General features: G+C 63.3%; 688 protein-coding genes, 10 tRNA genes and 5 pseudogenes. 334 read left to right on the top strand and 369 right to left on the bottom strand.

Going from position 1 to position 786636, the window contains the following annotated elements; translation table 11 throughout:
• Positions 1-479 (top strand): transcription elongation factor GreB (gene greB, locus B0E50_RS17785; RefSeq protein ID WP_077442616.1); only part of this gene is annotated, 479 nt, incomplete at its 5' end.
• 34 nt (positions 480-513) lie between these two features.
• Here the strand turns inward: greB and phnD (B0E50_RS17780) are convergent.
• From phnD (B0E50_RS17780) to rimO, 3 genes are all read right to left on the bottom strand, one after another.
• Positions 514-1572 carry a phosphate/phosphite/phosphonate ABC transporter substrate-binding protein gene (gene phnD / locus B0E50_RS17780; protein ID WP_254427338.1) on the bottom strand — a complete coding sequence of 353 codons (1059 nt, stop codon included), beginning with the start codon at positions 1570-1572 and terminating at the stop codon, positions 514-516.
• A gap of 61 nt (positions 1573-1633) precedes the next feature.
• On the bottom strand, positions 1634-2449 hold the full coding sequence (locus B0E50_RS17775) for a DUF3025 domain-containing protein (RefSeq protein WP_077442615.1): 816 nt from the start codon (positions 2447-2449) through the stop codon (positions 1634-1636).
• Positions 2450-2458: 9 nt separating this feature from the next.
• Positions 2459-3796 carry a 30S ribosomal protein S12 methylthiotransferase RimO gene (rimO, locus tag B0E50_RS17770; protein WP_077442614.1) on the bottom strand — a complete coding sequence of 446 codons (1338 nt, stop codon included), beginning with the start codon at positions 3794-3796 and terminating at the stop codon, positions 2459-2461.
• A 109-nt stretch (positions 3797-3905) separates the two neighbouring features.
• Between rimO and B0E50_RS17765 the strand changes: the two genes are divergently transcribed.
• Genes B0E50_RS17765 through pcp form a run of 8 tightly spaced genes read left to right on the top strand, consistent with a single transcriptional unit; the run spans position 3906 to position 9832 of the window.
• The gene (locus B0E50_RS17765; protein WP_077442613.1) at positions 3906-4577 is read left to right on the top strand and encodes a dienelactone hydrolase family protein; all 672 of its coding nucleotides are present in this window, start codon (positions 3906-3908) and stop codon (positions 4575-4577) included.
• Positions 4574-4999, top strand: coding sequence for an HIT family protein (locus B0E50_RS17760; protein ID WP_077442612.1), 426 nt, complete (start codon positions 4574-4576; stop codon positions 4997-4999). Before B0E50_RS17765 ends, B0E50_RS17760 begins: the two co-directional genes overlap by 4 nt.
• Before the next feature lie 7 nt (positions 5000-5006).
• Positions 5007-5705, top strand: coding sequence for a 5-oxoprolinase subunit PxpB (gene pxpB, locus B0E50_RS17755; RefSeq protein ID WP_254427337.1), 699 nt, complete (start codon positions 5007-5009; stop codon positions 5703-5705).
• On the top strand, positions 5702-6685 hold the full coding sequence (locus tag B0E50_RS17750; protein ID WP_077442610.1) for a biotin-dependent carboxyltransferase family protein: 984 nt from the start codon (positions 5702-5704) through the stop codon (positions 6683-6685). The genes pxpB and B0E50_RS17750 overlap by 4 nt, the downstream gene beginning before the upstream one ends.
• Before the next feature lie 14 nt (positions 6686-6699).
• Positions 6700-7464 carry a 5-oxoprolinase subunit PxpA gene (locus tag B0E50_RS17745; RefSeq protein ID WP_077442609.1) on the top strand — a complete coding sequence of 255 codons (765 nt, stop codon included), beginning with the start codon at positions 6700-6702 and terminating at the stop codon, positions 7462-7464.
• 31 nt (positions 7465-7495) lie between these two features.
• On the top strand, positions 7496-8191 hold the full coding sequence (locus B0E50_RS17740) for a DUF969 domain-containing protein (protein ID WP_217343308.1): 696 nt from the start codon (positions 7496-7498) through the stop codon (positions 8189-8191).
• Between the two features lie 2 nt (positions 8192-8193).
• Positions 8194-9162 (top strand): DUF979 family protein, encoded by a 969-nt coding sequence (locus B0E50_RS17735; RefSeq protein WP_077442690.1) that lies wholly within the window; start codon positions 8194-8196, stop codon positions 9160-9162.
• Between the two features lie 16 nt (positions 9163-9178).
• Positions 9179-9832, top strand: a complete 654-nt coding sequence (gene pcp / locus B0E50_RS17730; protein WP_077442608.1) for a pyroglutamyl-peptidase I — start codon at positions 9179-9181, stop codon at positions 9830-9832.
• Between the two features lie 103 nt (positions 9833-9935).
• Here the strand turns inward: pcp and B0E50_RS17725 are convergent, their stop codons facing one another.
• The 4 genes from B0E50_RS17725 to apbC all read right to left on the bottom strand — a co-directional run bounded on the left by B0E50_RS17725 (position 9936) and on the right by apbC (position 12841).
• Positions 9936-10421 (bottom strand): hypothetical protein, encoded by a 486-nt coding sequence (locus tag B0E50_RS17725; RefSeq protein ID WP_077442607.1) that lies wholly within the window; start codon positions 10419-10421, stop codon positions 9936-9938.
• 126 nt (positions 10422-10547) lie between these two features.
• Complete coding sequence (dcd, locus tag B0E50_RS17720; RefSeq protein WP_077442606.1) at positions 10548-11114, bottom strand: dCTP deaminase; 567 nt, start codon at positions 11112-11114, stop codon at positions 10548-10550.
• Positions 11115-11210: 96 nt separating this feature from the next.
• Positions 11211-11750 (bottom strand): NADPH-dependent FMN reductase, encoded by a 540-nt coding sequence (locus B0E50_RS17715; RefSeq protein WP_077442605.1) that lies wholly within the window; start codon positions 11748-11750, stop codon positions 11211-11213.
• The gene (apbC, locus tag B0E50_RS17710; protein WP_077442604.1) at positions 11747-12841 is read right to left on the bottom strand and encodes an iron-sulfur cluster carrier protein ApbC; all 1095 of its coding nucleotides are present in this window, start codon (positions 12839-12841) and stop codon (positions 11747-11749) included. The genes B0E50_RS17715 and apbC overlap by 4 nt, the downstream gene beginning before the upstream one ends.
• A gap of 163 nt (positions 12842-13004) precedes the next feature.
• On the opposite strand from apbC, the gene B0E50_RS17705 reads away from it, so the two are divergent.
• Entirely contained in the window at positions 13005-13469 is a 465-nt protein-coding gene (locus tag B0E50_RS17705) for a DUF2147 domain-containing protein (protein ID WP_077442689.1), read from the top strand.
• A gap of 107 nt (positions 13470-13576) precedes the next feature.
• Here B0E50_RS17705 and B0E50_RS17700 read toward each other — a convergent pair whose 3' ends face one another.
• The 3 genes from B0E50_RS17700 to B0E50_RS17690 are packed head-to-tail and all read right to left on the bottom strand — an operon-like array spanning position 13577 to position 16216.
• Positions 13577-14371 (bottom strand): DeoR/GlpR family DNA-binding transcription regulator, encoded by a 795-nt coding sequence (locus B0E50_RS17700; protein WP_077442603.1) that lies wholly within the window; start codon positions 14369-14371, stop codon positions 13577-13579.
• Positions 14364-15026 (bottom strand): HAD family phosphatase, encoded by a 663-nt coding sequence (locus tag B0E50_RS17695; protein WP_077442602.1) that lies wholly within the window; start codon positions 15024-15026, stop codon positions 14364-14366. The genes B0E50_RS17700 and B0E50_RS17695 overlap by 8 nt, the downstream gene beginning before the upstream one ends.
• A gap of 26 nt (positions 15027-15052) precedes the next feature.
• Positions 15053-16216, bottom strand: coding sequence for an MFS transporter (locus B0E50_RS17690; RefSeq protein WP_077442601.1), 1164 nt, complete (start codon positions 16214-16216; stop codon positions 15053-15055).
• A 214-nt stretch (positions 16217-16430) separates the two neighbouring features.
• Between B0E50_RS17690 and metG the strand changes: the two genes are divergently transcribed.
• Genes metG through nth form a run of 3 tightly spaced genes read left to right on the top strand, consistent with a single transcriptional unit; the run spans position 16431 to position 19804 of the window.
• Positions 16431-18554 carry a methionine--tRNA ligase gene (gene metG, locus B0E50_RS17685; protein WP_077442600.1) on the top strand — a complete coding sequence of 708 codons (2124 nt, stop codon included), beginning with the start codon at positions 16431-16433 and terminating at the stop codon, positions 18552-18554.
• A 9-nt stretch (positions 18555-18563) separates the two neighbouring features.
• On the top strand, positions 18564-19169 hold the full coding sequence (locus B0E50_RS17680; RefSeq protein ID WP_077442599.1) for an RnfABCDGE type electron transport complex subunit B: 606 nt from the start codon (positions 18564-18566) through the stop codon (positions 19167-19169).
• The gene (nth, locus tag B0E50_RS17675) at positions 19166-19804 is read left to right on the top strand and encodes an endonuclease III (protein ID WP_077442598.1); all 639 of its coding nucleotides are present in this window, start codon (positions 19166-19168) and stop codon (positions 19802-19804) included. Before B0E50_RS17680 ends, nth begins: the two co-directional genes overlap by 4 nt.
• Positions 19805-19808: 4 nt before the next feature.
• Here nth and B0E50_RS17670 read toward each other — a convergent pair whose 3' ends face one another.
• The gene (locus B0E50_RS17670; protein ID WP_077442597.1) at positions 19809-20417 is read right to left on the bottom strand and encodes a class I SAM-dependent methyltransferase; all 609 of its coding nucleotides are present in this window, start codon (positions 20415-20417) and stop codon (positions 19809-19811) included.
• A gap of 266 nt (positions 20418-20683) precedes the next feature.
• On the opposite strand from B0E50_RS17670, the gene B0E50_RS17665 reads away from it, so the two are divergent.
• From B0E50_RS17665 to B0E50_RS17655, 3 genes are all read left to right on the top strand, one after another.
• Positions 20684-22186, top strand: coding sequence for a DUF1800 domain-containing protein (locus B0E50_RS17665; protein WP_254427336.1), 1503 nt, complete (start codon positions 20684-20686; stop codon positions 22184-22186).
• Between the two features lie 51 nt (positions 22187-22237).
• Positions 22238-23440, top strand: coding sequence for a DUF1501 domain-containing protein (locus B0E50_RS17660; RefSeq protein WP_077442595.1), 1203 nt, complete (start codon positions 22238-22240; stop codon positions 23438-23440).
• Positions 23441-23507: 67 nt separating this feature from the next.
• On the top strand, positions 23508-25055 hold the full coding sequence (locus B0E50_RS17655) for a DUF1800 domain-containing protein (RefSeq protein ID WP_254427335.1): 1548 nt from the start codon (positions 23508-23510) through the stop codon (positions 25053-25055).
• Positions 25056-25075: 20 nt separating this feature from the next.
• Here the strand turns inward: B0E50_RS17655 and B0E50_RS17650 are convergent, their stop codons facing one another.
• The 3 genes from B0E50_RS17650 to B0E50_RS17640 form a co-directional block, all read right to left on the bottom strand.
• Positions 25076-25978, bottom strand: a complete 903-nt coding sequence (locus tag B0E50_RS17650) for a sensor domain-containing protein (RefSeq protein ID WP_077442593.1) — start codon at positions 25976-25978, stop codon at positions 25076-25078.
• Entirely contained in the window at positions 25978-26340 is a 363-nt protein-coding gene (locus B0E50_RS17645; protein ID WP_077442592.1) for a PadR family transcriptional regulator, read from the bottom strand. The genes B0E50_RS17650 and B0E50_RS17645 overlap by 1 nt, the downstream gene beginning before the upstream one ends.
• 314 nt (positions 26341-26654) lie before the next feature.
• Positions 26655-27662, bottom strand: a complete 1008-nt coding sequence (locus tag B0E50_RS17640; RefSeq protein WP_139350924.1) for a class I SAM-dependent methyltransferase — start codon at positions 27660-27662, stop codon at positions 26655-26657.
• 288 nt (positions 27663-27950) lie between these two features.
• Here B0E50_RS17640 and B0E50_RS17635 point away from each other — a divergent pair, with 288 nt between their 5' ends.
• The 5 genes from B0E50_RS17635 to B0E50_RS17615 all read left to right on the top strand — a co-directional run bounded on the left by B0E50_RS17635 (position 27951) and on the right by B0E50_RS17615 (position 33292).
• Positions 27951-28907, top strand: coding sequence for a peptidylprolyl isomerase (locus B0E50_RS17635; protein ID WP_077442590.1), 957 nt, complete (start codon positions 27951-27953; stop codon positions 28905-28907).
• A 114-nt stretch (positions 28908-29021) separates the two neighbouring features.
• Positions 29022-29615, top strand: coding sequence for a phospholipid methyltransferase (locus B0E50_RS17630; protein WP_077442688.1), 594 nt, complete (start codon positions 29022-29024; stop codon positions 29613-29615).
• Positions 29616-29735: 120 nt separating this feature from the next.
• A complete protein-coding gene (locus B0E50_RS17625) occupies positions 29736-31886 on the top strand; it encodes an AsmA family protein (RefSeq protein ID WP_077442589.1) in 2151 nt (716 codons plus the stop codon).
• Positions 31887-31990: 104 nt separating this feature from the next.
• Positions 31991-32209, top strand: a complete 219-nt coding sequence (locus B0E50_RS17620) for a hypothetical protein (RefSeq protein ID WP_077442687.1) — start codon at positions 31991-31993, stop codon at positions 32207-32209.
• Positions 32210-32362: 153 nt separating this feature from the next.
• Positions 32363-33292, top strand: coding sequence for a DMT family transporter (locus B0E50_RS17615; RefSeq protein ID WP_077442588.1), 930 nt, complete (start codon positions 32363-32365; stop codon positions 33290-33292).
• Between the two features lie 15 nt (positions 33293-33307).
• Here B0E50_RS17615 and B0E50_RS17610 read toward each other — a convergent pair whose 3' ends face one another.
• A complete protein-coding gene (locus B0E50_RS17610; protein WP_077442587.1) occupies positions 33308-34204 on the bottom strand; it encodes a LysR family transcriptional regulator in 897 nt (298 codons plus the stop codon).
• Between the two features lie 131 nt (positions 34205-34335).
• Here B0E50_RS17610 and B0E50_RS17605 point away from each other — a divergent pair, with 131 nt between their 5' ends.
• Positions 34336-34977 carry an NAD(P)-dependent oxidoreductase gene (locus tag B0E50_RS17605; protein ID WP_077442586.1) on the top strand — a complete coding sequence of 214 codons (642 nt, stop codon included), beginning with the start codon at positions 34336-34338 and terminating at the stop codon, positions 34975-34977.
• A gap of 102 nt (positions 34978-35079) precedes the next feature.
• Here the strand turns inward: B0E50_RS17605 and B0E50_RS18300 are convergent, their stop codons facing one another.
• The 5 genes and pseudogenes from B0E50_RS18300 to B0E50_RS17580 form a co-directional block, all read right to left on the bottom strand.
• On the bottom strand, positions 35080-35298 hold the full coding sequence (locus tag B0E50_RS18300) for a GDCCVxC domain-containing (seleno)protein (RefSeq protein ID WP_077442585.1): 219 nt from the start codon (positions 35296-35298) through the stop codon (positions 35080-35082).
• Between the two features lie 61 nt (positions 35299-35359).
• Positions 35360-35953, bottom strand: a pseudogene (locus tag B0E50_RS17595) (cytochrome c); the annotation flags it as partial.
• A 9-nt stretch (positions 35954-35962) separates the two neighbouring features.
• Entirely contained in the window at positions 35963-36919 is a 957-nt protein-coding gene (locus tag B0E50_RS17590) for a copper resistance protein B (protein WP_254427334.1), read from the bottom strand.
• The gene (locus B0E50_RS17585; RefSeq protein ID WP_077442583.1) at positions 36916-38673 is read right to left on the bottom strand and encodes a copper resistance system multicopper oxidase; all 1758 of its coding nucleotides are present in this window, start codon (positions 38671-38673) and stop codon (positions 36916-36918) included. The genes B0E50_RS17590 and B0E50_RS17585 overlap by 4 nt, the downstream gene beginning before the upstream one ends.
• Before the next feature lie 95 nt (positions 38674-38768).
• Positions 38769-39182 carry a hypothetical protein gene (locus tag B0E50_RS17580; RefSeq protein ID WP_077442582.1) on the bottom strand — a complete coding sequence of 138 codons (414 nt, stop codon included), beginning with the start codon at positions 39180-39182 and terminating at the stop codon, positions 38769-38771.
• Between the two features lie 140 nt (positions 39183-39322).
• On the opposite strand from B0E50_RS17580, the gene rlmJ reads away from it, so the two are divergent.
• The 5 genes from rlmJ to B0E50_RS17555 all read left to right on the top strand — a co-directional run bounded on the left by rlmJ (position 39323) and on the right by B0E50_RS17555 (position 44896).
• Positions 39323-40276 (top strand): 23S rRNA (adenine(2030)-N(6))-methyltransferase RlmJ, encoded by a 954-nt coding sequence (rlmJ, locus tag B0E50_RS17575; RefSeq protein WP_077442685.1) that lies wholly within the window; start codon positions 39323-39325, stop codon positions 40274-40276.
• Between the two features lie 109 nt (positions 40277-40385).
• On the top strand, positions 40386-40898 hold the full coding sequence (locus tag B0E50_RS17570) for a Slp family lipoprotein (protein ID WP_077442581.1): 513 nt from the start codon (positions 40386-40388) through the stop codon (positions 40896-40898).
• 64 nt (positions 40899-40962) lie between these two features.
• Positions 40963-41871, top strand: a complete 909-nt coding sequence (locus tag B0E50_RS17565) for a cation transporter (protein WP_077442580.1) — start codon at positions 40963-40965, stop codon at positions 41869-41871.
• 400 nt (positions 41872-42271) lie between these two features.
• Positions 42272-44059 carry an alpha/beta hydrolase domain-containing protein gene (locus B0E50_RS17560; RefSeq protein ID WP_139350923.1) on the top strand — a complete coding sequence of 596 codons (1788 nt, stop codon included), beginning with the start codon at positions 42272-42274 and terminating at the stop codon, positions 44057-44059.
• Between the two features lie 90 nt (positions 44060-44149).
• Complete coding sequence (locus tag B0E50_RS17555) at positions 44150-44896, top strand: SGNH/GDSL hydrolase family protein (RefSeq protein WP_077442578.1); 747 nt, start codon at positions 44150-44152, stop codon at positions 44894-44896.
• 35 nt (positions 44897-44931) lie between these two features.
• Here the strand turns inward: B0E50_RS17555 and B0E50_RS17550 are convergent, their stop codons facing one another.
• Complete coding sequence (locus B0E50_RS17550) at positions 44932-45336, bottom strand: VOC family protein (protein WP_077442577.1); 405 nt, start codon at positions 45334-45336, stop codon at positions 44932-44934.
• Positions 45333-45734: an MmcQ/YjbR family DNA-binding protein gene (locus tag B0E50_RS17545; protein WP_077442576.1), complete on the bottom strand. Its 402-nt coding sequence runs from the start codon at positions 45732-45734 to the stop codon at positions 45333-45335. The genes B0E50_RS17550 and B0E50_RS17545 overlap by 4 nt, the downstream gene beginning before the upstream one ends.
• 202 nt (positions 45735-45936) lie before the next feature.
• Between B0E50_RS17545 and B0E50_RS17540 the strand changes: the two genes are divergently transcribed.
• Positions 45937-46542, top strand: a complete 606-nt coding sequence (locus tag B0E50_RS17540; protein WP_077442575.1) for a GNAT family N-acetyltransferase — start codon at positions 45937-45939, stop codon at positions 46540-46542.
• A gap of 112 nt (positions 46543-46654) precedes the next feature.
• Positions 46655-50200, top strand: coding sequence for a transcription-repair coupling factor (mfd, locus tag B0E50_RS17535; RefSeq protein WP_077442574.1), 3546 nt, complete (start codon positions 46655-46657; stop codon positions 50198-50200).
• Between the two features lie 105 nt (positions 50201-50305).
• Here mfd and B0E50_RS17530 read toward each other — a convergent pair whose 3' ends face one another.
• Positions 50306-51313 carry an integron integrase gene (locus tag B0E50_RS17530; protein ID WP_077442573.1) on the bottom strand — a complete coding sequence of 336 codons (1008 nt, stop codon included), beginning with the start codon at positions 51311-51313 and terminating at the stop codon, positions 50306-50308.
• 191 nt (positions 51314-51504) lie between these two features.
• Here B0E50_RS17530 and B0E50_RS17525 point away from each other — a divergent pair, with 191 nt between their 5' ends.
• The 14 genes from B0E50_RS17525 to B0E50_RS17480 all read left to right on the top strand — a co-directional run bounded on the left by B0E50_RS17525 (position 51505) and on the right by B0E50_RS17480 (position 59580).
• Positions 51505-51822 (top strand): hypothetical protein, encoded by a 318-nt coding sequence (locus tag B0E50_RS17525; RefSeq protein ID WP_077442572.1) that lies wholly within the window; start codon positions 51505-51507, stop codon positions 51820-51822.
• A 76-nt stretch (positions 51823-51898) separates the two neighbouring features.
• Positions 51899-52216 carry a hypothetical protein gene (locus tag B0E50_RS17520; protein ID WP_077442572.1) on the top strand — a complete coding sequence of 106 codons (318 nt, stop codon included), beginning with the start codon at positions 51899-51901 and terminating at the stop codon, positions 52214-52216.
• 57 nt (positions 52217-52273) lie between these two features.
• Positions 52274-52600, top strand: coding sequence for a hypothetical protein (locus B0E50_RS18090; RefSeq protein ID WP_139350747.1), 327 nt, complete (start codon positions 52274-52276; stop codon positions 52598-52600).
• Between the two features lie 83 nt (positions 52601-52683).
• Positions 52684-53154, top strand: a complete 471-nt coding sequence (locus tag B0E50_RS17515; RefSeq protein ID WP_139350746.1) for a YcxB family protein — start codon at positions 52684-52686, stop codon at positions 53152-53154.
• 75 nt (positions 53155-53229) lie between these two features.
• Complete coding sequence (locus tag B0E50_RS18295; protein WP_217343307.1) at positions 53230-53475, top strand: hypothetical protein; 246 nt, start codon at positions 53230-53232, stop codon at positions 53473-53475.
• Positions 53476-54274: 799 nt separating this feature from the next.
• Positions 54275-54679, top strand: a complete 405-nt coding sequence (locus B0E50_RS17510; RefSeq protein ID WP_077442571.1) for a hypothetical protein — start codon at positions 54275-54277, stop codon at positions 54677-54679.
• Between the two features lie 20 nt (positions 54680-54699).
• Positions 54700-55143, top strand: a complete 444-nt coding sequence (locus B0E50_RS18085; protein WP_139350922.1) for a hypothetical protein — start codon at positions 54700-54702, stop codon at positions 55141-55143.
• A gap of 423 nt (positions 55144-55566) precedes the next feature.
• Positions 55567-56163 (top strand): hypothetical protein, encoded by a 597-nt coding sequence (locus tag B0E50_RS18080; protein WP_139350921.1) that lies wholly within the window; start codon positions 55567-55569, stop codon positions 56161-56163.
• A gap of 54 nt (positions 56164-56217) precedes the next feature.
• Complete coding sequence (locus tag B0E50_RS17505; RefSeq protein WP_077442570.1) at positions 56218-56565, top strand: hypothetical protein; 348 nt, start codon at positions 56218-56220, stop codon at positions 56563-56565.
• A 76-nt stretch (positions 56566-56641) separates the two neighbouring features.
• Positions 56642-57211, top strand: coding sequence for a YdeI/OmpD-associated family protein (locus B0E50_RS17500; RefSeq protein WP_077442569.1), 570 nt, complete (start codon positions 56642-56644; stop codon positions 57209-57211).
• A 93-nt stretch (positions 57212-57304) separates the two neighbouring features.
• Entirely contained in the window at positions 57305-57631 is a 327-nt protein-coding gene (locus tag B0E50_RS17495) for a MazG nucleotide pyrophosphohydrolase domain-containing protein (RefSeq protein ID WP_077442568.1), read from the top strand.
• A gap of 270 nt (positions 57632-57901) precedes the next feature.
• Positions 57902-58270 (top strand): nuclear transport factor 2 family protein, encoded by a 369-nt coding sequence (locus B0E50_RS17490; RefSeq protein WP_077442567.1) that lies wholly within the window; start codon positions 57902-57904, stop codon positions 58268-58270.
• A gap of 249 nt (positions 58271-58519) precedes the next feature.
• Positions 58520-59188 carry a dihydrofolate reductase family protein gene (locus B0E50_RS17485; RefSeq protein WP_254427333.1) on the top strand — a complete coding sequence of 223 codons (669 nt, stop codon included), beginning with the start codon at positions 58520-58522 and terminating at the stop codon, positions 59186-59188.
• Between the two features lie 56 nt (positions 59189-59244).
• Positions 59245-59580, top strand: coding sequence for an antibiotic biosynthesis monooxygenase family protein (locus B0E50_RS17480; RefSeq protein WP_077442566.1), 336 nt, complete (start codon positions 59245-59247; stop codon positions 59578-59580).
• Between the two features lie 28 nt (positions 59581-59608).
• Here the strand turns inward: B0E50_RS17480 and ppk1 (B0E50_RS17475) are convergent, their stop codons facing one another.
• Entirely contained in the window at positions 59609-61774 is a 2166-nt protein-coding gene (ppk1, locus tag B0E50_RS17475) for a polyphosphate kinase 1 (protein ID WP_077442565.1), read from the bottom strand.
• A 191-nt stretch (positions 61775-61965) separates the two neighbouring features.
• The gene (locus B0E50_RS17470; protein ID WP_077442683.1) at positions 61966-62766 is read right to left on the bottom strand and encodes a helix-turn-helix transcriptional regulator; all 801 of its coding nucleotides are present in this window, start codon (positions 62764-62766) and stop codon (positions 61966-61968) included.
• A gap of 131 nt (positions 62767-62897) precedes the next feature.
• On the opposite strand from B0E50_RS17470, the gene B0E50_RS17465 reads away from it, so the two are divergent.
• Entirely contained in the window at positions 62898-64148 is a 1251-nt protein-coding gene (locus B0E50_RS17465) for an MFS transporter (protein ID WP_139350920.1), read from the top strand.
• Positions 64149-64793: 645 nt separating this feature from the next.
• Here the strand turns inward: B0E50_RS17465 and poxB are convergent.
• The 7 genes from poxB to B0E50_RS17430 all read right to left on the bottom strand — a co-directional run bounded on the left by poxB (position 64794) and on the right by B0E50_RS17430 (position 72252).
• Positions 64794-66524 carry a ubiquinone-dependent pyruvate dehydrogenase gene (poxB, locus tag B0E50_RS17460; protein WP_077442564.1) on the bottom strand — a complete coding sequence of 577 codons (1731 nt, stop codon included), beginning with the start codon at positions 66522-66524 and terminating at the stop codon, positions 64794-64796.
• Between the two features lie 92 nt (positions 66525-66616).
• Complete coding sequence (murB, locus tag B0E50_RS17455) at positions 66617-67675, bottom strand: UDP-N-acetylmuramate dehydrogenase (RefSeq protein WP_077442563.1); 1059 nt, start codon at positions 67673-67675, stop codon at positions 66617-66619.
• A gap of 31 nt (positions 67676-67706) precedes the next feature.
• The gene (locus tag B0E50_RS17450) at positions 67707-68744 is read right to left on the bottom strand and encodes a quinone-dependent dihydroorotate dehydrogenase (protein WP_077442562.1); all 1038 of its coding nucleotides are present in this window, start codon (positions 68742-68744) and stop codon (positions 67707-67709) included.
• A gap of 2 nt (positions 68745-68746) precedes the next feature.
• Positions 68747-69514 carry a class I SAM-dependent methyltransferase gene (locus B0E50_RS17445; protein ID WP_077442561.1) on the bottom strand — a complete coding sequence of 256 codons (768 nt, stop codon included), beginning with the start codon at positions 69512-69514 and terminating at the stop codon, positions 68747-68749.
• 19 nt (positions 69515-69533) lie between these two features.
• A complete protein-coding gene (locus B0E50_RS17440) occupies positions 69534-70310 on the bottom strand; it encodes an SDR family NAD(P)-dependent oxidoreductase (protein ID WP_077442560.1) in 777 nt (258 codons plus the stop codon).
• Complete coding sequence (locus tag B0E50_RS17435) at positions 70307-70624, bottom strand: DUF4190 domain-containing protein (RefSeq protein WP_077442559.1); 318 nt, start codon at positions 70622-70624, stop codon at positions 70307-70309. The genes B0E50_RS17440 and B0E50_RS17435 overlap by 4 nt, the downstream gene beginning before the upstream one ends.
• A gap of 92 nt (positions 70625-70716) precedes the next feature.
• Positions 70717-72252: an aldehyde dehydrogenase family protein gene (locus B0E50_RS17430; RefSeq protein WP_077442558.1), complete on the bottom strand. Its 1536-nt coding sequence runs from the start codon at positions 72250-72252 to the stop codon at positions 70717-70719.
• A 137-nt stretch (positions 72253-72389) separates the two neighbouring features.
• Between B0E50_RS17430 and B0E50_RS17425 the strand changes: the two genes are divergently transcribed.
• Positions 72390-72466, top strand: a tRNA-Arg gene (locus B0E50_RS17425).
• Between the two features lie 47 nt (positions 72467-72513).
• Here B0E50_RS17425 and B0E50_RS17420 read toward each other — a convergent pair.
• Complete coding sequence (locus B0E50_RS17420; RefSeq protein WP_077442557.1) at positions 72514-74073, bottom strand: YdiU family protein; 1560 nt, start codon at positions 74071-74073, stop codon at positions 72514-72516.
• A 100-nt stretch (positions 74074-74173) separates the two neighbouring features.
• The gene (locus B0E50_RS17415; protein ID WP_254427331.1) at positions 74174-74974 is read right to left on the bottom strand and encodes a transglycosylase SLT domain-containing protein; all 801 of its coding nucleotides are present in this window, start codon (positions 74972-74974) and stop codon (positions 74174-74176) included.
• 807 nt (positions 74975-75781) lie between these two features.
• On the opposite strand from B0E50_RS17415, the gene B0E50_RS17410 reads away from it, so the two are divergent.
• Together B0E50_RS17410 and B0E50_RS17405 are read left to right on the top strand one after the other, a co-directional pair.
• The gene (locus tag B0E50_RS17410; protein WP_077442556.1) at positions 75782-76372 is read left to right on the top strand and encodes a DUF1415 domain-containing protein; all 591 of its coding nucleotides are present in this window, start codon (positions 75782-75784) and stop codon (positions 76370-76372) included.
• Positions 76373-76432: 60 nt separating this feature from the next.
• The gene (locus B0E50_RS17405; RefSeq protein ID WP_077442555.1) at positions 76433-76765 is read left to right on the top strand and encodes a YkgJ family cysteine cluster protein; all 333 of its coding nucleotides are present in this window, start codon (positions 76433-76435) and stop codon (positions 76763-76765) included.
• 2 nt (positions 76766-76767) lie between these two features.
• On the opposite strand, the gene B0E50_RS17400 is transcribed toward B0E50_RS17405, so the two are convergent.
• Positions 76768-77469: a pseudouridine synthase gene (locus tag B0E50_RS17400; protein ID WP_077442554.1), complete on the bottom strand. Its 702-nt coding sequence runs from the start codon at positions 77467-77469 to the stop codon at positions 76768-76770.
• A complete protein-coding gene (locus B0E50_RS17395) occupies positions 77466-78536 on the bottom strand; it encodes a class I SAM-dependent methyltransferase (protein ID WP_077442553.1) in 1071 nt (356 codons plus the stop codon). The genes B0E50_RS17400 and B0E50_RS17395 overlap by 4 nt, the downstream gene beginning before the upstream one ends.
• Positions 78537-78665: 129 nt before the next feature.
• On the opposite strand from B0E50_RS17395, the gene B0E50_RS17390 reads away from it, so the two are divergent.
• Entirely contained in the window at positions 78666-79040 is a 375-nt protein-coding gene (locus B0E50_RS17390) for a DUF4087 domain-containing protein (protein ID WP_077442552.1), read from the top strand.
• Positions 79041-79107: 67 nt separating this feature from the next.
• On the opposite strand, the gene B0E50_RS17385 is transcribed toward B0E50_RS17390, so the two are convergent.
• From B0E50_RS17385 to B0E50_RS17365, 5 genes are all read right to left on the bottom strand, one after another.
• Positions 79108-79449 carry a carboxymuconolactone decarboxylase family protein gene (locus tag B0E50_RS17385; protein ID WP_077442551.1) on the bottom strand — a complete coding sequence of 114 codons (342 nt, stop codon included), beginning with the start codon at positions 79447-79449 and terminating at the stop codon, positions 79108-79110.
• 92 nt (positions 79450-79541) lie between these two features.
• On the bottom strand, positions 79542-80348 hold the full coding sequence (locus B0E50_RS17380; protein WP_077442550.1) for an AcvB/VirJ family lysyl-phosphatidylglycerol hydrolase: 807 nt from the start codon (positions 80346-80348) through the stop codon (positions 79542-79544).
• Positions 80345-82954, bottom strand: coding sequence for a bifunctional lysylphosphatidylglycerol flippase/synthetase MprF (gene mprF / locus B0E50_RS17375; protein WP_254427330.1), 2610 nt, complete (start codon positions 82952-82954; stop codon positions 80345-80347). The genes B0E50_RS17380 and mprF overlap by 4 nt, the downstream gene beginning before the upstream one ends.
• A 183-nt stretch (positions 82955-83137) precedes the next feature.
• Complete coding sequence (locus tag B0E50_RS17370; RefSeq protein ID WP_254427329.1) at positions 83138-85162, bottom strand: oligopeptide transporter, OPT family; 2025 nt, start codon at positions 85160-85162, stop codon at positions 83138-83140.
• Between the two features lie 109 nt (positions 85163-85271).
• Positions 85272-86156 (bottom strand): pseudouridine synthase, encoded by an 885-nt coding sequence (locus B0E50_RS17365; RefSeq protein WP_077442548.1) that lies wholly within the window; start codon positions 86154-86156, stop codon positions 85272-85274.
• Positions 86157-86367: 211 nt separating this feature from the next.
• On the opposite strand from B0E50_RS17365, the gene B0E50_RS17360 reads away from it, so the two are divergent.
• The 3 genes from B0E50_RS17360 (at position 86368) to B0E50_RS17350 (ending at position 89566) form a co-directional block, all read left to right on the top strand.
• Positions 86368-88392, top strand: coding sequence for a trypsin-like peptidase domain-containing protein (locus B0E50_RS17360; protein ID WP_077442547.1), 2025 nt, complete (start codon positions 86368-86370; stop codon positions 88390-88392).
• 82 nt (positions 88393-88474) lie between these two features.
• On the top strand, positions 88475-89032 hold the full coding sequence (locus B0E50_RS17355; RefSeq protein ID WP_077442546.1) for a YaeQ family protein: 558 nt from the start codon (positions 88475-88477) through the stop codon (positions 89030-89032).
• A 99-nt stretch (positions 89033-89131) separates the two neighbouring features.
• On the top strand, positions 89132-89566 hold the full coding sequence (locus tag B0E50_RS17350) for an FKBP-type peptidyl-prolyl cis-trans isomerase (RefSeq protein WP_077442545.1): 435 nt from the start codon (positions 89132-89134) through the stop codon (positions 89564-89566).
• 92 nt (positions 89567-89658) lie between these two features.
• Here B0E50_RS17350 and B0E50_RS17345 read toward each other — a convergent pair whose 3' ends face one another.
• The 3 genes from B0E50_RS17345 to B0E50_RS17335 all read right to left on the bottom strand — a co-directional run bounded on the left by B0E50_RS17345 (position 89659) and on the right by B0E50_RS17335 (position 92539).
• Positions 89659-90516, bottom strand: coding sequence for a PA4780 family RIO1-like protein kinase (locus B0E50_RS17345; RefSeq protein WP_077442544.1), 858 nt, complete (start codon positions 90514-90516; stop codon positions 89659-89661).
• Positions 90517-90626: 110 nt separating this feature from the next.
• Positions 90627-91364, bottom strand: a complete 738-nt coding sequence (locus B0E50_RS17340) for a class I SAM-dependent methyltransferase (protein WP_077442543.1) — start codon at positions 91362-91364, stop codon at positions 90627-90629.
• Positions 91365-91528: 164 nt separating this feature from the next.
• The gene (locus B0E50_RS17335; protein ID WP_077442542.1) at positions 91529-92539 is read right to left on the bottom strand and encodes an LLM class flavin-dependent oxidoreductase; all 1011 of its coding nucleotides are present in this window, start codon (positions 92537-92539) and stop codon (positions 91529-91531) included.
• Positions 92540-92746: 207 nt separating this feature from the next.
• Between B0E50_RS17335 and B0E50_RS17330 the strand changes: the two genes are divergently transcribed.
• Complete coding sequence (locus tag B0E50_RS17330) at positions 92747-93469, top strand: rRNA pseudouridine synthase (protein ID WP_077442679.1); 723 nt, start codon at positions 92747-92749, stop codon at positions 93467-93469.
• 312 nt (positions 93470-93781) lie between these two features.
• Here B0E50_RS17330 and B0E50_RS17325 read toward each other — a convergent pair whose 3' ends face one another.
• From B0E50_RS17325 to B0E50_RS17315, 3 genes are all read right to left on the bottom strand, one after another.
• Positions 93782-94291 (bottom strand): DUF1993 domain-containing protein, encoded by a 510-nt coding sequence (locus tag B0E50_RS17325; RefSeq protein WP_077442541.1) that lies wholly within the window; start codon positions 94289-94291, stop codon positions 93782-93784.
• 84 nt (positions 94292-94375) lie between these two features.
• Entirely contained in the window at positions 94376-95146 is a 771-nt protein-coding gene (locus B0E50_RS17320; protein ID WP_077442540.1) for an arginine deiminase family protein, read from the bottom strand.
• Between the two features lie 38 nt (positions 95147-95184).
• The gene (locus B0E50_RS17315) at positions 95185-95355 is read right to left on the bottom strand and encodes an oxidoreductase-like domain-containing protein (protein ID WP_077442539.1); all 171 of its coding nucleotides are present in this window, start codon (positions 95353-95355) and stop codon (positions 95185-95187) included.
• Between the two features lie 141 nt (positions 95356-95496).
• Between B0E50_RS17315 and B0E50_RS17310 the strand changes: the two genes are divergently transcribed.
• Positions 95497-96678: a glycoside hydrolase family 18 protein gene (locus tag B0E50_RS17310; RefSeq protein ID WP_139350919.1), complete on the top strand. Its 1182-nt coding sequence runs from the start codon at positions 95497-95499 to the stop codon at positions 96676-96678.
• A 24-nt stretch (positions 96679-96702) separates the two neighbouring features.
• Here B0E50_RS17310 and B0E50_RS17305 read toward each other — a convergent pair whose 3' ends face one another.
• A complete protein-coding gene (locus B0E50_RS17305) occupies positions 96703-97476 on the bottom strand; it encodes a class I SAM-dependent methyltransferase (protein ID WP_077442678.1) in 774 nt (257 codons plus the stop codon).
• Between the two features lie 208 nt (positions 97477-97684).
• Here B0E50_RS17305 and B0E50_RS17300 point away from each other — a divergent pair, with 208 nt between their 5' ends.
• The 4 genes from B0E50_RS17300 (at position 97685) to B0E50_RS17285 (ending at position 104036) form a co-directional block, all read left to right on the top strand.
• Entirely contained in the window at positions 97685-99112 is a 1428-nt protein-coding gene (locus tag B0E50_RS17300) for a hypothetical protein (protein ID WP_077442537.1), read from the top strand.
• Between the two features lie 189 nt (positions 99113-99301).
• Complete coding sequence (locus B0E50_RS17295; RefSeq protein WP_077442536.1) at positions 99302-101608, top strand: transferrin receptor-like dimerization domain-containing protein; 2307 nt, start codon at positions 99302-99304, stop codon at positions 101606-101608.
• Between the two features lie 316 nt (positions 101609-101924).
• Positions 101925-102791, top strand: a complete 867-nt coding sequence (locus B0E50_RS17290) for a helix-turn-helix transcriptional regulator (protein ID WP_077442535.1) — start codon at positions 101925-101927, stop codon at positions 102789-102791.
• Between the two features lie 153 nt (positions 102792-102944).
• A complete protein-coding gene (locus tag B0E50_RS17285) occupies positions 102945-104036 on the top strand; it encodes a hypothetical protein (protein WP_254427328.1) in 1092 nt (363 codons plus the stop codon).
• A 5-nt stretch (positions 104037-104041) separates the two neighbouring features.
• On the opposite strand, the gene B0E50_RS17280 is transcribed toward B0E50_RS17285, so the two are convergent.
• Complete coding sequence (locus B0E50_RS17280; protein ID WP_077442534.1) at positions 104042-104449, bottom strand: hypothetical protein; 408 nt, start codon at positions 104447-104449, stop codon at positions 104042-104044.
• A gap of 461 nt (positions 104450-104910) precedes the next feature.
• Here B0E50_RS17280 and B0E50_RS17275 point away from each other — a divergent pair, with 461 nt between their 5' ends.
• The 5 genes from B0E50_RS17275 (at position 104911) to B0E50_RS17255 (ending at position 108638) form a co-directional block, all read left to right on the top strand.
• Positions 104911-106011: a hypothetical protein gene (locus B0E50_RS17275; RefSeq protein ID WP_077442533.1), complete on the top strand. Its 1101-nt coding sequence runs from the start codon at positions 104911-104913 to the stop codon at positions 106009-106011.
• A 302-nt stretch (positions 106012-106313) separates the two neighbouring features.
• Positions 106314-107156: an SAM-dependent methyltransferase gene (locus B0E50_RS17270; RefSeq protein WP_077442532.1), complete on the top strand. Its 843-nt coding sequence runs from the start codon at positions 106314-106316 to the stop codon at positions 107154-107156.
• 114 nt (positions 107157-107270) lie between these two features.
• Positions 107271-107696, top strand: a complete 426-nt coding sequence (locus B0E50_RS17265; protein ID WP_139350918.1) for a hypothetical protein — start codon at positions 107271-107273, stop codon at positions 107694-107696.
• Between the two features lie 4 nt (positions 107697-107700).
• Positions 107701-107940 carry a helix-turn-helix transcriptional regulator gene (locus tag B0E50_RS17260; RefSeq protein WP_077442530.1) on the top strand — a complete coding sequence of 80 codons (240 nt, stop codon included), beginning with the start codon at positions 107701-107703 and terminating at the stop codon, positions 107938-107940.
• Positions 107941-108074: 134 nt separating this feature from the next.
• Positions 108075-108638, top strand: coding sequence for a peroxiredoxin (locus tag B0E50_RS17255; protein WP_077442529.1), 564 nt, complete (start codon positions 108075-108077; stop codon positions 108636-108638).
• Between the two features lie 95 nt (positions 108639-108733).
• Here the strand turns inward: B0E50_RS17255 and B0E50_RS17250 are convergent, their stop codons facing one another.
• The 3 genes from B0E50_RS17250 to B0E50_RS17240 form a co-directional block, all read right to left on the bottom strand.
• Positions 108734-110617: a peptidase M61 gene (locus B0E50_RS17250; protein ID WP_254427327.1), complete on the bottom strand. Its 1884-nt coding sequence runs from the start codon at positions 110615-110617 to the stop codon at positions 108734-108736.
• A gap of 224 nt (positions 110618-110841) precedes the next feature.
• Entirely contained in the window at positions 110842-111630 is a 789-nt protein-coding gene (locus tag B0E50_RS17245) for a response regulator (RefSeq protein WP_077442527.1), read from the bottom strand.
• Complete coding sequence (locus B0E50_RS17240) at positions 111627-112739, bottom strand: histidine kinase (protein WP_077442526.1); 1113 nt, start codon at positions 112737-112739, stop codon at positions 111627-111629. The genes B0E50_RS17245 and B0E50_RS17240 overlap by 4 nt, the downstream gene beginning before the upstream one ends.
• 240 nt (positions 112740-112979) lie before the next feature.
• On the opposite strand from B0E50_RS17240, the gene B0E50_RS17235 reads away from it, so the two are divergent.
• Positions 112980-113333, top strand: coding sequence for a hypothetical protein (locus B0E50_RS17235; RefSeq protein WP_139350917.1), 354 nt, complete (start codon positions 112980-112982; stop codon positions 113331-113333).
• A 283-nt stretch (positions 113334-113616) separates the two neighbouring features.
• Here the strand turns inward: B0E50_RS17235 and B0E50_RS17230 are convergent, their stop codons facing one another.
• The gene (locus tag B0E50_RS17230; RefSeq protein WP_077442524.1) at positions 113617-114732 is read right to left on the bottom strand and encodes a twin-arginine translocation signal domain-containing protein; all 1116 of its coding nucleotides are present in this window, start codon (positions 114730-114732) and stop codon (positions 113617-113619) included.
• A 101-nt stretch (positions 114733-114833) separates the two neighbouring features.
• Here B0E50_RS17230 and B0E50_RS17225 point away from each other — a divergent pair, with 101 nt between their 5' ends.
• Positions 114834-115772 (top strand): LysR substrate-binding domain-containing protein, encoded by a 939-nt coding sequence (locus B0E50_RS17225; protein WP_077442523.1) that lies wholly within the window; start codon positions 114834-114836, stop codon positions 115770-115772.
• A gap of 126 nt (positions 115773-115898) precedes the next feature.
• Entirely contained in the window at positions 115899-117224 is a 1326-nt protein-coding gene (locus tag B0E50_RS17220) for an MFS transporter (RefSeq protein ID WP_077442522.1), read from the top strand.
• A gap of 25 nt (positions 117225-117249) precedes the next feature.
• Here the strand turns inward: B0E50_RS17220 and B0E50_RS17215 are convergent, their stop codons facing one another.
• From B0E50_RS17215 to B0E50_RS17200, 4 genes are all read right to left on the bottom strand, one after another.
• Positions 117250-117660 carry a DUF1801 domain-containing protein gene (locus B0E50_RS17215; protein ID WP_077442521.1) on the bottom strand — a complete coding sequence of 137 codons (411 nt, stop codon included), beginning with the start codon at positions 117658-117660 and terminating at the stop codon, positions 117250-117252.
• Entirely contained in the window at positions 117657-118070 is a 414-nt protein-coding gene (locus B0E50_RS17210) for a VOC family protein (RefSeq protein WP_077442676.1), read from the bottom strand. Before B0E50_RS17210 ends, B0E50_RS17215 begins: the two co-directional genes overlap by 4 nt.
• A 29-nt stretch (positions 118071-118099) precedes the next feature.
• Positions 118100-118564, bottom strand: coding sequence for a helix-turn-helix transcriptional regulator (locus tag B0E50_RS17205; RefSeq protein ID WP_077442520.1), 465 nt, complete (start codon positions 118562-118564; stop codon positions 118100-118102).
• 91 nt (positions 118565-118655) lie between these two features.
• Entirely contained in the window at positions 118656-119495 is an 840-nt protein-coding gene (locus B0E50_RS17200) for an endonuclease/exonuclease/phosphatase family protein (RefSeq protein WP_077442519.1), read from the bottom strand.
• Positions 119496-119788: 293 nt separating this feature from the next.
• Here B0E50_RS17200 and B0E50_RS17195 point away from each other — a divergent pair, with 293 nt between their 5' ends.
• The 3 genes and pseudogenes from B0E50_RS17195 to B0E50_RS17185 all read left to right on the top strand — a co-directional run bounded on the left by B0E50_RS17195 (position 119789) and on the right by B0E50_RS17185 (position 121953).
• Positions 119789-120739 (top strand): alpha/beta hydrolase, encoded by a 951-nt coding sequence (locus tag B0E50_RS17195; RefSeq protein ID WP_077442518.1) that lies wholly within the window; start codon positions 119789-119791, stop codon positions 120737-120739.
• 468 nt (positions 120740-121207) lie between these two features.
• Positions 121208-121588 (top strand): annotated as a pseudogene (locus tag B0E50_RS17190) (polymer-forming cytoskeletal protein); the annotation flags it as partial.
• Positions 121585-121953, top strand: coding sequence for a hypothetical protein (locus tag B0E50_RS17185; RefSeq protein WP_077442516.1), 369 nt, complete (start codon positions 121585-121587; stop codon positions 121951-121953). The pseudogene B0E50_RS17190 and the gene B0E50_RS17185, both read left to right, overlap by 4 nt.
• Before the next feature lie 43 nt (positions 121954-121996).
• Here the strand turns inward: B0E50_RS17185 and B0E50_RS17180 are convergent, their stop codons facing one another.
• A complete protein-coding gene (locus B0E50_RS17180) occupies positions 121997-123346 on the bottom strand; it encodes an SGNH/GDSL hydrolase family protein (protein ID WP_139350916.1) in 1350 nt (449 codons plus the stop codon).
• Between the two features lie 97 nt (positions 123347-123443).
• Positions 123444-124379, bottom strand: coding sequence for a hypothetical protein (locus B0E50_RS18235; protein ID WP_174575056.1), 936 nt, complete (start codon positions 124377-124379; stop codon positions 123444-123446).
• Between the two features lie 16 nt (positions 124380-124395).
• On the opposite strand from B0E50_RS18235, the gene B0E50_RS17170 reads away from it, so the two are divergent.
• The gene (locus B0E50_RS17170) at positions 124396-125337 is read left to right on the top strand and encodes a winged helix-turn-helix domain-containing protein (protein ID WP_077442515.1); all 942 of its coding nucleotides are present in this window, start codon (positions 124396-124398) and stop codon (positions 125335-125337) included.
• A gap of 166 nt (positions 125338-125503) precedes the next feature.
• Here B0E50_RS17170 and B0E50_RS17165 read toward each other — a convergent pair whose 3' ends face one another.
• The gene (locus B0E50_RS17165) at positions 125504-126214 is read right to left on the bottom strand and encodes a hypothetical protein (protein WP_077442514.1); all 711 of its coding nucleotides are present in this window, start codon (positions 126212-126214) and stop codon (positions 125504-125506) included.
• Positions 126215-126404: 190 nt separating this feature from the next.
• Complete coding sequence (locus B0E50_RS17160) at positions 126405-127067, bottom strand: MarC family protein (protein ID WP_077442513.1); 663 nt, start codon at positions 127065-127067, stop codon at positions 126405-126407.
• Between the two features lie 198 nt (positions 127068-127265).
• Between B0E50_RS17160 and B0E50_RS17155 the strand changes: the two genes are divergently transcribed.
• Positions 127266-129212 carry a CocE/NonD family hydrolase gene (locus B0E50_RS17155; protein ID WP_077442512.1) on the top strand — a complete coding sequence of 649 codons (1947 nt, stop codon included), beginning with the start codon at positions 127266-127268 and terminating at the stop codon, positions 129210-129212.
• A gap of 154 nt (positions 129213-129366) precedes the next feature.
• Here the strand turns inward: B0E50_RS17155 and B0E50_RS17150 are convergent, their stop codons facing one another.
• Together B0E50_RS17150 and B0E50_RS17145 are read right to left on the bottom strand one after the other, a co-directional pair.
• The gene (locus tag B0E50_RS17150; RefSeq protein WP_077442511.1) at positions 129367-130470 is read right to left on the bottom strand and encodes a diguanylate cyclase; all 1104 of its coding nucleotides are present in this window, start codon (positions 130468-130470) and stop codon (positions 129367-129369) included.
• A 168-nt stretch (positions 130471-130638) separates the two neighbouring features.
• Positions 130639-131133, bottom strand: coding sequence for a hypothetical protein (locus B0E50_RS17145; protein ID WP_077442510.1), 495 nt, complete (start codon positions 131131-131133; stop codon positions 130639-130641).
• Between the two features lie 272 nt (positions 131134-131405).
• Here B0E50_RS17145 and B0E50_RS18070 point away from each other — a divergent pair, with 272 nt between their 5' ends.
• Positions 131406-131639: a hypothetical protein gene (locus B0E50_RS18070; protein WP_217343305.1), complete on the top strand. Its 234-nt coding sequence runs from the start codon at positions 131406-131408 to the stop codon at positions 131637-131639.
• Between the two features lie 209 nt (positions 131640-131848).
• Here the strand turns inward: B0E50_RS18070 and B0E50_RS17140 are convergent, their stop codons facing one another.
• Positions 131849-132550 carry a histidine phosphatase family protein gene (locus B0E50_RS17140; protein ID WP_077442509.1) on the bottom strand — a complete coding sequence of 234 codons (702 nt, stop codon included), beginning with the start codon at positions 132548-132550 and terminating at the stop codon, positions 131849-131851.
• Between the two features lie 136 nt (positions 132551-132686).
• Between B0E50_RS17140 and B0E50_RS17135 the strand changes: the two genes are divergently transcribed.
• Positions 132687-133712, top strand: coding sequence for a 2-dehydropantoate 2-reductase (locus B0E50_RS17135; RefSeq protein WP_077442674.1), 1026 nt, complete (start codon positions 132687-132689; stop codon positions 133710-133712).
• Between the two features lie 119 nt (positions 133713-133831).
• On the opposite strand, the gene B0E50_RS17130 is transcribed toward B0E50_RS17135, so the two are convergent.
• Complete coding sequence (locus B0E50_RS17130; protein ID WP_077442508.1) at positions 133832-134968, bottom strand: SRPBCC domain-containing protein; 1137 nt, start codon at positions 134966-134968, stop codon at positions 133832-133834.
• Positions 134965-135435 carry a metalloregulator ArsR/SmtB family transcription factor gene (locus B0E50_RS17125; protein WP_254427326.1) on the bottom strand — a complete coding sequence of 157 codons (471 nt, stop codon included), beginning with the start codon at positions 135433-135435 and terminating at the stop codon, positions 134965-134967. The genes B0E50_RS17130 and B0E50_RS17125 overlap by 4 nt, the downstream gene beginning before the upstream one ends.
• A gap of 97 nt (positions 135436-135532) precedes the next feature.
• Here B0E50_RS17125 and B0E50_RS17120 point away from each other — a divergent pair, with 97 nt between their 5' ends.
• On the top strand, positions 135533-136288 hold the full coding sequence (locus tag B0E50_RS17120) for a M90 family metallopeptidase (RefSeq protein ID WP_077442506.1): 756 nt from the start codon (positions 135533-135535) through the stop codon (positions 136286-136288).
• Between the two features lie 238 nt (positions 136289-136526).
• A complete protein-coding gene (locus B0E50_RS17115) occupies positions 136527-137186 on the top strand; it encodes a thiol:disulfide interchange protein DsbA/DsbL (protein ID WP_077442505.1) in 660 nt (219 codons plus the stop codon).
• A 41-nt stretch (positions 137187-137227) separates the two neighbouring features.
• Here the strand turns inward: B0E50_RS17115 and B0E50_RS17110 are convergent, their stop codons facing one another.
• The gene (locus B0E50_RS17110) at positions 137228-138532 is read right to left on the bottom strand and encodes a hypothetical protein (RefSeq protein WP_168170907.1); all 1305 of its coding nucleotides are present in this window, start codon (positions 138530-138532) and stop codon (positions 137228-137230) included.
• Here B0E50_RS17110 and B0E50_RS18065 point away from each other — a divergent pair.
• The 3 genes from B0E50_RS18065 (at position 138531) to B0E50_RS18060 (ending at position 140942) form a co-directional block, all read left to right on the top strand.
• Complete coding sequence (locus tag B0E50_RS18065) at positions 138531-138944, top strand: IS3 family transposase (protein ID WP_168170906.1); 414 nt, start codon at positions 138531-138533, stop codon at positions 138942-138944. The genes B0E50_RS17110 and B0E50_RS18065 overlap by 2 nt on opposite strands.
• A 239-nt stretch (positions 138945-139183) precedes the next feature.
• Positions 139184-140143 carry a hypothetical protein gene (locus B0E50_RS17100; RefSeq protein ID WP_254427325.1) on the top strand — a complete coding sequence of 320 codons (960 nt, stop codon included), beginning with the start codon at positions 139184-139186 and terminating at the stop codon, positions 140141-140143.
• Between the two features lie 190 nt (positions 140144-140333).
• Complete coding sequence (locus B0E50_RS18060) at positions 140334-140942, top strand: hypothetical protein (protein WP_139350912.1); 609 nt, start codon at positions 140334-140336, stop codon at positions 140940-140942.
• A 77-nt stretch (positions 140943-141019) separates the two neighbouring features.
• Here B0E50_RS18060 and B0E50_RS17090 read toward each other — a convergent pair whose 3' ends face one another.
• The 3 genes from B0E50_RS17090 to B0E50_RS17080 all read right to left on the bottom strand — a co-directional run bounded on the left by B0E50_RS17090 (position 141020) and on the right by B0E50_RS17080 (position 142807).
• Entirely contained in the window at positions 141020-141835 is an 816-nt protein-coding gene (locus tag B0E50_RS17090; protein ID WP_077442501.1) for an arginase family protein, read from the bottom strand.
• A gap of 54 nt (positions 141836-141889) precedes the next feature.
• Positions 141890-142144 (bottom strand): hypothetical protein, encoded by a 255-nt coding sequence (locus tag B0E50_RS17085; RefSeq protein WP_077442500.1) that lies wholly within the window; start codon positions 142142-142144, stop codon positions 141890-141892.
• A 174-nt stretch (positions 142145-142318) separates the two neighbouring features.
• Positions 142319-142807 carry a hypothetical protein gene (locus tag B0E50_RS17080; RefSeq protein ID WP_077442499.1) on the bottom strand — a complete coding sequence of 163 codons (489 nt, stop codon included), beginning with the start codon at positions 142805-142807 and terminating at the stop codon, positions 142319-142321.
• Positions 142808-142955: 148 nt separating this feature from the next.
• Here B0E50_RS17080 and B0E50_RS17075 point away from each other — a divergent pair, with 148 nt between their 5' ends.
• Positions 142956-144122 carry a histidine kinase gene (locus B0E50_RS17075; RefSeq protein WP_077442498.1) on the top strand — a complete coding sequence of 389 codons (1167 nt, stop codon included), beginning with the start codon at positions 142956-142958 and terminating at the stop codon, positions 144120-144122.
• Positions 144119-144757, top strand: coding sequence for a response regulator transcription factor (locus tag B0E50_RS17070; RefSeq protein WP_077442497.1), 639 nt, complete (start codon positions 144119-144121; stop codon positions 144755-144757). The genes B0E50_RS17075 and B0E50_RS17070 overlap by 4 nt, the downstream gene beginning before the upstream one ends.
• 73 nt (positions 144758-144830) lie before the next feature.
• Here B0E50_RS17070 and B0E50_RS17065 read toward each other — a convergent pair whose 3' ends face one another.
• A complete protein-coding gene (locus tag B0E50_RS17065; protein WP_168170905.1) occupies positions 144831-147560 on the bottom strand; it encodes a serine/threonine-protein kinase in 2730 nt (909 codons plus the stop codon).
• Between the two features lie 73 nt (positions 147561-147633).
• Positions 147634-148179, bottom strand: coding sequence for an ECF-type sigma factor (locus B0E50_RS17060; protein ID WP_168170904.1), 546 nt, complete (start codon positions 148177-148179; stop codon positions 147634-147636).
• A 96-nt stretch (positions 148180-148275) separates the two neighbouring features.
• Between B0E50_RS17060 and B0E50_RS17055 the strand changes: the two genes are divergently transcribed.
• Together B0E50_RS17055 and B0E50_RS17050 are read left to right on the top strand one after the other, a co-directional pair.
• Positions 148276-149316: a hypothetical protein gene (locus tag B0E50_RS17055; RefSeq protein ID WP_139350910.1), complete on the top strand. Its 1041-nt coding sequence runs from the start codon at positions 148276-148278 to the stop codon at positions 149314-149316.
• Between the two features lie 285 nt (positions 149317-149601).
• The gene (locus B0E50_RS17050) at positions 149602-150297 is read left to right on the top strand and encodes an AIM24 family protein (protein WP_077442493.1); all 696 of its coding nucleotides are present in this window, start codon (positions 149602-149604) and stop codon (positions 150295-150297) included.
• 227 nt (positions 150298-150524) lie between these two features.
• On the opposite strand, the gene B0E50_RS17045 is transcribed toward B0E50_RS17050, so the two are convergent.
• Complete coding sequence (locus B0E50_RS17045; protein ID WP_077442492.1) at positions 150525-153266, bottom strand: S-layer homology domain-containing protein; 2742 nt, start codon at positions 153264-153266, stop codon at positions 150525-150527.
• A gap of 324 nt (positions 153267-153590) precedes the next feature.
• Between B0E50_RS17045 and B0E50_RS17040 the strand changes: the two genes are divergently transcribed.
• A complete protein-coding gene (locus B0E50_RS17040; RefSeq protein WP_077442491.1) occupies positions 153591-154232 on the top strand; it encodes a hypothetical protein in 642 nt (213 codons plus the stop codon).
• A 113-nt stretch (positions 154233-154345) separates the two neighbouring features.
• Positions 154346-155008, top strand: a complete 663-nt coding sequence (locus tag B0E50_RS17035; RefSeq protein ID WP_168170903.1) for a DUF4145 domain-containing protein — start codon at positions 154346-154348, stop codon at positions 155006-155008.
• Positions 155009-155023: 15 nt separating this feature from the next.
• On the opposite strand, the gene B0E50_RS17030 is transcribed toward B0E50_RS17035, so the two are convergent.
• The 3 genes from B0E50_RS17030 to B0E50_RS17020 form a co-directional block, all read right to left on the bottom strand.
• Positions 155024-155791: a hypothetical protein gene (locus B0E50_RS17030; protein WP_139350909.1), complete on the bottom strand. Its 768-nt coding sequence runs from the start codon at positions 155789-155791 to the stop codon at positions 155024-155026.
• The gene (locus B0E50_RS17025; RefSeq protein ID WP_077442488.1) at positions 155788-156201 is read right to left on the bottom strand and encodes a hypothetical protein; all 414 of its coding nucleotides are present in this window, start codon (positions 156199-156201) and stop codon (positions 155788-155790) included. Before B0E50_RS17025 ends, B0E50_RS17030 begins: the two co-directional genes overlap by 4 nt.
• A gap of 92 nt (positions 156202-156293) precedes the next feature.
• Complete coding sequence (locus B0E50_RS17020) at positions 156294-157241, bottom strand: RDD family protein (RefSeq protein WP_168170902.1); 948 nt, start codon at positions 157239-157241, stop codon at positions 156294-156296.
• 454 nt (positions 157242-157695) lie between these two features.
• On the opposite strand from B0E50_RS17020, the gene B0E50_RS17015 reads away from it, so the two are divergent.
• Positions 157696-160026, top strand: a complete 2331-nt coding sequence (locus tag B0E50_RS17015) for an isoamylase (protein WP_077442486.1) — start codon at positions 157696-157698, stop codon at positions 160024-160026.
• A 91-nt stretch (positions 160027-160117) separates the two neighbouring features.
• Here B0E50_RS17015 and B0E50_RS17010 read toward each other — a convergent pair whose 3' ends face one another.
• The 3 genes from B0E50_RS17010 to B0E50_RS17000 form a co-directional block, all read right to left on the bottom strand.
• The gene (locus B0E50_RS17010; RefSeq protein WP_139350908.1) at positions 160118-161383 is read right to left on the bottom strand and encodes an ATP-binding protein; all 1266 of its coding nucleotides are present in this window, start codon (positions 161381-161383) and stop codon (positions 160118-160120) included.
• Positions 161380-162078 (bottom strand): response regulator transcription factor, encoded by a 699-nt coding sequence (locus B0E50_RS17005; protein ID WP_077442485.1) that lies wholly within the window; start codon positions 162076-162078, stop codon positions 161380-161382. The genes B0E50_RS17010 and B0E50_RS17005 overlap by 4 nt, the downstream gene beginning before the upstream one ends.
• A 73-nt stretch (positions 162079-162151) precedes the next feature.
• A complete protein-coding gene (locus B0E50_RS17000) occupies positions 162152-162727 on the bottom strand; it encodes a Spy/CpxP family protein refolding chaperone (protein ID WP_077442484.1) in 576 nt (191 codons plus the stop codon).
• A gap of 264 nt (positions 162728-162991) precedes the next feature.
• Here B0E50_RS17000 and B0E50_RS16995 point away from each other — a divergent pair, with 264 nt between their 5' ends.
• Positions 162992-163732 (top strand): hypothetical protein, encoded by a 741-nt coding sequence (locus B0E50_RS16995; RefSeq protein WP_077442483.1) that lies wholly within the window; start codon positions 162992-162994, stop codon positions 163730-163732.
• Between the two features lie 246 nt (positions 163733-163978).
• On the opposite strand, the gene B0E50_RS16990 is transcribed toward B0E50_RS16995, so the two are convergent.
• Both B0E50_RS16990 and B0E50_RS16985 read right to left on the bottom strand, forming a co-directional pair.
• Positions 163979-166957, bottom strand: coding sequence for a protease pro-enzyme activation domain-containing protein (locus B0E50_RS16990; protein ID WP_077442482.1), 2979 nt, complete (start codon positions 166955-166957; stop codon positions 163979-163981).
• 207 nt (positions 166958-167164) lie between these two features.
• A pseudogene (locus tag B0E50_RS16985) lies at positions 167165-167656 on the bottom strand (methylmalonyl-CoA mutase); the annotation flags it as partial.
• A 109-nt stretch (positions 167657-167765) separates the two neighbouring features.
• Between B0E50_RS16985 and B0E50_RS16980 the strand changes: the two are divergent.
• Positions 167766-168275 (top strand): hypothetical protein, encoded by a 510-nt coding sequence (locus tag B0E50_RS16980; RefSeq protein WP_139350907.1) that lies wholly within the window; start codon positions 167766-167768, stop codon positions 168273-168275.
• Positions 168276-168305: 30 nt separating this feature from the next.
• Entirely contained in the window at positions 168306-170129 is a 1824-nt protein-coding gene (locus tag B0E50_RS16975; RefSeq protein WP_077442480.1) for a peptidoglycan-binding domain-containing protein, read from the top strand.
• Between the two features lie 16 nt (positions 170130-170145).
• Here the strand turns inward: B0E50_RS16975 and B0E50_RS16970 are convergent, their stop codons facing one another.
• Complete coding sequence (locus B0E50_RS16970) at positions 170146-170436, bottom strand: HigA family addiction module antitoxin (RefSeq protein ID WP_077442479.1); 291 nt, start codon at positions 170434-170436, stop codon at positions 170146-170148.
• A gap of 16 nt (positions 170437-170452) precedes the next feature.
• On the bottom strand, positions 170453-170734 hold the full coding sequence (locus B0E50_RS16965; RefSeq protein WP_077442478.1) for a type II toxin-antitoxin system RelE/ParE family toxin: 282 nt from the start codon (positions 170732-170734) through the stop codon (positions 170453-170455).
• 197 nt (positions 170735-170931) lie between these two features.
• On the opposite strand from B0E50_RS16965, the gene B0E50_RS16960 reads away from it, so the two are divergent.
• From B0E50_RS16960 to B0E50_RS16945, 4 genes are all read left to right on the top strand, one after another.
• Positions 170932-171360, top strand: coding sequence for a hypothetical protein (locus tag B0E50_RS16960; RefSeq protein WP_077442477.1), 429 nt, complete (start codon positions 170932-170934; stop codon positions 171358-171360).
• A gap of 189 nt (positions 171361-171549) precedes the next feature.
• Positions 171550-172167 (top strand): hypothetical protein, encoded by a 618-nt coding sequence (locus tag B0E50_RS16955; RefSeq protein ID WP_139350906.1) that lies wholly within the window; start codon positions 171550-171552, stop codon positions 172165-172167.
• Between the two features lie 12 nt (positions 172168-172179).
• Complete coding sequence (locus tag B0E50_RS16950; protein ID WP_077442475.1) at positions 172180-173520, top strand: XVIPCD domain-containing protein; 1341 nt, start codon at positions 172180-172182, stop codon at positions 173518-173520.
• Between the two features lie 174 nt (positions 173521-173694).
• A complete protein-coding gene (locus B0E50_RS16945; RefSeq protein WP_077442474.1) occupies positions 173695-174249 on the top strand; it encodes a hypothetical protein in 555 nt (184 codons plus the stop codon).
• Positions 174250-174372: 123 nt separating this feature from the next.
• Here B0E50_RS16945 and B0E50_RS16940 read toward each other — a convergent pair whose 3' ends face one another.
• From B0E50_RS16940 to B0E50_RS16930, 3 genes are all read right to left on the bottom strand, one after another.
• Positions 174373-177870 (bottom strand): methylmalonyl-CoA mutase family protein, encoded by a 3498-nt coding sequence (locus B0E50_RS16940; RefSeq protein ID WP_077442473.1) that lies wholly within the window; start codon positions 177868-177870, stop codon positions 174373-174375.
• 91 nt (positions 177871-177961) lie between these two features.
• Positions 177962-178894 carry an alpha/beta hydrolase gene (locus tag B0E50_RS16935; protein ID WP_077442472.1) on the bottom strand — a complete coding sequence of 311 codons (933 nt, stop codon included), beginning with the start codon at positions 178892-178894 and terminating at the stop codon, positions 177962-177964.
• Positions 178895-178905: 11 nt separating this feature from the next.
• On the bottom strand, positions 178906-179508 hold the full coding sequence (locus B0E50_RS16930) for a TetR/AcrR family transcriptional regulator (RefSeq protein ID WP_077442471.1): 603 nt from the start codon (positions 179506-179508) through the stop codon (positions 178906-178908).
• Between the two features lie 261 nt (positions 179509-179769).
• Between B0E50_RS16930 and B0E50_RS16925 the strand changes: the two genes are divergently transcribed.
• From B0E50_RS16925 to B0E50_RS16900, 6 genes are all read left to right on the top strand, one after another.
• Positions 179770-180093, top strand: a complete 324-nt coding sequence (locus B0E50_RS16925; protein ID WP_077442470.1) for a YXWGXW repeat-containing protein — start codon at positions 179770-179772, stop codon at positions 180091-180093.
• Between the two features lie 128 nt (positions 180094-180221).
• Complete coding sequence (locus B0E50_RS16920) at positions 180222-180581, top strand: YXWGXW repeat-containing protein (RefSeq protein WP_077442469.1); 360 nt, start codon at positions 180222-180224, stop codon at positions 180579-180581.
• Between the two features lie 148 nt (positions 180582-180729).
• Positions 180730-181080 (top strand): YXWGXW repeat-containing protein, encoded by a 351-nt coding sequence (locus B0E50_RS16915; protein ID WP_077442468.1) that lies wholly within the window; start codon positions 180730-180732, stop codon positions 181078-181080.
• A 235-nt stretch (positions 181081-181315) separates the two neighbouring features.
• The gene (locus tag B0E50_RS16910) at positions 181316-182416 is read left to right on the top strand and encodes a Glu/Leu/Phe/Val dehydrogenase dimerization domain-containing protein (protein WP_077442467.1); all 1101 of its coding nucleotides are present in this window, start codon (positions 181316-181318) and stop codon (positions 182414-182416) included.
• Positions 182417-182522: 106 nt separating this feature from the next.
• Positions 182523-184700, top strand: coding sequence for a YccS family putative transporter (gene yccS / locus B0E50_RS16905; RefSeq protein ID WP_254427324.1), 2178 nt, complete (start codon positions 182523-182525; stop codon positions 184698-184700).
• Positions 184701-184815: 115 nt separating this feature from the next.
• A complete protein-coding gene (locus tag B0E50_RS16900) occupies positions 184816-185973 on the top strand; it encodes an isovaleryl-CoA dehydrogenase (protein ID WP_077442466.1) in 1158 nt (385 codons plus the stop codon).
• Between the two features lie 5 nt (positions 185974-185978).
• On the opposite strand, the gene B0E50_RS16895 is transcribed toward B0E50_RS16900, so the two are convergent.
• From B0E50_RS16895 to B0E50_RS16865, 7 genes are all read right to left on the bottom strand, one after another.
• Positions 185979-187850 (bottom strand): beta-galactosidase, encoded by a 1872-nt coding sequence (locus tag B0E50_RS16895; RefSeq protein ID WP_077442465.1) that lies wholly within the window; start codon positions 187848-187850, stop codon positions 185979-185981.
• A gap of 60 nt (positions 187851-187910) precedes the next feature.
• Positions 187911-189980, bottom strand: a complete 2070-nt coding sequence (locus B0E50_RS16890; protein ID WP_174575055.1) for an enterotoxin — start codon at positions 189978-189980, stop codon at positions 187911-187913.
• 248 nt (positions 189981-190228) lie between these two features.
• Complete coding sequence (locus tag B0E50_RS16885; protein WP_077442464.1) at positions 190229-191632, bottom strand: ricin-type beta-trefoil lectin domain protein; 1404 nt, start codon at positions 191630-191632, stop codon at positions 190229-190231.
• 3 nt (positions 191633-191635) lie between these two features.
• A complete protein-coding gene (locus B0E50_RS16880; protein WP_254427323.1) occupies positions 191636-194734 on the bottom strand; it encodes a TonB-dependent receptor in 3099 nt (1032 codons plus the stop codon).
• Positions 194735-194921: 187 nt separating this feature from the next.
• The gene (locus B0E50_RS16875; protein ID WP_077442463.1) at positions 194922-195851 is read right to left on the bottom strand and encodes a 1-phosphofructokinase family hexose kinase; all 930 of its coding nucleotides are present in this window, start codon (positions 195849-195851) and stop codon (positions 194922-194924) included.
• A complete protein-coding gene (locus B0E50_RS16870) occupies positions 195848-196771 on the bottom strand; it encodes a sugar kinase (protein WP_077442462.1) in 924 nt (307 codons plus the stop codon). The genes B0E50_RS16875 and B0E50_RS16870 overlap by 4 nt, the downstream gene beginning before the upstream one ends.
• Positions 196768-197994, bottom strand: coding sequence for a tagatose-6-phosphate ketose isomerase (locus tag B0E50_RS16865; protein WP_254427322.1), 1227 nt, complete (start codon positions 197992-197994; stop codon positions 196768-196770). Before B0E50_RS16865 ends, B0E50_RS16870 begins: the two co-directional genes overlap by 4 nt.
• A gap of 69 nt (positions 197995-198063) precedes the next feature.
• Between B0E50_RS16865 and B0E50_RS16860 the strand changes: the two genes are divergently transcribed.
• The 3 genes from B0E50_RS16860 (at position 198064) to agaR (ending at position 201095) form a co-directional block, all read left to right on the top strand.
• Positions 198064-198969 (top strand): fructose-bisphosphate aldolase, encoded by a 906-nt coding sequence (locus tag B0E50_RS16860; RefSeq protein WP_254427321.1) that lies wholly within the window; start codon positions 198064-198066, stop codon positions 198967-198969.
• A 117-nt stretch (positions 198970-199086) separates the two neighbouring features.
• Positions 199087-200301, top strand: coding sequence for an amidohydrolase family protein (locus tag B0E50_RS16855; protein WP_077442460.1), 1215 nt, complete (start codon positions 199087-199089; stop codon positions 200299-200301).
• Positions 200298-201095, top strand: coding sequence for a transcriptional repressor AgaR (agaR, locus tag B0E50_RS16850; protein WP_077442459.1), 798 nt, complete (start codon positions 200298-200300; stop codon positions 201093-201095). Before B0E50_RS16855 ends, agaR begins: the two co-directional genes overlap by 4 nt.
• 58 nt (positions 201096-201153) lie before the next feature.
• Here agaR and B0E50_RS16845 read toward each other — a convergent pair whose 3' ends face one another.
• Positions 201154-203970: a S8 family serine peptidase gene (locus B0E50_RS16845; RefSeq protein WP_077442458.1), complete on the bottom strand. Its 2817-nt coding sequence runs from the start codon at positions 203968-203970 to the stop codon at positions 201154-201156.
• A gap of 225 nt (positions 203971-204195) precedes the next feature.
• Here B0E50_RS16845 and B0E50_RS16840 point away from each other — a divergent pair, with 225 nt between their 5' ends.
• The 3 genes from B0E50_RS16840 (at position 204196) to B0E50_RS16830 (ending at position 207681) form a co-directional block, all read left to right on the top strand.
• Positions 204196-205380 carry an acetyl-CoA C-acyltransferase gene (locus tag B0E50_RS16840; RefSeq protein WP_077442457.1) on the top strand — a complete coding sequence of 395 codons (1185 nt, stop codon included), beginning with the start codon at positions 204196-204198 and terminating at the stop codon, positions 205378-205380.
• Positions 205381-205536: 156 nt separating this feature from the next.
• Complete coding sequence (locus B0E50_RS16835) at positions 205537-205935, top strand: hypothetical protein (RefSeq protein ID WP_077442456.1); 399 nt, start codon at positions 205537-205539, stop codon at positions 205933-205935.
• A gap of 138 nt (positions 205936-206073) precedes the next feature.
• Entirely contained in the window at positions 206074-207681 is a 1608-nt protein-coding gene (locus B0E50_RS16830; protein ID WP_077442455.1) for a carboxyl transferase domain-containing protein, read from the top strand.
• 49 nt (positions 207682-207730) lie between these two features.
• Here the strand turns inward: B0E50_RS16830 and cgtA are convergent, their stop codons facing one another.
• The 4 genes from cgtA to B0E50_RS16810 form a co-directional block, all read right to left on the bottom strand.
• The gene (gene cgtA / locus B0E50_RS16825) at positions 207731-208810 is read right to left on the bottom strand and encodes an Obg family GTPase CgtA (RefSeq protein ID WP_077442454.1); all 1080 of its coding nucleotides are present in this window, start codon (positions 208808-208810) and stop codon (positions 207731-207733) included.
• A gap of 179 nt (positions 208811-208989) precedes the next feature.
• On the bottom strand, positions 208990-209247 hold the full coding sequence (rpmA, locus tag B0E50_RS16820; RefSeq protein WP_077442453.1) for a 50S ribosomal protein L27: 258 nt from the start codon (positions 209245-209247) through the stop codon (positions 208990-208992).
• Between the two features lie 18 nt (positions 209248-209265).
• Positions 209266-209580, bottom strand: a complete 315-nt coding sequence (rplU, locus tag B0E50_RS16815; protein WP_077442452.1) for a 50S ribosomal protein L21 — start codon at positions 209578-209580, stop codon at positions 209266-209268.
• 152 nt (positions 209581-209732) lie between these two features.
• Positions 209733-210257: a DUF2059 domain-containing protein gene (locus tag B0E50_RS16810; RefSeq protein ID WP_254427320.1), complete on the bottom strand. Its 525-nt coding sequence runs from the start codon at positions 210255-210257 to the stop codon at positions 209733-209735.
• A 162-nt stretch (positions 210258-210419) separates the two neighbouring features.
• On the opposite strand from B0E50_RS16810, the gene uvrA reads away from it, so the two are divergent.
• The 4 genes from uvrA (at position 210420) to B0E50_RS16790 (ending at position 216179) form a co-directional block, all read left to right on the top strand.
• Entirely contained in the window at positions 210420-213347 is a 2928-nt protein-coding gene (uvrA, locus tag B0E50_RS16805; protein ID WP_077442451.1) for an excinuclease ABC subunit UvrA, read from the top strand.
• Positions 213344-213850 carry a thioesterase family protein gene (locus tag B0E50_RS16800; RefSeq protein ID WP_077442450.1) on the top strand — a complete coding sequence of 169 codons (507 nt, stop codon included), beginning with the start codon at positions 213344-213346 and terminating at the stop codon, positions 213848-213850. Before uvrA ends, B0E50_RS16800 begins: the two co-directional genes overlap by 4 nt.
• 102 nt (positions 213851-213952) lie before the next feature.
• Positions 213953-215404, top strand: a complete 1452-nt coding sequence (locus tag B0E50_RS16795; RefSeq protein WP_077442449.1) for a DUF4139 domain-containing protein — start codon at positions 213953-213955, stop codon at positions 215402-215404.
• A 19-nt stretch (positions 215405-215423) separates the two neighbouring features.
• Entirely contained in the window at positions 215424-216179 is a 756-nt protein-coding gene (locus tag B0E50_RS16790; protein WP_077442448.1) for an enoyl-CoA hydratase/isomerase family protein, read from the top strand.
• 13 nt (positions 216180-216192) lie between these two features.
• Here B0E50_RS16790 and B0E50_RS16785 read toward each other — a convergent pair whose 3' ends face one another.
• The 3 genes and pseudogenes from B0E50_RS16785 to B0E50_RS16775 form a co-directional block, all read right to left on the bottom strand.
• Positions 216193-217044, bottom strand: coding sequence for a sulfurtransferase (locus B0E50_RS16785; protein ID WP_077442447.1), 852 nt, complete (start codon positions 217042-217044; stop codon positions 216193-216195).
• Positions 217041-217825, bottom strand: a pseudogene (locus B0E50_RS16780) (DUF1289 domain-containing protein). Before B0E50_RS16780 ends, B0E50_RS16785 begins: the two are co-directional and overlap by 4 nt.
• 27 nt (positions 217826-217852) lie before the next feature.
• Entirely contained in the window at positions 217853-218575 is a 723-nt protein-coding gene (locus B0E50_RS16775; protein ID WP_077442446.1) for an FKBP-type peptidyl-prolyl cis-trans isomerase, read from the bottom strand.
• Between the two features lie 167 nt (positions 218576-218742).
• Between B0E50_RS16775 and B0E50_RS16770 the strand changes: the two genes are divergently transcribed.
• Positions 218743-219525: an enoyl-CoA hydratase-related protein gene (locus B0E50_RS16770; RefSeq protein ID WP_077442445.1), complete on the top strand. Its 783-nt coding sequence runs from the start codon at positions 218743-218745 to the stop codon at positions 219523-219525.
• A 70-nt stretch (positions 219526-219595) separates the two neighbouring features.
• Here B0E50_RS16770 and B0E50_RS16765 read toward each other — a convergent pair whose 3' ends face one another.
• From B0E50_RS16765 to B0E50_RS16745, 5 genes are all read right to left on the bottom strand, one after another.
• On the bottom strand, positions 219596-220513 hold the full coding sequence (locus tag B0E50_RS16765; RefSeq protein ID WP_077442444.1) for a DUF1684 domain-containing protein: 918 nt from the start codon (positions 220511-220513) through the stop codon (positions 219596-219598).
• A 69-nt stretch (positions 220514-220582) separates the two neighbouring features.
• A complete protein-coding gene (mutL, locus tag B0E50_RS16760) occupies positions 220583-222397 on the bottom strand; it encodes a DNA mismatch repair endonuclease MutL (RefSeq protein WP_077442443.1) in 1815 nt (604 codons plus the stop codon).
• A 49-nt stretch (positions 222398-222446) separates the two neighbouring features.
• Entirely contained in the window at positions 222447-224030 is a 1584-nt protein-coding gene (locus tag B0E50_RS16755; RefSeq protein ID WP_077442442.1) for an N-acetylmuramoyl-L-alanine amidase, read from the bottom strand.
• Positions 224031-224211: 181 nt separating this feature from the next.
• Positions 224212-224685 carry a tRNA (adenosine(37)-N6)-threonylcarbamoyltransferase complex ATPase subunit type 1 TsaE gene (tsaE, locus tag B0E50_RS16750; protein WP_077442441.1) on the bottom strand — a complete coding sequence of 158 codons (474 nt, stop codon included), beginning with the start codon at positions 224683-224685 and terminating at the stop codon, positions 224212-224214.
• Positions 224678-226177 carry a bifunctional ADP-dependent NAD(P)H-hydrate dehydratase/NAD(P)H-hydrate epimerase gene (locus tag B0E50_RS16745; RefSeq protein WP_077442666.1) on the bottom strand — a complete coding sequence of 500 codons (1500 nt, stop codon included), beginning with the start codon at positions 226175-226177 and terminating at the stop codon, positions 224678-224680. The genes tsaE and B0E50_RS16745 overlap by 8 nt, the downstream gene beginning before the upstream one ends.
• Before the next feature lie 15 nt (positions 226178-226192).
• On the opposite strand from B0E50_RS16745, the gene queG reads away from it, so the two are divergent.
• Positions 226193-227302 carry a tRNA epoxyqueuosine(34) reductase QueG gene (queG, locus tag B0E50_RS16740; protein ID WP_077442440.1) on the top strand — a complete coding sequence of 370 codons (1110 nt, stop codon included), beginning with the start codon at positions 226193-226195 and terminating at the stop codon, positions 227300-227302.
• 1 nt (position 227303) lies between these two features.
• Here queG and panD read toward each other — a convergent pair whose 3' ends face one another.
• From panD to pcnB, 5 genes are all read right to left on the bottom strand, one after another.
• On the bottom strand, positions 227304-227690 hold the full coding sequence (gene panD / locus B0E50_RS16735) for an aspartate 1-decarboxylase (protein WP_077442439.1): 387 nt from the start codon (positions 227688-227690) through the stop codon (positions 227304-227306).
• Positions 227691-227790: 100 nt separating this feature from the next.
• On the bottom strand, positions 227791-228636 hold the full coding sequence (panC, locus tag B0E50_RS16730) for a pantoate--beta-alanine ligase (RefSeq protein ID WP_077442438.1): 846 nt from the start codon (positions 228634-228636) through the stop codon (positions 227791-227793).
• A gap of 20 nt (positions 228637-228656) precedes the next feature.
• The gene (gene panB, locus B0E50_RS16725) at positions 228657-229448 is read right to left on the bottom strand and encodes a 3-methyl-2-oxobutanoate hydroxymethyltransferase (protein WP_256364094.1); all 792 of its coding nucleotides are present in this window, start codon (positions 229446-229448) and stop codon (positions 228657-228659) included.
• Between the two features lie 93 nt (positions 229449-229541).
• Entirely contained in the window at positions 229542-230021 is a 480-nt protein-coding gene (gene folK / locus B0E50_RS16720) for a 2-amino-4-hydroxy-6-hydroxymethyldihydropteridine diphosphokinase (RefSeq protein WP_077442436.1), read from the bottom strand.
• Positions 230018-231370, bottom strand: a complete 1353-nt coding sequence (gene pcnB / locus B0E50_RS16715) for a polynucleotide adenylyltransferase PcnB (protein WP_077442665.1) — start codon at positions 231368-231370, stop codon at positions 230018-230020. Before pcnB ends, folK begins: the two co-directional genes overlap by 4 nt.
• 169 nt (positions 231371-231539) lie before the next feature.
• On the opposite strand from pcnB, the gene B0E50_RS16710 reads away from it, so the two are divergent.
• Together B0E50_RS16710 and fdxA are read left to right on the top strand one after the other, a co-directional pair.
• Positions 231540-231615 (top strand) — tRNA-Glu (locus B0E50_RS16710).
• Between the two features lie 149 nt (positions 231616-231764).
• Positions 231765-232088 carry a ferredoxin FdxA gene (gene fdxA, locus B0E50_RS16705; RefSeq protein ID WP_077442435.1) on the top strand — a complete coding sequence of 108 codons (324 nt, stop codon included), beginning with the start codon at positions 231765-231767 and terminating at the stop codon, positions 232086-232088.
• A gap of 87 nt (positions 232089-232175) precedes the next feature.
• Here fdxA and B0E50_RS16700 read toward each other — a convergent pair whose 3' ends face one another.
• Positions 232176-232778 (bottom strand): hypothetical protein, encoded by a 603-nt coding sequence (locus tag B0E50_RS16700; RefSeq protein WP_077442434.1) that lies wholly within the window; start codon positions 232776-232778, stop codon positions 232176-232178.
• Positions 232779-232813: 35 nt separating this feature from the next.
• Positions 232814-233710, bottom strand: a complete 897-nt coding sequence (gene dapA / locus B0E50_RS16695; RefSeq protein ID WP_077442433.1) for a 4-hydroxy-tetrahydrodipicolinate synthase — start codon at positions 233708-233710, stop codon at positions 232814-232816.
• A gap of 125 nt (positions 233711-233835) precedes the next feature.
• Here dapA and B0E50_RS16690 point away from each other — a divergent pair, with 125 nt between their 5' ends.
• The 7 genes from B0E50_RS16690 (at position 233836) to B0E50_RS16660 (ending at position 239919) form a co-directional block, all read left to right on the top strand.
• A complete protein-coding gene (locus B0E50_RS16690) occupies positions 233836-234411 on the top strand; it encodes a glycine cleavage system protein R (protein WP_254427319.1) in 576 nt (191 codons plus the stop codon).
• A 218-nt stretch (positions 234412-234629) separates the two neighbouring features.
• Positions 234630-235091, top strand: coding sequence for a peroxiredoxin (locus tag B0E50_RS16685; protein WP_077442431.1), 462 nt, complete (start codon positions 234630-234632; stop codon positions 235089-235091).
• Between the two features lie 136 nt (positions 235092-235227).
• Positions 235228-236610, top strand: coding sequence for a PhoH family protein (locus tag B0E50_RS16680; protein WP_077442430.1), 1383 nt, complete (start codon positions 235228-235230; stop codon positions 236608-236610).
• Positions 236611-236621: 11 nt separating this feature from the next.
• Positions 236622-237407 carry a bifunctional hydroxymethylpyrimidine kinase/phosphomethylpyrimidine kinase gene (gene thiD / locus B0E50_RS16675; protein WP_077442429.1) on the top strand — a complete coding sequence of 262 codons (786 nt, stop codon included), beginning with the start codon at positions 236622-236624 and terminating at the stop codon, positions 237405-237407.
• Positions 237408-237494: 87 nt separating this feature from the next.
• Positions 237495-238451, top strand: a complete 957-nt coding sequence (locus B0E50_RS16670) for an aspartyl/asparaginyl beta-hydroxylase domain-containing protein (protein ID WP_077442428.1) — start codon at positions 237495-237497, stop codon at positions 238449-238451.
• Between the two features lie 72 nt (positions 238452-238523).
• Positions 238524-239426: an RNA polymerase sigma factor SigJ gene (gene sigJ / locus B0E50_RS16665; protein ID WP_077442664.1), complete on the top strand. Its 903-nt coding sequence runs from the start codon at positions 238524-238526 to the stop codon at positions 239424-239426.
• 37 nt (positions 239427-239463) lie between these two features.
• The gene (locus B0E50_RS16660; protein WP_077442427.1) at positions 239464-239919 is read left to right on the top strand and encodes a carboxymuconolactone decarboxylase family protein; all 456 of its coding nucleotides are present in this window, start codon (positions 239464-239466) and stop codon (positions 239917-239919) included.
• A gap of 72 nt (positions 239920-239991) precedes the next feature.
• Here B0E50_RS16660 and B0E50_RS16655 read toward each other — a convergent pair whose 3' ends face one another.
• The 3 genes from B0E50_RS16655 to grxC all read right to left on the bottom strand — a co-directional run bounded on the left by B0E50_RS16655 (position 239992) and on the right by grxC (position 241877).
• The gene (locus tag B0E50_RS16655; RefSeq protein WP_077442426.1) at positions 239992-241005 is read right to left on the bottom strand and encodes an isocitrate dehydrogenase; all 1014 of its coding nucleotides are present in this window, start codon (positions 241003-241005) and stop codon (positions 239992-239994) included.
• A 231-nt stretch (positions 241006-241236) separates the two neighbouring features.
• Positions 241237-241617 (bottom strand): carboxymuconolactone decarboxylase family protein, encoded by a 381-nt coding sequence (locus B0E50_RS16650; RefSeq protein WP_077442425.1) that lies wholly within the window; start codon positions 241615-241617, stop codon positions 241237-241239.
• Positions 241614-241877, bottom strand: coding sequence for a glutaredoxin 3 (gene grxC / locus B0E50_RS16645; protein ID WP_077442424.1), 264 nt, complete (start codon positions 241875-241877; stop codon positions 241614-241616). The genes B0E50_RS16650 and grxC overlap by 4 nt, the downstream gene beginning before the upstream one ends.
• Before the next feature lie 146 nt (positions 241878-242023).
• Here grxC and B0E50_RS16640 point away from each other — a divergent pair, with 146 nt between their 5' ends.
• The 7 genes from B0E50_RS16640 to B0E50_RS16610 all read left to right on the top strand — a co-directional run bounded on the left by B0E50_RS16640 (position 242024) and on the right by B0E50_RS16610 (position 251366).
• Positions 242024-243721, top strand: a complete 1698-nt coding sequence (locus B0E50_RS16640; RefSeq protein WP_077442423.1) for a M48 family metalloprotease — start codon at positions 242024-242026, stop codon at positions 243719-243721.
• A gap of 82 nt (positions 243722-243803) precedes the next feature.
• Positions 243804-244493, top strand: a complete 690-nt coding sequence (gene phoB / locus B0E50_RS16635) for a phosphate regulon transcriptional regulator PhoB (RefSeq protein WP_077442663.1) — start codon at positions 243804-243806, stop codon at positions 244491-244493.
• Between the two features lie 259 nt (positions 244494-244752).
• Complete coding sequence (phoR, locus tag B0E50_RS16630) at positions 244753-245844, top strand: phosphate regulon sensor histidine kinase PhoR (protein ID WP_254427349.1); 1092 nt, start codon at positions 244753-244755, stop codon at positions 245842-245844.
• Between the two features lie 314 nt (positions 245845-246158).
• Positions 246159-248249: a polyphosphate kinase 1 gene (gene ppk1 / locus B0E50_RS16625; RefSeq protein ID WP_077442421.1), complete on the top strand. Its 2091-nt coding sequence runs from the start codon at positions 246159-246161 to the stop codon at positions 248247-248249.
• A gap of 82 nt (positions 248250-248331) precedes the next feature.
• The gene (locus B0E50_RS16620) at positions 248332-249849 is read left to right on the top strand and encodes a Ppx/GppA phosphatase family protein (RefSeq protein ID WP_077442662.1); all 1518 of its coding nucleotides are present in this window, start codon (positions 248332-248334) and stop codon (positions 249847-249849) included.
• A 75-nt stretch (positions 249850-249924) separates the two neighbouring features.
• Complete coding sequence (locus B0E50_RS16615; protein WP_077442420.1) at positions 249925-250629, top strand: peptidylprolyl isomerase; 705 nt, start codon at positions 249925-249927, stop codon at positions 250627-250629.
• Between the two features lie 8 nt (positions 250630-250637).
• Positions 250638-251366: a UDP-2,3-diacylglucosamine diphosphatase gene (locus B0E50_RS16610; protein WP_077442661.1), complete on the top strand. Its 729-nt coding sequence runs from the start codon at positions 250638-250640 to the stop codon at positions 251364-251366.
• A gap of 53 nt (positions 251367-251419) precedes the next feature.
• Here B0E50_RS16610 and B0E50_RS16605 read toward each other — a convergent pair whose 3' ends face one another.
• Genes B0E50_RS16605 through B0E50_RS16580 form a run of 6 tightly spaced genes read right to left on the bottom strand, consistent with a single transcriptional unit; the run spans position 251420 to position 257356 of the window.
• The gene (locus tag B0E50_RS16605; RefSeq protein ID WP_077442419.1) at positions 251420-252664 is read right to left on the bottom strand and encodes a cysteine desulfurase; all 1245 of its coding nucleotides are present in this window, start codon (positions 252662-252664) and stop codon (positions 251420-251422) included.
• Positions 252665-252709: 45 nt separating this feature from the next.
• On the bottom strand, positions 252710-254014 hold the full coding sequence (gene sufD, locus B0E50_RS16600) for a Fe-S cluster assembly protein SufD (RefSeq protein ID WP_077442418.1): 1305 nt from the start codon (positions 254012-254014) through the stop codon (positions 252710-252712).
• On the bottom strand, positions 254011-254763 hold the full coding sequence (gene sufC / locus B0E50_RS16595; RefSeq protein ID WP_077442417.1) for a Fe-S cluster assembly ATPase SufC: 753 nt from the start codon (positions 254761-254763) through the stop codon (positions 254011-254013). The genes sufD and sufC overlap by 4 nt, the downstream gene beginning before the upstream one ends.
• Positions 254764-254765: 2 nt before the next feature.
• Positions 254766-255419: a carboxypeptidase-like regulatory domain-containing protein gene (locus B0E50_RS16590; RefSeq protein WP_139350902.1), complete on the bottom strand. Its 654-nt coding sequence runs from the start codon at positions 255417-255419 to the stop codon at positions 254766-254768.
• A gap of 3 nt (positions 255420-255422) precedes the next feature.
• Positions 255423-256892 carry a Fe-S cluster assembly protein SufB gene (sufB, locus tag B0E50_RS16585; RefSeq protein ID WP_168170901.1) on the bottom strand — a complete coding sequence of 490 codons (1470 nt, stop codon included), beginning with the start codon at positions 256890-256892 and terminating at the stop codon, positions 255423-255425.
• Positions 256893-256900: 8 nt separating this feature from the next.
• Positions 256901-257356 (bottom strand): SUF system Fe-S cluster assembly regulator, encoded by a 456-nt coding sequence (locus B0E50_RS16580; RefSeq protein WP_077442414.1) that lies wholly within the window; start codon positions 257354-257356, stop codon positions 256901-256903.
• Positions 257357-257594: 238 nt separating this feature from the next.
• Here B0E50_RS16580 and B0E50_RS16575 point away from each other — a divergent pair, with 238 nt between their 5' ends.
• From B0E50_RS16575 to murU, 4 genes are all read left to right on the top strand, one after another.
• The gene (locus tag B0E50_RS16575) at positions 257595-257933 is read left to right on the top strand and encodes a P-II family nitrogen regulator (RefSeq protein ID WP_077442660.1); all 339 of its coding nucleotides are present in this window, start codon (positions 257595-257597) and stop codon (positions 257931-257933) included.
• Positions 257923-259263, top strand: a complete 1341-nt coding sequence (locus tag B0E50_RS16570; RefSeq protein ID WP_077442659.1) for an ammonium transporter — start codon at positions 257923-257925, stop codon at positions 259261-259263. The genes B0E50_RS16575 and B0E50_RS16570 overlap by 11 nt, the downstream gene beginning before the upstream one ends.
• A gap of 80 nt (positions 259264-259343) precedes the next feature.
• On the top strand, positions 259344-260360 hold the full coding sequence (locus B0E50_RS16565) for a phosphotransferase (protein WP_077442413.1): 1017 nt from the start codon (positions 259344-259346) through the stop codon (positions 260358-260360).
• Complete coding sequence (murU, locus tag B0E50_RS16560) at positions 260357-261061, top strand: N-acetylmuramate alpha-1-phosphate uridylyltransferase MurU (protein ID WP_077442412.1); 705 nt, start codon at positions 260357-260359, stop codon at positions 261059-261061. Before B0E50_RS16565 ends, murU begins: the two co-directional genes overlap by 4 nt.
• 153 nt (positions 261062-261214) lie before the next feature.
• Here murU and secF read toward each other — a convergent pair whose 3' ends face one another.
• From secF to B0E50_RS16515, 9 genes and pseudogenes are all read right to left on the bottom strand, one after another.
• Positions 261215-262177 carry a protein translocase subunit SecF gene (gene secF, locus B0E50_RS16555; RefSeq protein ID WP_077442411.1) on the bottom strand — a complete coding sequence of 321 codons (963 nt, stop codon included), beginning with the start codon at positions 262175-262177 and terminating at the stop codon, positions 261215-261217.
• 9 nt (positions 262178-262186) lie between these two features.
• Positions 262187-264076: a protein translocase subunit SecD gene (secD, locus tag B0E50_RS16550; protein WP_077442410.1), complete on the bottom strand. Its 1890-nt coding sequence runs from the start codon at positions 264074-264076 to the stop codon at positions 262187-262189.
• Positions 264077-264176: 100 nt separating this feature from the next.
• Positions 264177-264506, bottom strand: a complete 330-nt coding sequence (gene yajC, locus B0E50_RS16545; protein ID WP_077442409.1) for a preprotein translocase subunit YajC — start codon at positions 264504-264506, stop codon at positions 264177-264179.
• 248 nt (positions 264507-264754) lie between these two features.
• The gene (gene tgt, locus B0E50_RS16540) at positions 264755-265897 is read right to left on the bottom strand and encodes a tRNA guanosine(34) transglycosylase Tgt (protein WP_077442408.1); all 1143 of its coding nucleotides are present in this window, start codon (positions 265895-265897) and stop codon (positions 264755-264757) included.
• A gap of 26 nt (positions 265898-265923) precedes the next feature.
• Positions 265924-266955, bottom strand: a complete 1032-nt coding sequence (gene queA, locus B0E50_RS16535; protein WP_077442407.1) for a tRNA preQ1(34) S-adenosylmethionine ribosyltransferase-isomerase QueA — start codon at positions 266953-266955, stop codon at positions 265924-265926.
• A 65-nt stretch (positions 266956-267020) separates the two neighbouring features.
• Entirely contained in the window at positions 267021-267623 is a 603-nt protein-coding gene (locus B0E50_RS16530; RefSeq protein WP_077442406.1) for a response regulator transcription factor, read from the bottom strand.
• A gap of 73 nt (positions 267624-267696) precedes the next feature.
• The gene (locus B0E50_RS16525) at positions 267697-268926 is read right to left on the bottom strand and encodes a sensor histidine kinase (RefSeq protein ID WP_077442405.1); all 1230 of its coding nucleotides are present in this window, start codon (positions 268924-268926) and stop codon (positions 267697-267699) included.
• A 44-nt stretch (positions 268927-268970) separates the two neighbouring features.
• On the bottom strand, positions 268971-269762 hold the full coding sequence (locus tag B0E50_RS16520) for an ABC transporter permease (protein ID WP_077442404.1): 792 nt from the start codon (positions 269760-269762) through the stop codon (positions 268971-268973).
• A 1-nt stretch (position 269763) separates the two neighbouring features.
• Positions 269764-270682, bottom strand: a pseudogene (locus B0E50_RS16515) (ABC transporter ATP-binding protein).
• A gap of 291 nt (positions 270683-270973) precedes the next feature.
• On the opposite strand from B0E50_RS16515, the gene B0E50_RS16510 reads away from it, so the two are divergent.
• The 3 genes from B0E50_RS16510 to upp all read left to right on the top strand — a co-directional run bounded on the left by B0E50_RS16510 (position 270974) and on the right by upp (position 273822).
• Complete coding sequence (locus B0E50_RS16510; RefSeq protein ID WP_077442658.1) at positions 270974-272470, top strand: aminotransferase class III-fold pyridoxal phosphate-dependent enzyme; 1497 nt, start codon at positions 270974-270976, stop codon at positions 272468-272470.
• A gap of 190 nt (positions 272471-272660) precedes the next feature.
• Positions 272661-273062 (top strand): PsiF family protein, encoded by a 402-nt coding sequence (locus B0E50_RS16505; RefSeq protein WP_077442403.1) that lies wholly within the window; start codon positions 272661-272663, stop codon positions 273060-273062.
• 115 nt (positions 273063-273177) lie between these two features.
• Positions 273178-273822, top strand: a complete 645-nt coding sequence (gene upp / locus B0E50_RS16500; protein ID WP_077442402.1) for a uracil phosphoribosyltransferase — start codon at positions 273178-273180, stop codon at positions 273820-273822.
• Positions 273823-273858: 36 nt separating this feature from the next.
• On the opposite strand, the gene pip is transcribed toward upp, so the two are convergent.
• Together pip and B0E50_RS16490 are read right to left on the bottom strand one after the other, a co-directional pair.
• Positions 273859-274815, bottom strand: a complete 957-nt coding sequence (gene pip / locus B0E50_RS16495) for a prolyl aminopeptidase (RefSeq protein WP_077442401.1) — start codon at positions 274813-274815, stop codon at positions 273859-273861.
• Between the two features lie 69 nt (positions 274816-274884).
• Positions 274885-276270 carry an FAD-binding oxidoreductase gene (locus B0E50_RS16490; RefSeq protein ID WP_077442400.1) on the bottom strand — a complete coding sequence of 462 codons (1386 nt, stop codon included), beginning with the start codon at positions 276268-276270 and terminating at the stop codon, positions 274885-274887.
• 120 nt (positions 276271-276390) lie between these two features.
• Between B0E50_RS16490 and serA the strand changes: the two genes are divergently transcribed.
• Complete coding sequence (gene serA, locus B0E50_RS16485; RefSeq protein WP_077442399.1) at positions 276391-277623, top strand: phosphoglycerate dehydrogenase; 1233 nt, start codon at positions 276391-276393, stop codon at positions 277621-277623.
• Positions 277624-277673: 50 nt separating this feature from the next.
• On the opposite strand, the gene B0E50_RS16480 is transcribed toward serA, so the two are convergent.
• The 10 genes from B0E50_RS16480 to thrS all read right to left on the bottom strand — a co-directional run bounded on the left by B0E50_RS16480 (position 277674) and on the right by thrS (position 286074).
• A complete protein-coding gene (locus tag B0E50_RS16480) occupies positions 277674-278420 on the bottom strand; it encodes a hypothetical protein (protein ID WP_077442398.1) in 747 nt (248 codons plus the stop codon).
• Positions 278421-278534: 114 nt separating this feature from the next.
• Positions 278535-278611: transfer RNA gene (locus tag B0E50_RS16475), tRNA-Pro, on the bottom strand.
• Between the two features lie 69 nt (positions 278612-278680).
• Entirely contained in the window at positions 278681-279037 is a 357-nt protein-coding gene (locus tag B0E50_RS16470) for a MerR family transcriptional regulator (protein WP_077442397.1), read from the bottom strand.
• Positions 279018-279317, bottom strand: coding sequence for an integration host factor subunit alpha (ihfA, locus tag B0E50_RS16465; protein WP_077442396.1), 300 nt, complete (start codon positions 279315-279317; stop codon positions 279018-279020). Before ihfA ends, B0E50_RS16470 begins: the two co-directional genes overlap by 20 nt.
• A gap of 1 nt (position 279318) precedes the next feature.
• Complete coding sequence (gene pheT / locus B0E50_RS16460) at positions 279319-281694, bottom strand: phenylalanine--tRNA ligase subunit beta (protein WP_077442395.1); 2376 nt, start codon at positions 281692-281694, stop codon at positions 279319-279321.
• Positions 281695-281715: 21 nt separating this feature from the next.
• Positions 281716-282726, bottom strand: coding sequence for a phenylalanine--tRNA ligase subunit alpha (gene pheS, locus B0E50_RS16455; RefSeq protein ID WP_077442394.1), 1011 nt, complete (start codon positions 282724-282726; stop codon positions 281716-281718).
• A gap of 109 nt (positions 282727-282835) precedes the next feature.
• Positions 282836-283195, bottom strand: a complete 360-nt coding sequence (gene rplT / locus B0E50_RS16450) for a 50S ribosomal protein L20 (RefSeq protein ID WP_007804486.1) — start codon at positions 283193-283195, stop codon at positions 282836-282838.
• Positions 283196-283211: 16 nt separating this feature from the next.
• Positions 283212-283409, bottom strand: coding sequence for a 50S ribosomal protein L35 (rpmI, locus tag B0E50_RS16445; protein ID WP_038615747.1), 198 nt, complete (start codon positions 283407-283409; stop codon positions 283212-283214).
• Between the two features lie 191 nt (positions 283410-283600).
• Entirely contained in the window at positions 283601-284128 is a 528-nt protein-coding gene (gene infC / locus B0E50_RS16440) for a translation initiation factor IF-3 (RefSeq protein ID WP_077442393.1), read from the bottom strand.
• Between the two features lie 44 nt (positions 284129-284172).
• Complete coding sequence (gene thrS, locus B0E50_RS16435; protein ID WP_077442392.1) at positions 284173-286074, bottom strand: threonine--tRNA ligase; 1902 nt, start codon at positions 286072-286074, stop codon at positions 284173-284175.
• A 255-nt stretch (positions 286075-286329) separates the two neighbouring features.
• Between thrS and B0E50_RS16430 the strand changes: the two genes are divergently transcribed.
• On the top strand, positions 286330-287340 hold the full coding sequence (locus tag B0E50_RS16430; protein WP_077442391.1) for an NAD-dependent epimerase: 1011 nt from the start codon (positions 286330-286332) through the stop codon (positions 287338-287340).
• Positions 287341-287360: 20 nt separating this feature from the next.
• Here B0E50_RS16430 and B0E50_RS16425 read toward each other — a convergent pair whose 3' ends face one another.
• From B0E50_RS16425 to map, 3 genes are all read right to left on the bottom strand, one after another.
• The gene (locus B0E50_RS16425; protein ID WP_077442390.1) at positions 287361-287810 is read right to left on the bottom strand and encodes a CopD family protein; all 450 of its coding nucleotides are present in this window, start codon (positions 287808-287810) and stop codon (positions 287361-287363) included.
• Positions 287811-287894: 84 nt separating this feature from the next.
• A complete protein-coding gene (glnD, locus tag B0E50_RS16420; RefSeq protein WP_077442389.1) occupies positions 287895-290543 on the bottom strand; it encodes a [protein-PII] uridylyltransferase in 2649 nt (882 codons plus the stop codon).
• Positions 290544-290618: 75 nt separating this feature from the next.
• A complete protein-coding gene (map, locus tag B0E50_RS16415; RefSeq protein ID WP_077442388.1) occupies positions 290619-291383 on the bottom strand; it encodes a type I methionyl aminopeptidase in 765 nt (254 codons plus the stop codon).
• A 313-nt stretch (positions 291384-291696) separates the two neighbouring features.
• Here map and rpsB point away from each other — a divergent pair, with 313 nt between their 5' ends.
• From rpsB to dnaE, 17 genes are all read left to right on the top strand, one after another.
• Entirely contained in the window at positions 291697-292572 is an 876-nt protein-coding gene (rpsB, locus tag B0E50_RS16410) for a 30S ribosomal protein S2 (protein WP_077442387.1), read from the top strand.
• A 93-nt stretch (positions 292573-292665) separates the two neighbouring features.
• Positions 292666-293544 (top strand): translation elongation factor Ts, encoded by an 879-nt coding sequence (tsf, locus tag B0E50_RS16405; RefSeq protein WP_077442386.1) that lies wholly within the window; start codon positions 292666-292668, stop codon positions 293542-293544.
• Between the two features lie 215 nt (positions 293545-293759).
• Positions 293760-294482 (top strand): UMP kinase, encoded by a 723-nt coding sequence (gene pyrH, locus B0E50_RS16400; protein WP_077442385.1) that lies wholly within the window; start codon positions 293760-293762, stop codon positions 294480-294482.
• Between the two features lie 53 nt (positions 294483-294535).
• Positions 294536-295093, top strand: a complete 558-nt coding sequence (frr, locus tag B0E50_RS16395; RefSeq protein WP_077442384.1) for a ribosome recycling factor — start codon at positions 294536-294538, stop codon at positions 295091-295093.
• A gap of 25 nt (positions 295094-295118) precedes the next feature.
• A complete protein-coding gene (gene uppS / locus B0E50_RS16390) occupies positions 295119-295874 on the top strand; it encodes a polyprenyl diphosphate synthase (protein WP_077442383.1) in 756 nt (251 codons plus the stop codon).
• 9 nt (positions 295875-295883) lie between these two features.
• Positions 295884-296702, top strand: a complete 819-nt coding sequence (locus tag B0E50_RS16385) for a phosphatidate cytidylyltransferase (protein ID WP_077442382.1) — start codon at positions 295884-295886, stop codon at positions 296700-296702.
• A 1-nt stretch (position 296703) separates the two neighbouring features.
• The gene (locus B0E50_RS16380) at positions 296704-297879 is read left to right on the top strand and encodes a 1-deoxy-D-xylulose-5-phosphate reductoisomerase (protein ID WP_077442381.1); all 1176 of its coding nucleotides are present in this window, start codon (positions 296704-296706) and stop codon (positions 297877-297879) included.
• A gap of 36 nt (positions 297880-297915) precedes the next feature.
• Positions 297916-299262: an RIP metalloprotease RseP gene (gene rseP / locus B0E50_RS16375; RefSeq protein WP_077442380.1), complete on the top strand. Its 1347-nt coding sequence runs from the start codon at positions 297916-297918 to the stop codon at positions 299260-299262.
• 193 nt (positions 299263-299455) lie between these two features.
• Complete coding sequence (gene bamA / locus B0E50_RS16370; protein WP_077442379.1) at positions 299456-301873, top strand: outer membrane protein assembly factor BamA; 2418 nt, start codon at positions 299456-299458, stop codon at positions 301871-301873.
• A 137-nt stretch (positions 301874-302010) separates the two neighbouring features.
• Positions 302011-303057 carry a UDP-3-O-(3-hydroxymyristoyl)glucosamine N-acyltransferase gene (gene lpxD / locus B0E50_RS16365; RefSeq protein ID WP_077442657.1) on the top strand — a complete coding sequence of 349 codons (1047 nt, stop codon included), beginning with the start codon at positions 302011-302013 and terminating at the stop codon, positions 303055-303057.
• Positions 303050-303523, top strand: coding sequence for a 3-hydroxyacyl-ACP dehydratase FabZ (gene fabZ, locus B0E50_RS16360; RefSeq protein ID WP_077442378.1), 474 nt, complete (start codon positions 303050-303052; stop codon positions 303521-303523). The genes lpxD and fabZ overlap by 8 nt, the downstream gene beginning before the upstream one ends.
• Positions 303520-304293, top strand: a complete 774-nt coding sequence (gene lpxA / locus B0E50_RS16355; protein WP_077442377.1) for an acyl-ACP--UDP-N-acetylglucosamine O-acyltransferase — start codon at positions 303520-303522, stop codon at positions 304291-304293. The genes fabZ and lpxA overlap by 4 nt, the downstream gene beginning before the upstream one ends.
• A 78-nt stretch (positions 304294-304371) precedes the next feature.
• Positions 304372-305589 carry a lipid-A-disaccharide synthase gene (lpxB, locus tag B0E50_RS16350; RefSeq protein WP_077442376.1) on the top strand — a complete coding sequence of 406 codons (1218 nt, stop codon included), beginning with the start codon at positions 304372-304374 and terminating at the stop codon, positions 305587-305589.
• A 76-nt stretch (positions 305590-305665) separates the two neighbouring features.
• Positions 305666-306238 (top strand): ribonuclease HII, encoded by a 573-nt coding sequence (gene rnhB, locus B0E50_RS16345; protein WP_254427318.1) that lies wholly within the window; start codon positions 305666-305668, stop codon positions 306236-306238.
• A 295-nt stretch (positions 306239-306533) separates the two neighbouring features.
• Positions 306534-306734 carry a hypothetical protein gene (locus tag B0E50_RS18290; protein WP_077442374.1) on the top strand — a complete coding sequence of 67 codons (201 nt, stop codon included), beginning with the start codon at positions 306534-306536 and terminating at the stop codon, positions 306732-306734.
• A gap of 80 nt (positions 306735-306814) precedes the next feature.
• Positions 306815-307357, top strand: coding sequence for a TlpA disulfide reductase family protein (locus tag B0E50_RS16335; RefSeq protein ID WP_077442373.1), 543 nt, complete (start codon positions 306815-306817; stop codon positions 307355-307357).
• A 124-nt stretch (positions 307358-307481) separates the two neighbouring features.
• The gene (gene dnaE, locus B0E50_RS16330) at positions 307482-311021 is read left to right on the top strand and encodes a DNA polymerase III subunit alpha (protein WP_077442656.1); all 3540 of its coding nucleotides are present in this window, start codon (positions 307482-307484) and stop codon (positions 311019-311021) included.
• Between the two features lie 108 nt (positions 311022-311129).
• Here the strand turns inward: dnaE and B0E50_RS16325 are convergent, their stop codons facing one another.
• Positions 311130-311507: a YajD family HNH nuclease gene (locus B0E50_RS16325; RefSeq protein ID WP_077442372.1), complete on the bottom strand. Its 378-nt coding sequence runs from the start codon at positions 311505-311507 to the stop codon at positions 311130-311132.
• Between the two features lie 157 nt (positions 311508-311664).
• Here B0E50_RS16325 and B0E50_RS16320 point away from each other — a divergent pair, with 157 nt between their 5' ends.
• The 5 genes from B0E50_RS16320 (at position 311665) to B0E50_RS16300 (ending at position 316043) form a co-directional block, all read left to right on the top strand.
• The gene (locus tag B0E50_RS16320) at positions 311665-312621 is read left to right on the top strand and encodes an acetyl-CoA carboxylase carboxyltransferase subunit alpha (RefSeq protein ID WP_077442371.1); all 957 of its coding nucleotides are present in this window, start codon (positions 311665-311667) and stop codon (positions 312619-312621) included.
• 142 nt (positions 312622-312763) lie between these two features.
• Complete coding sequence (locus tag B0E50_RS16315) at positions 312764-313504, top strand: NYN domain-containing protein (protein ID WP_077442370.1); 741 nt, start codon at positions 312764-312766, stop codon at positions 313502-313504.
• Positions 313505-313514: 10 nt separating this feature from the next.
• Positions 313515-314816 (top strand): tRNA lysidine(34) synthetase TilS, encoded by a 1302-nt coding sequence (gene tilS, locus B0E50_RS16310; protein ID WP_077442369.1) that lies wholly within the window; start codon positions 313515-313517, stop codon positions 314814-314816.
• A 77-nt stretch (positions 314817-314893) separates the two neighbouring features.
• Positions 314894-315151, top strand: a complete 258-nt coding sequence (locus B0E50_RS16305; RefSeq protein WP_077442368.1) for an exodeoxyribonuclease VII small subunit — start codon at positions 314894-314896, stop codon at positions 315149-315151.
• Positions 315135-316043, top strand: coding sequence for a farnesyl diphosphate synthase (locus B0E50_RS16300; RefSeq protein ID WP_077442367.1), 909 nt, complete (start codon positions 315135-315137; stop codon positions 316041-316043). The genes B0E50_RS16305 and B0E50_RS16300 overlap by 17 nt, the downstream gene beginning before the upstream one ends.
• Positions 316044-316097: 54 nt before the next feature.
• Here B0E50_RS16300 and B0E50_RS16295 read toward each other — a convergent pair whose 3' ends face one another.
• The 3 genes from B0E50_RS16295 to pmbA form a co-directional block, all read right to left on the bottom strand.
• Positions 316098-316460: a DUF805 domain-containing protein gene (locus tag B0E50_RS16295; protein WP_077442366.1), complete on the bottom strand. Its 363-nt coding sequence runs from the start codon at positions 316458-316460 to the stop codon at positions 316098-316100.
• 282 nt (positions 316461-316742) lie between these two features.
• Positions 316743-317180: a DUF4870 domain-containing protein gene (locus B0E50_RS16290; protein ID WP_077442655.1), complete on the bottom strand. Its 438-nt coding sequence runs from the start codon at positions 317178-317180 to the stop codon at positions 316743-316745.
• Between the two features lie 129 nt (positions 317181-317309).
• Positions 317310-318677 carry a metalloprotease PmbA gene (gene pmbA / locus B0E50_RS16285; RefSeq protein WP_077442365.1) on the bottom strand — a complete coding sequence of 456 codons (1368 nt, stop codon included), beginning with the start codon at positions 318675-318677 and terminating at the stop codon, positions 317310-317312.
• A 105-nt stretch (positions 318678-318782) separates the two neighbouring features.
• On the opposite strand from pmbA, the gene B0E50_RS16280 reads away from it, so the two are divergent.
• The 4 genes from B0E50_RS16280 (at position 318783) to B0E50_RS16265 (ending at position 323915) form a co-directional block, all read left to right on the top strand.
• Positions 318783-319037, top strand: a complete 255-nt coding sequence (locus B0E50_RS16280; protein ID WP_077442364.1) for a DUF1653 domain-containing protein — start codon at positions 318783-318785, stop codon at positions 319035-319037.
• A gap of 29 nt (positions 319038-319066) precedes the next feature.
• Complete coding sequence (yjgA, locus tag B0E50_RS16275) at positions 319067-319621, top strand: ribosome biogenesis factor YjgA (RefSeq protein WP_077442363.1); 555 nt, start codon at positions 319067-319069, stop codon at positions 319619-319621.
• A gap of 419 nt (positions 319622-320040) precedes the next feature.
• Positions 320041-321093, top strand: a complete 1053-nt coding sequence (locus tag B0E50_RS16270; RefSeq protein ID WP_254427317.1) for an alpha/beta hydrolase — start codon at positions 320041-320043, stop codon at positions 321091-321093.
• A 770-nt stretch (positions 321094-321863) separates the two neighbouring features.
• A complete protein-coding gene (locus tag B0E50_RS16265) occupies positions 321864-323915 on the top strand; it encodes an alpha/beta hydrolase domain-containing protein (RefSeq protein ID WP_077442361.1) in 2052 nt (683 codons plus the stop codon).
• Between the two features lie 438 nt (positions 323916-324353).
• Here B0E50_RS16265 and tldD read toward each other — a convergent pair whose 3' ends face one another.
• Positions 324354-325793 (bottom strand): metalloprotease TldD, encoded by a 1440-nt coding sequence (gene tldD, locus B0E50_RS16260; RefSeq protein WP_077442360.1) that lies wholly within the window; start codon positions 325791-325793, stop codon positions 324354-324356.
• Positions 325794-325941: 148 nt separating this feature from the next.
• Here tldD and B0E50_RS16255 point away from each other — a divergent pair, with 148 nt between their 5' ends.
• Positions 325942-327141, top strand: coding sequence for a sterol desaturase family protein (locus tag B0E50_RS16255; RefSeq protein ID WP_077442359.1), 1200 nt, complete (start codon positions 325942-325944; stop codon positions 327139-327141).
• Positions 327142-327149: 8 nt separating this feature from the next.
• On the opposite strand, the gene B0E50_RS16250 is transcribed toward B0E50_RS16255, so the two are convergent.
• Both B0E50_RS16250 and rng read right to left on the bottom strand, forming a co-directional pair.
• Complete coding sequence (locus tag B0E50_RS16250) at positions 327150-331058, bottom strand: YhdP family protein (RefSeq protein WP_077442358.1); 3909 nt, start codon at positions 331056-331058, stop codon at positions 327150-327152.
• Between the two features lie 36 nt (positions 331059-331094).
• The gene (gene rng / locus B0E50_RS16245) at positions 331095-332576 is read right to left on the bottom strand and encodes a ribonuclease G (protein ID WP_077442357.1); all 1482 of its coding nucleotides are present in this window, start codon (positions 332574-332576) and stop codon (positions 331095-331097) included.
• 187 nt (positions 332577-332763) lie between these two features.
• On the opposite strand from rng, the gene B0E50_RS16240 reads away from it, so the two are divergent.
• From B0E50_RS16240 to B0E50_RS18050, 3 genes are read left to right on the top strand one after another with little or no spacing between them, the layout of a single operon-like run.
• Positions 332764-333498, top strand: coding sequence for an ATP-binding protein (locus B0E50_RS16240; protein ID WP_077442356.1), 735 nt, complete (start codon positions 332764-332766; stop codon positions 333496-333498).
• Positions 333476-334042 carry a mismatch-specific DNA-glycosylase gene (locus tag B0E50_RS16235; protein ID WP_077442355.1) on the top strand — a complete coding sequence of 189 codons (567 nt, stop codon included), beginning with the start codon at positions 333476-333478 and terminating at the stop codon, positions 334040-334042. The genes B0E50_RS16240 and B0E50_RS16235 overlap by 23 nt, the downstream gene beginning before the upstream one ends.
• Complete coding sequence (locus B0E50_RS18050; RefSeq protein ID WP_139350901.1) at positions 333978-334316, top strand: hypothetical protein; 339 nt, start codon at positions 333978-333980, stop codon at positions 334314-334316. The genes B0E50_RS16235 and B0E50_RS18050 overlap by 65 nt, the downstream gene beginning before the upstream one ends.
• Positions 334317-334501: 185 nt before the next feature.
• On the opposite strand, the gene B0E50_RS16230 is transcribed toward B0E50_RS18050, so the two are convergent.
• Both B0E50_RS16230 and B0E50_RS16225 read right to left on the bottom strand, forming a co-directional pair.
• Complete coding sequence (locus B0E50_RS16230) at positions 334502-335791, bottom strand: cytochrome c (RefSeq protein ID WP_077442354.1); 1290 nt, start codon at positions 335789-335791, stop codon at positions 334502-334504.
• Complete coding sequence (locus tag B0E50_RS16225) at positions 335788-336537, bottom strand: c-type cytochrome (protein WP_077442654.1); 750 nt, start codon at positions 336535-336537, stop codon at positions 335788-335790. The genes B0E50_RS16230 and B0E50_RS16225 overlap by 4 nt, the downstream gene beginning before the upstream one ends.
• Positions 336538-336637: 100 nt before the next feature.
• On the opposite strand from B0E50_RS16225, the gene B0E50_RS16220 reads away from it, so the two are divergent.
• Positions 336638-338251, top strand: coding sequence for an amidase (locus B0E50_RS16220; RefSeq protein ID WP_139350900.1), 1614 nt, complete (start codon positions 336638-336640; stop codon positions 338249-338251).
• A 154-nt stretch (positions 338252-338405) separates the two neighbouring features.
• Positions 338406-339290, top strand: a complete 885-nt coding sequence (bla, locus tag B0E50_RS16215) for a subclass B3 metallo-beta-lactamase (RefSeq protein ID WP_077442353.1) — start codon at positions 338406-338408, stop codon at positions 339288-339290.
• 33 nt (positions 339291-339323) lie between these two features.
• Here the strand turns inward: bla and B0E50_RS16210 are convergent, their stop codons facing one another.
• From B0E50_RS16210 to B0E50_RS15940, 55 genes are all read right to left on the bottom strand, one after another.
• Positions 339324-340691 carry a 3-deoxy-7-phosphoheptulonate synthase class II gene (locus tag B0E50_RS16210; protein WP_077442652.1) on the bottom strand — a complete coding sequence of 456 codons (1368 nt, stop codon included), beginning with the start codon at positions 340689-340691 and terminating at the stop codon, positions 339324-339326.
• Between the two features lie 29 nt (positions 340692-340720).
• Positions 340721-341224 (bottom strand): disulfide bond formation protein B, encoded by a 504-nt coding sequence (locus B0E50_RS16205; RefSeq protein ID WP_077442352.1) that lies wholly within the window; start codon positions 341222-341224, stop codon positions 340721-340723.
• A 186-nt stretch (positions 341225-341410) separates the two neighbouring features.
• Positions 341411-341794, bottom strand: coding sequence for a 50S ribosomal protein L17 (gene rplQ / locus B0E50_RS16200; protein WP_077442351.1), 384 nt, complete (start codon positions 341792-341794; stop codon positions 341411-341413).
• Between the two features lie 208 nt (positions 341795-342002).
• The gene (gene rpoA, locus B0E50_RS16195; protein ID WP_056714883.1) at positions 342003-343001 is read right to left on the bottom strand and encodes a DNA-directed RNA polymerase subunit alpha; all 999 of its coding nucleotides are present in this window, start codon (positions 342999-343001) and stop codon (positions 342003-342005) included.
• A 15-nt stretch (positions 343002-343016) separates the two neighbouring features.
• Complete coding sequence (gene rpsD / locus B0E50_RS16190; RefSeq protein WP_077442350.1) at positions 343017-343643, bottom strand: 30S ribosomal protein S4; 627 nt, start codon at positions 343641-343643, stop codon at positions 343017-343019.
• An 11-nt stretch (positions 343644-343654) separates the two neighbouring features.
• On the bottom strand, positions 343655-344041 hold the full coding sequence (gene rpsK / locus B0E50_RS16185) for a 30S ribosomal protein S11 (protein ID WP_007513384.1): 387 nt from the start codon (positions 344039-344041) through the stop codon (positions 343655-343657).
• Between the two features lie 12 nt (positions 344042-344053).
• Positions 344054-344410, bottom strand: coding sequence for a 30S ribosomal protein S13 (gene rpsM, locus B0E50_RS16180; protein WP_056386816.1), 357 nt, complete (start codon positions 344408-344410; stop codon positions 344054-344056).
• Positions 344411-344536: 126 nt separating this feature from the next.
• Positions 344537-345859, bottom strand: coding sequence for a preprotein translocase subunit SecY (secY, locus tag B0E50_RS16175; RefSeq protein WP_077442349.1), 1323 nt, complete (start codon positions 345857-345859; stop codon positions 344537-344539).
• Between the two features lie 6 nt (positions 345860-345865).
• Entirely contained in the window at positions 345866-346297 is a 432-nt protein-coding gene (gene rplO / locus B0E50_RS16170; RefSeq protein WP_077442348.1) for a 50S ribosomal protein L15, read from the bottom strand.
• A gap of 5 nt (positions 346298-346302) precedes the next feature.
• Positions 346303-346503, bottom strand: coding sequence for a 50S ribosomal protein L30 (gene rpmD, locus B0E50_RS16165; RefSeq protein ID WP_077442347.1), 201 nt, complete (start codon positions 346501-346503; stop codon positions 346303-346305).
• Positions 346496-347005, bottom strand: coding sequence for a 30S ribosomal protein S5 (gene rpsE, locus B0E50_RS16160; protein WP_077442651.1), 510 nt, complete (start codon positions 347003-347005; stop codon positions 346496-346498). The genes rpmD and rpsE overlap by 8 nt, the downstream gene beginning before the upstream one ends.
• Before the next feature lie 111 nt (positions 347006-347116).
• Positions 347117-347476: a 50S ribosomal protein L18 gene (rplR, locus tag B0E50_RS16155; protein WP_174575059.1), complete on the bottom strand. Its 360-nt coding sequence runs from the start codon at positions 347474-347476 to the stop codon at positions 347117-347119.
• A gap of 88 nt (positions 347477-347564) precedes the next feature.
• On the bottom strand, positions 347565-348092 hold the full coding sequence (gene rplF / locus B0E50_RS16150) for a 50S ribosomal protein L6 (RefSeq protein WP_077442345.1): 528 nt from the start codon (positions 348090-348092) through the stop codon (positions 347565-347567).
• A gap of 11 nt (positions 348093-348103) precedes the next feature.
• Positions 348104-348499 carry a 30S ribosomal protein S8 gene (gene rpsH, locus B0E50_RS16145; protein WP_077442344.1) on the bottom strand — a complete coding sequence of 132 codons (396 nt, stop codon included), beginning with the start codon at positions 348497-348499 and terminating at the stop codon, positions 348104-348106.
• A 222-nt stretch (positions 348500-348721) separates the two neighbouring features.
• Positions 348722-349027, bottom strand: coding sequence for a 30S ribosomal protein S14 (gene rpsN, locus B0E50_RS16140; protein WP_077442343.1), 306 nt, complete (start codon positions 349025-349027; stop codon positions 348722-348724).
• 18 nt (positions 349028-349045) lie between these two features.
• Positions 349046-349588 (bottom strand): 50S ribosomal protein L5, encoded by a 543-nt coding sequence (gene rplE / locus B0E50_RS16135; protein WP_174575058.1) that lies wholly within the window; start codon positions 349586-349588, stop codon positions 349046-349048.
• A gap of 8 nt (positions 349589-349596) precedes the next feature.
• Positions 349597-349911, bottom strand: coding sequence for a 50S ribosomal protein L24 (gene rplX / locus B0E50_RS16130; protein ID WP_077442341.1), 315 nt, complete (start codon positions 349909-349911; stop codon positions 349597-349599).
• Positions 349912-349924: 13 nt separating this feature from the next.
• A complete protein-coding gene (gene rplN / locus B0E50_RS16125; protein WP_007513359.1) occupies positions 349925-350293 on the bottom strand; it encodes a 50S ribosomal protein L14 in 369 nt (122 codons plus the stop codon).
• 15 nt (positions 350294-350308) lie between these two features.
• Positions 350309-350596, bottom strand: coding sequence for a 30S ribosomal protein S17 (gene rpsQ, locus B0E50_RS16120; protein WP_077442340.1), 288 nt, complete (start codon positions 350594-350596; stop codon positions 350309-350311).
• A 12-nt stretch (positions 350597-350608) separates the two neighbouring features.
• Positions 350609-350794: a 50S ribosomal protein L29 gene (gene rpmC / locus B0E50_RS16115; protein ID WP_077442339.1), complete on the bottom strand. Its 186-nt coding sequence runs from the start codon at positions 350792-350794 to the stop codon at positions 350609-350611.
• Positions 350794-351207 (bottom strand): 50S ribosomal protein L16, encoded by a 414-nt coding sequence (rplP, locus tag B0E50_RS16110; RefSeq protein WP_056386829.1) that lies wholly within the window; start codon positions 351205-351207, stop codon positions 350794-350796. Before rplP ends, rpmC begins: the two co-directional genes overlap by 1 nt.
• An 11-nt stretch (positions 351208-351218) precedes the next feature.
• Positions 351219-351974 carry a 30S ribosomal protein S3 gene (rpsC, locus tag B0E50_RS16105; RefSeq protein WP_077442338.1) on the bottom strand — a complete coding sequence of 252 codons (756 nt, stop codon included), beginning with the start codon at positions 351972-351974 and terminating at the stop codon, positions 351219-351221.
• A 15-nt stretch (positions 351975-351989) separates the two neighbouring features.
• Positions 351990-352325 (bottom strand): 50S ribosomal protein L22, encoded by a 336-nt coding sequence (gene rplV, locus B0E50_RS16100; protein WP_077442337.1) that lies wholly within the window; start codon positions 352323-352325, stop codon positions 351990-351992.
• Positions 352325-352597, bottom strand: a complete 273-nt coding sequence (gene rpsS / locus B0E50_RS16095) for a 30S ribosomal protein S19 (RefSeq protein ID WP_007082178.1) — start codon at positions 352595-352597, stop codon at positions 352325-352327. Before rpsS ends, rplV begins: the two co-directional genes overlap by 1 nt.
• 12 nt (positions 352598-352609) lie before the next feature.
• Complete coding sequence (gene rplB, locus B0E50_RS16090; protein WP_077442336.1) at positions 352610-353434, bottom strand: 50S ribosomal protein L2; 825 nt, start codon at positions 353432-353434, stop codon at positions 352610-352612.
• A 17-nt stretch (positions 353435-353451) separates the two neighbouring features.
• Positions 353452-353745 carry a 50S ribosomal protein L23 gene (rplW, locus tag B0E50_RS16085; protein ID WP_077442335.1) on the bottom strand — a complete coding sequence of 98 codons (294 nt, stop codon included), beginning with the start codon at positions 353743-353745 and terminating at the stop codon, positions 353452-353454.
• On the bottom strand, positions 353742-354359 hold the full coding sequence (rplD, locus tag B0E50_RS16080) for a 50S ribosomal protein L4 (RefSeq protein ID WP_077442334.1): 618 nt from the start codon (positions 354357-354359) through the stop codon (positions 353742-353744). The genes rplW and rplD overlap by 4 nt, the downstream gene beginning before the upstream one ends.
• 11 nt (positions 354360-354370) lie before the next feature.
• The gene (gene rplC / locus B0E50_RS16075; protein ID WP_077442333.1) at positions 354371-355012 is read right to left on the bottom strand and encodes a 50S ribosomal protein L3; all 642 of its coding nucleotides are present in this window, start codon (positions 355010-355012) and stop codon (positions 354371-354373) included.
• A gap of 20 nt (positions 355013-355032) precedes the next feature.
• Positions 355033-355344 carry a 30S ribosomal protein S10 gene (gene rpsJ / locus B0E50_RS16070; RefSeq protein WP_007082173.1) on the bottom strand — a complete coding sequence of 104 codons (312 nt, stop codon included), beginning with the start codon at positions 355342-355344 and terminating at the stop codon, positions 355033-355035.
• A gap of 455 nt (positions 355345-355799) precedes the next feature.
• Positions 355800-356990, bottom strand: coding sequence for an elongation factor Tu (gene tuf, locus B0E50_RS16065; protein ID WP_077442324.1), 1191 nt, complete (start codon positions 356988-356990; stop codon positions 355800-355802).
• Positions 356991-357037: 47 nt separating this feature from the next.
• A complete protein-coding gene (gene fusA / locus B0E50_RS16060; protein WP_077442332.1) occupies positions 357038-359167 on the bottom strand; it encodes an elongation factor G in 2130 nt (709 codons plus the stop codon).
• A gap of 186 nt (positions 359168-359353) precedes the next feature.
• Complete coding sequence (rpsG, locus tag B0E50_RS16055; RefSeq protein ID WP_007514548.1) at positions 359354-359821, bottom strand: 30S ribosomal protein S7; 468 nt, start codon at positions 359819-359821, stop codon at positions 359354-359356.
• A 12-nt stretch (positions 359822-359833) separates the two neighbouring features.
• Positions 359834-360208 (bottom strand): 30S ribosomal protein S12, encoded by a 375-nt coding sequence (rpsL, locus tag B0E50_RS16050; RefSeq protein ID WP_077442331.1) that lies wholly within the window; start codon positions 360206-360208, stop codon positions 359834-359836.
• A 177-nt stretch (positions 360209-360385) separates the two neighbouring features.
• Complete coding sequence (gene rpoC / locus B0E50_RS16045; RefSeq protein ID WP_077442330.1) at positions 360386-364600, bottom strand: DNA-directed RNA polymerase subunit beta'; 4215 nt, start codon at positions 364598-364600, stop codon at positions 360386-360388.
• 25 nt (positions 364601-364625) lie between these two features.
• A complete protein-coding gene (gene rpoB / locus B0E50_RS16040; RefSeq protein WP_077442650.1) occupies positions 364626-368786 on the bottom strand; it encodes a DNA-directed RNA polymerase subunit beta in 4161 nt (1386 codons plus the stop codon).
• A gap of 238 nt (positions 368787-369024) precedes the next feature.
• The gene (rplL, locus tag B0E50_RS16035; RefSeq protein WP_077442329.1) at positions 369025-369393 is read right to left on the bottom strand and encodes a 50S ribosomal protein L7/L12; all 369 of its coding nucleotides are present in this window, start codon (positions 369391-369393) and stop codon (positions 369025-369027) included.
• 47 nt (positions 369394-369440) lie between these two features.
• A complete protein-coding gene (rplJ, locus tag B0E50_RS16030) occupies positions 369441-369974 on the bottom strand; it encodes a 50S ribosomal protein L10 (protein WP_077442328.1) in 534 nt (177 codons plus the stop codon).
• Between the two features lie 353 nt (positions 369975-370327).
• Positions 370328-371035, bottom strand: a complete 708-nt coding sequence (gene rplA / locus B0E50_RS16025) for a 50S ribosomal protein L1 (RefSeq protein WP_077442327.1) — start codon at positions 371033-371035, stop codon at positions 370328-370330.
• Between the two features lie 3 nt (positions 371036-371038).
• A complete protein-coding gene (gene rplK, locus B0E50_RS16020) occupies positions 371039-371467 on the bottom strand; it encodes a 50S ribosomal protein L11 (RefSeq protein ID WP_077442326.1) in 429 nt (142 codons plus the stop codon).
• A gap of 197 nt (positions 371468-371664) precedes the next feature.
• Positions 371665-372225 (bottom strand): transcription termination/antitermination protein NusG, encoded by a 561-nt coding sequence (gene nusG, locus B0E50_RS16015; protein WP_077442649.1) that lies wholly within the window; start codon positions 372223-372225, stop codon positions 371665-371667.
• A 7-nt stretch (positions 372226-372232) separates the two neighbouring features.
• A complete protein-coding gene (gene secE / locus B0E50_RS16010; protein ID WP_077442325.1) occupies positions 372233-372628 on the bottom strand; it encodes a preprotein translocase subunit SecE in 396 nt (131 codons plus the stop codon).
• A gap of 81 nt (positions 372629-372709) precedes the next feature.
• Positions 372710-372785, bottom strand: a tRNA-Trp gene (locus B0E50_RS16005).
• A 131-nt stretch (positions 372786-372916) separates the two neighbouring features.
• Complete coding sequence (gene tuf, locus B0E50_RS16000) at positions 372917-374107, bottom strand: elongation factor Tu (protein ID WP_077442324.1); 1191 nt, start codon at positions 374105-374107, stop codon at positions 372917-372919.
• 84 nt (positions 374108-374191) lie between these two features.
• A tRNA-Thr gene (locus B0E50_RS15995) sits at positions 374192-374267 on the bottom strand.
• A 121-nt stretch (positions 374268-374388) separates the two neighbouring features.
• A tRNA-Gly gene (locus tag B0E50_RS15990) sits at positions 374389-374462 on the bottom strand.
• An 18-nt stretch (positions 374463-374480) separates the two neighbouring features.
• Positions 374481-374566 (bottom strand) — tRNA-Tyr (locus tag B0E50_RS15985).
• 93 nt (positions 374567-374659) lie between these two features.
• Positions 374660-375148: an acyl-CoA thioesterase gene (locus tag B0E50_RS15980; RefSeq protein WP_077442323.1), complete on the bottom strand. Its 489-nt coding sequence runs from the start codon at positions 375146-375148 to the stop codon at positions 374660-374662.
• A 275-nt stretch (positions 375149-375423) separates the two neighbouring features.
• Complete coding sequence (gene ychF / locus B0E50_RS15975; protein ID WP_077442322.1) at positions 375424-376512, bottom strand: redox-regulated ATPase YchF; 1089 nt, start codon at positions 376510-376512, stop codon at positions 375424-375426.
• A gap of 73 nt (positions 376513-376585) precedes the next feature.
• Positions 376586-377173, bottom strand: coding sequence for an aminoacyl-tRNA hydrolase (pth, locus tag B0E50_RS15970; protein ID WP_077442321.1), 588 nt, complete (start codon positions 377171-377173; stop codon positions 376586-376588).
• Between the two features lie 54 nt (positions 377174-377227).
• The gene (locus B0E50_RS15965) at positions 377228-377899 is read right to left on the bottom strand and encodes a 50S ribosomal protein L25/general stress protein Ctc (RefSeq protein ID WP_077442320.1); all 672 of its coding nucleotides are present in this window, start codon (positions 377897-377899) and stop codon (positions 377228-377230) included.
• Positions 377900-378044: 145 nt separating this feature from the next.
• Entirely contained in the window at positions 378045-378986 is a 942-nt protein-coding gene (locus B0E50_RS15960; RefSeq protein ID WP_174575057.1) for a ribose-phosphate diphosphokinase, read from the bottom strand.
• A gap of 51 nt (positions 378987-379037) precedes the next feature.
• Positions 379038-379114 (bottom strand) — tRNA-Gln (locus tag B0E50_RS15955).
• 89 nt (positions 379115-379203) lie between these two features.
• Positions 379204-380580, bottom strand: a complete 1377-nt coding sequence (gene ispE / locus B0E50_RS15950) for a 4-(cytidine 5'-diphospho)-2-C-methyl-D-erythritol kinase (RefSeq protein ID WP_077442319.1) — start codon at positions 380578-380580, stop codon at positions 379204-379206.
• A 10-nt stretch (positions 380581-380590) separates the two neighbouring features.
• Positions 380591-381202, bottom strand: a complete 612-nt coding sequence (lolB, locus tag B0E50_RS15945) for a lipoprotein insertase outer membrane protein LolB (protein ID WP_077442318.1) — start codon at positions 381200-381202, stop codon at positions 380591-380593.
• Positions 381199-382998 (bottom strand): tetratricopeptide repeat protein, encoded by a 1800-nt coding sequence (locus B0E50_RS15940; RefSeq protein WP_077442317.1) that lies wholly within the window; start codon positions 382996-382998, stop codon positions 381199-381201. The genes lolB and B0E50_RS15940 overlap by 4 nt, the downstream gene beginning before the upstream one ends.
• A 53-nt stretch (positions 382999-383051) precedes the next feature.
• Between B0E50_RS15940 and hemA the strand changes: the two genes are divergently transcribed.
• The 4 genes from hemA to ppk2 all read left to right on the top strand — a co-directional run bounded on the left by hemA (position 383052) and on the right by ppk2 (position 388466).
• Positions 383052-384362: a glutamyl-tRNA reductase gene (gene hemA / locus B0E50_RS15935; RefSeq protein ID WP_077442316.1), complete on the top strand. Its 1311-nt coding sequence runs from the start codon at positions 383052-383054 to the stop codon at positions 384360-384362.
• A gap of 94 nt (positions 384363-384456) precedes the next feature.
• The gene (gene prfA / locus B0E50_RS15930; protein ID WP_077442315.1) at positions 384457-385536 is read left to right on the top strand and encodes a peptide chain release factor 1; all 1080 of its coding nucleotides are present in this window, start codon (positions 384457-384459) and stop codon (positions 385534-385536) included.
• Positions 385537-385573: 37 nt separating this feature from the next.
• Entirely contained in the window at positions 385574-387676 is a 2103-nt protein-coding gene (locus B0E50_RS15925; protein ID WP_077442314.1) for a tetratricopeptide repeat protein, read from the top strand.
• 16 nt (positions 387677-387692) lie between these two features.
• Positions 387693-388466 carry a polyphosphate kinase 2 gene (gene ppk2, locus B0E50_RS15920; RefSeq protein ID WP_077442313.1) on the top strand — a complete coding sequence of 258 codons (774 nt, stop codon included), beginning with the start codon at positions 387693-387695 and terminating at the stop codon, positions 388464-388466.
• Between the two features lie 48 nt (positions 388467-388514).
• On the opposite strand, the gene B0E50_RS15915 is transcribed toward ppk2, so the two are convergent.
• From B0E50_RS15915 to B0E50_RS15905, 3 genes are read right to left on the bottom strand one after another with little or no spacing between them, the layout of a single operon-like run.
• On the bottom strand, positions 388515-388781 hold the full coding sequence (locus B0E50_RS15915; protein ID WP_077442312.1) for an acylphosphatase: 267 nt from the start codon (positions 388779-388781) through the stop codon (positions 388515-388517).
• A 13-nt stretch (positions 388782-388794) separates the two neighbouring features.
• Entirely contained in the window at positions 388795-389268 is a 474-nt protein-coding gene (locus tag B0E50_RS15910) for a TlpA disulfide reductase family protein (RefSeq protein WP_077442311.1), read from the bottom strand.
• The gene (locus tag B0E50_RS15905) at positions 389265-390530 is read right to left on the bottom strand and encodes a YihY family inner membrane protein (protein ID WP_077442310.1); all 1266 of its coding nucleotides are present in this window, start codon (positions 390528-390530) and stop codon (positions 389265-389267) included. Before B0E50_RS15905 ends, B0E50_RS15910 begins: the two co-directional genes overlap by 4 nt.
• A 95-nt stretch (positions 390531-390625) precedes the next feature.
• Between B0E50_RS15905 and wrbA the strand changes: the two genes are divergently transcribed.
• Both wrbA and B0E50_RS15895 read left to right on the top strand, forming a co-directional pair.
• Entirely contained in the window at positions 390626-391222 is a 597-nt protein-coding gene (wrbA, locus tag B0E50_RS15900; protein ID WP_077442309.1) for an NAD(P)H:quinone oxidoreductase, read from the top strand.
• Positions 391219-391572: a DUF2069 domain-containing protein gene (locus B0E50_RS15895; protein ID WP_077442308.1), complete on the top strand. Its 354-nt coding sequence runs from the start codon at positions 391219-391221 to the stop codon at positions 391570-391572. The genes wrbA and B0E50_RS15895 overlap by 4 nt, the downstream gene beginning before the upstream one ends.
• Positions 391573-391627: 55 nt before the next feature.
• On the opposite strand, the gene B0E50_RS15890 is transcribed toward B0E50_RS15895, so the two are convergent.
• Complete coding sequence (locus B0E50_RS15890; protein WP_077442307.1) at positions 391628-392413, bottom strand: thioesterase family protein; 786 nt, start codon at positions 392411-392413, stop codon at positions 391628-391630.
• 102 nt (positions 392414-392515) lie between these two features.
• Between B0E50_RS15890 and B0E50_RS15885 the strand changes: the two genes are divergently transcribed.
• Positions 392516-394156 (top strand): acyl-CoA dehydrogenase family protein, encoded by a 1641-nt coding sequence (locus B0E50_RS15885; protein ID WP_077442647.1) that lies wholly within the window; start codon positions 392516-392518, stop codon positions 394154-394156.
• A 104-nt stretch (positions 394157-394260) separates the two neighbouring features.
• Positions 394261-394752 carry an asparaginase domain-containing protein gene (locus B0E50_RS15880; RefSeq protein WP_077442306.1) on the top strand — a complete coding sequence of 164 codons (492 nt, stop codon included), beginning with the start codon at positions 394261-394263 and terminating at the stop codon, positions 394750-394752.
• 60 nt (positions 394753-394812) lie between these two features.
• On the opposite strand, the gene sufT is transcribed toward B0E50_RS15880, so the two are convergent.
• Entirely contained in the window at positions 394813-395370 is a 558-nt protein-coding gene (gene sufT / locus B0E50_RS15875) for a putative Fe-S cluster assembly protein SufT (RefSeq protein WP_077442305.1), read from the bottom strand.
• Between the two features lie 225 nt (positions 395371-395595).
• On the opposite strand from sufT, the gene B0E50_RS15870 reads away from it, so the two are divergent.
• Complete coding sequence (locus B0E50_RS15870) at positions 395596-396048, top strand: hypothetical protein (RefSeq protein ID WP_077442304.1); 453 nt, start codon at positions 395596-395598, stop codon at positions 396046-396048.
• A gap of 1 nt (position 396049) precedes the next feature.
• On the opposite strand, the gene B0E50_RS15865 is transcribed toward B0E50_RS15870, so the two are convergent.
• Positions 396050-397531: an NAD(P)(+) transhydrogenase (Re/Si-specific) subunit beta gene (locus tag B0E50_RS15865; protein WP_077442303.1), complete on the bottom strand. Its 1482-nt coding sequence runs from the start codon at positions 397529-397531 to the stop codon at positions 396050-396052.
• Positions 397531-397836, bottom strand: coding sequence for an NAD(P) transhydrogenase subunit alpha (locus tag B0E50_RS15860; protein WP_077442302.1), 306 nt, complete (start codon positions 397834-397836; stop codon positions 397531-397533). Before B0E50_RS15860 ends, B0E50_RS15865 begins: the two co-directional genes overlap by 1 nt.
• Before the next feature lie 149 nt (positions 397837-397985).
• Between B0E50_RS15860 and B0E50_RS15855 the strand changes: the two genes are divergently transcribed.
• The 3 genes from B0E50_RS15855 to B0E50_RS15845 are packed head-to-tail and all read left to right on the top strand — an operon-like array spanning position 397986 to position 399571.
• A complete protein-coding gene (locus tag B0E50_RS15855; RefSeq protein WP_077442646.1) occupies positions 397986-398570 on the top strand; it encodes an RNA polymerase sigma factor in 585 nt (194 codons plus the stop codon).
• A complete protein-coding gene (locus tag B0E50_RS15850) occupies positions 398567-398983 on the top strand; it encodes a hypothetical protein (RefSeq protein WP_077442301.1) in 417 nt (138 codons plus the stop codon). The genes B0E50_RS15855 and B0E50_RS15850 overlap by 4 nt, the downstream gene beginning before the upstream one ends.
• Before the next feature lie 3 nt (positions 398984-398986).
• Positions 398987-399571: a DUF3106 domain-containing protein gene (locus B0E50_RS15845; RefSeq protein WP_077442300.1), complete on the top strand. Its 585-nt coding sequence runs from the start codon at positions 398987-398989 to the stop codon at positions 399569-399571.
• Between the two features lie 51 nt (positions 399572-399622).
• Here B0E50_RS15845 and B0E50_RS15840 read toward each other — a convergent pair whose 3' ends face one another.
• On the bottom strand, positions 399623-400723 hold the full coding sequence (locus B0E50_RS15840) for an NAD(P) transhydrogenase subunit alpha (protein WP_077442299.1): 1101 nt from the start codon (positions 400721-400723) through the stop codon (positions 399623-399625).
• A gap of 181 nt (positions 400724-400904) precedes the next feature.
• Between B0E50_RS15840 and cdd the strand changes: the two genes are divergently transcribed.
• A complete protein-coding gene (cdd, locus tag B0E50_RS15835) occupies positions 400905-401306 on the top strand; it encodes a cytidine deaminase (RefSeq protein ID WP_077442645.1) in 402 nt (133 codons plus the stop codon).
• A 17-nt stretch (positions 401307-401323) separates the two neighbouring features.
• On the opposite strand, the gene B0E50_RS15830 is transcribed toward cdd, so the two are convergent.
• Complete coding sequence (locus tag B0E50_RS15830; RefSeq protein ID WP_168170900.1) at positions 401324-403033, bottom strand: GGDEF domain-containing protein; 1710 nt, start codon at positions 403031-403033, stop codon at positions 401324-401326.
• Positions 403034-403186: 153 nt separating this feature from the next.
• On the opposite strand from B0E50_RS15830, the gene B0E50_RS15825 reads away from it, so the two are divergent.
• The 3 genes from B0E50_RS15825 (at position 403187) to B0E50_RS15815 (ending at position 405297) form a co-directional block, all read left to right on the top strand.
• Positions 403187-403756, top strand: coding sequence for a nitroreductase (locus B0E50_RS15825; protein WP_077442297.1), 570 nt, complete (start codon positions 403187-403189; stop codon positions 403754-403756).
• Positions 403753-404658 (top strand): 5'-3' exonuclease H3TH domain-containing protein, encoded by a 906-nt coding sequence (locus B0E50_RS15820; RefSeq protein ID WP_077442644.1) that lies wholly within the window; start codon positions 403753-403755, stop codon positions 404656-404658. The genes B0E50_RS15825 and B0E50_RS15820 overlap by 4 nt, the downstream gene beginning before the upstream one ends.
• 72 nt (positions 404659-404730) lie before the next feature.
• The gene (locus B0E50_RS15815) at positions 404731-405297 is read left to right on the top strand and encodes an NUDIX hydrolase (protein WP_077442296.1); all 567 of its coding nucleotides are present in this window, start codon (positions 404731-404733) and stop codon (positions 405295-405297) included.
• A gap of 39 nt (positions 405298-405336) precedes the next feature.
• On the opposite strand, the gene B0E50_RS15810 is transcribed toward B0E50_RS15815, so the two are convergent.
• From B0E50_RS15810 to rsmD, 7 genes are all read right to left on the bottom strand, one after another.
• The gene (locus tag B0E50_RS15810) at positions 405337-406389 is read right to left on the bottom strand and encodes a TMEM43 family protein (RefSeq protein ID WP_077442295.1); all 1053 of its coding nucleotides are present in this window, start codon (positions 406387-406389) and stop codon (positions 405337-405339) included.
• Complete coding sequence (locus tag B0E50_RS15805) at positions 406386-407258, bottom strand: MBL fold metallo-hydrolase (protein WP_077442294.1); 873 nt, start codon at positions 407256-407258, stop codon at positions 406386-406388. The genes B0E50_RS15810 and B0E50_RS15805 overlap by 4 nt, the downstream gene beginning before the upstream one ends.
• A gap of 9 nt (positions 407259-407267) precedes the next feature.
• Positions 407268-409004, bottom strand: a complete 1737-nt coding sequence (gene ggt, locus B0E50_RS15800) for a gamma-glutamyltransferase (protein ID WP_077442293.1) — start codon at positions 409002-409004, stop codon at positions 407268-407270.
• Complete coding sequence (locus B0E50_RS15795) at positions 409001-409261, bottom strand: YfhL family 4Fe-4S dicluster ferredoxin (protein WP_077442292.1); 261 nt, start codon at positions 409259-409261, stop codon at positions 409001-409003. The genes ggt and B0E50_RS15795 overlap by 4 nt, the downstream gene beginning before the upstream one ends.
• Positions 409262-409422: 161 nt before the next feature.
• Positions 409423-409923 carry a hypothetical protein gene (locus B0E50_RS15790; RefSeq protein ID WP_077442291.1) on the bottom strand — a complete coding sequence of 167 codons (501 nt, stop codon included), beginning with the start codon at positions 409921-409923 and terminating at the stop codon, positions 409423-409425.
• The gene (gene coaD / locus B0E50_RS15785; RefSeq protein ID WP_077442290.1) at positions 409916-410455 is read right to left on the bottom strand and encodes a pantetheine-phosphate adenylyltransferase; all 540 of its coding nucleotides are present in this window, start codon (positions 410453-410455) and stop codon (positions 409916-409918) included. Before coaD ends, B0E50_RS15790 begins: the two co-directional genes overlap by 8 nt.
• Before the next feature lie 39 nt (positions 410456-410494).
• Positions 410495-411076 (bottom strand): 16S rRNA (guanine(966)-N(2))-methyltransferase RsmD, encoded by a 582-nt coding sequence (gene rsmD / locus B0E50_RS15780; RefSeq protein WP_077442289.1) that lies wholly within the window; start codon positions 411074-411076, stop codon positions 410495-410497.
• A gap of 74 nt (positions 411077-411150) precedes the next feature.
• Here rsmD and ftsY point away from each other — a divergent pair, with 74 nt between their 5' ends.
• From ftsY to B0E50_RS15755, 5 genes are all read left to right on the top strand, one after another.
• Entirely contained in the window at positions 411151-412287 is a 1137-nt protein-coding gene (gene ftsY / locus B0E50_RS15775; protein WP_077442288.1) for a signal recognition particle-docking protein FtsY, read from the top strand.
• A gap of 17 nt (positions 412288-412304) precedes the next feature.
• Entirely contained in the window at positions 412305-413381 is a 1077-nt protein-coding gene (locus tag B0E50_RS15770) for an AsmA family protein (protein ID WP_077442287.1), read from the top strand.
• On the top strand, positions 413378-414427 hold the full coding sequence (mutY, locus tag B0E50_RS15765) for an A/G-specific adenine glycosylase (protein ID WP_077442286.1): 1050 nt from the start codon (positions 413378-413380) through the stop codon (positions 414425-414427). The genes B0E50_RS15770 and mutY overlap by 4 nt, the downstream gene beginning before the upstream one ends.
• Before the next feature lie 85 nt (positions 414428-414512).
• Positions 414513-414791, top strand: coding sequence for an oxidative damage protection protein (locus tag B0E50_RS15760; protein ID WP_077442285.1), 279 nt, complete (start codon positions 414513-414515; stop codon positions 414789-414791).
• Positions 414792-414873: 82 nt separating this feature from the next.
• Positions 414874-414949: transfer RNA gene (locus tag B0E50_RS15755), tRNA-Phe, on the top strand.
• A 67-nt stretch (positions 414950-415016) separates the two neighbouring features.
• Here the strand turns inward: B0E50_RS15755 and B0E50_RS15750 are convergent.
• The 4 genes from B0E50_RS15750 to B0E50_RS15735 all read right to left on the bottom strand — a co-directional run bounded on the left by B0E50_RS15750 (position 415017) and on the right by B0E50_RS15735 (position 422725).
• Positions 415017-418136, bottom strand: coding sequence for a CusA/CzcA family heavy metal efflux RND transporter (locus B0E50_RS15750; RefSeq protein WP_077442284.1), 3120 nt, complete (start codon positions 418134-418136; stop codon positions 415017-415019).
• On the bottom strand, positions 418133-419326 hold the full coding sequence (locus B0E50_RS15745) for an efflux RND transporter periplasmic adaptor subunit (protein ID WP_254427315.1): 1194 nt from the start codon (positions 419324-419326) through the stop codon (positions 418133-418135). The genes B0E50_RS15750 and B0E50_RS15745 overlap by 4 nt, the downstream gene beginning before the upstream one ends.
• Positions 419316-420917 carry an efflux transporter outer membrane subunit gene (locus B0E50_RS15740; protein ID WP_077442282.1) on the bottom strand — a complete coding sequence of 534 codons (1602 nt, stop codon included), beginning with the start codon at positions 420915-420917 and terminating at the stop codon, positions 419316-419318. Before B0E50_RS15740 ends, B0E50_RS15745 begins: the two co-directional genes overlap by 11 nt.
• A 206-nt stretch (positions 420918-421123) precedes the next feature.
• Positions 421124-422725, bottom strand: coding sequence for a glucosyltransferase domain-containing protein (locus B0E50_RS15735; protein ID WP_168170899.1), 1602 nt, complete (start codon positions 422723-422725; stop codon positions 421124-421126).
• Between the two features lie 325 nt (positions 422726-423050).
• Between B0E50_RS15735 and B0E50_RS15730 the strand changes: the two genes are divergently transcribed.
• On the top strand, positions 423051-423485 hold the full coding sequence (locus tag B0E50_RS15730) for a PepSY domain-containing protein (protein WP_077442280.1): 435 nt from the start codon (positions 423051-423053) through the stop codon (positions 423483-423485).
• A 136-nt stretch (positions 423486-423621) separates the two neighbouring features.
• On the top strand, positions 423622-425280 hold the full coding sequence (locus B0E50_RS15725) for a M28 family metallopeptidase (protein ID WP_077442279.1): 1659 nt from the start codon (positions 423622-423624) through the stop codon (positions 425278-425280).
• 84 nt (positions 425281-425364) lie between these two features.
• Here the strand turns inward: B0E50_RS15725 and B0E50_RS15720 are convergent, their stop codons facing one another.
• Positions 425365-426306 carry an alpha/beta hydrolase-fold protein gene (locus B0E50_RS15720; protein WP_254427314.1) on the bottom strand — a complete coding sequence of 314 codons (942 nt, stop codon included), beginning with the start codon at positions 426304-426306 and terminating at the stop codon, positions 425365-425367.
• Positions 426307-426383: 77 nt separating this feature from the next.
• Positions 426384-428003, bottom strand: a complete 1620-nt coding sequence (locus tag B0E50_RS15715) for an alpha-glucosidase family protein (RefSeq protein ID WP_077442278.1) — start codon at positions 428001-428003, stop codon at positions 426384-426386.
• Positions 428004-428489: 486 nt separating this feature from the next.
• On the opposite strand from B0E50_RS15715, the gene B0E50_RS15710 reads away from it, so the two are divergent.
• The 4 genes from B0E50_RS15710 to B0E50_RS15695 all read left to right on the top strand — a co-directional run bounded on the left by B0E50_RS15710 (position 428490) and on the right by B0E50_RS15695 (position 437579).
• On the top strand, positions 428490-431417 hold the full coding sequence (locus B0E50_RS15710; RefSeq protein WP_168170898.1) for a TonB-dependent receptor: 2928 nt from the start codon (positions 428490-428492) through the stop codon (positions 431415-431417).
• Positions 431418-431650: 233 nt separating this feature from the next.
• On the top strand, positions 431651-433234 hold the full coding sequence (locus B0E50_RS15705) for an alpha-amylase family glycosyl hydrolase (RefSeq protein ID WP_077442642.1): 1584 nt from the start codon (positions 431651-431653) through the stop codon (positions 433232-433234).
• A gap of 98 nt (positions 433235-433332) precedes the next feature.
• The gene (locus tag B0E50_RS15700; RefSeq protein ID WP_139350898.1) at positions 433333-435666 is read left to right on the top strand and encodes a TIM-barrel domain-containing protein; all 2334 of its coding nucleotides are present in this window, start codon (positions 433333-433335) and stop codon (positions 435664-435666) included.
• 356 nt (positions 435667-436022) lie between these two features.
• Positions 436023-437579, top strand: a complete 1557-nt coding sequence (locus tag B0E50_RS15695) for a glycosyl hydrolase family 39 (RefSeq protein WP_077442275.1) — start codon at positions 436023-436025, stop codon at positions 437577-437579.
• A gap of 72 nt (positions 437580-437651) precedes the next feature.
• On the opposite strand, the gene B0E50_RS15690 is transcribed toward B0E50_RS15695, so the two are convergent.
• The gene (locus B0E50_RS15690) at positions 437652-439613 is read right to left on the bottom strand and encodes a serine hydrolase domain-containing protein (protein ID WP_077442274.1); all 1962 of its coding nucleotides are present in this window, start codon (positions 439611-439613) and stop codon (positions 437652-437654) included.
• Positions 439614-439923: 310 nt separating this feature from the next.
• Between B0E50_RS15690 and B0E50_RS15685 the strand changes: the two genes are divergently transcribed.
• On the top strand, positions 439924-442113 hold the full coding sequence (locus B0E50_RS15685; RefSeq protein WP_077442273.1) for a Six-hairpin glycosidase-like protein: 2190 nt from the start codon (positions 439924-439926) through the stop codon (positions 442111-442113).
• Positions 442114-442173: 60 nt separating this feature from the next.
• On the opposite strand, the gene B0E50_RS15680 is transcribed toward B0E50_RS15685, so the two are convergent.
• From B0E50_RS15680 to B0E50_RS15665, 5 genes are all read right to left on the bottom strand, one after another.
• The gene (locus B0E50_RS15680) at positions 442174-443769 is read right to left on the bottom strand and encodes a tryptophan halogenase family protein (protein ID WP_077442641.1); all 1596 of its coding nucleotides are present in this window, start codon (positions 443767-443769) and stop codon (positions 442174-442176) included.
• A gap of 228 nt (positions 443770-443997) precedes the next feature.
• The gene (locus B0E50_RS15675) at positions 443998-446430 is read right to left on the bottom strand and encodes a TonB-dependent receptor (RefSeq protein ID WP_077442272.1); all 2433 of its coding nucleotides are present in this window, start codon (positions 446428-446430) and stop codon (positions 443998-444000) included.
• Positions 446431-446617: 187 nt separating this feature from the next.
• The gene (locus B0E50_RS18045) at positions 446618-446857 is read right to left on the bottom strand and encodes a hypothetical protein (protein ID WP_139350897.1); all 240 of its coding nucleotides are present in this window, start codon (positions 446855-446857) and stop codon (positions 446618-446620) included.
• Positions 446854-449346, bottom strand: coding sequence for an exo 1,3/1,4-beta-D-glucan glucohydrolase (locus B0E50_RS15670; protein ID WP_254427313.1), 2493 nt, complete (start codon positions 449344-449346; stop codon positions 446854-446856). The genes B0E50_RS18045 and B0E50_RS15670 overlap by 4 nt, the downstream gene beginning before the upstream one ends.
• A 194-nt stretch (positions 449347-449540) precedes the next feature.
• Positions 449541-450554, bottom strand: coding sequence for a LacI family DNA-binding transcriptional regulator (locus B0E50_RS15665; RefSeq protein WP_077442270.1), 1014 nt, complete (start codon positions 450552-450554; stop codon positions 449541-449543).
• A gap of 386 nt (positions 450555-450940) precedes the next feature.
• Between B0E50_RS15665 and B0E50_RS15660 the strand changes: the two genes are divergently transcribed.
• From B0E50_RS15660 to B0E50_RS15605, 13 genes are all read left to right on the top strand, one after another.
• Entirely contained in the window at positions 450941-452404 is a 1464-nt protein-coding gene (locus tag B0E50_RS15660) for an MFS transporter (RefSeq protein WP_077442269.1), read from the top strand.
• A 1737-nt stretch (positions 452405-454141) separates the two neighbouring features.
• Complete coding sequence (locus tag B0E50_RS15650) at positions 454142-454381, top strand: hypothetical protein (protein WP_077442267.1); 240 nt, start codon at positions 454142-454144, stop codon at positions 454379-454381.
• Between the two features lie 428 nt (positions 454382-454809).
• The gene (locus B0E50_RS15645; RefSeq protein ID WP_077442266.1) at positions 454810-455292 is read left to right on the top strand and encodes a hypothetical protein; all 483 of its coding nucleotides are present in this window, start codon (positions 454810-454812) and stop codon (positions 455290-455292) included.
• Between the two features lie 412 nt (positions 455293-455704).
• Positions 455705-455995, top strand: coding sequence for a hypothetical protein (locus tag B0E50_RS18040; protein WP_139350896.1), 291 nt, complete (start codon positions 455705-455707; stop codon positions 455993-455995).
• 77 nt (positions 455996-456072) lie between these two features.
• Positions 456073-456438 (top strand): Imm50 family immunity protein, encoded by a 366-nt coding sequence (locus B0E50_RS15640; protein ID WP_077442265.1) that lies wholly within the window; start codon positions 456073-456075, stop codon positions 456436-456438.
• 17 nt (positions 456439-456455) lie between these two features.
• Positions 456456-456812: a hypothetical protein gene (locus tag B0E50_RS15635; RefSeq protein ID WP_139350603.1), complete on the top strand. Its 357-nt coding sequence runs from the start codon at positions 456456-456458 to the stop codon at positions 456810-456812.
• Between the two features lie 60 nt (positions 456813-456872).
• Complete coding sequence (locus B0E50_RS15630; RefSeq protein WP_077442263.1) at positions 456873-457334, top strand: hypothetical protein; 462 nt, start codon at positions 456873-456875, stop codon at positions 457332-457334.
• Positions 457335-457372: 38 nt separating this feature from the next.
• On the top strand, positions 457373-457648 hold the full coding sequence (locus tag B0E50_RS18035) for a hypothetical protein (RefSeq protein WP_139350895.1): 276 nt from the start codon (positions 457373-457375) through the stop codon (positions 457646-457648).
• A gap of 76 nt (positions 457649-457724) precedes the next feature.
• The gene (locus tag B0E50_RS15625; protein WP_077442262.1) at positions 457725-458246 is read left to right on the top strand and encodes a hypothetical protein; all 522 of its coding nucleotides are present in this window, start codon (positions 457725-457727) and stop codon (positions 458244-458246) included.
• A gap of 523 nt (positions 458247-458769) precedes the next feature.
• Positions 458770-459579, top strand: a complete 810-nt coding sequence (locus tag B0E50_RS15620; RefSeq protein ID WP_077442261.1) for a GIY-YIG nuclease family protein — start codon at positions 458770-458772, stop codon at positions 459577-459579.
• Positions 459580-459650: 71 nt separating this feature from the next.
• Positions 459651-460055: a GFA family protein gene (locus B0E50_RS15615; RefSeq protein WP_077442260.1), complete on the top strand. Its 405-nt coding sequence runs from the start codon at positions 459651-459653 to the stop codon at positions 460053-460055.
• Between the two features lie 64 nt (positions 460056-460119).
• Positions 460120-460569: an aldehyde-activating protein gene (locus B0E50_RS15610; protein WP_077442259.1), complete on the top strand. Its 450-nt coding sequence runs from the start codon at positions 460120-460122 to the stop codon at positions 460567-460569.
• A 100-nt stretch (positions 460570-460669) separates the two neighbouring features.
• Positions 460670-461728, top strand: coding sequence for an NADP-dependent oxidoreductase (locus B0E50_RS15605; RefSeq protein WP_217343300.1), 1059 nt, complete (start codon positions 460670-460672; stop codon positions 461726-461728).
• Positions 461729-461747: 19 nt separating this feature from the next.
• Here B0E50_RS15605 and B0E50_RS15600 read toward each other — a convergent pair whose 3' ends face one another.
• The 7 genes from B0E50_RS15600 to B0E50_RS15570 form a co-directional block, all read right to left on the bottom strand.
• A complete protein-coding gene (locus B0E50_RS15600; protein ID WP_077442257.1) occupies positions 461748-462542 on the bottom strand; it encodes an SDR family oxidoreductase in 795 nt (264 codons plus the stop codon).
• A 152-nt stretch (positions 462543-462694) separates the two neighbouring features.
• Entirely contained in the window at positions 462695-465589 is a 2895-nt protein-coding gene (locus B0E50_RS15595; protein WP_077442256.1) for a GGDEF domain-containing phosphodiesterase, read from the bottom strand.
• 119 nt (positions 465590-465708) lie between these two features.
• Positions 465709-466731, bottom strand: a complete 1023-nt coding sequence (locus B0E50_RS15590; RefSeq protein WP_077442255.1) for a LacI family DNA-binding transcriptional regulator — start codon at positions 466729-466731, stop codon at positions 465709-465711.
• Between the two features lie 124 nt (positions 466732-466855).
• A complete protein-coding gene (locus B0E50_RS15585) occupies positions 466856-468277 on the bottom strand; it encodes a sugar porter family MFS transporter (protein ID WP_077442254.1) in 1422 nt (473 codons plus the stop codon).
• 115 nt (positions 468278-468392) lie between these two features.
• Positions 468393-470099: a YbaL family putative K(+) efflux transporter gene (ybaL, locus tag B0E50_RS15580; protein WP_077442253.1), complete on the bottom strand. Its 1707-nt coding sequence runs from the start codon at positions 470097-470099 to the stop codon at positions 468393-468395.
• Positions 470100-470272: 173 nt separating this feature from the next.
• Positions 470273-472087, bottom strand: coding sequence for a DNA helicase RecQ (gene recQ, locus B0E50_RS15575; protein ID WP_077442252.1), 1815 nt, complete (start codon positions 472085-472087; stop codon positions 470273-470275).
• Between the two features lie 74 nt (positions 472088-472161).
• On the bottom strand, positions 472162-472503 hold the full coding sequence (locus tag B0E50_RS15570; protein ID WP_077442251.1) for an MGMT family protein: 342 nt from the start codon (positions 472501-472503) through the stop codon (positions 472162-472164).
• 81 nt (positions 472504-472584) lie between these two features.
• Here B0E50_RS15570 and B0E50_RS15565 point away from each other — a divergent pair, with 81 nt between their 5' ends.
• Complete coding sequence (locus B0E50_RS15565) at positions 472585-472989, top strand: hypothetical protein (RefSeq protein ID WP_077442250.1); 405 nt, start codon at positions 472585-472587, stop codon at positions 472987-472989.
• An 8-nt stretch (positions 472990-472997) separates the two neighbouring features.
• Here the strand turns inward: B0E50_RS15565 and B0E50_RS15560 are convergent, their stop codons facing one another.
• Positions 472998-474116: an inorganic phosphate transporter gene (locus B0E50_RS15560; RefSeq protein WP_077442249.1), complete on the bottom strand. Its 1119-nt coding sequence runs from the start codon at positions 474114-474116 to the stop codon at positions 472998-473000.
• 90 nt (positions 474117-474206) lie between these two features.
• Positions 474207-474836, bottom strand: a complete 630-nt coding sequence (locus B0E50_RS15555; protein ID WP_077442640.1) for a pit accessory protein — start codon at positions 474834-474836, stop codon at positions 474207-474209.
• Between the two features lie 120 nt (positions 474837-474956).
• Between B0E50_RS15555 and B0E50_RS15550 the strand changes: the two genes are divergently transcribed.
• A complete protein-coding gene (locus B0E50_RS15550) occupies positions 474957-476279 on the top strand; it encodes a hemolysin family protein (protein WP_077442248.1) in 1323 nt (440 codons plus the stop codon).
• A 105-nt stretch (positions 476280-476384) separates the two neighbouring features.
• Here B0E50_RS15550 and B0E50_RS15545 read toward each other — a convergent pair whose 3' ends face one another.
• Both B0E50_RS15545 and purE read right to left on the bottom strand, forming a co-directional pair.
• Positions 476385-477560, bottom strand: coding sequence for a 5-(carboxyamino)imidazole ribonucleotide synthase (locus tag B0E50_RS15545; RefSeq protein ID WP_077442247.1), 1176 nt, complete (start codon positions 477558-477560; stop codon positions 476385-476387).
• The gene (purE, locus tag B0E50_RS15540) at positions 477557-478060 is read right to left on the bottom strand and encodes a 5-(carboxyamino)imidazole ribonucleotide mutase (protein WP_077442246.1); all 504 of its coding nucleotides are present in this window, start codon (positions 478058-478060) and stop codon (positions 477557-477559) included. The genes B0E50_RS15545 and purE overlap by 4 nt, the downstream gene beginning before the upstream one ends.
• Positions 478061-478128: 68 nt before the next feature.
• Between purE and B0E50_RS15535 the strand changes: the two genes are divergently transcribed.
• The 4 genes from B0E50_RS15535 (at position 478129) to B0E50_RS15520 (ending at position 482180) form a co-directional block, all read left to right on the top strand.
• Positions 478129-478401, top strand: coding sequence for a Trm112 family protein (locus B0E50_RS15535; RefSeq protein ID WP_077442245.1), 273 nt, complete (start codon positions 478129-478131; stop codon positions 478399-478401).
• 129 nt (positions 478402-478530) lie between these two features.
• Positions 478531-480834, top strand: a complete 2304-nt coding sequence (locus B0E50_RS15530; RefSeq protein ID WP_077442244.1) for a DUF1631 domain-containing protein — start codon at positions 478531-478533, stop codon at positions 480832-480834.
• A complete protein-coding gene (nadC, locus tag B0E50_RS15525; RefSeq protein ID WP_077442243.1) occupies positions 480831-481688 on the top strand; it encodes a carboxylating nicotinate-nucleotide diphosphorylase in 858 nt (285 codons plus the stop codon). The genes B0E50_RS15530 and nadC overlap by 4 nt, the downstream gene beginning before the upstream one ends.
• 66 nt (positions 481689-481754) lie before the next feature.
• Positions 481755-482180 (top strand): DUF3301 domain-containing protein, encoded by a 426-nt coding sequence (locus B0E50_RS15520; RefSeq protein WP_077442242.1) that lies wholly within the window; start codon positions 481755-481757, stop codon positions 482178-482180.
• Between the two features lie 36 nt (positions 482181-482216).
• On the opposite strand, the gene B0E50_RS15515 is transcribed toward B0E50_RS15520, so the two are convergent.
• The 5 genes from B0E50_RS15515 to petA all read right to left on the bottom strand — a co-directional run bounded on the left by B0E50_RS15515 (position 482217) and on the right by petA (position 486016).
• Entirely contained in the window at positions 482217-482672 is a 456-nt protein-coding gene (locus B0E50_RS15515) for a ClpXP protease specificity-enhancing factor (RefSeq protein WP_254427312.1), read from the bottom strand.
• Positions 482665-483297 (bottom strand): glutathione S-transferase N-terminal domain-containing protein, encoded by a 633-nt coding sequence (locus B0E50_RS15510; RefSeq protein WP_077442240.1) that lies wholly within the window; start codon positions 483295-483297, stop codon positions 482665-482667. The genes B0E50_RS15515 and B0E50_RS15510 overlap by 8 nt, the downstream gene beginning before the upstream one ends.
• A 70-nt stretch (positions 483298-483367) precedes the next feature.
• Positions 483368-484096, bottom strand: a complete 729-nt coding sequence (locus B0E50_RS15505) for a cytochrome c1 (protein ID WP_077442239.1) — start codon at positions 484094-484096, stop codon at positions 483368-483370.
• A 13-nt stretch (positions 484097-484109) separates the two neighbouring features.
• Entirely contained in the window at positions 484110-485411 is a 1302-nt protein-coding gene (locus tag B0E50_RS15500) for a cytochrome bc complex cytochrome b subunit (RefSeq protein ID WP_077442238.1), read from the bottom strand.
• On the bottom strand, positions 485411-486016 hold the full coding sequence (gene petA / locus B0E50_RS15495; protein ID WP_077442237.1) for a ubiquinol-cytochrome c reductase iron-sulfur subunit: 606 nt from the start codon (positions 486014-486016) through the stop codon (positions 485411-485413). Before petA ends, B0E50_RS15500 begins: the two co-directional genes overlap by 1 nt.
• Before the next feature lie 155 nt (positions 486017-486171).
• Here petA and B0E50_RS15490 point away from each other — a divergent pair, with 155 nt between their 5' ends.
• A complete protein-coding gene (locus B0E50_RS15490) occupies positions 486172-487350 on the top strand; it encodes a trypsin-like peptidase domain-containing protein (protein WP_077442236.1) in 1179 nt (392 codons plus the stop codon).
• A gap of 1 nt (position 487351) precedes the next feature.
• Here B0E50_RS15490 and B0E50_RS15485 read toward each other — a convergent pair whose 3' ends face one another.
• Entirely contained in the window at positions 487352-488428 is a 1077-nt protein-coding gene (locus B0E50_RS15485) for a lytic transglycosylase domain-containing protein (RefSeq protein ID WP_254427311.1), read from the bottom strand.
• A 327-nt stretch (positions 488429-488755) separates the two neighbouring features.
• Here B0E50_RS15485 and miaB point away from each other — a divergent pair, with 327 nt between their 5' ends.
• Both miaB and B0E50_RS15475 read left to right on the top strand, forming a co-directional pair.
• Positions 488756-490099 (top strand): tRNA (N6-isopentenyl adenosine(37)-C2)-methylthiotransferase MiaB, encoded by a 1344-nt coding sequence (gene miaB / locus B0E50_RS15480; protein ID WP_077442234.1) that lies wholly within the window; start codon positions 488756-488758, stop codon positions 490097-490099.
• 100 nt (positions 490100-490199) lie between these two features.
• Positions 490200-491345, top strand: a complete 1146-nt coding sequence (locus B0E50_RS15475) for a DUF4105 domain-containing protein (RefSeq protein WP_254427346.1) — start codon at positions 490200-490202, stop codon at positions 491343-491345.
• Between the two features lie 53 nt (positions 491346-491398).
• Here B0E50_RS15475 and murA read toward each other — a convergent pair whose 3' ends face one another.
• Complete coding sequence (gene murA, locus B0E50_RS15470; RefSeq protein ID WP_077442232.1) at positions 491399-492658, bottom strand: UDP-N-acetylglucosamine 1-carboxyvinyltransferase; 1260 nt, start codon at positions 492656-492658, stop codon at positions 491399-491401.
• Positions 492659-492739: 81 nt separating this feature from the next.
• Complete coding sequence (locus tag B0E50_RS15465; RefSeq protein ID WP_077442231.1) at positions 492740-492982, bottom strand: BolA family protein; 243 nt, start codon at positions 492980-492982, stop codon at positions 492740-492742.
• A 207-nt stretch (positions 492983-493189) separates the two neighbouring features.
• Between B0E50_RS15465 and B0E50_RS15460 the strand changes: the two genes are divergently transcribed.
• The 13 genes from B0E50_RS15460 (at position 493190) to B0E50_RS15400 (ending at position 504387) form a co-directional block, all read left to right on the top strand.
• Positions 493190-494200, top strand: a complete 1011-nt coding sequence (locus tag B0E50_RS15460; RefSeq protein ID WP_077442230.1) for a KpsF/GutQ family sugar-phosphate isomerase — start codon at positions 493190-493192, stop codon at positions 494198-494200.
• A 45-nt stretch (positions 494201-494245) separates the two neighbouring features.
• Positions 494246-494785 carry an HAD hydrolase family protein gene (locus B0E50_RS15455; protein WP_077442229.1) on the top strand — a complete coding sequence of 180 codons (540 nt, stop codon included), beginning with the start codon at positions 494246-494248 and terminating at the stop codon, positions 494783-494785.
• Positions 494782-495462 carry an LPS export ABC transporter periplasmic protein LptC gene (lptC, locus tag B0E50_RS15450; RefSeq protein ID WP_077442228.1) on the top strand — a complete coding sequence of 227 codons (681 nt, stop codon included), beginning with the start codon at positions 494782-494784 and terminating at the stop codon, positions 495460-495462. Before B0E50_RS15455 ends, lptC begins: the two co-directional genes overlap by 4 nt.
• 13 nt (positions 495463-495475) lie before the next feature.
• Positions 495476-496054, top strand: a complete 579-nt coding sequence (gene lptA, locus B0E50_RS15445) for a lipopolysaccharide transport periplasmic protein LptA (RefSeq protein ID WP_343124523.1) — start codon at positions 495476-495478, stop codon at positions 496052-496054.
• A 3-nt stretch (positions 496055-496057) separates the two neighbouring features.
• Complete coding sequence (gene lptB / locus B0E50_RS15440) at positions 496058-496777, top strand: LPS export ABC transporter ATP-binding protein (RefSeq protein WP_077442226.1); 720 nt, start codon at positions 496058-496060, stop codon at positions 496775-496777.
• Positions 496778-496865: 88 nt separating this feature from the next.
• Positions 496866-498329: an RNA polymerase factor sigma-54 gene (locus tag B0E50_RS15435; protein ID WP_077442639.1), complete on the top strand. Its 1464-nt coding sequence runs from the start codon at positions 496866-496868 to the stop codon at positions 498327-498329.
• A 151-nt stretch (positions 498330-498480) separates the two neighbouring features.
• A complete protein-coding gene (gene raiA / locus B0E50_RS15430) occupies positions 498481-498804 on the top strand; it encodes a ribosome-associated translation inhibitor RaiA (protein WP_077442225.1) in 324 nt (107 codons plus the stop codon).
• A gap of 133 nt (positions 498805-498937) precedes the next feature.
• The gene (gene hprK / locus B0E50_RS15425; RefSeq protein ID WP_077442224.1) at positions 498938-499888 is read left to right on the top strand and encodes an HPr(Ser) kinase/phosphatase; all 951 of its coding nucleotides are present in this window, start codon (positions 498938-498940) and stop codon (positions 499886-499888) included.
• Positions 499889-499892: 4 nt separating this feature from the next.
• Positions 499893-500801 carry an RNase adapter RapZ gene (rapZ, locus tag B0E50_RS15420; protein WP_077442223.1) on the top strand — a complete coding sequence of 303 codons (909 nt, stop codon included), beginning with the start codon at positions 499893-499895 and terminating at the stop codon, positions 500799-500801.
• A gap of 37 nt (positions 500802-500838) precedes the next feature.
• Positions 500839-501231 (top strand): PTS fructose IIA subunit family protein, encoded by a 393-nt coding sequence (locus B0E50_RS15415; protein ID WP_077442222.1) that lies wholly within the window; start codon positions 500839-500841, stop codon positions 501229-501231.
• Complete coding sequence (locus tag B0E50_RS15410) at positions 501224-501493, top strand: HPr family phosphocarrier protein (protein ID WP_077442221.1); 270 nt, start codon at positions 501224-501226, stop codon at positions 501491-501493. Before B0E50_RS15415 ends, B0E50_RS15410 begins: the two co-directional genes overlap by 8 nt.
• A 68-nt stretch (positions 501494-501561) precedes the next feature.
• Positions 501562-503307, top strand: a complete 1746-nt coding sequence (ptsP, locus tag B0E50_RS15405; RefSeq protein ID WP_077442220.1) for a phosphoenolpyruvate--protein phosphotransferase — start codon at positions 501562-501564, stop codon at positions 503305-503307.
• A 165-nt stretch (positions 503308-503472) separates the two neighbouring features.
• Entirely contained in the window at positions 503473-504387 is a 915-nt protein-coding gene (locus B0E50_RS15400) for a hypothetical protein (protein ID WP_254427310.1), read from the top strand.
• Positions 504388-504482: 95 nt separating this feature from the next.
• Here B0E50_RS15400 and B0E50_RS15395 read toward each other — a convergent pair whose 3' ends face one another.
• Positions 504483-505370, bottom strand: a complete 888-nt coding sequence (locus B0E50_RS15395; protein ID WP_077442219.1) for a LysR substrate-binding domain-containing protein — start codon at positions 505368-505370, stop codon at positions 504483-504485.
• A gap of 87 nt (positions 505371-505457) precedes the next feature.
• On the opposite strand from B0E50_RS15395, the gene B0E50_RS15390 reads away from it, so the two are divergent.
• Both B0E50_RS15390 and B0E50_RS15385 read left to right on the top strand, forming a co-directional pair.
• Complete coding sequence (locus B0E50_RS15390; RefSeq protein WP_077442218.1) at positions 505458-506498, top strand: YeiH family protein; 1041 nt, start codon at positions 505458-505460, stop codon at positions 506496-506498.
• A gap of 447 nt (positions 506499-506945) precedes the next feature.
• Positions 506946-510128, top strand: a complete 3183-nt coding sequence (locus tag B0E50_RS15385) for a protease pro-enzyme activation domain-containing protein (RefSeq protein ID WP_168170897.1) — start codon at positions 506946-506948, stop codon at positions 510126-510128.
• A gap of 283 nt (positions 510129-510411) precedes the next feature.
• Here the strand turns inward: B0E50_RS15385 and tsaB are convergent, their stop codons facing one another.
• On the bottom strand, positions 510412-511104 hold the full coding sequence (gene tsaB / locus B0E50_RS15380) for a tRNA (adenosine(37)-N6)-threonylcarbamoyltransferase complex dimerization subunit type 1 TsaB (RefSeq protein ID WP_077442216.1): 693 nt from the start codon (positions 511102-511104) through the stop codon (positions 510412-510414).
• The gene (creD, locus tag B0E50_RS15375) at positions 511101-512471 is read right to left on the bottom strand and encodes a cell envelope integrity protein CreD (protein ID WP_077442215.1); all 1371 of its coding nucleotides are present in this window, start codon (positions 512469-512471) and stop codon (positions 511101-511103) included. The genes tsaB and creD overlap by 4 nt, the downstream gene beginning before the upstream one ends.
• 197 nt (positions 512472-512668) lie before the next feature.
• Between creD and lepB the strand changes: the two genes are divergently transcribed.
• A complete protein-coding gene (lepB, locus tag B0E50_RS15370) occupies positions 512669-513343 on the top strand; it encodes a signal peptidase I (protein ID WP_077442214.1) in 675 nt (224 codons plus the stop codon).
• A gap of 4 nt (positions 513344-513347) precedes the next feature.
• Here lepB and B0E50_RS15365 read toward each other — a convergent pair whose 3' ends face one another.
• From B0E50_RS15365 to B0E50_RS18030, 4 genes are all read right to left on the bottom strand, one after another.
• Positions 513348-513752, bottom strand: coding sequence for a DUF4440 domain-containing protein (locus B0E50_RS15365; RefSeq protein ID WP_254427309.1), 405 nt, complete (start codon positions 513750-513752; stop codon positions 513348-513350).
• Between the two features lie 43 nt (positions 513753-513795).
• Complete coding sequence (locus B0E50_RS15360; RefSeq protein ID WP_077442212.1) at positions 513796-514164, bottom strand: VOC family protein; 369 nt, start codon at positions 514162-514164, stop codon at positions 513796-513798.
• 11 nt (positions 514165-514175) lie between these two features.
• Positions 514176-516149, bottom strand: a complete 1974-nt coding sequence (locus B0E50_RS15355; protein WP_077442211.1) for an ATP-dependent DNA helicase — start codon at positions 516147-516149, stop codon at positions 514176-514178.
• 280 nt (positions 516150-516429) lie between these two features.
• Positions 516430-516642, bottom strand: coding sequence for a hypothetical protein (locus tag B0E50_RS18030; protein WP_139350894.1), 213 nt, complete (start codon positions 516640-516642; stop codon positions 516430-516432).
• Positions 516643-517060: 418 nt separating this feature from the next.
• Between B0E50_RS18030 and B0E50_RS15350 the strand changes: the two genes are divergently transcribed.
• Positions 517061-517450: an MAPEG family protein gene (locus B0E50_RS15350; RefSeq protein WP_077442210.1), complete on the top strand. Its 390-nt coding sequence runs from the start codon at positions 517061-517063 to the stop codon at positions 517448-517450.
• A gap of 58 nt (positions 517451-517508) precedes the next feature.
• Here B0E50_RS15350 and B0E50_RS15345 read toward each other — a convergent pair whose 3' ends face one another.
• From B0E50_RS15345 to B0E50_RS15325, 5 genes are all read right to left on the bottom strand, one after another.
• A complete protein-coding gene (locus B0E50_RS15345; RefSeq protein WP_077442209.1) occupies positions 517509-518042 on the bottom strand; it encodes a tetratricopeptide repeat protein in 534 nt (177 codons plus the stop codon).
• 2 nt (positions 518043-518044) lie between these two features.
• Positions 518045-520390 carry a penicillin-binding protein 1B gene (gene mrcB, locus B0E50_RS15340; protein WP_077442208.1) on the bottom strand — a complete coding sequence of 782 codons (2346 nt, stop codon included), beginning with the start codon at positions 520388-520390 and terminating at the stop codon, positions 518045-518047.
• A gap of 111 nt (positions 520391-520501) precedes the next feature.
• Positions 520502-521356, bottom strand: a complete 855-nt coding sequence (locus tag B0E50_RS15335) for an NAD-dependent epimerase/dehydratase family protein (protein WP_077442207.1) — start codon at positions 521354-521356, stop codon at positions 520502-520504.
• Between the two features lie 7 nt (positions 521357-521363).
• A complete protein-coding gene (locus tag B0E50_RS15330; RefSeq protein ID WP_077442206.1) occupies positions 521364-523061 on the bottom strand; it encodes a hypothetical protein in 1698 nt (565 codons plus the stop codon).
• 155 nt (positions 523062-523216) lie between these two features.
• Positions 523217-525337, bottom strand: coding sequence for a bifunctional (p)ppGpp synthetase/guanosine-3',5'-bis(diphosphate) 3'-pyrophosphohydrolase (locus tag B0E50_RS15325; RefSeq protein WP_077442205.1), 2121 nt, complete (start codon positions 525335-525337; stop codon positions 523217-523219).
• A gap of 173 nt (positions 525338-525510) precedes the next feature.
• On the opposite strand from B0E50_RS15325, the gene B0E50_RS15320 reads away from it, so the two are divergent.
• On the top strand, positions 525511-525990 hold the full coding sequence (locus B0E50_RS15320) for a hypothetical protein (protein WP_077442204.1): 480 nt from the start codon (positions 525511-525513) through the stop codon (positions 525988-525990).
• 9 nt (positions 525991-525999) lie between these two features.
• On the opposite strand, the gene hrpA is transcribed toward B0E50_RS15320, so the two are convergent.
• The gene (gene hrpA, locus B0E50_RS15315; protein WP_077442203.1) at positions 526000-530112 is read right to left on the bottom strand and encodes an ATP-dependent RNA helicase HrpA; all 4113 of its coding nucleotides are present in this window, start codon (positions 530110-530112) and stop codon (positions 526000-526002) included.
• 119 nt (positions 530113-530231) lie between these two features.
• Between hrpA and B0E50_RS15310 the strand changes: the two genes are divergently transcribed.
• On the top strand, positions 530232-530699 hold the full coding sequence (locus B0E50_RS15310; RefSeq protein ID WP_077442202.1) for a Dps family protein: 468 nt from the start codon (positions 530232-530234) through the stop codon (positions 530697-530699).
• Positions 530700-530807: 108 nt separating this feature from the next.
• Here B0E50_RS15310 and B0E50_RS15305 read toward each other — a convergent pair whose 3' ends face one another.
• On the bottom strand, positions 530808-533471 hold the full coding sequence (locus B0E50_RS15305; protein ID WP_077442201.1) for a pitrilysin family protein: 2664 nt from the start codon (positions 533469-533471) through the stop codon (positions 530808-530810).
• Positions 533472-533837: 366 nt separating this feature from the next.
• On the opposite strand from B0E50_RS15305, the gene B0E50_RS15300 reads away from it, so the two are divergent.
• The 5 genes from B0E50_RS15300 to B0E50_RS15280 all read left to right on the top strand — a co-directional run bounded on the left by B0E50_RS15300 (position 533838) and on the right by B0E50_RS15280 (position 546339).
• Complete coding sequence (locus tag B0E50_RS15300) at positions 533838-536462, top strand: glycosyltransferase family 2 protein (RefSeq protein WP_077442200.1); 2625 nt, start codon at positions 533838-533840, stop codon at positions 536460-536462.
• A 146-nt stretch (positions 536463-536608) separates the two neighbouring features.
• A complete protein-coding gene (locus B0E50_RS15295) occupies positions 536609-538384 on the top strand; it encodes an autotransporter assembly complex family protein (RefSeq protein WP_077442199.1) in 1776 nt (591 codons plus the stop codon).
• Between the two features lie 2 nt (positions 538385-538386).
• The gene (locus B0E50_RS15290) at positions 538387-542172 is read left to right on the top strand and encodes a translocation/assembly module TamB domain-containing protein (RefSeq protein WP_254427308.1); all 3786 of its coding nucleotides are present in this window, start codon (positions 538387-538389) and stop codon (positions 542170-542172) included.
• Between the two features lie 184 nt (positions 542173-542356).
• Positions 542357-544027, top strand: coding sequence for a DUF3300 domain-containing protein (locus tag B0E50_RS15285; RefSeq protein ID WP_217343295.1), 1671 nt, complete (start codon positions 542357-542359; stop codon positions 544025-544027).
• 251 nt (positions 544028-544278) lie between these two features.
• Positions 544279-546339: a M13 family metallopeptidase gene (locus B0E50_RS15280; protein WP_077442197.1), complete on the top strand. Its 2061-nt coding sequence runs from the start codon at positions 544279-544281 to the stop codon at positions 546337-546339.
• Positions 546340-546471: 132 nt separating this feature from the next.
• Here B0E50_RS15280 and B0E50_RS15275 read toward each other — a convergent pair whose 3' ends face one another.
• From B0E50_RS15275 to B0E50_RS15255, 5 genes are all read right to left on the bottom strand, one after another.
• On the bottom strand, positions 546472-546951 hold the full coding sequence (locus B0E50_RS15275) for a GNAT family N-acetyltransferase (protein WP_254427307.1): 480 nt from the start codon (positions 546949-546951) through the stop codon (positions 546472-546474).
• A 112-nt stretch (positions 546952-547063) separates the two neighbouring features.
• Positions 547064-548437, bottom strand: a complete 1374-nt coding sequence (gene murD, locus B0E50_RS15270; RefSeq protein ID WP_077442196.1) for a UDP-N-acetylmuramoyl-L-alanine--D-glutamate ligase — start codon at positions 548435-548437, stop codon at positions 547064-547066.
• Complete coding sequence (gene murL, locus B0E50_RS15265) at positions 548437-549780, bottom strand: UDP-N-acetyl-alpha-D-muramoyl-L-alanyl-L-glutamate epimerase (RefSeq protein WP_077442635.1); 1344 nt, start codon at positions 549778-549780, stop codon at positions 548437-548439. The genes murD and murL overlap by 1 nt, the downstream gene beginning before the upstream one ends.
• Before the next feature lie 26 nt (positions 549781-549806).
• Positions 549807-552425: a bifunctional aspartate kinase/diaminopimelate decarboxylase gene (locus B0E50_RS15260; protein ID WP_256364092.1), complete on the bottom strand. Its 2619-nt coding sequence runs from the start codon at positions 552423-552425 to the stop codon at positions 549807-549809.
• Positions 552426-552557: 132 nt separating this feature from the next.
• A complete protein-coding gene (locus B0E50_RS15255; RefSeq protein ID WP_077442195.1) occupies positions 552558-554072 on the bottom strand; it encodes a fumarate hydratase in 1515 nt (504 codons plus the stop codon).
• 425 nt (positions 554073-554497) lie between these two features.
• Between B0E50_RS15255 and B0E50_RS15250 the strand changes: the two genes are divergently transcribed.
• From B0E50_RS15250 to B0E50_RS15235, 4 genes are all read left to right on the top strand, one after another.
• Positions 554498-556423: a S53 family peptidase gene (locus B0E50_RS15250; protein ID WP_077442194.1), complete on the top strand. Its 1926-nt coding sequence runs from the start codon at positions 554498-554500 to the stop codon at positions 556421-556423.
• 137 nt (positions 556424-556560) lie between these two features.
• On the top strand, positions 556561-557886 hold the full coding sequence (locus B0E50_RS15245; protein ID WP_077442193.1) for an amino acid permease: 1326 nt from the start codon (positions 556561-556563) through the stop codon (positions 557884-557886).
• A gap of 51 nt (positions 557887-557937) precedes the next feature.
• Positions 557938-558465 carry a (2Fe-2S)-binding protein gene (locus tag B0E50_RS15240; protein ID WP_077442192.1) on the top strand — a complete coding sequence of 176 codons (528 nt, stop codon included), beginning with the start codon at positions 557938-557940 and terminating at the stop codon, positions 558463-558465.
• Positions 558462-560747, top strand: coding sequence for a molybdopterin cofactor-binding domain-containing protein (locus B0E50_RS15235; protein WP_077442191.1), 2286 nt, complete (start codon positions 558462-558464; stop codon positions 560745-560747). Before B0E50_RS15240 ends, B0E50_RS15235 begins: the two co-directional genes overlap by 4 nt.
• 90 nt (positions 560748-560837) lie before the next feature.
• Here B0E50_RS15235 and B0E50_RS15230 read toward each other — a convergent pair whose 3' ends face one another.
• The gene (locus B0E50_RS15230) at positions 560838-562844 is read right to left on the bottom strand and encodes a hypothetical protein (RefSeq protein ID WP_168170895.1); all 2007 of its coding nucleotides are present in this window, start codon (positions 562842-562844) and stop codon (positions 560838-560840) included.
• A 41-nt stretch (positions 562845-562885) separates the two neighbouring features.
• The gene (locus tag B0E50_RS15225; protein ID WP_254427306.1) at positions 562886-563917 is read right to left on the bottom strand and encodes a hypothetical protein; all 1032 of its coding nucleotides are present in this window, start codon (positions 563915-563917) and stop codon (positions 562886-562888) included.
• A 250-nt stretch (positions 563918-564167) separates the two neighbouring features.
• Between B0E50_RS15225 and fusA (B0E50_RS15220) the strand changes: the two genes are divergently transcribed.
• The 3 genes from fusA (B0E50_RS15220) (at position 564168) to B0E50_RS15210 (ending at position 567380) form a co-directional block, all read left to right on the top strand.
• Positions 564168-566207 carry an elongation factor G gene (gene fusA, locus B0E50_RS15220; RefSeq protein WP_077442631.1) on the top strand — a complete coding sequence of 680 codons (2040 nt, stop codon included), beginning with the start codon at positions 564168-564170 and terminating at the stop codon, positions 566205-566207.
• A gap of 76 nt (positions 566208-566283) precedes the next feature.
• The gene (locus B0E50_RS15215) at positions 566284-566832 is read left to right on the top strand and encodes a DUF6438 domain-containing protein (protein WP_077442190.1); all 549 of its coding nucleotides are present in this window, start codon (positions 566284-566286) and stop codon (positions 566830-566832) included.
• A gap of 38 nt (positions 566833-566870) precedes the next feature.
• Positions 566871-567380 (top strand): GreA/GreB family elongation factor, encoded by a 510-nt coding sequence (locus tag B0E50_RS15210; RefSeq protein ID WP_077442189.1) that lies wholly within the window; start codon positions 566871-566873, stop codon positions 567378-567380.
• 57 nt (positions 567381-567437) lie between these two features.
• Here the strand turns inward: B0E50_RS15210 and B0E50_RS15205 are convergent, their stop codons facing one another.
• Positions 567438-567905 (bottom strand): SET domain-containing protein-lysine N-methyltransferase, encoded by a 468-nt coding sequence (locus B0E50_RS15205; protein ID WP_077442188.1) that lies wholly within the window; start codon positions 567903-567905, stop codon positions 567438-567440.
• A 121-nt stretch (positions 567906-568026) separates the two neighbouring features.
• Between B0E50_RS15205 and B0E50_RS15200 the strand changes: the two genes are divergently transcribed.
• Both B0E50_RS15200 and B0E50_RS15195 read left to right on the top strand, forming a co-directional pair.
• Positions 568027-568509, top strand: a complete 483-nt coding sequence (locus tag B0E50_RS15200; protein ID WP_077442187.1) for a hypothetical protein — start codon at positions 568027-568029, stop codon at positions 568507-568509.
• A gap of 40 nt (positions 568510-568549) precedes the next feature.
• Entirely contained in the window at positions 568550-570340 is a 1791-nt protein-coding gene (locus B0E50_RS15195) for an acyl-CoA dehydrogenase C-terminal domain-containing protein (protein ID WP_077442186.1), read from the top strand.
• Positions 570341-570480: 140 nt separating this feature from the next.
• On the opposite strand, the gene B0E50_RS15190 is transcribed toward B0E50_RS15195, so the two are convergent.
• Positions 570481-570717 (bottom strand): hypothetical protein, encoded by a 237-nt coding sequence (locus B0E50_RS15190; RefSeq protein ID WP_077442185.1) that lies wholly within the window; start codon positions 570715-570717, stop codon positions 570481-570483.
• Between the two features lie 167 nt (positions 570718-570884).
• Positions 570885-572321 (bottom strand): RNB domain-containing ribonuclease, encoded by a 1437-nt coding sequence (locus tag B0E50_RS15185; protein ID WP_077442184.1) that lies wholly within the window; start codon positions 572319-572321, stop codon positions 570885-570887.
• Positions 572322-572483: 162 nt separating this feature from the next.
• On the opposite strand from B0E50_RS15185, the gene B0E50_RS15180 reads away from it, so the two are divergent.
• Positions 572484-572957 (top strand): GNAT family N-acetyltransferase, encoded by a 474-nt coding sequence (locus B0E50_RS15180; protein ID WP_077442183.1) that lies wholly within the window; start codon positions 572484-572486, stop codon positions 572955-572957.
• Between the two features lie 131 nt (positions 572958-573088).
• Here B0E50_RS15180 and B0E50_RS15175 read toward each other — a convergent pair whose 3' ends face one another.
• Positions 573089-573871 (bottom strand): SapC family protein, encoded by a 783-nt coding sequence (locus B0E50_RS15175; protein ID WP_077442182.1) that lies wholly within the window; start codon positions 573869-573871, stop codon positions 573089-573091.
• Between the two features lie 237 nt (positions 573872-574108).
• Between B0E50_RS15175 and B0E50_RS15170 the strand changes: the two genes are divergently transcribed.
• From B0E50_RS15170 to B0E50_RS15160, 3 genes are all read left to right on the top strand, one after another.
• A complete protein-coding gene (locus B0E50_RS15170; protein WP_077442181.1) occupies positions 574109-574708 on the top strand; it encodes an HNH endonuclease in 600 nt (199 codons plus the stop codon).
• A gap of 82 nt (positions 574709-574790) precedes the next feature.
• Positions 574791-576680, top strand: coding sequence for a 1-deoxy-D-xylulose-5-phosphate synthase (gene dxs / locus B0E50_RS15165; RefSeq protein ID WP_077442180.1), 1890 nt, complete (start codon positions 574791-574793; stop codon positions 576678-576680).
• Between the two features lie 101 nt (positions 576681-576781).
• Positions 576782-579379: an MMPL family transporter gene (locus tag B0E50_RS15160; RefSeq protein WP_077442179.1), complete on the top strand. Its 2598-nt coding sequence runs from the start codon at positions 576782-576784 to the stop codon at positions 579377-579379.
• Here B0E50_RS15160 and B0E50_RS15155 read toward each other — a convergent pair.
• The 3 genes from B0E50_RS15155 to B0E50_RS15145 all read right to left on the bottom strand — a co-directional run bounded on the left by B0E50_RS15155 (position 579372) and on the right by B0E50_RS15145 (position 586815).
• Positions 579372-581720: a TonB-dependent receptor gene (locus B0E50_RS15155; RefSeq protein ID WP_077442178.1), complete on the bottom strand. Its 2349-nt coding sequence runs from the start codon at positions 581718-581720 to the stop codon at positions 579372-579374. The two genes, B0E50_RS15160 and B0E50_RS15155, sit on opposite strands and share 8 nt — an antisense overlap.
• Positions 581721-581861: 141 nt before the next feature.
• Positions 581862-582683: a peptide chain release factor N(5)-glutamine methyltransferase gene (gene prmC / locus B0E50_RS15150; RefSeq protein WP_077442177.1), complete on the bottom strand. Its 822-nt coding sequence runs from the start codon at positions 582681-582683 to the stop codon at positions 581862-581864.
• Positions 582676-586815 carry a hypothetical protein gene (locus B0E50_RS15145; protein WP_077442176.1) on the bottom strand — a complete coding sequence of 1380 codons (4140 nt, stop codon included), beginning with the start codon at positions 586813-586815 and terminating at the stop codon, positions 582676-582678. Before B0E50_RS15145 ends, prmC begins: the two co-directional genes overlap by 8 nt.
• Before the next feature lie 203 nt (positions 586816-587018).
• Here B0E50_RS15145 and B0E50_RS15140 point away from each other — a divergent pair, with 203 nt between their 5' ends.
• Both B0E50_RS15140 and B0E50_RS15135 read left to right on the top strand, forming a co-directional pair.
• Positions 587019-587957, top strand: coding sequence for an alpha/beta hydrolase (locus B0E50_RS15140; RefSeq protein WP_077442175.1), 939 nt, complete (start codon positions 587019-587021; stop codon positions 587955-587957).
• 125 nt (positions 587958-588082) lie between these two features.
• A complete protein-coding gene (locus B0E50_RS15135) occupies positions 588083-588388 on the top strand; it encodes a hypothetical protein (protein WP_077442174.1) in 306 nt (101 codons plus the stop codon).
• A 119-nt stretch (positions 588389-588507) separates the two neighbouring features.
• On the opposite strand, the gene B0E50_RS15130 is transcribed toward B0E50_RS15135, so the two are convergent.
• Positions 588508-589431 (bottom strand): LysR family transcriptional regulator, encoded by a 924-nt coding sequence (locus B0E50_RS15130; RefSeq protein WP_077442173.1) that lies wholly within the window; start codon positions 589429-589431, stop codon positions 588508-588510.
• 139 nt (positions 589432-589570) lie between these two features.
• On the opposite strand from B0E50_RS15130, the gene B0E50_RS15125 reads away from it, so the two are divergent.
• The 8 genes from B0E50_RS15125 (at position 589571) to B0E50_RS15090 (ending at position 597836) form a co-directional block, all read left to right on the top strand.
• Entirely contained in the window at positions 589571-590800 is a 1230-nt protein-coding gene (locus B0E50_RS15125; RefSeq protein WP_077442172.1) for an acyl-CoA dehydrogenase family protein, read from the top strand.
• Positions 590797-591867, top strand: a complete 1071-nt coding sequence (locus B0E50_RS15120) for a phosphotransferase family protein (protein WP_077442171.1) — start codon at positions 590797-590799, stop codon at positions 591865-591867. Before B0E50_RS15125 ends, B0E50_RS15120 begins: the two co-directional genes overlap by 4 nt.
• Positions 591864-592559: a histidine phosphatase family protein gene (locus tag B0E50_RS15115; RefSeq protein WP_077442170.1), complete on the top strand. Its 696-nt coding sequence runs from the start codon at positions 591864-591866 to the stop codon at positions 592557-592559. Before B0E50_RS15120 ends, B0E50_RS15115 begins: the two co-directional genes overlap by 4 nt.
• A 31-nt stretch (positions 592560-592590) precedes the next feature.
• Positions 592591-593361 (top strand): SDR family oxidoreductase, encoded by a 771-nt coding sequence (locus B0E50_RS15110; protein WP_077442169.1) that lies wholly within the window; start codon positions 592591-592593, stop codon positions 593359-593361.
• A 27-nt stretch (positions 593362-593388) separates the two neighbouring features.
• The gene (locus tag B0E50_RS15105) at positions 593389-594177 is read left to right on the top strand and encodes an SDR family oxidoreductase (protein WP_077442168.1); all 789 of its coding nucleotides are present in this window, start codon (positions 593389-593391) and stop codon (positions 594175-594177) included.
• Between the two features lie 41 nt (positions 594178-594218).
• A complete protein-coding gene (locus B0E50_RS15100; RefSeq protein WP_077442167.1) occupies positions 594219-595232 on the top strand; it encodes an NADP-dependent oxidoreductase in 1014 nt (337 codons plus the stop codon).
• A 112-nt stretch (positions 595233-595344) separates the two neighbouring features.
• On the top strand, positions 595345-595833 hold the full coding sequence (locus B0E50_RS15095; RefSeq protein WP_077442166.1) for a hypothetical protein: 489 nt from the start codon (positions 595345-595347) through the stop codon (positions 595831-595833).
• Positions 595834-596852: 1019 nt separating this feature from the next.
• Positions 596853-597836, top strand: coding sequence for a PAS domain S-box protein (locus B0E50_RS15090; RefSeq protein ID WP_168170894.1), 984 nt, complete (start codon positions 596853-596855; stop codon positions 597834-597836).
• Positions 597837-597881: 45 nt separating this feature from the next.
• On the opposite strand, the gene B0E50_RS15085 is transcribed toward B0E50_RS15090, so the two are convergent.
• Both B0E50_RS15085 and B0E50_RS15080 read right to left on the bottom strand, forming a co-directional pair.
• Positions 597882-598610: a DUF6445 family protein gene (locus B0E50_RS15085; protein ID WP_077442164.1), complete on the bottom strand. Its 729-nt coding sequence runs from the start codon at positions 598608-598610 to the stop codon at positions 597882-597884.
• Positions 598611-598859: 249 nt separating this feature from the next.
• On the bottom strand, positions 598860-601541 hold the full coding sequence (locus B0E50_RS15080; protein ID WP_077442163.1) for a M1 family metallopeptidase: 2682 nt from the start codon (positions 601539-601541) through the stop codon (positions 598860-598862).
• Positions 601542-601871: 330 nt separating this feature from the next.
• Here B0E50_RS15080 and B0E50_RS15070 point away from each other — a divergent pair, with 330 nt between their 5' ends.
• The 7 genes from B0E50_RS15070 (at position 601872) to B0E50_RS15040 (ending at position 607579) form a co-directional block, all read left to right on the top strand.
• Positions 601872-602843, top strand: coding sequence for a LysR substrate-binding domain-containing protein (locus B0E50_RS15070; RefSeq protein ID WP_077442161.1), 972 nt, complete (start codon positions 601872-601874; stop codon positions 602841-602843).
• Between the two features lie 127 nt (positions 602844-602970).
• Positions 602971-603390 carry a rubrerythrin family protein gene (locus tag B0E50_RS15065; protein ID WP_077442160.1) on the top strand — a complete coding sequence of 140 codons (420 nt, stop codon included), beginning with the start codon at positions 602971-602973 and terminating at the stop codon, positions 603388-603390.
• 85 nt (positions 603391-603475) lie between these two features.
• Positions 603476-604816, top strand: a complete 1341-nt coding sequence (locus B0E50_RS15060) for a heterodisulfide reductase-related iron-sulfur binding cluster (protein WP_077442159.1) — start codon at positions 603476-603478, stop codon at positions 604814-604816.
• Positions 604817-604818: 2 nt separating this feature from the next.
• Positions 604819-605400 (top strand): DUF3501 family protein, encoded by a 582-nt coding sequence (locus B0E50_RS15055; RefSeq protein ID WP_077442630.1) that lies wholly within the window; start codon positions 604819-604821, stop codon positions 605398-605400.
• A 2-nt stretch (positions 605401-605402) separates the two neighbouring features.
• Positions 605403-606005: a hypothetical protein gene (locus tag B0E50_RS15050; protein WP_077442158.1), complete on the top strand. Its 603-nt coding sequence runs from the start codon at positions 605403-605405 to the stop codon at positions 606003-606005.
• Between the two features lie 327 nt (positions 606006-606332).
• Entirely contained in the window at positions 606333-607097 is a 765-nt protein-coding gene (locus tag B0E50_RS15045) for a hypothetical protein (RefSeq protein WP_077442157.1), read from the top strand.
• Between the two features lie 92 nt (positions 607098-607189).
• Positions 607190-607579 (top strand): hydrogenase, encoded by a 390-nt coding sequence (locus B0E50_RS15040; protein WP_077442156.1) that lies wholly within the window; start codon positions 607190-607192, stop codon positions 607577-607579.
• A gap of 95 nt (positions 607580-607674) precedes the next feature.
• Here B0E50_RS15040 and B0E50_RS15035 read toward each other — a convergent pair whose 3' ends face one another.
• The 3 genes from B0E50_RS15035 to B0E50_RS15025 all read right to left on the bottom strand — a co-directional run bounded on the left by B0E50_RS15035 (position 607675) and on the right by B0E50_RS15025 (position 610493).
• Complete coding sequence (locus B0E50_RS15035; RefSeq protein ID WP_254427305.1) at positions 607675-609303, bottom strand: GMC oxidoreductase; 1629 nt, start codon at positions 609301-609303, stop codon at positions 607675-607677.
• Between the two features lie 341 nt (positions 609304-609644).
• Entirely contained in the window at positions 609645-610163 is a 519-nt protein-coding gene (locus B0E50_RS15030) for an adenine phosphoribosyltransferase (protein ID WP_077442154.1), read from the bottom strand.
• Positions 610164-610214: 51 nt separating this feature from the next.
• Positions 610215-610493, bottom strand: coding sequence for a DUF2007 domain-containing protein (locus B0E50_RS15025; RefSeq protein WP_077442153.1), 279 nt, complete (start codon positions 610491-610493; stop codon positions 610215-610217).
• Between the two features lie 136 nt (positions 610494-610629).
• Between B0E50_RS15025 and B0E50_RS15020 the strand changes: the two genes are divergently transcribed.
• From B0E50_RS15020 to phnD (B0E50_RS14995), 6 genes are all read left to right on the top strand, one after another.
• A complete protein-coding gene (locus B0E50_RS15020) occupies positions 610630-612390 on the top strand; it encodes a glutamine--tRNA ligase/YqeY domain fusion protein (protein ID WP_077442152.1) in 1761 nt (586 codons plus the stop codon).
• Between the two features lie 12 nt (positions 612391-612402).
• Complete coding sequence (locus B0E50_RS15015; protein WP_077442151.1) at positions 612403-612960, top strand: nucleoside deaminase; 558 nt, start codon at positions 612403-612405, stop codon at positions 612958-612960.
• On the top strand, positions 612957-613691 hold the full coding sequence (locus B0E50_RS15010; protein ID WP_077442150.1) for a VTT domain-containing protein: 735 nt from the start codon (positions 612957-612959) through the stop codon (positions 613689-613691). The genes B0E50_RS15015 and B0E50_RS15010 overlap by 4 nt, the downstream gene beginning before the upstream one ends.
• Positions 613692-613807: 116 nt before the next feature.
• On the top strand, positions 613808-615688 hold the full coding sequence (locus B0E50_RS15005; protein ID WP_254427304.1) for a hybrid sensor histidine kinase/response regulator: 1881 nt from the start codon (positions 613808-613810) through the stop codon (positions 615686-615688).
• Positions 615689-615793: 105 nt separating this feature from the next.
• Complete coding sequence (locus B0E50_RS15000) at positions 615794-616447, top strand: response regulator transcription factor (RefSeq protein ID WP_077442149.1); 654 nt, start codon at positions 615794-615796, stop codon at positions 616445-616447.
• Positions 616448-616460: 13 nt separating this feature from the next.
• Entirely contained in the window at positions 616461-617663 is a 1203-nt protein-coding gene (gene phnD / locus B0E50_RS14995) for a phosphate/phosphite/phosphonate ABC transporter substrate-binding protein (protein WP_343124522.1), read from the top strand.
• Positions 617664-617790: 127 nt separating this feature from the next.
• Here the strand turns inward: phnD (B0E50_RS14995) and B0E50_RS14990 are convergent.
• From B0E50_RS14990 to B0E50_RS14900, 19 genes are all read right to left on the bottom strand, one after another.
• Positions 617791-617866: transfer RNA gene (locus tag B0E50_RS14990), tRNA-Lys, on the bottom strand.
• A 63-nt stretch (positions 617867-617929) separates the two neighbouring features.
• A complete protein-coding gene (queC, locus tag B0E50_RS14985; RefSeq protein WP_077442628.1) occupies positions 617930-618625 on the bottom strand; it encodes a 7-cyano-7-deazaguanine synthase QueC in 696 nt (231 codons plus the stop codon).
• A gap of 176 nt (positions 618626-618801) precedes the next feature.
• Complete coding sequence (gene queE / locus B0E50_RS14980) at positions 618802-619494, bottom strand: 7-carboxy-7-deazaguanine synthase QueE (protein WP_077442147.1); 693 nt, start codon at positions 619492-619494, stop codon at positions 618802-618804.
• A gap of 10 nt (positions 619495-619504) precedes the next feature.
• Positions 619505-620332, bottom strand: a complete 828-nt coding sequence (gene ybgF / locus B0E50_RS14975; protein WP_077442146.1) for a tol-pal system protein YbgF — start codon at positions 620330-620332, stop codon at positions 619505-619507.
• A 41-nt stretch (positions 620333-620373) separates the two neighbouring features.
• The gene (pal, locus tag B0E50_RS14970; RefSeq protein WP_077442145.1) at positions 620374-620883 is read right to left on the bottom strand and encodes a peptidoglycan-associated lipoprotein Pal; all 510 of its coding nucleotides are present in this window, start codon (positions 620881-620883) and stop codon (positions 620374-620376) included.
• 246 nt (positions 620884-621129) lie between these two features.
• Complete coding sequence (gene tolB / locus B0E50_RS14965) at positions 621130-622443, bottom strand: Tol-Pal system beta propeller repeat protein TolB (protein ID WP_077442627.1); 1314 nt, start codon at positions 622441-622443, stop codon at positions 621130-621132.
• A gap of 8 nt (positions 622444-622451) precedes the next feature.
• Positions 622452-623393, bottom strand: a complete 942-nt coding sequence (locus B0E50_RS14960; RefSeq protein ID WP_077442144.1) for a cell envelope integrity protein TolA — start codon at positions 623391-623393, stop codon at positions 622452-622454.
• Positions 623380-623832, bottom strand: a complete 453-nt coding sequence (gene tolR, locus B0E50_RS14955; protein WP_077442143.1) for a protein TolR — start codon at positions 623830-623832, stop codon at positions 623380-623382. Before tolR ends, B0E50_RS14960 begins: the two co-directional genes overlap by 14 nt.
• Positions 623833-623846: 14 nt before the next feature.
• Positions 623847-624530 carry a protein TolQ gene (gene tolQ, locus B0E50_RS14950; protein WP_077442142.1) on the bottom strand — a complete coding sequence of 228 codons (684 nt, stop codon included), beginning with the start codon at positions 624528-624530 and terminating at the stop codon, positions 623847-623849.
• A gap of 33 nt (positions 624531-624563) precedes the next feature.
• The gene (gene ybgC / locus B0E50_RS14945) at positions 624564-624983 is read right to left on the bottom strand and encodes a tol-pal system-associated acyl-CoA thioesterase (RefSeq protein WP_077442141.1); all 420 of its coding nucleotides are present in this window, start codon (positions 624981-624983) and stop codon (positions 624564-624566) included.
• The gene (gene ruvB / locus B0E50_RS14940; RefSeq protein WP_077442140.1) at positions 624976-626025 is read right to left on the bottom strand and encodes a Holliday junction branch migration DNA helicase RuvB; all 1050 of its coding nucleotides are present in this window, start codon (positions 626023-626025) and stop codon (positions 624976-624978) included. The genes ybgC and ruvB overlap by 8 nt, the downstream gene beginning before the upstream one ends.
• A 71-nt stretch (positions 626026-626096) precedes the next feature.
• Positions 626097-627983, bottom strand: coding sequence for a potassium transporter Kup (locus B0E50_RS14935; protein ID WP_077442139.1), 1887 nt, complete (start codon positions 627981-627983; stop codon positions 626097-626099).
• Positions 627984-628002: 19 nt separating this feature from the next.
• Positions 628003-628599: a Holliday junction branch migration protein RuvA gene (ruvA, locus tag B0E50_RS14930; RefSeq protein WP_077442138.1), complete on the bottom strand. Its 597-nt coding sequence runs from the start codon at positions 628597-628599 to the stop codon at positions 628003-628005.
• The gene (ruvC, locus tag B0E50_RS14925; protein WP_077442137.1) at positions 628596-629117 is read right to left on the bottom strand and encodes a crossover junction endodeoxyribonuclease RuvC; all 522 of its coding nucleotides are present in this window, start codon (positions 629115-629117) and stop codon (positions 628596-628598) included. Before ruvC ends, ruvA begins: the two co-directional genes overlap by 4 nt.
• Positions 629118-629162: 45 nt before the next feature.
• Complete coding sequence (locus B0E50_RS14920; protein ID WP_077442136.1) at positions 629163-629897, bottom strand: YebC/PmpR family DNA-binding transcriptional regulator; 735 nt, start codon at positions 629895-629897, stop codon at positions 629163-629165.
• A gap of 102 nt (positions 629898-629999) precedes the next feature.
• On the bottom strand, positions 630000-630629 hold the full coding sequence (locus B0E50_RS14915) for an alpha/beta hydrolase (RefSeq protein ID WP_077442135.1): 630 nt from the start codon (positions 630627-630629) through the stop codon (positions 630000-630002).
• A gap of 106 nt (positions 630630-630735) precedes the next feature.
• Entirely contained in the window at positions 630736-632508 is a 1773-nt protein-coding gene (gene aspS, locus B0E50_RS14910) for an aspartate--tRNA ligase (protein ID WP_077442134.1), read from the bottom strand.
• A gap of 114 nt (positions 632509-632622) precedes the next feature.
• Positions 632623-633180: a DUF3011 domain-containing protein gene (locus tag B0E50_RS14905; protein ID WP_077442133.1), complete on the bottom strand. Its 558-nt coding sequence runs from the start codon at positions 633178-633180 to the stop codon at positions 632623-632625.
• A gap of 102 nt (positions 633181-633282) precedes the next feature.
• The gene (locus B0E50_RS14900) at positions 633283-633591 is read right to left on the bottom strand and encodes a zinc ribbon domain-containing protein (RefSeq protein WP_077442132.1); all 309 of its coding nucleotides are present in this window, start codon (positions 633589-633591) and stop codon (positions 633283-633285) included.
• 277 nt (positions 633592-633868) lie between these two features.
• On the opposite strand from B0E50_RS14900, the gene B0E50_RS14895 reads away from it, so the two are divergent.
• Positions 633869-636358 (top strand): TonB-dependent receptor, encoded by a 2490-nt coding sequence (locus tag B0E50_RS14895; protein ID WP_077442131.1) that lies wholly within the window; start codon positions 633869-633871, stop codon positions 636356-636358.
• A gap of 61 nt (positions 636359-636419) precedes the next feature.
• On the opposite strand, the gene clpB is transcribed toward B0E50_RS14895, so the two are convergent.
• The 3 genes from clpB to rluD form a co-directional block, all read right to left on the bottom strand.
• Entirely contained in the window at positions 636420-639017 is a 2598-nt protein-coding gene (gene clpB / locus B0E50_RS14890; RefSeq protein ID WP_077442130.1) for an ATP-dependent chaperone ClpB, read from the bottom strand.
• Between the two features lie 141 nt (positions 639018-639158).
• Entirely contained in the window at positions 639159-639908 is a 750-nt protein-coding gene (gene pgeF, locus B0E50_RS14885) for a peptidoglycan editing factor PgeF (protein WP_077442129.1), read from the bottom strand.
• Between the two features lie 77 nt (positions 639909-639985).
• A complete protein-coding gene (gene rluD / locus B0E50_RS14880) occupies positions 639986-640960 on the bottom strand; it encodes a 23S rRNA pseudouridine(1911/1915/1917) synthase RluD (protein WP_077442128.1) in 975 nt (324 codons plus the stop codon).
• Between the two features lie 71 nt (positions 640961-641031).
• Between rluD and B0E50_RS14875 the strand changes: the two genes are divergently transcribed.
• Entirely contained in the window at positions 641032-641889 is an 858-nt protein-coding gene (locus B0E50_RS14875; protein WP_077442127.1) for an outer membrane protein assembly factor BamD, read from the top strand.
• 344 nt (positions 641890-642233) lie between these two features.
• Here the strand turns inward: B0E50_RS14875 and B0E50_RS14870 are convergent, their stop codons facing one another.
• The 3 genes from B0E50_RS14870 to B0E50_RS14860 all read right to left on the bottom strand — a co-directional run bounded on the left by B0E50_RS14870 (position 642234) and on the right by B0E50_RS14860 (position 645017).
• On the bottom strand, positions 642234-643229 hold the full coding sequence (locus B0E50_RS14870; RefSeq protein ID WP_077442126.1) for an isoaspartyl peptidase/L-asparaginase: 996 nt from the start codon (positions 643227-643229) through the stop codon (positions 642234-642236).
• A gap of 119 nt (positions 643230-643348) precedes the next feature.
• Positions 643349-644659: a M56 family metallopeptidase gene (locus tag B0E50_RS14865; RefSeq protein WP_077442125.1), complete on the bottom strand. Its 1311-nt coding sequence runs from the start codon at positions 644657-644659 to the stop codon at positions 643349-643351.
• Positions 644646-645017: a BlaI/MecI/CopY family transcriptional regulator gene (locus B0E50_RS14860; protein WP_077442124.1), complete on the bottom strand. Its 372-nt coding sequence runs from the start codon at positions 645015-645017 to the stop codon at positions 644646-644648. The genes B0E50_RS14865 and B0E50_RS14860 overlap by 14 nt, the downstream gene beginning before the upstream one ends.
• A gap of 167 nt (positions 645018-645184) precedes the next feature.
• Here B0E50_RS14860 and B0E50_RS18460 point away from each other — a divergent pair, with 167 nt between their 5' ends.
• Positions 645185-646543, top strand: coding sequence for a 3-oxoacid CoA-transferase (locus B0E50_RS18460; protein ID WP_077442123.1), 1359 nt, complete (start codon positions 645185-645187; stop codon positions 646541-646543).
• Positions 646544-646641: 98 nt separating this feature from the next.
• On the opposite strand, the gene B0E50_RS14850 is transcribed toward B0E50_RS18460, so the two are convergent.
• Positions 646642-646869, bottom strand: coding sequence for a glutaredoxin family protein (locus B0E50_RS14850; RefSeq protein WP_077442122.1), 228 nt, complete (start codon positions 646867-646869; stop codon positions 646642-646644).
• A 77-nt stretch (positions 646870-646946) separates the two neighbouring features.
• Between B0E50_RS14850 and B0E50_RS14845 the strand changes: the two genes are divergently transcribed.
• A complete protein-coding gene (locus B0E50_RS14845) occupies positions 646947-648329 on the top strand; it encodes an L-serine ammonia-lyase (RefSeq protein ID WP_077442121.1) in 1383 nt (460 codons plus the stop codon).
• 120 nt (positions 648330-648449) lie between these two features.
• On the opposite strand, the gene cysN is transcribed toward B0E50_RS14845, so the two are convergent.
• From cysN to B0E50_RS14830, 3 genes are all read right to left on the bottom strand, one after another.
• Positions 648450-650339: a sulfate adenylyltransferase subunit CysN gene (gene cysN / locus B0E50_RS14840; protein ID WP_077442120.1), complete on the bottom strand. Its 1890-nt coding sequence runs from the start codon at positions 650337-650339 to the stop codon at positions 648450-648452.
• A complete protein-coding gene (cysD, locus tag B0E50_RS14835) occupies positions 650339-651259 on the bottom strand; it encodes a sulfate adenylyltransferase subunit CysD (RefSeq protein ID WP_077442119.1) in 921 nt (306 codons plus the stop codon). Before cysD ends, cysN begins: the two co-directional genes overlap by 1 nt.
• Before the next feature lie 142 nt (positions 651260-651401).
• The gene (locus tag B0E50_RS14830; RefSeq protein WP_077442118.1) at positions 651402-651752 is read right to left on the bottom strand and encodes a Rieske 2Fe-2S domain-containing protein; all 351 of its coding nucleotides are present in this window, start codon (positions 651750-651752) and stop codon (positions 651402-651404) included.
• A gap of 78 nt (positions 651753-651830) precedes the next feature.
• Between B0E50_RS14830 and B0E50_RS14825 the strand changes: the two genes are divergently transcribed.
• A complete protein-coding gene (locus B0E50_RS14825; RefSeq protein WP_077442117.1) occupies positions 651831-652109 on the top strand; it encodes a hypothetical protein in 279 nt (92 codons plus the stop codon).
• 121 nt (positions 652110-652230) lie between these two features.
• The gene (gene yedA / locus B0E50_RS14820; protein WP_077442116.1) at positions 652231-653139 is read left to right on the top strand and encodes a drug/metabolite exporter YedA; all 909 of its coding nucleotides are present in this window, start codon (positions 652231-652233) and stop codon (positions 653137-653139) included.
• 31 nt (positions 653140-653170) lie between these two features.
• Here the strand turns inward: yedA and B0E50_RS14815 are convergent, their stop codons facing one another.
• From B0E50_RS14815 to sucC, 3 genes are all read right to left on the bottom strand, one after another.
• A complete protein-coding gene (locus B0E50_RS14815) occupies positions 653171-654802 on the bottom strand; it encodes an NAD+ synthase (protein WP_077442115.1) in 1632 nt (543 codons plus the stop codon).
• Between the two features lie 73 nt (positions 654803-654875).
• Positions 654876-655748: a succinate--CoA ligase subunit alpha gene (gene sucD, locus B0E50_RS14810; RefSeq protein ID WP_077442114.1), complete on the bottom strand. Its 873-nt coding sequence runs from the start codon at positions 655746-655748 to the stop codon at positions 654876-654878.
• A gap of 11 nt (positions 655749-655759) precedes the next feature.
• Positions 655760-656923: an ADP-forming succinate--CoA ligase subunit beta gene (gene sucC / locus B0E50_RS14805; protein WP_077442113.1), complete on the bottom strand. Its 1164-nt coding sequence runs from the start codon at positions 656921-656923 to the stop codon at positions 655760-655762.
• A gap of 285 nt (positions 656924-657208) precedes the next feature.
• On the opposite strand from sucC, the gene B0E50_RS14800 reads away from it, so the two are divergent.
• The 4 genes from B0E50_RS14800 to B0E50_RS14785 all read left to right on the top strand — a co-directional run bounded on the left by B0E50_RS14800 (position 657209) and on the right by B0E50_RS14785 (position 663242).
• A complete protein-coding gene (locus B0E50_RS14800; protein WP_077442112.1) occupies positions 657209-658861 on the top strand; it encodes an ATP-binding protein in 1653 nt (550 codons plus the stop codon).
• A gap of 57 nt (positions 658862-658918) precedes the next feature.
• Complete coding sequence (locus B0E50_RS14795; RefSeq protein ID WP_077442111.1) at positions 658919-661093, top strand: alpha-galactosidase; 2175 nt, start codon at positions 658919-658921, stop codon at positions 661091-661093.
• Positions 661090-662463, top strand: coding sequence for a glycoside hydrolase family 125 protein (locus B0E50_RS14790; protein ID WP_077442110.1), 1374 nt, complete (start codon positions 661090-661092; stop codon positions 662461-662463). The genes B0E50_RS14795 and B0E50_RS14790 overlap by 4 nt, the downstream gene beginning before the upstream one ends.
• 77 nt (positions 662464-662540) lie before the next feature.
• On the top strand, positions 662541-663242 hold the full coding sequence (locus B0E50_RS14785) for a TIGR02466 family protein (protein ID WP_077442109.1): 702 nt from the start codon (positions 662541-662543) through the stop codon (positions 663240-663242).
• 18 nt (positions 663243-663260) lie between these two features.
• Here the strand turns inward: B0E50_RS14785 and B0E50_RS14780 are convergent, their stop codons facing one another.
• From B0E50_RS14780 to B0E50_RS14765, 4 genes are all read right to left on the bottom strand, one after another.
• Positions 663261-665078, bottom strand: a complete 1818-nt coding sequence (locus B0E50_RS14780) for a tetratricopeptide repeat protein (RefSeq protein WP_168170893.1) — start codon at positions 665076-665078, stop codon at positions 663261-663263.
• A gap of 178 nt (positions 665079-665256) precedes the next feature.
• Positions 665257-667845: a TonB-dependent receptor gene (locus B0E50_RS14775; protein ID WP_077442107.1), complete on the bottom strand. Its 2589-nt coding sequence runs from the start codon at positions 667843-667845 to the stop codon at positions 665257-665259.
• A 98-nt stretch (positions 667846-667943) separates the two neighbouring features.
• Complete coding sequence (gene pgmB, locus B0E50_RS14770; RefSeq protein ID WP_254427303.1) at positions 667944-671018, bottom strand: beta-phosphoglucomutase; 3075 nt, start codon at positions 671016-671018, stop codon at positions 667944-667946.
• Between the two features lie 346 nt (positions 671019-671364).
• Entirely contained in the window at positions 671365-672324 is a 960-nt protein-coding gene (locus B0E50_RS14765; RefSeq protein ID WP_139350893.1) for a LacI family DNA-binding transcriptional regulator, read from the bottom strand.
• A 595-nt stretch (positions 672325-672919) separates the two neighbouring features.
• Here B0E50_RS14765 and B0E50_RS14760 point away from each other — a divergent pair.
• From B0E50_RS14760 to B0E50_RS14735, 6 genes are all read left to right on the top strand, one after another.
• On the top strand, positions 672920-674185 hold the full coding sequence (locus B0E50_RS14760) for an MFS transporter (RefSeq protein ID WP_254427302.1): 1266 nt from the start codon (positions 672920-672922) through the stop codon (positions 674183-674185).
• A gap of 47 nt (positions 674186-674232) precedes the next feature.
• Positions 674233-676479 carry a glycoside hydrolase family 65 protein gene (locus B0E50_RS14755; RefSeq protein ID WP_077442104.1) on the top strand — a complete coding sequence of 749 codons (2247 nt, stop codon included), beginning with the start codon at positions 674233-674235 and terminating at the stop codon, positions 676477-676479.
• Between the two features lie 51 nt (positions 676480-676530).
• On the top strand, positions 676531-678795 hold the full coding sequence (locus B0E50_RS14750) for a glycoside hydrolase family 65 protein (RefSeq protein ID WP_077442103.1): 2265 nt from the start codon (positions 676531-676533) through the stop codon (positions 678793-678795).
• A 163-nt stretch (positions 678796-678958) separates the two neighbouring features.
• Positions 678959-680602 carry a trehalase family glycosidase gene (locus tag B0E50_RS14745; protein WP_139350927.1) on the top strand — a complete coding sequence of 548 codons (1644 nt, stop codon included), beginning with the start codon at positions 678959-678961 and terminating at the stop codon, positions 680600-680602.
• A gap of 41 nt (positions 680603-680643) precedes the next feature.
• Positions 680644-681720: an alpha/beta hydrolase fold domain-containing protein gene (locus B0E50_RS14740; RefSeq protein ID WP_077442101.1), complete on the top strand. Its 1077-nt coding sequence runs from the start codon at positions 680644-680646 to the stop codon at positions 681718-681720.
• Positions 681721-681800: 80 nt separating this feature from the next.
• The gene (locus B0E50_RS14735) at positions 681801-683204 is read left to right on the top strand and encodes a sigma-54 dependent transcriptional regulator (RefSeq protein WP_077442100.1); all 1404 of its coding nucleotides are present in this window, start codon (positions 681801-681803) and stop codon (positions 683202-683204) included.
• A gap of 95 nt (positions 683205-683299) precedes the next feature.
• On the opposite strand, the gene B0E50_RS14730 is transcribed toward B0E50_RS14735, so the two are convergent.
• The 4 genes from B0E50_RS14730 to B0E50_RS14715 form a co-directional block, all read right to left on the bottom strand.
• Positions 683300-684841 (bottom strand): response regulator, encoded by a 1542-nt coding sequence (locus tag B0E50_RS14730; RefSeq protein WP_077442099.1) that lies wholly within the window; start codon positions 684839-684841, stop codon positions 683300-683302.
• A gap of 114 nt (positions 684842-684955) precedes the next feature.
• Positions 684956-685402, bottom strand: a complete 447-nt coding sequence (locus B0E50_RS14725) for a response regulator (protein WP_077442098.1) — start codon at positions 685400-685402, stop codon at positions 684956-684958.
• A gap of 9 nt (positions 685403-685411) precedes the next feature.
• Positions 685412-687193 (bottom strand): ATP-binding protein, encoded by a 1782-nt coding sequence (locus tag B0E50_RS14720; RefSeq protein WP_077442097.1) that lies wholly within the window; start codon positions 687191-687193, stop codon positions 685412-685414.
• A 129-nt stretch (positions 687194-687322) separates the two neighbouring features.
• Positions 687323-689629, bottom strand: a complete 2307-nt coding sequence (locus B0E50_RS14715) for a GH92 family glycosyl hydrolase (RefSeq protein ID WP_254427342.1) — start codon at positions 689627-689629, stop codon at positions 687323-687325.
• 158 nt (positions 689630-689787) lie between these two features.
• Here B0E50_RS14715 and B0E50_RS14710 point away from each other — a divergent pair, with 158 nt between their 5' ends.
• The 5 genes from B0E50_RS14710 (at position 689788) to B0E50_RS14690 (ending at position 696497) form a co-directional block, all read left to right on the top strand.
• Positions 689788-690846, top strand: coding sequence for a LacI family DNA-binding transcriptional regulator (locus B0E50_RS14710; RefSeq protein ID WP_139350926.1), 1059 nt, complete (start codon positions 689788-689790; stop codon positions 690844-690846).
• A gap of 93 nt (positions 690847-690939) precedes the next feature.
• Positions 690940-692181 (top strand): L-fucose:H+ symporter permease, encoded by a 1242-nt coding sequence (gene fucP / locus B0E50_RS14705; protein WP_254427341.1) that lies wholly within the window; start codon positions 690940-690942, stop codon positions 692179-692181.
• A 48-nt stretch (positions 692182-692229) separates the two neighbouring features.
• Complete coding sequence (locus tag B0E50_RS14700) at positions 692230-693210, top strand: carbohydrate kinase (protein WP_077442094.1); 981 nt, start codon at positions 692230-692232, stop codon at positions 693208-693210.
• Positions 693207-694433: an AGE family epimerase/isomerase gene (locus tag B0E50_RS14695; protein ID WP_077442093.1), complete on the top strand. Its 1227-nt coding sequence runs from the start codon at positions 693207-693209 to the stop codon at positions 694431-694433. Before B0E50_RS14700 ends, B0E50_RS14695 begins: the two co-directional genes overlap by 4 nt.
• 78 nt (positions 694434-694511) lie before the next feature.
• Positions 694512-696497, top strand: a complete 1986-nt coding sequence (locus B0E50_RS14690; protein ID WP_139350892.1) for a M1 family metallopeptidase — start codon at positions 694512-694514, stop codon at positions 696495-696497.
• Positions 696498-696552: 55 nt separating this feature from the next.
• On the opposite strand, the gene B0E50_RS14685 is transcribed toward B0E50_RS14690, so the two are convergent.
• From B0E50_RS14685 to B0E50_RS14670, 4 genes are all read right to left on the bottom strand, one after another.
• Entirely contained in the window at positions 696553-697488 is a 936-nt protein-coding gene (locus B0E50_RS14685; protein ID WP_077442092.1) for an AraC family transcriptional regulator, read from the bottom strand.
• Between the two features lie 105 nt (positions 697489-697593).
• A complete protein-coding gene (locus tag B0E50_RS14680; RefSeq protein WP_077442091.1) occupies positions 697594-698373 on the bottom strand; it encodes a DNA-binding domain-containing protein in 780 nt (259 codons plus the stop codon).
• Positions 698370-699227, bottom strand: a complete 858-nt coding sequence (locus tag B0E50_RS14675; RefSeq protein ID WP_077442090.1) for a DUF692 domain-containing protein — start codon at positions 699225-699227, stop codon at positions 698370-698372. The genes B0E50_RS14680 and B0E50_RS14675 overlap by 4 nt, the downstream gene beginning before the upstream one ends.
• Positions 699228-699300: 73 nt before the next feature.
• Complete coding sequence (locus B0E50_RS14670) at positions 699301-699576, bottom strand: hypothetical protein (RefSeq protein WP_077442089.1); 276 nt, start codon at positions 699574-699576, stop codon at positions 699301-699303.
• Positions 699577-699861: 285 nt separating this feature from the next.
• Between B0E50_RS14670 and B0E50_RS14665 the strand changes: the two genes are divergently transcribed.
• The 3 genes from B0E50_RS14665 to B0E50_RS14655 all read left to right on the top strand — a co-directional run bounded on the left by B0E50_RS14665 (position 699862) and on the right by B0E50_RS14655 (position 701548).
• Entirely contained in the window at positions 699862-700323 is a 462-nt protein-coding gene (locus B0E50_RS14665; RefSeq protein WP_077442623.1) for a DoxX family protein, read from the top strand.
• A 107-nt stretch (positions 700324-700430) separates the two neighbouring features.
• A complete protein-coding gene (locus B0E50_RS14660) occupies positions 700431-700820 on the top strand; it encodes a thioredoxin family protein (protein ID WP_077442088.1) in 390 nt (129 codons plus the stop codon).
• The gene (locus B0E50_RS14655; RefSeq protein WP_077442087.1) at positions 700820-701548 is read left to right on the top strand and encodes a cytochrome c biogenesis CcdA family protein; all 729 of its coding nucleotides are present in this window, start codon (positions 700820-700822) and stop codon (positions 701546-701548) included. Before B0E50_RS14660 ends, B0E50_RS14655 begins: the two co-directional genes overlap by 1 nt.
• Positions 701549-701654: 106 nt before the next feature.
• Here the strand turns inward: B0E50_RS14655 and B0E50_RS14650 are convergent, their stop codons facing one another.
• Positions 701655-702563: a LysR family transcriptional regulator gene (locus B0E50_RS14650; RefSeq protein ID WP_077442086.1), complete on the bottom strand. Its 909-nt coding sequence runs from the start codon at positions 702561-702563 to the stop codon at positions 701655-701657.
• A 181-nt stretch (positions 702564-702744) separates the two neighbouring features.
• Here B0E50_RS14650 and B0E50_RS14645 point away from each other — a divergent pair, with 181 nt between their 5' ends.
• The 6 genes from B0E50_RS14645 to B0E50_RS14620 all read left to right on the top strand — a co-directional run bounded on the left by B0E50_RS14645 (position 702745) and on the right by B0E50_RS14620 (position 707999).
• A complete protein-coding gene (locus tag B0E50_RS14645) occupies positions 702745-703740 on the top strand; it encodes an aldo/keto reductase (RefSeq protein ID WP_077442085.1) in 996 nt (331 codons plus the stop codon).
• Positions 703741-703765: 25 nt separating this feature from the next.
• Entirely contained in the window at positions 703766-704749 is a 984-nt protein-coding gene (locus B0E50_RS14640) for an aldo/keto reductase (protein WP_077442084.1), read from the top strand.
• A gap of 26 nt (positions 704750-704775) precedes the next feature.
• Positions 704776-705528: a carboxymuconolactone decarboxylase family protein gene (locus B0E50_RS14635; RefSeq protein WP_077442083.1), complete on the top strand. Its 753-nt coding sequence runs from the start codon at positions 704776-704778 to the stop codon at positions 705526-705528.
• Positions 705529-705594: 66 nt separating this feature from the next.
• Positions 705595-705954 (top strand): cupin domain-containing protein, encoded by a 360-nt coding sequence (locus B0E50_RS14630; RefSeq protein ID WP_077442082.1) that lies wholly within the window; start codon positions 705595-705597, stop codon positions 705952-705954.
• Between the two features lie 158 nt (positions 705955-706112).
• On the top strand, positions 706113-706871 hold the full coding sequence (locus B0E50_RS14625) for a glucose 1-dehydrogenase (protein ID WP_077442081.1): 759 nt from the start codon (positions 706113-706115) through the stop codon (positions 706869-706871).
• A 75-nt stretch (positions 706872-706946) separates the two neighbouring features.
• Positions 706947-707999, top strand: coding sequence for an NAD(P)-dependent alcohol dehydrogenase (locus B0E50_RS14620; protein WP_077442080.1), 1053 nt, complete (start codon positions 706947-706949; stop codon positions 707997-707999).
• Between the two features lie 343 nt (positions 708000-708342).
• On the opposite strand, the gene B0E50_RS14615 is transcribed toward B0E50_RS14620, so the two are convergent.
• The 4 genes from B0E50_RS14615 to B0E50_RS14600 form a co-directional block, all read right to left on the bottom strand.
• The gene (locus B0E50_RS14615) at positions 708343-710175 is read right to left on the bottom strand and encodes a sulfotransferase family protein (RefSeq protein WP_077442079.1); all 1833 of its coding nucleotides are present in this window, start codon (positions 710173-710175) and stop codon (positions 708343-708345) included.
• Positions 710176-710242: 67 nt separating this feature from the next.
• Positions 710243-713362, bottom strand: a complete 3120-nt coding sequence (locus B0E50_RS14610; RefSeq protein ID WP_077442078.1) for a TonB-dependent receptor — start codon at positions 713360-713362, stop codon at positions 710243-710245.
• Between the two features lie 194 nt (positions 713363-713556).
• Positions 713557-713820, bottom strand: a complete 264-nt coding sequence (locus B0E50_RS14605; RefSeq protein WP_077442077.1) for a transposase — start codon at positions 713818-713820, stop codon at positions 713557-713559.
• Between the two features lie 577 nt (positions 713821-714397).
• Complete coding sequence (locus B0E50_RS14600) at positions 714398-716656, bottom strand: winged helix-turn-helix domain-containing protein (protein WP_077442622.1); 2259 nt, start codon at positions 716654-716656, stop codon at positions 714398-714400.
• Positions 716657-717386: 730 nt separating this feature from the next.
• Here B0E50_RS14600 and B0E50_RS14595 point away from each other — a divergent pair.
• Both B0E50_RS14595 and B0E50_RS14590 read left to right on the top strand, forming a co-directional pair.
• Positions 717387-717689: a hypothetical protein gene (locus B0E50_RS14595; RefSeq protein WP_139350889.1), complete on the top strand. Its 303-nt coding sequence runs from the start codon at positions 717387-717389 to the stop codon at positions 717687-717689.
• A 122-nt stretch (positions 717690-717811) separates the two neighbouring features.
• The gene (locus B0E50_RS14590) at positions 717812-719296 is read left to right on the top strand and encodes a PLP-dependent aminotransferase family protein (RefSeq protein ID WP_077442075.1); all 1485 of its coding nucleotides are present in this window, start codon (positions 717812-717814) and stop codon (positions 719294-719296) included.
• Between the two features lie 109 nt (positions 719297-719405).
• Here B0E50_RS14590 and B0E50_RS18285 read toward each other — a convergent pair whose 3' ends face one another.
• The 3 genes from B0E50_RS18285 to B0E50_RS14580 all read right to left on the bottom strand — a co-directional run bounded on the left by B0E50_RS18285 (position 719406) and on the right by B0E50_RS14580 (position 724365).
• Entirely contained in the window at positions 719406-719675 is a 270-nt protein-coding gene (locus B0E50_RS18285) for a hypothetical protein (protein ID WP_139350888.1), read from the bottom strand.
• A gap of 160 nt (positions 719676-719835) precedes the next feature.
• Positions 719836-721869 carry a trehalase family glycosidase gene (locus B0E50_RS14585; RefSeq protein ID WP_077442074.1) on the bottom strand — a complete coding sequence of 678 codons (2034 nt, stop codon included), beginning with the start codon at positions 721867-721869 and terminating at the stop codon, positions 719836-719838.
• A gap of 108 nt (positions 721870-721977) precedes the next feature.
• Entirely contained in the window at positions 721978-724365 is a 2388-nt protein-coding gene (locus B0E50_RS14580; RefSeq protein WP_168170892.1) for a TonB-dependent receptor, read from the bottom strand.
• A gap of 769 nt (positions 724366-725134) precedes the next feature.
• Here B0E50_RS14580 and B0E50_RS14575 point away from each other — a divergent pair.
• Entirely contained in the window at positions 725135-725854 is a 720-nt protein-coding gene (locus B0E50_RS14575) for a FadR/GntR family transcriptional regulator (RefSeq protein WP_077442072.1), read from the top strand.
• A 53-nt stretch (positions 725855-725907) separates the two neighbouring features.
• Here the strand turns inward: B0E50_RS14575 and B0E50_RS14570 are convergent, their stop codons facing one another.
• Together B0E50_RS14570 and B0E50_RS14565 are read right to left on the bottom strand one after the other, a co-directional pair.
• Positions 725908-727230, bottom strand: coding sequence for an aminotransferase class III-fold pyridoxal phosphate-dependent enzyme (locus B0E50_RS14570; RefSeq protein ID WP_077442071.1), 1323 nt, complete (start codon positions 727228-727230; stop codon positions 725908-725910).
• Positions 727223-728359, bottom strand: a complete 1137-nt coding sequence (locus B0E50_RS14565) for a phosphotransferase (protein ID WP_077442621.1) — start codon at positions 728357-728359, stop codon at positions 727223-727225. The genes B0E50_RS14570 and B0E50_RS14565 overlap by 8 nt, the downstream gene beginning before the upstream one ends.
• Between B0E50_RS14565 and B0E50_RS14560 the strand changes: the two genes are divergently transcribed.
• The 8 genes from B0E50_RS14560 (at position 728319) to B0E50_RS14525 (ending at position 737945) form a co-directional block, all read left to right on the top strand.
• A complete protein-coding gene (locus tag B0E50_RS14560; RefSeq protein WP_077442070.1) occupies positions 728319-730451 on the top strand; it encodes a beta-galactosidase in 2133 nt (710 codons plus the stop codon). The genes B0E50_RS14565 and B0E50_RS14560 overlap by 41 nt on opposite strands.
• A gap of 46 nt (positions 730452-730497) precedes the next feature.
• Entirely contained in the window at positions 730498-731442 is a 945-nt protein-coding gene (locus tag B0E50_RS14555; RefSeq protein ID WP_077442069.1) for a 2-dehydro-3-deoxygalactonokinase, read from the top strand.
• Complete coding sequence (locus tag B0E50_RS14550; protein WP_077442068.1) at positions 731436-732080, top strand: 2-dehydro-3-deoxy-6-phosphogalactonate aldolase; 645 nt, start codon at positions 731436-731438, stop codon at positions 732078-732080. The genes B0E50_RS14555 and B0E50_RS14550 overlap by 7 nt, the downstream gene beginning before the upstream one ends.
• Entirely contained in the window at positions 732077-733225 is a 1149-nt protein-coding gene (dgoD, locus tag B0E50_RS14545) for a galactonate dehydratase (protein ID WP_077442067.1), read from the top strand. The genes B0E50_RS14550 and dgoD overlap by 4 nt, the downstream gene beginning before the upstream one ends.
• 40 nt (positions 733226-733265) lie before the next feature.
• On the top strand, positions 733266-734030 hold the full coding sequence (locus tag B0E50_RS14540) for an SDR family oxidoreductase (protein WP_077442066.1): 765 nt from the start codon (positions 733266-733268) through the stop codon (positions 734028-734030).
• Positions 734027-734929, top strand: coding sequence for an SMP-30/gluconolactonase/LRE family protein (locus B0E50_RS14535; protein WP_077442065.1), 903 nt, complete (start codon positions 734027-734029; stop codon positions 734927-734929). Before B0E50_RS14540 ends, B0E50_RS14535 begins: the two co-directional genes overlap by 4 nt.
• A gap of 69 nt (positions 734930-734998) precedes the next feature.
• Positions 734999-736444 carry a sugar porter family MFS transporter gene (locus B0E50_RS14530; RefSeq protein WP_077442064.1) on the top strand — a complete coding sequence of 482 codons (1446 nt, stop codon included), beginning with the start codon at positions 734999-735001 and terminating at the stop codon, positions 736442-736444.
• Between the two features lie 55 nt (positions 736445-736499).
• The gene (locus B0E50_RS14525) at positions 736500-737945 is read left to right on the top strand and encodes an APC family permease (RefSeq protein ID WP_139350887.1); all 1446 of its coding nucleotides are present in this window, start codon (positions 736500-736502) and stop codon (positions 737943-737945) included.
• Between the two features lie 56 nt (positions 737946-738001).
• On the opposite strand, the gene ssb is transcribed toward B0E50_RS14525, so the two are convergent.
• The 4 genes from ssb to B0E50_RS14505 form a co-directional block, all read right to left on the bottom strand.
• Positions 738002-738511: a single-stranded DNA-binding protein gene (gene ssb / locus B0E50_RS14520; protein WP_077442062.1), complete on the bottom strand. Its 510-nt coding sequence runs from the start codon at positions 738509-738511 to the stop codon at positions 738002-738004.
• Positions 738512-738974: 463 nt separating this feature from the next.
• A complete protein-coding gene (locus B0E50_RS14515) occupies positions 738975-740303 on the bottom strand; it encodes a DUF2252 domain-containing protein (protein ID WP_256364090.1) in 1329 nt (442 codons plus the stop codon).
• 210 nt (positions 740304-740513) lie between these two features.
• Positions 740514-742433: an AI-2E family transporter gene (locus B0E50_RS14510; RefSeq protein ID WP_077442060.1), complete on the bottom strand. Its 1920-nt coding sequence runs from the start codon at positions 742431-742433 to the stop codon at positions 740514-740516.
• 254 nt (positions 742434-742687) lie between these two features.
• Positions 742688-743947, bottom strand: coding sequence for an MFS transporter (locus tag B0E50_RS14505; RefSeq protein WP_139350886.1), 1260 nt, complete (start codon positions 743945-743947; stop codon positions 742688-742690).
• 119 nt (positions 743948-744066) lie between these two features.
• Between B0E50_RS14505 and B0E50_RS14500 the strand changes: the two genes are divergently transcribed.
• Positions 744067-744990: a LysR family transcriptional regulator gene (locus tag B0E50_RS14500; RefSeq protein WP_077442059.1), complete on the top strand. Its 924-nt coding sequence runs from the start codon at positions 744067-744069 to the stop codon at positions 744988-744990.
• A 39-nt stretch (positions 744991-745029) separates the two neighbouring features.
• Here the strand turns inward: B0E50_RS14500 and B0E50_RS14495 are convergent, their stop codons facing one another.
• The 9 genes from B0E50_RS14495 to B0E50_RS14455 all read right to left on the bottom strand — a co-directional run bounded on the left by B0E50_RS14495 (position 745030) and on the right by B0E50_RS14455 (position 756158).
• Positions 745030-745725 (bottom strand): response regulator, encoded by a 696-nt coding sequence (locus B0E50_RS14495; protein WP_077442058.1) that lies wholly within the window; start codon positions 745723-745725, stop codon positions 745030-745032.
• Entirely contained in the window at positions 745722-748409 is a 2688-nt protein-coding gene (locus B0E50_RS14490) for a sensor histidine kinase KdpD (protein ID WP_077442057.1), read from the bottom strand. The genes B0E50_RS14495 and B0E50_RS14490 overlap by 4 nt, the downstream gene beginning before the upstream one ends.
• A gap of 39 nt (positions 748410-748448) precedes the next feature.
• Complete coding sequence (gene kdpC, locus B0E50_RS14485) at positions 748449-749033, bottom strand: potassium-transporting ATPase subunit KdpC (protein ID WP_077442620.1); 585 nt, start codon at positions 749031-749033, stop codon at positions 748449-748451.
• 10 nt (positions 749034-749043) lie between these two features.
• Complete coding sequence (locus tag B0E50_RS14480) at positions 749044-750531, bottom strand: outer membrane beta-barrel protein (protein WP_077442056.1); 1488 nt, start codon at positions 750529-750531, stop codon at positions 749044-749046.
• Positions 750532-750621: 90 nt separating this feature from the next.
• A complete protein-coding gene (locus B0E50_RS14475; protein ID WP_077442055.1) occupies positions 750622-750825 on the bottom strand; it encodes a hypothetical protein in 204 nt (67 codons plus the stop codon).
• Positions 750826-750939: 114 nt separating this feature from the next.
• Entirely contained in the window at positions 750940-753027 is a 2088-nt protein-coding gene (gene kdpB / locus B0E50_RS14470; RefSeq protein ID WP_077442054.1) for a potassium-transporting ATPase subunit KdpB, read from the bottom strand.
• Between the two features lie 3 nt (positions 753028-753030).
• Positions 753031-754833 carry a potassium-transporting ATPase subunit KdpA gene (gene kdpA, locus B0E50_RS14465; RefSeq protein ID WP_077442053.1) on the bottom strand — a complete coding sequence of 601 codons (1803 nt, stop codon included), beginning with the start codon at positions 754831-754833 and terminating at the stop codon, positions 753031-753033.
• Entirely contained in the window at positions 754830-754922 is a 93-nt protein-coding gene (kdpF, locus tag B0E50_RS14460) for a K(+)-transporting ATPase subunit F (RefSeq protein WP_077442052.1), read from the bottom strand. The genes kdpA and kdpF overlap by 4 nt, the downstream gene beginning before the upstream one ends.
• A gap of 261 nt (positions 754923-755183) precedes the next feature.
• A complete protein-coding gene (locus B0E50_RS14455; RefSeq protein ID WP_077442051.1) occupies positions 755184-756158 on the bottom strand; it encodes a VTT domain-containing protein in 975 nt (324 codons plus the stop codon).
• 237 nt (positions 756159-756395) lie between these two features.
• On the opposite strand from B0E50_RS14455, the gene B0E50_RS14450 reads away from it, so the two are divergent.
• From B0E50_RS14450 to B0E50_RS14420, 7 genes are all read left to right on the top strand, one after another.
• Positions 756396-757397, top strand: coding sequence for a polyprenyl synthetase family protein (locus B0E50_RS14450; RefSeq protein ID WP_077442050.1), 1002 nt, complete (start codon positions 756396-756398; stop codon positions 757395-757397).
• A gap of 225 nt (positions 757398-757622) precedes the next feature.
• Positions 757623-758240, top strand: coding sequence for a YceI family protein (locus B0E50_RS14445; RefSeq protein WP_077442049.1), 618 nt, complete (start codon positions 757623-757625; stop codon positions 758238-758240).
• Complete coding sequence (locus tag B0E50_RS14440) at positions 758237-758818, top strand: cytochrome b (RefSeq protein ID WP_077442048.1); 582 nt, start codon at positions 758237-758239, stop codon at positions 758816-758818. The genes B0E50_RS14445 and B0E50_RS14440 overlap by 4 nt, the downstream gene beginning before the upstream one ends.
• The gene (locus B0E50_RS14435) at positions 758815-759363 is read left to right on the top strand and encodes a YceI family protein (RefSeq protein ID WP_077442047.1); all 549 of its coding nucleotides are present in this window, start codon (positions 758815-758817) and stop codon (positions 759361-759363) included. Before B0E50_RS14440 ends, B0E50_RS14435 begins: the two co-directional genes overlap by 4 nt.
• Before the next feature lie 12 nt (positions 759364-759375).
• Positions 759376-760737, top strand: coding sequence for a GTP-binding protein (locus tag B0E50_RS14430; protein ID WP_077442046.1), 1362 nt, complete (start codon positions 759376-759378; stop codon positions 760735-760737).
• A gap of 206 nt (positions 760738-760943) precedes the next feature.
• A complete protein-coding gene (locus B0E50_RS14425; RefSeq protein ID WP_254427340.1) occupies positions 760944-761912 on the top strand; it encodes a magnesium and cobalt transport protein CorA in 969 nt (322 codons plus the stop codon).
• Positions 761913-761996: 84 nt separating this feature from the next.
• Positions 761997-762512 carry a transposase gene (locus tag B0E50_RS14420; RefSeq protein WP_343124521.1) on the top strand — a complete coding sequence of 172 codons (516 nt, stop codon included), beginning with the start codon at positions 761997-761999 and terminating at the stop codon, positions 762510-762512.
• A 118-nt stretch (positions 762513-762630) separates the two neighbouring features.
• Here the strand turns inward: B0E50_RS14420 and B0E50_RS14415 are convergent, their stop codons facing one another.
• The gene (locus tag B0E50_RS14415; RefSeq protein ID WP_077442043.1) at positions 762631-764763 is read right to left on the bottom strand and encodes a S9 family peptidase; all 2133 of its coding nucleotides are present in this window, start codon (positions 764761-764763) and stop codon (positions 762631-762633) included.
• A 274-nt stretch (positions 764764-765037) separates the two neighbouring features.
• Between B0E50_RS14415 and B0E50_RS14410 the strand changes: the two genes are divergently transcribed.
• The 5 genes from B0E50_RS14410 to B0E50_RS14390 all read left to right on the top strand — a co-directional run bounded on the left by B0E50_RS14410 (position 765038) and on the right by B0E50_RS14390 (position 772811).
• Positions 765038-767044: an acyltransferase family protein gene (locus tag B0E50_RS14410; RefSeq protein ID WP_077442042.1), complete on the top strand. Its 2007-nt coding sequence runs from the start codon at positions 765038-765040 to the stop codon at positions 767042-767044.
• A gap of 112 nt (positions 767045-767156) precedes the next feature.
• Positions 767157-767924, top strand: a complete 768-nt coding sequence (gene tfpZ / locus B0E50_RS14405) for a TfpX/TfpZ family type IV pilin accessory protein (RefSeq protein ID WP_077442041.1) — start codon at positions 767157-767159, stop codon at positions 767922-767924.
• A 310-nt stretch (positions 767925-768234) separates the two neighbouring features.
• Entirely contained in the window at positions 768235-768675 is a 441-nt protein-coding gene (locus B0E50_RS14400; protein WP_077442040.1) for a pilin, read from the top strand.
• A gap of 36 nt (positions 768676-768711) precedes the next feature.
• The gene (locus B0E50_RS14395) at positions 768712-770697 is read left to right on the top strand and encodes a hypothetical protein (protein ID WP_139350885.1); all 1986 of its coding nucleotides are present in this window, start codon (positions 768712-768714) and stop codon (positions 770695-770697) included.
• 77 nt (positions 770698-770774) lie between these two features.
• Positions 770775-772811 (top strand): hypothetical protein, encoded by a 2037-nt coding sequence (locus tag B0E50_RS14390; protein WP_139350884.1) that lies wholly within the window; start codon positions 770775-770777, stop codon positions 772809-772811.
• Positions 772812-772903: 92 nt separating this feature from the next.
• On the opposite strand, the gene B0E50_RS14385 is transcribed toward B0E50_RS14390, so the two are convergent.
• The 5 genes from B0E50_RS14385 to B0E50_RS14365 all read right to left on the bottom strand — a co-directional run bounded on the left by B0E50_RS14385 (position 772904) and on the right by B0E50_RS14365 (position 777451).
• A complete protein-coding gene (locus B0E50_RS14385; protein WP_077442037.1) occupies positions 772904-773545 on the bottom strand; it encodes a class I SAM-dependent methyltransferase in 642 nt (213 codons plus the stop codon).
• Positions 773538-774434, bottom strand: a complete 897-nt coding sequence (locus B0E50_RS14380) for a lysylphosphatidylglycerol synthase domain-containing protein (protein ID WP_168170891.1) — start codon at positions 774432-774434, stop codon at positions 773538-773540. The genes B0E50_RS14385 and B0E50_RS14380 overlap by 8 nt, the downstream gene beginning before the upstream one ends.
• A 34-nt stretch (positions 774435-774468) precedes the next feature.
• A complete protein-coding gene (locus tag B0E50_RS14375) occupies positions 774469-775287 on the bottom strand; it encodes a class I SAM-dependent methyltransferase (protein WP_254427299.1) in 819 nt (272 codons plus the stop codon).
• Between the two features lie 84 nt (positions 775288-775371).
• Positions 775372-776565, bottom strand: coding sequence for a glycosyltransferase (locus B0E50_RS14370; protein WP_254427298.1), 1194 nt, complete (start codon positions 776563-776565; stop codon positions 775372-775374).
• Positions 776566-776596: 31 nt separating this feature from the next.
• Positions 776597-777451, bottom strand: coding sequence for a glycosyltransferase family 2 protein (locus B0E50_RS14365; protein WP_077442034.1), 855 nt, complete (start codon positions 777449-777451; stop codon positions 776597-776599).
• Positions 777452-777783: 332 nt separating this feature from the next.
• On the opposite strand from B0E50_RS14365, the gene pilB reads away from it, so the two are divergent.
• The 4 genes from pilB (at position 777784) to coaE (ending at position 782500) form a co-directional block, all read left to right on the top strand.
• Entirely contained in the window at positions 777784-779508 is a 1725-nt protein-coding gene (pilB, locus tag B0E50_RS14360) for a type IV-A pilus assembly ATPase PilB (protein WP_077442033.1), read from the top strand.
• Between the two features lie 141 nt (positions 779509-779649).
• Positions 779650-780930 (top strand): type II secretion system F family protein, encoded by a 1281-nt coding sequence (locus B0E50_RS14355; protein ID WP_077442618.1) that lies wholly within the window; start codon positions 779650-779652, stop codon positions 780928-780930.
• Between the two features lie 78 nt (positions 780931-781008).
• The gene (locus B0E50_RS14350) at positions 781009-781866 is read left to right on the top strand and encodes an A24 family peptidase (RefSeq protein ID WP_077442032.1); all 858 of its coding nucleotides are present in this window, start codon (positions 781009-781011) and stop codon (positions 781864-781866) included.
• Positions 781867-781876: 10 nt separating this feature from the next.
• Positions 781877-782500 (top strand): dephospho-CoA kinase, encoded by a 624-nt coding sequence (coaE, locus tag B0E50_RS14345; protein ID WP_077442031.1) that lies wholly within the window; start codon positions 781877-781879, stop codon positions 782498-782500.
• Between the two features lie 10 nt (positions 782501-782510).
• Here the strand turns inward: coaE and B0E50_RS14340 are convergent, their stop codons facing one another.
• From B0E50_RS14340 to B0E50_RS14320, 5 genes are all read right to left on the bottom strand, one after another.
• Entirely contained in the window at positions 782511-783479 is a 969-nt protein-coding gene (locus B0E50_RS14340) for a Nudix family hydrolase (protein ID WP_305775358.1), read from the bottom strand.
• A complete protein-coding gene (locus B0E50_RS14335) occupies positions 783479-783967 on the bottom strand; it encodes a dihydrofolate reductase (RefSeq protein ID WP_077442030.1) in 489 nt (162 codons plus the stop codon). The genes B0E50_RS14340 and B0E50_RS14335 overlap by 1 nt, the downstream gene beginning before the upstream one ends.
• A 226-nt stretch (positions 783968-784193) precedes the next feature.
• Positions 784194-784988, bottom strand: coding sequence for a thymidylate synthase (locus B0E50_RS14330; RefSeq protein WP_077442029.1), 795 nt, complete (start codon positions 784986-784988; stop codon positions 784194-784196).
• A gap of 2 nt (positions 784989-784990) precedes the next feature.
• Positions 784991-785884 carry a prolipoprotein diacylglyceryl transferase gene (lgt, locus tag B0E50_RS14325; protein ID WP_077442028.1) on the bottom strand — a complete coding sequence of 298 codons (894 nt, stop codon included), beginning with the start codon at positions 785882-785884 and terminating at the stop codon, positions 784991-784993.
• A 118-nt stretch (positions 785885-786002) separates the two neighbouring features.
• Entirely contained in the window at positions 786003-786506 is a 504-nt protein-coding gene (locus B0E50_RS14320) for a TPM domain-containing protein (RefSeq protein WP_077442027.1), read from the bottom strand.
• Between the last annotated feature and the right edge of the window lie 130 nt (positions 786507-786636).

Here is a 786636-nt window from a genome sequence, read left to right as displayed (position 1 = left end):
CCCCCGGCTCCACCGCCATCATCACCCGGGATGGTTTCGAGCGACTCAAGGCCGAACTCGACCACCTGTGGCATGTCCTGCGACCCGAAGTGGTGAGGGCGCTCGCGGCAGCCGCTGCCGAAGGCGACCGCTCGGAAAACGCCGAATACATCTATCGCAAGAAGCAGCTGGGCGAGATCGACCGTCGCGCACGCTATCTGAGCAAGCGGATTCCCTCGCTGAAAGTGGCAGAAGGTGTTCCCGGCGATCGCGGGCAAGTGTTCTTCGGCGCGCGCATTGAACTGGAGAACGTCGACACCGGCGAGATCGTGCACTACCGCATCGTCGGTCCCGACGAGACCGACGCGAAACGCGGCTGGATCAGCATCGACTCGCCGATGGCGCTGGCGGTACTGAAGAAGCGCGTGGACGACGAATTTATGGCGGAATTGCCGAGCGGCACGGCACAGTTTGCGGTGATGGCCGTCAGCTACGACTAGATTCAACCGCAATCGAGCATCTGCGCATCCACACTCAGTGCCCCAGCAACGCCCGTGAATCCTGCTTGTAATCACTTTCGATCTGCACCAACCGGGCCTGCAAGGCCTGCGGGCTTACCCATTGGCCATGCTCGGCCTCCTGCCGCAACAAGGCGTATTGCATGTCGACGAACGGCTGCAGTACGTGGTTGGTCTGCGGTGCGAAGCCACCGAGATCGGGGATGCGGGCGAGCTGGGCGCGTTCACGCACGCCAGCCTCGCCGACCGCCCTGCCATAGGCGAGGATGAACGCCGTCAGCTGTTCGCGCAGCGGTAGCGGCAATCCGTCGCGCAGCACCAGCACGCCCGACGGGATCAGTGGCGAACGCCAGATCACCTTGAGCTGGGCGGCCTCGCTGGGAAAGTGCCGCCGGAACAGATCCATGTCCGGATTGTTGCTGCTCGCCACGTCCACTTCGCCGTTGACCACGGACAACAGGTTGCCCTGGTGGTCGGCTACCCGCACGCTGGCGAAGAAGGTGTCGGAGTTGAGCCCGCGCGGTGCAAATACATCGGCTTCCGGCGCGGTGTAGCCGGTGACCGAGAGGTGTTCGCTGCGCGCGTAGCGCCAGCGGCCGGGTGTGGCCAGCATATCGGCGAGAGTGTGGATGGGGCTGTCGCTGCGCACCACCAGCATGGCGACATTGCCCACGGCACCATCGCTGCGCACGAACTGGGCGAACACGTGCATGTGCTGATGCGTTACCGCCTCCACCGCGAGCTTGCCGGACAGAAACGCGATATCCACCTGCTGTGCACCGATTGCGTCGGACAGGCCTGCATAGCTGCCCACGGATACCGTGGTCACCGGATGGCCCAGCCGCTTCTGCAGTTCTTCCAGCACCCCCCGCCACTGCTCCAGCGATTCGGCAGCGCTGCCGATCGGCAGGATGCCGAAACGGATGGGCGTCGGCGGCAACGCCTCGTCGCCCGAGGCCAGTGCATCGCCAGCGACAATCAACAGGCCAAGGACCAGCCACTTCATGACGAGATGGATCAGGCGTGCGCTACCGTGTCGACGGCGCAGCCGATACGCGGCGATGTTCAATGACATGACTCCCCTGCACCACCCCTGCTCTCAGGTATATAGCCGCGATCGCGGACCGGAGCAAGGCTCAGGGCAGAGCCGGGTACGCAGGCGGATACTCGCGCCCGGCGCGCCGTGGCTGATAGCAGGCAGTCGCAAGATGAAACGCCTCGTCAACGTTGCCGACGTGCCAACCTGGAATGCCCGCCAACGGCAAGGGCCGCAACTCCAGCGGATCGCGCAGCAGCTGGCCGGCGGCAATCGCCCCCGCACAACGTGCATTCACCTGTCCGGCATCCGTGTTCCCCGTTGCGTGGAACACCAACGCCTTGGCCACCAGCAACTTGTCCGGATTCAACGCATGCTCCAGCAATGCGTGGCCAAACAGTTCCAGCTGGATTGAACCATCAAGCCACGCCTGTCGCCGACGCCAGAACAGGCCATACCAGTCGTGCTCATTCCACATGGCCAGCAACGCAGGATCTTGCAGCGTGACGATGACGCCGGCCTCGTCGAAGTGGGTCATCGCGTATTGCGGGCGTGAACGGTCTTTTGGCCCCATCCGGGCGATCTCGGCCATCTGGCGTTGATTCAACGACTGCTTCAAGGCGGGATAGCGCAACCACATCAGCGCATTGAGCAGATCGTGCCAGTTGCCTTCGCGGGTGGCGATCTCGCCGCGCTCGGCGATGCGCTGCTCGTAGTGCAGGCCATCGGCGAGCAGCTGATGATCCTGCGCCACGAAACGGGTACGCGCATCCGCCGGCCACAAGGCATTGAATGCATCGAGCGTGGGCCAATGCGGCCCCTCAAGCAGGTCGGCATACTCGCGCCACGCCAGCAGCGGCATGCGGCCGAACACCTGCGGATCGACCGTGCCGCGTGCCGGCGCGATGTAGCGCATGACGCTGACTTACATCAGCTTGAGTTTGGGATGGGCCAGCCGCGCGTGCAGGTCATGCTCGCTGGCACCCTCGACCACCACGTCGACGAACTGGCCCGGCTTCAGCGCGTGGCCGTCGGCGATCAACACCGTGCCGTCGATCTCCGGCGCATCCGCCGCCGAACGCGCGACCGCGCCCTCGGCACCGGCCTCGTCGACCAGTACGGTGATGGTGCGACCGATCTTGCGCTGCAGCTTGGCCGCGGAAATTTCCGCCTGCACCGCCATGAACTGTTCGAGGCGGTCTTCCTTCAATTCCTCGGAGACCGGATCCGGCAACTCGTTCGCCTTGGCGCCATCCACCGGCGAATAGGTAAACGCACCGACTCTATCGAGCTCGGCCTCGCGCAGGAAGTCGAGCAGTTCCTCGAACTCGGCATCGGTCTCGCTGGGGAAGCCGACGATGAAGGTGCTGCGGATGGTCAGGTCCGGCACGACCTTTCGCCAGTTCTGGATGCGCTCCAGCGTCTTGTCGATATTGCCCGGGCGCTTCATCAACTTGAGGATGCGTGGGCTGGCGTGCTGGAACGGGATGTCGAGGTACGGCAACAGCTTGCCGGCCGCCATCAGCGGCATCACCTCATCCACATGCGGGTACGGGTAGACGTAGTGCAGGCGCGACCACACGCCCAGCTCGGACAGGCCTCCGCACAGCTCGGTCATGCGCGTGCGGTAGGTCTTGTCGCGCCACTGGCGCTCGGCGTACTTCAGGTCCACGCCGTAGGCGCTGGTGTCCTGCGAAATCACCAGCAGCTCCTTGACGCCACCCTTGACCAGGCGCTCAGCCTCCAGCAGCACTTCGTCGACCGGACGCGAGACCAGGTTGCCACGCATCGACGGGATGATGCAGAAGCTGCAGCGGTGATTGCAGCCTTCGGAAATCTTCAGATAGGCGTAATGCTTCGGGGTCAGTTTGACGCCCGTGTCCGGCACGATGTCGAGAAAACGGTTGCGCTGCGGCGGCAACGCGGTGTGCACCGCGTTCATCACGCTGACGTAGTCCTGCGGGCCGCTGATCGACAGCACGTCCGGGTACGCCTCGCGGATCAGCGCCTCGCGCTTGCCGAGGCAGCCGGTGACGATGACCTTGCCGTTCTCGTGCAGGGCCGTGCCGATCGAATCCAGCGACTCCTGCACCGCCGAGTCGATGAAGCCGCAGGTGTTCACCACCACCGCATCGGCTTCGCCATAGCTGGGCACGATCTGGTACCCCTCGACCTTCAGTTGGGTGAGGATGCGTTCGGAATCGACCAGCGCCTTGGGGCAGCCGAGGCTGACGAAACCGATCTTGTGTGCTGCCTGGGACATGAGCCTGGGTTACCGTGAAAACGTGCGGGGAAACAGGCGATTATACGCGAGCGTGCGAGCGATGCTGCGACAGCTAAGATCACCGCTTCGAAACCGCGAGCATCCAGCCATGGGCCAGCAGATCAACCTACCCACCACACGCACCCAGTGCATCGGTGCCTATCTGGCCCAGCCGCAGGGCAAACCAAAGGGCGGCATCGTGGTGATCCAGGAGATCTTCGGCGTCAACGCGCACATGCGCAGCGTGGTCGATCGCTTCGCAGAACACGGCTATACCGCGATCGCGCCGGCGTTCTTCGACCATCTGGAAACCGGCGTTGAACTGGGCTATGACGAAGCCGGTTATGCCCGCGGCAAGGAGCTGGTAATGGAGTTGGGGCTCGACCGCGCCATCGAGGACGTGGCCAGCGCCGCCGGGGCCATTGCCTCTGCCGGCAAGATTGGCACCGTCGGCTACTGCTGGGGTGGCACGGTCGCCCTGCTCTCCGCACTGCGCCTCGGGCTACCGTCGGTGAGCTACTACGGCGGACGCAACCTGCCGTTCCTCGGCGAAACGCCGAAGGCCCCGGTAATGTTCCACTTCGGCGAGAAAGATACCGGTATCCCGATGGAAACCGTCGCGAAGCATCGCGAGCTGCTACCGCAGATGGAAACCTTCACCTATCCCGCTGGTCACGCGTTCAACCGCGACATCGATCCGCACGCTTATCACGAAGCCAGCGCGAAGCTCGCTCTGCAGCGTACGCTGGCATTCTTCGACAACTATCTGGCTGGCGCATGAGAAAACCCAGCTTCATCCTCGATCCCCGACTGGACGCGGACACGCGTCTGATCACCTCGCTCGCCCTGTGCGACGTGCGACTGATGAACGACGTGCGTTTCCCCTGGCTGGTGTTGGTGCCACGCCATGCTGGATTGGTGGAGATCGCCGACCTGCCTGCCGATGAACAGACGCTGCTGTGGCAGGAAGTGAATTGCGCCTCGGCGGCACTGCGCACCGTCGCTCCATGCGACAAGCTCAACCTCGGCGCGCTCGGCAATATCGTGCGGCAGCTGCATGTACACGTCATCGCACGCTGCGAAGGTGATCCGGCATGGCCCGGCCCGGTGTGGGGTTACGGTTCCGCGCAGCCGTATCTCGAAGCCAGCCTGACTGCACGACTGGATGCGCTGCGGCAGGCACTCGCCAACGCTGTCGGATAACGCCGCGATGCCGCCGATCATCCAGTTCGAAGCACTGGCTGAGGATGCCCTGCTGCTGCGTTTCGGTGAGCGCATCGACATCGAGCTCAATGCGTGCGTGCAAGCTGCGACCGAGTGCTTACGACAGCATCTGCCGCAAGTGGAATGCGTACCCGCCTATGCCAGCGTACTGCTGCGCTTCGACCCACAGCACTGGCCCGGCAACAACCCGCATCAACAAGTACAGGCTGCCGCTGCTGCAGCTCTGAACGAAAACGCTTCAACGATTGCCGCAGCGCAAGAGCTGGTGATTCCGGTTTGCTACGGAAGCGAGTACGGGCCGGATCTGGCCGGGGTTGCCGCACTTTGCCGGCTCGATACGGACACCGTGATCGCCCGTCACACGGCCGCCGACTATCGCGTGGCGATGCTCGGCTTCGCACCCGGATTTCCTTACCTGCTCGGGCTGGATCCGCAACTGGCGGTACCGCGCCGCACCGATCCGCGACTACGCGTGCCGGCCGGCAGCGTGGCGATCGGCGGCAGTCAGACCGGCATCTATCCCGAGGTGCTCCCCGGTGGCTGGCAACTGATCGGACGCACGCCGTTGCGATTGTTCGACATCACGGCGAACACGCCATCGCTGTTCAGCCCAGGCGATCGCGTGCGCTTTCAGGCGATCGACGAAGACCAGTTTCGCGACCTGGCAGCGACCAGCCCGGCATGAACGTCACGGTCATCAAGCCAGGCCTGTTGAGCAGCCTGCAGGACGCCGGGCGCCCTGGCCACGCCGCGCTCGGCGTGGGCCGTGCCGGCGCAATGGATCCGCCCGCGTGGCAACTGGCCAATGCGCTGGTCGGCAACACGCGCGGCGAGGCGGCGATCGAATGCACCCTGGTCGGTCCCAGCCTGCGCTTCGAACAGGCTGCGGTGATCGCGCTGACCGGCGCGACGATCACTGCCCGCGTCAGTGAGCACAGCGTGCCGATGTGGACCACCTGTCGCCTACCCGCCGGCAGTGTGCTGCACCTCGGTGGCATGGCCAGCGGCTGCCGCAGCTATCTCGCCGTGCGTGGCGGCTTCGACGTACCAGCCCTGCTTGGCAGCCGCAGCAGCGACCTGCATGCACGCATCGGCTACGCACACGGCCGACCATTACAGACCGACGACGTGTTGCCGGTTGGTGCCGCTCTCGCCTTACTCGGCTCACCCGCAGACGGTGAAGTGCAGCCACTGGGCTGGAGCCTCGATCCACAACCCTGGTTCGACTTCGCCCAGCGTCCGCTGGCGCTGCTGCGCGGCAGTCACTGGTCGCAGCTGGATGCAGCGTCGCAACAGCTGTTGCTTGATGGAAAATTTTCTCTGAGCAAGGACAGCAACCGCACCGCCAGCCGTCTGGACGGCCCTGCGCTGCAATTGCGGGCACCGCTGGAACTGATTTCCGAGGCAGCGCTGCCCGGCACCGTGCAACTGCCACCGTCCGGCCAGCCGATCGCCCTGCTGGCTGAAGCACCGGTGACCGGCGGCTACCCGCGGATCGGCCAGATCGCCCTGGTGGACCTGCCGCGACTGGCGCAACGGCGCCCGGGCGATACCGTATGCTTCCACGAGACCACGCTGGACGAGGCGTTGACGCGGCTGGCCGCCCACCGGCAGCGGCTGGCACGCCTGCTCGGCACGATCGCACAACGACTGGAACGCACGTGATTGAGTCAACCCGCATGAATCGCATCGACCTCAACGGTGATCTCGGCGAATCGTTTGGCGCCTGGCGCATGGGCGACGACGACGCACTACTGGCCCTGCTCAGTTCGGCCAACATCGCCTGTGGCTTCCATGCCGGCGACCCGGAGATCATGCGCCACACCGTGGCGCAGGCGGTGGCGCACGGTGTCGCGATCGGCGCGCACGTCTCGCTGCCCGACCTGCAGGGTTTCGGCCGCCGCGAAATGAACGTCACACCCGCCGAGGCGCATGCGCTGACGCTGTACCAGATCGGCGCGCTGCACGCGTTCACCTGCGCGGCCGGCACCCGATTGACCCATGTCAAGCCGCATGGTGCGTTGTACAACATGGCGGCGCGTGATGCGGTACTGGCCAATGCGATCGCCCGTGCCGTGCGCGACTTCGATCCACAGCTGCGACTGTTCGGGCTGGCCGGCTCGGCTTTGATTGAGGCCGGCGAGACGCTTGGCCTGGCGGTGGCTTCTGAAGCCTTCGTCGACCGCCGCTATCGCGCCGACGGCTCGTTGCAGCCACGCCGCGAAGCCGGTGCCGTGATCGATGATATGGATCAGGCATTGGCGCAGGCGCTCGGCATCGCCCGAGACGGCGTGGCGCACACGCTGGATGGCCAACGCGTGCCACTGCATGCCGACACGCTGTGCCTGCACGGCGATGGCGCGCATGCCGTGCAGCTCGCCCGCAAGCTGCGCCGCGAGCTTGAAGCAGCCGGCCTGCGGATCGCCGCGCCGGGAGCAGCATGATGTCCCCCCTACACTGCAGCGGAGACCACTCGTGAATTACTGGCCTCTGCTCGGCGTCGCGGTGATCGTGATCGGCTTCCTGCTGCGCTTCAATCCGGTACTGGTGGTGGTCACCGCGGCGATCAGCAGCGCCCTGCTGGCCGGTTTCACGGTCCCTGCCCTGCTTGCCCTGCTCGGCAAGAGCTTCGTGTCCAGCCGCATGCTGCTGATCTTCGTGCTGACCCTGCCGGTGATCGGCCTGCTGGAACGGGCGGGATTGCGCGAGCACGCGCAACGCTGGATAGGGCGCCTGCACGGACTGACCCTGGCCCGACTGCTGATCGGCTACCTGCTGTTGCGCCAGTTGCTGGCCATGCTTGGCCTCACTGGCGTGGCGGGCCCGGCACAGACGGTGCGCCCGCTGCTCGCCCCGATGGGTGAAGCAGCGGCAGAAAAGATCCTGCCCACGCTCGACGATGCCGATCGCGACGAATTGCGTGCGGTGGCCGCCGCCACCGACAACATCGGGCGCTTCTTCGGCGAGGACGTGTTCATCGCGCTCGGCGCGGTGCTGCTGGTCCAGGGCTTCTATGCGCAGCACGGCATCGAGCTGACCCCGTTGTCGATTGCGCTGTGGGCGCTACCCACGGCGATCGCGGCCTTCATCATCCAGTCCGTGCGGGTATGGCTGTACCAGCGCCGGCTGCAGCGCCGCGCGGCATCCGCACGCACCGAAGCGGCGGGCTGAGCATGCTGCGCATCGAATACGCCTATTGGCTGATCGCCGCCTTCCTGCTCTACACCGGCCTGCGCAATCTGCGCGAGCGGCACGGCTGGCATGCCGCGTTCTGGCTGGTGCTCGGCACGCTGTTCGGTAGCGGCGATTACGTACTGGCGCAACAGGCTGCTGGTCAGATACTGCCGGCGCAGATCGCCGGCGCCGGGGTGATCATGCTGGCACTGCTGGCGCCACGTCTGCGCCGCCACGCCCATGTCGAAAGCAATAGCGCCGAGCAACGTCTGCAATCGGCGATCCGGCTCGGTCACAAGCTGTTTGTACCCGCCCTGCTGATCCCCTTGGTGACTCTGCTGGTGGCGTTGTTCGGCGCGCATCTTTTCATTGCTGGACATGCCGTATTCGCCACGCCACAGATGACCCTGACCGGGCTGGCGCTGGCCTGCCTGGTGGCGCTGTTCGCGGCGGCGCACGTAGCGCAGGCACCCATGCACGACGGCGTGGCCGAAGGTCGACGCCTGCTCGACGCGATCGGCTGGGCGGCGCTGCTGCCGCTGCTGCTGGCGGCGCTGGGCGAGGTGTTCACGCAAAGCGGCGTGGGCGCGGCGATCGCCGCATTGGCCGGTACCTTCCTGCCGACCGGCAGCGCCTTTGCCTGCCTGCTCGCCTTCGCACTCGGCATGGTGCTGTTCACCGTGATCATGGGCAATGCGTTCGCGGCGTTTCCGGTGATGATGGCCGGCATCGGGCTGCCGCTGCTGATCCATCAACATGGCGCACACCCGGCGATCCTCGGCTCGATGGGCATGCTGTGCGGCTACTGCGGCACCTTGCTGACACCGATGGCGGCCGACTTCAACCTGGTGCCGGCGGCGCTGCTGGAACTGCGCAATCCCTATGGCGTGATCCGTACGCAGGTATGGAGCGCCTTGTGGATTCTTGCCATCACCTTCATGTTGATGTGGCTGCTGTTATTCCGCTGAATTCGATGAGGCCTGCATGAGCACCGTCCCACGCATTTTGTTGACTGGCTTCGATCCGTTCGGCGGCGAAAGCATCAACCCCTCATGGGAGGCCGTGCGTGCATTGCACGGCAAGCGCATCGGCGGCCACCGGATTGTCTCGCTGCAGTTGCCGACGGAGTTTGCAGGTTCGCTGCGCATGCTCAGGACGGCGGTGCGTGAGCTGACTCCAGCGATCCTGCTTGGCGTCGGCCAGGCCGGCGGCCGCTCACAACTATCGATCGAGCGGGTAGCGATCAACCTGCAGGATGCGCGCATTCCCGACAACGCCAATGCGCTGCCGATCGACGAGCCCGTGATCGCCGGCGCGCCGGCAGCCTACTTCAGCACTCTACCGATCAAGGCAATGCTGGCTGCACTGCACGCACAGGGCTTGCCAGCCGAGATATCGAACAGCGCAGGCACCTATGTCTGCAACCATATCGCCTATGCCATGCTGCATCTGGTCGCCAGGAAACGCGGCGTGCGTGCCGGCTTCATCCATATTCCGTACCTGCCGGCACAGGCAGCGCAGCGACATGGCTCGCCCAGCATGGCACTGGCTGATGTGGCGCGTGGCCTGGAGATAGCGTTGCGTACGGCGATTGCCACGCCGCTGGACCACAAGCTCGGTGCCGGCAAGCTCGACTGACGCCATTGCTCCTCGCCTGCAGCTGCCCCGATTGTCCACGAAAAAGCCCGCGGATCGCTCCGCGGGCCCTCGATGGAAACCGGAGCGTTCAGTTCTGTCCGGATCAGTACTGAGTGCCGGGAGAGGTAGGCATGTGATCCTGTTCCGGCGGGGTTGCCGTCGGTGCCCTTTCATGATGATCCTCAAGTGCCCGCGCCTTGGTGTCCTGCGGATTGATCTCCTTCAGCGTGCCCTTGTCGTCATAGAACGTGCGGAACCCATAGTCGAGTTGCAGGCGTGCCATGTACTGCAGGTGCTGCTTGCGGATCTTCGAATCATCGCTGCCTTCGAGCAATACGGTCTTGGGCAACTTGCCCTGATCCTTCAGGTAGGCGAAATGACTGCCGAGATCGACCGCCGACAACACCGCACCATCGACCAGGAACTGACCTTCCTTGTAGGACTGGATGGTGGCGTCAAACTGACCCTTCATCGAGGCCGTGGTGACGTCGCTCTTGGTGCCGCCAAAATGGCAACCAGCGAGCAGCAACATGCTGCCCAGCATGATCGCGGCGGTAGCACGCGTCAGCCATGTGGAAAAACGGATCATGCAGGTCTCCTGAAGGTCAAACGGTTTGATTCAGCAATCATGTGAAGTGTAACGCCGGATCGTGAAGCAGGCGGCAAACCCGGATGCCGGCCGTTCAGCCGCCCGGATTGGACCCGCATGTCCGGCTCAGGTTCGCGGCAAGGTCACGCCCTGCTGGCCCTGGTATTTGCCGCCGCGATCCTTGTAGCTGGTCTCGCATTCCTCGTCGGATTCGAGGAAAAGCATCTGCGCCACACCTTCGTTGGCGTAGATTTTTGCGGGCAGCGGCGTGGTATTGGAAAACTCCAGCGTCACGTGGCCCTCCCACTCCGGCTCCAGCGGTGTCACGTTGACGATGATGCCGCAGCGCGCGTACGTGCTCTTGCCGAGGCAGATCGTGAGCACCTTGCGCGGGATGCGGAAATACTCGACCGTGCGCGCCAGCGCGAACGAGTTCGGCGGGATGATGCACACGTCCGCCTCGATGTCGACGAAGCTGGTCGGGTCGAATGATTTCGGATCGACGATCGTCGAATTGATGTTCGTGAAGATCTTGAATTCGCGCGCGCAGCGCACGTCGTAGCCGTAGCTGGAGGTGCCGTAGGACACCAGTTTCTGGCCGTCGCGAACCTTGACCTGTCCTGCCTCGAACGGCTCGATCATGCCGTGGCTCTCGGCCATGCGGCGGATCCACTTGTCGGATTTGATGCTCACGCGATCTCCAGTCTCGAATCGGCTGCGACCGCGGCATGCGCCTGGTCAAAGATGTGCAAAATACCACGGCAGCGGCCGCGGAACCCGATCAGCGCATCACGCAGCGAACAACGCCGCGGCCAAGGTTGCCAGCATCGTGCGCAACTCGGCGCAGCGCCCCTCGTTGCCCAGAATCGTCCCGACCTCACAGCCGGCACCCGGCAACGGCACCGTGACGCTGGCCGGATCCAGCAATCGCGCCGACATGGTGAGCAGAATCTCGCGCAGGGCGGCCTGGGCGTGCTGCGAGCCACGCGCGGAGGCATTCAGCAGTGCCACCGGCTTGCCCGGAAACTCCAGGCTGCCGACCAGCCAGTCGAGCAGGTTCTTGAACGCACCGGGCACACCGTGCGCGTACTCGGGACAGGCGATCAGCAACGCATCGCTGCGGCCGACCGCCGCGCGCAACGCCTGCACCATAGCCGGCAACGGCTCGACGTCATCGTCCGGATTGAACAGCGGCAAGCTGCCGAGACCGGCATACAGCTCAAGTTCGAGGGTGCCTGGCGCCAGCTGCCGCGCTGCCTGCAGCACCGCGGTATTCGCCGAGATCCGGCGCAGGCTGCCCGACAGGCACAGCACGCGTCGTTGAATCATGCAGCCGGCGCGCCCTGCACCACGATCTTGCCCAGCCCCAGCGACTTGTTGCGCGGCTGGCGCGACAGGCGGCCCGCCGCATTGCGGGCAATCTCGCGGTAACGGGCCGCCAGATCGGAATCCGGCATCGCCACCACGGTGGGCGTGCCGCCATCGGCCTGCTCGCGGATGCGGATATCCAGCGGCAGCGAACCCAGATACGGCACGCCATATTGCGTCGACATCCGCTCGCCGCCGCCCTCGCCGAAGATGTGCTCCTCATGGCCGCAGTTGGAACAGATATGCGTGGCCATGTTCTCCACCACACCGAGCACCGGCACCTCGACCTTCTCGAACATCTTCAGCGCCTTGCGCGCATCCAGCAGCGCGATGTCCTGCGGCGTGGTGACGATCACTGCGCCCGCCACCGGCACCTTCTGCGACAGTGTGAGCTGGATGTCGCCAGTGCCTGGTGGCAGGTCGATGATCAGATAGTCCAGTTGCTCCCAGCGCGTGTCGGTGAGCAGCTGCATCATCGCCTGCGTCACCATCGGGCCGCGCCAGATCATCGGCGTATCCGTTTCCACCAGAAAGCCGATCGACATCACCGGCATGCCGTGCGCCTGCATCGGGATGATGCTCTTGCCATCGGGCGATTCCGGCTTGCCGCTGACGCCCAGCATGGTCGGCTGGCTGGGGCCGTAAATGTCGGCATCCAGCACGCCAACCTTCGCGCCCTCGGTCTGCAACGCCAGGGCCAGGTTCGCCGACACCGTGGACTTGCCCACGCCGCCCTTGCCGGATGCCACCACGATGATGTTCTTCACGTTCGGCAGCGGCCCCAGCGTGCCCTGCACCTTGTGCACGTGGACGCGGCTGGTGACCGACACGACTGCAGACTCGATCGCCGGATCGCTCTCCAAGGCCTGCCGAATAAGCCCGGTCAGGCTGCCAATCGCACCCGCTGCCGGGTAGCCAAGCTGAATATCCACCGACACGCGAGAACCATCGACGCCAACCGCGCGCAAGGACTCGGCCAGCGGCGCCCCGGTATGGGTGTCGATCAACTCGCCGAGGATACGGCGGACCAGGGCTTCGTTCGCCTGTGTCATGGGAACTCGAATGATAGGGGGACTGCTCATTATGCCAGCCCCCATCGCGCGCTACCGACCGACCCAGGTCAGCCAGCGTGTGCAGCACATGGCGCAATGCAGCTTGACGCTCCCGGCAGGCCCCGGCAGGCTCCAGCCATACGCTTTCGTACGGGAGGTCATCATGAAGCCACTGTTCCGACTCGCCATCGCCGCCAGCCTGTTGCTGGGCGCCAGCGCCGCCTTTGCCGCCACTGACACACCAGTTGGCACGTGGAAACAGGTCGACGATGCGACCGGCAAGCCCACCTCGATCATCCAGATCACAGAAGACAACGGCAAACTGCAGGGCAAGGTGCTGCAGGTGATGAACGCAAGCCCGGCAGACATCGCCCGTGACGGCAACCCGCCGAAGTGCACGCAGTGCAGTGGCGCCAACAAGGATCAGCCGATCATCGGCATGACCATCATGTGGGGTGTCGCCAAGGACGACGACGTGTGGGACGGCGGCAAGATCCTCGACCCCAAGAGTGGCAAGATCTACAAGGTGAAGCTCACGCTCACCGATGGCGGCCAGAAACTCGACGTGCACGGCTACATCGGCTTCGCCCTGCTCGGTCGCAGCCAGACATGGGAGCGGCAGGAATAAGCGCGAGCTCAATCCGTCTTTGCGTGTCGCACCAGACCCCATGCCAGCGCTCCTGGCATGGGGTTTTTCATGGGTGGTGGGCAAGCCTCAGGCGGTGCATGCCCATTTCATGCTGCGGCCGGGTCGGCCCGATGCACGACCAAGCCCTGTGCGCTGAAGCTTGCACGCAGCGCACGGCTGACATCGTGTTCGACCACCAGATGCTGCACTTCGTCGATACCGGCCACCCGATGCGTCGCCACCGTGCCGAGCTTGTCGCTGGTGGCAACAACGACCGTCTCGCCGCCGGCCTCGACCATCGCCCGCTTCAGCAAGGCTTCCTCACTGTCGAACCCCCATAGTCCACCGTCCGCATCAACGGCGCAGGCCCCGGGAAAGCACAGATCGGCACGTACCCGCTGGATCTCCTGCACCGCCTGCGCACCGACGGCAGCGCCAATCCGCACGTCGATCCGACCGCCGATCAGCAGAATCTCGAAGCCTTCGCGTTCCAGCAGGGTCTGCGCGATATCCGGTGCATTGGTCACCACGGTCAGGCCGAAATCCGCTGGCAACGCAGCAGCGATCGCCGCATTGGTCGAGCCGGCATCGATCAGCAACACCTGCCCCTGCCGCACCAGGGTCACCGCCTTGCGGGCGAGCGCCAGCTTGCGGCCGGCGTGTTCCTGGCGTCGCTGCTTGAGCGGTGCAACGGCAGCGGACAAGGGCAACGCCCCGCCGTAGACACGCTTGCACAAGCCCTGAGCAGCCAGCTCGCGCAGATCGCGCCGGACCGAATCCTCGGACACCACGAATTCCGCCGCCAGCTCCACCGCCACCACGCGACCGCGCTGGCGCAGTCGATCGAGTATCCATTGCTGACGCTCCTGCGGCAGCATCTCGCCGGGATTCACCTTAGCCATGCTCACGCACCTGCGGCGACGCGGCGTCGAGCAAACCCAGCGCCACCAGTTCAGCACGCAAAGTCGCGGCATCGCGGAAGTGCAGCGCGTGCATGCCTAGCTTCGCCGCCGCAGCCACATTGCGCGGAGCATCGTCGATAAAGACGGCGCGTTGCGCTTGAACGCCGTAACGATTCAACAGCACGTGGAAGATTGCTGGATCGGGCTTGATCAGCCGTTCCGCCCCGGACACCACGATGCCCTCGAATACCTGCAGGAACGGATAGCGATCGAAGGCCAGTGGAAACGTCTCCTGCGACCAGTTGGTCAAGGCGTACAGGCGCATGCCGCGCGCGCGCAGCTCATGAAGTATCGCCAGACTGTCATGCAGCGGGCCGCGCAGCATCTCGTCCCAGCGCGTGCGGTAGGCGGCGATCAGCGCGGTGTGTTCGGGGAACTCCGCGCTACGCAGCCGGATGGCCTCGTCCCATGGACGCCCGGCGTCCTGTTGCTCGTTCCATGGCGAATTGCACACCTCGGCCAGGAACCGCTCCATCGCCTGCTCGTCATCGAACAGCTGGCGATACAGATGGCGTGGGTTCCATTCGATCAGAACACCGCCGAGATCGAAGATCACCGTGTCCACTGCTGCATGTCCGATTCCACGCTCGCTCATTTCATCATCCTCGTTATGCATGTCATTCAACGCCGCACGATCCGCGCCGAGGCTGCCACCAGCAGCAGCATGCCGGCGACCACGGCCAGCGCCACCGGCAGGTTACTGGCATGGGCCAGGAAACCGATCAGTGCCGGGCCACTGAGCAGACCGGCATAGCCCAGCGTGGTCACCGTGGCGATGGAAATGGCCGGTGGTATACCCGGCAGGCGCCCCGCCGCACTGAACATCACCGGCACGATGTTCGATGCGCCCAGGCCAATCAGCACGAAACCGAACAGCGAAAGCGGTGACCACGACGCCATCGCCGCCAGCAGGAACCCGAGCGCCGCTGTACCGGCACCGATGCGCACCGCCCATACCGGACCCAGCCGCCCGACCACCCGGTCGCCGGCAAGCCGACCGGCTGCCATCGCCACCGAGAAACAGGCGTAGCCGATGCCGGCGGATGCCGCGGAGAACCCGCGGAAATCGCGCAGCAACACGGCGCTCCAGTCGAGCATCGAACCCTCGGCCAGGAAACTCACGAAGCACAGCACGCCGAGCAGCAATACCAGCCCGCGCGGCAGACGAAACACCGCCGTCTGTTCGGCTGCATCGTCCACACGGGAAAGCAGGCTGTTGCGCTGACTGAGCACGATCAACGCCAGCGCCAGCGCGATCACCACGGCGCCAGCCCACAGTGGCAGACCCAACGCAAGCAGTGCACTCATGACGGCGGCACCAGCGAGGCCGCCGATACTGAAAAGCCCATGGAAACCTGACATCAGTGCGCGACCGTCGCGCCGCTCCACCTCGACTGCATGCGCGTTCATTGCCACATCCACCGCACCCAGCATCGCGCCGAAGTACAGCAGTGTCACTGTCAGTGTCAGCGCGCTCGGCACGATCGCGAGCAGCGGAATCGCCACGCACAGCAGCAATCCGGCCACGCTGATCACCGTGCGGTTGCCGTAGCTATGGGTCAGCCAACCGACCAGCGGCATCGACAGCATCGAGCCACCACCGAAGGCCAGCAGCACCAGGCCAAGATCCGCATCGTCCAGCCCCAGCCGCGCCTTGGCGTACGGCACCATCGGTGCCCAGCTGGCCATGCCGATGCCGGATACCAGGAAGATCAGACGGGTGGCGCGGGTGGCCGCCCCGAGCTGCTCGTGCCCCGTTGAAATGGATCCACCAAGCACATTCATTGTCCCGCTCTATCTTTTAAAACACGCATAAATGTATATAAACACGCCAAATCATGCAACAAAGAAACCGTGCGCCTCAGAGACTCGCACACCACGTCGAGCCCATGCCGCCGCATCACACCCGTTGGCACCGATACCTCACGCAAGCCCCGAGATACGGCCAGCGCAGGCTCGCATGCAATAATGCGCAGTCATTCCGGAGTGCCTGTCTGCCATGAGTCGTCGCCTGCTCGTCACCCACGCTTTGCCCTATGCCAATGGCCCGCTGCATCTGGGCCATATGCTTGGCTATATCCAGACGGATATCTGGGTGCGCGCGCAGCGGATGATGGGCAACGAGGTGCATTTCGTCGCCGCCGACGATGCCCATGGCACACCGATCATGCTGGCTGCCGAAAAGGCCGGCATGACACCAGAAGCGTTCATTGCGGAGATTCGCGCAGGCCATGAAGCCGACTTCGCGGATTTCCAATTCAGCTTCGACCACTACCACACCACGCACTCGGACGAGAACCGCGAGCTGGCCTCGCTGATCTACACGCGTCTGCGCGACAGCGGGTACATCGCCAAACGCAGCATCCAGCAGTTGTTCGACCCCGAAAAGCAGATGTTCCTGCCGGATCGCTACATCAAGGGTGTGTGCCCGAACTGCGGTACGCCGGACCAGTATGGCGACAACTGCGAGCACTGTGGCGCCACGTATGCGCCGACCGACCTGATCAACCCCTATTCGGTGATGTCCGGCGCCACGCCCGTGTTGCGAGATTCGGAGCATTACTTCTTCGAGCTGAGCAAGTTCGAGGGCCTGCTGCACGACTGGTTCGCCGGCAAGTTCACCCACGACAAGCCGGTGGCGAACAGCGGTGTCGTGGCGAAGCTGCGGGAGTGGCTGGATGGTGGCCTGAAGGACTGGGACATTTCGCGCGACGCCCCCTACTTCGGCTTCCCGATCCCCGACGCACCGGGCAAGTTCTTCTACGTGTGGCTGGACGCGCCGGTGGGTTACCTGGCCAGCTTCAAGGCGCTGTGCGATCAGACCGGGCTGAAGTTCGACGACTTCCTTGGTCCCGACAGCATCGCCGAGATGCACCACTTCATCGGCAAGGACATCATCAACTTCCACGGACTGTTCTGGCCGGCGATGCTGCGTGGCGCGCAGTTCCGCACGCCGACCGCGCTGCATGTCAACGGTTACCTCACGGTGAACGGCGCCAAGATGTCCAAATCGCGCGGCACCTTCATCCAGGCGCGCACGTATCTCGACGCGGGGCTGCATCCGGAATTCCTGCGCTACTACTTCACCACCATGCTCAGCGATGCGCCGGTCGATGTGGATCTCGACCTCAAGGCATTCGAGGAGCGCGTCAACTCGCACCTGGTCGGCAAGTGGGTGAACATCGCCAGCCGCACGGCCGGCTTCGTGCAGAAATTCTTCGACGGCAAGCTCGCCGATCGCTTCGACGCCGAAGAAGCCGCGCTGTGGCAAATCCTGCTGTCGCATTACGACGGTATCGACCAGCTTTACGAAGACGGTGAATTCGCCGAAGTCACCCGGCGCTTCGTGCTGATGGCGGATCTGGTGAATGGCCACATCGCCGCCAAGGCGCCGTGGCTGATGGCCAAGGACGCAGCAAAGCGCGACGCGCTGCATCAGGTGTGCTCGTTCGCGCTGGCTGCCTTCCGCCTGCTCGCCGGCCTGCTCAAACCGGTCATGCCCGCCACCGTGGCCGCCGCCGAACAATTCCTCGCCGCGCCGATCACCAGTTTCGACAACGCCCGCCTCGAACTGCACGGTCACACCGTCAACGCGTTTGAACCGTTGCTCGCACGCATCGACCCCAAGCGCATCGAGGCAATGGTGGAAGCATCGAAGGAGTCGCTTGGCGGCTCCGCTGCCGAAGCCAAACCCGCGCCTGCCAAGAAATCCAGGGAACCCAGCAAGACCATGAGCGAAGCAAGCCGCATTCCGAATGCCCCCACCAACGGCAATGCCGTCGATGGCGCCGCCATCATTGGCATCGACGATTTCGCCAAACTCGACCTGCGCATCGGCAAGGTCATCGCCTGCGAATTCGTCGAGGGTTCCGACAAGCTGCTGCGCTTCGAACTGGACGCCGGCCCGCTGGGCAAGCGACAGATTTTCTCCGGCATCCGCGCCGCCTACGGCGAACCGGAGAAGCTGGTCGGCCGCAACGTGGTATTCATCGCCAACCTCGCCCCGCGCAAGATGCGCTTTGGCCTGTCCGAGGGCATGATCCTGTCGGCGGGCGACGGCGGTAACGACCTGTTCCTGCTCGACGCCGACCAGGGCGCGACGCCAGGTGCCACCGTCCGCTGAAGTCCTGCCATGACCCTGGTCGACCGCATCGATGCGATCCTGCCCCAGACGCAGTGCGAGCAATGCGGCTACCACGGCTGCCGGCCGTATGCGGAAGCGATCGCGCGTGGCGAGGCGCAGATCAACCAGTGTCCGCCCGGTGGCGTGGCAGGCATCGAGAAGCTGGCCGCGCTGTTGCAGCGACCAGTGCTGCTGCTGAGCCCCGAGCATGGTGTCGAGAAGCCGCGCACGCTGGCACGCATCGTCGAAGCGGACTGCATCGGTTGCACCAAATGCATCCAGGCCTGCCCGGTCGACGCGATCGTCGGTGCATCCAAGCTGATGCACACAGTGATCGCCGACGATTGCACCGGCTGCGAACTATGCGTACCGGCCTGCCCGGTCGACTGCATCGTGCTGCTACCGATGCCGGAAACACAGATCGACACAGTTCATGCCGAGGCAGCGCGCGTGCATTTCCAACGTCGTGAAACACGGCTGGAACATCTGCGTGTGCTACGCGAAGCCGAACTCGCTGCACGCAAGGTGGCAGTGGACGCCACAGCCAACCCGGTCAATCCCGTGCTGGCGGCGCTAGCCCGCGCCAAGGCGAAACAACAGGAGCCGAAGCCGTGAAGCGCGCCGATGTGATCGAACTGTTCACGCGCCTGCGCGAACTCAACCCACACCCGACCACCGAGCTTGTCTACACCACGCCGTTCGAACTACTCGTCGCGGTAGTGTTGTCGGCGCAAGCCACCGATGTGGGCGTGAACAAGGCAACGAAGAAACTCTATCCAGTGGCAAACACGCCGCAAGCGATGCTCGATCTCGGCGAGGAAAATCTGAAGCACTACATCAGCACGATTGGCCTGTTCAACGCGAAGGCGAAGAACGTGATCGCGCTGTGCCGGCTCCTGATCGAGCAACATGATGGCGAAGTGCCACATAACCGCGAAGCGCTGGAAGCGTTGCCGGGCGTAGGTCGCAAGACGGCCAACGTGGTGCTCAATACGGCGTTCGGCGAGCCGACCATCGCGGTGGACACGCATATCTTCCGCGTAGCCAACCGTACTGGCCTCGCGACGGGCAAGGATGTGCGCGCGGTCGAGGACAAGCTGGAGAAGGTAATCCCCACCGAGTTCAAGCAGGACGCCCACCACTGGCTGATCCTGCACGGCCGCTACGTGTGCAAGGCGCGCAAGCCGGACTGCCCGCACTGCGCGATCCGCGACCTGTGCCACTACAAGGACAAGACGGCCGCCGACTGAGCCGTCAGGCCGGCAACTGCGCCCGCTCCAGTGCCGCGATGTGGCGTTCCAGCCGCGGCCCCAGATAGCAGTGCGAACCGCATGGCAGCAGTCCAACCTCACCGAATTCGCGCAGGTACCAAGCCGGCGCGCGCGGCACGAAACCGTGGTGGTCGCCGGCGACATCATCGCGACTGGTGAATACCTCCAGAAACGCGACGCCTTCGAGCATCTCGCCGATGCCCTGCAGGCCGGCGCGGATCTCGGCCGGCTTCAGGTAATGCATCACATCGGTGCATACGATCAGGTCGAAGCGCATATCGAAGCGCAGCTGTTCCAGCTGGCCGAAGCGCGCCAGGCCGATATTGCGACTGCGGCCATAGCGCGCCGCCACGTATTCGCTGGCATCCAGTCCGCGATAAGCGATACCCGGCCGCAGCGCGCGCAGCGGCGCCCGCCAAGTGGCCTCGCCACAACCGACATCGAGCACGTTGCGGATCGGCCGACCCAGGTAGTACTCGGCCTGCGCCACCACCATCGCCACCTTGCGCTTCAGTTCGGTCGGCGAACCGACTGCGTGCCGGGGATCGCGGTACCACTTGTCGAAATAGTCGCGGTCGTAGGTCTTGGGCATGACAGGCTCCGGCGGGAGTCGCATGGTAACCGCCGCGGCACGCGATGGGCACTTCAGCTGAATCGCCCCGGAATATGCGCTATCCGTCACATGGCGACGGTCAGCCGAAGCACGGCCTTTGCGTTAACACTACGCAACACCCCTCATCCGAGTACGGACGCATGCCTGCCACCGCCCCGCTACGCTGCCGTGTTTTGGTTCTCGGCTTGCTGCTGACCCTGGCTCCTGCACTGGCTTGCGCTGGCAATGGGAGGCCATCGGACAGCATGCCAACCACGACAGTTACCGCGAAGGTGGATGGCTTGCGACTGGGCGACATCGCCTGGTTGCGCCGCGACGGCTTCGGCCTCGACAGCATCACGCTGGCGCGCTATCGCGAACTGGGCCGCACGCGCTTCCTCGACGAACAACTTGCCAGCGGTGACGACAGCCTGCCGCCGCAGGTTGCCGCACAGATCCAGAACCTCACCGTCATCAGCACGCCGCTAGGGCAGCAGCTTGCCGAGTACCAGGAGCGCGCGCAGCAGTTCAAGCAGATGTCGGACAGCCCGGCCAAGGAAGCCGCGAAGAAGGCATTCCAGCTGTACCGCCGGGACATCTACCAGCAGGCAGCGCAGGCCGAGATGCTGCATGCGATCTATGGCGGCGACCAGCTGAAGGAACAATTGGTGTGGTTCTGGCTCAATCACTTCAGCGTATATGCGGAGAAGGGGCCTGTACGCCTGTTCACCGCCGACTACGAGGAGCACGTGATCCGTCCGCATGCACTGGGCAAGTTCAAGGATCTGGTCATGGCCACGCTGCAGAGCCCTGCCATGTTGGTATTTCTCGACAACGTGCACAACGTCAAGGACAAGACCAACGAGAACTACGCGCGCGAGCTGATGGAACTGCACACGCTGGGCGTGAACTCCGGCTACAGCCAGCAGGACGTGCAGCAGCTGATGCGCATCCTCACCGGCGCCGGCCTGCTGCCAGCGAAGCCGGCTGCGCGCCGCAACCTGTTCGCCCGTGCGCGCCCTGGCCTGGTGCGCGATGGCCTGTTCGTATTCAACCCAAACCAGCACGATTTCGGCGACAAAAGCTTCCTCGGCCACGCCCTCCAGGGCACTGGCTACGACGAGATCGCCCAGGCCGTGGATCTGATCGTGCGCCAGCCGGCCTGCGCGCACTTCATCTCGCAGCAGCTCGCCACCTACTTCATCGCCGACCAGCCATCGGCGTCGCTGGTCGATGCGATGGCGAGCACGTTCCAGCGCACCGACGGCGACATCGCCGCGGTCATGCGCACGATGCTGCTGTCGCCGGAAGCTGCCGCCGTCGACGGACACAAGTTCAAGGACCCGATGCGTTTCCTGGTCTCGGCGATGCGGCTGACCTACGACGGCCAGCCGATTCCGAACGCGGTGCCGCTGGTGAACTGGCTGCGGCAGATGGGTGAGCCGCTGTATGGCCGCATCACGCCCGACGGCTGGCCGCTGGATTCGGCCAGTTGGACCGGCTCGGGCCAGATGAGCAAACGCTTCGACTTCGCCGGCGTGATCGGCAGCGGACGCAACCGGCTGTTCGTGGATAACAGCGATCCTGTACTGCCGGGCGCTTCGGCGAATCCACCGCGGGATGCTCCCGCATTGCGCGACTCGGCGCTGTATCGCGACGCGATCGCGCAAGGGCTGTCCACTGCCACCAACAACGCCCTTAGCCAAGCCAAATCGCCGATGGAATGGAACACGTTCCTGCTGTCGTCACCCGATTTCAATTACCGCTGACGCAACCCCTGCCTGCATGGACGAGCTTGCTGACCATCACCGAGGTGCACCATGAACCGCCGCGAATTCCTGTTTGCCGCCGCCAGCGCTACCGCTGCGTTGCCAGCCCTGTCGTTCTCCGGAAAGTTGTTCGCCACGCCAACCAGCGCACCGCGCTTCCTGCTGGTGTTCCTGCGCGGCGGCTATGACTGCAACAACCTGCTGGTACCCCACAGCAGCGACTTCTATTACGAGTCGCGGCCCACACTGGCAATCGCCAAGCCTGATGCGGGCAACCCGAACAGCGCCATCGCGCTGGACGCAAACTGGGGCCTCAACCCGGTGCTGCGCGATTCGATCTATCCGCTGTGGCAGCGCAAGCAGATCGCGTTCGTGCCGTTCGCCGGCACCGACGATCTGTCGCGCAGCCATTTCGAGACTCAGGACAATATCGAATCCGGCGAACCAACGGCCCAGCGCGGCAACTTCCGTTCCGGTTTTCTCGCCCGCCTGTCCAGCACGCTGCCCAGCGTTCCACCGATCGCTTTCACAAATACCCTGCCCCTCAGTTTCCAGGGAGCCGGCCATGACATTCCCAATATCTCGCTCAAGGGTGATACCAAGCCACATTTCGACGCGCGCCAGTCGGCGATCCTCACCCAGATGTACCAGGGCACGTCACTCGCCGCCGCCACCGCGGATGGTCTTGCGTTACCGAACACGGTCTCGCAGGATCTGCGCAACGAAATGATCCAGGCCAGCCGTGGCGCACCCAGCGCGAAAGGCTTTGCCGCCGAAACGCAACGCATCGCCACGCTGATGCGCGACCGCTACCGACTCGGCTTCATCGATGTGGGCGGCTGGGACACCCACGTGAACCAGGGCAGCATCACCGGCGGCCTCGCCAACAACCTGCGCAATCTCGGCGAAGGATTGAGTGCCTACGCCGACGCGCTGGGTAACGAATGGAACAACACCGTGGTGGTGGTGGTCTCCGAGTTCGGCCGCACCTTCCGCGAGAACGGCGACAAGGGCACCGACCACGGTCACGGAACCGTGCACTGGGTGCTCGGCGGCAAAGTCAACGGTGGCCGCATCGCTGGCGAGCAGGTCGCCGTGAACCAGCAAAGTTTGCTGCAGAACCGTGACTACCCCGTACTCAACAATTACCGCGACACGCTGGGTGGCCTGATGGGCCGTGTGTGGGGCCTGCATGATAGTCAGCTGCAAACGGTATTCCCGCAGGCAAGACCCAAGGATCTGCGCCTGGTGTGAACGGCGAATTGCCGCGACACTGCATGAATCGCCCCCTCTTTCCGATGGAACATCCCGCATGCGCCCCATGTCTGTTGCCGCCCGCTTCATGACGACGACACGTCGACAGTGCATGGTCGCAGGGCTGCTCCTGCTCATACCGTTGCTGACCAGCGCACGTGGCATCACCAGCCTGGGCAGCGACGATATTGCGTGGCTGCGCCGTGACGGCTTCGGTCTGGACACGATCAGCGTGGATCAATATCGCAGCCTCGGGCGCGAACGTCTCCTGGACGCACAACTCACCGGCCGCGTGGATGGCCAACTGCCACCTGAAATCACCACCCTGATCGGCAGCTTCGAAGCCATCCGCATACCGACCACGCAACAGCTTGTGACGCTTCAAGCCGAGCAGCAGCGCATCAAGGCGCTGCCCGATGGGTCGGATAAAGTCGCCGCGAACAAGGCCCTGCAGGCACAGGGCAACCAATGGTTGCAACAAGCACAACAGGCCGAACTACTGCAGGCGGTGTACGGCCCGAACCAGCTGAAAGAACAACTCGTGTGGTTCTGGCTCAACCATTTCAGCGTGTATGCCGCGAAGGGACGCATCCGCTGGGAGCTGGCCGACTACGTACAGAACACGATTCGCCCGCATGCCCTGGGCAAATTCAAAGACCTGCTGATAGCCACGCTGGAAAGTCCGGCGATGCTCGAGTTTCTCGACAACGCGCAGAACGCGAAAGGCCACGTCAACGAAAACTACGCGCGCGAACTGATGGAGCTGCATACGCTTGGCGTGGACTCCGGCTACACCCAACAGGACGTGCAGCAACTTGCGCTGATCCTCACCGGTGTGGGCATCGCGCCGGTCGACGGCAAGCCGCAGCGTTTCAATCCGAAGTTCGCACCACTGGTCGTCAATCGCGGCTTGTTCCAGTTCAACCCGCAGCGGCACGATTTCAGTGACAAGACTTTCCTCGGCCATGTCATCCATGGCAGTGGCTTCGATGAGGTGAACCAGGCGATCGACATCATCGTGCATCAGCCCGCCTGCGCGCAGTTCATCTCGCAGCAGCTTGCCGAATATTTCGTGGCCGACCAGCCGCCGAAGAAACTGGTGGACAAGATGGCCCGAACTTTCCTGCACAGCGACGGCGATATCGCCAAAGTGATGCGCACGATGTTCGATTCACAAGAGATCGTGACCAGCGCCGGCAAGAAATTCAAGGATCCGACCCAGTTCGTGGTGTCGTCGGTACGACTGGCCTACGACGGCAAACCGCTCGCCAATGCCCTGCCACTGGTCAACTGGCTGAATCAGCTGGATGAACCGCTGTTCGGACGCATTACTCCTGACGGCTGGCCTTTGGATGGCGCCAGCTGGTCCAGCTCGGGGCAGATGGAAAAACGCTTCGACATCGCCAACGCGATAGGCACCGGCAACAACCAGCTGTTCACTCCGGTCGGCAGCAATTCACGCGAGGCCGGATTTCCAATGCTGACCACGCGGCTGTATTACGACGCGATCGAGCCGCGGCTTACGGCACCAACCCGCAACGCACTGGCCAAGGCCAACTCGCAACAGGAATGGAATACCTTCCTGTTGTCATCGCCAGACCTCAACTATCGCTGAGCTGTATTTCCTGGGTGCACTCACGCCTCCGAACTGGGGACCAGCAGATGCTTGGCGATCTGCCCATGCAGGCGGCCGATGCCGCGTACCAGGTGCAGGCTGGCGAACAGCAGCACAATGCCGACGAAGCAGAGCGCAAGGGTGCCAGCCCAGCCAGGGCCGTAATAGCTGTAGCCATCGACGTTCATGTTGATCACGTTGAAACCGAAGGCCTTGAAGAAGGGCGAACCGATGAAGGCCAGCGATACGCTCAACAGCGTCACGGCAACGGTGAAGTAGATGATCCCCAGCGGCAGCATCAGCAGCATGTAGAACAGCGTGCCCCAGGTACGGCCGTCAGTGAACATCGCCCCGATGCGCTTCAACAGCGGCAACCCTTGCTGCGACGGATACGGTGGCCGGCGCGGCATGCGCACACCGAGCATGGTTTCGACGATGCGCCCTTCCAGCAGCGACAACCCGCGCACACTGCCAAGGAACAGCAGGAAGAACGGAATACCGATGATCAGGATCGACAGGCCTGCCGACAACGACAGACCGGTCACCGCCCAGGTGAAATAGAAGATCCCGGTGACCAGCGCCAGCAACAGATAGAACAGCGCGCCGTAGGTATGCGGATCGGCCGCCACGCCAAAGAATTTCCCCAACGTCGAACGGCGTTGCGGCGGCGGCGGCGGCCGGATCGCACGCTGGATTTTTATTTCCTGATCACGATAGATGTCCGCCACCTCGTCCGGCGCACCATAACTGCCGACGACATGCTCGAGCATGGCTGCCTCATCGCGACCAGGTTGTTCCGCCAGCTCCGCGCGCAGGTGTTCCTCGGCGTCGTACAGCGCATCCTGGACCAGGGCTGGATCGGCACCACGCAAAGCGGTACGCAGTTGTTCCAGATATTCGTTGATGGTGCGTGGCGCGTTCATTACACCCCTCCTTGCAAGACGTTATCGACGGAATCGCGGGTCGCAGTCCACGCCGCGACCCACTCGCGCAATACATCGCGCCCCGGTTTGGTGATGCGGTAATAGCGGCGCGGTGGCCCACTGATCGAAGGCTCGACTTCGCTGGCCAGCAATCCGGCCCCTTCCAGATTGCGCAAGACGGGATACAACGCGCTCTGTTTGCCGGCCAGCACACCTTCGCCGACCTCCTCCAGCCGCTTGGCAATCTGGTACCCGTACATCGGCTGGCGCGACTGGCCAAGTACCGCCAGCAGAACCAGCGACACGGTGCCGCTGGAAAGCTCCTTCTGGAACTTCTTCAACTGGCTGGCACTGTCTTCCATTCACTCACCTGCACTGCGGCTTAGGCCTGAGTGAACCATAGTGTTTAGTTATGACTAGCACATGGGCCTGAAGTCATGCATGAGCGATTCCCGCAGCTTGGCATGGCAACTCGCACAATGATGGTTTCGACTCGATTCGAATCGGTGCTGGACACATCATCGTTTCATCAAGTGCCGTATCGGCGGTGGCGAAATCAGGTTCTGTGAAACCTTGCCGCCATGGCCACTACACGCTGATGCTCATACGGACATGCAGCGCACTGGCAGTACCGCCACTCACGCTTTGCAGGGCGCCAAGTCACTCGCTCCAAGCACTATCGCGCAAACAATTTTCGCCAGACCGCGATAAACGCCCGCAGCGGAGCGGTTATTTTCCATGAAGTGGAAGTTCTGTAGTCATTCACGAGATTCTGGCAAGATCGTAGCTGCGCATCCAGCTTATGCAGGCTCGCGTTGCACTCCAGCAACTCCTGTTTCAACCGGAAAGTATCATTGGTGACGGGATTGGGGCGTTGAGCGGTATCGCACATGGCCCGCCAACTTTCGATGCACTTCGACTTATCAAGCGAAGTCTTGAGCGTGCAGAAAAATTCGAGCTGGCCATACGCCGTGTCGATGAAATCCGCGCACATGAAGTGAACCAGGCCTGCTTCCACAAGTTCACCCATGAGCTTGGCAAACGAGTATGGGGTGAACACCCAGCAGTGCACGTCGTGATAGGTGCCATGCGTGATGGCATCCTGCGCAAGCCGCACGGCATCTTCGAACGTGTAATCCCGCGGCAACCGTGTTACGTCGACCTCTCCTCGCCACGCGGCGTCGGTATCCATTTGCGTCTTGTTGACGGCAAAGTCGATGATTTCACGCGACTGCGGGATACGGGCACGTACCAGATTTGCCGTCACCACATCGGCAAGCCGCGTTTCGGAACGCAAATAGTCAAAGGTATACCGCTTGTCGGGTATCGCCAGCCTGACCTCGCCATTGCTTGTCAGGACATGTTCGATTTCGTTCAGCCATGTTATGAGATCGGGAACATGTTCGATGACATGACAGGCAATCACATAGTCAACTTTTCTATTCGTGCCGATGGCCTCTTGCAACGTGTCTTCGCCCCATATCGCATCGATGTCGACGATTTTCGCGACGTCCACATTGGGGTCGTGTTCGTATCGATGACGCAGAAATGCAGCGTCGGCATAGTCGACATAGATCACATCACCCATCTCTCTTGTGACAATTGGACTCGCCAACGGACCAATTTCGAGTGCAGTCTTCTTGGCCAGCGAAACACCATGAAGCAGGAAGTCTTGTCGATTCATATCTTTTCGATGAGAGTGGCCTGGGGTTTCAAGCAAACATCGCCTGGTACGGCAGTTTCCGATGGTTCGACAAGGTAGCAGACATCCAGTTGCGCCATCTGCCCTATCGTTGGCACAGCCGACGCCATGAACGTGAAAACTGATTGACACAGGCATCGTGGATCGCCGGCCGCAGGCTCAGTGTTCAACAGACATGGATCGACTCAGTCGCGGACACATTGACAATGTGTCCGCCCCGGCTCTGCTAAGTTGCGCCTTCCATTGGTCCACAGTCCGAAGGGGAAATGCATGTTTCGTCGCCGCCACCTCGTCGCCGCCACCGCACTGGCCGCCTGTCTGATTGCGGCGCCCGCACTCGCCGATCAGGGCAAATCCACAGCAACACCGACGTCCCAGGAGCTCCTTGCCAAGTCCAGCCCGGCTGAATGGCGCCGGCCCGACCCGAGCAATCTACTGGTCATGCAACTGCCAGCTGGCCGTGTATTGATCGAGCTGGCACCGGACTTCACACCACTGCACGCGGCGAATATCCGTACTCTGGTGCGACAGCACTACTTCGACGACTTGGCCATCGTGCGGGTGCAGGACAACTTCGTGACCCAGTGGGACGATCCAGCTGGCGACGATGGCGGCGACCCGAAAAAAATCCGCTCGCTGGGCAAAGCGAAAACCAAGCTTCCACCGGAATTCACGCGCCCAATCGACCCGAAACTGCCATGGACCGCGCTACCGGATGGCGATGTCTATGCACCCCAGGTCGGCTTCTCCGAAGGTTTCCCGGTGGCACGTGACCCGGCCAGCGGACAGGAATGGCTGACCCACTGCTACGGCATGGTCGGCGTGGGGCGCGACAACGGCCCGGAAACCGGCAACGGCAGCGCGTTGTATGCGGTCATCGGCCAGGCGCCACGTCGGCTGGACCGCAACCTCGCCGTGATCGGCCGCGTACTGGAAGGCATGCCGTTGCTGTCCGGCTTGCCACGCGGCACAGGTCCGATGGGTTTCTATACCGCGCCGGCGCAGCGAACCGCCATCGAATCCGTGCAACTGGCCGTCGATCTGCCGCCAGCTCAGCGGCCCTCACTGGAAGTACTGCGTACCGACAGCCCTACGTTCACCGCCCTGATCGAAGCAAAGCGCAACCGTCGCGATGCGTTCTATGCCGTGCCTGCCGGCAAGGTCGACCTGTGCGATATCGACGTACCGGTACGCACCGCCCAAGCCACCACGTCCGCCAGACCTTGATGGTCGGGACAACGGTTATAACCGCGCCATGAAAACATTCTGTTCAGCCTTGTCGGTTAACTTGTGGGACTGAGCGTGTCCGCACGCTCATTGCCCGTCCCGCTGGAAGCCACGATGCCGCTGAACGATACCTTGACCTTCCTGCGGGCCTGGATGCGAGCCCCGCGCAGCATCGGCGCACTGACACCGTCGGGCCCGTCACTGGCGCGGCTGATGACCACGCACATCAACCATCTTGATGGCCCGGTGATCGAACTGGGCCCTGGCACGGGTGTGTTCACACGTGCCCTGGTTGCCCGCGGCATACCGACCCATCGTCTTGCGTTGATTGAGGCCGACCCGGTTTTTGCCGACGCCCTGGCACATCGCTATCCGGGTGCGCATGTACTGAGCATGGACGCCGCGCGGCTGGGCGATGCGCTTCCCCTGTTCGGCGATGAGCGGGCCAGCGCAGTGATCAGCGGCTTGCCATTGCTGTCGATGCCGGCAAGCCAGGTCGCGGCGATCATCCAGGGCGTATTCGAGCGACAGCTGCACTCCAACGGCGCGTTCTACCAGTTCACCTACGGCCCGCGCTGCCCGTTGCCGCGGCACCTTCTGGAACGGCTCGACCTTGAAGCGGTACGCATCGGCAGCGTGTTGTTCAATCTGCCGCCAGCTGCGGTGTATCGCATAGGTCGACGCCAGCGCAACAGGGTTGCGGCGTGATGCCTGACGCATGAATCCCTGCTGAGTTTCTTGCCGCCTTGCATACATAACCTTGCCATTGGCTACGTTATCAGTACGGGCAAGGCTCGCTGTTGCAGGGCGTAGCGCAGGAAGCAACCGATGAAACGCAGCCGCAAGGTAATGAGCTGGATGGTGGGCACGCTGCTGGTACTGATCGTCGTCGTGGTCATCGTCATCGCCACCTTCGACTGGAACCGGCTCAAGCCCTATCTCAATGAAAAAGTCAGCCAGGCCATCGGCCGACCTTTCGCGATCAATGGCGACCTGAGCGTGGCATGGCAGCGCGAGCCGGCCGATGGCGGACTGGCTGCACTGGTGCCATGGCCCGAGTTCACCGCGCGCGATATCCAAATATCAAATCCGTCCTGGGCAGATCAGCCGCAGTTCGCGCATCTGGATGGGTTGCGCTTTCGTTTGTCGCCGCTGGGGCTGCTCGCCCATCGCATCAGTATTCCATCACTGCAACTGATGCAGCCGAGCATCGACCTCGAACGCAACAAGCAGGGACAGGCCACATGGGACTTCAGTCTGCCGCAGAGCAGTGCGCCGTCGGTGTGGGTGCTTGATCTCGGGGCGATCGGTTTCGATCGCGGCCAGATCGCGCTGGATGACGCCACCAGCAAGGTGAAACTCCAGCTCAGTGTCGAACCGTTGCAACAGGCGATCCCGTACGACCAGATTGTGGTGCAGGAGTCCGCCGATGCCCGTGCGCAGGCCGACAAGACGGCGGGTCCGGCCGCAGGAAAAGCCGTGGCCCGTGCTGAAAACAACGATACGAGCAACGCAAACAGCGCCATTGCCAGCAAGACCAGTTACCAGTTCGCCTGGAAGGCTGATGGCACTTATCAGGGCGTACCGACCAGCGGCAGCGGTCGAATCGGTGCAGTGCTGGCCTTGCAGCAGAACGGCGAGCCATTTCCGGTGCAGGCCCGGTTGCGCATCGGCGACAGCCATATCGCCCTGGTCGGCACACTGACCGATCCGACGCATCTGGCGGCACTCGACCTCAAGCTGTGGTTCGCCGGCTCCAGCATGGCCAAGCTGTATCCGATCATCGGCGTTACCCTGCCGGACACCCCGCCGTATGCCACGGAGGGACGACTCAAGGCCGAGCTCCACCGCAACGGCATTCACTTCAGCTACCAGCACTTCCGTGGCCGTGTCGGCGGCAGCGACCTGGCTGGGGATCTCGATTACACCACCGGTGGCACGCGGCCGAAGTTGAGCGGCACGGTGAAATCGCAACTGCTGCAATTTGCCGATCTGGCCCCACTGATCGGAGCCGACTCCAGCGCCGAAAAGCAGCAACGCGGTGACGCCACCGCGCAACCTGCCGACAAGGTGCTGCCAGTCGAGCCCTTCCGCACCGATCGCTGGGAGGCGATGGATGCGGACGTGCAGTTCAGCGCTGTACGCATCGTGCATGGACCGAGTCTGCCGATCGAGTCGTTGAATACCCATCTGGTCATGACTGGCGGCCTGCTGCAGCTGGACCCACTGAACTTCGGGCTGGCCGGCGGCAGCATCAGCAGCCACATCCGCCTGGATGGCGGCAAGTCGCCGATGCAGGGCACGCTGAAACTGAGCGCACGTCATCTCAAGCTCAAGCAGCTGTTTCCGGAATTCGCGCCGATGCAGACCAGCTTCGGCGAAATCAATGGCGACACCGATCTCCGCGTACGCGGCAACTCGGTGGCCGCGCTGTTGGCCCATGCCAATGGCGAACTGAAGCTGCTGATGAATGACGGTGCGATCAGCAAGACCCTGCTGGAAACCGCCGGCCTCAACGTCGGCAACATCGTCATCGGCAAACTGTTCGGCGACAAGACAGTGAAGATCAACTGTGCCGCTTCGGACCTGATTGCCACCGACGGCCTGTTCGATGCGCGACTGTTCGTGTTCGATACGGAAGATGCCACCATCAATGTCAGTGGCACCGCGAACATGGCCAGCGAACAGCTCAACCTCGATGTCACGCCGCACACCAAGGGTTTCCGCATCTTCTCGCTGCGCTCACCGCTATACGTCAAGGGTACGCTGAAAAACCCCGACGTCGGCGTGCAGAAGGGGCCGTTGTTGATTCGCGGTGCCGGTGCGGTCGCGCTTGGTGTGGTTGCTGCGCCCGCAGCTGCCCTGCTCGCACTGGTCGCGCCCAGTCACGACAACACGAATGCAAACACCTGCAGCACCGTGCTGGAGCAGATGCGCACGCCGGCCAGGGCCGTGCCTACCGGCAGGAAATCACGTTAAAGCACCGTTGAGCAAAGGGTCATGACAGTGTCACTGCATGCGCCTAGCTTCAGTGATCCCGATCCTCCTGTGGATCGGGATCACCTTTGATGAAGGAGCTTTCCATGAGCGACCAGCACGAAATTCATCATCACCATCATGAAGCCGCCAAGCACCTCGACGAGGCCGCCAAACACCATCGCGCAGCAGCCGAACATGCCGAGGCAGGCAATCACGACAAGGCCAGCCACCATGCGCATCTGGCACACGGCCACAAGCTGCACGCGATCGAGCATGCCGAACACGCTGCAAAGAAGCATGCGCACAAGCACGACGTACACTGATTGAGCGACTCCCGCTGGACCCGGTGCGCCCAGCCCGGGCGCATCGTTGGCTTGCCTGCATCGAAGAAATCACACCAAGCGGCCACAGCCCGAGCGGGACAATGCTGCGCTGACAGTTAGAATGTCCGCTGTCACGTCGAAAGAATCCCGCCAATGCCACCGATCACGAAGGCCCGCCTGCAGATTCACTTCTGCGTATTGCTGTGGGGCTTCACCGCGATCCTCGGCAAACTGATCACGTTGCCGGCGTTGCCGCTGGTGTGGTGGCGCATGTTGCTGGTGGTGGCCGCGCTGTTGCTGATGCCGAAGGTCTGGCGCGGCTTGCGCGCAATGCCGGCCCGACTGATCTGGGCGTACGCGGGCATTGGCGTGCTGGTGTCGCTGCACTGGCTGACTTTCTATGCGGCGATCAAGTTGTCGAACGCCTCGGTCGGCGCGACCTGCATTGCACTGGGGCCGGTGTTCCTGGCCTTCATCGAACCGTGGATCGCCAAACGCAAGTTCGACCCGCGCGAGCTGATGATCGGCGTGGCCGTAGTGCCGGGCGTAATGATGGTGGTCGGCGGCGTGCCGCACGGTATGCGGCTGGGTATCGCGGTAGGTGTGCTGTCGGCGCTGTTCGTGGCATTGTTCGGCTCGCTCAACAAGCGGCTGGTCGAGCACGGCGATCCGTTGACGGTGACCTGCATCGAGCTGGGCACCGGCACGCTCTTCCTCACCGCGCTGGCACCACTGCTGCCGCACACCGGGCCGGCCTTCGTGCTGCCGGACCTGCACGATGCACTGCTGCTGCTCGCGCTGTCGTTCGGCTGCACGTTGCTACCTTTCACGCTGGCGCTGGTGGCGCTGCGCCACATGAGCGCGTTCGGCACGCAAATGGTGACGAATCTGGAGCCGGTCTACGCGATCGTGCTGGCGATCGTGCTGCTTGGCGAGCAGCACGAACTGGATCACTGGTTTTACGCCGGCGTGGCGGTGATTCTCGCGGCGGTGTTCGCACATCCACTGCTGAATCGTACGCAGCGCGGCACGAAGCAGCCCGAACTGCTCGGCACCACCGAAAGCCACAGCATCGTCGACTGACCACGGCCGAATGGCTTACTCGCCGGCGAGTCGCCCGCGCAGATGGTCGATAAAGCTGCGCACTTTCGCCGGCGGCTGCCGTCCCGGATAAACCGCATGGATGCCGCCCTCGGGCAACCGGTATTGCGCCAGCAACACCACCAGCCGGCCGGCAAGAATGTCTTCCTCGGCCAGGTAATCCGGCAGCACCGCCACGCCGGCACCAGCCAGCACCATCGCACGTACCGCAGCGGCATTGTTGGCCTGGGCCACCGGCCTCATGCGCACGGTACGCCGGGTGCCACCGCTACTCACGAAGGTCCAGCGCAGCGGCGTGGCCAGCACGGACATCGCAATCCAGCCATGCGCCGCCAGTTGCTCCGGGCGGCGTGGCGTACCGTGAATAGCCAGATACGTCGGCGTAGCCACCACCATCTGGCGGAAACTGCCCAAACGAGTGGCATGCAGGCTGGAGTCGCGCAGCCAGCCCACGCGTATCGCCAGGTCGAAGCGCTCGGCTATCAGGTCGTTGATCCGGTCGCCGATCACCAGATCGACCTGCACCTGCGGATGCAGCTGGCAGAAACTCGCCAGTGCCGGCGCCACCACCGCCATGCCGTAGTCGGTCGAGGTGGTGAGGCGCAAGGTGCCACTGGGCGTATCGCGATTGCCGCCGACCCGCGCGATCGCCGCCTCGGCTTCGGCGAGCAGGCGCACGCAATCGGCATGGAAGACCGTGCCAGCCTCGGTCAACGACATGCGCCGGGTACTGCGCAGCAGCAGCGTGGTGCCCAGTTCCTGTTCCAGCCGGGCCAGATGCTGGCTGACCATCGCCTTGGTCAGCCCCAGCTGCTCGGCCGCCGCGGTGAACGAGCCGGCGCGCACCAGCGCCACGAACACCGTCAGCCGATTGAGATTGACTTCATTCGCCACAGGCTCACCACTGTCAACTATGGATTTACAGTGAATTATGCATTGGGCGGTTTATCAAACCAATCGTGACGCGCATGCTTTGCTCCATCAGCCGCCGACTATCCATTGCGCGGCACCTACCGGAGCCACCCATGAAAATCGCATTGTTCGGCGCCACCGGCCATCTCGGCCAGGGCATCCTCCATGAAGCATTGTCACGCGGTTATGACGTCGTCGCCGTGGTGCGCGACCCGAGCCGCCTCACCCAGCGCAACGACAAGCTGAAGGTCGTCACCGGCGATGTCGCCCAGCCAGCTACCTGGCTCGACGCCGTGCGCGGCGTGGATGCCGTGGTGACCAGCCTGTCCGCGCGTCGCGACGGCAACCCCGACAGCGTGCCTGCGAATGCCGGCGTGTTGCTGAACAACCTGCCGAAGGCCGGTGTGAAGCGCCTGTTGTGGGTCGGCGGTGCCGGCTCGCTGGAAGTGGCGCCGGGCGTCAAGGTGCTCGACGACCCGCACTTCCCCGACGCCTGGAAGCCGGAAGCGAAGGCTCAGGGCCAGGCGCTCGACGTGTTCCGCGACAGCCAGGCCGACGTGGACTGGACCTATGTCAGCCCGGCCGCCCTGATCGAGGACGGCGAGCGCAGCGGCAAGTACCGCGTCGGCGGCGACCAGTTGCTGGTCGATGGCAACGGCGTCAGCCGCATCACCGTTCCCGACTACGCGGCTGCCCTGCTCGATCGCATCGAGAAGCACGACGCGTTGCGCCAGCGCATCACCGTCGCCTACTGAGCGAACCTGCAGGTCATTCAGGTAACTGCGCAGGATCGACAGCATGGGTTCCAGCCCGGCGCCGCTGCGCCTGTCCGCCAGCGGCGCCGGGTTCTTGCCGGATCAATGACCGCAGCAGGACGTCTGCAACTGCACCGGCGGGCACGGCACGGTGCCGTAGGAGCAGAACACGCAGCAGTCACCGGGTTTGGGCCGCAGCAGTTGGCCACACCCTGCGCAGTCGTAAAAGAACTGGCAGGCATTGGTTGGCATCGTCTCGTTGACCTGATGGCCGCAATGCGGACAGGTCAACGTACTCTGCAGGATCATTTCAGTGGCCATGCTGCGTGCCCCCGTTATCGGTGCTGGTATTGCGAGTGGAATCCTTGACGGTCGGCCTGGCGGACATCTGCATGCCCTGCATGTCCGCCGCACCATGCGCATCAACCTCGCCATGGTCACTGGCTTCATCCATATCTTCGTCCGGCGGTGCCCTGGCCACGATGTCCTTGTACTGCGCTGGTGAGAGATCGGGCAACTTCTGCAGGAACGCGACCATGCTCCAGATGGTGGCATCGTCGTGACTGCCGCCCCATGCCGGCATCGCGCTCATCTTGATGCCGTGCTTGATCACCCAGAACGCTTCGCGCGGATCGGATCGGAGCTTCGACAGTTCAGGCGGTTGCGGATACAACCCCGGCCGGATTTCGGAATCGGCCATGCCCGGTGCCAGATGGCAGCCGGTGCACATCGCTGCGTACTGGCCCGCGCCCTTGAGGATCAAGTGCGGATCGTCGAGGTTCGGCACCGTGAGGCCTTTCGAGCGCCACTCGATCGAGCGTTCCCGCAGTGTCTGCATCAGCGCATAGACCGGCCGCGTGTGGTGATCGTCGGCACCGATGTTGTAGATGCCGGAGTAAACGAACGCGCCGACGCCGACGATGCCGATGACAGCCAGGGCCGCCGTGGTCGTGATGATGGTGGTGAAGTGTTTCATGGGCTGTCCTCAGAACCAGATATGCACGCCAGCAACGAATTGCCGATCCATCGACGGCTGGCCATCCAGCCGTGCGTCATCGGCTGCCGCGCCATAGCGATGTAGCCACACGATGCCGATGTAGGGCGCAAACTGCCGATTGACTTCGTAGCGCAGGCGCAGACCAAGCTGGGTATCGGAGAGGCCGCTGCCGACATGGCTGGCCGGATCGTCGCTGCCATAGAGGTTGAGTTCGACCTCCGGCTGCAGGATCAGCCGCTGCGTGAACAGCAGTTCGTACTCCGCGCGGAAGCGTGCGGCGGTACGGCCTGATGGTCCAAGGTAGCCGGTCGCCTCCAGCTCGAACCAGTACGGCGCCAGCCCCTGGATGCCGAAGGCGGCCCACGAGCGATGCGGGCCTTCGCCCACGTCCTGCCGCACGCCGAGCTGGATGTTCCAGAACGCGGCGACAGCATGGCTCCACAACGCCTCGACCTGGCCTTCTTCGATGTGGCCATGCTCAGCATCACCCTCACTACGCAGCCACAGCTTGTCGCTGTCATCGCCGTACCAGCCTTCCACCTCCCACGCCTGGCCGCTGGTGTAACGGCCGTCGGTGAGCTCGAGCTGGTCGATCTTCAACATGCCCAGCGGCTGGTGGTCGAGCATGTCCATGCCCGGCATGTTGCCGCGGACGATGCCATCGGAATAATCCGGGCTGCGCGTATCTTTTGTTGCGGTGGTGCTGGCGTGATCCATGCCCGGCATCGCGGCATGCTCCGTCGCCGGCTTCGTGTCCTGCTCCGTCTCCGGCTTCACCCCATGGCTCATGCCTGGCATGGCCATCTGGTCCATCGGCATCGGCGGATTCGCCGGCGTATCGGCACTTTGCGCCGTCGCAACCAGCGGCCATGCCAGTGACAGGCTGGCTGCCAGCAGCAGGCGACGCCAGCGAAGAGAAGTGGGTGACTGACTGCGCATGCTCATGACACCACCACCTCGCGCATCATGCCCGCCTCCATGTGATAGAGCATGTGACAGTGATACGCCCAGCGCCCCGGCGCGTTGGCGGTCACCGCATAACTGATGCGCTGGGCTGGCTGCACGTTAATGGTGTGCTTGCGTACCTGGAATTCACCGTCGGCATTCTCCAGCTCGCTCCACATGCCGTGCAGGTGGATCGGGTGATTCATCATGGTGTCGTTGACCAGCACGATGCGTAGCCGCTCGCCGGTGTTGAAATGCACAGGTTTGGCATCGGAGAACTTCACTCCGTCGAACGACCACATGTAGCGTTCCATGTTGCCGGTCAGATGCAGCTCGATTTCACGCCCGGGTTCACGCGTATCGATCGAGCCACCGATCGTGTGAAGGTCGGCATAGGTCAGCACACGCCGGCCGTTGTCGCGCAGGCCGACGCCGGGATCGTCGAGATTCGTGCGCGGCGTGTTCACGCGCATGTCGACAGCAGGGCCCACTTCCGTGCGCGCATGGCGCACCACCGGTGCTGCACCCATGTCCATGCCGGCCATGCCCGCCATGTCATCGTGATCCATGCCGGCCATGTCATGCGACACATGCGCGCTACCCATATCGCCCATCATGTCCTGCATCCCGAGCCGGACACGTGCATCCATCGCTGGCACCGCAGCCTGCATGCCCGGCCGCGGCGCCAGCGTGCCGCGTGCATAGCCGCTGCGGTCGATCGACTGGGCGAACAGCGTGTAGGCACGTTCGTCCTGTGGCTCCACGATGACGTCATAGGTCTCGGCGACCGCCATGCGGAATTCGTCGATCGTCACTGGCTCCACGTCCTGGCCATCCGCGCTGATCACGGTCATCTTCAGGCCCGGAATGCGCACGTCGAAGATCGTCGCCGCCGAGCCATTGATGAAGCGCAGGCGGATCTTCTCGCCGGCGCGGAATATCCCGGTCCAGTTGCCGGCCGGCGCGATGCCGTTCATCAGATAGGTATAGGTACCGCCCGACACGTCGCTCAGGTCGGTCGGATTCATGCGCATCGTGTTCCACATGCGCCGCTGCGCCAGCGCCGGCGAGAGTCCCTCGCGATGCACGTCGCGCATGAAATCGGCGACGGTGGGTCGGGCCCGGTTGTAGTAGTCGCTCTGCTTTTTCAGCTTCGCGTAGACATGCTCGGGGTTTTCATCGGTCCAGTCATTGAGCATCACCACGTAGTCGCGATCGGCGGGATGACGCTCGGGACCGTCCGGCTCGACCACCAGCGCACCGTAGAGTCCGGTCTGCTCCTGGAAACCCGAGTGCGAGTGATACCAGTAGGTGCCGGACTGGCGCAGGGTGAACCGGTAGACGAAGGTCTCGCCCGGCGCGATGCCGGGAAAACTGATCCCCGGCACACCGTCCATCTGGAACGGCAGCACGATGCCGTGCCAGTGAATCGAGGTGGGCACGCGCAACCGGTTGGTGACGCGCAGCGTGACGGTCGAGCCCTGGCGCATGCGCAGCACCGGGCCCGGCACGCTGCCGTTCACCGTGGTGGCGAGCCGCGGCGCGCCGGTGTAGTTCACCGGCGCCTCGATCACGTCGAGGGAAAAATCGGTGCCGCCCGACACGGTCGGTTGGCCGGCGCTGGTCAGCGCCCAGACCGGCGACGAGCGCCACAGCCCGATGCCGGCAAACGCGCCGCCCAGCGCCAGACCTTGTACAAAGCGACGGCGGGAGTAGTTCGGCAGCGTGTCTGCCGAGGGCTGAACAGGTTTCATGGTGCAGCTCCACACAGCGTGCCCCGGCAAGGCCGGAGTCGGTCATGGCCGCCGTCGCGCGGCAGCAAACGGCCATGGCCGGAGCGCGCGACGGATCAGGTCAGTTCGGAGATCCGGACCAGCGGAGGTCGCAATGGTGGTGCATGCGCGAGCTTGGGCGCGATCACCCGAAGTGAGGCGACGTGCAAGACAGCAGGCGCCACGGCAGAAAGGAGCGTCATCGCCATGACCGGCAACACCGTGCTGCATGTCGCTGCACAGTGACAGGTATTCATGGTGCCGTGATCTGCATGGTCTTGACCGTCGCAACACTCGGACTTGACCGGCATGGCGTGATGCATGCCATCGGACATATGGGCCTGATGTGCGGCGTGGCCAGCAGCAGGCGCCATATCCGGCATTCCACCCGGTGCCGCATGCACCGGCGCCATCGCCAGCATCAGCCACGCCAGCCATGCCATCACTCGCAGGTGCGGCAAGCGTACGAGATGGCGCAGTGTGCGGGGCATTGGCACAGCTTAGGTGCTGCGCTGTCCTGCCTCAACTCTGGACCTGTATCCATCAGGCTTTCCGCCAGTCACGAAAGCCATGCAACGGGAAGCAGACACCTGCCCGTCTATACTTGGCCACCCTGCCCGCCGTGACCGCCATGAATTATCGCCACGCCTACCACGCCGGCAACTTCGCCGATGTCCTGAAGCACACCGTGCTGCTCGCGCTGATCGAGGCGATGCAGGCCAAGCCGACGCCGTTCTGCTACATCGACACGCATGCCGGCAGTGGCAGCTACGCACTGGACGGTTTCGAGGCAAAGAAGACCGGCGAGCACAAGGACGGCATCACGCGCCTGCATCCGGCCGAAAAGGTGCCGCCGCTGCTGCAACGCTGGCGCAGCCTGATCCTCTCCGGCGAAGGCAACGAGCAGGGCCTGAAATACTACCCCGGCTCGCCGTTGCAGGTCGCTCGCCTGCTGCGCCCGGACGACAGAGCACAGCTGTGCGAACTGCATACGGACGAAGCCGCCAAGCTGCGCGAACTGCTGCATCGCGACCCGCGCATGCATGTGCACCAGCGCGATGGCTACGAGGCTTTGAAGGCCCTCGTACCGCCGAAGGAAAAGCGCGGCCTGGTGCTGATCGATCCGCCGTACGAAGCGCAGGAAGCGGAATACAAGCAGATCGAGAAGGCACTGAAGGAAGCGTTGCTGCGCTGGCCCACCGGTGTCTACGCCGTGTGGTATCCGATCAAGCTGCGCAGCCAGGTGCAGCCCTTCCTGCGCGGCCTGCAACGCAGCAGTGCAAAGCGCGTGCTGCGTGCCGAACTGCTGGTGCACCCGGACGATTCACCGCTGCGCCTCAACGGCTCCGGCATGGTGATCCTCAACGCGCCCTGGAACCTCGACGACGTGCTGCGCGAACCGCTGCGTGCACTGGCCAGCCTGCTGTCGCAGGAGCGCCCAGCCGAATGGAAACTGGACTGGCTGCTGCAGGAAGGTGCCGAGCCTGCTGCGCCCAGCCCGCTGCCGCCGTCGCGTCTGGCGGCGGCACGGCCACCGTTGCGCGGCGGTCCGGTGCGCAACGGTGGCCCGACTCGCAAGCGCTGAAACACCTCGACGCGTAAGCTGCCCATGCAGCTTGTTGTAACGTAATCAACCGTTCATTGCCGTTTCCGTTCAAGCCGTTATCGTTGCAGTTGCCCATTGGAGTCCAACCATGTCCGTCGCTGCCCGCTCCCTTCGCCACCTGTCCACTCCGCTGCTTGCGCTGGCCCTGGCTGCCTGCGCACCGGCGCCGATCTACCAGAACGTACCGAACGCCGTCGTCGTCGTGCCGTCCCAGGTGGCACAGTCACCCGAGCGCTATACCGGCAATGCGGTGATCTGGGGTGGCCGCATCGTGCAGGTGCAGAATTACGCCGATCACAGCGAGGTCGAATTGCTGGCCTATCCGCTGGATTCCTCGCAGCGACCACAAGCGGGCGACAACGGTGGCGGCCGCTTCATCGTGGTAATGCCTGGTTACGTGGAACCGCTCAGCTATCCGCCAGGCGCGCTGATGACGGTCAGCGGCAAGCTCAACGGCAGCCGCGCCGGCAAGGTCGGCGAAGCCGACTATGTATTCCCATTGGTCGTTGCCGCGCAGTCGCACGTATGGACGCCCGCGGAAATGGAAAAGGGCCGCAGCAACATCCACTTCGGTGTCGGCGTCGGAGTCGGCATCCGCTGAAGCCTGGTCGCAAAATTATGCGGCAACGCTAAACTGCGGGATCAACTCCAGGGATCGACGCCGCATGTCTGGTCACGCCAACTCGCTGAAGCCGATCCTGCTCGCCCTCGGCGCGAACTTCGCCATCTTCGTAGCCAAGCTGTTCGCAGCCATCATCACCGGTTCCGGCGCGATGATGGCCGAAGCGGTGCATTCGCTGGCGGACTGCGGCAACCAGGGCCTGCTGCTGCTCGGCATGCGCCAGGCGAAGCGGCCACCGTCGGAGGAATTCCCGCTCGGCTGGGGGCGCGCGCTGTACTTCTGGTCGTTCTTGGTCGCGATCCTGCTGTTCAGCGTCGGCGGCATGTTCTCGGTCTACGAGGGCATCCACAAGCTCACGCATCCCGAGCCGCTGAAGTGGCCGTGGCTGGCACTCGGCGTGCTGGTGTTCGGCATCGTCGCCGAAAGCTTCTCGATGCACGGCTGCCTGCAGGAAGTGAACCAGGCGCGCGGCACGCAAAGCCTGTGGACGTGGTTCCGCGAGACGCGCTCCAGCGAACTGCTGGTGATCTTCGGCGAGGACCTGGCCGCCCTCATCGGCCTGTGCCTGGCCGCGCTGGCGATCGGCGCCACCATGCTCACCGGCAACCTGATGTTCGACGCGCTCGGCACCATCGCGATCGGCGTGCTGCTGGTGGTGGTCGCCGTGCTGGTGGCGATCGAGGTGAAGGCCCTGCTGATCGGCCAGGGCGTCGAACCACGCCGCCGCACCGAACTACTCGACTTCCTCAACAGCCGCCCGGAAGTCGCCGAGGTCCTGAACCTGATCACCCTGCAGATGGGTCCCGACGTAATGGTGGCGGTGAAGGCGCGCATGCAGCCGGCCACCAGCGACCGCACCCTGATCGACGCGATCAACACCGTCGAAGCGGCGATGAAGGCCAAGTTCGATGACGTGCGCTGGAGCTTTTTCGAGCCAGACATCACGAACTGATTGGCCATGCGTATTTTCGACCGACCGCGTCGAAAGGACGCGATGGCATGTCTGTATTGGATATCTTCGCTTGTACCTCGCTGCCCCACCCACTTGAGACTACCTGATGATCCGAACAGCTCGTATGCATCGCCTGTCGTGCTGGGCCCTGGTGGCATGCACAGGATTCGCCCTTGCCACCGTATCGCGAGTGACGCTTGCGGCTGTCGACCACATCGAAGTCCTCGATCGCAAGCCCTACCAGGGGGGCAAGGTATTTCCCGGAGTGGGCGCTTACGAAACGATCCACGGACGCGCGTGGTTCAAGCTCGATCCGGACAACAAGGCGAACGCCCGCATCGTCGATCTCAAGTACGCGCCACGCGACAGCGAAGGGCAGGTCGAGTTCTCCACGGAATTCGTGCTGCTGCGACCGACCAAGGCCGTCGATTCCACTCTGCTCTACGACGTCAACAACCGCGGTGGCCAGATTTCCGGGATGTTGAATTTCGCGATCGACCCGACCAGGACGCCTCCCTTCGTCGATACCGGGTTCCTCCAGCGCAACGGCTTCACGGTGCTTGCCTCCGCCTGGCAATGGGACGTCAAGCCCGAAGGACCGGACGACCATCCGCTGGTGTTCACCCCACCCATCGCCACCGATCATGGCCGCGCGATCACCGGAAAGGTGGCGAACGAATTTACCGTGGACAAGCCGTCAGACACGGCATCCTTCACCGGCATCGACGGGCGCGCCTATCCCCTCGCGATCAAGGATGATCCTCTGGCGGCATTGACCGTCAGAGCGCGGCCCGACGATCCGCGTGTTCCGGTGCAGCGCAGCCTGTGGAGTTTTGTACCGGCGACGGACGGCCAGGCATCTACCCAACTGCGCATGCATGATGGATTCAAGCCGGGCCTGATCTACGAACTCACCTACACCGCGCGCGATCCGTATGTCGTCGCTGCAGGCGTAGCCGGCATCCGTGATCTGCTGTCCTGGTTCCGGGCCCATCCGTTCGAGGGTGCCCCCGCTCGCAAACGCGTGCTGCTGTTCGGAGCCAGCCAGACGGGGCGATTGATCGAGCAGATGCTCTACGACGGCTTCGATCTCGACGAGCAGCAGAAGCTCGTCTTCGATGGCGCGCTCAGTCTCGTGGGCGGCAGTGGCCGAGGCAGCTTCAATCACCGCTTCGCCTTTCCGACGCGCGCTGCCAGCCTGGTGCTGGATCGGGACTATCCGACGGACCTGTTCCCGTTCACCACGGCAGAAGAGCACGACCGCGTGACGGGACAAACCGGCTCCCTGCTGGCACGCGCGCGCGACGCGAAAGGAAGGAGTCCAAAGCTCTTCTTCGTCAACAAGTCCACCGAGTTCTGGGGACGATCGGCATCGCTGCTGCAGACGCTGCCCGATGGCAGCACCGATGTGGCAACAGACCCGAATACACGCCTCTACCTGTTCACCGGCATGCAGCACCTGCTGACACCCGATCCCATGCGGGGCAATACGGTCAACTGTTCCGATCCGATTGACGACCTGCCCAGCCTGCGGGCTCTGCTCATTGATCTGGATCGCTGGGTGCGCGGCGAGGGCATGCCACCTGCGAGCGCGTATCCCACGCTGGCCAGCGGCACCCTGGTATCGGTGGCGCAATACAGGCAGATGTTCCCCAAAGGCATCGGCCTGGCTGCCCCGGACAATCCCTTCGCGCCTGATCGCATGGACTTCGGCCTCCGGTTCGCCGCCCAAGGTCTCATCGACCGACTGCCCCCAACCCACGGTCAGCCATATACGGTTCTGGTACCGGCTCCGGACAAGGACGGCACCGATTTGGCCGGCCTGCGACCCGTCGCCGTGCAAGTCCCCCTCGGCACATATACGGGCTGGAATCAGCAGAGCGACGCTTCCGGCTTCGGCTGGGCGCTCGACCGGTTCGAGGGTTCGTTCCAGCCCTTTGCACGCACGGAAGCCGAACGCAAGTCAGCGGGGGATCCGCGCCCGTCCCTGGAGGCCCGGTATGCATCGCGCGCCGCATTCATCGAGCAGACGCGATCGGCAGCCAACAAGGCCGTCGCAGCGCATGAGCTGTTGCCGGAAGACGTCGATGATGTCGTCGCGATGCAGGCTGCATTCCACGATCGCATCATGGCCCACTCGCCAGCCGACCTGAGTTGCAAATACCTGTGGCCTGATTTCCACCCTTGAAGCTTGATGCGCAAATCAAATTAAGCTGCTTTCCGTGTCCCTGTCGCAGCATCTGTGCCGCAGACTGTCCAAGGCAAGCGAGGTACGCGCATGAAAACATCCGCCACGATCCTTGCCAGCCTGCTGTACGCAGGACTCGCTCTTGCGCAAACCTCCGTGCCTGCACCGGATGCGCTCGCGCAGCGCCTGGCCGCCACCGAGAAACGCGTGGCCGACTGGGCGGAACTGTCGCGTTACCGCGACGACAACGCCCGGCTTCCCGCACCGAAGCGCGGCGAGACGCGCGTGGTCTTCATAGGCGATTCGATCACCGATTTCTGGGGACGCGGCACCGGGGTGTTCTTTCCCGGCAAGCTCTATGTCAACCGCGGCATCAGCGGGCAGACCACGCCGCAGATGCTGGTTCGTTTCCGCGCCGACGTCATCGGTCTGAAACCCCGCGTGGTGGTGATCCTCGCTGGCACCAACGACCTCGCCGGCAATACCGGCCCGTCCACACTCGGCATGATCGAGGACAATCTTGCTTCGATGGCCGAGCTGGCCCGCGCCAACGGCATCAAGGTCGTGCTCGCCTCGGTCACGCCAGTGAACAACTATGTCGACGCCGGCATGACGACGGGGCGGCCGCCGCAGAAGATTGTCGAGCTCAACGCGTGGATCAAGTCCTATGCGCAGCGCGAGCGCTTCGTCTACCTGGATTATTACGATGCGTTGCTCGACAACCGCCACGCACTGAAGAAGGATCTGTCAGCCGACGGGTTGCATCCGAATGCCGCCGGCTATGCGGTAATGGCACCGCTGGCACAGCAGGCCATCGAACAAGCCCTGAAACCCTAGTCGCAACCCGTATGAGGGCGACACGCCGGCCTCATTCACTCTGAGGGCTGACGCTTCAGCTGCAACAGATCCCACGCATTGCCGTACAGATCCTCGAACACCGCCACCGTGCCGTAGGCTTCCTCGCGCGGCTCCTCGCGGAAATTCACGCCAGCGGCGCGCATGCGATGCCAGTCGCGCTGGAAATCATCGGTGTGCAGGAACAGAAAGACGCGGCCACCCGCTTGATGGCCGATCTGTGCAACCTGCTCCGCCCCTTTCGCCTGGGCCAGCAGCAGGCGGGTTTCGCGCGAACCGGGTGGTGCCAGCAGCACCCAGCGCTTGCCGCCGCCCATGTCGGTGTCCTCGATCACGTCGAAGTGCAAGGTCCGCGTATACCAGGCGATCGCCTCGTCGTAATCGGCAACCAGCAGCGCCAGCGCGCCGATATGCTGTTTCATTTCCTGGCCACCTTCAGTGTCGGTATCGGGTTCAATGTCGCCTGCAACTTCCTGGTCAGTTTCGCGCGCACCAGTACGTACGCATCGAGGATGAGCGCCGCCAGCTCATCCGTACCGAACCGCTGCGGCTCGGTGACCGAGATCCAGCGCGAACGTGCCAGATAGGGGGCCGCGATGATGCCGGGCTGATCGGTCAATTCCAGAAAGCGCTCGTCCGCGACCTTGAACGAGAGCCGCCCACCCTCGCTGCCATCCGACGGTGTCACCACGAACATCTTGCCGCCGACGCTGAACACCAGGTCCGCGCCCCATTTGATGTCCCGCGTCACGCCAGGCCACTTGCCGCACAGCGCTTCCAGCTGGATGGCAGTGAGGCCGCCGGCCCGCTTGCTGGTCATTGCCTGATGCTCCATCGGAAACCTATGCCCATTGTGCAGTCCACGGCAAAACCTGTCTGCGCCCTGTCGGTCTTGCCGTTATGCAGCACGAAGGCATTAGACAGCAGGTATCAAGCCTGCTGAGCCTTGGCACCACGCGAAAGCGCCCGTCATTGCAAATTCATGTTGCGTTGCACACAATACGCAAAAGTATGGAGCTGCCATGATACCTGCCATCGACTTCTCGGCCCCCGACCGGTTTGCACCGCTGCCGCCACGCAGCAGCGAGCGCTTTGCCCGCCCCCGTGTGGCGCTGTCCAGCGAGGGCGAACGAGTGCGTACCCATGACGGCCGCGAGCTTGTATTGCGTGCGATCGAGCCGGGCGATGTAGCGGCAATGCAGCGCTGCTTCACCCGGCTGTCGCCGGAGGACATCCGCCGCCGCTTCCTGCATGCCATGTCCGAACTGCCGGCACCGATGGCGCAGCGGTTGTGCCGTATCGACCCGACACTTGAAACCGCCTTTGTGCTGATGGATGAATCGGTCAAGCCGGCGGAGATGCGCGGCGTGGGCCGGATCTTTGTCGACGAAGCCACCGACAGTGCCGAGTTCTCGGTGCTGGTGGAGCAGGACTGGAGCCGCCTCGGCCTTGGCGCATTGCTGATGCAGCGACTGGTCGACGACAGCCGTCGCCGCGGCCTGTATGAGCTGTGGGGCTACGTGCTGCTGGAAAACCGCCCGATGCTGGAGCTGTGCAAGGAGCTGGGCTTCAAGCAGCGCCTGATCCCGGATGAGCCGGGTACGGCGCAGATCACGTTGAAGCTCTGATCGCACCCTCAGCACACGATGAAGACAGCCCCGGCATGCCGGGGCTGTCGCGTTACACTTGCCCGCTTTCCCCGGCGCGGCTCGATGACGGCGCCATGAACCTGCGCCCCCTATGTCCAGCCTGATCAAGCATCCGCCCCTTCCCAGCACCCCCAAGCAACGCCGTTACTGGACGCCGCCCCACGGCTCCGCACGGGCGCTGCTGATTGCCGAGGCGGCACGCACGCACGACGGCCTGCTGGTGGCGGTGACCCGCGACACCCAGCGCGCGCAGGCACTGGAAGCCGAGCTGAAGATCTACGCCGGCGGCCTGCCGGTGCTGCATTTCCCGGACTGGGAAACCCTGCCCTACGACGTGTTCAGCCCGCATCCGGAGATCGTCTCGCAGCGCATCGCCACGCTGTACCAGCTGCCGAGCGTGAAGCGCGGCGTGCTGGTGGTGCCGGTGGCCACGCTGATGCAACGCATCGCGCCGCGCACGCACATCACCGGCTCCGGCCTGGTGCTGGCCAAGCGCCAGAAGCTGGATCTGCTTGCCGAACAGCGCCGGCTGGAAGCCTCCGGCTACCGCAACGTGCCGCAGGTGGCCGAGCCGGGCGACTTCGCGGTACGTGGCGCGCTGCTCGACATCTTCCCGATGGGTACGGCCGAGCCGTATCGCATCGAGCTGTTCGACGACGAAGTGGACTCGATCCGCAGCTTCGATCCGGAAACCCAGCGTTCGCAGCAACAGGTGGAGAAGATCGAGCTGCTGCCCGCACGCGAGTTCCCGCTCACCGACGAGGCGGCGAAGGAATTCCGCGGCAACCTGCGCGAACGCTTCCCGATCGACGTGCGCCGCTGCCCGCTGTACCAGGACATGAAGGAAGGCGTCACGCCCGGCGGCATCGAGTACTACCTGCCGCTGTTCTTCCACGAGACCGCCACGCTGTTCAACTACCTCGCCGACGACGCGCTGTTCGTGCTTGGCGAAGGCGCGGGCGACGCCGCCGACCAGTTCTGGACGCAGACCGCCGAGCGCTACGACCAGCGCGCGCACGACATCGAACGCCCGGTGCTGCCGCCGGCCGAACTCTATCTGCCGCCGGAACAATTGCGCGAACGCCTCAACAAGCGACTGCGCGTGGAAGTGGTCGACAGCGGCCATGAGCATGCCGTCGCCAGCGGCACCCAGCCCGCGCCGGAGCTGCCGCTCAACCGCAAGGGTGAGGAGCCGGGCACGTCGCTCAGGCACTTCCTCGCCAGCTATCCGGGCCGCGTGCTGATCGCCGCGGATTCGGCCGGACGGCGCGAGGCGCTGATCGAAACGCTGGCGGCGGCGGGATTGAAGCCGCAGAACGTGGAGGGTTGGCAGGCCTTCCTGCAGCCGCAACCTCCTGTAGGAGCGGCTTCAGCCGCGACCGGCATCGGCAACAGAAGCATCGCGGCTGAAGCCGCTCCTACAACCGCTCCTACAGGTGCACCGCGCTTCGCCATCACCATCGCCAGCCTGGAACAGGGCTTCGCACTCACCGCGCCGGCGATCACCGTACTCACCGAGCGCGAGCTGTACGGCGAACGCGTGCGCAGCGAGCGCGACCGCAAGCGCCGCCGTGGCACTGCGCGCGATCCGGAAGCGATCATCCGCGATCTCACCGAGCTCACCCTCGGTGCACCAATCGTGCACGTCGATCACGGCGTGGGCCGCTACCAGGGCCTGCTCTCGATGGACGTCGGCGGCATGGATGGCGAGTTCCTCACCATCGAGTACGCCAAGGGCGACAAGCTGTACGTGCCGGTGGCGCAACTCGGCCTGGTCAGCCGCTACTCCGGCACCGCGCCGGAGCTGGCGCCGCTGCATTCGCTGGGCGGCGACGCGTGGGAGCGCGCGCGCAAGAAGGCCGCGGAAAAAGTGCGCGACGTCGCCGCCGAACTGCTGGCGATCTATGCGCAGCGGCAGGCGCGTGGCGGCGAGTCAATGCCGATCGACCGCCAGCTGGTGGAAGAATTCGGCAGCACCTTCCCGTTCGAGGAAACCCCCGACCAGGAAACCGCGATCGAGGCCGTGCTTGCCGACCTGGCCGCACCGCGCGCAATGGATCGTGTGATCTGCGGCGACGTCGGCTTCGGCAAGACCGAGGTCGCACTGCGCGCCGCATTCGCCACCGCCACCGCGGGCAAGCAGGTCGCCGTGCTGGTGCCGACCACCCTGCTCGCCCAGCAGCATTACCGCAACTTCGCCGACCGTTTCGCCGACTGGCCGGTGCGCGTGGACGTGCTGTCGCGCTTCAAGTCGACCAAGGAAGTGAACGAGGCGCTGAAGCGCCTCGCCGACGGCCAGATCGACGTGATCGTGGGCACGCACAAACTGCTGCAGCCGGACATCAAGTTCAAGAATCTCGGCCTGGTGATCGTCGACGAGGAACAGCGCTTCGGCGTGCGCCAGAAGGAGCAGCTGAAAAAGCTGCGCGCCGAAGTCGACCTGCTGACCATGACCGCCACGCCGATCCCGCGCACCTTGAACATGGCGATGGCCGGCCTGCGCGATCTCTCGCTGATCGCCACGCCACCGGCACATCGTTCGGCCGTGCGCACCTTCATCTCGGCGTGGGACCCGGCGACGATCCGCGAGGCGCTGCAACGCGAGCTGTCACGCGGCGGCCAGGTGTATTTTCTGCACAACGAAGTGCAGAGCATCGAGCGCACCGTGCGTGAACTCGAGGAACTGGTCCCCGAGGCGCGCATCCGCATTGCCCACGGCCAGATGCCCGAACGCGAACTGGAAGGCGTGATGGCCGACTTCCACCGCCAGCGCTTCAATGTGCTGGTATGCACCACGATCATCGAAACCGGTATCGACATCCCCAGCGCCAACACCATCATCATCAACCGCGCCGACCGTTTCGGCCTGGCCCAGCTGCATCAGCTGCGCGGCCGCGTCGGCCGCTCGCATCACCGCGCCTATGCCTATCTCGTCGTGCCCGACCGCAAGTCGATCACCGCCGACGCGCAGAAGCGGCTGGAAGCACTCGCGTCGCTGGAAGAGCTCGGCGCCGGCTTCACTCTCGCCACGCACGACCTGGAAATCCGCGGCGCAGGCGAGCTGCTCGGCGACGAACAATCCGGCCAGATCCAGGAGATCGGTTTCGGCCTGTACACCGAGCTGCTCGACCGCGCCGTGCGTGCGCTGAAGTCCGGCAAGATCCCCGACTTCGACCTCAGCAGCGAACACGAAACCGAAGTCGAACTGCACCTGCCCGCGCTGATCCCCGACGACTACCTCGGCGATGTTCATGCGCGCCTGACACTGTACAAGCGCATCGCGAGCGCGCGCAGCGAAGACGACTTGCGCGACCTGCAGGTGGAAATGATCGATAGATTTGGCCTGCTTCCGGAGAGTGCCAAGCAACTGTTCGCCGTGGCCAGTCTGAAACTGATGGCCACCCCGCTCGGCATCCGCAAACTCGACTTCGGCGCCAACGGCGGCCGCATCGTGTTCCGCGAGAAACCCGACGTCGACCCCATGCTGATCATCAAGCTGATCCAGCAGCTGCCACGCGTCTACAAGCTCGATGGCCAGGACAAGCTGAAAATCACACTTGACCTGCCCGGCGCCACCGAACGCATCCGCAGCGCGCAGGAAGTGTTGATCCTACTGGGCGCACGCCGACTGGGCTGATGACATATGTAGGAGCGCACCCTGTGCGCGAATGCTCTGAGGTGATTTTGCGAAAAGCATTCGCGCACAGGGTGCGCTCCTACAGCCGGCGGCGCGAGCCGAACCTCAACGATCCAGCGGACTCAGCACGCCCTGTCCGCCGCGGTTGAGCACATGCGTGTAGATTTGCGTGGTGGCGACATCCTTGTGACCGAGCAACTCCTGCACGGTACGCACGTCATAACCCGCCTCCAGCAAATGCGTGGCGAAGCAGTGGCGCAAGGTGTGTGCACTGACCGGCTTGGCGATATCCGCCAGCACCCTTGCACGCTTCATTGCCCTGGCCAGGATCCGCTCATCGAAGTGATGCCGGCGAAAGGTGCCATCCAGCGGATCACGTGAGCGCTGCAGCGACGGAAACACAAACTGCCAGCCGAGTTCCCGTGCGGCCCTGGGATATTTTCGAGCGAGCGCATGAGGCAATCGCGTCTCACCGAAACCGCCTGCAAGATCCTCCTGATGAAGGCAGCGCGCACGTTCAATCTCGCGCTGCAGCGGTTCGACGAGTGCGCGCGGCAACATGGTGTGACGATCCTTGCCACCCTTGCCGTCTCGTATGGTAATTTCGCCGCGGCGGAAATCGACATCCTTGATGCGCAAGCGCAAACACTCCATCAGGCGCATGCCCGTGCCGTAAAGCAGGCTGGCCAAGAGCCACGGCCGCCCATCCATCGCAGCCAGCAACCGTCGCGTATCTTCCACCGACAGCACCGTCGGCAACCGGCGCGGGCGCTTGGCCCGCACCATGCTGTCCATCCACGGCAAGTCCATGCCAAGCACTTGCCGATATAGAAACAGCAACGCCGACAACGCCTGATTCTGTGTGCTGGCCGCCACATCTCCCTCGACCGCGAGACTGCTCAGAAAACGCTCAACCTCGACCGCGCCCATCTCGCGCGGGTGCCGTTTGTTGTTAGCCAATATGAACCGGCGCATCCAGGCGAGATACACCTTCTCGGTGCGCAAACTGTAATGTTTCAACCGCATGTGGCGCCGAACTTCATCGAAAAGCCGCGGCACGCGCGGCACTTCGCCATCAGCAGATATACCGCTACTTCCAGGGTCATAAGACATATCCAGCCACTCCCTGCTGTTTTCCAGGCAGTCTCCTCGACTAGACCTACCTGACAGAACAGGGCAAGTTGCTGATCGCCTGTAGGAATATGGCTTGACGGCAACGGGTGTGATGCTGAACGATCCGACGCTATACCCCGGATATGGGGTCTACTTAGCGTTAGGCCTCATAGGAGCTAGTTGACGGTCCCATGGCAGCAAACAACGAAGAAATTCTTTCTCATGTCGAAGCCCTCGGCGGTGGTTATGTCTGGGAGCCGGAGATCTTCGCCGTTACCCTTATGAAGGTTCCCGTCACTGATACTCAGGTTGCTGGCCTTCAAGATCTTCGAGGCGTGCAGCAAATTGCGCTCAACGCATCCAATCTCTCTTTTGCTGCTGTTGAGGCAATTGCCCGCATTCCGGCACTAGCATCACTCGTACTTTCCGGCAGTACGTTCTCAACCGAGCAAGTGGCAAAGTTGCAGCTCATTTGTCCAGAGGTTCTGCTGGTCGCAGCCGCGGCCTAACATTTCGTTCAAGGCGGACGGCTTCGCCGCCGCTTAACTCCAGCGTTAGGCCTCATAGGAGCTAGTTGACGGTCCCATGGCAGCAAACAACGAAGAAATTCTTTCTCATGTCGAAGCCCTCGGCGGTGGTTATGTCTGGGAGCCGGAGATCTTCGCCGTTACCCTTATGAAGGTTCCCGTCACTGATACTCAGGTTGCTGGCCTTCAAGATCTTCGAGGCGTGCAGCAAATTGCGCTCAACGCATCCAATCTCTCTTTTGCTGCTGTTGAGGCAATTGCCCGCATTCCGGCACTAGCATCACTCGTACTTTCCGGCAGTACGTTCTCAACCGAGCAAGTGGCAAAGTTGCAGCTCATTTGTCCAGAGGTTCTGCTGGTCGCAGCCGCGGCCTAACATTTCGTTCAAGGCGGACGGCTTCGCCGCCGCTTAACTCCAGCGTTAGAGCTCATCATGGCAAAGGCCGAGATTATTCGAGCACTTCTGAATCAAGGCCACGCGCCAGAACTACGTGACCTCTTGTTCGGCTCGTCTCCGTACACCGACAAAGCCGCAAGAGCGCCAAAAGCAGATCCGCCTCCTCTTACGCACATCAAATTGGTAGCCGCAGCCCGCAATCACCTAGTCTTCGTATGCAAGTTCGGTACGCAAAAAGATCATGTCATCGAAGGCCACATGCACCATTTTTCTCACAAAGAAAAGTTTGAGCACTGGCTGGCTGAGGATGCGCCCGGAGTCACAGAATCAGAGCTAAAGCGGTTGCTCAAAGCAACTTCATGATTACCAATCGATTTGGCAATATGCTCTAACAACTCGTTCAAGGCGGACGGCTTCGCCGCCGCTTAACTCCAGCGTTAGACCGCATGAACTACTCCCTTAGCTATCGCTCATCTCGATCCGAAGTCTGGCGCTTTTACTGGGACGCTTGGAGAGCGCGTCTTTGGCGCGTGCATCTGCTTGTCGCCGCTGTACTCGCGTTTGTGCTGCCCGACATACTTGGTGTTCCTCCTGCAATCCGCTCCTACGTGCTGTACTTCTTTGGTGCTTTGCCAGCTGTAACGCTCTTCTTTGCTCTGTGGCCGCAAGTCATGTTCAAGAGCAAAGAACGCACTCTTCTTGTCGGGCCGGATGGCTGGTCAACCAAAATTGGCAACAAATCTGGCTCACGACGCTGGGCGGAGATTGCATCGGTTCAAGAAGCAAGAGACTCTGTGGTAATCACCAGCACTACGGGCAATGCTCTAATCGTTCCTGCACGCGCGTTCGTGGACGACGCGTTCAAGGGTCAGTTCGTCAAAGACTCGCAAGCATGGCACCGCGCGCATGCGGTCTAACATTTCGTTCAAGGCGGACGGCTACGCCGCCGCTTAACTCCAGCGTTAGGCCCCAAGAACAGGGAGCGAGGGGAAATGAACGACTCGGTAAAGCGATGGTTCCTGATCGTCACTGGCTTGCTGGGCGCAATTTCCAGCGGCGCGTTAATCCTTTCATCACTCAGGTCAGGTGTGACTCCAGGCCCAAGTCTCGCTTGGTGGGTCACCGACACCAACTATTCAAGCGCGGCACATCCTTCGCAGTATGGGTTTATGCTTTTCGCGTACATCGCCGGGCTCATCGGCTTTGCTTGGCTTGCGTGGCACTCATATCGCAACTAGCAATCGCCTAACAGTTCGTTCAAGGCGGACGGCTTCGCCGCCGCTTAACTCCAGCGTTAGGTATCTATGACATCCCTTCAGCGGCTTTCAGCATCATTGCTTCCCTACCGTAAGAAGCTTTTTGCTACAGCCATGATCGGGCTAGCCGTTTCGGTCGCTCTAATTTTTCTTGCTCGTTCCGTCATTGGCTTCGCACTAGCTGGGCCATTGGTGTGCTTGCCATGGGGGCTTATGTGCGTTGCGGGCGCTAAAAATTCACTTCTTACGGCATTCTTTCTCATGCTGGCGCTTGTTGGTATTGCGTGGCCCTTCATTGTTCTTCTAGGTTAGGCACCTAACTAATCATTCAAGCGGACGCCTCCGGCGCCGCTTAACTCAGGCGTTAGAGCCAATGCCGATTCGAGCCGTAAATGATCCACAAGTAATTGCCGCTTGGGCACAAGCGACATCGACGTATCGCAAGCGATACAAACTTGTGCAGCCCTCCATCGGCTTGGCAGCGTTGGCCTGTATAGCTGCCGGCGTCTATCTGCAAAACATCTATATTGTTGCCCTGTTCCTTGTTTTCTTTCTTGCCCTCATGATCGCTCGCGCCGCAGAGAGAGTCAGCTTGGTCTGCCCCCACTGCTCCCAAACTCCAGTCAGTCCATTCGAGCGGGCATCACCCCTAGACATCGACTATTGTCCGCACTGCTTCTATTGGCTTAAATCTCCGTGGTAGGCCCTCGCAAGGGGTCTAACTACTCGTTCAAGGCGGACGGCTACGCCGCCGCTTAACTCAAGCGTTAGGTTTTAAAGCATGGCTGCATGGCTAGCCCAAAACATAGCTGCTCTCAGCGCCTTGGGCGCCGCGATTGCGTTTGTGTGGTCGGCCATTCAGTTCATTCTCGTACGCGGCCGCGAGCAAAGGGCGCAAGAGTTCGAGGCTTACCATCGGCTCATCAAAGAGCTTGTTCAGCCGGATCCTGCCTCCCAAGTCGCATGGATCGACAGGCAGGTGGCCGTTGTTTTCGAGCTGCGGCACTTCAAAAGGTACTACGAGGTCACAGGCCGCATACTCAACAACCTCCGCAACAAATTCTCGGTAGACCCTGAGTTTCAGTGGCCATATTTAATCAACGAAATTGAGTTGACTCTCCAACATATCGGCGAGCAACCTAACCCGTCGTCCAAGCGGACGCGCGAAAAGCCGCGCGCCGCTTAACTCCAGCGTTAGGTGCCTCTGTGAATTCATGGGATCGGGAAAAAATCACAGAGGCTGTCAAATCGGCAGCTGACCGCTATGGATTTCATAACCATCAACAGTGTCAGCAACTTGCAATTGACTGCAGCGATGCACCATCAAGAGAAGTTTTCTTCGGGCTATTCTCATTTTTCTTCGATCCTTCTTTGCAAGAGAACAAATTCGAGCGGCAGCGACTCGCCGGGAAACTTTTGCTCTCGGTTGCTCCACCGTCGCCTCTTGCTCTGGACGGATCTGTTTTCGCTGCGGCAACCATTTGGGATCGCGGCGTCGAAGAGCTCCCATGGTATTGGTGCCGAAACTTTGGCAAACAAGTCGTTGTAGAATTTCTTTCAGACTTAGTTGGCGATTGCGAAGAACCGAACTTGAAGAGCAACGTAGAGACAATGCTTCTCCTGGCTCATGGATATGGAAACGGCACCTAACCAATCATTCGAGGCGGACGGCTTCGCCGCCGCTCAATTCCAGCGTTAGAGCTCATGACCATTACGACTTTTCGCGGGTTAAAGTGCGATGACCTCGATCCAAGTCGATGGGATCATCATCTATGCGTCCACATGCGTCCGCTCATCGACGGCGATGCTGGCTTTGACAAGCTACATATCATCAAGATGTTGGTAGGCTGCAACCGTAGCGCCGAAGTTTTTGCGTTCGTGTCCGGAGAGCTTCCACAAATATCAAAGAGTGCTCTAGCCGCCATTTCGCCACAGTTGCAGCTTGATCAATCAAGCATCTGTTGCAATAGCTGCTGGTGCTACCTGCATCCAGGTAATGCGCTCTAACTACTCGTTCAAGGCGGACGGCTTCGCCGCCGCTTAACTCCAGCGTTAGGCTACATACCAACGGCAATGGCAAATCTCGACTTTTACGCTGCTGCAGACGACCTTCGAGAACTCTTCCGGTTTCTTTTTGGTGAGACAGACATCGTCGTATACGAATCATCGTCCGAGCACAATTTGCCCGTGCGTCAATTCCGCTCTCTGCCTGCTCTGGAGGAGGTCATTGCACTTGGCAACTATCGAGCAGCATATCTCCAACTTTGGTCGCCGTCGGTGATGGTTGAGCCCGTGATTCGTCGCATAGATATGGCTGGGTTGCCCCAAAGCCCGCATCGCTATTCAGTTGAAGGTGCTGGCCTGATGCAGTTGTACCTCAGTGGCATACAAGAAGGCGTCATTCATCACACGCACTTCGGCCACTGGAGCGAAGCTGGTGCGCGGCAAAGCTCCATCCACCCAGCTGGCGATTGCAACTGGCGCGAACTATCAAAACTGTCGGGGCAAGTCCAACGCCATATACGCAACAAAATGGCTTGCGCAAAGCTGCATGCTCGCCCAGTCTTGCGTCATGCGTATACATCTGTCCAAGAAGGGGCAGCGTTATGGTTCGGCCCGGAAGTTCACGGAGCCACGTCCGCAGGCATTGTTCCTAGCTCTGCGGCCTAACCACTCGTTCAAGGCGGACGGCTTCGCCGCCGCTTAACTCCAGCGTTAGGCTTTATGAAATCGAGCACCAAGGACATCGTGCTGCTTCTGACTGGCCTTCTTCCAGCCATCATCATCGTATTTTTGGCGTTCGTTTTGGTTCCAGGTTGTATCGCCTTCTATGCGCCTGTTTCTGGCCAACTTCCACCTCAAGCCAAGGTCGTATTCTCGTTCTACTACCTGTGCTTGGGCTTGCCGGTTTTGGTCGTGTGCGTCTGGTTGTTTTGGCGCAAGCGATTGCAACGTGGCATTGCTGCAGCTGGCTTCGGTATCGTTGGCAGCATCACGCTAGGCTTGTTCGGTTGGTGGGCAACATACCAACCACAACTCATCTTAGAGCTCATTCGGCGGTCGAGCTCCTAGGCCGGCCTAACTACTCGTTCAAGGCGGACGCCTCCGGTACCGCTTAACTCCAGCGTCAGGCATCAGCCAGCCCTCTATGGACGACCCAAAACTCAGCTTCGCAACACAGGCAAAGTGGGAGGCTTGGCTTGAGCGAAGCGGGAGTACCTCGTCAGGTGTGTGGCTCCGCCTGGCGAAGAAAAGTGCAGCCGATGCAACCGTCTCCTACGCCGAAGCGCTGGAAAGTGCCCTGTGCTACGGGTGGGTCGACGGTCAGAAGCAGGCAGAGAGCGCGCACCATTGGCTTCAGCGATTTACGCCTAGAGCCGCCAGGAGCATTTGGTCGAAGATCAACAGGGCGAAGGCGGAAGCTCTGATTGCATCGGGGCGAATGCGCCGGGCCGGCCTGGACGAGATCAATCGAGCCAAGCAGGACGGTCGTTGGGATGCCGCTTATTCATCCGCGAGCAATGCAACCGTCCCAGGTGACTTGCTGGAGGCGCTTGAAGCGAATCCGAAAGCAAAGGCCTTCTTTGCGACGCTCGACAGTCGGAATCGGTACGCTGTCCTGTTCAGGATCCAGAACGTGAAAAAACCGGAGACCCGCGCAAAGAAGATCGCTCAGTTCGTCGAAATGCTCAACAACGGCGAAAAGCTCCACCCATGACTCCGCAGCTGATGCCTGAACCTTCCATTGAGGGAACGTCTCCCCGCAGGCTACATGTCAAGCATCATGTTTCCACCAGCACTGAGATCAAACATGAAATATAGAGAATTGGAAGAATCCGCGCTAAAACTCAACGAGCTTTATGAGGAGCTCGAAATCAAGTTGTATGGTCGAGTTTGGAGCACGGAAGAACTGGCGCTCGGATTCGTAGGAGACATCGGTGATTTGGCAAAACTGATTCAGGCGAATGCAGGTATTCGCAACATCGACGATTTCAAATCAAAACTAGGCCATGAATTATCAGATTGTCTGTGGTCGGTTATCGTTCTTGCCAATAAATGCGGCATTGATCTGGAGGCGGAGTTCTCCAAGAATATTAAAGGACTAATGGAATATGTATCCAAGGAACTCGAAACATAAAAACTGTTGCTGAGCGACCAAGGGGCATTGCCACGACGCTTGCTTGCACGACCACCGCGCCAACTCGCTTTGGCGCCAGAACAAGGCGTTAGCCGTCTTTCATCTCGTCTTGATCTCTCCTGACACCATGTTGTCAGCAGGTCTGCTGGAAACTCTTTGACGGCGCCGCGTCGATGGTGATGCAGCGTGACTCGTCAACAATCGCTTGGGACAAGGCCAACACTCCAATTTGGAGGCCCGAATCTCTCACTTCGACCGGAAGGAAAACGCATGAACACTCTCGATATTGCCAACAAGCTGGTGGACCTCTGCAAGCAAGGAAAGAACGATGAGGCGAAGGCGTTGTACGCTTCCGACGCTGTGAGCGTAGAAGCGATTACGATGCCAGGCGCAGAGCAAGAAACAAGAGGCCTTGCAGCCATCAAGGCGAAGGGCGAATGGTGGCGTGCCAATCACGAAATCCATTCGGCCTCTGTCACGGGTCCGTGGCCCCATGGCAATAGGTTCGTTGTCGGATTTCAATACGACGTAACGAACAAGCCCTCCGGCCGGAGAATGAAGATGGACGAAGTTGGACTCTTCACCATTCAGGATGGAAAGATCGTACGCGAGGAATATTTCTACGCGGGTGGAGCGTGAATGGCAGAATCCATCCGCCTGAAGATCGGCTGTATCTAAGCGCCCGCTGCCCAACCCTTCCTTCAAGCGGACCCGGCTACAGCGGTCCGCTTGATTAGCGCGTTAGGCAGCAGGAGGAAACTTCAAGTCGCCCTAGTCCATTCACTTGCTCTTGCCACCTAACCATTCGCGTCCGCCCAACATCTCGTTCAAGGCGGACGGCTTCGTCATTGCTTGACTCCAGCGTCAGGCATCAATCGAAAGGAAGGCATGAAAATGACACGCGTCCGAGTTGAGAGCTTTACCATCGCGCTTGACGGATACGCGGCTGGTCCGAATCAGGACATCGGGAATCCGCTCGGCGTGGGCGGAACAGATTTGCACCAGTGGTTGGTCCCGACACGCACGTTCCAACAGATCCTGTTTGGCGCCAACGATGGCGCAACGGGAATCGATGACGACTTCGCTGCGCGAGGCTTCAAGAATGTTGGCGCCTGGATTCTCGGAAGAAACATGTTCGGACCGATTCGCGGTTCCTGGCCCGACATGAACTGGAAAGGCTGGTGGGGGGACAACCCGCCCTATCACGTTCCTGCTTTCATCCTGACTCATCACGCGCGCCCGCCCATCCAGATGGAAGGTGGAACGACATTCCACTTCGTCACAGGCGGTATACACGAGGCGCTTGACCGGGCACGCGACGCAGCCAACGGAATGGATGTGCGCATTGGCGGCGGAGTCCACACTATCCAGCAATATCTTCGTACAGGCCTCATCGATGAGTTGCATATCGCTATCTCACCGGTCCTGCTTGGCAGTGGAGAGCGACTGTTCGAGGGGATTGACGTGCGCACCCTGGGATACGAATGCGTTCAGTTCGTCGCGTCGGGGAAAGCCACCCACGTTGTACTCCGGCGCCAAGGGCACAATGACGCCTGACAACCGATATTCGCCATGGTGGATATCAGCAAGACTGCCGCACCGACGGGAGAAATATGAGCGATGACTGTCCCGCGTTCTGCGCCATCTACCGCTGGCGCCTGCATCCTGGGTCCGAAGAGACTTTTGTCCAGGCCTGGTCGCGAATCACTCAGTTACAACTGACCGAGCGAGGTTCGTTGGGTTCGCGCTTGCACCGTGGCCCAGACAACATCTGGTACAGCTATACGCAGTGGCCGTCCGCTGCTGCAAAGGCTGAAGGGCTCGCTCGCACGTCTGTCGATCCTGAAGCCTGGCAGCAGTTGCGCGAATCCATCGCCGAGAGCCTGCCAGAATTGATCCTCGAGCCGATATCGGATTTCCTGGTTCCGCTTCGGGCTGGTGACACCTGACAATTCATTCAAGCCGAACCGATCGTTCCTAGGGCTTGGCGGCCACCCCGCACAGCTTCTCCAGCAACTCGGCCTGCACGTTGCGGGCGGGCTCGCCGCTGGCCACGGGCGCACGCAGGTACTGGCCGTCAGGCTGCAGCAGCAATGCGCTGGTGTTGTCGCCGAGATAGAGATCCAGTGTATTGCGTACGCGCTGCTGCAGTTTCTTGCCTTCAAGCGGGAACGCGGATTCGACGCGGCGATCCAGGTTGCGTTCCATCAGATCGGCACTGGCCAGATACAACTGCGGGTCGCCGTCGTTGGCAAACCAGTAGGCGCGGCTATGTTCGAGGAAGCGTCCGATGATCGAACGCACGCGGATGTTCTCGGAGACGCCTTCCACGCCGGGGCGCAGGCAGCAGACGCCGCGCACGATCAGCTCGACGTGCACGCCGGCGATGCTGGCCTTGTACAACGCACGGATCACTTTCGGTTCGGTCAGCGCGTTGACCTTGATGATGATCTGCGCCGGCTTGCCGGCAGTGGCGTGCGCAGTCTCGCGCGCGATCAGCTCGAGCAGGGCCTTCTTCAGCGTGAACGGTGCATGCAGCAACTTCTTCATGCGCAACACCTTGCCCATGCCGGTGAGCTGGCTGAACAGCTTGTGCACGTCCTCGCACAAGGCCTCGTCGGAGGTGAGCAGACTGTAGTCGGTGTACAGGCGCGCGTTGCCGGTGTGGTAGTTGCCAGTGCCCAGATGCGCGTAGCGCACCAGTTCGGTGCCTTCGCGGCGCTGGATCAGCATCAGCTTGGCGTGCGTCTTGATGCCCACCACGCCATAGATCACCATCGCCCCGGCCTGCTGCAGCCGTGAGGCGAGCGAGAGGTTCGATTCTTCGTCGAAGCGTGCGCGCAACTCGACCACGGCCGTCACTTCCTTGCCGGCGCGCGCCGCGTCGACCAGGGCATCGACGATTTCCGAGTTCGCGTTGGTGCGATACAGCGTCTGCTTGATCGCCAGCACCTGCGGGTCCTTCGCTGCCTGGCGCAGCAAGTCGACCACCGGCGAAAACGATTCGTACGGATGCAGCAGCAGCACGTCCTGCTTGCCGATCACCTGGAACAGGTCTTCGGCGTGCTTGAGCGACTTCGGCAGCGCCGGCGTGAACGAGGGGTATTGCAACTGCGGATAGCCCGCCTCGCTGGCGATGCGGAACAGCCGCGCCAGGTTGACCGGACCGTTCACTTCGTACAATTCCGATTCGTTGAGGCCGAACTGCTTGAGCAGATAATCGGTCAGGTCCTTGGGGCAGTTGTCGGCCACTTCCAGCCGCACCGCGTCGCCGAAGCGACGTGAGTAAAGTTCGCCGCGCAAGGCCAGCGCCAGGTCCTCGACGTCCTCGGGATCGAGCGTGAGGTCGGCGTTGCGGGTCAGCCGGAACTGGTAGCAGCCGAGCACCGTCATGCCGGGAAACAGCTCCTCGGCGTGGGCATGAATCATCGAGGACAACAGCACGTAGTTGTCACCGCCCTCGCAGATTTCCAGCGGCATGCGGATCAGCCGCGGCAGCACGCGCGGCGCCGGCACGATCGCCAGGCCGGAGTCGCGGCCGAACGCATCGATACCATCCAGCCGCACGATGAAGTTCAGACTCTTGTTGACCAGCAGCGGGAATGGATGGGTCGGATCCAGGCCGATCGGCGTGATCAGCGGTGCTACTTCCTCGCGGAAATAGCGGCGCACCCACAGCTTCTGCCGGTGCGTCCACTGCGTGCGGCGGACGATGCGAATGCCCTGCCCGGCCAGCTCCGGCAGGATGCGTTCGTTGAGGATCGCGTACTGCCGTTCGATCTGCTTGTGCGCGATCTCGCTGATCTCGGCCAGCGCGCGGCGCGGCGGAATGCCATCCGGACCGATCAGCTCGTGATCCAGTGCGATCTGGCCTTTCAGCCCGGCCACGCGGATCTCGAAGAACTCGTCCATGTTGCGCGAGAAGATCAGCAGGAACTTCAACCGCTCCAGCAGCGGCGTGCGCTCATCCAGCGCCTGGTCGAGCACGCGGATATTGAACTGCAGCTGGGACAGTTCGCGATGGATGTACAACCGGCTGTCACCCAGATCCACCGTCGGCGGCGTCGCGGATGGCAATGCATCGTTGGCGGCTGGCACGGAGGCGTCTGGCGGCAGGGTCTCGCGGATGATGCGGCTGTTCATTGGTGCAAATCCATGATCCGGTCAGAGAGATCGCGCAGCCCGGGAACTGTCACAAGAATCGACATGGTAACCCCGTGCCGGCATGGCAGTGGGGATGTGACAGGGCCAGACGCGGCCAACCCAGCTTGCCACCCGACTTTGACATACCAGTGACCGTAGCCACGTCATGTGGCGACCAGACAGCCGGTGGTTCATGCATCGACCACGCTGCGATCGATGCGTTCGTGCGATGCCAGATAACGGCTGGGCGCAGCACCGAGCACCCGCCGGAACGCCGCCGTGAACGCGCTGGCGCTGCTGTAGCCCAGATCGACGGCTACCTGGGTGATCGATTCGCCACTGCCCAGCCGGGTCAGTGCCACCAGCAGACAGGCCTGCTGCCGCCATGCGCTGAAACTCATGCCGGTCTGCTGGCGAAACAGCCGGGTAAAGCTGCGCCGACTCATGCCTGCCTTGTGCGCCATCGCGTCGATGTCGATCTCCAGCGCCGGCGCCGCCATCAGGGCGCGGCACAGACGGGTCAGCCTCGGGTCGCGCGGCAACGGCGTGTTCAGCGCCAGTGCGGGCATCGCGGCGATCTCGTCCAGCAGCAATGCCATCACCCGGCCATCGCGGCCGTCCAGCGCGTACTCGGCTGGCAGATCCACCGCTTCAAGCAACAAGGCGTGCAGCAGCAACGACACACCGATCACCCGGCAATGCCGCGGCAACTGCGCCGAAGCCTCGTCCCGCACATAGGCGCTGCGGGTGGATACCACGCCACTCATGTGCACCTCGTGCGCGACGCCGGCCGGAATCCACAGCGCGCGGCGCGGCGGCACCACCCAGCTGCCCTCGTCGGTGATCACCGTAACCACGCCGGTTGCGGCATACAGCAGCTGGCCGCGCTTGTGGGCGTGGCGTGGCAGGACGTAATGCGGCGGATAGTCGTTGCCGGTGGTGACGACATCGCGCGGGGTGTCTTCGTAATGGGTGACACGTGCGTTGCGCATGATGAGCAGCGATTTGGCCCGAATTCGACAGAAGCTGACCCACCAATGCATGCGGGCCGACGCCAGCCACTCTAAAGTGATGCCCTTGGCGATGCAATGCGCCACCCCTTCCCCATCCCCGAGAATTTTCCATGGATACCCGCGTCGACGAGGCGAGCCTGCAGGTTCAGCCGATGGCCCCGCCGGTGACGACTTCTTCGCACCACAACGAAGGCACCGCCTTCGGCGTGCTGGGCGGCATCAGCTTCGCGCACATGCTCAACGACATGATCCAGTCGCTGATCCTGGCGATCTATCCGATCCTGAAAAGCGACTTCCACCTGAGCTTTGCCCAGGTCGGATTGATCACCCTGACCTATCAGCTCACCGCCTCGATGCTGCAGCCGCTGGTCGGCATGGTCACCGACCGCCGGCCGATGCCGTACTCGCTGCCGGTGGGCATGGGCTTCACCCTGTGCGGCCTGTTGTTGCTGGCGGTGGCGCCGAACTTCCCGATCCTGCTGGTCGCCGCTGCACTGGTCGGCACCGGGTCGTCGGTATTCCATCCGGAATCCTCGCGAGTGGCGCGAATGGCGTCGGGCGGCCGGCATGGCCTGGCGCAATCGCTGTTCCAGGTCGGCGGCAACACCGGCTCGTCGCTGGGGCCGTTGCTGGCCGCGTGGATCATCGTGCCGCACGGGCGCGGCAGCGTGGCGTGGTTCTCGCTGGCGGCGCTGCTGGCGATCGTGGTGCTGCTGCAGGTCGGCCGCTGGTATGCGCAGCATCATGTCGCGCGCAGCAAGTCGGCGGCGCGGCACCTGACGGTCGTGGCGCTGTCGCGTCACCAGATCATCGGTGCACTGGCGATCCTCGGCCTGCTGATCTTCTCCAAGTATTTCTATCTGGCCAGTCTCAGCAGCTATTACACCTTCTACCTGATCCACAAGTTCGGCGTGTCGGTGCAGAGCGCGCAGGTACACCTGTTCGTGTTCCTGTTCGCGGTGGCTGCCGGCTCGCTGATCGGTGGCCCGATCGGCGACCGGATCGGGCGCAAGTGGGTGATCTGGGTATCGATCCTCGGCGTAGCACCGTTCACCCTGCTGCTGCCGCACGCGAACCTGATGTGGACTGGCGTGCTGACGGTGATCATTGGTCTGATCCTCGCTTCGGCGTTCTCGGCGATCCTGGTTTACGCGCAGGAGCTGATTCCGGGCCGGGTCGGCATGATCTCGGGGCTGTTCTTCGGCTTCGCGTTTGGCATGGGTGGCATTGGCGCCGCAGTGCTCGGCGGACTGGCCGATGCGCATGGCATCGAGTACGTCTACCGGCTGTGCGCGTATCTGCCGTTGATGGGGTTGATTACGGTGTTTCTGCCGAATATCGAGAAACGGGCTCACGCGTAGCTTCTTTGTTGGAGCGGCTTCAGCCGCGATGATTTGCTCTGGGTTGGGTGATTTGAAGCAGAGCTTTCACCCTCCTTCGAAGGGCGAGGTACTTCTCTTTTGCTTGTCCAAAAGAGAAGTACCCAAGAGAAAACGACACCCCGCTTACGCGCCTTGCGGGCTTTCCTCCACCCGCCCGCCGCTTCAGAGGGGCTCCGGGTAGAGCGACGCGCATCCTGTGCGTACTTTTTAGAAGTGCCAGATCAAAAGCGGAGGAAAACCGAAGCCACGGGAGAGCGATGCTTAGCTCTTGCAGTGGCTTCTGAGCTTTCAGCCTTTCAACGAGTGCGGGCCACGATGGCCCACTGCTCTACCCGGGCCCCTGTGCGGCGATGAGTCGGGGACGACAGGCCCCGCAGGGGGAATCGGCAGGATGCCGATTCCTTTTCGTCTGCACAGGGATGTGCTGTCGAAAAGCCCGGCCCCGGCTCACCGGACTTGCCGGGCATGGATGGCCGGCAAGCGCCAAGCGGGGTGGCCTTCTCTTTTGGTTATTTTTCTCTTGGCCACGCAAGAGAAAAGTAACTCGGGCTCCGCAGGAGCACGAAAGCCCTTTGCTTTGGATCAAGCAAAAACCAAGCTGAGCATTGCGGGTGCGTAATCAGCTCAGCGCAGCAGATTGCTGCGCGCCAGTTCGATCAATTCATCACCGCGCCCATTCATCACCGTCCGCAACGCCCACAGACTGAAACCCTTCATCTGCTCGAGCTGGATCTTCGGCGGCATCGACAACTCCTGTCGATTGGTCACCACGTCGACGAGAGCCGGGCCGTCGTGGGCAAAGGCATCGCGTACTGCCTTTTCCAGATCGCCCGGATCTTCCACGCGCACACCATAGATACCGGCGGCACGCGCCACGGCAGCGAAGTCCGGATTGTCCAGGGACACGCCCACCGGCAGGAAGCCGGAGGCCTTCATCTCCAGTTCCACGAAACCCAGGGTGCCGTTGTTGAACACCACGATCTTCACTGGCAGCTTGTGCTGCACCAGAGTCAGCAGATCCCCCATCAGCATGGTGAAGCCGCCGTCACCGGACAGGCTGACCACTTGTCGCTTGGGATACGCGGTCTGCGCACCGATTGCCTGCGGCATCGCATTGGCCATCGAGCCGTGCACGAACGAACCGAGCAGGCGGCGACGGCCGTTCATCTGCAGATAGCGTGCAGCCCAGATCGTGGGAGTGCCGACGTCACAGGTGAACACGGCATCGTCGCTGGCTGCGTCACTGACCACCTTGGCGACGTACTGCGGGTGAATCGGTTTGTTGCCGGCTTTGCCGGTAGCCAGGTCGTTGAGGCCTTCGCGTGCCTTGCGATAGTTGGCCAGGCTGTTCTTGAGATGGCTATCATCCGTGGCGGGTTTCAGGCGCGGCAACAACGCCTCGATGGTGGCGTTGACGTCACCGACCAGGCCCATGTCGAGGTGACAGCGGCGCCCCAGATTTTCGGCACGCAAGTCGATCTGGCAGATCTTCGCATCGCTGGGAAAGAACTGCCGGTACGGAAAATCGGTGCCGAGCAGCAACAGCGTGTCGCAATCCATCATCGCTTCGTAGCCGGAGCTGAAGCCGATCAGGCCGGTCATGCCGACGTCGTAGGGGTTGTCCCACTCGACGTATTCCTTGCCACCCAACGCGTGCACGACCGGTGCCTTCAGCATTTCCGCCAGACGGATCACCGCATCGTGCGCCCCCGCGCAACCGCGACCGCAGAACAAGGTGACCTTGCGGCCGCTGCCGAGCAACTGAGCCAGCTGATCTAGTTGTGCGGGTGGCGGCGTAACCTGTGGTGCTGGCGCCAGCAGGCCGGCGGTGGAAACCACCGGACCGGAAGCGGCCGACAGGGCGACATCGCCGGGTATCACCAGGACCGCCACGCCACGCTTGGCGATCGCTGTGCGGATCGCGATGGCCGCGGCGCGATGGATCTGCGAAGCGTCGCTGACCAGTTCGCAGTAGTGGCTGCATTCCTGGAAGAGGTTCTGCGGGTGGGTTTCCTGAAAATAGTCGCTGCCGATTTCCACGGAAGGAATATGCGCGGCGATGGCCAGCACCGGGGTACGCGTGCGCTGCGCGTCATACAGCCCGTTGATCAGGTGCAGGTTGCCCGGTCCGCAGGAGCCTGCACAAACGGCCAGCTCGCCGGTCAATTGCGACTCGGCGCTGGCGGCGAAGGCCGCGGCCTCTTCATGCCGATAGTGAAACCAGCTGATGTCCTTGCGCTGACGCAACGATTCGGTGATGCCGTTGAGGCTGTCGCCGACCAGTCCGTGGATGCGCTTCACCCCGGCCTGGACGAGGGTTTCGACCAGTACATCGGCAACGTTGCTGATTCCCATCGCGGCATTCCTTCATGACCGTGGCAAGTCACCCATGCTGGCATGGGCGCTATTTCGGTTGCGTGAAAGGGGTGCCTGAGGCAGCAGGTAATTCAGACGGCGCCGATCACCACCGGTTCCGGCTCCAGCCGCACACCGAACTTTGCCTCGACACCGGCGATCACCCTCTGCGCCAGTGCCCACAGCTCGGGGCCACTGGCCTTGCCGTGGTTGACCAGCACCAGCGCATGCCGATTGGAGATGCCGGCATCGCCTTCTCGGACGCCCTTGAAGCCGGCCGCCTCGATCATCCAGGCTGCGGATATTTTGCAACGGCCGTCCGGCTGCGGCCACACGGCCAGCCCGGGATGTTCGCGCTTGAGCGCATCCGCCAGCGCCGCGTCGATGATCGGGTTCTTGAAGAAGCTGCCGGCGTTGCCGATCACCATCGGATCGGGCAGCTTGCTGGTGCGCAGGTGCACCACCGCTTCGGCCACATGGAACGGCGCGGGCTTGTCCACACCCATCCGCGCCAGCTGTTCGTTGATGCCGGCGTAATCCGTGCGCAGCGGGCGACTGCGCGGCAGCACGAAACGCACGGCAGTGACGATGTAACGCCCCGGCTCATGCTTGAACAACGAGTCGCGATAACCGAATGCGCAGGTCGCATGATCGAGCGTCACCACGCGGCGTTCGCGGATATCCCACGCCTCCACACTTTCGATGAACTCCGCCACCTCGCAGCCGTAGGCGCCGATGTTCTGGATCGGTGCGGCGCCGACGGTGCCGGGAATCAGGATCAGGTTTTCCAGGCCGGCGTAGCCCTGACCCAGGGTCCAGCGCACGAAGTCGTCCCAACGCTCGCCGGCAGCTATTGCGATGCGCGCGCTGTCACCATCACTCTCGACTTGAACGCCGCTTGTGGCAAGCGCTTCAGCATGGACGCCGCGGGTTTCCATCGCCAGCACGGTGCCGTCGAAGTCGCCGGTGAACAGCATGTTGCTGCCCTCGCCCAGCACCAGCAGACGCCCGTTGCGCACGGCCGGGAAATCGAGCAGTTCAGGCAGTTTCGTGGCGTCGCGGATCTCCGCCAGAAGCTTCGCCCGTGCAGCTACGCGCAACGTATTGCGATTGGCCAGCGAGGCATTTTCGATGAGCGTGTAGCCGCCCATGTCCACTCGCTCCGCTGGCATGTCCGTGCGTTCAGGCAACATTTGCAGCCTCGCGCTGACGACGGATTTCATCGACGCATTCGCCGACCAGCTGCGGCCCGCGATAGACCAGGCCCGAATAGACCTGTACCAGCGAGGCACCGGCGTCGAGCTTCTCGGCCGCATCGCTGCCATCGAGGATGCCGCCCACACCGATCAGCGGGATGCGCCCCTGCAGGCGCTTGTGCATGCCGGCAAGCACCCCGGTGGAACGTTCGAACAGCGGCTTCCCGGACAACCCGCCGGTTTCGCCGCCATGCGGATCGTCAGCTACCGCTGCATGGTCGATCGTGGTGTTGCTGCAGATCACTCCGTCGATACCGGTGCGCAGCAGCACCTCGGCGATCGCATCCAGCTCGGTTTCGGTGAGATCCGGCGCGATCTTCAGCAGCATCGGCTTGCGCCGGCCATGTTGCGAGCCCAACCGTTCCTGCGCCGCGCGAAGCAGCGAAATGAACTTGTACAGCGTGGCTTCCTGCTGCAGGTCGCGCAGGCCCTGGGTGTTCGGCGAGGAGATGTTCACCGTGACATAGCTGGCATGCTCGTAGACCTTGTGCAGGCAGGTCAGGTAATCGTTGACCGCCTTCTCGTTCGGCGTGTCCTTGTTCTTGCCGATGTTGATGCCGAGCACGCCGTGGTAGCTGGACTGCTGCACGTTGCGTACCAGCACATCGACGCCGCCGTTGTTGAAGCCGAGCCGGTTGATGATTGCCTCGTGCCGCGGCAGCCGGAACATGCGCGGCTTGTCGTTGCCCGGCTGCGGCAGTGGCGTCACCGTGCCCACCTCGATGAAGCCGAAACCGAGCGCGTTCAACGCGTCGAGATGCTCGGCGTTCTTGTCGAGGCCCGCGGCCAGGCCGACCGGATTGGGAAACGTGATGCCGAATACCGTAGTCGGCAGATCCGCCGGCGGTTGGGCGATCCAGCGCGCGAAGTTGCTGCGCTGGGCCACGCCCAGACCGTACAGGGTGAGGTGATGCGCGGTCTCGGGGTCAAGCTTGAACAGCAGCGGGCGCAGGTAGTCGTACATGGTCAGGCCAGATGTCCGGCAAAGATGCGGGTGTCGTAGTCGAAGCTTATCGTGCCGCGCTCGGCGCAGGCGTCGAACAGTTCGCGCAACGCGTGCAGCATCGGCTCGTGTTTCGGATGGCCGGCCTGGGGCGCATACGACGAGGACATCAACCTGCCCCGCAACGCGTCGAAATCGAGTCGCTGGCCATGCTCGAAACTGGCGCTCCCGCGATACCCCGCACCAAACCAGGCACGCATGCGTGCATCGTCGGCATAGCGCTCTGCGACGCTGGTGTAGTCGGTGCCGTAAGTCTGCAGCAAGGCCTCGTAGCCTTCGAGAAAACGCGTGCCGGTCAGCCGACGCGAATTCCACCAGATTGCCGCCAAACCACGTGGCCGCAGTATGCGCGCGAATTCGTGCCGTGTCGCCTTCTCGTCGAACCAATGGAATGCCTGCGCTACGGTGACCAGGTCCATGCTGGCACCGGCAAGCCCCGTCGCATCCGCGGTGCCGGCCACAGCCTTAAATCCATCGTATGCATGCAACCACTGTTCGGCAGCGGCACGCATCGGCGCATTGGGTTCCACCGCCGTCACGTGATAGCCGGCGTCGAGAAACATCTTCGACGAGATGCCGGTGCCGGCGCCGATGTCGGCAACGCGCCAGCCGGCATCGATGCCCTGCTCGCGCTGCAGCCAGTCGAGCAAGGCCGATGGATAATCCGGCCGGTAGCGCACGTAGTCGTCGACACGATCACTGAAACGCGCGGTAGAGTGCAGATCGTTCATGTCATCGACTCCGTTTCACTCAGCCATTGAGCATCTGGCCGCCATCGACGGCAAGAGTCTGTCCGGTGATCCAGCCGGCCCAGGGCGAAGCGAGGAATAACGCGACATGAGCGACTTCCTCCGGCGTGCCGTAACGGCCGAACGGGATCTTGGCCAGTACGGCGGCGTAGCGCGAGGGATCCTCATGCCTGCAGCGATCCCACATGCCGCCGGCAAACTCGATCGAACCGGGCGCGATGGCGTTGACCCGGATGCGCTGTGAAGCCAGTGCCAGCGCCTGCGACATGGTGTAGTGGCTAAGTGCCGCCTTCATCGCTGCATAGGACGGGCCTGCCGGACGCGGGCGCAGCGCCGCGATCGAACTGGTATGCAGGATGCTGGCATGCGCCGATTTCGCCAGATGCGGCTGCGCCGCCCGTGAGGCACGCACGGCGGCCATCAGGTCGACATTGAAGTCGGCCAGCCACGCTTCATCGTTATCGCCGAAACCGTAACCGCTGGCGTTGTTGACCAGCACGTCGATACCGCCCATGGCAGTGGCTGAAGCTTCCACAAAGTCATTGACGGCTGACGCGTCGGCCAGGTCGCAGCTCTGTACATGGACGTCGGCACCAAGCGCAGTGATTTCACGTGCCACTTCGTCCAGCGCTGCATGGTCGCGCGCACAAACCGATACCGCCGCCCCGGCCGAGGCGAATGCCAGCGCGATACTGCGGCCGATACCCTTGCTGCCGCCGGCGATGACCACACGGTAGCCGTGAAAATCAAACGCCGTGTTCGGCATGAGGGCCGTCATGAAAACACATGCCAGTGCGGCCCAAGATGCAGGAACATGGCACCGAAAAGCAGCATCAGCACGACGACCGCGATGATCGCGATCGCCAGATGGATATAGCCAAGTACCAGCCCGGCGATGGCCATGCCATCACCCTCGATGAGGGTGCCCGCCGGAGCGCGCCGTATTTCGCTGCGTGCCAGGTGACCGCAGATGACGGCCACGATCGCGCCAATGAAGGGCAACAGGCACCAGGAAAGAATGCCGAAAACCAGACTCACCACCGCCAGCGTGCTGGTGCTGGAAGCAGGTCGATACGCAGGCTGATAGCTCATCGTCGCTGCACTCGCTATGGGAACCAGGGAGGACGCCGCACCGCATTGCCACCGATCGCGGGTGGCTTGCCACCCGCGATCGAACACATCACTTACAGATCGAACTTGATGCCCTGGGCCAGCGGCAGCGCGTCCGAATAGTTGATCGTGTTGGTCTGGCGGCGCATGTAGACCTTCCATGCATCCGAGCCGGACTCACGACCACCACCGGTTTCCTTCTCGCCACCGAACGCGCCACCGATTTCCGCACCGGACGTGCCGATGTTGACGTTGGCGATACCGCAATCCGAACCGGCCGCCGACAGGAACTGCTCGCCCGCGCGCAGGTTGTTGGTGAAGATCGACGAGGACAGGCCCTGCGGCACGTCGTTCTGCATGTCGATCGCCTCGTCCAGGGTCTTGAACGGCATCACGTAAAGGATCGGCGCGAACGTCTCGGTCTGCACGACTTCATGCGAGTTCGCGATACCGGTGACGATCGTCGGCAGCACGAAGTTGCCCTTGCGATCGGTCAGCGCCGCGCCACCGGTGGCGATCGTGCCACCGGCCGCCTTGGCCTTCTCGATAGCGCCGAGGTAGGCGCTTACCGCTTCGGCACTGTTGAGCGGACCCATCAAGGTGGTGGACAGGTTCGGATCGCCGATCTTGCCCTCGACCTGCTTGTACGCCTTGACCAGGGTCTCCAGCACGTTCTTGTAGATCGACTCGTGCACGAACAGGCGGCGCGTGGTGGTGCAGCGCTGGCCCGCGGTGCCGACGGCGCCGAACACGATGCCCGGGATCGCCAGCTTCAGGTCGGCGCTCTCGTCGAGGATGATCGCGTTGTTGCCACCCAGCTCCAGCAGCGAGCGGCCCATGCGCTGCGCCACGCGCTCGCCAACCATGCGGCCGACCTTGGTCGAACCGGTGAAGCTGATCAGCGGGATGCGCTTGTCGTCGACGAAGCCCTGCGACAGATCGGTGCCGGCGTCGTTGAACAGGAAGAACAGGTCCGGGAAACCGCCAGCCTTCAACGCCTCGTTGCAGATGCGGATGGTGGCGATCGCCGACAGCGGGGTCTTCGGCGACGGCTTCCAGATGCAGATGTCGCCGGCGATGGTGGCGAGGAACGAGTTCCATGCCCACACCGCGACCGGGAAGTTGAACGCGCTGATGATGCCGACCAGGCCCAGCGGGTGGTACTGGTCGTACATGCGATGACCCGGGCGCTCCGAGTGCATGGTGGCGCCGTACATCATGCGGCTCTGACCCACCGCGAAGTCGGCGATGTCGATCATCTCCTGCACTTCACCGTCGCCTTCGGGCTTGATCTTTCCCATTTCCAGCGCAACCAGCGAACCGAGCGCATCCTTGTGCTTGCGCAGCGCTTCGCCGCACAGGCGCACCGCTTCACCGCGCTGCGGTGCCGGCGTGGTGCGCCACACCTTGAAGGCGGCCTGCGCACGCTTGACGATCACCTCGTAATCGGCAGCGCTGGAGGCATGCACGGTACCGAGCACGTCGCCGGTGGCCGGATTCACCGGCTGCAGCGCGCCGGCGTCGGTGGTCTTCGACCACTCGCCCTGACCGAGGTACGTGCCGGACTGTTCGCCGTGAAGGCCAAGTGCGGTGAGGATTGCGTGGGACATGGATGTCTCCTGGACTTGCGCGCCCGTGGGCGCCGAGGTGATGACGGTTAATTGCCCATTCTAGCAGGCCATCGGTTCTTGCCAGAGCACGGCACGGATCGCACAGGCGCGGGATCCATGCGAAAATCGCCGCCGCTGCCCTCGTAGCTCAGTTGGATAGAGCGGCCCCCTCCTAAGGGGCAGGTCGGACGTTCGAATCGTCTCGAGGGCACCATTTGTGACATCCAAAGGCCGGCGATGCCGGCCTTTGTGCTTTCCGGCTCAGGAACTGCACGACAGCATCGAGCAACCCGCCTTGTGCCGGGCCCAGTCCGGACGCTTCTGTGCGAACGCCTCGCGACCGGGCTGGTCATCGTACGGACGCCGCATCACATCCAGCAATTCCGTAATGCCGCCGGGATCGCCCTGCTCGGCCCGGTCGATCGCCTGCTGGGCCAGATAGTTGCGCAACACGTAGCGTGGGTTGGCCATGCACATGCCCGTTCGACGCTGTTCAACTGATTGAGGGTCGGTAGCAAGCCGTGCGACATAACGCAGCAACCAGTCATTGAGCGCTGGCTCTGCCTCACGCCGTTTCGCCTCGTCGTAAAACGCATCGCGCATCGTCACCAGGGTCGGCGCCTGCTCATCGACGTCGGCCAGCGCACGAAACCACAGCGTCATGTCGATCTCGGCCTGCTGCATCAACGACTGCAGCGACTGCATCAATGCCACGTCGTCATCGCGGCATTCGGCCAGACCGAGTTTGGCGGCGATGTTGGCGCGATCGGCGACGGCATAGGCCGCCGCGTAACGATCCAGCCCGGCCTGCAACGGTTCGACACCCTCAAACAACGGCGCCAGCGCACCGGCCAGGCGGCTCAGGTTCCACCACGCCACGTTCGGCTGCTGGCCGAAGCGGTAGCGGCGACGTTGCGCGTCGGTGGTGTTCGGCGTCCAATCCGGGTCGTAGTTGTCGACCCAGCCATACGGGCCATAGTCGATGGTGAGACCTAGAATCGACATGTTGTCGGTGTTCATCACGCCATGCACGAAACCCACGCGCATCCAGTGCGCGATCATCGTTGCGGTACGCTCGCATACCTGTGCGAACCATTCCGCATACAACGCTTCGCCCTGCCCGCCGAGTTCCGGGAAATCGCGGCGGATGGTGAAGTCGACCAGCTGCTTCAGCAATGAGATATCGCCACGCGAGGCCGGCAATTCGAAATTTCCGAAGCGGATGAATGACGGTGCCACGCGGCAGACGACGGCGCCACGCTCAGATGCGGCGTTGCCGTCATAGAACATGTCGCGCAGTACCGGCTCGCCGGTATCGACCAGGCTCAAGGCGCGCGTGGTCGGCACGCCGAGGTGGTGCATCGCTTCGCTGCACAGGAACTCGCGCACCGACGAACGCAGCACCGCTCGACCGTCTGCGCCGCGCGAATACGGCGTCAGTCCGGCGCCTTTGAGTTGCAGTTCCCAGCGCTCGCCCGCGGCGCTGATGATCTCGCCCAATGAAATCGCCCGCCCGTCACCCAGCTGACCGGCCCAGTTGCCGAACTGGTGCCCGCCATAATTCGCCGCATACGGTTGCATGCCATCCAGCAAGGCATTGCCGCCGAACCACCGCGCAAACTCCGGCGTGGCGACTTCGGCTTCGCTGAAACCCAGCGTCGTCGCCATTTCGAGCGAATGCGCGAGCAGGTGCGGTGCGGCGACCGGCGTGGGATCGACCCGCGAATACAGCGCACCCTCGACTTGGCGCAGGCGTGACCCCTGCTCCGGATCACCGGGCAGTTCGCGGACGAACGCGTTGTCAAAGTGCAGCATGGGCATGGACGAAAGGCCGGGTGACGATACGCACCTTATATCCGGGCACATGACACGCCATGCAATACCTCAACGGCTGCGCGCGTACCCGGCGTGTCGACGAAGCTCAGGCATGCACTGCGGACTGGCGAGCCGCGATCTGCACAGCCCTTCCCGGGCGATACAGGCTCTTGAGCCGCTGATAGACCGCCAGCACGGCCGCGCCGTAATCCCTGGCGAGTTCGGGTGTGTGACTGTGGTAATAGCCGACCCCCAGCACCGGATCGCGCGTTTCATGCATGCCGTCGCGCAGGATCTTCGCTGCCACGGTGATGTTCGTGCGCGGGTCGAGCAGGGTCAACGGGTCGCGAACCGCATCCCTGTGCATCGGGTAGTAGACCTGCATGATGCCGACGTCCTGGACCATGGAGCCGAACTGGCTGGCCACGGCCATCTCCATCTGCACGTGCCGGCGGTCACCGAGCACCAGGTGATCGTTGACCCTGAACAACCATGGCGTCGGCCCGACCTTTCCACCGGGAAGCAGCGCGCGCGACTCGACCAGCGCGACGCTGTAGAGCAGCAGCGGATCCAGACCGGACGACTTGCCTACCTCGGCCCACAGACTGTCCCGGGATGCGATGTCCAGGTCCGGCTCGGCAACCGGCATCATCAGATCCATGGTGCTGACATCCGCCAGCAAGGCATCCGGGGCATTCGACGGCGTTGACGCGGGCGATGACGGCTCCGGTGACGGTGCGGGTGCTGCCTTCACAATGCGCGCTGGTGCGGGCGAGGCAACCGAAACCACTGCCACCGTGGCGAGCGCATGGCTGCCGGTTGGAGCCACCTGGGCACTGGCAAGCGTGGCCAGCCCCGATTGCAGCTTCGGATGCGCCTTCATCATGATGCCTGGCAGGACGAGCATGGCGCCGAGCAAGGCGCACAATGAGACTGCCGCAATCGTCCCGCGCCGGCCTGCCTGGTTCCATCGTGGCCACTGCACTACCCAAGCTCGAACACGGAACACGCGTGCCGCACGAACACCCCGACTCAATGCGGCGCCGCAAAAGCCGCCCGTTTGCTTCATCAGGAGCGTGAGAAAGCCAATCCGGCTCCTGAACGATGGAACAGCGAGCGCGGGAGCTGACACAGGCCGCCGATTCGCCCACTGCGAAGGAGTCCATGCCTGCGCCGACCAGTTCGCGGGCCTGCTGCTGGCGGCCGAGCTGGCGGCCTTCCAGCTCGCCGGCGACATCAGATAGACCCGGCTCGACCTGCGCTGCGTTGCGGCGGGAAGCGGATGGGTCCGCCTGGACCGCACACTCGACGGGGCGTCGAGGGGAGTGCCCTTCGACTGCCCGGCCTCGAAGCCACCGGCAGCCGCGCGCCCAAGGACATCCGGACTTGCAGCATCGGTGAGTCGGTCGATCAAACCATCCACAAGCGAATCCTTGTCAAACAAAATGGACACGGCAACGTGCGATGCACCACAGTCCGGATCCTGCCTTGGCAGCGTCGGCCGAACCGGGAATGCCGGTCGCAACGAAACGCGCCGTTGGATCAACTCCGGGCCTCGGTCATCCGCGTGAGGATCTGCGGGAAGACCCGGGCAACGGTTTGCCGGCGCAAAACACCGGGCAATTCCAAGCAAGTCGCATGCCCTGCATACCCAATAAACTGCGAACAAGATCACCAATCTTATAACCAACACCGCCAATACGCTGGAAATTGCATGAACGACACGCCACGCCTGCCCATGAATTACGATGCGCTGCCCGAGGACAGGCCATACATCGATGCCACCACAAGCTGGCTGGAGCGGGCAGTGATCGGCCTCAATCTCTGCCCGTTTGCCCGCGCACCGCATGTGCAGGGCAAACTGCGCATGCGGGTCAGCCAGGCTCGCGATGCCGATGCGTTGCTGGACGATCTGTGCGGCGAACTGCAATCGCTCAACGCGTTGACGCCGGATGAATGCGAGACCGGCCTGCTGATCCATCCATTCGTGCTGACGGATTTCCTCGACTACAACGATTTCCTCGACGTGGCCGATGCCGCGGTACAGACGCTCGGACTCGAAGGTGAATGGCAGGTGGCCAGCTTCCATCCCGACTACCAGTTTGCCGACAGCGCGAAAGACGACATCGAGAACTTCAGCAACCGCTCGCCCTACCCTACGCTGCATCTGTTGCGCGAAGCCAGCATCGAGCGTGCGATGGATTCGATGAGCGATACCGACAGCATCTACCGGCGCAACATCGAGACGCTGCAACGGCTCGGCATCGATGGCTGGCAGGCGTTGTGGCACGACACGAAGGGCTGAACGCCCCCACGCGCAACGTGCAGTTCACATTCACTCGGGACGAAGCTGTCATGCTGACGAGTGAACAATCTCCCCGATCCCTACGCGGAAAGCGTCGACCCGAGCGTGCAATGCACGACCTGCGAGGCCGTGTGCTGTCGCCTTACCGTGGTACTGATGCCCGAGGATCATGTACCGACCTGGCTGATCCATCGCGACGAGTACGGACTGGAAACCCTGGCCAAGGGCGAGGATGGTTGGTGCTCCGCAGTCAACCCGAATACTTCCGGGTGCACGATCTACGCGGATCGCCCGGTGATCTGCCGCAAGTACGCGATGGGCAGCCCGAGTTGCCGCGACGAACGGCACAAGTGGTTCGGCGACGCGATTCCCACCGCGGTGCACATGCTTTAGCCCTACGCGGCGAAGATCGACGCGATCTCGTCGGCACCAAGCGCACGCCATTCACCCAGCGGCAACTCGCCCAGGGTGAGTCCGCCGACCGAGAGGCGTCGCAGCGTCTCGACGTGATTGCCGGCGGCGGCGAACATGCGGCGTACCTGGTGATAGCGGCCTTCGGTGACGGTGAGCCGCGCATGCCGCGGCCCCAACACCTCGAGCGCCGCTGGCGCCAGCGGCTCCTTCTCGGTTTCCAGCATCACGGTGCCGCTGGCAAACAGTGCACCCTCATCACCACGCAGGTCCTGCCCCAGGGTAGCCTCGTAGACCTTGGTCACCTGCGCCTTCGGCGAGATGATCCGGTGCAGCAGCGCACCATCGTCGGTGAACAGCAGCAGTCCGCTGGTATCGCGATCGAGCCGACCCACGCTCGACAACGCCGGCGTACGCACGTTGTAGCGTGGAGGCAGCAGGTCATACACCACCCGTCCCGGGTCCTTGCGCGAACAGGTGACACCGAGCGGCTTGTTCAACATCAATACCAGGCCAGGCGGCGGATCGAGCGGTTCGTCGTCGACGCGGATGTGCTCGTGGGCCACCACATCGTCGGCGTACAACACTTCGCCATCCGCATCGGTGATGCGCCCCGAACGAAACAATTGGGTGACATCCTTGCGGCTGCCGTAGCCCAGGTTCGCTATGAGTTTGACCAGTTTCATCGCCGTACCCCAGTTGCCTCGATCACCTTGAAACCTTCCTGCACGACCAGCGTGCGCACTTCACTGAAACGCGCGGCAAGTACCGCCTCGTACGGCAGATGCCGGTTCGCCACGATGAACAAGCGTCCTGCCGGCTGCAGTGCATCGGCCGCACTGGCGATGAAAGCCTGCCCCAGCTCCGGCAGATCGGCACGTCCCTGGTGGAATGGCGGATTGCTGACGATGACGTCGTAACGCTGCGGCAGGCCGCGGGTGACATCGCTCCAGTGCACCGTCACCGCCAGTTCGCGTCCGCACTTGTGCTGCGCACTGGCCAGATTGGCCTGTGCCGGCTCCAGCGCACGCGCCTCGGCCTCGTACAGATCGATCGCCTCGACCTTCGGACACCGTGCGACGACCTGGCTGGCCAGATAGCCGTAACCGGCGCCGAGATCGGCCACGCGTCCATGCAGGTCATTCGGCAGGTGGGCTGCCAGCAGCGCCGAGGCATGGTCGATGCGGTCCCACGCGAACAGGCCGGGACGGCTGAGGTAGCCATCGCCGGTCGCACGTGGTGCATCCAGCCCCAGCCATTCGGCCAGCAAGGCCTGGTTGATGTCGGTCGCGTTCGGCGTGCTCCAGAACACCCGGCATTTGTGCTTGGACAGGTGTTGCACGGCGCCGGCCAATTTCGCCAGGTCCGCCTCGCCTGACTTCGCACCTTCGGCATTCGGCATCGACGCCAGCACGACGCCACCGGGTGCCGTGTGCCGAAGCGCACGAGCGAACAAGGCGCGCGCTTCGTCGCGCTGGCGCGGTGGCAGCACCAGCACCAGCGGGAACACTTCGTCGACTGCCGGCTCGCCCACGCGCAGACCGTTGCGGCCCAGCTCGTCGGCAAACGGCATGAAGCTCTGCTCGCACAGCCAGCCGGGCTGCGCCATCTCGCGCAGGCGCCCCCCAGCCCGCGCACGCAGGAACAGCACGCGACCATCCGTCGGCAGTCGCAACTCTGCCGATTCGAACGGAACAAACAGAGCCGCCAGCGCCGCATCCGGCGCGGCCGCGAAAAATCCGCCAGCAGTCACGTCAATTCTTCAATCGTGAAACAGTACCGGCATTGTACGTGGTGAGCATTGCCGGTACCCGTACGTCATGATCCAGCAAGACTGTCGTAGCATGTCCCACGAATTGGACGCCAACCCACAGGGAAAGCCATGAAGCACGGGGAAACTCTACCTATCCTGTTCTGCGCCATGCTGTTCGCATCCACGGCGCAGGCACAGGAATCACCCGCCACGGCCCAGATCCGTTGTGGCTGGTTCGACAATCCGACCCCAGGCAACGCCTCGCTGTACGACCGCGACGGCGAATGGATCATTGGCATCCAGGGCGGTCACCAGGCCGATGGGGACTGGCCCGAATTCAGTGACAGCCAATGGGTCGACACCAACGGACACCATGGACATGGCTGCGCCTGCCTCGATGTCGTGACCTCGACGCACACGCACGAAATCATCCGCATCACGGGCGCCCGTGCGAAGGCCCTCAAGATCTGTCGCAATGATCGTACGTTGAAGGAACCCGACTGACACCCGCGTCGGGTGCTCCGCATGCTGCCTGTCGTCACACTTACACCGAAGGTGACGACATGCCGGCTCAGCTACCGCTGTGTGCGGTTACCGCATCCATCACCCTCGCCGAATACACCATCGCGGCGCCGGCATTCATCGCCACGGCAACACCGAGTGCCTCGGCAATTTCCTCGCGGGTGGCGCCGTGCTTCAGCGCCTCGCCGGTATGCACGGTGATGCAGCCATCGCAGCGGGTGGTGACCGCCACCGCCAGCGAAATCAGTTCGCGGGTCTTGGCGTCCAGGTGTCCGGTCTTCTCGCCAGCACCGGACAGGGTCTGGTAGCCCTTCAGCGTATCGGGGCTCAGCTTGCCGATCTCGCCGATGCGCCCGATCAATTCCTTGCGGTAACCCAGCCAATCCAACATGGAAGTCTCCTCGCTGATATGGCGACCAGACACCGCGCCCGGCCGTGGTCGCCCATAGTGCGCCAGTGGATAGGTGGATGGATATCTGCCATTCAGTGGATGCCGTCGGCCACCGGGGCGGCGGCCGGCAATTCCTGCAGCATCTGCGCGGCCAGCGGCTGATAGCCGCCGTCGAAATGGTGGCCGCCCTTCTTCGCATGAACCGTCACCCAGGGCGGCAGGTCGGGCTCGTCGCAGATGGTGTCGTCGCTGTCGTCCAGGCCGTAGTAACACACCGTCGGCGGCTGGCCATGCAGGGCCTGCAGCGGCGGCATCGTGTCGTAGTGCGTGATCGGATTGATCGACTGCAGCAGCGTCTTGACGTGCTCCTTGAACCAGCCCTGCTTGATCATGTAGCCCTCCAGTTCGATCTCGAAGGTCACATCCCGGCTGGGCGACAGCAGCACCAGCTGGGTAATCCGCGCACGGTTGGCTGGACTGAGCTTGTCGATGATGGTCGGCAACACATCGGCACCGAACGAGAATCCCACCAGCCAGATGCGCTTGCGGCCCCACACACCCAGGTACTTCGTCATCAGCGCATCGAGCTCGCGCGCTGACTCGTCCGCCGTGCGCTCGCGCCAGTAGTACTTGAACGTGTTGACCCCGAGCACCGGAATGCCGCGGTCGATGAAGGCGATGCCCAGGCGTCGGTCCAGATCGGCCCAGCCGCCATCACCGGAATAGATGATCGCCATGACGTCGCCCTTGCCGGCCGGCGGCGCCACGCTGATGCTGCTGACCGGCAGCACCACGCTGGCATCCTCCAGGCTGGTCCGCGTCCACGGACTCCAGACCAGCACGATGCCCAGCAGGCATGCACCCGCCACCGCCAGGATGATTCCACTTCTACGCTTCATCGACGCACCACGCCTGAAAGTCCACCGGAGATCAGGCTGGCCACATTGGTCAGGATCATCGGCAACGCAATGCCGCCGGGCACCGCCATGTAGCGCGGCTCCCATTCCGGCCCGAATTTGTCCTTGTAGCGCTGCAGTCCACGAAAGTTGTAGAAGCGCTCGCCGCGACCAAACACCAGCGCGCCGAAGCGGTTCCACAGCGGCGCCTGCCGTCGGTTGTGCAGACCGGCCAGCGGCGCCATGCCGAGATTGAACCAGCGGTAGCCTTCGCCGCGCGCCCACTGCATCAGCTCCACGAACAGGTAATCCATGATCCCGGGTGGCCCATCGGGCATGTGTCGCATCAGGTCCACCGAGGCTTCCTGTTTCGTTTCATTGAGGAACAGGTTCGCGAACGCTACCAGTTGATCGCCCTGCCACACGGTCGCCATCGGCATGCGCACCAGATAGTGCGGATCGAATGCACCGAGCGAGAAACGCTTCTCGCGTACGTTCTTGTCGCGCATCCATGCATCGGAGATTTCCTTCAGGCGCGGCAACAACGGTGCCACCGCCTCGGCAGGTATGATCTCCAGCCGCAGGCCTTCACGGGTCAGCTTGTTCACCGTGTTGCGCAACACTTTCCTGGACTTGCCGTCGAGATTGAAGCTGTCCAGTTGCACGCGCGCCTCCTCGCCGATCTTCAGCAGGTTCAGGCCCACCTCCAGATACAGGTCCAGATCGGCCGGATTCACCTGGTAGAACACCGGCCAGCCGCCGGCACGTTCGCACTGCTCCAGGAATGCCCATACCAGTTCGCGCCGGGCATTTTCGTCGGCACCCACCGGGTCACCCATCGCCACCCAGCTGCGTCCCTCGGTATCGAACATCAGGAAAGCCTTGTGATCCGGGCCGAACAGCAGGGTCTTGTCGCCCATCAGCGCCAGATGCGCCTGGGCAGAAGGGAACTGCTTGATCAACGGCAACGCCTGCGCCAGCTCCGCCTCGCTCGGCAGCTCGTGCCGCAGCTTGTGCGGACGGATCAGGCTGGCCAGCGCGAACAACATGCCGGCGGCAGCGGCGGCGACCAGTGCGCGCAGTGCACGCGGCGCACCACCCCGGTGAAAACTGAACTCCCACCACAGGTCGGTGCTGTACTCGACGTGCTTGTAACTGAAGAACACCAGCCACGTCGCACAGCCGAGGATCGCCACGATCGCCACGATCCAGCCGACCGAGAAACTGGTACTGAACAACGAGGCGCGCCGATAGAACAGCCGATGCGCAGGCGCCAGCGCCATCGCCAGCAAGGTGAGCAGGGTCGCTTCCTCGTAATCGATGCCTTTCAGCAGCGAGAACACCGCGCCCGCCAGCAGCAACACCAGGGTCAGCCAGTAGGCTGCATCCAGTCGGCGCTGCAGGCCGCGGGCAAGGATCAGCAGCAGCATGCCGATCACGCTGGCCAGCAGGTGCGACACCTCGAGCACCGACAGCGGCAGCACCTCGCTGAGGATCGCCATGCGCAAGGGCAGTGCGCGAGTCGCACCGGAAAACAGCAACACCGCGCCGGAAACCAGGGTCAACCCGGCGAAAAACGATGGCAACAGACCGGTGAACCAGGGCGTCAACAGGGACTTCTCGCGCAGGCCGCGCGCCTCGCGCTGCAGGACCAGCACGGTCGCCGTGCACAGCGGCAGCAGGTAGTAGATGACGCGGAACGCAGCCAATGCACCGAGGATCGGTGCAGCCAGCGCCTGATTGCCGGTGGCGCCGAAGCCGGCCAGCATGACCGCCTCGAACACGCCGAGGCCACCCGGCACATGGCTGATCAGGCCGATGATCTGTGCGATCACGAAGATCGCCAGGAAATGCCCGAAGCCGTTGTTCAGTTCATCCGGCATCAGAATGTAGAGCACGGCCGCCGCCAGCCCCCAGTCGAACGCACCTACCAGGATCTGCTGCAAGGCAATTACCGGCGCTGGCAGCCCGATGCGCCAGCGCCACAAGCGCAGCGGTCGGCGCAGCCGCCAGCCAGCCAGCAGCCATGCCAGCGGCAGCACGGCAAGCAACACCCCGAGCGGGCGGCTGAATTCCGCCAACGGCAGATTCGGCGGCAGCGGCACCAGCAAAAGGGTCACACCAGTCAGTGCCAGCAGGCCAAGCCAGAAACTGGTGGTGCAAAACAGCACCACCCTGGCCACTTCGCCGGTGGACAGCCCGTTCTGGATATAGAAGCGGTAACGGATCGAACCAGACACCAGCAATGACATGCCCACCGCATTGCTGAAGGCATAGCTGATGAACGAAATCAGGGTCACCCGTCGCCACGACAGTCGCCGCCCGATGGAGGCCAGCGCGAAACGGTCGTAGAGCGTCATCACCCCATAACCCAGCAGGGTGAACAGCGCGGCCAGCAGCAGGCGCAGGCGCGAGATGCTCTGCACGTAGGTGCGCACCTGGTGGTAGTTCACTTCCCTGGCCAGCAAATGCAGTGCCCACAACGCAAGGCACAGCATGCCTACCGACAGCAACGGCCCAGCCAGCCTGCGCAGCAATACCGTGCGCTGGCTCGGCGGCGCCAGAATCTCCTCGGCGCTCGGAACCTGCTCGACCTTTTCCTGCTCCACTCGACCACTACCCCTTGTAAAGATCGACTAGGTTGCCACACCGAAGCTGACTGGCAATCTTTTGCGATCCGCCGCATCCGATGATCGTCAGTCCCGACGATATCTCACGCTTCATTGCGGTCGTCATCATCCAGACAGGCGGCCAACCCACGGCCGCCTGTCGTGAAGCATCCCATTGATTCGTCAGGCGTTCGCTGAAGCCTGCCCCAGGCGGCTCACCCAGCGATACAGCAATACCATCAACACGGCGAACGCCACGCCACCAACCCATAGCGCCGGACCATTGGCAAACTCGTCGCCGACCAGGGCAAGCGGGAAGTCCTTGCCGGAAAAGGCGACACAGGCTGCGATCGCTACGCCGAGCAGGCCCTCGCCGACAATCATGCCGGAGGCGAGCAGGACGCCGAGCTGCTTGGTCGCCTCGGGATTCTTCGACGTGCGATCGGCACGACGGTCGAACCACCAGCCTGCGACCGCACCGACCACCACCATCAACGTGCTCTGGGTCGGCAGGTAGATGCCCAGGCCAACCGCGAGCGGCGACAGATGTACCGACTTGGTCGTGCGGCGCAGCACCTCGTCGATCACGATCATGACCACGCCGATCACGCCGCCGATCTCGATCAGGCTCCAGTCGATGTTGTTCTGGATCACGCCCTGTGCGAGCGCCGAAATCAGGCCAGCCTGTGGTGCGGCCAGTGCGTGATCGCGAACAGGGCCCGGTGCACCGACGAAGCCGTAGGCGTGATTGAGCAGATCAAGTATCGGCGGAATGATCGCTGCGCCCGCGAACACACCTACCACCAGCGCCCACTGCTGTTTCGACGGCGTCGCATCGACCAGTTGTCCGGTCTTGAGATCCTGCAGGTTGTTGTTGGCGATCGCCGCGGCAGCGAAAACGATCGAGGTGATGAACAGGGCAAATGCCACCAGCGCGTTCTCGCTGCCTGCAGGCAGCGATGAGCGGATCCCGAACACCAGCAGCAGAGCCGCGCTGATCACGACGATGATGCCGATGCCCGACAGCGGGCTGTTCGACGAACCGATCAGACCAGCCATGTAACCGCACACGGCGGACACAAAGAAACTCATCAGGACGACGAAGATCAACCCGGCGATCACCAGGGTCACGACGTGGTCACCCAGGCCATGACCGGCGGTCAGTGCGAAATTGGCGATCAGCCAGCCGATCGGCACCAGGCAGACCAGCGAGATCAAGGCGACCTGCCCGATCGGGATGTCCTGTTCGGTACGCGGCAGCAACGCGGCATCGCCGGCACTGCGCGCACGCGATGCGGCCATCGCGGAAGTGAGCCCGCTGATGACCGGTTTGACCAGCTTGGCCAGCGTCCACACCGCGGCAACACCGATCGTGCCCGCGCCGACGAAGCGCACCTTGTGGCTCCAGGTTGCGTTGGCGAGTTCCGCTATCGCACCTGCCGAAGGGGCAAGCGCCGAAAAATGCGGAACACCCCAGCCCCAGCCGATCACGGCACCAACCAGCATCGCGATGCCCACCCACAGCCCGACCAGATGACCAATGCCGAACAAGGCAAATGAGAGAAAGAAGTCGAACCCGGTCACACCACCCTTGTCGCCACCCACACGGAAGTAATGCACCACATCGCCCGCGAACACCCGCGTGGCCACCACGACCGCGAAGACGGCAGAAACGATCGAGCCCCACAGCACGGCGAGCAAGCCGGCACGGTTGGACTCGGCCGCCGCCTCGGCACTGATGCCTTCACTACCGCCGGCGCCGACTTTCAATACCTCGGCGCAGGCCACGCCTTCGGGATACGGCAGGTCGGAATTGGTCACCAGCGCGCGGCGCAGCGGGATCGAATACATCACACCGAGGATGCCGCCGAGCGCGCAGATCGCGAATGAAGTCCAGTAATTGAAGCCGGTCCACCAGCCAATCAGGATCAGGCCCGGCAGCACGAAGATGATCGAGGACAAGGTGCCGGCCGCTGACGCGACGGTCTGCACGACATTGTTCTCCTGCATCGTGGAGCCCTTGAAGTAACGCAGCACAGCCATCGAGATCACCGCCGCCGGGATCGAGGTAGCGAAGGTCAGGCCTGCCTTGAGCCCGAAATACACATTCGCTGCAGTGAACACCACGGTAATCAGGATGCCGATGACCAGGCCGCGTACGGTCAATTCTTTGCGCACTGGCGCAATGGATGATGGCTGGGCGCTCACGGATGGTTCTCCCCCGGATGGATGCTGCGGTGGAAGATAGCGTGTAATGGCCATGCGTGGTTACCCTTGACACGGCCCGACAGTTCCCGAACGGAACCATGCGAGGCCATCACAAAGCGAGCTGGCTCTTGAATCGGCGCGGTTTGCCGGATAGCGGATCGACGAACATCAGGCCGTGCGCCAGCAGCTTCAACGGATGCTGGTGGTCGTCTGCGGATTGCGCGGCCAGCACCGGATACAACGTGTCGCCGGCGATTGGCGCACCCAGCGCGGCCATGTGCACGCGCAGCTGGTGTTTCCTGCCCGTGACCGGATGCAGCGCGTAACGCCAATGGCCGTCACCATGCTCGATCGACTCGATCCTCGTCTCACTGTTTGGCTCGCCCTCGACTTCCTGCATGCGAAAGAATGGCTCACCCGCGATGATGCGCGAGCGGCGTTGCAACGGAAACGCCAGCGCCGGCAATGCCGGGGCCAGCGCCTCGTAACGCTTGTCGATCCGGCGTTCACGAAACAATGCCTGGTATGCGGCGCGGCTGGACGGATTGGCCGAGAACAGCACCAGCCCTGCGGTTAGCCGGTCGATCCGGTGCAACGGCACCAAATCGGGATTGTCCAGCCGGCGGATCAATCGCCGCAGCAAGGTCTGCTCGACAAAGCCGCCAGCCGGCGTCACTGGCAGAAAGTGTGGCTTGTCCGCCACCACCAGGTGTGCGTCGACATGCAGCACGTTTTCGACAACCGGAATCGGCACCTCATCCACCACTTCGCGGTAGTAGTGGATGCGCAGCCCGGCCCGGTAAGGCGTATGTGGCGTGATCGTGCCTCCCTGCCCGTCCATTACCCGTCCACGCGCCATGCGATCCAGCCATTGCGCACGACTGATCGTGCCGAATTGCACGCAAAGACCATCGAGCACGGTATCCCATTCACCGGGTGCCAGATGCACCGTGCTGGCATGGACATCGCGAATGAAGGGTGCGGAAGAATTCATGACCGCAGTCTAATGCGCCAGGTCAGACCTGCGGCCAGCGCCAGACTTCTTCGGGTACATTTTTCGCAGCTTTTTTCGACCACCCGTGTGCCGTCCGTCATGTGGAATTGCGCCATCTTTTAAATACACTCGGCGCTGGTGAGGAGATGCTTGAGCAAAAGGGATGTCGACTCGCATCCCGACATCGAAATGCCGAACATGAGGTAGTGCAATGCCCATTGCCAAAGCCCCGGAAAGAATCGCTTTCAGCGTGCGTCTGCTCATCCCGCGACCAGCTTCTGCCTTGCTGCTGATGCTTGTGCTCGCCGTTTGCATCGCCACTCCCGGCATCGCTGCCAGCCTGGATCCAGGCCTGCTGTCGAAAGTGCAGGCAGCCACGTTCGAGGTGGTCATTCCCAAGCCGGTCGATGATCCGCTCAAGTACGAGAAGCCGTTGCCGCTGGACCAGCTGCCCTATCAATTCCGCAACGACAAATATTTCTCGATCGGCACCGCGTTTGCGCTCGGCAACAACCGCTATGTCACTGCAGCACACGTGCTGGACGCTGGCATCGGTAGCCTGATGGGTACACCGGCGTTGCGCGATGCGGGTGGCCATGTGTATGCCATCGACCAGATCACCAGATTTTCGCTGGGCCAGGATTTCGTGGAGTTCTCGCTCGTCAAGGAACCACCAGGCGCAGTGGCGCTCGAGACCGATACCGCACCCGGCCTTAATCAGGTGGTCTACGCCGTCGGCAATGCGCTGGGCACGGGCGTGGTGGTTCGCGACGGCCTGTACACATCCGACACACCGGAAGATCAGGATGGTCGCTGGAAGTGGATACGCTTCTCGGCTGCCGCCTCACCGGGCAACAGCGGCGGCCCGCTGCTGGACAAGGATGGCAAGGTCATCGGCATCGTGGTGATGAAATCGCCGAGCGAAAACCTCAACTACGCACTCCCGATCGGTGAAGTGCTCAAGGCACCCGACAACCTGGCACTGATCAACAAGCGGCTGAACTATCAGCCGGGTTTCTTCGACACCCCTCAGACCGCCATCTTCAAGCAGCAGTTCGCACTGCCGAAAAGCTTTCCAGATTTCAGCACGGCCTATCTGAAATTCGGCGATGCCTTTGCCGATGAGCAACTGAAGACATTGCGCGACAAGAATGCGGACCAGCTGTTTCCGCATGGCAGCGGTTCCCATCGCCTGCTGCATGCCGGTGTCGACCTGCATACGTTCCCGTCGCTGATCCGTCACAACAGCAATGGCATCTGGGTACCTGCGCGGCCGCCGCAAAACCGTGAACCGCTGCCGCACAACGGTTATGTGGCAACCGGCGCAATCGGCAACCTGCTGCTGGTACATCTGCGGAAACCCGACGATCTGTCGGCAAGCCAGCTCTACGGCAATCCCGAAAAATCCATGGATCTGTTGCTGAGCGGCTGGTCGTTCACCCGCGATATCGGCGCGGAGAAAACCCGGATCACCTCGCTGGGCAAACCTGCCGAAGATTCGATCTACACCGATGCCTACCAGCGGCACTGGCAGGTGCGGGCGTGGCCACTGGCCTACGCAAACGCCCGGGTGATCTCCTTCTCGTTGCCGGTGCCGGATGGTTATGTGGCGATCATGCGGCTGGTGCCTGCTGGCGAGACCCATCCGGTCATGATCGACATGCAGGCGACGTGTGACTTTGTCGACGTGTCCTATGGCGGAACGCTCGCACAATGGAAGGACTATCTGACGAATACCGCGTTGCTGCCAGGCGCACTCTCCGGGATCCGGCTCGATTTCGACTACGGCCATCGGCTCGGTTACCACTCGAGCCGTCTTGGCTTCTCCTACACGCCCGAGCTGCAGAAGATCGATCAGGACAGTTATCTCACGCTTGGCTTTGGCTATATCAACGACCACGGCAAGGTGAACTGGGACGTGAGAGACGTCGAGGTCAAAGGAGACGCCCACAGCAAGGCACGGATCAACCTCAATCGGCACATTGCCCCCACCGATGACCTCGACGACAGCTACCGAAGCCGGTGGAAGCAACTCAAGCAGCGCGAGCACCCCGATGACAGCGTCGCTTACAGCAAGAACGACATGACCGAGATCGGCACGGTCGCCGGGCAGCCGGGCGATTCGTCCAGCGTGCTCTATACGGCGTTCTTCGCAGCCGAGGGGTCGGTCCCGCAGGCGGCCATGAAGAGCAAGCTCGACCTGCTGTTGAAAGACCTGCAGGTAAACGAGCACTGAGACTGCCGGAAAACAGCCATGACAAGCCGCGCCGGTGGCTGGCACAGCGTAGAATGGCTGGTTACCGTCTCAAGGCACGTCCATGGCCCTCAACTCCACCATCTACAAGGTCGAACTGCAGGTCAGTGACATGGATCGGCATTACTACGCCACCCATGCGCTGACCCTGGCACGGCACCCGTCGGAAACCGAGGAGCGCCTGATGGTGCGTCTGCTCGCGTTTGCGTTGTACGCGGACGAACGGCTGGAGTTCGGCAAGGGGATCAGCGACGAGGACGAGCCGGCGCTGTGGCGCAAGGCGTATACCGACGAGATCGAACTGTGGATCGAGGTCGGCCAGCCGGACGAGACTCGCATCCGCAAGGCCTGCGGGCGTTCGCGCCAGGTCGTGGTGATCAGTTACGGCGGCAACGCCGCGGAGATCTGGTGGAACAAGATCGGCACCTCACTGAGCCGCAACAGGAACCTCACGGTCCTGGACATTCCGACCAGCACTGTCGCCGGGCTCGCCGCTCTGCTGCAGCGTGGCATGCGCCTGCAATGCCTGATCCAGGACGGCCAGCTGCAGCTGATGAACGATGCCGACTCGGTCGCGGTCGATCCGCTGCGGCGCATGGCACCTGCCGAAACCGTGAGCTGATCCGCGTCGTCGCGAACAACGCGATACCGCCATGCCGTCGTCGTTTGCCGGATAATCGCGCACCCATACCCTGTCTTCACCATGACCCGGAGTCACGCCATGCGCTGGTTGCTGTCCCTGCTTGCCTTGCTTGCCCTCGCCGCCTGTACGGCCGCACCACCCGCGCACGCCACCGGAAGCGTGGACAAGCTCACCGTCATCGACCAGAAAGTCGGCACCGGCGCCGAAGCTAAGGACGGCATGAAGGTAACGGTGCAGTACACCGGCTGGCTGTACGACGACAAGGCGAAGGATCATCACGGCGCGAAATTCGACAGCTCGCTCGATCATGGCGAACCGTTCTCCTTCCTGCTCGGCCAGGGCAGCGTGATCGCCGGCTGGGACCAGGGCGTGGCCGGCATGCATGTCGGCGGCAAGCGCATCCTGCTGATTCCGGCAGCGCTCGGCTATGGTGCCAACGGCGCCGGCGACGACATCCCGCCGAATGCCTCGCTGGTGTTCGAGGTGGAACTGGTCGGCGTCAATACCCCATGACGTTTCGCGGGAGCGCACCCTGTGCGCGATGCTTTTCGGGGACGTGAGAAAAGAGCCCTCGCGCACAAGCTGCGCTCCTGCGGCATCTTGTATCAATCCTGCTGCGCCGCCTCATCGCGGCCCTGCTGGCGAATGATCGCCTCTTCCCGCGCGTCGATGATCGACTGCATCACGCTGTCGACATCGGCGATGCGCTCGTCGAATTCAAAATGGCCGGTGAGCTCGCTGTCCGGATGCAACTCTCCCAGCTCGTACAGCGCCCACATTTCCTCGCCGTAGTAGGTATCCAGCAGTTCCGGCGCGAAACGTGACAGGCTGATCGTGATATTGCCCACGTCTCTTCGCAGCATGGCACGGGCGGCGTTGTTGCCGGAGGCGCTGACCGCCTGCGGCAGATCGATGATCACCGGCCCCTGTGGCCCGACCAGCACGTTGTATTCGGACAGGTCGCCATGGATCAGGCCGACGCACAGCATCCGCGCCACCTGCTGCATCAGGAAACGGTGGTATTCACGGGCGGTGTCCGCCGACAGCTCCACTTCACCCAGCCGCGGGGCCGAATGACCATCCGCATCGGTGACCAGCTCCATCACCAGCACGCCGTTGAAATAGCCGTACGGCTTCGGCACACGCACGCCGGCCGCAGTCAGCTGGTACAGCGCGTCGACTTCGGCATTCTTCCAGGCCGCCTCGGCTTCCTTACGCCCGAACTTCGTCGCCTTGCCCATCGCGCGCGCCTGCCGGCTGCCACGTACCTTGCGACCTTCCTGATACTGCACGCGCTGCTGGAAGCTGCGCTGGGCCATGTCCTTGTAGACCTTGGCGCAACGGATGTCATCACCCGAACGGACGACGTAGACGGAGGCTTCCTTGCCGCTCTTCAGCGGTCGCAGCACCTGGTCGATCACGCCTTCATCGATCAGATCCTGCAGTCCCTTGGGGGTTTTCATGCGTGGGATGGCTTCTGCAATTCCGGGGTAGAACGCCCATTATGGCCGATCGGCCCACATCCCGGCTTTTTTGTCGCTATCGGGTTGCCCACGCCATGACGCAGCGAGCATCAGGCAGCCTCGATCACGCAGATCAACGAAACACCAAAAGGAAGATTGAAATACCTCAGCAAAAATCGCTCGCTGCCAAACACATTCCGGAAAAGGCCGTTGATGAGAGCCGGCGGAACGCCTGCCCCCGTTGCGAATACACTCCGGAACAGCTTGTCCTTGAGTCGAGCAACGACCGCGAGCGGAAACAGGATCGTGTTGAAATGGGACAACCTGACGGGGCGCAATCCTGCGTCTGCAAGCTTCATCCGCAACTGCCTCGACGAATACCTCCTCTTGTGATGAAGAAACCTGTCGTGACTGCCGTAAAGCCACTGACCTGCAGGTATCGTGATCAAGATACGCCCGTCCTTTGCCAACAACGACCTCAGAGCGACCAGCGTCTCCGTATCCTGCTCGATGTGTTCCAGGACATCGAACAGGCAGATCAGATCGAAGCAGCCTTCTTCGTTGAATGGAATTTCATGCGGGCATTGACCCGCCCTGATGTCATAAAGTCCGCCGGTTTTCCTCGATGCTATGTCTCGAGCGACCGCATTCATCTCGAAGGTGCTTACATCACCGAACCTGGCCAGCATCTGCAAGTTGCCGCCGGTGCCACAGCCAACTTCCAATATTCTCGAATTCTTCGGCAAGCGAAGTTGATCCATCGTCGACAAAAGAATCTGCCGGCGGCCTGAAAACCACCAATGCGTGGCTTCGACTTCACCCATTTCCAGATAGGCGGCCGGATTCATCGTTCAGTTCCTCAATTGTCGAACACGTCAGGTTGCTTCTTTATAGGTCGCTTCAGGCAACGCATCCATGCAAACAGCCAGAGAAAACAGGAGCTTCGAGCGAAGGCGGAGGAATGGATTTCTGGCAGACTTGGTACGCGCAACATCTTGCCACGATTGCGCCATCAACTGGCGTGCAGGTTGGAAGCAGCCAATCGCTCCCGAACCGTTGCCGCGATTTCGAAAGAATAACGCCGCGCCGCGTGCTCGAACACGTTGGCCGTGATCAACAGTTCATCCGGCCGATGCCGTGCAATGAAGGCCTCGATACCGTCCTGCACCGTATTCGCAGCACCGACCACTGCACAGGCCAGCGCGCGTTCGACCATCAATTTCTCGGGCGGTGTCCAATATGACTCGATGTCGTCGATCGGCGGCGGAATCAGCCCCGGCCGGCCACGACGCAGATTGATGAAACTTTGCTGCTGGGTGGTGAACAAGCACCGTGCCTCCGCATCGCTGTCGGCGGCAACCACGTTGATGCCGAGCATTGCGTACGGTTGCTGCAGGCGTGTCGAAGGGCGGAAATCGCGTCGGTACAGCGCCAACGCCTCGTCCATCGCATCGGGCGCGAAATGCGATGCAAACGCGAACGGCAGGCCAAGCTGTGCCGACAGCTTGGCGCTGAACAGGCTGGAGCCGAGCAGCCATACCGGCACCTCGATGCCGGCGCCGGGCACGGCGCGCACCTGCTGGCCGGGAACAACCGGTTCGAAGTAGCCGAGCAGTTCGACCACGTCGTGCGGGAACGCGTCGGCGCTGTCGAAGTAGCGACGCAATGCCTTGGCGGTGGGTTGATCGGTACCCGGCGCACGCCCCAGTCCCAGATCGATGCGCCCCGGATACAGCGAGGCCAATGTGCCGAACTGCTCGGCCACCTGCAGCGGTGCATGGTTCGGCAGCATGACGCCCCCGGCACCGACACGAATGGCTGAGGTTCCGCCGGCCACATGACCGATCAGCACCGCCGTCGCCGCACTGGCGATGCCGGGCATGTTGTGATGCTCGGCCAGCCAGTAGCGCCGATAGCCGAGACGCTCGGCCAGTTGCGCCAGATCGAGTGTATTGCGGAATGCGTGGCCGGCATCGCTGCCTTCGGTAACCGGTGCCAGGTCGAGGATGGAAAAGGGAATCATGTCGAAGTCTCGCCATAATGAAGTTCCTGATCTGGGGGCTCCCGCAACAATTGCCACCATCCGGCGCGTTTTTTGTAGGAGCGGCTCCAGCCGCGATCGCTCTTTGCCGCAATGGATAGAAACAGAAGAAGCATCGCGGCTGGAGCCGCTCCTACAGTCGCAGCCATGGGCGGCTACAATGGCCCACCATCGCTCTGTGGCGTCCCGATGAACGAACCCGTCCGCCTCGCCAAACGAGTCGTCGCGCTGACTCAGTGCTCGCGACGCGAGGCCGAGCAATACATCGAAGGCGGCTGGGTGCGTGTCGACGGCATCGTGGTGGAAGAGCCGCAATTCATGGTCGGCATGCAAACCGTCGAACTCGATCCCGCCGCCCAATCGATCGCTACCGAACCGGCCACCCTGGTGCTGCACAAACCGGCCGGTTACGACGCCGGCAGCGGCCCGAACCCAGCCAGCGCGCTGGTCACACCGGAGACGCGTTCACTCGACGATGCCTCCAACGTGCGTCCGCTGAAGCGGCACCTGCAACGGCTGACCACACCGCTACCGATGCCGACCAGCGCCAGTGGCCTGCTGATCTTCAGCCAGGACTGGCGCGTCACCCGCAAACTCACCGAGGACATCGACCGGGTCGAGCAGGAATTCGTCGTCGATGTCGAGGGCACACTGATCCCGAATGGACTGGCCCTGCTCAATCACGGCCTGCGCTTCAACAACTACGCGATGCCACCGATCAAGGTCAGCTGGCAGAGCGAACAGCGACTGCGCTTCGCATTCAAGGTGTTGCAGCCGACCCAGATCGAGCCGATGTGCCAGGCGGTCGGTCTGAAGGTACTGGCGATGAAACGCCTGCGCGTCGGCCGCATCCCCCTGGCCAAACTGGCGCCCGGGCAATGGCGCTATCTGGCTCCCAGCGAACGCATCTGAGCATTCCGCGCAACCGCAGCAACGCCGTACGCGGACCCTGCACAACAGGCAGCGGATCAGCTTAGACTTCCCTGCGCGTCATACGCAGCACACCACCCGACCACACCAAGGAGTATGCCATGAGCAAGGGCATGGATTCAAAGAAAAGCGAGAAGAAAAAACCGGCCAAGACCATGAAGGAAAAAAAGGCCGCCAAGCAGGAAAAGAAAAAGAACAAGTGACCTCCTCGCCTGCTCGGGCCAACACCGTTCAGGCGATTCCATGCCGGGCAGGAACCACTTCCTGCCCGGTATGGAATCGAGGGCCACCCGATCAGTACTGCCCCATGTAATCCCGCTTGCCGATCTCGATGCCGTTATGGCGCAGCAGCGCGTACGCGGTGGTGACATGGAAGAAGAATTGCGGCAGGCCATAACTCAGCAGATAAGCCTGTCCGTTGAAGCGGCGTTCCTTCGGTGTGCCTGGCCGTATCACGATCTCGCGCTCTGCGGCGCCTTCGAACTGCGTCGCGCTGAGACTGCCGATGAAATCGAGACTGCGCGCAATCAGTCCGCGCAGTTCCGCGAACGTCTGCTCGTTGTCCTCGTATTTCGGCACCTCCGCACCAGCCAGCCGCGCCGACACCCCGCGCGCGAAATCACAGGCGATCTGCACCTGCTTGGCCAGGGGAAACATGTCGGGGAACAGGCGCGCCTGAGTCAGCGCCGTTGGTTCTATGCTCTTCTCCGCCACATGCGTCGCAGCCTTGGCCAAGATCGCGTCGAGGCTGCCGAGCATCTGCCTGAATACGGGGATGGAGCTGGTGTAGGTGGCGTCGGTCATGGGCTTTCCTGTGAGGTGTCGACAAGGTATCGACACAGTGTAGCCCTGACCACCGCATTGCCGATGCAGGATTTCGCGCTCGGCTCATTCCTTCGCACGAAAGACCAGGCTGCAGCAAGTCACCGCACCTTCGGCTTTTTGCAGCTCGGTGACGTCGACCGCCGTGACCTCGAAGCCGGCATCGAGCAGCCGCTGCCGCGTGCGCGGGAAACTCGCCGGCATCAGCAGCGCGTCACCTATGCGAAGCACGTTGGCTGCATGCGGTTCGACGGGATCGACCTCGATGATGCGAAACCCGGCAAACTGTTCGCGATCCACCCACGCCGGCTGCAGCAACAGGGTATCGTCGTTGAGCTGTGTCACGGCTGATTTCAGATGCAGGCAACCGCGGGTCGGCACGGCGTGCACGGTATAACCATGGCTGGCCAGCAGCTCGCGCAATTGCCCGATGCCTTGTGCATTGCTGCGGGCCGACTGGCCGACGTACAGGGTACTACCGAGTCGCAGGACATCACCGCCATCCAGAGTTCCAGGTGTCTCGATGGCAAGCACGGGCCGGTAGCTGCGCAATAGCGTGGCGACGCTTGCCACTTCCGCTCGACGGGACAACGCGCCGGGCTGCGTCATGATCGCGACCTCGTCCAGCACGATCGCCACGTCCTCGACGAAGACCGAATCGGGCCATGCTGGTTCGGCCGGTAGCGTCACCAGGTGACAGCCGAGCACTTCCAGTGCACGCTGGTAATCGTGGTGCTGCCGGCCAGCACGCGCGGCATCGATCGGAGTACGCGGGACGTAAGACAACTCGCAGTCGCCGAGGGCGGGGCTGACTTCACGGGTGACTGCAATCCACATGACATTTCCCATCCCGATGATCGGCATGCCAGCGATTCTCAAGGATGCCGGACACGCCACGCGGCCAGTGCCGCTTCATAGCGCTCGAGCGCTTCCTCGTAAACATCGAACACGCAGCGTGCACAACCTTCGCCGCAGCAGTCAGCTGCCTCCGGTTCGATCGGAGGCAGTGGTGGCGGATCATCGATATCGGCTGCCTCGTCGTTCATCGGCGTTTCCTGATGCCAGATGGTGCAGCCTATCGCGATGTGGCTCAAGCGCACCACGCCGATAAAGAGCGGTTCGCCGGTCATTGGCAGATCGTCCCGTGGCTGCGAAGATCCGTCGGCGGTCGCCACCCCGGAGCAGACATGATGCGAATTGACAGCGACTATGCCCTGCGGCAGCTGGCCCCGTGGTGCAGCGCATGGATCGCCATCCTTGCCGGGATGCTCGCTGGCTGCGGCATGCACGATGTACAGCCAGCGCACCACGCCAGACACTATCGCGTGGTGGGATACGACACGGTGAAGAGCGACATCGCCCCGCAGGATGTCGGCAAGATCGACACGCTGATCTTCGCGTTCGCGAGGCTCGTCGACGGCGAGGTCACACTCCCGCCTGCCGATGCCGTGCACCTGCACCGGCTCATCGCCCTGAAAGCCACGCATCCACGGCTAAACGTGGTGGTTTCCGTGGGCGGCTGGACGGTCGACGGTTTCTCGGATGCAGCCAGCACGGCGGCGAGCCGGCAACGATTCGCCGACAGTGCGGCACGGCTGCTGGCAGCGAACGATGCCGACGGACTGGATGTGGACTGGGAATATCCAGGGCACACCGAGGCCCACATCAAGGCCAGCGCGCAGGACCGGGACAACTTCACGCTCCTGCTGAAGGATCTCCGCACGACACTGGATCGCGCTGGCGATGCCCACGGCCGGCACGGTGCCAGCCATTACACATTGAGCATCGCGGCTGCCGACGGCGTATTCGTCAGCAGCATCGACATCCCCGCGGTCGAACCCAGCCTCGACTGGTTGAACCTGATGACCTACGACTTTGTCAATTCGATGACGCCGACGACCGGCCACCACAGCGGCCTGTACAGCTCGACATACGCGCCAGTCGGCGCGCGTAGCACGGACAAGGCGGTGCGGCAGTTTCTCGCCGCTGGCGTGCCATCGCAAAAACTGTTGATCGGCGTAGCGTTCTACGGCCGCGAATTCGCCGATGTACAACCCGCGCACGATGGCCTGTATCAGGCTTACGGGCACTACCAGGGCGAGTATTCGTGGCCGCGGCTGAAAACCGAATTCATCAACCACAGCGGCTACATCCGCTACTGGGATGAAGTGTCCCAAGCGCCATTTCTGTGGAACGCAGCGACACACCGTTTCATCAGCTATGACGATCCGCAGTCGATCGCTGCCAAGGCGGCCTACGTCAAGTCCCATCAGCTTGGCGGCATCATGTACTGGGAGCAAGGCGAGGACCCGCAAGGCGAGCTGCTCGATGCAGTCTGGCGCGGTTTGCAGCCGGAACGCCCCGAATAGATCAAGGCGCCCCGGCTTCGCCGATCATTTCGCAGGTTTGCGGAAGCGGTAGATGAACTGGTCGGTATGGCCGCGTATCGATGGGTCGAATACTTTCTTGTCGTGCGAGTCTGCCGGATTGCGCAGCACCTGGCTCTCGCCATCAAAGACGAAACCGGCTGCCTCCACTTCCTGCTTCACCACGGCTGGATCGATGCGGTGCAAGGTATCGGTGTCGGCAATGCCCGAACCGGTCGGCGCCACGTGATCAATGACCACGAACAGGCCGCCCGGCTTGAGCGCCGCATAGACCTCCTTGTCGAACTTGGCCATGTCGACCGGTCCCATGAACGGGTCGTGATAGTCGTGGTAGTTCTGCGCGGTGAATACCAGGTCCACCGGCTTCGGCGCGTTCAACTGCGCCGCCGGCTGCTTCAGCAGGCTGACATTGGCGTAGTGCGGCGTGGCAACCAGATGCTGCCAGTTGGCGAAGCTCTTGGCGGAATACTTGCCCATTTCATCCGGCCAGACCGTGTAGACATGGCCCTGCGGCCCGACGATGGCGCTGAACACACGCGTCCAGTATCCGCTGCCGGGCACCAGCTCGAGCACGCGCTGCCCCGGCTTGACCTCGGCGAATGCCATCACCTCGGCAATCTTGCGGCGCGCATCGTCGACCGCATCGGCCTGCCGCGCGGGGTCGGCGAGCGCCTTGGTCACTCCGGCAGGGATCGTTCCGTCGTTCATGGATGGGGCCTGGGCCAGGGCCGTGGCGGGAAGCGCGAGGGCCAGCAGCAAAGCAAGGGCAGTCGGACGCATGACGTACTCCTTCATCGGGGGAAGTGTCGATTGTGCTCCTCAATCGAGGCGCTGGCCCTGTGCCGCTTGGCATGGTGCACCGGACCGAATTGAGCCCGATGATGGCTCGCACGACGACCGCAAGTGCACCCCTCACGCGACAGCGTTCGCGCGCACTGGTAAAACAGACACAGTCACGTTGCCGGTCGCAATGAAGGAGGGAACATCCATGGCATCGCTTCGTACAGGAACCACGCTTGGCTGTGCACTGCTACTGGCCAGCGCAGCCACACCAGGCCGCGCCCAGTCGGCCTCGCAATGGCAGGCTCGTCAGATCGAGGCTTCGATCAAATCCGAGCAGATCATGCAGGAGGCCAACAAGCACAAGAGCCTGCTGGCCCAGTACCAGGTAATGCGCTATGCCCATGCCGGCAACAAGGATCCCGCTTTCCATGTCATCTTCGGCCAGTATCTGAGTTGGTACCAGACCTTCATCGGGGACTATCCGGACGCCGCAACCGCTTTCTCCATCAGGCAACCGGCGGCCCCGGACGATCGCCCCTCGCCGCTGGGCAACCCCGATTACACCGCCCGTCCTGCGCTGGAGGCGATCCCCGAACTGGCAAAGAACTACCGTGCCGTGTTCTTCAACGAGGCACACAACATCCCGCTCACCCGCACCCTGACCGTGCAATTGCTCAGCAAGTTGCGCGCGGAAGGCTTCAACTACTTCGCCGCCGAAACGCTTTACCAGACGGATACCAAACTGCAGTCGCGCGGCTACCCGACCAAGGACAGCGGCTTCTACACCCAGGAACCGATCTGTGCCGAAATGGTGCGCACCGCCCTGAAACTTGGCTTCAAGGTGGTCGCCTACGAGGCACTCTCCAATGCCACCGGCGACGCCCGCGAAGCCGAACAGGCACGCAACATCTATCAGCAGGTACTGAAGAAGGACCCTTCGGCACGCTTGGTAGTCGACGCCGGGTACGCGCACATCCAGACATCGGGGGTATTCCTGGGCGGATCGTCCATGGCCGAGCACCTGCACAAGCTCAGCGGCCTCGTTCCGTTTACGGTTGAACAGACCATGCTCTATCCACACCCATCCGCCGGCGACGATCATCCGGACTACGCCCCCATCATGCAGCAGCTGCAACCACAGGTACCGATCGTGTTCGTGGACAAAGCCGGCAAACCGTGGTCCCTGCGCCCGGGTTATGACGTCAGCGTGTTCTTCCCGCCACAGATAATCCGGCGCGGCCGGCCTACCTGGCTGAGCCTGGGTGGCGAACGCAAGCCCAACTTCGTCAGCGGCGAGCGCTGCCAGGGCAGCTATCCCTGCCTGGTCGAGGCGCGCTACGCCGATGAGGCCGACGACGCCATCCCCGCTGACCGCCTGGCACTCGACCCGGTCCCGCTGAATGCCGTACCCATGGATCGCATCAAGTTCATGTCGGGCCCTCCCTTCGGCGAACTCTATTTGCGGCCCGGAAAATACCGACTGACCTATAGCGATACGGAAGCACATTCGCTGTCTGCGCTTAACATCACGATCCCGGAAAATGACGCTGACAAGGCATCTGATCAAGGCGGTCCAGCACAACCCTCGTCACCGGCAAAAACAGGGACTGCCACGGGACCATCCGGCTCATGAGCAGCACCAAAACTTTCCGACTGCCCGATGAGAGTGAAGACCGCGCGATGCCGCTGAAGGCACGACCATTTCCCGAACAGGCTTTCCGGCGGGGCGTATAACAGACCACACATGGTGACAGTCGACCAGCATCCCTGATGCTGGCACCGCCATCCAGACAACGATCAACCGATGGGGAGTGATACCCGAATGACTCGATGGAAAATGCGCCCGTTGCTGACCCTGGCCGGCGTGCTGGCCACCTGCGCGGCTGCCGCTGCCACTGACCAGGCTAGTCACGACGGCGCCATGTTCGGTTTCAGTCCTGCCAATGCCGCTGCCCAGCAAAGTCTGGAACAGCGCTTCGACGCTCAGCTCGATCCTGCCGATCAGCGCAGCTGGCTCAAGCAGATGTCATCCGAACCCAACCAGGTCGGCTCGCCACACGACAAGGCCAACGCCGAGTTCATGCTGGCGAAGTTCCGCGAATGGGGCTGGGACGCGCATATCGAGACCTTCAGCGTGCTGTATCCCACGCCGAAAAAAGAGGCATTGGAACTGTTGGGGCCGCATCCCTACACCGCGTCACTGAAGGAACCGGCGATAGCCGGCGACGCCACCTCCGACCTCTCGGGGGCGCTGCCGCCATACAACGTCTACGGTGGCGATGGCGACGTCACGGCAGAGCTGGTCTATGCCAACTACGGCATGCCGGACGACTACAAGGAACTGGCCCGACGCGGCATCGATGTGCGTGGCAAGATCGTGATCACCCGTTACGGCGGTGGCTGGCGCGGATTGAAACCCAAGCTGGCGCAGGAACACGGTGCAGTCGGCTGCCTGATCTACTCCGATCCCCATGACGACGGCTATGCCCAGGGCGATGTCTATCCGCAGGGCGGCTGGCGTCCGGCACAGGGTGTGCAGCGCGGCTCAGTCGCCGACATGCAGCAGTATCCCGGCGATCCGTTGACCCCTGGCATCGGTTCCACGCCAGGCGCCAAACGGCTGGCGCTGAAGGATGCGAAGACCATCCTGAAGATTCCGGTGCTGCCGATCTCCTATGCGGATGCCACGCCCCTGCTGCGGTCACTGAGCGGCCCGGTGGTGCCGGCTGGTTGGCGCGGATCGTTGCCGCTGACCTACCACGTCGGGCCGAGCGCGGCCAAGGCACATCTCGTCGTACTGTCGGACTGGGGTCAGAAACCGGTCTACGATGTGATCGCCGTACTCAAGGGTTCCACCGCGCCGGACCAGTGGATCGTGCGCGGCAACCACCATGACGGCTGGGTGTTCGGTGCCTGGGATCCGCTTGCCGGCAATGTCGCCCTGATGGCCGAAGCCAAGGCGATCGGCAGTCTGCTCAAACAGGGCTGGCGGCCGCAGCGCACGCTCGTCTATGCCAGCTGGGATGGCGAGGAACCGGGCCTGCTAGGCTCGACCGAATGGGCCGAGACGCATGCGCAGGAGCTGCAGGCCAAGGCGGTGCTGTACGTCAATTCGGACACCAACGGCCGTGGCTTCCTCGATGCCGGCGGCAGCCATTCGCTGCAGCATCTGGTCAATCAGGTCGCCGATGGCGTGACCGATCCGGAGACCCATGTCAGCGTGGGTGAACGCATGCGCGCGCGCATGCTGGTCGACGGCTCCGGCAAGGACGCAAAGCCGGAGGCCAAGGCCGACGCGAAACTGGCAGCGGAAGGCGGCGACCTGCCGATCGAGGCACTGGGCTCGGGCTCCGATTACAGCGCCTTCCTGGAACATCTGGGCATCGCTTCGCTCGATCTCGGCTTCAGTGGCGAGGACGACGACGGTGGCATCTACCACTCGCGCTACGACTCGTTCGACCACTACATCCGCTTCGGTGACCCGACCTTCGAGTACGGCGTGGCGCTGGCCAAGGTCGCCGGTCACATCGTGCTGCGCACCGCCGATGCCAATGTGTTGCCGATGCGCTTCGGCGATTTCAGCAGTACGCTTGATCGTTACGTGGGCGAATTGCACAAGCTGGTCGACGACACCCGCAAGGCCACCGAACAGCAGCATCAATTGCTGGACGCACACGCGTTCACGCTGACCAGCGACCCGACCCGGCCGATCGCACCGCCGGCACGCGACTCCGATGTACCTGAGATCGATCTGGCCCCGCTGGACCAGGCGGCAAAACAGCTCAAGCAGAGTGCCCAGGCGTATCAGGCCGCCTACGCCAAACGTGCCGCCACCGGTTTCAACATGCCGGCAGCCCAGCAGCAGCAACTGAACCAGCTGATGGGCAGCATGGAACAGGGACTGACCGATCCCGCCGGCCTGCCAGGCCGGCCCTGGTTCAAGCACTTCATCTATGCGCCCGGCATGCTCACCGGCTACGGCGTCAAGACCGTACCCGGTGTGCGCGAAGCCATCGAGGCACGCCGCTGGGACGAGGCCAACCACTACACCGTGGTCACCGCGGAAGTACTCGGTCGCTACCGCGCACAACTCGACCGGCTGACCGCATTGTTGAACAAGCCATCATAGATTCCACCACGAGCACCCTCGCCGGCCCGGCTCCATGCAGCGCTGGCAGGGCTAATCTCTCAGGCATGAATTCCCCCACGGATCCATGCCGGCAAGCTCACCTTGGCCAAGGTCATCGAAAGCACTGGTTCCGGCTGGTCGAATCCTTTGGATATTCGTTGCCCGACTCATGCGAAGTACCCGCTGTCACGCATGTCAGCAAGCAAGTGCGGCCTCTGCGTGAACATCCTCCTTCGATGGTTTGATGCAATATGTGGGTCTCCCGATCGACAGATAATCGTGACGTCATACGGGCTTGAACATCCGCAGGCAAAGCATGGCCACCGTGCACGATGACAATCCACTTGGGCAGTATCTGAAAGACCGCCGCACCAGGCTGGACGCCGCACGCCTTGGCTATCCCACTACTCGCAGGCGCACGCCCGGCCTGCGCCGCGAAGAGGTGGCGCAGCGCGCCAACGTCAGCGTCACCTGGTATACGTGGCTCGAGCAGGGGCGTGGCGGTGCGCCATCGGCCGACGTGCTCGACCGGCTCGCCAGCGCGCTCGCCCTGACCGACGTGGAACGCGAGCATCTCTTCCTGCTTGCCCAGAACAGACCACCCGAGGTCCAGCATCAACAGTCTCTGGAAGTCACGCCACCACTGCAACGGATCCTGGACACGCTGGAGTTCAGCCCGGCCTATGTGAAAACGCCGGACTGGGATGTCATCGCATGGAATCGTGCCGCCGAAGTGTTGCTGGCTGGCCTTCTGGTGCTACCCGAAGGGCAGCGCAACATGCTTCGCCTGGTCTTCTGCCAACCACACGTGCGGGAGAAGATGCTCGACTGGGAAAACGTGGCACGCTTTGTCGTCGCGACCTTTCGCACCGAAACCGCCAAGCATGGCGCCGGCGTTCGCACGAGAGCGCTGATCGACGAACTGAGCCAGGTCAGTCCGGAATTTACGGCCATGTGGCTCGAACATGACGTCAGCACGCATGGCGAAGGCACCAAGCTCATTCAGCACCCGACGCTGGGACTGATCACGCTGGAATACTCGGCTTTCGCGGTCGACGGCAAGCCACATCTTGGCATGGTGATCTACAACCCGGTGACGGCCAGGGACAGGGCGGGCGTGCGGGCACTGATCGAAGGCGCAACCCGGGGCGATGAGCGTAATACCCTGCAAGACGGGACCTGAGAACTCATGTGGCCGCGATATTCACCTGCAGGACATCTGAAACATGGACACTGCACGATTTGAACTTCAGGACCTGCAGTGCGATACGGCAACGCTGACGAACATTCTGCTGGCCACGAAAGATGGAGACCCTATCCTCTGTGGGTTGCCCTGTTGCTGGCCATCTGCATCGGATCGGCGCCGAAGGTCCACGCCCGCGACGTCAGGAAGCACGCTGAAAATGTGGGGGCACGCGCCGACACGCTATCCATGCAGGTCAACAATGATCGCCTGACCCTCGCCGTCACCAAGGTTCCGCAGGTTTATCTTTATGGCGTCATCGACGCGGGGGCGCCGCAACGATTCGAGACACTGATGCGGTCGGGAAAGATTCCCGCCGGGTCCGACATCTACCTGAACTCGTCGGACGGCGACCTGGGCGCCGGCATGGCGCTGGGGAGGCTGTTCCGCACCGGCTCGATGGTGACTCACCTGGGCACGCCACGACGCAGCCACTCGTCGGCATACGTGGTCAAGACGGCCATCTGCACGGGAGCATGCAGCTATGCGTATCTGGGCGGCCTTTATCGGTGGGCACCCACGGGTAGCGACCGTATCGGTCTGCCCGCGCATCTCGTGATGGACCCGAAAACAGACGCTCCTGGCCCCATACGACCATCTCCGGATGAGGTTGCTGCGTATCTGAAGGACATGGGCATCAACCTCGATGGGTTTGCGTCGGCATCGACAGCATCACGCGATGACGTGGTGTGGCTCACTGCCGACCAGATGCTCTCCACGGGGCTTGCCAACAATGGACGCCTTCCACTCATGGCAAAGTATCAGCCGTCGCCCCAGACGCCTCACCTGGTACTCAGTCAGGTCGACCGCCAAGGCGAGCACCGGATCACGCTCCAGTGCGGGCCCGGCGGCGTGACGCTCACCGCATACGACCTCGTCGGTGCAGCGCGCGCGGAAGAAATCGTGGCACGCGGAACGCGGTCCTATTTCGAGATCAACGGGGAGGAGACGCTGACGCAGCAGCGCGACGGCGCCCGTGTCGCCAGCGAGTCGGTCATGATCACCCGGCCCTATCCACCGACTCAGTTGGTCAAACTGCTTTTTGCACGCTCCGTCGGCGCCTGGGTCGGTGGCCGCACCAGCGCATTCCGATACGGCTTCAGCTTCGCACTTGGTCCCGTACGAAGCACCCTCAGGGAGTATTACCAGGCCTGCTGGCGTGCCGCGCCGTGGCCGCTCCAGTGAAAGCTCTATTTCGCCTGCAGGTTGTCCAAGGCCTGCTGCGCATCCGCATGCGCACCATCCAGCGTCGTGGCCTTCACGCCATGCTCGGCCCGGAGCAGCGCCGAGTGCAGCCTGGACTCGGCGGCGGCATCGCCTCTGGCATCGACGATCGCGCCCTGCCCCATGCCCTGGCAGGGATTCCCGGCATCGGCATCGAAACCCTTTCCTGACGGCCCGACCAGACAGTTGATGACGTGGTGCAGATGCGTATGCGCCGTCTTCAGATCTGCGGCGCCAAGCGCCATGCCGGCGTGTGCGCTGGCCGTCGCGGCCTGCTTCGATGCCGCATCGTGCGAATCCGCCGCCTGCGCAGCTACGGGCAGTGCGAGCATCAGCAGAAGCACCGGTAACCGCCGAATGAATTTCTTCGCCATGACACATCTCCGGATGTAACGCGGCATTCGCCGCCGTCGCTACAGCATAGGCCTGTGTCGTTCAACGAAAAAGGGGATATCTGCCCCCATTTTGCATTTTGGATGCCGGCTAGAGGATTTAACTAGCCTGTTATCTTCGTCCAAATTTTTCTCTAGAAAGTGGACCCCGATCACGGTTTCCATTCGGAATGGACAAAGTCGGAGGCGGCCGCGCATCTACGGCCAGGAACGGGCAGTTCATTTGATTGCCACTACCCCTTTAAGTCCGTCTTTAATTGAAATGGCATGCAATAACTTACAGCTATCCAATGGTCACGATAACCGCTAGCGTACGGCGGTCACCGTCGCATGGTGATACGGAGATAGGGGCTCCGGGCTCTATTTTGTTTTGGGAATAACGGTGTACTTGGATAATCCAAGTACTACGACCACAACACTTTAGCTACCAATGGGGAACATCAATGCAATCCAAGAAGATTTCTTGCTCGCGTCAACTGCTCAAGATCGCAATCGTTGCAAGTCTGGTTGGTGCCGCGTGGCTTCCATCGGCTTTTGCTGCACCTGCTGTCGAGAACGGCGCTGATCAGGCACAAGTCCCTTCGATGGTGCAGGCTCAGGCCATTCAAAGCTGGCACGAAGACATGGTCCGTATGGCAGCACCTTCGGAAGGCTGTTTCCAGGCCACGTTTCCCAGCATCCTATGGAAACAAGTGGCTTGCACCCAGGTACAGCCATTTTCCCACCCACTGCCGCGGCATAAGGATGCCTTGACGAAGCTTTGGGAGACAGCAGCTACTGGCGGTACGCAGACCACGGGCAATGGCAATGACTATGCCATTGAGGTTTCCGGATTGATCGGCAGCGCCACCGGAACCTTTCCATCGGTCACCGGCGTAACCTCTGAAAAGAGCGTCGGCGTTGCGGCATTCGGCGGTGGCGGCATTCTTGGAGCAAACGAATACACGCTCCAGGTAAATTCGAATTACAACAAGACCACCAGCGCGTGCAAAAGTCATTCGGGCTGCACGGTCTGGCAACAATTCATCTATTCCCCGGACTACAGCACCAAGGGCAAGGCGGCCGTTTTCATCCAGTACTGGCTGATCGGCTACGGCGGTACCAGCTGCCCGAGTGGATTCGGTAGCGACGGCGCCGGTGATTGTTACAAGAACAGCTCCGCCGTAACGGCACCGGACGTACCGGCCACCCAGCTGGCCAACCTCAAGATTTCCGGTAGCGCAACAACTGGCGGCAATGACACCGTGGTGTTTACCAATGGCACCACGGCCTACACGCTGAACGCGAAGGACAGCGTGCTGGATCTCGCGAGCGTATGGGACCAGACGGAGTTCAACGTCGTCGGCAACGCAGGTGGGTCGGAAGCCGAGTTCAACTCCGGGTCATCGATCACGGTGAAGCTGGCCGTAAGTGACGGCAGCACCGCCACGCCGACCTGCGCCGCGAACGCCGGCTCAACTGGTGAGAGCAACAACTTGAATCTGGGCAGTTGCACCGCTACGGGCGGATCATCGCCATCGATTCAGTTCACCGAGTCGAACTGATTACACCAGATCGCCGTAAGCTGAAATCTGGCTGACAAGAGTGGAAGCCGAGGGGCTTGTTTGCCCCTCGGCGTTTGTTCCGATGCCGAGCAGCGCGGATAAGTCGAGCCAGAGTTACTTCCTGTCGCACCTTTTTCCCGGCCACGCAGATTAGCGGCGCGTACGCCCGACAGCGGCCGATGCCAGCCACGACCTCACGTTCGAAACCTGCCAATTCGACGACTCCGGCCACGCAGTGGGTTACGATGCCGCCCCTTCGTCGCGTTGCAGTCTGCGGCCGCTGCTCCAGGAGATTGCCCGTCATGCCGCACTATTCCGGCCCCCTGCTCACGCGCCCGATTGCCGAGGCGCTGCTGGCCGCACGCGATGCCGGTATGGGCGAATGGCTCGGCTCGCTGGACTTGGCCCGCTCGAAAGGCGACACGCAGCTGCAGGCGGATGCCTGGCAGTGGCGAGGTCGGCACTATCCGTACCCGCACGCGCTGAAAGACCGCACGATTTACTACTGGGACGGCAACGAGTTCGCGCCGGTGTCGCGCTATGCCGGCTCGCTGATCAAGCTGATACCGACCGAGTGGGGCGCGCCCACCTTCGAGATCGACGGCATCAAGATGCTGCCTACCTCGAAGGAATCGCCGTTCGAGGATGCACGCCGCAAGGTGGCGCTGGTCGAGCCGCGCGGCAAGGTGGTGCTTGATACTTGCGGTGGTCTGGGCTACTTCGCAGCCTGCTGTCTGGAGGCCGGTGTGACGCGCATCCACTCGTTCGAGAAGAACGCCGACGTGCTGTGGCTGCGCACGCTCAACCCATGGTCACCTGACCCCGATGCAACCGCCAGTGGTGGGCGCCTGCAGCTCGCCCATGCCGACGTGTCGCAGGCAATCGCACAGATCGCCGACGCCTCAGTGGACGCGCTGCTGCACGACCCGCCACGCTTCGGCATCGCCGGCGAGCTGTACTCGCAGGCGCTCTACGACCAGTTTGCGCGCGTGCTGCGCCGGGGTGGACGCCTGTTTCACTACACCGGCAGCCCGAACAAGCTCACCAGCGGGCGCGATGTCCCGCGCGAGGTGGAAAAACGGCTGGACAAAGCCGGCTTCAAGGCGCAACTGGCGCTGGACGGCGTACTGGCGACACGGTGCTAGACAAAGGCCCACGGACCGAGGCGGCCAGCCGCCGACTCATTTGGTTAAATTACTTGACATGATGTTATATATATTTTACATTGAGTGCACATTGTTTAACTCACGAGTCGAATCATGTCATCACTTCAAAAGCGCGCGTGGCTCGCCTTGTGGAGCATGTGTCCCGTCTACTGCATCTACTTCGTGGCCCAGATCGGGCTTCCGTACCTGCAGCCGACCATGCTGGAACGCATCGGTTGCCTGGCCGTGGTGGCCAGTTTCCATGCCGTGGCTTATATCTGCGGCCTGCTGATGATCAAGCGGCATGAAGCTGACGAGCCGCTCCTCCAAGACGAACGCGACCGCACCATCGACGGGCGCGCGACCCGTACGGCTTATTTCATCCTGCTGACGGGCATGATCGTGGTCGGCATGGTCATGCCGTTCAACAATAGTGGGTGGGAGCTCGTCAACGCCGCACTGTTCTTCATCGTGCTGACCGAGACGGCGCGCTATGCACTGATCCTGATCGGCTACCGGCAGCCACGTCTTGCCCACTGAAACGATGACCAACGAGGTCCGCCTTCTGCGCTTCCTCGCGCAGGACATGACGCAGGCCGAGTTGGGCCGGCGCGTCGGCCTCACGCGCCAGACTATCGCCGCGATCGAACAGGGGCGCTATTCGCCGTCGCTGGACGTCGCTTTCCGCATCGCCCATCTCTTCGGCAAGCGGGTCGACGAAGTGTTCCACTGGCAGCCAGGCGGGGATCAGGGAACGCAAACCACGAGCTCCGACATCAGCTAGATGCTCCACGGCCTCTTCCGATCCAGCACAAGCGAGAGCGCTTGCTTTGATATGGTCTCGTGCAGGCAGCATCCGTCCAGACACTTCTGGCGTATAAACAGGCTGACCCATCCGTCTCCCCAGGAGCCACACCCATGAAGTCATTGCTGAAGTTTGCAGCCGTCGCCCTCGTCGGTACCGCCACGCTCGCCACCCCGGCGTTTGCCGCACTGAAGGAAGGCACCCAGGCGCCTGATTTCACTGCGCCCGCCTATCTCGCGGGCCAGCCCTTCACGTTCAAGCTCGCTGATGCGCTGAAGAAAGGACCGGTGGTGGTCTACTTCTTCCCTGCACCGCACACCTCGGGATGCAACGTCGAGGCGCACCTGTTCTCCGAGGCTATTCCTCAATTCACGGCAGCACATGCCACCGTTATCGGCGTCACCGCCGGCAACCTCGACCAGCTGGCCGCGTTCTCGAAGGAAGCTGATCACTGCAGCGGCAAGTTCCCGGTCGCCGCCGACGAAGGCGCGAAGATCGCCAAGCAATATGACGCGCTGCTCATGATGAAGCCGGGCTGGTCGGACCGTACCTCGTACGTGATCGCCCCGTCCGGGAAAATCACCTATGTCTATTCCAGCCTCAGTCCCACCAAGCATGTCGAAGAGACGCTCAATGCGGTGAAGGCGCTCGAGCGACCGGACAGCACTGCGAAGTAATCGCGAGTCCGATGAAAGAACGGGAACCACGCAGAGGTCACTTCTTCGAGAGGTGACCTCTGTACTGCTCTGGTGATTTCGCTACCGGATTCGCCCTACTTGCGCGGCGCGATGATCTCGCTCAGGTAGTCCGGCGTACCTTCAACGCGCACCAGATGCGGGTACTGCAGGCCACCGTGGTAATCCACCGGTACCGTGCGGTACCCACCCTGATACTTGAGCAGCAACTGGATCGGCGTCTTGCTGTCCTTGGCCGCCGCAATCGCGCTCTTCAGCACATCGCTCGAATAGTCTTGCCCATTCACCGCAACCAAGGTGGCGCCGCTGCTGACGCCGGCCTTGAATGCCGGCCCATCCCAGCGCACGTCGTTGACCTCGCCCTTGTCGGTCATCGTCAAGCCGATCGACCAGGCAAAGTTGTACAGATGGCGGGACGGTTCCGGCCGGGTGTTGTACTGCTTTTCGTACCCGCTTTCCTGATCGGTGTAGACCAGCTTCCAGCCGGTCGCCGCGATGCCGTTCTCCAGCGGTGGATTGAGCGCATCGACACGCGCGTGCAGGAAACTCGCCCAGTCGTATGCAGCCACGCCGTTCAGGGCCGCCACCACATCGTCAAAGGTGTAGGTCTTGGTGACGTAACTGCCATTGTCGACACCGAAGAACGTGCGCGCAAAATCGTCCAGCGACTTCTGGTCATGCGTCAGTGCGCGCAGCTTGGCGTCCACTTCCAGCCACATCATCTGGCCACCACTGTAGTAATCCTCGCTCATCTGCCAGCTGCGGTACGGCAGGCTGGAGCGGCGGGCAGCAGTCGCATCATTGGTGGTGTCTTCCAGCGTGCGCCACTGGAAGCCTTCGCGGTTGCGGCTGTAATTGGCCGCCTCCATCGCCAGCGCGTCGCGGAACTCCTGCGCCGTCCACATGCCGGCACGCGCGGTCAGTATGTAACCCCAGTATTGCGTCTGTCCCTCGTACACCCACAGCAGCGAATCTCCCATCGGCACATTGAAGTTGGGCGTCCACAAATCAGCCGGGCGGCGGAATTTGCCGTTCCACGAATGCGTGTACTCGTGGGCCAGCAGGTCGCGACCCGGGGAGTTTTCGCTCCAGGCAGTGAAGTAGTCGGCGCCCATGCCGTCTTCACTGGATTGGTGATGCTCGGTGCCGTTGCCATCCAGCACATCCGACAGCGAGAAGAGGAAGTCGTAGTGGTCGTAATGGTGCGAGCCGAACAGCTTCACTGCCTGCGTCACCAGCGCACGATGCACCTTCAACTGTTCGGGCGTCATCTCCAGGTACTTCGGCGCGTCGGCGACGAGGTTCAGGTGCACCGGCGCGTCACCGCCCGGATTGAGATCGACCCGTTTGAAGTATTGGCCCGCGTAGATCGGCGAATCGACCAGGTTGTTTAACGTCACCGGCTTGAAGGTGGTGGTGTCGCCCGATTGCGAGGCCGTCTCCAATGCGGTGCCGAGCTGCCAGCCATGCGCCAGCGTCACGCTCGGCGCGAAGGTGATGCCGCGCGAGAAATAGCCGGCCGGATACAACGATACCTTGCTCCATTCCATGTCCATCATGCGGTCGGTGATGTCGAAGCCCTGGTTCTCGGTGCGTCCCGACAGATACTGGAATGCCACGTCGAGCGTGGAGACGCCTGCAGGCACGTCGAGATGGAATGCGTACACGTTGTACTTGTCGCGTTTCCACATCAGCCGCTTGCCGTTGGCGCGGAGCTCGAGGCCAGCGAGCATGGCGATAGGTCCCGTCGGCGAGTGATCGCCCGGAATCCACTGCGGGTACAACAGCGTCAACGCACCCGCCCTCACCGGAATCGTTTCATGGACGCGGAAAATGCCCTGCGTCGTATCGCTGGCATCGACATGGATCGGGATCGTGCCGACATAGGGCGTGTCTTGTGGCGGAGGCACCTGGTCGGTTCGCGGTTCCTGCGCGCATACGGCTCCTGTCGCGAAGGCCATCGATATGACTACAGCAAGACGTACAAGCGTGTGGCGCGCGTCAGACGGCGACCGGGAGGGACAGGCAAGGGACATGATGAACTCCGACAGACAGACCCAGGGAATTCGCACAATTTAACATCGCTGCGCAAGCCATGTAGCCCGATTTGTTCTATTCCAGAGCGCGGGCAAGAAACCCGGCCACGGCGAAATGACGCTGCGCCTCACTGTTCGCAGCCGTGCCCCTATTCCACACGCCTGCCGCCGCTGGCCGAGACCAGACGAAGGAAGGTTTCGTGCTGGTAGCGGCTCATGCGCAGTTTCTGGCCGGTATCCATCGTGACCACGTGATGGCCGTTGAACCACGGATGGATGGCTTGGATCCGGCGTATGTTGATGATGGCTGAGCGATGGACGCGTGCAAAATGCCGCGGGTCGAGTCGCGCGGCGAGTGCGCTCATGGTCTCGCGCAGTTCGTGGACACCATCGGCCAGATGAATCTGCACGGTGTTGCCGCTGGCCTTGATCCACACGATGTGGTCGACGTCGATGAAGCTGATGTGCTCGTCGCTGCGCACGGGAATGCGCTGGATGTAGTCATCGCGCTGGCGCAAGGCGTCGAGCGCCTGCAGGATTTGCGCGGAGCCGCCACTGCTTACGCTCTCGCCAGTGGACAACCGCGCCTTCACGCGCCGCAGCGTGTTCGCGAAGCGCTCCCGACTGAACGGCTTCACCAGGTAATCCACCGCGTTTGCCTCGAACGCCCGCACCGCGTATTGCTCGAAGGCGGTGACAAACACCGTCGCCGGCATGCGCTCTGCGCCAATGGTCGCCACCACGTCGATGCCGCTCATCGCAGGCATCTGGATGTCGAGAAAGACCAGGTCCGGCGACTGGCTGCGTATCGCCGCGACTGCCGACAGGCCATCACCACACTCGGCTAGCAGCTCGATGTCGGGGTCGTCGCGCAGCAGGCGCATGATGGCATGGCGCGCGATCGGCTCGTCGTCCACGACCAGGGTCGCAATGTTCATGCGGACGCGACCTCGGGTGCATCGTCCTGTTCGCCGATCTCGCGAAACGGCAGGCGAAGCCGGCAGACCACACCCTCGGGCCAGATCATGTCCAGGCGCACCTGCGCAACATCGCCATACAGCTCACGCAGGCGCAATTCGGTGTTCGACAGGCCGATGCCATGCCCCGACGCGGAGGCAGGACCCGCTTGCAGTGTGCTGTTGCGGTTGCGCACATCGATGCACAGGGTGTCGCCCTCGCGCCGGCTTTCTACCTCTATGCAGTCCATGCCGACCCGCTTGCTGATCCCATGGGCGATGGCGTTCTCAACGATCGGCTGCAGGATCAGGCTGGGCACAGCGCAATCCAGCGTGTCCGGGGCGATGTAGATCTGCGTGGTGAGGCGATCCTTGAAACGGATGCGCTGGATGCCGAGGTAGAGATCCAGCAGCACCAGCTCCCGCCGCAAACTGACTTCTTGCCCATCGTAGTCCTCGAGGAATGCGCGCAGCAAGTCACTCAGGCGCAGCAGCATGTCTTCGGCCGATAACGTGTCTTCATCCAGCAATGTCGCGATCGCGTGCAGCGTGTTGAAAAGGAAATGCGGCTGCAGTTGCGACTTCAGCGCACGCAGGCGCGACTGTGCTAGCTCCGTCGCCAGCCGGCTCGCTTCCACTTCGCGGTGCGTTTTCTCCTCGTAGAACTGCACGGCTCGCTGCACTGCGTACAAGGCCCAATAAGTCAGCAATCCCGTAGCGACATAAAAGCCTAGGAAATAGCGCAGTTGCGTGTCGAAATTACTGGGCTCAAACGCGGTTGAAACAAACGCCCCGATCACCAAAACCAGCAAGGTAACCGCCATGCTCGCGACCAATTGTGCGCCAAGGTCGCGCAGGCGCAGCGACCCATATATGGGATAACGTTCGGCGAGCCTGAACACCAGCGGCGCCAGTGCCGCCCAAGTGTACCAGCGGATACCCGACCAACGCAGATAATCCCACGCCGACCACGTGCGTCCATTCATTGCATCGGCCACAAAATTCTGCATCCCGAATAGCACGACCACCGCCGTCCACAGACCGAGATAGCGGAACAGACCGATCTGCGTGTTGCCGAGGCGAACCATCATCGCGGGATGTCCCGTGGGTTGGAGTGGCCATCCTAGGTGCAGCGCACAGCGCTGAAAAGCAATTTGCGATGCCACTACGATTCGCCACCTCGTCACGACGATTCGTCCCGAACCGCTTTCGCAAGACGCCACCATCGGGCCATATCGCGGTGCCGACCGAGTGCGCACGAGTCACTGGGGGCACCTCACCTCAACCGGAGCATCTCCATGAGTCCGACCCGTGCCACCGTCCTCATCGGCATGTTTGCCGTCGCGCTTGGCAATCTGCTCGTCGTTCCATCGGCGACCAGCGCCAATGCAGTGCGCAGACCCGCTCGGCACTTCGATCTGGTGAATGCCACGTTTGACAGTGTCGTTGCGCTTGCCATCGCCCCTGCCGACCGCGATGCCTTCCAGGACATCGAACTCGGCGAGCCGCTGCAGGGCGGCCTGACGTCGATGACCTTCGATGTCCCCGCCGGCGGATGTCTGCGCGACCTCCGCATCACCTTCCATGGTGGACGCACCCAGCTCTTTCCGCACATCGATGTCTGTCGAAGCAGCGGCCTGCGCCTGACGCCAAGGACGGCAGTCCGAAACCATCCGGACGCATGAGCAAAACCGCGACGCAAACAAATGGACATGATCCAAGCACGGCGCTCGACATAACCACCTTCATCCCCTCTGGCCAGCAGAAGAGTTGTCTCTGTGCTGTCAGGAATTGTCCCTGACACCTTTTTCAATAGCGGGCAGCGCGGCCATTCCCATGACTCGCGAAGTTCGGCAGTTTGGACAAAGTCGATCTTATCGGGGACCGACGCGGGCAAATCCACTACCCTCTCTGTCACGACGTTGCGAAAGTTGCCTTCAGTACACTCGCTTTGAAAAGAAATAGATCTCAGGCCGTTCGCGTGAAGTCGCTGACCCAGTTCAACTCCCAGGTCGCACCGCCGTCCGCCGAACAGGACTGCTCCCAGCGCGCCGAATGCGCGGTGATGCGTGACCAGACCACCCGCGTCTTGATCGAACGGCCGTCCAGTTGGTCATCACCGATGAAGGTAGCGACGTCGCCCATGCGGCGGCCACGCACGGGCGGCTCGATGACCGAAGGCGTCCTGCTGTCGAGCCACCAGCTCAACCACTGCCTGCTCGCGCGGTCGAAGGCACGCAGGCCGATGCCACGGACCGTACCGGAGGGCAATGCCATGACGTTGTCGCCCACGTTGCCATGCCCGCCCAGTACCGGCCAGTTGACCAGCGTACCGCCGAAGCTGTCCCAGTCGTGGTTGCCGACCAGGCGATGGCGTAGGCGACGGTGCCGCACGTTCCACGATCCGACCAGGAAATCGAAGTCGCGCGGCGCATCCGCCAACTTGGGCAGCGGGATCGGCATGGCCGAGGTGCGCGTGAAGTAGTTGCGCCAGTTGACCTCCCAACGGGCGCCGTCGTCGGCGGAGAACGCCTGCTCCCACCATGGCCGCGAGCTGTGGATGTCGCTCCAGCGGAAGCGCATCGTGATCGGACGACCCTTGAACGTGTCGTGGCCGAAGAACAGGCCGGTATCGCCGTGGAAGCCGCCCAGCACGGGTGGATCGATGTGGGTCGGGGTGCGTCCGTCGAGCCACCAGATCGACCATTTGCCGGTGCCTGGGTCGAACGCGCGCATGGTCAATCCACGGTAGGGATCGCCGGGTAGCTCGATCACGTTGTCGTCGATCGTGCCCAGCTCGCCCAAGGTCAGCCACAACGCACTTCGGCCGGCAAATGTCTGCCAATGCGTGTCGCCGACCAGACGTTCCTTCAACCGACGGTGCCACACGTCCCAGTTGCCGACCAGCCAGGCCCAGTCGCGCGCGTGATCGGCGTGTTCCATGACCGTGCCGCTTGCCGCTGCGGGCGAATCAGGCCGCGCGCCAACCCAATCCGGCAGGCCAAGTACGCCGGCCCCGCCGGCCAGCGCCAGGGTTCTGAGGAACGCACGGCGCGAAAACGGGGTGGGAGGATGGGAAGTCATGAGACGGATCCTTGCGGTGCCACGGGGACAGGATCCTGATCATGGCGAATGCGGCGCACGGTTGACCACGCGAGAGTGGACCCTCAGCATAAGGCAGACTTATGGTCGACCCACGCCGCTTCCCGTCCTTATTGGCCATCCGCGCGTTCGAGGCCGCGGCCCGCCTCGGCAGTTTCGCGCGGGCGGCACAGGAACTCGACACCACGGCGGCATCGGTCAGCTACCACGTGCGACGCCTCGAAGAGCAGATCGGTGTACGGCTGTTCGCGCGTCACCCGCAGCGGGTGGAACTGACCGAGCCCGGCCAACTGGTCGCACACGAAGCCATCAATGCCTTCGCCGCCTTGCGTGCCAGCTTCATCCGGGCTGCCGACGTGGACGAGACGCGATTGTCGCTGACGACCCTGCCGACCCTCGGCACCAGCTGGCTGACCCCGAAGCTCGGCCGCTTCCGCGCAAAGCATCCGGAGATCGCGCTCGACCTCGAACTGTCGCCGGACGCCCAGGATCTCAGTACCGGTCATTTCGACGCGGCCATCCGCAACGGCCACGGCCGCTGGGCCGGCCTGCGCACGACCGAACTGCTGCCCAGCATCTTCATGCCGCTGTGCGCACCGGCACTGAAAGACGCCGCCGCGGGCATCGCCGACCCACGACACCCGCTGGACGTCCCACTACTGGGCCGATCCGACTGGTGGGCGCTGTGGTACCGCACACGAGGTTTCGACGACGTCGTCCTGCACGGTCGCTTCGGCACCCATCTGTCCGCCGAATACCTGGACATCGCCGCGGCCATCGCCGGCCACGGCATCGCAATCGGCTCGCCGATCCTGTTCCGCAACGAGATCGAGTCCGGCCGACTGGTGCCGGCGCATGATGCCGTCGCCAGCGATGGCCGCGCGTTCTGGTTCACCTTCCCCATCGCCCGACAATACAGCCGCAAGATCGCCAGCTTTCGCGAATGGCTGTGCGACGAAGCGTCAGACGACCGCGACGCCGCCCGCCACTACATTCGCCGGACAGTCATCGTCGAACCATGACAACGGCAGGCGCTGGACCGGTCGGGATTTTCCGGATAGTTCGGCGCGACAACCGCAACGGTTCCCCTCTAGAACCACGCATCAGGCATTGTCTCTGACAACCTCTTCGCTTCCGGCAGCTCACGCATGATCTCAACCGAAAAGCCCAGCGCTCCCGAAGTCTCGCGTGGCTCCATGGTGATCGCGGCGCTGTCGACGGTGGTGGAGTGGTACGACTTCACGCTCTACCTGTATTTCGCCACGGTGCTGTCGAGGGTGTTCTTCGGTGGCGGCCACAACTCATTGCTGACCACGCTCGCCGGGTTCGCCATTTCCTACGGCATGCGACCGCTGGGCGCAATGGTATTCGGCCATATCGGCGATCGCATCGGGCGGCAACGCACGCTTGTGTTGTCGATGATGCTGATGACGCTGGCCATGCTCGCGATGGCGCTGCTGCCCGACTATGCCGCGATCGGGCCGGCGTCGGGTGGCCTGCTGATGCTGCTGCGCTGTTTCATGGCTTTCTCGGTCGGCGGCGAATATACGGGCGTCGTCGCCTACCTGCTGGAAGGCGCACCTGAGGATCGGCGCGGCTTGATCACCTCGCTGGCCTCCGCCGCCAGCGAGGTTGGCGCGCTGCTGGCCGTGGCGCTCGCCGCCATGACCGTCGGTGCGATGAGTGCAACCCGTCTCGACGCCTGGGGCTGGCGCATTCCGTTCTTTGCGGGTGCCGCACTGGCCAGCTGCGTCTGGTTCGCGCGATCCACCATGGAGGAATCCCCGGATTTCCTGCGACAGGTGAAGCAGCACACCGTGCCTGAGTCCCCGCTGCGCTACACGCTCGTCCATCACCGGCCCGCGCTGCTGCGCACCTTCGCGATCTCGGCGCTGGGCTCGATCACTTATTACGTCGGCATCACCTACGTGCCAGCCTTCCTGAGCTCATCCGGCATCCTCGCCGAAGGCCGTTCGCTGTGGCTGTCTACCGTTGCTTCGGCGGCGGTCATCCTGGTCACGCCGCTGGCGGGTGCGCTATCCGACCGGGTCGGTCGCAAGCCGGTGCTGATCTGGCTGGGTGTCGCCGGCATGCTGCTGCCGTTGTCGATGTTTGGCCTGATGGCTGGCGGCGGCGAGCTGCCCATCGCCGCCGGTGCGATCGTGCTGGCCTGCCTCGCCGGTGGCGTGAGCGCGGTAGGTGCCCCAGCGACCGCCGAGCAGTTTCCCGGCGAAGGCCGACTCAGTGGCCTGGCATTAGGCGTGACCGTTGCGACGGCCATCTTCGGCGGCCTGACGCCCTTCCTTGCCGAGTTGTTCGTCAGAATGACCGGATGGACCGCCGTGCCCGGCGCCATGATCGCCGCCGTCGCGCTGGTCGTGATGCCCGTGCTGCTGACCATGCCGGAAACGCAGCCAGGTCTGGTCAGAGCCCATGCCCGCGAGCGGGCTTCAAAAGAGATCAGAGACATTTAATCAACGAGGAGTTGTCTCAGCCCCTTTAGCTTGCCTTGGACGTATTCAGTGCTACGGCCGCGCGAATCAGCGCCTTCAACGCCTTCTCATCGATCTTGTCGCCTTCATGAAAGTCGATGGCGCGCCGGGTGTTGCCGTCGAGGCTGGAGTTGAAGAGGCCTGAAGGGTCCTCCAGCGAGGCGCCCTTGGCGAAGGTCATCTTCACGGCATTCTTGTACGTCTCGCCGGTGCAGATCATGCCGGCGTGATACCACACCGGCACTCCGCGCCACTTCCATTCCTCGACCACGTCGGGAACGGCCTGCTTGATGAGCGCCCGGACACGGGCGAGCGTCTCGCCCCGCCAATCGCCCAGTTCCTTGATCCTCGCGTCGATCAGCTTGGAGGGGGCATCGCGAGTGCCGGCTTCTTTCGAGCTGATCTTCTCGTTCTTCATGATGGCCGCTCCTGCACGCGCAGCAGGTTGCCCGCAGGATCGCGCACGGCGCAGTCGCGAACGCCATACGGCTGCTGGGTGGGCTCCTCGACGATCTCGGCACCGCTGGCCTGGATCCGCTCGAAGGCGGCATCGAGGTCCTTCGTGGCCAGCAGCATGATGGCGTAGGTACCCTTGGCCATCATCTCGACGATGGTGCGTTTCTCGTCATCGGTGACGCCGGGGCTGGCAGTCGGCGGATACAGCACGATGGACGTGCCGGGCTGGTCGGGCGGCCCGACCGTGATCCAGCGCATCCCGTTGTAGCCGACGTCATTGCGGACCTCGAAGCCGAGGGTATCGCGATAGAACGCCAGCGAGGCGTCCGGATCGGTTTGCGGAAGAAAGCTCGCGTGTATGTTGATATCCATGGCCGTCATGCTCGATGTAGGTGGAGCCGTCATGCTAAATCCGACTCGGGGGCCGCTGCTTCTCCATTCCTGATCAGTTGTGTCCTGATCGGTCGCGTCACCTGCCGTGCCACGCAGGATGGCATCCCCACCGTCGCGGACGCCGCGTCGCGTCTGTAGACGCCGGGCGATACACCAACCAATTCGTTGAAGCGTGTGCTGAAGGTGCCCAGCGATGCGCAGCCGACCGCGAAGCAGACCTCGGTGACGCTGAGGTCGCCACGCCGAAGCAGCGCCATCGCACGCTCGATGCGCCGGGTCATCAGATAGCTGTAAGGCGACTCGCCGAAAGCGAGCTTGAACTGGCGACTGAGGTGCCCACCCGACATGTGCACGCCGCGGGCGAGCGCCTCGACGTCCAGCGGCTGTGCGTATTCCCGATCGATCCGGTCGCGCACACGGCGCAGCCGTGCGAGATCGCGCAGGTGCAGTGTCGTGGCGGAACTGCTGGTCATCGGGAAAATCGTTCCACGTGTCATCAGGATGCTCGGGCGCGTGGAGCAGAATGATGCCAGGGCAAGCTGGCCGTGGCTTGGCGAACGCCTTTTAGCGAACGAGCTCGGCCACGACCGGGAAATGATCGGAAGGATAGCGCGCGCCATCGTGAGTGGTGACCGTCTGGACGGTGATGGCCTTGAAGCCACGAGACAATATCCAGTCGATGCGCTGATCCGGGTTGCCCGTGAAGTTGTGGAACGTCTTCTCCGGACCGGATCGCGAGGTCGCCGTGGTCCAGGCATCGTGCAGTGTTGCAGTCAGCTTCGCGTATACCGGGCTGTCAGGACCGCAATTGAAATCCCCGGCCAAGATCACGCGCGCCGTGGACGGCAGCTTGCCGATCCGCTGCATGATCTCCTTCGCGCTCAGCATCCGCGCGCGGACATCCTCCGGACGGTAGGGGAAATGCGTATTGAAGTAATTGAACGTGCCGCCACCATCGCGCAGGCGAAACTTCGCCCAGGTCACCATGCGCGGATACGGCTGGCCCCAGGTTATGCTGCCTGGCACATCCGGCGTGTCGGAGAGCCAGAAATCGCCAGACCGCAATACCTCGAGGCGATCCGTACGATAGAACACACCCATGTGCTCACCCTTCGTGCCGCCTTCCCTGCCCTGTCCGAACCAGGCATAGCCAGGAAGGTGCGCGGCGATGTACTCGCCCTGCTCCTCGGTCAGCTCCTGGGTGCCGAGCAGGTCCGGATGTTCTGCCTTGATCACGCTTACCATCAGGTCGCGCCGGTTCACCCAGGCATTCATGCCGGTGTCCACCGGCACACGGACGTTGAACGTCATGATCCGAAGCGGTGCATCGGCCGCAACAGCCGGAGCGGCCATGCCCAGCATCAGCACGCAAGCAATTACCGAAGACCAGTGGCGCAGACTCATCACACACACCCTCGGGCGGGACGCGACATCGGAAACTTGAGCCTAGCGCGAAAGGCCATCGCGAAAAAGGTATCGCGTTTTCCCTTTGATCCCACACAGGAAACACGGGGGGGACGCCGGGATCGGAGTAGATTTTCTGCCCGTCAAAAAGCGTCTGCAACAAGCTTGCCCGAAAAAATCCACCGGAGCCGCTGCAACAGGCCCGATGCGGCATGCAGGATCGACAAGAGGGGTTACCTGATTCCCAGCCTTGGTCGTACGAACCTGGGCCGAACACCAAACGGAGAAGTGTCATGAAGCCATGGGCCATTGCCCTGTGTCTGCTGGCGGCAGGTAGCAGCGTGCATGCGAAGACGACGGTCTGGCAACCTGTCGCCGGACACACGCAAATACCGATATGGCCCGGCGCAGCGCCCAATCTGCAGCCGGTACCAGGGCCTGAAACGCAAACGCATAATCCGGACAAGCTGATCGGAGGCCTGCCGATGACGGCAGTGACCAACGTGACCCAGCCGACGATGACGGTTTATGCGCCTCAAGGGAAGAACACCGGAGCCGCTGTCGTGGTGATCCCAGGAGGCGGATTCCAGATCCTCGCCATCGACCTCGAAGGCACCGATGTCTGCGACTGGCTGACTTCCAGGGGCATCACCTGCGTGCTGTTGAAGTACCGCGTGCCGAGCGTGCCGTATGTCTGGCAATCCGATTCCCGTCCGCACAATCTTTCCCTCTCGGTGCCATCGCTGCAGGATGTCCAGCGGACGATGCGGCTGGTGCGCGCTCATGCAACGCAATGGCACATCGATCCGCACAAGGTAGGCGTGCTCGGGTTCTCGGCAGGTGGATTCCTGGTAGCGGAAATCAGCACGAATTTCGAGCGCCGTCTGTATCCACCCGTGGACGATGCCGACAAGGGAAGCAGCCGCCCGGATTTTGCCATGCCCCTCTATCCGGGCCACCTCGCCACCGAAGATGGCAAGTTGAATCCCAATGTGCCGGTCTCCGGCAAGACGCCACCCACGTTTCTGGTGCAGGCAGAAGACGACTACGTGGATGGTGTGGAGCAGTCGCTGGTCTACTACACCGCGCTGGCGAAAGCGCACGTGCCGGTGGAGATGCATCTGTATGCACATGGCGGCCATGCGTTCGGACTGCGGCCAACATCGGATCCGATCACGCACTGGCCTGCCCTGGCCGAGGCATGGCTGAGCACCATCGGCATGATTCCCGTTGCGGGGCGATAAGCATCGAAGCGGGCCGGCGTCTGTTTCAACATCGTGCTGGCCCCGTCACGCACGATGAACGGCACGGACGCCGCCCGAGCCGTTCATCACTTCCATCCCGCGTGGCATTGCGGCGTGCCGGCGTGCCAGCCACGCGTTGTCATTGCCCATGCGCGAATCTTAGTCAAGCGATCATCGTCCAATACCCGTGCTCAAGCCCCTTGCAAATAGCTAACAGGACGTGAACGTGACCCTGCTTTTGCACAATTAAGTGAACCTGACCCGCGTTTTACGCGCCGTTTGAGGGGTACGCTGACCCTCCGCCTGACTGAACCGGAGTCCCCCATGGCCCTGTGGAAAGAACCCGTCAAGACCTCCGCCTCCGAAACGCCCGAAGCCATGGACCTGGCGCGCCCCGCCATCCCGGAGATCAAGCCCGAAGTGCAAACATCTGTGCAACCCGCATTCCGTTCCACGCCCGCGCCGGGCAAGCCCAAAGCCGAATCGCTGATCGCGCCCGACATCACCATCGAGGGCAAGATCGAAGGCGCAGGTCATGTGCGCATCGCCGGCAGCTTCAAGGGCGACGTCAACGTGCTTGGCGACCTCGGCATCGAGCCAGGTGCCAAAGTGACCGGCAGCGTGCGCGCCGAAAAGGTCACCATCGCAGGCGAACTGATCGGCAATATCGAATCAGCGGCGCATGTGGAATTGCAGCAAAGCGGCGCACTGACTGGCGACCTGAAGGCAGGATCGCTCAGCGTGGCAGCCGGTTCGCGCATGCGCGGCCACGCCGAGTTCGGCTGGGACGACGCGAAGGACGGCAACAGCGCGCACAAGACCCATGGGAACAACGGCACAGTTTCGTGACCACCGCATACCCGGGCACGGCCGGAGCAACACGCACCTGTCCGCACTGCAGGGAGACCATCCTGGAAAGTGCCGCCGTGTGCCCATCCTGTCGACACAAGCTGCGATTCAGTGAACCCACCAGCGCGAGCGCAGCGCCCGCGTCCGCGTCTGTACCACTGCGCGTGGAAGGAAGCTTTCGCAACCCCGTCGATAGCGAGGCGTGGGAGTACTCGATGGTGCTGACCATCCGCAACGAACGGGGCGAGGAGATCGCGCGCAAACTGGTTGGCGTCGGTGCCATGCAACCTGGCGAACAACGCACCTTCACTCTGAGCGTCGAGATGAACCCCTCCAGCGCGGGCAGCAAGCGTACGCGGCATTGATACCGCATCGCACTTTTTGAAGCTGCGTCGCGTGGATTTCGGATTACCCATGCGGCATGGCTTTGGGCGAGCCCCCGTTCAGTTTGTCGAGCGTCTCCAGGGGAAGTGCGGAAGCCACAGCCCGATAACCTGCATCATTGGGGTGCAGGTGGTCACCGCTGTCGTAAGCCGGGAGCAGCCGTGCGGGATGGGATGGGTCGCGCAGAATATGGTCGAAATCGAGCACGGCGTCGAATTCGCCACCCTGGCGTATCCACGTGTTGACCTGCCGGCGGATGACATCCTTCGCAGGCGTCGAATAGCCGGGAATGGCCGCGTTTTCGAACGGGGGAATCGTGGTACCGATAATGCCCATGCCATGTTGGTGGGCTAGTCTGACAAGCTGCCGATAGCCGGCGATCAGGTCATGGGCATCCACGGATTCGCCTGACGGCACCAACCCGTGCAAGAAACCGAGGTCATTGCTGCCGATACGCACAATGACGAGCTTTGCGCCTGCCTGATCGAGCACGTCACGGGAGAAACGCGCGAGCCCTGCCTCACCCAGCGCCGTACCGAACGTGCCGCCGCCCGGACTGCCATGCAAAAGGCGATTGCCGATAAGTCCCGCGTTGAGTACCGCCACATTCCGGCCGGTTTGCTGCAGGCGCGCGGCCAAGACATCCGGCCAGCGTCGGTTGGCATCGGCCGTGGAACCGTCCCCGTCCACGGTGGAGTCACCGAAGGCGACCACGGCGAAGGCGCCCGGCGTAGCCACCACGTCCACGCCGGTGAGGAACGGCCACATATCGATGCGCCGAGCGACCGGAAATTTTGCGGCCGCCGTGGCGTCGCCTGGCCGCGATACGTAGCTGATCTGCTGAGCGAGAATGTGGACAGTCGAGGCGGCGACGCCCTTGGGCAAATACAGACTCACGGACAGGTCTGCCAGTGCGGGAATTTCCATCCGCGCGGGATCACTCAGCACCGTCGCATGCGCCGGTATCACGACGGATGTGCGTCCGCCAAAAGTTAGCACGAGATCGTGAGCCGGATCGATATCCGCACCGCTCGTGCGACGGGCGATGTGTGCAGCCCCGATCGTCAGCGGCGCGTCGCCATAGAGGTTCGACAGGCGAATGCGAACCTGCGACCCACCTGCGCTGGCATGCACGATCAGGCGCAGGCTTTGGTCCTGGTAATGATCTAGTGAACCTGGCAATGGCGGTTGCGGGACAGCGACCCAGGTGCTTATCCAGCCTGCCCCAGGGAGGGAGGCATCGGCGCTAGCGACGCCCACCGTCGGGCCGACCACGAGCAGCACCAGTGCAAGTCGCTTTAATGCACGCAACACGCGGCCATAAAAAGTTTCTCCAGCTTGTCTCATTGGCAGCAACTCCGTCAGTCGGATCATCCGTTTTCTCCCAGGCACTGGGTGAAGGCATTCGGGCTCACAGGGCACCTGCAGGCATCGTCCGGATATCGATGTCTGTGCGCATATATCAGATAAATCATGCGGTCCATTGCATGATCCGGTGGGTTATCGCCAGCCATGGCGACGGCGCGGCAAGCATCAGGTATTGCGCAGTCGCCTGGCTGGCGATCATGCACGGCAGCCCGTAGCGATAGACCACGTGGACATGTCGAGCGACCAGCAGGTCGCGTACTACACCCAGCAGAACCAACAGGTCCACACAGGCGTAAAAGGCATTCTCAGGCACCACGTTTTCGGGGAATCGAGCGAACGCCGCACCAGTCAGGCAGCAGGTGGCAATCAGCATCAGGCGTCGGTGAAACTCAAGTCGCCGGCGCCAGTAGAGGGCAAGGCCGAACGCGATCGAGAACGTCACCATGTCGTTGAAGGGAAGGCTCAACCCCGCATTGCCCGCACCATCCTGCGAACCATGCCAGTGCTGCATGACCACGGCGGTCGTTATGCCGAGAAAAGGAAGCAGTCCACCGAGCATGGCGCCGAACATGCCCAGGCTTCGATGCAAAGTGACCCTCGATGTCCGCACCAGGGCGGACTGCGTGATGAACAGCGCGACCCAACCGGAAAAGACGATCGCATGGAAGTGCAGGATCAAGGGCCGCGGCCTGTCGGGATGAAGGAGGTTCGTCCCGATCGTATGGCTAAAGCCGAAGATCACCACGACAGCGACAAGCAGAGACATACCCAAATAAAAGAAGCGACCCAAGAACTTTCGAAAGTGGCCCGCTGTGTCAGCGTTGTAATGCAATGCGTCCACAGGCACCGTTGCGACGGCCCTTTCCCGAACGCTGACGGGTTGCTGGTTACCTGAAGCATGGCCGCCGCTTTCACGCATGATGTAATCTCCGACGAGAGGATGCTGTTGCCTCGACAATGCCGGGGATGGGCTGCGGAAGTCCTGAAACCGTCCTGATTTTCTGCTGAAAAACTCTGAAAACTCCTCAAGTTCAGCCATAGTCGACCGCCGCCGTATGGATCAACCTCGAAATACCATTTTCCGCGTTGGCACATGGTTGATCGATCCGGCATCCGGCCAGATCAGTCGCGACGACGAGGTGGTCCGGCTGGACACCCGTGCGATGCGGTTACTTCAGTGTCTGGCCAGACATGCCGGTGCCGTCGTGAGCATCGATGAGCTGCTCGATCAGGTCTGGTCTGGCGTCATCGTCACCCCGGACTCGGTATATCAGGCGGTGGCGTCGCTGCGTCGCTCGCTGGGAGACGATCCCAAGCAGCCGATTTATATCGCCACGGTGCCGCGACTGGGCTACCGCATGGTGGCCGAGGTTGTCGAAAGTTGGCCTGGCGGCGGCAATTCTCCGACCATGTCGGCATTGCCGCTGGCTGAAATGGAAGACCGCGCCGACGCATCGACTCATCCTGTCGTGCGGAGACGGCATCGAACCTTGCTGGCTATGGGTGGCCTGGCGACGCTGACCCTGATACTGGTGCTCTATCTGGTCGTGAATCCGTTCGGTGCCAGTCCGTTCGCTCCTGCCGCCGAAAAGTGTGTTGGCGTGCTGCCCTTTCGCGATATGACCGACGCGATGGACGAGGAGCCTTTTGCCGACGGCATGACGGAACAGCTGATCGATGCGTTCAGCAAGATCCCCGGCACCCACGTGCCTTCGCTGACCTCCTCGCTTTATTTCAAGGGCAAGCAGACGACGATCGCCGAAGTCTCCAAGAAACTCGGAGTCGCCTATGTGCTCGAAGGTAGTGTGCGCAAATCCGGCAACACCCTGCGCATCACTGCGCAACTGATACGCGCCGACGATGGCTATGTCGTGTGGTCGAACTCCTATGACCGCCCCACTACGGATCTCCTGCAGGTCCAGAGCGACATCGCGACCAAGGTGATGCACGCCCTCGAAGCATCGCTGAAGCATCCTTATAGCGTCGGAGACGCCTGAGCGCGCATGACACCTGAAGGTCATGGAAATTGGTATGGCCGCAGCACGTCATGTGACGTCTTGATTGAATCCCGGCATGCGGAATACTGACAGCCATCCGTGAACCCTGTCTGCAAGGGGCCCTGACCCCGGCCGGGTTGGATGGGCTTGGGGTTTTCTCGTCTTGCTACATCACCGGCGCAGGCGTTCCGTCAGACCACTTGCCGGCCGGAACCATGAATACTTTTATCTTCTCGGGAACCTGAAATTGCGGGTTCAGCATGATCGGAGAACCAGGCAGGTCGGCACCCCAATCCGCTTCAAGTGGCATGTAGAACATCAGGTGAGGCATCCAGTGCCCCGCGCCATCATTCAAGTAGGCCTGCTTTGACATCATGTAGCACATCGCGCCGGGTTCCAGAGGCGGCAACTGCTTCCTGGCGAATGCAGTCTTGATGCCTTCCATGATCTGACTGCTCGATTGCCCGGCGAGTGCCAGCTCGGTCCGCTTGTAGGTTATCGGCAGGATCGATCGTGCCGCCTGCGGATTGAAGCATGTGGGACCACGCAATTTGGGATTCCAGAATTCCGGGAAATCGAACTGCGCCGACCAGGACCGGTCGACCATGCATACAAAGCCGTTCTTGCCCTGGACCGCCGTGACATAACCATGCGGCCCGAGCACCATGATCGTGGCCTCCCCGGAAATTGCCTTGGGCGCCGCGCTTCGCGCCATAGCGATTTCAGCATCGCGGTCCCCCATCAGGTATTGCGACAGGGGCGCCATGCTTGGATAGGCATGTTGTGGATTTTGAGCTGCCGAACATTCGGCAACAGCTGTAGCTAAAAGCATGCTTAGCATCACGCCAATCTTTAAGCGGCCGGCATCTTGCTTCATCTCACTCTCCCCGTCTGATCGCGATGGCTTTACGAAGATCTGACTCTTTCCGGATCGAACCCCGATGGCGCTCAGGCCAAAGCACCAGTGAGCCAACCTCTTCCACGACGAACGAGATAGAGGGAAATCGACATTCGATCAGGACCGCGAGACCGATCAAGGCGGGTCAGAGTCCTGACTTGCCGCCGACTCAGGCAAACAGCGCCTTGGCGCCCGTAACGGCGATCTGCAGGCCCACGCAGAAAATGAAGAAGGCGATCAAGCGGTTGAAAATCCGCTCGCCCTGAGATCCCAGGTAGCGTTCGATGCGTTGGGTGTTGAGAAAGAACACGTACACCAGCACGCACATCACCACGATCGCCAGCATGATCGCCCCCATGTTGAACAGCATCTGGCGCAAATCGGTGTCCGCGCCATGCGCGCTCAGGGTCAGCAGCACCGAGATCGTCCCTGCACCCGTCGTCAGTGGAAAAGTCAGCGGGTAAAACAGCTGATCATCGATGCTGCGTGGTTTCACACCATCCACGTCGCTGCTGCTGTCCGCACTCGAATCCTTGTCGGACGAAAGGAATTCCCAACCCATCTTGCAGATCATGATGCCGCCAGCCAGCTGCACCACGGGAATCGACAGCCCGAACAGCTTCAGGATCCACTGTCCCGCAATCAGCGTCACGGTGCAGACGCAAAACGCATACAGCGTGATCGCGCGCACCGCGCGTTTTTTGCCAGGCCGATCCAGGCGCGCGAAGTAAGGCATCACCACGAAGGCGGTACCGATCGGATTGACCACCGGAAACAGCGCCACCACGCCGATGAAAAGCAAATGGATGAAAGTGTGCAGCTCGGATGTCATGTTCAGCGCCCCTGCTCCAGATGACCCGCTCAAGTATGCTGGAAGGAAACCAGTATCGTCTGCTGGCGCAGATGATGACTTCTTTAGTCCCAGATATTCTCCCGCGCAACCGCGGTTGCAAAATCCCTGCGAACATTCCCATAGTGGCGAACCGCAGCCATCAAGGGTTGCTGATGCCCCCAAGAGGACCCTCTGCACATGAAAAATGCCGCCCTGGCCTCGGCGCTGGTTTCGCTCGCCTGCCTCCTCCCAGTCGCCTCGCTCGCGACACCCGCTCCAGGCTCCGCCGCCTCGAAGGTCACGCCCGACATGATCCAGACCGCGTCGGACATTCCGGCCAACTGGAAGCAACCGCAGGGCAACTTCGACTACGTCAAGCGCGAGGTCATGATCCCGATGCGCGACGGCGTGAAGCTGCACACCGTGCTGCTGATCCCGAAGAATGCGCAGAGCCTGCCGATGCTGCTCGAGCGCACGCCTTACAACACCGACACCTTCATGCCTGACAACAGCCCGCACATGGCCGACGCAGTATGGTCGGGCGACAAGGACTGGGCCGACGGCAGCACCATCCTGGTCTGGCAGGACGTCCGCGGCAAATACGGTTCGGAAGGCCAGTACATCATGACGCGCCCGCCGATGGGGCCGCTCAACCCGACCCAGACCGACGACACCACCGATGCCTGGGACACCATCGACTGGCTGGTGAAGAACATCAAGGAATCGAACGGCAACGTCGGCATGATCGGTTCGTCCTACGACGGCTGGACGGTCGCCATGGCCCTGCTCCACCCGCACCCCGCGCTGAAGGTCGCGGCGCCGGAAAGCCCGATGATCGACGGCTGGATGGGTGACGACTGGTACCACTACGGCGCCCTGCGCCAGGTGAACCTCGACTACTTCAGCGGCCAGACGAGCAAGAAGGGTGAAGGCGAGGGCATCCCGCGCGAGAACTACGACGACTACACCAACTTCCTCGACGCAGGTTCGGCCGGCGCCTATGCCGAGGCCAACGGCTTCAGGCAGCTGCCCTGGTGGAACCGCTTCTCGGCACACCCCGCCTACGACGCCTTCTGGCAGCTCCAGGCGCTGGACAAGCTGCTCGTCGCGCATACCTCCGACGTGCCCACGATGTGGCTGCAAGGCCTGTGGGATCAGGAAGACATCTACGGCGCCGTGCATGCCTGGGAAGCGCTCAAGAAGGCCGGACACGGCGCCAACAATCACCTCGTGATGGGCCCCTGGTGGCACAGCCAGATCAACCGTGACGGCTGGAACATGGGACCGCTCAAGTGGCCGGGCAACACCACCGCGCAATTTCGCCAGAACGTGATGATCCCGTGGTTCAACCACTACCTGCGCGGCACGCCGCTGCCCAAGCCGCTGCCCGAGGCGATGATCTACAACCCGGTCGAGCAGCACTGGGACGGCTTCGCCGACTGGAAGGTGGCAAGCAAGCAGCAGCTCACCCCGCTCTACCTGCAGGCCGATATGGGCCTCGGCTTCGAGCAGCCGAACGGCGGCGGCGACAGCTACGTCGCCGACCCGGCCAAGCCCGTGCCCTACCTGCCACGCCCGATCCCGACCCAGAACGAGGACCGCTGGCGCACCTGGCTGGTCAACGACCAGCGCTTCGTGGTGGACCGGGCCGACGTGCTGACCTACACCACGCCGGTGCTAAGCAAAAGCGTGCGGCTCGAAGGCGCACCGATCGCCGACCTCTTCGCCAGCACCACCGGCACGGACGGCGACTTCGTGGTCAAGCTGATCGACGTCTATCCCGGCACCGATCCGACCGACCCCACCATGGGCGGCTACGAGCTGCCGGTCTCGCTCGACATCTTCCGCGGGCGCTATCGCAAGAGCTTCGCCGACCCATCGCCGATCCCGGCGAACCAGGTGCAGGAATACAAGTTCCGCCTGCCCACGGTGAACTACGAGTTCAAGCCCGGCCACCGGATCATGGTGCAGATCCAGTCGAGCCTGTTCCCGCTCTACGACCGCAACCCGCAGACCTGGGTGCCCAACATCCTGTTCGCCAAACCGTCTGACTACAAAAAGGCGACGGTGACGATCGAGCATGGTGCTGAAGGGCGCAGCGCGGTGCTGCTGCCTGTAGTGGCGGTCGCGACCGGGGACGACTGATGACGATGTTCGGGGCAATGTATCGGCTGTGGCGCGATATGTGTGGCGACGACATCGTGGCCAGCAAGCAGCCACAGATCGCTGCCTGATCCGCGGCATCAGTTCCAGTACGAAGGCAGCCAGGGCTGCCTTCGTCATTCGAGCCGGCTCAGGATTACGCGCAAGGCAACGCAACAACACCATTGCGGCCCTTGGCCTTGGCTTCGTAGAGCGCACGGTCAGCAACCACGATCAGGGATTCCGGTGGCTGTCGCGGATCCGGGCGTGCAGCGCTGACGCCGATGCTAACCGTGACATGGTCTGCCACGATCGACGCGGGATGGTTGAGGGCCAGGGCGTCGATGCGACGACAAAGATCCAGGCCAAGCCGTTTCGCGTCGGCCAGGTTGCAGCCCGGCAGCAACAGCACAAACTCCTCGCCGCCGTAGCGCGAGACATGTGCCTGCGTACCCTGGACGATCTCGGCACACAAGCGCGCCAATACACGCAGGCATTCGTCGCCGAACACATGGCCGCAGGCATCGTTGAGCGCCTTGAAGCAATCGACATCGATCAGCAGCAATGCGAGAAACCCTCCCTCCTTCGCATGCCGCTGCCACTCCTCGGCAAGTCGCTGGTCGAAGCTGCGACGATTGGCAATGCCGGTGAGACCGTCGCTCATCGATAGCTGCTCCAGCTTGCGGTTGGCCAGCTCCAGTTCGCGAACCACGCGCGCGAGGTGGACGGCGCCGGCGATCTGCAGCGCGACGGCATCGAACATCGCACACACTTCTGGCGTGAAGAAATCCGCGGAGGTGCTTTCGAGATTGAGCACACCATGCAGATGCGCGCGATGCCGGATCGGCACCAGGTACTCGGATTTCACCCGGCAATTGCCGGGCACGTAATCCGCATCCGCTTCCACGTCGACGATCAACTGAGGCTCACCGCTGCGCACGCAACGGCCGGAAGCACCGATCGTCACCGGCCATGGCAATTCACCGGGCAGGTCAAGCTCGATGCCCGACCAGACCTCCTGCACGAAATGCGTGCCCTCGTCGTTGAGCAGGATGATGCTGGCAATGGCCACCGGCAGCCTCCGTGCCACACAATCGACTATCCGCTGCAGCATCGCCTCGAGCGTATCGCCCTGCAACGCCTCCATCGACACCTGCGCGAGGATCTCGGTGATCATCGCGCGCCGGTCCGACGCATCACGCTCACTCCAGAGAGAGTGCTGCTCCTGCGCATACTCGTCACTTGCCGTGGAATGCGTCATGCCTGCCAGTCGACCTGGGCGTTCGGCCGAGTCTACGACGGGTCGCGGGGCCAAGGGGTCAAAAGGGCAGCCGGTCAGGGGCCGCCGCGCCGTTCTTCGTGTCAGCCACAGGAAACCAGCCCGTAAAGGAGCCCCTTCACCACTCCCTTTGGCTCGGACGACGGCGTGCTAATGAGGCGCGTGGGCAGTGACGAACTGTATCCAGTAAATCCAGATCAGCACGAATACCGGGCCGAGCACCGCCAGCAGTTTGATGGCCCACTCAGGCGTGGCGGAGTTCTTTTGCCGCGAGCCAAACACACCAAGCTGCTGAAGCTCCCGCACCCTGCGTGCACCATCGGCCAGCATGATCCAGAGGGCATTGGCGACAGCCAGCAGCAACAGGCTGCCATACCAGCAAGTCACATAAGGGTTGTGGTCCTGCGGACGAAAAAAGCTGAATACCGACGGCACACCGCCGAACAGCACACCCCAGCCCATGACCAGCCATGGCACATCCGAAAGCAGGTACAACCGTCCAAACAGACCCAGCGCCTCGCTCTGCTTGATCTCGTCAAGGCCACTTGCAGCAAGGATTCGACGACGGCCGATCACATAGTTGATCAGCGAAAAACCGATGGCAATCGCCCAGAAATAGCGATTGAAGAACGGAAACGGCTCCACAGCTGACTCTCCTTGTTGACTAACCGGACTCCTGGCTGACCGCCCCGGCAAAGCCTAGCGTCAATCGAGGTCGGCGTGCAGCAACCAAGAGGCCAGCTCGTTTCGAGCCTGCTGCCTGACTGACAAGGTTGGAAACAGGCCCTGCCCTTTGCATTTCGGAATCCATATCCCGGATATCACACGCGACTAACGGTCGAAGGTGCAGCCTGACTGCCCCGTTGGTAAAAGTCGGGCTCTCTGGCAGTTCTTGATCCGTGATTGAGGTCTTCGCCGTGAACACTCAAGACGTATCCCGCACCCAATCGTTATGGCATGTCCGCGCATGGCCGGGTTTCATCGCCCATATCGTCCATCGACAGGCGAAGGAACCATCGGGCCAAATACCTGTGCGCATGACAAAACGGCAAATGCTGCTCGCAGCGCAGGAACTCAAGCGGCGAGAACAGCGTGAACTCATCCTGGGGCAACTGCGCTACATCAAGCCGAGAAGCCGCGGCAACTCGTGAGACGCGTTGAGCCGAGTTACCCAAAGCCTGGGGTAATGCGGCTCGTCGTGATCGACGAACAGGCTGTGCCTCATAAGGCTGTGCCTCATATCATCGCGCTATCGTGCGTGGCTTTGCTCGTGGCCGGCAAGACGCAACGGTGAGAAAGGGGGCAGAGCGAGACGGAACCCTGACCCGATTACGGTGATGCCAGCTCTCACAGCAGGCCATCATTGAACAGGCAATGGCGGGATTGCCAGGCTATGTTCGCTGTCACCGGTGGCTCCCGTGAGCATGCTCGGTGGCAGATGCCCGACATCGCCGACACTGATGACCTTGAAGCTGCCGTTGGCCTCGATGCGGATCTTGGTGATGCTGGCATTGCCCACCGACATTTCCAGCCATGCCTTGGTATCCACGCCCAGCGCGCGCGTGACCAGGTAGCGGATGACATCCCCGTGGCATACGAACAGTTCGGTGCGTTCGTGCCCCGTGGCAGGTTTGAAATAGTGGGTGAATACCCGGTCGAGCTGGGCCGTGCAGGCCACCAGGTCCTTCGGCTTTTCGTGGGCCATGATGTCAGCGCGCCGGGTGGGCGGCGTGCATTCGGCGAGATCGTTGACCACCTCGAAATGACGCCCGGGAAAATCGCCGGCGATGATCGCCGCCGTGTCGCGCGCACGTTGCACCGGGCTCACATACATCGCGTCAAAACGCGTCGGCAGGCCGGCCAGACGTGCGCCCACCAGTTGCGCTTGGGCCACGCCGATCGGCGCCAGGTGTGGTCCGGGTTGGTCACCCAAAGCCGGATCCGGCACGTAGTAGCCGTGCCGCACCAGCACGATGGTTCGCGCCGCAGGTGCCTGTGTATCGGCACTGCAGGCAGGGGCGATCAGAAGCAGGCAGCACAGGGGCAGCAGCAATCGGTTCATGGCTACAGTATCGCGCAACAGCGGCAACCGGGCTTCTCACGGATACCGGCTCTGCGCGAGATCGCCCTGAAGGTAGCTCCACGTCTAGAATCGTGGCAGATGGTCAAACCAGAACACATCTCGGGGCATGGGCCACGTGGCGAAGATCTGCATATACGGTGCCGGCTCCATTGGTTGTCACATCGGCGGCCGATTGCTGGCGGCAGGCAGCGAGGTTCGATTCGTCGGGCGCGCGGGCATGGGTACCGTGTTGCGCCAGCATGGCCTGGAGCTTACGACTTATCGCAATGAACGCTGGTCGGTGCTGCCGCAGCGGGTGGACTTCCACGAGCATGCCGATGCTGTTGCCACCGCCGACCTGGTACTCGTGACGGTGAAGTCCGCCGCCACGCCGATCGCCGCAGCGGAAATGGCGCAGGCGCTCAAGCCAGGTGCCATCGTGATCAGCTTCCAGAATGGCATGGGCAATGCCGATGCGCTTCGCACAGCCCTGCCGCAGCACGTGGTGCTGGCGGGCATGGTGCCGTTCAACGTCGTCATGCGCGGGCCGGGCGCTTTTCATCAAGGCTCGGCAGGACAGCTGGAGGTACAGGCAGCTGCCGAGTTGCAACCCTTTCTCGCTGACTTCGGCAACGCAGGCTTGCCCTTGATCCAGCATGCCGACATGCTGCCGGTGCAGTGGGCGAAGCTGCTGTTCAATCTCAACAACGCCATCAATGCACTGTCGAACATGCCGCTGAAAGAGCAGCTCTCCCAGCGGGCCTATCGGCGTTGCCTTGCCCTGGCGCAAGCCGAGGCACTCGCCCTGCTTCGGGAGTCGGACGTGCATCCGGCAAAGCTGACGCCATTGCCGGCTGTCTGGATACCTCGTCTGCTGCGCGTTCCCGATTTCCTGTTCGAGCGACTGGGCAAACGGATGCTTGCCATCGACCCGCTGGCACGCTCGTCCATGTCGGACGATCTGGCCGCTGGACGTGCGACCGAAGTCGACTGGATCAATGGCGAAGTGTTGCGCCTGGCCGACAGGCTCGGGCGGCATGCGCCGGTGAATGCACGGCTGTGTGCGCTGGTGCATGCGGCCGAACAAAGTGTCGAACGCCCCTCGTGGCCCGCAGACGCCCTGCTGAAGGAAATCGAATCGGTACAGCGTCGCTCGCAGTAGAGAGCAGTCCCTTTACGCCCGTTTGGGAATTGATATTCCGGTTGCCGGGCGCAGTGACCTTCGACCATCAACGGCCAAGCAACGTCGCGACCGGCGTTGCTTGGCTGCCTCCTTCGCTACTACGCTGCACTCGCCTTGCGCAGCGGCGCCACGTTGGATGCTTCGCTCTTCCCTGCAAGATCCGGCTCGGCGGAAATGAAGCTGGGCCGCGTCTGCATCACCGCCTGCGCACGCTGCACGTTGGGATATTTGGCCAGCAGCGCCGGGCCTTCCGGCATCTTCGACAATGTGTACAGCAAGGGCGCCGCGAGGTAGTCGGCGATGCATGGCGCGTTGCCCACCAGGAAGTCGCGCTTGCCGTAGCCCGCGTCGAGCGTGGCCAGCACGCGATCGATATCGGGAAGCGCGGCGTCGATGATCGTGCGGTTCAGTTGGCCGCCCTCTCCTGACGGAAACATGTATTGCAATGCGCAGCGCCTGACGATGGCGTCATACCCATAGTCGTCCATCGCGCTGTACCACTGTTCGGCGCGGGCGCGGGAAGTGACGCCACTCGCGGGCATCAGGCTCGGTCCGTCGAAGGCTTCGTCGATGTAACGCAGGATGGCCCGCGTTTCGTAGAACTGCAGCGGGCCGTCGTACATCGCGGGAATGCGACCGAACGGATGGATGGCGTCGATGTCGGGCTTGTGCGGCGCCACCGGCTTCAACGTGTACGCCACGCCCTTCTCCGCCAGCGCGATGCGCACAGCGCGGATGTAGGGGCTGATCGGGCTGCCCACCACCACCACGTTGCCTGCCGTGCCATCGGGATCGATGTAATCCACCAGCCGATTGAAGACCGAGGTCCAACCCTGGTTGTGGTCGTCGCGCACCGCTGCATCGGGGAATCCGGTATGGCGCATGTGGAGTTGCGTGCCGCTGTCCTTCTCGGTCAGCGTGATTTCGATCAGCGTGGTACGCGCCGCCACATCGCCTTCGCCATCCCATGTCCAGGTGTAGGCGAGGAACGAGGGGCGCTCGATCACCTGATAGATGCCGCTCGTTCCGTGCACGGTGCCATCCCTTGTCACCATGGTGATGCGATAGCGGCCGCCGACACGCGCGTCGGCACTGACTTCGCCAACATGGAGACCGCGCGGGCAATGCCAGGCGGCCATGGCGGCCTCGTCGGTGAAGGCCTCGAAGACCTTCTCGCGCGGTGCGCGGATAAAGCGGGTCATTTCCAGTTCGAAGGTTGCGGCTTGGGTGCTCATGGCTTTTTCCTCGGTGCACGCGGTGCGCCTCTGGCGGATTTCCTTGCCTCGGCGCGATGGGTTCGCTCAACAAATTCGACCAGTCGATCCAGGTTGCCTTCCCAATGGCGGCGATACGCCTCCAGCCAATCGTGCGCATCGTGCATGGGTTTGGCCCGGAGACGGCAAATACGCCAGCGAGCATCCACTTCCCGTGCGATCAACCCCGCGCCTTCCAGCACCCGCAGGTGCTTGGAGATGGCTGGTGCGGACATGTCGAACGGTTCACCCAACTCCCCTACCGTGGCCTCGCCCCTGGCCAGGCGAGTCAGGATGGCGCGTCGCGTGGGATCGGCCAGCGCAGCGAAGGTGATTGACAGCAGATCGTCGGTATTTGCCATGCACTCAATTAACCACATGGTTAATCGATAGTCAAGCATCTCCGCATCGCGACGTGGTGAAGGCACGTTGTTCTTCGTAATTTCCATGACCGAACTGATGGCTGCGACCAGACCCTCGGCCGCCGCGCCCGGAGAGTGTCACTGCGGCCCTTGCTTTCGCTACGACTCCCTCCAACTTGTAGCGATGTTCAACAAAATCAGAAACTGGCGCGTGCAGCGCACCGTCGCCCGACACCCGATCGCCGAACCACTCTGGCAAGACGCGTTGCAGCGCTGTCCCGCGGCGCGTCGGCTGGGCGCTTCCGACCAGGCCACGTTGCGCGTGCTGGCTACGCTGTTCCTGGAAAGCAAGTCGCTAGAGCCAACCAAGGGGTTGCAGCTGGACGACGCCGACCGCGTTCTGCTCGCGGCCCATGCCTGCCTGCCCATCCTGAAACTGGGCATGGATTGGTACGACGGTTGGCACAGCATCATCGTGTATCCGGATGCATTCGTTCCACAGCGCCAAAAAATCGATGCGGCGGGGGTGGTGCACCAGACCCATACCGTGATGGCCGGCGAGGCATGGGGGCGTGGGCCGGTCATCCTGTCGTGGACGGAGGTGCTGAATGGCGGCAAGAAACCGGGGCACAACGTGGTCATTCACGAGATGGCGCACAAGCTCGATATGCTCAACGGTGATGCCAACGGTTTTCCGCCATTGCACCGGCGCATGGATCGCCGCGTGTGGTCACGGGTCTTCTCGAGTGCGTGGGATCGCCTGCAGGATGAGCGACGCAACGGGGCGGAGTTGCCGATCGACCCGTATGCTCTCGAAAGCCCGGCCGAGTTCTTTGCGGTGGTCAGCGAGCAATTTTTCGAGGCGCCGGCAAACTTGCGCCAGCATTTGCCGGACGTCTATCGGCAACTCGAGCAGTTTTACCGGCAACACCCGTTCTGAGCACTCGTGTTCAGGAATGAATATCTACAACCGCAAGAGGGCCAGAGACAATTGATTCGATTCAATTTCCTTCGTTCCCACATGTCCACCCTTGATCGACAATCACCAAGTTTTCGGCCGACGCGGGAAATGCAGCGGGTTTTTCGCGCCATCCGCAGCCCCGGCTCACACTGATTTACAATCGAACCACATCTTTCCTATACCAAATCCCTGTCTCCATTTATTGCAAGGATTAGCCATGCGAATCGTCCGACTTCTGCTGGCAATCTTGACCCTGCTCTGTTTCACCGTCCCTGGTTATACGGCTTCAGTCCAGGGACAGGACTACACCCTGCTCTCACCGCCCCAGCCCACCGAGCCGGGCAAGAAGGTGGAGGTCATTGAATTCTTCGCCTACTACTGCCCGCACTGCTATGCGCTCGACCGTCCCCTGACGGAATGGGCCAAGGCGAACGCCAACAGGATCGTGTTCAAGCGCGTGCACGTCTCCTCCAACGGCGAGCCGATGCCGCAGCAGCGCCTCTATTACACGCTCGACGCCATGGGTAAAGCCGAGGAATACCAATCCAAGGTGTTCTATGCCATGCACGTGCAGCACGTGCACCTGAACACCGATGCCGACGTGATCGACTTCATGGTCAAATCCGGCATGGATCGCAACAAATTTACCCAGATCTACAACTCGTTCCCGGTGCAGACCAAGGTGCAACACTCGCTCCAGATGATGTCGAGCTACCAGATCAGTTCCTGGCCAACAATCGTAGTCGACGGCAAATATGTCACCTCGCCTACCCAGGCCGGCTCGCGCATGCCGGTGCACGAGGAAGATGCCGCGATCCCGTTGATGCTCAAGGTCCTGGACGACCTGGTCGACCAACAGGCCAAGACACGTCATTGATCAGAGCCAAAAGGGGCCAGCTCAACCCGCCCCCTTTCGGCTCAGTTTCCCCACTCCGGATAAACAGCAAGTGCGTCCATGTAGTTATGGATGACATCGGTGTGTGCGTCTTCCTGCCAGCCGCCTGGCGCCGCGTTCTTGATGAGGTCGCGTGGGCGCCCTTGTTCATCGATGGCGTATTCCGTGAAGTTCAGCGCTTCGCGCGCTTCCCTGGCAAGTGAAGCAGACTGTGTCGCCTTGGCATACATGGCGAGCACGGCACCATAGGTCGAATTGATGCCGCCCCAGGCATCGTGGTCTTCGTCCTGCTCGTGACACACCGTCACTCCGAATTCCCCGTGGGTGAAATCCCTGCGCACGAATTCAATCAGGGTTGACGCGTCTGCGCGCCATTCCGGATCGATCGCATCGCGTTTTTCCAGCAGGTAACGCGCCAGATTCAGCGGCGCCCAGGCATTGCGGTTGGTCGGTGTGTCGTGATCTTCAAAAAACTGTACGAAGCGCGCGCCATCCGTTTTGGCGCTGGGAATTTGCTGCGTCTTGATCCACTGCCAAAGTGCGGTGCGGGACGGCTTGAATTCCGTGTAGCCGCGTGCAAGCAGCGCATCGTAGAGGCGCAGGACATACGTCATGTCGCTGGAGATGGGGCCGCGCGGGGCGCCGGTGCGATGGTCGGCACGGAAGGGCCACGGCGAATGCGTGGCGTCACCGACTTGCTGATTGGTCATCAGCACGCGGGCGTTGTGCAGTGCCTGTGCGAAGTACTTTGGATCCTTCGTGGCATCGGAGAGCAGCACCAGGGCGTAGCCGGAAATGCCGCCCTTGTCCGGTTCGATTTCGTAGGGATGATCGGACTGCGATCCACTGTTCGTCGGCTGGGGGAACTGGTCACGGCGCCCCGTCGAATGCGGGAAGCGCGGGTATTTCCCGGAGTCGGGCGTAAGACTTTTCTTGAGCAGGTAATCGCCCATCAAGCGAGCGGTCGCCAGAGTCCTCGGATTCTGCTTGCCGCTGAATTCGTAGTACTTCAAGTACGAAATGATGCCCATGCCATTCTGCGTGGCCGGAATCGTATCGTTGCGCTCGGTCGGCTTCCAGTCGCCATCGAGAAACGTGGTCGTGACAAAAACCGGATAGCCATGAACGCTGGGCGCACTTTCGTAAAAGCGCATTTCGCGGTCGAGAGCTGTGCGCCATGAAATCCAGGGAAGCAGGCGACCATCAGCATCACGTTTTGCGATGTGCCCGGCCATGACCTCCGGCTTTGCTGCGTGGCCGTATGCGCCCGGGGCAAATACTGCGAAGGCAGCAAGGACAAGTGGGAGCCCACTGCGAAAACATTTCATGGGTCGATCCGTCGTTCTCTTGATTGGTGGGTCGGGCGTGAGCGGTGCAGACAGGGCACGAGGTCACGTGCGCTTTCTCGTGACGGTTGACATGTCGCGTCGGCGTGGTCAGTCGCCATCCGGAATTCAGGCCCCTACTGTAAGCACAAACGCGACCAGATTGATCGCCGGGTTCAAGCGCGAAGCGGTTCGTCTGATGCAGACATCGGGCAAACCTGCTGCCATGGTGGCTGGTGGGCCCGGTATTTCACTCACGCAGGAGCTGACACATCACGCGTGTTTCAAGACACGCGATGAGATCCAGAGCAAAGTGTTCGACTACATCGGGGTGTTCCAAAACCGGCAACATCTGTACAGCTCTCCTGGCACTTGCTCGCAAGTGGCCTTCGAGCGTCTAAACTGCGTTGCCTGATTCCACTGTCCAGGAATGGCAGCTAGCTCACTTCGTACCAGTTTCCGATCCGGGGAACCCTGAACGAAAGAACCTGTCTACTGGGGTTGGCCGCAACACGCGCTGACGGTATGCGCAGGTTTCGTGTGGGTACTTGGCTTGAATGAGGCAGTGTCATCGAACGTCCCGGGCAAGTCCTACATCCAGAGAAGGATCGTGCACGCGGTCTGGCATTACTCGATAGCGAAACACGCGAGACCTTGGGTCAAAGGCGCTGGCAACAGCCGCCGCTGACGCGCCAGGCGCAGGCGCTCGCGCTGGCTTTGGTCCTGGTACTGCACGCGCTGTTCGCGCTGGCGCTGTGGTACGAGATGCAGCTCAAGCCATCGCATCTGGCGGCGGTGCCTGTCGATAGCAATCCGGTGCTCGTCGTGCGTCTGCTGGATCAGACCAGCACGCCGCACGTCGCACAGCCACCTGCGCCACTCACGCTGCCCAAGCTGGTGCCGCCGCAACAGGTCGTGCCACCCGTTCGCCCCGTGACGCACGAGAAGTCACGCCGTGACGCGATGGTCATGCAGGATCATGAAGCGACACCGGCGCCGGCAGCCTCCGTGGCCACGCCGTCTGCCGCCAGTTTGCGGCTGGCACCCGCCACGGAGACCTATGCGGCAACAAGCGCCAAGGCCACACCGGCCAAGCCCGCGGACGATCGTCAGATCATGCAGCACGACAGCAACCGGATGCAGTACAAGGCCACCCGCTTCGAAAAATATTTCCCGCCGCCGAACGAGACGGCCGGCGGTGCGGTGGGTCGCCATATAGGCGATGCGCTCAAGGCGATGGCCAAAAGCATGTGCGATCCCACCAAGAAAAGTACGTTGTCCAACCCGCTGTGCAGCGCGCCTCCCATACCGCCGTCGCCCAAGGACCGCGACGAGCGCCTCAACCTGCCACCGGCGCCGCTGGCCGACGATCCGAATCCGGCCAAGCCGCCGTCACTATCGAGCTGCATCGCCGAGTACAAGGCAGACAAGCCGCTGTCGGACGGCTGCCCGATCAACACGCCCGATCTCGCCTTCAAAGCCGAGATGCGCGAATGCATCGACCTGTTCCGTGCAGGCAAGCGCCTCAAGACATGGTGTCCGGTCGATACGCCCCAGCGCGCAGCGGCCGAGTCGTCGGCGCCAGCGGCTTCCTCAAGTGCGGGTTTGCACTGAGCCCGGTCGAAACCTGACCCGGTTGGATCTCCCCGTTCTTCTAGCCCGGCAGCCTATTGTCAGAAATCGTCGCCGACACGTCTTGTTCAGTCTCTGTATGCCGATGCCCATGCATTGTTGATGGGCCATCCTGCTCGTGTTTGCAGGGTCATGCCGGGTCCGTGGCATCCCAAAGACTCGAGGCTCGTCAATGATGATTTGTAAACTTGCGATCGCTGCCCTGTTCGTCGCGGGTGTGGCTCTTTCCGGCCCGGTGCTGGCCCAGCAAGCTCAGTCCAACCCGGCTACCGCCACCGCGCCGGCCACGGCGTCGTATGCCAGCCCCAAGCACGCCAACAAAGCGGCCAGCAAGGAGACCAGGGAGGCCGCGAAGGAAGCCGCCAAGGCCAACAAGCAAAAAGCCAAGGCGGCAAAAGCGGCAAGAGCAAAAGCGACATCCAGGGCCGCCAGCAAAGCGGCCGACAAGGCGACCAGGGAAGCGGCCAAGGCCAACAAGCAAAAAGCAAAAGCGGCACGGGCAACAACGACCTCCAAGGCCGCTGACAAGGCGGCCAGCAAGGCAGCCAAGGAAACCACAAAGGCCCAGCAGCAGTCCGCCAAGCAGGCCCGTGAGGCGGCCAAGGAAACCGCCAAGGCCAACAAGCAAGCAAGCAAAGCGGCCAGAGCAAAAACGACTTCACCAAGCCACAAGAAGTCGCACAAGAGTGCGACAGCTGCCAGCGCCCCGGCTCCTGCCAGCGCTCCAGTCAGTGCGCCGGCTTCCAGCAGCTCTGCAGGCGGCGTGAAGTCATCGCAGTAGCCCATCCGTTGTCAGAAATCGACCCAGGCACCTTTCCTCATTTGGTCAGCTCGTCGAACAGCTACCAGTGAACCTGATCACTGCCTTGTTGCGGCAGCCTTGCATAGCCGTTCGAGAAAGCCACTGCCGTGCTGCGCGGCGCTTTCGTCCGAAGGCGCAAACTCGGTGATCGTCAGACCGACCAGATCGGCGGCAACGCTACGCACCAAGGCAAGTCCGACATCGAACGGCAGCCTGCCATCGGGATAGGCCACGTGCGGAAATTCGACAGGATCGAGCGCGTCCAGATCGAAATGAACGTGGATGGGCCCGGAAACGACCCGTTCGGCGATGCGTTGTCCGGGTTCCAGCCACCTCAGGTCATGGGCTCGCTGGAACGCCCAATCGCCCTCATCGCCAACATGTGCCGAGACATAACGGAATTGTGTCGGTGGCAGCGGTGTCGAAAGCAACGCCTGCAGTTCGACCGGAGCGGAACCCAGGATCGCGGCCACCGGCATGCCGTGGAAATTGCCGCTGGGCGTCGTGTTCACCGTGTTCGCGTCGAGATGCGCGTCCACCCAGATCACGGTCAGGTCCGGATATCGTCGATGCAGGTAGTCGATGACGGCAATATCGCAGGCGCAATCCCCGCCAGCGGTCAGGATGCGCCTGGGCTGCCTCGCATCGAGGATCGCCTGGGCCGAACGGAACTGCTCGGCGATCGCTGTCCAGCGCCGGATACCGCCGCTGGCCTCACCCTCGCCAGCCTCCGGGACACACTCGAGTGGCCCGAAGTTGCTGCAGACATCGGCTGCGGCCTGCGCACCCCGACGCAGGTTTTCCGGGCGTCCTGAGCCTTGCCACTGCGAATAGGACAGCACCAGATCGAATGGATGATCGACAGCCTGCACGATTTCGCTCCTAAGGAACGTCGGATCAGCAAATCAAAGCGGAGCCCGTTCCATCTATTTTCCAGCCGCCTCGGCCTCCGCCGCCTTCTGCGCGAGTTCCTTGATCTTGAGAACACGCAACTGTTCGGACTTCTTGAGTCCTTCGCGAGCCTCCTTGATCACTTCGTGGGCCAGATTCTGGCTGGTGTGATGCCGCTTCGCGTCGATGGCGACACCCAGCCGTTGCTGGGCTGCCTTGATCGCTTTGTCGACGCGGTAAAGCGGCGCGTGCGGGTTCGCGGTCAGAGGTGGAGCGTAGCTTTTCGTCATGGCATTTCTTCGTGGTCAGGACGGCACGATAGCCCGGTTGACCCCGCGCTGCTCGTGCATCGTCGTTACCCGCCTGAATAAATGCGGGTCGAAAACCGGGTACCAGAGTGCACTTTCTCAAATAACCCACTCTGACCCCGGCTTTCACGGTTCGGTCTTGCATCGCCGATGCGACTAGAGATCCGCGCCGCTGAAGGCGAACCAGCGGCCATCGTGGAAGGTGTAGCCGTCGACGAAGTGCACCTCCTTCGGATTGCCCGCCTTGTCCGTCGTCTTGAGGATGGAATGCGCCGTCGCGGAATAGCCGTGAATCACGACGATGGTCTCGAGCTTCGGGACATCGCGCGTGTCGTCGGCGACCTGCGGGACGCGATCGATCACGTCCTGCCGCGAGCGGACGAGGCCGGATCGGCTGGAGGTGTGGTAATCAGGCTCCAGGAGGCACGCCAGATATTCCCGGTGGCCGTGGTATTCCGCGGTCAGCCAAGCCTGCTCGATCCGCTGGATCGTCGAGGCATCGTGTTTCTGGTCAGGCGTGGCAATCCCGGCGCACGCCGCGGCGGACGGGTCGGCGGCGTGGGCGTGGAAGGCGATAGCGCAAAGGATCATGGCGCCGGTGAGTGTGGCGAGGGTGGTCCGGCGAAGCAGGAATGAGCGAAGCATTGTTGTCTCCTAGGTTGAAGGCCATGGGTTGATGGCCGCGATCAGGATTGGGCAGACCCGCCCTAGCCGATAAGTGAACGCCGTCATGCCCGTCGCCCATGACACGCGTCATGGGACAGGACGGCGCCGGGGCGTTAATGTCCGGCCCATGCCCTGGCCGCGCACATCGCTCGATCGCATCCGTCTGCTCGTCCAGGCCGCGTGCGTTCTGATGCTGGCGGCGGCCGGCGGACTGGCCCTCGTGACCCGCCTGCTGCGACCGGAAACCTTCGCTGCCCATCCGCACTGGGACCTCCAGTGGACGGTCGCCTACGGCGTGCTGGTCGCGACCTGTGTCGCGGCCGAGCTGGACAGGAGTCCGGGCCTGACACCGCGCAAGGCCGCCCTGTTCTTCCTCGAGGGCTTCGCCGCGCAATACCTGGTCTGGCTCTACCCGAGCTTCCTGGTGACGAGCATGATCGTCGTGATCGCCTGGCAGGTGGCCTGGATCGCTTCCCTGCGCACGGCGCTGCTGGCGGCAGCCGTCTTGACCGCGGCCCTGGTCGCCCAGAAGTGCGCCGTCGGCGGACAGGGCATGTCGGCGGTGATCCTGGTCTCCAGTTGCGCCTTCCAGCTGTTCGCCATCAGCGCCGCCCACCTTGCCCGCAGCGAGGCCGCGGCGCACGAGCGCCTGGCCCGCGCAAATGCCGAGCTGACCGCTGCCCAAGCCCTGCTGACCGAGAGCGCCCGCATGGGCGAGCGGCTGCGCATTTCGCGCGATCTGCACGACGTGCTGGGCCATCACCTAACCAGCTTGCACGTGCACCTCGATGTGGCCGCGCGGCTGGCAGAGGGCCAGTCGGCGTCCCACCTCGGCCAGGCGCGCGAAATCGCCGGCGAGCTGTTGGCCGAAGTCCGCAAGGTCGTGAGGCAGGTGCGTGTCCAGCCCGTGGATTTGCAGGCGACCCTGCTGGCGTTGGCCGAAGGAGCGACCGACCTCGATGTTCGGCTCGTGCTGCCCGAAGCGCTTGGTGCGCTGGATGCGCCTCGGGCGGATGCCCTTTTGCGATGTGTGCAGGAGCTGATCACCAATACCCGGCGCCACGCAGGCGCACGTCAGCTCAGGATAGAACTCGCGCAGGCTGCCAACGGGGAGGTCCGGCTGACGGCGAAGGACGATGGCGTCGGAGCAGACGCAGAGGTTGCCGAGGGCCAGGGCCTCGCCGGCATGCGCGAACGGTTCGAGGCCCTGGGCGGCTGGCTGGCGGTGTTCAGCCACAGCGGCGAAGGCTTCCAGGTCAGCGGCGCGATTCCACCCGTGGGCGCGCACCCGTGATCCGCGTCTGCATCGCCGATGACCAGGCGCTGATCCGCAGTGGCCTCAAAGCCCTGCTCACCCTGTTCGAAGGCATTGTCGTCTGTACCGAGGCTGCCGACGGCGAGGCTGCGGTCGACGTCGTCGCTGCCGATCGGCCGGACGTCCTGCTACTGGATGTGCGCATGCCGAAGCTGACCGGCGTCGAGGTCGTCGAGACCCTCGCCGCGCGAGGCATCCTCCCACCCACGCTCTTGCTCACGACCTTCGAGGACGATGCGGCCCTGGTGGCCGGCGTGCGTGCTGGTGCGCGCGGCTTCCTGCTCAAGGCCGTCACCGCCGAGACCCTCGTGGAGGCGATCCGCACGGTCGCTGGCGGCGGTGCGTATCTGTTCGCCCCGCTGACGGAGGGCCTGGACGCTGCCCGCACCGGCGCGTGGCGCGATGACGCGTTCGAGACGCCCGACGCGCTCACGCCGCGCGAGCGCGAGGTCCTGAAGCTGATGACCAGCGGCATCTCCAACGGCGAGATCGCCGAAGCGCTGCGTCTCAGCGAAGGCACGGTGCGCAACCACGTCTCCAACATTCTGTCGAAGCTCGGCGTGAGCGACCGCACCCGTGCGGTGCTCCGGGCACTGGAACGAAAGCTCGTCTGATCAGACTCGGCGATACTCGAAGCCATCATCCAGAGTCAGGAATACCTCTTGCGGTGAAACGCCCGAGGCTCGGTCATTGCCATGGCAGCCTCTGCGCAAAGCCGACCTGTGACAGCGCGTTCGTGCAGCGACCCGTCGCGCACGCAAGGTCGGCCTTGATGCGCGCAGCGAGTGCGGTTGCCTTCGGCGAGATCGTCTCGGCCGCTGCGAGGGCGCTTGCGAATTGCGGCTCGGCTTCGCTGCTGCGACCAAGCCCCTGCAGGATTTCTCCGAGCAAAAGGCGCGCCCTGATCGCCTTGTCGGAGCCCTGGTCGGCCAGCGCCACATGCATCGCCACAGCCTCTGCCGCCAATGCCGCTGCCCGCTCATGGGCGCCACTCGCTGCCATGAGCTCGGCTTCGACGGTGAGTGCGAATGCAGTATCCGGGTGTGCTTCGCGATGTCGCAGCCGTGCCTCTGCAAGCGCCTCGTCGGCGATCGTTCGAGCTCCGTCCAGATGCCCGCGTGCGATAAGGACTTCGGCCAGGTTGGCGCGGTCATGACTGCGGCCATTGTCGCCATAATCCGCGCCAAGAAGGTGCTGCTTGCGATTGATCGCATCGCGAAAACCCTCCTCGGCCTCTGCGTAAGCGCCCTGCATGAAATGGAGCTGCGCCAGATTGCCGAGGCTCACCGCTTCGCTTAAGGCAGCTTCCGGCGCAAGCGCCCGATCGACCGCGATCGCCTTCGCATAGAACGCACTTGCTTCGTCTACTTTGCCTTCAAACACCAACACGACGGCAAGATCGTTGAGATGCCAGGACATGTGGGCATTCGGATGCGTATACGTACTGGCGTCAATGGCGATGGCATCGCGCATGAGCTGCTCGCTCTCACCGTATCGGCCAAGGGGGGTCAATGCCGAAGCCAGCATCGTCATCGCATCGGCAACATCGGGATGCTGGTCGCCAAGGCGGCGGCGCTTGCGTGCCAGCGCTTCACGCAACAGCGGCGCTGCCCGGCCGGAGTAGCCCGCATCCATAAATATCCAACCGAGATTCGTCACCGCCTCGGTCAGCGCATCGCTGTCCCCCGGCAACACATTGCGTGCGAGGTCGACCGACCGCTGGCCGATATCGATCGCCTTGGCCGATTCACCGATTCGCTCATCCAGGCCGGCGAGCCACGCGAGCGCCTGGACTTCTTCGGGCGAGTCGCGATTCGGGCCTGCCTCGAACGCTTCGAGCGCGCCTTGCAGCCGCAACATCGCGGCGCGAAAGTGACCGAGTTCGTCGGTTTCCTTCGCCAGCAGGTATTCCACGTGCAGCGTGCGCCTGTCCGTCGCGCCGAACTGCACCTTCGCCAGCGCCGCGGCCTCCGCAAGCGGCTTCTGCGCCATGTCCGGATGGCCGCTGCGGCGTTCGAGGTCGCCGAGCAGCGCCAGAATTTCGATGCGCAACGCAGGCTGCATCGCGAAATCGCGATCGGCTCGCTCGCGCCCTTGCGCAAGCAGCTCCACGGCGGTTTCGTCCGCCGCCGTCCCATGCGACGCACTGTCGAACAGGCCTTCGAGGAACGATTTGAGCGCGTCCGCACGCTGCGCCTCGCCCTTGGCGGCGAACGCCTGTGCATGCGCTGTTTGCGCGGCATGGCGCGCAAGGCGCGCCTCGTACAAACCGACGGCCGTCGCACCGGCCAGCGCCATGGCGATCGCGGCACCGACCGAAACAGCCAGCGCATGCCGCTTGGCGAGCGTGAAGACGCGATAGGCGAATGTATCGGGTCGGGCCTGCAGCGTCCTGCCATCGAGATAGCGTTCGATGTCATCGCGCAGCGCCGCGACGCTCGCATAACGGCGAACCGGATCCGGCCGTGTCGCCTGCAGCACGATCGCGTGGAGATCGATGCCGAGTTTCCGGCGCAACGCCTCATCGTCAAATGCGGGCGCTTTCGCCTCGGCGCACGGGTCGACACGGCGTGGCGGCACGCCGCAGAGCAGTTCGGCCAACAGCACGCCGAGCGCGTAGACGTCGATCGCGGTCGTGGCGGCATCGCCGGATAATTGCTCGGGGGCTGCGTAGGAGCGGGTCATCCGCCGCGCCTGGGTATGCGTTTGCTCGCCTTCGCCGGTCAAGAGCTTCGCAATGCCGAAATCGACGAGCTTGACGCAGCCCTCCGTGCTGACCAGCACGTTGCTCGGCTTGAGGTCGCGATGCACGATCAGGCTGCGATGCGCATGTTCGACCGCCGCAGCCACGTCGATGAACAAGGCCAGGCGTTCGCGCACTGCCAGGCCGCGCTGCGTGCAATGGGTGACGATGTCGCTACCGGCGACGAATTCGAGCGCCAGGAACGGCGTACCCGCCGGCGAGAACCCCGCATCGAGCAGCTGGGCGATGTGCGGGTGCTGCAATCGCGCGAGGATGCGCTGTTCGCGCAGGAAGCGTCGGCGCTCATCGGCAGCATGAACGTCGATACGCAACAGCTTGAGCGCGACCGTCTGCGGGCCGCCCGGCAGTTCGCGCTCGGCCTCGAACACGCTGGCCATGCCGCCTGCGCCGACGAAGCGAAGCACGCGGTAACCCGAGATGGCCGGCAGCGCGTCGGGCATGTCGCTGGCGAACTCGGGCAACCATTGCGCCATGCCGCGTTCGAGCGCCTCGATACCCGGCGCATCGTCGAGCGCCTGCGCAACCAGCGCCCGCAGCGTCGGATCCTCACAATGCCTGCGCAGCCAGTCGGCTCGCCCGGCCGCGGGCACCTCGAACAACCGGTCGATCAGCGGTTCGATCTCGTTCCAGCGTTGGGCGAAGTCGGCGATCATCGACAGTGCATGCTCCCGTTCTAGCGTGTCTCTGTAGTCAAAGCGCAATGACGTTCCGATTACCGACATCGCCTCAAGGATCGGGCACCAGGCAGGCGGACAGGAACGTACGCGCTTTCAGCCAGTCGCGCTCGACCGTGCGTGCATTGACGCCGAGAACCTCCGCAATGTCCGGGCTCGACAGGTCAGCAAACAATCGAAGCTCGGCGACGCGCGCAAGGCGCGCGTCGAGGGTCGCGAGCCGGCTCAACGCCTCGTCGATCGCCAGCACGTCGATGATGTCCGAACCCGCCTCGCTTGCCGGCATCTCCGGTGCCTGACGCTTCTGTGCCTTCTTGCGCCTGGCGTGGTCGATCAGGATATGCCGCATCACCTGGCTCATGTACGCGTACAGGTGCGCGCTATCGGCAAACGTGACATTGCCCTGCGTGGCCAGCTTCAGGTAAGCCTCGTTGACCAGTGCGGTCGTTTCGAGCGTATGCGCCACTTCATGCGCCCGCTGGCGACGTGCCAGACGACGCAGCGTTGCATAGATCTTCGGAATCAACGAGTCGATCGCCTGCGTGTCGCCGCGTGCGGCAAGCGCCAGCACTTCCGTGATGTGGGGCTCGGCCATCATGCGCGGCGGCCATTGGGCAGGCGAAAGCTGTGTCGTTGCAGCGGCGATCGCCCCGGGCGTGTCGGTGCGGACGACCCTTTTGCGCTGTAAGGAGTGATGGCATCGCTCGGGACGGCCGCAAGCCATCGGAACACCCTCGCCCGTCTCATCCAATTAGGGATTGAAGTCATGTCAAATCATCGCTCTTCACATGGCCGGCTCACAAGGGCAGCCACACTCTTCGCGCTCGCCCTTGCTTCCACCGGCATCGCCGCGGCAAATGCGGCTACCGATGCGACATCGTCCGCGTTTACCGCCGCTTCCAAGGCCGCCGACGGTCCGGTGACCTACACCTATCAGACTCTCGACTATCCTGGCGCATCATTGACGATCTTTTGGGGGATCAACGATTTCGGCGAACTGGCCGGTCAATACGCCATCGGCAACGGCACGTCGCACGCCATGGTCTATCGCCACGGCCAATTCAAACCGCTCGACCCCAATGCGCTGGGCGACTACTTCAGCGCCGCCGGCGGTCCCAACGATTACGGTGCGACGTTCGGCGGTTATGCCGACGCATCCGGCCAGCAACACGGCTTCCTGATCCAGGGTGGCCGTCTCGCAACGATCGACTTTCCGGGCCACCTCAACTCAAACCTGGACCAGGTCAACATGTTCGGCGCCATCGCCGGCGTTTACTGGGATGCCGACGGCATCTATCACGGCGTCTTGCGCCAGGGCCAAGGATTCGATACGCCGATCAACGTTACTGGAGCTCGGGACACCTACCCGCTCGGCATCAACGACAACGGCGAGATCGTCGGCTACTGGGATACCAACCCGGCCCAGAAACATGGCTTCTATCGCAGCGCGAATGGACAGTACACCACGGTCGACGTCCCAAACGCCGTCAGCACGGTCACTCTCGAAATCAATGATCGCGGCCAAAGCACGGGCAACTATGAAGACGCGTCCGGGGGCGTCCATGGCTTCGTCGAAACGCACGGAAAATTCCAGAATATCGACGTGCCCGGAGCAGTGGCGACCGTCGGAACCGCGATCAACAATCTCGGCGTGATCGCCGGCGAGTACTACGACGCAGCCGGCAACCAGCACGGGTTCACCGCGACTCCCGTCGAGACGTCGCGACATAACTGATGGCAATGAAGGCTCCGCATGGATGCGGAGCCTTCACAAAGAAACCCAAGAACCAGGTCCTGCTTCGTTGGATCAGACGTCCAGACGGCCCGGCGTCGGCGCAGGTACTCTCTCTTTCAACATGGCGCCATGTCGTTTCCCTCATCCCCGAAGCCGCCCCGCTGTCAGAAATTGTTCCTGACACCTTTTTCCTTGGCACTTTTTTCTGACACCTTTTTGGCACTCGGACAGATCAGATAAGCTCGGCCAGCAACATCACACGATCTTTCAGCCAAGGATGCCCAGATGAGAGAACTTCCCGTATTGATGCCCACCCGTGCCCAAGCCGAGACCTTCGGGGGCGTTACATACCATATCGATGGAGAACTGGTGCCGGTGCTCACTGTCGACGTAGCGGATACGGCAGTCTATTTCGAGCACCATATCCTGCTGTGGAAGCATCGGCGGGTGGCGATCAGCCTGAAGAACATGCGTGGCTCGCTGAAGCGGATGATGGCCGGCATGCAAATTTTCGTGACCGAGGCACGGGGCCCCGGCATGATCGCCTTCAGCCGTGACGGCGCCGGCCACATCGTGCCGATGCATCTGGAGAAAGGTCGCGAGCTGCACGTACGCGAGCACCAGTTCCTGGCTGCCACCGACAGCATCGACTACAGCTTCGAGCGGGTGAAGGGCTTTTCCAACATGCTGTTCGGGGGCAGCGGCTTCTTCATCGACAAGTTCCATAGCCACGCCGGCGACGGCATCCTGTGGCTGCATGGTTATGGCAACGTCTTCGAGAAGGTGCTGGCGCCGGGCGAGTCGATCGACATCGAGCCAGGCGGCTGGCTCTACAAGGACGCATCGGTGCAGATGGAGACCACGGTCGACCGCCTCACCAGCGGCTTGCTCGGCGGCATGAACCTGATTCTCAACCGCTTCACCGGCCCAGGTCGTGTCGGAATCCAATCGATGTACATGCATTACCCGGAGTCACGCTGAAGCACAAACCGGGGAGACGTAAGTTAAAGCACGGGCAGAAACAAAACGGGAGCCAGGGTCGACTTCCTACGCTGTCGGAAATGTCCCTGGCACCTTTTTCATCACGTCAGCCGCGACGAACCACGTCTGCGCGGGGTCGTGACCCGTGACGTCGAGAGAGGCGTCCTTGCCTCAAACCCGATCATGGGTTGCGCATCCTTCGCACGTTCCGTTCGGCATGACTGCATCTATCGTTGCAGCGCAGCCGCGATTGCCGCCGCTGCGTCCGCACGGGTGACCTGCGCCTGTGCGTCCCTGAGCACTTCCTTGTTCGACAAGGCGACCCTGCCCGGCGTGGCGATCTGCGCCGGGAATGCCTTTGCCAGTGCCGCATTCAAGTCCTGGGAAGTCATCGTCGCGGACGGTGCGAACGTTGTCGGCGATTGCGGTTGCATGAAGCTGGACTTGACCACGGCAGAGATGGACACCGCATCCATATTGGCCGGAGACACGTCGGTGAAGCCGGTCGCACGCGGTCCCGGCTGCAGGCGTGCCACCTTCGCCAGCATGTAGGCAAAATCGCCGCGGGTCATGGGATCGTTCGGCAAGAATTTGCCGTCACTGCGCGCCGGCAGCCACCCGGCCCGGCCAACGACCCCAATCGCATCGTGTGCGGTGCTGCCACCGGGCACGTCGCTGAAGCGCTGCTTGCCGCGCTCCGCGATGAGCGCGCTTCTCATGGCCACGCGCTGCATCTTCACGGCTTGGCTGCCTGGGCCTGGCGCATAGGCATCCACAAACATGAAGCCGCCGAATTTGCGATCAAGAAATACCGACGCGCTTGGCTTCTTGGGCAACGGCCCGTGTCCACTCGGAAGCTGGCCAAAGAGATTGTCGGCATCGGCCAAGGTGCCGGCGGCCGTAGTGCTGACCGTCTTGGAGATGGCGGTCGAATCGCCGTAGGAAAGCGTGGTATCCAGCTCGGAGGTGGTCTTGTCGGTGGAGCCGATGGTAAAGGCTTCGCTGAGAATCCCTCCCAGGTTGAGCGAAAGGCCGTAACTGGACGAGCTGCCGATCACCGATGTCACGGTCGACGTATATTGCGACGTATCCGCGATGGTGCTCGAGGAGACCGCGGTGTTGGCCAGACTCAGTGCATGGTTCGTCGGGTGATCCCCTGCCTGCGCCCCGTAGGAATAACTGGCGAACGTCGTGGCTCGTTTGGGGTCCATCTCGGCAGCCTGGCCGACACCGTAGAACGGGTCGAGCGCAAGAAGGCGCTTGGCTTCCTTGGTGCTGAGCGTCACCGATTTCTTCTTGCTTTGATATTTGACCTGGGCCGACTGATAGACCGTTGTACTCACATCCGTGTAGTTGAGTGTGCAGGGATCGATACCGGGAATGCCGCCTCTCGTCGCACAGGCCGCAAGATCGGCCACCGTAATTTCCCCGAGTACGGGGACAGCCGCCGTCATCACCGTCATCCGCTTGCCGGCGATCTGTTCCCACACGGCAAATTGCGGGTGAATCAACAGGAGAAAATTGTCCTGCCAGAACGGTTCATTGCTGTACGCGTCGACCGCGGGGATCAACGGCGAGCAGCTGGTCTCCGAAGGACACGTTTCGCCCGATCCGGGAACAAGGCTATGGATGGGGCCGACACCCTGGCTCGCCGTAAACGACGTGGTGATTTGGCTCGAATCGGTCTTGGTTTTCGTGGTGCCAAAGCCATTGGTCGTGCTGTCGTCCCAGTTCTGCCCACCCCCGCCGGTGACTTCAAGGCTGAGCGTGGCGGAGATCTGGCCGGCCAGGTCTGACGTTGTTTTGTTCGTGGTGCCGGAGCTGTCGGTCAAGGTGAAGTTGGTGTTGTATTGGTCGTTCAGCGTAACGGTCGCGGTGCTTTCGTTGCCGGGGGGCTGATACACAATCCCATAGGGGATCACATCCAATTGCACGCGCGCCGTTGGCGCACGCACCGCCGTCATGGTGAGGTAGGAAAAGGCCGTCCGTTCCTGGACGGTGTCGCCATCGCATGGCATGCCCTCTGCACATTGGTCGGCAGTGATTGTGAAGAGCAGCGTTCTGACCAGATGGTCTGCATCGAAAATCTTGTCAGTCTTCACGGACAGATCGAGGCCGTTGGCCTTGTTCGCGTCGGCGCCAGCGACGGCACGACCCTGGGTGGCACCCGAAACCAGTTGCCACGTCCCTTTGTTTCCATCCCAATTCTTGCATTCGGTATTTTTGGGGTCGGTTGATGACGATCCCGAAGGTACGTTGCCCGACTTCAATGTGCACATGTAGACCGAAACAAGAAAATACCCGCCGACGCCATCGACATGCGGCAGAGAGCCAGTGGGGTGGATGGTATAGGGCGCACCCCTGAAGCCAACGCCCAGGTGAAACGTGGGCGAATCGGTATCGACGGTCGCTGCCCCGAGATTGAACGTACGGGTCAGGCTGACACTATTCATGGTTGTGCCGAGCGAGTACGAGCATGCCGTACTTAGTGGCTGTGGTATGCCGGTAATCGTGTATCCGTTTTGGTACCAGAGCGCATCGCAATTGGAGTTCACGTTGGGCATGGGCAACGGAAGTGGCCCGTAGACCTGCGCAGCCGCAATGGGATAGCTGAAACGTTGCGTGGCGGCCCTGGTCTTTCCATCCGTGCCCGTGACGAGAATCGGAACGGTGGTGCCAGCGGCAGGAGCATGGGGGCCGGACTCGCCTGGATCCGGGAGAAATACTTCGGCGGCGATGCTGGTATCCGAACGATGCGTGATATCGATCGGGACAACGCCCACCGCGAGCGATTTCACTTTGGACAAATCCGTTCCGGTGATCGTCAGCGTGGTGTACCCAACGCCGGCATCCTCCGTGGCATCCTTGATGGTCTGGGCATGTATGGCTCCAGGCCAGGCCGTAGTCACAAACCCCATCACAGCCATCGCAGCGCACACGACAGCGGCATGCGCGTGGGTCTTTTCCATGTGAACTTTCCTTGAGTGGCGAATCCTGTGGAATTGCCTCTGGCCCGGCGAACTCGCCTGGCGCCGATTAGCCTGGCGCCGAATGGCCAGGATGCATATCTAGCAAAAGGTGTAGCCCAAATTGTCAGGGCCCATGGGAATGCCCCGGGGGATGGCCGCTCGACAGGATTAGAGCCACTTCCGGTGTACCAGCCATCGCCCCTCATCGCGTCAGCCGCGACGAATCACGTCTGCAAGGGGTTCTGATGGTCAGTTGCAATTAGTTGCCAACGCCCCGGCTTGAGGGTGAACCTAGCTAAGGTTTCCGGCAGGGAGAGAGCAGACATGGAATCACCGGCACTTACGTTCGCAGCACTGGATGAGAAGATCGAGGCGTTACCGCTGCATCCATCCCTTAGGATCTCGTCATCCCGCAAGGCAAAGTGGGGCATCGCATTAGTCGCCATCGCAGGGGCGCTGGTACTCATACTCGGCAAAGTGCTGCCGGCGAAATCCTGGGTATCGGTACTACTCAGCGCACTGCTGATCATCGAAATCGTGGGACTCGTCCTTGTCGCTATCGCAGAGCTGCCCGGCATGAAGTTCACACCCGCCGCCGATCGGCGCGAATTCGCCGAGATCCTGGACTTCGACATGCCACATCACGATGGCTTGGTCGCGTGGCTACGCACCTTCCCACGCGAACGTGTTGAAGCCATGAGCGCCTTCGCCAGCCTCCGCACCTTGCGAATGCAAAGCAAGCTGCCCCTGCTGACTGGCAACCTGGACAAGCTGGGTGCCCTGCCCGTCTTCGCCGCCCTCATTATCCAGTTCAAGGACATGCATTGGCCGCCACAGCCGAGCTGGAGTGAAGTCATCCTGTTCGGTGCGTTGATGATCGTCTATTGGCTAACCCTGCTGCAGGTCGGGGCGCGGCTTCGGTTGGAGCTGTACGACGTGCTGTTGAAAAAAGCACTGACGGCATGACATGGCTGCTATCGCGATCGAAAAAAAATAGGAGCTTACGAGTGCACCTTCCCTTATTCGCTGACGCTATCGCCTATGATCAGTGGCAATAGTTGGAACAGGGACCTATGGTCATGCTTACGATTTCCACCCCATGCTCGCGCTGCTCGCATCCAAAATCCATTCACCATGTCGTCTATGGTGAGCCGCCAGCTAATCAACCGGGAACGGCCCGCCGCGAGGTGTTACTGCAATGCTCGCATTGTGGGAAACACACGATTGCTGTCCTTGAGGCTGTCGCACACATACCTTTGGACCCGAGTCGCACCCCATTTCGAGGCGACATCACACAATACAGCGATCATATAAAACTGCTTAGCATTATTCCTGATATGCCTGTTAACGAAGCCCCAGAGCATGTGGATTTGAGTGTGGCGAAGGCCTTCATAGATGGCCTTGATGTACTCCAAGTAAAAAAATGGACCCTCGCAGCCGGATCTTTCCGCACAGCGCTTGATCGCGCGACCAAAATCCTTTGGGATGAACCGAAAGATGGCGTAAAAGCACCTCAGACCCTTGCCGCACGAATTAAAGAGCTTGGACCGAGGATGGGCATTGCGCAGTCCCTAATCGAATGGGCCAACAATGTTCGCGTCGTAGGCAACGAAATTCACGAACTCGGGGAAGTTAGCGAAGAAGATGCCATGGACGCAGCGCACTTCACGGAGATGTTTCTCATCTACACGTTTACGCTGCCTAGGCAGGTAGCAGACTTCCGTGTGCGACGTAAACCTTAGAAAATCCAGACGTGTTCACTCTGCTGCGCCCTCACTGCTTTCGTCGTGAAACTTGCGAACGCCAACGGCAACCGCGCTGTTTATCTCTGCGAGGTTGATCGAGTCGACCGGGGCTATATGACGAATGATTCCACTCCTCATGCCAATCCGCTCGTTACCTTTGAAGATCACGCATTGCCATCGGGTGTCGGAATCGTTGACGCTATGCGAGGCCCAAACGCGATAGCCGTCGATATATAGCCACCGCTCACTCAATGCGCTATCAAGTTGCGCCTTCAAGTAGCCGGATGCCGTTTCTATCAGAACCGGACGAGCGTCGTCCCATGTTCCCGGCGCATACATATCAGGCAGCAGAATTGATTGCAGATTGCCGGATGGCGTCGCTAGAACGTGCTGGGCAGTGACGTGCCCTAGCTTGCGTGTTGCGGTGAATATCAACCCGAACGTCTCACCGTTGGCTTCTATGCTGGTGCGTTCTTCGTGCTGAACCTCTAATTCGATATGTATATAGTGGACTCCGTGCCGGTATTGGCTCACTAACCACCTGTGGGCGTTGTCCGCATCCTTCAATATGCCGCCCCGGTCTGTCGCGCCCTTTGGCACGACGTCCATCGCTTCGCTTTTGGGTAGCGCCCTGTCCAACGACTGGTCCGCGAGTCGTTGCTCGTTGTCCAACAGCTGGTGAGCGTCGGTGATATCGCCATGTAGCAACGCGCGCAATCCGACCATCCATTGATTAGGCCTGCAGAATCGATCCACCCGTTTGCAGGCCTGTTGATTCATGGTGCGGGCGCCAGCTTCTTGCGGCCCTTAAACCAGGCATCGCTCGGATAGCTGAATAACAAATACATCGCATAGACCAGCACGATCACTCGTACCACGCTTGTCACTGCCATCACGGGGTCATGGCTGAATTCAACCGCCAGACCACGAAGTGTGTACGCGATGCCGAAGAGGAGCAGGATCAAATACGTGGCTCTCGCCCAGCTCCGCCCCTGCGAAATCTTGTAGATGAAGAACGCCGAGAACAGAAAAGTAAGCAGGAATGTCGACCCCAGGATCGCCAGGGGAAGCTGGGTTCCAAATCGAAAGATGTGCGTGATGCTGTTGATCAACCCCAGTGCCAACCCAGCCCAAAGGCAAAGAATGCCGAGGCGAACTTCCCTTGGCTTGGCGGATGCCTGCGTCTCCATTCCCCTACCCCCGATCTGTCCCTTGCTTCGCAGCGAACTGATACGTGCCCACTATCCGACGAAACTCTCTACCTTGCCGAGAAACGACTGACTTACTGCAGCTCACCCGGCTTGAACGAATACCCATGCTTCTTCCAACCCGACGCGATGCCCAAGTCGTAACCGTAGACCAGAGTCACCACGACGACATCCTCGTTGGCGATATCCGGATCGGCCTTCGCCATCAGCTGCGCGATGTGCCTGGCCATGTCGCCGTCTTCGGTCAGCGGCGCATCCAGCCGCAGCGACGACTGCAGGGAGTGTGTGGCGTTGCCGCCATTGATGGATGACCACCCGCGTACGACTTGCGCCGTCATCACGTGGGGTTGGGTGGACAACGTCTGGTACAGCGGCAGGATGCCTGCGAAAGTCGTGGTCTGCGCGAACCGGGTTGCTATCGCTGGCGCGCTCAGGGCGATAACAGCGAGCAGGGCCACCACGACGATATGCCCACGCCACAGGATGGGAAACGGTACGGGCTGCGCCGCACGATCGAAACGCTCCACGTACGAGCCCACCGCCAGGTCGTGCAGGGACTGCCGCGTACGGCGATTGAACAGGTAGAGGTAGATGATGGCGAACATGCCACCGAATACGACGAGGGCGAGCAGGTAACCCATCGGGGTCGACATTGCCAGCTTGGGATCAAGCGGCAGCCCATTCGCAAAGAACGGAACTCCCAGCACCACATAGCGCAGCATCGAGCGCGGCAGCGACAGCAACTGGTCGTGGGCATCGACGACACGCACACCCAGCCAGCGCTTGCCCAGCGTCTGTCCGCCGCCAATGCGGCTGTTGCAGATACCGAAATACGCCAGCGCGATCGCAAAGCCGATCAGCTTCGCATAGGCGCCCATGCGCGCGAACGTATCGAAAAGCAGCGCGCCCAGAATCCAGCCGACCATACCGAGCAGAATCAGGTCGATCACGAAGGCCCCCAGACGGCGCCAGAAGCCGCCAATCTCGCGATTCGGCCCACCTTCCCCATGCAATGCGTCCATGTACTTCCCCCTGAAGTCGGGACATCTTGCCGCAAGAACCGTCGGGAGGCGAGGTGCGCTGCGACAAATGCGCCCATGCCATCGTCCGACAAAAGGCCTCTGCAAGCGGCTTGGGCAAAGGACAGGTAACTCACCTCGTACTACCTGAAGACCGTGGCATTCATGTCGCCGGCCGACGCATGCCGCGCGATACGGCCACACAAATCCGTGCATCGCATTCCAATGAATACGTATGCATCCGCTGGTTGCTGCATTGCGATGCTTCCTACCATGCGACGCAGGGGCTACCGCATTACCCATATCGCACTCACAGACATGCCATGCATGTCGGCTTCGAACATCACCACGGCAATCGCAGGCCGTCAGGGCACACCTGACCGTTCCAGGAATCGCACGCAATCACGTCGCTCTGTTGCACCTGATCATCAACGAAACAGGATGGAGGCAGACCCGAATGAAATGTCCGAAGATCCTCGCCGTGTGGCTGGCCATCGCCGGTCTCACCGTCGCCCCGATCATGCCTGCCCATGCGGCCATCAACAGCATGAGCCTCGGCGCAAGCTACAACGCCCAGAAAACCAGCATCACCTTCCGGGTGTATTCCTCCCAGGCCACCCGCATGGCGCTCTACCTGTATGCGAGCGGTTACGGCGTGCAGGATTCCGCGACTTATGTGCTGAGCCCGGCAGGCAGCGGCGTCTGGGCGGTGACGGTGCCGGTGTCCTCGATCCAGGCCGCCGGCATTACCGGAGCGGTCTATTACGGTTACCGTGCCTGGGGCCCGAACTGGCCGTATAACGCGAGCTGGGGCAAAGGCTCGGCGGCGGGCTTCATTTCGGACGTCGACGCCAGTGGCAACCGCTTCAACCCGAACAAGCTGCTGCTGGACCCCTACGCGCAGGAAATGAGTCAGGACCCGTTGAACACATCGAACCAGAATGCCGATGTGTTCGCGTCGGGCGCCAGTTACCGGACCATCGACAGCGGCACCTATGCACCGAAGGGCATCGTGCTGTCGGCCAGTGGGCAAAGCACCGGCACCAAGCCGACGCGCGCGCAGAAGGACGACGTGATCTATGAGGTGAATGTGCGCGGCCTGACCAAGCAGGACCCGAGCATTCCCACGCAGTACCAGGGCACCTATTACGGCGCCGGACTTAAGGCGAGCTACCTGGCCAGTCTCGGCGTTACCGCGGTCGAGTTCCTGCCCGTGCAGGAAACCCAGAACGATGCGAACGATGTCGTGCCGAATTCGGATGCGAACCAGAACTACTGGGGCTACATGACCGAAGACTACTTCGCGCCGGATCGCCACTATGCCTACAACAAGGCCGCCGGCGGCCCGACCGCCGAGTTCCAGGCGATGGTGCAGGCGTTCCACAACGCCGGCATCAAGGTCTACATGGACGTGGTCTACAACCACACCGGCGAAGGCGGCACCTGGAGCAGCTCCGATCCCACCACGGCGACCATCTATTCCTGGCGCGGCCTGGACAACACCACGTATTACGAACTCACCTCGGGCAACCAGTACTACTACGACAACACCGGCGTCGGCGGCAACTTCAACACCTACAACACCGTCGCGCAGAACCTGATCGTCGACTCCCTCGCCTACTGGACCAACACCATGGGCGTCGACGGCTTCCGCTTCGACCTCGCCTCGGTGCTGGGCAACAGCTGCCTGAATGGCAGCTACGAATCGGCCGCGCCGAACTGCCCCAACGGCGGATACAACTTCGACGCCGCGGATTCCAATGTCGCCATCAACCGCATCCTCAACGAGTTCACCGTGCGCCCGGCCACCGGCGGCAGCGGACTGGATCTGTTTGCCGAGCCCTGGGCGATCGGTGGCAATTCGTACCAGCTGGGCGGATTCCCGAAAGGCTGGTCCGAATGGAACGGTGTCTTCCGCGACAGCCTGCGCCAGGCGCAGAACGAGCTGGGCAACATGACGATCTACATCACCCAGGATGCGAACGATTTCTCCGGCTCATCCAACCTGTTCCAGGCCAGCGGCCGTTCGCCGTGGAACTCCACCAACTTCATCGACGTGCATGACGGCATGACGCTGAAGGACGTCTATTCCTGCAACGGCTCCAGCAACAGCCAGGCATGGCCGTACGGACCGTCCGACGGCGGCACCAGCACCAACTACAGCTGGGACCAGGGCATGTCGGCCGGTACGGGAACGGCTTACGACCAGCGCCGCGCCGCACGTACCGGCATGGCCTTCGAGATGCTGTCGGCCGGCACGCCGCTGATGCAGGGCGGCGACGAATACCTGCGCTCGCTTCAATGCAACAACAACGCCTACAACCTCGACTCGACCGCCAACTGGCTCAACTACAGCTGGAGTACCGACCAGTCGAACTTCTACAACTTCGCCCAGCGCCTCATTGCCTTCCGCAAGGCGCATCCGGCGCTGCGCCCTGCCACCTGGTACACCGCCAGCCAGGTCGTGTGGTACCAGCCGAGTGGTGCGGTCGCCACCAGCAGCTACTGGAACAACACCAGCAACTACGCGCTCGCCTATACCGTCAATGGGTCTTCGTTCGGCGACGCGAACTCGATGTACATCGCCTATAACGGCTGGTCCGGCAGCGTCACTTTCACCTTGCCGGCGCCGCCCACCGGCACCAACTGGTATCGCGTGACCGACACCTGCAACTGGAACGACGGCGCCAACACCTTCGTCACCCCGGGCAACGAAGCGCTTATCGGTGGTGCGGGCACCAATTACAGCCAGTGCGGGCAGTCGCTGTTGCTGCTGATCTCGAAGTAGCTCGCTGGGAAAGCGGTGCTTGTCGCGAGCACCCGTCCTTCACCTTGCCCTCTCTCCCAAGAAGGGGACTATCGTCCGACGGGGAGAGGGTTCAGGCCGCTTCACTCGGAGCGGGCAGCGTCAATTCAAATACGCAGCCCCCACCCGCCCGCGGCAGGCAGCGCACGCTGCCGCGGTGGCGGTCAGCGATCTGCCTGACCAGGGCCAGCCCCAGTCCCCAGCCGCTGCCGGTTTCCGCGGTGTTGGCCGGGCGATAGAACGGTTCGAAGATGCGTTCGCGTTCGGCTTCGGCGATGCCCGGCCCGCGATCGCCGACTTGCAGGATGCGTTGACCGTGATCGTCGATGTCCAGGTGGGCATCCACGCCCTGGCCGCCGTATTTCAGGGCGTTTTCGAGCAGGTTGCGGATCAGCCGGCGCAACAACCGCCCATCGCCGCGGACTTCCGCGGGAACGACCTCAAACGGGATGTCGAGCCGCGAACTCTCTTCCGCCACCAGCGCGGCCAGATCCACCGGGTCCTGCGGCGGCGCGGTCGTGACGGTGTCCAGTTTGCTGGACAGCAGGATCTCCTCGATCTGCTCGCTGATCTCCGCGCAATCCTGGCGCATGCCGTGCAGCAATTCGGCGCGCGGTGCCGTCTCGTACAGCTCCAGCGCCAGCCGCACGCGCGCCAGCGGCGAGCGCAGCTCGTGCGAGGCGTTGACCAGCATGCGGCTGTGCGCTTCAAGCAGGCTCGCGACGCGGTCGGCCATGCCGTTGAAGCTGGCCGCCAGGCTCGACACTTCGTCCTGACCGGATACCGGAGCGCGCACGCTCAAGTCGCCACCGCCGAAACGATCGACATCGCTGGCGAGCGCCTCGAGCCGTCGGGTCAGCCGGCGCACCACCGGATACGTGCCCAGCGCGACGGCCAATGCAATCAAGCCGATCAGGGCGAGTCCACCCAGATGCATTTGCAGCGAGTCCGTATGGGTGCGAGCGACGACCACACGGCCGTCGTCCAGCTTGATCAGCTGGGCCACGAACATGCCGTGACCCGGCTTGCTCTGCGCGATTGCGGCGGGGCTGCTGATCCCGGCCTGATTGCCTGCGCTCGCCAGGCGGACTCCCTGCCGGTCATACAGTGCCAACCCTTCGATCGGCGGCACCACCAGCCCGGCCAGCGAGGTCTGCAATGCGTCGACCGAGCCCCCTGCCGGCAGCGCCTTGCCGATCAGCGCCGCCATGAAGCGGTCGTGGTCCACGTTGGCGGCGCGCTCGGCGGTGAATTGCCACAACACCGCGAAGAGGATGACCACCACCACCAGCGAGGCCAGCGTGGTCAGGTAGATGCGTACGTACAGGCGCTGGATCACAGCGGCGCTCCATCGTCCTGCACCCGGGTGAACAGGTAGCCGACCCCGCGCAGGGTGAGGATGCGCTTGGGCTGCTTGGGTTGATCCTCGATCGCGGCACGGATATTGGAGATATGCACGTCGATGGTGCGGTCGAACGCATCCATCGCGCGCCCCGCCACGCAATCGAGCAGCTGGTTACGGCTGACCACGCGGCCGGCGCGCTCGGCCAGCGCCAGCAGGATGTCGAACTGGTAGCTGGTGAGGTTGCGGCACTGCCCATCCAGGCGCACCTGGCGCGCCTCGCGGTCGATCTCCAGCCGACCGAAGCGCAGGATCGGATTGATCAGCGCGGTACCGCGACGCAGCACGGTGCGCAGCCGGGCCAGCAGTTCGCGCGGGTCGAACGGTTTGGGCAGGTAGTCGTCCGCACCCAGCTCGAGACCGACCACGCGATCGGTGGCTTCGCCGCGCGCGGTGAGCATGATGATCGGCACGCCGGTGGATTCGCGCAGCTGGGTACATACGTCCAGGCCGCTCGCATCAGGCAGCATCAGATCGAGGATGATCGCGTCGGGCGGCGCGCGCCGCTGCTCGGCCAGCGCGGCGCTGGCGGTGTGCCGCGAGGTCACCTGGTAGCCGCTCTGCGACAGGTATTGCTCCAGCATCCCGCACAGGCGCTCGTCGTCGTCGATGATCAGGATGCGTTGGGACACGGCTCGGCTCACTGGATGGTGGATGCAGCTGCCGCCTGTGTGTGGTGGCAGCTGCGGATCATATGGCGACGCGTCACATGGCGTGGTGTTGCGCCATGTGCGAATCCATCATCTGGTCGATCTCGGCACCCAGTTTCACACGTTGCGCGGGGGTCAGGATGCGCGCGATGGCCACCGCGGTGTCCGACAGGCGGTGGCTGGCCGACAGTGCCAGGCGATCCTGCTCGGTGCGCAGCGTCGCGATGGCCGTATCGTCGATCGGGTCGGCGGCGAGCAGCGCCTTCAGGTGGCCGAAGGAGGCGTGGTAGTTCTCCATGTCGGCGTGTTCGGCGGTCATCGCCTGCTTCATGAGGGCGTGGATCTGCTGCTTCTGCGCATCGTTGGCACCGGCCTCGGTCAGCACCTTGTCGAAATGGGCGTGCAGTTCTTCCGGCGACTGGGCGCCGCCATGCATCCGCTGGAAGAAGGAGCCGCCATTGTCGGTGGTGCTTGCACCGACCGCACGCGCCAGGTTCGGCACAGTCAGATATACGGCGGTCGAGCCGACGGCGAGTGCGGCAACCAGCGCGAAGCTGCGCCGCAGCGTGGCTTTCCAGTGCGGGCCACGGGATGAGGCTGGGGTCAATGCGGTTGTTGTCGTGTTTTTCATGACGGCTACCTGTAGTTGGAATGTGGGGAATGGCCGCGACCATCGGATCCGCGGACAGGTACAGGGTGGCCGGCGCTTGTTCAGCCCGAACAAGCGCCTTGTAAAGTTTTATTTAGAAGCCACGCGGCATCGCTGCGACCCGCGCAGCTTGCGCGGACGGTTTGCAAATCTTTACCTGACCCAGACATTCCCCAAAGACGCTGCCGCTAGCTTGTCGGCCAGCATGGCGATCCCCGACATGCACCGCCCATAGGAACGATTGCGATGCACCACGATGCCGCGACACCCACCGACCCGTCCCTGCAGCGCACCCGCACCGCGGGAATCGCCATAGCAGCCGCTACCATCCTCTCGACGATTTTCGTCGCGCTCGATCACGGCGGTGGCGGCAACAATCCACTGGAAATCATGCAAGGCATCGCCCGACTGCAGGGATTGAAGGAACTGGTGCATGCCGTGGCCATTGCCAGCGTGTGCGCCTTCGCGTTCGGCTATGCCACGCTGGCACGACGACTGGGACTGCACCGGCCACTGGTGCTGGCGGGCCTGACCACCTACCTGATCGGCTGCATCGCCATGATCGGCGCGACGATCACGGACGGCTTCGTGACCACGCATATCGCGATGGATGCGATCACCGCCACGCCCGAGCGCGTCGCCTTTGCCTACAACCTGATCCGCTACGCCGGCGTGGCGCTCAACGACATGGCGAAGCTGGGCTGGCTGCTGCAGGCCGTCGGCACGCTGGCCTGGTCGGCTGCACTGGTGCAGGAGCGCGGCTTCCATCGCACCGCCGGTGTGGTCGGCGTGCTGTCGAGCCTGCTGGTCGTCGCCCTGATCGCCGGGTCGGCAACCTACATGACCATGACCTCCCTGCTCAGCATTCTGGTGGCGCAATTGATCTGGAATGTCGCGGCGGCCGTGCTTCTCGTGCGCAAGCCGGCTAACTCCGGATCACTCTCGCGGCAAACAGACCGCGCCGACGCTATGCAGACAATGACGTGAGCCGAGGACGCATGACTCGACCGTGATGAGCGCTCAATTGAAAAGGCCGCCTTTCGGCGGCCTTGTTTATTGCGGAATCGTAAAACGCATGGCTGATCTGCCCCGGCGATATGTCAGTGATGAATACCCACACTTCATGTGCAACGGCTGCAAGCAGAACCACGTGTTCCTCTACCGACAGCAGTGACTGACCCTCTCTACCGTCCGTGTTGTCGGACCATTGCTTTGGGACGCGAATCGGCAAACTCAATACCAGGGCGGTGCCTCTGTACCGTTGAAAAGCGCTCCTACGACCCACCAGCCAACGGGATAACTCCAACCGTTGGTAAGACCCCAACTGCTAGGAGTAATTCCAGTTGGGCCGGGAAATTCAGGAGCATTTCCGGAAAATGCCGCATTATTCCAACCCCCATACAAGCCACCCGTACCTATCATCATGCTATCGATGTTGATGGTGTAGACGCCGGTGTTATTAACTCCATGGCCGGCAATGACATAACCCGCCGATCCAAACTCGTCGACAGCAATCGGGCCGTATACGGGTGTCAGTTGGATGCCGATTTGATTGCCGTTGGCATCAAAGGAACGCGAAAAAAGCGTCCCCGTCCCTTGTAGAAAATCACCCGATGCTGCAGGGGCTTGCTGGTATGCCTGTATACCTATGTTCAAACCTTGGTAGCCGCCACCGATGGAGGCGATGTGGCCAATGTTCGGAAAATACGCGCTCACATTGTAAGCGTTGAAGCCCTGTCCCGTGGAGCCACCGGTGGTGCTTCCTGTGCTATCCCAGATGTACAAGTCGTTGGCTGGACTCGTCCACACTATGCTGAGCCGATTCGACGGCGTGTAGTAGCCAATACTGATCGGGTAATAGCCACAGGCAATGTTGACCGTGTGATAGCCCGTGACTGTGGCGTCGTTCATGGTCCAATAGCCGAACTTGCAATCAGCGGGATCCAGCCAAAGAAGGTCATCATGGCCATCGCCGTCAATATCGCCAGCACCAATAAGCTGCCATTGGCTGGGATAGTCAGTGGTGCCGATCCGGGTAGACGTGAATCCGCCATGCTCATTGTTGGTCCACAACCACAGATCGCGATTGGCACTGGTGAAAACCAGATCCGCATAACCGTCGTTGTTGAAATCACCCACGGCACCGACGAAGTAATTAGGCGTCACGTTGTAGGTAGCGAGTCCCGTCAGATTGACAACACCACTACCAGTGCCCATGGGCGCCATGGCAGTCATGGTCCAATAACCCACCTGGCTTAACGACGGATTGAACCACAACAGATCGGATGTGCCGTCGCCGTTAAAGTCACCAGGAGCATGCATGCTTCCCGGAATTGGAGTAGTAGCCTGTAAGGCAGGTAAAGTGCCAAACGATACGAACGGAGAACTCGCGCCATAACTTGGCGTTTGCTCAGCAAACGGTTGGACTATCACGCTGCCCCAACCACTCGTGTAATCCCAGCCCGGGCCGGCACTACAACACGTTCCAGGACCGAAATTGGAATTTGAGCCGAACACGACGTCGTGAAAGGCGTCGTTGTAGCTGAACTCCGACGCCTGCGCCAATTTGTAGATAACGGGCGACGCAAAACCGAGACTGGTGCCGTCGGCCTGAAGCACATGCGCCCACATGCCTACCGCAAGCGGCGCAGCCAGACTGGTACCGCCGTATTGCTGACCCGGCGTGCCATCGATAGTGATTAAAGCGCCGCTAGCGGGATCGGCCTCGAAAGCGATATCGGGCACACCGCGATGGACCTGATCCGTGATACCGGGAACGCCCTGCTGCCATACAGGTATCGGCTCGTATTGGCTGGGGCTGCCGCCGGTGCCGCCGTGGCCTTGGACGGTATTGTTCCAAACTTGCTCACCTTGCCAGACGGTATTTGAACTCGTGTAAAGGGAAGTACCGCCAACTGCCGTTACGTATTCGGAACTCGACGGCCAGCTCGGTTCTTCCATGCCGTTGTTGCACTCATCCGCTCCGCTGTCGCCATCCGCCACGAAGAATGTCTGACCCTGCGCCACAGCCTGCTTGAACGTTGCATCCATGGAAGCAGCGGAGCCATCCGACTCTGCCTGGGATTCGCATTCGCCCAGCGACACGTCGATGGCCCTCAGCACATTGTCCGACACCACTTGAGCGAAGGCGGTTTCAAGGTCCGCGTCGTTCATTGAGCTGGCAACGTAGAAGTAATACTGCTTCACATGGGTGAAGGCGATGATGCTCTGGCTATCCAGGTCCCACTCGACATCACCATCGTTCGCGCCAGTGCCACTGCCGACACCGGTATTGCCCTTGAGGATGACGGCGACACCCGGGTCCACCGACTTCAGGTCATTCAGAACATTGGTCATCGCCCCCGCAGAAATCGAACCTACGGCCACGGCGCTCACGTTTGGCATGCCACCGACGCCATAGATCAGAGGAAAGTCCGAAGGCTGGTGCCCTGTCGCAGTACCCGTGGCTTCCGTTTGCACAGCCATCGTGTGCGCGGCGAGCGGATCGTAGCGCCGCGCCATTGTGTGAGCGATGTGCACGTTTTGCACACCAAGTACAGCGTGCACCACGCCTTGCAGGTTGCTCGGTATATGTATCGCGCTGCTATTGGCAAATGCATCTCTGCCGTCATGCGTCTTGACGTGCATGAACGAGGTTTTGAATGCGGCCTGTGCCGTGTCGGCGCTTCCGTCGGCCTCGACAAAAGCGTTGTTGCCGGCAATTTTCACATGGCCGAAACCCACCTTGGTCAGGTAATCGGCGACAGCTCGCGCTTGTTCCTTGGTTGGCCCGTAAAGCATTCGAAACTGCCCGGAGGTCAGTGGCCTGAACCCCGGCTTGGCGATGTAATCGTCGAGTTGTTGCTCATTACGCAGTTTCAACGTCACAACCATGTGCATCGGCTGCGAAAAAGCCAGCGGGCCAAGCATCCGATCGCCATCGTGCAATGTCACTGCAGGATGCAGCACTTGCATCGCGGTGCCGCCAGATGTCGCAACGACGTTGTCCGCCGACTGCGCCATGGCAACCAACGAAGTGCCCAGCAAGGCCAGACCTATCACCATTGTTAGTTTCTTTACGCACCGACTTCTGAACATACATCCCCCTGACTTGTCCATGGCTGCCCCATCCTTCAATAAGCTCCCGGTGCGGCTTTTCTCTTGCACAAATTCCCGAACCGAAAATTTGCGTGCAGTCACGATATTGGTCACCCATACCTTCAAGCGCCCGGCGAGCTAACTGGTCCGTCGCGCTTGAAAAAAGCCTTCGAATTTGCCCCTTACCCCATTGCTACTGTGCCCACAACCCACAGTGTCGCACGACACGAGTATCAAAGACCCAAAAGCGCAGACGCCCATTCAAGCCGTAGCGCATAAAAAGCCCATCTTCTGACGGGCTTTTTGTTAGATCTACTGCCATCACATATTCCGGCGATATTCCCCACCCACATCATATAGCGCATGCGAGATCTGCCCCAGCGGGTTGTACTTCACCACCTCGACCAGCTGCTCAAGCACATTGCGCAAATTGCACGCCGTCACCTGCAACACCTTGAGGCCGCCTGAGGCCAACGAGTTGCAAGCCTCGCCGTAACGCTTCACGTTGGCGATCTGCTGGATCTTCTCTTTTTCGGCGGAGCGGATCAGCTCGATCTCGGTGGCGATCTCGCCGCCGTGGTCCCCAGTCGACAAAGCACTTGGGAAGGTGTTGGCGCCGATCAGCGGCAATGAGTCGTCGTGCTTCTTGCAGCCTTGATCGACCACGCTGTAATACATCGACTCTTCCTGGATCTTGCCGTGCTGCTACATGGTGTCCATCGCGCCAAGCACGCTGCCAACGCGGCTGCCCTGCCAAGGGTTCTCGTTGTTGTGAGAGCGCTCATTGTTGATGATCATCCGGACCGCCACCGCGCCATTCCCCCACAGCATTTCCCGAGCAGGCTCACATTTTGCCGCAAAGTGCAGATGATAGGCTTCTCGGCAAAGGATTTCAGGACCCGCCCTTTTAAAAGGAGTACTCATGATCCCCATTTCCACTCGTAATCGACTGCGCCGGTCCCGCAGAGCGCTCTTGCTCGGTGTGCTGGTCGCTGGTCAGATTCTCTGCGTGGCACATGCGGCAGATGCTTCCGACGCCAAGGCCTTTACTGGCGACTGGAAATACAAACAAACCTGCGGCTATCAGCATTCAGCCACGGTAACCCTGACCCAGACAGGCGAAAACGTGACCGGCGACTGGACAGACGGCACACGGCTGAGTGGCTCGGATGGATCACTCAAGGGCAGTATCCGCAACGGCAAGTTGTATGTGCGCTACTGCGGCGGCGACGAACACGCCGGTTACGCCGTGTGCCCCAGCTATGAAACCGAGGAGAGCGACTATTTCGCCCGCCAGGGGAGCGATCTCGTCTGGTACCGAAAGGTCGGCAAGAAGGAGGAAAGCACCTACGAGAAGTACGTGGTACTTCATCCGGTAATCAAGGGAAAACATCTGCCTGTCGACGACCATTGCACCGACGACAAGAACTAATTGCGATAGCTCAGAGTTAAGGAGAACTCCATGCCCACATTGACGGACAACGAAGCCAAATCTCTCATTTATTTTGCCATCGGGGTGAGCTCTGAAGGCCTGGACAAGGCCTACCAATTGAGCTTTGCCGGCAATATCTCGCACGATGCGCAGGGCAACTCCGTGCTGCACCCGGTGGCAGCCAGCGGCTATTCGATCGGCACCTTGCAGAGCGATCTCGGCCAGAGCGGCGGAATGGTCGCCACCCAGTTGACCGACGCCTACCAGACATGGACGACAGCCCATCACGCCGACTGGACCCTGACCGTCGCGCAGCGGACGCAGACGATTGCCGATCTCAGCCGAGACGGCCATCAGATCAATGACCGCGACCATGGCCGCGATTTGGATGCCACCGTCAAATCGCACATGAATGCGTTTCTTGCGAGCGATGACGGCATCACGTTCGTACACAACCGCGACGTGGAGCAAGTGAACAAACTGATGACCCATGTCGTTACACCGCTGCGTACGAGCGAGCTTTATCGGCATGCCTCGGCGGATGATCAGGCGCGAATGATCGCGATCAGCGCCAAGGCCTACAACCAGAGCGAGCGCTGGGGGCAGCGAATCGTGGACCACATCGGCGACGGCACGTATCACAGCGTCACCGATGTCAGCGGTGCCATCGACCATATCCCGGACTATATGCAGACCGGGAGAGACGACGCGCTACGTGGCGCAGGCCTCTTCAACACAATGCAGCATGCAACAACGAACAACGCCATGCACACGCCATGGCAAGACGTGCTGGCCGATCCGCTGGTGAATCCGACTCGGCTAGCTGCCGACACGGCTCACCCGCATCTGAGCCAGACCTACCCCGCGGTGAAGGACATGTTTGTCGATCCGACGCACGGGCGACAGATGGTCGACGCGCTGGAAGCCGGCGGCTCCTATGCCAGGACAGCTAGCGGCCGCGGCTTTTATGCGGAGGGGCGCGATTTCGTCGAATGGGACAAGACCGGGCACGGGCGTGCCTTCATCCACGGGCAGTGGAGCGATGTATCCGGCCGCGACATCACGACAGTGGCCAATCGCGACCATACCCTTGACGTGAACATCCGTCGCAATGGCGCGGATGAGCGGTTGCTGCACGTCACGCATCCGGGCAGTGTTTTGCATCACCAGTCAGGCCCGACCCAGCACACGCCCACCGATCACGTACAACACGCAGGCACCTTGCGTGAACACGACCGTGGCGCTGAGGTCCACGATCTGCAGGCGCAGTTGGCCCAGCTCGGCCTGCATGACGCCCACGGTCGCCCCCTTGTGCCGGACAGCAACTTTGGCCCAGGTACCAAGGCAGCGGTGGAAGAATTTCAACGCAGCCAGAATCTCCATGCAGACGGCATTGCAGGGGCGAAGACGCTGGAAGCCCTGAAACATGCCACGCAATCGCAAGCTGCCCCGACTCTCGTTGATGCCACGCACCCTGGCAACGGGATGTACCTGCAGGCACTCGACGCCGTGCATCGCCTGGATGCGCAACAGGGACGCGCACCCGATCAGCGCAGCGACAACCTCGCGGCGGCACTGGCTGTTGCCGCTCACGGCAACGGCATGAGCCGGGTCGATCATGTCGTGCTCAGCGATGACGCCACTCGTGCATATGCCGTACAGGGCGACATCAACTCCCTGTTCAAGCGCTATACCGACGTCAACGTGGCCCAGTCGATCGGTACGCCTGTCGCACAAAGCAGCGTTCACTGGCAACACGATATTCAACAGTTAGCCCCGGCCCAGACCACGCCACCCATGCAGCAGGTGCAAAACCCGCAACTGGATCAGCCGGCGTTGCAGCGCTCACCTTAGAGGTCTCGCAGAATCCTCACGCTGCAATACGCTCGATCTGCTCGACCCTCTTGCCCAGCACACGATGAGCCTCTTCCAGATCGAAGTCCGCTTGCAGGCCGAGCCAGAATCGCTCGCTGGTGCCCAAGGCAGCAGCGAGACGCACAGCCGTATCCGCCGTAACACCGCGTTTGCCGAGTACGATCTCGTTGATGCGACGCGGCGGCACGCCGGCGGCACGCGCCAGCGCGTTCTGGCTGATGCCCAAGGGAGTAAGGAACTCCTCGAGCAGAATTTCACCGGGATGGATGTTGGGCAGCGTCTTCATGGTTGACTCGTTTGCGTCAGTGGTAATCGACGATTTCCACGTCGTGGGCGTCACCGTCAATCCATCGAAAACAGATGCGCCATTGATCGTTGATGCGGATGCTGTACTGGCCTTTGCGGTTGCCTTTGAGGGTTTCGAGCCGATTGGCCGGCGGAACGCGAAGATCATCCAGCACAGAGGCGTTCGCGAGCATACGCAGCTTGCGACGCGCCACGGGCTGGATGTCGGAAGGCAGACGCCGGGATGGCGTACCGCCCCAGACCTTTTCCGCTTCCTTGTCGGCAAAGTTCCTGATCACGGATAAACCATAACGCTAGTCGTCATATAACGCAAGTCGTCATGGCTGTGCTGCCCGGCACCTTGTCGGTGATCCCCTGGGTCACCACAGCGCCTTTCCCCCACAGCATTTCCCGAGCAGGCTCACACTCTCCTGCGAAGTGCCAATGCTAGGCTTCCTGACAAAGGATTTCGGGATTCGCCTCTCATGGAAACCGCATGTTCCACATCCCCGCTCGTGTCCGTTTGCATCAGCCCCTCGGTGTCCTCCTTTTCGGCACACTGGTCGTCGGCCAGCTTCTCAGCTCGGCGTACGCAAAGGACACCGCATCGAACGCCTTCGATGGCTATTGGACTTACCACAACAATTGTCATTTCGGTCATTACGCTGAAATCAAACTAACGCAGAAAAATACAGACGTCACAGGCGACTGGAGCAATGGCACACGACTGAGGGGATCGGACGGATCACTCAAGGGCCGCATCCGCGGCAACAAGCTGTTTGTACGCTACTGCGGCGGTGACGAACATTCCGGGTACGCCGTGTGCCCCACGTACGAAACCGAAGAGAGCGACTATTTGGTCCGCCAAAGGAGTGATCTGGCCTGGTACCGGGGGGAACGGCAAAGGGACCGCGAGAACCTTTGAGAAGTATGTCGTGCTTCATCCCACCGTCGAAGGGAAACGCGGATCGTTCGACAACGACTGCCCGAACGACAGCAACTGATAGAAAAGCGCCAGATTGGGTGGATGCATCATCTCGCAAGACACACATCGCGCCACGATATCGCACCAGATTCGCACCAGCAGCGGCAAACAGTCCACGAGGTATGCTTAATGAAAGTCCGTTTCTTGACGACCATGGCGTTGGGTGCAGGCGTGATCACATGCGTCGCCGCACCAGCCGGCACCTCCCCAACCACTGTACCCAGCGACGTGCGCGCCCTTGTCAGGCCGACCGACACCCTGCTTGCCTATAAGCCTGCCGACCTCTACAACGACGGCACTCAGGGAGCGGTGATCGTCATTCGCCACCTGGTCATTGGAAAGAGTGATTACGACTTCGACAACAATCCTTGCGAGCTGGTGGTTCTGCGCCAGAAGAACGGCAAGCTCGGCGAAGCCGATCGCAGCACGAAGGCGGTGGATTGCACGTACAACGATGTCGCACGTAACGCCCCCGCCATGTCGTTGAACGACAACCTCACCGTGACACCAGCCAGCATTATCTACATCAACCAGAAGGATAAGGGTGACAGCACCTTCTACTTCGCGTGGTCGAAGCAAAAGAACGCGTGGTATCTGCAGCGCGCGACAGCCTCGAATCCTGATGGCAGCAGCGTCTCTAACGTCAGTGCGTCGTATCCAAAGGACTTCACGTGGACACCGCTGTCGTCCGTTGATCCAGACGCCATGGCCGAGATTCTCGAGAAACACGGAAAGACCAGCAAGTAAAAGGAGTTCACCATGCCACAGTTCAACGAAAGCTCCGCCCTCCTGTTCAAGCGCTGCGTCGAAGCGGGCATCGAATCACCTGCTGAGCTCGCCAACATCATGGGCAATGCCTCGCTCGAAACCAGAGGCTTCAGCACGATGCACGAAGGTCTGCGGTATTCCTCCGTGGACAACGTCGTTGGTGCCGTGAAGAGCGCAGCCGTACGTTACACGCGTGATGAAATTCAGGCTGCGGTCGACAGCCACGATCCGAAAGAAGTCGCCAAGGTGCTGTACGAAGGCCGCTCCGATCTAGGCAATAACACGCCTGGTGATGGCTACAAGTTCCATGGCCGCGGCTATTTTCAATACACCGGCCGCGACAACTACACCACTTTTGGCAACAAGTTTGGCGTCGACCTTGCTAACAATCCCGATCAGGCAGCCGAACCGGAAATGGCCGCAAAACTCGCCATCGCCTACTGGAAAGATAAGGTTCCCGAGAAATACCGCGAAGATGCCAAACATGCGGGTGCCATCATCAATGGTGGTCCGAATGGCGCCAGCGAACGTGTGATTCAGTCGGATCTTTGGAAAGGCACGATCACCCCGAAATTGGTAAAAGGCGTCAAAGACGGAACGATCGACCTGAATCAACTCGCCAGCATGGGCGCGAACGAGCATGGCAAGTCGCATCACGCAGCAGGTGTTGAGCCCAAGCCCGGCGAGACCATGCGCAAGGGCGACCATGGTGCCGGCGTCGCCGAACTCCAAAGCAAACTCGACCAGTTGGGATACAAAGGCCCCCACGGTGAGAGTCTGACCAATCACGGTCACAACTTCGGCCCGATGACACACGACGCCGTACGCACCTTCCAACGCGCGAATCATCTGCATGACGATGGCATTGCTGGTCCTGCAACGCACAAGGCCATCGACACGAAGCTACGCGAAACCGCACAAGTGCAGCTCCCGCCGAATCTCGCCGACACCACGCACCCCGGCAATGGAATGTACCTGCAGGCACTCGACGCCGTGCATCGCCTGGATGCGCAACAGGGACGCGCACCCGATCAGCGCAGCGACAACCTCGCTGCAGCTCTGGCCGTCGCCGCTCACGGCAACGGCATGAACCGGGTCGACCATGTCGTGCTGAGCGATGATGCTACTCACGCGTATGCGGTACAGGGCGACGTCAACTCCCTGTTCAAGCGCTATACCGACGTCAACGTGGCCCAGTCGATCGGTACGCCTGTCGCACAAAGCAGCGTTCACTGGCAACACGATATTCAGCAGCCCGCACCGGCACAGACCACACCATCCATGCAACAGATGCAAAATCCGCAGCTGGATCAGACGGTGATGCAACGCTGACATTCTTGATCCCGTTTTCATTCTTGAAAACGCACTCATTCAAGCTTGGCAGACGCGAAATATGTTTGATGTCGCTGCCCGCTATTGAATCGACGGCGCAATGGCCACGGCCGCTCCGCTGATTGAATCCATCCACCGCATCAAGCAATCGGCGTCATTGCCAAGGAAGGAAATATGAAGACGACAACAGGAAAATGTATCTCGGCGCTTTTCATCGCAGCCGTCCTGGCTGGATGTCAGATGATTCCCCTGCAGAACCGGAGCGTGACGAGTGCAGAGTCGAATGCGCCGCTTTCGGCGAGTGCTGGATGGGCCAGGATCGTTGAAATGGATCGCGAGGCGGTTCGCCGTGGCCTGCTATCGCCGGAAGTTATCCCATACGATCTTCAGATAGCGCAGATGATTCCTGAAGGTGAGGAAATCAGGGCTTCTCGCGACAAGGCAAAGGCCCGTATATGGACGGAGAAACTCAACACCCTCACCGCTGCAAGAAGCACGGCCATGGGAAAGATGACAGCAAGAGAAATGGCTGAAAACGATGCCACATCCAATGCATGGGCTGATCGCAAACCCGATCCTTGCCTTTCGCCGATGGGCAAAAATATTTGCGCCGCGCCGCCAGCGCAACAAGGGGGCGTCAATTATTCGGCGGGTCCTGGCGGCATAGGCGCCACTGTCGGCGGCATATTTGTGGGTCCCGGTGGCATAAGCGGGACCAACGGGCAGTAAGAGACAGCCTGTTTTGTCTGTACGGGGCTTGGGGCGCACTTCTTGTTGCTACGCCATGGCAACGAGCACCCCTCTCGCTGACCCTCTCCCCGGCGATGCCAGGGAAGAGGGAGTTATGCGGCGTCACATATTGCGGCGGTATTCCCCACCCACGTCATACAGCGCATGACTGATCTGTCCCAGCGAGTTGTACTTGACCGCCTCGATCAGCTGCTCGAACACGTTGCGCCGATCGCGCGCCGTCGCCTGCAGCACCTTGAGGCTGTCTGAGGCCAGCGCATTGCGCGCCTCGCCGTAGCGCTTCACGTTGGCGATCTGCTGGCCTTTCTCTTCTTCGGTGGAGCGGATCAGCTCGATCTCGGTGGCGATCTCGCCGCCGTGGTCCTTCGGCAGGAAGGTGTTGACGCCGATCAGCGGCAGCGAGCCGTCGTGCTTCTTGTGCTCGTAGTACATCGACTCTTCCTGGATCTTGCCGCGCTGGTACATGGTGTCCATCGCGCCGAGCACGCCACCGCGCTCGCTGATCGCCTCGAACTCCTTGTACACGGCTTCTTCCACCAGGTCGGTGAGCACGTCGACGACGTAGCTGCCCTGCCACGGGTTCTCGTTGAAATTGAGGCCGAGTTCCTTGTTGATGATCATCTGGATCGCCACCGCGCGGCGCACGCTTTCTTCGGTGGGCGTGGTGATCGCTTCGTCGTAGGCGTTGGTGTGCAGGCTGTTGCAGTTGTCGAACAGCGCGTACATCGCCTGCAGCGTGGTGCGGATGTCGTTGAACTGGATTTCCTGCGCGTGCAGCGAACGGCCGGAGGTCTGGATGTGGTACTTCATCATCTGGCTGCGTGCACTGGCGCCGTAGCGCTCGCGCATGGCACGCGCCCAGATGCGGCGGGCGACGCGGCCGATGACGGTGTACTCCGGGTCCATGCCGTTGGAGAAGAAGAAGCTCAAGTTTGGCGCGAAGTCGTCCACGCTCATGCCGCGCGCGAGGTAGTACTCGACGATGGTGAAGCCGTTGCTCAGCGTGAAGGCGAGCTGGCTGATCGGGTTGGCGCCCGCTTCGGCGATGTGATAACCGGAGATCGACACCGAGTAGAAGTTGCGCACCTTGTGGTCGACGAAGTACTGCTGGATGTCGCCCATCATGCGCAGCGCGAATTCGGTGCTGAAGATGCAGGTGTTCTGCGCCTGGTCTTCCTTGAAGATGTCGGCCTGCACGGTGCCACGCACCGCCTGCAGGGTTTCCGTCTTGATGTGCGCGTAGGTTTCCGCATCCACCAGCTCGTCGCCGGAGACGCCGAGCAGGCCGAGGCCCAGCCCGTTGTTACCCTTGGGCAGCTCGCCGTGGTACTGCGGGCGCGACACGTGCTTGTACAGCTCGGCGATGTGCTTCTCGGCGGCGGCCCAGCGAGCGTCGTCGGCGCGCAGGTACTTTTCGACGTTCTGGTCGATCGCGGTGTTCATGAACATCGCCAGGATCATCGGCGCGGGGCCGTTGATGGTCATGGAGACGGAGGTGCTGGGCGCGCTGAGGTCGAAGCCGGAGTACAGCTTCTTCATGTCGTCCAGGGTGGCGATGTTGACGCCGGAGTTGCCGATCTTGCCGAAGATGTCCGGGCGCGGCGCGGGGTCTTCGCCATACAGCGTGACCGAGTCGAACGCGGTGGACAGGCGCGTGGCGGCACCGCCCTGACTGAGGTAATGGAAGCGGCGGTTGGTGCGCTCGGGCGTGCCCTCGCCGGCGAACATGCGGGTGGGATCCTCACCGCTGCGGCGGTACGGATACACGCCGCCGGTGTACGGGTAATGGCCCGGCAGGTTCTCGCGACCGAGGAAGCTGAGCAGCTCGCCCCAGTCCTTCGACTTCGGCGGTGCCACCTTCGGGATCTTCTGGTGGCTGAGCGAGTCGCGGTAGTTCTCGACGCGGATGACCTTGTCGCGCACCTTGTATTCGTTGACGTCGGCGGTGACCGACTTGTACAGCGCCGGCCACTCGCGCAGCTGGTGGATGGCTTCGTGGCTGAGTTCCTTGAGGGCGGCGTTATAGCGCTGGCGCAGGGTGAGCAGGCTGCGGTCCGGGTGCGGCGCGTCGATGCCGATGTGATCGAGCAGATCGGCGTTGCGATACAGCTCAAGCGGACGAGGCAACTTGTCGTCGCCCAGTTCCTTCAGCGCTTCGTAATAGTGCTGCGCCTTGCTTGCATAGACAGCCTGGTGCTCGATGCTGTTGTTGATGCTGCGGCCCTGCTCGGCGATCTCGGCGAGGTAGCGCACGCGGCTGCCCGGGATCAGCACGGTGGCGCGCGGCGACTTCAGCGTGGTGTCGAGTTGCGGCGACCATTTCTCCTCAGGCAGCTTGAGCTTGTCGCGCATCAGGCGGCACAGGTTCGAGAACATCCAGGTGACGCCCGGATCGTTGAACTGGCTGGCGATGGTGGGATACACCGGCACGTCTTCGTCTTTCAGGGTGAAGGCGGTGCGGTTGCGCTTCCACTGCTTGCGCACGTCGCGCAACGCGTCTTCGGCGCCGCGCTTGTCGAACTTGTTGAGCACCACGAGTTCGGCGAAGTCGATCATGTCGATCTTCTCGAGCTGGCTGGCGGCGCCGTATTCGCTGGTCATCACGTAGACCGGGAAGTCGACCAGGTCGACGATTTCCGAATCGCTCTGGCCGATGCCGGCGGTCTCGACGATCACCAGGTCGTACGGCTGGCTCTTCAGGAAATCGATGCAGTCGTGCAGCACGATGCTGGTGGCGGCGTGCTGGCGACGCGTGGCCATCGAGCGCATGTAGACGCGATGGCTGCGCAGTGAATTCATGCGGATGCGATCGCCGAGCAGCGCGCCACCGGAGCGGCGGCGGGTGGGATCGACCGCGAGCACGGCGATGCGCATCTGCGGGAACGCGTGCAGGAAGCGCAGCAGCAACTCGTCCACCACCGACGACTTGCCGGCGCCGCCGGTGCCGGTGAGGCCAAGCACGGGCGTGTGCTTGCCGGCCAGCTTCCACTGCTTGCGCTGGTGTTCGAGTTCGGCGTCGCTGAGCTTGCCTTCCTCGATCGCCGAGAGCATGTGGCCGATCGAGATCTCGTCGTCGATGTCGACCTTGGGCACGGTGCTCGGATTTGATCCGGCATGTTCGGACTCGGCACGTTTCGTCGCGGCCGAGCCGGCACGATGCATCACGTCCTCGATCATCTCGGTGAGGCCGAGCTTCATGCCGTCGTTCGGGTGATAGATGCGCTCGACGCCGTAGGCCTGCAGCTCCTTGATCTCTTCCGGCGTGATGGTGCCGCCGCCGCCGCCGAACACGCGGATGTGGCCGGCGCCGCGCTCACGCAGCATGTCGACCATGTACTTGAAGTACTCGACGTGGCCACCCTGGTAGGACGACAGCGCGATCGCGTCGGCGTCCTCCTGCAGCGCGGCACGCACGACGTCTTCCACCGAACGGTTGTGGCCGAGGTGGATCACCTCCGCGCCCTGCGACTGGATGATGCGGCGCATGATGTTGATCGCCGCGTCGTGGCCATCGAACAGGCTGGCGGCGGTGACAAAGCGCAGCGGCGTGGCTTCGGCCTGCATGGCGCCGGCGGGGACGTGCTTGGCGGGGGAACTCATGGCAACTCCGACATCGTGTGCTTGAACTGCACGATTCTAGTGGATCGTGGTCAAGCACGCGGCGTCGGGTGCGTACCCCTGCGTACGGCGGCTAGACGCAGAGCGACAGATTCGGGCTGCCGATCACGCGCGTACCAACCTGTTCGCCGCGAATGAAGGCAACCGCCGCATCAATCACCTCCGGCGCATCGAGCACGCGCCGATGGCCGAGTCCCTGCGTGGTGAACAACCGCGCGCCGGGCCAGTATTGGGCATAGCGCTCGCCCTCACCCCATGGCACGTCATCATCGTCGAGATCGTGCACGATCAGGCCGGGCGAACCCAGCGCGGGCAGATGACGATCCACCTGCAACTGCTCCACGCTGACCCCGGTGCGACCCAGCAACCAGGCAAAGAAGGCCTCGCGCAGGTTTTCGCCCAGATGCACGAAACGGAAGAAACGCCCCGCCGCTGCCGCCATGTCGACCGGTGGCGCCACCAGGATCAGCTTGCGTGCGTGCCACGCCTCGTCCTGCGCGAGAGTCACGGCGGTGCCGCCCAGCGAGTGACCGATCGCCAGCGCGGCTTCGCCGTAGTACTGGCCGATGGCATGCACGGTATCGGTGAATTCCGGCAGGGTGCACAACTTGCCGCTGCTGTAGCCATGACCGGGCTGGTCGAAGGTGACCACGGCATAGCCGAGCGCGCGCAGCTTGGCCACCCACGGCAGGAAGCGCAGGCCGAAGCTGGACCAGCCATGGGCCAGCAGTGCATAAGGCTGCAGTACCGGATCGCCCCAGACATAGGTGGCGATGGTCTCGCCGTTGACCTGAAGCTGGCCGCGCTGCATCTCGTCGTCGCCCTGCGCCGCCTGCGCGCGGGTACGGCTGCTGGCGAACGGTGTGGCAAACAGACGGGCAGCGCGGTTCACCGTACGCTGCGGCGCCAGCCGACTGCCAAACGCAAAGCCGGCACGCACAGTACCCAGCTTGAAGCGGGCGGCGAGACTGGGGCGGCTCATCACGGTGGAGGATTTGGAGGACATGGGTGCATTCCTCAGACTTGCCAGCTGCGCCAGAGACGCTCGAAGGCCTGCGCGGCGCGTTGGCCGGCCTCGTCGAACCCGAACAACCCGGCGTCATGGTGCAGGCCGAGCATCAATGCATAGATCTCGAACGCGAGCTGGGCGGTATCGGTGTCGCTGCGCAGGTGCCCTTCCGTCACAGCCTGTGCGATGGCTTTCTGCAATCCGTTGCGCCATTCGGCCTGCTGCGCGACCACCTTATCGTGCAGTGCACCATTTCGTCCATCATATTCGCTGGTCGCGGACAGCAGCACGCACCCGCTCTGGTGTTCGCGGGCCCATTCGGCCCAGTGGGCGACGATGGCGCGCAGGCGCGGCAGGCCACGCGGCTGTTTCAGTGCAGGCAGCAGTACCTTGGTCGCGAATCGCTCGGCACCGGCATCGAGCACCGCCAATTGCAGGTCCTCGCGGGAGCCGAAATGGGCGAACACACCGCTCTTGGACATGTCCACGTCAGCCGCCAGCGTGCCAATGGACAGGCCTTCGAGCCCGTCCTTGCGGGCCAGGGTATAGGCGTGATCGAGGATCAGGTCGCGGGTGGTGGCGCGCTTGCCGGAGTGGGTTGCTGTAGTCATGCGACATAAAATAGCACGATCGTTCGTACATTTCATCAAGTCGGGCCATCCGGCCCGATCTCGATCCATTCGGCTCGATGAAGCATCCGCACGGGTCCGCGCAAGGTAATGCCCTGTGGGCGCAAGGAAAATGCGAAAACCTCCCGGTGGCGTCATCCCAGCCGAAAGCTGAACGGGCATGGCGCCGATGGTCAACACCCCCCGTTCAACGCCGTTATCGTCACCACAGCCGCACGATGCGGTATACGGAGGAGATCGACCATGAACAGCCTGCCCCTGAAATTGGCCTTACTCGCCGGACTCGGCCTGACCAGCGCTGGTGCGCTGTATACACCGCCGGCCGTCGCACAGGTTTCGGTTGGCGTCGGCATCGGCATCGCACCGCCTGCGCCACGCTACGAGCGCGTGCCGCCACCGCGTGCAGGTTACGTCTGGGCACCGGGCTACTGGCGCTGGGATGGCCGTCGCCATGTCTGGGCCGGGGGCTATTGGGTACGTGCCCGCCCGGGCTATCACTATCGCCCGGCCTATTGGGTGCGCGGCCGTGATGGTTGGCGCTTCCACCAGGGTTACTGGGGCCGCTGAACACGCAACAACCTGCGAAGGGCGGACAGCTGTCGTGATGGCTTCCGCCCCGTGACACTACGCAACGCAATGCAACGTTGCGCAACGCCGCGTACCATCCTCAACCTTGATCAGGAAGACCGTTGACCATGTCCATTCGCCTTGTTGCCCTGGCTTCTCTTGTTGCCGTGACCGCCCTCGCCGCTGGCTGCGTGGTGGAGCCGGCACGCCCGGTGGTCTATGCACGCCCCGCCCCGGTCTATGCACCCGGCCCCGCTTATGTCGAAGTGGTGGCGCCACAGCCGCCGCCGCCGATGTTCGAGGAAAACGTCGTGGCACGCCCCGGTTTCATCTGGGCGCGCGGTTACTGGCGCTGGGACGGCCACCGCTATGTGGCAGAACGCGGCCACTGGGAGCATGCGCGCCCTGGCTATCACTATGTGCACCCGCACTGGGAACAGCGTCGCGATGGCTGGCACTGGCGCGTCGGTGTGTGGGTAGCTGGCTGACAACTGCTGCACCTGATTCGTGCAAACGCCCCGCCTGCCGGGGCGTTTGCATATCCGTTGTCGTCATGCGCAGCCGCACCATGTCTGCGCGGTAGACTCTGCTCTCATGTCACCCACCCGATCCATTCCCGATACGGAGCAACAATCCATGGTTCACCGCGTTGTCGCGTCAGCCCTGCTCGTTGGCGTCATTGCTCTTGCCACCGGTTGCGCCGATCAACCAGGGCGGCCGCCGGTTGTGCACCATCCGTTGATGTATCGCACTTATGCGGGTGATGTGGTGGCACCGCGCGCACCACCACCGTTTGTGATCGAGGCGATGAAACCGCGTCCGGGCTATGTCTGGGCGCATAGCTACTCGCGCTGGGATGGTCACGACTATGTGGCGGTTCCGGGCCAGTGGATACCTGAAAAGCCCGACTATCGCTATGTGGACGCCACCTGGGAGCAGCATCGCGATGGCTGGCACTTCCGGCCGGGCCACTGGGTATCCCTCTGAGTCGAATCGGATCCAGCTGTCATCCTCCGTTATCACGCTCCATACGCGAACGACTTGTTGCGTCGCGGCACCACCTTGCAGGGTGACGTATTAAACTTGACGCTTTGATTCATCGCCCCGGCTTCGGTCGGGGCGTTGAGTTTCCGGCTTTCACGCCCTTTGACGGGGCCATCCCCAACCCCGCCAATCCCTTGTAGGTGCCTCCGGCACCGTAAATCATGGAGTCACCGTTCCAATGATCTTTGAAACCATCGCCAAGACCGGCCACGAAGAAGTCGTGTTCTGCCACAACAAGGACGCCGGCCTGAAGGCCATCATCGCGATCCACAACACGGTGCTGGGCCCCGCGCTCGGCGGTCTGCGCATGTGGCCGTACAAGACCGAGCAGGAGGCGGTGAACGACGTGCTGCGCCTGTCGCGCGGCATGACCTTCAAGAACGCCGTGGCCGGCCTGAACCTGGGTGGCGGCAAGGCGGTGATCATCGGCGATCCGAGCAAGGACAAGTCCGAGGCGCTGTTCCGCGCGTTCGGCCGCTTCGTCAACTCGTTGAACGGCCGCTACATCACCGCAGAAGATGTCGGCATCGACGTCAACGACATGGAATACGTGTTCCGCGAAACCGAATACGTGACCGGCGTGCACCAGGTGCATGGCGGCTCAGGCGACCCGTCGCCGTTCACCGCGTTCGGCACCTTGCAGGGCCTGATGGCCGCGCTGCAGTTCAAGCACGGCAACGAGGACGTGGGCAAGTACAGCTATGCAGTGCAGGGCGCCGGCCACGTCGGCAGCGAATTCATCAAGCTGCTGCGCGAACAGGGCGCCAAGGTGTTCGTCACCGACATCAACAAGGATGCGGTGCAGCGCTGCGTCGACGAGCTGGGTTGCGAAGCGGTAGGCCTGGACGAGATCTACGACGTCGACGCCGACGTGTATTCGCCGTGCGCGCTGGGCGGCACCGTCAACGCGCAGACGATCGACCGCATCAAGGCGAAGATCATCTGTGGTGCGGCGAACAACCAGCTGGCCACCGACGAAATCGGCGACGAGCTGGCCCGCCGCGGCGTGCTGTACGCACCGGATTACGCGGTGAACGCCGGTGGCGTGATGAACGTGTCGCTGGAAATCGACGGCTACAACCGCGAGCGCGCCATGCGCATGATGCGCACGATCTACTACAACCTCGGCCGCATCTTCGAGATCAGCAAGACGCAGAGCATCCCGACCTACCTGGCTGCCGACCGTCTCGCTGAAGAGCGCATCGCCGCCATCGGCAAGATCAAGCTGCCGCACATGGGCGCCGGCACCCGCTTCCAGGGCCGCATGCGCGGTCAGTAAGCGAGTTGCCTGTAACCTGTTGACGAAGACGCCGGCCTCTAGCCGGCGTCTTTTTTGGTGCGCGAACACCTGGCCGCCCATGACGCTTTGTGCGAAGCAACATCGTATGCTGGACCGCATGCTGCCCTCCTCGCCGCTCATCCATTACTGGCGCCGCCTGCATGGCTCGAGCCGCTACGCCGAATGCGCGCGGGTGTTGCTCGCCTTCAGCGGCATCATGGTCTATGGCTTGCTGGGAGGATCGTCCGCTGCGGTGATCCCGGCCATGCTCGGCGTGATCGCCTGTGCGCTGGCGGAGACCGAAGATCGCTGGCGCAGTCGCCTCACCACCTTGCTGCTCACCCTGGTCTGCTTCGCGACCGCCGCGTTCGCGATCGAGTGGCTGCTTCCGTATCCCTTGTTGTTCGCCGCCGGCCTGCTGCTGACCACCTTCGCCCTGGTCATGCTCGGGGCGATCAGCGGTCGTTACGCCACCATCGCCGGCGCCACGCTGCTGCTGGCGGTGTATACGATGATCGTCACCGACCAGCCAGGCGGACCGCCGCGGGATCCTGTACACGAGCCACTGCTCCTGCTCGCTGGTGCCGCGTGGTACGGCGTGCTGTCGCTGCTGTGGAGCGCGCTGTCGCCGCAACGTGCCGTGCGCCATGCGCTGGCGCGCCTGTTCGATGCGTTGGCCGATTACCTGGACGGCAAGGCCGCGCTGTTCGCGCCGGTACGCGGGATCGATCAGGATGCATTGCAGCTGGCGCTCGCCATGCGCAACGAACAGGTCGTCGATGCGCTCAACGACGCGCGGCTGATCCTGATCGACCGCATCGGCACGCGACGGCCACGCGGTGCAACGGCCATGCGCCTGCAGCTTTACTTCATGGCACAGGACATCCACGAACGAGTGAGCTCATCGCACTATCCCTACGGGGAGCTGACCGAAGCTTTCTTCCACAGCGATGTACTGTTCCGCTGCGAGCGCCTGCTGCGTCTGGAAGCGCGCAACTGCCGCCAGCGTGCCGAAGCGCTGCGCCTGCACATGACCATCGAAGGGAACAGCGATGCGCGTGCCGCGCTGGACGACGTGCGCGCATCGATCGCCGCGCTATCCGCCCAGCCGCATCCGCCGGCAGCCCCTCTGTTGCGCTCGCTCGAAGCGCTGCTGCGCAACATGACGGCGATCCAGGCCCAACTCGAGAACGAGGCACCGCTGGCCACCACTGCTTATGGTGAGGAACGCGCCTTGCAGGATCCCACGCCGCAATCGCTGGGCGAGGCCTGGGCGCGCATCCGCATCCAGCTCACGCCAAGCTCGGTGCGCTTTCGCCACGCACTGCGCCTCGCCATTGCATTGACGGCGGCCTACGGCGTGTTGCACCTCATACATCCACGCAACGGCTACTGGATCCTGATGACCACCTTGCTGGTCTGCCAACCGGGCTATGACGCCGCCCGGAAACGCATGCTCGAACGTGTAGCCGGCACGGTGCTGGGCCTGGTCCTGGGCTGGGCAACCTTGCGCTTGTTGCCACTCAGCTCGTGGCAGATACCGCTGATCGTCGTCTCCGGCGTGGTCTTCTTCGCCGCCCGCCTGCGCCAGTATCCCTTGGCGACCGCGGCGATCACGGTGTTCGTCATGCTGTCTTTCAACCAGGTCGGCAACGGTTACGACGTGATGTGGCCGCGGCTGCTGGACACCCTGATCGGCACCAGCATCGCCGCACTGGCGATCCACTTCATCCTGCCCGACTGGCAAGGTCGCCAGCTGAGCCAGGTACTGTCGGACACGGCGCGCAACGATGCGCGCTACCTCGACCAGATCATCGCGCAATACGCCAGCGGCAAGCGCGACGACCTCGACTACCGGATCGCCCGTCGTGACGCACACAACGCCAATGCGACGCTGAGCGGCGTGCTGGCGAACATGCTCCGCGAACCCGGACCGCGACGCCAGGGCCATGAGGCCCTGCTACGCTTTCTCGCTGCTGCGCACAGCCTGCTCGGCCACCTCTCCACGCTGGGTGTGCATCGACAGCTGATCGGCCCGGCGCTGGCCCGCGACGCGGTTGTGCATGCCGGCGCATTGATGGCGAACACACTCGAACGCCTCGCCGATGCGTTGGTCAACAACACCCCACTGGCACCCATCGCCGATGACACCGCACTGCCTGCAGCCATTGCGACAGATGGCATCGACGACGAGACGGCACGGCTCGTGCTCGACCAGCTCGCCCTGGTGCTCGGGCAGTGCGACCGTTTGGCGGCAGTGGCTGACGCCATCCGCGCAGGTTGATCGGTGTTCATCGTGTAACCACCTTTCAGGAACTATGCTTTGTGCGACGCGGCAACGCCGATGGCAGCCGGCACGCTACCATTGACCGGTTTTGATTCCCCTGGAGTTCCCTGAGATGCGCCCGTTCCCGCTTGGTGAAGATATCGACCTGCTGCGCGACAGCGTGCATGCGTTCGCGGAAAAAGAGATCGCCCCGCGCGCCACCCAGATCGACCACGACAACCTGTTCCCGGCCGACCTGTGGCGCAAGTTCGGCGAGATGGGCCTGCTCGGCATGACGATTCCTACCGAGTACGGCGGCACCGGCCTGGGCTTCCTCGCGCACATGGTGGCGATGGAGGAGATCTCGCGCGCTTCGGGTTCGGTGGGCCTGTCGTACGGCGCGCATTCCAACCTCGCGGTACAGAACATCTTCCACAACGGCAACGAGGCACAGCGGCGCAAATACATCCCGAAGATGTGCACGGGCGAGTACGTCGGCGCACTGGCGATGAGCGAGCCGGGTGCCGGCTCCGACGTGGTCGGCTCGATGACCTGCAAAGCCGAGAAACAGGGCGACGTGTGGGTCGCCAACGGCTCGAAGATGTGGATCACCAACGGCCCCGACGCCGACGTGCTGCTGGTCTACATGCGCACCGCGCCACGCGTGGCTGGAAGCCGCTGCATGACCGCCTTCATTGTCGAGAAAGGCATGAAGGGTTTCTCCACCGCGCAGAAGCTGGACAAGCTCGGCATGCGTGGCTCCAACACCTGCGAGCTGGTGTTCGAGGATTGCGAGATCCCCGACGAGAACCGCGTGGGCGAAGTCAACGAAGGCGTGCGCGTGCTGATGAGCGGTCTCGACACCGAGCGGCTGGTGTTGTCCGGCGGCCCGCTCGGCCTGATGCAGGCGGCGCTCGACCTCGCGCTGCCCTACGTGCGCGAGCGCAAGCAGTTCAACGCGCCGATCGGCACCTTCGGCGTGATGCAGGCGAAGATCGCCGACATGTATACGCGGCTGCAGTCATCGCGCGGCTTCGCCTACATGGTGGCGCAGCAGTTCGACAACGGCGTGAAGTCGCGCATCGACCCAGCGGCGTGCCTGCTGAATGCCTCGGTCAACGCGGTACAGGTGGCGCTGGAGGCAATCCAGACGCTCGGTGGCAACGGCTACATCAACGAATTCCCGGCTGGCCGCCTGCTGCGCGATGCCAAGCTGTACGAGATCGGCGCCGGCACCAACGAGATCCGCCGCATGCTGATCGGGCGCGAGCTGTTCCACGGGAAGGCCTGATCGAGCTAGGTCTGCAAGGTCGTCGCGCCATGAATCGGTGCGGCGACAGTCTGGTGCTGATCGAAGATCAGCAGTTCGTTGTCGCCGTGGCGCAGCCATGAAGCCGGGCAATACAGCCGTTGCTGCGGACCGAGGTTCCAGTAGCGACCAAGCAGCTGGCCATTGACCCACAGATAGCCCTTGGCCCAACCCGACATGTCGATATAGCTGTCGCCAAGTTGGTCGAGTCGCAAGGTAGCCTTAAAGAAGATGCCCGGGCGCGAAGGTGCCGTGACCACCGGTTTCAGTCGACGGATATAGCCGTCCTCCAGCGGCAGACTGTGGGCATCCCAGTCTTCGAGCTCTTCACCACCGAACCGGACGCTGCTCACGATGCCTTTGCGATCGACCATCGCCTGGCCGTAACCGACGTGACCGAAACTGTCGACGAGAATGTCGAGTTGCGAAGTTGCGCCGTCAACGATAGCTGGCAGATCGACCCGGTTGCCTGCCCGCAGTTTGGCGTGCTGCACGCGCGACACGTAATCGACGTAGTGCCCATCGCGGAACACGGTGGCGTAATCGCGCACGCCATCGAGTATCAGCGCGACGGCGGCCGCGGGGATCTTCCTGCGATACAGCACCAGGCCATGATCCTGCGCGAACAGCAGTTCGTTCGCCTGCGGATTTTTCACGGCCCTGGGTGCCGGCAGGTTGTCCCATAACGAGGCATGCGCCACCGGTGTGATCGCCGCAAAACGGATCGCAGGCGGTGCCACCGGCACATCGGGCAGCGGTCGCGTTGTGTGCGCGGCAAGCAATGCGCGGAACGTGTGATAGTCGGGCGTGGCTTCGCCGCGCTCGTTGATCGGCGCACCGTAATCGTAGCTGGTGATCACCGGTTCGAAGTGCGAGTAGTCGCCGCTGGCGTTCGCGCCCGCACCGAAACCGAAGTTGGTGCCCCCATGTACCACGTACATGTTGAACGAGCGACCTTGCTGCAGCAGCAAACGCAGCGCTCCAGCGAAATCACCGCGCGCGAAATCCTTGTCGCCCCAATGGGTGATCCAGCCGGGATAGCCCTCGCCCATCCACACCGGAAACTCACCCGCGATCGTCTGCGCCGCAGCGAAATCAGTGTCGCCGTCCAGACCCAGAGCGGTGCCGGACAGATAGGCATGTTCCTGGCGCACCTGCTCCAAGCCGTCGGAAATCGAGAACGGACCATGCACGCCGTGCTGCTGCCAGAGCGAACGAATCAGTTTGAGATAGTCGAGGTCATGGCCGAACGAGGCGTACTCGTTCTCCACCTGCACCATCAGGATCGGACCACCGTTGGCAGCCAGCAGTGGCGCGATCACCGGCGCGATGGTGCCGATGTAGCGACGCACTGCCGCCATGTAATCCGGATCGTCCTTGTCGCGCACACGAATCTGCGGATGGCGCAGCAGGTACGGCGGTAGGCCGCCATAATCCCATTCGCCGCAGATGTACGGACCGGGCCGCAGGTACACCCACATGCCTTCGCTCTGGCACAGGCGGATGAAGCGCGCGAAGTCGCGGTTGCCGGTCTTCAGGTCGAACACGCCTGGCTCCGTCTCCAGCGCATTCCACATCAGGTAGATCGAGATGGTGTTGAGCCCCATCGCCTTCGCCATGCGGATGCGCTGTAGCCAGTACTCGGCGGGAATCCGGATCGGATGCATCTCCCCGCTGCGGATCTGGAACGGTCTGTCGTCGAGCAAAAACTGCTGCTGCCCCATCGTGAAGCGATGCGGCTTGCCGTCCGGCCTGCGTTCCACCGCCGCGAGGGGCGTGAAGGGCTCGGCGCCGGCGCGCACGTTCAGTACAGCCAGCGGCGCCAATGCGGTCAGTCGCAGAAAATCCCGTCGCTGCATGACTTTTCCTCGGTCCCATAGTGGTCGGCGACAGGTTCCGTCCGCCGCACAAGGCTACGCTCAAGAGCCGGATTTCGCCGGCGTCAGTTCCAGCGTCAGCACTTCGAAGGGCGCCAGCGTGACGGTATCGGGGTGATCCGCATCCAGTTGTTTCGGTACGCCGGCACTTCCGCTGCCCCACACGTCGCGCACACTGAAGCGGTGCGCCACGCCCGGCGGCAATTGCAGCTCGCGCTGCAGGTCGAGTACCGCGAGTTGCGGCTTGTCGTCCGGATTGCGGAGGGTGAGGATGGCCTTCTTCGGTGACCACGCGGCCCAGCCATAGACGTCCAGGCGACCGGGATCGCCGCCGATCCAGTGCGAGTCACGCAATACGTCGGCGTTCATGCGCGACCACTTCGCCGCGTCGGCCAACGTGTCCCAGTTCTGCTCGCTGAGCAGCGATGGCGTGATGTACATCTCCTGCAGTTCGGTGCCGGTGGCAAAGTAGGAGTGCACTTCGTTGGCGAAGTCGTGGCCCGGATCGGTGTTGAGGCGCGGGTTCTTCTGCGCGTAGATGATGCCGTGAAGCATCAGCGAGTTGATCGGGAACAGCGGGCCTTTCTGCACGATGTTCTGGTAGGTCTGCTGGTCGCGGTAGGTGATCCACTTCTCGCGCATCGTGCCCACGCCGGTATACCAGTCATCCTCGCCATCGCGCCAGATGGTGTCGGCGTAGCGCAGCCAGAACGGCGAGGCCCAGGTACCGGTGGTGAGGTTGATGAAGGTGTTCGGCTTGTCCTTGCGGATGTCGCTGATCAGCTGGATCGCTGCGGCGAAATCACTATCAAAGCGGCTGCCGGGGAACACGCTGCTGACGTTGCCGGTACCGTCGAACTTGAACTGGTTGATGCCCTGCTTGTCGATCATGTCCATCACTACCTGATGGAAGCGCGGGTAGTACTTCGGCCCGGACAGCGCGAGACCGTCGTCGATGATCTCGTAGCCGGCCGCCTTGCCGTTCCTGATGCGTTCGTCGTGTGGCTTGCCGTAGCCACCCCACGGCGACAGCCAGATGCCCGGCGCGGCGCCATACTTTGCCGCCGCTTCGCGCAACGGTACGAAGCCGTGCGGGAAATCCCTGCTGAAATTCCAGGCGCCGCTGCGGTCGTCCCAGCCGTCGTCGAACAGGAACGAATCGAGCTTCACACCGCGCTTGACGCTGAGCTCCTCGCCGAAGGTGTTGATGCGGTCCAGCGCCTCTGCCTCGGTGTACGGGGTGAAGTAGCCAATGTCGTACCAGGAGTTGTAATGCAGGAAGGTGCGGTACGGATGCGCGCGTTCGCGCTCCACATAGCTGTTGAAGTCACGGCGCAACTGGCCGTCGCGCACCACGCCGACCACCGCGGAATAGTCCACCGTTTTTCCGTGTTCCAGCGGCAGCGTACGCGCCAGCGTGAGCTTCGCCAGGTTGTGGTACGCCGTGCTTTCGGAAAGCGGATTCTCGAAGCCGAGATAGACGTCACCATCGACGACCGGCGAACCATTTGCCGTGCCTACCACCTCGGGCGCGTCCACCTGCGATTGCAGCAACGACACCTTGGCGATCTTCTCGTCCTGCTTCAGCGCGGTGATGCTGACTTCCTCGCGCAGGTAGGGCGAGCCGTCGCGTTGCACGAGTTTCCAGTCCACCCGGAATCTGCCGTCCGTATCGCCGAAGCTGGCTTCCACCGCCTTGCCGGGAATCCGCGAGGAGTAGCGCGAAGCCTGTGCATCCAACGGCAGTACCACCACGCGCAGCGGCGACGACTGCAGGTTCATGTCCGAAGCCTTGATCGTGCTGCCGTCGGCCATCACCAGCGCGAACGGCGCAGGCACCGCAAACGTGCGGTTATGCACGCAGTCTGTCACCGTCATGTCGACGAGATGCTTGCCATCCAGTTTCCAGCGTGCCTCGATCGCGGCGTTGCCGAAACTCTCGACGCCCTGCTGATCGGCGAAGGTCGCTACGCCAGGCTCAAGCACCAGCTTGCCGGTAGCCACGCCGTCCTCGGCATGCGCCGTACCAAAACCCGTCAGCACGACGAGCAGGCAGGAAGCCAGCAGATTCAGGCGCGACGAACGAAGGGAATGCGGATGCGATGCTGCCATGGTTGCCTCTCGTTTTGACATGGTTTTCTCTCGTATTGATTCGTGGGCGTCGACCAGCGCGGTTGCGCTCAATGCCCTGTACTCGTGCAGCTTCGCAAGAGCGTGAACATCGGACCCGGCATCCGCAGGGGCGGCAGAGCGCGTTCGGATGCCACGCGCCCAAGGGTATATCCGTCGCTCAATGCCGATAGGGAATGCCGGGACCCCCGTGCGGCACTGAACGACAGGTCGCCCTGCAATGAGCACGCTTACGGCTGCTTTGAGACCCATTGTTGATAGTTGGACGAATTGCAATCTGCCAGATTTACCGTGCTGTTCTGCCCGGCATCGCCGGCAGCGTTCAGACATTGACCGGAGCCTACGTTGAACCAAGCCTCCGAGCCCGGCATGTACAGCCATTCCTGGCTGCTGTCGGCAGCGCAATATGCGGCAAGTACGGCACTGCGGCCATTTGCTTGCAGGCAAACGCTCCGATCGATCAGGTTCAGCCGGTTGTTGACATCGTTCGCCAACAGCTGGTTGGCAACCGCCGAGGTTGATCTGTCGCTGCCCGCACAGATATTGAGGCCCATATGGTTGCCACCCAGCGTATCCGCGCAGTAGTGCTGAACGCGATTCTTGGCGATGAAAGACACACCAAAAGACTGGTTGATGGTGGTAATGGCCGTCTTGTCAGAGTTCATCATCGAACTGGCGATGGACGCGCAATTACCATAGACCTGCGTCGAGGCATTGTTGGTTTGTGCGGCGTTTTTCGCCGGGTCGTACATGATCGGAGCGTAGAACACTGCGGTCGTGGGCGGCACTTGAGAGCAGGAAGAATACTGCTGTGATCCTTGAGTGAAATTTTCGACGAACTGCGGCACGACCCCTTGCAATATGCCGTTGCTCGCTGGCGAATGAATTGTTCCGATAACCGTGGTCGTGCCCGTGCTCGTATCGGTGATCGAGGCCTTCCATAGGTAGTTTTCGCCTGCATCGGCCTCTCCCGCGGGAATGGTTGTCTTTCCCGCGTACTTCACGTGGAAGGTATACCTGGCCCCCTCTTTCCATGCAGGCGCCTCGGTGCCTGTTGTCGTGAACAGGCATTGAGTGCCAGTGCCCTCACCGCCGAATCCCTGGCATACCGCACCAGAGGCTGGCCCTGGTTTGTCGACAGTGGAATCGTAGGTTTGGCCGAAGATCGAAAAGAGAACGGTCTTGGTCTTTTTCGAGTTTTGTTGGATACCGGTATAGCCGCCTTGGTTGACGTTGACCGTCCAGAAAAACTGACTTGCGTAATACGTATTGCCATTGCTGCCCGGCTCATAGGTGATCCGGATGGAAGCATCGAATCCGTTGTAACCATATAGGCCATCGGCATTTGCTGTGGTCGAGTTGGGGTAGTAGTAATGATTTGCCGTCATGCCACCTGCAATCACGGCGTAGGCCGGACTGACCAGGAAGGCTCCAAAACCTGCAAGCCCACAAGCGAGATGCAACAGATATTTTTTCATGAGCCACCTCTGGTGAATGAGCAAGGGAATGCAGCATCCGTGTTGCTTGCCCTCTCCCGCCTCGCCGGGAGAGGATGAAGAAGCGGGAGATCGCATCGATGGTTTGAACAGCGCCCCGCCTGCGCCGATGAGCGCCGGCATTTCGCCGACGCGCATCGGTTACTGGAAGCTGTAGCGGAACACGAGCGTGGTCGTGCGCGGAGCCTGATAAGTCTGGGCGCCGTATTGATAGTTGGGCTGCCAGAAGCCATTGCTTAGCTCCTGACCGTTGTCAAAGGTTTGATCGCTGTCGATCACACCTTTGCGGTTGGTGACGTTCTGTATCTGCAAGTCGAGACTCACGTGGTTCTTCGCTCCGACCAACCAGTCGTAGCCCACGCCCACGTCCCATTGCCAGAAGAACGGCAGGCGGCTTGCCGTACCCGCAGGCTGAGGCACGTTGTTGCAGTAGTGGCTGAGTGGGCCGTCGTCATTCTCCCCGTAGGGATCCGGCATGGGATGACTACCGAGGCAACTAAGCGGACCACCCGTGTGCATCGTCAGGATGCTGCTGAGGCGCAAGCCCGACTTGAAGTAGTAGATGCCGTTGAGCTTCAACGAATGACGAATGTCTTCAGTCAAGTCGCCGTTGCTGTATTGCATCAGGTCGGGGTAGTCCCACAGTGGCGACTCGCCCGCGCCAGTGTAGTAACGGTTGCCTAGATTCAGGTCGCCGTCGGTGTCGCCATACAGATGTGCCCATGTGTAGCTCAAATCGAGCATGTACGGCTGGTCGTCAGTACGCGTGTGCATCAACTCGAAAGTGACGTGCGCATAGTTGCGCTTGGCCGGCGGACCAAAGAAGTCGGCGGGCAAGGTCAGCGACGAGAGCGTCCCATTTCCTGCGTAATCCCGCGTAAACACCTGCGGGTAGCCGGGGTTGATTTCCGTACAGCCGCTTTCGTCCGTGTAGCCTGGGTAGCCATGCGAATTGGCGTAGGCGGTGATGCCATCGTTCCAGCACTCGTCATCGATGAGGCGCTTGAGCTTGCTGAATCCCGCTTCCAGATTGAATGACCAGTTGTTCTTCAATGCCTGCTGCCAGTACACCTGAAGCTCGTACTGGTAAGGCGCCTTGATGTTGGACGAGGCGACGTTGTAGCTGGCAGGTGCCAGACCGTTGATGGCGGTCGATTGCGGGCCAAGCTGGGTCAGGCCCGTCGGCGCCTGCGTCTCCGGATCGCGGCCGGTGTAGGTGTACCAGCGCCACCACGCGTAGGTTGCGCCCGCCGCGCCGGAGTTCACGCTGCTCGGCACCGAAAGGCCGTATTTGCCGAGGTTGGCACCAATCTTGGTGCTGCTGTCGCCATTGACGTCCCACGCCACGCCAAGGCGTGGCGAGAGCAATGGCATGCGCATGAAATTCTGCCCATTGACGTTCTTGTTCGTGTACAAGTCATCACGCGCACCCATGTAAACCACCCAGCGGTCGGCCACCTGCCAGTAGTCCTCGACGAAGGCACCCTTGTTGATCGTGTTGAACGTGCCGCCGCCCTGCGCGAAGTATTGCGTCACATAGGGGGTGTTGCCCGCCAATGCCACGCCATTGGTGAGGATGGTTCCCTGCGGCGGCGCGGCGAGATAATTCCAGACGCCACCCGGCGTCGTCAGCGTGGCGTTGTCGATATTGATGGCGTAGTGCTCGGCACCGAGCGTGATCTGATGATCACCGAGTTGCCAGTTGAATTTGGCGGTGTAACCGCGCTTGGCGTAATCCACGGGGTTCAACGCGTTGGCCGTGTTCGAGATGCCAATGTTGGTTGATTGCTGGGTCACCGGATTCACTTCCGTCACGTAGGGCAGGCCAGAGCCGCTGCTCGACGTCGGCGAAATCGTGTCCTGGCTCAGATAGCCGCCCATGAGCGTGAGGCTCATGGTGTTGTTGATGCGCCAGTTGTAGTTGCCGATCAGGAACTTGTTGGTCGTATTGGTGGCGTTCCAGCCCTTGTAAGCGCCCACTGAACTTGGCGTGTAGTTCTGCGTCAAGCCGTATTGGTTCGTGAAATCGTTGATGACGTCCTTCGAGGCCACCAGGTCGGCTGTCTGATCCGAGGTGATGTTCCAGGTCAAGTTGAGCAAGCCATTCTTGTCACGATCCGTTGTGTCGTATTGGTGGGTAATGTCGTAGGACGTGCTCTGTTGATCCGGCGAGTTGCCGATCATGGCGAAAAAGAACAGCTTGTCCTTGATCAGCGGCCCTGCGCCCCACGCATATTGCGTGACTTCGCCACTGTGCCGGTTGTCGGCGTAGTACTCGAAGTACTGCCGGTCGCCATTGCCATCGACGTAGTACGAGTTGGGCGACGCCGGGTTCAAGCGCGACGTAGCCGGATTGAAATAAAGCGTATAACCCGCCTGGAACTCGTTCGTACCCTGACGCACCGTGCCCGCATACAAGCCACCAGTGACGTTTGTCCAACTGGCAGTGGCGGCGGTGTGAATGGTATCGACGCTCTGCAGGGCCTCTGAAGGCAGGCGATTCGCACCGACACCGGTGAAATCATTGGTCGTATCGAAACCGTTGTAGAAGTAGCGGTTCTCGGCTGGACTCGCACCCCCCATCACCGCCAGATGCGTGGTCTGGTCGTCGTAGATGACGTCCGAACGCAGCAGCGCGATGCTTTCCATGCTCTGCCCGGTCGGCAACTGCTGGACGAGCTTCAAGTCGTAGTGATTGGTGAAAGTGGGCGTGCTCACGTCGATCGGCGCCACATCGAGCGAGGTCTGCGTTCCATTCACCTGCACGGCACCCAAGGTGGTTGCATTGCCGCCCGCGACACTCGTCGCTTGCGCCACGGCCGCGATGGTCGCCACGGGCACACTGCCGTTCGTCGTGACCTGCACGATGCGCGCCCCGACCACCTTGCCATCATGCGACACCGTCACCGTATAAGCGCCCGGATTGAGGCCATCGAGCTTGTAGCGCCCTGACTTGTCGACCTGCACCTCTTTGCGATAACCGGTAGCGCTGCTCGTGACAACGACTGTGCTTCCCGCCGCACTAGGTTCATTGCCATACAAGCCGCCCGTGATGACTTGCGCCATCGCGACATTCGCGCCAAATGCACTCAGTAGCGCCACGGCGAGCATGGTTCGCCTGAAACCACCTGCCTTGCCCCCTACGTTTACCTTGCTTCCGGCTTCTTCATGCACGACAGCGGCCGGCAACTTCGCGCCTTTGCCATCGACGGTAAAACAACCATTCTTTTCAGCACGCATTGAATTGCCCCTCACGTAGTTCGTTATCGCCCCGCGCAGAAATCACCTCTCCCCTCTGCTGCAGGCGGTTGTGGTTGCCCGTGGAAACGCCTCCTGCCCACGAACTTGTTTGCACCTTCATCAAAATTTCGACACAAGCGTCTCCGCCGGACCGGTTGGTGGTCCGGTTTGACTCCCTGCTTTTCAGTCAAGCCAGGCGGTGCACTCGAACCTGAGAGAGCAACGCCTCTACCGCCCGCCGTTCGACGAAACCGGTTTCCTCACCTTGCGCATTGGCGGCGCCACAAGCGACGCCCTGGCGCAAGGTTTCTTCCAAATTCATGTTCCGCGCCATGCCCACGGTCATGCCGGCCAGCAGGCAGTCGCCCGAGCCCACCGTGTTGCGCACATGTGCAAGCTCGATCACGGCATGCCATATGCCACTCGAATCGGCAGCCACCGCGCCCAGCGTGCCCATCGTCACTACCGGCATCGCGACGCCTCGCGCATGCAGCTCGCGGGCAGCATCCGCAGCGTCAGCGAGATCGCTGACCGAGCGCCCGAGCAATTCGGTGATCTCGTCGCGATTGGGTTTGACCAGAAAAGGTTGCGCCTGCACGGCGTGCTGCAGCAGCTCGCCGCCGGCATCGACCAGGCAGCGCTTGCCGGCATCGCGCACATGCGTGGCCAGCTCGGCATAAGTGGTCGGCGCAAAACCGCGCGGCAGGCTGCCGGACAGCACGACCAGATCACTGTCATCGACGCCACGGCGGAACGCCCGCAGCAGGGCTTCCTGTTGCGTACTGTCCAGCAGCGGCCCCTGGCCGAGGATCTCGGTGATCTGGCCGTTCGCATCCTGCAGCGCGATGCAGGTGCGCAGGTTGTCGGTGACCTCGATACCGTGGAACAGCACGCCGCGTTCGCACATCAGCCGACCGATCATGTTGCGATGTGCCGGATCGACCAGGCCGACCAGCTGCACGCGCTCGCCCAGCGCGGCGATGGTCTGCGCCACGTGCAACCCCTTGCCACCGGGATACGCCTGTTCGTCGAGTGCGCGGCTGACTTCGCCAGGGCGCAGCTTGTCCAGCCGGATGAACCGGTCGATCGCGGTGTTGAAACCGATGACGGTGATCACGACGGGTTCGCCAGCAGCGCAACCACTTCCGACACGTTGGCCTGGCCGACCGTTCCGCCCGTGCGTCGCGTGGAGAGGCTGCCGCAGGCACTGCCCCAACGCATGCTGTCATGCAGCGTCTGGCCGCGCAGCCATGCATGCAGAAAACCGGCGTCGAACGAATCGCCGGCGCCGGTACTGTCGACCGGATTGACGGCAAACGCCGGCACTTCGAGCAACTGTCCCTGATCCAGGCTGGCGCAGCCGAGTTGTCCACGTTTCACTACGGTTTGCGTGCGTCCGTTGTGCAACGCATGCAAGCCATCGAGTAGCCGCTCGCGACGCGTGATGGCCGCCAGCTCCATCTCGTTGGGCAGGAACAGGTCGACTTCCTCCAGCGTGCCAAGCAGATCGGATCCCCACGTCTGGTCTGGATCAAAGCCGGGATCGAGCGAAGTGCTCAGACCGGCGGCATGTGCACGTGCGAACAGTGCGCGGCAATCAGGTCGCAGCGCACGCTGCAGGTAGTACGAGGAAACATGCAGGTGATCGGCGCCAGCCAGCAACGCATCGTCCACTTCGTCCACACGCAGCGCGGCGATTGCACCCGGGAACGTCACCAACGCGCGATCCTGCGGCGTCGACAGCGAGACGGTGACGCCGGTGCGCAAGGTCGCGTCCGGCTGCACGGCGGCGACGTCGATGCCCGCGGCACGCAGCGCATCGAGGCAATACGCGCCCCAGCTGTCGGCACCGAGCTTGCCGCGGAAGGCGACGGGATTGCCCAGCCGGGCCAGCCCCATCGCACAGATCATCGAGGAGCTGCCTGGCGTCATGCAGAAATCGTCGGCCAGCACCTCGCGACCCGGCGCGGGCAGCGCATGGCAATGCTTGAAGACCAAGTCGACGTTGATTTCGCCGACGACCAGGATGCGCTTCATGCGCCCTCTCCATGCCCATTTTTCGAGCTGCGCTCGCTGTGCATCGGGAAGTGCTCGACCACGCGCGTGAGCACGCCCTGCGACGGCGTGTCCGGCTTGCCACCCAGCTCCAGGCAACGGAAGAACGCGAGCAGTTGCCCCACCGCCACGTCCGCCAGCAGCGGTAGGGCGTCGTCCATCGCACCCAGGCCCGCCAGCTCTACCGCCACGTCGTGCAGGCCCAGCACATCGTCTGGGATGTGTTCGCCCACCAGCACCCGGGTCATGCCCAGTTGCTTGCGCGACAGTTCGCGCAGCAGATCGAGTTCGTACGCGCGTACCGCCGGATCCGGTGACAGGAAGCCGACGACCAGGGTCTGCTCATCGAGGCTGGACATCGGCCCGTGGCGCAGGCCGAGATAGGTTTCTGCCATCGTGACCACGGCGCCGCCACTCATCTCCAGCATCTTCAGCGCGGACTCGTGGGCCGCGCCGAGCGCACCGCCGCTGCCGAGATAGACGACATTGCTGAATTCACCACGGGCAACCGCGGCGAGCGCATCCGCCTGCTCGTCGAATACGCGCTGGACGCTGCGTGCCAGCTGGTTCACTGCGGCGATGGCATCACGGCCTTCGTGCCGGACCAGACCCGCGCCGGCCAGCAGCAGATTGGTGAAGCTGCTGGTCATCACCAGGCTGCGGTCATTGGTGCGTTCGTCGAGCACCAGCACAGTGACGCGCGGATCGTCGCGATAGCTGGTGGCCAGCTTGCCATGGGCGTTGCAGGTAATGACCAGGTGGCGATAGTCGGGCGCATCCGCCAGCAGGCGATTCACCACGCCGCAGCTCTCCGGGCTGTCGCCCGAACGCGCCAGCGAAATCAGCAAGCCGGTACCGGGTGGGAGCACACTGCGCCAGTGCGTGAGCAAGCTGCCCGCAGCGATCGCCTGCGTCGTGATGCCCAGGCCAAGCTGCAGGGTGGGTGCAAGGCATTCGCCGATATACATCGAGCTGCCCGAACCGGTCAGCACGATATGGCTCGGCGGTGGCGTCAACGCAGCCTGCAACTGCTCCCGCAGTTGCGGACTGCACAGCAAGTCGGCCGTAGCCGCCCATGTCGCCGGTTGCTGCAGAATCTCGCGCAGGGTGTCGGCGTAGCCGCGCTCCTGCTGTTCTGCCAGAGGAGGCGACAGCAGCTCCCCTAGCTCGACCGAATCTTTCGTTTGTTTGTTTAATTTTGACATTTTGCCAAATTCGATTGAATATGAAAGCATATAGCTTCTGAACCGAGAGTATTCGAAATGAAACAAAGCTTGCAAGAGGTTTCGAACACTGGCAGCCAACTTTCCCGGCTCGCCCTGTCCCACGGCAAGCGCACCCGCCTGTGGCGGCTGCTGTACGGCCACGGCCCGCGCAACGGTAGCTTGCTGGTGCTGCCGCTTGACCAGGGACTGGAGCATGGTCCCACCGATTTCTTTCCCCACCCACCGGCCGTCGATCCGGGCTACCAGTTTGAGCTCGCCGCGGCCGGAGGATTTTCCGCCATCGCGCTGGGCATTGGCCTGGCCGAGAAGTACATGACCGATTACTGCGGCAAGGTGCCGCTGATCCTCAAGCTCAATGGCAAGACCAATATCGCCAGCGACGCCGAAGCCACCTCGCCGCTGTTCGCCTCGGTCGAGGATGCGGTGCGCCTCGGTGCCGACGCGGTGGGCTACACCATGTACGTGGGTTCGCCGCGCCAGCACGACGAGTTCCGCCAGTTCGAGAAGGTGCGCCAGGATTGCGAGCGCTTCGGCATGCCGCTGGTCATGTGGGCATACCCGCGTGGCAGCGCCGTCAACGCCAAGGGCGGCACGAATACCCTGTACGCGCAGGATTACGCGGCCCGCGTCGCGCTGGAGCTGGGGGCCGACATCGTCAAATTGCACGAGCCGAACGACAGCGTAGTCAATGTGCCATCGCCCTACGACAAGCTGCAAGAAGATGCCGGTGCTCGCTGCGCGCGCGTGGTGCGTTCGGCGGCCCGCACGATGGTGCTGTTCTCCGGCGGCGAGAAGAACGACGATGACGCAGCGGTGCTGCGCAAGGTCGAGTTCTACATGCAGTCCGGCGCCAATGGCGTGATGTTCGGACGCAACATGTGGCTGCGTCCGTTCGATCAGGCGGTGGCGTTGACGCGGCAGGTGCATGACATCATGGCGAAATATCCGCGCTGATCCACCTTTCGTGGGAGCGCACCCTGTGCGCGATGCTCTCTGTCTGGCACGTGACGAAGAGCATCGCGCACAGGGTGCGCTCCTACATACTCAAGGTCATTGAGCTGGTAATCATCGATGAACCAACACAACGCCTGTCTATGCTGCGCGCCGCCCACCGGCGCCGGCACGGTGCGTATCGAGGGCAGCAGCAAGAATCCGCTGCAGACCCGACCGGATGCCGGCAAGAGCGGCCTGCGGCTGAAGGACTTCCAGCCGCGCAGCATGCTGCGTGTACCGAAGACGCACATCGAACGGCCGCGTTTCCCGGTGATCGACGTGCACGCGCACCTGACCTGGTCCAGCAACGTGCGCAACGGCATTTCGGTGGGTGAAGAGATCACCCTGTTCGCCCGGCCCGAGGACCTGCTGCCGGTGATGGATCGCAAGGGCGTGCGCACCCTGGTGAACCTCACCGGCGGTGTCGGTGCCGGCCTGGAAAAAAGCATCCGCAGCTTCGACCAGGCGGCGCCGGGGCGTTTCCTCACGCTGACCGAGCCGTCGTACGAATATTTCCCCGAACCGAATTACGCGCAGTTGCAGGGCGATGCGATCGAGCATGCCAAGCGTGTAGGCGCACGTGGCTTGAAACTGCTGAAGACGCTCGGGCTGTATCTGCGCGAGCGGATCGACGAGGGCCCGCTGGTGGCGGTGGATGACCATCGCTTCGATCCGATGTGGGAGGCCTGCGCGGCAAACAACATGCCGGTGTTCCTGCATGTGTCCGATCCGGAGGCGTTCTTCCTGCCCACCGACGCGACCAACGAGCGCTACGAGGAACTCGCCAACCATCCGGACTGGTCGTTCTACGGCCCGGAGTTTCCCGGCAACGCGGAGTTGCTCGCCGCGCGCGACCGCATGATCGCGCGCCACCCGAAGACCACCTTCGCGCTGCTGCACGTGGGCAACAACGCGGAGAACCTGGCCGCCGTCGCCGCCTGCCTGGACCGCTACCCGAATACCGTGATCGACATCAGCGCGCGCGTCGGCGAGCTGGGTCGCCAGCCGCGCATCGCGCAGCGTTTCTTCGACCGCTACCAGGACCGCATCCTGTTCGGCACCGATGCGGTGCCCTCGCCTTGGGGCGACGACGTGCCGCAGCAGCTGTTCGGCGACGAGCTGTACGAGATCTACTACCGCTTTCTGGAAACCGAGGACGAGTACTTCGACTACGCGCCGGCACCAACGCCGCCACAAGGTCGCTGGTCGATCTACGGGCTGGGATTGTCGGACACGATTCTCCGCAAGATATACCATGACAACGCCGCCCGACTCCTGCATATCGACCCATGACCCAAGCCCCCATCGTTTCGCGCCGACTGCTGGTTGAAGAACGCCGCCGCCTGATCGTCGAACTGGTGGAACAACAGGGCCGCGCCACGGTGGAAGAACTGGCGACGCACTTCAACACCTCCACCGTGACGATCCGCGGCGATCTGGAGGCGCTCGCACGCAGCTCGGCAATCGCCCGTTCGCATGGTGGCGCGCTGCCGGTCTCGGCAGCCACGAATGACACGCCGCTCAACATCAAGGAAACCCGCTGGCACGCGCAGAAGCTGCGCATCGGCCAGGCCGCGGCGAAGATGATCCAGGATGGCGAAACGATCATCCTCGACTCCGGCTCGACCACGGTGGAGATCGCCCGGCAGATCCGTCAGATGAAGTTCGAATCGCTGACCGTGATCACCAATGCGTTGAACATCGCAATGGAATTGTCCGGACTGCCGCAGATCCGCGTGATGATGCTCGGTGGCCTGCTGCGGCAGACCTCGTATTCGCTGGTCGGCCCGGATGCCGAGCAGGCACTGGCGAAACTTTCCGCAGACCGGCTGTTCCTCGGCGTCGACGGACTCGATCCCGAGGTGGGTGTGACCACGCCGGATCCGCTCGAGGCGGCGCTGAATGCGCTGATGATCCGCGTCTCGCGCCAGACCATCGCCGTGCTCGATGCCAGCAAGCTGGGCCAGCGCAGCCTGTCGGTGATCACCCCGGTGCAGAACCTGCACATGGTGATCAGCGACAGCAGCGCCCCTGCCGAGACGGTCGAAACCCTGCGCGCAGCAGGCGTGCAAGTGCTGCTGGTATAACTTCTGCAGCTGGGTGCAGCAACCGCGCGCTCGGCGCATCGTCGACAGTCTGTCGCGATCAGAACGTCAGCTTGTAACTGACCATGGCCATGTTTCCGTCCTGATACTGGTCGTAGTCCTTTTCGAGATCCAGCTGCAGGCTGGACTTCTGCGAGAAGCTCCAGTTGAGCGACGTGGCTGCCACACCGCCGTAGCGTGACAGGCCGATACCGCCCACTGGCGCCCACTGCGTCAGCCCGGTGAAGCTGGCATCCGGGATCTCTCCGTGCATGGCCAGCGCACGCTGCCACAACAATCGGGTCTGCCACGTCAGCGTGGTGCCTCTATCGAGCAACCAGCGACGCATCGCACGCATGCCCAAACCAGCCTGCCAGCGCTCGATGTTCTGTGCATCGGACATCAGGCCGAAACCATCCGCACCACCCTCGTTGAAGCCATCACTCTGGATCTGCGCATACTGCAGGTTCACGTAGGGAGTCAGTTGCATGCCGCCAAGCATGAGGCGGTAGCCGCTCTCGCCATAGGCCAGACCGTAGCGGCCGTTGCTGTCGCTGAACACCCTGGAAAAATCATTGCCGAGCTCGAGCTCGCGCTGCATGTTCTCGCGATAGCTGCCGATGCCGAAACGCCCCATGGTGTACCAGTTCCCATCGACCACGCCGCCGTAGAGCATGCCTTCCAGCGCATGGCTGTTGCCCTGGTCGCCACTCTCGGCGAGGCGGCCCAGACCCTGACTCTGGCTTATGGCGTAACCCACCACGCCATTCGGGCCGAAGCGACTGTCCGCGCCGACCATAGTGCCACTCAGGTCATAGCCAACATCGCTGTAACCACTGCGTGACATGCTGCCCTCGGAACCCAGGTGCTGGGTCCAGCCACCCAACGTGGGTGCGTCGAGCAGCTGGTCGAAGCGACTGGATAATGCCTGGGTGCCTGCATCGATCGCCTCGAACGTCATCGCCGCGCTGGCTGCGTGCAACTGGCCCGACAAGGTGCTGAGCGAATTCTGCGCAGCAGCCAGGGTGGCCGATTGCTGCAGGCTCGCTGCACCAGCGAAGAAACCGCTTGCGACTGCGCTGGAAGTCGGTGTCAGCGTGCCCTGCGTGAGCTGGCTGTTGAGCTGGCCGAACGCACTCTGCACGCGCTGCGCGGCGCCGTAGGAGGCCGCCGTGTAACTCGCGCCCTGTATCGCGGTGACATTCACCTGTTGCACATCGAGCCACGCATCGTTGGCATCGTAGTTGAGCGTGGAGGTCAGCATCACATTGGACGCCGTGTTCAATGCCGAGAACGTGCCGGTGAGACCCCCGGCAGCGGTCAGCACATTGGTATGCGAGCTGATCACATAACCCGGATTGGTACCGATCACGTACAGATCACCGCCGCTCAGGCTGGCCGTGCCGGTGACGCTCAGCGCCGAACCCAGCGACACCGCCAGCCGGCCATTGCCCTGCTGCACGTAGTTGCCGCCGACGTTGACATTGTTGCCGCTGACGCCCAGCACGCCAGCATTGGTCACGCTGCCGCCGATGGTCTGGGTGCCGCTCAACGTGGCACCGGCGCTGATGCTCACGCTGGAAGCCAGCGAGATGGCAGTGAGCGTGCCACCCTGCACCTGGGTCAGGCCGGCATAGCTCGATGGCTGGGTCAGGTTGAGCGTGCCGGTGCCCTGCTTGATCAAGCCGCCAGCGCCGGAGATCGGGTTGTTCCAGCTGGAGTTGCCGCTGAAGCTGACCGTGACATCGCCCCAGTTGAATTGCTCGGGACCATTCACCGCCTTGCCGACATCCAGCTCGCCGTAACCGAAGGTCGGATTGGGTTGCGAACCACCCAGCGGATCGGCCGTGCCCAACAGGGTTTGGCGCACCAGGTCGTTGGTGAAATACGGGTAGGCCTGCCACACCAAGGCTGCCGCACCGGACACCTGCGGAGCGGCGAAGGAGGTACCCTCCACGATGTAATAGGTCGGATTGGTGGTGCTGGCGAGGGTGTCCTTGTCCAGCACGATCACGTCACCCGGCGCGGCCAGGCAGTAGTTCATCGCGATGCCGCACTTGTTCGAATAACCATCCAGCTGGGTCGGACTGTTGCTGTTGACCGCCACGGCGACCAGCCAGCCCTGCTGCAGCGCGGGATCGTTCGCAATCGAGGGCAGCGACGCGATCGTGCTCGGGTTAGCCGTCGAGTCGTTACCGGCGGCGAATACCACCAGTCCGCCGTGCTGTTCGACGAACGGTGCATACGCCGCATCGAAAGCAGCCGAGGTAACCGTGTCTGTACTGCTCCACGATATGCCACCCCAAGAGTTGTTCATGATCTGCACGCCGACGCTGATCAACTGTTGATTGACCTGCCCCAATGGCACGGCATCGGCTGAAGTTACCGTCGTGGGCGCGGTCGAACCATTATCATCCGGTGCGTTGTCGTCGATGATGCGCGCGGAGACCAGATCGGCGCCCGGCGCGATACCACCGGCAAACTGATCAAACGGGACGCCCGCAGCGATCTCGGACACCCAGGTGCCGTGTCCGACGACATCGGGAATGCTGGTGTTGTTGGTCGATGGATCGACGTCAATGAATTCGTCCAACACCCGTCCAGCGACGGCGGGATTGTTCGGCATGATGCCGCTATCCACGACGCCGATGATGACGCCCGCACCGGTATAACCCTGATTGTGTGCGGCGTAGGTGTTGGTGATCGAGAGCTGGGCATCGATCGGTGGCTGCGGCACCGTCGACGACGGTGGCGTAGTCGATGTGGTCGGCGTGGGCTTGACGTTGCCACCACCTCCACCGCAAGCACCCAAACCAAGTGCCATGGCCACCACCATGGCCACTTCACGACGCCGCAACCCGGAATCGAGCGTTTTCATGATGCACCCCGCTACCGCACCCCGAACCCGGTATCACGCGCATGCCGGACGCACGGGATACCTCCCCGTGCCCATCTTGGCACAACGAAAACGCAATGAAATGCGGCGCAAAACCGTCCGGCACGCCATGCCGCCCGATTTGCCGTGGTTTGCAACGGGCTGCGATAATCGGGAGGTTATCCACCAGGCTTTCACGCCTCTATAGCATTGCAAGCGGAGTTACTCATGTCGGATGTCAGCGTCGTCATCGCCGGAGCCAAGCGCACGGCCATCGGCTCCTTCCTCGGTCAGTTCACCGGCGTCCCCACACCGAAACTTGGCGCCACGGCCATTCGTGCCGCACTGGAACAATCCGGGGTCGCACCCGCCGATGTCAGCGAGGTGATCATGGGCTGCGTGCTGCCGGCCAACCTGGGCCAGGCACCCGCACGCCAGGCCTCGCTGGGCGCTGACCTGCCGGCCAGCGTCGGCTGCACCACGATCAACAAGGTGTGCGGTTCGGGCATGAAGGCGATCATGCTGGGCCACGACCTGATCAAGGCCGGTTCAGCTGCCGTGGTGGTGGCAGGCGGCATGGAATCGATGACCAATGCACCGCACATGGTCAACGCGCGCACTGGCATTCGCTATGGCGACGGCCAACTGGTCGATCACATGGCGTGGGATGGCCTGACCAATCCCTATGACGGCAAGGCGATGGGCGTGTTCGGCGAGCTGTGCGCGGACAAGTACCACTTCAGCCGCGAAGAACAGGATGCGTTCGCGATCGAATCGGTGAACCGGGCCAAGGCCGCGCAACAGAACGGTGCTTTCGCCGGCGAGATCGTGCCGGTCACGGTAAGCGGTCGCAAGGGCGACGTGCAGGTGGATACGGACGAGCAGCCGGGCCGTTCCGACATCGCCAAGATCCCGACGCTGAAACCAGCCTTCCGCAAGGAGAACGGCACCATCACCGCGGCCAGCTCGTCCAGCATCTCCGACGGCGCCGCCGCACTGGTGCTTCTGTCGGCCGACGACGCGAACAAGCGCGGTCTGAAGCCACTGGCCCGGATCGTGGCCCATGCCACCCATTCGCAGGAGCCGGAGTGGTTCACCACCGCGCCGGTCGGCGCCATCCAGAAGGTGCTGGACAAGGCCGGTTGGAAAGTCAGCGATGTCGACCTGTTCGAAGTCAACGAGGCCTTTGCGGTGGTCGCCATGACCCCGATGAAGGAACTCGGCATTGCGCACGACAGGCTCAACGTCAATGGCGGTGCCTGTGCGCTGGGCCACCCGATCGGCGCCAGCGGTGCCCGCCTGGTGGTGACCCTGCTCAACGCCCTGAAAACGCGTGGCCTCAAGCGTGGTGTTGCCAGCCTGTGCATCGGCGGCGGCGAGGCCACCGCCATCGCGGTGGAGTGCCTCGACTGAACCCGGGGGCAGCGCACCATTTGTTGGCCGCATCATGGCCGCTTAAATCGGCATTTAACGTGTACTGAAGCGCCACTATAAAAAATGTGGCGCAATTTCCGCGAAAGCGTTATTAATACACGGCCAAATGGCATTCCACGGCATAGGAGATCCACCATGAAGTTTACGCGTACCCTTCTCGCCTCCGCGCTCGTCGCGTTGCTGGCGGCTTGCAGCAACGGCGCGCAGGATTCCGCGCAGGACGCCCAGAAGTCGGCTGACACCGCTCAGCAGGCTGCTGATACGGCGCAGAAGGCTGCTGCCGCAGCAACCGCTGCTGCTCCGGCCTCCACCGCTGCCGCTCCGGCTGCTGCTCCGGCTTCCACCGCCGCCGCTCCGGCTTCCACCGCTGCTGCTCCGGCTGCCGCCGGCACCGCCCCGAGCGCTGCCGACGCCATGAAGAGCGCTGCCGGCAACGCTGCTGACGCTGCCAGCAAGGCTGCCGACGCTGCCAAGGACGCCGCTGGCGCCGCAAAGGATGCAGCTGCCAAGGCGAAGGACGCCGCGGGTCACTGAACCCGTCAGGCTTCCATGAAAACCGGCCGCCCTGTGCGGCCGGTTTTTTTTCGCCCGCCTTCCGGCACGGCCGCATTTCGGATCCCTCCAAACCACCGCTATCATCGGTGGTTTGTCCATGCCGACAGAGTCAAATCCATGAGCGTCATCACCTCGCAAATCGATTCCCGTTCGCCCGAGTTCCAGGCCAGCAGCGCGCAATTGCGTGCCGTGGTCGACGATCTGCAGCGTGAACTGGCGCGTAGTGCCGAAGGCGGCGGCGCCGGGGCTCGCGAGAAGCACATCGCGCGCGGCAAGCTGCTGCCGCGCGAACGCATCCGCGCCCTGCTCGATCCGGGTTCACCCTTCCTCGAACTGTCTGCACTGGCCGCGCACGGCATGTACGACGATGCGGCACCCTCGGCGGGCGTGATCACCGGCATCGGCCGGGTCAACGGCCTCGAGGTGGTGGTGGTGGCGAACGACGCCACCGTAAAGGGCGGCACGTATTTTCCGATGACGGTGAAGAAACACCTGCGCGCGCAGGAAGTGGCGCTGGAAAACCACCTTCCCTGCATCTACCTGGTCGACTCCGGTGGTGCCTTCCTGCCGCTGCAGGACGAGGTGTTCCCGGACAAGGAACACTTCGGGCGGATCTTCTACAACCAGGCGCGCATGTCAGGGCTCGGCATCCCGCAGATCGCCGTGGTAATGGGTTCGTGCACCGCTGGTGGCGCCTACGTGCCGGCGATGAGCGACGAGACGATCATCGTGCGCGAACAGGGCACGATCTTCCTCGGTGGACCGCCGCTGGTGAAGGCCGCCACCGGCGAGGTGGTCGATGCCGAGACGCTTGGCGGCGCGGACGTGCATACCTCCATCTCGGGCGTGGCCGATCACTACGCGGAGAACGACGCACATGCGCTCAGCATCGCGCGCGACATCGTGGCCAGCCTGAACCGCAAAAAGGACATGCCACTGGCGCTGCGCACGCCGGTCGAGCCGAAGTATCCGGCCGAGGAGCTCTACGGCGTGATCCCGCAGGATACCCGTCGCCCGTTCGATATCCGTGAGGTGATCGCACGCATCGTCGACGGCTCCGAGTTCCACGAGTTCAAGGCACGCTACGGCAAGACCCTGGTCACCGGCTTCGCACATATCCACGGTTATCCGGTGGGCATCATTGCCAACAACGGCATCCTGTTCGCCGAAAGCGCGCTCAAGGGCGCGCACTTCATCGAGCTGTGCAACCAGCGCAACGTGCCGCTGGTGTTCCTGCAGAACATCACCGGCTTCATGGTCGGCAAGAAATACGAGCAGGCTGGCATCGCGAAGGACGGCGCCAAGATGGTCACCGCGGTGGCCTGTTCACACGTGCCGAAATTCACCGTGGTGATCGGCGGCAGCTTCGGCGCCGGCAATTACGCGATGTGCGGCCGCGCGTATGGTGCCCGCTTCCTGTGGATGTGGCCGAACGCGCGCATCAGCGTGATGGGGGGTGAGCAGGCAGCATCAGTGCTTGCCACGGTCAAGCGCGACGGTATCGAGGCAAGTGGGAAGACGTGGAGTGCCGAAGAGGAAGAAGCGTTCAAGGCACCGATCCGCGACCAGTACGAACGCCAGGGCCATCCGTATTACGCCAGCGCAAGGCTGTGGGACGACGGCATCATCGATCCGGCCGATACACGCCGCGTGCTTGGGCTGGCGATCTCGGCGTCGCTCAACGCACCGATCGAACCACAGCGTTACGGCGTGTTCCGCATGTAGGAGAGCGTGAGGTTGCGGGGAATCAATTCACCGCAACCCTGGCTTCACTTCAGGCTCGCGGCTCCTGGCCACGCAAGCGCACGTCGCCGGGCAGCATATCGATCCGCTCCACGCTGGCCTCGCGCTGGGACTCGAAGAAGCGCTGCACCTGCTGACAGACCGCCATGGTGTTCTCGCGGGCGATCGCCGAGACCAGGAACCACGGCTGGGTCCAGCCAAGCTCGGCAACGATCCTTTCCGCGACCGCCGTGCGCTCGTCCTCGGCCAGCATGTCGGCCTTGTTCAGCACCAGCCAGCGCGGACGCTCCAGCAGTTCCGGGTTGAACTTGGCCAGCTCCTGCTCGATCGCCCGTACCTGCCCGGCCGGATCCGTATCGTCGATCGGCGCGATATCGACCAGGTGCAGCAGCAGGCTGGTGCGCGCCACGTGGCGCAGGAACTGGATGCCCAGCCCGGCGCCGTCGGCTGCACCCTCGATCAGGCCGGGGATGTCGGCGATCACGAAGCTCTGGTCGGTGCCGAGGCTGACCACGCCGAGGTTCGGATGCAGCGTGGTGAACGGGTAATCCGCCACCCGCGGGGTCGCCGCGGAAACCGCACGGATGAAGGTGGATTTGCCGGCATTCGGAAAACCGAGCAGTCCCACGTCAGCCAGCAAGCGCAACTCCAGTTTCAGCTCGCGCACTTCGCCCGGCGTACCCGGCGTGGCCTTGCGCGGCGCCCGGTTCACCGACGTCTTGAAATGGATATTACCCAGGCCGCCCTTGCCACCCTGCGCCACCAGCATGCGCTGGCCATGGCCGGTGAGGTCGCCGATCACCTCGTCGGTATCGACATTGGTGATCATGGTGCCGACCGGCACGCGGATGGTCGTGTCTTCGCCGCCCTTGCCGTACATCTGGCTGCCCATGCCGTTCTCACCGCGCTGGGCCTTGAAGCTGCGCTGGTGGCGGAAATCGACCAGGGTGTTGAGGCCTTCGTCGGCCACCAGCCAGACCGAGCCGCCATAGCCGCCATCACCGCCATCGGGGCCACCGAACGGAATGAACTTCTCGCGGCGGAAGCTGATGCAGCCATTGCCACCATCACCGGCCAGGACTTTGATATTGGCTTCGTCGACGAATTTCATGATGGTGGATCCGGCACTATTGAATATCTGCAGAAGGATAGCCGAGTGGCTCCCTCACGAACGACAAATCGGCAGGAGTGCCGATTTGCACGATGCTACGGCCCGACGGGCGAGACACATGGGTGCCGAAACGAAAAGCCCCGCCGAAGCGGGGCCCTCGCTCTCGCATCGCGAAAGGCTTACGCCTGCACGACGTCGACGAAACGGCGGTTCTTGTCGCCGCGAACGGCGAACTGGACGGTACCGTCGACCAGCGCGAACAGCGTGTGGTCACGACCCAGGCCGACGCCGGTACCCGGATGGAACTGGGTGCCGCGCTGACGCACGATGATGTTGCCGGCTTCGATGGCCTGGCCACCGTAGATCTTGACGCCGAGGTATTTCGGGTTCGAATCGCGACCGTTGCGGCTGGAACCTACGCCTTTTTTATGTGCCATGACTCAATGCTCCAGTGCTCAGGCGTTGATGCCTGTGATCTCGATTTCGGTGAAATGCTGACGGTGACCCTGCTGACGCTTGTAATGCTTGCGGCGGCGGAACTTGATGATGCGGATCTTGTCGGCACGGCCGTGCTTGCGGACGGTGGCGCTGACGGTGGCGCCGTCCACGATCGGCGCACCGACGGTGACCGACTCGCCGGAACCGACCAGCAGCACCTGGTCGAAGCTCACGGTGGCGCCTTCTTCGGCGGTCAACAGCTCCACGCGCAGCACGTCGCCCTGCTGCACACGGTACTGCTTGCCACCGGTCTTGATGACTGCATAACTCATGGGAATGCCCTTCTGTCGTTATTCTCTTGGGTATCGCCATGACCAATTCAGGTCTGGCGAACCGCGGATTATAGCGACCCTCCTGTGCACTGGTCAAATACTGACCACTCCTGCCTGAAAACCCCCAGCCTGCAGGCAGGAAGCCAGCTGGCTCAATGCCTGGAAGCCGGTGGCGGTGCCGGCGGTGAGCCGACAGCCGGACAACGTCCCTGCGCATTGAGCGTTCCCTTGAGCTGCAGCTCGCTCATCATCTGCATGCCACGTTCCCGCCCCCACTCCTGACCGCCATGCATGGCCTCGGCCATCGTCACCGGCATCTGGGCGATCACCTTCTGGCCCAGTGGCGACTGGTAGAACCTGAGCAGCCCGGCCACATCCTCCGCCGTGAAGTGGTTCTGATAAATGGGCACCATGCGGGCCATTATCTGCTCCGTGCTGTTGGCGTCCAGGAAGTTCTGCCAGTAGGAAGCAGGCACGCAAGGCAGAACCGTGGACATCTGCTTGGACAATGACTCGCCTATCTGCGCGGCCATCTGGCCGAACGCCTGGCTCAAATGCATCACTTCGAACAACTGGCGTACCTGCTGATCGGTGGGTTGCGCGGCCAGCGCCTGTCCCGTCGTCCCGCATGCCAGCAGCACTGCCGCCGCAAATCCGGCCCACTTGCGCATCACCATCTCTCAATCCCCCGTGAAACCAGCCCCCATGGCCAGAACGGCCATTTAGCCATAGCCGCGTCGGCATGCAAACCCGCGGATTCCGGCTTTCCCATCGGCTTCATTACCTGAATTATCGAAACTCCTTGGTATAGTAAACAATCCTCCCCACATCATGGCGTCATGGACACCATACGCATCCGCGGCGCACGCACGCACAACCTCAAGAACATCGACCTCGACCTGCCACGCGACAAGCTGATCGTGATCACCGGCCTGTCCGGCTCGGGCAAGTCATCGCTGGCGTTCGACACGATTTATGCCGAGGGCCAGCGGCGTTATGTCGAGTCGTTGTCGGCATATGCGCGCCAGTTCCTGTCGATGATGGAAAAACCCGACGTAGACCACATCGAGGGTCTGTCGCCGGCGATATCGATCGAGCAGAAATCCACCTCGCACAACCCACGCTCGACCGTGGGCACGATCACCGAGGTCTACGACTACCTGCGCCTGCTGTACGCCCGCGTCGGCACGCCACGCTGCCCCGATCATGGCATCCCGCTGGAGGCACAGACGGTCAGCCAGATGGTCGACGCCACGCTGGCACAGGATCCGGAAAAGCGCTTCATGCTGCTGGCGCCGGTGATCCGCGAGCGCAAGGGCGAGCACGTGCAGGTGTTCGACCAGCTGCGCGCGCAGGGTTTCGTGCGGGCGCGTGTCGATGGCACGGTGTACGACCTGGACGCCGTGCCACCGCTGACGCTACGCCAGAAGCACACCATCGAGGTGGTGATCGATCGCTTTCGCCCGCGCGACGACATCAAGCAGCGGCTGGCCGAATCGTTCGAGACCGCGCTGCGGCTTGGCGATGGGCTGGTGATCCTGGCCGACATGGATGGCGGCCCCGAGCAGATGCTGTCATCGCGCTACTCCTGTCCCGTATGCGATTACTCGCTGCCCGAACTGGAACCCCGCCTGTTCTCGTTCAACTCGCCGGTTGGCGCCTGCCCTTCGTGCGATGGCCTCGGCGTGACCCAGGTATTCGATGCCGCGCGCGTGGTCGGTCATCCGGAACTGCCGCTATCCGGTGGCGCGGTGCGCGGCTGGGACCGGCGCAATGCGCACTACTTCCAGCTGATCCTGTCGCTGGCGGCGCACTACGGTTTCGACGTCGACACACCGTGGCAGAAACTTCCGGCGGACGTCCAGAAGGCCGTGCTGTACGGCAGCGGCAAGGACAAGATCGCGTTCCGCTACATCACCGAGCGCGGCGGCAAGGTCACCCGCGAGCACCCGTTCGAAGGCATCCTGCCGAACCTGGATCGGCGCTACAAGGAAACCGAATCCCCGGCCGTGCGCGAGGAGCTGGCCAAGTACATCAGCGACCAGCCCTGCCCGACCTGCGAAGGACAGCGCCTGAACCGCTCCGCGCGCAATGTATTCGTTGCCGATCATGCGCTGCCCTCGTTGACCCACCGCTCGATCGATGATGCGCTGGCGTTTTTCGCCGATCTCAAACTGGCTGGCTGGCGCGGCGAGATCGCGGTGAAGATCATCAAGGAGATCCGTGAGCGGCTGACCTTCCTCAACGACGTCGGCCTGAACTACCTCACGCTGGATCGTCAGGCCGATTCGCTCTCCGGTGGCGAGGCGCAACGCATCCGACTGGCTTCGCAGATCGGTGCCGGCCTGGTTGGCGTGATGTACGTGCTGGACGAACCGTCGATCGGCCTGCACCAGCGCGACAACGAACGCCTGCTTGGCACACTCACGCGTCTGCGCGATCTCGGCAACACGGTGATCGTGGTCGAGCACGACGAGGACGCGATCCGCATGGCCGACCATGTGCTCGATATCGGCCCCGGTGCCGGCGTGCACGGTGGCGAGATCGTGGCGCAGGGCTCGGTGCAGGACATGCTCGATTCGCCGCGCTCGATCACCGGCCGGTTCCTGTCCGGCGCACGTGCGATCGAAGTGCCGACCGTGCGCCGCCAGCCCGCCGACGCCGATGCATGGCTGCACCTGAAAGGCGCCAGCGGCAACAACCTGAAAAATGTCGACCTGGCAATTCCGGCTGGTCTGTTCACCTGCATCACCGGCGTCTCCGGCTCGGGCAAATCGACCCTGGTCAACGATACCTTGTTCCGCCTCGCCGCCACCGAACTGAACGGCGCCAGCACGCAGCCGGCCGCGTACAAGTCGGTTACTGGCATGGATCTGTTCGACAAGGTGGTCGACATCGACCAGTCGCCGATCGGCCGCACGCCACGCTCCAACCCGGCCACCTATACCGGCCTGTTCACCCCGCTGCGCGACATGTTCTCGCAGGTGCCGGAAGCGCGTTCGCGCGGCTACACACCGGGCCGCTTCAGCTTCAACGTGCGCGGCGGTCGCTGCGAGGCTTGCGAAGGCGACGGCATGATCAAGGTGGAGATGCATTTCCTGCCCGACGTCTACGTGCCCTGCGACCTCTGCCACGGCAAGCGCTACAACCGCGAGACGCTGGAGATCCACTACAAGGGCCATACGATTGCCGACGTGCTCGACATGACGGTGGAGGACTCGCTGAAGCTTTTCGAGAATGTGCCGACCATCGCGCGCAAGCTCGATACGCTGCGCGCCGTGGGCCTCGATTACATCAAGCTCGGCCAGAGCGCGACCACGCTCTCGGGTGGTGAAGCGCAACGCGTGAAGCTGTCCAAGGAGCTGTCCAAGCGTGATACCGGGCGCACCCTGTACATCCTCGACGAGCCGACCACCGGGCTGCACTTCCACGACATCGAGCAACTGCTCGACGTGCTGCATCAACTGGTCGATCAGGGCAACACGGTCGTGGTTATCGAGCACAATCTCGACGTGATCAAGACCGCCGACTGGGTCGTCGATCTCGGCCCCGAAGGTGGCGCTGGCGGCGGTCGCATCCTGGTTGCCGGTACCCCGGAAACCGTGGCGGCCAGCGCCGAATCACATACCGGTCATTTCCTGGCGCCACACCTGAAACCGGCCAAGCCGAAAAAGCCCGACGCCGCCAAGCGCGTCAAGGCCGCCACCAAGCACATCGCCTCGGCCGACAAGTACAAGCCGATGCGCGGAAAGAAGAAGAGTTCATGAGTCCACGCAAGTCCACCACGCAAGCCAAGCTTGCTGAAGCCCCCGTAGCGAACGAAGCCACCGGAACCGCTGATGCCACGTCGAAAGGCGGCAGCGATGCCGCTTTGTTCGTCGCTACACTCGACGTGCGCTGGCGCGACCTGGATGCCTTCAACCACGTCAACAATGCCAACTACCTCACTTACCTGGAAGAGGCGCGACTGCAGTGGCTGAAGGGTGTACGCGAGTGGTTCAGCGAGACCGCGATGCCAGTGCTGGCCGCCAGCACGCTCAATTACCGCCAGTCAATCGCATGGCCGGCCTCGCTGCACATCGAACTGCGCCGCGAGCGGCTGGGCAACAGCTCGATCACGCTTGCCCATCGCATCGTCGATGCGGATGACACCAGCCGCCTCTACTGCGACGGCCACGTGGTGCTGGTGTGGATGAATCCGATAACCGGCAAGCCGGTGAGCCTGCCGGAGGCGATTCGCGTGGCAGCCAACGAACACAAGAGCGACTGAACGCGGTCAGTGAAGGTGGAAACCTGCGCTGGAACCATCGACATACTGCGTGCACGTGTCGTCGCTATGATGGCTACCAGCCCTCACGATGGAGTTCGCCCGATGACGACATCACATTGCTCCGCCCTGGCCTTCGCCTGTGTTGCTGCTTTTGCAGGCATGTCACCGGCGCATGCCGCCGACGGCACTGCAGTCACCCTTTATCGGAGCGACAGCGCCGCGCTGTATGCCAGCACTGGCGAAGGCAACGTCGCCGAAGGCTACGCGGTGGTGCGCGAACAGCGTGCGCTGACCCTGGCTGCTGGCATCCATGATGTGGTGATTGGTGACCTTCCGATCTTTCTCGATCCCGAATCGCTCGCACTCGGCTTTCCCGGCGGGAATGCCACGGTCATCTCGCAGCGCCTGCTACTGGCGCAGGGACAGAACGCTGCGCTGACCGGTCTGGTTGGCCACACGGTCGACGTGCTCGGCGACAATGGCCAGCCGCTGGCCAGCGGTACCCTCCTGCGTGCCGGCGATGGACTGCTGGTGCGCGACCATGATGGCAACACCTCGCTGGTCCGACAATTTGCCGCCGTGCGCACTCCAGGCGGTGACTTCCCCACCGGCGCCAGCCTGAGCCTGCGGGTGGATGCAATGCACTCCGGCCTGACGCCTGCCGTGCTCAGCTACCCCACCTCCGGCCTCGGCTGGCGCGCCGCCTATGTGGCGACACTGCAGCCAGGCACAACCTGCCGCATGCAGTTCGAATCCCGTGCCAGCATCGCCAATCGCAGTGGTCGCGACTGGCGTGACACGAAGCTGACCCTGGTTGCCGGCGAGCCGAATTTTGCCAAGGCATCGGGACCGCGCCCAGTCATGATGACGTTTGCAGCCAAGGCGGCCCCAGCGCTGCCTGAGCAATCCACGTTGGCCGACTATCGCACCTATGCTCTGCCCGCCACGGTCGACCTGCCCGACGGCAGCGTCAGTCAGGTGCCGCTGTACGCCACCCGCACATTGGATTGCGAGCGCACGGCGCTGTACGAAAACGGCGGCAGCTTCCAGCCGCAGCAACCGATGCTGGAGCGGGATTTCAACGTGGGTGGTAGCAGCGCCATCATCAGCACCCTGAAGCTGCAGGCGTTCGACAGCCTGCCGGCCGGCTATCTGCGTGTGCTGACCGCCGACAAAAACGGTACGCCACAATTCATCGGCGAAGGTCGCATCGACGACACGCCCAAAGGCAACGACGCAAGCATCACCCTGGGTACCGCGTTCGACCTGCGCGCCGAGCGCACGCGCACCGGCTTCAGCGTGGACAAGTCTGGTCGCACGCTGGACGAAGCCTTCCGCATCGACCTGAGCAATGCGGGCGACCATCCACGCACGGTGACCGTGCGCGAACACCCCAGCCGCTGGCGCCAGTGGACGCTGGTGTCATCCAGCAACAAGCCCAGCCAGCAGACACCGGACACACTGGAGTTCCGCATCGAGGTGCCAGCCAACGGCAAGACCACGCTGGACTATGCAGTGCGTTACAGCTGGACTGCCGACGAACAACCGCAATGACCACACCCCGGAGTTCATCATGCTCAACCTGACCAACCACGACGGCATCCGCGAGATCCAGCTGGCACGGCCACCGGTCAACGCCTTGAACCTGGAGTTGCTGCGCGCTCTGCGCGCCGCAGTGGACGACAGCGTCCGCGATGGCGTGCGCGGCATCGTGCTGTCCGGCGCGCAAGGCCTGTTCTCGGCCGGCGTCGACGTACCGTCCCTGCTCGGTCGCGACCGGGCAGGCGTCCGCGAATACTGGCGCGAATTCTTTGCCGTGTGCGCCACCCTCGCGCGTGCACCGATTCCGCTGGTGGCCGCGATCACCGGTCACAGCCCGGCCGGCGGCGCCGTGCTGGCCTTGTTCTGCGACTATCGGGTGATGGCCGAAGGCCCGTACCGGATCGGCCTCAATGAGGTGCAGGTTGGCCTGATCGTGCCCGAAGCGATCCAGCTGGCGCTGCGCCGCGTGGTCGGCACCTATCGTGCCGAACGGTTGCTGGTCGCCGGTGCCATGATCGAGTCGGCAGAAGCTCTTGCCTGTGGCTTTGTGGACGAACTCACCAGCGTCGACCAGGTCAGCACGCGCGCGCTGCACTGGCTGGGTGAACTGCTGGCGCTGCCATCCCACGCGATGCTCGCTACCCGCACTCTGGCGCGTGCCGATCTCGCCGCTGCCTATGCCAATCCCGATGCATTGCCGCTGGACGATTTCGTCGAGGCGTTCTTCCATCCGCAGACACAGGCTGTATTGCAGAAGTTGGTGGCACGACTCAAGAGCAAGGGTTGATGCGTGCCACGCGTCAGCCCTTCGCCACCGGTCGTGACGGATCGTTGACCCAGCCACTCCACGACGGCGCGTACAGCCGCGAACCATGCAGCCCAGCATGTTCCATCGCCAGCAGGTTGTGACAGGCAGTTACGCCGGAACCGCACATGTGCACCACCTGCGTGGGCGCAGTCGAACCCAGCACCGCGACGAACTCGTCGCGAAGTTGTGTCGCCGGCTTGAAGCGGCCGTCACTGCCCAGGTTGTCGGCGAACGGTCGGTTCAATGCGCCAGGCACATGACCGCCGATCCGATCCAGCGGCTCGACATCGCCGCGGTAACGCGGTGCCGCGCGGGCATCCAGCAATTGGCCGGCAGCACCATCCAGCAACGTGGCGTGATCCAGCAGCAACTGGCTCGCGTCATAGCGCAGGGACACCTGGCTTGCCGGCCGTGCAACCGGCTCGCCGGTCTCGACCGGCAGGCCTGCCGCCAACCACGCAGCATAACCACCATCCAGCACGGCGACCCGGTGCACGCCGATCAGCCGCAGCAGCCACCACAGTCGCGCCGCGGCCAGCGCGCCAGCGGCCGTGTCATAGCAGACAACCTGCAAGCCCGGATGCCAGCCCCAGCGCGACAACAGCGCGTTGAATGCCGACTCCAGCGGCAACGGGTGCCGGCCCAGTCCTTCGGCTTGGCGCGACAGATCGGACAGGTCGTGATCGAGGCTGGCGTAGACCGCACCGGGGATATGTCCCTCCAGATAGTCACGCCCACCGTTGCCCGGATCGACCAGGTCGAAACGGCAATCGACGATGAGCACGTCGTGCGTCGCCAAGGTAGCCAGCTCTGATGCGTCAATCAGGGTGGTTTTAAGTGTCATGTCCGTCCCATCCTCTGCAGCAGGTTGAACAGCATCGCCGCGGTGGCGCCCCAGATGCGATGGCCGCCGTGGACGAACTCCACCATGGGTCGGTGATGGCCGCGGAATTCCATCGTGTAGCGGCGCAGGTTCGCAGGCTCCAGGAAAAACGCCAGCGGCACCTCGAACACTTCAGCCACCTCATCCGGTGCCGGATACAGCTGCGCTTCGGTGGCGATGTTCGCCACCACCGGGGTAATGCAATAGCCGCTGATCGTCTCGAAGCTGTCCAGATAACCCAGCGGCGTCACCAGCGCAGGATCAAGGCCGATTTCCTCCTTGCTCTCGCGCAAGGCCGTGGTCAGCGCATCACCGCCATCGGCCGGATCGCTGCGACCACCCGGAAACGCCACCTGACCGGCATGCGACTGCAGCTGATCGGTACGCACGGTGAGCACCAGCCTAGGCTGCACACCCTCGCGAAATCCGACCAGCACGGCAGCCGGCTGGCGCTGCGTATTGCCGAGCAGCTCGATCATGTCCGCGTGATTCCAGCCCGGTGCCGTCGGTGGCGACGACAGCGGACGCAATGCCTTGACCAGCGCCTCCATCATGCAGGTTCACGCGTTGGCAGGATCACCTGCATGACGTAGCGCCGCTCTGCATCGCTCATCACGCGCCAGCGACCGATCTCCTCGCCGGTGCGCAGGCAGCCCACACAATAACCGCGATCATCCAACCGGCAGATGCCAATGCAAGGGGTCAGCGGGGGAGTTTCAGAAAGGTTTGGCTCGTTCGGCATGCCTGGTCATGTTACCACCGGCATGCATCAGGGCCTGGCCGGATTCGACTGGATCTCGAGCAACTGGATCTCGAACAGCAGTGCCTCGTTCGGGCCGATTCGTGGAAGCTGACCTTCTGCGCCATAGGCCAGTTGCGGCGGAATCACCACCTTCCAGCGATCGCCCACATGCATGCGCGGGATCACGTCGCGCCAACCGGGAATGACTCCGTCCACCTCGAAACTCACTGGCGCGCCATGCGCCCAGGTGCTGTCAAACTCGGTACCGTCGATCAGCATGCCGCGATAGTTCACCACCACCCTGCTCGTCACGGTCGGGCTGACCGTGCCGGAGCCCTTGCTCAGCACTGCGTACTGGATACCCGAGGGCAGTTGCACCACGCCCGGCTGTAGCCGGTTGCGCGCCATGAAGTCGGCACTCTTGCGCGCGTTGGCCTCGGCGATACGCTTGAATTCGGCCAGCGCATCGGCATGCATCTGGTGCTCGAGACTCCGCAGCTGCTCATGCATGTCCTGCATCGACACGCTGGGATTGCGCTTGGCATACGCATCCTGGATCGCCCGAAGCAGGACAGGTATGTCCACATCCGGCCGGCCATCGGCGAACTGGCTGCCGATCTGGTAGCCGATCGCGTATGAAAGCTTGTTCTTGTCCAGCTTCACCGGTGCGTCAGCCGGTGCGCGATCCTGTGCATGCGCCACACCGCCCAGCAGCAACAGGCCGAGCAGTACGCAACGCAGATGTGTCATGCCTGTCTCCATCGAGTCCTACTCTATCGCAACTGTCGATCCGGACGGTCCATCCTAAGCGGTTCGCCGGATTCCTGCAGCGGTGGCCGCACGTGGCATGAGAAACCCGCTGGCGACAAAGGTTCCCGCTGCTACCATCGCGTCCTTGCAATCATCGGGAGCCGTTCATGGCCTATCGCAACCTCGAAACCAGCAACCGTGAGGCAGTACGCACGATTACCGTCAATCGCCCGGACAAGCTCAACGCACTTGACCGCGACACGCTCAATGAGCTGACCCTCGCCTTCGCGCAGGCCGCACAGGACGACAGCGTGCGTGTGGTGGTGCTGGCAGGTGCCGGCGAGAAGGCGTTTGTCGCCGGTGCCGATATTGCCGAGATGAACGGTTACACGCCGGTGCAGGCGCAGGGCTTTTCGCGTACCGGCCAACGCCTGATGAGTTCGATCGAACGCCTGGGCAAGCCGGTGATCGCACGCATCCAGGGTTTTGCACTTGGCGGCGGCATGGAACTGGCGATGGCCTGCCATCTGCGCGTGGCCAGCGAGAAGGCGAAGTTCGGCCAGCCCGAAATCAATCTCGGCCTGATCCCGGGCTTCGGCGGCACCCAGCGCCTGCTGCGCCTGGCAGGGCGCGGTGCGGCGCTGGAGCTGTGCCTGACCGGGGCCGTGATCAATGCACAGCGTGCCTACGAACTGGGTGTTGTCACCCGAGTGGTCGCAGCCGATGTGCTGGACGAGACAGTCAACGCCCTAGCCGACCAGCTCGCCGCGGCTGCACCACTGGCTGCTGCCGGCATTCTGGATGCCGTGCTGCAGGGCGGCGAGACCGGTATCGATCAGGGGCTGGAGTTCGAGACCCAGGGTTTTGCGCTGGCGTTCTCGACCGAGGATATGCGCGAGGGAACCTCGGCATTTCTGGAAAAGCGCAAGGCCGCATTCAAGGGAAACTGAGTCGCACCATGCATGACAAGCAAGAGCAGCGCGTTTGATTTGATCGCGGCGAGACGCCGCGATCAGGCGATCAATGCTCCCCGCGATACTTCTTCTCGCCCGCCGTGATGCGCAGGTCCAGCCGATTCTCCGGCGGTGCCAGCGGGCAGGTGGCAAACGGTGTGAACGCGCATGGCGGGTTGTAGGCCTCGTTGAAATCGAGGATCACCTTGCCGTCCTTCGGCAACGCCGCATAAAGGAAACGCGCCGCGCCATAGGTCTCCTTGCCTGAAGTGCGATCGGCGATCACGAAGAACAGATCGCCACCCGGCTCTTCCTGATAGGGCAGCAATTCATAGGTGTGGCCGTCGTGCTGGAACACCGCCTTGCCCGGCACGTCGACCTTGTCGATCGTGCCGATCACCGAGCCGATCTCCAGTTTGTGCGGCGGATCGAACGGCACCCAGGTGGCGACGATGTGCCAGGACGGATCGATCGGAAAGTAATCGATACCGAGGAAATTCCTGCGTGTGGCCGCATCGCTGTCCTTGACGCGCAGCGCCTTGCGGCCGTCGCGGTCGATCACGTAGAAGTTCGCCGCACCGAAACTCACCAGGGTCGGTGACGCATCTCCGGTAGCATGTGCATCGTCGATCAGGACCGCCTCGGTCGCAGTCTTGCCGTCAATCGTGGCTGCACTGTCCTTCGCCAGCACAATGTGCAGATCGCCATTCTTCGCCCACGTCACCGTACCGAGGTGCGCCGGCCCTGCCTTGAGCACGATGTCGTTGTCGGCCGCACTGCCAACGCGATTGACGCCTTCCTTCAGCCACTCCAGACCGATCAGGCTCAACCATCCGTCCGGTGCAGTGAGCCGATCCAAACGGCCATTGCGCCATTGCTGGATCTGCTGTTCATAGGTCGCCACGGGGGCTGGTGCAGGTGTGTCTGCGTGCACGGCTACAACTCCGGAAAACAGGGCAAGAACGACAATCGCGTGACGCAACATGGGAAGGATCCGCGCATGGCAGGAGCCCCGAGTATCGCCGTCCGTTTGCTCACAGGGCAAGCAGCAGCGTCAGCGGCCACGCATGAACAGTCTGTCGAGTTCGGCCACGCTCAGCTGCACCCAGGTCGGACGGCCGTGGTTGCATTGTCCGGAGCGCTCGGTCACTTCCATCTCGCGCAGCAAGGCATTCATTTCGGGGATCGTCAGGCGTCGTCCGGCACGAACCGAACCGTGGCACGCCATGGTCGAAAGCAGCTCGTTCTCCAGCTCCTGCAGGCGGCGCGAACTACCGTGCTGGGCCAGCTCGGACAGCACGTCGCGGCTGAGCTGGCCCACGTCGGCGCCTTCCAGCAGCGCCGGAATACGTCGTACCACGATCGTCGCCGGGCCGCTGCGCGACAGCTCCAGACCCCACTCGGCCAGCGCTTCGGCATGTTCTTCAGCCGCAGCGGCCTCCTTGGCACTGACCGCGATGCTGAGCGGTACCAGCAGCATCTGCGAACGCAGGTTGCTGCAGGCGCGGCCGGATTTCAGTTTCTCGTAGGTGATCCGCTCATGCGCCGCATGCATGTCCACCAGCACCAGGCCGTGCGCATTCTCGGCCAGCACGAAGATGCTTTTCAGCTGGGCGATTGCGAAACCGAGCGGTGGCGTCTCGCCCTCTTCCGTCGCCGGCAGCGGCACATGCGTAACCGATGATCCCGACGATTCACCAAGCAGAGCGGCATAACCGGCCAGCGGCGCTTCGCGGACGCCCAGGCTCAGCCGGCTCTGGCTGAACGGACCGGGCCATGCCGGCGCGCTGGATGACGCAGGTGCCGTAGCGGCGTACGACTCGTGCGAAGCGAGTGTCGGCTCGGTCGTCGGCAGGGTGTTCGAGCCTGCGCGCGTCTGCGCCAGCGCTTCATGCAGGGTACGGAACAGGAAATCGTGCACCAGCCGTTGCTCGCGGAAACGCACCTCGTGCTTGGCCGGATGCACGTTCACGTCGACACCGGCCGGATCAAGTTCCAGATACAGCACGAAGGCTGCGTGGCGTCCATGGAACAGCACGTCGGTATAGGCTTGGCGCACCGCGTGGGCGACGATGCGATCGCGCACCAGCCGGCCGTTGACATAGAAATACTGTGAGTCGGCCTGCGCGCGCGACGCGGTCGGCAGACCGACCCAGCCGGACAGATGCAGGCCGGCCATGGCGTGATCGATGCGCAGGCTCTGCGCCGGAAATTCCTCGCCAAGCACCTCGGCCACCCGTTGCAACTCTGCCTGCTCGTCGCGGGCAGCCTTCCACACGCGTACCGGTTTGCCGTTGTGGCTGAGCCGAAATTCCACCGAGCCGCGCGCCAGCGCCAGCGATTTCAGCAGATCGTCAATATGCGCGAATTCGGTGCGCTCGGCGCGCATGAATTTCCGCCGAGCCGGCACGTTGTAGAACAGATCGCGCACTTCCACGCTGGTGCCCCGTGGATGCTGTGCCGGGCGTGCTGCCTGCACCTTGCCGCTGTCGACCTCGATGCGGAACGCGGCATCCTGCCCGGGTGTCCGTGAGGTCAGCACGAAGCGCGACACCGACGATACCGAGGCCAGTGCCTCACCGCGGAAGCCCATGCTGGCGACGTGTTCCAGGTCGTCGAAGCTGCCGATCTTGCTGGTCGCGTGCGAGGCAACCGCCAGCGGCAGTTCATCGACATGGATGCCGCCGCCATCGTCGCGTACGCGGATCAGCCGCGCGCCGCCGGCCTCGATATCCACCTCGATCCGGCTCGCGCCCGCATCGAGGCTGTTCTCGACCAGTTCTTTCACCACTGACGACGGACGCTCGATGACCTCGCCGGCGGCGATCTGGTTGATGAGTTCGGGAGGGAGTACGCGGATCACAGTCATCCGCGAACTTTAGCAGCAGCGAACACCGACCACTCTGCTGCGGACGCGGTCAGCTCGCCGGAATGGTCAGTACGGTACCGGCATGCACCGTATCGTTGTTCAGCTGGTTGGCGTCCCTCAGTGCGCTGATGCTGATGCCATACTGCCGCGCGATGCTGCGCAGGCTTTCGCCACGCTCCACCCGATGCAGGTCACGTACGCCTGCGTCCGCAGACGGCGATGCATCGCTGGCCAGCGAAGCTCCACCCGCCTTGGCGGCCGTGGTACTGGTGTTGTCGCTGCCCGACTTGCCCGACGCCACCTGAATGCCGTTGCGACGCGCCGCCTGTGCCGCAAACCAGGTGCCGGGCGGCGGGGTGGATTCGAAATAATTCTTCACACCGTCCATCACCGCCGCAGCGAGCTGCTTCTGGTGCTCCGGGTCGCGCAACTTGCGTTCTTCGTCCGGATTGCTGATGAACGCCGTCTCGACCAGGATCGACGGTACATCCGGCGAACGCAGCACGACGAAGTTCGCGCGCTCGACATAGCCGCGATGAGTCGGGCCAAGCTGCCCAAGTGCCCTGAGCACGTTGCCGGCGACGACGTCGCTGGCCTGCATCGCCCAGCCCTGCTGCAGATCGAGCAGCACCTTGGCGAGCCCATCGTCCTTGTCGTCCAGCGTGGTGCCACCGATCAGGTCCGCACGGTTTTCACGATCGGCCAGCCAGCGTGCCGCCTCGTTGGTCTTGCCGCGCGGCGAAAGCACCCATACCGACGAGCCTCGGGCGTCATCGCTGGTGAAGGAATCCGCGTGAATCGCCACAAACAAGTCAGCGTTGTTCTCGCGGGCAATCTGGTAGCGCTGGGTCAGCGGGATGAAATAATCGCCGTCACGCGTCAGCACGGCCTTCATGCCGGGCTGGCGATTGATCTCGGCCGCCAAGTCACGGGCCACGGCCAGCGTCACATTCTTCTCCAGCGTGCCGCCGGGGCCATGTGCGCCCTGATCCTTGCCACCGTGACCGGCATCGACCGCCACAATCACCTGACGCTGGCCGTTGAGCAGCGCCGCTGCCTGTTCGGTGGCTGCACGACTGCTGTGCGAGGTGTTGTTGCGCCGCGAGGGTTGATCTGCTGCGACCGGGCTGGGTGAGGCAGGCTGAGCAGTGACAACAGGTGCCGTGGGGGATGTCGCGGGCTGCTCGGGTGCATCCGGCCTGGTGACCGCCACGGCTTGGCTGGCATTGCCATCACCCGGATAGAGATCGAGCACCAGCCGGTAATCCGAGCCCACACCGCCAGCCGGCTTCAACACGAAGCTCTTCATGCGACTGCCTGGGGCAACTTTCGCGGTCAGTTGCAGCCGGTCACCGGCACGGGCATGGCTCAGGCCGCGCAGCAGTCCCTGGGCAGCTGGATCGGAAAAACCGGGGGTTGCCTGACTGCCGGGCAGATCCACCACGATCCGGTCGCCGCTCTGGCTGATCGTGTACTGCAGGGGGCCGCTGGCATCGAGTACCAGGCGGGTGTATTCCGGGCCGGCCCATACGCGCGCGCGCTGCATGTCGGCCGCCTGCGCCGCACACAGCGGCATCGCCGCCAGCGACGCGACGACGACCAACCCACTCAAGCTGTTCAGGAAACCCCTCATGCGTCGCATTGAAGCGCAGTCATCTGCCGAATGCAAGGCTGTTTTTCCTTCAATATCCATGACCTGCACATCATTTATCAGGTCATATCAAGTTATCGACCGCAAGTCACGCATTCCGAACAGATCACAGCCCCGCGGCTGACCGGCAATTTTTCAAGGTGGAATCGGCACTTAGGTCCGATCAACGCAACCGCGCAAGCAGTTCCGCGCCACGTACCGTGAAAGCCCGCAACTGGGCATGGCGACCATGCCCTGCGTAGTCGAGGCTCAACTCCAGATCAGCCGCCGGCAGCGCACCTGCACCGCGTTCGGGCCACTCCACCAGCACCACGGCGGCGGGATCAGCCAGTGCGTCGAGCCCCAGCCACTCCAGTTCGCCGGGGTCGGCAATCCGGTACAGGTCCAGATGCCAGGCAGGCCGCACGCCGGCCGCATAACCCTCGATCAGGCTGTAGGTTGGGCTCTTGATGCGTTCGCCCACGCCCAGCGCGGTCAGCAGTGCCCGGGCAAAGCTGGTCTTGCCGGCACCCAGCGGCCCGTGCAGATACAGCACCATGCCGTCGTCCAGCGCCAGCGCCACTCGCGTGCCCAGCCCGGCCGTGGCGGCTTCGTCGGGCAACGGCCACTGCCGCTCCGAACCGAAATGATCACTCATGTCTATCCGTCCGGCTCGACAGCCCGTTGCCCAGAGCACGCAACGGCGCCAACAGATCGCTGGCCAGCAATCCGCGCTCACCACGTTGCGCAGCCAGATCGCCTGCACGTGCATGCAGTCCGACACCGAGGCACGCGGCCTGCCATGCCGTGCAACCTTGCGCCATCAGTGCCGCGACAACCCCGGTAAGCAGATCGCCCATCCCACCCGAAGCCATCCCGGGATTGCCCCACGGACAGACGTCCAGACGTCCATCCGGATCGGCGATCAGACTGCCTGAACCTTTCAGCACCACCGTGGCCGCATAACAGCGAGCCAGTTCACGCACGGCAGAGAAACGATCACGCTCGACATCCGCAATCGACACGCCAAGCAAGCGAGCCGCCTCGCCGGGATGCGGGGTCAGCACGGCCGGCATAGTGAACGTGCACGGCTTGCGCGCCAGCAGGTTCAGGCCGTCGGCATCGAGCACCAGCGGCTTGTCCGCGTCCAGCGCGGCCTGCCACAGCAGATGCGCCCAGTCGCCCTGCCCCAGCCCCGGACCCAGCGCAAGCACATTCGCGCGCTCGAGCAGCGGAACCAGCGCCTGCACTCCATCGATCGCGTGCACCATCAATTCCGGACGACCGACATTCAGTGCAAGCGCGTGTTCGGCACGGGTAGCCACGCTGACCAGCCCGGCGCCGGCACGCAGGGCGGACTCGCCTGCCAGGCGCACGGCACCCGCCATGCCGTGCTCGCCACCGATCACCAGCACATGGCCGTTGGAACCCTTGTTTGCATAACGGGCACGCGGCGGCATTGCCCCGGCAAGCAAAAGTTGTGCATCCGGATGCACATGCGCGTGAGCCCCCTCGGGCACACCCAAGCTGGCCAGCTCCAACTGGCCAACCTGATCGGCGGCGCGTCCGGTATGCAACCCGCGCTTGCCGACAATGAACGTCACGGTGACGTCGGCACGGACCACGGCACCAGGACAATGGCCACTGTCCGCATCCAGACCGGAAGGTACATCCAGTGCCAGCAACGGCTTGCCGCTGGCATGCAGGGCATCGATCAACCGTGCGGCCGAGGGCTCGGGTGCGCGACTGAGGCCAATACCGTACAGCGCGTCAACGAGCACGTCCGTCACCGGCAAGCGGGATTCCCCTTCCCACAGGCGTATCCGACCACCGCCGGCCTCCCACTCGCTTCGTGCCAGGTTCGCGTCGCCATGCGAGGTCGTACCCAGCGCCACCAACTCGACCTGCAAGCCGGCTTCGCGCGCCAGCACGCCGAGAAGAAACCCGTCGCCACCGTTGTTGCCCGGTCCGCAACAAATGCAGACACTCCGGGCCTGCGGCCAATGCCGGCGCAGACTGCCCAGCGCCGCGCTGGCTGCACGACGCATCAGGTCATGACCGGAGATCCGCATGGCCGCGATTACCGCGCGTTCGACCTCACGCACTTGTTCGACGGTATAGAGCGTGCTGCTGTGCGGATGGGCTGGCATGCGCGAATTATAGGCATGGCCCACGTCTACAATAGAACGATGTCCATGGCTGATGCCCGCACCTCTCCCGATTACTCTGCGCTCGCGCGCGACATCAAGCGCTGGGCCGTCGAACTCGGCTTTGCCGAAGCCGGCATCAGCGGCACCGATCTGGGCGAGGACGAACAGCATCTGCAGCGCTGGCTCGACGATGGCCACCACGGCGAGATGGAATACATGGCCCGCCATGGCACCCGGCGCAGCCGTCCAGCCGAACTGGAACCGGGCACGCAGCGCGTGATTTCCGTGCGCATGGATTACATCCCGCCCGGTACGGCGAACGCCTGGAGCGTGCTGGAGGATGGCGAAGCCGGCTACGTGTCGCGCTATGCATTGGGCCGCGACTACCACAAGCTGATGCGCAACCGGCTGCAGAAGCTGGCCGAGCGTATCCATGCCGTGGTCGGCGACTTCGGCTACCGCGCCTATGTGGATTCCGCGCCGGTGCTGGAGAAGGCACTGGCACGCAACGCGGGACTGGGCTGGATCGGCAAGCACACCGTGCTGATCAACCGCCGCGCGGGTTCGTATTTCTTCCTCGGCGAGCTGTACACCGACCTGCCGCTACCGATCGACGAACCGGCCAGCGCACATTGCGGCAGTTGCGCCCGCTGCATCGAGATCTGCCCGACCCAGGCGATCCTCGGACCGTACCGGCTGGACGCAAAACGCTGCATCTCCTACCTCACGATCGAACTCAATGGCAGCATTCCCGAGGAGCTGCGTACGCCGATGGGCAACCGCATCTTCGGCTGCGACGACTGCCAGCTGATCTGCCCGTGGAACAAGTTCGCACAGGAAACCAGCGAGCCCGATTTCGCCCCACGCCACAGTCTCGACGGCGCGAAGCTGGTCGAATTGTTCGCGTGGAGCGAGGAGGAATTCCTGCGGCGCACGGAAGGCATGGCTATCCGCCGCACCGGTTACGAAGGCTGGTTGCGCAATATCGCGGTCGCGCTGGGCAATGCGCCACCCTCGTCCAGCGTACGCGATGCACTCAACGCCCGCGCCGGGCATCCTTCGGCGATCGTGCGCGAACATGTGACATGGGCGCTGGGGCGTCAGGCTGACGCCATCGCGGGCTGAATCAGGCAGCCGCCATCTGCGTGGGGATCGAGCGGTTGGTGTGGCTGATGCGATTGTTCCCGTCGACGTAGACGCAGGTGGGCTGGAACTTCTCCAGCTCGGCCTCGCTAAGCTGGGCGAATGCGGCGATGATGATCAGATCACCCACCTGCACGCTGCGTGCGGCGCTGCCGTTCACCGAGATGATGCCCGAGCCTTCCTCGGCGCGCAGCGCGTAGGTGACAAAGCGCTCGCCATTGTCGATGTCCCAGGCGTGGATCTGCTCGTACTCGCGGATGCCCGCAGCATCCAGCAGGTTGCCGTCGATCGCGATCGAGCCTTCGTAGTGCAGCTCGGCATGGGTGACCGTGGCACGATGGATCTTCGACTTGAACATGTTCAGTTGCATGACGTTCTTTCCCGCAGGGACAGCCTGCAAAGTCCGCAATTATCGAACCGATGACGTTGCGCTGCAACATCATCGGTATCGGCGCCAATATGGGTCCGGGTCAGTCAAACAGCAAGTTGTCGATCAGGCGGGTCGAACCGAGGCGTGCCGCGATCAGGGCGATCAGGCCATCGCGCTGGCCTTCGGTCGGTTCGGCCAGATCCTCGGCACGCCGGATCACCGTGTAATCGGGCACGAACCCGGCACGCGTCAAACGTGCCGCGGCCACCTGCTCCAGCGCACGCCAGGCATGGCCCTTGCCTAGCAATTCACGCATCTTCAGCAAGGTGTCGTGGATCAGCGGCGCGCGCGCGCGCTCCTCGGTGGACAGGTACTGGTTGCGCGAACTCAGCGCCAGGCCGTCGTCGGCACGCAGTGTGGGCGCGGACATCACCATCACCGGCAACGACAGATCGCGCACCATCCGCTCGATCACCTTCAGTTGCTGGAAATCCTTCTGGCCGAACACCGCCAGATCCGGCTGCGCCAGGTTGAACAGCTTGCAGACCACGGTCGCGACGCCATCGAAATGACCAGGCCGGTGCGCGCCTTCCAGCACCTCGGTGATCTGCGGCACGCGCAGGCTGACGCTGTGTTCGGCGCCAAACGGATAAATCGTGGCCACTTCGGGTGCAAACAGCAGGTCACAATCCTGCTCGGCAAGCGCGGCCTGATCCTGCGCCAGCGTGCGCGGGTAGCGCTCGAAGTCCTCGTTCGGCCCGAACTGTGTGGGATTGACGAACACGCTGGCCACCACCCGGTCGGTACGTGCCCGCGCCAGCTTGATCAGCGACTGGTGGCCGGCATGCAGGTTGCCCATGGTCGGCACGAAACCCACCGTCTGGCCCTTGGAGCGCCAGCCGCGGATCGCGGCGCGCAGGGCGGGTGCATCCTGGACGGTCTGCATGGTGCGTTAACTCACTGCGTTCAGTTGAAACAATGTTCGGCTGCGGGAAACGCCCCGCTGCGCACATCCTCGGCATACGCAGCGATCGCCGCCGCCACCGAATCACGCCCGGCCAGGAAATCCTTGCTGAATTTCGGGCGCTTGCCCGGCGTGATGCCGAGCATGTCATGGATCACCAGCACCTGTCCGTCGCAATGCGGACCAGCACCGATGCCGATGACCGGAATATTCAATGCAGCAGTCACCCGTTCGCCCAGGCTGGTCGGCACGCCTTCCAGCACCAGCAGGTCCGCGCCTGCCTCCTGCACTGCCAGCGCCTCGGCCAGCACGTGATCGGCGGCGGCCTGTTCACGCCCCTGGATGCGGAAGCCACCAAATTTGTGCACCGATTGCGGCGTCAGTCCCAGATGTGCGCAGACCGGAATCGCACGCATGGTCAGGGCGGCAATCGCCTCCAGGATGTGCGGCGCTGCGCCTTCGATCTTCACCATCGCGGCGCCGGCTTCGCCGACCAGTCGCGCACCAGCCTCCAGCGCATGTGCGACATCGCGATCGGCCATGAACGGCATGTCCGCGATCAGCAAGGTGGAGGAAAGCCCGCGGGCGACCGCGGCCGTGTGATAGACCATGTGATCGAGCGTGACTGGCAATGTGCTGGCATGGCCCTGCACCACCATGCCAAGCGAGTCGCCGACCAGTGCAACGTCGACTCCGGCCGACTCCAGCTGCCAGGCAAAGCTGGCGTCATAGGCGGTCAGCATGACGATGCGCCGCCCCTGCGCCTTCATCGCGCGCAGACCGGGCACGGTCACCGGCTTGCGTTCGGGGGTACTGGCGTTTTGCACGTACACGGCAATTCCTGGGTAGTTGCAGGCGCCGATTATCCGGCGCGCCGCGAGAAGGGCTCAAGGCAATTTTTCACAGCCGGCAAGATCAAGCCGCGCCAGCAATTCCGCCACCACGCCCTGTCCGGGCAAGTGCAGTGCCGGCGCGATGTCATGCAGCGGCAGCAGCACGAACGCACGCTCGGCCATGCGCGGGTGCGGCAGGGTCAGTCGCGCATCGTCAAGCTGCACGCCATCGACATGCAGCAGGTCCAGATCCAGCATGCGCGGCCCGTTGCGTTCGGCACGTACGCGACCAGCACGCTGTTCGATGTCCAGCAGCGCATCCAGCAGCCCATGCGGCGACAGCGCAGTATCCATTTGCACCGCGGCATTGACGAACGGCGGCTGCTCCAGGATGCCCCATGGCGGCGTGCGGTACAGCGACGAGCGCTTCAACAGGCGCGTGTCCGGCAACCTCGCCAGCGCACGCATGGCATCGATCACCTGCCACTGCGAATCACCCAGATTGCTGCCCAGCGCGATATAAGCGAGCGTCACACGGAACCCGACTTGTCACCCGGCTTGCGTCGCCGCCGGCGTGGGCGCGGTTTGCCTGCCACGGGCGCCACGACGTGGTCGCTGGCGCTGCCTCCACCTGCCGGCAGCGCCGCAGCCAGTACATCCTGCGGCAGCTGCTGCGCATGCGCCCACCACTGACCCAGTTCATGCATGGCCGGCGATTCGGCCGCGCGCAGCAGCAGGAAATCGAAGGCTGCGCGAAAGCGTGGATGGGTCATCAGGCGGAACACCCGCTTGCGCTGCACCTGCTCGAAACGCGGCTGCAGCGACCAGATCTCCTCCATGGTGAAGGTGAACCGGCGCGGGATCGCAACCCGCTGGCACTGCTCCCCGACCACCTGTGCGGCTGCACGTGCCCAGGCCTCGTTGCTGTCCTGGCCCCGCGCAATCCAGTGATGCGCCACATCGCGCACCTCACCCCACAGCAGTACTGCAAACAGGAACGCCGGCGTGACCGATTTGCCTTCCGCAACCCGCGCGTCGGTATTGGCCAGCCCCTGCTCGACCAGCGAACGCAGGGCCTCGTCGCCACGCTTGAGTGCACGTGCGGTGACCGGAAACAGGAATTTCAGCAGTCCGCATTGTTCCAGCATGCGGAAGCTCTTCAAGCCGTTGCCGCTGAGGAACATCTTCAGCGATTCGTCGAACAGCCGTGCCGGCGCGGCCTCGGCCAGCAACGGCCCGAGACTCTCGAACGGCGCCATGGCAGCCGCATCGATGCGCATGTCGAGCTTGGCCGCGAGCCGAGCGGCGCGCAGCATGCGCACCGGATCTTCGCGGTAACGGGTGACCGGGTCGCCGATCAATCGCAGCACGCGATCATCGAGATCCTGCATGCCGCCGACGTAGTCGCGCACCGAGAAATCGCTGATGTCGTAGTACAACGCGTTGACGCGGAAGTCGCGGCGTATCGCGTCCTCCTCGATGGTGCCCCAGATGTTGTCGCGCACGATGCGGCCATCGACGATGTGACGATCACCTTCGCCGCCCTCTTCGCCGAGCCCGCGGAACGTCGCCACCTCGATGATCTCCGGCCCGAATACCACATGGGCCAGCCGGAAGCGCCGACCGATCAGGCGACAGTTGCGGAACAGCTTTTTCACCTCGTCCGGCGTCGCGTCGGTGGCGACGTCGAAGTCTTTCGGCTGCAGACCCAGCAGCAGGTCGCGAACGGCCCCACCCACCAGATACGCGGCATAACCAGCCTCGTTCAGGCGATACAGCACGCGCAGCGCCGCCTTGCTGATGTTCTTGCGGGAAATGCAGTGCTGATCGCGTGGAATGATCCGCAGCGCCGGTGTGGTGTCGATCCCTGGTTCGAGGTTCAAGCGGTCAGAATCCTTGTGCGGCAAAGCCGCCCTGGTGTTCAGCGAGTCGCACTGCCCGCCATGGCGGGAGCATGCACGGACAACACGGGTGCGAACGGTAGATGCCGGTGCGCGCCAAGCATTGCCGGGCGAAACAATTCCGTTATACTAGCGCGCCTCGCAGGATAACGCTCCCTTCGTCTAGTGGCCTAGGACACTGCCCTCTCAAGGCGGGAACACGAGTTCGAGTCTCGTAGGGAGCACCACTGCTTTTGCAATCATCCGTGATTGCTGTTGCCTGGAAGGGTCCCGGCAACTTGCGCTGTTTGGCTGTTGGCCAGACCAAAAGCGGCCATCCATGGCCGCACTCTTCACCAGAGCCTTTCGACCGCACCCTTAGAGCTGAATTGCTTCCATGACTTTCGTCGTCATCGACAACTGCATCAAGTGCAAATACACCGATTGCGTCGAGGTCTGCCCGGTCGATGCCTTCCATGAAGGCCCCAACTTCCTCGTGATCGATCCGGACGAGTGCATCGACTGCACCTTGTGCGAACCCGAATGCCCGATCAACGCGATCTATCCGGAAGACGACGTGCCGGCCGGCCAGGAAGCCTTTGTCGCATTGAACGCCGAACTGGCGAAGGACTGGCCGGTGATCACCGAGCGCAAGGACAGCCCGGCCGACGCCAAGGACTGGGAAGGCAAGCCGGACAAGCTGAAACTGCTGCAACGCTGATTTCCAGCCATCCATAAACAAACACGCCGCCCTTGAGGCGGCGTGTTTGTTTAGTCGATCAACCGACTGGTCAATCGACTGCCATACTCACTTCTTGCCCAGGCCCGACTTCAGCGCGTCGATCACCTTGCCCACCGCCGCGATCGAGTCGCTTTGCGCGCGGATTTCGCTGGCCGTCGTGCCACTGCTGTCGATGTTGATCTGCACCTGATGCGGGGTTTCCGCCGTACTGGCGGAGTCACTCTTGTCACTGCCGAACATGCGCGAGAAGAAACCCTTCTTCTTCTGCCGCATCGCCGCCGCACTGACCGTGACTACATAGCTGTGCGCAGCATCATCATGGCTGACCACCTGCCCGAGGGTACCGGCGGCAAGCACCTGGCCTACCCGGCTGTAAATGCTGTCAACGCTGCCCACGTGCACAAAACCGTCGGAGACCTGGCCCATCTGGCCGGGAGTACCGTCGACGCTGGCAGTCGCACCGTTGGAGGTCGGCCGATTGGCACCCGGTGGCGGGATCACCAGCGCATCACTGGTCGTGGGACGATCCAGTGTCGGTGGAATCTCAAGTGGCGATTGCTGCTGCGCGGTCTCCCAGGCCTTGTGCGAGCGGAACATGCCGCAGCCGGAAAGCAGCAGGCCACTGAAGGCCACAGCCGACAAGGCCACGAGGAGCGAGGTTTTCTTCATGTAATGAGATTCCGTGAGTAAGTCAGGCAACCGTTTCAGCCGGCCGCAGTCGCTAAGGATGCCAGACTGGACAGCGCTTGGTGCAATCGGGCGCGATCCGGACCGTCGTTCAGTTCAACCAGAGGCAATCTCGGCAACGCCAATCCCAGCCCCAGCCATGGCAGGGCCGCCTTGACCGCGATCGGGTTCGGCGCGCAGTTGAGCGCCTGAACCAGCGGCTCAAGTGTCGCATGACACCGCGCCGTGGCGGCCTGATCACCGCCCACAGCCGCATCACACAATGCCCGGAAGACCCCTGGAACCAGGTTGGCCACCACCGAAATGGTGCCGGCAGCGCCGGCCAGCATGGCCTCGCCGGCGCTGCCGTCGTCGCCGGACAGATAGACGAAATCCGGGCGCACAAGTTCCGCAAGGGCCAAAATTCGCTCGCGATCGCCACGAGCTTCCTTGATGCCGACGATGGCCGGATGATCACGCAATCCGGCAACGGTCTCCGGCAGCAGATCGCAGCCGGTGCGGCCGGGCACGTTGTACAGCACGACCGGGAGGCCGCCCTGCTCGGCCACATCGATGAAATGCCGGCGCAGACCCTCTTGGGTCGGGCGCACGTAATACGGCGTCACCACCAGCGCCGCGTCGGCGCCCAGCGCCTTGGCACGACGGGTCAGTGCGATGGTCTTGGCGGTGCCGGCCTCGCCGGTACCTGCGATCACCGGCACCCGTCCCGCCACGTGCTTCACCGCAAAAGCCAGCAGCCGATCGAACTCATCGGACTCCAGCATGTGCGCTTCGCCGGTGGAACCAGCCACCACGAGTGCCTGCGTGCCACCGGCAAGCTGATGGTCGAGCAGGCGGGCAAACGCCGGCAGGTCGAGTGTGCCATCGGCTGCGAACGGGGTCGCCAGCGCGCAGATGCTACCGCGTATGTTCAAGACTCGATTCCGCTCCGGATCAAGCCGTGCATGTTACTTGCCGCCTCGCGAGACGGGCAAGTAAGCTCGATCGGAGTAATCTCGGCGTTCCCGCATCACGCGGCATGACGCCACAGGTAGAACCCTTGAAACCTACTTCCGTCCCTTCTGCCCCGACTGCACGTGCAGGCAACGACAACCAGTTGCTGATTCAGGCGCTCACACCGGCAAGCAAGTCACCCCTGCTGGCCCTGGCCAGGCGAATCGCCGATGCCGGCTGCAACCTGTCCGAATCCCGCGTGTCGACCATCGGCACGGAAATCTCGCTGATGCTGCTGGCCAGCGGCGCGTGGGATGCGCTGGCCAAGCTGGAAACAGCGCTGACCAAGCTGGCTCGCGACGAGAGCCTGCGACTGGTGCACTACCGCACCGGCCCGCGCGAGAACAGCTCGCATCTGCTGCCGTACCTGGTGGAAGTGGTGGCGGCCGACCGGCCCGGCATCGTGTCACGCATCGTGGAGTTCTTCACCCAGCACGACATCAGCGTGGAGCAGCTGAATTCCACCCGCTACCAGGCGATGCAGACCGGCGCGGAGATGTTCCAGGCCCAGTTCACCATCGGTATCCCGGCGGAGATCCACATTGCCGCGTTGCGCGACGATTTCCTCGAGCTGTGCGACGGCCTGAATCTGGACGCGATCATGGATCCGGTGAAGTTCTGAGGATCGCGCGATCTGCGGCATCTGGCAAGGACTGTTATCGACGGGTACGCACGCGCTAGTCTTGGTCCCGGACTACCGAGGAACCCTGCATTGCCGTCAGTGTGTCGATCCAATCCGATCGCCTTCTGCGCACCGCCCGCAGTGTGCACCGTCAGCCGGCTCCCGAACCTTCCTTCTCATCTGCGCGCGCAGCGGCTTGCCGCTGTGCAGGAATAGTCATGCCCGAAATCGGCAAGAAAGTACCTTCGCTCCACGGTGCAACCAACGACGGCAGTGAATTGAAGCTGGGCAGCCTTAAAGGCCAGTGGGTGGTGGTGTATTTCTATCCCAAGGACAGTACGCCAGGCTGCACCAATGAGGCCAGGGATTTTCGCGACCTTTATCCGAAATTCCGCCAGCGCCATGCACAAGTCATCGGCGTGTCACGCGATTCCGTAAAATCGCACGCTAATTTTGCCGGGAAACAGGAGCTGCCGTTCCCGCTGGTTTCCGATCCCGACGAGACATGGTGCCAGGCATTCGATGTGATCCATGAAAAAGTGCTTTACGGAAAGCGTCATTTGGGCATCGTGCGCAGCACCTTCCTGATCGATCCCGCAGGGAAGCTGGCCCACGAATGGCGCGGAGTGAAAGTGCCGGGTCATGCCCAAGACGTGCTCGACACCATTCCTGCCAAGTGATCGCACTCCCGTTCATGGCCTCCACCGACACGGGCTACCGGCAACCGGCAGGTGTCTCGTGCCGTCATCATCACGCTCCCGCGGCGCACCTTGCATCGCGGCTCTTTCATCTCCCCACCAGCGAGGACACTTCCGCATGACCGGAAGCAAGCGCATCTACGCTCTCGATACCAACGTCCTGCTGCATGACCCGACCTCGCTGTTCCGCTTCGAGGAACACGACGTCTTCATCCCGATGACCGTGCTGGAGGAGCTCGACGAAAAAAAGAAAGGCGCCTCGGAAGTCTCGCGCAACGGCCGCCAGGTCAGCCGCTTCCTCAACGAACTGATCGAGCTGGGCAAACAGCGCGACCTCGGCGAGGGACTGGAACTGAGCAATCCGCAGGGCATCAAGCTCAAGCGTGGCGGCTCGGTGGGCCGGCTGTACTTCCAGCACCGCACCAGCAGCAATGGCCACACCAAGGCCGACAACCAGATCCTCTCGGCAGTGATCGAGCTGCGCGACCAGAATCCCGATCGTGCGGTGATCCTGGTCACCAAGGACATCAACCTGCGGATCAAGGCCAGTATCAACGGCATCGTCGCCGAGGACTACGAGAACGATCGCGCGCTGGATGATTTCTCCCTGCTCTACACCGGATCGACCGAGCTGAGCGAGGACTTCTGGGACAAGCATCCGGAAGTGCAGTCGTGGACCGAGCGCGGACGCACCTTCTACAAGGTGGATCGTCACGAGGAGGAAGACTGGCATCCCAATGAATGCCTGTTCCTGCCCGGCGAGAACAACGTCGAATTGCGCGTACTGCACCTCGACGACACCCACGCCACGCTGGTACTGCTGGATGACCATTCGCACGCCAACCATCACGTGTGGGGCATCGGCGCGCGCAACCGCGAGCAGAATTTCGCGCTCAACGCACTGATGGACCCGGATGTCGATTTCGTCACCCTGCTCGGCAACGCCGGCACCGGCAAGACCTTGCTGGCACTGGCAGCTGGCCTGGCCCAGGTGATGGACCAGCAACGCTACCGCGAGATCATCATGACCCGCGCCACCGTCTCGGTCGGCGAGGACATCGGCTTCCTGCCCGGCACCGAGGAAGAGAAGATGACGCCGTGGATGGGCGCGCTGACCGACAACCTCGAAGTGCTCGCCAATCCCGAGGACGGCGGCAGTTGGGGCCGCCAGGCGACCAACGACCTGCTTGCCTCGCGCATCAAGATCCGCTCGCTCAACTTCATGCGCGGGCGCACCTTCCTCAGCCGCTACCTGATCATCGACGAGGCGCAGAACCTCACGCCGAAGCAGATGAAGACCCTGATCACCCGTGCCGGCCCCGGTACCAAGATCGTCTGCCTCGGCAACGTCGAGCAGATCGACACGCCCTACCTGACCGAGACCACCTCCGGCCTCACCTACGCGGTGGATCGCTTCAAGCAGTGGGAGCATTCGGCGCACATCACCCTGCGTCGTGGCGAGCGCTCGCGGCTGGCAGACTTCGCAGCGGAGGCGCTCTAGCGTTCGACCGCATGCCAGGCTCGCAACCACCGATTGCTCTCACCATCGCCGGCTCCGATTCCGGCGGTGGTGCGGGCATCCAGGCTGACCTTAAAACCTTCCATGCACGAGGCGTGCACGGGCTGTCCACGATCACGGCCATTACTTCGCAAAACACCCGCGGCGTCAGCGCCGTGCACACGGTGCCGCTGACGCATATCCGCAGCCAGCTCGACGCGTTGTTCGACGATTTTCCGATCGCTGCGGTCAAGACCGGCATGCTTGGCAGCGCAGCGATCACCCGGTTGGTGGCGCGTGAGATGGCTGCGCGCAAGCCGGCCTGGCTGGTGGTCGACCCGGTGATGATTGCCACCAGTGGCGCACGCCTGCTGGATGAACATGCGGTCGACGCGCTGACCGAAGAACTGATCCCGCTGGCTGACATCCTCACCCCGAACCTGCCCGAAGCCGAGGCACTCCTCGGCCACCCGATCAAGACCGCTGCGCAATGCCATGCTGCGGGTGAAGCACTGCTGGCGCTAGGCGCCGGCGCCGTGCTGCTCAAGGGTGGCCACGGTCGAGGCAGCGAGGTGGTCGATCGCTATTACGATGCGCGCGGCATGCTGGAACTGTGCCATCCGCGCCTGCCGCTGGAAGGTCATGGCACTGGTTGTACCCTGGCCGCGGCGATCGCCGCCGGACTCGCCCGCGACAGTTCGCCACGCTCAGCCGTGCGGCGCGCAGTTGCCTACGTGCATCGCGCGCTGCAACGAGGCTACCGGCCCGGCAGCGGCAGCGCCCATGTCATGCGACACTGAACGCTGGCATCCCTTCCGGACGCAGTGGCCCAAGGCAAACGAGTAGAATGAAGCAATGACTGCCCTGCCATGGTTGCTCCTGTCTGCATGATCCTTGCTCCCCGCCTTGTTCTGCTGCTCCTGTTCGTCTTCTTCGCGCTGTGCGTGCTGCTGGTGCACCTGCGCGGGCGTGTGCGGCTGCGTTTCGATCGCCAGCTGGTCGACCACTCGGCGATTTTTGCGCCGTACAACTTGTTGATGTACGCGTTCTCGGCAGTGCCGGCGCGGCCAATCCTGGACCGCCGTGGCTTCCCCCAGCTGGACCTGCTGCAGGCGAACTGGCAGGCGATCCGTGACGAGGCGACGCATCTGTTCGACGAGGGTTACATCCGCGCCGCCGCCAAGAACAACGACGCCAGCTTCAACAGTTTCTTCAAGCAGGGCTGGAAGCGTTTCTACCTGAAGTGGTACGGCGAACCGCTGGCCTCGGCCGAGGCGTTGTGCCCGCAGACGGTCGCCTTGCTGAAATCGATCCCCAGCGTGAAGGCCGCGATGTTCGCGCTGCTGCCACCGGGCAGCAAACTCAATCCGCACCGCGATCCATTCGCTGGTTCGCTGCGCTATCACCTGGGTCTGATCACACCCAATTCGAGGAGTTGCCGGATCTTCGTCGACGGCGAGGAGCACGCATGGGGTGACGGCAAGGACGTCGTGTTCGACGAGACCTATGTGCACTGGGCCGAAAATACCAGCGAGCAGACCCGCGTGATCCTGTTCGCCGACGTCGAGCGACCACTGCGTACGCGCTGGATGAATGCGATCAACCACCGCGTTGGCGCGTTCATGGGCAAGATCACCGCGTCGCCGAACACCGAAGGCGAGGTTGAGGAGACCGGTTTCGTGAACCGCCTGTTTGCGTTGAGTCAGCGCAGGCGCGGCGCCAGCCATGCGTTCAAGGTTGCGTTCAAGAGCCGCCACAAGAAGCTTTACAAGGCCTGCAAATACCTCGGCATCCTGCTGCTGATCTGGCTGATCTTCCTGGCGCCTTGGCCGCTGCTTCGATAAACGATGCTCCGCTGAGCTGTCACATCGAATGATTCTCGTGCGTCCTTGATGCGTACCTCGTCGGAGAACGCCATGGATTCGCCTGCTGACCTGTTCCAGCAACACCGCCCCCGCCTGTTCGGGCTGGCCTACCGCATGCTCGGTACACCGACCGATGCCGAGGACGTGCTGCATGACGCGTGGCTGCGCTTGCATGCGCAGGATATCGAGGCGTTGGACGATGCCGAGGCATGGCTGGTCACCGTGACCACGCGCATCGCACTGGATCGCCTGCGCCGCGCCAAGACCGAACGTGCGCACTATCCCGGCCCCTGGCTGCCGGAGCCACTGATCGCGGAGTCCGAACAGCCCGAGGCACAACTGGAGCGTGCCGAGAGTCTGACCCTGAGCTTTCTGCTATTGCTGGAACGGTTGAGCGCGGAAGAACGCGCCGCCTTCCTGCTGCGCGAAGTATTCGATTACAGCCACGCCGAGACGGCCGCGATGCTCGACATTGGCGAGGATGCCTGCCGCCAGCGCGTGCACCGCGCGAAGCAACGGCTGCGCGAGGATCGTCCGCGCCAGGCGATGCCGAACATCGCCACCCAGCGGCGTCTGCTCGAACGCTTCATGCAGGCGCTGCAGCAGCCTGACATACCCACCCTTCGAGCCCTGTTTGCCGAGGATGCCATGAGCGTTGCCGACGGCGGCGGCCTGGCAAGAGCCACCCTGCATCCGTTGCACGGAGCCGAGCGGCTGACCCGCCTTTACATGCAGATTGCGCTGCAACAGCAGCGCTACGGCGTGCGCCACGAGATCCGCCAGCTCAATGGCATGCCGGCCCTGTTCGGCTGGCATGGCGACACGCTGATCACGGCCAGCTGGATCGACGACGACGGCGAGCGCATCACCGCCGTGCACTCCCTGCGCCACCCCGACAAGCTCGCCCGGCTGGCGGCTGTCACGAAACCGGCAGCATCGGCGTCCTTGCATTGAGTGGCCAATCCCGGCCGTACACTGCAAGGAAATCCCCATGCCCCGTTTCAATGCCACCAGGCACACCGAAGCCCTGAAGCCGCTTTTTGCCCTGGGCGAATACGTCAGAAACTGCGGCCTCGAACAAGGCCTGATCGAACTGGTGCTGATGCGTGCCTCGCAACTCAACGGCTGCGCCTATTGCCTGGATATGCACAGCAAGGACGCCCGCGCCGCCGGCGAAACCGAACAGCGCCTGTACCTGCTGCAGGCCTGGCGCGAGGCGCCGTTCTACAGCGCACGCGAACGCGCTGCACTGGCCTGGTGCGAAGCAGTGACCCGACTCGATCCGGTCCACGGCATATCCGACGAGGTATACGGGGAGGCTCGCGCCCAGTTCAGCGAAAAGGAGCTGGTCGACCTCGACCTGGCGGTGATCCTTATCAACAGCTGGAACCGCATCGCCATCCCGTCGCAGGCCGACGTGGGCAACTACAAGCCGGCATCGCACTGAATCGCCGGCCATGAAAAAGCCGCGGCTGATCGCCGCGGCTTTTGCATTATCTATATCGAGCCTGTTTGAGGCTCAGCCTTTGACGTGCTTCACGATGGCGTCAGCAAAGCTGTCGGTGCTGCCCTTGCCACCGATATCGGGGGTCACGCTGGCGCGGTCGTCGGTCATGGTGGCGCGAATCGCCTGACGCAGCTGATCGCCCTTGGCCACCATGTCCAGATGGTCGAGCATGTCGGCAGCAGCCAGCAGCAAGGCGCACGGGTTGGCGATGCCCTTGCCGGCAATGTCCGGGGCCGAACCGTGCACGGCTTCGAAGATCGCCGCGGTGGTGCCGATATTGTCGCCCGGCGCCAGACCGAGACCGCCGACCAGACCGGCACAGAGGTCGGACAGGATGTCGCCGAACAGGTTGGTGGTGACGATCACGTCGAACTGCTCGGGCTTCATCACCAGCTGCATGCAGGTGTTGTCCACGATCATTTCGTTGAACTCGATCTGCGGATATTCCTTGGCGATCTCGCGCGCCACGTTGAGGAACAGGCCCGAACTGGTCTTCAGGATGTTCGCCTTGTGCACGGCGGTGACCTTCTTGCGGCCTTTCTTCACCGCCAGCTCGAACGCGTAGCGCACGATGCGGGTGCTGCCGGTGCGGGTGTTGCGGGCAACCGACTCGGCGATCTCGCCGTCGGCGGACAGGGTCTGTCCCTCGGAGCGATAGGCGCCCTCGGTGTTCTCGCGCACCGTGATGATGTCGATGTTTTCGTAGCGCGACTTGGTACCCGGGAAACTGATGGCCGGACGCACATTCGCGTACAGATCGAAATGCCGGCGCAGGGTCACGTTGATGGAAGTGAAGCCGTCGCCGATCGGCGTGGTCAGCGGACCTTTCAGCGCCACCTTGTGCTTGCCGATCACGTCCAGCGTGGACTGCGGCAACAGCTCGCCGTGCTTCTCGAACGCGACCATGCCGGCGTCGACGAAGTCATAGGTCAGGCCGCAGTCAAGCGCGTCGAGCACGCGCAGCGTGGCAGTCATGATCTCCGGGCCGATGCCATCGCCCGGGATCACGGCAATTGTCTTGCTCATGGGGAAACTCCTTGAACGGAAAACGTCGAGCGGCCGGTGCAGTGGGGATGCAGGCACGGGCCGTAGCCGTTCAATTATCGCCGATGCCGTGCCATGCGAACAGTGCAGGCACCCCGCAAGGCGTTGAAAATACTCGTACGCTGCGTGGCAAAAAAGCGCATGACCCGCGCAATACCCAAGCGGTTGCCGCAGACTTTCACGTCCGGGCGACGCTGGCCCGACCGGCTTTCGTCAGGCGTGATCGTTGCAGCACGCCGCATCAGTGGTGGCGCCTGATTCCAGCTGATCGAGCAGATCCACCGCACGACGCAGATGCGGGATCACGATCGAGCCACCCACCACCAGCCCCACGCTGAACACCTCGAAGAACGCATCGCGTTCGACGCCGGCTTCCTTGCACTGTGCCACGTGGTAGCTGATGCAGTCATCGCAGCGCAGTACCAGCGAGGCGACCAGGCCAAGCATCTCCTTGGTCCTCACGTCCAGCGCACCGGCCTTGTAGGTTTGCGTGTCCAGCGCGAAGAAGCGCCGCACGACCTGGTTGTCCTCGGCCAGGATGCGCTCGTTCATGCGCTGGCGGAACGCGGTGAATTCGGCAAGCTTGTCGCTCATGCAACCTGCTCCAGCAATTGCGCCAGCTTGCCGCTGCGATCGGCCGCCACCAGCTCGTCATAGCCACCCACGAACTGGTCGTTGATGAAGATCTGCGGCACTGTGCGGTGTCCACCGCTACGCGCCAGCATGGCGTCGCGCTGAGCCGGATCCGTATCGACGCGCACCTCGTTCCACTCCAGTCCCTTGGACTTGAGCAGGTTCTTGGCGGCCACGCAGTACGGGCATACGGCGGTGGAATAGACCTCGATCTTCGACATCACGACAACTCCGCAACAGCAGGAAAAGACCACCCGAATATGGGGCGCGCCAGCCGGCAACTCAAGCACTGAACCCGTGCCGCCGCTTGCGGCACGCACTGAACCCACACTGCTTCCGGCGGTCACAGTGGTATTGTCGCCTACCCATGACCATGACACCACGACGCCCTGTACCGCGCCTGCTTGCGGCCCTGATTGCCGCCGCGCTGTGCTGTACCGCGAGCGCCCAGCAGGACGTGCGCCTGCCGGACCTGGGCAGTTCCGCGAACGCGCTGATCTCGCCGCAGGACGCGCAGGATTACGGCGATGCCATGCTGCGCCAGATGCGCGCGCTGGACATGGTGGTGGACGACCCGCTGCTGGACGATTATATCAACGACCTCGGTTTCCGGCTGGTCGCCAACAGCGACAAGCCGAAGGACCACTTCGCGTTCTTCATCGTGAAGGATCCCGAGATCAACGCGTTCGCCGCGCCCGGCGGCTATATCGGGGTGAACTCGGGACTCATCACGATCACCGACAACGAAAGCGAGCTGGCTGGCGTGATCGCCCACGAGATCGGCCATATCACGCAGAACCACCTGCAGCGCGCATTCGAGGACGCCAAGAAGGATGCGCCGCTGATGGCACTGGTGGTGCTGGGGGCGATCGCCGCCTCGGCGGCTGGCGGCGGCGATGCGCCGATGGCGGTACTGGCCGGCGGCCAGGGCCTGATCGCGCAGAAATCGATCAATTTCACCCGCCATGACGAGATCGAGGCCGATCGCGTCGGTATCCAGACGCTGGCCAATGCCGGCTACGACCCGAACGCGATGGCCGGCTTCTTCCAGCGCATGGAGGACGTGATGAGCACTGGTGCAGGCGGTGAGAACATCCCCGCCCTGTTGCAGGACCATCCGGTGACCACCGCGCGCATCAGCGACGCCAAGGCGCGCGCTGGTGCCCTGATCGCCGCCCAGAAGCAGCGTCCTTCGGGCGACATCACGGATCACGGCCAGTGGGAAAAAAGCACGGCGCCAATCCCCTTCGTCAAGAATCCTGCCGCCCTGGGCCAGGCACTGGCCGCGGCGGATCGCAGGGATACCTGGGCATTCATGCGCGAACGCGTCCGCGTGCTGGCGGGTGATGCGCCCAAGCTGGCCATCTCCTATGCATCGAGCCTGCAGAACGAACCGGGTTTCGACACCGTCGCAAATCGTTACGGCTATGCCCTGGCGCTCACCCGCAGCGGCCGCGGCACCCAGGCGATCGAACAACTGCAGCCGCTGCTGAAGTCGCGGCCGGACAACCTGATCCTGCGGCTTGCGCTGGCCGACGCCCACCTGCAGGCGGGCCAGCGTGCCGTTGCCATGGCCATCTACAGCGGCATCAATGCCCAGTCACCACGCAACCGTGCCGTGGCGCTGGCTTATGCCGAAGCGCTCACCAACGGCGGCGACACCACCCAGGCCAGTCAGGCGGCGGATCTGTTGCGTCCCCTGCTGAACAACGCCAGCGAGCCGGAGATCTACACCGCCTACGCCCGCGCCAGCGACAAGGCCGGCGACAAGATCCGCGCCGGCGAAGCCTTTGCCGACGCCAGCTACTACTCCGGCCGCCCGTTCGACGCCATGGAGCAGCTCAAGCGGCTACTGCAACGCGACGATCTGGACTATTACGCCCGGGTGCGTATCCAGGCACGCATCGCCGAACTGACTCCACTGGTACTCGAACTGCACAAGCGCAGGATCAGGACCGACGACCGCCCGGATGGCCAGCAGTGGCAGCAACCGGGAGCCTGCAGCGGACGGCTCTGCTTCGGCCTGGACGCCGGACCAGCCGCGGCCGGCCTGACGCATCCGTGACATCACGCTTGCATGGGTGTCATCGACGCGTAACATTAGTGCGCTGCAATATCTTCGTCACAAGCCACCGATGGACCACGGCGTGCACAAACGCATCCTGATCGTTGAAGACGAAGCATCGATACGCGAAATGATCGCCTTCGCCCTGCGCAAAGCCGGCATGGACGCGATGCAGGCCGCCGACGCCCGCGCCGCCCAGCTGGCCATTGCCGAGCAGGTACCCGACCTGATCCTGCTCGACTGGATGCTGCCCGGCACCAGCGGACTGGAGCTGGCACGGCGCCTGCGCAAGGAGGAACTCAGCCGCGAGATCCCGATCATCATGCTCACCGCGCGCGGCGAGGAGATGGATCGCGTCAACGGCCTGGAGGCCGGCGTCGATGATTACGTGGTGAAACCTTTCTCCACCCGCGAACTGATCGCGCGGATCAAGGCCGTGCTGCGGCGCAGCCAGGGCGACGACGGTTCTGGCATGGTCGAGCTGGGCAGGTTGCGCATCGACGGCCCGGCGCATCGGGTGTTCGCCGGCGACGAGGCGGTGCCGATCGGCCCCACCGAATATCGCCTGCTGTATTTCTTCATGACCCACCCCGAGCGCGTCTATTCACGCACGCAATTGCTCGATCACGTGTGGGGCGGCAGCGTCTACGTGGAAGAGCGCACCGTCGACGTGCATATCCGCCGCCTGCGCAAGACGCTGGAGCCGTGGAAGCTGGAAGACATGGTGCAGACCGTGCGCGGCACCGGTTACCGCTTCTCGCTGAGTGCCTGATCTGCGCAACAGGCTTGCGGTGGCACGGGCTTTTGCCGATGCTGGGTTCCCGTCACCGTGAGCCCACCGGCACCTCGTCCGCATGGCCCAAGCTGAGACAGCTCCGTGGAAACTGCCTGCCGCCCTCGTGGCGGCACTGGTCGTGGGCGGACTGCTGGGTTGGCTCGTGCATGGACACATCGCCAGCGGAATTGCCCTGGTCGCCATGGCGGAAGTCGTCTTGCTGCTGACCCGAATCCGTCATCAAGTGCAGCCCATCATGGCAGCACCGGCTTCCGCCAGCCCTCTCCAGCATGACCGTTTCATGACGCGTTCCCGCCGAATCGCCTCCAGCCTGCGCGACCTGCGCAATGCCGCCAGCCAGTTGCCCGACGCCGTGGTACTGCTGGATCAGGACCAGCATGTCCGCTGGTTCAATCACGCGGCCGAGGATCTGCTCGGACTGCGTCGACCGAAGGACCGTGGTGTCGTCCTGCAACAGCGACTGGCCACCTCGGATCTGTCCGACTGGCTGCGCGATGGCACCAGGGAACCGCTCAACGACGTGGCAGCTCCGGGCCACGCGAACAGCCAGCTCAACGTCAGCATGCTTCCGTTCGGACGCCGCCAGCAGCTGCTGCTGGCGCGCGACATCAGCCATCTGAACCGGCTCGAACAGGTCCGGCGCGACTTCGTGGCCAACGTGTCGCACGAGCTGCGTACACCGCTCACCGTGATCCATGGCTACCTCGAACTGATCGACCCGGAAGATGTCCCCGAGCTGGCACCGGTGCTTGGCGAGATGCGCGCGCAGTCGAAACGTATGGGCCAGATCGTCGAGGACCTGCTCGCCCTGTCCCGGCTGGAGACCCAGCACCAGATCGTCGACGAGCGCGTTCCGATGGCACCGCTGCTGGCCACCGTACGCAAGGAAGCCGAGGCGCTCAGCCAGGGACGCCACAAGATCACGCTCGAATCCACCGCCGAGGCGGATCTGCTCGGCTCACCGAAGGATCTGCACAGCGCGCTGTCGAACCTGGTCAGCAATGCCGTGCGCTATACCCCGACTGGCGGCAGCATCACCATCCGCTGGCAGCGCACGCCCGATGGTGCGGTGTACTCGGTCATCGACACCGGTTTCGGCATCCCGGCCACGCACCTGGCCCGGCTCACCGAACGCTTCTACCGGATTTCTTCCAGCCGCTCGCGCGACAGCGGCGGCACCGGGCTCGGATTGTCGATCGTGAAGCATGTGCTGAACCTGCATCAGGCACAGCTGCGTATCGAGAGTGCGCCCGGTGCTGGCTCGACGTTCACCTGCCATTTCGGTCACGCGCGGCTGCTGCCGCCGGACAGTGGTGACGAGAGCTGAACATCGTGGCGTTTCCTTGGCCTGCGCTTCAGAGCCTGCTCAATGTCTCCACGTGACCCGCGCCGGGAGCTGTTTGTGCGCAGGCCAAGGAAGAAGGAGGGAGTGGACGTCCGTCCACGACCGAGTGATGACGCTGGCATGTGTGCAAACAGACCCGGCCCATCGGGTTGCATTCGCCTGGGCGCCATGCGCCCGCGCGCAGCTTGAGCTACCGGCCAGGTAGCTGCTGCGCCACGTACGACCACCTGGCGCCCAGGCGAGTGCAACGCGAGCCACGTGGAGACATTGAACAGGCTCTTAAGCCAGAATGAACCATGCATCGCCCATCCCCTGCCTCGCCCAGCCAACCTGACCTGACCGCTCCAGGGCTTTACTTCAGCCGCGAACTGGCCGCGCTGGAATTCAATTTCCGCGTACTGGCGATGGCGCGCGACACGACCGTGCCATTGCTGGAGCGGCTGCGCTACCTGAGCATCGTGGCGAACAACCTCGACGAATTCTTCGAGGTGCGGGTGGCGATGCTCAAGCACCACCATGCCTACGGTTCGGCTGCGCCAGGGCCCGATGGCCTGCCTTCCGGCGAGCTGCTCGCACGCATTCGCAGCCGTGCGCTGGATCTGGTCGCCGCGCAATACGCCTGCTGGCAGGAACTTGGCCCGCAACTCGATGCCGAACGCATCCATGTGCTCAACCGCAAACGCTGGAATCCACGCCAGCGGCGCTGGCTGCAGGGCTATTTCGAGCATGAGGTGCTGCCGGTGCTGTCGCCGCTGGGGCTGGACCCGGCGCATCCGTTCCCGCGCATCCTCAACAAGACGCTGAACATCGCCGTGGTACTGAAGGGGCGCGACGCGTTCGGCCACGAGGGCCACATGGCGCTGGTACGCGCACCGCGTTCGCTGCCACGGATCATCCGCGTGCCCGCGGAGGTCAGCGGGCCGGGGGAGCATTTCGTCTTTCTGGCCGAGCTGCTGCAGGCCTTCGTCGACCTGATGTTTCCGGGCTTCAAGGTGGTCGGCTCGTACCAGTTCCGGGTCACCCGCAACAGCGAGCTGATCGTCGAGGAGGCCGAAGTCGAAAACCTGGCGCTCGCGCTCAGCGAAGAGCTGGTCGGCCGCGGCTATGCGCGGCCGGTACGACTGGAGATCGCCAACGATTGCCCGCAGGCGATCACCGCGATGCTGATCCAGAATTTCCAGCTTGAAGAATCGGACGTCTATCGCTGCGACGGTCCGGTCAACATCATCCGTGCAGGCCTGATCTACGACTGGCTGGACCGGCCCGAATTGAAGTTTCCGCGCTTCAATCCGCAGCTGCCGGCAGCGCTGGAAAGCGGCAAGAACAAGTTCGACCTGATCAGCCAGCGCGACGTGCTGCTGCACCACCCGTACCAGAGTTTCGCCGCGGTGATCGACCTGCTGCGCCAGGCCACTGCCGACCCGCAGGTGCTGGCGATCAAGCAGACGCTGTATCGCGCCGGCGAGGACACCCCGCTGGTCGACCTGCTGGTGGAAGCCGCGCGCCACGGCAAGGACGTGACCGTGGTGATCGAGCTGCGTGCACGCTTCGACGAGGAAGCCAACATCCGCCTGGCGACCCGCTTGCAGGAAGCTGGTGTGCAGGTGGTCTACGGCGTGGTCGGCTACAAGACCCACGCCAAGATGATGCTGATCGTGCGCCGCGAGGGCGAGGTGCTGCGTCGCTACGCCCACCTGTCCACCGGCAACTACCATCAGGTCAACAGCCGGATGTACACCGATATCGGCCTGATGACGGCCAACGAGGAGATCGGCGAGGATCTGCACAAGGTGTTCCAGCAGCTCTCCGGCCTCGGTCCACGGATCGAGCTCAAGCGCCTGCTGCACTCACCGTTCACCCTGTACACCGGCGTGATGGCGAAGATCGAACGCGAGACCGCGCATGCGCTGGCCGGCCGTCCCGCGCGCATCGTGGCCAAGCTCAATGCACTGAACGAAGCGCATGTGATCGAGGCACTGTACCGCGCCTCGCAGGCCGGCGTGGAGATCGACCTGATCGTGCGCGGCGCCTGCACCCTGCGGCCGGGCCTGTCGGGCATCTCCGAGCGCATCCGCGTGCGTTCGATCGTCGGCCGATTCCTCGAGCACAGCCGGGTGTACTGGTTCGCCAACGACGGCGAATCCGAGTTGTACTGTGCCAGTGCCGACTGGATGGAGCGCAACCTGATGCGGCGGATCGAGGTGGCCTTCCCCATCCTCGATCCCGAACTGGCGGCGCGCGTGTTCGAGGAAACCCTCGCCAACGGACTGGCCGACAACACCCAGGCGTGGCTGCTCGACTGCGACGGCCGCTATATCCGTGCGCAGCCCGGCGACAATCCGCCGTACAGCGCGCAGCTGGGCCTGCTCGAACGGTTCTGCCAATGATCCGGCCCACACTGACAGAGCCTTTCATCCATTTCACGCGTGCGTGCAAGAATCCGCACCTCGCAATCCCGGGAGTGTGGGCGTGAGTCCAGCCGAACAGACACCGATCCGCGATGGCGAGCTGATCGCCGCGGTGGACATGGGCTCGAACAGCTTCCACATGGTGGTGGCGCGCATGGAACACGGCGAACCGCGCGTGATCGATCGCCTGCGCGATACCGTGCGGATGGCCGCCGGCCTGCGCTCCGACGGCACCCTGGATGCCGAGCGGCGTGCCCGCGCGTTGAACTGCCTGGCCCGTTTCGGCCAACGCATCGCCGGCCTGCCGTCGATCCGCGTGCGCGCCGTGGCGACCAATACGGTGCGCCGGCTGGCATCCCCGCATGTATTCCTGACTGCCGCGGAAACCGCACTTGGCCATCCGATCGAGGTCGTGTCGGGTCGCGAGGAAGGCCGCCTGATCTTCCTCGGCGCTGCGCACGACCTGCCCGCTTCGCGTGAACCACGGCTGGTGATCGACGTCGGCGGTGGCAGTACCGAATTCATCATCGGTCGCGGCCTGGCACCGCTGCACACCGAAAGCGTGCAGGCCGGCTGCATCGCCTCGACCCTGCGCTTCTTCCCCGGCGGCAAGCTCAACCGCAAGCGCTGGCAACGCGCGCGCAGCGAGATCGGCGTGCTGCTGCAGCAGTTCGCCGAGGACTACCGCGAGTCAGGCTGGCAGGATGCCTTTGGTTCGTCCGGCACCGCCAAGTCGATCGGCGCGGTGGTACAGGCGATGAAGTTCTCCGATGATGGCATCACCCCGGCATCGCTTGCGTCGCTGCGCGACGTGCTGATCGAGCACGGCCAGGTCGACACGCTCAAGTTGCCCGGCCTGGCCGAGGATCGTGCACCGGTGATCGCCGGTGGCGTGGTGATCTTCGAGGCAGCGTTCGCCGCGCTCGGTATCGAGCGCATGCGCGTTTGCGAAAGCTCGATGCGCGAGGGCCTGCTATGGGACCTGCTCGGCCGTGCCGGTGGCAGCGACCCGCGTACCGCCAGCATCGATGCACTGGCTACCCGCTACGGCGTCGATCGTGCGCAGGCACGCCGGGTGGAGTCGACCGCATTGATGCTTTTCGACCAGGTCGCCAAGTCCTGGAAACTGGACGCCGATGCGCGCGAGTGGCTGTCGTGGGCATCGCGCGTGCACGAGATCGGCCTGGCCATCGCGCACAGCCAGCACCACCACCACGGCGCCTATATCCTGCGCCACGCCGACCTGGCCGGCTTCTCGCGGCAGGAACAGCAGCTGCTGGCCGCCGTGGTCGAAATGCACCGGCGCAAACCGGATCGGGCAGCGATCATGGCGTTGCCACAGCGCTATCGCCAGCTGGCACGCTACACCACCGCGCTGCTGCGCCTGGCGGTACTGTTCCGTCGCGCCCGCCGGGCCGAGTCGTTGCCGCCGATGCGTCTGGCCGCCAACAGCAAGTCCCTGCGGCTGAAACTGCCGATCGCCTGGCTGGAGCAGCACCCGCTCAGCGAGGCCGACTTGCAGCAGGAACAGGCGCCGATGGCCGAGTTGGGGCTGCGGCTGGAACTATCTGCCAGCTGATCGACGCGTCGCATTCCGAGCCATACCACGCCGCAGCCGCGTATCATGGCCGGATATCCAGACTGTCCGATGCCCATGCTCAAGTCCCTGCTCGCCACCCTCCTGCTGATCCTGCCGCTGACCCTCGCGGCACAAGCCATCAAGCCGGCCACCGCGTCGACGCCCCAGGTGCTGCTGCATACCTCGCAAGGCGACATCACGCTGGAACTGTATCCGGACAAGGCGCCGAAAAGCGTGGCCAATTTCCTGCAATACGTGCGCGACGGCTTCTACGACGGCACCTTGATGCACCGGGCGATTCCCGGCTATCTGCTGCAGGGCGGCCTGTATACACGCGACCTGCAGCCGAAACGCACGCGTCCAGCCATTGCCAGCGAGGCCGATAACGGCCTGTCCAACGTGCGCGGCACGGTAGCAGTCGCCCGCGGTGCCGACCCGAATTCCGGCACTGCACAGTTCTTCTTCAACCTGGTCGACAATCGCCGCCTCGATTTTGCCGGCAACCAGAGCGGCCTGACCTGGGGCTATGCCGTGTTCGGCAAGGTGATCAAGGGCATGGACGTGGTCGACAAGATCGCCGCCATGCCCACCCACGCACTTGGCCCGTTTGCCGGCGACGTACCCAATCCGCTGGTGCTGATCGAAAGCGCGCATGTGGTTGGCGAGGAGACACCGGCTGCAGCCGCCAGCGCAGGGACACCTGCTGCAACAGCACCCGCCACGGTCAAACCGGCGACCAAGATCGGCCGGAAACCCGCCAAGCCCAGCGACAACGGTTGATCGTCACGATGGCGACATTGTTCATCTCCGACCTGCACATGGATCCGGCCCGGCCACAGATCACCACCCTGTTCGAAAACTATCTGGCCGGCGACGAGGTCCGCCACGCGGATGCGCTGTATATCCTCGGTGATCTGGTCGAAGCCTGGATCGGCGACGATGACGACGCCGATCTGCCGCGGCGCATCGCCGATGCCACCCGTGCCGTGCGCGATGCCGGCGTGCCGGTGTACTTCATGGTCGGCAACCGCGACTTCCTGCTCGGCGAAGCATTCGCCCGGCGTGCCGGCATGACCCTGCTTGATGACGGCACCGTGCACGACGTCCAGGGTCAACACACCCTGCTGATGCATGGCGACGTGCTGTGCACCGACGACATCGCCTACCAGGCTGCGCGCCGGCAACTGCGCTCGCCCGCATGGCAGGCGCAGGTGCTGGCAATGCCGCTGGAGGCGCGCCGCGCACTCGCCGTCAGGGCACGCGAGGAAAGCCGCCAGCACACCGGCAGCACGATGGAAAGCATCATGGACGTGAATGCCGATGCAGTGACCGAGGCGATGCGTCAGGCCGGCGTGACACGGCTGATCCACGGGCATACGCACCGACCTGCCGTGCACGCGTTCGAGCTGGACGGCCGACCGGCCCAGCGCATCGTGCTCGGCGACTGGTACGAACATGGCTCGGTGTTGCGGGTAACCGCAGACGACGTAGATCTACGCGGACTGGCCGTCGTCTGAGCAAGCTGCGGGACCGGGTCGAATCGCGGCCGCAGCATCCGGTTACATCACGGTTACATCAGCAGCTTGCGCACCTTGAGCAGCGCGACGATGAACGCGTCGATTTCCTCGCGCGTGTTGTAGAACGCGAGCGAGGCACGCAGCGTGGCGGGTACGTCGTAGAACTGCATCAACGGATGTGCGCAATGGTGACCCGAGCGCACGGCGATGCCCTGCAGGTCGAGCAGAGTCGCCATGTCGGTGGCCTGCGCGCCGTCGAGCAGGAACGAGATCACCGGCTCCTTCTCCGGCGCCTCGCCGAAGATGCGCAGGCCAGGAATCTCGCGCAGACGCTCGGTCGCATAACCGAGCAGTTGCTGCTCCCACGCGTGAATCGCCTCGAAACCGATCGATTCGTAATAATCGATCGCCGCGGCCAGGCCGACGAAGCCGGCGATGTTCGGCGTGCCGGCCTCGAACTTGTGCGGCGGCGCGGCGAACGTGGTGCCGCTGAAACGCACCTCGCGGATCATCTCACCGCCACCGAAGAACGGCGGCATCGCCTCCAGGTGCTCGCGCTTCGCCCACAGCGCGCCGGTGCCGGTCGGCCCGAGCATCTTGTGGCCGGTGATCGCGTAGAAATCGCAGCCCAGCGCCTGCACGTCGACTGGCCGGTGCGGCACGGCTTGCGAGCCGTCGACCAGCAGCGCGATGCCGCGCTTCCTGCACTCACGTGCAATCTCGCGCACCGGATTGACCGTGCCAAGCACGTTCGAGACATGGGTGACGCAGGCCAGCTTCACCTCGGGCGTCAGCATCTCGAGGTACTTGTCGACGATCAGCTCGCCGCGCTCGTTGATCGGTGCTGCCTTGACCGTGGCGCCGCTGCGCGCGGCAACCAGCTGCCACGGCACGATGTTCGCGTGATGTTCCATCACCGTGGTGAGGATCGCATCACCCGCTTTCAGGCGTGGCAGTGCGTAGCTGTAGGCGACCAGGTTGATCGACTGGGTGGTGCCGGACGTGAGGATCAGCTCATTGCGCGACGGCGCATTGATGAAACGCGCCAGCTTGTCGCGCGCGCCCTCGTAACCGGCGGTGGCTTCCTCGCCAAGCTGATGCACCGCGCGCGCCACGTTGGCATTGCGTTCGCGGTAGTGCGCGTTCACTGCCTCGATCACCGACGCCGGCTTCTGGCTGGTATTGGCATTGTCGAGATACACCAGCGGCTTGCCATGCACGCTGCGCGACAGCAGCGGAAAGTCTGCGCGGATACGCTGGACGTCGAAGACTGTGGGAGTGCTGGCCGTGACGTTCATCAAGAGGGTCCAAAGGGCTCCCTGCCCTGTTTGCGGGAAAGGAATTCAGGCAGGCAGATGCGCTGTCAGCAACGCAGACAGATGCTCGCGCAGCACCTCGTTCGGCAGATCGTCCAGCACCGCGCGACAGAACGCAGCCGTCAGAAGCGCGCGCGCTTCCGCCAGCGGGATGCCACGCGAACGCAGATAGAACAGCGAGCGCTCATCGAGCTGGCCAACGGTGGCTCCATGCGCGGCCTTGACCTCGTCGGCATAGATCTCCAGCTCAGGTTTGGTGTCGATCTCGGCGCTGGGCGACAGCAACAGATTCTTGTTGCCGAGGCTGGCGTCGCTGCCGTCGGCACCGGGTTCCACCACGATCGCGCCGCGGAACACGCCACGCGCGCGGTCATTGGCGACACCGCGCCAGGTCGACGTAGACGTGGTGCTCAACGCCTGGTGACGAATCGCCAACTGCGTGTCGATATGCTGGCGGCCGTGCGGCATGAACACGCCGCGGGTATCGAACCGCGCCCCGTCGCCGACCAGCTCCGCGCGCAGGTCGTGGCGCACCAGAGCACCGCCAAGCTCGAGAACATGCAGCATTGCCTGTGCATGCGCATGCAGGCGGACGCTGCTGCGACGAATCAGGCTGGCAATGACCGCGACGTTCTGCAGCACGGTATGGTGAAGTTGAGCGCCTTCGCGCAGTTCGATATCGCTGACCACGGTGGCCAGCTGCGTCGGCTCGGCGTCGGAAACATGCTGCTCGATCAGGCCCAGCTCGGCACCTTCGCCCAGCTCGATCACGTTGCGCAGATGCCAGGCGAGTTCGACGTGCGTAGCCGCACCGACGAATACCAGCTGGACCGGTGCAATGACCTTCACGCCGGCGGCAACGCGCAGCACCACGCCATCGACGGCGCTGGCAGCATTGATGCTGACAAACGCATCGTCCACTTCGCGGTAATGTCGCGACAACACGAAACGCAACGGTTCCGCATCACCATGCAACGCTTGCGACAACGGCTGCAAGGTCAGCCCTTCCGGCAATGCATCGAGTGCCGACAGATCGGCACGGAACACGCCATTGACGAAGACCAGTCGCGGCCCATCGACGCCGGGCAACGCGAACGTCGACGCAGCTACCGCACGCGAAGTTGCAGCGGCATCGCCACGCGCAAAGCTGCGCTTGCCAAGCGCACGCAGCGCGGTGTACTTCCACGCTTCCACTCGCGTATCGGGCAATCCGCCGGCCGCAAATGCCTCGCGATTCTCCTGTCGTGCCGCATCCAGCCACGCGATGCCGCTGGCAGGCAGCGGCATATCGAGCAGGGACGCGACCAACGGCAGCGGCGCCGCCTGGCTCATGCCGCAGCCCCCTCGCCGAGGCCGGCGTAGCCGTGTTCTTCCAGCTTCAACGCCAGCGACTTGTCGCCACTCTCGACAATGCGGCCATCGGCCAGGACGTGCACAAAATCCGGCACCACGTAATCAAGCAAGCGCTGATAGTGGGTGATCATCAGGAACGCGCGATCGGGCGAGCGCAAAGCGTTGACGCCATCGGCGACATGCTTGAGCGCGTCGATATCCAGGCCTGAATCGGTTTCATCAAGAATCGCCAGCTGCGGCTCCAGCACCGCCATCTGGAAAATCTCGTTGCGCTTCTTCTCGCCGCCGGAGAAGCCTTCGTTGACCGCGCGGTGCAGCAGTTCGTCGGAGATCTGCATCACCTTGAGCTTCTCGCGCACCAGCTTGAGGAACTGCATCGAGTCGAACTCTTTCTCGCCACGCGCCTTGCGCTGCGCATTGAAGGCCGCGCGCAGGAAGTAGGTGTTGTTGACGCCGGGAATCTCCACCGGATACTGGAACGCCAGGAACACGCCGGCGGCGGCGCGCACTTCCGGCTCCAGCGCCAGCAGGTCGATGCCGTTGTAGGTCACGCTGCCGGCAGTCACCTCGTAACCGTCACGGCCGGAAAGCACGTTCCCGAGCGTCGACTTGCCGGCGCCGTTCGGACCCATGATCGCGTGCACCTCACCCGCATTCACGCTGAGGCTGAGCCCCTTGAGGATTTCCTTGCCCTCGACGCGGGCGTGCAGGTTTTCTATTTTCAGCATGTTCACTTCTTCTTTTTCACGATCAATTGCAGGATGCACGGGCCGTTGCCCATGACTGCAAGGTCACCATCGACCGCGCTGGACTTGCTGTCCACCGAGAGGTCACACATGGCGGAAATCGGCGCTTTCGGCACGTCGCCCAGCATGGTCGGGTCCGAAAGCCATCCCGCATGCCATTTTTTGTCGTCGGCGGACAGGCGCAAACCCCACGGCACGGTATGCAGGTCAACGTTCACCAGTGGTATCGAGGCCTTCTTCTTCGTCACGCGATAGAGCGGACCGACGGTGAAATGTCCCTGCTCGTCCGTCACCGCATCATCTTTGAGCGCATCGGGCGTGGGGACGCCGTTGTCATCGAGCACATCAGCCAGCTGCACGTGCATGCCCGACACAGGCACACCGGCGCGAGTCACCGTACCGCTGATTTGCGGGGCGGTGAGATCGTGGTGCTTGACGGGAATGCAGCCCGAAAGCGCTGCTGCCGTGGCAACCATCAATACGCTGGAAAACAATTTCATGCTGTGCTTCCTTGAGTTTGCCCGATTTGAATTTACGTTGGCATGAAGGGGGTGGACATGGGCAAGTGATGACGTCATCCGGCCCGGAAAGTGCTCGCCACGATGCCATGACGCGCCGGCTGCGCCGGCCGTTGACATGCATTAGCCCACCGCACCTTCCAGCGATACTTCCAGCAGTTTCTTCGCTTCCACCGCGAATTCCATCGGCAGTTCGCGGAAAACCTGCTTGCAGAAGCCGTCGACGATCATCGACACCGCGTCCTCTTCGCCGATACCGCGCGAACGGCAATAGAACATCTGGTCGTCGGAGATCTTCGAGGTCGTTGCCTCGTGCTCGACGATCGCGGTGGGATTCTTCACTTCCATGTACGGGAAGGTATGCGCGCCGCACTTCTTGCCGATCAACAGCGAGTCGCACTGGGTGTAGTTGCGCGCGCCCTCGGCACCCTTCTCCATCTTGACCAGGCCGCGATAACTGTTTGAGCTGCGCCCTGCGCTGATGCCCTTGGCGACGATCTTCGACTTGGTGTGCTTGCCGAGGTGGATCATCTTGGTGCCGGTGTCAGCCTGCTGGTAGTGGTGGGTCAGCGCGACCGAGTAGAACTCGCCCACCGAACGGTCACCGCGCAGCAGCACGCTGGGGTATTTCCAGGTGATCGCCGAACCGGTTTCGACCTGGGTCCAGCTGATCTTCGAGTCATCGCCACGGCAGTCGCCGCGCTTGGTGACGAAGTTGTAGATGCCGCCGACGCCGTTCTCGTCGCCCGGATACCAGTTCTGCACGGTGGAGTACTTGATCTGCGCTTTTTCCAGCGCCACGAGTTCCACCACCGCCGCGTGCAGCTGGTTCTCGTCGCGCTTCGGCGCGGTGCAGCCTTCGAGGTAGGAGACGTGGGCGCCTTCCTCGGCCACGATCAGGGTGCGTTCGAACTGACCGGTGTTCTGCGCGTTGATGCGGAAATAGGTCGACAGTTCCATCGGGCAGCGCACGCCCTTCGGGATGAACACGAAGCTGCCGTCCGAGAACACCGCCGAGTTCAATGCAGCAAAGAAGTTGTCGCCAGTCGGCACCACGCTGCCGAGATACTTCTGCACCAGCTCGGGGTATTCGCGGATCGCCTCGCTCATCGAGCAGAACAGCACGCCGGCCTCGGCCAGCTGCTTGCGGAAGGTGGTGCCGACCGAGACCGAATCGAACACCGCATCCACCGCCACGCCCGCCAGCGCCGCACGTTCGTGCAGCGGAATGCCCAGCTTCTCGTAGGTTTCCAGCAACGTCGGATCGACCTCGGCCAGCGACTTCGGGCCGGCCTTGGGCGCGGCGTAGTAGCTGATCGCCTGGTAATCGATCGGATCGATCTTGAGCTTGGCCCAATCGGGTTTGGGCATGGTCAGCCAGTGGCGATAGGCCTCAAGCCGCCACTCGGTCATCCACGCCGGTTCCTGCTTGATCGCGGAAATCTGGCGGACGGTTTCCTCATCCAGGCCCGGCGGCAGGCCGGTCATCTCAATCTCGGTGACGAAGCCGGCCGCATAGCTGCGGCCCAGCGCCTCGGCCACCCCGGCGTTGTCGCGCAGCGTGGCGGCGGCAGTGATGCTTTCGCGGGTCATGGTGTCATTCATTCGGTGGTGGCCTCGCCGGTCTTCACGGTCACCGCGATGCGTCGGTTCGGCAACGGTTTGAGCATTTCGGCCAGGCTGACGGCGCGCAGGGTGTTGTCCAGCACGCTGCTGATCCGTTGCCAGCTGCCGCGCACGCCACATTGCGATTCACGATCGCACTGGCCTTCCGCCACGCTGCATTCGGTCATGCCGATCGGGCCCTCCAGCGCCTCGACGATCTCGGCCAGCGAAATCTCGCTGGCCGACCGGGCCAGCCGGTAACCGCCATTGACGCCACGGAACGACTCGACCAGATCGGCATGACCCAACGCCTTCAGCAACTTGCTCACGGTCGGCAGCTCGAGATGCGCCTCCTCGGCAATCTGCACCGCGCTGAGCACGTCATCCGGATGCGCGGCGATGCAGGTCATCACCACGGTGGCGTAGTCGGTCAGTCGGCTGACACGGAGCATGAGCTGATCGGAATGGAGGCGATTTGAATCGGGACTAAAATGGTACTGATTACAAGCATCGTGGTCAATCCGGACTCATGCACCAATGAAGTGCAATCATCCAGGTAACTGCCCAGTTTCCGTGCGTTACGCTGCCTGGAATCAGAACAAATCATTGAAATTTCAAACCATTTTCCGCCACATCGTGATGGCACGCATCGTGCTGCAATGCAATACCAGCAACCACGAGGAGCCTGCCATGAAGTGGATCACGGCCATCATCAAGCCGTTCACGCTGGACGACGTACGCGAGGCGCTGGCCGAAGCCGGCGTGCAGGGGATGACAGTGACCGAGGTGAAGGGTTTCGGTCGCCAGCACGGCCATACCGAGCTGTATCGCGGCGCCGAGTACGTCGTCGACTTCCTGCCCAAGCTGAAGATCGAGGTGGCAGTGAGCGACGACCGCCTCGACCACGCGATCGAGGCGATCAGCGGCGCAGCCCGCACCGGCAAGATCGGCGACGGCAAGATCTTCATTGGCGAGCTCGATCAGGTGATCCGCATCCGCACGCAGGAGGTCGATGCCGATGCGCTCTAAGCGAGTCATGTTCATACTCGGCGCCAGTTTCGCCGCACCACTGTCCGCCGTCGCCCAGACCTTGCCTGCCCCAGCCACACCTGCGCCGGTGCTGAACAGCGGAGATACCGCCTGGATGATCGTCGCCAGCATGCTCGTGCTGATGATGACGATACCCGGCGCCGCGCTGTTCTATGGCGGCATGGTGCGTTCCAAGAACCTGCTGTCGGTCATGATGCAGTGCTTCGCGATCACCGCACTGGTCACCGTGCTGTGGATGCTCTACGGCTACTCGCTGGCCTTCAGTACGCAGGGCATGCACGCCGGCGTGACGAACTGGCATTCGGTCATCGGTGGCCTGGATCGGGCCATGCTCGCCGGGTTGAAGCCGGACACGCTCTACCAGACCGTGCCGGAAAGCGTGTTCGTGATGTTCCAGCTGACCTTCGCGATCATCACGCCGGTGCTGATCATCGGTGCCTATGCGGAGCGCATGAAATTCAGCGCGATGCTGTGGTTCAGCGGACTGTGGCTGACCTTCGTCTACCTGCCGGTGGCGCACATGGTGTGGAGCGGTCCCGGCTCGCTGCTCGGCGACCTCGGCGTACTCGATTTTGCCGGCGGCACCGTAGTGCACATCAATGCCGGCATCGCTGGCCTGGTGGCCTGCCTGGTGATCGGCAAGCGTCGTGGCTGGCCACAGACGCACATGCCACCACACAACCTCGGCTATACCGTGATCGGCGCCAGCCTGCTGTGGCTGGGTTGGTTCGGCTTCAACGCCGGCTCGGCGGTGGCGGCGAACGGCAGTGCCGGCATGGCCATGTTGGTAACCCAGATCGCCACTGCCGCGGCCGCGATCGGCTGGACAGCCGTGGAATGGGCGATCCACAAGCGCGCCAGCGTGCTGGGCATCGCCTCGGGCGCAGTGGCCGGCCTCGTGGCGATCACGCCTGCAGCCGGCACGGCGGGACCTGGCGGTGCCCTGCTGATCGGATTTGTTGCGGGCACGGTGTGCTTCTTCACCGCCACCCGACTCAAGCACAAGCTCGGTTACGACGACTCGCTGGACGTGTTCGGCGTACATGCCATCGCCGGCATCATCGGCGCCCTGCTCACCGGTCCGTTCGCCGCACCGAAGCTGGGCGGCTTCGGCACGGTGACCTCGCCGCTGCTTCAGCTTTGGATTCAGGCCAAGGGCGTGGGCTTCACCATCGTCTGGAGCGCGTTGCTCAGCTGGGGCATCCTGAAACTGCTCGACCGCACCATCGGCCTGCGTGTCGATGCCGAGCAGGAGCAGATGGGCCTGGATATCGCCGAGCACGAGGAGCGCGCCTACAACCTGACCTGAGACCGACGCCCTGCGGTGCGTGCCGCGCAGAAATCACGAACAGGCTCTAAGCTGTTCGTGATTTTCCAGCGATCGACCTCATGGACAGCAGCACCCAAGACCGCGCCACCGCCCGCCTTGCCTGGACCCGCCGGGCCCTCGGGGATCCCACCCTCACGCTGGCATCCGCCTCCGCCGATGCCAGCTTCCGCAGCTACTGGCGTGCGCAGCATCAAGGCCAGAGCTGGATCGTGATGGACTCGCCGCCGACGCAGGAGGATCCGCGTCCATGGCTGGCGATCGGTGCGCGGCTGGCTGCCGCTGGTCTGCATGTGCCGGCCGTGCACGCGCAGGATCTCGAACAGGGCTTTCTGCTGATCGAGGATCTCGGCTCGCGCCTCTACCTGCCGGCCTTGAACGAGCAGAGTGCCGATGCGCTCTACAGCGATGCGATGGATGCGCTGCTACGCATGCAGACCCGGATGGACTGCAGCGGGTTGCCGCCATTCGACCATGCCATGCTGGTGAGCGGACTAGAGGTCATGCCGGAATGGTTCCTCAGCCGGCACCTGGGCCATACGCCGAGCTGCGGCGAATGGGACGTTCTGGAAGCGGCCTTCGATGTGGTGATCAGGAATGCGCTGCAGCAGCCGCGCTGTTTCGTGCATCGCGATTTCCACAGCCGCAACCTGCTGATCGTGGAAAGCAATAATCCCGGCATTATAGATTTTCAGGGCGCGCTGGCAGGCCCGATCACCTACGACCTCGCGTCACTGCTGCGCGATGCCTACATCGTCTGGCCGCGTGAACGCGTGGAGATCTGGGTGGAGTCCTATCGGCGGCTACTCGTCGATGCAGGCCTGATCGACCGCGAAATCGACCGTGCGCATTTCCTGCGCTGGTTCGACCTGACCGGCCTGCATCGCCACATCCGTGTGCTGGGGCAGTTCTACCGCCTGTGGTATCGCGACGGCAAACCCGGCTATCTCGCCGACGTGCCGCGCGTTTATCACTATGTGGTTTCGGTGGCGCGCAGTTATCCGGAGCTGGCCGATTTCGTCGCCCTGCTCGAACGGCACACCCAAGGCCGCGACCTGACCAAGGCGGCTGCCGCATGAGGCACGCGCTGATCTTCGCCGCCGGTCTTGGCGAGCGGATGCGTCCGCTCACCGACCACACGCCCAAGCCGTTGCTGGAAGTTGGCGGCAAGCCGCTGATCGTGTGGCATCTGGAAAAACTCGCCGCGATCGACGTGAACTACGTGGTGATCAACACCTCGCACCTGGCCGAACAGTTCCCCGGCACACTTGGCGACGGTTCGCGCTGGGGTCTGCGCATCCGCTATGCCTACGAAGGCGTGACACCACTGGAAACCGGCGGCGGCATGTTGAACGCGCTGCCGCTGCTCGGCTCCGAACCGTTCCTCGTGGCAAGTGGCGACGTGTGGTGCAATGCCGACTTCAGCGTGTTGCCAGCCGAACCCGAGGGCCTCGCTCACCTGCTGATGGCGGACAACCCCGCGCATCATCCGCGTGGCGATTTCCGGCTGGACACCGAGGGATGCCTGCACGACGACGGCGAACCCCGGCTCACCTACAGCGGCATCGGCGTATTCCGCCGTGAACTGCTGGATGGCTGGCGCGAAGCTGTCCGCGATGCGTCCGGTGTCGATGCGAAACCGCCGCGCTTCAAGCTGCGGCCATTGCTGGAGATGGCGATGGCATGTGGAAAGGTCGATGGCTCACATCATCGCGGCGCATGGACGGATGTCGGAACGCCGGAACGGCTGGCACAGCTGGAATCCGAACTGCGCGGGTAACGCAAGCACACCACGCCCGCACCAACGAAAACGGCCCGGTATAAACCGGGCCGTTTCTACTTCTGATCAGGCTTCCCCTTGTGCCCTTCAGGCATCCTCCCCCGCAGCAGGGGAAGAAAGATGGAATCACTCGCTGCGCGAGCGATCGCGTCTTCAGGGACGCCGCGCCAGTTCAGGGTTCTCCTTGGTCACCGGCATCAGGTCCGTCTTCGACACGCCCAGCCACAGCAGGATCGGGCTGGCGACGAAGATCGACGACAACGTGCCGACCAGGATGCCGATCAGCATGGTCACGGCGAAACCGTGCACCACCGGGCCGCCGAAGATGTACAGCGCGCCCATGGTGATCGCGGTGAACAGCGAGGTGATGATAGTTCGCGACAGCGTGTTGTTGATCGAGCGGTTGAGGATTTCCTCCGGTTCGGCCTTGCGCGCCAGACGGAACAGCTCGCGGATGCGGTCGAACACCACCACCTTGTCGTTGATCGAATAACCGATCACCGCCAGCACCGAGGCCAGCACGGTCATGTCGAACTCGCGCTGCACCAGCGCCAGGATGCCCAGCGTCACCAGCACGTCGTGCACTTCGGTGGCCACCGCCGCAATCGCGAAGCGGCGCTCGAAGCGAATCCACAGGTAGGCCATGATGCCAAGGATCACGAACACCGCGGCCACGGTGCCGTCGCTGCGCAACTCCGCGCCGACTTCCGAACCGACGTAATCGCGGCTCTTCAACTTGGCATCGGGACGCGCCGCCTGCAACATCTTGAGGACATCGGCAGAAATAGTGTCCAGGTTGACCTTGCCATCAGTCTGCGTGGCGGTCTTGTCGTCCTTCGGCTGCATGCGGATCGACACCTCGCGGGTACCGCCCAGGCTCTGCACCACGGCGTGGTCGAGACCGCCCTTGTCCAGCGCCGCACGCACGTCGGCAATCTGCACCGACTGGTCGTAGTCGACCACCATCGAGACGCCGCCGGTAAAATCCAGGCCGTAGTTGAGGCTCTTGGTCGCAATTAGCACGACCGAAGCGATCATCAGGAAGATGGCGATGGCGATGCTGTATTTGCGCATTCCCAGGAACGGGATGTTGCTGTCGTGATTGAAAATTTCCATGATGGTTCCTTAGACCGACAGCGTCTTGAGCTTGCGGTTGCCGTGGATCAGCGCAGTGAACGCGTGGGTCAGCGTCACCGAGGTGAACAGCGAGGTCAGGATGCCGATCATCAGCGTCACACCGAAGCCCTTGATCGCACCGGTGCCCATCGTGGTCAACGCCAGCGCGGCGATCAGGTGGGTGACGTTGGCGTCGAGAATCGTCGACCACGCTTTCTCGTAACCGGCGCGGATCGCCGCGTGTGGCGTCGAGCCGTTGCGCAGTTCCTCGCGCACGCGTTCGCAGATCAGCACGTTCGCGTCGATCGCCATGCCCAGCGTCAGCACGATACCGGCGACACCCGGCATGGTCAGGGTTACCCCGATCAGCGACATCACCGCCACCAGGATCACCAGGTTGAAGAACAGCGCGATGTCGGCGACCAGGCCAAACAGCTTGTAGTAGATCGCCGCCGCCAGCAGCACCAGGGCCAGGCCGAGCATCACCGCCTTGAAGCCCTGATCGATATTGTCCTGGCCGAGGCTGGCGCCGATCACGCGCTCCTCCACGATGTCGACCGGCGCGGCCAGTGCACCACCCTTGAGCAGCAGGGCCAGATCGGACGCCTCCTTCGGGCTGGCCAAGCCGGTGGTCTGGAACTGCTTGCTGAAAGCGCTCTGGATGGTGGCGTCGTTGATCACCGATTCGGTGATCTTCGGTGTACGCACTTCCTTGCCGTCGACCATCTTGGTCTCGGTGACGCGCTCGACGTACACCACCGCCATCGGCTTGCCGACGTTGGCATTGGTGAAGTCGCCCATCTTCTTGGCGCCCGCCGCATTCAGGGTGACGTCAACCTTCGGCGTGCCGCTCTGCTGGTCGATGCCCGAGGCGGCATCCACCAGCTCGTTGCCGGTGACGATGATGCGCTTGCTCACCAGCACCGGCACCGGCGGGTTGCTGCCACGCATGTAGAACAAGTTGGCATCCGGCGGAATATTGCCCGTGCTCGCGGCTTCCTGCGCTGCCGGGTCACCGGCCTGGCCAATGCCGGCACGGTACTGCAGCGTGGCGGTGGCACCGATCAGGCGCTTGGCCTCGGCCGGATCCTGCACACCGGCCAGCTCGACCACGATGCGGCTGTCACCCTGCTGCTGGATCAACGGCTCCGACACGCCCAGTGCATTGATGCGGTTGCGCAGCGTGCCCAGGTTCTGGGTGATCGTGCTGCGCGACAGGTCGCGCAACTTCTCCGGTTTCACCGTGGCATTGAGCACGAAGCGGTCGCCGGTGCTGGCACCATTCGCCACCAGCAGGTCGGTGTATTCGTTGGCGATCGCGTCGGACGCCTTGGCGCGGTCATCGGCAGAACGCAGGATCACCGCGATGCCCTGTCCGCGCACGGCATTGCGCGCCACCGATTCGTAACGGATGTTCTTGTCGCGCAGCAGGCTGCGGATATCGTCCGCGTAGCTGTTTTCCTGCTTGTCGATGACGTCGTTCTCGTCGACCTGCATCAGGAAGTGCACGCCGCCCTGCAAGTCGAGGCCCAACGGCATCGAACGCGCACCGATCGCGCGCAGCCAGCCCGGCACGGTCGACTGCAGCTTGAACGCCACCGTGTAACCGTCCCCCAGCGCCGCCTTCATGGCATCCGCGCCGCTCTTCTGCACGTCGCTATTGGCGAAGGTCGCCAGCAGATGGTCGCCCTGCACGCTCACTTCGCCGGCAGCGATGTGCTGCGCAGCCAGTGCCGTCGTGACCTTCTGCTGTATGGACTGGTCAATCGGCGGCGCATCGCGATTGGCGGTGACCTGCACGGCCGGCAGAGGGATAAATGCATTCGGCAAGGCGTAGATGATGCCGAACAGCATCACCAGCGCGACCAGCGCGTACTTCCAGCGGGGAAAATCACTCATGCCCTGAATCCATCAAGGCCGCGGCAGCAGCCCGCGGCGGTAGCAAAATTGGTAGTGGTCGCATGCCAAGAGCCGCCGGGCGACGCCTGGCATCAGTCGATCAGACGGATTTCAGCGAGCCCTTGGGCAACACCTGCTGGACCGCGCCCTTCTGCACCTTGACCTTCACGTTGGCAGCAATTTCGACCGTGATGAACGTCTCGCCCACTTCGTCCACGCGCCCGGCGATGCCACCGTTGGTGACCACCTCGTCACCCTTGGCCAGACCGGCAACCAACTCGCGATGTTCCTTCTGCCGCTTCATCTGCGGGCGGATCATCATGAAATACATCAGGCCGAACAGCACCACCATCATGATGATCATGGATATGCCGCCACCGGCGGGCTGCGCAGCAGCCTGGGCGATCACGGGGGAGATCGGAAAACTCATCGGTCTGTCTCGCAAGTTATGGCGCCAGCAGGGATTTCAGCTGAACGCCCGATAAAAGATCTTTGATTATGCCATGCACCCTCAGTGCATGCACGGCAACTCATGGCACCCCGAACCATGTACCCCTGCCCTACTGAGGGCAGAACGAGCCATTGCAAGCCCGGCCGGCGGGATGATGCGCTGGTCGCGGGTCGCGCAATGGCCATCCTGCACCGTCCTCTCTTGCGTATCGAGCCCGTGCCGAACTCCTATGGAGTTACCGCACTCTGGCGCTGCGCGTAGAACTCCGCCACAAAGGTATCCAGCGCACGACCCGCAATCGCCTCGCGCAGACCCGCCATCAGGCGCTGGTAATAGCGCAGGTTATGGATAGTGGCGAGCTGGCTGCCGAGGATCTCGTTGCAGCGATCGAGATGGCGCAGGTAGGCGCGGCTGAAGCCGTTGCTGCAGGCGTAGCAGTCGCAGCCCTCCTCGATCACGCGGGTGTCCAGCGCGTACTTCGCATTGCGGATGCGCAGTGTGCCCTCGGCAGTGAACAGGAAGCCATTGCGCGCGTTGCGGGTCGGCATCACGCAGTCAAACATGTCGATGCCGCGACGCACCGCCTCGACGATGTCCTCCGGGCGTCCCACGCCCATCAGGTAACGCGGCTTGTCCTGCGGCAGCAACGGCACGGTGAAATCCAGCGCATGATTGCGTTCGGCTTCCGGTTCGCCCACGGCCAGGCCACCAACCGCATAGCCGTCGAAGCCGATGTTCACCAGCCCTGCCGCGGAGCGCTGACGCAGGTTCTCGTACACGCTGCCCTGCACGATGCCGAACAGCGCGTTCGGCGGCTTTGAATCGACACGCTGCAGGTCGTCGAACGCACGGCGCGAGCGCTCGGCCCAGCGCAGCGAAAGTTCCATCGAATCGCTGGCAACTTTCTCGGTGGCGGGATACGGCGTGCACTCATCGAAGATCATCGCGATGTCCGAATCCAGCGTCTTCTGGATCTGCATCGACACTTCCGGCGACAGGAACACCTTCGAACCGTCGACCGGCGAGGCGAAGGTCACACCTTCCTCGGTGATCTTGCGCTTGTGCGCCAGCGAGAACACCTGGAAGCCGCCCGAATCCGTAAGGATCGGCCTGTCCCAGCCGATGAACTTGTGCAGACCGCCGAACTGCTCGACGATCTCCAGCCCCGGCCGCAGGAACAGGTGGAACGTGTTGCCGAGGATGATCTCGGCACCGATCTCGGTGACGTCGCGCGGCGTCATCGCCTTGACCGAGCCATAGGTACCCACCGGCATGAACGCCGGCGTTTCCACCGTACCGCGGGCAAAGGTGAGGCGACCGCGGCGCGCGGCACCGTCGGTGGCGAAGAGATCGAAATTCATGGCAGTCATCCGCCCAGTTTAACCGCGGCCACCGCTCAGCTGCCCTCCGGCAGGATCAGCATCGCGTCGCCATAGGAGAAAAACCGGTAACCCTGTTCGACCGCATGGCGATACGCGTCGAGCATGTACTCGCGTCCGGCCAGGGCCGATACCAGCATCAGCAACGTCGATTGCGGCAGATGGAAGTTGGTGAGCAACCCGTCAATGCTGCTGAAGCGGTAACCGGGAAAGATGAAAATCTGCGTCTCGCCCGAGAACGGGTGCAGCTCGCCATCCTTGCTGGCGCTTTCCAGCGCACGCACCACCGTGGTGCCGACAGCAATCACCCGGCCGCCATTCGCGCGCACGCGCCGAATCTGCCCGATCAGGTGGGCACCCACGTTGAGCCATTCGCGGTGCATGTGATGATCCTTCAGATCATCCGCACGCACCGGTTGGAACGTACCCGCACCCACGTGCAGGGTGATGTAGCCGAACTCGACGCCGCGTTCGCGCAGAGTGGCCAGCATGGCCTCGTCGAAATGCAGGCCAGCGGTCGGGGCAGCCACGGCGCCTGGCTCGCGCGCGAATACGGTCTGGTAACGCTCCATGTCGCTGGCGTCGGCGTGTCGCTCGATATACGGTGGCAGCGGCATTTCGCCAAGCTTGAGCAGCAGCTTCTCCAGCGGTTCCGGCGCCTCGAAACGCAATCGAAAGAAACCCTCGTCGCGCCCCAGCACCACCGCATGGCTGCCATCAGCCAACTCGATCCGGCCACCCTCCTTCGGCTTCTTGCTCACCCCGAGCTGCACGGTCGCCTCATGCGCACCGGTAACCCGCTCGATCAGGATCTCCACGGCACCGCCGGTATCCTTGCGCCCGTACAGTCGCGCCGGCAGCACGCGCGTGTCATTGAACACCAGCAGATCGCCCGGCCGCAGAAAGTCGGGCAGCTCGCGGAACATGCGGTCCTGCCGTGACTGCCCATGCACGTCGAGCAGCAGCAGGCGACTGGCCGAACGCTCGGGCAACGGCGCCTGCGCGATCAGTTCGGGGGGCAACTCAAAATCGAAATCGGACTTCTTCAAGGGGGTTCGGCCAGCACGCGGAAATGGGTCATTATCCCGCAGCGCGCCGGGCGATGCGCGCAGGACTACAGCCAGCCCTTCTGCCGCGCCAGCCGGTACGCCTCAATGCGGTTGGCGACACCGAGCTTGCCGATCGCCTCGGACAGATAATTGCGCACGGTGCCATGCGACAGGTTCAACTGCGTGGCGATGTCGCCGGCCGACTGGCCTTCACCGGCCAAGCGCAGTACCTGGCGCTCGCGGTCGTTCAACGGGTCGGCTTCCGACCACGCTTCCAGTGCCAACTGCGGATCGATCGCGCGACCGCCGCGATGCACAGTGCGCAACGCCTCGGCGAGATTCTCGGCGGGCGCGTCCTTCAACAGATAACCGGACACGCCAGCATCCAGCGCGCGACGCAGGAAACCAGGCCGCGCGAAGGTCGTGACGATGACTACCTTCATCGGCAGCTCCTGGCGCTGGATGCGCTGCGCCAGTTCCAGTCCGGTCAATCCCGGCATCTCGATATCGGTGACTAACACGTCGGGCTTCAGGCGTTGCAGCTCGCGCCACGCGGCCTCGCCATCGGCGGCCGACCCGAGTACCTCGATGTCCGACTCCAGATTCAGCAGTGCCGACAGTGCGCCGCGCACCATCGCCTGATCTTCGGCCAAAAGAACTCGGATCATGTGATGGCTTCCTGGTGTCCACAGCGGCGAAAGAATGGTGTCGTGGCTAGTGCCGACATGAGCGCGGATCGACTCACGCGACAGGTTGGCCCGGAATCGTGTGCGTCAACGAATCGGCAGGCGCCGGATCCAGCGATGATCGGGATGTTTCAACAAGACGCATGATCGGCAGCGGTATCGCCACCCGCAGGCGCGATCCCTGACCACGCGGCGACTCGAAAGTCAGCGTACCGCCGAGCGCATGCACCCGCTCGCGCATGCCGCACAGGCCATTGCCGTCAATCTCGATGCCACCGCGACCATTGTCGCTGATCTGCATGCAGACGCTGGCCCGCTCGCGCGTCATCTCGATGCGGGCCTGACTGGCATCGGCATGGCGCGCAATATTGGTCACCGCTTCGCGCAATATCAGCGACAGGCCGCGCTCGACGTGGCCCGGCAGGTCGGCGGGCAGCGCGCCGTAATCCAGATGCACCCGCGAGGATTCCAGCAGCAGCCGCGCCGAGGCCAATTCGGCAGCGAGATCGGTGGCGCGGATGCCGGTGACTGCGCTGCGTACTTCGGCCAACGCATGACGTGCCACCTTTTCCGCTTCCTCAACCTCGCGCCGGGCGGCGTCGACATCGCGGTCGAACAACTTGCGCGACAGTTCGAGCTTGAGCGTGATCAGCGACAGGGTATGGCCAAGCAAGTCGTGCAGATCGCGGCCGATCCGTTCACGCTCTGCCGTGGCGGCGAGCCGGCGCACCTCGTCGTGCGAAAGACTGAGGGCGACATCCTTTTCCTTGTGGATCTGTTCAACCATGACAATGGTGCAGATGACGAAGATCGTAACCGGCATGATCACCAGCAACGACGCCGGGTAGCCGATCCGCCAGGCCAGTCCCACGAATATGGCGTTGATCAGCAACACCTGGACCACATAGCTGCGGAAGTGCCGCCTGTCGCAATGGCTCAACATCACGCAGGCGTACACGTAATAGCTCAGACCGCTGTAATACCAGGGCAGCAAGCTGAAACACAGTATCGCCATACCCCACGCGTAGAGATACGCAGTCCGCCGCGGAGCCAGCTGAGTCATGGCGAACAGCAGCAGAAACACCGGATACGAACCCAGCGTGCACAGCAGCCACGTCAGGGTGTAGCCATGCAAGCCGCGATCGAACAGCGGCGTGATGAAGATCCACAGCGACCACAGCAAGTGCACGCTGTCGGCCCATGGCGATTTGCCGCGGCGAAGGTCATCGGCCACGTCGGAATCCGGCGCCGGCGCGAACCATCGGGCAATGAAGGCTGGGATCATGGCAGGGCTTTCCGCGGGTGGCTCGGACTGGACGACATGCTACTTCAACCGTTCCGCCGCAGGCGTCGCGCCGCCAGCAGCAGAAAGCCGACGGCAATGCCGAGCAGCACCAGCACATGCATCAGGATTGCCTCCTTGTTGAGGCCGACTGCCGCCATCGCCACCATGTCGAGGTGATAGCTCGGCCAGATCGGCGCGATCTGCTGCAGGAACTTCGGCAGCATCGGCAGCGGAAACCACAGGCCGGACAGGATCGACATCGGCAGATAGATCAGCTGCAGCACACCGGGTGCACCCTGACCCTTGATCAGGGTGCCGACGAACATGCCCAGCGCGCAGAACGGCAGCACGCCGAGCATGCCAGTGAGCAACAACGCACCGGCATGCAACGGACTCAGCGCTACATGCCCTAGCAACACCGCCATGGTCAGCAGCAACAGGATGACCACCGCGGCGGCGGCCATCGCCATCAGCATCTTGCCCAGCAGATAGGCACCCGGCGGCATCGGCAATGCGCGCTTGAACGTCAGCAGGCCACCATCGCGCTCCAGTGCCAGCGACACGCCGAAACCGAACAGGCCCGGACTCATCACGCCGAACACGCCGTAACTGGCCAACAAATAGCGCGCCGCATCGGCGCCTTCAGACTTCCCCATCAGCACCCCGAAGAACAGGTAGAACATCCCGGGGAACAGCATGATCGGCAGCATGAAGGCTGGCGCGCGCATATAACGCAGACACTCGCTGCGCGCCTCTTCCAGATAGGCGCCGATGACGCGACTGCGCGGCATCGCATTCGTTGTTGCCAGTTCGGTGACAGGGAAAAAGGTTTCCATCTCAGGCGGCCTCGCGCTGGTCGTTATCCGATGCCTCGTCGGCATCGCGGGTGAGTTCGGTGAACGCTTCGGCCAGGCCAGCACGGTGTACCTCCAGTTCGCGCAGATGATGGTCGGCATCAAGCAACCGGCGCACCACGAGTTCGGCATCGGCGGTGGCGATGTACAGGCGTTCCTCGTCCCTACGTACTTCACTGACTTCAGGCCAACCCCTCACTACCTCGAGTGGCAACGCGCTCAGGCAACGGATACGCTTCATTGCTACCCGTGCACGCAGCTCATCGACCGTGCCCTCATGGATCATCCGCCCATGCGCCATCACGCAGACGCGGTCGGCGAGCGCCTCGGCCTCTTCCAGGTAATGCGTGGTCAGCAGCACCGAGCAACCCTCGGCAATCAGCTGGCGGATCGCAGCCCACAGCTTCTGTCGCGCCTCGATGTCCATGCCCACGGTGGGCTCGTCCAGGAACAGCAGTTCGGGTCGACCGCACAGCGCCAGTGCAAATTGCACGCGCCGCTGCTGGCCGCCGGAAAGTTTCGCGTAGGGTCGCTTGAGCAGGTCGGCAATGCCGGCCAGTTCGGCGGTCTCCGCCTGGGTGCGTGGCGCCGGCGGTCAGCCGCAGCAGCTCACCTACCCGCAGGGTTGGCGGCAGCTCGGCGCTCTGCAGCATCACGCCGATGCGCCGACGCGCCTCGATCCGCTGCGGATCCTGGCCGAACAACTCGACCGTACCGGCATCGGCACGGATCAGCCCCAGCAGCAGGCCGATCGCGGTGGTCTTGCCGGCACCGTTGGGACCGAGCAATGCGAGCAATTCGCCGTGCTGCAGGCGCAGGTCGGCGCCATCCAGCGCGATGAGTGGGCCATAGCGTTTGACGGCTCCGTCGAGACGTGCAATCGAATCATGGGAATGCGGCATGCGGGCTCCTCCAGTGCCATCCATCCTGCTCTGGACAAGGCATGGCAGTCAGTCGCCGGCGTCAGTCATCGGGGGTGACAGCCGTCACCCATGGCATTGGCACGGGGTTACGGCCGCAAGCGCCACAAGGTATCCTGTGAGGGATAAGGCTACCTGGAAGGCACTGATTGGGCGGCCCTAAATCTCTGAAAGCATTCAGGAAGCACCCTCTTCGTGCGTTCCGGCATGCATTCACTAATGTCTGCCAGCCCGGCGCTGCATGCCGCCCGGCGAAGCTACGGAGGATTCATCATGGGCGTGATCAACCAGCTGCGCGAACTGCGCGAATTCGGCGGCAAGCCGCGGACCACCGGTCTGGACGATGCCAGCATCGAGCGCATGGCGGCGAACGATCCCCTGCTGGTCCGGGCGATTGCCGAAGCCGTGGCGCGCCATCACGAGTTGCGCGCCGATCTCGGCGATTTCCTCAAGCTGGATGAAGCCGAGCAGTTGAGCCAGGTCCAGTCCGGCTTCGTCAACTTCTACCCGGACGATGCGATCAACCCATATCTCGCTGCGGCGGCGCGCGGTCCGTGGATCGTCACCCTGAAGGGCGCCGTGGTGCACGACAACGGCGGCTACGGCATGCTCGGCTTCGGCCACAACGACCCGGCGATCCTCGAAGCGCTGAGCCGTCCGCAGGTGATGGCCAACGTGATGGCGCCCAGCGTGTCGCAGCTGCGCTTTACCATGGCGCTCGACAAGGAGCTGGGACGCACCCGCGGTGGCAGTCCGTACACGAATTACCTGTGCCTGAATTCCGGCTCCGAATCGGTCTCGCTGGCCTGCCGCATTGCCGACGTCAATGCCAAACTGATGACCGATATCGGTGGTCGCTACGCTGGCCGCACGATCAAGCGCCTCGCGGTAAAAGGTGCCTTCCACGGTCGCACCGACAAGCCGGCGTTGTATTCCGACTCCAGCCGCAAGACCTATCAGCAACACCTGGCCAGCTACCGTCACGAAGACAGCGTGCTCACCGTGGCACCGTATGACATCGCACAGCTGGAAGCAGCGTTCGCCGACGCCGACAAGCACGGCTGGTTCATCGAGGCGATGTTCCTTGAGCCGGTGATGGGCGAAGGCGATCCGGGCCGCGCGGTGACTCCGGAGTTCTACAAGGCGGCGCGCGCGCTGACCGAAGCCCACGGCACCCTGCTGCTGATCGACTCGATCCAGGCTGGCCTGCGCGCACATGGCGTGCTGTCGATCACCGATTACCCCGGCTTCGAGAAGCTGCCGGCACCGGACATGGAAACCTTCTCCAAGGCGCTCAACGCCGGCCAGTATCCGCTGTCGGTGCTGGCGGTCAGCGCGCGTACCGCCGGGCTGTACCGCAAGGGTATCTACGGCAACACCATGACCGCGAACCCACGCGCGCTGGACGTGGCGCTGGCCACGCTGGGCGAGTTGACCGACGACGTGCGCGCCAACATCCGCGAGCGCGGCAAGGAATTCGTCGACAAGCTCAACGCGCTGAAGAACGAGCTCGGCGGCCTGATCACCAAGGTGCAGGGCACCGGCCTGCTGTTCTCCTGCGAGTTGGCCCCGGAGTACAAGTGCTACGGCGCCGATTCCACCGAGGAATACATGCGCGAACACGGCGTCGGCGTTATCCACGGCGGCGTCAACTCGCTGCGATTCACCCCGCACTTCAACGTCACCAGTGCCGAAATCGACCTGGTCGTGGCGCATGTGCGCAAGGCACTCCTGGAAGGACCGCGTAAGGCCAAGGCCGAGGCGGCCTGACCGGTTGGCTCTGCTCCGGCAAACTTAGCAGAGGCTTTACCCGGACCTTGTCCATGGCAATTGCAGTCAGGCTGCGTTGCCATAGATGAATACCGTGTACATCCGATATCCGCCGACCTTCCACGACAGTCGCCAGCCGGCATAGACTTGCCACGCCGGCAGCTGCCGGTCACCTAGGGAGGACTCCACGATGTCGATGTCAGTACGCATGCTGGTCATCAGTGCCGCTTTCGCCTTTGCGGGCACCGCGTTCGCAGCTACGCCGCAGACCAGCGCAGCCGCTCCTGCCGCCAAGACGCTCAGCTCGTCGCAGCAGCGCATGTCTGACTGCAGCAGTGCCGCGAAGGGCAAAAAGGGGGCCGACTACAAGAGCGCGGTAAGCACCTGCATGAAGGGTGGTAGCACGGCCGCGGCAACGCCCGCTGCAGCAGCGCCTGCCGCAGCCGCACCGATGACCGCCAAGCAGACCCAGCAGGAAAAGATGAAGAGCTGCAATGCCCAGGCCAAGACCCAGGCACCGACTGGTGCGGCCCACAAGACCTTCATGAGCAGCTGTCTGAAGGGCAGCGCGGCAGCCGCCGCCACGCCGTAACCCTCGCGTCACCACGTCCTGTACACGCACACATGATCATGCGTGCGTGTACAGGGCTGCTTCGCTAAGCTCCTCGACTGTCGCGCACCATGCGCTGCCTTTGAAGACAGTCACCATGAAGATCGTCGAAGTTCGTCATCCACTGATCCGGCACAAGCTCGGCCTGATGCGTCGCGCCGGCATCAGCACCAAGGAATTCCGCGAGCTGGCCTCCGAGGTCGCCGCGCTGCTCACCTACGAAGCCACCAAGGATCTGGACACCGTCGAGGAACAGATCGCCGGCTGGGCCGGCCCGCTGCAGGTGCACCGGATCAAGGGCAAGAAGATCACCATCGTGCCGATCCTGCGTGCCGGCTTGGGCATGTTGCCTGGCGTGCTCGACATGATCCCGTCGGCCAAGGTCAGCGTGGTCGGCGTGCAGCGTGACGAACACACCTTGCAACCGGTCGCCTATTACGAAAAGCTCAGCGGCCGCATGGACGAGCGCATCGCGCTGATCGTCGACCCGATGCTGGCCACCGCCGGCACCCTGATCGCCGCTGTCGACATGCTGAAAGCGGCCGGCTGCAAACGCATCAAGGGACTGTTTCTGGTCGCCGCACCGGAAGGCCTCCAGCGTATCGAGGCCGCGCATCCGGACATCGAGATCTATACCGCCTCGATCGACGAACGCCTGAACGAGCACGGCTACATCCTGCCCGGCCTCGGCGATGCCGGCGACAAGATCTTCGGCACCAAGCAACTGTCGGCCAATGAATGATGGGAGAGCCGCTCTTGCACGAGCGGCTTGAAGAACTCAGCGGCCGAAACGGTCCGTGGCTTCCACCAGCTCGTGCAGGATGCCCGGCTCGAATGCCGAATGCCCTGCATCCTGAACGATGTGCAGGTCGGCCTCGGGCCACGCACGATGCAGATCCCACGCGCTGCGCAGCGGGCATACCACGTCGTAGCGGCCCTGCACGATCACCGCCGGAATCTTGCGGATGCGATCGACATTGCGCAGCAACTGGTCGTCGTGTTCGAAAAAACCGCCGTTGACGAAGTAATGGCATTCGATGCGCGCGAACGCCAGCGCGAATTCGTCTTCGGCACTGGATTCGATATGCGCCGGATCCTGCCACAGGAAGCTGGTGGCACCCTCCCATACGGACCACGCACGGGCAGCGTCGGTACGCGTCTTCGCGTCGGCGCTGGTCAGCCGCCGATGGTAGGCGCTCATCAGGTCGCCGCGCTCGACTTCCGGAATCGCATCGAGATAGGTCTCCCAGGCATCCGGATACAGCGCATCGCAACCCTTCTGATAGAACCACTCCAGTTCCCAGCGGCGCAACATGAAGATGCCGCGCAGCACCAGCTCGGTCACCTTGTCCGGATGTGTCTGCGCATACGCCAGCGCCAGCGTGGAACCCCACGAACCACCGAACACCTGCCAGCGGTCGATCGCCAGATGCCCGCGCAGACGCTCGATGTCGGCGACCAGATCCCAGGTGGTGTTGTCGGTCAGCTCCGCATGCGGCGTGGACTTGCCGCAACCACGCTGGTCGAACAGCACGATGCGGTAGATCGCCGGATCGAAGAAACGCCGGCACTTCGGATTGGTACCACCACCCGGGCCACCGTGCAGGAACACCACCGGCTTGCCGTTTGGATTGCCGCTCTGCTCGTAATACAGGGTATGCAGCTCGGAAACCTTGAGCATGCCACTGTCAAACGGCTCGATCTCGGGATACAGCGAACGAAGCGGCGGCGACATGACGGCTCCTCAAAACGAACGGACAAGCCGTGCAGATTAACATGGGCCTCGTTTGGAGGCCCTCAGGCGTCAGCAAAAAAGCTTACCCGGATTGAAGATGCCGTTCGGGTCGAACACCTTGCGCACGCCCTGCATCAGCGCGATTTCCGCCGCACTGCGGGTGCTCTCCAGGTAGGCCCGCTTGACCAGCCCGATGCCATGCTCGGCCGAGATGCTGCCACCATGTCGCTGCAGGGTCTCCGCCAGCAACTTGGTGACATGCTCGCATTGCGCAATGAACGCCACTTCGGGCAAGTCTTCCGGCCGCAGCACGTTGATGTGCAGGTTGCCGTCACCGATATGGCCGAACCAGACCACCTCGATCTGCGGATACTCGTGTGCCAGCAACGCCTGCATCTCGTGCAGGAACGCCGGCACTGCGCTGATCCGCACCGACACGTCGTTCTTGTACGGGCGTCGCGATGCCAGGCTCTCCGTGACGCCTTCGCGCAACCGCCAGAGCGCAGCCGCCTGCGCTTCACTTTGCGCGATCACGCCATCGCTGACCCAGCCCTGCTCCAGGGCATGTTCGAATGCCGCCAGTGCGGCGTCCTGCGCTGGTTCGTCATCGGCATCGAACTCGGTCACCACGTAATACGGATAGTCGCCGTCGATGGCCCGCTGTGCCCCGTGCGCCAGCACGTGCTTAAGCGCCACTTCGGTGAAGAACTCGAACGCCTGCAGCTGCAGCCGTTCGCGGAACAGTGCAAACACCCGCATCAAGGCATCCATATCCGGCAACGCCAGCAGCATCACCTGTGACGACGGCGGTGGGTCGGTGAGCTTCAACGTGGCTTCCACCACGATCCCCAGCGTGCCTTCCGAACCGATCATCAGCTGGCGGAAATCGTAGCCGCTGGAGTTCTTGATCAGGCCGCGGTTGAGTTCCAGCAGCTCGCCGTTGCCGGCCACAACCTTCAACCCGACGATCCATTCGCGCGTGTTGCCGTAGCGGATCACCCGGATGCCACCCGCATTGGTGGCGATATTGCCGCCGATCGAGCACGAACCGCGGGCGGCGAAATCGACCGGATAGATCAGGCCATGTGTGTGCGCGGCTTCGTGCACAGTCTGCAGGATGATGCCCGGCTGCACGACAAGCGTGCGATCGACCGCATCGAAATCGAGTACGCGGTTCATGCGCTCCAGGCTGAGCACCAGCTCGCCATTCGCGGCAACCGCCCCGCCGGACAAACCCGTACGGCCGCCCGAGGGTACGATGGCCACGTCTTGCTCGTTGGCCCAGCGCACGATCGCCTGCACCTCGTCGATGCTCGTCGGCAACGCGATGGCCAGTGGTGCTGGCGTCCAGCGCCTGGTCCAGTCACGGCCGTAATGCTCCAGATCCCCCGCTGCCGTGAGCAGGCGCAGATCGGGCAGCCGGCGGGACAGGACGGCAAGGCGGGCGTCAGACATGCAGGACTCCAGAGTGTTCGTACAGCCTGCCAGCCACCTCGCGCCACGTCCAGTGTTGCAGCGCCGCAAATCGTCTCCGGCTCTGGCATAGTAGGAACTCCTTCCTGCCCGGGCCGACGCATGCAAACCTCCTACCCCCGCCAAGACATCAAGGTGTTGCTGCTGGAGGGCGTCAGCGCCAGCGCGGTCGAGAGCTTTCACCGCGCCGGTTACAGTCAGGTCGAACTGCATGCGAAATCGTTGCCGGAGGCCGAGTTGCGGCAGCGCATCGCCGACGCACATATCGTCGGCATCCGTTCGCGCACCCAGCTCAGCGAAGATGTGCTGGCGCAGGCCAAGCGGCTGCTTGCGGTGGGCTGCTTCTGCATCGGAACCAATCAGGTGGATCTGGCCGCTGCCAGAAAGCTCGGCGTGCCGGTGTTCAATGCGCCCTACTCCAATACGCGCAGCGTGGCCGAGCTGGTGATCGCCGAAGCGATCATGCTGTTGCGCGGCATCCCGCAGAAAAATGCACTGTGCCATCGCGGCGGCTGGACCAAGTCCGCCGCCGGCAGCTTCGAAACGCGTGACAAGGTGCTCGGCATCGTCGGCTACGGCCACATCGGCACCCAGATCGGCGTACTGGCCGAGAGCCTTGGCATGCGGGTGATCTTCCACGACATCGAAACCAAGCTTTCGCTGGGCAATGCCCGCGCGGTCTCCAGTCTCGACGAACTGCTCGAACGCGCCGACGTGGTCACCCTGCACGTGCCGGAAACTCCCGCCACGCAGCTGATGATCAGGCGCGAACAACTGGCGAAGATGCGCGCCGGCGCGATGCTGATCAACGCCTCGCGCGGCAGCGTGGTGGACATCGACGCATTGGCCGCGGCGCTGCGTGATGGTCACCTGGCAGGCGCCGCGGTGGATGTCTTCCCGCTCGAACCGAAAGGCAACGACGATGCCTTCGTCTCGCCGCTGGTCGGCATGGACAACGTCATCCTCACCCCGCACATCGGCGGCAGCACGCTGGAGGCGCAGGACAACATCGGCATCGAGGTTGCCAGCAAGCTGATCCGTTACAGCGACAACGGCTCCACCCTGTCGGCGGTGAATTTCCCCGAAGTCACCCTGCCCGAACACCCGCACAGTCGCCGCCTGCTGCACATCCACCGCAACGTGCCAGGCACGCTTTCACGCATCAACGAGCTGTTCTCGGCCGGCAACATCAACATCGATGCACAGTTCCTGCAGACCGACAGCGAGGTCGGCTACGTGGTGATCGATGTCAGTGCCGACGCGCAGCAGGCCAGCGAACTCAAGGGCCAACTGGCGGCGATCCCCGGCACCCTGCGCAGCCGCGTTCTGTATTGATCGCGTGCGGCAGTCCGTGCGCTCGCACGGCTGCCGCACGACCATCCGCATCAAGTGGTGGACGGACGAGGCTTGCCGGGCGAGGCAGGCGTTCTTGCGGCTACCACCTTCTTCGCCGGGGTTTTCGTGGCTGCACGCTTGCCGCCATTCCCGCTCGCTGCAGCTGCCTTGGCTGAGGGCTTTCCAGCCGCCGCATGACGCTGCTCCAGCCGGTGCTGCTCGCGGAACGCCGCGGCATATTCCTTCAGCTCATTGCGCAACTTCGCACTGGTACCAGGCGTGCGATCAATATGCTGCGCCATCCGCTGCATCAGGTCGTAATCGTGATAGTCGCGGTATGGCTTCAGATCGAGATCCGCAGGGACCTTGACCAGGTGTTCGTCGCCGATCGATTTCACGTATTTCTGCATGAAGCGGTCATACGCCTTCCAGGTGATGCGCTCGGCATTCACCGCCGCTTCCTCGGCGCGGGTGGCGATCTGGTGGGCATGCAGATAGTGCAGGCCGAGCTGGTCGATCAGGGTCTTCTCCACTTCCTCATGCAGGATCAGGAAGCGATCCACTTCGACCGTACGGCCACGGAAGGTGAAGCTCTTCGGCAAATGACGGTCGATGTAGATCGTCTTGCCGTCCTGGCTGTAACCAGCGAGGTAGGGAATGTCATGCTCGCGGTCCAGCTTCTTGAGCCGGCGCAGGATCGCGTCCAGCGCACGATCAAGCATCAGCGCCGAGACATACCAGTCAGGCGCCTTCAACTTGATGTGCGGGGCATCCGGATGACAGCTGTTCAACGGCATACGCAACCTCCTGGCTGGACGGATTCCGGCACAGCCTAGCGCGATTGCCTGTGTTGTCGCCTGCGTACAAACGACAACGGCGCCCAAGGGCGCCGTCACGTGATGCTTGCGAATTGGTCGGGGCGGCCGGATTTGAACCGACGACCCTCTGCCCCCCAGGCAGATGCGCTACCAGGCTGCGCTACGCCCCGACTGATCAGCAAGTCCGCAAGTCTAGCAGCTCACCGGGCCATGCCGGAAGCCACGACGAGCAACTGCTTTCAGCGACGCAGCAGCGTCAGCACTTCCTCCAGCTCCAGTCGCACCTGGTGCACGATCTGATGCGACATGCTCGCCTCCAGCCGCGCCTGCGGGCCTTCCAGCCGCGCGCGCGCGCCGGTGATGGTGAAGCCCTCGTCGTAGAGCAGTGAGCGGATCTGGCGGATCATCAGCACGTCATGGCGCTGGTAATAACGTCGGTTGCCGCGGCGCTTGACCGGATTGAGCGCAGGAAATTCCTGCTCCCAGTAACGCAGCACATGGGGCTTCACACCGCAAAGCTCGCCAACCTCACCGATGGTGAAGTAGCGCTTGGCCGGAATGGCGGGCAGTTCTGTGTTATTCCCTTGATCCAGCATAGCCCTCGACTCTTACCTTGAGTTTCTGTCCCGGCCGGAACGTCACCACGCGCCGCGCGGAGATCGGAATCTCCTCGCCGGTTTTCGGGTTGCGCCCCGGTCGCTGGTTCTTCAGCCGCAGATCGAAGTTGCCGAAACCGGACAACTTCACCTGCTCCCCATTTTCCAACGCCTCGCGGACTACCTCGAAGTAGGCGTCCACGAATTCCTTCGCCTCACGCTTGTTGAGGCCTACATCGAGGAACAGCCGCTCGGCCATTTCCGCCTTGGTCAGCGCCATTTCATCCTCGCAGCTTTGCCTTGCATGTCCGCTCCAACGCAGCTATCGCTTCTCGTACGCAACGATCCGCGTCGTCGTCAGTAAGGGTGCGTGAAGCGTCCTGTAAAATCAAGCCCATAGCGAGACTTTTTCGGCCTGCTTCGACCCCTTTGCCGCTGTAGCGATCGAACAGCCGCAGTTCCTGCAGGCGCGCACCCACACTGCCGCGAACGGTTTGCTCGATCTGTGACCAGCTGATTTCTTCCGGCAGATCCATCGCGATGTCCCGGCGCACCGCAGGAAATCGCGGAACCGGTTGCGCCAGCGGCAGGCGCCGAGCCAGCAGCGGCTCCAGCGCCAGCTCCAGCACATGCACGTCGGCGCCCAGATCGAGCGCCTTGGCCAGCTGGGGATGCAGCGCACCGAGATAGCCCACCGTGGCGCCATCGCGCGTCACCCGCGCGCCGCGGCCAGGATGCAGCCAGCCCGGCACATCGGCATGCACCGACCAGCGCTGCGGCTCGCCGCCCCAGGCAATCAGGGCATCCAAGTCACCCTTGAGATCGTGGAAATCGAGCTGACGGGACGGCTCGCCCCATTGTTCGCCACGCGCGTTGCCACAGGCAACGATCGCCAGGCTCGGGGTCTCCACCGGCGGATCACCCGCCGCAAATACCCGGGCCACCTCGAACAGTCGCACGCGCTCCTGCTGGCGAGCCCGGTTATGCCGCAACGCCTCGATCAGGCCCGGCAACAGCGACGGACGCATGATCGCCAGATCCGCGGACAGCGGGTTGGCCAGCGGCACCAATCGTTCGGTGAAGCCCCAGCGCGCCAGCAGCTCGGCGGGAACGAAGGACAGGTTCACCGCCTCGTAGTACCCCCGTGCGGCCAGCTGTTCGCGCAACGCCAACTCGTTGATGCGTGCTTCCGGCTCGATCGCCAGCGCCAGCGCACCGGCCGGCGAATGCGTGGGGATATTGTCGTAGCCGAAGATGCGCGCCACTTCCTCGATGAGGTCTTCCTCGCGCTCGATGTCGAAGCGGCTGCTGGGCGCGGTGATCTGCCATCCCTCGGCATGCACCTCGACCTGCATGCCCAGCGCAGTGAAAATGCGCGCCACTTCGGCATCGGCCACGTCCACGCCCAGCACGCGCTTGAGGCGCGTACGGCGCAGCACCACGGTCGCCGGCTTCGGCAGGTCAGCCAGATTCTCGGCGACCAGCACCGGGCCGGCATGGCCACCGGCGATCGACAGCAACAGCTCGGTGGCACGCTCCAGCGCACGGCGCGGCAACTCCGGATCGACGCCACGCTCGAAACGGTGCGAGGCATCGGTATGCATGCCGAGCTTGCGTGCACGCCCCATGATCGCGGCCGGTGCGAAGTGTGCGGATTCCAAGAAAATGTTGCGGGTGCCATCGGTGACACGCGAGTCGTACCCGCCCATCACGCCAGCCACCGCGAGCGCCTTGTGCTCGTCGGCGATCAACACGAAGCCGGCATCGAGCTTCGCAGCCGATCCATCGAGCAGCTTCAGCGTTTCGCCAGCGTGCGCATGACGCACCACGATGTCGCCTTCGAGCGTGTCGTTGTCGAACGCATGCAGCGGCTGACCCAGTTCCAGCATCACGTAGTTGGTGATGTCGACCACCGCGCTGATCGGGCGCAGACCGGAACGGCGCAGGCGCTCGGCCAGCCACAGCGGGGTCCGCGCAGCCGGGTCGATGCCTTCGACGATGCGGCCCAGATAGCGTGGTGCATCCTTGCCGGCTTCGAGCCGGATGCCACGATGTGCTTCGCTGGTAACTGCTGCGGCAGCCTGTGCGGGCACTTTCACTGCGCTGCCAAACAGCGCTGCAACATCGTGCGCCAGCCCCACTAAGCCCAGGCAGTCGGGACGATTCGGCGTCAGCTTCAGCTCGATGCTGGCATCGGGCAGGCCCAGATATTCAGCGAGCGACTGACCTACTGGCGCATCGAGCGGCAGCTCAAGCAGGCCTGAGGCATCGGCGTCGATGCCCAGCTCCTTCGACGAGCACAGCATGCCGAACGATTCCACACCACGCAGCTTGGCCGCCTTGATCGACATGCCGCCGGGCAGGCTTGCGCCCACCATCGCCAGCGGCACCTTGATGCCGACGCGCGCATTCGGCGCGCCGCAGACGATCTGCAGGAACTCGCCCTGCCCCGCGTCCACCTTGCACACCTGCAGGCGATCGGCTTCGGGATGCTTCTCGGCGGCGACGATCTCGGCCACCACCACGCCGGCCAGGCCTTCGCCCAGCACGGTCAGTTCTTCCACTTCCAGTCCCGCCATGGTCAACGCATGGGCCAGTGCGGCGCGATCGGCCTTGATCTCGACCAGCTCGCGCAGCCAATTCTCGGAAAATTTCATCGTGTCGTTTCCTGCTGACGCTTAGGCGAACTGCTTGAGGAAGCGCAGATCGTTCTCGAAGAACGCGCGCAGATCGGAGACGCCGTAACGCAACATCGCAAAGCGCTCCACGCCCAAGCCGAAGGCAAAGCCGGTGTAGCGCTCCGGATCGATGCCGCAGTTCGCCAGCACGGTCGGATGCACCATGCCGCAGCCCAGCACCTCCAGCCAGCGCGTGCCGCCGTCTGAGCCGCTTTGATCAGGCTCGGTCCAGCGGATATCCACCTCGGCCGATGGCTCGGTGAAGGGGAAATAGCTGGGGCGAAAACGCATCTCGAAATCGCGCTCGAAGAACGCACGGATAAACTCGGCCAGCGTGCCCTTGAGGTCGGCAAAGCTCGAAGTCTCATCGACCAGCAGGCCTTCGATCTGATGGAACATCGGCGAATGGGTCTGATCCGAATCGCTGCGATAGACCTTGCCCGGCGCGATGATGCGGATCGGCGGCTGGCGCCCCTTCATCGAGCGGATCTGCACCGGCGAGGTATGCGTGCGCAACAGACGCCCGTCGCCGAAGTAGAAGGTGTCGTGCATGGCGCGCGCCGGGTGGTGCGGCGGGAAATTCAGCGCCTCGAAGTTGTGCCAATCGTCCTCGATCTCCGGACCGTCGGCACGCTGGTAGCCGAGTCGCGCAAAAATCGCGCTGATGCGCTCCAGCGCACGCGTGATCGGGTGGATGCCGCCGCGTTCACCGTCACGCCCTGGCAGGCTGATGTCGAGTTTCTCGGATGCCAGCCGACGATCCAGCTCGGCCTGCTCCAGCACCTGTTTGCGTGCGGTCAGCGCATCGGCGAGGCGATCCTTGACCTTGTTCACCTCGGCACCACGCGCCTTGCGCTCGTCAGGCGCCAACGCACCCAGCGCCCTCAATGCGGCGGTGACAATGCCGCTCTTGCCCAGCAGGCTGACGCGCAGTGCATCAAGCGCCTCCAGCGTGTCGGCCCTGTCTATTTCGGCCAGCGCCTGCGCGGCGCGGCTGTCCAGATCATCCATCGATGCGATTCCGGCTTGAGGATCCACAGAAACGAAAACGGGGAGGAGACCATGGCCTCCTCCCCGCTTGCTTTACATCATATCGCGCTGACGCAGGAGCGTCCGACGATCAAGCGGCCAGACTGGCCTTCGCTTTCTCGGCAATCACGCCAAATGCCTTGATGTCGTGCACGGCGATGTCGGCCAGCACCTTGCGGTCAACCGTGATCCCGGCCTTGCTCAGGCCATTGATCAGGCGGCTGTAGGACAGGCCGAACATGCGCGCAGCGGCGTTGATACGGACGATCCACAGGGCACGGAACTGACGCTTGCGCTGCTTGCGGCCGATATAGGCGTACTGACCAGCCTTGATGACGGCCTGGTTGGCAACGCGGAAGACCTTGCGGCGGGCGTTGTAATAGCCCTTGGCACGACCGATGATTTTCTTGTGACGACGACGGGCGGTAACGCCACGCTTTACACGAGCCATGGTTTATCTCCTCGCCTTACAAGTACGGCAACATGCGTGCTACACCCTTGGTGTCGCAAGCCTTGACGTGGTTGGTGGCACGGAGACCGCGCTTACGCTTGGTCGACTTTTTGGTCAGGATGTGCGACTTGAACGCGTGGCCTGCCTTGAACTTGCCCGACGCGGTCTTGCGAAAACGCTTCGCCGCCGCCCGGTTGGTCTTGATCTTGGGCATCAGAATGCTCCGTATCTGGTTTCTGACTGATCAGGCGGTGACCATTCCCGAAGGAATCGAGCCACACTTTCCGTCCTGCCACGATCGGTTCACGACCCTTCCATGCGGGTCGAACCGGTGATTATACGGATTAAACCTGCCGGATACCAGAGAGGAGATGCAAAACGGCGACCTGGAGGTCGCCGTTCGCCTTACTGCTTCTTCTTGGGGCCGATCATCATGACCATCTGGCGCCCTTCGAGCCGTGGAAACGACTCGATCTGGCCGTTCTCGCCAACGTCTTCCTGGATCTTCTTGGCCAGGTTCTGGCCCAGATCCTGATGTGACATCTCGCGACCGCGGAAGCGGATGGTGACCTTGACCTTGTCGCCTTCCTCGAGGAAGCGAAGCATGTTGCGCAGCTTGATCTGGTAGTCGCCCACGTCCGTGACCGGGCGGAACTTCACTTCCTTGATTTCGACCTGCTTCTGCTTCTTCTTGGCGGCCTGCGCCTTCTTCTGGGCTTCGAACTTGAACTTGCCGTAATCCATGATGCGGCAGACCGGCGGGTCGCCGTTCGGCTGGATCTCGACCAGATCCATGCCCGCTTCCTGCGCCAGTGCCAGCGCTTCGTCACGGGTCAGGATACCTAGCTGCTCGGCATCGGCGCCGATTACACGCACCCGCGGAACGCGGATTTCCAGGTTACGACGATTGCCCTTGTTGTCGGTGGTAGCGATACCACGATCCTCCAGAAGAAGTAATGAAACTGACCGCTCGGCGCTCAGCGCCGGGTTTCGGTCACCAGTCGCTCAACGAAATCGGCCAGCGGCATGCTGCCCAGATCCTCACCCGAGCGGGTACGCACGGAAACCGCACCTGTCTCTTTCTCGCGGTCACCGACCACGAGGAGATAAGGCACTTTCTGCATCGTATGCTCGCGGATTTTATAGCCGACTTTCTCGTTGCGCAAATCCGATTGTACCCGGAAACCTTTGTCGACAAGGGTTTGCGTCACCTGACTGACGTAATCGCCCTGTGCATCGGTAATATTCAGCACCACTGCCTGTACCGGGGCCAGCCAAGGCGGCAGCAGGCCGGCGTGATGCTCGATCAGGATGCCGATGAAGCGCTCCATCGAGCCCACGATGGCCCGGTGCAGCATCACCGGATGCTGTTTCTGCGAGTGCTCGTCCACATATTCGGCGTCCAGGCGCTCGGGCATCATGAAATCGACCTGCATGGTGCCGACCTGCCAGGCGCGGCCGATCGAGTCCTTCAGGTGGTACTCGATCTTGGGGGCGTAGAACGCGCCCTCACCCGGCAACTCTTCCCATTCGACGCCAGCCGCGCGCAGGGCGCGACGCAGCATTTCCTCGGTGCGATCCCAGAACTCGTCGGAACCGATGCGCTTCTCCGGCCGCAATGCAAGCTTGATCGCCAGATCGGTGAAGCCGAAGTCGGCATAGACCTTCATCGCCTGCAGATGGAACGCGGTAACTTCCGCCTCGACCTGATCCGGCGTGCAGAAGATGTGGCCATCGTCCTGGGTGAATGCGCGCACGCGCATGATGCCGTGCAGCGCGCCGGACGGCTCGTTGCGGTGGCAGCCGCCGAACTCGCCATAACGGATCGGCAACTCGCGGTAACTGTGCAGGCCGGTGTTGAACACCTGCACGTGGCCCGGGCAGTTCATCGGCTTCAGTGCGAACGTGTGCTTCTCCGACTCGGTGAAGAACATGTTTTCGGCATAGTTGTCCCAGTGCCCGGACTTCTTCCACAACGACACGTCCAGCACCATCGGGCAACGCACTTCCTGGTAGCCGCTCTTACGGTACACGCCGCGCATGTACTGCTCGACCTGCTGCCAGATCGCCCAGCCGTTCGGGTGCCAGAACACCATGCCCGGGCTTTCCTCCTGCTGGTGGAACAGGTCGAGCTGCTTGCCGATCTTGCGGTGGTCGCGCTTCTCGGCCTCCTCCAGTTGGTACAGGTAGGCCTTCAGATCTTTCTCGTTCAGCCACGCCGTGCCGTAGATGCGCGACAACATCGCGTTGTTGGAATCGCCGCGCCAATAGGCGCCGGCCACCTTCATCAGCTTGAACGCGCGCAGCTTGCCGGTGTTCGGCACGTGCGGACCGCGGCACAGGTCGGTGAACTCGCCCTGCGAATACAGCGACAACGGTTCGCCGGACGGAATCGACTCGATGATCTCGGCCTTGTAGTTCTCGCCCATCCCGTGGAAGAACGCCACCGCCTCGTCGCGTGATTTCACGCTGCGCGTAACCGGCAACTGCTCGGCGACGATCTTCTCCATCTCTGCCTCGATCTTCGGCAGGTCCTCTGGCGTGAACGGACGTTCGTAGGCAAAGTCGTAGTAGAAGCCGTTGTCGATCACCGGACCGATCGTCACCTGCGCGCCGGGGAACAGGCGCTGTACCGCCTGGCCCATCAGGTGCGCGGTGGAATGGCGCAAGATCTCCAGCGCCTCGGGGCTCTTGTCGGTGATGATCTGCAGGCTGGCGTCATGCTCGATCGGGAAGCTGGCATCTACCAGCTGGCCATCGACCTTGCCAGCCAGGGTTGCCTTGGCCAGACCGGCGCCAATCGAGGCGGCCACGTCCTGCACGGTAACGGGGTGCTCGAACGGCCGCTTGCTGCCGTCGGGTAGCGTGATTTCAATCATGGGAACCATTCTCTGAAAAGCAAAAAAGGGCCTGACGCCCTTTCTCGGAAAAACACGAAGGCGTGGTGGATTCAGCAATAAGCGTGAGTAGTTGCCATGTCACACACTCGGCCGGCGCAAGACGCGGACCACCTCGTCATGGATGGATATCGTTGAAACGCTAGTTTAGCTCAAATTGCCTGTCAATCCTCACGCCGGCAGCCGCTCGGGCTGTGCTTGGGCGATAGAATGGATCCGACATCTCAAGGACAGTCCATGCGCATCCTGGTCACCGGCACCGCCGGCTTCATTGGCGCCGCCCTGGCGCAGCGCCTGCTGGGTCGCGGCGATGTGGTCCACGGCTTCGACAATCACAACAACTACTACGATCCGGCGTTGAAGGAAGCACGACTGGCGCGCTTTGCCGATCATCCGAACTACACCCATCAGCGCGCCGATCTGGCCGATGCTGCCGCGGTGGACCACGCGTTCGCCACATTCAAGCCGCAGCGGGTGGTGAATCTCGCCGCGCAGGCTGGCGTGCGCTATTCGCTGCAGAATCCGCGCGCCTACGTGCAGAGCAATCTGGCCGGCTTCGTCAACATCCTCGAAGGCTGCCGGCATGGCAAGGTCGAGCATCTGGTCTATGCCTCCTCCAGTTCCGTCTACGGCGCCAATCGCAAACTGCCATTCGCAGTGGAGGACGCAGTCGATCACCCGGTCAGCCTCTACGCCGCCAGCAAGAAGGCGAATGAGCTGATGGCCCATACCTATAGCCATCTGTACGGCCTGCCCACCACCGGTTTGCGCTTCTTCACCGTCTACGGACCATGGGGCCGACCCGATATGTCGCCGATCCTGTTCGCCGACCGGATCAGTCGGGGTGAGCCGATCGACGTGTTCAACCACGGCAACCACAGCCGTGACTTCACCTATATCGACGACATCGTCGAGGGCGTGATCCGCGCGCTCGATCATCCAGCCGAACCCGATCCTGCGTACAACGCGGAGCTGCCGAACCCGGGCACATCGAGTGCGCCGTACCGCGTCTACAACATCGGCAACGACCAGCCCGTGCAGCTGCTGCGCTTCATCGAGCTGCTGGAACAGAACCTCGGCCGTACCGTCGAAAAGCGTCTGCTGCCGATGCAGCCAGGTGATGTACCCGATACCTGGGCCGATGTGTCTGCGTTGCGCCGGGATGTCGGCTATGCGCCGAATACCAGTATCGAGCAAGGCGTCGCGAACTTCGTCGCGTGGTACCGCGAGTATCACGCCAAGGCTTGATGGCGCCGTCGAGGCAAGCCTCAGAACGGCTTGGCGATCACCAGGTAGATCACGCCGAGCAAGAGCAGCACAGGCAACTCGTTGAACCAGCGCAAGGTACGTGACGAGGGCAGTGCACCGCCCTTCTCGCTGCGCTTGAGCATGCGTCCGGCCCATATGAAGTACGCCAGCAGCACCACCACCAGGGTCAACTTGGCCTCGATCCAGTGCATCGAGGTGGTGACGTTCGGCAATGCCTGCGGAAAAACCCGCCAGCCCTGCCACAGCGTCAAGCCGAACAGGAACGCGAGGCCGAACATGTTGTGGCCGAACTTGTACAGCCGCCGCCCCATCAGCTGCAGCCGCGCCTGCACGGCCGGCTCACCGGCCGACTCGGCCAGGTTCACCAGGATGCGGGGCAGGTAGAACACCGTCGCCATCCAGGCAATGACGAACAACAGGTGCAACGATTTGATCAGCAGATAGGTCACAACGGGATCGCCAGCGGGAGCTGCCCAAGCGCAGCATCGGCGATGATAACGTGAGTCATCCCGCTCACACCGGTACTGCGGCACTCAGTCCCTGCCCGGCCCGATCCGTTCCAGCAAGGCCTGCAGCAGGCGCTCCTGCTGCGCGATACCGAGCGGTGCATTGTGGCGATCAGTCAGCTGGAAGAAATCCTCCACGCGCTCGCCGAATGTCGCAATGCGCGCATCGTGTACGCGAACCTCGGTTTGCAGCATGACCAACGCCACCGCGGCGAGCAGACCCGGACGGTCGGCGCCGACCAGTGCCAGCTGGGTGCGATCGCCAGCGGCATGGAAGCTGATCTGCGGGGTCATCTGGAAGTGTTTCTGATGGCGCGACATGCCGCGCTTGCTCGGCTGTACACCGCTGGACTGCACCAGAGCGCGCTGCAGACGCTGCTGCAGTTCCTCGGCACGCGCGGCACCGATCGATTGCTGGGTATCCGCATCGAGCAGCAGGAAAGTGTCCAATGCCATTCCGGTCGGCGAGCTGAGCACGCGCGACTCCACCACCGACAGGCGCAACCGGTCCAGCACCGCCGTAACGGTGGCGAACAGACCATCGCGATCGGGCGTATAGACGAACAATTCCGTGCTGCCGCGCACTGACAGCGGATGCACCGCAACCAACGGCACCGCACCACCTGCACGCAGGATCGCGTCGGTCTGCCAGGCGATCTGCTCGGGCCGATGGCGCAGGAAGCTGAGCTGCGGAAAATCAGCCCACACACGCACCACATCAGCTTCGGCGTAGCCCTCGTTCATCAACAGGGCCAGCGCATGGTCGGAACACTCGCGCACGCGTTCGCCGATGTCGCGCGGCAATTCGACGTCACTGCGCATGGCGTAGCGGGTGGCGATGCACAGGTCGGACAGCAGGCGATCCTTCCAGCCGTTCCACAGCCGCGGGCTGGTGCCGATGATGTCGGCAATGGTCAGCAGGTACAGCTGGCCAAGCCGCTCGCGATTGTCGACCTGCTCGGCAAACCGATGAACCACGTCCGGATCAGTGATGTCCTGGCGCTGCGCGGTGGTGCTCATCAGCAGGTGCCAGCGCACCAGCCACGCAACCCGCTCGACATCGCTGTGCGGCAGGTCAAGTCGCGTGCAGAATGCGCGCGCATCCTCCTCGCCCAGCACAGAGTGATCGCCGCCGCGCCCTTTCGCGATGTCATGGAACAACGCGGCCAGCAGCAGCACCTCCGGCGCGGGCAAACCAGCCCAAATCTCGCAGCCCAAAGGAAACTCGCGCCGCGCTGCGGGATCGGCAAACCGCGCCATGTTGCGCAGCACGCGCAAGGTGTGCTCGTCGACCGTGTAGACATGGAACAGGTCGTATTGCATGCGCCCGAACACTTTGCCGAAAGCCGGCAGGATTGCTGCCAGCAGACCGTGCCGGTTCATCCGCCACAGCGCCTCCACTGCAGGCGCCCCGCGCCGCAACAGTCGAAGGAAGGCTGCCAGCACATCCCCGTCATTCGCCAGCACGTCGCCGAGTTCGGCGGTCGCCTGGTGAATGCGGCGCATGGTGTCGGCGCTGAAGCCGACCACGCCCGGCTGATCCAGTCGCGCGATGAAGATCTCCACCAGCGCGGCGGGTCGCTGCATGAACAATTGCGGATCCCGGGCCGCCAGGCGCTTGCCGTAACGCACGAAATCGGTGCCGACCGGTTCCGCCTCGCCCGGCGACTCCAGCATTTCCTCGAAACGCTCCGCCACCTGCACGCCCAGCCGCTCGACCTGGCTGGCTGCGCGGTAATAACCCTGCATGAACTGTTCGACCCCGAGATTCTTCGCGTGCTCGTCCTCGAACCCCAGCCGTGCGGCCAGCGCGCGCTGGTAGTCGAACAGCAGTCTTTCTTCGGGACGACCGGCCTCCAGATGCAGTGCATAGCGATAACGGCGCAAGGTGGCTTCGGACTGCTCCAGCGCAGCCTGCTCGGCGGGATCGAGCAAACCTTCGGTCACCATGGCAGACAGATCGTCCGCATGCGCCAGCCGCTGGCCTATCCAGCGCAGCGAATCGAGCGTACGCAGTCCGCCGGGACCATCCTTGAGGTTTGGTTCGAGGTTGTAGGCAGTATCGTCATAGCGGGCATGCCGTGCGTCGCGCTCGGCCAGCCTTGCAGCCAGATACATGCGTGGCGGCCACAAGGCTGAGTCGTCGACGATGGCACGCAAACGGGCATCAAGTGCCGGATCACCAGCCAGCCGGCGCGCATCCAGCAGACTGGTGAAAACACTGGCGTCCTGTGCCGCCAGCGCGCGGCATTGCGCCGGATCGCGCACGGCATGCCCAACCTTCAGGCCGACATCCCAAAGCGTGGCAAAGAACTGCTCGAGTGCGCGCAGAAGCGCCGGCTCGGGCATTTCCACCAGCGCCAGCAAATCCACATCCGAATACGGAAACAGCAGGCCACGACCGAAACCACCGACCGCGAACAGCGCCGTCCCACTGACCTCGCCGAGACATGCCATCCACACATGTGCCACCACCCGCTCGACCGACTCGCCACGGCGTCGCGCCAGGACACTGGCATCGGCGCCATCCCTGAACGCAGTAGCCAGTGCACGGTCGACGTCGCCCAGCAACTGGCGCAACGCGCGACGCGCTTCGGCAGAAACACCGGAGCGCGGCACCGCCACGGGCAGGCGCGGCAGCGGCGGCAACACAATGGGGCCTGGTGTCGGCAACATGGTCAGCTGGAACTCCGCAAACGCCTGTCGGCCTGCATGGGCCTCTGATTCCGCCTCGCGCTTATGGCTGCGTCATCAGGCGTCCGGCCACGCCGTGAGTATCTCGAAACCGTTGTCGGTCACCGCAATGGTGTGTTCCCACTGCGCCGACAGCGAATGATCCTTGGTCACTACGGTCCAGCCATCCGGCAACTGCTTGGTCTGCGGCTTGCCGGCGTTGATCATCGGCTCGATGGTGAAGGTCATGCCCTTCTTGAGTTCGACCCCGGTCCCGGGCTTGCCGTAGTGCAGCACCTGCGGTTCGTCGTGATAGACCTTGCCGATGCCATGGCCGCAGTACTCGCGCACCACGCTGAAGCCGGCCGCCTCGGCGTGCTGCTGGATCGCATGACCAACGTCGCCCAGGGTGGCGCCCGGGCGCACGGCCTGGATGCCGCGCATCATCGCCTCGAACGTGGTATCGACCAGCCGTTTGGCCAGCACGCCAGGCGTACCGACGAAATACATGCGACTGGTGTCCCCGTGCCAGCCATCCTTGATCACGGTAACGTCGAGATTGACGATGTCGCCTTCCTTGAGCACCTTGCCGGGGCTGGGAATGCCATGGCAGATCACGTGGTTGACCGAGCTGCACAGCGTCTTGGGGAAGCCGTGGTAGCCGACATTGGCAGGGATCGCCTGCTGCACGTTGACGATGTGTTCGTAGGCGAGACGGTCCAGCTCTTCCGTGGTCACCCCGGGCTTGACGTGTTCCTTCAGCATCGCCAGCACTTCGGCTGCCAGCTTGCCGGCAATGCGCATGCCTTCGAGGTCTTCGGGGGATTTCAGGGTAATGGCCATGGATTCCACTTCATATGGCGACAGAAGCCCAGAAAATCCGGCGACTTGCCGCTCCGCCGGCGGACCGGCTACAATTTCGGAGTTTTGCTGACCTGACACGACCGTTTGGACGATCGTTGCAGCGCAAAGCGAACCGGGATTGTAACCGCCCCGCGGTACAACACCCAACCAACGCCACACACGTATCGGCACCGCCTTCGGGGTGCTGCGGCCTGCCCACCAATGAGAATCGGGCAAGTCGCGGTCGAAGCCGGGGATGCGTGGAGGTCCCAACCCCCAGGTCCTTCAAGGACCAATGCAAGGAGTTACACCCATGGCACAAGTCACCATGCGTCAAATGCTCGAAGCCGGCGTCCATTTCGGTCATCAGACCCGTTACTGGAACCCCAAGATGGCCCCGTACATCTTCGGCGCGCGCGGCAAGATCCACATCATCAATCTCGAAAAGACCCTGCCCCTGTTCACCGACGCGATGAATTTCCTGTCGGGTCTGGCACAGAAGCGCGGCACCATCCTGTTCGTCGGCACCAAGCGTTCGGCCCGCGAGCCGTTGGCCGAAGAGGCTGCACGCGCCGGCATGCCGTTCGTCACCTCGCGCTGGCTCGGCGGCATGCTCACCAACTTCCGCACCGTGAAGCAGTCCGTATCGCGCCTGAAGGAACTGGAAGCGGCCGAAACCGATGGCAGTTTCGAGAAGCTGGTCAAGCACGAAGTGCTGGCCCGTCGCCGTGAGCGCGACAAGCTGCAGGCCTCGCTGGGTGGCATCAAGGACATGAACCGTCTGCCCGACGCGCTGTTCGTGATCGATATCGGCCACGAAGACATCGCCGTGCAGGAAGCCAAGAAGCTCGGCATCCCGGTGATCGCCGTGGTCGACACCAACTACAACCCGGAACTGGTCGATTACGCCATCCCGGGCAATGACGACGCGATCCGCGCGATCCAGCTGTACGCCCGCGCCGCCGCCGACTCGATCCTCGAAGGCAAGGCTGCCGCGCCGGCCGCCGCCCAGGGCGATGCCAACGACTTCGTCGAACTGGACGAGGAAGGCAACCCGGTCGCCAAGATCGATCGCAAGCCGGCCCCGCGCCGTGACGCTGCGCCGAAGAAGGGTGCTGGCGCCCCGCGCCGCGACGGCGGCCGTGATGGTGGCCGTGGCCCGCGCAACGATGGCGCGCCCGCCAAGTAAGCATGGCCACGGCGCTGCGGCACCGGATCAACAAGCGATAACGCGCCGCGGCATGCATAGCCGCGGCGCCATCAAAGCATCAGAGGAATACCGATGAGCAATATTTCCGCCCAACTGGTCAAGGAGCTGCGCGAGCGGTCCGGCGCCGGCATGATGGAATGCAAGAAGGCACTGGTCGAGAACAACGGCGACATCGACGTGGCGATGGAATGGCTGCGCAAGTCCGGTCTGGCCAAGGCTGACAAGAAGGCCAGCCGCATTGCCGCCGAAGGCCGCATCGTGGCCGCCCAGGCACCGGGCAAGGCCGTGCTGGTCGAGATCAACTGCGAAACCGACTTCGTCGGCAAGGACGCCAGCTTCCTGAAGTTCAGCGACACCGTCGCCGACGTCGCGCTGAATTCCGGCGCCGCCGATATCGACACGCTGAAGGCCGCCGCCTACCCTGGCGCCAGCAATGTCGAGGAAGCCGCCAAGGCCCTGATCGCCACCATTGGCGAGAAGATCGACGTGCGCCGCATGGCCGTCGTCAAGTCCGACGGCGTGATCGGCAGCTACATCCACGGCGGCCGCATCGGCGTGCTGGTGGCCCTCAAGGGCGGCTCCGAGGAACTGGCCAAGGGTGTCGCGATGCACGTGGCGGCAATGAATCCGCCACATGTCCGCGCCGAGGATGTTCCGGCCGAGTTCATCGCCAAGGAAAAGGAGATCGCGCTGAGCCAGATGACCGACAAGGACAAGGCCAAGCCGGCCGACATCCTGGAGAAGATCATCTCCGGCAAGATCAACAAGATCGTTTCCGAGGTCACCCTGCTCGGCCAGCCCTACGTGCTGGACACCAATGTGACCGTGGCCGATGCGCTGAAGAAGGAAGGCGCCGATGTCGTCTCGGTGGTCCGTCTGGCCGTTGGCGAAGGCATCGAGAAGGTGCAGGAAGACTATCTGGCCGAAGTGGCCAAGGCGATGCAGGGCTAAGCAACCTCCAGGCCATCAGCCCACAAAAAAGCCGCGGGCAACCGCGGCTTTTTTGTGGGCGCGCCTTTCACGAATCACGTCAGCACAGGATTCGACACAACTGAAAGCCGTCGCGCGTGCGTCGCGAATGCAACGACGACCCGACGCCGGCGTTCCCGGCAGCGGCCCACTGCCACTACAATGACGCGGTTTGCCCCACACAATCCGGAGATTCCATGAGCGACCAGCCCAAGTACCACCGCATTCTGCTCAAGCTCTCCGGTGAGGCCCTGATGGGCGAGGCCGATTATGGCATCGACCCGAAGGTGATCGGCCGGCTCGCCGACGAGATCATCGAGGTGCAGCGTGCCGGCATCCAGATCGGCGTGGTGATCGGCGGCGGCAACATCTTCCGTGGCGCCGGCCTGGCCGCAGCCGGCATGGATCGCGTCACCGGCGACCACATGGGCATGCTCGCCACGGTGATGAATGCATTGGCCATGCAGGACGCGATCGAACGCCGTGGCGGCTTCGCCCGTGTGATGAGCGCGATCCAGATCCACGACGTAGCCGAGGATTTCATCCGCCGTCGTGCGATCCGCCACATCGAGAAGGGCCGCATCGTGCTGTTCGCGGCAGGCACCGGCAATCCGTTCTTCACCACCGACTCGGCTGCCGCACTGCGTGCCGTGGAAGTGGGCGCGGAGCTGCTGCTGAAGGCCACCAAGGTCGATGGCGTGTATACCGCCGACCCGGCCAAACACAGCGACGCCACCCGCTACGAGCGGCTCGGCTACGACGATGTGATCGAGCGCAAGCTGGCGGTAATGGACACGGCTGCCATCGCGCTGTGCCGCGATCACCAGATGCCACTGCGCATCTACGACATGACCGTGCCTGGCAGCCTGATGCGGATCATGCATGGCGAAGCGATCGGCACCCTGGTCGACGGCGGCTGAACCAGCCCCGCTGCTATACTTCGCGGCTAGCCAGATCCACCGGGAAACCTCACATGCTCAATGACATCAAGACCGATGCCCAGACCCGCATGGGCAAGAGCATCGACTCGCTCAAGCACGATCTCACCCGCATCCGTACCGGTCGCGCCAGCACCGCGCTGGTGGACCACATCAAGGTGTCCTACTACGGCGCCGACATGCCATTGAGCCAGGTCGCCTCGGTGTCGCTGGCCGATGGCCGCACGATCCTCATCACGCCATGGGAAAAGACCATGGTGGCACCGATCGAGAAGGCACTGATGGCCTCGGACATCGGTATCACGCCGACTACCGCCGGTACCGTGATCCGCCTGAACATGCCAGCGCTCACCGAGGAGCGCCGCCGGGAACTGGCCAAGCACGTCGGTCACGAGGGCGAAAACGCCAAGATCGCGATCCGCAATGTGCGCCGCGATGCCCTACAGCAGGTCAAGGATCTGCTCAAGGAAAAGCTGATCACGGAGGACGATGATCGTCGCGTCGACGACGAGATCCAGAAACTGACCGACCGCGCCGTGAAGGACGTCGATGCCGTGGTGAAGGCCAAGGAAGAGGAGCTGATGGCCCTCTGACGAGGCCATCGCCCTGCTTCACTCCATGACCAAGGCCAAAGCTCGACAGGTTCCGGCTCCGCAGGTTCCGCGCCATATCGCCATCGTGATGGACGGCAACGGTCGCTGGGCCAAGGCTCGCCATCGCCCACGCAGCTTCGGCCATAACGCTGGCCGCAAGGCCGTGCGCGCGGCGATCGAGGCCTGCATGCGCGAAGGCGTGCAGGCACTGACCCTGTTCGCGTTCTCCAGCGAAAACTGGCAACGCCCGCAGGACGAGGTTGGCGCCCTGATGGGCCTGTTCGTGCGTGCGCTGGACAAGGAAGTCGACGAGTTGCACGCCAATGGCGTGCGCCTGCGCTTCATCGGCGATCTGAGCGCATTCGACGAGCCGTTGCGCCAGCGCATGCAGGCGTCCATGACCCGTACCGCGGACAACGACCGGCTGCACGTGAACATTGCGGTGAACTACGGTGGTCGCTGGGACATCGTGCAGGCCGCCCGCCAGGCTGCCGAGGCGGTGGTCCGCGGTGAACTGCGCCCCGACCAGATCGACGAGGCCACGCTGAATCAGTGGATGAGCCTGGCCGGACTGCCACCACTGGACCTGTTCATCCGCACCGGTGGCGAATGCCGCATCAGCAATTTCCTGTTATGGCAGGCGGCCTACGCCGAGCTGTACTTTACCGATACCCTGTGGCCGGACTTCGACCAGGCCTGCCTGCGTCAGGCCATCGAGGACTATGCCCGTCGTGAGCGCCGTTACGGTCGCACCGGCGAGCAAGTCGCCGCCACTTCCTGAAGGATTTCCATGCTGCTTCAGCGCACCCTTACTGCCTTGGTGCTCGCGCCACTGGTGATCCTGATCATCCTGCTGTCGTCGAGCACGGTATTTGCGCTGATCTCGGCGACGGCGTTCCTCGCAGCGCTGTGGGAATGGGCCGAGCTCAGCGGACTGAAGAATCAGTCTGCACGGATCGGCCTGCTGGTCGCCGCCACTCTCGTGTTCATCTTGCTGTGGTGCGGGCATGCCGGCATGACGGCGGCGCTACTGCTGGCTGCCGGCGTGGCGTGGTGGCTGCTGGCCTGCCTGTGGCTGCGCCATTTCGCGTTCGCCGCCGCTCCGACCGAGGAGAACCGCACGCTGAAACTGCTGGCCGGCGCGTTCGTGATCTTCCCGGCATGGATCGCCTTGGTGAGCATCCATGAGCGCCTGCCGCACGGCCACTGGTGGACCCTGTTGGCACTGGTGATTGTCTGGGCCGCCGACATCGGCGCCTATTTCAGTGGTCGCACCTTTGGCAAGCGCAAGCTGGCGCCGCAGATCAGTCCGGGCAAGACCTGGGCCGGCGCCTACGGCGCCATGGTCGCAGGGGTGCTGGTGACCATGCTCGGTGGCTGGCTGCTCGATGTGCGAGGCGCGCAATTGCTTGGTCTGGCCGCACTGGCACTGCTCACCGTGGCGGCATCGATTGTCGGCGACCTGATCGAGAGCCTGATGAAGCGGCATGCCCAGGTCAAAGACTCGGGCACCATCTTTCCCGGCCATGGCGGCCTGATGGATCGACTCGACAGCGTGTTTGCCGCGCTGCCGGTATTCGCCGCCGGCCTGTTGCTGCTGGGCCTCTGAAATGAAGAATGTCGCCGTTCTTGGCGCCACTGGCTCGATCGGCGGCAACACGCTCGACGTTATCGCGCGTCACCCGGAGCGCTTCCGCGCCACCGTGCTGACTGCGCACCGCCAGGTCGAGGCGCTGGTCGAGCTGTGCATACGGCATCGACCGCAGCTGGCGGTGATCGCCGACCCCACGCTGGAGGCCGAACTGGCGCGTCGTCTTGCCGCCGTCGGTGTGCGCTGCGAGGTGGCCAGCGGCCATGCTGCGCTGACGGCCGCCGCCGCCGGCGAGCTGTGCGACACCGTGGTGGCCGCGATCGTCGGTGCCGCCGGGCTGGACTCCACCCTGGCCGCGGCACGTGCCGGCAAGCATCTGCTGCTGGCCAACAAGGAGTCCATCGTGATGGCCGGGCCGCTGCTGCTGGCCGCCGTCGCTGCGGGCGGCGGCGCACTGATCCCGGTGGACTCCGAGCACAACGCGATCTTCCAGTGCCTGCCGGGTGGACGGCCGGATCTGCGCGCGAGCGGCGTACGCCGGCTGATCCTGACGGCGTCCGGTGGCCCGTTCCGTGGCCATACGCGATCGGAGCTGGCCGACATCACGCCCGATCAGGCCTGCAAGCATCCGAACTGGGTGATGGGCCGCAAGATCTCGGTCGATTCGGCCACCCTGATGAACAAGGGGCTGGAGGTAATCGAGGCACATCACCTGTTCGGCGCGCCGGCCGAGGCCATCGACGTGCTGGTCCATCCGCAGAGCCTGGTGCATTCGCTGGTCGAATACGTCGACGGCTCGGTACTGGCCCAGCTCGGCAACCCGGACATGCGTACGGCGATCGCCCACGCGCTGGCATGGCCGGAGCGGGTCGAAGCCGGCGTGGCGCCCTTGAATCTGGCCGCCTGCGCACCGCTGCAGTTCGAGCCACCGGATCTGACCACCTTCCGCTGCCTGGCGCTGGCGTTCCAGGCCTTGTGCGCTGGCGGCGACGCCCCGGCCGTGCTGAATGCCGCCAACGAAGTCGCCGTGGAAGCATTTCTGGCCGGCGCCCTGCCGTTCCTGTCGATCGCCGATGTAGTCGAGGCCGTACTTGCGGAACTGCCGCCGCAAGTCGTGGTCGATGTTGGGACCCTTGCTGAACGCGATCGGGTCGCCCGCGAGGCGGCCCGCCGTATTCTGCGCAATGCTTGCTGATATCCTTGGTTCGATGACTTTCCCTTACGGCACTTGATGACTTCCTTTTTCGGTTCGGTGTTCTGGTTGCTGGTCACGCTGGGCGTGCTGGTGACCTTTCATGAATTCGGCCACTACTGGGTCGCGCGCCGCTGCGGCGTGAAGGTGCTGCGTTTCTCGGTCGGCTTCGGCAACGCGATCTGGAAGCGCATCGGCCGAGACGGCACCGAATACCAGATTGCCGCGATTCCGCTGGGCGGTTACGTCAAGATGCTGGATGCACGCGAGGGCGAGGTCGATCCCGCCTTGCGCGACCAGGAGTTCACCGGCAAGTCGGTGTGGAAGCGCATCGCCATCGTGGCCGCGGGACCCGGTTTCAACTTGATCTTCACCATCGCAGCGTTCTGGTTGATGTTCATGCTGGGCCGCCCGGATGTTGCGCCACTGATCACCGCCGCGCCGCAAAGCATCGCGGCCAAGGCCGGCGTCCAGCCTGGCGACCGCATTCTCAGCATCGACGGCGAGGAAATGGCCACGTGGAGTGATTCTCTCGACGCCCTGGCCAATGCTTTACTCGGGCGTGCGCCGCTCCCCCTGACGGTGCGCGGAGCCGATGGTCACGTGCGGCAGCTCGTGCTGCCGCTGGATCAGCTGCCGCCGGGGCAGACGGTGGATACCTATTTCGACAAACTGGGCCTGCAGCCCGCACCGCCACCTGCGATCGCCGCGACCGTCAAACCGGGCCAGCCGGCGGCGCTGGCAGGCATGCAAGCCGGCGATCGCCTGATCAGCATAAACAGCCAACCTGCCGGTGATTTCATCGCCTTCAGCAAACAGGTGCAAACCGATGCAGCAAGGTCGCCGACGCTATCGGTCGTGGTCGACCGTGACGGCAAATCGCAAACGCTGACCGTCGCTGCGCGGTGGGAGTCGCTGGAAGGTCAGCCCGCAAAATGGGTGATGGGCATTGGCGCACCGGCGCCGGAGAAAACCCTGCTGCGCTATGGACCGGTAAAGGCCTTCAGGGCATCGTTGCAGACCACCTGGCTCGGTACCACGCAGAAATTCAGCATGCTCGGCAAGTTGATCTCCGGCCAGGCTTCGACTCAGAACCTGTCGGGCGTCGTGGGCATCGCACAGGTAGCGAATGCGTCGGCCAGCATGGGCCCCTCATGGTTTCTGCAGTTCCTGGCCATCATCTCGCTGAATCTTGCGATCATCAACCTGCTGCCGGTTCCTGTCCTGGATGGCGGGCACCTGCTGTATTATCTTGTGGAGTTGGTCAAGGGCAGCCCGGTCAGCGAGCAGACGATGATCGTTGGCCAGTACATCGGGCTTGCATTGATAACTGCCTTGATGGGACTGGCCTTTTTCAACGACATTCACCGCATTTTGCTGTCCTGAGAGATGGTAGGCAGAGTGCACTTGCTATCCATTACCCGCCGTCCGCCGTTGCTGTGCGGTCGAATGGGCATGTTTCAGACGCCCCCGTTTCGGGTGCGTGTTTTCTTTTCGGGGTGGGGTCAGTTCCCGTCTCTTGCATTGATCGGGGCGGCCATGCTGGCCACCCCATCGAAATAACCCAACGGAACCGACGATGAAGCGTATCGCCGCGCTGATCCTGCTTGCCTCCCTCTCCGCCAATGCGTTTGCGTTCGACCCGTTTGTGGTGTCTGACATCCGCATCGACGGCCTCAGCCGCATCTCCGCCGGTACCGTGTACAACTACCTGCCGATCAACAAGGGTGATCGGCTGACCAACGACGAGGCCCAACAGGCCATTCGTGCGTTGTACAACACCAAGTTCTTCAGTGAAGTCACGCTCGACCGCGACGGCAGCATCCTGGTGATCAAGGTGGTCGAGCGGCCGTCAATCGCCAAGCTGACCATCCGCGGCAACCATGACATCAAGACCGATGACTTGAAGAAGGGACTGAAGCAGACCGGTATCGCCGAAGGCGAGACCTTCGATCGCCAGTCCATCGATGGCGTGCAGCAGGAGCTGGTGCGTCAGTACTACAACCGCGGCAAGTACAACGTGTCGGTGATCCCGCACGTGACCCCGCTCGATCGCAACCGTGTTTCGATCGACCTCGAGATTCGTGAGGGCAAGGCGGCCAAGATCGAGGAGATCAAGATTCTCGGCAACCACGCCTTCACCGACGGGGAGATCCGCAAGGGTTTCGAGTCGAATACGCCCAACCTGATGTCGTGGTATTCGAAGGACGACCAGTATTCGCGCGAAAAGCTCTCCGGTGACCTGGAGAAGCTGCAGTCCTATTACATGGATCGCGGCTATGCAGATTTCGGCGTCGACTCCACCGAGGTGTCGATCTCGCCCGACAAGCGCGCCATGTACATCGACGCGAGCGTGAAGGAAGGCGATATCTACAAGGTCACCGACGTCAAGCTGCTCGGCACGCTGATCCTGCCGGAGGAAACCCTGCGCAAGGTGATCTTCGTCAAGCCGGGCGATACCTTCAACCGGGCCGCGATCGAGTCCAGCACGAAGTCGATCAAGGCCATCCTGGCCAATATCGGTTACGCCTTTGCCAAGGTGACGCCGATCCCCAAGCTGGACAAGGACAAGCGCACCGTCGACCTGACCCTTTACATCGAGCCGGGTCAACGCGTCTATGTGCGCCGTGTCATCTTCCAGGGCAACACGCGTACCGAGGACGAGGTGCTGCGTCGCGAGATGCGCCAGCTCGAGGGCTCCTGGTATTCGCAGGCGGCGATCGACCGCTCCAAGATCCGCCTGCAGCGGCTGGGTTTCTTCAAGACGGTCGACATCGACAAGAAGCTGGTGGCAGGTACGCAGGATCAGGTCGATATCAGCGTCAAGGTTGAGGAGCAGTCCGCCGGCAGCCTGCAGTTCGGCGTCGGCTATTCGCAGCTCGAAGGCATCATCCTGAATGCCTCGGTGACGCAGAACAACCTGTTCGGCACCGGCGACAGCGTCTCGGTGAGCGGTTCACGCAGCTATTACACCACCAGTTATGGCGTCAACTACTACAACCCGTACCTGACCGACAATGGCGTCGGTATCGGTTACAACGCGACCTATTCCAAGACCGACTACGGCAATACCGATTTTGCCGACTACTCGACCAGTCAGAAGGCGTTCTCCAGCTATCTGGGCATTCCGATCACCGAGACCGATGCCGTACGCGTGGGCTTGGGCATCAGCAGCAACAAGGTCAACCTGATTCCGGGCTACAGCCCGCAGATGCTGATCGACTACCAGAACGAAATCGGCTACCAGACCATCCATTCCTGGACCGGCACACTGGGCTGGAACCACGATACCCGCAATGGTTATTGGGCACCGACCCGCGGCGGCCTGATCTCCGTGTCGACCGATGTCGCCCTGCCCGGCTCGACCGTGCAGTACTACAAGGTGACGGCGGAAGCCAATCACTACTGGCCGATCGGCAAGGGCTTCGTGTTGTACCTGGATGGTCAGGCAGGCTACGGCAAGACCTACGGCAGCAATGGCATCAGCGACCAGGCCTACGACGCGTTGAAGGCCGTCTATGCTGCTGCCGGTCAGACCGCTCCGGCAGACATGCGCCAGGACTTCCCGTTCTGGGCGAATTTCTACTCGGGCGGCGTGCGCGACGTGCGCGGCTTCCAGGACAACACGCTGGGACCACGCGTCTGCATCGATGGCACCACTCCGGCCAAGAACGGCTACTGTGACAACGGCAGCTATTACGCACAGCCGATCGGCGGCGCGTTCAAGGTGCTCGGCACCGCCGAGCTGTACCTGCCACTGCCGTTCCTGAAGGACACCAACACTGCGCGCGTATCGTTGTTCACGGACGTCGGCAATGCCTACCAGAACATCCAGAGCTTCAATGCCAGCACCCTGCGTGCGTCGGCCGGTATCTCGCTGCACTGGCAGGCACCGATCGGCCCGCTGATCATCAGCCTGGCCGTGCCGTTCCGCACCCAGGCTGACGACAGCCATTACGAAGAACGCATCCAGTTCACCTTTGGCAGCACGTTCTAAGAACCCCGGCAACAGCGGGGTACAGGGAAAGCGCGGCGATGCCGCGCTTTCTGCTTTGCGGAGCCGCAGATCCCGCAGGCAGATCCCGCAGGATGGCTGGCTGTCGATACAATGACTGCAGTGTCACGGAGAGCATCTTGAGCGCGCACAGTACCTATTCCCTCGCCGAACTCGCCGAACGGTTCGGCCTGACCAGCCACGGCGATCCCGGCATCCGCCTCGACGGTGTCGGCACGCTGGCCGGTGCCGGCCCCACCCAGCTGAGCTTTCTCTCCAACAGCAAATACACCGCGCAACTGGCCGTCACCCGTGCCGGAGTAGTCGTACTGCGCGAAGAGGATTTGGCCAATTGTTCCGTGGCTGCACTGGTCGCAGCGGACCCTTACGTGGCTTACGCGAAAATCGCCGCACTGTTCGAACGCCTGCCGCTCGCACCGCCAGGCATCCATTCCAGCGCGGTGGTTGCCGCCAGCGCGAAGGTCAGCAGCAGTGCCAGCATCGGCCCTTGCTGCGTGATCGGTGACGGTACCGTGATCGGTGACGGTGCCGTACTGGGTCCGCATTGCATCATCGGCGAGGACTGCACCGTGGGCGCACAGTCGCGGCTGGTCGCCCGGGTGACCCTGGTGACCCGCGTGACCCTGGGCAGGCGTGTGCTGGTGCATCCTGGTGCGGTGATCGGTTCGGATGGGTTCGGCCTGGCCTTCGACCGCAGCGCCTCCGACCACGGCGGCTGGGTCAAGTTGCCGCAGCTCGGCGGCGTGCGCATCGGCGACGACTGCGAGATCGGTGCAAACACCACGATCGACCGCGGCGCGCTGGACGACACCGTCTTGGAAGAGGACGTGCGGCTGGACAACCAGATCCAGATCGCCCACAACGTCCATGTCGGCGCGCACACCGCGATGGCCGGCTGTGCGGCAGTGGCCGGCAGCGCAAGAATCGGCCGATACTGCATGATCGGCGGCAACGCCGGCGTGCTGGGTCATCTCGAACTGGCCGACCGGGTTACCATTACCGCCAAAAGCCTGGTCACGCACTCGATCCGCGAGGCGGGTGAATATTCTTCCGGCGTGCCACTGCAGGAAAACCGCCAATGGCGGAAGAACGCGGCGCGCTTCAAGCATCTGGACGAGTACGCGCGCCGGTTGTCGGCGCTGGAGAAGGACAGCAACAATGAGTGAGAAAACCGGGTCCCTGTCGTTGCCGATCAATGTGGAGCAGATCCAGCAATTGCTGCCGCATCGCTACCCGTTCCTGCTGGTCGACCGCGTGATCGAGATCGTGCCCGATACCAGCGTGGTCGCACTGAAGAACGTAACCATCAACGAGCCGTTCTTCCAGGGACATTTCCCCGGCCATCCGGTCATGCCCGGCGTGCTGATCGTCGAGGCGATGGCCCAGACCGCCGGCCTGCTGACCCAGATCAGCCGGCACCTCAAGGGCGACCAGGGCAACCCGCTGTTCTATCTGGTCAAGGTCGACAACGCGCGCTTCAATGCGCCGGTGGTGCCGGGTGACCAGTTGCGCATGGAGGTGACGCTGAAGCGGCTGATGCGCGGCATGGGCCTGTTCGTGGCACGCACCCTGGTCGATGGCAAGGAAGTGGCCAGTTGCGAACTGATGTGTGCCGCGAGGTCCGACAAATGATCCATGCCACCGCGTTGATCGATCCATCCGCCGTGATCGGCGCCAACGTCAGCATCGGTGCGTACAGCGTGATCGGTGCCGAGGTGGTCATTGGCGATGGCACGGTGATCGGCCCGCATGTGGTGATCGAGGGGCCGACGCGAATCGGTCGTGACAACCGCATCGCCCAGTTCGCCTCGCTCGGCGGCGCTCCGCAGGACAAGAAATTTGCCGGCGAGCGTACCGAGCTGGTCATCGGTGATCGCAACCTGATCCGCGAATTCGTCACCATCAATCGCGGTACTGGCGACGGCGGCGGCGCCACCCGCATCGGCGACGACAACTGGCTGCTTGCCTACGTGCACATTGCGCACGACTGCCAGCTTGGCAACCACGTGGTGTTCTCCAATTACGCCGCGCTGGCCGGACACGTGGAAGTCGGCGACTGGACAGTCTTTGCCGGTTATTCCGGCGCACATCAATTCTGCAAGATCGGTGCGCACGCGTTCATCGGCATGGGCTGCCTGGTCGGCCATGACGTGCCACCCTTCGTGACGATGGCGAACGAGCAGCAGGGCCGTCCGCGCGGCATCAACAGCGAAGGCCTGAAACGACGCGGCTTCGATGCCACGCGCATCGCCGCGATCAAGCGTGCCTACCGCACCCTCTACATGGCTGGCCTGTCGCTGCCGGAAGCGCGCGAGAAGCTGGTCGAACAGGCACAGCAGAGCGACGACGTCCGCGCGATGCTGGAGTTTCTCGACCACAGCGAGCGAGCGCTCGCCCGCTGATATGCGCCCCGACAAGCGTGAAACGCTTATCGGAAAATCAAAAGCACGCTCTGGTTTTCGCTTTACGAAGGAGACGAAATGCAAAACATTGACGTCTCCAGCCCAGCTCCCCTCATCGCCATTCTCGCTGGCGAGGATTCCGGTGACCAGCTCGGTGCCGACCTGATCATCGCCTTGCGCCAACGTTACCCGCAGGCCCGTTTCGTCGGCATCGGTGGCACCCGCATGCAGGCGCAAGGCTTCGAATCCTGGTACGACATCCACGAGCTTTCGCTGTTCGGCTTCAGCGAAGTGGTCAGTCACCTGCCGCGGTTGCTGCGGTTGCGCAAGGCACTCGTGGCGCGCCTGCTGGCGGTACGCCCGGTCGTGGTGATCGGCATCGACGCACCCGACTTCAACCTCGGCGTGGAGCAACGGCTGAAACAGGCCGGCCTGCTGACCGTGCACTACGTGAGTCCGTCAGTGTGGGCCTGGCGCGAGAAACGCGCGGAGAAGATCGGCCGCAGCGCGAACCGGGTGCTGTGCCTGTTCCCGATGGAGCCGGCGATTTATGCAAAGCACGGTATCGACGCATGCTTCGTCGGCCATCCGCTGGCCGATCGCTTCGCCCTGGTGTCCGACCGTGTCGGTGCGCGCGATGTGCTGCAACTGCCACAGCAGGCCCCTGTGCTGGCCGTACTTCCCGGCAGTCGACTGTCCGAGCTGTCCCGACTGGGACAGATCTTCATCGATGCTGCCACCCAAGTAGCCGCCGCCATTCCGGGGCTGCGAATCGTGATTCCGGCAGCCAATCCGCAGGTTCATGCCAGGCTCGGGGAGTTGCTGGCGAAGGGCCAGCACGACGAGACTGCGCCGCTCCTGCTGGATGGCCACGCGCACGAGGCAATGCTGGCTGCCGACGTGGTGCTGCTGGCCTCCGGCACAGCCACACTCGAGGCGATGCTGGCGAAACGTCCGATGGTCGTGGGCTATCGCGTCGCTCCATTGAGCTATCGCATCGCGCGTGCCATGAAGATGCTGAAAACCGACATCTATTCGCTGCCCAACATCCTGGCGCGTGCGAATGGCCTCGGTGATGACCTGCTGGTACCTGAGCTGATGCAGGACGACTGCACGGCCGCGAATCTGGCTGCCTCGACCCTGGCACTGTTCAGGGACAGCGAACGCCGCGGCCATGTCGTCGCCGCGTTCGAACAATTGCATCAGGCATTGCGCGGCGACATGCAAGATCATGCCGGGGACCGCGCGGCAGCGGCGATTGCGGAATTGGTCGACGAAAGGCTTGCCGGTGGATAGGGTTTTCGTAAGCACGCACCCCTCACCTCAAACCGCTCCCCATGAGGGAGCGGATACGAACACAAACAGCAGGCTTGTGGCCGGGGTGGACGAAGCAGGTCGCGGGCCATTGGCCGGCCCGCTGGCGGTCGCGGCCGTGATCCTGAACCCGGATCATCCGATTGCCGGTCTCGACGATTCGAAGAAACTCACCGAGGCAAGACGCGAGGCGCTGTATCCGCTGATCATCGAACACGCACTGGCTTATTGCGTGGTGCTGATCGAGCCGGACGAAATCGATCACCTGAACATCTTCCAGGCCACCATGGCCGGCATGAGCCGTGCCGTGGCCGGCCTGGTGCCAACCGCGCATGAGGCGCTGATCGACGGCAACAAGCTGCCGAAGGATCTGCCGTGCCCCGGTCGTGCCATCGTCGGCGGCGACGCACTGGAGCCTGCCATCAGCGCAGCCTCGATTCTGGCCAAGGTCACCCGCGACCGCCTGATGGTGGCACTCGATGCCACCCACCCAGGTTATGGCTTTGCTGTGCACAAGGGTTACCCGACCCCGGCGCATCTGGCTTCGTTGCAATTACTCGGGCCATGCGTACAGCACCGCCGAAGCTTTGCCCCGGTGCGACTGTTACTGGATCAGGCGAACCTGTTCTGATCGGGCATGCCCTGATCGGATATGTTCTGATCGGGCCAGTTCTGAATCCGTTGCAACAAGATCGGGGGCAACGGGCATTCAGCAGGTGCAGACGTATCCTCCCGCCGTCGCTGAGATTGATCCGTATAGCCCATTCGTCTATGCAACTTTTTCCTGTGCAGGCGCATCCTTCACTACAGGAATCCCCGCCTGCACGGACGCGCCAGCAACTTCGGCCTGTCCAGCCCTTGCATGCCGACCAGCTGCTGCCATGGGCGCCTTCATCAGCGCCCCAACAGATCGCAGGACTCATGCCATGACACTTCCAAGCAACCACCCATCGCCACCATCGGCGAATATCCCGGTGCCAGTGCCACTCATCACCCCCTCGGCTTTGGCCATGCCTGACCTGGATGATCCGCTGCATGCCGACTACGACCTGCATCCGTTGCTGGTGCGCAGCCTCGACCATTACGTAGAAGAGCACGGCGACGGCGAGCGCTTTCACGTCCGCTAGGACGGAATACTGAGCGCATGAGGCCACCCCGGCCCGCACCGGCAGTTGCTATGCTGGCTGGCATCCATGGGGGGAATGAGATGCGCAGGATCGCTTTCGCACTGCTCGGGTTGATGTTCTGTGTTGCCGCAAGGGCACAGGTGCGTCCCGGTGATACGCCACCGGATGCGCTGGGCTCGACATTGGGGGGACCCGCTGTCACCGTATCGTCTCTGCACGGCAAGGTCGTGGTGATCAGCTTCTGGGCAACCTGGTGCGGCTACTGCATGAAGGAGATGCCGGTATTGGCAGGTCTGCAGACGCTGGCCACCCAGCGGGGTCTGTCGCTGCAAGTCGTGGCGGTCGACTCCAAGGAAGACCACGACACATTTGCGCACAGCGCCCGTGTGCTCAGAAAGCGATTGCCGGGATTGTTGATCACCTGGGATCGAACCGGTGCGATCGGCAAGCCCTATAGCAGCGACAAGGGTATCCCGGTGATGGTGATGCTGCATCGCGATGGCACGGTGGCACATGTCCATGTCGGCTACGGCGAAGACATGCTCGACAGCCTGGTGAGCGAGATCAATGATCTGCTCGTTGAACCGCTCCCGACCGTCGCCGGAATCACCGGTAACCATTGATCATCGACACCAGTCGGCGGTCTGATTCCAGCTGCCGCAATGCATGGCGCAAACCGCACGGAAGTCAATCTTGCCGCTGGGCCAAGCGCCGGGTAGCCTGCATGGACTCACCGCGCAAACCGGCATGACCGTCCGCTATACCCACCTGCACCTGCACAGCGAATATTCGCTGGTCGATTCGACCATCCGCATCAAGGCGCTGGTCGCCGCGTGCGTGCGCGATGGCATCCCGGCGGTGGCGCTCACCGACGAATGCAACATGTTCGCGCTGGTGAAGTTCTACAAGGCGTGCAGCGCCGCCGGCATCAAGCCGATCGGCGGTTGCGACCTGTGGATCAGCGCACTGGACGACCCGCGCCCGTGGCGACTCACTCTGCTGTGCCAGAACCGCGATGGCTATCTCAACCTGTCACGACTGGTCTCGCGTGCATGGCAGGAAGGGCAGCACAGCGGTCGTGCGCTGGTCGAGGCTGGCTGGCTGAGTGCCGACGCCACTCGCGGCCTGATCGCCCTGCTCGGTCGCGAGAGCGAGGTCGGCCGCATCGCGCTGAACCAGGGTGTCGAGGCGGCACTGGTGAAGCTGCGTCCGCTGCTGCGGCTGTTCCCCGCGCGGCTGTATCTGGAGCTGACCCGCTGCGGCCGCGACGGCGAGGAAAACTGGAATACCGCAGCGCTGGCGCTGGCGGCCGAACTCGGCCTGCCGGTACTGGCCAGCAACGATGTGCGCTTCCTGAAGCAGGACGACTTCAGCGCGCATGAAGCCCGCGTATGCATCAACCAGGGCCGCGTGCTGGCCGATCCGAAGCGCCCACGCGACTACAGCGACCAGCAATACCTGAAGACGCCCGTGGAGATGGCTGCGCTGTTCGCCGACCTCCCCGAGGCGCTGGAAAACAGCGTCGAGTTGGCCAAACGCTGCAATGTGGAACTGGAGTTCGGCAAGTACTACCTACCCGATTTTCCGGTACCTGCGGGTTACAACCTCGACAGCCACATCCGCGAACTGTCGCGGCAAGGCCTGAAGGAGCGCCTCGCGCTGGCGCCGCTCGCCGCCGGCCAGACGCTGGCCGACTACGAGACACGGCTGGAACGCGAGCTGGACGTCATCATCAAGATGGGCTTCCCCGGCTACTTCCTGATCGTTTCGGACTTCATCCGCTGGGGCAAGGACAACGGCATTCCGGTCGGCCCGGGCCGTGGTTCCGGTGCCGGCTCGCTGGTCGCCTGGGCGCTGAAGATCACCGATCTGGATCCGCTGCAGTTCAACCTGCTGTTCGAGCGCTTCCTCAATCCCGAACGCGTGTCGATGCCCGACTTCGACATCGACTTCTGCATGGATCGCCGCGACGAGGTGATCGACTACGTGTCGCGCAAGTACGGCCGCGACCGCGTCAGCCAGATCATCACCTACGGCTCGATGGCGGCCAAGGCCGTGCTGCGCGACTCCGGTCGCGTGCTGAGCATGCCGTACGGCCAAGTCGACCGGCTGGCCAAGATGGTGCCGCCGCGGCCGCTCGATCTCACCTTGTCCGATGCGCTCGGCCGCTCGGAGAAGTCGAAGAAAGAGACCGACCGCGTCGTCAAGGAATTCTGCGACGCCTACGATCAGGACGAGGATGCCCGCGCCCTGATCGACCTGGCCTTGAGCCTGGAAAACCTCACCCGCAACGCCGGCAAGCACGCCGGTGGCGTGGTGATCGCGCCGACCCCGTTGACCGACTTTGCGCCGCTGTACTGCGAAGCGGGCGGAGGTGGCGTGGTGACCCAGTACGACAAGGACGACGTGGAGGCGGTCGGCCTGGTCAAGTTCGACTTCCTTGGCCTGCGCACGCTCACCATCATCGACTGGGCGGTGAAGGCGATCAATGCACGCCGCGCGAAAATCGGCGAAGCACCGCTGGATATTTCGCAACTGCCGCTGGACGATCCGAAGCCATATGAGCTGCTGAAAAAGGCGCAGACCGTCGCGGTATTCCAGCTCGAATCCTCCGGCATGCAGCGCATGCTGAAGGATGCCAAGCCCGACCGCTTCGAGGACATCATCGCGCTGGTGGCGCTGTACCGTCCCGGCCCGATGGACCTGATCCCCAGCTTCATCGCGCGCAAGCATGGCCGCGAGGACGTGGAATATCCCGACCCGCGCGTCGAGCCGATCCTGCAAGAGACCTACGGCATCATGGTCTACCAGGAGCAGGTGATGCAGATGGCGCAGATCGTCGGCGGCTACTCGCTCGGCGGCGCCGATCTGCTGCGCCGCGCGATGGGCAAGAAAGACGTCGAGAAGATGGCGAAGGAGCGCGCCAAGTTCCGCGAGGGCGCCGCAAAGGATGGCTTGACCGGCGACAAGGCCGACACCATCTTCGACCTGATGGAAAAATTCGCCGGCTACGGCTTCAACAAGTCGCACGCTGCCGCCTACGCGCTGGTGTCGTACCAGACCGCATGGCTGAAGGCGCATTATCCAGCCGAGTTCATGGCCGCGACGATCTCGTCCGACATGGACAACACCGACAAGGCAGTGACCTTCCTCGATGAATCGCGCGCGCTCGGCATCACCGTGCAGCCGCCGGATGTCAACGCGTCCGAGTACATGTTCGTCGCGGTCGAACCGAAGACCATCCAGTACGGCCTAGGCGCGATCAAGGGCGTCGGCCAGGGTGCCTGCGAAGCGATCGTCGCCGAGCGTACTCATGGCGCGTATACCGACCTGGCCAATTTCTGCCGTCGCGTCGACCCGACCAAGCTCAACCGCCGCGTACTGGAAGCGCTGATCTATTCCGGGGCGCTGGATGCGCTGGCGCCCACCCGCGCCAGCCTGATGCTGCAGCTGCCTGATGCGATCAAGGCGGCCGAGCAGCATCTGCGCGACAAGCAGTCTGGCCAGAACGACATGTTCGGTGCCGCGACCGGGGCGGCGACACCGGTGGTACACATCGATCTGCCGACGGCGCCGGAATGGCCGCTGGAGCAGAAGCTGCAAGGCGAGCGCGACACGCTCGGCCATTACCTGTCCGGCCATCCCACCGACCCGTGGAAGGACGAATTGGCGCAGCTCTCCACCTGCCCGCTCGGCGAGATTGGCGATCGCTACCAGCCACCGAAGCCGCGCAAGAACGATGACGGCGACAACAACCGCTTCCGCCGCGGGCCGGACACGCCGTGGACCGTCGCCGGCATGGTCACCGCCGTGCGCAAGCGTGGCGACAGCGATGCCTTCGTACGGCTGGAAGATGGCAGCGGCATCATCGAGGTGAGCTTCTTCGGCGAGCTGTACCAGCAGATCGCGCCCCTGCTCACCCGCGACCAGATGCTGATCGTCGAGGGTGGCCTGCGCATCGACGATTTCTCCGGCGGCGGCTTCCAACTGCGCGCGCGCAGCGCCATCTCGCTCGCCGATGCCTGCCGCAAGCACGCCCGGCTGCTGCAGCTGAAATTGAACGGCATCGGCCCCGGCTTCGTCGAACAGCTGCAGCATGCGCTGGCCGGTTATCGCGGTGGCCGCGCCAGTGTGACCCTGCATGGCTACCGCAACCACGGCGCCCAGGCCGACCTCGAATTGGGCGAGAACTGGCGCGTCGAGGCGATCCCGGAACTGTTGCGCGCCGTGCGTGCACTACCTGGCGTGCAAGCGGCACGACTACGTATCGTCAAGCAGCAGGATTGACCCACCGCCGTTGGCTGTAGGAGCACACCCTGTGTGCGAGGCTTTTACGGTTTCGCGAGAGAGCAATCGCGCACAGGGTGCGCTCCTACCGATCGAGCCAGTGCGCCCTTACTTCTTGCCCCGCTCCAGCATCGCCTTCAGATCCGCGAACGGATTGCCGGTAGCCGGCGGCGCATCCTCGACTTCCATTACGCCCCCACGCACATGGTCGATATGCCGCGAGTGTTCGTTGTCGTGGCAATACACGCACAGCAACTCCCAGTTGCCGCCATCCGGCGGGTTGAAATCGTGATCATGATTGCGATGGTGCACGGTCAATTCCTGCAGGTTCGCGCGGGTGAACTCGCGCGCGCAGCGGCCGCAGACCCACGGATACATCTTCAGCGCGCGCTCGCGGTAACCCAGCTCGCGCTGCTCGGCGTTGCGCCGGGCCTCGGCCACGATGCGGTCGAGCTTGGCATTGTCGATGGGCGGTTTGATCGGCATGCTCGAATCCGGCTGTGCAGTTCTTGATGGGGACGATAGCGCAATCCACCGGGGTCCGGCATGCATCTGTCGGGTCCGTCACAGCCATACGGGGGCGTTCTCGCGTTTTCCTGCGTGACGGTATACTGGGCCGCTTCAGTGCCATGAAATGCAACGAATGAACCCAAACTTCCTCGATTTCGAACAACCGATCGCCGAACTGGACGCGAAGATCGAAGAGCTTCGCCATGCCAGCCACGGCCAGGCGTTCAATATTGACGAGGAAGTCGGCCGGCTGCGCGAGAAGCTGAAGCTCAAGACGAATGAGATCTTCCGCAACCTCAACTCCTGGCAGACCACCCAACTGTCGCGCCACCCAGCTCGTCCGTATACGCTCGACTACATCGGCGTGATCTGCGAGGAATTCCACGAACTGGCCGGCGACCGCATGTACGCGGATGACGCGGCCATCGTCGGCGGCCTCGGCCGCATCAACGGTCGGCCAGTGGTCATCATCGGCCACCAGAAGGGCCGCAACACCAAGGACAAGGTACGCCGCAACTTCGGCATGCCGCGCCCCGAGGGTTACCGCAAGGCACTGCGCCTGATGAAGATGGCCGAGCGCTTCGGCCTGCCGCTGCTGACCCTGATCGACACCCCCGGAGCCTATCCCGGCGTCGGCGCCGAGGAGCGCGGCCAGAGCGAGGCGATCGCACGCAACCTGCTGGAAATGGCCGAACTGAAGGTGCCGATCATCTGCACCGTGATCGGTGAAGGTGGCTCCGGCGGCGCACTGGCGATCGGCGTCGGCGACCGCACCCTGATGCTGCAGTACTCGACCTATTCGGTGATCTCGCCGGAAGGCTGCGCCTCGATCCTGTGGAAGAGCCCCGACAAGGTGAAAGACGCCGCCGAGGCCCTCGGCATGACCGCGCCGCGCCTGCTGGAACTGGGTCTGATCGACAAGCTGGTGCGTGAACCGCTCGGCGGCGCCCATCGCAACCCGCGCTCGATGGCAGTACGCCTGAAAGCCGTGCTGCTGAACCAGCTCGATGAACTGGAGGCGATGCCGCTACCCGACCTGCTCGAACAGCGCTACAAGCGTCTGCGCAGCTACGGCGCGTACCAGGAATAACCGCGCCCCGTAGGAGCCCACCCTGTGAGCGATGCTTTTTACCGAATCCCGAGCGAAGAGCATCGCCCACAGGGTGGGCTCCTACAATCTAGGCTGCGCCCGGCGCTACCATCGGCACATCCTTTCCCGACGGATCCCCGCCATGGCCCACGACACCACCAAGCTCGCTGTCCTGATCGATGCCGATAACGCGCGCCCGGCGATCGTCGAAGGCCTGCTCGCGGAGATCGCCAAGTACGGCACCGCGCACGTCAAGCGCATCTACGGCGACTGGACCAAACCCGACCTCAATGGCTGGAAGGAAGCGCTGCTGCGCCATTCGATCCAGCCGATCCAGCAGTTTCGCTACACCGTCGGCAAGAACGCCACCGACTCGGCGATGATCATCGACGCGATGGACCTGCTCTACGCCGAACGCTTCGACGGTTTCTGCATCGTTTCGAGCGACAGCGACTTCACACGGCTGGCCTCGCGCATCCGCGAGTCCGGTCGCATTGTCTACGGGTTCGGCGAGCGCAAGACGCCGGAGCCGTTCCGCACCGCCTGCGACAAGTTCATCTACACCGAGGTACTGGCCGGCTCGACCGCCGCCGAGGCCGAAGCCGCACCGAAGCAGCGTTCGGCGAAGGAACTGCGTGGTGACAGCCACCTGATGAACATGCTGCGCCATGCCATCGAGGCGGCGTCGGATGACACCGGCTGGGCCGGCCTCGGTGCAATCGGCAGCATCATCAACAAGCAGTCACCCGATTTCGACTCGCGCAACTACGGCTTCGCCAAGCTCAGCGGACTGATCAAGGGCGTCGGCCTGTTCGATACCGAGGAACGCCAGATCGGCAACGGCAAGCACATCTACGTGCGACCCCGCGTCCCAAAGAAATGAGCGATTCGAAGTGAGCGAACTGCCGCACCAGCATCTGCTCTCTGCTCTGGCGACCGCGCCGGCGACGGAGTTGTGCGTGGCCTTCAGTGGCGGCCCGGATTCCACCGCACTGCTCCACGCGCTGACGCAACTCCCCGTCGCACGGGCGCGCGGCTTGCGCGCCTTGCATGTCGATCATGGCCTGCACGCCGACAGCGCTGCCTGGGCCGAGCATTGCCGACGTTTCTGCGCCACGCTGGGGCTGCCGTGCGAGGTGCTTAGCGTGCAAGTCCACGCGAACAAGGGTGACGGCCTGGAAGCGGCCGCGCGCCGCGCGCGTTACGACGCGCTCGCGACGCACTTGCACGAAGGCGAATGGCTGCTGCTCGGCCATCACCGCGATGACCAGGTCGAGACGGTCCTGCTCAAGCTGCTGCGCGGCGCCGGCCCCGACGGCCTGGGCGGCATGCGCGCCTTGCGCCCGTTTGGCCCCGGCCAGCTATGGCGGCCACTGCTGGGCCTGTCACGACGGCAGTTGCGGGATTATGTAGAGGCATATGAGCTTGACTGCATCGACGACCCTTCCAACGCCGACACCCGGCTCGCACGCAACCATCTGCGTCACGAGATACTGCCGCAACTGACGCGGCACTGGCCGCAGGCAGCCGATTCGATCCTGCATAGCGCCGCGCTCTGCCATGCCGCCGCCGACGCCCTGCGGACGCAATGGCTGGCGGTGTTCGATGTGCTGCACGATCCCGCCACCGGCAGCCTGGATGCCGCCGGTTGGCTGGCGCTGGATTCCGCCTTGCGCGAACCGCTGCTCGACCATTGGCTGCATGCACGCAACCTTCCCGCACCCACCACCGCGCAGCGGCGGCAGATCGAACGCCAGTGCAGCGCGCGTGCCGGCCAGCTGCCATGCATCCGCTGGGCCGGTGCCGAACTGCATATCTGGAAGGATCGGTTGTGGGCACTGCCGCCGGCACAAGCTGTTGATCCCGACTGGCAGGCCTCCTGGCATGGCGAGGCCTTGCCGTTACCCGACGGCGGCCAGCTATCGCTCGCCGAGGCCGGTGCCCATCTGGCCGAGCCGCTGACCGTGCGCCTGCGCCAGGGTGGCGAGCGCATCAAGCCGGCCGGCGATGCACACACCCGCGAGCTGCGCCACCTGTTCCAGCAGAGGCAGTTACCACCCTGGCAGCGCAACGTCTGCCCGCTGCTGTATGCCGGTGACGAGCTGGTCGCGGTGGCCGACCGCTGGATCACCAGCCGTGGCGTCGTGATCTTCCAGCAGGCCGGCGGCGTACCGCGCTGGCTGCCGGCACGTTGATCCAGGTCACGCCAATAGCCCTCCTGCGATCTTGCGCCGATTGATTCCGCGCGGCCGCTGCGCTAGCGTTGCGGGCCATGGCCAAGACCGCTCCCGCATCCGGCAAGACCCCTCCCGTCGCCGACTTCGAACACTCCCTCGACGAGCTGGAGCAGCTGGTCGCGAAGATGGAAGGCGGCGAGATGAGCCTCGACGAATCACTCACCTCGTTCGAGCGCGGCATCGGCCTCTATCGTCATTGCCAGCAGTCGCTGCAGCAGGCCGAATTGCGCGTCCGTCTGCTGCTTGACCCCGATGCTCCCGAAAACGCCGAACCGTTTGAACCCGAACTCTGAATCAGCCGAGCTCGGCCCTGCCCTGCAAGCCTTGATCATCCGTGCCGAACAGGCGCTGGACTGCAGCCTGCCGCCGGCCGAACAATCCCCTGTCGAACTGCATCACGCGATGCGCTACGCCGTACTCGGCGGAGGCAAGCGGCTGCGCCCCTTGCTGGTCTATGCCGCAGCCCACGCCCTCGGCACGGATAAAGCGGCACTCGATGCAGCTGCCTGCGCGGTCGAGCTGATCCACGCCTACTCGCTGGTACACGACGACCTGCCGGCGATGGACGACGATGCCCTGCGTCGCGGCCGGCCGACCTGCCACATCGTCTACGGCGAGGCGATGGCGATCCTCGCTGGCGATGCGCTGCAGGCGCTGGCGTTCGAGCTTCTCGCGAACGACACAACACAGCAGGTCGATACGGCAACCGTCGTGGCCATGCTGCACGCGCTCGGTCGCGCCTGCGGCGCCGAAGGCATGGCCGGCGGCCAGGCGCTCGACCTGACCGCGGTCGGCCGCAAGCTGACCCTGGTCGAGCTTGAGCACATGCATGCCTGCAAGACAGGCGCGCTGATTCGCGCCTCGGTGCAGCTGGGTGCGCTTATCGCCGGCGCCGATGCGGACACGCTGGATGCGCTGGACCGCTATGCCCACGCCGTCGGCCTGGCATTCCAGGTACGCGATGACATCCTCGATGTGGAAGGCGAATCGGCGGTGATCGGCAAGACCGCCGGCAAGGACGCCGCTGCCGACAAGCCGACCTTCCCCTCGATCATCGGCGTTGATTCTTCGCGCGCCCGGTTGACGGAATTGACCGAGACTGCGCTGGCCGCGATCGCGTCATTCGGTGAGCAAGGGTCGCTGCTGGCCGAGCTGGCGCGTTACGCCGCCCACCGCGCGCATTGAAAAGGGCGGCTTGCGCCGCCCCATTCAAACCGGAGTTCCAACCTGATCAGACCTTCAGGCCACGCCCTCTTTCGGGTCGGCGCCGTACTGGTTAGAACCCTGATCCCCGTTGGTGGCAAGCAACACGATGATCCAGATCCAGCCGATCACCGGGATCAGCGCAATCAGCAACCACCAGCCCGTGCGCCCTGTGTCATGCAGGCGACGCACAGCCACCGCAATGTGTGGCACCAGCACCGCCAAGCCATACAACGTGCTGAGCACCTGAGATCCCATAGCCCTTGAGATGAGTGCCAGCACGATCACGATGATCAGGTTGACTAGATAGAACATCCAGTATTCGGTACGTCGGGCGCGCCCATCGAGATCCGCGTAATGGTTCTTGATGCACTTCAGATACCAGTCAAAGAAACCCATGAATATTTCCCCTTGCCTATGGATTGGTGCCCACTCCCGCGAACGGGATCCCCTTGCCTTCGTCTACACCCCTGAATTCATGCGCGGTCGCCGGGTTGGTCGACCAGTGAAAACCAGCCGAGTCTATTGGAAAGAGGCTGCGTTATGCCATCCAATGCCTGTGCTATTGGATGGCCTCAATGACCAGTCCTGCAGATGCCCGTGCCGCTCCGACAACCCGCTGGTTTGCCCAACAGAAAAGCAGCCGAATGGCTGCTTTTCTGTTGGGCGGAAAACGCCGGACTACTTGATCAGTCGCAACGTGAACGGATAGCGGTAACGCACTCCCTCATTCGCCTTGATCGCCGCGATGATGGTGAGTACCAGCCAAGCGATACCGATGATCACCCATAGCGGAATCGCGATGAACAGGCCGATGCCGAACGTCACGACCGACAACAGCAGCAGTGCCAGGAACGCGATCGCCACCGTGATGTTGAAGTTCAACGCCTCCTTGCCCTGGTCATCGACGAACGGCATGGTGTCCTTCTTCACCAGCCAGATGATCAGTGGGCCGATGAAGCAACCCCAGCCATGACCGAATGGACCGGTAAGAATGGCACCGAGCAACGCGGACAGATGCGCGAACATCGCCCACTGGCGCTGGTCAGCCGGAGCAAGCCCGGCCTGCGCAGGTTCGTCGGGCGAAGGCGGAATGACGGACTCGGGTGGAACGCTCATGCGCATCTCCTCAAAGTCGACAGCTTGTCAATTGACGGCTGGCCGGCCTGGCGCCGGTGAGATGGATGCTAGCAAGCCTTTGGCGACTTGCCGAGTGAACTTGCGGCAGGGGTGGAAACTTGCAGCAGCTTACTCGCCGGCCACCGTCATCCGCTCCAGCAGGATCGAGCCGGTCAGCAGGTGCGAGCGCGGATCGACGTCGGTACCCACCGCCACGATCTCGCTGAACATCTCGCGCAGGTTTGCGGCAATGGTTATCCCTTCCACCGGATACGCGATCTGTCCGTTCTCGACCCAGAAGCCGGCCGCGCCGCGCGAATAATCGCCGGTGATGGTGGACACGCCCTGCCCCATTACCTCGGTCACCAGCAGGCCGGTGCCCATCCGGCGCAGCATGCCGGCAAAGTCGTCCCGCGCATGATCGGCACTGCCCGGTTCGACAATCAGGTTGTGGATGCCGCCGGCGTTGCCGGTCGATTCCAGCCCCAGCTTGCGCGCCGAATAGCTGCCCAGCACGTAGCGCGCCAGCACGCCGCCGTCGATCAAGGTGCTGTCGCGGGTAGCCACGCCTTCGGCGTCGAAATTGCCGGAGCCCTGGCCGCGCTGCAGATGCGGCCGCTCATGGATGTTGAGCCACGCCGGCATCACCGGCTTGCCAATGTGGTCGAGCAGAAAGCTGGCCTGGCGATACAGTGCACCGCCACTGACCGCGCTGAGCAGATGGCCGATCAAGCCACGCGCCAGCTCCGGTACAAACAGCACCGGGCACTGCCGCGTCGACAGGCCGCGCGCGCCCATGCGCGCCAGCGTGCGTTCGGCGGCCCTGTCGCCCAGCGCCTTCGCACTGATGAAATCACCGGCCGCGCGCACACTGTCGTACCAGTAGTCGCGCTGCATGCCGTCCTCGTCACCGGCGATCAGCGCCAGTGACAACGAATGCCGCGTGCCACGCTCGCGCCCGACGAAACCGTGCGAGTTCGCGTAGACCGACACGCCCTGCCCAGCCTGCACACTGGCGCCGTCGGAATTGCTGATGCCGGCATGCGCGCGGCCGGCATCCTCGATCTCGATGCCCAGCTCGATCGCACGCGTGGTGTCGATGTCCCACGGATGCCACAGGTCGAGATCGGGAAACGATGTCGCCATGCGCGAAGCGTCGGCCAGACCCGCTGCCGGATCGGCCTCGGTATAGCGCGCGATCGCGCAGGCCTGATTCAGCGTGGCCTGAATCGAATCCGGGTGCAGGTCGGCGGTGCTGGCCGAGCCCTTGCGCTGGCCGAAATACACGGTAAGCCCGAAACCGCGGTCGCGGGTATGCTCGACCGTCTCCACTTCGCCCATCCGCACGTTGACGCTCAGCCCGGTGTCGATGCTGGCGGCCACCTCGGCCTGGCTGGCCCCGGCGGCTCGCGCGCGGCGGATCACGTCCTCGGCCAGCTCGGCCAGCCGGTCAAGTTCGTACAGGCTGCGGTCCTGGCTGATGGCGACTTCGCTCACGTTGGGCTTTCCTGGGGGTTAGGCGGGTAGAATAGGCGGTTCGCGACCGCTGGACCTCCGACATGGGGCCGCGGCGATGAAATGCAAAGAGCTGCGGAGTACGCCATGCAACCCACCGCCGGCATCTATCGTCACTACAAGGGCCAGCGCTACCGCGTGCTGGGCACCGCCCATCACAGCGAAACGCTGGAACCGCTGGTGGTCTACCAGGCGCTCTACGGCGATCGCGGCTTGTGGGTACGCCCTGCAGCGATGTTCAGCGAAACCATCGAGCTGGATGGCGAACCGATCGCCCGTTTCGCGCTGGAACAAGCTGATCACGAGCCGGCCGAACCGGCCAATGACGACGACCACACCTGATCCACGATCCATCTTCTGGAATTGAAACCGTGAGCCCGAGCCGCAGCCGCAACCAGACCGAACTCGACGAGGCGGACTACGGTCCCAGCCGTACCCAGCAGCGCCGGGAGGCACTCGCCATGCTGGCGCTGGCGCACCAGCTGATCGAACTACAGCCAAGCCGGCTGGCCAAGCTCGACTTGCCGGAAGACGTTCGCCGCGAAATCGACGTGACCCGCCGCATCACCGCGCACATCGCGCGCAAGCGCCAGATGGCTTTCCTGGCCAAGGTGATGCGCCGCTACGGCGAGGAAGACTTCGCCTCGGTGCGCGCCGAACTCGGCGAGAACCGTGAAAAGCAGCGCCAGGAAACCGCCGCGATGCACCGCCTTGAAGCGATGCGTGACCGGTTGGTCGCCGAAGACGAAAGCGCACTTTCTGAACTGATTGCCGAGCATCCGCAGGTCGATCGCCAGCACCTGCGTTCGCTGGTACGGCAGGCACGCGTCGAGAAGGACACGCCGAACAAGCCGCCGAGGGCGTATCGGGAGATTTTTCAGTTGTTGAAAGATCTGAATCAGAAAGACGGTTCGATCGAGGCGTAATCAGGCGTCAACTATCGCCCCACGCCGGACATCCCGGCGTCTGCCAGCACGCACTGGCCGGACGTCCGCAAACCTGTCCGCGGACGCGGACACGTATGCCCAGCCAGTCATCAAACTCTTGCATTGACTGGCGTCAACCACGCATCTCCCGTTGGCATATGGCTTGCTCCATCTGGATACAACGACATCGTGTTCGCATGCGCGCATGAGTTGTCGTCACTCCCACTTTCGCCGGTTTCGATGGGCACGGTGGGTTACCAGATATCCACACAAGGAGAACTTCGTTGGCCATGTTCCGCACGCATCTTCTTTTCATACTGGCTGTGGCCATCGGAATGGCCTCGTACCATGCCTCTTCTGCCACAGCACCCGCTGCTGCATCCAGTGCGGCGGCGCCGACCCAGGACAAATCGCCCCTGATGTCGCACGACGAGGTCACCCGGATCCTCGAGAGCAATCGCAAGATCGTCTCGCCGAATGGTGTCGATGAAAGGATCAAGGTGCGCATCAATGGCATCGACCAATGGCTGTCGATTCGCGGCAAGGATCGGCGCAATCCGATCCTCCTGTTCCTGCACGGTGGTCCAGCTTCCCCAGCCATGCCGGAGGCCTATACATTCCAGACGCCCTGGGAGGATTACTTCACCGTGGTGCAGTGGGATCAGCGAGGCGCCGGCAAAACCTATGCAGCCAATTCAGAGCAGGCGATGGCGCCCGGCATGACCGTCGATGGCATGACGGATGATGCTGCACAGGTCGTGCAATACCTGCGTCAGCACTATGGCAAGCGGAAAATCTTCCTGCTGGGTCATTCCTGGGGCACCGTGCTTGGCGTCCATCTGGCCCAGCTGCATCCGGATTGGTTCTACGCGTATATCTCGGTCGGGCAGGTCGTGAATGGACGCCACAACGAAGAGGTTGGCTACTCCTTCGCCCTGCGTGAGGCGCTGGCACATGGCAACGCACAGGCGGTGCGCGAGCTGAAAGCCATGGCCCCCTACCCGGGCCCGAAGCTGACCCTCGACAACATCGGCGTGCGCAGCAAATGGGAGATGTATTACGGCGGCCTCGCCTATGGCCGTCAGGACTATCAGTTCGAAGACGATGCCGAGTCGTTATCGCCCGATTACAGCCACGCGGACCTCGTCGCGATCGGCAAGGGCAGTCTGTTTTCGCTTAATCATTTGCTGCAGCCGCTGCTGGCTGTCGACTTCGATCACACCACACGGTTCGATTGCCCGGTGATCGTATTCGTGGGACAGCACGACTACACCACGGCACACGATCTGACGGAAAAGTGGTTCGGGGATATCCATGCACCGTCGAAGCGACTGGTGACGTTTGCCGACTCGGCCCACATGATCATGCAGGAACAACCAGGCCGCTTCTTGATGCATCTGGTAACCGACGCGTTGCCGCTGGCTCAGAAAGCAGGGGACGCGGCGCCAGCAGAAGTTGCGCGCGATCAGTAACGCAGAGCACGGCGGCATCGGGACGTCCCCGGACATCCCGATGCCTGGATCCATCTTGTGCGTGTTCGCTATCAGCCGAAAGCGAATGTTGCGGCTGAGGGCTGGGGCGTCCGCTTTATGTGGACGTGTGTAGAAGCACCCCTGTGCGCGATGCTTTTGCCGCATTCGGAGCAAGAGCTTTCGTCCTCCTGCGGAGGCCGAGTTGCTTTCTCTTTGCGGTTGCCAAAGAGAAAGCTAGCCGAAGAGATAGAGGCTACCCCACTTGGCACCTGCCGATCGGCTCCAGGGCCATACGGCTCATTTGTCCATATAACGCGACGCGGCCTACATGACACGCGGACAAGCATCCATGTGCAAGTAGGTCATCAGTCATGGCCTGTTCCTCGTTGATCTCGCTCGATGTGGTGTTATGGTTCACTACAACACAGCATCACGGATCCCGACGCATGGGACCAGTGTCGACCATGGGACACAGGGCCGAGATGACCCAATCGGTTGGCGATTGGTTGGAGGCTGCCGGCGCCGATCCATCTGACGCCTGTTCGATCCACGCACATCCATGGATCCACATGCGTCTCATGTCACCCCAGGTCGCGCTGCAATTTGGAGCGGCTTGGTAGACCTGGCGCTGGCCGGGTCACGCAAGCATCTGACCCGCGGGCTACAGGGCTTTAACCCCTCGACGCGCAACACAACAGGTCATATACGGGCCGCCGCTCGGGGTTCCGTGTGCCCGCAACCGCACGCCACTCAAACAAGAGGAGATCGTTATGCTGAAACGTATCGCACTGCTTGCCTGTGTTCTCGCCTCGTCGCTGGCACACGCTGAGGTCTTGTCTGTTGACGTTACCAGCCGGCAGCCTTGGGTCGGTGGAAAGACCTTCGGGCAGGTGGGCGCATACGAAGTTCTGCGCGGAACCGTCCATTACGCCATCGATCCACGCAGCAAAGCTGCGCGTGATGTCACCGATATTCGTTTTGCACCGGTCAATGCGCGCGGGCTGGTCGAGTATGCCGGCCCATTCGTGATCATTCGTCCTGTCGATGCCGCGCGCAGCAATCACACGGCGCTGATCGAAGTGGCAAACCGTGGACGCACGGAGATGGACGGCGTTTTCTTCGAAACCAAGGACGGGCTGGACTTGATGTCGCCGGAGAAGGTGCAAGAGCTGACGGATCCCACCTTCTTCAAACTTGGCTATACGCTGGCGTGGGTGGGTTGGCAGGCCAGAGAGGAACCCGATCAGTTCGGCCTCCAGGTTCCCGTTGCGCACGTGCACAGTGCTGCGCGCGCAACCTTTGCCGCCGAGGACATGACGCCAGACCGCAAGACATTCGATTTGGCATACAACGGCTTTTACTGCGCGCACGATGCAAAACAGCGCAAAGCGGAGCTTCGTTTGCTGGCCGATTTCCACGATCCAGGCATCGTGGTGCCGCGCAAGTCGTGGCATTTTGCGGCAGTGTCGGTAGAAAAGAAAAACGACGCTCGTTGCGCCATCGTGCTGGACAAACCTGCGGCAGCGGATACGTATTTCAGCCTCGTCTACGAGGGTGAGGATGCGGCGGTGATGGGCTTGGGTGAGGCGGCTTTTCGCGATTTCGCGATGTATCTGAAGACCCGGCGCATTGCTGCCGGGATTAACGATCGCTCCGGCGATGCCGTCGCGGTCTTCGCATTCGGCTATTCGCAAGGCGGACGCTTCCTGCGCGACTTCGTCTACCGTGGCTTCAACACGGGCCCGGACGGCCAGCGCGTGTTCGACGGCATGCTCATTACTACCGCCGGAGCGGGCCGCGGCTCGTTCAATCACCGTTACGCACTGCCTGGCGAGGCGGGCAACTCGGTGATGAGCGACGCGCGCGCAGTGGACCTGTATCCATTCGCCGATGTTCCGACGCCGGATATCGATGGCAAAGGCGACTCCGGCCTGCTGGACCGTGCAATGCAGGACAACACCGTACCCAAGATCATGTACATCATCAGCAGCTCCGAATACTGGGCGCGCAACGCGTCGCTGCTGCAGACGACTACCGATGGCAAGCGGCGGATCGCGCTGGGAGCGGACAGCCGGCTTTATTACTTTGCTGGCGTGCCGCATGCGCTGAAGTTTCCAGGCCAGTTCACCGAAGCCGGCAAAGAAGCGGCCTATCCCTACAATGCCAATGTCGATCTGGCCGATGGCATGAATGCCCAGCTTGAGAACCTTCGCCGGTGGGTGGTCGACAAGATCGCGCCGCCGCCGACGATTGCACCGGTGCTGGGCTCCACGCTCGTCGCCGCGGCCGACTTGAAATTCCCGGCGATTCCGGGGATCCGTGTGCCGGCCAATCCGCCGCCGTTGTGGCAGCTTGGCATGGGCCACGACTACGCGCGCGAAGGCATCATCACCGAGCCGGTGCATGTCGGCGCAAGATATCCGCTGCTCGTGCCTGCGGTCGATGACGACGGCAACGAACTGGGCGGCTGGCGTGGCGCCATGTCCTCGGTACCGCTGGGCACCTACACTGCCTGGAACTGGAAGTCGCCGGAACTCGCACGTTTTGGTTTCATTTCCGGCCTCAACGGCGCTTTTATCCCGTTCGCCCATACGCGTGACGAACGCTTGGCCGTACACGACCCCAGACTGTCGATTGAAGAACGTTACGGCAACCGGGATGGCTTCATGAAAGCCGCTGCTGCGTCCATCGACAACGCGATTGCGAAGCGATTCCTGTTGCCGATCCAGCGCGAAGACCTTCTCGCGAAGATGGGAAGGAACTGGGACGATACGATGAAGCTCGACTGGTATCTGGGCAAACGGGAAGGTGCGACGAAATAGCACCTTCCGGCCTTGCATCGGCATGGCGGATTCCATGCGATTCTCCGGGCGCAATGCCGCAGGTGTAGGGATGAATAGCGATCCGCCCAAGAATTAGTGGTAAAGGGCGTCCCTCGTCCACGGAGGCGGTTGTCCGCTTCTGACCGTTTGTAGATATAGAAACTCACACGTCGAATCGAAAAGCTTGGCTTTGCAGGCTTTTCCGCTCCGGCCCCGGCTCACGGACTTGCCGCCCATGGATGGGCGGCAAGCGCCAAGCGGGGTGGCCTTCTCTTTTGGTCACTTTTCTCCTGGCCACGCAAGAGAAAAGTGACTCGGCTGCCGCAGGCAGACGAAAGCCATTGATTCTCGGCGGCCACAAAAACTGGAAGAGCGTCGCGACTGAAGTCGCTCCTACAGTGGGTGCTGGCGCAGGCTCGCCGCGTGGCGACTCCGCGGTTACGAAGCCGTCCCGCCCACCGTCATCGAATCAATCTTCAATGTCGGCTGGCCCACACCGACCGGCACGCTTTGCCCATCCTTGCCGCACACACCTACGCCTTCATCCAGTGCCAGATCATTACCGATCATCGAAACGCGATTGAGCACTTCCGGGCCGGAACCAATCAACGTGGCACCCTTCACCGGCCGCGTGATCCGACCGTCCTCGATCAGATACGCCTCACTGGCAGAGAAGGTGAACTTGCCGTTGGTAATGTCGACCTGGCCACCACCGAAGTTGGGCGCATACAAACCCTTCTTGACCGAGCGGATGATCTCCTGCGGATCATGCGAACCGGCCAGCATGTAGGTGTTGGTCATGCGCGGCATCGGCAGCGACGTGAACGATTCGCGCCGGCCGTTGCCGGTCGGCGCCATGCCCATCAAGCGCGCGTTGAGCTTGTCCTGCATGTAGCCCTTGAGGATGCCGTCCTCGATCAGCGTGGTGCACGCGGTCGGCGTGCCTTCGTCGTCGATGCTGAGCGAGCCACGGCGACCCCGCAACGTGCCATCGTCGACAATGGTGACGCCCTTGGCGGCAACACGCTGGCCGATGCGACCGGAAAACGCCGAGCTGCCCTTGCGGTTGAAATCACCTTCCAGGCCGTGGCCGATCGCCTCGTGCAGCAGCACGCCGGGCCAGCCCGGACCGAGTACCACGGTCATGCTGCCGGCGGGCGCATCGACAGCGTCGAGGTTCACGAGTGCCTGTCGCACTGCTTCGTCAGCGAACGCCAGTGCGCGGCCGTTCTCGATCAGCTCGCGATAACCGTAGCGGCCACCACCGCCGGAATTGCCCTGCTCGCGCCGACCATTCTGCTCGGCGATCACCTGCACGCTGAGCCGCACCAGCGGACGCACGTCGGCTGCCAGCGTGCCGTCGGAAGCGGCGATCAGGATCGTGTCGATAGTCGCGGCCAGACTCACGATCACCTGCTTGACGCGCGGGTCGCGCGAACGCGCATACGCATCGACCTCGCGCAGCAGCGCGATCTTGTCCGGGTTCGGCAGGCTCTCGACCGGGTCGATTGCAGGATACAGCTGGCGCGCGCCGTTAAGTGCCAGCGGCTTGCCTGCACCGTTGCCGTCATGCGCGATCGCGCGCGCGGCTTTGGAGGCTTCCAGCAGCTGCGGCAGCACGATCTCGTCGGAATAGGCGAAGCCGGTCTTCTCACCGCTGATCGCACGCACGCCGACGCCCTGCTCGATCGAATGGCTGCCGTCCTTGACGATGCCCTCCTCTAGCAACCATGACTCGCTGCGCGAATGCTGGAAATAGAGATCCGCCGCATCGATCGACGGGCCCATCAGCTGGGTGAACACGCGGTCGAGGTCGCCGGTGGCGATGCCGCCAGGGGTAAGCAGCTTGCTCTGTGCCAGTGCGATCAGGGAATCCATGGGGCTCGTCGTTTACGTTCGATCAGGAACTATGCCACATGGGGCTGGCCGGGCCTGCTTTAAACCCGGGCTGCTTCAATGCGGCGAACGCGATGTCTGGGCTACCATCCACGGTGACGCCGGCCGGCGTTCAAGGGGAAGCCACAGGATGAGCGAGCATTCCAGGCGCGGTGTGACCCGCAAAGCCATCAGCCACGCGGTGAGGGCACCGGTCACGGAAACCCGCGCACTGCTGCACGACGATGGCGAGATGAAACCGGGCCTGGGCTGGATCAGCAGCACGATCGCGCTGTCGCTGGGCTTCCTGTGCCTGCTGGCGGTGCTGGCGTTTCACTTTCCGCAATACCTGACCACGCCGGATCTGCGCCACAAGTACTCGGTCGACGTGCTGCGCCAGCTGCTGCTGGTCGGGTTGCTGGTCGCCGGCGGCATCTCGCTGGGCAACCTGGTCCTCAACCGCCAGCGCAATCTCAATATCGTGTCGTTCCTGCTTGTATTCGCTGCGGTCGCACTGGGCGGCTCGCGCGTGCCGGTGGGCAACTTTCCCGATCACACGCCATATATCGGGCTGGACTGGTTCATCCTCGACCTGCTCGGCTCGACGCTGATCTTCGTGGTGATCGAGAAGCTGTTCCCGCTGTACAAGGGTCAGGCGATCTTCCGCAGGGAATGGCAGACCGACCTGAAGCATTTCGCGGTGAACCATTTCATCGTCGGCCTCGCGCTGCTGACGGTGAACTTTCTGCTGCATCACCTGTTCGGCTGGCTGGTCAGCAGCCACTTCCAGCAGGCCGTGCGGGATATCCCGTTTCTGCCGCAGTTGCTGCTGTGCGTACTGGTGGCGGACATGGCGCAGTACTGGACCCATCGCGCGTACCACGAGGTGCCGTTTCTCTGGCGCTTCCATTCGGTGCACCACAGCGTGAAGACGATGGACTGGCTGGCCGGCTCGCGCCAGCACATGCTGGAGCTGATCTTCACCCGCGTCTGCGTGCTGGCGCCGTTGTACATCCTCGGTTTCAGCGAGGCGGCGATGAACGGCTACATCCTGATCGTCGGCTTCCAGGCGGTGTTCAACCACGCCAACGTGCATCTGCCGTGGGAGCCGCTGAAGTACGTGCTGGTGACGCCGGATTTCCACCATTGGCACCACGCCTCCGACGACGAGGCGATCGACCGGAACTACGCCGCGCACTATGCGTTTCTCGATTACCTGTTTGGCACCGCGGTGAAATCGAAGAACAAGTTCCCGGAACGCTATGGCGTGGTCGGCGACTACATGCCCGACGGCTTCGTGAAGCAGCAGATGTTTCCGTTCCGTCGCAAGCAGGAGACAACTGAATCCTGAGCATCGCCTCAGTGGCTGCCCACGCTGCTGGCCGGTGCGGGAGTGGCCAGCGGCGGTGACACGCTCGACGCCTGCGCCGGCAACAGTGAGGGTGTGACCAATGGGGGCTTGAGCGGAATATCGCGCTTCTCCACCAGGGTCATCACGGGTTTGTCCCAGCTGCCAGTCACGTGATAGCGCCGTATCGCCGCATGATTCAGGCCCTTGCCGAGCAGCCCCTGCACAGCCAGACCGGCAGCGGCACCGACCGGGCCACCTACCACTGCGCCGACCAGCGGCAGGCTGTTGCCGAGATGCGGCACCACCGTCATCTGCTGATCGTAATCCTTCGCCCGCAGGCCGGTGCGGCCGGTGACGCTGATGTTGGCTGCCGGCCCGTTAATCCTCAGGTTGCTGGTGGTGGCATTGCCATCGGCCAGATGGAAGTCGCCGGCAATCGAATCGAACGCCAGTCCCTTGCCGAATACATCGCCGAAATCCAGGCCGAGCCGGCGCGGCAATTCGGCCAGCGAGACCAGCCCAAGCAACCGCCCCACACCCGGTGACGACGCTTCGGGAATCCGGCCGTCGTTGACCTTGATACTGAGCGTACCGTTCATGGTGGCCAGTGACAGTGCGCTTGGCGAACCCGGCCAGCTGGCATCGAGCTGATCGTTGGTCTTGCCGCCGTTCACCAGGCCGTCGTAGCCCAACGCCCCCAGCATTGCGCCAAGATCGTCGGCCGCGAAACTGATCTTCATGTGCGTGTGGCTATTGGTGGCACCGCCATTCCAGTCGCCGCTGGCATTGATCTGCACCCGGCTGGATAGCGCCCGCAGTTGCTCGATGTGCAAACCGTTCGGGGTGGGCCAGGTTTCCAGGCGGGCCTCGCCGAGCTTCGCATCGCCCAGACGCAGATCGCCTACCCACATGTGAAACGGCGGCAAGGCGGCCGGATTGACGCCGGTATTGGCCGGATCGACTGCCGGCATGGCGGCGGCGCCGGTCGTGGCCGCCGGCGACGTCTCCGCAGTCGGACTCTTCGGCCAGTACAGCCGCTGCAGGCGCACCGTGACGCCGCGCTTGTCCAGTTCCTGCGTCGGCACGCTGAAATTGCCGGTCATCGCGACGCCGCTTATGTCCGCACTCAGTACGTCGCCTTGCGGCTTCACCTGGATCGTCATCGCGCCGAGCGGATGATCGAACCATTCAGCCTGGTCGGTGCTGACGTCGATGCTTTCCAGACCCGGGCCGTTGCCACCGCTGCCGCCCGCCGCCAGTTGCACCCAGCCGGTGACATCGAGTTGGCTCGCATGGCCACGGATGCGCAGACCTTTCGACGGCAGCGCATCCGGCATCTGGTCGCCGAACGCCAGCGTGCCCGCTACCGGCTGCTTCGGATCGGCGGGCAGGCGGAGACGCTCCCGCATCACCTGGCCCAACGCTACCTGCACATCGCTGCCGCCGACCGGCAGGCCCAAGGTCAGATGCAGCGGCAGGCTGGCCTCCGCCGACTTGTGCACCGGCGCCGGCAGGTCAAGCGCAGTGCCGAGCAGCGGCGAATCGACGCTGAGGGTTTGGTTGAGCGCATCGCGGCCCGGCGTCTTGGCAAGCGTATACCCGATCGTGAAATCGCTGCGGCCGTGAGCCAGCTCCCCCAGCCAGCCCAGTGACGGATAGTCCTTCACCAGCTCGGCAACCAGATAGCTGCCTTGCAGTTGCGCCGACAGCACGGTGGCGGGATCGCTATTGGCACCGGCTACTGCCAGTTGCAACCTGGATGGCTGGCCGTGATAGCTGGCGACCAGCGGGCCGGCCTGCATGCCATGCAGATCGAAATTCAAGGGTCCGTTGAGCTTGTCCAGCTGGAGGTTCCATTCCGCCGCACTGAGGTCGGCATCCTGCAATTGCGCGGTGCCGCTGAGCTGGGCATCCTCGATCTTTTTCAGCGGCAGGCTCAGATGGAAATCGAACGTGCCCGTACCACCAAGGGTCAGCTTGGCCAAGGTGTCGGCCTGGCGCCGTGCGATCGGACTATTGCGCACGAAGTTCATCAGGCTGGCGCCACTGCCATTGCCCTGCACATTGAGATCGAGCAGCCCCTCGCCGAAATCCGGAATCAACGCAACCGCCTTGTCCGCCTTCACGCCAAGCGACTGGCCGCTGCTGGCCTCGATCAGCATGCCACTGTTGACGAAGCTGGCCACGGCACTGACGCCTTCGGCGTGGGGCCAGTCATCCCCGTAGTCGAACGTCAGATCGCTGATCTGCGCACGTGCCTCGAAACGCCCCTCATTGTGATGGAATGGCCAGTCGGCCAGATCGCCGCGCACCAGCACCTGTGCCTGGTCGACCTGGCCAGCCACCAGCGCACGATCGAGCCAGGCGACCGTCGCCGGCGGCATCGTGCTCACCGGCCAGAACAGCTTGGCCGCCTGCACGTCGGCGCGATCCACCATGGCGTACAGGTCGAGGAACGGCGCCCCGCCCGCGGCCGGCAAGGTCGCCTCGCCGCGTGCCTGACCGGCATAGCCGGCACCGGTGAAATCGAGAGGATCGGCACCGATGTGCCAGCCGTCGTCCTCGCGCCAGAATGCCAGCGTGCCGGCCAGCTTCGACAGCACGAACGGCTGGCGAAACAAATGGGAAAACTGCAGCGTGGCAGCCTGCTCCGGCAACTCCAGCGACAGCGCCTCGGCATCGCCGCGCATCTCGCCGTGCAGATCGCTCAGCCCCGGCAAGCCGCCGACCGGGTCGATGCCCAGATCCCTGAAGGTCAGATCCAGCGTGCTCAGGCCACTGGCGCGATTCCACTGCAACGCGACCTTGCTCAAGTCACCATGCGGATGCCCGCTTCCCAGCCACTGGGCCACGCCATGCGGCAGGTCCGGCGCCAGCGCCAGCCACGGCAGCAGCGGACCCAGCTGCAACTCGCGCGCGGCAACGCCGACGCTCGCCTGCGGGCCGCCCGGCTGATGCAGGCCAAGCGCCAGCGCACTGCGGTCATCACCTGCCCAGCGCGCATCGTAGCCATCGTCGGTCTGACGCAGGCCGACCAGCCCATGCAGGGCCGGCACGCTGGCGGTGGCTCCCGCGGGCGAGGTCACTGCCAGCGCGTCCAGGTCGAAACGGATCAGGCTGCTGGTCAACCGGCCCTTGTGCCAGTCAAGCCATGCCGACACCTGTCCATGGCCCTGATCGGCCGTATAGCCGCCCAGGTCGATGCCTTCCAGCAGTGGCTTCAGCTGGACATCCTTCGCACCCAGCCAGATCCGGCCACTGCTGCCGTCCTGACGAAAACGCCCGGCAGTGCGCAGGGCCGTATCCACGCCGCCGCGCTGCAACAGGCCACCGAAGCGGATCTGGCTGCCCTGCCGGCTCAGCCGCAGTTGTGGAGCCAGCAGGGTGTAATGCTTGCCGAGCACGGCGTCGGTGACATCCACCCGCAGGTCTTCCAGCCACAGATCCAGCGACATCCGCCCGGGTGTGAACGATTGCCGGTTGGCGCCACCGGCGACGCCGATGCCATTGATATGCCAGCCGGCGGCATCGTGCGACAAATCCAGTTGCATGCCACGCACATGCAGATTGAGCAGATGCCGCGACGGCAACAGCCAGCCGCCAAAGTCGAGCTTCAATTCGGACTCGGGCAACTGCAGCATGTTGTCCTGCTCGCCGGCCGCGGGCCCGACCGTCACATCGTGCATGACGAACAACGGGCCGGACGGCGTCCAGCGCCCTTCCAGCGAGGCAAAACTGACTGGCCGCTCTATGCGCTGGCTGAGCTGTGCGGCCACCCAGGCCGGGTGCCGCGCCAGCAGCGGCAACAACAGCTGCGCCAGCGCCGCTGTCACGGCGAGCATGATCACGCCGACCCCGGCCACCCAGCCCAGCGCGCGCGCGCAACCATGCAGCCATCGCTGCCACAACGCGTTCACGCGCGGCGATCCCGCTCGGATTTGCAGCAGCCGGATTTACAGCAAGACGACATCAAACTGTTCCTGCGAATAATGCTCTTCGGCCTGAAAGCGTATGCTCTTGGAGATGAACTCTTCCAGTTCGGCCACCGCATTGGACTCTTCTTCGAGGATGCGGTTCACCACCAGCGGATTGGCCATCACCAGCAGTTGCTGGGCGTTGAACTGGCGCACCGCGCGGGTAATCTCGCGGAAGATCTCGTAGGTCACCGTCTCGGCGGTCTTCAGTACGCCGCGCCCGTTGCAGGCCGGGCACGGTTCGCATAACTGGCGCGCCAGGCTTTCGGTGGTGCGCTTGCGGGTCATCTCGACCAGCCCCAGTGCCGACATCGGGTACACCGTGGTCTTGGCATGGTCGCGCGCCAGACCCTTGCCGAGCATGCGCAGCACCTGGCGCTTGTGCTCCTCATCGTTCATGTCGATGAAGTCGATGATGATGATGCCGCCCAGGTTGCGCAGCCGCAGCTGGCGCGCCGCCGCCTGTGCCGCCTCCAGGTTGGTGCGGTAGACCGTCTCCTCCAGGTTGCGTGAACCGAGATAGGCGCCGGTGTTGACGTCGATCGTGGTCATCGCCTCGGTCTGGTCGACGATCAGGTAGCCGCCGGACTTCAACGGCACCTCCTTCTTCAGCGCGCGCTGCATCTCGTCCTCGACGCCGTACAGGTCGAAGATCGGCCGCTCGCCGTCGTAGTGCTCGATGCGGTCGTCCAGATGCGGCATGAACTTGTGCACGAACTTGGCGACCTTCTCGAAGGTCTCGCGCGAATCCACCCGCACCTTCTCGATGTCGTCGTTGAGCATGTCGCGCAGGCTGCGCAGCGGCAGCGAGAGTTCCTCGTAGACGCGCTCGCCGACCTTCGCCTTCGCGATGTTCTCCTGCACCACCCGCCACACCTTGCCGAGGTAGGCCACATCGAACGCCAGCGATTCGGCGCTCTGACCCTCGGCATTGGTGCGCACGATATAGCCCAGAGGGGTTTCGCCGATCAGCGGCGTCAGCACGTCCTTCAGTCGCTGGCGCTCGGTCTCGTCCTCGATGCGCGCCGAAATGCCCAGCGTGCGCGCGTAGGGCAGCAGCACCAGATAACGCGAAGGGATCGACAAGTGCGCCGACAACCGCGCGCCCTTGGTGCTGATCGGGTCCTTCACCACCTGCACCACGATTTCCTGACCCTCGTGCACCAGTTCGCTGATGGACGGGATGTGGCCATTGCCGTTGCCGCTCGACTCCGTCCCGTCTGCAGCCAGCGCGGTACGCACGATATCCGAGGCATGCAGGAACGCCGCACGCTCCAGCCCGATCTCCACGAACACCGCCTGCATGCCGGGCATCACCCGCTGCACCCGGCCCTTGTAGACGTTCCCTACATAACCCCGTTTGGAGGCCCGCTCGATGTGCACTTCCTGCAACATGCCGTTCTCGACCACGCCGACCCGCGTCTCGCGCGGCGTCACGTTGATCAGTATTTCTTCGCTCACCGCATACTCCCCCGGACAGGTGATCTTTATAGCGGCTGCAACCACGAACTGTCGATGAACCATTGCGGCGAATCGGTATTCGCGTGCCGGATGCCGCAAAATAAGCTGTTGCACGCTAGATATGCCGCTGGCGGACGTACCGGCCGCGCCGTTGCAGTCCAGAAGAAAACTCGGGAGTTCAGGAATCATGGGCACGCCCAAGACAACGCCGATCCTGCTGGCCTGGAGCGGCGGCAAGGACTGCCTGCTGGCACTGCAGCGGCTGCTCGCCGATCCGCAATGGCAGGTAGTCGGCCTGCTCACCACGGTCAACCGCAACTACCAGCGCATCGCCATGCACGGCGTGCAACGCGAAGTGCTGCTGGCGCAGGCCACCGCGCTGGGCCAGCCGCTGCTCGAAGTCATGCTGGACTGGCCCGGCAGCAACGAGGCTTACGAACAGGCCCATGCGCAAGCACTGGTCGAGGCGCGCATGCGCTGGCCCGGCATCCGCCATTGCGCGTTCGGCGATCTGTTCCTCGAAGATGTGCGCGACTACCGCGTGCGCCAGCTCGGCCGCGACAACTGGCGCGCGGTGTTTCCGCTGTGGGGCGAGGACACCGCCAGGCTGTCGCGGCGTTTCGTTCGCGAAGGTCACCGCGCGATGCTGTGCTGTGTCGACACCCAGCAGCTCGACGCCGCCTTTTGCGGCCGCCATTACGATGCCACCCTGCTCGACACGTTGCCAGCTGGCGTCGATCCATGCGGCGAGCGTGGCGAATTCCATACTCTGAGTTACGCCGGCCCGTTGTTCCGCCAACCGCTCAAACTGCGCCGCGGCGAATCGGTGCTGCGCGACGGACGTTTCCAGTTCACCGATTTCATACTTGATAACAGCCGACCCGCCAACAACCAGCTCGATGGTCATGCCGAAGTCGACTGAAAGCCATATCCTGCCCGACGTGCTGCGCCCGGGCCTGAAGCTGGTGTTCTGCGGTACCGCCGCCAGCAAACGTTCTGCCGCCGAACACGCCTACTACGCCCATCCAGGCAACCTGTTCTGGAGCGCATTGTTCGAGGCCGGCCTGACCCCGCGTCGGCTGGCACCATCGGAATTTCCGCTGCTGCCCGAGTACGGCATCGGTCTCACCGATCTGGCCAAGCGCCACAGCGGCAACGACGACGAGCTGCCACGCGATGCGTTCGATGTGCCCGCCCTGCTCGCCAAGATCGAACGCCACCAGCCACGTCTGCTCGCGTTCACCAGCAAGAATGCGGCACGTGCGGCACTCGGACATGCGGTGGATCACGGCCTGCAAAGCGAGAGCATCGGCAGCACAAGGTTATTCGTGCTGCCGTCGCCATCTGGACAGGCGCGTGGCCATTGGGATCTGACACCGTGGCAGGTGTTGGCAGACCGCGTTGATCTTTCAGCCGCTGAAGCGATCCGATCGATGCAAACAACTGCAATCGATCGAAAGCGTTGAAAACCCGGGACAAGCGAATCCCGGCAGCCGAAAATCCCAAGGACACCTCAACGCTGCCAATTCAGCGCAGACATCACGTGCAATAACGGATGTCGCCGTAGCGTCATCTCCAGCCATCACAATGGTCGATCAATATTGTGAGACAGGGGGCTATATGCGGCATGTAGTGAAGTTGGTGATGTTTCCCATTTGGTCGCTCATAGGCGGGATTGTCTTCATCATCTTCGGCGGCATCGCCGTGATCGATTATCTTGCCGATTCAGGCAAGTCATGAAGTATCAACCACGACTCAAGCAGCGGTAACGCTGGAACATGCCCAAGGTTACCGGTCTGCAGCATGCGGAAGATGCCCCCTGACGAGACCACATGCCGTAAGTGCTGAGCGACGACTGCCGATCTGCCGGAAGTCCATTTTTGATGCCGCAATGATGTCAACGCGACCCGTTGGTGGACCAGCAATCAATCCATCGGTGTCTGCCGATACTTGCTGACATCACGCTCCATCACCGCCGGTGTGCTGTTGTTCCACGTATGCCGGATATAGCTGACCACCGCCGCGACATCGGCGTCGCTCAATTGCTGGGCGAATGGCGGCATCGAGTACGGTCGCGGGTTGGTGGTGGTCAGCGGCGCAAAGCCGCCCAGCAGAACTGCACGGGTCGCATTGATACCGCTTGGTTCGGTGACCGAAGAGTTGCCGTTGAGCGGTGGGTAGATGCCGGCCACGCCGTTGCCATCCTTGCCGTGGCAATCCGCGCAACGCTGCGTGTAGACCTTTTCACCCTGCACCACGAGTGCATTGGCATTGAACGCCGACGGTTCCTCCGGCGACGGTGCCCGCGCAGGCAGCGAATCCAGATAGATCGCCACCGCGCGCAGGTCGTCGTCGCTCATGTGCTGGGTACTGCTCGCCACCACGTCGGCCATCGGACCAAACGCAGTGCCTTTGGCAGACTGGCCGGTTTTCAGCAGGTCGACGACGTCCTGTTCGCTCCAGCCCTGCAGGCCGCCGTTCTGCCTCGTGCTCAGATCCAGCGCGTACCAGTTCTGTTGCGGGATCTGGCCGCCGGTCAGATGCACGTCCTGCGGTGTGCCGCCGAGCGAATCGCGCGCCGCATGGCATTCGTTGCAGTGACCCAGCCCCTGCACCAGATAGGCGCCACGGTTCCATCGCGCCGACTGCTTCGGATCCGGCTGGAACACGCCCTCCTTGAAGTAGAGTGCGCGCCACGCCGTCAGGCTGTTGCGCACGCTGTAGGGAAATTCCAGCGTCGATGCGGTGGGTGGCCTATGTACCGGCGGCAACGATTGCAGGTACGCGTACATGGCCAGCGCATCGTCGTGCGTCACCTTGGTATACGAGGTGTACGAGAACGCCGGATACAGCAGTTCACCATGCCGTCCTTTGCCATTGTGCAACGCCTGCCAGAAATCCTCGAAGCTCCAATGTCCCAGACCGGTGCCGCCATCCGGCGTGATGTTGGGTACCGCGATATTGCCGAACGGTGTAGCCAGCGCGCGGCCTCCGGCAAAGGCAGCACCGCCCTGCGCGGTATGACAACCGGCGCAGTCACCGACCGTGACCAGATATTGGCCGCGCGCGATCAAGGCTGGATCATGCAGCGTTGCAGCAGTCACCTTGCTCATGGCCGGTGATGTCGGCTGATGACCTCCACCGAAGAAAAACCAGCCCAGCAGCAACACGATCAACACCACGATCAGCAACAACAGTCGACGCAACCATTTCATGTGCCGTCTCCCGTCGCACCAAGCACACCGCACGGCAACGGCGGCGTCACCGAGCCGGCCATCTGTGCATGCGTGTCGGCCGGCAACTGGCGACTGGCCAGCGCAGCCGCCACTGCGGTGATATCCGAATCACTCAGCCGGTTGGCCACCACCGCCATGCAGTCCGGCGCCACCGTGCCGCGGGTGCGCGTGCGCCAGGAGCCCAGCTGCGCACTGATGTAGTCATACGGCAAACCCACCAGTCCCGGCGTGGACGGCTGCACGCCGGTCAACTGGCTGCCGTGGCAACTGGCGCACGCGGGGATCTTGTTCGCAGGATCGCCCTTGCTGACCAGCTGTTCGCCCCGCTGCAGGGTGGCCGCGGAAACCGGCGGCAACGGTGAACGGCTGTAGGGCACCTGCTGCGCCGCAAAGTATTCGGCGATCTCCTGCATGTACGCCGGGCTCAGCTGGCGCACGGTGTATTCCATCGGCGCGTACTTGCGCAGGCCGTTCCGGAAATCCTGCATCTGGCGCGCCAAGTAAGCCGCCGGTTTGCCGGCCAGGCGCGGGAAATAGCCGCTGCCCGGCGTGCCTTCGCCATGCACGCCATGGCAGGTGGTGCAGGCGGCGATGCGTTGCTGCAAGGTATCTGGAATCGGTGGCGCATCGGCAGCTCGGAGTGGAGCGCCGAACAGCATGGCGGCCACAAGCAGGACCACAGCACCGAATGGCTTGGCAGGACACAGGCTGGCATTCGTGTTCATCGTGCGATTGTACGCGCGCGGCAGCTGATGATCGGTCACGCGTGGCGCTAAGCTGGTGCTTCGCGACAACATGCCGCATTCGTCGAACCCGGGGGTTACCGTGAGCCGTCCAGCCGTCTGTCTAGCCGCACTCGTCACTGCCCTGCTCGCCGCCCCGGCCAGCGCCGCCGCGGCCACACCGCCCACGGCCACCTACGCATCGATCGCGCAACTGCAGCAGCGCATGGATGCCGGCACGCTCGACAGCCGTCAGCTGACCCGGCAATTTCTCGAACGCATCCGGCAGATCGATCAGTCCGGCCCTGCCCTGCATGCGGTGCTCGCGACGAACCCCGACGCACTGCAGCTTGCCGCGGCGCTCGACACGGCACGGCGTAGCAAGACACGCAGTCCGCTGTATGGCATTCCGGTACTGCTCAAGGACAATATCGACACCGGCGATCGCATGCTCACCACGGCCGGCTCGCTTGCGCTCACCGATGCATCTGCACCCCACGACGCCGCACTGGTGGAACGCCTGCGCAAGTCGGGCGCACTGGTCATGGGCAAGACCAATCTCAGCGAATGGGCAAATTACCGTTCCAGCAATGCCAGTAGTGGCTGGAGCGGAGTCGGCGGACAAACACGCAATCCGTACGCGCTCGACCGCAACCCATGCGGCTCGAGTGCAGGCTCGGCGGCAGCCGTGGCGGCCGGACTCGTCACGGTGGCGATCGGCACCGAAACCGACGGCTCGATCATCTGCCCGGCCTCGATGAACGGCATCGTCGGGATCAAACCCACCCTGGGGCTGGTCAGCCGCAACGGCATCGTGCCGATCAGCCACAACCAGGACACCGCCGGTCCGCTGGCACGCAACGTGGCTGATGCCGCCGCGCTGCTGAGCGTGATCGCCGGCAGCGACCCGCGTGACCCGGCTACCGCGGACGCCGACAAACATGCCACTGACTACACCCGTTCGCTCGATCCGAATGGCCTGAAGGGCAAGCGTATCGGCGTGGTGCGTCAGCTGGCCGGCGCCGAGCCGAACGCGGACCGCGTGCTTGAGCAGGCGATTGCGACGATGAAGGCGCAAGGCGCGATCATCGTCGATCCGGTAACGCTGCCACACCTCAGCGAATTGGGCGCGCAGGAATCGACAGTGCTGCAGTACGACTTCAAGCACGATATCAACGCTTACCTCGCCACCCGCACCGGCTTGAAGGTGCATACGCTGGCCGACCTGATCGCGTTCGACCAGCGCGAGGCCGCACGCGAGATGCACTGGTTCGGGCAGGAACTGTTCGAGCGGGCCGAGGCGAAGGGGCCGCTTACGGAAAAGGCATACACCGATGCATTGACGAAGGCGAAGCAGCTGGCCGGCCCGGACGGCATCGACGCCGCGCTGGCAAAGGATCATCTGGACGCGTTGCTGGCGCCGTCGCAAGGGCCAGCCTTCGTCACGGATCCGATCCTCGGCGACCATATCCTCAGCGGTGACCCGACCATTGGTGGAGCCTCACAACCTGCCGCGGTGGCCGGTTATCCCTCGATCACCGTGTCGGCTGGCTGGACCCACGGCCTGCCGATCGGCATTGTGCTGTTCGGCGCGAAATGGAGCGAGCCGACGCTGATCTCGATCGCCTACGGTTTCGAGCAGCACAGCCAAGCATGGCAGCCACCGAAGTTTCTCGACACCGTGGAAGGCACGCCGCAACTCGCCGGCAGTCCGTAAATCTCCCCAAATCGGCCACACGTCTGACCGGCACGTCACCCTGTTCAGCCTCGTGGACACGACAGACTGCGGAAGTCGTTGGCGCAAATGGCTCCAAGCGTCGTCACGACCAACTCCTTCCCTCGACCCACGGGCCATCCGCATGGATAACTGCATGAAACGATCCGTTTGCCGTCTGCTGATCGGCGTAGCTGCGATCACCGCATTGTCAGCCCACGCCGAAGAACCCAGCTGGCACCAGCCACACAAGCCATTCCGGGTTTACGGCAACACCTACTACGTCGGCACCGAGGGCCTCAGTGCCGTCCTGATCACCTCGCCACAGGGAAACATCCTGATCGACGGCACCCTGCAGCGTAATGCGCCACTGATCGAAGCGAATATCCGTGCGCTTGGATTCCGTGTCGAGGATATTCGCGTGATTCTGAACTCGCATGCGCATTCAGATCATGCGGGCGCCATCGCCGAACTGGCGCGTGTCAGCGGCGCCCAGGTACGTGCCAGTTCGGCGGGTGCGCGCGCGCTGATGGCCGGTGGCAACGATCCGGAAGATCCGCTATTCGGCGAAGCAATACCCTATCCACCCGTCACCCATGTTGGCGTGGTGCCCGACGGCGGCACGGTACGTGTGGGCAACATCACCCTGACGGCGCACTACACGCCGGGGCACACTACGGGCAGTACCTCATGGACCTGGCGTTCGTGCGAACAGGGTCGCTGCCTGTCCATGGTCTATGCCGACAGTCTCACTGCCATCAGCGCGGGCGGTTTCCGTTTCAGCGACGATGCCACGCATACACATCGCGTGGAGGATTTCCGTCACTCCCTGGCGACGGTTACCGCGCTGCCTTGCGACATCCTGATGGTTCCGCATCCCGACGCCATCGACTTCATGGACAAGGTGGCGGCACGCGATCGGGGACAGCAGCCGGATCCGCTGATCGACCCGCAGGCCTGTCAGGCGTATGCCGCCGCAGCAGGTCTCAAGCTCGAAGCGCGCCTGGCCCGGGAGCAACAGCAGACGCATGCCGCGCATTAGACATGCGGCGCAGCTGCCTTCGCACCATGCACGTCAGGCCATCCCGCCCGACTTGCGCACGATCAGCATCGCCAGCTCCAGCGACTGCTCGTAGTTGAGGCGTGGATCGACCATCGACTTGTAGGCACGATCGAGATCCGTCTCGGACAGATCACGCGCGCCGCCCATGCACTCGGTGACGTCTTCGCCAGTCAGCTCCAGGTGCACGCCACCCAATCGCGTACCGGCGGCGGCATGGATATCGAACGCCTGGTCAAGTTCGCCGCGGATATTGTCGAAGCGCCGCGTCTTGTAACCGTTCGAGGTGCTCTCGGTGTTGCCGTGCATCGGATCGGCGACCCACAGCACGCGGCGACCCTCGCGCTTCACCGCCTCCAGCAGCGGCGGCAGTGCGCTGGCGATCTTTGCATTGCCCATGCGGTGGATCAGGGTCAACCGCCCCGGTTCGTCCTGCGGGTTCAATGCATCGATCAGCGGCAGCAGCTGCGCCGGCGTTACCGAGGGTCCAACTTTCACTGCGATCGGATTGCGGATGCCACGGAAATATTCCACGTGCGCGCCGTCCAGCGCGGCGGTGCGCATGCCGATCCAGGGAAAATGCGTGGACAGGTTGAAGAAGCCGGGATGACGTGGCACCTGCCGCGTCAACGCTTGCTCGTAATGCAGCAGCAGCGCCTCGTGCGAGGTGAAGAAATCCACCTTGGAGAACCCGGCGATCGGTCCGGCCAGTGTCTCCATGAAGCGCAGCGAATCGCCGATGCCGGCGACCATCTGGCGGTATTCGGCAGCCAGCGGCGAATGCTCGACCCAGGCCAGGTCCCAGTATTCCGGGTGATGCAGATCCGCGAAGCCGCCGTCGATCAGCGCGCGCACGAAGTTCATGGTCAGTGCCGAATGCGCATGCGCCTGGATCAGCCGCTGCGGATCGGGACGACGAGCCGCCGCGGTGAACTCGGGGCCGTTGACCACGTCGCCGCGAAAACTGGGCAGTGTCTGTCCGTCGCGAGTCTCACTGTCGGTCGAGCGTGGCTTGGCGTACTGGCCGGCAAAGCGGCCCACGCGCAACACCGGCTTCTTCAGCCCGTGCACCAGCACCAGGCTCATCTGCAGCAGCACTTTCAGCCGGTTGGAAATGATCGGGCTGGTGCAGTCGGCAAAGCTTTCCGCGCAATCACCGCCCTGCAGCAGGAAGCGCTGCCCCTCTTGTGCCTCGGCCAGCGACTGCTTCAGCGCCAGCACCTCCCAGGAAGTCACCAGTGGTGGCAGCTGGGCCAGCTGGGCACCGGCCGCAGCCAGCTCGGCCGCATCCTCATACTGCGGTTGCTGCAACGCCACGTGCCGCTGCCACGAATCGGGAGCCCACTGGCTGGGAACGGAGATGTTGGGCAAACCGGCGTTCATGGGTACGGCCTTGATCACGGTGGAAGCATTCATTTCTTCTGGACCTGGCGACGCGTGGCCACGATCGCCAGCACGGCCAGCACAATGAACCAGAGCAGGGTCCAGGCCGGCATCGGCAGGCCAAGGATTGGCTCAACCTTCGCGCATTCGCCGGAACCGGTGAACACCAGCTGCAGCACCTTGGCGAATGGAAACGCGCTGAACAGATAGTCCAGCGGTGGCCCGCAGGAAGGGATCTGATCAGCTGGCAGTGACTGGATCCACAGATGCCGCCCCGCCACGGCGATGCCGAACAGCGATCCAAGCAGCGCACCACCGGCATACACCCAGCGCAAGCCGCCACGCGGCGCGTGCAACGCGCCCAGCAGAAAGAAAAATGCCATCACGATGAAGGCCACGCGCTGGAAGATGCACAGCGGACACGGAAACATGCTCCAGTGATATTCGGCAAACAGCGCAAAGCCCAGCAGGCTTGCACAGATCAGGAAGCCTGCGAAAAAACTGACGCGGTACGACCAGCGAAATGGATTCATAACGTTTTGCTGCGTTGCGGAACAATGACATTACCTGTTCATCGACGCGCTGTCAGCAGGATTGCGGGATTCATCGGAAAATTTGCGGTCGATTGCCGCCACAAAGCAAGAACCCGGCAGGTTGCCCGGCCGGGTTCTTGTGCATGGACGTCTGAACGCCTGTGCGAGCGGGTCTCCCCGAACGGCTTATTCGGCGTCGACTGCCTCGACCTGCGGGCGACCGACCAGCTCGACATAAGCCATCGGCGCATTGTCGCCGGGACGGAAACCGCACTTGAGGATGCGCAGGTAGCCGCCGGGACGCTCGCTGTAACGCGGGCCCAGCTCGACGAACAGCTTGCCGACCGCTTCCTTGTCACGCAGGCGCGAGAAAGCCAGGCGGCGGTTTGCAACGCCGTCGGTCTTGGCGAGCGTGATCAGCGGTTCGGCGACGCGGCGAAGTTCCTTCGCCTTCGGCAAGGTGGTACGGATCAGCTCATGCTTGATCAGCGACGAGGCCATGTTCTTGAACATCGCTTCGCGGTGGCTGCTGGTGCGGTTGAGCTTGCGACCGGATTTTTGGTGGCGCATGGCAATAACTCTCTATCTGTTGTTATGAAAAGCCGGCACTCAGGTCCGACTTCCCGCGGTTACCCGCTATTAGGAGCCTCTGTGGAACGGGCTCTCATGAGAAGTGCGGCCATGGATGGCCGCTTCTGGCACCTGGCGAGAGAGCTAAGCCCAAACTCGCCAGTGCGCCGGTATCGCTGCGATCATGCTTGACCGCAAAAACAACTCATCAACCCAACTGCATACCGTGCGAAAGGCCCGGCGGCGGCCAATTTTCGAGCTTCATGCCGAGTGCGAGGCCACGACCGCCAAGGACGTCCTTGATTTCGGTCAGCGACTTCTTGCCCAGGTTCGGCGTCTTCAGCAGCTCGACTTCGGTCTTCTGTACCAGATCGCCGATGTAGTAGATGCTCTCGGCCTTCAGGCAGTTAGCCGAACGCACGGTGAGCTCCAGATCGTCGATCGGACGCAGCAGCAGCGGATCGAAACCGCTCTTCTCGGCCTTGTCGGTGGCACTCTCGCGACGCGAGAAATCACCGAACACCGACAGCTGGTCGTTGATGATTTCGGCGGCCTTGCGAACCGCGTCTTCCGCACCAATCGTTCCATTGGTCTCGATATCGAGAACCAGCTTGTCGAGGTTGGTGCGCTGCTCGACACGAGCGGCGTCCACTTCGTAAGCCACACGCAGCACCGGCGCGAACGACGCGTCCAGCTGCAGGCGACCGATCGGACGTGCCTCATCATCCGGATGCTGGCGCGTACTGGCCGGCTGGTAGCCGACGCCACGGCGCACCTTCAGGCGCATGTTGAGCGCGATGTCCTTGGTCAGGTGGCAGATCACGTGCTCGGGGTTGATGATTTCCACCGAGTGGTCGACGACGATGTCGCCAGCCGTGACCACGCCCTTGCCCTTCTTGGACAAGGTCAGGGTGACTTCATCGCCGGTATGCTGACGAATCGCCACATCCTTGAGGTTGAGCAGGACTTCAATGACGTCCTCCTGCAGGCCTTCCAGGGTGGTGTATTCGTGCAGCACGCCATCGATTTCGACCTCGACGATGGCACTGCCAGGGATCGAGGAGAGCAGCACGCGACGCAGCGCGTTGCCCAGGGTATGGCCGAAGCCACGCTCGAGCGGCTCGACCACCACCTTGGCGCGGTTGGCTCCGAGCTGTTCGACGCTGAGGCCTCGTGGCCGCAGCACACTAGTTGACGAAACTGCCATGCAGAGCTCCGGTAATTACTTCGAGTAAAGCTCGACGATCAATGCTTCATTGATGTCGGACGGCAGATCACCGCGATCCGGCACCGACTTGAACGTGCCTTCAAATTTCTTGGCATCGACTTCGACCCAGATCGGACGCAGGTCCATGGTGTCGAAAACGGTCGCCGCTTCCTGCACGCGCAGCTGGGTGCGCGCCTTTTCGGTCAATGCGATCGCATCGCCCGGGCGGACCTGGTACGAAGGAATGTTCACCTTCTTGCCGTTCACCAGGATCGCCTTGTGGGCAACCAGCTGGCGGGCCTGGGCGCGGGTCACCGCGAAGCCCATGCGATAGACGACGTTGTCCAGACGGCTTTCGAGCAGGCGCAGCAGGTTCTCACCGGTGTTGCCCTTGAGGGTCGACGCCTTGGTGTAGTAGTTGCTGAACTGACGCTCAAGCACACCGTAGATGCGCTTGACCTTCTGCTTCTCACGCAGCTGCACGGCATAGTCGGACATGCGCATGCGCTTGTTCGCGCCATGCTGGCCGGGCTTGTTTTCCAGTTTGCACTTGGAGTCCAGCGCGCGCGCCGGGCTCTTCAGGCTGAGATCTGCACCCTCACGACGGGCGAGTTTGCAGGTAGCTCCACGATAACGGGCCATGGGTATGCTCCTTAGACTCGACGCTTCTTGGGGGGACGGCAGCCGTTATGCGGAATCGGCGTGACATCGATGATGTTGAGCACCTTGTAGCCCAACGCGTTCAGCGAACGCACCGCCGACTCGCGACCCGGGCCTGGGCCCTTGATGCGCACTTCGACAGTCTTCACGCCGTAGTCGCCAGCAGCACGGCCAGCCTTTTCGGCGGCAACCTGCGCAGCGAACGGGGTCGACTTGCGCGAGCCACGGAAACCGGCGCCGCCGGCAGTAGCCCACGACAAGGCATTGCCCTGGCGATCGGTGATGGTAACGATGGTGTTGTTGAAGGAGGCCTGCACGTGGGCCACGGCATCCGTGACAACGCGCTTGATCTTCTTCTTGGTCTTGACCGGCTTAGCCATATTCGGAATCCGTTACTTCTTGATCGCGCGACGGGGACCCTTGCGGGTACGTGCGTTGGTACGCGTGCGCTGGCCGCGCACCGGCAGGCCGCGACGGTGGCGCAGGCCACGGTAGCAACCCAGGTCCATCAGACGTTTGATGGCCATGCCCACCTCACGGCGCAGATCGCCTTCGACGGTGTACTTGGCGATTTCGTGGCGGATCTTCTCCACCTCGCCTTCACTGAGGGACTTGATCTGGGTGGTGGGAACCACGCCAGCATCCACGCAGACCTTCTTGGCTCGGCTGCGGCCGATACCGTAAATGCTCTGCAGACCAACCCAGACATGCTTCTGGACCGGCAAATTGACACCCGCGATGCGCGCCATGATGTACTTTCTCCGATGCTTTCGTGCGCGGTAAACGCGCAATTCTAACCTGAATTACCCTGACTGGAAAGCCCTGCGACACCGCGGTGCCGCCACTTCCCCACTATGACCAACCCGTTGGCAGCCTCAGCTGCGGCGCAGGTTGGCCTTCTTGAGCAGACTCTCGTACTGGTGACTGACCAGATGCGCCTGCACCTGAGCCGTGAAATCCATCACCACCACCACCACGATCAGCAGCGACGTGCCACCGAAATAGAACGGCACATGCCAGGCCTGCTGCATGAACGATGGCACCAGACATACCAGTACCAGATACAACGCGCCGACACCCGTGAGGCGAGTCATCACCGCATCGATGTAGCTGGCCGTCGCCTTGCCCGGACGAATGCCCGGAATCAGCGCACCCGACCGCTTGAGGTTGTCGGCCGTCTCGTCGGCGTTGAACACGATCGCCGTGTAGAAAAACGCAAAACCGATCACCAGCACCGCAAAGATAATGTCGTACAGCGGATTGCCCGGGCTCAGCGACTGCGTCAGATCCTGCAACCAGCGCGATTGCTGTCCGGTACTGAACCAGCTGACCGCCGTTGCCGGGAACATCAGCAGACTCGAGGCGAAGATCGGCGGAATCACGCCTGCCATGTTGATCTTGAGCGGCAAACTCGAACTCTGGTTCATGTAGGCCTTCTGCCCACCCGAACGCCGCGCGTAGTTCACCGTAATGCGCCGCTGCGCACGCTCCATGAACACCACGAAAGCGGTCACACCGAGCACCAGGACAAGCACCGAGAGCAGCATGATCAGCGTCAGCTCACCGTTGTTGGCCATGCCCAGCGTATGCACCACTGCGCCCGGCAGACCGGCGACGATGCCCGCGAAGATCAGCAGCGAAATACCGTTGCCGATGCCGCGCTCGGTCATCTGCTCACCCAGCCACATCAGGAACATCGTGCCGGCAGTAAGCCCGACCACGGACGACATGATGAAACCGAAGCCCGGCGTATAGACCACCGGCGCGCCACCCGCCGCCACCTGGTTCTGCAACGCCACCGCGATGCCGAACGACTGGAACGCTGCCAGACCCACCGTGGCATAACGCGTATACATCGTCATCTTGCGCTTGCCGGCCTCGCCTTCCTTGCGCAGTCCCTGCAATCCGGGAAGCACCGAGCCCATCATCTGGAACACGATCGACGCCGAAATGTACGGCACCACGCCGAGCGCGAATACCGAGAACCGCGCCAGCGCACCACCCGAGAACATGTTGAACATGTCCATCAGGCCGTTGCCGTTGACCAGGCTGGTCATCGCTTCCGGATTGACGCCCGGAACCGGAATGAACGAGCCGAGGCGGAACACCATCAACGCACCGATCACGAAGAAGATGCGCTGACGAAGCTCCGTCAGCTTGCCGAGCTTGCCGAGTGCATTGCCCTTGGCTGCAGCCACCGTCGATTACTCCACGCTGCCGCCGGCCGCCTCGATGGCTGCCTTGGCGCCGGCAGTAGCCAGCAGACCAGACAACTTCACCGCACGACCGATTTCACCCTTGAGAACCACCTTGACCTTCTTCGCGCGGCTGCTGATCAGGCCAGCCTGATGCAGCGCGACGACGTCGATCACGTCAGCCTTGAGATGGGCCAGCTGATACAGGAACACTTCCTGGCTCTCGGCCTTCTTCAGCGAGCGGAAGCCGACCTTCGGCAACCGGCGCTGCAGCGGCATCTGGCCGCCTTCGAAACCATACTTGTGGGTACCACCGGCGCGGGCGTGCTGACCCTTGTGTCCGCGACCGGCGGTCTTGCCCATGCCCGAACCGATGCCGCGACCGACGCGCAGGCGCGTCTTGTGCGAACCGGCGGCCGGCTGAATGTCATTCAAACGCATGATGCTTACTCCTCGACCCGGACCAGGTAATAGACCGTGTTGATCAGGCCACGCACCTGCGGGCTGTCCTTCAGTTCACGGACGTCGTTGATCTTGCCCAGACCCAGAGCTTTCACGCTCAGGCGATGGCGTGCCTGCACGCCGCGCAGGCCCTTGACCAGGCGCACGCGCACGGTCTTCTCGGCGGTTTGTTGAGACTTAGCCATTGCCCAGCACCTCATCCAGAGTCTTGCCACGCTTGGCGGCGATCTTCTTGGGCGAGGCCACTGCCTGCAGGCCCTTGATGGTGGCGCGCACCAGATTGATCGGGTTGCGCGAACCGACGGCCTTGGCCAGCACGTTCTTCACACCGACCACTTCCAGCACGGCGCGCATGGCGCCACCGGCGATCACGCCAGTACCTTCCGAAGCGGGCTGCATGTACACGCGGGCTGCACCATGGTTGGCCTTGATGGCGTACCACAGGGTGCCGTTGTTCAGTTCGATGTTCACCATCTGGCGGCGGGCACGCTCCATCGCCTTGGAGATGGCGACAGGCACTTCACGCGCCTTGCCATAACCGAAGCCAACCTTGCCCTCGCCGTCGCCGACCACGGTCAGCGCGGTGAAGCTCATCTGGCGGCCACCCTTGACGGTCTTGGCCACGCGGTTGACGGCAATCAGCTTTTCGAGCAAGCCGTCCGAATTTTCGCGATCGTTAGAAGACATGTTCTTTTCCATGTGCCCGGCAAGGCCAGGACTTTTGCTTGCGGCTGAGCCGCTTGGAGTTGTAGGTAGTGCAGCGGGAATCAAGACTCGCCCGATTCCCAGGTAGTGCTTTTAGAACTTGAGGCCCGCTTCGCGCGCCGCATCGGCCAGCGCCTTGATGCGACCGTGAAAGCGGAAGCCGGAGCGATCAAATGCCACCGACTCGATGCCTGCAGCCATGGCGCGCTCGGCGACAGCCTTGCCCACCGCAGCAGCAGCAGTCAGGTTCTTGGTGCCCTTGAGGCCCTCGGCAACCGACTTCTGCACGGTGGAGGCCGCAGCCACCACGTTCACGCCGGAAGCGTCGAACACCTGCGCATAAATGTGCTGACCGGTGCGATGCACCGACAAGCGGGCCACAGCCAGCTTGCGGATATGGCTACGCGTGGACTTGGCGCGACGCAGGCGATTTTCGTTCTTGTTCATCTTGATATCTCCAGAAAGCGGATCGACTTGATTTCGCAGCTCTTGTGAGGAGTGCGGCCATGGATGGCCGCTTCCACACGCAGGGACTGCGTACTTAAGCCTTCTTGGCTTCCTTCAGCGTGATCTTCTCACCGGCATAACGCACACCCTTGCCCTTGTAGGGCTCCGGCGGGCGGAAGCCGCGAATCTTGGCCGCCACCTGGCCCACGACCTGCTTGTCGGCGCCCTTGATCAGGACTTCCGTCTGCGTCGGGGTTTCGATGCTGATGCCTTCCGGCGCCTCGAACACCACCGGGTGCGAAAAGCCCAGGCTCAGGCTCAGCGACTTGCCCTGCATGGCGACGCGGTAACCCACGCCGACCAGCTCGAGCTTGCGCTCATAACCGCTGGAAACACCGGTGACCATGTTGGCCAGCAGAGCACGCGCGGTACCGCCGAACTTGTCGTCGGTGCCCTCGGCGAGGCTGATGGTGGCAATGCCGTTGTCCACGGCGACGGTAACGCCCGGCAGGTGGTGCACGGACAGCGTGCCCTTCGGGCCCTTCACGGAGATCGCATCGGCAGCGACGGTCAGCTCCACGCCCTTCGGCAGGGAAATCGGTTGCTTGGCTACACGTGACATTGAATGACTCCTTATGCCACTTGGCCGATGACTTCGCCGCCCAGACCCTTGGCACGGGCCTGCGCATCGGTCAACAGACCAGCGGAAGTCGAGATGATCGAGATACCCAAGCCACCGAGGACCTTCGGCAGCTCGTCCTTGCCGCGGTACACACGCAGGCCGGAGCGGCTGACACGGGAAATGGTCTCGATGGCCGGCTGGCCCTCGAAATACTTGAGCTTGAGCTCGAGCACCGGCTTGCCTTCCTCGCTGGAAGTCTTGGCGTCGAGGATGTAGCCCTCGTTCTTGAGAAGATTGGCGATGGCCAACTTCAGTTTCGACGACGGCATACGAACGGCCGGCTTGCCCATAGCCTGGGCATTGCGGACGCGCGTGAACAGATCGGCGATGGGATCAGTCATGCTCATGAAAACATCCTTCAGAGTGCACCGATATCCGATAAAACCGGAAATCAATCAAATTGTGAGCCGACAAGACGCCGGCCTGCTTTGCGCAGACCGCCGACTATATCAGCATTTCCAGGTTTTGGCGAATTTCGATGCGGTAGTCGCATCAACGGCTGCACAAACAAGCAGCCGGGTGAGCCAGTCGCGGAACCTTGGCTCCGCAAACCGGCCCGTCTTTGGGTATTACCAGCTGGCCTTGCGCAGACCCGGCACGTCGCCGCGCATGGTCGCTTCACGCAGCTTGTTGCGGCCGAGACCGAACTTGGCGTATACGGCACGCGGGCGACCGGTCAATGCACAGCGGGTGCGCTGACGCACCGGGCTGGCATCGCGCGGCAGCTTCTGCAGCTTGGACTGGGCTTCCATCTTCTCCTCGTAGGAGGCCTTGGGGCTCAGCACAATCGCCTTCAGTTCAGCGCGCTTGGCAGCGAACTTCTGCGTGAGTTTGGTCCGCTTGATATCGCGGTTGACCATCGAGGTCTTTGCCATGGGTATCTCTCGCGTCTATCAGTTACGGAACGGGAAGCTGAACGCAGCCAGCAGGGCTTTCGCTTCTTCGTCGGTCTTGGCCGTGGTGGTGATGGAGATATCCATGCCACGCAGTGCATCGACCTGGTCGAAGTCGATCTCAGGGAAGATGATCTGTTCCTTGATACCGAAGTTGTAGTTGCCACGGCCGTCGAACGCCTTGCCCGAGACACCGCGGAAGTCACGCACGCGTGGCAGCGAGATGTTGATCAGGCGATCCATGAACTCCCACATCTGGGCGCGGCGCAAGGTCACCTTGCAGCCGATCGGCCAGCCATCGCGGATCTTGAACGAGGCCACGGAGACGCGAGCCTTGGTCGTGATCGGCTTCTGGCCGGAGATCTTGGCCATGTCGGCCACGGCGTTCTCCAGCACCTTCTTGTTGCCGGCGGCTTCGCCCACGCCCATGTTCAGCGTGATCTTGGTGATGCGGGGAACCTGCATCACGTTCTGGTAGCCGAACTGCTCAGTGAGCTTGGCAACTACCTTCTCTTTGTAGAAATTTTCGAGGCGGGTCATGATCGTGTTCCTTACGCGTCCACGACCTCGCCAGTCGAACGGAACACGCGGACCTTGCGCCCATCTTCGAGCGTTTTGGTGCCGACGCGTTCACCCTTGTTCGTGGCGGGGTTGAACAGCTGCACATTGGAGAGATGGATCGAGGCCTCACGCTCGACGATGCCACCAGCCTGGTTGGCCTGTGGATTCGGCTTGGTGTGGCGCTTGACCAGGTTCACGTTGGAGACGAACACACGCTCGCCTGCAACACGCAGCACATCGCCGCGCTGGCCCTTGTTCTTGCCGGTGATCACGAGGACCTGATCACCCTTGCGGATACGGTTCATTTCTTGACTCCGCTCAGAGCACTTCGGGAGCAAGCGAGACGATCTTCATGAACTTCTCGCTGCGCAGCTCGCGGGTGACCGGCCCGAAAATACGGGTGCCGATCGGCTCGAGCTTGTTGTTGAGGAGGACCGCTGCATTGCCGTCGAAACGGATCAGCGAACCATCGGGACGGCGCACACCCTTGGCAGTACGAACCACCACGGCGTTGTACACCTCGCCCTTCTTTACCTTGCCACGGGGAATCGCATCCTTCACGGTGACCTTGATGACATCACCGATCGCGGCGTAACGGCGCTTGGAGCCGCCGAGCACCTTGATGCACATCAATTCCTTTGCGCCGCTGTTATCCGCTGCGGAAAGCGTGCTTTGCATCTGGATCATGGCTGCACCCCCCCCTTAGACTTTGGCGCGCGTGATGATTTCAACCACGCGGTGATGTTTGGTCTTGGACAATGGACGGCACTCGGCGATACGCACGAGGTCACCCTCGTTTGCACCGAGATCGTCCTGCGCATGCAGCTTGGTCGAACGGCGGATGATCTTGCCGAGCAGCCAGTGCTGAACCTGACGCTCGACCAGCACGGTGACCGTCTTGTCCATCTTGTTGCTGGTGACCCGACCCTCGAGGGTACGCGTCTGCTTATCTGATTGAACCTGTGCTTCTTGAATCTGGTTAGCGCTCATGTCGGCCGTCCCTTACTTCTTGCTGCCGAGCACGAACTTCGTGCGGGCGATGTCACGCCGAACGCGGCGAAGCTGGTGCGGCTGAGTGAGCTGGCCGGAGCCCTTCTGCATGCGCAGATTGAACTGCTCCTTGCGCAGATCCAGCAGATGCTGGTTCAGCTCTTCGGCCGACTGGTTCTTGGTTTCTTTGGTGGCCATCACATCACCGCCCGGGTAACAAACTGGGTCTGCACAGACAGCTTCGCTGCCGCCAGACGGAACGCCTCGCGCGCCGTCAACTCGTCGACGCCCTCGATTTCATAGAGCATGCGACCAGGCTGGATCGGGGCGACCCAGAACTCGACGCTGCCCTTGCCGGCGCCCATTCGCACTTCGATCGGCTTCTTGGTGATCGGCTTGTCCGGGAACACGCGGATCCACAGCTTGCCGCCACGCTTGACGAAACGAGTGATGCAACGACGAGCGGCTTCGATCTGGCGTGCGGTTAGCGCGCCGTGGGTCGTTGCCTTCAGGCCGTACTCGCCGAAGCTGACGAGGTTGGAGCACTGTGCCAGACCGTCGTTACGGCCCTTGAACTGCTTGCGGTACTTGGTTCGCTTGGGTTGCAACATGGCAACTCTCCTTACTTCGCAGACCGCTCGCGGCGGCCGTCACCGGCCTCGCGACGCGAATCGTTACGACGACCTTCGCCACCTTCGCGGCGCGGCTGCGAGGACGGCTCGTCCTTCGACTCCTGGCCCACCTGGCTCAGGTCGAAGACCTCGCCCTTGTAGACCCACACCTTGATGCCGATGATGCCGTAGGTGGTCTTCGCCTCGGCGGTGCCGTAGTCGATGTCGGCGCGCAGCGTATGCAGCGGCACGCGACCCTCGCGGCTCCACTCGGAACGGGCGATCTCGGCACCGTTCAGACGACCGGACACGTTGATCTTGATGCCCAGCGCACCAAGGCGCATCGCGTTGCCGACCGAGCGCTTCATCGCGCGGCGGAACATGATGCGGCGCTCGAGCTGCTGCGCGATCGACTCGGCCACCAGCTGGGCGTCCAGCTCGGGCTTGCGCACTTCATTGACGTTGATGTGCGTCGGGACGCCCATCATGTCGCTGACTTCCTTGCGCAGCTTCTCGATATCCTCGCCCTTCTTGCCGATCACCACGCCCGGGCGGGCGGTGTGGATCGTCACGCGTGCGGTCTTGGCCGGACGCTCGATCTGGATCTTCGAGATGCCGGCAGCAGCCAGCTTCTTCTTCAGCATGTCGCGGACCTTGATATCGGCCACGAGATACTTGGCGTAATCGCCCTTGTTGGCGAACCACTTCGAGTTCCAGTCCTTGGCAATGCCGAGGCGGATACCGGTGGGATGAACTTTATGACCCATCGTCTATATCCTCGGTCAGTTACCAACAACCACAGTGATGTGGCTGGTGCGCTTGAGAATGCGCGAACCGCGGCCTTTGGCGCGGGCGTGCATGCGTTTCATCGCCGGACCTTCATCAACGAAGATGCTGGCCACTTTCAGCTCGTCGACGTCAGCACCGAGGTTGTTCTCGGCGTTGGCGACGGCCGACAGCAGCACCTTGCGGACAAGGTGCGCAGCCTTCTTGTTGGTGTAGGTGAGCACGTCGCTGGCCCGGCCCACGGGAAGCCCGCGGACGAGGTCAGCCACCAGGCGTGCCTTTTGCGCCGAAATGCGGGCGCCACGCAGGATCGCTTTGGCTTCAGTGCTCATCACTTGCCCTTCTTGTCGCCGACATGGCCCTTGAACGTACGGGTCACCGCGAACTCGCCGAGCTTGTGCCCGACCATGTTCTCGTTGATCAGTACGGGTACGTGCTGACGGCCGTTGTGAATAGCGATGGTCAAGCCAACCATTTCCGGCAGGATCATCGAGCGGCGCGACCAGGTCTTGATCGGGCGCTTGTTGTTGGCGGAAACCGCAGCTTCCACCTTCTTGACGAGGTGAAGGTCGACGAACGGACCTTTCTTCAGAGAGCGAGGCATGTCGGTTTCCTGTTACTTCGTACGACGACGCACGATGAACTGCTGCGTGCGCTTGTTGTTACGGGTCTTGTAGCCCTTGGCCGGCGTGCCCCACGGGCTGACCGGATGACGACCACCTGAAGTCTTGCCTTCACCACCACCGTGCGGATGGTCGACCGGGTTCATCACCACACCGCGAACGGTCGGGCGAATACCCAACCAGCGCTTCGCGCCAGCCTTGCCGAGCTTCTTCAGGCTGTGCTCGCCGTTGCCGACTTCACCGATCGTGGCGCGGCAGTCGACCGAGACGCGACGCATCTCGCCAGAGCGCAGACGCAACGTGGCGTAACCGGATTCGCGGGCCACCAGCTGCACCGAGGCACCGGCGCTGCGGGCGATCTGCGCACCCTTGCCCGGACGCAGCTCGATGCAATGGATCGTGCTGCCCATCGGGATGTTGCGCAGCTGCAGGCAGTTGCCGGCCTTGATCGGAGCTTCGCGACCCGACACCAGACGATCGTCCACCTGCACGCCCTTCGGCGCGATGATGTAACGACGCTCGCCATCGGCGTAGCACAGCAACGCGATGTGCGCGGTGCGGTTCGGATCGTATTCAATGCGCTCGACGCGGGCGGCGATGCCTTCCTTGTCACGCTTGAAATCGATGATGCGGTATTGCTGCTTGTGACCGCCGCCACGGTGACGCACCGTGATGCGACCGTGATGATTGCGACCGCCCGTCTTGGACTGCGACTCGGTCAACGCCGCGTACGGCGCGCCCTTGTGCAAGCCTTCCGTCTTGACGCTGACTGCGTCACGACGGCCCGGCGAGGTCGGCTTGTGGTTGATTAGTGCCATCTCACAAAACTCCTGGCTCAGGCCTTGGCGGACACGTCGATGGTCTGGCCATCGGCAAGACGCACGTAGGCCTTGCGCTTGCCCTGGCGGCTGCCAGCGCGGAAACGGAAGGACTTGACCTTGCCCTTGGTGTTGACGAGGTTCACCTGCTCGACCTTGACGTCGAACAGTTTTTCCACGGCAGCGCGGACATCGGCCTTGGTTGCCGTCGGGGCAACCACGAATACGTACTGGTTGTGCTCGGCCAGACGCGCCGATTTCTCGGAGATGTGCGGCGCGCGCAGCGTATCGAGAATGCGTTCGTTGTTCATGCCAGCCACTCCTCGATCTTCTTCACCGCCTCAACCGTGACCACCACGTGGTCGGAACCGACCAGGCTGACCGGGTTCAGGCCCATCACATCCAGTACATGGATATAGGGAATGTTGCGGGCGGCCAGGAACACTGACTCGGAGACATCTTCCGACACCAGCAGCACGCGACCGGAAACTTCCAGCTCGGCCAGCTTGGCCACCATCGCGGAGGTCTTCGGCGTCTCGACGCCAAAGCTCTCGACGACCTTCAGGCGACCCTGACGGACCAGTTCGGAAAAGATCGAACGGATCGCGACACGGTAAGCCTTGCGGTTGACCTTCTGCTCATAGCTGCGCGGCTTGGCAGCGAACGTGCGGCCACCACCGACAAAGATCGGCGCACGGTAATCACCGTGACGGGCGCCGCCGCCCTTCTGCTTCTTGAATTTCTTGGTGGTACCGGACATCTCGCCGCGCGACAGCTGCGACTGGGTACCGGCACGGCCGGCCGCCTGGTAGGCGATCACGACCTGATGAACCAGGGCCTTCTTGTACTCACCGCCGAACACTTCGTCCGACACGCTGAGCGCTTGCTTGGTAGGCGATGACGCGCCAATAACATTGAGTTCCATGGCGTCTCTCCTCAGCTCTTCGTCGTCGGGCGGATGATGACGTCGCCACCGGTTGCACCCGGTACCGCACCCTTCACCGCGATCAGATGACGCTCGGCGTCGACCTTGACCACTTCCAGACCCTGCTGTGTGCGGTTCACTGCACCCATGTGGCCGGACATCTTCTTGCCCGGGAACACGCGGCCCGGCGTCTGGCGCTGACCGATGGAGCCCGGCGCGCGATGCGACAGCGAGTTACCGTGGGTGGCGTCACCCATCTTGAAGTTCCAGCGCTTGATCGTGCCCTGGAAGCCCTTGCCCTTCGACACGCCTGCAACGTCGACGATCTGGCCGACGGTGAACACGTCGTCTGCCTTGATCTCGCTGCCCACGGTGTACTTGCCGAGATCGTCGGCAGACACGCGGAATTCCCACAAGCCACGACCCGGCTCAACCTTGGCCTTCGCGTAATGACCCTTCAGCGGCTGCGTCAGCAGGTTCGCGCGCTTGCTGCCCGCGGAAACCTGGACGGCGCTGTAGCCATCGTTATCGTCCGTCTTCAACTGGGTCACGCGGTTCGGCGTCGCTTCAATCAGCGTCACCGGAATCGAGCGGCCATCTTCAGTGAAGAGTCGGCTCATGCCGCATTTGCGGCCAACCAATCCGATACTCATCTTCGTATCCTGTCTGTCGCTCAACCGAGCTTGATCTGAACATCGACGCCAGCGGCGAGATCAAGCTTCATGAGCGCGTCCACGGTTTTGTCGTTCGGGTCGACGATGTCGAGCACACGCTTGTGCGTACGGGTCTCGTACTGGTCGCGTGCATCCTTGTCGACGTGCGGCGACGTCAGAATGGTGTAACGCTCGATCTTGGTCGGAAGCGGGATCGGGCCGAGTACCGTGGCACCCGTGCGCTTTGCCGTCTCGACGATCTCGCTGGCCGAACGATCGATCAGACGATGATCGTACGCTTTCAGCCGAATCCGAATCTTCTGGTTCGCCATAACCGTGTCCTGTTGTCGAAAGAACGTAATGTGAAACGAAACGGCTTCTCACCGCCTCGCACAACCCTTTAGCACCACATCGGTAGCCGCGTACAAAACGCACAGCCCCAATTCGAAAAGCCCAAGCGAGCGCCAGGCGGCTCACTTGGACAAAATTGCGTATCACGCAAAAAAACGTAATCAGCAGGGCTGCACCCTGTGATTACATTGAATTGCGAGGGCCATCCCGGCCTGCGAACTCGAAGCGCATCCTGCGCCTCATTTCGCGGTAGATCGACCGAGGATTAACCTCTATCGATAAGCAAGCTGCGAAGTATACATGCAAATTTCGGCTTAGTGAAGTACCTCGATGAAAAACATCGCAGGCCGTCTCACTTACCCGACGTTATCCGACCAGTTGGTCGGATCACAACGTCGGGAATTATCCCGGCAGCCAGCTGCCGGGATAACAGAACTTACTTGATGACCTTGGCCACCACACCGGCGCCGACGGTGCGGCCGCCTTCGCGAATGGCGAAACGCAGGCCTTCGTCCATCGCGATCGGGTGGATCAGGCTCACCACCATCTTCACGTTGTCGCCCGGCATCACCATCTCCACGCCTTCCGGCAACTGGCAAGCGCCGGTCACGTCGGTCGTGCGGAAGTAGAACTGCGGACGGTAGCCCTTGAAGAACGGCGTATGACGGCCACCCTCGTCCTTCGACAGCACATACACCTCAGCCTCGAAGTCCGTGTGCGGGGTGATCGTGCCCGGCTTGGCCAGCACCTGGCCACGCTCCACGTCGTCACGCTTCAGGCCGCGCAGCAGCAGACCGGCGTTGTCGCCTGCCTGACCCTGATCCAGCAGCTTGCGGAACATTTCCACGCCGGTGACCGTGGTCTTCTGCGTGTCGCGGATACCGACCACTTCGATTTCGTCGCCGACCTTGATGATGCCGCGCTCGATACGACCGGTCACCACGGTGCCGCGGCCCGAGATCGAGAACACGTCTTCCACCGGCATCAGGAACGGCTTGTCGATCGTGCGCACCGGCTCCGGGATATAGCTGTCCAGCGCATCGACCAGCTTGATGATCGCCGGCACGCCAATCTCGCTCTGGTCGCCTTCCAGCGCCAGCTTGGCCGAACCCTGGATGATCGGGGTGTCGTCGCCCGGGAACTCGTACTTGGAGAGCAGCTCGCGCACTTCCATCTCGACCAGCTCGAGCAGCTCGGCGTCGTCCACCATGTCCGCCTTGTTCAGGAAGACCACGATGTACGGCACGCCCACCTGACGGCTCAGCAGAATGTGTTCGCGCGTCTGCGGCATCGGGCCGTCCGCGGCCGAGCACACCAGGATCGCACCGTCCATCTGCGCCGCACCCGTGATCATGTTCTTCACGTAGTCGGCATGGCCCGGGCAGTCCACATGCGCGTAATGGCGCACCGGCGACTCGTATTCCACGTGGGCGGTCGAGATCGTGATGCCGCGCGCCTTCTCTTCCGGCGCTGCGTCGATCGAGCTGTAATCCTTGAACTCGCCACCAAACCGTTCCGCACCGACCTTCGTCAGCGCCGCCGTCAGCGTCGTCTTGCCGTGGTCCACGTGACCAATCGTGCCCACGTTCACGTGCGGCTTGGTGCGTTCGAATTTACCCTTTGCCATGACTCAGACCTCTATAAAAGAACGTTGTATGTGGAAGCGTAGCCTTATCAGGCCTTCTTCATGACCTGTTCGGCGACATTGGTCGGTGCTTCGGCGTAATGGTCGAATTCCATCGTGAAGGTGGCACGACCCTGGGTCAGCGAACGAATGGTCGTCGCATAACCAAACATCTCACCCAGCGGAACCTCGGCATTGATCGTCTTGCCCGACGGCGTGTCTTCCTGGCCGGTGAGCATGCCGCGGCGCTTGCTGATGTCACCCATCACGTCGCCCATGTAATCTTCGGGCGTCACGATTTCGACCTTCATGATCGGCTCGAGCAAGACCGGGCTCGCCTTCGCGAAGCCCTGCTTGAATGCCATGGACGCAGCGAGCTTGAACGCCATTTCCGAAGAGTCGACGTCATGGTAGGAACCGAAGACCAGCTTGGCCTTCACGTTGACCACCGGGAAACCGGCGAGCGGGCCGCTGGTGATGGTTTCGCGCAAGCCCTTTTCGATCGACGGGATGAATTCCTTCGGAATCACGCCGCCGGTGATGTCATTGATGAACAAGAAGTCATCCTTGATGCCCGCAGCGATCTTCTCGTCAGCACGATCAGCCGCGGAAATCGGAGACATCTCGATCACGACGTGACCGTACTGACCTTTACCGCCAGACTGCTTGGCATGCTTGTAGTCCGACTTGACGTCGCTGGTGCGGATCGTTTCGCGATAAGCCACCTGCGGCTTGCCGACATTGGCCTCGACGTTGAACTCGCGGCGCATGCGGTCCACCAGGATATCCAGGTGCAGCTCGCCCATGCCCGAGATGATCGTCTGGCCTGATTCCTCGTCGGTACGCACACGGAACGACGGATCTTCCGCGGCCAGGCGGCCGAGGGCGATGCCCATCTTTTCCTGGTCCGACTTGGTCTTCGGCTCGACCGCCATCGAGATCACCGGCTCCGGGAACGTCATGCGCTCCAGGGTGATGATGTGATCCTGTGCGCACAGCGTATCGCCGGTCGTCACGTCCTTCAGGCCAACCGCGGCGGCGATGTCGCCCGCGCGGACTTCTTTCAGTTCGTGACGCTCGTTCGCGTGCATCTGCAGGATGCGGCCCACGCGCTCTTTCTTGCTCTTGACCGGGTTGTACACGGCATCGCCGGAGTTCAGCGTGCCCGAATAGACGCGGAAGAACGTCAGCGAGCCGACAAACGGGTCGGTCATGATCTTGAACGCGAGCGCGGAGAACGGTGCCGCATCGTCAGCCTTGCGGGTGGCTTCGTTGTCGTCTTCGTCGATGCCAGCAACCGGCGGACGGTCGCCCGGCGACGGCAACAACTGCACCACCGCGTCAAGCATCGCCTGGACGCCCTTGTTCTTGAACGCCGTACCGCAGAAGGCCGGGATGATTTCGTTGGCGAGCGTGCGTTGACGAAGGCCCGCGATGATCTCGCTCTCGGTGAGGTCACCCTCTTCGAGATACTTGTTCATCAGCTCTTCGGTCGCCTCGGCAGCGGACTCCACCATGAAGCTGCGCGCCTCGGCAGCCTGCTCGACCAGATGCGCCGGAATCTCCCGATACTCGAACTTCATGCCCTGGGATTCCATGTCCCAGATGACCGCCTTCATCTTGAGCAGGTCGACCACGCCCTCGAAACCGTCTTCGGCGCCGATTGGCACCTGCATCGGCACCGGATGCGCACCCAGGCGCGCCTTCAGCTGCTCGATAACCTTGTTGAAATTGGCACCGGTGCGATCCATCTTGTTGACGAACGCAAGACGCGGCACCCGATATTTGTTGGCCTGGCGCCACACCGTCTCGGACTGCGGCTGCACGCCACCAACGGCACACAGCACGAACACCGCCCCATCGAGCACACGCAGCGAACGCTCGACTTCGATGGTGAAGTCGACGTGTCCAGGGGTGTCGATGATGTTGAAGCGGTGCTGCTCCATCGAGCCGTCCATGCCCTTCCAGAACGCCGTCGTTGCCGCCGACGTAATGGTGATGCCGCGCTCCTGCTCCTGCTCCATCCAGTCCATCGTGGCTGCACCGTCGTGCACCTCGCCAATCTTGTGACTGACACCGGTGTAGAACAGGATGCGCTCCGTGGTCGTGGTCTTGCCGGCATCGATGTGGGCCATGATGCCGAAGTTGCGGTAGCGCTCGATGGGAGTGGTGCGTGCCATTGCTATTTACCTGTGCCGGGCCTGATTGCCCCGATTCAAAGCAGCCGTCCGGGCCGCACTTCTCATGAAAAATCCGGCAGGAATGCCGGCTTGTTCAAGCCATCAGAGAAGACGGCTTGAACCTCAGGAATCCGCCATGGATGGCGGGTTTGTTTTACCGTCATCGAGGACGGCAAAACAAAACAATTACCAGCGGTAGTGCGAGAAGGCCTTGTTGGCTTCCGCCATACGATGCGTCTCTTCGCGCTTCTTGGCCGCGCCACCGCGGCTTTCCGAAGCCTCGAGCAGCTCGGCGGCCAGCTTGCGCGGCATCGAGGTCTCGCCACGCTTGCGGGCGGCATCGATGACCCAGCGCATCGCCAGCGCCATGCGGCGACCCGGACGAACTTCCACCGGCACCTGATAGGTGGCGCCACCGACACGACGCGACTTGACTTCGACCGCCGGAGCGATGTTGTTGAGCGCCTTCTCGACCAGAGCCACCGGCTCGGCATTCTTTTCGCCAATGTGCTGCAGCGCACCGTAAACGATGCTCTCGGCCACGGACTTCTTGCCGCTCTTCATCACCATGTTGATGAAGCGGGCGATCAGCTGGCTGCCATGCTTGGGATCCGGCAGAACCAGACGGGCGGGATGTGAACCTTTACGCGACATGTTTCGAGTCCTTTACTTCTTCGGGCGCTTGGCGCCGTACTTCGAGCGCGATTGACGGCGCTTGGTGACACCAGCGCAGTCGAGGCTGCCGCGCACCGTGTGGTAACGCACACCGGGCAGATCCTTGACGCGACCGCCGCGGATCAGCACCACCGAGTGCTCCTGCAGGTTGTGGCCTTCACCACCGATGTAGCTGATGATCTCGTAGCCATTGGTCAGGCGCACCTTGGCAACCTTGCGCAATGCCGAGTTCGGCTTCTTCGGAGTGGTCGTGTAAACGCGCGTGCAGACGCCGCGGCGCTGCGGGCTGCTCTGCAAGGCCGGCGACGCACTCTTGTACGTCTTCGGGCTGCGGGATTTGCGCACCAATTGGTTGACTGTCGTCATGCGAAGCTGTTCCTGAAAACATAAAGGCAGCCCGAATAAGCTCGGTCTGCCAAGAAGCGGGAATTTAACATGAGCAGCCTGCCATAGGCAAGCCAACGCTCTGTCATCCTGGACCCGAACACGAGGTGCATCCATGCACCTCATTTCGTATGTCAGCGAGCGGAGTCCGGAACGGACCTACTCGACACCGTTATCACTACCGACCGGAGCCTCGGCAAACGAAGCTGCAGGCGCGGAACCGGAGAGAGTCTCCAGCTCCGAAGCGGACAAACCGCCTTGGCGACGACGCGATGCGTGGTACGCCAGACCTGTACCTGCCGGAATAAGACGGCCGACAATAACATTTTCCTTCAGACCACGCAAGCCGTCGCGCGTACCACGAACCGCCGCCTCGGTAAGGACGCGGGTGGTTTCCTGGAACGAGGCCGCCGAAATGAAAGACTCGGTGGCCAGCGATGCCTTGGTGATGCCCAGCAGCACTGACTGGTACTCCGCCGGACGCTCGCCCTTGGCCACCGCACGATCGTTCTCGCGGTTGATCCGCACGCGCTCGACCTGCTCGCCACGCAGATAATGGCTGTCGCCCGGCTCGACGATCTCGATCTTGCGCAGCATCTGGCGAATGATCGCTTCGATGTGCTTGTCGTTGATCTTCACGCCCTGCAGGCGATACACGTCCTGGATTTCCTTGACCAGGTACGAGGCCAGCGGCTCCACGCCCAGCAGGCGCAGGATGTCATGCGGGCTCGGCTCGCCGTCGACGACGGTTTCGCCCTTCTCCACATGCTCGCCTTCGAACACGATGACCTGGCGCCACTTCGGAATCAGCTCTTCGTGCTCGTTGCCGTCGACGTCCTTGATGATCAGACGCTGCTTGCCCTTGGTGTCCTTGCCGAAGCTGATGATGCCGGAGCGCTCGGCGAGGATCGCCGGCTCCTTCGGCTTGCGTGCCTCGAACAGATCGGCCACGCGCGGCAGACCACCGGTGATGTCGCGAGTCTTCGAGGTTTCCTGCGGGATACGGGCAACCACGTCGCCTACGCCCACTTCGGCACCGTTCTGGATCGACACGATCGCACCGGCCGGCAGGAAGTACTGCGCGGCAATGTCGGTACCCGGCAGCTTGAGTTCGCGACCCTTGCTGTCTTCCAGACGCACGATCGGGCGCAGATCCTTTGCCTGCGTGCCACGACGCTTCGGATCGGTAACCACCGCCGACTCCAGGCCGGTCAGCTCATCGGTCTGGCTCTGCACGGTGACGCCATCGAGGAAGTCGATGAAGCGCACCACACCGGCCACTTCGGTGACGATCGGATGGGTATGCGGATCCCAGTTCGCCACGGTCTGGCCGGGCTTGACCGGGTTGCCGTCCTTGACTGCGATGGTGGCACCGTAAGGCACCTTGTAACGCTCGCGCTCACGACCGCTGGAGTCGATGACGCTCAACTCGCCCGAGCGCGACACCGCCACCAGATGGCCCTGCTTGTGCTGCACCGACTTCAGGTTGTTGTACTTCAGCGAGCCGGTGGTCTTCACCGTCACGTTGTCCACGGCCGCCGCACGCGAAGCCGCACCACCGATGTGGAACGTACGCATGGTGAGCTGGGTACCCGGCTCACCGATCGACTGCGCGGCGACCACTCCCACGGCCTCGCCCATGTTGACCAGGTGGCCACGGGCCAGATCGCGGCCGTAGCACAGCTTGCACACGCCGTGCTCGGCGACGCAGGTGATCGGCGAACGCACCTTGATGATCTGCACGCCAGCCTTGTCGAGCTTCTCGACCAAGGCTTCGTTGAGCAGGGTATCGCGGGTGACGATCGGCTGATCGTCGTCGCCTGGTGCGTAGACGTCCTCGACCACCACGCGGCCCAGCACGCGCTCGCGCAACGGCTCGACCACATCGCCGCCTTCGACGATCGGCTGCATGATGACGCCTTCCTCGGTACCGCAGTCATCCATGGTGATGACCACGTCCTGCGCCACGTCGACGAGACGACGGGTCAGGTAACCGGAGTTCGCGGTCTTCAACGCCGTATCCGCCAGGCCCTTACGAGCACCGTGGGTGGAGTTGAAGTACTGCAGCACATTCAGGCCTTCGCGGAAGTTGGCCTTGATGGGCGTCTCGATGATCGAGCCGTCCGGGCGTGCCATCAGGCCACGCATACCGGCCAGCTGACGAATCTGCGCCACGGAACCACGGGCGCCGGAGTCAGCCATGATGTACAGCGAGTTCATCGACTTCTGGTTGACCATCTTGCCGTCGGCATCCTTCACCTTCTCGGTGCCGATGCCGTCGATCATGGCCTTCGCCACCAGTTCGCTGGTGCGCGACCAGATGTCGACCACCTTGTTGTAGCGCTCGCCGGCGGTGACCAGACCCGACTGGTACTGCTGCTGGATCTCGACGACTTCCTTCTCGGCTTCCTCGAGGATGGGCTTTTTCTCGGCCGGGATCAGCATGTCGTCGATGCCGATCGAGATGCCGGCACGCGTGGCGAACCGGTAACCGGTGTACATCAGCTTGTCGGCGAAGATCACGGTTTCCTTCAAGCCCAGCAAACGGTAGCTGGAGTTGATCAGGCGCGAGATGGCCTTCTTGGTCAGTTCGGTGTTGGCCAGCTCGAACGGCAGGCCTTCCGGCAGGATTTCCGCCAGCAGCGCGCGGCCCACGGTGGTCTCGACGATCTTGGTTTCATGCGTGCGGGTGCCATCCTCGGCGACGTGCACCAGCTTCAGGCGCACCTTGACCTTGGCGTGCAGCTCGACCGCGCGGTTGTCATAGGCACGACGGGCCTCGGCAATGCCGGAGAACACCATGCCGGAACCCTTGACGTTGATCAGCTCGCGGGTCATGTAGTACAGACCCAGCACCACGTCCTGGGTCGGCACGATGATCGGCTCGCCGTTGGCGGGGCTGAGGATGTTGTTGGACGACATCATCAGCGTGCGCGCTTCCAGCTGCGCCTCGATCGACAGCGGCACATGGACGGCCATCTGATCGCCGTCGAAGTCGGCGTTGAATGCCGTACAGACGAGCGGATGCAGCTGGATCGCCTTGCCTTCGATCAGCTTCGGCTCGAACGCCTGGATGCCCAGGCGATGCAGGGTCGGCGCACGGTTCAGCAGCACCGGATGCTCGCGGATCACCTCTTCGAGGATGTCCCACACCTGGGCCTCTTCGCGCTCGACCAGCTTCTTCGCCGCCTTGATGGTGGTGGCTTCGCCACGCGCCTGCAGCTTGGCGAAGATGAACGGCTTGAACAGCTCAAGCGCCATCTTCTTCGGCAGACCGCACTGGTGCAGGCGCAGGGTCGGACCGACCACGATCACCGAACGACCGGAGTAATCCACGCGCTTGCCGAGCAGGTTCTGGCGGAAGCGGCCCTGCTTGCCCTTGATCATGTCGGCGAGCGACTTCAGCGCGCGCTTGTTGGTGCCGGTGATGGCACGACCACGGCGACCGTTGTCGAGCAGCGCATCGACCGATTCCTGCAGCATGCGCTTCTCGTTGCGCACGATGATGTCGGGCGCATTGAGCTCGAGCAGACGCTTCAGGCGGTTGTTGCGGTTGATCACGCGACGGTACAGATCGTTCAGGTCGGAGGTGGCGAAACGGCCACCGTCCAGCGGCACCAGCGGACGCAGGTCCGGCGGCAGCACGGGAAGAACGGTCAGCACCATCCACTCCGGCTTGTTGCCGGATTCCAGGAACGCCTCGATCAGCTTGACGCGCTTGGTGAGGCGCTTGAGCTTGGTCTCGGAGTTGGTGGAGGTGATCTCTTCCTTCAGGCGGATCACTTCGCCCGGCAGGTCGAGCGATTTCAGCAGCTCGTAGACGGCCTCGGCACCCATGCGGGCGTCGAACTCGTCGCCGTGCTCTTCGGTCGCTTCCAGGTACTGGTCCTCGCTGAGCAGCTGGCCGCGCTCCAGCGCGGTCATGCCCGGATCGATCACCACGAACGCCTCGAAGTACAGGATGCGCTCGATGTCACGCAGGGTCATGTCCAGCATCAGGCCGATGCGCGAGGGCAGCGACTTGAGGAACCAGATATGCGCGGTCGGGCTGGCCAGCTCGATGTGGCCCATGCGCTCGCGACGCACCTTGGCCAGCGTCACTTCCGTGCCGCACTTCTCGCAGACCACGCCGCGATGCTTCATGCGCTTGTACTTGCCGCACAGGCACTCGTAGTCCTTCACCGGTCCGAAGATGGCGGCGCAGAACAGGCCGTCACGCTCCGGCTTGAAGGTGCGGTAGTTGATGGTTTCCGGCTTCTTCACTTCGCCGTACGACCACGAACGGATCAGCTCCGGCGAGGCCAGCGCGATCTTGATCGCGTCGAAATCCGGCGTCGCGCGTTGCTGATTGAACAGATTGAGCAAGTCTTTCATTCGAAATCTCCGGTGACTGCGCGGATCACTTGATCTCTTCCAGATCGATGTTGATGGCAAGCGAGCGGATTTCCTTCACCAGCACGTTGAAGGATTCCGGCATGCCGGCCGACATCTCGTGGTTGCCGTCGACAATGTTCTTGTACATCTGGTTGCGGCCCTGCACGTCATCGGACTTCACCGTCAGCATTTCCTGCAGGGTGTAAGCCGCGCCGTAGGCTTCCAGCGCCCACACTTCCATCTCGCCGAAGCGCTGACCACCGAACTGCGCCTTGCCGCCCAACGGCTGCTGGGTGACCAGCGAGTACGGACCGGTGGAACGCGCATGCATCTTGTCGTCGACCAGATGATTGAGCTTGAGGTAGTGCATGTAGCCCACGGTGACCGGGCGATCGAACGCCTCGCCGGTGCGACCGTCATACAGCATGGTCTGACCCGACTCGGGCAGATCCGCCAGCTTCAGCATCGCCTTGATCTCGGTCTCTTCCGCACCGTCGAACACCGGCGTCGCCATCGGCACGCCTTCCTGCAGATTGGTGGCGAGGGTGAAGATCTCCTTGTCGGTAAGCGACTTCAGGTCGACGTGCTGCACGGCACCGGCCACGTGGCTGTTGTAGATCTGGTCGAGGAACTCGCGGATCTTGGCGACCTTCTCCTGCGCCTCGAGCATCTTCTGGATCTTCTTGCCCAGGCCCTTGGCGGCCCAGCCCAGATGCACTTCCAGAATCTGCCCGATGTTCATGCGCGAAGGCACGCCCAGCGGGTTCAGCACGATGTCGACCGGCACACCGTCAGCGGAGTACGGCATGTCTTCCACCGGCACCACGTTCGAGACCACACCCTTGTTGCCGTGACGACCAGCCATCTTGTCGCCCGGCTGGATGCGGCGCTTCACGGCCAGGAACACCTTGACCATCTTGAGCACGCCCGGTGCAAGATCGTCGCCCTGGGTGATCTTGCCCTGCTTCTCCTTGAAACGCTTGTCGAACTCCTCCTTGTGGCGCTTGACCTGATCGGCCGCGCGCTCAAGGAACTCGGTGACTTCCTCGTCCTTGACGTTGATCTTGAACCAATCGTCCTTCTTCAGGCCGTCGAGGTAGGCATCGGTGATTTCCGTGCCACGCTTCAGGCCGCCCGGACCGCTCATCGCGGACTTGCCGAGCAACTGGGTGCGCATGCGGCTGTAGATCGCGCCTTCGAGGATGCGGAACTGGTCGTCCAGATCCTTGCGGATCCGCTTGACCTCGGTTTCCTCGATCTGCTTGGCGCGCTTGTCCTTCTCGATGCCGTCGCGGGTGAACACCTGCACGTCGATGACGGTGCCGTCCATACCCGGCGGCACGCGCAGCGAGCTGTCCTTAACATCGGACGCCTTCTCGCCGAAGATCGCACGCAGCAGCTTCTCTTCCGGCGTAAGCTGGCTCTCGCCCTTCGGCGTGACCTTGCCGACCATGATGTCGCCGGCCTTCACTTCCGCACCGATGTACACGATGCCGGATTCGTCCAGACGCGCCAGCGCCTGCTCGCCCACGTTCGGGATGTCGGCGGTGATTTCCTCGGCGCCCAGCTTGGTGTCACGCGCGATGCAGGACAGCTCCTCGATGTGGATCGAGGTGTAGCGGTCTTCCTGCACAACGCGCTCGGAGAGCAGGATCGAGTCTTCGAAGTTGTAGCCGTTCCACGGCATGAACGCGATCAGCATGTTCTGGCCGAGCGCGAGCTCACCCAGATCGGTCGACGAACCGTCGGCCAGCGTGTCGCCCTTTGCAACCACGTCACCGACGTTCACCAGCGGACGCTGGTTGAGGTTGGTGTTCTGGTTGGAGCGGGTGTACTTGGTCAGCGTGTAGATATCGACGCCGGCATCGTTGTCGCCGACCTCTTCCTCGTTCACGCGCACCACGATACGCGCCGCATCGACCTGGTCGATCACGCCGCCGCGCTTGGCGGAGACGATGACGCCGGAGTCACGCGCCACCGCGCGCTCGATGCCGGTACCCACCAGCGGGGTCTGCGAACGCAGGGTCGGCACGGCCTGGCGCTGCATGTTCGCGCCCATCAGGGCGCGGTTCGCATCGTCGTGCTCGAGGAACGGCACCAGCGCCGCGGCGACCGACACGGTCTGCATCGGCGACACGTCCATGTAGTCGACTTCGGACGCCGGACGCAGCTCGGATTCGCCACGGAAACGGCAGGACACGAAGTCCTCGATGAAGCCGCCGTGCTTGTCGAGCGGCGAGTTCGCCTGCGCGATCACGTGGTCGCCTTCCTCGATCGCCGACAGGTAATCGACCTTGTCGGTGACCTTGCTGTTGGCGACCTTGCGGTACGGCGTCTCGAGGAAGCCATACGAATTCGTGCGCGCGTACACGGCGAGCGAGTTGATCAGGCCGATGTTCGGGCCTTCCGGCGTTTCGATGGTGCAGACGCGGCCGTAATGGGTCGGATGCACGTCACGCACTTCGAAGCCGGCGCGTTCGCGGGTCAGGCCGCCCGGTCCAAGTGCCGAAACACGGCGCTTGTGGGTGACTTCCGACAGCGGATTGTTCTGATCCATGAACTGGGACAGCTGCGAGGAGCCAAAGAACTCCTTCACTGCCGCCGCCACCGGCTTGGCATTGATCAGATCCTGCGGGGTCAGGCCATCAGCCTCGGCCAGCGACAGGCGCTCGCGCACCGCGCGCTCGACGCGCACCAGACCGATGCGGAAGGTGTTTTCGGCCATCTCGCCCACCGAACGCACGCGACGGTTGCCCAGGTGGTCGATGTCGTCGACGGTGCCATGGCCGTTCTTGATGTCGATCAGCACCTTCAGCACGTCGAGGATATCGGACGTCACGCCCTGTTCCTGGACCAGCCGCTGCGACTCCTCTTCCTTGCGCTCGCTGAAGTACTTGTGGTCGTACAGCACGCCCGGACCGAGGATTTCCTTGCGGCCCACGCGGCGGTTGAACTTCATCCGGCCCACGCTCGACAGGTCGTAGCGGTCGAAGGTGAAGAACAGGTTGAAGAACAGGTTCTGTGCGGCATCCTTGGTCGGCGGCTCGCCCGGACGCATCATGCGATAGATTTCCACCAGCGCCTCGAGCGGCGTCTTGGTGTTGTCAATGCGCAGGGTGTGCGAGATGTAGGCGCCGCGATCGAGATCGTTGACGTACAGCGTCGGCACCGTCTCGATACCGGCCTTGCGGAAGTTCTCCAGCTGTTCGGCAGTGATCTCGTCATTCGCCGAGGCCAGCAGTTCGCCGGTCTTCGCATCGACGATGTCGGTGGCGAGGATGCGGCCGACCGGGTAGTCGTCCGGCACTTCCAGCGCGGTGATGTTCTCGGCCGCGAGCTGGCGCACGTGACGCGCGGTGATGCGCTTGCCGGCTTCCACCAGCACCGTACCGCCAATCGCCAGGTCGAAGCTCAGCGTCTCGCCGCGCAGGCGTTCGGCCACCAGCTCCAGCGTGGTGCCGCCCTTCTTGCCCAGGTGGAACACGTTGTGCTCGAAGAAGATGCCCAGCATCTCTTCGTTGTTGTAGCCGAGCGCGCGCAGCAGCACGGTGACCGGCAGTTTGCGGCGACGATCGATACGGGTGAACAGCGCGTCCTTCGGGTCGAACTCGAAATCGAGCCACGAACCACGGTAAGGAATCACGCGCGCCGAGAACAGCAACTTGCCCGAGCTGTGCGTCTTGCCGCGGTCGTGATCGAAGAACACGCCCGGCGAACGATGCAGCTGCGAGACGATCACGCGCTCGGTGCCGTTGATGATGAAGGTGCCGGTGTCGGTCATGAGCGGAATCTCGCCCATGTAGACCTCCTGCTCCTTGATGTACTTGACCACCTTCTTCGAGGCCGGGCTGTCCTTGTCATAGATGACCAGGCGCACGGTGGTGCGCAGCGGCGCACCGTAGGTCATGCCGCGGTTGCGGCATTCGCGCTCGTCGAACGCCGGCTCGCCGAGACGGTAGTCGACATACTCCAGTGCGGCATTGCCCGAATAGCTGGTAATCGGGAATACCGACTTCAGCGCCGCATGCAAACCCTTCTCGCCGCGCTGTTTGGGCGCGACATGCTCCTGCAGAAACTCCCGGTAGGAATCAGTCTGGATGGTCAGCAGGTTCGGCACACCCAGTACGGGCGGACGCTTGCCAAAATCCTTGCGGATGCGTTTCTTCTCGGTAAACGAGTAGGCCATGATCGGTAGCGCCTCGGTTCGCAGTGACGCCGGTGGTGCACACACCGGCTGAATGAAAAATCAGATGTTCACAAATCCGGGGATTTGGGAATCGAGAATGTGGAATCGCCTGACGATTCCCAATTCTCCATTCCCCTCCTCGCTCAACTCTTTCGCGCCTAAGCAGGCAAAGCCCGGGGGCTCACGCCCCCAGGCTTGCTTGACGCTAGATCAAACTGACGACGCGCAAGGGCGCCAATTACTTCAGTTCGACCGTGGCGCCGGCAGCTTCGAGTTCCTTCTTGAACTTGTCGGCGTCTTCCTTCGACACGGCTTCCTTCAGGACGCCGCCGGCCTCGGTGAGGTCCTTGGCTTCCTTCAGGCCCAGGCCGGTGATGGCGCGGACGGCCTTGATCACGTCGACCTTCTTGGCGCCGGCGTTCTTCAGGATCACGTCGAACTCGGTCTGCGCTTCGGCAACCGGGGCAGCAGCGGCCGGGCCGGCCACGGCAACCGGGGCAGCAGCGGTCACGCCAAACTTCTCTTCGATGGCCTTCACCAGGTCCATCACTTCCATGAGCGATTTGGCGGCGACAGCTTCAACGATCTGTTCGTTGGTCAGGGACATTTTCATTTACCTCTGGAAATTGGATTCGGTTTGAATAGACGGTGAACTTAGGCGGGCTCGGCTTCGGCCGGGGCTTCGGCAGCGACTTCGCCACCACCCTGCTTGTCGGCCACAGCCTTGACGACACGGGCGAACATCGTGGCCGGCTCGGCCAGCACGCGGGCCAGCATGGCCAGCGCCTGTTCGCGGGTCGGCAGCGAGGCCAGCACGTCGACATGCGCAGCCGGCAGCAGCTTGCCTTCCACCGAGACGACTTTCGCCTTCAGCTTGTCGTTGCCCTTGGCAAATTCCTTGATCAGACGCCCGGCTGCGCCGGGCTCTTCCGTCGAGAATGCGTACAGCAGCGGACCGACCAGGGCGTCCTTGACGACCTCGAATTCGGTACCGGCCACGGCGCGCGATGCCAGCGTGTTCTTGACAACTCTCAAGTACACACCGGTTTCGCGAGCCTTCTTGCGCATCGCGGTCATCTGTTCGACCGTGGTGCCCGCATACTCGGCAGCGACCAGGGAGTGAGCCTTTGCGGCAACCTCTGCCAGTTCGGCGACTACTTCTTTCTTCTGAGACAGATTGAGAGCCATTGCACTCCTCCAAATGAACTCCGCTCACGGCTCCTGCCGCTTGCGGTCCTGGGCGACGCCTTCCGTGACGTCGGGGACACAAGGTGTCCCGGGTGGTGGCCTTTCCAGAACAAATCGAACAATTCCAGAAGGGGCTACACCATCTGCGCAGGCCGGATTTGCGAGAAATCCGATTAAGCGATCCCGCTGGCGGCGACGGCGATTCCTTGCCGAACACGAGCTCCCTGCCCGTCGTCGTCGCGCGCTGAACGCGCCTGCGGTCTTTGACGGCGGTCCCGGAAACCTTCAAGCGTTGCCGGGACTGCCTTCAAAAACTGCCCGCACCGGCATTTCGCCAGCGCGGGACTTGAGCCTTACTTGGTCGCGATGGTCAGCGACGAGGTATCGACGGCAACGCCGACACCCATCGTGCTGGACAGTGCAACCTTCTGCAGAAACACGCCCTTGGCCGTCGACGGCTTTGCCTTGACCAGATCGGCGATCAGCGTATTGAGGTTATCGGCAAGCTGCGAGGCTTCGAACCCGACCTTGCCGATGGTGGCGTGGACGATGCCCGCCTTGTCGTTGCGGAACTTCACCTGGCCGGCCTTGGCGTTCTTGACGGCCGTGGCGACGTCGGCGGTGACCGAGCCGTCCTTGGGATTCGGCATCAGGCCGCGCGGGCCGAGCAGCTGACCGAGCTTGCCGACCACGCGCATCGCGTCCGGCGTGGCGATCACCCGACCGAAGTCGAGATCACCCGCCTGCATGCGCTCGGCCAGATCGTCCATGCCGACCGCGTCGGCACCGGCGGCCTTGGCGGCCTCAGCCTTCTCGCCCGGCGGGCAGAACACGGCAACCTTGACGGTCTTGCCGGTGCCGTGCGGCAGCAGCGAGGAACCACGCACGCCCTGGTCGGACTTCTTCGCGTCGATGCCCAGACGCACAGCCACGTCCACCGACTCGGCGAACTTTGCCTTGGCGTTGTCCTTGACGATCTTCAAGGCTTCTTCCAGGCCATAGAACTTGCCCGGCTGCACTGCGGCCTGAGCCGACTTCATACGCTTCGTGAGCTTTGCCATGTCTTAACCCTCCACCACAAGGCCCATGCTGCGGGCGCTACCGGCAATGGTGCGCACCGCGGCGTCGAGATCGGCAGCCGTCAGATCAGGCTCCTTCTGCTTCGCAATATCTTCCAGCTGCTTGCGGGTGACCTTGCCGACCTTGTCGGTATTCGGCTTCTGCGAACCCTTGGTGACACCGGTAGCCTTCTTCAGAAGGATCGTGGCGGGCGGGGTCTTGGTGATGAAGGTGAAGCTGCGATCGGAGTACGCGGTGATGATGGTCGGAATCGGCAGACCCGGCTCCAGCTTCTGCGTGGCGGCATTGAACGCCTTGCAGAACTCCATGATGTTCAGACCGCGCTGACCCAGCGCCGGACCTACCGGCGGCGACGGGTTGGCCTGACCGGCCTTGACCTGCAGCTTGATGTAACCGACAACTTTCTTTGCCATTGGATTTTTCCTCGCGAGTCCAGGCGCCTTGCGGCTCCTCGCTGTTCACCAGTCCGTGGATGGAAGGAAGGATCCACCTCTTGCGGATCCTGAAACGCGGGCACGCCGGATCGAAAATGATCCAGCGTGAACCGCGCAGTATAGAGATTTGCCAGCCGGACAGCAATCCCCGTGCCAGGATGCCCTGCGGCAGGGGGTCAGGCTTTCTCGACCTGACCGAATTCCAGCTCGACCGGGGTCGACCGACCGAAGATCAGCACCGCGACGCGCAGGCGGCTCTTCTCGTAGTTGACTTCCTCGACCACGCCGTTGAAATCGTTGAACGGCCCTTCGGTAACACGAACCATCTCGCCCGGCTCGAACAACACCTTGGGCCTCGGCTTCTCGACACCCTCGCGTACACGACTGAGAATGGCATCGGCTTCGCTGTCCTTGATTGGCAGCGGACGATCGGCGGTGCCACCGATGAAACCCATGACTTTCGGGGTTTCCTTGATCAGGTGCCAGCACTCGTCGTCGATCCGCGGCGCCTTGCCCTCGGTATTCGTCTCGATCTGCACCAGCACGTAGCCGGGAAAGAACTTGCGATCGCTGCGGCGCTTCTGGCCACCGCGCATCTCGATCACTTCCTCGGTCGGCACCAGCACTTCGCCGAATTTCTCTTCCATCTCGGCGCGCTTGATACGCTCCTCGAGAGAACGCTTCACCTGATTCTCGAAGCCCGAATAGGCGTGCACCACATACCAGCGCTTGCTCATGCTCACCTCAGGCACCCAGCTTCAGAAGCCAGTCGAGAATGACTGACTTCAGGATCAGGTCGATCAGACCCAGCAGCAGCGACAAGACAATCACCACCACGATGATGATACCGGTCGTCTTGATCGTTTCGTCGCGGGTCGGCCAGACCACCTTGCGCATTTCGAACTGCGATTCGCCGACGAAGTTCCGCACCCGGCGTCCCAACGCGGTAAACGCCGCAATCGTCAGCGCGATGATCAGTGCGGCCAGCACGCCAAGCAGGCGCACCGACGCGGATATGCTGCCGTCCCTGCCGAACCAGGAATAGGCGACGATACCGGCAATCAGCACCAGCCCCGCCAGTACCAGCTTGCCGATGTCGGCGGCGTTCGTGCCCTTGGGCTGTTCTGCCTTGGTATTCATGCACTAAGTGATCGGATGCCAGCAGCATGCCGTGCCTTGCGGTCGGCGTTGCCATCGTCACCCGTCTCGATCCTCGGGGAGTGGCACGCCAGGAGGGACTTGAACCCCCAACCTGCGGTTTTGGAGACCGCTGCTCTGCCAATTGAGCTACTGGCGTACATGACTTGAACTTCAAACACGATGGCGAGCGGCATTGAGTCCGCTCGCCCCGTGAACTTTTGCTTTAGCCGTCCTCCATGACGACAAGGGTCAAACCGGCATCCATGCCGGACTTTTCATGAGAGCAGTTTACTTGATGACCTTGGCCACCACACCGGCGCCGACGGTGCGGCCGCCTTCGCGAATGGCGAAACGCAGGCCTTCGTCCATCGCGATCGGGTGGATCAGGCTCACCACCATCTTCACGTTGTCGCCCGGCATCACCATCTCCACGCCTTCCGGCAACTGGCAAGCGCCGGTCACGTCGGTCGTGCGGAAGTAGAACTGCGGACGGTAGCCCTTGAAGAACGGCGTATGACGGCCACCCTCGTCCTTCGACAGCACATACACCTCAGCCTCGAAGTCCGTGTGCGGGGTGATCGTGCCCGGCTTGGCCAGCACCTGGCCACGCTCCACGTCGTCACGCTTCAGGCCGCGCAGCAGCAGACCGGCGTTGTCGCCTGCCTGACCCTGGTCCAGCAGCTTGCGGAACATTTCCACGCCGGTGACCGTGGTCTTCTGCGTGTCGCGGATACCGACCACTTCGATTTCGTCGCCAACCTTGATGATGCCGCGCTCGATACGACCGGTCACCACGGTGCCGCGGCCCGAGATCGAGAACACGTCTTCCACCGGCATCAGGAACGGCTTGTCGATCGTGCGCACCGGCTCCGGGATGTAGCTGTCCAGCGCATCGACCAGCTTGATGATCGCCGGCACGCCAATCTCGCTCTGGTCGCCTTCCAGCGCCAGCTTGGCCGAACCCTGGATGATCGGGGTGTCGTCGCCCGGGAACTCGTACTTGGAGAGCAACTCGCGCACTTCCATCTCGACCAGCTCGAGCAGCTCGGCGTCGTCCACCATGTCCGCCTTGTTCAGGAAGACCACGATGTACGGCACGCCCACCTGACGGCTCAGCAGGATGTGTTCGCGCGTCTGCGGCATCGGGCCGTCCGCGGCCGAGCACACCAGGATCGCACCGTCCATCTGCGCCGCACCCGTGATCATGTTCTTCACGTAGTCGGCATGGCCCGGGCAGTCCACATGCGCGTAATGGCGCACCGGCGACTCGTATTCCACGTGGGCGGTCGAGATCGTGATGCCGCGCGCCTTCTCTTCCGGCGCTGCGTCGATCGAGCTGTAATCCTTGAACTCGCCACCAAACCGTTCCGCACCGACCTTCGTCAGCGCCGCCGTCAGCGTCGTCTTGCCGTGGTCCACGTGACCAATCGTGCCCACGTTCACGTGCGGCTTGGTGCGTTCGAATTTACCCTTTGCCATGCGCGCTAAATCCCGATGGAGTCAATCAATTGGAAGAAACCCGCCCTTGCGGGGCTGACCATCCATCATGATGGCCGAATGAAATGGTGCTCATAACAGGAATCGAACCTGTGACCTCTTCCTTACCAAGGAAGTGCTCTACCGACTGAGCTACATGAGCAAAGTTTTAGCCATCCTCCATGATGGCAAAGAACGAACCAGCATCCATGCCGGACAATTCAAAAAGCGTCGATCTATGCAGCAATTGCTTCGATCAACAGCACCTGGCACTTGCAGCGCAATGGAGCGGAAGGCGGGAATCGAACCCGCGTAATCAGTTTGGAAAACTGATGTTCTACCATTGAACTACTCCCGCCCGGCGCGGAACTCTTGCTGGTGGAGGGAGGTGGATTCGAACCACCGAAGGCGTAAGCCAGCAGATTTACAGTCTGCCCCCGTTGGCCGCTTGGGTATCCCTCCAACAAAGAACGCGTATTGTGTGGATCGGGCCCCAAACTGTCAACACCTAACGACGTCAAATCGGCAGGTCGGAGTGAATTTCCGGCACCCATTTCAGCCCAATGATGCGGCGCGCAGGTCGACCAGCTTCTCCATTCCCTTGGACAGCTCAAGCAACTGTTTCGCCTGCGCCTGCAGTTGCCGCTCGCCGTCGTCGCGTGGCTCCCAGTGCGGCACCGGGGTGGGCTTGCCGTCCGGACGGTCCAGCGCCACGAACACCATCACGCAACTGGTGGCCAGCCGATGCTCGTCATTGCGCAGATCGCGCGCCAGCACGTCGACCGCCATGTGCATGCTGCTGGTGCCGGTATGGATCAGCCGCGCACGTACCGTGACCAGATCGCCGATCAGGATCGGCGCCACGAACTGGATGCCGCTGACCGAGGCAGTAACGCAATACGCCCCGCTCCAGCCCACCGCACAGGCATAGCCGGCCTGGTCGATCCACTTCATCACCATGCCGCCATGCACCTTGCCACCAAAATTGACGTCGGTGGGCTCGGCGAGAAACCGAAAGGTCACTTCGCTCTGCTGACCTGGCATGTGGACTCCGGCGGATTCATCAGGATGGAACCGTCATTATGCCCGCTTGCGCCACGTTGACGGCAGGAAAACTTCCAGCCGCGCCCGAGACCAACCCATGTGCCGATCCAGGGTGCCAGCGACGCGTGCATCGCCAGCATCGACGCGCAAACGCGTAATCCGGGCCGAGGCAAGTCATTTCTTGTTGCAAGTTTCCAGTTCCTGCAAGTCTGGTCGGGATTTCCATGAAAAAGCCCCGTCATGGCGGGGCTTTCGGACATCTCGCTTGAAAGTGCTCAGACGTTGAACAGGAAGTGCAGCACGTCACCATCCTTGACGATGTAATCCTTGCCTTCCTTGCGCAGCCGGCCCGCCGCGCCAGCACCGGCTTCGCCCTTGTACTGGATGAAGTCGTCGTAGCTGATCGTCTCGGCGCGGATGAAGCCGCGCTCGAAGTCGGTATGGATCACGCCAGCAGCCTGCGGCCCGGTGAAGCCGCGCTTGATCGTCCAGGCGCGCACTTCCTTGACGCCCGCGGTGAAGTAGGTCTGCAGGTCGAGCAGCTTGTAGCCGGCGCGGATCACCCGGTTCAGGCCCGGTTCGTCGAGACCCATGTCCTTCAGGAACTCGTCGCGGTCGGCGTCTTCCAGCTGCGCCATTTCCTCTTCGATCGCAGCGCACACCGGTACCACCTCGGCGCCCTCGGTGACAGCGCGGGCGCGCACCGCGTCAAGCAGCGGATTGTTCTCGAAACCATCGTCGGCGACGTTGGCGATGTACATCAGCGGCTTCAGGGTGAGCAGGAACAGGTCGCGCACCAGCGCCCTTTCCTCCTCGTCGAGACCGAGGCTGCGCGCGGACTTGCCCTCGTTGAGACCGGCCGACAGTTTCTGCAGCACTGGCTTCCTGGCCAGCGCCTCCTTGTCGTTCGCCTTGGCTGCACGCTCGGCGCGGTTCAGCGCCTTGTCCACCGACTCAAGGTCAGCAAGCGCCAGTTCGGTGTCGATCGTCTCGATGTCGGCGATCGGGTCGATCTTGCCGGCGACATGGATCACGTCGCCCTCGAAGCAGCGCACCACATGGGCAATCGCATCCACCTCGCGGATATGCGCCAGGAATTTGTTGCCCAGCCCCTCGCCCTTCGACGCACCGGCCACCAGGCCGGCGATGTCGACGAACTCCACCGCGGTCGGAATCACCTTCTGCGGATTGACGATGGCGGCCAGCGCGCCGAGGCGCGGATCCGGCACAGGCACCACGCCGACGTTCGGCTCGATCGTGCAGAACGGGAAGTTCGCCGCGGCGATGCCTGCCTTGGTCAGCGCATTGAACAGGGTGGACTTGCCGACGTTAGGCAGACCGACGATGCCGCATTTGATGCCCATGGCTTTGAATCCGGAAAATATAGCGTGAGTGGAAAATCGGAACAGCAGTGCGGGCTCAACGACTCCCGCAGTCCTATTCCCGACTTCCCGTCGTGTGCAGCTGCTGCATCGCCTTGTCGAACTGGCCAGCCACCGCCAGCGGCAGCACGTCCAGTGCGCGCGCAATGCCGTCGAGGATCGCGCCCTCGTCCTGCGCGGATGGGCGACCGAGCACCCACGGCGTGACCTGATCGCGATGGCCGGGATGGCCAATGCCCATGCGCAGGCGATGGAACTTGCCATGACCCAGATGCGCCATGGTGTCGCGCAGGCCGTTCTGACCGCCGTGGCCGCCGTCGAACTTCATCCGCACGGTACCGGCCGGCAGGTCCAGATCGTCATGCGCGATAAGGCATTCATCCGGTTCGATCTTGTAATAGCGCAGCGCCGAAACCACGGCGATGCCGCTCTTGTTCATGAAAGTGGCCGGCTTGAGCAGCCATACCGGTTCGCCGCCGATGCGCACCTTGCAGGTTTCGCCGTGCAATTTGCCGTCGAAACCGAAGCGCTCGCCCTGCCCGCTGGCCAATGCATCCACAAACCAGAACCCGGCGTTGTGCCGGGTTCTGAGATATTCGGCACCGGGATTGCCCAGCCCGACAATGAGTCGCAAACCAGCCATGCGGACAAGCAGCAGTGGCGGCCCGCACTCGGTGGGAGCGCGGGCCGTCGCGGCTTACTTCTTGTCGTCCTTCTTGGCCGGCGCGGCTGCCGGAGCAGCAGCTGCCGGAGCAGCCTCACCCTCGGCCGGAGCAGCATCGACTTCTTCCTGCACGGTGTTCGCCGTAACCACGGCAATGTCGTGGCTCTCACCCAGGTGCAGGGCAACGATCTCGACGTTCGCCGGCAGCTTCAGCTGCGACAGGTGGACGATGTCGCCCGGCTTCAGATCAGCCAGATCCAGCTCGATGAACTCGGGCAGATCCTTCGGCAGGCAGGAGATTTCCACTTCCGTCAGGTTGTGCGAGATCACCACGCCGGAGGTCTTGCCGGCAGCCGATTTCTCCTGGTTCAGGAAGTGCAGCGGCACGCTGACGCGGATCGCCTCGTTCTCGTTCACGCGCAGGAAGTCCATGTGCATCATCAGCTGCTTGAACGGATGCTTCTGCCAGTCGCGCACCAACACCTTCTGCACGCTGCCATCGACGTTCAGGTCGAGCACCGAGGAGAAGAACCACTCGTGCTTGGCGGCGAGCAGGATGGTGTTGTGCTCGATCTGGATGCTCTGCGGAGCCTGACCGGCACCGTAGACAACGGCAGGCACGAAGCTCGCATGACGCAGGCGGCGGCTCGCACCTTTCCCCTCGTCCTTGCGGCTCTGCGCCTTGATTTCATGAGTCTTGATCATTTCAGTACTGCCTTAGGTTGGTAGTAACCGCTTCGCAGCGGTCGAATGACTTTCCCGCGACCAGAAAAGTCCGTTACTTCCACGCAGCATCCATGCCGCGAAAAGCTGAACATCAAAACCGCCCGTCCTGGGCGGACTTTCAAAATCAATCCACGTACAGCGAACTCACCGACTCGCCGAAGGCGATCCGGCGAATGGTTTCCGCCAGCAGCTCGGCGACGGACAGCTGGCGGATTTTCGCACAGGCCAACGCTTCCGGACGCAGCGGCAAGGTGTTGGTGACCACCAGCTGGTCGAGCTGGGAGCCTTCGATATTGCTGATCGCCGCGCCCGACAGCACCGGGTGCACGCAGTAGGCGACCACCTTGCGTGCGCCGCGTTCCTTCAGCGCCGCCGCTGCCGCACACAACGTACCGGCGGTGTCGACGATGTCGTCGACCATCACGCAGGTCTTGCCGTCCACGTCACCGATGATGTTCATCACGGTGGACACGTTCGCGCGCGGCCGGCGCTTGTCGATGATCGCCAGATCGGCATCATCCAGCCGCTTGGCGATCGCCCGCGCGCGCACCACGCCACCCACGTCCGGACTCACCACGATCAGGTCGTCCATGCTGTGGTTGCGCCAGATGTCGGCCAGCAACACCGGCGACGCATACACGTTGTCGACCGGAAGATCGAAGAAACCCTGGATCTGGTCGGCGTGCAGGTCGACCGTCAGCACCCGGTCGACACCGGCGGCACCGATCATCCTCGCAGCCAGCTTGGCGGTGATCGGCACGCGCGCCGAACGCGGGCGACGATCCTGCCGGGCATAACCGAAGTACGGAATCACCGCCGTGACGCTGGCGGCCGAGGCACGCTTGAGCGCATCGGTCAGCGCCAGCAGCTCGAACAGGTTGACCGCGCTCGGCGCCCCGGTCGGCTGCAGCACGAACACTTCCTGGCGGCGGACGTTTTCCTCGATCTCGATCTGTACTTCGCCGTCGCTGAACGTGCCGACCAGCGCCTTGCCGAGCGGCACGCCCAGGCGGTGGGCGACATCCTCGGCCAGAACGCGATGGGCGTTACCGGTAAACAACATCATCGGGGTGGACGTGTCCACGGTGATTTCCTCGAAACCAATGACCAGCATGAGTGGCTGGGGCGGCAGGATTCGAACCTGCGTATGCGGGAATCAAAATCCCGTGCCTTAACCAGCTTGGCGACGCCCCAGTATCTTGTTCGCTTGTACCTGTATCTGCCGACCGCTGCCATGCAACCAGCAGCTGTCGCTTTTCAGTATGCCGTCCGTATTGCCCGATTCATGCCGTGTGGCGCGCCAGTGCGTCCTGCAAGGGTGAAACATCGACACCCGCGGCGGTCCATGCCGTGAATGCGGCCGGACATTGTGCGGCTATCGCCACTGCCCGATCGAATGATTTCGCTTCCAGAAACACGCAGCCACCGCTGCCGGACAACCGCGCCTCTCCGAAGCGACCCAGCCAGTCCAGCGCAGCGGCCACCCGCGGATGCCGCGCGCGCGCCACCGGCGCGAAGGCGTTTTCCGTTGTTTCGCCTGAAGCAAAGGATGAAATTGTCGCCCGCGGAGCATTTCGTGTCAATTCAGCGGCTTGAAAAAGTGCGGCGGTAGGCACCGCTTCGTGCGGATCAAGCACCACATAATGTCGCCGCGGCAGGTCCATCGGCATGAGTCTCTCGCCGATGCCCTCGGCCCAGGCCGAGCGGCCGCGCACGAACACCGGCACGTCAGCACCCAGCTGACGCCCGAGTTCAGCCAGCACATCCTCGGTCAGATCCAGCCGCCACAGCCGGTTCAATGCCACCAGCACGGTCGCCGCATCGGAACTGCCGCCACCCAGGCCACCGCCCATCGGGATGCGCTTGTCCACTTCGATCTCGGCTCCCGCTGCGACACCCGCATGCGCCTGCAGCAGGCGCGCTGCCCGCACCACCAGATCGCTCGATTCGGGTACGCCGGGCATATCAAGGGTTCGCCTGATTTCACCGTCGTCGCGCACGCGCAAGCGAAGTTCGTCGCCCCAGTCGAGCAGGCGGAACACTGTCTGCAGCTCGTGATAGCCGTCCGGCCGGCGTCCGACAATGCGCAGGAACAGGTTCAGTTTCGCTGGTGCCGGCCATACCGTCCATTCGCCACGGCCCTGCGGTGTCAGCGGCCGGCTCATGAACACCCGCAGCTGATCGGGAAAGCCATTCTCCCGGTCGCGCTGGCGCGCAAACGCAAACGTCGGATCGTTCTTGTCGACCACCGCAAAGCCGTGTTTCACGTAAAACGGCGCATTCCACGGCACGTCGGCCAGGGTGCCCAGATCGACGCGCCGGTAACCCGCCGCACGCGCCCATTCGCAGGCATGTTCCAGCAGCGCCGCGCCGATGCCGCACCGGCCATGTTCCGGCAGCACATCGATTTCGGCGATGCCGATGCCACCGCTGCCTACATCGGTATCCAGCCAGACGAAGCCGACCGGTACGGCCGCCGCATCCAGCGCCACCCATACCAGCCCGCGGCTGATTGCCCTTTGCAGCAGCTCCGGCGGGATCGATACCGCCGCGTAGGACGCCCAGGCTGCATGTCCCCGGAACAGTTGCACGGCCGCGCGCTCGATCGCACACAGCGCATCGGCATGCCCCGGGCTCGCCCGTTCAATGGAAAACGTCATGCGCTTGGCGTCAATTGAATTGCCACGACTCGACCGACAGGCGCACCGAGTACGGTGGCTTGCCGGCGAACACCACCTTGGGCAACGGCGGCTGATGCGCCGCGTCCCACCGGCGATAGTCGACCGTCCAGCCATCCTGCTGCAGCAGCGACGGCAACCGGTCTGCGCCGAAGCTCAGTTCGGCCGGACCGCTGTCGGCACGCAGCCCGAGCACCCATGCACGCAAGTCGTGCAATGGCACGTGCCAGCCCACTGCCCGCTGCATCAGCTCCTCGGCATCGGAACCATGCAGCGGACCGCCATCCATCCCTTCGAGCAGAGCGCCATCCGGACCGCCGCTGAGGCGGAACAGACTCTTGCCGGTAATCGGTGCACGCACCACGAAGTCGTAGTGGTCACCATCCTGGGTCCAGGTGAGACTGCCGCTGCCACCGCCGCCATGGCCATCGGAAACACCGAGCTGGCCCTGGAGGGTCCAGTGGTTCGCGTCGGCAAGCTGATGTTCCCGGGCCTGTTGTTGACCCAGCAGTGCCGCATCACCCTTCACGCGCACGGTTTGCGGTACACAGGCGGCCAGCAGCAGCGGCAGGGCCACTGCGAGAATGCGTCGGGAAAATTTCATGGATTGAGCCGCTTAAGGGTATTCTGCAGGCTGCTGTTGCGCGGATCGAGCTTGCGCACCTCGTCGAAGATCCGCTGTGCATCCTGTCGATGGCCCTGCTTCCACAGCACCTCGCCCAGATGCACGCCGACATCGGCATCCTTGCCTGCCTGCCAGGCGCTGCGCAATGTCTGCGCCGCCTGGTCCAGATGACCGAGCCGGTATTGCAGCCAGCCCCAGGAATCGGCAATCGCCGGATCGGCCGGCTTGGCGGCGCGGGCAACCTGCAGAAGCTTTTCCGCCTCGGGCAGGTCGCGATCGGCATCGGCCAGGGTGAACCCGAGCGCGTTGCTGGCATCGACATCGCCCGGCTTGATCTTCAGCAGGTGCTGGAAATCCTGTACCGCCTGATCGATCTGGCCCGCCTCGGCATAGGCCAGGCCGCGGCTGTACAGCAACCCCGGGTCGTCCGGCACCACCTGCAACGCGCGGCTGAACGCCTGCTCGGCCTGCACATACTTCTGCTCGCGCAGGTACAGCTCGGCATCGACTTGATAGGCCTGGCGCAGCTGTTCGGGCTGATCGAGATAATCCATCTGCAGCTGATCGAGCAGTTGATGCGCGTCGGCCACCTTGCCCTGTGTGTGCAGGATCAGCGCGCTGCGCACGTCCGCGTCGAAGGCATGCGGATCGTCATCGCCGACCTGGCCGTACCAGCTCAGTGCCTCGGCGTCGCGATGCTGCATCTCGGCGAGCTGGCCAAGCAGGTAGGTGCTCCGTGTGCGTACATCCTCGGGTGCCTGCTGCAGTTGCTGGTACAGCGCAGCGAGCGCCTTCTCATCGTTGTTGCGCGCAGCCAGCGCCGCACGCAGGGAAAAGATGTCGGCATTCTGCGGGCCATGCTCGAGCACCTTCGCGGCGCCGGCGTAGTCGCCGGCCTGGCTGAGCATGCTGGCGTAGGTCAGGCGCAACTGGGCATTCTGCGGCGCCTTGACGAGCGCCTTCTGCAACAGCGCGCGCGCGCCATCGTGATCACCGTCGTTGAACTTCATCTGCGCCGCCCAGGCGTAGGTTTCGACACTCTTGAAACGTTGCATCGCCGCTTCGGCGATCTGCATGGCGTAGGCATGCCGGCCGAACTTGTCGCCCAGTTCGCTCATCGCCAGCCATGCCTGGGCATCGGCAGGCAGTCGCTGCGGCGTGGCCAGGGTTTCCAGCAGGCGGGCCGCCTGGGCTTGATCGCGGGCACCTACCAGCACGCGGCCAAACTGCCGCCATGCATCCTTGTCACCGCTGCCGATCAGCAATTCCAGCTGTCGACGCGCCTCGTCGGCATCGCCGTGATCCAGTGCCAATTCGGCGCGCGCCTCGGCCATCGCCGCCGGCTTCGCGCCCAGCGCCTGCCAGCGGCCGATTGCGCGTTGCGCAGCGTCGCTGTCATGCACGGCGATCGCCAGTCTGGCCGCACGCTCGGCCACCTGCGGATCGTTGCTCAGCAACATCGCCTTGTTGTAGTAGCCGGAGGCCGCCTTGAGGTCGGTGCGGCCCAGCGCCATCTCACCAGCCAGCAGTTGCGCCAGTACATCGTGGTCGGCATCCGGAGTGGCCACGACCAGTCGCGCCAACGGCTGCGCCGAGGCTGCACCAGTCTGTGCCTGGCGCGAAGGCGCGCTGGCGCACGCAACCAGACCCAGCGCGAGCGCCGTGACTGCCGTAAAATGCCGCAGTTGCTTGAACTTGGCCGCACTGCTCCGCACACTACTCTCCAATCTGTTCGCCTGTTTTGGCGCCGCCGACCACCGTATCGGTCGCTTCATCAAGCTTAGCCTACGCCGCCGACTACTGCCGCCGGGATGTTCCTTCTCACGCCATGCCGCTGATCGCCCTCGGGCTCAATCACCTCACCGCGCCGGTCAGCCTGCGCGAACAAGTGGCGTTCGATGCGGATGCCGCAGGCACTGCCTTGCACGAACTGACCAGCGAGCCCGGCGTCGAGGAGGCAATGATCCTCTCTACCTGCAATCGCACCGAGCTTTACGTCGGAGTGAGCGCCGGTGCCGAGAACATCCCGCAAGCGTGGCTCAGCCGTCACCACCATCTGACCCCTGGCAAGCTGGACGAGTTCCTGTACCGGCACGACGAACAGGATGCCGTGCGCCACATGTTCCGCGTCGCCACCGGACTGGATTCGATGGTGTTGGGCGAGCCGCAGATCCTCGGCCAGGTGAAGGATGCCTACCAGCAGGCACGCGAGGCGCAGGCGCTGAAGGCGCCACTGGACCGCCTGCTGCAACACACCTTTGCGGTCGCCAAGCGCGTGCGCACGGATACCCGCATCGGTGCGCACACGGTCTCGGTCGCATATACCGCGGTACGACTGGCCGAGCAGGTGTTCGCCGACATCCAGCAGGCCTGCGTCCTGCTGATCGGCGCCGGCGACACGATCGAACTGGCCGCGCGGCACCTGGCGGAGAAGCAGGCACGCCGGCTGATCGTCGCCAACCGCACGCCGGAAGCCGCGCAGGAACTGGCCGGCCGTTACGGCGGCTATGCCATCGCACTGGCCGACCTGCCCCAGCATCTGGCCGAAGCCGACATCGTGATCTCATCGACCGCTGCGCGGCAGCCGATCGTCACCCGCAGCATGGTCGAACAGGCCATGGCGACGCGCCGGCGCAAGCCGATGTTCATGGTCGACATCGCTGTACCGCGTGACATCGAGGCCGCCGTCGGCGAGCTGCCCGACGTATACCTGTATGGCATCGACGACCTGCGTCAGGTGATCGACGACAACCGCCGTTTGCGCGCAGTCGCTGCCAACGAAGCCGAGGCGATCATCAACCTGCAAGTGGATCGCTACATGGCCTGGCGCCGCGCGCTCACCCTGAAGAATCCCGCACTCGACATGCGCCAGCACGCGGAGATCTACCGCGACGAGGTGCTGGACAAGGCCCGTTCAATGATCGCGCGCGGCAAGCCGGCGGATGAGGCGCTGGCGTTCCTCGCCAACACGCTGACCAACAAGCTGCTGCACCACCCCAGCGCCCGCCTGCGCGAGGCCGCCCTGAGCGGTGACCTCGACCTGCTGCATGCCGCCGGTCGGTTGTACGGGCTGGATGAAGAACCTGGATCGAGAGACGAGACACGCGACTGGGACAGGTCCCCAAACGGGGACAAATAGCGAGAGCGGCTGGCTGCCGCCGCTCACTCCACGTCGTCCACAACGATGAAGGCTACAGGCCTCATTCCGTCCCTCGCCATCCAGTCCTGCCGCCATGACCCCATCGATCCGCCGCAAGCTCGAAGCACTGGCCGAGCGCCACGAGGAAATCGGCCTGCTGCTGTCGCAGCCCGATGTGCTTGCCGACAACACCCGCTTTCGCGAACTCTCGCAGGAGTATGCCCAGCTCGAACCGATTGCCGCCTCGCTGCGCGAACACGATCAGGCCGAGCGCGAGCTGGCCGAAACACGCGCCATGCTCGACGACCCCGAGCTGCGCGAGATGGCCGCCGACGACGTGCACCAGCTGGAGCAGCGCCTGCTCGACCTGGATGGCGAACTGCAGTTGCTGCTGTTGCCGAAGGATCCACGCGACGAGGCGAATCTCTATCTCGAAGTGCGCGCGGGCACCGGTGGCGACGAGGCGGCGATCTTCGCCGGCGACCTGTTCCGCATGTACCTGCGCTACGCGGAAAGCCGCCGCTGGCACGTCGAGGTGCTCAGCGAGCACGCAGGCGAGCATGGCGGCTACAAGGAAATCGTCGCCCGCGTCGAGGGCAAGGGTGCGTATTCAAAGTTGAAGTTCGAATCCGGCACCCATCGCGTGCAACGCGTGCCGGAAACCGAATCGCAGGGGCGCATCCACACCTCGGCCGCGACCGTGGCGATCCTTCCGGAGCTGGATGAAATCGACGAGATCGAGATCAATCCCGCGGACCTGAAGACCGATACCTTCCGCGCCTCCGGTGCCGGCGGCCAGCACGTCAACAAGACCGACTCGGCGATCCGCATCACCCACCTGCCTACCGGCACCGTGGTGGAATGCCAGGAAGAGCGCAGCCAGCACAAGAACCGCGCCCGCGCGATGAGCCTGCTCAAGGCACGCCTGCTCGACGAGGCACAGGGCAAACAGGCCGCCGCGCAGGCACAGGAACGCCGCCTGCAAGTCGGCTCAGGCGACCGCAGCCAGCGCATCCGCACCTACAATTTCCCGCAGGGCCGGGTCACCGATCATCGCATCAATCTCACCCTGTACCGACTGCCCGACGTGCTGCAGGGTGATCTTGCAGAGCTGATCGACACGCTCACCCGCGAACACCAGGCGGACGAACTCAAATCCCTCGCCGCCACGTGAGATTGGCAGGCACCACAACGTCGGTTAGTTTCTGCAGATGAATACCACCTTTCCCCGGGGAATCGACGCCGTACTGAACCAGCTGATCGAGCTGCTGCAGCACGATGCCAATGCCGATGCCGTAGTTCTTGCCGTCCAGGCACGCGCGCAATTCCCGCACGACCACGAACTGGCTCGCCTGCACGGTATCGCCCTGCTTCGCTCGGGGCTCCGCAATGAAGCACTGGCTATCCTGAAGCAGGCAGAGGAGCTGTCACCGGACAGCATTGAAGTGCAATGCAACCTGGCCAGCATCGAAGTAGGAAACGATGACGCCGACGCCGCGATCGAACGCCTGCGCGCTGCGCTGCGCCGCGCACCCGGCCACCCCGCGGTTCTGCACGGTCTGGGCATCGCGCTGATGGCCGCCGCGCGCCATGCGCAGGCACGCGAATCCTTCGCGATGGCCACGCATGGCATGTCGGAGCACCCCGGGCTGCGCCTGAACCTCGCGGCGGCGGAACTCGAGCTGGGCCACGCGGAACAAGTAGAGGTACATGTACACGAAGCCCTGCAGCTGATGCCGTCGTTCGATGCTGCCTATGCCATGCTTGGTCGTGTGCGATACGCACAAGGTCGCCCGCGCGATGCCGCACAAGCGTGGCTGCAGGCCGAAAAGCTGGCACCGGCAAACGCCGAATATCCCTGCCAGACTGGTCTCATGCTGGATGAGGCTGGCGACCTTGCTGACGCCACCGATGCCTATGCACGTGCGCTCGCTCTGGACTCCCGCTCTGGCGTGGCCCTGAGCCGACTGCAGTTCGCCAGGCGCCGCCTGTGCGACTGGCGTGGGCTGGATGAATCAAGCAGACGCCTGCAGGACGCCGTAACGGAACAATGGCCCGGCATCAGCCCTTTCCATTTTCTCGCCGAGGATGCGGACGCCGCTGCACAACGGCTCTGCGCCACCACGTTCGCCGCAATGATCGAGAAGCAGATGGCGCCATTGCGCCGACAGCTGGCCATCAGCCATGCCACGCCGTCGCCGGAAACGCCGATCCGCGTGGGTTTCGTCGCCGATGGCTTCGGCGAACACGCCGTCGGCCGGCAGGTGGTGGCGCTGCTCGAAGCGATGAGTGGCAGCGGACTGGAGCTGCACCTGTTCGCCACCACACCCGATGACGGTGACCGTATCCGCCAGCGGCTTGGCGCAGCAGCCACGCTGCGCGATGTCTCTACGCTCAATCATGCCGGGACTGCGCTGTGCATCCACGAAACCGGCATCGAGATCCTGTTCGACCTCAACGGCTACCGCGGCAAGGACAACTCCAGACTGTTCGCATTGCGCCCGGCGCCGATACAGGTGAACTGGCTGGGTTATCCCGGTACATCCGGAGCACCATGGATGGACTACCTGTTGGCAGACGCGGTGGTGCTGCCTGACGAGCTGCGTGCCCACGTCAGCGAAAAACTGCTGAGGCTGCCGCGCTGCTACCAGCCGAACGACACCACCCGCGTTCTCGCGCCAACGCCTTCACGCACCGATTGCGGGTTACCCGAAAGCGGCACAGTGTTCGCCTGCTTCAACAGCAGTTACAGACTCAATCCGGCCGCATTCGCGCGCATGATGCTGATCCTGCAGCAGGTGCCCGACAGCATCCTGTGGCTGCTGGCCGATCCGGAAAGCGTCGAAGATCGCCTGCGCGCTGCCGCCAGTGCACTCGACATCGCTCCGCAGCGACTGATCTTCATGCCACGCCTGCCCCACGCCGATTATCTGGCGCGCTATGCCCACGTCGACTTGTTCCTCGACACACTGCCGTACGGTGCCCACACCACGGCGTCCGATGCGTTGTGGGCGGGTTGCCCATTGCTCACCTGCAGCGGCAGTACGTTCCCGGGCCGCGTCGCCGCCAGCCTGCTGCATCATCTCGGCCTGCCGGAACTGGTGACCAGCGACGAAGACGCCTTCATTGCCATGGCCACGCACCTGGGCAACAACCACGAGGCACTCGTCACCTTGCGCAGGCATCTGACCCGGCAACATGCACACGGCTCGCCATTCGACATGCAGGACTTCGCTGCGGACTTTCAACGCGCGGCAAGGGCCATGAGCGCCCGTTACCGCATCGGCCGTCCGCCAGCCGATATCGACTTCTGAACCGGAGAGGGTTGCCATGCCCAAGCAGGACAAGCACTACCGCAAGGCGATGGATGAGCTGCAACTGGAACTGGTGCGATTGCAGTATTTCCTGAAAAGCAGCGGCAAGCGACTGCTGGTGATCTTCGAAGGACGCGACACCGCCGGCAAGGGCGGCACCATCAAGCACATCACCGAAGTGCTGGATACACGCAGCTATCGCATCGTCGCGCTTGGAAAGCCCAGCGAGGAAGAAACCACACAGTGGTACTTCCAGCGTTACGTGGCGCACCTGCCGTCGGCCGGCGAATTCGCACTGTTCGACCGCAGCTGGTACAACCGCGCCGTGGTGGAACCGGCAATGGGTTTCTGCAGCACGGCCCAGTACAAGGCCTTTCTCGATAGTGTGCCTGCGTTCGAGAAACTGCTCACCGACGACGGCATCATCCTGCTCAAGTACTGGCTTGCGGTGGATCAGGCCGAGCAGGAGGAGCGCTTCAGCGAGCGTGCCAACAACCCGCTCAAGCGCTGGAAACTGTCGCCGGTGGATATGGCAGCACGGCAGAAATATGCCGAGATCGGCAAGCTGCGCGACACGATGATCAGGCGCACGCACAGCAAGACCGCACCGTGGTTCGTGGTCGATTTCAACGACCAGAAGCGGGGCCGGATCAACCTGATCCGGCATCTGTTGCAACAACTGCCGCTGCAGGATCAGCCGATCGCCAAGGTGAAGCTGCCCGCACTCAAGGGAAAACCACTGCTCGAGCACGTCACCCACAAGGCGCTGTGGGTGCCGGATACGTTGTAAGAGCCCGTTCGCAGGCTGCAGGCTTCCTGCACAGCGAGCTGCTTGCGCTCAACCGGTGTGGAACCCGCGCAGCTCCTGCTCCGGCAGATCTTCGCGATTTACGGCTTCCACCTGGGCTGCCGGCGGCCCTCGCCGCAGCCAGCGTTCCAGGGTATCCAGCGCATCCGCCGACCCGCTGGCCAGTACTTCGACGCGGCCATCCGGCAGATTCCGCGCATGGCCGGCCACTACCAGGACCAATGCCTGCTCACGGGTGCTGGCGCGATAGAACACACCCTGCACGCGGCCGCTGACGATGAACCGTGCCGTCGGCATCAACGCATGCTCATCACGGCTGACTGATGGCCGCACTCAGCGAGGCGGCAGTGACCGGACCGACGAACGGCTTGGCCACCCTGCCGTCGGGACGGATCAGATACGTCGTGGGCAGACCGCGCGGCTCGTCGAAATCCTGCGGCGGCTTGTCCAGCGTGACCTGGGCGATCGGATACACCACCGGATGCTTGGCGACGAAGGCCTTGATATCGGCCAGCTCGCTGTCGTCGTACGCCAATCCGATCGCGGTGACGTTCTTGTGGGTGGCGACGAAATGCGAGATGTCCGGCATCTCCTTGATGCACGGCACGCACCAGGTCGCCCAGAAATTGACGATCACCCACTTGCCGCGCTGCGCAGCAAGGTCGAAGGTCTTGCCGTCCAGCGTGGTGATCTTGAGCGAAGGCTGCACCGGCATCGCGGCATGCGCAGGCGCTGCAAGAGCCAGCACGAAGGCCAGCGCGGTGAACGGTTTCAACAGGGTCATGCCGTTTCCTCGGATTCTATGGTTGTCGGTGCCGGAAACGCCCGGTGTAATCGCATGCCCAACTGGGCGCGCAATGTCTCGGCGGCCCGGGCAAGCAGGTCGATCAGTTCGGCAGGAAGATCAAGGCCCAGCTGCGTCGCTTCCTCGACAGGCTGCAGCGGCAGACGATAACCGGCATGGGCGTAGACGCGCAGCAGATCGGTACTGTCGAGACTGCGGCAGAGCAGCCAGCCGCAGCCCTCGCCACGCCGGATCAGCTCGGCACGCTGCAGGTCATCGAAGCAGGCAGCAATCAGACTGCTGCGTAGATAGGGTTCGCGCACGCGCACGACCGACGGATCGACGCTGGTGCCAGCGCGCTGGGCTTCGACGAAGTGCCGCAGTACCACCATCAGGCCGAGGAATTCCGACCCTTCCTGCAGAGTACGGTTCGGCGCCTGGTATTCGAAGGAGGAAATCGACGCGGCGATCGAGGCGCCAAGGATCACGATGATCCACGACAGGTAGATCCACAGCAGGAAGATCGGCAACGCCGCCAATGCACCGTAGATCTGCTGGTAGGTATGTGCGCTGTGCACGAACCAGCGAAAGCCCCAGCGCGCGAACTCGAACAACACCGCACCGAGCAGCGCGCCGATCGTGGCGTCACGCTTCGACACGCGCCGATTCGGCACCACCACATACAACAGCCACAAGGTGACGAAGGTGACCACGAACGGCAGCACGCGCAGCAGGCGCCCGCCCAGGCCGAGCTGCACCGTCGTGCCCTGCAGCAACGGCAGCGCCGTGATGTAGGAACTCACCGCGAGTCCACCAACCACCAGGATCGGCCCCAGTGTCAGCGCTGCCCAATACAGCAGCAGGCGCGAAACCCAGCCTCGTGCGCGCTGCACGCGCCAGATCCGGTTCATCCGGTCCTCGATGCTGACCATCATCGAGATGGCGCTGAACAGCATCACCAGGATGCTGATGCCGGTCAGCCCGCTGGCATTGCTGGCGAATACCTTCAGTGCCTCCTGGATATGGTGGCCGGCGGCCGGCACGAAGCTGCGGAACACGAAATCAAGCAAGGTATCGCGCGCACTCTCGAATACCGGAAACACCGAGAACATCGCCAGCGCCGCCACCATCAGCGGCACCAGCGAGACCAGGGTGGTGTACGACAGCGCGCCAGCCGTCTCGAAGCACTTGTCGTCGACGAAGCGCTGCCACAGGAACCGGCTGAAGCTCGATGTGCGATCGCGGTCGTAACGCAAGGCCATGAATATCCCTCGTGGATCGCCGCCGTGCAGATGGCGGGCAATATCGGCGGCATCACTCGTTACACTAGCGCATCGCCACTGAACGCCCCAAATGCATGGACATCCTCGTTCTGTACTACAGCCGCAGCGGTCATACCGCCCAGATGGCGCGCCTGATCGCCCGTGGCATCGAGGAAGTGCCCGGCATGCGTGCACGCCTGCGCCAGGTGCCACCGGTGGCGCCGGTGACTGAAGTGGCGCAACCGCCCGAGCCAGAGGATGGTGCCCCGTACGTGCAGAAACAGGACCTGCTTGACTGCGCCGGATTGGCGATGGGTAGCCCCACCCGCTTCGGCAACATGGCTGCACCGCTGAAATATTTCCTCGACTCGACCGGCGCCGAATGGGCCAGCGGCGCGCTGGTCGGCAAGCCAGCCGTCCTGTTCACTTCCACCAGCACCATGCACGGCGGCCAGGAATCCACCCTGCTGACAATGGCATTGCCGCTGCTGCATCACGGCATGCTGCTGCTCGGCGTGCCGTATACCGAGCCGGCTCTGACCACTACGCAGAGCGGCGGCACGCCGTACGGCGCCAGCCATGTCGCCGGCGCCAAGGGCGACAACCCGATCAGCGAACACGAACGCGAGCTGGCGCGTGCATTGGGGCGCCGGCTGGCTGACACTGCACGCAAACTGGCAGCCGGCGCATGAGTGCACGCGCTGCCCTGCCAACGGAACAACGCGTGGGGCTGCTTGCCTGGATCGCACTGGTCGTGCTGCAACTGGTCTGGCACCTGTGGCTGTTTCCACCGCAGCAGATGCCGCTATCGCTGGTGCTGGCGATCACGGTGATTCCACTGCTGCTGCCTTTGCTGGCGATCCGCGACCCGCGCCGCGCCCTGCTGTGGGTCGGCATCCTCAGCCTGTTCTACTTCTGCCACGGCATCGCCGAAGGCTGGAGTTCGTCCAGCGAACGCTGGCTGGCCCTGGTCGAGATCGTGCTGACCTTGCTTCTGATCGGAACGCTCGGTGCTGGCGTGAAGCGCAAACAGCGCAGTTAGCCTGCTGCCGTAGCGGCAAAGCTAAAGTCCCTTGCGCACCGTCATCCGGCTGCCTTCACCCAAAAACCACCATGCTCTGCCGACTCAAGGCTACGGGCTCACCGTGCGGCCCCCACAGCATCACGCTCTGATTGGTGTAGCCGTCGCGCGCGGCGATCAATTGGGCGTCGACACGCCAGTCATCCATGCCCAGATCGTCGTAACGGTCACGCAGCAGCTCGATCATCCAGGTGAGCGAACTGCCAGGGGTTGGCACGCCGAACATCGACAGTGCGATCGGCGGAATAAAGTCGGCGAAGGCGAGCACATGGGTTTCGTCGGGCTGGCCGTCATCGCGCAGGGAAAGTTGCAGCACGCTGTCGCGCTGGTGGCCGCCGCTGAATGGCAGGTCGCCACGCAGCCAGCGCGCGCCGAAGTGCTGGGTGAAGGCAGGCATCTGGCCTACGACATAGCGCAGCTCCTTCGATGTCGCGGCCACGATGGGCGGTTGCTCAGGCTGGAAGGCAAGCGCCGAAGGACGCGCGCTGCCGAATACGCCCACCAGACGACACAACGTCTGTTCGCCATCGCACAGGCTTGCCTCGACCTGGATCGCACTGCGGCCTTCGCGCAGACGTTGCGCGCGAATGGCCACGCTGCCGGGCGGCACCGGCGCGATGAAAGTCACCTGCAGGGTGCGCAGCGGCATGTCCGCCGGCACCAGTTCACGCATTGCGCGCAGGGCGAGTGCCGCCTGCAGTCCGCCAAACGCGCTGCGTCCCTGCAGCCAGTCCTCGCTTACCCTGGCTTGCCAGTGATTGCCGTGGCGCGTCACCGTCTGCATCGCTTCGGAGAATCGCATCGTTCGTCCTGCACTGATCGGATAGCCTGCGATGATGCCAGCGCGACGAGCCGAATGCGCGCGTGTCTATACTCGACACCTTGAATCTGGATGGAGATCGCCATGGCCTTCCTGCAGGATCCACCACAATTGCCTCACCCCTATCGCGGTGACCGGTCGCTGCTGGCCTTGCTGGACCGTGCACTTCCTGCCGGGCGCCGCGCGGCGCTGAATGCCGATCTCGAAGCGCTGGGTGATTACGCACAGATGGCATGGCGCCGGGCGTGCACGACGACGCGGCGCAAACCGTTGCTGACGCAATGGGATGCCTGGGGGCAGCGCGTCGACCGGATCGAGTTGACTACCGCATGGCAGGAAGGCCCGCAGCTCACCACGCGGCATGCCGTACTCGCTGCCGGTCACGGCGGCAGCGAGCATGCGCGACTGGAAGAATTTTCCCGCGTGTATCTGTATCACCTGGCCAGCGAGTTCTACACCTGCCCGCTGGCGATGACCGATGGCGCCACCACCGCGATCAGGGCGTCCGGCAATCGCGAGCTGATCGATCGAGCGCTGCCGCATTTCCTCAGCCGCGACGCGGCGACCTTCTGGCTCAGCGGCCAGTGGATGACCGAGAACACCGGCGGCTCCGACGTGGGCAGCACCGAAACCACGGCACGGCAGGATGCCAGTGGCCAATGGCGACTGTTCGGCCGCAAGTGGTTCAGCTCGGCGGTGGTCGGCGAGGCTGCATTGGCGCTGGCACGGCCTGAAGGCGCAGGAGCCGGCACCGCCGCGCTGGCGCTGTTCTATGTCGAGACGATGGACGGCGAACAACGCAAGCCGGAGCTGGTGATCGACCGCCTGAAGGACAAGCTCGGCACGCACGAGCTGCCCACCGCGGAAATCCATCTGGACGGTCTGCCCGCATGGCCACTGGGCGAACTCGCCCACGGCGTGCGCCAGGTGGCACCGATGCTCAATGTCACGCGCACCTGGAACGCGATCTGTGCGATCGCCAGCATGGCGCGCGCGATCAGCCTGGCACGCGATTACGCCACGCGCCGACAGGCGTTTGGCCGTCCGTTGATCGATCAGCCATTGCACGCACAGACACTGGCCGACATGCAGGCCGAGTTCGAGGGTGCGTTTGCGCTGGCTTTCGAGGTCGCCCACCTGCTCGGCCGGGTCGAGCATGGCGCCGCCGCACCGCATGAAGCCGCATTGCTGCGTCTACTCACGCCGCTGGCCAAGCTGTGGACCGGCAAGCTGGCGGTGAAGTTGTGCTCGGAAGCGCTGGAGTGCTTCGGCGGCGCCGGCTACATCGAGGACACCGGCCTGCCGCAGCTGCTGCGCGATGCGCAGGTGTATGCGATCTGGGAAGGCACCACCAACGTGCTGTCGCTGGACAGCCTGCGCGCGCTGGCAGGCGACGGCCTCGGCGCGCTGCGCACGGCCAGTGCCAGCTGGCTGGACGGCAACGATGACATGCATGCGGCGGCCACGATCCGGCAGACGCTCGATGCCGCGACACGCTGGCTCGATCAACATGCAGCCGCGCGCGACACGCTCGAAGCGGGCGCGCGGGCCCTCGCCATCACCCTGGCCCGCTGTGCCGCAGCTGCCCTGCTGGCGCGGCAGGCCACCTGGTCCAACCCGCATGGCGACCGGCGACCGGCTGCCGCATTGCGCCGCTTCATCAGCCACGGCCTCGACCGGCTGGTCACCCCCGAGACGGACAACAGCACCTTGCTGCTCAGCTAGCAGGGGCGCCTTGGGCGCGCTGCATCCCGCAAACAAGGGGCGGCGCAACCCGTGTCATGGCTGCACAGGCTAAAATGCCGCGACTTCCTCCACGGCCCATCGACATGCAGCATCTGACCATCGTCACCACCGGCGGCACCATCGACAAGATCTACTTCGACGACAAGTCGGACTACAAGATCGGCGCACCGCAGATCGGCGAGATCCTCGGCCAGCTCGGTGTGGCGTTCCAGTTCGACGTGATCCCGATCCTGCGCAAGGACAGCCTGCACATGGCCGCCGAGGATCGCGCGCTGGTACGTTCCACGATCGAGGCACAGCCGCATCGCCATGTGCTGGTCACCCACGGCACCGACACGATGGTCGATACCGCGCGCGAACTGGCGAACATCAAGGGCAAGGTGATCGTGCTGACCGGCGCACTGAACCCGGCGCGTTTCCAGGGCTCCGACGCGGTGTTCAACATCGGCTGCGCCGTGGCCGCAGTGCAAACGCTGCCTGATGGCGTCTACATCACCATGAACGGTCGCGTGTGGGATCCGGCCAAGGTGCGCAAGAACCGCGACGCCAACCGCTTCGAGGAAGCGGCTGGCTGAGAACTATCGCAAGACTGTCCCCTCACCCTGGCCCCCTCCCCGACGGGGAGAGGACGAAACTCACAGCATGCCGGTTTCCAGCTTGGCCGCGTCGGACATCATCGAGTGGCTCCATGGCGGATCGAACACCAGATCCACGTCCGCTTCGGTGACCGTGGGAATCATCTCCAGCTTGGTGCGCGCATCGTCCACCAGGATGTCGCCCATGCCGCAGCCAGGTGCGGTCAGCGTCAGCTTCACGTAGACCTTGCGCTCGCCCGTGGCAGTCTGTTCCAGGCTCAGGTCGTAGACCAGCCCCAGCTCGACCACATTGACCGGGATCTCCGGATCGAACACGGTGCGCAACTGGTCCCACGCGAGTTTTTCCACATCCGCGTCGGTGGCATCGGCAGCAACCTCGATCGGCGCAGGCGGCTCCTTGCCCAGCGCATCGGCATCCTTGCCGGCGATGCGGAACAGGTTGCCCTCCACGTATACGGTGAAACTGCCACCCAAGGCCTGGGTGATGTAGCCGATCTGGCCAGCCGGCAGGCTCACCACGTCACCCTGCGGCACCATCACAGCCGCGCAATCACGCAACAGGGTGAAGGGTTCACTGCTCAGACTGAAACCACTCATGCCACTCGCCAATCCCGTATCTGCGGATGCGACCATGCGTCGAACCCAGGTTGTCTATTATGCCGCCCGTTGGACGGCCCTGCCTGTCCCAGATCAGGCCGGAACCTCTGAACACAAGGGTTCACGGCAACGGCACTCGGCTGCTGCGGACCGCCAGCACGCTATGATGGCCGCTTTGCCCATGGACAAACGCATGTTTCCAGCTGTCTTGCCGTACGGTTACCGATGAGCCCGCGCGCCGTGTTGCTGTTTGTGTTCGCCCTGTTCAGTACCGCCATGCTTGGGCTCGCCGCCGGCGCAATCTGGATGGTCGTGACGCTGTATCTCGGCCATCCGCTGCCGTGGCTGGCACTGCTGATCGGTGCCCTGCTGGCATGGGCGATACGTCATGGCGTGCGTCGACCAGGTACTGCCGCCGCCGTGCTGGCAGCTCTGGCCACCGCGTTGGCAGCGGTCTACGTCAACATGCTGATCGCTGCCGTGCAGATTGCCGGCAACATGGGCATGGGCCTGATCGACGCGCTGCGCACGGCCGGTTTCGGCATGTTGTGGCAACTGGCGCGACTGGCGCTGGTACGGGCCGATCTCGTCTGGACGGGACTGGCCATGTTGCTGGCGGCATGGCTGGCGTGGCGGCCAGCAGGCAAGCGCGCCCGCACCATCAACGCTGATCGATAGGTCAGGTGTCGAGCGTCTTAATTTCCGTCACCAGCTGGCCAGCTGCGGCCTGACCATCACCATAGAGCATGCGGGTGTTGTCCGCATAGAACAGCGCATTCTCGATACCGGCGAAACCGGTGCCCTTGCCGCGCTTGACCACGATCACGTGTCTGGCCGCGCTTACGTCGAGGATCGGCATGCCGTAGATCGGTGAGGCCGGATCGGTCTTCGCCAGCGGGTTGACCACATCGTTGGCACCGATCACCAGCGCCACGTCGGTGGTCGGGAACTCGGGATTGATGTCGTCCATGTCGGCAATCAGGTCGTACGGCACGCCGGCCTCGGCCAGCAGCACGTTCATGTGGCCGGGCATGCGACCGGCCACCGGATGGATCGCGAACTTCACCTTCACCCCGCGCTCGATCAGCAGCTTGGCGAATTCCCACACCTTGTGCTGTGCCTGCGCCACCGCCATGCCGTAGCCGGGCACGATCACCACGCGCTCGGCGTAGGCCATCATCACCGCCGCATCGCTGGCCTCGATCGGTTTCTGGCTGCCGCCGATTTCCTGCGCTGCCGCGCCTGCCGCCGCGCCAAAGCTGCCGAACAGCACATTGCCGATCGAACGGTTCATCGCCTTCGCCATCAACTGGGTCAGCAAGGTGCCCGCTGCGCCGACCACGGTGCCGGCGATGATCATCGCCTCGTTGCCCAGCACGAAGCCCTCGAACGCCACCGCCAGGCCGGTGAAGGCGTTGTACAGCGAGATCACCACCGGCATGTCGGCGCCACCGATCGGCAAGGTCATCATCAGCCCGAACAGCAGTGCCAGCGCAAAGAACGCCACGATCAGCACCAGACTGGCGTGACCGCTGGCCAGCGCGATGCCCGCCACTACTGCGGCCGCCAGCAACAGCATGTTGACCATGCGCTGCCCGGGAAACACGAAGCGCTTGTCCAACCAGCCCTGCAACTTGGCGAACGCGATCAGCGAGCCGGAAAAACTCACCGCGCCGATCAGCGCGCCCAGCACGCCCAGCAACAGTTCGATCGGCGACAGCACCGCGACCGTCGGTATCGGGGGCAGCGCGTTGATCGCCCAGCTTTCCGGACGCAGCGGTGACGTGTCCGGGATGCCCGGCGGATGCAGCAGCGCCAGCTTGCGCACGTAGCCGATCAGCTCGACCGCACCGATCGCCGCCGCCGCCCCGCCGCCCATGCCGTTGTACAGCGCCACCATCTGCGGCATCGCGGTCATCGCCACGCGCCGACCGCTCCACCAGGCCGCACTGACACCGATCAACACCGCCGCGACAATCAATGAAAGGTGGTGCATGTCCGGCAGGAAGAACGTGGCAAGCACCGCCAGCAGCATGCCGTAGCCCGCCCAGACGATGCCGCCGCGCGCCGTGCGTGGCGAACTCATGCGTTTCAGGCCCAGGATGAACAGCAGGGCAGCGAGGAAGTAACAGGCCTTGATGAGGTCCGGCAGCCAGCTCATCACCTGCTCCCCTTGCCGGTGTCCGGCTTGCTGGACTTGAACATCTCCAGCATCCGCTCGGTCACCACGTAACCGCCGGCTGCGTTGCCTGCCCCCAGCAGCACGCCGATGAAGCCGATCGCGATCTCGAACGGGGTTTCGGCGTGGCCTAGCGCGATCATCGCCCCAACCAGCACAATACCGTGCACGAAGTTGGAACCGGACATCAACGGCGTATGCAGGATCACCGGCACCCGCGCAATGATTTCATAGCCGGTAAATGCGGCCAGCATGAAGATATACAGCGCCAGGAAACCGTCGATCATGACCCCACCCCTATGAGAGCTGCCCGCCAGGACGTTGTGTTTGCATCATACGGGTGCCAGTCAACCCGTGCGAGTCTGCCGCGTTGAACACGGGAACCGAACCGATGGAGCCCCAGGATGCGTCAATTGACGATGCGGACGCGGCAGCCATGAACAGCGTGGCCGGCACGCTCGAAGCGGAACTGTTCAGCGACACCCGCGAAACGCCCGCCACGCTGGACGCATTCCTGGCCCAGGTGGAGCGCCGTGCGTTCCGCATGGCCGAAATGCAGCTGCGCCAGCGCGAGGACGCCATGGACGCCGTGCAGGACGCCATGCTGCGACTGGTCAAGCATTACCGCGAGCGACCCGCTATGGAGTGGCCCCCGCTGTTCTGGGGCATCCTGCGCCGACGCATCGTCGATCTGCAGCGCCGTCGCAAGGTGCGCTCGATCGTGGTGGGCTGGCTCGGCGGCGGCCATGATGACAACGGCGACGAGCTGCCCACCTGGGAGCCTGCAGATCATGGCCCCGGTCCGCTCGACCGCCTGCAGGACGCGCAGTCCTATGCGGACATGGCTGTCGCGGTGAAGCAGTTGCCGCAACGCCAGCGCGAGGCATTCATGTTGCGCATGCTGGAAGGGCTGGACGTGGCGGAGACCGCGCAGGCCATGGGCTGCTCCGAAGGCAGCGTGAAAACCCATCTGTCACGCGCCATGCATCATCTGCGCGATCAACTGGAGGACTGGCGATGACCTCGTCCGATAAAGAACGGCCGGACAACCGGCAACACAAGGCACTCGAACAGCGCGCCCGCGAGCTTTATCACGAAGCCGCACAGCGCATCGACCCGGTCACTGCCGGCCGCTTGCGCGCAGCCCGAAGGGAGGTGTTGGCCGTCGCACAGGCACCGCAACGCCACACGGCCCGCTGGCTGATTCCGACTGGCGCATTCGCGGCCATCGCGCTGGCCGCGCTGATGGTGTGGCAACCGTTGCCACGCCACTCGGTGAGTCATGCACCGCAAATGGCCACTGCGGCCGACCAGAACGCCGACCTTGACAACGAGTTGCCGCCCGACGCCGACAAGACCGACCCGAACCTCTACCAGAACCTCGACTTCTACGGCTGGCTGGCCGCCAACGACAGCCAGCCGGCAAACCGCTGAGCCATGATCCGACACCCTCATTCAAGCCTGCTCCTGCTGTTCGCTGCACTGCTCGGCGGCATCCTTGCCACCCCGCTGCGCGCGCAGGACATGCCGCCTCCCCCGCCGCCGCGTGGCGACATGCCACCTCCGCCGCCGCGCCCGTGGAGCAGTCTCGATCCCGCACAACGCGAAATGCTTGCACCGCTGCGGCAGCAATGGAACACGCTGCCGCCACGGCGGCAGGCACGCATGCTGGAGAAGGCCGAACACTGGGTCACCCTGCCGCCGGACGAACGCGAGCAGATTCGCGAACGCATCGCCAACTGGCAGCAGATGACTCCGGAACAGCGCCGGCAGGCACGAGCCAACGAACTCAAGTTCCACGAACTTTCGCCCGAGCAGCGCAAACAGTTGCACGCCACCTTCGAGCGCTTCCAGCAATTGCCGCCGCAACAACGCGAGAGGCTCATGCGGGAATGGCAGGACCTGCCACCGGCGCAACGCGAGCGCTGGATGCATCAACCCGGCCATGCCGGCCTGCCGCCTCCACCACCCGGTGATCATCCGCCAGGGCCTAGGTCACCCTCGCCATCTGACGGCATCTGACTCAAGCAACCACCCCGCCTTGCGCGGGGTGGTTCGTTTCATGCCAGGCGTTCAGCCGTCGAAACGGGCCTCACCTGCGTGGCTCAGGCAACTCTTCGCGACCAGTTCGTCATTGAAATCCGGCTGAAGCGTACCGTCGCCAACCAGCAACTCGACGAAATTGAAGACATTGCGCGCGTACATCTCCGACGCATGCAAGGGTGCGCCGGCCGGCAGGTTGAGCGGACCTAGAATCACCACGCCGCCATGCTCGACCCGCTGGCCCGGCTGGGTCAGCTCGCAATTGCCACCGCCTTCGGCAGCCAGATCGACGATCAGCGCGCCCGGCTTCATGCCTTCCACCATCGCGGCGCTGAGGATTTTTGGTGCCGGCCGTCCGGGCACTGCCGCCGTGGTGACGATGACGTCGATCGACTTCAGATGCTCGGCCAGCGCCTGCTGCTGCGCCGCACGCTCTTCCGCCGACAGCTCGCGTGCATAACCACCGCTGCCGGCCGCACTGACACCGAGCTCGAGAAACTTCGCGCCAAGCGATTCGACCTGTTCGCGTGTCTCCGGACGCACGTCGTAGCCTTCGGTCTGCGCACCGAGCCGGCGTGCGGTGGCAATCGCCTGCAACCCGGCCACGCCGGCGCCGATCACCAGCACCTTCGATGGCCGAATCGTGCCAGCCGCCGTGGTCAGCATCGGGAAAAACTTCGGCGAGGCCTCGGCGGCGATCAGCATGGCGCGGTAACCGGCCACGGCCGCCTGCGAGCTCAATACGTCCATCGCCTGTGCACGGGTGGTACGCGGCAGCAGCTCCAGCGAAAACGCCGTCAGCTTGCGTGCGGCCAGTACGGCCACTCGCCCGGCCGCGCCATACGGACGCAGCTGACCGACCACCACGCTGCCCTCGCGCAAGCCGGCAAACACCGCATCGTCCGGCGGCAGCACGCAAGCCAGCAGGTCGGCCTGCGCCAGCACGCCGGCAACATCGGCAAACTCGACCTCCGCATAGCTGCTGTCGGGAAACCCGGCGGCCCGGCCTGCGTCGTGTTCCAGCAGCACGCGCAATCCCTTGCCGCGCAGCTTCTTCGCCATCTCCGGCGTGATCGCCACGCGCCGTTCCCCGGCAGCGGTCTCGCGCAAAGCGGCAACGGTGATCGGCATGGTCAATCCCCTCGACAATGGTTCGGACATCTTAGCGGCACTTGGCCAGCACTTGGGACCGGCAGGCTTTGATTCGGTCGAGGCCAGAAGAGTAAGCTGGCCCGCCGGCTCACGCGGCTCATGCCGTCCGGGGTCATTGCTGGAGATCCCGATGTCCGTATCACCCCATACTATCGATGGCATGGCGTTCGACGACTTGCTGGCACTCGCGCGCAGTGCGCGCGAACACGCGTATGCACCGTATTCGCACTTCCAGGTCGGTGCCGCCCTGCTGACTCGGGACGGTCGCCGGTTCAACGGCTGCAACGTGGAGAACGCAGCTTACGGTTTGTGCAACTGCGCCGAACGTACCGCCCTGTTTGGCGCAGTCGCCGCCGGCTGCCGACCCGGCGATTTCGTCGCACTGGCGGTGATCGCCGATACCGACGACCCGGTCAGCCCCTGCGGCGCCTGCCGCCAGGTGATGGCCGAGCTATGCAACGACACCATGCCGGTGCTTCTCGCCAACCTGCACGGGAACACCCAGGAAACCACCGTGGGAGCACTACTGCCTGGTTCTTTCAAGCTGCCGCTTACCGCGTGATCTTGAGTGTGGCCGATTCAGGCGGCCGCACCGAACGCCGGATAGACCGCAACGCAGTTGCGTCCATCTGACTTGGCGCGGTACAGCGCGGCGTCAGCCTGCTCGATCAACTGTTCGGGCGAATCCTGCCCTGCGCCCGCGAAACCGGAGACGCCCAGACTGACGGTCAACCTGACTGTCTCGCCACCAGCCTGGAACGGATCGGACTCGACACGGCGGCGTATGCGTTCGCCGATGGCTTCTGCTTCCTGCCGCCCGGTATGGAGCAGCAACACCACGAACTCCTCGCCGCCCCAGCGCGCCAGAATGTCGCCCGGCCGCAGCTCGTACTGAATGCGTTCGGCCACGATTCGCAGGCAGGCGTCGCCGACAAGATGCCCGTGATGATCATTGACCACCTTGAAGTGATCGAGATCGAGAAAGATCAACGACAGCGATTGCCGCGCCTGCCGCGCTGCGGCCAGCGCCTCGGCCATGCGCACCATCAAGGCCCGGCGATTGTGCAGCCCGGTCAGCGCATCGTGCTGTGCTTCGTCGCGTGCATGATCGCGCTCACGGCGTATTTGCAGCGTGGACACTCCCAGTCCGAGTGTCAGTACCAGACTGGACAACGACAGCGACGCCGGCAGGGTAAATTCAAGCCAGCCGGGCAGCGGGGTCGCCAACAGCAATTGCGCGGCACGCAGTGCGGTGAATACCGATTGCGGGCTCCATGCGAGCAAAAAGATGCCGGCCGCCACGCTACCGCGACGCCATGCCACGACCACCGCGAGAATCGCAACCGCCCCGCAGATCAGGAACAGCATATTGCCGATATCCGGCTGCAGGCTGTTCCCATCGTGAAAGCTCATCGGCAGCAGCGAGGTCAGCGTCAACACTACCCACGGCGCCCGCAACCAGGACAGCACGCGCGCAAAATGCGGCGCGATGCGACGCATATCGCAGAACTCGATGAGAAACGACAGCGCGAATGGCGTACTCAGGGCCGCCACAAACCACAGCACACGGATGCCCAATGGTTCCAGCCACCGGCCGCCCGGCAATAAATAAAGGTCGCCGGTAGACACCAGCAGATAGAAAAACTGCGGTGTCAGGTAACCGACAAAAAATCCGTACAGCTTCTCGCGCAAGGCAAGCCAGAGTGTCAGCCCGACCAGGATCATGGTGAGTTGCACGGCCTCGAAGAATGTCATCAACCGCGCCCAGCGGATATCGGCGGCCTGATAGCCCTCCTCTGGATAGACTTTCGCGCTGAACGGCATGCGCTTGCTCGAAGCGGATACACGGAGATAGGCACTCTGGGCAGCACCGAGATTCTGGGGCAGCTCGAAAACCAGGGCGCGACGCGAGAAACGCGGATCGCGGCCGCTCTGCGCGTGGTATTCGACCATTGGCCGGAACTCCGGCGCAACGAACAGTGTCACCGGCTGAAAGCGTGCGTTCTGTATCACCAGCAATGGCGGGCTGTGCTCGTGCCAGTCTGCCAGGAGCTGCAGGCGATACCAGCGTGCAACTCCCTTGTCGAATACCAGCACATCGCTCTTGACGGGCTGAAAGGCGGTATCCCATGCACCCGCCGTCACCGTAGCTGCGGCAGGGTCAACCCCCTCCGGCAGCGCAGCCACACGCAGGCTCACCGGAATGGGTTCGGCATCGGCATACGCGGCTTCTGGCTGTGCAAAAGCCAGCAGGCTGAATGCGGCCACGCAGATCAGCAATCGCATCATGGGAAGCCCCCGGATGCGCATATCGTACGCCTGATTTGTGGCATGCCAAAGTCCCGCCTGTATGCGAAACCGGAGGTGACGGTGCTTCCGAGCTCATCGCACAACATTCGCTTGCCGGCTAGCATGGGCCACTCCACCCATTCGGTTTTCTCCATGTCCGGCTCGTTATCCCTGCTCCAGCAACGCCATTCCGTGCCCTCGCGCCAGCTCGGCGAACCGGCACCGGACGAGGCGACCCTGCACGCCTTGCTGGAGGCAGCGATCCGCGTGCCCGACCATGGCAAGCTGGTGCCGTTTCGGCTGATCCGCTTGCAAGAAGAGGCGAAACTTCGCTTCGGCGAGCGACTGACTGCCATCGCGATCCGCAACAGCCCCGACATGTCCGAGGCCAAGCTGGAGAAGGAGCGCCTGCGCTATACCTTCGCCCCGCTGGTGATGGTGGTAGTCGCCTGCCTGCACGCCGACAGCAAGGTGCCGGAGATCGAGCAGAAGCTGTGCGCCGGCAACGTCGCCTACAACATCCTGCTCGGTGCGTACGCACTCGGCTACGGTGCGCAATGGCTGACCGGCTGGGCTGCCTACGACCGCGAAGTGGCGACAATCCTCGGTCTGGCGGAAGACGAGCACGTAATCGGCTTCATCCACCTGGGCACGCCACAGCTCGAAGTGCCTGACCGTGACCGCCCGGTGCTGGCCGATCTGCTCGGCACGTGGACGCCGTGAACACACCGGCAAGCGGACTTCCAGCCGTCCATCTGATCGACGGAAGCCTGTATGTGTTCCGCGCCTGGCATTCGATGCCGGACGAGTTCTTCGATGCGGACGGCCATCCGGTCAACGCGGTGCACGGCTACACCCGCTTCCTGTGCGAATTGCTGGAGCGCACGCAACCCGAGCACATCGCGGTGGCGTTCGATGCCTCGCTGACCAGTTCGTTCCGCAACGCGATCTACCCGCCCTACAAGGCCAATCGCGAACTGCCGCCACCGGACCTCGAACGACAGTTCGTGCAATGCCGCGCCGTCACCGAGGCACTCGGCATCCACGTGATGATCGACCACAGTTTCGAGGCGGACGACCTGATCGGCAGCACGGTGTGGCATTTGCGCGCGCAGGGCTGGCGCAGCGTGATCGTCTCCGCCGACAAGGACTTCGGCCAGTTGCTGGGCGAACACGACGAACAATGGGACTACGCCCGCAGCCAGCGCTGGGGCCCCGCCGGCGTGCACGAGAAGCTCGGCGTGCATCCGCAGCAGGTGGCCGACTATCTCGCCCTGTGCGGCGATGCAGTGGACAACATCCCTGGCGTGCCGGGCGTCGGCGCCAAGACCGCTGCCGCCCTGCTCAGCCACTTCGGCAGCCTGGACAACCTGCTCGACCGCATCGACGAAGTGCCCTTCCTGCGCCTGCGCGGTGCCGCTACCTGCGCTGCGAAATTGCGCGAACACGCCGAACAGGCGCGGCTTTACCGCAGGCTCACCCGCATCGCACTGGATGCACCGGGCGCCAGTGCCACCGACATGCTGCTGCGCCGGCGCAGCGAACCCGGAACGCTCGACGCGCTGTGCGAGCAATTGCGCTTCGGCGCCTTCACCCGCAGCAGGCTGCGCGCGCTGCTGCGCTGAGCGTGCCCCACCGGTTGTCGTCATCGACCGGGCACGTCACCATGTGGGCTGCCCTCGGAGCCATGGCCACACATGAACGATCACGCAAGCCGCATTCCCGTCGACGCCGATGCCCCGGTGGAAACCCTGTGCGAAGGCCGCTGGCTGAGCCTGCGCAAACGCGGCCGCTGGGAATACGCCGAACGCAACAATCCCGGCGGTGCGGTGATCATCCTGGCGGTGACGCCGGACGACAAGGTGCTGTTCGTCGAGCAATATCGCGTGTCGATCCTGCAGAACACCATCGAGATGCCGGCCGGCCTGGTCGGCGACATGGCCGATCAGGCCGACGAAAGTGCTCTGGTGGCCGCACAGCGCGAACTGGAGGAGGAAACCGGTTATCGCTGCCAGCGCGTCGACTTCATCCACCGCGGGCCATCATCCTCCGGCATGAGCACCGAGATGATCGCGTTCGTGCGTGCCTGGGATCTGCAGAAAGTTGGCCCGGGCGGCGGTGACGAAACGGAAAACATCGTGGTGCACGAAGTGCCGCGCCTGGAGGCCGGCGCGTGGCTGTTCGCCCGCGCCGCCGAAGGCTATTCGATCGACCCGAAACTGTTTGCCGGACTGTGGTTCATCGAGCACGCCGGCAGACAGTGAACCGCTGCGAGTGCTAGTCAATCGGACGCTTGTGGATAATCACTGGTCCGGCAACGAGTGATGGCGTTGCACGCGCCAGACTGCAACAGCAAAGCCGCAAAGCGTGACCGCCAGCCACACGCACAGCATGAGCGCATCGCGTCCCAGCCACAGCACGCTGGCCACCGTGCCCACGGCCAGTGCGCCCAGCGCCAGCGCCAGCAGTACATCGCCCCGATGGCGATGCGTCACCAGCAGCAGGAAAGCACCCAGCACGGCCAGCAGCATGGCCAGAATCCAGCTGCCCATGACGTACGCCGGTGGCACCGGCAGATCGGGAAACACGTCGAGCAGGGGCACGTTGCCCACCTCCACGTCATAGCCCTTGCCGTCGGCGGCATCGGCTGCCTCGACGAGCCGGTCACCATCCACGCGCGCGACGATCGTCATTTCCTGCAACGGCACGGCGTTCCAGCTCACCCGCAGGTCGCCCAGCCGCGGGTCGCCCGGATGTGCACTGGTCACCAAGTAATCCTGGTACGGCGTGAAACTCGCGGCGAGGTTTTCCGGCAGCACTTTCGGATCCGGTGCAACCTGCTCCGAGCCGGGCAACGCGTGCAGCAGTTGCGGCGACAGCCTGAATCCACTCAGCCGCACCAGGCCGGCATCGAACTGCTTGCCGCTGAGCGGAAAACTGGTTGGATTGGCGTGCCCGGCCGGCTCCTTGAAGTGACTGGCATTGAGTGGCCGATCCACCCAGTCGAGTTCGTAGTGCACGCTGTCGCCGATGCGTATCTCGCGCCACTGGAACATTTCGACGTGGCGCACCAGCACCGGCGTGCTGACCTGCAGATTGAAATCCGGATCGAGCGGTGCCTCCACCACCCGCGGCGTCCCGACCAGTCGCACCATGGCACCGTGCTGGCCTGCCTGCGGGCCCGCATCATCGGCCAGACTGGTCACTTCGCCGCCATGCCGGTCGACCGCCGCCTGATAGTTGAGCTGGCCACGTATCGTCATCGCGATCAGTCCGATACCGGCAAGCATCAGCAAGGCTCCGGCGACATTGCACGCCATGCCACGCAACGACATGGCACCAACCATCTTCTTCATGCGGCCGCCTCCGTCATGAACGGCTGCACGCCACGCAGCTCGCGCAATTCGTCGGCTGTCCCGAAACGCCCACGCTCATCACGTATCACCCGCGCCAGCGCACAATCATGATCGTGCGTGAAGAACAACTGCACCTCACGCGCCAGCTTGTCGTCCAGGAACACCTGTTTCTCGTCGATCAGTTTCTCCGGGAAACGGTCGTAGCCCATGGTGATCGGCAGATGCACCCAGAATCGGCCCGGAATGAGATCCGCACAGAACACCACACCAGCAACCTCGGCCAGCATCAGGCCCGGCGTATGGCCGTCTGAAAAGCTGAAACGCACCGCGTTGCCCAGCGTCTGCGAATATTCGCCCTCGACCAGCTCCAGCCGTCCGCTGGCCTGCAGCAGCGGCTGCAGTTCGGGAATGAATGAGGCGCGGTCGCGCGGATGCGGCTTGAGCGCACGCCGCCAATGCTCGGCACCCACCACAAAACGTGCGCGTGGAAACAGCAGCCGCGGCGGCTGGCCTTGTTCCCACGCCGCCAGCAGACCACCGGCATGGTCGAAATGCAGGTGCGACAGCACCACCACGTCGATGTCTTCATGGCTCAGGCCGACTGCGACCAGCGAATCAAGCAGCACATGCTGCGGCTCGACCACACCGTAACGCTCGCGCAACGCAGGCTCGAAAAACGCGCCGATGCCGGTCTCGAACAGCACGTTCCGCCCGTCCAGATCCTTCACCAGCAGGCAGCGACAGGCCAGCGGAATCCGGTTCTCGGCATCCGGTTTGATCCAGCGCGACCACAGCGCTTTTGGAGCGTTGCCAAACATGGCGCCGCCATCGAGCTGCTGAGAGTTGCCCTGGATCGAGAACAGCTCCATCACCCGACCCTACTGCACCTTGCCCAGGCCCGAAGGGCGGCGCGGGTCGCTGGCTGCGTCGAGCTGGTTGGTCTTGCGATCCCAGGTGACCACATTCATGAAACCCCACGATTCGCGTTGCTTCAGCGCGTAGCCCATCTTTGTCAGTGCGTCGCTGGTGGCCGGGTCGAATGTGCCGTCCTCGACCATCACCTCATCGGGCATGTACTGATGATGGAATCGTTTATGCGCGGCGATCTGCTGTGCGCTTTCGCCATCGATGAAATGCAGGATGCCCTCCAGCACCTGGGTGATGATGGTCGAACCACCGGGCGAACCGATCACCGCGGTGCGGTCGGCGCCGATCACGATGCTCGGCGACATCGACGACAGCATGCGCTTGCCTGGCGCCGGCGCGTTTGCCGCGCTGCCGAGCAGGCCGTAGACGTTCGGCTTGTTCGGCACCAGTGCGAAATCATCCATCTCGTCGTTCAGCAGTACGCCAGTGCCTGCCGCGACGAAGGTGGAACCCATCACGTAGTTCACCGTCGAGGTGATCGCCGCCATGTTGCCATCGGCATCGATAATCGAGAAATGCGTGGTGTGCATGCCCGGCTCGGGCGCCTCGGCTCGCGGCAGCATCGATGACGGCGTGGCCCGGTCGGGCAGGATGCTCTGGCGCAGGCCGTCGGCGTAGTACGGCGACAGCAGCATGTCCAGCGGCATCTTCACGAAATCCGGATCGCCCAGATAGTCGTTGTGGTCGCGGAATGCGCGGCGCATCGCTTCGACGATGTAATGCACGCGCTGTGCCTGGTCCATCTTCGACAGATCGAAGCCGGACAGGATGTTGAGGATCTCGGCAATCGCTACGCCACCGGACGACGGTGGTGGCGCAGTGACGATGCGATAACCTCGATAATTCACCACGATCGGCGTGCGCTCCTTCGCCTGGTAGCCGGCCAGATCGGCCAGCGTCCAGTTGCCACCGGCCGCACGCACAGCAGCAACCAGCTTCTGCGCAGTCTCGCCACGATAGAAGCCGTCATCGCCATGCGCAGCAATCAGCTCCCAGGTGCGCGCCTGATCCGGATCGCGCCAAATCGCACCGTCGGCGGGCGGTTTGCCATCCGGCAAATACTTGGCGACCGAGGCCGGCCAGCGCTGGATGTTCTGCTGTTCTTCGGCGATCGAGTGACGCAGGCGCGCATCCGGCTGGAAACCATCGCGGGCGGTGCGGATTGCCGGGGCCAGCGACTGCTGCAAGGGAAGCCTGCCGTAACGTTTCGCGATCAACACCAGGCCAGCCGGTTCGCCCGGGATGCCGGCGGAAAGCGGCCCCTTGAGGGCCGTGTCGCGGTTCGGGCTGCCATCGGGGTTGAGGTAGTCCCTGGGGTTTACCGCGGCCGGCGCGGTCTCGCGCGCGTCGATGAACACATCGTGGTCATCCTTCGCCCGATGCAGCACGGCCATGAAGCCGCCGCCGATGCCGGAGCTTTCCGGCTCCACCACCGACAGTGTGGACGCAACCGCAACCGCTGCATCGAACGCATTGCCACCCTTGGCCAGCACTTCGAGACCGGCGTTGGTGGCGAGATAATTCGCACTGGCAATCGCCGCATGACCCGGACGTTGCTGCAACTGTGCCGACTGCACCTGCGCGGCATTGCCCGTAGCGGTTTTCGGCGAGCCATCAGCCGCGAACGCTGCGGTGCCAGTAAGCAACAGGCTCAGAACCAGTACTCGTCCATGCAGGGAAACACTCATGCTACAGACTCCTTGGCCATCAGGTGACGGTATTTGAGATCGAGCTGCTCGTGCGACTCGACGTGTGCGGGGTCGACGATGATGCATTCGACCGGGCACACCTCGATGCATTGCGGTTCGTCATGATGTCCGATGCACTCGGTGCACAGTGCCGGGTCGATCACGTAGAACTCCTCGCCCAGCGAGATCGCCTTGTTCGGGCAAACCGGTTCGCAGACATCGCAATTGACGCAGGTGTCGAGGATTTTCAAGGACATGGCAGTCGATATTACAGGTCGGGCGCATATGGCCCGTGACACACGAACAGGCAGGCATCCCGATGCGGCAATGCCACGGGCGGAACGCCCAACCCTGCCCCTCTCCGCAGGAGAGCAGCCGGGAAGGATGGCCGCGCCAGGCACGGCCATCCCCTTGGCTCTTACATGGCGACGAAGCGGACGGTCGCGCCGGTCGGCTTCAGGGCATCCGTGACGCGCTGCTCGTCGGCCTTGTCACCGATGAACAGGATGATCACGTCCTTGAACGAACCCGGCTTGGCATCCTTGAAGGCGGCCACGACCAGGTCGGCAGTGGTGGCGGAAACCGGGCCACCAAAGGCCAGCAGATTGCCCGGCAGCACGCCGCGGGCGACGGTGTCCTGCACGCTCTGCAGCTGACGGTCATTCTGCGCCTTGGCGTCGTCGGTGGTACCCGCAGTCACCATGTAGGCGTACGGCTGGTTGGCCGTCATGCCCTGCATGTTCTTCTGCACGATCTGGCCGAGGTAGCTGTTCCACCCCTTGGAGTCGCTGGGATCGGTCGGCTTCGGCGCCTGCTGCACCTGCTGCTGGGCATCCTGCTGATCATCCTGCTTGTTGCAGGCGCTCAGGCCCAGGCTGGCGGTCAGCGCGATGGCGGCAATGAGAGCGAATTTACGCATGGTTATCACCTTCTGTTTCGGGTTGCTTGTTGAAGCCGGTGCGGCTTTTCTGCCAGCGCTGACGCATGGCCTGTTGTACCGCGGGATGCACGAAACCGGAGATATCGCCGCCCAGGCGACCGATCTCGCGCACCAGCGACGAGGAAATGAAACTGTATTGTTCGGCCGGCGTCAGGAACAGTGTTTCCGCTTGCGGAATCAGATGCCGGTTCATGCTGGCCAGCTGGAATTCGTATTCGAAATCCGACACCGCGCGCAGGCCGCGGATGATCACCCCGGCACCTACCTCCTCGATGAAGGTGGCCAGCAGGCAGTCGAAGCCGCGCACCTCCACGTTCGGCAGGTCGGCCAGCGCCAGCCGGGCCAGGGTGATGCGCTCGCTGATGCTGAAGCCCGGCCCCTTGCTGGAGCTGTCCGCCACCGCCACGATCACTCGCTCGAACAATGGCGCGGCACGCGTCACCAGATCGGTATGACCGTTGGTGATCGGATCGAAGGTGCCCGGATAGATGGCCAGGCGCGGGTTGCCCAATGGTTTGCTCACGAGACGGAAGCGGCAGCTGAATTGACCCTAGCTTAACGGAAGCGCACGCCGATAGAGCGCAAAACGCACCTCGCCGGCATGACCTTCGCGATGCAGCTGCCAGTTCGGCGGCAGTCCCGGTACACCGTGGCGCGGCGATTCCACATAGATCCACGCCCGTGCCGCCAGCCAGCCGCCCGCCTCCAGCCGCTGCCCCAGGGCAGCCCACAAGCCCAGCGCGAATGGCGGGTCCAGGAACACCAGGTCGTACGGCTGCGGCGCTCCCTGCAGGAACGCCCCTGCCTCTACGGCAGTCACCTTGCCGGCGCCGACCTTGAGCCGTCCCAGGTTGTCGCGCAATGCCTGCGCCGCTTGTGCATCGCGCTCGACGAACTGCACGCTGGCCGCGCCACGGGAGAGTGCCTCGACGCCCAGCGCGCCGGTACCGGCACACAGGTCGAGGCAACGCGTACCTTCCACCACCGGCGCCAGCCAGTTGAACAGGGTCTCGCGCACCCGCTCGGCGGTGGGCCGCAGGCCCGGCAGATCCGGCACGTCGAGCCGCGAATTGCGCAGGCTGCCGCCGATGACGCGGACCCGCCCCGGCGCGGCATTGCGCCCGCGGCTCAAGACACCGGGCCCTCAGCGGCCAGTACGGATGGGAGTGTTAGCATGCCGCCCATTGTCTTTGAATCACGGCCGCAATGCTCAAGTTCTGGAAGAAGAAACCCGCCGAGACGACTGCGGAGCCACCGGCCGCCAAGGTGCCTGCCGACACCGCTGCGCCGGAAAGTAGTGATCCGCTGTTGCACGAGGCATTGGTGGAAATCCCCGCACCCGCCGAAATCCGGCCCGATTCCGAACGATTCGTGGCGCCCGCCGACGAACCCGCGCCAGCCGCCGAGGCACCTCCCAAACGAAGCTGGCGCGAGCGCCTGTCCGGCAATGCCTTCGCGCGCGGCCTCAGCTCGCTGTTCGTGCGCCATCCGAGGCTCGACGACGATCTGCTGGACGAGCTGGAAACCACCCTGATCACCGCCGATGTCGGCATCGAGGCCAGCACCGAGCTGGTCGAAAGCCTGCGCAAGCGCATGCACAAGCGTGAATTCGCCGACGCCCCGGCATTGCTGGCCGCGTTGCGTGAGGCGCTGGTCGCCCTGCTGAAACCGGTCGAGCAGCCACTGGACGTTCGCGGCCACCACCCGTTCGTGGTGCTCACGGTCGGCATCAACGGCGCCGGCAAGACCACCACCATCGGCAAGCTGGCGCGCAGGTGGCGCGACGAACGCTATGCGGTGATGCTGGCCGCCGGCGACACCTTCCGCGCTGCCGCGGTCGAGCAACTCAAGACCTGGGGCGAACGCAACCAGGTGCCGGTGATCTCGCAGGGCCAGGACGCCGATGCCGCCAGCGTGATCTTCGATGCGCTGCAGGCGGCCCGTTCGCGCGGCATCGACGTCCTGATCGCCGACACCGCCGGCCGCCTGCATACCCAGGGCGGCCTGATGGACGAGCTGGGCAAGATCGCCCGCGTGCTGAAGAAGCTCGATGCCGACGCACCGCATGAGGTGCTGATGGTGATCGACGGCACCACCGGACAGAACGCGGTCAATCAGGTGCGCCAGTTCCGCCAGATCGTCGGCGTCACCGGCCTGGTCGTCACCAAGCTCGACGGTACCGCCAAGGGTGGCGTGGTGTTTGCGCTGGCACGCGAGTTCGGCTTGCCGATCCGTTTCGTCGGCCTCGGCGAAACCGCCACCGACCTGCGCGTGTTCGAGGCCGAGGCGTTTGTCGACGGCCTGCTGCCCGCCAGCCTCGGTGTTGGGCATGGCCATGACTGAAGCGCGGGGCTGAACCGATGTCACGCCGGCTGCGGCTGATCCTGCTGGTGTTTGGTGGCCTTGCGCTGGCCGCCGCGCTCGCCGTGGTCACCGCCGTCTACCTGCTGCTGCAGCCGGAACGCTTCACCGCGATGCTGCAGACCCAGGCACGCGACGTCGGGCTCGAGTTGAACCTGGCCAGCCCGGCCAGCCCCACCCTGTTTCCGCGTCCGGCACTGGTGCTGTCCGGCATCACGCTCAACGCACAGGGCAACAACGCACCGATCCTGCTTGCCTCACGCGGTCGGCTGGCACTCCCATGGCAAACCCTGCTCGGCGGCCCACCGGTAATTACCCAGCTGGAGATCGACTCCCCGCGCGTCGACCTCGATGCGCTGCAAGGCTGGCTGATTGCGCTGCCCGCGCGACCAGCCGGTACGCCGCCGAATATCCCGCGCATCGACACCGGCATCAGCATCAGTCGTGGCAGCGTGGTGCGCGGCGACCAGTTGCTGCTCGGCGATGTCGCACTCGAAGCCGGCAGCCTGAACTCGGGACGACCGTTCTCCGTCAGCATGTCCGCCACCACCTCTGCGCGAACACCGCTGCAGTTGCGCCTGTCCGCCACGCCGCGCATCGAGGGCAACACGCTGCAGCTGGACAACATCGAACTGCATCTGTCGCAGGGCAGCACGCTGACCCTGGCATTGAACGGCAGCGCGCACTGGCACGGCGCTGCCGACGCTGCCGCCAGCCTTGCCGGCAAGCTGGACCATGCAGATGGCGGGCAGTACGACATCTCGCTGCATCTGACGCCGGCCAACCAGGACAGTCCACTGCTGCTCGCACTGAAACTGGATGGCCCCGACAACCACGCCGACCTGCGCCTGCCACCGCTGGAACTCGCGCACTGGTGGGGCCAGCTCGGCAACGAACAGGGACCGCAGCTGACCTTGCCGCCGGGCAACGGCCATGCGGAAATCGCACGGCTCGACGCGGGCAGCATCAGCATCGAGGGACTGACCCTGCAGGCCGGTGACGACGTGGCCGTGCCCGCAGCCAGCACCGCCGCGCCGACAGCGCCTGCCAAGCCAGCCGTCCGCAAGCTGCCATGACGGCAACCTTCGCCACCCGCCTGCTGCGCTGGTTCGACCGGCACGGCCGCAAGGACCTGCCCTGGCAACACCCTCGCGATGCCTATCGCGTGTGGCTGTCCGAAGTGATGCTGCAGCAGACCCAGGTCGCCACCGTGGCCGGCTACTTCGAGCGCTTCGTCGGCGCGCTGTCCACCCTGCGCGATCTTGCCGCTGCCGACGAGGACACCGTGCTGGCGCTGTGGTCCGGGCTCGGCTACTACCGCCGCGCACGCTTCCTGCATCGCGCTGCGCAGATCTGCGTCGAGCAGCATGGTGGCGAACTGCCGCGTGACTTCGATGCCCTGCATGCATTGCCCGGCATCGGCCGCTCCACCGCCGGCGCGATCCTGGCGCAGGCATACGGGCTGCGCTTCGCGATACTCGATGGCAACGTCAAGCGCGTGCTCGCGCGCTATCACGGCATCCACGGTCATCCTGCCGAATCCGCAGTGGAGAAGCAGCTGTGGCAACACGCCGAAGCGCACACGCCGGCCACGCGCGTCGCCGACTACACACAGGCGATCATGGATCTGGGCGCCACCGTCTGCGTGCGCTCGCGCCCACGCTGCGAGTCGTGCCCACTGGCCAGCGATTGCATCGCCCATCGCGATGACCTCACCGCGCAGCTGCCCACCAGCAAGCCGGGCAAGCGCATCCCCACCCGCAGCACCGTGATGCTGATCCTGCGCGACCGGCATGGCCGCGTGCTGCTGGAAAGACGCGGTCCGCAAGGCGTGTGGTCGGGCCTGTGGAGCCTGCCCGAAGCGACCGATCCTGACGGCGCCTGGCGCATCGCGCAGCAGCACGCGCAGATCGACGACGCGCAGACACTTACACCCTTCACCCACGTGTTCAGCCACTATCGACTGGACATCGAACCGTTGCTGTTCGATCGCGCGACAGTGCAGCACGGCATCGCCGACAATCCGCATTTGCGCTGGTGCACCCTCGACGAACTGGGTGCTCTCGGCCTGCCCGCGCCCGTGCGCACGCTCCTGTTGAGTATCGCCAGCCAACCCGTGTAAGCGCGGCTTCAGCCGCGACGCTTCTGCCACGACACTTCAAGAACCCTGTTCCACTGCAGCAGGCAAAGACACAAGGAACACCACCATGAGCCACATCATCCATTGCGCCAAGCTCGACATCGACGCCGAAGGCCTCGACTTCGCCCCATGGCCCGGCCCGCTCGGCCAGCGCATCTACAACGAAATCTCCAAGTCCGCATGGCAGCAGTGGCTGGCCCACCAGACCACGCTGATCAACGAATACCGGCTCAACCCGCTCGACCCGAAGGCACGCAAGTTCCTCGCGGAAGAGATGGAGAAATTCCTGTTCGGCGGCGACTTCGCCAAGGCCGCCGGTTTCACCGCGCCTGACAGCGAGTCTTGACGAAAAGCCGCCCGTTCGGTCTAATACGCGGCTCCACGCAACATCAGCAACCATCGCGGTTGTGCCGAAGTGGCCAGATTCCGGCCGGGTAGCTCAGTTGGTAGAGCAGGGGATTGAAAATCCCCGTGTCGGCGGTTCGATTCCGTCCCCGGCCACCATGTATGCAAACGGCCTGCAGCGATGCAGGCCGTTTTCGTTTGTGCAGTCAGTTGTCCCGGAGCGCACTCACACTTCCAGCCGATCATCCGGCCGCGCAACCAATGCATACAGCGCCGGCATCAGGAAGATGCTGATCAGCAATCGCGTGAACAGGCCGCTGACGATGACCAGGGCGAATGGTTTTTGCGTGTCGGTGCCGACGCCTGTGGCCAGTGCAGCCGGCAGCAATCCCAGTGCCGCCACCAGCGCGGTCATCATGATCGGGCGCAGTCGCAGGATCGCGCCTTCGCGGATCGCCTCGTCGATGGTGGTGCCACCGCGTCGCAGTTCGTTGACGTAGGAGATGTAGACGACGGCCGTCTGCACCGAAACGCCGAACAGGGCCAGGAAGCCGATGCCGGACGAGACGGAGAACGGCGTCCCGGTGAGCCACAGCGCCACGATGCCGCCCATCGGCGCCGACAGCAGCACGCCGAGCACGGTGATCAGCGGGAACTTGAAGTTGCTGTACAGGGTGAACAGCAACAGGAAGATCAGCGCAATGGTCAGCGGCAGGATGACATTGAGCTGCGCGCGCGACGCGGTGTATTCCGTATATTCCCCGCCCCAGTCCAGATGGTAGCCCTGCGGCATCACGACCTTCTTGTTGACCTGCTGCATGGCGTCTTCCACCGCGCCAGCCAGGTCACGACCCTGCACCGAGAACTGCACGCCGATGTAGCGTGAATTGTGCTGGCGGTAGATGAACGAGGCGCCGTTGGTCACCTGGATATCGGCGAACTCCTTGAGCGGGAGCTGCTGCCCGCCCGGTGTCGCCACCGGGATATTGCCGATCTCCTCGGGAGTATCCCGATACGGGCGATCGAGGCGGACGACCAGATCGAACTGCTTCTCCTGCTGCACCACCTGGGTGGCCACGTCGCCGCCGATGGCGGTGGTAATCAGCGCATTGATGTCGTCGACGTTCAGGCCATAACGGGCAATCGCGGCGCGATTGATCTTGATGGTCAGGCTGGGCTGGCCGAGTTCCTTCACCAGGGTGACATCGCGGATGCCACGCACATTCTCGAGGATCTGCTTGATCGCCTTGCCCTTCTGCTGGAGCGTATCCAGATTGGCGCCGAACACCTTGACCGCCAGCGCGCTCTTCAGACCGGATTCCGCCTCGTCCACCGCATCCTCTGCCGGCTGGGTGTAGTTGAAGATGATGCCGGGGAACGACTGCAGCTTCTGGTTGATGGCTTCGGTCAGCTCGGCCTTGGTGCGGTAGCGGCCGGTCCATTCCGAGTAGGGTTTCAGGCCGACGTAGAATTCGACGTTGAAGAAGCCGGTCGAATCGGTGCCGTCGTCGGGGCGACCCAGCTCCGAGGCAACCGTGGTGACCTCGGGAAAGGAGCGCAGGATGCCCCTGATCTGGGGCGTGATCTTCGCGGATTCGTCGAACGAAATCGTGTAAGGCATCGTGGCACGCACCCACAGCGCGCCTTCGTCCAGCTGCGGCATGAACTCGCCGCCGATGAAGGGAATCAGCAGCAGCGAACCCGCCAGCAGAATGGTCGCGATGCCGGTCGTCCACCAGGGACGGGCGAGGCAGAGATCGAGCCCCTTGGTGTAGGCCGATTTGATGGCTTCGAAAATGGCATTGCGCCGCTCACGCACGCCATTGCGCATGAAGTGCGCGCACAGCACCGGCAGCAGGACCAGGGTGACGATCAGCGAACCGACCAGGGCAAACACCATGGTATCCGCCATCGGTTTGAACAGCGTGCCCGACGGTCCGGACAGGACATAGATCGGCAGGAAACTGGCCACGATCACCGCGACCGCGTAGAACAGCGGACGATCCACTTCTGCTGCCGCCTCCAGGATAACTTCCTTGATGCTCGGCGATGTCCCTTTTCGTTCCGCCAGCTGTCGGTAGATGTTTTCCACCATCACCACCGCGCCATCCACCAGGATGCCGAAATCGATCGCGCCGATGGAAAGCAGGTTGGCCGAGGCCTGCTGCAAATCGAGACAGACAAACGCGAACAGCAGCGCCAGCGGGATGGTGGTGGCGACGATCAGTCCGGCACGAAAATCGTAGAGGAAGAAGATCAGGACCACGACGACCAGCACCATGCCGCGCAGCAGGTTGTCTTCCACCACCTTGGTGGTCAGCGCGATAAGGTCGCTGCGGTCGTAGAACGGAACGACTTTCACGTCCTTGGGCAGGATCTGTTCGTTGAGCTCCTTCGTCTTTGCCTCGACACCCTTGAGGACGTCCTGCGCCTTTTCGCCCGTGCGCAACAGGATGACGCCCTCGACCGCGTCGTCCTGCTTCTCGAAACCGAACTCGCCCAGCCGCGGCGCGATGCCGATGGCCACACGACCGACATCCTTGAGCAGGACTGGCGTGCCGTTGTGCACGGCCAGCACCACGTTGCCGATGTCCTCGAGCGTTTCCATGCGTCCCAGGCCGCGCACGTAATAGAACTGGCCACCCTGCGAATAGAAACCGCCACCGGCATTGCTGTTGTTGGCCGTCAGCGAGGCTTCCACCTGCTGCACCGAGAGGCCGACTCCGGCAACTTTCACCGGATCGAGCAGCACCTGGTACTGCATGGTGCCGCCGCCGAATCCCGAATCGTCCGCCACGCCGGGAACGGACTTGTACTGCGGCTCGATGGTCCAAGCCTCGAGCGTCTTGAGTTCCATCGGCGAGCGGTCGGAACTCTGCAGCACGTAGCGATAGATCAGGCCCGACGGTGAGGACAGCGGCGACACCGACGGGGTCACCCCACTCGGCAGACTGACGCCAGACAGCAGGTTGAACACCTGCTGGCGCGTGTAGTCGTCACCCGCTCCCTCGTGGAACGTGATGATGACGTCGGACAATCCGTACAGCGAGATCGAGCGGACATTGTCCGTCTTCGGAATGCCGGTCATGCCGATTTCCATCGGCACCGTGATCAGCCGCTCCACTTCCTCGGCCGTATGCCCGGGCCATTGCGTGATGATCTCGACGATCGGCGGCGACAGGTCCGGATAGGCGTCCACCGGCAGGCGCTGCAGCGATCGGGCCCCCGCACCGATCAGCACGAGTATCAGCAGGATGACGAGGAAGGGCTGACCCAGTGAAGCGGCCACGACCCGGTTCATGATCGACACCGCCCGCGGCGGCGGTGATGGCAATTGGTCGCTCATTGGCTTTGCATGAACTGGACGAAGATCGCGCCATCGACCACGACCCGGTCGCCGCTCTTGACCCCTTCCGGAATCACGTACTGGTCGCCGGTACGCGAGCCCAGCGTCACATGCTGCCGTGCGAAACTGCCGTCGGGCTGGACGGCATAGACGAACGGCAGGTTCTCGTCGTCACGCAGGATCGCCGACACCGGAACCAGCAACCCGCTGCTTGGCTGGCGCGCCCGGATCCGTACGTGGACGTACATCTGTTTCTTCAGCAACCCCTTGGGATTTTCGACGACCACGCGCGCGATCACCGCACGGGTATCGGGATCCACCAACGCCGAAATGTTGTCCACGGTTCCGTCAAGGCTGGTGGAAGCGATGCCGGTCTCCACCTGGGCGGGGTCGCCCACGCTGACCGAGGCCAGGTCGGAGGCGGAAATCTGTGCCATGACCCAGACCCGCGAAAGATCGGCCACGGTGAAGCACGGCGTGGTGCCCGCCTGCAGCAGTTGCCCTGGCGTGATCAGTTTTTCCGCCACCGTGCCGGTGATCGGCGAGCGAATGATGCCTTCGATGCGCTGCACCGTTCGGCCAGCCTCGATGTCCCGGATGACCTGCGGATCCACGTCCAGCGAAACGAGCGCCTGCCGGGCCGCATCACGGTCGGCCTCGGCATTGGCCGCATCGGTCTGCGCCTGCTCTGCTTCGCGCATCGAGACGCCGTTGTGCTGGACGAGGTCCTTGTCCGCATCGGCAAGCCGGCGCGCATTCCTTGCGGTGACGATGGCCTTGACGTAGGTGCTGACGGCCGCCGCAAAATCCGGCGAATCCACTTCTGCCAGCGGCTCGCCCTTCTTCACGTGCTGGCCGGGGGAAACGAGCAGTCGCGACACCGGGCCGGAAAAAGGTGCCAGCACGCTGGTGGCCTGGTCGTTGTCGAAATCCACCGCGCCGGTGGCGTCGACCGCCTTGCGGAAGCGGAATGATGCGACGGTGTAGATGTGGATGCTCTTGCTCTGCTCGGCCGTCAAGGTGACATTCGCGGGTTTCGGTGTGGCTGTCTGCGCATCGTTGTCCGTCTTGCCGGAGCAGCCCGGGGTCAGCGCAAGCGCCGCCAACAGCGCGCCGGCAGCGGCAACTGAGCGCAACCATCCACCGCGGCGTCCGGCACCCGGCATCGCGTAAAGAAGTCTATTTTTCATCTTTGTTCCGGATTGGATCTGCCTGGTCCGAGCCTGCCTGCTGCAGTTCGGCGCGATGCCACCAGCCACCACCGAGCGCCTGGAACAGCGCCGCGGTGTCGGCATAACGATTGGCCTGGGCCTGCACCAGATTGATCCGGGCCTGTAGATCGGCCTGCTCCGCACCCAGCAGCGAGAGATAGCTGGCATAACCGTCCTTCCATTGCCGCTGCGACAGGTCCAGGGTGACTTTGGCGGCATCGGCGGCGGCGGCGGCGGACTTCAGGCCAGCAGCATCCTGATCGAGTGCCACCAGGGTATCGGCGACATTCTGGAAAGCGATGAGCACGGTGCTGCGGTATTGCTCGGCTGCTTCGACATAGGCTGCCTTCGCGGCACGCTGCTGGTGCAGCAAGGTACCGCCCTCGAAAATCGGTGCGGTGATGGCCGCACCCAAATCCCAGAAACCGGTACCCGCCTTGAACACCTGGCCGATCGCCAGCGCCGTGCTGCCGGCGTCCGCGGTCAACTGGATATTCGGCAGCCGGTTCGCCGTGGCAATGCCGACCTGGGCGCTGGCCACATGCAGATTGGCCTCGGCCTGACGTACATCCGGCCGCTGCGCCACCAGTGCCGATGGAAGGCTGACCGGCAGTTCCTGCGGCAACTGCAGACTTGAAAGATCGAATTTCTCAACGGGTGCCTGACTCGGAAAGCGACCGGTCAGCACGGCGATCAGGTCGTGCTGCTGCGCCAGTTGCTTGAGCAGCGGCGGCAAGGTGGCGGTGACTTGCGCAAGCTGCGATTCCTGCGCGGCAACATCGAGTCGACCGGCGTACCCCTTGGCGAACTGGTAGCGAAGGATCTGCAGCATCTTGCCGTTGATGTCGATCATCTGGCGGGTCGAATCGACCTGCGCCTGCAGCGATGCCTCCTGCACCGCGGCGACGACGACATTGCTGCTCAGCGTGACGTGCGTGGCAATCAACTGGAAACGGACCGCCTGCTCCTGCGCCTTCACCGACTCCACGGTGCGGCGATTCAGGCCGAAAAGATCGGGCGCATACGAAATGCTGACCTGCGGGGTGAACACGTTGTACAGCAGAGCATTGTTGCTCGGCGTGGGCGAGATGGTCCCTGGCGTCTTCTGGCGACTGGCTGAAAAGCTCGCCGAAACACTGGGGTAGTAGGTGCCCCGTTGCGCCAGCACGTTTTCCCTGGCCTCGGCCAACGCCGCCTGCGCGGCCTTCAGGTCGGGATTGCTGGCAAGCGACTGTTCGATCAGCGCATTGAGCTGCCTGGAATGGAACAGCGTCCACCAGTCGCCGGGAATGTCGCCACCCTCGGCAAAGCGCTGGGCCTCGCCACCGGCAACATCCGGAATAGCTGCCGTGGTCGAGAGCGGGTGGCCGGTATAGTCGCCGACATCGGGGGCGGCCGGCTTCTTGAAGTCGGGACCGACCGCGCAACCGGCGATCAGCAGGCAAGTCGCGATCGCCAGGAAAATCGGTGGCCGCGACAGGGACGCGCTGGCGAAGGACGAAATCTTTCCTGTAACCCCACTGTCTGCCTTGCAGGATCGGGCAAACACGTCAGCCCACGGTTTTTTCATGCGAGCGCTTCGAGAGTGAGGGGGATTGACGGGAAAAGCCGATGAAACGCTATAACGTATCAAACAATAGCGAAAGCCCTGCCGAAAGTCATGACTTCCAGACAGACTGTCTGACCGGCCAGTGCACGCAGGCGGACGCCGTCAGAACTGGCGCTGCGGTATTTCATCTGTCGCCGAACTGCACGCTGCCAGAATCGCCCAGCGGCTCAATCCAACCCGGATCCGGCAGCCGTGGTGCAGCGATGCTGGTGCGCCGCGCCGAGCATCACCACGGCGGTGTCGTCGACCAGGGAAAGACTGTAAAACCGCGCGTTGCGAGTGGGCGGTGCCTGGCAGGCTCTCGCCAGCAGCGATGTCTGTCTCTGCAGGTCCGCAGCGCTCGGCTCGTAGCGCATGTCGACAAGATCCGGGACGTAGTACATGAGGAACATGTGGGTGTGGAATACGTCGTCCACCTGCAGGTACGGAATGATCAGTGTGCGGACCAGGGGAAATTGTTCGGCAACATGTGCGGTGATGGGTGAATAACCGATGCTGCCGTCGAGCAGCAACGCCCGGATGGGATGATCCACCTTCAGTTCTGCCAGATCTTCGGCAAGATGCGAAGCGATCCGGTCCTCGTAATTTTTCTGCTCACCCAGGGCATTGCCATAGGCGCTGGCGAAGGTAGCCATGCCCAGCGCAAGCATCCACGCCGCCGCCAGCGTCCACTTGTCGGACTGGTGCCACTGCCGCAGCGCTGCCTGCATGACGATCAGCGCCGCCGCCAGCAGCGCGCCCGCTCCCATGAGTACACGCGGCTCGATCTCCGGCTTGAGCAGCAGCAGCATCGGGCCGAACACGCAGGCGAGTGCTGCCAGCGGCAGCAGCAGGCTGACTGCGAAAAGGATCACGCTGACCCAGACCGGTTGCGTGAGACGCGCCTTCAGCACATGGCGGATGCCGATGATCACGGGGAACAACGCCAGCAGAATCAGCACGGGAGCGGAGTACCGCCACCACTGCGCATTGAAACTGCTGTCGATGAAAGCAAGGAAATCGACGAAGTTGGCCTTCACCACCGGCAGGTCATGCAGCCCCTGGATCTTTGCGCTTTGCTGCCTTACCCAGCCGTGGATGTGGATGCCGACAAGGACCTGGTAGATGAGCATGGCCACGCCGACCTGCAGCGCGCGCGACAGGAACCGCATCGCCAGCCGGCGCGCTCCCCTGCCGTGCAGCTGGGCCAGCACCAGCTCCAGCAGGATGAAGATCAGGCAGGCATTGATGGCCGGTTGATAGAAACAGAGGCTTGCAAAAAGTGCGCAAACTCCCAGCCACCAGCTCCACCGGGTACTCCTGAGCGCGATCATCGGCAACAGGGCCAGAAACACCGCCACGCTCATGCTCAAGGCATCGAACTTGTAGGAAAGACTTTCCATGTAGAACGGCTGTGCGCCGATTGGGAAGGCCACCAGCGCAGCCATCCAGGGCGAGCGGATGGCGTAGCGACGCGCGATCAGCACGCCGGCCCAGGCGAGGATGGCGATGGCCCCGATCTGGGTCAGCGGCGAGATGTCCACCATGGCGGAGTCGTAGTACTGAAGCAGCCGCATCAGCAGGGTCGTCAGCGGCCGGCCGTTGGAATCCCAGCCGGTGCGGCCGACCAGCGCGCGCTTGAGGTCGTCGTCGAAATAGCGGTTTGCACGCAGGATGGGATACAGGATCAGGGAATACAGCGCGAGAAGGATGGCGAAGACGCTGCGATCGGTGCTCGCGGGAGCGTCACCGGCAGCGATCGAGGCATCGTGCGGAATCGACGGATTCACGTATCGGGGTCCCCTGGACAAACGAGTGCGTCGATCATCACGGTCTGCATCGACGGAACAGAATCGTGTCATGCGCTCTACTGGCCAGCGAATCTATGGCTAATCCCGGCGAGCGGCCAGTGCAACCAGACCGCTGCACCATCGCCGGCACAGGCTGGGTTCAGACTGGCTTGAACCCTGCTGGCATCGGACGTCGCGAGGCAAAGCCGACATGTCGATACGCCGGATCGCCTGCAAGAACTGCCGCACCCTGCCCCTCGTTCATCAGAGGTTGATTCGGACCCGCCAAGACTCAGCATTCCTGCAAGCTGACGAGGAGTCGTCCATGAAGAGCAAGATCACTTCACTGACTTTCACGCTCGCGCTTGGTGCGCTTGCACTCGGATCATCCGGTGCAGTCATCGCGCAACAGGCCATGACCGAGCCGCAGGTACGCAGCGCGCTCACCGAGCATGGCTACACCAAGGTGCACGACCTCAAGTTTCGCGATGGCATGTGGTACGCCCACGCCAGGAGTGCCAATGGCGAAAGCGTGGACATCCATGTCGATGCAAGGACCGGTCAGATGTATCCGGACAAGCAGGTATCGCAGCTGAGCGAGCGCGATGTGCGGGCATCGCTGGAAACCCAGGGCTATACGCACGTCCGCGACGTGGACTTCAAGGACGGGCTGTGGAACGCGAAGGCGGAGAACCCGGCTGGCAATCACGTCCGGCTGAAGATCGATGCCGGCAGCGGCAAGGTGGTTGGCGTCGAGTAGCACCGGCACGCGACCCGTTGCTCTCGGGTGCAACGGGTCGCGCGGCAGCATCCCCGGGCTGGCCCATCGGTTGGGTGGACCGATCTGCGGCCGGTTACTAGTATCGGCGGTTCCCTCCCCGCGACAGGTATCGCCCGTGAAGCGACTGATGCTATCCACCCTTGCCCTGGCCGTATCGTCGGCCCTGATGGCAGCCACTGTGCCTGCACCCACGTTCGATCCGCACCGCCTGTCCGACGAAGTGAAGACCTTGTCCTCGGACGCCTTCGAGGGCCGCGGCCCGGCAACGCCAGCCGAGACCAAGACCATCGATTACATGGTCGCGCAGATGAAAGCGGCAGGCCTGCAGCCGGGCGGTGACCTCAAGGACGGCAAGCGCAGCTGGACCCAGGCGGTACCGCTGTTGCGCACCGAGATCATCGGCACGCCGACGCTGACGCTTGCCCTCGACGGCAAGAACCAGGCGTTGACCCAGGGCAACGAGATTGCCGTGCGCGCCCCGCTGGACGGCTCGACCGCGGTGGCGATCGCCGACGCGCCGCTGGTCTTCGTCGGCTATGGCGTCAAGGCGCCCGAGCGTCACTGGGACGATTTCAAGGGTGTCGACCTGCACGGCAAGATCGCCGTGGTGCTGATCAACGATCCGGATTTCGAGACCGGCGTGGGCGACTTCGGCGGCAAGGCGATGACCTACTACGGCCGCTGGACCTACAAGTACGAGGAAGCTGCGCGACAGTGTGCCCTCGGCGTCCTGATCGTGCACGAGACTGCTCCGGCCTCGTACGGCTGGGCCACGGTGAAGAACTCGAACACCAACACCATGTTCGACATCGTGCGCGACAAGCCCGCTGCCGTGCATCCACAGCTGGAGGCATGGATCCAGCGCGACCTCGCAGTCAGCATGTTCAAGCAGGCCGGGCTGGATTTCGACGCGCTGAAGAAGCAGGCGCAGACGCGCGACTTCAAGCCGGTGACACTGCGGGGTGAAAGCCTGTCGGCCAGCTTCAAGGTCGACAAGAGCGTGATCACCTCGCACAACATCGTCGGCCGCATCGAGGGCAGCAAGCGCCCGGACGAGACGGTGATCTACAGCGCTCACTGGGATCACCTAGGCATCGGCCAGCCCGACGCGAAGGGCGATCGCATCTACAACGGCGCGGTCGACAACGCCACCGGTACGGCGGCGCTGATCGAGCTGGGACGCGCGTTCGCGCATGCGCCACGGCCCGAGCGGTCGGTGGTGTTCCTCAACGTCACTGCCGAGGAGAAGGGTCTGCTCGGCTCCGAGTACTACGCGGCGAATCCGCTGTATCCGCTGGCCAAGACCGCCGGCGTGCTCAACATGGACGCACTCGACCCGCATGGTCCGGCACGCAACTTCACCATCTCCGGCAGTGCGAAGCTCGGTTTGCTCGACGACCTGATCGCCGACGCGAAGCAATACGGCATGGCCTACACACCGGACTCGCATCCGGAAGCCGGCTATTTCTTCCGCTCCGACCACTTCTCGTTCGCCAAGCGCGGCGTACCGGCGATCTCGTTCGGCTCGGGCAACGACTGGGTCGATGGTGGCCTCGCTGCGGGCAACGCAGCGGAGAAGGAATACACCGCCAAGCACTATCACCAGCCATCCGACGAATGGCAGGCAAGCTGGCCGTTCACAGGCATGGCGCGCGACCTACAACTGCTCTACACCGTGGGCAGCCAGCTCGCCAACTCCGACCAGTGGCCGGACTGGAGCAAGGATTCGGAATTCCGCGCCACCCGCGACGCGACAGCCGCCGAACGCAAGTGACGCAACCCTTGTAGGAGCGGCCTCAGCCGCGATCGCTTTGCTGATGGCACCAAAGCATCCAGAGCATCGCGGCTGAAGCCGCTCCTACATTGGATGTTGGCCGTAGGCCCACAACAGGAACAGCGGCAGCATCTGTCCCCACGCCGCCTGGCTGTGGTGGCCACCCTGCAACAAGAACAGCGAGACATCGGCCGTGCGCGATGCATGCTTCGCGTAGTCCATGTCGATCGAGTAGCCCAGCTGTTTCAGACCGCTCGCATGGAAGCCGTCGGTGCCGTTATAGCCTTCGATGACATCCTGCACGTCGTTGACCGCATCGATGACGCCGTTGCCGTCGCGATCGCTGGCTTCCTCGGCGGTACCCACCGCGAACCACATCTTCAATCCGTCGCGCCACGGACCACGGTCGACCATGCCCTGCACCAGTCGCGTGTGCTCGATCGCCGTCGCGCTGCTGCGGTCGGCAGCCAGCCAGAACGAAGGCGAGAACGCGCCGATCCGACCGAACACATCCGGATACTCCCAGCCAAGGTTGAACGCATTCAGCGCACCGAGCGACCAGCCAAGCATGGTGCGGTCGTGAACGGACTGACGTGTCCGGTAATGCGCATCGATATACGGCACCAGTATGGTGGCGATCCAGGCAGAGTAGTCCTGCGCCCGCGTTCCGATCGGCCCGATCTGCGAACCGCCGGTCACACTGCGCGCCATTGCGCGATTGGACAACCCATAGCCGCTGGCGCGATCGGCCAGCATGTCGATCGCGACCACGATGATCGGCTCGATCGCATGTTCGAGGTAGAGCTTCGCCAGTGTCGGCTGCAATCCCACGGCAGGCATGTCCTGGCCATCGTTCGCATACAGCACGGGATAATGTCGGCGCGCCGCGGCAGCGCTGTCATACCCTGGCGGCAGATAGACCGCCACCTTGATACGCTCTGGTGCAAAGGCCGGCGCGTCGAGTTGCAGGCGTACCACGACGGCATCGGTAGCGGTGACTGCGGTGACTGCGGTCGCTGCATGCACGACTGCAGCCGGGGCAACGCCAATGCAGCACGCCAGCAGCAAACATGCGATGGGCAGGTGGCGATGCATCGCGCGCATCAAGCCACGTGTGCAAACCACACGCCGTGACCCGGCAAATGCAGCTGCCCGCCATCAAGGTGACCTTGCAGCAGACCATGGCCATCCACGACCACCGACTTGCCAAGTGCGGCTGGCAGGGTCAGCTCGGCAGCCGTATCGGCGAGGTTGAACACCACCAGCATGGTCTGTCCCGCGAGATGGCGGGTAAACGCCAGTACCGGCTCGGCAGTGTCGAGGAAATGGATGTCGCCCCAGCGCAGCACCGATTGCAACTGGCGCCAGTGCATGAAGGTACGAAAGCCATTCAGCACCGAATGCGGATCGGCATCCTGGCGTGCCACTGCCAGCGAACGATGCTCGTGCGGCACCGGCAGCCACGGCATGCCTCGGCTGAATCCGGCCTGCGCATCGTCACTCCACGGCATCGGCGTACGGCAGCCATCACGCCCCTTGAACTGCGGCCAGAACGCGATGCCATAGGGATCCTGCAGGGATTCAAAGGGGACCTCGGCTTCGGTCAGGCCGAGTTCCTCGCCCTGATAGACACAGACCGAGCCACGCAATGAACAGACCATCGCGGTGAGCAGGTTGGCCAGTTGCGGCGACGGCTTGCCGTTGCCCCAACGCGTCAGCACGCGCTCGACATCATGGTTGGAGATGGCCCAGCACGGCCAGCCCTCGCTCATCTGCGCTTCCAGCGTCTGCACCGTGCCGCGAATGTGTGCAGCACTGAAATCGTCGGTCAGCAGTTCGAAGCTGTAACCCATGTGCAGGCGGCCATCGCGGGTGTACTCGGCCATCGTCGCCAGCGAATCCTCGGAGGAGATTTCGCCGAGCGCAGCGACATCCGGATAGCGATCCATCAGTGCGCGCAGCTCGCCGAGGAAGGCCAGATTTTCCGGCTGCGTGTTGTTGTAGTAGTGGTACTGGAACGCGTAGGGATTGTCCGGGCTGAAACCGCGGCCGACGCGCTTCTCCTTCGGCTTGGGCGGGTTGTCGCGCAGCCGGCGGTCGTGGAAGCAGAAATTGATCGCATCCAGACGTACACCGTCCACGCCCTTGTCCAGCCAGAAGCGCACGCTGTCGAGGATCGCTGCGCGCACTTCCTGACTGTGGAAATTCAGATCCGGCTGCGAAGTCAGGAAATTGTGCAGGTAGTACTGGCTGCGCCGCGGCTCCCACTGCCATGCCGAACCACCGAACAGCGACAGCCAGTTGTTTGGCGCGCTGCCGTCCTCACGGGCATCGGCCCACACATACCAGTCGGCCTTCGGATTGTTGCGGCTCTGCCTGCTTTCGTGGAACCACTCATGCTCGACCGAGGTATGGCTGAGCACCTGGTCGATCATCACCTTCAGACCCAGGCCGTGCGCCTTCGTCAGCAGGCGGTCGAAATCGGCCAGCGTGCCGAACAACGGGTCGACGTTGCGGTAGTCGGCAATGTCATAGCCGAAATCGGCCATCGGTGACTTGAAGAACGGCGCGATCCAGATCGCGTCGACACCCAGGCTGGCTACGTAATCGAGCCGTTCGACAATGCCCGGCAGATCGCCCACGCCGTCGCCGTCGGTGTCCTGGAAACTGCGCGGATAGATCTGGTAGGTGACGGCGCCGCGCCACCAGGGTGCATCACTCATTGCGTATATCCCTTGGGTTCCTGCCCTGATTGCAGCGACACACCCCGAGGGCGGTCCCTACCGCGGCCTGTCAGGGAGCTTAATGGCTGCATGCAACGGCAGCCCCGACAGTGCATACGTATTCATGGATGCCAATGATCGCAATGCAGCATTTCATGCGTCGCGATGGTTTGGACGTCCATATGAAAATGAAACGAATCCTGCGGAATGAGCCTGGCATCTGGTTTCCACGCATTTTCCGCACATGGACGCGCACGGGATCGCCGCGCATGGCGCCGCACCCCAAGGGAAGCAACATGTCTGTTTGCGATGCATAGCAGCAGAATGAATACGTATGCAGTAAACCGCCGGGTTGCAAAACACCGCCCTAACATGATCGCCACGTTGACGGGTCATCGGCACATGTGGCCGCGCTGTCCACCGAAAACGTTGGGGCAACGACCGCAACCAAAACAAAATGATGTGCAACCCTGGGAGGGGATAACGGTGATATTCAAACGTAATGTGCTTGCCTTGGCACTGGCATCGGTCGGCTTCTGCGCGACCTCCGCCGCTTATGCGGCCGCCCCACTGAATGACCAGCCAGCCGGCCCGCAAGCGGCCAGTCAGAACGCCTCGCCGGCGCAGGACACCTCCACCACGGACGGCACCACCAAGTCGAGCGCCGGAGCCCGCGCCCAAGCGCAGAAAGATGCCAAGGCCAAGGATCTGCAGGCCATCACGGTCACCGGCTACAACAAGAGCGTCGAGACCGCGGTCGACATCCAGCGCTATGCCGACACCATCCAGAACGTGGTGACCGCCGCGGATATCGGTGGCCTGCCCGACCAGTCGATCGCCGATGCACTGACCCGCCTGCCCGGCGTCACCGCCGAGCGCATCGGTGGCGAAGCCTCGCAGATCAACTGCGGCGGTCTCTCGGGCAACTTCATCCAGACCACACTGAATGGGCGCGTACAGCCAACCACCAGCGGCACCAATTACGTGCAGTTCGACCAGTACCCGTCCGAGCTGATCAACCAGGCGACCGTGTACAAGTCCTCGCAGGCTTCGCTGATCGAGGGCGGCGTAGGCTGCACGATCGCCATGCAGACAGCCAACCCGCTCGATGCCAAGCAGGAGCAGACCGTCAACGTCGATTTCCGCGGCAGCTACAACGACCAGGCCAGCGACGTCTACGGCGCCAACTCGATGGGTTACCGTTTCAGTGCCGCCTGGCAGGGCAAGTTCCTTGAGGACACCCTGGGCGTGGGCCTGGGCTTCGCGCGCATGGTGCAGCCGCATGTCTCCGAGCAGTTCGTGGGCGAGGCTTTCGATGGCCTGCAGACGCTGAACTCCACCAGCTCGCAGCAGGCTTATCCATCCCAAGGCATCCAGGTGCAACAGAACGGAGGCAGCGAGCAACGCAACGGCTACGTGGCGACCATTGTCTGGAAACCCACCGACAGCCTGCAGATAAGCGGCGACGGCTTCTACTCGCAGTACGACGATGGATCGTTCGGCCGCGGCTTCCGCACTCAGCTGTTCGACCAGAATCAGGCCCAGATCACCAACCCGATCCTGCTGCCGAATGGGGCGGTCATCGGCGGCACGGTGAGCAGCAACCCGGCAACGGGTACCGATCCGCGAACCGGTAACCCGTACACCCACAATTTCTCCGTCGAAACCACCGCCGACGACTACACCACCCATTCCACCGTGTTGTCCGGCGGCCTGAATGCGAAATGGACCAGCGGCCCGTGGACGGTGGTGGCAGATGCCTCGCTGTCGCGCGCCTCCAGTTCCGAAGTCAATCTCGACACGACTGCCGATCCCTACAACGGGCTGGGCACTGCCAACCCCACGCTGATGTCCCAGTCGCTCACCTATGGGTTGAACGGCCTCAACGTCGGTTCGCTCGCAGTGCAGAATCCGGGCATCTACACCAACCTCGGCGACATGGCGCTGTCGCGCTATGGCATCTACCCCTACGTCTATCACGACAAGGACCAGGGCCTTCGCCTCGAGACGACCTACGAGTTGAACGACAACCCGGTGGTCTCCGCCATCGAGGGCGGCGTCTATATCAACAACCACACCTACAATGCCGATCGCAGTGCCTATGTATACGGCTCGGAATGGGGAACCTCATCCGGCAGCGAACTGCCGCTTGCGCTCAACAGCAGCGATGCGGTCACCACCTGCTGGCGCGGTGATTTCGGAAACTTCCCGTGCTTCCTCGCACTCAACGGCGCGGCGATCCTGGCCGCCAACGGCATCACAGGCACGACGCCGCTGAAGAGCTGGGCCAACAACTGGACGTATATCCAGAGCGGCCAGGTCGATGTCAAATCGCGCGATGCGTACCTGATGGCCGACATCGACACCAATCTGTTCGACCACAGCGTGACCGGCAACATCGGTGTGCGCGTGGTCCGCACCTCGCAATACAGCAGCGGACTGCAGGAAGTCGACAACAACGCCGGTATCCCGCTCACCGACCAGACCGGTGTGACCAGCAGCAACTACATCCCGGTCACCCAGGGCGTGACCTATACCGACTGGCTGCCGTCGATCAACCTGGTCTACCACTTCGACGATGCCGACCAGCTGCGCCTCTCTGCCGCCAAGACGATGGCACCGCCGCCGATCAACGAGCTGCTGGCTGGTCATGGCGCATGGGAAGCCAGCGGGCAGTACAACCTGTGGAGCAACACCAGCCCGCTGCTCAAGCCGATGTACGCGAACACGTTCGATGCCAGCTTCGAGCACTATTTCCCGGAGTCGAGCGGCGCCTTCACCGCGCACGTGTTCACCAAGCATGTCGAGTCGTTCGTGCAGCAGGTCACCTACAACGACTTCGACTTCGCTGGCGCCGGCATCACGGTGCCGATCGATCCGACCACCGGCAGGCCGTATCTGAACGGGCAATACCAGACTGCATACAACAACACCCAGGGCGGTACGGTCCATGGTCTCGACCTGTTCGTCCAGAAGACCCACTTCCTGCCCGGTGCCTGGTCTGGCCTGGGTGTGAGCGCGGGCTTCTCGCTGACCCAGAGCGCAGTGAAATCGGAATCGACGCTCAGCGGGCCGCCGCAGAATCAGGGGCTGCCGGGCCTGTCGAAGAAGTCGGCCACCGCCGCCCTGTTCTACGACAACGGCACCTTCTCGGCCCAGCTGTCCGGCACCTACCGATCGTCGTTCGTGTCCGATTCGCAGATGTCGGTGAACAACCAGATCGTCTACTTCGGTCCCGAGACGGTGTTCAACTTCCAGACCGCTTACAACTTCACCAAGAACTTCAGCCTGCTTGTCCAGTTCCTCAACCTCACCAACCAGCCGACCCGTACCTATTTCGGCAACACGCAGCAGACCGGCACGATCCAGTATTTCGGCCGGACGACATACCTCGGCTTCAACCTCAAGTTCTAACGACCATGCCGGACATCGCCCTCACGATGTCCGGCCTCTCTCCCTTCGCCGGTTCCGCCTCTCCCGGCGGAGCCGGTTTTTTTAGCTTGTTCGCCGTGACATGATCGAGGGATGATCGCCGTCTGCCTGATGGCCGTACGCATCGAGTCGATGATCATCTGCCGATCGATTCGCACCTGTGCCCGATGCATGCGCCTGCACAACAGGGGCGCGACCATACAAGGCAGACCGACATGCCCAGATTCCCATTGCTCGCTTGCACCATCGCCACGGCCATCGCCCTGCTCTCGCCGATGCCGGCCTGCAGCCAACCGGATGCCGCGCAATCCTCGTCTGCATCAGCAGCCTCGCAGCAGGCGCCGTCGGATGTGTGGTACGAGATCTTCGTGCGCTCGTTCTACGACACCAACGGCGACGGCATCGGCGATCTCAATGGCGTCACCGCGAAGCTCGACTATCTGAAATCGCTCGGCGTCAGCGGCATCTGGCTGATGCCGATCAACCCCTCGCCGAGCTATCACGGATACGACATCACCGACTATGACGGCATCAATCCGCAGTACGGCACGATGGCGGATTTCCGGCGCCTGCTGGACGAGGCGCACAAGCGCGGCATCAAGGTGATCATCGACATGGTGATCAACCATTCCAGCAACGAGCATCCGTGGTTCAAGGCGGCACTGGATCCGCACAGTCCGTATCACGACTGGTACAGCTGGGCCGACAAATACACCGACCTGGACACGCTCAGCGCCACCGGCGTCACCGCCTGGCATGCCGACGGCGCGCAGAACTATCTGGGCATCTTCGCGCCGACGATGCCGGATCTGAACTACGACAACCGGGCCGTGCGCGCCGCGATGATCAAGGTAGGCCAGTTCTGGCTGAAGCAGGGCGTCGACGGGTTCCGCCTCGATGCGGCCCAGCACATCTACGACAACCTGCAGTCGGACATGGACGACCCCGCTGCACTGGCGAAGAACCTCGCATGGTGGAACGAATACCGGCATGGCCTCGACGCGGTGAATCCGCACGCCTACCTGGTCGGCGAAGTGACGCGGCCGGTCGCCACCGAACTGGCGCCGTACTTCAAGCCACTGGATGCGGTGTTCAATTTCCCGCTGGCGGTCCAGCTGATCACCGCCGCAAAGGACGAACGCAACCTCGACCTCGCCACCACGCTGGAACACACCTACGCCAGCTATCGCGCCGCCGATGGCGGCCAACTGCGGGATGCACCATTCCTGTCCAACCACGACCAGGAACGCGTGATGAGCCAGCTCGGCGACAATCCGCAGCACATGCGCATGGCCGCGGCGATGCTGCTCACCCTGCCGGGCCAGCCATACATCTATTACGGCGAGGAACTTGGCATGCGCGGACGCAAGCCTGACGAGGCCCTGCGCGAGCCGATGCGCTGGCAGCGCTCGCCACGTGCGCAGGGTACGGCCACCTGGGAGCCACCGACCTCGGGAGACGGCCTGGCGGTTTCGGTCGAGGCCGAGCAGGCCGATCCGCATTCGCTGCTGCACTACTACACGACACTGATCCACTGGCGCAGCGAGATCGGCGCACTACGCGACGGCGGCTTCCGCGCCTACCCGGAGGCGAACGACCAGCTGGTGGCGTGGCAGCGTACCGGCACACAGGACACCGTGCTGGTGGTGCACAACCTCTCCGGCCAGAACCAGTCGATGCCGCTGGACGTGCCCGGCGAGCCGCATTTCGGCAAACTGCTGCGTCAGACCGGCAACGGTGCCGCAGTGCACGGCGACATGCTGGAACTCCCTCCCTACAGCAGCGTGATCCTGCAATGAGCCTGCGCTGTGGGTCGACCTTTTTATGCACTGCGCTGGCCCTGGGCGGATTGCTCGCTACGGGACCCGCGAGCGCGGACTTCATCGAGCCTCCGTCCATGACCATCCATCTCGATGCCGACGGAATGACCATCTCCAACGGAGCGGGGACGACCGGAATACCGCTCATCATCCGCTTCGACGGCGCCGGCATCGTGCATGTGCGAAGCGGCGTGGCCACCGTGCCATCCGCGCTGGTGCTCGATCCGCACAGCGAGCGAACGCATGCCCCGGTGAAGGTGCACGAGGATGCCCTCCTCGTGACGATGACATCCAGCAAGCTCAGCGCGACCTGGCACAAGGACAGCGGCAGCCTCAGTGTGGATGATGCCGATGGCCGGTACCTGCTGACCCTTTACCCCGCGATGCTGGGCGACGGAAAAATCGCGCTGACGCATGCACGGGGTGACGCCCTGTACGGTATCCACGGCTTCGATGCCACCGCATCAGCCAGGACCGGCCTGTTGCGGGAACGGAGTCAGGTGGCCAGTGCCGGCGAACAGGGCAACGCCGGTGCGCCCTTCGTGTGGAGCACGACGGGCTACGGCGTACTGGTCGACAGCGACAGCAAGGTGGATTTCCAGGAGGTGGTGGCTCACCCCATACCGCCCGGCAACGACCGTCAGGCAGGCCCGGACCAGCAGCTCGCACGTCTCGATATCCAGCCGGTAAAGTCGACCACGACCACGAAACCGGCGATGGACTTCTACATCCTCGTCGGCCAGCCGCGCGAGCTGTTCGGTGAACTTGCCGGGCTCAGCGGCCGCAGCCCGCTGTTTCCCAAATGGGCGATGGGCTTCACCAACAGCCAGTGGGGCATCGACCAGCAGGAACTGCTGCAGATCGTCGATACCTACCGCGCGAAGCACATCCCGATCGACAACATCACGCTCGACTTCGACTGGAAGGCGTGGGGCGAGGACTGGGGCGAGTTCCGCTGGAACGCCACGAAATTTCCCGGCGGACCCGACGGCAGGCTGAAAACCGAGCTGGACCAGCGCGGCGTCCATCTCACCGGCATCATGAAACCGCGCGTGCATGTCGATACCGTCGAAGGCCGCTACGCCACCGCGCACGACCTGTGGCGCCCCGACGAAAAGGCCACGCCGGACTACTTCTCGCACAAGCCGGTGAAGGACATCGACTTCGACAAGCCGGCGGCGCGCGGCTGGTTCTTCAACGATGCGCTGAAGCATTCGTTCGCCACCGGCATCATCGGCTGGTGGAACGACGAGGCCGACAATACGCCCAGCAACACGCAATTCCTCAACATGCAGCGTGCGCTCTACGACGGCCAGCGTGCCATCTCCAACCAGCGCGTGTGGTCGATCAACCGCAACTTCTGGCTCGGCTCGCAACGCTATGCCTACGGCCTGTGGTCGGGCGACATCCCCACCGGCTTCGCCAGCATGGCCGGTCAGCGCGCACGCATGCTGAGTGCGATCAACGTGGGCGCGATGCAGTGGGGCATGGACGGCGGCGGCTTCAAGGACGGCACGCCGACGCCGGAGAACTACGCGCGCTGGATCGAGTTCGGTGCGTTCACTCCGATCTTCCGCGTACATGGCGACTTCGGCCAGAAGCGCCAGCCATGGGTCTACGGCCCGGTTGCCGAGAAGGCTGCCACCGACGCGATCCGCCTGCGCTACACGCTGATCCCGTACATCTACAGTTACGAATACCAGCGCCGCGTCAGCGGCGTCGGCCTGGTGCGCCCGCTGCTGTTCGACTGGCCCGGCGATCCACAGGTGCGCAACGACATCGGCGCATGGATGTTCGGCGACTACCTGCTGGTTTCGCCGGTGGTCGAGCCCGGGCAAGCATCGAAAGACATCTACCTGCCCGCCGGTCGCTGGACCGACTGGTCCAGCGGCAAGGTCTATCAGGGTGGCCAGACGATCCATCTCGCGATCGACAGCAGGACGTGGAGCGACATCCCGCTGTTCATCCGCGACGGCGCGATCATCCCGAACCGGCCGGCCGAGGATTACGTCGGCCAGCATCCGCTCACCCAGCTCGATGTCGAGGTGTTCCCTGCCGCACAACGCAACACGTTCGACTACTACGACGACGACGGCAGCACCTACGACTACGAGCACGGGCAGGACTATCGCCAGACCCTGGCCGTACAGCGCAACGGCGACACGGTGCAGTTCGACCTCGGCGCCGCAGCTGGCAGCTTCAAGCCGGCGCTGCAGTTCTACCTGCTGAAGATTCATGGCGGCACGGCTGCGACCGTCAGCGGCCACCTGAAATCCTTCGACAACCTCAACGCCTTGCAGCACAGCGCTGATGAGGGTTGGGCCCGTGGTCACGACCGCTATGGCGATGTCACCTACGTGCGGGTGACGGCCGCGCAGGCAGCAAGCATCACGCTCGACATGAAGCGATAGCCGGAATGCCGGCAATCCGTCCGGGAGACGTTCCAGCCAAAACGCCCATGGCTGCACTGCAAGCAACGACATTGGGGAGGCCTGAATAGCCCGTCATTCCAGCTTTCGCTGGAATGACGGGCAAAAGCTTAATCAGAGGTTCCTCAAGGGCTCAAACCTCTCCCCACAAGACTGGTTGCCCTGGAGGATCCGGGCGCGCGTTCGCATGTGACGCAGCGCAGGATTCATCTGCAAATGGCTGGACGCACCACCTGCCGATGTTGCAGACTGTGTCTCGATGTAAACGTTTACATCCTGATGGCTGCTGGCTTTGCCGGCCCCTCCGCGCCCACCCCACGCGTCGAACAGGATCCGCCATGACTCTTCCTCTTTCGCTCCGAAACCTGGCCCTGGGCACCTGTATCGCGGCCCTGCTGATCGCTGGCACCGTCAACGCCGCGACACCCGCACCGGCCACGACCACCCTGCATGTCGACGCCACCGCGAAGGGCACGGCCTTTCCGCATTTCTGGGAACAGATGTTCGGCTCCGGCCGTGCCTCGCTCGCGCTGCGCGACGACTACCGCAAGGACCTCGATGCGGTACATCAGGCCACCGGTTTCGGCTACATCCGTTTCCACGGCATCTTCGATCACGATGTCGGTCTGGTACGGCGTGGCCCTGATGGCAGGATCAGCTACAACTTCTCCTACGTCGACCAGATCTACGACGGCCTGCTCGAGCACGGCGTGAAACCCTTCGTCGAACTCAGCTTCATGCCCGAGGAACTGACCTCCGATCCGAAGGCGATCCAGGAATTCTGGTATCACCCGAACATCGCGCCACCGAAGGACTACGCCGAGTGGGACGCGATGATCGGCGCCTTCGCGCAGCACCTGATCGCCCGTTACGGCATCGATGAAGTGGCCAGCTGGTACTTCGAGGTGTGGAACGAGCCGAACATCGGCTTCTGGGCAGGCACGCCACCGCAGCCCACCTACTTCGCCCTGTACGACCACACCGTGCGCGCGCTCAAGGCGGCGAGCCCGCGCCTGCGCGTCGGCGGCCCCAGCACGGCGCAGGCCGCATGGGTGCCTGACTTCCTCAAGCACGCGCATGACGCCAAGGTGCCGGTGGATTTCGTCAGCACCCATGTCTACGGCGACGACACCGCCGACAACGTGTTCAAGACCAAGGAGAACATCCCGCGCGCGGACATGGTCTGCCGCTCGGTGGACAAGGTGCACAAGGAGATCGCCGCGTCACCGTACCCGCACATGCCGCTGATCTTCAGCGAGTACAACGCCTCCTACGCGAACCTGCCCAATGTCACCGACACCGTGTTCATGGGCCCGTGGATGGCCAACACCATCCGCGAATGCGCCGGCAAGGTCGAGATCATGAGCTACTGGTCGTTCTCCGACGTGTTCGAGGAACAGGGCGTGGTGCAGAACCCGTTCTATGGCGGCTTTGGCCTGATCGCTGCCGATCGCATCAACAAGCCCGCGTTCAACGCGTTCGCGATGCTGCACAAGCTTGGCGATACCCGACTCGTGCTTGACTCGGACTCCGCCCTGGCCACTCGACGCGATGACGGCACCGTCGTCCTTGCGCTGTGGAACTACGCGCCGCCAGTCGGTGACAAGGCCACCTACACACCGGGCGAACCGAGCGGCGCACCCAGGCACTTCAGCATCGACGTGAAGCATCTCGCCGCCGGCGCCCACGCCACCCTGTGGCGCCTCGACGGGACCCACGGCAATGCTGTCGCCAGCTTCGACCAGATGGGTCGCCCGGACACACCCAGCCGCGAACAGATCGCCCAGCTGCGCGCCGCGGGCAAGTTGTCTGCGCCGGAACAGGTGGAACTGCGCAATGGCAAGCTGGATATCACCATCCCGCCGCAAGGGCTCGTGGTGGTCGAGCTGCACTGAGTCGGCACTCCCATTCCACCGAGACGAAGGCCGCGCTCAACGCGGTCTTCGTCGTTCTGCAGGTACGACACGTCAGTAATTCAGATGCAGGTTCAACAGGTGCAGACCGAAGGTGAACCACAGCATGGCCACGCAGGCCAGCGCCAGGACCGTGCTGTTCGCCTTGCGCCACCAGCGGCCCGGCTCATGCCATGCATGGCGCGCGTTCATGAAGGCGCCGATGCTGCCGATGACTGCCAGCAAGCCGATCAGCTGGATCAGCCGCAGCGTCACGTCCAGGCCGTTGCCGAGATTCACGAAGCTGTCGTCCGCCAGCTTAAGCACGTACACCCAGCCGGCGGCGAACAAGAGGTAGAGCAACGCCGCAACACGACTCCAGCGATACCAGCGCGTCGCCGGCGACGACAGCAGCGACGGTTGACGATAGTGCCGGCGCACCAGCGCCGCGATCGGCCACAGCAACGCAACCAGCAGGAGAACCGCCAGCGAACCGAACAGCAACGGCAGGTTCCATGCGGCGGACTGCAAGCCATGCACCGGCAGGAAGACCATCACTGGCGCTGCCTCGTCATACGAGATCCAGCGCAACCTGCCATCCTGGATCAGTGCCGCGAGATGACTGCCGCTGGCGTCGTCCAGCCAGACGTAAGGCTTCACCTCGCGCCAGTGTCGTGGCTGTCCAGCCATGTCCTGGAAATCGTGGGTGACCAGGGTGCCGTCCTTGTCCATCGTGATGCGCGACTGTGCAAACCAGTTCGCCATGCTCATGAAATTGGACATCGAGGTGCGGCTGGCGATGTAGCGGCCCACCAGCACGGCGCCGTGTCCATGCGCCGTGGTCAGCGTCGGCTGCGGCAGCTCAGGCAGTGCCGGAAAATAGCGGTCGGTGAAACCGTTCAACAGCTGCCGGCGCAGGCCACCATCGTCATCGCCGTCGATGGAGACGAACACGCCCACGTTCTGGTGCACGAACAGCATCATGTCGCTGTGGAACAGTTCGGTGTCGCCGCCATGGCCGATGATGTCCTGGCCGTTGCGATCCATGTGGTAGAAGCCCAATGCGATCGGCAACAGACCGGGCACCGAGTAGTGCGTGTAGCCGTGCATCTGCTGCGCGGTCTGCGGCTGCAGGATCTGTGCATCCCCGTCATGGCCGTCCTGCAGCTGGGCGATCATGAAGCGCGCCATGTCGCCACCACTGACCGACATGGCGCCGGCCGCCGCCGCATTCACCAGCTCGAACGGCCGTGCCGGCTCGCTGGCCTTGGCATAGCTCTTCGCCATGTACGGCGCGAGCGACGCCGGCAGCGGCTGGCGGAACGTGGCGTGCTGCATGCCCAGCGGCTGCAGGATGTGCTGCTCGATGTAGTCATCGAACGGCTGGCCGGAGACGCGTTGCACGATGTAGCCGGCCAGCGCGGCACCGTAGTTGGAATAGGCCGAGACTTCGCCAGACGGATAGATGCGCTCGGGCACCCATTCCTTGACCCAGGCTTCGTTGCTCATCAGCCGCGCCGGATCGTTGCCGCCGAGGTTCTTGATGGTTTCCTCGAAACCCGGCGTGTGCGTCATCAGCTCGCGCAACGTGACCGGTTTGCCATCAAGCGGAGGAATGCTGAAGTCCAGGTACTTGTTGACGTCCGCATCGAGATCGAGCTTGCCCTGCTCGACCAGCTGCATCACCGCCGTCCAGGTGAACGTCTTGGAGATCGAGCCGATGCGGAACAGCGTCGTCATCGGGTCGACCGGTTTCTTCGCCGCCACATCCGCGTAGCCGTAACCCTTCGCCAGCAGGACCTGGCCGTCCTTCACCACGACCACCACGGCACCAGCGAGGTTATTCTTCTTCAATCCATAGGGAAACAGCCCATCCAGCCAGGCGCCGGCATCCGCAGCGGTCAGCTCATTCGCCCCGATCGGCCTCGCCACCACCGGCTTTTCCTCCGGCAGCGGGTTGATCTGGATCTGCGCGACACCAAGCGTTGCGGACATCGAAAGGCCGGCGAACACCAGAACACGCAGCAGCTTTTTCATCAGCTCGAATCCCGGATGGCAAGGAAGTGAAGAATGCAGGCAAGACCCGTCGACGCAAGGTCAATGACCGCAGGCAACGCGGATCCATCGATGCAGGTTACCCAATACAACCATTCGCCTGCATGAATACGTATGCAGAGGCTCGCTGCTGCACTCCGACCCTCCCTACCATGCAGGATTGCCGCGGATAGCCACGCACACCGATGCTGCGCCCGCAACATGCGAAGCATGCCGCACCATGACATAACAGCAGCAGGAGGGGCACGCCAATGAAACAGCCGATCCATAACCGCGCACATGGGCTGCACACGTGCTGAGCATGCTGCTGGCCGCAGCCATGGCGACGAGTGCAAACGCACCGACCTGGCAGGACGGGCTGGACTGGCACGGCGTGCACGTGAGCATGAGCCGCGACGCACAGGATGCCTACACACTGGCATGGCCGTACGGGCAGCGCATGATACCGGCGCAGCCGCTGCACGCGGATACCGCCAGCGTCCTGTTCGACGGCTTGTTCGCGATGGCCCAGGACGACCTGAAACAGGATTCGGTCACGGCGATCCGCGACGGCGCGTTCGACCATGGCCAGCCGATTCCCTGCCAGTGTTTCGAGACCGGCCTGAAGTGGCCGTACGTGTGGACACGTGACCTGTCGTACTCGATCGATCTCGGCCTGTGGCGCTTCGATGCCGCGCGTTCGCGCAACGGGCTGCAATTCAAGCTGTCCGACGTGCGCGCGCCGTCTGCGCCACCGGGCCTGTACGTAATGCAGGACACCGGCTCCGGCGGCAGCTGGCCGATCAGCACCGACCGCGTGGTGTGGTTCCTCGGCGCGCAGCACCTGCTCGACGACAAGGCGTTCGCCGAGGACGTCTACCACGCGCTGGGCAACACGCTGGCGCAGGATCGGCAATACGCGTTCGACGCCGTGTTCGGGCTGTACCGTGGCGAAACCTCATTCCTCGACTGGCGCGAGCAAACCTACCCGGCGTGGACCGCGAACAACGTCGTCGCCATCGGGCAGTCGTTCGCCCTGTCCACCAATGTGTTGCACTACCAGGCACTGCAACTGGCTGCCACACAGGCCGACGCACACCACGATGCGAAGGCCGCAAGCGATTACCGTGCGCAAGCCGCCGCGCTGAAGACGGCGATCAACACACATTTCTGGCGCGCCGACCGCGGTCTCTACATGAGCTATATCGGCGGTGACGGAACGCCGTACGACACTTACGACCTGCTCGGCATCGCGCTGGCGATCACCAGCGGCGTGGCCGACGGCGAGCGTGCACGGCAAACGCTGGCGAACTACCCGACCTGGCCAGCCGGCAGTCCCGTGATCTGGCCCGAGCGCGCCGATCAGCCGATCTATCACAACCGCGCAATCTGGCCGTTCGTCAGCGCCTATGCATTGCGTGCCGCGCGCGTGTTGAACCAGCCAGCGCGCATCGAACACGAGATCGAATCGGTGATGCGCGGCGCCGCGCTGTATGGCTCCAACATGGAGAACTACGAGCTGCTGACCCAGGGCCAGCACGTCGACGAGGGCAAGCTTAGTGGCCCGGTAGTCAATTCGCCTCGACAGGTGTGGTCTGTAGCGGCCTATTTCGCGGTGGTGACCGAAGGCGTGTTCGGCCTCACCGAAGACGGTCGTGTCGAACCGAAACTCCCCACCACGCTGGTGCCGATGCTGTTCGGCCAGCGCACGTCGATCACGCTGGAGCTGCCGGATCGACACATCACGCTGCAGCTTCCCGCACATGTCGATGGCAACCTGCTGGTCGCCGACCGCACCGACACGCACGGCACCAACACGGTTGTCACGCTCAAGGCGATCCATGTGCAAGACCCACCGCTGCGTAACGATGCCCCGTTGTACGCGCCGGCCGCCCCGCCCGCACCAGCGCTGACCGCCGATGCCGACGGTTGGCACGTGCAGGTCGATGGCAACGTGATGCTCTACCTCAACGGCCAGCGCCACGGCAGCATCGACGGCAACGGCCAGCTCGCACATCAGCCGGGACTGACCTGCGCAAGCGCCACGCGCATCGATGCACAAGGCGTCGAATCGCTGCACAGCCCCGACACCTGCGTAGGCGATGTGATGAAGGTGGTTGGCAACTGGCCGCGCATGTGGGCGGCGCCGACCACCGGTGGTTATCGCGTTTCACTCGACTACGCCAACGAGCATGGCCCGATCAACACCGGCGTCACCGCCGCCGTGAAGATGCTGGTGATCCGCTGCGAAGGCAGCGACGAACAGCACCTGCCTATCGTGATGCCGCACAGCACCGGCGTGCAGCGCTCGACCTGGGGCCGCTTCGCCGCGAAAGCCGGCGCCCGTTGCCACTTTGCGCTCGATGACGGCTTCAACATGAGCTATCTCACCCACTTCGCCCACTACACCGGCGGCGCCGGCGGCAGTGACGGCCCGTTGAACAGCGCCAGCATCGGCGATCTGCTGATTGCGCCGCTGAGCGGCGGGATCGCCTCGCCATGACAAGCTGATCCTGCCCACCCTCCTTCAACGCAGGAGAACACGGCAGGCAGGATCGGCAGTTCAACCGCTGGCGGCTGCGACCATATCTGCATCTGGCCGGATGCGCTGCAGATGTTCGCGACACAACTGTTCGACCAGCGCACGATGATCCGGCAGGTCATCGAGTGCGTGACTGGCTGCCTGCCGGATCATCGCGAACTCCCGGCGCGCCGCTTCCATCTGCGGGTAGGCACTGCGCATGGATTCGAGATCGGTCCGGAACTCCATGCCGTACAGCACGTACTGCCAGCTGGCGGTCATGAACATTTCCAGGTCGCCGACGAAATCCAGCCGGTGCGGTGGCCGATGCTTCCACTTCGCAAGCTTTTCCTGCAGGGTTTGCGGGATGCTGGCAGCGTCGGCGTTATCGATCCAGAACTGCGAGTCGCGCCGCTGGCTCAGGCAGTAGTGCATCTTGATGAAGTCGATGATGCGGTCGTAGCGTGCAACCATCATCTCGTTGAAATGATGCGCAGCACTTTCCATGTCGTCGGTGTCGCCTGGCAACAGATGAGTTAGCAGATACGTAGCCAGTTCGATCAACGCGATCCCGGTCGATTCCAGTGGCTCCACGAAGCCACCCGCGAGGCCGACCGCAACGCAGTTCTTGCGCCAGTGCTCTGGGCGGTAACCGGTTTCGAACTTGATGTGCATCGCCGTCAGCCCTGCGCCGGCCGCACCCAGGTAACGGCGGAACATTTCTTCCGCACGCTCGTCGTCGGTATGGCGCGATGAATAGACATAGCCGACACCGCGGCGCTTCTGCAAACCGATGTCCCAGATCCAGCCGGCCTCCTGCGCGGTGGAGATGGTGTAAGGCGGGATCGGTGTATCCGGCTTCGCATAAGGCACCTGCATCGCCACCGCGCGGTCGGCGAACAGGACGTCCCGGCGACTGTGAAACGGCGACTGCATGATGCCGCCGATCAAGGTGCTGCGCAGGCCGGTGCAATCCACGTAGAGGTCTGCAGTCAGTTCCCCGAGTTCCTTGGTCACTACACATGCGATGGCGCCGTGCTCGTCCAGCACGGTGCGCTCGACCGTCGCGACGTGTCGCTTCACGCCCAGCGCTTCCTGACCGTGTTCCGCCAGCACCTTGGCGAAGCAGGCGGCATCGAAATGGAATGCATGATTCATCGGCCCCTGGTAATCAGGATCGGTCGGCCGTCTGGGGCCACGTCCGTGATCGACCAGCGTGCTTTGCATGGTCACCGCCTCGGCGAATGGCACCCCCGCTGGAGCGGCTCCCAACAGCCAGTACGGCAACAGCTCGGGGCCGCCAGGCCGCTGGCTCGGCTGGCTGAAAGGGTGGAAGAAATGGTCGCTGCCGGGCGTGCCCGGCGGCCTGACCCAATGGCGATAATGGATGCCTTGCTTGTAGGTTGCCGTGGCGCCCGCCAGGAAGCGGCGCTCGTCCAGTCCAATCGCCGACAACGTGCCGCGGATCGAAGGAAACGTGGCCTCGCCTACACCGAGCAGGCCGATATGGTCCGACTCGACCAGATGCACCTGGACACTGTCCGGATGAACCGCATTCATGGCCTTCGCCAGGTAGCACGCGGCCAGCCAGCCGGCCGTGCCGCCACCCACCACAAGCACTTTCTTCAATCGCGGCATGTCCTGCTCCTTTCGCAGACGTGCAGACGTCACTTCGGGCTTGGCACTCGATCGAGGCACGGTCCGTTTTCACCGCGACAACATGTTCTCGTCGCGCCCCCGAAAGAAAGGCCGGACCCCCACGAGGGTCCGGCCAAAGTGCCATTCAGGGGAGGGTTGAAGACATCCTCGTCGTGATGCCTTCAGAACGGCAACGGTGTTGCATGACAAGCCACACGGACTCGACCATCAGAACCAGAAGCCGAGCTGGACACCGTAGGTGCGCGGCGGCAGGTACTGCGAGATGTACACCAGGTCGCCATTGACCAAGCTGCTGCCTGCGCTGGTCTTGATGCGGTCGTCGGAGACGTTCTGTACATACAGATTGACGTACCAGCGATCGCCCGGCTCGCTGTAACGCAGCGACAGGTCGCCCCGTACATACGCCTTCTGTTGGTCCGGCGCACCCAGGTTGAACCAGCTCAGCCATTGCGCGCTCTGGTACTGGGCACTCAGGCGTGGCGTCAGGCGGGCGCCATTGCCCAGGTGGAAGTCATGCTCGTAGATGCCGGTCAACGAGACGTTCGGTGCGTGCGGCAGGTCGTTGCCGGTGACATTCAGGCAGTTGCCCACGCCCAATGGTGCGGTCGGCGGGCATGCCGGGAAACCGGCGTAATCGTTGCTGCCGGCATAAAGCAGCGTGCCGAGCTTCTTCTTGGGGATGGCCGAGAAGATCAGGTTGACGCGGTCATCCTGTTGCTGGAAAGCCAGCTCCGACTCGAAGCCGATCACTTCGGTATTGCCCTGCACGTTCGAGAAGCCCAGGCCATGCGCGCCATTGGCATAAGTGATCGGCGCGGACAGCTGGAAATTCTTGAAGTCTTCGTAGTAGGCGGCACTGTTCCAGGTCAGATGCCCGTTGAAGAACGCGAACTTCGTGCCGATTTCGTAGTTGGTCAGCGACTCGGGCTTGTACAGCGCACCACCGTCCTGGGTGCCGCCGGACTTGTAGCCGGTGGAGACACTGGCATAGGCCAGGCCATGCTCACCGAGATCGGTGTCCACACGGGTCAGCCAGGTGATCTTGCTCTTGCTGTACGTGGCCGTGTTGTACTGGCCCGCGCTGAAGCCGGTCGCCGGGCCCGGCAGGACGCCAGGAGAAATCGGCAGCTGCGGCACAGTCGGATCGTAGTCCCAGTCCCAGTTGATGCCGCCGTCGTTGGCCTTGTCGTCATGCGACCAGCGCGCACCGGCAGTCAGGCGCCAGTGATCGGACATATGCCAGGTAGCCTGGCCAAACACCGCCTTGGACTCGACCGTTTCCTTCGGCTGGATGAACGAACCCTGCCAGCTGACGGTGCCTTGCTGGGTGCCGTTCATGATCGGAATGTCGAAACGGATGTTGTTGTCTTCGTATTCGTAATAGGCACCGACGATCCAGTCGATCGCCTGCTGGCCCTTCGACTTCAGGTCGATTTCGCTGCTGTAGCTTTCGTAGTTCGAATAGTTGGTGCGGTCTTCCTGGTACACGCCACCGGTGGTGAAGCTGGTGGGTACGGCCACGCCGACATCCTGGTCGAAATCGCTCTTGCCGGAATAGCGGTTGTAGCCGGCGATATAGCTGAGCTCCATGCCGTCGTTGATCTCCCAGTCCATCCGGCTACGCACGGTCTTGGAGGTCCGGTCCAGATACGGCGCGGTGTCGATCAATGCCGACCAGAAATCCTGGCCCGGGCGCGGCTGCTGCATCAGGCTCAGACTGGGCGTGCCGCGATCAAGGAAATACTCGTACGACAGATTCCACTTGAACGCATCGCTGGGTTGCCACAGCGCGCTCACGCGGGCAGCGGTCTGATCCTGCGCGTCGTATTTCTTGCCGCTCTGGACGAACTGGTTGAGGTTGATCGGCTGGAAGCTTGCCGGGTTGCCGCCGGAGGCGAGATAGGTCGCCTGCTGCTGCGCCACCGACGGGATCTCGCTGGCCGGGTTCTGGTAATTGACGTAGCCATCATGCTGCTCGTGCACCACGGCCACGCGCATCGCGAAGGTGCTGCTGATCGGCAAGTTGATCGCGGCACGCGTACCCATCTGGCTGTAATTGCCTGCTTCTATCTGCCCATTGCCGTAGAAGCCGCCATTGATGTCGGGCTTGGCAGTCTGGAAGCTGATCGCGCCGGCGGTGGAATTGCGACCCCACAACGTGCCCTGCGGGCCGCGCAGCGCTTCGACGCTGTCCATGTCCAGCAGCAGTCCCGAAGCAGCCTCGGCGCGAGGCGCATACACGCCATCAACGAAGGTCGCGACTTCAGGATCGGCATACTCGGTCTTGGCGCTGTCGTTGCCGATGCCGCGCATGGTCAACGTCACCACATCATGATCGCCCTCCGACGTACCCTGCAGGCCCGGCACCAGCTTGGTCAGGTCCTGCACGGTCATCACGCGCTCCTTGTCGAGCGTGTCCGCCGTGATCGCCGTGACTGCCACCGGCGTTTTCTGCAGCGGCGTCTCGCGCTTGGTCGCGGTTACGGAGATGGCCCCCAGATCCTTGACCTTCTTGTCAGCTGCGATCGGATTCTGGGATGACGGGTTTTGCGATGTCGCGTCCTGACCTGCCGCAAGCAGCGTGCCCGGAGCGAGCACGAGTGCCATGGCGACATACAACAACTTGTGGTGCAGATTCATCTGGCTCTCCCTCTAAATCGTTCGGATGGTTGTTGGCCGCCGCGAATACCGGCCAAGACAAAGATTTCCCCGCTCCCCATGCCACGCCGTTGATCCTGAAATGACAGCGCTGTCATTGATTGATCATAGAGCGCCCTTGCGATGAATGCTTGCCGCATGGCAACAAGCCATCAAGGCATTCACAAACTCATGCTTTACGGCCCCTCACGCCGCTTGCCCGGCCTTCCAACATCTTGTTATTGATGCAACGCAAATAGACGTCTTGGCGTCCAATCCCGCGAAGACGGCATCCACCTGTCGACTTGCGCCCGCTGAAAGTGGAGCAGCCGATTCCGAAGTCGCGCCGGCGCAACGACCCGGCCAACATCGCGAAACCCGCGGTGGGCACCATTGGCATCGCCACTGCGAACAGCGGCTCGACATTCATGGCTTGTCCCCGTGGGCCGGACACGCCAGCGTCCGGTCCGCCACCGTGCCGAGCGACACGTCGGTGATGGCGACCTGCTCACCGGCATGGCTGGACCATTCGAATGGCCGGTCCAGCCTGCTCATGTTGGCGCCGGCATCGCGGAAGCATTTCAGCGGCATGCCCAGGCGCAACCACTGGCCGCGAGGCAACGCAGCAAGCTGTCGACCGACTGGCACTTCACCGCTGCAGCCGGTACCGCAACCGACACCGATCGAAGTTTCTCCGGGCGACACCGCATCGACCCGCAACGTGGTCACCAGCAACACATCGCCATTGGTTTCACGTTCCACGTCCAGCGACGCGGGTGCCACCAGCGCAACACTTGCTGCATTGGAGCCGGACCAGCTCAGGCTGCGCGCGTCTTCCTGCGCCTTGTAATCGAACGCGCCGATGCGCAGGCTGCCGTCGGTCGTGGCGGCAGGAGTGGCGGCGACATTCATGGTCGCGCCGTTTGCGCCGGTCAGGCGCAGCGTGAAACCCTGCGCCGGCTTGCCATGGGTGAAGTAGACGCCAGCCCGCACAGCGCTTAGTGCAATCCCGGCATCCTCGGACAACGGGCCAGTGTTGCCGCGATCGGCATAGGTCAGGCCGAAGCCGTAGGGGAACTGCGGATGCTCGCCTCGCGCGGCGGCGGCGACGGGAATCTGTACCGCGCTGCGCGGCCATGCATAGGCCAGCTTGCCGTGGAAATCGTGCGCGATGCGGTCGTCACGGGTGCGCAGCAGCACGTCGGCAATGCCCTCGCCTTCGCTGCCCGGCAGCCATGCCACCACGAAGGCATCGGCGGCGTTGATCTCGCGATTCATCCACAGCGGCCGCCCGGTCAGGAACACCGCCACCACCGGCACGCCCTGCCCATGCAGGCGGCGCAACAGGTCGAGGTCGTGGTCGTTGCCTGGACGGTAAGCCAGGTTCGGCAGGTCACCCTGGAATTCGGCGTAGGGATCCTCGCCGAACACCACGATGGCGACATCGGGCTTCTGCTCGTAGTCGCCATCCACCGACAGCTCGGCGCTGCCGCCGGCCGCCCGCACCTGCGCGCTTAGGCCGGCCCAGATCGAGGTGGCCCCGGGGAAATTCGCATTGGTCAGGCCGGTGCCCTGCCAGGTCAGCGTCCAGCCACCGTTCTGCTTGGAGATGTTGTCGGCGCCATCACCGGCGACCAGGATGTGCTTGCGCGGATCGATCGGCAGCACGCCGTCATTGTTCTTCAGCAGCACCAGCGACTCGCGTACCGCCCGGCGTGCCAGAGCGCGATGCGCTGGACTGCCGATCACCTGCGCCGACCGGGTCACCATCGGGTTGGTCGACGGCGGGCCAGCCTCGAACATGTCCAGGCGCATCTTTACCCGCAGGATGCGAGTCACCGCATCGTCGACGCGGCTCATCGGGATCACCCCGGCCTTCACCTCGGCCAGGGTGTTCTCGTACAGGCCCTTCCAGGAATCGGGCGCCTCCAGCATGTCCAGCCCGGCGTTGTACGCCACCGGGCAATCCTCGTTGGTGCAGCCGGGTACCTGGCCGTGCGCGTTCCAGTCGCCCAGCACGATACCGTCGAAGCCCATGCGTCCCTTCAGCACATCGGTGATCAGCGCCTTGTTGCCGGCCATCTTCACCCCGTTCCAGCTGGAGAACGAGACCATCACCACCTGCACGCCGGCCTTGATCGCGGGCGGATAGCCGGCCGCGTGCACGTCGCGCAACACTGCCTCGCTGACCTCGGCATCGCCCTGGTCCTTGCCATCGCGGGTACCGCCGTCGCCGACGAAGTGCTTGGCCGTGGCGATCACGTGTTCGGCATCCAGAAACTGCGGCGTGCCCGGCTTGCCTTCCAGCCCTTCCACCACGGCGGATGCGTATTGCGCGACCAGTGCCGGGTTCTGCGAATAGCCCTCGTAGGAACGACCCCAGCGCACGTCCTGTGGCACGGTGAGGGTGGGCGCGAAAGTCCAGTTGATGCCGCTGGCGCGCAGTTCCTTCGCGGTGGCCTCGCCGATTTCGCGAATCAGCTGCGGATCGCGCGTGGCGCCCAGTGCGGAGTTCTGCGGAAACAGCGTGCTTCCGACCAGGTTGTTGTGGCCATGCACGGCGTCGATGCCGAACAGCACTGGAATCGCCAGCCCCCCGCCTGAGGTATCCATCGAGGCGCGGTAGAACACATCGGACAACTGCTGCCACTGCGTCGCCGTAGCGGTCTGCTGCCCGTTCGGCTTGGAGTTGCCACCGGCCAGGATCGAGCCCAGACGGTACTTGCGCACATCGTCCGGGGTCACGTACTTGATGTCGGCCTGGATCATCTGTCCGACCTTGTCTGCCACCGACATCTTCGCCAGCAATGCCTGCACCCGCGACTCGAGTGCGGGATCGGGCGTCAGCGGCGAGCTGCCTTTCGGCCACAGTTCGGGGTGGACAGTGGCCGCGTCGCCGGCCATGGCAGGAACGGTCATGAGCAGTACGCCAGCGAGTGACAAGACCATGGAGAGGCGTTGCAACAACGGACTCGATGGGGGCGACAGTGGCACGACAGGACTCCAGGCTGGCGCACCGGCGGTGCGCGTCTGAGTCGCAGGGTGGCATAAATGACAGCGCTGTCAATTTGCTCTGCAACATGGCCTCCAGGCCACGCGGCGGAGCGCCGTCGTTAGGGTACGGCGGCAGTGGAACCGCGGATCTGCAGGACGAAGGGCACCTGCACCAGCTGGCCAGCGCCGTGGCCGCGCAATGCACCAAGCAATTGCTCAGCCGCGATTTTGCCCATCTCGCGACTCGGTTGCTGGATGGTGGTGAGCGCCGGCCACAGCTGGCGCGACAGCGGTGTATCGTCGAAGCCACAGACCGACAGATCGTGCGGCACCTTCAAGCCGTACTCGCCGGCGGCCCACATCACACCAGTGGCCATGTCGTCGTTGGCGGCGAACACCGCCGTCGGCCGTTTGGCCAGCGCAAACAACTTCCGCGCCGCCTCCACGCCGGAGCCGAAGGTGAAGGCGCCCTGCACCACCAGAGCCGGATCCTCCGGCAGGCCCGCAGCGGCCATCGCCTCGCGGTAACCAGCCAGACGCCAGCGGCTGGCACCGTGGTCGGCGATGCCGATCACGTGGGCAATCCGCCGATGCCCCAGTTCCAGCAGATGTTCCACGATCGCCCGTGCGGCCCGCTGCTCGTCCATCGTCACGCCGATGACTTTACCACGCCGCTGCGGCGACACGCTGGCATACGGCACGTTGGACTCGCGCAGGCGTTTCAGCAGCGGCGCATAGTCGGTAATCGGTGGCGTCAGCACGACGCCATCGGGGTGATGATCGGAAATCAGCGCATCGAAGCGACGGATGAAATCACCGCCGCGCATGCGCAACGGGCGCACCATCATGCTGTAGCGATGCGCGTCGCAAGCCTCGAGCACGCCATCCTGGATCTCGGCCAGATAGGTCGAGGCCGGGTTGTCGTTGTTGTCGTACAACATCGCCACCAGGAACGAGCGGTTGCCCGCCAGGCTGCGCGCCGATGGATGCGGGCGATAGTCCATCGCCTCCATGGCAGCACGTACGCGCTCACGCGTGGCATCGGTCACGTTGGCCTCGTCATTGAGCACGCGCGACACCGTCTTGGGCGATACATTCGCCGCGCGCGCCACATCTTCGAGGCGTACCCGCATGGATTCTCCGTGGTCGTCACACTGTCGATCGACTATGCCGCCAGAGCCCTCCGCTTTACAAGGACGCTTTACGGGGACGAGTGGCATTGCGGGCAGCTAGGCCGCTACGCGGCGTACCGATGCAGCCATGAATACGTATGCAGGCGCTGGTTGCTGCATTGCGACGCTACCTACCATGCAGGGCTGTCGCCCGGCAGCAGGCTACGCCGATGCTGCGCCCGCAGCATGCGGGATGCGCCACGCCGTGACATAACTGCTGCCTGAGGGAGAGGTGCCAATGATCCAGATCGACCATAGCTCAGCACCCACGGTGCACGCGTGCTGAGCGTGCCGCCAGCGAACGCGGACGCACCGCGCGACATCACCTGCAACAAGGATAGCCACCGATGACGTCGAAACCCGCACTGTCGTTCTGGCAGATCTGGAACATGTGCTTCGGCTTTCTCGGCCTCCAGTTCGGCTTTGCGCTGCAGAACGCGAACGTCAGCCGGATCTTCCAGACGCTGGGCGCGAACGTGAACGACATCCCGGCGCTGTGGATCGCCGCGCCACTAACCGGACTGATCGTGCAACCGATCATCGGTCACTACTCCGACCGCACATGGAACCGCCTGGGCCGGCGCCGGCCGTACTTCCTGGTCGGTGCGGCGTTCGCCTCGCTGGCGCTGCTGTGGATGCCGAACGCGCCGATGCTGTGGGTGGCCGCCGGCCTGCTGTGGATCCTGGACGCGTCGATCAACGTGTCGATGGAGCCGTTCCGCGCCTTCGTCGGCGATCAACTGCCCACGCAGCAACGACCAGCCGGTTATGCGATGCAGAGTTTCTTCATCGGCGCCGGCGCGGTGATCGCCTCCATCCTGCCGTGGATCCTGGCGCAGTTCGGGGTCGCCAACGTGGCGCCGGACGGGGGCATCCCCGATACGGTGAAGTACGCGTTCTACGCCGGCGGCGCGGTGCTGCTTGGCGCGGTGCTCTGGACCATCCTGAGCACGCGCGAATACCCGCCTGCACAACTGCAGGCGTTCACCGACAACGTGGCGGATGAACCGGAAGTGGAGGCCTCGCGCGCCTGGCGACCGGGCGTACTGCTATTGCTGGTCGGTATCGCAGTGCTGTTCGCGATCAGGCATTTCGCGCTGGAGAAAGAGGTCTACCTGTTGGCAGGCGGCCTGATCGTGTTCGGCCTGCTGTTCGCATGGCTGAGCCGTACCCGCAGCCACGGCATGCTGCGCGAGGTGATGGGCGACCTCTACGGCATGCCCACCTCGATGCGGCAGCTGGCCTGGGTGCAGCTGTTCTCCTGGTTCGCGCTGTTCGCGATGTGGATCTACACCACCTCGGGCGTGACGCAGGCGATCTATGGCACCACCGACACCGGCTCGTCCGCCTACAACGAGGGCGCCAACTGGGTCGGCGTGCTGTTCGCGGCGTACAACGGGTTTGCTGCGCTGGCCGCCGTGGTGATCCCGCTGATGGTGCGCCGGTGGGGCCTGCGCGTCAGCCATGTGGTGAACCTGTGCCTGGGGGGCGCAGGCCTGCTGTCGTTCCTGTACATCCGCGATCCACACTGGCTGCTCGCCTCGATGGTTGGCGTCGGCTTTGCGTGGGCCTCGATCCTGTCGCTGCCTTATGCGTTGCTGTCGGACAACCTGCCCACCGCGAAGATGGGCGTCTACATGGGCATCTTCAATTTCTTCATCGTCATCCCGCAACTGCTCGCCGCCAGCGTGCTCGGCCTGCTGCTGCGACTGTGCTTCCACAACCAGCCGATCTGGGCACTGGGCCTGGGCGGCGCCAGCCTGCTCATCGCCGGCCTGTGCACGCTGCGCGTGTCCGAGCCTGAGACCTGAGCAGATACGCCCCCGTCCGACCCATGTAACCGGAACCGTATCCAAGCTGGTGCTGCTCAATAAAAGCAACCAGCCGGTCGACTTCATTATCAGCGACGACTTGCAGCAAGCACAGCCGCCTTCGGCGACAGTGTGATCGATGTGACCAACAGTGGCAGCCTGCGCGCAGGCGTTGGCGCACTTGACATGCAGGTCTATCTGCTCAAAGCAGACACGACACGTACCGATCTTGTTCCTGAACTGAAGCGACTGATGCAGGAACGTGTACATCTTGCCCAACTCAACATGGCAAGATTAGGTTGCAGTATTAGGCCGCGCTCAGCGAACCAAGCCGTTGATCTTCATGGGCTGACGTCTCGAAAACAGCACCCATCGCGCGGGATAGATTGCAGGATTACACTGCACTTTGAAATCTACTAAGCGTTAGACCGCAGACCATGAGCACTCCAGTCAAACCATAGAGCGAACAAGGTTGGCCAAAACTATTGATCCTTGTACGTTGCGGTGTCAGCCAGTGGTGTTGCGTTCAAACCCTATCGAAACAGGCGATCTCAAAACATGGCTATTAATAATGAATAGAGCAATTATCGCGGTTATTGCCGGATGTGCTTTTTTCATCGCAGCGTCATTTTGCATATTCTTGATCTTGGCCATAGCAAGCATAATTACTGGCGCCAGCTTTCATAAGGTATTGCCATATATCGTTCAACATAGTTTGCGTAGTGGTGGCTTCGTTGGTATCGTCGCAATGATATTGTTTTCATTCAAGGGTGTGCGTAAGAGCTAACTCATAGCTGGTTGCTCGTGGTTCGGCGCTCATCCAAACCACAGCTCGCTTGGCGCATCTCGTCGCAGCTGTCTAACATTTCGTTCAAGGCGGACGGCTACGCCGCCGCTTAACTCCAGCGTTAGGCGCCTAATGAGCCTCGTCGTCATTGCACAGCCATGGTCCGAGTCAGAGCTCTCCGTCATGCTTTGCACTCTCGAGGCACATCGCATTCCTGCGTTTGTACAGGGCGCTGGTTTTGGCTCTCTCAAACCTGGGCCACAGATTGATTTTTACAATGCTCGTCGCATCATGGTCTCCAGCTCATTGGCCGCCGAGGCTCGTCAAGCACTGGAAGTCTTCACGCGCCAAGACGAGCCTGCTACGTTCCATCGGCCGAGCATTCTTAACGTGGTTCGCGCCATCCTTGAGCTTGTTTGTTTCGGGTGGTTTGTTCCGGGCAACCGGCGTCGCGTGGCAGCGGCGCCTAACCCGTCGTCCAAGCGGACGCGCGAAAAGCCGCGCGCCGCTTAACTCCAGCGTTAGGTCGCACATGAAAGTTTACGTGTCTCGTAGCAGCGTGGCGGCCGGCGACGATGTCAGCGCCCCGAACGCAGATTCGTTCTCGGTTCCAGACGGAACACCTCTAGAAGCGATAATTAAGGGTATCGCTCAATCCGGATACTTGCCGAGCATTTCGGGAGGCCAAGCGAGTTGGTCAGTCGCCTCCAGCATTCCGTTGGCTGTGGTCGCCCAACAATGGTCAGAGCCGCGCATGCTTCCTTCATTGGCACGCCTAGACGACCTAGACAGCGAGCACGGCGTTCTTCGGCTCTACTTCAACTACCATTCCCAGATCGACCCCGAGATCGTGTACAAAGTCTTCTGGGGCTACCGGCTAAATGCAACCTAACTACTCGTTCAAGGCGGACGGCTACGCCGCCGCTTAACTCCAGCGTTAGGCCGCAGGCATGCCCTTAAAGAATCCCGTCATCTTTACGATTCTGGTGATTATTGTTCTGCTTTGTGCGGCAATCGCCACGTATCTCTATGGGTTGCCGTTGTTGCAGGGAGCACAGATGGGTTGCGGGTTCGGCGGCGGCACCAAAACACTTGGTTGTTCTACGTCGTTTGGCCTGTTCATGACTTGGGTTACATTCGTTGTTGGCGTTGCAATTTTCGCGATCTGGAGCAAATTTGGTCGGCAGTAAACAGCCGTTCTGCCTGCCAAGTCTGGCGTTGCGGCCTAACATCTCGTTCAAGGCGGACGCCTCCGGCGCCGCTTAACTCCAGCGTTAGCGCCCTATGACCTTGGCTCGAATACCAACTTGGTTTTTCACCGTAACCTCAGTGACGCTTGGTTTCATCGCATCACTCATGGTGGTAGTCGCATTCAGCACTGCGTCACTGCATTTTGCTCATTGCGGCCCTAGCGACCTTTCATCACCAGAGCAGTATTGTCGTGGCGCTTCGCAACTTCTTATTGCCGGCTACGTCGTATTCTTGGCTTCGGTAGTGTTTGCTGCTGCGGCGGTCTGGCTTTGGGTTATGCGTCGTGGCAGGCTCTAACTACTCGTCCAAGCGGACGCGCGTACCGCGCGCCGCTTAACTCAGGCGTTAGGCCGCAGAAAAGCCCGCGATGATCGAATATCGAGTCACAAAGTACGACCCAGCCAACCGCAATGTCGGAGGAGCGTCCACTCTCCCCGAGTGGACCTCGTTTAGCGACATCGGCTGCATGTTCAATGGATCACCGCTGTCTGAAGCCGAGTATCTGCAGGTTGAAAACGCCTACATCGTTTCCGCTCTTGAATTCCTTCGTGAGTCTGGTATTTCTTCACTGGCGGTTCGCGAACTGGAGAACCATCGCGGGGCGCCGCTGACATTTGGCGAGGGTTCAAACCTATCGCTAGATCAACTCAAAACTGCACTTTCACGCATACTAAGAGAGGAATTCTGGTGCAAGCTTGAGGGGCGAGATTCGTTCATCCACATTGGGTACGACTACTATATGTACGTTGGCGTGCCGGCGTGTTGCTCCAGGGCAGAGCAAGTTGCTAGCGGCCTCGGTCTGTTCGTAGAGCCATTCCAGTCGCCATACGGTGGCATGGGTGCGGCCTAACAATTCGTTCAAGGCGGACGGCTATGCCGCCGCTTAACTCCAGCGTTAGGCCTCCCATAGCGCATGTACTGCACACAATCGGCGAAAACCCTTGGCCACTTTCACTCCACACACCATGAAACAAGTTTTCACCCTTGTCGCAAAAACCATTTGCATATTGTTGCTTGGCCTCGCGCTTGAAGGTTGCTTGCAGCTGGGCTTCAACAAAAGCGGTTTCTATTGCACTGAAGGTCCGACTGATGTGGCACCTTCTTGCTTTGGACACTCTGCACCAAAATCGCCAACCAGCGCTTCGGCAGCAAAGGCAACTTCACCCAAGCAGGTTGGTCCAACTGAGCCCTAACATCTCGTTCAAGGCGGACGGCTTCGCCGCCGCTTAACTCCAGCGTTAGAGCCTATGGAGCTTATGTACATGGAACGGACCAAAGCAGCAAATCTGGCTTTGCTTTTAGTTGCCCTAGGTTGGCTGCTCGCGTTCTACGGCGTCATGTCGCAAGTCGGCGATCCTGGCCCCACCATTTCGCCCGCACAGATCGACGCCAATCGACTACGATCATTTGCAATCCTACTTGTTGGCATCGTGTGTCTTCTAAGTTCGTTATGGCTATCTGGTTATAGTTTTATGGTGGCCAAAGTGCGCTCTATCGTGTCAGCGGCTGCAGTAGTGTTGCCTTCAATCGGTGTTGTCTTGAGCTTGCTGTAGTGGCAGTACGCTCTAACTACTCGTTCAAGGCGGACGGCTACGCCGCCGCTTAACTCAAGCGTTAGGCACCATAAGAAATGATTTCGCACGCCGAACTTGTCGAGTCCATCTTTGGCTACTGGCCCGAATTTTCGGACGGCCGTATCGAGTTTTTCTCGTTCGAACAGCCTGGCATCGTCTGTCTCAGAATTTTCTACATCGACTCCAATATCCAAAAAGCAGCTGCCGTCAGCCTTCGGTTCACCGGCGTTATCGACATAGATCTTTCTGAGGTTCTCTCGGAGAACGTAATCGACGTTCTAAGCGTCTCTTCTACATCTCCTGCTATCGTTACCATTGAGGGGTGTTACGGTCTGTGCGGCACGTTCAAATGCACCTCGGCAGAGGTCACGAGTGTGGTGCCTAACAATTCGTTCAAGGCGGACGGCTACGCCGCCGCTTAACTCAAGCGTTAGGTGCCATGGAAACTTTGAGGCTGTCATTAACGCAAGAAGACTTGGAGCGTTTCTTCGGTGCAGCTCCATCCAAGTCCGATGCCGATGTTCCATGGCCATACAACGGGCTCACTTTCAATTTCTCTGGCGACCCATATCAGGTCATCTTCTACATCATGCCGTCGTACAGGCACGTAGAGCTGTCCATTCGTTGCGCCAACGAACTTACCTATCAACTCACTGCCTCTGCAGTTAGCGACCTCCGTGTGCTCGGCGGCCCGACTCATGACACACTGGAAATCGTCATCTCGTCCAAAGACAGCGTCTTCATTCGCTTACTTCCATCGGTGCTCGTCGCTCAGCAAGTCGGCGGTGGCACCTAACTACTCGTTCAAGGCGGACGCCTCCGGCGCCGCTTAACTCAAGCGTTAGGCGCTCGTTTCATGACAGAGATCGAGTTCATTCGAGAGATGGATTGCCGTTTCCCATACGAGGATTGGGAGAAGTGCCTTTCGCTTATGGAGCTGGGCGCCAGCATCTCGGCGAATTCGGCATTCATGGTGCTTCATGAGATTTGCCGTCCGCCGCGTTCAAAGAAGATCAAAGTTCATCTCCTCAAGGCGTTGCTTGACGCTTGGCAGGAGCGCTTCACTCACCCCTTGGTGCAAGTTGTTCTTCCCGCAGCAGAAGCACTCATGCACCGTAAAACCATTTCGGTTATAGATGCTCTCAACACAATGAGGTCAGTGGCGCGCTACCAGGATCAGTACAACGCTTTGGCGCTTCCATACTTTGCTAGCGATGACGACGTGGACGAAACAGTCGAAGCCTTATACAAAGAGACAATTCTTAGGTGGCAGACGCCTAACAACTCGTTCAAGGCGGACGCCTCCGGCGCCGCTTAACTCCAGCGTTAGGGGGCAAAGTGTCGCAGCAATACTTCGTGATTGTCCTTGAGCCTGAGTTTGCAGAGCAACGCGGCCGGCTGCTGCAAGAACTCATCCGCTCCGGTGTGCCAGTAGACGCACCTGAAACAAAATTTCTGCTCTGCTCAAAGTGTGATGTATCGGGGCGAATGGTCGAGCTTGAGGTTGAGCCTCATAGTCACGGCGAGAAACACATGCTATTTGTGCATCACAAAGATATTTCACTTGTACTTCAAATCCACGATCCTAAAAAACCACTCGGTTTCCTATCGTCTAATGAGCCGCGGGAGTAACTGCCGTGTTGCCCCCTAACATTTCGTTCAAGGCGGACAGCTTCGCCGCCGCTTAACTCCAGCGTTAGGGGGCAGGATGAAGATCACGGTATTTGCGTTTCTTTTAGCCGCAGCCTTACCCGCCGTCGCGGGTGGCTTTGGTCCATGGTCCTTCGGCATGACCGCTGACCAGATCCGCGCGGTAACCGCTTCCGGTCCCTACCGCTCGTTCTCCAACGGAGACCTCGAAACCTATAACGGTGAATTTGGAGGCAAGAAAGAGAACGTCCAGTTCTTCCTAAAGGACAGCCTGCTTGCGCGGGTTGGTGTCTACACCTACGAAGGAACAGATCTTTCCGCCGCTACTCAGGCTTGGGCCCACACCTACTCAACGTTGCAAGCCGAGTACGGTCAGATTGAGACACCCAACTATCAAGGCCAAACCGCCGAAACGCTCGGAAAGGCGGCAGGCGCTATCGTTGCAGCTGGCGGTAAGGCGCAAATGGCACCGGTAGTCCAGCCCAAGGATGCTTTCGTGTTCAGCTCCTTTGCCAGTTATGCGCACGATGGCATTACCTATTACACGGTCACGGTCAACTATGACCAGCCAGCCCCCTAACAATGCATTCAAGCCGAACTCGTGTCGCTCCACAAACAGCATGGCAGGTAGAGCTTGCCATGCTGTTTGCTCCGCCACACGAGTCGGCTTAATTTAAGCGTTAGCCGTCAGGAGAAGGAATGCCTCGCTTTAGAGTGATCGTTACCGGAACAGGTATGGATATTCCGCCGGAAGGTTACACTGGCTTCGCCACGACACGGTTCGTGAGAACGACGTCGGCAAAGGACGCTGCTCGGCAAGCGCTGTCTTTAGTAGCGGAGTCTGTGCGGGTCGAGCCAGCATTCAACTTATCTCCATCTCCGTCGCTTTCTGTCCATGCGGTCATCCCTGTTCGCAGCCCACTTAAACGCTCTCGACCCAACAGCGGTTATACGTTCGTCGGCTCCGATGCCGAACTGGCGGATGCTCTAGACATCGAGCGCAAGGCAGGAGCCGGGTGGTTGCTGTAATGGGCTGCACGGCTAACAATTCGTCCAAGCGGACGCGCGTACCGCGCGCCACTTAACTCAGGCATTAGGTGGCCATGACAGATCACAGCTACTACGTGTACGTCTATATCGATCCTCGAAATTACGAGGAGTTCTACTATGGCAAGGGCAAAGGTTCTCGGCGCTTTGCTCACCTCGCCGACGACAGTGATTCCGAGAAAGTCACGCGCATTCGTGCCATAAGGGCCGAAGGGCTCTCACCCATCATTCGTACAGTGGCTGCCGGCCTTACCGAGGCAGAAGCGCATTTAATTGAAACAACGCTTATCTGGAAGCTCGGAAAGAGCCTCACCAACAAAGCAGCGGGGCACTTCGTCTCACTTTTCCGACCTCATAACACCTTGCATCGAGAGTTGTCAGCCTTCGACTTCCAGAATGGCATCTACTACGTCAATGTTGGTGAGGGAGCTCACCGCAACTGGGATGACTGTCACCGGCTTGGGTTCCTTTCTGCGGGTCAAGGACCGCAGTGGAGAGACCAGATACTCGACCTCGCCGAGGGCGATATCGTTGTTCCTTATCTAAAGCGCAAGGGTTACGTCGGTGTTGGCAAGGTTCTAGCTCGTGCCGTGCCGTATCTTGACTTCCGCCATGAAGGCCGTTTGCTTGGAGACTTCAATCTCGCCGCACCACATATGTCGGAAAACTCTGATGATCTAGCCAACTCGGAGTACATCTTGCGGGTGGAGTGGGTTGCTGCTGTTCCTAGATCGGAGGCCAAGTGGCAGTCCAACTCAGGGCTTTTCACCACTCAACTCGTGCGTGCCTCGCTTGATCGTCAGCCGACCACCGTGGCCTTCATAGAAAAAGCATTCGGTGTCCGTCTTCAAGAGCTGGCCACCTAACAATTCGTTCAAGGCGGACGGCTTCGCCGCCGCTTAACTCCAGCGTCAGGCCTCATCAGGAGGAATCAGCAGTGCTCAAGGAAGTTGGCGGAGTCGCCATACAACCCAAGCATCGGGCTACTTGCCATTGCGGCTCAGTGGAGCTGGAATTAGACCTTCCGGATGGCATCGTCGATCCGAGACGTTGCGACTGCTCCATTTGCAGGCGCAAAGGTGCTGTCGTTGCGTCCGTACCGTTGAGCGGCATCCGCATCGTCAAGGGAGCCGAGTACCTCAAGCTCTATCAATTCAACACTCTCACGGCCAAGCACTACTTTTGCTCGAACTGCGGCATCTACACGCATCATCAACGCCGTTCAAACCCGGAGCAATATGGCTACAACGTTGGCTGCCTTGAGGGTGTCAATCCCTTCGCCATTCCAGATGTTCCCACAAATGACGGCGTCAACCATCCAGCGGATCGGCATGAGGCCTGACATCTCGTTCAAGGCGGACGGCTTCGCCGCCGCTTGACTCCAGCGTCAAACCCCAGGTGCAACGATGTCGCCATTGAGCAATGCATTTGCGTTTCAAGGTGGCTGTCACTGCGGCCAGCTTCGCATGACCTTTTCAACCGCCTTGGACCCGGCAAGCATTATTCCTCGAGCCTGCGACTGCTCGTTCTGTCAAAAGCACGGTGCCGCCTACGTTTCAGATCCAGCCGGGCAATTGTCCGTCGTCATGCAGAGCCCAAATGCGCTGCGTCGATATCGGCAGGGATCAAATACCGCTGAATTCCTGCTCTGCGATCGATGCGGCGTACTGGTTGCCGTCGTCTTTGAGCACAACGCCTGCATGTACGGAGCTGTGAACGCACGCTCCCTCGAAGAGCCTACCGGCTTTGCGAGTGCAGTCCCGGCTTCACCGCAATCGCTGGCGCCTGCTGAAAAGGTCGCACGATGGTCGCAACTGTGGATTCCGGATGTTGAGCTGGTCACGTCCGGCACCTGACAATTCGTTCGAGGCGCATAGCTTCGCCACCACTTGATTCCAGCGTTCGGCGAAAATCAGCGCGCAAGACACCAGGGCAAGTCGAAGGACGATCGAGCAGATGCAACGTGAAGAAGTAGAAGCCATCGATAACCAAGGGCTGCCCCAGAGCATGCAGGCATTCGCATTGAAGGCCTACGGTGGCCCTGAATGCACGAGCCTGACGCAAGTAGCGCTACCTGAGCCTGCCTCACGACAGTTGCTCGTCAGGGTGCGTGCCGCGGGCCTGAACCCGGTGGACTTCAAGACTCGCCGGGGCGACTTGCGGCCTGTGCAACGCTATCGACTGCCAGTCGTTCTTGGCAACGAGCTGGCGGGTGAGGTGGTCGCGTGCGGCGAACAGGTACAGCGTTTTCGTGTCGGTGACCGGGTGTTCGCACGCGTCGACAAAAGCGCCATGGGCGCATTCGCCCAGTTCGCAGTCGTCGAGGACGACCATGCCGCCGTGATGCCCGCGAACCTCGACTTCGCAACGGCCGCCGCCATTCCCCTCGCCGGACTCACCGCACTGCAAGCCCTGCGCGACGAACTGCGCGTTGCGAGCGGGCAGCGCATCTTCATCTCCGGCGGCGCCGGCGGCGTGGGCACCTTCGCCATACAGATCGCCAAGCACCTTGGCGCCCAGATTGCGACGACCGCTTCGCCACGGGGCGAAGCACTGGTGCGACAGCTTGGCGCCGACACGGTCGTGGACTACACGAAAGAATCGCCCGGAACAGTACTCTCGGGATTCGACGGTGCATTTGATCTTGTCGGCGGCCACGCTCTCGAGCAGGCGTTCGCCATGGTGCGCCCGGGCGCCACCGTCGTCAGCGTCGCCGGCATGCCCGAGCCACAAACAGCATCGAAGGACCTGGGACGCGGGCTGGGGTTGCAGGCGCTGTTCTGGGCAGCGAGCCTCCCGCTCAGACTCCGCGCCCGCCAGCACGGGGTGCGCTACCGCTATCTCTTCATGCACCCGAGCGGCGAGGACTTGTCCGAGCTCGGGCGCCTTGTTGATGCCGGTGCGCTCAAGGTGATTGTCGACAGCGTATATCCCTTCGAGCGCATTGCCGAGGCGATGTCCAGGCTTGAAGCGGGACATGCCAAGGGCAAGATTGTCGTCACCATGCCCGGGTAATCAAAGCGCACTGCGCTCATCAGATCACTGACCGCACCACGCCGCCATCCACGCGCATCGCCGCACCGGTGGTGGCCGAGGCCTGTTCCGAGGCGAGATACACCGCTAGATTCGCGACTTCCTCGACGGTGGCCAGACGTTTGATCAGCGATGACGGGCGATGGGTGGCGATGAAGTCGCGTTCGACCTGCTCCAGCGGCACGCCCTGCTCCGCCGCGATCTTGCCGAAGAAATCGCCGACGCCTTCCGAACGCGTCGGGCCGGGCAGGATCGCGTTGACGGTGACGCCGGTGCCGGCCAGCGATTCGGCGAGGCCGCGCGACACCGCAAGCTGGGCGGTCTTGGTGGTGCCGTAGTGAACCATCTCGGCGGGAATCTGCACGCCCGACTCGCTGGAGATGAATTGCACGCGACCCCAGCCGCGCTGTGCCATGCCCTGCGCGTAATGCCGCGCCAGCCGCACGCCACTCATCACGTTGACCTCGAAGAAGCGCAGCCAGTCCTCGTCGGTGATATCGAAGAATGCCTTCGGCTCGAAGATGCCGAGGTTGTTGACCAGGATGTCGGTCTGCGGCACCTGCGCAATCAAATGCTCTGCACCTTCGCGGGTGCCGAGATCACCGGCTACGCCGCTGAGGCGCGCACCACTGACGTTCTTCGTGATGCTGGCAATGGCTTCGTCAACACGCGCCGATGTGCGCCCGGTGATGACGACGTGCGCACCCGCCGCCGCGAGGCCACTGGCGATCGCCAGGCCGATGCCGGCAGTGGAACCCGTGACGATTGCGTGGCGATTGCTCAAGTCGATATGCATGAAAGTTCTCCGGCAAAAATGACGACGCGACGCAAGGTCACGTACTGCAATGCTCCGTGTTGAGGGCGCAACGCTGAAGAATCAAGTCAGGACACGACGGGTGCGAATCCAGCATGCTCATGAAACGAAGATGGCCGCTACCGGCAACACCGCTAGTACGTCTTCTGCGGCATGTCGAAAAACCCTTCAGCTTCGTGCGCCGGCAACGCCGTACCCAGATGATTGCCCTGCAATTCGTCGCAACCCATCTGGGCAAGAAAGGACGCCTGCGCCGACGTCTCCACGCCTTCGGCGGCCACCGTCATGTGCAACTGATGAGCGAGTTCGATGATGGTTTGCGCAATCGCACCGTCATCGGTATCCGCTGGCAGGCCACGCACGAAGCTCTGGTCGATCTTGAGCTTGTCGATCGGGAACTGCTTGAGATAGGCCAGGCTGGAATAGCCGGTGCCGAAATCATCGAGCGACAGCCGCGTGCCGAGTGCCTTGAGCTCAGTCAGCACGCGTCGGATCATCACGACGTTTTCCATCAGCGAGCTCTCGGTCATCTCGATGTGCAGCATCGATGCCGGCACGGCATGGCGTCGCAGTGCCGCAGCCACCTTCTCGACCAGACCGGGGCGCTGCAGCTGTTGTGCCGAGATGTTCACCGCCAGGCTGAAATTGCGATGACCTCGATCCAGCCATGTGCGCACTTGTCGACAGGCGGCATCGAGTACCCATTCGCCGATCTCCGGCATCAGGCCAAGCGCCTCGGCCACCGGGATGAAGTCGCCCGGCGTCACCAGGCCGAGCTGCCGGCTGTTCCAGCGCAGCAGCGCCTCAAAACCGCTCAACACACGATCGCCGGCCCGGTGCTGCGGTTGGTAGTAGAGCTCGAGTTCGCCATCGCGGATGGCATCGCGCAGATGGCTGCCGAGGACGAGCCGTTCTTCGAGCGCGCGCATCTGTCCGATGGAAAATTCGGACACCCGGTCGCGGCCGTCCCGCTTGGCCTGTCTCATCGCGCCATCGGCACTGCGCAGCAGGCTCCTGGGCGTATTACCGTGATCGGGCGAATGGCTGATGCCGACGCTTGCGGTAAGCAACAGCCGGTAATCGCGACCTTCGATCGGCACAGCCACCTTCGCGCGCAACCGTTCGGCCAGTTCTAGCACTGCTTGCCGTGACATGCCGCGAACCGCGACGACGAACTTGTCGCCGGCAAAACGGGCGACCTGCCCCTGCCCGTCCAGGCTTGCCTGCAGGCGCTCACCCAGCTGCTTCAGCACATCGTCGCCGGTCGCGTAACCGACGGACTCGTTGACCACCTGGAAACGATCCGGTCCAACGATCAACACCCAGACCGGCGCCGCCTTATCCTGCAGCATCACGGCGAGGGCACGCTCCAGTATCAGGTGATGCGGCAGGCCGGTGACCGCATCGTGGCTGGTGGCATAGGCCAGCTCTGCCTCGGCACGACGACGTTCGGTGATGTCGCGAGCGACGGCGTAGAGCATGCCGTCCGGGGCAGCGAATGAAACCCATTCCAGCCAGAGCTCGCTGTCGTCCTTGCAGACGCAGCGAGTGACGAATTCATGTACCAGCTGCCCCGGCGCACCCAGCGCCGGCAACGGATCCTGATGGCCTGAACCATCCTCGGGCCACAGGAATTCGCGATAACTCCTCGACGTCAGCTCCTCGGCGCTGTAGCCGGTGACGCGTGGCAGCGACGGGTTGAACTGGACGATACGCTCGCGTTTCGGATCGAGGATGCAGAAGATCTCCAGCGACAGCTCGAAGAAACGGTTGCGCTCGCGCAGACGTCCGACCAGACGCGCACTCTCGATCGCGATGCTGGTGACCGGCAGCATGCGGTCGATGTCGTGCAGCTCGTCCAGACGCGGCTCGCGCTGCTCGCGGTAATACACGGCAAACGTGCCGAGTATCTCGCCATGACTGCCGAACACCGGCGTCGACCAGCAGGCTTTCAGCCCATGAGCCAGCGCTGGCGCCTTGTAGTTCTTCCAGTAGGGATGCGTGGCGATGTCCGCCACCACGACACGCTCGCCACGCCACACGGCGGTACCGCACGAGCCATGCGCCTCGCCGACTTCCTGCCCGTGCACGGCCCGGTTGTATGCCTCGGGCAGGCTCGGCCCGGCACCGTGCAACACGTGCCGTCCATCGCCATCGAGCAGCAACAGCGAGCACAACGCCCCGGGATTGAGTGTCTCGTGCAGGCGTGCGATGTGTTCCAGACTCTCCAGCAGTGGCCGATGTGCCGCAATTCCGACCAGGATCTCGTGCTGACCGGCACCCAGTTGCTCCGCACGCTTGCGCTCGGTGATGTCCCGGCACGCCCCCAGCATGCGCACGGGGCGACCGGCTTCGTCGACATCCACGGTACCGCGGCTCAGCAGGGTGCGCTCGACGCCGTCCGGGCGCACGATGCGTTCCTCGAACTCGAACGGTTGCTGATCTCTGGCCGCCTGCTCGATGATCTGCTGCACGCGCGTGCGGTCCAGCGGATGCACCCGTTCGAGATAGGCTTCGAACGTGGCAGCATGGCGCTCCGGCACCGGCAGCACACCGTAGATGCGGTACAGCTCGGCCGACCAGGTCACCTTGTTGCTGGCGATATCCCATTCCCAGCTGCCGATATGCGCCACCTGCTGCGCCTGATCGAGCATGCGCTGGTGCTGCTGCAGCGCCTGCTCGGCCTGCTTGCGCTCGGTGATGTCGAGGAAGCAGATGGTCAGGCCGTCCGCCGACGGGTAGACATGACTCTCGAACCAGCGGTTGTCCCGCGGGTAGAACGCCTCCAGCCGGACCGGGCGCTGCTCGGCCATCGCCTGCTCATACGCGCGGCGAAGCGGCTGTTCGAAACCCTCGGGAAATTCCGTCCAGACAGGTGTGCCGATCAGCTCCGCGGCCGGACGACCGAAGAATTCGCAGGCCCGCGCATTCAGACAGATGCAGCGCCAGTCTCGGTCCAGCGCCACGCAGGCGTCCGTGATGCGCTCGAACACCTGATGAAACTCCAACTCGGGCTGGGTACGTTCCATGGGGTGCGTGATCCTGCCGGAGGATGACCGGAAAGCCGCGGCAGGTTAAGCGAAGCGACGCATGTGCCGCAATGCGGATTTTCCCCAGGTCATCGCGGAGTGCTGTGCAGCGCCGGCGCTCAACGCAGGCTGGATCGCCGCACCATCAACTTCACCGGCAAAACCTGGCTTTCCACCGGCTCACTGCGGATCAGGCTGAGCAGGCTGCCGACGAGGGCCTCGCCAGCCAAACGGGTGTCCTGCAGGATCGTGGTCAATGGCGGATTGACGAAGCTGGCCATGGCGATGTCGTCGAAGCCGACCAGAGCCACATCCTGCGGCACACGCAGGCCGTGGTCGCTGAGCGCGTGCATGGCGCCGATCGCGATCAGGTCGCTGGCGGCGAACACCGCGTCGAAACCGGTCTCGCGCATGATCAGCGCGCGCATCGCCTCGTAGCCGGAGCGCTCGGTGCTCTCGGCGTTCTCCTGCAAATCCGCATCGAGTTCCACGCCAGCCTGCTGCAGGGCATCGGCATAACCGCGATAGCGCGCGAAGAATTCCGGATAGTGACTGGAAGCATCGCCGAGGAAGGCGATGCGGCGGCAACCACGCTCCAGCAGGTGCTCGGCCACGGCTTGGCCGCCACGGAAGTTGTCGCAGCCGATCGAGACCCCCGGCTGATCGGGCAGCACCGCCCCCCACCGAACGAAGCGGGTGCCCTGGGCGACCAGTTTCTCCAGCTTGTCGCAGTAGGCCAGGTAGTCGCCATAGCCGAGCAGAATCAGGCCATCAGCCTTCTTGCTGTCGGCGAAGTCGGCATGCCAGTCGCGCGAGAACTGCTGGAACGAGATCAGCAGATCGTAGCCATGCAGCGCGCAAGCGCGGGTGATCGAGCCGAGCATCGACAGGAAGAACGGGTTGATGTGCGACTCGTCGGCGGTAGGGTCCTCGAAGAACAGCAGCGCCAGCGTGCCGGTATGCATACGGCGCAGGTTGGAGGCGTTCTTGTCGAGCTTGTAGTTGAGCTGCTCGGCGGCGACTTCGATGCGTCGCCGGGTTTCCTCATTGACCAGCGGGCTGCCGCGCAACGCACGCGACACCGTGGCCTGGGAGACCCCGGCCAGATGGGCGATATCGATGGAAGTCGCTTTTCCCTTCATGCGCAGCCTTCGGAGCGGCTTGCAAACGGATTGCCGGCCGTTCCGAATCCTAGCTGCTTTTCCAGCGACCTGCCCCTTTCGCCCGACACCGGCCGTGACAGGAGTGCTCAGGGCCGGCCGCGGCTCAGGCGTGCATGTCCTCCAGCTCGATACCCTTGGTTTCGCGCACTGCATACATCACGAACAGGAATGAGAGCAAGGCAAAACCGGCATACAGGCCATAGGCGAAGGTCAGGCCGATCTCGGCCAGCGCCGGGAAGCTGCTGGTAATCACGAAGTTGGCCAGCCACTGTGCCGCGGCGGCCACCGCCAGCGCAGTGGCGCGGATGCGGTTGGGGAACATCTCGCCCAGCAACACCCATACCACGGGCCCCCAGCTCACCCCGAAGAACACCACATAGGCATTCGCCGCGACCAGGGCGACCACGCCGGTCGAGCCGGGCAGGCTCAACGCCGCGCCGCTGCCGGTGGCCTGCGAGAAACACCAGGCCATCATCCCCAGGGTAATGGCCATGCCGGCCGAACCGATCGCCAGCAGCGGCTTGCGGCCGATCTTGTCGACCAGGGCAATCGCCACCAGGGTCACCAGCACGTTGACGATCGAGGTGGCCACGGTGATCGCGAAGGAATCGGTCTCGCTGAATCCGACCGAATGCCACAGCGTCGACGAGTAGTAGAAGATCACATTGATGCCGACGAACTGCTGGAAGACCGACAGTAGGATGCCAACCCAGACCACCGGCAGCAGGCCGGCAGCCTTGCCGCGCAGATCGCTCAGGCGAGGTTTGTGTTCCGAACGCAAGCTGTTCTCGATATCGCGCAGCTTGCCGTCCAGCGCTGCGTCGTTGTGCATGTTCAGCACGCTCTGCAACACCACGCGCGCCTCGGCCAGTCGACCTTTGGCGACTAGGTGACGAGGCGATTCCGGTACGCCCAGCACCAGGGTGCCGTAGATCAGCGCCGGCAGCACTGCTGCCAGGAACATCCAGCGCCAGGCCGACAATCCCAGCCACAAGTCATGCGACGCGCCGCCGGCAGCGCCAGCCAGCCACGCATCACTGAGCAACGCAGCGAAGATGCCGAGCACGATCGCCAGCTGCTGCATCGAACCCAGCCGACCGCGGATGTAGGCGGGGGACACTTCGGCGATATAGGTCGGTGCAATCACCGAGGCCACGCCAACGCCGATGCCGCCGACCAGTCGCCACAGGATCAGGTCCCATACCGCTGTCGCCAGGCCCGAGCCCAGCGCGGCCGCCACCAGCAGGACAGCCGCCACCTGCATGGTGCGTACACGCCCCCAGCGGTTCGCCAGCATGCCGGCATACCACGCGCCCAGTGCCGAACCCAGCAAGGCGCAGGACACGGCAAATCCGATCTGCGCCGCATCGAGCGAGAAGCTGCCCCGGATCGCATCGACCGCGCCGTTGATCACCGCCGTGTCGAAACCGAACAGGAATCCACCAAGTGCTGCCGCCGCCGAGATCAATACCACCCGCGCAGTCGCGCGCTGTCCCAATCCATCTGTCGCGTCCACTGTGCTCATCGCGTCTCCCCAACGTTCATGGCATCAAGAATGTGCGCCGAGTCTGCACCGTGGCCCCTGGCGTGTCCGGCTGAATACGTATGCAGTGTCGGCCGCAGGCGGTCGTGCATGGAGTTCAGGCAAGGCCCGGTGCCGACTCACCCGCGCGCAGATGTTCGAGCATGCAGCGCGCCAGTTCGGGTTCGGCCAGCACAACCAAGGTAGCACCCTGCTGCTGCAGATGTTCCATGCAGGCATCGGAATCGGCACGGGCGATGATCTGCAGCTGCGGATTCGCCAGGCGTGCCACCCGTACCACTTCGCCGCTCTCGAAGGCATCGGGCAGCGTCACCACCAGCGCGCGTGCGTGGGCGAGATTGGCAGCTTCAAGCACATCGTCCCGCGCTGCGTTGCCGACGATCGTCTCGATGTCTTGCTGGCGCAGCATCGCGACCCGCTCCTTTTCCTCTTCCAGCACAAGCACCGCATCGCCCTGCTCCTGCAGTGCCTCGCCTACCAGACGCCCCACCCGGCCGTAGCCGGCCACCACCACATGCCCGCTCAACGCACTGGTGACGAGGATTTCCGATGCCGGTTCGATGCTCGCAGGCACAACCACATCACCGTGTTGCCGTACTTCACGCGCATCCAGCCAGGGCTTGGCGCGATCGAGCAGCTTGAACAGCAACGGGTTGATCAGGATCGACAGGATCGCGGCGGCCAGCAACACATCCTGCGCTTCCTTCGATACCAGGTTCTGCGCCACGCCCACGCCAATCAGGATGAACGAGAACTCGCCGATCTGCGCCAGGCTGGTAGCAATCGTCAGTGCGGTGCGCAACGGCCGTCCCGACATCAGCACGATGCCGAACGCCGCCAGCGACTTGCCGATCACGATGATCGCCAGCGCCGCCAGTACCACCAGCGGTTCGGTCAGCACTACGTGATAGTTGAACAGCATGCCGATCGAGACGAAGAACAGCACCGCGAACGCATCGCGCAACGGCAGGGTTTCCTCGGCGGCACGCTGGGCCAGTTTCGATTCGCCCATCATCATGCCGGCGAAGAACGCACCCAGCTCGAACGACACACCGAACAGGCCAGCCGCGCCGAACGCGACACCCAGTGCGATCGCCAGCACGGCGAGGCGAAACAGTTCGCGCGAACCGGTATATGCGACGACCTTGAGGATCCACGGGATAAGTCGCTTGCCGACTACCAGCATCAGCGCGACGAACAGCACGACCTTGCCGATGGTCAGCGCGACCGTACCGGCGATCGCTGCAAACGACAGGGTTGTACCACCCTGCTCGCCACCACCCAAGGCCGTTCCGATCGCCGGCAGCAGCACCAGCGCCAGCACCATCGCGAGATCCTCGACGATCAGCCAGCCGATCGCGATGCGTCCGCGTTCGGTTTCCATCAGGCGACGCTCTTCCATCGCGCGCAACAACACCACGGTGCTGGCCACCGACAACGCCAGACCGAACACGAAACTTTGCGCAAACGGCCAGCCCAGACCCCAGCCAAGCAACATGCCGAGCACGGTGGCCACTGCCATCTGGCCGAGCGCACCAGGGATCGCGATGTTCTTGACCGACAGCAGATCCTTCAGAGAAAAGTGCAGGCCCACGCCAAACATCAACAGCACCACGCCCAGTTCGGCCAGCTGGTGCGCCAGATGGCCGTCGGCAACATAGCCCGGCGTGAATGGTCCAACCACCACGCCAGCCATCAGATAGCCGGCCAGCGGCGGCAGCTTCAGCTTGTGCGCGAGAGCCGCGAAAACGAATGCCAGCACGATGCCGCTGACAAGGGTGGCAATGAGTGGGGCGTCATGCATGCGCGATCCTTATCACAGTACAACCATGTCACAGTACAACCATGGAAACCGCACGACATGGCAGCCGTGCGGCATGCAAATGCGTGCGTCGCCATCGCGACGACGCTGGGCTGCACGTGCAAGTTCCTTCAGTTGTAAGGGCGATCCGTGGCCAGCGCAAGCGCCACGAACACTTATTCCTGCGCGTTGATCACCGCGAGGAAATCACGGCCATAGCGCTTGAGCTTGGCTTCGCCGACACCACTGATGGTGGCGAGCTCGTCTTCATTCGCCGGCAATGCGCGCAGCATCGCCAGCAAGGTGGCATCGTGGAATACCACGTACGGGGGTACGCCCTGCTGCTTGGCCAGCTGCGTGCGCAACGCGCGCAGCTCGTCCCACATCGACTGCTCGTAGGCCTCGATGCCGAGGCTGCCGCCGGTGACGAGCTTGCTGTCGCGACGACGGCGACCGCCACGTTCGGGGCGCGCATCCTCGCGCAGCTTCACCGACTGGCCGCCGCTGAGCACGGCGCGGCTGGCGGTGGTCAACCGCAGCGTGCCATAGCCTTCGGCATCCGCCTCCAGCAAACCCGCGGCAAGCAACTGCCGGAACACCGAACGCCACTGCTTTTCGTCCATCTCCGCACCGATGCCGAACGTGCTCAGCCGGTGGTGGTCGAGGCTCAGCACGCGCTCGGTTTCCTCGCCGCGCAACACGTCGATCACGTGGCCGGAGCCGAAACGCTGGCCCGTGCGATACACCGCCGACAACGCCTTCTGCGCCGGCACCGTGGCGTCCCAGGTTTTCGGCGGCGCGATGCAGTTGTCGCAATGGCCGCAGGGGCCCGGATAGCTTTCGCCGAACGTGCCCAGCAGCAGCTGGCGCCGGCAACCGGTGGCCTCGGCATAGGCCAGCAACGACTCCAGCTTCTGCCGCTCGACCCGCTTGCGCTCGTCGGCCGACTCGGACTGCGCGATCATCTGGCTCATCGTCACCACGTCGGACAGGCCGTAGATCATCCACGCCTCGGCCGACAGGCTGTCGCGGCCGGCACGGCCGGTTTCCTGGTAATAGCCCTCGATGCTGCGCGGCAGATCCAGGTGCGCCACGAAGCGCACGTCGGGCTTGTCGATGCCCATGCCGAACGCGACGGTGGCGACCATCACCACGCCGTCCTCGCGCAGGAAGCGCTGCTGGTTCTTCGCGCGCGTGGCTGCATCCAGCCCCGCGTGATACGGCAATGCCTCCACGCCGAGTTCGGCAAGCCACTCGGCGGTGTTGTCCACCTTCTTGCGGCTGAGGCAGTAGACGATGCCTGATTCCCCCTCGTGCCCCTGCAGGAACTCGGTGAGCTGGCGCTTCGCGTTGTGGCGCAGGCCAACCCGATAGCCAATGTTCGGCCGGTCGAAGCTGGACACGAATTGCCGCGCCTGCTGCAACGACAGGCGCTCGACGATCTCCTCGCGCGTGCGCGGATCGGCAGTGGCAGTGAGTGCGATCCGCGGCACCTCGGGGAAGCGCTGATGCAGGATCGCCAGCTCGCGATATTCCGGACGAAAATCGTGACCCCACTGCGATACGCAGTGCGCTTCGTCGATCGCGAACAACGCCACTTCGGTGCGTTCGAGTTGGCCGAGAAAACGCGGCGTGAGCAACCGTTCCGGTGCCACGTAGAGCAGGTTGAGCTCACCTGCCAGCAGTTGCCGTTCGACCTCGCGCTGCTCGTCCGCACCAAGACTGGAGTTGAGATAGGCAGCCGAAACGCCCGCCTCGCGCAGCGCGTCGACCTGGTCCTGCATCAACGCGATCAGCGGCGACACCACGATGCCGGTGCCCTGCCGCAGCAGCGCGGGAATCTGGTAGCACAGCGACTTGCCGCCGCCAGTCGGCATCAGCACCAGCGCGTCGCCCCCCTCACTCAGGTGTTCGACGACAGCCTGTTGCTGGCCGCGGAAACTGGGATAACCGAAAACGCTTTGAAGCAGGTCGAGGGCAGAGGCATTCATCGGTGACATGCTAGCAAACCGGGCCAGCCGACCCGACGGCAAAGCCTGCGATGGATCGTCAGAACCACCACCATTCAGGCGTCCGGCATGCCCCACAACGCATGATCGAGATTGCCGTCCAGTCCAAACCGCGACAGCGGCACGCGGCCGTTCTTCACCTCGACGCCTTCGGCCCGCAACCGCCGGGATTGTTCGCGAAAACCACGACTGCCTGGCGGCATCGCAATATGCCCGCTGGAGCGCAACACCCGGTACCACGGCAGTTCCATCCCGTCGGGAACCTCGCCGAGCAGCCGACCGACCAGACGTGCCCGTCCGGGCAGGCCGGCGCGGGCGGCAATGGCGCCATAACTGGCCACGCGACCGGCCGGAATCGCGGCGATGGCGGCGTAGATGCGGGTGGCAACATCATTCATGCGGATTGACTCGAACTTGACGCGACGCGGGCGGGCAGACGTGGCAGAGTAGCAGCGCCTCTCGCCAGCGGAAGTCGCACCATGCGCCACTTCGAAGCCGTGCGTTCCCACATCGGCAGCCAGCACGAGCTGCGCCACAACGATCCCTACCTGATCAGCTTCGACCTGAAACTGGCCCACGATCGCCATCAAGGCATCTATCTGGCCGAGCTTGAGGATGAATCAGGCCGGCGCTACCTGCGCATCTCCACCCCGATCGGGCCGCTGGCCGGCACCGATCCCAGCCGGTGCCTGCGCTTCAACTGGCAGCAGCGCACCGGCTTTCTGGCGGTCGCCGACCTGGATGGCTCACCGTATCTGCATCTATGCGAAAACCGCCCCTACGAATTTCTCGACGGCGCCGAGCTGCAACGTGTCGTTGCCGAACTGGGCACGCTGGGCGACCAGCTGGAACAGATCGTCGTCAGTGGCGGCGACGCACTCTGAACTTGTACTTACATCTCCGTCGCGATTAGCCGCACCAGCCAGTAGGCCAGCAGTGCCGTGACCGGCAGGGTCAGGATCCACGCCCACACCATGCGCTCCACCACCGACCAGCGGATTGCGTTGAAGCGCTTGGCTGCGCCCACGCCCATGATCGAGGCCGACACGTTATGGGTGGTCGACACCGGGATGCCGAACACCGAGGCCGTCAGGATCACCGCCGCCGAGCTGGTTTCGGCGGCGAAGCCGTTGATCGGATGCAGCTTGACCATCTTGTGACCCAGCGTCTTGATGATGCGCCAGCCACCACCGGCGGTACCGGCAGCCATGGTCAGCGCGCACACCACCTTCACCCAGACCGGGATGGCGAAGCCGCCGGCGGTATCCTCGGCGATCCGAATGAATCCCAGCCACTGTGGCAACTGGTCGAACTGGTGCGCCGCGGTGCCGCCGGCCAGCGCCAGCGCGATGATGCCCATGCTCTTCTGCGCGTCGTTCATGCCGTGCGCCACGCCCATCGCCGTGGCGGAGACAATCTGTGCCTTGCCGAAAAAGCTGTTGACGAACGGTGTGCGGCCGAGCCGGTGCAGCCAGCCACGCCGATGGGCAAACCAGGCCAGCAGTGCATACAGGCCGCCCATCAACGCGAAGCTGATGATGAAGCCACCCAGCGGCGACAGCACCATCGGGATGATCACCTTGGGGATCACACCATGCCCGGTGATCCAGTTGCCCTGCACCCAGATCACCGAACCGAAGTTGTTGCTTGACGCAGCCAGCGCGGCACCAATCAGCGAACCGACCAGCGCGTGGCTGGAACTGGACGGCAGGCCCAGCCACCAGGTGATCAGGTTCCACACGATCGCCGCCAGCAAGGCGCAGATCACCAGTTGCGGACCCACCGCGATCACCCCGCTGTTGATCAGCCCCGAAGCGATCGTGGCTGCCACGGCGGTGCCCAGCAACGCGCCGATCAAGTTGGTCACCGCCGCCAGCAGCACCGCCTGGCCGGGCGTGAGCACCTTGGTCGCCACCACCGTGGCGATCGAATTGGCGGTGTCGTGAAAACCGTTGATATAGGTAAAGGCCAGTGCAATCAGCACTTCCGCCACGACCAGGCTGAGGCTCATGCGTGATCTCCGGTGGCGCTCGGCTCAGCCCCCTGGAGCCTCCCGGCCACGACCGGGCAACATGCGAGAGTGGGGTTCACGATGGAGCCCTCAGGAATTCTTCAGCACGATCGAATAGACGATGTTGCCGACGTCGCGGCACTTGTCGATGGCCTTCTCGATCAGCTCGAACAGATCCTTCGCCAGCACTGCGCGCATCACGTCGCCACCCTCGACATACAAGGTGCGATAGGGCGACAACAGCATGCGGTCACCTTCCGACTCGAGCGCCTGCAGGCGATCCTGCAATTTCTTCACCGGATCGATGCGCAGGCCGCGGCGCAGCTCGCCGATCATCTCGGCAACCACTTCGCTGGAACGCTCCAGCACCAAAGCACGCTGGGCAAAGTCCACCCCCGCCAGACGCTCGGCGACGATTTCGTAGCGTTCGGCGAATTTCTCGATCGTCTTGGGAATTTTGTACAGCGCCGAATTCAGCGCTTCGATGTCCTCGCGGTCCAGCGCGGTGACGAAGGTGTTCACCAGTCCCTCGCTGATCTGCGCGGCCAACTCTTTTTCGCGCGCACGGGTCGCCGTGAAGGCAGCCATCACCGAGCCCTGACCCGGCTTGTTCAAAAGTTCATGCAGGGCCTTGGCGCTTTCGCAGACGGTGGCTGCGCTTTGTTCGAGCAAGCCATAGAACTTGTCGCCTTTGCCGAAAATCGTCTGCAGTGAAAACATGCTGGCCATGCCTGAGGGGTACGGAATGACAGGCATGTTACAGGACTGCCATGCTGCCCCGCACCACTGCAGGCCGCGTGCCCTTACACTGTGGCGCATGACACCCCTATCATTGCCGCGATGCTGACCGAAATCGCGCTCGTCCTCGTCCTGGCCCTGTGCAACGGCTTTTTCGCGCTGTCGGAAATGGCGCTGGTCGCTTCGCGCAAGAGCCGGCTCAAGCAGATGGCGAAAACCAGTCGTCGTGCCGCCCTGGCCCTGCGCCACGCCGAAGCCCCCGAGCACTTCCTGTCCACCATCCAGGTCGGCATCACCCTGCTGATGCTGGCTACCGGTGCAATCGCCGGCGACGCGCTGGGCAGCCACATCGCCGAGGCCCTTCAGGCTGAAGGACTGGCGTGGCTGGCACCGTACACGCGGATCCTCGGCATCCTGCTGGGATTCGTGCTGATCTCGTTCATCCAGATCGTGGTCGGTGAGCTGGTACCGAAGCGGCTGGCCCTGTCGGCGCCTGAGCGCTTCTCGTCCTATGCAGCGATTCCGATGCTGCTGCTGTCGCGGCTGACCGCGCCGTTCGTGTGGTTGCTGAACATATCGAGCAACGGACTGCTGCAGCTCTTGCGGGTCAAGCAGCATGGCCAGGGTGTGGTGACCGAGGAGGAGATCCGCCTGCTGGTGGCCGAGAGCGCTGAACAGGGCGTGCTCGACCCGGACGAGCACAACATGGTCAATCGCGTGCTGCGCCTGGGCGACCGCACGGTGGACAGCGTGATGACGCCGCGCATGCGCATCGCCTGGCTGGACATGGCAGCGCCACGCGAGGAGAACATCGCGGTGCTGCGGCAGACACCGTATTCGCGCTACCCGGTGTACCGGAATGACGAAAGCGACGTGGTCGGCGTGGTCGAGGTCAAACGCCTGCTGCACGGTTTTGCCGACGGCAGGCTGGAGATGTTCGAGCACCTGTCCAAGCCGCTGTTTGTGCCTGCGACGGCGCGCGCGCTGGATCTGCTGGAAGAGTTTCGCGACGCCGAGACGCCACTGGCGCTGGTGGTCGACGAATATGGCGACATCGAAGGCGTGGTCACCGTCAACGACCTGCTGGCCGCCGTGGTCGGCGCCAGCCAGATCGGCCATGCCGGCGACGCCGAGGACGCTCCGATCGTGCAGCGCGCGGATGGCAGCTGGCTGATCGACGGCAGCCTGTCCACCGACGATCTGCGCGAATTGCTGCAGGTCGGCGAATTGCCCGGCGAGCAGGAGCACGACTTCCGCACCGTCGCCGGCATGGTCATGACCGCGCTCGGGCATATCCCGCAGACCGGCGAGGTATTCGCATGGCATGGCATCCGGTTCGAAGTGGTCGACCTCGACGGTGCGCGCATCGACAAGCTGCTGGTCACCCCGGCGCCGTCACGCGAACCGTCGGACGACGAGCAGTAGGTTCCAGCCTGTTCGCTACCGCTTGAACCACAACTACCGGAAACCTCGAAAAACCTCCCGAGGCCGTCATTCCCGTGAAAACGGGAATGACGGCAAAAAAGCAGGCTATTCGAGGCTTCCATACGAGGGCGGGAGTGCCTGAAGCACCGGCGCCGCCTGCGCCGTGCGCCCAAGCATGCCGGCCAGTGCGTCCAGCCGTGCTGCCAACTGCACCGCGTCGGGTGCGCATAATGTGGCATGGCCTACCTTGCGCCCAGGCCGTGCCTGCTTGCCGTAATCGTGCCAATGCGCATCGACAGCCTGCAGCACCGGCGCTGCCGCGGGCAGATCACCGATCCAGTTGAACATTGCCGCCATCCCGCGCGCACCGGTGTCACCCAGCGGCAGGTCGAGCACGGCCCGCACATGGTTTTCGAACTGGCTGGTGTGCGCACCCTCGATCGTCCAGTGACCGGAATTGTGCACGCGCGGCGCCATCTCGTTGCCCAGCAGTTCGCCATCCTTCACGAACAGCTCCAGCGCGAACACGCCCACGTAATCCAGCCGCTCAGCCAGCGTACGTGCCAGCGCGGTGGCGCGCTGCTGCAGCTCCTCGATATCCAGTGCCGGCGCCAGGCTCATGGCCAGCACGCCGTCGGTATGCCAGTTGCGGGTCAGCGGCCAAGTGCGGAAATCGCCATCCCTGCCACGCACCGCGATCACCGACAACTCGCGCTCAAACGGCACGAATGCCTCAAGGATCAGCCCATGCCTGGATGCCTGCGCGCCCAGCGCGGCCCATGCAGCATCGGCATCGGCCACGCTTTTCAGGCGGAACTGGCCCTTGCCGTCGTAGCCCAGCCGGCGTGTCTTGAGGATCGCCGGCGCACCGATCGCGGCCAGTGCCTGATCCAGTTCCTCGCGCGTATCCACCGCCATGAATTCGGGTGTCGGCAAGCCGCACTCGCGGAACAGGGTCTTCTCGGCCAACCGGTCCTGCGCCACGGCCAGCGCCTGCGGCGCAGGTGACACCATCACCCGTGCGGCCAGCCATTGTGCCGTCTCGGCCGGCACGTTCTCGAAATCGAAAGTGACCACATCGACCTGTGCGGCGAACGCTTCAAGCGCTGCATAGTCCACCCAGTCGGCCACCACCAGCGGTGCGACCTGTCCCGCACAGGCATCGGCCGCGCTGTCCACCACCAGGGTCTTCACGCCCAGTGGTGCCGCGGCCAGCGCCAGCATGCGCGCCAACTGGCCGCCGCCAAGGATGCCCAGCACGGGTTGTCGCCGGTTGCTCATTGGCGCGGATCCGGCTGCTCCAGCACCGCCTGGGTCTGACGTGCCCGCCAGCTATCCAGTGCGGCGGCCAGCGCAGGGTCATGCAAGGCCAGCACGGCAGCCGCGAGCAAACCCGCGTTTACCGCTCCGGCCCGGCCGATCGCCAGCGTGCCCACCGGAATGCCGGCCGGCATCTGTGCGATCGACAGCAGCGAATCCATCCCGTTCAGCGCCTTCGACTGCACCGGCACACCGAACACCGGCAACCGCGTCTTGGCCGCCAGCATGCCGGGCAGATGCGCGGCACCCCCGGCACCGGCGATGACCACCTGGATGCCGCGGGCAACGGCCTGTTCGGCATAGCTGAACAACAGGTCCGGTGTGCGGTGCGCGGAGACCACCTGCACCTCGTGCGGCACGCCCAGCTCGGTCAGCACATCGGCCGCGTGCTGCATGGTTTCCCAGTCCGAACGCGAACCCATCACCACGCCGACACAAGGCGGTCTGCTTGTTCCTGTCATGGCCGAGCCATCCAAAAACGGCTATTGTACGGGCTTTCCGGCACCCCGACACCTTCCAGAAAACCATCATGGACAAGCGCCTACTCGACATCCTGTGCTGCCCGGTGAGCAAGACGCCGGTGCGCCCGCTGAGCAAGCACGAACTCGATGCGCTCAATGAGGCGATCGCAGCCGGACAGGTCGACTCGGTCGCCGGCACGGGGGTGCGCGAGCGGATCAGCGAAGCGCTGATCACCACCGATCGCAAGGTGATCTACCGGGTCGAGGATGGCATTCCCGTCATGCTGCCGGAAGAAGGTATCGGCACCATGCAGCTGACCGCCTTTCCCTCTGCACCGTAGGATTCTGCGATACAGAAGCCGCATGCGATCCGCGCATGACACGGACACCTGCTTTGGCTTATCGTCATCATCCTTGCGGAACATCCGGATTCCGGCCGCATCTTGCTGCAATGCTTCAGGGGATTGGCGATGAACGAAGCCAGTGATCCATCCAGAGTCGTCAATCTGAGCCAGCGGATGGACCCCGCCAGCGAGCGGGTGGGCGAGCTGCTCAACGCCGTGCGGAGCATCGCCAACCGACGACTGCAGCAGTGGGTCGGCAATGCCTTCGAGCATGTCGACGATGCATTGTTCGACTTGGCCGAGAAGGCCGAGAACAATGCCGCCCAGATGCACTATTTCGACGGCATGCGCGAAGTGCGCAAGCGCCGCCCATCGGTGGAACGACACTTCCTGAATGCCATCAACCGCAGCCTCGGCGAGCTGACCCACCCGATGCAGCAAAGCGCGGCACCGCCACCCTCGCCTGGAACGGTCGAGCTGTCGCTGGTGGCCGACAACGAGCTGGAGGAATCGCTGGCGATCACCAGCATGACCGGCAAGCACGAATCGCGGCTGGCGCGCGACCTGTTTGCCGTCAACCAGCGGCTGTCGGTGATCTGCGGTGGTCACAAGGTCGACGACGCCAGCAACCCGGTGGCGCCGGCGATCCTGGCACAGACATTTCGCCAGGCGCTGCATGAGCTCAGCGCGGACATGCGGGTCAAGCTGATCATCTACAAGCTGTTCGATCGCTACGTGCTGTCGTCGCTGGAAGAGCTCTATCAGGAAATCAATACCGAACTGGCCCGTGCCGGCGTACTGCCACAGCTGCGGCACACCGTGGTGCGCAGCAACGGCACCCCTGCAGGCGCCACTGGCCATGCAGGCGTTGCGCCGGCCGGCGAGGCCGTGCAGGCAGCTGCCGAGGAATCCAGCGATATCCCGAGCGACCTGCTGCAGACCCTGCATGCCCTGTTCAGTGCGCGCCGCAGTTCCACGGCTCCCTTTGCTGCAGGCAGTGGGGTGATTCCTGGAGCGGCGCCAAGCGGCCCGCTGCCTTCGGCCAACGAGCTGCTCGGCGCGCTCAGCGTGCTGCAGAGTCAGATCGCCACCGCCGGCCCGTTGCCGCTCGCCCAGCCTGATGATGCTGCGGCACTGAGCCGCGAAGTGATGCAGCTGAAGGGACAGCTGCTGAGCCAGATTGGCGCGCTTCGCGGCGAGCGTCCCAGCCATGTCGCCACGATCGACGAGGACACCATCGATCTGGTCGGCATGCTGTTCGAGTTCATCCTGGAAGACCGCAACCTGCCTGCCGAAATGCAGGTCATGCTGGCGCGCCTGCAGATTCCCTACCTCAAGGCGGCGATCCTCGACCGCAAGCTGTTCGCACACCGCCAGCATCCGGCACGCCGGCTGCTGGACTGCCTGGCCGAACAAGCCAAGGGCTGGTCGGAGGAATCCGACCGTGATCACCGATTGCACGACAAGGTGAAATCGGTCGTCGATCATCTGCTGCACGACTTCGACGATGACATGGGCATCTTCGAGCGGTTGCTGGTCGACCTGCAGCAGTTCCAGGATGTCAACAAGCGCCGCTCCGAACTGGCCGAGCAGCGTGTGGCCGAATCCACCCGCGGTCGCGAGAAACTCGAGCAGGCACGCCGGCGTGCCGCCCGAGAAATCATCGATCGGATCGGCGAGCGGAAACTGCCGGCGCTGGTTCATGGCGTGCTGGCCCGGGCGTGGGCCAACCATCTCGTGCTTACCTTGCTGCGTCAGGGCGAGGCCTCGCCGGAGTTTCGCAGTGGCTTGCACTTCGTCGACGACTTCATCGCCAGCACCCGTCCCGTGACCGATCCGGAAAGCCGGCAGGCGTTGCGGCAGATGCTGCCCGGCATCGAACGATCACTGCGCCTGGGCCTGGCCAATGTGGCGTTCCAGGAACACGACGTCGAGCGCCTGCTGGGCCAGCTGCATGCCTACTACCGGCAACAGCTTGGCGAGGCTGTCGAGCCAGCCGAAGTCATCGCCGTCGAGGAGGACGCCACGATGCTGGCGATCCCCGACAGCATCCAGCCGGTCATCGAGCGAAATGCCGAACCGGAGGAAAGCACCGTCGACGACAGCATCGCCGTGCCGCCGGACAGCCCCGAATGGCAACAGGTCCAGGCCTTGCAGCCAGGTGCCTGGCTGGAGTTCAACAACATCGAAGAAGCCATGACCCGCGCGAAGCTGTCGTGGATCAGTCCGATGAGCGGACGCTACCTGTTCGTCAATCGGCGCGGCCTGAAGGTGGCCGATTACTCGCCACATGAACTGGCCATCCTGCTGATCGATGGTCATGCCCGCATATTGGCTGCCAATGCGCTGTTCGATCGCGCATTGAGCGCGATTGTCGGCCGCCTGAGCCAGCCGGACACTCCGTCGGCACCCGCCACAGACACCGAATGACAGCATCGACCCGACCGGCGGCACCCGATACCGCCCAGATCACCTCCGATGTCGAGCACGCCCTGACCGAAGATCTGGGTCAGGGCGATGCCACCGCCGAGCTGCTGCCAGCCAACGCTGACGCGCATGCCGAGTTGACCTGCCGCGACGCGGCGGTGATCGCCGGCACGGCATGGTTCGATGGCTGCTTTCGCCGACTCGATCCGTCCGTGCAGATCGACTGGCACGTCCATGACGGACAGCAGACCAGTCCAGGCACGGTCATCTGCCGCCTGTCCGGCAACGCCCGTGCGCTGGTCAGTGCCGAACGTTCGGCGCTGAACTTCCTGCAGCTGCTGTCCGGTACTGCCACGGTGACCGCCGAGTATGTGACGGCCGTCACTGGCACTGCCGTGCGCATCCTCGATACCCGCAAGACCGTACCGGGCCTGCGCCTTGCCCAGAAATACGCCGTGCGCTGCGGCGGCGGCCACAATCACCGCATCGGTCTGTACGACGCGATCCTGGTCAAGGAAAACCACATCATCGCCGCCGGCAGCATTGCCGCCGCGGTGCAGGCGGCGCGGCAGCTGCATCCGGACCTGTTGCTCGAGGTCGAGGTGGAAAACCTCGACGAACTGACACAGGCAATCGACGCCGGCGTGGACCGGATCATGCTGGACAACTTCAGCCTGCCCCAGATGACGGCAGCCGTGCAGTACACCGCCGGCCGCGTGCCGCTGGAAGTATCCGGCAATGTCGACTTGCACACGATCGGCGAATTCGCGCGTACCGGCGTGGACTTCATCTCGGTCGGCGCCTTGACCAAGCACGTGCGAGCCATCGACCTCTCGCTGCGACTGCAACTGGCCTGATTGCGTCTGGCCTGATCGCGTCCGACGCGGCTTGCACGCGAGTGCGGCCGCCCACACACTGCAGGGATGAGTGATCTATCCAACCTGCTGTTGTTGCTGGTACTCGCAGCCATCGTCGGCCTGTGGCTGAAACTCAGCGTGGCACGTGAGCGCGCCGTTCGGGAAGCTCGGCGGCAGTGCCAGCAACATGGACTGCAACTGCTGGATGAAACGGTCGGCCTGCGCGGCGTACGCCTGCGCCGCATCAACGGTCTGCGCCGGCTCGAACGCTGCTATGGCTTCGAGGTAAGCATCGACGGGCACGACCGCGAGCCGGGGCGCCTGTGGATGTTGGATGACACGATGAGCAGCCTGAGCCTGCCGACGATCGAACTTCTGCCGCCACACGAAGCCCATGACGGATCCACGCCACATGGACCCGCGCTGCCTGCAACAGGCAGCAACGTCGTGCCGTTGCATCCACGCCCGCATGCGGGCGACCGGCTGCATTGAACATGCCTGCGCCTCGCAGGCGGGTGGATCTCGCGGTTACTTGACCACGCGCAGATGCGGTGCGCCACGCTTGGGCTTCTCGGTCCCCTCGTCGGCAGCGGGAGCCGGCGGCGTGTCATCAGGCTCCGGCGTGGACGGTGGCGGAGTATCGCCGCCCTCTTCGTCGGCAGGAAACATCATGCCCTGCCCGTTTTCCTGCGCATACAACGCCAGAATGGCCTTCACCGGAATCTGGATGGACTGGCTGGCGCCCGAAAAACGCGCCTGGAAGCTGACCCATTCGTTGCCCAGGTCCAGGTTCGCCACCGCACGCATGGCCAGGTTCAGCACCACCTGGCCATTCTTGATCACCTGCGGCGGCACCCGCACACCCTGGATGGTGGCATCGACCAACACGTAGGGCGTGAGATTGTTGTCGCTGATCCAGTCGTAGATCGCCCGCAGCAGGTACGGACGATTGGAGCTCATTGCCGCAGTGTCATTCTTACTCATGGGGTTGCCGCATCATCTTTTCCTGATCGGTCATGCTGCGCGCAAAACCCTGGCTATGGAACAGACGCTCGCCGTAATCAATGATCGGCTTGCCGTCACGACCCAGTTCGACCCCCAGCCAGGGCAGTCGCCAGATCACCGGCGCCACCAGACAGTCGACCAGGCTCATTTCCGGATTGAGGAAGAATTTCGACGCCTTGAACAGCGGCAGCGTGGAAAGCAGCTGTTCGCGCAAGCGCTTGCGTGCCGCCTCGGCCGGCCGGCCGCCGGCACGGATGGTATCCACTTCAGGCAACCAGTCCTTCTCGATCCGCACGGCCGCCACGCGCAGGCCCGCACGCGATTGCGGGTCGATCGGCATCAGCGGCGGATGCGGGTAACGCTCGTCGAGGTACTCGCAAACCACCGACGTGTCGAACAGGGTCAGATCACGGTCGACTAGGGTCGGCGTGCTCGCATAGGGGTTGAGGTCGATCAGGTCTTCCGGCGGCCTGGCAGGATCCACCAGCACCCGTTCATAGCTGACTCCCTTGGCGGCCAGCACCAGCCTCGCACGATGACACTGGATGTCATCTGCCGTGGTGTAGAGCGTCAGTACGGTACGCGAGCGAACACTTTGAACCATGCTCGATTCCCCATCAATGAGACGACTGCGGCGGCTCTTGGCCGCCGCAGTCGGATAGTGCCACCCGACTTCAGTGGACGTCCTTCCAGTATTCCTTCTTGAGCATGGCAGCCAGCAAGGTGAAGAACGCCAGGAACAGCAGCACCCAGATGCCGTAGTGGTGGCGCTGCAGCGCGGCCGGCTCGGAAGCGTATTCCAGGAAGCTGGTCAGGTCGCGGGTGGCCTGCTGGAACTGCGCCGGCGTCAGCTTGCCCGGCTTGCTCAGTTCCAGCTTCTCCACCTCATCAGTGCCTGGCTTCATCACCGCCGTCTGCAAGCCCTGCAGCTCCCACAACGGGAACGGCATGGCGGCATTCGGCAACGCGGTGTTGTTCCAGCCGATCGGGCTGTGCGGGTCCAGGTAGAACGAGTTGAGATAGGTATAGACCCAGTCCGAACTCTTCGCACTCACTTCCAGCGAGAGATCCGGCGGAGCCTTGCCGAACCACTTGCCGGCCGATTCGGCGGGCATGTGCGAGATCACCGGGTCGTCGAACCTGGCCCCGGTGAAGTTGAGGTTCTGCATTACCTCCTGTTCGGAAAGGCCCAGGTCCTCGGCGATGCGCGAGTAGCGCACATACTTCAGCGAGTGGCAGCCGACGCAGTAGTTGAAGAACAGCCTGGCGCCGCGCTGCAGCGAGGCCTGGTCGCGCACGTCGGCACCGGACTTGAGCAGCCCGCCTTCGCCTTCGGCATGTGCCGGCACGCCGCCGACCAGCAGACCGAGTGCCAGCGCAGCCGCGGAGAGGAAATGCTTCATCGTGATCTGCCGCTTAGTCATGCATCGTCACCCGATCCGGAACCGGCTTGGTCTTTTCCCAGCCGAAATGCGTGTAGGCCCAAAGGAATGCGAAGAAGCCGAAGTAAAGCAGCGTCATCAGGCGACCGAACGCGTTTTCCCAGGTCGTCAGGTCGACGTTGCCGAACCACTCGGGGATCACTTCCGCGGTGATGCCGGCACCAACCGAACCGAGGCCCAGGAAGGCGATCACGAACACACCCAGCGCCACCTTGTAGCCGGTGCCGCGGTAGCGGATCGACTTGACCTGGCCACGATCGAACCACGGTAGCAGGAACAGCACCGCAATCGCGCCGAACATGGCCAGCACGCCCCACACGGCCGTGCCCGCGAACGACGGGATCATCCGCACGATCGCGTAGAACGGAGTGAAGTACCACACCGGCTTGATTTCGGCCGGGGTGACCAGGTTGTTGGCCATGATCGAGTTGTCGTGCTCGAGGAACCAGCCGCCGAAGGTCGGCGCGAAGAAGATGATGAACGCCGCGATCAGCAGGAAGAAGCCCACGCCGACCAGGTCCTTCACCGTGTAGTACGGATGGAACGGAATGCCGTCAGTCGGCTTCAGCGCGTCCCAGCGGTTGCCCTTGGGCCCCTTCTTGATCTCGACGCCATCGGGATTGTTCGAACCCACTTCGTGCAACGCGGCCAGGTGCAGCACCACCAGCAGCAGCAGCACGATCGGCAACGCGATCACGTGCAATGCGAAGAAGCGGTTCAGCGTGGCATCGGCCGGCAGGAAGTCGCCCATGATCCATTCGACCAGGGTGCCGCCGATCACCGGGATGGTGCCGAACAGCGACACGATCACCTTGGCACCCCAGAACGACATGTTGCCCCACGGCAGCACGTAGCCCATGAAGGCTTCGGCCATCAGCACCAGGAAGATCAGCATGCCGAGCAGCCACACCAGCTCGCGCGGCTTCTTGTACGAGCCGTACATGATGCCGCGGAACATGTGCAGGAACACCACCACGAAGAACAGCGAGGCACCGGTGGAGTGCATGTAGCGGATCAGCCAACCCCACTCCACGTCACGCATGATGTACTGCACCGAGTCGAAGGCTCCCGCCGCGCTCGGGTTGTAGTTCATGGTGAGGAAGATGCCGGTGACGATCTGGTTGATCAGCACCACCAACGCCAGCGAGCCGAAGTAGTACCAGAGATTGAAGTTCTTCGGCGCGTAGTACTCGGTCATGTGCTTGCGGTAGGTCGGCGCAAGGTTCGGCGCACGCTCGTTGACCCAGTCGCCGATGCTCGTGAATACGTTGGCCATTACGCAGCCCCCTTCGGATCCACGCCAATCTGGATGGTGGTGTCGTCAATGAAGTTGTAAGGCGGGATTTCCATGTTCTTCGGCGCCGGCACACCCTGGTACACGCGACCGGCCATGTCGTAGCGCGAATGGTGGCACGGGCAGTAGTAGCCGCCCTGCCAGTTCGGATCGAACGGCTCGGGCTTCATCTCGCCCACGTAGTTCGGCACGCAACCAAGGTGGGTGCAGATGCCGACCATCACCAGCCACTCGGGCTTGATCGAGCGGGTTTCGTTCTGTGCGTATTTCGGCTGCTGGGCGGCCGAGCTGCCATCCGACTTCGGATCGACCAGTCGCGGCGCCTGCTGCGGCAACGCGGCCAGCTGCGCCGGCGTGCGATTGACGATGAAGACCGGCAGACTGCGCCAGCCCACGATCAGCTGCTGACCGGACTCGATCTTTTTCAGTGACTGGGTGACCGGAGCACCAGCGGCCTTGGCACGTGCGCTGGGTTCCCACGACTTGATGAAGGGCACAGCTGCCGACACGATCCCGATGCCACCAACCACCGCGGTGGTTGCTGTCAGGAAGCGGCGGCGGCCATGATCGACGACTTCGTTCGCCATCAGGCTCTCCGGTACTTGCATGGTAGGGTTTTGGGCCCCGCAAAAATCGCGTTAGTGTAGCGTCAGCCCCAGCCCCGTACAATAAAACCACATCCCGGCGAAAGTCGATCCGCCGTGACCCTCGCCATGATTTGCCGGAACACCTTCTCCTCGACATGAAACATGCCGCCGGCACGCTCGCCTTCATCGCACGCTGCGTCATCCTCGGTCTGGCGATGGCGTTCGTGGTCGGCCTGTTCTGGCCGGGCAGCGGCGAGCGCATGCGCGCGCGTTTTGGCCTGACCGCGACCAAGCCACCGGTAGCTGCCACCGCACCCGCCGTCAGCGGCCCGGTCTCGTACGCAAATGCCGTGGCGATCGCCGCCCCCTCGGTGGTGAACATCTACGCGAACAAGATCGTCACCGAACCGGCGGTGAAGATGTACGACAACCCGGTCCTGCAGCAGTTGCTCGGCGGCCAGCCCACGACCTACAAGCACAGCGAACAGACTCTCGGCTCTGGCGTCATTGTCAGCGCGCAGGGCCAGGGTTACGTGCTGACCAACAACCACGTGATTGCCCACGCCTCCGACATCCAGGTGTTGCTCTACGACGGTCGCATCGCCCAAGCCACCCTGGTAGGGGCGGATGAGGAAACCGATCTTGCTGTCCTGAAGATCGAAGCCGTCAACCTGCCGGTAATCCGCATGGCCGATCAGCAGTCGTTGCGCGCCGGCGACGTGGTGCTGGCGATCGGCAACCCGCTCGGCCTCAACCAGACCGTGACCATGGGCATCGTCAGCGCCGTGGGGCGCCAGCTGAACAGCTCGAGCGCCGAGGATTTCATCCAGACCGACGCCGCGATCAATCCGGGCAACTCCGGCGGTGCGCTGATCAATACCGAGGGTGAACTGATCGGCATCAACACCTTGCTGATCGGCAATGCGGCCGGTGCCGAGGGCATCGGTTTCGCGATCCCGGTCGCCACCGCCCGCAAGGTGCTGGATCAGCTGATCACCACCGGCCACGTCGTGCGCGGCTGGCTGGGCGCCGATTATGCGTTCGTGCCGCTGGCCGCCAACGGCGGCCTGCCGGCTGCGGCGCGCGGCGTCCAGGTCAGCGAAGTCTATCCCGGCGGTCCGGCGGCGCAGGCCGGCATCAAGCCACGCGACATCCTGCTTCAGATCGGCGACACCGACATTCTCGACCCATCCGACCTGCGCCGGCGCGAAGCCGCGATCAAGCCGGGCAGCAAGGTCGAGGTCTCGGGCCTGCGCGATGGTGTCCCGTTCCACATCGAAGTCACCCTGGCGCAACGGCCAACGACCAGCACCAGTCCATCTTTGGGCAATTGATTCAACCCGCGCCGCGCGCGGCGAGCGTCGGATGGATGGCCGCGCCATAGCGCTTGCGCAGGGTTTCCACACGCTCCACATACACCTGGGTTTCCGCATACGGCGGTACGCCGCTGTAGCGCTGCACGGCACCGGGCCCGGCGTTGTAGGCAGCGGCAGCCAGTCGCTCGCTGCCGTTGAAGTTGTGCAGCAGCAGGCTCAGGTAACGCGCACCGCCACGAATGTTCTGCTCGGTATTGAAGGCGTCGAGCACACCCATGTCGCTGGCCGTGGCCGGCATCAGCTGCATCAGTCCCTGCGCTCCCTTCAGTGACAGCGCACGCGGGTTGAATGCGCTCTCGGCGTGGATGATCGCGCGCAGGAACGCCTCGTCGACTCCATATTCCACGCTGGCTGCGCGGATCGTATCGGCATAGGCGGTCAGATTGAGCGAGACACTGCCCCAGCGGATCGTCGAATGCAGGTCGCAGGCAACACAGGTCGCGAGATAGCTGAAGAGCATGGTCACGGTACGTCCCTTCTGGCCGTCCGGACGCAGGTTGGTGTACTCCACGCTGCCATCGGCACGCACGATGCGGTAGACCGCGCCACGCAGAATGCGGCTGCCGGGGTCTTCCGCCACGGCAGCCAGCGGAGCCTCGGCACCATGCGATTCGTGATAACTCCATTGTCCAGGCGTGCCGGCGGCAACGGCTGCAAGCGGGAGCTTGGCCGTGGTCTCGACCGAGCCATGCACTGCCGCCAGCGAGGCGCGCTGCACCTGTGCCTCGCCGAGATGGCGCGCACTGCTTTCGACTGAACCTTGCACATTGGCAAGCGAAGTCGACTCCAGACTCTCAGCCACCAGAGGGCGTGCCGTGGTCTCGACCGAACCGGTCACCCCGGTCAGCCCGACACGTGGCGGGGGTACCAGGCGAGCAGGTGCCGGCGTGGCATAAGTGCTGATCGCCTTGCAACCGTGGTAACCCACCTTGCTGCTGCTGTATGCCACCTCGCCGCTGGCACCAGTGCACTGGTACAGCGTGCCGGCCCGTGCCCCGGCGCTCCAGCAGCCGATCCACAGCAGCGCACAGCCCATCACGACCCTTGAAAGGATCGCGTTTGATGGGAAGCCCCTGGCAGGCCGATCGACGCTTCCCCCGTGACTTGCAACGTCGAGCATGGGCGCAGTGTGCCGCCATGCACTGCCAACGCCAAGTGCGCGGTCGCCATTTCGTGCGTCGTGCAGCATTCGCCGAACGCCTGGACCACACAACACTCGGGACGGCCGCCCGGCGCCGCGCCAGTTGCCGCAAGTGCTTGATCTGACATGCCTGATCGACTGGCAGGCCTGCTTGCAGACAGGTAAACTGCGGAGTTCAGCGGATTGCACCTACTGCTTCACGAACCACGGTATTCCCACGTCATGAGCGGCAAGCTTTTCATCAAGACCCACGGCTGCCAGATGAACGAGTACGACTCGGCCAAGATGGCCGACGTGCTCAAGGCGTCGCATGGCATGGAATTGACCCAGGACGAGTCCGAGGCCGACGTGATCCTGATCAACACCTGCTCGATCCGCGAGAAGGCGCAGGAAAAGGTGTTCAGCCAGCTCGGCCGTTGGAAACATCACAAGAAGGATGGCAAGCCGGTGCTGATCGGTGTGGGCGGCTGCGTGGCCTCGCAGGAGGGCGACGCGATCGTCAAGCGCGCGCCGTATGTGGACTTGGTGTTCGGCCCGCAGACCCTGCATCGCCTGCCCGAGCTGATCGAGAAGCAACGCATCAGCGGCAAGCCGCAGGTCGACATCAGCTTTCCCGAGATCGAGAAGTTCGACCGCCTGCCCGAGCCGCGCGCCGAAGGCCCGACCGCGTTCGTCTCGATCATGGAAGGTTGCTCGAAATACTGCAGCTACTGCGTGGTGCCGTACACCCGTGGCGAGGAGCTCAGCCGTCCGTTCGACGACGTGATTGTCGAGGTGGCCCAGCTCGCCGCGCAGGGCGTGCGCGAGGTCAACCTGCTCGGCCAGAACGTCAACGCCTATCGCGGTCCGACCCACGATGGCGGCATCGCGGACCTCGCCGTGCTGATCCACGCGATCGCGCAGATCGACGGCATCGGTCGCATCCGCTTCACCACCTCGCATCCGCTGGAATTTTCCGACTCGCTGATCGAGGCGTATGCCAACGTGCCGCAGCTGGCGAACTACCTGCACTTGCCGGTGCAGGCCGGCTCCGACCGCATCCTCAGCGCTATGAAGCGCGGCTACACCGCGCTGGAGTTCAAGCAGAAGATCCGCAAGCTGCGTGCAGTGCGCCCGGATATCTGCGTGTCCTCCGACTTCATCGTCGGCTTCCCCGGCGAGACTGCCGAGGATTTCGAGAAGACCATGAAGCTGATCGACGACATCGGCTTCGACCAGAGCTTCTCCTTCATCTTCTCCTCGCGCCCCGGCACGCCGGCGGCGAATCTGGCTGACGATACGCCCGCGACGGAGAAGCATGCGCGACTGACCCGACTGCAGGCGACCATCAACGCGAACGCGAAGAAGATCAGCCAGGCGATGATCGGCAGCGTGCAGCGCGTGCTGGTGGAGAAGCCCAGCACCCGCGATGCAAGCGAATTGACCGGACGCACCGAGAACATGCGCTTCGTCAACTTCCCGGGCCATCCGCGGCTGATCGGCCAGTTCGTCGACGTGGTGATCACCGAGGCGATGAGCAACTCGCTGCGTGGTCGCCTGCAGCTGACTGACGACGTGGCTGCCTGATACGTTCTTCGCACGACACCCCGCGCCCTCCTGCCAAGGCTCCCGTCGCATGCATCGCACCGGTCACACCCTGCTGCTGTTCGTGCTGTTGTTGTTCGGCATGTTTCCCAACGCCCATGCCAGTGTCGCCAATGCTCCCGGTGCCAACCTTGAAGTGTCGCTGATCACCTATGGTCCCGGCGCCACCTATTGGGAACGCTTCGGCCACGATGCGATCGAGTTGCGCGACAGCGCCTCGGGCGAAGCGGTCGACTTCAACTACGGCGTGTTCGATTTCAACGAGTCGAACTTCTTCCTCAACTTCGCCCGCGGTCGCATGCATTACCTGATGGATGCGGGGTACAGCGAACTCGAGCAGGCCAGTTATATGCAGGACGGTCGTTCGGTGACGCGCCAGCGGCTGGCACTGAACGCCGACCAGGCCGCTGCGCTGCGCGACTTTCTGCTGTGGAACCTGCGCCCCGAAAACGCCGGTTACAACTACGACTACTACGCCGACAATTGCACTACCCGCGTGCGCGACGCGTTGAACCATGTGCTTGGCGGAGCGCTGAAAGCACAGCTCGCGGCACGTGCTGGCGGCATGACCTATCGCCAGCAGACCGCCCGCCTGATGAGCGCGCAACCGTGGCTTATGCTGGTGATGGATCTTGGCCTGGGGCCGTATGCCGACCAGCCGCTCAACGCCTGGCAGGAAAGTTTCCTGCCGATGGTGCTGCAGGCGCAATTGCGCGACGTGCACCTCGACAACGGCCAGCCATTGCTGCTGGGCGAACATCTGCTGTCACCCAACCGGCTCGAAGTGCCTCCAGCCACCGCGCCCGACCTGCGCCTGCCACTGGCATTCGCCGGGCTGTTGATCGCCGCACTGATCGTCACGGCACGACGCTGGTGGCCTACCGGTTACGCGCTGCTCGGCACGCTGTACCTGCTCGCGGCCGGCCTCGTCGGTATTCTGCTGCTGGTGCTGTGGACGCTGACTGCGCACCACTCGGCCTGGGCCAACGCCAACCTGCTGCTGTTCAATCCGCTGGCGTTCCTGCTGCTGCCGACATTGTGGCGGTCACGTCGCGGGCTTGCCGCGTCACGCTTCATCGATGGCGTACTCGCATTGCAACTGCTCGCCGCGCTGGTCGCGATTCTGCTGCATCTGTTGCCCGGCGTCGTGCAGCAGAACCAGCCGTGGCTGCTGCTCGCGCTGCCCTGCTGGCTGGCGCTGGCGTGGAGTCTTCGACGCAATAACTGACTTCAGAGGGCCTCGGCACCATTCCTGGAGCCGAAGCTCTGCAAGCGGATCGACTAATTCGGCAGACGGCGGATCTTCGCACCAAGCACACCGAGCTTCTCCTCGATGTTCTCGTAGCCGCGGTCGATGTGATAGACGCGGTCGACGATGGTATCGCCCTTCGCCACCAGGCCGGCCAGCACCAGGCAGGCCGAGGCGCGCAGGTCGGTGGCCATGATCGGTGCGCCGCTCATCTGCGCGACGCCCTGCACCACAGCGGTATTGCCTTCAAGTCTGATGTCTGCGCCGAGCCGCTGCAGTTCCTGCGCGTGCATGAAACGGTTCTCGAACACGGTTTCGGTCACCACGCCGGTACCTTCGGCGACACAGTTGAGCGCGGTGAACTGTGCCTGCATGTCGGTCGGGAACGCCGGATACGGCGCCGTGCTGATGTTGACCGCCTTCGGCCGGCGACCACCCATGTCCAGCTCGATCCAGTCGTCGCCGGTCGATATATGCGCACCGGATTCTTCCAGCTTGGCCAGCACCGCGTCCAGCGTGTCGGCGCGGGCATGCCGCGCACGCACCTTGCCGCCGGTCATCGCCGCACCGACCAGGTAAGTACCGGTCTCGATGCGGTCGGGTAGTACCTCGTGTTCGGCGCCATGCAGGCGCTCGACGCCATGGATCACCATGGTCGACGTGCCAACACCCTCGATCTGCGCACCCATCGCGATCAGGCAATGCGCCAGATCGACCACCTCCGGTTCCTGCGCAGCGTTCTCGATCACCGTGGTGCCCTGCGCCAGGGTCGCCGCCATCATGATGTTCTCGGTGCCGGTGACGGTGACCATGTCCATCACGATGCGCGCGCCCTTCAGCCGCGAAGCCTTCGCCTTGATATAGCCGTTCTCGACCGTGATGTCGGCGCCCAGCGCCTGCAGGCCGCGAATGTGCTGGTCGACCGGGCGCGAACCGATCGCGCAACCACCAGGCAGGGAGACCTCGGCCTGGCCGAAGCGCGCCACCAGCGGACCCAGCACCAGGATCGAGGCACGCATCGTGCGCACCAGATCGTACGGTGCGACGCAGGTGCTGGTGGTGCGCGGATCGACGTGCATCTTCATGCGGTCGTCCAGCACCAGTTGCACACCCATCTGGCCCAGCAGCTCGATGAAGGTGGTGACGTCATGCAGATGCGGCACGTTGCCGATGCTGACCGGTTCATCAGCCAGCAGGCAGGCGGCAAGAATCGGCAACACGGCGTTCTTGGCGCCGGAAATGCCGACCTCGCCTTGAAGCGGCACGCCGCCACTGATCAGGATCTTGGCCATTGTTTTCCTATACTTGTGCGCTCCTCCATGAGCGCAAAGAAGAACCGGCATCCATGCCGGACTTTTCAATTCGAGCGGAGATCACCCTCGGCGCGCCGCGACTTCCTCGGGTGTCAGGGTTTTCAACGCCAGCGCGTGGATCGCGCCACCCATCAGGTCGCCCAGGGTGGCGTAGACCAGCCGATGCCTTGCCAGCGGCAGCTTGCCGGCAAACTGGCCGGCCACCACGGTCGCCTCGAAATGCACACCATCAGCACCACTGACCTCGACCTGTGCTCCGGGCAAGCCGTTTTCGATCATTGCCTGGATGCTGGCTGGGTCCATCGAGGGTGTTCCATGCGTAAGTCTGGGTCGGCACGGCACGGATTGCGGCGATTGCCCAATCCAACGCGCGTACTTATGACGTTAAAATGCGAATATGCCATGGTAATGGAAATCCACTGGCACAGAAACGACGGTGTCAGCAGATCGACATGATCCGATGCCCGCCGTCAGGCATTTCCGGCATCAGCCCTCCTTTCCCGAGCCTCCATGAACGCACGCATCGCACCAGCCACCCCGATCGACCTGAACCCGGATGCCATCGCCCGCAGCGCCCGCGCGGTGATCGCCACCGAGGCGGAGGCAGTGCAGGCATTGGAGTCACGGATCGGAACGGACTTTGTCGAGGCCTGCCGGCTGATCCTGGCCTGCAAGGGCCGCGTGATCGTCAGCGGCATGGGCAAATCCGGGCATGTGGCGCGCAAGATTGCCGCCACCCTGGCCTCCACCGGCACGCCGGCGTTCTTCGTGCACCCGGGCGAGGCCAGCCACGGCGACCTCGGCATGATCCTGCCGCAGGACGTGGTACTGGCGCTGTCCTATTCCGGCGAGACCGACGAGCTGCTGTTCATCCTGCCGGTGATCAAGCGGCAGGGCATCCCGCTGATCGCAATCACCGGCAAGCCGAACTCCTCGCTGGCGACCCAGGCCGATGTGCATCTGGACGGCAGCATTTCCAGCGAAGCCTGTCCGCTGGGCCTCGCGCCGACCACCAGCACCACCGTTGCACTGGTGCTAGGCGACGCGCTGGCGATCGCGCTGCTGGAAGCACGCGGCTTCACCTCCGACGATTTCGCCCGCTCGCATCCCGCCGGCAGCCTGGGCCGGCGCCTGCTGCTGCACATCAGCGACGTGATGCACACCGGTGACGACGTGCCACGGGTGTCGCCGGACGCCAGTCTGACCGCCGCGCTGGTCGAGATGACCCGCAAACACCTCGGCATGACCGCCGTGGTCGATGCCGGACAGCGCCTGCTCGGCGTATTCACCGACGGCGATCTGCGCCGCGCGCTGGACGATGTGGGTGTGGACCTGCGCGGTGCCACCGTGGCGGAACTGATGACCCGTGGCCCGAAGACGATCGGTGCCGACAAGCTGGCAGCCGAAGCCGCACAGCTGATGGAGAAGCACCAGATCCATGCACTGCTGGTGGTGGATGACGAGCAACGCGTGGTCGGCGCGCTGAACATTCATGATCTGCTCCGTGCACGTGTGGTCTGATCACACGTTCCCGTCCATAACCCCAGCACGAGCCCATCACATCCCATGTACCTGGCCGACCTTCCCGCCGACATCCTCGCCCGCGCTGTCAAGGTTCGTCTGGCCGTGTTCGACGTCGACGGCACCCTGACCGACGGACGCCTGTGGTACGGCGAGGACGGGCGCGAAACCAAGGTGTTCCACGTGCATGACGGCTTTGGCCTGAAACGGCTGCAGGCCAACGGCGTGCAGGTGGCACTGATCACCGCCCGGATCAGCCATCCGGTCGCGCTGCGTGCCGAAGAACTGGATATCGCCCATGTCTACCAGGGCCAGGGCGACAAGCGGGCCTGCCTGCTGGAACTGCTCGACGCGCTGCATCTCGCGCCGGAACAGGCTGCCTTCATTGGCGACGACCTGCCCGACCTGCCGCCGATGCGGATGGCCGGCCTGGCGGTAGCGGTGGCCAATGGTCACCCGTGGGTGGCCGAACAGGCGCACTGGCATACCTCCAAGAGCGGCGGACAGGGCGCCGCGCGCGAGGTGTGCGACCTGATCCTGCATGCACAGGGCAAGAGCGCGGCCGAACGGGAGCACTGGCAGTGACCTTGCGGCTCTGGCTGCGCGACCGGCGCGTGCCGGCCGCGATCATCGTGATCGGGCTTGCTGTCGGCGTCCTTCAGCTGCTGCTGTGGTGGACGCAAGGAGCGCCTGCAGAGCACGATTTTGTCGGGCCGCCACGCTCCGGCTATACGCTGATCAATTCCCGCGTGACCGAATACGATGTCGACGGCCTGCCCGGCTTGCGGGTGCAGTCGCCGCACCTGGAGCGGCGCGAAGGCGACGAATCGCTGTATCTCAACTCACCGACCTTCCAGATGCCGGCCAAGCAACCCGGCGTTCCGGACTGGGATGGGAAATCACAATACGGCTGGGTCAACCAGCAAGGCACCCTGCTCAAGCTGCAGGGGCCGGTGTATATCCATCGCCCGCCCTATACCGACGCCCACGGGGTCGCGCAAGCCGAAACCACCATGCACACCTCCGAAATAACCGCGTGGCCGAAAGAAAACCGCATGGAAACCGCGGAGCCAGCGCACATCGTGCAAGGCGAACGTACAATGACCGGGATAGGCATGCGTGCCAACCTCAACGATAACCATCTGGAGCTGCTTGATGCCTCCCACATCACTTTTCCGCCGCGCACGCCCAAACCGTCTTCGGCTCGGCCTGCTAGTCCTGGGACTGTTCGTGCTGCAACCGGCACTGGCCAAGCAAAGTGACCGCAGCCAGCCGATGGATCTGCACGCCACCAAAACAGACGGCTTCAATGCACCCAACACCATCACCACGCTGACCGGCCACGTCATCGCCACTCAGGGCACGCTCAAGGCCACCGGTGACAAGGCACTCGTCTATATAGATGGCGACACCCAGATCAGCCGCATCGTGATCACGGTCGACAAGGGCAAGCTGGCGCACATCGAGCAGGTTGACGATGCCGGAAACCTGATGACGGGCGATGCCGACAAACTGGACTATGACAATATCAACGGCATTGCGGTGCTGACCGGCCACGCGGTGGTTCATCAGCAGGGTCGCGGCGAGGCGCATGGCGACAAGCTCACCTACAACACGCAGACCGCTTACATGACCGGTGACAGCCAGGGCGACGGCCAGGTGCACATGATCTTCCTGCCGAAGCCGAAACCGGCTACCGCCAGCCCAGCTCCGGCGAAGACTGCCAGCCCGGCCAATGCCAAAGCGACACCATCCACCGCCAAGCCTGCTTCCGCTTCAAGTACCCCGGCCACGCCGAGTACGGTGTCGGCACCGGCCAGCAGCAGCTCGACTCCAGCGAAGGGACAACCGTAACCCATGCTCTCCGCCGAAGGTCTGCAGAAAAGTTTCAAGGCGCGCATGGTGGTGCGGGACTTTGCCTTCTCGATCCGCGAAGGCGAGGTGGTCGGGTTGCTCGGGCCCAATGGTGCCGGCAAGACCACCTGCTTCTACATGATCGTTGGCCTGATCGAGGCCGACGCCGGCAGCATCAAGCTGGACAAGCAGGACATCACCGGCCTGCCGATGCACGCGCGTGCCAAGCTCGGCATCGGCTACCTGCCGCAGGAGGCCTCGGTGTTCCGCCGGCTGAGCGTGGCGGACAACATCATGGCGGTACTGGAGCTGCGTACCGGCCTCACCGAACAGCAGCGCAGCAGTGAACTGGAAAGCCTGCTGGACGAACTCAAGATCGCGCATATCGCCGATCAGCGCGGTATCAGCCTGTCCGGTGGCGAGCGCCGTCGCGTGGAAATCGCCCGCGCGCTGGCCGCGCAACCGCGCTACATGCTGCTGGACGAACCGTTTGCCGGCGTCGACCCGATCTCGGTCGGCGAAATCCAGCGCATCGTGCGGCACCTGAAGGAACGCGGCATCGGCGTGTTGATCACCGACCACAACGTGCGCGAGACACTGGGCATCTGTGACCGCGCCTACATCATGAACGACGGCGAGGTACTGTCCCGCGGTACCCCTGCGCACATCCTGGCCGACGAGAAGGTCCGCGAGGTCTATCTGGGTCGCGAGTTCCGCCTCTGACCCTCCCCTTCGGCCTCCTGCCTGTGGGCTATGGCCGCGTCTGCGGGCAAGCGCTAGGATGGCCGCGAGTTCATTCGACCCGGCCGGCATGAAACCCGCACTGCAGTTTCGCCTCCACCAGCAGTTGACCCTGACGCCGCAACTGCAGCAGGCGATCCGCTTGTTGCAGCTGTCGCAGCTGGAGCTGGAAGCCGAACTGCGACAGATCGCCGAGGGCAATCCGCTGCTCGAATTCGCCGAAGAGGCCGAGGACGAGGAAACGGCCGATCGCGAAAGCGCCGAAAGCGAATACCCGAGCGCCGAAAGTGTCGCTACCGCGGGCAGCCAGAACGACGGCGATGATGGTACCGAATGGGCCGATGGCGCCGTAGCCGAATCACCGATGGATTTTTCCAGCAGCAGCGTCGGCAGCTCCGGCAGTCCCGGTTCGCGCGGCGATGATGATTTCGAGCCGCAGAACGCAGCTCCCGAGACTTTGCAGCAGCATCTGCTGTGGCAGCTCAACATGGCTTCGTTCAACCCGCGCCAGCATCTGATCGCGACCGTGCTGATCGACTCACTGGATGCCTCCGGCTACCTGTCCGAGGGCATCGAGGCCGTGCTGGCGATACTGCCGCCCGACCTGAAGGTCAGCCCCGGTGAAATCGACGCCGTGCGGCGTCGATTGCAGGGTTTCGACCCCGCCGGCGTCGGCAGCCTGGATCTGCGCGACTGCCTGCGCGTGCAACTGGAACAGTTCGACTCGGACACGCCGCAGCGCGAGCTGGCTCTGCGCCTGGTCGACAGCGAGCTGGAATTGCTCGCGCGCAACGACATCGCACGGCTGGCCCGGCGCCTGCATGCTGGCGAGGACGATGTGGCCGCCGCCGCCGTGTTGATCCGCAGCCTCGACCCGCGCCCCGGCGCCGCCCTCGATGCCACCCCTGTGGAATACGTGGCACCGGATGTCTACGCCCTGCGCGACGGCAGCCGCTGGCGGGTCAGCCTGAATCCGGACGTGCAGCCGCGACTGGGGCTGAACCAGCACTACTGCGGCCTGATCGCGCAGGCGCGCGGCGAGGATGCCAGCTGGATGCGCGGCCAGCTGCAGGAGGCGCGCTGGCTGATCAAGAGTCTGGAATCGCGCGCCGAAACCCTGATCAAGGTGGCCGAAGCCATCGTGCGCCGGCAGAGCGCCTTCCTCGATTACGGTCCCGAGGCGATGCACCCGTTGGTGCTGCGCGAGGTGGCCGAGGAAGTGGGCATGCATGAATCGACCATCTCGCGTGTCACCACCCGCAAGTACATCCATACCCCGCGCGGCACGTTCGAACTGAAATATTTCTTTTCCAGCGGAGTATCCACCGAGGACGGCGGCAGCGCCTCGGCCACCGCCATCCAGGCCATGTTGCGCAAGCTGATCGATGCCGAGGATGCGCGCAGGCCGCTGTCCGACCAGGCCATTGCCGAGGAACTGCAACGCAAGGGTATCCAGGTCGCCCGCCGTACCGTCGCCAAATACCGCGAAGGGCTGCGCATCCCCAGCTCCAGCGAACGACAGCGTGCCGGCTGACCCGCATGAAAAACCGTGCGGGAACTTGGTTACCGGAGAGCGTTCCCATACCTTACGAAGAGAATGATTGACGATGTACCGCCGCCATACCAGCCACGGTACGTCAAACCCGCCGCGAAACGCGGCACTGCACCACCAGAGGAGGCGACCCATGCAATTCCAACTCAGCGGCCAGCAGATTGAAGTCACCCCGGCCTTGCGCGACCACGCCACCGCCAAGCTTGACCGCCTCACCCGCCTCGACGAAAAACTGACCAGCCTCGCCATCGTGCTGTCGGTCGACAAGCTCCGACAATGTGCCGAGGGCACGCTGCGCGTCACCGGCGTCACCCTGCATGCCGAAGCCGCCGAGGCCGACATGTACGCCTCCATCGACATCCTGTTCGACAAGCTGGTCATCCAGCTGCGCAAGCATCGCGAGAAAGTCAGCGACAAGCATCAGCACGAAGCGCGCGAAGCGCGCCAGTACGGCTGATTCCGCCAGCGGTCCGCCTTTCCGGCGGGCCGCTTTCATTCCGACCGAAGGCGCATAACCGTCCAAGCTGGCACAATGGTCACGTTGCCGCACAAGCCCACCGGGCTGTCCATGCGGCACAAGGGATCTTCGCTTGGACCGGATCAGCGCGCGACAACTCTACGATGGCGTCCACGAACGCATGGCCCTCCGCTGGCTGTCGGGCATGCGCGGGGAAACGCGCGTGATCGAACCCGGGGCTGCACAGTCGCGCCGGCCGTCGCAGATCGGCTACCTCAACGTCATCTACCCGAACAAGATCCAGATCATCGGCACCGAGGAGCTGAACTTCCTCGATGCGCTGGATTCGCGCCAGCGCTGGGAAGTGATGCACAAGATCGCCGCCTACCAGCCGGTGGCACTGATCGTGACCAAGGACCAGACGGTACCGGCCGACCTGCGCGAAGTCGCCGAGGAAACCAACACGCCGCTGTGGATCAGCCCCAAGCGCGGCCACGAGCTGCTGACCTACCTGCAGTACCATCTGGCGCGCATGCTGGCGGCGAAAACCACCCTGCACGGGGTGTTCCTGGAAGTGTTCTCGATCGGCGTGCTGATCACCGGCGAAGCCGGTTCCGGCAAGAGCGAGCTGGCGCTGGAACTGATCAGCCGCGGCCATCGATTGGTCGCCGATGACGCCACCGAGTTCACCCTGATTGCACCGGACGTGATCGACGGCAGCTGCCCCGAACTGCTGCAGGACCTGCTGGAAGTGCGCGGTCTGGGGGTGCTCAACGTGCGCGAGATGTTCGGCCACATGTCGGTCAAGCCATCCAAGTACCTGCGCCTGGTGATCCACCTCAAGCCGTTGCGCGATGGCGAAGATACGGACGCGCTGACCCGTCTCACCGGCGATATCGGCCATCGCGAGATCTTCGACGTGCCGGTGCCGATGATCACCATCCCGGTGGCACCGGGACGCAACCTCTCCGTACTGGTCGAAGCCGCCGTGCGCAGTCACGCGCTGAAGAGCAAGGGCATCGATCCGGCCCAGACTTTCATCGACCGTCAGGCGCACCAGTTGCGCCGGCTGCCGCCGTGGTGAACTCATGAACGAAACCGATACGCCCCTGCTCAACACCTTGGTCGATCCGCGCGAGATCCACCTCATCGTGCTCACCGGCATGTCCGGTGGCGGCAAGACGGTGGCGCTGCGGGCGCTGGAGGATCTGGAGTTCTACTGCGTCGACAACTTGCCCTCGGCGCTGCTGCCCCAGTTGGTCAATGCCGCCACCAGCGGTGAACGCCGCGGCCGGCCGCGACGCATCGCGGTCGGCGTCGACGTGCGCAACCGCGGCGCGGATTTCGAGCTGATGCCCACGGTGCTGTCGGAACTGGCCGCCGCCGGCGTGCAGGTGCATCTGATCTTCCTCGATTGCAGCGATGCGGTGCTGATCAAGCGTTACTCGGAGACCCGCCGTCGCCACCCGCTGGCCACCCGCGGGGTGTCGCTGGCCGACGCGATCGTGGAAGAGCGTCGGCTGTTGCGCCCGTTGATGGCGATCGCCGAAAAAGTGATCGATTCCAGCGAGCTGAACGTGCACCAGCTGCGCCGGCTGGTCGCCACCGGTTACGCGCAGGCGACCGAAGGACTCACCCTGATGTTCCAGTCGTTCGCGTTCCGCCGCGGCCTGCCGCTGGATGCGGACTTCGTATTCGACGCACGCTGCCTGCCCAACCCGCACTGGCATGCACACCTGCGCCCGCTGTCCGGCAAGGACGCGCCGGTACGCGACTTCCTCGATGCCGAACCACTGGTCGCCGAATACTTCGCCGACACCGCGCGCTGGCTGGATGCCTGGCTGCCGCGTTTCGAGCAGGACGACCGCAGCTATGTGACGATTTCAGTCGGCTGTACCGGCGGCCGACACCGCTCGGTCTACCTGGTCGAGAAGCTCGCCGCCCATTACCGCACCCTTCGCGAAGGCGTGCTTACCTTCCACCGCGAGCTGGAGTGAAGACCATGCCGTCTGCAGATATCACGGACAGCCAGCCATGAATGTCGGCGTGCTGTTGATGACCCACGAGGCAGTCGGCCAGGCATTGATCTCCGCCGCACACCACGTGATGCCGAAACTGCCGCTGCAGGTGGCTGCGGTGGAGATTCCGCCGCAGTCCGATCCGGACGTGATGCGCACGCTCACCGTGCGCCACGCACGCGAGCTGGACCAGGGCGACGGTGTGCTGGTGCTGGCCGATCTCTACGGCGCCACACCGTGCAATATCGGGTTGTCACTCGGTGCGCTTGGCGTGCATCTGCGCTGCGTTTCCGGTCTCAACCTGCCGATGCTGTTGCGCGTACTCAACTATGCGGAAAAACCACTGGACGAACTCGCCGAGATCGCGGCCAGCGGTGGCCGTGGGGGGATTTTCATCGATCATGCTTGAACAAGAAATCGTGGTTTCCAACAAGCTCGGCCTGCACGCGCGCGCCTCCGCCAAACTGGTACAGCTGGTGCAGGGTTTCAAATCCACCGTGTGGCTGGTCAGCAAGGGACGCGAGATCAACGCGCAAAGCATCATGGGTGTGATGATGCTGGCCGCCGGCATCGGCACGCCACTGACCATCCGCGTCGATGGCCCGGATGAGCAGCCCGCGCTGACTGCCGTGGTCGAGTTGTTCAATCGCAAGTTCGACGAGGGAGCATGAATGGGTAGTGCGTCTGCCAAGCGGATGATCCTCGTTCCCATGCCGATCCGGCATGGGAGGTGGTGCGCATGAGGCATGTGCTCAGTGGCACCATCGCCGCCCATGGCATGGCGCTGGGCCGGGCACGGTTGGTGCAGCCCAGCCGATATACCGTCGACACCCGGCCGTTGGCCGAGGACGAGATCGAGGCCGAGCTGGAGCATTTGCATCGCGCGCTGGATACGGCACGGCAGGAGCTGCGCGAACTGCGCGGCAAACTGAATGGCGCGCTGGCCCGCGAGGTCAACGAGTTCATCGACGCACACAGTCTGCTGCTGGATGACGCCGAGTTGCTGCGCGGCCTGGATGACCTGGTGCGGATCGGCCACTACCGCCCCGGCGCTGCGCTGAAGAAGCAGCGCGACCGCCTGTCCGCCGTGTTCGAGGCGATGGACGATCCCTACCTGCGCAGCCGCAAGGAGGATGTCGAGCAGGTAATCAACCGGGTGATCTCCGCCCTGCAACGGCAGACCAGTCCGGAAGAACGCAAGCTGGCCGCGCGCGTGGGCGAGATCCTGATCGCCGACAGCATCGCGCCGGCGGACATGGCGCAACTGGCTGGCAATGGCCTGCTCGGCGTGGTCGGCAGTTCCGGCAGCCCGTATTCGCACAGTGCGATCCTGGCGCGCAGCCTCGGCCTGCCGATGCTGGTCGGCACTCGCGATGCACTGTCCAACATCCACGACGACGATCTGATCCTGCTCGACGCAGAGCGCGGCGAGGCGGTGGTGCATCCCACTGCGCAAGACCTGTCGCGCTATCGCGCCTGGCAACGCGAGGCAGCGATCGAGGGACGCCGCCTGGCCAAGCTGGCGAATGCGCCCACGCGCACCCGCGACGATGTCGAAATCTGCCTGTACGCCAACGCCGAAACCCCTGCCGACGTGGCCAACGCACGTGCTCGCGGCGCCGACGGCGTCGGTCTGTACCGCACCGAATTTCTGTTCCTCAAACACAAGGGACTGCCATCGGAAGACGAACAGTTCATCGCCTACCGCGATCTGGTGATGGGCATGGGTGGTCTGCCCGTGACCATCCGCACGCTGGATCTCGGTGCCGACAAGGCCGATGCCGCCGGACTGGTGTTGCGCGGTGAGGAGAACCCCGCCTTGGGCGTGCGTGGCGTGCGTCTGTCATTGCGCTACCCGGCCGTGTTCTCCACCCAGATCCGCGCGATCCTGCGCGCCGCCTGCTATGGCCCGGTACGCGTGCTGGTGCCGATGGTGACTCAGCCAGACGAGCTCATCGCGGTGCGCACGCTGTTCAAACTGGCCCGGCAGGAGTTGAAGCGCGAGAACATCGACCTGCCGGAGAAGCTGCCACTGGGCGCGATGATCGAGGTGCCGGCCGCAGCGATCAACGTGCGTGCCCTGCTGGAGCACGCCGATTTCCTTGCGATCGGCACCAACGACCTGGCCCAGTACGTGCTCGCTGCCGACCGTGGCAACGACGCACTGGAAAACATCTACAACCCGCTGCAACCGGCACTATTGCGGTTGCTCTCGCACGTGATCAGTGCGGGCCGCCGCGCGAAGAAGCCGGTCAGCCTGTGCGGCGAGATCGCTGGCGACGTGAACTTCACCGCGCTGCTGCTGCTGCTGGGGCTGCACGAATTCAGCATGCATCCGGGCCAGATCCTGCAGGTACGCGACCGCCTCGCCACCCTGGATCATGCCCACCTGCGCCGCCACGCGGCCCGGCTGCTGCGGGCACATACACATGAACAGGCCGAGACGCTGCTCAACGAAATCATGAGCGCAGCAGCCCTGGCCTGAAGAGGCGCTCAAGCTGTTTGCAAGAAAGCGTCACTGGCCGTGCAAACAGGTCCGACCTCGTTTCAGCCCGGTTCGGATGGCCAGTGCGATTGACGCATTCCCGGCATCCGCCATTCCCGATTCGTCACGAATTGTTTCGGCAGCTTTTACATATCCCGGCGCACTGTGTCTGGTCAGGGGAAGCAGCTGCGTGCCCAGGCGGATCAACCGGATTCTCAGCGCGGCCACGCCGCCGACATCGCGCATCCGATCAACAGCGTTGGGGGAGGACCCATCATGAAGAAGTTACTGCTCGCCGGGTTGCTTGGAGGGTTGCTGGTAGCGTGGCTGATGCCCGCACCGGCGATGGCACAGAATGCCTTCGACGGTACCTGGAAGGTCGATTTGAGCAAGGCTCACATGCCTAAGAAACCGGACGTCCTGCTTTTGCAGAACGGGATATATGAGTGCAAGACGTGTGCGCCAGCCATCAGCGTCAAGGCAGATGGTGAAGATCACAAGGTTACTGGCCACCCCTATTTCGACATGATGGCGGTCAAGGCCGCCGATGATCACTCCATCCAGGAGACCGACAAGCGCGACGGCAAGGTCGTCGCGACGTCAACCATGACCGTTGCTCCCGACGGGAAAACCGCGACCTTCGAATTCACCGACAGCAGCAACACCAATGCCGACCCGGTGACAGGCAAGGGCAGCATGACCCGCGTGACCATGGGCCCAAAGGGAGCCCATGCCATTTCCGGCTCCTGGCGAACGACGAGCTACAGCAGCGTTTCCGACAACGGACTGACCTTCGCCTACAAGGTCGACGGTGACAACCTGAGCATGACCAGCCCGACCGGCCAGTCCTACACCGCCAGGATGGACGGCACGGACGCGCCCTACAAGGGTGATCCGGGTACCACCAGCGTCTCGATCAGGAAGCTCGGCAAGAACAGCCTGCAGGAAACCGACAAGCGCAACGGCAAGGTGATCAGCATTTCCAAAATGACCATCGCGGCCGATGGCACGACGATGAACATCGCCGTCGACGACAAGCTGCGCGGGACCAGCATGTCGTTTGTGGCGACAAGACAATAACTCCGCAAGCGGCCATGCACCTGGACGAATTCTCTGCATGACCGCGGATTGCGCAGGCCATGGACGGCCTGCCGCGGGTCAGCCGTGACACGGACTCAACGGCCAAAACTGGTGCTGTCGAGGAATGCGTCCAGCAACGCACCGCGATACTTCTGCCGATGCAGCAACAGCGAGAGCTTGCGCCGCAGATCGAGGAACGGGGTTTTCAGTGCCTTCAACCGTCCCGTCGCAAGCGCGTCGGTAACCGCCACCGCCGGCAGGCAGGCGATGCCCAGTCCGGCGACCACGACCTGCTTGATCGCCTCGATCTGATCGAGTTCAAGCACGGTTTCGCCAGGAGGAAGTTGCGCCAGCACCCGCTCGCTGATCGCGCGCGTCGCCGAACCAGGCTCGCGCAATACCCAGCGCGCACCGGCGAAATCCGTCGGCTTCAGGCTGCGCTTGCGTGCCAGCGGATGCTCGGGTGAAGCGCAGACCACCAGCAGGTCGTCGCGCCACGGCAACACTTCCAGCAGGGGATGGGTCACCGGCCCTTCGACACAGCCGATGTCCAGGCCGTGATCCAGCACGCCTGCGGCAATCGTCTCGGTATTCGCCACACGCAGGCGGATCGCTACCTGGGGATGCGCACGCACGAACGTGCCAAGCAGTTCGTCCACGCGGTAATTGCCCACCGTGTTGCTGGCGCCGATGCGCAGCTCGCCCCCCAGCGCCGAGCCATCCTCACTGCCACGTCGGCCGAATTCGGCATGCCGCTCCAGCAGCTCCTGCGCCAGCGGCAGCAGTTCGCGGCCACGCGCATTGAGACGCAGGCGGCCGCGTTCGCGTGCAAACACCGGCGCATCCAGCTGCCGCTCCATCTCGGCCAGTGCCATGCTGGCAGCTGGCTGGGTCAGGTGCAGCCGCTCGGCGGCGGCACGTACGCTGCCATGCAACGCGATCTGCACGAACACTTCAAGCTGGCGCGGGCTGATGTTGATCATCAGCCTATCTTATACGTCTTATCAGATATTCCAAATTTTCCTGATTGATGCGGACGCGGACAATGGCGCAACTTCCGGAGTCCATGCATGAACGCGTCATCCATCGCCACCCTTGTCCACCCCACGTTGCGCAGCCGCGCACCCGGCCTGTTGCTGGCCATCGTGATCGCGCTGGTGGCTTGGCAGCTGGGCCGGTTCGCGCCACTGATCGGCGGTCCGGTGTTCGGCATCGTGCTGGGTATTCTGGTGCGCAACCTGTTCGCTCCCGGTGCACAGTTCGCGCACGGCATCGCCTTCGCCGGCAAGCAGGTGCTGCAGTGGTCGATCATCACGCTGGGCTTCGGCCTCAGCCTGAGCCAGGTAGCGAAGACCGGCCTCGAATCGCTGTCGGTGACCCTGGTGACGATGACCGTGGCGTTCCTCGCCGCGCGACTGCTTGGCCGCTGGCTTGGCGTGCACGACAAGCTGAAGATCCTGATTGGCGTGGGCACCGCAATCTGCGGTGGCTCGGCAATTGCCGCGGTGACACCGATCATTCGGCCCGACGACCACGACACCGCGTTCGCGATCTCCACCATCTTCCTGTTCAACCTGGTCGCGGTGCTGCTGTTTCCGCTGCTCGGCCACCTGATGCACATGTCCGACATGGGTTTTGGCCTGTGGGCCGGCACCGCGATCAACGACACCTCGTCGGTAGTTGCCGCCGGCTACAGCTACAGCCATGCCGCCGGCGACTACGCCACCATCGTCAAGCTGACCCGTGCCACCCTGATCATCCCGGTCTGCCTGGTCCTTGCCCTTGTGGTCGCCGCGCGCGAAAAGCGCCGACACAAGCAGGAAGGCAGCGTCGGCCATTTCAGCCTCGCCAGTATCTTCCCGTGGTTCATCCTGTGGTTTCTGGTCGCCTCGGCGGTACGCACCGCAGGTCTGGTTCCTGTAGCGATCCAGCCTGCCATCCATCTGCTGGCAGAGTTCCTGATCATCGTGGCGCTGACCGCGATTGGCCTGTCAGCAGATTTGCGCAGGATGATTGCCAGCGGTGCGCGGCCGATCCTGCTTGGTCTGGGCGTGTGGATCGCCGTGTCGGTGAGCAGCCTGATGGTGCAATTGGTGATCGGAAAGCTCTGATATCCAGCTCTGACACCTCACTTTTTGCGCGCATCTTGCGCAAGTTCTTGCACACGTGCATCCGTCATGCGGTTCTGCAATGCTCACGCACTCGGAGAAATTGTCCGGGAAAACCGAACCTGTCCGGGGACCCTTTATTCAGCCATTCGATCCATGGGCTGGGATGCAGGGACGGATTTGTGCTTCGAGATTGGCCGTAGCCGGGGGGTCGGGGAAATCCAAGGTTGTATCGCATACCAACGCGTGACGTTGCCGGCTATTGCCGCCGTGCAACGCGGTGATGATCGATCTATCCAAAGGGGATTAAAAATGCACAACAAACACTTCATGTGGCTTGCCACATGCGGGCTGGTGGTTGTCGGCGGTCTACCCGCTGTACAGGCCACGGCACCGAAGGCTGCACCAAATATTCCAATGACGGCCGCCGCGCCGCTCATCACGAGCGCCGTGGACAGCAGCCAGCTCGTCGCGGTCAAAGGCAGCGTGCTGCCGGCAGCGAGCGCCAAGTTCGATACCGGCGCGCTTACCTCAAGCAAGCAACTCAAGGGCATGACACTCCTGCTCAAACGCAGCCCGGATGTCCAAGCCCGTTATGAGTCCTATCTCACCCAGCTGACTACTCCGCATTCGCCCTACTTTCACAAGTGGCTGACGGCGCAGCAGCTCGGCGACAAATTCGGCCCGTCCAAGCAGGACATCGCCAAGGTCAGCCAGTGGCTGAGGTCACAGGGCCTGAGCGTCGGCAGCCTGTCCAAGTCCGGCATGCGTCTGCATTTCTCCGGCAATGTCGCCGCCGTGCAAAGTGCATTCCATACCCAGTTGCACAGCTATACCGTCAATGGCGAGAAGCATTTTGCCAATGCCAGTGCCCAGCAAATTCCTGCGGCGCTGTCCCAGGTTGTCGCTGGCGTCGCCTCGCTGAACGACTTCTTCCCGAAGTCGCAAAAGAAGGATGTGGGCACGGTCAAGAAGGGCAGCACCGGCCACTGGACCAAGGTCGCCAATGCACCAGGCTTCACGAATCCTCCGGGTGACGTTAATCCCAACACGCAATACGACGTCGTTCCGGCGGACTTCAACACCATCTACAACGTCAATTCGTTGTGGGCGGGCACCGCCATCGCTGGCTCGACCACACCGATTCGTGGTGCCGGCCAGACCATCGCCGTGCTCGAGCGCACCGATGTGCTGCCCGCTGACATCGCCACGTTCCGTTCGGCGTTCCTGCCAGGCAATGCGGCTGGTGTCGTGAGCTATACCAGCGTCGACGACGGTGGTGGCTCCTGCGTCGATCCAGGCACTAACGGTGATGAGGGTGAAGCCGCTTTGGACGCCGAGTGGGCGGGTGCGGCGGCACCGGATGCCAACATCACGTTTGCCGCTTGTGCCGACAGCGATACCGACTTTGGTCCGTTTATCGCCGCCGAAAATCTGCTGGACAACAATCCTCCGCAGGTCATGAGTCTGAGCTACGGCGGCTGCGAAGTTGCGCAGGGTCCGGGGGAAGAAGAGGTCGTGGAACTCTGGGGCGAAGCGGTGGCCGAAGGCACCACCGTCTTCGTTGCATCGGACGATGCTGGCGCCGCAGGGTGTGATCAGAATGAGGCTGCCGCTTCATACGGCGTAGCGGTCAATGGTCTCGCCTCCACTCCGTACGATACCGCTGTGGGTGGTACCGACTTCTACGACATCGGCAAGGCCGCCACCTACTGGAGCAGCACCAATGCTGCCAATGGCGGATCGGCGCTGGGCTATGTGCCGGAGCAGACCTGGAATGACTCCTGCGCAAGCAATGTGCTGTTTACCCTGGAAGCCGGCAACGGGCATTCGGGGACCGGCGATGGCGAGGCGTTCTGCAACACCAGCTTCGGTCAGAATTTCCTGGATACAGCCGGTGGTGGTGGCGGTGCCAGTGCAGACTTCTACAAGCCCAGCTGGCAGGTAGGCGTGTACGGTTCAGCTGCACAAAATGTTCGCATGCTTCCGGACGTATCCCTGTTTGCCGCCAATGGCCTGTATGGTCATGCGCTGCTGTACTGCATGTCGGATGCGAACGAAGGCGGCACGACCTGTGACTACACCAACCCGGATGACGTGGTCTACAACTCGGCCGGCGGTACCTCGTTCGCTTCACCGGCCATGGCCGGTATCCAGGCCTTGGTGGATCAGGCCATGGCTGTCTCGCTGGGTAATTCGGGTGAGAGCTTTTCCCTGGGCAACGTGAATCCGGCGATGTACCTGTTCGGTACGCGCGAATACGGCACCCAGGGGGCACCCAACACCGCTTCCGTGGCCGCCTGCAATTCGTCGACTACCCCGCTTGCGGGCAATAAGTGTGTATTCAACAACGTCACCGTGGGCAATATCGATGTTCCGTGCTATGCAGGTACGCCGAGTTGCTATAGCCGTGGGCTCGATGCCTATGGCGTGCTCAGCCTCGGCGGCAGCGTCAGCCTGGTGCCCGCCTATGCCACGAATGCCGGTTACAGCTACGCCACCGGCCTGGGCTCGGTGAATGCCGCCAACTTGGCCAGTGCTTCGGTCAACTACAACAAGGTGGGATTCGATGGGGGAAGCTATGAATTTTTCCCCATGGCTCCCAGCGACTTCCTCACTTCCAACTCCACTCAGTTCCCGGGTGACGAAGGTCAGCTTCCGTTCCAGGTCGATGGACGTACCGACGTGGCGCTGGTCAACCCCACCACGGGCACCTTGACCGAACTCGGCATGGTCGGCAGCACGGTCAATGCAACCATCAATGAGACCGGCCTGCTCAAGGGCTACACGATCGCCGCCATTGGCGACTTCAATGGCGATGGCATTGCCGACTTTGCCTTTACCAACCCTGCCACCAACGAGCTGTATATCCTGCTCAATGACGGCAATGGGCACACGGCCGCCTATGATGCCGGCAGTTACCCGACCGGATGGACCATCGTCGGTGCCGCTCGTATCACCAGTGGTCAGATGCAGCTCGTATGGCGCAACAATGCGTCGGGTCAGGTTGGCTGGTGGACGTTCAACACCTTCACAGCCGGTGCCACCACGGGAGCCGTCGGTACCGTGACGCATACGATGTCGCCACTCATCACGGCAGCCAGTGGCTACAAACTCACCCTGGCCAACGTCAGCGGCAATTACTACGCCGATTTTGTCTGGATGGGCCCGAGCAACGACTTGTATATCTGGACCAACGACGGGGGCCCGCTGGGTGGCGTGTTTACCTCGCACTTCATCGAGAATGTCCCGGCAGGCTGGACCCTGCAGGGGGCCGGCGACGTCAATGGCGATGGCGACAGCGACCTGCTCTGGACCAACACCAGCACCAACCAGTTCGGTTGGTGGCTCATGAACGGAACATCGATCGTCCAGACCCAGACGCGTGCGCTCGCACCGGGATACTCGATCGCGACAATCGGCGACTTCAACGGTGATGGCCTCGTGGATATCCTGTTCACCAACGCCGCAGGCAACGCTTATCTGTGGACCAGCCTGGGCAACGGCTTCCAGTCGTTCATGCTCACCGATCCGACGGGGGCGGCCATAACCGTCCCGGCAGGTGCGCAAGTGGCTCCCAATCGCCTGCAGGGTTATCCTGCTGACAATGGAATTTTCCCGGACTTTTTTTAACACGTCCTACTGATTCCATATAAACCTGAGCCGGGCGAAAGCCCGGCTCTTTTTTTGTGCAGGGAACCACCGCAGGCCTAGCCTGTTTGGGCCGTTAAGCGACGCGCGGCTGAGTAAAGCGAAAAGGCGTCATCCATGTCCGTGCGTCGAAGAAAAGCCGGCAGGACAGCAGGTCTCGGGGTACCAGAGCTATTTTGAATTGTTGACAGAAATTGGGTTAACCTGATTTCAGCAATACAGAGCTTCGTGAAAATAGCATTCCACAGCTCAGCAAATAGGTAGCTCAGGCCTTGCCCTGTTCCACCAGCGTCAACGCCACCTTGTCGCGCAGATACACCGGCAATGCCAGCTCCGGTGCCTGCATACGGCCAGCCCTGAATTCGCGCAGCGCCAACTCGGCGACATGCGCAGCCTGCGGATAGCGCAGGCCATCGGCCGAATGCAGGGTGCCGGTAAGGCGCTCGCACAGTACCGTGGCATAGGTGGCCCAGCCGCTGCCGACGACCTGCCACGCGGCGGCTTGCGGCAACTGCAGGGTCTCGGCGGTGCAGATGCGTTCGTCGTCCAGCGCGATCAATCCGCCGTTGTCATCGCGGCGGTAACAGGCGGCGTAGATATCGCCCATGCGCGCGTCGATCACGGCGAGGATCGCCGTGCCTTCCTCTTCCGGAGCTTCCAGCGCCAGCGCAGCCAGCGACGAAATGGTGATCACCGGCAGGTCCAGCGCCAGCGCCACACCTTGCGCCAGCGATACGCCGAGCCGCACACCGGTGAAGGCACCGGGACCGCGACCCACGGCGATGGCGTCCAGCGCATGGCGGCCGATGCCAGCTTCGGCGAGCAACGCATCGGCCATCGGCAATACCAGCTCGGTATGCCGGCGTGGCGCGATCTCGCTGCGCGCGATCAGTTCGTCGCCGTGGATCAGGGCAACGGAGCAGGCTTCGGTGGCGGTTTCGATCGCGAGCAGGTTCATGGCTGCACCATGATAGCGGCTGGCGGCGCCGGTGGCGGCACAGCGGGTTCCGACGTCATCGGTACGTAGGCGTACCAGTCGATGCGGCGTGTCAGGTACATCATCAGCGCGACCATCACCAAGAGCACCAGCGCACCGATCAGCAGTGCATACTGCTCGGCGGCGATCAGCCCGTACAGCATCGCGTAGATCAACGCGATCACGCCGCCCAGTAGCAGGCCAGCCCGTCGCGCGCGCAGCACCGCCGTCGCGTAGCCGCCGATGATCAGCACCACGGCCGCTGCGGCCGCCGCATACGCCGCGCCGAAACCGATCTGCTCGGACAGTGCCAGCAGCACCACGTAGAACGTGGCCAGTGCCGCGCCGACCAGCAGGTACTGCACCGGATGCACACGCAGCCGCTTGAGTACCTCGAACAGGAAGAACGCGACGAAAGTCATCGCGATGAACAGCAGCCCGTATTTCCCCGCACGCTCATTGCGCTGGTAGACGTCGACCGGCTGGTACAGCTGCACGCCGAACGTCGATGCCTGCAGCGACTTGTCCATGCCATCTCCGCCATCTGTCCAGTGCTGGCCGTAGCTGCGATTGAGATCGAGCAGGTGCCAGTGCGCGCTGAATCCTTTCGCATCGAGCTGATGTTCCAGCGGCAGTGCCGCGCCGACGAAGCTGGGATCGCGCCACGGAGCACGCATCGTCACGTCGGTGCTGCGCGCCAGTGGCAGCAACTGCAGCGACTCGGTGCCCGCCAGCTTGAGGCTGATCTCTACATGGATCGGCTGGTTGCCCAATGCGTCCAGATCGATCGGCACCACCACGTTCGACCACGGGCCGAGACGGTCGGCCGACGAATCGAAACGTGCCGGCTTGCCATTGATGCGCAACTCGCCGACTTCCTGCAACCCGCGCAGATCGCCGATCGGCAGCCGCAGCTCGGCCTTGCTGCCCTGCCACTGGACATTGCTGGCCTGCTTGAACTGTGCCAGATCCTCCGCCCGGAAACTGCCATCCAGTTTCACCGTGGCGACGAACACGGGCGCGTCGTAGATGCCGTAGCGCCGCGTCTGCACGGCCAACGCCACGTCCGTGGTCAGCGTGTCGGCCAGGATGCTTTCGCTGCCGGCACGCCATTGCGGCGGCTGGTTGTCCGCCACCGTCGCCTGATGCAATGTCGGCACCGTCAACACCGGGCCACCCAGCACCTGTGCCCCACCCCAGCCTTGCGCGATCTGCGCAATCGCTGTTTCGCGCAACAGCTGGCGCTCGTGCACCAGTCCGCTCACCTGCAGCAGCGGTATCGTCATCAGCAGCGCCAGCACGCCGATGCCCAGCACCTTGGCCGTCACCGTCTGTGTCCATGCACTCATCGAATCGCACTCCCTGGATTGGAGCCTCGATCACAACAGCCACCACGGTAAGCCGGCGGGCAACGCCGGCCTGGCTGCGGGCCGGAAGGTGGCATGGCGATGGCCGTGAAACTTCGCGTTGCCCATGCGGTCATCCAGTAACAGGCATTCAGCCGCAGATATCCGGCTCGCCATTCCACCAAGAAACAGGGGGTTCCATGCACGCGATCGCGAGGTTCCTGGGACGCAACAAGGGTTTCATCACCTTCATGCTGTGCATGGTCATGTTCCGTAGCGCAGTGGCCGACTGGAACGTGGTGCCGACCGGCTCGATGCAACCCACCATCAAGATCGGCGACCGCATCTTCGTCGACAAGGCGGCCTATGACATCCGCCTGCCGCTGACCCACATCTCGTTGATCCATCTGGCCGACCCGCAGCGCGGCGACATCGTGGTGCTGGACTCGCACGCCGCCAACGAGCGGCTGGTGAAACGGGTGATCGGCCTGCCTGGCGATGAAGTCGCGATGCGCGGCAACGTGCTCTATATCAACGGCCATGCCGCCAGCTATGCCGTCGGCAACTACAGCGGCATCCACGACGACCTGCAGAATCCGGCGCATTACGAAATCGAGCGCTATGGCGACATGCACCACGCGATACGGCTGTCGGTGAACCGGCCGAGCCCAGCCAGCAATTTCGGACCGGTGAAGGTACCCGCCGGCCAGTACCTGCTGCTCGGCGACGATCGCGACAACAGCATGGATTCACGCTATTTCGGCTTCTTTCCGCGTGGCGAGATTGTCGGTCGCTCGCGCTATGTAGTCGCTTCGCTGGATCCGCAGCATCACTATCTGCCGCGCAATGATCGCTTCGGCGCGGCCCTGGATTGACGGCTCAGCTTCCTGCTACTTCGGTACCCTGATGGAACACGATCTTCCAGCCGTCCGGCGTATGCCGCCAGACAGTGGCGCGCCGGGTCAGCCGTGAGCCCTGTCGCAACGTGTAGGTGAGCAGGTAAAGATCCGTGGCGAGCGCGCTACAGTGAAACCCGGAGGTTTCCCATATATCCGGCTCGGGAGAGTCGCGCCGTGCATCGAGCACGTCCAGGACATACTGTCGGCTATAGCGCCGACCGGATGCGCCCACTTCCCAGAAGTCCGCCTCGGTCATACGCTCGAAATCGGCGCGGCTGGTGCCGAACTCGGGACGATGAAAGATCGGTTCGCGTTGACGCAGTGCTTCCAGCACGCCCAGAAGTTCAGGCGCGGTGGACAGATCGGGCTCCATCTCGGCCGTCATCTATCGGACTGTCACATCAGTAGCCAGACACGGATATACAGATTCACGCCGGTGGCTGCCACAGCTCGATCCGCGTACCGTCCGGATCCATGATCCAGCCGAAGCTGCCAAGTTCGTTGGTGTCCGTGCGCTCGTCCACCGTGACACCGGCGGTGCGCAGTTGCGCCAGCAGCGCAGCAAGGTCGTCCACGCGAAAGTTGATCATGTACGGCTGCATGCTTGGCGCGAAGTAACCGGTATCGGCGGCGAACGGCGCCCATAGCGTGGAGCCGGGACGCGCAGCGTCCTCGTCGAAGCGCACACCGCCCCAGTCTTCGAGAGGCAGGCCAAGGTGCTTCGCGTACCAGGCGCTGAGTGCGGCCGGGTCGCGTGACTTGAAGAAGATTCCACCGAGTCCGATTGCCTTGGCCATGTCCCGTCTCCTCAGCCCGTGGCTGCTGTCGTGTTTTCCGTATCGTCAAAGAATGCCCGCACATCCGCCAGCTCGCGCGTGCGTGGCATCGGCGGCAGGCTGGCCAGGAACAGCTTGCCATAACCCTTGGTAGTCAGTCGCGGATCGCACAGAACCAGCACGCCGCGATCATGCACGTCGCGGATCAGCCGGCCGGCGCCCTGCTTCAGTGCGATCACCGCGCTGGGTACCTGCCAGCCCATGAACGGGTTGATGCCGGATTGTTCCAGTGCCTCCAGCCGTGCCATCAGCACCGGATCGTCCGGTGCTGCGAATGGCAGCTTGTCGATCACCACCACGCTGAGCGCCTCGCCGACCACGTCGACACCTTCCCAGAAACTCGCCGCACCCAGCAACACGCCATGGCCGCTGGCGCGAAATTCCTCCAGCAGGCGTGGCCGCGGCGCGGTGCCCTGCACGAACAATGGCCACGGCACCTTGTCCTGCAGCAGTTCGGCCGCCCTACGCAGGGCGCGATGCGAGGTGAACAGCAGGAATGCGCGACCGTTCGAGGCGTGCAGCGCCGGCAACACGGTCTCGATCACTTGCTCGGTGTAATCGCGTGCATTGGGATCAGGCAGGCCGGACGGCAGATAACACAGCGCCTGTCGCGCGTAGTCGAACGGGCTTTCCAGGCTAAGCGTCTGCGGATCATCCAGCCCGAGCTGACGTGCGAAATGATCGAAGTTGCCGGCCACCGACAGCGTGGCCGACGTGTGGATCCACGCCGCATGGGTACGCTCGCGCAGGCCGCGCATCGGTACCGCCAGATCCAGCGGCGTGGCGTACAGGGCGAAGCCGCGTGGAAGGGTTTCGTACCAGCGCACATCATGATCGCCGTGCGACTCGACGATGCGGTCAAGCCGTTCGATGAACAGGTCAGCGCGCTCATGCAAGTTCGCGAAACCACGCGAGCGCTCGGCCTGCGAGGCGAGCAGTTCAGCCAGCGTGGCGAGTAGTTCGCGCAAATCATGCAACCCCTCGCGCACACCGGCGCGATCCTCCAGTTGCTGGAACGAACCACGCGATGGCAACGCATCCATCGCCAGCCGCAGCTTGCGCAATGCATCCTGCAGCGCTTCGACCGGCTCCAGCAGCAGGCCGATCGCGCCGGTAATGCCGTTGCATTCGGTCAGCGCATCCTGTGCCAGCTCGGTCAGCTGGCGCGCGCTGATGCTCTGCGAGAAGAACTGGCCGGCCAGCTCGGGAATCTGGTGTGCCTCGTCCAGGATGAAGGCTGCCGCGCCCGGCAGGATCTCGCCGAAGCCATCCTGCTTCAGCGCCAGATCGGCAAACAGCAGATGGTGGTTGACCACCACCACGTCCGCCTCCATGGCCTCACGGCGCGCCTTCACCACATGGCAATCGTCAAAGAACGGACACTCCACGCCGAGGCAGTTTTCCGGCGTGGAGGTGACCCGCGGCCACAGCGGCGACTCCTCCGGTACTTCGGCCAGTTCCATCCGGTCGCCGCGGCGCGTGCGCGCGGACCACGCGCGGATCGTCGCCAGTTGCGCTGCCTGCGTGCGCTCGAACGTGGCACCCTCGCGCACGGTCTGGTCGAGCCGGTACAGGCACAGGTAATTTGCGCGACCTTTCAGCAACGCGGTCTTCAGGCGCGCACTGAGCACCGAACGCACCTTCGGCAGATCGCGGAAATACAGCTGGTCCTGCAGCGTCTTGGTGCCGGTGGAGATGATCACGCGCTCGCCGGAGAGCAGCGCAGGCACCAGGTACGCAAACGTCTTGCCGGTACCGGTACCGGCCTCGGCGATCAACGTGTCGCGTCCGGCAATGGCATGTTGCACCGCGCGCGCCATCGCCTGCTGCGCCAGTCGCGGTGCGAAGTTCGGCAACTCGCGCGCGAACGGGCCATCGGCGCCGAGCAGGGTGCCGATGACATCGGCAGGCGGGTCATCCGGCCGCGTATAGTCAGAATCGATCATCGCTGAAGTATGGCCCAGCACTGGCATGCGGCAAACCGGTTCCAGATGAGAACGCCGGCGACAGTGAGGGCCCGCGCCTTCCTGGCGATCGCTCTTCAGGTCAGTTCCACTGTTTGCCTGCGTTCCTTCGCATACCATTCCAAATCACCGCAGTGGACAAGCGCTGCGAATGATTCGCGGCGGCCTATCCGTGACCGTACCAGCCAAGTGCTTCATCACGCGTTGCCATTAATCGTCCGTTTAACGCCACTGATGGTTTCCGTCGAAACCGGCCCGTTCGTCACAGATCAAACTCCCCGAAGGGATAATCCACGCCCAAGGTATAGGCCGGGAAAACATCTTCCCGGGCCTCTATAACGGGAGGAACCACTCCCTTGACGCGAAGATCGACGCCAACTGTCGAAGTACAACCACACAATTTCGGCAAACCGACCGTTTGTCCAAAAACAAGCGATGGATAGATCAGAAGATATTTATCGTTATGCATAGCCATTCTTATCCTGAAACGGATTGTTGAATCGACGGGCGATTCATGCGTTCCCTGAAAGCCACGAGCTGTTCGCTCACAACCTCCAGGTGAAGCCGTCCTTGAACCCGTCATCCACAGCACGGTGCGTGATCTGCCCGTCGTATGACAGGCGGGTCTCAACCATGACCTTTTGCTTCCACCTTGCTACGACGTTTGTCGGTCGCGAAATTGAAATGGCCGACGTGGGCGGCCGCGCAACGGAAGGGCGGGGAGCTCCAGGCGACTGTCATCGCCTGCGCTGGGCGCTCTATTGCATCCAGCACCCCCGGGATGAGGTGCCGCGCGGGTTGGCAAATATGCGCTAGCCAGAGGTGCGCAAAGTCAGCACTGGCAGCCGTAACGAAGGAGGTCCACGATACCGTGACCATGAAGGAGACGCGTCATGAGCATCGAGTTGCGCATGCTGGCTTGGAGTGTCGTACTAGGGTTGGTGCAGATCGCGCTTGCCGCGATCTTTTCGGTCAGTCAACGCGGACTGGGCTGGGCCGCCGGTGCACGCGACGGCGTCACGCCAGCGCTGACCGGCGTCGCCGCCCGGCTGGATCGTGCCCGTGCCAATTTCCTGGAGACTTTCCCGTTCTTCATCGCCGTGGTACTTGTCGCCTGCCTGCTGCCGCGCCACAGCGGCATGACCGTGCTGGGTGCGCAACTCTACTTCTGGGCGCGCCTGGTTTATGTGCCGGTCTATGCGGCAGGCATCCCCTATTTGCGCACCCTGATCTGGGCGGCAAGCATCGTCGGCATCGTGTTGCTGCTGACAGCACTGTTCTGAAAAGCTTGTGCCGATGCGTCGAAGCTGCTCGCGATCTGCTGCCATCCCATCATCACATTCAATACCGCTGCACGCCTGCCTTGTGACACTGCGGCACCCACTTGCGCGCGGTGTCGGCACCGGCCTCATCGCCAGCCTGCAAGCGCATCTCCACGATGGTCTGCCAGTTGCGTGCGCACAGCGGACCAAGCTTGGGACCAAGCGACCACGACTGGTGGGCGAACCTTTCGGCACCGGCAAAATCCTTCAGGCGTATCGCGATCTCGGCGCGATCCTGCAGCAGGTCGGGTGAGTCCGGGCTGAGCTTGAGCGCCTGGTCGAGATTGACTGCCGCGTCTGCGTAGCGGCCAGCCTGCTCATCCTTCTTTGCCGCGTCCTGCAATGCGCTGACACCGGGATCGCGCAACGGGTTGACGTCGATGACCGACTTTTCGCGATCACCCGCGGCATGGATCGCACCGATCATGTCGTGATCCGGCACCACGATCGGCGTGACCGGCGCCTGCGTCCGTTCAAATAGATTACAACCGGCGAGCAAGCTGACGGCCAGCAGGATGGGAAGTACGAATAATTGCTTCGAGGAATGCAGCATGGTTAATTCCGGATGGGTGTGTCGGTTGCGGCCGGTGCAGCGCTGGCGGCAGAGGCTGGATGGTCACCGCCACTGAACAGGCTCTGCACACCTTGCCAGAAACAGCCCTCGGTATCACTGGATAGTGTGCCGGCAATCACCGGCACCTGCAGTGCACCTTCGCACTGCGACTCTGTGCGCTTGCCGTCGGCCGGATTGATCCAGGCCATTTCCAGTCCGGCGGCCGGAGCAGCGGACAGCGGCCCGGTCGGCAGCTTCGCGAACAGTTCGCGCCATGCGCGCAAGGCACCGGTGGCGCCGAACAGACCGGTCGACTTGTTGTCGTCGCGGCCCATCCAGAAAATCGCCAGATGCTCGCCAGTGAAGCCGGCGAACCAGCTGTCGCGGGTATCGTTGCTGGTGCCGGTCTTGCCCGCCGCATGCAACCACGCCAGCCCGGAATTGCCGATCGCACTCGCCGTCCCGCGCAGCGCGACCTGCTGCATCGCCCAGGTAGTCAGATGCACCGCGTCCTGGTACTCGCCCTTGCCTCCCTGCACCTGGTAACGCTTGATGGTGATGCCGTTGCCGTCGACCACGCCACGTACCGCCACCAGCGGCAATGCATGACCGTCGGCAGCCAGATACTGGTACAACTGGGTCAGTTGCAGCGGCGCCAGATCAAGCGCGCCAATCAGCAGCGACGGACCCGGATTGACGTTGCTGAGGCCGAACGATTCGAGGAACGACTTGATCCGCGGCAGACCCACCGCCAGACCAAGACGGATGCTGGCGAGATTCCACGACTGCTCCAGTGCCTCGACCATCGGCACCTGACCGTGGCTCTGGTTGTCGTCGTTCTGCGGCGTCCACATGCTGCCGTCGGACTGGCGCATGCTGATCGGGCTGTCGTCGAGCAGACTGGCCAGATTCCAGCGTTCCGGATCGGTCAACGCCACCAGGTAAACAAACGGTTTGACCGTCGAGCCGATCGGGCGACGTGCATCCAGCGCGCGATTGAAGCCCTGGTCGCCCGGGATCTTGCTGCCAACCACGGCCAGCACACTGCCGGTCTGCGCATCGGTCACCACCGCCGCAGCCTGCAACGTATCGGCCCGCTTGCCGAGCGACTTCATGGTGCTGGTGATCGCCTGCTCGGTGTAGAGCTGGGCAGCCGGATCGAGCGTGGTGAAGATCGACAGATTGCCCTGGCGCAGCGTGTCGTCATCGAAATCGGCGGTGATCTGCGTGCGCACCAGCTGCATGAACGCGGGGAAGCGGTTGTGCGGCAGCTGGCCGTTGCTGACGATGTCCAGCGGTGCCGCCTGCGCGGCACTGGCCTGCGCGGCGGTGAGCAGACCGGTATTGGTGAACTCCTGCAGTACCAGGTTGCGACGGGTCAACGCCCGTGCCGGTGCACGACGCGGGTCGTAATAGCTTGGCCCCTTCACCATGCCGACCAGCAAGGCGATCTCCTGCGGCCGCAGATCCTCCAGCCGACGACCGAAGTAGAACTCCGCGCCCGCGGCAAACCCGTGGATGGCCTGATCACCCTGCTGACCAAGGAACACATCGTTGACGTAGGCCTCGAGGATCCGATCCTTGCCGTAATGCGCCTCCAGCAGCATCGACATCAATGCTTCATTGATCTTGCGCGTGAAGTTCTGGTCGCGGCTCAGGAACAGGTTGCGCACCAGCTGCTGGGTCAGCGTGGAACCACCCTGCACGGTATGCCCGGCCCGCAGGTTGGCGAATGCCGCACGCAGGATCGCGCTGAAGTCGACGCCGATGTGATGCTTGAAGTCGCGGTCCTCGACGGCCTGCAGCCCACCGACCAATAGCGGCGGGACATCGGCGAGTCGCACGAAGCGCCGCTCTTCCTGGCTGGCACCGTACAACGTGGCGATGCGCGCCGGATCCAGGTGGGTCAGTGCGATGCTCTTGCCACTCCCTGCATCCTGCACCGACTGCACGTTCCCCTTGCCCAAGGTCACACGGATGCGCTTGGGCAATTCGCCGCCATCCGGGCCGGCGTAGCCGCGCGAGGAGATGGTGTAGCGCGTACCCTGTCTCATCCAGCTGCCGGCCACCTCGCCGTGACCATCGTCGCTGTAGCCGGCAAAGGTCAGCTCCAGCTCCAGCGCAGCCGGTGTCATCGGTGTGTCGGCCGCCAGCGGCAATGGACGCGCATACACGCGCGTGGGCACGGCGAACACCAGATCGTTGAAGCGATCCTGCACGCGTTTGTTCAGCACCAGCGTGTACGGCAGCACGAAGCCGAACAACAGGCCCATGCCGATCCAGAACGGGATGCGCAGCCAGGGCCAGCAGGCGCGCGCGATCGAACGTGTACGGGTCAGTAGATCCAACGTGAGGAAATCCGGCGGCAGAGTAAGTCGATCATAGGGCCTGCATCCCGGCGCGCAAATGAACGCCGCGGCCGGTTTCGGGGCAAGACGGGGGCAAAGTGACGGGTCGCCTTATACCGGCGGTATCCACATCGACGAGTCGGGACGGAACGGCCGCGGGTTGATGCCGAGCAATCGGCGCAATTCGTCGTTGTCGGCGATCAGGTCGGCGTCCAGCCGATTCAGCGGCCCCCGCAGTGGCGGCAACGCATGTTGCCCCAGCCGCAGCAACCACGCCGGCAGCGGCAGCGGCACGGTGGTCCGTGTCAGGCTGCTGCGCACCCGCGCAAACATTTCCGTGGCCGGCAGGCGTTCACCGCCGCCGATCGACAGGATGCGCCCGGCCGCTGCCGGGCACTCCAGCGCCGCCAGCACGGCCTGGGCGATGTCGTCCGCATGCACCGGCTGACGCAGGCCGTGCCCGGCCGGCAGCGGAAACAGCCGCAGGCGCATCGCACGACGGGCAATCGGGGTCAGGCTCTTGTCCAGGCCGGCACCGTAGATCAGGGTCGGTCGCAGCACCGTCCATGCACAACCGTGACGGGCGCAGGCGGCAGCCAGTGCCGCCTCGCCCTCGCGCAACTGGCGCGAGATGTCGCGCTCGGCCGCCACGCTGGAATCGCGCTTGGTCTCGGCACTCATCGAACTGGTGGCGATCACGCGCGGTGCATCACTCAACGGGACATTCGACAACCACTCCGCCAGCGCCCACAGCGGGCCGAAGCTGATGATCGCCGACAACGGCGGCAGCGCCGGCACGGCTGCCGGGAATGAGCCCTGCAACCACTCCACGCCGCCCTGCGCAGGTCGCGCCCGCTCCGATCGTGGATGTCTGCTCAGCGCCAGCACTTGCTCGCCGCTGGCACACAGGCGCGACAACAGGAAATGACCGATCTGACTGCTGCCACCGAGAACCAGTATCGTCATGCCGCGCTCATTGGCTGGCTTGCAACCGCGCGCTGAGATCCAGCAGGCGGGGATGATTCGGCGCCAGCTTGCGGGCCTGATCCAGCGATTGCGCAGCACCTGCGCGATCACCGCTGGACAGCTGCTGCTCAGCCTGGTCGAGCCACGCCGACGCCAGCCGGTTGCCCAGCGGGCCCTGCGCGGCATCGCCCGGCGCCAGATCGGCGAGGTTCGCCAGCATGTCGCCGGCCCGCTTCAGCTGGCCGCTGGCCAGATCCTGGTTGAACTGCTGTTCGACCTGGCCCGGCAGTCCCTGCAACCCCTGCAGTGCGGCGGCATTGTTGCCGTCGATCGCCAGTGCACTGCGATACAGGTCATACGCGCTGTCGCCCGGCGGCATCATGATATTGCCGTTGCGGGTGGCTACCTGCGCGCGCTGCACCAGCTGCGTCACCGCTGCGCCTTGCTGCGGCGACAGCGGTGCCTGCGCGGGAGGGGCCACACCATCATCGTCTGATGGTGCTGCCGCGGCGCCCTGCACCTGCAAGGCATTGGCCAGGCGTGCACGCGCTGCGGCAAGGTCGGCCGATTTCGGTGCCAGCGCAGCCGCCTGGTCAAGCAGTTTGCCGGCCTGCGTGATGTCACTCGCATCAATGGCTGCATTCGCCTGCACGGTCAGCGCCTCCGCCACATCACCAAGGCCGCCCTTGGCCTGGGCATTGTCCGGATCAAGCGCAAGCGCCGCCTTGAAATAGGCCAGCGCGGTATCGTCGCCGGGACCGCCGATGCGGCCCGCACGCAGCGCATCCCTGCCCTGCTTGAGGGCAGTATCCAGCGCACTGTTGTCCTGCTGCTGCACCTGCGCCTGCAGTGCGCGCAGCGCTGGCAGCGCGCCATTGTTCGGCTGCAACGCGGCGAGCTGCTCGATGTTCGCGTTGGCCTGCGCGCTGTCGTGCGCGTCGAAGGCCTTGCGTGCCTGCACGGCCAGCGCATCACCCACCTGGTCCAGTCCGTGTGCGGCCACCGCATTGCCGGGGTCGGCCTGCAACAGTTGGCGATACAGCGCACCGGCGCCCTGCGGACCATCCAGTTGCCCAGCAGCCAGTGCCTGCTGGGCACGATCGACCAGGTCCACCGTCGTTACCTGTGTGGCATGCGCTCTGGCGATCGACTGGTCGAGCCGATCGATGTCGCTGCCGCCACCGAGCAATTCGCGAGCTGCTGCGGCCTGCTGCGTGGCCTGCGCCAGCTGGCCGGCCTGCAGGGCAGCATCAGCCTTCGACAACTCGGCCTGTCCGACCTGACGCAAGCCAGCGCGGGCACGGTCGTTGTCCGGTTCCAGCGCCAGCGCCTGTTGGAACAGCTCACGCGCGCTGGTGCCGTCCTGACCGTCCAGATGGCCGGCCTGCAAGGCCTGCTGCGCCTGTCCCAGCACGTTGTTGAAATCGGTGCGCGGCACCTTGCTGCTCAACCAGTCCCGGTTGAGCCACAGCGCGGTAACCAGCCCGATCACCAGCAGGAGCAGCAGCGGAACCAGCCAGCCGCGCCGACCACCACGCCGTGGCGGCGACACCGTTCGTGCACGCGTATGACGCGGCTCGACCTTTACCTCTGGCAAACCGTCACCGGAGGACGCGCGCGGTTCGTCCAGGTGATCGAGATCACCCAGGGTGGGTTCGGTGCGACGGGGCGCATCCGCGTCGTGCTGGTCTCGGCGTCCGCTCATGATCCATGTCTGTCGAAACAACGGCTGCAGCTTAGCATCGGGCTGTCGACGCGCCTCGTACCGCCACCACGGGCGTTCAGCTTGCAACGTGCGTAGCTCGGCGAACCCGGCAATCGTGGCAGCCTCTACTGAGACTCGCGGAGATATCCGCTAGTTCAACCGGTGCCGACACGCCGCACGTCGACTACGTTCGGTAGCGCCAGCAGCTTGCCAAGCAGAGTCGACAGCTGGTCGAAATCGCGCACGCGCAAGGTGAAGCGCATCTCCGCCTCACCGGCGTTCGCGATCAGCCGGCTGGACGACGCGATGATGTGCACGCTGGCATTGCTGATGACGCCGGTGACGTCCTTCTGCAGGCCCTTGCGGTCATAGCCGCGCAACTCGATGTCGACCTCATAGGCCTGGCTCGCAGCACGCCCCCAGCTGACCTCGATCACCCGGTCCGGATCACGCCGCGCCAGTCGCGCCAGGCTGCCGCAATCGGCGCGATGCACCGACACGCCACGGCCGCGGGTGATGAAGCCGCGGACGGCATCACCCGGCAGCGGCTGGCAGCAGCGCGCCAGTGTCGTCAGCAGGTTGCCGATGCCCTCGATGCTGAGCGCGCCATGATCGGGCGCGTTCGTCCGCGCGCTGACTGGTGCAGGCACCGGTGCCACCGGCTGCGCGGCCTCCTGCAGCACACGGGCGATCTGGCCCGGCGTGATCTCGCCCAGCGCCAATGCGATCAGCAATTCATCGTGGTTCTTCAGGTGAAAGTGCGCCGGCAGCTTCGCCACATCCGCGGTCGACAGCGCCAGCCGCTTCATCTCGCGTTCGAACATGCCACGGCCGACCGCGAGATTGGTGTCGTGGGCGATCCGGTGGAACCACGCGCGCACCTTGTCTTTCGCCCGCGACGTATTGAGATAGCCATGGTGCGGCGACAGCCAGTCGCGACTGGGATCGGCCACCTTGGCGGTGAGGATCTCCACCCGATCGCCACTCTGCGGCTGGAACGTCAGCGGCACGATACGGCCGTTGACCTTGGCGCCGCGGCAACGATGACCGACCTCGGTGTGTACCAGATAGGCAAAGTCCAGCACGGTCGCGCCGCGCGCCAGATCGAACACCTCGCCCTTGGGCGTCAGCAGGTAGACACGATCCTCCAGCAGTTCGGTATGCAGGTCGGCGGCCAGTGCATTGTCGTCCTCGCCACGCGGCTCCAGCAGCTTGCGCATCCAGGCGATCTTCGCCTCGAACTCGGCGTCGGCACTCCCACCCTCCTTGTAACGCCAGTGTGCAGCCACACCGAGTTCGTTCGCGCGATGCATCTCGTGGGTGCGGATCTGCACTTCCAGCGTGCGTGCGGCGGGCCCCAGCACGGCAGTGTGCAGCGACTGGTAGCCGTTGCTCTTGGGGCGCGCGATGTAGTCGTCGAACTCGCCCGGAAGATGCGGCCAGCGCGAGTGAACCACGCCCAGCGCGGCATAGCAGTCGGTGACGTTGTCGACCAGCACGCGCACCGCGCGGATGTCGTACAGATCGGAAAATTCCAGCGCCTTGCGCTGCATCTTCTTCCAGATCGAGTAGATGTGCTTCGGCCGTCCAGCCAGGTCGGCACGGATGCCGGCTGCGGTCAGCGCCTGCTGCAATTCGGCCAGCGAGTCACGAATGAAGCCCTCGCGATCGGCACGACGCTCGTCCAGCAGCCTGGCAATGCGCTGATAGGTCTCCGGCTGCAGGAACCGGAAAGCAAGATCTTCCAGCTCCCACTTCAATTGCCAGATACCCAACCGGTTCGCCAGCGGCGCATGAATGTCACGGGTCAGCCGCGCCAGCGCAGCACCCTGTTCCGGCGACAATGCCGCCGCGGCACGCATCCGCGCCAGCTGGCGCGCCAGCAGCACGAACACCACGCGCAGGTCGCGCACGATCGCCAGCAGCAACCGGCGCAACCCTTCGGAACCGCCTTCCGGTGACCGCTGCGCGTGCAACGCCCACACCTGCTCAGCAGCCTGCTGGCCGGCGACCAGCCGCTGCAACTCTGCCGGCAACTTGCTGCCCTGCGTGGCCCACAACGCCGGATCGACTCGCGCCAGCTCGAACCACAACGCTGCCGCCTGAGTCTGGGCATCGCAGCCCAGCATGCCGAGCAGGTCCAGCACGTCGCAGCACTCGGCCTCCGGCACCGGCTCCGAGCTGCAGGCCTGCAGCGCCTCGGCCAGCAGCGGTGACAGGTTCTGGGCGCGCTCGCGCCATTGCAGAAGACTGGGTTTTTTGGCGTCTCGGGCCATGGGAAAGATTATCCGTTGCTGACGGTGATAGTAGCCGCAGCCGGCCGATGTCAGCGGCCACCGTGATGAACGCGATGACGGTCGCAAAGGCAATACTTGGCTTGACCATGGTTTCCCGCGCAGAATCGTCCATCCTTCCGCCCCGCGATCCATTGCACCCAGAGGATTCACCCATGCTGATCCGCCCACGTCGCCTGATCCAGACCATGCTGCTGGCATTGCCGTTGTGCTGTCTGTCCGTGCACGCCCAGCAGGCCAATGGCCTGCAGCAGCGCATGAGCAGTGCCGAGTTCAAGGCTGCCGGACTGGACAAGCTGTCGCCGCAGGAGCTGGCCAATCTCGACAACTGGCTGAGCAGCCATGGCAAGGTCACCACCAAGCTGGTCGATTCGAGCGGCAAGCCTGTGTTCTATGCCGACAAGACCACGCGCATCAAGATCAACGCGCATATCGTCGGTCACTTCGGCGGCTGGCATGGCAACGACCAGCTCACCCTGGACAACGGCCAGGTGTGGAAGCAGGTCAGCTCGGACGCACCGTCCTGCATGACTGGCAACAATCCCGCAGTCAAGGTCAAGCCATCGCTGATGAACAGCTGGCTGATGTACGTGGACGGCTGCAATGGCGACGTGCACGTCGAACGTGTGCGCTGACCGCACGATTCACGACAGCGCGTCCAGTGCCCTCGCCAACCGCTTGGCCGAGACCGGCTCGGCGGTTTTCAGCTCCTGGGCGAACAGCGACACACGCCATTCCTCGATCAACCAGCGGAGCTCGGTCAGATCCGCCCCTGCAGTACCGGTAGCACGGTGCTGCAGCCACGCCCGCCAGTACGGCATCACCTGCAGCATGCGCTGCTGATCCTTCGCCGGATCCTGGCGCAGCCGCTCGCCGCGCAGGCGCATGGCCTTCAGGTAGCGCGGAAATTGCGCCAACCGCGACTGCGACAGCTCGCACAGAAACCCAGGCACGAGCAGCGCGTCCAACTGTTCGCGCAGGTCGTCGTAACTGGCGCGGGCGAAACCCAGCAGAGGTGGCTGCAGCCAGGGTTTCAGTTCAGCCTGCGCCTCGATGATGGGTTCAGCCAATTTCAGACGTTCCATCGCCGCCGCGAACAGCTCGCGCGAAGCCTGGGTACCCAAGGCTTCGAACGCACCGGCCGTGCGAACGTCCAGATCATGCTGCTCCAGCAGGTCGGCAAAACCGCCTTCGACCAGATCTTCGCGCAGGCTGTCGACGCTGCCCATAGGCGCGTATTTCAGCGACAACGGATTGGCAATCGGCAAGCGCCGTCGAGCCTGTTTCTGGTCGCTGGCCAGCGCGTTGCGCAGCAGACGCACCACACCCTGGCGGTGTGCTGCACGTGCCTCGTCGGCCCGCTCGAAGACGCGCAAGGCCACTGTCTCGCCCAGATCGACCAGCGCCGGGAAAGCCAGCAGACCACCGTCGGAGCGAACCTGCGCGGGAATCTCCTCGAAATCCCAGCTGGCGACATCTTCGCGGGTCAACTCGAGATCGGTCTTGCGCGAGAATGCCTCGCGCGCCTGCCCCTCCCACTGTGCGCGCAAGGCGGCAAGGTCGCGGCCACTGGCCAGGGTTTTGCCCGGCCTCGACGAGGTATCGCCGTCGTGCAAGCGGTAGCGCATGCGGAAATGCACCGGCAAGTCGACACCGGCAAACTCGGCGGCACTCACCTCGACACCAGTAGTGCGCTTCAGGAAAGCAGCCAGTGTTTTCACCAGAGACTCGTCGCGCGGCGATTCCGCCTCGACAAAGGCACGGGCGAAATCCGGCGCCGGCACGAAGTTGCGACGCAAAGCTTTCGGCAGTCCGCGGATCAGTTCGGCCACCTTTTCGCCGAGCAGGCCCGGCACCAGCCATTCGCAGCGCGCTGTCGGCAGTGCATTCAACATCGCCAGCGGCAGGTGCAGGGTAACGCCATCGGCTTCGTCGCCGGGCACGAAGCGGTATTCGAGTTTGTAGCGTTGTGATCCCATGTCCAACGTTGCCGGGAAAGCCTTCGCATCCAGCCCGGCGCCACCGGCCATAACGTCGTCCAGCGACCAGCGCAACGCCGCCTGCTCCGCCGGACGTGCCTTGCGATACCACGCGTCCAGCGCGCGACTGCTGGCGATCTCTTCGGGCAGCTTGCCCTCGAAGAACGCGACCAACTCATCCTCATGACGGATCAACCCTTCGCGACGCTGCTTCGCCTCGATGCCCAACGCTTCCTCCAGCACACGCTGGTTGGCGCGCACGAAATCCGCGTTGCTGTCGAGGTCGCCACGCACCAGTGCCTCACGCAGGAAGATCGCGTGCGCCAGCGCCGGATCCTGCACCTGGAACGTCACCGGCCGTTTCTCCACCAGCACCAGGCCGAACAGGCTGACCTGCTCATAGGCAACCACGCAGCCACGTTTCCTCGACCAATGCGCGTCACGACAACTGGCACGCAGCAGATGTGCCGCCTGCTGCTCGATCCACAGCGGCTCGACCCGTGCATTCGCCATACCCCATACACGGCCACCGACATCGAGAATCTGCGCGGAGAAGATCCAGTTCAGTGGCACCTTGGACAAGGCCGAACCGGGGAATGCCTGAAACTTGCGCTCGCGGGTGCTCTGGTAGATGCCCTTCTCGTCCTTGCGGCCGACCTGGGTGGGCAGGCCAGCGAGCAGAGAACGATGTACCGACTCGTAAAGTCGATCAGCTGAATCACCGTCCCGGCTTTCCCCTCCGCCTGCAGAGCCTGTTCCAGGCTTGATCCGGGATGAAGATTGGGGAAGAATGCTCTTGGCCTTGAGAGCCTCACCCCTGCCGATTTGCCCCCTGCGTGCCCCAAAGGGACTTCCTTCGGTCGCATGGAGAGAAGCAGAACGCGCAGGCTGCGCTACAGGCGGTTCCAGATGCGCCCCGCCATCCAGCTTCCAGCCCAGCTCCTGCACCACCAGCAGCAATTGCCGGTGCAGCTCGCGCCATTCGCGCATGCGCATGAAACTGAGGAAATGCCGTGAGCACCAGTCGCGCAATTTCGACTGGGTCAGCTCCTCGTGCGCATCGTGATAGGCCTTCCACAAGTTCAGCACACCGATGAAATCGGACTTCGGATCGGCGAATGCAGCATGCGCGGCATCGGCCTGCTGGCGCGCATCGGAGGGACGCTCGCGCGGATCCTGGATGCTGAGGAAGGACACGATGGTGAGCAGTTCGCGCAACGAATGCAGCTTCTCGCCTTCCACCAGCATGCGCGCCAGTTGCACATCGATCGGCAGCTTTGCCAGCGTGCGACCGATCGCAGTGAGCTTGCGTGCATCGTCGATCGCAGAAATTTCCGCGAGGCGGCGATAGCCGTCCGCCACCACGCGCGGGTCCGGCGCCTCGAGGAACGGAAACTCGTCGACGTCGCCCAGCTGCAGCGCCAGCATGCGCAGGATCACGTTGGCCAGCGACGAGCGCAGCAGCTCCGGATCGGTGAACGCGGCACGACTGGCGTAATCAGCCTCGTCATAGAGGCGATAGCAGATACCAGGCCCGACACGGCCGCAACGACCCTTGCGCTGGTCGGCAGCGGCCTGCGAGACCGGCTCCACATGCAACCGTTCAAGCTGGCTGCGCTGGCTGTAACGCTTCACCCGCGCAGTGCCGGTGTCGATCACATAACGGATGCGCGGCACGGTCAGCGACGTCTCGGCCACGTTGGTGGCCAGCACCACGCGGCGTTTGATGCCTGGCTTGAATACACGATCCTGGTCACCCGCGGACAGCCGCGCGTACAGCGGCATGATCTCGGTTTCGCGGTATTGCCGGCGCGACAGCAGCAGGTGTGCGTCGCGGATTTCGCGTTCGCCGGGCAGAAACACCAATACATCGCCGCGCGGGTCGTCGTGGGTGATTTCATCGAGCACCGCGGCGACATGTTCGGCGCTGCCCTGCTGCATGTCCTTGCTGCGCCCCTGCCGGACTGCGATTTCATCCAGCGAGCGCCAACGCAGCTCGACCGGATACGCGCGCCCTTCCACTTCCACCACGGGCGCGCCGTCGAAATGCTCGGCGAAGCGTGCGGTGTCGATCGTTGCCGAGGTGACGATGATCTTCAGCTCCGGTCGCTTCAATGCCAGCCGCTTCAGATAGCCGAGCAAGAAGTCGATGTTGAGGCTGCGCTCGTGCGCCTCGTCGATGATGATGGTGTCGTAGGCACTCAGCCACGGATCGCCCTGTGTCTCGGCAAGGAGGATGCCATCGGTCATGAACTTGATCAGGCTGCGCTCGGACACCTGGTCGTTGAAGCGCACCTGGAAACCCACCTGTTCGCCCAACGGGGTATCGAGTTCCTCGGCCACGCGACGCGCGACCGAACGCGCGGCCAGCCGGCGTGGCTGGGTGCAGCCGATCATGCCGGCTTCGCCACAACCGGCGGCGAGGCACAGCTTCGGCAGCTGGGTGGTCTTGCCCGAGCCGGTCTCGCCGGCGATCACCACCACCTGGTGCTTGCGGATCAGCTCGATGATGTCGTCGGCACGTGCGGTGATCGGCAGCGATTCGTCCAGTCGAATCGCCGGCTTGGATGCCTTGCGCGCGGCACGCTTCGCGGCGGAGCGCTCGATATCGGCGGCCAGCGCATCGAGCCTGCTCGCGTCTCGTTTGCGCGAAAGTCCGCGCCAGCGACCCAGCAGCCGGCCGAAGTCGCGGCTGCATACGCTGTCGAGCGCCTTGCGCAAGATGCGCAGACGGCTATCGGAAGAAACAGGGGATACGGGCGGAGTGGCGTCATTCATGGGACTGCACATGATAGCCGCTGGCTATCGTCGATATCGAAAGCATTCATTTCCCGGCAAGCGGACCAGCGACTAACCTCGTTTGCAGGTTTCTACTCAAAGGTAAGGAGCAAGTGCATATGGCCATGAACATCGGTATCGCCAGGAAGGATCGCGAGGCAGTCGCCAAACACCTGTCCAAGCTGCTTGCGGACACCTACTCGCTGTACCTGAAGACGCACAGCTTCCACTGGAACATCACCGGGCCGCAGTTCAACAGCCTGCACACCATGTTCGAGACCCAGTACAACGAGTTGTGGCTGGCCGCCGACGAAGTGGCCGAGCGCATCCGCACACTGGATGTGTTCGCGCCGGGTTCGTACAGCCAGTTCGGCAAGCTCACCTTGATCAGGGAGGAATCCGGCGTGCCGGAGTGGAAGGACATGGTCGGCCAGCTGGTCGAGGGGCACGAGATCGCCGCGCATACCGCGCGCGAGACGATCAAGATCGCTGACGCCGCCGGCGACGAGGGCACCGCCGACCTGGTTACCGGTCGCCTGAAGGAACACGAGAAGACCGCGTGGATGCTGCGTTCGCTGCTGAAATAACCGTCGCCACAGCACATATGTCATTGGAAAGGGCCGATCGATGACCGGCCCTTTCTGGTTCCCGAAACAGCAGCGTGTCCGCGCGCCAACTCACTACCGGCGATCGATTCAGCCCTTCGGCATCGGCCCCTTCACGGCGGTAACCAGCGCGTCGGGCCGCACGTGCTTCACAAACGCCTGCTGCACCTGCGGCGCGGTCAGTTCGAGGTAGTGCTGGCCTGCAGTCGTCATCGCGTCCAGCGGCTTGCCTTCCAGCGAAAGGGTCAGCAGCTGCCCTCCTATCGCGTCGAAACTTGATTCACCGAGCGGAATGCGGCGCAACATGATGCCCTTGGCCTGCTGCAACTCGTCGGCTGTCACCGGTTGTTGCTGCATCTGCTTCAGGTCCTGTACCACCATCGCGCTGGCCGCACCGACCTTGTCGGGATCGCAGCCGAAAGACACCTTGTAGATGCCGCGATGCTTGTCCGGCTCAAGACTCACGCCGACGGTGTAGACCAGTCCGTGCTTCTCGCGCAGGTCACGCACCAGTCGCGAAGCGTAGAAGCCGCCGCCCAGCACTTCATTGCCAAGGTTGAGGGCAAATCGCGCCGGGTCGTCGTAGGTGACGTCGATGGTCTGCGCCATGTCCACGCTGTCCTGCACTGCACTGGCATCGGGCACGTGCAGTTGGCCCGGCTTGTTCGCCGGCACCGCGACGTAGTCCGTGTCAGGCTTGGCACCTGCCGCCTTCCAGTCGCCGAAGGCCTGCTCCACCACCTGCTTCGCCTGGGCCGGATCGACCTTGCCGACGATCACGATCGTGGTCATGTCCGGGCGATAGGTCTGCGCGTAGTACGCCTTTACCTTGTCCAGCGTCAGCCCCATCACCTCCTTCGGCGTGGCATGACGCAGTTGCAGATCGCCAGCCGGCAGCAGTGCCTTGTCGAGGCCGAGTTGCGCCAGGAAGGCGGGCGACTGGATTTCACCGGCGACCATGCCAGCCTCGCGCTGCTGCACCACCGCGAAAGCCTGCTCCGGCAGCGCGGGATGCAGTTCGTTGTCGGCCAGCAGTTTCACGCCATCGGCGAAATGCGCGGACGGCACTTCCAGCGAGAAGCTGGACCCGGCGCTTTCGTTTGCGCTGATCGCATCCAGCGCCTGCTGGAACTGCAGACGATCCAGGCTGGCCGTGCCGAACGGGAACAGTCCGTCCAGCAGATCGGCCACGCCCTCCTCGCCCTGGGGCGATTGCAGATCCTCGTTGGTCTTGATGCGACCGCCCAGCCACACCGTGTCGCTGATCGATTCAGGCTGCACGATCAGGCGGATGCCATTGGGCAGCACGCTCGACACCGGCTTGAGCGATGACGGCGGCACCGCGAGTTTCGCGAATGCCTCGCTCGCCCATGCGGGCAGCGTCACCGGTTTGTCCGGGCTGGCGGCGAAGCTCTCGGTACCACCGAAGCCCTTGCCCGCCACCGGCTTGCCGGAGCTCTCGGGCGTCAGGATCGCAGTGACCGCATGGGCCGGATCGAAGGTGTTTCTGGCCAGCGCGTTCACTGCCGCCGGCGTCACCGCCGCGATCGCCTCCTTCATCGCATCGGGTGAATCCAGCTGCTGGAACGCCAGCGCGTGCGACCAGGCATTGGCCAGCCCATCCACCGAGTTCTTCTTGAATTCCAGTGCGGCGATCGCCTTTCGCTTGGCAGCCTCCACCAGCGCCGGGTCGATGCCGTGACTTGCCGCAGCAGCAAGAATGGATTGCATCTTTGCCAGCACCGGTTGCGGATTGCCCCCCTTGGGGAAGATGCCCACCGCCATGCCCACGCCTGACTGCGGCATGGCATCATCGAAGAAGCCGCCAAACATCGCGGTGCCATCCATGCCCATGCCGAACAGTGCGGCGCGCTGCGAACCCAGCGCCTCGCTCAGCACCCGCGCAGTGGCGTAATTGTTTGAGGTGAGACCCGGCATGCGGTAACCCAGGTACACCGAGCCATACGGGCTGTCGGTAGGCAACTCCACGGTCTTTGCCGTCACCGGCTTGAACGCGAACGCGGGCCGCTTCGGCAATGTCCTGCGCGCGATGTCGCCAAACTCGCTCTTCACCTTCGCCAGTGTGGCGACCGGATCGACGTCACCAGCGATCACCAGGATCGCGTTGTTCGGCGCATACCAGCTGTCGTGGAAGTCCTTCAGCATCACCGCCCTGGTCTTGTCGAACGAAGGACGCGTGCCCAGCGGCGTGTGCGCGTACGGCGTGCCGGAGAACATCTGCTCCAGCATCTGCGTGTAGAACTTGAAGTCCGGGCTCGACAGGTCGCGCGATACCTCCTGCTCGATCGCGCCACGCTCCTTGCCCCATTCCGCGTCGCTCATGTCCACGCCGCGCATGCGCAAACTTTCCACATGCAGCGCCACGCCCAGATCCTGTACAGGCGCCACGAAGTAATACTGCGTCACGCTCTGCGTGGTATCCGCGTTGAACGCACCACCCATGTTTGCCGCGATCGCCGCCAGCTGATCTTTCGACAGGCCGGGGCTGCCGCGAAACATCATGTGCTCCACCGCATGCGCAGTCCCCGGAAAACCCTCAGGCACTTCGTCCGAGCCGGCGAGATAGTTCATCTCGGTCGCCACCACCGGCGCCAGCGTATCGCGCACGATCACAACGCGCAGGCCGTTGTCGAGAGTGGCGCGGGTGACGTCCGCGTCGTTCGCTTTCGCGGTGGCCGTACCCGCCAGTGCCACGGCGATCATTGCAGCCAGGTACTTCATCGGTTTGTTCACTCGATACCCTTCTGGTTGACGGCAAGGCTTCCAGCATCCACCCAACCGGCGGACAAGCCAAGCCACCGATGCGGCACCATGCCATCGGTCACGGCGTCGTCTGATTGATGACCCTGGCCAACGAAGCAGGGCATCGCGCGGAGAACCGTGCCGGCGCACACCATCCCACCGTCGCCGGAGGAGCTTCCGATGGCCTCGCCAGGCTGGCGGCCTCCACTCCCCTGAATGTGCTTCGCAGGCAGAAATTCCCGCCGCTCCTGACCTTGTGCTGACCACGACCCACGATGTTTGTTGAGCCGATGGGCATGCATTGGTTAAGCTCCCTAGGCTTCACCGCCTGTTGCGCAGGCTTCGCCGGGGATTTTTTTGAGCGCCACTGCAGTAAACCACGACAGCCGCTACCCCCTGCTCACAGCCCTGGTGCTCGCCTTGGTCGTGGCTGCGATGAATGTGGCGCTGTGGTGGTACGGCAACCTGCCGCACGGTCCGCAGGACTGGCACGGCAAGATCAGCGGGTTTTCGCTGTCGGTGTTCCAGCGCTACCAGAGTCCGTTCAAGCAGGACTACCCCAGCGACGACGACATCGCCGCCGACCTGAAGCTGCTGCACCGCTATACCGACAACGTGCGCACCTACACGATGCAGCAGAGTCCGCAGCTGTACCAGCTGGCACAGAAGGAAGGCCTGAAGGTGATGGCCGGCGCCGAGATCGACAAGCGCCTGGACAACAACGAGCGCGAAATCGCGCTGCTGATCGCCAAGGCCAGGGCCTATCCCGACACGATCACCCGCGTCATCGTCGGCAACGAGGTGCTGTTCCGCAACGACCTCACGCCAGAACAGATGATGGCCTATCTGGATCGCGTGCGTGCCGCCGTGCACCAGCCGGTGTCGATCGCCGAACCGGACTACATCTGGCTGAAGTATCCCGAGCTGGCCGACCATGTCGATTTCATCACCATCCATATCTTTCCGTTCTGGAATGGCGTGACGGTCGGCAGCCCATCCATCAGGGACTCGCACCCTGCCCTTGATGCTGCGCTTGGCGCTTACAGCGCCGTCCGGCAGCGCTTTCCCTACAAGTCCGTCGTGGTCGGCGAAATCGGCTGGCCATCCAACGGCGACCGCCATGAGCATGCCGATCCATCGATATCGAACGAGGCGATCTTCATCCGCGAATGGCTGCTCGCGGCTAAGCAGGAGAACATTGATTACTACCTGCTCGAGGCCTTCGACCAGCCGTGGAAGGAAAACCTCGGCGAGGGTCGTACCGGCGCGTACTGGGGCATCTTCAATGCCGACCGCCAGCCGAAATTCCCGTTCACCGGCCCGGTGACCGAGGACACCGCGTGGCCGTGGAAGGCGATCGCCGCCAGCCTGCTGGCCCTGCTGCCGATGATCTTCTTTGCGCGCCGATTCAGCCGATTCAAGCTGATGGGGCGGTTTTTCTTCGCCGCGCTGATCCAGCTCGCCTGCGGCCTGATCGTGTGGTCGGCCACGCTGCCGTTCAACTTCTACCTGAGCTGGATCGACTGGACCATGCTGGTGCTGTTGTTCCCGGCACAGATCGCGATCCTGGCGATCCTGCTGATCAACGGCTTCGAGTTCACCGAGGTTCTGTGGCGGCCCAAGTGGATGCGCCACGCCGGCATGCTGACGCCCGATCCGCCGGAAAAGCAGCCGTTCGTGTCGATCCACCTGGCCTGCTACAACGAGCCGCCGGAAATGGTGATCGTCACGCTCGATTCGCTCGCTGCGCTCGACTACCAGAACTACGAAGTGCTGGTGATCGACAACAACACCAAGGATCCGGCCGTCTGGAAGCCGGTGCAGGAATACTGCGAAAAGCTCGGCAAGCGCTTCCGCTTCTTCCATCTGGAACCGTGGCCCGGCTACAAGGCTGGCGCGCTGAACTTCGGCCTGAAGGAAACCGACCCGCAGGCCGACGTGGTGGCGGTTATCGATGCCGACTACGAGGTGCGCGCCGACTGGCTGGCCACCCTCACCGGCCACTTCCATGATCCGAAGGTGGCCGTGGTGCAGTGTCCGCAGGCGCATCGCGAGTTCGAGCACAACACGTTCCGCCGCATGACCGCGTGGGAATACGACGGCTTCTTCCGCATCGGCATGCACCATCGCAACGAGCGCAACGCGATCATCCAGCACGGCACCATGACGATGGTCCGGCGCAACGCGCTGGAAGGCACCGGCGGCTGGTCCGAGTGGACGATCTGCGAGGACGCCGAACTGGGCCTGCGCCTGATGCATGCCGGCTACGACCTGGTCTATGTCGACGAACTGATGGGCAAGGGCCTGACCCCGGCCGACTTCAAGGCGTACAAGAGCCAGCGCTACCGCTGGGCGTTCGGCGCGATGCAGATTCTCAAGGGGCGCTGGAGCTGGATGACCCAGCGCGGTCCGCTCAGCGCCGGCCAACGCTTCCACTTCCTCACCGGCTGGTTCAGCTGGTTCGCCGATGCGCTGCACCTGATCTTCACCCTGATGGCGCTGTTCTGGACTGCCGGCATGGTGGCGTACCCGCAGTACTTCAGCCTGCCGATGCAGCTGTTCCTGATCCCGGTGATCGGTTTCTTCTTCGCCAAGGCGATCTTCGGCATCGTGCTGTACCGCGCCCGCGTACCGTGCAGTTGGTACGACACCTTGATGGCCTCGCTGGCCAGCATGGGCCTGAGTCACGCGATCGCTCGCGGCATCCTGCATGGCCTGACCCGCGAGAAGACCTCGTTCGTGGTTACCGCCAAGAGCCGTCGCCTGGGTGGCAGCAACTTCGCCGCGTTCGCACCCGTACGCGAGGAAGGCCTGATGGCGATTGCGCTGGCGCTGTGCATCGTCGGCATGGCGCTGGGCTACGGCACCCGCTACATCGAAGGCACCTTGTGGATGTTCATCCTCGCCGCGCAGTCGATCCCGTATGTGTCGGCGGTTGTCGGTGCGTGGATTGCACACAAGGCCGGCGACAAGGCGGGTTGATACGGGCTACGCCCGTATCAACAAAATCAAAAACGCGCTCTGGCTCCAATGCCGCAATGACGTGGCAGATGTTCATACGAAGCCAACACCAACTTCGGTAAGCTGGCCTTACCCGTGAAGACGCCATCGAGGACGGAACCCCGCGAATGCGCCGAATCCCCCGACGCCTGAGCCTGCTGTTGCTGCCGCTGGTGCTGTTATCGACACAGGCACATGCCGGCGTGCAACTGGTGGTGGACGGCGTGGCCGATCCGTTGAAGAGTGCTGTGGTCGCGGGCACGGGGCTGACTCAATACGCGACCCGCCAGGTCAGCGAGGCGCAGGTGCATCGCCTGTATGCGCGCGCCCCCGATCAGGCAAAGTCTGCCCTGGAGCCCTACGGCTACTACGACGCCACGGTCACCGGCGACCTGCAGCAGGTCGGTCAGGACTGGCGGATGACCTTGCATGTGACGCCCGGGGAACCGGTGCAGGTCACGGCCGTCGATGTGCAGCTGGACCCGGCTGCGGCCGAGATCGCACCGGTCCGTCGTGCAAAGCGCGCGATCGAACGGCTGCAGGGCAAGCCGCTGAACCACGGCAGCTACGACGCCGCCCGCGACGCACTGAGTGCCCAGCTCACCGCCAATGGCTTTCTCGATGCAAAACTGCTCACCCATCGGGTCGAAGTGACGCGTGCCAATCGCAGCGCCCGCATCAGGCTGGCCTGGCAGGTCGGGCCGCGCTATCGCTACGGCAAGGTGCGGTTCGAGGGTTCGCAGTTCAACGACGGCTTTCTGGATCGCTACGTGCCCTTCAAGTCTGGCGACTACTTTTCCCAGAGCCAGCTGTTGCAGCTGCAGCAGGCGCTGAATGGTGCCGACTATTTCGCGGTGGTCAACGTGTTGCCAGACGTCGACGAGGCCAAGGCGGGGGTGGTCGACATCGACGTGCAGCTGGCCCCGGCGAAACGCACGATCTACACCGGTGGTCCGTTCATCGGTACCGATACCGGCCTCGGTCTGCGCGGCGGCATCGAGCGACGCTGGGTCAATCGGCGCGGGCACAAGTGGAAGAACGAGCTGGTCGTGGCACAGCGGCTGAAGACGCTGTCCACGCTGTATTCGATCCCGATGCCCGGCGACAACCAGCGCAGTTTCAATTTCGGCGCGAACTATCGCGACGCGAATACCGATACCTCGCAATCGCGCACACTGGAACTGGTCGCCAACGAGAGCCGACTGTGGCACGGCTGGACGCGCACCCTTGGCCTGCATGCGCTGGACGGCACGTTCACCGTCGGCAAGATCGGCAACGAGCCGGACAACACCCCCGGCATCGAGCACGGCCGCAGCACGGAGGTGTTCGCCGAAGCCTCGCTGTCGCGCAAGCAGGCCGACAACTTCGACTTCGTGCATCAGGGCTGGTCAGTCAACCTGACCGCACGCAGCACGGCAGGCAGCCTGTTGTCCGATGCCCGCTTCAGCCAATTGACCGCCGATGCAAAGTGGATCCATGCATTCGGGGCGAATCAGCGCAACCGGCTGATCCTGCGCGGCAGTGCAGGTCACACCTGGACCAATGACTTCACCGCACTGCCACCGCTGCTGCGCTTCTTCGCCGGCGGCGACCGCTCGGTGCGCGGCTACGGCTACCAGACGATCGGTCCGCTCAACAGCGAGGGCCGCGTGATCGGCGGTGACAGCCTGTTGGTGGCCAGCACCGAAGTCGAGCATTACTTCACTCGAAACTGGGGCATGGCGGCGTTCGTCGATGCCGGCAACGCCTTCAGCGGCGTCGACTACCGGGCGAAGATCGGCGCCGGCCTCGGCGTGCGCTGGCGCTCGCCGGTCGGCATGATTCGCCTCGACCTGGGCACGCCGATCCACGACTCGCAGGCGCACGGCATCGAGCTGCACCTGGTCATCGGACCGGATCTGTAAGCATGGCCACGATGGGCACGCCAGCTGGCTCCTCCACCCCGCCTCGCCGCCGACGCTGGTTGCGTCGGGTAGGCATCGCGCTGGCATGCCTGCTGGTGCTTCTCGCAATCTTGACCAGCTGGCTGCTCGGCACGGCATCCGGCCTGCGCTTCGCGCTCGCGCGCGTGCAAGCCGCCACGCATGGCGCACTTCATGTCGGACAGGCGCAAGGCCGCCTGATCGGGCCGCTGGATCTGGCCGGTGTGCGCTACGACGATGGCCGGGGCACCGTGGTGATGGTGGCGAAGGCGCATCTGGACCTGCGCTTCTGGCCGCTGCTGAACAAGCGCGTGCATGTGCTGATGCTGGACGCCGACGGCATCGACGTGGCGCTGCAGCCCCCGATACCGGACAACACCTCCTCCAGCTTCTCGCTGCAGCCACCGGTCGACCTGCTGTTCGACCGGGTCCATATCGGTACGGTGAAGCTGACGCAGAATGGCCAGCCACTGTTCGTCTCCGACCGTCTCGACCTTGTCGGTGAATGGACCCATCGCGGCATCACGCTCCGACGACTCGCCCTGCGGGCACCCGACGGTCATATCGACCTCACCGGCACCCTGGGCATTGGTCAGCGTTACCAGGGTGACGGCAATGCCAGCTTCGCATGGAAGGTCGGCGACACCGACTATGCCGGCAACCTTGTCACGCATGGCGACGGCCGCAGTGCCCATGCCGATCTCGCTCTCACCGCACCGGCCGTCGCACGACTGCGAGTGGACCTGAGCCAGGGCAATGACTACACGTGGACAGCCACGCTGGATGTGCCGCGTTTCGACCCAAAACCACTGCTCGGCGACAGCTCGCTCACGGCACTGGCAATCGCCGTGCAGGGCCATGGCAACCACTACGGCGGCACGCTCCAGGGCCGGATCGACATCAACGACCATCAACTGTTGATACAACCGTTGCGTGCGCAGTTCAGCCGCGACTTCAATACGCTCACGCTGCAACAGCTCGATCTCGCCTCGCCGCAGATCAAGGGCAGCCTCGCCGCCAGCGGCACGCTGCAACTCGACGCCAATCCGCTCAGCGCCGAACTGGATATCCGCTGGAGCGATCTGCTGCTGACACCTGAACTTGCCGGCCAGGCACTGGCCAGCCGCGGCGATCTGAAGGTCCATGGCAGCAGCGCGAAATATCACGCCGAAGGCAGCGTCGCCATCGGCCCACCCGGCAAGCTCGCCGCACTGGATCTGAATCTCGACGGCACGCCGCAACAGATTACTCTGCACTCGCTGGCATTGAAGCAACCGCAGGGGAGCTTTCAGGCGAACGGTGTACTGACCCTGCAACCAACGCTGGCGTGGCAGGCCGAAGCGAGTGCCAGCCGATTCGATCCCGGGCAACTGTTCGCCGGCTGGAATGGCGCGCTCGACTTCAACCTGGCCAGCAACGGCAGCTTGCCAAGGCAACGCCCCGACGCCACCCTGGAGATCCGCAAACTCGCCGGGACCTTGCGCGATCGCACCATCGGCGGCAACGGGAAACTGCACCTGTCGTCGAACGATGTGATCGACGGCCAGCTTTCGTTGAACTCGGGCGGCAGTACGATGCAACTGCAGGCGACACCCGGAAGCAGCAACAGTGCGAGCTTGAAACTGGAGATCGCTTCGCTGGGCGACTGGCTGCCGGATGCCGGTGGCCGTCTGGATGGCCATTTCGACATCGGCGGTCGGATGCCGAAGCTCAGCGTCAACGGTCAGCTGCGAGGCCAGTCGCTGTACTGGCAGCAACAACGGGTCGACACTCTGCACCTGATCGCCGGTGTCCCGGACATCAGCCAGCTGGCCGGCAAGCTGGATCTGCAGATGGCCGGCGTGCATCTGCAAGGGCTGACCTTCCAGCACATCAACCTGCTGGCCGAAGGCAGTCAGGGCAATCATCGCCTGACCGTCGACGCACGCGGCAGCCAGCTATCCGGAGCGCTCTCCGTGCATGGCGCACTGAAGGGATCGGCCTGGAACGGCACGTTGTCGACGCTCGATCTCGATCCGCAGGGCATGCCTGGCTGGCGCCTGCAACAACCCTCGCAGCTCAGCTACAACAATGGCACGGCAATCCTGTCCGAGCTGTGCCTGACGGCCGGCGATCCACGGTTGTGCGTGGCCGCGAAGCAGGACAGCAGCGGCAACCTCGATGCCGGTTATCGGCTGCAGGCATTACCGCTGGCGCTGCTGCTGAACGCGAGCGGCAATGCCGACCTGCCGATACGCGCCGACGGCAGCATCGACGGCAGCGGCAAGATCCGCCGCAGTGCTGCCGGCGCACTGAGCGGCAACGCATCGATCAGCTCCGCGCAGGGCAGCATCACCCATGTCGACCACGCCGACGCGCCGCTGCTGCGCTACAACCAGTTCCGTCTGAACGCCGAACTCTTGCCGACGGGCCAGCGCATCGAGGTGCATGGCGGCCTCGACGACGGCGGCCGCGTGGACGGCCAGGTCACGATCACTGGCGCGCAGCAATCGCTCGGCGGCCAGCTCGACCTGCACGTGAACAGCGTTGCCTTCATCGAGCTGTTCAGCAGCGAAGTGGCCAACGTCAAGGGGAATGCCGATGGCAGCTTCCGCTTCGCCGGCACGCTGAAACAGCCAGCGGTCACCGGGCAGGCCAACATGCGCGGTCTTGCCGCCGAAGTACCTTCGGCAGGCCTCAAGTTGAGCGAGGGATCGCTCTCGGTCAGCACCACCGATACCCGGCAATTCCTGATCCGCGGCAGCGTGCAATCGGGCAAGGGCAGCATTGCGATCAACGGCAATGCGGGCATCGGTACCCAGACCAGTCTCACCCTCAAGGGCAGCCAGTTCACCGCCGCCGACATTCCCGCTGCCAAGGTGGTGATCTCACCCGATCTGACCGTGAAGCAGGACGCCAGCGGCATCGACATCGGCGGCGCACTGGGTATCGACTCCGCCGACGTGAATGCCGACAAGCTGCCCGGCGCCGGCGCCACCCAGGCATCGCCCGACGTGGTGGTGGTGGACCAGAAGCAGCAGCAACAGGCCGCCGGCAAGCTGCCGATCAATGCACTGGTCAAGGTCGACCTCGGCCGCAAGACACATGTCGTCGGCATGGGGCTGGATGGTCGCGTCAGCGGTGTGCTGACGGTGATCGAACGTCCCGGTCGCGCCACTACCGGCCAGGGCCAGCTGACGGTCGACGGCACCTACAAAGCCTATGGCCAGCAGCTGCAGATCCAGCGCGGCCAGCTGCTGTTCGCCAGCACACCGATCGACAACCCGGGCCTGAACATCCGAGCCGTGCGCAAGCTCAATCCCACCGCCACCATCGACGAAGGCCAGGAAGTCGGTCTGCTGGTGGCCGGCACCGCGCAACGACCCGTCCTCACCGTGTTCTCCAATCCGGCGATGGAGCAGTCCGATGCACTGTCCTACCTGGTCACCGGCAAGCCGCTATCGCAGGTGAAGGGCGGCGAAGGCGACATGGTCGGCGCTGCCGCGCAGGCCCTCGGTTCGGCCGCCGGCGATCTGCTGGCCAAGGGCATCGGCTCGAAACTGGGTGTGGACGACATCGGCGTGTCCAGCAACGAGGCGCTCGGCGGCAGCTCTGCCTTCACTGTAGGAAAGTACCTCTCGCCAAGACTTTATCTCAGCTACGGCGTCGGCCTGTTCGAACCGGGCGAAGTCGTCACCCTGCGCTACCGGCTCAGTCATCGCTGGAACTTCGAGGCGCAGAACGCCACCGATTTCACCCGCGCCAGCCTGAACTACCGGTTCGAGAAATAGCCCTGCGACAGCGGCCGTTCAAATCGCGCACTGATAATCCGTTCTTGCGCATTCTCACACTCGAAACCTGCCCGGCATCCGCATGATCCTGCGAATCCCGGGCAGTCTTGGCGGGGCCGTTCCCGCCAGTTTTCCAGCACCCGCGGAGGTCACCGTGATTCGCAAGTCCCTTGCACGGAACATCATGTACACCCTGCTCAGCACGGCCATCGCAACCCTGGCCGGCTGCAATCAGGCCGCCGCACCCACACAGACACCTGCCGCAGCGGGCACGGCGCCGGCACCGGCGCAGAGCACGGCTGGTGCCCAAGCCGCCTACACCCCGCCCACGGCCGACCAGCTCTACCAGATGGTGGCGCCGATCGCGCTGTTCCCCGACAAGCTGGTCGCGCAGGTTCTGGCCGGCGCGACCTATCCGGACCAGATCACTGCTGCCGACAACGAAGTAACGCAGAACCCCAACCTGACCGGTGCGTCCCTGCAGACGGCCATCGCCCAGCAACCCTGGGATGCCAGCGTCAAGGGATTGACCGCGTTTCCTTCCGTGCTTGACCAGATGGCGAAGAACATCGAATGGACCACGGCGCTGGGCGACGCCTACGTCAACGACCCGACCGACGTGATGAATGCCATCCAGGTGATGCGCCAGCGCGCCTCGAAAAAAGGCAATCTGCGCAGCTCGGCACAGCTCAACGTCACCACCCAGGCCGAATCGGCGCCACCGCCCAGCTATGCCGACACCAGCGAAGGGGGCTATCCCGTCTATTCCGGGCAGGCGGTGGTGCCGCCGCCTGAGCAGATCATCGAGATCGCGCCTGCACAGCCGGATACGGTCTACGTGCCGCAGTACGACCCGCAGACTGTCTACGGTCAGGATGTACCGTATTACCCCGGCTACAGCTACGCATCCCCGCAGGGATACAGCACCGGCGAGGTAGTCGCGGTCGGTGCCTTGAGCTTCGGTGCCGCCATCCTGATCGGCAACCTGTTCGAGCATCACCACGACGACCATCAGAATTACGGCTGGAACAACTGGGGCATGAACTGGGGCGGTGGCCGTGGCGGCAATGGCAACTACGACGGCAATCGTGGCTGGCAGCGCCCGGCGGTGGTGTACAACAACAACACTTATGTCTCGCGGTCGACCACCGTGGTGAACCATTACGTCACCAACAACCGCACGACCATCAACAACATCAACAACAGCAGCAACCGGATCGTGCAGAACCGCTACGCGGGCCAGCCCGCCGCGAACCAGCCGATGAACCGTGCGGCCGTTGGCCCCATGAATGGTCGCCCTGGAGAAGCCGCCCCACGTGGTGCGGCTTCGCTGCCGCATTTTGGTCCTGGCGGGACGGAGCGTGCCCTGCCTGCTGCGGGTGTCGCCGCGGGGGCCGCAGCAGCCGCTGCCGCGGCAAGGGCCCATGCGCCGGGCAACGCCGGTGTACCCATGAGCATGCCGCACTTTGCCGCCAATCCGCAACGCGGCGAACCACCCGCGCACGCGCCGAACAATCCCGAACGTGGACCGGCAGCCCATGCACCTGCGGCGGAAAAACCGGCGCGTCCAATGGAGGCGCCGCGCCAGCAGCCGGTACAACATCCGATGGAAGCAGCACATCCGCAACCTGCAGCAGCACGTCGGATGGAAGCCCCGCGCCAGCAGCCTGCAGCACCGCACCCGATCGAAGCCCCACGCGCGCAGCCCGCAGCACCGCGTCCAATGCAAGCACCGCGTCCGCAGCCGCAGCCGCAGCCGCAGCAACGACCTGCAGCGGCGCCACATCCACAACCCGCCAGCCACAAACCTGCGCCGGCTCACCCGAACGACAAGAAAGACAAGGATCATCAGTGAAGTGAATCCACCACACGGCCATGCGCATCGACGATGCGCATGGCCGTGCCGGAACCGGACCAGCGCCACGCATGACACTGGTCCGGACATCAAGGTTCGCCATTGGGCGTGACACGCAGCCGCCGGGACGCATGTGGCATGACCAGACCCCAGCGTGCGCATCGATGGCGCCCATCTAGCCCATTGGTCATGCCCACAAGCAGGCACGCGGAGATTATCTTGGGCGTTGACCCCTCTGCCGGACAGCACCCATGCAACCCACACGATGGATATTCACCGCCGCGATGATTTGCGCGACGGGTAGCCTGTCTGCCGCCCAACTCGAAGCATCACTCGACGTGTCCGGCATCGATTCGGCCGGCATCGACCACAGTGTGAAGCCGGGCGACGACTTCTTCCGCTACGCCAACGGCGACTGGCTGAAGACCGCGCAGATTCCTGCCGACCGTTCCAGCACCGGCACCTTCCTCAAGGTGTTCGAGCAGGCCGAGAAGGACACCGCTGCGCTGATCCGAAACGCCGGTGCCGACCATTCCGCTGCCGGCAGCAGTGCACGCAAGATCGCCGACTACTACTCGGCCTGGATGGACACCGCCGCGATCGAGAAGCATGGCCTGGCGCCACTCAAGCGGGAACTGGCGCAGATCGACGCGATCGCCTCGCGTCGGGATCTTGCCCGCGTGCTCGGCAGCCGCCTGCGTGCCGACGTCGACCCGATCAACGCCACCAACTTCTACACCGAGAACCTCTTTGGCCTGTTCGTGGCGCAGGGCCTGGAAGATCCCTCGCGCAACACCGCCTACTTGCTGAAGGGTGGGCTGGGCATGCCCAGTCGCGACTACTACCTGTCGAACGACCCGCACATGACGGCGTTTCGCGCCAAGTACCAGACCTATGTCACTGCGTTGCTGAAGCAGGCCGGCATCGTGGATGCGGAAGCGAGTGCCGCGACCATCCTCGACCTGGAAACGAAGATCGCCAAGGCACAGAGCAGCCTGATCGACAGCCAGGACGTGCACAAGGCGAACAACCTGTGGCACGCCAGTGATTTCGCGCAGAAGGCACCGGGCCTCGACTGGGCTGTCTACTTCAAGGCTGCCGGCCTCGATGGCCAGCCGCAGATCGACGCCTGGCAACCTGCCGCCATCACCGGCCTGTCCGCGCTGACTGCCAGCGAGCCGCTGCAAGCATGGAAGGAGCTGCTGATCTTCCACACACTCGACCACAACGCCGGCCTGCTGCCACAGGCTTATGCCGACCTCAGCTTCGATTTCCACGGACGCACCCTGCAGGGCACGCCGGCACAGCAGCCGCGCTGGAAGCGCGCCGTGGGCGCCACCAATACCGACCTCGGCGACGCGGTGGGTCAGCTCTACGTCAAGCACTACTTCCCGGCTTCGTCCAAGGTCGCGGTGCAACAGCTGGTGAGGAACCTGATCGCCGCCTTCAACGACCGCATCGACACCTTGAGCTGGATGACGCCGGCTACCCGGCAGAAGGCGAAGGCCAAGCTGGTCACACTGCGCGTCGGCGTCGGCTACCCGGAAACCTGGCGCGATTACGGTTCACTGGATATTCGCGCCGACGATGCGCTCGGCAACCATCTGCGCGCCGAGCGGTTCGAGTATGCGCATCAGCTGGCCAAGCTGGGCCAGCCGGTCGACCGTGGCGAATGGTGGATGACCCCGCAGACCGTCAACGCAGTGAACCTGCCGCTGCAGAACGCGCTGAACTTCCCTGCCGCGATCCTGCAACCGCCATTCTTCGACCCGAAGGCGGATGCGGCAGCCAACTACGGGGCGATCGGCGCGATCATCGGTCACGAGATCAGCCACAGCTTCGACAACACCGGCGCCGAATTCGATGCACGGGGCAAGCTGGAGAACTGGTGGACACCGGCCGACCTCGACCACTTCAAGGCCGCCGGTCAGCAGCTGGTAAAGCAGTTCGACCAATACCAGGCGTTGCCGGGCCTGCACGTCAACGGCGAACAGACCCTGGGCGAGAACATCGCCGACGTGTCCGGCCTCACCATCGCATATCTGGCCTACCACAAATCGCTCGGCGACAAGCCCGCACCGGTGATCGACGGCCTCACCGGCGACCAGCGCTTCTTCCTCGCCTTCGGTCAGGCCTGGCGTTCGAAGATCCGCGACGATGCCCTGCGCCAGCGCCTCAACACCGACGTGCACGCCCCCGCCGATTTCCGTGCACAGACCGTGCGCAACCTCGACGCCTGGTATCCCGCGTTCGAGGTGAAGCCCGGCGAGAAGCTGTACCTCGATCCGCAGGAGCGGGTGAAGATCTGGTAAGGCGACAATCCCCGCACTAAAGGAAGAACAGCCACGTCTCGCAAGAGGCGTGGCTGTTTCGCTTGATGGGTCATGCGCCGGTGGCGCTCCCGTAGTGGCGCCATCGAAACGCTGCGCTCGGCCTCATGAACCTCACTGCAGCTCGTGTGTCATGAACACACTGTGCGGGTCATCGAGGTATTCCGCGAACGGACCGCAGGGCCGAAAGCCGAATCGCACATAAAGCTGCCGTGCCGGCTCGAACGCACTGGCCGAACCTGTTTCAAGACTCAGCCGCCGATAACCACGACGCAAAGCCTCATCCAGAATGTGCTGCAGCATCGCCGCCGCCACACCTCTGCGCCGATGCCGCCTCGATGTACGCATGGACTTGATTTCGGCATGGGCTGCGTCAATCTCCCTGATCGCTCCGCAGCCCAGCAGTTCACTGTTCTGCCAAACCGTCCAGAACGTGATTTCCGGCTGCCGCAGTCGGTCCAGATCCAGCGCGTGAATGCTCTCGGGCGGCGAATGCAGCTTCATGTCCTGCAGGTGTTCCTGCAACAGCGCGGCGACTTCCGGCCCGCGCAAGTCGTCCAGACGGATATCAAAGGGCATGTCGTCGAAGGGCATGTGAGGAACAGACTCCTGATGCGTGCAACGTGCGAAACACCTTCGGTGCGTCAATGCCGGATATCAGCCACGCATCCATCGTCCACGCATGCAGGCGTGAAAAGGCGATGCTTCAACTGACTCCCAGCCCCTCGATGCCGGTGATCTCGTGCCCTTCGAAGCCAGCCAGCTCGGCAAAGCGCCGTCCGCGTTCGGCGTAATCATGAAACTGGTCGAAACTCGGAGCACCCGGCGACAGCAGGACGACGCCACCGACAGGAGTCAGCACCTTGGCGCGGGCAATCGCGGAGGCCAGATCGACGGTTTCCTCCAGCACGACAGGCACACCGGCCTCACGCAAAGCGCGCGCAATGCGCGGGCCATTGGCACCCTGCGCCACGATGGCGTGGGGCGCATGCCGCTTCATGCCGAGCACGAAGTCCGTCCAGTCGAGGCCACGATCGTGCCCACCAACAATGACGGTGACCTCGCGCCCTTCGACGCTGTCGAGTGCCGCCAGCGTGGCCAGCGGTGTGGTGCTGATCGAGTCATTGATCCAATGCCGCCCGCCGTGCTCGCCAAGCGGTTGCAGGCGATGCGGCAGCGGGCGGAAACGCGCGAGAGCCGGCGCGGCAGCCTGCGCGTCCATGCCAACGGCAGCCAGCGCCGCCAACGCGGCGCAGGCATTGAGCGCGTTGTGCAGACCTGGCGCAGCCAATTGTTCAACCGGAAATACTTCGTGGCTGCCGCGACGAATGAAGCCATCGACGACATGCCAGCCCTCCGGCTGACCGAACAACAGACGATGCGGATGTGCCTGCGTGCGCTCCAGCAGAGACGTCTGCAATGCACAGACCAGCAGCTGCCGGGAGACGTCGGCCAGGCGCAGCTTGTCCACCACATAACGCTCGCGCGAACCGTGCCAGTCCAGGTGCTCCTCGTACAGGCTGGTGACCACCCCGAGTTCCAGCGGGGCGGCCTCACCCGTCTGGAAACTGGACAGCTCGATCACCCACAGGTCGGCCGGCTGCGAAACAACCTGGGAATCGAGCAGTTCCAGCAGCGGCAAGCCGATGTTTCCCGCCAGCGCCGTGCGCAGACCGAGTGCACGCGCCAGGTGCGCGATCAGCGCGCTGGTGGTGCTCTTGCCCTTGGTGCCGGTGACGGCAATCACGCGTGCATCAGGATTCTCGCCAAACCATAGCGCCGTACCGGACGTGAACTGCGTGCCCTGCGCCTGTGCCGCGAGCAACGCGGGCTTGTATGCCGAGATGCCCGGCGACTTCACCACCACATCGAAAGCGCCCAGCATGGGTGCATCCGGATCGCCCGCGACAATGTCCAGCGCAGCATCGAACGCACGTGCTGATTTGACTTCAGTCGCGCCGCAGAACAGTGTCAGCGGCTGCAGCGGCAGACGCTGGCGCAGCGCTGCAATGGCCGCACGGCCCTCGCGACCGAAACCCCAGATCGCGACACGACGGCCAGCCAGATCGGCGATGCGCATCAGCCGATCGTCTTTAACGCAGGCTGCAATCGCGCCGGCACGCGTTGTTCGGCGGACGGTTCCAGCCACGGCTCCAGGGCCAGTTGCGCGGGATCGAGCTGCGGCAGGATTTCGCTGCGGAAGCGCTCGATCAAGGCGTCCTCCTGCCACTCCGGCCGCTGGCTCAGCGCGTACATCGCGGCACGTGCCTCGGCACCCTCGCCCACGCATTCGAACGGCTTGTGATCCTGATACTCCAGCAATGCATCGAAGCCGGCTGCCTGGTTTTCGTCGTCCAGCAGGTTGCGGCCGAAGATCGAAAGCAGGCGCGGCTTGGGCAGGAACGGTCCCAGCGCAAGAAACACGAAATGGCACTTCGGGCACTGTCCGCACCAGCGGTCCGCCGGCTTCGGGCCGAGGATTCTGAAGTTGCGGTTGCAGCTGGAAAACACATCGAAGTACGGCGTCAGCTTCGCGAATGCGCGGGTGATGGCCAGCTCCGAATACGGCCGCAACAGCGAGCAATAATCAAGATCGCTGGCCACGTGGGTATGCAGCCAGTCACCGAGCAGTTGCTCGAACGCGTAACCCTTGCTCCACTGGTGGTTCACCTGCTGGCCTTCGTATTCCAGCGTAGCCGCCGAGGCGGAACGCTCGTTGGCGAACGTGATGGAGTCGTAGCCATACAGGATGGCAGCCACCGCGAGGATCGCCGAATTCACTGCGGTGACCGGGATATGCCCGTTCCACGCACCGAGCCGGTTCAGCTCGAACAATTCCGGTGCCAGCTCGCGCTGGATGTTCAACGTGGGCAGCCCGGTGCGTTCGGCGCAGGCAGCGATCAAGGCGGAATTGCCCACCCACACCGCAGTCGCTTCGCCACCGATCGCCTTGATCGCTTCCACGGCCACCAGCGAATCCTTGCCGCCGCCGATCGGCACCAGCGTGCGTTTCGGCAAACCCGCGGCCTTTGCCACCGATGGCGCCGTACCGCCACGTGGGAATGCTATGCGCCCACGCAAGTCCAGTCCGTTGCGATAGGCAAATTCAGCCAGCCCATGCAGGTACAACTGATCCAGCAACTCAGCGGTGGCCTCGTCGAGCGGCCCCGTCGCCACATCGATCTTCGGCGGTATGCCGGCCTTGTAATAGCTGACTCCGGCAATCAGGTGCAGCAGCTTCAACGCGGCATCAAACGCCGAGGCATGTTGCGCAGGCGCCGTTGGCGCCTGCGGAAAACGGATCCGCTCGACCAGCTCCTCACCGTCGTCGAACGCGTACACCAGCTCGGCCACGCCATCGGCGTAGCTGCAGCGCACGAAGCGGAAGACCTGGGTCAGGCGGGGTTGCATCACGGTACTCACCAATACTTTCTCCAGCGCCATGGCGCCTATTCGATCACGATCTCGTCGGCTTCGTCGCGCAGGTTGTAGTGCGAGGACATCACCTTGCCGTAGGCCCCGGCCTGGGCAATCAGAATCACGTCGCCCTCCTGCGCCTCGGGCAGGCGGCGGTCGGTGCCGAGGACGTCGCCGCTTTCGCAGATCGGACCGACCACCTGATACAGCGCGGTGGCCGGTTCGTCGAGCCGCGTGAGATTCACGATCTCGTGCCACGCCTCGTACAAGGCAGGGCGGATCAGGCTGTTCATGCCGGTGTCGATGCCGAGGTAGCGGAACGCGCCCTTGCCTTTCTGCTGGGTCACCCGCGCCAGCAACACGCCGGCGTCGGCCACCAGGTAGCGCCCCGGCTCCATCCACAACTGGTAGTGCGGATAAGCCGCCTTGACCTCGCGCAACACGCGGTCGAGCGCCGCGACATCCAGCCGCGCCTCGCCCGGATGCGACGGCACGCCGAGGCCGCCGCCGATATCGATGAAGCTGACGCTGCCGATGCGCTCGGCCAAGCTGGCCAGCTGGCCATAGACCTCGCCCCAATGAGCGTCATCCAGGATGCCCGAGCCCAGATGTGCATGCAGGCCGCGCACGATCACGCCATGCGCATCAGCCAGTCGCAGGAAGGCATCGATCAGCTCCACCGGCAAGCCGAACTTGCTGCCGCTGCCCCCGGTGCGCACCTTTTCGTGATGGCCGAGACCGCGACCAAGATCTACCCGAAGGACGATCTCGCGGCCCCGGAACAACTCGCCCCAATGCTCCAGCGGGTACAAGGCATCGAGCGAGACAGTGGCCCGAGTATCCAGTGCACGCGCGTAGTCTTCGCGTGGCGCGAAATTCGGCGTGAACAGCAGCGGCGCCGCTTCAGGCACCACCGCGCTCACTGCCTTCAGCTCGCCGGGTGAAACGCATTCAAAACCGAAACCTTCCTCGGCCAGCGCGCGCAGGATCGCCGGATGGGTATTCGCCTTTACCGCGTAGTGCAGGCGATCCACCGCCGCGAGCGTCTTCAGCTCGCGCGCCTGCTGGCGCACCGTAGGCAGGTGGTAGACGTAGCGTGGCGTGGCTTCCACGGCCAGTTTCAACAGGTGTTCCCGCTGCGACTCGCGCCACCACGCTGCAGGTGCATCCACCATATCGCCACTGCCGTACAGCGTCTGCCAGCTGGGACCGAACAATGCGCTGTCGTCGGTGCGCAGCGCGCCGGCGGCGATCAGCAGGTCATGCAGATGCGGCAGCAAGGAGTCGACCACTTCCTCGTCCACCACGAAGGTGAGGTTGAGGTTGTTCGACGATTGCGAGATCAGGTGCACGCGCAACTGGCCGAACTCGGCCAGCACGCCGGACAGCGTATGCAACAGCGAGCGCATGCCACGACCGACCAGGGTGATCGCCGCGCACGGCGCGATCACCTTGACCCGGCATACCTTCGCCAGGTCGCTCGCCAGCGCGGCGATGGCATCCGAATCGAGCAGGTTTTCGGTGGGATCGAGCGATACGGTGACGTTGGTCTCGGCCGAACCGATCAGGTCCACCGACAACCCATGCCGCTTGAACTGGGCGAACACGTCGGCGAGAAAGCCGACCTGCTGCCACATGCCGACCGACTCCATCGACACCAGGGTAATGCCCTTGCGTGCGCTGATCGCCTTGACGCTGGGCGCGTGTGCGCGGACCTCGGGGCCGATCACCGTGCCATCCAGCTCGGGTCGGTTGGTGTCCTTGATCAGCAGCGGCACGCGCGGCTCGCGCAGCGGCGACAGGCAGCGTGGATGCAGCACCTTGGCGCCGGTGGAGGCGATTTCCTGCGCCTCCTCGTAATCCAGCCGCTGCAGCAGGCGCGCACCCGGCACCTGACGCGGATTGGCGGTGAACATGCCGGCCACGTCGGTCCAGATCTCCACCCGCGTCGCCTTCAACAACGCACCGAAGTACGCGGCCGAGGTATCCGAACCGCCACGGCCGAGCAGCACCGTGCGACCTTCGCTTTCGCGCGCGATGAAGCCTTGGGTGATGAACACCTCGCCCAGCGTGGCCAGCTGCGCGTTCAAGGCCGGATCGGGCTTTGCCTCGACCATCGCCGAGAGCAGCCGGGTGCGTTCGTTCTGGTTCGGCAGCGCCACCGCGGCGAGGCACTCGCGCGCATCCAGCCATTGCGTGGGCAAGCCACTGTGACTCAGGAAGGCGGCACCCAGAGCGCTGGACATCAGCTCGCCATGTGCCTGGACTTTCGCTGTCCAGGCCAGCTCGCCATGCACGACCGCACCCTGCGCAGCCAGCTGCGCCAGATCGGTCAGGCGGGCACCCAGCGTATCCGGCAAAGCCAGCTGCATGTGTTCCAGCAGATCGTAGTGACGTTGCGCGATCGCGCCGGCCGCCGCCTTGCGTTTGTCCTGGTCGCCTTCGCCGCACACCTGTTTCAGCGCATCGGTGATGCCGGTCAGCGCGGAGACGACCACCAGCACGCGCGCGCCTTCGGCGCGGCGGCTGGCAACCAGCTCACGGATATTCTGCCAACGGGGCAGCGTGGCGACACTGGTGCCGCCGAACTTCATCACGATCCAGGGGGCGTCCGCGGGCAGCGGCACGGAATTTGGCGGAGTCACAGGCATTCGCTATGGGCGGTTGGGAAGAAAGGCATCCCGTCAGTGTTGCGCTGCGGCAAGACAATTGCAATGGCCCTGCCGAATTCCATGTTTGGACGTCTAGACTTCCATATCATCCGCGCACGTCATGCATGCAGCTTACTGGACAACCACGGGAATCCGGCCGATCCGTGCCTGCCACTCCTTCGGACCCGTCTGGTGCACCGAGCTGCCAACCGAATCCACCGCCACGGTGACCGGCATGTCCTGCACGGTGAACTCGTAGATCGCCTCCATGCCGAGGTCGGCGAAGCCGACCACGCGCGAGGCCTTGATCGCCTTGGACACCAGATAAGCAGCACCGCCGACCGCCATCAGGTACACCGACTGGTGCTTCTTGATCGCCTCGATCGCCGCGGGACCGCGCTCGGCCTTGCCGACCATGCCCAGCAGGCCGGTCTGCGCCAGCACCTGTTCGGTGAACTTGTCCATGCGCGTGGCGGTGGTGGGGCCAGCCGGGCCGACCACCTCGTCACGCACCGGGTCCACCGGGCCGACGTAGTAAATGAAGCGGCCCTTGAAGTCGACCGGCAGCGGTTCGCCCTTGTTGAGCATCTCGACCATGCGCTTGTGCGCGGCGTCGCGACCGGTCAGCAGCTTGCCGTTGAGCAGCAACACTTCGCCGGGCTTCCAGTTGGCTACGTCTTCCTTCGTCACCGTGTCGAGATTCACCCGACGCCCTTTCGAGGTGTCGTAAGTCAGTTTCGGCCAGTCTTCCAGTGACGGCGGGTCGAGCATCACCGGGCCGGAACCGTCCAGCGTGAAATGCGCATGGCGCGTGGCGGCGCAGTTCGGGATCAGCGCCACCGGCAGGTTGGCCGCGTGGGTCGGATAATCCTTGATCTTGATGTCGAGCACAGTGGTCAGGCCACCCAGACCCTGCGCACCGATACCGAGCGCATTGACCTTGTCGTACAGCTCGATGCGCAGTTCCTCGGCGCGATTGGCCGGGCCACGCGCGATCAGCTCCTGGATGTCGATCGGCTCCATCAGCGCTTCCTTCGCCATCAGCATCGCCTTCTCGGCGGTGCCACCAATGCCCAGACCCAGCATGCCCGGCGGGCACCAACCGGCGCCCATCGTCGGCATGGTCTTCAGCACCCAGTCGACGATCGAATCGGACGGGTTGAGCATCACGAACTTCGACTTCGCCTCGGAACCGCCACCCTTTGCCGCCACGATCACGTCGACCTTGTTGCCCGGCACGATCGACACATTGATGACGGCCGGCGTGTTGTCCTTCGTGTTGACGCGCTTGCCGGCCGGATCGGCCAGGATGCTGGCACGCAGCTTGTTGTCCGGGTCGTTGTAGGCGCGGCGCACGCCCTCGTTGATCATGTCTTCCAGCGACAGTGTGGCGTCCCACTGCACGCCCATGCCGACCTTGATGAACACGGTGACGATGCCGGTGTCCTGGCACAACGGGCGATGCCCCTCTGCAGCCATCCGAGAATTGATCAGGATCTGCGCCATCGCGTCCTTCGCGGCCGTGCTTTCCTCGCGTTCGTACGCGGCGGCGAGGCCCCTGATGTAGTCGACCGGGTGGTAATAGCTGATGTACTGCAGCGCGTCGGCAACGGACTGGATCAGATCGTCTTGCTTGATGGTGGTCATGGGGCGGCTTTGTAATGAGTGGGGAGCTGGCATCAGCGAACAATCATCCGCTGCACACAGCTTCTCTATTGTGCCGCAACCTGGCCATTCGCATCTGGCAGCCGCATGGCGAATACATGTCTGCCGACCGCCGCAGCGTTGCCATGCATGCACTTCGCAGGCCATTTCCGGCACTGGCCCGAGCCGCCCAATATCGCAATAAGTTTCGTCCTGACAAGCACTTCCAGCCACCTGGTGAGTGCGTTACGTTCGCCTGACAAGCGCCAGGACCATCTGCAGGGGGATGTGCTCCGTTGCCGCTTGGGGATCGCGTTATCTGAACCACCGCCCACGGTCTGGCCACAGAACGGGACTTCGACGCACCGCCGCGTCCACAGCCAGCATCACCGCTTCGTGCCAGCTTTCTCGCCTCCGGAGAAACCATCATGCTCGCGCACCTTCATCGCAAGACCATTGCAGCATCCCTGACGCTGATACTTGCCGGCTTCGCCAGCACCGCATTCGCCGGCACCGCACAGCCCAACATCGACATGGGCGTGGCGACCTCCACCCAGCCGGTGCATGTCACGCTGATACTGAAACTGCATAACCAGGCAGCACTGGAGCAGTACATCCAGCAGACCGTGACCCAGGGCAGTCCGAATTACCACCAGTTTCTGAGCACCAGCCAGTTCGCCGGCCAGTACGGCGCCACCGATGCAGAAATCGCCAAGGTCCAGGCCTATCTGCAGAAGCAGGGGCTGGGCAGTCAGGTGATGGCGAACCACATGGCGATCCAGACCAGCGGCACTCTCGACCAATTAGGCAAAGCCTTCCAGACGTCCATCCACACCTACGTCTCGCGCAGCACCGGCCAGTCCTTCCATCGTCCTGCCAGCGTGCTGGTGCTGCCATCCGCGCTGGCCGATACCGTAGCGTTCGCCAGCGGACTCAGCAACGAACGGAAGTATCTTTCGCATCGCCTGGGTGCACCGGCATTCGCCGTCAGCCCGAAGTCGCTGCCGCTCGGGCCAACCACCTTGAGCAAGACCACCTCGGGCAATCCGACCGCCACCGGTGAACCAGGCGAATACACCGTCGGCGACGTTGCAAACTTCTACAACATCAACCCGCTTTACCAGCACGGCATTACCGGCAAGGGCTCAACGGTCGGCATCGTCACGCTGTCCAATTTCTATCCGGCGGACGCAGTCACCTACTGGAACGACATCGGGTTGGCCACAAAGCCCAATCGCATCACCCAGATCCATGTGGACGGCGGCGGTGCCATCGATGGCGGCAGTGGCGAGACCTCGCTCGACGTGGAGCAGTCCGGCGGCCTCGCGCCTTTCGCGAACGTACTGGTCTATGACGCTCCCAACTCCGGCAACGGTTTCACGGATGCCTTCCTGCGTGCAGTGTCCGACAACAAGGCCGACAGCATCTCGACCAGTTGGGGACTGCCGGAAATCTTCAATTTCGCCGCGCTGAACGTTACCGGCGCCAGCGACACCGACACGAGCGATGCCGGTGACCTGCAGGCGTTCCACCAGATCTTCATGGAGGCCGCCGCACAGGGGCAGTCGGTCTTTGTCGCCGCCGGCGATTCGGGTGCCTACGACACCGTCCGCGACCTGGGCCTCCCGGGCACGGCAGCCGGCGATTACAGCGCCCCCCTGACAGTCGATTCGCCAGCGTCCGACCCCTACGCCACCGCCGCAGGCGGCACCACCGTACCGGTCACCTTCTACAACGCGGCCAACGTTCCGGTCATCTCCATCACCCAGGAAAACGTCTGGGGATGGGACTATCTGCAGAACTACTTCAACAAGGTTGCCCCCGGCGAGTACGACCTCTTCTCGACTGGCGGCGGCGGCGGCGTGAGCGTGTACTGGCACCAGCCGCTGTATCAGCTGCTGACCCAGGGCATTCGTACCAGTGAACCGAAACAATCGCTTGTCTACATCGACCCGCAGGCCGGCCCGACCACCCTGCTGCAGCTGCCTTCCCGCTTTGTCGGCCGCAACATGCCGGATCTCGCGCTGAATGCGGACCCCGAAACCGGCTACATCGTCATATCAACCTACGATGGCGGGCTGATCAGCGGCTACGGCGGCACCAGTTTCGTGGCACCGCAACTCAACGGCATCAGTGCGTTGCTGACGCAGAATTCCGGACATCGCATCGGCTTCTGGAATCCGCAGATCTACCTGTTGCAGGACATCTTCGGCTCCGGCACGTATTCCGGGTTCAGGGATATCCGTGCCGGCGACAACTGGTTCTATTACGGCACCCCCGGTTATGACCAGGGTTCCGGCATCGGTGCGCTCAACGTGGCGAACCTTGCCCAATTCCTGAAGCTCGGCTTCTAGACACGACCTGAATCTGTCTGACTCGCCGCCGCTGGCCGGGATCCCTCGGGGGTCTCCCGGTCAGCGGCACGGCAACGCTTGTCGCCATGCGAAGCAGCCGGCATGCTCGCTGCCATTTCCCGCAGCGACTCCCTTGCATGAGTGATTCCTCGCCTTCCGGCGGCTACACACGCAGCCTGCGCCCGTGGGATGCTGCCCTGATCGTGGTCGGCGGCATCATCGGCGGCGGCATCTTCCTCAATCCCGGCATAGCCGCACAACGCACCGAATCAGGCCTGGCGCTGTTGCTGGTGTGGGTCAGTGCCGGCGTACTCACCCTGATCGGCGCGCTGTGCTATGCGGAACTGGGCGCGCGGCGACCGCAGGCGGGCGGCATCTACGTTTATCTGCGCGAGGCGTTCGGATCGCTGGCCGGGTTTCTGTTCGGCTGGACCATGCTGCTGGTGATCTATTCTGGCTCCAGCGCTGCGGTAGCGACGATCTTTGCCAGTTACGCGTCGGCCGTGTTCGATCTGCCCGCGACGATGACCTTGCCGCTTGCCGTGGGCGCACTGATATTCGTGGCCGGCATCAATCTGTTTGGCCTGCGTCTGGGCGCAAACGTGCAGAACCTGTTCACCCTGCTCAAGTTGCTGGCGGTGGCTGCGCTGGTGGTGTGCGGACTGTTTCTCGCCGGTGCGCACGGGGCGGACGTACTGGCGGTCGATGCCAGCCGCACGCATGCCGGGTTCATGGGCGCGGCGCTGCCGGTGCTGTTTGCCTACTCGGGTTTCACCTACCTCAACAATCTCGCCGGCGAGGTGCGCGAGCCGCAACGCACGCTGCCCCGCGCGCTGTTGCTGGGCATGCTGCTGGTGATCATCGCATACACGCTGGTGAACGTGGCTTACCTGGCCGTACTCGGCCATGACGGACTCGCGGCCAGCAGCACGCCGGCTGCCGATGTGATGAACCGCGTATTCGGCCCGCTTGGGGGCAGGCTGATCGCCATCGGCATCGCCATCTCCACGCTGGGCTTCTGCAACATCACCCTGGTGTCCGGAGCGCGGGTGCTGCAGGTGATGGGTGAGGACGGCCTGTTCTTCCGCAGCGTGGCACGGTTGCATCCGCGTCATCGCACGCCGAATGTCGCCCTGTTGCTGCTTTCGGGCTGGGCGATCGCACTGGCGATGTCATTCAATTACGGCCAGCTGCTGGACTACGCCACGTTCGGTGACTGGCTGGCCTGCGCGGTCGGCGTGCTCACGCTGTTCTGGTATCGCCATCGCGAGGGTACGCAAACCAGTTTCCGCGTGCCGGGTTACCCGCTGTTGCCGCTGATCTTTGTCGGCGTGGTGGCCTGGGTGGTGACGCAAACCCTGCTCGACAAACCGCTCCAGGCCGGTATCGTCCTGCTGATCATGGTCGTCGGCGTACCGGTTTATTTTGCCTGGCGTTGCCTGTTCAGCCGCACACATCCCTAAGTCGGCGGCAGCAATGCCACAATGTGCGGATCGAACTCAAGGAGATCCTGGATGGCGCCCGCGCAAGACCTGGCCACGCCGGCAAGCACCATCGTGCCCGAGAAGGCGCGTGACGGTATCGATCTCGAGGTCAATGGCGAACACTTCCGCCACACCGGCGACCCGCAGATGCCGCTGCTGTGGTATCTGCGCGATGTGCTGCGGCTGACCGGCACCAAGTACGCCGGCATGCATGGCGAAACCGGCGCCGACCTGGTGCTGCTGGACGGGAAGATGGTTTCCGCCGTCACCCAGCCGATGGCCAAGCTGGCCGGCAAGTCGGTCGTCACGGTGGAAGGACTGGCCGCCAATGACGGCAGCCTGCACCCGGTGCAGCAGGCCTTCGTTGACGAAGACGCGATCGGCTGCGGCTATTGCACGCCCGGCTGGCTGATTGCGGCCGTCGACCTGCTCAGGCGCAAACCGAAACCCGGCGACGACGATCTCGACCAGTTGCCGAACCTGTGCCGCTGCGGCTGCCAGACCCGCGTGCGCAGCGCCATCAAGCGTGTCGCCGCCGGCAAGGCGGGCCAGGCATGAACGATCGTGTCACTCCCAGTCGCACCGCCCCTGATTGCATCAGGCTCTCGCGCCGCCGCTTCCTGCAGGTGCTGGCCGCCGGCACCGGCGTCCTGATGGTCGGCATCCGTACCGCCAGCGCGGGTGATGCGCCGCTGCCGCTCGCGATGCTCGGCGACAACTTCAACGACCTCGGTGCCTATGTACGCATCGACAGCGAAGGCAACGTGCTGATTGGCGCGCGCGACCCGGACACCGGTACCGGTGTGGCCACCTCGCTGCCGCGGATCATCGCCGACGAGCTCGATGCCGACTGGAACCGCGTCAGCGTGGTGCCGCTCGGCCTCGGCGTGACCGACAACAACGGTCAGCCGCGCTGGACCTATGGCCGTCAGATCGGCGGTGTCGGTGGTTCGATTCCCGCCGCCTGGAACGACCTGCGCCAGGCCGGGGCACTGGCACGCTGGCTGCTGCTGCAGGCTGCGGCCCGTCAACTCGGTGTGCCCGCCGACAAGCTGCACACCGACTCCGGCATGGTGATCGCTCCGGACGGTCGCCGCTTCAGCTATGCCAGCCTCGCCGGCGATGCCAGCAAGATCACCCTGCCGAGCAATCTGCCGGCGCCGAAGACACCGGACCGCTACCGCCTGATCGGTCAGCCTGCCGGTGACGTGGACGCACGCGGAATCGTCACTGGCCTGACCCCGTTCGCGATCGACAACTACTACGCCGACACCCTGGTCGCCGTGCTGGCGCATTGCCCGTGGCCGGATGGCACCCTGGCACACTCCGACTTCGCCGATACCATGGCCGTCAAGGGCGTGGTCAAGGTGGTGCAACTGAAACCCGAAGCCGGTCAGCCATGGGGCAGCACCGTGATTGCCCCGGCGGTCGCGGTGCTCGCCGAAGACACCTGGTCGGCCCTGCAGGGTCGACAGAAACTCAAGCTCGAATGGAAACCAGGCGCCAGCGGCAGCGAAAGCAGCACGGCGCTGGAGCAGCAGGCCGACATCCTGCTCAACGGCAAGACCGATCCCACGGCACGCGTGCGCAACGACGGCGATGTCGATGCCGCCGGCAAGAAGGCGGCGCGCCGGCTGCAGGCCACCTACTACCAGCCGTGGCTGGCGCATGCCACGGCCGAACCGATGAACTGCCTGGTGCGGCTGGACAAGGATCACGCCAGCCTGGTCGTGCCGACCCAGGCACCGCAGCAGGCCTGCGCCGTGGTGCAGCGCCTGACCGGACTCAGCCCCGCACAGATCGAGATCAGCGTGCCGCGTGTCGGCGGCGGTTACGGACGCCGGCTCGATCATGACTACGTCGCCGAAGCAGTGATGCTGGCCAAGGCAGTCGACAAGCCGGTGCGCCTGCTGTGGACCCACGGACAGGACCTCGACCACGACTACTACCGTTCCGGCAGCGTGCACCAGCTCAGCGCAACCCTCGACCGCAAGCGCGCGCTGATCGGCTGGAACCAGCGCATGGCCAGCGCCTCGGCGCTGGTCCGTCGCGGCATGCCGGACAACCGCTTGTGGACATCCGAGCTCGAAGCCGACCAGTTGCCGGCCGCCCTGGTGCCGAACTACCGCAGCGACTGGTATGCGCTCAATTCATCGATCCCGCGCGGACCGATGCGCGGCATGCCGCAGCTGAGCAACGCGTTCGCGGTGGAAAGCTTCATCGACGAAATCGCGCACAGCATGAAGGAGGACCCGCTCGACACCCACCTGCGCCTGCTTGGTACATCACGCCAGCTGCCGCTGGGCGCCGGCGGCGTGCTGGACACCGGCCGACTGACCAACGTGCTGAAGCTGGTCGCCGACCGCATCGGCTGGAAGAACTGGCTGCACAGCGTGAACGGCCTCGGCATCGCCTGCTGGCATGTCAACGGCGCCTATGTGGCGCATGCGATCGAAGTGGCGATGCAGGGCGAGAAGCTGGTCATCCAGCGCGTCGTCTGCGCTGTCGACGTCGGCCGCGTGATCAATCCGCAGGGGCTGGAAGGGCAGATCGCCGGGGCCACGCTCGATGCCCTGTCCACCGCGCTCAACCTTGCGATCACCTTCAAGGATGGCCAGATCCAGCAGCACAATTTCAAGGACTACCCGCTGGCCAGCATGACCCAGCTGCCCGACGCAGTGGAAGTGATCACGGTGCCGCGCGATGACCTGCCGCCCGCCGGCGCCAGCTTCCTCGCCATGCCCACCGCCGCCCCGGCCCTGGCCAACGCGGTGTTCCGCGCTACCGCCGTGCGCGTTCGTCGACTGCCGTTGATGAAGGAGTTGCTGCGGCTGCTGTGAGCTGCAGTTCTGACAACCGCGCCCTTGGATTCCACCCCGTTCTTGAAGCCCATTGAGTCAAAGCCGGAAGGCCAGACCACGCAATGTTTCTCAGTGGAACTGATCGCTCGCCGGCACCCATGAGGTGGACGACGATGCGGCGGGATGGGCCCGCTTGACCGGCAGCGTGATTCCCTCGCAACCGGGCGGCGGCGGACCGCCGGCGACGCGGGCTTCGGCGCATTGCACGCTGTTGTCGAGACGAACCGGGGCAGCCGCTGCCACGGTGCTGGCAGCCGGTGACGGCGTGGGTGTCGCCACAGGATTGGCCGGTGCCAGATGCAGGCGGTCGTAGACCTTGGCAGCGACAGGTGCAGGCGGCGGATCGGGGTTCCCGCAGCCGAGCAGCGCCATCGGCAGCAGCGGCACGACCTTGCATTCGACGCGTATGCCGCGTGGCAGATGGAAGGTATGCGCAACCGTGGTCTTTTCCACGGCGTGGCGCAAGGCGGTATCGACCGAGCTTTCGTCCGCCGGCGTCCAGTCGCCGTCGAAGCGGGTCGGTTTGTAGCCGATGTTCGGCGTGCCATGCTGCATGATCTGGGTGTCACCGCTCGGCTTCAGCTGCACGTAGCCTTCGGCTGAGCCCTGTTCGGATGAGCCCTGTGGCGTTCCTTCGGCGGCACCGGGCTGGTTGCCACCGATCTGGCCGGGCCCCGGTTCCCTGCCACCGACACCCTTGCCGCTACCCTTCCCTTGCGTGGGCTGCGGGCCATTGGCATGGCTGCCCTGGTTTTCCGGCGCGGCGGCCACGCCATTGGGTTCACCGGGCACGGCGGTATCGCTGCCCTGCGGCGTGGCGTTGGGTGCCGTGCTGACATCACGTTCCGTACCGGCCTGCCCTGGGCTGGAGGCGACTGCCGGCTGCGCGTTCGCGGCCGGTGCTGGCGACTCGGTCGGTGTGTTTGCCGTCGACGGCGACGGTACAGCGGCAGCGACAGGCGGCGCATTGAGCTGGGGTCGCTCGATCGGCGCTGGCTCGACCGGTACCTGCATGATCGAGGCAGAAGTCTTTTGCGCGTTCTCGATTTTCACCGCCGGCACATGCACCTGCACTTGCGCCGGAGCCACCGGTGCTGGCGGCACCACGGCCAGTTCCGGATCGGCCACATCGATCTTCGCTGCCTGAAGCTTCGGCTGTGCGCGCGGAACGCTCGCCGCCGGCACGCTCAGCCGGGCCTGCAGGTTTACCGTAGGCAACGGCTGCGCCGGCAGCGTGATCGGCTGCAGCTCGGGTACCGGTGGTGCTGTCGGCTGTTCGGCACGAGCCGGCGTCACGCTGGCGGGCGCATCGGATTTCGGCACTGTGGTGTTCAACGCGATGTTCGATACGGTGATCGGCGGCATTGCCGGCACTGCCGGCGTTGGCAGTGCCAACGATGGCGGTGGCGGCAGCGGGCGTGTGCCCTCGAGCTGCGGTCGGCGCACCGGCTCGGGCTGGAACTTCGGCGGTACCGGTGGCTGCAATACCGGGGTCGGCAGGCTCACCGCCGGCGGCACGCCGGCCTGTGTGATCGGTTGCAGCGAGGGCGCCGGTGCCGGCCGCGGCAAGCTGACCGACGGTGGCGGTGAAGCCACCGGTTTCGATACCGGCGCACTGGATTTCACTGCCTGCGCAATCACCGGCGATGCTGCAACCGGCACCGGCCGCGCCGCGGCAACAGCCTGTGTGCTCGTGCTGTGTGTGCTGGTGGATGCGACTTGAGCGGCATGGCCCTCATGACGCGGCCCCAGCTCTTTCGGTGGCGTGCCCAGCGGAGGCGGAGGCGGCTCGGGGGCCTCGATCAGGCGCACGTGCAGGAACTGCTCCTTCGACTCGCGCGGCGGTTTCACCTCATACGCCGGCCCGAGCACAAAGCTGAGCAGGAAGACCAGATGCACCAGCAACGCGCCCACGGCTGCCGCCACGCGCAGGCCGCGTTCATGCGGACGCTCGCGGCGGCGCCGGCGATACACCGCGGCACGGGCGGCAGCGGCCCGCGGCGAATTCAGGATGGTCCGCGAAGGGTGGCTGGCAGGAGGGCCGGCGGCAGGTTGGTCCGTGGGCGGCAGTGGCATGCAGCCAGTGTAACGGGCAGCGTGACGATTCCGTATGACGCTCAGGGATGCGTGGCAGCACCGGCGGCGCGATCATGCATTTCGGCATCCACCGCACGATTCGGCGTATCGACCGGACAACCCGCTGCCAGTGGTTTGCCCGCGCGATACATGGCGATGCACGCCTCCACGCTGGGCGGCTTGGGTGCATGCGGATCAACCGCCAGTGGCGTGGCCGCCATGCTCAGCCGCTCGTCGCCATCCTTCGCGGAAGGCGGAGGCGGTGGATCACCGCCGCAGCCACCGGCCAGCATCGCAAGGGAAACGCCGCAGTGGATGCGCAGACCACCGGGCAGGTTGATGGTTTTCTTGACCGTGGTCTTGTCCACCAGCTTCTGCAGTGCGTTGTCGACCACGTTGCCCTTGCCGTTCCAGTCGTCCTCGAAACGCGTGGCCTGGTACTTGATCGGACTGTCGTGCTGCATGACCTGCGTGTCGCCCTGCGGCAGGTTCTGCACATAGCCGGGCGTCGGTGCACTGGCCGCAGCCGCCGGCAGTCGAGGCTGGCCATGGCTGTCGAACAGCCGCGACGTATCGGCCGGTTTCGGCGTCGGCGGCAGCTGCACGGTCATCGCTCCCTTCGACACCGGTTCATGCGGCTTCGGCAGTGCGCGCGGCATTGCCGGTGGCTGTGGCGGCGGCACCGGTGGCTGCATCGCGGGTGGCGGCGCGGGCGTGATGAAGCGTACCTGCAGCACTTCCTCCGGATGCACCGGCGGTGGCACCACTGCCGGCGGATGCATCTCCCCCCAGATCACCAACAGGAACAGCACGTGCAGCAGCATCGCCACGACCAGCGCCAGCACATGCCAGCGCCGCTCCTGCCACGGCACGCGCCGGCGCAGTTGCCGCAGCCTTGCCCTGCTCGGGGCATCCAGCGGCATCAGTCCACGCCGCGGGCCGCCATCGTCCGGCGACGGCGGGCCGCGCTGTTCGACCTGCAGCGAATGAGCGATGACGACACCTCGGCGAAACGGATGATGGTCGGCAGAATGCCGGATGGCGCTTGAACGCGGGAGGACTCGTGGATTCACGCGGTTTCACGTGCCCATGACAGACCATCGCAACACCGCGTCGGTTCCCCGCACTGCAGCTTGACCACGCCCCGCATTCGCTCAAGTCTAGGCGGGCGGCGCCAGCCGCTGCCCCGCCATGACCGCCCTCGTCCCGAACCTGCGATGGACGACCATGACGGCCCGTCACTTCAGTCGCCATCGCGCGGCTTCGTGCGGCGCCGTTGTCCATGCCGGCACGATCCGCGCCCAGTCATGGGAGGGTCGCATCGTGTCGTACAACACGGAAAGCATCCGCAACATCGCGCTAACCGGTCATGCCGGCGTGGGCAAGACCACGTTGTTCGAAGCCCTGCTGCTGGCCGGCGGCGCGATCCAGACAGCCGGCTCGATCGAGCGCGGCACCACCGTGTCGGATACCGACAGCCAGGAAAAGGCACGCGCGCATTCCATCGACAGCTGCGTCGCGCACATCGACCACGGCGGCTGCCATCTCAACCTGATCGACACCGCCGGCTACGCCGATTACCGCGGCGCCACGCTGTCCGCGCTGGCGGCAGTGGAAACCGTGGCGGTCGTGGTCAATGCGATCAACGGCATCGAGCACGGCACCCGCCGCATGATGGCGCATGCCAAAGCGCGCGGGCTGGCACGCATGCTGGTGATCAACAAGATCGACTTCGACGGCGCCAACCTCGCCGCACTGGTGGATGCGCTGCGCGAGGAGTTCGGCAGCGAATGCCTGCCGGTGAACCTGCCCGCCGGTCACGGCAAGCGCGTGCTGGATTGCTTCTTCCACAGCGAGGGCGCCACCGATTTCTCCTCGCTGGCCGAGGCGCACCAGCGCATTCTCGATCAGGTGGTCGAGATCAACGAGACGATGATGGGCGCCTACCTCGACGCCGGCGAAGGCGCACTGACGCCGCAGCAGCTGCACGATGCGTTCGAGCAATGCCTGCGCGAAGGTCATCTGGTGCCGATCTGCTTCGTCAGCGCGCGCACCGGCATTGGCGTGCGCGAATGGCTGGAAGTCGCCGAACGGCTGCTACCGAATCCGGCCGAGGGCAATCCGCCACCGTTCGTGCGCGGCGATGGCGAGCCGCTGGCGGTCAGCGCCGATCCGGCCAGCCACGTGATCGCCGACGTGTTCAAGATCGTCAACGATCCCTTCGTCGGCAAGCTCGGCGTGTTCCGCGTATGGCAGGGCACGATCCGTCGCGACAGCCAGCTGCTGATCGACGACGGCCGCAAGCCGTTCAAGGTCGGCCACCTGTTTCGCGTGCAGGGCAAGACGCACGTGGAGATCGCGGCAGCCATTCCCGGCGACATCGCCGCAGTGGCGAAGATCGAGGACATCCATTTTGACGCGGTGCTGCACGACTCGCATGACGAGGATCGCATTGCGCTGGCGCCGCTGGCCTTTCCGTCGCCCATGTATGGGCTCGCACTTGAACCGAAGCACAAGGGCCAGGAACAGAAACTCTCCAACGCGCTGGCACGGCTGGCCGAGGAAGATCCGTGCTTCCGCGTCGAGCATCACAAGGAATTGAACGAGACGGTCGTGCGCGGCCTCTCCGACCTGCATCTGAAAGTGATGCTGGAACGCATGCGCGAACGCTACGGTGTCGAGGTAGTGACCCACCCGCCACGCATCGCCTATCGCGAAACCATCGCCGCCCATGCCGAGGGCCATCACCGGCACAAGAAGCAGACCGGCGGCGCCGGCCAGTTCGGCGAGGTGTTCCTGCGTGTGGAGCCGCTGGAGCGCGGTGCCGGCTTCGAGTTCGTCGATGCCGTGAAGGGTGGCGTGATTCCGGGCCAGTTCCTGCCGGCGATCGAAAAAGGCGTGCGCCAGGCGATGGAGCACGGTGCGATCGCCGGCTATCCGCTGCAGGATCTGCGCGTGACCGTGTACGACGGCAAGTACCATCCGGTCGACTCGAAGGAGGTTGCCTTCGTCAGCGCCGGCAAGAAGGCGTTTCTCGATGCCGTCGGCAAGGCGAGACCGACCGTGCTCGAGCCGATCGTCAACGTCGAGGTGGCGATTCCCGAGCACAATGTCGGCGACGTCACCGGTGGCCTCGCCGGCAAGCGCGCGCGCATCATGGGCACCGACACCCAGCGCGGCGGCGAGCTGGTCATCAAGGCGCAGGCGCCACTGGCCGAATTGATCGACTATCCCACCGAACTGAAGTCGATGACTGGCGGCCGCGGCCGCTACAGCCTCGACCTCAGCCACTATGAGGCGGTACCTTCGAGCGTGCAGAAGCAGCTCAGCGAGGCATGGAAGCCGCATGTGGAGGAAGATTGATGCGCAGCAGTTCCTTGAGCGCCGCTCCAATGCGGCATGCACAAGCCGGCCCCGAAGCTCGCACGGGCGGAGAGTCATGATGATTCCGATCTTCCGCACCGTGATCCGCTGCCTGCTGGTCTGCACCACGACGTGGCTTGGTGCCGGCGTGGTGCGTGCCGATACCGGGCGGGATCAACCCATGCACGATGCCGGCATCACCCTGCAGCGCAGCACCTGCTTCGGCAATTGCCCCGGCTACTCCGTGACCGTGACGCAGGATGGCCGGGTCAGCTTCGAAGGCCATGCGCACGTGCAGACCGACAACGCTGATGGCCGCGTCACACCGATGCAGGTGGCGAACATTCTCGCAGCCGTCGACCAGGCCGGGTTCCGCTCGATGCGGGACAGCTATGTCTCACACGACGATGGCTGCGAGATGGTGATGAGCGACCAGTCCGGCGTGAAGATCACCATTGTCGATGCAGCCGGCAGCAAGACAGTGGATTTCTACAACGGTTGCACCGGTGCCACGGCCGATGCAGTGCGATCACGGATCGAACAACTTGCCCGCATCATCGATCAGCAACTCGGTACTGCCCGCTGGATCGGCAAGCCGGTCGCACCCGGCAACGTCGTGCGCTGACAGGGTCACCGCCAGATGCATCCCGCAGGAGAGCATTGATGAGCCGAGCCTTCACCAAGGAATCCGACGACGGCGACGCCCCGGCGTTGCCGGACCTGCCGCTGAGCGAACACCCCAACTACGTCACGCCCCGCGGCCTGGCCCAGTTGCGGGCCCGGCTGCTGCTAGCCACCACGCGGCGCGATGCATTGAAGACCTCAAGCGATACGCTGATGCAGCAGAACGAACTGGCACCGTTGGAACGGGAACTGCGCTGGCTCCATGCACGGGTGAACAGTGCGATCGAAGTGGATCTGCTGTCGCAGCCGCAGGATCGCGTCGCATTCGGCGCGATCGTCACGGTGCACAGCGTCGAGGGCGAACAGCGCTACTGCATCGTCGGCGAGGACGAGGCCGATGCGGAACAGCACCGGGTCAGTTATCTCTCGCCACTGGCGCAGGCGCTGCTCGGTGCACGGATCGATGACGAGGTGATCTGGAAACGCCCGGCCGGCGATTTGTCAATCGAGGTCGTTGCGATCGATTACGACGGCGAAACGCAGGTTTGAAAACCCAGGCATTCTCCTGCGGCAGAATCGGCAGGAGCGCGACCCTTTCGCGGCTGCCTACCGTTTCGGCTTGAGCAACGTACCGGTGCACTTCGGCGAGCCGCACAGGCACTTCCACAATTTTTTCAGCCGCGCGGTATGCGGCACCTCGAGCACGATGCCGTAATCGTAGGTGAGCTCCTCGCCGGGCTTGATCGCGCGGATCGTCTCGATCACCACCCGGTCCTTGCGCGGATCGCCGCTGGCGCTTTCCTCGACCACGGCGCGGCAGTTCGGCGCACAGCTGTGGTTGATCCAGCGCGCGCTGTTGCCGTGCCGGTTCGCGTCAATGATGTAGTCGTCATTGAGCGTGAACAGGAACGTGTGGCCGGTCTCGCCGCCATCTCCGTACAGATCGTCGGCTTGGGCATGGGTCAGCAACGTGCCCTTGTACTCGATGATCTCCTCGCCTTTGGGGATCGGGGCAGTGGCGAATACGCCATTGCCGTGGATCGGCGAGCGGCGGGCGGCGATGCGACGGGTCATGAAGAAGTCTGCAGACGGGGAAAGGCCCACGATGATGCCCGCTGTACCTCGCAATGGGAACCGCCGCTGACTTTGTCATGCCGGCTGGGCTAAGATTCAAACAATCGTTTGAGGAGTGCCCATGAAACGACTGTTGCGCGGTTTTCTGCTGGCCTTCGTGGCTGCCGGTCTGATCGCCTGTGGACCGGCGAAGAAGAGCGTCTACCCGCCTACGGTAAGCATCCAGCAACTGGTCGTCCTGCCGAACGGCCAGTGGCGGCTGACCGTGCGCATCCAGAACAACAGCTATGGCGAGATGGATTTCAACTCGATCGACGGTCAGTTGCAGATCGCCGCCCTGATGCCGATCCGCCTGCATGCGAATTTCGAGCTGGACGTGCCGCCGCTGAACGGTGACGTGATCGATCTAGACGTGCTGCCCACGGATCCGATGACGGTTGCGCTCCATGCCATCGCCGGCAAGGGCAGCGCCGGTTCGCTCGGCTACCGCGTCAACGGCAGTGCCAGCGCCAAACCCGAACAGGAAAAGCAGCCGCGCGATTTCGACTTCAGCGGCAACGACTGGCTCTCGCCCGTACCGGGCATCCCCAACACCTACCGCTGACACCCCACACACGACGCCAGCTTCCACCCAAGGAATCATCATGACTGCCTACAAGGCCCCGCTCGACGATCTGCGTTTCACCCTGTTCGATGTACTCGGCGCCGAAAAGACCCTGACCTCGCTGAACGGTGGCGAGGCACACAGCCGCGACCTGCTTGATGCGGTGCTGGAGGAGGCCGGCCGCCTCAGCGAACAGTTGCTGGCACCTACCAACGGCCCCGCCGACGAGGAAGGCTGCCACTTCGACAAGGCTACCCAGACGGTGACCACACCGAAGGGTTTCAAGGAGGCCTTCAAGCAGTTTGCCGAAGGCGGCTGGACCGGCCTGACCAATCCCGAGAAATACAGTGGCCAGGCGTTGCCCAACGTGCTTGGCACCGCCACCACCGAAATCTTCCAGTCCGGCAACCTGGCGTGGAGCCTGTATCCGCTGCTGTCCGAAGGCGCCACCCATGCGATGGAAATGCACGGTGAGGAATGGCAGCGCGAGCGCTACATGAAACCGATCGTCGAAGGTCGCTGGACCGGCACCATGTGCCTGACCGAACCGCAGGCCGGCTCCGACCTCGGTCTGCTGAAGACCCGTGCCGAGCCGGGCGCGGCGGACGCGAGCGGCCACGACACCTACCGGATCACCGGCACCAAGATCTTCATCAGCGCCGGTGAGCACGATCTCACCGAGAACATCGTGCACCTGGTACTGGCGCGCCTGCCCGATGCGCCGGAAGGCAGCCGTGGCATCTCGATGTTCATCGTGCCGAAGTTCAAGGTCAACGAAGATGGTTCGCTCGGCGCGCGCAACACGGTCGCCGCCGGCGCGATCGAACACAAGATGGGCATCCACGCCTGCTCCACCTGCGTGATGAACCTCGACGGCGCCGAAGGTTATCTGATCGGCAAGCCGCACAAGGGCCTGATGGCGATGTTCACCATGATGAATGCGGCGCGTTTGTCGGTTGGCGTGCAAGGCCTGGCGCTGTCCGAGCGCGCACTGCAGAACAGCCTCAACTACGCCCGCGAACGGCTGCAGTCGCGCTCGCTGTCCGGCGCGAAATTCCCCGACAAGCCGGCTGACAACCTGCTGGTGCAGCCGGACGTGCGGCGCATGTTGCTGACCCAGCGCGCTTTCGTCGAAGGTTCACGCGCATTGCTGCTGTACACCTCGCTGCAGACCGACATCGAAGCACGCGCCACCGACGAAGCCGCACGCAAGGCCGCCGGCGAACTGGTCGCGTTCCTGATCCCGATCGCCAAGGGCGTGGTCACCGAACTGGCGCAGGAATGCACCAAGGAAGCCCTGCAGGTCTATGGCGGCCACGGCTACATCGCCGAGAACGGGATGGAGCAGTTCGTGCGCGATGCCCGCATCATCACCCTGTATGAAGGCACCACCGGCATCCAGGCCGCCGACCTGCTCGGCCGCAAGATCCTCCAGTTGCAGGGCGTCGGCGCCAAGCATTTCCTGCAGGAGATCAGCACGTTCTGCCAGCAGCACAGCACCAACGAAGCACTACGCAATCTGATCGGCCCGCTCGCCATCGCCACCAAGGAATGGAGCGACCTCACCGTGAAGCTCGCCCAGCGTGCGCAGGCCAATCCGGAAGAGCTGGGTGCCGCGGCCACCGACTACCTCTACTACTCCGGCTACCTCACCCTGGCCTACCTGTGGGCACGCAGCGTGGTAGCTGCCGAGGCCAGCCATCAGTCGGCCGCGTTCAAGCAGGCCAAGCAGGATACGGCCAGGTTCTACTTCGCCCGCCTGCTGCCGCGTACGCTGGTGCACAAGGCAGCCATCGAGGCCGGCGTCGATACCTTGCCCGCGATCGTGTAAGCATCTCTGGAGTATCAGCAAAGAGCCCGGGCATGCCCGGGCTCTTTTTTTGGATCTTGCACTGACCGACCTGCAAGGATGTGCCCAGCTTGGTCACCTATGGCGCAAGAGCGACATCATTCACGGCCCCTCGCAGCACATCAATACCTGGAGCTGTCCTGAAGCGTGTCGCCGCCCATCCGCAGGTACTGCCTGATCAGCTCTTCATGGGCATCTGCGGCCTGCAGCAGTTCACGCGCCATGGCTTCCTGCGTATCGGCGAGGCTCGGCTTTCGCGGGGCGGCAGGCGCCGCCTTCATCACGCGCTGAACCGGTGCCTCGGCCACGACCGATTCGGACTCGAGCAGGTAGGAGATGTCATAGGCATGATCGTTCATGCCTTGGACGAAGCAATATGCTTGCCAACCCGGACAGAAGCACGCGATACCTTGGCGAGGCTGTCGCCCGGCAAGATCCCCATCCGCAAGGAGGGAGCCGAATCCGGGTGCCATCCAGCCGGATCGCGGAAACGCTTGATCGCCTACCGCCGAATCCAGTCCGCCCGCTATCCGGCAAGCTCGAAACACGTGGTGCGCGTGGCCGGATCCGCTTCGACCAGCCTGACCTCGACATCGGCGCCCAATGGCAATGCAGATGCCCCGGAAACACTGGCCTCGATGGCCGGGTCACGCACGATGACGACACCTTTCCTGGGATCGCTGGGTGCGACCTCGACGATGGCACCGGCGAAGGTCTCACCTATGCGTCCGGCCAGTACTTCTGCCTCGGCAAGATCGAGCACAGCCTTCTCATACTGGCGTGCACGATGGCCGGAGGCCTGCATCGTCGCAGGCAGGCCCGGCAACGCAGCCAGCGCCCAGGCCGGCACCGGCTGCTTCGCACACAGCGCCACACAGACTTCGCCGTTGTAGCGATCGACCAGACGGCGCAGTGGCGCCGTGGCATGGGTATATTCCGCCGCCAGCGCCCACTGTTTCGGCTGCGCGGGCAGCTCGCCATTGAACGCCACATAGCCTGCGCCACGCAGCACCGTGGTGCAGGCGGTCAGCATCGCGACATGGATGTCTTTCGCCGGGTCAAGCGAACGGATGAAATCCGGATAACTCTGTGCAAGCGGCCAGTCGATGCCGAGTGCCTTCGCGGTGATGCGCAACCGCTGCAATGACTGCGGCTCGGGCTCGGGCAAGGTACGCAACAGGCCGACCTTCGCCTGCACCATCAACCGCGCGGCGGCCATGCCGGTCAGCAGCGAGATCTGCTCATTCCAGTCCTCGACTGCCAGTCGCGCACGGAATGCCAGCGTCCACTGACCGTCGACCACGTCGATTTCCTGCTCGGGCAGCGGCAGGCTGATGCCGCCGCGGGCGAATTCGCGCTGTCGGCGCAATTCGCCGATCTCACGCAGCACCGCCCACATCGGGTCGGCCGTGCCGGCGTCAATCAGCCGCTGCACACCCGCATAGTCAAGCCTGGCGCGGCTGCTGACGCGGGCGCGCCGCACGTCGATGGCGGTGATCTCGCCACCCTTGTCCAGCCCGATCGTCCACAACAAGGCGGGCCGCAGCTGGCCCGGCAACAACGAGGCAGCACCTTCGGACAACACTTTCGGGTGCAGCGGGATCGTGGTATCCCCGCCATACATCGTCTCGCCGCGTCGGTTCGCTTCGAGGTCCACCGGATCGCCGGCCGTGACGAATGCGGCAACATCGGCGATCGCGTAGCAGACGCGATAACCATCGTCGGTACGCTCGACGTACATTGCCTGGTCCAGGTCCATCGAACCCGGCGGATCGATCGTGATCAGCGCAAGGTCGGTGCGGTCCAGCTCCGGCAGCCGTGGATTGGCGGCAGCCTGCGCGGCAGCGGCCTCGACTTCCGGCGGAAACGAGAGTGGCAGCTTCAGTGCGGCCTGAATGTCGCGCATGCCCTGCGCGAGTGCATCGTCGTCGGCCTGGATACGGATGCGGCGGGTGGTCGACACGGGCGATCTTCCTGACATGGTGGTTGGCGACGATCCGGAGCCAGCATATCGCCCGGCGCGTGGTTGCACCGCCCGGAATATACATGCGCCGTCCGGGACTTTCGCAGTCACTGCCTCAGGTGTAGAAACGAAGGGGTCATCCCCGCATCTGTCGACTGCATCATGACCCCTACTCCCCTGCTGATCCGTCTGGCCGAAGACGACGACGACTTCATCCTCTCACTAGTGCCACGCTTCGTGGATTTCACGCTGCCACCGTGGCGCCGCCGACACGAATGTGTCGAGGGCATCCGCAACGACCTGCTGCGGCATCTGGAAGACCAGCCGGCGAACAGCTACCTGTTCGTGGCCGAGGATGCGGATGGCAGCCGCGTTGGCTTCATCCATCTGCAGCGCACTGCCGACTTCTTCACCGGCCGCAGCAATTGCCACATCTCCGACCTGGCGGTGGCGCCACAACATGAAGGCAACGGAGTCGGCCAGGCACTGCTGGCACACGCCGAGGGCTGGGCGCGCGAACATCAATGCCAGCTGGTGACGCTGGCGGTGTTTCCCGGCAACGAGCGTGCCCGCGCGCTGTACGAGGCGACCGGTTATGCGCCGGATCTGCTGCGACTGGCCAAGCCGGTACGCTGAGCACAGCGGCCTGCAAGAAGCGAAGCATAAAAAAAGATGGTGCATGGGCACCATCTTTCTTCAGACACCGAACGGCATGTTTCCGATTCCATCGCAGCGGTCAGGCCTTGCTGCGATGGCTCGAACCAGGTTCAGTTCGTGATCGCGCTACGGGCCGCTTCAGCCTGCTCACGCACACTGAGACGCTGTGTCAGGCGGTCGATGTTGGCCAACGACATGATGTGCGCGTAGATCCAGCCAAACACGCCTTCGCGCGCGAATTCGTGGGTGGTCTTTTCGTCGAGAGCACGCAGCTTGTCCTCGTTGACCACGAACAGGCCGTTGAGGTTGATCGAGCGACCTTCCGCACCGTCCTTGCCGTCCTTCTGCAGCCGGATGTTGCGTGGCTCCAGCAGGTCGTGCTTCCGCAGCTGCTCCATGAACCAGCGGGTACGCTGGATGTTCTGCTGGAACTCGCCGAGAAATCTCACCGCATTGGTCAGCAGCTCGGTGTCCGTACCGTCCTCCTTGAACAGACGCTCGCCCTCGACCGTGCCGAAGCCCTCGTAGTGCTCGTCGAGGAATACGGTGAGTTCCTCACCCTCCTGACCGGCCGGCTTCTCGGCAAGCACGAACGGGTAACGCCGCACAAATGCCGGAACATAGCTGTTCGGCGCCCACTGGCCATCGGCATCGACGAACAGGTTTTCATTTTCGCGCAGGCCCAGCAGCGCGATCGGGCCGGCATCGTTGACGTCATTGCCGGCAAACACGATCAGCAGATCGCGCGCAGCGAGACCGAACTCGGCACCAGTGAGCGGCACCGAATGCACGTTCATCGCAAACTTCAGGGTCGGCAGACCCTTCAGGCGCAGATCCTTGTGTGCGGTGCGGTTGAGCGGCACGGGACGCTCGTAGAAAAGAACTTCAGCCACGTTGACTACCTCTGCCCCCGCCGTGCCGGGTCACCACCAAAGCGCCCCTACCAAACCCGGCGTCGGGTCTGTGTTGACTTCTGATCATATCAGCGCGACAGCGTGGGGGCGACTGTACCGCGGAGGCCACCCGTCCCATTTGCATGCGTTTTGCAATGAAATTGGTCTATGCTGGCTCCAGACAAGCATTCTGCATCGCTGACACGCTCTCAAAGCCCTGGCTGAAGGACGATCTACATGCTGATGGAAGTGCCAAGTCGGGCCGATCTCAACGCGACCCGTGTGCTCTCGCTGGACTCTGCCGGCCGCATCCTCGACTGGATCAGCTGGCAGGAGGCGGTTTGCCTGTATGTCCGCGACGCCGTGGCCTGGACCCTGGGTGACCCTTGCCTGACCGTGCATGGCGGCATCAACCGCCTGCATGGCGTGCAGAGCTTGATGGAACTGCATCCGATCATCGCCAGCACCGGCCGCTGCCGCGACCATGCCGTGGACCCCGCGCCGGCGTTGACGAATACCGCGCTGTTCGCCCGTGATCGCCACCTCTGCCTCTACTGCGGCGACCATTTCACCCGCGGCGAACTGACCCGCGACCACGTACTGCCCATTTCGAAGCATGGCAAGGACGAATGGGAGAACGTGGTCAGCGCCTGCCTCGCCTGCAACCTGAAGAAGAGCAACCGCACCCCGCAACAGGCCAACATGCCGCTGCTGGCGGTGCCGTACCGGCCGAGCTGGGTCGAGCATCTGATCCTGTCCAACCGCAATATCCTGGCCGATCAGATGGACTTTCTGGTCAGCCATCTGCCGCGCGACCGGCGTCCGCACGCCGCCTGAAAACGTGCGCTGGCGCCCACGCGCCCGGGTTCCGCCCAGTGCCGCCCTTGCCCCGCCTCCCCGCTGGGCCAACAATACGCAAATGAACGACCTTTCCCACTATCCCCATCTGGCTCCCATCGAGACGCCGGCCGACCTGCGCCGCGTACCCGACGACGAGCTGCCAGCCGTCGCCGACGAGTTGCGCCAATACCTGATCGAGGCCGTGGCCAGCTCCGGCGGCCACTTCGGCGCAGGCCTGGGCGTGGTCGAGTTGACCGTGGCGCTGCACCACGAATTCGATACACCGCACGACCGTCTGGTGTGGGACGTCGGCCACCAGTGCTATCCACACAAGATCCTAACCGGCCGGCGTGAACGGATTACCACGATCAAGAAGAAGGACGGCCTGGCACCGTTCCCGCGTCGCGAGGAGAGCGAGTACGACACCTTCGGCGTCGGTCACTCATCCACCTCGATCTCCGCCGCGCTGGGCATGGCGATCGCCGCGCAGCGCAAGGGTGACCATCGCAAGGTCGTTGCGGTGATCGGCGATGGCGCGATGACCGCCGGCATGGCGTTCGAGGCGCTGAATCACGGCGGCGACGTCGAGCCCGACATGCTGGTGGTGTTCAACGACAACGGCATGTCGATCAGCGAAAACGTCGGCGCGATGACCAAGATGATGGCGCGCGCGATGGCCAGCCGTCGCCTCAACCAGTTGCGCGAGCGGGCCAAGCGGGCGATTCCGAAGCAGTCTTTCATGGGCCGCTTCTTCAAGCGCTGGGAGGAGCACGCCAAGGGCATGTTCGTGCCCTCCACCCTGTTCGAGGAACTCGGCTTCCACTACACCGGCCCGATCGACGGTCACAACATCCCGCAGCTGCTGCAGGCGCTGCGCACGGTGAAGAACCTGCCCGGCCCGCAGCTGCTGCACGTGATCACCACCAAGGGCAAGGGCTACGCGCCGGCCGAACAGGCGCAGATCGAATACCACGCGGTCGGACCATTCGACCCGCAGGCTGGCCTGACCAAGAAAAACGCGCCAGCCAAGCCGACCTATACCGATATCTTCAGCGACTGGCTGTGCGACCAGGCCGCCGCCGACGAACGGCTGCTCGGCATCACCCCGGCCATGCGCGAAGGCTCCGGCCTGGTGCGTTTCTCGAAGGAATATCCACAGCGCTATTTCGACGTGGCGATCGCCGAGCAGCATGCAGTGACGCTGGCCGCCGGCATGGCGTGTGAGGGCGCAAAGCCTGTCGTGGCGATCTACTCCACCTTCCTGCAGCGTGCCTACGACCAGGCGATCCACGACGTGGCGTTGCAGAACCTCGATGTCACCTTCGCGATCGACCGCGCCGGCGTGGTCGGCCCGGATGGTGCGACTCACTCGGGCAGCTTCGACTTGTCGTTCCTGCGTTGCCTGCCGAACATGCTGATCATGGCGCCTGCCGACGAGAACGAATGCCGCATGATGCTGAGCACCGGCTTCCAGTATCACGGTCCCGCCGCAGTGCGTTACCCACGCGGTACAGGGCCAGGCGCTGCCATCCACCAGTCGCTCGATACGTTGCCGATCGGCAAGGCGGAGTTGCGTCGCCGTGGCCGCGGCTTGGCCCTGCTGAGTTTCGGCACGATGCTGGCACCTGCCGCCACGATCGCCGCCGAACTGGATGCCACCCTGGTCAACATGCGCTTCGTGAAGCCGCTGGACGAGGCGATGCTGCTGGAGCTGGCCAAGAGCCACGATGCCTTTGTCACGCTGGAAGACAATGCGATCGCCGGTGGCGCCGGCTCGGCAGTGGCCGAGTGTCTTGCCGCGCATGGCGTCAACTTGCCGATCCTGCATCTGGGCCTGCCGGACATCTATCTGGAGCACGGCAGCCGCGAGGAGGTGCTGAGCATGGCCGGACTCGACCTGCCTGGCATCCGCAACGCGATACGTGCCCGTTTCCCGCAAGTGGGCATGCTCAACCAGGCCAACGCCTGAGCCGGTCGCCGCCGCGGCCGGCCGGTGAGGTGACTCGCGGGATGTAGATTGCGCCAGCCTGTGGGCTGGCGCAGTTGCGATCGTGAGGAGCTTCGCAATCCATGACTGGATGGCTGATCCGTATTGTCGATGCGAGCCGGCAACATGCCATGGCCGTGGTGCTGGCCTTCACCGCGCTGACTGCCGTCTGCACCTGCTACGCAGCAGGTCATCTCGGTATCGATTCGGATACCGACCACATGTTCGCCACCGGCCTGCCGTGGCGACAGCACCAGCTGGCCTTCGATCGCGAGTTTCCGCAGTTCGATGACCTGCTGGTTGCGGTCGTGCGTGGTGCGACGCCGGAGGAAACCGATCAGGCCGCCGCTGCGCTGGCCACAACGCTGCGCGCCGATCGGCAGCACTTCCATGACGTGACGCGACCGGACGCCGATCCGTTCTTCCGGCATGAAGGGCTGCTCCTGCTCGACCCGGACGACCTGGCCAAGCTGCTGGATTCGCTGATGGCGGCGCAGCCACTGCTCGGCCCGCTGGCCAGCGACCCATCGGCGCGGGGGCTGCTGCAGGGCGTGTCGCTGATGGCCGAAGGCGTGCGCATCGAACATGCGGATCTGAGTGCCTATAGCGCTGCGCTACGAGAGCTCCAGCAGGTACTCGAGCACGCCGCTGCCGGACAGCCACAGCCGTTGTCGTGGCAATCGCTGCTGGGCTCGGATGTCACCCGGCAGACCGACAATATGCGCCTGCTGCTGATGCATCCCGTGCTCGAAGCGAACTCGCTGCAACCTGGCCTTGCCGCCACGCAGTCACTGGAGCACGCCAGTGCGGCGCTGCCGGGCGTGCGCAGCGGCCGCGTACGGGTGAACTACACCGGCTCGGTGGCGCTGTCGGACGTGCAGTTCGGTGCACTGACCGAGGGCATCGTCGGCAGCACCCTGGTCAGCCTGGCGCTGCTCGCCCTGTGGCTTTATCTTGCGCTGCGCTCATGGCGGCTGATCGCGCCGGTGCTGCTTACCCTGCTGGCCGGTCTGGCGTTGACCCTCGGGTTCGCCGCGCTGGCCATCGGCACGCTGAACCTGATCTCGGTGGCGTTTGCCGTGCTGTTCGTCGGTCTCGCGGTGGACTTCGCGATCCAGTTCGCGGTGCGCCTGCGCGACGAACGACTGCATCAACCTGCCCTGGCCGACGCATTGAACGGCACCACCCGCGCGGCAGGCGCCCAGATTGCGGTGGCCGCCGTGGCGATCGCCTGCGGCTTTCTCGCCTTCGCGCCGACCGCCTTCGTCGGCGTGGCCGAACTGGGCCTGATCGCTGGCGTGGGCATGGGCCTGGCCCTGCTTTGCACGCTGACCTTGCTGCCGGCGCTGCTGTGGCTGTTCCAGCCGCGCGACCAGCAGCGCGAGCTTGCGCTGCCGTTTGGCAAAACCTGCGATGCGCTGCTGCAGCGGCATCGCCGCATCGTGCTCGCTGTGTTTGCCGTGCTTGCCGTGACCGGCACAGTCGCTACGGTGCGCATGCCGTTCGATGCAAATCCGCTGCACACGCAGGATCCCGACTCCGAACCGATGCGCACATTGCGCAGCCTCGCCGACAACCCGGTCACCAACCCGTTCAACATCGACATCATGGCGACCGACCTGGCCCGCGCGCGCGAACTCGGTGACCGTCTTGCGCATCTGCCGGAAGTGGCCAGCGTGATCTCTGGCGCCACCTTCGTGCCAGCAAAGCAGCAGGCACAACTCGACCAGCTGGAGCAGGCGCAGGACCTGCTGTTGCCTTCACTCGACCCGGAAGGGAATGCACCTCCGGTGACACCCGCCGCATTGCGCGAAGCGGTCGCCGACACTCATGACGCCATTGTCCGCGCCGGCGCGAACCTGCCTGCCGATTCGCCGCTTCGCGGCATCGACCATGCGCTGCAACAGCTGGGCAACGCTCCGGACGCGCGTCTGCTGGCAATGAACGAGGCGGTGACCCGCTTCCTGCCCGACGAGCTGGCCAGCTTGCGCGATGCATTGAATGCCGCTCCGATCACCCGGCAAAACCTGCCTGCCTCGATCCGTCGCGACTGGTTTGCTGCGGATGGACAGGTCCACCTGCAGGTATCGCCGACCGCCGCTGCGCACGACACCGCAGGCTTGCGCCGCTTCGTCGACGCCGTGCAGGCGATCGCGCCTGACGCCGGCGGCTCCGCGGTCACCACCATCACCTCGGCCGACACCATCATGCACGCCTTCCGCCAGGCCGCGGTGCTGGCCACGCTGGCGATCGCCGTGGTGCTGCTGATCGCACTACGCCACCTGCGCGATACCGGCATCGTGCTGCTCACGCTGTCGATGTCGGCGCTGCTCACCGCGCTGCTGGCGCTGCTCGCCGGCATGGCGATCAACTACGCCAACATCATCGCACTGCCATTGCTGCTCGGTGTCGGGGTCTCGTTCAACGTCTACTTCGTGATGAACTGGCGCGCCGGCATGCGCAGCTTCGTCGGCTCCGCCTCGGCGCGTGCCGTGCTGTTCTCCGCGCTCACCACCGGCACCGCGTTCGGCTCGCTGGCGCTGTCGCACGATCGCGGCATGGCCAGCATGGGCAGCCTGCTGCTGCTCAGCCTGGTCGCCGTGCTGCTTGCGACGTTCGTATTCCTGCCCGCCCTGCTCTACACGGTGAAGCCGACATCAGCGCGGGCCGCGCTCACTTGAACGGCACATTGAACGAGACGCCGATCGTGCGCGGCGTGGACATCTGCACCAGCATCGGGCCGCCCACGCTGGCGAGGAAATTGATCGCCTCGTCGTTGAGCGTGCCGATCGGGAAGCGGCGATCGAGCGCATTGCGCAGGTATATATCCACGCTGGTACCGCTGCCGAAGGTCATGCCAGTGTCGAAATCGAGCAGGCCGAAACCCGGCAACTTGAAGTTGGGATCGCTGGAGTCGTTGTCGAAACCGGCGTTGCGCTTGGTCGACAGGCGCAGATTGGCGCCGACGTAGGCAGCATTACCGGCCAACCTGAAGTTGTACTTCGCTGCCAGGGTGGCGGTGCCCTTGGCCGAATACGGCAGCTGCGCGCCACCGGCGATGCCAAGCTGCGGATTGCTCTGCAGCGTGCGCGCGTCGGTGTACGCCGCCGCCGCCGTGAACAGCCAGTTTCCCGGCGTGTAACTGGACTGCAGTTCCAGGCCGTCGATCCGCGCGTCGCCGGCGTTCTGGATGATCGTGTTGCCCAGCGTATAGGTGTACAGCTGCAGGTTGTGCCACTCGATGTCGTAGGCATCGATGCCGATGTTCAATTGGCCATCCAGATGGCTGCCCTTGTAACCCAGCTCGTAGCTGGTCAGCGCATCGGAGCCGAAGGTGTCCTTCGCGTTCGGGTTGGCGCCGAAGATCGTGCTCTCCAGCGGCGCCTGCAAGCCACCCGGGCGGTAGCCGGTCGATGCGCGCAAGTAGTAGCTGTGGGTCTTGTCCGGCCGGTAACTGGCGGTGAGCATCTTGGTGATGTCGTCGCTGATCATGTGCTCGCTGAAGCCACCCGGACTGCCCGCGACCGGACCGTCCTCGAAGTTCGACAGGTGCTGCGAATTGCCACTGGCACGTACGCCTGCCGCCAGATCCCATTTCGACGAGATGTGCCAGGTGATGTCGCCGTAGCCGGCATATTCGCGAAAGCCGGCATTCACCCGCTGCCCCAGCAGGCTGGTGATGCCCGGCGGAGGAAGGTTGGCGCCCTCCAGAGCGTACTGCTCCCACACGTTCTCGCGGTTGAACCACATGCCGGCCAGCCAGTCGAAGTGCTCGCCCTTGCGCGAGGTCAGGCGGATCTCCTGCGATGTCTTGTGCACGTCATACGCGGAATCGACATAGAGCGAGCCGAGCTGGTTGTCGACTCCAAGCGCTGGTCCGACCACGTTGAGCAGGTCCAGGAACTTGTCCGGATAGTCCTGCACGCTGTGGTTGACGAAATCCTGGTACGAACTGATCCAGTCCAGGTTGGCCCAGCCAAAGTCGTAGCCGGCGTGGAACGCATACAGCTGCAGGGTCTGCGTGAACGGCTCGCGATGGTTGAGCTGGCGGTTGTAGGGGCCACCGGAGATGGGCTGGCCAGTGGCCAGGCTGTAGTCGGCCATCGACAGGCCGTCGGCGGCGATCTGCTGCGCCATCGCCGTGACATTGAAGCTGAGTCTGTCGGTCGGATCGACCTCCAGTTGCACGCGGGCCCCCTTGGTATGTGTGCGATCGTCGCCATTGGACGGCGTCTCCCCTACCGCGCGATAGAGGCCTGCCGTGTGCTGGTCGAACACCGACACGCGCACGGCGGCCTTGTCCTGCACCAGCGGAATATTCAGCGTGGCCCGCTCGGTGTAGTTCATGCCGGCCTGCTGGGTATGCGAGACATCGAAACCCGTCGAGCCGGAAAAGCCGCTGGTATCGGGCTTGTTGGTGACGTACTTGACCAGGCCGCCCATCGAGCCGGCGCCGTACAGCGTGCCCTGCGGGCCGTACAGGAACTCGATGTGGTCCAGATCCATCAGCGCAGCGTCGAACACGAAGGTGGCCGCCGAGGCATACACCGTGCTGCCACCCACCGGTACGTCATCGATATACACCGATACGGTCGGGCTGGTCTGGTTGCCGGTGGAGACGCCGCGCATGACCAGTTCGCCCTCACCGGCGCCACCCGAACTGGCGAAGAACACTCCGGGCTGGTACGAGACGTAATCGCTCAGCGTGCGCGCACCGATCTTCTGCAGGTCGGCCGCCTGCACCGTGTCCACATGCATCGGCACCTCACGCGACGGCTCGCGCCGACGATTCGCGGTGACGATGATCTCACCGAGTGTCGTCGCCTGCTTCGCATTTGCCGCACGACTCTCAGCAGGTGGTGGCGTGGAACTGGCGCCGGCAGGATCCGGAGGCGGTTGCGCGGCGGCCAGCGCCGGAATACAGCACAGCGATGCACCGATCAGGTGATACCAGCGATGACTTCTGGCGGCATGAAGCCTTCCACCCGCACGGCCCGAGACACTACCCGAATGAAACTGCATGAGTCTGCATCCTCATCTGGCACCGATAATCCCGATGCGGATGGCAGCAGATCAAGGCCTGCCGGGATCCGACCGAGAACGACATGCGGACATCAGCTTAGCGCGGCCATCGACAACGCACCATGACGACTGTCCTTGCGATCAGCAACAGCCACCGCTGACGCGATCACGCTGCTCCAGATCCGTGGCCGTGAACACACTGGCATAGCCGGCGTCGACGAGAAGTGTGCGAATGGCGGCGCCCTGATTCCAGCCATGCTCGAACAGCAGCCAGCCGCCAGGTTGCAGGTGCGCACGCGCATCGCACACGATGCGGCGGATGTCGTCGAGACCATCCCGGCCGGAAGCCAGTGCACTGACCGGCTCGAAACGCAGATCACCTTGCGCCAGATGAGGATCGTCAGCCTCGATGTACGGCGGGTTGGAGACGATCAAGTCGAAACGCTGGCCGGCGAGCGGTGCGAACCAGTCACCGTTTGCGAATGCAACGTTGCCGATATCGAGGTTCCAGGCGTTGTGCCGGGCGACCTCCAGCGCTTCGGCGCTGGCGTCGGTAGCGGTGATGCGGGCCAACGGGCGCTCGCGCGCAATCGCCAGCGCGATCGCACCGCTGCCGGTACCGAGATCCGCCACGCTGCATGCCGTGTCGCGTGGCAGTCGCTGCAATGCCAGCTCGACCAGCAGTTCGGTCTCCGGCCGTGGAATCAGCGTGGCCGGACTCACCTCCAGCTCCAGTGACCAGAAGCCGCGACGACCGGTGATATACGCCACCGGCTCGCCGGCTGTGCGGCGTTCGAGCAGTGCCACGTACGAGGCTTCGACATCCTTGTCCAGCACGTCATCGACATGCGAGTACAACCAGCTGCGCGGCCTGGCGAGCACGTGCAACAGCAATGCCTCGGCATCGGCGCGCTCGCCGAGCCGTAGCGTCGCCGCAGCAAGCGTGCTTCGGATATCAGGCATCGTGCGACTGCTCCGCTGGCGAGACCGGCAATTCCGGAGGCACCGCCGGCGTCGGCTCGGCTTTGCGCCAATATCCGCCATGCGTCCATGCGTCGAAAGCCCAGCGCAGCCAGCCGATCAAGGCATTGGCCAGCCACAGCGCCCAGGCCAGCATGGCGATCTTGTAGACCCAGAGCGAAACGCTGAACACGCCGCCACCGGGCAACACGCCGGCACTCTGGTCGGCAAACCAGCGCAGGCTCCACGCACTGGAGTCGTTGCCGGCCACATGCATGTCCGGCAGACCGAGCAACCCTTTCGGCACGGCAGCGATCAGCACCACCAGCGCCAGCAACGTAAGCGCGGCAAGACCCAGCTGCAGCAGGTTGAACTTCGTCGTACCCAACGATGCCGATGGCGTGTGGCGCGCGCGCAGCCCAAGCAGGATCAGCCAGACCACCACCAGTGCATACGCGCTCCACGCGAAGGCCGAAAAACCCAGCCCGAGCAGCAGCCAATGCCGGAAGCGCAGCGGCGTCGGCGCATAGCGTGCCAACAGCCACGCCGCGAGCAGCAGCACGATCAGCTGCGACCAGTACAGCACCGCTGGACCCACTGTCGGACCCCATGCCCACAACACCCAGCGATCCTGCGGCAATTGCAGCGAGAGGTCGATGTTTGCCATCGGCGCATGCAGGTCGAATACCGGTGTGTGCACGCGGGCGGCAATACCATCCGGTTCGCGCAGGCGCAGCGCATAAGCATGCTCGCCCGGCAACAGCGGCAGGCCAAGTTTGCCGTCACGCACGGCGAGATTGATCGACTCGTCATCGCGCTTCGCATCCAGCAATTCGCTGCCGGCAGGCAGGCTGATCGCATGCTCGCCACCGCGTGTGCTGCGTGCCTGCAGGTTCAGCGTGACTTCGCTGGCACGCTCGCCCGTCGCGCTGGTCAACTGCACGCTGTCGAAGGCCAGGCTGTCGCCCGCCACAGCCACCGGCTGGCTGAGGGCGAGCTGCAGGCTCTCGCCGGGCAACGGCTGGAAACGCAGACCGTCGTTGCTGGCACTGGTCGGCACGCCCCTGGCCTCGACATGCCACATCGGCGCCGCATGCACTTCCCATACTTCGGCACGCTCACCCAGCGCCGGAGCCTGCAGCGACAGTTGCGCCGTGTGATCGAGTCGGCTGCTCCAGCGCACCACATTGCTGTTCGCGTTGAAGGTGATATTGATGTGGCCGTCCTTGACCAGCGCATCATCACCGAGCGGATGCTCGCCGGGCAGCAGCGGCAGCGTGGTACTGAAGCCACCTTCCTGTGGCGCAATCCGCTCGACCTGGTTCTCCACGACCCAATCGACACCGAGCGCCAGGCTTCGGGTTAGTCGCACATACGGCGGGAAGCTCTGCACAGCCGGCAGGCTCTTGCCATCACTGGCGGTACGCACACGATGCAGTGCGATGCTGTCGCCCAGTGGGTGCCCATCATCGACACCATCCAGCGACCAACCCTGACCGCCGAACACGATGCGCTGTGGTCGCACCGTGAAGCGCAGGCTGGCACTGTCCGCCGCACCGATGCGGTAGTGCAGGCTGATTCGATGTACGCCGCGGTCCAGCCGCACCAGCAGCTGATCGTTATTGCGCGTGAGTGCAGCGTCGGCATGACCATCCACGCTGACGTCGGACAGTTGCAGCGCGTCGTCACCCTGCGGCAACGGCAGCGCGATCGGTGCACCGACATGCGCCTCCAGTTCCACATCGAGCAGATCGCCACTGGCCTGCAGCTGGGCCTGCGCGATCGCGGCGCACGCCGGCACACACTTCGGCACCTCGGTGAGCCGGTTGCGCAACTGGTTCAGCAACTCCGGACTCGGCAAGCTTTGCGCATGGACGCCATGCGGCAGCAGCGTCAGAGCAAGCAAGGCAGCGCCCATCGCACCGCTGCCGCGCCAGTCGCGCCAGCGACCACGCAAGGGCAACAGCAGCGTAGTTGCCAGCTTCGCCAGCAGGGCAGCCAGCAGGGCGACCATCGCCACACGCAGCAGGCGCACCAGCCACGCCGGCGCGATCACCAGGCGCGTACTCTGCTCCGGCGTCACCGGTCCGGACCAGCCGAGGCGATAGTTGTTGCCTTCGTCCCAGTGCGGCGCGCCGGCGCCGGCCTGGATCAGCGCCCGGTTGTCCTGCTCCGAGCTCACCAGATCGGATGCCGATACCCTGGAACCTGTCACAACCACACTCTCAAGTCTTCCCGACGCAGCCATGTCCGCCGACTCCACCGCCGATGATGCCATGGCATTGCTGCTGATTTCTTCGACGGGCGCTGGTGGCGCTGGGGCCGCTGCAGGCGGTGCGACCCGCTGCTTCATCGCCTTGCTCGCATAACCATGGTCCTGCGCTGCCGGCTCGATGAAACTTGCCGAGACAATCCGGTTCTGATTTGCCCCTTCCAGTTGCGGATGCAGGGCGTACTGCAGCTGGGCCGCGACGAAGGGCAAGGTCCACAGCAGCGCCAGCGCAAAGACGATCACCGCACCGATGCGTGTTGACGAGCGCAGGCGTCCATCCGGCAGCGCACGCAAGAGCAGCGTCAACGCCAGCACGATCGCCAGCGTCCATAGCGGCGCAGCGCTTTCGTGCTGCGCCAGTGCGAGATAGGCAGCGACCAGAACAGCCCAGGGCCAGCCGAGCAGGCGTCCAGCCAGCAGTGCGATCAACGCCACCACAAACAGGTCGAGCAGGCTCCACTGCGCCACCCATGAATCGGGCGAGCGATCGACACCGCCTGCCCCGAGCAGGCGGTAGCCATAGGGCAGATGCAAGATGGCGTCGATCCCTTCCAGCGGAAGTTTCCATCCCGAACTGGGCATCACGCCACCATGCGCCGGCAGACGCAGGCCAGCATTGAGGTCGAGCTGCTGGCCACGCAGCTCAACTCCACTCAGGCCATCCGCACCCCTGGTGACCAGCAGCGGATTGTCGTTCTGTGCCGCGCGCTGGAGCTGCCACGGCGCAACCACATCCAGCCGCTGATGATGGTGCAGCTCGCCGCTGAGATGATCGGCGACGCTGAGGCCACCACCGTCGAAGTCCAGCCACAACTGGCGCTCCAGATGCAGCTGATCGCCCTGGCCACCCTCATCCCCGCGGTTGCCCTGCTCGATCGCCAGCCCGGAGGCATCATCCAGTACATAGGCAGGAAGATCGGCCCAGTCACCCGGCACACCTGCTTGAGCTGCATCGGTCGCATTGCCTTCCACGCGCGTGCCGCGCAACGCGGTATCGTCGGCATAACTCCAGACTTCCTGCCGCGGCCAAGGGGCCGCCGGCAGCTTCAACGCAACCTTGCTCAGCGGGTCGATGCTGCGCGAAGCCAGCGTGACCGTCCATTGCCCCGGACGCAGTTGCACGCGTAGCTGACCATCGTTCTCCAGTCGCGCCGGCAGATCGCCCGACAAGGCCGTCGCGACGAAGCCAGCTGGCAATACCGGGCCCAACAGCTGCTCGCGCGCACTACCGGTAACGTTGAACTGCAACCGCGTCTCCAGCATGGCGGGCAGACCGTCTTCGAGATGTCGGTACACGCGCAGCGACAAGGCATCGGCAGCGCGCTGTGCCGCGGCGGCTTCACCTAGGGTGAGCTGGTCACCGTTGCGCTCGATCCGCGTCACCGCAGCCCCATCGACACTCAGCGTGACCAGTCCGATCGTCGCCGGTACGTGCAGCCGTGCCGGGCGCGCTGTCCACGGCAAGCTGCCGCGTAGCTGATAGTCGCCAGGCGTGAGCCATACCATCGGCTGGCCACCTCGCTGCAGCACGGTGGCCGGCTGGTCGTTCGCGCTCACCTGCTGCGGCCAGTTCTTGTCATCACCCGGCAGCGCCACCCAACTCGGTGCGTCCACGTGCACGTTCAGGCTGAAGTGTCCGCCGTCCTGGCTGGCGTCGAGTGTCAAACGGCCGAGCCACGCACACTGATAGCTGGCTTCATAGGAAGATGGCATCTGGTTGGCGAGGAACGGGCAATCATGCCGTGGCACCTCGTGCAGCACCCAGGCCTGCCAGTCGCGCAATGGCGGCGGCACGTCCTGCGCCAGCAAGGGCACGGCAAGCAACAGCCACAAACCCAGCAACCCCAACGATCGACGAAGCATGCGTTTCTCCCTGTGTGCCCGTGAGGCCAGCACAGTGTAAGTGGTACACGGCAGGCACACAGCAGCAACTGCATCCTGAAGGAGTCGTTGCTCGTATCTGCATGCATGCCACATCAACCTCTGATGAAACGCAGTCTGCTGCGTAACGGGGTTAACCGGCCAGACACATCGGTCAAACCCAAGGACCATCCAAAGGAAACCGCATGCCGACCAGTACACCAAGCGCCACCCGCGGCCCGCTTCGTCGAGGCCTTCTTGCCACAGCGCTGATGCTGCTCGGCGGCGCCCTGCTCACCGGCTGCCAGGCCGTGCTTTTCAGCGGGCTCAACACCGTAACCAACAAGACAGGGGTGGTCGTGCAGCGTGACGTGGTGTTCGATCCGGTGCACCAGCTGGCACTCGACGTCTATCGGCCGAGCGATGCCAGCCATGCGCCGGTGGTGGTGTTCTTCTTTGGCGGCAGTTGGAAGTCCGGCAAACGGTCGTGGTACGCGTGGGTGGGCGAGACACTGGCCAGACGGGGTTTGGTGGTGGTGATTCCTGATTACCGACTGTGGCCGAAGGTGAAACTGGACGGCTTCATGCAGGACGCCGCACGCGCAGTGGTGTGGACGCATGCACACGCCAGCGAATACGGCGGCAACCCGGACGATCTGTTCGTGATGGGTCACTCGGCCGGCGCGCATATCGGTGCGCTGCTAGCTACGGACGCGCACTGGTTGAATGACGTCGGCATGCAGCCGCGGCAACTGGCCGGCTTCATCGGCCTGGCCGGGCCTTACGATTTTCTGCCGCTGAAGGATCCGGATTTCATCGACATGTTCGGTACCACGCACGAAGCACAGCTGCGCTCGCAGCCGGTGCACTTCGTCAATGGCGATGAGCCGCCGATGCTGCTGATGCAGGGCAGCACCGACAAGATCGTCTGGCCACGCAATGCCGAATCACTGGCACGTGCCCTGCGCAAGGAAAACGAACTAGTCGAGCTCAAGCTCTATCCGGATATCGGCCACTTCGCGATCCTGTTCTCGATCTCGAAGCCTCTGCGCGACAAGGCGCCGGTGATCGACGACACCATGGCGTTCATTCGCTCCCACCCCGTCGTCAACACAGCGACCGGAGCTACCGCCATCTCGCACTGACAGGAAAAAACCGGTAGCGTCGCCCTTCGCAAGAAACAGCCGATGTCGTTATCCTGTGTCAATGGCGCCTGGCTACAGCGGTTCGACCGAACGCTCCGGGCATTCACCGACCGGTAGTGCCCTGCATGAAAAAAGCCAAAACTGGGACGGTCATCGCCTGCACGTTCTTTGGGTTCGCCATCCTCGCGGCCGTCTATGCCGCGTGGTCTCCCAATTCCGTACAGGAAAATCTAGAGGGCTCGGTCGAATCCTGCCAGGTCACCGCTTACAGTCGTTCGAGCAGAGCCTATACCTGCCAGGTACGACTGGATCCGCCGCGCTCCACCGTCACCGCCAGTGCCTTCAGCAACGCCAGCGGCAGAGTCACGGTCTCCTACATGAGAGATGCGCTTAGCGGCCATGCCAGTTACATGATCGTTGGCTCGCCATGAGGCAATGAACCACGCCACTGGCACACACCTGTCGATACCGCGTGCCGGTATCGACCATTTCGCCATTCTGTTCTCAATGTCAGGACCGCTACGCGGCAAGCAGACCGAGCATGTCGCGATCAGCGGCGCACCGGCTCGATCGCCTGGGTGATCGCCTCGAACACCCATTGTCGAAACCAGGTATGCGCGCGGTCGTCGTCTTTCGACGCGTGCCAGTAGGCCAGAATCGGAAATGCCTTCAGCCGTATAGGCAAGGGCTGCACGGCAATCGGCAACAGCGTGGCCAGATGGTTGGCATACGAGCGCGGCACGGTCAGCAGCATTTGCGTGGCCGCCGCAATCTGGCAGGCGGAGAAGTAGTGTTGGCAGACCAGCTGCACGTGACGGAACATGCCGTTCTGGCCGAGCAGCATATCCAGTGCATTGGCCTCACCCAACGCCGACACGGCGACATGCCGGGCGCTCATATAGTCGCTGCGCCGGAGTTGTGTGGCACACGGATGACCGGCACGCATCACCACGACCAGTGATTCGTCGAGCAGACGCTTGCTGGAAATGTGCGCACCGGCCCGCAGTGGCCGATCCACCACCAGATCCACCGTGCCCGCCGCCAGCTCCCGCTCCACGTCATCGGCCGCAACGCGACGACTGACCACGCGCAACTGCGGCGCATGCTGCTCGATCCGTGCCAGCAGCGAAGGCAACGCGATCGATTCGAGGATGTCGCGAAAACCCACAGTCAACTCGAGATCCAGTTGCGCCGGATCGAAGCGCGGCTGCGCGTGCGCGCTGGCATGCAGGCCTTTCAGATGCAGCTGCACCGCCGGCATCATCGTGCGTACCTTTTCGGTGGGAAGCAGGCGGTTGCCCTGGCGCACGAACAGCGGATCACCGAGCTGGTCGCGCAAGCGCTGCAAGGCATGCGTGACCGCCGGCTGGGTCAGGTGCAGCACCCGTGCGGCAGCACTGACGCCGCCATGGCTGTAGATCGCGTCGAGTACGCGGAACAGGTTCAGGTCGATGCGGTTGTCGGTGCGGTCCATGTCCTGCTCCCTACCGTGCGCGTGCCGAAGACATCGGCACCAAAGTCATCAGCCATGTTAATGGATAGTCATAAAGCATATTCATTTCACTAATTATATGGACGAGGCGTAGGCTGGCTGCTGGTCAGGAGGAAACCTCGTGGACTTCGCCGCTTCCGAACGTACGCAGGCTCTCGTCGAACGCCTCTCCACCTTCATGCGCGATGAAGTGGTTCCTGCCGAACGCGTCTACGCCACGCAGTTGACTGGCAGTAGCGACCATCGCCAGTGGCGGCAACCGGCGGTGATGGAAAGCCTGAAGGCGAAGGCACGCGCCTCCGGACTGTGGAACCTGTTCCTTCCCGACGCCGAACACGGTGCCGGCCTCAGCCATGTGGATTACGCGCCACTGGCGGAAATCATGGGGCATTCCTTCATCGCGCCCGAGGTGTTCAACTGCAGCGCGCCCGACAGCGGCAACATGGAAGTGCTGCACCGCTATGGCACGCCGGAACAACGGGAGCGCTGGTTGCAGCCCTTGCTGGACGGCCGGATCCGCTCGGCCTTCGGCATGACCGAGCCGGATGTGGCCTCTTCCGACGCCACCAATATGCAGGCCACCGCCACCATCGAAGGCGACCAGGTCGTGTTGAACGGGCGCAAGTGGTGGACCACCGGCACTGGCCACCCGCATTGCCGCTTCGTGATCTTCATGGGGCTGAGCGACCCGCAGGCCGAACCACACCGGCGCCACAGCATGGTGATCTGCCCGCTCGACAGTCCGGGCGTCGCCATCGAACGCATGCTGCCGGTGTTTCATCACTTCGACGAACCCAGCGGTCATGGCGAGTTGAGCTTTGCCCATGTGCGGTTGCCGGTGGAGAACGTGATCCTCGGTGCGGGCCGCGGCTTCGAAATCGCCCAGGGTCGGCTGGGGCCCGGGCGCGTGCACCACTGCATGCGCGCGATCGGCGCGGCGGAACGCGCGCTGACCCTGCTGTGTGCACGTGCTCGTTCACGCATCGCGTTCGGCAAGCCGTTGTCCGAGCTCGGCGGCAATCCGGACATCATCGCCAACCTGCGCATGGCGATCGAGCAGGCGCGCCTGCTGACGCTGAAAACTGCCTGGACATTGGACACGCAGGGCACCAAGGCTGCGCTCAGCCTGATCTCGCAGATCAAAGTGGTCGTGCCGGCCGTGGCACAGCAGACAGCCGACGCAGCGATCCAGATCCACGGCGGCGCCGGTCTGTCCGACGATTTTCCGCTGGCGCAGCTGTACGCCTATGCGCGCGTGCTGCGTCTGGCCGACGGCCCGGACGAAGTCCATCGCGGCGTGATCGCGCGGCTGGAAATGAAAGCGCAAGGCGCACAGGAGCCGGCACGATGACCACGCCGCTGGATCAACCGCGTGCGGTGCGCGACGAGGATGCGCTCGACCTGCAGCGCGTCGATGCGTTCCTGAAGCAACATGTCGATGGTCTCGATGGCACACCAACAATCGCGCAATTTCCCGACGGCGCCTCCAACCTCACCTATCTGATTGCCTATAGCGATCGCGAACTGGTGCTGCGCCGTCCACCGGCCGGCGCCAAGGCCAAATCCGCGCACGACATGCTGCGCGAAGCGCAGGTGATGGCCGCGCTGAAGCCGCACTATCCATATGTGCCGGCAATCCTCGCCACCTGCGACGACGCATCGGTGATCGGCCATGACTTCTACGTGATGGAGCGGCTGCGCGGCAGCATCCTGCGCCGCGAGCTGCCGCCTGAGCTGGGTCTCGATGTGGACGGCGCACGCCAGCTCTGTCTGGGCTTCATCGATCGCCTGATCGAGCTGCATCAGGTGGATGCTTCGCTGCCCGAGCTGCAACACATCGGCAAGGGTGGCGGCTATATCGCGCGACAAGTCGCTGGCTGGAGCGATCGCTGGCAAAAAGCAGCCACCGAGGACACCGATGCCTGCGCCGATGTCATGGCGTGGCTGGCGGCGAAACAGCCGGCGCACGACAGCGCCAGCTGCGTGATCCATAACGACTACCGCTTTGACAATGTGGTGCTCGATCCCGAGCATCCGCTCGAGATCATCGGCGTGCTGGACTGGGAGATGGCCACCATCGGCGATCCGTTGATGGATCTGGGCGGCTCGCTCGCGTACTGGGTGCAGGCCGACGACGATGCCACGTTCCAGTCGTTCCGCCGGCAGCCCACGCATGTACCCGGCATGCTGACGCGGCACGAGGTGATCGATTACTACGGCCAGCGCAGCGGCCTGCATGTGGACAACTTCGATTTCTACGAAGTGTTCGGACTGTTTCGGCTGATGGTAATCATCCAACAGATCTACCGTCGCTTCGCGCTCGGCCAGACCAGCAACCCGCAGTTCGCCGGTTTCGGTCAGGCCGCTCGCTACATGGGTGGGCGCTGCCGCCGCATCATCGGTCGTTCGACGCTGTGAGCGCGCGCAGCCTGCTGCTGATCCGTCATGGTCAGGCCAGTTTCAGCGCCGATGAATACGATCGCTTGTCGCCGCTTGGCGAAGAACAATCACGCCGACTGGGTGCGTGGCTGGCGGCATGTGGATCGACCCCGGACCTGATCGCGATCGGACCACGCGAACGGCATCGACGCACCGCCGAGCTATGTCTCGAAGCCGCAGGCATCGATCGTGAACCACTGATGTTGGACGGCCTGGACGAAGTCGATCACCACGATCTGCTCGCACGGCTTCGACCCGATCTGAACGGGTCCGGCGCACTGCGTGCGGAATTGAAGCAGACGCCCGACCCTCACCGCGCTTTCCATCACCTGTTCGCCGATGCCATCGCACGCTGGGTCGACGGCGCGCACGACGCTGAGTACCAGCTCACCTGGCCGACCTTTCGCGGCAACGTCATGCATGCACTGCAGACGCTGACCGAGCATCCGGCACGCACGACATGGGCGTTCACCTCGGGCGGCCCGATCGCAGTGGTCGCCAACGCACTGCTCGACGCGCCTCTGGCGCAGGCCTTCAAACTCAGCTGGCCGCTGGTAAACACCGGCCTCACGCGGCTGCGACTCGGCCAGCGCGGCGCGACGCTGATCACCTACAACGCATGGCCTCACCTGGAACACGCAAACGGCCACCACCTCGTCACGCTGCGCTGACTCCCTCCCACTTTCGCCAAGAGACCTCGCCATGAGCACCACTCCGAACTTCGATCTCAAGGGCAAGATCGCCATCGTCACCGGTGCCAGCCGCGGCATCGGCGCCGAAATCGCCAAGCTGCTGGCTGCACACGGTGCGCATGCCATCGTCTCGAGCCGACGCGAGGCCGATTGCCAGTTGGTGGTCGACGAGATAGTCGCGGCCGGCGGTTCGGCCGAGGCCTTCGCCTGCCACATCGGCGAGCTGGCGCAGATCGAGGCGCTGTTCGCACACGTGACGCAACGCCACGGCCGGCTCGACATCCTGGTCAACAACGCGGCCACCAATCCCTACTTCGGCAGCATCCTGGATACCGATCCGGGCATCTTCCAGAAGACCGTCGACGTCAACATCCGCGGCTACTTCTACATGTCCACGCATGGCGCGAAGCTGATGGCCGCCAACGGCGGCGGCGCGATCGTCAACGTGGCCTCGGTCAACGGCGTGGTGCCGGGCTTCCAGCAGGGCATCTACTCGATCACCAAGGCGGCGGTGATCTCGATGACCAAGGCGTTCGCGGTGGAATGCGCCTCGGCCGGCGTGCGCTGCAACGCATTGCTGCCGGGACTTACCGACACCAAGTTCGCCTCGGTGCTGGTGAATACGCCAGCGATCCTCAAGCAGGCGCTGGCGCACGTGCCGATGCGTCGTGTAGCGCAGCCGTCGGAGATGGCCGGCGCCGCGCTCTACCTCGCCTCCGATGCATCGTCGTACACCACCGGCGCGGTGCTTAACGTCGATGGCGGTTATCTCTGTGTCTGATTCGATCAACATCACAAGGAACACGCCATGACCGAACCTTCCGCACACCGCGTCGCCGGCAAGCGCGCCTTCGTCACCGGCGCCGCCGGCGGTCTCGGCGCCGCGATCGCACGCATGCTCGCGCGACACGGCGCGAATGTCTTTCTTACCGATATCGACGAAGCCGGCGTGCGTGCCGTGGCTGACGAGATCAACCGCGAACGCGGTCGGCAAGTTGCCTGGTCCGCCGCGCAGGACGTGCGCGACGAGGAGCGCTGGCACGCGCTGCTGGCCGAAGCGAATGAGGCCATGGGTGGCCTCTCGGTGCTGGTCAACAATGCCGGCATCGGTTCACTCGGCACGGTGGAGCAGATCGAGCTGAAGGAGTGGCGCCGCGTGATGAGCGTCAACGTCGAGAGCATCATGCTCGGCTGCAAACATGCGCTGCCGCTGTTGCGTGCGCATCAGCCCGCGTCGATCGTCAATATCTCCTCGCTGGCCGCATTCAAGGTGGGCCCCGATTACACCGCCTACAACACCTCCAAGGCCGCGGTGGCGATGCTGACCAAATCGGTCGCGATCGACTGCACAAGGCAAAAGATCGACGTGCGCTGCAACTCGATCCACCCGGCCTTCATCCGCACCGGCATCGTGGCGCCATTCTTCGACGCGCTGGGCGAGGAGGAAGCCACCCGCAAGCTCACCCACGGCATCCCCATGCACCGCCTCGGTGAGCCGGACGATGTCGCCTATGCCGTGTTGTATCTCGCTTCCGACGAAAGCCGCTACGTCACCGCCGCCGAAATGGTGATCGACGGCGGCGCCTGCGCCGTATAGTCGAACGCACCCACTCCCCTTCCTGCATCACGGTGAATCCCATGTCCTACGTCAATCGCCAACTGCTCCTGAAGACCCGCCCCGAAGGCCTGGTCAAGCGCGAGAACTTCGACCTGGTCGAACAGCCCGTACCCGAGCTGAAAGATGGTGAGGTGCTGCTGCGCGTGCTGTACCTCTCGATGGATCCGACCAACCGCGTGTGGATGCGCGACATCCCGCAATACCTGCCGCCGGTGGCGATCGGCGAAGTGATGCGCGCGCTCGGCCTTGGCCGCGTGGTGCAGTCGCGCTCTGCGCAATATCAGGTCGGCGACCTGGTGCAAGGCATCACCGGCTGGCAGGACTATCTGGTGCTGCACGACAGCGCCAAGGGCTACGTGCGCCTGCCCGCCGATCCCGGCATTCCACTACCCACCCTGCTCGGCGCTTGCGGCATGAGCGGTATCACCGCCTACTACGGCCTCACCGACATCGCCCCGGTGCAACCCGGCGAAACCCTGGTGGTCTCCGCCGCCGCCGGCTCGGTCGGCTCCATCGCCGGCCAGATCGGCAAGATCCACGGCGCGCGCGTAGTCGGCATCGCCGGCGGCGCCGACAAGTGCCGCTACCTCACCGACGAACTCGGCTTCGACGCCGCCGTCGACTACAAGGCCGAAGACTTCAAACAACAACTCAAGGCCGCCACCCCCGACGGCGTCCACGTCAACTTCGAGAACGTCGGCGGCGAAGTGATGCGCGCGGTGCTCTCACGCATGGTCATCGGCGGCCGCATCGCCCTGTGTGGCCTGATCTCCGGCTACAACAGCGGCGAACGTCCCAGCGACGACTACGGCGTGTTCGTGATGAAGCGCCTTAGCATGCGGGGGTTCTTGATTCTTGATTACACGAAGACGCGTGAGGCGGTGCAGGCGCTGGGTGGGTGGATTCGCGAGGGGAAGTTGAAGGTAGAGGAGACGGTGGCGGAGGGGTTGGAGACTGCGCCCGAGGCGCTGAATCGGTTGTTTGATGGGAGTCATCGGGGGAAGTTGGTGTTGCGGGTGGATCCGCAGGCGTAAGGCGTGATTGTCCTGTAATGTCCGCTTCCTCCCAAAGCGGATATTACAAGCCTGCTGAATTGGGCATTTTTTTCGTTAGCATTCGAGTATCAGTGTAGGTTTGGGGAACCACATGCAAGCACTTTTCTACGTCTACGCCGTGCTCTCACAGCCGGAAGATAAGGGTGAGAGTCACCAGTATTTCAATGCCAGCATCATGACTACATTGATTTTCGCGATCCTGATCTCATCAATGCTCAGAATTTTTGAGAATCAGGTTTTTGATATCGGAGGCGTTCTCGCTGATTGCTGTTCGTTCGGGCCATTGAATCCGAAAAATCCCTTCTCCAGCACAGCGATTGCCTTTACATACGTGGCCTTACCCCTAGCCTTGATCGCGAATTACATCTTCCAGATGTTTGCTAAGCGGCATGTCGTCGAACTAGAGGTGCAATACAAATTTTCCAAGTGGTTGCCATACTTGTTTATTTTTGCACTTGTCATGGTTACGCCGATCGGTGTGCAAGGTAATGGGGCCGTGCCTTGGGTTGTCTTAGCTGTTCAGGGCCTGATGTACGCTTTGTTTTCCGTTTGGGTTCGATGTCAGAAGAAGCCACAATAGCTAGGATCGACACGCCTAGCCTTTTGAATGTATGTCGGGACTTTCGAGTATTTCGCAGAAGCAAGAGCTTTCGTGCGCCTGCGGCGCCCGAGTTACTTTCTCTTTGCGTGGCCAAAGAGAAAGGTAACCAAAGAGAAAGGCCACCCCACTTGGCGCTTGCCGGGCATCCTGCCCGGCAAGTCCGTGAGCCGGGGCCGGGCTTTTCGACAGGACTCCTGTCCTGACGAAAAGGCATCGGCATCCATGCCGATGCCCCTGCGGGCCTGTCGTCCCCGACTCACCGCCGCACAGGGGCCCCAGTAGAGCAGCGGGCCATCGTGGCCCGCACTCGGTGAAAAGCTGAAAGCGAAGAAGCAGACGCGACAGCAAGAGCAAAGCATCGCTCTGCCTTGTTCTACTGTTGCTCTGCATTTGATCCGGCTCTTCTGAAAAGTACGCGCAGGATGCGCGTCGCTCTACCCGGGGCCACTCTGCAGCGGCGTGCGAGGTGGCCTTCTCTTTTGGTTACTTTTCTCTTGGCCACGCAAGAGAAAAGTGACTCGGTCGCCGAAGGCGATCGACCGCTCTGCACTTGAACTTTGCTTCGAGGCAGATTGGGCAAGCGAGAGAAAGTGACTCGCCTTTCGCAGACGCGCGAAATCCTGCTTGAAAAAACCAGCGGCCGAAACCACGCACGGTCCATCTACAGCGGCCGTCACGCGCAGAAAAATCCGCAAGGTGCGCAAGTCGCAACGCGATCCACAGTACAATTTTCATCTTGAGATGAGCGTTCCATACTCATCATTCCCATCACTACTCTCACCTTGTCTTTCAGGCATCGCATGACTGAACCCGCTGCCAGCATCCCCTATCCCTTCCTTGGCAGCGGCTCCAAAACCGGCGAACTGATCCGTGCCTACGACTGGCAGAAAACCTCACTGGGCAAACTGGACCAGTGGCCCGCGTGCTTGCGGACAGCGGTGTCACTGATCCTGCGCAGCGATGTACCTATGACCATCCAGTGGGGGCCTGAGGGTTACATGCTCTACAACGATGCGTACCGTGAAATCGCCGGCTCCCGTCATCCCGGGCTGCTCGGCCAGACGATTCACGACAGCTGGTCGGAGATAGCGGATTTCAGGGCACAGGTAGTGAGCGATGTGCTCAAGGGAAACACCCTCAACTACCGCAATGAACATTTCGTATTGCTGCGCGATGGCGAGCCGGAGGACATCTGGCTCGACATCAACTACAGCCCCATCGTCGACGAAACCGGGACACCTGCAGGGGTGTTCGCGGTCGTCAAGAACACCACCAGGCGATTTCAATCCGAGGAGCGCCTTCGCATTGCCCAGCAAGCCGGCGGCGTGGGCATCTTCGAGGTGTATCCGGAAACCGGCCGCCTCGAGGTTTCCGATCAATTCCGGCGCATATGGGGGCTGGACGCCGATGTTGCCGTCACGGTCGAACTGCTGGCCAGTCTGGTACACCCGGATGACCAGCAGGCAGTGGCGCATCGACATTCCACGCTGGCCGATCCACTCGCATATGCGGAGTACCGGCGCGTCGACCCGGCCACGGGCGAAATCCGGTGGATCGCACGCAGAGGCGAAGTCATTTCCACCAAGGGTGCCGCGGAGCGTTACGTCGGTATCGTCATGGACATTACCGACCGGAAAAAATCCGAAGCCGCTCTGGCCGAAAGCGAGGCGCGGTGGCGCCTTCTGATCGAGCAGATGGATGTCAAGGAGATCCGGCACCGCAATGTCCGCGCACTTGTCAGGGAGCTCGAGCGCAATGCGGGACGCGACGGAAAGCGTACCGGCGGCCTGACCATGCTGGCCGGGATGCTGGGCAAGTCGGCGGCCCAGGTCAGCCGATTCGCATCCGAAAAACCCTCCACGCACATCGGCGACCGGATCGCCCGTGAAATCGAGGATGTTTTCGAAAAAGAACATGGATGGATGGATCATGTGCAGTGGAGCGCCAACGTGGATGACGTCGAGTCTGGTCACACCAGTTGATATCCGACCTGAGATGTCCGCTTGCCACTCGCAACAGCCATAGCCTCACACTGCGTGACGGCGACAGGTGAAAAAACCATTGAATGTCAGTCGCCCGGACGACGGATCCGTGCCGAGCTTTTCGGGGCTGGCAATGTCTCCAGAGTGAAGCATGCTGCCGTCGTAGAAGATCATGCGGTTCCATCGCGCCGGTACACTGCCGATTTGCGTGAAATAGCTGTTCGATGCATGGATATAGCCTGGCTGGATTCCATAGCGCCGAGTGAAGGCTTCGCCGGACAACGCAGTCGAATCGGCGAACAGTTGTGAAGTGTCAGCAGGCGACCCGGTGGGCTCATAGAAGCTCGTGCCGCCGAGGCTCTGATCCTTGAACAGATACAACACCGAAGCTTGGATGCTGAACGCACGATCGAGATTGAAATTGTCGCTATGACACAGCCATTGATAGGGTTGCAGTGACTCTGGCGCCAGAGTCACCATCGACAGTCGGCAGTGCATCTGCAACAGGCGGCGAGCATCGAACAGACTGCGCATCCGATGGATAAAGAACTCCCTCAACGCATCGTTGACCGACGCCGACGCCATCAGGTAGTTACCCGGATAGGCGCTGAAGTCGATGCGACGAAACGCGTCACTGCGCGCTGCGGTCCATGCAACGAATCGTTCCGGCTCCAGCAGCGCATCGTCGACGACATAACACGTGCTGCCGTTCGCCAGCGGCACCCGATCGATCAGGGCCTGTGGATTGAACACCTGGATGGGTTGCGTCTCCATGAGATTCGCCGTCCGAAATGCGCGCTTGGGAAATTCGCCAAACCCAAGTCGGTCCAGCCATCACACCTTGTCGCCAGGATGGCGGCTTGGCCCCGACTTTATATCGGCTTCCGGTCAATGGTTGATCTTATGGACCTGATCAGCTGTGCAGCCATCTCAGGCGACCTGCTTTGTCCGAAGGCCCAAATGCAATTCGGCGCGGGAAATGACTGTACCTCGCACCGGATTGCATGAAGACCTGAGCCATCGTCAGCGCACGATCGCCGCCGGATCCTGCTTCGCCTTCAACGCGCTGCACAGCTGGATCGACTCGCCGGTCTGCGCCAGGCCGCGTTCGATGCCAGCCGCGTCGTTCAGACGTGGCTTGAAGAAGGCCTGCACGCGATCGGCTTCCGCCTGCGAACAACCGCCACCGGCGGCCAGTCGTGGCAGGAAACCGCCCGCGAAACTGCCGGTACGCGCCAGGATCTGCGGGTAGTGCGCAGTGAACCACTGCCACATCGCATCGCGCTGGGCGGTCGTGTCGCGACCACTCATCAGCAGCATGGTCATCTCGCCAACCTTGACCTGCTTGTCCAGAGCGAAGTTACGTACCTGCTCGGTCAGCGCCGGATCTTCCACGCTGGACAGACCACCGAGGATGCCATTGCGCAATGCAGCGTCACTGGTCTTCGGCAGCTCGGCGATCAGCGCATCGACAGCGGGCTTGCCCTGCTCCTGCACCGCGATGCCGAGCGCATCACCCAGCAGATCCGGATCGGCCGCATCCAGGTCCAGACGGCCATCCGCCTTTGGCTTCAGTGCTGCCTCACCCTGTTTGAGCAGTGCGGCACGCACTTCGGGCAGCTTGAAGTCGAACGCCAGGCTGCTGGCCAGAGTGCTGCGCAGCAGCGAGTCGTCCTCGGATTCGCCAGCCTTGCGCTGGTAGCCAAGCTGTTCCAGGCGTGGCAGGTAGGCATCCTTCACCCACTCAGCCAGACGCGCGCGCTGGGCATCGGTGGTGGCTTCGTGCTGGTAGATCCAGCCGAGCTGGCCGAGTGGCGCGGTGGCAACCTCGCGGATCTTCGAGCCGGTCAGCGGCTTCAGCGCAGCCAGCACGTCGCCGGCATCCAGATCGCCATGGCGGAAGCTGGCATCGATCGCATCGGCATAAGCCAGTTGCTCGGCATCGCTGAGCTTGCCTGCTGCATGGGTCAGGCTGGCCAGATCCTGCTTGCCCAGACTGAAGCGGTAGTAGCCGCCGGCATTCGCATTCGGCATCACCCAGGTCGGGTTGCTGGCACCCGCCAGTACCATCGAGCCGGTCGTCTTGTCGAGCATCTCGCAACTGACCTTGCTACCGTCGGTAGTGCCATAGCGCACGCATACCGGCACGCCCCAGATGCGCTGCGCATCGCCGGTGCTGCCGAGCGGCAGGTAGCGACTCTGGCTGAGCTGCAGCACGGTCTTGCCGTCCTTCTGCTCGAGTTTGGTCTGCACGTACGGCACGCCGGACTGGTCCAGGAAGCTGTTGAACGCATGCTTGAACGCATCGCCCTTGCCGGCAGCGGTGGCGATCGCCGAAACCAGATCGTCGGCTACTGCATTGCCGAACTTGTGCTGCTGGATATACGCACGCATGCCCTTCTGGAAGGTCTTCTCGCCGACATAGCTCTCGAACATGCCAATGACGCTGGCGCCCTTCTGGTACGTGATGCCGTCGAACGCGGTCATGATGTCGCCATTGCCGGTGATCGGCTGGCGAATGCGCCGTGCGCTGACCAGACTGTCGTTCGCCATCGCGCCCTGCCCGCCGCGTACACGGTCGAGATCGGCGCGGTATTCAGGGTGCACTTCCATCGTCACCTTCTGCTGCATCCAGGTAGCGAAGGCTTCGTTGAGCCAGATGTCGTTCCACCATTCCAGCGTCACCGTGTCGCCGGTCCACTGGTGCGCCAGCTCATGCGCGGTGACGTTGAACGAACCACGCACGTTGCGCGCCGGCGAATCCTTGTCGAGCAGCAGCAGCCAGTCACGGAAGGTGACCAGGCCGGCGTTTTCCATGGCGCCAGCGGAGAAGTCCGGTGCAGCGAGCACGTCGAGCTTGTCCCACGGGTAGCCGAAGCCGTAATAATTCTCCAGCGCGTGGATGATGCTCGGTGTCTCGCCCAGCACATGCGACATCCGATGCGCCTCGCCGGCGGAGGCGATGCCACGCAGCGGCAGCGGCGTGTTGCGATAGGCATCGGGCGAAATGTCCGGTGCCGTGGCAATGCTCCACGGGCCGACACCAAAGGCAACCAGGTAGGTCGGCAGCGGCAGCGTCTGCGCAAAGGTCAGCGTCTTCCAGCCCTTGCCCGCCGGTACCTCCTTCACCTGCTGCGTGTTGGCCACCGCGGTCTGGCTATCGGGGATGGTCAGGCTGATGTCGAACGGGGTCTTGAAGCCCGGCTCGTCGAAGCTGGGGAAGGCAAAGCGCGCGCTGATCGGCTCCATCTGCGTCATCGCATACGGCTGGCCCTTGGCGCTGACCTTGTACAGCCCCTGCAATTGCGCGTTGAGCGGTGCGGTGTAATCGAAGCTAAGCGTCAACTCCTGCGGCTTCAGCGTGCTGCCGAAATCGATCCGCACCACGCCGGCCTTCGGATCCACCGCGACGTACTTGCCCGCGTGCACCTTGTCGGCTGCGTCGGTGACGGTCACCTTCGACACGGTCAGTTCGCTGCCGTCGAGCCACAGGTGATCAGATGCCTGGGTGAGCTTGACCTTGATCGTGGTGGTGCCGGAGAAGTCCTGCTGCGCCGGATCGACCTTGAACGAGAGCCGGTACGACTGCGGCACCGCCCAGCGCGGCAAGCGGCCCTGCGGCGCCTGTTCGGCGGTGCCGGCAAATGCGGCGCCACAGCAGGCCGCAAGCGCGGTCAGCAGAAGAGGGCGAACGAAACGACGCATGGACTTTCCCCTGGCAGATGCAGAACGCCCACGCTAAGGCGCGCCATGACTTTCGACCCAGTGCCAGAAGGCATGGCCTGCTCCCGCCGGAAGCTGACCACTGGAACGCAAAAAAAACCGGCGGTGAAGCGAGCTTCACCGCCGGTGGGGAGCCTGCGCGTCAGCGGGGGAGGGAGGGACTCCTGACGCGCAGGTGGTTCAAGCCGGTGGATCGGGGCCGGTATCCGGCTGATCCCGACAGACGCAAGATAGAACCCGCGCTTGCATCGTTCAAATTGATTGTTACCATCGCTGTCATAGGTTGAATCTATGGCTTCAGCGAGGCGCACGATGAACCTGCGGGATCTGCAGTACCTGGTAGCGCTGGCCGAGCATCGGCACTTCGGTCGCGCCGCCGATGCCTGCTTCGTCAGCCAGCCGACCTTGTCGACCCAGATCAAGAAGCTGGAAGACGAACTCGGCGTGCCGCTGGTCGAGCGTACGCCGCGCAAGGTGCTGCTGACCGAAGTCGGCCGCGACATCGCCACGCGTGCCCGCGACGTGCTCAACGAGATCGAGCAGATCCGCGGCGTGGCCCGGCGCACGCTCGACCCGGAATCGGGCACGGTCCGGCTGGGAATCTTCCCCACCCTGGGTCCGTATCTGCTGCCGCATGCGCTGCCGCTGGTGCGCGCGGCGTTTCCACGACTGGAACTGTTGCTGGTCGAGGAAAAAACAGAAGTGGTGCTGCGCCTGCTGCGCGAAGGCAAGCTGGACGCCGGCATCCTGGCGCTGCCATTGCACGAAGAAAGCCTGCATACCGAGTTCCTGTTCGAGGAGCCCTTTCTTCTGGCCGTGTCGGGCGAGCACCCGTTGGCACACAAGCAGGGGCAGCTGAAGCTGGCCGACCTCTCCAGCCAGAACCTGTTGCTGCTGGAAGATGGCCATTGCCTGCGCGATCAGGCGCTGGAGGTGTGCCACATGGCCGGTGCCGGAGAACATGCCGGTTTCCGTGCCACCAGCCTGGAAACCCTGCGACAGATGGTGGCAGCCAACGTCGGCATCACCCTGCTGCCGGTGACGGCGGTGAAGCGGCCGGTGGCGCCGGTGGCGAATCTGCACCTGATCGAGTTCAAGGGGCACCCGCCGAGCCGACGCATCGCCATGGTCTGGCGCAAGAGCTCGGCCATGGCTGGTTTCCTGCAGCGGCTGGCCGCGATCTTCCAGCGCCTGCCGCCTGACCTGCTTGACGCGCATACCGCCGCCACGTCGCCTGTCACGGAGATCAAGTCTGCAGTGAAACGTCGGACGGCAAGCCGATAGCTGCAAGCTATCCGTTCCATCGACACAATCAATTTCATCCCCTGCCCGCCGGGCGCTACGCTCGGCAGGTCACGACCGCAAGGCCGGCTCACATTTCCCTCCCAGCCCAACGCCACGAGGTGATGTCATGAGTAACCTGAAAGGCTCCAAGACCGAGCAGAACCTGAAAGACGCCTTTGCCGGCGAATCGATGGCCAACCGCCGCTACCTCTACTTCGCCGCCAAGGCCGACGTGGAAGGCTTCAACGATGTTTCCGCGGTGTTCCGCTCCACCGCCGAAGGTGAGACCGGTCACGCGCACGGCCACCTGGAATACCTCGAAGCCGTGGGTGATCCCGCCACCGGCCTCCCGTTCGGCGAAACCCACCTGAACCTGAAAAGCGCCATCGCCGGCGAGACCCACGAGTACACCGACATGTACCCGGGCATGCACAAGGCCGCACGCGAGGAAGGCTTCGACGAGATCGCCGACTGGTTCGAGACCCTGGCCAAGGCCGAGCGTTCGCACGCCAACCGCTTCACCAAGGCGCTGGGCGACCTGGGCTAATCGCGTATCCGGATCGGGGCAAGAGCGCTTTTTCCGATTAGGCGAAAAAGCACTCTTGCTTTTTCCAGCGCAGCGGAGGCCAACGATGGACCTGATCCACGAAAAGGGCGAAGGCAATCTGCAAGCACCAACCCGGCACCCGCTGGACTGGCTCAATCCCGAATTCATGGACCAGCAGGCGCTGGATGCCGAGCTGGAGCGCGTGTTCAACATCTGCCACGGCTGTCGCCGCTGCGTCAGCCTGTGCCACGCCTTCCCCACCCTGTTCGACCTGATCGACGAATCGAAGACGATGGAGATCGACGGCGTCGACAAGGCCGACTATCCCAAGGTCACCGAGCAGTGCTACCTGTGCGACCTGTGCTACCAGACCAAATGTCCGTACACACCGCCGCATCCGTGGAACGTGGATTTTCCGCACCTGATGCTGCGTGCCAAGGCGGTGGCGTTCGAGCGTGATGGCGCCCCGCTATCGGCGAAGATTCTTTCCAACACCCGCGCCGTCGGCAAGCTCGCCTCGATCCCGGTGGTGGTGCAGGTGATCAATGCTGCCAACCACCATCCCGGCGCGCGCAAACTGCTGGAAAAAACCATGGGCGTCGATGCCGACGCACGGGTACCCGAGTACCACACGCCACCCGCGCGCAAGCGCTTGCACGACCTCAATGGCAGCGGTACGGCGACGTCGGCTGGCCGCACCCGCGGCAAGATTGCCATCTTCGCCACCTGCTATTGCGACCACTCCGACCCGGTAGTGGTCGAGGATCTTGCCGCGGTGCTGACGCACAATGCGATCCCGACGAAACTCGTCGAACAGGAAAGCTGCTGCGGCATGCCCAAGCTGGAATTGGGCGATCTGCAGACGGTGAAGAAATACAAGGAGCGCAACATTCCGGTGCTGGCGAAGATGGCGCGCGAAGGCTGGGACTTCACTGCCGCGATTCCGTCCTGCGTGCTGATGTTCAAGCAGGAGCTTCCGCTGATGTTCCCGGATGATCCTGATGTGGCGCTAGTACGCGAGCGATTCTTCGATCCATTCGAATACCTCGCCGAACGGCACAAGGCCGGCCTGCTGCAGACCGACTTCGAACAGTCGCTGGGCAAGGTCGCCTGGCAGGTGCCGTGCCACCAGCGCGTGCAGAAGATCGGCCCGAAAACCCGTGACATCCTGCAACTGGTGCCCGACACCGAAGTCGTCACGATCGAGCGGTGCTCCGGCCACGACGGCACCTATGGCGTGAAGCATGCGACCTATGCGCTCTCGCGCAAGCTGGCCAAACCGGTGGAGAATCGCGTGGCGCAGGCCGAAGCCGACCACTTCACCAGCGACTGCCCGATGGCCGGCGGCCATATCGCCCACGGCCTCGACGACAAGCCGGTGGCGGAACATCCGCTGAGCCTGCTGCGCAAGGCCTACGGAATCTGATGATGGACAAACTGACCCGCGCCGATCTGCTCACCCTCGAAGCCTATGCGCAGCAACGCGGCGAGTTCCGCAGCAGTGTGATCGCACACAAGAAAAAACGCAGTGTGCATCTTGGTGCACACCTCACGCTGATCTTCGAGGATCGCCTGAGCGTGCAGTACCAGGTGCAGGAAATGCTGCGCATCGAACGCATCTTCGAGGGCGCCGGCATCCAGGATGAACTCGATGCCTACAATCCGCTGATCCCGGATGGTGGCAACCTCAAGGCGACCCTGCTGATCGAGTATCCCGATGTCGAGCAACGCAAGCTGGAGCTGGTGCGCCTGCGCCACATCGAGCACGCCATCGTGTTGAACGTGCACGGCCATGCCCCGGTCACCGCGATTGCCGACGAAGACATGGAGCGCAGCAACGACGAAAAGACCGCCGCCGTGCATTTCCTGCGCTTCGAGCTCGATGCGGCGATGATCGCGGACTGGAACGCGGGCGCCGCGGTCACGCTGGCATCGACCCTGCCAGCGATGCCGGTCGAAGTGGCCCTCACGCCCGAACAGCGCTGCATGCTTGCGGCTGATTTCGCCTGAGCATGCGCAAGCTCCTCGTTGCCGCTGCCCTGCTGCTAGTGTTGTGGGGCGGCGCGTCGTGGTGGCACCACCGCCCGTTGCAGCAGCCACCCGGCGTGCTGGCGCCGGACGAACCCGAGCAGGACAACATCGACGATGGCGCGAAGCTGCAGCAAGGCGACGTGACCCTCACCACCCGCGCCCGCTTCATCCTTACCGCCCGCGTGCTGTCGCGCGCCGATTACTCCTGGGGCGCCGACGGCAAACTGATTCCCGAGGACCTCGCGCTCGGCTGGGGCCGCATGTCCGACAGCGCCGTGCTGGCGAACATCGACATCAGCCAGTCCGACCGTTTCTACTACTGGCACGTGAAGCAATTCCCGATCCCGCGTCGCGAGATCGAGACGCATAGCGCCAACATGCACATGATTCCCGCCGATGCCGGCGTGCTGCACAACCTCAGGGAAGTGCGTCCGGGCGAAGTCGTGCACATCGAAGGTTTCCTGGTTGACGCCAGCCGACCCGGCGGCTGGCACTGGAACACCTCGATGACCCGCGACGATGTCGGTGCTGGAGCATGCGAGCTGGTCTACGTGGAAAGCCTTGAACTGGTGACGCCACGCTGACTGGATGACTGCTGCGGCAAACCACCATGTCCGTTTGTTCTAGCCGATACGGGATATTCCCGCCAATCCCCGGCTGCTGCAGCATGATCTTGCGATGCTCGCCTGCACCAGGGAGGCTCCGACATGAATACTTGCACGCCGGCTGCAGAGCATGCCTTTGTACCTGCCCTAACCAGTGGTGGTAGCGATAACCCCGGCTCGCGGGGCGATGGGACCTGAATTTGTCGGACCGGCATGTCGATGTATTCGCGCGATCCGCGTTTCGAGTGAAAGCTCTTGCATGGCGAAGGCATGCTCCGCATTGCCTCGACAGGGGGGAACAAGCATATGAATGCGACAGTTGCCGGGGTCGGCGCGATACGTGCCGAAAGCCGATATTTCTACGTATGGATGGCTGGCGCGTTCATTCTGGTCGCCTTTGGCGGCTTTGTACCGACCTACTGGGCGCCCGTGGCGGCCGGCACCTTCCACGCGCCCCCGATCATCCATATCCACGGCGTACTGATGTTCACCTGGACCTGCTTTTACTTTGTCCAGACGGCACTGGTCGCCTCAGGGCGCACGATTGATCACCGTGCATGGGGACTGGCCGGCATCGCGCTGTTCACCGTCATTGCCTGCGTCATCCTGGTGGGCGAAATGGCCGTGATCAAGCGGGACGAGGCCGCTGGCGTGGGCGATGCCGCGCGCCGCTTCGCCGCCGTCACGTTATGCGCATGGCCGTTGCTGGTCGGCCTGTTTGTCCTGGCGATCGTCAACATTCGGCGTCCGCAGGTACACAAACGCCTGATGACGCTGCTGATGGCCACGATGATGACCCCGGCCATCGCGCGCGTGTTCCTGACGATGCTTGCTCCTCCCGGTGCGGCAGCAGGTCCGCCACCGCCGTACGTGTCGATACCACCTGGGCTCGTCGCAGATCTTTTCATTGTTGTCGCCATCGTGTTCGACTGGCGCACGCGCGGACGGCCTCATCCGGTGTATCTCTACGGCGGTGCTGCCGTCGTTGCCCAGCAGGTGCTCACGGTGGTGTTTGCCGCCACGCCGGCCTGGATGCGCATCGCCCTGGCTTTTGAAAGCCTTGCCGGATGACTCCGACCTCACGGGCAGCTTCTATCGATGCAGAAAAGCAGATAGGGGTCAGCAAGATGTAAGACACCAAACGACGACTGCTCTGGCATGGAATGCTGCTGTTCCTGATCGGCCTTCTCACCGGCCTCGTCGAGCAGCGCTTCACCAATCCGCGCATGGGCCTCGCCGCCCATCTGGAAGGGGGCATGAATGGAACCTTCCTTGTCGCGCTGGGCGCCATCTGGACGGAAGTGCGACTGTCTCCGCGACTGACGACTGCAGCCTATTGGAGTGCGCTGTATGGCACGTATGCGAATTGGGCAATAACCACCTTGGCGGCGATATTGGGTACGGCGGCCATGTCTCCGATTAACGCCGCGGGTCGCAGCGCACAGCCGTGGCAGGAGAGTTTCGTGACGCTTGGTTTCATGAGCGTCGGGATAGCAATCGTTGCCTCCAGCATCCTTATTCTTCGGGGACTGCGGCGCGCTGCGGCACGCTGACGACCAACCCTTCCTTACAAGCGTTGACTGCACACGCCAAAGCCCGGCAACACCGAGCTGCACCACGTCAGAAACACCGATTGAGCTGTAGCGCGTTACGCCACCGCGCCGGCATATGAGGCTGACGCGCCTGGCTCGACCAGTGCGGCATGCGATGTCATGTGCATGCGCAGGTGCTCGGCAAGACGCAGGCTAAGGGCGACGATGGTGAAGGTCGGAAACGCCCAGCCACCGGTCGGAAAGACCGAGCTGCCCGCGACATGCAGGTTGTCGATGCCATGCACGCGACAGTGGCGATCGACGACGCCTTGCCGCGGGTCATCGGACATCCGCGTCGTTCCCAGATGATGGGCGGTGCCGCGGACTTGCGGGACTGCGCTGTCCTCGTCGCCAATCCACTGCTCGGGCTGGAAACGGCCGCCACATGCACGCGTGAGTTCCGCGCCGAACAAGGCCGCAGCGGTGCGGTACGTATGCCGGTCGAGCGCGCTGAGTCGCCAGTCGACACAGGCCTTGCGCTGACCGAGGGCGTCGCGTTCCGTAGCCAGCACGATCCGGCTGTCGGGATTGGGCGCCTGCTCGAAATAGCCGATCAGGTCGACGTGGGCGCTCTTCACCGCAGGCTGGTCGGCCAGCTTGCGCACGTAGGCCCTGGCGACATCTCCCGCACCCAGGCCCAGGCGCAGGGCCAGCCTGCCGAGTCCCGCCGGAGGTTCGGCAGTCACATCCGGATTGATGCGCGAACCGTTTTTCAGTGCGGCGCAAAGCCGCTCCTCCAGCGCCGAGCTCTCGTCCTGCCTGGGTGGGTGAAGTGTGGCGCGCAGCTCGCGCAAGGCGCGTATCCCCTTCGGGATCGGACCTTCCACGGCGACCGGGCGGACGCGTCCATTCAACAGGCGGTAAGCCTTCAGCGCCTCGTCCGACAAGCCGATTTCAGGAAATGAAGGCGCGGAACCTTTCCCTCCCGTGCGGTCGTAGGGCCGTGTGAGGCGATCCGGAGCATCCGTGAAAAACGTGCCGAGCTTGCCGGTGGGATGGTCCATGAAGTAGCGCCCGACCAGGTCATGGTCATTGCCCAGTCCATGCCGCGCCACGGAATCCGACGACAACAGCAGCCGTGCATTCTCGATGCCGCCACAGGCAAGCACGTAGTGCCGTGCATGTACGACGCCCTGCCGTCCACCAAGCGATCCGATGCGGGCCTGACGTACGGAGGTACCGGAAAGACTGGCCTCGAGTTCGAGCAGATTGGCATGCAGCAGGACCGTGATGTTCGGGGCCTGCTCCAGCTCGGACCGATACGCCGCGCCGAACAGGATCGGGCTGCGCACAAAGATCTGGTTGACCAGTTTGCTGGCGTCGAAGGAAACCGGCGCACGCGCTGGCGGAGTCAGGAACGAACCGTCCACGAAATCGTGGGATCCGATCTGGCAAAACGCCTGTGCGCGAACGTAGTACGGCTCGAGCTCGGCATACGAGAGCGGCCAGCCGCTGTGCGGGACCCAGTCACGCTCTGCCAGGTCCGAACTGCTCAACGGAATGCAGCCACCACCCCAGAGATTGCAGCTGCCGCCGAATGCACGCAATCGGGAGATGCCCGCATCGAACTCCGGGGATCCGATGGAGAGGCCTTCGTAGAGTGCCTGGCTACTTTCTTCGCCGGCCAATCCGCCGCTTTCGATCACGCATACGCTCAGTGCGGTGCCAATGAACGTCCGGGCCATGGCGATTCCTGCAGGACCCGCCCCGATGATGCAGATATCCGCCTCGACATCGGTCGGAGCGGTCCCGTCAAGGTAGTCGATCGTCATTCACCCTCCCCCGAAGCGCGTCATGTACATGCCCCCAGTCGCACCGTCTCAGCCATGCCGGGCACTGAAAATCTCCCGCAGCGCGCTGAAAACCTCTCGCTTTGCCCCCACACTTGGCCCGTTCCTGCCAGGGCCGTTGCGGAACCCGGGTGGAGGGCGCGCCGGCGGATTATGCGCCGATAGTGTGAATGTCTGTGGCACACATTGCCTCAGATCGAACGGCCTACCCCGATCGGACAACGCATCCGCATGCTTCAGTAACGCAACAGGCTGTGCAACCGTTGATCGCCTGACCAACGCTCCCGTCCGTGCAGTCCGGTCAATTCGATAACCACCCCGGCCCCCACCAGTTCGCCACCAAGGCGCTCGATCAAGGCCCTGGCCGCTGCCAGCGTGCCACCGGTGGCCAGTACGTCATCGACCAGCAACACGCGCTCACCGGGCTTGAGCGCATCGCGCTGCGCTTCCAGTCGATCACTGCCGTATTCCAGCTGATAGTCCACCGTCACGACCGGTGGTGGCAGCTTGCCGGGTTTGCGCAGCGGCACGAAGCCGGCGTGCAGCTTCTGCGCCAGCGCGGCGCCGAAGATGAAGCCGCGGGCCTCGATGCCGCACACGGCTTGCACGCCGCTGCCCTGCCATGGCTCGGCCAGCGCGTCGATGCAGCGGGCGAAGCCGTCGGCATCGGCGAGCAGCGGGGTGACGTCGCGAAACATCACACCGGGCGTGGGGAAATCCGGCACGGCACGGATCAGTGCGGCGAGGTCTCGCATGGAGCTTCCTTGGGAATGATGCGATCGCGAAAACGTGTTGGCTGACCCTGTTCAGCAGGGCATGAGCAACGGACCGTCGGGCTGATCGCCGACCTCGTCGATCGCCAGCCGCGCTTCGCTAAGCTGGGCTTCGACCTCGCTCACGATGCCGCTGGCGAGCGCCAGGCTCGACTCGGGCACCCGCACCTCGATGAAGTTCATTGCCGGCAGCTGGCCTACGGCGCCGGTGAGGTATTCGCCGGCAATGAAGGCCGGAATGCCACCGGCCTCCAGCGCATCCTTGACCAGGTGGGCATCGAACAGGTTTTCGGCGCGATAGACGGTGTGCATGGCCTGCACGCTACGCCCCGGCATGGGCGCGAGGCAAGCGAGGCCTTGTCCCGCCTCGTCTCCGGGGCGATCTGCGCCCGGTAGCGCCGACAGGGTAAACTTGGGTGTTTCCACCACCGCACGCGAGTTTTGCCCGATGTCGATTGAAAATCCCGTTGCCGCTCCCGCTACATCGACTGCGGCCGTTCCCCAGGATTTCATCCGGCAGATCGTGCGCGACGACCTCGCCACGGGCAAGCACCATGTGGTGCACACGCGCTTTCCGCCGGAACCGAACGGCTACCTGCATATCGGTCACGCCAAGGCGATCTGCCTGAGCTTCGGCATCGCGGGCGAGTTCAGGGGCTGGTGCAACCTGCGCCTGGACGACACCAACCCGGGCAAGGAAGACCCGGAGTTCGTCGAGGGCATCAAGGACGACGTGCGCTGGCTCGGCTTCGAGTGGCATTCGCTGCGCCATGCCTCGGATTATTTCGAGGTGTTCTACCGCTCGGCGATCAAGCTGATCGAAGACGGCGTCGCGTATGTGGATGATCTCAACGCCGAGGAGATGCGCGAATACCGCGGCTCGCTGACCGCGCCCGGTCGCCACTCGCCGTACCGCGACCGTTCGGTGACGGAGAACCTCGACCTGTTCCGCCGCATGCGCGCGGGCGAGTTCGCCGACGGCAGCAAGACGCTGCGCGCGAAGATCGATATGAGTGCCGGCAACATCAATATGCGCGACCCGGCGATCTACCGCATCCGCAAGGTCACCCACCAGAACACCGGCGACGCGTGGCCGATCTACCCGATGTACGACTATGCGCACTGCCTGTCCGATGCGATGGAAGGCATCACCCATTCGCTGTGCACGCTGGAGTTCGAGGATCACCGGCCGCTGTATGACTGGTTCGTCGACAAGGTCGATCTGCCGAACCATCCCGAGTTGTGGCAGTCGGTGGTCGCCGCCGGTCTGGAGGCGAAGCCGGCCAAGCCGCGCCAAATCGAGTTCTCGCGCCTCAACCTCAGCTACTGCATCACCAGCAAGCGCAAGCTGGCGCAGCTGGTCAGCGAAGGCTATGTCGACGGCTGGGACGATCCGCGCATGAACACGTTGCGCGGCTTGCGCCGGCGCGGCTTCACGCCGGCCGGTTTGCGCCTGCTGATCGAACGCGTCGGCGTCAGCAAGCAGAACAGCGTGATCGACTATGCGGTGCTGGAAGGCTGCATTCGCGAGGATCTAGACGCCACTGCGGCACGCCGCATGGCCGTGCTCGATCCACTCAAGCTGGTACTGACCAATCTGCCGGAAGGCCACGAGGAAACGCTGGGCTTTGCCAATCATCCGAAGGATGAAAGCTTCGGCACCCGCGAAGTCCCGTTCTCCCGCGAGGTGTGGATCGAGCGCGAGGATTTCGCCGAGGTGCCGCCGAAGGGCTTCCACCGCCTGAAACCCGAGGGCGAGGTGCGCCTGCGCGGCGTCGGCATCGTCAAGTGCGAGCAGGTCATCAAGGACGCCGACGGCAACGTGACCGAGCTGCGCGGCACGCTCGATCCGGAAACGCGCCACGGCCTTCCCGGTGCGGATCGCAAGGTGAAGGGCACGATCCACTGGGTCAGCGCGCAGCACGCGGTGGCCGCCGAGGTGCGCCTGTACGACCGCCAGTTCAACGTGGCCGCGCCGGAGAACGAGGAAGATGGCAAGAGCTGGCTCGAACACGTCAATCCGGACGCCAAGCGCGTGGTACAGGCATGGCTGGAACCGGCTGCCGCCCATGTCGAGCCGGAGCAGCGCTTCCAGTTCGAGCGGCTGGGCTACTTCGTGGCCGATCGCGTCGATCATCGCGCCACGGCACCGGTGTTCAACCGCACCGTGACCTTGCGCGATGTATGGGCGAAACCGGCCGGCCAGTAAGCGGAGAGAATCATGCTGCCTCTGCAGATCCACCTGACCCTGCCGCCATGGATTGGTGACGTGGCCGACGAGAGCCGGGCCTATCTCAGCGACGAGGACAGGGTCGGCTTGGCGATCGAGTTGTCGAAACACAATGTCGAACGCAGTCATGGTGGCCCGTTCGGCGCGGCAGTCTTCAACGAAACGGGCCGATTGATCTCGGTCGGCGTGAACCGCGTGGTGCCGCAGACCTGCTCGGTGGCGCACGCGGAAATGATGGCGTACATGACCGCGCAGCAGCGGCTCGCGGCCTTTCGGCTCAACGAACAGGGCGGCCGCTACATTCTGGCCACCAGCGCGCAACCGTGCTGCCAGTGTTACGGCGCCACGATCTGGGCCGGTGTCGACGAGCTGCTGATCGGCGCGCGTGCGGAAGATGTCGAGGAGCTCACCGAATTCGACGAAGGCCCGCTGCCGACTGACTGGCTCGGCGAACTGCAGCGCCGCAACATCACCGTCCGGCGCGACATCCTGCGTGACCAGGCACGCGCCGTGCTGGCCATCTTCGGCGCCAACGGTACATCGTATTGAGCCGCCTGCGCGCCGCGCTGCCCCTGATTCTGCTGGTACTGGCCGGCGTCGTGCTATTCGCGTCCGGCATGCTCGACCGACTGAGCCCGGAAAACCTGGTGGCGCACCAGCAACAGCTGCACGCACGGATTGCTGAACATCCCTGGCTGACCCGGCTGATCTTCATCGGCCTGCTGACTCTCGCCACCTCCACCGGCATCCCCGGCACGATCGTGGTGATCCTGGCCGGCGGCTTCGCGTTCGGCACGGTCGACGGCACGCTGTGTTCATCCGTCGGCCTGACCCTGGGCTCACTGATTCTCTATCTGGCCAGTCGCTACGCGTTCGGGGTCGGCAGCAAGCATCCACCCGTGATCGTTGCCAAGCTGCACCACAGCTTCGAACGCCACCCGGTGAGCTACACGCTGTTCCTGCGCTTCGTGCCGATCGTGCCGTTCGGCATGGTCACGGTGAGCCTGGCATGGCTGCGCTGCCCGTTGTGGCTGTTCCTTGGCGCCACCTGGCTCGGAGGCACCGTGATGCTGATCTTCGAGAGCCAGATCGGCGCCGGCATCGGTGAGGCCCTGAGCCATGGCGACAGCATGGGCCTGAGCCTGCTGCTGTACCGTCCGGTCTGGTTGCCGCTGTGTGGCGTCACCCTGCTCTCGCTGTTGCCGCTCCTGGTCGAACGGCTGCTGCTGAAATACCGGCATCCCCGGGCCGAACCGGCCCCGACAAACGACGACAACTGACCTGGCCGTCCAGCCGACGTCTTTTGGTCGGGCTGTCGAACGTCGCATTTCGCGCTAGGCTCGGTACCGACGGGAACCATGTCGGGGATCGGATAGACGAGATGGCCAGGTTCTGGATGAAACGGCTCTGGCGTCGTGCCTCGCTGATGCAGCGACTGGCCTTCGTCGCGCTGGTACCAACCCTGGTCACGGCATCCTTGCTGGTGGCCATCCTGACCCATTATCAGTTGATTACTCTGCGCAGCATGGGCCAGAACACGGCCGATGCCGTCGCCACCCAGGCAGCGTCGATCACCGCGGGCCCGCTGCACGACATGCAGCGACGTGAGCTGATACGCATTGCGCAGTCCATCGCCAATCTTCCGCATGTGGCCCATGTGCAGATCCGTGCCGCCAACGGGGAGATCCTCGCTGACAGGCATGGCCGCAGCGAAACCCATCCGCAGGAAAACCTGACCGTGGTGCGCGACGTGCTCGACAGCGACCAGCCACAGGCTGCGCCGCTGGGATCGGTGATGATCGACGTGAGCGTGGGCGATGCGATTGCCGCGCAACATGCCAGCCTGCGCGTCGCGCTGCTGGCGTTGGCGACAAGCCTGCTGGTCGCGACGGTGATTGCATGGCAGGCCGCAAGCTGGATCAGCGCGCCGCTGCGGCATCTGGCACGTGCGGTGCACGAACTCGGGCATGGTGATCATCCGGTAGCCGTCCGCGTAACGGACCAGACCGAAATCGGCGAACTGCAACACGGCTTCAACAGCGCCGCCGCAGCCTTGTTCGACATGCACCGTGGCATGGCGCAGGAGATTGAACAGGCCACCCTGGAACTCGCGCGCAAGAATGCTGCGCTCGAGGCAGCCAGCGTGGCCAAGGCGCGCTTCCTCGCTTCCGCTTCGCATGACCTGCGCCAGCCGCTGTATGCGTTGACCCTGTTCTCTTCTGCACTCGCGGTCGACGAACACGATCCGGTCCGGCTGGACCGCATCGCGCACATCCAGGAATGCGTGGAGGCGCTCGACCACCTCTTCAGCGAGCTGCTCGACCTGTCGCGGCTGGAAACCGGCGCGATGCAGATCGAGATCAGCGAATTCCCGCTGGACCCGGTGTTCGAGGAAGTCAGCCGCAACTTCCGCATGATCGCCGAGCAGCAGGATCTGCGCCTGACCGTGCGCACCACCGACCTGTGGGTGCGCAGCGACCGCACCATGCTTGCGCGCATCCTCAACAACCTGGTCAGCAATGCGCTGCGCTATACCCAGGAGGGCGGTGTGCTGGTTGGCGCGCGCCGGCGTCTGGACGGCACCGTGCGGATTGATGTGTGGGATACCGGCAGTGGCATCGCACCCGAACACCGGGAACGCGTCTTCGACGAGTTTTACCGGGTGGACAATCCAGGCAGCACAGACCACTCAGGCGGTCGCCAGCACCGCGGCCTCGGCCTCGGCCTGGCCACGGTGCAGCGTCTGGCCGAACTGCTGGATACCCGTGTCCTGCTGAAGTCCCATGCGGGGCGCGGCAGCGTGTTCAGCTTCCACGTATGCGAAGCACCGGCCCGCCCGATCCATACCCAGCAGATCGACGCAGCGCCACTGGACGTATCCGGCATGCGCGTGCTGGTGATCGATGACGAACCGGCGATTCTTTCCGGCATCCGTTATCTGCTGCGCAGTTGGGGTTGCGACGTGGCGACCGCCGAAGATCGCTCGCAGGCGCTGGAAGCTGCCGAAGACTGGCCGGAGCAACCTGACATCGTGATCTCCGACCTGCATCTGCGCGACGGCAAAAGCGGCCTGGACGCGCTGGCGGCGCTGGATCACTACTACATGCGCGATGGCACGCCGCCTTTTCCACGCCTGCTGATCACCGGTGAAACGCGCAGTGACCGCCTGCATGAAATCAAGGCGGCGAGGATTCCGGTGCTCTACAAACCAGTGTCACCGGAACAGTTGCGCGAGGCCATGATGGCCGTCTGGACGTCCTCGCACCATGTGGCCTGACATGACCCTTGTTTCGACAAGTTGCTGCGGGCATGTGGCGAGGGTATGTTGCTGCGGACGATGGGCAGCGGCCGGAATGCCACGATACCGCCACGAGGAACGGATATGCGGATACTGATCGCGGACGATCATCGGCTGATCGTCGAAGGTGTCAAAATCAAACTCGCCGAACTCGGTGCAGATACCGAATTCTCGGTGGCGATGGATGTCGACCAGCTGCGCCATTCGCTGCAACACGATCCCGCGCCCGACCTGGCGCTGATCGACCTGGCCATGCCCGGTGGTGATGGCCACGCACATCTGGCTGAAACCATACGCCAGTTGCCCGGCGTACCGGTGATCGTGCTCTCGGGATCGGAAGATCCGGCGCTGATGAAGGCATTGCTGGCGATGGGCGTGCAGGGGTTCATCCCGAAGGCCTATTCACCCGAGGTGATGCTGTCGGCGGTGCGATTGGTGCTGTGCGGTGGCGTCTACGTGCCCCCCATGCTGCTGCAGGATCTGGATGACGCCACCAGGACTGCCTCGCAGGATGAGGCGGCAGCCTCGATGGAGGAACGGCTGCGCAAGCTGCTCACCGAACGCCAGGTCGACGTATTGCGGCTGTTGTCGCAAGGCAAGCCGAACAAGGTCATTGCCCATAATCTCGGCATCAGCGAAGGCACCGTCAAGATCCACCTGGCGGCGATCTTCCGCGCGCTCAAGGTACGCAACCGGGTCGAGGCCGCGGTAGCCTCCCGACGCATCAGCGGACTCTAGAAAGCAGTATCTTATGTGTGATGCCTGTCACGGCAGGCGTAACATGCCGTGCATCGGCACGGCGTATGCTGATCGGCAAGGATGGGGGGAGATGACCCCGTGCGCATGGCTGCGATGCTGTGATCAACCACAAGGGAGTGGTTCCGTGCCGGGAAAACGCAGCGCTGACAGATCAAAGCCTCGCAGATCACAGGTCGCAGTTTGGCTTGCCGCACTGCTGGTTCTGGCCTGCCTGCCCCTGTACGCCACCGATGCCATCAAGCCATCGTCGTCTCTGACATTCGGCATTCTGCCGATCGGCGGCCCGTCCGAATCACTGGACGCATGGCGACCGATGCTGGACGACATGGGCAACGCATTGCAACGCCCCATCCACAGTATCTCGGTGAGTACCTATGAAGGCCTGGCGCAGGCGATGTCGGAAGATCGCGTGGACGTCGCCTTTGTCTCCGGTGTGATCGCCCTCGATGCAGTCACTCGCGACCGCATGCAAGTCATCGCCCAGCTCACCCGCGGCGACGGTTCGCATGGCTATTATTCGGTCCTGCTGGTACTGAAGGACTCGCCGATCCGTACCCTGGATGACCTGTACAGCCACCCGGGCCACTGGCGTTTCGCACGCGGGGAGTCACTGTCGACGTCGGGCTACCTGGTGCCCGAGACCCAGTTGTTCGCCAGCCACAAGCTCGATTCGGACACGTTCTTCGCCAGCGTCCAGGTCAACAACCACCAGAACAATGCACTGTCGGTGGCCAACGGCGAAGTGGACGTGGCCACCAACAACACCGCCGACCTGGAACGCTTCGCCCAACACTTCCCGGAGCAGTACGCGCGCCTGCGCATCTTGTGGAAATCCACCCTGATCCCCCATGCCGTCATCATCGTGCGCAGCGACCTGTCGCCACAGCTGCGGGCATCCATTGCGGACTTCATCACCCACTATGCAAAGGTCGGCCCGAATGTGGCGGCCGAGCGTGCCAAGCTGAAACTGATCCACGACATCAGCGGTTTTGCGCCAGCCGACGACGCTACCCTGGTACCGTTTGCCGATATCAACTACTCGCTGGAACGCCGCCGCGCGCTCAGCGCGCAATGGGTCAATGACGCAGCGATGCAGGCACGCCTGCAGAAAATCGAGAGCGATCACCAGCACCTGGTGCGGCTGCTCAAGGCGAACCAGCCTATGGATCTGCCATATCGAGGTGATGGGCCCTGACTGTCTGCGGCCGAAGGGAATGAAGCCCGCGCGTCATCTTGACTGGACCGCCTCCGAAACCGCATTGCACCGAAACCATTCCGGCAAAGAAAACCCGCATAATCATGGATCGTGCGGGTTTCTTGATTGGTGGGTCGTCCGGGATTCGAACCCGGGACCAATAGATTAAAAGTCTACTGCTCTACCAACTGAGCTAACGACCCATTTGCAAAACTCAAGCAGACAATTTTACGGGCTGGACGGCAACCGCACAAGCAACGACATGCTCAGACGTAGCGAGTGGGGTCGGCCAGACCTGCCTCGCGGAAGCCCAGCGCACGCAACCGGCAGGCATCGCAATGGCCGCAGGCACGCCCCTCGTCGTCGGCCTGGTAGCAGCTCACCGTCGCCGAGAAATCGATGCCGAGGCGCTGGCCCTCACGGGCGATGTCCGCCTTGCTCATGCGCATCAGCGGGGCGTGGATGCGGATGCTGCCCCCCTCGACCCCGGCCTTGGTGGCGACATTCGCCAGTGCTTCGAAGGCTTCGATGAAAGCGGGACGGCAATCCGGATAACCCGAGTAGTCAACCGCGTTTACGCCGCACCAGATATCGCTGGAACCGAGCACCTCGGCCCAGCCGAGCGCAATCGACAACATGATGGTGTTGCGCGCAGGCACATAGGTCACCGGAATGTGCCCGTCACCATCATGTGCACCGTCGTCCAGCGGCACATCGATGTCGGCGGTCAGCGCGGAACCACCGATGCTGCGCAAGTCGACGCTGACCGTTTTGTGTTCCACCGCACCGAGCATGTGCGAAACCCGCTCGGAGGCAGCCAGCTCAGAGTTGTGGCGCTGGCCGTAGGCCACGCTCAACGCATGCACCTGGTAACCCTGCTCACGTGCGATCGCAATGGTGACCGCCGAGTCCATGCCACCGGAAACCAGCACGACGGCCTTGCGCAATGAATTTTGAGACATGATGTATTCCACACAGAAGTGACCGGTCACCGGCCGCGAACGCCACCGGCAACACAGGCCGGCGCGCGGGTTTTCTTGCCGCTTGCAACAACATGGCCACAGCGCGGATTTTTTTGAAGAGTGCGACCATGGATGGCCGCTTTTTGATCTTTGCGCTCATGGATGAACGCACAAATCTAATGTCCCGCCGCGTCGTTCCACAGCAGCTTGTGCAGCTGCAACTGAAATCTTACCGGCAGCCTGTCGGCGATGATCCACTCGGCCAGCTCGCGCGGCTGCACCGCACCGTGCACCGGCGAGAACAGCACCATGCAGCGATCCGCCAGCGCATGCTCGCCCAGCATCGCACGCGCCCACTCGTAGTCGACGCGACTGGCGATCACGATCTTGATCTGGTCGTGCGGCAGCAGGTGATCGAGGTTCGACCACAGGTTGCGCTTGCTCTCACCCGAATCGGGCGCCTTCAGGTCCATCACCTTGTGCACGCGTGGATCGACCGCGGCGACATCGAGCGCACCGGAGGTTTCCAGCGACACTTCGTAACCGGCATCGCACAGTTTCTGCAGCAGGATCAGGCAACGCTTCTGCGCCAGCGGCTCGCCGCCAGTCACGCAGACATGCTTGGCACCATGCGAGGCCACCTCGGCCAGGATGTCGTCGATCGCGTGCCAGTCACCGCCGTAGAACGAATACTCGGTGTCGCACCAGACGCAGCGCAGCGGGCAGCCGGTGAGCCGCACGAACACGGTGCGCCAGCCGATCGCGTCGGCCTCGCCCTGGATCGAGTGGAAGATCTCGGTGATGCGCAGCCGATCGGGGACCGCCGCGACAGGCGTGGAAGCGTCCACGCTTGCGCTGTTGTCGTTCATTGCAGCGACCTCAGTTGGCCGACTGCGCCTGGATGCGCTGCAGGCGTTCCTTGGCCAGACTGGCAGCCTTGGAGCCCGGATACTTGGTAGTCACCTGGGTCAGCGTGGCCTTGGCGGCCGCATCCTGCTTCAGCTCAAGCTGGCTGTACCCAACCTTGAGCAGCGCATCGGGTGCCTTCTCGCTCTGCGGAAACTGGCTGAGCAGCTGCTGGAAGGATTGCAGCGCCACCGGGTAATTGGTGGTGACGTAGTAGGACTCGCCCAGCCAGTACCAGGCGTTGGGCGTGAGCGGGTGATTCGGATATTGCTTGATGAAGCTGCGGAACTCGCGCGATGCCTGCACATAATCACCGGCACGGATCGCCTTGAAGGCCACGTCGTAGGCACCCTGGGCGGCAGCCGGATCGGCGCCCTCCGCATTGCCCGCGCTAGCTGCAGCAGCGGGCTGCGCAGCCGGGGCGTTGCCGACGACTGCAGCCGCGGCGGCCGCCGGAACTGCCGGATTGGCGTTCGTCGGGGCTTGTGAGCCACCCGCGGCAGCGCCAGCGGCGCCGCCCCCGTTCTCGATACGGCCCAGACGGGCGTCGAGATCGGTGTACTGGGCCTTGTTCTTGTCTTCGAGTTCCTGCAGGTGATGCTGCAATTCCTCGATCTGTCCCTGCAGCTGCTGCACCTGCGATTGCAGCTGCTGCATCTGGTTGACCATGCCGATGCCGGACTGGTCCTTGTTCTGTGCCTGCTGTTCCAGCGCTGCGACGCGATCGGCCAGACTCAGCCGTGAACTCTGCGCACATACCGGTAACGCGAACAGCACGGCGGACGCAATTGCGCCCGCCATGCCGATCCTGGCTGAAAGGCTCTTAGCCAGTCGCTTCATCATTACTGAGCCGTGTAGACGATCTCGACGCGGCGGTTCTTGCTCCAGCAATCCTCGTTGTGCTCACGGCACACCGGCTTCTCTTTGCCGTAGCTGATCACTTCGAGCTGGCTGGCCGAACCACCGGCCGACTGCAGCGCGCTGGACACGGCATTGCCACGACGCTCGCCGAGGCCCAGGTTGTACTCACGCGTACCGCGCTCGTCGGTGTTGCCTTCGAGACGGATGTGCGACATCGGGCGATCCTGCAGGTACTTGGCGTGGCACGCCATGATCTGCTGGAACTCCGGCTTGATTTCGGTCTTGTCGAAATCGAAGTACACGACGCGCTGACGCAGGCAGGCATCGGTATCGAGATCGGCGGGGGTGTACTTGCCATTGGACTGGTTGCTCTCAGTCTGAGCAACCGGCTCTGGAGCCTGCGCCTGCGGCTTGACTTCCTGCTTCTTGGAACAGGCGGCCGCGCCAACACACAGCAGGGCGACCAGGGCGACGCGAACGGTCTTATTCATGGTGACGTTCCTTACGAGTTGAGTTCCGACAAACGATGACGATCGAGGTTACGGGACAACGACGCCGGTTAACCGGCTGTTATTTTGACACGTGTAAGACCGTTCGTGCGCGATAACGCACATCGATCCGACTGGTAGCGACGCGGCAAAGCGTCGCGACCGGAAACCGAAACGCGCCGGAGGCGCTGTTCGGGCCCAATCCCTGGGCATCATGATGCCACACATGGTGCGTAGCAACATGGAAAATCAGCGTTGCCGGTAGGGTCCCCAGGCAGGTTCCTGCACGTTGCCATCGGCAAGTGCTAGCCGCTGCCGAACCATTCCGTCATTGGATACCGAATACAGAACTCCGCGACTACCCTCGGTGGAGGAGTACAGCAGCATGCTTGCGTTGGGCGCAAAGCTGACAGCGTCGTCAAGCGGACCAGGCGAGACGTAACGCACCTGCCCACCCAGGCTGCGATCCACGATCGCGATACGATACACGTTCCCGTTGCCCTGCACCATTGCGATCTGCTTGCCGTCGTAGCTTACCGAGGCCTTGAGATTGTTCTGGCCCTGGAAGCTGATCCGTTCGGGGGTGCCGCCCGAGGCAGGAATCTGATAGATCTGCGGCCGACCGGAACGGTCGGAGGTGAAATAGATGCTCTGCCCATCCGGCGCCCAGGTCGGCTCGGTATCGATCGCCAGATTGGTGGTCAGCCGGGTTTCCTGGCGGCTGCCCAGATCCAGCACGTAGATTTCCGGGTTGCCGACATAAGACAGGGAGAGCGCCAGCTTGCTGCCGTCCGGCGAAAAGGCCGGCGCGCCGTTGATGCCCTTGTGCGACGAAACCAGCTGGCGCGAGCCGGTGGTGATGTCCTGGATGTAGATGTTCGAGTTGCCGCTCTCGAACGATACATAGGCGATCTTGCGGCCGTCCGGCGACCATGCCGGCGACAGCAGCGACTCCTTGGAGCGGGCAACGACCTGTGGGTTGTAGCCATCCGAGTCGGCCACGATCAGCGAATAGGTGGTGGCGTTGCCCAGGCCAACCGCGGTGATATAGGCGATCCGCGTCCAGAACGCGCCGCGCACGCCGGTGATCTTCTCGTAGATCTGGTCGGCGATCTGGTGGGCGACGCCACGCAGGTCGCCGGCCGGCACAGTGAACGCCTGCGCCAGCAGGCTCTGCTGCTTGTTGACGTCCCACAGCTCGTACTCGACCTTCAGCATGCCGCCACCGGCATCGCTGATGCGGCCGACGGTGATGTAGTCCTGCTTGAGCAAGCGCCAAGTGGCGAACTTGATGTCGGAGCCCTGCGACGGGGTCTCCACGATGTCGCTCTTGGCCAGCGAGCGGAACTTGCCTGAGCGGTTGAAATCGTTGCGCATCACGTCGGCAATGTCGGTCGACAGCGGCGCCCCACCCTGCTGGGCGAATGGCACCACCACGATCGGCGTGGCGGTCTTGACGCCGCCGACGATGTCGACATTAAGCGACTGGGCACTGACCGGGCCGACGAACAGCGCCGCGATGGCCAGCAGGACGAGGGCGAAGCTTGGGCTGAATTTGCGCATGGGCTTGATCATTGCGGCCTGAAGGTGAAGGTTAGGTTGCGCTGGAACACGCTCTCAAAACCCTTGTATGGCAAGGTCTTGGTGCGCAGCACGGCATTTTCGACCGAACGCCGGCCGGCATCGTCGTAGGGGCAGCTGGAATCCACGGTGGCACTCAGCACGTCGCCACCAGGTGATTGCACGATATGAACCTGGCACGGAACACTCGGCATGTTATCCGGCCGCAGCCAGTTCGGCGTGACCGCATTCTGAATGGCTGCTGCATACTCACTGCTGAGGTCGCTGTTCGGACTGTTGTTGCCGGTCTGGCGCTGGGCTGCATCCGGCAGATCGGCTTGGGCATCATCCTGGGCATTCTTCAGATCGTCCATCTGCTGCTTGGCCTGCTTCGCCTTGTTGTCCAGTTTCTTCGTCTGCTGGGCAGCCGCGTCCATCTTGGCGAACAAGGCATCGATCTGCTTCTGCTTTTCCTCTTTCTGCTTGGCTGCCTGCGCGTCCAGTTCGGACTGGCGCTGCCGCTCCTTCTCTTCCTGCAGCTGCTTGGCATCGGCCTGCTGCGCCGCGTCCTCGACCACCTTTTCCTGATCCTTGACGTCCGGATGCTCGGGCGGCGGCGGCAGGGCTTTCACCTGCGGCGTCTGCGGCGGCGGGACGGGCGGCGGCGGGACCGTGGGTGGTGGTGGCACGGTATTGGGCACCGGCTTGACCTTGACCGCCTTCGGCGGCGGACTGCCGGTCGTGCCGATCAGGGTCGCCTCGATGACCTGGCCCTGCAGCTGCAGCGGCGCAGAACAGGTGATCGGATTCATCCAGGCCGGCAGGCCCAGGGCATTGAAGACATTCTCGTAGCTTGAGCACGGCAGGATCGCGAGGAACAGAAACCCCACGATGCCGATGTGCAGAATGGCGGAAAGTACGACCGCCTTGGGCGTCGCCTTACTTTCGTCCATCGGACGCGCTCTTGCCCTGTTCGGGTTGACCCATCAAGCCGACCTTGGCGACGCCGGCCTGCTGCAGGTCGGCCAGCACCTTGAACACGCCGCCGTAGCTGCCGCGTTCGTCGCCGCCCACCAGCACGCTGACTTCGGGGTTCTCGCGCACGAAAGCGCCCACCTTGACCTGCAGCGTGTTCTCGTCGACCAGTTCCTTCTTCTCGCCGCTGAGGGTGAGATAGAGCTGGCCGTCCTGCAGCACCGAGACCAGCACCGGGTCCTTCTTCTGCTGCAGCGACTTGGCATTGGCCTGCGGCAACTGCACGTCGACGCTGGAATTCATCATCGGCGTGGTGACCATGAAGATGATCAGCAACACCAGCATCACGTCGATGTACGGCACGACGTTGATTTCGGATTTGAGCTTGTAGCGCTTCTGGCGCCGGGAAGTGGCCATGACTGCTGCTCCGCTCAGGCCACGTCGTCGGTCTGGATCTGCCGCTGCAGCACGGAGGAGAACTCTTCCTGGAACACGTCATAGCGCGAGGCAATGCGTTCGACCTTCGTGGCATAGCGGTTGTACGCCCACTGTGCCGGGATCGCCGCGAACAGACCCATCGCAGTGGCGATCAGCGCCTCGGAGATGTGCGGCGCGACCACCGCGATGGTGACGTCCTTCATCTCGCCCAGGCCCTGGAATGCACCCATGATGCCCCACACGGTACCGAACAGACCCACGTAAGGGCTGATCGAACCGACGTTGGCGAGGAACTCCAGGTTGCGTTCGAGCAGGCCGATCTCGCGCGTGCCAGCCACCTGCATGGCGCGCTCGGAGCCCTCGATCACGCTGCGCGTGTCGTGGGTCTTGCGCTGGCGCTGGCGGGCGAATTCGCGGAAGCCCGATTCGAAGATGTTCTCGATGCCACCGTTGCCGCCGCGGTTGCTGACCTCGCGGAACAACTGGGCCAGGTCACCACCGGACCAGAAGCGCTCCTCGAACGCCTCGGCGTCCTGCAGCGCCGCCTTGGTCTGGGTGTATTTGCGGATGATGATCACCCACGACAGGAACGAGAACACCAACAGCACCAGCAGCACCAGCTGCACCGGCACGCTCGAATCCGCGATCAGCGAGAAAATGTTCAGTCCACCGTTCATTGCTTGAAGGTTCTCCGCCAGTCGGCTTGGTTGTCAGGGGATGGATTCGAAAATCAGGTCGGTCGGGATCGGTGCCGCGCGCATGCGCAGGATATCCACGCAAGCCACCCGCACCTGCGCGCGGATCAGGCTGCTGCCGTCCGCCCGCGCGATCGTCTGGGCGAACAGGATACTGGCTGCGCGTCGTTCTTTGACTTCCACCGTCACCAACAGTTCATCATCCAGCAGGGCTGGCTTGAGGAAGTCGATCTGCATGTCGCGCACCATGAAGGCCAGCCCGGTGGCCTGCTTGAACGCGAACTGGTCGACGCCGAGCGCCCGCATCCATTCGCTGCGGGCCCGCTCCATGAAGCGCAGATAGCCTGCGTGATAGACCACGCCGCCAGCATCGGTGTCTTCCCAGTACACCCGCACCGGCCAGCTGAAAGGCGGCTTCTGCATGGGCTCAGACATCGCCAGCCCCGGCACTGAACAGGTCGGCCGCCTGCGCCTGGCGCGGCGGCGGCGTGAAGCCCAGGTGGCGCCAACCCTTGGCGCTGACCATGCGGCCACGCGCCGTGCGGATCAGGTAACCCTGCTGGATCAGGTACGGCTCGACCACATCCTCCAGCGTGCCGCGATCCTCACTCAATGCGGCAGCCAGCGACTCGACACCGACCGGGCCACCGTCGAAATTCTCGATGATCAGGCCGAGCAGGCGCCGATCCAGTTCGTCGAAACCTTCCGGGTCGATCTTCAGCATGTCCAGCGCGGCTTGCGCCGCCGCGAGGGTGATCTCGCCACCGGCGCGCACCTCGGCGTAATCGCGCACGCGGCGCAGCAGGCGGTTGGCGATGCGCGGGGTGCCACGCGAACGGCGAGCGATCTCCTGGGCACCCTCCGGCACGCAGACGATACCGAGGATGCGCGCAGCACGGCGGACGATCGCGGTGAGCTCCTCGGTGGTATAGAACTCCAGTCGCTGCACGATGCCGAAGCGGTCCCGCAAGGGCGCGGTGAGCATGCCTGCACGGGTGGTCGCGCCGATCAGGGTGAACGGCGGCAGGTCCAGCTTGATCGAGCGTGCGGCAGGACCCTCGCCGATCATGATGTCGATCTGGAAGTCCTCCATCGCCGGATACAGCACTTCCTCGACCACCGGTGACAGGCGATGGATCTCGTCGACGAACAGCACGTCGTTCGCCTCGAGGTTGGTCAGCAGCGCTGCAAGGTCGCCGGCGCGCTCCAGCACCGGGCCGGAGGTCGCGCGCACGTTGACGCCAAGCTCGTTGGCGATGACATGGCTCAGCGTGGTCTTGCCCAGCCCGGGCGGCCCGAAGATCAGCACGTGATCCAGCGCCCCACCGCGTTTCCTGGCTGCCTCGATGTAGATCGACAGTTGCTCGCGCACCGGCTGCTGGCCGAGATACTCGGTCAGCCGTTTCGGGCGGATGGTGGCCTCAAGCGCTTCGTCGTCGAGCTGCGCGGCGGCGGTGATGATGCGATGCTCGGTCATGCCGCGAATTATGGCAGGAACCGAGCGTGGCTGACCGGTTCAGGGAACCCGTATGCACCACGCGCGCCGCCCTAGATCTCCACCTGCGCACCCAGCTCGATCAGCCGGTTGCCCGGAATCTGGAAGAACGCCGTGGCCGGGACCGCATTGCGGGCCATGAAGGCGAACAGCTTGTCGCGCCAAAGCACCATGCCGGGACGGCGCTTGTCGGCGACGATGTTCTCCCGCGAGAGGAAGAACGTGGTGTCCATCAGGTCGAAAGGCAGGCCGGTGCGCGCGCACAGCGACAATGCCAGTGGAATGTTCGGATCCTCGGCGAAGCCGAAACGCAGCTCCAGGCCGAAGAATTCGTTGCCCATCGCCGTGATCTGGATCCGTTCGCTGGCGTCGGCGACCGGCGTCTCCAGCATGTCCACCGTCAGCATTACGTTGCGCTCGTGCAGCACCTTGTTGTGCTTGAGGTTGTGCAGCAGCGCATGCGGCACTGCATTCTGGTTCGCGGTGAGGAACACCGCCGTACCCGGCACCCGCAGCGGCGGGTGCTCGGAAATGTTCGCGATGAACGGCGCCAGTGCCAGGCCGCCCTGCTTGATCTCGCGAACCACCAGTTCGCGACCACGTCGCCAGGTCGTCATCAGCACGAATACGCCAAGGCCCAGCACCAGCGGGAACCAGCCGCCGAACTCGACCTTGATCAGGTTCGCGCCGAGGAAGGACAGGTCGATCGTCAGCAGCAGCACACCGGCCACAATCACAGCAAAGCGACTCCAGCCCCACTGGTGCCGTGCCACCACCAGAGCCAGCATGGTGGTGATCGTCATGGTGCCGGTCACCGCAATGCCGTAGGCCGCGCTGAGGCTGTCGGAGCTGCGGAAGCCGAACACCGCCACCAGCACCATCACCAGCAGGAAGCTGTTGACCCAGGGCACGAAGATCTGCCCGGACATCTCGCGCGAGGTGTGCACCACCTGCATGCGCATCGAGTAGCCCAGCGACATTGCCTCACGGGTCATCGAGAACGCACCGGAAATAACCGCCTGCGAGGCGATCACGGTGGCGATGCAGGCCAGACCGATCATTGGATACAGCAGGACCTGCGGCACCATCTTGAAGAACGGGTTGTCGATTGCCTCAGGGTGGGCGAGCAGCAACGCACCTTGCCCGAAATAATTGAGCACGAGTGCCGGCAGCACAAAGCTGAACCAGGCCAGCCGTATCGGCCGCTTGCCGAAGTGCCCCATATCGGCATAGAGCGCCTCGGCACCCGTCAGCGCCAGCACCACACCACCAAGCGCGATGAACGCCTGCATCCCATGGGTAAAGAAGAAATGCACGCCATGCATCGGATTGATCGCCCACAATACCTGCGGATTTTTCGCGATCAGATGTATGCCAAGCAACGCAATCACGATGAACCAGACCACCATTACCGGCCCGAACACGTTGCCCACGCGTGCGGTGCCGTGACGCTGCATCGCAAACAGGAAGAACAGGATCACCGCCGTCACCGGCACCACCCAATGTGCCAGACCGGGCGCTGCCACCTTCACACCCTCCACCGCCGACAACACGGAAATTGCCGGGGTGATCACGCCGTCGCCATAGAACAGCGAGGCACCGAAGATGCCGAGGATGGCCAGCACCCAGCGCAACTTCGGTTGCTCGCGCACGCTACGCTGCGCCAGCGCCATCAGCGCCATGATGCCGCCTTCGCCCTTGTTGTCGGCGCGCATGATGAACACGACATATTTCAGCGACACCACCACGATCTGCGCCCAGAAGATCAGCGAGAGCACGCCATAGATGCTTTCCGGCGTAGGCCTCATGCCGTCGTGGCTGAGCGTGGTCTGCAAGGTGTACAGCGGGCTGGTGCCGATATCGCCGTAGACCACGCCGATCGCGCCCAGCGCGAGCGCCGCCAGGCGCCGCTTGGTTTCCGACTCGTTTGTTGCGGACATGCTTGCGTGACTCACGGATTCAACCTCCGAGCGCGGCGCGCAGCGCCTTGCGGATGATGGCTTCGGCGTTGTCGCCCTCGGCGGCGACCTTCTGTACCAGCCGGGTGACTTCAGCCGGCTTGTAGCCAAGTTGCTGCAATGCCACGGTGGCTTCGCCGGCCGCATCAAGCGGCGCGCCTGCACTTTGCGTGACGCCACCAGGCGGGCCGGACAGCCCGTCAAGACGATCGCGCAATTCGACCACGATGCGTTCGGCGGTCTTCTTGCCGATACCGGGAATCTTGGTCAATGCGACTACATCGCCGGCATGTACCAGCCGCGCAAAGTGGTCGGTGGCGACGCCGGACAGCACGGCCAGCGCGATCTTCGCGCCGATCCCGCTGACTTTCAGCAGATTGCGGAACAGAGCGCGCTCGGCCTCATGCAGGAAGCCGTACAGCGTCACGCTGTCCTCCTTCACCGCATGATGGGTAAGCAGGACCACTTCCTTGCCGATACTCGGCAAGTCGTAGATCGTCGACATCGGCGCCTCGATCTCGTACCCGATGCCACCGACCTCGACAAGCAGCAGGGGCGGCTGCTTAGAAATCAGGATGCCACGCAGACGACCGATCATCGGCGCCGCCTCCAGGCCGTACGCGGAATACCCACACGAACCACGCTGGCGCGGGTATGCGCATGCGTCACCGCGATGGCAAGCGCGTCGGCAGCATCGGCCTGCAACGGACCCTTGAGACCAAGCAGGATGCCGATCATGTGTTGTACCTGGGTCTTGTCGCTGCGGCCGCTGCCAACCACGGACTGCTTCACTTCGGTTGCTGCATATTCGTGCACCACGATCCCCTGACTGACCACCGCGCAGATCGCGGCGCCACGCGCCTGCCCCAGCTTCAGCGCCGAATCCGGGTTGCGTGCCATGAAGACGCGCTCGATCCCGCACTCGCTCGGCTGATGCGCGGCGATGATGTCACACAGTTCGTCAAAGATGCGTTTCAGGCGCAACGGGAACGTGGCCTCGCCAGCCACCGCCAGCGCCGCATGAAAAACATGTGACAGCTTGCCGGTCGCGTCGACATCGATAATGCCCACGCCGGTGCGCTGGCTACCCGGGTCGATGCCGATGATTCTGGTCATGAAACGCGGCCCGGCGCGTCGGCAGGGTCACCTGCCGACTGGCGCTTACGGATGGATCCCGGCCGTCACAGCGGCGTTGTGATAGATCTCGTGCACATCGTCGAGTTCTTCCAGCCAGTCGATCAGGTCAAGCAGGGTTTCCTGCGCCTCGGCGGGAATCGCCACGCGATTGGCCGGGCGCATCACCACGTCGGCGCGCGCCGGCTTGAGGCCGGCCGCAGCCAGCGCCTGCTGCACTGCCTCGAAACTTTCCGGTGCGCACAGCACGCTGCTCTCGCCCGCCTCGTTCACCACGTCGTCGGCCCCCGCCTCGAGTGCGGCCTCCAGGATTTTCTCTTCCTGTTCGGCATCACCAGCCGTCTCGAACACCAGCTCGCCACAACGACTGAACTGGAACGCCACCGAGCCGCTCGTGCCGAGGTTGCCGCCGTGCTTGGTCAGCGCATGGCGCACATCGGCGACCGTGCGTACCGGATTGTCGGTGACGCAATCGATGATCAGCGCAATGCCGGCCGGGCCGTAGCCCTCGTAACGCAGCTCCTGCATGTCGGCGCCGCCATCGGCACCGGAGCCGCGCTTGATCGCGCGCTCGATGGTGTCCTTGGTCATGTTCGCCGACAGCGCCTTGTCGACCGCCGCACGCAGGCGCGGATTACCCGCCGGATCGGCGACACCGGCGCGGGTGGCGACGGTGATTTCGCGAATCAGCTTGGTGAATACCTTGGCGCGCTTGGCGTCCTCGGCATTCTTGCGACCTTCGATGGACGGGCCTCTACCCATGACAGTGCCTGCACTCGGATCAGATGAACGAACCGGGAATTTTACCTGATTTCGGATCGGGTGCCGGGATTCCGGCAAAAAGGCAGCCTGCAGGCAAACCGCTCAGGCCGCCTCGAAACGGCCCTGATGCAGGAATCGCGCTACGCGCTGCGCCACTTCGGCCGAGAACAGCAGTCCCGTATGGTTGGCCTCGACCACACAGTGGGAGGTCAGCCCGTCCAGCCGGGTTTCCTCCACCGCCACGGTGCCATCGTGCTCGCCGGCGAAATGACCCAGCATCGCGCCAAGCCCGAGCGGCATGCGACCGGCGATCATGCCCACCTCGCGCGGCCCGTCCCAGCGCTCGAAGCCCTGTTGCAGCAACTCGCGGTTGTGCCCCAGCAGCACTTCGCCACCACGGCCCCATGCGGCGAATCCGCGTGCCGCCGCACTGCCCTTCAAGGGCGAGCCCAGGCAGACGATGCGACCAGGCGGCAGCTCGCCGTCGAGACAGGCACGCAAGGCCAGCAGACCGCCGAGGCTGTGCCCGACCAGATGTACCGCATCGGCCTCCGCCGCCAATCCGATCATGCGCGCCTGCAGCCGGTCGAGGATGCGTTGCTGGGTGGCCGCCACGCTGAGGTAATCGAAGCGGTGCACGCGAAAGCCCGCTTCGATCAGCCGGCGATGCAACATGGACAGCGCGAAGCCGCGCATCCACAGGCCGTGCAGCAGGATCACATGATCAGACATGGCACAAACGAAGCCTGACGCGTAGTGAAGGCAACGACAACGCCGCCGCACACAGCTGCGTCAGCATGATCGCTCTGACACCAGCCGCCTGCCTTGGCGCACAGACTCAAGCGCTGGATACCTCGCCAGAGAGCACCTGCACATGCAACTCCTTCAGCTGCACCGCTGCGATCGGCGAAGGCGCATCGGTCATCAGGCATTGCGCGCTGGTGGTCTTGGGGAATGCGATCACGTCGCGGATCGACTCGGTGCCGGCCATCAAGGCAGCGATGCGGTCGATGCCGAACGCGAGGCCACCATGCGGCGGCGCGCCGAACTTCAGCGCCTTCAGCAGGAAGCCGAACTTCGCCTCGGCCTCGGCCGCACCGATGCCGAGCAACTCGAACACCGCGCTCTGCATCTCCGGCCGATGGATGCGGATCGAACCACCGCCGATCTCGTTGCCGTTGAGCACCATGTCGTAACCGCGGCTCACCGCGGTGGCCGCGTTCGCGCGCAAGTCGCCGATATCGTCGACCTTGGGTGCGGTGAACGGGTGATGCAGGGCGACGTAACGCTGCTCTTCCGCGTCGTACTCGAACATCGGGAAATCGGTGACCCACAGCGGCTTCCAGCTGTTTTCCACCAGCCCGCGATCCTTGCCCACCTTCAGACGCAAGGCGCCCATGAAGTCGGTGACCGCCTTCCAGCTGCCAGCGCCGAAGAACACGATGTCGCCCGACTGCGCGCCGGTGGCCTTGAGCACCCCGTCCAGCGCCACGTCGTCAAGGAACTTCGCCACCGTCGAATTGATGCCATCGCGACCCTTGGCCAGATCCTCGACCTTCAGCCACGCCAGACCCTTCGCGCCGTACCGCGACACGTATTCGGTCAGGACGTCGATCTCCTTGCGGCTCAGGACAGCACCGCCCGGCACACGCAGCGCGGCGACACGGCCGCCAGCATCGTTGGCCGGCTCGGCGAATACCTTGAACTCGACGTGCTTGACCGCGTCGGCGATGTCGACCAGCTCCAGCGCAATGCGCAGGTCCGGCTTGTCCGAGCCGAAACGACGCATCGCCTCAGCCCAGGTCATGCGCGGGAAGCTCGCATCGAGCTCCACACCCTGTACGTCGCGGAACACGTGGCGGATCAATTCTTCCACGAAGTCCTGCACGTCCTTTTCCTCGACGAAGGCGAACTCCAAGTCGAGCTGGGTGAATTCCGGCTGACGGTCGGCGCGCAGGTCCTCGTCGCGGAAGCATCGCGCGATCTGGTAGTAGCGATCGAAGCCGGCCATCATCAGTATCTGCTTGAACAGCTGCGGCGACTGCGGCAGCGCGTAGAACTGGCCCGGATGCACGCGGCTCGGCACCAGGTAGTCACGCGCGCCTTCCGGCGTGGCCTTGGTCAGGATCGGCGTCTCGACGTCCTGGAAGCCGCGCTCGTCGAGATAGCGGCGCAGCGCCTGCACCAGCTTGATGCGCTTGCGCATCATCGCCTGCATTTCCGGACGGCGCAGATCGAGGTAGCGGTAAGTCATCCGCATGTCCTCGTTCGGATTCTCGTGCAGCGCGAACGGCAGGTCCTTCGCGGCGTTGAGAATCTCGACGGTATCGGCGAGCAGCTCGACCGTGCCGGTCTTCAGCTTGTCGTTGACGGCGAGGCGCTTGCGCAGGGTGCCGGTGACGCGCAGGCAGTATTCATTGCCGATCTCGTTCGCCACCGCAAAGGCCGCCGCGTTGTCGCGCTCGATCACCACTTGGGCCAGGCCTTCGTGATCGCGCAGATCGACGAAGGCGACATGGCTCTGCAGGCGCAGGGTGTTGACCCAGCCGCACAGGGTGACGGTCTGGCCGTCGAGTGACTCGTCGATGAGGCCGCAGTAATGCGTGCGCATGCGCTTGGAACTCCGGGCCGCAGGGCGGCAAAACAGATGGAAAAGACCCGGAATCTTACCACTGCACCGCATCGCCGGGCGGCCTGCGGCCCGGCGATGCAGTGTCGACGTGGCTTACCAGCGTCGATCCACCACGAACACACCACGGCAACCGTGATCGGCCCAGACCCCGGCGCGATTCCAGCCCCAGCTGTAACCCTCGCTGCAGCGGGTGTCCGACAGCTGCTTCACCAGCCGCACGCGACCATGCCCACCGACATCAACCTGGCAGAAGCTGTAGCGCTTGCCATTGCTGTCGCACTGCAACTGGATCTGCCGATCCCAGCCGGGTCCGGGCTGCCAGCCGCCATTGCCCGGGCCATGCTCGTCCCAGCCGGGACGACCGCCACGGCCCACTTCGGCAAACTGGCCACGGCAGCCGCGATCGACCCACAGACCCTGACGGTCCACACCCCAACTCTGGCCACGGATGCATGCGCCCTTCGACTCCTGCCGAACCAGCTGGGCATCGCGCCACGGCACCATGCAGCGGTTGAACTGGCCATTGCTGCTTTCGCAACGGATCACCCGGTTTACCTGTTGCGCCCGTGCCACCGGCGCAACGACCGTCAGGGACAGTGCAGCAACCAGGCTCGCTGCGATGCCGCCAGAAATTCCACGTAACAGGTGCATGGACGTCTCCCTGAAGAATCCGCCACGCCAATCGCGTGACATGCCAACCGTACTGGAACAGCGACCGGTTTCACCACTCCGATCGTGATGACCGGACGACGCTCACTCGCTACCGGCGACCTTGCTGGCTGGCGTTGCCGGCGCGGGCGCCACGGCCGCAACACTGTCGCCACTCGAGGCAGGCTTCTCGCTGCCTGCTGTGTCGACCAGATTGCGCTTCTTGTCGCCGTCTTTCTTGAAATCGGTCTCGTACCAGCCACTGCCTGCCAGCCGGAAGGAAGGCGCACTGACCCGGCGATGCAATTGCGGCGCGTCGCAGGCCGGGCAGATCGAGGGATCGGTGTCGGACAACTTCTGCAGGCGATCGAAGCGATGACCGCAGTGGTTGCATTCGAATTCGTAGATGGGCACGGGTTTCCTCAGCTTGCCAGCACTACCTCAAGGCGGGCAGCGAGCCATTATCGACCCATCTGCCAGGATTTCAATGTGTGATCGGTCGCATGGATACCTGCGCCAGCATCCGCCAGTCTGCAAGGCACGCAAAGCAATCCCGCACTTCCCTCATTGCCAAAGGGAATAATCACATGACCTCATGTTTGGACGTCTAAACGTCTATTGACACACGCGAAGTGCGCCACTAGGCTGAATTTGTCGCATCGCAACAAATCATCTTTCGAGGGGAACACCCATGAGCAAGCGTTTTCAGACCATCCTTCCGGCTTCCCTGGCAGTCACCGTGCTGTTTGCATTGGCGAGCACGGCCAGCGCACAGGACGCCACCCCGTCAGCCACGCCTGCCGCCCCCACCAAGACAAAAGATCTGAGCGCCGTGATCGTCACCGGCACACGCGCAAGCGACCGCACCGAAAGCAGCTCACTGACGCCGATCGACGTGGTCTCCGCCAAGGTGCTGCAGCAGACCGGCACCAACGACCTGCCGACGGCGCTTGCCCGGATCATTCCGTCACTCAACTTCCCGCGGCCAGCGGCAGCCGACACGGCCGACACCCAGCGCCCGGCACAGCTGCGCGGCCTGTCGCCGGATCAGGTACTGGTGCTGGTGGACGGCAAGCGCTGGCATGCCGGTGCGATGGTACTGACCAACGGCGTGCTCGGCCGCGGTGCGCAGGCGGTGGACCTCAACACCATTCCCGTCGATGCCATCGACCACATCGAGGTGCTGCGTGATGGCGCTTCCGCACAATACGGCTCCGACGCCATCGCCGGCGTGATCAACATCATCCTGAAGAAGGGCGCGCAGGGCGGCGAGGTGCAGGTCACCGGCGGCCAATACTCCGCCGGCGATGGGCGTCAGTGGCAGGGTTCGGCCAACTTCGGCATTCCACTTGCCGGCGACAAGGGCTGGATCCGTTTCACCCTGCAGGATGGCAACGAGGACTACACCAACCGTGCCCGGCCGGACAACCGCTCACCGGCCTGGGAGGCACTCGGCGTGAACTACCGACAGGGCGATCCCGCGGTGCACGACCAGAACCTGTTTATCAACTCGCAGTATGACATCACGCCAGATGTGCAGTTCTACGCCTTCGGCCATTACGGCCACCGCGACAGCACGTCACCGGCGTTCTTCCGATATGGCACCAATGCGCCCACGCCGAACAACGCACTGATCGGCGAGGTCTACCCGAACGGCTTCCTGCCGCTGGAGAACGCCAATTCCACCGACCAGGCGCTGGTCGCCGGCTTCCGCGGCACGCTCGACGGCTGGCGCTGGGATCTGAGCGGCAACTATGGTGGCAACCGCGTCTCCTACGAGACCCAGCACAGCCTCAACTATGCGTATCTGCACGATTTCGGCAGCACGCCGACCACCTTCGACGATGGCCTCCTGCGCGCCGCGCAGGAGGCATTGGATCTGGATATCGCCAAGGACGTATCCACCAGCTGGCTGCCCAATCCGGTGACCGTGGCGTTCGGCGCCGAATACCTGCGCCAGACCTACGAGATCGACGCCGGCGCGCTACCGTCCTGGTACGTCGGCACGTCCGGCGTCTCCGGTGGCGCGCAGGGTTTCGCCGGCTGGCAGCCAGTGAACGCGGTGGATGCCTCGCGCCAGGATGTGGCCGAATACTTGGACCTGGAAACCAACCTCACCGACAAGCTCGGCGTATCCGCGGCCGTGCGGCACGAGCATTACAACGACTTCGGCAACACCACGTCCGGTTCACTGGCGGGCCGCTTCGACTTCACCGACACGTTCGCGCTGCGCGCCAGCGTCTCGACCGGCTTCCGCGCACCGTCGCTGGGCCAGCAGTATTTCTCGCAGACGTCGTCGCTGTTCTACGCCACCGGCAACTCCGCCGGCCTGCCGTCGGGCATTTACAACTCCGGCCTGGTCTCGGTGAACAGCCCGATCGCCCAACTGCTCGGCGCTGAAGCGCTCAAGCCGGAGAAATCCGAAAACTTCACCTTCGGCGCGGTGTGGAACCCCATCGATGCATTGAACCTGAGCCTTGACGTCTACCAGATCGATATCCAGAACCGCATCGCACTGTCCGGCGCCATCTCCACCACAGCACCGGTGGTAGTGGATTACCTGGCCGCGAACGGCATCAGCAACCTCAACTACAGCAGCATTTCCTACTTCACCAATGCGGCCGATACGCGTACACGCGGCGTCGATTTCGTCGGCACCTATGTGGCCAGCCTGGGCGACGCCGGCACGCTGACCTCGACCCTGAGCGCCAACTACAACCAGAACGTGGTGACCCAGGTAAAACCGAATCCGGCGGTGCTTACCAACCTGGGCGTCGCCTACACGCGTCTGAGCCGGCAGGACATCAAGGGCTATCTGGCCAACAGCGCGCCACAGAGCAAGCTCATCCTCAGCGAACAGTACGCCGTCGGTCCGTGGAGCCTCACCGGGACACTGACCCGCTACGGCCGCTACACCAGTTACGTCAGCAGCCTGGCTGCTTACAACGTGGCCACCGGCGTGGTGGACCAGACCTTCACGCCGAAATGGGTGCTGGACCTGGCCGCCAGTTACCGCCTGAACAACTGGACCTTCACGGTCGGCGTCGACGACGCGACGGATACCTACCCCGACGTGAACATCGCCAACAACAGCAACCACGGCACGCTGCCCTACTCAACGTTCTCGCCATTCGGCTACAACGGCGCCTACGTCTACGGCAAGGTGCGCTACAGCTGGTAGGCAAGAGCTCGCATTTGCGACAAGAAAAAATCCCGGCCTTCGCCGGGATTTTTTCTTGGAATCAAGCCGCCCGGAATCGCAGGTGGCCGCCTTCGGCATCGACCTGTATCCGCGCGCCGGCCGGATAACGCCCTTCCAGGATCTCCTTCGCCAGCGGATTCTCCAGCTGTTGCTGGATCGCCCGTTTCAGCGGCCGCGCACCGTAAACCGGATCGAAACCGGTATTGCCAAGCAGCGCCAGCGCGGCATCGCTTATCTCCAGCTTCAATTGACGCTCGGTCAGACGCTTCTCGAGATTCACCAGCTGGATGCGTGCGATCGCGCGGATCTGCGTCTTGTCCAGTGGGCGAAACACCACGATCTCGTCCAGCCGGTTGATGAACTCGGGGCGGAAGTGCGCCTGCACCACGCCGAGCACCGAGGCCTTCATCTGCGTGTACTGCTCCTCCGCGTCGCTGCCCTCGCTGTTCTCGGCCACGTCCTGGATCATCTGCGAGCCAAGGTTCGAGGTCATCACGATCACAGTGTTGCGGAAGTCCACCGTGCGCCCCTGTCCGTCGGTGAGGCGACCGTCATCGAGCACCTGCAGCAGGATGTTGAACACATCCGGATGCGCCTTCTCCACCTCGTCGAGCAGGATCACGCTGTACGGGCGACGACGCACGGCTTCAGTGAGATAGCCGCCTTCCTCGTAACCGACGTAACCGGGCGGCGCGCCAACCAGCCGGCTGACCGAGTGCTTCTCCATGAACTCGCTCATGTCGATGCGCACCATCGCGTCGGTGGTGTCGAACATGAACTCGGCCAGCGCCTTGCACAGCTCGGTCTTGCCCACACCGGTCGGACCCAGGAACAGGAACGAGCCGTTCGGCCGGTTCGGATCGGACAGGCCCGCACGCGAACGACGGATCGCATCGGACACGGCGCGCACCGCCTCGTCCTGGCCGACCACCCGACGGTGCAGATCATCTTCCATGTGCAGCAGCTTTTCGCGCTCGCCTTCGAGCATCTTGGCGACCGGAATGCCGGTCCAGCGCGCGACAACTTCAGCGATCTCCTCGGCGGTGACCTTGTCCTGCAACAGCTTGAAGTCCTGCGTCTCGGCGGCCTGCGCCGCGGCGAGCTGCTTCTCCAGCTCCGGCAGACGGCCATATTGGATCTCGCTCATCTTCGCGTAATCCTGCCGGCGCTGCGCCGCGTCCAGCTCCTGTCGTGCCTGCTCGATCTGCTCCTTCACCTTGGTCGCGCCCTGCAGCGCGGCCTTCTCTGATTTCCAGATCTCGTTGAGATCGGAGAACTCGCGCTCCAGCTTCTCGATGTCGGTTTCCAGATCAGCGAGGCGCTGCTTCGATTCGCTGTCCTTCTCCTTTTTCAGCATCTCGCGCTGGATCTTCAGCTGGATCAGCCGGCGCTCGAGGCGATCGAGTTCTTCCGGCTTGGAATCGATCTCCATGCGGATGCGCGAGGCCGCCTCGTCCATCAGGTCGATCGCCTTGTCCGGCAGCTGGCGGTCGGCGATATAGCGGTTCGACAGCGTGGCCGCGGCCACGATCGCCGGGTCGGTGATCTCTACACCGTGGTGCACCGCGTAGCGCTCCTTCAGCCCGCGCAGGATCGCGATGGTGTCTTCGACACTTGGCTCGCCCACGAACACTTTCTGGAAGCGGCGCTCCAGCGCGGCATCCTTCTCGATGTACTTGCGGTACTCGTCCAGCGTGGTGGCACCGATGCAATGCAGCTCGCCGCGCGCCAGCGCGGGCTTGAGCATGTTGCCCGCATCCATCGCACCATCGGCCTTGCCCGCGCCAACCATGGTGTGCAGTTCGTCGATAAACAGGATCACCCGGCCTTCCTGCCTGGACAGGTCGCTGAGTACGGCCTTCAGGCGCTCCTCGAACTCACCGCGGAATTTCGCACCGGCGATCAGCGCACCCATGTCCAGCGCCAGCACGCGGCGACCGCGCAGACCTTCCGGTACTTCGTCCTTGATGATGCGCTGGGCCAGCCCTTCGACGATCGCGGTCTTGCCCACGCCAGGCTCGCCGATCAGCACCGGGTTGTTCTTGGTGCGCCGCTGCAGCACCTGGATGGTGCGGCGGATTTCCTCGTCACGACCGATCACCGGATCAAGCTTGCCGCTCTCTGCGCGTGCGGTCAGGTCGATGCAGTATTTCTCCAGGGCCTGACGCTGTTCCTCGGCGTTCTCGCTCTGCACCTTCTCGCCACCGCGCAGCTTCTCGATTGCTGCTTCGAGGTTCGGCTTGGTCGCACCTGCCGCCTTCAGCGCCGCGCCCAGCTCGCCCTTGTCGTCCAGCGCCGCCAGCACGAACAGTTCGCTGGCGATGAACTGGTCCCCGCGCTGCTGCGCCAGCTTGTCGGTGAGGTTGAGCAACCGGGTCAGCTCGTTGCCCGCATGGATATTGCCTTCCTGCCCGCTGACCTTCGGCAAGCGCTCCAGCATGTCGTTGACGCGTTGCTGCAGCGCCGGCACGTTGACCTGGGCCTGGGTCAGCAGCGGCCCGGTCGAGCCGCCCTGCTGGTTGAGCAGTGCCGCCATCACATGGGCCGGCTCCAGCATGTTGTTGTCGCGGCCCACGGCCAGCGACTGCGCGTCCGCCAGCGCCTGCTGGAAACGCGAGGTGAGTTTGTCCATCCGCATATCGAGATCCCCTGCAAGAGGTGAAAGGATTTGGCGGACCCGCCGCCACTGCCCGCAAAGATGCGGACAACGGCAGACGATTCAAGCAGACGGAGTGAGCACGCGGCGTCAAGGCTTCCGCAAGTAGCAGGCTGGATAGCCTCAGCTGTCGGCAAGCCAGATCAGGCTGGCGAAACGGCCAGTGCGGGCACCGTCGCGGCGGTACGAATAGAAGCGTGCATCGCTGAACGTGTCGAAGCCACCTCCGTGGACTCGCGTCACTCCGGCCGCAGCCAGCCGGCGCCGCGCCAACCCCACCAGATCACATGACCAGTGACCCGGCCGAGTCGGCACAAAGCAACTCTCCGCCTCCGGATCATGCGCGACGAAGGCTGCGCGCACTTCCTCGCCCACCTCGTACGAGGCGGCGCCGATACACGGCCCCAGCCATGCCAGCAACCGCTCGGGCGGTGAGTGCAGCTGGGTCAGCGTTGCCTCCAGCACCCCGGCCGCCAGCCCGCGCCAGCCAGCATGCGCCGCGCCGATCTCGCTGCCCTCGTCGGCACAGAACAGTACTGGCAGGCAGTCGGCGGTGAGAATCGACAGCACGGTACCGGGGATATGCGACACCGCCGCATCCGCCTGCGGCTCGTCAGGACTGGGCAATGGCCCCAACTCGGCCACACTGGTGCCGTGCACCTGACGCAACCAGCGGGGCGCGGCAGGCAGCGCCAGCACCTGTTGCAACGCGCTGCGGTTGGTCGCCACCGCATCGGCCAGGTCACCGCTGCGCAAGCCCAGATTGAAACGCTCGAATGGCACGGCCGAGATGCCAGGTCCATGGCGGGTGGTGACAGCGGCATGGACACGCGACGGCGCCGGCCAGTCGGGGAAGATCCAGGTGTCGGTCATGGTTTCCGGGAACGGGGAACGCGGGGAACACCAAGCATTGCACATACTCCAGGTTCCGTGCCCCGCCTCCCGTGCCCTCAATAGTCGTCCGAACCGTGCTCCAGCAGATCCGCGCGCAGCGCCTCGATCAACGCCAGCTGGTCAGCCGGCCGCTCGGCACTGAACGACAATGCCTCGCCACTGATGGGATGGATGAACGACAGTTTCTCGGCATGCAGTGCCTGCCGCCGGAAGCCGCGCAGCATGGCGATCAGCTCCGCGCTGGCACCCTTGGGCAGCTTCAGGCCGCCGCCGTACAACGGGTCGCCGATCAACGGATGATGGATGTGCGCCAGATGCACGCGGATCTGATGGGTGCGCCCGGTTTCAAGCTGGCACTGCAAGAGGCTATGCGCACGGAAGCGCTCGCGCAGCCGGTAATGGGTCACCGCGCGTTTGCCATCCTCTTCGTCACGCACTGCCTGCCGCAGGCGGTCGCCCATGCTGCGGCCGATCGGCTCATCCACCGTGCCGCCGGCCACCATCGTGCCCAGCACCACGGCTTCGTATTGCCGCTCCACCTCGTGGCGCGACAGCAGGTCGACCAGCGCGGTATACGTCGGCAACGTCTTCGCCACCACCATCAGACCGGAGGTGTCCTTGTCCAGCCGGTGCACGATGCCGGCGCGCGGCAGCTCGGCGAGCTTAGGATCGTGATGCAGCAACGCGTTGAGCAGGGTGCCGGCCGGATTGCCCGCGCCCGGATGCACCACCAGCCCGGCCGGCTTGTCCAGCACCAGCAGATGCTCGTCCTCATGGACGATGACCAGCGCAATAGCCTCTGGCGCGCTAGTGACCTCGTTCTCCAGCTCGACCTGCAGCCGCACCAGCTCGCCGCCGCGCAGCAGCTGGCGAGGCGCCGCCGTTGCGCCATCGAGGGTCACCGCCCCCGACTTGATCCAGCCCGCGAGCCGCGAACGCGAATAATCGGGGAACATCCCGGCCAAAGCCTGGTCGAACCTGCTTCCGGCCGCATCCAGCGGTACCGTTGCTTCATGACGGATGGTGGTCATGCCGGCACCCGCGGGCGGCGGCCGGTTTCGGCTATCATGCCTTTTCGATCAAACATCTGAATCCTGTCCTCATGCGCGTAATCAAGTTGCCGATGTCCCCATTGTCTGCCCTGAAGGTGCTCGTCGTGCTCGCGCTCGCCGTGTCGTTGGGCGCCTGCTCGATGTTCCATCACAAGAAGCGCGACAGCATCGACACGATGCCGGTGGATGCGCTCTACAACAACGCGCACACCTCGCTGGAAAACGCCGACTATGCGGCATCGACCAGGGCCTTCCAGCGCCTGGTCGCCCGTTTCCCGTCGGGTCCCTACACGGAACAGGCCCAGCTCGAGCTGGCCTATTCCCAGTACAAGGACAACCAGCCGGATGATGCCATGTCGACCGTCAACGGCTTCATCAAGACGAATCCGACCAGCAAACACGTTGATTATGCCTATTACCTGCGCGGTCTGATCAATTTTGACCGCACCACCGGATTTCTCGAGCGCCATACCAAGCACAGCGACAGCCAGACCCGCCGTGACCAGGGCTACAACCTGCAGTCGTTCGACGACTTTTCCGAGCTGTCGCGGCGATTCCCGGACAGCGCCTACACCGCCGACGCGCGCCAGCGCATGATCTACCTGCGCAACGTGCTGGCCCAGTACGAGATCAACGTGGCCGAGTTCTATCTGCAGCACAAGGCCTATGTCGGCTCGGCCGATCGCGCGCAGTACGTGGTCGAGCATTATCAGCAGGCGCCACAGACCGGTGATGCCCTGGCCATCCTCACCCGCAGCTACCTTGCGCTGGGCCACAAGGAACTGGCCGACCAGACCCGCCAGGTGCTGGCGCTGAATTACCCGAACCACCCCTACCTGACCGATCCGAAGTGGCCGCATGCGCCATCCACGCTGCGCAAGATGGTGCCGTTCTCCGGGCACCACTGAGTTTCATTTTCCGAGTCGCATGAGCCGGCGAGCCATCGCCGGCTTTTTTGTGTCCGGCGGTCCAGCATCGGCCTGCGGCAGGACGCACCTGCAGGCGCACGCCGTTGCCGACCGCTCCACCGCGACAACGCGCCATCCATTGCCCGTCAGGCAACTGACCATCCTCGCAACGCTGGACCGGCATCCCGAGTACTTCCGGAAAGCCAGTGCCTGTGGCCCCTGGTCCAGGACGCCTGCCGTGCCGACCAGCCCCCTGCTGGCCGCCGACTCCGCATCGGCAGTCACGACGGGGGACAGCAGGCGTGTGTGCGTCACGCGCAGGCAGATGCCATCGAGCCCTGTGATCAGGGCTGCGCCGTGCTGTCGGCCGGCGCCGGCGGCTCGGCCGTGCCATCGTCTTCGTCCCCGTAGATCGCCACATGTGGCACGCCATCGGCGCCGATCCAGCCGCGATACATGCCGTCGGTGTTGAATGGAATCGCGATATGGCCCTCCGCATCCAGCGCGATCGCACCGCCGTTGCCGCCCATCGACGGGATCTCCTGGTTGACCACCTGCGCGGCGGCACGCTTCAACGGCACGCGCATCTGGGTCACCATCATGCAGATCTCGTGTGCGGCGACGGTGCGGATGTAGTACTCGCCCCAGCCGGTACCGGACACCGCACAACCGCTGTTGGCATAAGTACCTGCGCCGATGATCGGCGAATCGCCGATGCGTCCCCAGCGCTTGTCGGTCATGCCGCCGGTGGAGGTGCCGGCAGCGAGATGGCCTTCGACATCCAGCGCCACCGCACCGACCGTGCCGAAGTGTTTCGCCGTATCGACGTCCGCATGCGGCTGCTTCGCCGCATCTTCCTTCAAGGCTTTCTGCAGCTGCTGCCAGCGCTCCTCGGTGCGAAAGTACGAAGGGTCGACCAAGGTGATGCCCTGCTCCTTGGCAAACTCCTCGGCCCCGTCGCCGGCCAGCATCACATGCGGTGAATGCTCCATCACCGCCTGCGCCAGCAGGATCGGGTTCTTCACCCGTTGAACGTCGGCTACGGAACCGGCACTCAGGGTATTGCCGTCCATGATCGCCGCGTCCATTTCGTTCTTGCCGTCATGGGTGAACACCGCGCCCTTGCCGGCGTTGAAGTTCGGATCGTCCTCCAGAACGGTGATCGCTGCCGTCACCGCATCCAGCGCCGGCTTGCCCGCCTTGAGCTTGGCGTAGCCGTTCTGCAATGCCAGCGTCATCGCCGCGCGGATGGCCTTCTCCCTCGCCGGCGTCATCTCGCGCTTGACCACGCCAGCGCCGCCGTGGATCACCAATACGGGCGAGACGGCGGCATGGCTCATGCTTGCGATTCCGAGTATGGAAACGGTAACGAATAAATGGAGCGGCTTCACTTCACTCTCCCCATGGGGTGGGATGAGTATAGCCAGCTGCACTACCGCTACTGGAGCAACTCAATGGATCAGCAACCGGTACTGGGAGTCAGATCAACCTTGATGCTCTGTTCGCCACCAGTGACTTCCATTTCGCCCGGCTTCCCGGAGACGCGGGTGCCAAACAGGATCGTGGCCAACTGACCGGGCTTGGTTCGCACGATTGGGTGTGATGCCTCGTGCAAGGTACCCCCAACCATTTCGCCATGTATTTCGATCTGCCCACCCACCGTCGACATGACTGCGAACCGCCCCTTCCATGGCGGCACACCAGTACTAACCCCGCTCACATGGACGTACTCGCCGGGCTTGAGGCACTGGGTGAAATGCATTTCGGCAGGCTTGCCATCGAAAGCAACATCCATCTTCAACGTGTATCGATCCGAGGCGGCACCAAGGCTTGTCTTGCCTGGTGGCACAGCGGCGTATACCGCTCCAGCAAAACCGGCAATCAGCAATATCATTGTAAAACCGCTGGCGAGACGCCGAAATGCATTTGGTGGGTTCTGTTTCAACATGGCAATACGCTCCATAAGTGGATGACGAGGTGACCAGCTACAACCAATCGGCAACGCGAACGTGGCCGATTGGGTTTTCAACATGGCATTCACATAGCTGCGCCGCCGCGTGCCGTGCTCGCGCAGCACAGCGGCGTCACAGGCCAGTTCCTGATCGTGGCGCAACGCCGAAAGCAGCCACCACGCCAATGGATGGAACCAGAACACGGCAACAACTGCCTGTGCGAGCAGGCACCACCAGCCATCGTGACGACGCGCATGCATCGTTTCGTGGGCGAGGATCAGTGCACGTTCAGTGGCATCGTAGCGGTGTTCGAAATCGGCCGGCAGCACGATGCGGATTCGCCAGGCACCGACCAGGGCAGGTCCGACATCCGTCCCGGCTGCTCGCCAAACCGGCCAGCGCAGCGACAGGTCGACCACTCTCGTGGCTCCATGCAGGCGATCGCGATAACGCGACTGTGCGATGGCAGCCAGTGTCACGCTGACTAACATGCCAGCCAGCCAGAGCAGTGCCATCCATGTCCGCCAGTCAAGACCATTCGACTCCGCGACATGCGCCGGCAGCGTGGTGGCCGCCGAGGTGATCGTGAACACAACCGCTGGCAGCGCGACCACTTGTGCCATGGGCGCATGCGACAACTGACTGGCCACCATCGCCAGTGGTGGCAGCAGCCACAGCTGGAACGCGCGCTCGGCACCGAACAGACGGCAGCATGGTTTGCGTAGCGCCGCAACGACAAGCACCGCTGCGGTGAACGCGAGGATCAGCAGCCAGCCATGCCCGATCCAGTCGACACTTGCCGACTCAATGCTGTTCATCGTCGAGCTCCTGCAGCAGCTTCCGCAGTTCGGCAATGTCCTTCTTCGACAGCTTGCGCTGCTCGGAGAAATGCGCGACCAGCGGCGCCACTCGGCCGCCGAAGAGACGGTCGAGCAGGCCCTTGCTCTCCTGCTGGACGTACTGCTCACGAGTGAGCAGCGGTGTGTACAAGTAACGGCGACCGTCGCGCTCGGCGTGCACGGCCTTTTTCCGCAGCAGGCGATTGAGCAGGGACTTCACTGTGCCCTCCTGCCAGTCCTGCGCCGGGCCGACTTCGGCGAGGATGTCCTCGGCTGTGCGTGGTGCTTCGCGCCACAGCACGTCCATCACCACTGCTTCCGCTTCGCTGATTGCCATGGGTCACCGTTTACACGTGTAAGTGACATGATGTTTACACGCGTAAATGATCGCGTCAAGGCCCGAAATTCCGGCCCGCCACGTGGCATGCGACCTTGGTACGAGGCCGCCCCGAGCCAAACCGTCGTATCCTTGGCAGCTGACTCTCCCTGCAGGAAGGCAAGGCAATGGACAAGGTTTACCCAAGCGCAGCCAAGGCTCTCGACGGACTGCTGTTCGACGACATGACCCTCGCTGCCGGCGGCTTCGGCCTGTGCGGCATCCCCGAGAATCTGATCGGCGCGCTGCTGGAAGCCGGCACCAAGGGCCTGACCATCGTCGGCAACAATGCAGGCGTGGATGATTTCGGCATGGGTCCGCTGCTGAAGACGCATCAGGTGAAGCGCGTGTACGCCTCCTACGTGGGCGAGAACAAGGAATTCGAGCGCCAGGTGCTGGCCGGCGAGCTGGAACTGCACCTGACCCCGCAGGGCACGCTGGCCGAGAAGCTGCGCGCCGGTGGCGCCGGCATCCCCGGTTTCTATACGCGCACGGGCTATGGCACCAAGCTGGCCGAAGGCAAGGAGACCAAGGTCTTTGGCGACAAGGAATATGTGCTGGAGGAAGCCATCCACGCCGACGTCTCGATCGTGAAGGCATGGAAGGGCGACCGCCTCGGCAACCTGGTATTCCGCGAGACCGCGCGCAACTTCAACCCGATGATCGCCACCTGCGGCAAGATCTGCGTGGCCGAGGTCGAGGAGCTGGTCGAGGTCGGCACGCTCGATCCGGACAACATCCACGTACCTGGCATCTACGTCGACCGCATCATCCAGGGTGCCAACTACGAGAAGCGCATCGAGTTCCGCACCATCGCCGGCGCCAACACCGGCAAGGAAAGTCCGATCCGTACCGCGATGGCGCAGCGCGCAGCGAAGGAACTGCGCGACGGCTTCTACGTCAACCTCGGCATCGGCATCCCGACCCTGGTGGCAAACTTCATTCCCGCAGGCATGGACGTGATCCTGCAATCGGAGAACGGCCTGCTCGGCATCGGCCCGTTCCCCGCCGAGGACCAGATCGATCCGGACCTGATCAATGCCGGCAAGCAGACCATCACCACCTTGCCCGGTTCGAGCTTCTTTTCCAGCGCCGAGTCGTTCGCGATGATCCGCGGCGGCCATATCGATCTCTCGATCCTCGGCGGCCTGGAAGTCTCCGCGCATGGCGATCTTGCGAATTGGATGGTGCCGGGCAAGATGGTCAAGGGTCCGGGCGGCGCGATGGATCTGGTCAGCGGCGTCAGGCGCGTGGTGGTGCTGATGGAGCACAACGCGAAAGACGGCTCGCCGAAGATCAAGGACTCCTGCGACCTGCCGCTGACCGGCAAGCAAGTGGTCGACCTGATCATCACCGACCTGTGCGTGTTCGAGGTCGAGAAAGGCAAGGGCCTGACCCTGATCGAGCTGCAGGCTGGCGTGACATTGGCCGACGTGAAAGCGAAGACCGGTTGCGCGTTTACGGTGGCCGCTTCACTGGGCAGCTGACCGGCACCACACCCATCGACGCCTTGTAGGAGCGCACCCTGTGCGCGAATGCTCATCGCTCCGATCAACATCAGAGCATTCGCGCACAGGGTGCGCTCCTACGCAAGAAACGCGCGTACCGCTACCGCATCGAACGGCCAGTCCAGCTCGCGCCCATCACGCGCATCGCGCAGCACCGGCACCCGCGTGCCATAGCGCTGTTCCAGTTCGACCGCGTCATCCACCCACACGCTGTCGAACTCCGGCGCACGCGCCTCGGCCAGCACGGCCAGCGCCAGGTCGCACAGGTGGCAATAATCGCGCTGGTACAGGATCAGGTTGGACATGCGCTTGCGAATGGACTGCCAAAGGCGGACACGCCGCGTAGAATAGCCGGTTCACTCCCTTCCCCAGCAGCAAACCCATGGCCGTCAGCGTATTCGACCTGTTCAAGATCGGCATTGGCCCGTCCTCCTCGCATACGGTCGGACCGATGCGCGCGGCGGCACGTTTCGCCGAACGCTGGCTGGAAGAGAAAGGCGTGCTCGACCGGGTAACCCGTGTGCGCGCCGAACTGTACGGCTCGCTGGCGATGACCGGCCGTGGTCACGGCACCGACAAGGCCGTGCTGCTCGGTTTCGAGGGCGAACATCCGGATACCGTCGACCCTGACAAGATCCCGGAAATCCTCAAGCGCATCCGCACCTCGCACCACATTCGCGTGCTCGGCAAGCACGAGATCGAGTTTGACGAAAAACGCGACCTGGTCTTCAACAAGCGCCAGAAGCTGCCGTTCCACACCAATGGCATGCGCTTCAGCGCGTATGACGCCGACGGCAACGAACTGGCCACGCGCGATTACTACTCGGTCGGCGGCGGCTTCGTGGTGAACCACGACGAAGCGGCGGAAGACCGCATCGTCGCCGACACCACCGAGCAGCCCTACCCGTTCTCCACCGGCGACCAGATGCTGGCGCTGTGCAAGCAGCACGGCATGACGATAGCCCGGCTGATGATGGCGAACGAGAGCGTGTGGCGTCCCGAAGCGGAAACCCGCGCCGGCCTGCTGACGATCTGGAAGGCGATGCAGGACTGCGTCGACCGCGGCCTGCGCTCGCCCGGCACGTTGCCCGGTGGCCTGAAAGTGGCCCGTCGCGCCCCGGCGATGGCCGAAGAGTTGCGCACCCAGCCGGAAGCCGCACTGCGCGATCCGCTGACCATCCTCGACTGGGTGAACCTCTACGCACTGGCGGTGAACGAGGAGAACGCCGCCGGCGGTCGCGTGGTCACTGCGCCGACGAATGGTGCGGCAGGCATCGTGCCGGCGGTGGGCCACTACTACCTGCGCTTCTGCCCCAAGGCGAACGACGACGGCATCGTCGACTATCTGTTGACCGCCGCCGCAATCGGCATCCTGTACAAGGAAAACGCCTCGATCTCGGGCGCCGAAGTGGGTTGTCAGGGCGAGGTCGGCGTGGCCTGCTCGATGGCTGCCGGCGGCCTCACCGCCGCACTCGGCGGCAGCGTGATGCAGGTGGAGAACGCCGCTGAAATCGGCATGGAACACAACCTCGGACTCACCTGCGATCCGATCGGCGGCCTCGTGCAGATCCCCTGCATCGAACGCAACGCGATGGGTTCGGTCAAGGCGATCAACGCCAGCCGCATGGCGCTGAAGAGCGATGGCAAGCACCGCGTTTCGCTCGATAAGGTGATCAAGACCATGCGCGATACCGGCCGCGATATGAAGGACAAGTATAAAGAGACCTCGCGCGGTGGCCTCGCAGTCAACGTGATCGAGTGCTAGACGCACGAGGCCGATGACACCATTTCACCGCTCGCCGGTTCACGGCTCGCTCTCAACACCGGCAACGTGAAAAACAACGACTCCGCCCGGCCTTGATCGCCGTGGAGCGCGTGTCGCCAGTCAGTGTTTTCCAAGCAGCGTTTCGATCACCTGCTCCGCCATCGCCTCGGCAGTGTGCTCGGCGGCCCGCAGATGTATCTCGGCATGCTCCGGCGGCTCATAGGGCGAGTCGATGCCGGTGAAATTGCGGATCTCGCCGGCACGTGCCTTCGCATAGAGCCCCTTGACGTCGCGCCGTTCGCACAGCTCCAGTGGCGCGTCCATGAAGACTTCCCTGAACTCGCCTTCGCCAAAAAGATCCCGTGCCATGCGTCGCTCGCTGCGGAACGGGCTGATGAACGAGACCAGCACGATCAGGCCGGCATCCACCATCAGTTTCGCCACTTCGGCCACGCGGCGGATGTTCTCGACGCGGTCCTCATCGGTGAAGCCCAGATCACGGTTGAGGCCATGGCGCACGTTGTCGCCGTCCAGCATGTAGGTGTGATAGCCGCGTGCGTGCAGACGCTTCTCCGCCAGATTGGCCACAGTCGATTTGCCCGAGCCGGACAGGCCGGTGAACCACAGGCAGGCAGGCGCCTGCCCCTTGATCCGTGCCCTCGCCGCACGGTCGACATCGGTGTGCTGCCAGTGGATATTGTCGGCACGACGCAGGGCGAAGTTCAGCGTTCCGGCAGCCACCGTGCCGTTGCTCTGTCGGTCGATCAGGATGAACGCGCCCATCTCGCGGCAGTGTGCATACGCCTCGAACGCGATGGCGTGATCCAGGCTGAGGTTGCAATAACCCACCTCGTTCAACTCCAGCCGCTTGGCGGCCAGTGCTTCCTGCGTGTTGACGTCGACCTTGTGCTTGATCTCGGTGACCTGCGCACTGACCGTGCGTGCGCCGATCTTCAGCCAGTAGGATCGCCCAGGCAGCAGCGGCGCCTCACCCATCCACAGCAGGTGCGCGGCGAACTGATCGGCCACCTGTGGTGGTTGCGTGGCCGCGGCGATGACGTCGCCACGACTGATGTCGCGCTCGTCGGTCAGCGTCAGCGTGACTGCATCGCCAGACCTGGCGCGCGGCAGATCGCCGTCGGCCGTGACGATGCGTGCCACCCGTGAACGGGCGCCACTCGGCAGCACCACCACTTCATCGCCCGGCACAATCTGACCGGCGACGACATGGCCTGCGTAGCCGCGGAAATTCTGATCGGGCCGGCATACCCACTGTACCGGCAGGCGGAAGCCGACATCGTCGGCCACATGCGCGACCTGCACCGTCTCCAGATGCTCCAGCAGGCTGGGACCGTCGTACCAGTCGATGCGGTCCGAACGACTGCTGACATTTTCGCCACGCAGTGCCGACAGCGGCACCGCGCTGACCTGTGTGATGTCCATCGAGGCAGCCAGCTCGCGATAGTCCGCCTCGATCGTGCGGAACACGTCCTCGGAGTAATCGATCAGATCCATCTTGTTCACGGCCAGCAGCACATGGCGGATGCCGAGCAGCGCGCAGATATAGGTATGCCGGCGCGTCTGCGTCAGCAGGCCCTTGCGTGCGTCGACCAGCACCACCGCGAGATCGGCAGTGGAAGCACCAGTGGCCATGTTGCGCGTGTACTGCTCGTGGCCGGGGCAGTCGGCGACGATGAACTTGCGCCGCTCGGTGCCGAAGAAACGGTAGGCAACGTCGATCGTGATGCCCTGCTCGCGCTCGGCGGAGAGGCCATCGACCAACAAGGCGAAATCCAGCTCGCCGTTCTGCGTGCCGTGGCGCAGGCTGTCGCCTTTCAGCGCGGCCAGCTGGTCGTCGAACAGCAGCTTGCTGTCGTACAGCAGGCGCCCGAGCAGGGTGCTCTTGCCATCGTCCACGCTGCCGCAGGTGATGAAACGCAGCAGGCTCTTGGTTTCGTGCTGCTGCAGGTAGGCGTCGATCGCCGTGCTCGCGTCATGCTCCGTGCGCATCAGAAATAACCCTCCTGCTTCTTCTTCTCCATCGACGCGGACGGATCATGGTCGATTACCCGACCCTGGCGCTCGGAGGTGCGTGCCACCAGCATTTCCTGGATGACGGCCGGCAAGGTATCGGCCTCGGACTCGATCGCGCCTGTCAGGGGATAGCAACCCAGTGTGCGGAAACGCACCTTGCGCATTTGCGGGATCTCGCCCGGGCGCAGCGGCATGCGCTCGTCGTCGACCATGATCAGCGTGCCGTCGCGCTCGACCACCGGCCGCTCGGCGGCGAGGTACAGCGACGGCACCTCGATCTTCTCGCGGTAGATGTATAGCCAGATGTCCAGCTCCGTCCAGTTCGACAGCGGGAACACGCGCACGCTCTCGCCCTTGGCGATGCGCGCGTTGTAGAGGTTCCACAGCTCCGGCCGCTGGCTCTTCGGATCCCAGCGATGCTGTGCATTGCGGAACGAGAACACGCGCTCCTTGGCGCGCGACTTCTCCTCGTCGCGGCGTGCGCCGCCGATCGCGGCGTCGAACTGGTACTTGTCCAGCGCCTGCTTCAGCGCCTGGGTCTTCATCACGTCGGTATGCACGGTCGCACCATGACTGAATGGGCCGATGCCCTGCGCCACGCCATCCTGATTGATATGCACGATCAACCGGCAGCCGGTTTCCTGCGCGCGGCGATCGCGGAACGCGATCATCTCGCGGAATTTCCACGTCGTGTCCACGTGCAGCAGCGGGATCGGCGGCGGCGCCGGATAAAACGCCTTCTGAAGCAGGTGCAGCAGCACCGAGGAGTCCTTGCCGATCGAATACATCATCACCGGGTTGCGGAACTCGGCCGCCACCTCGCGCAGGATGTGGATGCTTTCCGACTCCAGCTGATTCAGGTGCGATGCGTGCGCAAGCGTGTCGATGTTGGTCATGTTGCTGCCGTTGATATTCGCAGGGATTCTAGTCGGGGCGGTGTCGTTTGAGTAATGACCAGCGGATTTATCCATATGCGGCACACGCAACGGACATCTGCGGCATTGCACACGAGGTTGCCGGCGTCGATGGCGAAGGCCGCTACGAGGAGGTGGTCAGGTGAACGGCATCGCCCTCCACCCGCAGGGCAACTTCGCGCAGGTGTTCACCGCGACAAGGACCAGCGACACACAGTCCATCGGCCTGGTTGAAAGTGGCACCGTGCACGGCGCAGATCAGTGTGTCGCTCTTCAGCAGGAACTTGCCCGGCGCGTAATCCAGTCGACGTCCCGCATGCGGACAGATGTTGAGATAGCCGCGTACCTGTCCCCCCTTTCGCAACAGGATCAGACTTTCTACGCCCTCGGGAAGCAGTGCATCGACAGCAATGGCCCCGCCGTCCGGAATTTCGTCCAGGTTGCACAACGGGGGGACGGTGGTCACTGTATCCATCGGCACTTGTCTCGCGGGCTCGACAGCCCCATGGTTGCACGCGTAAGTCATTGATTTTAACACACGGATTTTTAACACATGTACTTCTCCATGCCCTCCATGCGCCGTTCCCGTCATCCGCTGCTTCGTGCGCTGTCGCTGCTGGTTGGTATCGCACTGATTGGCGTGCTGCTGGTGTTCGGCCTGGTGGTGGCAGGTGTACTGCTGGTTGGCGGAGGCCTGTTGCTCGCCTGGCGCCAGTGGAAGCATGGCCGCAAGCTGGCCGCGCAGCCCGCTGCCACTCATGGCCAGCATCAACCTGACGTACTGGAAGGCGAGTTCGTGGTGATCCGGCAGGGCCGTCCCGTCGCCCACTGAGCCGTCGCCGATCGAACAGGCGATACGGCAATCACGATTCGGACAGCGCGGCGCCCGCAGTCGCGCTCACAAAATCCGGTGGGCTCGCGGATAATGCGCCGTCCCCACACGATCCGCTCCCATGTCCAACCACCCTGCGGCCGACACGCCGCATCGCCTGAGTGACCCCCACGTACTGATTCCACTGGCGCTGTTTGCGCTTTACGTGATCTGGGGCTCGACCTATCTGGGCATCCGTTACGCGCTGGAAAGCTACCCGCCATTCCTGCTTGCCGGCGTGCGCTTCGTCTGCGCCGGCACCGCGCTCTACGCCTTCCTGCGCCTGCGCGGCATCGCGCCGCCGACGCGCTTGCAATGGCGCAACGCGGCGTTCACCGGCGTGCTGCTGCTCGGCTTCGGCAACGGCTTGGTCTGTTTTGCCGAAGAGCGGGTGAGCTCCGGGATTGCCGCCGTGGCGGTGGCCAGCATGCCGCTGTTCGCCGCGCTGTTCTCCGGCATGTATGGCGAGTGGCCGAACCGGCGCGAGAGCATCGGTCTGGCGATCGGCTTTGCCGGCGTGATCGTGCTGAACCTGGGCAGCAGCCTGTCCGGCTCACGACTCGGCGCGATGGCGCTGCTGGTGGCTGCCATGTGCTGGGCGTTCGGCTCGGCCTGGAGTCGCCGGCGCGACATGCCACCGGGGCCGATGAACACCGCCGCACAGATGCTCTGCGCCAGCGTCGCCTTGCTGATCTTCGGCTTCGCCAGCGGCGAGCACCTGCCCGCACATCCGACCACACGCGCCACCCTGGCGGTGGTCTATCTGGCTGTGTTCGGTTCGCTGATCGCGTTCAGCGCCTATCTGTATGTGCTGAAACATGCGCGACCGGCACTGAGCACCAGCTATGCATATGTGAATCCGCCCGTAGCCGTGTTGTTCGGCGTATTGCTGGCCGGCGAGCACATCGGTCCGTACGATCTTGCCGGGATGGCGGTCATCCTGATCGGCGTGGTGGTGATCACCCTGGCGAAACAGAAAAGGGCGCGCTGACGCCGCCCGCCACACCGCCGAAAACCCTGCCTCAACGCCAGCCGGAAGTGATCGGATAACGCCGCTCACGACCGAACGCCCGCGTAGTCACACGCGGCCCCGGCGCCGACTGCCTGCGCTTGAACTCGTTCAGCAGCACCAGTCGCACCACCCTGCGCACAGTGTCCGCGTGAAAGCCTTGCGCGGCGATTTCGGCCTGCGATTGCTCGCCCTCGATGAAGCGCTCGAGAATCGCATCCAGCTCGTCATAGGGCGGCAGTGAATCCTGGTCGGTCTGGTTGTCGCGCAGCTCGGCGGACGGCGGACGCTCGATCACCGCCGACGGAATGCACTCCGGCTCGCCCTGCCGTGCGGCATGCGCGTTGCGCCAGCGCGACAGCTTGTACACCACGGTCTTGTAGACATCCTTCAACGGCGCGTAGGCACCGCACATGTCGCCGTACAGCGTGGCATAACCCACCGCCATCTCGCTCTTGTTGCCGGTCGCCAGCAGCAAGCGACCATGCTTGTTCGACAGTGCCATCAGCATCACGCCGCGGGTGCGCGACTGCAGGTTTTCCTCGGTGGTGTCGGCACCCTTGCCGGCAAAGGCAGGCGTCAATGCGTCGACGAAGGACTGGTAGGTCTGTTCGATGTCGATCACGTGATAGTCGACGCCCAACTGCACAGCTTGCGCACGCGCGCCATCCAGCGACAGCTGCGAGGTGTAGCGGGTCGGCATCATCACCGCGGTGACCCGCTGCGCGCCCAGCGCATCGACCGCCAGCGCCAGGGTCAGCGCAGAATCGATGCCGCCGGACAGGCCGAGCAGCACGCCGCCGAAACCGTTCTTGTCGATGTAGTCGCGGGTACCGCGTACCAAGGCGGCGTAAAGCGTGGCCTCGATGCATGTATCGGCGGGTACCGGCCAGCCCTCGGCGTGCAGCGTGCGTGTCGCCGGATCGAACTCGGCCCACAGCAGCGCGTCGACGAAGGCCGGTGCACGTGCAGCGATCGAACCGTCGCCGTTGACCAGCAGCGAAGCACCGTCATAGACCACTTCGTCCTGGCCGCCGACCAGGTTCAGATAGACGATCGCACAACCGGTTTCGCGTGCGCGCTCAATCAGCACCCTCTCGCGTTCTGTCTGCTTGGCGTTGTCCCATGGCGAGGCATTTATCACCACGATCAGCTCGGCACCGGCTGCCGCGGCCTGTGCCGCCGGTTCGGGCTGCCAGATGTCTTCGCAGACCAGCAATCCGATGCACACACCGTCGATCACCGAGGTGGCCGTTGTGTGGCCCGGACGGAAATAGCGCTTGTCGTCGAACACACCGTAATTCGGCAGCGCCTGCTTGTGGGCGGTGACCTCGACACGGCCGCCGCGCAGCAGGCTGGCAGCGTTGTATACCTCACCCTCGCTGTGCGGATGGCCGACCAGCGCCGCGACGCCATTGGTCGCGGTGGCCAATGCAGCCAACTCGCTGTCGCAGGCCGCCAGGAAACTCGGCCGCAACAACAGGTCCTCCGGTGGATAGCCGCTCAGGGTGAGCTCGGGAAACACCACCAGTTCGGCACCGCCGGTGCGTGCCTGTGCGATCAGGTCGCCCACCTTCGCGGCATTCGCCGCCACCGCACCCACCGGGAAATCGTGTTGGGCCAGTGCCAGTCGCAGCCTTGCCATGATCGTGCTCCAGAATGACGAAGGCCGCGATCCTGAGAATCGCGGCCTTCGTATTTTACGCGCTGCGGCTGACTTACTTCATCAGCTTCGCGAGCGTCTTGCCCAGATCGGCCGGCGACTTCACCGTGGTGACGCCAGCCTTCTCCAGCGCAGCGAACTTCGCCGCTGCCGTGCCCTTGCCACCGGAGATGATCGCACCGGCATGGCCCATGCGCTTGCCCGGAGGGGCCGAGGCACCGGCGATGAACGACACCACCGGCTTGGTCACGTACTCGGCAATGAACTCGGCCGCGTCTTCCTCGGCGCTGCCACCGATCTCGCCGACCATGATGATGCCTTCGGTCTGCGGGTCGTCCTGGAACAGCTTGAGGCAGTCGATGAAGCTCAGGCCATTGATCGGGTCGCCGCCGATGCCGATGCAGGTGGACTGGCCCAGGCCTTCGTTGGTGGTCTGGAACACGGCCTCGTAGGTCAGCGTGCCGGAACGCGACACGATGCCGACCTTGCCCGGCATGTGGATGTGGCCCGGCATGATGCCGATCTTGCACTCGCCCGGGGTGATGATGCCGGGGCAGTTCGGCCCGATCAGCACGGTTTCCGGATGCTGTGCGAGCACATTCTTCACGCGCAGCATGTCCAGCACCGGGATGCCCTCGGTGATCGCCACGATCACCTTGATGCCGGCGTCGATCGCTTCCAGGATCGAGTCGGCCGCGAACGGCGGCGGCACGAAGATCACCGACGCGTCGGCGCCGGTTTCCAGTACGGCTTCATCCACCGAATTGAAGACCGGCAAGCCGATGTGCTCGGAACCGCCCTTGCCCGGGGTCACGCCACCGACCACCTTGGTGCCGTAGTCGATCGCCTGTTCGGCGTGGAAGGTGCCCTGCTGGCCGGTGAAACCCTGCACGATCACCTTGGTGTTCTTGTTGACGAGAACGCTCATTCGATTACTCCTCAGCCCTTGGCCGCAGCCACGGCTTTCTGCGCCGCGTCGTTGAGATCATCGGCCGGCGTGATCGCCAGGCCGGAGTTGGCCAGCAGTTCGCGGCCCTTCTCGACATTGGTGCCCTGCAGACGCACCACCACGGGGATTTTCAGGCCCACTTCCTTCACCGCGGCGATGATGCCCTCGGCGATCAGGTCGCAGCGCACGATGCCGCCGAAGATGTTGACCAGGATGCAGCGCACCTTGTCCGAGGACAGGATCAGCTTGAACGCCTCGGTGACGCGCTCCTTGGTGGCACCGCCGCCAACGTCGAGAAAGTTGGCCGGCTCACCGCCTGCCAGCTTGATCACGTCCATCGTGGCCATCGCCAGGCCGGCACCGTTGACCATGCAGCCGATCGAGCCATCCATCGTCACGTAGTTGAGGTTGTTCTGTACCGCGGCGGCTTCGGCGGCGTCTTCCTGGGTCAGGTCGCGCATCGCAGCCAGATCGGGGTGACGGAACTCGGCGTTGTCGTCGGAGTTGACCTTGCCATCGAGCGCGGCGAGGTTGCCGTCTTCCAGCACGGCGAGCGGGTTCAGCTCGACCAGCGCCAGATCCTTCTCGTTGAACAGCTTGTACAGGCCCAGCATGATCTTGGTCAGCTGGTTCACCTGCTTGGCGGTGAGATCCATCGCGAAACCGAGCTGGCGGCACTGGTACGGCTGCAGGCCTTCGACGAAGTCCACCACGATCGTGTGGATGTCTTCCGGCGTGTCCTTGGCGACCTGCTCGATGTCCACGCCGCCATGCTTGGAGGCGATGAAGGACACCGACTTGCTGTCGCGGTCGACCAGGATCGACAGGTACAGCTCACGGGCGATATTGGTGGCATCGGTCACCAGCACCAGGTTCACCGGCAGCGCACGGCCGGCGGACTGGTAGGTTTCCATGTGGGTGCCGAGCATGCCCTTGGCGGCGGCACGCACATCATCAAGACTGCGGCAGAACTTGACGCCACCGGACTTGCCGCGGCCACCGGCATGGATCTGCGCCTTGACCATCCATTGCGTACCGCCAAGGTGCTTGGCGGCATCGACGGCGGCGTCGGGAGAGTTGGCAACTTTGCCCGGCGGCACGGCAATGCCGTACTGCGCGAACAGTTCTTTGGCCTGGTATTCGTGGAAATTCATTCGATACCTCGAGCGAACGGGAAAACATGACGGCCGCACGCTTGAACAGGACGTGGGTCAGGAAGGTCGCACAGCGGTGTGTCGCGCTGCCGGATGCAGTACGCATGCCAGTGAATCGGCAAAACCGCGCAATACGGCCGCCTATTTTCGCGGAAGCGGGCTGCAATGGAAAGGGCCGCGTGCGCAGACCGCCCCGCAGGCCTGTTTTCTGGCGCTTCAGGGCCCCGTTCCAACGCCGATCAGCCCGTCTATACTGGTCCGGTACAGCCATGGAGTGCCCGCCACGTGTCCAGCGCGCCACCCTTCTCCGCCACCCGCACGGGGGGCGGTATCACGACCATCCGCCATGAGCTGACCTTCCTCAACACGTTCCGGTTGGTGCAGGCGCTGGTTTATGTCGGCCTGGCTTTCAGTCCGGCGGGCATCGGTTGGCCCAAGCTGGCCTCTCCCCAGCTTGCCCACGGTGTGGCCGCGGCGTATCTGATCTTTGCGCTGGTCGCCCTGCTGTTCAACCGGCGCAGCATGGCCTACGCCAGCATGGCGGTTTCGGTGACCCTGGCGGTGGATATCTTCGCCGCCGTGCTGGCGATTGCCGCGATGCACGATGCGCGCATCGGCATCGCGATGATGCTGGCGGTGAACCTGAGCGCCGGTGCGCTGATCCTGCCGCTGCGACTGTCCAGCTTCTTCGCCGCTCTGGCCACGCTGGGCATCCTCGGCCATACCTTCTTCGGCGCGCCGGACAACCCCGGTGATCGCGACCTGCTCGAAGCCGCGCTGTTCGGGCTGGCGTATTTCGCCAGCACCACGTTGTGCCATGTGCTTGGCCGCCAGTTGCGTGCCACCGAGGCGCTGGCCGAGCAACGCAGCACCGACCTGGCCAACCTCTCGCAGATCAACGAGCTGATCATCCGTCGCATGAAGACCGGTGTGCTGCTGGTCGACGACGCCAACCGCATCCACCAGATCAACGAATCGGCCTGGATGCTGATGGGCAACCCCCGCGCCGACCAGCGCGACCTGGGTCAGCTGGCGCCGGAGTTGTCGCGCCGGCTTTATCACTGGATGACCTCAGGAAAGCTGGACGAGACCGCCACCCAGCTGGCCGACGGCGTGCCCGAGGTGGTACCGCGCTTCACCCGGTTGGCGCCGAACGACGACTCGCACGTGCTGATCTTCCTCGACGACACCTCGCTGCTGTCGCGCCGTGCGGAGGAACTCACGCTCAGTTCGCTCGGCCGGCTGTCCGCCTCGATCGCGCATGAGATCCGCAACCCGCTGGCGGCGATCCGCTACTCGGCACAATTGCTGGCCGAGTCGACCAGCATGGACGCCACCGACCAGCGCATGGTCGAGATCATCAACAACCACTGCATCCGGCTCAACGAGATCATCGAGAACATCCTGCAGCTGTCCCGGCGCGAACGCTCGCGGCCGGAGACCCTGGATCTCGGCCACTGGGTGCAGGCCTTCGTCGAGGAATACGCCCAGGGCAACGACCTCGGCGGTGACTCGCTGCGGGCGATCACCAGCAACGGGGCGCCGGTCGCGGCGGTGGCGGATCCGCAACAGCTGCAACAAGTGCTGTGGAACCTGGTGCAGAACGCGCTGCGCTACGGCCGCCTGCCCGGCGAGCCGGCGCGGGTGATGGTGGTGACCCGGCAGGGTGAACACGGCGTGCCGATCCTGGAAGTGATCGACCGTGGCCCCGGCATCGCACCGAAAGTGGCCGCACAGATCTTCGAGCCGTTCTACACCACCCACGAATACGGCACCGGCCTGGGCCTGTACCTGGCCCGGCAGATGAGCGAGGCCAATCAGGCATCACTGGAATATGTCCGCGTGGCTGGTGGCGGCAGCTGTTTCCGGCTGGTGCTGACGCCGCCTGCACGTGGTCCCGCCGACGCGACAGAGACTGTCCAGGTCGCCACGCGCTGATGTTCCGGGCGTGGCCACTGCGAGCTTCCCGGAAACGCCACGAGGACAGATCACACGATGAAGCGCACCGCATGGGTTTGTGTAGCACTCGGCCTGATCTTTTCGCGGCTCGCCGCTGCAGATACTGAACCCGGACCCATCCTGGTCGGGAATGCGGACAATCAAGTCACGCTGCAATCCGCGGCGTCAGCGCCGAAGATCCTGCGCCTGACGAGCGACGGTGCGATGTGGCAAGGCATGGATGCCGAAACCTTTATCGACAGCGCGACAATCGATGGTGCAGTGATTCCACTGCATTGGCGTTTCGACCCGGCTGCCAGCCGCATCCACAATGATTCCGTCAGCCTCGCATACGAGGATCGCTCCACCGGCTTGCGGCTTTACTGGGAATGGCGAGCGGCTGCGCGGCATGGTCCGATCGAGCACGTGATCCGTATCGAGAACCCGGGCCGGCACGAGGTCTGGATTCCGTTGCAGGACAGCTTCCGCTTTGCATGGAAGATCGCTGCGAACCAGCCGCTGGAACAACTGTGGATCGACAAGGGCGCCGGTGAAGCACCACCCGTCGGGACCCATCTGGTGCCAGTCACCGAGGGTTATCAGTGGCATGGCGTGTCGAGTACGTTCGCGCATCCGGCTGCGGGCGAGCCACGCGAGATCATCCCGTACTTCCTGGTCCGTGATGCAGGTTCAACGAATCGCGGATGGTATGTCGGGGTGGAATTCAGCGGTCGTGTCGCGATGGAACTGAAACGACACGATGATGTTCTCGAGGGCTCCGCGGGACTCAATCCCGAACCGGGCCCCTTTCGCACACGTCTGGCACCCGGTGGAACCTTCAGCACGCCGACCGTGTTCGTCGGTACCAGCGATGGCGACGTGGACGATACCGGCAACATGCTGCGGCGCTGGGTACGCGAGGTCTTGAACGATCCTGCCACCTTGCACGATCCCGCCTATCCGACGGTGACCATCAACAGCTGGGGCAGCGCGATGGCGATTGACGACGCACAGGCGCGGCACATGATCGACGATGCCCGCCGCCTGGGTTTCGAGATGTTCCACCTCGATGCCGGCTGGTTCCGTGCGGTCGGCGACTGGTATCCGGATCCGCGGAAATTCCCGCATGGCATTGCGGCGATCTCGGACTACGCGCACAGCCGCGGCCTGAAGTTCGGCTTGTGGACCGATTGGGCGCAAGCGGGCACGAGCACGCAGCGCGGTGCGCTGAACGTCGCCGATCCGCATGTACGCGACTGGCTGACCACCGATCCGCCGCCGGGCTGGAAACCCGCCGAATTCAAGGGCCTCACGATCGACCTGGGCGCACCTGCGGCGCAGGTGTGGGCGACGCGCGAGGTCAATCGCATCGTGCATGACTATCATGTCGACATGCTTGAGCACGACGGCTATGTCGTCGCCCAAGGCTGCGCACGCAGCGATCATCCGCATGCCGCGATCGATACGGCCAACACCCGGCGCTACGGCGATGACGACTTTCTCTGGATCGACAGTGCCAATTCGACCGATGTCAGCCTGCACGCCACGCGTGCGTACTACGAGATACAGACAGACCTGCGCCGCACACACCCAGGGCTGATGCTTGAAATCTGCAACGACGGCGGCCGCATGGTCGACTTCGGCAGCGCCGCGCACGGCGACTACTTTTCCATGGTGGACTCCTACGACCCGCTGTCCAACCGGCAGGCTTTCTACGACGCCAGCCATGTGCTTCCTCCGGCGATGCTCGAAGCCTATGTCAAGGCATGGCCAACGCCACATATCGAGAATTTCCGCTACATGCTGCGTAGCGGAATGATGGGCTGGCTGACCGTGATGATCGACAGCAACAGCTGGACTCGCGAGCAACATGTGGCCGCGGCGAGGGAGATCGCGTTCTACAAGTCGACCCTGCGTCCGCTGATCCGCGACGCCGAGCTGTATCACGTCGGCCCGCGACCCGCCGGCAAAGGGTGGGACGGACTGGAATACTTCGATGCCAGCCGGGACCGCGGCGTGCTCTACGCATTCCATGGCAGCGATGCAGCGCCGGGCGAATTCCGCTTCAGCTTGCGCGGATTGCATGGCGACCGCAGATACCGTCTGCATTTCAGGGACCATTCCTCACCTGATCGCGAGGCAGACGGGCACGAGTTGATGCAGTCCGGCATCACCGTCGCGCTGCCGATGGCGGACTCGTCCGAACTCGTCACGATCGAGGCTTTGCGATGACCACCAGACATCTCCTGGTGCTGGTGCTGTCGCTTGCCTGCTCCGTATTCACGCCACGACAAGCCGCCGCGGCTCGAGTCGAAACCAACGCATCGGCGACGCAGCCCGATCAGGACGGCAAGCTGGTAGTCCAGCCTGCGGTGATCATCGCGGCGGCGGCTGCGTATCGGAATTCGAACCCGGCATTGCAGGCGATGGTGCGTTCGGCCCTGCTCAACACTGGTACCCAGATCGTGGCGGCGGACGATGGCACCGCCTACGTGAAAACCGGCGACATTCCCGCCGAATGGCTGCGCGACTCCAGCGTGCAGGTCGAGGCAACCTACCTCGACTACGCCCACGATCCGCAGGTACGCGCCCTGTTCAAGGCCGTGATCCAGCGTCAGGCGAAGTACCTGATCGTCGATCCGTATGCCAATGCGTTCAAGCAGGACTACACGGTGTGGGAACGCAAGTTCGAACTTGACTCGCTGTGCTATCCGGTCCTGCTCGCGTGGAAGTATTACCGGGTAACCGGCGATGCGTCGGTATTCACGCCCGAACTCAGGCAGGCTTTCCTGCGTGTGCTCGACGTCATGAAAATCGAGCAGGATCACCGGCGCAGCAGCAGGTACCGCTTCAAGTCCGACACCGAGGAAGCCGGCGTCAATCCGGTGGCCGATACCGGCATGATCTGGACCGGCTTCCGTCCCTCGGACGACCCGTGCGTCTACAACTACCTGATCCCCGCCGAGATGATGGCGGTGCAGGCCTTGTCGGCGCTTATGGATATCGCCGCGATCTATCACGATCCGCGGATGGCAGCACGCGCCGGGAAGCTGCGCCGGCAAGTGCATGCAGGCATCCAAAAATACGGCATCGTGAAGGGGCCTGACGGCAAACCGATCTATGCCTATGAAGTCGACGGGCTCGGCCACGCGAACCTGATGGACGACGCGAACCTTCCGAACCTGCTTTCGGCGCCGTATTTCGGTTATGTCGGCATTGACGATCCGATCTACCGGAATACCCGGCATTTCGTGCTCTCACGGGCCAACCCGTTTTACTACTCCGGTCCCCTCGCAGCCGGACTGGGCAGCCCGCACACTCCCGTGGGCATGATCTGGCCGCTGGGGCTGCTTGCCGAAGGATTCACCACGAATGATCGGGCCGAGCAGCAGCGCGTGCTTGCCATGCTGCTGGCCAGCGACCCGGGCGACCACCGGCTGCATGAATCCTTCGATCCTCGCGATCCCACGAAATTCACCCGCGATGATTTCGGCTGGCCCAATGCATTCTTCACCGAATACATCGCGAAGCTGCACGGCGCTCTGGCGCACCCCACACCGAGCACGGCAGGCCTGCATTTTGATGCGCAGTCCACACACTGACCACGCGGGCGAATCTTGCGGGCCACGCAGGCTCGCGCGCAGTATGGGAATCACCGGGCAGGACAGGAAATCGACGAATGGCGGGCAATTCCAGTTTCCCTTCCAAGGGATCGCACAGCAGCAATCAGGCAGGTTTGACCGTCAGCTCCAGCGCGCCCGGCTCAATCAGTTACTCCGTCGCTACACCGACGGTTGCCCCGGTATTGCGATCGTTCGATCTCTTCCCTACCCGTATCTGGCAGGCACAGATGCCCGCGCTGACAACGCATCTGCAGGAGTGGGCAAGTACCGTGCTGGCGCTACGGGCTGCCAGCCCGCGACCGGCAGGACGTACCAATCGCCAGGGCTGGAACAGCGAGGACATGGCGGTGCTGGAGCAGCCCGTCTTTGCGCCGCTGCGACAGGCGATACGTTCGGGTTGCACCAGCGCGTTGGGCGAGATGGGCGTGCGCGATGTCCCGTTCCAGCTGCAATCATGGATCAACCTGCATGACCGCGGCGGCTTCAACTTCCTGCATGTGCACGAAGGCTGCCTGCTGTCGGGCTGCTTCTACCTCAAAGTGCCCGCGGGTTCGGGCAAGCTGGTGTTCCGCGATCCGCGGCCCGGTGTCATTCATGGCTACGTGAAGGGTGCCGTGCCGAACGGCTATAGCGATATCCAGCTGACCCCCGATGCCGGCTTGCTGGTGCTGTTCCCGAGCTGGATGGAACACTTCGTGGAACCCCACGACAGCGACGAACCACGCATCTCGATCTCCTTCAATGCCGTGGCGCCGTAAATCGCAACTGTCACGCACCTAGCGGTCGGGCACGACATCGAAGGCCACCGTGAGACGCGTCTGGTCGCCTGAAATAGGCACGGTGCCATGCCAGAAATAGGAAGGAAACAGCACCAGCATGCCGACTTCGGGACGTATGGCATGCTCTGGTGGCAGTGGCGGTGTCGTCACGATGCCGGGCTCGCCAAACGCGAGGACACCCTCCCGGCTGTGCACATCGGCCATGCTGTCGGGCAACTCGATATAGCAGGCCGAGGAAATCCAGCCGCGCGGATGGACGTGATTGGTGTGAAAGCCGGAGGTACGCAACCTCACCGACCAACTGCCATTGAACCGCCAGGTGCCCTGGTTGCGACGACGCAGCGGATCGGGCCCATGGCCTACCCGCTCCAGATAGTGGCGGATGGGCGCCTCGAAGGCCTTGAACAAGGCCTGGATCACGGGATCCGCGCTGCGCGTCAGATCCTCGGTGGTCTCCGTGCCATGACGCAACGATTGAAACAGCAACGGGTGCGTGTGGGCGCTGTGCAGGCGGTCGAGACTGCTTTTCACGTCGGCGAGAAAACTGTTCGGGTCGGACCACGGCGACGGCACGTCGAATTGCTGTGGCACAACCAGCTGCCGGTAATCGCAAAGCTCGTGGTAACGCTCATCGCCAAGCAGGCGCCAGGCTGTTGTCTGCAATGCGATGAGATATTGATCGTCGGGAGTCGCTGCCAACAATGCGTCGCAATGAGGCAACGCGTCGGCGGCATCGCCAATGCCAAGCTGGGCGGCAACCATGAGCTTGCGCGCCGCCATGTCGGTCGACCGAACACGCAGCGCGCGTTCGGCAAGTCCCAATGCCGTGGCCGGGTCGAATTCCAGCGCTGCAAGGCCCGTACGCACCAGCAGCGCCGGCGAAGCATGCGAACGTGAAGCCTGCGCAGCCAGACATGCATACGCGCCGCGGGCATCCCCGGCTCCCTGCAGAATGGCCGCCTTGGCTGCCCACAGGGCATCGTCACTCGCAAACGTCTGCAAGGTCTGGTCCATCGTGGCGGTAGCCTGCACGCTGTCACCGGTACGCATCCAGACGAGCCGCGCCAGATGGTTGTGTGCATCCAGCTGGCGCGGGTCCAGCCGCAGGCACGCACGCAATGCAGTCTCGGCTTGATCGAAATCGTTGAGCGCGATCAGGCTGCGGGCATGGGTGTAATGCAGCATCGCGTTCGGTGGCCCCTGTGTCAGCGCCTGGCGGGCAACATGCTCCGCTTCGACAGGCAGGTTCGCTGCATCAAGGGCCATGGCCAGGGCGTGGGCAGCAAGCGGATTGCTGGGCGAAGCAGCCACCGCCTGGCGGAACGTGGCCACGGCTTCGCCTTGGCGCCCGAGCGCGGCCAAACCCGTCACATGCTGTGACACCAGGTCCGCGTCTGCATGACCGCCCGCGCATGCGCGGGCAGTAATCTCGACCGCCTGGGCCGGGCGCTGCGTGTCGTTGTAGTAGCGGGCAAGTACCAGCGCCGCGCGCGGGTACGGTGGGGATCCCGCACAGGCACGCTGCAACACGACCTCGGCTTCGCCGGCCCGACCGCTGTTGAGCAGAAGTTCGCCCAGGGTTGCCAGTGTGGGGGCCCAACCGGGATCAATCGCAAGCGCCTCACGCAAGGCAGCTTCCGCACCGGCAAGATCTCCAAGCGCCTGCTTGGTACCGGCGAACAATCGTCGTGCTTCGGCAAACCCGGGATTGTCGCTGACCACGACCTCGAGCTGCTCATGCGCAAGACGGAAATCCCCTGCCTGCAGCAGCAGGCTGATGCGCCGCATGGTGTCGATGACCGCGGGTGCGATCATCGACATCCGCCGGCAAACTGGTTTGATCGGTTCATGATCGACACTGTTCGCTGTTGCCCTGGACTGCTGAATCCGTTGACCAGAATGTAGCGCGCCGATGCATCAGACGAAACGGCCCGGATCGTCGAGGGAAACGATCCGGGCCGCCCGGCACCTCAAGTGAAACGGACTGCAAGACCTAGAAGCTGTATTTCGCCTGCAGATTCACTTCACGACCTTCGATAGACCTGGCCAGAATGACACCACCGATACCGGTATTGACACCAAAGATCCGCGAGTTGCCTTCGGTCAGACCGATCTGGTTGGTCAGATTGGTTCCGCGCAGGGTGAACTGCCAGTTGCTGGCGTAATTGGCCACGACGCCGGCGTCGAGGGTGTAGTACGAGCCCAGCGGCTGCAATCCGGACTGATCCTCGTAACGCTGACCCACATGCGTATAGGTGACAAACGCGGAGATGTTTCCCCAGCTGGTCGGGATCAGGTAACTCGGCGTGAACATGTAACGCACCTTGGGCTGCCGCTGCAGGGGTTCGCCGTCCAGGCCGACACACTCCGTGCCGCCATTGATGTCGGTGTACTGCGCACAGCCGTTGTAGTTCGTGTAGTGGCCATCCATGTAGTCACCGACCAGCGCGAACTTCAGGTTTTCGATCGGCGACCAGGTGGCATTGAGGTTCAGACCCTTGGTCGATGATCCGTAGTTGGAGATCGCACCGATCGGAACGCCGGCTCCGTTGGTCTCCTGGTACTGCAAGCCGGTGAATTTGCGGAAGTAGACGCTGGCATCCAGGTAGAGGGTCTGCGTCTGGTACTTGAAGCCGGCTTCCAGGTTGCGAATCTTCTCCATCGGCGAAAAATTGCCGCCGCTGCCGCGAATGCCATTGTCGAAGTCATCAAAATGGCCACCCGTGTTGCCGCGGGCGTACACGCTCATGTTGTCCGCCAGCTCGTAGTTCGCGCCGACCGTGAACGACGGGTGGGTCTTGTCGTAGACCAGACGCGTAAAGCTGCCATTGCAGATCGAGACGGTGTTGTCGTAGAGGGTATTGGGATTGCCATCGAGATCGACGGTTACGAAGTTGCAGGTGTTCTGGACCGCGTGAATGTTTTCCAGCCGCGCGGAAGCATCCAGCAGCCAGGGACCGGTTTTCCAGGAATCCGACAGGTAGAACGCGTTGTTGGTCGCCACGCCGTTCTCGGAAACGTCGTAATTGCCGTTGAAACTCGTGAAACCCTGCGGGTTCGTGACGTACATGGTCTGTCCATTCTGGACATAACTCACCGTGATCGGCTTGGCGTTGTTCGTGTTGGTCATCAGCATCTGGTTGCCAAGCGACCAGTTGTCGTTGTCGGTCGAGCGCGCGAAGTAGTAGCCGGCGGTCACCGTATTGCCGTCGAACAATTCCTTGCTCAAGCGGAAATCGTTGTTGAAGGTATGCAGCTGCTTCTGGATGTACCACCAGCCCTGGTGGATCACGCTCTGGTTCAGCGGCACCGCGCCACCGCCGACATAGTTGGCCTGGACGTTCGTACCGGCCGGCAGGCCCAGGGTGTCGCTGTCCACCGGCTGGTTGGTGCTGCTGCAATAACCGGCTGGCTGTGCGGTGTTGCAGCCATACAGGTAGTAGCCGAGAGGTTTCGGGTTGGTCCCGGAGAACAGTGCATTGGTATTGAGCTGGCCGCCGCCCACCACGAAATGATCGTCCACCTTCCAGCCGTCGCCCAGATCATTGCTGAACGTGCCGCCGAAATAATTGAGCTTGCCGCCGCGGCCATTGGCAAGATTCGCGTTCAGCATGTTGCCATAGGGCCCAGGCACCTGGACGTGCTGGATGGCATTGCTGTAGTAGGTACCCGTCAGCGCGCTGATGCCGGGGAAGCTGGAGTAGCTCCCATTGCTGTTCTGGATCAGTGCGGTCGGGGCAATGAACTGGTTCTTGTCGTCGAGCGATCGCGCCCAGAACATCATGGTGCCGTTGTCAAGATCGTGGGTCACGGTCGCGGTCAGCTGACCGCCATTGTCGGACGGAAATTGCGGATCGCGCACGCCATCGGACCGGCGGTAGAAACCGCCGATGCTGCCGTACCAGTTTTCCGCGATGGGGAAACCGTAAAAGCCATCCACGCGGTACAAGCCTTCGTTGCCGTAAGTCACGCCGATATCGCCCGACGGCACCTCCGTACCCTGGCGCAGAATGAAGTTCGCCGTGGCGCCCATCTGGCCGGGGCCGAAAATGGCACCCGGGCCGCCCTGCACGACCTCGACGCGTTCGATCGTGTCGTCGAGGCGGAACAGCGAGCTGCTGTCCATGAAGGACAGCGATGGCATGCCGTACAGCGGCGTGCCGTTGACCATCATGGTGAAGAACGGTGCATCGCCGCCACCCGGGAAACCAGCGATTTCGATGTTGGCACCGGTCTGGCCGCCGCTGGACTCGGGCCAGATTCCCGGCGAGATCTTCAGCAGGTCGGCCGTGCTCTTCGGGTTGGCATTCGTGATCTGCTGGCGGTCAGCGACAACCACGTTGTAGCTCGCGTCGATTTTCTTGACGCCACCAGCGTTGGCGGTCACGACGACGGCCTGCAGGGATTTGGTCTCCCTGAGATCCGCATTCGGCTGCTTTTTGGTGGCGGGCGCAGTCGTGGCCTGTGCATCGGACTGCGCCGCCGGCGCGGAGGCATCCTGGCCGGTTGCCCAGGCCATCTGCGGGAGCGCTGCCGCGATCGCGGTCACCAGCGCCAGTCTGACTAGTTCGGGGTGATTCATGGTACTCCCTCCTCAAGATGGTGTTGGAACACCGGTTTTCGATTCGAAGTTGTTTTCGTTCTGATTTATCAATGGATGACCCGGCGATAACCCTGATCTCAGCGTGGCAGGACAAAACGCTCCAGCCTGAATGACGCCAGATCCGGCAGTACTGCATCCGCCTCCCCCAATATCCGTATATCGCCGATGCCCAGGGCGGCCATGCCCGCAGACTTGATTGCCGCTATGCCAGCTTGCGCATCTTCGATGCCGAGACAATCGGCGACGTCGACACCCAGCGCCATGGCGGCGCGCTGGAAAATTTCCGGATCGGGTTTCGCTCGCGCAATCGTCGAGGCGTCGACGATGTGATCGAAGAACTCACCGATGCCCATGCGTTCGACGAGCTCGCCGGCGCTGCGGCTCGCCGACGCCAGCGCGATCTTCAAGCCGGCCCTGCGTGCGGCCTGCAGCGTTGTCAGCGCGCCCGGCAGCAGATCGCCGGCCGAAAAGGTCTCGATGGCCTTCCGGTAATACGCGTTCTTTCGATCGGCAAGCTGCTGTTTCTGTTCGCGCGTGTATCCGTCAGCGGCTTCACCGAGAACGATTTCTAGCGACGCGGCGCGATCGACGCCCTTGAGACGCTCGCCGATGCCTTCGTTCCACGGCAGGCCCATCTCGTCCGTCAAACGCTTCCAGGCGGCGTGATGCAGATGTGCGGTGTCGGCCAGCACGCCGTCGAGATCGAAGATCAGCGCCTTGAACGGGCGCGGAAATTCGACGACGGCGCGTGGCGATCCGGCAACCGGATGCAGATGCCTGTTCATCGCCTGCGACTGGGTGACGCCCGCCGTCAGCAGCAACGGCTTGCCCGCGTGCATGATGCTCAACGGTGCACCGCTGGTCAGGGTGTAACGGATCGTTTGCGCGTCGACGGCAACGGCAATGCTTCGGTTCTTCCAGATCACGCCAAAGCGGTAATCGCGCCAACCCGGTGGCAGGATCGGATCGAAGCCGATGCCGCCAGCCGCGATGCGCAGGCCGCCGAATCCCCACGCAAGGACCAGCCAGCTTCCGGCCATGGCGGCCATGTGTGCACCGTGGCTGGTGTTCGCGTGCAGATCGTCGAGATCGACGCGCAATGCATCCATGAAATAGTCGCGCGCCTTGTCGGCATAACCGATTTCGGCAGCGAGTACCGCGAAGGTCGACGCGGATAGCGTCGAATCGTGAACCGTGATCGCCTCGTAATAATCGAAGCTGCGCCGCTTGGTGGCACGATCGACATTGTCGCCCGCGAGCACGAGCGCCAGCAGCGAATCCGCCTGCTTGCATACCTGGTGCCGATACAGCGTCAGCGGATGGTGATGCATCAACAGGGGGTATTTTTCCGGCGGGGTGCCGGCGAAATCCCATCGCGGCTTGTCCAGAAAGGTATCGTCCTGCGCGACGATACCCAGACGCTCGTCATGCGGCAGATACATCGCATCGGCCGCACGCGACCAGTCGGCGATCTCAGATTCCGACCATTCGAGTTTCTGCCGGAGCGCGGCAAACGTCGCCGGCGAGCTCTTGGCCAGTTCGCGCACCACCTCGACCGCATAGCGCAGGTGCTCCTGCGCCATCCGGTTGGTGTAGTAATTGTTGTCGACCAGCGCGGTGTATTCGTCCGGTCCGGTCACGTCGTTGATGCAGAACGCACCGCCGCGACGCTGATTGAAATGCCCTACCTGCAGCCAGATGCGCGCGGTCTCGATCAGCATTTCCGCGCCACCCTCGGTGAGGAACGCCTGGTCGTCGCTTGCCTCGACATAGAGCTTGATCGCGAAGGCGATCGCGGCATTGATGTGATATTGCGCCGAGCCACTCGGATAATGTGCCGAGCATTCGTCACCGCCGATCGTGCGCCATGGATACAACGCGCCACGCGCATGATTCATCTCGCGGGCATGGGCACGTGCGTGATCGAGCGTGTGCAGGCGAAAGAGCAGACTCGGCTTGACCAACTCCGGCGCGGTGAGCGCGAGCGCAGGCAGTACGAAGGTCTCCGAATCCCAGAACACATGGCCTTCGTAGCCCTCGCCAGTCAGACCCTTCGCGGCAATGCCGCCATATCCGTCGCGCGCGGCGGACTGGAAGATATGGAACAGGTTGAACTTCAGCGCCTGTTCGCTGCGCCGGTCATGCTCGATCGAAAGGCTGGCGCGATCCCAGAAAGCGGCGCAATCCCGCGCCTGGGTCTGCAGCAGCGCGTCGAAACCTTTGTCGATGGCACTGGAAAGCTCGCTCACGGCACGCAAATGCAGGGCGGCGTCGGATATCTCCTGCTGCGGCTGGCTCCACGCATACACGACAAACTTTTCGATCAGCACCGACTCGCCTGCAGCGAGATGCCCGTGATAGCTCTGTTGCACGCAGCCAGCGTCCGCTGCGGCACCGGAGAAGGCCAGCCCGCCGATCCGGTGGCGCTGCATGCAGACCACGCCAATCGCACTCTCGCCGGTGCGTTGCGCAAGCCATGCCTCGCCTTCCGTGGCGGACGTATGCGATACGTGCAGGGCCAGACCGCTGCCGGCGCCAAAGCGCGGATCGTCACCCTGCGCCGCCGCGGCCCGATCGCCGGATATCGATGACTCGAAAGACACCGGACCGGCATAGTCGACCGAACGCAGGCGCATGCGGATGCACAGCAGGCCCGGGTGCGCGATCGGCACCACGCGTTCCGTCTCGAGTTCGAACGTATGTCCCTGCGCAGTGCGCCAGCGCAGGAAGCGGGAGAGCTTTCCTTCACGCAGATCGAGCACCCGCTTGAACGTAAGAATTTCACCATGCGCCGGGTCGATATGCAGATCGCCCAGACGAATGCGTACAGCAGTCGCTTCGGCGACCGGCAGGCGCGTGTCCGTGTTGCGTGCGAAACCGAAGTGGCGTTCGTGATAGTGGATGGGCGCGCGTTCCCACACGCCGGCGAGAAAGCTCCCCTGGGTCGGACTGGGGGATTCCTCGAAGCCGCCGCGTACGCCGAGCGCGCCATTGGCCAGCGCGAACAGGGTCTCGTCGCGCGCGGCATGGGCAGGCTGCCAATGCGACTGATTCAGCCGCCAAGTATCGGCATCCACCACTGGCGTATCGAATCCATCGGGATGCACCGCGTCCCCCGAGAAGTTGGCGCGTTGGACAACGTCCGGGCTCACGTGTGGATGGTCGCCGCTCATGGGAACCGGCGAATCCGGTCGTTTGCCGCCCGTGGCAACGCCCTGGGGCAGCATGGCCGCGCACGATCTCGATTGATGGATTTTCCCGGTGACAAGCATCCCCTCCCGACTGGCAAGCGCGCGGATTGAAGTGTTTCGACCCGTCCCCTGACAGATCCTGGCGCGAACCTAACAGCAAATGTTATCGGTATCAAGATATCGATAACATTTGCTGCGAATGCACATTCTTCCCGATTACAGGCATACGTCGAAGTGAGAAGAGACGTTGCTGCGGCCGCTTGTCTGCGCAGTAGTCACCCGCACCAAGACAACTGCCACCAGGGCTCTAGGTCGAGCGGACGATCAGGCTCACCGGCAGGACCTCCGACTCGGCCGGTTCATCCCGGATCAGTGCCAGCACCTTGCGTGCGAGCAACATGCCGCCCTCCTGCCAATCCTGCCTCACCGAACTGAGCGGCGGCTGGAAGCTGGCCCCCAGCGGCATGTCGTCGTAGCCCACGACCGAGACATCGTCCGGCACGGAACGACCCATTTCCTGGATACCACGGATGGCACCCATCGCCAGCAAATCGCTGCAGGCGAAGACGGCATCGAAATCGACCCAGCGGGCATGCAGGGAGCGCACCGCATCGATTCCGGAGTCCGTCGTGAACTCATCGCGCCGCATCAGCAGTGGCTTGATGCCATGCAGCCCCAGCGCGTCCACGAAACCATTCAGGCGGTCATAGATCTCGGGATGACTGGGATTGCCGATGAATACCGGCCGCCGTCGACCCAGGCCAAAGAAATGATCGGCCACCGCCGCGCCGCCCAGCCGGTTGTCGCTGCCGACCACTACATGCGAGTCGTCCTTCAGGCCCGCCCCCCACACCACCATCGGCACGCCCAGCTTGTCGAACCGGTGTACCGCATCCTGATGCACGCCCTGGCCGAGCAGGATCAGCCCGTCGGCCGCCTGGACGGCGGCGGCATTGGCGCCCTGTCGCGTGGTCAGCAACACGCTGTAGCCTGCCGCGGTCAACTCCTGCGAAATACCGCCAAGCAATCCCAAGGGGTAAGGATCGAACATCGTGCGATCGGAGGACGGCTTCATCTCGACGATCACCGCCACCGTGTGGCTGCGGCGCAGACGCAGGTTGCGGGCACTGATATTGAGTTTGTAGCCGTGCTCCCGTGCCAGCTCGCGGATCCGCTCACGCGTCTCCGGATTGACCAGTGGACTGTCGCTCAATGCCCGTGACACGGTGATCTTCGACAGACCGGCCAGTTCGGCCAGATCAGCCATGGTCGGTCCGGTCGAGCCCAGTTTGTCCACTTGCTTCTTGCTAGTCCGACTCAATTCCCGACCCTCTTGCTGGCAACGCGAGAGCAGGCCCATCCTCATCGGCCTGTGATCGCTTCCCTGATGCCGTCGAGCCGACGGCTGGGCGGCCGCGGCCTTCAGGCTGAAATCTACGCGGCGCTTCCGGGATTTGCCCGTTCCGGGAAGCCCGATCACCAAGTCCGCATAGGATCACGAGGTGAGTCCACCGATCAATGCCCCGTGCACGACAACTTGGCATATGACCATGCCTACCCTTGGTCTCGAACGCTTTCGTCATCGGATAGATAGAGCCGAGCCCGAGCGGCGCCGCCATTTCGCGCCGGATGCATCCACCAGGCACAGTCTCCGGGACTCTGCCCGAGACATGCCGCCACTGCGACTGACCACCTAATGACCCGTCATGAGCGGCATCGCCAGCATGGATTGATACCGATATCATTTTTCGGCACACTGCAATGGCACCACCCCTGCTTCGACTACGCATAGATGTCCTGAAGCACATCCAAATACGACACCGACCGCTCTAGATCCGCAAATCCATACGAAGCAGGCGCCCATGAACCGATTGCGCATGATCGCGGCACTCGCACTGATTTATATGGTGTTCGCGATCCTGCTCAACAGCGTCGGCACGGTGATCCTGCAGGCGATCCACACATTCGGCGTGGACAAGCCACAGGCCAGCCTGCTGGAACTGTTCAAGGACCTGACCATCGCGATGACTTCGCTGCTGGTCGCCTCGTTCCTGCCCCTGCTGGGCTACCGGCGGGCCATGATGCTGGCGCTGACGATCGTCGGCGCGGCGTGCCTGATGATGCCGCTGTATCCGGGTTTCCACACCACCGAATTGCTGTTCACCTGCATCGGCATTTCGTTTGCGCTGACCAAGGTGGCGGTCTATTCGTCGATCGGACTGCTGACCCGCGACAAGGCGGAACACGGCCGACTGACCAATACCATCGAAGGCCTGTTCATGGTCGGCGTACTCGCCGGCGGTTGGATCTTCAGTGCCTTCATCGACCATGCAGCACCGGCGAACCCGTCCTGGCTGCATGTCTACTGGCTGCTGGCAGCGATCTGCGCACTGGTGATCGTGCTGCTGGCGAGCTCGCAACTGGACGAATCGGCGGCACACAGCGAAAAGACCAACTCGATGCGCGGCTCGCTGCAGGAGATGCTGCAGCTGTTCCTGCGCCCGCTGGTCTATGTATTCCTGATCTCCGCCTTCCTGTATGTGCTGATCGAGCAGAGTTTCGGTACCTGGCTGCCGACGTTCAACAACGAAGTGCTCAAACTGCCCAACGCGATGAGCATCCAGGTCGCCAGCATCCTCGCCGGCGCCACCGCGATCGGCCGCCTGCTCGCCGGCCAAGTATTGCGCCGGGTGCCCTGGCATGTACTGCTGAACATCTGCGTGATCGGCATGGGCCTGCTGGTCATCGTGGTCCTGCCGCTGGCCAAGAACGTGCTGGCCCGCGCCGACATCGACTGGTTCAACGCACCGGTAGCGGCCTACCTGATCCCGCTGATCGGCCTGCTGATGGCGCCGATCTATCCGGTGATCAATTCCGTGGCGCTCAGTTCGTTGCCGAAACCCTCGCATGCTGCGATGACCGGGCTGATCGTGATCTTCTCCGCGCTCGGCGGCACGCTGGGCTCGCGCATCACCGCGATCGTGTTCGCGCGCTTCGACGGCATCCATGCCTTCTACTTCTCGCTGATCCCGATGACGCTGTTGTTGATCCTGCTGTTCCTGTTCAAGCGTGAGACCGATCGCTCGACCGCCATCACCCCGGTCAAGGTCGGTCTTGCCGCCAAATAGGCGTCCTCCCGGAGGGGAAACGCGCACGTCGCCACGATGGAGCCACCATGGCATTTCGTCTCACCCAGCTTGCCGGTCTTTCCGTGATCGCCGCCATGATCGCGGCACCCGTGTTTGGCCAGACTGACCCGAGCTTTCTGCTCACCGCCACGGCGAAGAATTTCGACAGCTATTTTCCCAGCTACCTGGCCAATGGCTACTTCTCGACGATGACCTCGCCGCGAGGGACCGAACCCAACATGGGCTACATGGTCGCGTTCATGGACTATGCGAAGGGCGATATCTCACGCCCGGCGGCGATCCCCGGCTGGAGCGAAATCGACTACAACCCCGGCGGCGGCTGGCTCAATGCGATTCGCCTCGATCCGAAGATTTTCGTCGACTACGCGCAAACACTGGACATGCACGACGGCACGCTGACCACCCGCTACCGTTTCGCCTACGCGAACAAGACCACCGACGTGAAGGTGACCACCTTCGTCAGCCAGGCCGATCCGCACCTCGCCGCCAGCAAGCTCTCGATCACCCCGCAATTCGACGGCAAGGTACAGCTGACCTTCCCGATCCGACTCTGGTCCGAACACCAACCGCGCTTCCCGATCGCGAGCATGACCGGTGACGAGATGATCAACGCGGTGATCGCCAGCGGTCAGAACCTGCAGAACAAGCCGGCACCGACACCGGACCGGGCGGCGGTCTGGTATCCCGGCTATACCAAGGTGATCTCCAGCGATGGCGACACCCGCGCACTGACCCTGTGGCTCGATGGCAGGGCCGAACAGGGGCTGAGCATGGCCGAGGCCGCGGCGATCAGCTTGCCGGCCGGGATCCAGGTCGACGAGGTGAAACTCGAAAAGGGCCTCGACAAGCTGTCGCTGAACCTGGTCGTCAGCGTGCAGAAGGGCAAGACCTACACCTTCACCAAGTACATCGCCGCGTCGCGGCAGGACTGGGGTGGCGACGCCAAGGCCGACGTGACGCTTGCCGAGGCGGCGCGCAAGACCGGTTTCGACAGCCTGCTCGCCCGCCATGCCGCAGCGTGGAACGAGCTGTGGAAGTCCGACATCGTGGTCGATGGCGATCCGAAGGTGCAGTCGGCCGTGCATTCGGACCTGTACTACTTGCTGTCCAACACCACCGTCGGCACCGCGTGGCCGATGGGTGCCTGCGCGTTGACCCCGGGCTACGCCGGCCATGCGTTCTGGGACAGCGATTCATGGGTGTTCCCCGCGCTGCTGCTGCTGCACCCGGAACGGGCCAAGCCGATCGTGATGTTCCGCGACCGCACGATGGAGCCGGCGCGCGCCCGTGCGAAACAATACGGAGCCGGCGGCACCATGTACCCGTGGGAGGCCGACCCGCAGACCGGCGTCGACAACACGCCCCACTTCGCCTACGGCGTCTTCCGCGAGATCCACGTCAACGCGGACATCGCGATCGCGCAATGGCAGTACTACCTCGCCAGCGGCGATGACGCATGGCTGAAAAAGGACGGTTGGCCGGTGATCCAGGCGATCGCCGAGTTCTGGACCAGCCGGGTGACCTACAACAAGGCCGAGGATCGTTACGAGGTCATGCACGTCACCTCGCCCGACGAAGCCTACGATGACGTGCCGAACGACTCGTTCACCAACTCCGCGGCGCGCAAGGCGCTGGAGATCGCCGGCAAGGCGGCCAAGGTCGTCGGTGCCGAGGCCGATCCGAAGTGGACAGCTATCGCGGCGAAGATGTACATCCCGTTCGACAGAGCGAATCAGCGACATCTCGATTTCGATGCCTCGGTGCCGCACGACAAGATCACCTGGATGGGTTCATCGCTGGCGTGGCTGATGTATCCGAACCTCGACCTGCCGACGTCGGCGCAGATCCGCCGCAACGATTTCGCGTTCCAGTTGCAGGAGCTGAAGACCCACGGCGACGACCCGAACGAGATGATGATGGTAATGCTCGCCGTCGGCGAGGCCGAGCTGGGCGACGGCAAGGCTGCGGGCGACTGGATCCAGCGCAATCTGGTCGGTTTCCTGAAGCCGCCGTTCAACGTACGCACCGAGACCGTCGCCAACAACGCCGGCTACATCCTGGCGACCTCGGCCGGTTTCGTGCAGAGCTTCGTCTACGGCCTGTCCGGCCTGCGTATCGAGGACAACGGTCTGGTCGAGGCCTATGCCCCGGTGCTACCGCCCACCTGGAAGTCGCTGACCCTCAAGCATGTCAGCTTCCGCGGCAAGCACTTCGACGTCGCGATCGGGCGCGATGCCAGCGGCAAGGTCACGCTCACCCGTCACGCGGAATAGTCGAATAGAGGCCACGCCGGGCATCCCAGCGTGGCACTCCGGAGAGGTCACATGAAGTATCCGGTCCAGAACCTCATCCTGCTGCTCGTTGCGGTGGTCGGTTGCTCGGCTTCGATCGCGCAGGCAGCCACCGACCCGAGTTTTCTGCTGACCGCGACCTCAAAGGATTTCGCCAGCTACTTCCCCGGCCAGTTGGCCAACGGCTATCTGTCTACAACGACCGCACCGCGCGGCACCGAAGGCAACCTTGCCTACATGGTCGGCTTCATGGACTACGGCAAGGACGACATGTCCCGACCCGCCGCCATTCCCGGCTGGACCGAGATCGACTACAGCACCGGCCAGTCCGACGCGGGTCATTTCTGGATGAACCAGGTCGACCTGAACCCTTCGGTGTTCCAGGACTACCGGCAGGTGCTTGACCTGCACGACGCCACCCTGACCACCAGCTATCGCTACCTCGATCACGGCAGGGCCACGCGGATCGAGGTGGTCACCCTGGTCAGCGAGGCGTCGCCGCATCTGGCTGCCAGCCAGATCTCGGTCACGCCGGAGTTCGATGGCGTGGTGCAACTGTCGTTCGCGTTCAACCTGTGGGCGCCGTACCAGCCCAGGTTGCCGCTGGCGACGTTGAGCGGCGACGAGATGCAGACCGCCGTGGCCGCACACAACCTGAACTTCCAGGCGATTCCACCGGCCACGCCGGATCGCGCCGCCGTGTGGTATCACGGCGACACCCATGTGCTGGCCGATGACGGTGACAGCAAGAACCTGACCCTATGGCTCGATGGCCGCGCCGAGCAGGGTCTCGGCATGGCCGAGGCGGCCGCGGTCAGCTTGCCGGCGGGACTCACGCCGGTCGAGGTCACGCTGAACAAGGGCATCTATCGGCTCTCGCTCGATCTTCGCGTGCAGGTGCGCAAGGGCCAGACCTATACCTTCACCAAATACGTCGCGGCATCGCGCGCGAACTGGGGCGGCGACGCCAAGGCCGATCTCGCCTTGGCCACGGCGGCTCGCAGCGAAGGCTTCGACGCCCTGCTCGATGCACACAAGGCGGCATGGACCAACCTGTGGAAAACCGACATCCGCATCGACGGCGATCCGAACGCGCAACGCGTCGTGCATTCGGACCTGTACTACCTGCTTGCCAACGCGACGCCCGATACAGCATGGGCGATTGGCGCCTGCGGCCTGACCACCGGCTATGTCGGGCACATCTTCTGGGACAGCGATTCATGGATCTTCCCGGCGCTGGTGTTGCTGCATCCGCAATTCGCCAAGTCGCTGGTGATGTTCCGTGACCGCACATTGCCCGCTGCGCAGCAGCGCGCACAGGCACGCGGGCTGAAGGGCGCGATGTTTCCGTGGGAGGCCGACCCGCAAAACGGCACCGAGCAGGTCGTGCATGCCGCCTGGGTGCTGGGCGAGCGCGAGATCCATGTCAATGCCGACGTGGCGATCGCGCAATGGCAGTACTACCTGGTCAGCGGTGACCAGGCTTGGCTGAAGTCAGACGGCTGGCCGGTGATCCGCGACGTCGCGCGCTACTGGACCAGCCGGGCGAGCTGGAACCCCGGCAAGCAGCGCTACGACATCCTCCACGTCACCTCGGTCGAGGAGAACTACAACGACGTGCCCAACGACACCTTCACCAATGCCGACGCGGCCAAGGCCTTGCGGATCGCGACGGCTGCCGCGGCCATCGTCGGCGAGCAGCCCGATCCACGCTGGGCCGAGATCGCCGCGAAGCTCTACCTGCCGTCTTCCGCCAATGGCCAACATCACCTCGACATGGACGAGACGGTGCGACACGACCTGGGCGGCGGCAGCGACCTCACCTTCCTGGCGTTTCCCTCCCTCGACCTGCCGATGAGCGCGCAGGTACGCCGCAACGACTACGCGATCGCGATGAAGCCGATGGACGCATCGAAGCGAATCCCCACCACGATGGGACTCGGCCCGGCGCCGATCGCTGCAGCGGCCAGCGGCAACGCGGCCGAAGCGGGCCGCTGGATCGCGCGCAATGCCGCCGATGACATGTTCAAGCCACCGTTCAACGTGCGCCCCGAGACTTCCACCAACAACACGGGTTACTTCCTCACCGGCTCGGGTGGCTACGTGCAGGGCCTGCTCTACGGCTTGACCGGGCTGCGCATCGAACCGAACGGCCTGCTCGAAACCTATCCGCCGGTGCTGCCGCCGACATGGAAATCGATGACGCTGAAGGACATCACGTTCCGCGGCAAGCATTACGACATCACCCTTGATCGCGATGCCAGCGGGAAGACCCGCCTGACGCGGAAAGCACTTTGATGCTTCACCACGCGATACGCCGATGCCGCCCGAAAACTCTCACTCGACGAAGCGGACGCATGACATGACCAACACGCAAGACTCACCCTGGAAACACAGTCACGTAGCGCATACCCGCATCTGTCGGTCGGCGAACGGCGCGCTGCGCATCTTCGTGCTGCTGATGGCAGTCGCATTCGCGACCGGCACCGCCGCGGCAACCCGTCCGGATCCGATCAAGACCCGTGCCTACATCGATCATGCGTGGGACACGCTGACGCGCTCACTGGATGATTGCTCGGCGCTGGCCGACAGCAAGGTGAGCACGCATTCAGTGCTCTATCTGCCCGCGCAATTGCCCGTCACGGAACAGCTTCGCGGGATCGCGAATCGCTGCGGCGTCGCCCTGCGCACCCTGCCACGCGTCATCGGCAAGCTCGGCGACATCGACCCCGCGCAACTGCCCGGGCAGGGACTGCTCTACCTGCCCCACCCCTACGTCGTACCTGGCGGCTTCTTCAATGAGATGTACGGCTGGGACAGCTATTTCATCGTGCTGGGACTGGTCGCCGACCATCGCACCGAACTCGCACGCGACATGGTCGACAACGCCTTGTTCGAGGTCGAGTACTACGGCGGCGTCCTGAATGCGAACCGCACCTACTACCTCAGTCGTTCGCAGCCACCTTTTCTTGGCGCCATGATGTCCGCGGTACTCGGCGATCCGGCCAGCTTTCACAGCAAAGCGGATAGGCAGGCATGGCTGGCGCAGGCGTACCCCCTGGCCGTGCGCAACCACGATATCTGGACCCGCACGGAGCACCTTGCCGGCGATACCGGCCTGGCACGCTACTTCGACCTGGGCAGCGGCCCGGTGCTTGAAGCACGCGACGCCGACTATTACCGCGGCGTGATCAAATGGCTGCTCGCGCATCCTTCGGAAAATTCCGACTACCTCGTGAAAGCATCACGACATCCGGATGACGCCGAAGCTGCCCATCTGAAATCGGCGAGCTGTGATGTGCGCAGCTCGAAGGTATGCGCCGACGCGTGGCTGGATGGCTTTCGGCTGAGCGCCGACTACTATCTGGGTGATCGCGCCATGCGCGAATCGGGCTTCGACGTCAATTTCCATTTCGGCCCGTTTGCCGGATCCACCCATCACTATGCGGCGGTGGGCTTGAACAGCCTGCTCTATCGCTATGAAACTGATCTGCACGACTTTGCGCTGCAACTCGGCAAGCCGGCCGAGGCCGCGCACTGGGCAAACGTCGCACAGGCACGCAAGCAGGCCATGGATCGCTACCTGTGGCACCCGGATGCAGCCATCTACATGGACTACGACTTCGTCAGCGGCAAGCCCGCGAACTATCCCTACATCACCACCTTCTACCCGCTGTGGGCGCACGCAGCTTCCGCACAACAGGCCACCGCCGTGCGTGACCACCTTTCGATCTTCGAGCGACCAGGCGGCCTCTCCATGGACGCTCACGCCAGCGGCGCGCAATGGGACGAGCCCTTCGGCTGGGCACCCACCAACTGGCTCGCCGTCGCCGGCCTCGATGCCTATGGCTTCCACGACGACGCACGCCGCCTCGCCGGCAAGTTTTGCGCAACCGTCGATCGCGGCGTGGCGACGGACGGGACCATTCGCGAGAAATACAACATGGTGCTTGGCAATGCGGACGTCCATATCAGCGCCGGCTATACCCAGAACGTCGTCGGCTTCGGCTGGACGAATGGCGTGTATCTGAAGTTGCAGGAGATCCTGCATGGCGACGCCACGCCTGCGTCCAGTGCATCCGCGCGGTCCGCCTCGGCAAACTAACGTGATGAAGTGACACCACCAGCGATACGGGAGGAAACACCATGCATGCACCATGTCTTACGCGCATCCTGTCCGGCATCATGCTCTGCGCAGGCATGTCGGGTACGGCAGCACTCGCGCAAACCTCGTCGCCCGGCGTGCAGGCCGATGGCAGCGTGACGTCGCCCGCGGCAACCGTGCCGTATTCGGATTTCGCGTCACCGGAGTCACGGGCGTTCTTTCCGAAGATGCTTGCCGCCGGCAGCAAGGCGCCGCCGCTGACGGCACCGATCACGCAGAGCCGCACGTTCTACGACCGCATGAACAGCGATCGGGCCGCGCGCATGGAAAAGCTCTATCCGGTGAAGATCCATGCCGAAACCATCGCCGGCGTCGGCACCGATGTCGTGCTGCCCACGCAAGGCGTGGCCACGGAGAACACGCATCGCGTGCTGATCAATCTGCACGGTGGCGCCTTCCTGTGGGGGGCGCATAGCGGTGGCCTGGTCGAGTCCATCCCGATCGCCAGCATCGGTCGCATCAAGGTCATCAGTGTCGACTATCGACAAGGTCCCGAATACAGCTTCCCCGCCGCCAGCGATGACGTGGAGGCGGTCTATCGCGCGCTGCTCAAGCAGTACAAGCCTGCCGAGATCGGCATCTACGGCTGCTCCGCCGGCGGCATACTCACCGCCGAAGCCGTCGCCCGCTTCATTACCGACAAGCTGCCGGTACCGGGCGCCATCGGCACCTTCTGCGGCTCGCTGACCGACCTCAGCGGCGATTCGTCCTACATCGCTCCGCTATTGAACGCCCAAGGCGTCCCGGCGCACCGGCTCGGCCTGACCGATCTGCCCTATTTCCATGGCGCCAATCCCCGGGACCCGCTCGTGCAACCGGGCCTTTCGCCGGCGTTGCTGGCGAAATTCCCTCCCACCTTGCTGATCACCGGCACCCGCGACATGGCGATGAGCTCGGTGGTGCATAGCCAGCAGCTGCTCGATCGCGCTGGTGTGGAGACCGAGCTGCATGTGTGGGAAGGCATGTGGCACTCCTTCTTCTCGGACCCGGAGCTGCCTGAATCCATCGAAGCCTATGCCGTGACGGCAAGATTCTTCAATCGCAGGCTGGCGCACTAGCAACCCCGCGCAACGGATGCCTTTGCCCCGCGGCTTGGGGGCGGGTATTCTCTGAGGTATCAATAGCCACGCGCCGCGCCATGAACCCACAGACCGTCCTGGTTATCGACGACGAACGCGACATCCGAGAGCTGCTGACCATCACGCTGGGCCGGATGGATCTGCAGGTCGACGCCGTGGGTACCGTGGGGGAAGCACGGCGTGCGCTGGCCGAGCGCAGCTACGACCTGTGCTTCACCGACATGCGGCTGCCCGACGGTAATGGCCAGGAAGTCATCGAGCTGATCGCCGCGGACCATCCGGACACCCCGGTGGCGATGATCACCGCCTACGGCAATGTCGATGCTGCGGTGAACGCGCTGAAGGCAGGCGCGTTCGACTTCGTCTCCAAGCCAGTCGACATCCAGATGCTGCGCGGTCTGGTACGCACCGCACTGCGCCTGGCCGAGGAAAAGCGCAATGGCGGTGGCGCAGCCAAAACAGGCGGCTCCGGCGATCGTCTGATCGGCGACTCGACCGCGATGCAGCAGGTGCGTGCCACCATCAGCAAGCTCGCCCGCAACCAGGCTCCGGTGTATATCGCCGGGGAATCCGGCGTCGGCAAGGAACTGGTGGCCCGCCTGATCCACGAGCAAGGTCCGCGTGCGAGCGGTCCGTTCGTGCCGGTCAACTGCGGTGCGATCCCTTCCGAACTGATGGAAAGCGAATTCTTCGGCCACCGCAAGGGCAGCTTCACCGGCGCGGGCGCCGACAAGGAAGGCCTGTTCCAGGCCGCCCAGGGCGGTACGCTGTTCCTCGACGAAGTCGCCGAACTGCCGCTGCACATGCAGGTGAAACTGCTGCGCGCGATCCAGGAAAAAGCGGTGCGCCCGATCGGCGGCCGCGACGAGATTCCGGTGGATGTGCGCATCCTGTCCGCCACCCACAAGAATCTCGGCCAGTTGGTCGAACAGGGCCAGTTCCGCCAGGATCTGTTCTATCGCATCAACGTGATTGAGCTGCGCGTGCCGCCGCTGCGCGAGCGCCGCGGCGACGTGCCGTTGCTGTCCGGTTTCATCCTCAAGGCACTCGCTGGCAAGAGCGGCGACAGCGTCGGTCAGCTGTCACCAGCCGCGCGCGATGCACTGGAAGCGTATGACTTCCCGGGCAACGTGCGCGAACTGGAAAATATCCTCGAACGTGCGATGGCGATGTGCGACGGCAACAGCATCGACGCATCGGATCTGATGCTGCCGCAACGCAACGCGCGCCCGGCCCAGCCCGAAGCAGCCACCTCCGACCATTCACCGCCATTGCCTCCGGCTCCAGCGCCGGCACCCGCCGGTGCCGATGGCGGTCTCGACGACTACATCAGCAATATCGAGCGCACCGCGATCGTCAAGGCGCTGGAAGAATCACGCTACAACAAGACCGCCGCCGCGCGGAAACTCGGCATCACCTTCCGCGCGCTGCGCTACAAGCTGAAGAAGCTCGGCATCGACTGACGCGTGCAAGCACGGGCGCGGGGCTTCGCACGAGTCAACATCGACTTTCCATGCAACGATCGCGTCGTCTGCAGCATGGCCCAGGTCGATCACGATCAACCCGGGGCGCCGCTGGCAGCCCCCAGCGCCTTGCGCAGCGTGCGCAACAGCACCTGGGTGGCGACCGGTTTGTCGATCACGTACAGATGCTCCAGCGGCGGCAATTCGTCCAGATTCGGTGGCGCACCAGGGTGTGCCAGCAGGATCACGGGACCGCTGTAGCCATACTCGATCAGCGCGGCCAGCGTACGTACGCCAGTCATCAGGTTCATGTCCGCATCCAGCAGGACCAGATCGGGCAGGCCACCGGCCTCGATCCATTGCAAGGCAGCCGTACCACTCTGGCTGGCGTGGGCCTGGTAGCCGTAGGCATCCAGCATGTCGGACAGCAGTGACAATTGGCCGGCCTCCTCCACCACCACCAGCACCCGTTCGGCCGCTCCTTCCAGGCTGTCCATCTGGTCCGGCTGATCGCCGTCGGCGACCAGTTCGTCCAGCGGGATATACAAGTCGAAACGGGTACCCTTGCCCGGCGCGCTGTCGACCCGCATCACGCCGCCGTGACTGCTGACGATACGCTGGCATGACAACAGACCGAGCCCGGTACCCGCCTCCTTGGTGGTGAAGAAAGGCTCGAACAGGCGCTCCAGCACTGCCTTGTCCATGCCCGGTCCGCTGTCGATCACGCTGATGCGCAGATAGTGGCCCGATCGCGGCGACTCCCGGGGCAGGAAGAACTCTTCCGGCAGCTGCACCCGTGAAGTCTCGATGCGCAGGTGGCCGCCATCCGGCATCGCCTGGATCGCATTCAGGCACAGGTTGAGCAGGCACTGCTGCAGTTCGGTGTGGTTGCCCTCGAACGACAGCTCCGGATCGTCGATCGCCAGCTCCATCTTCACCGTGCGTGGCACGCTGCCCTGCATCAGCAGATCGAACGCGCTGAACAACGTCCCCAGCCGCACCTGTTCCGCACGGCGTGCGCCGCGGGCGAACGACAGCATCGAGTGCACCATGTCCAGGCCGCGCTTGCCGCAGTCCCGCACCAACCTGCCCAGCCGCGCCAGCCGCGGATCGTCCTGATAGTCCTGCAGGCTGTCGCCCGCCAGCAGCAACGGCTGCAGCAGGTTGCGCAGGTCGTGGCTGAGGCCCCCGGCAAGCATCGCCAGGCTTTCGAAACGTTGCGCACGGATCAATTCGGCCTCGGCGCGACGATTGGCCTTACGTGCCTCGGCTTCGTCCAGTGCGCGACGCACCGCACTGGCCAGTCGCGCCGGGTTCTGCTTGAGGATGTAGTCGGTGGCGCCTTTGCGCAGCGCCTCGATCGCCGACTCTTCGCCGAGAGTGGCGGAGACGAAAATGAAGGGCAGTTCCTCGTCGCGCTGACGCAAGAGCTCCAGCGCATGCTCGCCGGAAAAGCCGGGCATGCTGAGATCGGACAGCACGATGTGCGGCTTGAACTCGTCCAGCGCGGCCACGAAATGCGCTTCGTCGTCGACCAGCCTGACCTCATAGCCGATGTTGTCGGCATCGAGTTCGGCCAGCACCAGTTCGGCATCGAGCTCGCTGTCCTCGACCTGCAGCACGCGAATGATTGGCATCGGTCGGATCTGCCGGTTTGGCATGTGGGTTCCCGCGACGGCTCTGTTTGGTTGTACCTGTCCAGCTACCGCGAAGCGCCCATTGATGCGCCCCGCGCCCCTTGACTCCATCGGTCAATCGTTCTCGGGCCCCTGGTTGAGGACCGCCCAGAACTGCCCCAGCGTGCGTACCGCCTCGAAAAACTGATCCACGTCGACCGGCTTGATCACGTAAGCATTGGCGCCGAGATCCCAACTGCGTGCAAGATCGCTTTCCTCGCGCGAGGACGACAGGATCACCACCGGAATCCGTCGCATCCGCTCGTCCTTGCGCATGATGGTGAGCACGTCGAGCCCGTTCATCCGCGGCATCTTGATGTCCAGCAATACCACTGCCGGATCGCTCGGGTCGCGCGAAGCCCACCGGCCGCGCGCGTAGAGATAATCCAGGCACTCCACGCCATCCTCGACGTGCACCACAGGGTTGGCCAGGTGGGCCTCTTCCAGCGCATCCATGGCCATTTCGGCATCGGCCATGCTGTCCTCGACCAGCAGGATGGTACGCAACTCACGCTTGTTCATGCTCGACTCTCAGGTACGTGCCCCGGCCAAGTCGGTGGCCGGCAGCGAAAAGTGGAAACGTGCGCCGTGCCCGGGTTCGGCATCGGCCCAGACGCGACCACCGTGGCGCGCGATGATGCGCCGGACATTGGCCAGGCCGATGCCGTTGCCGGGGAATTCCGAAGCGCGATGCAACCGCTGGAATACTCCGAACAGCTTGTCCGCATACTGCATGTCAAAGCCGGCACCGTTGTCGGCCACGGTGAATTCGTAATCGCCGCTGCGTCCCTGCTGCACGCTCACGTCGATGCGCGCCACCTCGCATTGACCTGTGTATTTGACCGCATTGCCGAGCAGGTTCTGCCAAACCGTGCGCAACATGTTCTCGTCGCCGATTACCATCGGCAACGGAGAGACGGACCAGACGATGCGCCTTTCCGGCGCACCCGGCTCGACCAGTGCACGCGCCTCGTCGACCAGTGACTGCATGTCGATCGCCTGCAGGCGCAATGCGCCGCGACCAAGCCGCGAGAACACCAACAGATCGTCGATCAGCAAAGACATGCGCTGCGCCGAAGTGGCAATCACCTCGATGTAATGACCGGTCTTGTCGTCGCTGCGCTCGCCCAGATGCTGCTCCAACTTGCGGGCAAAGCCGGCGATGTGCCGCAATGGCGCACGCAGGTCGTGCGAAACCGAATAGCTGAATGCCTCCAGCTCGCGATTGACGTCGGAAATTTGCGTCACCTTGCCTTCGAGCTGGCGGTTGAGCTCGGTCACCTTCTGCTCGGCCAGTGCGCGCACGGTAACATCGCTCACTGTCAGCAGCAGGGCCGGCGCATCGGCATCCTGTTGTTGTAGCCGGCGCGCATTGATCACGACGTGCCGCTCGACTCCGTCGGCGGTACGCTGGATCATGTCGTAATCCCACAGTTCGCGGTCGCGCAAAAGCACGTCGCCAAGTCGCTGCAACAATGCGCCGTCACGCCAGGCACCCTCGCCCACCTCGACCAGCGGCTGCGCGCGTTGCCGCGGATCCATTCCGTACATCTCGCTGAACGCATTATTCACCAGCACGCTTCGCAGGCTCTCGTCGAACAGCGCGATCGGTTCACGTACGGCCTGCAGAATCATCTGCGAGCGCAGCACCGCGCGCCCTTCGCGGGTCTCGGCCAACTGGCGCCGGCCGATCTGCCGCTCGGACGCGACCACGATGATGGCCAGCAGCAGCAACTGCGCCAACGCCGTCATGCTGAGCACGATTCGGCTGTTCGACACCTCACGCTGGACCATGACCTGGCGATTCGCCAGCAGGTTGTCCTCGTAATGCACGATATCGGCGATATCGTCGTTGATGACGAACAGGTCGCCGGCATCACGAAGCGATTGCCGGGCGCCAGCCTGGTTATGTTGCTGCAGTCGCGACAGCGCCTGGTTCATCAGCGCCATCCGGCCATGCAGACTGTTTTCAAGCGCGCCTATCCTCACCTGCTGGTCCGAGCTGTCGCGCGTCATCTCGCGCAATTCCTGCAGCAGAGTTGCTATTTGCCGATTGGCCAACTGCGCACGCTGCTGCGTCAACGCGTCGCTGTCGCCTGCAAGCAGGCGGTAGATGGCCGCCTCGCTGTCGCGGACCACATAGGCAAGTTCGTAGGTGACCGCCTTGACGGCGTTGGAATGGATTACCCAGTCCGTGGCCAGCTGGGTGTCACGCGCACTGGAAAGCGTCACGACGTAAGGCAGGACGACGATGGCCACAACCGCCATCAACAATCCGGCGGTGCGCCAGCGCATGATGTCCCCGGCTTTCATGTGGATTGCAGCATCGGCCAGCCCGACGTGGATTTGGTCACGGGCATTCTGGCATGTTTTCGCCACCCATCCACCCGGTCACGGAGACACCGCAAGGACATTGCGCAACCCTTGCCGGAACCGGCCGCGCTACTGGCCGTAGCGACTGCTCGCCGCCGGACGCGCCGCATCGCCGATGCCCCAGGTCCGGTTCGGCTGCGCTTGCATGGTGAAGTGCAATTCGCCGCCGCCGAGGATCTCGGCATGTCGAAGATAGACGCGATCCAGCGGCTTGCCGTTGAGCGTCACCGCACCGACGTAGGGGTGCGCGTCGTCCAGGCGATCGGCCACTACGGTGAACGTGTGCCCATTCGGAAGATGGATAGCTGCCTTCGGCACGAACGGCCGGCCGATCGCGTACTCGTCGCTGGCCGGCGTCACCGGATAGAAACCCAGCGCAGTGAACACGTACCACGCCGACATCTGGCCGAGGTCGTCGTTGCCAACGAGGCCGTCGGGCCGCGTGGCGTACTGGCTGTCCATGATCTGCTTCAGCCGTTGCTGCGTCTTCCACGCCGCGCCGGCGTAGTCGTAAAGATAGGCGATGTGGTGGCTTGGCTCATTGCCGTGCGCGTACCAGCCGATCAGGCCGGTGATGTCCTCCACGTTCTTGAAGATCGACGGATCGACCTTGGCATCGAACATCTGGTCCAGCTTGTCGACGAACTTCGCATCGCCGCCGAAAGCGGCAATCAGTCCGGCCACGTCCTGCGGCACATACCAGGAGTATTGCCACGCATTGGCTTCGGTGTAATCGCTGCCATAAGCAGCGGAGGCCGGATCGAACGGTTCGCGGAACTGGCCGTTGCTCAGTTTTGCGCGCATGAAGCCGGTCTTCGGGTCCCATACGTTGCGCCAGTTGGTGGCGCGCTTTTCGAAAGTGGCCGCGATGTCGGCCTTGCCCATCGCCTTGGCCATCTGCGCGATCGCCCAGTCGTCATAGGCGTACTCCTGAGTCTTGGAACCACCCTCCACTTCCTTGTCGATCGGCACGTAGCCGAGCTTCATGTAATCGGCGAGGTCACCGTAGTTGCCATAGGTGGCGGTCGACACCATCGCCTTCATCGCATGGTCGGCGTCGAAGCCGCGCACACCCTTGATATAGGCATCGGCGATGATCGCCACGGCGTGATAGCCGGTCATGCACCAGGTCTCCAGTCCCTGATAGCTCCACACCGGCAGCATGCCGAACGGGCTGGCCTGCTGCGCGGCGATCAGTGAGCGGATGAACTGCGTGCTCAGATCCGGGCGCAGCAGCACCATCAGCGGCTCCTCGGCACGGTAGACATCCCACATCGACCAGCTGGAATAGAACTCGAAGCCCCCTTGATCGTCTTGGGCGTGATGCACCTGATGATCCGGCCCGCGGTAGTCGCCATTCGTGTCCATGCTCAGCGTCGGCGCCAGCATCGCGTGGTACAGCGAAGTGTAGAAACCGGTGCGCTGCGCCGGTGTCCCATCCACATCGATCACCGACAGCGCCTTGTCCCACGCCGCCTTCGCCGCGGCACGCTGGCCATCGAAATCCCATCCCTGCCCATCCTGATCGAGATTGGCGATCGCATTCGCCTCGCTGACCGCGGAGATCGCGACCTTCACTTCGAGCGGCTGTTTCAGCGCGCCGAAATCGAACACGCCGACCAGTGCACGCCCGTTCTGCGCATTTCGATCCTCCAGCTGGTTACCCGGCCCCGCGAAGCCCTTGTAGACGATATCTGTCTCGCGGTTGTACAGCTCGCGCGACGACATCGGTTGCGAGAAACGCATCGCGAAACACAGCTCGCGTCCCGGCGCCCAGCCGCGGGTGGTGCGGCAGCCCGTCACCACGCCGTCGGCATGCACATGCAGATCCGCCCACAGCACCTTGCCCGGGTAGTCGTAGATGCTCGGGCGAAGGTCGAGCAGCACGTGCGCCGGCTTGCCGATCGGGAAGGTATAACGATGCCAGCCGATCCGCCGGCTGGCGGTGAGCTCCGCGCGTACGTCGTAATCGCTCAGCGTCACCGCGTAGTAACCGGGCTGCTCCACTTCGCTGGCATGGCTGAAGCGCGAGCGATAGCCACTGCCAGGCTTCGTCGCATCGCCGGGCTCCAGCCTCACCTCGCCACTGATCGGCATCACCAGTACATCACCGAGATCCGAATGGCCGGAGCCGGAAAAATGCGTGTGCGAGAAGCCCATGATGGTGGGATCGCCGTACTGATAGCCCGCCGCCCATTTGTAGGCATGCTTGAAATCCGGCATTGCCGTGTCCGGCGACAACTGGATCATCCCGAACGGCACGGTGGCGCCCGGAAAGGTATGGCCGTCACCGCCAGTGCCAATGCGTGGATCGACGGCGTCGGCATGGCCGGAAGCCGCCATCGCGGATAACGGCCCCAGGCTGAGGGTGACCATCAACAGGCGAAACCAGGGGCTGGTCATCAGGCGATTCTCCGAATTTGGATCGTTCCAAATACAGCACGCTAGCACTGCCGCTGGCGCATCGCATGTTGCGTTGCGAGATCGACGGCGTTGCACGGACACGGTTACATTTGGATCGTTCCAATCTGGAAATAACGATGGACAGCACCACGCCGGTCCGACGCAAGATCACCCTCAGCGATATCGCTGCCGGGTGTGATGTCTCACGCGCCACGGTCTCATTGGTGCTGCGCGGCAGCCCGCTGGTGAACAAGCACACCCGCGCCCGCGTCGAGGAGGAGCTGCGCCGCCAGGGCTACGTCTACAACCGTGCCGCTGCCAACCTGCGCCGACGTACTTCATCCAGCATCGCACTGGTGTTGAACGACCTGGCAAATCCGTTCTTTGCCGAGTTCGCCGCCGGCGTCGACGCCGCGGTCGGCGACGCCGGCTTCGTTACCCTGCTCGGTTGCACCAGCGAATCCTCGACACGCGAGCAGGCCGTGCTTGGCTCGCTGATCGAACACGGACCAGCCGGCATCATCCTGTCGCCGGCCGAAGGCAGCAGTGCGCAGCAGGTGCTGGCTGCAATGGGTGCACAGACGCCGCTGCTGTTGTTCAACCGCGAACTCGGCGGCAACCTGCCGGAATACGCACACTGGGATCTGCTGATACTGGACAACCAGCGCGGCACGCGGCTCGCCACCGAACACCTTATCTCGCGGGGTCACCGGCACATTGCGTTCTTCGGCGGGCATCGCGACTCGAGTTCCTGCCGCCAGCGTCATGCCGGTTATGCCGAGGCGATGCAGGCGGCCGGCCTGCGCATCGAACCGCATTGGCAGGTGGAATGCGCGCCAACCCGGCTCGATGCCGCCAGCCAGACTGCGGCGCTGTTTGCGGCCACGCCGGCACCCACTGCGGCAGTCTGCTACAACGATGCGGTGGCACTGGGCCTGATGCTCGGATTGAACCAGCGCGGTCTGCACCCGGGCCGCGATTTCGCCCTGACCGGCTTCGACGACATCGCCGAGGCATCCATGAGCATGCCGCCGTTGACCACGCTCAGTACCGCCCCGCGCGAGCGCGGCCGCCAGGCGGCCGAACTGCTGCTGCTACGCCTGCGCGAACCCTCGGCCGATACCCGCCGCACCATCGCGCCGGTCAAATTGATGGTGCGCGAAAGCAGCTGTCCTCCCCACACCGCCTGACCAACCCAGGAAATCCGCATGGCCTTTGCCGCCCCACCGCAGTCATCCAGCGTCGCCACCAACGGCGGCCGTGAACGCTATACCGATTACCCGATGGCGCTCGGCGTGCTCACCACGATTTTCTTCATGTGGGGTTTCCTGACCTGCCTCAACGACATCCTGATCCCGCATCTGAAGTCGATCTTCCAGCTCGGCTATGCGCAGGCCATCCTGGTGCAGTTCACCTTTTTCGGTGCGTACTTCCTGATGGCACTGCCAGCAGGGCGATTGGTCGCCGCATTGGGCTACAAGAAAGGCATCGTGGCCGGACTTGCAATCGCCGGACTCGGCGCACTCGGCTTCTGGCCTGCGGCCGACCTGCACCTGTATCCCGCCTTCCTGGGTGCGCTGTTCGTGCTGGCCACCGGCATCACCGTCCTGCAGGTGGCTGCCAATCCCTACGTTGCATTGCTGGGATCGGAGACGACCAGTTCCAGTCGCCTGACCCTGGCGCAAGCACTGAATTCGCTCGGCACCACCCTGGCACCGTTGTTCGGCGGCTTGCTGATCCTGTCCAACGTCGTGAAGAATCCCGACGAGCTGGCCGCGCTGGCACCGGCCCAGCGCCTGCTATACGACACCCAGCAGGCGCAGGCCGTGCAGTTCCCGTACATCGGGCTGGCCGTCGTGCTGTTCCTGCTGGCAATCTTCGTGTGGCTTTTTCGCCTGCCGGCGTTGAGCGAGACGACTGACAAGGGCGATCATGGCAAGCACGGCTTCATCGAAGTCTTGCGCCAACCGCATGTGCTGTTCGGTGTGCTCGGCATCTTCTTCTACGTCGGCGCCGAAGTGTCGATCGGCAGCTTCATGGTCAATTACCTGTCGATGCCCGACATCGGCCACATGAGCGAACAGCAGGCAGCGCACTACGTGTCCTGGTACTGGGGCGGCGCGATGGTCGGCCGCTTCATAGGTTCGGCGCTGATGGCAAAATTTTCGCCGCGCAAGCTGCTCGCCCTGTTCGCCACGATCAATGCCCTGCTGGTATTGACTACCATGCTCGGTGGTGGCGACGTTGCGGTGTACAGCATCATCGCGATCGGTCTGTTCAACTCGATCATGTTCCCGACCATCTTCGCGCTCGGCATCGAGCGACTGGGGCCGATGACCAGCAAGGCGTCGAGCCTTCTGATCATGGCGATCGTGGGCGGCGCTGTGGTTCCCTACGTGCAAGGCGTGTTGGCCGATCACATCGGCCTGCAGCACGCGTTCTTCCTGCCGCTGCTCTGCTACCTGTACATCGTGTTCTACGGCCTTCGCGGCTCCAGGGTAAGCACCGTGCCGCAAGCCAGCTGAAGACCGCATTGCGCGCACCGAGCCTTTCCAATCCGAGAAATCACCTGCATGTCCACACCACCCATCCTGTGCTTTGGCGAAGCGCTGATCGATTTTCATGCCGAGGGCAGTGACGGCTCCGGTTTCGCACCGCAATTCGTGCCGTTTGCCGGGGGTGCCCCCGCCAACGTCGCGGTGGCCGCGGCACGGCTCGGCGGTACGGCACGTTTCGCCGGCATGTTGTCGCAGGATCGTTTCGGCGATTTCCTGCTGGACAGCCTGCGGCATGCCGGCGTCGGTACCGACGATGTGGCGCGCACTGATGCGGCGAATACCGCGCTTGCCTTCGTCACGCTGGATGCGCACGGCGAACGCAGCTTCAGTTTCTACCGCGAACATACGGCCGACCTGCTGTTTCGTCCGGCGCATTTCCGGGCCGATACCTTCCGTGATATCGAGGTGTTCCATGTCTGTTCCAACAGCATGACCGACCCGGCCCTGGCCGCAACCACCCGCGAAGGCATGCAGCGTGCGCACGGCACCGGCGCGCTGGTCAGCTTCGACCTCAACCTGCGCCCGGCGCTGTGGCCAGCTGGCACCGATCCGCAACTGCTGCTGTGGCCGGCGCTGCATCTGGCCGACGTGGTGAAGCTGAGCGCGGAGGAATTCGCGTGGCTGGCGGTGGATGGCGAGCAGGCTGCACTCGACCGGCTGTGGCTGGGGCGCACACGGCTGGTGGTGGTGACCGACGGCGCGAAACCGCTGCGCTGGTTCCACCCCGATGCCGATGGCGAACTACCGTGCTATCCGGTCGACGTGGTGGATTCCACCGCCGCCGGCGATGCCTTCGTCGGCGGCCTGCTGTGCTGCCTCGCCGAGCTTGCGGCCGGACCTGACCGGCTCGACCAGCTGGTGACCGAACTGCCGCGCCTGCACGCCATGCTGCGCTTCGCCGCTGCCTGCGGCGCACTGACCGTTACCCGCCAAGGCTCGTTCGCCGCGATGCCGCATGGCGACGAAGTGCTGGCCTTCATGGAGCAGCAGGCATGAGCACGCCATCGACCATGCCCGACTTCCGTTCCAGCGCTTTCCTGCGCAGCCATATCGCGCAGACGATGGCGTTCTATCACCCGCGTGCGATCGATCCGACTGGTGGCTTCTTCCACTACTTCAAGGACGACGGCACGATCTACAACCGCCGCCATCGTCACCTGGTCAGCAGCACGCGTTTCATCTTCAACTACGCGATGGCAGTGATCGAACTCGATACATCAGCCTCCCTCCGCAGCGAGTACCTCGATACGGCGCGGCATGGCCTGCGCTACCTGCGCGAGGTGCATCGCGATCCGCGCAGCGGCGGCTATGCCTGGACGCTGCTGGATAACCAGCCGGAGGATCGTACCAACCACGCCTACGGCGTCGCCTTCGTGCTGCTCGCCTATGCCACCGCGTACCGAGCCGGCATCGTCGAGGCCGCGGCATGGATGGACGAAACCTGGCGGCTGCTGGAACAGCGCTACTGGGATGCCGCCGCCGGGCTGTACCGCGACGAGGCCGATGCCAACTGGCAGTTCAGCGACTACCGCGGGCAGAACGCAAACATGCACATGTGCGAGGCGATGCTGGCGGCCTACCAGGCCAGCGACGAGCCACGCTACCTGGAGCGCGCGCTCACGCTTGCCGATCACATGACCCGCCGCCAGACCGCCCAGACTGGCGGACTGGTGTGGGAGCACTATGACCGCAACTGGAACATCGACTGGAACTACCACCGCGACGATCCGAAGCACCTGTTCCGCCCGTGGGGTTTTCAGCCGGGCCACCAGACCGAATGGGCCAAGCTTCTGCTGATCCTGGAGCCGCTGTTGCTTGAACGCGGCCGCGAGGAAGACTGGCTGCTGCCGACCGCGAAGCGGCTGTTCGACACCGCGCTGGCACGTGCCTGGGACAAGGAATACGGCGGCATCTGCTACGGCTTCGCGCCCGACGGCAGCGTGTGCGACGACGACAAGTATTTCTGGGTGCAGGCCGAATCGCTGGTCACCGCTGCCTTGCTACATGCGCGTACCGGCCTGCCCGTCTATGACGACTGGTACGGGAAACTGTGGGCGTACGCGTGGCAGCATTTCGTCGATCACCAGTACGGCGCGTGGTACCGCATCCTCACCCGCGACAACCGCAAGATCGACGACGAGAAAAGCCCTGCCGGCAAGACCGACTACCACACCATGGGCGCGTGCTACGAACTGTTGCATGTGTTGCCACCGCGCTGACCCTCCGGAACGCGCCGCCATTCTTTCCTCCGCCGCATGCCTGATGCTGCAAGCACCTCCATCCCCTGGAACTGATGCATGAAAAACCTCACGCTCCCATGCTTTGCTGCCTGCCTGTCGTTGCTTTCCACAGCGACATTGCCCGTACATGCCGCGGATGCCGGCACTGCCTCACGCTTCGACCCACTGCAGACCTTTGCGCCCTACGTCTATCCACAGTCGGCGAACGCCTATCGCTCGGCCAGCGGCAAGCCCGGCCCGCTGTTCTGGCAGAACCACGCCGATTACCAGATCAAGGCCACGCTCGACCCGGCCAGCCGCAAGCTCAGCGGCAGCGAGGTGATCAGTTACACCAACCACAGCCCGGACTCACTCGACGTGCTGTGGCTGCAGCTGGATCAGAACCGCTATCGCAAGGATGCGCGCGGCGCATTCACGGAGCGCTTTCCGAAAGAATTCACCGATGGCTACACCATCGCCTCGGTCGCCGTGGAAGACGCGCACGGCCATCAACAGGCCGTGAAATGGGTGGTGTCCGACACCCGCATGCAGGTACAGCTGCCCGAGGCGCTGAAGGGCAATGGCGGCAGCCTGCGCGTGCATATCGCATGGAGCTACACGGTGCCTGGCGAGTTCGGCGGCCGAACCGACGTGAACCCGAGCAAGAACGGCGACATCTTCGAGATCGCGCAGTGGTATCCGCGCATGTGCGTCTACGACGACCTGCGTGGGTGGGACACCGCGCCCTACCTCAACCAGGAGTTCTATCTGGAATACGGTGATTTCGATTATTCGGTCACCGTACCCTCGGACATGATCGTGGTCGGCTCCGGCGAACTGCTGAATCCGACCGAGGTGCTCACGAAGATCGAGCAGCAGCGACTGGAGCAGGCGCGTCACAGCGACACCACCGTGATGATCCGCACCGCCGAGGAAGTCACCCAGCCGTCCAGCCGTCCGAAGCAGGGCGGCACGCTGACCTGGCACTTCCGCATCCAGAACAGTCGTGACGTGGCCTTCGGCGCCTCCAAGGCCTATGTGTGGGACGCCGCACGGATGAATCTGCCAGAAGGCCGGACCGCGCTGGCGATGTCGGCCTATCCGGTCGAAAGCGCGGGCAAGGAGGCGTGGGGACGCGCCACCGAATACCTCAAGGCCGCGACCGAGTACTTTTCGAAGCAGTGGTATCCCTATCCTTGGCCGGTTGCGATCAACGAGGCTGGTACCGCTGGCGGCATGGAGTATCCGGCCATCACCTTCGATGACAAGACTTCCCGTGGCAGCGAACTGCACGCGCTGATCGCGCACGAGATCGGCCACAGCTGGTTCCCGATGATCGTGGGCAGCAACGAGCGTCGCGATGCCTGGATCGACGAGGGTTTCAACACCTTCATCGACGTCTACGAGGCTGACCATTTCAACCACGGCGAATACGCGCCCAAGCGCGACAATGAATATGCACCCCACAGCGGTAGCCCTGGCGACCAGATGGCGAAAGTGCTTGCCGATGCCGCCGCACCGCCGATGCTGATCGGTGCCGACATGGTGCCGGAGAAATACCGTCACCCGATCACTTACTTCAAGAGCGCCTACGGCCTGGTGCTGCTGCGCGAGCAGATCATCGGGCCGGAGCGTTTCGACCCTGCGTTCCGCCGTTTCATCGCCACCTGGGCGTACAAGCATCCCAGCCCGTCGGATTTCTTCCGCTTCATGGAAAGCGAAACCGGCGAGGATCTGGGCTGGTTCTGGCGCGGCTGGTATCAGCACAACTGGCAACTGGATCTTGCCGTGCAGAACGTGGCGCCGGTCGATGGCGACTGGCACAAGGGGGCACAGGTGACCGTGGCCAATATGGACCAGCTGGTGTTGCCGGCCACGCTGGAAGTGGTCTACAGCGACGGCAGCAGACAAGACGTGCGCGTACCGGTGGAAACCTGGCAACAGCACCACAGCTTCACCCTGCAAGTGGATGGCGACAAGCCGGTGAAATCAGCCACCATCGACCCCGCGCATGCACTTCCGGACCGCGACCGCAGCAACAACACGTTCACTGTGCAGCAGTGAGGCGGCAGGTGCCTGTCGACGCGCGCGACAGGCATCCCAGCCACGCTCAAGCCGTTCAGTTCAGCACCCGGCTGGCGGCATCGGCACGAATCCGCCCCGGGCTGATTCCGCTCACCCGCTTGAACAGACGCCGGAACGCTGCCTCGCTGCTGTAACCGAGCTGCTCGGCGATGCAGGCCACGGATTGCTGCCGGGAGCGCAGCAATTGCTCGGCGATGCTCACCCGCCACTGCGTGACGTACTGCATCGGCGGCATCTTCATCAATTGCGTGAACCGCTCGGCAAACGCCGAGCGCGACATGCAGGCATGCGAAGCCAGCGATTGCATGGTCCAAGCGTGACCCGGGGTTTCATGTACCGCCTGCAGCACCCTGGAAATGCGCACATCCGCGAGCGCTGCGAATACGCCACGCCGCTCACCCGCGCGATGGGCGTAGTCGCAGACAGCAAGAGTGAACAGGGCATCGGCCAGCTTGTTCAGCAGAACCTGCCGACCGGCCAAGCCGGCATTCACCATCTCGACCATCATGCGTGACAACTGCCGAAAGGTGTCGCCGGCGTCCTTCGAGCGCACCACGAAGCACGCAGGCAGCGCGTGGCTGAGTGGATGCTGCGAGTTGCCGGAGAAATGCAGCTCCCCGCAGATCAGACTGGTGTGGTCGCCGTGCCGCGAATCGACGCATCCATCCGTGCCGAGCCTGTGCGGATCGCCGTGCGGGAAGATCACCAGGTCGCCCGCCTCCAGATCCAGCACGCATTCCAGTGCACTGCAATGAACCTGGCAGCGGCCCGCACCGACCAGATGGAAAAGACCGCAGTGGTAGCGCGGCGCGTCGAGGAACCATGAGCCGCAGCGATGCAGTTCGGCGACGACATCCACCCGCAGCATGGACTGATTGAGCACCGATTCGAGTGCCGGCTCGATCGACGCCAGCCCGATCGGGACGGCATGCGGTCCATGGGACAACATCGGATCGGGTTCGATATACACGGGCAGTCCTTCCGTCGAGTAGCTCTTAGGCTTACTTCGTCGGAAGCACGCTGCAGGTTACACCTTCAATTTGCCACCGTCGGCACCGGCACCAGGCGGGGAACTTCAAGGCGACGAGAAGCCGCCGATCAGTCCGCTGCTCAGCCACTGCTGCAGCAGGCTTGCCATGCGCGGCATCGCGCTCGCCGGATCGCGATGGCCGGCCAGTCGTTCACATAGCGAGGCAAACGGTTCGCCGTCGACGGCGCCGGTCAGGGCCGAGCACTCGTCAGCCTCGATCTGCCGGTAACGCACGGTCAGGGACTGGCGCCATACCAGCAGATGACGTACCTCGCCGTAGTGGCGCCGACGCGGCCGGGGATCGCCGCGATCGGCAGCGCGGCGGAAAGCCTCGGCGTTGTGCCGGACCGACAGCAGCTGCAGGTGCGCCTGCGGATGCAGGTGCAGACCGGCCCATGCGTCTGCGCGCACCCTGGCCAGATCCGTCACGCCAAGCACGGGCTCATCGGCGACATCAAACGCCGTGGAGATCGCCCAGTCCAGCCGCGCCATCTCGGCCAGCTCGGGCTTGTCGCGCCAGGGCAGCGCGTACTCCAGAAACGCCGCCAGGCCGGCACCGTGCCAGCGGATGTTGTAGTGACCCGACGGATGCGCCTCGACATAGCTTTCCAGCAGCCTGCCGAAACGCCGACCTGTCAACACGGCCAGTCCGGGAAACTCGGTAACCAGCGCGTCGCGCAGACGGATGCGGTAACCGTTTCGATAGATGGCCAGCCGACTCGCGGCATCGCCACGAGCATCGGCATGCAACTCGGGCAGCTTCGGCGGCCGATCGGCCAGCACGGCCTGCAGCAAGTGTTGTTGCAGCGCCTGCAGGTTGCTCATGCCGCCGCCTGCAGCAAGGACATCGCCAGCAGGCGCGCATGATCGAGTTCGGCCAGCAACTCGGCCAGCGGCGGCATGTGGTCGTCGCGCTCGATCATCGTCGAGACCCTGCCATAGCGACGCACGGCTTCGATGTACAGATCCCACACCGCATCGACGACCGGCGCATCATGGGTGTCGATGAGCAGGTGTTCGCCGTGCTCATGACCGGCCAGATGAAACTGTTGCACGCGCGCTGCCGGGATGCCGTCGAGATAGTCCAGCGGCGAGAACCCGTGGTTGTGCGCACTGACATGGATATTGTTGATGTCGAGCAGGATCAGGCAGTCCGCGCGTTCGGCCACCGCCGCCAGGAACTGCCACTCGGTCAGCTGCGAATCGGCGAAGCTGATGTAGCTTGAAACGTTCTCCAGCAGGATGCGCCGGCCCAGCCTGTCCTGCACGCGCCGTACCCGGTCGACCACATGCGCCAGCGCTTCCTCGGTATACGGCAGCGGCATCAGGTCATGCAGGTTGACGCCCTGCACGCCGGTCCAGCACAGATGATCGGAGATCCACGCGGGTTCCACGCGCCGCGCCAACTCGGCAAGGCGGCCAAGATAACCCTCGTCCAGTGGATCGGTGCTGCCGATCGACATCGATACGCCGTGCATCGCCAGCGGGAAGCGCTCGCGGAATTTTTCCAGCCATGCCAGCGGACGGCCGCCGGGGATCATGTAATTCTCGGAAACCACCTCCAGCCACTCGACGTGACCGGGGTTCTCGAGCAGTGCCTCGTAGTATTCGACACGCAGACCCAGGCCATAACCCAGGCACGGCAGCTTGAGCTTGCTTGAGTTCGTCTCGGTCGTCATGACATCGGCAGCCACGGGCAGGCATTGGGGATGAAGGGCTTTCCGGCCAGGGCCGGAAAGCCCTTGCGGAAGATCAGGAGGCTTTGTTGGCCGCCTGCGCAGCCGTGCAGTCGGCCTGGGTCTTCTGCATGGTGAAGCCTTGGCCCTTGCACGAGTTCTGACCCTTGCATGAGTTGGTGGCCTGCTTGCATGCGCCATGTCCTTTACAGGATGACGAGTTCATGCACTTCACCGCAGCGGCACTGCCAGCGTCGCTCGGCGAAGCGACGGCAGCAGACATCGAGGACGCGGCGAACAGGCCGGCGACCATCATGGCCATGGCCGCACCGTTGAGTTTGTTGGTCTTCATGGGTAACTCCTGACAAGTCGTGTGGGCCGCATCGGATGCGGCATGAGGGATATCCCGCCGGGTCGTCTTCCACAACGCTGGAAGCCCATCCCGACGGCTGCATTCTCGGCATGCGGAAGCTCGCCGGCTGTTCCCGCCCATCCTGTTTTTGTGCCCGATCGTCCGGCATCCGACAGCATTGCAGCATGACCGGACGCGCGGCAAGAAAGCCCGGACGCCCGAACATGGCGAGCCGCGATGGCGGCACGCATGATGCCGGCACCCCACGCTGACAGGATTCCCAAGATGCGCCAGTTCATCGCTGCCAGGGCCTCGCGCCTGCTCGACCTGCTTCACACCGCACGCTGGATCGGCCCACTCGTGGTACGCCTCGTGTTCGGTTATTTCTGGCTGGAAACGGGTATCGCCAAAGTGCAGAACCTCGCCGGGTTCACCCAGCGCTTTGTCGGCTGGCACATCCCCTACCCCGCCTTCAGTGCCGCCCTGTCGGCGTGGACCGAACTGCTGGGCGGACTGCTGATCATGCTCGGCCTGTGCACCCGGCTGATCTGCATACCGATGCTGATCAACATGGCCGTCGCCGTGACCCTGGTCGTATCGACCAACCTGATGGGGCTGGACGATTACGTCGAGGCGGATGAAGTGGTCTACAGCCTGATCTTCTTCTGGTTGCTCATCGCCGGCCCCGGCAAGGCCAGCATCGACACGCTGCTGGCGCGCTGGCTGGGCATCCGCACGCACGCCTGATCCATGGCACCGCGGGTAACCAGGGCAATCCCTGCAGCGAAGAACTGGATGCATCGCGTCGAACTACATCGACGGCATCCACATGTTCCACGACCACGGATATCACCATGAAAACAGCCACACGCAATTATCTGACAGGCGCCGCCCTTTTCCTGATGCTGACCGGCAGCGTGCTGGCCGCCGAAGTGCCGTTCAATCAGGCCCGTTTCGAACAGGCAAGGGCCGCCGGCCAACCGGTGGTGGTCTACTTCCATGCGGACTGGTGCCCGACCTGCCGCGTGCAGCAACCGATCGTGGCTCGGCTGGCCGCGGAGCCGCAGTTCAGACCGGTGACGATTTTCGAGGCCGACTTCGACACCGAGACCGCACTGGAGAAAACGCTGAAGGTCACACAGCAATCGACTTTTGTCGTCTTCCGGCAGGGTCACGAGGTCACCCGCTCCACCGGGCAGACCGCCGAACCGGCGATTCGCGACACGCTGCAAAAGGCCTTGTGATGGATTTCGGCGTTGGCACCTATGCGGTGAGTTTCCTGGCTGGCCTCGCCTCCATCCTCTCGCCCTGTGTGCTGCCGATCCTGCCGATCCTGATCGCCTCGGCGTTGTCCCGGCATCGCCTCGGCACGGCGGCACTGGCGCTGGGACTGGCGTTGTCGTTCGCGCTGGTCGGCATCTTCATCGCGACCCTGGGCGCCTCCATCGGTCTCGGCCCGGAGACGCTGCGCCACGTGGCTGCAGTGCTGATGGTGCTGTTCGGTGTGGTGATGCTCTCTTCATGGCTGCAGGCCGGATTCGCCCGGCTCAGCTCGAGCCTCGGCTCGACCGGTCAGCGCGCGCTCGGTGCGATCAAGGGCGAAGGCCCGTTCAGCCAGTTCCTGATCGGCCTGCTGCTCGGCCTGGTCTGGAGTCCTTGCGTCGGCCCCACCCTGGGCGCCGCCACCACGCTGGCGGCACAAGGCAGGGATCTCGTCCAGATCAGCCTGCTCATGCTCGTATTCGGGCTGGGCGCCGGGTTTCCGCTGCTGGTGCTGGGTGGCCTGTCGCATGCAACGATGATGCGTGTGCGTGGTTCACTGGCCTCCGTCGGACACGTCGCGAAGTCCGTGATGGGCGCCCTGTTCGTGCTGCTCGGCGTACTCATCCTCACCGGACTGGATCGCCGACTTGAAGGCTTTCTCCTGGCGATCAGCCCCGATTGGCTGACGCGACTGACGACGTCACTGTGACGGCGGATTTCCCGCAGGAAATGTCGCGGTACACGTTCGGGAAAAGGTTCGGCGCCTGACCGCGTCAGGCCGCGCGCCGGCAGTCACGCCGCACCGCTGCCGAAGATCACCCGTGTGGTGTACTTCCTCGATAACGCAATGCCTCCACCAGCAGCGAAAATGCCGGCGAGGGCTGGCGCCTGCTCGGGTAGTAGAGGTGGTAGCCGGGGAACGGCGGGCACCAGTCGGCGAGCACACGTCGCAGCTTGCCGTTGGCGATTTCGGCCCGGACCAAATCGTCGGGTACGCAAGCCAGGCCAAAACCGTCGAGTGCCGAGGCGATGACGTGGCGGGTGTTGTTGAAGATCAGCCGCCCTTCCACGCGCACGTTGAGGGGATGGCCGTTCTTCTCGAACTCCCAGGCATACAGGCCGCCATGGGTGAGGAAGCGGAGGTTGATGCAGTCGTGGCCGGTGAGGTCACGCGGCGTCTTCACCCGGGGGCGCGAGGCCAGATAGTCCGGTGAGCCGACCACGGCCATGCGCATCGGCGGACCGATCGGCAAGGCGATCATGTCATTGGCCACCTGCTCGCCGAGGCGGATGCCGGCATCGAAGCGCTCGGCGACGATGTCGGTGAGGCTGGAATCGCTGATCACCTCGACGCGGATGTCGGGGTACTCGGGCAACAATTTGCGCAATACCGGCCACAGGATGCTGCTGGCGGCATGTTCGCCGGTGGTGATGCGCAAACTCCCGCTGGGCTTGTCGCGCAGTTCGCTCAGGTTGGCCAGGGCCGTCTCGATGTCCTCGAAGTTCGGTGTGAGCTCGTTGGCCAGTCGCTCGCCCGCTTCGGTGGGCGCCACGTTGCGCGTGGTGCGGGTCAGCAGGCGCAGGCCAAGTCGCGCCTCCAGCCCGCGGATGGTGTGGCTGAGTGCCGACTGCGACACCCCCAGCTGCGCGGCGGCGCGAGTGAAGCTGCGCTCGCGCGCCACCGCGAGGAAGGCCAGCAGATCGTTGTAGTTCTCGCGAGCCATGCGCCGGCCACCCATTAATGAATTCTGATCATAAGAGCATTCGGATTATCCCGTCTAATCAAACAAGCTCCGGTAGCACAAACTGCACGTATTCCGATGCCGGGATCAGCCAGATGGCTGCCGCGCGGCAGCCCTGGCATCGACAACGCCCATATCGCAACACCTTCTTTGGAGAAACACGATGCAAACCCGCACGCTTGGCAACAGCGGCCTCGAAGTCTCCGCCATCGGCTTCGGCTGCATGGGCATGACTTCCGCGTATGGGCAGCCGGGTGACCGGCTGGACATGATCGCGCTCACGCGAGCAGCCGTGGAACGCGGTGTCACGTTCTTCGACACGGCCGAAGCCTATGGCCCGTTTGCCAACGAGGAACTGGTGGGCGAAGCGCTGGCGCCGGTGCGCGACCGGGTCGTGATCGCGACCAAGTTCGGCTTCGACATCGACCTGCAAACCGGCGAACGACGCGGCGGGGTCAACAGCCGCCCCGAGCACATCAAGGCAGTGGCCGAGGCGTCGCTGAAGCGGCTCAGGACCGATCGCATCGATCTGTTCTATCAACATCGCGTCGACCCGAGCGTGCCGATGGAAGATGTCGCGGGCGCGGTCAGGGATCTCATCGCGGAAGGCAAGGTGAGGCACTTCGGCCTGTCGGAAGCCGGCGCTGGCAGCATTCGCCGCGCCCATGCGGTGCAACCGGTTGCCGCTGTCCAGAGCGAGTACTCGTTGTGGTGGCGGGGAGCCGAGGGCGAGATCCTGCCTACCCTGGAAGAACTGGGCATCGGCTTCGTCAGCTTCAGCCCGCTCGGTGCCGGCTTCCTCACCGGCAAGATCGATGAAAACACGAAGTTCGAGAGTACGGACTTCCGCACCGCGGTTCCCCGTTTTTCGCCGGAAGCACTGAAAGCGAACATGGCGCTGGTCGATCTCGTGCGTGGCGTGGCTGCGCGCAAGGGCGCCACTCCCGCGCAGATCGCGCTCGCGTGGCTGCTCGCACAACGCCCATGGATCGTGCCGATTCCCGGCACCACGAAGCTGCATCGGCTTGACGAGAACCTGGGCGCGCTTGCCGTCGACCTCACCGCCGGCGACCTTCGCGAGATCGAAGAAGCCGCATCGAAAATCACGCTGCAGGGAGCTCGCCTTCCCGAAAGCGTACTGAAAATGACCGGGCTGTAATCCCGGGATCATCGGAGTCAATGCAATGAAAAGTCGCACATTGGGAAACAGCCAGCTCGAAGTCTCCGCGCTCGGCTTCGGCTGCATGGGACTGAACCACGCCTATGGCGTTGCGATGGAGAAACAGGACGCGATCGCCTTGCTTCGGCAGGCTGTCGAAGTCGGCGTGAGCTTCTTCGATACCGCCGAGGCCTATGGCCCGTTCACCAACGAGGAACTGGTTGGCGAGGCGTTGGCGCCGTTTCGCGACAACGTGGTCATCGCGACCAAGTTCGGTTTCAAGAATGGCGATTCGAAGACCGGCATGGACAGCCGGCCGGAGCGCATCCGCGCCGTCGCCGAGGCCTCGCTCAAACGTCTCCGGACGGATCGCATCGACTTGTTCTACCAGCATCGCGTCGATCCGAACGTACCCATGGAAGACGTGGCCGGCACCGTCAGGGATCTGATCGCGGAAGGCAAGGTCAAACACTTCGGCCTGTCGGAAGCCGGCGTGCAGTCGATCCGTCGGGCACATGCGGTGCAGCCGGTCGCCGTGCTGCAAAGCGAGTATTCGCTGTGGTGGCGTGAACCGGAGCAGGAAGTGCTGCCGACCTGCACGGAACTGGGCATCGGCTTCGTGCCGTTCAGCCCGCTGGGCAGGGGCTTCCTCGCGGGAAAGATCGACGCAAGCACCTCGTTCGCCAAGGACGATTTCCGCAACAACGTGCCGCGCTTCTCGCCCGAGGCGCGCCGGGCCAATCAGACGCTGGTCGACCTGCTGGGGCGCATCGCGGCCGGCAAGCAGGCGACTCCGGCGCAGATCGCGTTGGCGTGGCTGCTGGCGCAGCAGCCGTGGATCGTGCCGATTCCGGGCACGACGAAACTGCATCGGTTGAAGGAGAACATCGGCGCCGCGGATATCGCGCTGAGTGCCGATGATCTTCGGCAAATCGCCGAATCATTGGCGCAGATCCGGGTGCAGGGTGACCGCTACCCGGCGCACCTGGCAGCGCAGGCGGGCAAGTGAACGAACAGAATCCATGAGGCAATACGATGGCAATCACTGAAGCCGCACAGCGCAATCACGACCAGCTGTTCCCCGGCCACGTTTCGACGCTGAAGGTCAGCGATCCCGAGCTGATCGAGATTTTCGACAACTGGGCATTCGGCGAGGTCATCAAAGCCAGCGACATGGATATCCGCGTGCGCCTGATGGTGCAATTGGCAGCGCTGATCGCCTGCCATGCAGTCGACGAGTACCGCGCCATGCTGGACGGCGCGTTGAACGTCGGCGTGACGCCGGTGGAGGTGAAGGAGATCGTCTATCAGGCTGTACCCTATGCCGGCATGGGCAGGGTGTTCGATTTCATCCATGCCACCAATGATGTCTTCCGCATCCGCGGCATCGCGCTGCCGCTGGAAGAACAGTCGACCACGACGGTACAGACACGGCATGCCGAAGGGCTGGCGATTCAGCAGCGCTTCTTCGGCGAGCGCATCGACGCGATGATTGCGCAGTCGCCGAAGGACCAGCTGCATATCCAGCACTTCCTGTCCGCCAACTGCTTTGGCGACTGGTACACCCGAAAAGGCCTGGACCTGAAAACCCGCGAGCTGCTGACCTTCGCGATGCTGGCGGCGCTGGGTGGTTGCGAACCCCAGCTGGGCGGCCACGTCGCCGGCAACCTGGCGATCGGCAACGACCGCCAGATGCTCATCGACACACTGACCCAACTGCTGCCGTTCATCGGCTATCCGCGCACGCTGAATGCCTTGCGGGTGGTCAACGAAGGCACATCGGCATAGGTCCGAACGAACAGGCTTGTCACACGCTGATCGACACACTTCCCCATCCACACGCAGGACTTCACCATGGAAATCATCCGCAACGGCTCGCAACCTCCCATCACCGGTCCGACTGAATACTTCACCGGCACCGTGCGCATCGATTCGCCGTTCAAGGGCATCGGCGATGCGAACATATCCGGTGCCTTCGTGACCTTCGAGCCGGGCGCGCGCAGTGCCTGGCATACCCATCCGCTGGGGCAGGTGCTGATCGTCACCGCGGGCAAGGGCTGGACCCAGTGCGAGGGCGAGCCGATCGTCGAGATCAACGCCGGCGACATCATCGTCTGCCCACCGGGCCACAAACACTGGCATGGCGCCACACCGACCACCTCAATGACGCATATCGCGGTGCAGGAAGCGCTCGACGGCAGGGTCGTCGACTGACTGGAAAAAGTCACCGATGCGGAATACCTGACGGGACCGCAAGCCTGAGGCGCATCTGGGCCGCAGATTGCAAGCAAGACACGAACCTTGCTCGTTGCCACGCTAAACATCATGTCATCCGCTATCGAGGCGCATGCCTCAACGAGGAAAACAAAAAAGTGAATCCCACCTTTGATTTCAAGGATCAAGTTGCCCTGGTTACCGGCGCCAGCTCGGGCCTGGGGCTGGCAACCGCAAAAGCCTTCGCCGAAGCAGGTGCGGCGGTCGTCCTTGCCGACCGCAACGAGAGAGCTCTCGAGGCCGTCACCAAGGAACTGACATCAGCCGGCCATCAAGCCATCAGTGTGATCTGCGACGTATCAAACGAAACTCAGGTCGCCGCGATGGTCGATCGCGCTGTTACTACCTTTGGCCGACTGGACATGGCGTACAACAACGCCGGCATCCTCGGCCCGATGGGTGACGTGACCGAAGAGACCTCAGAGGCTTTCGATGAAGTGAATGCCGTCAATCTGCGTGGCGTCTGGACCTGCATGAAGCACGAGCTGCTGCAGATGCGCAAACAGGAGAGCGGTGCGATCGTCAACTGCTCCTCGCTGGGTGGGCTGGTCGGGTTGGCCGGCCGCGCGGCTTACCATGGGAGCAAGCATGGGGTGATAGGCTTGACCAAGAGCGCCGCACTGGATTACGCAGCGCAAGGTATTCGCGTCAACGCCATCTGCCCCGGTTGCATCGATACGCCCATGGGCGACGGGATCGATCCCACCGCGATGAAGGTTTTTCTGCGTGATCAACCGATCGGTCGCATGGGTCGTCCGGAGGAGATTGCTGCAGCGGTGCTTTGGCTGTGCAGCCCCGGCGCGAGCTTCGTTCTCGGCGTAGCATTGCCTGTAGATGGCGGCTTCGTTGCCCACTGACCAACCATCGATCGAACAACAAAGTGGAAGCACCCTCACCTGTGCCCCGCTCGCCTCATACCGAAGGAGACATGCATGACAACCAAAGCCTATGGCGCGCACGCCGCCGACAAGCCGCTGGAAGCGATCGACATCGAGCGCCGCGCACCCGGCCCGCAGGATGTGCAGATCGACATCGCCTATTGCGGTGTCTGTCATTCCGACCTGCATACCGTGCGCTCCGAATGGGGTGGCACGCTTTACCCCTGTGTGCCCGGCCACGAGATCGTCGGTCATGTCAGCGCCGTGGGCAACGACGTGAGCGGCTTCAAGGTCGGCGATACGGTGGGCGTGGGTTGCCTGGTCGGCAGCTGCCAGCATTGCGCTGCCTGCGACGAGGGGCTGGAGCAGTACTGCGAGAACGGTTTCGTCGGCACCTACAACGGCCCGACGACAGACGCACCGGGGCACACGCTGGGTGGCTATTCGCAGCGCATCGTGGTCGACAAAAAGTTCGTGCTGAAGATCCGCCACCCCGAATCGCAGCTCGCCGCGGTCGCGCCGCTGCTGTGCGCCGGCATCACCACCTACTCGCCGCTGCGGCACTGGAATGTCGGCCCCGGCAAGAAGGTCGGCGTGGTCGGCATCGGCGGACTGGGCCACATGGGCGTGAAGCTCGCGCATGCGATGGGCGCGCACGTGGTGGCGTTCACCACCTCGGACAACAAGCGCCAGGCGGCGCTGGACCTGGGCGCGGACGAGGTGGTGGTTTCGCGCAACGAGGGCGAGATGCGCGCGCACGCCAACAGCTTCGACTTCATCCTCAACACCGTGGCCGCCAGCCATTCGCTGGACGCCTTCACGGGATTGCTCAAGCGCGACGGCACACTGGTGCTGGTCGGCGTACCTGAACACCCGCATCCGTCGCCGAGCGTGGCCAATCTGATCTTCAGGCGACGGAACATCGCTGGTTCGCTGATTGGCGGCATCGCTGAGACTCAGGAGATGCTGGATTTCTGTGCGGAAAAAGGCATCGTCTCCGATATCGAGATGATTCCGGCTCAGAAGATCGACGAGGCTTACGACCGCATGGTGAAGGGTGACGTCAAGTACCGCTTCGTCATCGACAATGCGTCAATGAACAGCTGAGGTTTTCCTCGATCGCAGGTCGATGGGACATTCACCTCGACCCAGCGTCGTGCAAGCTTGCGTGACCACGGTGGTCACGCAAGCTCCCGCGTCAAGCAGGGACTTCAACAGTAGAACTACTGGCGACGTGTTGACTGTATTCGTTGGGCGTCAGATGGCCCAGGGAGTCGTGAGCGCGTTGTTCGTTGTATTCGGGCATCCACCACAAGGCGACTTGGCGTGCATCTTCCATGAAGAGGACGGATGCCGCTATGCCCGGCTCCAGAGCCTTGCGCCAGGACCACTCATGACGAACGGTCCATACTCGCAACCCAACATCGTCCTGGGTTGACATGAGAAGCTCTCAACAGTCGGCCTCGCTCGAATAGCCCCAGAATCGCAGCATGGGTTCGATCGTGGGGAGCACCAGATCGAACTCCTGCTGATACCGCATCCAGCGATTCATGCCTTTTCTGTTCACCGGCTCAATGACCTGGTCATAACTCGGGGTGGCTATGTATCCCTTGTCGCGTGCGTGCTGGTCGAACCGCAGCATCGGCGCAGCATCATCCAGCCCCAAAAAATGGGCAATACGTGCCGTATGCCCCGGAAAATCCGTCACCAGATCCTCATAGCGCGACACCAGTACATCCGGTTGAAAGATATCCACATTCCGCAGCCAATAATCCATCGCCCCCACGTAAGCAGCAGCTAGTCTTTGAAGGTTGGCACAAGCGGCACCCAGGATGCTTGAACGGAAGTTCTGCATGTAGCAGCTCAGGATCACGTCGCATGGGTGGCGCACCGCAAGAATGAACTTTGCCCGGGGAAACAGCCGGTAGATGAGTGGCAACCACAGCATGTTCAACGGGTTCTTGTCGACCAGCTGCGCCTGCCAGCGTCGCGATATTTTCTCGGAAACCATGATCAGGTAGAGCTTGCGCAACTCGTCGCAGTCGCGCTGCTGGAGCTGTTCCAGCTTGTCCATGATGCCAGCGTCATGACTCTTCAGTTTGTCGGCGAGCCGGTTGAAGAACGGGTTCTCGTCCATCGACTGCAGGCCCGGATGTGCGTCCAGCATCTGTTCGAGCAGGGTCGTGCCTGAACGAGGAAAGCCGACAATGAAGACCGGCGAATCCCGCGAGTCGGGTGCGCTTGTTTTTGGCCAGCGACGATAGGTTTCGGGAGTCACATGTGGCAGTGCCGCCGGCAGCGCAGCGCAGTCCGGCAAGAAAAACTCCGGCGAGGCAATTTGCAGCTCCTGCACCTGCCATTCGTGGGCCGTTCGCAAGGCCTGCATCGCCGGCCCCGACTCGCCCAGTTTGTCGTATGTGTCCGCCAGCTCGAAATAATGCGCGTAATCGCAGGCGTGTCGTGGCCCGTATTGCTCCAATACGGATCGTGCATGGGTGATGTCGCCACTTCTCAGGGCAAGTGTGGCGAAAAGGTGCCTGACGTCAATTCGCGCTTCATCGGTCGAGACAATGGGGTCCGCAAGGAGTGCCCGCGCCATTCCCTCGCTCCTGGCCAGTTCGTTCAATCTTTCGTAGACCTTGGCCAGCAGCAATCTGGCTTCGAGGCATGAGGGATTGCGAGCAACAAGATCTTCCAGGAGTACAGCGGTCGACGGCGTATCGCCCATCAGCTGCAGCAACTTGGCGAGCTCCAGCTGGAGCAATTCGCTGTCAATCGGCAACCACGTCCGCCACGGCTTCAGCAGGTCGGCAGCGCCATGAAAATCCTGGCACAAGCAGCACGCGCGCGCCGCGTGGATTCGTGTCAACGACGCACTTTTGTCGAGCTCGAACGCATCAAGCAAGATCTCGCGCGCGGCCAGGTAATCCTTGCGTTCAAGCAGCAGCAAGCCCATCTGGACTTTGGGCATGAGATTACCCTGATCCAGCCTGATCGCATTCGCGTAGGCGTGCTCCGCTTCCAATGTCGCGCCGCTTTCCAGCAACGCGGTTCCGTAGTTGCACCAATAGGCGCTGCACCCGGGGGTCAACTCGGTCAAACGGAAGTAAACGGCCGTGGCTTCAGGAAGACGGTGCTGATAGTGCAGGCTCATGGCAAGCAACTGCAGTACTTGCTCGTCATCAGGGTTATCGGCCAATTGCGCATGACAGAGTCGCTCTGCATCGGCTGGTCTTGCTGCCTGCAGGGCCTCGAAGATCAGAATGACCGGCTCGGTAGTCATGCCATCAATAAAGAGGACCGCGTGATTCGGTCACGCGGCCCATATGGTTGACGCACTCGCTTGACGCTTAAAACTTGACTGTCACACGGGCCCAGAAGTAACGACCCATCAGGTCGAAATCGCTGGGATCGGTGTTGGCGTTGAGCGTGTTGTTCGCGTACAGCATGGGCGGCTGCTTGTCGAAGGCATTGTTCACGCCAAAATCGATGCGCGTGTTCAGCGGCTCGATATTGTAGCCGAACGATATATCGTTATACACGGTGGCACCATATTTATACACCGCCCCTGTAATGTTGCATTGATACTTGCCGCCCGCCGGATTCGGCTTGCCTTGGTAATAGCACGTACCGTCCGGAAACACATCCTGCGACGGGCTCTTCGAACCCATCTGGAAGCGACCGATGTAACGCACGCGCCAGGAGGCAGACCAGTTACCCAGCTGCCAGTTGACGAAACCCTGAGCCCGCCAGCGCGGGAACAGGCAGGTGCCTATGCCCGGGCAGGCCGCCTCCTGCGGCGAACCGAAGGGCAGAAAATGGCCCGCATCGGTATAGGTCGTGTTGCTCGCCGTACCCGGAGCGGTCTGCAGGTTGTAATACTTCAGGTAGGTGGCATTGAGGCCGACCGTGAACTGACCGAAGGAGAATTGCGGCAGTTTGTAGGCCAACGACCAGTCAACGCCACCAGTGTTCAGCGTACCCAGATTGGCGGTCGGTTCACCGATGGTCAGGATCTGACCCTGATTGGGCCCGACGACCGGATTGCGATGAATCAGCGAGCAGAATGCCAGGTTGCCGGCGGCACATACGTCGAGGACGCTTTGTGCGTTCACCGTAGTGATGGTGTTGTTGAGATACACATGCCAGAAATCAACCGTGGTTGATAGGCCCGGTGCCCACGACGGACTGTAGATCGCGCCGAAGTCAAACGATTTCCCTTGCTCAGGCTTGAGCTGGATACCGGCGAATTGAGCGCCCGACAGAATGCCGGTGATCTGGTTGTTGGCGGCGACGGCCTGATTGATGAACGTGCCATTCGTCGGCACATTGACGCAGGCGGGATTGACCGGCGCACCGGTATAGCCTGTACAGGGATCGTTTGACAGCTTCGGTGCGTCGGCCGCCGCACCGTTGTATTCCTCCGCGAGGTTCGGTGCGCGGAACACCTGCGCCATGGTGCCACGCAGCAGCAGGTCGTCGATCGGCTTGTACTCCACGGCGAACTTGAAGTCGTTGGTGTTGCCGTAGCCATCGTTGTAACGCGAGTACCGATCGCCGATGGTTACATTGAGCGACCTCACCAACGGGAGTTCACTCAGGACAGGAATGAATGCCTCTGCATAGAGCTCCTTCACGTTGTATCCGCCCTGCGTGGCCGAGACGCATTGACTGCCCAGCACGCAGGTACCCGCGACCGGGTCGAAATTCAGGAGCGGATCCACGTACGAGTTGACATATTCCTGGCGATAGTCGGCACCAGCCGCCAATTGCACCGTGCCGGCGGGCAGGCTGAGCACGCCCCCATTGATGCCCGCGTGCCACTCCTTGAGGCTCGCGTATTGATTGGTGACGGCCGGTGATGCAGCTGCCTTCAGCGCAGCGATCGAACCCGGAGAGTACAGGTCGAACGGATTGAACTCCAAAGCCGTCGAAGTGATACCGGCCGGACAGGCCGTGGGTGCTGCCGTCGTGCCGCACGCCAAACCGGTGGCCGACATGTAGGAAGGTCCTGTGTACAGCTTGCCCCCGTTTGGCAGATTCAAGGTCGTGGTGACCGCGCCCGAATGACCATAATCAAGGCCGACATCCCAGTTCCAGTCCTGGTCGAATAGCGAGAAGCTGCCCTTCAAGCCGACATTGACTTGTTCGGTGTTGGCACCGAACGTCGCCACACGGTTGCCAAGGGAAGACAGGCGGGAATTGATGGTCGGGCCGGCGCTGCTGAACGTGGCACCGAAGTGGTTGAAGTAATTGTTGACATCGATGATCGCGTTGCCGGCCACATAAGGGTTGTCGCCATAGATGCCAGGAGCCAGCTGGAAGTCTGACGAGGTCTTGTTGTAGTAGGCGTCCATGTAGGCCGAAACGTTGTCGGACAGGCGGTACGTGCCCATCACAAACGCGTTGGTACGTTCCTGCGGCGTCATGATCAGGTTGATCGCCGCGTAGTTGTACTTGTCGCTGTTCGCGCCGTTGTTCTGGTAGCAGTGATAATTGGAAGTGTTGACCAGTTGACTGTTGCCGCCTGGATTAAGCGCCACAAAACTGCAACCAAAGAGCGGCTGCACGGGCGTACCGGTGATCTGAATATGGCCGTAAGGCGAGGACGACGAACCGCCGATGTTGGCGGTCGGCGGATGCGGTGCGCTCGGACCAGTGCCATTCGTGCCATAGATCGACACCGCATTCTTCGAGAAACTGCGGCTGCTCGCTTCAACACCATCCTGCTTGTTGTACTCGATGCCGCCCATGATGCTTCCCTTGTCGGACGTCTGCCCGAAAGTGAAGCTGTAGCCTGATTGGTCACCATCGTTGTGGTCGGACTCGCCGACATTGGCGGTAAACTGGACGCCCTGATAATCCTTTTTCAGGATGAAGTTGACCACGCCGCCGATCGCATCGGAGCCGTACGTCGCCGATGCGCCGTCGGTCAATACTTCGATGCGTTCGATCATGGCCGCCGGGATGGCGTTTACATCCGGTGATGTACCTTCAGTTGAAATATAAGTGCCGATGGCGTCAACCACACGCTGACCGTCGACCAGGATCAGGGTGCGCTTGTTGCCAAGACCACGCAGGTTGATGGTGGAAGCACCCGTGCCGCCGCCGTTGTTGAGCTGTGGATTGGTGTTGCCGCCGGTCATCGCCGGCAGATCCTGCACCAGGTCGCCCAAGGTCATCTTGCCGGTCGCCTCGATCTGGGCGCGGTCAATCGTGACTATCGGATTGGAAGTTTCCAGATCCACACGGCGGACCAGCGAACCGGTGACCACGACCGTCTGCAAGGTAGCTACTTTTTTTGGAGGATTGGCTTGATCCGGCGTTTTCGCGTTGCTGGAATTCTGCGTCGCAGCCTGATTGCCGGCGGTCTGGGCAAATGCGCTGGTGGTGATACCCACGGCAGTAACCGCGCCGAGAGAAAGCGCGATCCGAACCGCCGAAGAAAGTTTCTTGACCCCAAATTTCATGACACCCTCCGATGATTTTCATGAACAAGGAATACCTGCCACCTGGATCGTTTTTCGGCCTCTTCATCGAAGCCACATATCAGTAAAGTAAATGCGATCGTGGCCGTCATCGATACGAGCGCTTATTCAGCCAGAGCAGCCATCATTGATAATGGACATCCAGATCGGTAATGCAGGCCGGCACGAGCAAGCCGTCAACCAAACTTGGCAAGCAAGCGGGCCGCCAGGCTAACTAAAGCATCACGCTCGACGGCCACCTCATGAAGCTCCACCTTCAGGCGGTGGAATTCGGCACCAGGCAATGGCCTCCTGCTGAAACGAAACCTTCTCACCCATACTCGAACCGCATCGGCTCGAACATTAAGTCTCGACGCAACCACAGTTGCGGGAAGATGGCGCTCCACAACCAGTTTTATGGCTTCAGTCTTCAGTTCTTCGGGATAATAGGTCGGACGCATTCATGCCCCCTTTCTTATCAACCGGTAGCAAGCAATTATTCGATCCAGTGCTTATATCGTGACCATCGGTGCCGGGCGCATCAGGCTTGATCACGAGATAATGATTCACTTCAAATGCGTTACTTTCGTTGTTACCACGCATTTACAATATCTAGACGAAAAGTTATTTCATATATCCACTCTTGTTCGGTCTGGATATGACCAATCATCATTAAGTAGCGGCGCCCGGAACGACGCTGGACGACGTTTGATATAGCCACTTTTCTTCGTCTTCGTTATGACCACTGCCAGACAGGCAAATGCCAGGATGTGTGACTCATCGATTCCCTGCTCGGCTGTTCGCTTTCAAAGGGAACAGCGATGAGCAACACGATGGACGAAGAGATCAAGTCCTGGACGGGGCCGTGCATGTCGGCGCCAGACACAATCCGTGCAAGCCGACTGTGGATTCGAGACACATCGCCAGCCCGCGCGGCGGGATGGGTTCCTGGACGAAATGTGCCGTGGCTTGATCCGATGGTGCTCCATGCCCGACAGCTCGCGCTGCCCTGGGTTGCCAAACGGCGCAAACAGCAGACTAGCTGGCGCTGGGATACTTCAGCAGCAACGCCTTGAAGCGCGGATCATCGCGCAGCGGATCCCAGGCCGGGTCGAGCTGGAGCAACGCGCTCGAGAGGGGAGCGCCATCAGGTATGGATAGCACGCGCCCTATCACGGCGATGGCCTGATCGGGCTGGCCGACCCGCACATACAGCTGTGCTTGCGATGCGAGCATATCCGGTCCGGTGAGGGCATCCTTGCTGACCGGCATCAAGGCGACGGCACGCTCGCCTTCAGCGACGGCCTCGGGTTTTCGGCCGAGCCCGGCATACGCAAATCCCAGAGCCAGATGCAGGTCCGCGTCGTCCGGTCGCTCGACGAGGGTGGCGCGCACACGCGTCGCAACCTCGGCATACGCCGCCGTCGCCTTGGCCGTGTCTCCCGCCGCCTGCAAGGCCCACGCCAGATACAGGCGTCGGGGCAGAACAATGTTGTCCGGGTCGACCCAGTCATCGGCCTTGTCCGCCTCGACTATCTTGACGGCCCCGGCATAATCGCGCGCCAACCAGCGCTCGAAATACATGGTCATGATATTGCTCGTGTAGGCATCGCTGCCCGGCACGAGCGCGGCCAGCGCAGCGCGCAGCGGTGCCGGATCGCCCTTCCACATCAACTGATTGAAGGCCTGTGCCACACGGTTGCCGACGGGATCCCGGCTCACCGCGATGGCGCCGGCATAGGCAAGATCGGCATCTGCGTAGCGATGCATGCTCTCGTAGGTCACGGCGAGTTGGTTGAACGCAAACTCACTGTGTGGATCAAGCAAGGTGGCCGTGCGAAACAGTGCCACCGCCTCATCCCAGTGACCCTGGCGCCGGGCGATCGAGGCGATGATAAGCTCCACGGTGGCACTGTTGGGCAAGGCACGCCGGGCCAGCTCCAGTTGAGCGGTGGCACCGGCGTAGTCCCGATGCCCCCAGTACTCATACAACCCCAGCGCGTATTGTCCTTGGCCCAGATTTGGCTGCAGCGCCAGGGCGCGATCGGCGGAGGCCTTCGCCGCGGCCAGTCGCGTGTTCGTGCGATCGGGCGCAAAGAAATACATCTGCATGTGAGCGCGCGCGAGCGCCGCCGCGGCCAGCGCGAAGTCAGGATCCTTGGCCAGTGCCTGTTGATACAGCGCGATCGCCACGGGCAATTCGGACTGTGACAGCTCGGGATTATCGAAGGCGCGGTTGGCGTGCACGCCGGCTTGCAGGTACAGATCGTAGGCTGCAGCGTTCCGGGTCGGCATTCTCTCGATACGCGCGGTCTCGGCGGATGTCAGCTGCACCTTCAATGCCTCCGCCACGTTCTGTGCGACCTCGCCTTCCACATTGAACACGTTGTCCAGCGTGCGTGTGTAGGCTTTCGCCCAGAGATGGTTGCCGCTGTTGGCATCGATCAACTGCACATTGATCAGCACCTGATTGCCGGCCTTCTGTACCGTACCTTCGAGCAGCGTCGCCACCCCCAATTGTCGGGCTATGGTTTTCACGTCTTCTGGATGGCTCGGGTATTTCTCTGTCGAGGTGCGGGCGATCACCTTGAGCCCGCCGATACCCACCAACTGGGTCAGTATCATGTCCTGCATGCCACTGGCGAAATACGCGTTGTTCTGGTCTGTACTGAGACTCTCGAACGGCAGCACCGCAATGGACTTGAGATCGACTGCCGGCGACGTGTCCGCAGGATGGCGCGCGAATTGGTGCCACCCGAGCAGCACAGCCGCCACCACGAGCAAGCCCGAGACCGCGGCAACGAGCCGCCTATCGAGCCGGCGTGTCCTGTTCGGCAGCAAGGGCGTTGCCGAACTCACTGCCATTGCAACAGGTGGCGCGGCGACATCGCTGGTGAGGGCCGGCAAGAACGCAGCTTCCGTGGCCACTGATGGCCTGCCGTCAATCAACTCCTCACGCGACGCGGCGGACCGCACCTGGGCATCGAGGCGGAAACCGACGCCATGCACGGTATGCAGATAGTGGCTGTCTTCGCCGCTCTCGCCGAGCGCATGACGCAACACCGCGATGATGCGGCTGAGTACGGCAGGCGTGACATGGGTATGCCCCCACACCACGTCGAGAATCTCGTCACGGCTCAACACACGGCCGGGTTCGCGCGCCAACAGCACGAGTACGGCGAATGCCTTGCGCTCGAGCGCGACCTCCTCGCCATCGACAAACAGGCGATGTCCCAGGGTGTCGATCTCGACCCTGCCGAATGCAATCCACGCGGCAGAGGCGGACTCTACAGCCATTCGTTCGACCTCCATTCCCGCCCCTGCTCCTGTTCAGGTTACACCAAGTCTGATGCGAGTCTCGGTATGGCCAAGTGTGGACTGCGTTGTTGACCGAACCGCATTCCAGCGCCATCTGAACCAGATGCGGGGGGGGGTTGCCCACCTTTACGCTGATTCTGCGAGCATCGGCAATGTCCGTCATGGGTTAAAAGGCACACTCCAGCTTGCCAACACCCGGCTCCATCGGCACCGCTGCGGCAGACATCATGAACACGGTTACCGGCTCGGGCGTGCCATGAAGCTGAGGGTTACGCCTGTACGACGAACGAGGGACCGGCAAATCGACACCCAACTCCATTGAGAACAACCAAAGCCCCGGATGACCTTGGTCGACACCACGATACTGGGCGGCGCAATCCCGAACAGGTGTTCAATCGGACTGGAATCCGCAGCGCAAGTATTGCTCGGGTCACTGTGCATCGATTCGGGACACTCTACGTGGCGCGCCGACCGCACGACTTCTGTCCTGGCCAGCTGCTGCGCGCCACCGACCTCCTGCCTCGACCGCGCTGCCCGGCGCAGCAGAGCAAGGACGAGGCACTCCCCACCACCCGCGCCAACGAATCGCGCTCGCTCCGTAAATAACCTAGCAAATGCCTCACGATTTCAACGAGATTTTCTCAAGCAGCGCCTGCGACAGCGGCCTTAGGCTCTTGCGTACGGGCACCCCGCCCGCCGGGAGAGCGTCATGAAACGTCTGATGATTGGTGCAACCCTCGCCATCGGCCTGACCTGCATCGGTACTGCGGCCATCGCCCATACGGACGAGCAAGTTGTCGAACTCGACAACGGTTTCGCGGTGCTAGCCATTGTCGCCCATTCGCCGGCTGAGTTCGCGAGGGCACAGCGTGAAGCCAAAATGATGGAGGCGCAGCGCCTGCTGGGTCTGGGGCCGCTGACCATCGTTGCGCGGGCGATCGACGAGTCACCCCAGACCGTTGCCACGCCGGCAATGAATGAAGGCGCCGTGGCAAGCGTGCCGAGTCGATGAGGATGACGACGGGTGTCACGCCGAGCGCATCGACAGAGATGCGGTCAGTTCGATGGCGCTGCGGATGCAGCGTGCCGATCTGGATAGCCGGGTGAACGGTACCGCCATTTGCTGAGGTTTCCATGTTCCTCGAATTCGATGGTCAAGGGCCGGCTTACGCACAACTTACCCGTGCCTTGAAAACTTCCATTCTCAACGGGCGGTTGAAGGCCAATACGCGCCTTCCGTCCACCCGCGCACTTTCCCTGGAAGTTGGCATGTCGCGCATCACCGTATTGGCGGCTTATGAGCAACTCCGTGCCGAAGGCTTCGTCTATGTCCGGGTTGGCGCTGGCAGCTACGTCAGCCACTTGCAAACCTCTCCACCACTTCGCCTGCTGAAAACGGAGCCCATCACGGCACCGTCGCGCTACGCAAAGCGTGCGAGAACGCAGAGAGATCCATTGATTACACGCCGTCATCATGGGCTGCGTCTGAACATGCAATACGGCGAACCGATGACCCAGCCTGCGCTGGGTACCATCTGGGCCCGTGAACTCGCCCGCGCTGCGGTCTACACCCCGTTGGAACGAGGAGACCCACAAGGACTGCTTGCCTTGCGTGAGCAGATTTGTCGCTACCTGGCGCTTCGGCGCGGTGTTGATGCGCATCCGAACCAGGTGCTCATCATCAATGGCTCACAACAAGCCTATGCCCTGACCGCGCGTGTCCTGCTGAACGAAGGAGACGCCGCGGTCATGGAGGAACCGCATTACTTCGGCATGTGGCAGTCATTCGCTGCCCACGGGGCCAACCTGCTGCCCGTGCGTACGGATGGCGAGGGCCTGGTATGCGCCGAGTTGCCGGCGCAGGCGCCTCGCCTGATCTGTGTGACACCTTCCCATCAGTTCCCTTCCGGCTCAACCATGTCGTTGTCACGACGCCTGGACCTGTTGCGCTATGCCGAGGCAAGGCAAAGCTGGATTCTGGAGGACGACTACGACAGCGAGTTTCGCTTTGACTCCCAGCCCCTGGCCGCATTGCGTTCGCTCGACGAGGGCGACCGCGTGATCTACGTGGGTACGTTTTCCAAGACGCTGTTCGGCTCGATGCGTCTGGGCTACATGGTGTTGCCCGCAGCGCTGCGTCAGGATTTCATCAACGCCAAATATCTGGCCGATATTTGCAATCCGGTGATTGAACAGGCTGCCCTGGCGCACTTCATGGAGAGCGGTGGCTTCGAGCGACATCTGCGGCAGATGGGAAGAACGCTCAAGGCGCGCCGCGAAGTACTGCTCAACGGGCTGCGACGTTATGCCGGTGAGCGCATCCAGATTGCGGATTCGCATGCCGGCATGCACGCGGTTATCTGGCTGCGCGACTACGATCACGCACAACTGGAGTCCCTGATCGATTACGCGCATGAGCGCGGTCTTGGACTGTACCCGATAGCACCGCACTACCATGCCAGACCTCCCATACCAGGCCTCCTTCTCGGATACTGCGGGCTGTCCAGCCTCGAGCTGCAGGAGGCTGCCCAATTGTTCGGCGCATGCCTGGATGCAATAGATGCAAAAACCGTCTGTACGTCAGTGGAATCGCTGCCCTTGAGACGACACTCCGGATGATGGTTTTATCCATTTGGGGAACCCACGACGGCGAACTTCAGGGTCGTCTGTACCACCTTGACATCCTTCGCCAGCAAGTCGATCTGGTCGATGAGGTGCTTGGCCACAGTCAAGCGATTCTGGCATCCCGGATGGTTTCGATGCGCCAGTATTTGTTGCTTTCGATAACAGTGCTTGTTCCCTTGTCAGTATAGACGGCAGTGGACCAACGTGGTTTCACCTGCTGAGAGCAAATTGCACGTGCGTTCTGGCAGACAAAGAAACCTTGGGGCGCTGAGACCAAGCCTTCAAAAAGGAAACTGACCGCCGAATGGCGGCCTGCGAAGTCCTTGCAACGTAATTCAGCACGGGTGATCCCTAGAACGGTTCTTTCCACCATGTCGCATGGATGAATCCCCCAAGATATCTCCCGTCAAGTCAAACCGGCGCCCGAAATCGCCACTCCAAGCTGTCGAACTGTTGCGAATTGGCTTCGCAAAGATTCCAAATGCAATCACGTCAGCCGATGACGGTTCCGGTGCAGGTACAAAGGGGCGACGTCAGAGGGTGAGATCGAGGCCGTTACGCTCCCGCTTCTGCAACAGCAGTAGATAGCTGGCGGCAGCCCAGCTGAAATTGGGCGATTGATAACCCTGACCGGTCAACGGGTCGTAGTTTTCATACATGGGCGCCTGCTGCATCAGCCCCTTGGCGTCGAGTACCAGACGGCGCGCCATCTCGTCGGCCTGCTGGGCATAGCCGTAATTCCTGAGGGCTTCCACGCCGAAATAGGCCTGATCGAGCCATACCGGGCCCCGCCAATAGCCCTTAATCGGTGAAAAATGCGGGTCGTCGGCGGCGAGGGTTGGGAATGGCATGAAAGTGGCGAACTTGCTCGGATCAAGCATCACCCGGATCACGGACTTGGCCTGATCGGGGCTTGCCACGCCGGCCCACAGCGGCGCCCAGCCTTCCGAACCATAAACGCGCACGGGATCACCGCTACCCAGTTTGGCATCGAAGAAATAACCGCGCGTCTTGTCGAACATGCGTGTCTGAACGACGGTCTTCATCGTCGCGGCCTCTTTCAGCCACTGCGCCTGATCCTGGGCTTTGCCGAGGATGGCCGCAACCTGCGCCAGATCAAGTTTTTCCTTGTACAGGTAGGCATTGAGATCGGCCGACGCCTGATCCATCGACCAGGCGTTATTGCCGTTCTTGAGCATGGTGATGGCGTCGAAACGGACGCCGTTGTCCATGCCGCTTTCCCACTTGGCGGCGACCTTGGTGCCGTCGGTCGAACCATATTCGGCCATGCCGTCGTGATCGTGATCGCGCGCCGCGAACCACCAGCGGTGATAGCGCACCAGCTTGCCGTACATCTCGCCCAGAAAGGCTTTGTCGCCGGTGGCACGATAGATTTCCAGCGCCGCCCACACCGCCAGCGGTGGCTTGGTATCGCGCCAGTTGTTGGCCGCCTTGTCGAGATAGATGCAGTCTGGAACCATGCCGTCGGCGGCCTGGTAGTCGAACATCGCACGCATCTGATCGCGCGCAAGCTCAGGCGCGAATTGCGCCAGCGCCGCCGCATGCTTCCACGAATCCCAGGACCAGAATCCGTTGAAATCGGGATTGGAATACGAAGGGACGACACCGTCGTGATGCAGGTCGCCACGCGCTGCCCGCCAGTTTCCCAGCAAGGTCAGCATGGCCTTGACGGTAACCCGTCGTGCGACCTCGTCGGGAAGACCGGCAACATGGCTTGATGTCACGGACTTCAGGTAGTTGCCCCAGCGTTCGCGATTTTGCGTCCAGGCCGTAGCGATATCGACGTGCGCTGGCTTGTCGGCGTGGATGTCGTAGACCAGGGTTTGTTCGACCCAGACCGTTGCCGTCTGATTCGGCTTCAGATGCAGCGGGTGGTCCAAGGCGATGCGATAGTCGGCTCCTGACAGCGTGACCCGATAGGCAGGAGCACCGTCTGCGTGAAGCCGTGTGGTCAGCTTCGAGTTCGAGTTGGCGAAGGTTTGCGCCACCGTATCGCCGTCCTTGACCAGCCGGGCCTGCTGCTGGGGCATCACACGCCCGGCGACGGAAAGATCCACGTCCCGCGATGTTGTCGCGGTAAGTTCGATCCGCACCAGAGCATGCCAGGAATCGGCAAAGAACAAGGTCTGACGCACCACTAGGCCCGGGCCGGAAAACTGACGTACCAGATAGCCTGGCGCCGCGTGGCTATCGATCGGGCTCAGAGTGATGCTCTGCTTGCTGGTGGTATCGCGCAGTGCCAACCGGGCGAAGCGCGCACCGACCCATTGACCATCGCCAAGACTGTGCACGAAGGGGCCCGAAAAGCCTGTCGCGGGATCGCCGGCAACCGGCAGGCTGTAGCCATGCCACGACCCGGTGTCAAAAAAGATGTTGAAGCTTCGATCCGTCGGAGTCTGCGGCGCACCATGCAGGTCGAGTACATCGAGATAGCTGGTAGCAGCATCGGCCTGATGGGTGACTGGCTCAGCCAATGTGCCCACGCCGTCGAGACTAAAGACCGCGATACTCGCAGCGATGATCAGGAGTCTGACGGGTGGGCGCATGACGTATCGTTCCTTGGTACGGACCGCTGGTGAGGGGGTCGCGTCGGCCACGGAAGCAGCCGACGCGACGCAGGTCCCCGGATGGCAACGGTTTCGTTCCCTTGGATTTTAGAACTTGTACTTGACCTGGAAGTTGACTTCACGCCCCTCGATCGAACGGGCGAGAATCACCCCGCCGCTGCTGGCAAAGCCGAACAGGCGGGCATTGCCTTCGGTGATGCCAATCTGGTTGGTGACGTTGGTACCGCGCAGACTCAGCACCCACTTCTCGCCGATGTTGGCGTTGGTACCGAAGCTCACGTCGTAATAACTGCCCATCGGCTGCTGCATCAGCTGGTCGCTGAAGCGGTTGCCGATGTGCTCGTAGGTGGCCCAGAACTTCAGGCTGCCCCAGCTGGTCGGCACTTCGTAGGCCGGCGTCACGCGGTACTGGATTTCGGGCTGGCGATCCACCGTCATGCCGGAGATGCTGCTGCACTGGTAACTGCCGTCCTGCGCCTGATACGTCACGCAGCCCGCGTAACGGTTGTAATGGCCGTGCATGTAGTTGCCGCTGAGCGCAACGGAGAAGCGCTCGAACGGCTTGAGCATCACCTGTGCGTTGACGCCATTGGTCATCGAACCGTAGACGAGGCTGACCAGCCCCGTGCTCAGCTGGATCGAGTACGGCACGCCGATGAACTGGCGATGGTACGCACCGATATCCGCGTAGATCCACGAGGCCTGATACTTGAAGCCTATCTCGTAGTTGTGGATGTGCTCGGTCGGCGGATCGCCGAGGTTAACGATGTCGTCGAAGCTGGGCAGGAACGCGCCATTGTTGACGCGACCGTACATGCTCATGTTGTCGGCCAGCAAATAGTTGGCGCCCAATGTCCACGACGCCGCGCCGCGGTTCTGGCCGTAATGGGTCCAGCTGTCGATCAGGTACTCGGCGTTGTTGTTGTAGACGGTGTTCGGGTTGGCGTCGAGGTCGCCCGACGAAGTGTTCTGGAAGTTGCCGCCGATGTTGTCGTGCTGCCAGCGCACGCCGCCGTCGAAGCGCCACTTGCCCACCGTCCACTCGTCGGCGAGGTAGAACGCCGTGGTGGTGGCGTGCCAATCCTCGTTGAACGCCATCCATGACTGCGGACCGGGAGCCCAGAACAGGCCCTGCTTGTCGGTCAGCTGGTAGACGTTGCCGCCGACGCTGTAGTCCACCGCGATCGGGGTCGGGTTGTTCTGCGCCTGCAACAGCATGTTGAGGCCGTCGTCTTCGGAGTGGTCCATGCCGTACACCGCGGTGTAGTTGCCGAAGGTCAGCGTGTTGCCGTCGAAGAGTTCCTTGCTCAGCCGGAACTCGTTGCTGAGCGAGTGGATGCGCTTGTGGATGTACTCGGGGTTCTGTACCGAGACGTTCTGGTTCAAGTCCGCCGGCTTGCCGTTGTTGGTATAGACCGCCGTGGCGGTGCCGCCGGACGGCAGGCCGAAGCCGGAGACGGAACTGGTGATGAACTCGCCCAGCGAGGTCGGGTTGGCGCCGGTGCTGAAGAACGCCGTGGTGTCCATGTCGCCGCCGACAAGGATGGCCTTGTCGGAGAGCGACCAGCCATTGTCGAATTGCAGGTCGAGGTTGGCGCCGACCACGTGCATATCACCGCCCTGGCCGTTGGCCATGTCGATGTTTTGCCCGCCAGGCGTACAGCCGCTGGTGAAGCAGGGCGTGGTCTGCAGGAACTGATAGCGGTCGGCGTTGCTGCCGAAGGTGCCGGTGAGCGGGCTGAAGCCCGGATAGGGCGAGAACTTGCCCGCAGACGGGTTGTAGATCGGCGTGTCGGTGACCCACTGGTTCTTGTCTTTCAGGTCACGCGCGTAGAACATCAGCGAACCATGTTCCAGGTCGTGGCTGAGCGTGGCGGTGAGCTGGCCACCCTTGTCCGAGGCGAACTGCGGATCGCGCACGCCGTCGGACTTTCGCCAGAAGCCGCCCACGCTGCCATACCAGCCGCTATCCTTGCCGCCGATCGGGAAGCCGTAGAAGCCGTCCAGCCGCTCCATGCCTTCCGAGCCGTAGGTCACGCCGATGTCGCCGCCAGGCGTCGAGGAACCTTCCTTCAGAATGAAATTGGCGATCAGGCCGGGCTGGCCGTTGCCGTAGAGCACCGAGGTGCCGCCCTGCACGGCCTCGACGCGATCGATGGTGTCGTCGAGGCGGAACATCGCGTCGGTGAAGTAGTCCCACTTCGGGAACAGCGGCGAGCCGTTCATCTGCAGCGTCACGAAGGGCGCGCCGCTGTCCGACGGGAAGCCGGCGACCTCGATGTTCGCGCCGGTCTCGCCACCGGACGATTCCGGATACACGCCGGGCGACAACTTCAGCAGGTCGGCCGTGCTGACCGGGTTGAGCTCCCTGATCTGCTCGCTCGTGGCTGTGGTGATCGAATAGCTGGCATCGATCTTCTTGATGCCGCCGAAGGCGGAGTTGCCGGTAACCACGACCTGGTTGAGTGTCTGCACCGATGCCGACTCAGCGGGTTTCTGCTTGCTGTGGTCTGTGGATGGCGCAGCTTGGGGCGATGTGGCTTGCGGCGATGTGACCTGGGACGCCGCGTCCTGGGCTTGAACTGCACCGGTCGCCAGCATGACGCCGATGGCAACGCTTAGAGCCCGTCGATTGATCTGCGTGCAACTTCTCATGATGAATTCTCCTCCCCGAGACATATGAATCATTGTTTTTTGACTGGATTCGATGCCGTTGCGCCTGCGCGTGGTCAGGCCCATCCGCTGCTTGAAACCGTTTCGTCCTTTCTCCGCTATCCCTGCACCAGGCAGGGCGCGGCGAGGACACATCGTAGCCCAGAAAACTCCATTTGTACTACCATAGTATAAAATACGAACTAGCGCGATGAAGACGCGCCTGATCACGCGCTGCAGAAAGTTGTCCGCAGGGTGATAGTTCGACAGGCATGCGGGGACGAGTCATCGGCGAGGTCATCGCCTGCCGGCATGCATTGACTACACGGCGGATGGCCGGTTCAACGCAGTGCGCGGACGTAGCCCAGCAGCAAGGTGCTGGTGGTAATGGCCGTGCGCCGCTGCAGCAGATCTTCTACTCCATGCCGCCGAATATTTTTCTGAGTACCGTGCAGAATTCACACGGTGCATTTGTATGATAAATTTCGAGCGCTACCGCACCGCAGCATCCAACGACACCCGATCCATACGGCTTCACGCAATGACTGCGTGATCATCCGGAAAGCGCCCTTACTGCGGAGAGAAGTTGATAATGAAGGCTACGGACTCACGCAATCTGCACGGCCATGTGATCCGTGAATTGGGCAAGCGGATCGTTGTCGGCGACTTGCGTCCGGGCGATATATTGCCGCGTGAAGAGGTGCTGGCCGAAAGCATGGATGTGAGCCGCACGGCCCTGCGCGAGGCATTGAAGGTGTTGTCCGCCAAGGGCTTGATCGAGTCTCGCCCGCGAGTGGGCACGCGCGTACGTGCGACGCACTTCTGGAACCAGCTTGATGCGGATGTCCTTTCATGGCGCTGCGCCTCGATGCCGACCGACGACTTCATCGAAAAGCTCGTCGAGATGCGCGAAATCATCGAGCCGGCGGCCGCGGCCGCAGCTGCGCGCCGACGCACCGCGACCCAGCTGTCCAACGTGGAACTTGCCTACAGAAAAATGGAGGCGGCCCGAGACCCTGAAGAGTGGGCGGCAGCGGATCTCAGCTTTCACGATGCCGTGCTTCAGGCGACCGGCAACGAGTTGATGATCTCGCTTTTCTCGGTGGTCGAAAGCGCGCTCGGGATGTTCTTCGTGTTGTCGGCGAAAACGGCCGGAAACTTCAGCTATTCACTGCCACACCATCTGAAAGTGCTTGAAGCGATCCGCCGCAAACAGCCCGAGGTCGCTCGCAAGGCGATGCAAAGCATGATTGAGGACTCGCTGGCCAATCTTCACAAAAAGCGCAAGGGAGGCTCCAAAAAAGCTTCCTGAGCTGCATCTGGTGTTGGACCAGGCGTCAGCAACGCCCAGTCCACCCAACCGGGCTACGACCCGCGCAACACCTGATCGAGCTTGTCCAGAAATTCTTCGGCGTTGGCCTGACTGAACACGATCGGCGGCTTGATCTTCAGCACGTTGTCGTCCGGGCCTTCGGTGGAAAGCAGCACGTGACGTGCCTTCATCGCTTCCACCACGGCCTTGGCTTTCGGCTGGTCGGGAGTTCTCGACTCGCGATCACGCACCAGCTCGGCACCCACAAACAGGCCGCGCCCACGCACATCCCCAATGCAATCGTGGCGCTGCTGCAATTCGCGCAGTCCGTCCATCAGGAACAGACCGACGCGACGCGCGTTCTCCTCCAACTGTTCGTCCGCAATCACATCCAGCACGGCCAGCGCGATCGCGCAGGACACCGGATTGCCGCCGAACGTATTGAAGTACTCCATGCCGCTGACAAAGCTGGCGGCGATCTCCGGCGTGGTCACCACGGCACCCATCGGATGGCCGTTGCCGATCGGCTTGCCGATGGTGACGATATCCGGCACGACGCCCTGGGATTCGAACGCCCAGAAATGTTCGCCCACCCGACCAAAGCCAACCTGCACTTCATCGGCCACGCAGACGCCTCCAGCCGCACGCACCGCTGCATAGGCCTCAGGCAGATAGCCTTCCGGCAACACGATCTGGCCGCCGCAACCCAGCAGCGATTCGCAATAGAACGCTGCCGGCGCGATACCGCACTGACGCAGGCTTTCGATGGCCCCTGGCAACAGTTGGCCATACTGTTGACCGGCCGCGGCAGTTTCGCGGAAAGGTCCGCGATAAGTGTCCGGCATCGCCACCACACCCACGTGCGAACTCTGTCCTGCTCCACCCTTGCCTTTGAACTTGTATGGACTCAGTTCGACCATCGACGGCGAATGACCATGGTAGGCGTGATCAACAACAACTACACCTAGCGCCCGGGTATGTGCCCGCGCCAGGCGCAGGGCCAGATCGTTCGCCTCGGTACCCGAGTTGGTCAGGAACACGACCGACAACGGTCCAGGCAAGGTCGCGGTCAGGCGCAGCGCATACTCGACGATGTTGTCATGCAGATAACGGGTGTTGGTGTTGAGCTGCGCCATCTGCGCCTGCCCGGCCGCGACCACACGCGGATGGCAATGTCCGACATGGCAAACGTTGTTGACCATGTCCAGGTAAGCCTGACCGTGCTGGTCGTACAACCAGACACCTTCACCGCGAACGATCTTGAGCGGTTCGTTGTAAGACACGCTGAGAGTCGGATTCAGCAGCTGCTTGCGCAGGCGCAGAATGTCGGCATTGCTACGCTGCGGCACATTGCTGGAGGCGGTGGGATCAGTCATAGCTTGGTTCCAGAAAGGGGCCAACGATGGCATCGTGGTTGACTTTGGCGAGTTCGCGCAACAACGCGCGTACGCCTTGCTGCGACACAAGGATGAACGGATTGTCGGGCTCTTCCCGATGCGCGCGCGTCGCCATCAGTACGCTATGGCAAAGGCGCGCAAGTATGAAGGCATGCAGTTGCTCGAGTTCGACGCGCTGCAACGGACACTGCGCCAGATAGCCGCGAACAATGGTACGTGCGCACGCCACCGGATCGGCCTCATGTTGCATCGCATAGGTGCAGGCGATCGCCAGGTCGGCCAGCCGAAAGCTGGTGCACATGTCGCCGAAATCGATCACCGCGCGGACGCGCGCTCCGCCGCCGTCATCTGCCACGATCACATTCAGATCGTTGGCATCGTTGTGCAGCACCGTGATTGGCAGCAGCGTTCGCCATGACGGAAGGCGCGCACAAAATGTCTCGGCGTGCGTCTGTACGATGGCGCGCAGTTCGGTATCTTCGATATGCGCGATTTCGCCACACAGGGTCGGCAAACGCAGTAGATTCCAGTCGTGCTGGCGATCGGCCGCTGGATGATGAAAGTCCTGCAGCCCGCGCGTCAGCCGGCCAACCGCATCGCCGAGACTCTCGTGCAAGGTCGCGCGCTGGGTCGGCGATAGTGCGCCAATGGCTTCCGCATACGTCGTGCCGGGCACGAAGCTCAACACGCGCACCTGACGCGGCTGCCCGGCGATCGGCAAGGTCAGCAGGTGCTCGCCGTCCACGGCGAGCCGCACCCGCGGCCATTGCAACGCCGGCTCGCGCTTGGCCAGCGTCATCATGGCCTGATTCTCGAGATCCAGGTCCATGCGCGACCATGACGAGTGCCCCACCTTCAGCACATACTCGCCACCATCGGTGCGGATGCGGAAGTTCTGATCGGCATAGGATGGCAGTGCGCAAATATCGCCATGGATGCACCAGTGCCGGTTAGCCAGCATCAGCGCCGCGTCGGGAGTCAGGATGTCCATAGGATCGCGTACAAATATTGCGGGAGTCATAATTGTAGTATAAGTTGACATTTGAAACTCACCACAGGCGCATCCCATGTTTCGGCCCTTGCTGGCGGCGGTACTGGCCGCCGCCATGATGATCACCGCTGCCAATGCGAACCCGGTCGACGCCGGCGGCCCGCATCCGGCACCGCTACAGGGCGCGGCGTTGCTGCACCAGCGCGAGCCGATGAGCTTTGGGGTGTTCTATTACCCGACGCAATGGCCGCGCAGCCAATGGCAACGTGACTTCGGCGGCATGGCCAGGCTCGGCTTCGACTTTACGCACATGGCCGAATTCGACTGGACCTACCTGGAGCCGGAAGAAGGCCACTTCGATTTCGAATGGCTCGATCACGCCATCGATCTGGCCAACAAGGCCGGATTGCGCGTCATCCTCGGCACGCCCTCGGGAGCTCCGCCGAGCTGGATGGACGAGCGCTACCCCGAGGTTTACCGGGTGGATGAGCACGGCCAGCGCCATGAACACGGCATCCGCGCGGAAGTATCCCTGGCCAATCCGAAGTACGAAGCGTTTGTGACACGCCTGGTCACCGCCATGGCCCAGCATTATGGCCACGATCCGCGCGTCTGGGGCTGGCAGGTCGACAACGAGCCCGGCAGCTTCCTCGATTACAGCGACAGCGCGCGGGCCGCGTTCCAGGATTGGCTGCAGAAGAAGTACGGCAGCATTAAGGCGATGAATACGGGGTGGGCTGGTTCGTTCTGGAGCACCCGCTACGGCAGCTTCAAGCAGGTACACATCCCGAACGCCACGCTCGCAGCCGAAGACAAGCTGAGCCCGCATGCGTTGCTCGATTTCGCCCGCTTCCAGGCTGATACCACGGCACACTTTCTCGATGCCCAGGCGCTGATCATCAAAAAGTATGCCCGCGCCGGGCAATGGGTGACCACCAACTACACCAATGTCTCCACCGCCACCGATCCGCGACGCACACACAATCTGGATTTTCCGACCTTCACGCTCTATCCGGTCGCCGGCGCGAATGTGCTGGGTGGCGACAGCTACGAAATCGGCAAGCCCGCCAACCTGATGGAAGCGGCGGCGTATTTCCGCTCCATCAACGGCACCTTTGGCGTGATGGAGTTGCAGCCGGGCCAGGTCAACTGGGGTGAGATCAATCCGCAACCGATGCCAGGCGCGGTCAGCATGTGGATGTGGCATGCCTTTGCGTCCGGCGCCTCCTTGCTCAGCACCTATCGTTACCGCCATCCGCTGCGCGGCAGCGAGATGTATCACGAGGGCATCGTCAGCACCGATGGCGTGACGCTCTCGCGCACCGGGCGCGAATTCGTCGATACCCTGCATCAGATCAAGGCGCTCGAATCGCAACTCGACAGCAAGGCACGGCTGCCGCAAAAACTGGCGGCGCGTTACACCGCTTATCTGTGGAGCCAGGATGTTTTCTGGGATCTGGAAATCCAGCCGCAAACCACTCTGTGGAACAACTGGGCCTACCGCAACGGCTACACGCTGGCTGTAAAGAGCACCGGCGCGCCGATGGATTTCATTGCGGAAGACGATGACTTCAGCCGCTATCCGTTCCTGATCGCGCCGGCCTACCAGATGGTCAGCAAGCAGCTGGCGGACAAATGGCGGCGCTATGTGGAACAAGGTGGCCATCTGATCCTGACCAGCCGCACCGGGCAGAAGAACGAGCTCGGCCAGTTCCATGAGGGTCCGTGGTATGCACCGATCCTCGATCTGATCGGTGACGAGGTCGATGGCTTCGACATGCTGCCGCCGAGCGCCAATGGCGAAGTCAAAGCGGATGGTAAGACGTATGCCTGGCGCCGCTGGGCCGACATCCTCACCCCGCGCCGAGGCACCCAGGTGCTCGCCACGTATGCTGATCACTATTACGCCGGCAAAGCGGCGGCGACCACCCGCAAGCTGGGCAAGGGCAGCGTCACCATGATCGGCGTATCGACCGATGACGGCGAACTGGAACGCGAGATCGTGCGCAGCGTCTATCAACGCGCGGACGTGCCGATCGAGGATCTGCCGAAGGGCGTATTCATCGACTGGCGCGGCGGATTTGATTTCATGGTGAACTACAACCCGCGGCCGTTTGCCCCCGTGCTTCCGGCAAACGCGAAGATTGTGCACGGCCAGGTGCCGCTGACCCCGGCGCAGACCCTGATCTGGAAGGACACCACGCCGTGATCCCCCTAACATCCGTATCGTTGTGCCATGGGGAAAGCCTGAATCCATGAGCGGTTTGATCGGACTCGACTGGGGCACGTCCAGCCTGCGCGCCTACAGGCTCGATGAGGCTGGTGCGATCCGCGAGACGCGCGCGCGCCCCTGGGGCATTCGCCATTTGCCGGAGGGTGGCTTCGATGCCGCACTGACCGACATCACTGAAGGCTGGCCCCGATTGCCCCGGCTGGCCTGCGGCATGGTCGGCAGCCGCCAAGGCTGGTTGGAGGTGCCGTACATGGACCTTCCCGCCGACACGGCGCAGCTTGGCAGCGCCGTCCGAAGCCTTCGCGCCAAGGATGGTTTGGACGTCCATATCGTTTCCGGACTACGTAACCCGCAAGTCGCTGACGTGATGCGCGGTGAGGAAACCCAGTTGCTGGGTGCCCTCGCCTTGCGCCCGGCACTGATCCCCGATTCCACCTGGATCCTGCCAGGCACGCACAGCAAGTGGGCTCGCGTGCGCGATGGCGCCGTGACCGACTTCTGCACCCTGATGACGGGCGAGCTGTTTGCGCTGCTGCGGCAGCATTCGATCCTTTGTGCCGGCTCGGGCGATGCTGCGGTGGATCCTGACGCGTTTGCGCGTGGCGTCATCGCGGCACGCGACAGCGGCAGCGCCGGCGCATTCAGCCGACTGTTCTCGGCCCGCGCGTCGATGCTCGACGGTGCGCTGGCGCCGGACGCCGTGCCCGAGTATCTCTCCGGCCTGCTGATCGGTGAGGAGCTGCGTTCCAGCCTTGCCTCGAATCGTTTTCCCCACGACGCACCGCTCCAGCTGATTGGCGATGCCGCGTTGTGCGCGCGCTACCGGCTGGCCGCATCCCACTTCGACCTCGATCTTGCCGAGCCCCTGCTGGATGCCGCCGCGCACGGGCTGTGGCAGATCGCCTGCGATATCGGCCTGGTCAACACCGGTTCGTCTACGGCGCCCAAGGAAATTTCTTCATGGTGAGCTCCTGGCTCCATCCCCTCCCCCTGGTCGCGATCCTGCGCGGCATCGGCCCCGACGAAGCCGTGAGCATCGGCCATGTACTCGCCGACGCCGGCTTTCGCGTGCTGGAAGTGCCACTCAATTCGCCGCAGCCGATGGAAAGCATCCATCGGCTCACCCAGTCTCTCGGCGACAATTACCTCATCGGTGCCGGCACCGTGATGACGACGACCCAGGTGCAAGAGGTCGCCGCCGCCGGAGGCCGGCTGATCGTGATGCCGCACGCCGATACCGTCGTGATCCGCGCGGCCAAGGACGCCGGCATGGTTTGCGTGCCCGGTGTCGCCACGCCGACCGAAGCCTTCGCCGCGCTGGCAGCCGGTGCCGACGGACTGAAGCTGTTTCCCGCCGACCAGCTGTCGCCTGCAGCACTCAAGGCCTGGCGTGCCGTCCTGCCCAAAGAGCTACCGGTGTTGCCGGTCGGTGGCATCGCGCCCGACAACATGGCGCCATGGGTCGCCGCCGGTGCGCATGGGTTCGGCATCGGTTCCGCGCTCTACGCGCCCGGCCTCGATGCCGATGAAGTCGCCCATCGCGCCCATGCCTTTGCACAGGCATGGGCGGCTGTCTCTCCAAAATCCAAGGAACACCGTGCATGAAGATCACCAAGCTCACCACCTTCCTGGTGCCACCACGCTGGTGTTTCCTGCGCATCGACACCGATGCAGGCATCTGCGGCTGGGGCGAGCCGGTGGTGGAAGGTCGCGCACATACCGTGGCCGCCGCCGTCGATGAACTGTCCGACTACCTGATCGGCAAGGATCCCCGCCACATCGAGGATCTGTGGAACGTGATGTACCGCGGCAGCTTCTACCGCGGCGGCCCGATCCTGATGAGCGCGATCGCCGGCGTCGACCAGGCGCTGTGGGACATCAAGGGCAAGCATCTCGGCGTCCCGGTGCATGAACTGCTCGGCGGCCCGGTGCGCGAGCGCATTCGCGTGTACTCGTGGATCGGCGGCGACCGTCCGGCGGACACGGCCATGGCGGCCAAGGCCGCGGTCGAGCGCGGCTTCACTGCGGTCAAGATGAATGGCACCGAGGAGATGCACTTCGTCGACAGCCACGCCAAGGTCGAGCGCGTGCTGGAGAACGTGCAGGCGGTGCGCGAGGCGGTCGGCCCGCACATCGGGCTGGCCATCGACTTCCACGGCCGCGTGCACAAGCCGATGGCCAAGGTGCTGATGCGCGAACTGGCGCCGTACAAGCTGATGTTCATCGAGGAACCGGTGCTGTCCGAGCATCTGGATGCGATTCCGGAGTTGGCCAGCATTGCCCCGGCACCGATCGCGCTGGGCGAGCGCCTGTATACGCGCTATGACTTCAAGCGCGTGCTGCAAATGGGCGGCGTCGACATCATCCAGCCCGACCCATCGCATGCCGGCGGCATCACCGAAACCCGCAAGATCGCGGCGATGGCGGAAGCCTACGACGTGGCGCTGGCGCTGCACTGCCCGCTCGGCCCGATCGCGCTGGCGGCAAATCTGCAGCTCGATGCGGTGTGCCACAACGCCTTCATCCAGGAACAGAGCCTGGGCATCCATTACAACGCCGCCAACGACCTGCTCGACTATGTGGTCGACCGCAATGTATTCGTCTACGCGGATGGCTACGTCACGATTCCCGGTGGCCCGGGCCTCGGCATCGAGGTCAACGAAGCCTACGTCGCTGAGCGCGCCCAGGTCGGTCATCGCTGGCGCAATCCGCTATGGCGCCACGACGATGGCAGCGTCGCCGAATGGTGAGCATCCTGACCGCGCTCACTCGTAACCCCGGAGCCTGCTGATGCCTTCGTTCGCCAGCTATCCCAGCCTGATCGATCGCAGCGTGCTGATCACCGGCGGCGCCAGCGGCATCGGCGCTGCCTTCGTCGAAAGCTTCGCGGGCCAGGGTGCGCGGGTGGCGTTTCTCGATGTGGACGATGCCAGCGCCGCGTCGCTATGCGCATCGCTCGCCGACGTGCCGCATGCACCGCACTATCTGCACTGTGATCTCACCGATCTGGACGCGCTTCATGCTGCGATCGTTGCGGCACGCGCGCAGATCGGGCCGATCACCGTGCTGGTCAACAACGCGGCCAACGACGCACGCCATGCACTGGCCGACATCCAACCCGTGGATTTCGAGCGCAACGTGGCAGTGAACTTGCGCCATCAGATCTTCGCCACCCAGGCGGTGATTCCCGACATGCGGCAGCTCGGCGGCGGCTCGATCATCTGCCTGGGCTCCACCGGTTGGATGAAAAAGAATGCGGGCTATCCGCTTTACGCGATGGCGAAGGCCGCCGTACACGGCTTCGTCAACGGTATGGCGCGCGAGCTCGGCCAGCAGCAGATCCGGATCAACAGTCTGGTCCCGGGCTGGGCGATCACCGACAAGCAGGCACGCCTGTGGCTGGACGATGTCGGTCGCGAGGAGATTGCACGTACGCAATGCATGCCCGGCTTCCTGATGGCGGACGATCTGGCGCGTGCAGCCCTGTTCCTCGCCGCCGACGATAGCCGCATGTGCACCGGCCAGGATTTCATCGTAGACGGCGGCTGGGTATGACGGTGCCGACCGCTCTGGCGCCGATGGATGTCGCGCTGAACGCCGGCAATACCTTGGGCGAAGGCATCGTCTGGTGCGAGCGCGCCCAGGCGCTGTACTGGACCGACATCCAGCGCGCCACGCTGTACCGCCTGCACATTGAAAGCGGCACACTGGAACAGTGGCCGATGCCGGAACGACTCACCTCTTTCGCGCTATGCGAAGCCGACGGCTGGCTGTTGCTGACGCTAGCCTCGCGATTGGCGTTTTTCCGTCTCGCCGATGGCCACCTGCAGACGCTGCACGAGATCGAACCCGGGCTGCCCACGCGCTGCAACGACGGCGCCTGCGATCGCCAGGGCCGCTTCGTGTTCGGCACGATGCACGAGCCTGCTGAAGGCAGCAAACAGGCGCTCGGCAGTTTCTGGCGGCTCAACGTCGACCTCAGCCTGGAACAGCTCGTGCTGCCGAAGGTGGCCATCAGCAACAGCATCGCGTTCAGTCCCGACGGCACCACGATGTACTACTGCGACTCGCTGGCACGCTGCATCCAGCGCTGCGAATACGGCGACATGCTGGGCGCACCTCAACTGTTCGCAGACCTGGGCGAGCTTGCCGGTGAACCTGATGGCTCGTGTGTCGACGCCGATGGTTCACTGTGGAACGCGCAATGGGGCCTGGCACGCGTGGTCTGCTATGCCGCTGACGGCTCGCTGCGCCAGCTGTTGCCGGTACCCACGCGCCAGCCGACCCGGCCCACCTTCGGCGGCCCCGATCTCGATACGCTGTATGTCACCAGCGCGCGCGATGGACTGTCCGCAGCGCAGCTGGATGCCGACACCCACGCCGGCGCGCTGTTCCGTTCCCGGGTCGACGTGCGCGGCTTGCCCGAGCCACGTTTCGCCGGCATGTCAGCGTGAGGATCACTCCATGAAAACCGCTGCTCATCCAACCGCCCATCGCCGTCCGCGGCCTGCAGGATTTCCTTCATGAATACTGTCGCGACATCCCCGCTCCATCCGTCCCGCACCACGGCCCTGTTCACCTGCATGCTGGCCGCGCTGGCCGGGCTGATGTTCGGCCTGGACATCGGCGTGATTTCCGGCGCCACCCAGTTCATCCAGAAAGAGTTCCAGATCTCCGATCACATGATCGAGTGGATCGTCAGCTCGATGATGCTCGGCGCGGCGATCGGTGCGCTGGGCGCAGGCTGGATGTCCGCGGCGCTGGGGCGCAAGCGTTCGCTGATCCTCGGCGCCGTGCTGTTCGTGGCCGGCTCGCTGCTCAGCGGTGCGGCATGGTCGCCGGAGACACTGGTCGCGGCGCGGGTGATCCTGGGCCTGGCGATCGGTGTGGCCACCTTCACCGCGCCGCTGTATCTGGCCGAGGTGGCCGAGGAACATATCCGCGGCGCGATGATCTCGCTGTACCAGCTGATGATCACCATCGGCATCCTGGTGGCATTCCTGTCCGATACCGCCTTCAGCTACAGCGGCAACTGGCGCTGGATGCTGGGCATCATCGCGATTCCAGGCATCCTGTTCCTGCTCGGCCTGTTCCTGCTGCCGGACAGCCCGCGCTGGCTGATGATGCGCGGACGCAAGCAGGAGGCCAACGATGTACTGCAGAAGTTGCGCGGCGATGCCGGCCACGTCGCGCGCGAAGTGGCCGACATCGAGGAACAGCTGAAGACGCCGCAGCGCGGCTGGCACCTGTTCCTGGAGAATCGCAATTTCCGCCGCTCGGTGGGGCTTGGCGTGCTGCTGCAGGTGATGCAGCAGTTCACCGGCATGAACGTGGTGATGTACTACGCGCCACGCATCTTCCAGGACATGGGCTACGCCACCACGGCACAGATGTGGTTCACCGCGGTGGTCGGCCTGACCAACGTGCTGGCCACCTTCATCGCGATCGGCCTAGTCGACCGCTGGGGCCGCAAGCCGATCCTGTACGCCGGCTTCAGCGTGATGGCGGTGGGCCTGGGCCTGGTCGGCACGATGATGTATCTGGGTATCGCCACGCATGGCGAGCAGATTTTCACGGTGGCGATGCTGTTGACCTTCATCGTCGGCTTTGCGATGTCCGCCGGCCCGCTGATCTGGGCGCTGTGCTCGGAAGTGCAGCCGCTGAAGGGTCGCGACTTCGGCATCGGCTGCTCGACCTTCACCAACTGGGTCGCCAACATGATCGTCGGCGCTACCTTCCTGACCCTGCTCAACGGTATCGGCAACGCGGCCACGTTCTGGCTGTATGCAGCGCTGAATCTCGTGTTCCTGGTGATCACTTTCGTGCTGATCCCGGAGACGAAGAACGTCTCCCTTGAACAGATCGAACGCAACCTGATGGCCGGCCTGCCGCTGCGCGAGATCGGCAGTCAATCCCCGGCGGCATCATCCGCCTTCAGCAGGCAGGCAGTGAAAGACGGCGCCTCCTGATGGGTGCGAATGCGCATCGCCGTTGAACCTGCCGCTCACCTGGGGAAAGCACACGATGACCGCAACGCCGGCGGCAACGAACGAACCTGGCCTGCATCGTGTGCTCGGCACCCGAGATCTGGTGCTGTTCAACATCGCGGCGATCGTCGCGCTGCGCTGGCTGTCGATGGCAGCGCAGGTGGGGCCTTCGAGCCTGGTGCTGTGGCTGCTGGGACTCGTGGGCTTCTTCATTCCCTTGGCGCTGGCGGTGCTCGAACTGAGTACGCGCGTACCCGGACAAGGCGGCCTGTACCTGTGGTCGAAGACCGCGTTCGGCGACGTGCATGGCTTCATCGCCGGCTGGACCTACTGGGTCTCCAACCTGGTCTATTTCCCGTTCGCGCTGCTGTTCAGCGCCGGCATCTTTCTGCATGTCGGCGGCGACCGCTGGCTGGCGCATGCCGGCGACGGCAGCTACAACCTCGTCTACTGCCTGACGGTGCTATGGGCCGCGACCGGGCTCGGCATCCTCGGCCTCGAACGCGCCAAATGGCTGCAGAACATCGGCGGCATCGCGACCTGGTCAGCGGCGGCGCTCATCCTCGTTGCCGGCGTGGTGGCCGCGTACCGGTTCGGCGCGTCCACCGCGATCGCCACGACGAACGTGCTGCCTGACTTCAGCAAGCTCGCGACCTTTTCCACCTTCGCGACGATGGCCCTCGCCTTCCAGGGGCTCGAACTGGGGCTGATCCTCGGCGGAGAAATCAAGGACCCGCGCCGGCAGATTCCGCGCGCCACGCTGATTTCCTGCGTGGCCATTGCAGCCATCTATATCGCCGGCACGGCATCGCTGTTGATCGCGCTGCCCGCCTCGACGATCGACATCATCGCCGGCATCCCGCAGGCGCTGTCTGCGATCGGCGAACGGATCGGCCTGCCGATGTTCGGTTCGCTGACCGCCGCACTCGTCACGGTCGGCACGATCGGCTCCATCTCCGCGTGGGTCACCGGCACGGCACGCCTGCCCTTCGTGGTGGGCGTCGATCGCTACCTGCCCGCCGCGCTGGGTCGCCTGCACTCCAGGCATGGCACGCCCCACGTGGCCTTGATCACCCAGGGCATCCTGACTTCGCTCGTACTGGCGGCGGCGCTGTCCGGCTCCAGCATCCACGAGGCCTACATCGTCCTGGTCGACATGACCGCCATCATGTCGCTGCTGCCCTTGCTCTACATCCTGCTGGCGTTTCCGCTGCTGCGCCGCCGCGCTGCCGGTCGCAACGAAGGCGTCAACCTGTCGCCCGGCGGCACCCTCGGTTGCTGGCTGGCCGCACTGACCGGTTTCACGGTGACCTTGCTGGCGATCGTCACCTCGATGATTCCACCCGCCGACAGCAGCAATCCGAGCCTGTTTCTGCTCAAGGTAGTGGGTGGCTCAGCACTGCTGATCGGTATCGGTCTGTTGTTTTATCGGCATGGCCGAAGCCAGCCCACAACCAAAATGCCGCCACCCCGAAACATCTAAGCCCGCCAAATGGCGGGCTTAGAAATGAAACAAAACGGCTACTTGAATGGTGGAATTTAGAAAGGAATCTCGTCATCCGCAAAACCACTGTCGGCCGGTGGCGGTGCCTGGCGCTGCTCGCTGCCACCACGCGACTGGCCACCGTAGTTGCCGCCGCCCTGCTGGCGCTGGCCACCGCCTTGCAGACGTTCGCGCTGGAACCCGCCGCTACTGCCACCGCCCTCGCCGCCGAGGCCACCCAGCATCTGCATGTCGCTGGCGATGATGTCGGTCGAGTACTTCTCGACGCCGCTCTTGTCGGTGTACTTGTCGGTACGCAGCGAGCCTTCGATATAGACCTGGCGCCCCTTCTTCAGGTACTCGCCGGCGATCTCGGCCAGCTTGCCGAACATTTTCACGCGATGCCACTCGGTGCGTTCCTGCTTCTCGCCGCTCTGCTTGTCGGTCCAGCTCTCCGATGTGGCGATACTCAGCGAAGTGATCGCTGCGCCGCTGCTGGTGTAGCGCACTTCAGGGTCGTTGCCGAGGTTGCCGACCAGGATGACTTTGTTGATGCCACGTGCCATGAGATGTCCTCTGTTGAGCCGGCCGTACGTAAGGAGTAGTTACGGCCGGAGTGGTGAATCCGGTTGACTATCATAACCTCGCCGGCCACCGAGTCCACCTGCTGAAACCCCGCTCCGGCGTGGGCCAACCCCGACGCGGACCGTCTGCTGCTGAAGGCAAGCGCCGCAAGGGTTCTGGCCGCCTTCAGCGATGGCCCGGACCAGTTCAACCGCTCCGGTTCAAACGGTCATGAAAAATGCCAGCACCCGGTTCGGACTTCAGTCAGCGCCGATTGGCCGGGCATTGCTCGGTTTCTGGTGCAGCCAACCCGTCGCCCGTGCATCGACGGCCCCGACCGGGCCCTATCTACTCCTGAGCCCCTGCCGTGACAGGCGCTTGTGTCCGGATGCGGCAATCCCATGGGCACGTGAGTGTTGCCTTGACCGGTTGAATGCGCCGTCGAAAGCAGACATCAACGCAACATCAATCCAGTACCTGCGCCTCGACGCGCCCCTGGCGCACTGCCCGTACCAAAGCCTGGTGATCGCGCTCATTTTGGTCGGCATAGTCGGCAGCGAACGAGGTTATCGCATCGGGGAAGGCATCCCCCTTGCCGAGGTACGCAGCCAGCATGACCGCATCGCCGCTCCGCGCATGCGCGCGTGCGAGGGCCCGTCCGCAGAGCCTTGCGTAGTTGCGGAGATTCGCCGGCTTCATGACGCTGGTGTCGGGGGAGACCTTGGCATCGCGAAGCTGGCGCACATAGAACTGGCGCGTGCCGCCCTTGGTCCAGCCGAGAAAAATATCGCTTGCCGACTGCATCATGCGCTGCCCGACGACCACGCGCTGGCCGTGGTGCCTGTAGACACTCGCCCCGACGTGGGGCTCGATGACCGAAGTGCGCGCTTCCTTGAACTGCAGGAACAACGGGTCGCCGGAGCCTGAGACCATCAGCAGGATGCCGCAATACGTGCCCACGCTGCCGACGCCCACCACCTTCATTGCCACATCGACAATCTTGAAGCGATCAAGCAGAAGCCGCCTTTGCGGCTGAAGCGTGAGGCGGTAATGCGCGAAGGCGCGATCGACCTCCTTGCGATTCCTGACCGCGTCGCTGGCATCGTCGTGGTAGATCAGCGGCGGCTCATCGCGTATGCGTGGAGGGAGGCCATCGGCTATGGCGAATTTCACGAATTCCTTGGTGTGCACCGTATATTCGGTGGCTTTTTTCAAGCGCGCTGTCGCCAGCTTCTTCATCGCAGGATCGACGATCTGGGCGATGATCTTGTGGAGATCGAGATAGTCGTACCAGGCTTCTAGCAACGGCATTTCCGCGTACTCGGCCACGCGGTCGCGGTAGGCGCTGGTTGCGCACCAGGCCGCATCGCGCCCGTCGTCCGCGGAAAATCCGTTGGCCTCGGCGGCGATGAAGACGCTGGCCGCAAGCCGCTTGATATCCCACTCCCACGGGCCAACGCTGGTCTCATCGAAATCATTGATATCGAAAACCAGCCGTCGCTCGGGCGTGGCGAATCCGCCGAAGTTCAGCAGATGACAATCGCCGCAGATCTGCAGATGCACGCCGGTCGAGGGCGTATGTGCCAGATCTCCTGCCATGATGGCGGCACCGCCTCGATAGAAAGCGAATGGCGACTCCAGCATGCGCCCATAGCGGATGGGCACGAGATGGGGCACGCGTCCCTCGGAGCTGGCGATCAGGGTGTCAACCGGGTCATGCCGGTTCCTGGGCGATTTCCAACCCGCATGCGACTTGCGCGGGCAATGGGATCGGAGGGAACGTGCCGCTGCCAATCGTTCCTCGATCGACTGCGTATGCGTCTGCTTCGGCAGGCAGGCTTCAACTGCATCGCGTGCCTTGCGCCCGGCAGCCTTCCGGTTGCCCTTGGGTGAGCGGGCATCTTGCTGGTCGGGGGACGTAGTCATGCGATTCGTCTCCAGCTGGTGGCAACCATTGGAGCGCCATCTTACCCCGCACCCATTCCGCATCGGCAGGCGTGGGCCTTATCGCGCAGAGTGCCGGGTGCCATCGGGGAATCGGGCAATGGCATGTTGCGCGGCTTCTTCGAACGAGCTCGCCAGCTGATTGACATCGGTGCTGACCGTGACGGGCTCGGATGTTGCCAGCAGTTCCGGCAGTTGCACGGCGATGAGGCATGCCTCGGGAAACCGGCGGCGCATTTCCATCGCCACCGCATCGCCACGCTCCCGATACCCGGCCGGGACGGCGCTGACGATGTAGACCATCGAGACCCCGTTCGGCGTGGCTTCCGGTGGCGGCTCGGCCTCAAAGGCCTCGATGTCCTCGATCGTGAGGTGGCGTGCATCGATGCCGAGGTCGCGCAGGATGCGCACGAGGATTTCCGTGACCAGATCATCCACGGTGGAGCCAAGGCCCACGCAAAGCACCACCGATCCCGGAGCTACCGCCAGCGGCCCCTGCCAGCGGCCACTGGCGTCCACGCGTTGCTGGCGCAGGAGGCGGCCGAGGCTGGAATCGTCGAGGACCGAAGCGCGGCGGTTCCAGCGCGACCGCTTGCGCGCCTCGCCACCAAGCGCATCGATGACCCGCACGATCGCGCTGCGGACCTTGACTTGCTGCCCGGGACTGATCGCGCCCTGATTCAGGTCGATGCGGGCGAGCTGCAGGGCTGGCAGCAGGACCGCATCGCAGTACGCGGCGAACGATTTGCGTTTCAGGAAGATCCGCGCGTCGGCAATGATTTCGTCGGCATCGCCCGAGAGCACGCGCTGATAGAAACGCTGTGGCATCGTCAACGCCGGCGTATCGCCAAGCAGGATATCCAGCAGGTTGAGTGCCCTGACATGGCGCCCAGCGACTACCAGGCACAGGGTCAAGGGCGTCGACACGATCAAACCGATCGGCCCCCACAGCCAGCTCCAGAAGATCGCTGCGACCACCACCGCCAGCGGCGACAACCCCGTGCTGTGACCATACAACTGCGGCTCCACCAGTTGTGCGGCGATGGTCTCGACCACGGCGTACAGCCCCAGGGTCATCAGCATCAGCGACCAGCCCGGCCCAACCGCTGCCGCCAGCACGGTGGCGAGAATCGCCGCGATCCAGACGCCGACATAAGGCACGAACCGCAGCACGGCCGTGAGAGCCGCCCACAGCGGTGCGTCGGGCAGACCGATGATCACCAGCCCCAACCAGATCACCGCACCCACACCGAAGTTGACCGCGAATTGCGAGACGAAGAACCGCGACAGGCGCTCGCCGGCATCGTTGATCGCCGCCGTCGTGGCGCGCAGATCCGTGCCGCCGGCGAGGCGGATGAAGCGATCGCGCAAGGCCTCATGCTCCAGCAGGACGAACAGCAGGACGACCAGCACGATGCCGGTCGTCTGCAATGGCACCCAGACCGATGAGAGGATCCGCGTGATCACCGCCATGGGACCTGCCGGTGGTGCATGTACTTCGACCGGGATGATGCTGGTCGAAGCAACAAGACCTCGTTGGACAGTGGCAGGTGCTGCCGGCTCGTCGGTACCGCGATCGTTGAGCTGACCCATCACCCTGCCCGCTTCACCCTGCATCAGCTCCATGCGGCCGATGGTCATGTCGCGCAGCGTCTGGGCCTTGGCGTGGATCGTCGCCTCGTATTGCGGAAGGCTCCTGGCCAAGTGCACGACCTGCGAGCCCATCACCGTCGCCAGCCCCACCAGGAACATGGCAAGCGCAAGCACGGCGATCAGCACGGACGGCGTGTGTCCCAGCCCGAGCCTGCGCAAACCGCGCATCAATGGCGCTATCAGCAGGCTCAGGATGAGTGCGAGGGTGATTGGAACCAGTACTTCCCTGCCGAAGTACAGCAGCGCCAGCACGGTAGCACTGGCGACAATGGTGATCCCACGATGCGTGGCCGAGGCGACCGGCAACGGATCAGACTCGGATGACATCGGACAACTCCTCGCCTGTGTGGTTTATGTAGACATAGTGTAGAAGCTGCCGACGCACCATCACTCGATCAAACCGGCGCGCAGCTTCAACGCTGCCCCGGCAGGATCTACCTTAGCAGCCGCCACTGCATAGCGGACGCTACATTATCCGATGCAGCACCTTTGACCGCCTGGCGTGGAGCTACGTGTACCGCACCAAAGTCTGCCGCCCTGCAGGCTGACTTTGGCATTGCATCCACCACCGACTGTCTGCCTCAGTTCATGACCGGGCTGCGCCGCGCGATCATGTCACCGGCAAATGCCAACGCGCTGAAGGCCACGCAAAGCGTGCAGATACCAGCCCATCCGGCGGCCGCCCAAACCACCCCGGCGCCTGCTGCACCGATGCCGCCCCCGATGAAGAACACACCCACGAAGAGCCCGTTCAAGCGGCTGCGCGCTTCCGGGTCAAGCATGTTGATGGCGCGCCGACCGAGCGTCTGGTCACCAATGGCACCTGCATCGATGATGATCGCAGCGACCACGAGCAAAGCCAGCGCCAGATCCCGATGCGTTGAGATGTTCAGGCCAAGCCAACCTATACCGGCAATACCGGCAAGCACGCTTCCGGCGAGCAGGCAGACATGCGCGATAGGCATACCGATTTCGCTGTACCCGCGGTCGCCTGCGCTCCCGGCCAATGGCGCAACAACGGTACCGGCCACGCCGGCAAGTGCGAACAACGCCACGCCGTTACTGCCGAGCGAGAACGGTGCCTGCACCAGGCGCAGGGTTATCCCGGTCCAGAAAGCGCCAAAGGCCGCCATCACGATGGCGGCGGAATATGCGTAACGACGCAGCACTGCCTCGCGCCGCCAAAGCGTCCATAGCGATACGACCAGTCCCGGATACGTCTGGCCGTTCGCCGGCTGGCGCAACGGCAGCCAGCGCCACAGCGCGATGGCGAGCAGCGCGTCGAGTCCCGCAAGAATGCCGTAGAACGCACGCCAGCCCAATGTGCCGGCCACCACGCTGGCCAGCGGCCGCGAGAACAGGATGCCAAGCATGACTCCACTCATGACATTGCCCACCGCACTGCCACGATGATCCGGGTGCGCCATGGCCGCCGCCAGGGGCACCAGGATCTGGATCGCGCACGATGTCGTGCCAGCAAGGCAGACAGCGAACAGAAACAGCGACGCTGTCGGCGCCACCGCGGCCAGTGCGAGCATCAGCGCACAGCAAGCCAGCGTCATGACGGTGAGCCGACGATTTTCCAGCAGGTCGGCGAGCGGCACGAGGAAAAGCATGCCCACGGCATAACCCAGCTGCGGAAGCATCGCGATCAATCCCGTGAGTGACGCCGACAGGTGCAATGCCCGGGCGACGGGCCCCGTCAACGGCTGCGCTGCGGTGAGGTTGATGATGATGATGCTCACGGCGAAAGCGAACAGCGCGGTCAAGGGGGCGGTCAATGGGGCTATCGGCGCACGGGCCTCCCCGATGGCGAGATAGTGCGGAGGGTCGAATCGCATCGTGAAGGCCTTTCCAAGCAGGAGGCTTTCGATGTTAAATACACGCATATATTGCAGCAATTGAATAATATTCATAGTTACTATGCGTACTGAGCAATATTCTTGGACAGGCCAGCCCGATGAACACCCGCGACATAAGCGCTTTCATCGCCGTCGTCGAAACCGGCTCGATCGTGCAGGCGGCCGCGACGATGCATCTCACGCAACCCGCCGTGACACGTCGCATGCAGAGCCTGGAGCTGCTGCTTGGCGTCGAATTGCTGGACCGGCAGTCCAAGCCATTGCGTCCAACTGCAGCTGGGCGCGAAGTCTACGAAAAGGGACGCCAGCTGCTGCAGGCCGAGGCTGACCTGATGGCGCTGGTTCGCGCGGATGTCGAGCCATCGGGCGAGCTGCGGCTGGGCATGCCGCCCTATCTTGCCGACATGACGCTTGCCACACCGGTGGATTGCCTGCGCAAGTGCTTCCCACGACTCACCTTGCGCATCCAGACCAGCTGGTCGCAGAGCCTGGTCGAACACGTCGAGCAAGGCATGCTCGATGCCGCCGTCATCGGATTCGCGGAAAACACGGCACCGCCGACCGGCATGACTGCCCACGCGTTCAGCCGACAGCCGATCAAGGTTGTCGCATCACCCGCCCTGAATCTGCGCACGCGGGTCAGCCTGAAGGATCTTTCCGCCTTTCCCTGGGTTCTTAGCCAGAACGGTTGCGGCATGCGGTCCGCATTGCGCCGCTCGATGGAAGCGCAAGGGCTTCCTTTCGACGTCGCGGTGGAAGCCATCGGCGCCGACCTGCAACTGTCCCTGGTCTCGCGCGGTGCCGGTGTCGGCATGATTACCGCCGACCTGCTCGCGACGAGTATGTACCGGGAGAAACTGAAGGTGCTTAGCGTGAGCGACTTCAAGTCCGATATCGTTGCATGGCTCATCCATCGCCCGTTGCCGCCACGACTCAAAGCACCGGTTGAACTGTTGCTGCAAGAGCTGGAGAAACTGGCGAGCAAGCAACTCGGCGCACCGCGTGTGAAAAAGCAGGCCTGAAATATTCCTGGCCGTCAGCGGATACCGGTTGCTGCAACTTCAACCGCCCCCAAGAAACCGATAGCCCACCCCGGGTTCGGTCTTCAGCCAGCGCGGCGTGACGGGATCGTCGCCGAGCTTCTGACGCAACTTGCCGAGCACGATGCGCAGGTAGTGAGTGTCCTGCACATGGGTAGCACCCCAGACTTCGCGCAATACCTGCTGCTGGGTCACCACGCGGCCGCTGTAGCGCAGCAACAGGGCCAGCACGGCGTATTCCTTGCGGGTGAGCGACAGCAACGCGCCGTCCAGATGTACTTCGCGGCGCGCCATGTCGACCGCGAGATGGCCGTCGTCATAGCGCGGCGGCAGTTCCGGTTCGCCGGGGCGGTTGCGCAGCAATACGCGCAAGCGCGCCATCAGTTCCTGGATGCCGAAAGGCTTGGTCACGTAGTCGTTCGCACCGTGATCGAGCGCGCGCACCTTCTCGTTCTCGGCATCGCGCACCGACAGCATCAGCACCGGCACCTGGCTCCACTGGCGCAGTTCGGCCAGCACGTCGTGGCCTTCGCGATCGGGCAGGCCGATATCGAGGATCACCAGATCGGGCGACTGCGTGGCGGCCAGCGCCAGCCCCTCCGCCGCGTTGGCCGCCAGCACCACCTCATAACCTTCTGCACGCAGGCCGATATCGAGGAAACGGCGGATCTGCGCCTCGTCGTCGATCACCAGGATGCGTGGAGCGGCTGAGGTCATGGACTCGTGTCGGGCGGTGGTGGCAAGGGCAGGCTGATGCGGATGGTGGTGCCGATGCCGTCGCCGGGCAAGGCCTCCACGCTGCCGCCATGCGCACCGATCATGCCACGACAGATCGCCAGGCCCAGTCCGGTGCCCTGCGGGGCACGATCACCACGTGATACCGAATAGAACATGTCGAAGATGAGCGCCCGCTCTTCTTCCGGTATGCCGGGGCCGCGATCGCTGACGTCGATCAGCAGGCGTTCGCCGTTGCTGTGCACGCTGACCCGCACCGGCTCGTCCGGCGGCGAGAAGCGTGCGGCGTTCTCCAGGATGTTGAAGAGTGCCTGTTCGATCAGCGCCGGATGCACATAGAGCAGCACCGGCTCGCTCGGCGCCACCGTCTCCACGCGCAGATCGGGAAACAGCTTGCGTAGTCGCATCACGGATGCTGCGACGATCTCCGCGCTGTCAGTCCAGTCACGGTTGAGTTTCAGCGTGCCGTGGCCAAGCCGGGTCATGTCGAGCAGGTTCTGGATGTAGCGATCCAGTCGCTGACCTTCGCCAAGGATCGCTTCCAGCAATTCGCGGCGCTCTTCCGGCGGCAATTTCTGTTCATAGCTGATCAGTGTGCCGGCGGCGCCAATCATCGAGGCCAGCGGTGAACGCAGGTCATGCGACACCGATGACAACAGCGCGTTGCGCAAGCGCTCGGTCTCGCCCTGCACGCGCGCGCCTTCGAGTTCATCCGACAATCGTGCGCGTTCCAGTGCCTGACCTATGTCCTGCGTCATCGCCAGCGCGAGACTGCGCTGATCCGGATCGGGCTCGCCCATCGCCGGGTCGAAGCGCAGTGCCACAGCACCCAACGGATGGTTTTCGCTGCCCAGCGGCAGCACCCAGCTCGGCGCGCCGTTCAAGGTGTCGGTATAGCGACCGGCCTGCTCGCCATGCCGGTCGCCCCAGTCGGCGGCGGCCAGATCCTGGGCGGACAGCGCGCGTTCCGGCGGCACGCTCGCCGCCACCCGCAATACCTGTTCTGCATCGCGTGCAAGGATGGCCGCATCGCAACGCAGCGCATGTGCCAGCGCCTTGCTGCCGACATCACGGATGCCGCTGGCGTCGGTGCTGGTAGTCAATTGCTGACCCAGCGTAAGCAGTGCGCGCGCCTGCACGTGCGCGCCGCGCAAGGATTCCACCTGACTGGCCAGCCGCGTGGCGAGACGGCTGCAGACCAGCGCCGCCACCAGAAACAGGGTCACCGCCAGCACGTCGTCGAAGCTGGAAATCTCAAGCGTGTAGCGCGGCGGTGCGAAAAAGTAGTTGTAGCCGAGAAAGCACAGGATCGCCGTATAGACGGCCACCGACATGCGCGTGCGCACCGCCACCACCAGTACCGCGGTGAGGAAGATCAACGACAGGTTCGCCACCGACAGATAGCGGTCGGCGATGAACGCCAGTCCAAACGCGACCAGGGTGGTGAGCGTGGCGTAGATGTATTCGCTGCGCGAACCGCGCGCGGATGGCTGTGGCAGGCGCAAGCGACGACGTGCCTTCGCCCGCTCGCTCGGCGTGGCGATGATGGTCAACTCCAGATGCGCGCCACGGCGCAGCAGTAACTGGGTCAACGAGCGGCCCAACATGCGCGCCACTACCCGCTCGCGGGTACGGCCGAGGATGATCTGGCCGACACCTTCGCGATCGGCATGCGCCAGCAGTTCGTCGGCGATCGCATGGCCGCGCAGGATGACCGTCTCGCCGCCGAGCCGGCGCGCCAGCCGCATCGCCGCATCGCGTCGCTCACGACGCGCGGGATCCAGCCGCGCGCCGGTATCGACAAAAGCGACGCTCCATGGAGCACCACGGCGCTCGGCGATGCGCCGTGCCACGCGCACCAGGTATTCGCTCTGCGCATGGCCGTCGATCGCCGCCAGCACACGGCGGCGCACCGTCATCGCGCTGCCGCGCGCCAGCATGTGCTCGCGCAGATCGCTGTCGACGTGGCCGGCGATGGTATCCACCGCCAGCTCGCGCAACGCAGCCAGATTGGTCGGCGAAAAGAACGCATTGAGCGCCGCCGCCGCAGTCTCCGGCACGTAGACCTTGCCCTGCTTCAGCCGCACGATCAGTTCGCGCGGCGGCAGGTCGACCAGCACGATGTCGCGTGCACGATCGAGGAATACGTCCGGCACGGTTTCGCGTACGGTGACGCCGGTGATGCGCCGCACCTGGTCGTTGAGGCTTTCCAGATGCTGCACGTTGAGCGCGGTGTATACCTCGATGCCGGCATCGAGCAGCTCGGCGATATCCTGCCAGCGCCGTTCATGCCGGCCACCTGGCAGATTGCGATGCGCCAGTTCGTCGACCAGCAGCACCGCCGGCTTGCGTGCCAGCGCGGCATCCAGATCGAACTCGGTGAAATCGCGCTCGCTGCCGTCGGACGACTTGTAACGCACTGGGCGGCGCGGCAATACCTCCATGCCTTCCAGCAAAGCTGCCGTCTCAGCGCGACCGTGGGTCTCGACCACACCAACCACCACGTCCACGCCCTGCCGCTTCAACTCGCGCGCGGCGGACAGCATCGCGTAAGTCTTGCCGACGCCGGGCGCGGCGCCGAGAAAGATCTTCAGCCGATGGGTGCGCTCGTCGTGCTCGGTGCTCAGAAGGGCATCGGCACGTGCTTCGCGGGATGGTTCACTCATGCGCTGATATGTCCGGGAGGTGGCACTACGTTAGCGCGATCAAGTGCCGTGCGTCTGCGGTGCATCCAGCGCGAGGTTGAGCTGCAGCACGTTGACCCGCGGCTCGCCGAATATACCGAGCTGGCGCCCGCTGGTGTATTCGTTCACCAGCGCCTGCACCTGCGAAGTGCTGAGTCCACGCGCCTTCGCCACCCGCGCCAGCTGGTACTGCGCTGCCGCCGGGCTGATCTCCGGGTCGAGGCCGCTGCCCGAGGCGGTGACCAGATCCACCGGCACCGGTGCAGTGTTGCCCGGATCGGCGGCGCGCAGCGCGGCAATACGCTGTTTCACCGCGTCGGTCAGCGCCGGATTGGTCGGGCCCAGGTTGGAGCCACCGGAGTTGACGCCGTTGTCCGCCTGCGGCGTGGTTGCCGACGGACGGCCCCAGAAGTACTTCGGGTCGGTGAACGACTGGCCGATCAGCACGGAACCGATCGGCTTGCCGTCCTTCACGATCAGGCTGCCGTTGGCCTGCCGCGGAAAGACCAGCTGGGCCAGCCCGGTGGCCGCCAGCGGATAAAGCACGCCGGTGATCACGGTCATCAACAACAGCAACATCACGGCATTGCGCAAGAGCTTGGTCATGATCATCACCTCAGTAGTGCAGGATCGCGTCGATCAGCGCGGTCACCTGGTGGTACTTCGTGCCGCCGTCGTAGGCCGGGAAATCATAGGCACGTTCGTAGCGGAGCTCCGGACGGATCTCCAGGTCCTGCGACACCCAGTGCGTCATGCCGATCGTGTGGCTGGAATAGCGCGTGGCGAAGCCGGTGCGCTGGCCCTGCACGTCGTTGTAGAACTCGTTGCGGATCGACAGCATGTTGGTCGGGTTCAACTCGATGTTCAGATAGTTGACGATGCCGTAGGCAGGGTTGTTTCCCGTCGGAAAATTTGGTGCCTGACCCAGCGGATAACCCGGCACGCCGAGCGGCGCGCCCTGCTGGTCACGCACATAGATGTGATAGACCTCGGTCAACATGTGCACGCTGCGCGTGAAGCGATGACCCCAGGTCAGCACATATTCCTGCAGGTTGTTGTACGTTTGCTTGGCCTTGTTCCAGGACTCGATGCAGGGATACAGCATGTCGTTGTTCGACGCGGATACCCAGCGCACGCAGGCCTGCGCACTCAGCGTGCCGGAACTGTTCCAGAACGCCGAATCGTCGCCGCTGTGCACGCCAAGTTGCACCGTCCACTGGTCGTTGAGCTTGGTCGTGGTGATGATGCCGGTATTGGTATAGGCATCCACCGTGTACAGAATGGAGTGGGTCAGCAGGTAGTTCTCGGGTGCGAACTGCGCCTCGATGTCGGGAATCGACAGATAGCGGCCGGCGGTGATCTGCATGCCCTGCGCCACCCAGGGGATGTACAGGTCGACGTACCAGATCATCGGGTCGTCGCCGTAGGCCTTGCCCGGCAACTGCTGGGTGTTCGGATTGTTCAGCAGCTGGTTGCTGAAAACGCCCTTCATGGTGGTGTAGTGGTAGTCGTAGCCGTACAGATTGTCGAAGTGGAAACCCCAGTCGAGATGATCGGTCTGCACGGTATCCGGCAGCCGTTCGACGCGGAACAGGAACTGGTCGAATTCGACACGATTCGGCCGCGTCGCATAGGACAACGGGTAGTTGGTGAAGCTCGATGAGCTGAGGTTGGCCGAGGGATTGATCCAGCCATACGTCTCGATCCGGTTGGCCTGCATCCACTGACCCAGCCTGGTGCAGGCCAGCGCCTTTTCCAGCGGGTACTGCGAATTCTCGTTCGGTACGCCGATCGCATTGTCGACGCCGCCGAGCTGCCATTCGGACGAAGGGAACGGCATCGAGTCGAACGGCGAGTCCAGCGCGCGACGCTTCGGCGCCGGTGCGTTCGGATCGGCCGGCTGCGCGTCTTCGCGATAGGCCGCTGCGAGGCGCGACAGAAACCCGTTGGAGCAGTCGCTGCTCACTGCAACCGGCGCCGTGGATACAGTCGTGTCCTTGTCGGCCGAAACCGGCGACGCGGCGACACCCGCGTCCGCCCGTGCCTGCCCGGCGGCGGCAAGCATGAGCATCAATGCAAGCGATGCAACTTTCTTGTGTGACATGTCTTTCCCTGCAACTTCGGCCCGCAATGGCCGTCTTTTCTGTAGTGGATGGATGGTTTATGCGTTGCCGCAGCGTGACGCCTGCGGGTATCAGATGCCGGCGTAACCGCCGAGTACGTAATCGTCCTGCTCGCTGCGTGGCGTTTGCTCCGCAGCTACGGCGGGCAATTCGCTACGGGGACGCAGCGGCAGCGCGATCACCACGTCGCAGTCGGAGTCGTTGGCCGACAGGCGCAACTCCATATCGGGATGGGTTTCATCGGGTAGCGATACCGAAAGCTTGAGCGTTTGCATGACAGAGCTCCATGGAAAGAAGTCGTCATCCCAGCAAAAGCTGGGATCCAGCGACTTGTAGTCAAGCGACTGGCACTAGGTCCCAGCTTTCGCTGGGATGACGAGCAAAAGAAATCAGGCCAGTCCGCACAGGACGAGCAACATATCGATCAGCTTGATACCGAGGAACGGCACCACGATGCCGCCCAGCCCGTAGACCAGCAGGTTGCGGCGCAGCAGCGCACCGGCGCCGAGCGCGCGGTACTTCACGCCCTTCAGCGCCAGCGGAATCAGGAAGATGATGATCAGCGCATTGAAGATCACCGCCGACAGGATCGCGCTCTGCGGCGTCGCCAGGTGCATCACGTTGAGCGCATTGAGCGCCGGATAGGTGGTCGCGAACGCAGCAGGAATGATCGCGAAGTACTTGGCGATGTCGTTGGAAATCGAGAACGTGGTCAGCGAGCCGCGAGTGATCAGCATCTGCTTGCCGATCTCCACCACCTCGATCAGCTTGGTCGGGTTCGAATCGAGGTCGACCATGTTGCCGGCCTCTTTCGCGGCCTGCGTGCCTGTATTCATCGCCACCGCCACGTCGGCCTGGGCCAGTGCCGGCGCATCGTTGGTACCGTCGCCGCACATCGCCACCAGCCGATTCTGCGCCTGGATATCGCGGATCAACTTGAGTTTGGCTTCGGGTGTGGCCTCGGCGAGGAAATCATCGACGCCGGCCTCGGCCGCGATGGCCGCCGCAGTGAGCGGATTGTCGCCGGTGATCATGATGGTCTTGATGCCCATCTTGCGCATTTCGGCGAAGCGCTCCTTGATGCCGCCCTTGACGATGTCCTTCAGCTCGATCACGCCGAGCGCACGCGCTCCCTCGGTGACGATCAGCGGGGTGGCGCCGCGCCGTGCGATGTCCTCGGCCATACGCTTGACCAGCGGCGGCAGGTGGCTGTTCTGTGCCTCGAGATATTTCTCCACGGCATCCAGTGCACCTTTGCGAATCTGCCGCGTGTGCAGATCGACACCGCTCATGCGGGTCTGCGCGGTGAACGGCACGAAGTGCGCGTCGAGGGCTTCCAATGGCTGTCCACGCAGGTCGAACTGCTGCTTCGCCAGGACCACGATGCTGCGCCCTTCCGGCGTCTCGTCGGCCAGCGAGGCGAGCTGTGCGGCTTCGGCGAGGATGCTCTCCGCCACGCCGGGCGCGGGATGGAAGGCGACCGCCTGGCGATTGCCCAGGGTGATGGTGCCGGTCTTGTCGAGCAGCAGCACGTCTACGTCGCCAGCCGCTTCGACCGCACGGCCGGAGGTGGCGATCACGTTGGAGCGGATCATCCGGTCCATGCCGGCGATGCCGATCGCCGACAGCAGCGCACCGATCGTGGTCGGGATCAGGCATACCAGCAGTGCGATCAGCACCGTGAGCGTAATCGGATGGCCGATGCCCGCCACCTGCACGCTGTAGAGCGAATACGGCAGCAAGGTGGCGCAAGCCAGCAGGAAGATCAGGGTGAACTTCGCCAGCAGGATGGTCAGCGCGATCTCGTTGGGTGTCTTGCGACGTTTGGAACCTTCGACCATCGCGATCATGCGATCGAGGAAGCTCTCGCCCGGATTGCTGGTGATGCGCACTACCAGCCAGTCCGACAGCACCTTGGTACCGCCGGTGACCGCGCTGCGGTCGCCGCCGGATTCGCGGATCACCGGTGCGGATTCGCCGGTGATCGCGCTCTCGTCCACGCTGGCTGCACCGACCACCACTTCACCGTCGCCGGGAACCTGCTCGCCGGCCTCGACCAGCACGTGGTGGCCGGCACGCAGCTCACTCGATGGCATGAAGGCAATCGCTGCATGGCGATCGGCCGATGCCAGCTTCTTCGCGATCACATCCTTGCGCGAACTACGCAACGCATTGGCCTGCGCCTTACCGCGGCCTTCCGCCAGCGCCTCGGCGAAGTTCGCGAACAACAGGGTGAACCACAGCCACAGGCTGACCCAGAAGATGAAGCCGGTCGGTGCCTCGCCGTGGCCGGCGAGCGCCTGCGCCCACAGCAACGTGGTCAGCACACTGCAGACGAAGACAACGAACATCACCGGATTGCGGAACTGCAACCGTGGCGACAGCTTGCGGAACGAATCGGCCATCGCCGTGAGAACCAGCTCGCGGCTGAAATTCCGTATGGAATCAGCACTCGCTGTTTGAGTTTGTGCGGTCATGATTCAGTGTCCCGACATCAGGGATTCGGCGATTGGCCCCAGGGCCAGCGCCGGAAGGAAGGTCAGCGCGCCGACCACGACTACCACGCAGGCCAGCAGCGTGATGAACAGCGGCGTATGTGTAGGCAAGGTGCCAGCCGATTCGGGTACGTGGCGCTTGGCGGCGAGCGAGCCGGCCAGCGCCAGCATCGCGATGGCGAGCGGGAAACGGGCGAGGAACATGCAGATGCCGAGCAGCACATTCCAGAACGGCGTGTTCGCCGAGAGCCCGCCGAACGCACTGCCGTTGTTGTTGGAGGCCGAGCTGACGGCATAGAGGATCTCGCTGAAGCCATGCGCACCGGGATTGGCGACGCCTGCCACACCCGCCGGCGTCATCACCGCGATGGCCGTACCGATCACCACCAGTGCACACGGCAGCAGCACCGCAAGACTGGCCATCTTCATTTCGTAGGCCTCGATCTTCTTGCCGAGGTATTCCGGCGTGCGGCCCACCATCAGCCCGGCGATGAACACCGCCACCACCGCGAAGGCGAGCATGCCGTACAGGCCCGAACCCACACCGCCGAAGATCACCTCGCCGAGCTGGATCAGCCACATCGGCACCAGGCCACCGAGCGGAGTCAGCGAGTCGTGCATCGCATTGACCGCACCGCACGAGGCGGCCGTGGTAATCGCCGCGAACAGGCCGGATGCGGCGATGCCGAAGCGGGTCTCCTTGCCCTCCATGTTGCCGCCGGCCTGTAGCGCCGAGGCGTGCTGATCGACTGCCAGTCCATGCAACGCCGGATTGCCGGCCTGCTCGGCCGCGACCAGGCCGATCGTCAGCGGGATGAAGATCAACAGCATCGTGGCGAGGATCGCCCAACCCTGGCGCCGATCGCCCACCTGCATGCCGAACATGTAGCAGAGCCCACCGGGTATCAGCAGGATCGCCAGCATCTCGATGAAGTTGGAGAACGGTGTGGGGTTCTCGTACGGGTGTGCCGAGTTCGCGTTGAAGAAACCGCCGCCATTGGTGCCGAGCATCTTGATCGCGATCTGCGACGCGGCCGGGCCCATCGGCAGGGTCTGCGTGGTGAGCTGCGCGGGTTTGGTTTCAGGGTTGCCTGACGCATCCTTGATAGGGTTGCCAGCCGCATCCGTCACTGGTTCAGCATAGGTGCTGGCCTGCACCACCGGCACGTCGACATACGGCTTGAAGTTCTGCACCACGCCCTGCGACACCAGCAGCATCGTTATCAGCAGTGACAGCGGCAGCAGCACGTACAGCGCGCTGCGGGTGAGGTCGACCCAGAAGTTGCCGATGCTGAGCGAGCTGCGCCGGCTGAAGCCGCGCACCACCGCCACCAGCACCGCGATGCCGGTTGCCGCGGAGAGGAAGTTCTGCACCGCCAGGCCCGACATCTGGGTCAGGTAGCTCATCGTCGACTCGCCGGCGTAGCCCTGCCAGTTGGTGTTGGTGGCAAAACTGATCGCCGTGTTCATCGCCGAATCGGGCGACACCGCACCGAAGTGCTGCGGGTTCAGCGGCAGCCACTGCTGCACACGCTGCAGCAGATAGACGACCAGCACGCCGAGTACGTTGAACAACAGCATGGCCAGCGCGTAATGCTTCCAGCCCATGGCTTCGTCATCGCGGATGCCGCACAGACGATAGATCACGCGTTCCACGCCACCACCAAAACGGGTGACGCGGTTCGGCGTATCGGCGAACACCAGCGCCATGTAACTGCCGACCGGCTTTACCAGCAGCAGCAACACCACCAGGTACAGCCCGACCTGCAGGAAATCATTCGTGGTCATTCGAACCACTCCGGCTTGAGCAGGGCCACGCACAGGTAGCCGGCCAGCGCCACGGCGATCAGGCCGGCGAGGACATACAGGACATTCATGACGGGAAACTCACGCAGTGAAGGGGAAGGCAGACACGGCTACCGATCTACTTGCGCGGACTCAGCCGATCGCAGATCAGCGCAAAGCCCAGCACGGCCGCGCACAGCACGAACAGGAACAACAGGTAGACGAAATCCATCGGCGTCGACTCCATGAAAGGGCGACGCGCACTGTAGGAAGTGCCGTATAAGATCGGGGTATCGGGACGGCGGCTACGCGTATAGAACGCGTAAATTTTCCGGATCCGGCTGGATCGGCGCTCAGGCCGTCATACGCAGCGAGCCATCGGCGGGATCGGCTGCCAGCCGCTCGACCATGTAGCCGGCCGTATCCCATGCATCGAGCCCACCCAGCAGCGGACGCACGTTGCGGTAACCGATCGCCATCAGCAACTTGGCGGCCTTGGCCGCGGAGACCTCGTTGGGGCAGCTGCAATAGATCACCAGCTCGCGATCCGGCGGAATGTCCTGGAGCGCCTGGGCGACCTGATCCAGATCGGCCAGCAATGCCCCGGGGATGATCCGCGTGTCGAGCAGGCGCGCAGCCTGCGAGCGCACATCGACCACCACGGGAGTCTGCCCGTCCGCAATGGACTGGTTCAGTTCCTCCACCGTAATGCGGGCCATGCGCAGGGCAATCAGCAGGCGCCTGCGCTGCCACCACTTGGCGGCGATATAGAGCGCGAGCAGAACCAGCACCAACTCGAACGCGACGGTGCCGGCACTGGCCATCGCGGCCAGCAGATCGTCGATCTGTGCGGCAAAAGCGTAGCCAAGCCCGATGGCAACACCGGCCCACAGCAATGAGCCCAGGCCGTCCAGCAGCACGAACGTGCCGGTGCGCAAACCCATCGCACCCACCAGCGGCGGCGCCACCGTCGACAGTCCCGGCACGAACTTGGCGATCAGCAATACGCGGCCGCGCCAGCGCTGGAAGCGCAACTCGGACTGCTTCACGCAGGAATCCGGCGACAGCGAGATGCGGCAGATCGTGCGCATCACTCCGGAACCGAAGCGCCGGCCCGCCCAGTACCAGAGCAGATCGCTGAGCAGGCAGGCGAGTACCGCGACCAGCACCACGCCCGCCAGCGGCAACTTGCCGTTCGCGCTCAGTGCACCGGCCACGATCATGGTCGGCACCGCCGGCACCGGTACCCCGGCCTGCTCCACCAGCACATTGAAGAACACCAGCAGCAAGCCGTACTCGGCGATCAGCGCGATGATTTGATGGGCCATCGGATCGGCACTCGGTTTACGGTCCCGCAGAAACCGCAGGCGCCCATGATTGGGCCGGCCACCGTCGATTGCAAATCCTTGCGGCCGCCCATCGCGACGTCCAGCCGTGCCATCCCAACCTGCGCAGACGACGGCTTTCGCCCGGAACACCCCCCATGGATGCAGCCCAGGCCTCAAACCGCGGCGCAAGTCGCTGTGCGCCTCTATAATCGGGGCATACGCCGCCTTGAAGCCTCCATGAACTCGATGCCCGCCGACGCCAGCCGCCCCGCCGACTTCGCCCATGTGCGCGACCTTGCCGCTGCCGACATGCAGCGCGTCGATGCCCTGATCCGCCAGCGGTTGTCCTCCGACGTAGTGCTGATCAACCAGATCGCAGACCACATCATCGCCAGCGGCGGCAAGCGGCTGCGCCCGATGCTGCACGTGCTGGCCGCCGGCGCCGCCGGCTATCGCGGCGACCACCACACCAAGCTCGCGGCGATCATCGAGTTCATCCATACCTCCACCCTGCTGCACGACGACGTGGTGGACGAATCCGACCTGCGCCGCGGCCGCAAGACCGCCAATGCGCTGTGGGGCAACGCCGCCAGCGTACTGGTCGGCGACTTCCTGTACTCGCGCTCGTTCCAGCTGATGGTGGAACTCGATGACATGCGCATCATGCGCATCCTCGCCGACACCACCAACACGATCGCCGAGGGCGAGGTACTGCAGCTGCTCAACATCGGCAATGCCGACGTCAGCGAAGCGGCCTACCTGGCGGTGATCGAACGCAAGACCGCCGTGCTGTTCGCCGCCGCCACCGAACTCGGCGGCATCCTCGGCGGCCTGCCGGAATCCCAGGTGGCCGCACTACGCCGCTATGGCATGGAACTGGGCTACGCATTCCAGATCGCCGACGATCTGCTCGACTATGTCAGCGATGCCGGCACCCTGGGCAAGAACATCGGCGACGACCTCGCCGAGGGCAAACCCACCCTGCCGCTGATCTACGCACTCGAAAAAGCCGATCCGGAACAGGTGCAGTCGCTGCGCCACGCGATCGAGCATGGCGGGCTCGACTCGCTCGACCGCATCATCGCCTCGATTCGCGATTCCGGCGCGCTGGAGCGCACCCGCGACCGCGCCGTGATGCATGCGCAGGCTGCGTGCGAGGCACTCGCCAGCTTGCCGGCATCAACCTATCGCGACGCGCTGGCCACCCTGGCCGACTATTCGGTGCAGCGCACGTTCTGACCCCACTCGCGAAATTCCTGTTCCTGTTGGAGCGGCTTCAGCCGCGACGCTTTCGCTTGAAAACCCCATCAAGAGCAAAGTATCGCGGCTGAAGCCGCTCCTGCAAAAGCCATGCTGCGGCCACCGTAGCCGCACCCGCCCTCCCGCGATTGGATTACCCACGGAAACCAAACGTTCGCGGATGGACGCTGGCACCGTCGCCGCCAATCGGCCAGACTTCGCCTCATGCCTCGCTTCCGCTCAACCAGTTGGCTATTGTGGCTGGCAGCACTGCTCCCACTGGAACCAGCCCACGCCGCCAGTGCCATCTATCGCTACGACACGGTGCATAGCCAGGTCGTCTTCAGCATCAGCCATGACGGCTATTCACGCCCGTTTGGACGGCTGCACATCGCCGACGGCGTGCTGCGTTTCGACCCGGACGATATCAGTACTGCGGCGACCGAACTGGACATCGACCTGGGCAGCCTGGACATGGGCGATGCGGGCTGGAGTGCGGCCGTGTGCAAGCCCATCCTGCTCGATTGTTCACATAACCATTACGCGCATTTCACCAGCACCAGCGTCGAACGCAAGGATGCCCATCACGGTGTGCTGCACGGCCAGCTGAGCCTGCGCGGCATCAGCCAGCCGGTGAGCATCCCGTTCACCTTCAATCGCGCCGGTCGGACTATTTATGGACTGCACGACGTGGCCGGCTTCTCCGCCACCGCCATGCTGGATCGCGACGCATTCGGCATGACCGCCTTTGCCGGCTCGATCGGGCACCAGGTCAGCGTATGGCTGGAAATCGAGGCGATCCGCGGCGACACACCCTCTTCAAAACCCGGGAAACAACCATGAGTCTGCGCAGCAATGACCGCCAGTGGGGTTCGGTCGCCAAGTTCTTCCACTGGACCATCGCGCTGGCGATCCTCGGCAACGGCATCTTCGGTCTGCTGATGGATCTGGCCCATTCACCCATGCAGAAGATCAACTGGCTGGCCCTGCACAAGTCGATCGGCCTGACCGTACTCGCGCTGGTGCTGCTGCGGGTGCTGTGGCGCTGGGGCGACGGCCGGCCGCGCGAGGAACCAACGACGCGCTGGCAGCAACTGGGCGCACAGGCCGTACACGGCGTAATGTATGTGCTGATCGTGGCGCTCCCGGTCAGCGGCTGGTGGTTCAACTCCGTCACCGGCAAACCGCTGCAATGGTTCAAGCTGTTCAACCTGCCGGCGCTGGTGGCGAAAAACGACGACATGCGTCATGTGTCGCATGCCGTGCACGAATATCTGTTCTGGTTGCTGATCCTGGTGCTGCTGGCGCACGTGGGTGCGGCGCTGAAGCATCACGTGTTCGACAACGACAACGTGTTGCGACGGATGCTTCCCTTTGGCCGCTTGCGCAACGGCTCGACCTCCACAGGAGACTCCCCATGAAACGACTTGCCACCCTGCTGCTTGCCCTCACGCTGCCGTGCGCTGCCGCGGCCACCGACTACACCGTGCGTCCCGAGCTGAGCCAGCTCGGATTCAACGGCACCTACCAGGGCGCTGCGTTCAATGGCAGTTTCAACCAGTGGACAGCGGCGATCAGCTACGACCCGGCCCATCTTGCCAGCTCCAGGTTCGATGTGACCGTGACCCTGGCGAGCGCCAAGACCGGCGACCACGATCAGGACAGCGCGCTGCCCGGCGCAGATTTCTTCGACGTGGCGAAATTCCCCACTGCCCATTTCGTGACCACCGGTTTCCATCAGGACGGCACGCAGGTGATCGCCGACGGCCAGCTGACCCTTCGTGGGGTCACCAAGCCATTGAGCCTGACCGTGGTGTTCAAATCGCAGGGCAACTCGGCCGTGATGGACGTAGCCGGTGTTTTGAAGCGGCTCGATTTCGGCGTGGGCATAGGCGACTACTCCGACACCTCGGTGATCGGCGCGAACGTCAAGATCATCGCCCACCTGCAGCTTGCGTCGAAGTAACCCTGCATCACGATGGCGAGCGACCACCTGTGGCAACGCCTGCGCGGCTGGATTACGCCGACCCGCACCGTCACCACCCCGGCATCGCGCCATCAGGCCAGCGACTCGACGCGGGTGGCCGACAGCCTGCGCGGCCTGCTCGATGACCCGACCATCCCGGTGTCGGTGCGCAGCGAGCTGGCCACCGACTTCGGTCGCATCGAGCACATGCTGGACAAGCTCGAGCGCGGCGAACTTCACGTCGCCGTGTTCGGTCACGTTTCCACCGGCAAATCGGCACTGGGCAATGCCCTGCTCGGACGTGAGGCATTCGCGGTCAGCGTACTGCACGGTACCACCACCGATGCCGCGCACGCGATGCTTGACGAGGCGCAGCACGATGGCCTGGTGCTCATCGACACGCCCGGCATCAACGAACTGGATGGCGAAGCACGCGAGCAGCTGGCGTTCGAAGTAGCCGAGGTCAGCGACCTGGTGATCTTCGTCTGCGACGGCGACCTCACCCGCGAGGAGCTCGACGCGTTGAAAACCCTCGCCGCCACCCAGCGACCGCTGTTGCTGGCGCTGAACAAGGCCGACCGTTACGGCCGCGATGAGTTAAGCAGCTTGCTCGAACATCTGCGCCTGCGCGTTGCCGGGCTGGTACGCGCGGAAGACGTGCTCGCCGTGGCCGCACATCCCACCGCGCAACGGGTAATCGAGGTCGATACGCACGGCCGCGAGCAGACGAACGAACAGGCACTCCCACCCGATGTCGCCGCCCTGCGCGAACGCCTGCTGGCGATCGCGGCACGCGAAGGCAAGACGCTGTCCGCGATCAATGCCGGACTGTACGCCGGCCGGCTCACCGACCAGGTCAGCGCGCGCATCGCCCAGACACGGCAGGCGGTCGCCGCGAAACTGATCCGGCATTACTGCATCGCCAAGGGCGTGGCGGTCGCCTTGAATCCGATCCCGGTTGCCGACCTGCTCACCGCCGCCGGACTCGATGCTGCGATGGTGGTACAGCTATCACGCGTGTACGGGTTACCACTGACCCGTGCCGAATCCGGCCGGCTGGTGGCGGTGATCTCGGCCCAACTCGCCGCGTTGATGGGTGCGATCTGGGGCATGCAGCTGGTCGCCTCGGCGCTGAAAGGTGTCAGCGCCGGCCTGTCAGTGGTGGTCACCGCCACCGCACAGGGTGCACTCGGCTGGTACGCCACGGTGCTGATCGGCCGCGCCGCCGAGCGCTATCTGATCGCCGGCAAATCCTGGGGCGAGGCCGGTGCCAAGCGTGCGGTTGCCGACATCGTCGCCAGCCTCGACCGCGATTCGATCCTGCGCGAAGCGCGCGAGGAAATCCTGAAACGGCTGAAATCGCAGCGCACGTAACCCATCCCGCGCATCATCCCTACCTCTGCAGGAGCGGCTTCAGCCGCGATGCTTTTGGCCGCATATGCAGAAAAGCATCGCGGCTGAAGCCGCTCCTACAAAAAATTCGCGCTCCTGCAATTGCCCTGTCTTCCAGCGCCGGGCATCATGCCCCGATGAACCTGATCACGCCATCAGCTCCTGCGCCGTCGACCACCGAGCAGCCCATGGTGGTCAATTGCATTGCCTACCGGAACGACGGCAGCCGGATCGGCGACATCAGCCTCGATGCGATCAGCGACGTACTGGCGCAACCGGATACTTTCGTCTGGGTCGGCCTGCACGAACCTGATGAAGCGATCCTGCAGAAACTGCAGCAGGAATTCGGCTTGCATGACCTGGCGATCGAGGATGCACACGCGGCACACCAGCGCACCAAGCTGGAAACCTACGGCGACTCGCTGTTCCTGGTGGTGCAGACTGCCCAGCTGATCGACAGTCATCTGGAATTCGGCGAGACGCACCTGTTCTTCGGCGCGCGCTACCTGGTCAGCATCCGCCACGGCGCGTCGCTGTCCTACGCACCGGCGCGGCGCACCTGCGAGCACACGCCGACGTTGCTGGCACTCGGCCCCAGCTACGCGCTCTACAGCGTGCTCGACTTCATCGTCGACAACCTGCTGCCGATCGTGCGCGACTTCCGCGAGGAACTGCAGCGCTTGGAGCAGGACATTTTTGCCGACACTTTCAAGCGCAGCACGGTCAAGCGACTGTACGACATGCAGCGCGACCTGATGACGCTGCGCCTCGCGGTGGCCCCGCTGCAGGACATCATCAGCCAGCTGGTGCGGCTGCACCCGAACCTGATCCCCGACGAGCTGCGCGCCTATTTCCGCGACGTCTACGACCACGTGTTCCGCGTCAACGAATCCATAAGCGCGATGCGCGAAATGCTCACCGCCGCGATCAACGTCAACCTCTCTTTGGTCACCTTCGGCCAGAACGAGGTGATGAAAAAACTCGCCGGCTGGGCCGCCATGCTTGCTGCGCCCACCCTGCTCACCAGCTGGTACGGCATGAATTTCACCCATATGCCCGAGCTCAACCAGCCATGGGCCTATCCCACCATCATCGTGGTTGTCGCCGGCGTGGTCGGCGGCATCTTCCTGCTGCTCAAGCGAGCGAAGTGGCTGTAATCCTCCCGTAGGAGCGCACCTTGTACGCGAATGCTCTTGTTCACATATCGGCAAAGAGCAATCGCGCACAAGGTGCGCTCCTACATGGAATCGGGCCATCTTCCGCTGGGATCAGGCCCTTGGGATTGCGATGGTTTTCGAATGGCAAATCCTCCGGGGCACCGGGCACTACGCAAAGGCCGCATGTCTCTGCCGGGGCAGATCTATCTGCTGACGACGACCACGGCGGATCGCAATCCCTGGTTTCTCGACATGGATTTCGCCATTGCCACATGTCGCTTGATGATCGAGCCAAAAACCTGGGGCGATGCACGTCCGCTCTGCTGGGTGCTGATGCCGGATCACTGGCATGGCCTGGTCGAGCTCGGCGAACGGGATGACCTCTCACTCGTCATGAATCGTTTCAAGGCGGTCACCAGCAAACGCATCCGGCAAACGGCACCGATCCCGCGCATCTGGGCTCGCGGCTTCCACGATCACGCTCTGCGGTGCGATGAAGATATCCACGCGGCGGCACGCTACATCATCGCCAATCCATTGCGCGCCAGGCTCGTCGATCATACCGGCGACTACCCTTATTGGGATTGCATCTGGCTGTAGGAGCGCACCTTGTGCGCGAGGCTCTTGTGGCACCTCGCGAAAATCCTTCGCGCACAGGGTGCGCTCCTACCTGAAAACGGCGGCTGTCGGGCCGCCGTTTTCATCACATGAAATAGGCTCAGTTCGACGAAGCCTTCGGCGCATCCACGGCCGTCCACTGTTTCAGCCACGCGTTGACGGCGTCGTGCCATTGCACGCTGTTGTGCGGTTTCAACACCCAGTGGTTCTCGTCCGGGAAAGTCAGGAATTCGCTGGGAATGCCGCGGCGCTGCATCGCGGTGAACGCGCCCAGGCCCTGGGTGATCGGGATGCGGAAATCGTCGCCGCTGTGCACCACCAGCATCGGCACGCGCCAGTCCTTGACGTGGTTGACCGGATTGAACTTCTCGTAGTTCTCGGGATGCTCCCACGGCGTGCCACCGTTCTCCTTCTCCTCGAACCAGAGTTCTTCGGTGTCGTAGTACATCGCGCGCGCATCGAATACGCCGTCGTGGTCGACCAGGCACTTCCACGGCGTGTTCCACACGCCGGCGATCCAGTAGGTCATGTAGCCGCCGTAGCTGGCGCCGAGCGCGCAGGCGCGATCGCCGTCGAGGAAGCTGTACTTGTCCAGCGCGGCCTTCCAGCCCAGCTTCAGGTCTTCCAGCGGTTTGCCGCCCCAGTCGCCCGAGATCGAATCGGTGAACGCCTGGCCATAACCGGTGGAACCGTGGAAGTTCACTGTCACCACCGCAAAGCCCTGCCCCGCATAGGTCTGCGGATTCCAGCGGTAGCTCCAGCCATTGGTCATCGCGCCCTGCGGGCCGCCGTGGATGATGAACGCGACCGGATAGGTCTTGCCCGGCTGGTAGTCGACCGGCTTGACCACGTAGCCCTGCACGGTCTGGTTGTTCCAGCCCTTGAAGGTGAAGAACTCGAAATCACCGACCTTGGCGTTCTTCAGGTCTTCCGCGTTGAAGTGGGTGACCTGCTTCAGGTCGTTGCCGTTGGCCTTGGCAACGTACAGGTCGGCTGGCCGCTTCAGGTCATCACGCGTCAGCAGCAACTTGTCGCCGACCAGTGAATAGCCATCCACCGTGCCGTCACCGGACAGCCGCGTGACTTCCCCGTTGACCGGATCAATCGCGAACAGCGGATGCTGCCCCTCGTCATCGGCCGTGGCATACAGCGTCTTGCCATCGGCGGAAATCGACAGACTGCCAGGCGAGCGATCCCACTTCGGATCAACCTCGCGCTTCGCACCGGTAGCCAGGTCCAGTGCCATGATCGCGAAGCGGTCGGCTTCGAAGCCTGGTGTCTTCATCGCCAGGTAGTACAACGTCTTGCCATCCGGCGAGGCTACCGGGTATGCATCCCACGCCTTGTTTTCGGCGGTGCGATTCTTCGGCGCTGACGAGCCGTCCGCCGGCACGCTGTAGACGTCGAAGTTGGTCGACCACGGTTCACTGGTACCGGCGATGCGCGCATCGAAATACACGGTACGGCCATCCGGCGCGAAGCCGAACTCACTCTCGTCGCCAAACGGCTTGCTCGGCACGTCACCGTCGATGCCACGACTCAGCAGGGTCGGCTCCACCGGCAACTGGCCCTTGCCATCGAAGCTGGCCACGAACAACTGGTTGCGCCGGCCGTTGGCCCAGGTATCCCAGTGCCGCACGAACAGTTTCTTGTACAGCGTGCCGCTGGCCTTGTCCTGGTCGCGCGCCTCGACGCGCTGCTGGGTGCATACCAGGGTGGCGCAGTCGGTGAATACCTCGTACGACAGCAACACACGCTTGCCATCCGGCGACAACTTGTAGTCATTGATGTCCAGCGGCGTGTGGCTAACCTGCACCGGCGCGACATGCTTCGCCAGGCTCAAGCCGTCCTTGCCACCCAGGTCCAGCCGCCACAACTGCGCCACGCCCTTCGCCGGCGCCACGAAATACAGGCTGCGCCCATCCGCCGACCAGCGCGCCGAACCGCCCTTGTCCACCACCTTCACCGGCTGGTTGCCGTTGCCCGACAGATCCAGCACATACACCGCGTTGACGCCCTTGTTCGCCGCGTAATCGGTGCTGCGCACGCCGAACGCTGCATAACGCCCGTCCGGCGACAACTGCGGATCGCTGACCCGCTCCATCATCACAAGGTCTCGCACATTGAACGGATGCGGGCCCTGCGCCTTGACGAAGCTGGTGTCGACGGCATCGCCAGCCAGCGCAGGCACGGCCACCAGCGCAAGCAGCAGCGCGGCTATGAGAGGTTTCATGGTCGGTGTCCCCGGTTAAGTTAAACCGTGACGTTAAGCGCCAAACCCGCCGCAGGCAAGTTTTGCCGCGTACTGCACCTGCGTAGAAGTGCAACGCGCACCTGTGGGAGCGACTTCAGCCGCGACGCCTTTCAAGCCACAACTGAAGCCAGAACCGTTGAGACTTAAGCCGCTCCTAAAAAAAACCCGTCTGGAAAGCTTGGAGGCTCTTGGCATTCGCTGTGTATCATCAGCGCTCTGCAGACACCGCTCCGCGCGCAAGGGGAAGGGATTCATGGATACACGCGGATACCGGCTCGGCTACCGCAGCGATATCGAGGGCCTGCGCGCCATTGCGATCCTGCTGGTGGTAGCCGCACATGCCAAGGTCTCCTGGCTCGCCGGCGGCTTTATCGGCGTAGACGTATTCTTCGTGCTGTCGGGCTATCTGATCACTGGTCTGTTGTTGCAGGAAATCGACAAGACTGGCCACCTTCGATTCCTGAATTTCTACGCGTGCCGGCTGCGTAGGCTGCTACCGGCGCTCTTGCTGGTGCTCGTGTGCACGTGTCTGGTGGCTGCCGTCACCCTGGCGCCAGGCGAACAGGCTGATCAGGCTGTAGCGGCCGCCACAGCCTCAGTCTGGCTGAGCAATATCCACTTCGCCTTCGCCAAACTCGACTATTTCAGCCCCGGCGCCGGCAGCAACCTGTTTCTGCATACTTGGTCGCTGGGTGTCGAAGAACAGTTCTATCTGATCTGGCCGGCATTGCTGGTGTGGGCTCTGGGGGCATGGCACGGCAAAGGCAGCCATGACAAGCGACTCAAGGCAGTCATGTTGCTGATTGCGGCCATCAGTCTGTCTGCGTGTGCGGTCATGACCCGCACAGCACCCCAAATGGCGTTCTACATGATGCCGTTGCGTGCGTGGCAGTTCGCGACGGGTGCGCTGGTCTGGCTGTATTTCAATTCGCCCACAACGGACGACCCGAGCAGCCCGTCGCCACGCGGCAAATCCATCGCCAGCCGGTGCGCCGGATGGCTCGGACTGCTACTGATCGTGGTATCGGCACTGTGGTTCGACACAAACATGGCCTATCCAGGCTGGCGTTCGTTGCTGCCCACCGTGGGCGCCGCCGCGATCATTGCCGCAGGTGTGCGCGGCGCCGACGCCGGTATCGCACGCATCCTGTCTTGGAGCCCCTTGCAGGCCGTCGGTCGCGTTTCCTATGCATGGTATCTGTGGCACTGGCCGGTACTCCTGCTTGGGGGCACCTACATCGTCACGGACAACCCTGGCTATCGGGCCGCACTGGTCGCCCTGTCCCTTTTGCTGGCCGTGGCGTCGTATCGCTGGGTCGAATCACCGATTCGCCACCAGGCCCGGTGGACCGTGCGACCCGGCGTCACCGTGATGGTGGCGCTCGTGCTGATGATGATGGCCAATGTGGCATGCATCAGCTGGTTCAATGCAACATCGAAGTGGCTCAACAGCCCAATCCAGCAACGTTATGCAAAGGCGCATGTCGACGCGCCCGTCATCTACGCCATGGGCTGCGACGACTGGTACCACAGTGACCGCGTGCGCGTTTGTGCCTTCGGCCCACGCGATGCCGCACATACGGTCGTGCTGATGGGCGACAGCATCGGGGCGCAATGGTTTCCGGCGGTGGCTGAAGCATTCAACCGACCAGGCTGGCGCTTGCTGGTCCTGACCAAGTCATCGTGCCCGATGGTGGATGAGCCGATCTTCTATCCGCGGATTGGACGCGACTATGTCGAGTGCACCACCTGGCGTGCGCATGCACTGCAACAGATCGCCGCGTGGCGCCCGGACATCGTGATCCTGGGCTCCGTTCAAACCTATGACCTCAATCAGAACCAGTGGGTGGAAGGTACCGCGCGCCTGCTGAAATCCATCAGCGCCGCCACGGGCCATACCTATATCGTGCGTGGCACGCCGCACCTGCCTTTCGATGGGCCGAACTGCCTTTCCTCGCAGCGCTGGCTGCCATGGCAACATTCGCAGCAAGGCGAGTGCGACGCACCCGCGTTCGACAAGCAGGGCAACGACGTCTATCAATGGCAACAACAGGCCGCCAGCCGCTTCGGGAATGTCTCGATGCTGGATCTCAACAATGCGATCTGCCCGGACGGTGAGTGCCATGCAGAGCGCGATGGCATCGTTGTCTTCCGTGACTCACAGCACATGACCGCCAGCTTCGTGGAATCCCTCAGCGGGGAATTCGAGCACCGACTCAAGCTGACATACCCCCTTGATCAGCCCACCCCGGCCAAATAAAAATTGGAACATCCACGGAGTTCCGATCGGACTCCCAGCAGAAACCGACGCGATTGCCGAGCGCTGTGCACGCCAGGAAGCTTCTCACTCAATCACCCCCAGAAATCACGCCATGTCACGCTGGAAAGCCGCCGCCATCCACCTGACGATCAGCCTGGCCCTGGCTGCGATCGTCGCCACCCTGCTGTACACCTTGTGGTTTCCGCCGCCGTATTTTCGCGCTGCCGGTGCGGGCACCCTGATGCCGCTGCTGATGGGCGTCGATATCGCCATCGGCCCGCTGCTGACCCTGCTGGTCATGAGCCCGAGCAAACCCAGGCGACTGCGCCGGCTGGATCTGTCGATCATCGCGATCCTGCAGGCCGTCGCCTTTGGTTATGGCTTCCATGTCATCTATCAGGCACGACCGGTGTTCATCGTGGGCGAAGTCGATCGGTTAGTTGTGGTGGCAGCCGATCAGCTGAGCGACGCCGACCTGGCCAAGGGCAGCCGGCCGGAATACCGCAGCCGCTCTTGGAGCGGACCGCGGCTGGTGGGGGCGCAGCCACCGAAAGGCAATCGCACTTTCGACGTTGTTGCGCAGGCCATGTCCGGCGGCAAGGATATCGATCGGCTACCTGAGTTCTACGTACCCTACGAACAGGTGGCCTCGGGCTTGATGAAACATGCGCGGTCACTGACTCAACTCCAGCCCGCGGATCCCGGGCAACGCAAACAGCTAGTCCGGCTGGAACAGACGGCCGCCGCGCGTGGGCAGACCCTGTATTTCCTGCCATTGGAACGTCAAGACATGGACTACACCGCCATCCTCTCGCTAGACCAACCACAGCCAGTTACCGTTCTCGCGATCGATCCGTGGATCAAGTCATCCCAAAAGTGACGCGCTGCGTCACTTGATGACGTTTATTTGCGCGCCATAGGGGCGTGGCGCGACGTGTTCGACAAATCCTCACATTCCCTCGTTTTCCCAGTTGCTGCGTTATGCGCACACGCGCACAATCCTCCAGCCTGCCAGGCACCGACGCTGGTTTGGTATGGGGAATGGCACGTCACGTGCACGTGCTAGAACTGCCATGAGCTTCCTGGTCGTTACTGACCACGAGTTATGGGGTCCGATCCTGCCTAGGGGGATACGGGACCGGGGCTCAGGGGGCATCAAACGGTTAGCTAACCAATACAGAGGAACCACCATGAAGAGCATGCAGAAAGGCTTTACCCTGATCGAACTGATGATCGTGGTTGCGATCATCGCCATCCTGACCGCCATCGCACTCCCGGCGTATCAGGATTACACCGTTCGCACGAAGGTCTCCGAGACAATTGTGCAGATGGATGCAGCCAAGCTGGCTGTCACCGAGACAGCAGCCAGCCTCGGCGGCCTCGCCAATGTCACGGTTTCCAACTCTGGCTATGCCTTTCCGGCCAACGGCACAACGTACGTCGCCTCGGTTACGATTACTCCCGCCACTGGCGTAGTCACCGGCCTCAGCAGGAATACGGGCGCTAGTGGCGCCGCTCCCTCGATGTCACTGACCCCGACCTCGGCCGCCGCTGGCGGTCCACTGATCTGGACATGTGCACCAGTTGCAGGCGCCACCAAGTACTTGCCCGCCAGCTGCCGCGGCGGCTAATAGATTTTGGCATCACACCAACAAAGCCGTTACATCATGCCCCGGTCTGCGCTAAGCGGCCGGGGCATTTCTTTGGGGCGTACCGCGCCATGGCTGCTGGGCGCACTGGTTCTGACTGTGCTGGTCTATCTGCCTGGTTTGCACGGTCCGTTCCTGTTTGACGACCCACCAAACATCGTGCAGCCCATCAGTTCATGGTTGGGCGGCCAGATCGGCTGGCAGGAAATCGTGTTTGGCAATAATTCCGGCCTGCTGCATCGGCCGCTGTCAATGCTCACGTTTCTCGCCAACGCTGCGGTCAGCGGGCTGGAACCCTGGCCGTTCAAAGCCACCAATCTTGCAATCCATCTTCTCTGCGGCGTGTTGATCTATACGCTTCTGTCGCGCCTGCTTTTGCAGGATCCTCAGTTGCGCCATCGCGCGCGACTCGTCGCGTTGATCGTCAGTACCATCTGGCTGCTGCATCCCATGCAGGTGAGCACGGTCTTGTACGTAGTGCAGCGCATGGAGCAACTCTGTGCACTGTTCGTACTGATCGCGCTATTGATTTATGTTCATGCCCGCACATGTTTCGAGCAAGGTCGCTTGCGATCCGCTCTGCTGGATCTTTTCGTTTTTTTACCACTAACCACTCTAGCCGCAATGCTTAGCAAGGAGAATGGTGCGCTGGTACCCCTCTTCTGCGCGGTACTGGAGTTGGGGTATTTCCGCGAGAGCGCGCAAACACAACGACCACTGGCGGTCAAAGTGTTCTTTGCACTTTTCCTGCTGACGCCTGCCATGCTGATTATCGGCTGGTATGGCATTCATCCGCAGCGCCTGATTGACAGTTACGCGGGACGGCTGTTCAACCTCTACGAACGCCTATTGAGCGAACCCCGCGTCTTGATGGATTACATGGGCGCGTTGCTGTTACCGCGCGGCCCATCGCTGGGTCTGTACACCGACGATTTTGCGATATCGCACAGCCTGCTTGATCCATCGACCACTCTGTTTTCCATACTGGGGTTGCTCGCACTGGGCATTGCTGCAATCGGATTACGCAAACTCGTTCCGGCGTTCTTCACCGGTATCATTTTTTACTTGGCGGGACACGTAATGGAGTCGAGCGTGTTTCCGCTGGAGCTGTACTTCGAGCACCGCAATTATCTGCCATCGGTAGGCTTTTTTTTGGCTGTGGTCGGGCTGGCGCAGTGGCTGGTTGTGCGATTGCGGTCGCACATAATTAACGATGCGCGTTTCGGTCGATTGCTTGGCATCGGAACGATTGCACTATTGTCCATGCTCGGCATTGCCACTCTTGCACGTGCCTCAGTGTGGAGTTCGTGGCGCGTACTTGCTGCTCAGGGCGCTCTTCAGCACCCCAAGTCGTTACGGGCACAGATGGATCACACCACCAACCTTGTAGCCGAGGGTCGCTTCGATGAGGCACAACAAACCGTCGATCATCTGATAACTATCCCCGATCCGGCTGCGCAGCATTTGGCAGCCATCGACACGGTGTTGCTGCAATGCCTCGTTCATCAAAAAACCGATACGATCTCGATCAACCGGATTGGTGCCATAAAGGGTGCCAAACTGCAGCTATCGGAGATGCTTGCCTTTGAGATGCTTGCTAAAGCCCTGAACACCCATGACTGCGAAGGCTTGGGCCCGACACAGCTGGCCACCATGATTACAGACATAGTCGATGCAGCTCCACAGCCAGGTGCTCTGATTCAACTCTGGCGTAGCCGCTACATCGCATCCAATCTGTATCTGGCTGCAGGTGAATACATCAAGGCAGAGCAGCAAGTCTCGCTGGCGTGGAAGACAGAACATGCTGACCCAGCCATCGGATTCCTATTGGCAAATCTTGAATACGTCAACGGTAACGTTGCAAGTGCAAAGATTGTGCTGGCCGATGCGGATAGGCATACCGCATGGTGGGACCGACGCAATCAAGAGTTGAGCGTCAAACTCAAGCAACTCTTTGAGAACCCACCACCGGCAAACGTTATGGGCAAGCCACAACTGCAATAGTCTCGATTCGTATTACTTGCGGTCATACTTGGCATATGGCCCTCTCTCATTACAAAAGCCGCGTCAGCTTATTTCTGATGCTTGCTGCACTACTACTCACCACCGTCATTTATTGGCCGGGTCTCGCTGGAAGCTGGCTGTTCGACGATTACCCCAACATCGTCGACAACCATGGTGTGCAGCCAAGTGAAATGAGCATTCCAGCACTGGTACGCGCCGCGCTCTCATCGCCTGCCAGCGACTTCAAGCGACCGCTAGCATCGTTGAGTTTCGCCGCTAACTACATTGCTATCGGCCTCGATCCACACTGGATGAAGCTGACCAACTTAAGCATCCATCTGTTGAACGGGTTGCTGGTATTTATGCTGGCGAGGCTGTTGCTGCGCTCAATAGACCGCCGCAAAACTCCTGCTTTTTCAGGAGCGGCTGAAGCCGCGACACTATTTCCCGCGAAAACCCCATCCATTACAAGCAATCGGAGTGCTTTCACGGCTGAAGCCGTTCCTAAAGCTGATCTCGCCGCCGTAGGAAGCTCCAACCATGCGGGCATCGTCGCCGCGCTGATCGCCACCGGCTGGATGCTGTTGCCGATCAATCTCACCGCGGTGCTGTACGTAGTGCAGCGCATGGAGAGCATGGCGAACTTGTTCGTGTTACTGGGCCTGATCGGCTATGTGGCCGGACGACAACGAATGCTGGTCACGGATACCGGCACATTTTCCCGTGATGACAACGGGTGTTCAGCCGGCACTCGCGGATTCATCCTGTGCATGCTCAGCATTATCATACCCACAGCCGTGGGCGTACTGGCCAAGGAAACCGCGGTAATGCTGCCGTTGTACGCGCTGTTGGTCGAGTGGGTGCTGTTCCACTTCTGCACCGCCACAGGCCGACGCGACTGGCGGATCATCGCCAGCTTCCTGCTCGTGCTGGTGCTGCCGACGCTGATCGGCATCGGCTGGCTGCTGCCCAACCTGCTGAAACCGGAAGCCTGGGCCACCCGCGATTTCACGCTGGGCACGCGCCTGCTCAGCGAGACGCGCATCGTGGTCGATTACATCCGCTGGACCTTGCTCCCAACGCTGGATGCTCTGTCGTTCTATCACGATGATTTCCGCATCTCGACTGGACTGCTGGCGCCCTGGACTACGCTGGCCAGCCTGGTATCCCTGGTCGCGCTGGTGGCACTGATGCTGTGGCTGCGTGCGCGCAAGCCACTGGCCGCACTTGGCATTGCACTATTCCTTGGCTGCCAGTTGTTGACCGGTACCATCCTGCCGCTGGAACTGATCTACGAACACCGCAACTACTTCGCCAGCTTCGGCCTGATGTTGGCGGTCGTGCCACTGCTGGCCGTGCCACGATCATTCTCCTTTGCCCGGCTTCGGTACACGTTACTGGCGGGATTGCTAGTGTCCTGGGCGACGCTGACCGCGATGACAGCCTATGCCTGGGGCGAGCCCTTGCGGTTGGCGCAGGAACTAGCCGCACGTGCACCGCAGTCGCCGCGTGCGCAATACGAACTGGGCCGCACTTACATCATCGATTCGCACTACGACCCCGCCTCGCCTTTCACCAAGCTGGCCTATGCGCCGCTGGAGAAGGCCGCAGCGTTACCCAACTTCTCGATCCTGCCTGAGCAGGCGCTGATCTTCATGAATGCACGCATGCAGCTGCCTTTGAAAGATGCGTGGTGGGATAGCATCGTCACCAAGCTGAAAACACACACCCCAGGTGTGCAGGACGAGAGCGCGCTGGCCTCCCTGACCCAGTGCACGCGCGATGGCCAATGCGTACTGCCGCCCGAGCGCATGAAACAGGCCTTTGCGGCAGCGCTGTCACAACCTGCCCCGACGGGCCGTCTGCTTGCCATCTACGGCGACTACGCTTGGAACGTACTGGGCGACCACGCCCTCGGCGTTCGCATGACCGCTCAGGCTGTTGATGCCAGCCCCAATGAACCTGCCTACCGGATCACACTGATCCGCATGCTCGCGGTAACTGGTCGTCATGCCGAGGCGGACAGACAACTGCAACAACTCGCGCCGCTCAATATCGGCGGCCGACTGGATGGCGAGATCGCGAAACTCGAGGTACTGCTCAATTCCCGATAGCAACCGCACTCATTGAAAGATCAGGCGATCGTCCAGTGCATGGTCATCAGAAAGCGGCAATGAAGTTTCGGAAGCGCCTCCTCTTTCACGAATCAGAGGCGCCGATAAATGAGGAAAACCGTGGAAACCCCACTGCTGGTTTCAACAGGAGGCGGTAACGCAGACTCCAATTCCTGCAATCTTTCAAATCCCGGGAAAAGTGCCGTGACATCCGTCGAGACCACGCGGTGCCGGACATGCCTGAACGTACGCGCATTACCTGCACTGTTGCTCGAATAGATGATGACGAAGCGATTCGCTGCATCGAACAGACGGCGAAGATGGGCCTCATAGACTTCGTCCTCGACCAAGTGAAAGATGACGTCGAGGGACAAGGCAAGATCTGCCTTCGTTGCGCTGTCATCAAGGATCGCAAAGCGCTTGCTTGCATCGTCCTTGAAACGTGCGCGGCATTGCTCGACAGCGTCAGCGCTGATGTCCAAGCCGAGATATGCCGGATACCTTGCCAACGCAAGCTGGCGCCCATCACCGCAACCGAATTCCACAACGCTCGTCACACTTTCCCTGGCGACGAATTCGTTCAACACAGCGGCCTTGTAAGTCGCAGCGGCTCCCGCGGAACCAGTGCCTGAGTCTCCTCCGAGTTGATAGCGCTTGCGCCAGTAATCGGCAGACCCCTTGAACGATGCCAAAGGGACCCATCGGGCCACGCCCCTGATGATTCCACTAAACATGCTGTCTTCTCCAAAATTGTAAAAAGGCGCCGCCGGCACCCGCCATCAGGTCAAAAGCTGTGAAAGTCAGGCGCAGCCCGCCAGCCAATGCAATCGCCTCTGCCGGGGTAATCCAGTCACGACAAAGGACCACGAACACGGTTTCGCGTACCAGGATGCCGCCGGGCATGAATATCGCAGCAATGCCTGCCATGATGCCGACGCCATAGCAACCGGCAACCGCCATCGCCGTGTATGGCTCGAAATGAAATGCTGCAGCGGCCACCTCACCCGCGACGCTCAGGATCACCATGACCTGGAACATGGTCAGGATGGCAGCCCACCACAACTGTCGTCCCCAACCAAGTTCACTTATCGAACCTGCAGCCTGACGCCAGCGCGCAGGTAGATAGAGTGCCAGGTATCGTAAAGCCCAATTCGCGCAACGCAGACTTGACAGCACAATCAGTGGAAACAAGATCGAGCCAAACAGCAATGCCCAACATTTCCAATACGCTGCTGCGAGCGTAATGCCACCCAGCAGGCTGACCATGGCCAGCCCGATCCATTGCTCGACCAATCCTGCGGCAGTCATGGTGGCAAGCGATCCGTACGTCGTCGAGTCAGACAACCGCGCGAGAAATCCCCATACCCCGCCTGGAACATACTTGCCAAGCAGCAGAAGGGTCAGATGTCTGACTGCGACCAGCCACGGAATCTTCTCGCCACTGCAGGCAGCAACCACATGACGCCAACTCGAAACGGCCAATAACCACATGAGCAGGATAGCCGCCAAGATGACTATCGCACCACCGGGACCAATCCCCTCCAGCAAGGCACGGGATTGATGCCAATAGCGCTTGATCGCAATGGCGCACAGCAGAAGGCCGCCCCACAACAAACAGGTCATAACAAGGCTGCGCATCCGATTGAATCTGGAGCCTCTAGGCATGGTCTGCAACCGCACGGCTGCCCGCAACAGGCGGTGTCAATCTCAATGTGTAGATCAAGGTCGGAAACGCACGCCGCCAGGCCGCATACATGGCATTGGGAGCTCGCTTGAGAATCCAGCGGTAGATCAACGCGTCTGGCCGTTCAAGCTCAAAGGTCAAGAGCAGCGCTTCTCCATGCTTTTGCACAAATGTGAATCCGGCTGCATCGAGCATCGATTCGATTCGATGCGTAGTCAACGGACGGCAATCGTAGTAACTACCTTTACCCATGAGCCGAACATAGGCATTCGCAACCGGCTGCGGCAACCAACTCAAGAGCAATAGACGGTAATGCGGCTCAACAAGCATCCAGCGACTGGGCACAGCCAGGTAGCCCACGCCATCGGGGCGCAACACGCGGTGCAATTCCGACAGGTGAGCACACTGGGCCTGCTTATCGCCGACATGTTCGATGACGTGATTAGTCACCACCACATCGAAAGAATCATCGGCAAATGGAAGCTGCGTGCCTTGCACCTGGTGGTAGCGATATCCCTCGGTCACCACTCTGTTGTCATGGACATCAACTGCATCCACCTCGCAGTTCAAGTGCGGATGCGTGCCAAAATAATGTGCGATACCACCTGATCCAGTACCAATTTCGAGCACTCGCAACGGTTTCGGCTGACCAGTGAGGCCCAACAGACGCTCGATCTTCAAGCCCTTCAATCGGCGCGAAGCCAGGTCAAACGCGACATGGGGAAGACGCCGTGAAACCTCGAGATCACAGGCATCACCCTGCTTGCCGTGGCTTGTCGTGTCATTAGTCACACTGATTCCCCAAACCCGGGCTGGGGTTCTCTAACACCGGCGCGCGCCAGGCGGGCCGTACTCGTCGATGCCATATGTCCTTCCTTAAACCTTGTCCAACCGCGATTCAGCAACCCTTCGAAGTATCTGCGCGTAGCTCTCGACAACCACGGTCCAGTCGAACCTTGCGCACAGGGATGCTCTCACTTGAACTGCATCATCATGTGTGGGTGCCTCGATCAATATGGCATTTACCGCTTCGCTGATTGCCTTGGCCGAACCCGGTGCAATCAGCTGAGTACGGGTTACGCCGAACACATCCCGTACCGACGGCAGATCGCTCGCCACCACTGGACAGCCACAGCCGGCAGCCTCCACCGTCACCAGCCCCAAACCTTCCTGATCTCCCGAAACTGCTTGTACAAACGGAGCCACGAAAACCGCCGCGCGACGATACAAAGCCGGCAAATTCACCTGGGATACGGCTCCGATGAATTGGACTTTGGCTTGCAGTCCCAGTCGCTGAATTTGCTCTGCAAGTGATTCCTTTTCCGGACCAAAGCCAGCAATGGTCAGATAAGCCGTTGGATGGTCACGCAAGATCTCCGGCATCGCATCAATCAGGTAATGCAATCCTTTCTTCTCCACCAGCCGACCTACGAACAAAATCTCGTCATGCGAGCGCTGCACCGCCGAACTGGGCGTAAACAGCCCCTCCAGATCCACTCCCATGGGCTGTATGTTCACTTTGCTGGCATCCGCGCCGATCCTTGCCAATTCCCTGCGCATGGCCTCACTGACCACGGTGACTGCCGCAGCCCGTCTGACTACAAGTCGTTTGAGTGCATTCAAACACCGCCCACGCAAGGCGAACAGATCGGCGCCATGTGAGGTAACCAGATAAGAAGGCAGGCGGCGTGACAGCTTGCCCAGAAAGGCCGTGATCAAGCCTTGAGGGAGTAGCCAGTGGGCATGAATCACATCAATCCGGCGCGTTCGCAACAAACGCCAAGTCTGCCATGCCTGTGCCAGCACGAATGGAGGGATCAATAGCAGTTTCCAGCGATGGCGCCGCAAATTGGTGACGATGCCTCCATCGTTTACCAATGTTTGGAAGCGTTGAGGTGCATAGCGATAACGGATCACCTCGACGCCATCGAGAGTCTCACGCGCCGTAGCACCATGCGCACCGGGGACCAAGGCAATGACATGGAATTGATCCGTGAGGCGCTTGGCCAGCTCGTGCACAAATCCTGGCTCAGGATCACCACTCCAACGCGGATAGGTCGAAGCAAGCACGAGCAGCGTCGATCGATCAGTACCAGAAGAGTCAGGCATCACGTCGATATGTCAGCGCCGTGATCTGTTCGGATACCAGACCGATCAGGAAAACAATGACCGCCGCACTCCACATCAAGGTACTGCCGTTGGTAAGTCGTCCGCTATGCACGAATGTCCAGACGTAATTGGCACAGCCCAGTAGAAAGAACACCCCGCTCGCCGGCACGAACAACTTCAGCGGCGAGTACAGCGTGGCGATCTTGAAGATAATCAGCAGGAAACGCAGGCCGTCGCGTACCGGCTTGATATGGCTCTTGCCGACCCGCTGTGCAGCCTTGATCGGCACGTAGGCGACCGGGTAGGCGCTGCGGAAGAACGCCATGGTGCTGGTGGTGGGATAGCTGAAACCGTTCGGCAGCAGGTGAATGAACTCGCGGAACTTGTCCGCGCGCACAGCGCGGAAGCCAGACGTGAGGTCCTGCACGGGATGACCGGTCATATGCGTGGCCAGCCAGTTGTACAAGGTATTGGCGAGGCCACGGCCAACCCCAGCCTGGCTACTCCAATCGCGCGCACCGACGACCATGTCGTAATCCTGACCGAGCTTTTCGAGCAGGCGTGCGATATCGGCCGGATCATGCTGGCCGTCACCGTCCATGAAGACGAAGAGCTCGCCGGTGGCGGCACGAGCACCACGCTTGATCGCCGCACCATTGCCCATGGAATACGGTGAGGACAGGCAGGTCACGCCGCTGCTTTGGCAAATGCCGCGGGTGTCGTCGGTGGAGCCGTCGTCGACCACGATGATCTCGGCATCGGGATGGATTGCGCGCAGCCGGGGCAGCAATGCGGCCAGCGCAGGCGCCTCGTTCTTGGCGGGCAGGATGATACTTAAGCGGTTCAAAAGTGGCTCCCCATGTGAGGGAGAATCATAGCGTGAAGGCATGGTGACGGTTGTGCGCAGGACTTGGCGTTCTGCATACAGCGGTCTCGGCGAGGGATTGAAGTTTGTCTGTCGCCGCGGGAGGTTCTGCAACGGTTCCCAGCCTGGAAGGCTTCGGCATGGAACATTGGCAGGCGGGTGGATGAGGGAGCGTCGCGACTGAAGTCGCTCCTATATGTGGCGATCTGGTTTGTGCTTTGCAACATCCACCTTCCCCGCTTGCAGGCCAAAGGTGACCTGACGGCCAGACTGCGGTAGATTCAACCACATACAGGGGCAAGGTCGAGTAGGTTATGTCATCTCAATTGCAACCGTCGTCGCTCGCGGGCCTGTCCGGCATGGCGCGCCGGCTGGTGTCTGATGGAGTGCTGCCTGAGGCCGATGTGCGCAAGGCAATGGCCGACAGCAGCCAGAACAAGGCTACCCTGGCGGCATGGCTGCTCGACCATAACCTGGTCGAGAGTGCCCAGCTGACCCAAGTTGCTTCAGCCGAGTTCGGCATGCCGATGATGGACGTGACCTCGCTGAATCCGTCCACCATGCCGCTCGATCTGATCAGTGAGGCATTGATCACCAAGCATCAGGCGTTGCCGCTGTTCCGGCGCGGCAAGCGGCTGTTTGTCGGTATCGCGGACCCGATGCAGTCGCATGCACTGGACGAGATCAAGTTCCATTCCAACTGCATGGTGGAACCGATCCTGGTCGAACGCGGCCCGCTGTTGCGAATGATCGAGAGCCTGCTCAACAGCATGCGCGACACCATGCCCGATATGGGCGGCGGCGATCTGGACGGCCTGGAGCTCGAAGGCGGCGACGACGAGGCCGAGTCGTCCGGCATCGATGCGAATGCGATGGACGACGCGCCGGTGGTGAAGTTCGTCAACAAGATCCTGGTCGATGCGATTCGCCGTGGCGCTTCCGATATCCACTTCGAACCGTTCGAAACCCAGTATCGGGTACGCCTGCGCATGGATGGCATGCTGAAGGCGGTGGCCAGCCCACCGATGAAGATGGCGAACCGCATTTCGTCGCGCATCAAGGTGATGGCGCAGCTGGATATTGCCGAGAAGCGCGTGCCGCAGGACGGCCGTATCAAGCTCAACCTGTCCAAGACCCGAGCGATCGACTTTCGCGTGAGCTCGCTGCCGACGCTGTTTGGCGAGAAGATCGTGCTGCGTATACTTGACGGCTCGTCGGCGAAGATCGGCATCGAGAAGCTCGGCTACGAACCAGACCAGCAGAAGCTCTACATCGATGCCATCCACAAGCCGTACGGCATGGTGCTGGTGACCGGCCCCACCGGTTCCGGCAAGACGGTGTCGCTGTACACCGGCCTGAACATGCTCAACACCGCCGAACGCAACATCTCGACGGTGGAAGACCCGGTGGAAATTCGCGTCGAGGGCATCAACCAGGTGCAGCAGAACGTCAAGCGTGGCATGACCTTCGCCAGCGCGCTGCGCTCGTTCCTGCGCCAGGATCCCGATGTGATCATGGTCGGCGAGATCCGCGATCTGGAAACCGCCGAGATCGCGATCAAGGCCGCCCAGACCGGCCACATGGTGCTGTCCACCCTGCACACCAACGATGCCGCGCAGACCATCGCGCGCCTGATGAACATGGGCATCGCGCCGTACAACATCACCTCGTCGGTCACCCTGATCATCGCGCAACGCCTGGCGCGTCGCCTGCACGACTGCAAGAAGCCGATGAACCTGCCGCCGGATGTACTGCTGGCGGCCGGTTTCAGCCAGGCCGACATCGACGCAGGCCTGACCATTTACGAGGCTGGCGGTTGCGACAACTGCAACGAGGGTTACAAGGGGCGTGTCGGCATCTACCAGGTGATGCCAATGCTGGAGGACATCCAGAAAATCATCCTGAAGGGCGGCAATGCGCTGCAGATCGCCGAGGTGGCCAAGGCCGCCGGGATCAACGATCTGCGTGCGTCGGCGCTGCTCAAGGTGAAGCAGGGCCTGACCAGCCTGACCGAGATCGACCGGGTGACCAAGGAGTGATCTCGTGAAACCGGGACGCCCTTGGCATTGATGTTGCGCCGGGCACCACGGTTTGGGGCCATTGAAATAGCATAAGCTGCAGGAAATTTGCCAGCCGCCTACTTGGGCGGGCTTGGACTGAACCACGGGGGGAGGATGCGCATGGCTACGGCTACCGCAAACGCAAAGACCAATTTGAAAAAGGCACAGGCACTCGGTGCCCAGCGCGCCGCAGTCAGCCAGCTGACCACTTACGAGTGGGTTGCGCTGGACAAGCGCGGCAAGCGGATGAAGGGTGACATGCCGGCGAAGAATGCTTCGCTGGTCAAGGCCGAGCTGCGCCGCCAGGGCATGAACCCGCAGACTGTACGGGAGCGCGCCAAACCCTTGTTCGGTTCCACCGGCAGCACGGTCAAGCCGGGTGATGTCGCGATCTTCAGCCGCCAGATCGCCACCATGATGGCTTCCGGCGTCCCAATGGTGCAGGCCTTCGACATCATCGCTGACGGCCAGAAGAATCCGCGTTTCAAGAACATCCTGCTGGATGTGAAGCAGAACGTCGAAGGTGGCGCAGCACTGCATGAGGCGCTGGGCCGCTATCCGGTGCAGTTCGACGAGCTGTATTGCAACCTGGTCCACGCCGGCGAAGCCTCCGGCGTGCTGGACACTGTGCTGGATACCGTCGCGACGTACAAGGAGCGCACGGAATCGATCAAGAAAAAGATCAAGAAAGCGCTGTTCTACCCGATGATGGTGCTGGTCGTGGTGTTCGTGGTCTGCGTGATCATGTTGCTGTTCGTAGTGCCGGTGTTCGCCAAGACCTTCGCGGATGCTGGCGCCCAGTTGCCAGCACCGACCCAGATCCTAGTCGATGCCTCCAAGTTCATGCAGAGTTATTGGTGGATGGTCATCGGTGCCATCGTCATTGGCATCGTCTCGTTCGTGATGGCAAAGAAACGCTCGGTGAAGTTTGCCCATTTCCTCGACCGGATGGCACTGAAGATGCCGGTGATGGGCAATATCGTGCGCAACTCAGCGATTGCGCGTTTTGCCCGTACGCTTGGTGTCACCTTCCGCGCCGGCGTGCCGTTGGTCGAAGCGCTAGATGCTGTAGCAGGCGCTACCGGCAGCGTAGTCTACGGTGATGCGGTGAAGCAGATGCGCGACGACATCGCCGTGGGTCACCAGTTGCAGCTGGCGATGAAGCAGACCGGCCTGTTCCCCAACATGGTGGTGCAGATGACCGCCATCGGCGAGGAATCCGGTGCACTGGACAACATGCTGTTCAAGGTGGCCGAATTCTACGAGGAAGAAGTCAGCAACGCGGTCGACACCCTGTCCACCTTGCTGGAACCGATCATCATGGTGGTCCTCGGCACCCTTGTCGGCGGCATGGTGATCTCGCTGTACCTGCCGATCTTCAAGCTCGCCGGCACGTTCTAGAGCACTTCAACCCGAAGACGCCGCATTATTGCCGTGATCCGGCAATAATGCGGCGTTTTCTTTGCGCAGGATTTCGTGATGCCCGACTTGCCAATGGTGGTGTGGATCGCCTTTGCAGGCGTGCTCGGCCTGGTGATGGGCAGCTTCCTCAACGTGGTGATCCTGCGGTTGCCGGAGCGGATGGCGGCAGGATGGCGGCAGGAAGCACGCGACGTGCTGGAGCTTGAGGCTGATACGACGCCGTTGCCGCCGGGCATCGTGCGCGAACCCTCGCATTGCCCGCACTGCAAGCATCCGTTGTCGGCGCTGGACAACATCCCTCTGTTCGGCTGGTTGATGTTGCGTGGGCGCTGCCGTTACTGCCAGACGAAAATCTCGATCCAGTACCCGCTGGTCGAATTGCTCAGCGGCGTGTTGAGCGCAGTGATCGTGTGGAAGTTCGGCCCTTCCTGGATGGCACTGGCAGGACTGCTGCTGACCTGGACTCTGATCGCGCTCTCAGGCATCGACTTCCGCACCCAGCTGCTACCTGACCAGCTGACACTGCCTCTGCTGTGGCTGGGCTTGCTGCTGGCGCTGTTGCCGATGTTCATCACGGCACCGGCCGCAATCCTCGGCGCCGCCATCGGCTATCTGAGCCTGTGGAGCGTGTACTGGCTGTTCAAGCTGCTGACCGGCAAGGAGGGCATGGGTTATGGCGACTTCAAGCTGCTCGCCGCACTGGGAGCCTGGATGGGGCCAGTGGCGCTGTTGCCGATCATCCTGCTGTCCTCGCTGATCGGCGCCCTGGTCGGCGGCAGCCTGATCGCGTTGCGCCGACACCAGCGCGAGGTGCCGATGCCGTTCGGCCCATTCATCGCGGCCGCCGGCTGGGTCTGGTTCGTGGCCGGCCCTGACTTGTTGCAGGGCTACATGCACCTGACCGGAATACGATGAGCTTGATGCGATGAGCAAGCGGCAACACGCCATGATCGTCGCGCTGACCGGCGGGGTCGCTGCCGGCAAGTCCGCCGTGACGCGGCGCTTCGAGGCACTCGGTGCACATGTACATGATGCCGACGTGGCCGCCCGCGAAGTGATCGCACCGGGCGCCCCCGGACTGGCAGCCATCGTCGACACGTTCGGCGCAGCGGTACTCGATGCCGCTGGCCGGCTGGACCGTCCCGCAATGCGCCACCGCGTGTTTGCCGATCCGTTGGCCCGGCAGCAGCTGGAGGCCATCATCCATCCGCTGGTGCGTCAATGGCTGCATGATCGTGCCGTAGCCGAATACGGACCGTATTGCCTGCTGGCGATTCCGCTGCTGTCGGAAAACATCGCGCACTATCGCTGGGTCGACCGCGTGCTGCTGGTCGACGTACCCGAGTCGGTGCAGTTGGCGCGGCTGATTGCTCGTGATGGTCTCGACGAGACCCTGGCTCGGCGCATGCTGGCAAGCCAGGCCAGCCGCGCCGAACGACTCGCGCTGGCCAACGATGTGATCGAGAACAGCGGCGATGAGGCCACGCTCGACCAGGCCGTCGCCGAGCTGCACCAGCGCTACCTCGCACTGGCTTCGCAGAGCGCTTAAAGTGCGGGCTTTACGCGAGCCAGAATTCGCGGATGCCGGCCACACCCTGTGCGCTGTGCTGGCGTGCCTGGGTGATCTGCGAAGGAGCGGTGCCGCCCAGCGCGTATACCGGCAACGCGGCTGCTTCGGCCAGCGACTGGAACGTCGACCAGCCCAGCGGAGGGGTCTGCGGATGACTGGGGGTCCCGGCTACCGGCGAGAGCGTGGCGAAGTCCGCACCGAGGCGGGACGCCTGCGCCAGTTGCAGCGCCTCGTGGCAGCTGGCACCGACCAGTTGCTGCAGCGGCAAGGGCCGCTCGGACAATTCGGACAGCTGAGTGCTCTTCAAGTGCACCCCGATACCCAGACTGCGCGCGCCCTCGATATCGCCATTGAGCAACAGTTGCGTATCGTGGTGTCGCGCCAGCGGCAACAGGCCGGCGGCCAGCTCGCGCACGAGTTCGCGCGGCCACAGTGGCAGGCGCAGCTGCAGCATCGGTTCGCCCCGCTCGATCATCCGCCCGATCCGCTCGAACCACACGCCGCGCTGGTCCGGCGGCACATCAGCCGGGGTGATCGGATAACGCGCAGGCAGTCGCAGTGCCTGCAGGATCGCGCGGTCGGCCAGCGTGAGGATGGCCGGGTCGATCCCGGACGGATGCAGCCATTGCAGTGCCTGGCCTTCGCGCGATTGCGGCATGTCTTCCCATTGGGCAACCTGCCACGTGTCCAGCAGCAGTTCGCGATCAGGGTAATGGCATGGCACCCGGATCAGCGGCTCGGCACGTTGCAGGGTGATGCCCAGCTCTTCGTGCAGTTCACGCGCCAACCCCGCCAGTGGCTCCTCACCGGGTTCGAGCTTGCCGCCGGGAAATTCCCACAGGCCGGCCAGATGCTTGCCGGGCGGCCGCTGCGTCAGCAGCACACGACCATCGGGATCACGCAGGACGCCCGCCATCACGTGCATGACCACCGGCTTGGGCGCGGTGGGCGCAGGCATCAGCTGTTGCGCAGGTATTCGACCATGTCGAAGCCGTAGGTGTGCTCGGCATCGGCCTTGTGGTGCACGCGGGAGACCTCGGTCCAGTCGCTGAAATGCACGCCCGGAAAGAACGTGTCGGCGCCTTCGACGGCAGCACTGACCCAGGTCAGGTACATCCGCCGGGCACGCGGCAGCGCTTCCGTAAATATGTGGCCGCCGCCAATCACCATCAGACCGGTGTTGTCGGTGCGCGCCTGCGCTTCCTCGATCGAACGCACGGTGATCTGGCCGGGAAACGGCGCCTCGTGCCGGCGTGACAGCACCAGGTTGACCCGATCCGGCAATGCGCGGCCGATCGACACGGCCGTGTTGTAGCCCATCAGCACATTCTTGCCGGTGGTCAGCTGCTTGAACCAGCGCAGGTCATCAGGCAGGTGCCACGGCAGTTGCCCCTTGCGGCCGATGGCGAAGTTTTCGTCGAGTGCGGCAATCAGCGAGATGGCCATGTGAAGTCCTTGAAAGGCATGTTCGGTGGAGTGGCCTGCGCCTGGCAATGGCGCTGCCGATTCCTTCGAATCTTAGCAGGATGCATGCATCCCGGAGGTGAGCGTGAGGCGACCTTGCACGGGGTCGTGGACGGTCCGGCGGGCGGCAATTTTATGCGCCGCCTGCGCGCGGTGGCGTAGCTTTCGTGCACGACCGAAGGGAGTCCACTGTGGACAGCATGCGATCCTAGACGGCGACGGTGGCTTTGATCGCCGGCAGCGGCACGTAGCCCTCGATCACGACATCCTCGTAGCGGAAATCGAGGAGCGAGCGCACTTCGGGATTGAGCCGCAAGCGCGGGAGTGCCTGGGGTTCCCGCGTCAGCTGCAGCCGCGCCTGCTCGACGTGGTTGTTGTACAGATGCGCGTCACCCAGCGTGTGCACGAAATCGCCGACGCCGAGCCCGCACACCTGCGCCACCATGTGGGTGAGCAGCGCATAGCTGGCGATGTTGAACGGCACACCGAGGAAGATGTCGCCGGAACGCTGGTACAACTGGCAGCTCAGCTTGCCGTCCGCCACATAGAACTGGAACAGGCTGTGGCACGGCAGCAGTGCCATCTTCGGCAGCTCGCCGACGTTCCACGCACTGACGATCAGCCGGCGCGAATCGGGGTTGCGCTTGATCTCGTCGACCACCCATCGGATCTGGTCGACCACACGGCCATCGGCGGTCGGCCACGCGCGCCACTGCTGCCCGTAGACCGGGCCGAGGTCGCCGTTTGCATCGGCCCACTCGTCCCAGATGCGCACGCCGTGCTCCTTCAGATAGGCGATGTTGGTATCGCCACGCAGGAACCAGATCAGCTCGTGCACGATGGACTTCAGGTGCAACTTCTTGGTGGTGACCAGCGGAAAACCTTCCGTCAGGTCGAAACGCATCTGCCAGCCGAACACGCTGCGCGTGCCGGTGCCGGTGCGGTCGGTCTTTTCGGTACCGTGTTCGAGGACGTGGCGCAACAGGTCAAGATAGGCGCGCATGCTCAGGCCTTCGTCGCCACCGGGGCGAGCGGCAGGGTCGGCGCACGACGCGCCAGGGCGAGCAGCCACAGGCCGATCACGATCATCGGCAACGACTGCATCTGTCCCATCGTCACCCATTGTGTCCCGAAGTAGTAACCCAGCTGCGGGTCGGGCAGCCGCACGAACTCCACCGCGAAACGGAAGCAGCCGTACATCAGCGCGAACAGGCCCGACACCAGGTAACGCGGCCGCGGCTTCATCGACACCAGCCAGATCACGAAGAACATCACCACCCCTTCGAGCGCCAGCTCGTACAACTCGGACGGGTGGCGCAGCAGGCCGCCGAACTGTTGCAACTGCGGCAACCACGCCGGATGGCTGTCGACATAGGCCACGTCATCGGCATGTGCGTTCGGATAGATCATGCCCCACGCCAGCGTGGTGGGCTTGCCCCACAGTTCACCGTTGATGAAATTGCCCAGCCGGCCGAGGCCAAGCCCGATCGGTACCAGCGGTGCGACAAAATCCACCGTGTCGAAGAAATGCAGCCGCTGCCGGCGCGACCACCACCAGACCGCGGCCAGCACGCCGAGCATGCCGCCATGGAAGCTCATGCCGCCGTCCCACACGCGGAACAGGGCCAGCGGCTCGGTCCAGATCCAGCGAATGCCCCCGGCGTAGTAGAACAGCATGTACCAGACGCGACCGCCGATGATCACGCCCATCATGCCGTAGAAGAACAGGTCGCCCAATGCATCACGGCTGACCGGCAGGCGCCCGTGCCGCCGCCGGTATTCGCCCAGCACGGCAACGAAAAAGAATCCGAGCAGGTACATCAGCCCATACCAGTGCACCTGGATGGGCCCGAGATGGAAGGCGACCGGGTTGAGCTCAACGACGAAAGGCTGGGACATGACGACCTGGTGAGTTTTCGCAGGCTGCAAGTGTAGCCGGTCGTGACCGCTGCCTCTTCCGGTCCGTCAGCCGGCGTCGCTGGAATCCCGCCTTCACGATGTGGTTCCGTGAGGCACCCTACAGCAGCACGGGGCGATCCGGCAGTTCGTCCGGGTTGGCCTTGTCGTTGCCGGGGAAATGCCGGGCCAGCAGCGCGTGTGCGGCGGCGATGCCTTCGAGGCTGGCCTCGCGCCATTGCCCGCTGGCGTAGCCGTCGCGCATGCGCGTGCAGATCGCCTCCCATTCGGGCGCCGCGACCTGTGCGGCAATGCCGCGGTCGGCGACGATCTCGATGCAATGCTCGGCCATCAGCACGTAGAACAGCACCCCGCTGTTGTGCTCGGTGTCCCACACACGAAGCTGGCCGAACACCTGCCGTGCGCGGGTAGGCGCGTCGAGCCCTTCCAGCACCGCCAGCGGCGCCAGTCGTGCCTCGAGCGCGAAACAGATCTCGCCCCGGTGGGCGCGCTCGCCCGCAGCAATCGCAGCTGCCATTTCGTCCAGCAACGCGGACGGAAAGCGGCGGCGCAACTGGAACCAGCTACCGAACAGGTTTGCCAGCACTCGTCGGATGCGTGTCATCACCAGCTCCCCGAGGCACCGCCGCCGCCAGTGCAGGGCGCTTCGAGCGAAGAACATGCCACTGGTCCGGGACTGCAGAACAGTCTGATGATCGGCGTGTTCGTCGCCCTGTTCCTGCGCAGCATGCTGG

The sequence above is a fragment of the Rhodanobacter sp. C01 genome (assembly GCF_002001045.1).
Taxonomy (GTDB): Bacteria; Pseudomonadota; Gammaproteobacteria; order Xanthomonadales; family Rhodanobacteraceae; genus Rhodanobacter.
This window is presented reverse-complemented; position numbering and strand designations above follow the sequence as displayed.

Bases quoted from the DNA above. Each gene is read 5' to 3' on its own strand.
- phnD (WP_254427338.1), bottom strand. From the start codon at position 1,572: ATGTCATTGAACATCGCCGCGTATCGGCTGCGCCGTCGACACGGTAGC.
- B0E50_RS17775 (WP_077442615.1), bottom strand. From the start codon at position 2,449: ATGCGCTACATCGCGCCGGCACGCGGCACGGTCGATCCGCAGGTGTTC.
- rimO (WP_077442614.1), bottom strand. From the start codon at position 3,796: ATGTCCCAGGCAGCACACAAGATCGGTTTCGTCAGCCTCGGCTGCCCC.
- B0E50_RS17765 (WP_077442613.1), top strand. From the start codon at position 3,906: ATGGGCCAGCAGATCAACCTACCCACCACACGCACCCAGTGCATCGGT.
- B0E50_RS17760 (WP_077442612.1), top strand. From the start codon at position 4,574: ATGAGAAAACCCAGCTTCATCCTCGATCCCCGACTGGACGCGGACACG.
- pxpB (WP_254427337.1), top strand. From the start codon at position 5,007: ATGCCGCCGATCATCCAGTTCGAAGCACTGGCTGAGGATGCCCTGCTG.
- B0E50_RS17750 (WP_077442610.1), top strand. From the start codon at position 5,702: ATGAACGTCACGGTCATCAAGCCAGGCCTGTTGAGCAGCCTGCAGGAC.
- B0E50_RS17745 (WP_077442609.1), top strand. From the start codon at position 6,700: ATGAATCGCATCGACCTCAACGGTGATCTCGGCGAATCGTTTGGCGCC.
- B0E50_RS17735 (WP_077442690.1), top strand. From the start codon at position 8,194: ATGCTGCGCATCGAATACGCCTATTGGCTGATCGCCGCCTTCCTGCTC.
- pcp (WP_077442608.1), top strand. From the start codon at position 9,179: ATGAGCACCGTCCCACGCATTTTGTTGACTGGCTTCGATCCGTTCGGC.
- B0E50_RS17725 (WP_077442607.1), bottom strand. From the start codon at position 10,421: ATGATCCGTTTTTCCACATGGCTGACGCGTGCTACCGCCGCGATCATG.
- B0E50_RS17715 (WP_077442605.1), bottom strand. From the start codon at position 11,750: ATGATTCAACGACGCGTGCTGTGCCTGTCGGGCAGCCTGCGCCGGATC.
- apbC (WP_077442604.1), bottom strand. From the start codon at position 12,841: ATGACACAGGCGAACGAAGCCCTGGTCCGCCGTATCCTCGGCGAGTTG.
- B0E50_RS17705 (WP_077442689.1), top strand. From the start codon at position 13,005: ATGAAGCCACTGTTCCGACTCGCCATCGCCGCCAGCCTGTTGCTGGGC.
- B0E50_RS17700 (WP_077442603.1), bottom strand. From the start codon at position 14,371: ATGGCTAAGGTGAATCCCGGCGAGATGCTGCCGCAGGAGCGTCAGCAA.
- B0E50_RS17695 (WP_077442602.1), bottom strand. From the start codon at position 15,026: ATGAGCGAGCGTGGAATCGGACATGCAGCAGTGGACACGGTGATCTTC.
- B0E50_RS17690 (WP_077442601.1), bottom strand. From the start codon at position 16,216: ATGAATGTGCTTGGTGGATCCATTTCAACGGGGCACGAGCAGCTCGGG.
- metG (WP_077442600.1), top strand. From the start codon at position 16,431: ATGAGTCGTCGCCTGCTCGTCACCCACGCTTTGCCCTATGCCAATGGC.
- B0E50_RS17680 (WP_077442599.1), top strand. From the start codon at position 18,564: ATGACCCTGGTCGACCGCATCGATGCGATCCTGCCCCAGACGCAGTGC.
- B0E50_RS17670 (WP_077442597.1), bottom strand. From the start codon at position 20,417: ATGCCCAAGACCTACGACCGCGACTATTTCGACAAGTGGTACCGCGAT.
- B0E50_RS17665 (WP_254427336.1), top strand. From the start codon at position 20,684: ATGCCAACCACGACAGTTACCGCGAAGGTGGATGGCTTGCGACTGGGC.
- B0E50_RS17660 (WP_077442595.1), top strand. From the start codon at position 22,238: ATGAACCGCCGCGAATTCCTGTTTGCCGCCGCCAGCGCTACCGCTGCG.
- B0E50_RS17655 (WP_254427335.1), top strand. From the start codon at position 23,508: ATGTCTGTTGCCGCCCGCTTCATGACGACGACACGTCGACAGTGCATG.
- B0E50_RS17650 (WP_077442593.1), bottom strand. From the start codon at position 25,978: ATGAACGCGCCACGCACCATCAACGAATATCTGGAACAACTGCGTACC.
- B0E50_RS17645 (WP_077442592.1), bottom strand. From the start codon at position 26,340: ATGGAAGACAGTGCCAGCCAGTTGAAGAAGTTCCAGAAGGAGCTTTCC.
- B0E50_RS17640 (WP_139350924.1), bottom strand. From the start codon at position 27,662: ATGAATCGACAAGACTTCCTGCTTCATGGTGTTTCGCTGGCCAAGAAG.
- B0E50_RS17635 (WP_077442590.1), top strand. From the start codon at position 27,951: ATGTTTCGTCGCCGCCACCTCGTCGCCGCCACCGCACTGGCCGCCTGT.
- B0E50_RS17630 (WP_077442688.1), top strand. From the start codon at position 29,022: ATGCCGCTGAACGATACCTTGACCTTCCTGCGGGCCTGGATGCGAGCC.
- B0E50_RS17625 (WP_077442589.1), top strand. From the start codon at position 29,736: ATGAAACGCAGCCGCAAGGTAATGAGCTGGATGGTGGGCACGCTGCTG.
- B0E50_RS17620 (WP_077442687.1), top strand. From the start codon at position 31,991: ATGAGCGACCAGCACGAAATTCATCATCACCATCATGAAGCCGCCAAG.
- B0E50_RS17615 (WP_077442588.1), top strand. From the start codon at position 32,363: ATGCCACCGATCACGAAGGCCCGCCTGCAGATTCACTTCTGCGTATTG.
- B0E50_RS17605 (WP_077442586.1), top strand. From the start codon at position 34,336: ATGAAAATCGCATTGTTCGGCGCCACCGGCCATCTCGGCCAGGGCATC.
- B0E50_RS18300 (WP_077442585.1), bottom strand. From the start codon at position 35,298: ATGGCCACTGAAATGATCCTGCAGAGTACGTTGACCTGTCCGCATTGC.
- B0E50_RS17590 (WP_254427334.1), bottom strand. From the start codon at position 36,919: ATGAGCATGCGCAGTCAGTCACCCACTTCTCTTCGCTGGCGTCGCCTG.
- B0E50_RS17585 (WP_077442583.1), bottom strand. From the start codon at position 38,673: ATGAAACCTGTTCAGCCCTCGGCAGACACGCTGCCGAACTACTCCCGC.
- B0E50_RS17580 (WP_077442582.1), bottom strand. From the start codon at position 39,182: ATGCCCCGCACACTGCGCCATCTCGTACGCTTGCCGCACCTGCGAGTG.
- rlmJ (WP_077442685.1), top strand. From the start codon at position 39,323: ATGAATTATCGCCACGCCTACCACGCCGGCAACTTCGCCGATGTCCTG.
- B0E50_RS17570 (WP_077442581.1), top strand. From the start codon at position 40,386: ATGTCCGTCGCTGCCCGCTCCCTTCGCCACCTGTCCACTCCGCTGCTT.
- B0E50_RS17565 (WP_077442580.1), top strand. From the start codon at position 40,963: ATGTCTGGTCACGCCAACTCGCTGAAGCCGATCCTGCTCGCCCTCGGC.
- B0E50_RS17555 (WP_077442578.1), top strand. From the start codon at position 44,150: ATGAAAACATCCGCCACGATCCTTGCCAGCCTGCTGTACGCAGGACTC.
- B0E50_RS17550 (WP_077442577.1), bottom strand. From the start codon at position 45,336: ATGAAACAGCATATCGGCGCGCTGGCGCTGCTGGTTGCCGATTACGAC.
- B0E50_RS17545 (WP_077442576.1), bottom strand. From the start codon at position 45,734: ATGACCAGCAAGCGGGCCGGCGGCCTCACTGCCATCCAGCTGGAAGCG.
- B0E50_RS17540 (WP_077442575.1), top strand. From the start codon at position 45,937: ATGATACCTGCCATCGACTTCTCGGCCCCCGACCGGTTTGCACCGCTG.
- mfd (WP_077442574.1), top strand. From the start codon at position 46,655: ATGTCCAGCCTGATCAAGCATCCGCCCCTTCCCAGCACCCCCAAGCAA.
- B0E50_RS17530 (WP_077442573.1), bottom strand. From the start codon at position 51,313: ATGTCTTATGACCCTGGAAGTAGCGGTATATCTGCTGATGGCGAAGTG.
- B0E50_RS17525 (WP_077442572.1), top strand. From the start codon at position 51,505: ATGGCAGCAAACAACGAAGAAATTCTTTCTCATGTCGAAGCCCTCGGC.
- B0E50_RS17520 (WP_077442572.1), top strand. From the start codon at position 51,899: ATGGCAGCAAACAACGAAGAAATTCTTTCTCATGTCGAAGCCCTCGGC.
- B0E50_RS18090 (WP_139350747.1), top strand. From the start codon at position 52,274: ATGGCAAAGGCCGAGATTATTCGAGCACTTCTGAATCAAGGCCACGCG.
- B0E50_RS17515 (WP_139350746.1), top strand. From the start codon at position 52,684: ATGAACTACTCCCTTAGCTATCGCTCATCTCGATCCGAAGTCTGGCGC.
- B0E50_RS18295 (WP_217343307.1), top strand. From the start codon at position 53,230: ATGAACGACTCGGTAAAGCGATGGTTCCTGATCGTCACTGGCTTGCTG.
- B0E50_RS17510 (WP_077442571.1), top strand. From the start codon at position 54,275: ATGGCTGCATGGCTAGCCCAAAACATAGCTGCTCTCAGCGCCTTGGGC.
- B0E50_RS18080 (WP_139350921.1), top strand. From the start codon at position 55,567: ATGGCAAATCTCGACTTTTACGCTGCTGCAGACGACCTTCGAGAACTC.
- B0E50_RS17505 (WP_077442570.1), top strand. From the start codon at position 56,218: ATGAAATCGAGCACCAAGGACATCGTGCTGCTTCTGACTGGCCTTCTT.
- B0E50_RS17500 (WP_077442569.1), top strand. From the start codon at position 56,642: ATGGACGACCCAAAACTCAGCTTCGCAACACAGGCAAAGTGGGAGGCT.
- B0E50_RS17495 (WP_077442568.1), top strand. From the start codon at position 57,305: ATGAAATATAGAGAATTGGAAGAATCCGCGCTAAAACTCAACGAGCTT.
- B0E50_RS17490 (WP_077442567.1), top strand. From the start codon at position 57,902: ATGAACACTCTCGATATTGCCAACAAGCTGGTGGACCTCTGCAAGCAA.
- B0E50_RS17485 (WP_254427333.1), top strand. From the start codon at position 58,520: ATGAAAATGACACGCGTCCGAGTTGAGAGCTTTACCATCGCGCTTGAC.
- B0E50_RS17480 (WP_077442566.1), top strand. From the start codon at position 59,245: ATGAGCGATGACTGTCCCGCGTTCTGCGCCATCTACCGCTGGCGCCTG.
- ppk1 (WP_077442565.1), bottom strand. From the start codon at position 61,774: ATGAACAGCCGCATCATCCGCGAGACCCTGCCGCCAGACGCCTCCGTG.
- B0E50_RS17470 (WP_077442683.1), bottom strand. From the start codon at position 62,766: ATGCGCAACGCACGTGTCACCCATTACGAAGACACCCCGCGCGATGTC.
- B0E50_RS17465 (WP_139350920.1), top strand. From the start codon at position 62,898: ATGGATACCCGCGTCGACGAGGCGAGCCTGCAGGTTCAGCCGATGGCC.
- poxB (WP_077442564.1), bottom strand. From the start codon at position 66,524: ATGGGAATCAGCAACGTTGCCGATGTACTGGTCGAAACCCTCGTCCAG.
- murB (WP_077442563.1), bottom strand. From the start codon at position 67,675: ATGGGCGGCTACACGCTCATCGAAAATGCCTCGCTGGCCAATCGCAAT.
- B0E50_RS17450 (WP_077442562.1), bottom strand. From the start codon at position 68,744: ATGTACGACTACCTGCGCCCGCTGCTGTTCAAGCTTGACCCCGAGACC.
- B0E50_RS17445 (WP_077442561.1), bottom strand. From the start codon at position 69,514: ATGAACGATCTGCACTCTACCGCGCGTTTCAGTGATCGTGTCGACGAC.
- B0E50_RS17440 (WP_077442560.1), bottom strand. From the start codon at position 70,310: ATGACGGCCCTCATGCCGAACACGGCGTTTGATTTTCACGGCTACCGT.
- B0E50_RS17435 (WP_077442559.1), bottom strand. From the start codon at position 70,624: ATGAGCTATCAGCCTGCGTATCGACCTGCTTCCAGCACCAGCACGCTG.
- B0E50_RS17430 (WP_077442558.1), bottom strand. From the start codon at position 72,252: ATGTCCCACGCAATCCTCACCGCACTTGGCCTTCACGGCGAACAGTCC.
- B0E50_RS17420 (WP_077442557.1), bottom strand. From the start codon at position 74,073: ATGCCCATGCTGCACTTTGACAACGCGTTCGTCCGCGAACTGCCCGGT.
- B0E50_RS17415 (WP_254427331.1), bottom strand. From the start codon at position 74,974: ATGCTCGTCCTGCCAGGCATCATGATGAAGGCGCATCCGAAGCTGCAA.
- B0E50_RS17410 (WP_077442556.1), top strand. From the start codon at position 75,782: ATGAACGACACGCCACGCCTGCCCATGAATTACGATGCGCTGCCCGAG.
- B0E50_RS17400 (WP_077442554.1), bottom strand. From the start codon at position 77,469: ATGAAACTGGTCAAACTCATAGCGAACCTGGGCTACGGCAGCCGCAAG.
- B0E50_RS17390 (WP_077442552.1), top strand. From the start codon at position 78,666: ATGAAGCACGGGGAAACTCTACCTATCCTGTTCTGCGCCATGCTGTTC.
- B0E50_RS17385 (WP_077442551.1), bottom strand. From the start codon at position 79,449: ATGTTGGATTGGCTGGGTTACCGCAAGGAATTGATCGGGCGCATCGGC.
- B0E50_RS17380 (WP_077442550.1), bottom strand. From the start codon at position 80,348: ATGAAGCGTAGAAGTGGAATCATCCTGGCGGTGGCGGGTGCATGCCTG.
- B0E50_RS17365 (WP_077442548.1), bottom strand. From the start codon at position 86,156: ATGAATTCTTCCGCACCCTTCATTCGCGATGTCCATGCCAGCACGGTG.
- B0E50_RS17360 (WP_077442547.1), top strand. From the start codon at position 86,368: ATGCCCATTGCCAAAGCCCCGGAAAGAATCGCTTTCAGCGTGCGTCTG.
- B0E50_RS17355 (WP_077442546.1), top strand. From the start codon at position 88,475: ATGGCCCTCAACTCCACCATCTACAAGGTCGAACTGCAGGTCAGTGAC.
- B0E50_RS17350 (WP_077442545.1), top strand. From the start codon at position 89,132: ATGCGCTGGTTGCTGTCCCTGCTTGCCTTGCTTGCCCTCGCCGCCTGT.
- B0E50_RS17345 (WP_077442544.1), bottom strand. From the start codon at position 90,516: ATGAAAACCCCCAAGGGACTGCAGGATCTGATCGATGAAGGCGTGATC.
- B0E50_RS17340 (WP_077442543.1), bottom strand. From the start codon at position 91,364: ATGAATCCGGCCGCCTATCTGGAAATGGGTGAAGTCGAAGCCACGCAT.
- B0E50_RS17335 (WP_077442542.1), bottom strand. From the start codon at position 92,539: ATGATTCCCTTTTCCATCCTCGACCTGGCACCGGTTACCGAAGGCAGC.
- B0E50_RS17330 (WP_077442679.1), top strand. From the start codon at position 92,747: ATGAACGAACCCGTCCGCCTCGCCAAACGAGTCGTCGCGCTGACTCAG.
- B0E50_RS17325 (WP_077442541.1), bottom strand. From the start codon at position 94,291: ATGACCGACGCCACCTACACCAGCTCCATCCCCGTATTCAGGCAGATG.
- B0E50_RS17320 (WP_077442540.1), bottom strand. From the start codon at position 95,146: ATGTGGATTGCAGTCACCCGTGAAGTCAGCCCCGCCCTCGGCGACTGC.
- B0E50_RS17315 (WP_077442539.1), bottom strand. From the start codon at position 95,355: ATGAACGACGAGGCAGCCGATATCGATGATCCGCCACCACTGCCTCCG.
- B0E50_RS17310 (WP_139350919.1), top strand. From the start codon at position 95,497: ATGATGCGAATTGACAGCGACTATGCCCTGCGGCAGCTGGCCCCGTGG.
- B0E50_RS17305 (WP_077442678.1), bottom strand. From the start codon at position 97,476: ATGCGTCCGACTGCCCTTGCTTTGCTGCTGGCCCTCGCGCTTCCCGCC.
- B0E50_RS17300 (WP_077442537.1), top strand. From the start codon at position 97,685: ATGGCATCGCTTCGTACAGGAACCACGCTTGGCTGTGCACTGCTACTG.
- B0E50_RS17295 (WP_077442536.1), top strand. From the start codon at position 99,302: ATGACTCGATGGAAAATGCGCCCGTTGCTGACCCTGGCCGGCGTGCTG.
- B0E50_RS17290 (WP_077442535.1), top strand. From the start codon at position 101,925: ATGGCCACCGTGCACGATGACAATCCACTTGGGCAGTATCTGAAAGAC.
- B0E50_RS17280 (WP_077442534.1), bottom strand. From the start codon at position 104,449: ATGGCGAAGAAATTCATTCGGCGGTTACCGGTGCTTCTGCTGATGCTC.
- B0E50_RS17275 (WP_077442533.1), top strand. From the start codon at position 104,911: ATGCAATCCAAGAAGATTTCTTGCTCGCGTCAACTGCTCAAGATCGCA.
- B0E50_RS17270 (WP_077442532.1), top strand. From the start codon at position 106,314: ATGCCGCACTATTCCGGCCCCCTGCTCACGCGCCCGATTGCCGAGGCG.
- B0E50_RS17265 (WP_139350918.1), top strand. From the start codon at position 107,271: ATGTCATCACTTCAAAAGCGCGCGTGGCTCGCCTTGTGGAGCATGTGT.
- B0E50_RS17260 (WP_077442530.1), top strand. From the start codon at position 107,701: ATGACCAACGAGGTCCGCCTTCTGCGCTTCCTCGCGCAGGACATGACG.
- B0E50_RS17255 (WP_077442529.1), top strand. From the start codon at position 108,075: ATGAAGTCATTGCTGAAGTTTGCAGCCGTCGCCCTCGTCGGTACCGCC.
- B0E50_RS17250 (WP_254427327.1), bottom strand. From the start codon at position 110,617: ATGGCCTTCGCGACAGGAGCCGTATGCGCGCAGGAACCGCGAACCGAC.
- B0E50_RS17245 (WP_077442527.1), bottom strand. From the start codon at position 111,630: ATGAACATTGCGACCCTGGTCGTGGACGACGAGCCGATCGCGCGCCAT.
- B0E50_RS17240 (WP_077442526.1), bottom strand. From the start codon at position 112,739: ATGATGGTTCGCCTCGGCAACACGCAGATCGGTCTGTTCCGCTATCTC.
- B0E50_RS17235 (WP_139350917.1), top strand. From the start codon at position 112,980: ATGTTTGCCGTCGCGCTTGGCAATCTGCTCGTCGTTCCATCGGCGACC.
- B0E50_RS17230 (WP_077442524.1), bottom strand. From the start codon at position 114,732: ATGACTTCCCATCCTCCCACCCCGTTTTCGCGCCGTGCGTTCCTCAGA.
- B0E50_RS17225 (WP_077442523.1), top strand. From the start codon at position 114,834: ATGGTCGACCCACGCCGCTTCCCGTCCTTATTGGCCATCCGCGCGTTC.
- B0E50_RS17220 (WP_077442522.1), top strand. From the start codon at position 115,899: ATGATCTCAACCGAAAAGCCCAGCGCTCCCGAAGTCTCGCGTGGCTCC.
- B0E50_RS17215 (WP_077442521.1), bottom strand. From the start codon at position 117,660: ATGAAGAACGAGAAGATCAGCTCGAAAGAAGCCGGCACTCGCGATGCC.
- B0E50_RS17210 (WP_077442676.1), bottom strand. From the start codon at position 118,070: ATGGATATCAACATACACGCGAGCTTTCTTCCGCAAACCGATCCGGAC.
- B0E50_RS17205 (WP_077442520.1), bottom strand. From the start codon at position 118,564: ATGACCAGCAGTTCCGCCACGACACTGCACCTGCGCGATCTCGCACGG.
- B0E50_RS17200 (WP_077442519.1), bottom strand. From the start codon at position 119,495: ATGAGTCTGCGCCACTGGTCTTCGGTAATTGCTTGCGTGCTGATGCTG.
- B0E50_RS17195 (WP_077442518.1), top strand. From the start codon at position 119,789: ATGAAGCCATGGGCCATTGCCCTGTGTCTGCTGGCGGCAGGTAGCAGC.
- B0E50_RS17180 (WP_139350916.1), bottom strand. From the start codon at position 123,346: ATGATCCGACTGACGGAGTTGCTGCCAATGAGACAAGCTGGAGAAACT.
- B0E50_RS18235 (WP_174575056.1), bottom strand. From the start codon at position 124,379: ATGGCTGAACTTGAGGAGTTTTCAGAGTTTTTCAGCAGAAAATCAGGA.
- B0E50_RS17170 (WP_077442515.1), top strand. From the start codon at position 124,396: ATGGATCAACCTCGAAATACCATTTTCCGCGTTGGCACATGGTTGATC.
- B0E50_RS17165 (WP_077442514.1), bottom strand. From the start codon at position 126,214: ATGAAGCAAGATGCCGGCCGCTTAAAGATTGGCGTGATGCTAAGCATG.
- B0E50_RS17160 (WP_077442513.1), bottom strand. From the start codon at position 127,067: ATGACATCCGAGCTGCACACTTTCATCCATTTGCTTTTCATCGGCGTG.
- B0E50_RS17155 (WP_077442512.1), top strand. From the start codon at position 127,266: ATGAAAAATGCCGCCCTGGCCTCGGCGCTGGTTTCGCTCGCCTGCCTC.
- B0E50_RS17150 (WP_077442511.1), bottom strand. From the start codon at position 130,470: ATGACGCATTCCACGGCAAGTGACGAGTATGCGCAGGAGCAGCACTCT.
- B0E50_RS17140 (WP_077442509.1), bottom strand. From the start codon at position 132,550: ATGAACCGATTGCTGCTGCCCCTGTGCTGCCTGCTTCTGATCGCCCCT.
- B0E50_RS17130 (WP_077442508.1), bottom strand. From the start codon at position 134,968: ATGAGCACCCAAGCCGCAACCTTCGAACTGGAAATGACCCGCTTTATC.
- B0E50_RS17125 (WP_254427326.1), bottom strand. From the start codon at position 135,435: ATGGAAATTACGAAGAACAACGTGCCTTCACCACGTCGCGATGCGGAG.
- B0E50_RS17120 (WP_077442506.1), top strand. From the start codon at position 135,533: ATGTTCAACAAAATCAGAAACTGGCGCGTGCAGCGCACCGTCGCCCGA.
- B0E50_RS17115 (WP_077442505.1), top strand. From the start codon at position 136,527: ATGCGAATCGTCCGACTTCTGCTGGCAATCTTGACCCTGCTCTGTTTC.
- B0E50_RS18065 (WP_168170906.1), top strand. From the start codon at position 138,531: ATGGGTCGATCCGTCGTTCTCTTGATTGGTGGGTCGGGCGTGAGCGGT.
- B0E50_RS17110 (WP_168170907.1), bottom strand. From the start codon at position 138,532: ATGAAATGTTTTCGCAGTGGGCTCCCACTTGTCCTTGCTGCCTTCGCA.
- B0E50_RS18060 (WP_139350912.1), top strand. From the start codon at position 140,334: ATGATGATTTGTAAACTTGCGATCGCTGCCCTGTTCGTCGCGGGTGTG.
- B0E50_RS17085 (WP_077442500.1), bottom strand. From the start codon at position 142,144: ATGACGAAAAGCTACGCTCCACCTCTGACCGCGAACCCGCACGCGCCG.
- B0E50_RS17080 (WP_077442499.1), bottom strand. From the start codon at position 142,807: ATGCTTCGCTCATTCCTGCTTCGCCGGACCACCCTCGCCACACTCACC.
- B0E50_RS17075 (WP_077442498.1), top strand. From the start codon at position 142,956: ATGCCCTGGCCGCGCACATCGCTCGATCGCATCCGTCTGCTCGTCCAG.
- B0E50_RS17065 (WP_168170905.1), bottom strand. From the start codon at position 147,560: ATGATCGCCGACTTCGCCCAACGCTGGAACGAGATCGAACCGCTGATC.
- B0E50_RS17060 (WP_168170904.1), bottom strand. From the start codon at position 148,179: ATGATGGCCGAGCCCCACATCACGGAAGTGCTGGCGCTTGCCGCACGC.
- B0E50_RS17055 (WP_139350910.1), top strand. From the start codon at position 148,276: ATGGCATCGCTCGGGACGGCCGCAAGCCATCGGAACACCCTCGCCCGT.
- B0E50_RS17050 (WP_077442493.1), top strand. From the start codon at position 149,602: ATGAGAGAACTTCCCGTATTGATGCCCACCCGTGCCCAAGCCGAGACC.
- B0E50_RS17045 (WP_077442492.1), bottom strand. From the start codon at position 153,266: ATGGAAAAGACCCACGCGCATGCCGCTGTCGTGTGCGCTGCGATGGCT.
- B0E50_RS17040 (WP_077442491.1), top strand. From the start codon at position 153,591: ATGGAATCACCGGCACTTACGTTCGCAGCACTGGATGAGAAGATCGAG.
- B0E50_RS17035 (WP_168170903.1), top strand. From the start codon at position 154,346: ATGCTTACGATTTCCACCCCATGCTCGCGCTGCTCGCATCCAAAATCC.
- B0E50_RS17030 (WP_139350909.1), bottom strand. From the start codon at position 155,791: ATGAATCAACAGGCCTGCAAACGGGTGGATCGATTCTGCAGGCCTAAT.
- B0E50_RS17025 (WP_077442488.1), bottom strand. From the start codon at position 156,201: ATGGAGACGCAGGCATCCGCCAAGCCAAGGGAAGTTCGCCTCGGCATT.
- B0E50_RS17020 (WP_168170902.1), bottom strand. From the start codon at position 157,241: ATGGACGCATTGCATGGGGAAGGTGGGCCGAATCGCGAGATTGGCGGC.
- B0E50_RS17015 (WP_077442486.1), top strand. From the start codon at position 157,696: ATGAAATGTCCGAAGATCCTCGCCGTGTGGCTGGCCATCGCCGGTCTC.
- B0E50_RS17000 (WP_077442484.1), bottom strand. From the start codon at position 162,727: ATGAAAAACACGACAACAACCGCATTGACCCCAGCCTCATCCCGTGGC.
- B0E50_RS16995 (WP_077442483.1), top strand. From the start codon at position 162,992: ATGCACCACGATGCCGCGACACCCACCGACCCGTCCCTGCAGCGCACC.
- B0E50_RS16980 (WP_139350907.1), top strand. From the start codon at position 167,766: ATGATCCCCATTTCCACTCGTAATCGACTGCGCCGGTCCCGCAGAGCG.
- B0E50_RS16975 (WP_077442480.1), top strand. From the start codon at position 168,306: ATGCCCACATTGACGGACAACGAAGCCAAATCTCTCATTTATTTTGCC.
- B0E50_RS16970 (WP_077442479.1), bottom strand. From the start codon at position 170,436: ATGAAGACGCTGCCCAACATCCATCCCGGTGAAATTCTGCTCGAGGAG.
- B0E50_RS16960 (WP_077442477.1), top strand. From the start codon at position 170,932: ATGTTCCACATCCCCGCTCGTGTCCGTTTGCATCAGCCCCTCGGTGTC.
- B0E50_RS16955 (WP_139350906.1), top strand. From the start codon at position 171,550: ATGAAAGTCCGTTTCTTGACGACCATGGCGTTGGGTGCAGGCGTGATC.
- B0E50_RS16950 (WP_077442475.1), top strand. From the start codon at position 172,180: ATGCCACAGTTCAACGAAAGCTCCGCCCTCCTGTTCAAGCGCTGCGTC.
- B0E50_RS16945 (WP_077442474.1), top strand. From the start codon at position 173,695: ATGAAGACGACAACAGGAAAATGTATCTCGGCGCTTTTCATCGCAGCC.
- B0E50_RS16940 (WP_077442473.1), bottom strand. From the start codon at position 177,870: ATGAGTTCCCCCGCCAAGCACGTCCCCGCCGGCGCCATGCAGGCCGAA.
- B0E50_RS16935 (WP_077442472.1), bottom strand. From the start codon at position 178,894: ATGTCCTCCAAATCCTCCACCGTGATGAGCCGCCCCAGTCTCGCCGCC.
- B0E50_RS16930 (WP_077442471.1), bottom strand. From the start codon at position 179,508: ATGACTACAGCAACCCACTCCGGCAAGCGCGCCACCACCCGCGACCTG.
- B0E50_RS16925 (WP_077442470.1), top strand. From the start codon at position 179,770: ATGAACAGCCTGCCCCTGAAATTGGCCTTACTCGCCGGACTCGGCCTG.
- B0E50_RS16920 (WP_077442469.1), top strand. From the start codon at position 180,222: ATGTCCATTCGCCTTGTTGCCCTGGCTTCTCTTGTTGCCGTGACCGCC.
- B0E50_RS16915 (WP_077442468.1), top strand. From the start codon at position 180,730: ATGGTTCACCGCGTTGTCGCGTCAGCCCTGCTCGTTGGCGTCATTGCT.
- B0E50_RS16910 (WP_077442467.1), top strand. From the start codon at position 181,316: ATGATCTTTGAAACCATCGCCAAGACCGGCCACGAAGAAGTCGTGTTC.
- yccS (WP_254427324.1), top strand. From the start codon at position 182,523: ATGCTGGACCGCATGCTGCCCTCCTCGCCGCTCATCCATTACTGGCGC.
- B0E50_RS16900 (WP_077442466.1), top strand. From the start codon at position 184,816: ATGCGCCCGTTCCCGCTTGGTGAAGATATCGACCTGCTGCGCGACAGC.
- B0E50_RS16895 (WP_077442465.1), bottom strand. From the start codon at position 187,850: ATGCAGCGACGGGATTTTCTGCGACTGACCGCATTGGCGCCGCTGGCT.
- B0E50_RS16890 (WP_174575055.1), bottom strand. From the start codon at position 189,980: ATGGCAGCATCGCATCCGCATTCCCTTCGTTCGTCGCGCCTGAATCTG.
- B0E50_RS16885 (WP_077442464.1), bottom strand. From the start codon at position 191,632: ATGCGCGTCGGCGAAATGCCGGCGCTCATCGGCGCAGGCGGGGCGCTG.
- B0E50_RS16880 (WP_254427323.1), bottom strand. From the start codon at position 194,734: ATGCGTGCTGAAAAGAATGGTTGTTTTACCGTCGATGGCAAAGGCGCG.
- B0E50_RS16870 (WP_077442462.1), bottom strand. From the start codon at position 196,771: ATGAAGCGCATCCTGGTCGTCGGCGAAATCAACGTCGACTTGGTCTTC.
- B0E50_RS16865 (WP_254427322.1), bottom strand. From the start codon at position 197,994: ATGTCAAAATTAAACAAACAAACGAAAGATTCGGTCGAGCTAGGGGAG.
- B0E50_RS16855 (WP_077442460.1), top strand. From the start codon at position 199,087: ATGAACCAACACAACGCCTGTCTATGCTGCGCGCCGCCCACCGGCGCC.
- agaR (WP_077442459.1), top strand. From the start codon at position 200,298: ATGACCCAAGCCCCCATCGTTTCGCGCCGACTGCTGGTTGAAGAACGC.
- B0E50_RS16845 (WP_077442458.1), bottom strand. From the start codon at position 203,970: ATGAAAACGCTCGATTCCGGGTTGCGGCGTCGTGAAGTGGCCATGGTG.
- B0E50_RS16840 (WP_077442457.1), top strand. From the start codon at position 204,196: ATGTCGGATGTCAGCGTCGTCATCGCCGGAGCCAAGCGCACGGCCATC.
- B0E50_RS16835 (WP_077442456.1), top strand. From the start codon at position 205,537: ATGAAGTTTACGCGTACCCTTCTCGCCTCCGCGCTCGTCGCGTTGCTG.
- B0E50_RS16830 (WP_077442455.1), top strand. From the start codon at position 206,074: ATGAGCGTCATCACCTCGCAAATCGATTCCCGTTCGCCCGAGTTCCAG.
- cgtA (WP_077442454.1), bottom strand. From the start codon at position 208,810: ATGAAATTCGTCGACGAAGCCAATATCAAAGTCCTGGCCGGTGATGGT.
- rpmA (WP_077442453.1), bottom strand. From the start codon at position 209,247: ATGGCACATAAAAAAGGCGTAGGTTCCAGCCGCAACGGTCGCGATTCG.
- rplU (WP_077442452.1), bottom strand. From the start codon at position 209,580: ATGAGTTATGCAGTCATCAAGACCGGTGGCAAGCAGTACCGTGTGCAG.
- B0E50_RS16810 (WP_254427320.1), bottom strand. From the start codon at position 210,257: ATGGTGATGCGCAAGTGGGCCGGATTTGCGGCGGCAGTGCTGCTGGCA.
- uvrA (WP_077442451.1), top strand. From the start codon at position 210,420: ATGGACACCATACGCATCCGCGGCGCACGCACGCACAACCTCAAGAAC.
- B0E50_RS16800 (WP_077442450.1), top strand. From the start codon at position 213,344: ATGAGTCCACGCAAGTCCACCACGCAAGCCAAGCTTGCTGAAGCCCCC.
- B0E50_RS16795 (WP_077442449.1), top strand. From the start codon at position 213,953: ATGACGACATCACATTGCTCCGCCCTGGCCTTCGCCTGTGTTGCTGCT.
- B0E50_RS16790 (WP_077442448.1), top strand. From the start codon at position 215,424: ATGCTCAACCTGACCAACCACGACGGCATCCGCGAGATCCAGCTGGCA.
- B0E50_RS16785 (WP_077442447.1), bottom strand. From the start codon at position 217,044: ATGACACTTAAAACCACCCTGATTGACGCATCAGAGCTGGCTACCTTG.
- B0E50_RS16775 (WP_077442446.1), bottom strand. From the start codon at position 218,575: ATGACACATCTGCGTTGCGTACTGCTCGGCCTGTTGCTGCTGGGCGGT.
- B0E50_RS16770 (WP_077442445.1), top strand. From the start codon at position 218,743: ATGGCCTATCGCAACCTCGAAACCAGCAACCGTGAGGCAGTACGCACG.
- B0E50_RS16765 (WP_077442444.1), bottom strand. From the start codon at position 220,513: ATGTTGCGTCACGCGATTGTCGTTCTTGCCCTGTTTTCCGGAGTTGTA.
- mutL (WP_077442443.1), bottom strand. From the start codon at position 222,397: ATGACTGTGATCCGCGTACTCCCTCCCGAACTCATCAACCAGATCGCC.
- B0E50_RS16755 (WP_077442442.1), bottom strand. From the start codon at position 224,030: ATGAGGGGTTTCCTGAACAGCTTGAGTGGGTTGGTCGTCGTCGCGTCG.
- tsaE (WP_077442441.1), bottom strand. From the start codon at position 224,685: ATGAGTGATCATTTCGGTTCGGAGCGGCAGTGGCCGTTGCCCGACGAA.
- B0E50_RS16745 (WP_077442666.1), bottom strand. From the start codon at position 226,177: ATGCCAGCCCATCCGCACAGCAGCACGCTCTATACCGTCGAACAAGTG.
- queG (WP_077442440.1), top strand. From the start codon at position 226,193: ATGGCCCACGTCTACAATAGAACGATGTCCATGGCTGATGCCCGCACC.
- panD (WP_077442439.1), bottom strand. From the start codon at position 227,690: ATGCAACTGAACATGTTCAAGTCGAAGATCCATCGTGCCACGGTCACC.
- panC (WP_077442438.1), bottom strand. From the start codon at position 228,636: ATGCAGACCGTCCAGGATGCACCCGCCCTGCGCGCCGCGATCCGCGGC.
- fdxA (WP_077442435.1), top strand. From the start codon at position 231,765: ATGACTTTCGTCGTCATCGACAACTGCATCAAGTGCAAATACACCGAT.
- B0E50_RS16700 (WP_077442434.1), bottom strand. From the start codon at position 232,778: ATGAAGAAAACCTCGCTCCTCGTGGCCTTGTCGGCTGTGGCCTTCAGT.
- B0E50_RS16685 (WP_077442431.1), top strand. From the start codon at position 234,630: ATGCCCGAAATCGGCAAGAAAGTACCTTCGCTCCACGGTGCAACCAAC.
- B0E50_RS16680 (WP_077442430.1), top strand. From the start codon at position 235,228: ATGACCGGAAGCAAGCGCATCTACGCTCTCGATACCAACGTCCTGCTG.
- thiD (WP_077442429.1), top strand. From the start codon at position 236,622: ATGCCAGGCTCGCAACCACCGATTGCTCTCACCATCGCCGGCTCCGAT.
- B0E50_RS16670 (WP_077442428.1), top strand. From the start codon at position 237,495: ATGATCCTTGCTCCCCGCCTTGTTCTGCTGCTCCTGTTCGTCTTCTTC.
- sigJ (WP_077442664.1), top strand. From the start codon at position 238,524: ATGGATTCGCCTGCTGACCTGTTCCAGCAACACCGCCCCCGCCTGTTC.
- B0E50_RS16660 (WP_077442427.1), top strand. From the start codon at position 239,464: ATGCCCCGTTTCAATGCCACCAGGCACACCGAAGCCCTGAAGCCGCTT.
- B0E50_RS16655 (WP_077442426.1), bottom strand. From the start codon at position 241,005: ATGAGCAAGACAATTGCCGTGATCCCGGGCGATGGCATCGGCCCGGAG.
- B0E50_RS16650 (WP_077442425.1), bottom strand. From the start codon at position 241,617: ATGAGCGACAAGCTTGCCGAATTCACCGCGTTCCGCCAGCGCATGAAC.
- grxC (WP_077442424.1), bottom strand. From the start codon at position 241,877: ATGTCGAAGATCGAGGTCTATTCCACCGCCGTATGCCCGTACTGCGTG.
- B0E50_RS16640 (WP_077442423.1), top strand. From the start codon at position 242,024: ATGACCATGACACCACGACGCCCTGTACCGCGCCTGCTTGCGGCCCTG.
- phoR (WP_254427349.1), top strand. From the start codon at position 244,753: ATGGCAGCACCGGCTTCCGCCAGCCCTCTCCAGCATGACCGTTTCATG.
- ppk1 (WP_077442421.1), top strand. From the start codon at position 246,159: ATGCATCGCCCATCCCCTGCCTCGCCCAGCCAACCTGACCTGACCGCT.
- B0E50_RS16615 (WP_077442420.1), top strand. From the start codon at position 249,925: ATGCTCAAGTCCCTGCTCGCCACCCTCCTGCTGATCCTGCCGCTGACC.
- B0E50_RS16610 (WP_077442661.1), top strand. From the start codon at position 250,638: ATGGCGACATTGTTCATCTCCGACCTGCACATGGATCCGGCCCGGCCA.
- B0E50_RS16605 (WP_077442419.1), bottom strand. From the start codon at position 252,664: ATGAACGTCACGGCCAGCACTCCCACAGTCTTCGACGTCCAGCGTATC.
- sufD (WP_077442418.1), bottom strand. From the start codon at position 254,014: ATGAGCCAGGCGGCGCCGCTGCCGTTGGTCGCGTCCCTGCTCGATATG.
- sufC (WP_077442417.1), bottom strand. From the start codon at position 254,763: ATGCTGAAAATAGAAAACCTGCACGCCCGCGTCGAGGGCAAGGAAATC.
- B0E50_RS16590 (WP_139350902.1), bottom strand. From the start codon at position 255,419: ATGTCAACGGCCGGCGCAGCCGGCGCGTCATGGCATCGTGGCGAGCAC.
- sufB (WP_168170901.1), bottom strand. From the start codon at position 256,892: ATGACCCGCGAAAGCATCACTGCCGCCGCCACGCTGCGCGACAACGCC.
- B0E50_RS16580 (WP_077442414.1), bottom strand. From the start codon at position 257,356: ATGCTCCGTGTCAGCCGACTGACCGACTACGCCACCGTGGTGATGACC.
- B0E50_RS16575 (WP_077442660.1), top strand. From the start codon at position 257,595: ATGAAGTGGATCACGGCCATCATCAAGCCGTTCACGCTGGACGACGTA.
- B0E50_RS16570 (WP_077442659.1), top strand. From the start codon at position 257,923: ATGCGCTCTAAGCGAGTCATGTTCATACTCGGCGCCAGTTTCGCCGCA.
- B0E50_RS16565 (WP_077442413.1), top strand. From the start codon at position 259,344: ATGGACAGCAGCACCCAAGACCGCGCCACCGCCCGCCTTGCCTGGACC.
- murU (WP_077442412.1), top strand. From the start codon at position 260,357: ATGAGGCACGCGCTGATCTTCGCCGCCGGTCTTGGCGAGCGGATGCGT.
- secF (WP_077442411.1), bottom strand. From the start codon at position 262,177: ATGGAAATTTTCAATCACGACAGCAACATCCCGTTCCTGGGAATGCGC.
- secD (WP_077442410.1), bottom strand. From the start codon at position 264,076: ATGAGTGATTTTCCCCGCTGGAAGTACGCGCTGGTCGCGCTGGTGATG.
- yajC (WP_077442409.1), bottom strand. From the start codon at position 264,506: ATGAGTTTTCCGATCTCCCCCGTGATCGCCCAGGCTGCTGCGCAGCCC.
- tgt (WP_077442408.1), bottom strand. From the start codon at position 265,897: ATGACTGCCATGAATTTCGATCTCTTCGCCACCGACGGTGCCGCGCGC.
- B0E50_RS16530 (WP_077442406.1), bottom strand. From the start codon at position 267,623: ATGATCCGAGTTCTTTTGGCCGAAGATCAGGCGATGGTGCGCGGCGCA.
- B0E50_RS16525 (WP_077442405.1), bottom strand. From the start codon at position 268,926: ATGATCCCAGCCTTCATTGCCCGATGGTTCGCGCCGGCGCCGGATTCC.
- B0E50_RS16520 (WP_077442404.1), bottom strand. From the start codon at position 269,762: ATGGAAACCTTTTTCCCTGTCACCGAACTGGCAACAACGAATGCGATG.
- B0E50_RS16510 (WP_077442658.1), top strand. From the start codon at position 270,974: ATGGGCGTGATCAACCAGCTGCGCGAACTGCGCGAATTCGGCGGCAAG.
- B0E50_RS16505 (WP_077442403.1), top strand. From the start codon at position 272,661: ATGTCGATGTCAGTACGCATGCTGGTCATCAGTGCCGCTTTCGCCTTT.
- upp (WP_077442402.1), top strand. From the start codon at position 273,178: ATGAAGATCGTCGAAGTTCGTCATCCACTGATCCGGCACAAGCTCGGC.
- pip (WP_077442401.1), bottom strand. From the start codon at position 274,815: ATGTCGCCGCCGCTTCGTTCGCTGTATCCCGAGATCGAGCCGTTTGAC.
- B0E50_RS16490 (WP_077442400.1), bottom strand. From the start codon at position 276,270: ATGTCTGACGCCCGCCTTGCCGTCCTGTCCCGCCGGCTGCCCGATCTG.
- serA (WP_077442399.1), top strand. From the start codon at position 276,391: ATGCAAACCTCCTACCCCCGCCAAGACATCAAGGTGTTGCTGCTGGAG.
- B0E50_RS16480 (WP_077442398.1), bottom strand. From the start codon at position 278,420: ATGCCGTTGAACAGCTGTCATCCGGATGCCCCGCACATCAAGTTGAAG.
- B0E50_RS16470 (WP_077442397.1), bottom strand. From the start codon at position 279,037: ATGCTGGATCAAGGGAATAACACAGAACTGCCCGCCATTCCGGCCAAG.
- ihfA (WP_077442396.1), bottom strand. From the start codon at position 279,317: ATGGCGCTGACCAAGGCGGAAATGGCCGAGCGGCTGTTCCTCGATGTA.
- pheT (WP_077442395.1), bottom strand. From the start codon at position 281,694: ATGAAATTTTCCGAGAATTGGCTGCGCGAGCTGGTCGAGATCAAGGCC.
- pheS (WP_077442394.1), bottom strand. From the start codon at position 282,726: ATGGATGATCTGGACAGCCGCGCCGCGCAGGCGCTGGCCGAAATAGAC.
- rplT (WP_007804486.1), bottom strand. From the start codon at position 283,195: ATGGCTCGTGTAAAGCGTGGCGTTACCGCCCGTCGTCGTCACAAGAAA.
- rpmI (WP_038615747.1), bottom strand. From the start codon at position 283,409: ATGCCCAAGATCAAGACCAACCGGGCGGCGGCGAAGCGTTTTCGCAAG.
- thrS (WP_077442392.1), bottom strand. From the start codon at position 286,074: ATGATTGAAATCACGCTACCCGACGGCAGCAAGCGGCCGTTCGAGCAC.
- B0E50_RS16430 (WP_077442391.1), top strand. From the start codon at position 286,330: ATGCGCATCCTGGTCACCGGCACCGCCGGCTTCATTGGCGCCGCCCTG.
- glnD (WP_077442389.1), bottom strand. From the start codon at position 290,543: ATGTTGCCGACACCAGGCCCCATTGTGTTGCCGCCGCTGCCGCGCCTG.
- map (WP_077442388.1), bottom strand. From the start codon at position 291,383: ATGGCCATTACCCTGAAATCCCCCGAAGACCTCGAAGGCATGCGCATT.
- rpsB (WP_077442387.1), top strand. From the start codon at position 291,697: ATGGCACAAGTCACCATGCGTCAAATGCTCGAAGCCGGCGTCCATTTC.
- tsf (WP_077442386.1), top strand. From the start codon at position 292,666: ATGAGCAATATTTCCGCCCAACTGGTCAAGGAGCTGCGCGAGCGGTCC.
- pyrH (WP_077442385.1), top strand. From the start codon at position 293,760: ATGAGCGACCAGCCCAAGTACCACCGCATTCTGCTCAAGCTCTCCGGT.
- frr (WP_077442384.1), top strand. From the start codon at position 294,536: ATGCTCAATGACATCAAGACCGATGCCCAGACCCGCATGGGCAAGAGC.
- uppS (WP_077442383.1), top strand. From the start codon at position 295,119: ATGACCAAGGCCAAAGCTCGACAGGTTCCGGCTCCGCAGGTTCCGCGC.
- B0E50_RS16385 (WP_077442382.1), top strand. From the start codon at position 295,884: ATGCTGCTTCAGCGCACCCTTACTGCCTTGGTGCTCGCGCCACTGGTG.
- B0E50_RS16380 (WP_077442381.1), top strand. From the start codon at position 296,704: ATGAAGAATGTCGCCGTTCTTGGCGCCACTGGCTCGATCGGCGGCAAC.
- rseP (WP_077442380.1), top strand. From the start codon at position 297,916: ATGACTTCCTTTTTCGGTTCGGTGTTCTGGTTGCTGGTCACGCTGGGC.
- bamA (WP_077442379.1), top strand. From the start codon at position 299,456: ATGAAGCGTATCGCCGCGCTGATCCTGCTTGCCTCCCTCTCCGCCAAT.
- fabZ (WP_077442378.1), top strand. From the start codon at position 303,050: ATGAGTGAGAAAACCGGGTCCCTGTCGTTGCCGATCAATGTGGAGCAG.
- lpxA (WP_077442377.1), top strand. From the start codon at position 303,520: ATGATCCATGCCACCGCGTTGATCGATCCATCCGCCGTGATCGGCGCC.
- lpxB (WP_077442376.1), top strand. From the start codon at position 304,372: ATGCAAAACATTGACGTCTCCAGCCCAGCTCCCCTCATCGCCATTCTC.
- B0E50_RS18290 (WP_077442374.1), top strand. From the start codon at position 306,534: ATGACACTTCCAAGCAACCACCCATCGCCACCATCGGCGAATATCCCG.
- B0E50_RS16335 (WP_077442373.1), top strand. From the start codon at position 306,815: ATGCGCAGGATCGCTTTCGCACTGCTCGGGTTGATGTTCTGTGTTGCC.
- dnaE (WP_077442656.1), top strand. From the start codon at position 307,482: ATGACCGTCCGCTATACCCACCTGCACCTGCACAGCGAATATTCGCTG.
- B0E50_RS16325 (WP_077442372.1), bottom strand. From the start codon at position 311,507: ATGCCGATCAAACCGCCCATCGACAATGCCAAGCTCGACCGCATCGTG.
- B0E50_RS16320 (WP_077442371.1), top strand. From the start codon at position 311,665: ATGAACCCAAACTTCCTCGATTTCGAACAACCGATCGCCGAACTGGAC.
- B0E50_RS16315 (WP_077442370.1), top strand. From the start codon at position 312,764: ATGGCCCACGACACCACCAAGCTCGCTGTCCTGATCGATGCCGATAAC.
- B0E50_RS16305 (WP_077442368.1), top strand. From the start codon at position 314,894: ATGGCCAAGACCGCTCCCGCATCCGGCAAGACCCCTCCCGTCGCCGAC.
- B0E50_RS16295 (WP_077442366.1), bottom strand. From the start codon at position 316,460: ATGGGTTTCTTTGACTGGTATCTGAAGTGCATCAAGAACCATTACGCG.
- B0E50_RS16290 (WP_077442655.1), bottom strand. From the start codon at position 317,180: ATGAGCGTTCCACCCGAGTCCGTCATTCCGCCTTCGCCCGACGAACCT.
- B0E50_RS16280 (WP_077442364.1), top strand. From the start codon at position 318,783: ATGCAACCCACCGCCGGCATCTATCGTCACTACAAGGGCCAGCGCTAC.
- B0E50_RS16270 (WP_254427317.1), top strand. From the start codon at position 320,041: ATGTCGCACGACGAGGTCACCCGGATCCTCGAGAGCAATCGCAAGATC.
- B0E50_RS16265 (WP_077442361.1), top strand. From the start codon at position 321,864: ATGCTGAAACGTATCGCACTGCTTGCCTGTGTTCTCGCCTCGTCGCTG.
- tldD (WP_077442360.1), bottom strand. From the start codon at position 325,793: ATGGATTCCCTGATCGCACTGGCACAGAGCAAGCTGCTTACCCCTGGC.
- B0E50_RS16255 (WP_077442359.1), top strand. From the start codon at position 325,942: ATGAGCGAGCATTCCAGGCGCGGTGTGACCCGCAAAGCCATCAGCCAC.
- B0E50_RS16240 (WP_077442356.1), top strand. From the start codon at position 332,764: ATGGGCACGCCCAAGACAACGCCGATCCTGCTGGCCTGGAGCGGCGGC.
- B0E50_RS16235 (WP_077442355.1), top strand. From the start codon at position 333,476: ATGGTCATGCCGAAGTCGACTGAAAGCCATATCCTGCCCGACGTGCTG.
- B0E50_RS16230 (WP_077442354.1), bottom strand. From the start codon at position 335,791: ATGAAATGGTTGCGTCGACTGTTGTTGCTGATCGTGGTGTTGATCGTG.
- B0E50_RS16225 (WP_077442654.1), bottom strand. From the start codon at position 336,537: ATGAACACGAATGCCAGCCTGTGTCCTGCCAAGCCATTCGGTGCTGTG.
- bla (WP_077442353.1), top strand. From the start codon at position 338,406: ATGAAACGATCCGTTTGCCGTCTGCTGATCGGCGTAGCTGCGATCACC.
- B0E50_RS16210 (WP_077442652.1), bottom strand. From the start codon at position 340,691: ATGAACGCCGGTTTGCCCAACATCTCCGTTCCCAGCCAGTGGGCTCCC.
- B0E50_RS16205 (WP_077442352.1), bottom strand. From the start codon at position 341,224: ATGAATCCATTTCGCTGGTCGTACCGCGTCAGTTTTTTCGCAGGCTTC.
- rplQ (WP_077442351.1), bottom strand. From the start codon at position 341,794: ATGCGCCACCAAAAATCCGGTCGCAAGCTCAACCGCACCAGCAGCCAC.
- rpoA (WP_056714883.1), bottom strand. From the start codon at position 343,001: ATGGCAGTTTCGTCAACTAGTGTGCTGCGGCCACGAGGCCTCAGCGTC.
- rpsD (WP_077442350.1), bottom strand. From the start codon at position 343,643: ATGGCCCGTTATCGTGGAGCTACCTGCAAACTCGCCCGTCGTGAGGGT.
- rpsK (WP_007513384.1), bottom strand. From the start codon at position 344,041: ATGGCTAAGCCGGTCAAGACCAAGAAGAAGATCAAGCGCGTTGTCACG.
- rpsM (WP_056386816.1), bottom strand. From the start codon at position 344,410: ATGGCGCGCATCGCGGGTGTCAATTTGCCGGTCCAGAAGCATGTCTGG.
- rplO (WP_077442348.1), bottom strand. From the start codon at position 346,297: ATGCGTTTGAATGACATTCAGCCGGCCGCCGGTTCGCACAAGACGCGC.
- rpmD (WP_077442347.1), bottom strand. From the start codon at position 346,503: ATGGCTAAGTCTCAACAAACCGCCGAGAAGACCGTGCGCGTGCGCCTG.
- rpsE (WP_077442651.1), bottom strand. From the start codon at position 347,005: ATGTCTTCTAACGATCGCGAAAATTCGGACGGCTTGCTCGAAAAGCTG.
- rplF (WP_077442345.1), bottom strand. From the start codon at position 348,092: ATGTCACGTGTAGCCAAGCAACCGATTTCCCTGCCGAAGGGCGTGGAG.
- rpsH (WP_077442344.1), bottom strand. From the start codon at position 348,499: ATGAGCATGACTGATCCCATCGCCGATCTGTTCACGCGCGTCCGCAAT.
- rpsN (WP_077442343.1), bottom strand. From the start codon at position 349,027: ATGGCAAAGACCTCGATGGTCAACCGCGATATCAAGCGGACCAAACTC.
- rplX (WP_077442341.1), bottom strand. From the start codon at position 349,911: ATGAACCGTATCCGCAAGGGTGATCAGGTCCTCGTGATCACCGGCAAG.
- rplN (WP_007513359.1), bottom strand. From the start codon at position 350,293: ATGATCCAGATGCAAAGCACGCTTTCCGCAGCGGATAACAGCGGCGCA.
- rpsQ (WP_077442340.1), bottom strand. From the start codon at position 350,596: ATGAGCGCTAACCAGATTCAAGAAGCACAGGTTCAATCAGATAAGCAG.
- rpmC (WP_077442339.1), bottom strand. From the start codon at position 350,794: ATGGCCACCAAAGAAACCAAGAACCAGTCGGCCGAAGAGCTGAACCAG.
- rplP (WP_056386829.1), bottom strand. From the start codon at position 351,207: ATGTTGCAACCCAAGCGAACCAAGTACCGCAAGCAGTTCAAGGGCCGT.
- rpsC (WP_077442338.1), bottom strand. From the start codon at position 351,974: ATGGGTCATAAAGTTCATCCCACCGGTATCCGCCTCGGCATTGCCAAG.
- rplV (WP_077442337.1), bottom strand. From the start codon at position 352,325: ATGAGCACTGAAGCCAAAGCGATCCTGCGTGGCGCCCGCATTTCGGCG.
- rpsS (WP_007082178.1), bottom strand. From the start codon at position 352,597: ATGCCTCGCTCTCTGAAGAAAGGTCCGTTCGTCGACCTTCACCTCGTC.
- rplB (WP_077442336.1), bottom strand. From the start codon at position 353,434: ATGGCACTAATCAACCACAAGCCGACCTCGCCGGGCCGTCGTGACGCA.
- rplW (WP_077442335.1), bottom strand. From the start codon at position 353,745: ATGAACAACGAACGCATTCTCGATACGCTGCGCGCGCCGCACATCTCC.
- rplD (WP_077442334.1), bottom strand. From the start codon at position 354,359: ATGGAACTCAATGTTATTGGCGCGTCATCGCCTACCAAGCAAGCGCTC.
- rplC (WP_077442333.1), bottom strand. From the start codon at position 355,012: ATGAGTATCGGATTGGTTGGCCGCAAATGCGGCATGAGCCGACTCTTC.
- rpsJ (WP_007082173.1), bottom strand. From the start codon at position 355,344: ATGGCGAACCAGAAGATTCGGATTCGGCTGAAAGCGTACGATCATCGT.
- tuf (WP_077442324.1), bottom strand. From the start codon at position 356,990: ATGGCAAAGGGTAAATTCGAACGCACCAAGCCGCACGTGAACGTGGGC.
- fusA (WP_077442332.1), bottom strand. From the start codon at position 359,167: ATGGCACGCACCACTCCCATCGAGCGCTACCGCAACTTCGGCATCATG.
- rpsG (WP_007514548.1), bottom strand. From the start codon at position 359,821: ATGTCGCGTAAAGGTTCACATCCCGCCCGTCTGGTTCTGCCGGATCCC.
- rpsL (WP_077442331.1), bottom strand. From the start codon at position 360,208: ATGACGACAGTCAACCAATTGGTGCGCAAATCCCGCAGCCCGAAGACG.
- rpoC (WP_077442330.1), bottom strand. From the start codon at position 364,600: ATGAAAGACTTGCTCAATCTGTTCAATCAGCAACGCGCGACGCCGGAT.
- rpoB (WP_077442650.1), bottom strand. From the start codon at position 368,786: ATGGCCTACTCGTTTACCGAGAAGAAACGCATCCGCAAGGATTTTGGC.
- rplL (WP_077442329.1), bottom strand. From the start codon at position 369,393: ATGTCCCTGACCAACGAACAGATCGTTGAAGCTGTCGCCGCCAAATCG.
- rplJ (WP_077442328.1), bottom strand. From the start codon at position 369,974: ATGGCTCTCAATCTGTCTCAGAAGAAAGAAGTAGTCGCCGAACTGGCA.
- rplA (WP_077442327.1), bottom strand. From the start codon at position 371,035: ATGGCAAAGCTCACGAAGCGTATGAAGTCGGCTCAGGCCGCAGTGCAG.
- rplK (WP_077442326.1), bottom strand. From the start codon at position 371,467: ATGGCAAAGAAAGTTGTCGGTTACATCAAGCTGCAGGTCAAGGCCGGT.
- nusG (WP_077442649.1), bottom strand. From the start codon at position 372,225: ATGAGCAAGCGCTGGTATGTGGTGCACGCCTATTCGGGCTTCGAGAAT.
- secE (WP_077442325.1), bottom strand. From the start codon at position 372,628: ATGAATACCAAGGCAGAACAGCCCAAGGGCACGAACGCCGCCGACATC.
- tuf (WP_077442324.1), bottom strand. From the start codon at position 374,107: ATGGCAAAGGGTAAATTCGAACGCACCAAGCCGCACGTGAACGTGGGC.
- B0E50_RS15980 (WP_077442323.1), bottom strand. From the start codon at position 375,148: ATGCCAGGTCAGCAGAGCGAAGTGACCTTTCGGTTTCTCGCCGAGCCC.
- ychF (WP_077442322.1), bottom strand. From the start codon at position 376,512: ATGGGCATCAAATGCGGCATCGTCGGTCTGCCTAACGTCGGCAAGTCC.
- pth (WP_077442321.1), bottom strand. From the start codon at position 377,173: ATGGCTGGTTTGCGACTCATTGTCGGGCTGGGCAATCCCGGTGCCGAA.
- B0E50_RS15965 (WP_077442320.1), bottom strand. From the start codon at position 377,899: ATGATCAAGACTCATGAAATCAAGGCGCAGAGCCGCAAGGACGAGGGG.
- B0E50_RS15960 (WP_174575057.1), bottom strand. From the start codon at position 378,986: ATGATGTTGTTTACCGGTAACGCCCATCGCGTTCTGGCCGAGGATGTC.
- ispE (WP_077442319.1), bottom strand. From the start codon at position 380,580: ATGACGTTTTCCATTGAACGGGCGAGCCCGGGGCATGCCGATGCGCTG.
- lolB (WP_077442318.1), bottom strand. From the start codon at position 381,202: ATGAAATTTTCCCGACGCATTCTCGCAGTGGCCCTGCCGCTGCTGCTG.
- B0E50_RS15940 (WP_077442317.1), bottom strand. From the start codon at position 382,998: ATGAAGCGACCGATACGGTGGTCGGCGGCGCCAAAACAGGCGAACAGA.
- hemA (WP_077442316.1), top strand. From the start codon at position 383,052: ATGCCGCTGATCGCCCTCGGGCTCAATCACCTCACCGCGCCGGTCAGC.
- prfA (WP_077442315.1), top strand. From the start codon at position 384,457: ATGACCCCATCGATCCGCCGCAAGCTCGAAGCACTGGCCGAGCGCCAC.
- B0E50_RS15925 (WP_077442314.1), top strand. From the start codon at position 385,574: ATGAATACCACCTTTCCCCGGGGAATCGACGCCGTACTGAACCAGCTG.
- ppk2 (WP_077442313.1), top strand. From the start codon at position 387,693: ATGCCCAAGCAGGACAAGCACTACCGCAAGGCGATGGATGAGCTGCAA.
- B0E50_RS15915 (WP_077442312.1), bottom strand. From the start codon at position 388,781: ATGCCGACGGCACGGTTCATCGTCAGCGGCCGCGTGCAGGGTGTGTTC.
- B0E50_RS15910 (WP_077442311.1), bottom strand. From the start codon at position 389,268: ATGACCCTGTTGAAACCGTTCACCGCGCTGGCCTTCGTGCTGGCTCTT.
- B0E50_RS15905 (WP_077442310.1), bottom strand. From the start codon at position 390,530: ATGGCCTTGCGTTACGACCGCGATCGCACATCGAGCTTCAGCCGGTTC.
- wrbA (WP_077442309.1), top strand. From the start codon at position 390,626: ATGGACATCCTCGTTCTGTACTACAGCCGCAGCGGTCATACCGCCCAG.
- B0E50_RS15895 (WP_077442308.1), top strand. From the start codon at position 391,219: ATGAGTGCACGCGCTGCCCTGCCAACGGAACAACGCGTGGGGCTGCTT.
- B0E50_RS15890 (WP_077442307.1), bottom strand. From the start codon at position 392,413: ATGCGATTCTCCGAAGCGATGCAGACGGTGACGCGCCACGGCAATCAC.
- B0E50_RS15885 (WP_077442647.1), top strand. From the start codon at position 392,516: ATGGCCTTCCTGCAGGATCCACCACAATTGCCTCACCCCTATCGCGGT.
- B0E50_RS15880 (WP_077442306.1), top strand. From the start codon at position 394,261: ATGCAGCATCTGACCATCGTCACCACCGGCGGCACCATCGACAAGATC.
- sufT (WP_077442305.1), bottom strand. From the start codon at position 395,370: ATGAGTGGTTTCAGTCTGAGCAGTGAACCCTTCACCCTGTTGCGTGAT.
- B0E50_RS15870 (WP_077442304.1), top strand. From the start codon at position 395,596: ATGAGCCCGCGCGCCGTGTTGCTGTTTGTGTTCGCCCTGTTCAGTACC.
- B0E50_RS15865 (WP_077442303.1), bottom strand. From the start codon at position 397,531: ATGAGCTGGCTGCCGGACCTCATCAAGGCCTGTTACTTCCTCGCTGCC.
- B0E50_RS15860 (WP_077442302.1), bottom strand. From the start codon at position 397,836: ATGATCGACGGTTTCCTGGCGCTGTATATCTTCATGCTGGCCGCATTT.
- B0E50_RS15855 (WP_077442646.1), top strand. From the start codon at position 397,986: ATGAACAGCGTGGCCGGCACGCTCGAAGCGGAACTGTTCAGCGACACC.
- B0E50_RS15850 (WP_077442301.1), top strand. From the start codon at position 398,567: ATGACCTCGTCCGATAAAGAACGGCCGGACAACCGGCAACACAAGGCA.
- B0E50_RS15845 (WP_077442300.1), top strand. From the start codon at position 398,987: ATGATCCGACACCCTCATTCAAGCCTGCTCCTGCTGTTCGCTGCACTG.
- B0E50_RS15840 (WP_077442299.1), bottom strand. From the start codon at position 400,723: ATGCCGATCACCGTTGCCGCTTTGCGCGAGACCGCTGCCGGGGAACGG.
- cdd (WP_077442645.1), top strand. From the start codon at position 400,905: ATGGCGTTCGACGACTTGCTGGCACTCGCGCGCAGTGCGCGCGAACAC.
- B0E50_RS15830 (WP_168170900.1), bottom strand. From the start codon at position 403,033: ATGATGCGATTGCTGATCTGCGTGGCCGCATTCAGCCTGCTGGCTTTT.
- B0E50_RS15825 (WP_077442297.1), top strand. From the start codon at position 403,187: ATGTCCGGCTCGTTATCCCTGCTCCAGCAACGCCATTCCGTGCCCTCG.
- B0E50_RS15815 (WP_077442296.1), top strand. From the start codon at position 404,731: ATGAACGATCACGCAAGCCGCATTCCCGTCGACGCCGATGCCCCGGTG.
- B0E50_RS15810 (WP_077442295.1), bottom strand. From the start codon at position 406,389: ATGAAGAAGATGGTTGGTGCCATGTCGTTGCGTGGCATGGCGTGCAAT.
- B0E50_RS15805 (WP_077442294.1), bottom strand. From the start codon at position 407,258: ATGGAGCTGTTCTCGATCCAGGGCAACTCTCAGCAGCTCGATGGCGGC.
- ggt (WP_077442293.1), bottom strand. From the start codon at position 409,004: ATGAGTGTTTCCCTGCATGGACGAGTACTGGTTCTGAGCCTGTTGCTT.
- B0E50_RS15795 (WP_077442292.1), bottom strand. From the start codon at position 409,261: ATGTCCTTGAAAATCCTCGACACCTGCGTCAATTGCGATGTCTGCGAA.
- B0E50_RS15790 (WP_077442291.1), bottom strand. From the start codon at position 409,923: ATGCGTAAATTCGCTCTCATTGCCGCCATCGCGCTGACCGCCAGCCTG.
- ftsY (WP_077442288.1), top strand. From the start codon at position 411,151: ATGCTCAAGTTCTGGAAGAAGAAACCCGCCGAGACGACTGCGGAGCCA.
- B0E50_RS15770 (WP_077442287.1), top strand. From the start codon at position 412,305: ATGTCACGCCGGCTGCGGCTGATCCTGCTGGTGTTTGGTGGCCTTGCG.
- mutY (WP_077442286.1), top strand. From the start codon at position 413,378: ATGACGGCAACCTTCGCCACCCGCCTGCTGCGCTGGTTCGACCGGCAC.
- B0E50_RS15760 (WP_077442285.1), top strand. From the start codon at position 414,513: ATGAGCCACATCATCCATTGCGCCAAGCTCGACATCGACGCCGAAGGC.
- B0E50_RS15750 (WP_077442284.1), bottom strand. From the start codon at position 418,136: ATGAGCGACCAATTGCCATCACCGCCGCCGCGGGCGGTGTCGATCATG.
- B0E50_RS15745 (WP_254427315.1), bottom strand. From the start codon at position 419,326: ATGAAAAATAGACTTCTTTACGCGATGCCGGGTGCCGGACGCCGCGGT.
- B0E50_RS15740 (WP_077442282.1), bottom strand. From the start codon at position 420,917: ATGAAAAAACCGTGGGCTGACGTGTTTGCCCGATCCTGCAAGGCAGAC.
- B0E50_RS15730 (WP_077442280.1), top strand. From the start codon at position 423,051: ATGAAGAGCAAGATCACTTCACTGACTTTCACGCTCGCGCTTGGTGCG.
- B0E50_RS15715 (WP_077442278.1), bottom strand. From the start codon at position 428,003: ATGAGTGATGCACCCTGGTGGCGCGGCGCCGTCACCTACCAGATCTAT.
- B0E50_RS15705 (WP_077442642.1), top strand. From the start codon at position 431,651: ATGCCCAGATTCCCATTGCTCGCTTGCACCATCGCCACGGCCATCGCC.
- B0E50_RS15700 (WP_139350898.1), top strand. From the start codon at position 433,333: ATGACCATCCATCTCGATGCCGACGGAATGACCATCTCCAACGGAGCG.
- B0E50_RS15695 (WP_077442275.1), top strand. From the start codon at position 436,023: ATGACTCTTCCTCTTTCGCTCCGAAACCTGGCCCTGGGCACCTGTATC.
- B0E50_RS15690 (WP_077442274.1), bottom strand. From the start codon at position 439,613: ATGAAAAAGCTGCTGCGTGTTCTGGTGTTCGCCGGCCTTTCGATGTCC.
- B0E50_RS15680 (WP_077442641.1), bottom strand. From the start codon at position 443,769: ATGCCGCGATTGAAGAAAGTGCTTGTGGTGGGTGGCGGCACGGCCGGC.
- B0E50_RS15675 (WP_077442272.1), bottom strand. From the start codon at position 446,430: ATGAATCTGCACCACAAGTTGTTGTATGTCGCCATGGCACTCGTGCTC.
- B0E50_RS18045 (WP_139350897.1), bottom strand. From the start codon at position 446,857: ATGAATGTCGAGCCGCTGTTCGCAGTGGCGATGCCAATGGTGCCCACC.
- B0E50_RS15670 (WP_254427313.1), bottom strand. From the start codon at position 449,346: ATGACCGTTCCTGCCATGGCCGGCGACGCGGCCACTGTCCACCCCGAA.
- B0E50_RS15665 (WP_077442270.1), bottom strand. From the start codon at position 450,554: ATGCGGGTACGCCTCGAAGATGTGGCGCGCGCGGCGAATGTATCGCCC.
- B0E50_RS15660 (WP_077442269.1), top strand. From the start codon at position 450,941: ATGACGTCGAAACCCGCACTGTCGTTCTGGCAGATCTGGAACATGTGC.
- B0E50_RS15650 (WP_077442267.1), top strand. From the start codon at position 454,142: ATGCCCTTAAAGAATCCCGTCATCTTTACGATTCTGGTGATTATTGTT.
- B0E50_RS15645 (WP_077442266.1), top strand. From the start codon at position 454,810: ATGATCGAATATCGAGTCACAAAGTACGACCCAGCCAACCGCAATGTC.
- B0E50_RS18040 (WP_139350896.1), top strand. From the start codon at position 455,705: ATGGAACGGACCAAAGCAGCAAATCTGGCTTTGCTTTTAGTTGCCCTA.
- B0E50_RS15640 (WP_077442265.1), top strand. From the start codon at position 456,073: ATGATTTCGCACGCCGAACTTGTCGAGTCCATCTTTGGCTACTGGCCC.
- B0E50_RS15635 (WP_139350603.1), top strand. From the start codon at position 456,456: ATGGAAACTTTGAGGCTGTCATTAACGCAAGAAGACTTGGAGCGTTTC.
- B0E50_RS15630 (WP_077442263.1), top strand. From the start codon at position 456,873: ATGACAGAGATCGAGTTCATTCGAGAGATGGATTGCCGTTTCCCATAC.
- B0E50_RS15625 (WP_077442262.1), top strand. From the start codon at position 457,725: ATGAAGATCACGGTATTTGCGTTTCTTTTAGCCGCAGCCTTACCCGCC.
- B0E50_RS15620 (WP_077442261.1), top strand. From the start codon at position 458,770: ATGACAGATCACAGCTACTACGTGTACGTCTATATCGATCCTCGAAAT.
- B0E50_RS15610 (WP_077442259.1), top strand. From the start codon at position 460,120: ATGTCGCCATTGAGCAATGCATTTGCGTTTCAAGGTGGCTGTCACTGC.
- B0E50_RS15605 (WP_217343300.1), top strand. From the start codon at position 460,670: ATGCAACGTGAAGAAGTAGAAGCCATCGATAACCAAGGGCTGCCCCAG.
- B0E50_RS15600 (WP_077442257.1), bottom strand. From the start codon at position 462,542: ATGCATATCGACTTGAGCAATCGCCACGCAATCGTCACGGGTTCCACT.
- B0E50_RS15595 (WP_077442256.1), bottom strand. From the start codon at position 465,589: ATGGAACGTACCCAGCCCGAGTTGGAGTTTCATCAGGTGTTCGAGCGC.
- B0E50_RS15590 (WP_077442255.1), bottom strand. From the start codon at position 466,731: ATGAAGGGAAAAGCGACTTCCATCGATATCGCCCATCTGGCCGGGGTC.
- B0E50_RS15585 (WP_077442254.1), bottom strand. From the start codon at position 468,277: ATGAGCACAGTGGACGCGACAGATGGATTGGGACAGCGCGCGACTGCG.
- ybaL (WP_077442253.1), bottom strand. From the start codon at position 470,099: ATGCATGACGCCCCACTCATTGCCACCCTTGTCAGCGGCATCGTGCTG.
- recQ (WP_077442252.1), bottom strand. From the start codon at position 472,087: ATGAATGCCTCTGCCCTCGACCTGCTTCAAAGCGTTTTCGGTTATCCC.
- B0E50_RS15570 (WP_077442251.1), bottom strand. From the start codon at position 472,503: ATGAATGATGTTGCCACCCGCATCTACGCCGCCATCGCCGCGATTCCG.
- B0E50_RS15565 (WP_077442250.1), top strand. From the start codon at position 472,585: ATGCGCCACTTCGAAGCCGTGCGTTCCCACATCGGCAGCCAGCACGAG.
- B0E50_RS15560 (WP_077442249.1), bottom strand. From the start codon at position 474,116: ATGAGCCTCAGCCTGGTCGTGGCGGAAGTGCTGATTGCACTGGCCTTT.
- B0E50_RS15555 (WP_077442640.1), bottom strand. From the start codon at position 474,836: ATGTTTTCACTGCAGACGATTTTCGGCAAAGGCGACAAGTTCTATGGC.
- B0E50_RS15550 (WP_077442248.1), top strand. From the start codon at position 474,957: ATGCTGACCGAAATCGCGCTCGTCCTCGTCCTGGCCCTGTGCAACGGC.
- B0E50_RS15545 (WP_077442247.1), bottom strand. From the start codon at position 477,560: ATGAGCAACCGGCGACAACCCGTGCTGGGCATCCTTGGCGGCGGCCAG.
- purE (WP_077442246.1), bottom strand. From the start codon at position 478,060: ATGACAGGAACAAGCAGACCGCCTTGTGTCGGCGTGGTGATGGGTTCG.
- B0E50_RS15535 (WP_077442245.1), top strand. From the start codon at position 478,129: ATGGACAAGCGCCTACTCGACATCCTGTGCTGCCCGGTGAGCAAGACG.
- B0E50_RS15530 (WP_077442244.1), top strand. From the start codon at position 478,531: ATGAACGAAGCCAGTGATCCATCCAGAGTCGTCAATCTGAGCCAGCGG.
- nadC (WP_077442243.1), top strand. From the start codon at position 480,831: ATGACAGCATCGACCCGACCGGCGGCACCCGATACCGCCCAGATCACC.
- B0E50_RS15520 (WP_077442242.1), top strand. From the start codon at position 481,755: ATGAGTGATCTATCCAACCTGCTGTTGTTGCTGGTACTCGCAGCCATC.
- B0E50_RS15515 (WP_254427312.1), bottom strand. From the start codon at position 482,672: ATGAGTAAGAATGACACTGCGGCAATGAGCTCCAATCGTCCGTACCTG.
- B0E50_RS15510 (WP_077442240.1), bottom strand. From the start codon at position 483,297: ATGGTTCAAAGTGTTCGCTCGCGTACCGTACTGACGCTCTACACCACG.
- B0E50_RS15505 (WP_077442239.1), bottom strand. From the start codon at position 484,096: ATGAAGCATTTCCTCTCCGCGGCTGCGCTGGCACTCGGTCTGCTGGTC.
- B0E50_RS15500 (WP_077442238.1), bottom strand. From the start codon at position 485,411: ATGGCCAACGTATTCACGAGCATCGGCGACTGGGTCAACGAGCGTGCG.
- petA (WP_077442237.1), bottom strand. From the start codon at position 486,016: ATGGCGAACGAAGTCGTCGATCATGGCCGCCGCCGCTTCCTGACAGCA.
- B0E50_RS15490 (WP_077442236.1), top strand. From the start codon at position 486,172: ATGAAACATGCCGCCGGCACGCTCGCCTTCATCGCACGCTGCGTCATC.
- B0E50_RS15485 (WP_254427311.1), bottom strand. From the start codon at position 488,428: ATGGGCTGTGCGCTGCTGTGGATCGGCTGCTGGAGCGCCGGGGCACGG.
- miaB (WP_077442234.1), top strand. From the start codon at position 488,756: ATGAGCGGCAAGCTTTTCATCAAGACCCACGGCTGCCAGATGAACGAG.
- B0E50_RS15475 (WP_254427346.1), top strand. From the start codon at position 490,200: ATGTTTCCCAACGCCCATGCCAGTGTCGCCAATGCTCCCGGTGCCAAC.
- murA (WP_077442232.1), bottom strand. From the start codon at position 492,658: ATGGCCAAGATCCTGATCAGTGGCGGCGTGCCGCTTCAAGGCGAGGTC.
- B0E50_RS15465 (WP_077442231.1), bottom strand. From the start codon at position 492,982: ATGGACCCAGCCAGCATCCAGGCAATGATCGAAAACGGCTTGCCCGGA.
- B0E50_RS15460 (WP_077442230.1), top strand. From the start codon at position 493,190: ATGAACGCACGCATCGCACCAGCCACCCCGATCGACCTGAACCCGGAT.
- B0E50_RS15455 (WP_077442229.1), top strand. From the start codon at position 494,246: ATGTACCTGGCCGACCTTCCCGCCGACATCCTCGCCCGCGCTGTCAAG.
- lptA (WP_343124523.1), top strand. From the start codon at position 495,476: ATGGATCTGCACGCCACCAAAACAGACGGCTTCAATGCACCCAACACC.
- lptB (WP_077442226.1), top strand. From the start codon at position 496,058: ATGCTCTCCGCCGAAGGTCTGCAGAAAAGTTTCAAGGCGCGCATGGTG.
- B0E50_RS15435 (WP_077442639.1), top strand. From the start codon at position 496,866: ATGAAACCCGCACTGCAGTTTCGCCTCCACCAGCAGTTGACCCTGACG.
- raiA (WP_077442225.1), top strand. From the start codon at position 498,481: ATGCAATTCCAACTCAGCGGCCAGCAGATTGAAGTCACCCCGGCCTTG.
- rapZ (WP_077442223.1), top strand. From the start codon at position 499,893: ATGAACGAAACCGATACGCCCCTGCTCAACACCTTGGTCGATCCGCGC.
- B0E50_RS15415 (WP_077442222.1), top strand. From the start codon at position 500,839: ATGAATGTCGGCGTGCTGTTGATGACCCACGAGGCAGTCGGCCAGGCA.
- B0E50_RS15410 (WP_077442221.1), top strand. From the start codon at position 501,224: ATGCTTGAACAAGAAATCGTGGTTTCCAACAAGCTCGGCCTGCACGCG.
- ptsP (WP_077442220.1), top strand. From the start codon at position 501,562: ATGAGGCATGTGCTCAGTGGCACCATCGCCGCCCATGGCATGGCGCTG.
- B0E50_RS15395 (WP_077442219.1), bottom strand. From the start codon at position 505,370: ATGATCAACATCAGCCCGCGCCAGCTTGAAGTGTTCGTGCAGATCGCG.
- B0E50_RS15390 (WP_077442218.1), top strand. From the start codon at position 505,458: ATGAACGCGTCATCCATCGCCACCCTTGTCCACCCCACGTTGCGCAGC.
- tsaB (WP_077442216.1), bottom strand. From the start codon at position 511,104: ATGAACCTGCTCGCGATCGAAACCGCCACCGAAGCCTGCTCCGTTGCC.
- creD (WP_077442215.1), bottom strand. From the start codon at position 512,471: ATGAGTGCATGGACACAGACGGTGACGGCCAAGGTGCTGGGCATCGGC.
- lepB (WP_077442214.1), top strand. From the start codon at position 512,669: ATGCACGCGATCGCGAGGTTCCTGGGACGCAACAAGGGTTTCATCACC.
- B0E50_RS15365 (WP_254427309.1), bottom strand. From the start codon at position 513,752: ATGACGGCCGAGATGGAGCCCGATCTGTCCACCGCGCCTGAACTTCTG.
- B0E50_RS15360 (WP_077442212.1), bottom strand. From the start codon at position 514,164: ATGGCCAAGGCAATCGGACTCGGTGGAATCTTCTTCAAGTCACGCGAC.
- B0E50_RS15355 (WP_077442211.1), bottom strand. From the start codon at position 516,149: ATGATCGATTCTGACTATACGCGGCCGGATGACCCGCCTGCCGATGTC.
- B0E50_RS18030 (WP_139350894.1), bottom strand. From the start codon at position 516,642: ATGGCTATGCATAACGATAAATATCTTCTGATCTATCCATCGCTTGTT.
- B0E50_RS15350 (WP_077442210.1), top strand. From the start codon at position 517,061: ATGAGCATCGAGTTGCGCATGCTGGCTTGGAGTGTCGTACTAGGGTTG.
- B0E50_RS15345 (WP_077442209.1), bottom strand. From the start codon at position 518,042: ATGCTGCATTCCTCGAAGCAATTATTCGTACTTCCCATCCTGCTGGCC.
- B0E50_RS15335 (WP_077442207.1), bottom strand. From the start codon at position 521,356: ATGACGATACTGGTTCTCGGTGGCAGCAGTCAGATCGGTCATTTCCTG.
- B0E50_RS15330 (WP_077442206.1), bottom strand. From the start codon at position 523,061: ATGAGCGGACGCCGAGACCAGCACGACGCGGATGCGCCCCGTCGCACC.
- B0E50_RS15325 (WP_077442205.1), bottom strand. From the start codon at position 525,337: ATGGCCCGAGACGCCAAAAAACCCAGTCTTCTGCAATGGCGCGAGCGC.
- B0E50_RS15320 (WP_077442204.1), top strand. From the start codon at position 525,511: ATGCTGATCCGCCCACGTCGCCTGATCCAGACCATGCTGCTGGCATTG.
- hrpA (WP_077442203.1), bottom strand. From the start codon at position 530,112: ATGAATGACGCCACTCCGCCCGTATCCCCTGTTTCTTCCGATAGCCGT.
- B0E50_RS15310 (WP_077442202.1), top strand. From the start codon at position 530,232: ATGGCCATGAACATCGGTATCGCCAGGAAGGATCGCGAGGCAGTCGCC.
- B0E50_RS15295 (WP_077442199.1), top strand. From the start codon at position 536,609: ATGCGCCGAATCCCCCGACGCCTGAGCCTGCTGTTGCTGCCGCTGGTG.
- B0E50_RS15290 (WP_254427308.1), top strand. From the start codon at position 538,387: ATGGCCACGATGGGCACGCCAGCTGGCTCCTCCACCCCGCCTCGCCGC.
- B0E50_RS15285 (WP_217343295.1), top strand. From the start codon at position 542,357: ATGTACACCCTGCTCAGCACGGCCATCGCAACCCTGGCCGGCTGCAAT.
- B0E50_RS15280 (WP_077442197.1), top strand. From the start codon at position 544,279: ATGCAACCCACACGATGGATATTCACCGCCGCGATGATTTGCGCGACG.
- B0E50_RS15275 (WP_254427307.1), bottom strand. From the start codon at position 546,951: ATGCCCTTCGACGACATGCCCTTTGATATCCGTCTGGACGACTTGCGC.
- murD (WP_077442196.1), bottom strand. From the start codon at position 548,437: ATGCGCATCGCCGATCTGGCTGGCCGTCGTGTCGCGATCTGGGGTTTC.
- B0E50_RS15260 (WP_256364092.1), bottom strand. From the start codon at position 552,425: ATGCCTGTGACTCCGCCAAATTCCGTGCCGCTGCCCGCGGACGCCCCC.
- B0E50_RS15255 (WP_077442195.1), bottom strand. From the start codon at position 554,072: ATGACCACCATCAAGCAAGACGATCTGATCCAGTCCGTTGCCGACGCG.
- B0E50_RS15250 (WP_077442194.1), top strand. From the start codon at position 554,498: ATGCTCGCGCACCTTCATCGCAAGACCATTGCAGCATCCCTGACGCTG.
- B0E50_RS15245 (WP_077442193.1), top strand. From the start codon at position 556,561: ATGAGTGATTCCTCGCCTTCCGGCGGCTACACACGCAGCCTGCGCCCG.
- B0E50_RS15240 (WP_077442192.1), top strand. From the start codon at position 557,938: ATGGCGCCCGCGCAAGACCTGGCCACGCCGGCAAGCACCATCGTGCCC.
- B0E50_RS15235 (WP_077442191.1), top strand. From the start codon at position 558,462: ATGAACGATCGTGTCACTCCCAGTCGCACCGCCCCTGATTGCATCAGG.
- B0E50_RS15230 (WP_168170895.1), bottom strand. From the start codon at position 562,844: ATGCCACTGCCGCCCACGGACCAACCTGCCGCCGGCCCTCCTGCCAGC.
- B0E50_RS15215 (WP_077442190.1), top strand. From the start codon at position 566,284: ATGATGATTCCGATCTTCCGCACCGTGATCCGCTGCCTGCTGGTCTGC.
- B0E50_RS15210 (WP_077442189.1), top strand. From the start codon at position 566,871: ATGAGCCGAGCCTTCACCAAGGAATCCGACGACGGCGACGCCCCGGCG.
- B0E50_RS15205 (WP_077442188.1), bottom strand. From the start codon at position 567,905: ATGACCCGTCGCATCGCCGCCCGCCGCTCGCCGATCCACGGCAATGGC.
- B0E50_RS15200 (WP_077442187.1), top strand. From the start codon at position 568,027: ATGAAACGACTGTTGCGCGGTTTTCTGCTGGCCTTCGTGGCTGCCGGT.
- B0E50_RS15195 (WP_077442186.1), top strand. From the start codon at position 568,550: ATGACTGCCTACAAGGCCCCGCTCGACGATCTGCGTTTCACCCTGTTC.
- B0E50_RS15190 (WP_077442185.1), bottom strand. From the start codon at position 570,717: ATGAACGATCATGCCTATGACATCTCCTACCTGCTCGAGTCCGAATCG.
- B0E50_RS15180 (WP_077442183.1), top strand. From the start codon at position 572,484: ATGACCCCTACTCCCCTGCTGATCCGTCTGGCCGAAGACGACGACGAC.
- B0E50_RS15170 (WP_077442181.1), top strand. From the start codon at position 574,109: ATGCTGATGGAAGTGCCAAGTCGGGCCGATCTCAACGCGACCCGTGTG.
- dxs (WP_077442180.1), top strand. From the start codon at position 574,791: ATGAACGACCTTTCCCACTATCCCCATCTGGCTCCCATCGAGACGCCG.
- B0E50_RS15160 (WP_077442179.1), top strand. From the start codon at position 576,782: ATGACTGGATGGCTGATCCGTATTGTCGATGCGAGCCGGCAACATGCC.
- B0E50_RS15155 (WP_077442178.1), bottom strand. From the start codon at position 581,720: ATGCAGTTTCATTCGGGTAGTGTCTCGGGCCGTGCGGGTGGAAGGCTT.
- prmC (WP_077442177.1), bottom strand. From the start codon at position 582,683: ATGCCTGATATCCGAAGCACGCTTGCTGCGGCGACGCTACGGCTCGGC.
- B0E50_RS15145 (WP_077442176.1), bottom strand. From the start codon at position 586,815: ATGCTTCGTCGATCGTTGGGGTTGCTGGGTTTGTGGCTGTTGCTTGCC.
- B0E50_RS15140 (WP_077442175.1), top strand. From the start codon at position 587,019: ATGCCGACCAGTACACCAAGCGCCACCCGCGGCCCGCTTCGTCGAGGC.
- B0E50_RS15135 (WP_077442174.1), top strand. From the start codon at position 588,083: ATGAAAAAAGCCAAAACTGGGACGGTCATCGCCTGCACGTTCTTTGGG.
- B0E50_RS15130 (WP_077442173.1), bottom strand. From the start codon at position 589,431: ATGGACCGCACCGACAACCGCATCGACCTGAACCTGTTCCGCGTACTC.
- B0E50_RS15120 (WP_077442171.1), top strand. From the start codon at position 590,797: ATGACCACGCCGCTGGATCAACCGCGTGCGGTGCGCGACGAGGATGCG.
- B0E50_RS15110 (WP_077442169.1), top strand. From the start codon at position 592,591: ATGAGCACCACTCCGAACTTCGATCTCAAGGGCAAGATCGCCATCGTC.
- B0E50_RS15105 (WP_077442168.1), top strand. From the start codon at position 593,389: ATGACCGAACCTTCCGCACACCGCGTCGCCGGCAAGCGCGCCTTCGTC.
- B0E50_RS15100 (WP_077442167.1), top strand. From the start codon at position 594,219: ATGTCCTACGTCAATCGCCAACTGCTCCTGAAGACCCGCCCCGAAGGC.
- B0E50_RS15095 (WP_077442166.1), top strand. From the start codon at position 595,345: ATGCAAGCACTTTTCTACGTCTACGCCGTGCTCTCACAGCCGGAAGAT.
- B0E50_RS15090 (WP_168170894.1), top strand. From the start codon at position 596,853: ATGCTCTACAACGATGCGTACCGTGAAATCGCCGGCTCCCGTCATCCC.
- B0E50_RS15085 (WP_077442164.1), bottom strand. From the start codon at position 598,610: ATGGAGACGCAACCCATCCAGGTGTTCAATCCACAGGCCCTGATCGAT.
- B0E50_RS15080 (WP_077442163.1), bottom strand. From the start codon at position 601,541: ATGCGTCGTTTCGTTCGCCCTCTTCTGCTGACCGCGCTTGCGGCCTGC.
- B0E50_RS15070 (WP_077442161.1), top strand. From the start codon at position 601,872: ATGAACCTGCGGGATCTGCAGTACCTGGTAGCGCTGGCCGAGCATCGG.
- B0E50_RS15065 (WP_077442160.1), top strand. From the start codon at position 602,971: ATGAGTAACCTGAAAGGCTCCAAGACCGAGCAGAACCTGAAAGACGCC.
- B0E50_RS15060 (WP_077442159.1), top strand. From the start codon at position 603,476: ATGGACCTGATCCACGAAAAGGGCGAAGGCAATCTGCAAGCACCAACC.
- B0E50_RS15055 (WP_077442630.1), top strand. From the start codon at position 604,819: ATGGACAAACTGACCCGCGCCGATCTGCTCACCCTCGAAGCCTATGCG.
- B0E50_RS15050 (WP_077442158.1), top strand. From the start codon at position 605,403: ATGCGCAAGCTCCTCGTTGCCGCTGCCCTGCTGCTAGTGTTGTGGGGC.
- B0E50_RS15045 (WP_077442157.1), top strand. From the start codon at position 606,333: ATGAATGCGACAGTTGCCGGGGTCGGCGCGATACGTGCCGAAAGCCGA.
- B0E50_RS15040 (WP_077442156.1), top strand. From the start codon at position 607,190: ATGCTGCTGTTCCTGATCGGCCTTCTCACCGGCCTCGTCGAGCAGCGC.
- B0E50_RS15035 (WP_254427305.1), bottom strand. From the start codon at position 609,303: ATGGCCCGGACGTTCATTGGCACCGCACTGAGCGTATGCGTGATCGAA.
- B0E50_RS15030 (WP_077442154.1), bottom strand. From the start codon at position 610,163: ATGCGAGACCTCGCCGCACTGATCCGTGCCGTGCCGGATTTCCCCACG.
- B0E50_RS15025 (WP_077442153.1), bottom strand. From the start codon at position 610,493: ATGCACACCGTCTATCGCGCCGAAAACCTGTTCGATGCCCACCTGGTC.
- B0E50_RS15020 (WP_077442152.1), top strand. From the start codon at position 610,630: ATGTCGATTGAAAATCCCGTTGCCGCTCCCGCTACATCGACTGCGGCC.
- B0E50_RS15015 (WP_077442151.1), top strand. From the start codon at position 612,403: ATGCTGCCTCTGCAGATCCACCTGACCCTGCCGCCATGGATTGGTGAC.
- B0E50_RS15005 (WP_254427304.1), top strand. From the start codon at position 613,808: ATGAAACGGCTCTGGCGTCGTGCCTCGCTGATGCAGCGACTGGCCTTC.
- B0E50_RS15000 (WP_077442149.1), top strand. From the start codon at position 615,794: ATGCGGATACTGATCGCGGACGATCATCGGCTGATCGTCGAAGGTGTC.
- phnD (WP_343124522.1), top strand. From the start codon at position 616,461: ATGTGTGATGCCTGTCACGGCAGGCGTAACATGCCGTGCATCGGCACG.
- queC (WP_077442628.1), bottom strand. From the start codon at position 618,625: ATGTCTCAAAATTCATTGCGCAAGGCCGTCGTGCTGGTTTCCGGTGGC.
- queE (WP_077442147.1), bottom strand. From the start codon at position 619,494: ATGAACGACAACAGCGCAAGCGTGGACGCTTCCACGCCTGTCGCGGCG.
- ybgF (WP_077442146.1), bottom strand. From the start codon at position 620,332: ATGGCGGGCGCAATTGCGTCCGCCGTGCTGTTCGCGTTACCGGTATGT.
- pal (WP_077442145.1), bottom strand. From the start codon at position 620,883: ATGAATAAGACCGTTCGCGTCGCCCTGGTCGCCCTGCTGTGTGTTGGC.
- tolB (WP_077442627.1), bottom strand. From the start codon at position 622,443: ATGCGCAAATTCAGCCCAAGCTTCGCCCTCGTCCTGCTGGCCATCGCG.
- B0E50_RS14960 (WP_077442144.1), bottom strand. From the start codon at position 623,393: ATGGACGAAAGTAAGGCGACGCCCAAGGCGGTCGTACTTTCCGCCATT.
- tolR (WP_077442143.1), bottom strand. From the start codon at position 623,832: ATGGCCACTTCCCGGCGCCAGAAGCGCTACAAGCTCAAATCCGAAATC.
- tolQ (WP_077442142.1), bottom strand. From the start codon at position 624,530: ATGAACGGTGGACTGAACATTTTCTCGCTGATCGCGGATTCGAGCGTG.
- ybgC (WP_077442141.1), bottom strand. From the start codon at position 624,983: ATGTCTGAGCCCATGCAGAAGCCGCCTTTCAGCTGGCCGGTGCGGGTG.
- ruvB (WP_077442140.1), bottom strand. From the start codon at position 626,025: ATGACCGAGCATCGCATCATCACCGCCGCCGCGCAGCTCGACGACGAA.
- B0E50_RS14935 (WP_077442139.1), bottom strand. From the start codon at position 627,983: ATGTCCGCAACAAACGAGTCGGAAACCAAGCGGCGCCTGGCGGCGCTC.
- ruvA (WP_077442138.1), bottom strand. From the start codon at position 628,599: ATGATCGGTCGTCTGCGTGGCATCCTGATTTCTAAGCAGCCGCCCCTG.
- ruvC (WP_077442137.1), bottom strand. From the start codon at position 629,117: ATGACCAGAATCATCGGCATCGACCCGGGTAGCCAGCGCACCGGCGTG.
- B0E50_RS14920 (WP_077442136.1), bottom strand. From the start codon at position 629,897: ATGGGTAGAGGCCCGTCCATCGAAGGTCGCAAGAATGCCGAGGACGCC.
- B0E50_RS14915 (WP_077442135.1), bottom strand. From the start codon at position 630,629: ATGTCTGATCATGTGATCCTGCTGCACGGCCTGTGGATGCGCGGCTTC.
- aspS (WP_077442134.1), bottom strand. From the start codon at position 632,508: ATGCGCACGCATTACTGCGGCCTCATCGACGAGTCACTCGACGGCCAG.
- B0E50_RS14905 (WP_077442133.1), bottom strand. From the start codon at position 633,180: ATGCACCTGTTACGTGGAATTTCTGGCGGCATCGCAGCGAGCCTGGTT.
- B0E50_RS14895 (WP_077442131.1), top strand. From the start codon at position 633,869: ATGAGCAAGCGTTTTCAGACCATCCTTCCGGCTTCCCTGGCAGTCACC.
- clpB (WP_077442130.1), bottom strand. From the start codon at position 639,017: ATGCGGATGGACAAACTCACCTCGCGTTTCCAGCAGGCGCTGGCGGAC.
- pgeF (WP_077442129.1), bottom strand. From the start codon at position 639,908: ATGACCGACACCTGGATCTTCCCCGACTGGCCGGCGCCGTCGCGTGTC.
- rluD (WP_077442128.1), bottom strand. From the start codon at position 640,960: ATGACCACCATCCGTCATGAAGCAACGGTACCGCTGGATGCGGCCGGA.
- B0E50_RS14875 (WP_077442127.1), top strand. From the start codon at position 641,032: ATGCGCGTAATCAAGTTGCCGATGTCCCCATTGTCTGCCCTGAAGGTG.
- B0E50_RS14870 (WP_077442126.1), bottom strand. From the start codon at position 643,229: ATGAGCCATGCCGCCGTCTCGCCCGTATTGGTGATCCACGGCGGCGCT.
- B0E50_RS14865 (WP_077442125.1), bottom strand. From the start codon at position 644,659: ATGAACAGCATTGAGTCGGCAAGTGTCGACTGGATCGGGCATGGCTGG.
- B0E50_RS14860 (WP_077442124.1), bottom strand. From the start codon at position 645,017: ATGGCAATCAGCGAAGCGGAAGCAGTGGTGATGGACGTGCTGTGGCGC.
- B0E50_RS18460 (WP_077442123.1), top strand. From the start codon at position 645,185: ATGGACAAGGTTTACCCAAGCGCAGCCAAGGCTCTCGACGGACTGCTG.
- B0E50_RS14850 (WP_077442122.1), bottom strand. From the start codon at position 646,869: ATGTCCAACCTGATCCTGTACCAGCGCGATTATTGCCACCTGTGCGAC.
- B0E50_RS14845 (WP_077442121.1), top strand. From the start codon at position 646,947: ATGGCCGTCAGCGTATTCGACCTGTTCAAGATCGGCATTGGCCCGTCC.
- cysN (WP_077442120.1), bottom strand. From the start codon at position 650,339: ATGCGCACGGAGCATGACGCGAGCACGGCGATCGACGCCTACCTGCAG.
- cysD (WP_077442119.1), bottom strand. From the start codon at position 651,259: ATGACCAACATCGACACGCTTGCGCACGCATCGCACCTGAATCAGCTG.
- B0E50_RS14830 (WP_077442118.1), bottom strand. From the start codon at position 651,752: ATGGATACAGTGACCACCGTCCCCCCGTTGTGCAACCTGGACGAAATT.
- B0E50_RS14825 (WP_077442117.1), top strand. From the start codon at position 651,831: ATGTACTTCTCCATGCCCTCCATGCGCCGTTCCCGTCATCCGCTGCTT.
- yedA (WP_077442116.1), top strand. From the start codon at position 652,231: ATGTCCAACCACCCTGCGGCCGACACGCCGCATCGCCTGAGTGACCCC.
- B0E50_RS14815 (WP_077442115.1), bottom strand. From the start codon at position 654,802: ATGGCAAGGCTGCGACTGGCACTGGCCCAACACGATTTCCCGGTGGGT.
- sucD (WP_077442114.1), bottom strand. From the start codon at position 655,748: ATGAGCGTTCTCGTCAACAAGAACACCAAGGTGATCGTGCAGGGTTTC.
- sucC (WP_077442113.1), bottom strand. From the start codon at position 656,923: ATGAATTTCCACGAATACCAGGCCAAAGAACTGTTCGCGCAGTACGGC.
- B0E50_RS14795 (WP_077442111.1), top strand. From the start codon at position 658,919: ATGAAGCGCACCGCATGGGTTTGTGTAGCACTCGGCCTGATCTTTTCG.
- B0E50_RS14790 (WP_077442110.1), top strand. From the start codon at position 661,090: ATGACCACCAGACATCTCCTGGTGCTGGTGCTGTCGCTTGCCTGCTCC.
- B0E50_RS14785 (WP_077442109.1), top strand. From the start codon at position 662,541: ATGGCGGGCAATTCCAGTTTCCCTTCCAAGGGATCGCACAGCAGCAAT.
- B0E50_RS14780 (WP_168170893.1), bottom strand. From the start codon at position 665,078: ATGATCGCACCCGCGGTCATCGACACCATGCGGCGCATCAGCCTGCTG.
- B0E50_RS14775 (WP_077442107.1), bottom strand. From the start codon at position 667,845: ATGAATCACCCCGAACTAGTCAGACTGGCGCTGGTGACCGCGATCGCG.
- B0E50_RS14765 (WP_139350893.1), bottom strand. From the start codon at position 672,324: ATGGCTGATCTGGCCGAACTGGCCGGTCTGTCGAAGATCACCGTGTCA.
- B0E50_RS14760 (WP_254427302.1), top strand. From the start codon at position 672,920: ATGAACCGATTGCGCATGATCGCGGCACTCGCACTGATTTATATGGTG.
- B0E50_RS14755 (WP_077442104.1), top strand. From the start codon at position 674,233: ATGGCATTTCGTCTCACCCAGCTTGCCGGTCTTTCCGTGATCGCCGCC.
- B0E50_RS14750 (WP_077442103.1), top strand. From the start codon at position 676,531: ATGAAGTATCCGGTCCAGAACCTCATCCTGCTGCTCGTTGCGGTGGTC.
- B0E50_RS14745 (WP_139350927.1), top strand. From the start codon at position 678,959: ATGGCAGTCGCATTCGCGACCGGCACCGCCGCGGCAACCCGTCCGGAT.
- B0E50_RS14740 (WP_077442101.1), top strand. From the start codon at position 680,644: ATGCATGCACCATGTCTTACGCGCATCCTGTCCGGCATCATGCTCTGC.
- B0E50_RS14735 (WP_077442100.1), top strand. From the start codon at position 681,801: ATGAACCCACAGACCGTCCTGGTTATCGACGACGAACGCGACATCCGA.
- B0E50_RS14730 (WP_077442099.1), bottom strand. From the start codon at position 684,841: ATGCCAATCATTCGCGTGCTGCAGGTCGAGGACAGCGAGCTCGATGCC.
- B0E50_RS14725 (WP_077442098.1), bottom strand. From the start codon at position 685,402: ATGAACAAGCGTGAGTTGCGTACCATCCTGCTGGTCGAGGACAGCATG.
- B0E50_RS14720 (WP_077442097.1), bottom strand. From the start codon at position 687,193: ATGAAAGCCGGGGACATCATGCGCTGGCGCACCGCCGGATTGTTGATG.
- B0E50_RS14715 (WP_254427342.1), bottom strand. From the start codon at position 689,629: ATGGTCACCCTCAGCCTGGGGCCGTTATCCGCGATGGCGGCTTCCGGC.
- fucP (WP_254427341.1), top strand. From the start codon at position 690,940: ATGGCGCTCGGCGTGCTCACCACGATTTTCTTCATGTGGGGTTTCCTG.
- B0E50_RS14700 (WP_077442094.1), top strand. From the start codon at position 692,230: ATGTCCACACCACCCATCCTGTGCTTTGGCGAAGCGCTGATCGATTTT.
- B0E50_RS14695 (WP_077442093.1), top strand. From the start codon at position 693,207: ATGAGCACGCCATCGACCATGCCCGACTTCCGTTCCAGCGCTTTCCTG.
- B0E50_RS14690 (WP_139350892.1), top strand. From the start codon at position 694,512: ATGAAAAACCTCACGCTCCCATGCTTTGCTGCCTGCCTGTCGTTGCTT.
- B0E50_RS14680 (WP_077442091.1), bottom strand. From the start codon at position 698,373: ATGAGCAACCTGCAGGCGCTGCAACAACACTTGCTGCAGGCCGTGCTG.
- B0E50_RS14675 (WP_077442090.1), bottom strand. From the start codon at position 699,227: ATGACGACCGAGACGAACTCAAGCAAGCTCAAGCTGCCGTGCCTGGGT.
- B0E50_RS14670 (WP_077442089.1), bottom strand. From the start codon at position 699,576: ATGAAGACCAACAAACTCAACGGTGCGGCCATGGCCATGATGGTCGCC.
- B0E50_RS14665 (WP_077442623.1), top strand. From the start codon at position 699,862: ATGCGCCAGTTCATCGCTGCCAGGGCCTCGCGCCTGCTCGACCTGCTT.
- B0E50_RS14660 (WP_077442088.1), top strand. From the start codon at position 700,431: ATGAAAACAGCCACACGCAATTATCTGACAGGCGCCGCCCTTTTCCTG.
- B0E50_RS14655 (WP_077442087.1), top strand. From the start codon at position 700,820: ATGGATTTCGGCGTTGGCACCTATGCGGTGAGTTTCCTGGCTGGCCTC.
- B0E50_RS14650 (WP_077442086.1), bottom strand. From the start codon at position 702,563: ATGGCTCGCGAGAACTACAACGATCTGCTGGCCTTCCTCGCGGTGGCG.
- B0E50_RS14645 (WP_077442085.1), top strand. From the start codon at position 702,745: ATGCAAACCCGCACGCTTGGCAACAGCGGCCTCGAAGTCTCCGCCATC.
- B0E50_RS14640 (WP_077442084.1), top strand. From the start codon at position 703,766: ATGAAAAGTCGCACATTGGGAAACAGCCAGCTCGAAGTCTCCGCGCTC.
- B0E50_RS14635 (WP_077442083.1), top strand. From the start codon at position 704,776: ATGGCAATCACTGAAGCCGCACAGCGCAATCACGACCAGCTGTTCCCC.
- B0E50_RS14630 (WP_077442082.1), top strand. From the start codon at position 705,595: ATGGAAATCATCCGCAACGGCTCGCAACCTCCCATCACCGGTCCGACT.
- B0E50_RS14620 (WP_077442080.1), top strand. From the start codon at position 706,947: ATGACAACCAAAGCCTATGGCGCGCACGCCGCCGACAAGCCGCTGGAA.
- B0E50_RS14615 (WP_077442079.1), bottom strand. From the start codon at position 710,175: ATGACTACCGAGCCGGTCATTCTGATCTTCGAGGCCCTGCAGGCAGCA.
- B0E50_RS14610 (WP_077442078.1), bottom strand. From the start codon at position 713,362: ATGAAATTTGGGGTCAAGAAACTTTCTTCGGCGGTTCGGATCGCGCTT.
- B0E50_RS14605 (WP_077442077.1), bottom strand. From the start codon at position 713,820: ATGCGTCCGACCTATTATCCCGAAGAACTGAAGACTGAAGCCATAAAA.
- B0E50_RS14600 (WP_077442622.1), bottom strand. From the start codon at position 716,656: ATGGCTGTAGAGTCCGCCTCTGCCGCGTGGATTGCATTCGGCAGGGTC.
- B0E50_RS14595 (WP_139350889.1), top strand. From the start codon at position 717,387: ATGAAACGTCTGATGATTGGTGCAACCCTCGCCATCGGCCTGACCTGC.
- B0E50_RS14590 (WP_077442075.1), top strand. From the start codon at position 717,812: ATGTTCCTCGAATTCGATGGTCAAGGGCCGGCTTACGCACAACTTACC.
- B0E50_RS18285 (WP_139350888.1), bottom strand. From the start codon at position 719,675: ATGGTGGAAAGAACCGTTCTAGGGATCACCCGTGCTGAATTACGTTGC.
- B0E50_RS14585 (WP_077442074.1), bottom strand. From the start codon at position 721,869: ATGCGCCCACCCGTCAGACTCCTGATCATCGCTGCGAGTATCGCGGTC.
- B0E50_RS14575 (WP_077442072.1), top strand. From the start codon at position 725,135: ATGAAGGCTACGGACTCACGCAATCTGCACGGCCATGTGATCCGTGAA.
- B0E50_RS14570 (WP_077442071.1), bottom strand. From the start codon at position 727,230: ATGACTGATCCCACCGCCTCCAGCAATGTGCCGCAGCGTAGCAATGCC.
- B0E50_RS14560 (WP_077442070.1), top strand. From the start codon at position 728,319: ATGTTTCGGCCCTTGCTGGCGGCGGTACTGGCCGCCGCCATGATGATC.
- B0E50_RS14565 (WP_077442621.1), bottom strand. From the start codon at position 728,359: ATGGCGGCGGCCAGTACCGCCGCCAGCAAGGGCCGAAACATGGGATGC.
- B0E50_RS14555 (WP_077442069.1), top strand. From the start codon at position 730,498: ATGAGCGGTTTGATCGGACTCGACTGGGGCACGTCCAGCCTGCGCGCC.
- B0E50_RS14550 (WP_077442068.1), top strand. From the start codon at position 731,436: ATGGTGAGCTCCTGGCTCCATCCCCTCCCCCTGGTCGCGATCCTGCGC.
- dgoD (WP_077442067.1), top strand. From the start codon at position 732,077: ATGAAGATCACCAAGCTCACCACCTTCCTGGTGCCACCACGCTGGTGT.
- B0E50_RS14540 (WP_077442066.1), top strand. From the start codon at position 733,266: ATGCCTTCGTTCGCCAGCTATCCCAGCCTGATCGATCGCAGCGTGCTG.
- B0E50_RS14535 (WP_077442065.1), top strand. From the start codon at position 734,027: ATGACGGTGCCGACCGCTCTGGCGCCGATGGATGTCGCGCTGAACGCC.
- B0E50_RS14530 (WP_077442064.1), top strand. From the start codon at position 734,999: ATGAATACTGTCGCGACATCCCCGCTCCATCCGTCCCGCACCACGGCC.
- B0E50_RS14525 (WP_139350887.1), top strand. From the start codon at position 736,500: ATGACCGCAACGCCGGCGGCAACGAACGAACCTGGCCTGCATCGTGTG.
- ssb (WP_077442062.1), bottom strand. From the start codon at position 738,511: ATGGCACGTGGCATCAACAAAGTCATCCTGGTCGGCAACCTCGGCAAC.
- B0E50_RS14510 (WP_077442060.1), bottom strand. From the start codon at position 742,433: ATGTCATCCGAGTCTGATCCGTTGCCGGTCGCCTCGGCCACGCATCGT.
- B0E50_RS14505 (WP_139350886.1), bottom strand. From the start codon at position 743,947: ATGCGATTCGACCCTCCGCACTATCTCGCCATCGGGGAGGCCCGTGCG.
- B0E50_RS14500 (WP_077442059.1), top strand. From the start codon at position 744,067: ATGAACACCCGCGACATAAGCGCTTTCATCGCCGTCGTCGAAACCGGC.
- B0E50_RS14495 (WP_077442058.1), bottom strand. From the start codon at position 745,725: ATGACCTCAGCCGCTCCACGCATCCTGGTGATCGACGACGAGGCGCAG.
- B0E50_RS14490 (WP_077442057.1), bottom strand. From the start codon at position 748,409: ATGAGTGAACCATCCCGCGAAGCACGTGCCGATGCCCTTCTGAGCACC.
- kdpC (WP_077442620.1), bottom strand. From the start codon at position 749,033: ATGACCAAGCTCTTGCGCAATGCCGTGATGTTGCTGTTGTTGATGACC.
- B0E50_RS14480 (WP_077442056.1), bottom strand. From the start codon at position 750,531: ATGTCACACAAGAAAGTTGCATCGCTTGCATTGATGCTCATGCTTGCC.
- B0E50_RS14475 (WP_077442055.1), bottom strand. From the start codon at position 750,825: ATGCAAACGCTCAAGCTTTCGGTATCGCTACCCGATGAAACCCATCCC.
- kdpB (WP_077442054.1), bottom strand. From the start codon at position 753,027: ATGACCGCACAAACTCAAACAGCGAGTGCTGATTCCATACGGAATTTC.
- kdpA (WP_077442053.1), bottom strand. From the start codon at position 754,833: ATGACCACGAATGATTTCCTGCAGGTCGGGCTGTACCTGGTGGTGTTG.
- kdpF (WP_077442052.1), bottom strand. From the start codon at position 754,922: ATGAATGTCCTGTATGTCCTCGCCGGCCTGATCGCCGTGGCGCTGGCC.
- B0E50_RS14455 (WP_077442051.1), bottom strand. From the start codon at position 756,158: ATGGCCCATCAAATCATCGCGCTGATCGCCGAGTACGGCTTGCTGCTG.
- B0E50_RS14450 (WP_077442050.1), top strand. From the start codon at position 756,396: ATGAACTCGATGCCCGCCGACGCCAGCCGCCCCGCCGACTTCGCCCAT.
- B0E50_RS14445 (WP_077442049.1), top strand. From the start codon at position 757,623: ATGCCTCGCTTCCGCTCAACCAGTTGGCTATTGTGGCTGGCAGCACTG.
- B0E50_RS14440 (WP_077442048.1), top strand. From the start codon at position 758,237: ATGAGTCTGCGCAGCAATGACCGCCAGTGGGGTTCGGTCGCCAAGTTC.
- B0E50_RS14435 (WP_077442047.1), top strand. From the start codon at position 758,815: ATGAAACGACTTGCCACCCTGCTGCTTGCCCTCACGCTGCCGTGCGCT.
- B0E50_RS14430 (WP_077442046.1), top strand. From the start codon at position 759,376: ATGGCGAGCGACCACCTGTGGCAACGCCTGCGCGGCTGGATTACGCCG.
- B0E50_RS14425 (WP_254427340.1), top strand. From the start codon at position 760,944: ATGGTGGTCAATTGCATTGCCTACCGGAACGACGGCAGCCGGATCGGC.
- B0E50_RS14420 (WP_343124521.1), top strand. From the start codon at position 761,997: ATGGAATCGGGCCATCTTCCGCTGGGATCAGGCCCTTGGGATTGCGAT.
- B0E50_RS14415 (WP_077442043.1), bottom strand. From the start codon at position 764,763: ATGAAACCTCTCATAGCCGCGCTGCTGCTTGCGCTGGTGGCCGTGCCT.
- B0E50_RS14410 (WP_077442042.1), top strand. From the start codon at position 765,038: ATGGATACACGCGGATACCGGCTCGGCTACCGCAGCGATATCGAGGGC.
- tfpZ (WP_077442041.1), top strand. From the start codon at position 767,157: ATGTCACGCTGGAAAGCCGCCGCCATCCACCTGACGATCAGCCTGGCC.
- B0E50_RS14400 (WP_077442040.1), top strand. From the start codon at position 768,235: ATGAAGAGCATGCAGAAAGGCTTTACCCTGATCGAACTGATGATCGTG.
- B0E50_RS14395 (WP_139350885.1), top strand. From the start codon at position 768,712: ATGCCCCGGTCTGCGCTAAGCGGCCGGGGCATTTCTTTGGGGCGTACC.
- B0E50_RS14390 (WP_139350884.1), top strand. From the start codon at position 770,775: ATGCTTGCTGCACTACTACTCACCACCGTCATTTATTGGCCGGGTCTC.
- B0E50_RS14385 (WP_077442037.1), bottom strand. From the start codon at position 773,545: ATGTTTAGTGGAATCATCAGGGGCGTGGCCCGATGGGTCCCTTTGGCA.
- B0E50_RS14380 (WP_168170891.1), bottom strand. From the start codon at position 774,434: ATGACCTGTTTGTTGTGGGGCGGCCTTCTGCTGTGCGCCATTGCGATC.
- pilB (WP_077442033.1), top strand. From the start codon at position 777,784: ATGTCATCTCAATTGCAACCGTCGTCGCTCGCGGGCCTGTCCGGCATG.
- B0E50_RS14355 (WP_077442618.1), top strand. From the start codon at position 779,650: ATGGCTACGGCTACCGCAAACGCAAAGACCAATTTGAAAAAGGCACAG.
- B0E50_RS14350 (WP_077442032.1), top strand. From the start codon at position 781,009: ATGCCCGACTTGCCAATGGTGGTGTGGATCGCCTTTGCAGGCGTGCTC.
- coaE (WP_077442031.1), top strand. From the start codon at position 781,877: ATGAGCAAGCGGCAACACGCCATGATCGTCGCGCTGACCGGCGGGGTC.
- B0E50_RS14340 (WP_305775358.1), bottom strand. From the start codon at position 783,479: ATGCCTGCGCCCACCGCGCCCAAGCCGGTGGTCATGCACGTGATGGCG.
- B0E50_RS14335 (WP_077442030.1), bottom strand. From the start codon at position 783,967: ATGGCCATCTCGCTGATTGCCGCACTCGACGAAAACTTCGCCATCGGC.
- B0E50_RS14330 (WP_077442029.1), bottom strand. From the start codon at position 784,988: ATGCGCGCCTATCTTGACCTGTTGCGCCACGTCCTCGAACACGGTACC.
- lgt (WP_077442028.1), bottom strand. From the start codon at position 785,884: ATGTCCCAGCCTTTCGTCGTTGAGCTCAACCCGGTCGCCTTCCATCTC.
- B0E50_RS14320 (WP_077442027.1), bottom strand. From the start codon at position 786,506: ATGACACGCATCCGACGAGTGCTGGCAAACCTGTTCGGTAGCTGGTTC.